General features: G+C 71.1%; 804 protein-coding genes, 9 tRNA genes, 6 rRNA genes, 35 pseudogenes and 3 riboswitches (1 of these 857 running past the window's edge). Of the genes and pseudogenes, 515 read left to right on the top strand and 339 right to left on the bottom strand.

All coding sequences use genetic code 11. The features are described from left to right. Positions 1-1007 carry the 3' portion of an acetyl-CoA C-acetyltransferase gene (locus N8I87_RS10440; RefSeq protein ID WP_263207625.1) on the top strand. It extends 151 nt beyond the left edge of the window, so the window shows 1007 of its 1158 coding nt (coding positions 152-1158); its start codon lies beyond the left edge, outside the window; the stop codon is at positions 1005-1007. A gap of 51 nt (positions 1008-1058) precedes the next feature. Here the strand turns inward: N8I87_RS10440 and N8I87_RS10435 are convergent, their stop codons facing one another. From N8I87_RS10435 to N8I87_RS10415, 5 genes are read right to left on the bottom strand one after another with little or no spacing between them, the layout of a single operon-like run. Beyond that, positions 1059-1700 (bottom strand): SIMPL domain-containing protein, encoded by a 642-nt coding sequence (locus tag N8I87_RS10435; RefSeq protein WP_263207622.1) that lies wholly within the window; start codon positions 1698-1700, stop codon positions 1059-1061. Beyond that, the gene (locus tag N8I87_RS10430; RefSeq protein WP_263207621.1) at positions 1697-2761 is read right to left on the bottom strand and encodes an NAD(P)H-dependent flavin oxidoreductase; all 1065 of its coding nucleotides are present in this window, start codon (positions 2759-2761) and stop codon (positions 1697-1699) included. Before N8I87_RS10430 ends, N8I87_RS10435 begins: the two co-directional genes overlap by 4 nt. Next, positions 2761-3501 (bottom strand): CoA-transferase subunit beta, encoded by a 741-nt coding sequence (locus N8I87_RS10425; RefSeq protein WP_263207619.1) that lies wholly within the window; start codon positions 3499-3501, stop codon positions 2761-2763. The genes N8I87_RS10430 and N8I87_RS10425 overlap by 1 nt, the downstream gene beginning before the upstream one ends. Next, a complete protein-coding gene (locus N8I87_RS10420; protein ID WP_263207617.1) occupies positions 3498-4349 on the bottom strand; it encodes a CoA transferase subunit A in 852 nt (283 codons plus the stop codon). The genes N8I87_RS10425 and N8I87_RS10420 overlap by 4 nt, the downstream gene beginning before the upstream one ends. Then, positions 4350-5093, bottom strand: a complete 744-nt coding sequence (locus N8I87_RS10415; RefSeq protein WP_263207616.1) for an enoyl-CoA hydratase family protein — start codon at positions 5091-5093, stop codon at positions 4350-4352. 101 nt (positions 5094-5194) lie between these two features. Between N8I87_RS10415 and N8I87_RS10410 the strand changes: the two genes are divergently transcribed. Continuing rightward, complete coding sequence (locus N8I87_RS10410; RefSeq protein ID WP_263207614.1) at positions 5195-5977, top strand: SDR family oxidoreductase; 783 nt, start codon at positions 5195-5197, stop codon at positions 5975-5977. A 1-nt stretch (position 5978) separates the two neighbouring features. Further along, on the top strand, positions 5979-6884 hold the full coding sequence (locus tag N8I87_RS10405; protein WP_263207612.1) for an SDR family oxidoreductase: 906 nt from the start codon (positions 5979-5981) through the stop codon (positions 6882-6884). A gap of 41 nt (positions 6885-6925) precedes the next feature. Here the strand turns inward: N8I87_RS10405 and N8I87_RS10400 are convergent, their stop codons facing one another. Continuing rightward, positions 6926-7810 carry a hypothetical protein gene (locus tag N8I87_RS10400; RefSeq protein ID WP_263207611.1) on the bottom strand — a complete coding sequence of 295 codons (885 nt, stop codon included), beginning with the start codon at positions 7808-7810 and terminating at the stop codon, positions 6926-6928. 125 nt (positions 7811-7935) lie between these two features. On the opposite strand from N8I87_RS10400, the gene N8I87_RS10395 reads away from it, so the two are divergent. From N8I87_RS10395 to pepN, 3 genes are all read left to right on the top strand, one after another. Beyond that, positions 7936-8286: a chorismate mutase gene (locus N8I87_RS10395; protein WP_263207609.1), complete on the top strand. Its 351-nt coding sequence runs from the start codon at positions 7936-7938 to the stop codon at positions 8284-8286. A 138-nt stretch (positions 8287-8424) separates the two neighbouring features. After that, positions 8425-9006: a response regulator gene (locus tag N8I87_RS10390; protein WP_263207607.1), complete on the top strand. Its 582-nt coding sequence runs from the start codon at positions 8425-8427 to the stop codon at positions 9004-9006. Between the two features lie 56 nt (positions 9007-9062). Next, positions 9063-11549, top strand: coding sequence for an aminopeptidase N (gene pepN / locus N8I87_RS10385; RefSeq protein WP_263207605.1), 2487 nt, complete (start codon positions 9063-9065; stop codon positions 11547-11549). A gap of 385 nt (positions 11550-11934) precedes the next feature. Here the strand turns inward: pepN and N8I87_RS10380 are convergent, their stop codons facing one another. After that, positions 11935-12486: a GNAT family N-acetyltransferase gene (locus N8I87_RS10380; RefSeq protein WP_263207603.1), complete on the bottom strand. Its 552-nt coding sequence runs from the start codon at positions 12484-12486 to the stop codon at positions 11935-11937. Between the two features lie 171 nt (positions 12487-12657). Between N8I87_RS10380 and N8I87_RS10375 the strand changes: the two genes are divergently transcribed. Together N8I87_RS10375 and N8I87_RS10370 are read left to right on the top strand one after the other, a co-directional pair. Further along, complete coding sequence (locus N8I87_RS10375) at positions 12658-14019, top strand: pyridoxal phosphate-dependent decarboxylase family protein (protein ID WP_263207602.1); 1362 nt, start codon at positions 12658-12660, stop codon at positions 14017-14019. Then, positions 14016-15425 (top strand): lysine N(6)-hydroxylase/L-ornithine N(5)-oxygenase family protein, encoded by a 1410-nt coding sequence (locus N8I87_RS10370; protein WP_263207601.1) that lies wholly within the window; start codon positions 14016-14018, stop codon positions 15423-15425. The genes N8I87_RS10375 and N8I87_RS10370 overlap by 4 nt, the downstream gene beginning before the upstream one ends. Positions 15426-15530: 105 nt before the next feature. On the opposite strand, the gene N8I87_RS10365 is transcribed toward N8I87_RS10370, so the two are convergent. Continuing rightward, positions 15531-17345, bottom strand: coding sequence for a bifunctional metallophosphatase/5'-nucleotidase (locus tag N8I87_RS10365; protein ID WP_263207599.1), 1815 nt, complete (start codon positions 17343-17345; stop codon positions 15531-15533). A 150-nt stretch (positions 17346-17495) separates the two neighbouring features. Between N8I87_RS10365 and N8I87_RS10360 the strand changes: the two genes are divergently transcribed. Beyond that, a complete protein-coding gene (locus N8I87_RS10360) occupies positions 17496-18182 on the top strand; it encodes an SIMPL domain-containing protein (RefSeq protein ID WP_263207597.1) in 687 nt (228 codons plus the stop codon). Positions 18183-18346: 164 nt separating this feature from the next. After that, positions 18347-19783 carry a pyruvate kinase gene (gene pyk / locus N8I87_RS10355; protein WP_263207595.1) on the top strand — a complete coding sequence of 479 codons (1437 nt, stop codon included), beginning with the start codon at positions 18347-18349 and terminating at the stop codon, positions 19781-19783. Positions 19784-19837: 54 nt separating this feature from the next. On the opposite strand, the gene N8I87_RS10350 is transcribed toward pyk, so the two are convergent. Continuing rightward, a tRNA-Leu gene (locus N8I87_RS10350) sits at positions 19838-19921 on the bottom strand. Positions 19922-20016: 95 nt separating this feature from the next. On the opposite strand from N8I87_RS10350, the gene N8I87_RS10345 reads away from it, so the two are divergent. Continuing rightward, complete coding sequence (locus tag N8I87_RS10345) at positions 20017-20670, top strand: ANTAR domain-containing response regulator (RefSeq protein WP_263207593.1); 654 nt, start codon at positions 20017-20019, stop codon at positions 20668-20670. Between the two features lie 102 nt (positions 20671-20772). Here the strand turns inward: N8I87_RS10345 and N8I87_RS10340 are convergent, their stop codons facing one another. The 7 genes from N8I87_RS10340 to N8I87_RS10310 form a co-directional block, all read right to left on the bottom strand. Continuing rightward, complete coding sequence (locus tag N8I87_RS10340; protein ID WP_263207591.1) at positions 20773-21489, bottom strand: ABC transporter ATP-binding protein; 717 nt, start codon at positions 21487-21489, stop codon at positions 20773-20775. After that, positions 21486-22385, bottom strand: a complete 900-nt coding sequence (locus tag N8I87_RS10335; protein WP_263207590.1) for an ABC transporter ATP-binding protein — start codon at positions 22383-22385, stop codon at positions 21486-21488. The genes N8I87_RS10340 and N8I87_RS10335 overlap by 4 nt, the downstream gene beginning before the upstream one ends. A gap of 6 nt (positions 22386-22391) precedes the next feature. Further along, on the bottom strand, positions 22392-24176 hold the full coding sequence (locus N8I87_RS10330) for a branched-chain amino acid ABC transporter permease (RefSeq protein ID WP_263216375.1): 1785 nt from the start codon (positions 24174-24176) through the stop codon (positions 22392-22394). Between the two features lie 5 nt (positions 24177-24181). Next, positions 24182-25120, bottom strand: a complete 939-nt coding sequence (locus N8I87_RS10325; protein WP_263207588.1) for a branched-chain amino acid ABC transporter permease — start codon at positions 25118-25120, stop codon at positions 24182-24184. A gap of 109 nt (positions 25121-25229) precedes the next feature. Beyond that, on the bottom strand, positions 25230-26489 hold the full coding sequence (locus N8I87_RS10320; RefSeq protein ID WP_263207586.1) for a branched-chain amino acid ABC transporter substrate-binding protein: 1260 nt from the start codon (positions 26487-26489) through the stop codon (positions 25230-25232). A 721-nt stretch (positions 26490-27210) separates the two neighbouring features. Next, complete coding sequence (locus tag N8I87_RS10315) at positions 27211-27702, bottom strand: hotdog fold thioesterase (protein WP_263207584.1); 492 nt, start codon at positions 27700-27702, stop codon at positions 27211-27213. Between the two features lie 66 nt (positions 27703-27768). Beyond that, complete coding sequence (locus N8I87_RS10310; protein WP_263207582.1) at positions 27769-30048, bottom strand: FdhF/YdeP family oxidoreductase; 2280 nt, start codon at positions 30046-30048, stop codon at positions 27769-27771. Between the two features lie 223 nt (positions 30049-30271). Here N8I87_RS10310 and polA point away from each other — a divergent pair, with 223 nt between their 5' ends. Both polA and N8I87_RS10300 read left to right on the top strand, forming a co-directional pair. After that, a complete protein-coding gene (polA, locus tag N8I87_RS10305) occupies positions 30272-32998 on the top strand; it encodes a DNA polymerase I (protein ID WP_263207581.1) in 2727 nt (908 codons plus the stop codon). Positions 32999-33722: 724 nt separating this feature from the next. Beyond that, positions 33723-34130, top strand: a complete 408-nt coding sequence (locus N8I87_RS10300; protein WP_263207579.1) for a hypothetical protein — start codon at positions 33723-33725, stop codon at positions 34128-34130. On the opposite strand, the gene N8I87_RS10295 is transcribed toward N8I87_RS10300, so the two are convergent. Then, a complete protein-coding gene (locus N8I87_RS10295; RefSeq protein ID WP_263207578.1) occupies positions 34051-34908 on the bottom strand; it encodes a DUF4184 family protein in 858 nt (285 codons plus the stop codon). The genes N8I87_RS10300 and N8I87_RS10295 overlap by 80 nt on opposite strands. Before the next feature lie 315 nt (positions 34909-35223). Here N8I87_RS10295 and N8I87_RS10290 point away from each other — a divergent pair, with 315 nt between their 5' ends. The 3 genes from N8I87_RS10290 (at position 35224) to pgfA (ending at position 38233) form a co-directional block, all read left to right on the top strand. Then, positions 35224-36936 carry a lytic transglycosylase domain-containing protein gene (locus tag N8I87_RS10290; protein ID WP_263207576.1) on the top strand — a complete coding sequence of 571 codons (1713 nt, stop codon included), beginning with the start codon at positions 35224-35226 and terminating at the stop codon, positions 36934-36936. Positions 36937-37079: 143 nt separating this feature from the next. Next, a complete protein-coding gene (locus N8I87_RS10285; protein ID WP_263207574.1) occupies positions 37080-37214 on the top strand; it encodes an SPW_0924 family protein in 135 nt (44 codons plus the stop codon). Between the two features lie 26 nt (positions 37215-37240). Continuing rightward, complete coding sequence (pgfA, locus tag N8I87_RS10280) at positions 37241-38233, top strand: cell envelope lipid trafficking protein PgfA (RefSeq protein WP_263207572.1); 993 nt, start codon at positions 37241-37243, stop codon at positions 38231-38233. Here the strand turns inward: pgfA and hrpB are convergent. Continuing rightward, a pseudogene (gene hrpB / locus N8I87_RS10275) lies at positions 38223-40756 on the bottom strand (ATP-dependent helicase HrpB). The gene pgfA and the pseudogene hrpB sit on opposite strands and share 11 nt — an antisense overlap. A gap of 78 nt (positions 40757-40834) precedes the next feature. After that, complete coding sequence (locus tag N8I87_RS10270; RefSeq protein ID WP_411577370.1) at positions 40835-41644, bottom strand: class I SAM-dependent methyltransferase; 810 nt, start codon at positions 41642-41644, stop codon at positions 40835-40837. 367 nt (positions 41645-42011) lie between these two features. On the opposite strand from N8I87_RS10270, the gene rpsA reads away from it, so the two are divergent. The 4 genes from rpsA to N8I87_RS10250 all read left to right on the top strand — a co-directional run bounded on the left by rpsA (position 42012) and on the right by N8I87_RS10250 (position 45795). After that, positions 42012-43508 (top strand): 30S ribosomal protein S1, encoded by a 1497-nt coding sequence (gene rpsA / locus N8I87_RS10265; protein WP_181807901.1) that lies wholly within the window; start codon positions 42012-42014, stop codon positions 43506-43508. A gap of 266 nt (positions 43509-43774) precedes the next feature. Further along, a complete protein-coding gene (locus tag N8I87_RS10260) occupies positions 43775-44713 on the top strand; it encodes a PAC2 family protein (protein ID WP_263207569.1) in 939 nt (312 codons plus the stop codon). A 51-nt stretch (positions 44714-44764) separates the two neighbouring features. Then, positions 44765-45364, top strand: coding sequence for a dephospho-CoA kinase (gene coaE / locus N8I87_RS10255; RefSeq protein WP_263207567.1), 600 nt, complete (start codon positions 44765-44767; stop codon positions 45362-45364). Positions 45365-45414: 50 nt separating this feature from the next. After that, the gene (locus N8I87_RS10250; protein WP_263207566.1) at positions 45415-45795 is read left to right on the top strand and encodes a tetratricopeptide repeat protein; all 381 of its coding nucleotides are present in this window, start codon (positions 45415-45417) and stop codon (positions 45793-45795) included. A gap of 46 nt (positions 45796-45841) precedes the next feature. Here the strand turns inward: N8I87_RS10250 and N8I87_RS10245 are convergent, their stop codons facing one another. Continuing rightward, positions 45842-46138, bottom strand: coding sequence for a DUF6343 family protein (locus N8I87_RS10245; protein WP_263207564.1), 297 nt, complete (start codon positions 46136-46138; stop codon positions 45842-45844). Between the two features lie 66 nt (positions 46139-46204). Between N8I87_RS10245 and N8I87_RS10240 the strand changes: the two genes are divergently transcribed. From N8I87_RS10240 to N8I87_RS10230, 3 genes are all read left to right on the top strand, one after another. Further along, positions 46205-47116: an acyltransferase domain-containing protein gene (locus N8I87_RS10240; protein ID WP_263207562.1), complete on the top strand. Its 912-nt coding sequence runs from the start codon at positions 46205-46207 to the stop codon at positions 47114-47116. Positions 47117-47184: 68 nt separating this feature from the next. After that, positions 47185-47877, top strand: coding sequence for a class I SAM-dependent methyltransferase (locus N8I87_RS10235; protein WP_263207560.1), 693 nt, complete (start codon positions 47185-47187; stop codon positions 47875-47877). A gap of 115 nt (positions 47878-47992) precedes the next feature. Next, the gene (locus N8I87_RS10230; protein WP_263207559.1) at positions 47993-48424 is read left to right on the top strand and encodes a DoxX family protein; all 432 of its coding nucleotides are present in this window, start codon (positions 47993-47995) and stop codon (positions 48422-48424) included. A gap of 81 nt (positions 48425-48505) precedes the next feature. Here N8I87_RS10230 and N8I87_RS10225 read toward each other — a convergent pair whose 3' ends face one another. Beyond that, on the bottom strand, positions 48506-49141 hold the full coding sequence (locus tag N8I87_RS10225) for an RNA-binding S4 domain-containing protein (protein WP_263207557.1): 636 nt from the start codon (positions 49139-49141) through the stop codon (positions 48506-48508). Positions 49142-49232: 91 nt separating this feature from the next. On the opposite strand from N8I87_RS10225, the gene N8I87_RS10220 reads away from it, so the two are divergent. After that, positions 49233-49967: a uracil-DNA glycosylase gene (locus N8I87_RS10220; protein ID WP_263207555.1), complete on the top strand. Its 735-nt coding sequence runs from the start codon at positions 49233-49235 to the stop codon at positions 49965-49967. A gap of 34 nt (positions 49968-50001) precedes the next feature. On the opposite strand, the gene N8I87_RS10215 is transcribed toward N8I87_RS10220, so the two are convergent. From N8I87_RS10215 to N8I87_RS10205, 3 genes are read right to left on the bottom strand one after another with little or no spacing between them, the layout of a single operon-like run. After that, entirely contained in the window at positions 50002-51498 is a 1497-nt protein-coding gene (locus N8I87_RS10215; protein WP_263207553.1) for a LamG domain-containing protein, read from the bottom strand. Positions 51499-51542: 44 nt separating this feature from the next. Then, positions 51543-52001, bottom strand: coding sequence for a GNAT family N-acetyltransferase (locus N8I87_RS10210; protein WP_263207551.1), 459 nt, complete (start codon positions 51999-52001; stop codon positions 51543-51545). After that, a complete protein-coding gene (locus N8I87_RS10205; protein ID WP_263207549.1) occupies positions 51998-52411 on the bottom strand; it encodes a RidA family protein in 414 nt (137 codons plus the stop codon). The genes N8I87_RS10210 and N8I87_RS10205 overlap by 4 nt, the downstream gene beginning before the upstream one ends. A 187-nt stretch (positions 52412-52598) precedes the next feature. On the opposite strand from N8I87_RS10205, the gene N8I87_RS10200 reads away from it, so the two are divergent. Beyond that, positions 52599-54191, top strand: coding sequence for an NnrS multi-domain protein (locus N8I87_RS10200; RefSeq protein WP_263207547.1), 1593 nt, complete (start codon positions 52599-52601; stop codon positions 54189-54191). A gap of 26 nt (positions 54192-54217) precedes the next feature. Here the strand turns inward: N8I87_RS10200 and N8I87_RS10195 are convergent, their stop codons facing one another. After that, positions 54218-55171, bottom strand: coding sequence for an expansin EXLX1 family cellulose-binding protein (locus N8I87_RS10195; RefSeq protein WP_263207546.1), 954 nt, complete (start codon positions 55169-55171; stop codon positions 54218-54220). A gap of 90 nt (positions 55172-55261) precedes the next feature. Continuing rightward, positions 55262-55447, bottom strand: a pseudogene (locus N8I87_RS10190) (ATP-binding protein); the annotation flags it as partial. On the opposite strand from N8I87_RS10190, the pseudogene N8I87_RS10185 reads away from it, so the two are divergent. The 8 genes and pseudogenes from N8I87_RS10185 to N8I87_RS10150 all read left to right on the top strand — a co-directional run. Then, positions 55439-55558, top strand: a pseudogene (locus N8I87_RS10185) (transcriptional regulator); the annotation flags it as partial. The pseudogenes N8I87_RS10190 and N8I87_RS10185 sit on opposite strands and share 9 nt — an antisense overlap. Further along, entirely contained in the window at positions 55555-55737 is a 183-nt protein-coding gene (locus tag N8I87_RS10180; RefSeq protein WP_263207544.1) for a DUF397 domain-containing protein, read from the top strand. The pseudogene N8I87_RS10185 and the gene N8I87_RS10180, both read left to right, overlap by 4 nt. Positions 55738-55811: 74 nt before the next feature. Then, entirely contained in the window at positions 55812-55994 is a 183-nt protein-coding gene (locus tag N8I87_RS10175; protein ID WP_263207542.1) for a DUF397 domain-containing protein, read from the top strand. A gap of 133 nt (positions 55995-56127) precedes the next feature. Beyond that, positions 56128-56859: a DUF7873 family protein gene (locus N8I87_RS10170; protein ID WP_263207540.1), complete on the top strand. Its 732-nt coding sequence runs from the start codon at positions 56128-56130 to the stop codon at positions 56857-56859. 578 nt (positions 56860-57437) lie between these two features. Beyond that, positions 57438-59308: pseudogene (locus N8I87_RS10165) on the top strand (FUSC family protein). A gap of 102 nt (positions 59309-59410) precedes the next feature. Further along, positions 59411-60763, top strand: coding sequence for an amidohydrolase (locus tag N8I87_RS10160; RefSeq protein WP_263207538.1), 1353 nt, complete (start codon positions 59411-59413; stop codon positions 60761-60763). Between the two features lie 21 nt (positions 60764-60784). Further along, positions 60785-61951, top strand: coding sequence for a cytochrome P450 family protein (locus N8I87_RS10155; protein WP_263207537.1), 1167 nt, complete (start codon positions 60785-60787; stop codon positions 61949-61951). 162 nt (positions 61952-62113) lie between these two features. Beyond that, positions 62114-62290, top strand: coding sequence for a DUF8839 family protein (locus tag N8I87_RS10150; protein ID WP_363297178.1), 177 nt, complete (start codon positions 62114-62116; stop codon positions 62288-62290). A 13-nt stretch (positions 62291-62303) separates the two neighbouring features. On the opposite strand, the gene N8I87_RS10145 is transcribed toward N8I87_RS10150, so the two are convergent. The 3 genes from N8I87_RS10145 to N8I87_RS10135 form a co-directional block, all read right to left on the bottom strand. Next, positions 62304-64166, bottom strand: coding sequence for an ABC transporter ATP-binding protein (locus tag N8I87_RS10145; protein WP_263216373.1), 1863 nt, complete (start codon positions 64164-64166; stop codon positions 62304-62306). Positions 64167-64406: 240 nt separating this feature from the next. Continuing rightward, positions 64407-64841 carry a hypothetical protein gene (locus tag N8I87_RS10140; protein ID WP_263207536.1) on the bottom strand — a complete coding sequence of 145 codons (435 nt, stop codon included), beginning with the start codon at positions 64839-64841 and terminating at the stop codon, positions 64407-64409. Further along, on the bottom strand, positions 64832-65485 hold the full coding sequence (locus tag N8I87_RS10135) for an ATP-binding protein (RefSeq protein ID WP_263207534.1): 654 nt from the start codon (positions 65483-65485) through the stop codon (positions 64832-64834). The genes N8I87_RS10140 and N8I87_RS10135 overlap by 10 nt, the downstream gene beginning before the upstream one ends. Positions 65486-65732: 247 nt before the next feature. Between N8I87_RS10135 and N8I87_RS10130 the strand changes: the two genes are divergently transcribed. The 3 genes from N8I87_RS10130 (at position 65733) to N8I87_RS10120 (ending at position 67808) form a co-directional block, all read left to right on the top strand. Then, positions 65733-66593: a Sco1979 family transcriptional regulator gene (locus N8I87_RS10130; protein ID WP_263207532.1), complete on the top strand. Its 861-nt coding sequence runs from the start codon at positions 65733-65735 to the stop codon at positions 66591-66593. After that, the gene (locus N8I87_RS10125; protein ID WP_263207531.1) at positions 66594-66866 is read left to right on the top strand and encodes a DUF397 domain-containing protein; all 273 of its coding nucleotides are present in this window, start codon (positions 66594-66596) and stop codon (positions 66864-66866) included. 129 nt (positions 66867-66995) lie between these two features. Continuing rightward, the gene (locus tag N8I87_RS10120; RefSeq protein ID WP_263207529.1) at positions 66996-67808 is read left to right on the top strand and encodes an SAM-dependent methyltransferase; all 813 of its coding nucleotides are present in this window, start codon (positions 66996-66998) and stop codon (positions 67806-67808) included. Positions 67809-67824: 16 nt separating this feature from the next. Here N8I87_RS10120 and pdxR (N8I87_RS10115) read toward each other — a convergent pair whose 3' ends face one another. Continuing rightward, positions 67825-69273 (bottom strand): MocR-like pyridoxine biosynthesis transcription factor PdxR, encoded by a 1449-nt coding sequence (pdxR, locus tag N8I87_RS10115; protein ID WP_263207528.1) that lies wholly within the window; start codon positions 69271-69273, stop codon positions 67825-67827. A gap of 47 nt (positions 69274-69320) precedes the next feature. On the opposite strand from pdxR (N8I87_RS10115), the gene N8I87_RS10110 reads away from it, so the two are divergent. Beyond that, positions 69321-69833, top strand: coding sequence for a carboxymuconolactone decarboxylase family protein (locus N8I87_RS10110; RefSeq protein ID WP_263207526.1), 513 nt, complete (start codon positions 69321-69323; stop codon positions 69831-69833). Here N8I87_RS10110 and N8I87_RS10105 read toward each other — a convergent pair whose 3' ends face one another. The 3 genes from N8I87_RS10105 to N8I87_RS10095 all read right to left on the bottom strand — a co-directional run bounded on the left by N8I87_RS10105 (position 69834) and on the right by N8I87_RS10095 (position 72846). Next, positions 69834-71321, bottom strand: coding sequence for a glutamate synthase subunit beta (locus N8I87_RS10105; RefSeq protein ID WP_263207525.1), 1488 nt, complete (start codon positions 71319-71321; stop codon positions 69834-69836). Positions 71322-71472: 151 nt separating this feature from the next. After that, positions 71473-71952: an anthrone oxygenase family protein gene (locus N8I87_RS10100; protein ID WP_263207523.1), complete on the bottom strand. Its 480-nt coding sequence runs from the start codon at positions 71950-71952 to the stop codon at positions 71473-71475. Positions 71953-72147: 195 nt separating this feature from the next. Then, positions 72148-72846, bottom strand: a complete 699-nt coding sequence (locus tag N8I87_RS10095; RefSeq protein WP_263207521.1) for a DUF2293 domain-containing protein — start codon at positions 72844-72846, stop codon at positions 72148-72150. A 143-nt stretch (positions 72847-72989) separates the two neighbouring features. Here N8I87_RS10095 and N8I87_RS10090 point away from each other — a divergent pair, with 143 nt between their 5' ends. Both N8I87_RS10090 and N8I87_RS10085 read left to right on the top strand, forming a co-directional pair. Next, positions 72990-73631, top strand: a complete 642-nt coding sequence (locus N8I87_RS10090; protein WP_263207519.1) for a nucleoside/nucleotide kinase family protein — start codon at positions 72990-72992, stop codon at positions 73629-73631. Between the two features lie 119 nt (positions 73632-73750). Next, complete coding sequence (locus tag N8I87_RS10085; RefSeq protein ID WP_263207518.1) at positions 73751-74185, top strand: CBS domain-containing protein; 435 nt, start codon at positions 73751-73753, stop codon at positions 74183-74185. Positions 74186-74222: 37 nt separating this feature from the next. Here N8I87_RS10085 and N8I87_RS10080 read toward each other — a convergent pair whose 3' ends face one another. After that, on the bottom strand, positions 74223-75350 hold the full coding sequence (locus N8I87_RS10080) for a magnesium and cobalt transport protein CorA (RefSeq protein WP_263207516.1): 1128 nt from the start codon (positions 75348-75350) through the stop codon (positions 74223-74225). Positions 75351-75559: 209 nt separating this feature from the next. Between N8I87_RS10080 and N8I87_RS10075 the strand changes: the two genes are divergently transcribed. After that, positions 75560-76354 carry a methyltransferase gene (locus tag N8I87_RS10075; RefSeq protein WP_263207514.1) on the top strand — a complete coding sequence of 265 codons (795 nt, stop codon included), beginning with the start codon at positions 75560-75562 and terminating at the stop codon, positions 76352-76354. 390 nt (positions 76355-76744) lie between these two features. On the opposite strand, the gene N8I87_RS10065 is transcribed toward N8I87_RS10075, so the two are convergent. Both N8I87_RS10065 and N8I87_RS10060 read right to left on the bottom strand, forming a co-directional pair. Next, entirely contained in the window at positions 76745-77686 is a 942-nt protein-coding gene (locus tag N8I87_RS10065; RefSeq protein ID WP_263207512.1) for a carbohydrate kinase family protein, read from the bottom strand. A 134-nt stretch (positions 77687-77820) separates the two neighbouring features. Next, positions 77821-78729 (bottom strand): pseudouridine-5'-phosphate glycosidase, encoded by a 909-nt coding sequence (locus N8I87_RS10060; RefSeq protein ID WP_263207511.1) that lies wholly within the window; start codon positions 78727-78729, stop codon positions 77821-77823. 99 nt (positions 78730-78828) lie between these two features. On the opposite strand from N8I87_RS10060, the gene N8I87_RS10055 reads away from it, so the two are divergent. Then, complete coding sequence (locus tag N8I87_RS10055; RefSeq protein WP_263207509.1) at positions 78829-79257, top strand: VOC family protein; 429 nt, start codon at positions 78829-78831, stop codon at positions 79255-79257. A 17-nt stretch (positions 79258-79274) separates the two neighbouring features. Here N8I87_RS10055 and N8I87_RS10050 read toward each other — a convergent pair whose 3' ends face one another. Together N8I87_RS10050 and N8I87_RS10045 are read right to left on the bottom strand one after the other, a co-directional pair. Then, on the bottom strand, positions 79275-79829 hold the full coding sequence (locus N8I87_RS10050) for a methylated-DNA--[protein]-cysteine S-methyltransferase (protein ID WP_263207507.1): 555 nt from the start codon (positions 79827-79829) through the stop codon (positions 79275-79277). A 44-nt stretch (positions 79830-79873) separates the two neighbouring features. Next, positions 79874-80746 carry a glycerophosphodiester phosphodiesterase gene (locus N8I87_RS10045; protein ID WP_263207505.1) on the bottom strand — a complete coding sequence of 291 codons (873 nt, stop codon included), beginning with the start codon at positions 80744-80746 and terminating at the stop codon, positions 79874-79876. A gap of 278 nt (positions 80747-81024) precedes the next feature. Here N8I87_RS10045 and N8I87_RS10040 point away from each other — a divergent pair. From N8I87_RS10040 to N8I87_RS10010, 7 genes and pseudogenes are all read left to right on the top strand, one after another. After that, positions 81025-81881 (top strand): annotated as a pseudogene (locus N8I87_RS10040) (MHYT domain-containing protein). A 39-nt stretch (positions 81882-81920) separates the two neighbouring features. Next, a complete protein-coding gene (uvrB, locus tag N8I87_RS10035; RefSeq protein WP_263207503.1) occupies positions 81921-84071 on the top strand; it encodes an excinuclease ABC subunit UvrB in 2151 nt (716 codons plus the stop codon). Positions 84072-84226: 155 nt separating this feature from the next. After that, positions 84227-84805 (top strand): TerD family protein, encoded by a 579-nt coding sequence (locus N8I87_RS10030; RefSeq protein ID WP_263207501.1) that lies wholly within the window; start codon positions 84227-84229, stop codon positions 84803-84805. A gap of 56 nt (positions 84806-84861) precedes the next feature. Continuing rightward, positions 84862-86843, top strand: a pseudogene (locus N8I87_RS10025) (TerD family protein). Positions 86844-87078: 235 nt separating this feature from the next. Next, positions 87079-88080: a TerC/Alx family metal homeostasis membrane protein gene (locus tag N8I87_RS10020; RefSeq protein ID WP_263207499.1), complete on the top strand. Its 1002-nt coding sequence runs from the start codon at positions 87079-87081 to the stop codon at positions 88078-88080. Positions 88081-88209: 129 nt separating this feature from the next. After that, positions 88210-88512, top strand: a complete 303-nt coding sequence (locus N8I87_RS10015; protein WP_263207497.1) for a hypothetical protein — start codon at positions 88210-88212, stop codon at positions 88510-88512. 110 nt (positions 88513-88622) lie between these two features. Further along, complete coding sequence (locus tag N8I87_RS10010) at positions 88623-89723, top strand: calcium:cation antiporter (protein ID WP_263207495.1); 1101 nt, start codon at positions 88623-88625, stop codon at positions 89721-89723. A gap of 32 nt (positions 89724-89755) precedes the next feature. On the opposite strand, the gene N8I87_RS10005 is transcribed toward N8I87_RS10010, so the two are convergent. Together N8I87_RS10005 and N8I87_RS10000 are read right to left on the bottom strand one after the other, a co-directional pair. Further along, complete coding sequence (locus N8I87_RS10005) at positions 89756-91021, bottom strand: MFS transporter (protein WP_263216372.1); 1266 nt, start codon at positions 91019-91021, stop codon at positions 89756-89758. 92 nt (positions 91022-91113) lie between these two features. Next, the gene (locus N8I87_RS10000) at positions 91114-92160 is read right to left on the bottom strand and encodes a S66 family peptidase (RefSeq protein ID WP_263207493.1); all 1047 of its coding nucleotides are present in this window, start codon (positions 92158-92160) and stop codon (positions 91114-91116) included. Positions 92161-92262: 102 nt separating this feature from the next. On the opposite strand from N8I87_RS10000, the gene aroQ reads away from it, so the two are divergent. Further along, the gene (gene aroQ, locus N8I87_RS09995) at positions 92263-92736 is read left to right on the top strand and encodes a type II 3-dehydroquinate dehydratase (RefSeq protein ID WP_263207491.1); all 474 of its coding nucleotides are present in this window, start codon (positions 92263-92265) and stop codon (positions 92734-92736) included. 299 nt (positions 92737-93035) lie between these two features. Here aroQ and N8I87_RS09990 read toward each other — a convergent pair whose 3' ends face one another. Together N8I87_RS09990 and N8I87_RS09985 are read right to left on the bottom strand one after the other, a co-directional pair. Then, positions 93036-93692 (bottom strand): MBL fold metallo-hydrolase, encoded by a 657-nt coding sequence (locus N8I87_RS09990; RefSeq protein WP_263207489.1) that lies wholly within the window; start codon positions 93690-93692, stop codon positions 93036-93038. Positions 93693-93737: 45 nt separating this feature from the next. After that, positions 93738-94427, bottom strand: a complete 690-nt coding sequence (locus N8I87_RS09985) for a maleylpyruvate isomerase family mycothiol-dependent enzyme (RefSeq protein WP_263207487.1) — start codon at positions 94425-94427, stop codon at positions 93738-93740. A 224-nt stretch (positions 94428-94651) separates the two neighbouring features. On the opposite strand from N8I87_RS09985, the gene uvrA reads away from it, so the two are divergent. Then, positions 94652-97690, top strand: a complete 3039-nt coding sequence (gene uvrA, locus N8I87_RS09980) for an excinuclease ABC subunit UvrA (RefSeq protein ID WP_263207485.1) — start codon at positions 94652-94654, stop codon at positions 97688-97690. Positions 97691-97809: 119 nt separating this feature from the next. Here the strand turns inward: uvrA and N8I87_RS09975 are convergent, their stop codons facing one another. Continuing rightward, positions 97810-98721, bottom strand: coding sequence for a carbohydrate kinase family protein (locus N8I87_RS09975; RefSeq protein ID WP_263207483.1), 912 nt, complete (start codon positions 98719-98721; stop codon positions 97810-97812). Next, complete coding sequence (locus N8I87_RS09970) at positions 98718-99779, bottom strand: LacI family DNA-binding transcriptional regulator (RefSeq protein ID WP_263207481.1); 1062 nt, start codon at positions 99777-99779, stop codon at positions 98718-98720. The genes N8I87_RS09975 and N8I87_RS09970 overlap by 4 nt, the downstream gene beginning before the upstream one ends. A 219-nt stretch (positions 99780-99998) precedes the next feature. Here N8I87_RS09970 and N8I87_RS09965 point away from each other — a divergent pair, with 219 nt between their 5' ends. After that, positions 99999-100427 (top strand): Rieske (2Fe-2S) protein, encoded by a 429-nt coding sequence (locus N8I87_RS09965; protein ID WP_263207479.1) that lies wholly within the window; start codon positions 99999-100001, stop codon positions 100425-100427. 68 nt (positions 100428-100495) lie between these two features. Here N8I87_RS09965 and N8I87_RS09960 read toward each other — a convergent pair whose 3' ends face one another. Next, complete coding sequence (locus N8I87_RS09960) at positions 100496-101443, bottom strand: hypothetical protein (RefSeq protein WP_263207478.1); 948 nt, start codon at positions 101441-101443, stop codon at positions 100496-100498. A gap of 405 nt (positions 101444-101848) precedes the next feature. Between N8I87_RS09960 and uvrC the strand changes: the two genes are divergently transcribed. The 12 genes and pseudogenes from uvrC to pgi all read left to right on the top strand — a co-directional run bounded on the left by uvrC (position 101849) and on the right by pgi (position 117504). Continuing rightward, entirely contained in the window at positions 101849-103909 is a 2061-nt protein-coding gene (gene uvrC, locus N8I87_RS09955; protein WP_263207476.1) for an excinuclease ABC subunit UvrC, read from the top strand. Next, positions 103906-104919, top strand: coding sequence for an RNase adapter RapZ (rapZ, locus tag N8I87_RS09950; RefSeq protein ID WP_263207474.1), 1014 nt, complete (start codon positions 103906-103908; stop codon positions 104917-104919). Before uvrC ends, rapZ begins: the two co-directional genes overlap by 4 nt. Further along, a pseudogene (locus tag N8I87_RS09945) lies at positions 104916-105984 on the top strand (gluconeogenesis factor YvcK family protein). Before rapZ ends, N8I87_RS09945 begins: the two are co-directional and overlap by 4 nt. Continuing rightward, positions 105975-106964, top strand: a complete 990-nt coding sequence (gene whiA / locus N8I87_RS09940) for a DNA-binding protein WhiA (RefSeq protein ID WP_030642347.1) — start codon at positions 105975-105977, stop codon at positions 106962-106964. Before N8I87_RS09945 ends, whiA begins: the two are co-directional and overlap by 10 nt. Positions 106965-107113: 149 nt before the next feature. Then, positions 107114-110077, top strand: a complete 2964-nt coding sequence (locus N8I87_RS09935) for a M14 family metallopeptidase (protein ID WP_263207470.1) — start codon at positions 107114-107116, stop codon at positions 110075-110077. 251 nt (positions 110078-110328) lie between these two features. Continuing rightward, a complete protein-coding gene (gene gap, locus N8I87_RS09930; RefSeq protein WP_263207468.1) occupies positions 110329-111336 on the top strand; it encodes a type I glyceraldehyde-3-phosphate dehydrogenase in 1008 nt (335 codons plus the stop codon). 145 nt (positions 111337-111481) lie between these two features. Next, positions 111482-112693: a phosphoglycerate kinase gene (locus tag N8I87_RS09925; protein WP_263207466.1), complete on the top strand. Its 1212-nt coding sequence runs from the start codon at positions 111482-111484 to the stop codon at positions 112691-112693. 5 nt (positions 112694-112698) lie between these two features. Next, the gene (tpiA, locus tag N8I87_RS09920) at positions 112699-113475 is read left to right on the top strand and encodes a triose-phosphate isomerase (protein ID WP_263207464.1); all 777 of its coding nucleotides are present in this window, start codon (positions 112699-112701) and stop codon (positions 113473-113475) included. Between the two features lie 108 nt (positions 113476-113583). Then, positions 113584-113820: a preprotein translocase subunit SecG gene (gene secG / locus N8I87_RS09915; RefSeq protein ID WP_235456625.1), complete on the top strand. Its 237-nt coding sequence runs from the start codon at positions 113584-113586 to the stop codon at positions 113818-113820. Between the two features lie 275 nt (positions 113821-114095). Next, positions 114096-114383, top strand: a complete 288-nt coding sequence (locus N8I87_RS09910) for an RNA polymerase-binding protein RbpA (protein WP_007448238.1) — start codon at positions 114096-114098, stop codon at positions 114381-114383. Between the two features lie 122 nt (positions 114384-114505). Beyond that, positions 114506-115774, top strand: coding sequence for an MFS transporter (locus tag N8I87_RS09905; RefSeq protein WP_263207435.1), 1269 nt, complete (start codon positions 114506-114508; stop codon positions 115772-115774). Between the two features lie 74 nt (positions 115775-115848). Beyond that, positions 115849-117504, top strand: a complete 1656-nt coding sequence (gene pgi / locus N8I87_RS09900) for a glucose-6-phosphate isomerase (protein WP_263207433.1) — start codon at positions 115849-115851, stop codon at positions 117502-117504. Positions 117505-117917: 413 nt separating this feature from the next. On the opposite strand, the gene N8I87_RS09895 is transcribed toward pgi, so the two are convergent. The 3 genes from N8I87_RS09895 to N8I87_RS09885 form a co-directional block, all read right to left on the bottom strand. After that, complete coding sequence (locus N8I87_RS09895; protein WP_263207432.1) at positions 117918-120200, bottom strand: ABC transporter permease; 2283 nt, start codon at positions 120198-120200, stop codon at positions 117918-117920. A gap of 66 nt (positions 120201-120266) precedes the next feature. Further along, positions 120267-121031, bottom strand: a complete 765-nt coding sequence (locus N8I87_RS09890; RefSeq protein WP_263207430.1) for an ABC transporter ATP-binding protein — start codon at positions 121029-121031, stop codon at positions 120267-120269. Next, a complete protein-coding gene (locus N8I87_RS09885; protein WP_263207428.1) occupies positions 121028-121543 on the bottom strand; it encodes a PadR family transcriptional regulator in 516 nt (171 codons plus the stop codon). The genes N8I87_RS09890 and N8I87_RS09885 overlap by 4 nt, the downstream gene beginning before the upstream one ends. A gap of 122 nt (positions 121544-121665) precedes the next feature. On the opposite strand from N8I87_RS09885, the gene N8I87_RS09880 reads away from it, so the two are divergent. The 5 genes from N8I87_RS09880 (at position 121666) to N8I87_RS09860 (ending at position 128295) form a co-directional block, all read left to right on the top strand. Then, positions 121666-122937 (top strand): ABC transporter substrate-binding protein, encoded by a 1272-nt coding sequence (locus N8I87_RS09880; RefSeq protein WP_263207427.1) that lies wholly within the window; start codon positions 121666-121668, stop codon positions 122935-122937. A 135-nt stretch (positions 122938-123072) separates the two neighbouring features. Then, positions 123073-124710, top strand: coding sequence for a glycoside hydrolase family 13 protein (locus N8I87_RS09875; protein ID WP_263207425.1), 1638 nt, complete (start codon positions 123073-123075; stop codon positions 124708-124710). A gap of 52 nt (positions 124711-124762) precedes the next feature. Then, positions 124763-126091, top strand: coding sequence for an ABC transporter substrate-binding protein (locus N8I87_RS09870; protein WP_263207423.1), 1329 nt, complete (start codon positions 124763-124765; stop codon positions 126089-126091). A gap of 6 nt (positions 126092-126097) precedes the next feature. After that, positions 126098-127459: an ABC transporter permease gene (locus tag N8I87_RS09865; RefSeq protein WP_263207421.1), complete on the top strand. Its 1362-nt coding sequence runs from the start codon at positions 126098-126100 to the stop codon at positions 127457-127459. Next, a complete protein-coding gene (locus N8I87_RS09860; RefSeq protein ID WP_263207419.1) occupies positions 127456-128295 on the top strand; it encodes a carbohydrate ABC transporter permease in 840 nt (279 codons plus the stop codon). Before N8I87_RS09865 ends, N8I87_RS09860 begins: the two co-directional genes overlap by 4 nt. Before the next feature lie 263 nt (positions 128296-128558). Here N8I87_RS09860 and pgl read toward each other — a convergent pair whose 3' ends face one another. The 5 genes from pgl to tkt are packed head-to-tail and all read right to left on the bottom strand — an operon-like array spanning position 128559 to position 135181. Beyond that, positions 128559-129341 carry a 6-phosphogluconolactonase gene (pgl, locus tag N8I87_RS09855; protein WP_263207417.1) on the bottom strand — a complete coding sequence of 261 codons (783 nt, stop codon included), beginning with the start codon at positions 129339-129341 and terminating at the stop codon, positions 128559-128561. Beyond that, entirely contained in the window at positions 129338-130381 is a 1044-nt protein-coding gene (gene opcA / locus N8I87_RS09850; protein ID WP_263207415.1) for a glucose-6-phosphate dehydrogenase assembly protein OpcA, read from the bottom strand. The genes pgl and opcA overlap by 4 nt, the downstream gene beginning before the upstream one ends. Further along, a complete protein-coding gene (gene zwf / locus N8I87_RS09845) occupies positions 130378-131901 on the bottom strand; it encodes a glucose-6-phosphate dehydrogenase (protein WP_263207413.1) in 1524 nt (507 codons plus the stop codon). The genes opcA and zwf overlap by 4 nt, the downstream gene beginning before the upstream one ends. A gap of 4 nt (positions 131902-131905) precedes the next feature. Beyond that, complete coding sequence (tal, locus tag N8I87_RS09840; RefSeq protein ID WP_263207411.1) at positions 131906-133024, bottom strand: transaldolase; 1119 nt, start codon at positions 133022-133024, stop codon at positions 131906-131908. A gap of 33 nt (positions 133025-133057) precedes the next feature. After that, on the bottom strand, positions 133058-135181 hold the full coding sequence (tkt, locus tag N8I87_RS09835) for a transketolase (RefSeq protein WP_263207410.1): 2124 nt from the start codon (positions 135179-135181) through the stop codon (positions 133058-133060). Positions 135182-135579: 398 nt separating this feature from the next. On the opposite strand from tkt, the gene N8I87_RS09830 reads away from it, so the two are divergent. The 4 genes from N8I87_RS09830 to N8I87_RS09815 all read left to right on the top strand — a co-directional run bounded on the left by N8I87_RS09830 (position 135580) and on the right by N8I87_RS09815 (position 138991). Beyond that, entirely contained in the window at positions 135580-136566 is a 987-nt protein-coding gene (locus tag N8I87_RS09830; RefSeq protein WP_263216370.1) for a heme o synthase, read from the top strand. 133 nt (positions 136567-136699) lie between these two features. Then, on the top strand, positions 136700-137032 hold the full coding sequence (locus N8I87_RS09825) for a hypothetical protein (RefSeq protein WP_263207408.1): 333 nt from the start codon (positions 136700-136702) through the stop codon (positions 137030-137032). A 96-nt stretch (positions 137033-137128) separates the two neighbouring features. Continuing rightward, positions 137129-138235: an amidohydrolase gene (locus N8I87_RS09820; RefSeq protein WP_263207406.1), complete on the top strand. Its 1107-nt coding sequence runs from the start codon at positions 137129-137131 to the stop codon at positions 138233-138235. An 18-nt stretch (positions 138236-138253) separates the two neighbouring features. Beyond that, entirely contained in the window at positions 138254-138991 is a 738-nt protein-coding gene (locus tag N8I87_RS09815) for a nucleotidyltransferase domain-containing protein (RefSeq protein WP_263207404.1), read from the top strand. 48 nt (positions 138992-139039) lie between these two features. Here N8I87_RS09815 and N8I87_RS09810 read toward each other — a convergent pair whose 3' ends face one another. The 4 genes from N8I87_RS09810 to N8I87_RS09795 form a co-directional block, all read right to left on the bottom strand. After that, positions 139040-140050 (bottom strand): COX15/CtaA family protein, encoded by a 1011-nt coding sequence (locus tag N8I87_RS09810; protein ID WP_263207402.1) that lies wholly within the window; start codon positions 140048-140050, stop codon positions 139040-139042. Between the two features lie 49 nt (positions 140051-140099). Next, complete coding sequence (locus tag N8I87_RS09805; protein WP_263216369.1) at positions 140100-140816, bottom strand: ABC transporter permease; 717 nt, start codon at positions 140814-140816, stop codon at positions 140100-140102. Positions 140817-140958: 142 nt separating this feature from the next. Next, on the bottom strand, positions 140959-141882 hold the full coding sequence (locus N8I87_RS09800) for an ABC transporter ATP-binding protein (RefSeq protein WP_263207401.1): 924 nt from the start codon (positions 141880-141882) through the stop codon (positions 140959-140961). Between the two features lie 31 nt (positions 141883-141913). Beyond that, positions 141914-142729, bottom strand: a complete 816-nt coding sequence (locus N8I87_RS09795) for an AAC(3) family N-acetyltransferase (protein ID WP_263207400.1) — start codon at positions 142727-142729, stop codon at positions 141914-141916. A 161-nt stretch (positions 142730-142890) separates the two neighbouring features. Here N8I87_RS09795 and N8I87_RS09790 point away from each other — a divergent pair, with 161 nt between their 5' ends. The 8 genes from N8I87_RS09790 to N8I87_RS09755 are packed head-to-tail and all read left to right on the top strand — an operon-like array spanning position 142891 to position 149470. After that, a complete protein-coding gene (locus tag N8I87_RS09790) occupies positions 142891-143622 on the top strand; it encodes a helix-turn-helix transcriptional regulator (RefSeq protein ID WP_263207398.1) in 732 nt (243 codons plus the stop codon). Beyond that, the gene (gene sufB, locus N8I87_RS09785) at positions 143619-145040 is read left to right on the top strand and encodes a Fe-S cluster assembly protein SufB (protein WP_263207397.1); all 1422 of its coding nucleotides are present in this window, start codon (positions 143619-143621) and stop codon (positions 145038-145040) included. The genes N8I87_RS09790 and sufB overlap by 4 nt, the downstream gene beginning before the upstream one ends. Positions 145041-145099: 59 nt before the next feature. Next, a complete protein-coding gene (gene sufD, locus N8I87_RS09780; RefSeq protein WP_263207396.1) occupies positions 145100-146323 on the top strand; it encodes a Fe-S cluster assembly protein SufD in 1224 nt (407 codons plus the stop codon). Continuing rightward, complete coding sequence (locus tag N8I87_RS09775) at positions 146320-146637, top strand: non-heme iron oxygenase ferredoxin subunit (RefSeq protein WP_263207394.1); 318 nt, start codon at positions 146320-146322, stop codon at positions 146635-146637. Before sufD ends, N8I87_RS09775 begins: the two co-directional genes overlap by 4 nt. Before the next feature lie 7 nt (positions 146638-146644). Then, positions 146645-147409 carry a Fe-S cluster assembly ATPase SufC gene (gene sufC, locus N8I87_RS09770; RefSeq protein ID WP_263207393.1) on the top strand — a complete coding sequence of 255 codons (765 nt, stop codon included), beginning with the start codon at positions 146645-146647 and terminating at the stop codon, positions 147407-147409. Beyond that, positions 147406-148662, top strand: coding sequence for a cysteine desulfurase (locus N8I87_RS09765; RefSeq protein WP_263207391.1), 1257 nt, complete (start codon positions 147406-147408; stop codon positions 148660-148662). Before sufC ends, N8I87_RS09765 begins: the two co-directional genes overlap by 4 nt. Before the next feature lie 11 nt (positions 148663-148673). Next, positions 148674-149141: a Fe-S cluster assembly sulfur transfer protein SufU gene (sufU, locus tag N8I87_RS09760; protein WP_263207389.1), complete on the top strand. Its 468-nt coding sequence runs from the start codon at positions 148674-148676 to the stop codon at positions 149139-149141. Further along, on the top strand, positions 149138-149470 hold the full coding sequence (locus N8I87_RS09755; protein WP_263207387.1) for a metal-sulfur cluster assembly factor: 333 nt from the start codon (positions 149138-149140) through the stop codon (positions 149468-149470). Before sufU ends, N8I87_RS09755 begins: the two co-directional genes overlap by 4 nt. An 87-nt stretch (positions 149471-149557) precedes the next feature. Here N8I87_RS09755 and N8I87_RS09750 read toward each other — a convergent pair whose 3' ends face one another. After that, complete coding sequence (locus N8I87_RS09750) at positions 149558-150418, bottom strand: AbfB domain-containing protein (RefSeq protein WP_263207385.1); 861 nt, start codon at positions 150416-150418, stop codon at positions 149558-149560. A gap of 274 nt (positions 150419-150692) precedes the next feature. Further along, positions 150693-152495, bottom strand: a complete 1803-nt coding sequence (locus N8I87_RS09745; RefSeq protein WP_263207383.1) for a DUF8508 domain-containing protein — start codon at positions 152493-152495, stop codon at positions 150693-150695. A 193-nt stretch (positions 152496-152688) separates the two neighbouring features. On the opposite strand from N8I87_RS09745, the gene N8I87_RS09740 reads away from it, so the two are divergent. From N8I87_RS09740 to dapD, 3 genes are all read left to right on the top strand, one after another. After that, positions 152689-153009, top strand: a complete 321-nt coding sequence (locus tag N8I87_RS09740) for a DMT family transporter (protein WP_263207381.1) — start codon at positions 152689-152691, stop codon at positions 153007-153009. Continuing rightward, positions 153009-153545 carry a TetR/AcrR family transcriptional regulator gene (locus tag N8I87_RS09735; protein ID WP_263207379.1) on the top strand — a complete coding sequence of 179 codons (537 nt, stop codon included), beginning with the start codon at positions 153009-153011 and terminating at the stop codon, positions 153543-153545. Before N8I87_RS09740 ends, N8I87_RS09735 begins: the two co-directional genes overlap by 1 nt. Positions 153546-153666: 121 nt before the next feature. Next, a complete protein-coding gene (dapD, locus tag N8I87_RS09730; RefSeq protein ID WP_263207378.1) occupies positions 153667-154656 on the top strand; it encodes a 2,3,4,5-tetrahydropyridine-2,6-dicarboxylate N-succinyltransferase in 990 nt (329 codons plus the stop codon). 929 nt (positions 154657-155585) lie between these two features. On the opposite strand, the gene N8I87_RS09725 is transcribed toward dapD, so the two are convergent. Next, a complete protein-coding gene (locus N8I87_RS09725) occupies positions 155586-156086 on the bottom strand; it encodes an HAD domain-containing protein (protein ID WP_263207376.1) in 501 nt (166 codons plus the stop codon). A 143-nt stretch (positions 156087-156229) separates the two neighbouring features. On the opposite strand from N8I87_RS09725, the gene N8I87_RS09720 reads away from it, so the two are divergent. Both N8I87_RS09720 and N8I87_RS09715 read left to right on the top strand, forming a co-directional pair. Beyond that, the gene (locus tag N8I87_RS09720) at positions 156230-156787 is read left to right on the top strand and encodes a SigE family RNA polymerase sigma factor (protein ID WP_263207375.1); all 558 of its coding nucleotides are present in this window, start codon (positions 156230-156232) and stop codon (positions 156785-156787) included. Next, positions 156784-158013 carry a WD40 repeat domain-containing protein gene (locus N8I87_RS09715; RefSeq protein WP_263207373.1) on the top strand — a complete coding sequence of 410 codons (1230 nt, stop codon included), beginning with the start codon at positions 156784-156786 and terminating at the stop codon, positions 158011-158013. The genes N8I87_RS09720 and N8I87_RS09715 overlap by 4 nt, the downstream gene beginning before the upstream one ends. On the opposite strand, the gene dapA is transcribed toward N8I87_RS09715, so the two are convergent. Then, positions 158014-158925: a 4-hydroxy-tetrahydrodipicolinate synthase gene (dapA, locus tag N8I87_RS09710; RefSeq protein WP_263207372.1), complete on the bottom strand. Its 912-nt coding sequence runs from the start codon at positions 158923-158925 to the stop codon at positions 158014-158016. A 172-nt stretch (positions 158926-159097) separates the two neighbouring features. Between dapA and N8I87_RS09705 the strand changes: the two genes are divergently transcribed. From N8I87_RS09705 to N8I87_RS09685, 5 genes are all read left to right on the top strand, one after another. Continuing rightward, entirely contained in the window at positions 159098-159232 is a 135-nt protein-coding gene (locus N8I87_RS09705; RefSeq protein WP_263207370.1) for a hypothetical protein, read from the top strand. Continuing rightward, positions 159229-159948 carry a hypothetical protein gene (locus tag N8I87_RS09700; RefSeq protein ID WP_263207368.1) on the top strand — a complete coding sequence of 240 codons (720 nt, stop codon included), beginning with the start codon at positions 159229-159231 and terminating at the stop codon, positions 159946-159948. The genes N8I87_RS09705 and N8I87_RS09700 overlap by 4 nt, the downstream gene beginning before the upstream one ends. Before the next feature lie 81 nt (positions 159949-160029). After that, on the top strand, positions 160030-160455 hold the full coding sequence (locus N8I87_RS09695) for a DUF3618 domain-containing protein (RefSeq protein ID WP_263207367.1): 426 nt from the start codon (positions 160030-160032) through the stop codon (positions 160453-160455). Positions 160456-160552: 97 nt separating this feature from the next. Next, a complete protein-coding gene (locus tag N8I87_RS09690) occupies positions 160553-161161 on the top strand; it encodes an ArsR/SmtB family transcription factor (RefSeq protein ID WP_263207365.1) in 609 nt (202 codons plus the stop codon). Positions 161162-161178: 17 nt separating this feature from the next. After that, entirely contained in the window at positions 161179-161916 is a 738-nt protein-coding gene (locus N8I87_RS09685) for an SRPBCC family protein (protein ID WP_263207363.1), read from the top strand. A 15-nt stretch (positions 161917-161931) separates the two neighbouring features. Here N8I87_RS09685 and N8I87_RS09680 read toward each other — a convergent pair whose 3' ends face one another. Continuing rightward, on the bottom strand, positions 161932-163758 hold the full coding sequence (locus N8I87_RS09680; RefSeq protein ID WP_263207361.1) for a DUF8508 domain-containing protein: 1827 nt from the start codon (positions 163756-163758) through the stop codon (positions 161932-161934). Positions 163759-164027: 269 nt separating this feature from the next. Between N8I87_RS09680 and N8I87_RS09675 the strand changes: the two genes are divergently transcribed. After that, positions 164028-165458 (top strand): hypothetical protein, encoded by a 1431-nt coding sequence (locus N8I87_RS09675; protein ID WP_263207359.1) that lies wholly within the window; start codon positions 164028-164030, stop codon positions 165456-165458. 48 nt (positions 165459-165506) lie between these two features. Here the strand turns inward: N8I87_RS09675 and N8I87_RS09670 are convergent, their stop codons facing one another. From N8I87_RS09670 to N8I87_RS09660, 3 genes are read right to left on the bottom strand one after another with little or no spacing between them, the layout of a single operon-like run. Then, on the bottom strand, positions 165507-165950 hold the full coding sequence (locus N8I87_RS09670) for a hypothetical protein (protein WP_263207358.1): 444 nt from the start codon (positions 165948-165950) through the stop codon (positions 165507-165509). Between the two features lie 37 nt (positions 165951-165987). Beyond that, positions 165988-167151, bottom strand: a complete 1164-nt coding sequence (locus tag N8I87_RS09665; RefSeq protein ID WP_263207356.1) for a S1 family peptidase — start codon at positions 167149-167151, stop codon at positions 165988-165990. Positions 167152-167204: 53 nt separating this feature from the next. After that, entirely contained in the window at positions 167205-167435 is a 231-nt protein-coding gene (locus N8I87_RS09660) for a hypothetical protein (protein WP_263207355.1), read from the bottom strand. A 309-nt stretch (positions 167436-167744) separates the two neighbouring features. Between N8I87_RS09660 and N8I87_RS09655 the strand changes: the two genes are divergently transcribed. The 3 genes from N8I87_RS09655 (at position 167745) to N8I87_RS09645 (ending at position 171980) form a co-directional block, all read left to right on the top strand. Continuing rightward, a complete protein-coding gene (locus tag N8I87_RS09655) occupies positions 167745-169214 on the top strand; it encodes a PhoX family protein (protein WP_263207354.1) in 1470 nt (489 codons plus the stop codon). A 497-nt stretch (positions 169215-169711) separates the two neighbouring features. After that, positions 169712-171292: a TROVE domain-containing protein gene (locus tag N8I87_RS09650; protein WP_263207353.1), complete on the top strand. Its 1581-nt coding sequence runs from the start codon at positions 169712-169714 to the stop codon at positions 171290-171292. 220 nt (positions 171293-171512) lie between these two features. Beyond that, positions 171513-171980 (top strand): HNH endonuclease, encoded by a 468-nt coding sequence (locus N8I87_RS09645; protein ID WP_263207351.1) that lies wholly within the window; start codon positions 171513-171515, stop codon positions 171978-171980. A 154-nt stretch (positions 171981-172134) separates the two neighbouring features. Here N8I87_RS09645 and N8I87_RS09640 read toward each other — a convergent pair whose 3' ends face one another. The 6 genes from N8I87_RS09640 to N8I87_RS09615 all read right to left on the bottom strand — a co-directional run bounded on the left by N8I87_RS09640 (position 172135) and on the right by N8I87_RS09615 (position 178630). Beyond that, positions 172135-173343, bottom strand: a complete 1209-nt coding sequence (locus N8I87_RS09640; RefSeq protein ID WP_263216368.1) for a TerD family protein — start codon at positions 173341-173343, stop codon at positions 172135-172137. Between the two features lie 220 nt (positions 173344-173563). After that, on the bottom strand, positions 173564-174400 hold the full coding sequence (locus N8I87_RS09635) for a carbohydrate ABC transporter permease (RefSeq protein ID WP_263207349.1): 837 nt from the start codon (positions 174398-174400) through the stop codon (positions 173564-173566). Continuing rightward, entirely contained in the window at positions 174397-175335 is a 939-nt protein-coding gene (locus N8I87_RS09630) for a carbohydrate ABC transporter permease (protein WP_263207347.1), read from the bottom strand. The genes N8I87_RS09635 and N8I87_RS09630 overlap by 4 nt, the downstream gene beginning before the upstream one ends. Then, positions 175332-176702, bottom strand: coding sequence for an ABC transporter substrate-binding protein (locus N8I87_RS09625; protein ID WP_263207345.1), 1371 nt, complete (start codon positions 176700-176702; stop codon positions 175332-175334). Before N8I87_RS09625 ends, N8I87_RS09630 begins: the two co-directional genes overlap by 4 nt. 100 nt (positions 176703-176802) lie before the next feature. Continuing rightward, entirely contained in the window at positions 176803-177573 is a 771-nt protein-coding gene (locus N8I87_RS09620) for a DeoR/GlpR family DNA-binding transcription regulator (RefSeq protein WP_263207343.1), read from the bottom strand. Between the two features lie 247 nt (positions 177574-177820). Then, positions 177821-178630: an NAD-dependent epimerase/dehydratase family protein gene (locus N8I87_RS09615; protein WP_263207341.1), complete on the bottom strand. Its 810-nt coding sequence runs from the start codon at positions 178628-178630 to the stop codon at positions 177821-177823. Between the two features lie 221 nt (positions 178631-178851). Here N8I87_RS09615 and N8I87_RS09610 point away from each other — a divergent pair, with 221 nt between their 5' ends. From N8I87_RS09610 to N8I87_RS09555, 12 genes and pseudogenes are all read left to right on the top strand, one after another. After that, on the top strand, positions 178852-179793 hold the full coding sequence (locus tag N8I87_RS09610; RefSeq protein ID WP_263207339.1) for a 5-dehydro-4-deoxyglucarate dehydratase: 942 nt from the start codon (positions 178852-178854) through the stop codon (positions 179791-179793). Then, complete coding sequence (locus tag N8I87_RS09605) at positions 179790-180956, top strand: hypothetical protein (RefSeq protein WP_263207337.1); 1167 nt, start codon at positions 179790-179792, stop codon at positions 180954-180956. Before N8I87_RS09610 ends, N8I87_RS09605 begins: the two co-directional genes overlap by 4 nt. Positions 180957-181087: 131 nt before the next feature. Next, positions 181088-181675, top strand: a complete 588-nt coding sequence (locus tag N8I87_RS09600; RefSeq protein WP_263207335.1) for a TIGR03086 family metal-binding protein — start codon at positions 181088-181090, stop codon at positions 181673-181675. Between the two features lie 42 nt (positions 181676-181717). Then, positions 181718-182188: pseudogene (locus tag N8I87_RS09595) on the top strand (DUF6368 family protein); the annotation flags it as partial. A 22-nt stretch (positions 182189-182210) separates the two neighbouring features. Further along, positions 182211-182963, top strand: coding sequence for an MBL fold metallo-hydrolase (locus tag N8I87_RS09590; protein WP_263207332.1), 753 nt, complete (start codon positions 182211-182213; stop codon positions 182961-182963). Positions 182964-183117: 154 nt separating this feature from the next. Further along, on the top strand, positions 183118-183786 hold the full coding sequence (locus tag N8I87_RS09585) for a GntR family transcriptional regulator (RefSeq protein ID WP_263207331.1): 669 nt from the start codon (positions 183118-183120) through the stop codon (positions 183784-183786). Beyond that, on the top strand, positions 183783-184694 hold the full coding sequence (locus N8I87_RS09580) for a dihydrodipicolinate synthase family protein (RefSeq protein WP_263207330.1): 912 nt from the start codon (positions 183783-183785) through the stop codon (positions 184692-184694). Before N8I87_RS09585 ends, N8I87_RS09580 begins: the two co-directional genes overlap by 4 nt. After that, complete coding sequence (gene araD / locus N8I87_RS09575) at positions 184691-186436, top strand: L-arabinonate dehydratase (RefSeq protein ID WP_263216366.1); 1746 nt, start codon at positions 184691-184693, stop codon at positions 186434-186436. Before N8I87_RS09580 ends, araD begins: the two co-directional genes overlap by 4 nt. Positions 186437-186756: 320 nt before the next feature. Further along, a pseudogene (locus N8I87_RS09570) lies at positions 186757-187029 on the top strand (sugar ABC transporter substrate-binding protein); the annotation flags it as partial. Between the two features lie 9 nt (positions 187030-187038). After that, a complete protein-coding gene (locus tag N8I87_RS09565; protein ID WP_263216364.1) occupies positions 187039-188127 on the top strand; it encodes a pectinesterase family protein in 1089 nt (362 codons plus the stop codon). 99 nt (positions 188128-188226) lie between these two features. Continuing rightward, a complete protein-coding gene (locus N8I87_RS09560; protein WP_263207329.1) occupies positions 188227-189024 on the top strand; it encodes an HAD family acid phosphatase in 798 nt (265 codons plus the stop codon). A 124-nt stretch (positions 189025-189148) separates the two neighbouring features. Beyond that, positions 189149-189505, top strand: a pseudogene (locus tag N8I87_RS09555) (hypothetical protein); the annotation flags it as partial. Between the two features lie 61 nt (positions 189506-189566). Here N8I87_RS09555 and N8I87_RS09550 read toward each other — a convergent pair. The 5 genes from N8I87_RS09550 to N8I87_RS09530 all read right to left on the bottom strand — a co-directional run bounded on the left by N8I87_RS09550 (position 189567) and on the right by N8I87_RS09530 (position 194268). Beyond that, positions 189567-190397: a pectate lyase gene (locus N8I87_RS09550; protein WP_263207328.1), complete on the bottom strand. Its 831-nt coding sequence runs from the start codon at positions 190395-190397 to the stop codon at positions 189567-189569. An 85-nt stretch (positions 190398-190482) separates the two neighbouring features. Next, positions 190483-191334 carry a hypothetical protein gene (locus N8I87_RS09545; RefSeq protein ID WP_263207326.1) on the bottom strand — a complete coding sequence of 284 codons (852 nt, stop codon included), beginning with the start codon at positions 191332-191334 and terminating at the stop codon, positions 190483-190485. Continuing rightward, entirely contained in the window at positions 191331-191900 is a 570-nt protein-coding gene (locus N8I87_RS09540; RefSeq protein ID WP_263207324.1) for a SigE family RNA polymerase sigma factor, read from the bottom strand. Before N8I87_RS09540 ends, N8I87_RS09545 begins: the two co-directional genes overlap by 4 nt. 197 nt (positions 191901-192097) lie before the next feature. After that, positions 192098-193552: a peptidoglycan D,D-transpeptidase FtsI family protein gene (locus N8I87_RS09535; protein WP_263207322.1), complete on the bottom strand. Its 1455-nt coding sequence runs from the start codon at positions 193550-193552 to the stop codon at positions 192098-192100. A gap of 53 nt (positions 193553-193605) precedes the next feature. After that, positions 193606-194268 carry a response regulator transcription factor gene (locus N8I87_RS09530; protein WP_263207320.1) on the bottom strand — a complete coding sequence of 221 codons (663 nt, stop codon included), beginning with the start codon at positions 194266-194268 and terminating at the stop codon, positions 193606-193608. Positions 194269-194503: 235 nt separating this feature from the next. Between N8I87_RS09530 and N8I87_RS09525 the strand changes: the two genes are divergently transcribed. Next, positions 194504-195694, top strand: a complete 1191-nt coding sequence (locus tag N8I87_RS09525; RefSeq protein WP_263207318.1) for an IS110 family RNA-guided transposase — start codon at positions 194504-194506, stop codon at positions 195692-195694. Here the strand turns inward: N8I87_RS09525 and N8I87_RS09520 are convergent. The 3 genes and pseudogenes from N8I87_RS09520 to N8I87_RS09510 form a co-directional block, all read right to left on the bottom strand. After that, positions 195678-196951 (bottom strand): annotated as a pseudogene (locus N8I87_RS09520) (sensor histidine kinase). The gene N8I87_RS09525 and the pseudogene N8I87_RS09520 overlap by 17 nt on opposite strands. After that, entirely contained in the window at positions 196948-197916 is a 969-nt protein-coding gene (locus N8I87_RS09515; RefSeq protein ID WP_263207316.1) for a hypothetical protein, read from the bottom strand. Before N8I87_RS09515 ends, N8I87_RS09520 begins: the two are co-directional and overlap by 4 nt. 86 nt (positions 197917-198002) lie before the next feature. Further along, on the bottom strand, positions 198003-198776 hold the full coding sequence (locus N8I87_RS09510) for an IclR family transcriptional regulator (protein ID WP_263207314.1): 774 nt from the start codon (positions 198774-198776) through the stop codon (positions 198003-198005). Between the two features lie 153 nt (positions 198777-198929). Here N8I87_RS09510 and N8I87_RS09505 point away from each other — a divergent pair, with 153 nt between their 5' ends. The 5 genes from N8I87_RS09505 to N8I87_RS09485 all read left to right on the top strand — a co-directional run bounded on the left by N8I87_RS09505 (position 198930) and on the right by N8I87_RS09485 (position 203769). Further along, a complete protein-coding gene (locus N8I87_RS09505; RefSeq protein ID WP_263207313.1) occupies positions 198930-200459 on the top strand; it encodes an aldehyde dehydrogenase (NADP(+)) in 1530 nt (509 codons plus the stop codon). A 201-nt stretch (positions 200460-200660) separates the two neighbouring features. Further along, the gene (locus N8I87_RS09500; protein ID WP_263207312.1) at positions 200661-201269 is read left to right on the top strand and encodes a DUF1349 domain-containing protein; all 609 of its coding nucleotides are present in this window, start codon (positions 200661-200663) and stop codon (positions 201267-201269) included. A 43-nt stretch (positions 201270-201312) separates the two neighbouring features. Next, the gene (locus N8I87_RS09495; protein WP_263207311.1) at positions 201313-201819 is read left to right on the top strand and encodes a GNAT family N-acetyltransferase; all 507 of its coding nucleotides are present in this window, start codon (positions 201313-201315) and stop codon (positions 201817-201819) included. A gap of 75 nt (positions 201820-201894) precedes the next feature. Then, the gene (locus N8I87_RS09490; RefSeq protein WP_263207309.1) at positions 201895-202611 is read left to right on the top strand and encodes a DsbA family oxidoreductase; all 717 of its coding nucleotides are present in this window, start codon (positions 201895-201897) and stop codon (positions 202609-202611) included. A gap of 96 nt (positions 202612-202707) precedes the next feature. Beyond that, complete coding sequence (locus N8I87_RS09485; protein WP_263207307.1) at positions 202708-203769, top strand: aminotransferase class V-fold PLP-dependent enzyme; 1062 nt, start codon at positions 202708-202710, stop codon at positions 203767-203769. A gap of 55 nt (positions 203770-203824) precedes the next feature. Here the strand turns inward: N8I87_RS09485 and thpD are convergent, their stop codons facing one another. From thpD to ectA, 4 genes are read right to left on the bottom strand one after another with little or no spacing between them, the layout of a single operon-like run. After that, positions 203825-204709 (bottom strand): ectoine hydroxylase, encoded by an 885-nt coding sequence (gene thpD / locus N8I87_RS09480; RefSeq protein WP_263207305.1) that lies wholly within the window; start codon positions 204707-204709, stop codon positions 203825-203827. A gap of 5 nt (positions 204710-204714) precedes the next feature. After that, positions 204715-205119 carry an ectoine synthase gene (locus N8I87_RS09475; protein ID WP_263207304.1) on the bottom strand — a complete coding sequence of 135 codons (405 nt, stop codon included), beginning with the start codon at positions 205117-205119 and terminating at the stop codon, positions 204715-204717. Positions 205120-205139: 20 nt separating this feature from the next. Further along, positions 205140-206411, bottom strand: a complete 1272-nt coding sequence (gene ectB / locus N8I87_RS09470; RefSeq protein ID WP_263207302.1) for a diaminobutyrate--2-oxoglutarate transaminase — start codon at positions 206409-206411, stop codon at positions 205140-205142. Next, the gene (ectA, locus tag N8I87_RS09465; RefSeq protein ID WP_263207300.1) at positions 206408-206941 is read right to left on the bottom strand and encodes a diaminobutyrate acetyltransferase; all 534 of its coding nucleotides are present in this window, start codon (positions 206939-206941) and stop codon (positions 206408-206410) included. Before ectA ends, ectB begins: the two co-directional genes overlap by 4 nt. Before the next feature lie 586 nt (positions 206942-207527). On the opposite strand from ectA, the gene N8I87_RS09460 reads away from it, so the two are divergent. The 5 genes from N8I87_RS09460 to N8I87_RS09440 all read left to right on the top strand — a co-directional run bounded on the left by N8I87_RS09460 (position 207528) and on the right by N8I87_RS09440 (position 212191). After that, a complete protein-coding gene (locus N8I87_RS09460; protein WP_263207298.1) occupies positions 207528-208382 on the top strand; it encodes a transporter substrate-binding domain-containing protein in 855 nt (284 codons plus the stop codon). A gap of 4 nt (positions 208383-208386) precedes the next feature. Further along, on the top strand, positions 208387-209220 hold the full coding sequence (locus N8I87_RS09455) for an amino acid ABC transporter permease (protein ID WP_263207296.1): 834 nt from the start codon (positions 208387-208389) through the stop codon (positions 209218-209220). A 2-nt stretch (positions 209221-209222) separates the two neighbouring features. Then, positions 209223-210020 (top strand): amino acid ABC transporter ATP-binding protein, encoded by a 798-nt coding sequence (locus N8I87_RS09450; protein WP_263216362.1) that lies wholly within the window; start codon positions 209223-209225, stop codon positions 210018-210020. 19 nt (positions 210021-210039) lie between these two features. Next, the gene (locus N8I87_RS09445) at positions 210040-211131 is read left to right on the top strand and encodes an amidohydrolase family protein (RefSeq protein ID WP_263207294.1); all 1092 of its coding nucleotides are present in this window, start codon (positions 210040-210042) and stop codon (positions 211129-211131) included. Between the two features lie 151 nt (positions 211132-211282). After that, on the top strand, positions 211283-212191 hold the full coding sequence (locus tag N8I87_RS09440) for an SCO1860 family LAETG-anchored protein (protein WP_263207292.1): 909 nt from the start codon (positions 211283-211285) through the stop codon (positions 212189-212191). A 64-nt stretch (positions 212192-212255) separates the two neighbouring features. Here N8I87_RS09440 and cobC read toward each other — a convergent pair whose 3' ends face one another. From cobC to cobM, 6 genes are read right to left on the bottom strand one after another with little or no spacing between them, the layout of a single operon-like run. Then, the gene (gene cobC, locus N8I87_RS09435) at positions 212256-213326 is read right to left on the bottom strand and encodes an Rv2231c family histidinol phosphate aminotransferase CobC (RefSeq protein WP_263207290.1); all 1071 of its coding nucleotides are present in this window, start codon (positions 213324-213326) and stop codon (positions 212256-212258) included. Then, positions 213316-214254 (bottom strand): sirohydrochlorin chelatase, encoded by a 939-nt coding sequence (locus tag N8I87_RS09430; RefSeq protein WP_263207288.1) that lies wholly within the window; start codon positions 214252-214254, stop codon positions 213316-213318. Before N8I87_RS09430 ends, cobC begins: the two co-directional genes overlap by 11 nt. After that, complete coding sequence (locus N8I87_RS09425; RefSeq protein WP_263207286.1) at positions 214251-214835, bottom strand: precorrin-8X methylmutase; 585 nt, start codon at positions 214833-214835, stop codon at positions 214251-214253. The genes N8I87_RS09430 and N8I87_RS09425 overlap by 4 nt, the downstream gene beginning before the upstream one ends. Continuing rightward, positions 214832-216535, bottom strand: coding sequence for a precorrin-3B C(17)-methyltransferase (gene cobJ / locus N8I87_RS09420; RefSeq protein ID WP_263207284.1), 1704 nt, complete (start codon positions 216533-216535; stop codon positions 214832-214834). The genes N8I87_RS09425 and cobJ overlap by 4 nt, the downstream gene beginning before the upstream one ends. Next, positions 216532-217773, bottom strand: coding sequence for a precorrin-6y C5,15-methyltransferase (decarboxylating) subunit CbiE (gene cbiE, locus N8I87_RS09415; RefSeq protein WP_263207282.1), 1242 nt, complete (start codon positions 217771-217773; stop codon positions 216532-216534). The genes cobJ and cbiE (N8I87_RS09415) overlap by 4 nt, the downstream gene beginning before the upstream one ends. Further along, the gene (cobM, locus tag N8I87_RS09410) at positions 217770-218588 is read right to left on the bottom strand and encodes a precorrin-4 C(11)-methyltransferase (RefSeq protein WP_263207280.1); all 819 of its coding nucleotides are present in this window, start codon (positions 218586-218588) and stop codon (positions 217770-217772) included. The genes cbiE (N8I87_RS09415) and cobM overlap by 4 nt, the downstream gene beginning before the upstream one ends. Positions 218589-218683: 95 nt before the next feature. On the opposite strand from cobM, the gene N8I87_RS09405 reads away from it, so the two are divergent. Then, entirely contained in the window at positions 218684-219412 is a 729-nt protein-coding gene (locus tag N8I87_RS09405; protein ID WP_263207278.1) for a ZIP family metal transporter, read from the top strand. Between the two features lie 26 nt (positions 219413-219438). Here the strand turns inward: N8I87_RS09405 and cobI are convergent, their stop codons facing one another. The 10 genes and pseudogenes from cobI to N8I87_RS09355 form a co-directional block, all read right to left on the bottom strand. Beyond that, the gene (gene cobI / locus N8I87_RS09400) at positions 219439-220170 is read right to left on the bottom strand and encodes a precorrin-2 C(20)-methyltransferase (protein WP_263207276.1); all 732 of its coding nucleotides are present in this window, start codon (positions 220168-220170) and stop codon (positions 219439-219441) included. Next, the gene (locus tag N8I87_RS09395) at positions 220167-221624 is read right to left on the bottom strand and encodes a cobyrinic acid a,c-diamide synthase CobB (RefSeq protein ID WP_263207275.1); all 1458 of its coding nucleotides are present in this window, start codon (positions 221622-221624) and stop codon (positions 220167-220169) included. The genes cobI and N8I87_RS09395 overlap by 4 nt, the downstream gene beginning before the upstream one ends. Next, complete coding sequence (gene cobO, locus N8I87_RS09390; protein WP_263207273.1) at positions 221624-222226, bottom strand: cob(I)yrinic acid a,c-diamide adenosyltransferase; 603 nt, start codon at positions 222224-222226, stop codon at positions 221624-221626. The genes N8I87_RS09395 and cobO overlap by 1 nt, the downstream gene beginning before the upstream one ends. After that, positions 222226-224229 (bottom strand): putative cobaltochelatase, encoded by a 2004-nt coding sequence (locus N8I87_RS09385; protein ID WP_263207271.1) that lies wholly within the window; start codon positions 224227-224229, stop codon positions 222226-222228. Before N8I87_RS09385 ends, cobO begins: the two co-directional genes overlap by 1 nt. Beyond that, positions 224226-227933: a cobaltochelatase subunit CobN gene (gene cobN / locus N8I87_RS09380; RefSeq protein WP_263207269.1), complete on the bottom strand. Its 3708-nt coding sequence runs from the start codon at positions 227931-227933 to the stop codon at positions 224226-224228. Before cobN ends, N8I87_RS09385 begins: the two co-directional genes overlap by 4 nt. Continuing rightward, positions 227930-229462, bottom strand: a complete 1533-nt coding sequence (locus N8I87_RS09375) for a cobyric acid synthase (RefSeq protein ID WP_263207267.1) — start codon at positions 229460-229462, stop codon at positions 227930-227932. The genes cobN and N8I87_RS09375 overlap by 4 nt, the downstream gene beginning before the upstream one ends. Continuing rightward, the gene (locus N8I87_RS09370) at positions 229459-230409 is read right to left on the bottom strand and encodes a cobalamin biosynthesis protein (RefSeq protein ID WP_263207265.1); all 951 of its coding nucleotides are present in this window, start codon (positions 230407-230409) and stop codon (positions 229459-229461) included. The genes N8I87_RS09375 and N8I87_RS09370 overlap by 4 nt, the downstream gene beginning before the upstream one ends. 101 nt (positions 230410-230510) lie before the next feature. Then, positions 230511-230650, bottom strand: a riboswitch (cobalamin riboswitch). A gap of 196 nt (positions 230651-230846) precedes the next feature. After that, a complete protein-coding gene (locus N8I87_RS09365) occupies positions 230847-231074 on the bottom strand; it encodes a hypothetical protein (RefSeq protein WP_263207263.1) in 228 nt (75 codons plus the stop codon). A 32-nt stretch (positions 231075-231106) separates the two neighbouring features. Further along, entirely contained in the window at positions 231107-232354 is a 1248-nt protein-coding gene (locus N8I87_RS09360) for an inorganic phosphate transporter (protein ID WP_263207261.1), read from the bottom strand. Positions 232355-232504: 150 nt separating this feature from the next. Next, positions 232505-233054, bottom strand: a pseudogene (locus N8I87_RS09355) (GH25 family lysozyme); the annotation flags it as partial. A 141-nt stretch (positions 233055-233195) separates the two neighbouring features. Between N8I87_RS09355 and N8I87_RS09350 the strand changes: the two are divergent. The 3 genes from N8I87_RS09350 to N8I87_RS09340 all read left to right on the top strand — a co-directional run bounded on the left by N8I87_RS09350 (position 233196) and on the right by N8I87_RS09340 (position 236808). After that, a complete protein-coding gene (locus N8I87_RS09350; protein ID WP_263207259.1) occupies positions 233196-233927 on the top strand; it encodes a class II aldolase/adducin family protein in 732 nt (243 codons plus the stop codon). A 115-nt stretch (positions 233928-234042) separates the two neighbouring features. Next, positions 234043-235170, top strand: a complete 1128-nt coding sequence (locus tag N8I87_RS09345) for an alpha/beta hydrolase family protein (protein WP_263207257.1) — start codon at positions 234043-234045, stop codon at positions 235168-235170. A gap of 339 nt (positions 235171-235509) precedes the next feature. Then, complete coding sequence (locus tag N8I87_RS09340; RefSeq protein ID WP_411577369.1) at positions 235510-236808, top strand: hypothetical protein; 1299 nt, start codon at positions 235510-235512, stop codon at positions 236806-236808. A 22-nt stretch (positions 236809-236830) separates the two neighbouring features. On the opposite strand, the gene N8I87_RS09335 is transcribed toward N8I87_RS09340, so the two are convergent. Next, entirely contained in the window at positions 236831-237244 is a 414-nt protein-coding gene (locus tag N8I87_RS09335; protein WP_263207254.1) for a VOC family protein, read from the bottom strand. Positions 237245-237871: 627 nt separating this feature from the next. Here N8I87_RS09335 and N8I87_RS09330 point away from each other — a divergent pair. The 3 genes from N8I87_RS09330 to N8I87_RS09320 all read left to right on the top strand — a co-directional run bounded on the left by N8I87_RS09330 (position 237872) and on the right by N8I87_RS09320 (position 240977). After that, a complete protein-coding gene (locus N8I87_RS09330) occupies positions 237872-239470 on the top strand; it encodes an ABC-F family ATP-binding cassette domain-containing protein (RefSeq protein ID WP_263207253.1) in 1599 nt (532 codons plus the stop codon). 335 nt (positions 239471-239805) lie between these two features. Beyond that, positions 239806-240027: a helix-turn-helix domain-containing protein gene (locus N8I87_RS09325; protein ID WP_010355597.1), complete on the top strand. Its 222-nt coding sequence runs from the start codon at positions 239806-239808 to the stop codon at positions 240025-240027. 146 nt (positions 240028-240173) lie between these two features. Further along, positions 240174-240977 (top strand): enoyl-CoA hydratase/isomerase family protein, encoded by an 804-nt coding sequence (locus N8I87_RS09320; RefSeq protein ID WP_263207248.1) that lies wholly within the window; start codon positions 240174-240176, stop codon positions 240975-240977. A gap of 19 nt (positions 240978-240996) precedes the next feature. Here the strand turns inward: N8I87_RS09320 and N8I87_RS09315 are convergent, their stop codons facing one another. Beyond that, positions 240997-241716: a nucleopolyhedrovirus P10 family protein gene (locus N8I87_RS09315; protein WP_263207246.1), complete on the bottom strand. Its 720-nt coding sequence runs from the start codon at positions 241714-241716 to the stop codon at positions 240997-240999. Positions 241717-241805: 89 nt separating this feature from the next. Between N8I87_RS09315 and N8I87_RS09310 the strand changes: the two genes are divergently transcribed. The 5 genes from N8I87_RS09310 to amaP are packed head-to-tail and all read left to right on the top strand — an operon-like array spanning position 241806 to position 244132. Then, positions 241806-242285, top strand: coding sequence for an Asp23/Gls24 family envelope stress response protein (locus N8I87_RS09310; protein WP_263207244.1), 480 nt, complete (start codon positions 241806-241808; stop codon positions 242283-242285). 47 nt (positions 242286-242332) lie between these two features. Further along, positions 242333-242527, top strand: a complete 195-nt coding sequence (locus tag N8I87_RS09305; protein WP_263207242.1) for a hypothetical protein — start codon at positions 242333-242335, stop codon at positions 242525-242527. Next, positions 242524-242907, top strand: coding sequence for an Asp23/Gls24 family envelope stress response protein (locus tag N8I87_RS09300; RefSeq protein ID WP_263207240.1), 384 nt, complete (start codon positions 242524-242526; stop codon positions 242905-242907). The genes N8I87_RS09305 and N8I87_RS09300 overlap by 4 nt, the downstream gene beginning before the upstream one ends. Further along, positions 242904-243548: a DUF6286 domain-containing protein gene (locus tag N8I87_RS09295; RefSeq protein WP_263207239.1), complete on the top strand. Its 645-nt coding sequence runs from the start codon at positions 242904-242906 to the stop codon at positions 243546-243548. Before N8I87_RS09300 ends, N8I87_RS09295 begins: the two co-directional genes overlap by 4 nt. Before the next feature lie 5 nt (positions 243549-243553). After that, a complete protein-coding gene (gene amaP / locus N8I87_RS09290) occupies positions 243554-244132 on the top strand; it encodes an alkaline shock response membrane anchor protein AmaP (protein ID WP_263207237.1) in 579 nt (192 codons plus the stop codon). Positions 244133-244143: 11 nt separating this feature from the next. Here amaP and N8I87_RS09285 read toward each other — a convergent pair whose 3' ends face one another. The 5 genes from N8I87_RS09285 to N8I87_RS09265 all read right to left on the bottom strand — a co-directional run bounded on the left by N8I87_RS09285 (position 244144) and on the right by N8I87_RS09265 (position 248947). After that, positions 244144-244899 (bottom strand): SDR family oxidoreductase, encoded by a 756-nt coding sequence (locus N8I87_RS09285; protein ID WP_263207235.1) that lies wholly within the window; start codon positions 244897-244899, stop codon positions 244144-244146. Positions 244900-244904: 5 nt separating this feature from the next. Then, the gene (locus N8I87_RS09280; protein ID WP_263207233.1) at positions 244905-246689 is read right to left on the bottom strand and encodes a glycoside hydrolase family 15 protein; all 1785 of its coding nucleotides are present in this window, start codon (positions 246687-246689) and stop codon (positions 244905-244907) included. 102 nt (positions 246690-246791) lie between these two features. Beyond that, positions 246792-247589: an SURF1 family cytochrome oxidase biogenesis protein gene (locus N8I87_RS09275; RefSeq protein ID WP_263207231.1), complete on the bottom strand. Its 798-nt coding sequence runs from the start codon at positions 247587-247589 to the stop codon at positions 246792-246794. A 49-nt stretch (positions 247590-247638) separates the two neighbouring features. Continuing rightward, entirely contained in the window at positions 247639-247872 is a 234-nt protein-coding gene (locus tag N8I87_RS09270) for a hypothetical protein (protein ID WP_263207229.1), read from the bottom strand. A 79-nt stretch (positions 247873-247951) separates the two neighbouring features. Next, positions 247952-248947 carry a DEDDh family exonuclease gene (locus N8I87_RS09265; RefSeq protein WP_263207227.1) on the bottom strand — a complete coding sequence of 332 codons (996 nt, stop codon included), beginning with the start codon at positions 248945-248947 and terminating at the stop codon, positions 247952-247954. 203 nt (positions 248948-249150) lie between these two features. Between N8I87_RS09265 and N8I87_RS09260 the strand changes: the two genes are divergently transcribed. From N8I87_RS09260 to N8I87_RS09235, 6 genes are all read left to right on the top strand, one after another. Continuing rightward, the gene (locus N8I87_RS09260; RefSeq protein ID WP_263207225.1) at positions 249151-249948 is read left to right on the top strand and encodes an acetoacetate decarboxylase family protein; all 798 of its coding nucleotides are present in this window, start codon (positions 249151-249153) and stop codon (positions 249946-249948) included. Next, a complete protein-coding gene (locus tag N8I87_RS09255; RefSeq protein WP_263207223.1) occupies positions 249948-250838 on the top strand; it encodes an SDR family NAD(P)-dependent oxidoreductase in 891 nt (296 codons plus the stop codon). The genes N8I87_RS09260 and N8I87_RS09255 overlap by 1 nt, the downstream gene beginning before the upstream one ends. A gap of 10 nt (positions 250839-250848) precedes the next feature. After that, a complete protein-coding gene (locus N8I87_RS09250) occupies positions 250849-252132 on the top strand; it encodes an amidohydrolase family protein (RefSeq protein WP_263207221.1) in 1284 nt (427 codons plus the stop codon). After that, positions 252129-253358, top strand: coding sequence for an amidohydrolase family protein (locus N8I87_RS09245; protein ID WP_263207219.1), 1230 nt, complete (start codon positions 252129-252131; stop codon positions 253356-253358). Before N8I87_RS09250 ends, N8I87_RS09245 begins: the two co-directional genes overlap by 4 nt. Before the next feature lie 25 nt (positions 253359-253383). Beyond that, the gene (locus N8I87_RS09240; RefSeq protein ID WP_263207217.1) at positions 253384-254094 is read left to right on the top strand and encodes a VIT1/CCC1 transporter family protein; all 711 of its coding nucleotides are present in this window, start codon (positions 253384-253386) and stop codon (positions 254092-254094) included. A gap of 183 nt (positions 254095-254277) precedes the next feature. Continuing rightward, positions 254278-255321, top strand: coding sequence for a zinc-dependent alcohol dehydrogenase family protein (locus N8I87_RS09235; protein ID WP_263207215.1), 1044 nt, complete (start codon positions 254278-254280; stop codon positions 255319-255321). Between the two features lie 209 nt (positions 255322-255530). On the opposite strand, the gene N8I87_RS09230 is transcribed toward N8I87_RS09235, so the two are convergent. The 5 genes and pseudogenes from N8I87_RS09230 to N8I87_RS09210 all read right to left on the bottom strand — a co-directional run bounded on the left by N8I87_RS09230 (position 255531) and on the right by N8I87_RS09210 (position 261753). Further along, positions 255531-256544, bottom strand: coding sequence for a CopD family protein (locus N8I87_RS09230; protein ID WP_263207214.1), 1014 nt, complete (start codon positions 256542-256544; stop codon positions 255531-255533). Positions 256545-256644: 100 nt separating this feature from the next. After that, a pseudogene (locus N8I87_RS09225) lies at positions 256645-258020 on the bottom strand (CoA transferase). A 22-nt stretch (positions 258021-258042) separates the two neighbouring features. After that, positions 258043-258567 (bottom strand): hypothetical protein, encoded by a 525-nt coding sequence (locus tag N8I87_RS09220; RefSeq protein ID WP_263207212.1) that lies wholly within the window; start codon positions 258565-258567, stop codon positions 258043-258045. 75 nt (positions 258568-258642) lie between these two features. Continuing rightward, positions 258643-260160 (bottom strand): S8 family peptidase, encoded by a 1518-nt coding sequence (locus N8I87_RS09215; RefSeq protein ID WP_263207210.1) that lies wholly within the window; start codon positions 260158-260160, stop codon positions 258643-258645. Positions 260161-260226: 66 nt separating this feature from the next. Continuing rightward, positions 260227-261753 (bottom strand): S8 family peptidase, encoded by a 1527-nt coding sequence (locus tag N8I87_RS09210; protein ID WP_263207208.1) that lies wholly within the window; start codon positions 261751-261753, stop codon positions 260227-260229. A 248-nt stretch (positions 261754-262001) separates the two neighbouring features. Between N8I87_RS09210 and N8I87_RS09205 the strand changes: the two genes are divergently transcribed. From N8I87_RS09205 to moaA, 3 genes are all read left to right on the top strand, one after another. Further along, positions 262002-262358: a DUF485 domain-containing protein gene (locus tag N8I87_RS09205; protein WP_263207206.1), complete on the top strand. Its 357-nt coding sequence runs from the start codon at positions 262002-262004 to the stop codon at positions 262356-262358. Then, positions 262355-263980: a monocarboxylic acid transporter gene (locus N8I87_RS09200; RefSeq protein WP_263207204.1), complete on the top strand. Its 1626-nt coding sequence runs from the start codon at positions 262355-262357 to the stop codon at positions 263978-263980. The genes N8I87_RS09205 and N8I87_RS09200 overlap by 4 nt, the downstream gene beginning before the upstream one ends. Before the next feature lie 155 nt (positions 263981-264135). Next, complete coding sequence (gene moaA, locus N8I87_RS09195; RefSeq protein WP_263207202.1) at positions 264136-265125, top strand: GTP 3',8-cyclase MoaA; 990 nt, start codon at positions 264136-264138, stop codon at positions 265123-265125. A gap of 44 nt (positions 265126-265169) precedes the next feature. Here the strand turns inward: moaA and N8I87_RS09190 are convergent, their stop codons facing one another. After that, positions 265170-265394 carry a hypothetical protein gene (locus tag N8I87_RS09190; protein ID WP_263207200.1) on the bottom strand — a complete coding sequence of 75 codons (225 nt, stop codon included), beginning with the start codon at positions 265392-265394 and terminating at the stop codon, positions 265170-265172. A 242-nt stretch (positions 265395-265636) separates the two neighbouring features. Then, positions 265637-266035, bottom strand: a complete 399-nt coding sequence (locus tag N8I87_RS09185; protein ID WP_263207199.1) for a DUF3099 domain-containing protein — start codon at positions 266033-266035, stop codon at positions 265637-265639. A 259-nt stretch (positions 266036-266294) separates the two neighbouring features. On the opposite strand from N8I87_RS09185, the gene N8I87_RS09180 reads away from it, so the two are divergent. Continuing rightward, positions 266295-266576: a GlsB/YeaQ/YmgE family stress response membrane protein gene (locus N8I87_RS09180; RefSeq protein ID WP_263207197.1), complete on the top strand. Its 282-nt coding sequence runs from the start codon at positions 266295-266297 to the stop codon at positions 266574-266576. Positions 266577-266660: 84 nt separating this feature from the next. On the opposite strand, the gene tyrS is transcribed toward N8I87_RS09180, so the two are convergent. From tyrS to N8I87_RS09165, 3 genes are all read right to left on the bottom strand, one after another. After that, a complete protein-coding gene (tyrS, locus tag N8I87_RS09175) occupies positions 266661-267929 on the bottom strand; it encodes a tyrosine--tRNA ligase (RefSeq protein WP_263207196.1) in 1269 nt (422 codons plus the stop codon). Positions 267930-267994: 65 nt separating this feature from the next. Next, positions 267995-269398 carry a metallopeptidase TldD-related protein gene (locus tag N8I87_RS09170; RefSeq protein WP_263207194.1) on the bottom strand — a complete coding sequence of 468 codons (1404 nt, stop codon included), beginning with the start codon at positions 269396-269398 and terminating at the stop codon, positions 267995-267997. Then, positions 269395-270918: a TldD/PmbA family protein gene (locus N8I87_RS09165; protein ID WP_263207192.1), complete on the bottom strand. Its 1524-nt coding sequence runs from the start codon at positions 270916-270918 to the stop codon at positions 269395-269397. The genes N8I87_RS09170 and N8I87_RS09165 overlap by 4 nt, the downstream gene beginning before the upstream one ends. A 461-nt stretch (positions 270919-271379) precedes the next feature. Between N8I87_RS09165 and fabG (N8I87_RS09160) the strand changes: the two genes are divergently transcribed. From fabG (N8I87_RS09160) to N8I87_RS09150, 3 genes are all read left to right on the top strand, one after another. After that, complete coding sequence (gene fabG, locus N8I87_RS09160; protein WP_263207190.1) at positions 271380-272099, top strand: 3-oxoacyl-[acyl-carrier-protein] reductase; 720 nt, start codon at positions 271380-271382, stop codon at positions 272097-272099. 5 nt (positions 272100-272104) lie between these two features. Further along, positions 272105-272872, top strand: a complete 768-nt coding sequence (gene fabI, locus N8I87_RS09155; protein WP_263207188.1) for an enoyl-ACP reductase FabI — start codon at positions 272105-272107, stop codon at positions 272870-272872. 182 nt (positions 272873-273054) lie between these two features. Continuing rightward, the gene (locus N8I87_RS09150) at positions 273055-273405 is read left to right on the top strand and encodes a hypothetical protein (RefSeq protein ID WP_263207186.1); all 351 of its coding nucleotides are present in this window, start codon (positions 273055-273057) and stop codon (positions 273403-273405) included. On the opposite strand, the gene N8I87_RS09145 is transcribed toward N8I87_RS09150, so the two are convergent. Further along, the gene (locus tag N8I87_RS09145) at positions 273383-274075 is read right to left on the bottom strand and encodes a FadR/GntR family transcriptional regulator (protein ID WP_263207184.1); all 693 of its coding nucleotides are present in this window, start codon (positions 274073-274075) and stop codon (positions 273383-273385) included. The genes N8I87_RS09150 and N8I87_RS09145 overlap by 23 nt on opposite strands. Positions 274076-274157: 82 nt before the next feature. Here N8I87_RS09145 and N8I87_RS09140 point away from each other — a divergent pair, with 82 nt between their 5' ends. The 4 genes from N8I87_RS09140 to N8I87_RS09125 all read left to right on the top strand — a co-directional run bounded on the left by N8I87_RS09140 (position 274158) and on the right by N8I87_RS09125 (position 276723). Continuing rightward, a complete protein-coding gene (locus N8I87_RS09140; protein WP_411577209.1) occupies positions 274158-275558 on the top strand; it encodes a CynX/NimT family MFS transporter in 1401 nt (466 codons plus the stop codon). Between the two features lie 75 nt (positions 275559-275633). Further along, positions 275634-275750, top strand: a complete 117-nt coding sequence (locus N8I87_RS09135; protein ID WP_263207181.1) for an SGM_5486 family transporter-associated protein — start codon at positions 275634-275636, stop codon at positions 275748-275750. A 169-nt stretch (positions 275751-275919) separates the two neighbouring features. Next, the gene (locus tag N8I87_RS09130) at positions 275920-276126 is read left to right on the top strand and encodes a hypothetical protein (protein ID WP_263207179.1); all 207 of its coding nucleotides are present in this window, start codon (positions 275920-275922) and stop codon (positions 276124-276126) included. 78 nt (positions 276127-276204) lie between these two features. Next, positions 276205-276723, top strand: coding sequence for a SixA phosphatase family protein (locus N8I87_RS09125; RefSeq protein WP_263207178.1), 519 nt, complete (start codon positions 276205-276207; stop codon positions 276721-276723). Positions 276724-276814: 91 nt separating this feature from the next. Here the strand turns inward: N8I87_RS09125 and serB are convergent, their stop codons facing one another. Beyond that, positions 276815-278023: a phosphoserine phosphatase SerB gene (serB, locus tag N8I87_RS09120; protein ID WP_263207176.1), complete on the bottom strand. Its 1209-nt coding sequence runs from the start codon at positions 278021-278023 to the stop codon at positions 276815-276817. 148 nt (positions 278024-278171) lie between these two features. After that, complete coding sequence (locus N8I87_RS09115; RefSeq protein WP_263207175.1) at positions 278172-280049, bottom strand: streptophobe family protein; 1878 nt, start codon at positions 280047-280049, stop codon at positions 278172-278174. A 227-nt stretch (positions 280050-280276) separates the two neighbouring features. On the opposite strand from N8I87_RS09115, the gene N8I87_RS09110 reads away from it, so the two are divergent. After that, positions 280277-282802 (top strand): ABC transporter ATP-binding protein/permease, encoded by a 2526-nt coding sequence (locus N8I87_RS09110; RefSeq protein ID WP_263207173.1) that lies wholly within the window; start codon positions 280277-280279, stop codon positions 282800-282802. A gap of 82 nt (positions 282803-282884) precedes the next feature. On the opposite strand, the gene N8I87_RS09105 is transcribed toward N8I87_RS09110, so the two are convergent. The 3 genes from N8I87_RS09105 to N8I87_RS09095 form a co-directional block, all read right to left on the bottom strand. Continuing rightward, positions 282885-283637, bottom strand: a complete 753-nt coding sequence (locus N8I87_RS09105) for a transglycosylase SLT domain-containing protein (RefSeq protein ID WP_263207171.1) — start codon at positions 283635-283637, stop codon at positions 282885-282887. A 299-nt stretch (positions 283638-283936) separates the two neighbouring features. Beyond that, positions 283937-285073: an S-adenosylmethionine:tRNA ribosyltransferase-isomerase gene (locus tag N8I87_RS09100; protein ID WP_263207169.1), complete on the bottom strand. Its 1137-nt coding sequence runs from the start codon at positions 285071-285073 to the stop codon at positions 283937-283939. Then, complete coding sequence (locus N8I87_RS09095) at positions 285070-285765, bottom strand: SDR family NAD(P)-dependent oxidoreductase (protein ID WP_263207167.1); 696 nt, start codon at positions 285763-285765, stop codon at positions 285070-285072. The genes N8I87_RS09100 and N8I87_RS09095 overlap by 4 nt, the downstream gene beginning before the upstream one ends. A 227-nt stretch (positions 285766-285992) precedes the next feature. On the opposite strand from N8I87_RS09095, the gene N8I87_RS09090 reads away from it, so the two are divergent. The 3 genes from N8I87_RS09090 (at position 285993) to N8I87_RS09080 (ending at position 288131) form a co-directional block, all read left to right on the top strand. After that, on the top strand, positions 285993-287138 hold the full coding sequence (locus N8I87_RS09090; protein WP_263207165.1) for a GAF domain-containing sensor histidine kinase: 1146 nt from the start codon (positions 285993-285995) through the stop codon (positions 287136-287138). Next, on the top strand, positions 287131-287772 hold the full coding sequence (locus N8I87_RS09085; protein ID WP_263207163.1) for a response regulator: 642 nt from the start codon (positions 287131-287133) through the stop codon (positions 287770-287772). Before N8I87_RS09090 ends, N8I87_RS09085 begins: the two co-directional genes overlap by 8 nt. A 113-nt stretch (positions 287773-287885) precedes the next feature. Then, positions 287886-288131, top strand: a complete 246-nt coding sequence (locus N8I87_RS09080) for a chaplin (RefSeq protein WP_263207162.1) — start codon at positions 287886-287888, stop codon at positions 288129-288131. A gap of 120 nt (positions 288132-288251) precedes the next feature. Here N8I87_RS09080 and N8I87_RS09075 read toward each other — a convergent pair whose 3' ends face one another. Next, positions 288252-289037 carry an Rv1486c family protein gene (locus N8I87_RS09075; RefSeq protein ID WP_263207161.1) on the bottom strand — a complete coding sequence of 262 codons (786 nt, stop codon included), beginning with the start codon at positions 289035-289037 and terminating at the stop codon, positions 288252-288254. A 150-nt stretch (positions 289038-289187) separates the two neighbouring features. On the opposite strand from N8I87_RS09075, the gene N8I87_RS09070 reads away from it, so the two are divergent. From N8I87_RS09070 to N8I87_RS09060, 3 genes are all read left to right on the top strand, one after another. Continuing rightward, positions 289188-289985: an ABC transporter ATP-binding protein gene (locus N8I87_RS09070; protein WP_263207159.1), complete on the top strand. Its 798-nt coding sequence runs from the start codon at positions 289188-289190 to the stop codon at positions 289983-289985. A gap of 50 nt (positions 289986-290035) precedes the next feature. Then, entirely contained in the window at positions 290036-290467 is a 432-nt protein-coding gene (locus tag N8I87_RS09065) for an NfeD family protein (RefSeq protein ID WP_263207157.1), read from the top strand. Between the two features lie 131 nt (positions 290468-290598). Next, positions 290599-291558, top strand: coding sequence for an SPFH domain-containing protein (locus N8I87_RS09060; RefSeq protein WP_263207156.1), 960 nt, complete (start codon positions 290599-290601; stop codon positions 291556-291558). Positions 291559-291644: 86 nt separating this feature from the next. Here the strand turns inward: N8I87_RS09060 and N8I87_RS09055 are convergent, their stop codons facing one another. From N8I87_RS09055 to N8I87_RS09045, 3 genes are all read right to left on the bottom strand, one after another. Then, positions 291645-292151 (bottom strand): HNH endonuclease, encoded by a 507-nt coding sequence (locus N8I87_RS09055; RefSeq protein WP_263207155.1) that lies wholly within the window; start codon positions 292149-292151, stop codon positions 291645-291647. Between the two features lie 165 nt (positions 292152-292316). Further along, positions 292317-292856: a YbhB/YbcL family Raf kinase inhibitor-like protein gene (locus N8I87_RS09050; protein WP_263207153.1), complete on the bottom strand. Its 540-nt coding sequence runs from the start codon at positions 292854-292856 to the stop codon at positions 292317-292319. A 40-nt stretch (positions 292857-292896) separates the two neighbouring features. Then, a complete protein-coding gene (locus N8I87_RS09045; RefSeq protein WP_263207152.1) occupies positions 292897-293679 on the bottom strand; it encodes a sporulation protein in 783 nt (260 codons plus the stop codon). Between the two features lie 138 nt (positions 293680-293817). Between N8I87_RS09045 and N8I87_RS09040 the strand changes: the two genes are divergently transcribed. The 4 genes from N8I87_RS09040 to rrf (N8I87_RS09025) all read left to right on the top strand — a co-directional run bounded on the left by N8I87_RS09040 (position 293818) and on the right by rrf (N8I87_RS09025) (position 300170). Beyond that, on the top strand, positions 293818-294459 hold the full coding sequence (locus N8I87_RS09040; RefSeq protein ID WP_263207150.1) for a DNA-3-methyladenine glycosylase: 642 nt from the start codon (positions 293818-293820) through the stop codon (positions 294457-294459). 537 nt (positions 294460-294996) lie between these two features. After that, positions 294997-296524, top strand: a 16S ribosomal RNA gene (locus N8I87_RS09035). Between the two features lie 303 nt (positions 296525-296827). Continuing rightward, positions 296828-299947: ribosomal RNA gene (locus N8I87_RS09030) — 23S ribosomal RNA — on the top strand. Positions 299948-300053: 106 nt separating this feature from the next. After that, positions 300054-300170: ribosomal RNA gene (gene rrf, locus N8I87_RS09025) — 5S ribosomal RNA — on the top strand. The 16S, 23S and 5S rRNA genes sit together here, the layout of an rRNA operon. A 57-nt stretch (positions 300171-300227) precedes the next feature. On the opposite strand, the gene N8I87_RS09020 is transcribed toward rrf (N8I87_RS09025), so the two are convergent. Beyond that, positions 300228-301475: a hypothetical protein gene (locus N8I87_RS09020; RefSeq protein ID WP_263216975.1), complete on the bottom strand. Its 1248-nt coding sequence runs from the start codon at positions 301473-301475 to the stop codon at positions 300228-300230. Between N8I87_RS09020 and N8I87_RS09015 the strand changes: the two genes are divergently transcribed. Next, positions 301464-302255, top strand: coding sequence for an MSCRAMM family adhesin SdrC (locus N8I87_RS09015; RefSeq protein WP_263216360.1), 792 nt, complete (start codon positions 301464-301466; stop codon positions 302253-302255). The two genes, N8I87_RS09020 and N8I87_RS09015, sit on opposite strands and share 12 nt — an antisense overlap. A 60-nt stretch (positions 302256-302315) precedes the next feature. Here N8I87_RS09015 and N8I87_RS09010 read toward each other — a convergent pair whose 3' ends face one another. After that, positions 302316-303599, bottom strand: coding sequence for a DUF1015 domain-containing protein (locus N8I87_RS09010; RefSeq protein WP_263207148.1), 1284 nt, complete (start codon positions 303597-303599; stop codon positions 302316-302318). Positions 303600-303672: 73 nt separating this feature from the next. Between N8I87_RS09010 and N8I87_RS09005 the strand changes: the two genes are divergently transcribed. The 4 genes from N8I87_RS09005 to N8I87_RS08990 all read left to right on the top strand — a co-directional run bounded on the left by N8I87_RS09005 (position 303673) and on the right by N8I87_RS08990 (position 307768). Then, a complete protein-coding gene (locus tag N8I87_RS09005; RefSeq protein ID WP_263207147.1) occupies positions 303673-304704 on the top strand; it encodes an HAD hydrolase-like protein in 1032 nt (343 codons plus the stop codon). A gap of 93 nt (positions 304705-304797) precedes the next feature. Further along, entirely contained in the window at positions 304798-305841 is a 1044-nt protein-coding gene (locus N8I87_RS09000; protein ID WP_263207145.1) for a FecCD family ABC transporter permease, read from the top strand. Further along, complete coding sequence (locus tag N8I87_RS08995; protein ID WP_263207143.1) at positions 305838-306893, top strand: FecCD family ABC transporter permease; 1056 nt, start codon at positions 305838-305840, stop codon at positions 306891-306893. The genes N8I87_RS09000 and N8I87_RS08995 overlap by 4 nt, the downstream gene beginning before the upstream one ends. Next, on the top strand, positions 306890-307768 hold the full coding sequence (locus N8I87_RS08990) for an ABC transporter ATP-binding protein (protein WP_263207142.1): 879 nt from the start codon (positions 306890-306892) through the stop codon (positions 307766-307768). The genes N8I87_RS08995 and N8I87_RS08990 overlap by 4 nt, the downstream gene beginning before the upstream one ends. Here the strand turns inward: N8I87_RS08990 and N8I87_RS08985 are convergent. After that, a complete protein-coding gene (locus N8I87_RS08985) occupies positions 307752-308099 on the bottom strand; it encodes a sterol-binding protein (RefSeq protein ID WP_263207141.1) in 348 nt (115 codons plus the stop codon). The genes N8I87_RS08990 and N8I87_RS08985 overlap by 17 nt on opposite strands. A 42-nt stretch (positions 308100-308141) precedes the next feature. On the opposite strand from N8I87_RS08985, the gene N8I87_RS08980 reads away from it, so the two are divergent. The 6 genes and pseudogenes from N8I87_RS08980 (at position 308142) to N8I87_RS08955 (ending at position 314512) form a co-directional block, all read left to right on the top strand. Then, entirely contained in the window at positions 308142-308453 is a 312-nt protein-coding gene (locus tag N8I87_RS08980) for a hypothetical protein (RefSeq protein ID WP_263207139.1), read from the top strand. Between the two features lie 7 nt (positions 308454-308460). Next, a complete protein-coding gene (locus tag N8I87_RS08975) occupies positions 308461-309276 on the top strand; it encodes a TlyA family RNA methyltransferase (protein WP_263207137.1) in 816 nt (271 codons plus the stop codon). Next, the gene (locus tag N8I87_RS08970; protein ID WP_263207135.1) at positions 309273-310178 is read left to right on the top strand and encodes an NAD kinase; all 906 of its coding nucleotides are present in this window, start codon (positions 309273-309275) and stop codon (positions 310176-310178) included. Before N8I87_RS08975 ends, N8I87_RS08970 begins: the two co-directional genes overlap by 4 nt. A gap of 402 nt (positions 310179-310580) precedes the next feature. Then, the gene (gene recN / locus N8I87_RS08965; protein WP_263207134.1) at positions 310581-312323 is read left to right on the top strand and encodes a DNA repair protein RecN; all 1743 of its coding nucleotides are present in this window, start codon (positions 310581-310583) and stop codon (positions 312321-312323) included. Between the two features lie 25 nt (positions 312324-312348). Beyond that, a pseudogene (locus N8I87_RS08960) lies at positions 312349-313103 on the top strand (hypothetical protein). Positions 313104-313375: 272 nt separating this feature from the next. Beyond that, complete coding sequence (locus N8I87_RS08955) at positions 313376-314512, top strand: glycosyltransferase family 4 protein (RefSeq protein ID WP_263207133.1); 1137 nt, start codon at positions 313376-313378, stop codon at positions 314510-314512. Here N8I87_RS08955 and N8I87_RS08950 read toward each other — a convergent pair. From N8I87_RS08950 to N8I87_RS08940, 3 genes are all read right to left on the bottom strand, one after another. Beyond that, positions 314509-316176: a PucR family transcriptional regulator gene (locus N8I87_RS08950; RefSeq protein WP_263207132.1), complete on the bottom strand. Its 1668-nt coding sequence runs from the start codon at positions 316174-316176 to the stop codon at positions 314509-314511. The two genes, N8I87_RS08955 and N8I87_RS08950, sit on opposite strands and share 4 nt — an antisense overlap. Before the next feature lie 50 nt (positions 316177-316226). Beyond that, positions 316227-317570, bottom strand: coding sequence for an FAD-binding oxidoreductase (locus tag N8I87_RS08945; RefSeq protein ID WP_263207131.1), 1344 nt, complete (start codon positions 317568-317570; stop codon positions 316227-316229). A 125-nt stretch (positions 317571-317695) separates the two neighbouring features. After that, positions 317696-319498, bottom strand: a complete 1803-nt coding sequence (locus tag N8I87_RS08940) for a glycoside hydrolase family 15 protein (protein WP_263207130.1) — start codon at positions 319496-319498, stop codon at positions 317696-317698. 509 nt (positions 319499-320007) lie between these two features. Here N8I87_RS08940 and pyrG point away from each other — a divergent pair. From pyrG to N8I87_RS08880, 12 genes and pseudogenes are all read left to right on the top strand, one after another. Next, positions 320008-321696, top strand: a complete 1689-nt coding sequence (gene pyrG / locus N8I87_RS08935) for a CTP synthase (RefSeq protein WP_263207128.1) — start codon at positions 320008-320010, stop codon at positions 321694-321696. A 98-nt stretch (positions 321697-321794) separates the two neighbouring features. Next, positions 321795-322421: an NUDIX domain-containing protein gene (locus tag N8I87_RS08930; protein WP_263207127.1), complete on the top strand. Its 627-nt coding sequence runs from the start codon at positions 321795-321797 to the stop codon at positions 322419-322421. A gap of 161 nt (positions 322422-322582) precedes the next feature. Continuing rightward, on the top strand, positions 322583-324649 hold the full coding sequence (locus tag N8I87_RS08925; RefSeq protein WP_263207126.1) for a tetratricopeptide repeat protein: 2067 nt from the start codon (positions 322583-322585) through the stop codon (positions 324647-324649). 135 nt (positions 324650-324784) lie between these two features. Further along, positions 324785-325909 carry an alanine dehydrogenase gene (gene ald, locus N8I87_RS08920; protein ID WP_263207125.1) on the top strand — a complete coding sequence of 375 codons (1125 nt, stop codon included), beginning with the start codon at positions 324785-324787 and terminating at the stop codon, positions 325907-325909. A 412-nt stretch (positions 325910-326321) separates the two neighbouring features. Next, the gene (locus N8I87_RS08915) at positions 326322-327455 is read left to right on the top strand and encodes a ParA family protein (protein ID WP_263207123.1); all 1134 of its coding nucleotides are present in this window, start codon (positions 326322-326324) and stop codon (positions 327453-327455) included. A 41-nt stretch (positions 327456-327496) separates the two neighbouring features. Continuing rightward, positions 327497-328026: pseudogene (locus tag N8I87_RS08910) on the top strand (hypothetical protein). Between the two features lie 911 nt (positions 328027-328937). After that, positions 328938-329885, top strand: coding sequence for a segregation and condensation protein A (locus tag N8I87_RS08905; protein ID WP_411577208.1), 948 nt, complete (start codon positions 328938-328940; stop codon positions 329883-329885). Further along, the gene (scpB, locus tag N8I87_RS08900) at positions 329882-330532 is read left to right on the top strand and encodes an SMC-Scp complex subunit ScpB (protein ID WP_263207119.1); all 651 of its coding nucleotides are present in this window, start codon (positions 329882-329884) and stop codon (positions 330530-330532) included. Before N8I87_RS08905 ends, scpB begins: the two co-directional genes overlap by 4 nt. 12 nt (positions 330533-330544) lie before the next feature. After that, positions 330545-331609 (top strand): pseudouridine synthase, encoded by a 1065-nt coding sequence (locus N8I87_RS08895; protein ID WP_263207117.1) that lies wholly within the window; start codon positions 330545-330547, stop codon positions 331607-331609. Between the two features lie 205 nt (positions 331610-331814). Beyond that, on the top strand, positions 331815-332534 hold the full coding sequence (locus N8I87_RS08890; protein WP_263207116.1) for an NUDIX hydrolase: 720 nt from the start codon (positions 331815-331817) through the stop codon (positions 332532-332534). Next, entirely contained in the window at positions 332531-333550 is a 1020-nt protein-coding gene (locus N8I87_RS08885; RefSeq protein WP_263207115.1) for an ADP-ribosylglycohydrolase family protein, read from the top strand. Before N8I87_RS08890 ends, N8I87_RS08885 begins: the two co-directional genes overlap by 4 nt. A 3-nt stretch (positions 333551-333553) precedes the next feature. After that, entirely contained in the window at positions 333554-334333 is a 780-nt protein-coding gene (locus tag N8I87_RS08880) for a nucleotidyltransferase domain-containing protein (RefSeq protein WP_263207113.1), read from the top strand. Here the strand turns inward: N8I87_RS08880 and N8I87_RS08875 are convergent. From N8I87_RS08875 to N8I87_RS08865, 3 genes are read right to left on the bottom strand one after another with little or no spacing between them, the layout of a single operon-like run. Next, positions 334299-334760 (bottom strand): Rieske (2Fe-2S) protein, encoded by a 462-nt coding sequence (locus N8I87_RS08875; RefSeq protein WP_263207111.1) that lies wholly within the window; start codon positions 334758-334760, stop codon positions 334299-334301. The two genes, N8I87_RS08880 and N8I87_RS08875, sit on opposite strands and share 35 nt — an antisense overlap. After that, entirely contained in the window at positions 334757-335332 is a 576-nt protein-coding gene (locus N8I87_RS08870) for a DUF6529 family protein (RefSeq protein WP_263207110.1), read from the bottom strand. The genes N8I87_RS08875 and N8I87_RS08870 overlap by 4 nt, the downstream gene beginning before the upstream one ends. Positions 335333-335348: 16 nt before the next feature. Beyond that, positions 335349-336002 (bottom strand): hypothetical protein, encoded by a 654-nt coding sequence (locus tag N8I87_RS08865; RefSeq protein WP_263207108.1) that lies wholly within the window; start codon positions 336000-336002, stop codon positions 335349-335351. Between the two features lie 239 nt (positions 336003-336241). Between N8I87_RS08865 and aroH the strand changes: the two genes are divergently transcribed. From aroH to der, 5 genes are all read left to right on the top strand, one after another. Further along, positions 336242-336604, top strand: coding sequence for a chorismate mutase (aroH, locus tag N8I87_RS08860; protein WP_263207106.1), 363 nt, complete (start codon positions 336242-336244; stop codon positions 336602-336604). Continuing rightward, positions 336601-337686 (top strand): prephenate dehydrogenase, encoded by a 1086-nt coding sequence (locus N8I87_RS08855; RefSeq protein WP_263207105.1) that lies wholly within the window; start codon positions 336601-336603, stop codon positions 337684-337686. The genes aroH and N8I87_RS08855 overlap by 4 nt, the downstream gene beginning before the upstream one ends. Before the next feature lie 251 nt (positions 337687-337937). After that, positions 337938-338633 carry a (d)CMP kinase gene (cmk, locus tag N8I87_RS08850; RefSeq protein WP_263207103.1) on the top strand — a complete coding sequence of 232 codons (696 nt, stop codon included), beginning with the start codon at positions 337938-337940 and terminating at the stop codon, positions 338631-338633. After that, positions 338630-339277 carry a lysophospholipid acyltransferase family protein gene (locus N8I87_RS08845; protein ID WP_263207101.1) on the top strand — a complete coding sequence of 216 codons (648 nt, stop codon included), beginning with the start codon at positions 338630-338632 and terminating at the stop codon, positions 339275-339277. Before cmk ends, N8I87_RS08845 begins: the two co-directional genes overlap by 4 nt. A gap of 72 nt (positions 339278-339349) precedes the next feature. Further along, complete coding sequence (gene der, locus N8I87_RS08840) at positions 339350-340828, top strand: ribosome biogenesis GTPase Der (protein ID WP_263207099.1); 1479 nt, start codon at positions 339350-339352, stop codon at positions 340826-340828. A 61-nt stretch (positions 340829-340889) separates the two neighbouring features. On the opposite strand, the gene N8I87_RS08835 is transcribed toward der, so the two are convergent. Further along, the gene (locus N8I87_RS08835; protein WP_263207097.1) at positions 340890-341336 is read right to left on the bottom strand and encodes a hypothetical protein; all 447 of its coding nucleotides are present in this window, start codon (positions 341334-341336) and stop codon (positions 340890-340892) included. A gap of 95 nt (positions 341337-341431) precedes the next feature. After that, on the bottom strand, positions 341432-342217 hold the full coding sequence (locus N8I87_RS08830) for a DUF8842 C-terminal domain-containing protein (protein ID WP_263207096.1): 786 nt from the start codon (positions 342215-342217) through the stop codon (positions 341432-341434). A 542-nt stretch (positions 342218-342759) separates the two neighbouring features. Here N8I87_RS08830 and N8I87_RS08825 point away from each other — a divergent pair. After that, on the top strand, positions 342760-343470 hold the full coding sequence (locus N8I87_RS08825; RefSeq protein WP_263207094.1) for a LysM peptidoglycan-binding domain-containing protein: 711 nt from the start codon (positions 342760-342762) through the stop codon (positions 343468-343470). A 65-nt stretch (positions 343471-343535) separates the two neighbouring features. Here the strand turns inward: N8I87_RS08825 and N8I87_RS08820 are convergent, their stop codons facing one another. The 3 genes and pseudogenes from N8I87_RS08820 to N8I87_RS08810 form a co-directional block, all read right to left on the bottom strand. After that, positions 343536-344180: an ATP-binding cassette domain-containing protein gene (locus N8I87_RS08820; protein ID WP_263207092.1), complete on the bottom strand. Its 645-nt coding sequence runs from the start codon at positions 344178-344180 to the stop codon at positions 343536-343538. After that, positions 344177-346817 (bottom strand): annotated as a pseudogene (locus N8I87_RS08815) (ABC transporter permease subunit). The gene N8I87_RS08820 and the pseudogene N8I87_RS08815 overlap by 4 nt, the downstream one beginning before the upstream one ends. Then, positions 346805-347293: a hypothetical protein gene (locus tag N8I87_RS08810; protein WP_263207090.1), complete on the bottom strand. Its 489-nt coding sequence runs from the start codon at positions 347291-347293 to the stop codon at positions 346805-346807. Before N8I87_RS08810 ends, N8I87_RS08815 begins: the two are co-directional and overlap by 13 nt. A gap of 123 nt (positions 347294-347416) precedes the next feature. On the opposite strand from N8I87_RS08810, the gene N8I87_RS08805 reads away from it, so the two are divergent. The 4 genes and pseudogenes from N8I87_RS08805 to N8I87_RS08790 all read left to right on the top strand — a co-directional run bounded on the left by N8I87_RS08805 (position 347417) and on the right by N8I87_RS08790 (position 350860). Beyond that, a complete protein-coding gene (locus N8I87_RS08805) occupies positions 347417-348013 on the top strand; it encodes an MTB12 C-terminal domain-containing protein (RefSeq protein ID WP_263207088.1) in 597 nt (198 codons plus the stop codon). Next, positions 347982-349274, top strand: a complete 1293-nt coding sequence (locus tag N8I87_RS08800) for an ABC transporter substrate-binding protein (RefSeq protein WP_263207086.1) — start codon at positions 347982-347984, stop codon at positions 349272-349274. The genes N8I87_RS08805 and N8I87_RS08800 overlap by 32 nt, the downstream gene beginning before the upstream one ends. A gap of 43 nt (positions 349275-349317) precedes the next feature. Beyond that, a pseudogene (locus N8I87_RS08795) lies at positions 349318-350280 on the top strand (helix-turn-helix transcriptional regulator); the annotation flags it as partial. Between the two features lie 364 nt (positions 350281-350644). After that, complete coding sequence (locus tag N8I87_RS08790; protein ID WP_263207083.1) at positions 350645-350860, top strand: I78 family peptidase inhibitor; 216 nt, start codon at positions 350645-350647, stop codon at positions 350858-350860. A gap of 100 nt (positions 350861-350960) precedes the next feature. On the opposite strand, the gene N8I87_RS08785 is transcribed toward N8I87_RS08790, so the two are convergent. After that, positions 350961-351983, bottom strand: a complete 1023-nt coding sequence (locus tag N8I87_RS08785) for a phosphatase PAP2 family protein (RefSeq protein ID WP_263207082.1) — start codon at positions 351981-351983, stop codon at positions 350961-350963. Positions 351984-352221: 238 nt separating this feature from the next. Continuing rightward, positions 352222-353499 carry a mannosyltransferase family protein gene (locus tag N8I87_RS08780; protein ID WP_263207080.1) on the bottom strand — a complete coding sequence of 426 codons (1278 nt, stop codon included), beginning with the start codon at positions 353497-353499 and terminating at the stop codon, positions 352222-352224. 261 nt (positions 353500-353760) lie between these two features. On the opposite strand from N8I87_RS08780, the gene N8I87_RS08775 reads away from it, so the two are divergent. Both N8I87_RS08775 and N8I87_RS08770 read left to right on the top strand, forming a co-directional pair. Next, the gene (locus N8I87_RS08775) at positions 353761-355383 is read left to right on the top strand and encodes an MFS transporter (protein ID WP_263207078.1); all 1623 of its coding nucleotides are present in this window, start codon (positions 353761-353763) and stop codon (positions 355381-355383) included. Positions 355384-355705: 322 nt separating this feature from the next. After that, positions 355706-356896, top strand: coding sequence for an acyl-CoA dehydrogenase family protein (locus tag N8I87_RS08770; protein ID WP_263207076.1), 1191 nt, complete (start codon positions 355706-355708; stop codon positions 356894-356896). A 44-nt stretch (positions 356897-356940) separates the two neighbouring features. Here N8I87_RS08770 and N8I87_RS08765 read toward each other — a convergent pair whose 3' ends face one another. Further along, positions 356941-357381 (bottom strand): cell division protein SepF, encoded by a 441-nt coding sequence (locus N8I87_RS08765; RefSeq protein WP_263207075.1) that lies wholly within the window; start codon positions 357379-357381, stop codon positions 356941-356943. 311 nt (positions 357382-357692) lie between these two features. Between N8I87_RS08765 and N8I87_RS08760 the strand changes: the two are divergent. The 6 genes and pseudogenes from N8I87_RS08760 to N8I87_RS08735 all read left to right on the top strand — a co-directional run bounded on the left by N8I87_RS08760 (position 357693) and on the right by N8I87_RS08735 (position 367655). Further along, positions 357693-358885 (top strand): annotated as a pseudogene (locus N8I87_RS08760) (DUF5685 family protein). A 371-nt stretch (positions 358886-359256) separates the two neighbouring features. Next, entirely contained in the window at positions 359257-360156 is a 900-nt protein-coding gene (locus N8I87_RS08755; RefSeq protein ID WP_263207073.1) for a S1 family peptidase, read from the top strand. Positions 360157-360287: 131 nt separating this feature from the next. Further along, positions 360288-361100 (top strand): slipin family protein, encoded by an 813-nt coding sequence (locus N8I87_RS08750; protein ID WP_263207072.1) that lies wholly within the window; start codon positions 360288-360290, stop codon positions 361098-361100. A gap of 232 nt (positions 361101-361332) precedes the next feature. Continuing rightward, complete coding sequence (locus N8I87_RS08745) at positions 361333-362412, top strand: S1 family peptidase (protein ID WP_263207070.1); 1080 nt, start codon at positions 361333-361335, stop codon at positions 362410-362412. Positions 362413-363201: 789 nt separating this feature from the next. Further along, the gene (locus N8I87_RS08740; protein ID WP_263207068.1) at positions 363202-366648 is read left to right on the top strand and encodes a DNA polymerase III subunit alpha; all 3447 of its coding nucleotides are present in this window, start codon (positions 363202-363204) and stop codon (positions 366646-366648) included. After that, positions 366645-367655 (top strand): DNA polymerase Y family protein, encoded by a 1011-nt coding sequence (locus tag N8I87_RS08735; protein ID WP_263207067.1) that lies wholly within the window; start codon positions 366645-366647, stop codon positions 367653-367655. Before N8I87_RS08740 ends, N8I87_RS08735 begins: the two co-directional genes overlap by 4 nt. Positions 367656-367671: 16 nt before the next feature. Here N8I87_RS08735 and N8I87_RS08730 read toward each other — a convergent pair whose 3' ends face one another. Continuing rightward, a complete protein-coding gene (locus N8I87_RS08730; RefSeq protein ID WP_263216358.1) occupies positions 367672-368046 on the bottom strand; it encodes a cupin domain-containing protein in 375 nt (124 codons plus the stop codon). A gap of 86 nt (positions 368047-368132) precedes the next feature. Here N8I87_RS08730 and N8I87_RS08725 point away from each other — a divergent pair, with 86 nt between their 5' ends. Both N8I87_RS08725 and N8I87_RS08720 read left to right on the top strand, forming a co-directional pair. After that, positions 368133-368579: a MarR family winged helix-turn-helix transcriptional regulator gene (locus tag N8I87_RS08725; protein WP_263207066.1), complete on the top strand. Its 447-nt coding sequence runs from the start codon at positions 368133-368135 to the stop codon at positions 368577-368579. 173 nt (positions 368580-368752) lie between these two features. Beyond that, positions 368753-369613 (top strand): esterase/lipase family protein, encoded by an 861-nt coding sequence (locus N8I87_RS08720; RefSeq protein WP_263207065.1) that lies wholly within the window; start codon positions 368753-368755, stop codon positions 369611-369613. Positions 369614-369673: 60 nt separating this feature from the next. Here N8I87_RS08720 and N8I87_RS08715 read toward each other — a convergent pair whose 3' ends face one another. After that, positions 369674-370678, bottom strand: coding sequence for a lytic polysaccharide monooxygenase auxiliary activity family 9 protein (locus N8I87_RS08715; protein ID WP_263207064.1), 1005 nt, complete (start codon positions 370676-370678; stop codon positions 369674-369676). Between the two features lie 189 nt (positions 370679-370867). Between N8I87_RS08715 and N8I87_RS08710 the strand changes: the two genes are divergently transcribed. Continuing rightward, on the top strand, positions 370868-371317 hold the full coding sequence (locus N8I87_RS08710; protein WP_263207063.1) for a GNAT family N-acetyltransferase: 450 nt from the start codon (positions 370868-370870) through the stop codon (positions 371315-371317). Between the two features lie 13 nt (positions 371318-371330). Here the strand turns inward: N8I87_RS08710 and N8I87_RS08705 are convergent, their stop codons facing one another. Further along, positions 371331-371468 (bottom strand): hypothetical protein, encoded by a 138-nt coding sequence (locus tag N8I87_RS08705; RefSeq protein WP_263207061.1) that lies wholly within the window; start codon positions 371466-371468, stop codon positions 371331-371333. Positions 371469-371606: 138 nt separating this feature from the next. On the opposite strand from N8I87_RS08705, the gene N8I87_RS08700 reads away from it, so the two are divergent. After that, positions 371607-372230 carry a class I SAM-dependent methyltransferase gene (locus tag N8I87_RS08700; protein WP_263207059.1) on the top strand — a complete coding sequence of 208 codons (624 nt, stop codon included), beginning with the start codon at positions 371607-371609 and terminating at the stop codon, positions 372228-372230. A 14-nt stretch (positions 372231-372244) separates the two neighbouring features. Here the strand turns inward: N8I87_RS08700 and N8I87_RS08695 are convergent, their stop codons facing one another. Together N8I87_RS08695 and N8I87_RS08690 are read right to left on the bottom strand one after the other, a co-directional pair. After that, positions 372245-372745: a ribonuclease FAU-1 family protein gene (locus N8I87_RS08695; protein ID WP_263207057.1), complete on the bottom strand. Its 501-nt coding sequence runs from the start codon at positions 372743-372745 to the stop codon at positions 372245-372247. Next, a complete protein-coding gene (locus tag N8I87_RS08690; protein WP_263207055.1) occupies positions 372726-373655 on the bottom strand; it encodes a GNAT family N-acetyltransferase in 930 nt (309 codons plus the stop codon). The genes N8I87_RS08695 and N8I87_RS08690 overlap by 20 nt, the downstream gene beginning before the upstream one ends. A gap of 72 nt (positions 373656-373727) precedes the next feature. Here N8I87_RS08690 and N8I87_RS08685 point away from each other — a divergent pair, with 72 nt between their 5' ends. Further along, positions 373728-374099 (top strand): GntR family transcriptional regulator, encoded by a 372-nt coding sequence (locus N8I87_RS08685; protein WP_263207054.1) that lies wholly within the window; start codon positions 373728-373730, stop codon positions 374097-374099. A gap of 236 nt (positions 374100-374335) precedes the next feature. Here the strand turns inward: N8I87_RS08685 and N8I87_RS08680 are convergent, their stop codons facing one another. Continuing rightward, entirely contained in the window at positions 374336-375106 is a 771-nt protein-coding gene (locus N8I87_RS08680; protein ID WP_263207052.1) for a DUF72 domain-containing protein, read from the bottom strand. 37 nt (positions 375107-375143) lie between these two features. Beyond that, entirely contained in the window at positions 375144-376238 is a 1095-nt protein-coding gene (locus N8I87_RS08675; RefSeq protein WP_263207050.1) for a DUF5925 domain-containing protein, read from the bottom strand. 110 nt (positions 376239-376348) lie between these two features. Here N8I87_RS08675 and N8I87_RS08670 point away from each other — a divergent pair, with 110 nt between their 5' ends. Beyond that, on the top strand, positions 376349-377773 hold the full coding sequence (locus tag N8I87_RS08670; RefSeq protein ID WP_263207048.1) for a GH39 family glycosyl hydrolase: 1425 nt from the start codon (positions 376349-376351) through the stop codon (positions 377771-377773). A gap of 21 nt (positions 377774-377794) precedes the next feature. Here the strand turns inward: N8I87_RS08670 and N8I87_RS08665 are convergent, their stop codons facing one another. The 5 genes from N8I87_RS08665 to N8I87_RS08645 all read right to left on the bottom strand — a co-directional run bounded on the left by N8I87_RS08665 (position 377795) and on the right by N8I87_RS08645 (position 385158). Further along, positions 377795-381655 carry a lipopolysaccharide biosynthesis protein gene (locus tag N8I87_RS08665; RefSeq protein ID WP_263207047.1) on the bottom strand — a complete coding sequence of 1287 codons (3861 nt, stop codon included), beginning with the start codon at positions 381653-381655 and terminating at the stop codon, positions 377795-377797. Next, positions 381648-382448, bottom strand: a complete 801-nt coding sequence (locus N8I87_RS08660; RefSeq protein WP_263207045.1) for a polysaccharide deacetylase family protein — start codon at positions 382446-382448, stop codon at positions 381648-381650. Before N8I87_RS08660 ends, N8I87_RS08665 begins: the two co-directional genes overlap by 8 nt. Next, a complete protein-coding gene (locus N8I87_RS08655) occupies positions 382445-383416 on the bottom strand; it encodes a glycosyltransferase family 2 protein (RefSeq protein ID WP_411577368.1) in 972 nt (323 codons plus the stop codon). The genes N8I87_RS08660 and N8I87_RS08655 overlap by 4 nt, the downstream gene beginning before the upstream one ends. Before the next feature lie 20 nt (positions 383417-383436). Beyond that, the gene (locus tag N8I87_RS08650; RefSeq protein ID WP_263207041.1) at positions 383437-384258 is read right to left on the bottom strand and encodes a glycosyltransferase family 2 protein; all 822 of its coding nucleotides are present in this window, start codon (positions 384256-384258) and stop codon (positions 383437-383439) included. 390 nt (positions 384259-384648) lie between these two features. Continuing rightward, a complete protein-coding gene (locus tag N8I87_RS08645; protein WP_411577207.1) occupies positions 384649-385158 on the bottom strand; it encodes a hypothetical protein in 510 nt (169 codons plus the stop codon). A gap of 158 nt (positions 385159-385316) precedes the next feature. Between N8I87_RS08645 and N8I87_RS08640 the strand changes: the two genes are divergently transcribed. Continuing rightward, positions 385317-386126, top strand: a complete 810-nt coding sequence (locus N8I87_RS08640; RefSeq protein ID WP_263207039.1) for an SGNH/GDSL hydrolase family protein — start codon at positions 385317-385319, stop codon at positions 386124-386126. A 4-nt stretch (positions 386127-386130) separates the two neighbouring features. Here the strand turns inward: N8I87_RS08640 and N8I87_RS08635 are convergent, their stop codons facing one another. From N8I87_RS08635 to N8I87_RS08620, 4 genes are all read right to left on the bottom strand, one after another. Further along, on the bottom strand, positions 386131-387741 hold the full coding sequence (locus tag N8I87_RS08635) for a serine/threonine-protein kinase (protein ID WP_263207037.1): 1611 nt from the start codon (positions 387739-387741) through the stop codon (positions 386131-386133). A gap of 27 nt (positions 387742-387768) precedes the next feature. Further along, on the bottom strand, positions 387769-389415 hold the full coding sequence (locus tag N8I87_RS08630; RefSeq protein ID WP_263207035.1) for a HoxN/HupN/NixA family nickel/cobalt transporter: 1647 nt from the start codon (positions 389413-389415) through the stop codon (positions 387769-387771). After that, on the bottom strand, positions 389412-391016 hold the full coding sequence (locus N8I87_RS08625) for a tetratricopeptide repeat protein (protein ID WP_263207033.1): 1605 nt from the start codon (positions 391014-391016) through the stop codon (positions 389412-389414). Before N8I87_RS08625 ends, N8I87_RS08630 begins: the two co-directional genes overlap by 4 nt. Positions 391017-391125: 109 nt before the next feature. Continuing rightward, entirely contained in the window at positions 391126-392667 is a 1542-nt protein-coding gene (locus N8I87_RS08620) for a DUF4331 domain-containing protein (RefSeq protein ID WP_263207032.1), read from the bottom strand. A gap of 205 nt (positions 392668-392872) precedes the next feature. Between N8I87_RS08620 and N8I87_RS08615 the strand changes: the two genes are divergently transcribed. The 3 genes from N8I87_RS08615 (at position 392873) to N8I87_RS08605 (ending at position 394612) form a co-directional block, all read left to right on the top strand. Beyond that, on the top strand, positions 392873-393415 hold the full coding sequence (locus tag N8I87_RS08615) for a sigma-70 family RNA polymerase sigma factor (protein WP_263207030.1): 543 nt from the start codon (positions 392873-392875) through the stop codon (positions 393413-393415). After that, positions 393412-394224, top strand: coding sequence for an anti-sigma factor (locus N8I87_RS08610; RefSeq protein ID WP_263207028.1), 813 nt, complete (start codon positions 393412-393414; stop codon positions 394222-394224). Before N8I87_RS08615 ends, N8I87_RS08610 begins: the two co-directional genes overlap by 4 nt. A 115-nt stretch (positions 394225-394339) precedes the next feature. Further along, positions 394340-394612 carry a hypothetical protein gene (locus N8I87_RS08605; RefSeq protein WP_263207026.1) on the top strand — a complete coding sequence of 91 codons (273 nt, stop codon included), beginning with the start codon at positions 394340-394342 and terminating at the stop codon, positions 394610-394612. A 10-nt stretch (positions 394613-394622) separates the two neighbouring features. Here the strand turns inward: N8I87_RS08605 and N8I87_RS08600 are convergent, their stop codons facing one another. The 3 genes from N8I87_RS08600 to N8I87_RS08590 all read right to left on the bottom strand — a co-directional run bounded on the left by N8I87_RS08600 (position 394623) and on the right by N8I87_RS08590 (position 397620). Further along, positions 394623-395819 carry a CaiB/BaiF CoA transferase family protein gene (locus N8I87_RS08600; protein ID WP_263207025.1) on the bottom strand — a complete coding sequence of 399 codons (1197 nt, stop codon included), beginning with the start codon at positions 395817-395819 and terminating at the stop codon, positions 394623-394625. 65 nt (positions 395820-395884) lie between these two features. Then, positions 395885-396667: an ABC transporter permease gene (locus N8I87_RS08595; protein ID WP_263207023.1), complete on the bottom strand. Its 783-nt coding sequence runs from the start codon at positions 396665-396667 to the stop codon at positions 395885-395887. Next, positions 396664-397620, bottom strand: a complete 957-nt coding sequence (locus N8I87_RS08590; RefSeq protein ID WP_263207022.1) for an ATP-binding cassette domain-containing protein — start codon at positions 397618-397620, stop codon at positions 396664-396666. The genes N8I87_RS08595 and N8I87_RS08590 overlap by 4 nt, the downstream gene beginning before the upstream one ends. 63 nt (positions 397621-397683) lie before the next feature. Between N8I87_RS08590 and N8I87_RS08585 the strand changes: the two genes are divergently transcribed. Continuing rightward, the gene (locus N8I87_RS08585; RefSeq protein WP_263207020.1) at positions 397684-398406 is read left to right on the top strand and encodes a TetR/AcrR family transcriptional regulator; all 723 of its coding nucleotides are present in this window, start codon (positions 397684-397686) and stop codon (positions 398404-398406) included. A gap of 43 nt (positions 398407-398449) precedes the next feature. On the opposite strand, the gene N8I87_RS08580 is transcribed toward N8I87_RS08585, so the two are convergent. From N8I87_RS08580 to hmgA, 3 genes are read right to left on the bottom strand one after another with little or no spacing between them, the layout of a single operon-like run. Next, positions 398450-399610, bottom strand: a complete 1161-nt coding sequence (locus N8I87_RS08580) for a type ISP restriction/modification enzyme (RefSeq protein WP_263207018.1) — start codon at positions 399608-399610, stop codon at positions 398450-398452. A gap of 26 nt (positions 399611-399636) precedes the next feature. After that, positions 399637-400386 (bottom strand): GntR family transcriptional regulator, encoded by a 750-nt coding sequence (locus N8I87_RS08575; RefSeq protein ID WP_263207016.1) that lies wholly within the window; start codon positions 400384-400386, stop codon positions 399637-399639. 27 nt (positions 400387-400413) lie between these two features. After that, complete coding sequence (hmgA, locus tag N8I87_RS08570; protein ID WP_263207014.1) at positions 400414-401730, bottom strand: homogentisate 1,2-dioxygenase; 1317 nt, start codon at positions 401728-401730, stop codon at positions 400414-400416. Positions 401731-401880: 150 nt separating this feature from the next. Between hmgA and N8I87_RS08565 the strand changes: the two genes are divergently transcribed. The 7 genes from N8I87_RS08565 to N8I87_RS08535 all read left to right on the top strand — a co-directional run bounded on the left by N8I87_RS08565 (position 401881) and on the right by N8I87_RS08535 (position 410910). Continuing rightward, positions 401881-402438: a hypothetical protein gene (locus tag N8I87_RS08565; protein ID WP_263207012.1), complete on the top strand. Its 558-nt coding sequence runs from the start codon at positions 401881-401883 to the stop codon at positions 402436-402438. Positions 402439-402502: 64 nt separating this feature from the next. Continuing rightward, the gene (locus N8I87_RS08560; protein ID WP_263207011.1) at positions 402503-403117 is read left to right on the top strand and encodes a TetR/AcrR family transcriptional regulator; all 615 of its coding nucleotides are present in this window, start codon (positions 402503-402505) and stop codon (positions 403115-403117) included. A 113-nt stretch (positions 403118-403230) separates the two neighbouring features. Continuing rightward, the gene (locus N8I87_RS08555) at positions 403231-405462 is read left to right on the top strand and encodes a molybdopterin oxidoreductase family protein (RefSeq protein ID WP_263207009.1); all 2232 of its coding nucleotides are present in this window, start codon (positions 403231-403233) and stop codon (positions 405460-405462) included. A 995-nt stretch (positions 405463-406457) separates the two neighbouring features. After that, entirely contained in the window at positions 406458-407807 is a 1350-nt protein-coding gene (locus N8I87_RS08550; RefSeq protein WP_263206995.1) for an ABC transporter ATP-binding protein, read from the top strand. 9 nt (positions 407808-407816) lie between these two features. After that, positions 407817-408281, top strand: coding sequence for a DUF3574 domain-containing protein (locus tag N8I87_RS08545; RefSeq protein WP_263206994.1), 465 nt, complete (start codon positions 407817-407819; stop codon positions 408279-408281). A gap of 143 nt (positions 408282-408424) precedes the next feature. Further along, the gene (locus N8I87_RS08540) at positions 408425-409813 is read left to right on the top strand and encodes an aldehyde dehydrogenase family protein (RefSeq protein WP_263206992.1); all 1389 of its coding nucleotides are present in this window, start codon (positions 408425-408427) and stop codon (positions 409811-409813) included. A gap of 14 nt (positions 409814-409827) precedes the next feature. After that, the gene (locus N8I87_RS08535) at positions 409828-410910 is read left to right on the top strand and encodes a Zn-dependent alcohol dehydrogenase (RefSeq protein WP_263206990.1); all 1083 of its coding nucleotides are present in this window, start codon (positions 409828-409830) and stop codon (positions 410908-410910) included. Between the two features lie 152 nt (positions 410911-411062). Here the strand turns inward: N8I87_RS08535 and N8I87_RS08530 are convergent, their stop codons facing one another. Both N8I87_RS08530 and N8I87_RS08525 read right to left on the bottom strand, forming a co-directional pair. Then, the gene (locus tag N8I87_RS08530) at positions 411063-411770 is read right to left on the bottom strand and encodes an ArsR/SmtB family transcription factor (RefSeq protein ID WP_263206989.1); all 708 of its coding nucleotides are present in this window, start codon (positions 411768-411770) and stop codon (positions 411063-411065) included. A 46-nt stretch (positions 411771-411816) separates the two neighbouring features. Further along, on the bottom strand, positions 411817-412458 hold the full coding sequence (locus N8I87_RS08525) for a TetR/AcrR family transcriptional regulator (protein ID WP_263206987.1): 642 nt from the start codon (positions 412456-412458) through the stop codon (positions 411817-411819). Positions 412459-412559: 101 nt separating this feature from the next. Between N8I87_RS08525 and N8I87_RS08520 the strand changes: the two genes are divergently transcribed. The 3 genes from N8I87_RS08520 to N8I87_RS08510 all read left to right on the top strand — a co-directional run bounded on the left by N8I87_RS08520 (position 412560) and on the right by N8I87_RS08510 (position 414756). Then, positions 412560-413711 carry an acyl-CoA dehydrogenase family protein gene (locus tag N8I87_RS08520; RefSeq protein WP_263206985.1) on the top strand — a complete coding sequence of 384 codons (1152 nt, stop codon included), beginning with the start codon at positions 412560-412562 and terminating at the stop codon, positions 413709-413711. A 60-nt stretch (positions 413712-413771) separates the two neighbouring features. Then, positions 413772-414059, top strand: a complete 288-nt coding sequence (locus N8I87_RS08515; protein ID WP_263206983.1) for a YiaA/YiaB family inner membrane protein — start codon at positions 413772-413774, stop codon at positions 414057-414059. Positions 414060-414132: 73 nt separating this feature from the next. Beyond that, positions 414133-414756, top strand: coding sequence for a TetR/AcrR family transcriptional regulator (locus N8I87_RS08510; RefSeq protein WP_263206982.1), 624 nt, complete (start codon positions 414133-414135; stop codon positions 414754-414756). Between the two features lie 39 nt (positions 414757-414795). Here the strand turns inward: N8I87_RS08510 and N8I87_RS08505 are convergent, their stop codons facing one another. Next, positions 414796-415257, bottom strand: a complete 462-nt coding sequence (locus tag N8I87_RS08505; RefSeq protein WP_263206980.1) for a MaoC family dehydratase — start codon at positions 415255-415257, stop codon at positions 414796-414798. Positions 415258-415371: 114 nt separating this feature from the next. Between N8I87_RS08505 and soxR the strand changes: the two genes are divergently transcribed. Beyond that, positions 415372-415830 carry a redox-sensitive transcriptional activator SoxR gene (soxR, locus tag N8I87_RS08500; RefSeq protein ID WP_263206979.1) on the top strand — a complete coding sequence of 153 codons (459 nt, stop codon included), beginning with the start codon at positions 415372-415374 and terminating at the stop codon, positions 415828-415830. 142 nt (positions 415831-415972) lie between these two features. On the opposite strand, the gene N8I87_RS08495 is transcribed toward soxR, so the two are convergent. Further along, positions 415973-417040 (bottom strand): RNA ligase (ATP), encoded by a 1068-nt coding sequence (locus N8I87_RS08495; RefSeq protein ID WP_263206977.1) that lies wholly within the window; start codon positions 417038-417040, stop codon positions 415973-415975. Between the two features lie 210 nt (positions 417041-417250). Next, positions 417251-417853, bottom strand: a complete 603-nt coding sequence (locus N8I87_RS08490) for a hypothetical protein (RefSeq protein ID WP_263206976.1) — start codon at positions 417851-417853, stop codon at positions 417251-417253. Positions 417854-418112: 259 nt separating this feature from the next. On the opposite strand from N8I87_RS08490, the gene N8I87_RS08485 reads away from it, so the two are divergent. Then, positions 418113-420899, top strand: a complete 2787-nt coding sequence (locus tag N8I87_RS08485) for a penicillin acylase family protein (protein WP_263206975.1) — start codon at positions 418113-418115, stop codon at positions 420897-420899. A 97-nt stretch (positions 420900-420996) separates the two neighbouring features. Here the strand turns inward: N8I87_RS08485 and N8I87_RS08480 are convergent, their stop codons facing one another. Further along, complete coding sequence (locus N8I87_RS08480; protein ID WP_263206973.1) at positions 420997-422322, bottom strand: serine-threonine protein kinase; 1326 nt, start codon at positions 422320-422322, stop codon at positions 420997-420999. A gap of 81 nt (positions 422323-422403) precedes the next feature. Continuing rightward, entirely contained in the window at positions 422404-423639 is a 1236-nt protein-coding gene (locus N8I87_RS08475; RefSeq protein ID WP_263206971.1) for an exo-beta-N-acetylmuramidase NamZ family protein, read from the bottom strand. Between the two features lie 136 nt (positions 423640-423775). Between N8I87_RS08475 and N8I87_RS08470 the strand changes: the two genes are divergently transcribed. The 3 genes from N8I87_RS08470 to N8I87_RS08460 are packed head-to-tail and all read left to right on the top strand — an operon-like array spanning position 423776 to position 426825. Further along, complete coding sequence (locus N8I87_RS08470) at positions 423776-424540, top strand: SDR family oxidoreductase (protein WP_263206969.1); 765 nt, start codon at positions 423776-423778, stop codon at positions 424538-424540. After that, entirely contained in the window at positions 424537-426204 is a 1668-nt protein-coding gene (locus N8I87_RS08465) for a class I adenylate-forming enzyme family protein (RefSeq protein WP_263206967.1), read from the top strand. The genes N8I87_RS08470 and N8I87_RS08465 overlap by 4 nt, the downstream gene beginning before the upstream one ends. 27 nt (positions 426205-426231) lie before the next feature. Next, positions 426232-426825, top strand: a complete 594-nt coding sequence (locus N8I87_RS08460) for a TetR/AcrR family transcriptional regulator (RefSeq protein WP_263216355.1) — start codon at positions 426232-426234, stop codon at positions 426823-426825. A gap of 18 nt (positions 426826-426843) precedes the next feature. On the opposite strand, the gene N8I87_RS08455 is transcribed toward N8I87_RS08460, so the two are convergent. The 4 genes from N8I87_RS08455 to N8I87_RS08440 form a co-directional block, all read right to left on the bottom strand. Beyond that, positions 426844-427044: a hypothetical protein gene (locus N8I87_RS08455; protein WP_263206966.1), complete on the bottom strand. Its 201-nt coding sequence runs from the start codon at positions 427042-427044 to the stop codon at positions 426844-426846. A gap of 115 nt (positions 427045-427159) precedes the next feature. Beyond that, entirely contained in the window at positions 427160-428371 is a 1212-nt protein-coding gene (locus N8I87_RS08450; protein ID WP_263206964.1) for an acyl-CoA dehydrogenase family protein, read from the bottom strand. Between the two features lie 5 nt (positions 428372-428376). After that, positions 428377-429399, bottom strand: coding sequence for a phosphotransferase family protein (locus N8I87_RS08445; protein WP_263206962.1), 1023 nt, complete (start codon positions 429397-429399; stop codon positions 428377-428379). Between the two features lie 157 nt (positions 429400-429556). Continuing rightward, positions 429557-429856 (bottom strand): hypothetical protein, encoded by a 300-nt coding sequence (locus N8I87_RS08440; RefSeq protein ID WP_263206960.1) that lies wholly within the window; start codon positions 429854-429856, stop codon positions 429557-429559. 136 nt (positions 429857-429992) lie between these two features. On the opposite strand from N8I87_RS08440, the gene N8I87_RS08435 reads away from it, so the two are divergent. Beyond that, positions 429993-430946 carry an NADP-dependent oxidoreductase gene (locus N8I87_RS08435; RefSeq protein WP_263206958.1) on the top strand — a complete coding sequence of 318 codons (954 nt, stop codon included), beginning with the start codon at positions 429993-429995 and terminating at the stop codon, positions 430944-430946. Positions 430947-430978: 32 nt separating this feature from the next. Here the strand turns inward: N8I87_RS08435 and N8I87_RS08430 are convergent, their stop codons facing one another. From N8I87_RS08430 to N8I87_RS08415, 4 genes are all read right to left on the bottom strand, one after another. Next, positions 430979-431290 (bottom strand): DUF202 domain-containing protein, encoded by a 312-nt coding sequence (locus N8I87_RS08430; RefSeq protein WP_263206956.1) that lies wholly within the window; start codon positions 431288-431290, stop codon positions 430979-430981. Continuing rightward, a complete protein-coding gene (locus tag N8I87_RS08425) occupies positions 431287-431679 on the bottom strand; it encodes a YidH family protein (protein WP_263206954.1) in 393 nt (130 codons plus the stop codon). Before N8I87_RS08425 ends, N8I87_RS08430 begins: the two co-directional genes overlap by 4 nt. A gap of 10 nt (positions 431680-431689) precedes the next feature. Next, complete coding sequence (locus N8I87_RS08420; RefSeq protein ID WP_263206953.1) at positions 431690-432217, bottom strand: NUDIX hydrolase; 528 nt, start codon at positions 432215-432217, stop codon at positions 431690-431692. A gap of 74 nt (positions 432218-432291) precedes the next feature. Further along, positions 432292-433185, bottom strand: coding sequence for a DMT family transporter (locus N8I87_RS08415; RefSeq protein ID WP_263206952.1), 894 nt, complete (start codon positions 433183-433185; stop codon positions 432292-432294). Positions 433186-433535: 350 nt separating this feature from the next. Between N8I87_RS08415 and N8I87_RS08410 the strand changes: the two genes are divergently transcribed. The 3 genes from N8I87_RS08410 to N8I87_RS08400 all read left to right on the top strand — a co-directional run bounded on the left by N8I87_RS08410 (position 433536) and on the right by N8I87_RS08400 (position 436049). Continuing rightward, complete coding sequence (locus N8I87_RS08410; protein ID WP_411577206.1) at positions 433536-434564, top strand: hypothetical protein; 1029 nt, start codon at positions 433536-433538, stop codon at positions 434562-434564. 116 nt (positions 434565-434680) lie between these two features. Then, positions 434681-435439: a molybdopterin-dependent oxidoreductase gene (locus N8I87_RS08405; protein WP_263206948.1), complete on the top strand. Its 759-nt coding sequence runs from the start codon at positions 434681-434683 to the stop codon at positions 435437-435439. Next, positions 435423-436049: a cytochrome b/b6 domain-containing protein gene (locus N8I87_RS08400; protein WP_263206946.1), complete on the top strand. Its 627-nt coding sequence runs from the start codon at positions 435423-435425 to the stop codon at positions 436047-436049. Before N8I87_RS08405 ends, N8I87_RS08400 begins: the two co-directional genes overlap by 17 nt. 136 nt (positions 436050-436185) lie before the next feature. Here N8I87_RS08400 and N8I87_RS08395 read toward each other — a convergent pair whose 3' ends face one another. Together N8I87_RS08395 and N8I87_RS08390 are read right to left on the bottom strand one after the other, a co-directional pair. Further along, positions 436186-437583: a GntT/GntP/DsdX family permease gene (locus tag N8I87_RS08395; protein WP_263206944.1), complete on the bottom strand. Its 1398-nt coding sequence runs from the start codon at positions 437581-437583 to the stop codon at positions 436186-436188. A 92-nt stretch (positions 437584-437675) separates the two neighbouring features. Beyond that, positions 437676-438194: a gluconokinase gene (locus N8I87_RS08390; RefSeq protein WP_263206942.1), complete on the bottom strand. Its 519-nt coding sequence runs from the start codon at positions 438192-438194 to the stop codon at positions 437676-437678. A 178-nt stretch (positions 438195-438372) separates the two neighbouring features. On the opposite strand from N8I87_RS08390, the gene N8I87_RS08385 reads away from it, so the two are divergent. Next, entirely contained in the window at positions 438373-439074 is a 702-nt protein-coding gene (locus tag N8I87_RS08385) for a FadR/GntR family transcriptional regulator (RefSeq protein ID WP_263206940.1), read from the top strand. 2 nt (positions 439075-439076) lie between these two features. On the opposite strand, the gene N8I87_RS08380 is transcribed toward N8I87_RS08385, so the two are convergent. The 4 genes from N8I87_RS08380 to N8I87_RS08365 form a co-directional block, all read right to left on the bottom strand. Next, positions 439077-439481, bottom strand: coding sequence for a YchJ family protein (locus tag N8I87_RS08380; protein ID WP_263206939.1), 405 nt, complete (start codon positions 439479-439481; stop codon positions 439077-439079). A gap of 212 nt (positions 439482-439693) precedes the next feature. After that, positions 439694-441049 (bottom strand): M1 family metallopeptidase, encoded by a 1356-nt coding sequence (locus N8I87_RS08375; protein ID WP_263206938.1) that lies wholly within the window; start codon positions 441047-441049, stop codon positions 439694-439696. A gap of 77 nt (positions 441050-441126) precedes the next feature. Continuing rightward, complete coding sequence (locus tag N8I87_RS08370; protein WP_263206936.1) at positions 441127-444993, bottom strand: Pls/PosA family non-ribosomal peptide synthetase; 3867 nt, start codon at positions 444991-444993, stop codon at positions 441127-441129. A gap of 373 nt (positions 444994-445366) precedes the next feature. Then, positions 445367-445454, bottom strand: a tRNA-Leu gene (locus N8I87_RS08365). Positions 445455-445655: 201 nt separating this feature from the next. Between N8I87_RS08365 and N8I87_RS08360 the strand changes: the two genes are divergently transcribed. The 3 genes from N8I87_RS08360 to N8I87_RS43970 all read left to right on the top strand — a co-directional run bounded on the left by N8I87_RS08360 (position 445656) and on the right by N8I87_RS43970 (position 448387). Further along, the gene (locus N8I87_RS08360) at positions 445656-446981 is read left to right on the top strand and encodes a M20/M25/M40 family metallo-hydrolase (protein WP_263206935.1); all 1326 of its coding nucleotides are present in this window, start codon (positions 445656-445658) and stop codon (positions 446979-446981) included. 165 nt (positions 446982-447146) lie between these two features. Beyond that, a complete protein-coding gene (chpH, locus tag N8I87_RS08355; RefSeq protein ID WP_263206933.1) occupies positions 447147-447380 on the top strand; it encodes a chaplin ChpH in 234 nt (77 codons plus the stop codon). A gap of 176 nt (positions 447381-447556) precedes the next feature. Then, a complete protein-coding gene (locus N8I87_RS43970; protein WP_317633451.1) occupies positions 447557-448387 on the top strand; it encodes a chaplin in 831 nt (276 codons plus the stop codon). An 85-nt stretch (positions 448388-448472) separates the two neighbouring features. Here the strand turns inward: N8I87_RS43970 and N8I87_RS08340 are convergent, their stop codons facing one another. Next, positions 448473-448661, bottom strand: coding sequence for a DUF5703 family protein (locus N8I87_RS08340; RefSeq protein ID WP_046732800.1), 189 nt, complete (start codon positions 448659-448661; stop codon positions 448473-448475). 47 nt (positions 448662-448708) lie between these two features. Here N8I87_RS08340 and N8I87_RS08335 point away from each other — a divergent pair, with 47 nt between their 5' ends. After that, on the top strand, positions 448709-449416 hold the full coding sequence (locus N8I87_RS08335) for a hypothetical protein (RefSeq protein ID WP_263206927.1): 708 nt from the start codon (positions 448709-448711) through the stop codon (positions 449414-449416). A gap of 117 nt (positions 449417-449533) precedes the next feature. Here N8I87_RS08335 and N8I87_RS08330 read toward each other — a convergent pair whose 3' ends face one another. Then, positions 449534-451744, bottom strand: a complete 2211-nt coding sequence (locus N8I87_RS08330) for an ATP-binding domain-containing protein (protein WP_263206925.1) — start codon at positions 451742-451744, stop codon at positions 449534-449536. After that, the gene (locus N8I87_RS08325; protein ID WP_263206923.1) at positions 451741-452724 is read right to left on the bottom strand and encodes an aldo/keto reductase; all 984 of its coding nucleotides are present in this window, start codon (positions 452722-452724) and stop codon (positions 451741-451743) included. The genes N8I87_RS08330 and N8I87_RS08325 overlap by 4 nt, the downstream gene beginning before the upstream one ends. Before the next feature lie 231 nt (positions 452725-452955). Between N8I87_RS08325 and N8I87_RS08320 the strand changes: the two genes are divergently transcribed. Next, the gene (locus N8I87_RS08320) at positions 452956-454011 is read left to right on the top strand and encodes an LLM class F420-dependent oxidoreductase (RefSeq protein WP_263206922.1); all 1056 of its coding nucleotides are present in this window, start codon (positions 452956-452958) and stop codon (positions 454009-454011) included. 299 nt (positions 454012-454310) lie between these two features. Next, positions 454311-455099: a ferritin-like domain-containing protein gene (locus N8I87_RS08315; protein WP_263206920.1), complete on the top strand. Its 789-nt coding sequence runs from the start codon at positions 454311-454313 to the stop codon at positions 455097-455099. A 7-nt stretch (positions 455100-455106) separates the two neighbouring features. Here N8I87_RS08315 and corA read toward each other — a convergent pair whose 3' ends face one another. After that, on the bottom strand, positions 455107-456105 hold the full coding sequence (gene corA, locus N8I87_RS08310) for a magnesium/cobalt transporter CorA (protein ID WP_263206918.1): 999 nt from the start codon (positions 456103-456105) through the stop codon (positions 455107-455109). 62 nt (positions 456106-456167) lie between these two features. On the opposite strand from corA, the gene N8I87_RS08305 reads away from it, so the two are divergent. The 4 genes from N8I87_RS08305 (at position 456168) to mshC (ending at position 460367) form a co-directional block, all read left to right on the top strand. Then, on the top strand, positions 456168-456854 hold the full coding sequence (locus N8I87_RS08305) for a histidine phosphatase family protein (RefSeq protein WP_263206916.1): 687 nt from the start codon (positions 456168-456170) through the stop codon (positions 456852-456854). Between the two features lie 117 nt (positions 456855-456971). Then, positions 456972-457562, top strand: coding sequence for a DUF3090 domain-containing protein (locus N8I87_RS08300; RefSeq protein WP_263206914.1), 591 nt, complete (start codon positions 456972-456974; stop codon positions 457560-457562). Next, on the top strand, positions 457526-458344 hold the full coding sequence (locus N8I87_RS08295; protein ID WP_263206912.1) for an SCO1664 family protein: 819 nt from the start codon (positions 457526-457528) through the stop codon (positions 458342-458344). Before N8I87_RS08300 ends, N8I87_RS08295 begins: the two co-directional genes overlap by 37 nt. Before the next feature lie 793 nt (positions 458345-459137). Beyond that, a complete protein-coding gene (gene mshC, locus N8I87_RS08290) occupies positions 459138-460367 on the top strand; it encodes a cysteine--1-D-myo-inosityl 2-amino-2-deoxy-alpha-D-glucopyranoside ligase (RefSeq protein ID WP_263206910.1) in 1230 nt (409 codons plus the stop codon). Between the two features lie 77 nt (positions 460368-460444). Here the strand turns inward: mshC and N8I87_RS08285 are convergent, their stop codons facing one another. The 8 genes from N8I87_RS08285 to N8I87_RS08250 all read right to left on the bottom strand — a co-directional run bounded on the left by N8I87_RS08285 (position 460445) and on the right by N8I87_RS08250 (position 470854). Beyond that, positions 460445-460924, bottom strand: a complete 480-nt coding sequence (locus N8I87_RS08285) for a hypothetical protein (protein ID WP_263206908.1) — start codon at positions 460922-460924, stop codon at positions 460445-460447. Positions 460925-460985: 61 nt separating this feature from the next. Continuing rightward, on the bottom strand, positions 460986-462698 hold the full coding sequence (locus tag N8I87_RS08280) for a S8 family peptidase (protein WP_263206906.1): 1713 nt from the start codon (positions 462696-462698) through the stop codon (positions 460986-460988). An 895-nt stretch (positions 462699-463593) separates the two neighbouring features. Further along, positions 463594-464577 carry a PAC2 family protein gene (locus N8I87_RS08275; protein WP_263206904.1) on the bottom strand — a complete coding sequence of 328 codons (984 nt, stop codon included), beginning with the start codon at positions 464575-464577 and terminating at the stop codon, positions 463594-463596. Between the two features lie 189 nt (positions 464578-464766). Further along, positions 464767-465438, bottom strand: a complete 672-nt coding sequence (locus N8I87_RS08270) for a FadR/GntR family transcriptional regulator (RefSeq protein ID WP_263206903.1) — start codon at positions 465436-465438, stop codon at positions 464767-464769. Positions 465439-465633: 195 nt separating this feature from the next. Then, positions 465634-467250: a glycerol-3-phosphate dehydrogenase/oxidase gene (locus N8I87_RS08265; RefSeq protein ID WP_263206901.1), complete on the bottom strand. Its 1617-nt coding sequence runs from the start codon at positions 467248-467250 to the stop codon at positions 465634-465636. A 47-nt stretch (positions 467251-467297) separates the two neighbouring features. Beyond that, positions 467298-468836, bottom strand: coding sequence for a glycerol kinase GlpK (gene glpK, locus N8I87_RS08260; protein ID WP_263206899.1), 1539 nt, complete (start codon positions 468834-468836; stop codon positions 467298-467300). Between the two features lie 89 nt (positions 468837-468925). Next, entirely contained in the window at positions 468926-469720 is a 795-nt protein-coding gene (locus N8I87_RS08255; RefSeq protein ID WP_263206898.1) for an MIP/aquaporin family protein, read from the bottom strand. Positions 469721-470089: 369 nt separating this feature from the next. Beyond that, positions 470090-470854: an IclR family transcriptional regulator gene (locus N8I87_RS08250; protein ID WP_263206897.1), complete on the bottom strand. Its 765-nt coding sequence runs from the start codon at positions 470852-470854 to the stop codon at positions 470090-470092. 283 nt (positions 470855-471137) lie between these two features. On the opposite strand from N8I87_RS08250, the gene metH reads away from it, so the two are divergent. The 4 genes from metH to N8I87_RS08230 all read left to right on the top strand — a co-directional run bounded on the left by metH (position 471138) and on the right by N8I87_RS08230 (position 479975). After that, positions 471138-474653: a methionine synthase gene (gene metH / locus N8I87_RS08245; RefSeq protein ID WP_263206895.1), complete on the top strand. Its 3516-nt coding sequence runs from the start codon at positions 471138-471140 to the stop codon at positions 474651-474653. 894 nt (positions 474654-475547) lie between these two features. Continuing rightward, positions 475548-476249, top strand: coding sequence for an HAD family hydrolase (locus tag N8I87_RS08240; RefSeq protein ID WP_263206893.1), 702 nt, complete (start codon positions 475548-475550; stop codon positions 476247-476249). Between the two features lie 420 nt (positions 476250-476669). Beyond that, positions 476670-478274 (top strand): ABC transporter substrate-binding protein, encoded by a 1605-nt coding sequence (locus N8I87_RS08235; protein ID WP_263206891.1) that lies wholly within the window; start codon positions 476670-476672, stop codon positions 478272-478274. A 120-nt stretch (positions 478275-478394) separates the two neighbouring features. Next, complete coding sequence (locus tag N8I87_RS08230) at positions 478395-479975, top strand: ABC transporter substrate-binding protein (RefSeq protein WP_263206889.1); 1581 nt, start codon at positions 478395-478397, stop codon at positions 479973-479975. A gap of 124 nt (positions 479976-480099) precedes the next feature. On the opposite strand, the gene N8I87_RS08225 is transcribed toward N8I87_RS08230, so the two are convergent. Next, entirely contained in the window at positions 480100-480771 is a 672-nt protein-coding gene (locus N8I87_RS08225) for a response regulator (protein ID WP_016434400.1), read from the bottom strand. Between the two features lie 79 nt (positions 480772-480850). Continuing rightward, positions 480851-481780 (bottom strand): RecB family exonuclease, encoded by a 930-nt coding sequence (locus tag N8I87_RS08220; RefSeq protein WP_263206886.1) that lies wholly within the window; start codon positions 481778-481780, stop codon positions 480851-480853. 177 nt (positions 481781-481957) lie between these two features. On the opposite strand from N8I87_RS08220, the gene N8I87_RS08215 reads away from it, so the two are divergent. The 3 genes from N8I87_RS08215 (at position 481958) to N8I87_RS08205 (ending at position 485366) form a co-directional block, all read left to right on the top strand. After that, a complete protein-coding gene (locus tag N8I87_RS08215) occupies positions 481958-483475 on the top strand; it encodes a site-2 protease family protein (protein ID WP_263206885.1) in 1518 nt (505 codons plus the stop codon). A gap of 145 nt (positions 483476-483620) precedes the next feature. Further along, a complete protein-coding gene (locus N8I87_RS08210; RefSeq protein ID WP_263206883.1) occupies positions 483621-484523 on the top strand; it encodes a tRNA (adenine-N1)-methyltransferase in 903 nt (300 codons plus the stop codon). Between the two features lie 261 nt (positions 484524-484784). Beyond that, positions 484785-485366: a hypothetical protein gene (locus N8I87_RS08205; RefSeq protein ID WP_263206881.1), complete on the top strand. Its 582-nt coding sequence runs from the start codon at positions 484785-484787 to the stop codon at positions 485364-485366. A 92-nt stretch (positions 485367-485458) separates the two neighbouring features. Here the strand turns inward: N8I87_RS08205 and N8I87_RS08200 are convergent, their stop codons facing one another. Next, positions 485459-485764 carry a ferredoxin gene (locus tag N8I87_RS08200; protein WP_263206880.1) on the bottom strand — a complete coding sequence of 102 codons (306 nt, stop codon included), beginning with the start codon at positions 485762-485764 and terminating at the stop codon, positions 485459-485461. Between the two features lie 243 nt (positions 485765-486007). Here N8I87_RS08200 and arc point away from each other — a divergent pair, with 243 nt between their 5' ends. The 6 genes from arc to prcA all read left to right on the top strand — a co-directional run bounded on the left by arc (position 486008) and on the right by prcA (position 492157). Next, on the top strand, positions 486008-487774 hold the full coding sequence (arc, locus tag N8I87_RS08195) for a proteasome ATPase (RefSeq protein WP_263206878.1): 1767 nt from the start codon (positions 486008-486010) through the stop codon (positions 487772-487774). Positions 487775-488007: 233 nt separating this feature from the next. Further along, the gene (dop, locus tag N8I87_RS08190) at positions 488008-489519 is read left to right on the top strand and encodes a depupylase/deamidase Dop (protein ID WP_411577205.1); all 1512 of its coding nucleotides are present in this window, start codon (positions 488008-488010) and stop codon (positions 489517-489519) included. A gap of 188 nt (positions 489520-489707) precedes the next feature. Beyond that, positions 489708-489926, top strand: coding sequence for a ubiquitin-like protein Pup (locus tag N8I87_RS08185; RefSeq protein WP_181794039.1), 219 nt, complete (start codon positions 489708-489710; stop codon positions 489924-489926). Positions 489927-490049: 123 nt separating this feature from the next. Then, positions 490050-490562, top strand: coding sequence for an endonuclease VII domain-containing protein (locus N8I87_RS08180; RefSeq protein WP_317633556.1), 513 nt, complete (start codon positions 490050-490052; stop codon positions 490560-490562). After that, positions 490514-491359, top strand: coding sequence for a proteasome subunit beta (gene prcB, locus N8I87_RS08175; protein WP_263206873.1), 846 nt, complete (start codon positions 490514-490516; stop codon positions 491357-491359). Before N8I87_RS08180 ends, prcB begins: the two co-directional genes overlap by 49 nt. A gap of 60 nt (positions 491360-491419) precedes the next feature. After that, a complete protein-coding gene (gene prcA, locus N8I87_RS08170; RefSeq protein WP_263206871.1) occupies positions 491420-492157 on the top strand; it encodes a proteasome subunit alpha in 738 nt (245 codons plus the stop codon). Positions 492158-492242: 85 nt separating this feature from the next. Here the strand turns inward: prcA and N8I87_RS08165 are convergent, their stop codons facing one another. Beyond that, positions 492243-493259, bottom strand: a complete 1017-nt coding sequence (locus N8I87_RS08165) for a LacI family DNA-binding transcriptional regulator (RefSeq protein WP_263206869.1) — start codon at positions 493257-493259, stop codon at positions 492243-492245. Between the two features lie 110 nt (positions 493260-493369). Between N8I87_RS08165 and N8I87_RS08160 the strand changes: the two genes are divergently transcribed. The 16 genes and pseudogenes from N8I87_RS08160 to N8I87_RS08085 all read left to right on the top strand — a co-directional run bounded on the left by N8I87_RS08160 (position 493370) and on the right by N8I87_RS08085 (position 509976). Then, on the top strand, positions 493370-494629 hold the full coding sequence (locus tag N8I87_RS08160) for an MFS transporter (protein ID WP_263206867.1): 1260 nt from the start codon (positions 493370-493372) through the stop codon (positions 494627-494629). 9 nt (positions 494630-494638) lie between these two features. Then, positions 494639-496000: a Pup--protein ligase gene (gene pafA / locus N8I87_RS08155; RefSeq protein WP_263206865.1), complete on the top strand. Its 1362-nt coding sequence runs from the start codon at positions 494639-494641 to the stop codon at positions 495998-496000. Positions 496001-496225: 225 nt separating this feature from the next. Beyond that, on the top strand, positions 496226-497227 hold the full coding sequence (locus N8I87_RS08150; protein ID WP_263206863.1) for an FKBP-type peptidyl-prolyl cis-trans isomerase: 1002 nt from the start codon (positions 496226-496228) through the stop codon (positions 497225-497227). A gap of 101 nt (positions 497228-497328) precedes the next feature. After that, positions 497329-497700, top strand: a complete 372-nt coding sequence (locus N8I87_RS08145) for an FKBP-type peptidyl-prolyl cis-trans isomerase (RefSeq protein ID WP_030835713.1) — start codon at positions 497329-497331, stop codon at positions 497698-497700. Positions 497701-497829: 129 nt separating this feature from the next. Beyond that, a complete protein-coding gene (locus N8I87_RS08140; protein ID WP_263206858.1) occupies positions 497830-498783 on the top strand; it encodes a helix-turn-helix transcriptional regulator in 954 nt (317 codons plus the stop codon). 19 nt (positions 498784-498802) lie between these two features. Further along, complete coding sequence (locus N8I87_RS08135; RefSeq protein ID WP_263206856.1) at positions 498803-499807, top strand: helix-turn-helix transcriptional regulator; 1005 nt, start codon at positions 498803-498805, stop codon at positions 499805-499807. A 124-nt stretch (positions 499808-499931) separates the two neighbouring features. Continuing rightward, positions 499932-500225: a hypothetical protein gene (locus N8I87_RS08130; protein WP_263206854.1), complete on the top strand. Its 294-nt coding sequence runs from the start codon at positions 499932-499934 to the stop codon at positions 500223-500225. Positions 500226-500245: 20 nt separating this feature from the next. Further along, positions 500246-500440: a hypothetical protein gene (locus N8I87_RS08125; RefSeq protein WP_263206853.1), complete on the top strand. Its 195-nt coding sequence runs from the start codon at positions 500246-500248 to the stop codon at positions 500438-500440. Positions 500441-500701: 261 nt separating this feature from the next. Further along, positions 500702-500992: a Sec-independent protein translocase subunit TatA gene (gene tatA, locus N8I87_RS08120; protein WP_263206851.1), complete on the top strand. Its 291-nt coding sequence runs from the start codon at positions 500702-500704 to the stop codon at positions 500990-500992. A 48-nt stretch (positions 500993-501040) separates the two neighbouring features. Then, positions 501041-501985, top strand: a complete 945-nt coding sequence (gene tatC / locus N8I87_RS08115; protein ID WP_263206849.1) for a twin-arginine translocase subunit TatC — start codon at positions 501041-501043, stop codon at positions 501983-501985. 87 nt (positions 501986-502072) lie between these two features. Next, positions 502073-504925 (top strand): DEAD/DEAH box helicase, encoded by a 2853-nt coding sequence (locus N8I87_RS08110; RefSeq protein WP_263206847.1) that lies wholly within the window; start codon positions 502073-502075, stop codon positions 504923-504925. 448 nt (positions 504926-505373) lie between these two features. Then, complete coding sequence (locus N8I87_RS08105) at positions 505374-507017, top strand: sensor histidine kinase (RefSeq protein ID WP_263206845.1); 1644 nt, start codon at positions 505374-505376, stop codon at positions 507015-507017. Then, positions 507014-507421, top strand: coding sequence for a roadblock/LC7 domain-containing protein (locus N8I87_RS08100; protein ID WP_263206843.1), 408 nt, complete (start codon positions 507014-507016; stop codon positions 507419-507421). The genes N8I87_RS08105 and N8I87_RS08100 overlap by 4 nt, the downstream gene beginning before the upstream one ends. Continuing rightward, entirely contained in the window at positions 507418-507837 is a 420-nt protein-coding gene (locus N8I87_RS08095; protein ID WP_263206841.1) for a DUF742 domain-containing protein, read from the top strand. Before N8I87_RS08100 ends, N8I87_RS08095 begins: the two co-directional genes overlap by 4 nt. Beyond that, positions 507818-508438 (top strand): GTP-binding protein, encoded by a 621-nt coding sequence (locus tag N8I87_RS08090; RefSeq protein ID WP_263206839.1) that lies wholly within the window; start codon positions 507818-507820, stop codon positions 508436-508438. Before N8I87_RS08095 ends, N8I87_RS08090 begins: the two co-directional genes overlap by 20 nt. Positions 508439-508488: 50 nt before the next feature. After that, positions 508489-509976: pseudogene (locus N8I87_RS08085) on the top strand (cytochrome P450). Here the strand turns inward: N8I87_RS08085 and N8I87_RS08080 are convergent. From N8I87_RS08080 to N8I87_RS08065, 4 genes are all read right to left on the bottom strand, one after another. After that, positions 509970-510923 carry an RluA family pseudouridine synthase gene (locus N8I87_RS08080; protein WP_263206838.1) on the bottom strand — a complete coding sequence of 318 codons (954 nt, stop codon included), beginning with the start codon at positions 510921-510923 and terminating at the stop codon, positions 509970-509972. The pseudogene N8I87_RS08085 and the gene N8I87_RS08080 overlap by 7 nt on opposite strands. Before the next feature lie 126 nt (positions 510924-511049). Then, the gene (locus N8I87_RS08075) at positions 511050-511898 is read right to left on the bottom strand and encodes a siderophore-interacting protein (RefSeq protein ID WP_263206836.1); all 849 of its coding nucleotides are present in this window, start codon (positions 511896-511898) and stop codon (positions 511050-511052) included. Between the two features lie 114 nt (positions 511899-512012). Next, complete coding sequence (locus tag N8I87_RS08070; RefSeq protein WP_263216353.1) at positions 512013-512942, bottom strand: 5'-3' exonuclease; 930 nt, start codon at positions 512940-512942, stop codon at positions 512013-512015. 21 nt (positions 512943-512963) lie between these two features. Continuing rightward, positions 512964-513332: a hypothetical protein gene (locus N8I87_RS08065; RefSeq protein ID WP_263206834.1), complete on the bottom strand. Its 369-nt coding sequence runs from the start codon at positions 513330-513332 to the stop codon at positions 512964-512966. 374 nt (positions 513333-513706) lie between these two features. Between N8I87_RS08065 and N8I87_RS08060 the strand changes: the two genes are divergently transcribed. Then, entirely contained in the window at positions 513707-514276 is a 570-nt protein-coding gene (locus tag N8I87_RS08060; RefSeq protein WP_263206832.1) for a helix-turn-helix domain-containing protein, read from the top strand. Continuing rightward, positions 514276-514995, top strand: a complete 720-nt coding sequence (locus N8I87_RS08055; protein WP_263206830.1) for a helical backbone metal receptor — start codon at positions 514276-514278, stop codon at positions 514993-514995. Before N8I87_RS08060 ends, N8I87_RS08055 begins: the two co-directional genes overlap by 1 nt. Here the strand turns inward: N8I87_RS08055 and N8I87_RS08050 are convergent. Beyond that, positions 514907-516034 (bottom strand): TDT family transporter, encoded by a 1128-nt coding sequence (locus N8I87_RS08050; protein ID WP_263206828.1) that lies wholly within the window; start codon positions 516032-516034, stop codon positions 514907-514909. The two genes, N8I87_RS08055 and N8I87_RS08050, sit on opposite strands and share 89 nt — an antisense overlap. Positions 516035-516104: 70 nt before the next feature. Between N8I87_RS08050 and N8I87_RS08045 the strand changes: the two genes are divergently transcribed. Then, positions 516105-517046 carry a LysR family transcriptional regulator gene (locus N8I87_RS08045; protein WP_263206826.1) on the top strand — a complete coding sequence of 314 codons (942 nt, stop codon included), beginning with the start codon at positions 516105-516107 and terminating at the stop codon, positions 517044-517046. Positions 517047-517128: 82 nt separating this feature from the next. Here N8I87_RS08045 and N8I87_RS08040 read toward each other — a convergent pair whose 3' ends face one another. After that, the gene (locus tag N8I87_RS08040; protein WP_263206824.1) at positions 517129-517815 is read right to left on the bottom strand and encodes a gamma-glutamyl-gamma-aminobutyrate hydrolase family protein; all 687 of its coding nucleotides are present in this window, start codon (positions 517813-517815) and stop codon (positions 517129-517131) included. A 68-nt stretch (positions 517816-517883) separates the two neighbouring features. Then, positions 517884-518621 (bottom strand): FadR/GntR family transcriptional regulator, encoded by a 738-nt coding sequence (locus N8I87_RS08035; RefSeq protein WP_263206823.1) that lies wholly within the window; start codon positions 518619-518621, stop codon positions 517884-517886. Between the two features lie 93 nt (positions 518622-518714). Between N8I87_RS08035 and N8I87_RS08030 the strand changes: the two genes are divergently transcribed. Genes N8I87_RS08030 through N8I87_RS08015 form a run of 4 tightly spaced genes read left to right on the top strand, consistent with a single transcriptional unit; the run spans position 518715 to position 523483 of the window. Beyond that, positions 518715-520073, top strand: coding sequence for a glutamine synthetase family protein (locus N8I87_RS08030; protein ID WP_263206821.1), 1359 nt, complete (start codon positions 518715-518717; stop codon positions 520071-520073). Positions 520074-520084: 11 nt separating this feature from the next. Continuing rightward, positions 520085-521449: an aldehyde dehydrogenase family protein gene (locus tag N8I87_RS08025; RefSeq protein ID WP_263206820.1), complete on the top strand. Its 1365-nt coding sequence runs from the start codon at positions 520085-520087 to the stop codon at positions 521447-521449. 7 nt (positions 521450-521456) lie between these two features. Next, positions 521457-522239 (top strand): 3-oxoacyl-ACP reductase, encoded by a 783-nt coding sequence (locus N8I87_RS08020; RefSeq protein ID WP_263206818.1) that lies wholly within the window; start codon positions 521457-521459, stop codon positions 522237-522239. Positions 522240-522265: 26 nt separating this feature from the next. Beyond that, on the top strand, positions 522266-523483 hold the full coding sequence (locus N8I87_RS08015) for an HAD family hydrolase (protein ID WP_263206816.1): 1218 nt from the start codon (positions 522266-522268) through the stop codon (positions 523481-523483). Between the two features lie 30 nt (positions 523484-523513). Here N8I87_RS08015 and N8I87_RS08010 read toward each other — a convergent pair whose 3' ends face one another. Next, complete coding sequence (locus N8I87_RS08010; protein ID WP_263206814.1) at positions 523514-524716, bottom strand: amino acid deaminase/aldolase; 1203 nt, start codon at positions 524714-524716, stop codon at positions 523514-523516. A gap of 1622 nt (positions 524717-526338) precedes the next feature. On the opposite strand from N8I87_RS08010, the gene N8I87_RS08005 reads away from it, so the two are divergent. Beyond that, on the top strand, positions 526339-527151 hold the full coding sequence (locus N8I87_RS08005; protein WP_263216352.1) for a hypothetical protein: 813 nt from the start codon (positions 526339-526341) through the stop codon (positions 527149-527151). After that, the gene (gene mycP / locus N8I87_RS08000; protein WP_263206813.1) at positions 527148-528338 is read left to right on the top strand and encodes a type VII secretion-associated serine protease mycosin; all 1191 of its coding nucleotides are present in this window, start codon (positions 527148-527150) and stop codon (positions 528336-528338) included. Before N8I87_RS08005 ends, mycP begins: the two co-directional genes overlap by 4 nt. Positions 528339-528356: 18 nt before the next feature. On the opposite strand, the gene N8I87_RS07995 is transcribed toward mycP, so the two are convergent. Next, positions 528357-529364 (bottom strand): class A beta-lactamase-related serine hydrolase, encoded by a 1008-nt coding sequence (locus tag N8I87_RS07995; RefSeq protein WP_263206812.1) that lies wholly within the window; start codon positions 529362-529364, stop codon positions 528357-528359. A gap of 150 nt (positions 529365-529514) precedes the next feature. Between N8I87_RS07995 and N8I87_RS07990 the strand changes: the two genes are divergently transcribed. After that, positions 529515-530246 carry an SseB family protein gene (locus N8I87_RS07990; RefSeq protein ID WP_263206810.1) on the top strand — a complete coding sequence of 244 codons (732 nt, stop codon included), beginning with the start codon at positions 529515-529517 and terminating at the stop codon, positions 530244-530246. Positions 530247-530291: 45 nt separating this feature from the next. Here N8I87_RS07990 and N8I87_RS07985 read toward each other — a convergent pair whose 3' ends face one another. Then, the gene (locus tag N8I87_RS07985) at positions 530292-530636 is read right to left on the bottom strand and encodes a DUF1844 domain-containing protein (RefSeq protein ID WP_263206808.1); all 345 of its coding nucleotides are present in this window, start codon (positions 530634-530636) and stop codon (positions 530292-530294) included. 368 nt (positions 530637-531004) lie between these two features. Between N8I87_RS07985 and infC the strand changes: the two genes are divergently transcribed. The 10 genes from infC (at position 531005) to N8I87_RS07935 (ending at position 542146) form a co-directional block, all read left to right on the top strand. After that, a complete protein-coding gene (gene infC, locus N8I87_RS07980; protein WP_263206806.1) occupies positions 531005-531685 on the top strand; it encodes a translation initiation factor IF-3 in 681 nt (226 codons plus the stop codon). 111 nt (positions 531686-531796) lie between these two features. Then, the gene (gene rpmI, locus N8I87_RS07975; protein WP_004933563.1) at positions 531797-531991 is read left to right on the top strand and encodes a 50S ribosomal protein L35; all 195 of its coding nucleotides are present in this window, start codon (positions 531797-531799) and stop codon (positions 531989-531991) included. Between the two features lie 110 nt (positions 531992-532101). Continuing rightward, positions 532102-532485, top strand: a complete 384-nt coding sequence (gene rplT / locus N8I87_RS07970) for a 50S ribosomal protein L20 (protein WP_030381833.1) — start codon at positions 532102-532104, stop codon at positions 532483-532485. A gap of 111 nt (positions 532486-532596) precedes the next feature. Next, positions 532597-533457 carry a TrmH family RNA methyltransferase gene (locus tag N8I87_RS07965; RefSeq protein WP_263206800.1) on the top strand — a complete coding sequence of 287 codons (861 nt, stop codon included), beginning with the start codon at positions 532597-532599 and terminating at the stop codon, positions 533455-533457. 89 nt (positions 533458-533546) lie between these two features. After that, complete coding sequence (locus N8I87_RS07960; protein WP_263206798.1) at positions 533547-534683, top strand: sensor histidine kinase; 1137 nt, start codon at positions 533547-533549, stop codon at positions 534681-534683. A gap of 126 nt (positions 534684-534809) precedes the next feature. After that, positions 534810-535931, top strand: coding sequence for a phenylalanine--tRNA ligase subunit alpha (gene pheS / locus N8I87_RS07955; RefSeq protein WP_263206797.1), 1122 nt, complete (start codon positions 534810-534812; stop codon positions 535929-535931). Beyond that, on the top strand, positions 535931-538483 hold the full coding sequence (locus N8I87_RS07950; RefSeq protein WP_263206795.1) for a phenylalanine--tRNA ligase subunit beta: 2553 nt from the start codon (positions 535931-535933) through the stop codon (positions 538481-538483). Before pheS ends, N8I87_RS07950 begins: the two co-directional genes overlap by 1 nt. A gap of 370 nt (positions 538484-538853) precedes the next feature. Beyond that, positions 538854-539981 (top strand): PP2C family protein-serine/threonine phosphatase, encoded by a 1128-nt coding sequence (locus N8I87_RS07945; RefSeq protein WP_411577204.1) that lies wholly within the window; start codon positions 538854-538856, stop codon positions 539979-539981. 220 nt (positions 539982-540201) lie between these two features. After that, the gene (locus tag N8I87_RS07940; RefSeq protein ID WP_263206793.1) at positions 540202-541542 is read left to right on the top strand and encodes an NsdA family TPR-like regulatory protein; all 1341 of its coding nucleotides are present in this window, start codon (positions 540202-540204) and stop codon (positions 541540-541542) included. Between the two features lie 67 nt (positions 541543-541609). Further along, complete coding sequence (locus N8I87_RS07935) at positions 541610-542146, top strand: NUDIX hydrolase (RefSeq protein WP_263206791.1); 537 nt, start codon at positions 541610-541612, stop codon at positions 542144-542146. On the opposite strand, the gene N8I87_RS07930 is transcribed toward N8I87_RS07935, so the two are convergent. Then, entirely contained in the window at positions 542143-542400 is a 258-nt protein-coding gene (locus tag N8I87_RS07930; RefSeq protein ID WP_263206790.1) for a hypothetical protein, read from the bottom strand. The genes N8I87_RS07935 and N8I87_RS07930 overlap by 4 nt on opposite strands. Positions 542401-542591: 191 nt before the next feature. After that, on the bottom strand, positions 542592-543452 hold the full coding sequence (locus N8I87_RS07925; protein ID WP_263206788.1) for a 3-hydroxybutyryl-CoA dehydrogenase: 861 nt from the start codon (positions 543450-543452) through the stop codon (positions 542592-542594). Positions 543453-543621: 169 nt separating this feature from the next. Between N8I87_RS07925 and N8I87_RS07920 the strand changes: the two genes are divergently transcribed. Further along, the gene (locus N8I87_RS07920; RefSeq protein WP_263206786.1) at positions 543622-544845 is read left to right on the top strand and encodes a glycoside hydrolase family 10-like protein; all 1224 of its coding nucleotides are present in this window, start codon (positions 543622-543624) and stop codon (positions 544843-544845) included. A gap of 1 nt (position 544846) precedes the next feature. On the opposite strand, the gene N8I87_RS07915 is transcribed toward N8I87_RS07920, so the two are convergent. Both N8I87_RS07915 and N8I87_RS07910 read right to left on the bottom strand, forming a co-directional pair. Continuing rightward, on the bottom strand, positions 544847-545050 hold the full coding sequence (locus tag N8I87_RS07915) for a DUF1918 domain-containing protein (protein ID WP_263206784.1): 204 nt from the start codon (positions 545048-545050) through the stop codon (positions 544847-544849). A 12-nt stretch (positions 545051-545062) separates the two neighbouring features. Continuing rightward, positions 545063-545980, bottom strand: a complete 918-nt coding sequence (locus N8I87_RS07910) for a DMT family transporter (RefSeq protein WP_263206783.1) — start codon at positions 545978-545980, stop codon at positions 545063-545065. On the opposite strand from N8I87_RS07910, the pseudogene N8I87_RS07905 reads away from it, so the two are divergent. Further along, a pseudogene (locus tag N8I87_RS07905) lies at positions 545979-547417 on the top strand (aminotransferase-like domain-containing protein). The gene N8I87_RS07910 and the pseudogene N8I87_RS07905 overlap by 2 nt on opposite strands. Here N8I87_RS07905 and N8I87_RS07900 read toward each other — a convergent pair. Together N8I87_RS07900 and N8I87_RS44305 are read right to left on the bottom strand one after the other, a co-directional pair. After that, positions 547414-547488 carry a hypothetical protein gene (locus tag N8I87_RS07900; protein WP_411577367.1) on the bottom strand — a complete coding sequence of 25 codons (75 nt, stop codon included), beginning with the start codon at positions 547486-547488 and terminating at the stop codon, positions 547414-547416. The pseudogene N8I87_RS07905 and the gene N8I87_RS07900 overlap by 4 nt on opposite strands. A 57-nt stretch (positions 547489-547545) precedes the next feature. Next, a complete protein-coding gene (locus N8I87_RS44305; RefSeq protein WP_411577203.1) occupies positions 547546-547839 on the bottom strand; it encodes a DUF6461 domain-containing protein in 294 nt (97 codons plus the stop codon). Here N8I87_RS44305 and N8I87_RS07890 point away from each other — a divergent pair. From N8I87_RS07890 to N8I87_RS07880, 3 genes are all read left to right on the top strand, one after another. Next, complete coding sequence (locus tag N8I87_RS07890; RefSeq protein WP_263206780.1) at positions 547762-548217, top strand: GNAT family N-acetyltransferase; 456 nt, start codon at positions 547762-547764, stop codon at positions 548215-548217. The genes N8I87_RS44305 and N8I87_RS07890 overlap by 78 nt on opposite strands. Positions 548218-548336: 119 nt before the next feature. Then, positions 548337-548930: a histidine phosphatase family protein gene (locus N8I87_RS07885; RefSeq protein ID WP_263206778.1), complete on the top strand. Its 594-nt coding sequence runs from the start codon at positions 548337-548339 to the stop codon at positions 548928-548930. Between the two features lie 153 nt (positions 548931-549083). Continuing rightward, complete coding sequence (locus N8I87_RS07880) at positions 549084-549464, top strand: hypothetical protein (RefSeq protein WP_263206776.1); 381 nt, start codon at positions 549084-549086, stop codon at positions 549462-549464. Here N8I87_RS07880 and N8I87_RS07875 read toward each other — a convergent pair. Next, positions 549446-549889 carry a DUF6314 family protein gene (locus N8I87_RS07875; protein WP_263216349.1) on the bottom strand — a complete coding sequence of 148 codons (444 nt, stop codon included), beginning with the start codon at positions 549887-549889 and terminating at the stop codon, positions 549446-549448. The two genes, N8I87_RS07880 and N8I87_RS07875, sit on opposite strands and share 19 nt — an antisense overlap. Positions 549890-550062: 173 nt before the next feature. Between N8I87_RS07875 and N8I87_RS07870 the strand changes: the two are divergent. Next, positions 550063-550459, top strand: a pseudogene (locus N8I87_RS07870) (alpha-L-arabinofuranosidase C-terminal domain-containing protein); the annotation flags it as partial. Here the strand turns inward: N8I87_RS07870 and N8I87_RS07865 are convergent. Both N8I87_RS07865 and N8I87_RS07860 read right to left on the bottom strand, forming a co-directional pair. Continuing rightward, positions 550446-550886, bottom strand: a complete 441-nt coding sequence (locus N8I87_RS07865) for a carboxymuconolactone decarboxylase family protein (protein WP_263206774.1) — start codon at positions 550884-550886, stop codon at positions 550446-550448. The pseudogene N8I87_RS07870 and the gene N8I87_RS07865 overlap by 14 nt on opposite strands. Positions 550887-551051: 165 nt before the next feature. After that, entirely contained in the window at positions 551052-552203 is a 1152-nt protein-coding gene (locus N8I87_RS07860) for a glutathione-independent formaldehyde dehydrogenase (protein ID WP_263206772.1), read from the bottom strand. 281 nt (positions 552204-552484) lie between these two features. Here N8I87_RS07860 and argC point away from each other — a divergent pair, with 281 nt between their 5' ends. The 5 genes from argC to N8I87_RS07835 are packed head-to-tail and all read left to right on the top strand — an operon-like array spanning position 552485 to position 557312. Then, the gene (gene argC / locus N8I87_RS07855; protein WP_263206770.1) at positions 552485-553513 is read left to right on the top strand and encodes an N-acetyl-gamma-glutamyl-phosphate reductase; all 1029 of its coding nucleotides are present in this window, start codon (positions 552485-552487) and stop codon (positions 553511-553513) included. Beyond that, positions 553510-554661 (top strand): bifunctional glutamate N-acetyltransferase/amino-acid acetyltransferase ArgJ, encoded by a 1152-nt coding sequence (gene argJ / locus N8I87_RS07850; protein WP_263206769.1) that lies wholly within the window; start codon positions 553510-553512, stop codon positions 554659-554661. The genes argC and argJ overlap by 4 nt, the downstream gene beginning before the upstream one ends. Further along, complete coding sequence (gene argB, locus N8I87_RS07845) at positions 554658-555572, top strand: acetylglutamate kinase (RefSeq protein WP_263206767.1); 915 nt, start codon at positions 554658-554660, stop codon at positions 555570-555572. The genes argJ and argB overlap by 4 nt, the downstream gene beginning before the upstream one ends. Beyond that, positions 555569-556765, top strand: coding sequence for an acetylornithine transaminase (locus N8I87_RS07840; protein ID WP_263206766.1), 1197 nt, complete (start codon positions 555569-555571; stop codon positions 556763-556765). The genes argB and N8I87_RS07840 overlap by 4 nt, the downstream gene beginning before the upstream one ends. Positions 556766-556772: 7 nt before the next feature. Beyond that, positions 556773-557312 (top strand): arginine repressor, encoded by a 540-nt coding sequence (locus N8I87_RS07835; protein WP_263206764.1) that lies wholly within the window; start codon positions 556773-556775, stop codon positions 557310-557312. 120 nt (positions 557313-557432) lie between these two features. Here the strand turns inward: N8I87_RS07835 and N8I87_RS07830 are convergent, their stop codons facing one another. From N8I87_RS07830 to N8I87_RS07810, 5 genes are read right to left on the bottom strand one after another with little or no spacing between them, the layout of a single operon-like run. Then, positions 557433-558173 (bottom strand): FAD:protein FMN transferase, encoded by a 741-nt coding sequence (locus N8I87_RS07830; protein WP_263206762.1) that lies wholly within the window; start codon positions 558171-558173, stop codon positions 557433-557435. A 52-nt stretch (positions 558174-558225) separates the two neighbouring features. Next, positions 558226-559020: an FMN-binding protein gene (locus N8I87_RS07825; protein ID WP_263206760.1), complete on the bottom strand. Its 795-nt coding sequence runs from the start codon at positions 559018-559020 to the stop codon at positions 558226-558228. A gap of 60 nt (positions 559021-559080) precedes the next feature. Next, complete coding sequence (locus N8I87_RS07820) at positions 559081-560463, bottom strand: ferredoxin reductase family protein (RefSeq protein WP_263206758.1); 1383 nt, start codon at positions 560461-560463, stop codon at positions 559081-559083. Positions 560464-560522: 59 nt separating this feature from the next. Continuing rightward, complete coding sequence (locus N8I87_RS07815; protein ID WP_263206756.1) at positions 560523-561014, bottom strand: FMN-binding protein; 492 nt, start codon at positions 561012-561014, stop codon at positions 560523-560525. A 7-nt stretch (positions 561015-561021) separates the two neighbouring features. Next, complete coding sequence (locus N8I87_RS07810) at positions 561022-562374, bottom strand: ferredoxin reductase family protein (protein ID WP_263206755.1); 1353 nt, start codon at positions 562372-562374, stop codon at positions 561022-561024. A gap of 168 nt (positions 562375-562542) precedes the next feature. On the opposite strand from N8I87_RS07810, the gene N8I87_RS07805 reads away from it, so the two are divergent. Together N8I87_RS07805 and N8I87_RS07800 are read left to right on the top strand one after the other, a co-directional pair. Further along, positions 562543-563283, top strand: coding sequence for a response regulator transcription factor (locus tag N8I87_RS07805; protein ID WP_317633555.1), 741 nt, complete (start codon positions 562543-562545; stop codon positions 563281-563283). Beyond that, positions 563280-564782 carry a sensor histidine kinase gene (locus N8I87_RS07800; protein ID WP_263206751.1) on the top strand — a complete coding sequence of 501 codons (1503 nt, stop codon included), beginning with the start codon at positions 563280-563282 and terminating at the stop codon, positions 564780-564782. Before N8I87_RS07805 ends, N8I87_RS07800 begins: the two co-directional genes overlap by 4 nt. Here the strand turns inward: N8I87_RS07800 and N8I87_RS07795 are convergent. From N8I87_RS07795 to N8I87_RS07785, 3 genes are all read right to left on the bottom strand, one after another. Next, a complete protein-coding gene (locus tag N8I87_RS07795; protein WP_263206749.1) occupies positions 564769-565470 on the bottom strand; it encodes a L,D-transpeptidase family protein in 702 nt (233 codons plus the stop codon). The genes N8I87_RS07800 and N8I87_RS07795 overlap by 14 nt on opposite strands. Positions 565471-565473: 3 nt before the next feature. Beyond that, positions 565474-566061, bottom strand: coding sequence for a pyridoxamine 5'-phosphate oxidase family protein (locus N8I87_RS07790; RefSeq protein WP_263206747.1), 588 nt, complete (start codon positions 566059-566061; stop codon positions 565474-565476). A 135-nt stretch (positions 566062-566196) separates the two neighbouring features. Then, positions 566197-567072, bottom strand: coding sequence for a hypothetical protein (locus N8I87_RS07785; protein ID WP_263206746.1), 876 nt, complete (start codon positions 567070-567072; stop codon positions 566197-566199). 186 nt (positions 567073-567258) lie between these two features. On the opposite strand from N8I87_RS07785, the gene N8I87_RS07780 reads away from it, so the two are divergent. The 5 genes from N8I87_RS07780 to N8I87_RS07760 all read left to right on the top strand — a co-directional run bounded on the left by N8I87_RS07780 (position 567259) and on the right by N8I87_RS07760 (position 573262). Next, positions 567259-568455 (top strand): argininosuccinate synthase, encoded by a 1197-nt coding sequence (locus N8I87_RS07780; RefSeq protein WP_263206744.1) that lies wholly within the window; start codon positions 567259-567261, stop codon positions 568453-568455. Between the two features lie 102 nt (positions 568456-568557). Continuing rightward, entirely contained in the window at positions 568558-569982 is a 1425-nt protein-coding gene (argH, locus tag N8I87_RS07775; protein WP_263206742.1) for an argininosuccinate lyase, read from the top strand. Between the two features lie 100 nt (positions 569983-570082). Further along, positions 570083-571054 (top strand): aldo/keto reductase, encoded by a 972-nt coding sequence (locus N8I87_RS07770; protein ID WP_263206741.1) that lies wholly within the window; start codon positions 570083-570085, stop codon positions 571052-571054. Positions 571055-571190: 136 nt separating this feature from the next. Beyond that, positions 571191-571742, top strand: a complete 552-nt coding sequence (locus N8I87_RS07765) for a TetR/AcrR family transcriptional regulator (protein WP_263206739.1) — start codon at positions 571191-571193, stop codon at positions 571740-571742. Continuing rightward, positions 571739-573262, top strand: coding sequence for an MFS transporter (locus tag N8I87_RS07760; RefSeq protein ID WP_263206738.1), 1524 nt, complete (start codon positions 571739-571741; stop codon positions 573260-573262). Before N8I87_RS07765 ends, N8I87_RS07760 begins: the two co-directional genes overlap by 4 nt. Before the next feature lie 112 nt (positions 573263-573374). Here N8I87_RS07760 and N8I87_RS07755 read toward each other — a convergent pair whose 3' ends face one another. Beyond that, positions 573375-574046, bottom strand: a complete 672-nt coding sequence (locus N8I87_RS07755) for a lysophospholipid acyltransferase family protein (protein WP_263206736.1) — start codon at positions 574044-574046, stop codon at positions 573375-573377. Positions 574047-574413: 367 nt separating this feature from the next. On the opposite strand from N8I87_RS07755, the gene N8I87_RS07750 reads away from it, so the two are divergent. From N8I87_RS07750 to N8I87_RS07740, 3 genes are all read left to right on the top strand, one after another. Continuing rightward, a complete protein-coding gene (locus N8I87_RS07750; RefSeq protein ID WP_263206735.1) occupies positions 574414-575580 on the top strand; it encodes a glycerophosphodiester phosphodiesterase in 1167 nt (388 codons plus the stop codon). A 75-nt stretch (positions 575581-575655) separates the two neighbouring features. Further along, positions 575656-576162, top strand: coding sequence for an RNA polymerase sigma factor (locus tag N8I87_RS07745; RefSeq protein ID WP_263206733.1), 507 nt, complete (start codon positions 575656-575658; stop codon positions 576160-576162). Between the two features lie 45 nt (positions 576163-576207). Then, complete coding sequence (locus N8I87_RS07740; protein ID WP_263206731.1) at positions 576208-576705, top strand: GNAT family N-acetyltransferase; 498 nt, start codon at positions 576208-576210, stop codon at positions 576703-576705. Here N8I87_RS07740 and N8I87_RS07735 read toward each other — a convergent pair. Both N8I87_RS07735 and N8I87_RS07730 read right to left on the bottom strand, forming a co-directional pair. Further along, positions 576695-577123, bottom strand: a complete 429-nt coding sequence (locus N8I87_RS07735; protein WP_263206730.1) for a hypothetical protein — start codon at positions 577121-577123, stop codon at positions 576695-576697. The two genes, N8I87_RS07740 and N8I87_RS07735, sit on opposite strands and share 11 nt — an antisense overlap. 1 nt (position 577124) lies before the next feature. Then, a complete protein-coding gene (locus N8I87_RS07730) occupies positions 577125-577484 on the bottom strand; it encodes a hypothetical protein (RefSeq protein ID WP_263206728.1) in 360 nt (119 codons plus the stop codon). Positions 577485-577525: 41 nt separating this feature from the next. Here N8I87_RS07730 and N8I87_RS07725 point away from each other — a divergent pair. The 11 genes and pseudogenes from N8I87_RS07725 to N8I87_RS07675 all read left to right on the top strand — a co-directional run. Beyond that, positions 577526-577686: pseudogene (locus tag N8I87_RS07725) on the top strand (HAD family hydrolase); the annotation flags it as partial. A 369-nt stretch (positions 577687-578055) separates the two neighbouring features. Continuing rightward, on the top strand, positions 578056-579108 hold the full coding sequence (locus N8I87_RS07720; RefSeq protein WP_263206726.1) for a methionine ABC transporter ATP-binding protein: 1053 nt from the start codon (positions 578056-578058) through the stop codon (positions 579106-579108). Further along, on the top strand, positions 579105-579842 hold the full coding sequence (locus N8I87_RS07715; RefSeq protein ID WP_263206724.1) for a methionine ABC transporter permease: 738 nt from the start codon (positions 579105-579107) through the stop codon (positions 579840-579842). The genes N8I87_RS07720 and N8I87_RS07715 overlap by 4 nt, the downstream gene beginning before the upstream one ends. Before the next feature lie 67 nt (positions 579843-579909). Next, positions 579910-580746 carry a MetQ/NlpA family ABC transporter substrate-binding protein gene (locus tag N8I87_RS07710; RefSeq protein WP_263206722.1) on the top strand — a complete coding sequence of 279 codons (837 nt, stop codon included), beginning with the start codon at positions 579910-579912 and terminating at the stop codon, positions 580744-580746. A 142-nt stretch (positions 580747-580888) separates the two neighbouring features. Continuing rightward, positions 580889-581527: a GNAT family N-acetyltransferase gene (locus N8I87_RS07705; RefSeq protein WP_263206720.1), complete on the top strand. Its 639-nt coding sequence runs from the start codon at positions 580889-580891 to the stop codon at positions 581525-581527. Between the two features lie 123 nt (positions 581528-581650). Then, on the top strand, positions 581651-582868 hold the full coding sequence (gene cbiE / locus N8I87_RS07700) for a precorrin-6y C5,15-methyltransferase (decarboxylating) subunit CbiE (protein ID WP_263206718.1): 1218 nt from the start codon (positions 581651-581653) through the stop codon (positions 582866-582868). A 394-nt stretch (positions 582869-583262) separates the two neighbouring features. Then, positions 583263-587269 (top strand): annotated as a pseudogene (cobT, locus tag N8I87_RS44720) (nicotinate-nucleotide--dimethylbenzimidazole phosphoribosyltransferase). A 164-nt stretch (positions 587270-587433) separates the two neighbouring features. After that, positions 587434-588678, top strand: coding sequence for a uroporphyrinogen-III C-methyltransferase (cobA, locus tag N8I87_RS07690; protein WP_263206716.1), 1245 nt, complete (start codon positions 587434-587436; stop codon positions 588676-588678). Between the two features lie 63 nt (positions 588679-588741). Further along, positions 588742-589560 (top strand): TrmH family RNA methyltransferase, encoded by an 819-nt coding sequence (locus N8I87_RS07685; protein ID WP_263206715.1) that lies wholly within the window; start codon positions 588742-588744, stop codon positions 589558-589560. A gap of 106 nt (positions 589561-589666) precedes the next feature. After that, positions 589667-590635: an IS481 family transposase gene (locus N8I87_RS07680; RefSeq protein ID WP_263206714.1), complete on the top strand. Its 969-nt coding sequence runs from the start codon at positions 589667-589669 to the stop codon at positions 590633-590635. Between the two features lie 22 nt (positions 590636-590657). Continuing rightward, positions 590658-591059: an NUDIX domain-containing protein gene (locus N8I87_RS07675; RefSeq protein ID WP_263206712.1), complete on the top strand. Its 402-nt coding sequence runs from the start codon at positions 590658-590660 to the stop codon at positions 591057-591059. 340 nt (positions 591060-591399) lie between these two features. Here N8I87_RS07675 and N8I87_RS07670 read toward each other — a convergent pair whose 3' ends face one another. Next, positions 591400-592734 (bottom strand): serine/threonine-protein kinase, encoded by a 1335-nt coding sequence (locus N8I87_RS07670; RefSeq protein ID WP_263206711.1) that lies wholly within the window; start codon positions 592732-592734, stop codon positions 591400-591402. Between the two features lie 196 nt (positions 592735-592930). On the opposite strand from N8I87_RS07670, the gene N8I87_RS07665 reads away from it, so the two are divergent. From N8I87_RS07665 to N8I87_RS07650, 4 genes are all read left to right on the top strand, one after another. Then, on the top strand, positions 592931-593230 hold the full coding sequence (locus N8I87_RS07665) for a DUF8836 family protein (RefSeq protein ID WP_263206709.1): 300 nt from the start codon (positions 592931-592933) through the stop codon (positions 593228-593230). Positions 593231-593433: 203 nt separating this feature from the next. Then, entirely contained in the window at positions 593434-593625 is a 192-nt protein-coding gene (locus tag N8I87_RS07660; RefSeq protein WP_263206707.1) for a hypothetical protein, read from the top strand. Between the two features lie 244 nt (positions 593626-593869). Next, positions 593870-594958, top strand: coding sequence for a phosphotransferase (locus N8I87_RS07655; RefSeq protein WP_263206706.1), 1089 nt, complete (start codon positions 593870-593872; stop codon positions 594956-594958). Between the two features lie 80 nt (positions 594959-595038). Then, on the top strand, positions 595039-595332 hold the full coding sequence (locus N8I87_RS07650) for a TFIIB-type zinc ribbon-containing protein (protein ID WP_263206705.1): 294 nt from the start codon (positions 595039-595041) through the stop codon (positions 595330-595332). Between the two features lie 53 nt (positions 595333-595385). Here N8I87_RS07650 and N8I87_RS07645 read toward each other — a convergent pair. From N8I87_RS07645 to N8I87_RS07625, 5 genes are all read right to left on the bottom strand, one after another. Then, positions 595386-595460: transfer RNA gene (locus N8I87_RS07645), tRNA-Val, on the bottom strand. Between the two features lie 12 nt (positions 595461-595472). After that, a tRNA-Val gene (locus N8I87_RS07640) sits at positions 595473-595544 on the bottom strand. Between the two features lie 35 nt (positions 595545-595579). After that, a tRNA-Val gene (locus N8I87_RS07635) sits at positions 595580-595651 on the bottom strand. Between the two features lies 1 nt (position 595652). After that, positions 595653-595726: transfer RNA gene (locus tag N8I87_RS07630), tRNA-Cys, on the bottom strand. A 38-nt stretch (positions 595727-595764) separates the two neighbouring features. Further along, positions 595765-595837 (bottom strand) — tRNA-Gly (locus tag N8I87_RS07625). Between the two features lie 177 nt (positions 595838-596014). On the opposite strand from N8I87_RS07625, the gene N8I87_RS07620 reads away from it, so the two are divergent. From N8I87_RS07620 to N8I87_RS07610, 3 genes are all read left to right on the top strand, one after another. Next, positions 596015-597067, top strand: a complete 1053-nt coding sequence (locus N8I87_RS07620) for a chorismate-binding protein (protein WP_263206704.1) — start codon at positions 596015-596017, stop codon at positions 597065-597067. Then, complete coding sequence (locus N8I87_RS07615; protein ID WP_263206703.1) at positions 597064-597885, top strand: aminotransferase class IV; 822 nt, start codon at positions 597064-597066, stop codon at positions 597883-597885. The genes N8I87_RS07620 and N8I87_RS07615 overlap by 4 nt, the downstream gene beginning before the upstream one ends. Before the next feature lie 85 nt (positions 597886-597970). Then, positions 597971-598795: a GNAT family N-acetyltransferase gene (locus N8I87_RS07610; protein ID WP_263206702.1), complete on the top strand. Its 825-nt coding sequence runs from the start codon at positions 597971-597973 to the stop codon at positions 598793-598795. A gap of 44 nt (positions 598796-598839) precedes the next feature. Here N8I87_RS07610 and N8I87_RS07605 read toward each other — a convergent pair whose 3' ends face one another. After that, the gene (locus N8I87_RS07605) at positions 598840-599367 is read right to left on the bottom strand and encodes a DsbA family protein (protein WP_263206700.1); all 528 of its coding nucleotides are present in this window, start codon (positions 599365-599367) and stop codon (positions 598840-598842) included. A 224-nt stretch (positions 599368-599591) separates the two neighbouring features. Between N8I87_RS07605 and N8I87_RS07600 the strand changes: the two genes are divergently transcribed. Next, positions 599592-600026, top strand: coding sequence for a hypothetical protein (locus tag N8I87_RS07600; protein ID WP_263206698.1), 435 nt, complete (start codon positions 599592-599594; stop codon positions 600024-600026). 190 nt (positions 600027-600216) lie between these two features. Then, entirely contained in the window at positions 600217-600369 is a 153-nt protein-coding gene (locus tag N8I87_RS07595; protein WP_263206696.1) for a hypothetical protein, read from the top strand. Positions 600370-600490: 121 nt separating this feature from the next. On the opposite strand, the gene N8I87_RS07590 is transcribed toward N8I87_RS07595, so the two are convergent. Both N8I87_RS07590 and N8I87_RS07585 read right to left on the bottom strand, forming a co-directional pair. Next, positions 600491-601051, bottom strand: coding sequence for a CGNR zinc finger domain-containing protein (locus tag N8I87_RS07590; RefSeq protein ID WP_263206695.1), 561 nt, complete (start codon positions 601049-601051; stop codon positions 600491-600493). Between the two features lie 272 nt (positions 601052-601323). Then, positions 601324-601737 (bottom strand): SsgA family sporulation/cell division regulator, encoded by a 414-nt coding sequence (locus tag N8I87_RS07585; protein ID WP_004002642.1) that lies wholly within the window; start codon positions 601735-601737, stop codon positions 601324-601326. A gap of 191 nt (positions 601738-601928) precedes the next feature. Here N8I87_RS07585 and N8I87_RS07580 point away from each other — a divergent pair, with 191 nt between their 5' ends. The 5 genes and pseudogenes from N8I87_RS07580 to N8I87_RS07560 all read left to right on the top strand — a co-directional run. After that, positions 601929-602381, top strand: coding sequence for a TIGR02611 family protein (locus N8I87_RS07580; RefSeq protein ID WP_263206685.1), 453 nt, complete (start codon positions 601929-601931; stop codon positions 602379-602381). Between the two features lie 73 nt (positions 602382-602454). Further along, positions 602455-602526, top strand: a tRNA-Val gene (locus N8I87_RS07575). A 369-nt stretch (positions 602527-602895) separates the two neighbouring features. Then, complete coding sequence (locus N8I87_RS07570) at positions 602896-604149, top strand: ABC transporter substrate-binding protein (protein WP_263216347.1); 1254 nt, start codon at positions 602896-602898, stop codon at positions 604147-604149. Between the two features lie 11 nt (positions 604150-604160). Next, positions 604161-604403, top strand: a pseudogene (locus N8I87_RS07565) (ABC transporter permease); the annotation flags it as partial. Positions 604404-604429: 26 nt separating this feature from the next. Beyond that, a pseudogene (locus N8I87_RS07560) lies at positions 604430-605377 on the top strand (exo-rhamnogalacturonan lyase family protein); the annotation flags it as partial. Positions 605378-605381: 4 nt separating this feature from the next. Here N8I87_RS07560 and N8I87_RS07555 read toward each other — a convergent pair. Then, the gene (locus N8I87_RS07555) at positions 605382-607802 is read right to left on the bottom strand and encodes an SCO7613 C-terminal domain-containing membrane protein (protein ID WP_263206683.1); all 2421 of its coding nucleotides are present in this window, start codon (positions 607800-607802) and stop codon (positions 605382-605384) included. A 102-nt stretch (positions 607803-607904) separates the two neighbouring features. Between N8I87_RS07555 and N8I87_RS07550 the strand changes: the two genes are divergently transcribed. Beyond that, positions 607905-608351, top strand: a complete 447-nt coding sequence (locus N8I87_RS07550; protein WP_263206681.1) for an SRPBCC family protein — start codon at positions 607905-607907, stop codon at positions 608349-608351. Between the two features lie 39 nt (positions 608352-608390). Next, a tRNA-Val gene (locus N8I87_RS07545) sits at positions 608391-608462 on the top strand. A gap of 82 nt (positions 608463-608544) precedes the next feature. Here the strand turns inward: N8I87_RS07545 and N8I87_RS07540 are convergent. Next, the gene (locus N8I87_RS07540) at positions 608545-609270 is read right to left on the bottom strand and encodes a 3'-5' exonuclease (protein WP_263206679.1); all 726 of its coding nucleotides are present in this window, start codon (positions 609268-609270) and stop codon (positions 608545-608547) included. 168 nt (positions 609271-609438) lie between these two features. Here N8I87_RS07540 and N8I87_RS07535 point away from each other — a divergent pair, with 168 nt between their 5' ends. From N8I87_RS07535 to N8I87_RS07520, 4 genes and pseudogenes are all read left to right on the top strand, one after another. Further along, a complete protein-coding gene (locus N8I87_RS07535; RefSeq protein WP_263206677.1) occupies positions 609439-610005 on the top strand; it encodes a DUF4365 domain-containing protein in 567 nt (188 codons plus the stop codon). Next, positions 610002-611245: pseudogene (locus N8I87_RS07530) on the top strand (hypothetical protein). The gene N8I87_RS07535 and the pseudogene N8I87_RS07530 overlap by 4 nt, the downstream one beginning before the upstream one ends. 144 nt (positions 611246-611389) lie before the next feature. After that, positions 611390-613366 carry a threonine--tRNA ligase gene (gene thrS / locus N8I87_RS07525; RefSeq protein ID WP_263206675.1) on the top strand — a complete coding sequence of 659 codons (1977 nt, stop codon included), beginning with the start codon at positions 611390-611392 and terminating at the stop codon, positions 613364-613366. A gap of 103 nt (positions 613367-613469) precedes the next feature. Further along, the gene (locus tag N8I87_RS07520) at positions 613470-614030 is read left to right on the top strand and encodes an HIT family protein (protein WP_263206673.1); all 561 of its coding nucleotides are present in this window, start codon (positions 613470-613472) and stop codon (positions 614028-614030) included. Between the two features lie 208 nt (positions 614031-614238). On the opposite strand, the gene N8I87_RS07515 is transcribed toward N8I87_RS07520, so the two are convergent. Next, positions 614239-615885 (bottom strand): AbeC-like domain-containing protein, encoded by a 1647-nt coding sequence (locus N8I87_RS07515; RefSeq protein ID WP_263206671.1) that lies wholly within the window; start codon positions 615883-615885, stop codon positions 614239-614241. Between the two features lie 217 nt (positions 615886-616102). Then, positions 616103-618301 carry an elongation factor G-like protein EF-G2 gene (locus tag N8I87_RS07510; protein WP_263206670.1) on the bottom strand — a complete coding sequence of 733 codons (2199 nt, stop codon included), beginning with the start codon at positions 618299-618301 and terminating at the stop codon, positions 616103-616105. 284 nt (positions 618302-618585) lie between these two features. Between N8I87_RS07510 and pgsA the strand changes: the two genes are divergently transcribed. The 16 genes and pseudogenes from pgsA to N8I87_RS07430 form a co-directional block, all read left to right on the top strand. Next, positions 618586-619272 carry a phosphatidylinositol phosphate synthase gene (gene pgsA, locus N8I87_RS07505; protein WP_263206668.1) on the top strand — a complete coding sequence of 229 codons (687 nt, stop codon included), beginning with the start codon at positions 618586-618588 and terminating at the stop codon, positions 619270-619272. Then, a complete protein-coding gene (locus tag N8I87_RS07500; protein ID WP_263206666.1) occupies positions 619269-620177 on the top strand; it encodes a phosphatidylinositol mannoside acyltransferase in 909 nt (302 codons plus the stop codon). The genes pgsA and N8I87_RS07500 overlap by 4 nt, the downstream gene beginning before the upstream one ends. After that, positions 620174-621334, top strand: coding sequence for a glycosyltransferase family 4 protein (locus tag N8I87_RS07495; RefSeq protein ID WP_263206665.1), 1161 nt, complete (start codon positions 620174-620176; stop codon positions 621332-621334). The genes N8I87_RS07500 and N8I87_RS07495 overlap by 4 nt, the downstream gene beginning before the upstream one ends. 556 nt (positions 621335-621890) lie before the next feature. Beyond that, the gene (locus N8I87_RS07490; RefSeq protein WP_263206663.1) at positions 621891-622433 is read left to right on the top strand and encodes a LemA family protein; all 543 of its coding nucleotides are present in this window, start codon (positions 621891-621893) and stop codon (positions 622431-622433) included. 126 nt (positions 622434-622559) lie between these two features. Continuing rightward, on the top strand, positions 622560-623465 hold the full coding sequence (gene pdxS / locus N8I87_RS07485; RefSeq protein ID WP_263206661.1) for a pyridoxal 5'-phosphate synthase lyase subunit PdxS: 906 nt from the start codon (positions 622560-622562) through the stop codon (positions 623463-623465). 20 nt (positions 623466-623485) lie between these two features. After that, positions 623486-624091 carry a pyridoxal 5'-phosphate synthase glutaminase subunit PdxT gene (gene pdxT, locus N8I87_RS07480; RefSeq protein WP_263206659.1) on the top strand — a complete coding sequence of 202 codons (606 nt, stop codon included), beginning with the start codon at positions 623486-623488 and terminating at the stop codon, positions 624089-624091. A 49-nt stretch (positions 624092-624140) separates the two neighbouring features. Further along, the gene (locus N8I87_RS07475) at positions 624141-624893 is read left to right on the top strand and encodes a YebC/PmpR family DNA-binding transcriptional regulator (protein ID WP_263206657.1); all 753 of its coding nucleotides are present in this window, start codon (positions 624141-624143) and stop codon (positions 624891-624893) included. A 124-nt stretch (positions 624894-625017) separates the two neighbouring features. After that, on the top strand, positions 625018-625557 hold the full coding sequence (gene ruvC / locus N8I87_RS07470) for a crossover junction endodeoxyribonuclease RuvC (RefSeq protein WP_263206655.1): 540 nt from the start codon (positions 625018-625020) through the stop codon (positions 625555-625557). Next, a complete protein-coding gene (gene ruvA, locus N8I87_RS07465; RefSeq protein WP_263206653.1) occupies positions 625554-626159 on the top strand; it encodes a Holliday junction branch migration protein RuvA in 606 nt (201 codons plus the stop codon). Before ruvC ends, ruvA begins: the two co-directional genes overlap by 4 nt. A gap of 33 nt (positions 626160-626192) precedes the next feature. Beyond that, positions 626193-627263, top strand: coding sequence for a Holliday junction branch migration DNA helicase RuvB (ruvB, locus tag N8I87_RS07460; RefSeq protein WP_263206651.1), 1071 nt, complete (start codon positions 626193-626195; stop codon positions 627261-627263). A 167-nt stretch (positions 627264-627430) separates the two neighbouring features. Next, complete coding sequence (gene yajC, locus N8I87_RS07455) at positions 627431-627928, top strand: preprotein translocase subunit YajC (protein WP_263206649.1); 498 nt, start codon at positions 627431-627433, stop codon at positions 627926-627928. Positions 627929-628069: 141 nt separating this feature from the next. Then, positions 628070-629839, top strand: a complete 1770-nt coding sequence (gene secD / locus N8I87_RS07450; protein ID WP_263206647.1) for a protein translocase subunit SecD — start codon at positions 628070-628072, stop codon at positions 629837-629839. 1 nt (position 629840) lies between these two features. Beyond that, the gene (gene secF, locus N8I87_RS07445) at positions 629841-630950 is read left to right on the top strand and encodes a protein translocase subunit SecF (protein ID WP_263206645.1); all 1110 of its coding nucleotides are present in this window, start codon (positions 629841-629843) and stop codon (positions 630948-630950) included. Next, positions 630947-631486 (top strand): adenine phosphoribosyltransferase, encoded by a 540-nt coding sequence (locus tag N8I87_RS07440; RefSeq protein ID WP_263206643.1) that lies wholly within the window; start codon positions 630947-630949, stop codon positions 631484-631486. Before secF ends, N8I87_RS07440 begins: the two co-directional genes overlap by 4 nt. 335 nt (positions 631487-631821) lie before the next feature. After that, positions 631822-634350, top strand: coding sequence for a RelA/SpoT family protein (locus N8I87_RS07435; protein ID WP_263206641.1), 2529 nt, complete (start codon positions 631822-631824; stop codon positions 634348-634350). Position 634351: 1 nt separating this feature from the next. Beyond that, positions 634352-634900, top strand: a pseudogene (locus N8I87_RS07430) (IS30 family transposase); the annotation flags it as partial. 87 nt (positions 634901-634987) lie between these two features. On the opposite strand, the gene N8I87_RS07425 reads toward N8I87_RS07430, so the two are convergent. Both N8I87_RS07425 and N8I87_RS07420 read right to left on the bottom strand, forming a co-directional pair. Beyond that, positions 634988-636217 (bottom strand): DUF349 domain-containing protein, encoded by a 1230-nt coding sequence (locus tag N8I87_RS07425; RefSeq protein ID WP_263206639.1) that lies wholly within the window; start codon positions 636215-636217, stop codon positions 634988-634990. 144 nt (positions 636218-636361) lie between these two features. After that, positions 636362-637183 carry a peptidylprolyl isomerase gene (locus N8I87_RS07420; protein ID WP_263206637.1) on the bottom strand — a complete coding sequence of 274 codons (822 nt, stop codon included), beginning with the start codon at positions 637181-637183 and terminating at the stop codon, positions 636362-636364. A gap of 167 nt (positions 637184-637350) precedes the next feature. Between N8I87_RS07420 and N8I87_RS07415 the strand changes: the two genes are divergently transcribed. Both N8I87_RS07415 and hisS read left to right on the top strand, forming a co-directional pair. Beyond that, the gene (locus N8I87_RS07415) at positions 637351-638061 is read left to right on the top strand and encodes an MBL fold metallo-hydrolase (protein WP_263206635.1); all 711 of its coding nucleotides are present in this window, start codon (positions 637351-637353) and stop codon (positions 638059-638061) included. Positions 638062-638072: 11 nt separating this feature from the next. Continuing rightward, complete coding sequence (gene hisS, locus N8I87_RS07410; RefSeq protein ID WP_263206634.1) at positions 638073-639335, top strand: histidine--tRNA ligase; 1263 nt, start codon at positions 638073-638075, stop codon at positions 639333-639335. A gap of 36 nt (positions 639336-639371) precedes the next feature. On the opposite strand, the gene N8I87_RS07405 is transcribed toward hisS, so the two are convergent. From N8I87_RS07405 to N8I87_RS07390, 4 genes are read right to left on the bottom strand one after another with little or no spacing between them, the layout of a single operon-like run. After that, on the bottom strand, positions 639372-639998 hold the full coding sequence (locus N8I87_RS07405; RefSeq protein ID WP_263206632.1) for a response regulator: 627 nt from the start codon (positions 639996-639998) through the stop codon (positions 639372-639374). After that, positions 639995-641200, bottom strand: a complete 1206-nt coding sequence (locus N8I87_RS07400) for a sensor histidine kinase (RefSeq protein ID WP_263206630.1) — start codon at positions 641198-641200, stop codon at positions 639995-639997. The genes N8I87_RS07405 and N8I87_RS07400 overlap by 4 nt, the downstream gene beginning before the upstream one ends. Continuing rightward, positions 641197-642042 (bottom strand): ABC transporter permease, encoded by an 846-nt coding sequence (locus N8I87_RS07395; protein WP_263206628.1) that lies wholly within the window; start codon positions 642040-642042, stop codon positions 641197-641199. Before N8I87_RS07395 ends, N8I87_RS07400 begins: the two co-directional genes overlap by 4 nt. Further along, positions 642039-642905, bottom strand: a complete 867-nt coding sequence (locus N8I87_RS07390; RefSeq protein WP_263206626.1) for an ABC transporter ATP-binding protein — start codon at positions 642903-642905, stop codon at positions 642039-642041. Before N8I87_RS07390 ends, N8I87_RS07395 begins: the two co-directional genes overlap by 4 nt. 145 nt (positions 642906-643050) lie before the next feature. On the opposite strand from N8I87_RS07390, the gene N8I87_RS07385 reads away from it, so the two are divergent. From N8I87_RS07385 to nusB, 16 genes are all read left to right on the top strand, one after another. Beyond that, positions 643051-643707, top strand: a complete 657-nt coding sequence (locus N8I87_RS07385) for a vitamin K epoxide reductase family protein (RefSeq protein WP_263206624.1) — start codon at positions 643051-643053, stop codon at positions 643705-643707. Between the two features lie 65 nt (positions 643708-643772). Next, positions 643773-645128: a replication-associated recombination protein A gene (locus N8I87_RS07380; RefSeq protein WP_263206623.1), complete on the top strand. Its 1356-nt coding sequence runs from the start codon at positions 643773-643775 to the stop codon at positions 645126-645128. A gap of 303 nt (positions 645129-645431) precedes the next feature. Beyond that, a complete protein-coding gene (rpsD, locus tag N8I87_RS07375) occupies positions 645432-646046 on the top strand; it encodes a 30S ribosomal protein S4 (protein WP_014671539.1) in 615 nt (204 codons plus the stop codon). 187 nt (positions 646047-646233) lie between these two features. Then, on the top strand, positions 646234-646677 hold the full coding sequence (locus N8I87_RS07370) for a DUF948 domain-containing protein (protein WP_263216346.1): 444 nt from the start codon (positions 646234-646236) through the stop codon (positions 646675-646677). Positions 646678-646685: 8 nt separating this feature from the next. Beyond that, the gene (locus N8I87_RS07365; RefSeq protein WP_263206619.1) at positions 646686-647033 is read left to right on the top strand and encodes a hypothetical protein; all 348 of its coding nucleotides are present in this window, start codon (positions 646686-646688) and stop codon (positions 647031-647033) included. Next, the gene (gene alaS, locus N8I87_RS07360; RefSeq protein ID WP_263206618.1) at positions 647033-649705 is read left to right on the top strand and encodes an alanine--tRNA ligase; all 2673 of its coding nucleotides are present in this window, start codon (positions 647033-647035) and stop codon (positions 649703-649705) included. The genes N8I87_RS07365 and alaS overlap by 1 nt, the downstream gene beginning before the upstream one ends. Before the next feature lie 34 nt (positions 649706-649739). Next, positions 649740-650204: a Holliday junction resolvase RuvX gene (ruvX, locus tag N8I87_RS07355; RefSeq protein WP_263206617.1), complete on the top strand. Its 465-nt coding sequence runs from the start codon at positions 649740-649742 to the stop codon at positions 650202-650204. A gap of 123 nt (positions 650205-650327) precedes the next feature. Then, entirely contained in the window at positions 650328-652028 is a 1701-nt protein-coding gene (gene mltG / locus N8I87_RS07350) for an endolytic transglycosylase MltG (protein ID WP_263206615.1), read from the top strand. 82 nt (positions 652029-652110) lie between these two features. Beyond that, positions 652111-652950 carry a shikimate dehydrogenase gene (locus N8I87_RS07345; RefSeq protein WP_263216343.1) on the top strand — a complete coding sequence of 280 codons (840 nt, stop codon included), beginning with the start codon at positions 652111-652113 and terminating at the stop codon, positions 652948-652950. A 175-nt stretch (positions 652951-653125) separates the two neighbouring features. Next, entirely contained in the window at positions 653126-654310 is a 1185-nt protein-coding gene (gene aroC / locus N8I87_RS07340; protein WP_263206613.1) for a chorismate synthase, read from the top strand. A 32-nt stretch (positions 654311-654342) separates the two neighbouring features. After that, entirely contained in the window at positions 654343-654825 is a 483-nt protein-coding gene (locus N8I87_RS07335; RefSeq protein ID WP_263216342.1) for a shikimate kinase, read from the top strand. Beyond that, positions 654822-655913: a 3-dehydroquinate synthase gene (gene aroB / locus N8I87_RS07330; protein ID WP_263206611.1), complete on the top strand. Its 1092-nt coding sequence runs from the start codon at positions 654822-654824 to the stop codon at positions 655911-655913. The genes N8I87_RS07335 and aroB overlap by 4 nt, the downstream gene beginning before the upstream one ends. A 189-nt stretch (positions 655914-656102) precedes the next feature. Further along, positions 656103-656993 (top strand): ATP-binding protein, encoded by an 891-nt coding sequence (locus tag N8I87_RS07325; RefSeq protein WP_263206609.1) that lies wholly within the window; start codon positions 656103-656105, stop codon positions 656991-656993. Between the two features lie 151 nt (positions 656994-657144). Beyond that, on the top strand, positions 657145-658251 hold the full coding sequence (locus N8I87_RS07320; RefSeq protein WP_263206607.1) for an aminopeptidase P family protein: 1107 nt from the start codon (positions 657145-657147) through the stop codon (positions 658249-658251). Between the two features lie 51 nt (positions 658252-658302). Beyond that, complete coding sequence (gene efp / locus N8I87_RS07315) at positions 658303-658869, top strand: elongation factor P (RefSeq protein WP_263206605.1); 567 nt, start codon at positions 658303-658305, stop codon at positions 658867-658869. A 2-nt stretch (positions 658870-658871) separates the two neighbouring features. Further along, the gene (gene nusB / locus N8I87_RS07310) at positions 658872-659306 is read left to right on the top strand and encodes a transcription antitermination factor NusB (RefSeq protein ID WP_263206603.1); all 435 of its coding nucleotides are present in this window, start codon (positions 658872-658874) and stop codon (positions 659304-659306) included. A gap of 196 nt (positions 659307-659502) precedes the next feature. Here nusB and bldD read toward each other — a convergent pair whose 3' ends face one another. Beyond that, on the bottom strand, positions 659503-660006 hold the full coding sequence (gene bldD / locus N8I87_RS07305) for a transcriptional regulator BldD (RefSeq protein ID WP_086170636.1): 504 nt from the start codon (positions 660004-660006) through the stop codon (positions 659503-659505). A 254-nt stretch (positions 660007-660260) separates the two neighbouring features. Here bldD and pyrR point away from each other — a divergent pair, with 254 nt between their 5' ends. The 14 genes from pyrR to N8I87_RS07235 all read left to right on the top strand — a co-directional run bounded on the left by pyrR (position 660261) and on the right by N8I87_RS07235 (position 677250). Then, entirely contained in the window at positions 660261-660845 is a 585-nt protein-coding gene (gene pyrR / locus N8I87_RS07300) for a bifunctional pyr operon transcriptional regulator/uracil phosphoribosyltransferase PyrR (RefSeq protein WP_263206599.1), read from the top strand. Between the two features lie 95 nt (positions 660846-660940). Continuing rightward, positions 660941-661921, top strand: coding sequence for an aspartate carbamoyltransferase catalytic subunit (locus tag N8I87_RS07295; RefSeq protein WP_263206597.1), 981 nt, complete (start codon positions 660941-660943; stop codon positions 661919-661921). 14 nt (positions 661922-661935) lie between these two features. Next, on the top strand, positions 661936-663222 hold the full coding sequence (locus N8I87_RS07290) for a dihydroorotase (RefSeq protein ID WP_263216341.1): 1287 nt from the start codon (positions 661936-661938) through the stop codon (positions 663220-663222). Further along, entirely contained in the window at positions 663219-663797 is a 579-nt protein-coding gene (locus tag N8I87_RS07285; protein ID WP_263206596.1) for a PH-like domain-containing protein, read from the top strand. Before N8I87_RS07290 ends, N8I87_RS07285 begins: the two co-directional genes overlap by 4 nt. Beyond that, positions 663794-664951 carry a glutamine-hydrolyzing carbamoyl-phosphate synthase small subunit gene (gene carA, locus N8I87_RS07280; RefSeq protein WP_263206594.1) on the top strand — a complete coding sequence of 386 codons (1158 nt, stop codon included), beginning with the start codon at positions 663794-663796 and terminating at the stop codon, positions 664949-664951. The genes N8I87_RS07285 and carA overlap by 4 nt, the downstream gene beginning before the upstream one ends. Continuing rightward, on the top strand, positions 664944-668261 hold the full coding sequence (gene carB / locus N8I87_RS07275) for a carbamoyl-phosphate synthase large subunit (protein ID WP_263206592.1): 3318 nt from the start codon (positions 664944-664946) through the stop codon (positions 668259-668261). The genes carA and carB overlap by 8 nt, the downstream gene beginning before the upstream one ends. Before the next feature lie 56 nt (positions 668262-668317). Next, positions 668318-669433, top strand: a complete 1116-nt coding sequence (locus N8I87_RS07270; protein ID WP_263206590.1) for a quinone-dependent dihydroorotate dehydrogenase — start codon at positions 668318-668320, stop codon at positions 669431-669433. Continuing rightward, positions 669430-670275 carry an orotidine-5'-phosphate decarboxylase gene (gene pyrF, locus N8I87_RS07265; RefSeq protein WP_263206588.1) on the top strand — a complete coding sequence of 282 codons (846 nt, stop codon included), beginning with the start codon at positions 669430-669432 and terminating at the stop codon, positions 670273-670275. Before N8I87_RS07270 ends, pyrF begins: the two co-directional genes overlap by 4 nt. A 332-nt stretch (positions 670276-670607) precedes the next feature. Further along, positions 670608-670931 (top strand): integration host factor, encoded by a 324-nt coding sequence (locus N8I87_RS07260; protein ID WP_003977346.1) that lies wholly within the window; start codon positions 670608-670610, stop codon positions 670929-670931. Between the two features lie 60 nt (positions 670932-670991). Then, on the top strand, positions 670992-671549 hold the full coding sequence (gene gmk / locus N8I87_RS07255; RefSeq protein WP_263206576.1) for a guanylate kinase: 558 nt from the start codon (positions 670992-670994) through the stop codon (positions 671547-671549). 38 nt (positions 671550-671587) lie between these two features. Then, on the top strand, positions 671588-671860 hold the full coding sequence (rpoZ, locus tag N8I87_RS07250; protein WP_003982715.1) for a DNA-directed RNA polymerase subunit omega: 273 nt from the start codon (positions 671588-671590) through the stop codon (positions 671858-671860). 159 nt (positions 671861-672019) lie between these two features. Further along, positions 672020-673222, top strand: a complete 1203-nt coding sequence (coaBC, locus tag N8I87_RS07245) for a bifunctional phosphopantothenoylcysteine decarboxylase/phosphopantothenate--cysteine ligase CoaBC (RefSeq protein WP_263206564.1) — start codon at positions 672020-672022, stop codon at positions 673220-673222. Between the two features lie 238 nt (positions 673223-673460). Beyond that, the gene (metK, locus tag N8I87_RS07240; RefSeq protein WP_263206563.1) at positions 673461-674669 is read left to right on the top strand and encodes a methionine adenosyltransferase; all 1209 of its coding nucleotides are present in this window, start codon (positions 673461-673463) and stop codon (positions 674667-674669) included. Between the two features lie 427 nt (positions 674670-675096). Further along, positions 675097-677250, top strand: a complete 2154-nt coding sequence (locus N8I87_RS07235) for a primosomal protein N' (RefSeq protein WP_263206561.1) — start codon at positions 675097-675099, stop codon at positions 677248-677250. Between the two features lie 378 nt (positions 677251-677628). Here N8I87_RS07235 and N8I87_RS07230 read toward each other — a convergent pair whose 3' ends face one another. Further along, complete coding sequence (locus N8I87_RS07230) at positions 677629-678171, bottom strand: hypothetical protein (RefSeq protein WP_263206560.1); 543 nt, start codon at positions 678169-678171, stop codon at positions 677629-677631. 284 nt (positions 678172-678455) lie between these two features. Here N8I87_RS07230 and fmt point away from each other — a divergent pair, with 284 nt between their 5' ends. Next, a complete protein-coding gene (fmt, locus tag N8I87_RS07225) occupies positions 678456-679388 on the top strand; it encodes a methionyl-tRNA formyltransferase (RefSeq protein WP_263206558.1) in 933 nt (310 codons plus the stop codon). A gap of 139 nt (positions 679389-679527) precedes the next feature. Next, the gene (locus N8I87_RS07220; RefSeq protein WP_263206556.1) at positions 679528-680955 is read left to right on the top strand and encodes an RsmB/NOP family class I SAM-dependent RNA methyltransferase; all 1428 of its coding nucleotides are present in this window, start codon (positions 679528-679530) and stop codon (positions 680953-680955) included. Here the strand turns inward: N8I87_RS07220 and N8I87_RS07215 are convergent. After that, positions 680936-683056 carry an MMPL family transporter gene (locus N8I87_RS07215; RefSeq protein WP_411577366.1) on the bottom strand — a complete coding sequence of 707 codons (2121 nt, stop codon included), beginning with the start codon at positions 683054-683056 and terminating at the stop codon, positions 680936-680938. The two genes, N8I87_RS07220 and N8I87_RS07215, sit on opposite strands and share 20 nt — an antisense overlap. A gap of 204 nt (positions 683057-683260) precedes the next feature. Between N8I87_RS07215 and rpe the strand changes: the two genes are divergently transcribed. From rpe to N8I87_RS07185, 6 genes are all read left to right on the top strand, one after another. After that, complete coding sequence (gene rpe, locus N8I87_RS07210; RefSeq protein WP_263206553.1) at positions 683261-683947, top strand: ribulose-phosphate 3-epimerase; 687 nt, start codon at positions 683261-683263, stop codon at positions 683945-683947. A gap of 90 nt (positions 683948-684037) precedes the next feature. Then, positions 684038-685081, top strand: coding sequence for a sugar-binding transcriptional regulator (locus N8I87_RS07205; RefSeq protein ID WP_263206551.1), 1044 nt, complete (start codon positions 684038-684040; stop codon positions 685079-685081). A 118-nt stretch (positions 685082-685199) separates the two neighbouring features. Next, positions 685200-685508 (top strand): barstar family protein, encoded by a 309-nt coding sequence (locus N8I87_RS07200; protein WP_263206549.1) that lies wholly within the window; start codon positions 685200-685202, stop codon positions 685506-685508. A gap of 158 nt (positions 685509-685666) precedes the next feature. Beyond that, positions 685667-687109, top strand: coding sequence for a GuaB1 family IMP dehydrogenase-related protein (locus N8I87_RS07195; protein ID WP_263206547.1), 1443 nt, complete (start codon positions 685667-685669; stop codon positions 687107-687109). A gap of 342 nt (positions 687110-687451) precedes the next feature. Continuing rightward, on the top strand, positions 687452-688918 hold the full coding sequence (locus N8I87_RS07190) for an amino acid permease (protein WP_263206545.1): 1467 nt from the start codon (positions 687452-687454) through the stop codon (positions 688916-688918). Between the two features lie 10 nt (positions 688919-688928). Further along, on the top strand, positions 688929-689381 hold the full coding sequence (locus N8I87_RS07185) for an Lrp/AsnC family transcriptional regulator (RefSeq protein ID WP_263206543.1): 453 nt from the start codon (positions 688929-688931) through the stop codon (positions 689379-689381). 6 nt (positions 689382-689387) lie between these two features. On the opposite strand, the gene N8I87_RS07180 is transcribed toward N8I87_RS07185, so the two are convergent. Together N8I87_RS07180 and N8I87_RS07175 are read right to left on the bottom strand one after the other, a co-directional pair. Further along, positions 689388-689849 carry a hypothetical protein gene (locus tag N8I87_RS07180; RefSeq protein WP_263206541.1) on the bottom strand — a complete coding sequence of 154 codons (462 nt, stop codon included), beginning with the start codon at positions 689847-689849 and terminating at the stop codon, positions 689388-689390. Positions 689850-689860: 11 nt separating this feature from the next. Beyond that, complete coding sequence (locus tag N8I87_RS07175) at positions 689861-690601, bottom strand: GntR family transcriptional regulator (RefSeq protein WP_263206540.1); 741 nt, start codon at positions 690599-690601, stop codon at positions 689861-689863. Between the two features lie 215 nt (positions 690602-690816). On the opposite strand from N8I87_RS07175, the gene N8I87_RS07170 reads away from it, so the two are divergent. From N8I87_RS07170 to N8I87_RS07155, 4 genes are read left to right on the top strand one after another with little or no spacing between them, the layout of a single operon-like run. Beyond that, the gene (locus N8I87_RS07170; protein WP_263206538.1) at positions 690817-691977 is read left to right on the top strand and encodes an extracellular solute-binding protein; all 1161 of its coding nucleotides are present in this window, start codon (positions 690817-690819) and stop codon (positions 691975-691977) included. Then, positions 691974-692888 carry an ABC transporter permease gene (locus tag N8I87_RS07165; protein ID WP_411577201.1) on the top strand — a complete coding sequence of 305 codons (915 nt, stop codon included), beginning with the start codon at positions 691974-691976 and terminating at the stop codon, positions 692886-692888. The genes N8I87_RS07170 and N8I87_RS07165 overlap by 4 nt, the downstream gene beginning before the upstream one ends. After that, entirely contained in the window at positions 692876-693748 is an 873-nt protein-coding gene (locus N8I87_RS07160; RefSeq protein ID WP_263206536.1) for an ABC transporter permease, read from the top strand. The genes N8I87_RS07165 and N8I87_RS07160 overlap by 13 nt, the downstream gene beginning before the upstream one ends. Positions 693749-693756: 8 nt before the next feature. Next, complete coding sequence (locus N8I87_RS07155; protein ID WP_263206534.1) at positions 693757-694860, top strand: ABC transporter ATP-binding protein; 1104 nt, start codon at positions 693757-693759, stop codon at positions 694858-694860. A 53-nt stretch (positions 694861-694913) separates the two neighbouring features. Here N8I87_RS07155 and N8I87_RS07150 read toward each other — a convergent pair whose 3' ends face one another. Continuing rightward, entirely contained in the window at positions 694914-695399 is a 486-nt protein-coding gene (locus N8I87_RS07150; protein WP_263206532.1) for a hypothetical protein, read from the bottom strand. Between the two features lie 101 nt (positions 695400-695500). Between N8I87_RS07150 and N8I87_RS07145 the strand changes: the two genes are divergently transcribed. From N8I87_RS07145 to N8I87_RS07120, 6 genes are all read left to right on the top strand, one after another. Beyond that, positions 695501-696976 (top strand): HAD-IA family hydrolase, encoded by a 1476-nt coding sequence (locus N8I87_RS07145; RefSeq protein WP_263206530.1) that lies wholly within the window; start codon positions 695501-695503, stop codon positions 696974-696976. A 158-nt stretch (positions 696977-697134) separates the two neighbouring features. Beyond that, positions 697135-699672, top strand: coding sequence for a sensor histidine kinase (locus tag N8I87_RS07140; RefSeq protein ID WP_263206528.1), 2538 nt, complete (start codon positions 697135-697137; stop codon positions 699670-699672). Next, a complete protein-coding gene (locus tag N8I87_RS07135; RefSeq protein WP_263206526.1) occupies positions 699662-700108 on the top strand; it encodes a roadblock/LC7 domain-containing protein in 447 nt (148 codons plus the stop codon). Before N8I87_RS07140 ends, N8I87_RS07135 begins: the two co-directional genes overlap by 11 nt. A 7-nt stretch (positions 700109-700115) precedes the next feature. After that, positions 700116-700496, top strand: a complete 381-nt coding sequence (locus N8I87_RS07130) for a DUF742 domain-containing protein (RefSeq protein ID WP_263206524.1) — start codon at positions 700116-700118, stop codon at positions 700494-700496. 246 nt (positions 700497-700742) lie between these two features. Then, complete coding sequence (locus N8I87_RS07125; protein WP_263206522.1) at positions 700743-701531, top strand: carbon-nitrogen hydrolase family protein; 789 nt, start codon at positions 700743-700745, stop codon at positions 701529-701531. A 79-nt stretch (positions 701532-701610) separates the two neighbouring features. After that, entirely contained in the window at positions 701611-703323 is a 1713-nt protein-coding gene (locus tag N8I87_RS07120) for a flavin monoamine oxidase family protein (RefSeq protein ID WP_263206520.1), read from the top strand. Between the two features lie 19 nt (positions 703324-703342). On the opposite strand, the gene N8I87_RS07115 is transcribed toward N8I87_RS07120, so the two are convergent. Both N8I87_RS07115 and N8I87_RS07110 read right to left on the bottom strand, forming a co-directional pair. Next, positions 703343-704272, bottom strand: coding sequence for an LLM class F420-dependent oxidoreductase (locus N8I87_RS07115; RefSeq protein WP_263206519.1), 930 nt, complete (start codon positions 704270-704272; stop codon positions 703343-703345). 47 nt (positions 704273-704319) lie between these two features. Next, positions 704320-705057 (bottom strand): DUF5995 family protein, encoded by a 738-nt coding sequence (locus N8I87_RS07110; RefSeq protein WP_263206518.1) that lies wholly within the window; start codon positions 705055-705057, stop codon positions 704320-704322. A 184-nt stretch (positions 705058-705241) separates the two neighbouring features. On the opposite strand from N8I87_RS07110, the gene N8I87_RS07105 reads away from it, so the two are divergent. The 3 genes from N8I87_RS07105 (at position 705242) to N8I87_RS07095 (ending at position 708304) form a co-directional block, all read left to right on the top strand. Beyond that, entirely contained in the window at positions 705242-706357 is a 1116-nt protein-coding gene (locus N8I87_RS07105) for a glycoside hydrolase family 6 protein (RefSeq protein WP_263216339.1), read from the top strand. A 134-nt stretch (positions 706358-706491) separates the two neighbouring features. Then, positions 706492-707757, top strand: coding sequence for an alginate lyase family protein (locus N8I87_RS07100; RefSeq protein WP_263206517.1), 1266 nt, complete (start codon positions 706492-706494; stop codon positions 707755-707757). Positions 707758-707845: 88 nt separating this feature from the next. Further along, positions 707846-708304, top strand: a complete 459-nt coding sequence (locus N8I87_RS07095) for an acyl-CoA thioesterase (protein WP_263206516.1) — start codon at positions 707846-707848, stop codon at positions 708302-708304. On the opposite strand, the gene N8I87_RS07090 is transcribed toward N8I87_RS07095, so the two are convergent. After that, a complete protein-coding gene (locus N8I87_RS07090; protein WP_263206515.1) occupies positions 708264-709478 on the bottom strand; it encodes an MFS transporter in 1215 nt (404 codons plus the stop codon). The two genes, N8I87_RS07095 and N8I87_RS07090, sit on opposite strands and share 41 nt — an antisense overlap. Positions 709479-709600: 122 nt before the next feature. On the opposite strand from N8I87_RS07090, the gene N8I87_RS07085 reads away from it, so the two are divergent. Beyond that, positions 709601-710863, top strand: a complete 1263-nt coding sequence (locus N8I87_RS07085; RefSeq protein ID WP_263206514.1) for an ROK family transcriptional regulator — start codon at positions 709601-709603, stop codon at positions 710861-710863. Positions 710864-710881: 18 nt separating this feature from the next. Here the strand turns inward: N8I87_RS07085 and N8I87_RS07080 are convergent, their stop codons facing one another. Further along, positions 710882-711634, bottom strand: a complete 753-nt coding sequence (locus N8I87_RS07080) for an SDR family oxidoreductase (protein ID WP_263206513.1) — start codon at positions 711632-711634, stop codon at positions 710882-710884. 101 nt (positions 711635-711735) lie between these two features. Continuing rightward, on the bottom strand, positions 711736-712626 hold the full coding sequence (locus tag N8I87_RS07075; protein WP_263206512.1) for an RNA polymerase sigma-70 factor: 891 nt from the start codon (positions 712624-712626) through the stop codon (positions 711736-711738). Positions 712627-712890: 264 nt separating this feature from the next. Continuing rightward, a riboswitch (FMN riboswitch) is annotated at positions 712891-713021 on the top strand. 163 nt (positions 713022-713184) lie between these two features. Between N8I87_RS07075 and N8I87_RS07070 the strand changes: the two genes are divergently transcribed. The 9 genes from N8I87_RS07070 to N8I87_RS07030 all read left to right on the top strand — a co-directional run bounded on the left by N8I87_RS07070 (position 713185) and on the right by N8I87_RS07030 (position 720665). Further along, positions 713185-713790, top strand: coding sequence for a riboflavin synthase (locus tag N8I87_RS07070; protein WP_263206511.1), 606 nt, complete (start codon positions 713185-713187; stop codon positions 713788-713790). Then, on the top strand, positions 713787-714437 hold the full coding sequence (locus N8I87_RS07065; protein ID WP_263206510.1) for a nicotinamide mononucleotide transporter family protein: 651 nt from the start codon (positions 713787-713789) through the stop codon (positions 714435-714437). The genes N8I87_RS07070 and N8I87_RS07065 overlap by 4 nt, the downstream gene beginning before the upstream one ends. Next, complete coding sequence (locus N8I87_RS07060) at positions 714434-715810, top strand: bifunctional 3,4-dihydroxy-2-butanone-4-phosphate synthase/GTP cyclohydrolase II (protein ID WP_263206509.1); 1377 nt, start codon at positions 714434-714436, stop codon at positions 715808-715810. The genes N8I87_RS07065 and N8I87_RS07060 overlap by 4 nt, the downstream gene beginning before the upstream one ends. A 37-nt stretch (positions 715811-715847) precedes the next feature. Beyond that, positions 715848-716333: a 6,7-dimethyl-8-ribityllumazine synthase gene (gene ribH / locus N8I87_RS07055; RefSeq protein ID WP_263206508.1), complete on the top strand. Its 486-nt coding sequence runs from the start codon at positions 715848-715850 to the stop codon at positions 716331-716333. A 33-nt stretch (positions 716334-716366) separates the two neighbouring features. Then, a complete protein-coding gene (locus tag N8I87_RS07050) occupies positions 716367-716639 on the top strand; it encodes a phosphoribosyl-ATP diphosphatase (protein ID WP_007491392.1) in 273 nt (90 codons plus the stop codon). A gap of 71 nt (positions 716640-716710) precedes the next feature. Then, positions 716711-717559, top strand: coding sequence for an ATP phosphoribosyltransferase (gene hisG / locus N8I87_RS07045; protein ID WP_263206507.1), 849 nt, complete (start codon positions 716711-716713; stop codon positions 717557-717559). Positions 717560-717579: 20 nt separating this feature from the next. Beyond that, complete coding sequence (locus N8I87_RS07040; RefSeq protein WP_263206506.1) at positions 717580-718044, top strand: PH domain-containing protein; 465 nt, start codon at positions 717580-717582, stop codon at positions 718042-718044. Between the two features lie 204 nt (positions 718045-718248). Next, positions 718249-719583, top strand: coding sequence for a hemolysin family protein (locus N8I87_RS07035; RefSeq protein WP_263206505.1), 1335 nt, complete (start codon positions 718249-718251; stop codon positions 719581-719583). Then, positions 719580-720665 carry a hemolysin family protein gene (locus tag N8I87_RS07030; protein WP_263206504.1) on the top strand — a complete coding sequence of 362 codons (1086 nt, stop codon included), beginning with the start codon at positions 719580-719582 and terminating at the stop codon, positions 720663-720665. The genes N8I87_RS07035 and N8I87_RS07030 overlap by 4 nt, the downstream gene beginning before the upstream one ends. A 388-nt stretch (positions 720666-721053) precedes the next feature. Here the strand turns inward: N8I87_RS07030 and N8I87_RS07025 are convergent, their stop codons facing one another. Continuing rightward, positions 721054-722916 (bottom strand): AAA family ATPase, encoded by a 1863-nt coding sequence (locus N8I87_RS07025; protein WP_263216338.1) that lies wholly within the window; start codon positions 722914-722916, stop codon positions 721054-721056. A 429-nt stretch (positions 722917-723345) separates the two neighbouring features. After that, positions 723346-723966 carry a uridine kinase family protein gene (locus tag N8I87_RS07020; RefSeq protein ID WP_263216337.1) on the bottom strand — a complete coding sequence of 207 codons (621 nt, stop codon included), beginning with the start codon at positions 723964-723966 and terminating at the stop codon, positions 723346-723348. A gap of 251 nt (positions 723967-724217) precedes the next feature. On the opposite strand from N8I87_RS07020, the gene N8I87_RS07015 reads away from it, so the two are divergent. The 5 genes from N8I87_RS07015 to N8I87_RS06995 all read left to right on the top strand — a co-directional run bounded on the left by N8I87_RS07015 (position 724218) and on the right by N8I87_RS06995 (position 729267). Continuing rightward, on the top strand, positions 724218-725174 hold the full coding sequence (locus N8I87_RS07015) for a hypothetical protein (RefSeq protein WP_263206503.1): 957 nt from the start codon (positions 724218-724220) through the stop codon (positions 725172-725174). A 37-nt stretch (positions 725175-725211) separates the two neighbouring features. Next, entirely contained in the window at positions 725212-726753 is a 1542-nt protein-coding gene (locus N8I87_RS07010; protein ID WP_263206501.1) for an amino acid permease, read from the top strand. Positions 726754-726940: 187 nt separating this feature from the next. After that, positions 726941-728302 (top strand): C39 family peptidase, encoded by a 1362-nt coding sequence (locus N8I87_RS07005; RefSeq protein WP_263206500.1) that lies wholly within the window; start codon positions 726941-726943, stop codon positions 728300-728302. Positions 728303-728402: 100 nt separating this feature from the next. Then, positions 728403-728543 carry an SCO1431 family membrane protein gene (locus N8I87_RS07000; RefSeq protein WP_263206498.1) on the top strand — a complete coding sequence of 47 codons (141 nt, stop codon included), beginning with the start codon at positions 728403-728405 and terminating at the stop codon, positions 728541-728543. A gap of 64 nt (positions 728544-728607) precedes the next feature. Next, a complete protein-coding gene (locus N8I87_RS06995; protein WP_263206496.1) occupies positions 728608-729267 on the top strand; it encodes a TetR/AcrR family transcriptional regulator in 660 nt (219 codons plus the stop codon). A 56-nt stretch (positions 729268-729323) separates the two neighbouring features. Here N8I87_RS06995 and N8I87_RS06990 read toward each other — a convergent pair whose 3' ends face one another. Further along, positions 729324-730556, bottom strand: a complete 1233-nt coding sequence (locus tag N8I87_RS06990) for a glycoside hydrolase family 18 protein (RefSeq protein WP_263206494.1) — start codon at positions 730554-730556, stop codon at positions 729324-729326. A 334-nt stretch (positions 730557-730890) separates the two neighbouring features. Between N8I87_RS06990 and N8I87_RS06985 the strand changes: the two genes are divergently transcribed. Both N8I87_RS06985 and N8I87_RS06980 read left to right on the top strand, forming a co-directional pair. After that, complete coding sequence (locus tag N8I87_RS06985) at positions 730891-732063, top strand: acyl-CoA dehydrogenase family protein (protein ID WP_263206493.1); 1173 nt, start codon at positions 730891-730893, stop codon at positions 732061-732063. 485 nt (positions 732064-732548) lie between these two features. Next, positions 732549-732695: pseudogene (locus N8I87_RS06980) on the top strand (phosphotransferase family protein); the annotation flags it as partial. A 37-nt stretch (positions 732696-732732) separates the two neighbouring features. On the opposite strand, the gene N8I87_RS06975 reads toward N8I87_RS06980, so the two are convergent. Beyond that, complete coding sequence (locus N8I87_RS06975) at positions 732733-733173, bottom strand: hypothetical protein (RefSeq protein ID WP_263206491.1); 441 nt, start codon at positions 733171-733173, stop codon at positions 732733-732735. 268 nt (positions 733174-733441) lie between these two features. Between N8I87_RS06975 and N8I87_RS06970 the strand changes: the two genes are divergently transcribed. The 4 genes from N8I87_RS06970 (at position 733442) to fxsA (ending at position 737533) form a co-directional block, all read left to right on the top strand. Next, positions 733442-733882, top strand: a complete 441-nt coding sequence (locus N8I87_RS06970) for an Lrp/AsnC family transcriptional regulator (protein ID WP_263206489.1) — start codon at positions 733442-733444, stop codon at positions 733880-733882. A gap of 50 nt (positions 733883-733932) precedes the next feature. Continuing rightward, positions 733933-735546: an amidohydrolase gene (locus N8I87_RS06965; protein WP_263206488.1), complete on the top strand. Its 1614-nt coding sequence runs from the start codon at positions 733933-733935 to the stop codon at positions 735544-735546. Between the two features lie 534 nt (positions 735547-736080). After that, positions 736081-736875 carry a polyprenol monophosphomannose synthase gene (locus N8I87_RS06960; RefSeq protein ID WP_263206486.1) on the top strand — a complete coding sequence of 265 codons (795 nt, stop codon included), beginning with the start codon at positions 736081-736083 and terminating at the stop codon, positions 736873-736875. Between the two features lie 94 nt (positions 736876-736969). Beyond that, positions 736970-737533 carry an FxsA family membrane protein gene (gene fxsA / locus N8I87_RS06955; protein WP_263206485.1) on the top strand — a complete coding sequence of 188 codons (564 nt, stop codon included), beginning with the start codon at positions 736970-736972 and terminating at the stop codon, positions 737531-737533. 168 nt (positions 737534-737701) lie between these two features. On the opposite strand, the gene N8I87_RS06950 is transcribed toward fxsA, so the two are convergent. The 4 genes from N8I87_RS06950 to yczE form a co-directional block, all read right to left on the bottom strand. After that, positions 737702-738076 (bottom strand): RNA polymerase-binding protein RbpA, encoded by a 375-nt coding sequence (locus N8I87_RS06950; protein WP_003977404.1) that lies wholly within the window; start codon positions 738074-738076, stop codon positions 737702-737704. 278 nt (positions 738077-738354) lie between these two features. Next, positions 738355-739725 (bottom strand): MFS transporter, encoded by a 1371-nt coding sequence (locus N8I87_RS06945; RefSeq protein ID WP_263206467.1) that lies wholly within the window; start codon positions 739723-739725, stop codon positions 738355-738357. Positions 739726-739785: 60 nt separating this feature from the next. Continuing rightward, positions 739786-740553 (bottom strand): glycerophosphodiester phosphodiesterase family protein, encoded by a 768-nt coding sequence (locus tag N8I87_RS06940; RefSeq protein ID WP_263206465.1) that lies wholly within the window; start codon positions 740551-740553, stop codon positions 739786-739788. Continuing rightward, complete coding sequence (yczE, locus tag N8I87_RS06935; RefSeq protein WP_263206463.1) at positions 740550-741203, bottom strand: membrane protein YczE; 654 nt, start codon at positions 741201-741203, stop codon at positions 740550-740552. Before yczE ends, N8I87_RS06940 begins: the two co-directional genes overlap by 4 nt. A 102-nt stretch (positions 741204-741305) precedes the next feature. Here yczE and N8I87_RS06930 point away from each other — a divergent pair, with 102 nt between their 5' ends. Further along, entirely contained in the window at positions 741306-742814 is a 1509-nt protein-coding gene (locus N8I87_RS06930; protein ID WP_263206462.1) for an SCO1417 family PLP biosynthesis transcription factor, read from the top strand. A 10-nt stretch (positions 742815-742824) separates the two neighbouring features. Here the strand turns inward: N8I87_RS06930 and N8I87_RS06925 are convergent, their stop codons facing one another. After that, on the bottom strand, positions 742825-744417 hold the full coding sequence (locus tag N8I87_RS06925) for a hypothetical protein (protein ID WP_263206460.1): 1593 nt from the start codon (positions 744415-744417) through the stop codon (positions 742825-742827). Between the two features lie 40 nt (positions 744418-744457). Next, positions 744458-744652: a hypothetical protein gene (locus tag N8I87_RS06920; protein WP_235455802.1), complete on the bottom strand. Its 195-nt coding sequence runs from the start codon at positions 744650-744652 to the stop codon at positions 744458-744460. Between the two features lie 348 nt (positions 744653-745000). Here N8I87_RS06920 and N8I87_RS06915 point away from each other — a divergent pair, with 348 nt between their 5' ends. The 5 genes from N8I87_RS06915 to N8I87_RS06895 all read left to right on the top strand — a co-directional run bounded on the left by N8I87_RS06915 (position 745001) and on the right by N8I87_RS06895 (position 750445). Further along, positions 745001-745393, top strand: a complete 393-nt coding sequence (locus N8I87_RS06915; RefSeq protein WP_263206457.1) for an ankyrin repeat domain-containing protein — start codon at positions 745001-745003, stop codon at positions 745391-745393. Positions 745394-745694: 301 nt separating this feature from the next. Further along, a complete protein-coding gene (locus N8I87_RS06910) occupies positions 745695-747113 on the top strand; it encodes a HEAT repeat domain-containing protein (RefSeq protein WP_263206455.1) in 1419 nt (472 codons plus the stop codon). 139 nt (positions 747114-747252) lie between these two features. Continuing rightward, positions 747253-748380 carry a glycosyltransferase family 4 protein gene (locus tag N8I87_RS06905; RefSeq protein WP_263206454.1) on the top strand — a complete coding sequence of 376 codons (1128 nt, stop codon included), beginning with the start codon at positions 747253-747255 and terminating at the stop codon, positions 748378-748380. After that, positions 748377-749600: a glycosyltransferase gene (locus N8I87_RS06900; protein WP_263206452.1), complete on the top strand. Its 1224-nt coding sequence runs from the start codon at positions 748377-748379 to the stop codon at positions 749598-749600. Before N8I87_RS06905 ends, N8I87_RS06900 begins: the two co-directional genes overlap by 4 nt. Then, entirely contained in the window at positions 749597-750445 is an 849-nt protein-coding gene (locus N8I87_RS06895; RefSeq protein ID WP_263206450.1) for an SGNH/GDSL hydrolase family protein, read from the top strand. Before N8I87_RS06900 ends, N8I87_RS06895 begins: the two co-directional genes overlap by 4 nt. Positions 750446-750449: 4 nt before the next feature. On the opposite strand, the gene N8I87_RS06890 is transcribed toward N8I87_RS06895, so the two are convergent. Genes N8I87_RS06890 through N8I87_RS06870 form a run of 5 tightly spaced genes read right to left on the bottom strand, consistent with a single transcriptional unit; the run spans position 750450 to position 754869 of the window. After that, on the bottom strand, positions 750450-751319 hold the full coding sequence (locus N8I87_RS06890; protein WP_263206449.1) for a 5-oxoprolinase subunit C family protein: 870 nt from the start codon (positions 751317-751319) through the stop codon (positions 750450-750452). Next, entirely contained in the window at positions 751316-751933 is a 618-nt protein-coding gene (locus N8I87_RS06885; protein WP_263206447.1) for a 5-oxoprolinase subunit B family protein, read from the bottom strand. Before N8I87_RS06885 ends, N8I87_RS06890 begins: the two co-directional genes overlap by 4 nt. Beyond that, the gene (locus tag N8I87_RS06880) at positions 751930-752688 is read right to left on the bottom strand and encodes a LamB/YcsF family protein (RefSeq protein ID WP_263206445.1); all 759 of its coding nucleotides are present in this window, start codon (positions 752686-752688) and stop codon (positions 751930-751932) included. The genes N8I87_RS06885 and N8I87_RS06880 overlap by 4 nt, the downstream gene beginning before the upstream one ends. A gap of 34 nt (positions 752689-752722) precedes the next feature. After that, the gene (locus tag N8I87_RS06875) at positions 752723-753544 is read right to left on the bottom strand and encodes a putative hydro-lyase (RefSeq protein WP_263216335.1); all 822 of its coding nucleotides are present in this window, start codon (positions 753542-753544) and stop codon (positions 752723-752725) included. 5 nt (positions 753545-753549) lie between these two features. After that, positions 753550-754869, bottom strand: a complete 1320-nt coding sequence (locus tag N8I87_RS06870; RefSeq protein WP_263206443.1) for an MFS transporter — start codon at positions 754867-754869, stop codon at positions 753550-753552. Between the two features lie 131 nt (positions 754870-755000). On the opposite strand from N8I87_RS06870, the gene N8I87_RS06865 reads away from it, so the two are divergent. The 4 genes from N8I87_RS06865 (at position 755001) to N8I87_RS06850 (ending at position 763122) form a co-directional block, all read left to right on the top strand. Further along, a complete protein-coding gene (locus tag N8I87_RS06865; RefSeq protein ID WP_263206442.1) occupies positions 755001-755708 on the top strand; it encodes a GntR family transcriptional regulator in 708 nt (235 codons plus the stop codon). A 164-nt stretch (positions 755709-755872) separates the two neighbouring features. After that, positions 755873-757399 (top strand): hypothetical protein, encoded by a 1527-nt coding sequence (locus tag N8I87_RS06860; RefSeq protein ID WP_263206441.1) that lies wholly within the window; start codon positions 755873-755875, stop codon positions 757397-757399. Positions 757400-757451: 52 nt separating this feature from the next. After that, on the top strand, positions 757452-758330 hold the full coding sequence (locus tag N8I87_RS06855; RefSeq protein ID WP_263206440.1) for a hypothetical protein: 879 nt from the start codon (positions 757452-757454) through the stop codon (positions 758328-758330). A 94-nt stretch (positions 758331-758424) separates the two neighbouring features. Beyond that, entirely contained in the window at positions 758425-763122 is a 4698-nt protein-coding gene (locus N8I87_RS06850) for a hypothetical protein (protein WP_263206438.1), read from the top strand. A 58-nt stretch (positions 763123-763180) separates the two neighbouring features. Here N8I87_RS06850 and N8I87_RS06845 read toward each other — a convergent pair whose 3' ends face one another. Then, positions 763181-763714: a hypothetical protein gene (locus tag N8I87_RS06845; RefSeq protein ID WP_263216333.1), complete on the bottom strand. Its 534-nt coding sequence runs from the start codon at positions 763712-763714 to the stop codon at positions 763181-763183. Positions 763715-764136: 422 nt separating this feature from the next. Between N8I87_RS06845 and N8I87_RS06840 the strand changes: the two genes are divergently transcribed. The 5 genes from N8I87_RS06840 to N8I87_RS06820 are packed head-to-tail and all read left to right on the top strand — an operon-like array spanning position 764137 to position 772023. Continuing rightward, positions 764137-766959: a sensor histidine kinase gene (locus N8I87_RS06840; protein WP_263206436.1), complete on the top strand. Its 2823-nt coding sequence runs from the start codon at positions 764137-764139 to the stop codon at positions 766957-766959. Beyond that, positions 766956-767390: a roadblock/LC7 domain-containing protein gene (locus N8I87_RS06835; RefSeq protein WP_263206435.1), complete on the top strand. Its 435-nt coding sequence runs from the start codon at positions 766956-766958 to the stop codon at positions 767388-767390. Before N8I87_RS06840 ends, N8I87_RS06835 begins: the two co-directional genes overlap by 4 nt. 9 nt (positions 767391-767399) lie before the next feature. Next, entirely contained in the window at positions 767400-767795 is a 396-nt protein-coding gene (locus N8I87_RS06830; RefSeq protein WP_263206433.1) for a DUF742 domain-containing protein, read from the top strand. Positions 767796-767819: 24 nt separating this feature from the next. After that, entirely contained in the window at positions 767820-771437 is a 3618-nt protein-coding gene (locus N8I87_RS06825) for a hydantoinase B/oxoprolinase family protein (RefSeq protein WP_263206431.1), read from the top strand. After that, complete coding sequence (locus N8I87_RS06820; RefSeq protein WP_263206429.1) at positions 771418-772023, top strand: GTP-binding protein; 606 nt, start codon at positions 771418-771420, stop codon at positions 772021-772023. The genes N8I87_RS06825 and N8I87_RS06820 overlap by 20 nt, the downstream gene beginning before the upstream one ends. Positions 772024-772083: 60 nt before the next feature. On the opposite strand, the gene glpK (N8I87_RS06815) is transcribed toward N8I87_RS06820, so the two are convergent. The 5 genes from glpK (N8I87_RS06815) to N8I87_RS06795 form a co-directional block, all read right to left on the bottom strand. Continuing rightward, a complete protein-coding gene (gene glpK / locus N8I87_RS06815; protein WP_263206428.1) occupies positions 772084-773607 on the bottom strand; it encodes a glycerol kinase GlpK in 1524 nt (507 codons plus the stop codon). Positions 773608-773628: 21 nt separating this feature from the next. Further along, positions 773629-774366, bottom strand: coding sequence for an MIP/aquaporin family protein (locus N8I87_RS06810; protein WP_263206426.1), 738 nt, complete (start codon positions 774364-774366; stop codon positions 773629-773631). Positions 774367-774744: 378 nt separating this feature from the next. Continuing rightward, entirely contained in the window at positions 774745-776394 is a 1650-nt protein-coding gene (locus N8I87_RS06805) for a GGDEF domain-containing protein (RefSeq protein ID WP_263206424.1), read from the bottom strand. Positions 776395-776524: 130 nt separating this feature from the next. Continuing rightward, entirely contained in the window at positions 776525-777715 is a 1191-nt protein-coding gene (locus N8I87_RS06800) for a lipid-transfer protein (RefSeq protein WP_263206422.1), read from the bottom strand. Continuing rightward, the gene (locus N8I87_RS06795) at positions 777712-778158 is read right to left on the bottom strand and encodes a Zn-ribbon domain-containing OB-fold protein (protein WP_263206420.1); all 447 of its coding nucleotides are present in this window, start codon (positions 778156-778158) and stop codon (positions 777712-777714) included. Before N8I87_RS06795 ends, N8I87_RS06800 begins: the two co-directional genes overlap by 4 nt. Before the next feature lie 226 nt (positions 778159-778384). Here N8I87_RS06795 and N8I87_RS06790 point away from each other — a divergent pair, with 226 nt between their 5' ends. Further along, positions 778385-778918 carry an NUDIX domain-containing protein gene (locus N8I87_RS06790; RefSeq protein WP_263206419.1) on the top strand — a complete coding sequence of 178 codons (534 nt, stop codon included), beginning with the start codon at positions 778385-778387 and terminating at the stop codon, positions 778916-778918. Positions 778919-778927: 9 nt separating this feature from the next. On the opposite strand, the gene N8I87_RS06785 is transcribed toward N8I87_RS06790, so the two are convergent. Beyond that, on the bottom strand, positions 778928-781288 hold the full coding sequence (locus N8I87_RS06785; protein WP_263206417.1) for a glycoside hydrolase family 31 protein: 2361 nt from the start codon (positions 781286-781288) through the stop codon (positions 778928-778930). A 213-nt stretch (positions 781289-781501) separates the two neighbouring features. Here N8I87_RS06785 and N8I87_RS06780 point away from each other — a divergent pair, with 213 nt between their 5' ends. After that, complete coding sequence (locus N8I87_RS06780; protein ID WP_263206416.1) at positions 781502-783469, top strand: acetoacetate--CoA ligase; 1968 nt, start codon at positions 781502-781504, stop codon at positions 783467-783469. Between the two features lie 212 nt (positions 783470-783681). Then, positions 783682-784575 (top strand): DUF8829 domain-containing protein, encoded by an 894-nt coding sequence (locus N8I87_RS06775; protein WP_263206414.1) that lies wholly within the window; start codon positions 783682-783684, stop codon positions 784573-784575. A 68-nt stretch (positions 784576-784643) separates the two neighbouring features. Here the strand turns inward: N8I87_RS06775 and ptsP are convergent, their stop codons facing one another. Continuing rightward, on the bottom strand, positions 784644-786314 hold the full coding sequence (ptsP, locus tag N8I87_RS06770; RefSeq protein WP_263206412.1) for a phosphoenolpyruvate--protein phosphotransferase: 1671 nt from the start codon (positions 786312-786314) through the stop codon (positions 784644-784646). Between the two features lie 78 nt (positions 786315-786392). Further along, a complete protein-coding gene (locus N8I87_RS06765; protein WP_263206411.1) occupies positions 786393-786842 on the bottom strand; it encodes a PTS sugar transporter subunit IIA in 450 nt (149 codons plus the stop codon). A gap of 572 nt (positions 786843-787414) precedes the next feature. On the opposite strand from N8I87_RS06765, the gene N8I87_RS06760 reads away from it, so the two are divergent. The 13 genes from N8I87_RS06760 (at position 787415) to N8I87_RS06700 (ending at position 802914) form a co-directional block, all read left to right on the top strand. Further along, positions 787415-788942: ribosomal RNA gene (locus N8I87_RS06760) — 16S ribosomal RNA — on the top strand. A gap of 306 nt (positions 788943-789248) precedes the next feature. Next, positions 789249-792368, top strand: a 23S ribosomal RNA gene (locus tag N8I87_RS06755). A gap of 87 nt (positions 792369-792455) precedes the next feature. Next, positions 792456-792572: ribosomal RNA gene (gene rrf / locus N8I87_RS06750) — 5S ribosomal RNA — on the top strand. Between the two features lie 107 nt (positions 792573-792679). Beyond that, a complete protein-coding gene (gene clsA / locus N8I87_RS06745; RefSeq protein ID WP_263206409.1) occupies positions 792680-793288 on the top strand; it encodes a cardiolipin synthase ClsA in 609 nt (202 codons plus the stop codon). A 112-nt stretch (positions 793289-793400) separates the two neighbouring features. Further along, positions 793401-795896: a mannose-1-phosphate guanyltransferase gene (locus tag N8I87_RS06740; protein WP_263206407.1), complete on the top strand. Its 2496-nt coding sequence runs from the start codon at positions 793401-793403 to the stop codon at positions 795894-795896. 168 nt (positions 795897-796064) lie between these two features. Then, the gene (locus N8I87_RS06735) at positions 796065-796904 is read left to right on the top strand and encodes a DUF881 domain-containing protein (protein WP_263206405.1); all 840 of its coding nucleotides are present in this window, start codon (positions 796065-796067) and stop codon (positions 796902-796904) included. Then, the gene (locus N8I87_RS06730; protein ID WP_006134295.1) at positions 796901-797233 is read left to right on the top strand and encodes a small basic family protein; all 333 of its coding nucleotides are present in this window, start codon (positions 796901-796903) and stop codon (positions 797231-797233) included. Before N8I87_RS06735 ends, N8I87_RS06730 begins: the two co-directional genes overlap by 4 nt. A gap of 5 nt (positions 797234-797238) precedes the next feature. Beyond that, positions 797239-798075, top strand: a complete 837-nt coding sequence (locus N8I87_RS06725; protein ID WP_263206395.1) for a DUF881 domain-containing protein — start codon at positions 797239-797241, stop codon at positions 798073-798075. A gap of 130 nt (positions 798076-798205) precedes the next feature. Continuing rightward, positions 798206-799096, top strand: a complete 891-nt coding sequence (locus tag N8I87_RS06720) for a zinc-ribbon and FHA domain-containing protein (RefSeq protein WP_263206394.1) — start codon at positions 798206-798208, stop codon at positions 799094-799096. Between the two features lie 17 nt (positions 799097-799113). After that, positions 799114-799851 (top strand): transcriptional regulator FtsR, encoded by a 738-nt coding sequence (gene ftsR / locus N8I87_RS06715; RefSeq protein ID WP_263206392.1) that lies wholly within the window; start codon positions 799114-799116, stop codon positions 799849-799851. Between the two features lie 86 nt (positions 799852-799937). Continuing rightward, positions 799938-800411: a bifunctional nuclease family protein gene (locus N8I87_RS06710; protein ID WP_026253112.1), complete on the top strand. Its 474-nt coding sequence runs from the start codon at positions 799938-799940 to the stop codon at positions 800409-800411. A 259-nt stretch (positions 800412-800670) separates the two neighbouring features. Next, positions 800671-801354 carry a MerR family transcriptional regulator gene (locus N8I87_RS06705; RefSeq protein ID WP_263206376.1) on the top strand — a complete coding sequence of 228 codons (684 nt, stop codon included), beginning with the start codon at positions 800671-800673 and terminating at the stop codon, positions 801352-801354. A gap of 84 nt (positions 801355-801438) precedes the next feature. Continuing rightward, complete coding sequence (locus N8I87_RS06700; RefSeq protein ID WP_263206374.1) at positions 801439-802914, top strand: DNA polymerase IV; 1476 nt, start codon at positions 801439-801441, stop codon at positions 802912-802914. A 110-nt stretch (positions 802915-803024) separates the two neighbouring features. On the opposite strand, the gene N8I87_RS06695 is transcribed toward N8I87_RS06700, so the two are convergent. Next, positions 803025-803396, bottom strand: coding sequence for a PRC-barrel domain-containing protein (locus tag N8I87_RS06695; protein ID WP_263206372.1), 372 nt, complete (start codon positions 803394-803396; stop codon positions 803025-803027). Between the two features lie 114 nt (positions 803397-803510). Then, positions 803511-803606: riboswitch (glycine riboswitch) on the top strand. 176 nt (positions 803607-803782) lie between these two features. Here N8I87_RS06695 and gcvP point away from each other — a divergent pair. Then, entirely contained in the window at positions 803783-806668 is a 2886-nt protein-coding gene (gene gcvP, locus N8I87_RS06690; protein WP_263206370.1) for an aminomethyl-transferring glycine dehydrogenase, read from the top strand. An 82-nt stretch (positions 806669-806750) separates the two neighbouring features. Here gcvP and N8I87_RS06685 read toward each other — a convergent pair whose 3' ends face one another. The 5 genes from N8I87_RS06685 to modA are packed head-to-tail and all read right to left on the bottom strand — an operon-like array spanning position 806751 to position 810141. After that, entirely contained in the window at positions 806751-807170 is a 420-nt protein-coding gene (locus N8I87_RS06685) for a TOBE domain-containing protein (protein WP_263206368.1), read from the bottom strand. Between the two features lie 28 nt (positions 807171-807198). Beyond that, entirely contained in the window at positions 807199-808290 is a 1092-nt protein-coding gene (locus N8I87_RS06680) for an ABC transporter ATP-binding protein (protein WP_263206367.1), read from the bottom strand. Further along, on the bottom strand, positions 808287-808433 hold the full coding sequence (locus tag N8I87_RS06675; protein ID WP_263206365.1) for a hypothetical protein: 147 nt from the start codon (positions 808431-808433) through the stop codon (positions 808287-808289). The genes N8I87_RS06680 and N8I87_RS06675 overlap by 4 nt, the downstream gene beginning before the upstream one ends. Before the next feature lie 23 nt (positions 808434-808456). Further along, the gene (locus N8I87_RS06670) at positions 808457-809317 is read right to left on the bottom strand and encodes an ABC transporter permease (RefSeq protein ID WP_263206363.1); all 861 of its coding nucleotides are present in this window, start codon (positions 809315-809317) and stop codon (positions 808457-808459) included. Continuing rightward, entirely contained in the window at positions 809314-810141 is an 828-nt protein-coding gene (modA, locus tag N8I87_RS06665; RefSeq protein WP_263206362.1) for a molybdate ABC transporter substrate-binding protein, read from the bottom strand. Before modA ends, N8I87_RS06670 begins: the two co-directional genes overlap by 4 nt. 207 nt (positions 810142-810348) lie before the next feature. On the opposite strand from modA, the gene N8I87_RS06660 reads away from it, so the two are divergent. Beyond that, a complete protein-coding gene (locus N8I87_RS06660) occupies positions 810349-810855 on the top strand; it encodes a molybdopterin-dependent oxidoreductase (protein WP_263206360.1) in 507 nt (168 codons plus the stop codon). A 19-nt stretch (positions 810856-810874) separates the two neighbouring features. Here N8I87_RS06660 and N8I87_RS06655 read toward each other — a convergent pair whose 3' ends face one another. Next, positions 810875-811270, bottom strand: coding sequence for a TOBE domain-containing protein (locus N8I87_RS06655; protein WP_263206359.1), 396 nt, complete (start codon positions 811268-811270; stop codon positions 810875-810877). Between the two features lie 117 nt (positions 811271-811387). Here N8I87_RS06655 and N8I87_RS06650 point away from each other — a divergent pair, with 117 nt between their 5' ends. Next, a complete protein-coding gene (locus N8I87_RS06650; RefSeq protein WP_263206357.1) occupies positions 811388-811972 on the top strand; it encodes a DUF1707 SHOCT-like domain-containing protein in 585 nt (194 codons plus the stop codon). Here the strand turns inward: N8I87_RS06650 and N8I87_RS06645 are convergent. Further along, positions 811965-812483: a hypothetical protein gene (locus tag N8I87_RS06645; protein WP_263206356.1), complete on the bottom strand. Its 519-nt coding sequence runs from the start codon at positions 812481-812483 to the stop codon at positions 811965-811967. The two genes, N8I87_RS06650 and N8I87_RS06645, sit on opposite strands and share 8 nt — an antisense overlap. Positions 812484-812640: 157 nt before the next feature. Continuing rightward, positions 812641-814599 (bottom strand): APC family permease, encoded by a 1959-nt coding sequence (locus tag N8I87_RS06640; RefSeq protein ID WP_263206354.1) that lies wholly within the window; start codon positions 814597-814599, stop codon positions 812641-812643. Positions 814600-815319: 720 nt separating this feature from the next. Here N8I87_RS06640 and N8I87_RS06635 point away from each other — a divergent pair. Further along, positions 815320-817188 carry an NAD-binding protein gene (locus N8I87_RS06635; RefSeq protein WP_263206352.1) on the top strand — a complete coding sequence of 623 codons (1869 nt, stop codon included), beginning with the start codon at positions 815320-815322 and terminating at the stop codon, positions 817186-817188. Positions 817189-818014: 826 nt separating this feature from the next. Further along, entirely contained in the window at positions 818015-818470 is a 456-nt protein-coding gene (locus N8I87_RS44290; protein ID WP_411577200.1) for a hypothetical protein, read from the top strand. Positions 818471-818479: 9 nt separating this feature from the next. Here the strand turns inward: N8I87_RS44290 and N8I87_RS06620 are convergent, their stop codons facing one another. Then, positions 818480-818686, bottom strand: a complete 207-nt coding sequence (locus tag N8I87_RS06620; protein ID WP_263206350.1) for a DUF5999 family protein — start codon at positions 818684-818686, stop codon at positions 818480-818482. Between the two features lie 342 nt (positions 818687-819028). Further along, on the bottom strand, positions 819029-819613 hold the full coding sequence (locus N8I87_RS06615; protein ID WP_263206349.1) for a hypothetical protein: 585 nt from the start codon (positions 819611-819613) through the stop codon (positions 819029-819031). Between the two features lie 556 nt (positions 819614-820169). On the opposite strand from N8I87_RS06615, the gene N8I87_RS06610 reads away from it, so the two are divergent. Further along, entirely contained in the window at positions 820170-821687 is a 1518-nt protein-coding gene (locus N8I87_RS06610) for a glutamate-cysteine ligase family protein (RefSeq protein WP_263206347.1), read from the top strand. Between the two features lie 36 nt (positions 821688-821723). Here N8I87_RS06610 and N8I87_RS06605 read toward each other — a convergent pair whose 3' ends face one another. Next, the gene (locus N8I87_RS06605) at positions 821724-823496 is read right to left on the bottom strand and encodes a substrate-binding and VWA domain-containing protein (protein WP_263206345.1); all 1773 of its coding nucleotides are present in this window, start codon (positions 823494-823496) and stop codon (positions 821724-821726) included. A gap of 120 nt (positions 823497-823616) precedes the next feature. On the opposite strand from N8I87_RS06605, the gene N8I87_RS06600 reads away from it, so the two are divergent. Next, positions 823617-824417, top strand: a complete 801-nt coding sequence (locus N8I87_RS06600; RefSeq protein WP_263206343.1) for a CPBP family intramembrane glutamic endopeptidase — start codon at positions 823617-823619, stop codon at positions 824415-824417. On the opposite strand, the gene N8I87_RS06595 is transcribed toward N8I87_RS06600, so the two are convergent. The 4 genes from N8I87_RS06595 to N8I87_RS06580 form a co-directional block, all read right to left on the bottom strand. After that, positions 824407-825219: a PhzF family phenazine biosynthesis protein gene (locus N8I87_RS06595; protein WP_263206342.1), complete on the bottom strand. Its 813-nt coding sequence runs from the start codon at positions 825217-825219 to the stop codon at positions 824407-824409. The genes N8I87_RS06600 and N8I87_RS06595 overlap by 11 nt on opposite strands. 242 nt (positions 825220-825461) lie before the next feature. Next, the gene (locus tag N8I87_RS06590; RefSeq protein WP_263206340.1) at positions 825462-826163 is read right to left on the bottom strand and encodes a response regulator; all 702 of its coding nucleotides are present in this window, start codon (positions 826161-826163) and stop codon (positions 825462-825464) included. A 138-nt stretch (positions 826164-826301) separates the two neighbouring features. Then, positions 826302-826766, bottom strand: coding sequence for a Crp/Fnr family transcriptional regulator (locus N8I87_RS06585; protein WP_263206339.1), 465 nt, complete (start codon positions 826764-826766; stop codon positions 826302-826304). A gap of 190 nt (positions 826767-826956) precedes the next feature. Then, entirely contained in the window at positions 826957-828747 is a 1791-nt protein-coding gene (locus N8I87_RS06580; RefSeq protein WP_263206337.1) for a SulP family inorganic anion transporter, read from the bottom strand. Between the two features lie 411 nt (positions 828748-829158). Between N8I87_RS06580 and N8I87_RS06575 the strand changes: the two genes are divergently transcribed. Both N8I87_RS06575 and N8I87_RS06570 read left to right on the top strand, forming a co-directional pair. Next, positions 829159-830073, top strand: coding sequence for a universal stress protein (locus N8I87_RS06575; RefSeq protein WP_263206335.1), 915 nt, complete (start codon positions 829159-829161; stop codon positions 830071-830073). 122 nt (positions 830074-830195) lie between these two features. Next, positions 830196-831058 (top strand): annotated as a pseudogene (locus N8I87_RS06570) (universal stress protein). Positions 831059-831075: 17 nt separating this feature from the next. On the opposite strand, the gene ppk2 reads toward N8I87_RS06570, so the two are convergent. Next, positions 831076-831879, bottom strand: a complete 804-nt coding sequence (gene ppk2 / locus N8I87_RS06565) for a polyphosphate kinase 2 (protein ID WP_263206334.1) — start codon at positions 831877-831879, stop codon at positions 831076-831078. A gap of 53 nt (positions 831880-831932) precedes the next feature. Between ppk2 and N8I87_RS06560 the strand changes: the two genes are divergently transcribed. Then, positions 831933-834314, top strand: a complete 2382-nt coding sequence (locus tag N8I87_RS06560) for a phosphoketolase family protein (RefSeq protein ID WP_263206332.1) — start codon at positions 831933-831935, stop codon at positions 834312-834314. Between the two features lie 260 nt (positions 834315-834574). On the opposite strand, the gene N8I87_RS06555 is transcribed toward N8I87_RS06560, so the two are convergent. Next, positions 834575-835138 carry a DinB family protein gene (locus tag N8I87_RS06555; protein WP_263206330.1) on the bottom strand — a complete coding sequence of 188 codons (564 nt, stop codon included), beginning with the start codon at positions 835136-835138 and terminating at the stop codon, positions 834575-834577. A gap of 227 nt (positions 835139-835365) precedes the next feature. On the opposite strand from N8I87_RS06555, the gene N8I87_RS06550 reads away from it, so the two are divergent. Continuing rightward, the gene (locus N8I87_RS06550) at positions 835366-835992 is read left to right on the top strand and encodes a PadR family transcriptional regulator (RefSeq protein WP_263206328.1); all 627 of its coding nucleotides are present in this window, start codon (positions 835366-835368) and stop codon (positions 835990-835992) included. 92 nt (positions 835993-836084) lie between these two features. On the opposite strand, the gene N8I87_RS06545 is transcribed toward N8I87_RS06550, so the two are convergent. Then, on the bottom strand, positions 836085-836513 hold the full coding sequence (locus N8I87_RS06545; RefSeq protein WP_263206326.1) for a type II toxin-antitoxin system Rv0910 family toxin: 429 nt from the start codon (positions 836511-836513) through the stop codon (positions 836085-836087). A 311-nt stretch (positions 836514-836824) separates the two neighbouring features. Between N8I87_RS06545 and N8I87_RS06540 the strand changes: the two genes are divergently transcribed. Beyond that, on the top strand, positions 836825-837373 hold the full coding sequence (locus tag N8I87_RS06540; protein WP_263206325.1) for a Clp protease N-terminal domain-containing protein: 549 nt from the start codon (positions 836825-836827) through the stop codon (positions 837371-837373). A 69-nt stretch (positions 837374-837442) separates the two neighbouring features. Further along, positions 837443-838459, top strand: a complete 1017-nt coding sequence (locus N8I87_RS06535; protein WP_263206324.1) for an EamA family transporter — start codon at positions 837443-837445, stop codon at positions 838457-838459. Positions 838460-838479: 20 nt separating this feature from the next. On the opposite strand, the gene N8I87_RS06530 is transcribed toward N8I87_RS06535, so the two are convergent. Next, positions 838480-839118, bottom strand: coding sequence for an FMN-binding negative transcriptional regulator (locus N8I87_RS06530; RefSeq protein WP_263206322.1), 639 nt, complete (start codon positions 839116-839118; stop codon positions 838480-838482). Continuing rightward, a complete protein-coding gene (locus tag N8I87_RS06525; protein WP_263206320.1) occupies positions 839118-839798 on the bottom strand; it encodes a pyridoxamine 5'-phosphate oxidase family protein in 681 nt (226 codons plus the stop codon). Before N8I87_RS06525 ends, N8I87_RS06530 begins: the two co-directional genes overlap by 1 nt. 36 nt (positions 839799-839834) lie before the next feature. Between N8I87_RS06525 and N8I87_RS06520 the strand changes: the two genes are divergently transcribed. Continuing rightward, positions 839835-841166 (top strand): aminotransferase class I/II-fold pyridoxal phosphate-dependent enzyme, encoded by a 1332-nt coding sequence (locus N8I87_RS06520; protein ID WP_263206318.1) that lies wholly within the window; start codon positions 839835-839837, stop codon positions 841164-841166. A gap of 12 nt (positions 841167-841178) precedes the next feature. Here the strand turns inward: N8I87_RS06520 and N8I87_RS06515 are convergent, their stop codons facing one another. Then, positions 841179-842117, bottom strand: a complete 939-nt coding sequence (locus N8I87_RS06515) for a DMT family transporter (RefSeq protein WP_263206317.1) — start codon at positions 842115-842117, stop codon at positions 841179-841181. Positions 842118-842191: 74 nt separating this feature from the next. Here N8I87_RS06515 and N8I87_RS06510 point away from each other — a divergent pair, with 74 nt between their 5' ends. Next, positions 842192-843094, top strand: coding sequence for a LysR family transcriptional regulator (locus N8I87_RS06510; protein ID WP_263206315.1), 903 nt, complete (start codon positions 842192-842194; stop codon positions 843092-843094). 31 nt (positions 843095-843125) lie between these two features. Here N8I87_RS06510 and N8I87_RS06505 read toward each other — a convergent pair whose 3' ends face one another. Further along, positions 843126-843593 (bottom strand): pyridoxamine 5'-phosphate oxidase family protein, encoded by a 468-nt coding sequence (locus N8I87_RS06505; protein ID WP_263206313.1) that lies wholly within the window; start codon positions 843591-843593, stop codon positions 843126-843128. Between the two features lie 160 nt (positions 843594-843753). On the opposite strand from N8I87_RS06505, the gene N8I87_RS06500 reads away from it, so the two are divergent. Continuing rightward, the gene (locus N8I87_RS06500) at positions 843754-844398 is read left to right on the top strand and encodes a cysteine hydrolase family protein (protein ID WP_263206311.1); all 645 of its coding nucleotides are present in this window, start codon (positions 843754-843756) and stop codon (positions 844396-844398) included. Positions 844399-844401: 3 nt separating this feature from the next. Here N8I87_RS06500 and N8I87_RS06495 read toward each other — a convergent pair whose 3' ends face one another. Continuing rightward, complete coding sequence (locus tag N8I87_RS06495; protein WP_263206309.1) at positions 844402-844911, bottom strand: Rieske (2Fe-2S) protein; 510 nt, start codon at positions 844909-844911, stop codon at positions 844402-844404. Positions 844912-845118: 207 nt separating this feature from the next. Between N8I87_RS06495 and N8I87_RS06490 the strand changes: the two genes are divergently transcribed. The 7 genes from N8I87_RS06490 to N8I87_RS06460 all read left to right on the top strand — a co-directional run bounded on the left by N8I87_RS06490 (position 845119) and on the right by N8I87_RS06460 (position 851198). Further along, a complete protein-coding gene (locus tag N8I87_RS06490) occupies positions 845119-845883 on the top strand; it encodes a HipA family kinase (protein WP_263206307.1) in 765 nt (254 codons plus the stop codon). Beyond that, the gene (locus N8I87_RS06485) at positions 845880-846329 is read left to right on the top strand and encodes a DUF3037 domain-containing protein (protein WP_263206305.1); all 450 of its coding nucleotides are present in this window, start codon (positions 845880-845882) and stop codon (positions 846327-846329) included. Before N8I87_RS06490 ends, N8I87_RS06485 begins: the two co-directional genes overlap by 4 nt. A 125-nt stretch (positions 846330-846454) precedes the next feature. Then, positions 846455-847216: a 3-oxoacyl-ACP reductase FabG gene (fabG, locus tag N8I87_RS06480; protein WP_263206303.1), complete on the top strand. Its 762-nt coding sequence runs from the start codon at positions 846455-846457 to the stop codon at positions 847214-847216. Positions 847217-847246: 30 nt separating this feature from the next. Beyond that, on the top strand, positions 847247-848008 hold the full coding sequence (locus N8I87_RS06475; RefSeq protein ID WP_263206301.1) for an SDR family oxidoreductase: 762 nt from the start codon (positions 847247-847249) through the stop codon (positions 848006-848008). A 207-nt stretch (positions 848009-848215) separates the two neighbouring features. Continuing rightward, on the top strand, positions 848216-849790 hold the full coding sequence (locus tag N8I87_RS06470; RefSeq protein WP_263206299.1) for an ABC transporter substrate-binding protein: 1575 nt from the start codon (positions 848216-848218) through the stop codon (positions 849788-849790). 91 nt (positions 849791-849881) lie between these two features. Next, entirely contained in the window at positions 849882-850565 is a 684-nt protein-coding gene (gene ung / locus N8I87_RS06465) for a uracil-DNA glycosylase (RefSeq protein WP_263206298.1), read from the top strand. Positions 850566-850685: 120 nt separating this feature from the next. Continuing rightward, positions 850686-851198 (top strand): hypothetical protein, encoded by a 513-nt coding sequence (locus tag N8I87_RS06460; protein WP_263216330.1) that lies wholly within the window; start codon positions 850686-850688, stop codon positions 851196-851198. Between the two features lie 637 nt (positions 851199-851835). Here the strand turns inward: N8I87_RS06460 and N8I87_RS06450 are convergent. Then, entirely contained in the window at positions 851836-852426 is a 591-nt protein-coding gene (locus N8I87_RS06450; protein ID WP_263206295.1) for a TetR/AcrR family transcriptional regulator, read from the bottom strand. Between the two features lie 108 nt (positions 852427-852534). Between N8I87_RS06450 and N8I87_RS06445 the strand changes: the two genes are divergently transcribed. Then, positions 852535-853707, top strand: coding sequence for an FAD-dependent monooxygenase (locus N8I87_RS06445; protein WP_263206293.1), 1173 nt, complete (start codon positions 852535-852537; stop codon positions 853705-853707). Positions 853708-853717: 10 nt separating this feature from the next. Beyond that, positions 853718-854629 carry a Gfo/Idh/MocA family protein gene (locus tag N8I87_RS06440; RefSeq protein WP_263206291.1) on the top strand — a complete coding sequence of 304 codons (912 nt, stop codon included), beginning with the start codon at positions 853718-853720 and terminating at the stop codon, positions 854627-854629. Here the strand turns inward: N8I87_RS06440 and lnt are convergent. The 6 genes from lnt to N8I87_RS06410 all read right to left on the bottom strand — a co-directional run bounded on the left by lnt (position 854547) and on the right by N8I87_RS06410 (position 859698). Continuing rightward, on the bottom strand, positions 854547-856112 hold the full coding sequence (lnt, locus tag N8I87_RS06435; protein ID WP_263206289.1) for an apolipoprotein N-acyltransferase: 1566 nt from the start codon (positions 856110-856112) through the stop codon (positions 854547-854549). The genes N8I87_RS06440 and lnt overlap by 83 nt on opposite strands. Positions 856113-856183: 71 nt before the next feature. Then, the gene (locus N8I87_RS06430) at positions 856184-856669 is read right to left on the bottom strand and encodes a nuclear transport factor 2 family protein (RefSeq protein WP_263206288.1); all 486 of its coding nucleotides are present in this window, start codon (positions 856667-856669) and stop codon (positions 856184-856186) included. Between the two features lie 142 nt (positions 856670-856811). Further along, positions 856812-857768, bottom strand: a complete 957-nt coding sequence (gene tgmB, locus N8I87_RS06425; protein ID WP_263206286.1) for an ATP-grasp ribosomal peptide maturase — start codon at positions 857766-857768, stop codon at positions 856812-856814. 14 nt (positions 857769-857782) lie between these two features. Further along, positions 857783-857974: a putative ATP-grasp-modified RiPP gene (tgmA, locus tag N8I87_RS06420; RefSeq protein ID WP_263206284.1), complete on the bottom strand. Its 192-nt coding sequence runs from the start codon at positions 857972-857974 to the stop codon at positions 857783-857785. A 420-nt stretch (positions 857975-858394) separates the two neighbouring features. Next, entirely contained in the window at positions 858395-858574 is a 180-nt protein-coding gene (locus tag N8I87_RS06415) for a hypothetical protein (RefSeq protein WP_263206282.1), read from the bottom strand. Between the two features lie 248 nt (positions 858575-858822). Next, positions 858823-859698, bottom strand: coding sequence for an undecaprenyl-diphosphate phosphatase (locus N8I87_RS06410; protein WP_263206280.1), 876 nt, complete (start codon positions 859696-859698; stop codon positions 858823-858825). Between the two features lie 301 nt (positions 859699-859999). On the opposite strand from N8I87_RS06410, the pseudogene N8I87_RS06405 reads away from it, so the two are divergent. The 3 pseudogenes from N8I87_RS06405 (at position 860000) to N8I87_RS06395 (ending at position 861936) form a co-directional block, all read left to right on the top strand. Next, a pseudogene (locus N8I87_RS06405) lies at positions 860000-861148 on the top strand (Gfo/Idh/MocA family protein). Next, a pseudogene (locus tag N8I87_RS06400) lies at positions 861145-861351 on the top strand (DUF6807 family protein); the annotation flags it as partial. The pseudogenes N8I87_RS06405 and N8I87_RS06400, both read left to right, overlap by 4 nt. Positions 861352-861373: 22 nt before the next feature. Continuing rightward, positions 861374-861936: pseudogene (locus tag N8I87_RS06395) on the top strand (cupin). Positions 861937-862002: 66 nt separating this feature from the next. Here the strand turns inward: N8I87_RS06395 and N8I87_RS06390 are convergent. Further along, positions 862003-862473: a winged helix-turn-helix transcriptional regulator gene (locus N8I87_RS06390; RefSeq protein ID WP_263206278.1), complete on the bottom strand. Its 471-nt coding sequence runs from the start codon at positions 862471-862473 to the stop codon at positions 862003-862005. 118 nt (positions 862474-862591) lie between these two features. Between N8I87_RS06390 and N8I87_RS06385 the strand changes: the two genes are divergently transcribed. Continuing rightward, complete coding sequence (locus N8I87_RS06385) at positions 862592-863761, top strand: thiolase family protein (RefSeq protein WP_263206276.1); 1170 nt, start codon at positions 862592-862594, stop codon at positions 863759-863761. 17 nt (positions 863762-863778) lie between these two features. On the opposite strand, the gene N8I87_RS06380 is transcribed toward N8I87_RS06385, so the two are convergent. Further along, on the bottom strand, positions 863779-864582 hold the full coding sequence (locus tag N8I87_RS06380) for a TVP38/TMEM64 family protein (RefSeq protein ID WP_263206274.1): 804 nt from the start codon (positions 864580-864582) through the stop codon (positions 863779-863781). A 49-nt stretch (positions 864583-864631) separates the two neighbouring features. On the opposite strand from N8I87_RS06380, the gene N8I87_RS06375 reads away from it, so the two are divergent. The 3 genes from N8I87_RS06375 to N8I87_RS06365 all read left to right on the top strand — a co-directional run bounded on the left by N8I87_RS06375 (position 864632) and on the right by N8I87_RS06365 (position 867727). Next, on the top strand, positions 864632-865354 hold the full coding sequence (locus N8I87_RS06375; protein WP_263206272.1) for a DNA alkylation repair protein: 723 nt from the start codon (positions 864632-864634) through the stop codon (positions 865352-865354). Positions 865355-865621: 267 nt separating this feature from the next. Continuing rightward, entirely contained in the window at positions 865622-866800 is a 1179-nt protein-coding gene (gene tuf / locus N8I87_RS06370; RefSeq protein ID WP_263206270.1) for an elongation factor Tu, read from the top strand. Between the two features lie 81 nt (positions 866801-866881). Next, positions 866882-867727, top strand: a complete 846-nt coding sequence (locus N8I87_RS06365; protein ID WP_263206269.1) for a spermidine synthase — start codon at positions 866882-866884, stop codon at positions 867725-867727. 79 nt (positions 867728-867806) lie between these two features. Here N8I87_RS06365 and N8I87_RS06360 read toward each other — a convergent pair whose 3' ends face one another. Together N8I87_RS06360 and N8I87_RS06355 are read right to left on the bottom strand one after the other, a co-directional pair. Beyond that, a complete protein-coding gene (locus tag N8I87_RS06360) occupies positions 867807-868823 on the bottom strand; it encodes a DUF8017 domain-containing protein (RefSeq protein ID WP_263206268.1) in 1017 nt (338 codons plus the stop codon). Positions 868824-868923: 100 nt separating this feature from the next. Then, a pseudogene (locus N8I87_RS06355) lies at positions 868924-869874 on the bottom strand (DUF8017 domain-containing protein). Positions 869875-869945: 71 nt separating this feature from the next. Here N8I87_RS06355 and N8I87_RS06350 point away from each other — a divergent pair. Continuing rightward, entirely contained in the window at positions 869946-870398 is a 453-nt protein-coding gene (locus tag N8I87_RS06350) for a DUF4442 domain-containing protein (protein ID WP_263206266.1), read from the top strand. 37 nt (positions 870399-870435) lie between these two features. Here N8I87_RS06350 and N8I87_RS06345 read toward each other — a convergent pair whose 3' ends face one another. Beyond that, positions 870436-871056, bottom strand: a complete 621-nt coding sequence (locus tag N8I87_RS06345; protein WP_263206264.1) for a DUF7691 family protein — start codon at positions 871054-871056, stop codon at positions 870436-870438. Between the two features lie 501 nt (positions 871057-871557). Here N8I87_RS06345 and N8I87_RS06340 point away from each other — a divergent pair. From N8I87_RS06340 to N8I87_RS06310, 7 genes are all read left to right on the top strand, one after another. Further along, entirely contained in the window at positions 871558-872925 is a 1368-nt protein-coding gene (locus tag N8I87_RS06340) for a hypothetical protein (protein WP_317633450.1), read from the top strand. Between the two features lie 452 nt (positions 872926-873377). Next, positions 873378-880301 carry a type I polyketide synthase gene (locus N8I87_RS06335; RefSeq protein WP_263206262.1) on the top strand — a complete coding sequence of 2308 codons (6924 nt, stop codon included), beginning with the start codon at positions 873378-873380 and terminating at the stop codon, positions 880299-880301. A gap of 1 nt (position 880302) precedes the next feature. After that, on the top strand, positions 880303-885012 hold the full coding sequence (locus tag N8I87_RS06330; protein WP_263206260.1) for a type I polyketide synthase: 4710 nt from the start codon (positions 880303-880305) through the stop codon (positions 885010-885012). Next, positions 885009-885329, top strand: a complete 321-nt coding sequence (locus N8I87_RS06325; RefSeq protein WP_263206258.1) for an acyl carrier protein — start codon at positions 885009-885011, stop codon at positions 885327-885329. Before N8I87_RS06330 ends, N8I87_RS06325 begins: the two co-directional genes overlap by 4 nt. A gap of 3 nt (positions 885330-885332) precedes the next feature. Then, entirely contained in the window at positions 885333-886154 is an 822-nt protein-coding gene (locus N8I87_RS06320) for an alpha/beta fold hydrolase (protein ID WP_263206256.1), read from the top strand. After that, a complete protein-coding gene (locus N8I87_RS06315) occupies positions 886151-887350 on the top strand; it encodes a glycosyltransferase (RefSeq protein WP_263206254.1) in 1200 nt (399 codons plus the stop codon). The genes N8I87_RS06320 and N8I87_RS06315 overlap by 4 nt, the downstream gene beginning before the upstream one ends. 71 nt (positions 887351-887421) lie before the next feature. Next, positions 887422-888498 (top strand): class I SAM-dependent methyltransferase, encoded by a 1077-nt coding sequence (locus N8I87_RS06310; RefSeq protein WP_263216327.1) that lies wholly within the window; start codon positions 887422-887424, stop codon positions 888496-888498. A gap of 8 nt (positions 888499-888506) precedes the next feature. Here the strand turns inward: N8I87_RS06310 and N8I87_RS06305 are convergent, their stop codons facing one another. Then, positions 888507-889178, bottom strand: coding sequence for a hypothetical protein (locus N8I87_RS06305; RefSeq protein ID WP_411577199.1), 672 nt, complete (start codon positions 889176-889178; stop codon positions 888507-888509). 375 nt (positions 889179-889553) lie between these two features. Between N8I87_RS06305 and N8I87_RS06300 the strand changes: the two genes are divergently transcribed. Then, on the top strand, positions 889554-890201 hold the full coding sequence (locus tag N8I87_RS06300; RefSeq protein WP_263206253.1) for a DedA family protein: 648 nt from the start codon (positions 889554-889556) through the stop codon (positions 890199-890201). 18 nt (positions 890202-890219) lie between these two features. Here the strand turns inward: N8I87_RS06300 and N8I87_RS06295 are convergent, their stop codons facing one another. Then, complete coding sequence (locus N8I87_RS06295) at positions 890220-890753, bottom strand: gamma carbonic anhydrase family protein (protein WP_263206251.1); 534 nt, start codon at positions 890751-890753, stop codon at positions 890220-890222. Positions 890754-890869: 116 nt separating this feature from the next. Between N8I87_RS06295 and N8I87_RS06290 the strand changes: the two genes are divergently transcribed. After that, the gene (locus tag N8I87_RS06290) at positions 890870-891634 is read left to right on the top strand and encodes an acyltransferase (protein ID WP_263206249.1); all 765 of its coding nucleotides are present in this window, start codon (positions 890870-890872) and stop codon (positions 891632-891634) included. 1 nt (position 891635) lies between these two features. On the opposite strand, the gene N8I87_RS06285 is transcribed toward N8I87_RS06290, so the two are convergent. Then, complete coding sequence (locus N8I87_RS06285) at positions 891636-892493, bottom strand: DMT family transporter (protein WP_263206248.1); 858 nt, start codon at positions 892491-892493, stop codon at positions 891636-891638. A 93-nt stretch (positions 892494-892586) separates the two neighbouring features. Here N8I87_RS06285 and N8I87_RS06280 point away from each other — a divergent pair, with 93 nt between their 5' ends. Then, positions 892587-893159, top strand: coding sequence for a helix-turn-helix domain-containing protein (locus N8I87_RS06280; protein WP_263206246.1), 573 nt, complete (start codon positions 892587-892589; stop codon positions 893157-893159). Between the two features lie 43 nt (positions 893160-893202). Continuing rightward, a complete protein-coding gene (locus N8I87_RS06275) occupies positions 893203-893760 on the top strand; it encodes a YbaK/EbsC family protein (RefSeq protein ID WP_263206244.1) in 558 nt (185 codons plus the stop codon). Positions 893761-893784: 24 nt separating this feature from the next. On the opposite strand, the gene N8I87_RS06270 is transcribed toward N8I87_RS06275, so the two are convergent. After that, positions 893785-894873: a cation diffusion facilitator family transporter gene (locus N8I87_RS06270; protein ID WP_263206242.1), complete on the bottom strand. Its 1089-nt coding sequence runs from the start codon at positions 894871-894873 to the stop codon at positions 893785-893787. A 62-nt stretch (positions 894874-894935) separates the two neighbouring features. Here N8I87_RS06270 and N8I87_RS06265 point away from each other — a divergent pair, with 62 nt between their 5' ends. Next, on the top strand, positions 894936-895289 hold the full coding sequence (locus N8I87_RS06265; RefSeq protein ID WP_263206240.1) for an ArsR/SmtB family transcription factor: 354 nt from the start codon (positions 894936-894938) through the stop codon (positions 895287-895289). A gap of 132 nt (positions 895290-895421) precedes the next feature. Here the strand turns inward: N8I87_RS06265 and N8I87_RS06260 are convergent, their stop codons facing one another. Both N8I87_RS06260 and N8I87_RS06255 read right to left on the bottom strand, forming a co-directional pair. Continuing rightward, positions 895422-897059 carry an APC family permease gene (locus N8I87_RS06260; RefSeq protein WP_263206238.1) on the bottom strand — a complete coding sequence of 546 codons (1638 nt, stop codon included), beginning with the start codon at positions 897057-897059 and terminating at the stop codon, positions 895422-895424. Between the two features lie 200 nt (positions 897060-897259). Further along, a complete protein-coding gene (locus tag N8I87_RS06255; RefSeq protein WP_263206237.1) occupies positions 897260-897667 on the bottom strand; it encodes a CoA-binding protein in 408 nt (135 codons plus the stop codon). 161 nt (positions 897668-897828) lie between these two features. Here N8I87_RS06255 and N8I87_RS06250 point away from each other — a divergent pair, with 161 nt between their 5' ends. From N8I87_RS06250 to N8I87_RS06240, 3 genes are read left to right on the top strand one after another with little or no spacing between them, the layout of a single operon-like run. Next, positions 897829-898617, top strand: a complete 789-nt coding sequence (locus tag N8I87_RS06250) for a hypothetical protein (RefSeq protein WP_263206235.1) — start codon at positions 897829-897831, stop codon at positions 898615-898617. Continuing rightward, the gene (locus tag N8I87_RS06245; RefSeq protein ID WP_263206233.1) at positions 898614-899156 is read left to right on the top strand and encodes a SixA phosphatase family protein; all 543 of its coding nucleotides are present in this window, start codon (positions 898614-898616) and stop codon (positions 899154-899156) included. The genes N8I87_RS06250 and N8I87_RS06245 overlap by 4 nt, the downstream gene beginning before the upstream one ends. A gap of 36 nt (positions 899157-899192) precedes the next feature. Next, a complete protein-coding gene (locus N8I87_RS06240; protein WP_263206232.1) occupies positions 899193-899819 on the top strand; it encodes a YigZ family protein in 627 nt (208 codons plus the stop codon). 21 nt (positions 899820-899840) lie between these two features. On the opposite strand, the gene N8I87_RS06235 is transcribed toward N8I87_RS06240, so the two are convergent. Together N8I87_RS06235 and N8I87_RS06230 are read right to left on the bottom strand one after the other, a co-directional pair. Next, a complete protein-coding gene (locus tag N8I87_RS06235) occupies positions 899841-900863 on the bottom strand; it encodes an MASE1 domain-containing protein (RefSeq protein WP_263206230.1) in 1023 nt (340 codons plus the stop codon). A 118-nt stretch (positions 900864-900981) separates the two neighbouring features. Then, positions 900982-902316: a PP2C family protein-serine/threonine phosphatase gene (locus tag N8I87_RS06230; protein ID WP_263206228.1), complete on the bottom strand. Its 1335-nt coding sequence runs from the start codon at positions 902314-902316 to the stop codon at positions 900982-900984. A gap of 279 nt (positions 902317-902595) precedes the next feature. Between N8I87_RS06230 and N8I87_RS06225 the strand changes: the two genes are divergently transcribed. Together N8I87_RS06225 and N8I87_RS06220 are read left to right on the top strand one after the other, a co-directional pair. Continuing rightward, a complete protein-coding gene (locus N8I87_RS06225; RefSeq protein ID WP_263206226.1) occupies positions 902596-903759 on the top strand; it encodes an exonuclease SbcCD subunit D in 1164 nt (387 codons plus the stop codon). Continuing rightward, positions 903756-906748 (top strand): annotated as a pseudogene (locus N8I87_RS06220) (AAA family ATPase). Before N8I87_RS06225 ends, N8I87_RS06220 begins: the two are co-directional and overlap by 4 nt. Positions 906749-906750: 2 nt before the next feature. On the opposite strand, the gene N8I87_RS06215 reads toward N8I87_RS06220, so the two are convergent. Beyond that, positions 906751-907197, bottom strand: coding sequence for an Lrp/AsnC family transcriptional regulator (locus tag N8I87_RS06215; protein WP_263216326.1), 447 nt, complete (start codon positions 907195-907197; stop codon positions 906751-906753). 94 nt (positions 907198-907291) lie between these two features. Here N8I87_RS06215 and N8I87_RS06210 point away from each other — a divergent pair, with 94 nt between their 5' ends. Together N8I87_RS06210 and N8I87_RS06205 are read left to right on the top strand one after the other, a co-directional pair. Next, positions 907292-907765 (top strand): rhodanese-like domain-containing protein, encoded by a 474-nt coding sequence (locus N8I87_RS06210; protein ID WP_263206224.1) that lies wholly within the window; start codon positions 907292-907294, stop codon positions 907763-907765. A 24-nt stretch (positions 907766-907789) separates the two neighbouring features. Further along, a complete protein-coding gene (locus N8I87_RS06205; RefSeq protein WP_263206222.1) occupies positions 907790-908305 on the top strand; it encodes an immunity 21 family protein in 516 nt (171 codons plus the stop codon). Between the two features lie 54 nt (positions 908306-908359). On the opposite strand, the gene N8I87_RS06200 is transcribed toward N8I87_RS06205, so the two are convergent. Together N8I87_RS06200 and N8I87_RS06195 are read right to left on the bottom strand one after the other, a co-directional pair. Beyond that, positions 908360-910051, bottom strand: a complete 1692-nt coding sequence (locus tag N8I87_RS06200; RefSeq protein ID WP_263206220.1) for a DUF885 domain-containing protein — start codon at positions 910049-910051, stop codon at positions 908360-908362. A gap of 33 nt (positions 910052-910084) precedes the next feature. Next, entirely contained in the window at positions 910085-910588 is a 504-nt protein-coding gene (locus N8I87_RS06195) for an Lrp/AsnC family transcriptional regulator (protein ID WP_263206218.1), read from the bottom strand. Between the two features lie 59 nt (positions 910589-910647). Between N8I87_RS06195 and N8I87_RS06190 the strand changes: the two genes are divergently transcribed. Then, the gene (locus N8I87_RS06190; protein WP_263206217.1) at positions 910648-911853 is read left to right on the top strand and encodes a trans-sulfuration enzyme family protein; all 1206 of its coding nucleotides are present in this window, start codon (positions 910648-910650) and stop codon (positions 911851-911853) included. Positions 911854-911977: 124 nt separating this feature from the next. Here N8I87_RS06190 and N8I87_RS06185 read toward each other — a convergent pair whose 3' ends face one another. The 5 genes from N8I87_RS06185 to pdxR (N8I87_RS06165) all read right to left on the bottom strand — a co-directional run bounded on the left by N8I87_RS06185 (position 911978) and on the right by pdxR (N8I87_RS06165) (position 920934). Beyond that, the gene (locus tag N8I87_RS06185; protein ID WP_263206215.1) at positions 911978-913405 is read right to left on the bottom strand and encodes a GNAT family N-acetyltransferase; all 1428 of its coding nucleotides are present in this window, start codon (positions 913403-913405) and stop codon (positions 911978-911980) included. Between the two features lie 149 nt (positions 913406-913554). Continuing rightward, a complete protein-coding gene (locus tag N8I87_RS06180) occupies positions 913555-916194 on the bottom strand; it encodes a DUF7824 domain-containing protein (RefSeq protein ID WP_263206214.1) in 2640 nt (879 codons plus the stop codon). Then, positions 916191-917603, bottom strand: coding sequence for an SWIM zinc finger family protein (locus tag N8I87_RS06175; protein WP_263206213.1), 1413 nt, complete (start codon positions 917601-917603; stop codon positions 916191-916193). Before N8I87_RS06175 ends, N8I87_RS06180 begins: the two co-directional genes overlap by 4 nt. 166 nt (positions 917604-917769) lie before the next feature. Beyond that, positions 917770-919356, bottom strand: coding sequence for an alkaline phosphatase D family protein (locus N8I87_RS06170; RefSeq protein WP_263206211.1), 1587 nt, complete (start codon positions 919354-919356; stop codon positions 917770-917772). 147 nt (positions 919357-919503) lie between these two features. Beyond that, complete coding sequence (pdxR, locus tag N8I87_RS06165; RefSeq protein ID WP_263206209.1) at positions 919504-920934, bottom strand: MocR-like pyridoxine biosynthesis transcription factor PdxR; 1431 nt, start codon at positions 920932-920934, stop codon at positions 919504-919506. On the opposite strand from pdxR (N8I87_RS06165), the pseudogene N8I87_RS06160 reads away from it, so the two are divergent. Next, positions 920862-921767: pseudogene (locus N8I87_RS06160) on the top strand (EamA family transporter); the annotation flags it as partial. The gene pdxR (N8I87_RS06165) and the pseudogene N8I87_RS06160 sit on opposite strands and share 73 nt — an antisense overlap. A 93-nt stretch (positions 921768-921860) precedes the next feature. Here N8I87_RS06160 and N8I87_RS06155 read toward each other — a convergent pair. Further along, a complete protein-coding gene (locus N8I87_RS06155) occupies positions 921861-922691 on the bottom strand; it encodes an alpha/beta fold hydrolase (RefSeq protein ID WP_263206207.1) in 831 nt (276 codons plus the stop codon). Between the last annotated feature and the right edge of the window lie 55 nt (positions 922692-922746).

Here is a 922746-nt window from a genome sequence, read left to right as displayed (position 1 = left end):
TCGTGTTCGGCTGTCTGGACACGGTCGGACCGCAGGCCGGGGACATCGCCCGGACCTGCTGGCTGGCGGCCGGGCTGCCCGAGGAGGTGCCCGGTGTGACCGTGGACCGGCAGTGCGGCTCCTCGCAGCAGGCCGTGCACTTCGCCGCGCAGGCCGTGCTGTCCGGCACCCAGGACCTGGTGGTCGCCGGCGGTGTCCAGAACATGTCGCAGATCCCCATCGCCTTCGCCTCCCGGCAGGCCGCCGAGCCGCTGGGCCTGACCGAGGGCCCCTTCCTGGGCAGCGAGGGCTGGCGGGCCCGCTACGGCACGCAGCCCGTCAACCAGTTCACCGGCGCCGAGATGATCGCCGCCAAGTGGGGGATCAGCAGGCAGGACCAGGAGGAGTTCGCCCTGCGCTCGCACCGGCGGGCGGTGCGGGCGATCGACGAGGGCCGTTTCGAGCGCGAACTCGTTCCCCTCGGGGACGTCACCGCCGACGAGGGCCCGCGCCGGGACACCTCACTGGAGAAGATGGCCGCGCTGAAGCCCGTGATCGACGGCGGCACCATCACCGCCGCCTGCTCCTCGCAGGTCTCCGACGGTGCGGCGGCCATGCTGCTGGCCTCGGAGCGGGCGGTGCGCGAGCACGGGCTGCGCCCGCGGGCCCGTGTGCACCACCTCTCCGTGCGCGGCGAGGACCCCATCCGGATGCTCTCCGCCCCCATCCCGGCCACCGCGCACGCCCTGAAGAAGAGCGGACTCACCATCGACGACATCGACCTCGTCGAGATCAACGAGGCGTTCGCACCCGTCGTCCTGGCCTGGCTGAAGGAGACCGGTGCCGACCCGGAGAAGGTCAACGTCAGCGGCGGCGCGATCGCCCTCGGCCACCCCCTGGGCGCCACCGGCGTCCGGCTGATGACGACCCTCCTGCACGAACTGGAACGCACCGGCGGCCGGTTCGGGCTCCAGACGATGTGCGAGGGCGGCGGCCAGGCCAACGTGACGATCATCGAACGGATCTGACGGGCCGACGGCACCGGCCCGTCAGATCCGGAAGGCTCCGGACGCCGTGCGTCAGCGGCCGAGGGAGAAGCCCAGCAGGACGCCCGCCGACACCTCCACCATGCCCGGCGCCAGATCGCCGGCCGAGCTGCCGCCACCACCGCCATGACCTTGGTACCGGCCGTACCCCAACGAATCCGCGTCCACGTCCTTGATGTGCAGCACCGTGCCGAGCGGCACGCCCGCCGCTTCCGTGTACACCTCGGCCTTGCGGCGCGCGGCCGCAACCGCCTTGCGCCGCGCCTCGTCCCGCAGCGCCGGCTTGTCGCGCACGTCGAACTCCACGTGGTCGACCCGGTGCGCACCCGCGTCGACCGCGTCCACGATCAGCTGCTGCAACACGTCGAGCGCCTCGGTCTCGATGGAGTACGAGGCCTGGCAGCGATATCCGAGAAACTTCCGGTCGCCGCCGTACCCGTCGTACTCCGAGCTGAGCTTGAGCCGCGATCCCGACACCGCCGCATCCGCTATGCCATGCGCGCGCAGCACCTCACGCAGCCGCGCCACCGCCGCACCCGCCTTCTGGAACGAATCGTCCGGTGCGGGTTCCAGCACATCCACCGTCAGCTTCACCCGGGCCAGCTGGGGTTCGGCCCGCACACTGCCCGCGCCGAACACACTGATGCCCCACGGTCTGTCGATCGTCTCCGTCATCCGCGCATTGAAGCACCCGCCCCCGGCAGCTCGCCGATGATTTCCCCGGCCTCGGACATCACCCTCTCCACCAGCTCGGCGCACGACGGCAGGTCCTCGATCACCCCGGCGACCTGCCCGGACGCCATCACCCCGAGGTCCGTACGGCCGTCCACCATCGCGGACTTCAGCAGCATCGGCGTGTTCGCGGCCAGCAGCACCTGACTCCAGGACAACTCCTTGCCGTGCTTCAGAGCGAGCCCGTCGCGGACCATCCGCCGCCAGGTGAGACCCGAAAGCCTCCGGAACCCGGCCGCCCGGCGGACCGCCTGGAACAGCGCCCGTGTGCGGCCGGAGCGCTCCAGGGAGTCCACCAGATCCGTGCGCAGCATGCGGTGCGGCAGGCCGTCGACCGCCGTGGTGACGGTGACGTCCCGGACCGTCGCCGCCAGATACCTGGCCTTCACCGCGTCCGGCACCGTCGAGTCCGAGGTGAGCAGGAACCGCGTCCCCATCGCGACCCCCGCCGCCCCGTATGCGAGCGCCGCGACCAGACCCCGGCCGTCGAAGAAGCCGCCGGCCGCCACCACGGGTATCCGCACTGCGTCCACCACCTGCGGCAGCAGCACGGTCGTCGCCACCTCGCCGGTGTGCCCGCCCCCCTCACCGCCCTGCACGATCACCGCGTCCGCGCCCCACGCTGCGATCTTCTCCGCGTGCCGCCGCGCCCCCACGGACGGGATCACGACGACCCCTGCCTCCTTGAGCTCGGCGATCAGCTCACGGGAGGGCGCGAGCGCGAAGGACGCCACCCGCACCCCCTCGTCGATGATCAGGCGCACCCGGTCGCCGGCGTCGCCCGCGTCCGCCCGGAGGTTCACCCCGAACGGCGCGTCCGTCCGCGACCTGACCTCGCGTATCGCCCCGCGCAGCTGATCCAGCGTCATCGTCGCCGATGCCAGGATGCCCAGCGCGCCCGCGTTCGCCGCCGCCGAGACCAGCCGGGGGCCCGCCACCCAGCCCATCCCCGTCTGCACGACCGGATGCCGGACCCCGACCAGCCGGGTGAACGCGGTCTCCATCAGCCCCTCACCCTCTCCGGCACCTCGCGCGCGCGGGCGCCGCCAGGGTCGAGCACGTCCCGGATGAGCCGTAGCTCCCCCTCGGTGGGCTCCCGGGTGTACGGCACCTCGTCCGGGACGGCGAGCGCGAAGTCCGTCGCCTCCCGCACCTGTTCGACGTCCACCCCCGGATGCAGCGAGGCCAGCCGCATGCCGTGGTCGGGCGTGGCGAAGTCGAAGACGCCGAGGTCGGAGACGACGCACGCGATGCGGTGATGGCGGGCCGTGCCGGGGTGCTCGGCGGCACGGTCGTACCCCACCCCGCACACCATGTCGACCTTCTCCACGAAGACCCGCCGGGAGTGTCTCGGGATCCAGTAACTCGTCGGGTTGTTCAGCGTGTTGAGCGGAGCGCCGCGCACGCCGAGCAGCTGCCGCGCGGGCCGCGCCCAGTCGCCGATGCACGAGATGTTCTGGTTGCCGAACCGGTCGATCTGGCTCGCGCCCATCATCACGTGCCGCCGCCCGCCGGCCACCAGGGCCAGATGCTGCCGGTACGGCAGCCAGCCCTCGGGTGTCCCGTCCGGGCGGACGAGCGTCGCCTCGCCGTCGGTCAGCAGCAGGTCCGGCGCGAAGGTCAGCCGGGCGAGCCGCGCCCCCAGCGAGGGGATCACGCCCATCGGACTCGCCAGGATCTCACCCGAGCCGCGCCAGGCCTCGGCGCAGGCGATCACGCAGTACTCGGCACGGGTCGCACTCATCGCTCCTGCTCCCTCCGCCAGTTCCGCACCGCCGCTTGGTAGGCCTGCTCGTCCCCGCCGAGGAACCGCTCGGCGAACTCCGGCCACGGAGTGGACGCGTACTCCTTCTGGAAGCCCTCGTCCCTGTCGTAGTCGGGTGCGCACGAAGTGAAGTGCGCACCGTTCGGCGCCTCCACCACGCCCGTCACCGTGTGCCGCCTGATCAGCAATGACTGCGGGGCCGCCTCCTTCGTCAACTCGGCCGTGTCCACGATCCGTTCGCACGAGACGTAGGCCGCCGTCGCCGCCTCGCAGAACAGGTCGTCGAAGTACGGATCCGGGCCCAGGTACTGCCCGTTGCCCAGCCGGTCGGCGCGGTTGACATGCACCAGGGCCGCATCCAGCCGCAGGGCGGGCATCGCCACGAACGTCTCCCCGTCGTCGTACGGCGAAGTGACCGTCCGCAGGCCGGGGTTGACCCGCATCACATCGGAGCCGATCCCCGCCCGCACCGGAAGGAAGGGCAGCCGGTTCGCCGCCGCCCGCAGCCCCCACATGAACATCCCCTCGTCGACCTCCATCAGCTCGAATGCCCCGCGCTCGCGCGCCGCGCGGTAGTGCGGTTCGAGCGGGATCGAGTCGAGGGTGACGAAGGCCGTCACCAGCTTGCGCACGCGACCGGCCGCCGCCAGCGCGCCGACGTCCGGGCCACCGTACGACACGACGGTGAGATCGCCGATCCCGGCTCGGAGCAGAGCTCTGACCAGGGCCATCGGCTTGCGCCGTGACCCCCAGCCGCCGATGCCGAGGGTCATGCCGCTCTCCAGGCGGGAGATCACCTCGTCGGCGGTCATCGTCTTGTCGCCCACCTAGGCGCCCTCCTTCCCGAACGTGTCCCGGACCCGGTCGGCCAGCCCGCTGAGGTTGGCCTCGAAGGTGAAGCCCTGTTCGAAGCGGTAGCTGCGGCGCACGTCGACGGGGTCGATCCCGTTGATGGCCGCCTTGGCCATGCGCAGCAGCCGCCCGTCCTTGGCGGCGATCTCCCGCGCCAGCTCCAGCGCGGCCGCCCGTAAGCCCTCGCGCGGCACCACCCGCCACACCGAGCCGTGCGCATGCAGCTCGGCCGCGCTCGCCGTGCGCGAGGTGTAGTACAGCGCACGCATCAGATGCTGTGGGACCAGCCGGGCCAGATGCGTGGCGGCACCGAGCGCACCCCGGTCCAGCTCGGGCAGCCCGAACGTGGCGTCGTCGCTCGCCACGATCGCGTCCGCGTTCCCCACCAGGCCTATCCCGCCGCCCAGACAGAACCCCTGCACCGCCGCGACCACGGGCGTCTCGCACTCGTAGACCGCCGCGAAAGCCTCCGCGCAGCCCTGGTTGGCGCCGATCAGCGCCGCCTGCCCGTCCGCCTGTATCTCCTTGATGTCCACGCCCCCGTTGAAGCCCCGCCCCTCGGCGGCCAGCACGACGCACCGGACCTCCGGGTCACGGCCCGCCGCGCGCACGGCCTCGGCCAGGGCGGACCATCCGGCCACCGGCAGCGCGTTCACCGGTGGGAAGTCGACCGTGACGAGCGAAATCCCCTTTTCCGGGGACGAGGTGGAGACACCCATGGACGCATCAGCTACCTTCGCACTCAGCTGCCTTTCCACCAAACATTTGTTAGGTGTGAGGCTTCGAAGCTAGCAGTCGGCGAGGACGAGCGGGAGGCCCTGTGGACAACACGAGCGGGAGGCCTGTGGACAACTCGCCGCGCGACAGAACCGTCGTCGTCACGGGCGGCACCCGGGGCGTCGGCGCGGGGATCGCGAGGGCCTTCGCCCAGACCGGTGCCCGGGTCCTCGTCTGCGCCCGCAGACCACCCGAAGTGACCCTCGACGGCGTCGAGTTCACCCCCCTCGACCTACGCGACGCGCCCGCCGTACACGCTTTCTTCGACGCGCTGCCCCGGCTCGACGTCCTCGTCAACAACGCCGGCGGTACCCCGTACCGGCGGCTGGCCGACGCGGACGCCGAGCGACACGTACGGGTGATCGAGCTGAACCTCGTCACCCCGCTGACGGCCTCCCTCGCGGCGTACGAGCACCTGAGACGGGCCCGGGGCTCGGTCGTGATGGTCGGCAGCGTCAGCGGCAGCCGCCCCTCGCCCGGCTCGGCGGCCTACGGCGCTGCCAAGGCGGGGCTGGAGAACCTGGCCCGTTCCATGGCGGTGGAGTGGGCGCCGGAGGTCCGCGTCAACACCCTCGTCGTCGGTATGGTCCGCACCGAACTGTCCCACCTCCACTACGGCGGCGAGGACGGCGTCGCCGCGGTCTCCGGCACCGTTCCCCTCGGACGGCTGGCCGCTCCGTCCGACATCGGCGCGGCCGCCGTCTTCCTCGCCTCCGACGCGGCCGCGTACATCAGCGGGGCGAGCCTGCTCGTGCACGGAGGAGGGGAGCGGCCCGCCTTCCTGGACGCCGCGACCGCCGACAAGCCCGCCGACAAGGAGGAGTGAGATGAGCGGAATCTGCGCGGGACGGGTCGTCGTCGTCACCGGCGCCGGGCGGGGGCTCGGCCGGGCCCACGCGCTCGCGTTCGCCACGGAGGGCGCCCGGGTCGTCGTCAACGACCTGGGCGTCGGGCTCGACGGGGCACCCGGGCCCGGCAGCCCGGCCCACCGGGTCGTCGAGGAGATCCGTGCGGCGGGCGGCGAGGCCGTCGCCCACGGCGGCGACATCGCCACGAGCGCCGGGGCCGAATCCCTGGTGGCGGCGGCCCTGGAGACGTACGGCCGGCTCGACACGCTCGTCAACAACGCCGGCTTCCTGCGCGACCGCATGCTCGTCAACCTCGACGAGGACGACTGGGACGCCGTGCTCCGTGTCCACCTCAAAGGCCACTTCCTGCCCCTCAAGCACGCCGCCGCGCACTGGCGGGCCGAGGCCAAGGCCGGCCGGACACCGGTGGCCCGGATCGTCAACACCAGCAGCGGCGCCGGACTCCTCGGCTCCGTCGGGCAGGGGAACTACAGCGCCGCGAAGGCCGGGATCGTCGGGCTGACCCTGGTCGCGGCGGCCGAACTCGCCCGGTACGGCGTCCAGGTCAACGCCGTCGCCCCCGCGGCCCGCACCCGGATGACCGAGCGCGCCTTCGCCGAGACCATGACGGCCCCCGACTCCGGCTTCGACGCCATGGCTCCCGCGAACGTGTCACCACTGGTGGTCTGGCTGGGCTCCGCCGCGAGCGCCGGTGTCACCGGCCGGGTCTTCGAGGCGGAGGGCGGCCGGATCACCGTCATGGAGGGCTGGCGGCCGGGACCCACCGCCGACAAGGGCGCGCTGTGGACCCCGGCCGAGGCGGGGGAGACGGCAAGCAAGCTGCTCGCGGAGGCGGAGGTTCCCGGGCGGGTCTACGGGGCGTAGGCGGACGGCTCCAGGGGGCGTAAGCGGACGGCGCCGACAACCTACGTGTCGCACTCCAGCACCGTCCGGCACAGCCCGCACCGCGCGCGGACGCGCCCCCGTACCGGCACCCTGATCCGCTGGTGGCAGGTGGGGCACGGGAACGAGACGCGGAGGTGGCCGCCGGCCCCGTCGGGGGTGAAGGTGTACGGGACCCCGGGCTGCGGACCGTGGACGTGCCGACGGTCGCGGGCGTAGCGGCGGCGGCCCGCCCAGCCGGCGGCGGTCAGCGGGGGCTGCTGCTCGTCACGGCGGGCTTGGGCCATGCCCTTGGTGTACGCCGTGTAGGCCTGCGGGCTGGTGAACCACACCGAGGGATCCTCGCCGAAGACCAGGGAGCGTTTCGCCAGGACGTAGCCGAACTCCTCCGGGGTGAGATAGCCGAGCTTCTGGGACGACACCGTGTCCTCCCGGTACGCGTCCAGCAGCAGCCAGCCCGCCCCCAGGTACGTCGTCGCCGTGTCCGTGAGGATCTCGTTCTGCGCGGTGCCGGGGAACGACAGGTCCAGACGGTGCAGATAGACATGCATCACCTCGTGGGCGAGCGCCGCGCCGATGTCCCGGCGATGGGTGCGGAACCGGTCGTTCAGTTCGACGAAGTACTCCGGGCCCGCCGCGAGTTCCACGTTCGCCGCATGGGTCATCTCGCGGAAGCAGACGATCAGCCGGGCATCCGGCAGCCGGAAGTGCCGCATCATCTCGCGGGCCACGCGCTGCGCGCCCAGATGCAGGTCGTCGGTGTCGCAGAAGGCCACGTCGGCGGGGGCCACGCTGGTCGAGAAGGTCTGGATGGTGTCGTACGAGAGGCGCTGGTACAGCGCGGTGACGGCCGCCCGCACCGTCTCCAGATGCGGGTAGCCGTGCTCGACCGGTCCGTCGTTCGCCACGCCCTGACCCCCAAAGACGCCCAGAACTCCTCTCCACTGTAGGCGGGTGCGCCCCGATTTACGCCGAGCCGGTCGCCCGGCGGCCAAGTGATCGAGAACCGGTCCGCCCCTTAGGGTTGACGCCCATGACCACCAGCCACACCGGTACCGGTGACGTCGACCCCGCCGTGCGTGAGGAACTCGACCGCCTGCGCGACAGCATCGACAACATCGACGCGGCCGTCGTCCACATGCTCGCCGAGCGCTTCAAGTGCACCCAGCAGGTCGGCCGGCTCAAGGCCGTCCACCAACTGCCGCCCGCCGATCCCGCCCGCGAGGCACGGCAGATCGACCGGCTGCGCACCCTCGCCGAGAACGCCAAGCTGGACCCGGCTTTTGCTGAGAAATTCCTCAATTTCATCATTGCCGAGGTGATCAGACACCACGAGCGCATCGCCGAGGACACCGTCAACGGACAGGCGCCGGGAGCGAACTGACCTCGGCCGGCGCGGAGGGGGTCGTGACAGCGGGGGCGGGGAGGGGCATGCTGCGCTGTGCACTCCTCGTCAGCCGGCGAGCACTCCGTGTCAGTGCGGGGACGTACGCTGGTTGTCCACACGGGAGGGACCTGGGCCATGCCGCCGGATGCCAAGATCCTTATCGTCGACGACCACAAGGAGACGCTGTACGCGCTGGAGAGCGCCCTCGCCCCGCTGGGCTACCAACTCGGCCGCGCCACCAGCGGCGACGAGGCGCTCAAGCAGGTGCTCCGCGGGCGGGTCGGCCTGCTGTTGCTGGATGTGCGCATGCCCGGCGTCGGCGGCCTGGAGGTGGTGCGTTACATGCGCCGCGTCGAGCAGACCCAGCACATACCGGTCGTCCTGCTCACCGGATTCGGCCCGGACCACGAACTGACCGCCACCGCGTTCCGGCTGGGCGTCGCCGACCTCGTCCTCAAGCCCATCGACCCCTGGGCCCTGCGCACCAAGGTGCGCTACCTGTACGACACCCATCAGCGGAACCTCGCCCTGGAGCGGGAGGTCCGCGAACTGCGTGCCCTCGTCGAGGGCCGTACCGAGGGCCGTACCGAGGGCCGTACCGAGGGCCGCGCTGAGGGCGGAAAGAGCGCCCTGCGACGTGCGTCGGCCCGCTCCGGCACCCGGGTTCCGCCCCAGCGGGACACCTCCCTGACCGCCCCGGCGGAGGACCGGACATAAGCCGTGTACCGATCCGCCCCTGTGCGCCGTCAGTGCTATCAGGCAGCATGTCCTGCATGTCCGTACTGACGCGCGACGAAGCGCAGATCCGAGCACAGCTCCTCGACGTCCACCGCTACGCGATCGAACTCGACCTGACCACCGGGGACGAGACCTTCGACTCGCGCACCGTGATCCGGTTCGGCGTGCGGACCGCCGGGGACACGTTCGTCGAGCTCAAGCCCGCCGAACTGCGCTCCGTCACCCTCGACGGACAGCCCCTGGACCCGGAGACCCTGGACCAGGACCGGCTGCCGCTGAAGGGCCTCACCGCCGGTGAGCACGAGCTGCGCGTCGACGCCGTCATGCGCTACTCCCGCACCGGGGAGGGCATGCACCGCTTCACCGACCCCACCGACGGCGAGACGTACGCCTACACGCAGCTGTTCATGGACGACGTGCAGCGCGTCTTCGCCGCCTTCGACCAGCCCGACCTGAAGGCCGTCTTCGAGTTGTCCGTCAAGGCCCCCGAGGGCTGGAGCGTCCTCGCCAACGGCATCACCGAGCACCTCGGCGAGGGCCGCTGGCAGGCCGCCCCCACCCCGCTGATCTCCACGTACCTCGTCGCCGTCGCCGCCGGCCCCTGGCACTCCGTGCGCACCGAGCACCGCGGCCTGCCCTTCGGCATCCACTGCCGCCGCTCCCTCGCGCCGTACCTCGACGCGGACGCCGACGAGATCCTCGACATCACGCGCGCGTGCTTCGACCGGTTCCACGAGAAGTTCGAGGAGCCCTACCCGTTCGACTCCTACGACCAGGCCTTCGTCCCCGAGTTCAACGCGGGCGCCATGGAGAACCCGGGCCTGGTCACCTTCCGCGACGAGTTCGTCTACCGCTCCGCCGTCACCGACACCGAGCGGCAGACCCGCGCCATGGTCATCGCCCACGAGATGGCCCACATGTGGTTCGGCGACCTCGTCACCCTCAAGTGGTGGGACGACATCTGGCTCAACGAGTCCTTCGCCGAGTACATGGGCTACCAGACCACCATCGAGGCAACCCGCTTCACCGACACCTGGGTCGACTTCGGCGTGGCCCGCAAGGCCTGGGGCTACGACGCCGACCAGCGCCCCTCCACCCACCCCGTCGCCCCCGAGGCCGTCGACGACACGGCCGCCGCGCTGCTCAACTTCGACGGCATCTCCTACGCCAAGGGCGCCTCCGCGCTGCGCCAGCTGGTGGCCTGGCTCGGCGAGAAGGACTTCCTCGCCGGCATCAACATCCACTTCGCCCGGCACAGGTTCGGCAACGCCACCCTCGCCGACTTCATCGACTCCCTGTCCGCCGCCACCGACCGCGACGTCCACGCCTGGGCGGACGCCTGGCTGCGCACCACCGGCGTCGACACACTCACCCCGGCGGTCACCGCGGGTGACGGGACCGGCACGTACACGCTCACCGTGAACCGCGACGGCAGCCGCCCGCACCGCATCAGCGTCGGTGTGTACGACCATGATCTCGCCGACGAGGGCGGCCTCGTCCTGCGTGAGCGCATCGGCCTGGACATCCCGCAGAGCGCCCCTCAGCCCATCGGCAAGCGCCCCGCGCTGCTCCTGCTCAACGACGGCGACCTGACCTACGCCAAGGTCCGGTTCGACGCCGGGTCCTTCGAAGCGGTCCGCACGGGCCTGTCCGGCCTGCCCGAGCCGCTCACCCGCGCGGTGGTGTGGAACGCCCTCAGGGACGCCGTCCGTGACGGCGAGCTCCCGCCCGCCGCCTTCCTGGAGACCGCGCGCGCCCACCTGCCCCGCGAGACGGACCTGGCCCTCGTCCAGGGCGTGCTGGCCTTCGCCTCGGCGCACATCGCCGACCGCTACCTCGCGCCCGAGGACCGTCCGGCGGCCCTGGCCACCCTCTCCTCGCTGTGCCGCGACTTCATCCGCCGCACCGAGGACGGCGACAACCCGGGACTGCGGCTGATCGCCGTCCGCCACTTCATCGACGTCGCCGCCCACCCGGACACCATCGCCGCCTGGCTCGCCGACGGCACCGTGCCCGGCGGGCCGGAACTCGACCCCGAGCTGCGCTGGCGCATCCTCGGCCGCCTCGCCGTCCTCGGCGCCACCGACGAGGCCGCGATCGCCGCCGAGCTGGAGCGCGACCCGAGCGCCACCGGCCAGGAGGGCGCCGCCCGCTGCCGGGCCGCGCTGCCCGACCCCGAGGCCAAGCGCGCGGCCTGGGACGCGATGTTCGCGACGGACGACCTGTCCAACTACCTCTTCACGGCCACCGCCCAGGGCTTCTGGCAGCCCGAGCAGGCCGACCTGGTCCGGGAGTACGTGGCGCGGTACTACACGGACGCGCTCCCGGTGGCCGCCCGCCGCGGCCCCGCCATCGCCACCGCCACCGGCCGCTACGCCTTCCCGTCCTACGCCGTGGACACGGAGAACCTCGCCCTGGGCGAGGCCTGCCTGCGCGACGCCGACCCGGTCACGGCCCTGCGCCGCCGACTCGTCGACGAACTCGACGACCTGGCCAGGGCGTTGCGGGTACGGAAGGTGTAGTCCCCGGGGCGCGAGGAGTCCCCGGGGCAGCCCAATGAGTCCCGGGGCGCAAGGAGCCGCTGGGTATGCACTGATCCGGTGCGTGGGGCGCGTCGCCATCGGACGCGCGCTGATCCGACACGCCGGGCTCCGCCACCGGGTGCGCAGTCCGACGCGCCGGGCTCGCCCACTGGGCGTTCAGGTCCGGCGCACCGGGTCCCGCCACCGGGTGCCCACGGACCACGGGACCGCCCTGTCGTACCCGTCGGATGACCCGCACCGGACCTCCGCGGGCCGGCCTCGGCCCCGGGCCCGAGGCCCGTGACCGAGCCGCCGCCCCGCCTGACGCCAGGTCCGCGCGGTGCGGATCCCAGCTGTCCCCGGCCCTGCCGCGCCGTGTCCGAAGTCAGCGTCGTGTGTCCAGGCGTAGCTCCGCGCGTCGTACCGTCCCTTCCCGTGGTCCCGCGCGGCGGTTGGCGTTCTCCGGTCCCCTCGGCGTCGGCGTGTCCGGGGTGAAGCCGAGCCGTTCCAGGAAGCGTTCGCCGGGTGTCCAGCCCGGCGGTACCGTCGCCGTCACCGACGAGACGCCCTCCGCCCGGGCGAGGAGCGCGTCGGCCAGTGCGCGGCCGAGGCCCGTTCCGCGCGCGGACGGGGTCGGCAGGAACAGGCCCACCGAGACCGTGCCCGGTGCCGGGTGGTTCCGTACCGCGTCCAGCAGGCCGATCACGGTGCCGGACCGCTCCACCAGCAGGAGCAGCTTGTCGTCGGGGGACGCGCCCGGTGGCAGCGCATAGCAGAGGCTCTGTACGTCACCCGGTCCGGACGGCAGTCCCGTCGCCGCCACGAACCAGTCCTCGCAGGCCTGGAACAGGGCGAGCAGCGGTGCCTCGTCCGCCGGGCCCGGCTCCCGCAGCAGCACCTGCCCGCCAGGCGCGTCGGTCGCGATCACGTCAACCATCCGCCCGACGCTACGCCCGCCCACCCGTGGCCCCAACACGCTTTCCCCGCACGGGAGTACCCACTTTCGGGTTTCGATCGGTGCACTTTCCGGGCGCGTCGGCCCGATGGCGTACAAGCTGGAAGCGTCCACATGGATGTTCCCCTGCACCGCGCCCCCGGAGGAGAGCCCATGAGCACGCCGCACCCCCTCGCCTCAGGCCCCGAAGGCCCCGACGCCCTGCGGCCGTTGGTCGACACCGTGCTCGACGCCCTGCGGGAGGGCGGGCGGGCCCGTGGCGGACCGCTGCCCGCGGGCGGGCCGGAGGCTGTTGCCGCGGCCGTCGTGGATGCCGTGGGGGACGTACTGCCGGACGAGGGCGACCCCGACGCGCTGCGCACGCTCGTCCGCGCCTTCGCCGCGGGCGCCGCCGACCCCGCCGATCCCCTCTGCGCGGCGCACCTGCACTGTCCGCCGCTCGCCCTCGCCACCGCCGCCGACCTCGCCGTGAGCGCCCTCAACCCGTCCCTGGACTCCTGGGACCAGGCACCGGCCGCCTCCGCCCTCGAGGCCCTCGTCACCCGCGAGCTCGCCCACGAGATCGGCCTGGCCGACTCGCTGATCACCACCGGCGGCACCGAGTCCAACCAGCTCGCCCTGCTGCTCGCCCGCGAGGCCCACGGCGGCAGCGTGCGGCTCGTGTGCGGCGCCAACGCCCATCACTCCCTGCCCCGCGCGGCCTGGCTGCTGGGCCTGCCCGACCCGGTGGTCGTCCCCGCCCCCAACGGCACCCTCGACCCCGCCGCCCTCGACGAGGTCCTCACCCGCTTCCCCCGCCCCGTGCTGGTCGCCGCCACCGCGGGCACCACCGATGCCGGTCTCATCGACCCGCTCCCCGAGATCGCCGGCCTCTGCGCCGCCCACGGCGCCCGCCTGCACATCGACGCGGCGTACGGCGGCGGACTCGTCTTCAGCGAACGGCACCGCGAGAAGCTCGCCGGGCTGGAGGCCGCCCACACCGTCACCCTCGACCTGCACAAACTCGGCTGGCAGCCGGTCGCCGCGGGCCTGCTTGCCGTCTCCCGCCCCCGCGACCTGGCCGTGCTGCAGCAGCACGCCGACTACCTCAACGCCGACGACGACACCGAGGCCGGCCTGCCCGACCTGCTCGGCCGGTCCCTGCGCACCACCCGCCGCCCCGACGTTCTCAAGATCGCCGTCACCCTCAGGACCCTCGGCCGCACCGGCCTCGGCGCCCTCGTCGACCAGGTGTGCGCACGCGCAAGGGAGTTCGCGGCACTCGTCCAGGAGCACCCCGCCTTCGAGCTGTACGACCGGCCGGTCATCAGCACCGTCCTGTTCCGGCCCGCCGCGGCCACCGACGACACCGTCGCCGGCGTACGGCGCACCCTGCTGCACGAGGGCCGTGCCGTCCTCGGCCGGGCCCGCCTGGACGGCCGCCTCTGGCTCAAGGCCACCCTCCTGAACCCCCACACCCGGCCGGACGAGCTGGCCGAGCTGCTGAAACTCGTGGAAGGAACCCCCACCAGATGACCCACCCCCCGGACCACGAGCCAGAAGCACCCCGTGACCTGGTCGGCATCGGCGTCGGACCGTTCAACCTCTCCCTCGCCGCCCTCGCCCACCCGCTCGCCGAACTCGACGCCGTCTTCTACGAGCAGCGCCCCGGCTTCGACTGGCACCCCGGCCTGCTCATCGAGGGCGCGACCATCCAGGTCCCGTTCCTCGCCGACCTGGTGACCCTCGCCGACCCGGGCAGCCGCTGGAGCTTCCTCAACTACCTCAAGGCCCGCGACCGGCTGTTCCCCTTCTACTTCGCCGAGCGCTTCCACATCCAGCGCACCGAGTACGACTCCTACTGCCGCTGGGTCTCCGAGAACCTCCCCGGGCTGCGCTTCTCCCACCAGGTCGACGCCGTCCGCTGGAACCCCGGACGCGACGCCTTCGAGGTCGACTTCACCCGGCTCGACCCCGACGGGAACGCCGAGGCCACCGGCTGTGCGTACACGAGGAACATCGTCCTCGGCGTAGGCACCGCCCCCTATGTCCCCGACCCCCTCAAGCCCCTCGTCGAGGCCCCCGGCGCGCCCGTCATCCACGCCTCCGACTACCTCGACCACCGCGACGCCTTCCTCGCCGCGGACCATGTCACCGTCGTCGGCTCGGGACAGTCCGGCGCCGAGGTCTTCCTCGACCTGCTGCGCCACCGCCCCGCCGGACGCGAGCGGCTGCACTGGATCGGCCGTACGGAGGCCTTCGCGCCGATGGAGTACTCCAAGCTCGGCCTGGAGCACTTCACGCCCGACTACACGCGCTACTTCCACGCCCTCGACGAAGGCGTCCGCGACGGGCTCGTGGCCTCCCAGTGGCAGCTCCACAAGGGAATCGACGCCGACACCATCGCCGCGATCCACGACGAGCTCTACCGCCGCACCCTGCGCGGCGGCTGGCCCGACGCCGTCCTCACCCCCGGTGTCCGCGTCCGCACGGCGGGGCGCGTCGCCACCACCAAGGTCGAGCTCCATCTGGAGCACGTCCAGCAGAACACCCGCTCCCGGCTCACCACCGACGCGGTCGTCCTCGCCACCGGCTACCGCGAACGCCCCCTGGACCGCATCCTCGCCGGCCTCGACCCCTACCTGTGCCGTGACGCCGGCGAACGCCCGCGCGTCGACGAGCGGTTCCGGCTCGTCCTCGACCGCGCGGTCACGGGTACGGCCTATGTGCAGAACGCCGAACTGCACACCCACGGCGTCGGCGCCCCCGACCTCGGCCTCGCCGCCTGGCGCAGCGCCACCATCCTCAACTCCCTGACCGGGAAGGAGCCGTATCCGCTGCCCGCGCGCACGGCGTTCACCACGTTCGGACTCGAGCAGCCGGAGCGGATCCCCGAGGCCCGGCGGCAGCGGGCGCTGACCCCGCTGGCGGAGAGCCGGTAGGGCAGACGCCGGACGCGGCAGAGGCGGCCCGCCCGCACAGCCGGCGGCGCCGGGGCCACGGATGTCCGCCGACGCCGCCGACCCGGCCCTGCCGGAAGGAAGCCCCTAGAACACCGGGTTTCCGTTGCGGGTGAGCTTCCAGTCCACCGACGCGAAGTCCTTCGGGTCCAGAACACCCTTCGCGGTCACCCACTCCGCGATCCGGGTCCGGATCTCCGTCGACTCCGACCACAGCTCCTTGGCCGAAGCGACGTGCGGGAACGCGCCACCGCCGTTCGCGCGGTAGTTGTTCACCGCGAACACGAACTGCTGGGCGTCATCCAGTGCGGCACCGTTGTAGGTGAGGTTCTTGATCCGTGAACCGGCCGCCTGGGCGATGTCGATGTCGTACTGGAAGCCCGACACGTAGTCGTAGTTGTAGTCCGGGCGGTTGTTGGCGTTCGTCAGCTTCTCGACGTCGACGGTGGCGTCGGCGGCCGTCTGGACGAAGTACTCGGCCGAGTACTCCAGGTACGCCCGGATCTGGGCGCCCGTCAGCAGCTTGGCGACCAGCGTGTTGTCGTACACGTACAGACTCGACAGGTCCCGGATGGTTACGCTTCCGGCCGGGATCTCCGAGGTGCGGGAGAACGGCGAGGCCTGCGAGACCACCGGGAGCGCGGCGTACTCGGTGCCCGCCAGCGCCGCCTTGACCACGTCCTCCTGGACCTTGTTGATCAGGTCGATGATCGGGGCGTCCTTGTAGCGGGCGTCGACCGTGGTCAGGGTCTCGGTCGCGGAGCCGACGACCTGGTTGACGTACTCGACGACCTTCGCGTGCTCGTCGGTCAGCAGCTTGGTGATCTTCGGGTCGTCGGCGACCGTGTTGGAGTTGAGCACCTTCGACGAGACGGACTCGACGGTCCACCTGCCCCGGCCGAAGACCAGCTCGATGTCGAAGACGGACAGACGCTCCGCGAACGCCAGCGGCTCCGACAGCACGACCGTCTTTCCGGTCTTGGCGTTGGTGACCTTCAGCTCCGGGATCTCCAGATGCGCGTGGCCGACGAGGATCGCGTCGATACCGGGCACCTGCTGGGCGACCAGCGCCGCCGAGTTCTCGACGTACGGCAGCTGGTCACCGTACGACGAGGTGCCGGACGAGCCTGAGTGCGCCGACACGACGACCACGTCCGCGCCCATCGCCCGCAGCTTCGGCACCCACTTCGCGGCCTGCTCCTTTAGGCCCGGGAAGGCCAGCTTGCCCTGGACGTAGGCCTTGTCCCAGATCGCGATGCCCGGGTTGGTCAGACCGAGGACGGCGACCTTCACCGGCGGGGCGCCCGGCACATGGAACTTCTTGATGAAGTAGGGCGGGAAGGCGGGCTTCAGCGTCTTCGCGTCCACGGCGTTGGCGCCGAGCAGCGGGAAGTGACACTGGTCCTCGAACTTGCGCAGCGTCTCGATGCCGTAGTTGAACTCGTGGTTGCCGAGCGCCGCCGCGTCGTAGCCGATGGCGTTCATCGCCTGCGCCATCGGGTGCACCGGACCGCCCTTGGCGGTGATCGGGTCGACCTTGGCGTAGTAGTACGTCAGCGGGGTGCCCTGGATCGTGTCGCCCGCGTCCAGCAGCAGTGTGTTGCAGCGGCCCTTCTCCGCGCGGATCTGGTTCACCAGGGTGGAGATACGGGACAGGCCCTGCGCGTTGCCCGCCTTGTCGGTGTACTCCGCGTTCTTGAAGTAGTCCCAGTTGAAGACGTGGCCGTGCAGGTCGGTGGTGCCCATGACGGTCAGGGACCAGCGCTTGGCCGGCCTCGTCGGCTTCGCCACTGCCCCGGTCTCCGCGGCCTGCGCGGCCGGAGCCGCCGCCGCACCGGCAATCGCCACGCCCGCTCCGGTCACGGCGGACTTCTTCAGGAACTTCCGACGGTTCAACGGCATGCCCAGATCTCCTCGGGAAACGGTCAACAACGCGCGTAGATTCTGACCTGGTCATGACTGACGACAACAGGTCCGGGAGGTTGCGATCTGGTGACCTCATCGGTGAACTCCGTTGCCACCAAACAGGTAATGCGTGACAGAGTGGTACGTATGACCGCTCCGTACGGCACCGCCGACGCCCCCCGCATCGCCGTCCGCGGCGAGGCCCATCTCGAAGTCGACCCCGAGATCGCCCGCATCGGGGTCACCGTCAACGCGCGCGGACGCGACCGGCGTTCGGCCCTGGACGACCTCACCCGCCGCAACGCCGCCGTCCTCGACCTGGTGAAGTCCTACGGCGAGGCCGTGGAGCGCCTGGAGACCGGTTTCCTCTCCATCACGCCGGAACTGTCCTCGCACGGCCGGAGCGAGCGCGTCCGCACGTACCACGGCCGCGTCCACGTCACCGCGGAACTCTCCGACTTCACCGCCCTCGGCGAACTCACCACGCGCCTGGCCGACTTGGAACTGACCCGGGTCGACGGCCCCTGGTGGGCCCTGCGCCCCGACTCGCCGGTGCACCGTCAGGCCCGCCAGCAGGCGGTGCGCGAGGCGGTCCAGCGTGCCCGGGAGTACGCGGAGGCGCTCGGCACCACACTGGCCGCGCTGGTGGAACTCGCCGACGTCGGCGCGGAGAAGGCGGATCCCTACGCTCCCCAGGCCGCCGGCCGGACCCGCTCCGTGGCCTTCGCCGCGGCGGCGGAGGACACGGTGGCGCCCCTGGACCTCGAACCCCAATGCCAACACGTCTACGCCCAGGTGAACGCCCGTTTCACGATGACACCGCCGCGCCTGTGAGAAAGAGCGGAACGCCTCTGATCGAAAATGCCACGGCGCTCCATATGCTCATCGGAGCGCCGGTGCGCACAGTTCAACACTTGTCAATAGGGCTTCACGCAAAGGTTGTTGAGTAGTCATCCCCGGCGGATTCTCTACCGACGGGTAAGCCCTAGGCTCGAATCATGCGCCGAGCAAAGATCGTTTGTACTCTGGGCCCCGCCACCGACTCGTACGACCAGATCAAGGCGCTGGTCGAGGCCGGAATGGACGTCGCCCGATTCAATCTCAGCCACGGCAGCTACGCCGAGCACGAGGAGCGTTACCAGCGCGTGCGAAAGGCGGCTGACGAGTCCGGCCGCAGCGTCGGGGTCCTCGCGGACCTTCAGGGTCCGAAGATCCGGCTCGGCCGATTCGCCGAAGGACCCGTACTCCTTGAACGCGGCGACTCCTTCGTCATCACCGTGGAGCCGGGCGCCGAGGGCGACCGCGACCAGTGCGGCACCACCTACTCCGGGCTCGCCGCCGACGTCACTCCGGGTGAGCGCGTCCTCGTCGACGACGGCAAGGTCTGCCTCGAGGTCACCTCCGTCGACGGCCCGCGCGTGCACACCGTCGTGGTCGAGGGCGGCATGGTCTCCGACCACAAGGGCCTGAACCTGCCCGGCGTCGCCGTCTCCGTCCCGGCGCTCTCCGACAAGGACGAGGCCGACCTCCGCTGGGCGCTGCGCACCGGCTTCGACGTCATCGCGCTGTCCTTCGTCCGCAGCGGCAAGGACGTCGAGGACGTGCACCGCATCATGGACGAGGAGGGCCGCCGCCTCCCGGTGATCGCCAAGGTGGAGAAGCCGCAGGCGGTCGAGGCGATCGACGACATCGTCGCCGCCTTCGACGGCCTCATGGTGGCCCGCGGCGATCTGGGCGTGGAGATGCCCCTGGAGCAGGTCCCGATCGTCCAGAAGCGCGCCATCAAGCTCGCCAAGCGCAACGCCAAGCCGGTCATCGTGGCGACGCAGATGCTCGACTCCATGATCGACAACTCCCGTCCGACCCGCGCGGAGGCCTCCGACGTCGCCAACGCGGTCATCGACGGCACGGACGCGGTGATGCTGTCCGGCGAGACGAGCGTCGGCAAGTACGCCGTGGAGACGGTGCGCACCATGGCCCGTATCGTCGAGGCGGCCGAGGAGGACATCCTGGCCAAGGGCCTTTCTCCACTGACCGAGCGGAACAAGCCCCGTACCCAGGGCGGCGCGGTCGCCCGGGCCGCGGCCGAGATGGGCGACTTCCTCAGCGCGAGTTTCCTGGTCGCCTTCACCGAGTCGGGCGACACCGCCCGCCGCCTGTCCCGCTACCGCTCGCCCATTCCGCTGCTGGCCTTCACCCCGGAGCAGGCCACCCGCTCGCAGCTCAGCCTCACCTGGGGCGTCGAGACCTTCCTCGGCCCGTACGTCGGCTCGACGGACGCGATGGTCGACCAGGTGGACGAACTCCTCCTGAAGTACGGCCGCTGCCAGAAGGGCGACACCGTGGTCATCACGGCCGGATCCCCGCCCGGCGTCTCCGGCTCCACCAACATGGTCCGTGTCCACCACATCGGCGAGGACGACAGCCCGAAGTAGCCATATGCGGCAAAAAGCGGAGGATCACGCGTAACGTGATCCTCCGCTTACGGGTGCCGGGTATGGGATTCGAACCCACACGTCCTCGCGGACAGAGGTGTTTGAGACCTCCGCGTCAACCAGTTGCGCCAACCCGGCTCGGTGACCCCGGAGGAGTCTACCGGGTCACCGATGAGAAGCGCAGCTAGGTAGGCTCTTGTCAGCAGTACCTCCGCCCTGAACGAGGAGCCCCCGTGACCCCCGAGTCGCCCCAGCCCGTAGACGCGCCCGACGACGACAAGTCGCACGTGCCTCCGCTGACGACCCGAGTCGTCATCGCCGAGGACGAGGCCCTGATCCGGCTCGACCTCAAAGAGATGCTGGAGGAGGAGGGGTACACCGTCGTCGGCGAGGCCGGTGACGGCGAGCAGGCCGTGGAGCTCGCCCGTGAGCACCAGCCGGACCTGGTCATCCTCGATGTGAAGATGCCCAAGCTGGACGGCATCTCGGCGGCGGAGAAGATCGCCGAGGAGTCCATCGCACCGGTCCTCATGCTCACCGCCTTCTCACAGCGCGACCTGGTCGAGCGGGCCCGTGACGCCGGCGCCATGGCCTATCTGGTGAAGCCGTTCAGCAAGAGCGATGTCGTGCCGGCCATCGAGATGGCCGTCTCCCGCTTCACCGAGCTGAAGCAGCTGGAGCAGGAGGTCGCCGACCTCACCCAGCGGCTGGAGACCCGCAAGCTCGTCGACCGGGCGAAGTCGATCCTCCAGACCGAGTACGGGCTGACCGAGCCGGCCGCCTTCCGGTGGATCCAGAAGACCTCCATGGACCGCCGCATGTCCATGCAGCAGGTGGCCGAGGCCGTCATCGCGGACAGCGAGGAGAAGAAGGCAGGCAAGGGCTGAACAGCCCGGACATACGACACTGCCCGGGACGTACTACACCACCCGGGACATACGCCGAGGCCCGCGCCCGGAGAAGGGGCGCGGGCCTCGGCGTGTACGCGATCAGTCCTCGCCGAGGTAGGCCTTGCGCACGGACTCGTCGTGCAGCAGGTCCTGGCCGGTGCCCGACAGGACGATGTTGCCGACCTCCATGACGTGGCCCTGGTCGGCCAGCGACAGGGCGGCCTGGGCGTTCTGCTCGACCAGCAGAATCGTTGTGCCCTGGGACTTCAGCTCCGAGATGGTCGCCATGATCTTCTGCATCATGATCGGGGAGAGCCCCATGGACGGCTCGTCGAGCATCAGCAGCTTCGGCTGGGACATCAGGGCCCGGCCCATCGCCAGCATCTGCTGCTCACCGCCCGAGAGGGTGCCGGCGGCCTGCTTCCTGCGCTCCCCGAGGATGGGGAACAGGTCGTAGGCGCGCTGGATGTCCTTCTCGATGCCCTCCTTGTCCTTGCGCAGGAATGCGCCGAGCTGGAGGTTCTCCGCGATCGTCAGGCGCGGGAAGATGTGCCGGCCCTCGGGGGAGTGGGCCAGTCCGAGCGCGACGATCTTGTGCGCCGGGACGCTGGTGAGCGGCTTCCCGTCGAAGACGATCCTGCCCGACGTGGGCTTGAGCAGACCCGACAGGGTGCGCAGGGTCGTCGTCTTGCCGGCGCCGTTGGTGCCGATGAGGGTGACGACCTGGCCGGCCTCGACGCTGAACGAGATGCCCTTGACGGCCTCGATCTTGCCGTAGGCGACCCTGAGGTCCTCGACCTCCAGCAGTGCGGTCACTGGGCCTCTCCCTTGGTGGTGCCGGTGGTGCTCTCCGCCTCGTCGGCGAACTCGTCGGCGGCGGCCTCCTCGGCCTCGGCGGCGGCCTCGGCGGCCTCGACCTCGGCGGCCTCCGCCTGGCCGGGTTCACCCTCGAAGGGCTCGCCCAGATAGGCGGCGACGACGCGCTCGTCGGCCTGTACGACGTCCGAGGTGCCCTCGACGAGCTTCTCGCCCTGGACGAGCACGGCGACGCGGTCGCACAGGTTGAAGATGAAGCGCATGTCGTGCTCGATGACGAGGACGGCGATGCCCTTGTCCCGGATGGCGAAGACCAGTTCCTCGGTGGTCCGGGTCTCCTGCGGGTTCATGCCGGCCGTCGGCTCGTCGAGCAGCAGCAGACCGGGCTCGCTCGCCAGTGCCCGGGCGATCTCCAGCTTGCGCTGCTCGCCGTAGGGCAGGTTGCGCGCGAGGTGGTCGCGCTTGGCGGCGAGGCCGACGAACTCCAGGAGTTCCATGGCCTTCGCCTCGGACTCCTTCTCGGCCTTGCGGAAGCCGGGGCCGCGCAGCAGCGCGGACCACAGGCCTTCCTTGGTCCGCGTGTGGCGGCCCACGAGGACGTTCTCCAGGACGGTCATGTTGGCGAAGAGCCGGATGTTCTGGAACGTGCGGGCGATGCCCGCCTGCGTCACCAGGTGCGGCTTGGGCGGCAGGACCTTGCCCTGGTACGCGACCGTGCCCTCGGTGGGGATGTACAGACCGGTCAGGCAGTTGAAGAAGGTGGTCTTGCCGGCGCCGTTCGGGCCGATGAGGCCGACGATCTCGCCGCTGTTGACCGTGAAGTCGACGGACCGGACGGCGGTGAGACCGCCGAAGCGCATCGTGACGTCACGGGCTTCGAGTACAGGTGTCGTCATGGTTCCTTACGCCCCTGCCTTGGTGACGGCCGGATCGTCGGCCGGCGCCTTCTGCGCCGGCAGGTCGACCTGGTCGGCCTCATGGAACTCCAGCTGGCGGCGGCGGTTGGCGATGATGCCCTCCGGCCGGAAGCGCATCAGCAGGACCAGCGCGATACCGAAGGCGAACAGCTCGTAGTTCTGCAGGAACTGGAGCTTCTCCGGGACCAGGTAGAGCACGCTCGCGCCGAGCAGCGGGCCGCTGACGGTGCCCATACCGCCGAGGACGACGGCGGCCAGCAGGAAGGCCGAGTTGGGCGGGGCGGCGCCGGCGAACTGGTACGGCTGCGGGTTCACGCTGAAGTTGACGTGTGCCATCACGGTGCCGGCGAGACCCGCGAGGGAGGCGCCGAGGGCGAAGGCGATCAGCTTGACGCGGAAGCCGTTGATGCCCATGGCGGTGGCGGCGGTCTCGTCCTCGCGGATGGCGATCCAGGAGCGGCCGATGCGGGAGTCGGCGGCGCGGGTGAAGACGAGCACGACGATCGCCGTGACGATGAGCATCAGGAACAGGTAGTTGGCGAACCGGCCCAGGGTGAACCCGCCGATGTCGTGCGCCTCGCCCAGGTTGAACCCGAGGATGTTCAGGTCCGGGATCTGGGTGATGCCGTTGGGGCCGCGGGTGATGTTCGGTCCGGAGTCGCCGTCGAGGTTGTTGACGGTGATACGGAAGATCTCACCGAAGCCGAGCGTGACGATGGCCAGGTAGTCGCCGCGCAGCCGCAGGGTCGGAGCGCCGATCAGCACACCGAAGACCAGCGAGGCGGCCATGCCGGTGAGGGCGGCGGCCCAGAACGGGAAGTGCACACCGGCGAACCGGGAGTACTCCGAGCCGGAGACCAGGGCGGCCGCGTAGGCGCCGACGCCGAGGAAGGCGACGTAACCGAGGTCGAGCAGACCGGTGAGGCCGACGACGATGTTCAGGCCGAGCGCGACGGTGGCGAAGATCAGGATGTTCACACCGACGTTGGCGTTGTGGTCGTCGCTCTGGGTGAAGGGGAAGATCACGGCGGCGGCGAAGGCGAGCGTCGAGGCGAACCCCTTGTGCTGGTTCGAGATCGTCGCGAAGCGGTCGACGAGACCGGTGTGGATCAGACCCCAGGCGGCGAAGACGAGGAGCAGCAGGAAGCCGATGAAGGTCTCGCTCGCGTCGTTGTCGATGCCGATGCCGTACGTGAAGGTCACCAGGGCGATCGCGATGCCCGCCGTGGTGATGCCGCGCTCGGCGAGCGGGGACAGCCGGCCGGCGCGGGGCTGCTGCGGCTTGCTGAGGTAGCCGCGGAAGCCGGTGCCCGGAGCCGGGTGGGGCAGAGCGAGGGCGCCGAGGACGGACAGCGCGGAGGCCGCCATCGCCACGAAGGCGCCGGGGTCGAGGTTGACCAGGCCGCCGAGGTCGACGGCGATGGCGATGCCGGTGAACCAGCAGACCGCGAACGCCGACATGGCCGTCAGCAGGACGGGGGAGGTGGCGTTGGCCGGGTTCAGCCAGCGCAGCCCCTTCACGTCCCACAGGGTGAGCCCGAACAGCAGGGTGAGGGCGCCGCCCACGAGGGCGAGGATCTGCAGGCCCGCCGGGTAGCCGTAGACGGTCAGGTCACCGGGGAACTCGGACGTCCAGGTCCAGCTGAGGAAGGTGCTGGCGATGGTGCCCACGGCACCGACGACGATGAGCAGCCGGGCGAGGGCGGCGGGCAGCGGGACGGGCCCGCGTCCGGCCGTGGCCGTCGCGGCCTTGGTGGTGATGTCGGTCATGCTGCTCACGCCCTGTCCGCGACGCGTTCGCCGAGCAGGCCTTGTGGCCTGAAGAGGAGTACGAGGATGAGGAGGACGAAGGCCCACACGGCCGCCCAGCCGCCGCCACCGAGCTGCTGCATGCCGGGTATGTCGGCGATGTAGGCGGTGGCCATGGCCTCGGCGATGCCGAGGACGATACCGCCGAGCATGGCGCCGTAGATGTTGCCGATGCCGCCGAGGACGGCCGCGGTGAACGCCTTCAGACCGGCGATGAAGCCCATGTCGTAGGAGACGGAACCGTACTTGAGCCCGTACGACAGACCGGCGACGGCCGCGAAGAAGCCGCCGATGGCGAAGGCGATGACGATGATCCGGTTGGTGTCGATCCCCATCAGCTGGGCGGTGTCCGGGTCCTGGGCGGTGGCCTGCATGGCGCGGCCGGTGCGGGAGAGCCGGACGAAGAAGGCCAGGACGGCCATGCACAGCGGGGCGGCGATGATCAGGAAGACGTCACCGCTCTGCACGGTGACGGAGCCGATGTGCAGCGGCCCGAAGGGCAACTGGGGGAAGACGCGGGCGGACTTGGCGTCGCCGTCGACGTTGTACCAGTTGAAGACCGCCTGCTGCAGGGCGAGCGACAGACCGATCGCGGTGATCAGCGGGGCGAGGCGTGGCGCGCCGCGCAGCGGACGGTAGGCGAAGCGCTCGGCGCCGACGGCGATGAGCACGGAGACCAGCGCGCCGCCGAGGAGCATCGCCGGCAGGGCAATCCACATGGATGTGCCGTCCGGCAGGACTAGGTAGACCGTGAGGGCTCCGAAGCCTCCGGTCATGAAGATCTCGCCGTGGGCGAAGTTGATGAGCTGGACGATGCCGTACACCATCGTGTAACCGATGGCGATCAGCCCGTACATCGAGCCGAGGAACAGCCCGTTGGCCAGCTGCTGCGGCAGGGTGTTCACCGCATGGCCTCCATGTGGTGGGGAGAGTCAAGGTGGGCGTAGAAGGCGGGCCGCGCGGTGACGGTGGTCTGTGCCGCGCGGCCCTGGTGGTGCGGAGTGTCCGGCTGGGTTACTTCGGGTTGGCGACGCCGCTCTTGACGGACTTCCACTCGCCCTTGGTGACCTGGTAGACGGTCAGCTGCTTGTTGGTGGTGTCACCGAACTCGTCGAAGGCGATCTTGCCGGAGATGCCGTCGAAGGAGGTCTTCTGGACGGCGTCGACGATCTGGGTGCGGGCGTCGTCCGGAACCTTGCCGTCCTTCACGACCTGGGCGACGGCCTTGATGATCGCGGTGGTGGCGTCGTAGGCGTAGGAGCCGTAGGTGCCGTAGTCACCGGGGTACTTCTTGGCCTTGTAGGTGTTCACGAACGTCTTGGCCGCGGGCAGGGTGTCGACCGGGACACCGATCGACGTCACCAGGTCGCCCTCGGCCGACTTGCCGGCGGTCTTGATGTAGGTCGGGGTGAACATGCCGTCGCCGCCGAACAGCGGGATCTTGGCGCCCGCGTCCTTGAGCTGCTTGGTCAGCACCTCGGACTCGTCGTACTGGCCGCCGTAGTAGAGCAGGTCGGCACCCGAGTTCTTGATCTTGGTGGCCAGGGTGGAGAAGTCACGGTCCCCGGTGTTGACGTGGTCGGTGCCGACGACCTTGCCGCCCTGCTTGGCGAACTGCTCCTTGAAGATCTTGGCCAGACCGGCGCCGTAGGTCTGCTTGTCGTCGACGACGAAGGCCTTCTTCTTGTGGATGCCGTTGTAGGCGTAGTCCGCCGCGTAGGCACCCTGCAGGGCGTCGGTGGTCGCGGTGCGGAAGTACGTCTTGAACGGGCGGGACTTGTCGGTCTGCCAGTTCTTGCCCTGGGTCAGCTCAGGGGCGGTGTTGGACGGGGAGATCTGCACCATGTTGGCCGTGGCGAAGACCTGCTGCATCTGCGTGGCCACACCGGAGTTGAGCGGGCCGACGACGCCGAGCACGCTCTTGTCCGAGACGAGCTGGGTGGCGTTCTGCTGGCCGGTGGCCGGGATCGCCTTGTCGTCCAGCGCCTTGATCTTGAAGGTGACGCCGGGGACGGTCTTGTTCTTGTTGGCGTCGTCGACGGCGATCTGCGCGCCGTACTGGATGCCCAGGCCGGTCGCGGAGTTCGCGCCGGTCAGGGGGGCGTCGACGCCGATCGTGACCGTCACGTTGCCGCTGTCGCCGCCCTTGCTGTCCCCGCCACGGGAGCCACAAGCGGTGAGGGCCAGAGCTCCGGTGGTCAGCACGGAGGTAAGAATCACCAGAGAACGCTGTCGCACAATCGATCCTTTCCGCGGGCATGTCCGCTCCCTCATGGGAAACGACGGATGCCACGCCGATACCGAACTCCCGATGGAGCGGTGACTGGCCGTGACTCTAAGCGTGGGTATGGAACGTGGAGGAGGGCTTGACCAAGGCTGTGACGCTCTTGTTATGACACGAGGTAATGCAGAGCGGTACTGCGTGGGAGGGAAAGCAGGATTTCAGTCCGTTTTGCCCTGTCCGCATTCTGAGAATCCGCAGGATGCGACGTGATCTGTTCAGGCGTCTCAGGGGTTTTGGTGATTACGCCGAACTATTGCTGCAGGCAACCTGAGGGGTCTTGGGCAGCTGCAGTGGGTACGGGCACCCGAGGCTGAAACTCCGGACTCGTATTCCATGCGTATTACGCAGAGTTACTTCCGGGAAAGGCGCCCCGGCGTCCTTCGCAACCTTTCCGCATTCGGTCGTGCGCATGGTTGTCGTGATCTTGCGGACATGAGACGCCTTCGTCCTGAAGGGCGCGGGGCGCGGCGGCCCGCGAGAGCCCGGCGTACGGCCGGGGCACCCGGGTCGGCGGAGGCGATTGCCTGATGGCCGGTCAATTCGCATGCGGCGCGGGCATCTTGGCGCCGCTGTGCGGCTACGTGGTGCCTCTTGCTGGCCGTTGACGGTGGGACATCGGGGGCGACGCCGACACCGAGCGGAGGGCTCGGACTCGTCGCACCCCGATGTCAGGGCGCCGCAGGCGGCGCCGGTCCGGTTTCGGGGCCGGGGTCAGCCCTGGGGGGTCTGGGCGTGGGCCTCGTCGCCCGCCTTCACGTCCCGCAGCAGACAGGTCAGCCGGGCGGTGCACACCCGGCGCTCCTGCTCGTCGCTGATCACGATCTCGTACGTCGTCGTCGACCGCCCCCGGTGCACGGGCGTGGCGACCCCGGTGACCAGCCCGGAGCGCACCCCGCGGTGATGCGTGCAGTTGAGGTCCACACCGACCGCGATCTTGGAGCTGCCGCCGTGCAGCATCGCGCCCACCGAGCCCAGGGTCTCCGCCAGTACGGCGGACGCGCCGCCGTGCAGCAGCCCGTACGGCTGGGTGTTCCCCTCCACCGGCATGGTGGCGACGACCCGCTCCGCCGACGCCTCGACGATCTGCACGCCCATCCGCGTCCCGAGGTGCCCCGCGGAGAACAGCGCCGGCAGGTCGACCCCGAGCGCGGCGTACTCGTCGATGACCTCCTGCGGGAACTTCACCTGCTGCTGCTCACCCATGGGACCCGGCTCCGTTCGTCGTGATCAGCGGATCTGATCAGTCGCTCCAGTTGACTGAGCAAACGCTCAGTCGGTCGCCGATTGTTCCAGACGCACCACCACGGACTTGCTGGCCGGGGTGTTGCTGGTGTCCGCGGTGGCGTCCAGCGGCACCAGCACATTGGTCTCCGGGTAGTACGCCGCCGCACATCCGCGTGCCGTCGGGTAGTGCACGACCCGGAAGCCGGGCGCCCGCCGCTCCACGCCGTCCTGCCACTCGCTCACCAGGTCCACGTACGACCCGTCCGCGACCTCGAGCTCCCGCGCGTCCTCGGGGTTCACCAGCACCACCCGGCGGCCGTTGCGGATGCCCCGGTAGCGGTCGTCGAGACCGTAGATCGTGGTGTTGTACTGGTCGTGCGAGCGCAGCGTCTGGAGCAGCAGCCGGCCCTCGGGCAGCCTGGGGAACTCGACCGCCGCCGCCGTGAAGTTCGCCTTGCCGGTGGCCGTCGGGAAACGCCGCTCGTCGCGCGGGGCGTGCGGCAGCGCGAAGCCGCCGGGGCGAGCGACGCGCGCGTTGAAGTCCTGGAAGCCGGGGACCACCCGCGCGATGCGGTCACGGATCGCCGCGTAGTCCTTCTCGAACTCCTCCCACGGCACCACGCTGGCCTCGCCGAGCACCCGGCGCGCGAGGCGGCAGACGATGGCCGGCTCGGACAGCAGCCGGGGACCGGCCGGCTCCAGGCGGCCGCGCGAGGCGTGCACCATGCCCATGGAGTCCTCGACGGTCACGAACTGCTCGCCGGAGCCCTGCACGTCCCGCTCGGTGCGGCCGAGGGTGGGCAGGATCAGCGCACGCGCGCCCGTGACCACGTGCGAGCGGTTCAGCTTGGTCGACACGTGCACGGTCAGCCGCGCGCGCCGCATGGCCGCCTCGGTGACCTCCGTGTCGGGGGACGCGGAGACGAAGTTGCCGCCCATCGCGAAGAACATCTTCGCCTCGCCGTCGCGCAGCGCGCGGATGGCCCGTACGACGTCGAAGCCGTGCTCGCGCGGCGGCGCGAAGCCGAACTCCTTCTCCAGGGCGTCCAGGAAGGCCGGGGCGGGCCGCTCGAAGATGCCCATGGTGCGGTCGCCCTGCACGTTCGAGTGGCCGCGCACCGGGCACACGCCCGCGCCCGGGCGGCCGATGTTGCCGCGCAGCAGAAGGAAGTTGACGACCTCGCGGATGGTCGGCACCGAGTGCTTGTGCTGGGTCAGGCCCATGGCCCAGCAGACGATGGTGCGCCGCGAGGCGAGCACCATCCGCAGCGCCTCGTCGATCTCCGCGCGTGTGAGTCCGGTCGCCGCGAGCGTCTCGTCCCAGTCGGCGGCGCGGGCGGCCTCGGCGAACTCCTCGTATCCGTGCGTGTGTTCGCGCACGAAGTCCTCGTCGACCGCGCCGTCCGTCTCCAGGATCAGCTTGTTGAGGAGGCGGAAGAGGGCCTGGTCGCCGCCGATGCGAATCTGCAGGAAGAGATCGGTCAGCGCGGCGCCCTTGATCATGCCCTGCGGGGTCTGCGGGTTCTTGAAGCGCTCCAGGCCCGCCTCGGGCAGCGGGTTGACGCTGATGATCTTCGCGCCGTTGGCCTTGGCCTTCTCCAGGGCGGCGAGCATGCGCGGGTGGTTGGTGCCGGGGTTCTGCCCCGCGACGACGATCAGGTCCGCCTTGTAGAGGTCGTCCAGCAGGACGCTGCCCTTGCCGATGCCGATCGTCTCGTTCAGCGCCGAGCCGGACGACTCGTGGCACATGTTCGAGCAGTCCGGCAGGTTGTTCGTGCCCAGCTCGCGCGCGAACAGCTGATAGAGGAAGGCGGCCTCGTTGCTCGTACGCCCCGAGGTGTAGAAGACGGCCTCGTCGGGCGAGGCGAGGCCGGCGATCTCCTCGGCGACGATGTCGAAGGCGCGCTCCCAGGAGACCGGCTCGTAGCGTTCGCCCCCTTCGGGGAGATACATGGGGTGGGTGAGGCGGCCTTGCTGGCCCAGCCAGTAGCCGCTGCGGGTCGCCAGATCCGCCACGGTGTGCGCGGCGAAGAACTCCGGGGTGACCCGGCGCAGCGTGGCCTCCTCGGCCACCGCCTTCGCGCCGTTCTCGCAGAACTCCGCCCGGTGCCGGTGGTCGGGCTCCGGCCAGGCGCAGCCCGGACAGTCGAAGCCGTTCTTCTGGTTGACGCTCAGCAGCGTCAGCATGGTGCGCTTCACGCCCATCTGCTGCTGGGCCATGCGCAGCGTGTGCCCGATCGCCGGGAGGCCGGCCGCCGCGTGCTGCGGCTCGGCGACCCGCGGCGCGTCCTGAACCGGGTCACCCTGGGGTGGCTTCGTCGCCATGGCTGCGCTCTCCTTCACCGGCACACGTGGACTACGTCTGCGATCCTCGCACGCACCTCCGACAGCCGAGGCGGCCGGGGTTTCGCGGAGGACACGGGCCATGGTTGCGTATGAAGCAATAGTTGCGGAAGGGGCAACGACAACAGGTGCGGGCGCCGCCCGGCCGCCGGGGGCACGCACGGGTGAGGTCCGGCTGTCAGTGGCACATGGCAGGATCGGGGGCGTGGCAGAGACAGCATCGAAGAAGACCGACAGCACCCCCGGTGGCGACCGCCCGCGGCTGATGCTCATGGACGGGCACTCCCTGGCCTACCGCGCGTTCTTCGCGCTGCCCGCGGAGAACTTCACGACCGCGACGGGCCAGCCGACGAACGCGATCTACGGCTTCGCGTCGATGCTGGCCAACACGCTGCGCGACGAGGCGCCCACGCACTTCGCGGTGGCCTTCGACGTCTCCCGCAAGACGTGGCGCTCGGAGGAGTTCACCGAGTACAAGGCCAACCGCTCCAAGACCCCGGACGAGTTCAAGGGCCAGGTCGAGCTGATCGGGGAGCTCCTGGACGCGATGCACGCCGAGCGCTTCGCCGTCGAGGGGTACGAGGCGGACGACGTCATCGCCACGCTCGCCACCCAGGCCGAGGCCGAGGGCTTCGAGGTGCTGATCGTCACCGGCGACCGCGACTCCTTCCAGCTGGTCACCGAGCACACGACGGTGCTGTACCCGACGAAGGGCGTCTCGGAGCTCACCCGGTTCACCCCGGAGAAGGTTTTCGAGAAGTACGGCTTGACGCCCGCCCAGTACCCCGACTTCGCGGCGCTGCGCGGCGACCCGTCCGACAACCTCCCGGGTATTCCCGGCGTCGGCGAGAAGACCGCCGCGAAGTGGATCAACCAGTTCGGCTCCTTCGCCGAACTGGTGGAGCGCGTCGAGGAGGTCAAGGGCAAGGCCGGGCAGAACCTCCGCGACCACCTGGAGGCGGTCAAGCTCAACCGCCGGCTCACCGAGCTGGAGCGCGCGGTGGAGCTGCCCAAGGCGGTCACCGACCTGGGGCGGGCCCCGTACGACCGCAAGACGGTCGCGATGGTCCTGGACACCCTGGAGATCAGGAACCCCTCCCTGCGCGAGCGCCTCTTCGCCGTCGACCCCGGCGCCGAGGAGGCCGAGACCACCCCTGTCGCCACCGAGGGCGTCGAACTGGACGGCACCGTGCTCGGCACCGGCGAGCTGGCCCCGTGGCTCGCCGGGCACGCCATGCAGAGCCTCGGCGTCGCCACGGTCGACGCCTGGGCGCTGGGCACCGGCTCGGTCACCGAGATCGCGCTCGCCGCGGCCGACGGCGCGGCCGCCTGGTTCGACCCGTCCGAGCTGGACGAGGCCGACGAGAACGCGTTCGCCGGGTGGCTGGCCGACGCGGCGAAGCCCAAGGTCTTCCACAACGCCAAGGGCGCCATGCGGGTCCTCGCCGAGCACGGCTGGAGCGTCGCGGGCGTCACCATGGACACCGCGCTCGCCGCCTACCTGGTCAAGCCGGGCCGTCGCTCCTTCGACCTGGACGCGCTGTCCCTGGAGTACCTGCACCGCGAGCTGGCCCCCGCCGCCGCGGCCGACGGCCAGCTGGCGTTCGGCGTGGACGACGGCGCCGAGGCCGAGGCCCTGATGATCCAGGCCCGCGCGATCCTCGACCTGGGCGAGGCCTTCGAGGGCAAGCTCCAGGAGGTCGGCGCGGCGGACCTGCTGCGCGACATGGAGCTGCCCACCTCCGCCCTGCTCGCCCGGATGGAGCGGCACGGCATCGCGGCCGACCGGGCTCACCTGGAGGCCATGGAGCAGACCTTCGCGGGCGCGGTGCAGCAGGCCGTGAAGGAGGCGCACGCCGCGGCCGGGCACGAGTTCAACCTGGGGTCGCCCAAGCAGCTCCAGGAGGTCCTCTTCGGCGAGCTGGCCCTGCCCAGGACCAAGAAGACGAAGACCGGCTACACCACCGACGCCGATGCCCTGGCCTGGCTCGCCGGCCAGACCGACAACGAACTGCCGGTCATCATGCTCCGCCACCGCGAGCAGGCGAAGCTGCGCGTCACGGTCGAGGGCCTGATCAAGACCGTCGCCGCCGACGGCCGTATCCACACCACCTTCAACCAGACGGTGGCGGCGACCGGCCGGCTGTCCTCCACCGACCCCAACCTGCAGAACATCCCGGTCCGCACCGACGAGGGCCGGGCGATCCGGCGCGGCTTCGTGGTCGGCGAGGGCTTCGAGTCCCTCATGACCGCGGACTACAGCCAGATCGAACTGCGGGTGATGGCCCATCTCTCCGAGGACGAGGGCCTGATCGAGGCGTTCACCTCAGGGGAGGACCTGCACAACACGGTCGCCTCCCAGGTCTTCTCGGTCGAACGCTCCGCCGTCGACGCGGAGATGCGCCGCAAGATCAAGGCGATGTCCTACGGCCTGGCGTACGGTCTGTCGGCCTTCGGCCTGTCCCAGCAGCTGAACATCGAGGCGGGCGAGGCCCGCGCCCTGATGGACACGTACTTCGAGCGGTTCGGCGGTGTACGGGACTATCTGCGGCGGGCGGTCGACGAGGCCCGGGCGACCGGCTACACGGCGACGCTCTTCGGGCGCCGGCGCTACCTCCCCGACCTCAACAGCGACAACCGCCAGCGGCGCGAGGCGGCGGAGCGGATGGCCCTCAACGCGCCGATCCAGGGCACGGCGGCGGACATCGTCAAGATCGCCATGCTCCACGTCGACCGGGCCCTGCGCGAGGCGGACCTCAAGTCCCGCATGCTCCTCCAGGTCCACGACGAAATCGTCCTGGAGATCGCCCCCGGCGAACGCGCGGCCACGGAGAAGATCGTCCGCCGCGAAATGGCGGCCGCGGTCCACCTGAGAGCACCCCTGGACGTGTCGGTGGGCGTGGGCCCGGACTGGGAGTCCGCGGCGCACTAGCCTGCGGCGGCTCGGGCTCCGGCCCAGGCTCAGTCTCCAGCTGCGGGTCCGGCTTCGGGTCCGGGTCCGGCTCGGTCTCCAGATCCAGCTCCGGCTCTGGATCCGGGCCCGGCTCTGGATCCGGGTCCGGCTCTGGATCCAGCTCCGGCTTCGGGTCCGGCTCGGGCTCGGTCTCCAGATCCAGCTCCGGCTCCGGCATCGGGTCCGGCTCTGGATCCGGGTCCGGCTCTGGATCCAGCTCCGGCTTCGGGTCCGGCTCGGGCTCGGTCTCCAGATCCAGCTCCGGCTCCGGCATCGGGTCCGGCTCTGGATCCGGGTCCGGCTCTGGATCCAGCTCCGGCTTCGGGTCCGGGTCCGGCTCGGGCTCGGTCTCCAGCTCCGGCTTCGGCTCTGGATCCGGGTCCGGCTCTGGATCCAGCTCCGGCTTCGGGTCCGGCTCGGGCTCGGGCTCGGTCTCCAGCTCCGGCTTCGGATCCAGCTCCGGGTCCGGCCTCGGGCCTCGGGCCTTGGCTCAGTCTCCAGCTCCGGGCCCGGGTCCGGCTCCGGATCCAGCTCAGGCTCCGGCTCGGCGGAGGGGGCGTCCACCTCGGGGACGCCCCCTCCGCGCCCGCACCGGCGCCCGCACCCGCACCCCGCACCACCCCGGCCCAGGCCCCGCAGGGCCCGTCACTCACGTGGCCCCCGTCAATGCGCCCCCCGCCCTCCCGGCGGTGAGGATGCGGGCATGGGTATACGCATGCTCCACCGCCGGACGGCCCTGGCACGGACCACGGCACAGGCGGACGCCGTCGCGCCCCCGTCCATGCCGCCCTCGCGGATTCCGGCCTTCGCGGCCGACGCAAGCACCGCCCGCATCCACACCGACCTGAGGACAGCGGTGCGCAGCACCGCGGCAGCCCTCGGACACCGGCTCACCACCAGGGCCTCCAGGGCGGACCGGGCACTGGCCTGGCGCCAGTGGGCCGACCTCGGCCGCGGCTACCTCGCGCTGCTTCTCACCCTGCTCCCGAGGCCACGCCCGGCCCGCAGGATCACCGTCTTCGTCGCGCCCCTCACCGAGCGACCGGACGGCTCGGCTCGGCACGCTCCCCGCCGGGAACGGCGGCAACCGGGACCGGACGCCACACCCTGACCCCGGCGGCGTACACCAGCAGCCCCAGCACCAGCCCGGCGCCCGCCCCGAAGCACACCGTCGGCACCACGTCCCAGGGCTTGGCCGAGCCCCCGCCGCGGTACTCCCACCATCCCGCCACACGCTGCGCCGCCCCGGCCACGGCGCAGCCGCCGATCACGACCCCGGCCCAGCACCGGTCCCGTACCGACAACAGCGGCACCCCCACCGGCTCACCCGAGGGCGCCCGCCGTACCGCATACGTCAGGAACGCCGCGATCACGACCGCGGCCAACGCCGAGCCGCCGTACTGCAGGTACCAGTACAGCGGTGAGCCCGCCAACTCCCGGCCGAGGACCGGGAACAGCCGCATCCCCCACCGGTCGAGATGCGTGAACGCGTCCCACACGACGTGCGTCAGCGCGCCGAGCGCCGCGGAGGCGTACCACCACGCCACCGAAGCGGGCCGCACGCGCGCGCGTGGCGCCCCGCAGCGCAGCAGCGCCGCCACCCGCCCCTGCCGGGCCCGTGGCGCCAGCGCCACCAGCGGCTCCCGCACCAGCAGCCACAGCCCCACCAGCGCCCAGGCGATGAGCACGTCGACGCTGAAGACACCGGCGAACGAGTGCGTGACGTCCCCGAACTCCATCGCGCCCGACAGGACACTGGCCGCGTAATAGGTCATGTCGGGAGCAAAGGAGCCCGCGACGAGCACCGCGGGCACGAGCCGCCCCCGGCCTGATCCGTCCCCGCGCACCGCGGGCAGGACCGCGGCCGCATGGCTGAGAGTGAACGGCAACGAATCCCCCTGGAGCGGTTGTCGGCCGGCCTCCGACCGGTGATCACATCCGTCAAGTATGGGTGACGGCAACCCACGACAGGGCCACATGGCCAGTGGGTGAAATCCGGCCATCACCGGGGGTCTGGGCAAAGGGGGTTGTCGTAGGGTCACCTGCGTCGCGGTACGGGGGAGCAGGCGCGAAAGCGCCACCGAACCGCATCGCGCGCATCGAATGGCGCTACAGGGCAACCAGATCACGGGGTCATCCGTCACAACAGGGCGAGCGGTCAGACAGAGACGGGCGCTCGGGCGTCCACGGGAGGGGTTCACGCCATGACGGCGCATTTCGGCAGGGGGCTGTACAAGGGGGCGGCGACGACCGCCGTGGCCGCGGCAGCGGTCGCGGCCCTCTCCGGGTCCCAGGCCCCGGGTGTCACGTCCGACGACGACGGCAGACAGTCCGCCACCGGTGCCACCAGCCCGGCGCCCGAGGCGGGGGCCGACGGCACGGCCAACGCCACCGGCAACTCGCCGTACTACACGGACCTTCCGCCGCTCAGCAGTCCGAACCCCAGCCCGTCGTCGACCGCGGGCACCCCCGTCGCCCAGGGGGACGCCGAGTCGGGCATCCCCGCGACCGTCCTCGACGCCTACAAGAAGGCCGCGGCGGAGCTGCGGGGCTCGAAGCCGGGCTGCAACCTGCCCTGGCAACTCCTCGCCGCCATCGGCAAGGTCGAGTCGGGCCAGGCCCGCGGCGGCCGTATCGACGCGAACGGCACCACCCTCGGTCGGATCCTCGGCCCGGAGCTCGACGGCAACGGCTTCGCGCTCATCAAGGACACCGACAACGGCCGGTACGACGGCAACAGCGAGTACGACCAGGCCGTCGGCCCCATGCAGTTCATCCCGTCGACCTGGGCCTGGGCGGGCCGCGACGGCAACGACGACGGCGTCAAGGACCCCAACAACGTCTACGACGCGGCGCTCGCGGCCGGCCACTACCTGTGCCGCAACGGCTGGGACCTGTCCGCCCAGGCGGACATGAGCCGCGCGATCCTCAGCTACAACAACTCGCAGGACTACCTCAACACGGTCCTGTCGTGGTTCGAGTACTACCGCAAGGGCAGCCACTCCGTCCCCGACGGCACCGGCAGCCTGCCCTCGGGGCGCAGCGACGACCACCCCCGGCAGAACTCGAAGCCGGCCGAGGAGACGCCCAGCCCCGGCAGGCCGAGCCATGACACGAGCCCGAGTCCGAGTCCGAACCCTTCCAAGCCGTCGCAGACGCCGCCGACCCCCACCGAGACGGTGGACCACCTGGAGGACGCGGGCACCGCCAAGCTCACCGCGATGGCTGGGCATGCGTTCACCAAGAAGATCAGCACGCGTGCCGAGACCAAGGCCGGCAAGGCCGTCGGCAAGGTCAGGATCCGGTTCTCCATAGTCGGGGACACGGACACCACCTTCACCGGCGGCGAGAGCGTCGCCACGGTCGTCAGCGACAGCAAGGGCGTGGCCGTCGCACCCGCGCTCCAGGCGGGTGAGAAGACCGGCGACTTCACCGTCCGTGCCACCATCGTGGGCCGCTCGGTCAGCGCCCCCGACTACCGGGCCACGGTCACCCCGCATGCCGCCGACGCCCTCGCCCGTACCAGCGACACCGCGCTGACCTGCACTCCGGGTGGCGAGTTCGCCGACCGGGTCGAGGTGAAGGCGACGTACAAGGGCGCCGTCGCGGACAAGGTCGCGGCCACCGCGACCCTCATCAAGTCGGCGGACGACGCGACCGAGAACGACAAGGGCCCCTACTTCAAGGACGCCGACGGCAAGGCCGTACGCACCCTCACGGACCTCAAGACGGACGCGAACGGCCAGATCGAGCTGCCGAAGCTGTACGCGGACGATGCCACCGGCACCTTCCTGCTCCGCATCACCACCACCGGTGGCGCCACGCTGACCGTCGAACTGACGGTCGCCGCGGCCGACCCTTCGCCCAGCCCTTCGCCCAGCACCTCCACGAGCCCGTCCGCCAGTCCTTCGGCGTAGCCCGGCCCGCTCCACAGGGCGCCCCTCCGCTCCGGCGGAGGGGCGCCCTCGTCTGTGTGCGCAACGTGTTCTCATCTCGCCCGGCCATTGCTACGGTGCCGAACCTGACGACCTGTCAGGAACCGTCCGCCAGGAGGCCCCGCATGCGCGCCCTGATCGCCGCCGCGACCGGTCTCGCCCTCGCGCTCGCCCTGGTCCTCACGATCACCGGCATGGGGGCGCCCACGGGAGGGACATCCCCGAAGCCACTGCTCACGACGGTGCCCGCACACCCGTAACCGCCCCGTCCGGGAGGGAGGCCGAGATGCGCCGCAAGACCAGCCTGATCCTGCTCGCCCTCGCCGTGTTCTTCGCGGCGCTGTCCCCATTGCTGCGCTGGTACGCCTTCCCGCGCCTGGCCAAGATCCCGGCGAACCAGTACCAGGACATGGTCCTTGAGGCGAAGGACGCCACGCTCCTCGACTACGGCACGATGAGGGCGAAGAAGGTCCCGAAGGTCACCATCGTGCAGACCCTCAGGGGCAACGTGGCGGCCTCCGACCGGATCGAGAGGACGGCGGGCAAGGACGTGGTCGTCTGGGACGGCCTGTCCTATGTCCAGGGCCCCGACGGCAAGATGGTCTCCCGGATCCCCGAGCGCTACATCTTCGACGCGCACTCCCAGGAACCCGTCCACGCCACCGGCGAGACGGTCGACGGCGACCCGGTCAAACGGGAGGGCATCGAGTTCAAGTGGCCCTTCCTCACCGAGAAACGGGACTACGAGTACTTCGACGCGCAGACCCGCACCACCAACCCCATCCACTACAAGGGGACCCGGACCTTCCGTGGGGTGCACGTCTACTACTTCGAGCAGACCATTCCCTGGACCAAGGTGCCCTTCCCGAAGACCATGCCCGTGCGGGGCATCACCCCGGAGTCGGTTGCCAAGACGGGCACCACCCGCTGGTACACCACGGTCCGCAGGTTCTGGGTCGAGCCCGTGACCGGCGCCCCCGTCTACGGCGAGGAGATCCACAAGGAGGAATTGCGCGGCGGCACCCTGCTCGGCGGCCGTGATCGGGTGACGGCGTTCGCCGGTCACGTGAAGATGCGCGAGGACTACATCGAGCACACCGTGGCCCTGGTCGAGCACAACCGCACCGTCGTCCTGCTGCTCACGTCCTACCTGCCCTGGGGCTTCCTGGGCCTCGGCCTGGCGCTCCTGTCGCTCTCCCTGTACCTGGAGGCGCGCGGCCGCCGCCCGGCGGACCCGGCACCGGCACAGGCCGCGGAACCGGAGCCGGTCAGCGCCTGAACCGGGCGTTGGTGTGCCGGGTGGGCTCGGCGGTGGCCGGGTCCTCCGGCCACGGATGCTTCGGGTACCGGCCGCGCAGTTCGGCCCGTACGCCCTTGTAGCCGTCCCTCCAGAAGGAGGCGAGGTCGGCGGTGACGGCGGCGGGCCGCCCGGCGGGGGAGAGGAGATGCACGAGCAGCGGCACCCCGGCCACCCGCGGCGACTCGTGCAGCCCGAACATCTCCTGCAGTTTCACGGCCAGGACGGGCTGCTCGGGGTTCGCGTAGTCGATCCGGATTCTGGACCCACTGGGTACGGCCATCCGCTCGGGGGCGAGTTCGTCGAGCCGGGCGGCGTCCCCGCCGGCCCACGGCAGCAGCCGTCCGAGCGCCTCCCTGGCATCGATCCGCGCGAGGTCGGCCCGCTGCCGTGCCCGTCCCAGCTCGGGTTCCAGCCATTCGTCCACGCGCGCGTGGAGGGCACCGTCCGACACGTCCGGCCACGGTTCGCCGAGATGCAGCCGCAGAAAGGCCAGCCGCTGCCGCAGTGCCTCCGCCTCCGCCGACCACCGCAGCAGCCCGAACCTCTCCTGCCGCAGCCCTTCCAGAAGCGCGTCGCGTACGAGGGCGGGGTCGGCGTCCTTCAGCGGCCGCACCGCCAGCTCGACCGCCCCCAGCCGCTCCACCCTGCGTGCGACCACGTCCTCGTCGGCCCAGTGGACCTCGTCCCGCGCCGCCAGCATTGAACCGGCCGCGAGCCGGGCGACGTCCTCGTCGACGACGGCCCCGAGCTGCACGCGCGCGTGTCCCCTGCCGACGGGCCGGTCGGCGACGGCGACGGCGATCCAGGGCGCTCCGCGCAGGAACGAGCCGTCGGTGACCTCGGCCCGGGTCCCGGACACCATGAGGTACGAGCCGCCGTCGAGCCTGGCGATCCGCTCGGGAAAGGCGAACGCGGCGACGAGCCCGGCGATCTGTTGATCGCCGGTTCCTGTGCCGGCCTGGGCGTCCACTTGCAACTGAGGGAGACGGGTGGGCGGGTGGGAAACCCCTCCGAGACCACGGCCCGCAGCCGCCGGACTTCAGCGGCCCACCGCTTGGCGTAGGCGTCACCACCGCGCCGCGCGACACGCAAGGCCGACGCCAGGTCGTCCCCGTACTCCGGCGGAGCCTCTTCGCTGAGCAGCGCGACAATCTCGGCACCCGCGCCGTAGGCGGACGTGTCCAGCAACGCCCTCCCCAGCCGGGGGTGCAACCCCAGCCGCGCGAGCCGAACCCCCCGCTCCGTGGCCCGCCCGGCGGAGTCGACCGCCCCCACGGCCGTCAGCGCGGAGCGCGCCGCCGCCATCGCCCCGCCCGGCGGCGGATCCAGCAGCGCCAGCCCGGAGGCGTCCGGATCGCCCCAGCAGGCCGTCTGAAGGGCGAACGCCGTCAGGTCGGCCACCTTGATCTCCGGCGAAGGAAAACGGGGCAGACGGGCATCCTCGGCCTCCGCCCAGCACCGGTACACCGCACCCGGCGCCTCACGCCCGGCCCGCCCCGCGCGCTGCCGCCCCGCCGCCTGCGAGGCCCGTACCGTCGTCAGCGCGCTCAGCCCGCGCGCGTGATCGACACGCGGTTCCCGTGCCAGCCCGGAGTCCACCACCACCCGCACCCCGGGCACTGTCAGGGAGGACTCCGCCACCGACGTGGCCAGCACCACCCGGCGCCGCTCACCGGGCGCCAGCACGGCGTCCTGCACCGCCGCCGGCGCCCGCCCGTGCACCTGGAGTACCTCGATGCCGCCCAGGTCCCCCAACTGCCCGGCCACCCGCGCGATCTCGCCCACGCCGGGCAGGAAACACAGCACGTCCCCCGGCCGCTCGGCCAGCGCCCGCCGCACCACCGACGCCACGTGGGCCAGCAGTGCGGGGTCGACGCGCATTCCGTGCGGCGGCCGCACCGGGCGCACCGGCGGCGCCCACACCACCTCCACGGGGTGCGACACGCCCGCGGCCTCGACCACCGGCGCCCCGCCCAGCAGCCGCGCCCACCCCTGCGCGTCGGTGGTCGCCGACGCGGCCACCAGCCGCAGCTCCGGCCGCAGGGTCTCCCGTACGTCCCACAGGAACGCCGCCACGGTGTCCGCGTCCAGATGCCGCTCGTGGCACTCGTCGAGCACGACCACGTCGACACCCGTCAGCTCCTGGTCCCGCTGGAGGCGCTGGAGCAGCACACCGGTCGTGACGACCTCCACGCGCGCGTGGCGGCCCACGACGCGCTCCCCGCGCACGGTGTAGCCGACGCTTTCCCCGACCTTCTCGCCCAGCAGCCACGCCATCCGCCGCGCGGCCGCCCGCGCCGCGATCCTGCGCGGCTCGGCCACGACCACACGCCGGGCCGGCCCCGTGCCCAGCAGCCCGGCCAGCGCCAGTGGCACCAGCGTCGTCTTGCCGGTGCCGGGCGGCGCGACCAGGACGGCGGTGCCGTGTCCCTCCAGGGCGTCGTCCAGGGCGGGCAGGGCACCACGTACGGGCAGAACGTCCAGGGCGTCGTAACGGATCACGCCCCTAGTGTCGTACGGCCCCCGGAACCGCCCTCACGCGCGCGTGCCCGGCGGAATCCCGGTCCCGCTCGCACACGATCAGTCCCGCTCGCACACGAAGATCGCCGTCCCGGGGATGAGGGCACCCCGCAGCGGGGACCAGCCGCCCCACTCCGCGGTGTTCCAGGCCGGCCACTCCGGCTCCACCAGGTCCACCAGACGCAGGCCCGAGGCCACGATGTCCCGGACGCGGTCACCGATCGTCCTGTGGTGCTCCACGTAGACCGCCCTACCCTCCTCGTCCTGTTCGACGTACGGCGTGCGGTCGAAATACGAGGCCGCCACCGACAGCCCCTCGGGCCCCGGCTCGTCCGGGAAGGCCCAGCGGACGGGATGCGTCACCGAGAACACGAAGCGGCCACCCGGGCGGAGTATCCGGTGCACCTCGCGCAGCACCAGCCGCGGATCCGCCACGAACGGCAGCGCCCCGTAGGCCGAACACGCCAGGTCGAAGGAGGCGTCGGCGAAGGGGAGCGCACCGGCGTCGGCGCACACCAGAGGAAACGATCCGCCGATGCGCAGCGCGTGCTGGAGCTGGCGGTGGGAGAGGTCCAGGGCCACCGGCCGGGCCCCCTGGGCGGCCAGCCAGCGCGAGCACTGCGCCGCGCCCGCGCCGATCTCCAGGACGTCCTTGCCCTTCAGCTCCTCCGGCGCGCCGAGCAGTTCGGCCTCCACCTCGTCGAGGCCCTCGGGGCCCCACACGAAACGGTCGTCGCCGAGGAACGTGCCGTGTTCGACCTGGTACTCGTCCGCGTTCCGGTCCCACCAGCCCCGATTGGCCCTGGAGCTCTCGGTGGCATCGGCGTCGCGCCGGGTGGCTTCGGGTTCGAACGCTTCGGGCTCTTGGATGATCGGCTCCCTCGTCGTACTCTTCCGTCCAACCCTCAGGGCCGTGTCACGGAGGAGGTTCCCTCAGGCCCGCGTGGCCTGCTGGGACGTTTCTTGTGCCGGTTATGCGGCGATCCGCCCCGGGTGTGCGCTTCGCGCATTGACCCTGTCCGGCTGCCCCCGTATGCTACAAGTTGCGCTGCGGGCCTGCGCACCTCAGACGTAGCAGGCTGCGCTCGCATCTGTTGTATGTCCCCTCGGTTGTCGAGGCGCCGTCACCAGTCGCTGGTGGGGCGCTTCCTTGGCTGTCCGGCTTCTTCAGAGCGATACGGGCTCCCGGCGTAGCAGTACCTACGACTTCAATGTCCGTACCGGAGCCCTTTCCCACATGACGAGCAGCACCGAGACCACCGCCACCACCCCGCAGGTAGCGGTCAACGACATCGGTAACGAGGAAGCATTCCTCGCAGCGATCGACGAGACGATCAAGTACTTCAACGACGGCGACATCGTCGACGGCGTCATCGTGAAGGTCGACCGGGACGAGGTCCTGCTCGACATCGGTTACAAGACCGAAGGTGTCATCCCGAGCCGCGAGCTCTCGATCAAGCACGACGTCGACCCCAACGAGGTCGTTGCCGTCGGCGACGAGATCGAGGCCCTCGTCCTCCAGAAGGAGGACAAGGAAGGCCGCCTGATCCTCTCGAAGAAGCGTGCCCAGTACGAGCGCGCCTGGGGCACCATCGAGAAGATCAAGGAAGAGGACGGCATCGTCACCGGTACCGTCATCGAGGTCGTCAAGGGTGGTCTCATCCTCGACATCGGCCTCCGTGGCTTCCTCCCGGCCTCCCTGGTCGAGATGCGCCGCGTCCGCGACCTCCAGCCGTACGTCGGCAAGGAGCTCGAGGCCAAGATCATCGAGCTGGACAAGAACCGCAACAACGTGGTCCTGTCCCGCCGCGCCTGGCTGGAGCAGACCCAGTCCGAGGTCCGCCAGACGTTCCTCACGACCCTCCAGAAGGGTCAGGTCCGCTCCGGTGTGGTCTCCTCGATCGTCAACTTCGGTGCCTTCGTGGACCTGGGTGGCGTCGACGGTCTGGTCCACGTCTCCGAGCTGTCCTGGAAGCACATCGACCACCCCTCCGAGGTCGTCGAGGTCGGCCAGGAGGTCACCGTCGAGGTCCTCGACGTCGACATGGACCGCGAGCGCGTCTCCCTGTCGCTGAAGGCGACCCAGGAAGACCCGTGGCAGCAGTTCGCCCGCACCCACCAGATCGGCCAGGTCGTGCCCGGCAAGGTCACGAAGCTGGTTCCGTTCGGTGCGTTCGTCCGCGTCGACGAGGGCATCGAGGGTCTGGTCCACATCTCCGAGCTGGCCGAGCGCCACGTGGAGATCCCGGAGCAGGTCGTCCAGGTCAACGACGAGATCTTCGTCAAGGTCATCGACATCGACCTCGAGCGTCGTCGCATCAGCCTCTCGCTGAAGCAGGCCAACGAGTCCTTCGGTGCCGACCCGGCCTCGGTCGAGTTCGACCCGACCCTGTACGGCATGGCCGCGTCCTACGACGACCAGGGCAACTACATCTACCCCGAGGGCTTCGACCCCGAGACCAACGACTGGCTCGAGGGCTACGAGAAGCAGCGCGAGGAGTGGGAGCACCAGTACGCCGAGGCGCAGCAGCGCTTCGAGCAGCACCAGCAGCAGGTCATCAAGAGCCGCGAGGCCGACGCTGCCGCCGCTGCCGAGGGTGGCGACGCCGCGGGTGCGGCTCCGGCCGCGGGTGGCGGTTCGTACTCCTCCGAGGGCGCGGACACCTCCGGTGCGCTGGCCTCGGACGAGGCGCTTGCCGCGCTGCGCGAGAAGCTGGCCGGCGGCCAGAGCTGATCGCTGCCGCTGAGGCTTAGCCGTTGACTGCAGGGGCCGTACCTTTCGGGGTACGGCCCCTCAGCGCTGCCCGGGAGCGGTGAACCCGGCGTCCACGTCGGGGAGTCCACGGCCACGCGCGCGTGACGGTCGGCCGCGCGGCGCCTCGTGCTCTGGTGGACCCGCGCACGAAAACGCGGTGAGACAGGCCTGATCAGGGGCGTGGGCGGGAATGCCCACGTTCCGGGCCGCGTTGTCGACTACTGACACGAGGAGGAGCGGTCACAGTGCTAGATCCGCAGGGTTTGTACGCATGGGAGCCGAAGGGGCTTGCCGTCGTCGACATGGCGCTCGCCCAGGAGTCGGCCGGACTTGTCATGCTCTACCACTTCGACGGATACATCGACGCGGGTGAGACCGGCGACCAGATCGTCGAGCGGCTCCTCGAGTCCCTGCCCCACCAGGTCGTCGCCCGCTTCGACCACGACCGGCTCGTGGACTACCGGGCCCGCCGCCCGCTGCTCACCTTCAAGCGGGACCGCTGGACCGAGTACGAGGAGCCGACCATCGAGGTACGGCTCGTCCAGGACACCACGGGAGCCCCCTTCCTGCTGCTCTCCGGCCCCGAGCCGGACGTGGAGTGGGAGCGCTTCGCCGCCGCCGTACGGCAGATCGTGGAGCGTCTCGGCGTACGGCTCTCCGTGAACTTCCACGGCATCCCGATGGGCGTCCCGCACACCCGCCCGGTCGGCCTCACCCCCCACGGCAACCGCACCGACCTCGTCCCGGGCCACCGCAGCCCCTTCGACGAGGCACAGGTGCCCGGCAGCGCCGAGGCGCTCGTCGAGTACCGCCTCATGGAGTCCGGGCACGACGTCCTGGGCGTCGCCGCGCACGTCCCGCACTACATCGCCCGCTCGGCCTACCCGGACGCGGCACTGACCGTCCTGGAGGCCATCACGGCCGCGACCGGCCTGGTCCTGCCCGGCATCGCGCACTCCCTGCGCACGGAGGCGCACCGCACGCAGACGGAGATCGACCGGCAGATCCAGGAGGGCGACGAGGAGCTCACCTCCCTCGTCCAGGGCCTTGAGCACCAGTACGACGCCGCCGCGGGCGCCGAGAGCCGCGGCAACATGCTCGCCGAGTCGGCGGACATCCCGTCGGCGGACGAGATCGGCCGGGAATTCGAGAAGTTCCTGGCGGAGCGGGAGGGCGACAACTGAGCGGTGCGACCGGTGGGCGCCCTGTCGGTGGCAGGGCCTAAGCTTCCGCTCATGCTGAAAGTTGGCCTCACCGGTGGGATCGGCGCCGGCAAGAGCGAGGTGTCGCGGCTGCTCGCCGCGCACGGTGCCGTACTGATCGACGCGGACCGCATCGCACGCGAGGTCGTCGCGCCCGAAACCCCCGGCCTCGCGGCGGTCGTCGAGGCCTTCGGCACACAGGTGCTTGCCGCGGACGGCAGCCTGGACCGGCCCCGGCTGGGCTCCATCGTCTTCGCCGACCCGGAGAAGCTGGCCGTCCTGAACTCGATCGTGCATCCCCTGGTGGGCGCCCGCTCCCGCGAGCTGGAGAGCGCCGCGGCCGGCGACGCGGTGGTCATCCACGACGTCCCGCTCCTCACGGAGAACGGCCTCGCGCCGCTGTACGACCTCGTGGTCGTCGTCGACGCGAGCCCCGAGACCCAGCTCGACCGGCTCGTCCGGCTGCGGGGCATGACCGAGGCGGACGCACGCGCGCGCATGGCGGCGCAGGCGACGCGCGAGAAGCGCCTGGAGATCGCGGACATCGTCATCGACAACGACGTACCGCTCGAAGCCCTGGAACGGCGCGTGGACGAGGTGTGGAGCGACCTGGTCCGCCGCGCGCGGGAATAGCGGCCCGCCGGCCGGGCGTTGAACGCCTCCAGCAAGGGAAGGACTTTGTCGTGCCCGAGACCAGCGGTTCGACCGGACGTACGCCGGAGACGCATGTCATCGACTTCCGTGCCGCCGAGCAACTGCTCAACGCACGGGACCCGAGGGGCGCGGTGAAGCTGCTCGACGGAGTCATCGCCGCCCATCCCGAGAACACGGCCGCACGGCTGCTGCGGGCCCGCGCCTTCTTCGCCGCCGCCCAACTGAGGCCCGCCGAGCTGGAGTTCACCATCGTCCTGGAGCGCGAGCCGGACAACGCGTTCGCGCACTTCGCGATTGCCCGCACCTATGAGCGACTGGGACGCCCGGACCAGGCCAAGCGCCACTTCCGGCTGGCGGCCGCGCTGGACCCCAACCCGGAGTATCTGAAGGCCGCACGGTTCGATTCCTGACACGGCCGGGCGGTGCGGCGATGCCATGACCCCACGCGTGCGCCCGTCACGGATGCCGGTGCTGCGGAGGCCGACGCAACGGCGGACGATCGTCCACCGGCTCGTACGGCGGGACATCACGGCCCGGCTGGTAGTGCGGGCCCTCCCGCATGTGCTTGAGGATCATGGCCATGTCGACGGTGGCCACCACCCAGAGCACCCCGCAGGCGGCGGCCCAGCCGGGGCGCCCGACTAGCACGAAGGCCACCGTGCCGAAGACGGCCCAGGCCAGCCCCCACACGCTCAGCCACAACCGCGCCCGCAGAGCACTGCGCGCGGTCGCCGGCTCACTGCCCGTACGCATCGGGATCACCACTCCTCCTTGCAACGTACTCTTCGGACGGACGTTCACCAAAGGGGGAATCGCACCGTGCTGCCGGACGCCGACGACCTGCCCGAACTGCTCCTCGACCTCTGCGTCCCCCATGAGGACATCAACGCATTGGTCGCACTGCGCCGCACGGTGACCGGCGACCCGGGCGTCTTGCGGCTCCTGGAGGAGTGCGTCGAGGAGCTGGTCCGGGACCTGGGGGAGCCCGGCGGGGCACCGGGGCTGGACGAGCGGCTCGCGGCGGCTCCGGCCGGGCTTGGCCCGTACTTCGTGGTGTACGTCTTCCTCGCCGGGCTTCCCCACACGCGCGCGTACCACCGCGAGCGCGGCATCCCGGCGGACGTCCGCCGGCGCACCTTCGCCGACCTGGGGCGGCACATGACGATCCACCGCAGACGGACCGGCGCCGGAGGGCTGCACCCACGGCAGGCCCGCTGGCTGGCCCACCACTTCCGCGGTGAGCTGTACCAGCTGGGCCGACTGCAGTTCGAGCGCGCACGGCTCGGTGAGCGCACGGCGCGGGTGATCTCGGCCGCCGGACCGGACGTGGCCCCCGGCGTGCCCTGTCTGAACCTGCACATCCCCGACTTCCACGGCCCGCTGACACCGGCCGCGTGCGACCGGTCGGTGGCGCTGGCCCGGGACTTCTTCGCCCGGCACTTCCCCGAGGAGAGACACCAGGTCGTGGTCTGCCACTCCTGGCTGCTTGATCCGCAGCTGAAGCGGTATCTCGCCGAGGACTCCAACATCGTCCGGTTCCAGGAGCGGTTCCGGGCGGGCCGACAGGACACGGAGCCCGCCGACGGCGATCCCGTCCAGTTCGTGTTCGGGGATCCGGACCTGCCGGTGCGTGATCTGCCGCGCCGGACGTCCGTGGAGCGGGCCGTGGGGGACCATCTGCGGGCGGGCGGCCACTGGTACATCGGGCACGGATGGTTCCCGCTGCCCTGAGGAACACTCGAACGAGTGAACTACCGACGGGTGGGAACGGGTCTGCGGAGGCGGGCCGTTGTTCGGGCATGACGGTTGAAATGCGTGAGGGGTACGAGGGAACGGGACCCGGTGCGATCACACCGGACGGCTGCGCGGTGGAGCTCTACTCACGCCTGCCGGTGCGGGACGAGCCGGACATCATCGCCGCGGCCGTGCCGCCCGGTGCGCGCATCCTGGAGCTGGGCAGCGGAGTGGGACGGATGACCCACCCCCTGCTGGAGCGAGGGTTCACGGTCACGGCGGTGGACGAGTCCGCCGAGATGCTGGAGCGCGTCCACGGGGCGTGCACGATATGCGGCCCCATCGAGAACCTCGACCTGGGCGAGACATTCGACGTGGTGATGCTCGCGTCGTTCCTGGTGCACGCCGGGGACGTCGAGGTGCGACGAGGAATGCTGCGCACCTGCGCCCGGCATCTGGCGGAGGGAGGCTGTGTCCTCATCCAGCGGGAGGGCGAGGACTACCACACCGACCTCCCGCGGGAGCGGGTCGACCCCGGCGGCTTCACCGTGCGGATGCTGTCGTCCGAGCCGGTCGGGGACGGGGTGAACTCGGTGCGCGCGGAGTATGTGTTCCCGGACGCGGTCTGGACGCAGACGTTCCGGGCCCGGCCCCTGACCAAGGAGGAGTTCGAGGAGGCGCTGGCGGAGGCCGGGCTGGAGGTGGACGAGTATCTGACACCGGACGGGGTGTGGGTGCGGGCGGTCCGGACGTCATAGGGGCGTCGGAGCGCGGGAAGACGGGCGAATTTCCCGCGGACGGCGATGAGTTCTCGGGCACGGGCCGGTCTACCTCTGTGACAGCAACCGGGACCGCTTCCCCCAGGAGAAACCCGTGACCGAGACCACCGCTTCCGTCCCCTCCGCCCCGACCGCTCGCGGCAACCGAGCCCGGATCGCCCTGCGCACGGTGCAGGTGCTGCTCGCCCTGTTCTACGCCGTCGCGAGCGCACTGCCCAAGCTCATCGCGCACCCCTCGGCCGTCGAGTCCTTCGACAAGATCGGCTGGGGCAGCACGGGCATGTACACCATCGGCGCACTCGAACTGGCCGGGGCGGTGGCCCTGTTGATCCCGGTCCTGCAGTCCGTGGCGGCCGTCGCGCTGAGCGCGCTCATGGTGGGCGCGTTCATCGTCCAGCTCACGGTGTTCGACGGTCAGTACGCGGCGACCCCGCTCATCCTGATCGTGCCCCTGACCCTCATCGCCTGGGCCCGACGCGGCCACAACGCGGAGCTGCTGCAGCTGCTCCGACGACGACGGGCATGATCCGCGCACGGAGGCGGTGACGTCCCGCGGGCCTCGGGGGCCCGGGCGGGCGTCACCGCCTCCGTGCCAGGGCGGGCGGAATCACCGCTCCTTCGGTCGGCCCCCGGGATTCGGCCGTCCCCCGGGGGTGCCGAAGCCGCCGGCGCCGCCCGCTCCCCGCAGTCGTTCCAGCTCGCGGCGATCCCGCTTGGTGGGGCGGCCGGTGCCGCGGTCGCGGATGCCGATGGGGGCCGTGGCCTCGCGGGGCGGGGGCGGCGGGGAGTTGTCGATGTAGCACTGGGCCGCCACGGGGGCGCCGACCCGCTTGCGGATCAGGCGTTTGACGACGACGACCCGCTCCCGGCCCTCGTGCCGCAGGCGCACCTCGTCGCCGATGCGCACGGAGTAGGCGGGCTTGACGCGCTCGCCGTTCACATGGACGTGTCCGCCCCGGCAGGCGGTCGCTCCCTGAGAGCGGGTCTTGACCAGACGCACGGCCCAGATCCAGCTGTCGATGCGGACGGTCCCGCCGTCGGCCGGCCCGGCGGCCTCGGCGGCGGCCACCGCGGCGGCGATCTTCGGATCGACGGCAGGCGCGTCGGCGGCACCGGAATCTCCGGCGGCCTCGCCGGTTCCGGTGGTCTCGGTTGTGGCCTCGTCGGGCGTGCGGCCCGCCCTCCGTGTCCCGGTCCCACCGGTCCCGCGGCCCTTGCTCTCATCCGCATCCTGCAAAGCCATGTCCTCGACCTTAGCTCCACGAGCCGCGTCGGCCGGACGCGTTTTTCCGGGCGGAGGCGGAGCCCCCTCCACCCGGGCATACGGTTGTGGCATGGACATCCGCGGCCTGCCCGACCTCGACCGGCACCTTGCCGACTGCCGGGCCTGCCCACGGCTGGTCGCCTGGCGCGAGGAGGTGGCGCGGACCAAGCGTGCCGCCTTCGCCGACTGGACCTACTGGGGCCGCCCGGTGCCCGGCTTCGGCCCGCCCGATGCCCGGCTGCTGATCATCGGGCTCGCCCCGGCGGCGCACGGCGGCAACCGCACCGGCCGGATGTTCACCGGTGACCGCTCGGGGGATGTGCTGTACCGGGCGATGTACGACGTCGGACTGGCCTCGCAGCCCACGTCCGTCAGCGTCGACGACGGCCTGGAGCTGTACGGCGTACGCGTCACCGCGCCCGTGCACTGTGCTCCGCCCGCCAACAAGCCGACGCCCGAGGAGCGCGACACCTGCCGGCACTGGCTGGTGCGGGAGCTGGGCCTGCTGCGGCCGACGCTCAGGGCCGTCGTCGTGCTCGGTGCCTTCGGCTGGCAGGCCGCGCTGCCCGCGTTCGCCGAGGCGGGCTGGACCGTGCCTCGCCCGCGGCCCGCCTTCGCCCACGGCACCCGCGTGAGGCTCGACCGACCGGACGGGCCGGAAGGGCTGGATCTCTTCGGCTGCTTCCACGTCAGCCAGCGCAACACCTTCACCGGCCGGCTCACGCCGGAGATGCTGCGGGAGGTGCTGCGCACGGCGGCGGACGCGGCGGGGCTCGGTGACCGGGTGGCCTGGAAGACGAGGTGAGCCCACGGACTCCCTTCGGACTCCCCCGGACTTCTTAGACGATGCGGGCCGCCGCGAGCGGGCGCTTGTCGGGGGTGTACGACGTGCCGCTGTTGACGCTCCACCGGTAACGGGCGAACTCGCCGGAGGCGTTGTCGGCGTAGACCATCAAGTGACCGATGCCGACGCCCTGGAGGTTGTTCACGTCGTCGACCATCCGGGTGTCGGGGTAGAGGGCGTAACTGGCCTTGCCGTACACCCCGTGCGGATCCGACGTGCAGTCGAGGATCTCGACGGCGTACTGCGTCTCGTTGTCGACGGTCGAGTTGCCGGTGTAGACGCCCTTGACCTCGCGGACCATCACGATGTGCCCGGTGTTGACGGTCGCGGGGTCGGCGTCGGGCCCCGGCTTGTAGTCGATCGCGATCAGGTCGCCCGGCCGCAGATCGGTGACCTTGCGGATGCGCTGGAAGCGAGGGCCCGCCGTGCCGTTGGTGAACGCCGTGCAGTAGTCGGCGGCCTCCGGGACCTTCTCCTGGAAGTACTGCAGGTAGTAGGCGTCGTTCGCCCAGCCGTAGGTGTGCTTGAGGACGGCCGTCATGAACGACGAGCAGCGGGCGCGAGCCACCCAGCTCGCGAGGTCGTCGGGGCGGCCCCAGGCGACGGTCGCGGGGGAGCCGACCAGGTAGACATTGTTCTCCCGGGCCGTACGGCCGCTGACCAGGGCGATCTCAGCGGCGGTGAGCGCGCGGGAGTACGCCCGTACGTCGTCCACCGCACCCTTGAACCGGTTCGCGTAGGCGCCGTCCCAGCGGGCCCGCCCGATGTTGAAGCCCTGCGTCGCGGCCCACGCGAGCGTGGTGTCGGCGCCGGCCTCCAGCGTGCCGTTCACATACAGATGGATGCGCGTGCCGTCCCAGACGCCGGTCAGATGCGTCCAGACGCCGGTCTTGGTGACCGGGGTGGTGGAGACGGCGGACACCTTGGTGCTCTGGTCCTCGCTGCGCACCTTGAACGCCCATGTCCGGGCCGTGTCGTCGTACTGGAGCAGGAAGCGGCTGGCGGAGCCGCCGTCCTGGCTGACGGCGGTGTACATGCTGGTCAGATCCGCCGGACCGGCGGGGTCGTCGGACAGGCGTACCCACGCCGAGACCGTGAACGGGGCCGTGGTGTCGAGGACGGAGCCGGTGGCCGCGTACGCCCCGGAGGTGCCGTCCAGGCTCAGCTCGCCGCCGGACCGCAGTGTCGTCCAGGTCGCGCCCGAGCCGAGCGTGACGGGGTGTTCCCGTCCGCTGCGGTCGCCCGCGGAACCGTCCAGCGGCCAGTGCCCGGCGAGGCCCTCCGTCAGATACCCGGCCGCCAGCAGCCGCTGGTACTGGACCATCCGCTCGGCCTCTGCCAGATGCGGCGTCGCGACGGGGGTGAACGGCGTGTCCAAGGGCACGTCGGCCGCGGCGGCGCCCGCACCGGCCACCACCCCCGTCATCGCACCGGCACCCACCATCGCCGCTCCGCCCAACAGCCCGCGTCTGCTGATCACTGTCTCCCCCATCATCTCTCCGTCATCTCCCCCATGGCCTTCCCCCTCGTCTGCCCTCAGGGCCGCCATACGTACCGGACGTCCGGCTCCCGCTCCTCGTTGTCGCTGCCGTCCGCGAACTCGGCGGCGACGAAGCCGTGCCTTTCGTAGAAGCGATGGGCGGCCTTGTTGACCTGGAAGGTCCACAGCGTGAGGCCCCGCGGACGGCGGTCCTTGGCGACGGCCATGAACCGGTCGCCGAGGCCGCGCCCGCGCCAGCCCGGATCGAGGTACAGCTGGGACAGCAGGCCCTCGTCGAGCACCATCACGCCCACGACCGTGCCGCCCGCGTCGGCCACCCAGGTCTCCCGCGACGGCACGACCACGTCCCGGAAGTAGGCACGGACCTCGTCGTCGGTGCGCGGCCGTCCGACCGTCGGCAGCGCGGCCGCGAAGGAGCGCAGCCAGACGTCGGCGGCGGCGAGGGCATCGGCCTCGGCCGCCCGGCGCAGAACGACCGTGGTTTCGCCGCTCACGGGCGCGCCTCCTCGGGGACGACGGCGGTGGCCGTGATCTCCACCAGCTGCCCGGTGTACCCGAGGCAGGCCACGCCGAGCAGGGTCGACGAGTGCGGCCCGGCGCTCAGCCCCGACGCCTCGACCACCTCCCACACCTCGGAGAGCACCGAGGGGTCACCGCTCACCACGTACACATCGGTCGCCACGACATGCGCCAAGTCGCTGCCCACGGCCTTCAGTTGCTCACCCAGATTCGCGATCACCTGCTCGGCCTGCCGCACGGGATCCCCCGCACCGACCACTTCTCCCCGCGCGTCGAGGGGCACGGCCCCGGCGAGGAACGCGAGCTTCGTACCGGCCTCGACTATGGACGCATGCGAGTAGGTGGGCGGCGGAAACAGACCGGATGCGGTGACGCGCCGGATCATGCGGGCTCCTGGCGTGGACGAAGGACAACCTACCGATCATCCGCAGCCCGGCTGGTGACCGCATCCGAATTTCCGTTCTCCGCCTGCCCGTTGAGCAGCGGGCCGCCTACCCGGTCGACCGTATCGGGGAGCTCGGTCGCCGTGGGATCATCTCGCCACGTTCGGCACACGCGTATGGGGGAGGCACGTGGTGCGTGTTCGGTACGACCAGCGGGCACTGGCACTCGTCGAGGTGCGCGGGGGGCGACGGGACTGGGAGACGGCCGAGAACGAGTTCGCCCAGCGCGGTTGGCCGGTCGTCACCTCCTTCGCACGCGGTGAGGACATATCGGCGGGAGTGCTCACCCGGGACCCGGACACGCGGCTGTACTGCGTGGAAGTGCGCCTGTTCGGCGCGCGCAACAGCAGGACCGAGCGGGCCGCGGCCTGGCGGGTGGAGCGGCTGGCGAAGGCCGCCCGGATCGAGATGTACGTCAGGCGTTGCGACCTGCTGGACACGGACCGGGAACAGTTCACCGAGTGGCGGGTCCATTCCACGACGCACCGTCTGCCCCTGCGCCCGCCGCCGGGACCCCGGCATCGCCTCGCGGATCTGCGCCGCCGTTGGGCCGTCCTGCGGACGCGTTTCACCGAACGCCGGGGCCGCCACGACACCGGAACCTTCGTGAGCGGCACGGCCTCGGAGGCGAGACGGCTTGCCCGGATGGGCATGCCGACGGGAGCCGCTCCCCGGACGGATGTCGATGTACGTGTGGTGCACGGGCCGGGCCACGACCGTATTGTCCGCAGACGTGAGCGGGCCGAGGACCGTTGGATGACCAAGCAGCTGGTCTGGTTGATGGCGATGGCCTTCTGCGTGGTGTTTGCGCACCGCGCCATCGGTGCTCGCGCGTGGATCTGGGGAACGCTGGCAGTCGGCTGCTTAGTCGTCGGTGTGCGCGCGGCGGTCCAGTTCCACCTTTCCGGCGGGCGGATGCGGAACGCCCTACGCCTCCTTGCCGTAGCGGCTCTGCTGCTGGCCTGGGTTCTCGGCTGGTTCCCTCCGTGGGCCGATCCTCTGACACCGCTCCAGATGCTTGTCTTCGACATCTCGCTGGTCACGGCGGTCGGTGTCTGGCTGCTCGTGCGGCAGTGGAGCTGGGGGGAGTGGCTGGCCTGGGCGGCTCCGCTGGTGTTCGCGGCGCTCGTGTCCTTCGCGGTGGCCTCCGGTTCGGTGCTGCACGCCCTGTACGCGTACGCGTTGGGACTCGATCCGGAGGACCTTCACGTGCCGGGGATCTGGCAGGTGGCGGCAGCGGGCAAACTGCTGAGTTTCCTGAGCCTGGCCCTGGTGGTGCCGGCTGGCTGGGGCATCGCGAAGCATGTGCACGCGGCCTTCCTTCGCCCGGCCGAGTATCTGAACCCTCCTTTGTACGCCGTGGTACAGATCTTCGTTGTCAGCATTGTCGCGTTTCTGGCCGTCGGTTCCTCACTTCAGGCCGCCGACGCGGTGAAGGCGGCCGCCAAGGCGCACCGGGTGGCACCGCCCTACTTCGGTGTACGGCCCGAATGGATATGCGTGCAGCCGACCGTGGCCAGGAAACAGCTGAACGTACAGGGAGCGGAGCTCCATCCAGGACGCCCCTACCTCTCGTTCGGGACCTCCGGGGACGACGTCGTGCTGTGGGGTGCGGACGCCGCGGAGCCGTTCAAGGTGCCCACCGCGCAACTGCGGCTGCTTCCCGCGAAGGATCCGCGCAAGCCGTGCGACTTCCCTGCCCGGGAGTGGGAGCGGCCGTAGACCGCGTTCCGCGCACGCGGTTCGTGTCAGTGCTGAGCGAACTGGACACGGGTCGCCTGGACGGCGTCCGGACGGATGGCGACGCCGCTGACGGTCAGCTGCTCCCCGTAGATGTCGGTGAGTCGGAGAGAGCCGCCGCAGCCGGTGCCGTCCTCGGAGAGGAAATAGTTGTAGCCGGTACGGGTCAGCGGACGCAGGCCGCTGCCGGTGCCGACCGCCAGCCGGGCCAGCGGGTTGCGGTGGCCGAGCACCTGGATGCCGCACCAGTGGCGACTGGAACCGGTCTTGTAGCGGATCGAGACCGTGTCGGACGTGGCGGGGCTCAGCAACCTCCAGGTGACCGGGATCCGGCCGGCCGAGAGGGCCGCCAGTTTTGCGAATGCCTGCTCGCTGAGGTCCAGTTGCCCGGGTGCGCATTCGGGGCACTCGTTGGTGACCCGCACCGTGACGGAGGCACCGCCCGCCCCGCGCACCTGTACGTATGCCCCGCACGCCTTGGACGTCTCGTAGTCGGTGTGGTTCATCGCCGCGATCATCAGGTCGCGGCTCGGGCCGTACAGGCAGGCGCCGTTCCCGTCTCCCGCGTCGTAGTGGGTGGCGAGTCCGCTGTAGGTGACCCCGGGCTTGATCCGTCCCGCCAGCGGTGCCGCGCCGGAGGCCGGCCGCGCGTTCGTCACGGGGGCGCGGGCGGGCGTCGTTCGCGCCGATGCGGTGGGTGTCCTCGTGGGCTTCCGGGTCGCCTTGGTGGGCGTCGGCGACGGGGATGCCGTGGACGGCTTCGGCGTCGGTGCCGTGGGCGCGGTGCTCGTCGGTCCGGTGCTCGTGGCGGGCGTGCCCGCGGATCCCACGGTGTGGGAATCGCCGTCGGGGCGGAAGGCCAGCACCAGCGATATGAGGAGCCCCACGGCCGCCACGGCGACGACGGAGATGAGGGCCATGCGTCGCCGGGGAGCGGGGCGGCGGTGGGGAGAGGATGCCACGGATGAGTCCTTCGAGTCCGTACGCGGTTCTGGAGAACACACGCTTCCGACTCACCAGTGGTCACAGGGGCCGGAGAGGTTGCCGGGGTTTCAGTGGCGGTGCGGTGGGAGGAGCTCCGCCCATACTGTCTTGCCCGGCGCGGACATGCGGGGCGTTACGCCCCAGTCGTCCGCGAGGGCGGCCACGAGCAGGAGTCCGCGGCCGGATTCCGAGTCGGGGGACGGAGGAATGGACGAGGGCAGTTTCTCGGTACGGGTGTCGGTCACCTCGATACGGAGCGGCGCCAGGTGCGGGAGATTGAGGAGCAGTACGGCATCCTCCGGGCCCAGGCGCTCACTCCGCGGGAGTCGCTGGCCCTCATCGAGAAGTTGCTGGGAGAGAGATGAACGCACCTGAGTTTGCTTGGTTCAAGAGCACTTACAGCACGGGTAGCGGAGGCGAGTGCGTCGAGGTCGCCGTTCGCCCTGACAAGGTTCACGTCCGTGACTCGAAGGACACGAACCGGGCTGCGCTGAGCGTGGAGTCCGCTGCCTGGAGGGCGTTTATCGAGTCCGTGGAGCTGTGACAACGGTGGAGCCCCCGGCAGGCTCTGACTCCGGCAGATTCGCTCGCGCTGATCGAGGAGTTGTGGGGAGAGAGATGAGTGGGGACGGGCTGACTTGGTTCAAGAGCAGCTATAGCAGCGGCGAAGGCGGTGAGTGCGTCGAAGTCGCGGCCGCCTCGGGCGCGGTGTACGTCCGTGATTCCAAGGACACGAGTCGGCCTGTGCTGACCGTGGAGTCCGCTGCCTGGAGGGCGTTTATCGAGTCCGTGGAACTGTGACACCGGCGGAGCCCCCGGCAGGCGTGCGCTTGCCGGGGGCTCCGTGCGTGTCTCAGCGGGGCCAGCGGCCGAAGCGATCCGCCGCCGAATAATCCTTCGAAGTCGGGCAGCTGCCGCTGCTACCGTCTCCGACGTGGCGAAACTCAATCAGATCATCGCAGTGGAGAAGGGCATCAAGTCCAAGGCGCACCAGGACCTGACGTCCGCGCACCACGGCCTGCAGAAGCCCGCGTTGCTGGCCGGTATCTCGCGGACCTACCAGCCCAAGGACGAGGAGGGCGAGCAGTTGCCGCCCGAGTCCACGCGGGTGCAGGTCAAGGCCGAGGACGTGCTGCGCGAGACCGCGGCGACGCTGACCCGGCTCTTCGACGTGACCGCCACCAAGGACTGGGCCAACTGCACCGCGCGGGCCGATGTGAAGGTGGACGGGCGGGTGCTCGTCGCCGACGTGCCCGTGGCCTACCTGCTGTTCCTGGAGAAGCAGCTCGTCGACCTCAACACCTTCGTACGGAAGCTGCCCGTCCTCGACGCCTCCGAGTCCTGGGCGCAGGACCCGTCCACCGACGCGTGGAAGACGGAGCCCGTGCGGACGCTGCGCACCAAGAAGGTGCCCAGGAACCACGTCAAGGCCGAGGCCACCGAGAAGCACCCGGCTCAGGTCGAGGTGTACTACGAGGACATTCCCGTCGGGTACTGGACCACCGTGAAGTTCTCCGGCGCCCTTCCCGCCCGGCGCGTCAACGAACTCCTCGACCGTGTCGAGAAGTTGCAGCAGGCCGTGAAGTTCGCCCGGGAAGAGGCGAACGGCACCGACGTCGTCGACCAGCGGGTGGGTGACGCCGTGTTCGGCTACCTGTTCGGGTAGCCTTCGAGAATCCCCGGTCCCTCGAGACCGGGGTGCGCGAGGAGCGCAAGCTGAAGCTGAGGCTTGTCGTGACGAAGCGGTTCCAGTGGAGGTTCGAGTCCTCCCCGCGGCATTCATCCCGTGCCGCGGTAGCCCAAACGGCAGAGGCAGACCGCGTTGAATCTCAGACTCTCGCTCCAGACTCAGCATTCGCCGCCGATCGCCGGATCGAACGGGCTCGGGCCCCAGCACGTCGAGATGCAGGTTCAAGTCCTGCCCGCGCAGCTCGATGCGCGGTGGTCCAAAGGTAGGACGCGGCGACATCACGACTGACCCGGGTTCTCAAGCGTGCCGGCGTGCGACGATGGGCGGCTTCTCCGGGCCCGGGGGCAGGCTACGCCCCCGGGTCCACCTAACTCTGACCCGCTCGGATACGACATTGCGTTCATAAAGAACTCGACTCACCGGCCATCCGTCACGCCCCGGCAACCTGATCGTCCCATTTGCTCCGGGAACACGATCTACCCTGGACACCACAGCCCACCACTCGGCCACCGTCGCCCGAAGGCACACCCCGCCCTCGTCCGGACAGGAGCCCCGTGTCCCGCCCCGTTCCCGCACTGCCGCCCTGGCTGGCCCATGCCCTCCGCGCCCAGCGCGGGCCCGTCCCCTGGAGCGCGGTCACCCGGGGTGCGCTGGCCGCCGGGCCGCTGCTGCTCGCCGCCGTCCTCACCGACCGCATCTCCCTCGGCGTCGTCGCCGCTGTCGCCGCCCTGCTCGCCGGGGTCAACGACCGGCCCGGCAGCCGGCGGGCGGCTGTCAGGTTGCTCGGGGTGCCCGCGCTGGCCGGGGCAGCGGGGCTGCTCGTCGGGACGTACGCCGGACAGCACGTCGGAGCCCTGCCGCTGACCCTTGTCCTCACCGGGCTCGGATTCCTCGCCGGAGGCATGAGCGCCGTCGGGCCCGTCGCCTCCGGTGCCGGTACGCAGCTGCTCGTCGCCTCCGCCATCGGAGCCGGTATGCCGCTGCCCGAGCCGGGGTGGCAGCGGGCCCTCGCCTTCCTCGCGGGGGCCGGCTGGCTGCTCGTGCTGCGGCTGGCCCTGCCCACGCCCGGTGCGATCGCGGGTGACTACCGGTTCGACGGGGAGCGGGACGCCGTCGCCGGGGTGTACGACGCCGTCGCCGAGCTGCTGGATGCCGTGGGGACCGAGGAGGCTCTCGCCCGGCGGGCCGCGCTCACCGGCGCACTGGACCATGCGCAGGACGCGCTCGCCGGGCCCCGGCTGCGGCGGTACGCCGGCTCCGTGGCCGAACGCCGGCTGCACGCGCAGTACGCCGCCGCGCTCCCCCTGGCCGAGGCCGCGACCGCCCTGACCTGGGCGGGGAGGCCGTCGGTGAACGGGCCGCGGAAGGACCCCGGCGCCTCGCCGCCGCCGTGCGGGGCAACCGTGGCAGCGGGCCGCTGCCCGCGCCCGGTCGGTCCGCCCCTGCCCTGCGCGCCCTGGACGACGCCCTGCTGCGCGCCGCCGAGGCCTTCGACCGGGCCGAGGGCGCGGAGCACCGGGTGCTCACCCGCCGTCGCCGAACGCGGGACCTCGTGCGGGCCGCGCTCGGCACCGGCGGACGCGAGTACGGCCTGCGCGTCGCCCTCTGCTTCGGCGCCGCCGTGGCCATCGCGCAGGCCCTGCACGACGCCCGCTGGTACGGGCAGCACCCGCACTGGTACTGGCTCCCCGTCACCGCCGTCTTCCTCGTCAAGCCTGATCTCGGACCGCTGGTGTCCCGGGTGCTGTGCCGGGCGGCGGGGACCGTGCTCGGCGCCCTCGTCTTCGCGGGCTTCGCCGCCGTGCTGCCCCGGCCCGAGGGGCTGGTCGTGCTGGTGGCCGTCAGCGGTGCGCTCCTCCCCGTCGCCACCCGGCACTTCGCCGCCCTGACCGCCGTCGTCACCGTGTTCGTCCTCGCACTGGTCATGGTCGGCGGAGAGCCGCAGGCCTCTGCCGGCCGGATCGGCGAGACGCTGCTGGCCTGCGCGATCGTGCTGATCGTCGGGCATCTGCCGATGCCGGGGGAGCGGGGCGGCGGCGTGCGCGCGCGGCTCGTGGCCGCCGGGAGTGCTGCGCGGGACTACCTCGACCACGTCCTGAGCGAGTCGGACGACCGGACGGAGCGATGGGCCCTGCGGCGGGAGGCCTACCGCACCCTGTCCGAGGCCCGTACGGCCATCGCCCTCGCCGCCGCCGAGCTGCCCGCCCTCGCCCGGCACACCGAGGGCACGGACGCCGTCGCGGCCGTCCTCGAACGGCTGGTCGACACGACCACGGCGTGCGCCGTGCACCTCGACGACACGGGTCGGCTCACACCACACCACACCGAGCACCTCGACGAGCTGCTGGCCGAGCTGGAGCGGGGGTGGCGGCGGCTGGGGCTCCCGGCGGCGGCGCCGCGGACCTGGACGCCCGTCGCCGTGTGACCGGCTCCAGCCCTGTGTGACCGGTTCAGCGGCCCACCGACGTCAGCTGCGGATCCGCGCTTCGGCTCACACGACCCGATGACCCTGCCGTACGTTGGCGCAATGAGTCCCGCGCCCGCCGACCTCATCATCACTGGATGCACCGCCCTGGTGCACGACGATCAAGAACGGATCAGGTTCCGGGAGGACGCCGCGATCGTCGTACGGGACCGGGTCATCGACACGGTGACCGGCTCCGCGGCCGTACGCGACCTGCCCGCCGCCGAGCGCGTGGACGCCCGCGGGCAGGTCGCGATGCCCGGTCTGATCAACTGTCACACGCACGCGCCGATGGTGGCCCTGCGCGGTCTGGCCGAGGATCTGCCGACCGAGGAGTGGTTCAACGACGTCGTGTGGCCCGTCGAGTCCAACCTGACCGAGAGGGATGTGGAGCTGGGCGCGCGGCTGGCCTGCGCCGAGATGATCCGCGGCGGCGTCACCTGCTTCGCCGACCACTACTTCGCTATGGACGCGGTCGCCGCCGTCGTCGCAGAGTGCGGGATCAGGGCCCATCTGGGGGAGGCCTACTTCTCCTCGCAAGGGGCCGAAGGCCGGGAGAAGTCGCTGGAGTTCGCGCTGCGGCACCGGGGTGGCGCGGACGGCCGTATCACCACCGCCCTCGCCCCGCACGCCCCCTACACCGTCACGGACGACGACCTCGCCGCCACCGCCGAACTCGCCCGCGCCCACGGTCTGCCCGTCCACATCCACGCCGCCGAGAACCGCGACCAGACCGAGGCCGGCCTCGCCCGGCACGGTATGACCCCGATCGAGCTACTGGACCGCACCGGGCTCCTCGACACCGACCTGCTCATCGCCCACGGCACCGGCATCGTCGAACGCGACCTGCCCCTGCTGGAGCGCACGCGGGGCCGTACGGCGGTGGCCACCGCGCCCCGCGGCTACCTCAGGTTCGGCTGGCCCACCACCACACCGGTACGGGCGCTGCGTTCCGTCGGCGTCCCCGTCGGACTCGCCACGGACGGCGCCGCCTCAAACAACTCCCTCGACGTGTGGGAGTCGATGACCCTGACGGCCCTGGTGCAGAAGTCCGCCGAGGGCGACCCGCGCCGGCTGACGTCCCGGCAAGCCCTGCACCACGCAACCCTCCAGAGCGCACAGGCGGTCGGCCTGGGCGGCCGCGTCGGCGCCCTCGCGCCCGGCCACCGGGCCGACATCGTCCTCGTCGACCTCACCGGACCGCACACCCAGCCCGTCCACGACCTCGCCGCCACCCTCGTACACAGCGCACGGTCCTCCGACGTCCGCACCACCGTCGTCGACGGCCGCATCCTGATGCGCGACCGCGAGCTGCTGACCATCGATGTGCCCGCCGTGGTGCAGGAGTTGACGGGACGGCTGCCGACGCTCGTCGACCGGAGCCACGGGAAGCGCGTCCAGGAATACAAAACCTGACGGTTCCCTAGGGTGGGTCCCATGGACCTTGCGGACGGCCTCATCGACCACCCCTACGACGTCTACGCGCGACTGCGCGACAGCGCGCCCGTGCACCGCATCACCGGGCCGGACGGCACCCCCGCCTGGCTCGTCACCCGCTACGAGGACGTCAGGGCAGCACTTGGCGACCCACGGCTGTCCCTGGACAAGGCGCATGCCACGGCGGGCACGTACAAGGGGTTCGCCCTGCCGCCCGCCCTGGACGCCAACCTCCTCAACATGGACCCGCCCGACCACACCCGCATCCGCCGCCTGGTCTCCCGGGCCTTCACTCCGCGCCGCGTCGAGCACCTGCGCGAGCCGATCCGGCGCACCGCAGACCGGCTCCTCGACGGATTCGGGCCGCACGGCACCATCGACCTGGTCGCCGCCTATGCGGCGCCCCTGCCCATCACCGTCATCTGCGATCTGCTCGGCATCCCGGACGAGCACCGTCTGGACTTCCGCGTCTGGACGGACACCCTGGTCGCTCCCGACCCGGCACGGCCCGGGGCAGGCCGGGAAGCGGTCGTCGCCATGCTCGGCCACCTCACCCGGCTCCTCGCGGACAAGCGCGTCGAACCCGCCGACGACCTGCTCTCCGACCTGATCGCCGTACGCGACGAGGGCGACCGGCTCACCGAGGACGAGCTGATGTCGCTCGCCTTCCTCATCCTCTTCGCCGGGTACGAGAACACCGTCCAGCTCATCGGCAACGCGGTGCTCGCCCTGCTGCAACACCCCGAGCAGCTCGCCGCGCTGCGCAAGGACCCGGCGCGACTGCCCGCCGCCGTGGAGGAGTTCGCCCGCTACGAGGGTCCCGCCCTGTTCGGCATCAGGCGCTTTCCCACCGAGGACGTGACCATCGGCGGTGTCACCGTCCCGGCCGGGGAGACGGTCTGGGTGTCGCTGTCCGCCGCCAACCGCGATCCCGCTCGCTTCCCGGACCCCGACCGCCTCGACCTCGGCCGTGACGCCTCCGGCCATCTCGCCCTAGGGCAGGGCATCCACTACTGCCTGGGTGCCCCACTGGCCCGCGCCGAGACCGAGGTCGCGGTGGGTGCCCTGCTGGAACGGTTCCCGGAGCTTGCCCTCGCCGACGAGGACATCCGGTGGCGCTCGTCCCTGCGGGCCCGTGGTCTGCTCGCGCTGCCGGTGACGTACTGAGAGGACTCCGGCGGACGGCGTCCGTAATGCCGGAAAGTCAACGGATCCTCACCGTCCGCGTTGAGCCGGTGTCAAGTAGGTCTCAGTCGCGTCACCGGGCGAGGCGGTTCCCCTCTCCGGAGCGTTAACTCCTACAAGAACGACGCTTTCTGGAGGTGCAGGATGGTGAACGGGCGAACAGTGCTCGAACGCTTTCCCGCCGGCGGACCGCGAGGCTCGTGGCCCGCCGAGGAGTTCGCTCACGCGCGACGCCTGGAGGGGCTGCCCGCCGAGGTCGTGATGGACCTCGCGACGGACACGTTCCTGGTGATCGTCCGCGGCGGCGAGACCGCGGACTAGACACCCGTGCCGGTCAACTCGCCTTCGGGGCGGGGAGTTTCGCGGTGAACTGGTCGGCCTGGAGTCCGTACAGCTCGGCGTAGACACCGCCGTTGGCGAGGAGTTCGTCGGGGGTGCCGGACTCCACCAGGTGGCCCTGTTCGAGGACGTGCACCAGATCGGCGTGCCGTACCGACGCCAGCCGATGGGTGATCAGCACGACCGTCTGGCCGCTGCCCGCCAGCGCCCGGATCTTCTCGAAGACCTCCAGCTCGGCCCTCGCGTCCAGGGCCGCCGTCGGCTCGTCCACGATCAGGATGCGCCCGCGCCGGTACGCGGCGCGGGCGATGCCGAGGCGCTGCCACTGACCGCCGGACAGCTCGTGCCCGCCGCTGAAGTTCCGCGCCAGCAGGGTGTCCAGGCCGCGCGGCAGATCCGCGACCACGTCCTGAGCGCCCGCCTCGGCGACCGACGAGGCCAGGCGCTCCTCGGTGAGCGGCGCCGCGGAACGCCCGACGGCGACATTGACCTTCGCGGTGAAGGGCCAGCGCTTGAAGTCCTGGGCGACCATCGCGATGCGCTCGGCCAGCGCGTGCCGGTCGGCGCCCGCCGCGTCGACGCCGTCCCACATGATCCGGCCCCGGTCCGGCTTGTAGAGGCCCGCCAGTAGTTTGACCAGGGTGGTCTTGCCCGAGCCGTTCTCGCCGACCAGTGCCACGATGCGACCCAGCGGGAGGGTGAGCGAGACGTTGTCGAGGGCGGGCCGGCCGCTCTCACCCGGATAGGCGAAGGTGACGTTCTCGAACCGGATCTCCCTCGGATCCTCGGGCAGCGGCTCCCCGCCGACCGGGATCGCCCGCTCGGCCGCCTCGACGTACAGCCGCTGCAGATCGCCCACGAACAGGGCCTCCTCGTGCAGTTGGTTGATCTCCAGGACGAGCGTGTCCAGGCTCGCGGAGCCGGTGCGGATGGCGATGACCGCCGTACCGGCCATGGACAGTGCCATCGCCCCGGACAACAGCAGCGCGCCCAGGGTCGCGTACGTCGCGACGGTCGCCAGGCCCGTCCAGGCCGCCGCGATCAGGCCCGTGCGCGCCGCGAGCCGGGCCAGCCGGGCCTGCTCCGCCTCCGCCGTCTCCGCCATCTCCCGGAAGTGCCGCAGCAGGAACGGGCCGACGCCGTGCACACGGATCTCCGGGGCGGCCTCCGGTTCGGTGAGCAGGTTGCCGATCAGACGCCCGGCGCGGGAGTGCTGCACCCAGGTGTGGAAGGACTCGTAGTGGCGCCGCGCGTTGGTCAGGGCGCCCCAGGCGCTCGGCAGGGTCATGGTCACCAGCAGCGGCAGCAGGGCCGGGTGCAGCACGGTCAGTACGCCCGCCGCGGCGGCGAGCGAGATCACCGCGTTGATCACCCGGGTGCCGTAACTGATCATGCGGCGGGCCGACTGGGCGCCGTACTGCGCGGTGTCGAGCAGTTTGTGGAAGGCGTGGTCCTCGATCGCGGAGAGTTCCACGGCCGCCGCGCGCTCCAGGTACAACTCGGTCGCCACCCGCTCCACCTTGGGCTCCAGGCGGCCGGTGGCGTAGGTCGACGCGGCCCGCAGCAACGCGCCCACCAGCATCACCGCGGCCATGGCTACCAGGGCGGGCGCGGCGCCGCGCAGCCGCTCCTCGATCGGGCCGGCGCCGATCAGCCGCCCCAGCACGCTGTTCACCGCCAGCAGGCTCACCGCCTGGGCGGCGCCCCGGCCCGCCTCGGCGGCGAGCACGGTCCGCGCGGCCCGCGCGTCGGCCTGCCGGGCCAGCCGGAAACTCGACACCAGCATGCCGGGCAACCGCGTCACCATGGCCCGGAAGTCCAGCTCCAGGAAGGCGTCCCGGTGCTGGTTCCATCCCATGTCGTACCTCAACGGCCCGCCGAACAGCAGCCGTTCCGACTCGGACACCTCGGGTTTGACCCGGCCGTGCCTCCTACCCACTGTTGACCTCCCCCGGACGTGGACGGACGGCCACTATCGCGGGGCGCGCCTTTCGGGGGGCAGAGCGCGCGGCGGGGCGACGGGAGCGCGCGGGCGTGCGCCGTGCCGGGAGCTGTCGGCCGTACATGCCCGGCCATGTCGGCCGGGCAGGCGTACCGCTCATACGCTGATCGGGCGCGACCAGTCCGGAGTCGTCCCGGTCACCCGGCACAGCGTCAGATACAGCGGGATCGGCGGGGTGTACGGAACCGTGCCGTCCGGCCGGTTGAGAAGGCGGGCGGCCTCGGGGATCGGGGCGCCGGGGGCGTAGTGGGCGGGGGAGGGCCAGGGCAGGGCGTAGTCGGAGTCGGACGGGACGATCCACCACCAGTGCGCCTCGTCGGCGTACACGCATCCCACGCGAGGCAACCGGGGCACGATCAGCGGCCCGAAGCGGGCCGGTATGGCCACCGCGTCACAGCCGAGCGGTGCCGTCATGCCCGCGGGCAGCGGCAGGCGTCCGGTCGCGCCCGCAGTGGCCTGCTCGCGCTTCAGCCGGACCAAGGTGTCCAGGCCGAACACCTGTCCGGATCCGGCGGTGCCGGTCACGGCCATTCCGGCTGCGTACGGCGCCGGGCCTCGGCCTGGGACCCCACGCGGTGCCGCGTGCGGGCCTCCTCGCCGTCGTCCGAGCCGGTGGACTGGCCTGTCCTCGGGCGTGGCGCGCCCCAGCCCAGATCGTTGCGCGGCTCGCCCATGTCACGGGCGGCGTCGGTCTGGCGCGGCAGTTCGGCCCAGACCAGCAGCCCCGGACCGTACTCCTGGGCTCCCCAGGCCCGGCACACGGCGTCGACGAGGAGCAATCCCCTCCCGTGCTCCTCCTCGGGCCGCTGCGGCGACGGGTGGGGCTCACCCGGGGCACAGCCCTCGTCGCGCACGGCTATGCGCACCGTGTCGTCGTGGTCGTGCAGTTCGCACACCACGCGACTGCTCGCGGTGTGCACGATCGCGTTGGTGACCAGCTCGGATATGACCAGAGCCGCCGTGTCGCAGGTGTCCGCGCAGACCGACCAGCCGGTCAGCCGGGCGCGCGTGAGGCGTCTCGCCTGCGCGGGCGAACCCGGATGTGCGGCCAGCTCGAACCGGAACCTGCGCGCGGCAGCGGCCCCACCTGGGGCGACTCCCGCGTCGTCGCCGAGAGCGGAACGGTCTGCGGCGGCGTCTGTTCCTAAAGGCGCGGACGGAATCACGCTTGCCACTATCTCCCCGCCGTGCACACTTGGCAAGTGTCACTATGAAAAATGCAGAGTGCTGTATGACCCGGTGAAGGGCCGTGGCACACTGCTCGCAACAGCACCTCGGGCGGCGCCAGTTGGGATCAATCGGAGATCTGCCGGATCTTTCGAATGAGTCTTCGAATGGCGCCGCAGGGCTGTCAGCATTCGGCCGCAGGGCTGTCAGCATTCGCTCGCACGGCTGTCAGCATTCGTTCGTGGAGGTGGGAGCGTGAGCGAACCGCGGTCCGCGCCGACGGTGGGGCAGGTCGTCCTGGGCAGGCGCCTGCTGGACCTCCGGGAACGCGCAGGGCTCAAGCGCGAGGAGGCCGCCCGCATCCTCCGCGTCGCCCCCGCCACCGTCCGCCGTATGGAGATGGCCGAGGTCGCCCTCAAGATCCCGTACCTGCAGCTGCTCCTGAAGGCCTACGGCGTGCCCGACGAAGAGAACGACCTCTTCGTCCAGTTGGCCGAGGAGGCGAACAAGCCCGGCTGGTGGCAGCGGTTCCACGACATCCTGCCGGGCTGGTTCTCGATGTACGTCAGCCTGGAGGGCGCGGCCGCTCTCATCCGCTCCTACGAGCCGCACTTCGTGCCCGGACTGCTGCAGACCGAGGACTACGCGCGCGGGGTGCTGAAGTCGGGAGCCATCGGCCAGACCAGTCCCGAGGACATCGAGGGCCATGTCGCGCTGCGCATGCAGCGCCAGGAACTGCTCACCCGTCCCGAAGCCCCCCGTTTCTGGGCGGTGATGGACGAGACCGCCCTGCGTCGCCCGGTCGGCGACCCGGAGGTGATGCGCGCACAGATCGACAAACTGCTCGATGCCACGAAGCTGCCCAACGTGACGCTCCAGATCGCCCCGTTCGCCAACGGGCCGCATCCGGGCACGTACGGGCCCTTCGTGCTGTTCCGATTCGCCATGCCGGAACTGCCGGACATGGTCTACAGCGAGTACCTGACCGGCGCCGTCTACCTGGACGCGCGCTCCGAGGTGGCGACCCACCTGGAGGTCATGGACCGCATGGCGGCGCAGGCCGCCACAGCACATCGCACGAAGGAGATCCTCCGGGACCTCCGCAAGGAGTTGTGAATGGATCGCAGCAAGTCCCAGACCGGGCCACGCAACCGCGATGAGCGGATCTACAACGGCATGCCCGCACGGGAGTTGGGCAGCGAGGGCTGGCACAAGCCGTGGAGCGGCGGGAACGGGGGCAACTGCCTGGAGGCGATGAAGCTGGCCGACGGCCGGATCGCCGTCCGCCAGTCGACCGACCCGGACGGACCGGCACTGATCTACACCTCGGACGAGATGACCGCCTTCATCGAGGGCGCGAAGGCGGGGGAGGCGGACTTCCTGCTGTGATGACCGGCCCGTTGTTTTTGATTGTTGCTCAACTTACCTATCCTGATACTGACTTGGATCTTGGTACTGACTTGATCATCAACCGCGTCGGACACTTACGGAGTGCCGCATGGCCGGACGGAGCGCCGCGTGACCGGGCAGGACCCCACGGCCGCAGGCGGGATCGACACCAGCAGGCCGCATCCCGCGCGCATGTACGACTGGTACCTCGGCGGCAAGGACAACTACCCCGTCGACGAGGAGATGGGCCGGCAGATGCTGGCCCTCGACCCCCGGGTGCCGGTGATGGCCCGGGTCAACCGCGCGTTCATGCACCGTGCCACGCGCTGGCTGGCCGAAAGCGGGGTGCGCCAGTTCCTGGACATCGGCACCGGCATACCGACCGAGCCCAATCTGCACCAGATCGCCCAGTCGGTGGCGCCCGACGCCCGTGTCGTCTACTGCGACAACGACCCGATCGTGCTGGCCCACGCGGCGGCCCTGCTGCGCAGCACGCCCGAGGGCGTGACCGAGTATCTGCAGGCCGACGTGCGCGATCCGGCCGCGATCGTCGAGGGCGCCAAGCGGACCCTGGACTTCGGCCGGCCGGTCGCGCTCTCGCTCGTCGCCCTTCTCCACTTCGTCCCGGACGAGGACGGCGCCCATGAGCTGGTCCGGCGGCTGCTGTCCGAACTGGCCCCCGGCAGCCACCTGGTGATGACCCACGCCACCGCCGACTTCACCCCGGAGGAGTCGGCGGCGGCCACCGCCAAGCTCAAGGCGGCGGGCGTGACCCTGGCACTGCGCTCCCGTGAGGAGTTCACCCGCTTCTTCGACGGGCTGGAACTGGTGGACCCCGGCGTCGAGATCGTGCACAAGTGGCACCCCGAGCTGGGCGAACCGGTGCCCGGACAGGACGACGGGGTGATTCCGGGGTACGGGGCGGTGGGGCGCAAGGGATAGTCCGGTCCCCGAACCGTCATCCGGGCGGCAGCACGGCGCACAGTGCCTCCAGCGCCGCTCCGTAGGCGTGTTCCGAGGGCGTCGCGTACCCGACCACCAGACCGTCGCCCGCCCGCTCCTCGGCCTCCGGGTGCCGGAACGCGGCCAGCCCGTCGAGGGCGATGCCGTGCCACGCGGCCGCCTTGACCGCGGACCGCTCGGTGCCGGGCGGCAGCCGGAGCACCGCGTGCAGCCCGGCCGCGACGCCGGTGACCTCCACATGGGGCGCCCGCTCGGCGAGCGCCTCGACCAGCCGGTCACGGCGGCGCCGGTAGCGCTGCCGCATGCGTCGCACATGACGGTCGTACGACCCGGAGACCACGAAGTCCGCCAGGGCCAGCTGGTCCAGGACGCTCGCCCACGCCTCGCGCTCCCCCTTGGCCGCCAGCACGGCGTCGACGTACCGCTCCGGCAGGGCCATCCACCCCAGCCGCAGCGCGGGCGACAGGCTCTTGCTGACCGAGCCGATGTGGATCACCCGCTCGGGGTCGAGACCCTGGACCGCCCCGACCGGCTTGCGGTCGTAGCGGAACTCCCCGTCGTAGTCGTCCTCCAGCACCACCGAGCCACGCGCGCGTGCCCAGTCGATCACGGCGGCCCGGCGCTCGGCGTGCAGCGGGCCGCCGGTGGGGAACTGGTGCGCGGGCGTGAGCAGCACGGCCCGCTCACGCCCCAGCCGGTCCACCCGCGCGCCGTGCTCGTCCAGTGGGAGCGGCACCGTCCGCACACCGGCCGCCGCGAGCAGCTCGCGGTGGAACCCCAGCCCGTACGCCTCCACGCCCAGCGGGCCGCGCAGCACCCCGCCGCCCGGGTTGCCCTGCCCACGCTGTCCGAACAGTAGCCGCAGCGCATGCGCGAAGCCGGAGCAGATCACGACCCTGCCGGGCTCCGTGCGCACGCCACGCGCGCGTGCCAGGTACTCCGTGAGGGCCTCCCGCAGTTCGGGGCGCCCGGCGGGGTCGCCGGGCCCGAACGCCTCGTTGGGCGCCGTCTTGAGCGCCCGCCGGTACGACGCCGCCCAGGCCGTCCGTGGGAAGCCCGAGGCGTCCGGAGTGCCCTGCCTGAGGTCGTGCCGCGGCCCACGCGCGCGTGGAGATGCCTGTGGAGGTGCCTTTCTGGGCACGCGTACGGCGTGTCGCAGCGGCTCGGCCCGCTCGGCCACCCGGGTACCGGAACCCTGCCGTGCGGTCAGCCAGCCCTCCGCGACAAGTTCCGCGTACGCGTCGGCAACCGTGTTGCGGGCCACGCCGAGGTCGGCCGCGAGCGAGCGGTACGGCGGCAGGCGGGTGCCGGCAGCCAGCCGCCCGCTGCGCACGGCCTCGCGCAGCGCCCGGATCAACGCGGCCCGCCGCCCACCCGGCCCGGACAGCTCCAGATGCAGGTCGGCACCGATCCGCTCCGCTGAATTGACCCACGATTCCGTCATGAAAATGCACCCTACAGAGGGTCTTTCGGGACCGTAGGTTGAAGGACATGACGACGAACACGACGAGCACGATCGACACCGCCTCCGCTACCGCCACCGCCGTTGCCGAGCGGTCCCGCCTCGACTTCGCGAAGGCCGCGCCGAAGGTCTTCCGCGCCCTCATCGGCTTCGACGCCGCCGCCCGCGCGGGCCTCGACCCGGCTCTCGTCGAGCTGATCCAGATCCGCGCCTCGCACCTCAACCACTGCGCGTACTGCCTGCACATGCACACCAACGACGCCCGCAAGGCCGGCGAGAGCGAGGACCGGCTGCACATGGTCGCGGTGTGGCGCGAGGCCCGTCACTTCTTCACCGAGAAGGAGCAGGCCGCGCTCGCCCTGACCGAGGCGGTGACCCTGGTGGCCGACGCCGGTGTCCCGGACGACGTCTACGCCGAGGCCGCCGCCCGCTTCACCGAGGAGGAACTGGCCCAGGTCATCGCCCTGATCCTCACCATCAACACCTGGAACAGGGTGGCCCTGTCGACGGCGAAGGTGGCGGGGACGGACGAGCGCCGCTAGCTACACGTGCATGGGCCGGTCGTACGGCGATATCGGCGTCGGCAGCCGGGAGCTGCCCGTCAGATAGCGGTCGACCGCCGCCGCCACCGCCCGCCCCTCCGCGATCGCCCACACGATCAGCGACTGCCCGCGCGCGGCGTCCCCGGCGACGAACACGCCGGGGACGTTGGTCGCGAAGCCGGCGTCCCGAGCGAGCGTGCCGCGGGGCTGCAACTCCAGCCCCAGCTGGTCGATGAGCCCGTCGTGACGGTCGGGCCCGGAGAAGCCGAGGGCGAGCAGTACGAGGTCGACGGGGAGCGTCCGCCCGGTGCCCGGCACGGGCTGTCGCGTGGCATCCACCTCGACCAGGTGCAGCGACTGCACGTGCCCCGTCCCGTCCCCGGTGAAGCGGAGTGTCGACGCAGCGAACAGCCGCGCGTCGGCGTCCGCGGCGGGCGCCGTCTCCAGATCGCGCGCCTCCTCGTGCGCGGCCGACAGCCGGTAGATCTTCGGGTACGTCGGCCAGGGCTCGACGTCCTCGTCCCGCTCGGCACCCGGCTGGGCGTAGATGTCCAGCTGGGTCACGGACGCGGCACCCTCGCGCACCGCGGTCCCCAGACAGTCCGCACCGGTGTCGCCGCCGCCCACGATGACGACGTGTTTGTCGGCGGCGGACATCGGCGAGTCCTCCAGGTCCCCCTCGCACACCCGGTTGGCCAGCGGCAGATACTCCATCGCCTGGTGTATCCCGGTGAGTTCGCGCCCCGGAACGGCCAGTTCGCGCCAGGCGGTGGCCCCCGTGGCGACGACGACGGCGTCGTAGCGCGATCTCAGCTCGGCCGCCCCGATGTCCCGCCCGATCGCCGTCGACGTACGGAACTTGGTGCCCTCCGCGCGCATCTGCTCCAGGCGCCGCTCCAGATGATGTTTCTCCATCTTGAACGACGGGATGCCGTACCGCATCAGCCCGCCGAGCCGGTCGTCCTTCTCGTACACGGCGACGGTGTGTCCGGCCCGGGTCAACTGCTGGGCCGCGGCCAGTCCCGTGGGCCCCGAACCGATCACCGCGACCGTCCTCCCGGACAGCCGGTCCGGCGGCCTGGGCGGCACGAACCCCTCTTCCCACGCCCGGTCGCCGATCGCGCACTCGACGTTCTTGATGGTGACGGCCGGCTGGTTGATCGCGAGCACGCATCCCGCCTCGCACGGCGCCGGGCACAACCGCCCCGTGAACTCGGGGAAGTTGTTCGTGGCGTGCATCCGGTCGCTGGCCGCCCGCCAGTCCTCCCGCGACACCAGGTCGTTCCACTCGGGGATCAGATTGCCCAGCGGGCAGGCGCTGTGGCAGAACGGGACACCGCAGTCCATGCAGCGGTCGGCCTGCTTGCTGATGATGGGCAGCAGCGCCCCCGGGACGTAGACCTCGTCCCAGTCCGTGACCCGCTCCTCGACGGGCCTGCGCGCCCACTCCTGGCGCGGTGTGGTCATGAATCCCTTGGGATCGGCCATGGTCGTCTTCCTTGCGTGCACATACGACGGGCCGTGCGGCATCGGGCGCACCGGGGGCACACCCTTTCGGCCACGATACGTCCCCCTGGTCACATGCGCAGAGTGGTGGGACAGCGCTTTCTGCGGGGTCCTTCCCGAGCGCCCGTACGCCTCAGGTGAGTGCCAGCACGTACACCACCGTGGCGGCGGCCGAGGCGACCGTCCGGACGTGGTTCCACACCGTCCACTCGCGAACGTACGTCGGCCAGTACGCGGCGGCCTCAGTGGTGCCGGGGTCCAGCTTGAGGAGGGCGTCGTTGCGGGGCACGTTCGCCGCCACGGTCAGCCCGAACGAGCCGAACAGATACAGCGCGCTGCCCAGCAGCAGCTCCACCTTCCCGTCGTCCGGCCACAGCACGAACGTCACCACCGCGATCATCGCGCACAGCACCGCCGACCCGGCGAACACCAGCATGAAGGCGGGTGTCACGGCGGCCACGTTGATCGCGTTCATCGCGGCGACACCCTGCGCGGGCGGTAGCGAGGCCAGTCCCCTCATCACGAATGTCGAGAACCCGCAGAAGACTCCGGCGACCAGCCCGGTCCCGAGTACGCCCAACAGGATCAGTACGAAATACGGCCCGTCGATCATGACCAACGCCCACTCCCACCTCCGAGCCGGGCCACGCCCGGCACCGCCATCACCTCAAGTGAATTCCCACCCAGGAACGGTTCCCATGGCTGAGAGGCGCGGTGACATACGCGTACGTCCACAGACAGGCCTCCGGTCCAAGGTCCCAGGTCTCCGGCCCGTGGATCTCAGCGACAGGTCTCCGGTCCGTGGATCTCAGCCCACGTCCTCCGCTCCGGCGCCCCGCCACCCCCGCAGCGCCGTCTCCACTCCCGCGGCGATCCGCCGCCGCGCCTCGTGCCGGGCCACCCCGCTCATCAGCAGCTGGTCGTACGGCGTGTCCACATGCCGTACGGACGCCACGACCGCCGAGATCACCGCGCCCTCGGACAGCGCCCGCCCCGCAGCACTCCGCCCGACCCGGCCACTTCCCCGCGCCGAGGCGTGCCCGGCTATCGCCCGCGCCCGGTCGGCCGGGCAGCCGGGATACAGCCGCAGGATCTCCGCCGCGAACGCCTCCGCGAACCGCGCGTCCTCCGCCGCCCTGCGCCGCGCGTCCCGAGCCCGGCGCCGCCGCCGCGCCTCCGCGTCGGCCAGACACCGCTCCTCGGCCCGGGCCAGGCCAGCCTCCTCCACGAGGACGCCCTGCCGCTCATAGCGACCCTTGCGCCGGTTGAACCGCACCACCACCGCCGACAGCCCGCTCTCCTCCCGCGATCTACGGGTCAGCGCCGTGTCACCGCGCGGCAGGAACACCAGATGCCCGAGGTCGGCACAGTCGAGGCAGCGCGGTGCGCCGTCCTCCAGCACGAGCAACGACAACGGCCCGCGACGGCAGGCGGCGCACTGCTTGCGCCGGAGCGACTGGACGACGAGAAGTCCACTGCGGTACGGGGGAGTTGCGAGGGGCGCCATAACTGGTTCCTTCCCCGCGCGGTCTGGGAATGCCCGTTGACCCGGTGCGGCCGCGCATCCGTTCTTACCGTTCTTGCCGCGTGACCGGCTCTCCGGATCCCCGCCCACCGGCGAATCCACGGCCACCCGGCATCATGGCGACTGTGCGACTCGAAGCCATCACCTGGGACAGGCTCGGCGAGCTGTTGGCCGAGCGGCTGCTGGACCTGAAGCCCGCCGACGGCGGCCCCTGGCCGCGGGTCGCCTTCGACGGCGCGCCTGCGGCCCGCCCGGGTGACCTCGCGGAGCGTGTCGCGGAGGAACTGCGTGTGCGCGGCCGGCCCTCGCTCGTCGTGGGTGCAGAGGGCTTTCTGCGCCCGGCCTCGCTCCGGCTGGAGCACGGCCGCCGGGACGTGGAGTCGTACTACAGCGGCTGGTTCGACACCTCCGCCCTGTGGCGCGAGGTCTTCGGTCCGCTCGCACCCGGCGGGGACGGCCGTGTCCTGCCCGATCTGTGGGACCCGGCCACCGACCGGGCCACCCGCAGCTCCTACGTCCAACTCCCGCCCGGCGGAATCCTGTTGCTGCACGGTCCCCTCCTTCTGCGTCATTGGTTCCCCTTCGATCTGAGCGTTCATCTCCTCCTCTCGCCGGGCGCCCTGCGCCGCCGCACGCCCGAGGGCGAGCACTGGACCCTGCCCGCCTTCGAGCGCTACGCGGACGAGACCGACCCCGCCGCGACGGCGGACGTCCTGGTGCGGGCCGATGACCCCCGCCACCCGGCGTGGAACGCCGGATCCGGCTGATCCGGCGGACCGGTCCCTCTGAGGTGCGGCGGCCGGGTGGGGCGCGAGACAATGAAGGGCGCCGGGACCTGCGGTGCGTCCCGCGCCGCGCCGGCCCGTCCGGCACCGGGAGGTACACCATGACCACGGCCGGAGACATCATGCACCGGGGCGCCCAGTGGATCCCCGCCCATGAAACCCTGGACCGCGCCGCCCAGTTGATGCGCGAACTGGGTGTCGGCGCCCTTCCCATCAGCGATCAGAACGAACGGCTCTGCGGCATCCTGACCGACCGGGACATAGTCGTCGGCTGCGTGGCCCTCGGGCATGACCCGGCCAAGGTCACCGCGGGCGAGCTGGCGCACGGCACGCCCCGCTGGATTGAGGCGAGCGCAGACGTGCGCGACGTGCTCCGCGAGATGAAGGAGCACCAGATCCGCCGGCTCCCCGTCATCGACAACAAGCGTCTCGTCGGCATGATCAGCGAGGCCGACCTCGCCCGGAGCCTGGACGAGGGCCAGATCGCCGCCTTCACCGAGAGCGTCTACGCGAGGACCGCCCCGAGCGCCCACTGAACCCCACGCCCGGTGCCGCGGGCCCGCCCCGTGCCGCTCAGAGCCAGCCGTTGCGCCGGAATCCCCGGTACAGCACCAGGCAGGCCACGGATATGACGACGATGACCAACGGATAGCCGAACCGCCAGTGCAGCTCCGGCATGTGATCGAAGTTCATGCCGTAGACCCCGCACACCATCGTCGGCACGGCGATCACCGCGGCCCAGGCCGTGATCTTCCGCATGTCCTCGTTCTGCGCGACCGTCACCTGCGCCAGATGCGCCTGCAGGATCGAGTTCAGCAGTTCGTCGAACGCCGCGATCTGTTCCTTGGCCCGCATCAGATGGTCGAGGACATCCCTGAAGTAGGCCTGTATCTCCGGGTCGACCACCCGTATCGGCCGGGTGGCCAGATCCTCGACGGGGCGGGTGAGCGGCACCACGGCCCGCTTCAGCTCGAGGAGTTCACGCTTGAGTTGGTAGATCCGCCCGGGGTCGGCCCGCGCGCCGTTCTCCGCGAACACGTCCATCTCGACCTGGTCGATGTCGGCCTGCACCGCGTCCGTGACGTTCAGATAGTCGTCGACCACATGGTCCGCGATCGCGTGCAGGACCGCCGCCGGCCCCTTGACGAGCTGCCGCGGGTCCGACTCCAGCTCCTCGCGCAGCGGACCCAGTGAGCCGTGCCGCCCGTGCCGTACCGTGATCACGAAGTCCTGGCCGACGAAGACCATGATCTCACCGGTGTTCACGACCTCGCTGGTCGCCGTCAGCTGTTCGTGCTCGACGTAGCAGACCGTCTTGAACACCGCGAACAGCGTCTCGCCGTACCGCTCCAGCTTCGGGCGCTGATGGGCCTCGACCGCGTCCTCCACCGCCAGCGGGTGCAGGTCGAACAGTTCGGCGATGCCCGCGAACTCCAGGTCCGTCGGTTCGTGCAGGCCCAGCCACACGAATCCGTCACCGTGCTTGCGCACCCTCTTCACGGCATCCACCAGATCGCTGCCCCCGGGGACCCGGATCCCGTCCCGGTAGGTCACGCAGTTGACCACCGACGAGCCGAGCGGTGACCGGGCGGGGTGGCTCAGGTCGACCCGCGGCTGTCGCCGGGCCAGCCGGGCCACCTTGCGCAGGCCGCTGACCCTGCCCAGGTCGCGGACCTTCCGCAGATTCCCTGCCATCGACATCTGGCTCTCCTTGCGTGGCTCTCCTCGCGCCGTGCTGCCGCGCCTTGGCGAGAAAGTCTGCCAGGTCGGCGTGAGGTGCGGGTAAGCCTGTGGGAACAGGTGATTCCGCTTTGTTCCCGGCTGTGGACAAGGCATTGCCCGCCGGGCCGTCTCGGCGTACCGGAGCGTCGACAGTTCCGGACAAGCGGCGCAACTGGGAGGATCATGGCATGACGCGAACTGACGGGTATCTCCTCGACAACCGGCAGACCGAGGCGGGCCGGCGCTTCGACGCCTTCGCCACCCTCTTCGACCCCACCACCTTCCGGCGCCTCGAGAGCCTTGGCCTCGGACCCGGCTGGCGCTGCTGGGAGGTCGGCGCCGGCGGCACCTCCGTGGTGTCCTGGCTGGCCAAGAAGGTCGGCCCGACCGGCAAGGTCGTCGCGACCGACATCGACACCACGCTCCTCGCCTCGGCCGGCCGCCCGCCCGTCGAGGTGCGCGTCCACGACGTCGGCACCGAGGAGCCGCCGGGGGAGGGCTTCGACCTCGTGCACGCCCGGCTCGTCCTCGTCCATGTGCCCGACCGCGAAAGGGCGTTGCGGTCGATGATCGCGGCACTGCGGCCCGGCGGACGCCTCCTCGTCGAGGACGCCGACCCCGCCCTTCAGCCACTGATCTGCCCCGACGAGCACGGCCCTGAGCAGCGGCTGGCCAACCGGCTCCGGCAGGGCTTCCGCAAGCTGCTCGCCGATCGTGGCGCCGACCTGTCCTACGGCCGCAAGCTGCCGCGCCTGCTCCGCGAGGCCGGACTGCGGCAGGTGGAGGCCGACGCCTACTTCCCCGTCACCTCACCGGCCTGCGCCGAACTGGAGGCCGCCACCGTACGCCAGATCCGCGACCAACTCGTCACCGCGGGCCTGGCCACCGACGAGGACATCGACGGACACCTGGCCAACGTAGCCGCTGGCAACATGGACCTGGCCACGGCACCGATGATCTCGGTGTGGGGGCGCAAGGGGTGAGCTGACCGACGGCCGGGGGCCGAACACCGGCGCACCGGGCAGGGCCGCGTTGTCACCGGACACCCCGCCGTCACCGGGCACCTCGCCGTCAGCCGGGCATCGGACGCCTGCCGCCCAGTTCGTCGCGGCGGGCCTGGCCACCGACGAGGACATCGACGGGCACCTGGCGAACGGCGCTGCGGGCAGCTTGGACCTGGCCACGGCACCGATGATCTCGGCGTGGGGCCCAAGGCGTGAGGTGACCGGTGGCCCGGGGGCCGAACACCGGCGTGCCGGATGGGCCGCGCTGTCATGGGACGGGGCGGGCCGTCACCCACGCACCGGAGGCCTGTCGCCAAGCTCGTCGCCAACACAAGCGACCGGGCCGCGCCGTCACCGGGCGCCTCGCCGTCAGCCGGGTACCGGAGGCCTGCCGCCCACCGCTTCCACCGCCAGTGCGCCCGCCCGGCATCCCCGTGCCGCCGCGGCCTCGGGATCCGCGCCCGCGACGAGTGCGGCCAGGAACGCACCGGTGAAGGCGTCGCCGGCGCCCGTGGTGTCGTGGGGCGTCGCCGGTGCGGCGGGAACGTGGGTGAGCACGGTGCCGGACCGGGCCACCAGTGCGCCCTGTGCGCCCAGCTTGGCCACCACCAGCGGGATGTGGCGGCTCAGCTTGGCCGCCGCGTCCGCCGGATCCGGCAGCCCCGTCAGCAGGTACGCCTCGTCACGGCTGGGCAGCAGCACGTCCAGCCCCCCGGCGAACGCCAGGAAGCGGTCCACCCCCAGCTCCCGGAGGAAGCCCGCCGACGCGGGATCCAGACTCACCGGCACGCCACGCGCGCGTGCCGCTGCCAGTGCCACCGCGGCAAGCGCCCGGCTCGACTCGGAGAACAGCAGGTAGCCCGACAGATGCAGCCGGGCGACCCCGTCGAGCGCCGCGTCCGACCAGTCGGCGGGTTCCAGCCGCAGGGACGCGCCGCTGTCGGTCAGAAACGTGCGCTCGGCCGAAGCGCCGACGTCGACGAGACAGATCACCGTCCCGGTCGCCGCCCGCGGATCGACCACCAGCCGTGGCCGCACTCCGGCCGCAACCAGCTCCCGCTCGTGCCACGCCGCCGAGTCCGCGCCGACCCGCCCCAACAGCCGTACGTCCGCACAGCCCGCATGAGCGGCCCAGCAGGCCACATTGGCGCCCGCGCCACCGGGCACCGTCCGGATCACGGCCGCCGTGTCGGTACCGGCCGCGAGCGGCCCCTGGTGCCGGGCGACGACGTCGGTGACCACGTCACCGACGACCAGCAGCGCTCGGTCCCGCCCCGCCGTCACGGCCTGGCCGGCCCTGTGCGGCTCCACGGCCACCGGTGAACCGGCGCGGCCGGGCGTCGGATCCTGTTCCGGCGGGTGCGGAACCGATGCAGCCAGTGAGCCCGCCAGGCCCGGCGTAGGGACCCGGCCCGGCCGCGGGTCCGGTGCCGCCCGCCCCGCCGTCACCCCCGGGACCACGCCGCCGCGATCCGTGCCGCCAGGCGTACGTTGCCCCGGACCGCCGCCAGGTTGGCGCTCAGTGAGGCTCCGTCCGTGTGCCGGACCAGGTAGTCGAGCAGGAACGGCGTGACGGCCTGCCCGGTGACACCCTCCTCCTCGCACGCGTGCAGCGCGTCCTCGAGCACACGCGCGTGCAGGGCGGGATCGAGCTGCTCCTCCTCGGGCACGGGGTTGGCGACGATCAGCGCCGACTCGGGCACGCCGAGCGCGTCCTGCGCCCGCATGACCCCCGCCACCTCCTCCGGGCTCTCCAGCGTCCAGTCGACCGGGTGCCCGGAGTCGGACAGGTAGAAGCCGGGGAACTGGTCCGTGCCGTAACCGGCGACGGCCACACCCAGCGTCTCCAGGCGCTGCAACGTGGCCGGTACGTCCAGGATCGACTTCACCCCCGCGCACACCACCGTGATCCGGGTGCGCGCCAGCAGCCCCAGGTCGGCGGACTCGTCCTGCGTCACCGTCCACTCCCGGTGCACACCGCCCAGCCCGCCCGTCGCAAACACCCGGACCCCCGCCAGCGCCGCCAGCAGCGCGGTCGCCGACACCGTGGTCGCACCGCTCACCCCCGCCGACACGGCGAGCGGCAGATCGCGGTGGCCCAGCTTGCGGATCCCGTCCTCGTTGGCGACCCGTTCCAGCTGCTCCTTGTCCAGGCCGACGTGTGGCTGTCCGTCCAGCACGGCGATCGTCGCGGGTACGGCACCCTCCCGCCGTACCGCCTCTTCCAGTTCCAGCGCGACCCGCAGATTGCGCGGGCGCGGCAGCCCGTGCGCGATGATCGTGGACTCCAGGGCCACCACGGGTCGACGCGCGTCGATCGCCTTCCGTACGTCTTCGGACACCACCAGCACCACGTGCCTGCCTCCTGTCGGTAGGTTCTCCCTCATCTCTGGCGGGCCGCACACCCCGTTAAACGCTTGCGACCTGTGCGGGGCTGCCACCAGCCTGGGCGGATGACCAACAACACGACACGTCTCGACCATGTCGTCCTTTGGGTGAACGACCCGGTCGCCGCGGCCGACTTCTATGAGAAGGCGGTCGGCCTGGAACCCCTGCGCGTCACCGAATTCACCGAGAAGAAGACGTCCTTCCCCTCCGTGCGCGTCAACGAGGAGACCATCCTCGACCTGGCCCCGCTCACCATGGCCGAGCGCATGAAGATGCTGCCCGGCTCCGTGGAGAGCGCGGGCCACCCCGTCAACCACGTCTGCCTGTCCCTGTCGGCCGACCGGTTCGACGCCCTGCGCGCCCGCCTGCAGGACAACGCCGTCCCCGTCTCCGACATCGACCACGGCGCGTACGGAGCGCGCGGAAAGGCGACCCGCAGCTTCTACTTCCGCGACCCGGACGGCAATGTCTTCGAGGCACGGCACTACGAGTAGCGGGCGCGCCCGAGCCGTCAGAACAGCGGCTCGGGCAGCACTCCCTCCAGGGCGAGCAGCTTCCGCTTGGTCTCCAGCCCGCCCCCGAACCCGCCGATGCCGCCGTCGCTCTCCACGACCCGGTGGCACGGCACGACGACGGGCAGCGGGTTGGCGCCCATCGCCGCGCCCACCGCCTGCGCGGCGCCCGGCTGGCCGACCCGACCGGCCAGATCGCCGTACCCGACGACCGAGCCGTACGGCACACCGCTCGCCAGCTCGCGCAGCACCTGCCGGTTGAAACCGGAGATCAGCGACCAGTCCAGGGGCAGCTCGAAGTCGTGCCGCTCGCCCGCGAAGTACGCCTCGACCTGGCGTATCGCCTCGGCCAGCAGCGGCGATCCGGGTGCCTCGACGGGCTCGGTGCCCAGCTTGGCCGCCAGCCGCTCCAGCGACCGGTCGCGCACCGCGTCGGTGGCGTGGAACACGACGTTGACCAGGCCGTCGTCGGTCGCCGCGAGAAACAGCGGACCGATGGTGGTGCCCACGACGGTCCACACGACCTGCTGCTCGTCCTGCCCGTGGCTGTCCATGGCCCCACCGTACGACCCGCCACTGACAACGCCCGCCGTTCGGCTCAGTAGCCGGTCAGCGCCGCCCACACCACGTCGGGCTTGTTGGTGATGACGCCGTCGACGCCGTACCGGGCGACGGTCCAGGCGGTGGCCGCGTCGTCGACGGTCCAGGTGTATACCCCGAGCCTCCTGCCGTGCGGACCGCGGAACGCGTGCACGGTGGTGACGTAGCTGCCGGAGATGGTCCCGTACGAGGGGTTGATCAGATCGGTGAAGCGCGCGTACCGGTACAGGTCGCGCGGCGGCGGCGTGCCGAGGAAGCCGGTCGTCAGGCCGGGCTTCAGATCGTGGACGATGCGCAGGCTGTCCGCGCTGAAGCTCTGCACGATCAGGCGGCTCAGGTGCGCCCTGTCCAGCCAGCCCTCGTTGCCGAGGAGCTTGAGGGTCTGCTGCTCGATGCCCGGGTACAGCTCGGGATTCTTGATCTCCAGGAGCAGCTTCTCGTGGTTGCTCTCGACGCGGCTCATGTACTGCTTCAGGGTCGGCACGCGCGTGCCCGCGTACGAGGGGCCGAACCAGTTGCCCGCGTCCAGCCGGGCGATCTCGGCGGCGGTGAAGTCCTTCACCTTCCAGGGCGCCCGGCCAGGGAAGACCTTCTCGACGTTCGTGGTGCGTTTGAGGCTGTCGTCGTGGATGACGACCAGTACGCCGTCCTTGGTGCGCTGCACGTCGTTCTCGACCCAGGAGAAGCCCAGCCGGGCCGCCTCGTCGATGGCGGGCAGCGTGTTCTCGGGAGCGTAGGCGGAAGCACCCCGGTGGGCGACGATACGGGGCTGTTCGCCGACGTCGCCGGCCCGGGCGGAGGGGGTGGGCGCCAGCAGGGTGGCCGTCCCCAGGAGCGCGGTGGTCGTGGCGGCAACTGCGCGCGCGTGCATGCGTACTCCTCGCGGCGGGCGAATACGGACAGCACCAGAGTGACAGCAGAGCGTCAACAGGAGGGTGGTATCGGCAGGCCACGGAATGAATGAAGTTCCCCAAGTCCGCACACCGGTGCCGCACAAGTGGGGCAGGGACGTGATTCTTTGCCGGAAAATCGTTCGACCATTCCGGTGGGGGTCATACTCTCCTCGTCAACCCTGACCGCACGGAGCGGTCCTGGGACGGGGGCTTATTTCAGGTATTCCGGGACGCAAAGGGTGAAGGGCAGCCGCGCATGCAGGGCACGGTCGACGGATTCAGCTACGGGATCGTCACCCCGCTGGTGGCCTATCTGATGGCGTGCCTCGGCGGAGCCCTCGGCCTGCGCTGTACGACCAGATCCATGCTGGTGACCCAGTCCTGGCGGCCCGCCTGGCTCGCCCTCGGCTCCGCCGCGATCGGCTCCGGCATATGGACCATGCACTTCGTCGCCATGATGGGGTTCACCGTCAAGGAGACACCGATTCACTATGACAAACCGATGATGTACGCAAGCCTGGGCATCGCCATCGCCATGGTGGGGATGGGGATCTTCATCGTCGGCTACCGCGGCGCCACCGGGGCGGCGCTGTTCACCGGCGGCACGGTCACCGGTCTGGGCGTCGCCTCGATGCACTACCTCGGCATGGCGGGCCTGCGCCTCAACGGGAGCCTGCAGTACAACACGGTCACCGTCGCCGCCTCCGTCGTCATCGCGGTCGTGGCCGCCACCGCCGCCCTGTGGGCCGCGGGACAGGTGAGGGGCTTCCTGTGGAGCGTCGGCGCGAGCCTCGTCATGGGGCTCGCCGTCAGCGGCATGCACTACACGGGCATGGCCGCCCTCAGCGTCCATCTGCACGGCAACGGCTCGACCACCACCGGCGAGTCGCCCGCGGCCCTGCTCGGCCCCATGCTGATCGGCCCTCTCGCCTTCCTCCTCCTCGCGGGCGTCGTCGTGATGTTCGACCCGCTGATGGTGATGGGCAAGCCCGACTGGACCCGCGTCGAGCACAAGCCGGGCATCCCGGCCGCGCCGTCGCCCCCGCCCCGGGCCGCCGGCCGCAGGCCCGCCAGCCGGGCCACCGCGGTTCCCGCACCCCGCAGAACCGGTGATCGGGACCCGTTGTCAGTGCGGGGTCGTACGGTGGATCCATGCGGCCCGTTTCCCACATCGAACGCACGGTGGCGCCCTTCGAGGTCGTCAGCTCCTACCAGCCCAGCGGCGACCAGCCGACGGCCATCGCCGACCTGGCCAGGCGCATCGAGGCCGGTGAGAAGGACGTCGTCCTGCTGGGCGCGACCGGCACCGGCAAGTCCGCCACCACCGCGTGGATGATCGAGAAGCTCCAGCGCCCCACGCTCGTGATGGCGCCGAACAAGACGCTGGCCGCCCAGCTGGCCAACGAGTTCCGCGAGCTCCTCCCGAACAACGCGGTCGAGTACTTCGTCTCGTACTACGACTACTACCAGCCCGAGGCGTACGTCCCCCAGTCGGACACCTACATCGAGAAGGACTCCTCGATCAACGAGGAGGTCGAGCGTCTGCGGCACTCCGCGACCAACTCGCTGCTCACCCGGCGCGACGTCGTCGTGGTCGCCTCGGTCTCGTGCATCTACGGCCTCGGTACTCCGCAGGAGTACGTGGACCGCATGGTCCCCCTCAGGGTCGGCGACGAGATCGATCGCGACGAGCTGCTGCGCCGCTTCGTCGACATCCAGTACACCCGCAACGACATGGCGTTCAGTCGGGGCACCTTCCGGGTCCGCGGCGACACCATCGAGATCTTCCCGGTGTACGAGGAGCTGGCCGTCCGCATCGAGATGTTCGGCGACGAGATCGAGGCGCTGTCCACCCTGCACCCGCTCACCGGCGAGATCATCAGCGACGACCAGCAGCTGTACGTCTTCCCGGCCTCCCACTACGTCGCGGGCCCGGAGCGCATGGAGCGCGCCGTCAACGACATCGAGAAGGAGCTGGGGGAGCGCCTCGCCGAACTGGAGAAGCAGGGCAAGCTCCTGGAGGCCCAGCGGCTGCGCATGCGGACCACGTACGACATCGAGATGCTCCGCCAGATCGGCTCCTGCTCCGGCGTGGAGAACTACTCGATGCACTTCGACGGCCGCCTGCCCGGCTCCCCGCCCAACACCCTGCTCGACTACTTCCCCGACGACTTCCTCCTCGTCATCGACGAGTCGCACGTCACCGTGCCGCAGATCGGCGCCATGTACGAGGGCGACGCCTCCCGCAAGCGCACCCTCGTCGAGCACGGCTTCCGGCTGCCCTCCGCCCTGGACAACCGCCCCCTGAAGTGGGAGGAGTTCCAGGAGCGGATCGGGCAGGCCGTGTATCTGTCGGCGACCCCCGGCCCATACGAGCTGTCCCGCGGGGACGGCGTCGTCGAGCAGATCATCCGCCCCACCGGACTCGTCGACCCGGAGGTCGTGGTCAAGCCGACCGAGGGTCAGATCGACGACCTGGTGCACGAGATCCGCACGCGCACCGAGAAGGACGAGCGTGTCCTGGTCACCACGCTCACCAAGAAGATGGCCGAGGACCTCACCGACTACTTCCTCGAACTCGGCATCCAGGTGCGCTATCTGCACAGCGACGTCGACACCCTGCGCCGCGTCGAGCTGCTGCGCGAGCTGCGCTCCGGCGAGTTCGACGTACTGGTCGGCATCAACCTGCTCCGTGAGGGCCTCGACCTGCCCGAGGTGTCCCTGGTGGCGATCCTGGACGCCGACAAGGAGGGCTTCCTGCGCTCCGGCACCTCGCTGATCCAGACCATCGGCCGCGCGGCGCGCAATGTCTCCGGTCAGGTCCATATGTACGCCGACAAGATCACCCCGGCGATGGAGAAGGCCATCGACGAGACCAACCGCCGCCGCGAGAAGCAGGTCGCCTACAACACGGCCAACGGCATCGACCCCCAGCCGCTCCGCAAGAAGATCAACGACATCGTGGCGCGGATCGCCCGCGAGGAGGTCGACACCGAGGAACTGCTCGGTTCCGGCTACCGCAGGACCAAGGACGGCAAGGGAGCCAAGGCCCCCGTCCCGTCGCTCGGCGACAAGGCGGCCAAGGGGGCGAAGGCCAAGTCGGCCAAGGGCAGGGCCCAGGAGAAGGCCACGGTGCCGACGGACCGCCCCGCGGCCGAACTCGCCGAGCAGATCGAGGAGATGACGGAGCGCATGCGCGCCGCCGCCGCGGACCTGCAGTTCGAGATCGCGGCCCGGCTGCGCGACGAGGTCTCCGAGATGAAGAAGGAGCTGCGCCAGATGCGGGAGGCCGGTCTGGCCTGACCTCGCGGTCCGTGCCGATCCCGGCACGTGAGCGGAGTGTTGCAAGACCGACACAAACCGCGGGCCGGGGTTCGGCAGTGTCGGTGCCCGTGACTAGGGTTCTGGTCAACCGCAAGCAGTGCGGCAACAGGGGAAATCCGAGAGGGGAACCAGCCGTGTCCGTCAACATGACCAAGGGTCAGGCCATCAGCCTGGAAAAGAAGGATGGGGGCACCCTGACCGCGGTCCGCATGGGTCTCGGCTGGCAGGCGGCACCCAGGCGCGGGCTGTTCGGCTCGCGCACGCGCGAGATCGACCTGGACGCCTCGGCGGTGCTCTTCGCGGAGAAGCAGCCGGTCGACGTCGTCTTCTTCCGCCACCTGGTGAGCGACGACGGCTCCGTGCGCCACACCGGCGACAACCTCGTCGGCGGTGTGGGCCAGGGCGGTGACGACGAGGCCATCCTCGTCGACCTGGCGCGCGTCCCGGTCCACATCGACCAGATCGTCTTCACCGTGAACTCCTTCACGGGCCAGACCTTCCAGGAGGTGCAGAACGCGTTCTGCCGCCTGGTCGACGAGACCAACGGGCAGGAACTCGCGCGCTACACCCTGGCGGGCGGTGGCGCGTACACCGCGCAGATCATGGCGAAGGTGCACCGGGCCGGAGCCAGCTGGACGATGACGGCCCTGGGTACCCCGGCCAACGGCCGTACCTTCCAGGACCTGATGCCGGCGATCCTGCCGCACCTGTAAGGACCGCCGGACGGCCCGGCGAGCGGCACACGACAACACGACACAGGGGGAAGGCGATGACGGCCGAGCTGGTGCGGGGGCAGAACCACCCGCTCTCGCAGGTCCGGCTCGAGATCCGGGTCTCGGCCGGTGTGCCCGTCGTGGCGGCGGCCACGCTGAGCGACGACAACGGCAAGGCGCGCGGCGTCGAGTGGGTGGCCCACCCGGGCGCGCCCGCGCTCCCCGGGCTCGAGGTCTCCAGGCAGGCGGCGGCCGACCACCGCCTCGCGGTGGACCTGGCCGCCATGCCGGAGGCCGTGCATCGCGTCAATGTGCTGCTCGCCCTGCCCGAGGGGGTGGGAGGCCCGACCCGCTTCGGCGTCGTCCCCGCCCCCTCCGTCGCGGTCACCGGCCTCGACGGCACCGGGATCGCCGGTTTCACTCTCACCGGCCTGGACGCCGAGTCGGCCGTCGTCGCCCTGGAGCTGTACCGCAGACAGGGCGCCTGGAAGGTGCGTGCCGTCGGCCAGGGCTATGCGGACGGCCTCGCCGCGCTCCTCACCGACCAGGGCCTGCCCCAGGCCGTGGACCTCGCGGGCAGCATCCACGAGGCGGTGGCCCGGGGCATGGCCCGCTCCGTCCCCGCGCCGCCGTCGCGTCCGTCGGACGCCGACCGGTCCCGCCGGACGGCGACCTCCGCACCGGGCCCGGCTCCGCAGGGCACCCCGGATCCCGTGCCACCTCACGGCACACAAGGTCCGTACGGCGGTCATGTGCCCGGCTCCTCGTTCCCCGCGCAGCCCGACTCCACCGCCTCGCAACAGGCGGCGCCCACCGGTGGCCCGGTCGACTACACCCACCCGAACCGCCGGCACTCGGCCCCGCCCCCGCCTCCGCCGCAGGCACCCCCGCCCCGCCCGGACAGCCCGCCGCGCCCGTCGCCGGTGACGCGGCCGGCTGGTCCATGGACGAGCGGCTTTACAACCAGGTCTGGGGCATGTTCGAGGACCTGGCCCGCACCACGGCCGCGTACCGCAGCGCCGTCGACTTCGCCGAATCCCGTATGGACAAGGAGCTCGACCAGGTCCTGTCGGACCCGCGCAACCGGCTCGGCTCCTCGGGCGACGACGAACGCGAGGCGGCCGCTGCCAAGCGGGCCCGGCTCGTCGAGCAGGCGAGAGCGGTGCTCGACCGTGACCTGGCCCAGCTGACCGCCGAGTGCGAGGTGGTCGAGCATGCGCTCCCGCCGGCGTACGCGCGCTGGGACAACCCCGTCTGGCATGCCTACCGCGTGCCGACGGAGTCCCCCATGGCCCTGCGCCTGGGCGACCTCCACCTGCCCGAGAGCGCGCCGCTGCGCGTCCCGATGCTGGTCCGGCTGCCCATGGAGCGGGGCCTGTGGATCGACAGCGGCCCCGGCACGGGCCTCGACGGTCCCTTTCCGGAGCCGGGCGGGCTGCGGCACCTCGCGATGGAGACAGCGGTGGCTCTTGCGGTCCGGCTGCTCGCGGTCCACCCGGTGGGGGAGTTCGCCGTTCATGTGATCGACCCGGCCGGTTCGGGAGCGCAGGCATTGGGACCGCTGACGCGAAGCGGTGTGCTCGCGGCTCCGCCCGCGACCGGCGCGGCGGGCGTCGCGGACGTGCTGGGCCGGCTCACCCAGCGCGTCGACCTGGTGCAGATGGCGCTGCGCGGTGGCGCGGCCGAGTCGTTGCCACCCGGTCTCGACATGGCGCAGCAACTGCTGATCGTCAATGACTTCCCCCACGGCTTCGACGACCGGGCGGTGAACCAGCTGCGCTATCTCGCGGACGAGGGGCCGTCCGTCGGCGTGCATCTGCTGATGGTCGCGGACCGTGAGGACGCAGCCGCCTACGGCCCGCTGCTCGCCCCCTTGTGGCGCTCGCTCATGCGACTCACGCCGGTTCCCGACGACCACCTCGCCGACCCGTGGGTCGGGCATGCCTGGACATACGAGCCGTCGCTCGTCCCGCCCGGCAGCGAGGTGCTCCACCGGGTGCTGGCACAGGTGGCCGCGGCCCGCACCAAGCACAAGTAAAGCCACTCCGACCTGGGAACTTGACCTTTTCTTTGCCAAGGGCTTTACCTTTCCTTGGTGATTGGGGTACTGTTTTCCGCACGGAGGGGAGCAGTCCCTGTCTGCCGACGTTGTCCTGTCGATACGGGTCAGGGCTGATCCCGGGGCGCCGGTCCATCGTGGGCGGAAGAGACCTCCGGCAGCGATGACGCTGACTGTGTGCCGTTACGTTCTGCTACGTACTGCCGGAGGCGCCATGGATGTTTCCGTGAACTTGTGGGTCCTCACCATCGCGGGCCTTGCCGCCCTCATCGCGGTCGACTTCTTCATCGGCCGCAAGCCTCATGACGTGTCCATCAGGGAAGCCGGGATCTGGACGGTCGTCTGGATCGCCCTGGCCGGTCTCTTCGGCCTCGGCCTGCTCCTCTTCTCGGGCGGCCGGCCTGCCGGGGAGTTCTTCGCGGGCTTCATCACCGAGAAGTCGCTGAGCGTCGACAACCTCTTCGTCTTCGTCCTGATCATGGCGAAGTTCGCGGTGCCCTCGCAGTACCAGCAGCGCGTGCTGCTCGTCGGCGTGCTCATAGCGCTGGTCCTGCGGACCGTGTTCATCGCCGCGGGCGCCGCGATCATCGCCAGTTTCTCGTGGGTCTTCTACCTCTTCGGCGCCTTCCTGCTCTGGACCGCCTGGAAGCTGATCCAGGAGGCCCGGGCCGACGAGGAGGACGAGGAGTACGAGGAGAACAAGCTGCTGAAGGCGGCCGAGCGCAGGTTCGGCGTGGCCGACCGCTACCACGGCACCAAGCTGTGGCTGCGGCAGAACGGCAAGCGCGTGATGACGCCGATGCTGGTCGTGATGCTCGCGATCGGTACCACGGATGTCCTGTTCGCGCTCGACTCGATCCCCGCGATCTTCGGCCTGACGCAGGACCCGTACATCGTCTTCACCGCCAACGCCTTCGCCCTCATGGGCCTCAGGCAGTTGTACTTCCTCATAGGCGGCCTGCTGAGAAAGCTGGTGCACCTCTCGTACGGCCTGTCCGTGATCCTGGGCTTCATCGGCGTCAAGCTCGTGCTGCACGCACTGCACGAGTCCGGGGTGCACATTCCCGAGATCAGCACTCCGGTCTCGCTCGGCGTGATCTGTGTGGTCCTGATCGTCACCACGGTCACCAGCCTGCTGGCGTCCCGGAAACAGGCGGCGCTCGAAGCGGCGCGGGTGCCCGGCGAAGGCGCTCCGAAGGACAGTGTCGACGCCTGACCGCGACGGACGTAGAAACAACGGTCCCCGGGAGTGGTGCGGGGCGATTGCCGCGCTTCGCTCCCGATGCTTCGTTGGGGGCAGAGCGTGTCCCCGGCCGGGGACGCCGCCGCCCCGGTGGAGGCACCCATGAAGTTCGTCCAGATCATCGACTTCGAGACAGACCGCATCGACGAGATGCGGGCCCTGTCGGAGGACATGGAGAAGCGCTTCGCGGGCCGCGAGAACAGCCCCACGCGCCGTCAGATCCTCGCGGACAGGAATCAGCCGGGCCGCTATCTCGCGGTGATCGAGTTCGACTCCCACGAGGAGGCCATGCGCAACAGCAGTGACCCCGAGACGAGCAAGTTCGCCGAGCAGATGGCCGCGTTGTGCACTCGGCCTCCGGCCTTCACCGACTGCGACGTCGTGGAGACGAGCGACCTCACATAACCAGGACCGAAAGCCGAACCATCCGGGGGCCCGTGCCGCGCCGACGCCGGGCCTCCGGTACCGGAAAGGAGCGGAATGCGAACCCCGTACGCCTCTGCCACGATCGCAGCATGATCGCTCGGCTCAGGTGGCTCACCACTCAGTGGACGCTCCTCGTGCCGGTGCTCGCGGTCGTCCTTCTCGTCCTCACCTGGGGGCGCCACCTCCCCGGCGCGGTCGTCGCGCTGGTGAGCGTGATCCTGGCGGTGTCCGTCCTGGCCGCGGTCCATCACGCCGAGGTGGTCGCCCACCGGGTCGGCGAACCCTTCGGCTCCCTGGTCCTCGCCGTCGCCGTCACGATCATCGAGGTCGCCCTGATCGTCACCCTCATGGCCGACGGCGGCCCCAAGAGCGCGACGCTGGCCCGGGACACGGTCTTCGCGGCCGTGATGATCACCTGCAACGGGATCATCGGCCTGTGTCTCCTCGTCGCCTCACTCCGCCACGGCACCGCCGTCTTCAACCCCGAGGGCACCGGCGCCGCCCTCGCGACCGTGGCCACCCTGGCCACGCTCAGCCTGGTGTTGCCGACCTTCACCACCAGCAAGCCGGGACCGGAGTTCTCCGGCGTACAGCTGACCTTCGCCGCGCTGTCCTCGCTGATCCTGTACGGCCTGTTCGTGGCCACCCAGACCGTGCGGCACCGCGACTACTTCCTGCCCATCACCCGGCAGGGCGAGGTGATCACCGCGGACGACCACGCCAAGGCGCCGTCCGCCCGCACCGCCTGGATCAGCCTCGGCCTGCTGGGCCTCGCCCTGATCGGGGTCGTCGGCCTCACCAAGGGCGTCTCGCCCGCGATCGAGTCCGGAGTGCAGGCGGCCGGTCTGGACCAGGCCGTCGTCGGCGTGATCATCGCCATGCTCGTCCTGCTCCCGGAGACGATCGCCGCGCTGCGCTCGGCCCGCCGTGACCGGGTGCAGACCAGCCTCAACCTCGCGCTCGGCTCGGCGATGGCCAGCATCGGACTGACCATCCCCGCGGTGGCCCTCGCCTCCATCTGGCTCTCCGGTCCGCTCGTCCTCGGCCTCGGCGCCACCGGCATGCTGCTGTTCGCGCTGACCATCGTGGTGAGCTCGCTGACGGTCGTGCCCGGGCGGGCCACGCCGCTGCAGGGTGGCGTGCACCTGGTGCTGTTCGCCGCGTATCTGGAGCTGGCGATCAATCCGTAGCGGACCTCACCCGCCCGTCGCCGGACCACCCGTCAGGCGGGCTCCACCACGGCCACCGGCACCGGGCGGGTCTCCGGCAGCAGTGCGAAGCACCCCAGGCTGAGCAGCGCGATCCCCGTCAGATACGCGCCCACACCCCATGGAACGCGCCCGCTGTGCTCCGCGAGCGCCGTCGCCACGATCGGCGTGAGCGCGCCCCCGAGGACCCCGCCGAGGTTGTAGCCCACCGCGGCGCCCGTGCACCGCACCCGCGGCTCGTACAGCTCCGGCAGATAGGCGGCGATCACCGCGAACATGGTGATGAACGCCGCCAGCGCCCCCAGGAAGCCGAGGAACATCAGCAGCGGCTCGGCCGTCGCCAGCAGCGCGACCATCGGGAACATCCACACGGCAATCGCCGTGCACCCCGCCAGGCACAGCGGCCGCCGCCCGTAGCGGTCCCCGAGCAGCGCCATCACGGGTGTGAGCGCCCCCTTCACCACCACGGCGGCCATGATGCAGGTCAGCATGACGGTACGGCTCACCCCGAGCCGTTCGGTCCCATAGGCCAGGGACCAGGTCGTCACCGCGTAGAACACCGCGTATCCCACCGCGAGCGCCCCGGCCGTCAGCAGTACCAGCCGCCAGTGGTGCCGTACGACCTCGGCGAGCGGCACGCGCGCGTGGTCCTCGATCTCGAGGAACCGGGGACTCTCGGTGAGCGAGGAGCGCAGCCACAGACCGGCCAGGGCCAGCGCTCCGGCCGCCCAGAACGGCACCCGCCATCCCCACTGCGCGAACTGCGCGTCGGACAGTGTCGCCGACAGCGCCAGCATCACGCCGTTGGCGAGCAGGAAGCCGATGGCGGGCCCGATCTGCGGAAAGCTCGACCACAGCGCACGCCGCCCGGCGGGCGCGTGTTCCGCGGTCAGCAGCACCGCCCCGCCCCACTCCCCGCCGAGCCCGAGCCCTTGCAGGAAGCGCAGGACGAGCAGTAGCAGGGGAGCGGTGACGCCGATCGAGCCGTACGTCGGCACACAGCCGACCGCGACGGTCGAGGCGGCGGTCAGCAGGAGCGAGACGACGAGAACGGGCCGCCGCCCGCGCCGGTCCCCGATGTGCCCGAAGAGCATCGAGCCCAGCGGCCGGGCCACGAACCCCACTCCGAACGTCCCGAAGGCCGCCAGCGTCCCCGCCAGGGGTGAGAACGTCGGGAAGAACAGCGGCCCCAGGACGAGGGCCGCCGCCGTCCCGTAGACGAAGAAGTCGTAGAACTCGATGGCGGTCCCGGCGAGGGAGGCGGCGGCCATCCGCAGCATGGAGGGCGCCCTTACGGTGCGTAGATCGCGCATGTCGGGTCAACTACCCACGGTGATCGCTGGTTACGCGGGCGTGGGGAGTGCGGCCCGCGTCAGTAGGTGACGATGATGCGCCGGGCCGGTCCGTCCACGCGGATCACGCCCCCATAGGGGATGACGAGTTGGGGGTCGGTGTGGCCCAGATCCACATCGAGGACGGCGAGCATGTTCGGCGCGTATGTCTTCAGCGCGCGCCGCACGGCCTCGCGCTGCTCCGTCGCGTAACGCGCCGCCTCCCGGGGACTGTTGGGCCGCTCGAAGGACCAGCTCTTGGGGCGGCCCATCAGCAGGGCGGAGAACTGCCGCAGCAGGCCACGCTCGCCGAAGTTGCGCAGGGTCCGGAAGACCTCCGTGGCGCTCGGCAGTTCCTCGGAGGTCTCCAGGAACAGGACACCGCCGTCGTACTCCGTGAGATCGTGCGAGACCTCGCGGTCGGCCATCAGCAGCCACCCGAGGATCTCCAGGTTTCCGCCCCAGCCACGGCCCTCGACGACCCGGTCGGCGTTCAGCCAGGTCCAGCCGGTGCCGGGCCGGGACTGCGGTTCCGCGTCGAAGGTGGCGGGGTCGGCCCAGTCGCGGTCGACGTCGTTCCAGCGCTCGGCGGGCCGGAGTTCGTACTCCCCGGAGGTGAACAGCGCGGCCCTGAGGGACTCGGCGGTCCGCGGATGCAGGGCTCCGGGGCGGCCCAGCTCGCACATCACCATCGCACCGTGGTAGCCGACGATTCCGGCATTGCGCAGGTACGCGAGCAGGTTCGTGTTGTCGCTCATCCCGAAGAACGGCTTCGGGTTGGCCCGGATCAACTCCCGGTCCAGCAGCGGCAGCACCGTGATCTGGTCCTCACCGCCGATCGTGGCGGCGACCGCCTTGATGTCCGGGTCGGCGAACGCCGCGTGGATGTCGTCGGCGCGGTCCCGCGGCGACGTGCCCATCCTCCTGGTCGTCGGGTACTCGACGGGTACGAGGCCGTACTCCTCGCGCAGCCGCCGCAGACCCAGCTCGTAGGGCCGCGGGAAGAGTTCCGCCAGCCCGGACGAGGGGGAGACGACGGCCACGCGGTCGCCGGGCGAGGGCTTGGGAGGATACGCAGGCATCGTCATGCCGGGAGAGTACGGGCCCTTGTCTCCTCGCCGCACCGTGATAAACCGGGTCTGAGCAGCGGTCCCTTGGCGACCGCCCACCCCGAACGGACCGGAGGAACCGTGCCCCGCACCCTGGCCAACGCCCCGATCATGATCCTCAACGGGCCCAACCTCAATCTGCTCGGCCAGCGTCAGCCGGAGATCTACGGCTCCGACACGCTCGCCGACGTCGAGGCCCTGTGCGCCAAGGCCGCGGCGGCGCACGGCGGGACGGTGGACTTCCGGCAGTCCAACCACGAGGGCGAGTTGGTGGACTGGATCCACGAGGCGCGGCTCCACCACTGCGGGATCGTCATCAACCCCGGCGCCTACTCACACACGTCCGTCGCGATTCTGGACGCGCTGAACACCTGCGACGGCATGCCGGTCCTGGAGGTGCACATCTCCAACATCCACCAGCGCGAGTCGTTCCGGCACCACTCGTACGTCTCCCTGCGCGCCGACGGCGTCATCGCCGGGTGCGGCGTGCAGGGATATGTGTTCGGCGTGGAGCGGGTGGCGGCGCTGGTGGGGGCCGCACAGGCCGACACGTAGCGTTTGAAAAGGCGACCGACGCCCTAGGCGTACCGACGTCCTATAGGTACTGACGTCCATAGGTGCTCAGGCCTGGGCCGCCGGCCGAGGGCGGGGTTCGGAAGACCGGCGGCCCATACCGCGCAGGAGCCGTCATCCTGTGCGGGGCTGCTTCCAGTTGACTGCCCGACAACGAGCACCGGGAGCGCGCGCGGGTCACCGGCGCGTGCGAACGATTCACACGGGGCGCGCGCAACGCGCTTGCGCGGGGCGCACGTACAAAGTTCGCGCCGGGCCCGGCGTCCTGGCCGGGGCCGCGCTCACCACCCGCGCGCGTGCCACTCCGGCAGATGCGGGCGCTCGGCGCCCAGCGTGGTGTCGTTGCCGTGCCCCGGGTAGACCCAGGTCTCGTCCGGCAGCGCGCCGAAGATCTTCGTCTCGACGTCATGGATCAGACTGGCGAACGCCTTCGGATCCTTGCGCGTGTTGCCCACACCGCCCGGGAACAGACAGTCCCCGGTGAAGACGTGCGGGTGGCCGTGCGGGTCGTCGTAGACCAGCGCGATCGACCCCGGCGTGTGCCCCACCAGATGGCGCGCGGTGAGCTCCACACGCCCCACCCGGATCACATCACCGTCGTCGACCAGGACGTCGGTCGGCACCGGGATACCGGGGGCGTCCTCCCGCCCGGCGTACGTACGCGCGCCCGTGACCGCCACGACCTCGCCGAGCGCCTGCCAGTGGTCACCGTGCTGATGCGTGGTGACGACGGACGCGATGCCGTCGTCACCGATCATGCCGAGCAGTGTCTGCGCCTCGTTCGCGGCGTCGATCAGCAGCTGCTCGTCCGTGGCCCGGCAGCGCAGCAGATAAGCGTTGTTGTCCATCGGGCCGACCGCGATCTTGGTGATCATCAGGTCCTTCAGCTCGTGCACGTCCGCCGGTCCGCCGACCGTCACCTCACCGCTGTACGTCATGGCGGCAGCCTATAGCGGGGGAGCGGACCGGGCGGCGTCCACGTGCTACAGCGGGGGGAGCGTCGGCAGTTCGCCGCCCTTCACCGTCAGCCCCGAGCCGTCCCGGCGGCCGGCGAGCCAGCCGAGGAGATCGGCGGCCGTGCCCTCCACCGCGATCGGGCCGCCCGGCGCGCCGCCGCCCGTGGTCCAGGTGCGGCCGCCGTCGGCGACCAGAGCGGTCGAGGGCACGCTCGGGTGTCCGCCGAAGCGCTCCGCGAGGAAGTCGGTCTCCCGCTGAGTGAAGTCCGCCGGAAGATCCTCCAGCTCGTACCCGATCCCCAGGTCCACATGGTGCAGCTCGACCTCGACCCACCGCCGGAACGGCACCCGGGACGCCGAGTCGGTGACCCCGTTGCGCAGCTCCACCGTGCGCGCCCAGTCCGCGGGCGCGGCCCCCGCCGCCTGGAAGCGTGCGCCGCTCTCGCGCAGGTCGGCGAGCTGGACGTCGAGGGCGCGCGGGGCGTCCCGTTCGATGTCGGCGTCGCGGGCCTCCCCCGACTCGTACATGGGGCGCCCTTCGAGGACGTTCACCAGCGCGTCCGCGTTGCGGGCGAGGTGGGCGAGGACATGGCCACGGGTCCAGCCGGGCAGCCGTGACGGCTCGGCGGTGGACGCGTTGTCCAGTGCGGCGGCTGCGGTGAGGAGCCGTTCGGTCGCGTCACGTACAGACGCCAGGTCACGCGCGTGATCCATCATGAGGCCGACCCTAACCCCGCCACTCCTTCGGGTGAAGGTGGTGGGTCAGCCCCGCAAATCGAATGTGCGTGCTATATGGTCGGGTGCGGCGTCGGGCATGCTGGATGGGCCGGGATTGTTTACGGAACCGGGAATCCGACCGGCGTTGTCAGTGGCTCCCCCTAGTCTGAAGAACGACGGGGGCCCCGCCCCTGTCACTTCTCTCAAGAAAGGTGCGGACCGGCGTGGCCGACCGTCTCATCGTCCGTGGCGCGCGCGAGCACAACCTGAAGAATGTCTCGCTCGACCTGCCACGCGACTCGCTCATCGTCTTCACGGGCCTGTCGGGTTCGGGCAAGTCCTCGCTGGCGTTCGACACGATCTTCGCCGAGGGCCAGCGGCGTTACGTGGAGTCGCTCTCCTCGTACGCCCGTCAGTTCCTCGGCCAGATGGACAAGCCGGACGTCGACTTCATCGAGGGCCTGTCCCCGGCGGTCTCCATCGACCAGAAGTCGACCTCGCGCAACCCGCGCTCGACGGTCGGCACCATCACCGAGGTCTACGACTACCTGCGGCTGCTCTTCGCGCGCATCGGCAAGCCGCACTGCCCCGAGTGCGGCCGCCCCATCTCGCGCCAATCGCCGCAGGCGATCGTCGATAAGGTCCTGGAACTGCCGGAGGGGAGCCGCTTCCAGGTGCTCTCGCCGCTCGTGCGCGAGCGCAAGGGAGAGTTCGTCGACCTGTTCGCGGACCTCCAGACCAAGGGCTACAGCCGCGCGCGCGTGGACGGCGAGACCATCCAGCTCTCCGACCCGCCCGCCCTGAAGAAGCAGGAGAAGCACACCATCGAGGTGGTCATCGACCGCCTCACGGTCAAGGACTCCGCCAAGCGCCGGCTCACCGACTCCGTGGAGACCGCTCTCGGCCTGTCCGGTGGCATGGTCGTTCTTGACTTCGTCGACCTCCCCGCGGACGACCCCGAGCGCGAGCGCATGTACTCGGAGCACCTGTACTGCCCGTACGACGACCTGTCCTTCGAGGAACTGGAGCCGCGCTCCTTCTCCTTCAACTCGCCCTTCGGCGCCTGCCCCGAGTGCACCGGCATCGGCACGCGCATGGAGGTCGACGCGGAGCTGATCGTCCCGGACGAGGACAAGTCCCTGGACGAGGGCGCCATCCACCCCTGGTCGCACGGGCACACCAAGGACTACTTCGGCCGCCTGATCGGCGCCCTGGCGGACGCGCTGGGATTCCGTACGGACATCCCCTTCGCCGGTCTGCCGCAGCGCGCCAAGAAGGCCCTGCTGTACGGCCACAAGACGCAGATCGAGGTCCGCTACCGCAACAGGTACGGCCGTGAGCGCGTGTACACCACGCCCTTCGAGGGTGCCGTCCCCTTCGTCAAGCGCCGGCACAGCGAGGCCGAGAGCGACGCCAGCCGCGAGCGCTTCGAGGGCTATATGCGCGAGGTGCCCTGCCCCACCTGTGCGGGCACGCGCCTGAAGCCGATCGTCCTCGCAGTCACGATCATGGAAAAGTCGATCGCCGAGGTCTCCGCGATGTCCATCAGCGACTGCGCGGACTTCCTGGGCGAGCTGAAGCTCAACGCCCGCGACAAGAAGATCGCCGAGCGCGTGCTGAAGGAGGTCAACGAGCGTCTGCGGTTCCTGGTCGACGTCGGCCTGGACTACCTCTCGCTCAACCGCGCGGCCGGCACGCTCTCCGGCGGCGAGGCCCAGCGCATCCGCCTGGCCACGCAGATCGGCTCCGGCCTGGTCGGCGTGCTGTACGTGCTGGACGAGCCGTCCATCGGTCTGCACCAGCGGGACAACCACCGCCTCATCGAGACCCTGGTCCGGCTGCGCGACATGGGCAACACGCTCATCGTCGTCGAGCACGACGAGGACACCATCAAGGTCGCCGACTGGGTCGTCGACATCGGCCCCGGCGCGGGCGAGCACGGCGGCAAGGTCGTGCACAGCGGCTCGCTCAAGGAACTGCTGGCCAACGCCGAGTCCATGACCGGTCAGTATCTGTCCGGCAAGAAGTCGATCCCGCTGCCCGACATCCGGCGCCCCCAGGACCCGTCCCGTCGGCTCACGGTGCACGGCGCCCGCGAGAACAACCTGCAGGACATCGACGTCTCCTTCCCGCTGGGCCTGTTCACCGCCGTCACGGGAGTCTCCGGATCCGGCAAGTCGACGCTGGTCAACGACATCCTCTACACGCACCTGGCCCGCGAGCTGAACGGCGCGAGGAACGTCCCCGGCCGGCACACGCGCGTGGACGGCGACGACCTCGTCGACAAGGTCGTGCACGTCGACCAGTCGCCCATCGGCCGCACCCCGCGGTCCAACCCGGCGACGTACACCGGCGTCTTCGACCACGTCCGCAAGCTGTTCGCCGAGACGACCGAGGCGAAGGTCCGCGGCTATCTGCCCGGCCGCTTCTCCTTCAACGTCAAGGGCGGCCGCTGCGAGAACTGCGCGGGCGACGGCACGATCAAGATCGAGATGAACTTCCTCCCGGACGTCTACGTCCCGTGCGAGGTCTGCCACGGCGCCCGCTACAACCGGGAGACGCTGGACGTCCACTACAAGGGCAAGTCCATCGCCGACGTGCTGAACATGCCGATCGAGGAGGCGACGGAGTTCTTCGAGGCCGTCCCCGCGATCGCCCGCCACCTCAACACGCTCAAGGACGTCGGGCTCGGCTATGTCCGGCTCGGACAGTCCGCGACCACCCTGTCCGGCGGTGAGGCGCAGCGCGTCAAGCTCGCCAGCGAGCTGCAGAAGCGCTCCACCGGCCGCACGGTCTACGTCCTGGACGAGCCGACCACCGGTCTGCACTTCGAGGACATCAGCAAGCTGCTGAAGGTCCTGTCCGGTCTGGTCGACAAGGGCAACACGGTCATCGTCATCGAGCACAACCTCGATGTGATCAAGACCGCCGACTGGGTCGTCGACATGGGCCCGGAGGGCGGCGCCGGCGGCGGGCTCGTCGTCGCCGAGGGCACGCCGGAGGAGGTCGCCGGGATCCCGGCCAGCCACACCGGCAAGTTCCTGCGCGAGATCCTCGGCGCCGACCGGATCAGCGACGCGGCGTCGGTGCCCGCCCAGCGCAAGACGGCGGCCAGGAAGACGGTCGCCGCCAAGTCGCCGGCGAAGAAGACGGCCACGGCCCGGACGACCAGGACCGCCAACAACACGGCGACCGAGAAGGCGGCAGCGATCACCAAGAAGGCGGCACCCGCGAAGAAGACGACACGGGCACGGAAGGCGTGAGCCGGCCGGCGGCCATGCTCTGACGAATCCCCAGAAAACGGTGCCCCGCGGGAACTCCCCGTGGGGCACCGTTCGTTCAACCAGCAGCCACCCCGGCCCTGGAAGTGTGGAAAGTACGGCTAGAACTCCCCGAGTTCGGCCGCGAACGGCGGTTCCGCCCCCGCCCGTGAACAGGTCACCGCCGCCGCACGCGCCGCGAACCGCAGCAGCCGCGTCCAGCCGTCGGCGCCCAGCCCGGCCAGCGCCTCGGCAGAGAGGGCGTCTTGCGCGGACAGGCCGTGCAGCAGCGCCGCGTTCACCGTGTCGCCGGCGCCGATCGTGTCGACGACCGCGACCTTCTCGCCCGGCACGGAGTACTCCGCGCCGTCCCGGGTGAATGCGGTGAGACCGTCGCCGCCCCGGGTGATCACCACGGCCGAGGGGCCCGCGGCCAGCCACTCGCGCGGGGTGCCGCCCAGCCACTGGGCATCCTCCTCGGAGACCTTCAGCAGCGTCACCGACGGCAGCCAGCTCCTGAAACGCGCCCGGTAGGCATCCGCGTCCGGGATCAGACCCGCCCGGATGTTCGGGTCGAGCGCGGTGAAGAGTCCCTGCCCGGCCGCGGTCCGCATCAGCTCCTCGTAGGCGCTCGCCCCCGGTTCCAGGACGAGCGAGCAGGTCCCGAAGGACACCGCGCGTGCCGCGGCCGGGAGCTCGGCGGGGGCCGTGAACCGCCGGTCGGCGGTGCCTTCGACGTAGAAGGAGTAGGCGGCCGACCCGTTCCCGTCGACCGTGGCGACCGCGAGCGTGGTCGGCTCCGTGCCGCGCTGCACGCGGGAGACGTCCACGCCGGCCCGGCGCAGCCCGTCGAGCAGGGCCTCGCCGAAGGGGTCGCACGAGGTGCGGGAACAGAAGGCCGTGGGGGAGCCGAGTCGGCCGAGGGCCACGGCCGTGTTGTAGGGGCCGCCGCCGAGCGCCGGCTTCAGGTCCGCCAGGGCACCCGTGCCCTGCGGTACGAGGTCGATCAGTGCCTCACCGGCGACGACGATCACGAGTCGCTTCCTTTCCTGGACTGGTCGGCGGCCCCCTCGGGCCGCTCCGGGCAGCCGCACGACGTGCGGTGGACGAAGGCACAGGGCAGCCGCACGGTCCGGGCGGGCCGGTCCGGCGCGGCCAGGCGGTCCAGCAGCACCCGGACGGCCTGCGCGCCGATCTCCCTGCTGGGCTGGGCGATCGCGGTGAGCCGGGGCGAGAACAGATCCGCCCAGGCGAAGTCGTCGAAGCAGCACAGGGCGATGTCGTCGGGCACGCTCAGGCCGCGTTCGCGCAGGGCGCGCAGAGCACCGATGGTCATCGCGTTGTTGGCGGTGATCAGTGCCGTCGGCGGGTCGGCGAGGGAGAGCAGGTCCGAGGTGGCCCGCTCGGCACGCGCCGACTCGGAGTTGCCCGGGGCCACGAGGCGTTCGTCGTGGACCAGACCGGCGGCGGCCAGGCCCTGCCGGTAGCCCGTGATCCGCTCGCCGGTGGTGCTGAGCCCGGGCAGGCCCGCGACCAGGCCGATCCGGCCATGGCCCCGCTCGGCGAGGTGGGTGACGAGCCGGGCCATCGGGTCGGTGTTCTCGGCGCAGACCTGGTCGAAGCGTGGGGCGCCGTCGGTGTGGGCGTCGATCACGCGGTCCAGGAACACGGTCGGCACAGCGTGGCGGCCCAGATAGGCGACGAGCTCCCGAGGGTCGGCGGAGGGGGCGACGATCATGCCGTCCACGCGTCGCTCATGGAGGAGCTGGACGACCTTGCGTTCGTGCCCGGGGTCGTCGTGCGGGTCGGCGATGAGCAGGCTGTAGCCCTCCTCCAGGGCGCCGGCCTCGACGCCCTGGAGGATCTCCGTGAAGTAGGGGTTGCTGATGGCCGAGACCGCGAGCCCGATGGAGCGGGTGCGGGAGGTCACCAGGGAGCGGGCGAGCGTGTTGGGCGTGTAGCCGAGCTCGTCGATCGCGTCCAGCACCGCCCGACGGGTGTGGGGCAGCACCGGACGCGTGCCGTTGAGCACGTGGGAGACGGTCGCCACGGAGACTCCGGCGCTCCGTGCGACGTCGGCCATGGTGGGCATCGGGCTCCTTCCCTGGGCCGCGATGGGCCTTCTGGCGGGGAAGGTATCCCATCCGACTGCTACACGTAAACGCTTGCGTAAACGTTTACGTCTCTTCCTCGCGCCCACTCGCGCACCCTTCACGCCCACTTCGACCCACTCCGGCCCACTCCGATCCGTGATGACCGCCCCAGGTATCGTCGGCCTGCGCCATCCACCCCCGAACAGTGGAGACCCCTGATGTCCGCCCGACCCCCAGCGAGCCGCCGTACCGTCCTTCGAGGCGCCGCCGTCACTCCGCTCGCCGGCCTCGGCCTCACCGCGTGTGCGGGGGTCGGGGGCGGCGTCACCACGGACGCGATGCCGACCGCGCCCGTCGAGCTCGGTGCCGAGAGTGAGGTCGCCGAGGGGAGCGCGAAGCTGTACCGGGACCACAACGTGGTGGTCAGCCGGGACGGGAACGGCACGCTCAAGGCGTACAGCACGATCTGCACGCACGCGGGGTGCCCCATCGACAAGCTTCAGGGGACGACGCTGATCTGTCCGTGCCACGGGAGCGAGTTCGACGCCGTGACCGGAAAGGTCGTGCAGTCCCCGGCCACGGAGCCGTTGAGCGAGCTTTCGGTCAAGGTCACGAACGGCAAGATCATCGCGAGGCCGGGCGCCTGATCACCGGATGACCAGGGGCCGTCACCGGCTGACCCGGGCCTTGATCACCGGATGAGCGGGGCAGGCGTTCACTCCCAGTCCCAGCCGATCCCCACGATGCCGGGCCGTACCCGCGGCTCCACCAGGTGCACCGAGCGGTGCGGCCCGCTCAGGGGCAGCTCCTGGCGGCCGCTGCGCGGGGCGGCCGGCGAGTGCTGGGCGAACCGGTGGCAGCGCACCGGCACCGCGTTCGAGTCGAACCGCACCTGAAGCGCGTACTGACCGCCGGGAAAGCCGAAACCGCGCAGGTACTCGCGCGAGAGCCCGGCCGTGCCGTCCTCGACGGCGTACCGGAAGAGGAAGGTGTCGCCGGACCGCAGCCGGGTGCCGAAGAGCAGCTCGGCGACGAGCACGCCGGTGTCCCGGTCCACGCGGACGCGTCCCGTGCGGCAGTTCTCCAGGGCGTGCACCGTCATGCGCTCCGGCACACAGCCCGGGTCGCCGTGGTGGACGGCCACGAAGCGGTCCACGCCGTCCCGGTGGGCCCGCACGATGTGGTGCGACTCGCGGCCCGCCAGCTCCCGGCGGGCTCCGATCCGTACCCGCTCGTGGTGCCCGAGGGTGTGCAGCCCGCCGTCGAGGGACCAGCCCAGCCCGGCCAGGAGCCGGTCCAGGACGTCCGAGGCCTCGATCATCGAGCGGTACGACCGGTGCGCCGGGCGCTGCCCGGCCGAGCGGCCGTCCGCCTCGGCCAGCAGCCGGATCAGCGACTCCTCGGGCAGCTGCAGGATCTCCTCCAGCGCCCGTACGGCCCGCAGCGACTCGGGGCGCTGGGGGCGGCGGGCGCCCTGCTGCCAATAACTCAGGCTGGTCACGCCCACCTTGACCCCGTACCGCGACAGATGGTGCTGCACCCGCTGGAGCGGCAGTCCGCGGGCGGCGATCGCGGCGCGCAGCGCGACATGAAAGGGGCCGCCCCGCAGGGCCGTGTCCAGTTCCGCGGTGCCGACGTCCGCGTGCTGTATGGCGTGCCGCATGCGCAGGGGCCTTTCTGTGAAAGTTCACTACGGCTGGTCAGACCGGTCGCGCGGGTCTCCGGGGCCACCCCCGTCGGCGCCGGGGCGTCAGCACATCCGTACGCCGCATCCGGACGCCGTCGTTCACGGCCCCGAGTTCCCCCGCATTGAAGCGTGTTGACCAAGCCCCGACAACACCCCGTGTCCAACCGCGACGCCACCTGGCCGAGCCGTGACCCCGCTGTGCGGGGGAGTACGGGGGGCCTGCCCGCGGTCGGGCACCGACGGCGCCCTCACGCTCGGTGAGCGGCACCCTGGCTGCGTCGTCCACAATCCCGTCGCTGTCACAACCTCGCCTTTGTCCACAACCCCGCCGTTGTCCACAGCCCCGCCGGAGTGTCACCCCACGCCAGTAGGGTGTGAGACATGGCCGACCCCTCCAGCTACCGCCCCAAGCCGGGACAGATCCCGGACTCTCCCGGGGTGTACAAATTCCGAGACGAGCACCGCCGGGTGATCTACGTCGGAAAGGCGAAGAGCCTGCGCCAGCGCCTGGCCAACTACTTCCAGGACCTGGCCGGCCTCCACCCGCGTACCCGGACGATGGTCACCACGGCCGCGTCCGTGGAGTGGACCGTCGTGTCCACGGAGGTCGAGGCGCTGCAGCTGGAGTACTCCTGGATCAAGGAGTTCGACCCCCGGTTCAACGTCAAGTACCGCGACGACAAGAGCTACCCGTACCTCGCGGTGACGATGAACGAGGAATTCCCCCGCGTGCAGGTGATGCGCGGTCACAAGAAGAAGGGCGTGAGGTACTTCGGGCCGTACGGGCACGCCTGGGCCATTCGTGACACGGTGGATCTGCTGCTGCGGGTGTTCCCCGTACGCACCTGCTCGGCCGGCGTCTTCAAGAACGCCGCCCGCACCGGACGCCCCTGCCTGCTCGGCTACATCGGCAAGTGCTCGGCGCCCTGTGTGGGCCGGATCCCCGCCGAGGAGCACCGTGAACTGGCGGAGGAGTTCTGCGACTTCATGGCCGGACGGACGGGCACGTACCTCCGCCGCCTGGAGAAGCGGATGACGGAGGCGGCCGAGGAGATGGAGTACGAGCGGGCCGCCCGCCTGCGCGACGACATCGAGGCGCTGAAGAAGGCCATGGAGAAGAACGCGGTCGTGCTCGCCGACGCGACCGACGCCGACCTGATCGCCGTCGCCGAGGACGAGCTGGAGGCGGCCGTCCAGATCTTCCATGTGCGCGGCGGGCGCGTGCGCGGTCAGCGCGGCTGGGTGACCGACAAGGTCGAGGAGGTCACCACCGCCGCCCTGGTCGAGCACGCCCTCCAGCAGCTCTACGGCGAGGAGACCGGGGACGCCGTCCCCAAGGAGGTCCTCGTCCCCGCCCTGCCCGACCCGGTCGAGCCCGTCCAGGAGTGGCTGACCGGACGCCGCGGCTCCAACGTGTCGCTGCGCATCCCGCAGCGCGGCGACAAGCGGGCCCTGATGGAGACGGTCGAGCGCAACGCCCAGCAGGCGCTCGCCCTGCACAAGACCAAGCGCGCCTCCGACCTCACCACGCGCTCGCGTGCCCTGGAGGAGATCGCTGACGCGCTCGACCTGGACAGCGCCCCCCTCAGGATCGAGTGCTACGACATCTCGCACCTCCAGGGCGACGACGTCGTGGCCTCCATGGTCGTCTTCGAGGACGGCCTGCAGCGCAAGAGCGAGTACCGCCGCTTCCAGATCAAAGGCTTCGCGGGCCAGGACGACGTCCGCTCCATGCACGAGGTGGTCACCCGCCGCTTCCGGCGCTACCTCGCCGAGAAGGAGAGGACCGGCGAGTGGGTGGAGGACGACGCCGGGACCGACGGTCTGCCGGACAACGGCCTCAAGGACGACGACGGCCGTCCCAAGAAGTTCGCCTACCCGCCCCAGCTCGTCGTCGTGGACGGCGGACAGCCGCAGGTCGCGGCAGCCAAGCGGGCCCTGGACGAGCTGGGCATCGACGACATCGCCGTCTGCGGCCTCGCCAAGCGCCTGGAGGAGGTCTGGCTGCCGGACGACGACGACCCGGTCGTTCTGCCCCGCAGCAGCGAAGGCCTCTATCTGCTCCAGCGCGTCCGCGACGAGGCGCACCGCTTCGCGATCACCTATCAGCGGGCCAAGCGCGCCAAGCGCTTCCGCGCGGGTCCCCTGGACGAGGTGCCGGGCCTCGGCGAGACCCGCAAGCACGCGCTGATCAAGCACTTCGGTTCGGTGAAGAAGCTGCGGTCGGCCACAATCGAGCAGATCCAGGAGGTGCCCGGCATAGGCCGGAAGACGGCCGAGACCATTGCCGCGGCCCTGGCCGCGGCGGCCCCGGCCGCGCCCGCCGTGAACACGGCGACCGGAGAGATCATTGATGACGAGGAACCCGAAACGACGGCGGGCGCCTCGGGGGATCCCGTGACCGCGGGAGCCCCGGACGAACGACGGGGGCAGGAGAGATGACCGAGCACGAAGAACAGCCCACAGCGGAGCGAGATCGGGCGCACACGGAAACGGGCGAGGAACAGCCGCGGCAGGCGGCACAGGACGTCGCCGGGGAAAGCGGAGCACAGGTGAGTACGGACATCGCGGCGGCCGGGGTCCCCGAGGCGGCCATCCCCGAGCTGGTGATCATCTCCGGCATGTCCGGAGCGGGCCGGTCCACGGCCGCCAAGTGTCTGGAGGACCTCGGCTGGTTCGTCGTCGACAACCTGCCGCCCGCGCTCATCCCCACCATGGTGGAGCTCGGCGCGCGCTCCCAGGGGAACGTGGCGCGGATCGCGGTCGTCGTCGACGTGCGCGGCCGCCGCTTCTTCGACAACCTGCGCCAGTCCCTCGCCGACCTCGACACCAAGGGTGTCACCCGGCGCATCGTCTTCCTGGAGTCCTCCGACGAGGCCCTGGTGCGCCGCTTCGAGTCCGTCCGCCGTCCGCACCCGCTGCAGGGCGACGGCCGTATCGTCGACGGCATCGCCGCCGAACGCGAGCTGCTGCGCGAGCTGCGCGGTGACGCCGACCTGGTGATCGACACCTCCAGCCTGAACGTGCACGAGCTGCGCGCCAAGATGGACGCCCAGTTCGCCGGCGACGAGGAGCCCGAGCTGCGGGCCACCGTGATGTCGTTCGGCTTCAAGTACGGCCTCCCGGTCGACGCCGACCTGGTCGCGGACATGCGGTTCCTGCCCAACCCGCACTGGGTCCCGGAGCTGCGCCCGTACACCGGCCTCAACGAGGAGGTCGCCGCGTACGTCTTCAACCAGCCCGGCGCCAAGGAGTTCCTGGACCGGTACGCCGAGCTGCTGCGGCTCATCGCCGCCGGCTACCGCCGCGAGGGCAAGCGCTATGTGACCATCGCCATCGGCTGCACCGGCGGCAAGCACCGCTCGGTCGCCATGTCCGAGAAGCTCGCCGCGCGCCTCGCGGCCGAGGGCGTGGAGACGGTGGTCGTGCACCGGGACATGGGACGGGAATGACGGCACGTACTCCGCGGCTGAGCAGGCTGCGCCGGATGGTTCCCGAGGCACGCGCGGGCCGCCCCGCCGAGGCCCGTGGCGCCCGCCCGCGCGCGGCGCGGCGCCCAGCCCAAGGTGGTCGCCCTCGGCGGCGGCATGGGCCTGTCCGCCTCGCTCGCCGCACTGCGCCGGATCACCGGCGACCTCACGGCAGTCGTCACCGTGGCCGACGACGGCGGCTCCAGCGGGCGCCTGCGCGACGAGCTGGGTGTGCTTCCGCCAGGTGATCTGCGCAAGGCCCTGGCCGCGCTGTGCGGCGACGACGACTGGGGCCAGACCTGGGCGCGGGTCATCCAGCACCGCTTCACCTCCCAGGGCGACCTGCACGACCACGCGGTGGGCAACCTGCTGATCGTGGCCCTCTGGGAGCAGCTCGGCGATCATGTCCAGGCCCTCGACCTGGTCGGGAAGCTGCTGGGCGCGCATGGGCGTGTGCTGCCCATGTCCGCCGTGCCGCTGGAGCTCCAGGCCCTGGTCAAGGGGCATGATCCGGAGCGGCCGGAGGACGTGGACACCGTGCGGGGCCAGGCGACCGTCGCCCTCACGCCCGGCGAGGTGCAGTCCGTGCACCTGGTGCCGCACGACCCACCCGCCGTGCCCGAGGCCGTCGAGGCGGTCCTGGACGCGGACTGGGTGGTGCTCGGCCCCGGCTCCTGGTTCTCCTCGGTCATCCCGCATCTGCTGGTGCCCGAGCTGCTGGACGCCCTCACGGAGACGAAGGCGCGCCGGGTGCTCTCGCTGAACCTCGCTCCGCAGCCCGGAGAAACCGATGGTTTCTCCCCGCAGCGTCATTTGGAGGTTTTGGGGCGACACGCCCCTAAACTCGCCCTGGACGTGGTGCTGGCAGACGAGGCCGCCGTGCCCGACCGCGACTCGCTCACCGAGGCCGCCGAGCGGCTCGGAGCCGCGGTCGAGCTGGCGCCGGTGGCCCGGACCGACGGTTCTCCGCGGCACGACCCGGAGCTGTTGGCCGCCGCGTACGACCGTATTTTTCGGATGCATGGAAGGATCGGCCCATGGCGATGACGGCAGCGGTGAAGGACGAGATCTCCCGGCTCCCCGTCACCCGGACCTGCTGCAGAAAGGCGGAGGTCTCCGCCATCCTGCGGTTCGCCGGCGGCCTTCACCTGGTGAGCGGGCGCATCGTGATCGAGGCGGAGCTGGACACCGCGATGGCGGCCCGGCGCCTCAAGCGGGACATCCTGGAGATCTTCGGCCACAGCTCCGAGCTGATCGTGATGGCGCCCGGCGGACTGCGCCGCGGCTCGCGGTATGTCGTGCGCGTGGTGGCGGGCGGCGACCAGCTGGCCCGGCAGACGGGACTGGTCGACGGCCGGGGGCGTCCGATCCGTGGCCTGCCCCCGCAGGTGGTCTCCGGGGCCACCTGTGACGCGGAGGCAGCCTGGCGCGGGGCCTTCCTGGCGCACGGCTCGCTGACCGAGCCCGGCCGCTCCTCCTCCCTGGAGGTGACCTGCCCGGGCCCGGAGGCCGCGCTCGCCCTGGTCGGCGCCGCACGCCGGCTGTCGATCGCCGCGAAGGCCCGCGAGGTCCGGGGCGTGGACCGGGTCGTCGTCCGCGACGGTGACGCGATCGGCGCCCTGCTGACCCGCCTCGGCGCGCACGAGTCCGTGCTGGCCTGGGAGGAGCGCCGGATGCGCCGCGAGGTCCGGGCCACGGCCAACCGGCTCGCCAACTTCGACGATGCCAACCTGCGTCGCTCCGCGCGCGCGGCCGTCGCCGCCGGTGCTCGCGTCCAGCGCGCCCTGGAGATCCTCGGTGACGAGGTCCCCGAGCACCTCGCGGCCGCCGGGCGGCTGCGCATGGAGCACAAGCAGGCCTCCCTGGAGGAGCTGGGTGCGCTCGCCGACCCGCCGCTCACCAAGGACGCCGTCGCGGGCCGTATCCGCCGACTGCTGGCGATGGCCGACAAGCGCGCCTCCGACCTGGGCATCCCGGGGACCGAGGCCAACCTCTCCGAGGAACTGGCCGACAACCTGGCCGGGTGACTGAAGGACCGTCAACCTGCCGGTGCCGGCGCCCGAACGGGTGTCGGCACCGGCGTTTCGTATGGCCATGAGGCGCCCTTGACTCGATCATGGACTGTCATGAGCCTGGCATGAGTTCGCTGCTGTGGCGGACCAGGCTAGGGGGGTTCATGAGACGTAGAGCGAGATCGATCCTCGCTGTCGGCGCGCTCCTGTTCGGCGTAGCCGGCCTCGCACCCATCGCCCAGGCACAGAGCGGAAGTTCCGGCAGGGCCGCCGCGGACGACGGCGCCGAGATCAAGGTCTTCCGCGCCGAAGTCACCCAGCAGCAGTTACCTCTGCTGCTCCAGGCCGGCCAGGACGGTCATGAACTCGGTGAGCGGATGACCGCAAAGGGCCGGACCGCCGTGGAGGTCTACCTCACCGACCAGCAGGCCCAGAAGCTCGAGAAGCAGGGCGTCGCCCTCACCGAGCACAAACTGTCGGCCAGCGCAAAGGCGCGTGTCGAGGGCGTGTCCCAAGGCGTGTTCCGCCCCTACAGCGGCAGCGGCGGACTCAAGGAGGAGATCGTCAGGACCGCCCGGGCCAACCCCGGCCTGACCAAGGTCGAGTCCATCGGCAGGACCGTCGACGGACAGGACATCCTCGCGCTCAAACTGACCAGGAACGCGAAGAAGTCGAAGGACGGCTCGAAGCGCGCCGTGCTGTACGTGTCCAACCAGCACGCGCGCGAGTGGATCACGCCGGAGATGACACGGCGTCTGATGCACTACTACCTGGACCACTACAAGACGGACAAGCGGATCAAGAAGATCGTCGACTCGACCGAGCTGTGGTTCGTCCTCTCGGCCAACCCCGACGGCTACGACTACACCTTCCGGAACGCCGGCACCCGCCTGTGGCGCAAGAACCTGCGGGACGTCAACGGCGACGGCGTCATCTCCACCGGCGACGGCGTCGACCTCAACCGCAACTTCGCCTACAAATGGGGCTACGACGACGAGGGTTCGTCGCCGAATCCCACCAGCGAGACCTACCGCGGCGCGAGCCCCGCCTCCGAGCCCGAGACACGGGCACTGGACCGCTTCGAGAAGCGCGTCGGCTTCACCTACGGCATCAACTACCACTCGGCCGCCGAGCTCCTGCTCTACGGCGTCGGCTGGCAGGTGGCCACCCCGACCCCGGACGACGTCCTCTACAAGGCACTCGCCGGCACACCCGACCACTCCGCGGTCCCGGGTTACCACCCGCAGGTCTCCTCGGAGCTGTACACCACCAACGGGGAGGCGGACGGTCACGCGTCCAACGTCAACGGCATGGCGATGTTCACCCCCGAGATGTCGACCTGCCAGACCGCGTCGGACCTCGACCCCGACGACGCCTGGAAGGCCTCCGACTGCCCGTCGGTCTTCAACTTCCCCGACGACGAGAAGCTGATCCAGCAGGAGTTCCAGAAGAACGTCCCGTTCGCGCTCTCCGTCGCCGAGACCGCCGCCCACCCCGACCAGCCGGTCTCCTCGGTCGGCCTGAGCGCCGCCGACTTCACCCCGGCGACGTTCTCCACGTCGTACTCGCGCGGCGCCGACCAGCAGGTCTCGGTCGTCGTACGGAAGTCCGTGCGCGACAAGGAGCTCAAGTACCGCGTCAACGGCGGCCGTACGCACGACCGGGCACTCAGGCCCTGGAAGGGCGGCGAGACCTACGGCGGCGAGGACAACCTCTACTTCGACGAGTACCGGGCCAAGGTCGAGGACGGCAGACCGGGCGACAAGGTCGAGGTGTGGTTCACCGGCCGGGCCAGGAGCGGCAGGAAGGTCACCGGCCCGCACTTCACCTACACCGTCGCCGAGCGGCCCAGGGCCGACACCCTCGTGGTCGCCGAGGAGGGTGCGGCCGCCACACAGGCCCAGAAGTACGTGGACGCGCTGAGGGCGAACGGCCGCAAGGCGATCGTCTGGGACGTCGCCACACAGGGCGCGCCCGACGCGCTCGGCGTGCTGAAGTACTTCAGGACCGTCGTCCACTACTCCGGTGCGAGCGGTCCCGGCAACGCCACCCAGCTCCAGCTGCGCGCCTACCTCAACGAGGGCGGCAGGCTGATCGAGGCCGGCGAACTGGCCGGCGGCAGCGTGAAACTCGCCGACGGCACCCCGTCGAACGACTTCAGCCAGTACTACCTGGGCGCCTACTCGCGCACGTCGATCCCCGGAGCCACCGGCTTCACCGGCTCCGGAAACCTCGACGGCTACGCCGGCGCGCTCGGCGACGCGCCCGGCAATCCGCTCGACAAGGCGGGCGCCTACGGCGTCACCTCCGACGAGCTGTCCGTGGACAGGTACCCGCAGTTCGCCAGCGCGGGGGCGGGCCGGTTCGCCGGGACCGTCAACCCGTACGGGCCGTACGCGGGCTCCTCCATGGCCGCCGCGGTGCACACCGACGACGCCTACAAGCGCCTGACCCGCACCATCGACCTCACCGGCGTCAGTGCCGCCGACAAGCCGACCCTGAGCACCCGGCTGCTGTGGGACACCGAGCCCGGCTACGACCACGCCGTGGTCGAGGCGCACACCGTCGGCGCGGACGACTGGACGACCCTGCCGGAGGCGGGCGGCGCCACCAGCGCCGCCGTCCCGGCGGAGTGCGGGGCCGGATTCCTGATCGGCGAGCACCCGTGGCTCAAGCACTATCTGACGCTCGCGGACAACGCCTGCACGGCGACCGGCACCACCGGCTCCTGGCACAGCCTCACCGGCAGCTCCAGCGGCTGGCAGCAGGTCGGCTTCGACCTGAGCGCCTACGCGGGCAAGTCCGTCCAGGTCTCCCTCAGCTACATCACCGACCCCGGCAGCGGCGGCCACGGCGTCCTCGCCGACGAGACCTCGCTGGTGGTCGGCGGTACGGCGAAGGAGACCGAGGGCTTCGAGTCGTCGCTGGGCCCCTGGAGCGTGGCCGGACCGCCCGCCGGCAGTCCGGCGGTCCTGAAGGACTGGACGCGCACCGGAGCCCTGTTCAAGACGTATGGAGCGGTCACCACGAAGGACACCGTGCTGCTGGGCTTCGGTCTGGAGCAGGTTCCCGCGGCGGCCGACCGGACGGCACTGGTCAAGAAGGCGCTGGCGTCACTCGACAAGTGAGCCGACCCGCTCACGAACGAGTGACAACACCGCTGAGAGGCACCGTCATTTCCTGACATGGCGGGGCGATCGGCCCCCCGAAGAATGGCGGTCCGTACCCCTACTGACGGGTACGGACCGCCCTGCCGCGTATGAGGCATCTGGATGTCACCTCGGGGGCCTCAGGGAGGTAGGGTCGGGGGTGGTCGGGGACATCCCAAATACAGCTCGCCGGCACCGCATGGCCGGCGTACCAACGAGGAGATCGGTTCGTGACGATCCGCGTAGGCATCAACGGCTTCGGTCGTATCGGTCGCAATTACTTCCGCGCGCTGCTGGAGCAGGGCGCAGACATCGAGATCGTGGCTGTCAACGACCTGGGTGACACCGCGACCACCGCGCACCTGCTGAAGTACGACACCATCCTGGGCCGGCTTAAGCAGGAGGTGTCCCACACCGCCGACACCATCACCGTCGACGGCCACACCATCAAGGTGCTGTCCGAGCGCAACCCCGCCGACATCCCGTGGGGCGAGCTCGGCGTCGACATCGTCATCGAGTCCACCGGCATCTTCACCAAGAAGGAAGACGCCGCGAAGCACATCGCCGGCGGCGCCAAGAAGGTCCTCATCTCGGCTCCGGCCAAGGACGAGGACATCACCATCGTGATGGGCGTCAACCAGGACAAGTACGACCCGGCGAACCACCACGTCATCTCCAACGCCTCCTGCACCACCAACTGCGTGGCGCCGATGGCGAAGGTCCTCGACGAGAACTTCGGCATCGTCAAGGGTCTGATGACCACGGTGCACGCGTACACGAACGACCAGCGCATCCTGGACTTCCCGCACAAGGACCTGCGCCGCGCTCGTGCCGCCGCCGAGAACATCATCCCGACCACGACGGGCGCCGCCAAGGCCACCGCCCTGGTGCTCCCGCAGCTCAAGGGCAAGCTGGACGGCATCGCGATGCGCGTCCCGGTCCCGACCGGCTCGGTCACCGACCTCGTCGTCGAGCTCGGCCGTGAGGTCACCAAGGAAGAGGTCAACGCCGCCTTCCAGAAGGCCGCCGAGGGCGAGCTCAAGGGCCTCCTCGACTACACCGAGGACCCGATCGTCTCCTCCGACATCGTCAACGCCCCGGCGTCCTGCACCTTCGACTCGTCCCTGACCATGGTCCAGGACGGCAAGAACGTGAAGATCATCGGCTGGTACGACAACGAGTGGGGCTACTCCAACCGCCTCGTCGACCTCACGGTCTTCGTCGGCAACCAGCTCTGATCGGCAGAGCAGGCACCTGATGTGACAGCAGGGCTCGGGCAGCGCAACGTCGCGCTGCCCGAGCCCTGACGCACGTGCGGATCGACCCTCTATGTACGGTCGACCAGCCCTCGTACGATCAAGAGCCCTCCTCAGGAGTCCCCTCATGAAGACCATCGACGAACTTCTCGCGGAAGGCGTGGCCGGCAAGCGGGTCTTCGTCCGCGCCGACCTCAACGTGCCGCTCGCCGACGGCGTGATCACCGACGACGGCCGTATCCGCGCCGTCCTGCCCACCGTGAAGGCCCTCGCCGACGCGGACGCCAAGGTGGTCGTCGCCTCGCACCTGGGCCGCCCCAAGGGCGCCCCGGACCCGGCCTTCTCGCTGCTGCCCGCCGCCGAGCGGCTCGGTGAACTCCTCGGCGCCCCGGTCGCGTTCGCCCAGGACACCGTCGGCCCCGCCGCCCACGACGTGGTGAACGGCCTGCAGCCCGGCCAGGTCGCGGTCATCGAGAACCTGCGCTTCAACGCCGGCGAGACGTCCAAGGACGACGCCGAGCGCGGCGCCTTCGCCGACCAGCTGGCCGCCCTCGCGGACGTCTACGTCGGCGACGGCTTCGGTGCCGTGCACCGCAAGCACGCCTCCGTGTACGATCTCCCGGCCCGGCTGCCGCACTACGCCGGCTACCTCATCGCCACCGAGGTCGGCGTCCTCAAGAAGCTCACCGAGGATGTCAAGCGCCCCTACGTCGTCGCGCTCGGCGGCGCCAAGGTCTCCGACAAGCTCGCCGTCATCGACGAGCTGCTCGCCAAGGCCGACCGCCTCCTCATCGGCGGCGGCATGGCCTACACCTTCCTCAAGGCCAAGGGCTACGAGGTCGGCATCTCCCTCCTCCAGGAGGACCAGGTGCCGGCCGTCCTCGAGTACATGGAGCGCGCTGAGAAGCAGGGCGTCGAGCTGCTGCTTCCCGTGGACGTCGTGGTCGCCCGGGAATTCCCGGACCTGAAGGCCAAGGCTCCGACCGAGAACACCGTGGTCGACGCGGACAAGATCCCCGCCGACCACGAGGGCCTGGACATCGGCCCGAAGACCCGCGAGCTGTACGCCGCGAAGCTCGCCGACGCCGAGACCGTCTTCTGGAACGGTCCCATGGGCGTCTTCGAGCACCCCGACTACGCCGAGGGCACCAAGGCGGTCGCCCAGGCCCTCGTCGGATCGAAGGGCTTCACCGTCGTCGGCGGCGGCGACTCCGCCGCGGCCGTGCGTACGCTCGGCTTCGACGAGAAGGCATTCGGCCACATCTCGACCGGTGGCGGCGCCTCCCTCGAATACCTCGAGGGCAAGACGCTCCCCGGCCTCGCCGCACTGGAGGACTGACCTACATGAGCACGCGCACGCCGCTGATGGCGGGCAACTGGAAGATGAACCTCAACCACCTCGAGGCCATCGCGCACGTCCAGAAGCTCGCCTTCGCCCTGGCCGACAAGGACTACGAGGCCGTCGAGGTCGCCGTCCTGCCGCCCTTCACCGACCTGCGCTCCGTGCAGACCCTGGTCGACGGCGACAAGCTCAAGATCAAGTACGGCGCCCAGGACATCTCGGCGCACGACTCCGGCGCCTACACCGGCGAGATCTCGGGCCCGATGCTGGCCAAGCTGAAGTGCACCTACGTGGCCATCGGCCACTCCGAGCGCCGCCAGTACCACAACGAGACCGACGAGCTGGTGAACGCCAAGGTCAAGGCCGCTTTCCGGCACGCCCTGACCCCGATCCTGTGTGTCGGCGAGGAGCTGCCGGTCCGCGAGGCGGGCAACCACGTCGGTCACACGCTCGCGCAGGTCGAGGGCGGTCTGAAGGACCTCCCGGCCGAGCAGGCCGAGACCATCGTGATCGCCTACGAGCCCGTCTGGGCCATCGGCACCGGCAAGGTCTGCGGCGCCGAGGACGCCCAGGAGGTCTGCGCCGCCATCCGCGGCAAGATCGCCGAGCTGTACACGCAAGAGCTGGCCGACAAGGTCCGCATCCAGTACGGCGGCTCCGTCAAGGCCGGAAACGTGGCCGAGATCATGGCGCAGGCCGACATCGACGGCGCCCTGGTCGGCGGAGCCTCGCTGGACGCGGACGAGTTCGTCAAGATCGTGCGGTTCCGCGACCAGTGACGCGACCTGTGAGTATGCGGTAACGACGATTCGTCGTACCCTTGCGGGGGCTGGTGGACATCTGCTGGCCCCCGTCGTCCATCCGAATCCGAGGAAGTTGGTCCAGCCGTGGTTTTGGGGTTCTCGATCGCCCTGATCGTCTTCAGCCTGCTGCTGATGCTGCTGGTGCTGATGCACAAGGGGAAGGGCGGCGGCCTCTCCGACATGTTCGGTGGCGGTATGCAGTCGTCCGTCGGTGGCTCCTCGGTCGCCGAGCGCAACCTCGACCGCATCACGCTGGTGGTCGGTCTGCTCTGGTTCGCGTGCATCGTCGTGCTCGGCCTGCTCATGAAGACGAGCAGCTGAACACGGCCGAGCAGCTGATCAGCTTCTCACAAGCACGCACATTCCGTACGTAAGGCCCCATGTTCGGTACGCGCTCCTGAGCGCGGCCTATCATGGGGCTTGCGTCTAGGTATGGGGCCTGTAACTCCAATCACTGGACGCGCGTTGGGCCTTACGTAGACTGAGGCGCTCGCAACGAAGCGAAACGCCGACTCGCTTCGCGGCACCATCACGCAGGGAGTTACACCGTGGCAAGTGGCAACGCGATCCGAGGAAGCCGGGTCGGGGCGGGGCCGATGGGCGAGGCCGAGCGCGGCGAGTCCGCGCCGCGTCTGCGCATCTCCTTCTGGTGCTCCAACGGGCACGAGACGCAGCCCAGCTTCGCCAGCGACGCGCAGGTTCCCGAGACCTGGGACTGCCCGCGCTGTGGCTTCCCGGCCGGTCAGGACCGGGACAACCCGCCGGACCCGCCGCGCACCGAGCCGTACAAGACGCACCTCGCGTATGTACGGGAGCGGCGCAGCGACGCGGACGGTGAAGCGATCCTCGCGGAGGCGCTCGCCAAATTGCGCGGAGAGATCTAGAAGTTGTGACCGGCCGGGTGCCCACGGGTACCGGGCCGGAGCCGTTTCGGCAGCACCGGCCGCCGACCGATTGTCAGTGGCGTCTCCTACGGTTGTGCATGGGTGAACCGTGAGGGGGAGACGTGACGACGGTCGACGTGGCGGGCAGGACCGCGCCCGCGTGGCGCGGGGGATTCGGGCGGCTGTGGACCGCCGCCGTGGTCTCCCGCTTCGGGGACGCCTTACGGACGTCCGCGCTGCCCCTGCTCGCCGTGCGGATCACCGACGCACCCCTGATCATCGCCTCCGTCACCGCCTGCGGCTATGTGCCCTGGCTGCTGTTCGGACTGCTCGGCGGGGCCGTGGCGGACCGGGTCGACCAGCGGCGGGCGATGTGGGCCGTGGACACGGTGCGGGGCGTGCTCGTCGGCGGTTTCGCCCTCGCCGTGGGTCTGGGGCAGGCCTCGGTTCCCCTGCTGATCGCCCTCGCCTTCACACTGACCACCCTCCAGACGCTCTTCGACAACGCGTCCACGGCCCTGCTGCCCTCCCTGGTCGACCGCGAGGCCCTGGGCGGGGCCAACGCCCGTCTGATGACCGGTCAGCAGTTCGCCGGCGGCCTGTTGGCGGGCCCGTTCGTGCCGCTGCTGCTGACGGCCGGGGCGTGCGTGCCGTTCGTGGCCGACGCGGGCACCTATCTGGTGGCCGCGGCCCTGGTGGCCTCCCTGCGGATACGGCCGCCGGGGCGGGAGCCGCGCCCGGCGGGCAGCACCCTGCGCGCGGAGATCGCCGCGGGCCTGCGCGAACTGTGGCGCGACCGGGTGCTGCGGGCCATCTGCCTGGCCACGCTGCTGTGCAACATCGGCATGGGCGCTCTGATCGCCACCCTGGTGCTGCACGTGACGCGGTGGCTGCCCGGAGGCGACGGCGCCTACGCCGCCGCCATGACGGCGTACGCCGCCGGGAGCCTCGTCGGCGGTCTCGTCGCCCAGCGCGTCGCGTGCCGCACCGGGCGGGCCCGCGCCCTGCTGGTGGCCGGCGCCGTCCAGACGGCGTCGCTGCTGCTCATCGGCTCGGTACGGCACCTGGCCGCCCTGCTCGCCGGCATACTCCTGCTGGGCATGATGGGCATGGTCTGGAACGTCAACCAGGTCACGCTGATGCAGCAACGCAGCCCCACGTCCATGCTGGGCCGCGTCTCCTCGGCCTTCCGCACGGCCTCCACCTCCGGAGCCCCCGTCGGCGCGCTTCTCGGCGGAGCCGTGGCCGGCGCGTACGGACTGAACGCGCCGGCCCTGCTGGCCGCGGTTCTCTTCGCCCTGGCGGTCACCTTGTTGATACCGGCACGCAAGCCGGACGTACCTGTTGTTGCCCCGGAGGACGGCGCCACAACTGCTCACATGACCCGCTGATCAACTAGGTTGGGACCGGCAGCGGGGCAGGTACGCACCAGGACAGGTTGCAGGAAAGAAGGCTGAAGTCCGAAATGAACGCAGACGGCCGTACCAGGCTCAACCAGACGCCCGAGTGGACCGCTCTGGCCAAGCACCGGGAACAGTTCGGCGACACACATCTGCGGGACCTGTTCGCCGCCGATCCGGGACGCGGCGCCGGGTACACGCTCCAGGTCGGTGACCTGTACATCGACTATTCGAAGCACCTGGTCAACGACGAGACGCTGCGGCTGCTGCGGGAGCTGGCCGCCGCGACCGACGTCTTCGGACTGCGGGACGCCATGTTCCGCGGGGAGAAGATCAACGTCACCGAGAACCGCGCGGTGCTGCACACCGCGCTGCGCGCCCCGCGCGACGCGGTGATCGAGGTCGACGGGGAGAACGTCGTCCCCGCGGTGCACGCCGTGCTCGACAAGATGAGCGACTTCGCGAACCGCGTCCGCTCCGGCGCCTGGACCGGGCACACCGGCAAGCGCATCAAGAACGTGATCAACATCGGCATCGGCGGCTCCGACCTGGGCCCGGCGATGGCCTACGAGGTGCTGCGCAGCTTCACCGACCGCGACCTCACGGTCCGCTTCGTGTCGAACGTGGACGGTGCCGACCTGCACGAGGCCACCCGCGACCTGGACGCGGCGGAGACGCTGTTCATCATCGCCTCCAAGACCTTCACCACGATCGAGACGATCACCAACGCGACCTCCGCCCGCAACTGGCTGCTCACCGAGCTGAAGGCCGGTCAGGAGGCGGTCGCCAAGCACTTCGTGGCCCTGTCCACGAACGCCGAGAAGGTCGCGGACTTCGGCATCGACACGGCCAACATGTTCGAGTTCTGGGACTGGGTCGGCGGCCGTTACTCCTACGACTCGGCGATCGGCCTGTCCCTGATGATCGCCATCGGCCCGGACCGGTTCCGCGAGATGCTCGACGGCTTCCACCTCGTCGACGAACACTTCCGCACCGCACCAGTCGAGTCCAACGTGCCGCTGCTCATGGGCCTGTTGGGCATCTGGTACGACAACTTCCACGACGCCCAGTCGCACGCAGTGCTGCCGTACTCGCACTATCTGTCCAGGTTCACCGCCTACTTGCAGCAGCTGGACATGGAGTCCAACGGCAAGTACGTGGCGCGGGACGGGCAGGAGGTTGACTGGCAGACCGGTCCGGTGGTCTGGGGCACGCCCGGCACCAATGGGCAGCACGCCTACTACCAGCTCATCCACCAGGGCACGAAGCTGATCCCGGCGGACTTCATCGGCTTCGCCGAGCCGGTCGCCGAGTTGGGCGGCGATCTCAAGGCCCAGCACGACCTGCTCATGGCCAACTTCTTCGCCCAGACCCAGGCGCTGGCCTTCGGCAAGACTGCCGACGAGGTCCGGGCGGAGGGCGTGCCCGAGGAGCTGGTGCCGCACAAGACGTTCAAGGGCAACCGGCCGACCACCACGGTCCTCGCCCGCGAGCTGACCCCGTCGGTCCTCGGCCAGCTCGTCGCCCTCTACGAACACAAGGTGTTCGTCCAGGGCGCCGTGTGGAACATCGACTCCTTCGACCAGTGGGGCGTGGAACTCGGCAAGGTCCTCGCCAAGCGCGTCGAGCCCGCCCTCACCGACGGCGCCGAGGTGGAGGGCCTGGACGAGTCCACCAAGGCCCTGGTCACCAAGTACCGCCAACTGCGAGGCCGCGCCTGACCCGAGACCGCGAGTGCTGCCCCGACGCGCCTGGGGCAGCACGAGGGCGGTGCCGGGGCGGATCACGGTCGGCCCTGAGCGCAGGGAGGGCTGAGAGCACGTCGGCGCCCACCGCTGCCGCGGCGAGCGTGGTCAGGGGGCCGGGGACCGGTCGAATCCGACGCCTATGTCGCTGGCGCTGCCCTGGGTGTCGATGAGTCGGGGTGCGCCGGGTGGGCCCCAGGGCGGCGCGGGGTCGGCTGGTGTCTGGCGTGTGCCGCTGGGCGGCGGGTGGGGCGGCGCGAGCCCCGGCGCCCACTGCTGGACACACGTGTCGGCGTGCCGCTGCCGCGGCACGTGCGGGCAGCAGGTCGGGGGAATGGGCGATGCCCGGGCAGATCGTGGTCGGCCGCGGCCGCGGACCGGGCGTCTGGTCAGGCCGCCGCGCTCAGTGTGTCTGCCAGTCGGTGGTGCGCTGCTCGGGCCGCGGGTAGGGCCGAGAGGGCCGCGGCGCCCAGGACCGCTGCCGCGCTCAGTGTGGTGAGGAGGGCGAGGGAGGGGGACTGGGCGATTCCGGCGCCGATGCCGCTGGCGCTGCCCTGGGCGTCGATCAGTCGGCGGGCCAGGGGCAGGCCCAGTGTCGTGGCGGTCAGGACCGCGGCCAGGGCCGTGCAGCTCGTCGCCGTCACCGTGATCGCGGTGATCTGCCGCGGGGACATGCCGATCGCCTTGAGCGCCAGCAGGTCCCGCTCGCTCTCGCGGACGGTCCCGCCGATCGCGGTGAGCAGCTCTACGGCCCCGATGAGGGCGAGCACGGCCACCAGCCCGGCGACGACTCCGCGCAGCGGGGACAGCCCGTCGGCGGGGTTCGGCACGGCGTGCACGTCCAGGTGCCCGTGGCCGGCCGTGGCCAGCTCGGCCGCGACCCGGTGCGGGTCGGCGCCCGCCCGCAGCCGCAGCTGGTACAGGGTCGGGACCAGCTGAGGATCGTTCTCGCGCAGGGTGTCCAGCGAGGTGGAGACGACCCGGCCGGCGTTCTCCGGCTCGATGCTGCGGCCCACGATGTGCAGGATCTGCGGCCGGTCGCCCACGGTCATCCGCACCCAGTCGCCGACGCGCACGTCCAGCAGCTTGAGGAGCCCTTGCCCCGCCACGGCTTCGTCCGGCCCGCTCGCGCGACGGCCCTCGGCGAGCGCGTAGGGGTACGGGTCCTTGCGGGTGCCGAGGCCCCGCAGGGCGATCGTGGCGGTCTGGCCGGGCACCAGGGCGGGGACCTCGACACCGGGATAGGCGGCGGCGACCCGGCGGTCGGCGGTCATCAGGGCGCGGGCGTCCCCGTCGCTCAGGGAGCCGTCGGCCCGGACGGTGAGCGCCGCGGGCAGCCCCATCCGCTCGGGGCTGCTGTGGAACCGGTCGATGGTGGTCCACGCGCTCAGCGCCACCACGATCAGCAGCAGTGGCAGCGCCAGCCGGCCCACCGTGGCCAGCGACCGGCGGCGCCCGGTGAACACCTTGTGACAGCCCAGGACCAGCGCGGGCGGCAGCCGCAGTCCGAGGGCGCGCCGGGCCACCCCGGTCAGCCGTCCACCGGACTGGGGCGCGGGCCGCTGCACCGGCACCGGCGACACCCGCCCGGCCCGCCAGGCCGCGAGCCCGGTGGTCAGCCCGATGAACAGGACCGCGCCGACGGGCACCGCGAACAGGGCCACGGTCTGCCCCGGCAGCCCCTGCCACACCCCCACCGCGTCGCCGAGTCGCCCGGGGATCCGGCTGCCCAGCCCCTGGATCAGCGCCCCCGCGGCCACGGCGCCGACGACGGCGTACGCGACGTGCTGGAGCAGAAAGATCCGTACGACCTGGCCGGGCGTGAGACCGATCGCCTTGAGCACCGAGATGTCCCGCAGATGGCCCCGGATCCGGGTGCCGATCGCACCGTGCACCGCGAACCCCGCCGCGGCCAGCGCGCCGAGCCCGAACAGCCCCAGCACCTGGCCGAAGAGCCGGCTGTCGCCCTGGGCCTCGGCCCGCGCCTGCTGCCAGGTGGAGACCTCGCCGACCGCGCCGGAGCCCAGCACGGTGACCGCCCGCTGGACGGCGTAGTCCGTGTCGTCGGGGTCGGTCAGCCGCAGCCCGACGACCTGGACGCCCGGATCGCGCACGGCGCCCGGCGGCGCCCATACGAGCCCCGGCTGCTCGCCTGGGCTGTAGCGGGGTTCGGGGCTGTCCGCGATGCCCACGACGGTCAGGGACCGGGCCGTGCCGGGCAGGCTCAGTGTGTCGCCGGGCTCCGCCAGCAGGGCCCGGGCGAGCCTGCTCTCCAGCACCACCCCGTTCGGGTCCGAGGGCCGCAGCCAGTGGCCGGAGGTGAGCAGCGGACGGTCCACGGCGAGCCGCTCGGGCGTGGAGCGCAGTTCGACGGAGGCGCGGGTGCCGCGCGAGGAGACGGTGACGGACTCCGTGGCATAGGGCCCGGCGACGGTCGCGACCCCGTCCAGCCGGGCCAGCCTGGCCGTGTCGGCGGACTGCGAGGCATGGATCCACACATGCGCGCCGCGGGCCTGGTTGAAGATCCGCTGCCAGGGGTTGGTCGCGTACCCGAACAGCGCCGTGGCCAGCAGCAGCGAGGCGACGATGCCGGCGGTGGCGAGCACCATGAACAGCGCCTCACCGCGGTGCGTGCGCAGATCCGAGTGCGCCCAGCGCAAGGTGGCCCGCACCGGCTCAGCCTCCCGGCCCGCGCCGGGCGGACCGGCTCGCCCGCGACTTCTCGTCGTACACCGCAGTCAGTCCTTCAGCTCCAGCACACCCGAGATCCCGGCACCCCGGGTCGGTGTGCCGTCCAGTGCGGCGTCGTCGGCGATCCGGCCGTCGAAGAAGCTGATCACCCGGTCCGCGGCGCTGGCCAGTCGGGCGTCATGGGTGACCAGCACGATGCTCTGGCCACGCCCGTGGAAGCGCGAGAGCAGCCGCATGACCTCACGGGTGCCCTTGCTGTCGAGGCTGCCCGCGGGCTCGTCCGCGAGCAGCAGCGGCGGATGGTTGACCAGCGCCCGGGCCAGCGCGACCCGCTGCTGCTCACCGCCGGACAGCTCACCGGGCATGCTGCGCTCCTTGCCCTCCAGGCCCAGCTCGGCCAGCAGCTCCTCGCGCTCGGCCCGGGCCCGCTTCGGGGTGACGCCGGCCAGCAGGGCCGGCAGTTCGACGTTGTCGGCGACCGACAGGTTGGAGACGAGGTTGAAGAACTGGAAGACGATCCCGATGCGCTTCCTGCGCTCCACGGCCCAGCGCGCCTCGCTGTAGGCGTCGGTGCGCTCGCCGTCCAGCCAGAGGCTGCCGGCGTCCGGCCGCTGCAGCCCGCCGAGCAGATGCAGCAGCGTCGACTTCCCGGCGCCCGAGGGGCCCGTGACGGCCACGAACTCGCCGTGCGTCACGCGAAGATCGACACCGCGCACGGCATGCGCGGGCGCGCCCTCGCCGTAGTGGGTCTTGACCAGGCCCTCGGCACGCAGCAGAGGAACGGGGCGGTCGGGAGCGGGACGGTCGCTCACTCCATCTCCTCCAGTTCCTCCTGGCACCGCTCCAGCCAGTCGAGGTCGGCCTGCAGATGCAGCATGGCGCCCTCGATCAGCAGGTGGGCTATGCGGTTGTCCCGGCTCTCGGCCGCGGCCAGTTTCGACAGGTTGCGCATGGTGTTGAGGTACTGGCGCCGTTGCTTGTTGATGAGGGTGATCTGGTCGGCGAGACCGGTCTGCGGGGCCAGGGCGAGCTTCATGAAGAACTCGTCCCGTACCCGCGGCTCGTCCTCGGGCTCCTCGAACCAGACGCGCAGCGCCTCACGCCCGGCTTCGGTGAGGTGGTAGACCTTCTTGTTGGGCCGGCTGGACTGCTCGACGTCCTCGCCCTCGATCAGTCCCGACTTCTCGAGGCGGCCGAGGGTCACGTAGATCTGGCCGACGTTCGGCTGAGGGTACGCGGAGCCCAGCAGTTGCTCAAGGTCCTGCTTCAGCTCGTAGCCGTGGGCCGGGCCGCGTGCGAGGAGTGCCAGGAGGGCAAGGCGCACTCGTGCTGTCCTCCTGTCCGGTCAAATGTGCTCCAGGCCCTAGTATCGCCCATACCTAACAGGTATACATGGCCTCTGATCCGGGCAAGGCTGCCCGGTGCCGGGTGTGCAAGGAGGAACCTATGCGGTGGATCCACACCGCCGGTAGGGGGCTCCTCGTCCTCGCCGTGGTCCTGACCGGTTATGTCACCTCCGGCGCGCGGGCCGACGAGGGCGGCGGCGATGGCCGCGGCCCCCTCACCCTGGCCACCGCGGGGGATCTCACCGGCTATCTCGCCCCGCTCCTCGACGGCTGGAACCGCACCCACCCCACCGAGAAGGTCAACCTCGTCGAGCTCCCGGACTCGGCCGACGAGACCCACGCGCAGATGACCACCGACCTGCGCGGCGGCGACCGCAGCCGCTTCGACGTCCTCAACATCGACGTCAACTGGACCTCCGAGTTCGCCGCGGCCGGCTGGATCCGCCCGCTGCCGCGCGACCGCTTCCCGCTGAAGACCTTCCTGGCGCCGGTCGTCGACACGGCCACCTACGACGGGCAGCTGTACGCCGTGCCGTACGTCACCAACGCCGGACTGCTCCTGTACCGCAAGGACGTCCTGGCCAAGGAGGGCGTACCGCCGCCGCGCACCTGGGCCGAGCTGGAGCGGGACGCGAAGACCATCGCGCCGAAGTACGGGCTCGACGGCTACGCGGGCCAGTTCCTGCCGTACGAGGGCCTCACGGTCAACGCTGCCGAGGCCGTGTACTCGGCGGGCGGCACGATCCTCGGCGACGAGGGCACCCGGGTCACCGTGAACTCCGCCGCGGCCCGCGAGGGCATCGGATTCCTGGCGCGCGGGGTGCGCGAGGGCTGGATCCCGCGGCAGGCGCTGACGTACAAGGAGGAGGAGTCCAAGCAGGCCTTCCAGGACGGCCGGCTGCTCTTCCTGCGCAACTGGCCCTATGCGTACGTCGCCGCCTCGGCCAAGGGCTCCAAGGTGGCCGGCGAGGTCGGCGCCGTACCGCTGCCGGGCCCGGACGGACCCGGGACGAGCGTCCTCGGCGGCTCCAACCTGGCCGTCAACACCCATGCGCGGCACCCCGACTCGGCCGCGCGACTCATCGCGTACCTGACCGGTGAGCGCGTCCAGCGCCAGGTCCTCACGCGCGGCGCGCTGCCGCCGGTGCGCGCCTCGCTCTACGACGACCCCGGACTGATCCGGCGCTTCCCCTACCTGCCGACCCTGCGCACCGCCGTGGTCAACGCCTCCCCGCGCCCCAAGAGCCCGCACTACGACCAGGTCAGCCTGGTGGTGCAGGCCGTCGTGCACGACGCGCTGAGCGGACACCAGACGCCTGCGGCGGCGGTACGGCGACTGGCCCGGGAGTTGGCGGACATCTCCAGCCGCTAGTTACGTGTTAGGTAACGCGGATATCTCATCTGCCGCGGAAGCGCCCCAATAAGTCCGTATTTATTGCCCCAACTGGGCAGTAGCCTCTGTTCTCTTCATTGACACCTCTGCGATACGCCTACCTAACATGCATGTATGTTGAGCAAGTACCGCTGCTGGTGGCGCGACGCAGTGATCTACCAGGTGTACGTCCGCAGCTTCCTGGACAGCACCGGCGACGGCATCGGAGACCTGGCCGGGGTCAGGGCCGGACTGCCGTACCTCAAGAAGCTCGGTGTCGACGGGATCTGGCTGAGCCCGTTCTACCCCTCGCCCCAGCACGACCACGGCTACGACGTCGCCGACTACTGCGGCGTCGACCCGCTCTTCGGCGACCTGGCCGAGTTCGACCTGCTGGTGACCGCCGCGCGGCGGCTCGGCATCAAGGTGCTGCTGGACATCGTCCCCAACCACTGCTCCAGCGAGCACCCGTGGTTCCGCGAGGCGCTCGCCGCCGCGCCCGGCAGCCCGGCCCGCGCCCGCTTCCACTTCGCCGACGGCCGTGGCCCGGACGGCACCGAGCCGCCCAACAACTGGCATGCCATGTTCGGCGGCCCTGCCTGGACCCGGGTCACCGAGGCGGACGGCCGCCCCGGCCAGTGGTACCTGCACATGTTCACGCCGGAACAGCCCGACTGGAACTGGCGCGAGCCCGAGGTCGCCGCCGAGTTCGACCGCGTCCTGCGCTTCTGGCTGGACCGGGGCGTCGACGGCTTCCGCATCGACGTCGCCGCCGGTCTCTACAAGCACCCCGAACTGCCCGACTCCCCGGACCCCGAGGCCGACGCCCGCACCCGCGACTCGGTCAACCCGCTCGCCTGGAACCAGCCCGAGGTGCACGACGTGTGGCGGCACTGGCGCGCGGTGTGCGAGGAGTACACGGCACACGACGGCCGCGAGCGGCTGCTGGTCGGCGAGGTCTCGGTCCCCACGGCCCGTGAACACGCCGAGTACGTCCGCCCGGACGAGCTCCACCAGGCCTTCTTCTTCGACCTGCTCGGTGCTCCCTGGAACGCCGACGCCTTCCGCAAGGTCATCTCCGAGGCCATGCAGGACATAGCCGGCACGGGCTCGACGGTCACCTGGGTCCTCAACAACCACGACCAGGTCCGCACCGTCACCCGCTACGGCGAACCTGCCACCGAGGGCAGCGGCCTCGGCGCCACCCGCGCCCGCGCCGCCGCGCTGCTCATGCTGGCGCTGCCCGGAGCCGCGTACATCTACCAGGGCGAGGAACTGGGCCTGCCCGAGGTCGTCGACCTGCCCGACGACGTGCTCACCGACCCGATCTTCCGCCGCACCGGAAGCCGTGCCCGCATACGCGACGGCTGCCGGGTGCCGCTGCCCTGGTCCGGGCAGGCCTCCCCGTTCGGCTTCACCTCCGGCGCCGAGAGTGCCAAACCGTGGCTGCCGCAGCCGTCGTACTTCGCCGAGTACGCCACTGACCGCGCCCTCGCCGACACCCGCTCCTTCTGGCACCTGTACCGCGACGGACTCCAACTGCGCGCCGCACTGCCCCAGTTGGGCGAAGGCACCCTGCGCTGGCTGGACGCCCCACCCGGCGTGCTCGCCTTCGTCCGCGGCGACGACCTCGTCTGCGCCGTCAACTTCGGTACGGCCCCCACCCCCGCGCCGGTCTCCGGCACACCCCTGTTGTCCAGCGGTCCCTGCCCGGCCGGGGTGCTCCCCGGCTCCACGGCCGCCTGGTGGATCAGCGACGGCACCGACCTCTGATCCCTCCCCGCTCCACCCTCGTCAGTTTCCCACCCCTGAAGGGACATCAACGATGATGCGACGACGTACCACCCTGCTCACCGGCTGCACCGCCCTCGTCCTCGGGCTCGGCGCGACCGCCTGCGGCGGCAGCGGACCGGTCTCCGCGGGCGGCGGCGACAAGGCGCTCAGCGGCCAGACCGTCACCGTGGCCGGCGTCTGGTCCGGCAGCGAGCAGAAGAACTTCCAGAAGGTGCTCGACGCGTTCGCCGCGAAGACGGGCGCCAAGACGCAGTTCGTGTCCACCGGCGACAACGTCTCCACCGTCGTCGGCAGCAAGATAGAGGGCGGCAACGCCCCCGACGTCGTGATGGTCCCGCAGGTCGGCGTGCTCCAGCAGTTCGCGAAGAAGGGCTGGCTGAAGCCGCTGTCCTCGACCACCGAACAGACCGTCGACGCCGACTTCGCGCCCGTGTGGAAGAAGTACGGCAGCGTGGACGGCACCCTCTACGGCCTCTACTTCAAGGCCGCCCACAAGTCGACCGTCTGGTACAGCCCCGACGCGCTCACTCAGGCGGGCGTGAAGCCGCCGACGACCTACGCCGACATGCTGAAGGCCGGCCACACCGTCTCCGACTCCGGCCTCGCCGCGTTCTCCGTCGCCGGGCAGGACGGCTGGACGCTCACCGACTGGTTCGAGAACGTCTACCTGTCCCAGGCCGGACCCGAGAAGTACGACGCCCTCGCCGCCCACAAGCTGAAGTGGACCGACCCGAGCGTGGTCAAGGCGCTCACCACGCTCGGCAAGCTGTTCAAGGACAAGCAGCTGATCGCGGGAGGCCAGAAGGAGGCCCTCAACACCGACTTCCCCGGCTCGGTGGAGAAGGTGTTCGGACCCAAGGCCGAGGCCGGCATGGTCTACGAGGGCGACTTCGTCGCCGGTGTGGCGCACGACCAGTTCGGCAAGGAGATCGGCAAGGACGCGAACTTCTTCCCGTTCCCGGCGGTCGACGGCGGCACCGCGCCCGTGGTCAGCGGCGGCGACGCGGCCGTCGTACTGAAGGACGGCAAGAACGCCAAGGCCGGCATGAAGCTCCTGGAGTACCTCGCGAGCCCCGAGGCCGCGGCCGTCTGGGCCAAGGCCGGCGGCTTCCTGTCCCCGAACAAGAAGCTCGACCTCGCCTCCTACGGCGACGACGTCACCCGCGCGACCGCCAAGTCCCTGATCGAAGCGGGCGATTCGGTCCGCTTCGACATGTCCGACCAGGCACCCGCGGCCTTCGGCGGCACCAAGGGCGCGGGCGAGTGGAAGGTGCTCCAGGACTTCCTGCGCGACCCGTCCGACCCGAAGGGCACCGCGGCACGGCTGGAGTCCGCGGCGACCAAGGCCTACCAGGACTGACCCTCGATGACCGCCACCACGCTCGTACACAAAGAGGCGAGCCCGCCCGCCGCCGGTGCGACCCGCAGGCGTCGCACCCGGCGGCGGGGCCGGATCGTCGCCCTGCTCTTCGTCTTCCCCGCCCTGCTCCTGCTCGGCGCGCTGGTCGTCTACCCGGTGCTGTTCTCCGTCGGACGCAGCTTCTTCGACGCGTCCGGCACCCGGTTCGTCGGCGGCGGCAACTACACCGCGATGTTCCGCGACCCGGCGACCGTCAAGGCCATCCGCAACACCGCCATCTGGGTCGTGGTCGCCCCGGCCCTGCTGACCGGCCTCGGCCTGATCCTGGCCGTCCTGGTGGAGAAGGTCCGCTGGGCCACCGCGTTCAAACTGCTGCTGTTCATGCCGATGGCGGTCTCCTTCCTCGCCGCCGGCATCATCTTCCGGCTCGCCTACGACGAGGACCCGAACAAGGGTGTCCTCAACGCCGCCGTGGTATCGGTGCACGACGCCTTCCAGGGCACGTCGTCGTACCCGACGGCGCGGGCGCGTGACGGACAAGGACTCACCCGGGGCCAGGACGGCTCATACCTGACGGACGCCGCCCTGTCCCCGGGTGACTCGGTGACCCTCGGACTGGTCGGCGTGCTGCCCAAGGACCTGCCCCAGGACGCGTCCCCCGCCTATCCGGCGGCCTCGCACAAGGCGGCCCCCGGCGAACTGCGCGGCGTCGTCTACCTGGACTTCACGCCCGGCGGGGGAGGCAAGCAGGGCAGGGTCGACCCGAAGGAGAGCGGGCTGCCCGGCGTGCAGGTCGAGGCGACACGCGACGGACGGTCCGTGGCAAGCACGACCACGGCATCCGACGGCTCCTTCCGATTCGCCGGGCTCGACGACGGCTCGTACTCGGTGAAGCTGCCCGCCGCCAACTTCGCGCCGCCCTACCAGGGCATCTCCTGGCTCGGCCCGGCCCTCGTCACCCCGGCGATCATCGGGGCGTACCTGTGGATCTGGACCGGCTTCGCGATGGTGCTGATCGGCGCGGGTCTCGCGGCCCTGCCACGGGACGCGCTGGAGGCGGCCCGGATGGACGGCGCGAACGAGTGGCAGATCTTCCGCCGCATCACCGTGCCGCTGCTCGCCCCTGTCCTGACGGTCGTCTTCGTGACCCTCGTCATCAACGTGATGAAGGTCTTCGACCTCGTCTACATCATCGCGCCCGGCCCGGTGCAGGAGGACGCCACGGTGCTCGCGACGCAGATGTGGCTGGTGTCCTTCGGCGGCGGCAACAACCAGGGTCTCGGCAGCGCGCTCGGTGTGCTGCTCCTGCTCCTGGTGATCCCCGCGATGGTCTTCAACGTCCGCCGTTTCCGAAGGAGTCAGCGATGAACGCGATCAGGCGCGGCCTGGGCAACGGCCTGGTCCAGGCGTTCCTCGTGGTGATCGGCCTGGTCTGGCTGACGCCGCTGGCGGGGCTGTTCGTCTCCTCGATGCGGTCGGCGCAGGACACGGCCAAGGGCGGCTGGTGGACGGCCCTGGCGAGCCCCGGGCAACTGTCCTTCGACAACTACTCGGCGCTGCTGAAGAACTCCGGTATGACACAGGCGTTCTGGAACACCGTGCTGATCTCGGTGCCGGCCACGACCCTGGTCGTCGTCATCGCGGCGCTCGCCGGATACGCCTTCGCCTGGCTGGACTTCCCCTGCCGCGAGCCGCTCTTCCTGCTGGTGGTGGCCCTGTTGGTGGTGCCGGTCCAGATCGGTCTGCTGCCGGTCGCCAAACTCTTCGGACAACTGGGCCTGTTCGGCACGATTCCCGGCGTCGTGCTCTTCCACGTCGCCTACGGCCTTCCCTTCGCGGTGTTCCTCCTGCGCAACTACTTCGCCGAGATGCCGAAGGAGATGCTGGAGGCGGCACGCATGGACGGCGGCAGCGAATGGCGCATCTTCACCCGCCTGGTGCTACCGGTGGGCCGCCCGGCCATCGCCAGCCTCGCCATCTTCCAGTTCCTGTGGGTCTGGAACGACATGCTGGTGGCCCTGCTCTTCGCCGACAGCTCCTCGCAGCCGCTGACGGTGCAACTCCAGTCACAGATCCGCCAGTTCGGCAGCAACATCGACGTCCTGGCGCCCGGGGCGTTCCTGTCCCTGATCGTGCCGGTGGTGGTGTTCTTCGCGTTCCAGCGGCACTTTGTGCAGGGGGTGATGGCGGGGTCGGTGAAGTAGTTTCCTCGCCCCCGCCGCCCTTACCCGTTCCCATCCCAGGGGCTCCGCCCCTTCGACCCCGCCAAGGGGCTCCGCCCCCAGGACCCCCATCGGCCTGAACGGCCTCGTCCTTAAACGCCGGACGGGCTGAGATGCCTGTCGGTCACCTTTTGGCCTACCGAGTCGGGATGGGGGTCCCCCGCGCGAGCGAAGCCGAGCGTGGGGGAGGGTGGGCATAGGCCGGGGGTCCAGGGGGCGGAGCCCCCTGGGACGGTTACCGGGGCCTACGGTGACGCCGGCGGATACAGCGAGCGCGGCAGCTGCGCAGCTGCCGCCGCGTCCAGGAGCCACAGGGTGCGGCGGCGGCCGTACGCGCCTGCCGCCGGAGCCTGGATCTCGCCCGCGCCCGACAGGGCGATCGCCACGGCGTTCGCCTTGTCCTCGCCGGCCGCCAGGAGCCACACCTCACGGGCCGACCGGATCGCCGGGAGGGTGAAGGAGACACGGGTCGGCGGGGGCTTGGGGGCGCCGTGGACGCCGACCACCGTGCGCTCCGTCTCCCGTACCGCGGGCAGTTCCGGGAAGAGCGAGGCCACGTGCGTGTCCGGGCCGACGCCGAGGAGCAGGACGTCGAAGGTCGGCACGAGCCCGTGGTTCTCCGGACCGGCCGCGCGGGCCAGCTCCTCCGCGTGACCGGCCGCGGCCGCGTCCACGTCGGCGCCGTACGGACCGTCCGACGCGGGCATGGGGTGCACGCGCTTCGGGTCCAGCGGTACGGCGTCCAGGAGTGCCTCGCGGGCCTGGGTGACGTTGCGCTCCGGGTCGCCCTCCGGGAGGAAGCGCTCGTCGCCCCACCAGATGTCCAGGTGGCCCCAGTCGATGGCGTCCCGGGCGGGGGCGGCCGCCAGGGCGGCCAGCAGCCCGTTGCCGTTGCGGCCGCCGGTGAGCACCACGGACGCGGAGCCGCGCGAGGACTGCGCGTCCACGATCTTGGTGATCAGCCGGGCCGCGGCGGCCTGCGCCATCAGATCCTTGTCGCGGTGCACGACCAGCTGCGGGGTGCTCACTTCGCCGCCTTCTTCGCGGAAGCCGGAGCCGAAGCCGCAGCCGTGGACTTCTTGGCGGGCGTCTTCTTCGCGGGTTCCGCGGCGGCCTCGTCGACGGGAGACTCGGCGAGCGTCTGACAGGTCAGCCGGTCCACGCCGTAGCGCAGGGCCGAGGCGTAGGTGTCGTCCGGGTCGAGCCGGCGCAGCTCCTCCGCGATCAGCTCGGCCGTCTCACGGCGCTTGAGCGCCACCGCACGGTCGGGCTGGCCCTCGATGGACAGCGTGGCCAGCGAACCGTCCGCGCGATCCAGGGCGATCGGGCCCTGACTGGTGTCCATACGGACCGCCGTGAGACCGGGACCGGAGGACAGCGACCGCTTGACGGGTACGTCCAGCCGGTCGGCCAGCCACATCGCGAGCAGCTCGCAGCTCGGGTTGAACTCCTCGCCCTCCACCTCGACGGCCTTCACCTCGCACAGGACCTGGTCCAGGGCCGCCGCCAGCATCGAGCGCCAGGGCGTGATGCGGGTCCAGGACAGATCCGTGTCGCCGGGCGTGTACGCGTCGGCACGGGCGGACAGCTCCCGTACCGGCTGCTCGGCCGCGTAGGTGTCGGTGACCCGGCGCTGCGCCAGGGCGCCCAGCGGGTCCTTGGCCGGGTCCAGCGGGGCGTTCACCGGCCACCAGACGACGACCGGGGCGTCCGGCAGCAGCAGCGGCAGGACGACCGAGTCGGCGTGGTCGGACACCTCGCCGTACAGCCGCAGCACCACCGTCTCGCCGGTGCCCGCGTCCGCGCCCACCCGTACCTCGGCGTCCAGCCGGGACGACGTACGGTCGCGGGGGGAGCGGGAGACGCGCTTGATGACCACCAGCGTGCGCGAGGGGTGCTCGCGCGAGGCGTCGTTGGCGGCCTTGAGGGCGTCGTAGGCGTTCTCCTCGTCGGTGACGATGACGAGGGTCAGGACCATGCCCACGGCCGGGGTGCCGATGGCGCGGCGGCCCCGCACCAGCGCCTTGTTGATCTTGCTGGCCGTGGTGTCCGTGAGGTCTATCTTCATGGCCGGCGCCAGCTCCGTCCGTCTCGTGCGAGCATCTCGTCGGCCTCCGCGGGACCCCATGTGCCCGACGGGTACTGCGCGGGCCTGCCGTGCTTGTCCCAGTACTCCTCGATCGGGTCGAGGATCTTCCAGGACAGCTCGACCTCCTCCGTGCGCGGGAAGAGGTTGGCGTCACCGAGCAGCACGTCCAGGATGAGGCGCTCGTACGCCTCCGGGCTGGACTCCGTGAAGGACTCGCCGTAGGCGAAGTCCATGGACACGTCCCGGATCTCCATGGAGGTGCCCGGCACCTTGGAGCCGAAGCGGACCGTGATGCCCTCGTCGGGCTGGACGCGGATGACGACCGCGTTCTGCCCGAGCTCCTCGGTGGCCGTGTGGTCGAAGGGGGAGTGCGGGGCCCGCTGGAAGACGACCGCGATCTCGGTGACCCGGCGGCCCAGGCGCTTGCCGGTACGCAGATAGAAGGGGACGCCCGCCCAGCGGCGGTTGTCGACCTCCAGCTTGATCGCGGCGTAGGTGTCGGTCTTCGACTTGCCGTCGATGCCCTCTTCCTGCAGATAGCCGATGACCTTCTCGCCGCCCTGCCAGCCCGCCGCGTACTGCCCGCGGACGGTGCTGCGGCCCAGGTCCTTCGGCAGCCGTACCGCGCCGAGCACCTTGGTCTTCTCCGCGGCCAGCGCGTCCGCGTCGAAGGAGGCGGGCTCCTCCATCGCGGTCAGCGCCATCAGCTGGAGCAGATGGTTCTGGATGACGTCACGGGCGGCGCCGATGCCGTCGTAGTAGCCGGCCCGGCCGCCGATGCCGATGTCCTCGGCCATGGTGATCTGCACGTGGTCCACGAAGGACCGGTTCCAGATCGGCTCGAACATGGTGTTGGCGAAGCGCAGCGCCAGGATGTTCTGGACGGTCTCCTTGCCGAGGTAGTGGTCGATCCGGAACACCTGGTCCGGCTCGAACACCTCGTGCACGACCTTGTTGAGCGCCTCGGCCGACTTCAGGTCGTGGCCGAAGGGCTTCTCGATGACGGCGCGCCGCCAGGAGCCGCCCTCCTGGTCGGCCAGGCCGTGCTTCTTCAGCTGCTGGATGACCACGGGGAAGGAACGCGGAGGCACGGACAGATAGAAGGCGAAGTTGCCGCCCGTGCCCTGTGCCTTGTCCAGCTCGTCGATGGTGGCGCGCAGCCGCTCGAACGCGTCGTCGTCGTCGAAGGTGCCCTGGACGAAGCGCATCCCCTGGATGAGCTGCTGCCAGACCTCCTCACGGAACGGCGTGCGGGCGTGCTCCTTGACGGCGTCGTGGACCTCCTGCGCGAAGTCCTCGTTCGCCCACTCGCGGCGGGCGAACCCGACCAGCGAGAAACCCGGCGGAAGCAGACCACGGTTCGCGAGGTCGTACACGGCGGGCATCAGCTTTTTACGTGACAAATCGCCGGTGACGCCGAAAATGACCAGGCCCGACGGCCCCGCGATACGCGGGAGCCGTCGGTCTGCGGGGTCACGCAGCGGGTTGCTGCTCGACAAGGTTTCAGCCCTCCGAGGGGGCGAGGCGCTCCAGGACGGCCTCGGTCGACTTCAGCAGGTCGTTCCAGGACGCCGCGAACTTCTCGACGCCCTCGTCCTCCAGGACCTGGACCACGTCGTCGTACGAGATCCCGAGCTTCTCCACCGCGTCGATCTCGGCGCGGGCCTGCTCGTAGGTGCCGCCGACGGCGTCGCCGCGGATCTCACCGTGGTCGGCGACCGCGTCCAGGGTGGCCTCCGGCATGGTGTTGACCGTGTTCGGCGCCACCAGGTCGTCGACGTACATCGTGTCCTTGTACGCCGGGTCCTTGACACCGGTCGAGGCCCACAGCGGGCGCTGCTTGCGGGCGCCCGCGTTCTCCAGCGCGTTCCAGCGGTCCGAGGAGAAGACCTCCTCGTACGCCTGGTAGGCGAGGCGCGCGTTGGCGACGGCGGCCTTGCCGCGCAGCGCCTTGGCCTCGGGGGTGCCCAGCGCGTCCAGGCGCTTGTCGATCTCGGTGTCCACACGGGACACGAAGAAGGACGCCACGGAACGGATCAGCGAGAGGTCGAGGCCGCGCTCCTTCGCCTTCTCCAGACCGGCGAGGTAGGCGTCCATGACCTCGCGGTAGCGCTCCAGCGAGAAGATCAGCGTCACGTTGACGCTGATGCCCAGGCCGATGACCTCGGTGATCGCCGGCAGACCCGCCTTGGTTGCCGGGATCTTGATGAGCGTGTTGGGGCGGTCGACCAGCCAGGCCAGCTGCTTGGCCTCGGCGACCGTCGCCTTCGCGTTGTGCGCCAGACGCGGGTCGACCTCGATCGACACACGGCCGTCCTGACCCTCGGTGGCGTCGAAGACGGGACGCAGGATGTCGGCGGCGTCACGGACGTCGGCCGTGGTGATCATGCGGATGGCCTCTTCGACGGTCACCTTGCGGGCGGCGAGGTCCGCGACCTGCTGCTCGTAGCCGTCGCCCGAGGAGATCGCCTTCTGGAAGATCGTCGGGTTGGTGGTGACGCCCACGACGTGCTGCTCGTCGATCAGCTCGGCGAGGTTGCCGGACGTGATCCGCTTGCGCGACAGGTCGTCCAGCCAGATCGCGACGCCTTCGTCGGAGAGGCGCTTGAGTGCGTCTGTCATGGAATTACATCTCCTACGTGTCGTATATGAGCGTCAGCGCTGGGCGGCGGTGAGGGATTCCCGGGCCTTGGCGATCGATTCCTTCGCCTCGGCGGCGACGTGCTCGGCAGTGAAGCCGAACTCCCGGAAGAGGACCTTGCCGTCGGCGGAAGCACCGAAGTGCTCCAGGGAAACGATGCGGCCCGCGTCCCCGACGTACTTGTGCCAGGTGAGACCGATACCCGCCTCGACCGAGACACGCGCCCGCACGGACGGCGGGAGCACCGAGTCCCGGTACCCCTGGTCCTGCTCCTCGAACCACTCCACCGACGGCATGGACACCACGCGCGTGGGCACCCCGTCGGCCTGGAGCTGCTCGCGCGCCTCGACGGCCACGTGCACCTCGGAACCGGTGGCGATCAGGATGACCTGCGGCGCTGCGCTCTGCCCTTCGGGCCCTTCGGCCTCGAACAGGACGTAACCACCGCGCGCGGCATCGTCGTTGGGCTCGTACACCGGCACGCCCTGACGGGTCAGCGCGAGGCCGTGCGGAGCGCCCTTGCCGAACTCCTTGGTGTAGCGGCCGAGGATCTCGCGCCAGGCGATCGCGGTCTCGTTGGCGTCCGCCGGGCGGACGATGTTCAGACCGGGGATGGCGCGCAGCGAGGCCAGGTGCTCGACCGGCTGGTGGGTCGGGCCGTCCTCGCCGAGACCGATGGAGTCGTGGGTCCACACGAACGTCACCGGCAGGTGCATCAGGGCCGACAGACGCACCGCGTTGCGCATGTAGTCGGAGAAGACGAGGAAGGTACCGCCGTAGATACGGGTGTTGCCGTGCAGGGCGATGCCGTTCATCTCCGCGCCCATGGCGTGCTCGCGGATGCCGAAGTGGATCGTGCGGCCGTAGGGGTTCGCCTCCGGCAGCGGGTTGTCCACCGGCAGGAACGAGCTGTCCTTGTCGATGGTCGTGTTGTTCGACCCGGCGAGGTCGGCGGAGCCGCCCCACAGCTCGGGGATCACCGCGCCGAGCGCCTGCAGCACCTTGCCGGAGGCGGCGCGGGTCGCGATGCCCTTGCCCGGCTCGAAGACCGGGAGCTTCTCCTCCCAGCCGGTGGGCAGTTCGCCCTTGCTGATCCGGTCGAACTCGGCGGCACGCTCGGCGTTGCCGTCGCGCCAGAGCTGGAAGGACTTCTCCCACTCGGCCTTCGCCTGGGCACCCCGGTCGAGGGCCTGGCGGGTGTGGCCGATGACCTCGTCGGAGACCTCGAAGGTCTTCGCCGGGTCGAAGCCGAGGACGCGCTTGGTGGCCGCGACCTCGTCGTCGCCGAGCGCCGAGCCGTGCGCGGCCTCGGTGTTCTGCGCGTTCGGGGCGGGCCAGGCGATGATCGAGCGCATGGCGATGAAGGACGGCTTGTCCGTGACCTTCTTCGCGGCCTCGATCGCGTTGTAGATGGCGTGCGGGTCCAGGTCGCCGTCCGGCTTCGGGGCGATGCGCTGCACGTGCCAGCCGTACGCCTCGTACCGCTTGACGGTGTCCTCGGACACGGCCGTCTCGGTGTCGCCCTCGATCGAGATGTGGTTGTCGTCCCACAGCAGGATCAGATTGCCGAGCTCCTGGTGACCGGCCAGCGAGGACGCCTCGGCGGAGATGCCCTCCTGGAGGCAGCCGTCACCCGCGATGACGTACACGAAGTGGTCGAAGGGGGACTCACCCTGCGGGGCGTCCGGGTCGAACAGACCGCGCTCGTAACGGGCGGCCATGGCCATGCCCACCGCGTTGGCGACACCCTGGCCGAGCGGGCCGGTCGTCGTCTCGACGCCCTTGGTGTGCCCGTACTCCGGGTGGCCCGGGGTCTTCGAGCCCCAGGTGCGGAAGGACTTCAGGTCGTCCAGCTCCAGGCCGAAGCCGGCCAGGTAGAGCTGTGTGTAGAGGGTCAGGGACGAGTGGCCGGCGGACAGCACGAAACGGTCGCGCCCGACCCACTCGGGATCGGCCGGGTCGTGTCGCATCACCTTCTGGAAGAGGGTGTAGGCGGCCGGAGCCAGGCTCATCGCCGTACCGGGATGGCCGTTGCCGACCTTCTGTACGGCGTCTGCGGCCAGGACGCGGGCGGTGTCCACGGCCCGCTGGTCCAGCTCGGTCCACTCGAGGTCTGTGGTGGTCGGCTTGGTGCTCACCCTGAGTCAGGGCTCCTCTCCACAAGTCGGTCGCCGGTCTTCCGGGCGCGCGCCCACCGGCTGCCGGTGCACTGGGTGCCCACCGGCCTTTGCTGAGCCTACCCCCGTGAAGACGTGCATTTTTTCGAGCCATTCCAGACTGCCGGGCCTTACGGGGATCCGCCTCCCGGCCAATTCGGATCGCATTCGGCACATGAATACGGAGCCGCTCATCTGACTGCTCAATCGAGCCTCAGTACGACCGATGAGCAGGCCCCTGAGCGGCCGGAGAACGGCCCCTGCCAACACGACCCACCCCCGCGAAGGTCGGCGTATGGGCAACGTCTACAGTGGCGTGGTACGCGCGAGCCTTTACCCGGACTTCACACGGGAGGCTCGCTGGGATGTCTCTGTCAGGGGTGTGCGTGACGGCCGTCGAATCCCGTCCAGCGGGTGGGGGCACCTCCCACGTCTTTCGGGCTGTGGGGGAGCTCGGTGCGAGCCCGAAGCCGAGCCACCGGCCGTTCGGGGCCCGTGCGAAGGCTTTCGTGGCGCTGACCAAGCCGCGGATCATCGAACTGCTGCTGATCACCACCGTTCCGGTGATGTTCCTCGCGCAGCAGGGCGTGCCGGATCTCGGCCTGGTGCTGGTCACCTGCATCGGCGGTTACCTCTCCGCGGGCGGCGCCAACGCGCTGAACATGTACATCGACCGTGACATCGACGCGGTCATGGACCGTACGTCGCAGCGTCCACTGGTGACGGGCGTGGTCAGCCCGCGCGAGTGCCTCGCCTTCGGCATCACGCTGGCCGTCGTCTCGACGCTGCTGTTCGGGTTCGCGGTCAACTGGCTGTCCGCCTGGCTGTCGCTCGGAGCGCTCCTCTTCTACGTCGTCGTCTACACGATGATCCTCAAACGACGTACGTCGCAGAACATCGTGTGGGGCGGCATCGCCGGCTGCATGCCGGTGCTGATCGGCTGGTCGTCCGTCACGAACTCCATGTCGTGGGCGCCGGTCGTCCTCTTCCTGGTGATGTTCTTCTGGACGCCGCCGCACTACTGGCCGCTGTCGATGAAGGTGAAGGACGACTACGCGCGCGCGGGCGTGCCGATGCTGCCGGTCATCGCCTCCAACAAGGTCGTCGCCAGGCAGATCGTGATCTACAGCTGGGTGATGGTCGCCGTCTCGCTGACACTGACCCCGCTCGGCTACACCGGCTGGTTCTACATGGTGGTCGCGCTGACCGCGGGCGGCTGGTGGCTCTGGGAGGCGCACGCCCTGCAGAACCGCGCGAAGGCCGAGGTGACGGGCGTGAAGCTGAAGGAGATGCGGCTGTTCCACTGGTCCATCACCTATGTGTCGCTGCTGTTCGTCGCGGTGGCGGTGGACCCCTTCCTGCAGTAGCCGCACCTCTTGCCTCTTCGACGGGTGATGGGGGTCCCCCCTGCTCGAGCGGAGCCGAGAGCTTGGGGGACGTGGTCAAGGCCACGCACCCCGCCCGTCGCCGTTTGATCTACCCGTCGGTAGCATCGTGACCATGGCAGACACGCAGCAGGTTGACTCGAAGGCCGAGCGCAAGGTGGCGCGGCTCGCGCAGCGGATCAGCGCCTTCTCCAAGGCGCACGGCGGTGCCGAGGGCCAGGTGGCCTACATCGGTGAGCGTGGCGCCCGGATCGTGCTCGTCGGCGAGGACGGCGGCTGGGGCGACCTGGTGGCGCCCTCGTACGAGATCGCCGAGAAGGCCGTGCAGAAGTCCGGGATCACCGTCCACGAGGCGTTCGACGGCGAGTTCGCCGCCAAGGTGAAGACGGGCCCCTACGAGTGGAAGCGGATGGCCGGAATCCAGCTCGGCGGTCCGAGCAACGGCTGAGGCGCCGGAACACCCGGAGCTTCGAGCAACACCTGACACCCGGTTCACCCGTTAGGACCTTCGAGAGGACGAGGTCCAGTCACACGGGGAGCCCGGATGATCGAAACACCGTCCCTGGTGGACCAGTACTGCCACGGCGTACTGAGGACGGAGCTGGGACTCGGCACGTTCGAGGCCCAGCTCGCCCGGACCGAGGGGCCGCCCGCCCCCGGTACCACGCTGTTCGACACCCAGACGGGCTTCGCCGTACGCCGCTGGTGCCCCCCGCTGCTCGGCCTGGAGCCGCACTGCCCGCCCGCCCGCTATCTCGCCCGGCGCCGTGAACTGGGCGTGGCGGAGGTGGGCCGACGGCTGCTGCGCGGCAGCGGGATCACGACCTATCTGGTCGACACGGGCCTGCCCGGGGACCTCACCGGCCCCGCCGAGATGGCCTCCGCCGGTGACGCCGAGGCGCGCGAGATCGTGCGCCTGGAACTCCTCGCCGAGCAGGTCGCCGACACCTCCGGGACGGTCGAGTCGTTCCTCGCCAACCTCGCCGAGTCGGTGCACGGGGCCGCCGCCAACGCCGTCGCCTTCACCTCCGTCGCGGGGGTGCGGCACGGGCTCGCGCTGGCGCCCGAGCCGCCCGGGCCCGGGGAGGTGCGGGGAGCGGCGGGCCGCTGGCTGGCGGGGCGCCGGGTCGGCGGCGAGCTGAGCGACCCGGTCCTGCTCAGGCATCTGCTGTGGATCGCGGTCGCCTCGGGACTGCCGCTCCAGCTGCACGCCGGTCTCGCGGAGCCGGGGGCGCGCATCGACCGTACGGACCCGGTGCTGCTGACCGACTTCGTGCGGGCCACCGCGGGCCTGGGCACGGACCTGGTCCTGCTGCACGGCTACCCGTACCACCGCCACGCCGCCCACCTCGCCGGTGTCTTCCCGCATGTGTTCGCCGACTCGGGCGCCGCGCTCGTCCGCACCGGCGCCCGCGCGGCGACGATCCTCGCCGAGATCCTGGAACTGGCCCCGTTCGGCAAGATCCTCTTCTCCAGCGGAGCACATGGCCTGCCGGAACTGCACGTGGTGGGCGCGCGGTTGTTCCAGGAGGCGCTGGGCCGGGTGCTGGGCGGCTGGGTCGCCGAGGGCGCCTGGTCACTGACGGACGCCCAACGCGTGGCCCACCTGGTCGCGGCCGGAAATGCCCGGCGGGTGTACGGGGTGGACTGAGCTGTACAGACTGGGCGGATGCAGACCGAGGTCTTACTCGACCGGTTCCTCGCGAGCCTCGTGCCGCTCGCTCCCGTCGCCGTCTGGGCACACGGTTCCCTCGCCGGGGGCGACTACCAGGAGGGCCGCAGCGATCTGGACCTCATCGCGGTGCTGGAGCGCCCCCCGACCCTGAGCACCGTACGCAAGGTCGTCACCCTGCACCGCGCCCTGCGCGTCGGGCCGCTCGCCGCCAAGCTGCACTGCAGCTACATGAGCGCGGACAGGCTCGACGACATCGGCCACAAGCATCCGACCTGGGCGCACGACCATGTCCTGCGGCGCACGGTCACCCCGGTCACCCGGCGCGAGCTGCACGCCTTCGGGCGGGTGCTGCACGGACGGCCCCCGGCCGGCCTGCTGCCACCCGTGTCCGACCGGGAGCTGAGCGACTTCGTCGTGCGCGACCAGCGGGATTACTGGCGGCCCGCCGTCGACAGGGCCCGTCTGTGGAAGCAGGACATCTGGGTCGACCTGGGACTGGTGACCTTCGCCCGCGCGACCGTCACCCTGCGCGAGGGCCGGCTGATCTCCAAGCGGGAGTCCCTCGACCTGCTGCCCGGCCTCGGCGCGCCCGCCGAGGTGGTCGAGGACATCAGGCGCCGCAGATACTCGGACCCGCTGCCCCCGGCCCCGGAGTGGACGGCCCGCCGCAGCGAGCTGACCCGGCGCTACCTGGGACCGGCCATCGACGCACTCGTGACGGCGTACGGATGACGCATGACGGCGTACGGACGACTCACGCGCGCGTGCCGGTCGGTCGGCTCACGCGTGCGTGCCGATCGGTGTCTCTGTCGTGGGGCCGGGCAGGGCCGCCGTCACGTCGGGACGCTCGCGCAGTGACAGCAGTACGCGCAGTACCCAGATCCACATCACGGACGAGCCCAGCATGTGCAGGGCGACCAAGGCCTCGGGCAGATGCGTGAAGTACTGGACATAGCCGAGCGCGCCCTGGGCCAGCAGTACGACGAACAGCTCCCGGGTCCGATTCAGCGGACCCTTGGGCGCGTCCACCGCCTTCAGGACGAACCACAGCGCGAAGGTCAGTGTCACCACGATCCACGCGAGCACCGCGTGCAGCTTGGCGACCGTCTCCCAGTCGATCGGGATCCGGTCGACCTCGCTGGAGTCACCCGCGTGCGGGCCGGCCCCGGTGACCACCGTGCCGACGGCGATGAGCAGGACGGACGCGGCGACCAGGAACCACACCAGCTGCTGGACCGCCTTGCCGACCAGCGGACGCGGCGCCCCGTCGCCCTCCCGGGTGCGCTGCCACATCACCGTGGCGACGGCCATGAGCGCCGTCGAGAGCAGGAAGTGGGCCGCGACCGTGTACGGGTTGAGGCCGACCAGGACCACGATCCCGCCGAGCACCGCGTTGCCCATGACGACCCAGAACTGGGCCCATCCGAGCCGGGTCAGGCCGCGCCGCCACGGCTTCTGGGAGCGCGCGGCGATGATCGCCCAGCCGACGGCCGCGCACAGCACGTACGTCAGCATGCGGTTGCCGAACTCGATGGCTCCGTGGAGGCCCATCGCGCCGGTGGTGGTGAGCGAGTCGTCGGTGCAGGTGGGCCAGGTCGGGCAGCCCAGGCCCGAGCCGGTCAGCCGTACCGCACCGCCGGTGACCACGATGATCACCCCCATGACGAGGGCGGCGAGGGCCGCCCGCTGGACCGTCCGCGGGTGCGGGGTCCAGCGTTCGGCGATGAAGGCGAGCGGGTTGCGCAGGGCCGCCTGGGCGTCGGTGCGGGTCAGCTTTGGCACGGGCACCATCGTAGGCGCCCGCTTGTGCACTCTTTCACGAGGGTCACCCCCCAGTGGGTCACTCCCAGCGGAACAGTTTTCCGGCCGCCGCGAGGCCCACGACCGCCCACACGGCGAGGATTCCCAGGTCGCCCCAGGGCATTCCGGCCCCGTGCTGGAGCACGTCCCGCAGTCCGTCCGACAGCGCGGAGATGGGCAGCAGACCGAGCACGTCCTGGGCGGCCGACGGGAACTTGTCCAGCGGGACGATGACCCCACCGCCGACGAGCAGCAGCAGGAAGACCAGGTTGGCGGCGGCCAGCGTGGCCTCCGCCTTGAGCGTGCCGGCCATCAGCAGACCGAGCCCGGAGAACGCGGCCGTTCCCAGGACCAGCAGGAGCAGGACGGCGAGAGGGTTGCCGTGCGGCGACCAGCCCAGCGCGAGGGCGATCACTGTCAGCAGAATCACCTGGAGGACCTCCGTGACCAGCACGGACGCCGTCTTCGCGGCCATCAGGCCCCAGCGGGGCAGCGGGGACGAGGCCAGCCGCTTCAGCACGTCGTAGCGGCGCTCGAAGCCGGTCGCGATGGCCTGGCCGGTGAAGGCGGTGGACATCACGGCGAGGGCGAGGATGCCGGGGGCCAGGAAGTCGACGGCCTTGCCGGCGCCCGTGTCGACGATGTCCACGGAGCTGAAGAGCGCGAGGAGCAGCGTCGGGATCACGACCGTCAGCAGCAGCTGCTCGCCGTTGCGCAGCAGCATCCTGGTCTCCAGCGCCGACTGGGCCGCGATCATGCGGGTCAGCGGGGCCGCGCCGGGCTTGGGGGTGTAGGCACCCACGGTGGTCACGAGCGCAGCTCCTTGCCTGTGAGCTCCAGGCTGTGTCTTCCCGGGGGGCAACCCCCGGACCCCCGGCAGAGGGCCTTGTTGGCTGGAATCACGAGCGCAGCTCCTTGCCTGTGAGCTCCAGAAAAACGTCTTCGAGGGTGTGCCGCTCGACCGAGATCCGGTCCGGCATCACGCCGTGCTGGGCGCACCACGAGGTCACCGTGGCGAGCAGTTGGGGATCGACCTTGCCGACCACCCGGTAGCTGCCCGGGGTCAGCTCGGCGGCCGTGCAGTCGGCGGGCAGCGCCTTGAGCAGGGAGCCCACGTCGAGGCCGGGACGGCCGGTGAAGCGCAGGGTGTTCTCTGCGCCGCCGCGGCACAGTTCCTCGGGGGCACCCTGGGCGATCACCCGGCCCGTGTCGATGATCGCGACGTCGTCGGCGAGTTGCTCGGCCTCTTCCATGTAGTGGGTGGTGAGGATCACGGAGACGCCGTCGGCGCGCAGGTCCCGCACCAGGTCCCAGGTGGCCCGGCGGGCCTGCGGGTCCAGGCCGGCCGTCGGCTCGTCCAGGAACACCAGCTCCGGCCGCCCCACGACGGCCATGGCGAGCGCGAGCCGCTGCTGCTGTCCGCCCGACAGGCGCCGGTAGGAGGTCCGGCCGCAGCTGCCGAGGCCCAGCCGTTCCATCAGCGCATCCACGTCCAGCGGATGCGCGTGCAGTCTGGCCACGTGGCGCAGCATCTCGTCGGCCCGCGCGCCCGAGTAGACGCCGCCGGACTGCAGCATCACGCCGACGCGTGGGCGCAGCTCGGCGGACTGCCGGACCGGGTCGAGGCCCAGGACGCGCACCGTGCCGGCATCCGGCTTCCGGTACCCCTCGCAGGTCTCGACCGTGGTCGTCTTTCCCGCCCCGTTGGGGCCGAGTACGGCGGTCACTCCCGCCTTGGCCACCAGGTCGAGGCCGTTCACCGCGGTCTTTGTGCCGTACCGCTTCACCAGGGCCTGGACCTGGACCACGGGCTCACTTCGCATGGGTCCAGAGTCTAGGTAGGTGCCGTGTCACTCAGACGGGCGGGTGCAGAAACTCCTCCGCACGGGGTCGGTGCAGAGCCAGCCACTTCTCCGCGTACGCGACGGCGTCCGCCACCGGGAACAGCCGTACGTCGGCCGCCCCGGCCTTCCCGTGCACCACCGGCCGGTCCCGTTCGAAGTCGTGGCCGAGCTCGTCGAACCGGTCCGAGTCGATCGAGACCTCGATCACCGATTCCCAGCCGCCGCCGGGCGCGGGCCGTCCGACCTCGACGCGCGGGGCCGGTATCCGGTACTCGGCGAGATGGAAGCTGGTGCACGTGTCGTAGCCGGTGCCCAGGAGCAGCACCCGGGCGCCCAGCCGTTCCAGCCGGGCCAGTGGGCTGCGCTCGCCGAGCCGGCAGTCGGGCGCGTGTCCGTCGAGTATCCCGGCCGCGCGCGGGCCCACGGCCGCGAAGGACGTCTGCGGGTGGGCGCTGCGCAGGGCGCCCGGCCAGGTCCGTACGGTCTCCGGGATCACGCCGACCCCGCGGGAAGGGGTGGTCAGGGGGTCGTACCCGGGCATCGAGGCCCGGATCGTGGGCCACCACTCCTGGGGCACCGGAGGGTTCCCCCACAGGGCCGGGTCGGAGAGGTCGCCGGACTGGGTGGGGACGACCAGCGTGCCGTCCGGACCGAGGGCGTCGAGCAGTGCCTGGACGACGGCGACGGCGCCGCCGCAGACCCAGCCGAGTGAGCTCAGGGAGGAGTGGACCAGCAGGGTCTCGCCGGTCCCGACACCCAGCCCGCGCAGCTGTGCGGCGAGTGTGTCCCGAGTGACAAGAGGGCCGGTCGGAGCGGGTACGGGCATGGTTCGGCAGTGTTCCCCAAGAGCCTCGCCGGTGCCACCGATTTGATCGATCAAAGATCGTTTCCGCAGGTCGGATTAGGTATGCCTAAGTGACGCAGGGCACCGCACGCCCGGACGGACGTGGCTTGTCAGTCTCCGAGGAATTACGCAACAATGGCGTTGTGAAAAACGTCGGCGAGGCTCCGGAGACCCCCACGGGGGCCCCTCATGAAGAGCTCGCGACCGGTGAGCGCTCGACACGCAACCGCGTCGCGCGGTCCATCCTGGACCACGGCCCGTCGACCGTCGCGGAGCTCGCCGCACGTCTGGGACTGACCCAGGCGGCCGTACGGCGTCACCTGGACGCGCTCACCGCGGACGAGGTCGTGGAGGCGCGCGAACAGCGCGTGTACGGGGCGCGCACCCGAGGTCGCCCCGCCAAGGTCTTCGTGCTGACGGACTGCGGTCGCGACGCCTTCGACCAGTCGTACGACACGCTCGCCGCGGACGCGCTGCGCTGGATCGCCGATCAGGAGGGCGGCCAGGAGGCGGTCGTCGCCTTCGCCCGCGCCCGGATCGCCGCGCAGGCGAGCGCGTACCGCAAGGCGATCGAGGGCGCCACCCCCGACAAACGCGCCGAAGCGCTGGCCAAGGCGTTGAGCGTGGACGGGTACGCTGCTACCGCGCGCACCGCACCGGTCGGCGAACAGCTGTGCCAGCACCACTGCCCGGTCGCCCATGTGGCGGAGCAGTTCCCCCAGCTCTGCGAGGCGGAGACGGAGATCTTCGCCGAGCTGCTCGGAACGCACGTCCAGCGACTGGCCACCATCGCGCACGGCGACGGCGTCTGCACGACGTTCATCCCCAATTCCACTGACGCATCTGCAAGCACGGCCGGGAGGAACCCCGCATGACTCTCCCCATGGAGACTGCCCACCCCGAACTCGAGGGTCTGGGCAAGTACGAATACGGCTGGGCCGACTCCGACGAGGCCGGTGCCGCAGCGAAGCGCGGTCTGAGCGAGGCAGTCGTCCGGGACATCTCGGCGAAGAAGTCCGAGCCGGAGTGGATGACGAAGCTGCGCCTCAAGGGCCTGAAGCTCTTCGAGAAGAAGCCCATGCCGAACTGGGGCTCGGACCTGTCGGGCATCGACTTCGACAACATCAAGTACTTCGTGCGCTCCACGGAGAAGCAGGCGGAGTCCTGGGAGGAACTGCCCGAGGACATCAAGAACACCTACGACCGGCTCGGTATCCCGGAGGCGGAGAAGCAGCGCCTGGTCGCTGGCGTCGCCGCGCAGTACGAGTCGGAGGTCGTCTACCACCAGATCCGCGAGGACCTGGAGGCGCAGGGCGTCATCTTCCTGGACACCGACACCGCGCTGAAGGAGCACCCGGAGCTCTTCAAGGAGTACTTCGGCACCGTCATCCCGGCCGGTGACAACAAGTTCGCGTCGCTGAACACCGCCGTGTGGTCGGGCGGCTCCTTCATCTACGTCCCGCCGGGCGTCCACGTGGAGATCCCGCTCCAGGCCTACTTCCGTATCAACACGGAGAACATGGGCCAGTTCGAGCGGACCCTGATCATCGTCGACGAGGGTGCCTACGTGCACTACGTCGAGGGCTGCACGGCCCCGGTCTACAAGTCGGACTCGCTGCACTCCGCGGTCGTCGAGATCATCGTCAAGAAGAACGCCCGCTGCCGCTACACGACCATCCAGAACTGGTCGAACAACGTCTACAACCTGGTCACCAAGCGCGCCGTGGCCTACGAGGGCGCGACCATGGAGTGGATCGACGGCAACATCGGCTCCAAGGTGACGATGAAGTACCCAGCCGTCTACCTGATGGGCGAGCACGCCAAGGGCGAGACCCTCTCCATCGCCTTCGCGGGTGAGGGCCAGCACCAGGACGCGGGTTCCAAGATGGTCCACATGGCGCCGAACACCTCGTCCAACATCGTCTCCAAGTCGGTGGCGCGCGGCGGCGGCCGTACCTCGTACCGCGGCCTGGTCGAGATCGGCGAGGGCGCCGCGGGCTCCAAGTCCAACGTGCTCTGCGACGCGCTGCTGGTCGACACGATCTCCCGCTCCGACACGTACCCCTACGTGGACGTCCGCGAGGACGACGTGTCCATGGGCCACGAGGCGACCGTCTCCAAGGTCTCCGAGGACCAGCTCTTCTACCTGATGAGCCGCGGTCTGTCCGAGTTCGAGGCGATGGCGATGATCGTGCGCGGCTTCGTCGAGCCGATCGCCAAGGAGCTGCCCATGGAGTACGCCCTCGAGCTCAACCGGCTGATCGAGCTCCAGATGGAGGGCGCGGTCGGTTAACCACCGGCCCGCGGTCCCCATCAAGCCACTCACGCAAGAAAGCGAGCAGACCGACAGCCATGGCTGAGGCTCAGAACTCCCCCAAGTCCTCGACTCCGCTCGGACAGGGGGGACCCCCACCGTTGGGCTCCACCACCGCGGGCCAGATCGCGGTGGCCGCCGAGTCGACCGTCGCCACGCGCATGAGCGCGCCCCCGTCCTTCGACGTAACGGACTTCCCGGTCCCGCACGGCCGCGAGGAGGAATGGCGGTTCACCCCGCTGGAGCGCCTGCGCGGGCTGCACGACGGCACCGCCGTCGCGAACGGCGCGGGCGTGAAGATCGCCGTCGAGGCCCCCGAGGGCGTCACCGTCGAGACCGTCGGCCGCGACGACGCACGGCTCGGCAGGGCGGGCACCCCGGTGGACCGCGTCGCCGCCCAGGCGTACTCGGCGTTCGAGCAGGCCGGCGTGGTCACCGTCCCCAAGGAGACGGTGCTCACCGAGCCGATCCGCATCGCCGTGCACGGTCAGGGCGGGGTCGCCTACGGCCACCAGGTCATCGAGCTGGGCGCCTTCGCCGAGGCTGTCGTCGTCATCGACCACACCGGTGACGCGGTGCTCGCCGCCAACGTCGACTACGTCCTGGGCGACGGCGCGAAGCTCACCGTCGTCTCCGTCCAGGACTGGGACGACAACGCCGTGCACGTGGCCCAGCACAACGCCCTCATCGGACGGGACGCCTCCTTCAAGTCGGTCGTCGTGACCTTCGGCGGCGACCTCGTCCGGCTGCACCCGCGCGTCACCTACGCGGGCCCCGGCGCCGAGGCCGAGCTGTTCGGCCTGTACTTCACCGACTCCGGGCAGCACCAGGAGCACCGTCTGCTGGTCACCCACAACACCCCGCACTGCACGTCGAACGTCGTCTACAAGGGCGCGCTCCAGGGCGACAGCGCGCACGCGGTGTGGATCGGTGACGTGCTCATCGAGGCCAAGGCCGAGGGCACGGACACGTACGAGATGAACCGCAACCTGGTTCTCACCGACGGCGCCCGCGTCGACTCGGTGCCGAACCTGGAGATCGAGACCGGCGAGATCGTCGGCGCCGGCCACGCCTCGGCCACCGGCCGCTTCGACGACGAGCAGCTCTTCTACCTGATGGCCCGCGGCATCCCGCAGCACGAGGCCCGCCGCCTCGTCGTCCGGGGCTTCTTCGCCGAGCTGGTCCAGCAGATCGGTGTCGCGGACATCGAGGAGCGCCTGCTCGCCAAGATCGAATCGGAGCTGGAGGCGTCGGTCGCATGAGCTTTGTACGAGCGTGCGCCCTGAGCGAGCTGGAGGAGGGCACCCCGAAGCGGGTGGAACTCGAAGGCACGCCGCTCTCGGTCGTCAAGACCGAGGGCGAGGTGTTCGCCATCTACGACATCTGCTCCCACGCGAACGTCTCGCTCTCCGAGGGCGAGGTGGAGGACCGCCAGATCGAGTGCTGGCTGCACGGCTCCAGCTTCGACCTGCGTTCCGGCAAGCCGTCCGGTCTCCCCGCGACGCACCCCGTCCCCGTTTACCCCGTAAAGATCGAAGGGGACGACGTGCTCGTCTCCCTCACCCAGGAGTCCTGAGGCACCCATGGCAACGCTTGAAATCCGAGACCTGCACGTCACCGTCGAGGCCGACAACGCCACGAAGGAGATCCTCAAGGGCGTCGACCTCACCGTGAAGCAGGGCGAGACGCACGCCATCATGGGCCCCAACGGCTCCGGCAAGTCGACCCTCGCCTACTCGCTCGCGGGTCACCCGAAGTACACGATCACCGAGGGCACCGTGCTGCTCGACGGCGAGGACGTCCTTGCGATGTCCGTCGACGAGCGCGCCCGCGCGGGCCTGTTCCTCGCGATGCAGTACCCGGTCGAGATCCCCGGCGTCTCGGTCTCCAACTTCCTGCGCTCCTCCGCCACCGCCGTCCGCGGCGAGGCCCCCAAGCTGCGCCACTGGGTGAAGGAGGTCAAGGAGGCCATGCAGCACCTCAACATGGACCCCTCCTTCGCCGAGCGCAACGTCAACGAGGGCTTCTCCGGCGGTGAGAAGAAGCGCCACGAGATCCTCCAGCTCGAACTGCTCAAGCCGAAGGTCGCGATCCTCGACGAGACGGACTCCGGTCTCGACGTGGACGCCTTGCGGATCGTCTCCGAGGGCGTCAACCGCGTCCGTGAGACCGGCGAGGTCGGCACCCTGCTGATCACGCACTACACGCGCATCCTGCGCTACATCAAGCCCGACTTCGTCCACGTCTTCTCCGGCGGGCGGATCGTCGAGTCCGGCGGTGCCGAACTCGCCGACAAGCTGGAGGACGAGGGCTACGAGGCGTACACGAAGGGTGGCGTATCAGCGTGACAGAGCTGCCGGGCCTCCTCGACACCGAGGCGATCCGCAAGGACTTCCCCGTCCTGGACCGGCTGGTCCACGACGGCAAGAAGCTCGTGTACCTGGACAACGCGGCGACCTCACAGAAGCCGCGCCAGGTGCTGGACGTCCTGAGCGAGTACTACGAGCGCTACAACGCCAACGTCCACCGCGGTGTGCATGTGCTCGCCGAGGAGGCCACGGCGCTGTACGAGGGCGCGCGCGACAAGGTCGCCGCGTTCATCAACGCGCCGAGCCGCGACGAGGTGATCTTCACCAAGAACGCCTCCGAGTCGCTCAACCTCGTGGCGAACATGCTGGGCTGGGCCGACGAGCCCTACCGGGTGGACCACGAGACCGAGATCGTCATCACGGAGATGGAGCACCACTCCAACATCGTGCCGTGGCAGCTGCTGGCGCAGCGCACGGGCGCGAAGCTGAAGTGGTTCGGGCTGACCGACGACGGCCGGCTCGACCTCTCCAACATCGACGAGATCATCACGGAGAAGACGAAGATCGTCTCCTTCGTGCTGGTGTCCAACATCCTGGGCACGATCAACCCGGTCGAGGCGATAGTGCGCCGCGCCCAGGAGGTCGGCGCCCTGGTCTGCATCGACGCCTCGCAGGCGGCTCCGCACATGCCGCTGGACGTGCAGGCTCTCCAGGCCGACTTCGTGGCCTTCACCGGCCACAAGATGTGCGGCCCGACCGGCATCGGCGTCCTGTGGGGCCGCCAGGAGCTGCTGGAGGACCTGCCCCCGTTCCTCGGCGGCGGCGAGATGATCGAGACCGTGTCGATGCACTCGTCGACGTACGCCCCGGCGCCGCACAAGTTCGAGGCGGGCACGCCCCCGGTCGCCCAGGCGGTCGGTCTCGGCGCGGCGATCGATTACCTCAACTCGATCGGCATGGACAAGATCCTCGCCCATGAGCACGCGCTCACCGAGTACGCGGTGCGGAAGCTGAGCGAGGTCCCCGACCTCAGGATCATCGGCCCTGCCACGGCCGAGGACCGGGGCGCGGCGATCTCCTTCACGCTCGGTGACATCCACCCGCACGACGTGGGCCAGGTCCTCGACGAGCAGGGCATCGCGGTCCGGGTCGGCCACCACTGCGCCCGCCCGGTCTGCCTGCGGTACGGAATTCCTGCGACCACGCGAGCGTCGTTCTATCTGTACTCCACGCCGACCGAGATCGACGCACTGGTCGACGGGCTGGAGCACGTTCGGAACTTCTTCGGCTGAGGGACGTGACCGTGAAGCTGGATTCGATGTACCAGGAAGTCATCCTGGACCACTACAAGAACCCGCACGGGCGTGGTCTGAGGGATGGCGACGCCGAGGTACACCATGTGAACCCGACCTGCGGCGACGAGATCACCCTTCGTGTGAGGTACGACGGCACGACGATCAGTGACGTCTCGTACGAGGGCCAGGGCTGCTCCATCAGCCAGGCATCGGCCTCCGTGCTGAACGAGCTGCTCGTCGGCAAGGAGCTGGCCGAGGCGCGGAAGATCCAGGAGACCTTCCTGGAGCTGATGCAGTCCAAGGGCAAGATCGAGCCGGACGACGCGATGGAGGACGTTCTGGAGGACGCGGTCGCGTTCGCCGGCGTCTCCAAGTACCCGGCCCGGGTCAAGTGCGCCCTCCTCAGCTGGATGGCGTGGAAGGACGCGACGGCCCAGGCTCTGGGCGGGGCCGACGCCGAAAGGAAGACCGCATGAGTGACACCGTGGAGACGAAGCCGGCCTCGGAGGAGGAAGTCCGCGAGGCCCTGATGGACGTCGTGGACCCCGAATTGGGCATCGACGTCGTCAACCTCGGCCTGATCTACGGCATTCACGTCGACGACGCGAACATCGCGACCATCGACATGACCCTGACGTCCGCGGCCTGCCCGCTGACGGACGTCATCGAGGACCAGGCCAAGTCCGCCACCGACGGCCTCGTCAACGAGCTGCGCATCAACTGGGTCTGGATGCCGCCGTGGGGCCCCGACAAGATCACGGATGACGGACGCGAGCAGCTGCGGGCGCTCGGCTTCAACGTCTGAGATCCACCGGCTGAAGCAGAACGGCGAGGTCCACCCGGACCTCGCCGTTTCGCGTTCCCGTTCGCGTTCGCGTTCTCGATCCCGTTCTCAGGCCAGTCCGCCGACCAGCCGGAACGCGGAGTCCGCCCGGTACAGGTCGCTGTACTGGTACGGGTCCAGCTTGAGCCGGAAGTTCTGGTGGCGCAAGAAGCGGCCCGGGTAGTTGAGCGACTCCAGCATGACCGCGCCGGAGTAGGAGGAGGTGCGGGGACAGAACGTCGCGTCCTGCCGGAACAGGGACGAGCCGTCGTCGCGCTCGGCGCGCAGCAGGAAGCTGCGGTGCCGCAGAAAGCCGCCGTCGGCCGTGGCGAAGGAGTAACAGGAGCCGTCGGCCAGGCCGCCCACGACCTTGAACGTGGCGTCACGGTGGGCCGAGGCGGAGCCGATCGGGTCGAGCTTCACGTAGCCGCCGCTCAGGTGCCAGTAGCGGTCGGGGTAGTTCACCGAGCGGACGGACGACCAGGCGGAGGAAGTCTCCGAGTCGCCCGAGTCCCCGGATCCTCCTGAGCCCCCCGAACCACCGTGTGAGGCAGGCGACTTGGAGGGCGAGGCGGAGGCCGTGGACTTCGGTTTGCCGTCGCGGTCCGTGGCGGTGGCCGAGGTGACGGGAGGCACGACCGACGACATACCGGCCTTGCCCTTGGGTGCAGGGGTCGTACCCGACGAGGGCGAGGCGAAGGAGAGCAGGCCGGGTCCGTCGTCCGAGGGCGCGGCGGACCGCACCGGGGATGCCGTGCCGTCAGGGGCCTGGCGGTTCACCACAATTGCGGTCGCGCAGGCGACGATCGTGGCCATGGCCAGCCCACCGGCCAGCCAGAGTCTTCGGGTTCCGGGGGCCCGGGAGGTGTCGGGGAACCAGCCGTTCTGCCATGGCTGGTTCCCGGGAGGGTGGGGGGTGGTTTTGGGCATGCGTGTTCCTCCAGCGGCGCCCAGGGCGGCGGCCGGGGATATGAGGGTGAGGTGATCGAGCGGTGGAACTCTAGTGGAGCCGAGGCGCTGCCGGGAGCCGTTTCAGCGAGCGGTTTCCATGAAAATTAGACCTGCCCATGCCCGTGAGTCGGGCACCGGGGCAGCCCTTGCGCAGAAGATCACCGTCCGGAGAGAAACCTGTTTCCATGAACGAGCGGAGCAGTCCGGCCCGACCCGGCCGAACTGCTCCGCTATCTCCTCCGTGCCCCTCGATTCAGGGGGTGATACGGACGACCTGCGGGTCGTGGTCGCTGGTCTGGTCCGAGAACTCGCTGTTGATGTGCACGATGTCGTAGTCGTACGACGTGATCGACGAGCTGACCAGGGTGTGGTCGAGGACCTGGGAGTTGCCGTCGTAGACGTACGTGTACTGCTCGGACGCCGGCAGTGTGTCCACCAGGTCGGTCAGCACGCCGCCCTCCAGGTTGGACACGGCGGTGGAGAAGGGGAAGTCGTTCAGGTCGCCCAGCACGATCACATGCGCGTCCGACTGCGCCGCCAGGATCGAGTCCACGAACGAGTTCTCCACCGAACCCTGGCTGCCCCGCTGGGTCTCCGACGGCCGGGCCGGCGGCTGGTACTGGCCGTGCAGCGCGTCGTCACCGCCCTTCGAGACGAAGTGGTTGGCGATCACGAAGTACTTCTGGCCGCCGAAGGTGAACTCGGCGGCCAGCGGCTTGCGGCTGGCCGACCAGGCCGAGTTGGTCGGGGCGATCCGGCCCGGGTTGTACGTCAGCTGCGCTACACCGCCCACGCTGGTCACCGAGTTGGCGGTGGTGGCGGTGGCGTTGCCGCGGGCGGTGAAGCCCACCCGTGCGGAGTTGTACAGGAGCACCTGACGGATGTTGCCGCCGGGCTCACCGCCGTCGGTGTCGTTCCGCGGGTTGATCTGGGTGTACGAGTAGGCCGGGCCGCCGGCCGTGCTGATCGCGGAGGTCAGCATGGAGAGGGTCGTGGAGGCGGAGACGACGCCGTCGTCCGCGGGGCCGTCGTTGTCCTGGACCTCCTCCAGCGCCACGATGTCGGGCGACTTGAGGTTGTTCACGATGCCCTGCGCGAGCGCGGTGAACTTCGAGGCGGGGTCGGTCGGGTCGAGGTTCTCCACGTTGTACGTGGCCACCGACAGCTGACCCGGCGACTGGGCTGCTGTCGTCTCCTTGCCGACCCCGCCCGAGGTGAGCGTGCCGAGCGAGGTGGCGTTCAGGGAGTAGCCGCCGTACGCGCTGTAGTCCAGGACGCCGGTGGCACCGGAGATCGTGTCGCCCACGGTCGCCGTCGGGAAGGCCGAGGACAGCAGCGTGGTGATCTGCAGCCGGCCGGAGTTCTGGCTGCTGTAGGAGGAGTACAGGGAGCCGCCGCGGGCCGAGTTCACCTGCGAGGGCTTCACGTTGACCCACATCTCGTCGTACGCGTTGGTCGGCCCGACCACCGGCGTGCTGCCGACGCTGACCCGCATGCCCTCCAGGGACTCGTAGTAGTCCAGGGCGTAGGCCGCCGGATCCAGCGTGAACGAGTTGATCGAACCGCCGTTGTCGGTACGGGTGTAGGTGGCCGGGACGGTCGCGTCGCTGATCGTGACGGCCGCGGGAAGGGCGTTCCCGGTCGAGTCGGTGCTCCAGCTCGCGCTGCCCAGCTCGGTGAGCGACTGGTTGCCGGACGAGGCACCGCCGGGGATGTACTCGAAGACCCTGCCCGTGATCGTGATGCTGTTGCCAACCGCCGTGTTCGGCGTGCCGGACCCCGTGTAGACGAAGATCGCGTCACTGGTCGCCGCGTTGCCGTCGCCGCTCGCGCTCTGGATCCAGAAGCCGTGCGAGGAGCCGGTGGAACGAATCGCGGTGACGATACCGGTCGTGGTGACCGTCGAGCCGTTGTACGGCGAGATCCGGGTCGTGCCCTGGATCGCGGAGATCGTGTAGGTGGCCGCGTGCGCGGCGGACGGCAGTGCCATCAGCGAGGCCGAGGCGAGCAGCCCGGCTGCTGCTGCGCGGACCGTGAGCCCGAGCTTTCTGTCCATGTGCGTCCCTTCAACAAGCGGTTGAGTGGGGCTGGTTGGTGCCTGGACGTACATGAGCGACTGGTCGCGGAGAGTTCTATTCGCTCAGAGTTACCACCGGATGTACGGAGTGTGTTCCACGCAAGGCGTACACGCGTGCCGCCGAAACCCCTATGGATGTACTGCCGTCCTCCGGTTATGTACGCTTGTACACATGGGATACCTCTTGCTCGCCGGCGCCATCGCCGCCGAGGTCGCGGCCACGACCGCGATGAAGTACAGCGACGGCTTCAGCAGGCTCTGGCCCTCGCTGCTGACGGCCTTGGGCTATGTGCTGTCGTTCGCCCTGCTCGCCCGGACCCTGAAGACCGTGTCGATCGGTACGGCGTACGCGATCTGGGCCGGGGTGGGCACCGCGACCATCGCGGTCATCGGACTGACGCTGTTCGGCGAGGGGCTGAGCGTGGCGAAGGTCGCCGGGATCGCGCTGATCATCGGGGGCGTGGTGGTACTGAACCTGGGCGGCGCGCACTGATGGCCCGGCGCTACGACCCCGAGCGGCGGCAGCGGATCATCGACGCGGCGATCCGGGTCGTCGGCAAGAAGGGCATCGCCGGGCTGAGCCACCGCTCCGTCGCCGCCGAGGCGGACGTCCCGCTGGGCTCCACGACGTACCACTTCACGACCCTCGACGAACTGATGGTCGCTGCACTGCGCCAGACCAACGAGGGCTTCGCCAAGGCCCTCGCGGGCAGCGGCGTCCTGGACGACGCCGGGGGCGACCTGGCAACGGGGCTGGCGAGGGTGCTGGGGGAGTGGCTCGGCGGCGACCGCCCGGGCGTCGAACTCGAGTACGAGCTGTACCTGGCGGCCCTGCGCCGCCCGGCCCTGCGCCCCGTCGCCGCCGAATGGACCGAGGAAACGGCCAGGCGACTGGCCGCCCACACGGATCCGGTGACCGCGCGGGCGTTGCTCGCCCTGATGGACGGCATCTGCCTGCAGGTGCTGCTGACGGGGGCGGCCTATGACGAGGAGTACGCACGGGAGGTACTGGCGAGGGTGATTCCCTGACGGGGGGCGAGGCGGGCCCCCTGCCCGGACTCACCTGCGGCACTCGGCCGGGCCGACCGGCACATGAGACGCCCTGCTCACCGGTTAGCCCGCACGACCCCCCTCGCGTTAGTTTTCCCTCATGACCGACACGAACGCTCCCCGTACCACCGGCGCCGTGGCCGCCGGCCTTGCCACCATCGCCGCCGACGGCACCGTCCTCGACACCTGGTTCCCCGCCCCCGAGCTCGTCGCGGAGCCCGGTCCGTCCGGCACCGAGTCGCTGTCCGCCGAGAAGGCCGTGGAGCTGCTCGGCGAGGGCGCCGCGCAGGCCATCGGCCCCGACGCCCGCCGCGACGTCGAGGTGGTCGCGGTCCGCACGGTCATCTCCTCCCTCGACGCGAAGCCGATCGACGCGCACGACGTCTACCTGCGCCTCCACCTCCTGTCCCACCGCCTGGTCAAGCCGCACGGCCAGAGCCTGGAGGGCATGTTCGGCTTCCTCGCCAACGTCGCCTGGACCTCGCTGGGCCCGGTCGCGGTGGACGACATCGAGAAGGTGCGCCTGAACGCCCGCGCCGAGGGCCTGCACCTCCAGGTCACCTCGATCGACAAGTTCCCGCGCATGACGGACTACGTCGCCCCGAAGGGCGTCCGCATCGCCGACGCCGACCGGGTCCGTCTCGGCGCCCACCTCGCCGAGGGCACGACGGTCATGCACGAGGGCTTCGTGAACTTCAACGCCGGAACGCTCGGCACCTCCATGGTCGAGGGCCGCATCTCCGCGGGCGTCGTGGTCGGCGACGGCTCGGACATCGGCGGCGGCGCCTCCACGATGGGTACGCTGTCCGGCGGCGGCAACGTGATCATCTCCATCGGCGAGCGCTGCCTGGTCGGCGCCGAGGCGGGCGTGGGCATCGCGCTCGGCGACGAGTGCGTGGTGGAGGCCGGCCTGTACGTCACCGCGGGCACCCGGATCACCATGCCCGACGGCCAGATCGTCAAGGCCCGCGACCTCAACGGCGCCTCCAACATCCTCTTCCGCCGCAACTCGGTCACCGGCGCGGTCGAGGCCCGCCCGAACAACGCGGTATGGGGCGGCCTGAACGAAATCCTGCACAGCCACAACTGATCATCGGCGGCAGCGGTAGACGTCGGTCACGATGCAACGCCCTTCCACGGCCCCAAGACGGCCCGGGAGGGCGTTCGTGTGTCACGGGTGGATGCCCCACTTTCTGGGAGGGCTCTCTGCACCGTGCGGACGTGCCTCGCCTCGAGCCGGCAGTCGTCGAGGCGCTGAGCCTCTGAGGCGAGGTACGGAGTCGGCGGCCCCGGCGCTGACAAGTGGCTGTGGGGGGCGCCCGCTTCGCGGCGTGCGCCGACTGGAACCCCTGGGGCGAGGCCCGCACCCGGGGCGTCGTGGACCGGGCCTTCCGGAAGAACCCGCTCTGACGGCCTCCGGTCGTGAGCTGGCCAGAGGCCGCCGTCGTTCCGCACGAGTCTTGGAGCGCCCCCGTCACTCGGAGCGTTGGCTGCTGCTTCGCTCGAAGATCACAAGGAAGGGAGAGACGTACCCAGACGCCTCTACCGGTGTGGTGTGACCAAAGAGGACCAGCAGAACGCCTGCGGTCAGCGCGCTTCCATACATGCCGGCGCGTACCAGTACGGCTGTTCGTGTCGCGTTACCTTCGGACATACTTGTCCCGCTCCTGTTCCGTAAGAGGGAAGTGAGCAACGGGCCACCCGCATCGTTTCCAGGCGCCGCGGGTGGCCTGCTCCTTTGGGGCATGTCGGGCTGCTGTTCGGGCGTCGGCACATCCCTCCATTTCCATAGTTAGACTAACTAACTTATTTGGAAGCGCACGTACCCTTAGCTCTTTTTACGGGCACGGGCCTACGAATAACCCCCCTCCACCCTTGGGGTGTGAGGGCGGCCACTCGCCTGCCCGAGATGGTTCCAGTATTACCGCGCCTGGCGGGGTGTCAACTCCCGTTCTATTGGCTGCAGATGGCATGAATGGTGTTCTCGGAGCCCTTACCGCCGCCGCTCTGTTACTTCTGCTACTCCTGCCGGCCCGCGAACTCCGCCAGTGCCGTGAAGTCGGCCTCGCGTAGGCCGATGCGTGGGTTGACGTGGTGGAGCAGTGCGGGGCCGGGGTGGTGTGTGGTCACGTACGTGGCGTCGGCCGGGCTCTGTTCGTCGTCCACCCAGGCGAAGGGGCGGCCCTGCGCGTACGCCACGATCGCCTCCGTCTTCCAGTGCACCTCGTCGGGCCGCCAGGCGAACAGCGCGCTGCCGAAGTCGACGTACGGCAGCTCGGGCAGGCCGACCACCGGGGCGATATGGCGGTTGGCGGCGTCCATCCACGTGGTCGCCCAGCACAGGTCGTAGCCGAGACGCAGCAGTGCCGGGCCGTGGTCCGGGTTGAGCCACACCCGCAGTGTGCGCCCGGGGTCCACGGTCACCCTGATCGTCGTATAGCCCTCGGGCCGCCGCTCGGGCTGTGCCGCGTACGGGTTGAGGGGGCCGTCGACATCGAGGAAGAGCAGGGGGCGGCTCACGGGGACAACGTACGGCAGCATCGGTCCGAGGTCCCGTGGAATTTCTTCGGACGCGGCAGGCATAGCGGTGGAGTCCCGCGCGCGTCACAAGGGGTACGGGGGCCGGGCACCGGGTTCGGTCCGCCCAGGATGTGAAGGTGACGATGGATGCGCAGGCAGCGAAGAGCTTCCGGGAGTTCGTGGCCGGCCGTTCGACGGCACTGCTGCGGACGGCGGTGCTGCTGACCGGCGGGGACCGGCACGCCGCCGAGGACCTGTTGCAGAACGCGTTGGTCAAGGCGGCGGGCCGCTGGCAGCGGATCGACGAACCCGAGGCCTATGTACGGCAGATCCTGTACCGCCAACAGGTCAGCCGCTGGCGGCTGAAGTGGCGGCGGCGGGAGGTCACCGTGGCCGAGCCGCCGGAGGCCGGCCACGCCCCGGACGGCTCCAACGCCGCCGAACTGCGCCTCGTGCTGCGCGCCGCCCTCTCCCGGCTCACCGCCCGCCAGCGCACCGTGCTGGTGCTGCGCTACTTCGAGGATCTGCCGGAGGCCGACGTGGCCCGGATACTGGGCTGCTCCGTCGGCACCGTACGGTCCACCACCCATCGCTCCCTGGCCAGGCTGCGCGCCCTCGCGCCCGAGCTGGACGGGCTCGGCCCGGACCGCGGCAGGGAGATTCCGTCCCGTGACCACTCGCCCGTGGAGGTGCGGTCGTGAACGTCGAGGAACTGGTGCGTGACGCACTGCGGGAACAGGCGGCCGAACAGCAGCCGCTCGGGCACGGTTTCACCGACCGGGTCCTGGCCGTACGGCGTCGCCGCCGCGCCCGCCGGTTCGTGTCCGTCGCCGTGGCCACCGCCGCGGTCGTCGTCGTGGCGGTCGGGGTGCCGCTGTTGGACTCCGGCAGGGGCGAGGCGCGGCCCGCGAGGGTGCTCGGTCAGGACCGGGTGTCGGCCCACCAGGACCAGTCGCCGCCGCGCGACATGATCGCGGCCGGGAACGCGGTGCTGGCCGCCTATTCCACGGCGAGCGTGGTCCCGCAGACCGGCGACCGGGGGGTGGTCGTACGCACGTACCGGCTGCTGAACGAGAAGGTCGGCAGGTACGAGAAGGACACCCGGTGGTCGTACGTGGCCGTCGCCCCGGGCCTGCGGACCGCCGCCGTGCTGGAACGCAAGCTGCCGGCCTCGCGGATCGGTCTGCTCGACCTCGCGACGGGGGAGGTCGAGCGGTGGATCCCGGTGGCCCACGGCGTCGGAGGGCTCGCGTTCTCGCGCGACGGCAGCAAGCTGGTTGCCACGACCTACAAGGACAACCCCGATCTGGTCGACAAGACCATGGTCCATGGCAAAGGAGGCAGCCACACCGCCTGGATGCCGCGGCTCGGAGGCAAGGTCCGGACCGGATTCGTCGTCCTCGACGTGGCCTCCGGCAAGGGTTCCTGGACTGGTGTGGCGGCGGGCCGCAACCTCAACGCCCGTGAGGACTTCGCCTTCAGCCGTGATGGTGCCCTGGTGTACGCGAGGGTCGTCGGGAAGCACGACGGTACGGAGCAGTTCTACGACCTTGCCGGGAAGGAGGTCCCCGCCCCCGCGAACGAGAAGTACCTGCGGTGGGACGTCGGGGCGCGGCTGTCCCCGAACGGCCGGCTCGCTGCCCTCGGTCTGACGAAGGAGGTCGCCCCCGGCAAGTCGTACTCCTCGATCCGTGATCCCCGTACGGGCAAGGAGATCACCAAGGTCCGCGGAGGCCACCTGCTCGCCTGGGCCGACGACAAGCGGCTCATCGCCTGGGAGCGGGTCACGAGCCTCGAGGAGCCGTACCGGCCCCGGCTCGTGCTGGTCACCATCGGCAGCGACAAGGTCGTACCGCTCAGCGGCGTCAGCGAGGTGAACGACCCCTTCTCGCTCCGGACCTGGGAGCCCGTCTTCGCCGAGCGCTGATCACGCGGCCACGAGCTCCTCGTACACCGTCCGCAGCCCGTCGGTCGCCTCCCGGCCGGCGGGCCGCAGCGGTGCGCGCGGCGGGCCCGCGGGCAGGCCGAGTTCGTTCAGGAGGGACTTGGCGGTGACCGTGCCCGGCAGGCCACCGTTCATCATCGCCTCGATCAGGGGGGTGGCCCGCTGTTGGAGTCTGGCGGCGGCGGCCGTGTCGCCCGCCTCGAACGCCTCCAGGATCTCCGCCACGCGGCGCGGTACGGCGTTCGCGACCGTGCTCACGCAGCCCGCCGCGCCCACCGCGTACAGGGCCAGGATGTGCTCGTCGCATCCCGCGTAGTACGCCAACTCCGTGCGCGCCAGCACCTTCTGGGTGCCGAGGAAGTCGTAGGAGCAGTCCTTGACCGCCACGATCCGGGGGTGCTCCGCCAGCCGGATCACCGTCTCCGGCTCGACGCGGGTGCCGGTGCGGTCCGGGATGTCGTACAGCATCACGGGCAGGCCGCTCGCGTCGGCGACCGCACGGAAGTGCGCCTCCACGGCGTCCTGCGGCGGCCTGCTGTAGTACGGCGTCACCACCAACACCCCGTCGGCTCCCGCCTTTTCGGCCGCGAGGGTCAGTTCGACAGTGTGCCGGGTGTCGGAGGTGCCGACACCCGTGATGATCGAGGCGCGCTCGCCGACGGCCGCCCGGACGGCCCGGACCAGCTCCGCCTTCTCGGTGTCCGTCGTCGTGGGTGACTCGCCCGTCGTCCCGTTGAGCACCAGCCCGTCGCAGCCCTCCGCCACCAGCCGGTCGGCGAGTCTTCCGGCACCGTCGAGGTCGAGCGCGCCCGACTCGGTGAAGGGCGTGATCATCGCGCAGAGGGCGCGGCCGAAAGGAGCGTCGGTCCTGCCCGGGTTCGTCATGTTCGTCATGGGAGCAGTCTCGGCACGACCATCGTGAAGCTCTACTTAAATCTTCTACGATGTATTGCTAAGCAGCGCTGAAGTGGTGCTCTCGCGCAGGCCTCCGGCCCTATGTCCAACCCGGCGGCTCATGGGTCACCATGGGTCGGACGGTCACCGATCCCAGGTCATGGGAGGCGCCATGAAGCTCGGCAAGGCACTGGCCACCGGAGTCGCCGAGGAGCGGCCGCTCGTCCACGAGGAAGAACCCGAACTCCCCGAGCGGACCGTCGAACCGGCGGCGTCCGCGCCGGAAGAGGTCCCGGTCGCCCGATGAGACTGCGGCTCCCCACGGAACGCCCGACGGAGCCGCCGACCGGATACAAGATCGCCCACCCGGTGCTGTCCCAGGACGGCACCAGGGCCGGGTTCACCGGTGTGTCGCTCGGCGGCGCGCTGCCGTACGGAGTGCTGGACGACGCGTCCTGCGTCTACGGCCGACGGCACCGCCCGCCCGCGCGGCTGTGCGACTGCGGCTTCCACTGCGTGCACGACCGCACGGCCGCCGAGGCGCTGCTGTGCACCACGGAGCACCGGGCGGCCGTCCTGCTCGAGGTCTCCGTCCTCGGCGCCTACATCCGCTTCGAGCGCGGCTTCCGCTACGCCCGGCAGCGAGTGCGTACGGCCACCGTCGGCCCCTGTGCGTGCGGTGCGCCCGCGGCCGCGCTGGCCGACGCGGGCTGGGGCAGGCCCGGCCGGCGTGCCCTGACGGCCGCCTGCGCGGGCTGCGTGCGCGGCCGTGCGTCCGCCTCCCTCACCGTCTTCGCCCGGCTGGCCGGGGACGGGCTGCGGGTGGTGGCGGACCGTGACGGTGTCCTCCCCGCCGCCGGCCCTGCCGACCTCGCCGGTCTCGCCGGGCCCGAGGGTCTCGGTGTCCCCGAACTCGCCGCCGAGGCGGCCCTGTTGCAGGCCCGCCTCGACTGGTTCCAGACCCAGTTGGCCCGGCTCGGGGAGCGTGGGCCCGGGGGAGAGGGTGGCTGGGACAAGGGCTAACGGTCGTCGCTCGGGGTACTCGGATGTTCCGGAACCGTGAGGAATCGGAATACCGTGAAAACCCGTGAAAAGAGGGCACCGATGACCGACAGGACTCCGCAGGGGGCCGGCGCGAAGGGTCCCGAGGAACTGCGACAGCAGATGGAACAGAGCGGGAGCCGACTCGGTGACACCGCAGAGGAGTTGGCGGGCAAGGGAGATCTGAAGGGGCGCGCCAGAGCACGGGCCGCCGATCTCAGGGACAAGGCGGGTGCCATGACCGTGCAGCTGCGCAGCAGCGCCACGCAGGCCGGGCACGCCGTCCAGGACAGGGCTGCCCACGCCGGGCACACCGTCGAGCAGAGTGCCCCGCCCCCGGTACGCGCCGCCGTCGGATTCGGACGGCGGCATCCGCGATCGGCGCTGCTCGTCGGGGCTGCGGCGGGCATGGCGGCCGTCGCGGCGAGCGCCTTGCGCCACAGGAGCCACGCCCGTGACAGCTATCACGGCCACCACGGCCGTCGCTGAGCCGACTTTCCGCTGAGCCAGTGTCGTCTTCTTCAACCGTCCCACCGAAAACTCCACTCGCCTGGACAAAAAAAGTTTTCGGTGAGAGTGTGGGCGCATGCTGGACGTGACCGTGATCGAGGACCCCGAGGCCGCAGCCGTCTCCCTGGACCCCATCAGGGCCAGACTCCTCGCCGAGCTGGCCGCCGAACCCGCGTCGGCCGCGATGCTGGCCGGCCGGGTCGGGCTGCCCCGGCAGAAGGTGAACTACCACCTGAAGGCACTGGAGCGGCACGGCCTGGTCGAGCTGGCCGGGGAGCGCCGCAAGGGCAATGTCACCGAGCGGCTGATGCGCGCGACCGCCGCGTCGTACGTCATCTCGCCGCTCGCGCTCGCCCCCGTGCAGCCGGACCCGGACCGCTTCCGCGACCAGCTCTCCGCGCGCTGGCTGCTCGCGCTCGGCGCCCGCCTGGTGCGGGACGTCGGCACGCTGATCACCGGCGCGACGAAGGCGCGCAGGCCGCTGGCGACCTACGCGCTGGACGGCGAGGTCCGCTTCGCCTCGGCCGCCGACCGCGCGGCCTTCGTCCAGGAACTGACGGCGGGCGTGAGCGCCCTGATCCGCAAGTACGACGCCCCCGACGCGGAGGGCGGCCGGGACCACCGGATCGTCGTCGCCATCCATCCCACGGTCAAGGACCGGCCCACCCCCGAACCGGACCAGTAGTCCGCAGGAGTCCCACCATGTCCAAGGAATTCGAGATCGTCCGCGAGTTTGAGGTCGACGCGCCGCCCGAGAAGGTGTGGGAGGCGGTCACCACCGGAACCGGTGGTTATCTGTGGCCGATGGACCCGCCCGAGCCGCGGGTGGGCGGCAGCGGGCCCTTCGGCTCCACCGTCACCGCCTGGGACCCGCCCCACCGCTACACCAACCGCAGCGAGGACGTCGGCTTCCCGGTCCAGTCCCTCAACCAGCTCGACTACACGATCGAGCCCCGCGACGAGGGCCGGCGCGCCTGGGTGCGCTATGTCCACAGCGGCATCTTCACCGACGACTGGAACAACCAGTACGACGGCGCGAGCAAGCACACCAACTTCTATCTGCACACCTTGTGCGAGTACATCACGCACTTCGCGCCCCGCCCGGTCACCTTCGCCCAGCTGGAGGGGCCCGCGGCCTCGCAGACCCCGCGGGCGCTCGCCGCCGTCGGCCATGCGCTCGGCCTCGCGGACGACGCGGCTGCGGGCACGAAGGTCGCCGCCCAGGGGCCCGGCGGACGGACCCTGGACGCCGTACTCGACTACCGCAACCCGTACTTCATCGGGCTGCGCACCGACAGTGCCCTCATCCGCTTCTTCGGCCGCGGCCACTGGGGCGCGCCGCTCGGCATCAGCGTCCACGACTTCGCGCCGGACGCCGATGCCGAGACGAACGAGACCGCCTGGCAGGACTGGCTGAACGGCGTGTTCAGCCAGTCCTGAGGTCCCCGGACCCGGTTACGGGCGGAACCGCAGCACCTGCGGGTCGTGGTCGGAGATCTGGTCGTTGAACTCCGAGTTGATGTGCACGGAGTCGTAGTCCAGGTCGCAGCCGCGCCGGATCGACGGGCTCACCAGGATCTGGTCCAGGACCTGCTGGTTGCCCTGGTAATCGTAGGTGTAACGCTCGCTCTTCGGCAGCGACTTGATCGCCGACCACAGCTCGCCGTCACCCTCGAGGATCTGCGTGGTCCCGGAGAACTCGAAGTCGTTCATGTCGCCGAGCGCGATGACGTTCGCGTTCCGCTGCACGGACAGGATGTCCTTCACGAACGCGTTCACCTCGGTCGCCTGTGCGTGGCGCTGGATCTCCGAGCTGCGCACCGGCGGCTGGTACTGCGCCGTCAGACCCTGGTCGCCGCCCTTGGAGTTGAGGTGGTTGGCGATCACGAAGACGGTCTTGCCGCGGAAGACGAACTCGCCGGCCAGCGGCTTGCGGCTGTTCGTCCAGGCCGCGTTCGTCGGGTCGATCCGGCCCGGGGAGGCCGTCAGCTGGGCCTTGCCGTGCACCTTGGTGACGCCGACCGCGGTGGTGGAGTCGCCGCCCGCGCGGTCCACGAAGGACACCCGCTCCGGGTTGAACAGGAACACCTGGCGGATGTTGCCGCCGGGCTCGCCGCCGTCCTGGTCGTTGACCGGGTCGACGGAGCGCCAGTCGTACTTCGGGCCGCCCGCCGCGACGATCGCGTCGATCAGCTTGCCGACGGTCTCGCTCGCGCTGACCGTGCCGTCGTCCTTGGCGCCGTTGTTGTCCTGGATCTCCTCCAGGGACACGATGTCGGGCGACTGCAGGTTGTTCACGATCGCGGCCGCGTGCTTGTCGAAGGTGGCGTCCGACGGGTCCAGGTTCTCGACGTTGTACGTCGCCACCGCCAGCTCGCCGCGCGCCTGCTTGCGGGTCGTCTCCCGCTCCAGGCCGGCGCTCTTCAGCGTGCCGAGCTTGCTCGCGACGAGGGTGTAGCCGCCGTACTGGTTGAAGTCCAGCGGGCCGGTGGTGGTGCCCTCCAGGGTGTCGCCGACGTTCGCCTTCGGGAAGTCGGCGGTCGAGCCCAGCGACTGGATCTGCAGCCGGCCGGTGTTCTGGGACTCGTAGGAGCCGTAGAGCGTGCCGCCCCGGTGGGTGCGGTGCTCGCGCGGCTTCACCGTGACCCACAGCTCGCTGTACGGGTCGGTCGCGGTGACCACACGGGTGTCGGCGACCTGGACGTTCATGCCCTCCAGGGACTCGTAGTAGTCCAGGGCGTACTTCGACGGGTCCAGCGCCAGGGCGTTGATGGAGCCGCTTGCCGCGGTGTCGCCCGCGGGGGTGTACCGCGCCGGGACCGACCTGGCGTCGATCACCGTGGCGGCCGGGACCGCGTTGCCGGTGGAGACGGTGGTGATCGTCGGCTTGGTGATCTCGGTGAGCGACTGGTTGCCGGACGAGGCACCGCCGGGGACGTACTCGGAGACCGTGCCGGCGACCGTGATCGAGTCGCCGACGGCGACCTTCGGCGCGGAGCTCGTGAAGACGAACACACCCTCGCTGGTGGCCGGGTTGTCGTCCGGGGTCGGGTCCTGGAGCCAGAAGCCCTTGGAGGAGCCGTAGGTGCGGGTGGCCGTGACGATGCCCGGCACGTCGGTCACCTTCTGGCCGGCGTACGGCGATATACGGGTGCTGCCCTGGATGTCATGGATGCGCACCGCGTCCGCGTGCGCGGGCGACGTGAGGACGACGGTGGACGCCGCGGAACAGACCGCGGCGACGGTGAGCGCGGCGAGACGCGCGGAAGACCTGCTCGGCAAGGGGATCCCTCCGGGGATGAACGTGAGCGCCGGGACGAGGCTGGACATTTGGAGTGCGCATGACACGCGGCGGCAGTGTGACACGCGTAGAAAAACAGTGAACAGTTGTCCCCCGACTTCTACGCGCGTCAATCTCCTGCCTGATCAAGGCAGTTGTCAAGGTTTCGGCCATGTACGGGGGTCGAAGGAGAGATGAACCGGGCGGCATGGGTGGAAATCCGTCTAGGCTGAGCGGCTGAGTCCTTTCATGGCCCGAGGAGAACCAGCCGATGTCAGACAGCTCCCCCCTGCCGCCGGTGCGGCTGCACCCCGAAGCGGAGCTGGCGCGCGCCGCGCTGTCCACGCCGCTGCTCTCCCGGGCGGCCCGGCTCGCCCGCTGGGCGGGGCCCGGGACCCGGGTGGACGCCGGCGGTGGCCTGGTCGACGAGCAGCTGCCGGCCGCGGCCGAGACACTGGGGCTGACCGGGGACGACGCCGCGGCCTGCGCCAGTGAGGCCTGGCGGGTCGCCGTGGACACCGGGCTGGTCGAGGTGGTCGACGAGGAGGCCGGGACCGTGGCGGCGGGGGAGGAGCTGAGGCAGCTCACCGGCGGCTCGCCGCACGACGTGCTCGCGGTGTGGCTCACGGCCCTGGAGACCGTCGTCGCCGACGCGACCGTGCCCGATCTGGACGGTATTGTCGACACCCTGGACGAGGGCGGCGAGGTCGATTTCGCGTCACTCGGCTGGGACCCGGAGGCCGAGGCGGACTTCCTTGACGGCGTCCTCGCGAACCTCTATCTGCTGACCGTCCGGGAGGACGGCCCCGGCGAGGCCCCGGTGCCGCTGCCCGCCCTCGCCGCCTCCATGATCGTGCCCAGCGGCATGGGCGAGCCCACCAACGACGTCCTGGAGCAGGTCTCCGACGCGATGATGCGTCTCGACGACCAGTTCCGGATGCTGGAGCCGGCCGGGCTCGTGGAGTACCAGCCGGTCGACGAGGCGCTGATGGCCGACACCGACGAGGAGCAGGCGGCGGCACCCGTCGACGAGACCGACGTCGCCCGCTACGGCATGGTCCGGCTCACCCCGCTCGGCGCATACGGGCTGCGGGCGCGGCTGCTGGAGGCCGGCTTCGCGGCGCCCGCGGTCGGTGAACTCGCCGACAAGGGCGCCGACGTCCTGCTCGACGGCACCTCCCTGTTCCCGCCGGGTGCGGCCCTGGCCGAGACCGAGCAGTGGCTGACCCGCCGCGAACCTCTCGCCGCGGCACGGGAGTTGCTCGCCGCCGCCCGGGGCGGCGACGCCGGCGCGCCGCTGCGCAGGCTGCGCTGCCAGCAGGCGCTGTCACTGGTCGGCGCGGAGGCCGAGCCCGCGCTGCGGGAGGTGCTCGACGACGCCGAACTCGGCGGACTGGCCCGGGTCTGGCTGAGCGAGCGGGGCGCCCCCGACGTGCCCGCGCCGTCGCCGGAGCTGGTGTTCTGGCTGACCATCGACACCGTGGCCGCCCAGCTCCAGGCCGAGGGCAACTCCGAGGAACTCCGGGCCCTGGTGGCGGGCCTGGCCCAGCAGCACAGCGGCTTCTTCGCGACGGCCTGGCGCGTGGAGCACCCGGCGACGGCGGACGTGCTGGAGGCCATGGGCCGGCTGCACCCGGACAAGAAGGTCGCGAAGGAAGCACGCAAGGCCGCGTTCAAGGCCCGCTCCCAGCAGGGGTACTGAGCGTGAGCGCGACCCACGCCCGCCGGACGTGGGTCGCGCCCGAAGGCCTCAGCAGTGGTACACCGTCGTGTGCCGGAACGACGACGTCGACCCGTTGAAGCCGTACGTGCCCCGGTAGGCCGGCGGGTTCTGGTACTCGCCCACGATCGTGATCGTGTCGGCACAGCTGCCCTGGCCCGCGCGCTTGGCGTCCAGCCGGATCGTGTCGCCGATGAAGCCGCCCGTGATGTCCCACGGGGCGCCGCAGATCCCGGAAGTGATCCGGCCGCCGAGGACGACGTACGGATGGCTGTTGGGGTCGTACGTCACCTCCATCGCGAAGGTGACCGCCCCGTTGTGCAGTTCCAGCCTCGCGGACGTGGACAGGGCCTCCGCCGACACCTCCTGCCGTGCCGCGAACGCCTCGTCGCGCGTCTTGACCTCCGCGCCCTGCGCGTTGTGGAAGCGGTGCTCGGCCTCGGAGCCCCGCCGTCGGCGTGCCTGTGTCGTCATGGGAACATGCCTCCCCTCGTAGAGATGTGAGTGACCGTCAGGCCAGCCGCTCGGCGACCTCGACGCGCAGCAGCGCGCGGACGTTCTCGATGTGGTTGGCGATCGTCACCACCGACGAACCCGCGAACAGCAGGCCCACGGCCACCTCGTCGAGCGAGGTGACCAGCGAGCCCGAGTCGCCGCCCGCCGAGATGTTCGTCGTCAGGATCTGGTCCTTGAAGCGGGCCGTGCCCGCCGTGCCGTAGTTGACGTCGACCGTCGCGTCGACCGCGATGATCCGGCCGAAGCTGATGTTGGTGGTGCGTCCGGTCTTCTTCACCAGGTCGCCCACCGCGACATTGGCCTTGCGCCGCCAGGCACGCGGTGCCCCGCTGAAGTACTGCTCCCGTGTGGCGTCCTGGAAGTCCACCACGCCCAGGGCGCAGTCCACCACGTTGTTGTGCCGGTCCAGCGGGACCTGCGGGGCGAAGGCGATGGCGATGTACCGGTCGAGCGTCGCGATCCGGTCCGCCGGGTCCGTACCGCCGTCGTACACCCCCGGCTGCACGATCGGGCTGCCCTGCTGCGCCCGGTTGGAGTCGGCCAGCACATGGTTGTTGGACAGGATGTAGAACTTCGCCGGAACGCCCAGACCGGGCCCCGGCGGGTCGACCGTCGCGCCCGGCAGGAAGTCGTACACCACGCTGCCCAGCGTGCCCGCGGTCACCCGGACGTTGCCGACCGAGAAGCCCGAAGGGCACGGCCGCATACGGCGCCTGAGGATCTGCGGCTCGAACACCGCCGGTCCGGGCGGCTCCTCCAGGAGCGGCAGGGACAGCCGCGCGAGCTCTTCGCCGGCCCGGCCGTCCGGGCCGTACCCCACCTCGCTCCGCGCGTCGGGCCCGAGGCCCGCCAGCCGCCTCTGCGGCTGCGCGGAGACATGGCCGACCGCGACCACGTCCGTGGGCGTGCCGTCGTCCATCCGGTACGGGATCACATCCCGTTCCGGCAGCATCGACTCCGGCAGCTTCTGCGTCACGAACACCAGCACGGCTTCCTCGCCGGTCGGTTCGCCGCCGCTCCACTTCACGCCGTGGCCGAAGCCGACCACGTTCGCCGGCGGCTGCTCGCGCCGCAGGAAGTCCTGCGACGCCTGCCGTCGTGAGCTGTCACTGAGCTGTCCGCCGGTCGGTCCTCGCATCAGTTCGGGCCGGATCGTCACGGCCAGACCACCTCTTCCCCGGTGTGTACGCGGTCCCGGGGGCCGATCGGCCGTCACTCCTGCGCGGAGACCTCGCCGATGGCGAGCACGCGCACGGGTACGCCGTCGAGTTCGTCCGGAACCACGTCCTCGTCCCTGAGCCGGTCCCGGGGCACCTTGCGGGTCACGAAGACGACGATGACGTCCCCACCCGAGTGCTCGTCCTTCCCGGTCCCGACCCCCGTCACATTGGGCAGGCCCAACAGCCGGCCCTCATGGAGGCTGCGCGCGCGACGTGCGTCCACTTCGGCTCGCCTCCCCCGGGTGCTTGGTAGTAGGTGTCTATTGCCGGGCGCACCGCCGGTCAAGGCACTCCGCCGTAAATCATGGGATGAGGGACGACCCGTACCTGTTGACCTTCTTTACGAAGAATCCTCCGACAAATTCCACGGGCCGGAGTGACTTTTGAGTCCCGTGGGAAGACGTAAACGGATTCATGGAAGCGGGCCCGTTGTCGTCGCCCGGTGTTCAACTCCCGTTCAGGGACGGGCGGGAGCGTTTCGCGGACCGAGGCCCGCCACCCTCCACGGCATCCCACCGTCACAGGAGACACCATGTCGCTCACTCGCAGGGACTTCGCCAGAAAATCCGCGATCACCGGTGCCGGGGTCGCGCTGGCGGGCAGCGTCGGCGCCCTCGCCACCGCGCCGAACGCCCTCGCGTCCACGGACACCGAGAGCGTCGGCGAGGACTCGGCCACCGCCCACGGCGGGGTCGGATACGGGCCGCTGCTCCCCGACCCGGACGGCATCCTCGCGCTCCCCGCCGGGTTCACGTACGAGATCATCACGTACAGCGGCAAGACCAAGCTGGAATCGGGCGAGTTCACCCCGTCCAACCACGACGGCACCGCCACCTTCGACGGCCCGCGCGGCGCGACCCTCCTCGTCAACAACCATGAGCTGAAGGGCCCGCGCGCCGACTGGAAGTACCCGGTGCCGCTGACCGAGGGCCTCGTCTACGACCCGGCCGCCTCCGGTGGCTGCACGGTCGTCGAGGTGCGGCACGGCAAGGTCGCCGAGTGGGTCGGCATCGCCGGCACCTCCACCAACTGCGCGGGCGGCCACACCCCTTGGGGTACCTGGCTCACCTGCGAGGAGACCGAGGACAAGGCCGGCCAGAGCGGCATGACCAAGGACCACGGCTATGTCTTCGAGGTCGACCCCGCGGACCACCGGGCCAACCGGGACCCCAAGCCCATCAAGGCGCTGGGCCGTTACGCCCACGAGGCCGTCGCGGTCGACCCCAAGCGCGGCCACCTGCTCCTGACCGAGGACGCCGCCGGCCCGAACGGCCTCCTGTACCGCTGGACCCCGCCGAAGGGCTTCTGCCACGGCCGCGGCAAGCTGCGCACCCTCGCCGACGACGCCGGCGCACTGCAGGCGTTCAAGTGCTTCGACTCCGGCGGGCAGTTCGTCGACGACCTCTCCCGCGCCACGAAGATCGGCACCGTGTACGGCGTCGACTGGGTGGACGTCCCCGACCGCGACGCGAAGACGACCTCCGTCCGCAAGCAGTTCACCGACGGCGAGGTCACCCGCGCCCGCAAGCTGGAGGGCATGTGGTGGGGCGACGGCGGCGCCTACATCGTCTCCTCGTACGCCCGCGCGGAGAGCCCCGCCCAGCACGACGGCCAGGTCTGGTTCTACGACCCCAAGCGCCGCACCCTGACCCTGAAGGTCCTCCTCGGCGTCAACCCCGACCCGGCCAAGGACGGCGCCTTCGACGGCCCCGACAACATCACCGTCTCCCCGTACGGCGGCCTCGTCATCGCCGAGGACGGCGAGGGCGTCCAGCACCTCTTCGGCGCCACGGACAGCGGCCGCACCTACCCGATCGCCCGCAACGACCTGGCGATTACATCAGCCGCTACCGCGGCGGGCGGCACCCCGGACAAGCCCGAGTACAGCGAGTTCACCGGCGCCACCTTCTCACCCGACGGAAAGACCCTGTTCGCCAACATCCAGGACCCGGGCATCATGCTGGCCATCACGGGGCCCTGGAAGCGTCAGCGGCGCGGCTGACCTTCTGACGGGAAATTAATTCGCTGGCCCGTCCCGCGGCCCCCTCCTAGAGTGATGAACGTCCAGGTGCGAAGGCAGGACCTACTTCCACTGATAATGGGGCGGCCGCGGGTTCGAGTCCCGCCACCGGTACAACAGGCCGGTGTAGCTCAGGGGTTAGAGCACCTTTGTCGGTTCCGCCGACTTCGATCTCTGGACACCACAACTTCATGCACCTCCCGGTGCGCAGGCAGCGGCTACTTCTTTTGCAAAGAGATTCCAGGGCCGCAGCCGACTTGATCTCGGGAGGCGCAGTTCAAGGTGGGTGCCCGGTGCGCAGGCAGCGGTTACTTCATTGGATCGGGCGGTTGCGGGTTCGAGTCCCGTCATCGACTTCGGGTCGGTGTAGCTCAATTGGGTAGAGCACCTGGCTTAGTCCGTCGCCGACTCCTGATCTCGGGCACCTTCCTTTTGCTGCGCCTCCCTCCGAAACGGAAATGAATTCGGGGGAATTCAGCATGGCACGATTCAACACCAAGGCCGCCAAGGCGCAGCCGACCTCGCGGGTGACGTCCACGGGACGAGTGCTCCGTACATACGAGGGCGGCCGCGGTCACGAGCGGGACGCGCGCTCCGAGCTCTTTCTTCTGGCCGTCGCCAATTTCGTCTCGCAGCAGACCTTCTACGAGAGCGGCGCCGACCGCGACGACCGGTTCGCCGCGCTCGTGCGTAAGCTCGCCGTCACCGACCCGTCGTGGACGGCAGGACTGCTCGGCTGGCTGCGCGGCGAGGGCAACATCCGTACGGCCGCGATCGTGGGCGCCGCCGAGTACGTGAAGGCCCGTCTGGACACGGGCGCGACTGAGGGCCCGTCGAACCGGCAGGTCATCGCTTCCGTACTGCAGCGTCCGGACGAGCCCGGCGAGCTGCTCGCCTACTGGACCGCGACCTACGGCCGCACCGTCCCCAAGCCGGTCAAGCGCGGTATCGCAGATGCCGTACGACGGCTCTACCACGGCAAGTCGCTGCTGAAGTACGACACCGCGTCCAAGGGCTACCGCTTCGGCGACATCCTCAACCTGGTGCACGCGGTGCCGGACCCGGACAAGCCGTGGCAGGGCGAGCTGTTCCAGTATGCGCTGGACCGCCGGCACAACCCGGACACCGCCGTGCCGCCCGCCTCGAACCGCGTCCTCACCGCGCACCGCGAGCTGATGGCGGTACCGGTGCGGGAGCGCCGGGCGGTCGTCACGGCGCCCGACGGAGCCGAGCGGCTCGCGGCGGCCGGGATCACCTGGGAAGCGCTGGCCGGCTGGCTGCAGGGCCCGATGGACAAGGCGGCCTGGGAGGCCGTGATCCCGTCCATGGGCGCGATGGCGCTCGTTCGCAACCTGCGGAACTTCGACGAGGCGGGAGTCTCGGACGAGGTCGCCGCCCGGGTCGCCGCGAAGATCAGCGACCCGGCGGAGGTGGCGCGCTCGCGCCAGTACCCCTTCCGGTACCTGGCCGCGTACCAGCACGCCCCGTCGCTGCGCTGGGCGTACCCGCTGGAGCAGGCGCTCGGTCACTCGCTGGCCAACGTGCCCGCGCTGCCCGGCCGGACGCTGGTCCTCGTGGACCGCTCGGGCTCGATGTGGGCGCGGCTGTCGGACCGCTCGGAGCTCAACCGGGCCGACGCGGCGGCGATCTTCGGCACGGCGCTCGCGGTGCGGGCGGCGGACGCCGACCTCGTCGAGTTCGGCACCACGAGCCGGCGCCTGTCGTACGACAAGGGTGAGTCGATGCTCAAGATCCTGGGCCGCTTCGGCGACCTGGGCGGTACCGACACCACCTCGGCGATCCGCGCGCACTACCGGGGGCAGGACCGGGTGCTGATCGTCACCGACGAGCAGTACGCGTACAACGTGCACGGCGAGCCGACCGAGCAGGTCCCGGGCGACGTCCCGGTCTACACCTGGAACCTGGCCGGCTACCACGCGGGCCACGGCCCGTCGGGCAAGGGGAACCGGCATGTGTTCGCCGGCCTTTCGGATGCCGCGTTCCGCATGGTTTCCCTGATTGAGAGTGGCCGCGATGGGCGTTGGCCATGGCTTGCCTGAGCGGCCGTGAATTCGGCAGCATGGCGCCGTGAATTCCAGGTTATGTGAAGTCGGCGACTGTGTGAGGCCGCACAAAGGGCGGGGATACTGCAATCTGCACCACCAACGCTGGCTTGCTTACGGCGATCCAGCAGGCGGTGGTGCCCATACGGGGACAGGCGTATCTCCGCCCCGTCCTTGCGGTGTCACCGACTGTACGCGGCCGCACAAGGCGCGCGACATGTGCAGCACTCACTATCGGCGCCGGCGGATCCACGGATCGCCACTGGCCACCCAGTATGAGTGGGCGCCCAGAGGGACCCCGTGCAGGCACGAGGGCTGCGAGCGCGAGCGGTACGGCGGTGGCCAAGGGTATTGCCACCTGCACTACAACCGACTTCGCCAAGGGAAGAGCGGTTTGGACGGCCGTGAACCTACGGGCAGTCTTCAGAACGGATACCGCATCTTCTGGCGTAACGGGAGGCGAGTTCCTGAGCATCGGCTTGTCATGGAGGAGGTCCTTGGCCGACCGCTCCTTCCACGAGTTGAAAGCGTGCACCACAAGAACGGAATCCGCGACGACAACCGTCCCGAGAACCTGGAACTGTGGATGTCGGTGCAACCAAGTGGCCAGCGTGTGAAGGACTTGCTTGCCTTCGCTCGGGAAATCATCGAGCGGTACGGTGACGTGGCTGAGGAAGCGCTGTAGGTAGGTGGGGGCCGACGTCGAGACGGTCGACGTCCTGCGCCTGACCCACGCCGGCGTAGCGGCGGCCTTGGAACTGGCGAACGACGCCGGCGGACGGGACCGAACGCGGGGCGCCCCCTCGAGTCGGGGGCGCCCGTAGGCGTCGTACCGTCCGTTACAGCGCCTGGGCTGCCGGCTTCACCATGTTCCGGACCGTGCGGGCCTTGACGAAGTCGCCCATCGCGGTCATGTCCCACTCGCCGGAGAACTGCCGGACCAGCTTGGCCATCATCACGCCGGTCTGCGGCTCGGCGTTGGTGAGGTCGAAGCGGACCAGTTCCTCGCCGGTCGTGGCGTCCAGGAGACGGCAGTACGCCTTGGCGACCTCCGTGAACTTCTGGCCGGAGAAGGAGTTGACCGTGAAGACCAGGCCGGTGACCTCCTGCGGGAGCCTGCCGAGGTCGACCACGATCACCTCGTCGTCGCCCCCGCCCTCGCCCGTGAGGTTGTCGCCGGAGTGCTTGACCGCGCCGTTCAGGATCGTCAGCTTGCCGAAGTAGCAGCTGTCGATGTGGTTGCGCTGCGGCCCGTATGCGATGACCGAGGCGTCCAGGTCGATGTCCTTGCCGCGGAACGCCGGCTCCCAGCCGAGGCCCATCTTCACCTGGGAGAGCAGCGGGCTGCCGCCCTTGACCAGGGACACGGTCTGGTTCTTCTGGAGGCTGACCCGGCCCTTGTCGAGGTTGATCTTCCCGGTGCCGGGCGCCGGGGCGGGCGGGGCCGGGGGCGCGGCGGGCGGCGGGGGTGCCATCGACGGCTGTGCGGCGGGCGGTGGGGCCATCGGCTGGGGCGGGGCCATCGGCTGCGGCGGCGCGGCCGGGGCCGGTGCCGGTTCCTCCACGGTCACGCCGAAGTCGGTCGCGATGCCCGCGAGCCCGTTGGCATAGCCCTGGCCGACCGCGCGGGCCTTCCAGGCGCCGTTGCGGAGGTAGACCTCCATGACCACCAGCGCCGTCTCGGTGCCGAGCTGCGGGGGAGTGAACGTGGCCAGGACGCTGTTGTCGTCGGCGTTGCGGATCGTGGCCGTCGGTTCGATGCCCTGGAAGGTCTGGCCCGCGGCGTCCGGGCTCGCGGTGACCACGATCTTCTCGATGCCCGGGGGCACGGCGGTGGTGTCGACCGTGATCGCGTCGGGAGCCGTACCGCCGCCCGAGCGGTACGTCACGCCCGGTCCGCTCGGCTGGTTGTAGAAGATGAAGTCGTCGTCGGAGCGCACCTTGCCGTCGGCGGTGAGCAGCAGGCCCGATACGTCGAGCCGCACCGGTGCGGCGACGTCCACCGTCACGCGGGCGGCGGACAGGGGGATGTTCGAGCCGGGGGTCATAGCTGTCATGCCGGGTGAACGAGCGGGACCGCTTTACCGTTCCCTTACCCGGCGACCATTCGGACGATCGGGTTCAGAGGGCCATCACGAGCTGCGGGTCGCTTCCCGTAGGGCCCCCTCGGGTCTCGCCCCCGCCGCCCTTACTTGTCCCGTCCCAGGGGCTTCGCCCCTTCGACCCCGGTGGCGACGGCATGGCCCACGGACTCGATGACGGCGGTCTTCATTTCACGGCGCCCAGTGACAGTCCCTGGACCAGTTTGTCCTGGGCGGCGAACCCGGCGGCGAGCACCGGCAGGGAGATGACGAGCGACGCGGCGCACACCTTGGCCAGGAACAGGCCCTGGCTGGTGATGAAGCCGGTCAGGAAGACGGGGGCGGTCTCGGCGACGACGCCGGTGAGCACGCGGGCGAAGAGCAGTTCGTTCCAGCTGAAGATGAAACAGATCAGGGCCGTGGCCGCGATCCCGGGCAGGGCGATGGGGGCCACCACCCGGGCCAGGACCGTCGGCAGCCGTGCCCCGTCCACCCTCGCCGCCTCGATCACGGCGACCGGTACCTCGGCGAGGAAGGACTGCATCATCCACACCGCGATCGGCAGGTTCATGGCGGTGTAGAGGACGACCAGCAGCCAGATGTTGTCCAGCATCCCGGCGTTCTTCGCGAACAGATAGATCGGCAGCAGGCCGGCCACCGCGGGCAGCATCTTGGTCGACAGGAAGAAGAACAGGACGTCCGTCCACTTCCTCACCGGGCGGATCGACAGGGCGTACGCGGCCGGGAGCGCCAGCAGCAGCACGCACACCGTCGAGACCACCGACGCCACGGTGGAGTTGATCAGCGCGGGCCAGGGGCTCGCCCCGCCGCCGGTGCCGAAGAACTCGCGGTAGCCGTCGAGGGTGAGGGCAGCGGTGAAGGACGGCGGGTCGGTCGCCGCGTCCTGCTCGGAGTGGAAGGACGTGAGGGCCATCCAGGCGATCGGCAGGAAGAACACGATCCCGGCCAGCCAGGCCACCAGGCCCAGGCCGAGGCCCTTGCGACGTGCGGCGGTCGGGGTCATGCGCGGGACACCCCCTCGCGGAACAGCGACGACACCACCCGCAGGGCGAAGGCCGCGATGACGATCGAGCCGATGACCACCAGGACGCCCGCGGCCGAGGCGAGGCCGTTCTCATGGGCCTGGTAGAAGCTCTGGTAGACGGTGTAGGGCAGGTTGGCGGTGCCGAGGCCGCCGGAGGTGATCGTGAAGACCGCGTCGAAGTTCTGCACGATGTAGATCGACCCGAGCAGGGCGCCGAGTTCGAGGTAGCGGCGCAGATGCGGGAGCGTGAGGTGGCGGAAGATCTGCCAGTCGCTCGCGCCGTCCACCCGGGCCGCCTCGATCTGCTGCTGGTCCCGGCTCTGCAGACCGGCCAGCAGGATCAGCATCATGAAGGGCGTCCACTGCCACACCAGCGAGGCCTCGACCGCGAGCAGCGGGGTGTTGGAGATCCAGTCAGGCTGGGTGCCGCCGACGTAGTGCAGCAGGCCGTTGAACAGGCCGTACTCGGGGTTGTAGAGGACGTGCTTCCAGAGCAGGGCCGCGGCGACCGGCACCACCAGGAACGGGGCGATCAGCAGGGTGCGGACGACACCCCGGCCGCGGAACCTGCGGTCGAGGAGCAGGGCCAGCGCGAGGCCGAGCACCAGGCTGGCCAGCACCACCGCCGCCGTGAGCAGCACCGTCGTCCACACCGAGTGACGCAGGCCGGCGTCGGTCAGGACCTCGCGGTAGTTGTCGAGGCCGGTGAAGTGGCGGGCTTTGGGATAGAGGGCGTTCCAGTCGAAGAAGGAGATCACCAGCGTGGCCACGAACGGGAGCTGGGTCACCACGATCATGAAGACGAGGGCGGGCAGGAGCGGGGCCCGGGTGGCCCAGGCGCGCAGGCGGGCGGAGGGCTGCCGCGAGGCGCGTACCGGTGCGGTCGCCAGGGGCGCTGTCGTGGTCGCGGTCATCGTCCCTCGTACTCCTCGGAGATCTTCTCGGCGAGCCGCTGGGACGTGCTCAGGGCCGCGTCGACGGACTGGCGTCCGGCGATGGCCGCGCTGATCTCCTGGGAGACCCTGGTGCCGAGGTCGGTGAACTCGGGGATGCCGACGAACTGGATGCCGGGCGCGGGGCGGGGCTGTACGCCGGGGTCGTCGGGGCGGGCGTGCTCGATGGCGTCCTTCGTCATGTCCTGGAACGCGGCGGCCTCCTTGCGGTAGGCGGCGTTCGTGTACGTCGACGCGCGCTTGCCCGCCGGGACGTTCGACCAGCCGCTGGTGTCGCCGACCAGCTGCTCGTACCGCTTGCTCGACGCCCAGGAGACGAACTTCCAGGCCTTGTCCGGGTTGCGGGAGGCCTTCTGGATGCCCCAGGCCCAGGTGTAGAGCCAGCCGGAGGAGTCCGTCTTCTCCACGGGGGCCGGGGCGTAGCCGAGCCTGCCCTTGACCGGGGACCCGGCCGCCTCCAGCAGGCCCGCCGCGGACGTGGCGTCGTACCACATGGCGACCTTGCCCTGGGCCATGTTGTTGAGGCACTCGGCGAAGCCGGACTGGGGGGCGCCCGACTCGCCGTGCTCGCGCACGAGGTCGACATAGAACTTTGTCGCCTTTTCGAACTCGGGCGAGTCCAGGTGGGCCTTCCACCTCTTGTCGAACCAGGTGCCGCCGAAGGTGTTCACGACGGTGGTGAGCGGCGCCATCAGCTCGCCCCAGCCGGGCAGTCCGCGCAGACAGATGCCCTTCATACCGGGCTCGGCGCCGTCGGCCCTCGCCGCCAGGTCGGCCACCTGGGTCCAGGTCGGGTGCGCGGGCATCGTCAGGCCCTTCTTCGCGAAGACGTCCTTGCGGTACATCAGGAAGGACGACTCGCCGTAGAAGGGCTGGCCGTAGAGCCTGCCGTCGGCGCCGGTCAGGGACTGGCGCATCGGACCCAGGACGTCCTGTTCGTCGTAGGAGAGGTCCTTGGCGACGTACGGGTCCATCTCGTGCAGCCAGCCGTTGCGGGCGTAGATCGGTATCTCGTAGTTGGAGAGGCTGGCCACGTCGTACTGGCCGGCCTGGTTGGCGAAGTCCTGGCTGATCTTGTCGCGGACGTCGTTCTCGGGCAGCACGGTGAAGTTGACCTTGATGCCGGTCTCCGCGGTGAAGTGGGCGGCGGTGAGCTTCTGCAACTCGGTCATCTGCGGGTTGTTGACCATCAGGACGTTCAGGGAGTCACCGCCGGAACCGGACCCGCCCGCCCCGGACCAGCAGCCGGAGAGCAACGGGGCGAGCAGCGTCCCCGCGGCGGCCATGGCGAGCGCGGCTCGCGGCCTGCGTCGGCTCTGGGTGCGCATGGATCGCTCCTGGACGTGTGGGGGATGCCGTATCCGGACGTGTGGGGGGACAAGGGATGTCGATGGGCACGCGAATGCCCTGTGCGGTGGCGTCGGCTCCTCAGACCCGGATGACCTGTGGTCCCAGCAACGAATAGCGGTGGGCCTCGGACACCGGCAGCTGTGTGCTCGTCACGATCGCCTCCAGGGTGCCGACCTCGGCGAACCGGCAGAAGCTGACCGCCCCGAACTTGGTGTGCACTCCCGCGAAGACCGTGCGTCGCGCGGCCCGGATGGCCTGCGCCTTGACCTCGCTGACCGCGGGGTCGGGGGTGGTCAGACCGTGCTCGCGGGAGATGCCGTTGGCGCCGATGAAGGCGAGGTCGACGACGAAGCCGGCCAGCATCTTCGTCGTCCAGTGGTCCACGGTCGCCAGTGTGCCGGGCCGGACCCGGCCGCCGAGGAGCAGTACCGAGACGTGCTCGGCCCCGGCGAGTGCGCCCGCGACCGGGAGGGAGGCGGTGACCACGGTCAGCGGCCGGTCCCTCGGCATGGCCTCGGCGATGAGCTGCGGGGTGAAGCCCTCGTCGACGAAGACCGTCTCCGCGTCCCCGAGCAGTTCCGCCGCCGCGGCCGCGATCCGGCGTTTCTCGGGCACATGGCTGGTGGCGCGGTAGGCGAGCGTCGTCTCGAAGCCGGCGCTCTCCACGGGATAGGCGCCCCCGTGCGTACGGCGCACCAGGCCGTGGTCCTCCAGGGCGCGCAGATCGCGCCGGACGGTCTCCTTGGCCACGCCCAGCCGGTCGGCGAGCGCGGTGACGTCGACCGAGCCCGTGGCCCGTGCGGCACGCAGAATCTCTCGCTGGCGTTCCTCCGCCGTACTGGTGCTCATGTCGTCACCCGCTTCCCTGTGGAAACGCCCGTTCGGGCCATGGGGGCAGTTCTACAGCGGGTGCGCGGCGCTGACCAGGTCTGTTGCCGATTCGATGCTGCCCGTATCGGCCCGTTCGCGGATCGGTGTGCCCGTCTCGGACCTGCGCGGCCGCGGGGTGGGACGTGAGAGCGGGCAGCGCCCGTGCCCGAATGTGGGGGCGGGCGGGTCCGATCCGTGTCCGAATGCGAGGGCTCCTGCCCGTCTTTCAGTACGGCCAGATCGGCGGGTCGTTCACGAAGTGGCCGCCCAGATGGCTGTGGGCGGGGTTCTCCGGGTCCAGTTCGCCGTGCTCGGCGATCAGCTTCTCGGCGTACGGCTCGGAGTCGTCCCGCGGTGTGTAACCGAGCGCCCGCGCGGTCGTCAGGTCCCACCACAGGCGTGTGTTGGCGGAGGAGCCGTAGACGACGGTGTGGCCGACGTCCTCGGCGGTGAGGGCCGCGTGGAAGAGGCGGGCGCCGTCGGCGGGGCTCATCCAGACCGAGAGCATGCGCACGCTGGTCGGCTCCGGGAAGCAGGAGCCGATGCGCACGGAGACGGTCTCCAGGCCGTACTTGTCCCAGTAGAACTGGGCGAGGTCCTCGCCGAAGGCCTTGGACAGGCCGTAGAAGGTGTCGGGGCGGCGCGGGGTGTCCACCGGGATCAGCGGGTCCGTGCCCCGGGGGGCCGGGGTGAAGCCGACGGCGTGGTTGGAGGAGGCGAAGACGATGCGCGGCACACCCTCCTGGCGGGCCGCCTCGTACAGGTTGTACGTGCCCTCGATGTTCGACTTGAGGATCTTCTCGAAGGGCGCTTCCAGCGAGATGCCCGCGAGGTGGAGGACCGCGTCGACGCCTCGGACCGCCTCGCGCAGTGCCGCGGTGTCGGAGAGGTCCGCGGTGATCGCGTCCGGCTCGCCCTCGATCGGGCGCGCGTCGAACAGGCGCAGTTCGTAGCCGTACTCCGGCAGGAGGGTCCGCATCAGGGTGCCGAGGCCGCCGGCGGCGCCGGTGAGCAGGACGGTGCGGGGAGCGGGCATCCACGGTCTCCTTGGCTCGTCGATCGCATTCCTGCATGGCATTCACATTCGTGGACACGCTAGGGAGCGCCGACCTGGCTAGTCAAGTGTGGCGTGGCGTGCGGAAATCTGCCGCTCTGTTGCTCGTTTGTCCGCTTGACCGGTCCCGAGGAGGGCCCGTAGCGTGGTCGTGTTCAGAAATATAGACACCGATCAGAAACATGCACCGACAGGGAGCGCCCGTGACGCCAGCCCCTCTCGCCGCCCGACTCCGTGTCCCGAGCGGACCGCTGTTCTTCCCCGTCACGGCCTACGGCCCCGACGGCTCGGTCGACCTCGACGTCTACCGCACGCATGTGCGCCGGGGCGTCGAGGCGGGCGCCGCCGCCGTGTTCGCCTGCTGTGGCACCGGGGAGTTCCACGCGCTGCTGCCCGAGGAGTTCGAGGCCTGCGTCCGGGCAGCCGTCGAGGCGGCCGGGGGGCGGGTACCGGTCGCCGCGGGCGCCGGGTACGGCACCTCCCTCGCCGTCCGCTACGCACGGCTCGCCGAGGCCGCCGGTGCCGACGGGCTGCTGGCCATGCCGCCGTACCTCGTCGTCGCCGGCCAGGAGGGCCTGCTGCGGCACTACCGCGAGGTGGCCGCGGCGACCGCCCTGCCCGTGATCGTCTACCAGCGGGACAACGCCGTCTTCACCCCGCCGACCGTCGTCGAGCTGGCGCGCACCGAGGGCATCATCGGCTTCAAGGACGGCCTCGGCGACCTCGACCTGATGCAGCGCATCGTCAGCGCCGTACGCGCCGAGGCCCCCGGCGACTTCCTGTACTTCAACGGGCTCCCGACCGCCGAACAGACCCAGCTCGCCTACCGCGCCCTCGGCATCACCCTCTACTCCTCCGCCGTGTTCTGCTTCGCGCCCGAGATCGCCCTCGCCTTCCACCGCGCGCTGGAGACCGGCGACGAGACCACCGCGCACCGCCTTCTGGATGGCTTCTACCGGCCGTTCGTCGAACTGCGCGCCCAGGGCCGCGGCTACGCCGTCGCCCTCGTCAAGGCGGGCGTACGGCTGCGCGGACTGGACGTGGGGGAGGTGCGGCCCCCGCTGCAGGAGCCGACCGAGGACCATGTCAAGCAGCTCGCCCAGATCATCGAACGTGGCCACGCGCTGCTGGAGGAGGACGCGTGAAGGCGTCGGCGTTCGTCTACCCCTGGGACGTCGTCGGGGACCCGGAGGCAGCCGACCGCATCGCCGCGCTCGGGGTGGCCCAGGCGACCCTCGCGGCCGCCTACCACTCCACGCGCGCGCTGACCCCTCGCCACCCCCGCCACCGTGTCGTCACCGCCGAGCACGCGGCCGTGCTGTATCCGCCCGGCGACCGCTGGACGGGCCGCACTATACGTCCGTACCCGGCCGGGGACTGGGCGCCCGGGGACGCCTACGGCACGGCGGCCGCGGCGCTCGCGGCGGCCGGCCTGGAGGTCCACACCTGGGTCGTCCTCGCGCACAACTCCCGCCTGGGCGCCGAACACCCGGACACCTCCGTCGTCAACGCCTACGGCGACCGCTACCCCTGGGCGCCGTGCGTCGCGCAGCCCGCCACGCGCGCGTACCTCGTCGATCTGGCCGCGGAGGCCGCCGTACGGCCCGGAGCCGGGGGCACCGAGCTGGAGTCCCTCGGCTGGTACGGCCTCGCGCATCTGCACGCCCACGACAAGACCGGTGGGGTCGGCCTCGGGGAGGCCGGCCAGTACCTGATGTCGCTCTGCTTCTGCCCCGCCTGCCGGGACGGGTACGGCGGACAGGGCCTGGACCCCGACGAACTGGCCACCGTCGTACGGACCGCTCTCCAGCCGCTGTGGCAGGGCGCGCCCGGCGACGGGGGCTGGGTGGGCGTGGAGAAGCTCCTCGGCGTGCGGCAGGCCGCCGCCACGCGCGCGTGGCGCGAGGAAACCGCCCGCACGCTCCAGGAGGAGGCCGTCGCCGCGGTCCGCGCGGCCGCGCCCGACGGATTCCAGGTACTGCTCCACGCGGACCCGGTGGCTTACCACTGCGGTGCCAACGTGGGCGTGGACCCGGCCCACATCCTGTCCGTCGCGGACGGCGCGGTCGTCCCCTGCGCGGGCGGCCCCGGCCTGCTGACACCGTTCGCGGAGCAGGGGCGCGCGGACGCCGTCCTCGCCGCCAACTTCACCGTGGTCTCCGGGATGGGCGGCAGCCCCGGCACACTCGCGGCGGACGCGGCCCGGGCACGGGAGCTGGGGGCGACGGAACTGCGGCTGTATCACGCCGGGTTGGCATCGGACGGGGACCTGGCGGCGGTGCGGGACGCGCTGCTCGACCGGCGCTGAGCGAGTACCCCGGCCGGAGCCGGTGGAGGTGGGTCACGCTCCAGGAGGGCGGCCACCGATGAGTTCCGGAAACCCGGACAGTCCACCTTCCGTACGGAGACGTCCAGCGCGATTTCCCAAGGAGCAACCCGATGACCGACACGATCCTCGACCTCGGCCCGCAGACGCGTGAGCTGCTGCGGCTCGCCGAGGGTGTCACCGACGAGCAGCTCTCGGCCGCGACACCGTGTCCGGACTACGCGGTGCGCCACATGCTGGGGCACCTGCTGGGGCTGTCCGTCGCCTTTCGCGACGCCGCCCGCAAGGATCTGGGTGCCACCACCGACACCAGCCCGGACGCCGCCGAGCCGGACATCGGCCCCGGCTGGCGCGAGGAGCTGCCCAAGATCCTGGACGAGCTCACCGAGGCCTGGCGCGATCCCGCCGCGTGGACCGGAATGACCCGCGCGGGCGGTGTGGACCTGCCCGGCGCGGTCGCGGGTGCGGTCGTCGCCGACGAGCTGGTGATCCACGGCTGGGACCTGGCCCGCGCGACCGGCCGGCAGTACACCCCCGACCCCGCCGCCCTGCAGGCGTCGTACGGCTTCCTGCTCGCCGCGGCGGACGACCCCGACCGCGGCAACGGCGCCTTCGGCCCGGTGGTCCCCGTCCCGGCCGACGCCCCCTTGCTGGACCGCGCGGTGGGACTGAGCGGGCGGGATCCGGGGTGGCGGCCGTAGGACGGCACGAAAGAGAAACGGGTACGGAGCCGGGGCGAGGCGGACCGGGAGGTGGTGGCCGGTCTGCTTCCGTGGCTGGAGAGCTTCTGCGTACCGGTGGTGGTCCGGGACGACGGTGAGGTCGACTTCTGGGTCGAGGACCCGTCGGCGCTCGGACCGGGCGCCGATGCCGCGGGGACCGGCGCGTTCCTCCTGGCGGAGGACGAGCACGTCCCCGCGGCGGACGAGGACTGTTCGGCCTTCCCGAGCCCGCCCGTGCAGGGGGTGGTCCTGGCCGCAGGCTCCTCCGGTCCGGCGAACCACCGGATGCTGGGCCACCTCGCGCTCGCCCTCGCGCGACGCCTCGACGCCTTGATCGACTTCGAGGGGGTGCTGGACGTGCCCGAGCTGCCGGGGCTGCTCGCTCAGGTGGCGTACGGCACCGGTGACGGCGGATGCGGGCTGCGTCACGTCGGGGACGCCGAATTCCTCGACGCCTGGCTGCGACAGCCCGGATTACGTCTGATCAAGTAGGCCGCGACATTACGCTCCGGATATGCCCCTCGCCCTCACCGTCCTCGGCACCGCCTCCCCGTACCCGCGGCCGGGGTGCCCGTGTTCCGGATATCTGCTGCGGGGCGGTGGCGCCGAGGTGTGGGTGGACGCGGGGTCCGGGACCTTCGCCGAGTTGCAGCGGCACACGGATCCCGCGCGGCTCACGGCGATCTGGATCTCGCATCTGCACGCCGACCACAGCGCGGATCTGCTCGCCGCTGCCTACGGCTTCGCGTTCGGCGGCATGGCTCCGCCCGCGCCGGTTCCGGTGTACGCGCCACGGGACTGCGCCCGGCGGCTGGCGGGCTTCTTCGGGAAGCCCGATCTGGACTTCCTGAACGGTGTCTTCGACTTCCGGCCCCTGTACGACGGCCATGTCGCCCAGCACTGGAATCTGCGCCTCACCGCCCGCGCCGTCGCCCACGGCACCGAGGCCTACGGACTGCGCGCCGAGTGCCAGGGGAGTGTGCTGGCCTACTCGGGGGACAGCGGACCCTGTGCCGCTCTCGTCGAACTCGCCACCCGCGCCGACCTGTTCCTCTGCGAGGCTGACATCGACGCGCATCGCGAGGGCGAACGGGTTCATCTGACGCCGGAGGACGCCGGCCGCATCGCCCGCGACGCCCATGTGCGCGAGCTGCTGATCACCCACGTCGGGCCGACGCTGGGCCGTGAGTCGGCGACCGCCCGCGCCGCGGTGTCCTTCGGCCGGCCCACGGACACCGCCCGTGAGGGCGACAGCAGGATCGTCTGAAGCTCCCCGACGGCTCCCCGACGGCACGTCAACTTCCTTTGTCAGAAGCATTGACGAGACACAGAGGCGCTCCTACCTTCAACGCGTCGTACTTCGTACGTCATATATGAGACGCGATACGTGAGATCACATACGCGAGATCCGAGAGGCGCGCATGACCTCTGTGCCCATGCCGATCCCGTCCCGCACGCAGTTCGTGCTGGACGCGATCAAACACCGCATCCTCACCGGACAGTTGACGCCAGGTCAGGCCCTGGTCGAAACCGAGCTCGCCGCACAGCTCGGGGTGTCCAAGACCCCGGTGCGCGAGGCGCTCAAGACCCTGGCCGGGACCGGACTGGTCGTGATGAGCCAGTACAAGGGCGTCACGGTGCGCATGGTGGACGCGGACATGGCACGCGAGGTCTACGACGTGCGGCTGCTGCTCGAACCGGAGGCACTGAAGCGGGCCGTGCGGCTCGGCGCCTCCCTCGACGCCGCCCGGGACGCGCTGACCCGGGCCGACGAGGCGAAGGACACCGCCGAACGCTCCCTCGCCAACCGGGAGTTCCACCGCGCCCTCTACCTGCCGTGCGGCAACCCGCTGCTCGGCCGGATGCTCGACGAGGTCCGCGACCAGGCCGCCCTCGTCTCCGCCGTCGCCTGGGCCGCCGACCCCTCCTGGGAACGGGAGGCCGGTGAGCACCGCGAGATCCTGCGGCTCGCCCTTGAGGGCGACGCGGCCGGCGCGGCCGACGCCCTGCACGCCCACATCGCGTCGTTCGTCCGGCGGGCGTTCCCGCAGGCCACCGACGAGTCACCGGCAGAGGAAGGTCAGGAATGAGCGGCGTGACGTTCGAGACCCAGCGGGCGGCCCTGGCCGAGGTGGTGGCGATCCCGGTGACCCCGTTCGCCGAGGACGGCACCGTCGACCGGGACGTCCACCGGGCCGTGCTGCGCAGGCTGCTCGACGGCGGTGTCACCACGCTCACCCCCAACGGCAACACCGGCGAGTTCTACGCCCTCACCCCCGAGGAGCGCCGGCTCGTCACCGAGCTGACCCTCGACGAGGCCGGCGAGCGCGCCGCCGTCGTCGTCGGCGTCGGCCACGATCTGCCCACCGCCGTCGCGACCGCCCGGCACGCCCGCGAGCGAGGTGCCGGGATGGTGATGGTCCACCAGCCCGTCCACCCGTACGTCGCGCAGAGCGGCTGGGTCGACTACCACCGTGCGATCGCCGGGGCCGTCCCCGAACTGGGCGTCGTCCCCTACATCCGCAACGCCCAATTGCCCGGCGCCCGCCTCGCCGAACTCGCCGACTCCTGCCCGAACGTCATCGGCGTCAAGTACGCGGTTCCGGACGCCGCCCGCTTCGCCGCCTTCTCCCGGGACGCCGGACTCGACCGCTTCGTCTGGGTGGCCGGTCTCGCCGAGCCGTATGCCCCCTCGTACTTCTCCGCGGGGGCCACCGGCTTCACCTCCGGGCTCGTGAACGTCGCCCCGGCCGTTTCGCTGAACATGATCGAAGCTCTTCGATCCGGCGACTACCCCGCCGCCATGAAGGTCTGGGAGCAGATCCGCCGCTTCGAGGAACTGCGCGCCGCGAACGGCTCCGCCGACAACGTCACCGTCGTCAAGGAGGCCCTCGCCTCCCTCGGCCTGTGCCGCCGCGAGGTCCGCCCGCCCAGCAGGCAGCTGCCCGCGGAAGAGCGCGCCGAGGTCGCCGCCATCGTCGCCGGATGGTCGATATGAGCAACGGCATCAACAACGGCATCAAGAAGGGCGCTGAGCTCAGAAGCCACGCGTGGTACGGCACCGACGGGCTGCGCTCCTTCAGCCACCGCGCCCGCACCCGCCAGCTCGGCTATCTGCCCGAGGAGCACCTGGGCAAGCCGGTCATCGCGATCCTCAACACCTGGTCGGACATCAACCCCTGCCACATGCACCTGAGGGACCGGGCCCAGGCCGTCAAGCGCGGGGTGTGGCAGGCGGGCGGCTTCCCGCTCGAATTCCCGGTCTCCACCCTCAGCGAGACCTTCCAGAAGCCGACTCCGATGCTCTACCGCAACCTCCTCTCGATGGAGACCGAGGAACTGCTGCGCTCCTACCCGGTCGACGGCGCCGTCCTGATGGGCGGCTGCGACAAATCCACGCCCGCCCTGCTCATGGGCGCCGCGAGCGTCGACCTGCCCACGGTCTTCATGCCCGCCGGGCCGATGCTGCCGGGCCGCTGGCGGGGCGAGGTCCTCGGCTCCGGCACCGACATGTGGAAGTACTGGGACGACAAGCGCGCCGGCCTCATCGGCGATTGTGAGATGGCCGAGCTGGAGAGCGGCCTGGCCCGCTCACCCGGCCACTGCATGACGATGGGTACGGCCTCCACGCTCACCGCCGCCGCCGAGGCGCTGGGTGTGACCGTCCCGGGCGCGTCCAGCATCCCGGCCGTGGACTCCGGGCACGACCGGATGGCCGCCGCGTCGGGCCTGCGCATCGTCGAACTGGTCCACCAGGACCGGAAGTTGTCCCACATCCTCACCCGCGAGGCCTTCGAGGACGCGGTCGCCACCGTCCTCGGGCTCGGTGGCTCCACCAACGCCGTGATCCATCTGATCGCCATGGCGGGCCGGGCAGGGGTACGGCTCACCCTCGACGACTTCGACCGCATCGCCCGCACGGTCCCGGTCCTCGCCGACGTCCGCCCCGGCGGACAGCGGTATCTGATGGAGGACTTCCACTTCGCGGGCGGCCTGGCCGGATTCCTCTCCCGCATCCCGGACCTGCTCCATCTCGACCGGCCGACGGTCTCGTACGACACCCTGCGCGAGCAGCTCGCGGGTGCCCGGGTGCACGACGACGACGTCATCAGGACCCGCGACAACCCGGTCGCGAGCGAGGGCGGGGTGGCCGTGCTGCGCGGCAACCTCTGCCCGGACGGCGCGGTCATCAAGCACATCGCCGCCGAGCCGCACCTGCTCAAGCACACCGGTCCCGCCGTCGTCTTCGACGACTACCGGACGATGCAGCGCACCATCAACGACCCGGAGCTCGGCATCACCGCCGACAGCGTCCTCGTGCTTCGGGGCGCCGGACCCAGGGGCGGACCGGGCATGCCCGAGTACGGCATGCTGCCCCTCCCGGACCACCTGCTCAAGCAGGGCGTGCGGGACATGGTGCGGATCTCCGACGCCCGGATGAGCGGCACGAGTTACGGCGCGTGCGTGCTGCACGTGGCGCCGGAGTCGTACGTCGGCGGACCGCTGGCCCTCGTCCGCACCGGCGACTCGATCACCCTCGACATCGAGACACGCACCCTCCAGCTCGACGTCGGCGACGAGGAGCTGGAGCGCAGGAGGGCGGAGTGGACGCCGCCGCCCGCCCGTTACGAGCGTGGCTACGGCGCGCTCTACAACGAGCAGATCACCCAGGCCGACACCGGCTGCGACTTCGAGTTCCTGGCCCGGCCGGGGAGGGTGCCGGACCCGTACGCGGGGTGATCCCCACAAGCCGAACCCGCACACCGGCACCCTGCCGGAACCATCTTGGAAGCCCTTCGCCATGCGAGCGTGGCAAGCGCTTACTGCATCCGTTGTGGCAACGCGTGAACGGAGAACAGTCGTGACTCCACCCACCGCCGAAGCGGGCGGCTTCCAACCCGAGGGTTGCGGTCCAGCCCGAACCGACCCCTACTGGCGGGGCGTACGCACGCCACCACAGAGCGTGATGATCATGTCTGCGTCAATCGAGAAAGGGACCCTCATGGCCCAAGCCGCAGCCGTGGCGAAACCGCCCGCGCCACCCCGGCGGCGGCACCCGCGCGGGGCAGGTGCCGGCCAACACGGAGGCGGCGCAGGACGCATGGGTTCAGCAGTCGGCGGCGACCCGGCTCGCCGCCGAGGCGCTGAACGGGTCCAGCACGAAGATCGTGCAGTTGCCGTACTACTTGCCGGACTGGAACACCATCCCCAAGGCCGACAACGAGCCGAACTTCCAGAAGGTGCTGCTCGGGAAGATGAGCGCGAAGGAGTTCCTGGACACGCTTGCCGATCAGCTCAATGCTGCGCAGGCCGACTGGAAGAAGAACCACTGAGAGTTCGGGCTGGCGGGTGCCGCGCTGGGCCCGCTGCCGGCGGCACCCGCGCGGGCCGACGGCGGGCCGCGCCCGTTCGGCCGGTACGGTTCACCGGCCCGCCGCCTGAACCCCGCCAACCTGTACGTCGATCCGTACGGCCGGGGCGACCACACCTCCGTCCAGGCCGCGGTGACCGCCGCGAGCGGGGGTGGCCGGACGCTGGTCATCGCACCGGGCACCTACCGGGAGACGGTCGTCGTCGACGCCACCCGCACGGAGGCGACCTGGATCGGCGCCTCGGAGGACCCCCGGGACGTCGTGATCGTGTACGACAGCGCGGCCGGCACACCCAGGCCCGGTGGCGGCACCTACGGCACCACCGGATCGGCCACCACCACGGTGCAGGCGGACGGCTTCACCGCTCGCTGGATCACCTTCGCCAACGACTGGCTGCGCGCCGACCACCCGGAGATCACGGGCACCCAGGCCGTGGCCGTCAAGGTGCAGGGCGACCGGAGCGCGTTCACACACTGCCGGTTCCTCGGTCACCAGGACACCCTCTACGCCGACTCGATCGCGCTCGGCGTCTTCGCCCGTCAGTACTACCGCGACTGTTACGTCGAGGGCGATGTCGACTTCGTCTTCGGCCGGGCCACGGCGGTCCACGAGCACTGTCACTTCCGCACCCTGAACCGCACCGACCTGGCCGCCGCGCCGTACGGCTTCGTCTTCGCGCCCTCCACGGCGGTCGCCAAGCCGCGCGGCTACCTGGTCACCCGAAGCCGTGTCAGCAGCGAGGCCCCGGACGCCTTCTACAAGCCGGCCCGCCCCTGGGTCCCCGGTTCCGACCCCACCGCCCGTCCGATGCTCACGGTCCGGGACACCCGGCTCGGCCCCGGTATCGACGCGGTCGCGCCCTACACCACCATGTCGGCCGCCCATCCGCGGCAGACCCAGCGGTTCGCCGAGTACCGCGACACGGGCCCGGGTGCCGAGATCACCGTCCCGGAGAACCGGCCCCAACTCACCGACGAACAGGCCCGCTCGGCGACCCGCGAGACGTATCTCGGCGACCGGACCCCGTGGAAGGAGTCCGTGGACCAGACCACGAATTGAGCCGGACGGGTGAAGTGAGGCCCGTGTCACCTGTGGGATAGATATCGATCAGGCAACGGGCCTCGCGCTCACCGTGGTGACGCGCGTAGAACCTTTGTCATGCATAAATCACTGCGTCTCGCGGCCGTCGCCGCCGCCTGTGCTGTCGCCGGTGGCGCCCTCTACGGGGCCGGCGCGGCCACCGCACACCAGTCGACGGCCAACTCCACCCACGAGCCCTACAACATCGGGCTCCTGGTGAAGGACATCGACACGTACTACGGCACCACCGCCGACAGCAACGGCGTGTACCAGGCGTCCCCGGACAGCCCGTACGCCAAGGACCTGGCGGGCATCGACTCCGCCGCCAGGCGCTACATCGACCGGGCCGCGCACAAGGCCCACCACCGGGGCGAGAAGCCCGCGGTCGTCTTCGACATCGACGACACGCTGCTGCTCAGCCTCGACTACGAGAAGCGCTACAACTACACCTACAACGGCACCACCTGGGCGGACTATGTGAACAAGGCCGACCGCCCGGCCGTCTTCGGCAGCCCCGAGCTGGTCCGGTACGCCGAGTCCAAGGGCGTCGAGGTCTTCTACAACTCGGGCCTGAGCGAGGCGCAGCGCACCGCCGCGGTCGAGAACCTGAAGAAGATCGGCGCCGATGTGAACCTCGACGCCGACCACATGTTCCTCAAGGACAAGGCCAACCCGCCGGCCTACCTGAAGGACTGCGCCACCCCGGGCGCCTGGAACTGCACGACCGTGCAGTACAAGGCCGGCACCCGTGAGCACATCGAGGACGACCTCGGGTACGACATCATCGCCAACTTCGGCGACCAGTACTCGGACCTCGACGGCGGCTACGCCGACCGGACGTACAAGCTGCCGAACCCGACGTACTTCGTGAGCTAGTCGGTGAGCCGGCCCGGTACGGGCCGGACGCCTGGACGCGACCGTCTTCCGCTCGGTCCACGCACCGAGCGGGGACGGTCCCGTCGCGTTTCCTTTCGTGCGGGTGCGGCAACCTCTTTCGGCCACGGCGAACTCCAACACGGGTGCGATCGTGCTGAACCGCAACACCGCGTACGCCAACACCGAGGCGGGCTTCTACTTCGCCACCGGCAAGGCACGCCTCGCGCGCAATCTGGCGGTCGGCAACAAGGGGGGCCTGGCCAAGCTGGGCTCCCGTACCGTGTCCGCCGCGAACAACTGGGACAGTGGCGTCGCCACCCCGGCCTTCAGGTCGACGGACGCGACGACGGCGTACGGGTCCCGTGCGTCGAACGGCTCACTGCCCACGACCACGTTCCTGACCACGGGCAGCACGGCCATCGGCGCCACGATGAACCAGGTGATCGGCCAGGCAACAGGCGAACGCCCCCGCCGGTGGTGACCGGCGGGGGCGTTCTCATGCCGGCCGAGGGGGGCCAGGCCGGCGGTTCGAGAGGGTTCGCTCACCCGTACGTGATGTCAGATGAGGAGAAGCGGCAGATGGTTCCGTCGGGGCCGGTGCCCAGTTCCGTCGGCTCCTTGCCGGTGTTGTTGCCCTTGAAGCGGACACAGGTCTTGATCTTCTTCTTGGTGTCGCCGTGGATGCGGATCTTGCGCAGCGCCGCGGTGTCCCCGTAGTTGGAGTTGACGCCGACAATGGCCTTGAGCGGCGCGGTGACGTCCACGTCGTTGATGATGACCGTCCGCTTGAACTGCTTCTTGCAGTTGCCGCAGGAGCGCACCAGCTTGCCGGAGTTCTCCACCTGGAACTTGCTGACGACGAGCTTGCCCGCGCCGTTGAACTGCAGGACCTTGTCGTCGGCGTTCTTCGCGCCACCCCCGTGGACCGTGTACACGGCCGAGGCGGAGGTGCCCTTGAAGGTCGCGGCGTCCTCGCCGACGTCCAGCCACCACACGTTCTGCAGGGTGCAGCTGCCCAGGCAGTGCACGCCGTCCGCGGCCGGAGTGCCGATGATGACGTTCTTCAGGGTCGCGCCGTCGGCGAGTTCGAAGATCGGGCCCTGGTCCTCGTCCTGGCTGTCGGTGCCCAGGGCGCCGGACCCGTAGAACTTGGTGAGCTTGCCGTCGTAGGTGCCCGACACCTCGATCGTCTTCGATACGGCCTTGCTGCCCTTGGCGGTTGGCCAGGAGGTCGCGGCGCCCGCGGAGGTCAGCATCGTCGTGGTGAAGATCGCGGCGCCGGAGATGCCGAGGGCGGCGGAGCCGGCGATCAGCGCCCGCCGCTTCGTGACCCGGCGGCGGTGGCGGACGCGCTGTTCAGCTCGTGCAGTCATGCCCATTCCTTGTGTGGGGAGAGGAACCTTGCGCTTCCTGGTCGCCACCGGTGGGGAAAGGGTTGCCGCCTCCGCGGAATCTTTCTTACGAGTCGCCCGTGCCGGTGTCGTGGGCCGCGAAGTCCCCGGTCACCGCGTACTGCTTGCCGCTCGCGCCGCCCGTGATGGTGTAGCGGTCGTCCTTGGCGTCCCGGCCGCCCTGCTGGTGGTTGTACTGCCCCGCGAACACCCACTCACCCGCCGCGACCTTGCGGCCCTCCTTCAGCGTCCATGTGTAGACCAGGAAGCCGTTGTCCTCGGTCACCGTCTGCGTGAAGTCGGTCTCCGGCAGCGAACGCCAGGCGCCGGCCGAGGACACCCCGCGGGTCTGGGCGACCTTCAGCCGCACGGTGAGCGAGCTCAGTTGCTCCGAGACCTTCAGGGTCACATTGCTCTGCGCCCAGAAGTCGTTGCTGTGCGGGTCCACCGAGCCGTCCGACCACAGCGGACCGTCCTGCTCACCCCGCGCGGTGGGCGCCTGCGCGGAGCCGGAGGCCGTCGGGGTCGGCGAGGGGGAGGAACTCGGCCTGCGGGAATCGTGGGTGGCACCCGAGCTGGGGGCCGGGACCGCCGAGTGGACCGGCGGCCGCGTCGTCGCGTCCGGCGACGGCGTGGGCGTCGGTGACACCGCGACCGTCTGCTGCGGGGGAGTCTTCTCCTTCACCGCGGACGCCACCGCGTACCCGCCGATCGCGAGGACACCGGCGACCGCGGCGGTGGCACTCGCCACCCGCACCCAGCCGAAGACGGGCGGGCGCGTGGCGCGGTGGTCTGAGCGGGTTCCGGCGGCCATGCCCCGCTCGACGCGGGCGAGGATGCGCGCGCGGTCGGGTTCGTGCGCCTCGGCCGCCTCGTGCAGCCGGGCGCGCAGCTCGTCGTGCACGTCCTGCTGCCTCATCGGTTCCTTCCTCCGCTCTCGCCGCCACGCGCCGCCACCGCCGCGTGCATCCTCTGCGGAACACCCTGGGCGCCGAGCAGCTTCTGCAGTTCGGCCATGCCCTTGGACGTCTGGCTCTTAACCGTACCCACCGAGACCCCCAGGGCGAGGGCGGTGTCCTTTTCCGACAGGTCGAACGCATGTCGAAGTACCACACATGCGCGTTTGCGGAAGGGCAGGCGGCGCAGCGCCGACTGCACATCCACCACGCCCGCCACGTCGGGGTTCTCGGTCTTCTCCTCGCGGTGCGACCAGAACAGCGCGATCCGGCGGCGCTCGCGGACCGCGCTGCGGATGCGGGTGCGGGCCAGATTGGCGACGACGCCGCGCGCGTACGCCACCGGGTGGTCGGCCGCGCGCACCCGGTCCCAGCGGTGCCACAGCGCGAGCAGCGCGTCCGCCGCGAGGTCGTCCGCCGCGTCCGCTTCGCCGGTCAGGAGGTGGGCGAGGCGGGACAGTTCGGCGTAGTGGCGTTCGAAGAAGGCGTGGAACTCCACCGAGGCGGCGTCGTCGACGACTGTGCCCACGGGTGACCTCTTCTGTCTGTGGGTGTCATGTGAATGACATGCGAGCATCCGGAGAAGCCCCGGACGGGATTCGGAGCGTAGCAGTGATCGTTTGGCCTGCCTTGTACGGGGGTTCGGACAAGGTTTGGCAGGTCGAACCCGATTACGTAACACGGAGACAACCCGAAACCGGTCAACGCGGGAACCCTTCGGCGCGCCTACTTCAACGCCGCCTGCATCATCGCCTTGGCCACCGGGGCCGCCAGGCCGTTGCCGCTCACTTCCGACCTCGCCGCGTCCGACTGCTCCACCATCACAGCGACCGCGACCTCCTTGCCGCTGCTGTCGGACTTGCCGTACGAGGTGAACCAGGCGTACGGGGTCTTGCTGTTGTTCTCGCCGTGCTGGGCCGTGCCCGTCTTGCCGCCCACGGTCACGCCGTCGATCAGCGCGTTCGTACCCGTGCCGTCCTTCACGACCGTCTCCATCGCCGACTGCAACTGCTCGGCGGTGGAGGAGCTGACGATCTCCTTGGTGTCCGTGGCGTCGTCGTAGTTCCGGAGCACATCACCACCGCTGTCGGTGATCTGCGAAACCATGTGCGGCGAGACCAGCTTGCCGCCGTTGGCTATGGCCGCCGACACCATGGCCATCTGGAGCGGAGTCGCCGTCACATCGAACTGGCCGATGCCCGACAGGGCCGTCTGTGCCTTGTCCATGTCCGACGGGTACACGCTCGCATAGGCGCGCACCGGCACATCCTGCTTGTCGTCGTCGAAGCCGAACTTCTCGGCCATCGCCCTCACCTTGTCCTGGCCGAGGTCGACGGCCATCTTGCCGAAGACGTTGTTGCAGGAGTAGCGCAGGGCGACCCGCATCGAGGCGTTCTCACAGGGCGCCGACTTGTTCTCGTTGTCGAGGGTCCTGGTGGTGCCGGGCAGCGTGTACGGGTCGGGGCTGTCGGTGTGTTCGTCCACGTTCTCGTACAGCCCGTCCTCCAGCGCGGCCGCCGCGACGACCAGCTTGAACGTCGAGCCCGGCGGCAGCGGCTGGCGCAGCGCGCGGTTGGTCAGCGGCTTGTCCGAGTCCGCGGTGAGCCGCTTCCAGGCACTCCCCGCGGTGTTGGCGTCGGTGAGCGTCGCGGGGTCGTACGACGGGGTCGACACGACCGCGAGGATCCTTCCGGTCTTCGGGTCGATGGCGACGGCCGCGCCCTTGTTGCCGCCCAGGGCCCGGTAGGCGGCCTTCTGCACATCGGGATCGATCGTCGTGACGACGTTGCCCGGATCGGCGCGCTCGCCGGTGACCGTGTCCATGATGTTCTTCAGCCGGTTGTCCGTGCCGTTGAGCAGGTCCTGGTAGATGCCCTCCAGCTGGGTCGGCGCATAGGCCTGGGACGCGTAGCCCGTGACCGCCGCGTACAACGGGCCGTTCTTGTACGTCCGCTTGTACGCGAGGTCGCCCCCCGTCGTCCGCGCCGAGCCGGTGATGGATTCGCCGGCCACGATGATGTTCCCGAGCGGCTCCGCGTACGTCTCGATCGCGTTGCGCCGGTTGTCCTTGTCGTCCGCGAGGGCCTGGCCGTCGTAGTACTGCACCCAGGTCGCCCTGATCAGCAGAGCGAGCACGAGCAGCAGCGCGAAGACGGACGCCCGCCTGATCGTCTTGTTCATCCCGGAAGAAGACGACCGAGAGGGCCGTAATCGTTCCCGTACGCCCGTTTTTCTCATCGGGGTCTCAGAAAGCCCGCCTCGTACGCGGCGATCACCGCCTGTGTCCGGTCCCGTGTGCCGGTCTTGGCCAGCACCGCCGCGACGTGTGTCTTCACGGTGGCGGGGCCGACCTCCATGCGCCGGGCGATCTCGGCGTTGGTGAGCCCGGCGGCCAGCTGCCGCAGCACCTCCTTCTCCCGGCCCGTGAGCCTCGCCACCCAGGCCGGAGGCGTCGGGACGGCGCGCGCGTACTCGGCGGCCAGCGCCCGTACGGCCGACGGGAACAGCAGGCTGTCGGTGCGCGCGACCAGTCGCACCGCCTGCACCAGCGCGTCGGCCTCGGCCCGCTTCAGCAGGAATCCGGCGGCTCCGGCGCGCAGCGCGTCGTACACATAGGAGTCGTTCTCGAAGGTGGTCACGACGACGATGCGGGGCGGCTCGTCGAGCGTGGCCAGGATCTGTTCGGTGGCCCGGATCCCGTCGGTCTGCGGCATGCGTACGTCCATCAGGACCACGTCGGGCCGCAGCTCCCGTACGACCGACACGGCCTCGGCGCCGGTCGCCGCCTCGCCGACGACCTCCAGGTCCGGCTCGGCGGAGAGAATGGCGCGCAGGGCCGTGCGCACCATGCGCTCGTCGTCGGCGACGACGATCCGGATGGTCGGGGCCTGGGTCATGCGGGTCCTACCTTTCAAGGGTGGTTGCTCTGGTCATTCGTAAGATCGGAGGGCCCAGGGGTTCTCGGTATGGCTGTCATGCGAGCGCCGGTTCGACGGCTCAAAGGACTTGGCCGCCCGGAGCCCCGCGACGACTCGACCGCCAATTGGGAGACGCGACTCGATCGCTGCTGTAGGACAACGTCGGCGAGGTCGTCTGCGGGATCGATGTGATGGCGAGCTGGCGGAGGGGAACGTGCCCGAGATCTGGGCCGGAGTGGACATCGGCAAGGAACACCACCATTGCGTGGTGATCAACGCGGATGGCGAACGTCTGCTGTCCCGTCGGGTCCTGAACGACGAGACCGAGCTGCTGCAGCTCATCGGCGATGTCCTGGCGATATCCACCGACGTGCTGTGGGCCGTCGACCTCAACCACGGCGGCGCCGCTTTGCTGATTGGCCTGCTGCTCAATCACGGCCAGCCGATGGCTTACCTCACCGGCCTGGCGGTCCACCGGGCCTCGGCCACCTACAAGGGCGAGGGCAAGACCGACGCGAAGGACGCCTTCGTCATCGCCGACCAGGCCCGGGTCCGCCGGGACCTCGGGCTGCTGCGGCCCGGTGACGAGATCGCCGTCGACCTGCGCACTCTGACCACCCGGCGGCTGGACGTGGTCTTCGACCGCACCCGGCAGATCAACCGTCTGCGGGCTCAACTGCTGGAGATCTTCCCCGCGTTGGAACGGTCGCTGGACCTGGTCAACAAGGGCCCGGTGACGCTGCTGACCGGCTACCAGACCCCGGCCGCGATCCGCCGCGCCGGCGTCAAGCGGATCGAGACCTGGCTGAAGCACCGCAAGGTCCGCGGCGCCGCCACGCTCGCGAAGAAGGCGGTGGAAGCCGCGCAAGCCCAGCAGACTGCGCTGCCCGGCGAGAGGCTGGCCGCCGCCATGGTGGTCCGCCTCGCGAAGGGGGTGATGGCCCTCGATGAGGAGATCGCCGAGCTCGACGCCCTGATCGAGGCCAGGTTTCGCGAGCATCCGCACGCCGAGGTGATCCGCAGCCTCCCCGGTATGGGCACCAAGCTGGGTGCCGAGTTCATCGCCGCCACCGGCGGTGACATGGACGCCTTCGGCAGCGCCGACCGACTGGCCGGCTTCGCCGGCTTGGCCCCCAGACCACGCGACTCCGGCCGCGTCAGCGGCAACCTGCGCAGGCCCAAGCGGTACCACCGTGGCCTGCTGCGGTCGATGTACCTCTCGGCGATGGTCAGCATCACGACATGCTCCGCCTCCAAGGCGTACTACCAGCGCAAGCGCAGCGAGGGGAAAGGACACAAGCAGGCCCTGCTGGCCCTCGCTCGCCGCAGGCTCAACGTCTTGTGGGCGATGATCCGTGACGGAGAGTGCTATCAAGGTTCACCTCCCGTCACGGCTGCGGCTTGACATCACGATTGGGAAGTCCTTTCATCGGCAGTCGTACGTGCAGCCGCCACATCCCCTCGGCCGGGCCCGCCGTCACCGTGCCGCCCAGGAGGCGGACGCGGTCGGCGACGCCTCGCAGCCCGTGGCCGCCGCCGGGGCGGGAGGGACAGGGGCCGCTCAGCGGGTTCTCCACGGTGATCTCCAGGTGCCCGTCGGCGGCCGCTATCCGCAGCGCGGCCACGACCTCGGCGCCCGCGTGCTTGAGGATGTTGCTCAGGCCTTCCTGCACGATGCGGTAGGCCTCGCGGGACAGCGGCGGCGGCAGCGTCGCCGGGTCGGCGGTGACGGCGGCCGTGACGCTCTGCCCGCCCGCCCGGGTCCGCCGCAGCAGCCCGTCCAGGTCGGCCGCAAGGGTCGGCGCGGGTGCCGTGCCGGGCGCGTCGCCGTCCCGCAGCACGCCGAGCACCGCGTCGAGCTCGCCCACCGTGCGCCGGGTGGTGTCCTCGATGGCGGCGAGGGCCTCGCGGACGAACTCCGGGTCGGTGTCGAGGACGCGACGGGCCGCGCTCGCCTGCAGGGTGACGGCGCTCAGGGCGTGGCCGACGGAGTCGTGCAGCTCGCGGGCGAGCCGGTTGCGCACCGCGAGGTCGGCGGCGCGCGCCTCCGCCGCCGCGAGCCGGTCCTCGGGGTGGGCCCGAGCAGCGCGGGCGCCCAGCGGGCCAGGAGCGCGCCGGACCCGGCCGCGCAGCCGGCGAGCGCGAGCAGCATGGCGACACCGGCGACCGGCGCGAGGGCCGGCGCCCAAGCGTGGTCGAGGACTTCGGGCAGGCCGAGCCGGGTGTCGCGCAGCCACGAGAAGAGCGGCAGCACGATCAGCACCGCCGCGAACGGCGGCACGGCGAGGGACATCCCCGAGACGATCCCGCCGAACCCCAGATGCAGCGTGAACCAGGCCGCCGTACGCCCCCGTGCGGCCCGGGTCCGGGCGGGACCGTGGGCCAGCGCGTCCGGGGGCACCCCGCACAGGGCGCGGGCGGCGCCCGCCTCCAGCGGGCGGGTCAGCGGGAACAGGGAGGTGACCGCGGCGATCGGCAACCCCACGGCGAAGGAGCCCAGTTGAACGGGCAGGTCGCCCCAGAAGCGGTTCGAGCCGAGGACAGGACCGACGATCACCTCGCCGACGAAGACGTACGGCATGGCGAGCGCGCCGCCCAGGATCAGATGGATCCAGCGGCGGCGCGCCGTGCGGCCGAACAGCGGCCGGGTGAACGTCCTCACCGCGCGGGCCGCCTCGAGGCGCGGGCGGACCGCTCGGCGAGGAACCGGGCGCCGAGGACCGCGACGAGGATGCCGGTGGCCACCTGGCCGGCGTAGGTGAGGTTCAGCAGCGGAGTCGGGCCGTCGGCGCCGTCGTTCACCCCGGTGAGCGGGGCCAGTGCCTGCCACGCGCCCCAGCAGGCCACCGCCCCGGAGCCGACCCAGCCCAGGGCGAGCGGCACGCCGAGGGGCAGTGGCCGTCCGTGGCGGAAGGCGAGCTGCCAGGCGCCGATCACGGCGGCGGCCAGGAAGCCGACGTACACCACCTCCGTCGGACGGCTGCCGCTCGTGTCCCGCCCGGTCGTGACCCCGCAGGCCCACAGCAGCCGGAGCGTGCCCGGAACCAGCGCGAACACGGCCGCCGTCACGGCGATCGTCCGCTGTGCGGCAGGCGCGCTCTGCGCGGGCAGGTCCCACACCCGCCCCTGCCACAGATGTCCCCACCGCTCGCGGGCGTACCCGACGAAGAGTGCCCCCAGCGCGAGCCCCTGCACAATGAACCCCCCGTACACGACCCCGAACACCCACCCGTCGAGGAACGGCCGGTCGTCACCGCTGTCCGTACCCCCGTGGACGACCAGTTGCAGCGGAAATCCCACCATGATCGGCGCGAGAAGTCCCGTGGCGACCCACATCGGCACCGCGAGCAGCCAGGAGGGCACCCGCCGTCCCCACGGCCGGGTCAGCAACAGCGCCAGCACGATGACGGCCGCGTCCATCAGCACGGTGAGCCCGTTGGCGAGCACCATGGTCACCCGATGCTTCAGCAGCGGACTCCCGTCCGGGATGCCGAGGTGACTCCCGGCGATCCAGGCGAGCTTGAGACCGAGATACGGCAGACAGGCGACGACGGCCACGAGCCGCAGCGCGCGGCGCCGGGAGCCGGTGGCAACGCGGGCCGGGGCGGGCGCGGTGGAGAGGTTCATGCCTCAACGCTCCCGCGCCGACGGGCCGGTCCACCTCCTGCACGACGATGATCCGCCTCCGCCGCACGGGGGAGACGCCGTCCCGCTCACAGCCTCCGCGTGGCCAGCGTCAGCCGGTCCCGGGCGTCGAACAGGGCGTCCTTGATCATCTGCTCGTGGGCGGGGGTCAGCCGGGCCACCGGCACGGAGCAGCTGATGGCGTCGCGCGCGGGGGTGCGGTACGGGATCGCGACGCCGAAGCAGCGCAGCCCCAGCGTGTTCTCCTCGCGGTCGGTGGCGAAGCCCTGCTCCCGGACCTGGTGCAGCTGCTCGATGAGCTTCTCCCGGTCGGTGATGGTGTGCTCGGTCAGCGCGGGCAGGGTCTCCGGCAGCAGCTTGCGGATCTGCTCGTCGGTGTGGGTCGCCAGCAGCGCCTTGCCGAGGGACGTGGAGTGGGCGGGCAGCCGGCGGCCGACGCGGGTGAACGGGCGCAGGTAGTGCTGGGACTGGCGAGTGGCCAGGTACACCACGTTGGTGCCGTCCAGACGGGCCAGGTGGATGGTCTCCGTGGTGTCGTCGGAGAGCCGGTCCAGGGTGGGCCGGGCCGCCGCGACCACCTCGTCGCCGTCGATGTAGGAGGTGCCGACGAGCAGCGCCCGCACCCCGATGCCGTACCGGGTGCCGGTCGCGTCCGTCTCCACCCAGCCCAGCTCCACCAGTGTGCGCAGCAGCATGTACAGGCTGGACTTGGGATAGCCGACGGCCTCCTGGACCGCCGCGAGGGAGTGCATACCGGGCCGACCCGCGAAGTACTCGAGCAATTCAACGGTCCGCACCGCGGACTTGACCTGCGCCCCGCCGCCTGTCTCGCCTGCCGACATCGCCCTTGACCCCTTCGTTCGACGGGAAATAGTCTCCGACAGCATATTCATCATCAGAGACGGCGTTCAGTATATCGAACGCCCTGGTGAATGACCCAGATACTGCGGTATTGCAGTGGCAACGCATCCGCAATGAACGTGGAGGGATCCGCGGTGGCAGCAGCACCAGTCTGGAGTGTCGACCCGCGTACCGGGAAGCAGCGTGAACAGGTCGCTGTGGAGGCCACGGCCCAGGAGGTGGACACCGCCGTCCGGGCCGCCCACGCCGCGCGCGGCTCCCTCGCCGACCGTGCCGTGCGCTCCGCCTTCCTGCGCTCCGCCGCCGCGGGCCTCGACGCGGCCAGGGACCAGCTGGTCGAGGCCGCCGACGCCGAGACCGCGCTGGGCCCGGTCCGGCTGACCGGCGAACTCGCGCGCACCACCTACCAGTTGCGGGCCTTCGCGGACATCGTCGACGAGGGTGCCTTCCTCGACGTCATCGTCAACCACCCCGACGACACCGCGACCCCGCCGATCCCGGACCTGCGCCGCTACAAAGTCCCGCTGGGCGTCGTCGCCGTCTACTCGGCCTCCAACTTCCCCTTCGCCTTCTCGGTCGCCGGCGGCGACACCGCGAGCGCCCTGGCCGCGGGCAACCCGGTCGTCGTCAAGGCCCACCCCGACCACCCCGCGCTGTCCGAGCTGGTCGCCAAGGTGCTGCGCCGGGCCGCCGCCGAGCACGGCATCCCCGACGGTGTCCTCGGCCTGGTCCACGGCTTCGAGGCGGGCGTCGATCTCATCAGGCACCCGCTGGTCGCGGCGGCCGGCTTCACCGGATCCGTACGGGGCGGACGTGCCCTCTTCGACGCGGCCGCCGCCCGGCCGGTCCCGATCCCCTTCCACGGCGAGCTGGGCTCCCTCAACCCCGTCGTCGTCACCGAGGCCGCGGCCGCCGAGCGCGCCGAGGCCATCGGCGCCGGTCTCGCCGGGTCGATGACGCTGGGCGTGGGGCAGTTCTGTGTGAAGCCGGGCCTGGTGCTGGTGCCGTCCGGCGCCGGGGGCGACGGTCTGCTCAAGTCGCTCACGGACGCGGTCAGCGACACCGAGGCGGGGGTCCTGCTCGACCACCGCATGCGGGACAACTTCGTCGCCGGCGTCGCCGAGCGGGCCGCGCTGTCCGGCGTGGAGACCCCGGTGACCCCCGGCGCGGGCAGCGAACACACGGTCAGCCCCGGCTTCCTGACGGTTCCGGCGAGCCGACTGGCCGAGGAGGGAGCGTACGACCTGCTCCTGGAGGAGTGCTTCGGACCGGTGACCGTGGTGGTCCGCTACGACGACCAGGACGAGGCGACCGCCGTACTGTCCCGGCTCCCCGGCAACCTCACCGCGACCGTGCACCTCTCGACTAAGGAGGCCGCGGGCGAGGGCCGCGGCGCGGAGCTCTTGGCGGAGCTGACCCCGCTGGCCGGCCGGGTTCTGGTGAACGGCTGGCCGACGGGTGTCGCGGTGGCACCGGCCCAGCACCACGGCGGCCCGTACCCGGCGACGACGTCCACGTCGACGTCCGTCGGCGGTACGGCCATCGAGCGCTGGCTGCGCCCGGTCGTCTACCAGAACGCCCCTGAGGCCCTGCTCCCGTTGGAACTCCGCGACGACAACCCCCTGGGCCTGCCGCGCCGTTTCAACGGCCGTCTGGAACGCTGACCTGCGCCTCGCGGCGGAGGGGCCGACGAAGAGCGGCTGGCCGACGGGTGTCGCAGTGGCACCGGCCCAGCACCGAGGGACCGTACCCGGCGACGACCTCGACCTCGAAGTCCGTCGGCCCCGGCACTTCGGCGGTCATCCGGAACGCCGAACCCGTACGGGGGGTCGGTGACGGAGATCGGGAGCTGAGAGACTCTGCTCATGGACCTGGAACTTCCCGAACTTCCCTTCCTTCTGCGTACTTACGGCCCCGACGGTCACTGGTCCTACGAGGACGGCATCCTCAGCGGCTGGGCCGGGCCCCGGCAGGACCGGTTCGTGCCGCCCACCGACGAGGGGCTGGACCCCGCCTCCGACGCGCCCCGGCTGCTCGGGGCGCCGGAGGGGGAGTTCCAGCTGATCGCCCGGGTCACCGTCGGGTTCGGCGCCGCGTTCGACGCGGGTGTGCTCTACGCCCACGTGGGCGACCGGGCCTGGGCCAAGCTCTGCCTGGAGTACTCCCCGGATGTCCCCACCGTCTGCACGGTCGTCACCCAGGGACACTCCGACGACGCCAACGCCTTCACCGTGGACGGCAGTTCGGTCTGGCTGCGGATCAGCCGCACGGGCCGTGTCTTCGCCTTCCACGCCTCCCGCGACGGCGTGCGCTGGACCTTCGTGCGGCTCTTCACGCTGGGCGGGGAGAAGGAGACGGACGCGGCGCTGGTCGGCTTCATGACCCAGTCGCCGCTGGGGGAGGGCTGCGTGGTGACGTACGACCACATCGAGTTCAGGCCCGGCTGGCCGGACGACCTGCGCGACGGGAGCTGAGCCGCGGCGGAACCGGACCGCCTCCCGGTACGTCTTCCGCTGCATGATCAGAGAGCATCGGACCGTCGAATCCCTGGTGATCAGGACAGCCGTGCGCGCCGAGGCCCAGGTCATCGCCGACCTGCACTTCCGGGCACGCTCGACCTACTACCCGGACGGCGTCCCGCAGTCCGACACGGACTGGACCGCCGCCTGGCGGAGTTCCATCGAGCGGCCGGACGGCCATGTGCTGTGTGCCGTCGCGCACGGCGCCATCGTCGGTATCGCCTCCTTCCGCACCCCCGAGGACATCCCCGCGGAGACGGTCAAGCTGTTCCAGTTCCACATCGACCCCGACCACTGGCGCTCCGGCCTCGGCACGGCCCTGCACCGGGCATGCGTGGAGGAGTGGCGCGCCGACGGCAAGCGGACCGCCGTGCTCGACGTGCACGTGGACAACGCCCGCGCCCAGGCCTTCTACGCCCGCCAGGGCTGGGCCCCGGACCCGGACAACCCGCCCGCCGAAGGGGATCACCACCTCTTCCTGCGTTTCTCCGTGTCCGGGGAATGAACCTCTCTGCTTGAACGTTCATGTACTGGCCGGAGAGAGCCTCCGCGCCCGTACGACCTGGAGAGAGCCGAAGACATGCGCGTCGAGATCTGGAGCGACATCGCCTGCCCCTGGTGCTACGTGGGCAAGGCCCGCTTCGAGAAGGCGCTGGCGGCCTTCCCGCACCGCGACGAGGTCGAGGTGGTGCACCGGTCCTTCGAACTGGACCCGGGCCGCGCCAAGGGTGACGTCCAGCCGGTGCTGAGGATGCTCGCCAAGAAGTACGGCATGAGCGAGGCGCAGGCCCAGGCAGGCGAGGACAACCTGGGCGCGCAGGCCGCCGCCGAGGGCCTGGACTACCGCACCCGGGACCGCGACCACGGCAACACCTTCGACATGCACCGCCTGCTGCACTTCGCCAAGGAGCAGGGCAAGCAGGACGTGCTCATCCAGATCCTGTACCGGGCGAACTTCGCCGAGGAGCGCTCCGTCTTCAGCGAGGGCGACGAGCGGCTCGTGGCACTCGCCGCCGAGGCGGGCCTGGACGCCGACGCCGCCCGCAGGGTGCTCGCCGACCCGGCCGCGTACGCCGACGAGGTCCGCGCCGACGAGCGCGAGGCCGCCGAGCTCGGCGCGAACGGGGTGCCGTTCTTCGTCCTCGACCGGAAGTACGGAGTCTCGGGGGCCCAGCCCGCCGAGGTGTTCACGCAGGCGCTCAGCCAGGCGTGGGGTGCGCGTTCTCCGCTGAAGCTCGTCGACGAGGGCGGCGCCGAGGCCTGCGGCCCGGACGGGTGTGCGGTGCCTCAGCACTGAAAACCGCAGGTCGGCGCGGACGTATAAGAGTTCCTAAGTGGATCCACGTATAGATTCGCAATGGACTTATGAATTCAGCGGCCGCAGAGTGGATCCATGGAGACCACGGAGACGTTCGAGAGCCTCGTCCGCGCCGAGTTCACCCCGAAGAGCACGTATCTCAACACCGCGAGCAACAGCCTGCTCCCGGCCCGTACCGTCGCCGCCCTGCACGAGGCGGCGCTGCTGCGGGCCGAGGGCCGTCCGCTGACCCCGCTGTTCGAGGACGTGGAGGCCTGCCGGGCCGCCTACGCCCGGCTCGCCGGAGTCCCGGTGACCCGGGTCGCGGCGGGCGCCTCGGTCGCCGCGCACAGTGGGGTGATCGCCGCCTCGCTGCCCGCCGGCGCCGAAGTCCTCACCGTCGAGGACGACTTCACCTCCGTCCTGAACCCGTTCCACGTCCGCGGCGACCTCAAGGTCCGCACGGTGCCGCTGGAGCGCGTCGCCGAGTCCGTCCGCCCGGACACCGCGCTGGTCGCGGTCAGCGCCGCGCAGTCGGCCGACGGACGCATCGCCGACCTGCCCGCCCTGCGCGAGGCCGCCCGCGAGCACGGGGCACGCACCTACGTCGACTTCTCGCAGTCCGCAGGCTGGCTCCCGATGGACGCGGACGCCTACGACTTCTCCGCCGCGGTCTCCTTCAAGTGGCTGCTCGGCCCGCACGGCGCGGCCTTCCTCGTGGTCCCCGAGGACTTCGGCGGGCTGAGCCCGGTGCTCGCGGGCTGGGTCGCGGGCGAGCACCCGTGGGACAGCTGCTACGGCCCGGTCGCCGAACTCGCCCACTCCGCCCGGCGCTTCGACCTCAGCCACGCGCTGTTCACCTTCGCGGGCCTGCGCCGCTCGCTCGACCTGATCGAGGAACTCGGCGTAGCCGCCGTCCACGCCCACGACGTGGCCCTCGCCGACCGGTTCCGGGCCGGACTCGCGACCCTCGGCCACGCGCCCGTGCCCGCCCCCGGCTCGGCGATCGTCTCGGTCCCCGGACTCGGGGAGCGCCAGCCCGGACTGAGCCGCGCCGGCATCGAACTCTCCAACCGCGCGGGCAACCTGCGCGCCTCGTTCCACCTGTACAACACGCCCGCCGACGTCGACCGCCTGCTGGACGTCCTGTCGGACTGACCCTCTGGCGCGGGCGGCCTCGGCGGCCTGGCAGTAGCTCAGCGCAGGCGGCAGCTCAGCGCACCGGGGTGAAGTCCCGCGCCCCGATGAACTCCGGCCGCCGTACCGGAGCCGCGAAGGGCTCGACCGCCGCGTTGTCCACGCTGTTGAACACGATGAAGACGTTGCTGCGCGGGAACGGCGTTATGTTGTCGCCGGACCCGTGCATGCAGTTGCAGTCGAACCAGGTGGCGGAGCCGGCCCGGCCGGTGAAGAGCCGGATGCCGTACTCGCCCGCCATGGCGGTCAGCGCCTCGTCGGACGGCGTGCCCGCGTCCTGCATCTGCAGCGACTTCTTGTAGTTGTCCTCGGGCGTGGCTCCCGCGCACCCGAGGAACGTCCGGTGCGAGCCCGGCATGATCATGAGCCCGCCGTTGGTGTCGAGGTTCTCGGTCAGCGCGATCGACACGGACACCGTCCGCATGTTCGGCAGACCGTCCTCGGCGTGCCAGGTCTCGAAGTCCGAGTGCCAGTAGAACCCGCTGGCCCCGAACCCGGGCTTGACGTTGATCCGGGACTGGTGGACGTACACGTCCGAGCCCAGGATCTGCCGGGCCCGCCCGACGACCCGCTCGTCCCTCACGAGCGAGGCGAACACCTCACTGATCCGGTGCACCTCGAAGACGGAGCGGATCTCCTTCGACTTCGGTTCGACGACGGAGCGTTCGTCGGCGCGGATCGCCGGGTCGGCGACGAGCCGCTCCAGCTCACGCCGGTAGACGGCGACCTCGTCATCGGTGATCAGCTGGTCGATCGCGAGGAAGCCGTCGCGCTCGTACGCCTGCAGGTCGGCCGTCGGAACCGGGCCGGGGGTGTCGGGGGCGCCCCAGACGACCGGGTCCTGACGCGGGACGGACACCTCTGCGGCGCCGCGGCTGGGATAGAGATCGGTGACGGTCATGGAACTCACACCTCCTCCGGTTCGGTGAGCAGGGGGTAAACGCCGTTCTCGTCGTGGTCCTCCCGTCCCGTCACGGGCGGGTTGAACACGCAGATGCAGCGGAAGTCCTCCTGGACACGGAGCGTGTGCCGCTCGTGCCCGTCGAGGAGGTACATGGTCCCGGGAGTGATGGAGTACGTCCTCCCGGTCTCGTGGTCGGTGAGCTCGGCCGCGCCCTCGACACACACGACGGCCTCGACGTGGTTCGCGTACCACATCGACGTCTCCGTCCCCGCGTACAGAACGGTCTCGTGGAGGGAGAAGCCGACCCGTTCCTTGGCGAGGACGATGCGCTTGCTCTCCCAGGTGCCGGACGCCGACCTCACGTGCCGGTCGGTGCCTTCGATGTCCTTGAACGAACGGACGATCACGGTGGTGCACAGCCTCCTTGCTAGATGGTTTCGCGAACGGACCGGGCGAGGACGCTCAGTCCCTCGTCCAGTTCCTCGGGGGTGACGGTGAGGGCCGGCAGCAGCTTGACGACCTCGCCCTCCGGGCCGGACGTCTCGATGAGCAGCCCGAGCTCGAAGGCACGCCGCGCGACCCGGTCGGCGCGTGCCTTGTCGTGGAACTCCATGCCCCACACGAGCCCCCGGCCCCGGTACTCCTTCACATCGGCGAGGTTCTCCTCGGTGACGGAGACGAGCGCCTGCTCGATCTGCTCGCCGCGGGCCCGGGTCTGCTTCTCCATGGCGGACCCGTCGGTCCAGTACGTCTCCAGGGCCGCGGTGGCGGTGACGAACGCGGGGTTGTTGCCGCGGAAGGTGCCGTTGTGCTCGCCCGGCTCCCAGATGTCCAGCTCGGGCCGGAACAGGCAGAGCGACATGGGCAGCCCGTAACCGCTGATGGACTTCGACACGGTGACGATGTCGGGCACGATCCCGGCCTCCTCGAAGGAGAAGAAGGCACCGGTGCGGCCGCATCCCATCTGGATGTCGTCGACGATCAGCAGCATGTCCTGCCGCTCGCACAGGTCGGCCAGGGCGCGCAGCCACTCCGGACGCGCGACGTTGATGCCGCCCTCGCCCTGCACGGTCTCCACGATCACGGCGGCCGGCTTGTTGAGCCCGGACCCCTGGTCCTCCAGCAGCCGCTCGAACCACAGGAAGTCGGGGACCTGGCCGTCGAAGTAGTTGTCGAACGGCATGGGCGTCCCGTGCACCAGCGGTATGCCGGCACCGGCCCGCTTGAAGGCGTTGCCGGTCACGGCGAGCGAGCCGAGGGACATGCCGTGGAAGGCGTTGGTGAACGACACGATCGCCTCGCGGCCCTTCACCTTCCGGGCCAGCTTCAGCGCGGACTCCACGGCGTTGGTGCCGGTCGGCCCCGGGAACATGACCTTGTACGGCAGGTCGCGCGGCCGCAGCACCAGGTCCTGGAAGGTCTGCAGGAAGGACCGCTTGGCCGTGGTGGACATGTCGAGCCCGTGGGTGACCCCGTCGCGCATCAGGTAGTCGATCAACGCCCGTTTCAGGACGGGGTTGTTGTGGCCGTAGTTGAGCGAGCCCGCTCCGGCGAAGAAGTCGAGGTACCGGTGTCCGTCCTCGTCGTACATCAGGCTGCCCTGCGCACGGTCGAAGACGGTGGGCCAGCCGCGGCAGTAGCTGCGTACCTCGGACTCCAGGGTCTCGAAGACGCTGAGGTCGGGCTGGGTGATGGTCACGGTTGATCGCTCCTCGGTGCGATGTGGGGGGTCAACGGCCCGATGCGGTACAGGATCTCGGGCTCGTGGGCGCCGTCAGGGAACAGGCCCGCGTCGAACAGCACCTCGCGGGTGAGACCGGCGCCGTGCCGGTCGGCGTACGAGGTGAACAGGCGCTCGGAGGCGGTGTTGCCGGGTGTGATGGTCGTCTCGACGGAGATGATCGGGCGCTCGGCGCCGATCCGCGCGGTCAGTCCGTCGAGCAGCGCGGCGGCGATGCCGCGCCCCCGGTGGGCCGCGTCGACCGCCACCTGCCAGACGAGCAGGGTGTGGGGGCGCTCCGGCCGTACGTAGCCGGTGACGAATCCGACGGGCTTCCCGTCCGCCCCGCGCGCGACCGCCGATGTTCCGGCGAAGTCGCGGCACCACAGCAGATAGCTGTACGAGGAGTTCAGGTCGAGGGTCCCGGAGTCCTTGGCGATACGCCAGAGGGAACCCCCGTCCGTCACCTCCGGTCGGTCGATGAGCAGGTCTGCTTGTGCGGCAGTCATGCGGCTTGAATTTAGCGAGGCAAATTCAAAAATGCACGGAGTGGGGGTGTGGCCGGGAGGGGTCTGACTGAAGAAATGTGGCGATTTGCACCGCATAAAACGGGACAAATACACTGGCTATGTGGAGTGTGTCACAGGGTTGAAACCCGGATGAAATCACCCTTGTTTAGCTCCGCAAAAAGCGGGCAGAAGAACTCGGGAAAGCTATCGACGAAAAGTGATTCCGAAATTTCCCTGAATTCCGGCCCCGGTGACTCCGTCGATTCGCTCCCACAGGACGTCCGGGTGCCCCGCAGCGTACGGCGCCAGACCTCCGCCCAGACCCACCGCCCGCACCCGCGTGGCCGGCGCGGCGGCCCGGCGCCGGACGCTCACCGCGTCCACCCCCTCTGCCTCGATCCACTCGAGGCACCGCTCCAGCGCCGGCATCTCCGGGTGATCGGCCGAGATCACGCCCCTTCGGCCGTCGACTCGCAGGCCGTGTGACCCCGCTGCCATGGGTTTGGTTTGAGAGACCCAAACATCTCCTTATAATCGGAGCTCCTGCAACCGGAATCCAAAGCTCCCCCACAGGAGGTCACCCCTCGTGAACACGCTCTTCGGGCGCCGGGCCCGCGTCCTGGCGGCAACCACCGCGACGGTCGGGCTCGTGCTCGTGGCCGGCTGCTCGTCGAGCGACAACGGCGGCGGCGCCAAGAAGACGGCCGTCGGCGGGGTCGAGCTCGCCAAGGCCGGGCAGCTCACCACCTGCACCCACCTGCCCTACCCGCCCTTCCAGTCGGAGATCGACGGCAAGGTGCAGGGCTTCGACGTGTCACTGATCGACCTCGTCGCCAAGGACCTCGGGGTGAAGCAGACGATCCTCGACACGCCGTTCGAGAACTTCAAGACCGGCGCGTTCCTGAACTCCGGCCAGTGCGACGTGGCCGCCGCGGGCATGACCATCACGGCCGAGCGCAAGAAGAACGTCGACTTCTCCGACCCGTACTTCGACGCCACCCAGGCCGTCCTCGTCGACAAGAAGAGCGGCCTCACCTCGCTCGCCGACGTCAAGGCCAAGGGCAAGAAGCTCGGCGCCCAGGCGCAGACCACCGGCGAGGACTACGCGAAGAGCAAGGGCTTCGACCCGGTCTCCTTCGAGTCCTCCGACGCGGTCCTCAACGGCCTGCGCACCGGCCAGGTCCAGGCGGTCGTCATCGACTACCCGGTCGTCCAGGGCTGGCTGAAGGACAAGGCCAACGCGGACGCCTTCAAGGTGGTCGACAACCTCAACACCGGTGAGCAGTACGGCTTCACGGTGAAGAAGGGCAGCACCAAGCTCCTCGCCGCGATCAACAAGGCGCTCGCCGGCGCCAAGTCCGACGGCACGTACCAGAAGCTGTACGAGAAGTGGATCGGCCCGTACCCCGCGTCCGCGTCCGCCTCGCCCTCCGCGTCCTGACCCCATGACCGACACAGACGCAGCACTCCAGCCGAAGAAAAAGGGTCTTACCCGGCGCCAGAAGCGCAGCCTGTCGCGTGGCGTCCAGTACACCGTCTTCGCCGCCGCCGTGATCGCCCTCGCGGTCACGGCGGACTGGGGGCGGCTGCGGAACCAGTTCGCGCAGCCGGACATCGCCAAGCAGATGTTCCCCGACGTCATCACGCTGGCGCTGAAGAACACCGTGCTCTACACGGTGTCCGGCTTCGTGCTCGCCATGGCCCTCGGGCTGGTCGTCGCGCTGATGCGGCTGTCGTCCGTGGGCCCGTACCGCTGGGTCGCGAGCGTCTTCATCGAGGTCTTCCGCGGCCTGCCCGCACTGCTGATCTTCGTCTTCATCGGCGTGGCCGTGCCGCTGGCCTTCCCCGGCACGGAGATCCCGGGCGGCACCTACGGCAAGGCCGCAATCGGGCTCGGTCTGATCGGAGCCGCCTACATGGCGGAGACGTTCCGCGCCGGCATCCAGGCGGTGCCCAAGGGGCAGATGGAGGCGGCCCGCTCGCTGGGCTTCTCGCCCGCCCGCGCGATGGTCTCGATCATCATCCCGCAGGCGTTCCGGATCGTCCTCCCGCCGCTCACCAACGAGTTCATCATGCTCTTCAAGGACTCCTCCCTAGTCCTGCTGCTCGGGGTGACCCTGGAGGAGCGCGAACTGTCGAAGTTCGGCCGTGACCTGGCCAGCACGACCGCCAACTCCACGCCGATCCTGGTCGCGGGCCTGTGCTATCTGCTCGTCACGATCCCGCTCGGCTTCGTCGCGCGCCGCTTGGAGGCCAATGCCCAGGAGGCGGTCAAGTGAGTATCCGCGGCACCGCTGAGATCCAGGTCCGTGACCTGCACAAGTCCTTCGGCGACAACCAGGTGCTCAAGGGCATCGACCTGGAGATCGCCCAGGGTGAGGTGGTCTGCGTCATCGGCCCGTCCGGCTCCGGCAAGTCGACGCTCCTGCGATGCGTCAACCTGCTGGAGGAACCCACCAAGGGCCAGGTCTTCGTCGGCGGCACCGAGGTCACCGACCCCGACGTCGACATCGACGCCGTACGCCGCCGTATCGGCATGGTGTTCCAGCAGTTCAACCTGTTCCCGCATCTGTCGGTGACCGAGAACCTCACCCTGCCGCAGCGCCGGGTGCTCCGGCGCGACAAGGCGACGGCCGCGAGGATCGCCGCCGAGAACCTGGCGCGGGTCGGCCTCACCGAGAAGGCGGAGGCCTACCCGTCCTCCCTCTCCGGCGGCCAGCAGCAGCGCGTCGCCATCGCCCGCTCGCTCGCGATGGGACCCGAGGTGATGCTGTTCGACGAGCCGACCTCGGCGCTCGACCCCGAGCTGGTGGGGGACGTTCTCGCCGTCATGCGCATGCTCGCCGACGAGGGCATGACGATGATGGTCGTCACCCATGAGATGACCTTCGCCCGTGAGGTCGCCGACCGGGTCGTCTTCATGGACGGCGGCGTGATCGTCGAGGACGGCCCCCCCGCCCAGGTCATCGGCAGCCCGCAGCACGAGCGCACCCGGCACTTCCTCTCCCGCCTGCTCGACCCGGCGATGGCCGAGGTGGAGGAGGAGACCTCGGACCAGGTGGGGAAGTCCGAGGGGTAGCTGTCCTAAGGTGCGGTACATGAGCGATCACGCGGTGCTGCACGTGAAGGGGCGGATCCTCGTCGGCCCCGACGAGGTCCGTGACGAGCTGTGGGTCGTCGGAGGGCGGATCTCCTACGACCGTCCGGCCGGCGCCCAGGACATCCGGACCGTAGAGGGCTGGGCGCTGCCCGGCCTCGTCGACGCGCACTGCCACGTGGGCCTGGGCGCACACGGCCCGGTCGACGCGGACGTCGCGGAGAAGCAGGCGCTGACCGACCGGGAGGCGGGCACCCTGCTGATCCGCGACGCGGGCTCGCCCTCCGACACCCGCTGGGTCGACGACCGCGAGGACCTCCCGAAGATCATCCGGGCCGGCCGGCACATCGCCCGCACCCGCCGCTACATAAGGAACTACGCCCACGAGATCGAGCCGGACGAGCTGGTCGCGTACGTCGCCCAGGAGGCCCGGCGCGGCGACGGCTGGGTGAAACTGGTCGGCGACTGGATCGACCGCGACCTCGGCGATCTGTCGGCCTGCTGGCCGCGCGACGCGGTCGAGGCGGCGATCGCGGAGGCCCACCGGCTCGGCGCCCGGGTCACCGCGCACTGCTTCGCCCAGAGCTCCCTGCGGGACCTGGTCGAGGCGGGCATCGACTGCGTCGAGCACGCCACGGGTCTGACGGAGGACCTGATCCCGCTGTTCGCCGAGCGCGGTGTCGCGATCGTCCCGACCCTCGTCAACATCGCCACCTTCCCCCGGCTCGCCGACGGCGGTGAGTCCCGGTACCCGCGCTGGTCGGCCCATATGCGGCGGCTGCACGAGCGGCGCTACGACACGGTGCGCGGTGCGTACGACGCCGGGATCCCGGTGTACGTCGGCACGGACGCCGGCGGCTCACTGGCGCACGGTCTGGTCGCGGGCGAGGTGGCGGAACTGGTCACCGCCGGGATCCCGCCGGTCGAGGCCCTGTCGGCCACGGCCTGGCGAGCCCGGAAGTGGCTCGGGCGGCCCGGTCTCGAGGAGGCGGCTCCGGCGGACCTGGTGGTGTACGAGGCGGATCCGCGGGCGGACGTACGGGTGCTGGCGGCGCCGCGACGTGTGGTGCTCAACGGGAGAGTCGTCGAGTAGAGACGAACAGGCGAACACCTGTGCCGTGAGATTCGAAAGGGTTCACGGAAAGTCCACGATGGAGTGAAGTAACGCGGGATTACTGACCGTTCACCCACAGTGCGTAATTCTGACCGGGTCCCAAGCATGTCTCGTCTGGGGGTCCCACACCTTGAACGGCAACCACTTCCGCATGCCCGCACGCCGTCTCGTGACCGTCGCGACGGCCACGGCCCTCGCCGCCGGCCCCGCGACGTTGGGCGGCGCGGGCTCCGCGCACGCGACCACCGACCACGGTCGCGCGAGCGCCGTCGTCCTGCGCACCGGGCTCGATGTGTCCCTGCTCGACAGGTCCGTGAACGTCCCGCTCGCGGTCTCGCTCAACGAGGTCCAGGCACCGCGGAGCGCGTCGAAGACCGCGCTCACCGCCGAGCTCGACGGTGTGGCAGGCGGCAAGCCGTTCGCCGTGCTGGGCGCGGACGTCGCCGCGGCCAAGGCCACGGTCTCGGCGAGCCGCGCCGAGGGCTCCGTCCGCCTCGCCCACGCCAAGCTCCATGTCCCCGGTCTGCCCCTGTTGTCCCTCGTCGAGGTCGAGACGGTCACCGCGCAGGCGACCTGCGAGGCCGGCAAGCAGCCCGTCGCGTCATCGAACGTGCTGGGCGCGGTCACGGTGCTCGGCAAGCGCGTGAGGCTCACCGCGGGCGGCCCGACAGAGGTGAAGGTCCCCGGGGTCGGCGAGGTGCGTCTCGACCTCTCCCAGCGGCAGACCACCTCCCGCACGGCCGCCGCCACCGCCCTCGAACTCAAGGTCTCCGTCAACCCCCTGAAGCTCAACGTGGCCGAGGTGGAAGGAACGTCGACCCTCGCCAAGGCGACCTGCGAGAGCCCCGCCGACCCGGCGACGTCAGCCCCGGCGAGCACCGATCCCGCGCTCGACGTCAGACCGCAGGGAGCCCCGGCCGAGACGGGCCTCGCGAAGACCGGCGGCAGCTCGACCACGCCCTACCTCGCCGGCGGGGCGCTCGCGCTGGTCGTGACGGGCGGGGGAGCGCTGGTGCTGGCCCGACGCCGCCGGGACTGAGCACCTGGGCCTGCCCAGCCTGGTCATCGGAGGCCGGACGAGCCTAGCCGCCCGTCCGGCGTCCTCACCGTCCGTCCGGCGTCACCGCCTGGTCCAGGGCCCGCAGGAAGCCGTTCACCGTCCCCCGGTCCCGCACCGCGAGCCGCAGCCACTCCTCGTCCAGCCCCGGAAAGGTGTCCCCGCGCCGTACCGCATAGCCGAGGTGGCGCAGATGACGGCGCACGGCGGCCGCCCGTGGCAGCCGTACGAGGACGAAGGGGCCCTCCGCGGGAGTCACCACCCGCAGCCCTTCCGGGGTGAACTCCTCCAGACCCGCGACGAGATGGGCCCGGTCCGCCGCGATGCGACGGGCCGCGTGGGCCGCCTCCGTCAGGGCCCGGGGCTCCACACACGCCCGGGCAGCCGCCAGCGCGGGGGTGGACACCGGCCACAGCGGCTGGGCCCGCTCCAGTTCCGCGATCGTCTCCGGCGCGGCCAGCACATAGCCGATCCGCAGCCCCGCCAGACCCCAGGTCTTCGTCAGGCTGCGCAGCACCACCAGACCGGGTACGTCGGTCCGCCCGGCCAGCGCCTCGCGCTCACCCGGCACCGCGTCCATGAACGCCTCGTCGACCACCAGGGTCCGCCCGGGACGGGCCAGTTCCGCGATGGCCGCCGCCGGGTGCAGCACCGACGTGGGATTCGTCGGGTTGCCGATCACCACCAGGTCGGCGTCCTCGGGCACGGCCGCCGGATCCAGCCGGAAGCCGTCCTCCGCCCGCAGCAGCACCCGGTCCACGGTGTGGCCCGCGTCCCGCAGCGCCGCCTCCGGCTCCGTGAACTGCGGGTGCACGACGACCGGCAGACGCACCTTCAGAGCGCGCGCGAGCAGCACGAACGCCTCGGCCGCGCCCGCCGTCAGCAGCACCCGCTCCACCGCAACCCCGTGCCGCGCCGCCACCGCCGCCCGCGCGGCCCGCCCGTCCGGGTAGGCCGCGAGACCGGTCAGCGAATCGGCGATCCGCTCCCGCAGCCATGCCGGGGGCGTGTGGGCGCGGACGTTGACGGCGAGGTCGACCAGCGCCGACCCGTCGTCCCGCACCTCGGCGTCACCGTGGTGCCGCAGATCGTGCCCGGGAGAATCCTCAGTGCGCATGGGCGTGTCCGCCGTGGTGATGATGCCCGTGCCCGTGGTGATGGTGCCCGTCGTCGTCCGGGTGGAAGTGCGGCTGTTGCGGCAGACCCACCTTGTCCTCGAACCCGGGCAGCGCGATGCGGTACACGCACGAGTCGCAGTTCATCCGCAGATCGCCCTTGACGGCCTCCTCGTACCGCTCCATCACCAGGTCGAGCAGCTCCGGCTCGGGCCCGATGACATCGGCCGACCGCACGTCGAGCTCCGGATGCGCGGCCGCCCAGTCCTCGGTCTGCCGCCGCACCCGGTCCGGGAGGATGCCGGTGAACAGGAAGTACGGCAGCACGACGATCCGCTTCGCGCCCAGCTTCGCGCACCGGTCGAGGCCGCTGGGTACGTCCGGTGCCGCCAGCGACACGAACGCCGTCTCCACGCCCGCGTACCCGCGCCCCTCCCACAGCAGCCGGGCCGCCTTGTGCACCTCGGCGTTGGCGTCCGGGTCCGTCGAACCGCGCCCGACCAGCAGCACGGTCACCTCGGCCCGGTCCAGCGGAGTGCGCCCACCGGCGTCGGTGCCCAGCGCTTCGTCCAGGCGCCGCTCCAGCACGTTCAGCAGCGCCGGATGCGGGCCCAGCGGACGGCCGTAGATGTACGAGATCCCGGGGTGGCGTTCCTTCTCGCGGGCCAGCGCGGCCGGGATGTCGCCCTTGGCGTGCCCGGCGGACACCAGCATCAGCGGAACGGCGGCGAACCGGCGTACGCCCCGCTCCACCAGCTCGGTCACGGCCTCGCCCAGCGGCGGCGGGGACAGCTCGATGAAGCCTCCCGCGACGGACAGTTCGGGGTGGCGGCGCCCCAGCTCCCGCACGAAGTCGCGGAACGCCTCGGCCCCGGCGTCGTCCCGGGTGCCATGGCCGGCGATGAGCAGGGCGGGCGGCGGGGTGGTCACGCGTTCTCCTTCGAAGTCGGGTGGTACAGAAGAGCGTTGAGCGCGGCCGCGGCGACCGCCGAACCGCCCTTCTCGGACACGTTGCTGACAGCGGGCAGCCCGCTGTCGCGCAACGCGGCCTTGGACTCGGCGGCGCCGACGAAGCCGACGGGCAGGCCGATGACGAGCGCGGGGGAGGCGTCCAGGGTGAGCAGCTCCTCCAGGGCGGTCGGCGCACAGCCGATCACCCACAGGGCGCCGGGCCCGACCTGCTCGTACGCCAGCCTGATCGCGTGCGCCGAACGGGTCAGCCCCGGCCCGGACTTGGCGTCCTTGAGGCGGCAGACGGTCTCCCGCCGGGTGATCCCGGCAGCGACCATCTCCACGTCCACGACCACGGGCGCCCCGGCGTGCAGCGCGGTGTGCGCCTTGTCCAGGTCGCCCTCGTCCATGACGAGGTCGGACGCGTACTCCAGGTCGGCGGCGGAGTGGATGACCCGCTCCACCACCGCCCGGGTCAGCGGCGCGAGGTGCGAGGTGTCCAGGCGGGCGCGCAGCCGCCGGAACGACTCCTGCTCGATCGGATGAACGACACGGTTCACTTGGCCTCCTCCGGGGAGCCTTCCTGCCAGCGGTAACCGCGCGGGGTGACCATGCGCCCCGCGATGTCCCTGGTCGCGGTGTTGCCCACGGTCACGACCGTCATCATGTCGACCGTCGCCGGGTCCAGCGCGGCCAGCGTCGTCAGCCGGCTGGACTCGTCCGGCCGCGAGGCGTTGCGCACCACACCGACCGGCGTCGTCGGCTCCCGGTGCTCCGCGAGGATCGCGAGGGCCTTCGGCAACTGCCAGTCCCGGCCCCGGGAACGCGGGTTGTAGAACGTCACGACGATGTCCGCCGCGGCCGCGGCCCGCACCCGCCGCTCGATGACCTCCCACGGCGTGTGCAGATCGGAGAGGCTGATCGACACATGGTCGTGGCCCAGCGGCGCGCCCAGGATCGCCCCGGCCGCGAGCGCCGCGGTCACGCCCGGCACCCCGACCACGTCGATGTCGTCGGACGCCTCGGCGAGCGCCGGGGAGGCCATGGCGTACACGCCCGCGTCCCCGCTGCCGATCAGCGCGACCGCATGGCCCCGGCGGGCCTCGGCGACCGCCGTGCGCGCCCGCTCCTCCTCGGCCCCGAGGCCGGACTCCAGGATCCGGGTGCCGGGCCGCAGCAGATCGCGGATCTGGTCGACGTACTGGTCGAGGCCCACGAGCACGGAGGCCCGCCGCAGCTCCGCCTGTGCACGCGGGGTGAGCAGATCGCGGGCGCCGGGACCGAGCCCGACCACCGCGAGCCGCCCGCGTCCCGGCCGCCGTACGACGGCACAGGTCGCCATCGCGGGCTGCCCGTCCGGCCGCAGAGACTTCCGCTTGGGGACGAGGAGTTCGCCCCCGCGCACCAGGGCGGCGGCCTCCGCCACGGAGGGCGTGCCGACCGCGGAGAGCGGTGCCTCGGACGGGTTGGGCACCTCGACGGCCGCCAGTTCCTCGGCGGAGTACGTCACCAGGGGCACACCGAGGCGTTGGGCGGCGGCGACGATCCCGGGTTCGTCCGACTTGGCGTCTACGGTGGCGAGTTCGGCGAGCGACCCGGCCGAGAGCCCGGCGTCCCGCAGCGACGTCTCGATCAGCCCGAGCACCTCCTCGACGCCGGCGCCCCTGGACGCGCCGACGCCGACCACCAGGGACGGCGGGCGCAGCAGCACCTCGCGCTCGCCGGGTTCTACGGCACGGTCGGTCAGCCGGATCGTGTACGCCCCCCGTGCCGCCGTCGGCAGCGGAGGCAACGGCCACGGCACCTCTGCCTCCAGGGCGACGGGCTCGCCGTCCAGCAGAGCCCGCGAGACGGTCGCGACCGCCCCCTCGAAAGGAAACCCGAGGGTGTCGAGGCCCGGCACCCCGGCGGAGTCGGTCGCGGTCGTCACCACCGGCTCGGCACCCAGCAACCCGCCCACCTCGCGGGCGAGTTCATTGGCCCCGCCGCCGTGCCCGCCGACCAGCGACACGGCGAACCGCCCGCCCTCGTCGACGCACACCACACCCGGGTCGGACGCCTTGTCACCCAGCAGCGGCGCGAGGAGCCGGACCACCGCACCGGTCGCCAGGAAGCACACCAGCTGCTCGCACTCGGCGAACGCGGCCCGCACGGCGTCCCCGACGGGACCCTCGTACACCCGCGTCCGGTCCGGCCACGCGGCCGCCAGCCGGTCCCGCGCCGCCGCCCCCGCCGCGGTGGCGGAAATGAGGCCGATCACTGTGCAACTCCCTCGATACGCGCTGGAAGCCGGACGCCCCACAGCAGGAACACTGGATTGGTGGCCGCGAGCCGGGTCACGTCCCCCGGCAGCGGCGCGAGCCGCGACGACTGCAACAGCACGCCGTCGCAGGAGAACCCGGCGCCGGTGAGCGCCTCGCGCGCGGTCGGCACCCGGTCCAGCGCGGCCATCGCGATCACCACCGTGCGCCGGGCCCGCCGCGCGCACGCGGTCACGACGGCGGGCAGCTCGCGGCCCCCGCCGCCGATGAACACGGCGTCGGGATCGTCGAGTCCGGACAGCGCGGCCGGCGCCTCCCCGTGCACCACCCGCACGTCCACACCGTGCGCCGCCGCGTTCGCCCGGATGCGCCCGACCCCGTCCACGGTCTTCTCGACGGCGACGGCGGCGGCACCGAGCCGCGCGCACTCGACGGCCACGGAGCCGGAGCCCGCTCCGACGTCCCAGACCAGATCGCCCAGGCGCGGCCCCAGCCTGGCCAGCGCCAGGGCCCGCACCTCGAACTTGGTGATCATCGAGTCGCGGTGCGCGAACCCGGCCTCGTCCAGCGCCCATCCGGTGGGCCCGTCGAGCCCGCCCGCGACGGTCCGCAAGGCGCCCAGTGCCCGCGACTCGTCCAGACACAGCACCACGCTGACCGCCGTACCCCAGTTTCGGGCCGCCGCCTCGGCGGGCGTCACCCGCTCCACGCGCTCACGCTCCGGATCGCCCAGCGCACTGGCCACGACGAGGACGCGGTCGCCGGACACGGCGGCGCCCAGCTCGGCCGGGCCGGCACCCGGCCCGGTCAGCACGGCCACCTTGGGATGCGCCCGGCAGGCGTTGACTGCCGTACGCAGCTCACGCCCGTGCGCGCTGACCACGACCGCGTCGTCCCAGGGCAGCCCCAGCCGCGCGAAGGCCGTCGCCACGGACGACACACCGGGCCGCACATCGAGCCGCCCGGCCCCGAACCGCTCCGCCAGCGCCCGCACGATCCCGAAGAACCCGGGATCCCCGGAGGCCAGCACGACGACCCGGGCGCCCTTGTCGAGATACCGCTCGACGGCGTCCAGCGCGGGCGCCGGCGGCCCGAGGACGATCCGCTCCGCCGCCTCCGGCAGCCGTACGGCGTCCAGATGCCGCCGCCCGCCGACAATCAGCGCGGCCCCGGTGAGGACGTCCTGGGGAACCGGCACCCCGGTCCCCGTACCGACGACGGTGATCGGCGCGGTCATGTGCTCGCACCCCGCTCGCGCAGCTCCTTGCGGGCCTGCGGGTCGGCCTTGCGGTGGCCGTGGAAGTGACCGGGGTGGTAGAGGTGCGAGCGGGTGCCGTGCGCGTCCAGGGCCGGGCCGACCAGGAACAGGGTGTGCTTCCAGAGCTTGTGCTCCTTGACCGTCTCCTCCAGCGTGCCGATCGTGCACCGCACGACCAGCTCCTCCGGCCAGGTCACCTGGTGGGCGACGATCACCGGCGTACTGGTCGGGTAGCCGCCCTCCAGCAGCTCCCGGACCAACTGGCCGCTGCGGGCCGCCGACAGGAAGACCGCCATGGTGGTGCCGTGGCGCGCGAACTCACGGACCTCCTCGCCGGGCGGCATCGGCGTCTTGCCGCCGCCCAGCCGGGTGAGTACGACCGATTGCGCAACTTCGGGAATGGTGAGTTCACGCTGCGCGAGGGCGGCCACGGCGGAGAAGGAGGACACACCGGGCACGATCTCCGTGGCGATGCCGATCTCCGCGCACCGGTCGAGCTGTTCCTGCGTACCACCCCACAGTGCCGGGTCGCCGGAGTGGATCCGGGCGACGCGCAGCCCTTCCTCCCGGGCCCGCCGGTAGACGGCGACGACGTCCTCGAGGGACATGGTCGCCGAGTCGAGGATCTCCGCGTCCTCGCGCGCGTGCTGGAGGACCTCCGCCTGGACCAGGCTGGCCGCCCAGATCACGACGTCGGCCTCGGCGATGGCACGCGCGGCACGGAACGTCAGCAGGTCGGCGGCGCCGGGGCCGGCACCGACGAAGGTCACCTTGCCGGTGGGGGCATCGGCCATGGGAACGGGTCCTCTCGTACGAAATATCACGGTGTGGGCGGGTGGCAGCGTGGCCGGATGTGCGCGATCGGGGTGTGATCGGATAGCAAAGGCCTATGGCGGTCTTCGTCGCGCTCGGCGCGTTCCTGATGACGCTGGCCGGCGGCTGGACGGCACAGCGCGTGACCGACCGTCGCCACCTGGTTCTGGGCCTGGCCGGCGGTCTGATGCTGGGGGTGGTCGGTCTCGACCTGCTGCCCGAGGCACTGCGCGCGGCGGGCCGGGAGGTCTTCGGCGTACCGGCGGCCCTGCTGCTGTTCGTGGCCGGATTCCTGCTCGCCCATCTGGTGGAACGGCTGCTGGCCGCCCGGCAGGCCGCGCACGGCGCCGAGGAGCACGGGCACCGCGCGCCCGAGGCGGGCCTCACGGCGGCCGCCGCGATGGTCGGCCACAGTGCCATGGACGGTGTGGCCATCGGCGCGGCCTTCCAGGTGGGCGGCGGCATGGGCGCGGCGGTCGCGCTCGCCGTGATCGCCCACGACTTCGCGGACGGCTTCAACACGTTCACCATCACCAGCCTGTACGGCAACGCCCGCCGCAAGGCGGTCGCCATGCTGGTCGCCGACGCGTGCGCCCCGGTCCTCGGCGCCCTGTCCACGGCGTTCTTCACCATCCCGGCACCGCTGCTCGGCGGCTATCTCGCCCTGTTCGGCGGCGCGCTCCTGTATCTCGCCGCGGCCGAGATCCTCCCCGAGGCGCACCATGAGCACCCCGCCCGCTCCACCCTGCTGTGCACGGTGGCGGGCGCGGCCTTCATCTGGCTGGTGGTGGGCATCTCCGCCTGAACCGGGCGGGGTTGCGGCCGAGCGGATCACAGCTTGCCGCCCCGGCCGCCGTCGCGCCGCGCGGGCGCGATCAGCGTGGAGAGATACGGCAGCGAGCCCCCGTCGAGGTCGCCCGCGGGCCGGATGGACTCCTCCGGCAGCCCGAGCGCCGACCCCCACACCGCGTCGTCGATCCGCCCGGTCTCCCGCAGCGCCTCGGCGACCTCCCTGGCCTGCCGCCCGAACTTGTACGCCACGACCGTCCCCGGCCCGTTCAGCGCCTCCTTGAGCACGCCGGCCCCGGCGGTGACCGGCACGAGCGTCAACGGCTCGGTGCCCTCGGTCAGCACGGCCCCCGACCGCGCCGCGAGATCCTGCATGGCGGTGATCCCCGGCACCGTCTCGACGACCGTCCCCGGCACCAGCTCCGCGATCGTCTGCGCGAGATAGGTGAAGGTCGAGTACACGTTGGGATCGCCGATGGTCGCGAAGGCGACCGCGCCCCGCTCCCGGAGCAGCCCGGCCACCCGCTCACCGGCCGCGTCCCAGGCGGCCTCCCGGCGCCCCCGGTCGGTCCGCTCGTTGAGCGCGAACACCACCCGGACGACCTTCTCCTCGGGCACGTAGTGCAGCACGGTCGCCTCGGCCCGCCCCCGCTCAAACGTGTCCATGACGGGTACGACGACGACATCGGCCGCGCGCAGGGCGTTGACGCCCTTGACGGTCACCAGCTCCGGGTCGCCCGGACCCACCCCGACCCCGATCAGCCTGCTGCTCATGACGTCCCGCACCTCTCCACGAACCGACGGGCCGCACCGGGCACGGACGCCCAGTGCGTGTGCAGATAACTCGCGTGCACACCCTGCTGTACGAAACCTTCGACCCGCCGTCGAGGGGCGCGCACACCCCAGGCGGGAGCCGCCCCCGAGCCGGGCTCGACGACGGTCCGGTGGAACTCGTGCCCCCGCATCCGCGTCCCCGCGACAGCGAGCACGCTGTCGCTCACGGCCACGGCATCCTGGTACCCGAGCGTGAGCCGCTCGCTCATCCGCGCGGTGGCGTCGAGCACCCCGCACATGGGGCGTCCGTCCAGCTCCCGGGAGAGATAGAGCAGCCCGGCGCACTCGGCAGCCACGGGAGCACCGGATTCCGCGAGCGCCGCGACGGCCTTGCGCAGCGGCTCGTTGGCGGACAACTCGGCGGCGTACACCTCGGGGAACCCGCCGCCGATGACCAACCCGCTTGTCCCGTCGGGCAGTCGCTCGTCGCGGAGGGGGTCGAAGGTGACGACGTCGGCACCGGCGGCGGTGAGGAGTTCGGTGTGCTCGGCGTAGGAGAAGGTGAACGCGGGGCCGCCGGCGACGGCAACCACCGGCGCTTCCCGGTCCCGGCCGACATTCTTCAGCCCGTGGGGGTACCCCCTGCTCGAAGAGCTCGGGGGAGATTGAGGACGAGGCCGTTCAGGCCGAAAGCGGGGGTCTGGGGGCGCAGCCCCCAGGGCCTCAGCCGCATCCCAGGCCGCACTCGACCACGCACCAGCACCACGCGCCAGCGCCATCAGCGCATCCAGATCACAACCGTCGGAGACCTGCGCACCCATCTCCGCGACGGCCTCCACCGCCGAGGCCCGCCGCTCGGCGACCGGTACCAGACCCAGGTGCCGGGATGGCACGTCCACCTGCGGCGCCCGCCGCAACACCCCCAACACCGGCGAACCGACGGAGTCCAACGCCTCCCGCAGAAGCGCTTCGTGCCGGTCCGACGCGACCTTGTTCAGGATCACGCCCCCGACCCGCACCTCCGGATCCCAGGAGGCGAACCCGTGCACCAGAGCGGCCACCGACCGCGACTGCGACGACGCGTCCACGACCAGCACCACGGGTGCCCGCAGCAGCTTCGCCACATGGGCGGTGGACGCCAGTTCACCCTCCCCGGCGGCCCCGTCGTACAGCCCCATCACGCCCTCGACGACCGCGATGTCGCAGCCGCGCGCACCGTGCGCGAACAGCGGACCGACCAGCTCCGGCCCGCACAGATACGCGTCGAGGTTGCGCCCCACGCGCCCGGTGGCGAGCGCGTGATACCCGGGGTCGATGTAGTCGGGGCCGACCTTGTGCGGGGACACGGCGAGTCCCCGCCCGGTCAGCGCGGCCATCAACCCCGTGGCGACGGTGGTCTTGCCGCTGCCCGACGAGGGCGCGGCGATGACCAGCCGGGGCACGGACGGGGACATCACCACTCGATGCCTCTCTGCCCCTTCTGGCCCACGTCCATGGGGTGCTTGACCTTGGACATGTCGGTCACCAGGTCCGCGAGGTCGACGAGCTTGTCCGGGGCGTTCCGCCCGGTGATCACCACGTGCTGGGTCCCCGGCCGGTCGCGCAGCACCTCGACGACCTCGTCGGTGTCGATCCAGCCCCAGTGCATCGGGTACGCGAACTCGTCGAGCACGTACAGCTTGTACGTCTCGGCGGCCAGGTCCCGCTTGACCTGCTCCCAGCCCTCGCGGGCCTTGTCCTCGTTGGTGGAGTTGTCGACGTCACGCTGGACCCAGGACCAGCCCTCGCCCATCTTGTGCCAGTCGACGGTCCCGCCCTCGCCGGAGGCGCCCAGCACCTTCAGCGCGTTCTCCTCGCCGACCTTCCACTTCGCCGACTTGACGAACTGGAACACCCCGATCGGCCACCCCTGGTTCCAGGCACGCAGCGCGAGCCCGAACGCGGCGGTGGACTTCCCCTTGCCGATGCCCGTGTGGACGACGACGAGCGGCCGGTTGCGCCGCTGCCGCGTCGTCAGCCCGTCGTCCGGGATCACACTCGGCTGCCCCTGAGGCATTACGCGGCCCTCCTCGATGTTCCCTGCACATTCCTGACCAACCCGGCGATGCTGTCGGCCCGCAGCTCGTCCAGCGTCACCGCCGTACCGCCCAGCTCACCCGCGAGCTGGGCGGCGAGCCCGAGCCGCACCGGCCCCGACTCGCAGTCCACGACCACGGAGGCGACACCCTCGGCCGCGAACAGCCGGGCCGCGCGCCCCGCCAGGGCGACCGGCTCCGGACCACCCGTGGCCCGCCCGTCGGTCACCACCACGACCAGCGCCCGGCGCGCGGGATCCCGCAGCCGCTCGACCCGCAGCACCTCGTGCGCCTTCAGCAGCCCGGCCGCGAGCGGGGTCCGCCCGCCCGTCGGCAGCGACTCCAGCCGGGCCGCCGCCGCGTCCACGGACGAGGTCGGCGGCAGGGCGACCTGAGCGTCCTTGCCGCGGAAGGTCACCAGCCCCACCTTGTCCCGCCGCTGGTAGGCGTCGAGCAGCAGCGACAGCACGGCACCCTTCACGGCGCCCATCCGCTGCCGCGCGGCCATCGACCCGGAGGCGTCGACCACGAACAGGACGAGGTTCCCCTCGCGCCCCTCGCGGCTTGCCTGCCGCAGATCGTCCCGGCGTACGACGAGACCCGGCCCGGAGCGGCCCCGCGTCCGCTGATGCGGTGCCGCCGCCCGGACGGTGGCCGCCAGGTGCAGCTTGGAGAGCTTGCCCTGCGGCCGCCGCGCCCCCGTCGTGCGCCCGTGCTCGGTCCGTGCCCGCGAGCGCCGTCCGGCGGCGCCCTCGCCGATCCCGGGCACGCTCAGCACTTTGGCCCGGAAGGGCTCTGCGGCGCGGACGGGGGACTGCTCTGCGGCGCCGGACGCCTGCGGCTCGCCGCCCTCACCGGTCTCGGGCCGGGCAGCCGTGTCACCGCCGTGCGGACCGGCGTCCGGCGCGGGCTGCCCGCCGCCCCCGCCCGGTCCACCACCGTCGGGATCGGGCTCGGAATCGTCCTCGCCGTCGCCCGAGAACTCCTCCAGCGTCTCGTCGAGCCTGTCCTCGTCGAGTCCCGGCGCGTCGAAGGGGTTCCGCCTGCGCCGGTGCGGCAGCGCCAGCAGGGCCGCCTGACGCACGTCCTCGGCGAGCACATCGGTCCGCCCCGCCCAGGCCGCCAGCGCGGTCGCCGTACGCGCCATCACGATGTCGGCCCGCATACCGTCCACCTCGAAGGCGGCACAGGTGGCCGCGATCTGCCGCAGCGCCCCGTCGCCCAGCCGCACCGACGGCAGCAACTCCCGCGCCGCCACGATCCGTTGCCGTACGGCAGCCTCCTCGCCGGCCCACCGCGCGGCGAAACCGTCGGGGTCGTCGTCGTACGCCAGCCGTCGCCGTACGACCTCCACCCGCTGGTCCGGCTCCCGCGAGGCCGCGACCTCGACGGTCAGCCCGAACCGGTCGAGCAACTGCGGGCGCAACTCGCCCTCTTCCGGGTTCATGGTGCCGACGAGCAGGAAGCGGGCGGCATGCCGCACGGAGACGCCCTCGCGCTCGACGTAGGAGGCGCCCATCGCGGCGGCGTCAAGGAGCAGGTCGACGAGATGGTCGTGGAGCAGGTTGACCTCGTCGACGTACAGGATCCCGCGGTGCGCGTCGGCGAGCAGGCCGGGCTCGAAGGCCTTCACGCCCTCGGCGAGCGCCCGCTCGATGTCCAGGGCGCCCACCAGCCGGTCCTCGGAGGCCCCGACAGGCAGCTCCACCATGCGCGCAGGACGTGACTCGAACGCCCCCGGCTCGTGCGGCCCGTCCGGGCAGGCGGGGTCGGGGGAGCCGGGGTCACAGGAGAAACGGCAGCCGGAGACGACGCCGACCTCGGGCAACAGCGCCGAAAGGGCCCGTACGGCCGTCGACTTGGCGGTGCCCTTCTCGCCGCGCACCAGCACACCGCCGACCGCCGGCGACACGGCGTTCAGCAGCAGCGCGAGCCGCAGGTCGTCCTGGCCGACGACGGCCGTGAACGGAAAGGGGGTACTCACTTCTCGTCGCCCTCCAAGTCGCCTTCCAGCTCCAGGTAGGTGGCCCGCAGCCGCTCCAGGGTGTCGGCGTCCGGCTCGGCCCACAGCCCGCGGTCGGCCGCCTCCAGCAGGCGCTCCGTGATCCCGCGCAGCGCCCAGGGGTTGGACTTCTTCATGAAGTCCCGGTTCTCCGCGTCGAAGACGTACTCGGCGCTGAGCTTCTCGTACATCCAGTCGTCGACCACGCCCGCCGTCGCGTCGTACCCGAAGAGGTAGTCCACGGTCGCCGCCATCTCGAAGGCGCCCTTGTAGCCGTGCCGCCGCATGGCCGCCATCCAGCGCGGGTTCACCACGCGGGCACGGAACACCCGGTGCGTCTCCTCGCCGAGGGTCCGCGTCTTCACCTGATCCGGTACGGCGGAGTCGCCCACATACGCCTCGGGGCTCGCCCCCGTCAGGTGCCGCACCATGGCCACCATGCCGCCGTGGTACTGGAAGTAGTCGTCGGCGTCGACGAGATCGTGCTCGCGGGTGTCGACGTTCTTCGCCGCCACCGCGATCCGCCGGAACGCCGTCTCCATGTCCCCGCGGGCCGCCCGCCCGTCGAGCCCCCGTCCGTAGGCGTAGCCGCCCCACACCGCGTACACCTCGGCGAGGTCCGCGTCGGAGCGCCAGTTGCGGGCGTCGATCAGCGGCAGCAGCCCGGCGCCGTACGCCCCCGGCTTCGAACCGAAGACCCGGGCCGTCGCGCGCCGTCGGTCGCCGTGCTCGGCGGTGTCCTCGTCGGCGTGGGCGCGCACGAAGTTCCGCTCGGTGGGTTCGTCCAGCTCGGCCACGGCCCGCACCGCGTCGTCGATCAGCCCGACCACGTGCGGGAACGCGTCCCGGAAGAAGCCCGAGATACGGACGGTGACGTCGATGCGCGGCCGGCCGAGCTCCTCCAGGGACACGATCTCGAACCCGGTCACGCGCCTCGACGCGTCGTCCCACACCGGACGGCACCCCAGCAGCGCCAGGATCTCGGCGATGTCGTCGCCCTGGGTGCGCATGGCGGACGTGCCCCACACCGTGAGGCCGACGGACTTCGGATACTCGCCCGTGTCCTGGAGATACCGCTGCACCAGCGAGTCGGCGAGCGACTGGCCGACCTCCCAGCTCAGCCGGGACGGAATGGCCTTGGGGTCGACGGAGTAGAAGTTCCGGCCGGTCGGCAGGACGTTGACGAGGCCGCGGGTGGGGGAGCCCGAGGGACCGGCGGGGACGTAACCGCCGTTCAGCGCCCGGAGGATATGGCCGATCTCGTCGGTGGTCCGTGCCAGGCGCGGTACGACCTCGGCGCAGGCGAACTCCAGCACGGCGACGGCGTCGGGGAGTTCGGTGCCGAGGACCTCACGGACGAGGCCCGGGACCGCCGCGCCGTCCCAGCCGCGCTCCTCCATCCCCTCCGCGAACCGCCGGCACAACTGCTCCAGCAGATCGATCGCGTCGGCGGCCGTACGGGACGGCCCCTCGACCAGGTCCGTCAGCTCCACCGGCACCTTCACCGGCGCGCCCGGCTCGGCGAGCAGCTCCTTCTCCAGCAGCCCGAAGTGCTCCGCCAGCGAGGCCCGCAGCCCCGGCAGGGCGTTCGCCTGCCCGCCCCACACCTGCGAGGCGCGCAGCACGGCGAGGACCAGGTTGACGCGCGGCTCCGCGACCGGTCCGCCACCGAGGATGTGCAGGCCGTCGCGGATCTGCACGTCCTTGATCTCGCACAGATAGCCGTCGATGTGCATGACGAACGAGTCGAAGTCGTCGTCCTCGGGCTGCTCGTCCACGTGCAGGTCGTGGTGCAGCTCGGCCGCCTTGACCAGCGTCCAGATCTGCGCCCGTACGGCAGGCGCCTTGGTCGGGTCCAGGTCGGAGACGAGCGCGTACTCGTCGAGCAGTTGCTCCAGCTTCGCCAGGTCGCCGTAAATGTCGGCGCGGGCCATCGGCGGTACGAGGTGGTCGACGACCGTGGCGTGCCCGCGCCGCTTGGCCTGGGTGCCCTCGCCGGGGTCGTTGACGATGAAGGGGTAGATCAGCGGCAGGTCGCCGAGGACCGCGTCCGGCGCGCAGCCCTTGCCGAGCCCGAGACCCTTGCCCGGCAGCCACTCCATCGTGCCGTGCTTGCCCATGTGGACGATCGCGTCCGCGCCGAACGAGTTCTCCAGCCACCGGTACGCCGCCATGTAGTGGTGCGAGGGCGGCATGTCGGGGTCGTGGTAGATCGCGATCGGGTTCTCGCCGAAGCCGCGCGGTGGCTGGATCATCACGACGACGTTCCCGAACCGGAGGGAGGCGAGGACGATGTCGTCGCCGTCGACGTACAGGGAGCCCGGCGGCTCGCCCCACGCCTCCAGCATGCCCTCCCGCAGCTCGGGGTCGAGCTTGTCGAACCACGCCCGGTAGTCGGCGAGCGGGACGCGCGCGGGCGCTGCGGTCAGCTGCTCCTCGGTGAGCCATTCGACGTCGTGGCCGCCGGCCTCGATGAGCCGGTGGATCAACTCGTCGCCGTTGTCGGGGTATTCGGTGAGGGAGTAGCCGGCGTCCCGCAGCGCGTCGAGGACCCGGACCGCGGAGGCCGGGGTGTCGAGGCCCACCGCGTTGCCGACGCGCGAGTGCTTGGTCGGGTAGGCGGTGAAGACGAGCGCGACCTTTTTGTCCGCGTTCGCCTTGTGCTTCAACTGCGCGTGCCGTACGGCGATTCCGGCGACGCGGCCGGCCCGCTCGGGGTCGGCGATGTACACCGGCACGTCGTCCGGGCCCTGTTCCTTGAAGGAGAACGGCACGGTGACGAGGCGGCCGTCGAACTCGGGGATCGCGACCTGCATCGCCGCGTCCATGGGGGAGAGGGCGGCGTCGGACGCGTCCCACGTGGCACGTGAGGAGGTCAGACAGAGCCCTTGCAGCACCGGGATGTCCAGGTCGGCGAGCGCCCCGATGTCCCAGGACTCCTCGCCCGCCCGTCTCCCACCACCACCCTCAACGGAGGTGCTTCGCACCACTGGATCCTTTCCGCCCGCCGAGGCCTGCGAGGCGTGGGTGCCGCCGGCGGCGAGGACCGTGGCGACCAGGGCGTCGGCCCGGCCCAGGATCTCGTACAGCCCGGCGTCGGCACCGCGCAGCGAACCGCAGTACACGGGAAGGGCGTTGGCCCCCCGTGCCTCGATCGCGTCGCACAGGGTGTCGACGAAGGCGGTGTTGCCGCTCAGTTCGTGGGCCCGGTAGAAGAGCACGCCGACGGTGGGCCGGCCCTCGACGAGGGCACGTTCGCCGTGGACGCCGTGCTCGGGCATCTTCCGCGGCTCGTCGAAGCCCTCGCCCGTCAGCAGCACGGTGTCGGACAGGAAGCGCGCGAGCTCAGTGAGGTTGGCGGGTCCGCCCTCGACGAGGTAGCGCAGCGCCTCGGCCACGACACCGGCCGGCACGGACGACTCGGCCATCAACTCGGCGTCGGGCACCGCCTCCCCGCCCAGCAGCACGGTCGGGATCCCGGCGGCCCGCAGCGCGGCGAGCCCCTCCTCCCAGGCCCGCTTGCCGCCGAGCAGCCGTACGACGGCGAGGTCTGCCCGCCGGAGGAGTTCCGGAAGTTCCCCGGTGACGTCGACCCGGGTCGGGTTGCCGATCAGGTAGGACGCGCCGGAGGCCCGGGCCGCCAGCAGATCGGTGTCGGCGGTCGACAACAACAACACTGTGCTCATGCGGGCGCTCCCGGTGGAATGAAGGGCAGTCCTTGAGGCGCGCCCGACTCGATGAGCCGCCAGAGCGCGTCCGTGTCCGCGTGCTGTTCGATCAGGTCGCCGAGCCGGTCGAGCTGTTCCTCGCGCAGCGCGGCGAACGAGGTGTCGGGGGCCGGTACGAAGCGGCGGCCCGCGGCGGCCGCCACCTCGCGCAGGAAGGCCCGCCGGAAACCGTCCGACTCCAGGGAGCCGTGCCAGTGGGTGCCCCAGGTCTGCCCGACCCGGCAGCCGTCCAGGCCGCGTCCGCTCTCATCGGAGAGGAACGTCTCCCCGCCGTGGACGTCGGCGACCCCGTGGTGGATCTCGTACCCCTCGACGTGCTCGCCGAGGGCTTCGCCGACGGGCCGGGTGAGGGTCTTCTCCTTGGCGAACCGCACCCGCACGGGCAGGATCCCGAGCCCGTCCACGTGCCCCTCGCGGCTCTCGACGTCGTCCTCGATGTGCTCGCCGAGTACCTGGAAGCCGCCGCAGATGCCGAGAACGGGCAGGTCCTCACGGGCCCTTGCGACGATGGCGTCGGCCAGCCCCCGCTCCCGCAGCCACTCCAGCGCCCGGACCGTCCCCCGGGTGCCCGGGATCACGACGAGGTCGGCGTCGGCGAGTTCCTCCGGCCGGTCCACGAACCGCACGACCACACCGGGCTCGGCGGCCAGGGCGTCCACGTCGGTGAAGTTGGACATGAGCGGGATCGCGCAGACGGCCACCCGCAGCACGTCCTCCCCGACGGGCGGCGCCACGGCCGACTCGCGCACTGTGCCGCGCAGCGAGACCCGGAGCCCGTCCTCCTCGTCGATGCCGAGCCCGTGCCGGAACGGCAGCACTCCGTAGGTGTCCCGCCCGGTGAGCCCGTGCAGCATGTCGAGCCCCGGCTCCAGCAGGGACACATCCCCACGGAACTTGTTCACGAGGAACCCGGCGACGAGTTCCTGGTCCTCGGGCGAGAGCAGGGCCACGGTCCCGAAGAAGGAGGCGAAGACGCCCCCGCGGTCGATGTCGCCGACGACGAGCACGGGGAGTCGGGCACCCCGCGCGATCCCCATGTTCACGATGTCGGTCCGCCGGAGATTGATCTCGGCGGGAGAGCCCGCCCCCTCACAGATCACCGCGTCATACGTGCCCCGCAACTCGGCGAGACAGTCGAGAACGGTCCCGAGAAGTCTCTGCTGCCGGCCCCCGTGATAGCCGCGGGCACTCAACTCGCCCACCGGCTTTCCCAGCAGCACCACCTGGCTGCTCTGCTCACCACCGGGCTTGAGCAGCACGGGGTTCATCAGCGCGCTGGGCTCCACCCGGCACGCCTGGGCCTGCATGGCCTGGGCCCGCCCGATCTCGGCGCCCTCGCGGGTCACGAACGAGTTGAGGGACATGTTCTGCGCCTTGAAGGGCGCGACCTTGACGCCCTGTCGCACCAGCCACCGGCAGATCCCCGCCGTCACGACGCTCTTGCCCGCGTCGGAGGTGGTGCCGGCGACGAGCAGACCACCGTTCATGACGTGCCCCCCTTTGTCTTGGTCACGACGGCGCGCGCGGCGACTGCGACGCCGAGCGCGAGCAGACCGACCCGACGGGAGAGCCGTACGGCCCGGTCGATGTCCTCGGTGGCGACGGCGCGGCCGTCACCGTTGAGCACGGGCCGGTGCTCGATCCGCCCTCCGTAGGCAAGGGTTCCGCCGAGCCGTACGCCCAGAGCCCCCGCGAAGGAGGCCTCGACGGGCCCGGCGTTGGGACTGGGATGCCTGCGTGCGTCGGCCCGCCAGGCACGCAGGGCGCCGCGTGGGTCCGGGCCCGCGGCGGCGGCCAGTACGGCGGTGAGCCGGGCCCCCGGCCATCCGGCGACGTCGTCGAGCCGGGCGGAGGCCCACCCGTAGCGCCGGTACCGGGGGGACTTGTGCCCGACCATGGCGTCAAGGGTGTTGACCGCGCGGAACCCGAGCAGTCCGGGCACGCCTCCCAGGGCACCCCACACCAGCGCCCCTACGACGGCGTCGGAGGTGTTCTCGGCGACGGACTCGACCACGGCCCGGGCGATCCCGTCGGCGTCGAGCGCCTGCGGATCCCGTCCGCAGAGGTGAGGCAGCCGGGCACGAGCCCCTGCCACGTCGCCCGCCTCCAGGGCGTGCCCGATGGCCCGGGCCTCCCGGGCGAGCGAAGTCCCCCCGATCACGGCCCAGGTGGCGGCACCGGTGAGTGCGACGGAGGCGGTGGGGGAGGGACGTACGGCTCGCCCGGCGAGGGCGCCGAGGGCCACGGCCCCGCCGACGCACGCGGCGGTGTGCAGGGCGCCCCAGCCGCGGTGGTCCCGCCACAGCACCCGCTCCACGGCGCTCGCCGCACGCCCGAACGCGGCGACCGGATGCCCACGGCGTGGATCGCCCAGGAGAAGGTCACCGAGGAGGCCGGCGGAGGCGCCGTACGCGAAGACGCGATCGGCACGCATCGGCTCAGCCGGCCGTGGGGTCGAGCAGCGACCTGGTGCTGTACCTCGATCGGCAGCCGAGCATGGCGATATGTCCTCACTCAGGGTGTCCGCGCCCTGGTTCGACGAGACCGGCGGTGGGAGTTCCTGGCTTCCGGAGAGTTCTTCCCCGGTGACAGTGGCGGGACCGCGCCGGATTCACACCGGCTTCCTCCCTTGCCGCCGTACATGGCTCCGGCAGTCCACCACGCTCCCGGAAGGGCCGTCAACTTGCCGTTGACCTGCAAGGGGAGAGTGTGCTGAGACCCACACCGGCGCTGCGCGGGCGGGTGTGAGGGCACACGAAAAGGCTCCTCCCCGAAGACATCGGGGAGGAGCCCGGGTGAGGCTCGGTCAGGCCTTGGCCATGATCTGGGTCAGGACCAGGGCCAGGACCAGGGTCAGGACCAGGGCCAGGGTCAGGCCTTGGCCATGATCAGGTAGATGCCGTACGCCACCGCCGCCGCGCAGGCCGCGAAGCAGACGTACGCTCCGGTGACCGCGAGAGGGGCGGAGCCGCCCTGGGCCGTGGCGCGTTCGCGGTGTGCGAGGCCCTTGACGCCCAGGGTGAACAGGGCCACGAGGCCCACGGTGACCACGAGGCTGACGCCGAAGACGGAGCCGAGGGCTGCCCAGTCGATCTTCATGGTGATGCTTCCTTAGTAACCGGGTCTCGGGGTCAGACGGTGGCGGCCGGAGGGGCGGCCGGGTCGGTGGCGGGGGCGGCCGCGGGGGACGGGATGGTGGCCGTCAGGTCCTCGGCCACGGTGCCTGCCGGGGGCGGCGTCACGGCGGCCATCGCCGTGGTCACCACACCGGCCGGCTCCTCGGTGTCGTTGACGTTGCTGTGGTCGACCACCTGGCGGCGGGAGAGCTTCCAGATCGTGGCGCTGGAGGCGACGAGGAAGACGGCGACGACCGCGGTGCCCCAGTTGCCCAGGTCGGTCACGGACTCAGCGAGCGCACCGACCAGAGCGGCCGCCGGCAGGGTCAGCGCCCAGGCCACCATCATGCGGGTCGCGGTGGACCAGCGGACCACGCCGCCCTTGCGGCCCACGCCCGCGCCCATCACGGAGCCGGAGACGGCGTGCGTGGTGGAGAGGGAGAAGCCCAGGTGGGAGGAGGCCAGGATGACCGTCGCGGCGCTGGTCTGGGCGGAGAAGCCCTGCTGCGGCTGAAGGTCGGTCAGGCCCTTGCCCATGGTGCGGATGATGCGCCAGCCGCCGATGTAGGTGCCGAGCGCGATGGCGAGGCCGGCGGAGAGGATCACCCAGACGGGAGGGTTGGAGTCGGGGGCGATGGCGCCGCCGGCGATCAGCGCGAGGGTGATGATGCCCATCGTCTTCTGCGCGTCGTTGGTGCCGTGGGCGAGGGAGACGAGGCCGGCGGAGGCGATCTGGCCGGCGCGGTAGCCCTTGCGGGTGGCCGCGCTGTCGGCGTCCTTGCTCAGCCCGTAGGAGAACCGTGTGGCGAGCATGGCGGCCACACCGGCGACGATCGGGGCCGCGACGGCCGGGATCAGGACCTTGGTGACGAGCACGCCGCCGTGGACGGCGCCGGTGCCGGCCGACGCGATCGTCGCGCCGATCAGACCGCCCATCAGAGCGTGCGAGGAGCTGGACGGGAGCCCTACCAGCCAGGTCAGCAGGTTCCAGAGGATCGCGCCGACCAGGGCGGCGAAGATGACCTCGGGACGTATGCCGGCCTCGTCGACGAGGCCCTTGGAGATCGTGTTGGCGACCTCCACGGAGAGGAAGGCGCCTACAAGGTTGAGCGCGGCGGACATGCCCACCGCGACCTTGGGCTTGAGTGCACCGGTCGAGATGGTCGTGGCCATCGCGTTGGCGGTGTCGTGGAAACCGTTCGTGAAATCAAACGCGAGTGCGGTTACCACCACAATCGCGAGGATCAGCGAGAAGTTTTCCATTTACCCAGGCAATCGTTCAGAGGACGTCATTGGCTGGTTGACCGTAGGCAACCTGGGTGAACGGAAGATGAACTAGGGCAGGCGTGAGGGTGTCGTAAACGAGGGGTCGACGCTCTGCTCAGGACCGGCGGCCCAGACGCCCCTTGACTGGCCGCCCCGGGCGAACGACCTCAGCCGGGCCGATGACCCGTTGAATGAGATTTTGGTCACCCGGCAGACTGCCGCTGTTGCCGTACTGCCAGAAGGTCCGGTACGGCCACCCCGTCGGCGGTTTCCCCACGTCGGGCGAGCCGTGGCGGGCGATCCACAGGGCATGGTCGGTGGCGAACGCGCCGCTGCCGCCGGTGCAGGTGTTCCACCAGTGGGCGGTGGTGTAGATCACAGGGCGGCGATGTCCAGTGCGGGGGGCAGCGTCCAGCCGTCCGCGGTCCAAGTGCCGCCGTTGAGCACGAAGTACGCCGCCCGCGCCGCGCCCGACGACTTGTCCGGCAGCGCGAAGTGACAGGCGCCCCGGACGATGCCCGCGGCGCGCGAGCCGTCGTACTGCCGACTGAAGTGGATGGCGCCTTCCGCCTTCGCGCCCGGCCGGTCGACGTTCCTCTGGTGGGACGAGACGTCGTGTCCCGTCGGCAGGCTCGTTCGCGGACGCCGGGGCTCCGGCGAGTACGGTCGCGGCTCCCCCGGTGACGAGCGCCGTCACGGACGCCGTGATCACTCGGGCGCGGTGGCGGGACGGTTTGCGGAATTCATGGCTGTATGCGGTCTTTCGGAGGCGTGGTTTCCGGCCTGAAGTGCCCCGCTCCGAGGGTCTTTCGAGGGCGTCGGCTGGCAGGATCGCGGCATGGCTGAGCAGCGGCGGAACCAGCGGGACGGACGGGACGACCGGGAGGGCGCACCGCTTGTGCCGGAGGTGCGGAGGAGGCCTGTGTCCGACGAGGAGGCGCACGCCTGGGAGGCGCTCGTCGCGACGGCCCGCCGGACCGTGTCCGACGGACTGGTCGTCGGCACCTCCGGCAATGTGTCCGTGCGCGTCGGCGACACCGTGCTGGTCACGCCGTCGGGCGTGCCCTACGACCGGCTGACGCCGGACGACGTGACCGGGGTGGACCTCGCCGGGCGGCAGATGCTCGGCACCCTGGTCCCGACCAGCGAGCTGCCCATGCATCTCGCCGTCTACCGCACCACCGACGCCCACGCCGTGGTGCACACCCACGCCGTCCACGCGACCGCCGTCTCGACGCTCGTCACCGAACTCCCGGCGATCCACTACATGTCCGGTGCCCTCGGCGGCCCCGCCCGGGTTGCCCCGTATGCGACGTACGGCACCGACGAGTTGGCCGAGAACATGCTCCGGGCGCTCGCCGACCGCTCGGGCTGTCTCCTCCAGAACCACGGCACCCTCACATACGGCACCTCCCTCGACCAGGCCTACGACCGCACGGCCCAGCTGGAGTGGATGTGCCGGCTGTGGCTGACGGCGTCATCGGTACCCGGCCTGACACCGTCACTGCTGTCGGAGCAGCAGCTGGCCGAGGCCGGGGAGCGGCTGGCGGGATACGGCCAGCGCCGCTGACGGCCGCCGGGGCGGTCCGGAAAAACACCCGGTGCCACCGGCCGAAAACCGCTGGTGTCACCGGACGGACGTGCGCCCACTGGCCGGTGACCGGCTCCGCCGGGACACTGGAAGCGTGCGCACTGTCACAGCGACGGCCGCGGCCGTCACCGCGGTCCTGGCGGCCGGCGCGGCCGGCGTCGCCGCCGGTCGGATAGCCAGCGACGCCGCACTCAAGGCGCCGCCCGGCCGGCCACTGCCCACCGAGCCCCGGCTCACCGTGCACGGCACGGCCGCGGGCCGGATCACGATCACCCGCGACCTGGCCTCCCTGCGCCCCGGCATCTACGGCCTGTCCGGCGACGGCTCGCACGCGGTCGTCGGACCCGTCCTGGAGTCCGCCGAGCACAAGGCCGACACCGTCGTACGCCGCCTGGAACGGGTCACGCACGGCACCCTCGACTCCGGCGACAAGGTCTGGCTCACTCCGAACGTGCACGTCGGCAACCCGAGCACCGCCCTCGGCCTCGACCACGCCGACATCGACGTACCCGGCGAACTCGGCGCTCTGCCCGCCTGGTTCGTGCCCGGATCCCGGGACACCTGGGTGATCACCGTGCACGGCCTGGGCACCACCCGCGAGCACCCCATGAACGTCATGGGCTTCCTGCACCACCGGCGCGTCCCCGTGCTCGACCTCGCCTACCGCGGCGATCTCGGCGCACCCCGCCCGCCGGACGGCCTCAACCACCTCGGCGAGACCGAATGGCGCGACCTGGACGCGGCGATCCGCTACGCCGTCCGCTACGGCGCCCGCCGCGTCGTCCTGTACGGCTGGTCCACCGGCGCCACCATGGCGCTGCGCGCCGCCCTGCACTCCTCGGTGCGCGACCACGTCGCCGGCCTGGTCCTCGACTCGCCGGTGCTCAGCTGGGAGGCCACGCTGCGCGCCCTGGCCACGGCCCGGCACACCCCGGAGGCCCTGCTGCCGCTCGCGGTGCGCGCCGCCCAGGGCCGGGCCGGCCTGCACGTCGACCACGTCGCCGAGACCGCCGACCCCGACCAGCTCAGGGTCCCCACCCTGATCATCCACGGCCCGGACGACGAGGTGGCCCCCTGGGCCTACTCCCGTCGGCTCGCCACCCGCCGCCCCGACCGTGTCGCCCTCCACACCGTGCCGCACGCCCCGCACGCGGCGATGTGGAACGCCGACCCGAAGGAGTACGAGGAGCGGCTGCGCCGGTTCCTGACCCCGCTGATGTGAGGATTCCCGCGCTCTCCCGCCTGCCGGGCACCCGGGCCGCAAGCCCGGTTCCGGCCGTTCCGTTTAAGGCCGTACCACTGGCCTGAACCCACCTCCCTGGCCCCACACGAGCGCGTGCGTTGGCCAGCCCCGTCGCCCGCCGTGACATTCCGTTTGGGTTTTCGGACCGTCAACCGGAAGACTGCACCCGTGACGTCCCGTATCCCGCGCGACTCCAGGCTTCGACTTGTCCGACCGCGACCCCTGGCCGCCGCCCCCCGAGCGATCAACCAGCGGCCCTCGCGCCGCCCCGCACCGCGCCCTCCGGAGGGCACACCGGCCCTCGTGGAACTGGCCAGAATGGCGCGCTCCGGGCTGGCCGCCGCGGCCCGCGTCGCCCACTGGGCCGACGCCGCCCTCGGCCCCGGCCGCGCAGGCGGGACCGACGACGGCAAGGCCACTCTCTCCGCCGCGACCGCCGAACGGGCGGCCGCCGACCTGGGCCTGACCTCCGCTCAGGTCCGCGCCGACTGGGACATCGCCCGCCTCGCCGGCCTCGTCGAGGTGCACGGCGACAGCGCGCGCCCCGGCTGGCGTCTGCGCGCCTGGGACCGGGACGACAGCGCCGTACTGCGCGGCTGGGTCGCCCTCTTCGACGCCTGGTCGCTCGCCCACCCGGAACCCCCGGACCACGAGCCCGCCGCGGTCGCCGAGGTCGTCTCGGCCATGCCCCAGGTGCTCTCCTTCCTCCAGCTGTCCGCCGGTCCCGTCCCGGTCGAGCAGCTTCTCGACCTGCTTCAGCAGCGGGTCACCGAACTGCGCACCGAGCGCTGCGAAGTCCCCTACGAGCCAGGGCCCGCGAGCCCTACCGCTGCCGCGCCCTCAGCCGCCGTGCTTTCCGCCGGCGCCGACCCGGCGGAACCCGCACCCGTCGGGGACACCCCGCTCGCCCCCCTGCTCGACTGGTCCCTGCACGCCCTCGCCTCCGTCGGCGCCCTCACCTGCGGCGACGGCCAGGCCACGCTCACCCCGCTGGGCAGCTGGGCGGTCTGGGTCAAGCTGGAGCAGATCTGCGTGGCCGCGCAGAGCCCCGCCGGGAACATCGAGCAGGCCGCCGAGGCGATGCTGCGCGGCTGCGCCCGGCTCCGCCCCAACGCGGCCCGCGCCGAGTACCGCGCCTGGCTCGCCGCCCGCACCGTCGGTAGCGCCGTCACCGAACTCATCGGCGCCGCCCGCGGCGAGGACGCCCTGCTGCGCGGCCTCGCCTTCGAGGCGCTGCGTGTCGTCGGCGCCCCCGCCGAGCCCGACGTCCGCGCCGTGGCCGACGATCCGACCCTGCGGCCGTACGCCCTGCTGTGGCTCGCCGAGCACGACGGTGCCGACCCGGAGGACGCCCACGAGGTCCTCACCCGGAAAGAGGCCACCTGGCTGTGGGTGGACACCGCCGCAGCCGTCGCCGACCACGGCGAGGCGCCACTGCTCGTCCGGCACCTGGAGTCCGCGGTGCAGCCCACCGTCCCGAAGCTGCTGGACGAGGTGCGCGCCGTCGGTCACCCCCGCACCGTGCAGGTCCTGGTCGCCCTCGCCGCGGCCCACCCCGACCCGGCCCTGGCCAAGGCCGTGCGCCGGGCGGCCTTCCAGGTGCACACCGGGGGATAGCCGGGCGGGGGAGAGGGGCCGCTCAGGCCGCTATCTCGGGGGCGTACGTGCCGAAGCTCCAGATGTTGCCCTCGGCGTCCCGGGCCATGTAGTCCCGCGAGCCGTAGTCCTGGTCCGTCGGGGGCATCAGGATGTCCGCGCCGTGGTCCACGGCACGCTGGTGGTGTGCGTCCACGTCGTCCACGACGACGTACACACCCGCGGGGCCCGCGTCCTTCATCGCCGTGTCGAAGACGCCGCCGCGGCCCTTGGAGCCGATCATCACGGCACCGTTGCCCTGCACCAGCTCGGCGTGCAGCACCGAGCCGTCCTCGCCCTCGTACACCGAGAGCTCGGTGAACCCGAAGGCCTCCGTGAGTTGTCTGATCGCGGCTTTCGCGTCCGCGTACAGCAGAGTCGGAAAGATACTCGGCCGCCCACCGCCCGTACCCGCCATGCCGATCACTCCTTGTGTGTCGGTCCTGCACCGGTGTCGTGAGCCTGCTGCCCAGTCTGGCACCCCCCACTGACAACGCCCCGACCCCGGAAACCAGGGCCTCGGCAGAAGCTGTTGCCCGGCGCGATGTCCACGGGGGCCGGGCACGCATGGCTACGGCACGTCGTATCCGCCGCCTGCCCTCCACCCCGAGCGGTGTCCGTGTCTGCGGTGCGGACAGCAGGTTCGTCACGGCCGGGGCCGCACCCGCACCCGTACCCGGTCGCCCGGCTCCGTGCCCGTGGGCCTCGGAGCGCGCGCAGTCGCGTTGTCCGCGAGATGGGCCCGTTCGCCCCGTGGCGCTCGCCGTCGGCGTGCGGTTCGTCACGGTCGGGTCGGTGCCCGGGCCTCCGCTCCATGTGTGCGGGGGACCGGACCGTGCGTGGCGGTCACCTTCGCGAGCTGGGGTGGAGTGCTCGGCGTGCCCGGGCAGGGGTACCTGGGCACCCGCAGCCGTACGTCTGCGCGCAGAAAAAGCGCTTGCATCGCCCCGTTAGACTTGGCCCATGGCCATTCTCCTCGCGCATTAGACGGCGGGAACGTCCTCAGCCGCCCACCCGCCAACCCCCTCCGCCCTGGAGTCTGTCCGTGATCTCCGCCTCCGGTATCGAGCTGCGCGCCGGTGCCCGCATCCTCATCGAGAACGCCTCCTTCCGTGTCGCCAAGGGCGACCGCATCGGTCTCGTCGGCCGCAACGGCGCAGGCAAGACGACCCTGACCAAGGTCCTGGCCGGCGACGGCATCCCCGCCGGAGGCACCGTCACCCGCTCCGGCGAGGTCGGCTACCTCCCCCAGGACCCCCGCACCGGCGACCTCGACGTCCTCGCCCGTGACCGCGTCCTGTCCGCGCGCGGCCTCGACATACTGATCCGCAAGATGCGCGAGAACGAGGAGCGCATCGCCACCGGCAAGGGCGCCACCCGCGAGAAGGCCCTCAAGCAGTACGAGCGCCAGGAGACCGAGTTCCTCACCAAGGGCGGGTACGCCGCCGAGGCCGAGGCCGCCACCATCGCCGCCGCGCTCAACCTGCCCGACCGTGTGCTCGGCCAGCCCCTGCACACGCTCTCCGGCGGTCAGCGCCGCCGTATCGAGCTGGCCCGGATCCTGTTCTCCGACGCGGACACGCTGCTGCTCGACGAGCCGACGAACCACCTCGACGCGGACTCGATCATCTGGCTGCGCGACTACCTGAAGACCTACCGCGGCGGCTTCATCGTGATCTCCCACGACGTCGACCTGGTCGAGACGGTCGTCAACAAGGTGTTCTACCTGGACGCCAACCGCGCCCAGATCGACATCTACAACATGGGCTGGAAGCTCTACCAGCAGCAGCGCGAGGCCGACGAGAAGCGCCGCAAGCGCGAGCGCGCCAACGCCGAGAAGAAGGCCGCCGCGCTCAACTCCCAGGCGGACAAGATGCGCGCCAAGGCCACCAAGACGGTCGCCGCGCAGAACATGGCCCGCCGCGCCGAGAAGCTGCTGTCCGGCCTCGAAGCGGTCCGCCAGTCCGACAAGGTCGCCAAGCTCCGCTTCCCCGAGCCCTCGCCCTGCGGCAGGACCCCGCTGATGGCCGAGGGGCTGTCCAAGTCGTACGGCTCGCTGGAGATCTTCACCGACGTCGACCTGGCCATCGACAAGGGCTCGAGGGTCGTCATCCTCGGTCTCAACGGTGCCGGAAAGACCACCCTGCTGCGGCTGCTCGGCGGGGTGGAGCAGCCCGACACCGGCGAGGTCGTCCCCGGCCACGGCCTCAAGCTCGGCTACTACGCCCAGGAGCACGAGACCCTGGACCCCGAGCGCACGGTCCTGGAGAACATGCGCTCGGCCGCCCCCGACATGGACCTCGTGGAGGTCCGCAAGGTGCTGGGCTCCTTCCTCTTCTCCGGCGACGACGTGGACAAGCCCGCCGGTGTGCTCTCCGGCGGCGAGAAGACCCGTCTCGCCCTGGCCACGCTCGTGGTGTCGTCGGCGAACGTCCTGCTGCTCGACGAGCCGACCAACAACCTCGACCCGGCCAGCCGCGAGGAGATCCTCGGCGCGCTGCGCACCTACAAGGGCGCGGTCGTCCTCGTCACCCACGACGAGGGCGCCGTCGAGGCGCTCCAGCCGGAGCGGATCATCCTGCTGCCGGACGGCGTCGAGGACCTGTGGGGCGCGGGCTACGCGGATCTCGTCGCGCTCGCTTGATCGAATCGGTGATCCACTGGCTATGGATCATTCGGCCTAGCCGTGATCCATCATCTGTGTGAGATCTCCTCGTATCGAGGTGTGTCCTACATCGATTTCGCTGCCGATCCCTTTGTCGACAAGGGGTCGGTCGCGTCGCGTCTCTGACCTGGCACTTCGTGAAAGAACCCGTTCGGCGGTATGGGTACGAGTGTTCGGAATTGCAGATTCCGCTTGTGGGGATGTACTCCTGTCGTCACAACCATGTCTCACGGACCTTGCCGAATGGGTGGCCATCACGCCCCGGAGGGGTGATCATGAGGGGACCAGAGCGCACTTCCCATGAGGAGGCACGGGTGGCCGAGACTCTGAAGAAGGGCAGCCGGGTGACCGGCGCCGCGCGCGACAAGCTCGCGGCAGACCTGAAGAAGAAGTACGACTCCGGTGCGAGCATCCGGGCGCTGGCCGAGGAGACCGGCCGCTCGTATGGCTTCGTACACCGGATGCTCAGCGAGTCGGGCGTCACGCTGCGTGGGCGTGGCGGAGCGACCCGGGGCAAGAAGGCCGCAACGTCCTGACCTCGGGCGGCCCATCGGCTTCGATGGTGGCCACCCGGTCGGTCGGGTGATCGGCCGGGTGGTTACTGTGCAGTCACTTAGCTGTGTCGTCGTACGACCAGATGTCGTACGGTGCGCAGGATGACCGCACCCATCGGAGGCGCCCCATGGCTTCGCCCGCCCAGGACCTCGCTCCTGTACTCGACAAGGACGGCGTACGGCTCACCGTCGACGACGCGCTCGCCACGGTGACGCTGACCAACCCGGCCAAGCGCAACGCCCAAAGCCCAGCTCTGTGGCGGGCGTTGGCCGAGGCCGGGCGGTTGCTGCCGGGCTCCGTCCGGGTCGTCGTGCTGCGTGGTGAGGGCAAGTCCTTCTCCGCCGGCCTGGACCGTCAGATGTTCACGCCGGAGGGGATCCCGGGCGAGCCGACGTTCACCGACATCGCGCGCCGCGACGACGCCGCGCTGGACGCGACCATCGCCGAGTACCAGGAGGGTTTCACCTGGTGGAGGCGGAACGACATCGTGTCCATCGCCGCCGTCCAGGGGCATGCCATCGGTGCCGGCTTCCAGCTGGCCCTCGCCTGTGACCTGCGCGTTGTCGCCGACGACGTGCAGTTCGCCATGCGCGAGACGAGCCTTGGGATCGTGCCCGACCTGACGGGTACGCACCCGCTGGTCGAGCTGGTCGGATACGCCCGCGCGCTGGAGATCTGCGCGACCGGGCGGTTCGTCCATGCCGAGGAGGCCGTCGGTTCGGGCCTGGCCAACCTCGCCGTGCCCGCCGGCGAACTCGACGGCGCGGTGCGGGACCTGGCGTCCGCGCTGCTCGCCGCGCCCCGGGACGCGGTCGTGGAGACCAAGGCCCTGCTGCGCGGCGCGAGCGGCCGTTCGTACGAGGAGCAGCGTGCCGCCGAGCGGCAGGCCCAGGCCCGCCGACTGCGGGACCTGGCCGGCGTGGGCGAATGAGCCCGACACGGTCGCGCGCTCAGCTCACCGTGGTGACCAGCACCGCCACCGTCGGGTGATCGTCCAGCGACTCCCGCACCGCCGCGCGCACCTGCCGGGCCACGTCCAGAACCCGGCGCTGTCCGTCCACCGCCACCTCCACCCGGACGTGGCGGTGCGGCAGCGTGGCGTCCTCCTGCCGTTCCTCGATGTGCACCGCCCGGCCGAGCCCGCCCAGGGAGCCGGTCAGATGGGTCACGCCCGGGACGGAGAGCGCTGCCGCCGCCGCGCGGACCTCGTCCGGATCCGTCGCCTGGCGGGCCCGCGCAGGCTGCGGCGGGCTCACCTCAGAGGGCTCCGCCTGTTCCTCCAGCAGGTCCGTCACCCGTAGGTCCACCTCCGCGAGCGCGAGGCCGAGACCGTCCGCCGCCGTGCTCGCCAGCGCCAGCCGCAGCCGGGACGCCGTCGCCGGCAGGGGTTCGGCCGCCGTCGCCGCGAAGTCCGCCGTCACCCGGAGCGGTCCCGGGGCAAACGCCGCCGGCGGCGCCGGTACGGCGGCCTCGGGCGCGTCTCCCGGATCGGCGAGCGTGATCCGCAGCGCGCCCGGCACGACGCCCGGCACCTTTGCCGCCGCGCGCAGCAGCACCGCGCGGGCCGCCGCCTCCGCGATCCACACGCCGTCGCGCGGGCCGCCGAGCGGAAGCAGCCTGCCGAGCCCGAGTTGATGCCGTACGGCCTGTGTCCATCCATCCGCCGTCATTGCTCCAGCCTGCCGCATCCCCGGCGCACGACCGAGCAACCGCGCTTACCGTGGTCGGAGGGGACGACGACCGAAAGGGACGTACGGCCATGACCGACATGACGGAGCAGAACCGGACGACGACCCCCGAGGGCGACCAGCCGGTGACCACGCGCAAGCCCACCCGACGCGGTGGCGGCGATCCGGCGGGCCGGGGGCGCACGACCATCGCCGACGGTGTCGTGGAGAAGATCGCCGGGATGGCCGCGCGGGACGTGCTCGGCGTGCATGCCATGGGCAGTGGACTCTCGCGGACCTTCGGGGCCGTACGGGACCGGGTGCCGGGCGGCTCGAAGTCGGTGACCCGAGGGGTGAAGGCCGAGGTCGGCGAGGTGCAGACCGCACTCGACCTGGAGATCGTCGTGGACTACGGCGTGTCGATCGGCGATGTCGCACGGGACGTACGCGAGAACGTGGTCGCCGCGGTGGAACGGATGACCGGACTCGAGGTCGTCGAGGTCAACATCGCGGTGAGTGATGTCAAGCTGCCCGAGGAAGAAGAAGAGGAGCCGGAGCCCCGGATCCAGTGACGCCCGGCGACCTGACAACGCACGGCTGAGGAGCTGAGGAGCGCAGCATGAGCATGGCCGTGGTCGGCATGATCGCCGGGATGGCGCTCGGCTTCGCCGGATATTTCGGCGGGTTCGGTGCCTTCCTGCTGGTGGCGGCGCTGGGCGCCGTCGGGTTCGTCGTCGGCCGGTTCCTGGAGGGGGACCTGGAACTGGGCGACTTCTTCCGCACCCGTGACGACCGGCGCGACCGGCGGCGGTGACCTCCGTGCATGAGGGAGCCGGTGACCCGCGCAGACTCCCGGCGGTGGTGGCACCGGGGGAACGCGGTGCGCTGCGGATCGCCGACCGGGTCGTCGCCAAGATCGCGGCCGAGGCCGCACGCGAGGCGGTCGCACCGCTGACGAAGGAAGCCGCCGCCCCGCAGGCCACGGTCGTCGTCCACCACGACACGGTCCGCGTCCGCGTCCACCTCGAACTCGACTACCCGAGCGACATCGGCGCCCGGTGCGCGGCCGTGCGTCGCCATGTCGTCGAGCGGGTAGGCGCGTTGGTGGGAATGGAGGTGCCGGAGGTCGCCGTCCAGGTGGAGCGGCTGCACCCGGCGCACCCACAGGGCACGGCACAGGGGAGGACGCGATGAGCGAGCCCCGGGGATCCGAGACCACCACACAGCCGCTGACCGTCATCGAGAAGGCGCCCGAGCCGCCCCCACCGGCGGCGGAGGAAGGAACCGACGGCCGCAGCGACCGCTTCTGGTCGGTGCGCCGCGTCCCCGCGGGCATCGTCGCGCTGCTGCTCCTGGTCGTCGCGGCCGCCTTCCTCTACGACATTGCCGCCGTACGAGCCCACCGGCCCGCGATGCGCTGGCGCCGCGAGCTGGCCGGCCAGCTCTCCACGCGGCCCCTCGACGACATCTGGGTGCTGGTCGGCGCCGGAGTCGCCGCGGCCCTCGGCCTGTGGCTGATCGTGCTCGCCGTCACGCCCGGTCTGCGTGCCCTGCTGCCGATGCGGCGCCCGCACCCCGACGTCCGGGCCGCACTGCGGCGCGACGCCGCGGCCATGGTGCTGCGCGACCGCGCCATGGAGATCGCGGGTGTCCGGGCGGTGCGGGTGCGGCTGCGGCGGCGGAAGGCCGACGTCCGCGCGGTCTCGCACTTCCGCGACCTCGACGACGTACGCGCCGACCTGGACGGCACCCTCAAGGATGCGATCAGGGGCCTCGGCCTGACCCGGCCGCCCGCGCTGACCCTGCATGTCGCGCGGCCCGGACGGAAGGGGTGAGGGCGATGCTCAGGGCGGTCAACCGCGTGCTGATCGGAGTCGTGGGGCTGCTGCTGGTCGCCGTCGGCGGCTCGGTGCTCGCCGTGGGCCTGGGTGTGCGGCCCCCGTCGTGGTGGATCCACGACGGGCGCCATGACGTCCTGCTCGGCGCGGCCCGGCGGACGCGCTGGCGGGACGCCGACTGGTGGTGGCCGACGGTCTTCGCCGTGCTCGCCGTCCTCGTCCTGCTCGCCCTGTGGTGGCTCGCCGCGGTGCTGCGCCGGCGCCGGCTCGCCGAACTGCTCGTCGACACCGGCGACGGCGAGGGCGCGCTGCTGCGCGGGCGGGCCCTGGAGGGCGTGCTCGTCCTCGACGCGGCACGCCTGGACGGCGTGGCGCACGCACACGCCACACTGACGGGCAGGCGCACCGCTCCCGAGGCCCACGTCTGGCTCCAACTGGAGCCGGACGTCGACCCCGGGGCGGCCCTGCACGCCCTCACCACCGAGTCCCTGACCCACGCCCGCGAGTCGGCGGGCCTGGCGAAGCTACCGGCGGAGGTAAGACTCCGGGCGGTCAAGCACCGGGCAGAGAGGGTCACTTGAGGCAGCGGCCCTCAGAACCCGTGCCGCATCCCGCCGTCGACAGGCACCATGATCCCGGTCAGATAGGACGCGGCCGGAGACATCAAGAACGCGGCCACCCGTCCGAACTCCTCGGGCGTCCCGTACCGGCGCAACGGAATCCGGGACTCATGGGCGGCCCGGGTGGCCTCGGGATCCGCCGACAACGCGTCCAGCTCGCGCACGCGATCCGTGTCGATGCGCGAGGGCAGCAGGCCCACGACACGGATCCCCCGCGGCCCGAGCTCGTCCGCGATCGACTTGGCGAACCCGGCGAGGCCGGGCCGCAGCCCGTTGGAGATCGTCAGCGCCGGAATCGGCTCGTGCACGGAAGCCGACAGCACGAAGCCGATGACACCGCCCGCCTCCAACTCGGCCGACGCGGCGCGAGCCAACCGCACCGCGCCGAGGAACACGGAGTCGAACGCCGTACGCCACTGCTCGTCCGTGTTGTCGGCGATGAACCCGGGCGGCGGGCCGCCGACGCTGACGAGGACGCCGTCGAAGCCGCCGAAGTGCTCACGGGCGGCCGCGATCAGCCGCGCCGGAGCCTCGGGGTCGGCGTTGTCGATGGCCACCCCGGCCGCGTTCGGGCCCAGTTCGGCCGCCGCGTCCGCGACGCGCTTCTCGTCCCGCCCCGTGACGACCACCTTCGCCCCGTCGGCGACGAGCTCGCGCGCGGCGGCGTTGCCCAGTCCGCGCGTCGCCCCGGTGACGACGTACACCCGGTCCTTCAGTCCAAGATCCATGGCCCCTATCCTGCCCCGTCGCCCCCGAACAGGGCGAGAGCGGTGTTCACCAGGCCGATGTGGCTGAACGCCTGCGGGAAGTTGCCGAGCAGACGGCCGGCCACCGGGTCGTACTCCTCGGCCAGCAGCCCCACGTCGTTGGCGAGAGCGACCAGCCCCTCGAACAACTCCCGTGCCTCGTCCGCACGGCCCGTCATGTGCAGGGCGTCCGCGAGCCAGAACGAGCACGCCAGGAACGCGCCCTCCTGGCCGGGAAGTCCGTCTACCACTGCGTCCGAGCTGTCGTAGCGGCGTACGAAGCCGCCGTGCCCGAGCGTCTCGCGGACCGCGTCGACCGTGCCGACGACGCGCGGATCGTCGGGCGGCAGGAAGCCGACACGCGGGATGAGCAGCAGGGCGGCGTCCAGTTCGCGCGAGCCGTAGTACTGCGTGAAGGTGTTCCGCTGCGGGTCGTAGCCCTTCTCGCACACCTCTTGGTGCACCTCGTCCCGCAGCGCGCGCCAGCCCGCCACGTCCCCGGGCAGCTCCCGGTGCTCCTCCAGCGTGCGCACGGCCCGGTCGGCGGCCACCCACACCATCACCTTCGAGTGCACGAAGTGACGGCGGCCGCCGCGCATCTCCCACAGGCCCTCGTCCGGCTGCCGCCAGTGCTCGCGCAGCCACTCCAGCAGGACGCCCTGGAGCGACCACATGTGCGGCCTGGGCGACAGGCCCGCGCGCCGGGTCAGCCACAGCGAGTCCAGGACCTCCCCGTACACGTCCAGCTGGAGCTGGCTCACGGCGCCGTTGCCGATCCGTACGGGTGCCGACTCCGCGAAGCCGGACAGCCAGGGCACCTCGAACTCGGGCAGCCTCCGCTCACCCGCCACGCCGTACATGATCTGCAGATGCCCCGGGTCGCCCGCCACCGCCCGCAGCAGCCAGTCGCGCCAGGCCTGGGCCTCCTTGTGGTAGCCCGCGGACAGCAGGGCGCCGAGCGTGAGGGTGGAGTCGCGCAGCCAGCAGTACCGGTAGTCCCAGTTGCGCACACCGCCCAGCTCCTCGGGCAGCGAGGTGGTGGCTGCGGCGACGATGCCACCGGTCGGGGCGTAGGTCAGGGCCTTGAGGGTGATCAGGGACCGGACGACCACGTCCCGGTACGGACCGTCGTACGCGCAGCGGACCGTCCAGCGCCGCCAGTCCGTGACACTGGAGCGCAGTGCCTCGTACGGGTCGACGAGCCGGGGACGGGGCTCGTGCGAGGGGTGCCAGGTGAGGACGAACGCGACCCGCTCGCCCTCCTCGACGGTGAACTCCGAGTACGTGCCGAAGTCCTTGCCCCACGTCCGCACGGCGGGCTCGCTGCGCAGCCACACCGAGTCCGGCCCGGCGACGGCCACCCGGTGGCCGCCGGATCTGCGCATCCAGGGGATGATCGCGCCGTAGTCGAAGCGCAGACGGAGCACGCTGCGCACGGTGACCCGGCCGCTGACGCCCTCCACGATGCGTACGACGTCGGGGGCGCGTTCACGCTGTGGCATCAGGTCGGTGACCCGGACCGTCCCCTCGTCGGTCTCCCACTCGGTGTCCAGCACCAGGGTGTCGGGGCGGTAGGCGCGGCGCGTGCAGGTGCCCGCTTTCTTGGGGGCGATCCTCCAGTGGCCGTTCTCCTCGTCCCCGAGGAGTCTGGCGAAGCACGCGGCGGAGTCGAAACGCGGCAGACACAGCCAGTCGATGGAGCCGTCCCTGCCGACCAGGGCGGCCGTCTGTTCGTCGCCGATGAGCGCGTAGTCCTCGATGCACGGGTGCACGCAGTTGCGGGTTCCCGGCGGGCCGAGGGGGCAATCAGGGCATCGGCCGGGGGAGTGACGCACCGGCGACGGCGATGCCGCGCGTCGGACCTGCCGGCCGGCTCACACCGCGGCCGGCTCCGGGTCCTCGCTCGGCCGCCGCGCCGCCTCGATCCGGTCGCGCAGCTCACGTCGTACCAGGACCCACCAGCCCACCGGGACGCCCGCGGCGAAGAGCCACCACTGGATCATGTACGCGTAGTTCAGCGGGGCGTCCTCGTTGCCGGGCTCGCCGATCAGCTCCGGGGTGTCGCCCTTCGGCTCGGGCGTCGTCTGCGCGATGTACCCGCCGAGCACCTGGGCGTCCAGGCGCCGGGCCTCCCGCGCGCTGCTGATCAGCATGATCTGCCGGTCCGGCAGCCCCTTGAGGTCCTTGATGCCGCTCGCCGCGGTCGTCTCGTCGGGCATCAGCCGGCCGGTGACGGTGAGCTCGCCGCGGGGCGGGGCGGGGATCTCGGGGAACGCGGTCTGGCTCCTGGCGTTCGCGGGGATCCATCCCCGGTTGACCAGCAGTACCTTGCCGTCCGTCAGGACGAACGGGGTCAGGACGTGGTAGCCGATCTCGTCGTCGGAGTTGGTGCGGCGGCGCACGACGACCTCGTGGCCGGTGTCGAAGCGGCCTTTGGCGGTCACGGTGTGGTACCGCTCGCCGCTGGTCACGGTGTGGCCGGGCGAGGTCAGCTGCTCCACGGGTACCGGCTTGGCGTGCAGCGCGTCGGAGACCAGCTGGTTGCGTGCGCTGCGCTCCTGGTACCGGTGTTCCTGCCAGAAGCCGAGCTCGATCATCGTCGGGATCAGCGCGATCGCGACGAGGGTGAGGATCACCCACTGGCGGGTGAGCAGGAAGCGGTAGCGGTGCACCCCACGACGGTACAACTCGGTCGCGGGGTGCAATCGGGCGGGTACCGGCTCACACGCGGTCGACGATCCCCACCTTCCCCGCCTCGCGGGCGCAGTGGGCGCCGCAGTAGAAGTTGCCGTCGGCCTCGGCGCCCTGGCCGATGATCGAGACCTTGCAGTGCTCGCAGACCGGGGCCATGCGGTGGATCGCACAGGAGAAGCAGTCGAAGACGTGTACCGCGCCCTGGGCATGGACCTCGAAGGTCATTCCGTAGTCATTGCCGCAAACTTCGCATTTCGCCATGGGCCACAGGGTGAGCGGTCGCCGCCGCCCGGGCGAGTGGGCTCCGGGCGAGTCGCACGGCAATCACCCATCCGTACGGTCACTTCTCCGACGCGGGCTCGACGTCCCTGAGGAGCTGCCCGAACGCCGCCTCGTCCACCACCGGTGTCCCGAACTGCCGCGCCTTGACCACCTTCGACGTGCCCGAGTCCGGGTCGTTGGTGACGAGCAGGCTGGTGAGCCGGGAGATGCTCGTCGCGACATGCAGCCCGGCCTCGACCGCCCGGTCCTCCAGCAGGTCGCGGTCGACCGAGGTGTCCCCGGAGAACGCGACCCGCATGCCCTGCTTGAGGCGTTTGCCGTCTTCGTACCGCCCGGGGTTGGGGTGGGGGCACGCGGGCCGCTTGCGGGACGGACGCCAACTCGTCGGCCGGTAGCCGCCGTAGCCCCCACCCGGCTGACGGCCGATCAGGGCCGCCGGCCGGTCGTTCCACTCGGTCAGCGGCCGGCACTCCAGCAGCGGCAGCCGCACGCCGCCCCGCGCCGCGGCCCGCAGACTGGGCCGGAACGCCTCGGCCAGCACGCGCGCGTCGTCCAGCGCGTGGTGCGCCCGCTGCTGCACGACCCCGAAGTGTGCCGCGAGGGACTCCAGCTTGTGGTTGGGCAGCGGCAGCCCCAGCTCCTTGGAGAGCGCGATGGTGCACAGCCGCTGCCGCACCGGCGGCTCGCGCTTCGCGCGCGCGTACTCACGCGCGATCATCTGCCAGTCGAAGACCGCGTTGTGCGCGACGAGCACCCGGCCGTCGAGACGGGCGCCGAACTCCTCGGCGATGTCGTCGAAGAGCGGCGCACCCTCCAGCACCTCACTCGTCAGACCGTGGATCCACACCGGGCCCGGATCGCGCTCCGGATTGACCAGCGTGTACCAGTGGTCCTCGACCTCGCCGCGCGCGTCCAGCCGGTAGACGGCCGCGGAGATTATCCGGTCGTCCCGGGCCAGGCCGGTGGTCTCCACGTCAACGACCGCGTATCCCTTCGGATACGCGGCCGGCCACCGGGTGGGGGAGGACGCTGCGGTCGTACGGTCATCGAGCATGGTCACTGAGGATACGGGCCGCGACCGACACTCCCGTCCCCGGCCGCTCTCCTGACGCCCCGCCACGGCACCCGTCCGCACACCGCGCGCGCGTGCCGTGAATGGCGTGAATGTCGGGGCCGCCGCTATGGACCTTTTCACCGCCCGGTGCAAGCGTGCTGCCGCCCGGGCGGATGACGGTCGACGGAAGGGCGGTACGGCGTATGGCACGCGTACGGTACGGCGCACGGACCGAGGCGGAGCTCACCGCCGCGCGCACCGCGGGCGCGAAGCTCCCCGACATCTGGTCCACCGGTGTGGTGGCCCTCTGGGAGACCGACCCGGACGCGGTCGCCGCGGTCCTGCCGCCCCCGCTCGAACCGACGGCACGGCCACTCGTCCGGGTGAACATCAGCAAGGTTGATTTACCCGGATACCCGCTCGGCGCCGGTTCGTTCGCCGTCGCCGCCGCCCATGACTCGGTCGAGGGCTGGTACCCGCTCGTCATGCCGATGACCCACGAACGCGCCCTCATCGGCGGCCGCGAGGTCTTCGGGGAGCCCAAGAAGCTCGGCGAGGTGACCGTGGAGCGCGACGGTCTCGTCGTCCGTGCCGCGCTCGCCCGGCACGGCATCGCCTTCGTGGAGGTGCGCGGGGCGGTGACTGGCCCCCTGCCCCTGCCGGAGTCCTCCCGCAAGACCGACTTCTACTTCAAGTTCCTTCCCGCGGTGGACGGTTCCGGCTTCGACGCCGACCCGGTGCTCGTGCACTGCGTGCGCCACGAGAAGGTCCGCAGGCTGGAGGGGATCACCGGGGACGTCGTCCTGCGGGAGTCCATGTACGACCCGGTCGCGGACCTGCCCGTCCGCCGCCTGTTGGAGATCACCCTCGGCGAGAAGACCAGCGACCAGAGCGGCCGGGTCGTCGAACGGGTCGGCGCGCAGGCCCTGTTGCCGTACGTCCACCAGCGCTACGACGATCCGCGGCAGGTTCTCGACGCGCCTCCCGAGGGGAGCGCCTGATGGAACTGAGGGCGGGACAGGTCGCCGTCGTCACCGGAGCGGCCGGCGGGATCGGCCTGGCGATGGCCCGGCGGTTCGCCGCGGAGGGTCTCAAGGTGGTCCTCGCCGACGTCGAGGAGACCGCACTGGAGAAGGCCGCGGCGGACCTGCGCGCGGACGGTGCCGACGTGCACGCGCGCGTGGTCGACGTCGGCGAGCGCGAACAGGTCCTGGACCTCGCGGAGTCGGCGTACGACACCTACGGGGCCGTCCATGTCCTGTGCAACAACGCCGGGGTCGGCTCGGGCGCCGAGGGACGCATGTGGGAGCACGAACCGAACGACTGGCAGTGGGCGTTCGCGGTCAACGTTTGGGGCGTCTTCCACGGCATCCAGGCGTTCCTGCCGCGGATGCTCGCCTCCGGCGAGCCCGGTCACGTCGTCAACACGTCCTCCGGTGACGGCGGCATCGCCCCGCTCCCCACCGCCTCCGTGTACGCCGTCACCAAGGCGGCCGTCGTCACCATGACCGAGTCCCTGTACGCCCATCTGAAGGCGGAGCACGCGCGCGTGGGCGCCTCGGTGCTCTTCCCCGGGCCGCACATGCTGCGCACCGGCCTGTGGGAGTCGCACCGCAACCGGCCCGCCCGGTACGCCAAGCAGCGGCCCCGCAAGGCCCCGTACCGCAGCCTCGGCCAATGGGAGGCCGCGATGCGCGAGGCGGGCCAAGAAGTGCGCTTCACGCCGGTCGAGGAGGTCGCGGACCTCGTCGTGGACGGCATCCGCGCGGACCGCTTCTGGCTGCTGCCCGCGAGCGAGCACAGCGACGCGCAGATCCGGGCACGGGCGCGCTCGATGCTCGACCGTGCGAACCCGTCGTACCTGGAGAGCTTCATCCTGGACCGAGACTGAGGAGGCCGACGTGACCGGCCAGGACCCGTACCTGATCATCTCCTCCGACTGCCACGCCGGGCTGCCCACCGAGGAGTACCGGCCCTATCTCGACTCCCGCTTCCACCGGGACTTCGACGAGTTCCTCGCGGGCCAGGAACGACGCCGCGAGGAGATGACACGGCTCGGCATCCGCAACGAGGCGTTCGCGAGCAAGTGGTTCCAGGACAACGCCGAGGGACTGCGCGGCGGTTGGGACACCGCGCAGCGCCTCAAGGAGCTCGACGGGGACGGAGTGGTCGCCGAGGTCGTCTTCCCGGACGCCGACGCCGTGGACAGCCGGACGGCCGCGCCCTTCGGGGTCGGTCTGGGGCTGTCCGGCGACCAGGACCCTGAGCTGGGCATGGCGGGTGCGCGGGCGCACAACCGCTGGCTGGCGGACTTCGTGTCGCAGCACCCCGAACGGCACTGCGGGGTCGCCCTGTTGCCCATCACCGGCGAGGTCCCCGACGTCGTCGCCGAGGTCCACCGGGCCAGGGAGTCCGGTCTCGGCGCCCTGATGATCCCCTCCATGTGGGTCGACAAGAAGCCCTATCACGACCGCCGTTACGACCCCGTGTGGGCGGCGGCCGCCGAGTGCGGGATGCCCGTGGTCACCCACTCCGGCGCGGCCCCGCGCCACGAGTACGGCGACCACCTGGGCATCTATGTCGCCGAGGTCACCTGGTGGCCCGCGCGGCCGCTCTGGTTCCTGCTGTGGTCGGGCGTGTTCGAGCGGCACCCCGGCCTCAGGTTCGGGGTCGCCGAGTCGGGCTGCTGGTGGCTGCCCAACCTGCTGTGGTTCATGGACCGGCTCTACCTCGGCGCGCACGGCGGCAAGAAGCTCTCCCCCTTCGAGGAGCTGAAGCGCCCGCCGCACGAGTACCTCGACCGCCAGATCTTCATCTGCGCGACCAACACCAAGCGCCGCGAACTCGCCCAGCGCTACGAGATCGGCGTCGACAACATCCTGTGGGGCAGCGACTTCCCGCACCCCGAGGGCACCTGGCCCGACACGCGCGCGTGGCTGCGGCGCACCTTCCACGACATCCCGGTCACCGAGACGCGCCGCATGCTGGGCCTGGCGGCGGCCGACGTCTTCGGCTTCGACGTCGAGCGGCTCACCCCGCTGGCCCGCCGCATCGGCCCCACGCCCGCCGACCTCGGCCAGCCGGACGACCAGGCGGCCGTCGAGGCGTCCTGGGCGCGTTCGCGCGAGGCGGGCCGGCACTGGCTGACCGACAACGACTTCCCGGTCCTGGGGGTGACGCCATGAGCGACGACCGCTACACGGTGATCTCGGCCGACTGCCACGCGGGCGCCGATCTGCTCGACTACCGGCCCTACTTGGACAAGCGCCACCACGACGCGTTCGACGCGTGGGCGGCCACCTACGTCAACCCGTACGAGGACCTGCTCGCCGACACGGCCGACAGGAACTGGAACTCCGAGCGCCGCCTCGCGGAGCTGGAGCGGGACGGCATCGTCGCTGAGGTCGTCTTCCCGAACACCATCCCGCCGTTCTTTCCCTCCGGCTCGCTGATGGCCCCGGCACCGACCGCGGCGGAGTTCGAGATGCGCTGGGCGGGGCTGCGCGCCCACAACCGCTGGCTGGCCGACTTCTGCGCGGCCGCGCCCGGCCGCCGGGCGGGCGTCTTCCAGATCCTCCTGAACGACGTGGAGGAGGCCGTGAAGGAGATCCGGTGGGCGGTCGCGGCGGGCCTCAGGGGCGGCCCGATGCTGCCCGGCACACCGCCTGGCTCCGGCCTGCCCGAGCTGTACTCGAAGGCGTACGACCCGATCTGGGCCGTCTGCGCGGAACTCGGCGTCCCCGTCAACCACCACGCGGGCTCGGCGTCCCCTCCGCTCGGCGACGAACCGGCCGCCCGCGCGGTCTTCATGGTCGAGACGACCTGGTTCTCCCACCGCGCGCTGTGGCACCTCGTCTTCGGCGGCGCCTTCCGCCGCCACCCGGGGCTCAAGCTGGTCCTGACCGAGCAGGGCTCGGGCTGGATCCCCGGCGTGCTCGACATGCTGGACTACTACCACGGCCGCATGGTCGCGGCGGCGGCGCGGGCGTCCACGGCCGAGGCCAAGTTCGGTGCGGGCCTCGCGGTCGGCATGGGCGAGGCGCCGTCCCGGGTGTGGCGCGACAGCTGCTTCGTCGGCGCGAGTTTCATGCGCCCGCACGAGGTGCCGCTGCGCGACCGCATCGGCCTCGACAAGATCATGTGGGGCAGCGACTACCCGCACGACGAGGGCACCTACCCCTACTCCCGGGAAGGACTGCGCTTCGCGTTCGCGGGTGTGCCGCGGGAGGAGGTCGCTGCGATGCTCGGCGGCAACGCGGCCCGCTTGTACGGCTTCGACCTCGACCTCCTCGACCCGATCGCGGCGAAGGCGGGCCCCACGGTCGAGGAGCTGGCCGAGCCCCTGGCACAGCCGCCCGCGGACGCGACGAGCCCGGTGTTCGCGCGGGGAGCGTCGGTACGGGTCTGGTGACACCGAAGGTGCGATCCTCGGGCATGTGACCGAACCAACCCACGACGAGGCGCACAGCGGCGCGCTCGGCTCCCGGCTGAACTGGCTGCGGGCCGGGGTACTGGGCGCGAACGACGGCATCGTGTCCACCGCGGGGCTCGTCGTCGGTGTCGCCGGGGCGACGGACGACCGGGCCGCCCTGCTGACGGCGGGCCTGGCCGGGCTGCTCGCCGGGTCGATGTCGATGGCGGCGGGCGAGTATGTGTCCGTGTCCACCCAGCGCGACTCGGAACTGGCCGCGCTGGCCATGGAGAAGCGGGAGCTGAGGGAGCAGCCGGACGCCGAACTGGAGGAGCTGACCGGGCTGCTGGAGGAGCGCGGGCTCACCCGGGACGTGGCGCGGGAGGCGGCGGTCCAGCTGACGGAACGGGACGCGCTGAGGGCCCACGCGCGCGTGGAGCTCGGTATCGACCCGGACGAGCTGACCAATCCCTGGCACGCGGCCTGGGCCAGCTTTTTGGCCTTCACCGTCGGCGCCCTGCTGCCGCTGCTCGCGATCGTCCTGCCGCCGGCCCAGGTGCGGCTCGCGGTCACCGTGGTGTCCGTGCTGGCCGCACTCGTCATCACCGGGTGGAGCAGCGCCCGGCTCGGCGCGGCCGACCCGAGGCGCGCGGTGCTGCGGAACGTGGCGGGCGGGGCGCTGGCCATGGGGGTCACGTACGCCGCAGGAAGTCTGCTGGGGGCGGCGGGCGTCTAGACCGCCTTGCGGACGGATCGTCGTGCGGATGGGCCGTCCTGCGGATCCCGTTCGCGGAGATCGACGGCAAGCGGTCCGGAGCACCCTCGGCGAGCGGCGCGCGTCGGCGGCGGCGTACCGTGAAGTGCGCTCGACCACCCCCTGGGCGCCCCCGGAACCGCGGATCAGAGAAGGACCCTCGCCATGCGCGCCACCACCATCCACGCCCCGTACGACATGCGCGTGGAGGATGTTCCCGAGCCCGTGGTGCAGCTGCCCACCGACGCCGTGGTGCGCGTGCTGCGCGCCTGTATCTGCGGCAGCGACCTGTGGGCGTACCGCGGTGAGGCGGCCCGGCAGCCGGGCCAGCGGATCGGCCACGAGTTCCTCGGCGTCGTCGAGGAGACCGGCTCCGAGGTGAGCACCGTGCGGCGCGGCGATCTCGTGGTCGCCCCCTTCATGTGGTCGGACGGCGTCTGCGACTACTGCCGCGAGGGCCTGACGACGTCCTGCGAGCACGGCGGCTTCTGGGGCTCCGTCGGGTACGACGGCGGCCAGGGCGAGGCGGTGCGCGTCCCGTTCGCCGACGGCACCCTCGTCCAGCTGCCCAAGGACGCGGCCTCCGACGACCACCTGCTGTCCGCCCTGCTGACCCTGTCCGACGTCCTCGGCACCGGCCACCACGCCGCCCTGGGAGCGGGCGTCCGGCCCGGTGCCACCGTCGCCGTCGTCGGGGACGGTGCCGTCGGCCTGTGCGCCGTGCTGGCCGCCAAGCGCCTCGGCGCCGAGCGGATCATCGCGCTCGGCCGCCACCAGGTCCGTACCGACATCGCCCGCCGCTTCGGCGCGACCGACGTCGTCGCCGAGCGCGGTGAGGCGGCCGTCGAGGCGGTCCGTGAACTCACCCGCGGCCAGGGCGCGCACGCCGTCGTCGAGGCCGTCGGCACCGAGCAGTCGATGCGTACGGCGGTCGACATCACCCGTGACGGCGGCGCGATCGGCTTCGTCGGCGTGCCGCACGGCAGCGGCACCGGCCTCGACCTCGGCGTCATGTTCGACCGCAACATCGCCCTGCGCGGCGGTGTCGCACCGGTCCGCGCGTACATCCCGGAACTGCTGCCCGACGTCCTGGACGGCACCGTCGACGCGTCGCCGGTCTTCGATCTGACGGTCGGCCTGGAGGGTGTACCGGACGGCTACAAGGCGATGGACGAGCGCACCGCGCTCAAGGTCCTCGTCACCGGCTGAGGCGTCGGCCGGTCTTCAGTGGTTCGGCTGCGGCAGGGCTGTCAGCGGCCTCGGCGTGGTGACGGCATCGCCGCGCTCTAGGTTTTCGTGACCGATTGAGGCGTCGGCCGGTCTTCAGTGGTTCGGCTGCGGCAGGGCTGTCAGCGGCCTCGGCGTGGTGACGGCATCGCCGCGCTCTAGGTCTTGTCACCGGCTGAGGCGTCGGCCGGTCACCAGCGGATCGGCAGCGGGAGGGCCGTCAGCAGCCCCGACACCGTGATGACCACGCCGAGCGCGATGACCTCGGCCCGTGCGGGGACGCACGCGGTCAGCGGGTCGGGCGCCCGGCGCAGCCGGATTCGCGCCCACAGGGCGAGCAGGGCGACGACCGTCACGAGGATCACCTTGGCGAGCAGGACGCGACCGTAGGCGGTCGCCGTCAGCTGGTGCAGCACCGTGTCCGCCGGCATCCGTCGCAGGGTGCTCCACAGGCCGGTGGCGGTGATCGCCGCGAGCAGTACGGCGGCCACGCGCGCGTAGAGCCCCAGCAGCGCGGCGCCCGCCTCGCCTCCGCGATCGGGCCAGAGCCGCAGCGTCCGCAGCACATGCAGCAGGGCGCCCGCCCACAGGACCGCGCACGTCAGGTGGACGAGCGTCAGGCCCGAGCCGATCAGCGGGCCGTGCTCCGTCGTGGGGTGTGCGCGCAGGGCCTCCGCGAGGACGACCGCGGCCAGGGGCCAGACCTGGGTGCCGGGCCGACGCGACAGGGCGCACAGACCGGCGACGAAGAACGCGTTGACCTCGATCAGCGCGAGCGCGCCGTCGCGCGTGGAGTACAGCCCCCCGACGTCGATCTGGGACAGGCTGTGCGGCACCAGGTTCCCGGTCGCCACGACCGAGGCGAGGCCGAGCGCGGCGACGAATCCCGTCGCTGCCGCGTACGGGGACCAGCTGCGCGGGGTGTCCGGGGGAGCGCCGGGCAACCGCTGCGCCAGCCGGTTCACGAACAACTCACCCACCGGTACGCACAGGGCCGTGAACAGCGCCGTGCGCAGCAGGGCCAAGCCGCCCACGCCGGGCGCGGACGCCTCGCCGGTGCCGTGCAGCGCGGCGGACGGCCCCAGCAGGGATATCAGCGCGGCGAGCGTCACGAGGACCAGGACGGCGGCGGCCCGGACCACTCCGGTCCGGCGGCCGGCCGGGCTCTCGCCGTCCGCCTTCGCGGTCGGTCGTATCAACGTCACACCTGGATCCTCGCCAGCGGTCACAAAACGGGGCAAGTAAAGGAAAGCAACCGGGGGATGGGCGTTCCGTCCACTGATACGTTTCCGGCCACCCCCGCACTCAGTGCCACCGGGGTGCGTCCGCTCCCCAGACTCCCGGCGGTCGCGCCCAGTCGGTCGGTCCGTCGGTGAAGGACACCGGCGGTGGGGCGTATCGCAGCCGTCCCAGTGCGCTGTCCCGTTCGGCGAGCGGGGGGTGTGCCGCGTCGTGGGTGGTGGTGCCTGCCGGGCGGTGCTCGATCCCGTGCGTCAGCCAGGCCGCCGTCCGGGCCAGCGCCGGCCGCACGATTCGGCTGCCGCCGTCGTACGACTGCTCCGTCAGCGCCCGCAGCACCGCGGCCGCCAGCAGATAGCCCGTGCCGTGGTCCAGGGCCTGCGCCGGCAGGGCGCCGGGCTCTTCGGCCGATCCCTCGATCGTCGCGATGCCGGTCGCGACCTGCACCAGGCTGTCGAAGCCCCGCCGCCCGGCCCACGGCCCGTAGGTGCCCCATGCCGACACCTGCGCCACGACCAGCCCGGGCCGCCGCTCGGCGAGCGCCTCCGGGGACAGCCCGAAGCGGTCCAGGGAGCCCGGCCGGTAGCCGGTGACCACGACGTCCGCCTCGGCCAGCAGATCCTCGAAGACCGTGCGCCCGGTGGCGAGGTCCAGCGTCGCCGACCGCTTCCCGATGTCCGTGTCCGCGTGCAGGTCGGGGAGTTCGGGCAGCAGCGGAGCGTCCACGCGCAGTACGTCCGCGCCGAGCAGGGCCAGCGTGCGGGTGGCGACCGGGCCCGCGAGGACCCGGGTCAGATCCAGCACCCGCAGCCCGGCGGCCGGCAGCAGGGGAGCGCCCCGACCGGCGCGAGCACGCGCACGGGCGCCGAGCCCAGCCGCTCGCGCTCCACCAGCGGGCACCGCACCAGCGCGGCGGACTGCTCGTGCGCGGCCCACTCCTCGGGCGTGCGCAGGGCGACGGCGAGGCCGCCCGCGCAGTACACCGTCTCCTCCACCTCCAGGGCGGACCGCTCGGCGAGCCGCGCGGCGACGTCCGACACCGGCGCCGGGGCGTCCCGCGGCAGCCCCAGCGCGCCCAGCAGCCGTGCCCGGTGGTGTGGATAGTTGGCGTGGGTGCGCACCCAGCCGTCCGCGGTCCGCCAGAACCGCGACAGCGGCGCGAAGACGACCGGCGCCCGCCCTTCCACCCGCAGCAGCCGCTCACTGTGGAAGGCCGCCGCGACCGCCGCGTCGTCGACCCGGACCTCCGGCACCTCACCGAGCCCGGCCCGCCGCGCGCCCAACTCGGCGGCGGCCAGCGCGCAGGCGGCCACACAGGCACGCGCCAACTCCCGTACGGGCAGCTTCGCTTCGAGCGCACCCCGGCGCAAGACGGTCGACACACGCGAGAGCAGAGCGGGATCGCCGCCCACCGTGTCCCAAGCAAACTTGAGTGCAGTCATGACTGCACTATGAAGTATTGATTCAATCAACCTTGGCGGCGGCCCACCACAGGCGCACCTCCTTGCCGACATCGGTGGGGCGCAGCTCCCAGCCCTGGGCGAGGGCGACTTCGGCGACGTAGCGCCCGCCCGCACCGCGGTAGTCGCGCAGCGGTATCGCACACTCGACAGGCGGTCGCGGCTTCTTCGGCACGACCGGCCTCGATGCCCGCCGGGTCCAGTCGGCGACCTTCTTGTCGACCCGTGCCCGGTAGTAGCCGGTGTCGCCCTCATGCCGCAGTTCCGGCCAGGTCACGCACCAGGCGGGCAGTCTCATCGTCCGGTCCAGCACCCGGTCCATGAACCTGTCGAACCACCGCTCGGAGTCGCTGAACGCGGCGATCACCTCGGCCACCAGCCCCACGGCGAAGAGGAAGGCCCACGACGCGGGGGCAAGCAGACACAGTACGGGCAGGTACGCGGCCGTGGCCAGGAAGCGGAGCACCAACTGTCCCCGGGGCCGGACCGGTTCGGTACTCCAGGTCGCTGGATCTTCATACTCGAGCATGACGAAGATCCTGTCGCACAAGACGCCCGGGCCGGGCGGTCGTGCCGCCCGGCCCGGGTCATCTGCACACAGGCTCTACTTGGTCACCGCCGCCAGCGCGTCCGCCGTGCCCCAGCCGTAGAAGCCGTTGTGGTTCTTCACGCCCTCGCACACCGCGTCGACCTTGCCGTCGCCGTTGATGTCGTACGGGTCCGTGCACGGCGTGGCGTCCGCCTCGGCGTACAGCAGCGCCTTCACCAGCGCCGCCGGGGCATGCGGATGGGTTGACTTGATCAATGCGGCCACACCCACGACATGCGGGGTCGCCATCGACGTACCCGCCATGTAGCCCCACTTGCCGCCCGGCAGCGGGCCGAGGATCAGACCGCTGGTCGCCGGGGGCTCCGGCTTCTGGTAGGCCGTCGAGTCACCGCCGGGCGCGGCGATGTCGATGACCCCGAGGCCGTAGTTGGAGAAGGACGACTTGATGCCCTTGGCCCCGGTCGCCGCGACCGTGACGACACCCGGCAGCTGGGTCGGTATGTCGTAGCACTTGTGCGGGTCGATCACCCGGTCCGACGGGGTGCCGTCGTTCGGCGACACCGGGTCGGTGATCGAGTCGGACGCGAGGTCGTAACTCTCGTTGCCCGCCGCCGCGACGTTGACCGTGCCCTTCTTCTCCGCGTAGCGGGAGGCCCGGGTGATGGCGTCGACGAGCGCCCTCTGGTCCGGGTCGTCCTTGCAGTTGAAGTACCACGGGTCGGTGTAATAGCTGTTGTTGGTCACGTCCACGCCGTGGTCGGCCGCCCACATGAAGCCGCAGACCACGGCCTCCGTGTAGAAGTAGCCGGCGGTGGTGGACACCTTGATGCCGGCGACCTTGACGCCGGGCGCGACACCGGTGATGCCGACGCCGTTCTTGGCGCCCGCGATCTCGCCCGCCACATGCGTGCCGTGCGGACTCTCCGCCGCGCTGGGCCGCCAGGAGCCGTCGGTCGTGTCCGGCTTGCCCGACACGCAGTTGGCGGAGGCGCCGCGGTCGAAGTTCGGCGCGATGTCGGGGTGCGTGTCGTCGACGCCGGTGTCGATGACGGCGACGGTGACGTCCCGGCTGCCGAGGGTCTTCTCGTGTGCCTTGTCCGCCTTGATGGCGGGCAGGTCCCACTGCAGCGGCTCCAACGGGTCCTGCCCGTCGGCCGCCTGCGCGTCTGCGACCTCCTCGGCGCTCAGCACCTTCGGGGTGCCGACGTCGGTGGTCGACTGCGCGGGCAGCGGCGCGTTGCGTGTGGCACCGACCGAGTCGACCCCGCGCACCGTGCGGAGGGTCTTGGCGAAGTCCGGGTTCGCCGAGTGGACGACGATCACGCCGATCCGGTCGTACGAGATCACGACCGTGCCGCCGACCTTCGCGATGGCCTTCTTCACATGCGCGGAAGTGCCGTGCCCGGGGCCGACGTTGACGACATAGCTGAGCGAGGGCGCGTCATCGGCCACCGCCGTCGTGGCGTCGGCCGCGGACGCCGTGACGTTCGGCAGGAACGCGAGGGCCGTCGCCATGGCCATCCCGACCGGGATCGCCATGGCACGCCGGTAGCGCGACTGGGGCGCTGTCATGGTGTCTGTGTCTCCAGTTCGTTCGCGGTACGAGTAGTGCCGTGCGGAAGTCCTGGGAGCCAGGCCCTACTTGACCGCGCGCAGCGCGTCGACCACGCCGAACCCGTAGAAGCCGTTGACGCGCTTGCCGCCGACGCAGGTGGCGTCCACGACCCCGTCGCCGTCACCGTCGTACGGGTCGGTCGGGCAGCCCGGGTTGTCCGCCTCTGCCTTGAGAAGGGCCTGTAGTTGGGCCGGGGAGGCATACGGATGGGTGGACTTCAGCAGCGCGGCCACGGCGGCCACGTGCGGGGAGGCCATCGAGGTGCCCTGGAGGAAGCCGTACTGGTCGTTGGGCAGCGTGGACAGGATCCGGCCGTTCTTCGACGGTGTGTCCGGGATCTGGTATTTGTCGCCGCCCGGTCCCGCGACGTCGACGACGCCCTTGCCGTAGCTGGAGTAGTACGACTTGGCGCCCTTGACGCCCACCGCGCTCACGGTGACCACACCGGGCAGCTGGGTCGGTATGTCGAAGCACTTGTGCGGATCGACCGTCCGGGTCGTGGCGGTCGAGTCGTCGGGGCTGGAGTCGTCGACGAGGGCGTCCGAGTCGAGGTCGTCGTTGGAGTTGCCCGCCGAGGCGACATTGAGCGTGCCTTTGTGCTGGGCGTACATCTGGGCCCTGTTGACCGCGTCCACGATGGCACGTTGATCGGGGTCGTCCATGCAGTTGTACAGCCACGGGTCAACGTAGTAGCTGTTGTTGGTGATCTCCACGCCGTGGTCGGCGGCGAACACGAAGGCGCAGACGACGCTCTCCGGGTAGAACAGCTGCGTCGAGTCGGGCTGGGCGACGGTGATGCTCGCGACCTTCACCCCTGGGGCGACACCCGCGACCCCGATGCCGTTGCGGGCCGCGGCTATCTCACCCGCCACATGCGTGCCGTGGTAGTGGTCGGCGTCCACCGGCCGCCAGGCGCCGTACGTCGTGTCGGCCTTGCCGCTCACGCAGTTCGCCGACTGGGACGGCGAGAAGTTCGGGGCGATGTCCGGGTGGGTGTCGTCGACACCGGTGTCGATGATGCCGACAGTGACGTTCCTGCTGCCGGGGTTGATCGTGGCCGCCTTGTCGGCGCCTATCGCCCGCAGGTCCCACTGGTCGGCCTCGAGGGGCTCCTCGCCCGCCGTCGCGCCCTGCGCGACCTTCGCGGCCTCGGCCTTCGACAGGACCTGCACCGCGCCCTCGTCGGTCGTCCCCGCGGCGCTCAGCGGCGCGGTACGGGTGGCGCCGGCCGACTGCACCCCGCGCACGGCGCGCATCCGCTTGCCGAAGTCCGGGTTCGCGGAGTGGACGACGATCACGCCGATCCTGTCGTACGTCGCCACGACGGTGCCGCCGTTCGCGGCTATCGCCTTCTGCACCGCCTCGATCGTCCGGTGGTCCGTGCGGGTGTTGACCACGTACGCGAGACCGGAGCCGTCCGCCGCCTGGGACGCCCCGGCCGTCAACGGGGCCGCCGAGGCCGCCGCCGGCAGAAAGCCGAGCGAGGCGGTCAGCGACAGCACCACCGGCACCGCGAGAGCGAGCCGGCGTCTGGAGCGCAGATGAGCCATGGGATCTCCACATCATCCTGAAACGAAAACCGCCCGGGCACAGGTGGTGCTCGGGCGGGTACATGACGGGTGGTGCAGGGCGAAGCTATCTCCCTGTCTCATCGGCCAGCAATGACTTGGTCAAGATGAGTTCTGAAAGAACTCATAGGACTTGAACCGGTCCTCGCGTGGCGCCGTGGACCTTCGACAGGGAGCACGAGCACGATCGGACTCCCCCGTCGCACCCACCCGCAGCACGAGGAGAATCCGTGGCCACCGAGACACCGCCCCCCTCGAAAGCGCAAGCCCAACTCCCCTCCAGCGAGGAGTTCGCCGAGGTGCAGCAGAGCGCGGAGTTCGGTGATCTGCGCCGCTCCTACCGCTCCTTCGCCTTCCCGCTGACCGTCGCCTTCATCGCCTGGTACCTGCTGTACGTCCTGCTCTCCAACTACGCGGACGGGTTCATGGGCACCAAGGTGGCCGGCAACATCAACATGGCCATGGTCCTTGGTCTCGCCCAGTTCCTCACCACGTTCCTCATCGCCTGGTGGTACGCGCGCCACGCCGCCGCGAAGCTCGACCCCAAGGCGGCGGCCATCAAGTCCCGGATGGAGGGCGGCGCATGAGCATCGCGCAGCAGAGCGTGCTGGCGGCCGGCGAGGCCAGTGAGCACCGGCCGCTGATCATCACCCTGTTCGCGGTGTTCGTCGCCGCGACCCTGGTCATCACCGTCTGGGCGGGCCGCCAGACCAAGGACGCCGCCGACTTCTACGCGGGCGGACGGCAGTTCACCGGCTTCCAGAACGGACTCGCCGTCTCCGGCGACTACATGTCCGCCGCGTCCTTCCTCGGCATCGCGGGCGCCATCGCCCTCTTCGGCTACGACGGCTTCCTGTACTCCATCGGCTTCCTGGTCGCCTGGCTCGTCGCCCTGCTGCTGGTCGCCGAGCCGCTGCGGAACTCGGGCCGCTACACGATGGGTGACGTCCTCGCCTACCGGATGCGTCAGCGCCCGGTCCGTACGGCGGCCGGCACGTCCACCATCGTCGTGTCCATCTTCTATCTGCTGGCCCAGATGGCGGGTGCGGGCGTCCTGGTCTCCCTGCTGCTGGGCATCACCAGCGACGGCGGCAAGATCGGCATCGTCGCCCTGGTCGGTGTCCTGATGATCGTGTACGTGACCATCGGCGGTATGAAGGGCACCACCTGGGTCCAGATGGTCAAGGCCGTGCTGCTGATCGCCGGCGCCATCCTGCTGACCTTCCTGGTCCTGCTGAAGTTTCACTTCAACGTCTCCGATCTGCTCGGCAAGGCGGCCGACAACAGCGGCAAGAGCGCCGCGTTCCTGGAGCCCGGCCTGAAGTACGGCGCGAGCGGCACCACCAAGCTGGACTTCATCTCGCTCGGCATCGCCCTGGTCCTGGGCACCGCGGGCCTGCCACACATCCTGATTCGCTTCTACACCGTGCCCACCGCCAAGGCCGCCCGTAAGTCGGTCATCTGGGCGATCGGCCTCATCGGCGCCTTCTACCTGATGACCCTCGCCCTCGGCTTCGGCGCGGCCGCGCTGATCAAACCGGACGAGATCATCGCCTCCAACAAGGCGGGCAACACGGCGGCACCGCTGCTCGCCCTGCATCTGGGCGGAGTGGACTCCAACTGGGGCGCCATCCTGCTCGCCTCCATCTCGGCGGTCGCCTTCGCCACGATCCTCGCGGTCGTCGCGGGGCTGACCCTGGCCTCGTCCTCCTCGTTCGCCCACGACATCTACGCCAACGTCATCAAGAGGGGGCAGGCCAGCGAGAAGCAGGAGGTCAACGCGGCCCGGTACGCCACCGTCGGCATCGGTGCCGTCTCGATCCTGCTCGGCGCCCTGGCCCGCGACCTGAACGTGGCCGGCCTGGTCGCCCTGGCCTTCGCGGTCGCCGCCTCCGCCAACCTGCCGACGATCCTCTACAGCCTCTTCTGGAAGAGGTTCACCACGCCCGGCGCCCTGTGGTCGATCTACGGCGGCCTGGTCACCGCCGTCGGACTCGTCCTGTTCTCGCCGGTCGTCTCCGGCAAGCCCACGTCGATGTTCCCGGACATGGACTTCCACTGGTTCCCGCTGGAGAACCCGGGCATCGTCTCGATCCCGGTCGGCTTCCTGCTCGGCGCCGTCGGCACCCTCCTGTCGAAGGAGGCGCCGGACACCGAGAAGTATGCGGAGCTGGAGGTGCGGTCCCTGACGGGCACCGGAGCACACTGAGCGCAGCGCACGCACGGCCGCGTCGAGGGCATCGTACGGTCCTACGACGCGGCCGTGTCGTGCCTGGGGGTATCGGGGGTCGGCCTGTGTCAGTGGTGTCACGTAGGCTCGCAGGTGACGGAAGACAATTGATGCGGATCCGGGAGGGGGCCCACGTGCTCATCGACACCTACGGCCGAGTGGCCACCGACCTGAGGGTCTCGCTGACCGACCGGTGCAATCTGCGCTGCACCTACTGCATGCCCGAGGAGGGCATGCAGTGGCTGGCCAAGCCCGACCTGCTCACGGACGACGAGATCGTGCGCCTGATCGACATCGCGGTGCGGACGCTGGGTATCAAGGAGGTCCGCTTCACCGGCGGTGAACCCCTGCTGCGGCCCGGACTGGTCGGCATCGTCGAGCGCGTCGCCGCCCTGGAACCACGCCCCCGGATGTCCCTCACCACCAACGGCATCGGCCTTCAGCGCACCGCCGGCGCGCTGAAGGCGGCGGGCCTGGACCGGGTCAACGTCTCCCTCGACACCCTCCGCCCGGACGTCTTCAAGGCGCTCTCCCGCCGCGACCGCCACAAGGACGTCATCGAGGGCCTGGAGGCCGCCCGTGAGGCGGACCTCACCCCTGTGAAGATCAACACGGTCCTGATGCCGGGTCTGAACGACGACGAGGCCCCGGACCTGCTGACCTGGGCGATGGAGCACGCCTACGAACTCCGCTTCATCGAGCAGATGCCCCTGGACGCCCAGCACGGCTGGAAGCGCGAGGGCATGGTGACGGCCTCGGACATCCTGGCCTCCCTGCGCACCCGCTTCGAGCTGTCACCCGAGGGTGAGGGAGAGCGCGGCTCGGCACCGGCCGAGCGCTGGCTGGTCGACGGCGGCCCGTACCGCGTCGGCGTCATCGCCTCCGTCACCCGCCCGTTCTGCGCCGCGTGCGACCGCACCCGACTGACGGCCGACGGCCAGATCCGGACGTGCCTGTTCGCCACGGAGGAGACGGACCTGCGCGCGGCCCTGCGCTCCGACGCCCCCGACGAGGAGATCGCCCGCATCTGGCGCGTGGCGATGTGGGGCAAGAAGGCCGGATCCGGCCTGGACGACCCGACGTTCCTGCAGCCGGACCGCCCGATGTCGGCCATCGGAGGCTAGGGAGTCGGGTTCGGGGGCTTGACGTCAGGTCCGGGGGCTGCGGCTCAGGAGGACTTCCCGGCCGCCGATTCCCATTCGGTCAGCGGGACGACGTCCTTCAGGAACCCCCGCACCCCGAGGAACTGCGACAGATGCTCCCGGTGCTCCTCACAGGCCAGCCAAGTCTTGCGGCGGTCCGGCGTGTGGATCTTCGGGTTGTTCCATGCCAGCACCCACACGGCGTCGGTGCGGCAGCCCTTGGCGGAGCAGATCGGGGTCTCGTCACTCACGGGTTCGTCTCACAGGGAATGGCGGAAAAGCGCCGTAGGAAAAACGCTGTGGAAAAGGCGACGCCGAGCAGCCACGGGGGGAGCTGCCCGGCGTCGGTCCGTCGCTCCGACGGGGGATGCGGAGCGCGTACGCAGTATGTCATGGGTCACCCATCGCCCGGCACTGGAACTGCATGATTGATCTGAGCTTTTCTTGAGCTTGGTGCGGGGTCGCATTCCGTTTACCCGGGGCCGAGGAGCCCTCACGCCGGATCGGCCCGCTCCTCGTGGACCCCCGGTGCCGGATCGGTCAGCACATCCTCCGGGACGGGTTCCGCCTGCGCGTCCTCGGTCGGGGAAGGGGCGATCATCGGCCGCGTCGGCCCGGCCACAAAGGTCGACGGGAGGGACTGCGGCCGTTCCCGGCCCGCGTTGGCGATCACCACGGCGACATAGGGGAGAAGCGCCCCCAGAACCAACGCCACGATCGCGACGTGCCGTTCGACGTTCCAGAGCGTCGCCGCGAGGATCACCGAGATGGTGCGGACGGTCATCGAGATGATGTACCGGCGCTGCCGACCGCGCACGTCCTCGGCCAGGCCCGTCCGGGCTCCGGTGATCCGGAACACCTGGGCGTTGCCTCCGCCGTGCTGCTTCCGCATCACATTCCACCATCCGCCCGCATCGGACCCTCCCGGCCCACAACCATTCCCCGCACGGTCGGGGAACCGGGCCGGGCCGTCATCAACGTTACGCCGCGCCTGCGCAGCCTTCGAGACCGGGTGGCCTCCTGCCTGGGCGAACGTGCTGCGCAGTGCGGCGTACGGCCGTGAACCGTACGGCCGTACCCGACATGCGCCGTACGGCGGACGGGCCGAGACTGACCGTAGTGCTCACGTCGAGCCGTACGAGGAGGAAGCCATGGGCTGGTTGTGGGCGATCATCGTCGGATTCGTGCTGGGTCTGATCGCCAAGGCGATCATCCCCGGCAAGCAGCACAGCCCCCTCTGGCTGGTCACGATCTTCGGCATCCTGGGCGCCGTCGCCGGCAATGCGATCGCCGCGGCGTTCGGCGTCGCGCAGACCCGCGGCATCGACTGGACCCGGCACCTCTTCCAGCTCGTCGCCGCGATCATCATCGTCGCCCTCGGCGACATGGCGTACATGGCGCTGTGGGGCAACAAGAAACAGCAGCGGGTCTGACGGCGGACCCGGCACTGGCAGTCGCAGCGGCACCGGGGCACAAAAGGGCGGCTCCCCATGCGGGAAGCCGCCCTTCTCCGTGTCTCAGGCGCCCGCGACCTCGACCGCGGCCAGGTTCTTCTTGCCCCGGCGCAGCACCAGCCAGCGGCCGTGCAGCAGGTCCTCCTCGGCGGGGACCGCGTCCTCGGCGGTGACCTTGGCGTTGTTCACGTAGGCACCGCCCTCCTTGACCGTGCGGCGCGCGGCCGACTTGCTGGCCACCAGGCCGACCTCGGCGAACAGATCCACGACCGGGCCGAGCTCGGCGACCTGGATGTTCGGCAGCTCGGACAGGGCCGCGGCCAGCGTCTTCGCGTCGAGGTCCGCCAGCTCGCCCTGACCGAACAGGGCCTTGGACGCGGCCACCACGGCGGCCGTCTGGTCCGCGCCGTGCACCAGCGTCGTCAGCTCCTCGGCCAGCGCACGCTGCGCGGCCCGCGCCTGCGGACGCTCCTCGGTCTGCCGCTCCAGCTCCTCGATCTCCGCACGGGACTTGAAGCTGAAGATGCGCAGGAACTTCGACACGTCACGGTCGTCCGCGTTCAGCCAGAACTGGTAGAAGGCGTACGGCGTGGTGAGCTCCGGGTCGAGCCAGACCGTGCCGGACTCCGTCTTGCCGAACTTGGTGCCGTCCGCCTTGGTGATCAGCGGCGTGGCCAGCGCGTGCACCGGGACGTGCGGCTCGACCTTGTGGATCAGGTCGGCGCCCGCCGTGAGGTTGCCCCACTGGTCGCTGCCACCGGTCTGCAGTGTGCAGCCGTACCTCCGGTACAGCTCCAGGAAGTCCATGCCCTGCAGGATCTGGTAGCTGAACTCGGTGTAGCTGATACCCGCGTCGGAGTGCAGCCGCCGCGAGACGGCCTCCTTCGAGATCATCTTGTTGACCCGGAAGTGCTTGCCGATGTCGCGCAGGAAGTCGATGGCCGACAACCCCTGCGTCCAGTCCAGGTTGTTCACCATGGTCGCGGCGTTCGGCCCGTCGAAGTCCAGGAACTTCTCGATCTGGCCGCGCAGCCGCGCCACCCAGCCGGCCACCACCTCGGGGTCGTTCAGCGTCCGCTCCGCCGTCGGCTTCGGGTCGCCGATCAGACCCGTGGCACCGCCGACCAGGCCCAGCGGGCGGTTGCCCGCCCGCTGGATCCGGCGCATCGTCAGGATCTGCACGAGGTTGCCGAGGTGCAGGCTGGGCGCGGTCGGGTCGAAGCCGCAATAGAACGTGACGGGACCGTCCGCGAACGCCTTGCGCAATGCGTCCTCGTCCGTGGAGAGGGCGATCAGCCCCCGCCACGTCAGCTCGTCGACGATGTCCGTCACGGTTCTCGTGTCTCCTTGGTGTCTTCGGGCAGCCGGGTGACAGCCGACTGCGCATGCCTACGAGGTTATACGCCCTGACTGACAGAGCTCATATTGAAGTCCGGCACCCGCAGCGCAGGCATCGCGGCCCTGGTGAACCAGTCGCTCCACTCCCGGGGCAGCGTCTTTTCCGTGCGCCCGGCCTCGGTCGCCCGCCCCAGCAGGTCCACCGGGGACTCGTTGAACCGGAAGTTGTTCACCGCGCCGGTCACCTCGCCGTTCTCGACGAGATAGACGCCGTCCCGGGTCAGGCCCGTGAGCAGCAGCGTCGCCGGATCGACCTCGCGGATGTACCACAGGCAGGTCAGCAGCAGCCCGCGCTCGGTGGCCGCGACCATCTCCTCCAGGGAGCGGTCCTCGCCCCCGTCCAGGATCAGGTTCCCGCCCGCCGGGGCCACCGGCAGCCCGGTCAGACCCGCGCTGTGCCGGGTGGTCGTCAGATGCTTCAGTTCCCCATTCGCGACCCAGTCGACGGTGCCCGTCGGCAGCCCGTTGTCGAACACCGACTGATCGCCGCCGGAGGAGTGCGCGACGACGAACGGCGCGGACTCCAGACCCGGCTCGTTCGGGTCGCTGCGCAGGGTCAGCGGCAGCTCGGTCAGCTTCTCGCCCAGCCGGGTGCCACCACCAGGCTTGGAGAACACCGTGCGCCCCTCGGCCGCGTCCCGGCCCGACGCCGACCACAGCTGGTAGATCAGCAGGTCGGCCACGGCGGTCGGCGGCAGCAGCGTCTCGTAACGGCCCGCGGGCAGCCCCACGCGCCGCTCGGCCCAGCCGAGGCGTACGGCCAGCTCCGCGTCGAGCGCGCCCGGGTCGACGTCCTTGAAGTCCCGCGTGGAGCGCCCCGCCCACGCCGAGCGCGTACGGTCCGGGGACTTGGCGTTGAGCTCCAGCGTGCCGTTGGGCTGGTCGTGCCGCAGCCGCAGGCCCGTGGACGTGCCGAGATAGGTCGACACGAGCTCGTGGTTGGCGAAGCCGTACAGCTCACGGCCGCCCGCACGCGCGCGTGCGAAGGCCTCGCCGAGCGCCGGGGCGAAGTCCGCGAACACCGCCGACGAGGTCTCGGCCGGCGCGTCCGTGAAGTCCGGCGACCGAGGTACGTCCGTGACCAGCGGCTGCGCGTCCTCGGCGGGCCCGGCGCCGCGCGCGGCGGCCTCGGCGGCCCGGACCAGCGGCTCCAGGTCATGTGCGGTCACGGCCGAGCGGGACACGACGCCCGAGGCCGTGCCCTCCTTGCCGTCCACGGTCGCCACGACGGTGAGGGTGCGCCCGCGCGTGACGCCGTTGGTGGTCAGCGCGTTGCCGGCCCAGCGCAGATTCGCGGTCGAGTGCTCGTCGGCGATGACGACGCAGCCGTCCGCCCGGGACAGCTCCAGAGCGCGCTCGACGATCTCGTGCGGCTTGTACGCCTTGCTGCTGCCCGCGCTCATCGACCGGCCTCCTGGGTGGTGTTGAGGATGTTGACGCCCTTGAAGAGAGCGGAGGGGCACCCGTGCGACACGGCGGCCACCTGCCCCGGCTGGGCCTTGCCGCAGTTGAAGGCGCCGCCCAGGACATAGGTCTGCGGGCCGCCGACGGCCGCCATGGAGCCCCAGAAGTCGGTGGTCGTCGCCTGGTAGGCGACGTCCCGCAGCTGACCGGTGATCCGCCCGTTCTCGATCCTGAAGAAGCGCTGTCCGGTGAACTGGAAGTTGTAGCGCTGCATGTCGATGGACCAGGACCGGTCCCCGACGACGTAGATGCCCCGGTCGACACCCCCGATGAGGTCCTCCGTGGACAGCCCCGCCGGATCCGGCTGGAGCGACACATTGGCCATGCGCTGCACGGGCACATGCCCGGGGGAGTCGGCGAACGCGCACCCGTTGGACCGGTCGAACCCGGTCAGCTTCGCGATCCTGCGGTCCAGCTGGTAGCCGACGAGCGTGCCGTCCTTCACCAGGTCCCAGGACTGCCCCTCGACGCCCTCGTCGTCGTACCCGATCGTCGCCAGGCCGTGCTCCGCGGTGCGGTCACCGGTGACGTTCATCAGGTCGGAGCCGTACCGGAGCTTGCCGAGCTGGTCGAAGGTGGCGAACGAGGTGCCGGCGTACGCGGCCTCGTAGCCGAGCGCCCGGTCCAGCTCGGTCGCGTGCCCGATGGACTCGTGGATGGTCAGCCACAGATTGGACGGGTCGACGACCAGGTCGTACAGGCCCGCCTCCACGCTCGGCGCGCGCATCTTCTCCGCGAGCAGCTCCGGGATCCGCTCCAGTTCGCCCTCCCAGTCCCAGCCGGTGCCGGTGAGGTACTCCCAGCCGCGTCCGACCGGCGGCGCGATGGTCCGCATCGAGTCGAACTCGCCGCTCGACTCGTCGACCGAGACCGCCGTCAGCTGCGGATGCAGCCGCACCCGCTGCTGGGTGGTGACGGTCCCCGCGGTGTCGGCGTAGAACTTGTTCTCGTGCACGGTGAGCAGCGACGCGTCGACGTGATCGACCCCGCTCGCCGCGAGCAGCTGTGCGCTCCAGTCCGTCAGCAGTGCCGACTTCTCCTCGTCGGGCACCGAGAACGGGTCGATCTCGTACGAGGAGACCCACATCCTGTCGGCGTGCACCGGCTCGTCGGCGAGCTCGACCCGCTCGTTCGACCCGGCCGCCCGGATCACCTGGGCGGAGAGCTTCGCCATCGCGACGGCCTGCGAGGCGACCTTGGCGGCGGCGTCGAGGGTCAGATCCACGCCCGACGCGAAGCCCCAGGTGCCGCCGTGCACGACCCGCACGGCGTACCCGAGGTCGGTGGTGTCCGACGAGCCGGCGGGCTTGGCGTCCCTGAACCGCCAGGACGCGCTGCGCACCCGCTCGAACCGGAAGTCCGCGTGCTCGGCCCCGAGCGCACGCGCGCGTGCCAGCGCGGCGTCGGCCAGGGCGCGCAGGGGTAGCGCCAGAAATGTCGGATCGATTCCGTGGGCCACAGGAGGCTCCCCCAAGTCGATGAGTTCTCTTCTGCTCAAGCGGATGTCGTGCGAGGTGGACGCGCCGCAGTGAAGTATGTCGCGCGGCATGACGGGGTCGTAGTGGATATCCGCGCGGCGATGCGCCGAGCCGCTCCGCTACCGCCGTGCGCTCCTACCTCAGAGTGATCACGAGGTGGCATTATGACGCCCCCGCGCGGGCGGGGGAGTGACATTCGCGCCCGACTGTGGACGGCCGACGGGCCGGGCATCCGCGAGGGACCCCGCTCATTGGTCCGCCGGCCTCGCCCTGGCGCACCGCCGCCCGGTCGAAACTGTAGGGATCCAACAGCGACACCCCCATGCCACTGTCGGTGCCCGCTTCACCTCGGGCGGCCCCCTACCGATAGGTTTTCGATGAAGCCGCCTGTCATCCAGCTGTTCGGGCGGGTGTGTCAGACCGCTATCGAAAGGGTGATCCGTTGAGCCGCTCGGTTCTCGTCACCGGAGGCAACCGGGGCATCGGCCTCGCCATCGCCCGCGCATTCGCCGACGCCGGCGACAAGGTCGCGATCACGTACCGCTCTGGTGAGCCGCCGGCCGCCCTGACGGACCTGGGCTGCCTCGCCGTCAGGTGCGACATCACCGACGCCGAGCAGGTGGAGCAGGCCTACAAGGAGATCGAGGCCCAGCACGGCCCCGTCGAGGTCCTCATCGCCAACGCCGGCATCACCAAGGACCAGCTCCTGATGCGCATGAGCGAGGAGGACTTCACCTCGGTCATAGACACCAACCTCACCGGCACTTTCCGCGTGGTGAAGCGCGCCAACCGCGGCATGCTGCGCGCCAAGAAGGGCCGTGTCGTCCTCATCTCGTCGGTCGTCGCGCTGTACGGCGGCCCCGGCCAGGCCAACTACGCCGCGTCCAAGGCCGGACTCGTCGGCTTCGCGCGCTCCCTCGCCCGCGAGCTGGGCTCGCGCAACATCACGTTCAACGTCGTCACGCCCGGCTTCGTCGACACCGACATGACCAAGGCGCTCACCGACGAGCAGCGCGCCACCATCATGGGGCAGGTGCCGCTCGGCCGGTACGCCCAGCCGGAGGAGATCGCCGCAACGGTGCGGTTCCTCGCCTCGGACGACGCCTCGTACATCACTGGAGCCGTCATCCCTGTTGACGGCGGACTGGGAATGGGTCACTGATCACCATGAGCGGAATTCTCGAGGGCAAGCGCGTCCTGATCTCCGGTGTGCTGATGGAGTCCTCCATCGCCTTCCACGCCGCCAAGCTGGCCCAGGAGCAGGGTGCCGAGATCATCCTGACCGCGTTCCCGCGGCCCACACTCACCGAGCGCATTGCCAAGAAGCTCCCCAAGCCCACCAAGGTCGTCGAGCTCGACGTCACCAACGACGAGCACCTCGCGCGCCTGGCCGACGTGGTCGGCGAGGAGCTCGGCGGCCTCGACGGCGTCGTGCACTCCATCGGCTTCGCCCCGCAGGACGCGCTCGGCGGCAACTTCCTCAACACGCCGTTCGAGTCGGTCGCCACGGCCATGCACGTCTCGGCGTTCTCCCTGAAGTCGCTGACCATGGCCTGCCTGCCGCTGATGCAGAACGGCGGCTCGGTCGTCGGTCTCACCTTCGACGCCTCCTTCGCCTGGCCGCAGTACGACTGGATGGGCCCGGCCAAGGCCGCCCTGGAGGCCACCAGCCGCTACATCGCGCGTGACCTGGGCAAGCAGAACATCCGCTGCAACCTGATCTCCGCGGGCCCGCTCGGCTCCATGGCCGCCAAGTCCATCCCGGGCTTCGGCGAGCTGGCCTCCGTGTGGGACAACCGCTCCCCGCTGGAGTGGGACCTGAAGGACCCCGAGCCGGCCGGCCGCGGCGTCGTCGCCCTGCTGAGCGACTGGTTCCCGAAGACCACCGGCGAGATCATCCACGTGGACGGCGGTCTGCACGCCGTCGGCGCCTGACCGGCACCGCCGAGGCCCGAGCCGGGACCGGGGCCCGCACCCTTCGGGGGTGCGGGCCCCGGTCCGTGCGCGCGTCACCCGTTCGGCTCCCCGGCCGGGCGCGGACGTGCGGCGACGGCGCACTCTGGAGTGCGAGTCCACCTCGCTGAGTCCCTCCCCAGCACGGCCGAGGAGGTCCCCTTGTGCGCCTGTCCCACAGTCTGGCCTCACTGACCGTCGCCGTCGCTCTCGTGCTGTCCCTGCCGTACGAGGCGTTGCCGCACGCACGCGTGAAGGACAACAGACCCCCGGCCCCGTCGCTGTTCGGGTCGGAGTGCCGTACGAGCGTCCGCGGCTCCCATGTCGTGGCCTACTGCCACAACCCCTATGTCGACACCGATCGCGTGAGCCTGCACATCGAGTGCGCCCGCTGGTGGGACCTCGACACCGACGGCGACCCGGTCGACACCGGGCCCGCGATGACCGTACGGCTCTCCGGCCGGTGCTGGAAGGAAGTCGGCTCGGTGTGGATCAGCCACCAGAAGGCGGACTGAACCGCCCCGGACGGCACAGGAACGGGTAGCTCGCGGCCTCCGCCGCGGCCGCCTCAGCGTCGCCCGTGCGGATCGCGTCGACGAGCCGGGCGTGGTCCATGTGCGTCTCGGGCGTCAGCACCTCGCCGACGTCCGCGCGCAGCCAGTCGCGCAGCACCTCGCCCAGGTCGGCGTACATCGCGGTCATGACCTCGTTGTGGGAGGCGGCCACCACCGCCAGATGGAAGGTCGCGTCCGCCGTCACGAAGGCCTCCGCGTCACCCGAGGCCCAGACCTCCTCGCGCCGCACGAGGAGCGCGTCGAGCTGTTTGAGGTCCTTCTCGGTGCGCCGCTCGGCGGCCAGCTGCGCCGCCGCCGACTCCAGCGTGGAGCGCAGCTCGGCGATGTGCCGCGGGTCGGCGCCGGAGAAGCGGCGCTGCATGACGCCCGCCAGCTCGCTGGTGGCGACCACATAGGTGCCGGAGCCCTGGCGGATGTCCAGCAGACCGTTGTGCGCCAGCGCCCGCACCGCCTCGCGGACCGTGTTGCGGGCGACGCCGAGTTGCTCGACCAGCTCCGGCTCGGTCGGGATGCGTGAGCCGACCGGCCACTCGCCCGAGGTGATCTGGTTCCGCAGTTCGGCGATGACCTGCTCGGACAGCGCCGAGCGGCGGGGATGGCTCAGGGGCATGGCACACCTTCGCACGAGAGGGCCGGAAGGAGACGGTCCAGGGATGGACAACCAATCATCCTATGATTCTATGATGGACTTCATGGTGAGCGAGGAAGCCCGGACGAGGATGACGAGGATGTCGACAACCGCATGCGCCGCGCCCCCTGGCGCCGAACGCACCAAGGCCCCGGGCGCCGGATGCGCAGGGGCCTCGGACGCCGATGAAACCCCGGCCCCGGCTGTCCATGGCACCCCCGCCCCGGAAGCCGACGGCACCCCGGCCCCCGCCACGCGCGCGTGGGCGACACGGCTGCTCGTCGTCGGCATCGTGCTCGCGGCGCTGAACCTCCGCCCCGCCATCACCAGCCTCGGCGCGCTCCTCGAAGAGGTCCGCGACGGGCTGGGCATGAGCGGCAGCGTGGCCGGGCTCCTCACCTCGGTGCCCCCGCTCTGCTTCGCCGTCTTCGGCGTCACGGCACCCCGCCTCGCGCGCCGCTTCGGCCCGGCCGCCGTCGTGTGCGCCGGCCTGATCGCCATCACGACGGGCCTGCTCATACGGCCCTACATCGGGTCGACGGCCGGATTCCTGGCCGCCAGCGCGCTCGCCCTCATGGGCATCGCGGTCAGCAACGTCCTGATGCCGGTCATCGTCAAGCGCTGGTTCCCGGACCGGGTGGGCCCCATGACCGGCCTGTACTCGATGGCCCTCGCCCTCGGCACCTCGGCCGCCGCGGCGGTGACCGTGCCGATGACCGACGCGCTCGGCGGCGGCTGGCAGCCGGGGCTCGCCGTGTGGGCGGTGCTCGCTGGGGCGGCGACCCTGCCGTGGATCGCGCTGGTACGGCACCGGGAGGCGGCGCCCGTACCCGAAGAGCCCGTACGGCAGGCACGCGCGCGTGCGCAGCGGCCGCCCGCGCTGCGGATCACCCGGAGCCGTACGGCCTGGGCGCTCGCCGTCTTCTTCGGGCTCCAGGCCACCGCCGCCTACATCACGATGGGCTGGATGGCGCAGATCTTCCGTGACGCCGGCGTCTCGGCGAGCACGGCGGGGGTGCTCCTCGCCGTGACCATGGTGATGGGCGTGCCGCTGGCCTTCGTCATCCCCCGGCTCGCCACCCGGCTGCCCCACCAGGGGCCGATCGTGCTGGTGCTCGGCGGGTGCGGGCTGGCCGGCTACGCGGGCCTGTACTTCGCTCCGGCCGCCGGTGCCTGGGCCTGGGCCCTGCTGCTCGGCGTGTCCAACTGCGCCTTCCCGCTGGCCCTCACGATGGTCGGCATGCGGGCCAGGACCGGTGCGGGCGTCGCCCAGCTCTCCGCGTTCGCGCAGAGCACCGGCTATCTGATCTCCATCCCCGGGCCGCTGCTGGTCGGCGTGCTCTACCAGCACAGCGGCGGCTGGGGCCTGCCGATCGCCCTCATGGCCGGGCTGATGCTCCCGCAGATGGTGGTCGGCGTCCTGGCGGGCCGCGACCGGACCGTGGAGGAGGAGGCGGGGCGCTGAGTTCACCCGCTCGAGTTCACCCGCCGCGCTCACCCCGGCGGTCCCGGCGGGGGAGGAGGGTGCGAGACTGGCCGCATGCCTGTGCTCGACCCGAACCCCCCGAACGGCCAGAAGAAGATGCTGATCATCTTCGGCTCGTTCTTCGTCATCTTCGTGCTCATCGCCATCGTCGCGACCATCGCGTCCCCCTGACCACGGCCCCCGCGGCCGATGGTGGTGCTGGCACCACCATCCCCTAGGGGGTGAGTGTCAGGGTCAAGTGGGTGGATCACCGGATGGGTTGGCGGCGGCGGATTCCGTAGTTTCGAGTTGTGCCCGCGTGACGCGGTCACGGACCACTCGCAGACCAGCGGAGGCGATCATGTCGGCCCGTACGCACACCCGGCCCCACCCGGCGACCACGGGCGGCGTCGACATCCGGCTGCCCTGGTGGGCCCTCGCCCTGCCCGCGCTCGCCTTCGTCACCCTGCTCCTGCTGATACTCAACCCGTCGGACGCCCACGCGGCCACCGGCGACCCCGCGGTCACCCACCTCGTCGAGCGCGTGCAGCAGCTGGTCACGCACTAGGCCCAGGGGCGTCCCGCACCGCAAATCCGCATGTCAACTCCCTGCGCCGCATGGCCTGTTTCATGCGAAGCTGGGCCCATGAGCGTCGCAGAACCCCGCAGGATTGTCCTCTTCCGGCATGCGAAAGCCGACTGGCCACAGATGACCGACCATGAGCGACCCCTCGCTGAGCGGGGCCGCACGGACGCCGCAGTCGCCGGACGCAAGCTGACCGACACCGGAATCCCGTTCGATCTGGCCCTGTGCTCCACCGCGGTCCGTACCCGCGAAACCTGGAAGCTCGCCGTCCACGAGTTCCCGCACCGGCCGAAAACCGTCTACGAGGAGCGGCTCTACGAGGCCTCGCCCGGTGAGCTGATCGCCGTGCTCAACGAGGTCCCGGACGACGCCCAGAACGTGATCCTGATCGGTCACAACCCAGGGGTGCACGGCCTGGCCGAGATCCTGTCCGGCTCGTCCGACGACGGCGCCCGCGAGTGGATGAACCGCCGCGGCTTCCCCGCCGCCGCCTTCGCCGTCGTGTCCTACAGCGGCTCCTGGAAGAGCCTGGAGCCGGGCGCGGGCGAGCTGACCGACTACTGGGCGCCGTCCGAGTGACCCCGGCCGTGTGACGGTACGCGTCGAGGGGCCCGGCACCAGCGCGGTGCCGGGCCCCTCGTACGCGTCCGGTCGCGTCCGGTCGGGTGGCTCAGGCCTCGTCGTGCGTGTCCGCCGCCTCGACCTCTTCCCGGGTGACGCCCAGCAGATAGAGCACCGTGTCCAGGAAGGGGAAGTTCACCGCGGTGTGCGCGGCCTCGCGGACGACGGGCTTGGCGTTGAAGGCCACGCCCAGTCCGGCCGCGTTCAGCATGTCCAGGTCGTTGGCGCCGTCGCCGATCGCCACCGTCTGGGACAGCGGCACACCTGCCTCGGCGGCGAACCGGCGCAGCAGCCGCGCCTTGCCCGCCCGGTCCACGATCTCGCCGATGACCCTGCCGGTCAGCTTCCCGTCGACGATCTCCAGGGTGTTGGCCTGGGCGAAGTCCAGCCCGAGGCGCTCCTTCAGATCGTCCGTCACCTGGGTGAACCCACCGGACACCACGCCCACTTGGTAGCCGAGCCGCTTCAGCGTACGGATCAGGGTGCGCGCACCCGGCGTCAGCCGCACCTCGCCGCGCACCTTCTGCACCACGGAGGCGTCCAGCCCCTCCAGCAGGGCCACGCGCGCGTGCAGCGACTGCTCGAAGTCCAGCTCCCCGCGCATCGCGGCCGCCGTGACCTCGGCGACCTTGTCCTCGCAGCCCGCGTGCGCGGCGAAGAGCTCGATCACCTCGTCCTGGATGAGGGTGGAGTCGACGTCCATGACCACCAGGCGCTGGGCACGCCGGTGCAGCCCCGCCGACACGACCGCGATGTCGACGCCGAGCGCGGTCGCGTCGGACACCAGGGTGGTGCGCAGCGGCTCGGTCTCCACGCCGGACACCGCGAACTCGACCGCGGTCACCGGGTACTTGGCGAGCCGGAAGATACGGTCGATGTTGCCGCCGGCCTTGGCGATCCTGGCGGCGATGGCGGCGGTCGACTCGGCGGTGAGGGGGTGGCCGAGGACGGTCACCAGGGAGCGGCCGTGGCCACGCGGGCGGTTGTCGCCGTGACCGGAGATGATCTCCGCCTGCATCTTCACCGACTCGGCCCAGCTGTGCACGGTGGCCCGGAGGTCGCCCTCCACCCCGGCGGACGGCTGGGTCACGAGCGCGCAGAGCACCAAGCGGCCACGCGTGACGACCTGCTCGATGTCGACCACGTCGACCGAGTAGGCGGCAAGGGTGTCGAAGAGGCCGGCCGTGATGCCCGGCCTGTCCTTGCCGAAAATCTTGACGAGGAGGGTGGGGACCTCGGAGGTCTGCGAAGCACTCATGGTGTATCCACCGTATCCGGCACCCAGTGCCTTCTGCCCATGTGGTCCGCCTAGCGGACAGGGAACAGTGGATGACGGAGCAGTGTCGGGCGCCTTACTTCACGGGCACGAGCAGATCACCGGCCGGTTGTCGGCCCGGCCCCGCACATCAGCCGCGCCCCTTCGGCCTCCTCGGCGGAGACGAAGGCGGAGGTGGCGGCGGGGGTGGAGGCGGGGGCGGCGGCCCGTCGTCGGAGGCGGACGCGTTCGGGGGCCGGTCCCCGGGGCGAGGCCCTGGGCGGTGCCGTGGTGGGCGCGGCGGCGGGTCGAACGGCCGCGCCATGGTGGGCGCGCCGTACACGTCGGCGGACGGCGGCGGAGCGCCGTCGGGGAACCGGCCGCCGCCGGGAGCGGGTGGGGTGCTCGGGCGGTTCCGCCCGGGTTTCCGCAGCTCGTCCGGCACCTGGAGGTACGGGTTCGTGTCGGGGTTGGGCGGGCGGTACGGCGTACCGGGCACGTACGGGCCGGACTGCCCGGCGCTCACCGCGTCGCCGCCCCCGGCCCGTCCGGAGTGTCCGGCGTGCTCCGGATACCCGGTGCCGTCCCCCGCGTCACCCAGTGCCAGCGGCGCCGCCCGTCGTCCCGCGGCGCCGGTGGCCCCGGCCAGCAGCGCCCCGGCCGCCCCGGCCCCCGCGCCCCAGACGGCCCCGAGGAGCAGCGCCATGCCCAGATGGCCGTGGAGCTCGATGCCGGCGCCGAACGCGTCGAAGCCGAGCACGGACAGCGAGGCGTCCACGGACACATCCGTCAGCCAGGCGAGCAGGGGCAACGTCAGCGCGGTCGCGATCCCCAGCCGCAGCGCGCACCGCCCCGCGAAACCGAGGGCACCGGAACCCCGTACACCCGACCCCGAAGCCGCAGCAGTACCGGCCCCCGCCCCCACCGGTGTGCGAACCGCCGTGAGCACGCCCGCGAGCAGCATCATCAGGGCCGCCGCCACCCCCAGCAGCCACACCCGCCCGTCCAGGTCCGCCAGCCGGCCCAGCGTCAGCGACTGATCGGACGTCGCGCTCAGCAGCGCGTCGAGGGGGTGGGGCAGCACCGTGACCAGTGCGCCGGTCGCCCTGCCGTCCCACGGCACGAACAGGCCGACGGGGATGCCGAGCCACACCCCGTTGGGCGCGCCCAGGAGTGCCGCGCCCGCGATGCGCCCCGGGTGGTCGTCGCCGATCGCCGCGTACGCCGCCGCCGCGAACCCGGCGGCCACGGCCACGACCAGCACGGTGACGAGCGCCGAGGCCGCGGGCCGTACGACCCGGTGCACGGCCTCCCAGCCGCGCGGCAGGGGAGTACGGCGCGAGGCCAGCAGGGCGATCAGCAGGATGCCGGCGGACCAGCCGAGTCCGCCGAGGAGGGTGGGCGCGGTGTCCACCGTGAAGCCCACCGCGGCCTTCGCGTCGACGAGGTCGCCGATACGGTCGGGCAGCAGTCCGCCGATGTCCCCGAGCCCGGGAATGCTCAGTCCGCCGCCCTTGCCCCCGCCGCCCAGCCCGGGCAGCTTGTCGAGGCCGAGTGAACCCCCGTCGATCGTGATGACGTCGTGTCCCGCCCAGGCCAGCCCGCCCAGCGTGGCCACGAACAGCGCGACGACCGCGCCGGCGCGCGCGAGGAGTTCGGCCGGTGCGATCACAACTCCGGCCGTGCGCAAGGACCGTAGGAACATCCACGACAGCAGCAGGGCACCCACCAGGCTCACCCCGAGTGGCGTGATCTCGATGGCCGTGTGCGCCTCTGCGCCTTTCAGGCCGAAAGCGGACACATCACCGGAAGGCGTGACCGAACCACCCGCCCCGAGCGCCACAACAGCCGCCGTCATCGGGCCCAGTGAGCCCGCCGCGTCCGCCCGCAGCAGATGCAGGCCGAGCGCGGCCGTGCCCGCCATTCCTATCAACGCCCAGCTCACCGCGGCGATCGCGGACAACAGGACGTCCGCCCACGGCAGCCTCGCGCCGTGCCCAGCGGTCCCGACTTCCGTGGCAGCGCTCATGGCAGCCCCCCGATCCGCGGCGCGACCGGCGGCCGCGCGTGTCCCCCTCGCGTGGGATTACCACTCTCCGGGTCGGTTTCAACCCCGTCAACGGGAGTAGTTGAAGCGCTCGGCGCCGCTCATCACAAGGCCCGACTTTCGGTCAGAGGGCCAAGCCTGAAATAGTTCCCCACGATGTTCGACATCCCTAGACTCCCTGTGATGGGGGTAACTCGGGGGACAACTCAGTGGGGCATGGAGTGCCGGAACTCGTACTGGAATCAAACGGACGGACCTGGACGCTCGATTCGTCCAGGACCTACACGCTCGGACGCGATCCGCAGGGAGACGTCGTGTTCGACGACGCCAGGGTCTCCTGGCGTCACGCTACGGTCAGCTTCAACGGACGCAGTTGGGTCATCGAGGACCATGGCAGCACCAACGGCACGTTCGTGCAGGGGCAGCGGATCGGTCAGCTGGAGATCGGCCCCGGAACCGCCGTGCACCTCGGCAACGCGACCGACGGTCCGCGCCTGAACCTGTCCGGTGCCGCTGTCGCCGCTCAACAGCAGCCGCAGTCCGCGCCGTACGCCGCGCAGGGCGCGAGCGCCGGCTGGGCCCAGCAGGCCCCGCCGCAGCAGCAGGCCCCGCAGGCCGGTTGGCAGCAGCCGCAGCAGGCCGCGCCGATTCCGCAGCAGCAGGGCGCGCAGCAGGTGCCCGGTGGTGGCGCGGGGGCGCCGCCGGTCTACGGCGACCGCAGCCCGACCACGTTCCACCAGTTCTCGCTGGGCCGCGTGATGCGCATCGGCCGTGCGCTGGAGAACGAGCTGGTCGTCTCCGACCTCCAGGTCTCCCGGCACCACGCCGAGTTCCATGTGACGCCCGACGGCCGCTTCGAGATCCGTGACCTGGGCTCGCACAACGGCACGTACGTCAACGGCCAGCCGATCGCCAAGGGCGGCTCGCAACTGCTGGGGCCGACCGACATCGTCGGCGTCGGCCACTCAACGTTCCGTATCGTCGGCGACCGGCTCGAGGAGTTCGTCGACACCGGTGAGGTCTCCTTCTCCGCGCGCCATCTGACCGTCACGGTCGACGGCGGCAAGCAGATCCTGAAGGACGTCTCCTTCGGCGTCCCGGAGAAGTCGCTGATCGCGGTCATCGGCCCGTCCGGCTCCGGCAAGTCCACCCTGCTGAAGGCGCTGACCGGTTACCGGCCCGCCAACCAGGGCGAGGTCCTCTACGACAACCGGAACCTGTACAAGCAGTTCGCCGAGCTGCGCCAGCGCATCGGTCTGGTCCCGCAGGACGACATCCTGCACAAGGAGCTGACCGTCAAGAAGGCCCTCAAGTACGCGGCCAAGCTGCGCTTCCCGGCCGACACCACGCCCGCGGAGCGCGAGTCCCGCATAGACGAGGTGCTGCGCGAGCTGAAGCTGGACATCCACAAGGAGAAGAAGGTCACCTCCCTCTCCGGCGGCCAGCGCAAGCGGGTCTCGGTGGCGCTGGAGCTGCTCACCAAGCCGTCGCTGATCTTCCTGGACGAGCCCACCTCGGGCCTGGACCCGGGCATGGACCGCGATGTCATGCAGCTGCTGCGCGGCCTCGCCGACGACGGCCGCACGGTCCTCGTCGTCACCCACTCCGTGGCCGAGCTGGCGATCTGCGACAAGCTGCTCGTGATGGCGCCGGGCGGCTCGGTGGCCTACTTCGGCCCGCCGGAGGAGGCGCTGAACTTCTTCGGCTACGACACCTGGGCCGATGTCTTCTCCGCCTTCGAGAACTACCGCGACTACGACTGGGCGGGCCGCTGGAAGGGCTCGCAGCACTACCAGATGTACGCCGCGGACATCGACGCCGTTGCGCCGCAGGCCGTACAGATGCCTCCGATGCAGGCGATGAAGCCGCCTAAGCCGCAGGGCTGGATGTCGCAGTTCGTCACGCTGGTGCGCCGCTATGTGTCGGTGATCGCGTCCGACAAGGGCTTCCTCGCCCTGATGGTGATCCTGCCGGCCGTGCTCGGCGCGGTGAGCCTGCTCATCGACGCCGACAAGGGCCTGCTGCCCAACCCGGCCAACCCGCAGACCGGCCGGATCATCCCGAACGGCACGGCCACCACGGTCCTGCTGATCCTCGCGGTCGGCGCCTGCTTCGCGGGTGCCGCGAACTCGGTCCGTGAGCTGATCAAGGAACGGGTGATCTACGAGCGGGAGCGCGCGACCGGCCTGTCCCGTTCGGCGTATCTGATGTCCAAAGTGTTCGTGCTCGGCATGATCACCGTGTTCCAGGGCCTGCTGGTCGGTGTGATCGGCTTCACCAGCCGTGAGATCCCGAAGGAGGGCCTGGTCCTCGGCGGCGCGACGATCGTCGAGCTGTCCGTGCCGATCATGGCGCTCGGCTTCACCTCGATGATGTTCGGCCTGATCATCTCCTCGCTGGTGAAGACGGCCGAGAAGACCATGCCGCTGCTGGTCATGTTCGCGATCATCCAGGTCGTGTTCACGGGCTGTCTGTTCACCCTGCACGGCTCGATCGGCGTCAACGAGTTCTCGTATCTGATGCCGTCCCGCTGGGCGGTCGCCGCGGCCGGTGCCACGCTGGACTTCAACAAGATCAGCCCGCCCAAGGACGGCGCGGGCACCGACCCGCTGTGGGACCACACGGTCGGTGCCTGGGGCGTGGACATGGCCGCCCTGATCGCCCTCGGCGTGATCTGCGGCTTCTTCGTGGCCCGCTTCCTGCGCCGCCACGAGCCCGAGGTCATGCGCAAGTAACCGCGCCCGTACGACGCCGAAGGGCGGCACCCCGGCTGGGGGTGCCGCCCTTCGGCGTACGCGAGAAGAGGTCCGCGCGGCCTCAGTACGCGCTGTTGACGTTGTCCATCGAGCCGTACTTGTCGGCGGCGTAGTTGCAGGCGGCCGTGATGTTGGCGACCGGGTCGTAGATGTTCCACGACGTGCCGGGCACGTGGTACGCCTTGAAGGTCGGCGGGATGACCTGGAGCAGGCCCTTCGACGGGATGCCGTTGATGGCGTTGATGTCCCAGCCGTTGATGGCCATCGGGTTGCCGGAGGACTCCCGCATGATGTTGCGGTGCAGGCCGCTGTACGAGCCCGGGATGCCCTTGGCCTTCATGATGTCCAGGGACTCCCGGATCCAGCCGTCCAGGTTGTTGGGGTAGGACTTCGCGGGCTTGGCCGCGGCGCGCTCGACGGACCGGCTCGCGGTCTGCTTGGCGGTGCGCTCCTGGGCGGCCTTCGTGGCGGCCTTCTTGGCGGCCTCGGCGACGGCCTTCGCCTTGGCGGCGCTCGCGGCCTGCTTCTTGACGACCGCGTCCGCGGCGGCCTTCTTCTGTGCCGCGATCTCCTGGACCTTGACCGTCTGGGTGGCGAGCTGGTCGGTGATCGAGCCCTTGACGTCCTTGATCTGCTCGGTGCTGTACGCCACCCGAGCCTGGGCCGGAGCCCCGGTCGTGATCGTCTCGGCGCTGCTGGGTACCGCCGAGAAGGCGATGGCGGCGGTTCCGAGGGCGGCGACGCCGCTGATCGCGATCTTATGGTGCTTGGTCAGGCGACGACTGAGACCACGAATGTTGGTGTTCTTGAGCATGGGAGACAGACCTCTTCGAATAGCGCGGAGTCGCCTTCTGTCCGACGGGGGAACCGGGTCCGGCCCGTACGAACGCCGTGGGGCGAAACCCACGACGTCCGGCGACGGGAGCAATTCTTAGCGGCCGCAAAATCTCCTGGCAAAGGTGTGACGTACGACCCTGGATAGTGGATCGGAGAAGGGCAAAACGGGACAGACTGGAACGTCTGCCCCGTTCAGGACGTGTCGGTATATCTCCTATGTCCGTTCGTACGTGATCCGCACCCTATGCGCGGGCTCACATCGCGGGCGATGAATCCTCACCGAAAGTTGCCAAAGCAACGCTCTGTGTCAGGGCTCTCCTCCGGCAGGATGAGATGCACGTCGCCGAACTCGTGCCACAGATAGAGCCCGCGCCGCGCTTCCTCGTAACCGCGGTCGACCACCGCCCGCCCCGCGACCGCCTCCAGCATCAGCAGATGCGAGGCCTCCGGCTCGTGCAGCCCGGTCAGCAGCCCGTCGACCACCCGCACCCCGCGCTCGGGCGTCACCACGAGATCGGTCCACCCCTCGGCCGCCCGCACCGTCCCGTCCGCCCCGGCCGCCGACTCCACCGCCCGCACCGCCGTCGTACCGACCGCGACCACCCGGCCCTCCCCGGCCCGCACGTCATTGATCAGCCGCGCCGACGCCTCGGGCACCGCGTACCGCTCCGGATACGGCGGCTCGTGCGCCTCCGCCGACGCCACCCCGGTGTGCAGCGTGACCGGCGCGAACCGCACACCCCGGCTCACCAGCTCCGTCACCAGTCGTGGTGTGAAGGGCCGGGCGGCGCTCGGCATCTCCGCACTGCCCGCCCCGTCGGCCGACGGCAGCGCGAACACCGTCTGATACACGGACAACGGCTGGTCCCGCTCCGTATAGGAGTACCGAATGGGCCGCCCGTGCTCCCGCAGCAGCCCGAACACGTCCGCCCCGGCCACCCGCGCCCACCACAGCCGCTCACCCCGCGCACTCAGCGGCTCCTCCAGCACCAGCCCCGCACCCCCGGGAAGCCGCACCTCTGTACCCGCGGGCCCTCCCGCCCGTCTCCCACCACCACCCTTCCAAGGAGCGCTTCGCGCCCCGCTCGATTTACGCGCGCGCGTGGTGCCCCTGCCGTCCGGATCCCGCAGCTCGACGGCCCACCGCCCGTCGTCCCCGAGCGTGGAGAAGTGCACCACCACGTGCGCGTGCCCGATCCGCCCGTCCACCGCGGCGGCCAGCGTGGGCGAGGTGTTCACCACCAGCAGGTCCCCTGCCCGCAGCAGCCGCGGCAGCTCCGCGAACACGTGGTGCGACACCTCGGACCCACGCGACACCAGCAGCCGTACGGCATCCCGCCCCAGCCCCGGCCCACGCTGCTCGGCGGGCACCCGCGCCGACAGCTCCTCGGGCACCTTCAGCGCCGGTGTCATCGTTCCTCCAGGAGGGAGGGCGCTTCATAGCGGCCGCTCGCGGGACGTTCGTCCAGGAGCCGCAGGAAGGCGGGCACCACATGCGCCGGTTCCGGTCGGGGATGGTCGTCGTCCGGTACGGCCGCCGCATACAGCTCCGTGGCCATGTCCCCGGGGTCGACCGCCCACACCCGCAGCCGTGGCTCCTCCTCGGCGAGCACCGCCGCGAGCTGGTCGAGGGCCGCCTTGGACGCCCCGTAGCCGCCCCAGGTCTCGTACGCCTCGGCGGCCGCGTCCGAGCTGACTGTGACCACCGCGCCCGCCGGCGACTCCCGCAGCAGTGGCAGCGCCTCCTGGACCAGGCCCAGCGCGGCCACCACATTCACCTCCAGCGCCCGCCGCAGCCCCTCCAGCGGCAGCTCCGCCAGCCGCACCAGCGGCTCGGCGCCCAGCGCGCTCGCGTTGTTCACCAGCAGATCGACACCGCCCAGCCTCCACGCCGCCGCCACCAGCTCCGCCCGGTGCCCGGCGTCCGTGACGTCCCCGGGCAACGCCTCGACCCGCGTGCCGTGGGCGGCCACGGCCGTGGCCGCCGCAGTGAGCGCGTCGGCGCCCCGGGCGTCGAGCACCAGATCCCAGCCGCGCGCGGCCAGCGCCTCGGCGAGCGCCCGTCCCAGCCCCTTCGAGGCCCCCGTGATGATCGCTACCGGCATGACAACCGTCCCCTCTGCCGCGCCGACCTCCGACCGGCGGTGGCATCAACCTAGGAACGTCACGGCCCCGGCCGCCTCGGACGCGGGCCGCAGATCGACGCGGTCCTTCGCCCTAAGCCGCACGTCCGGGGCCGGAGACCTACGCCACGGGAACTAGGGCCATCGGCCCAGGTCCGGCCGCCACTGGTCCGATCCGCACTGTCACACCCCGCCGGTACCGTGAGGTCATGAGTCAAGGCCCCCGGTCCGGCCTCGCCGCGGTGAGTTCCGCGCTGCTGGCCATGAGCAGGCACCTGGAGGTGCGCGACGTCCTCAAGACGATCGTCGCCTCGGCCCGCGAGCTGCTCGACGCGCAGTACGCAGCCCTCGGCGTCCCGGACGACCACGGCGGCTTCGCCCAGTTCGTCGTCGACGGGGTCAGCGACGAACAGTGGAAGGCCATCGGCCCGCTCCCGCGTCAGCACGGCATCCTCGCCGCGATGCTCCACGGGGCCCGCCCGGAGCGCCTCGCCGATGTGCGCAAGGACCCGCGCTTCGAGGGCTGGCCCGCCGCCCACCCCGAGATGTCCGACTTCCTCGGCCTGCCGATCCGCGACGGTGACGAGATCATCGGCGCGCTGTTCCTGGCCAACAAGCGGTGTCCCAAGCCCGAGGGAAGCTGCGGCTTCACACAGGAGGACGAGGAACTGCTGGCCATCCTCGCCCAGCACGCCGCGATCGCCCTCACCAACGCCCGCCTGTACGAGCGCAGCCGCGAGCTGACGATCTCCGAGGAACGCTCCCGGCTCGCCCACGAACTGCACGACGCGGTGAGCCAGAAGCTGTTCTCCCTGCGCCTGACGGCACAGGCGGCCGCGGCCCTGGTCGACCGCGACCCCTCCCGCGCCAAGGGCGAGCTGCACCAGGTGGCCCGGCTCGCCGCCGAGGCCGCCGACGAACTGCGCGCCGCCGTGGTGGAGTTGCGCCCCGCCGCCCTCGAGGAGGACGGCCTGGTCGCCACCCTGCGCACCCAGATCCAGGTCCTCGACCGCGCCCACAGCGCGCGCGTGTCCTTCGCCTCCAGCGGCTTCCGCGCCCTGCCCGCAGCACAGGAGGACGCGCTGCTGCGCGTCGCCCAGGAGGCCCTGCACAACGCCCTGCGGCACTCCGGGGCGGAGCACGTGGACGTCACCCTGGGCCGCCGCGCCCGCGGAGCCGTCCTGCGCGTCACCGACGACGGCGGCGGCTTCGAACCGAAGTCGACCCGCCGTGCGGGACGCCATCTGGGACTGGTCTCCATGCGGGACCGGGCCGGTGGGGTGGGCGGCTCGCTCACGGTGGAGTCCGCGCCCGGCAAGGGCACCACGATCGAGATGGAGGTCCCCGGTGGCTGACGCAATCAGGGTGCTGCTCGTCGACGACCACCAGGTTGTCCGCCGCGGCCTGCGCACCTTCCTGGAGGTACAGGACGACATCGAGGTCGTGGGCGAGGCGGCCGACGGCACCGAAGGGGTCGCCCGCGCCGAGGAACTGAAGCCCGACGTGGTCCTCATGGACGTCAAGATGCCGGGCATGGACGGCATCGACGCGCTGCGCAGGCTCCGCGAACTCGACAACCCCGCGCGCGTGCTCATCGTCACCAGCTTCACCGAGCAGCGCACAGTGGTCCCGGCCCTGCGCGCGGGCGCCGCCGGATACGTCTACAAGGACGTGGACCCCGACGCGCTGGCCGGCGCCATCCGCTCGGTGCACGCCGGGCACATCCTCCTCCAGCCGGAGGTGGCCGGCGCGCTGCTCTCCCAGGAGGACGCCAACTCGGGTCAGGGCAGGGCAGGTTCACTCACCGAGCGGGAGCGCGAGGTGCTGGGCCTGATAGCGGACGGCCGCTCCAACCGCGAGATCGCCCGCGCCCTCGTCCTGTCCGAGAAGACCGTCAAGACGCACGTCTCGAACATCCTGATGAAACTCGACCTCGCGGACCGGACCCAGGCGGCGTTGTGGGCCGTTCGTCACGGTGTGACAGGGTGAGATTCATACCGTCGGGGGAATGTCACCCGGACGGCGCACCCTCCCGCGATCTCCGCCGTTCTCCAGTGCGTGCCGCGGCGACTGCCGCGGTGATCGCCAAGGAGGGGTTGAAAGTGAAGAACCTGAAGAAGGCAGCGGCCGTGACCATGGTGGCCGGGGGCCTGCTGGCGGCCGGTGCCGGAATGGCCTCCGCCACGAACGGCTCCTGGGCCGGCGGCGAGGCCAAGGGCTCCCCGGGCGTCGTCTCGGGCAACGTCGTCCAGGCCCCCGTGCACGTCCCGGTGAACGTGGTGGGCAACAGTGTGAACGTCATCGGCGCCCTGAACCCGGCCTTCGGCAACGTGGGACTCAACCACTGAGCCCACCCCCGCCGCCCTCAGGCCTCCCGACCCTCACCGGGAGGCCGTTCAGGCCGATGGGGGTCTGGGGGCGGAGCCCCCAGTCGGCCCACACCAACGCCGATCACCACCGACCGGCGCTCACCGACCCCGCTCCCGCTCCTCCACAACGGAGTTGTACGCCGCGACCTGCGCCCGCCGTGCCGTCCGCTCCACCGGCCGCAGCGCGGCCCCCCGCGCCGCCATCTCCGAGGCGCTCACCGCACCCCCATGGCCGTTCTCATGGGCGAGGGAGATCAGCAGCCCCACCCGCTGAGCCAGCTCCAACACCCGCACCGCCCGCGGCGGATACCCCGGCGCCAGCACCTCGTTCCCCCGCTCGGCCCGCGCCCGGTACGCGTCGATCGCCGCCTCCGCCACCGGCCCCGACCCCGCCACGTCCAGCCGCGAGAGCATCGCCGTCGCGTCCCTGAGGGCCTCCGCCAGCTCCCGCTCGGCCTCACCCAACGACGGCACATCCGCGGGCGGCGCCTCCCGCACCGGCAGACAGTGCCAGACCACCTCGGCATGCACATCACCGGCGGGCCCGGTCTCGTACAGCTCGGGCACCAGCCCGAACGCGGCGCCGTGGCAGATCACCGCCTCCTCGGCCTCCAGCGCCCGCGCGTTGAACTCCGGCGGCCCGCTCAGCCCCAGCGGATGCCCCGGCGCGGGCAGCGCCACCCGCAGCCCGGTCACCCCGAGCGTCCGCAGCCGCCCCAGCGCGAGCGTGAGCCCGACCGGCGCCGACTCACCCGGCAGCCCCTCCACCCGGTGCACCGCGTCCTCGCCGACGATGGCGAGTACGGCGTCATCCGGCGAGACAAGTCCGGTCAATAGGGCATTTCCCCAAGCGGCGAGGCGTCCTGAACGCGGTTCCGAGAGCATGCCCCCACCCTAAGGACCGGACCGATGGAATGAACCGCGCCACCGGTGGCGTAGATTTCGTAGGGGCTGCGCCCACTGGCGCGGCGGACCGAGCCACAGGCGTACGCGACAGCCGAGACCGGCCACACTGCAAGGGGAGACAACGCGCTCATGAGCGATGTTCTGGAGCTTCAGGACGTATCCGTGGTCCGTGAGGGCCGGGCTCTGGTGGACCAGGTCTCCTGGTCGGTGAAGGAGGGCGAGCGCTGGGTCATCCTCGGCCCCAACGGCGCCGGCAAGACCACCCTCCTGAACGTCGCCTCCAGCTACCTCTACCCCAGCAAGGGCACCGCCACCATCCTCGGTGAGACCCTCGGCACACCCGGCACCGACGTCTTCGAGCTGCGCCCCCGCATCGGCGTGGCCGGCATCGCCATGGCCGACAAGCTCCCCAAGCGCCAGACCGTCCTCGAGACCGTGCTGACCGCCGCGTACGGCATGACCGCGCACTGGCACGAGGACTACGAGGAGGTCGACGAGCAGCGTGCCCGCGCCTTCCTCGACCGCCTCGGCATGACCGACTACCTGGAGCGCAAGTTCGGCACGCTCTCCGAGGGCGAGCGCAAGCGCACCCTCATCGCCCGCGCCCTGATGACCGACCCCGAACTGCTCCTGCTGGACGAGCCCGCCGCCGGCCTCGACCTCGGCGGCCGTGAGGACCTGGTCCGCCGCCTCGGCCGCCTCGCCCGCGACCCGATCGCCCCCTCCATGATCATGGTCACCCACCATGTCGAGGAGATCGCCCCCGGCTTCACCCACGTCCTCATGCTCCGCCAGGGCAAGGTCCTCGCCGCGGGCCCGCTGGAGCTCGAGCTCACTTCGCGCAACCTCTCCCTCTGCTTCGGCCTCCCGCTCGTCGTGGAGCAGGTCGGCGACCGCTGGACCGCCCAGGGTCTGCCGCTGTCCTGACCCCCTTTGCGCCCTGTCCGCGGCACCGTCCGCGGTTCTAACATGACCATGTGAACGACATCGACGCCTGGGTGTGGTGGCTCATCGGCGCTGCGGCGCTCGGAATCCCGCTCGTGATCACGGCGATGCCTGAGTTCGGCATGTTCGCCGTCGGCGCCGTCGCGGCCGCGGCCGTCGCGGGCCTCGGCTTCGACGTCGTCGTCCAGGTACTCACCTTCGTGGTCGTCTCGGTCGCCCTCATCGCCGTCGTACGGCCCATCGCGGCCCGGCACAGCGCCCAGCGCCCCCAACTCGCCACAGGCGTGGATGCGTTGAAGGGCAAGCAGGCCGTCGTACTGGAACGCGTCGACGGCTCCGGCGGCCGCATCAAGCTCGCCGGGGAGATCTGGTCGGCGCGTTCGCTCGACACCGACCGCGCCTACGAAGTGGGGCAGGAAGTCGACGTCGTGGACATCGAGGGGGCGACGGCGATCGTCATCTGACCTCGCAGGACTCAACTGAACCGAACACCCCACGAGTTGTGCGACGGTCTGTCAGACTCGTCCAGCAAGATCTTCAACAGTCATGAGATCTGCCGAAGGCGCCGAGGCGGAGAAGGGTACGGGGAGCCACGATGGAACCGGTCATCATCGTATTGATCATTCTGGTGGTGTTGGTCTTCATCGCCCTGATCAAGACGATCCAGGTCATCCCACAGGCCAGCGCCGCCATCGTCGAGCGCTTCGGCCGCTACACACGGACACTCAACGCGGGCCTCAACATCGTGGTCCCGTTCATCGACACCATCCGCAACCGCATCGACCTGCGCGAACAGGTCGTTCCGTTCCCGCCGCAGCCGGTGATCACCCAGGACAACCTGGTCGTGAACATCGACACGGTCATCTACTACCAGGTCACCGACGCCCGCGCGGCCACCTACGAGGTCGCCAGCTACATCCAGGCGATCGAGCAGCTCACCGTCACCACGCTCCGCAACATCATCGGTGGCATGGACCTGGAGCGCACCCTGACCTCCCGTGAGGAGATCAACGCGGCCCTGCGCGGTGTGCTCGACGAGGCCACCGGCAAGTGGGGCATCCGCGTCAACCGCGTCGAGCTCAAGGCCATCGAACCGCCGACCTCCATCCAGGACTCGATGGAGAAGCAGATGCGCGCCGACCGTGACAAGCGCGCCGCGATCCTCACCGCGGAAGGCACGCGTCAGGCGGCCATCCTCACCGCCGAGGGTGAGAAGCAGTCCCAGATCCTGCGCGCCGAGGGTGAGGCCAAGGCCGCCGCCCTGCGCGCCGAAGGCGAGGCCCAGGCCGTCCGCACGGTCTTCGAGGCGATCCACGCCGGCGACCCCGACCAGAAGCTGCTCAGCTACCAGTACCTGCAGATGCTCCCGAAGATCGCCGAGGGCGACGCCAACAAGCTCTGGATCGTCCCCAGCGAGATCGGCGATGCCCTCAAGGGCCTGTCCGGCGCCATGGGCAACTTCGGCCCCCTGGCGGGCGGTTCGGGCGGCGGCGGAACCTCCGTCCCGCAGCAGAACAACGGCAACGAGCGCCGCGAGAAGCCGTCGATCGACTGACGCACTCGTGATACGACGAGGGGCTCGCCTTCCCAGGAAGGCGAGCCCTTCTCACATACCGGCTGCGCGGCCGACCGACATACTGGCTACGCGGCCGGCTGGGACAGCCACTCCGGCAGCGCCTCGAAGTCCTCCCGCCCGAGCGCCAGCAGCATCGCGTCCTGCGGCGTCGGCTCGAACGGCGGCCGCAGCAGCGGCATACCCGCCTGCTCCGGAGTCCGGTCCGCCTTGCGGTGGTTGTCCTCCGCGCACGAGGCGACCGTGTTCAGCCACGAGTCCGCGCCACCCTGCGCCCGCGGCACCACATGGTCCACGGTCGTCGCCCGCCGCCCGCAGTACGCGCACCTGTGCCGGTCCCGCACCAGCACACCCCGCCTCGACCACGGCGCTTGTCTTCGGAACGGCACCCGTACATACCTGCACAGCCTGATCACCCGGGGCGCGGGTATGTCCACATCGGCACCCCGCATACGCAGTTCGGGGTGGGCCTGCTCGACGACGGCCTTGTCCTGCAGCACCAGAACGACAGCCCGGTTCAGAGTCACCGTCGACAGCGGCTCGAAGCTCGCGTTCAGCACCAGCGTGTCCCGCATCCAGCCCACCTCCCGTGCGCACCTGCCCACCCCCCGGCGGGCTTGGATCAACTCTGTACGGGCGCGCCGAGATGGACAACGCAATAAAAAATGCCCGCCTCTGATCACTTCCAAGACCGGAGGCGGGCAAACGTTCCATGAACGCTGGGCTGAATCGGCGCCGCGTCAGCCCTCGGCGGGATTCTCGTACTCACCGATGAGCTGGGCACGCGCGATCGCATGGAACCGCAGATTGAAACCGACGACGGCCGGGGACGCGTCGGAATCCGGACCGAGCTTGTCCTGGTCCACCGCGTACACGGTGAAGACGTACCGGTGCGGTCCGTCCCCGGGCGGCGGAGCGGCACCGCCGAAGTCCTTCGACCCGTAGTCGTTGCGCGCGTGCACCGCGCCCTCGGGCAGACCCTCGAACTTGCCGCTGCCCGCACCCACCGGCAACTCGGTCACGGAGGCCGGGATGTCGAACAGGACCCAGTGCCAGAAACCGCTGCCGGTCGGGGCGTCCGGGTCGTAGCAGGTCACGGCGAAGCTCTTGGTCCCGGCCGGGAACCCCTCCCACCGCAGCTGCGGGGAGGTGTTGCCGGCCGCGTGGACCTGAGCGTCGTTGAGCCTCGCGTTCGGCTCGACGTCCTCGCTCGTCACCGTGAACGACGGCACGGGCGGGTGGAAGTCATGGGGGAGCGGCCGCCGCTTGAGCTCGGTCACCTCGGTACCTCCTGATCGGTTCCTTCAGTAGGACCCGAGCCTAGAACCAGTTGCGCTTGCTGCCGACCTCGGACAGCCACTGGTTGAGGTACGCCGCCCAGTCGGTCCCCTGGAAGTCGTGCAGACCCACCTGGAAGGACCGGAAGGTGTCAGAGCCCTCGCTGAACAGGCCCGGCTTCTTGTCCATTTCCAGGATGACGTCCATGGCCTGCTCGTCCGCCACGAAGCTCAGCTCCACCTGGTTCAGGCCCCGGTACTGCGACGGCGGGAAGAACTCGATCTCCTGGTAGAACGGCAGCCGCTGCCGCGTGCCCCGGATGTGACCGCGCTCCATGTCCGCGTTCTTGAAGCGGAAGCCCAGCTGGATGAACGCGTCCAGGATCGCCTTCTGAGCCGGCAGCGGGTGCACGTTGATGGGGTCCAGATCACCGGAGTCCACCGCACGGGCGATCTCCAGCTCCGTGGTCACACCGATGTGCATACCGCGCAGGGCCTGCCCGTCGATCATCGTGACCGGCGTCTCCCAGGGGATCTCCAGCCCGAACGGAACGGTGTGCACGGCACCGGCCTGCAGCTGGAAGGCACCGCCGAGCCGCACCTTGGTGAACTCGATGTTCTGCTTGTACTCCTCGTCGCCGCTCTCCACCTCGACCCGGGCCTGCAGGCCCACGGACAGCCCCTCGATCTCCTGGCTGACGGACCCGCCCTGGATCCGCACCTCACCCTGGACGACACCACCCGGAACGACGTTGACCTCGGTCAGCACCGTCTCGACCGAAGCCCCGCCGGCGCCCAGACTCGCGAGCAGCTTCTTGAACCCCATGACTCTCCCTTTGCGTGTGGATTCCCTGATCCCTACAAACGCGATCCGGACGCGGCCGGTTCCGCGCCACACCCTGGCAAGCGGGGGATCCTTTGACCACCCCTTGACACAGACACGTCTGGACTACGCTCGTACGACATGATCGCGCCCCCGGACCGTACGCCACTGCCCAGGACATTCTTCGACCGCCCTGTGCTGGAAGTCGCCCCCGACCTTCTCGGCCGGATCCTCGTGCGAAGCACCCCGGACGGCCCGATCGCCGTGCGCCTCACGGAGGTCGAGGCATACGACGGCCCGAACGACCCCGGCTCGCACGCCTATCGCGGCCGCACACCCCGCAACGACGTGATGTTCGGTCCGCCCGGACACGTGTACGTCTACTTCACCTACGGCATGTGGCACTGCATGAACCTCGTCTGCGGTCCGGAAGGCTCGGCGAGCGCCGTCCTGCTCCGCGCGGGGGAGGTCGTGGAGGGCGCCGAGCTCGCGCGTAAACGTCGGCTCTCGGCCCGAAATGACAAGGAACTGGCCAAAGGGCCGGCACGCCTGGCCACGGCCCTGGACGTGGACCGCGCACTCAGCGGCACGGACGCGTGCGCTTCCGGCGAGACACCACTGAGGATGCTCACCGGTACCTCGGTGCCCTCCGACCAGGTGCGCAACGGCCCCCGCACGGGTGTGGCCGGCGACGGAGGCGTACACCCCTGGCGATTCTGGGTCGCGAACGACCCGACGGTGAGCCCCTATCGGGCCCACGTGCCCAGGCGCCGCTCAAGTTGACGCGTCCCTGGAAGGTGCGTAATGTGGCCCGAGCCGCTGAACCGGGTACGGCAATCGCCAGCAGCCGGAGCGGCCAACCCACTACCTGCTACTTCCCCTCGACCGGGGCGAATTTCGGCGTGTCCGCATGCCCGAATTCAAGCCCGCGGAACTCGATTATGAGTTGCCGAGAGGATCGGCTAACGTAGTGAATGTCGAAAGGCCGACAGGCGAAAGCCGGAAGCCCCAGACAAATCCCGCCGACCGGGAATCGGACGCCGAAAGGATCTGGTAGAGTCGGAAACACCGAAGGGAAGCGCCCGGAGGAAAGCCCGAGAGGGTGAGTACAAAGGAAGCGTCCGTTCCTTGAGAACTCAACAGCGTGCCAAAAGTCAACGCCAGATATGTTGATACCCCGTCTGTCGGACATTCTGTTCGATGGTCGAGGTTCCTTTGAAATAACACAGCGAGGACGCTGTGTGCGAGGGGACTATTCCTCCTCTCGCACCGCTCTCGTGGTGTTCAACCGGCTGTATTAATTTACTGGCCGAGTAAACATTCACGGAGAGTTTGATCCTGGCTCAGGACGAACGCTGGCGGCGTGCTTAACACATGCAAGTCGAACGATGAAGCCCTTCGGGGTGGATTAGTGGCGAACGGGTGAGTAACACGTGGGCAATCTGCCCTTCACTCTGGGACAAGCCCTGGAAACGGGGTCTAATACCGGATACAACCACTGACCGCATGGTCGGGTGGTGGAAAGCTCCGGCGGTGAAGGATGAGCCCGCGGCCTATCAGCTTGTTGGTGAGGTAATGGCTCACCAAGGCGACGACGGGTAAGCCGGCCTGAGAGGGCGACCGGCCACACTGGGACTGAGACACGGCCCAGACTCCTACGGGAGGCAGCAGTGGGGAATATTGCACAATGGGCGAAAGCCTGATGCAGCGACGCCGCGTGAGGGATGACGGCCTTCGGGTTGTAAACCTCTTTCAGCAGGGAAGAAGCGAAAGTGACGGTACCTGCAGAAGAAGCGCTAACTAACTACGTGCCAGCAGCCGCGGTAATACGTAGGGCGCAAGCGTTGTCCGGAATTATTGGGCGTAAAGAGCTCGTAGGCGGCTTGTCACGTCGATTGTGAAAGCCCGAGGCTTAACCTCGGGTCTGCAGTCGATACGGGCTAGCTAGAGTGTGGTAGGGGAGATCGGAATTCCTGGTGTAGCGGTGAAATGCGCAGATATCAGGAGGAACACCGGTGGCGAAGGCGGATCTCTGGGCCATTACTGACGCTGAGGAGCGAAAGCGTGGGGAGCGAACAGGATTAGATACCCTGGTAGTCCACGCCGTAAACGGTGGGAACTAGGTGTTGGCGACATTCCACGTCGTCGGTGCCGCAGCTAACGCATTAAGTTCCCCGCCTGGGGAGTACGGCCGCAAGGCTAAAACTCAAAGGAATTGACGGGGGCCCGCACAAGCGGCGGAGCATGTGGCTTAATTCGACGCAACGCGAAGAACCTTACCAAGGCTTGACATACACCGGAAAACCCTGGAGACAGGGTCCCCCTTGTGGTCGGTGTACAGGTGGTGCATGGCTGTCGTCAGCTCGTGTCGTGAGATGTTGGGTTAAGTCCCGCAACGAGCGCAACCCTTGTTCTGTGTTGCCAGCATGCCCTTCGGGGTGATGGGGACTCACAGGAGACCGCCGGGGTCAACTCGGAGGAAGGTGGGGACGACGTCAAGTCATCATGCCCCTTATGTCTTGGGCTGCACACGTGCTACAATGGCCGGTACAATGAGCTGCGATACCGTGAGGTGGAGCGAATCTCAAAAAGCCGGTCTCAGTTCGGATTGGGGTCTGCAACTCGACCCCATGAAGTCGGAGTCGCTAGTAATCGCAGATCAGCATTGCTGCGGTGAATACGTTCCCGGGCCTTGTACACACCGCCCGTCACGTCACGAAAGTCGGTAACACCCGAAGCCGGTGGCCCAACCCCTTGTGGGAGGGAGCTGTCGAAGGTGGGACTGGCGATTGGGACGAAGTCGTAACAAGGTAGCCGTACCGGAAGGTGCGGCTGGATCACCTCCTTTCTAAGGAGCATCTAGATCTCGTAAGAGATCCAGAGCCACTACGTCGGCAAACGTCCGACGGTGGTCAGCTCATGGGTGGAACGTTGACTACTCGGCACACTTGACCTGCTCTGGTCGCTAGTACTGCTTCGGCGTGGAACGCGAGATGGGGAGGCGAGGGTGTCGGGCACGCTGTTGGGTGTCTGAGGGTGCGAGCGCTGCTCGCCCTTCTCGGATGTCGGCCCCGGTGAAGCATCAGAGTTCTGGTGTGTGACGGGTGGCTGGTCGTTGTTTGAGAACTGCACAGTGGACGCGAGCATCTGTGGCCAAGTTTTTAAGGGCGCACGGTGGATGCCTTGGCACCAGGAACCGATGAAGGACGTGGGAGGCCGCGATAGTCCCCGGGGAGTCGTCAACCAGGCTTTGATCCGGGGGTTTCCGAATGGGGAAACCCGGCAGTCGTCATGGGCTGTCACCCACTGCTGAACACATAGGCAGTGTGGAGGGAACGAGGGGAAGTGAAACATCTCAGTACCCTCAGGAAGAGAAAACAACCGTGATTCCGGGAGTAGTGGCGAGCGAAACCGGATGAGGCCAAACCGTATGCGTGTGAGACCCGGCAGGGGTTGCGCATGCGGGGTTGTGGGATCTCTCTTCTGTCGTCTGCCGGCGACAGGACGAGTCAGAAACCGTTGATGTAGGCGAAGGACATGCGAAAGGTCCGGCGTAGAGGGTAAGACCCCCGTAGCTGAAACGTCAGCGGCTCGTTTGAGAGACACCCAAGTAGCACGGGGCCCGAGAAATCCCGTGTGAATCTGGCGGGACCACCCGCTAAGCCTAAATATTCCCTGGTGACCGATAGCGGATAGTACCGTGAGGGAATGGTGAAAAGTACCCCGGGAGGGGAGTGAAATAGTACCTGAAACCGTGTGCCTACAAGCCGTGGGAGCGTCGGATGCAGCTTGCTGTATCTCGTGACTGCGTGCCTTTTGAAGAATGAGCCTGCGAGTTTGCGGTGTGTTGCGAGGTTAACCCGTGTGGGGAAGCCGTAGCGAAAGCGAGTCCGAACAGGGCGTTTCAGTAGCACGCTCAAGACCCGAAGCGGAGTGATCTAGCCATGGGCAGGTTGAAGCGGAGGTAAGACTTCGTGGAGGACCGAACCCACCAGGGTTGAAAACCTGGGGGATGACCTGTGGTTAGGGGTGAAAGGCCAATCAAACTCCGTGATAGCTGGTTCTCCCCGAAATGCATTTAGGTGCAGCGTCGTGTGTTTCTTGCCGGAGGTAGAGCACTGGATAGGCGATGGGCCCTACCGGGTTACTGACCTTAGCCAAACTCCGAATGCCGGTAAGTGAGAGCACGGCAGTGAGACTGTGGGGGATAAGCTCCATGGTCGAGAGGGAAACAGCCCAGAGCATCGACTAAGGCCCCTAAGCGTACGCTAAGTGGGAAAGGATGTGGAGTCGCACAGACAACCAGGAGGTTGGCTTAGAAGCAGCCACCCTTGAAAGAGTGCGTAATAGCTCACTGGTCTAGTGATTCCGCGCCGACAATGTAGCGGGGCTCAAGCGTACCGCCGAAGTCGTGTCATTGCAGCATATAGGGCCAACGCCTGCTGTGATGGGTAGGGGAGCGTCGTCTGCCGGGTGAAGCAGCACCGGAAGGTAGTTGTGGACGGTTGACGAGTGAGAATGCAGGCATGAGTAGCGATACAAACGTGAGAAACGTTTGCGCCGATTGACTAAGGGTTCCTGGGTCAAGCTGATCTGCCCAGGGTAAGTCGGGACCTAAGGCGAGGCCGACAGGCGTAGTCGATGGATAACCGGTTGATATTCCGGTACCCGCTGTGAAGCGTCAAACATCGAGCATCGTGATGCTAAGGCCGTGAAGCCGCCCTGATCTCTTCGGAGTTGAGGGGAGTGGTGGAGCCGCCGGACCAAGCGGTTAGTAGGTGAGTGATGGGGTGACGCAGGAAGGTAGTCCATCCCGGGCGGTGGTTGTCCCGGGGTAAGGGTGTAGGCCGCAAGGTAGGCAAATCCGCCTTGCATACGGCTGAGACCTGATGCCGAGCCGATTGTGGCGAAGTGGATGATCCTATGCTGTCGAGAAAAGCCTCTAGCGAGTTTCATGGCGGCCCGTACCCTAAACCGACTCAGGTGGTCAGGTAGAGAATACCGAGGCGTTCGGGTGAACTATGGTTAAGGAACTCGGCAAAATGCCCCCGTAACTTCGGGAGAAGGGGGGCCAGCTCCGGTGATCCGATTTACTCGGTGAGCTGGGGGTGGCCGCAGAGACCAGCGAGAAGCGACTGTTTACTAAAAACACAGGTCCGTGCGAAGCCGTAAGGCGATGTATACGGACTGACGCCTGCCCGGTGCTGGAACGTTAAGGGGACCGGTTAGCTCCATTTCGGTGGGGCGAAGCTGAGAACTTAAGCGCCAGTAAACGGCGGTGGTAACTATAACCATCCTAAGGTAGCGAAATTCCTTGTCGGGTAAGTTCCGACCTGCACGAATGGCGTAACGACTTCTCGACTGTCTCAACCATAGGCCCGGTGAAATTGCACTACGAGTAAAGATGCTCGTTTCGCGCAGCAGGACGGAAAGACCCCGGGACCTTTACTACAGTTTGATATTGGTGTTCGGTTCGGCTTGTGTAGGATAGCTGGGAGACTTTGAAACGCGGACGCCAGTTCGCGGTGAGTCGTCGTTGAAATACCAGTCTGGTCGTGCTGGATGTCTAACCTGGGTCCGTGATCCGGATCAGGGACAGTGTCTGATGGGTAGTTTAACTGGGGCGGTTGCCTCCTAAAGAGTAACGGAGGCGCCCAAAGGTTCCCTCAGCCTGGTTGGCAATCAGGTGTTGAGTGTAAGTGCACAAGGGAGCTTGACTGTGAGACCGACGGGTCGAGCAGGGACGAAAGTCGGGACTAGTGATCCGGCGGTGGCTTGTGGAAGCGCCGTCGCTCAACGGATAAAAGGTACCCCGGGGATAACAGGCTGATCTTCCCCAAGAGTCCATATCGACGGGATGGTTTGGCACCTCGATGTCGGCTCGTCGCATCCTGGGGCTGGAGTCGGTCCCAAGGGTTGGGCTGTTCGCCCATTAAAGCGGTACGCGAGCTGGGTTTAGAACGTCGTGAGACAGTTCGGTCCCTATCCGCTGTGCGCGTAGGAGTCTTGAGAAGGGCTGTCCCTAGTACGAGAGGACCGGGACGGACGAACCTCTGGTGTGCCAGTTGTTCTGCCAAGGGCATGGCTGGTTGGCTACGTTCGGGAGGGATAACCGCTGAAAGCATCTAAGCGGGAAGCCTGCTTCGAGATGAGGACTCCCACCCACTTGATGGGGTAAGGCTCCCAGTAGACGACTGGGTTGATAGGCCGGATATGGAAGCCAGGTAACTGGTGGAGTTGACCGGTACTAATAGGCCGAGGGCTTGTCCTCAGTTGCTCGCGTCCACTGTGTATGTTCTGAGGCAACGAACTGTTGCCGGCTTCAGAGCTGAACAAACAAGTAAAAAGTGTGCTTGTTCGCTCGAAACCATTAGGGTTTCGGTGGCCATAGCGTGAGGGAAACGCCCGGTTACATTCCGAACCCGGAAGCTAAGCCTCACAGCGCCGATGGTACTGCAGGGGGGACCCTGTGGGAGAGTAGGACGCCGCCGAGCAATCTTTGGAGGACCCCTGGTCCCAGCGTTCAGCTGGGACCAGGGGTCCTTTTGTTTTTAGAATGGCTTGCGGTACCGAAGACAGGAGTCACCATGTCCACCAACTCTCCCGACGACCGACCGGAGCGCGACCAGCGGCGACGGGACAGTGGTGACCGCGGTGACCGTGGCGGGTACCGAGGCGACCGCGGTGACCGCGGCGACCGCGGTGACCGCGGTGGCTACCGTCGGGACAACGACCGTGGTGGCTACGACCGTCGGGACGATCGCCGTGGTGACGACCGTGGTGACCGCGGTGGCTTCCGTCGAGACGACAGCCGTGGTGGCTACGACCGTCGGGACGACCGCCGTGGTGACGACCGTCGGGACGACCGCCGTGGTGGCGACCGTCGGGACGACCGCCGTGGTGGCGACCGTCGGGACGACCGCCGTGGTGGCGACCGTCGGGACGACCGCCGTGGTGACGACCGTGGTGACCGCGGTGGCTTCCGTCGAGACGACAGCCGTGGTGGCTACGGCCGTCGTGACGACCGGCGTGACGATCGGCCTGATGACCGTCGGGACGATCGGCGTGATGACCGGCGTGACGGCGACCGTGGACCTCGTCCCGCGTACCGCCGCGACGACCGTCCAGGCGGGCCGCGTCGGGACGACCGCGGCGACCGTGGTTTCCGTCGGGACGATCGCGGTGACCGTGGCGAGCGTCCCTCCTACCGCCGTGATGACCGCCGTGATGACCGTGGCGAGCGCCGGGGTGACGATCGCGGTGGCTATGGTCGCCGGGACGACCGTCGTGATGATCGCCGTGACGGTGACCGGGGCGGATACCGCCGCGACGACCGGCGTGATGACCGGCGGGACGGCGACCGTGGACCTCGTCCCGCGTACCGCCGCGACGACCGTCCAGGCGGGCCGCGTCGGGACGACCGCGGCGACCGTGGTGGCTACGGCCGCCGCGACGACCGCCGGGACGACCGCCGGGACGACCGTCGCGGTGAGGACCGCGGCGGGCGCGGCGGATTCCGGCGTGACGACAGCCGTGCCGGATACGGCCGCCGCGACGACCGTGGTGACCGCCCCGAGCGCACCGATCGCGGTGAGCACGGTGGCTTCCGCCGTGACGACCGCGGCGGATACGGCGGTGACCGTGGTGGCTACGGCGGCGGCCGTCGTGACGACCGCGGCGGGCGCCCCGGTGGCTTCCGTGGCCGGCCCGGTGACGACCGGCGCGGTGGTGGTGGCCGCTTCCGTGAGGAGCGCGAGCGGGACCGCGACCGTGAGCCGATCAAGCGGCTGCCCATCCACGAGGACGTCACGGGCGACGAGATCGACAAGGACGTACGGCAGGAGCTGCAGAGCCTCCCGAAGACGCTCGCGGAGGACGTCGCCAAGAACCTGGTGATGGTCGCCCGGCTCATCGACGAGGACCCCGAGCGCGCGTACGGGTACTCCAAGGTGGCCCTGCGTCTGGCGTCGCGTGTCGCCGCCGTGCGCGAGGCGGCCGGGTTCGCGGCGTACGCCAACCAGAAGTACAGCGAGGCGCTCGCCGAGTTCCGGGCCGCGCGGCGTATGACCGGCAACATGGACCTGTGGCCGGTCATGGCCGACTGCGAGCGCGGGCTCGGGCGGCCGGAGAAGGCACTGGACATGGCGGGCGCCGCCGAGGTGCACAAGCTGGACAAGGCCGGTCAGGTCGAGATGCGGCTCGTCGCCGCCGGCGCCCGGCGTGACATGGGGCAGCTCGACGCCGCGATCGTGACGCTGCAGAGCCCCGAGCTGGCCTCCAACTCCGTGCAGCCCTGGACCGCCCGCCTGCGCTACGCCTACGCCGACGCCCTGCTGGCCGCCGGGCGGGAGAGCGAGGCCCGTGAGTGGTTCGCGAAGGCCGTTGAGGCCGACCGCGACGGCAGCACGGACGCCTCCGACCGGCTGGCCGAGATGGACGGTGTGGAGTTCGTCGACGCCCTGGACGAGGGCGAGCACGACGGCGGGCACGACGGTGACAGCGACGCCGAGCACGACAGTGATGGCGACAGCGACCACGAGTCCCAGGACGCCTCCGCGGAAGACGGCGACAAGGACTGACGTCCGTCAGTCAGATGAGAGGGCGGGATCCCGGGCAACCGGGATCCCGCCCTCTTCGTGTCAGAGGTCCAGCGCGCGCAGCACAAGCCCCGACGCCGGCTTCGGGCCGAACGACGTCGACTTGCGGGGCATCGTCACGCCCTCGCGGGCCAGGTCGAGTACGACCTCTTCGCGGACCGGGTGCAGCAGGACCGCCGTACCGCCGTTGCGCTCCGCCTTCTCGACCGTGGCGGCCGCGTCGTGGATGTAGGCGATGTGCGCGGAGGAGTCCTCGGGGATGTGCCAGACGTGCTCGAGGAGCGCCGCGTGCAGGACCGTGGCGTCCAGGGTCTGCCAGGCGAAGGGACGGTCCGCCGGGACCGTGCGGGTCAGCAGGTCCGGGTCCGGGCGGTCGATCAGATGGAAGGCGCCGTCGCCGGCCAGCAGGAAGGCGTTGCCGGTGCAGGCCGCGTCCGCCAGGACCTCCAGGGCCTCGGGCAACGACACGTCGAAGTGCCGTACCCGGAACAGGCCGTCCAGGGACGCGAGCGCGTCCGCCACCGGCAGGCCGTGCAGCAGACGGTGGATGGCCCGGACGCGGAGCGGATAGCGGACGGTGTCCACCAGCAGGACCAGTCCGTAGTCCCAGGGGCTGGGGGAGGGATGCTCCGCGCGTAGACGCAGATAGGTGGCCCAGCGGTGGTGTCCGTCGGCGATCAGGGCCTGACGCCGGGACAGGTCCGACTGGACGAGGTTCACTTCGGCCGGGTCGGTGACCGACCACAGGCGGTGGTGGAAGCCGTCCTCGGTGGTCGTCGAGAGCAGCGGGGGCCGTTCGGCGGTGCGTTCGACCACGTCGGACGCGGAGCCGTTGCCGCGGTAGGTCAGGAGCAGGGGCTCCAAGTTCGCCGAGGTGGCGCGCATCAGGGCGGCGCGGTCGGCGATGATGGGCGGCATGACGTCCTCGTGCGGCAGGACCACGCCCTCCGAGGGCTCCGAGACGCGCAGGGCGCCGATGATGCCGCGTTGCAGCATGCCGTTGCCGTCGCTCTGCTCGTAGATGTAGAGGCCCGGCTCGGGGTCGGTGGTCAGGACGCCCTCGTCCAGCCAGCGGCGCAGGGTGTCGGCCGCCTGTTCGTTGCCCGCACTGGGGGTGCCGGCCTGCGGAAGGATCAGCCGGACGATGTTGTGCGGATCGGCCGATTGGAGGTGGTGCAGGCCGTCGGGGCGGACGACGACGTCGTAGGGCGGGGATGTCACGGCGGCCAGGCTGCCGACCCGGTCGGGGTCGTACCGAAGGCCTCGGAACGGGGTCAGTTCCAGGCCTCGGGGCGCCGTTGCTTCCGAGTGACCTGCAGTGTTCATCCCGGCATCGTACGTGTGCCGGTGGCATGCGGGATGATCGGTGGGTGAGCGAGCGATCGAGGAGCGATGTGGAATGAGCCAGGGTGTCAGGACGAGGCCCGAGGGCAGTGGCCGGCCCCTGAGCGAGGTGTACGACACGGCGCTGCTCGATCTCGACGGGGTGGTGTACGCGGGCGGGAACGCGATCGTGCACGCGGTCGAGTCGCTGGCCGTGGCGCGTGCGGGAGGTATGCATCTGGCGTACGTCACCAACAACGCGCTGCGGACCCCCGACGCGGTGGCCGAGCACCTGAGCGAGCTCGGGATACCGACGGGCGCCGGTGATGTCATCACCTCCGCTCAGGCGGTGGCGCGGCTGATCGGCGAGCAGGTGCCGGCGGGGGCGCGGGTGCTGGTGATCGGCGGTGACGGCCTGCGGGTGGCGCTGCGTGAGCGCGGTCTGGAGCCGGTGGAGTCGGCGGACGACGATCCGGCGGCGGTGGTGCAGGGCTACGGCGGGCCCGGCCTGACCTGGGGACGGTTCGCCGAGGCGTCGTACGCGGTCGCGCGCGGCGTGCCGTGGTTCGTCTCCAACACCGATCTGACGATCCCGAGCGGGCGCGGGATCGCACCGGGCAACGGCGCGGCGGTGGAGGTGGTACGGATCGCCACGGGAGCCGAGCCGCAGGTGGCGGGCAAGCCGTTGCCGCCCATGCACCGGGAGACGATCCTGCGGACGGGTGCGAAGCGGCCGGTGGTGGTCGGGGACCGGCTGGACACGGACATCGAGGGCGCGTTCAACGGCGAGGTCGACTCGCTGCTCGTGCTGACCGGTGTCACCGACGGCGCCCAGCTGCTCGCCGCGCCGCCGCAGCACCGGCCGACGTACGTGGACGCCGATCTGCGCGGGCTGCTCACCGGCCAGCCGGAGATCACCCGGGAGAGTGAAGGCTTCCGGTGCGGTGGATGGACGGCCACCGCGGGGAGCACGGGAAGGCTGGAGCTGGAGGGCGACGGCGAGGCCCTCGACGGTCTGCGGGCCCTGTGCGCGGCGGCCTGGACGGCGGCCGGGGACGGCTCCTGCGAGCTGGAGGGAGACAAGGCGCTGGCGCGGCTCGGGCTGTGAGTGCCATGGGCCGATGAGTCCGCGGGCGCGTGAGCCTGTGCGCCCCCCGCCTCGACATCGAGATCGCATACGAGGGTAGGCTAACCTAACTTCGTGTTGGTCGACAGTCCTCCCGAACAGCGCGCGGAGACCGCCCCCGCGCCCCCAACCCGTCGGGCGATACGGGCCGTTGGGCTCGTCATCGCCGTGGCGGTCCTGGTGCTCGTCGCCCTGGCGAGCATCGCGATCGGCGCGAAGGCGCTCCCGCTGGACCAGGTCTGGCACGGCCTGTTCCACGACTCGGGGACGTACGGCGACGTCGTCGTCGACGAGCGGCTGTCGCGTACGGTCCTCGGCCTGCTCGCCGGTGCCGCGCTCGGGCTTTCGGGCGCGGTGCTGCAGGCGCTCACGCGCAATCCGCTGGCCGACCCCGGGCTGCTCGGCATCAACGCGGGCGCCTCGGCCGCGGTCGTCACCGCCATCACCTACTTCGGCGTCACGAGCCTGAGCGGGTACGTGTGGTTCGCGTTCGCCGGCGCGGCGGCGGTCGGCGCACTGGTCTGGTTCCTCGGCGGCAGCCGGGGCGCCACACCGGTGCGCCTCGCGCTCGCCGGTACGGCGATCAGCGCCGCGCTGTACGGCTATCTCCAGGCTGTGATGATCATGGACGACGCGGCGCTGGGCAAGATGCGCTTCTGGACGGTCGGTTCACTGGCCTCGGCGACCGACTCGACCATCCTTCAGGTACTGCCGTTCCTCGCGGTCGGCACCCTCCTCGCGCTCGGGCTCGCCCGGCCGCTGAACGCCCTGGCGATGGGCGACGACACCGCCCGCGCCCTCGGTGCCGACCTCAACCGCACCCGGGCCCTCGCGATGCTCGCCGCCACCGTGCTGTGCGGCGCCGCGACCGCGGCCTGCGGGCCCATCGTGTTCGTCGGCCTGATGGTCCCCCACGTCGTGCGCTCCTTCACCGGCCCCGACCTGCGCTGGATCCTGCCGTACGCGACCGTCCTGTCGCCGGTGCTGCTGCTCGGTGCCGACGTCGTCGGCCGGATCGTCGCCCGGCCCTCCGAACTCCAGGTCGGCATCGTCACCGCGATCCTCGGCGGTCCGGTCTTCATCTTTCTCGTACGACGGCGGAGGACTGCGCAGCTGTGAAGACTCACCGGACGACCCGCGCGGGCCGCGCCCTACGCACGCCCGGCGGGCTCTCCGTCCGGCTGGACGTCCGCGCGCTGATCGTCGTCGTCCTGCTGCTGGTGGCCGCGCTCACCGCGAGCGTGCTGCTGATCGGCACCGGCGACGCCGAGATCCCGGCCGTCGACGTCCTCAGGACGCTGGCCGGGAACGGCACGGCGTTCCAGGACTTCATCGTCAACGAGCTGCGGCTGCCGCGGGTCCTGGTCGGCCTCCTGGTCGGCGCCTCGCTGGGCCTCGGCGGCGCCCTGTTCCAGTCCGTCTCGCGCAACCCGCTGGGCAGCCCCGACGTGCTCGGTCTCTCGCAGGGCTCGACGGCCGGCGCGCTCGTCGTGATCGTGCTGACGTCCGGCTCCGCGGACGAGGTCACCATCGGCGCGCTCATCGGCGGCCTGGTCACCGGGCTCGCCATCTATCTGCTCGCCTGGAAGCAGGGCGCGCACGGATACCGGCTGGTCCTGGTCGGCATCGGCGTCTCCGCCGTCGTCACCGCCGTCAACGGCTATCTGCTCACCAAGGCCGACCTCGTCGACGCGGCCCGCGCGGTCGTGTGGATGACGGGGTCCCTGGGCGGCCGCGACTGGAGCCAGGTCTGGCCGCTGCTCACGCTGTGCGCCGTCCTCGTACCGCTCGTCCTCGCGAACGCGCGCGGCCTCAGGATGCTGGAGATGGGTGACGACGTCGCGTACGCCCTCGGGGTGCGCGTGGAGCGCGTACGGCTGCTGATGCTGGTCTCGGCCGTCCTGCTCACCGCGGCCGCCACCGCCGCCGCGGGCCCCGTCAGCTTCGTGGCGCTCACCGCGCCGCAGCTCGCCCGGCGTCTGACCTGCTCGCCGGGCCCGAACCTGGTGCCCTCCCTGTGCATGGGCGCCGCGCTGCTGGTCACCGCCGACTGGGCCGCGCAGCGGGCCTTCGGCGCCGATCAGCTGCCCGTGGGCGTGGTCACCGGTGTCCTGGGCGGCATCTATCTGCTCTGGCTCCTTGTCACCGAGCGCAAGGCAGGCCGGATATGACCGCCACCGGCCGGACGAACAACCGAAGGAGCACAGTGAACCGCCTGTCCGCCGAGGACGTCACCCTCGCCTACGACCAGCGCGTCATCGCCGAGCGGCTGTCGGTGGAGATCCCCGACAACTCCTTCACGGTGATCGTCGGCCCGAACGCGTGCGGCAAGTCGACGCTTCTGCGGGCGCTGTCCCGGATGCTGAAGCCCAGCCGGGGCCGGGTGCTGCTCGACGGGCAGGTCATCCAGTCGATGCCCGCGAAGAAGGTCGCGCGGACGCTCGGTCTGCTGCCGCAGTCGTCCATCGCGCCCGACGGGATCACCGTCGGCGACCTGGTGGGCCGCGGCCGCTATCCGCACCAGGGCATCCTGCGCCAGTGGTCCGCCGAGGACGAGCGGGTCGTGCGGGAGTCCATGGCGCGGACCCGTGTCGCCCATCTCGCCGATCGGTACGTCGACGAGCTGTCCGGCGGTCAGCGCCAGCGCGTGTGGATCGCGATGGCGCTCGCCCAGCAGACCCCGCTGCTGCTCCTCGACGAGCCGACCACCTATCTGGACATCCAGCACCAGATCGACGTCCTCGACCTGTGTGCCGAGCTGCACGAGGAACAGGGCCGCACCCTGGTCGCCGTGCTGCACGACCTCAACCACGCGGCTCGTTACGCCACGCATCTGATCGCGCTCAGGAGCGGTCGGGTGATCGCCGAGGGCGCCCCGAACGACATCGTCACCGCGGAGCTGGTCGAGGAGGTCTTCGGACTGCGCTGCCAGGTCATCGACGACCCGGAGACGGGCACGCCCCTGGTGGTGCCCGCGGCGCGCAGGGCCCGCGTGGAAGCGAAGGACGGCGTGGAAGCGAAGGTCGCCGCTACAGAAGCTTCCTGAGGCGGAACAGGTCGAGCAGGCTCGCCTCCAACCTCACCCGGCCCGAGCCCCAGGCCTTGGCGAAGTGCAGTTCGCCGTCGACCAGGGCCACCATGTCGTCGCCGGCCATGGTGAGCCGGATCTGGGCCTTCCTGGGCGGCGGTCCCGGAAGGGTCTCGTCGACCACGATCCGGCCGTCGGTCATCCGGCCGAGGAAGGTGACGTCCAGGTCGGTGACGTAGCAGCTCACCGAACGGTCCAGGGCGGCGGCCTCGCGGACGCCGCCCCGGGCGTCCCGCATGTTGTCCGAAAGCTTTTCGAGTGCGTCGCGGCACTCCTCGATCGTGGCCATCGCGATCGACGTTACCTCAGTGGTTCGAGGTAGCGTCTGGGCATGAACGACGCAGCGCCGGAGACCGAGGGCCCGCAGGAAGCGGTGGTCGAACCCGAGTACGACGTCGAGCACGGCGTCGAGTACGACCCTGCCGCGCCCGCCCCGCTGGAGGTCCCGCGCACCCCCACCGGCAACGCCGAGGTCGACGCCCTGCTGGAGCGGCTGGCCGATGCGGACCACCTCGCCACCGACGGTCACGTCGAGGTGTACGAGGATGTACATCGGGGGCTGCGCGACGCGCTCACCGCGCTCGACGCCCGCCCGGGACCTCCGGCGCCCCCGTCGCCGTTGTCGTATCAGAGCAGGAGCTGAACTGAACGTGGCAGGAGTCGTACGCCGTCGTCTGGACGCGGAGCTGGTCCGCCGGAAGCTCGCGCGCTCGCGTGAGCACGCCAGCCAGCTGATCGCCGCGGGGCGGGTCACCGTCGGCAAGACCGTCGCGACGAAGCCGGCCACACAGGTGGAGACCGCGGCCGCGATCGTGGTCCAGAACGACGACAGCGACCCGGAGTACGTGTCCCGGGGCGGCCACAAGCTGGCCGGCGCGCTTGCGGCCTTCGTGCCCCAGGGGCTCGTCGTCCAGGGGCAGCGCGCACTGGACGCCGGCGCCTCCACCGGCGGCTTCACCGACGTCCTGCTGCGGGCGGGCGCCGCGCACGTCGTCGCCGTCGACGTCGGTTACGGCCAACTCGCCTGGTCTCTCCGGAATGATGAACGCGTCACCGTCAAGGACCGTACGAACGTACGCGAGTTGACGCTTGAAGCGATCGATGGGGAACCTGTGGATCTTGTCGTGGGTGATCTGTCCTTCATCCCGCTCGGCCTGGTGCTGCCCGCCCTGAAGCGGTGCGTGCAGCCGGACGCCGACCTGGTGATGATGGTCAAGCCGCAGTTCGAGGTGGGGAAGGAAAGGCTGGGGAGCGGGGGAGTCGTACGGAGTCCGCAGCTGCGGGCGGAGGCCGTACGGGGCGTGGCCGAGAAGGCGTGGGAACTGGGGCTCGGTGTGCGGGGAGTCACCGCCAGCCCACTGCCCGGACCGTCCGGCAATGTCGAATACTTTCTGTGGCTGCGGGCCGGAGCACCGGAACTGGACCCGGCCGATGTTGACCGTGCAGTGGCGGAGGGGCCGCGTTGACACAGAACCGAGCTCGTACTGTTTTCCTGCTTGCCCACACCGGGCGGCCCGCGGCGATCCGCAGCGCCGAGCTCGTGGTCAAGGGGCTGCTGCGGTCCGGCGTCGGCGTACGGGTCCTGGAGTACGAGGCGCGCGATCTGCCGCTGCCCGAGGAGGTGGAGCTCGTCGAGGAGGCGACTCCGCAGAGCCTCGACGGGTGCGAGCTGCTGATCGTGCTCGGCGGTGACGGCACGCTGCTGCGCGGCGCCGAGTTCGCCCGCGCGTCCGGCGTGCCGATGCTCGGCGTCAACCTCGGCAGCGTCGGATTCCTCGCGGAGGCCGAGCGCGACGACCTGGACAAGGTCGTCGACCGGGTGGTGAGCAGGGCGTACGAGGTCGAGGAGCGGATGACCGTCGATGTGGTCGTGCACCGCAACGGCGACATCGTGCACACGGACTGGGCGCTGAACGAGGCGGCGGTGCAGAAGGCGGGCGCCGAGAAGCTGCTCGAGGTCGTGCTGGAGATCGACGGGCGGCCGGTGACGGGCTTCGGGTGCGACGGGATCGTGCTGTCGACGCCGACCGGGTCGACGGCCTACGCCTTCTCCGCGGGCGGGCCCGTGGTGTGGCCCGAGGTCGAGGCCCTGCTGATGGTGCCGATCTCGGCCCACGCGCTGTTCGCCAAGCCGCTCGTCACCTCGCCGGAGTCGGTGCTCGCCGTGGAGGTGCTGCCGCACATTCCGCCCGGCGTGCTGTGGTGCGACGGCCGGCGCACCGTCGAGCTGCCGCCGGGGGCGCGGGTCGAGGTGCGGCGGGGAGCGGTGCCGGTGCGACTGGCCCGGCTGCACCACGCCTCCTTCACGGACCGGCTGGTGGCGAAGTTCGCACTGCCGGTCTCCGGGTGGCGGGGAGCGCCCCACTAGCCCGCGGCTGGGGGGTGTCGTTTGGATCATCCCGGCGTCGCGGGGTCTGGCACGCACTCCCCCCAAGCTCTTCGAGCAGGGGGGACCCCCAGCCGCGTTGTCGTCACTCTCCCCCAAGCTCTCGGCTTCGCTCGAGCAGGGGGGGACCCCCACCGCTCCGCGTCGACTCCCTCCTCCGCCTTGCAGCTGCACGCTCCCCCAAGCTCTCGACTGCGCTCGAGCAGGGGGACCCCCATGACCCCGCTCGGGGAGGGCCAGACCGCACCGTTGGTCACGGCCGACCTGATCCAAACGACACCCCCTAGCTCGCGCGGGTGACATCGGATGCTCGATGCGTAATCGTCACCTGCACCTTCACACGATGGGGGCGGGGGCCGTCGCACTTCCCCGCCCCGACCTCGTATGGTCTTGTGCGTGCTGGAAGAGATGCGGATACGGTCGCTCGGAGTCATCGACGATGCCGTCGTCGAGCTGTCGCCCGGGTTCACCGCCGTCACCGGTGAGACAGGTGCGGGCAAGACCATGGTGGTCACCAGCCTGGGGCTGTTGCTGGGCGGGCGCGCGGACCCGGCGCTCGTACGGATCGGTGCCGGCAAGGCGGTCGTCGAGGGGCGGATCACCGTGGCCTCGGGTGCCGCCGTCGTCGTACGGGCGGAGGAGGCCGGCGCCGAGCTGGACGACGGGGCGCTGCTGATCAGCCGTACCGTTTCCGCCGAGGGACGGTCGCGGGCCCATCTGGGCGGGCGCAGCGTGCCCGTGGGGGTGCTCGCCGAACTCGCCGACGAACTGGTCGCCGTGCACGGGCAGACCGACCAGCAGGGTCTGCTCAAGCTGTCCCGGCAGCGGCAGGCCCTCGACCGGTACGCGGGCGAGGCGGTCGCCGGGCCGCTGACCAAGTACACCGGGGCCTACCGGCGGCTGCGGGCCGTCTCCGCCGAGCTGGAGGAGATCGTCACGCGCGCGCGTGAGCGGGCCCAGGAAGCCGACATCCTGCGCTACGGGCTCGACGAGGTCGCGGGCGTGGAGCCGCGGGCCGGCGAGGACGTGGAGCTGGCGGAGGAGGCCGAGCGGCTCGGCCACGCGGAGGCGCTGTCGTCCGCCGCGACCGCCGGGCACGCCGCTCTCGCGGGCAACCCCGAGGACCCCGAGGGCATCGATGCTTCGACGCTCGTGGCGGGTGCGCACCGGGCCCTGGAGGCCGTGCGCTCCCACGACCCGGCGCTGGCCTCGCTCGCCGACCGCATCGGCGAGATCGGGATCCTGCTGGGCGACGTGGCGGGCGAGCTCGCCGGGTACGCCGACGACCTGGACGCCGACCCGCTGCGGCTGGCGGCCGTGGAGGAGCGGCGGGCAGCGCTCACCGCGCTCACCCGCAAGTACGGCGAGGACATCAACGCCGTGCTGGCCTGGGCCGAGCAGGGAGCCGCGCGGCTGACCGAACTCGACGGCGACGACGGACGGATCGGCGAGCTGACCGCCGAACGGGACGCGCTCCGCACCGAGCTGGGCGGTCTCGCCCAGGCGCTGACGGACGCGCGCACGGAGGCCGCCGAGCGGTTCGCCGCAGCCGTGACCGCCGAGCTGGCCTCCCTCGCGATGCCGCACGCGCGCGTGTCCTTCGACATCCGGCAGACCGAGGACCCCGAGGGCGTCGAGGTCGGCGGGCGCACGGTCGCCTACGGCCCGGCGGGCGCCGACGAGGTCGAGCTGCTGCTCGCACCGCATCCGGGAGCGCCGCCGCGGCCCATCGCCAAGGGGGCGTCCGGCGGTGAGCTCTCGCGCGTGATGCTCGCCGTGGAGGTCGTGTTCGCGGGGACCGACCCGGTGCCGACGTATCTCTTCGACGAGGTCGACGCCGGTGTCGGCGGCAAGGCCGCGGTCGAGATCGGCCGGCGGCTGGCGCGGCTGGCGAAGACCGCGCAGGTCGTCGTGGTCACCCACCTGCCCCAGGTCGCCGCGTTCGCGGACCGGCAGCTGCTCGTGGAGAAGACCAACGACGGGTCGGTCACCCGCTCCGGTGTGAAGGTCCTCGAGGGCGAGGAGCGGGTCCGTGAACTGTCCCGGATGCTCGCCGGGCAGGAGGACTCGCAGACGGCCCGGGCCCACGCCGAGGAACTGCTGGCCGCGGCCCGCGCGGACGGCTAGCGGGGCCGCCTTCTAGGGTGGCCGGATGATCACCCGTACTCGAAGGACCGGCTCGTTCGTACTCGCCGCCGCGCTCACCGCTGCCGCGGCCGCCGCCCTGCGCGCCAAGGCGCCGGGCGGACGGGAACGTTGGGAGCGGAAGAACCATGCGGGGCGGACCGTCGGGCTGTACGCGGGCGCCGCGGCCGCCGGGGCCACCGCCGTGGCGGCCGGGCGCACACACCCGCCGCCGGGTTCGCGGTGCTGGCCGCAGGGGTGTGCGGGGCGTACGACGACGTGGCCGGGGCCGGTGACCCACGGCGAGGCTTCCGGGCTCACCTGGCCGCGCTGCGCGAGGGCGAAATCACCAGCGGTGCGGTCAAGTTGGCCGGTGTCTCGGCCGCCGGGCTGGTCGCGGGGGCGATGCTGAAGGAGCGGTTCCTCGACAAGGTGCTCGCGGGGGTGGTGATCGCCGGGGCCGCGCACTTCGTCAACCTCGTGGACGTACGGCCCGGTCGGGCTGCGGGCGCCGTGCTCGCCTTCGGGGCGCCGGGCCTGCTGCGGAAGGGGCCGGGGGCCGAGCTGGCCGCGGTCGCGATGGGGGCCGCGGCGGCCGTGCTGCCCGAGGATCTCGGTGAGCGCGTGATGATCGGTGACACGGGGGCGCACGCCCTGGGCGCGACTCTCGGCACTGCCGTCGTCGCGGGCAACGGGCGCGCCGGACTGCTCGCGCACGCCGTCGCGGTGGTGGCCGCGGCCGTGTGTGGCGACCGGGTGAGCGAGCTGGCCCGCTCGCTGTGACGGGTGACGGGGTCTGACCTTCGTACAGACACTCCGGGGTGTTCGGCCGAGCCGGGATTTTCGACACTCGTGTGGGTGACGCGATCCCCGCGCGGCGAGGCGGGCCCGAGCACCGTGCGCCCCCTCACAGTTCCCGGAACACCCCTCGTTCCTGGCATCCTTGGCAGGGAACGCGGTACGCGTAGGAGGCGCGCGCGGGGTCATCCCCTCGCCCGATACCTTCTGTACGTTTCTTCGTGACCGCCCGACGCCGAATCAGGAGCCCCGGCCACGTGAGCCACGTGAGCAGCAACTCGCCGCACGGTCAGTCGCCGCTGCGCACCGTGCAGGTGCTGGGCGGAGGCAACGCCGGCAGCAGCGCGCACGTGCGCTCCCTGGCCGCCGGGCTCGTCGCGCGGGGCGTGCGCGTCACGGTGTGCGCCCCCGTCGAGGCCGATCGCTCCTACGACTTCACCGGGGTCGGCGCCGAGCACGTCCACATCCCGCGCAGCAGCGACCCGGGTTCCGTCGCCGCGCTGCGGGCGGTCTGCGCGGACGCCGACCTGGTGCACGCGCACGGGCTGCACGCCTCCTTCCGTACCGTGCTCGCGCTCAGTGGCCGGGACACCCCGCTGGTCGTCACCTGGCACAACCGGGCGCACGCCGAGGGAGCCCGCGGGCATCTGCTGCGGCTGCTGGAGCGGCGGGTCGTGCGGACGGCGGCCGTGGTGCTCGGCACCACCTCGGACCTCGTGGACCGGGCGCGCCGCACCGGCGCCCGGGACGCCCGGCTCGCCGCCGTCGCGCTGCCCGGCTCGCGCCCGCCCGCCGAGGTGGACGACCCCGACCGGCAACCCCCCAAGGTGCGGGCCGAACTCGGCGCCACCGGACGTCCGTTGCTCATCGCCGTCGGCTCCCTCGACCGGCACCGCGGCTACGACGTCCTGCTGGACGCGGCCCGCGCGTGGTCCCGCCTCGATCCTGCGCCGCTGCTCGTGATCGCGGGGGAGGGGCCGCTGCGCCCGGAGCTGCAGCGGCGGATCGAGGACGAGGAGCTGCCGGTCCGGCTCATCGGGCGGCGGGAGGACGCGCGCGAGCTGCTCGACGCCGCCGATCTCGCGCTGCTGACCAGCAGGTGGGAGCCTCGCTCCGTCCTCGCCCAGGAAGCCCTGCACGCGCGCGTGCCGCTCGTCGCGACCGCCGTCGGCGGCATCCCGGACCTCGTCGGCGACGCGGCCGAACTCGTCCCGTACGGCGACGCGGCGGCGCTCGCCGAAGCCGTCGTACGACTGCTCGGCGACCCGGCGCGCTGCGAACTGCTCAGGGACAGAGGCGTACGGCAGGCGGCCGGCTGGCCGACCGAGGACGAGACCGTGGCCCAAGTCCTCAGCGTGTACGACGAGTTGACACAGCCGCGCGCCTTCTCCTAGGGCACGTGCCGACGGGCGCGCAGGGCCAGGCTCAACGCCAGTACCGTCTGCGGGTCTTCGAGGTCGGTGCCCAGCAACTCCCCGATGCGGGCGAGGCGGTTGTAGAGCGTCTGCCGGTTGAGGTGCAGCTCGCGGGCCGTCTCGGCCTTGCGGCCCGCGTGCGCCAGATAGGTCTCCAGCGTGGGCAGCAGCGGCGGCTTGGAGCGGTTGTCGTGGTCCCGCAGCGGGCCGATGGCGCGGTCCACGAAGGCCGCCAGGTCCGGGTGGTCGCGCAGCCGCCACAGCAGGAGGTCGATGTCGAGGCGGCGGGCGTCGTACCAGGGGCGGTCCGACAGACCCTGCGCCGCCGTCGCGGTCTCCGCCGCGTGCCGCAACCCGGCCGACGCCGCCGCCCAGCCAGCCGCCACCCCGACGACCACGACGGGCGGCTGCGCTCCCGGCCGCTGCATCCCGGCCCGCTCCGCCCCGGCCCGCAGCGCCGCCGCGACCCGGTCGGCCACGGCCGACCGCTCCGACTCCGACCGCAGCCCGAGCAGCAGCGGCACCCGCCCCTCCACAGGCCGCACGCCCAGCAGGACCGGCACCCCCACCGAGGCCAGCTCCTCCGCGACCGCGCGCGCCAGGACCGCCCAGCCGCCGCCCGGGGAGAGGGTGTCGCCCAGCCGCATCACCACCGGCAGCAGCGGGCTGTTGCCCGGTTTGAAGCCCAGCACCCGGGCCTGCGCGGGCGCGTCCTCGGCCGCGATGCGCCCCTCGGCGAGGTCGGTCAGGAAGTCGCCGCGCCCGCGCGCCGCGAGCTCCTCCTCCTGACGGGCCTGCATCAGCACGACGGCCAGGATGCCGGCGGCCCGCTCGGCGGCGATCCGGTGCACGGGAGCCAGCGGATTCCGCACCGGCAGCAGGACCAGCCGGGCGCGCACCGACCCCGTGCCCGGCCCGCCGCCCGGTACGTCCACGAGCACCGAACCGGCCGACGGCGGCGCGTCCTTGTGGTGGCCGCGCAGCCCCTCCCACACCTGCAGCGGATCCGCGCCCTCCGGCCCGGATCCGGCGGCGTACAGGAGCTGACCGTCGGTCGTCTCCAGGAACACCGGGTTACCGCTGAAGTCGGCCAGGATGCTCAGCACCTGCGGCACCCCGCCGCCGCCCAGCAGGGCCTCGGTACAGCGGCGGTGCACCTCCTCGGCCCGCTGGAGCAGCGCGTAGTGGCCGTTGACGATCTCGGTGTGGATCTCCTCGGTGACCGTCACGAACGGCACCTCGCGGTGCAGCTGGACGAGCGGCAGACCGGCCGCCCTCGCGGTGTCGACGAGGGCGGCGGGCAGCCGGGTGAAGCGCGGCCCGAGCTCCACGACCAGGGCCGCGATGCCGCGCTCCGCGAGGGTCCGCACGAACGCCCGCTGGTCGGCCGGGCGGGTGCCCAGGCCATAGCCGGTGGTGAGCAGCAGCTCGCCGCCCTTCAGCAGCGAGGCGATGTTCGGCACCTCGCCCGCGTGCACCCAGCGCACGGTGCGCCCCAGCCGGTCGGCGCCCGCGATGATCTCCGGGAGCCCGCTGCGCAGCCCGGGCAGCTCCAGCGCCCGCTGAACGGTGATCCCCGCGCCCTGCGTGTCGAATCCGCTGCCGGCTCTGCCGTGCGTACCGCTGTCAGTACCGCTGTCCATGCAGCGGACGCTACCTGCGGGAACGCCATGGCGTCAGCTCCGGCGGCGGGCTAGACCGGCCGGATGTTGTGGTTGCAGCGGAAGACGTTGTCGGGGTCGTACGTCCGCTTCACCTTCTCCAGCCGCAGCAGGTTCCCGGCGCCCAGCCCCGCGCCGACCCGCTCGGGGCCCTCGTCCCCGACGAGGCCGAGGCAGACGGCACCGGTGGTCCAGGGACGGACGTCGGCGCGGGCGTCCCGCACCCAGGCGAGGGCCCGCTCGTCGTCGGCCGGGTCGGCCCAGCGGGCGAACGGGTGCGCCGTCCAGGACGCGTCCCGGTACGGAACCGGGTACCGGGCGGGTCCGGTGGCGGCGGCGCCACCACCCGGGAAGAGCGTGTACCGGGACCCGCTGGGCACGGGCACCGGAACGGCCTCCGCGCGGGCGCAGAAGGCGTCCACCAGTTCGTCGGGCAGATCGGTCAGACACTCCGCCGACCAGTGGGCACGCAGTCCGGGGAAACAGTCCAGCAGGCGCAGCGCTTCGGCGCCCGGCAGCATCGCCTCGTACGGCAGTGCCAGCAGGGGCTCGGCGACCTTGCGCAGGTCGGCCTCGCCCCCCGCGTACGTCAGCAGGGCGCCGTACACCGGCCTGCCCGAGGCCGGACACGTCACGGCTCCGCTCACCTGGTCGGGCCCCGTTCGGATGATCTCGCGGAAGGTACGGACCACCTCGCGGCCGAACTCGGGGCGGTACAGCAGCAGTGCGACGGAGAACTCCGGCAGTTCGTGCAGCTCCAGGGTCAGCGCGGTGGCGATGCCGAAGTTGCCACCGCCGCCGTGCAGCGCCCAGAACAGCTCCGGGTTCTCGTCGGGGCTGGCATGGACGCGTTCGGCGTCGGCGGTGACCAGTTCGACGGCGATCAGGTCGTCCACGGCGAGGCCGAAGGCCCGGTCCAGCAGGCCGGTGCCACCGCCCAGAACGAGCCCGGCGACGCCGACGGCCGCGGCCGCGGTGCCGTTGGCGGCCAGGCCGTAGGGCCGCGTGGCCTGATGCAGCCGGCTCACCGTGGCGCCGCCCTCGACCCGTGCGGCCTCCCCGGCCGGATCGACGGTCACCTCGTGCATCCGGCGCAGATCCACCAGGAGCGCGCCCTCGGTCGGGGCCGTGCCGGCCAGGCCGTGGCCGCCACCGCGTACGGCGATGCGCAGGTCCAGGTCTCTCGCGAAGCGCACGGCCCGGACGACGTCACCCTCGTCCGCGCACCGCGCGATCACGGCCGGGCGCAGGTCGACCGTCCCGCTGAACACGGTCCGGGCCTCGTCGTAGCCCGGGTCCCCCGGGGCGAACACCTCGCCGACCAGATCCTCGCGCAGCGCGAGGAGGGCCGCGTGCGCCTTGGAGAGGGAAGCCATGCAGCCCCTTTCGGAGAGGGCCGGTCCGTCCCTTCCAGCCTAGGCGGGCAGCCCCACCGGGTCGCGCCCGCCGACCATGCTCACCCGCGCACGCGCGGCCGGACCCCGCCGAACCCCCGGAGGGCTCAGCCGCCGTACGCGCCGGAAGCCGTCAGGCGCAGGGCCGTGTCGATCAACGGGACGTGGCTGAAGGCCTGCGGGAAGTTGCCGACCTGGCGTTGGCGGCCCGGGTCCCACTCCTCCGCGAGCAGGCCCAGGTCGTTGCGCAGTGACAGCAGCTTCTCGAACAGCTTGCGGGCCTCGTCCACGCGGCCGATCATCGCGAGGTCGTCCGCCATCCAGAACGAGCAGGCAAGGAAGGCGCCCTCGTCACCCGGGAGACCGTCGACGCCCTCGTGCTCGCCCTCCGTCGGGTAGCGCAGGATGAAGCCGTCCGTGGTGGACAACTCGCGCTGGATCGCCTCGATGGTGCCGATCACCCGCTTGTCGTCCGGCGGCAGGAAGCCCATCTGCGGGATCAGCAGCAGCGAGGCGTCCAGCTCCTTCGAGCCGTACGACTGCGTGAACGTGTTGCGCTCCTTGTCGTAGCCCTTCTCGCACACGTCCCGGTGGATGTCGTCGCGCAGCTCGCGCCACCGCTCCAGCGGGCCGTCCGCGTCACCGGACTCGATCAGCTTGATGGTGCGGTCCACCGCGACCCAGGCCATGACCTTGGAGTGCACGAAGTGCCGGCGCGGCCCGCGCACCTCCCAGATGCCCTCGTCCGGCTCGTCCCAGTGGTCCTCCAGGTAGCGGATCAGCTTCAGCTGGAGGAGGGAGGCGTAGTCGTTGCGGGCGAGCCCGGTCATGTGGGCCAGGTGCAGGGCCTCGGTGACCTCGCCGTAGACGTCCAGCTGGAGCTGGTGCGCGGCGCCGTTGCCGACCCGGACCGGGGCCGAGTTCTCGTAGCCGGGCAGCCAGTCCAGCTCGGCCTCGCCCAGCTCGCGCTCGCCCGCGATGCCGTACATGATCTGCAGGTTCTCCGGGTCGCCGGCGACCGCCCGCAGCAGCCACTCACGCCAGGCGCGGGCCTCCTCGCGGTAGCCGGTGCGCAGCAGCGAGGACAGGGTGATCGCCGCGTCGCGCAGCCAGGTGTAGCGGTAGTCCCAGTTGCGGACGCCGCCGATGTCCTCGGGCAGGGAGGTGGTGGGCGCGGCGACGATGCCGCCGGTCGGGGCGTACGTCAGCGCCTTGAGGGTGATCAGGGAGCGGATCACCGCCTCGCGGTACGGTCCGTGGTACGTGCAGTGCTCGACCCACTCGCGCCAGAACTCCTCGGTCGCCTCCAGCGAGGTCTCCGGCTCCGGCAGCGGCGGCGGCTCCTTGTGCGAGGGCTGCCAGGAGATCGTGAACGCGATCCGGTCGCCGGGGGCCACCGTGAAGTCGGCGTAGGTGGTCAGCGATTTGCCGTAGGTCTCGGCCTCGGTGTCGAACCACACCGAGTCGGGACCGGCGACCGCTACCGTCCGGCCCTCGTGCTTGTGCACCCACGGCACGACCCGCCCGTACGAGAACCGCATCCGCAGCGCCGAGCGCATCGGCACCCGTCCGGTGACGCCCTCGACGATCCGGATCAGCTGCGGGGCCCCGTCACGCGGCGGCATGAAGTCGGTCACGCGCACCGTGCCGCGCGGGGTGTCCCACTCCGACTCCAGGATCAGCGAGTCGCCCCGGTAGGTGCGCCGCGCCGCGGTGGGCGGCTCCGAGTCGGCCGCGTGGGCGGGTCCGAGCCGCCAGAATCCGTGCTCCTCGGTGCCCAGCAGACCGGCGAAGATGGCGTGCGAGTCGAAGCGGGGCAGGCACAGCCAGTCGACTGTGCCGTCCCGGCAGACCAGCGCCGCGGTCTGCATGTCTCCGATGAGTGCGTAGTCTTCGATGCGCCCGGCCACGTGCAACTCCAGTCGAACGGCCACGTCGCCCCCGGGGAAAAGGGGGCTTTCGCTAGTGCGGTCAAGGGGTCGTTGTTGTGCGTCGTTGAGCGGTGAAGCAAAGCAGCCGAGCCGCCCAGAGGCAGAACGACAGTCATAGCTCAACGAACTGCCGAGCTCTCGTTGTTCCGGTTGGTACGAGCGGGGGTGTGCCGCGTTCTTCCGGCCGGGCTCGGCAGCGAGTGTCCGAGCAGGATACGACGCACGTAGATGATCTGCGTGCCGCTCCGGGCAACCCGTGTGGGCCGAACGAGTGAGCACCGGGTGAGAACACCGTAAGGTGTGCGCGCCCGTGTCGGCCCGTGCGCGGAGCGTGGCCGGAAGCCATCTCCTCGAGGCGCTGATACCCTGGTAGCCCGTGGACCGGTGGGCGAGAAACCCCCGAACCGCAGCGGCGGCACCCCCGGATACCTCCGGGCGGGGAGCCGTACCGCACCACAGACAGCGACCACGGGAGCCCCCTCTTGGCCATGCCGCCCACGGCTTTTCGACACAACGCAGCCACGACGACCAAGCACATCTTCGTCACCGGGGGTGTCGCCTCCTCTCTCGGCAAGGGCCTCACGGCCTCCAGCCTCGGCATGCTGCTCAAGGCCCGGGGACTGCGGGTCGTGATGCAGAAGCTCGACCCGTACCTGAACGTCGACCCGGGCACGATGAACCCCTTCCAGCACGGTGAGGTGTTCGTCACCAACGACGGCGCCGAGACCGACCTGGACATCGGACATTACGAGCGCTTCCTTGACCGCGACTTGGACGGCTCCGCCAACGTCACTACAGGCCAGGTGTACTCGACCGTCATCGCCAAGGAGCGGCGCGGCGAGTACCTGGGCGACACGGTGCAGGTCATCCCGCACATCACCAACGAGATCAAGCACCGCATCCGCCGTATGGCCACCGACGAGGTGGACGTCGTGATCACCGAGGTCGGCGGCACGGTCGGCGACATCGAGTCGCTGCCGTTCCTGGAGACGGTCCGCCAGGTCCGGCACGAGGTCGGCCGTGACAACGTCTTCGTCGTCCATATCTCGCTCCTGCCGTACATCGGCCCCTCGGGAGAGCTGAAGACGAAGCCGACCCAGCACTCGGTTGCGGCCCTGCGCAACATCGGTATCCAGCCGGACGCCATCGTGCTGCGCTGCGACCGCGAGGTGCCCACCGCGATCAAGCGCAAGATCTCGCTGATGTGCGACGTCGACGAGGCCGCCGTGGTCGCCTGCCCCGACGCCCGCTCCATCTACGACATCCCGAAGACGGTGCACGGAGAGGGCCTGGACGCCTACGTCGTCCGCAAGCTGGACCTGCCCTTCCGTGACGTGGACTGGACGACCTGGGACGACCTGCTCGACCGCGTCCACAAGCCCGACCACGAGATCACCCTCGCCCTGGTCGGCAAGTACATCGACCTGCCCGACGCCTATCTCTCGGTCACCGAGGCGCTGCGCGCCGGCGGCTTCGCCAACCGTGCCCGCGTCAAGATCAAGTGGGTCACCTCGGACGACTGCAAGACCCCGGCGGGCGCCAAGGCGCAGCTGGGCGACGTGGACGGCATCTGCATCCCGGGCGGCTTCGGCGACCGTGGTGTGCTCGGCAAGGTCGGCGCCATCCGCTACGCCCGTGAGAACAAGATCCCGCTGCTCGGTCTCTGCCTGGGCCTGCAGTGCATCGTGATCGAGGCCGCGCGCAACCTGGCCGACATCCCGGACGCCAACTCCACCGAGTTCGACGCCGCCACCGGCCACCCGGTCATCTCCACCATGGCCGAGCAGCTGGACATCGTCGCCGGTGAGGGCGACATGGGCGGCACGATGCGGCTGGGCATGTACCCGGCCAAGCTGGCCGAGGGCTCGATCGTGCGCGAGGTGTACGACGGCAAGGAGTACGTCGAGGAGCGGCACCGGCACCGCTACGAGGTGAACAACGCCTACCGCGCGGAGCTGGAGAAGAAGACCGGCATCCTCTTCTCGGGCACCTCCCCGGACGGCAAGCTCGTCGAGTACGTCGAGTACCCGCGCGACGTCCACCCCTACCTGGTCGCCACGCAGGCGCACCCGGAGCTGCGCTCGCGTCCGACCCGTCCGCACCCGCTGTTCGCCGGGCTCGTCAAGGCGGCTGTCGAGCGTCAGCGGGCAGAGGGCGCGCAGGAGAATTCGAAGTAACACACCAGTTGTACGGTTGCCGGGGTGCATACCTTCAAAAGGTGAGCACCCCGGTTTCAGCCGACCGGTCTTTTGTGAAGCGTGTGGAAGGACAGGGCATGACGATCAAGGACATCCCCGAGGAGTGGGAGATCCGGGCCACGGAGACCCCCTTCGTGGGGAACAAGACCTCCGTCCGCACGGACGAGGTGGTCATGCCCGACGGCTCGGTGCTCCGCCGCGACTACCAGGTCCACCCCGGCTCGGTGGCGGTCGTCGCCCTCGACGCCGAGGACCGCGTTCATCTCATCCGCCAGTACCGGCACCCGGTCCGGCACAAGCTCTGGGAGATCCCGGCCGGTCTGCTCGACATCCCCGGCGAGAACCCGCTGCACGCCGCCCAGCGTGAGTTGTACGAGGAGGCGCACGTCAAGGCGGAGGACTGGCGGGTCCTGACCGACGTGTACACCACCCCCGGCGGCTGCGACGAGTCCGTACGGATCTTCCTCGCCCGTGATCTGTCCGAGGCCGACGGGCAGCGCTTCGAGGTCGAGGACGAGGAGGCCGACATGGAGCACGCGCGCGTTCCCGTGGCGGAGCTCGTCCGGGGCGTGCTCGCCGGCGAGCTGCACAACAACTGCCTCGTCGTGGGGGTCCTTTCCCTGATCGCCGCCCGCGACGGCGACGGCCTCGACGCCCTGCGCCCGGCCGAGGCACCGTGGCCCGCGCGCCCCTTCGAGTCCTGAACCCGGCCGCCCCGCCAGCGGTGTGACGATCGCCTGATCCGATCGAGGGACCTGCCCGCCGTGCTCCGCACGGATCGTCGCAGAGCGTGAACTAGGCTCGACTCACGCCCGAACCGGAGTCCCGGCGGGCTTGCGCGTGCGGTGGGACGGGAGTGTGGCCCGTGACGGATCAGGTGGTGGACACGGACGGCGTGGGGCTGTCGGGCGACGCGCTGGCGAAGAGCCATTTCCTGGGCCGTACAAGGGAGTTGAAGGAACTCCGCGCCGACATCGAGCGAGCGGGCCTGGACACCCTCTCCGGCCGCAAGGCCCCACGCGCGCGTGTGCTCCTCATCGCGGGCCGGCGCGGCTCCGGCCGTACGGCGCTCGCCGAGGAACTCGTACGGCAGGTCGCCGACCGCTACGCCGACGGCGTGCTCCGGGTCCGCCTCGGTGAACCCGACGGCACCCCGGTGCCGGTCGAGCGCGCCGCCCGCGAACTGCTCACCGCCCTGGACCTGCCCACCCCGCCCGGAGCGTCCGAGGACGAGCTCACCGAGGCGCTGCGCGCGGCCCTGGCCGAGCGGCGGGTGCTGCTCCTGCTGGACGACGCGGCGGGCGCCGAGCAGGTCGACGCGCTGCTGCCGGACTCCCCGGACTGCCTGGCCGTCGCCGTGTCCCAGGGCCCGCTCACCGGGATCACGGACGTCCGGCCCTGCACCCTGGGCGGCCTCGACACCAAGTCGGCCCTGGAACTGCTGACCCGCTACACCGGCTCGGTCCGCATCACCGTGGACCCGCTCGCCGCCGAGAGCCTCGTCGAGGTGTGCCAGGCCCAGCCCGCCGCGCTGACCCTGGCCGGTGGCTGGCTCGCCGCGCGACCCCAGGCGGGCGTCTCCGACCTGGCCAAACGCCTGCACGCCGAGTCGGACGAGGGGACGCCGCTCAGCCGGGCCTTCCGGCTCGTCCACGACCAGCTGCCGGCCCCGGCCGCCCGGATACTGCGACTGCTCTCCCTGGCCCCCGCCGGCCTGGTCGACCCGCACACCGCCTCCGCGCTGGCCGGCTGCTCGGTGAGCACGGCCCGCACCACCCTGGACGACTTCGTCGCCCTCAACCTGCTGCGGGCCGTGGACTCCCCGCTGCCGCAGTACGAGGTCCCCGGCTGTCTGTACCCCCTGCTGCACGCCCTCGCCGAGAGCCATGACCGCCCCGGCGAGCTCCAGCTGGCCCGCGCCCGCATGCTGGAGCGGACCGTACGGCTGCTGCAGTCCTGCCGGGCGATCACCGAGACGGACAACCCCGAGGCACGCGAGAAGCTCCAGGGCCTGCCCCGCTCCCTGCGCTTCCCCAGCCCCAGGGCGGCCGCCGACTGGCTCGACATCCGCCGTCCCGCCCTGCTGGCCGCCGCCCGCCTCGCGGTCGCCGACGGGGAGCTGGACACGCTGGCCCGTCGGCTGATGTCCCAGCTGGTCAGGGCGATGGTGGCGCATGTCGGAACCCAGGCGGCCGCGCCCGACCTGTACGGCATCCACGGCCTCGTCCTCGATGTGGCCGAGCGCCGCAGACTGCCCCGCGAGAAGGCCGCCGCCCTGCTGAACCTGGGTGACCTGGACGCCCGGACCGGCCGGACGGGCGAGGCCCTGGTCCGCTACCGGGCCGCGCTGGACGCCGGACGCGAGGCGAACGACCCGTACGCCACCGGCCGCGCGATGGAATCCGTAGGCGGCACGCATCAGGAGCTCGGGGACTACGACCGGGCCGCGGACTGGTTCGGCCGGGCCCTGGCCCAGCGCCTGGCCCGCGACGAGCGCGCGGACGCCGCCCGGCTGTACGGCCGTATCGGCACCGCCCACACCTACGCGGGCCGCTACGGCGAGGCGCTGCGGAACTGGCGCGCGGCCGTCGCCGGGCACCGCAAGAGCGGTGATGTCGCCGCTCAGGCACGGGCGTTGAGCGAGCTGGCCCGGGTCCAGGAGTACGCCGGGCGGCCCGAGGAGTCGCTGCACACCTGCCAGGAGGCGGTGGAGTGGGCACGCCGTGCCGACGACGTCCGGCTGCAGGCCGCGCTGCAGCTGCGGCTCGCGGACACCCTGGAGCGGCTGGGCGACTCCGCCGCCGCTCGACTGCACCGTGGAGCCGCCGAGCGCATGCTGGGAGAGGAACTCCAGGAGAGCCACGAGAGCGACACAGCAGCGGACCACGGCTCGGACGCCTGCGAAATCCGCAGCACATCCACCAAAGATTGATGCAATGAAAGGCTAGACAGCCGGAACGCCTTCATTAAACTGGCTCTGCCGCACGTTCTCCTGCGGTGCATCCTGGTGCGCCCCCGCATGCCGGGTATGTCTTGCAATGCCCCCACACCCTCTGAGCCAAGGACCGTGATCGACGTGAAGGTCGGCATCCCCCGCGAGGTCAAGAACAACGAGTTCCGGGTGGCCATCACCCCCGCCGGCGTGCACGAGCTGGTGCGCCACGGCCATCAGGTCGTCGTCGAGCGGAACGCCGGCGTCGGCTCCTCGATCCCGGACGAGGAGTACGTGGCGGCCGGCGCCGAGATCCTGGAGACCGCGGACGAGGTCTGGGCCACCGCTGACCTGCTGCTGAAGGTCAAGGAGCCCATCGCGGAGGAGTACCACCGCCTCCGCAAGGACCAGATCCTCTTCACCTACCTGCACCTGGCCGCCTCCAAGGAGTGCACGGACGCCCTCCTGGAGTCCGGCACCACGGCCATCGCCTACGAGACCGTCGAGCTGCCGAACCGCGCGCTCCCGCTGCTCGCCCCGATGTCCGAGGTCGCGGGCCGGCTCGCCCCGCAGGTCGGCGCCTACCACCTGATGGCCGCGGCCGGCGGCCGCGGTGTGCTGCCCGGCGGTGTTCCGGGTGTGCCGGCCGGCAAGGCCGTCATCATCGGCGGCGGCGTCTCCGGCTGGAACGCCGCGCAGATCGCCATCGGCCTGGGCTTCCACGTGACCCTGCTCGACAAGGACATCAACAAGCTCAAGGAAGCCGACAAGATCTTCGGCACGAAGATCCAGACCGTCGTCTCCAACGCCTTCGAGCTGGAGAAGGCCTGCCTCGAGGCCGACCTCGTCGTCGGTGCCGTCCTGATCCCGGGTGCCAAGGCCCCGAAGCTGGTCACCAACGAGCTGGTGTCCCGGATGAAGGCCGGAAGTGTCCTTGTCGACATCGCGATCGACCAGGGCGGCTGCTTCGAGGACTCGCACGCGACCACGCACGCCGAGCCGACCTTCCGGGTCCACAACTCGGTCTTCTACTGCGTGGCCAACATGCCCGGCGCGGTGCCCAACACCTCCACCTACGCGCTGACCAACGCCACGCTGCCGTACATCGTCTCGCTCGCCGACAACGGCTGGGTCGAGGCGCTGCGCCGCGACGCCGCGCTGGCCAAGGGTCTCAACACCCATGACGGCAAGGTCGTTTACAAGGAGGTCGCCGAGGCCCACGGTCTTGAGCACCTGGACCTGGAGACCCTGCTCGGCTGAGCCGACCGCCGAGTCGCTCCGCTAAGTCACCATACGGTAAAGGCGATACGTCAACACGGGTCGTCAACCGCGTGTACCCGGCCGGACCTTGCCCGACAAGGTCCGGCCGGATGTGTGTATGGTCACTTTGCGACGCTCGGTCAACTCGCCTCGAACGTAACCCTTCGACCGATTCGCACACCGGTGAAACCTGCCGTGCGACGGCCGTACGCCCTTGACAGAGGGATGTTTCATTGCCGACACATCCTGCCGGGTCCGGCGGATTGTGTTGCTGCGGACCGCCGACACGCCATAGAGTCGCCAACCGTCGGCATGGTGCCACGCTGACCTGTCTAGAAGTTTCCTGGTCACCAAGGAGGTAAGACGACTTGTGAATGAGTCGACATTTTCTCCCGGGGGTGGTCAACCAGGAATGCCGGTACGGGCCCAGGGTCCCGCGGGGTTCGAGGCTGTCGGCTCCGTCGCGGTGCGTACCTTCGCCCAACAGAGTCACCGGTCTGCAGGGGTGACTCACTCAGCACACCAGAGCATGGATGGCCATCACGTGAACGCCATGGCCGGCGACGGAAGTGGCGCGCCCCACAACCAACTCGCCGACTACGACGAACTGCCCGAGGGGCACTTCTACGACCCCGACGCCGAATACGAGCCGGACCCGGAGTACGCGGCCACGCTCGCGCCCGACGCTGCCCGCCAGCGCCGCGAGCGCATCGGCCCGACCGGGCGCCCGCTGCCGTACTTCCCGATCCCGGGCCCGCTGACCGACCACGGCCCCGCGAAGATCATCGCGATGTGCAACCAGAAGGGCGGCGTCGGCAAGACGACGTCGACCATCAACCTGGGTGCCGCGCTCGCGGAGTACGGCCGGCGTGTGCTGCTCGTGGACTTCGACCCGCAGGGCGCGCTGTCGGTGGGTCTCGGCGTCAACCCGATGGAGCTCGACCTCACCGTCTACAACCTGCTCATGGAGCGGGGCATGTCCGCGGACGAGGTCCTCCTGAAGACCGCGGTCCCCAACATGGACCTGCTGCCCAGCAACATCGACCTGTCGGCCGCCGAGGTCCAGCTGGTCTCCGAGGTCGCGCGCGAGTCCACGCTCCAGCGTGCGCTCAAGCCGCTGATGGACGACTACGACTACATCGTGATCGACTGCCAGCCCTCGCTCGGCCTGCTCACCGTCAACGCGCTGACGGCCGCGCACAAGGTGATCGTGCCGCTGGAGTGCGAGTTCTTCGCCCTGCGTGGTGTCGCGCTGCTCACCGAGACCATCGAGAAGGTCCAGGAGCGGCTCAACCCGGAGCTGGAGCTCGACGGGATCCTGGCCACGATGTACGACTCGCGCACGGTCCACAGCCGTGAGGTGCTGGCCCGTGTGGTCGAGGCGTTCGACGACCACGTCTACCACACGGTCATCGGCCGCACGGTCCGCTTCCCGGAGACCACGGTCGCCGGTGAGCCGATCACCACGTACGCCTCCAACTCCGTCGGTGCCGCCGCCTATCGCCAGCTCGCCAGGGAGGTGCTCGCCCGGTGTCACGCCGAGTGAGTCTGCCGGGGGCCGACGAACTGTTCCGTACGACAGGGGGAATGGCGCTCCAGCCGTCCACTCCCCGGCGCCCGGCCAACGGCGAGGCCCGGGTACCGGCTCCCGCGGGGGAGAGCGACGCGGCGGCCGCCGCGTCGGAGGATGTGCCGCCGTCGGTGCCCGTGCAGGGCGGCGACGGCGACGGCGCGGAGCATGTGGCCGCGGAGGCCGAGCTAGAGCCGACGCGGGCGAGTCCCGCAGCCGGGCCGCCTCGGCGGAGCGGTCGGCACGGCGGCAGGCGGCGCAGGAAGGTTCTGCCGCCTCTTCCGCCGACGCGCAGCCCCGCAAGCGCGGGAGCCGGGCGGCGGCGCGGCGCCCCAGCGGGCGCGAGCGGCACGACGAGAAGATCACCGTGTATGTGTCGGCCGAGGAACTGATGGACCTGGAGCACGCCCGGCTGGTGCTCCGCGGCGAGCACGGGCTGGCCGTCGACCGCGGACGCATCGTCCGCGAGGCCGTCGCGGTGGTGCTGGCCGACCTGGAGTCCCGGGGAGAAGCGAGCATCCTGGTACGGCGGCTGCGCGGCCGGTAGTCGGCTCGGTGGGCGGTAAGCGATAGCCTGCGACGGCCATGACCTCGAACGACGTTCCCGCCCCCGGCCCCTCGGCCGGCCGCAGACGCGCCCTGGGGCGGGGACCGGGCACGGCTCCGCCGCCGAATGCCTCGGCGGCAGCTCAGCCAGGGCCCCCCACGAACCCCGACACCGCCCCCGAGCCTCAGCCGGAGGGCTCGCGGCCCGCTCCCGTCGCGTCGGAACCGGAGCCCTCCGCCCCCGAGGCAACGCCCCTGAGCCGCGAGCCGGACACGTACGAGCCTGCGCCCGCGCTTCCGGGCTCCGAGCCCGAGTCGGAACACCGACAGTCCGGCTCCGTCGTGCCGGAGCCGGAGATCTCCGAGCCCAAGGCCGTGGTGCCGGGCCGCGATCCGGGACTCTCCGGTTCCGGGGCTGTGCTTTCGGGGGCCGGGCCCGCGGGTGGTCTTTCGGAGCCCGAGCCGGATGGCCGGCGGTCTGGGTCCGTAGTGTCCGATGCGGGCCCTACCCGGCTCGAGGCGGTCTTTCCTGGGGCTGAGTCGGAGGGTTCGTCGGCGGAGCCGGGGATCTTCGTAACCGGTCCTGTTCCCCCGGGCTCCGAGCGCGCGCGCCTTCTTTCGGAGCCCGAGCCGGATGGCCGGCGGTCTGGGGCCGTGGTGTCCGATGCGGGCCCTACCCGGCTCGAGGCGGTCTTTCCTGGGGCTGAGTCGGAGGGTTCGTCGGCGGAGCCGGGGATCTTCGTAACCGGTCCTGTTCCCCCGGGCTCCGAGCGCGCGGGCCTTCTTGCCGAGCCCGAGCCGGAGGGCCGGCGGTCCGGGTCCGTCGTGTCAGAGCGGGGGATCTCCGCGTCTGGGGCCGGTATCCCGGGGACTGAGCCTGCGGGCCTCCTCTCCGAGCCCAAGTCCGAGGCCGTGACCCTTGGGCGCGAGCCGGGGCTCTCGCGGCCCGAGGCCGTCCTCCCTGAGGCCGGGGAGAGCGGGCCGGGCGTTGTCCTGCCCGGGGCGGGGGCTGTACCGCAGGGGTTGTCAGGTGACTCCTCCGGGGCCGTCGACGGTGTCTTCAAGGTGCGGCTTGCCAACTTCGAGGGGCCCTTTGACCTGCTTCTTCAGTTGATCTCGAAGCACAAGCTGGACGTCACCGAGGTCGCCCTGTCCAAGGTGACCGACGAGTTCATGGCGCACATCCGGGCGATGGGGCCGGACTGGGACCTGGATCAGACGACCGAGTTCCTCGTCGTCGCCGCCACGCTGCTCGACCTCAAGGCCGCCCGGCTGCTGCCCGCCGCCGAGGTCGAGGACGAGGCCGACCTGGCTCTGCTGGAGGCCCGGGACCTGCTGTTCGCGCGGCTGCTGCAGTACCGGGCGTACAAACAGATCGCCGATATCTTCAACTACCGCCTCGATCAGGAGGCCCGCCGCTACCCCCGTACCGTCGGCCTCGAACCGCACCACGCCGAGCTGCTGCCCGAGGTCGTCATCAGCATCGGCCCCGAGGGCTTCGCCAAGCTCGCGGTCAAGGCGATGCAGCCCAGGGCGAAGCCCCAGGTGTACGTCGACCACATCCACGCCCCGCTGGTCAGCGTGCAGGAGCAGGCCGGGATCGTCGTCGCGCGGCTGAGGGAAATGGGCGAGGCGAGTTTCCGGGTGCTCGTCGAGGACACCGACGACACCCTGACCGTCGTGGCCCGCTTCCTCGCCCTGCTGGAGCTGTACCGCGAGAAGGCCGTCGCGCTGGATCAGGAGACCGCCCTCGGGGACCTCATCGTGCGGTGGACCGGCGGGGACGGGGACGGGACGCCGATGGTCACCGACGAGTTCGACCGGGCGCCCGAGGAGCCCAAGGAGGAGAAGAAAGCGTGAGCGAGGAGATCACCGACGTACCGGCCGGTCTGCGCACCGTCGCCGACCTCGACCTCAAGCCCGCCCTGGAGGCGGTCCTCATGGTCGTGGACGAACCCGCGACCGAGGAGCACCTCTCGAAGATCCTCCAGCGGCCGAGGCGGCAGATCGCGGACGCGCTGCGCGAGCTGGCCGACGAGTACACCGTCCAGGGGCGGGGATTCGAGCTGCGGCTCATCGCAGGCGGCTGGCGTTTCTACACCCGCCCCGAGTACGCCGCCGCCGTCGAGGGCTTCGTCCTGGACGGCCAGCAGGCCCGGCTCACCCAGGCCGCGCTGGAGACCCTGGCAGTCGTCGCCTACCGCCAGCCGGTGAGCCGCAGCCGCGTCTCGGCCGTACGCGGAGTCAACTGCGACGGTGTGATGCGCACCCTCCTCCAGCGCGGTCTGGTCGAGGAGGCGGGCACGGAACCCGAAACAGGTGCGATCCTGTACAGGACGACGAACTACTTCCTGGAGCGGATGGGCCTGCGCGGTCTGGACGAGCTCCCGGAGCTCGCGCCCTTCCTCCCGGAGGCGGAGGCGATCGAGGCCGAGACCCAGGAGGGCGTACCGTCGTTCGACCCGGACGCGCCCGACGCGCCCGGCGGTCAGGACGCAGACGACTAAGACGGAAACTTGATGCGAAGCAGCGGCAGCGGCAAGAGCGGCGGGCGCGGGAACTACCGTGGTGCCGGCAACAACAGGGACGAGCGGCAGGGGCAGGGCCGTCCCCGAAAGCCCCGTCCCGAGGAGCGCCGCTACGACGTGGGCCCCGGCGCCACGAAGGACGGCCCCAAGGCGGGCCGCGGCGGCGCCGCACGTGGTGGTGCCAAGGGCGGGCCCAAGCAGTCCCAGCAGAGCGGCGGCCGTACGGCTCCGGGTCGCTCCCGCGAGTACGAGGCGCGGGCCGAGGAGCGCAACCGCGAGCGGTACGCGGGCAAGAAGGACGTCAAGCCGCCCAAGACCTTCCCGGGCGCCGAGCAGGAGGGCGAGCGGCTGCAGAAGGTCCTCGCGCGCGCGGGCTACGGCTCCCGGCGTGCCTGCGAGGAGCTCATCGAGCAGGCGCGCGTCGAGGTCAACGGCGAGATCGTCCTGGAGCAGGGCCGCCGTGTCGACCCGGAGAAGGACGAGGTCAAGGTCGACGGCCTGACGGTGGCGACCCAGTCGTACCAGTTCTTCTCGCTGAACAAGCCCGCCGGTGTCGTGTCGACGATGGAGGACCCCGAGGGGCGCCAGTGCCTCGGTGACTACGTCACCAACCGTGAGACGCGGCTCTTCCACGTCGGCCGGCTCGACACCGAGACCGAGGGCGTCATCCTGCTCACCAACCACGGCGAACTGGCCCACCGTCTGACCCACCCCAAGTACGGCGTCAAGAAGACCTATCTCGCCGCGATCGTGGGCCCGATCCCGCGTGACCTCGGCAAGCGCCTGAAGGACGGCATCCAGCTGGAGGACGGCTACGCGCGCGCGGACCACTTCCGGGTCGTCGAGCAGACCGGCAAGAACTACCTCGTGGAGGTGACGCTCCACGAGGGCCGCAAGCACATCGTGCGCCGCATGCTCGCCGAGGCCGGCTTCCCGGTCGAGAAGCTGGTGCGGACCGCCTTCGGCCCGATCACCCTGGGAGACCAGAAGTCGGGCTGGCTGCGGCGGCTGTCGAACACGGAGGTCGGCATGCTGATGAAGGAAGTCGACCTCTAGACACTGGAGTGCCAGGAGCCCAGGAGGGCTCTCAGCGGCTCTGTGGCGGCCGGTACCGGGATTCCCGGTACCGGCCGCTTCCGTTTGCGCGCAAGGCGCTCAGGGGGCGGCTGAGGGCTTGCGGTGGCGGGGGTGTCGTATTTATAGTCGAGGTGACTATTAGTCGCTCTGACCATAAAGCCCTGACCGTGAAGGAGGCGAGACCGTGGAGGGCTACGACAAGTACGCCCACGAACCGTTCGCCGTCACCGTCGACCTCGCCGTCCTCACCCTGCGCGCGAACGCGTTGCACGTGCTGCTCGTCGAGCGCGGCCAGGAGCCCTTCGCCGGCCACTGGGCGCTGCCCGGTGGCTTCGTGCTGCCGGACGAGTCCGCCGAGACGGCCGCCCGGCGTGAACTCGCCGAGGAGACCGGCCTGTCGGACGTCTCCGGGCTGCACCTGGAACAGCTGCGCACCTACAGCGCGCCCGGCCGCGACCCCCGGATGCGGGTCGTGTCGGTCGCGTTCGCCGCGCTGCTGCCCCACGCGCCCGAGCCGCACGGCGGCGGCGACGCGGCCCAGGCGCGCTGGCTGCCGTACGACGCCGCCGGGCCGCTCGCCTTCGACCACGACCGGATCCTGGCCGATGCCCACGACCGCGTAGGCGCCAAGCTCGAGTACACCTGCCTCGCCACCGCCTTCTGCCCGCCCGAGTTCACCCTCGGCGAGCTCCAGCAGGTCTACGAGACGGTGTGGGGGACGGCGCTCGACCGCCCCAACTTCCGCCGCAAGGTGCTGGCCACACCGGGGTTCGTCGAGCCCGTGCCCGGGGCCGCGCGGCTGACCGGCGGCCGCGGCAAGCCGGCCGCCCTCTACCGCGCGGGCACCGCCACCGCCCTGCACCCACCCCTGCTCCGACCGTCCCGGGAAGGACACCCCGCATGACCACCACCGTGAACAAGCGCGCCGCCACCGGATCCCTGCTGGGCCTCGCCCTCGGGGACGCGCTCGGCTTCCCCACCGAGTTCAACGACGTCCCGTCGATCCTCGCCAAGTGCGGACCCTGGCGGGAGATGGAGCTGCCCGAGCGCGCCTTCGTCTCCGACGACACCCAGATGACGCTGGCGCTGGGCCGCGGGCTGCGCACGGCCATGGACCGCGGGGTGCTCGCGCCCAAGCGGCTGGAACGGCCGGTGCGCGAGGAGTTCGTGGACTGGTACCAGTCGCCGGAGAACAACCGGGCTCCCGGGCGCACCTGCCTGAAGGCGTGCAGCCTCCTCAAGGAGGAGGGGCGGGCCTGGCAGGACGCCAGCCAGATCGGCTCCAAGGGCTGCGGCGCCAACATGCGCGTCGCCCCGATCGGACTCGCCCCCGGCCTCAGCGACGAACAGCGCGCAGGCGCCGCCCAGTTGCAGTCCGCGCTGACCCACGGCCATCCGACGGCACTCGCCGCCTCCGACCTCACCGCCCGCGCCGTACGGCTGCTCGCCCACGGCACCGAGCCCACCGGCCTGATCGGACTGCTGCGCTCGTACGCCCTCGACAACCGCACCCGCTACCACCACACCTGGCTCGGCGATCTGTGGACCCGCTCGCAGGACCCCTCGCCCGAGCACTTCATCTCCCGTGGCTGGGACGAGTGCCTGGAGATCCTGGGCCGCCTCCAGGACGCCGTACGCACCGCCTCGCCCGAGGCCGACCCCTGTCTGGCCACGGGCGCGGGCTGGATCGCCGAAGAGGCCCTGGCGACCGGCCTGCTGTGCTTCCTGCTCTTCGTCGACGAACCGGTCACCTCCCTGCGCCGGGCCGCGTGCAGCTCCGGCGACTCCGACTCCATCGCCTGTCTGACCGGCGCCTTCGCGGGCGCCCACCATGGCACGGACGCCTGGCCGACCGCGTGGGCGGACCGGATCGAATACGGGGGAGACCTGCTCACCCTGGGGGCCCTCTGGGACGCTTAGTCCATGATCGACGATCTCGACCTGGACCTGACGCCCGTCATCGCCGAACAGCCGGACCCCCTGCTGTTCGCGACCGTCTCCGGCGCGCATCTGTACGGCTTCCCCTCGCAGGACTCCGACCTGGACCTGCGGGGCGTCCATCTGCTGCCCGCCGCCGATCTGGTGGGGCTGCGGGAGCCGGCCGAGACGAGGTCACGGACCTGGGTGCACCACGGCGTCGAGCTGGACCTCGTCACCCACGATCTGCGCAAGTTCGTACGGCTGATGCTGCGCCGCAACGGCTACGTCCTGGAGCAGCTGCTCTCACCCCTGGTCGTGCACACCACCGACGCGCACCGCGAGCTGGCCGAGCTCGCGGCCGGCGTCCTCACCAGCCATCACGCCCACCACTACCGGGGATTCGCGGCGACACAGTGGCGCCTGTTCGAGAAGACCGGTGAACTCAAGCCGCTGCTCTACACGTTCCGGGTACTGCTCACCGGCATCCACCTGATGCGCAGCGGACAGGTGCAGGCCCATCTGCCCACGCTCGCCGCGGGACCGGACGCGCCCGCCTGTCTGCCGGAGCTGATAGCGGCGAAGGCCGAGCGGGAGCACGGGGCCGCCGAGGTCGACCACGCGCGCGTGGAGGCCGAGGTGGAACGCCTGCACGCCGTGCTCGACGAGGCCCGGAGCAACTCGAAGCTCCCCGACGCGCCCAGCGCCCACGACGCCCTGCACGACTTCGTGGTGCGCGTCCGGCTCGGGGTCACGCCAGCTGGATCGTCCCCCCGTCGACCCTGATGTTCTCCGGCGGCAGCGGCTTGGTCGCCGGGCCGTGGGCCACCGAGCCGTCGGTGATGTCGAACTTGCTGCCGTGACAGGGGCAGTCGATCGTGCGGTCCACGACCCGGGCCATGGTGCAGCCCAGATGGGTGCAGACGGCCGAGAAGGCCTTGAACTCGTTCTGGTTCGGCTGGGTGACCACGATCTTCTGTTCCCTGAAGATCGTGCCGCCGCCGACCGGGATCTCACTGGTCTTCGCCAGCGCCTGCCCGGCGGCGGCCCCCGCGGACGGTCCGGACTCCTCCTTCCCGGACTCCTCACCTCTGGAGCCCTTCGTCTCGCCGGAGTTCGTGCTCTCGCCGTATGTGCCGCATCCCACGCAACCCGCCGCGAGCGCCGCCGCGCCGGTCGCGAGGGCCGTGCGCCGCGTCGAGTCGTGCGTCATGTCGTCACTCCGAACGTACGGAAGAACCAGAAGGCCGACGTCAGCCAGATGACCGTGAGAACGGCGAACACCAGTCCGCCGACGACCGGCAGCAGCCAGCCGGGAAGTCGCTCCGAGCGGAGCAGCAGCATCTTGGCACTGAAAGCACCGAAGAAGAAGCAACCCAGGAGGGAGTGCCATAAAACGCGCGGTTCATACGTCTGATAGCCCAACGCGTACAGACAGTGCACCGCCACCGGTACCGCCACCAGGAACGCCACCCGGCCCGACCAGCGGTGCAGCACCGGCGTCCAGCCGGGCCCGGGCAGCTTTCCGTACATCATCAGCGCCGAGACCAGTTGGATCACCGCGAAGAAGACCGCGGTGGTCGCCAGCCACGACTTCACGGCGCCCGTACTGCTGAACCCGGCGAGATTGAAGGCGGTCCCCGCCGGATGGTGCACCTTTCCGTACACACCGAGGGCGACCGCGACGGCGGCGGCCACCAGCGCCGGGACGAGATAGCGGGCCGGGTGCGGGCGGGACTCGGGCGTGGGGAAGCCCTGGGTGGCGGCGTTCGGGTCGACGGTCATGGTCGGCTCCCTCCGGTCACGGGGTCACGGGACGTGCCGTCAGCCGCTCGCCGTCGACCGTGACCGCGCCGGTCGCGGGGTCGATGCGGGGCGCGGCGCCTGCCTTGCCGTCGCGGCTGAGGATGCCGACCTGCCGACCGCCGGACAGCACGATCCAGCCGCCGTCGATCTTCGCGCCGCGCACGGTGGCCGTCGCCCGGTAGAGCCCGGACGGCTTGACCGCCTTGTCGGCGGTGAAGGCGTAGTAGCCGCCGTCGAGGTTCACCGTGCCGCGGATGCGTCGGCCCTCCTGGAGGCGGCCGTTCAGTTCGGCGCCCTGCTTTCCGGTCAGCCGCATGCTGCCGTCGTCCCCGACGTCGCCCTTCAGCCACGCCTCCTTGCGGTGGCCGTCGCAGAAGTACGCGATCGCCCTGCCGCCGCGGATCGACACGGCCACCGAGGAGGAGTCGTCGTCGGTGCGGCCCGCGTAGGAGGCGTCGGCGATCTGTGTGCGGGACGGGGTGGGAGTGGTGGCGGGTGACGCGACGGATCCGGCCGGTGTCGGGACGGGCGACCGCTCCTTGTACGTGGACGCCGTGTTCCTCGTTCCCGTCGTCGCGTTGAGCGTCAGCAGGAACAGGCCGAGCAGCAGACCCGCGAGCAGGGTCAGCAAAGGTCCGGGACGTTTCATGAAGAGCCTCCCCCGAGGCGGGCTTCCTGACATCAGAGCGGACAGGCGGCCCCGGCGTAAAGAGGCGCACGGGGGTGTTCTCGCATGAAGTAGCGGGATACAGCGATATGGGTGACATCGGGACGGTTCGCCGTTCTCGGTGACTGTCTCAGCGGGCGGGCGCCGCCCACCGCACCGGCCCGCCCTGACTACGCTGGACGGACCAAGAGCCGATACGCATCTCAGCAAGGAGCAGCGCCGTGGCGGTACGAGCGGTCCGGGGGGCCGTCCAGCTGGAACGGGACGAGGCCGGCCACATGGACGAGCAGGTCGGAGCTCTGCTCACCGCCGTCCTGGAGCGGAACGGGCTGAGCGTGGACGACCTGATCAGCATCTGGTTCACGGCCACTCCCGATCTGCACAGCGACTTCCCGGCGGCCGCCGCCCGCAAGCTCGGTATCGTCGACGTCCCGCTGATCTGCGCCCAGGAGCTGGACATCGAGGGCGCCATGCCCCGCGTGGTCCGCGTCCTCGCCCACATCGAGTCGGAGCGGCCCCGCGCCGACATCGCCCATGTCTACCTCGGCGCCGCGGCCGCCCTGCGCAAGGACATCGCCCAGTGAGGACCGCTCTCGTCATCGGCACCGGCCTCATCGGTACGTCCGCCGCGCTCGCCCTGACCCAGCGGGGCGTCACCGTCCACCTCGCCGACTACAACCCTGAGCAGGCCCGCACGGCGGCCGCGCTGGGCGCCGGCACGGACGAGGCCCCGGAGGGCCGTGTCGACCTCGCCGTCGTCGCCGCCCCGCCCGCACATGTGTCCGCGGTCCTCGCCGACGCCATGCGCCGCGACGTGGCCCGCGGCTACCTCGACGTGGCCAGCGTCAAGGGCGGCCCGCGCCGCGAGCTGGAGTCGCTGGGCCTCGACCTGTCGTCGTACATCGGCACGCACCCCATGTCGGGCCGCGAGAAGTCCGGCCCGCTGGCCGCGAGCGGCGACCTCTTCGAGGGCCGCCCCTGGGTGCTGACGCCCACCCGCGACACCGACACCGAGGTGCTGAACCTCGCCCTGGAGCTGGTCTCGCACTGCCGGGCGGTGCCCGTCGTCATGGACGCCGACGCCCACGACCGCGCCGTCGCCCTGGTCTCCCACATGCCCCACCTGGTCTCCAGCATGGTCGCCGCGCGCCTGGAGCACGCCGAGGAGACGGCCGTACGGCTGTGCGGCCAGGGCATACGGGACGTGACCCGGATCGCCGCCTCCGACCCCCGGATGTGGATCGACATCCTCTCCGCGAACCCCGGCCCGGTCGCCGATCTGCTCGCCGACGTCTCCGCCGACCTCGACGAGACCGTCCGCGCCCTGCGCGCCCTGCAGTCGGCCGACGAGGCCAAGCGGCAGGAGGGCAGCTCCGGGATCGAGGACGTGCTGCGGCGGGGGAACGCGGGGCAGGTCCGGGTGCCCGGCAAGCACGGGTCCGCTCCGCGGATCTACGAGACGGTCGCCGTGCTCATCGACGACCAGCCCGGCCAGCTGGCCCGCATCTTCGCCGACGCGGGGCGGGCGGGCGTCAACATCGAGGACGTACGCATCGAGCACGCGACCGGGCAGCAGGCCGGTCTGGTGCAGCTGATGGTCGAGCCGAAGGCAGCCGTGGCGCTGGCCGCTGCGTTGCGGGAGCGGGGCTGGGCGATCCGGCAGTAGTGACCGGTGCTGTCGTGAGTGACCGGTGCTGTCGTGGCCGTCCGGGGGCTGCCGCCCCCGGGCCCCGCTTCGGCCTGGACGGCCTCGTCCTCAAACTCCCCCAAGCTCTTCGAGCAGGGGGTACCCCCACGGGCCGCAATGACGGACCCCGCCGAGGAGGGGCCGGAAGAGTGAGCCGCACCCAGTAACCTTGTGCGGGGCGCCCTCGCGTCCCGCACACCCACCACACAGCACCAGGAAGGTGTCCCCCCGTGGAAAACGGCGCCGCCCGGACCGCCCTGCCCGTGATCGTCGCGATCGACGGCCCCTCCGGCACGGGCAAGTCGAGCACGTCGAAGGCCGTGGCCTCGAAGCTCGGCCTGAGCTATCTGGACACCGGGGCCCAGTACCGGGCGATCACCTGGTGGATGGTGAACAACGGCATCGACCTGGAAGACCCCACCGCGATCGCCGCCGTGGCGGGCAAGCCGGAGATCGTCTCGGGCATGGACCCGGCCAACCCCACCATCACGGTCGACGGCGTCGACGTGGCCGCCCCGATCCGCACCCAGGACGTCACCTCCAAGGTCAGCGCGGTCAGCGCGGTGCCCGAGGTGCGCGCCCGGATCACCGAGCTGCAGCGCACGCTGGCCGCCACCGCCGAGGTCGGCATAGTGGTCGAGGGCCGTGACATCGGCACCACCGTGCTGCCGGACGCCGACCTGAAGATCTTCCTGACCGCTTCCCCGGAGGCCCGCGCCGCCCGCCGCAGTGGTGAGCTCAAGGGCGTGGACGTCGACGCCACCCGCGAGGCGCTGATCAAGCGTGACGCGGCCGACTCCAGCCGCAAGACCTCGCCGCTCGCCAAGGCGGGCGACGCGGTCGAGGTGGACACCACCGACCTCACGCTGCCGCAGGTCATCGAGTGCGTCGTCACCCTCGTCGAGGAGAAGCGGGCCGGAAAGTGACCGAGGACGCGTCGGAGAGAGGCGCCGAGGTCGGGCGGCGCATCGGCGTAGGCCTGATGTACGGGCTGTGGAAGCCCCGGGTGCTCGGCGCCTGGAAGGTGCCCGCGACCGGCCCGGTGATCTTCGCCGTCAACCACTCCCACAACATCGACGGTCCGATGGTCATGGGCGTGGCACCCCGGCCGACGCACTTCCTGATCAAGAAGGAGGCGTTCATCGGCCCGCTCGGCCGGTTCCTGACCGGCATCGGCCAGGTGAAGGTGGACCGCGAGAGCACCGACCGCACGGCGATCGCGCGGGCGCTGGGCGTGCTGGAGGCCGGGGGAGTGCTCGGCATCTTTCCGGAGGGCACCCGGGGCGAGGGCGACTTCGCCTCGCTGCGCGCGGGCCTCGCCTACTTCGCGGTCCGCAGCGGCGCCCCGATCGTGCCCGTGGCCGTGCTGGGAAGTTCCGAGCGGCGGGGACGGTTGATGAAGGGACTGCCCCCGCTGCGCTCCCGCGTCGACGTCGTCTTCGGCGAACCCTTCGAGGCGGGCGACGGCAGCGGGCGACGCACGCGCAGGGCGCTGGACGAGGCGACCGAGCGCATCCAGAAGCAGCTCACCGAGCACCTGGAAAACGCCAGGCGCCTGACCGGGCGCTAGACGACACTGAGTAGTGGACCAGCCCTTACAGGGTGCTCCACCGATCACCACGATGAACGAGGTACAGACTTCATGAACGACGACATCCACTCCGAGGGCTCGCTCGAAGAGCATGACCACGGAGCGCTTGGCGACGCCGAGTACGCGGAGTTCATGGAGCTCGCCGCGGAAGAGGGCTTCGACATCGCGGACGTCGAGGGTGCCATCGAGGCGGCGGGCCACGGCCCGCTGCCCGTGCTCGCCGTCGTCGGCCGGCCGAATGTCGGCAAGTCGACCCTGGTGAACCGGATCATCGGCCGCCGCGAGGCGGTCGTCGAGGACAAGCCCGGCGTCACCCGCGACCGGGTGACCTACGAGGCCGAGTGGGCGGGCCGCCGCTTCAAGGTCGTCGACACCGGCGGCTGGGAGCAGGACGTCCTCGGCATCGACGCCTCCGTGGCCGCCCAGGCCGAGTACGCGATCGAGGCGGCCGACGCGGTCGTCTTCGTCGTCGACGCCAAGGTCGGCGCGACCGACACCGACGAGGCCGTCGTACGTCTGCTGCGCAAGGCAGGCAAGCCCGTGGTGCTGGCCGCCAACAAGGTCGACGGGCCGAGCGGCGAAGCGGATGCCGCGTACCTGTGGTCCCTCGGGCTCGGTGAGCCGCACCCCGTCTCCGCGCTGCACGGCCGCGGCACCGGCGACATGCTGGACGCCGTCCTTGAGGTGCTGCCGGACGCCCCCGAGCAGACCTTCGGCACCGCCGTCGGCGGCCCGCGCCGCATCGCGCTGATCGGCCGCCCGAACGTGGGCAAGTCCTCGCTGCTGAACAAGGTCGCGGGCGAGGAGCGCGTCGTCGTCAACGAAATCGCGGGCACCACCCGTGACCCGGTCGACGAGCTGATCGAACTGGGCGGCGTGACCTGGAAGTTCGTCGACACCGCCGGTATCCGCAAGCGGGTCCACCTTCAGCAGGGCGCCGATTACTACGCCTCGCTGCGCACCGCGGCGGCGGTGGAGAAGGCCGAGGTGGCGGTCGTCCTGATCGACGCCTCCGAGAACATCTCCGTGCAGGACCAGCGGATCATCACCATGGCCGTCGAGGCGGGCCGCGCGATGGTCGTCGCCTACAACAAGTGGGACACCCTCGACGAGGAGCGCCGCTACTACCTGGAGCGCGAGATCGAGACCGAGCTCGGCCAGGTCGCCTGGGCGCCCCGGGTCAATGTCTCCGCGCGCACCGGCCGCCACATGGAGAAGCTGGTCCCGGCGATCGAGACCGCCCTCGCGGGCTGGGAGACGCGCGTGCCGACCGGCCGCCTCAACGCCTTCCTCGGCGAACTGGTCTCGGCCCACCCGCACCCGGTCCGTGGCGGCAAGCAGCCGCGCATCCTGTTCGGCACCCAGGCCGGCACCAAGCCCCCGCGGTTCGTGCTGTTCGCCTCCGGCTTCATCGAGGCGGGCTACCGCCGCTTCATCGAACGCCGGCTGCGCGAGGAGTTCGGCTTCGAGGGGACGCCGATCCATATCTCGGTGCGGGTGCGCGAGAAGCGCGGTACGAAGAAGAAGTGACGGCATGCGAGAGGGCGGCCCTTGGCGAAGGGCCGCCCTCTCACATGCCACACACCCCGGCTCACATGCCCCGGCGCGGTCCCGGTGGCAGCGCCGCCGGAACATGGTGCATCCCGGTGTCGTGCCGCCCGATCGTCCCGACCCGCTGCCACTGCGCCTGCTGCTGCCCGGTGCCGTGGCGGGCGCTGTACGCACCCGCGCTGTACGCGCTGTACGAGTTCGAGCCGTGCGACCCCGTGCTGTGCGTCCCCGAGCCGTACGTCCCCGAGCCGTACGTCCCCGAGCCGTAGGTGCCGGAGCTGTGCGGGGCGATCCCGAAGGCGACGAACCCCAGCTCCTCCTCGTCGCTGCGGTCGCCCGGCAGGGCCCGGAGCGACTTGACCCACTCCGCGTAGAGCGAGTCGTAGATGGGGGTCGGCGATGACACGGCCGCGCTCTCCTGCGCCGTCCGTGCGGACGGGATCGAGGCGAAGGACGGACGGCGGGGAGGAACGTCGTATGCGTGCACGTATGTCCAAACGACCGTGCGCGGGAAGGGATGCGGTCGCGGGGGCGCCCCTTCGGGGGTGCGGGGCCGCTCCGGGGGCGCGGACCCCTTCGCCGTCAGGTACCCGCGAGCGGCAGCGCCGCCGCGACCAGCTTCCCGTTGGCCGCCGCCTTGTCGAGCGCGTCCCGCAGCAGGTCCTCGCGGGGCTGACGGCCGATGGAGCCGACCGGAGCCGCGAACAGCAGCACCTGCTGGTGCTTGTTCGCCGCCGCCCGCCAGCCGTCCGTGACCTGCAGCGGCTGGTGCGCCTGCCACCAGGCGACCGGCTGGCCGCCGTGGGCGCCAGGCTGCAGTACCGCGTGCAGCTGGCCCATCGCCAGCAGCACCGACCATCCGTGCAGCACCGGGGGCACCGCGCTGATCTGGGTCACGGGCATGTACCCCTGCTCGATGAGCAGCGGCAGGAAGTCGTCGCCCACGCCCGTGGTGCCGGGCCGCACGATCGGCGTGGTCGGCTCCACGACGAGCGCCGGGTGCAACTCCCCGGTGATCAGGACCAGTCCGCTGGTGACGCCGAGTACGGCCTGCTCGGGCACGGCCCGGTGCGCCTCACCGCCGGGGGCGCTGTCCCCGTTGATGGAGCGGACCGCGCCCTGCAGCTGCTCCTCGGTGACCTGGACGACCTGCGAGGGCAGGCAGGTGGCGTGGGCGAAGGCGAGGACGGCGGTCTCGTCCCCGATGAACAGGACGGTGCTGGTGCGCTCCTGCTCGGAGTCGCCCGGGGTGCGGCAGGACGTGCAGTCGTAACTGCCCGGGGCGTTCTCTCCGGCGAGCAGCCGGTCGGCTTCTTCGTCGCCGATCTCGGCGCGTACGGCGTCGCTGACGTCGAGCATGCGCGGCACGGTGGCTCCCTCGGGATGCGTGCGTGAAGGGCCGGGTGGCTCCCGGTCCATGAGCCCCGGGGGGATCCGGGCTCATGAAGGAGACAACGGACGATCTGTGGCGGGGGTCACGCCCGGAGGGGAACGGAATCGAACCATCCACCGCACAGGGTCACATGGGGTACGGAATCGCCCACTCAAAGTCAACTCTTCGAATGGCAAAGGACTTTGGATCGGTGAAGTGGGTCACAGATCACCGCGGGAGCTGGTCGACAAATCAGGAAATCAGCGAATGAAGTGGGTGGCCGAAAGTCGCCGATACCCGAGGTAACGGTGAACTGGCCTGGAATGACGAGGAGTTGGTTGATGGCGGGTGGCCACGCTCCGTACATTCCTCCGCCGTGTGCAACGAGCACCGCTCGGGTACGTCCGCCGGCCGCGCACCAGGCAAGCAAGATCGCAGCACCGGCTCAGGCGGACGGGGCGAGCGCGAGCGACCGCGTCCATGCGCGGCGGCCGCGCCCCGCCTGTGGGGGACCCCGGGTCCGTGGAGAGGGAATTACATGTCCGAATGTGCCGATACCACTCGCGACAACGTCCGTGACGACAGCGCTCGAGGCGACACCGCCCGCAGGGCGCGTACGACGGCGGTCCTCGCCGGAGCGGCACTGCTCGCTCCGCTCGGGCTGCTGGCCGCGACCGGCAACGCCGCCGCGGCGGACGGCGGAGTGTGGGACCGCATCGCCCAGTGCGAGAGCGGCGGCAACTGGCACATCAACACCGGCAACGGCTACTACGGCGGACTCCAGTTCTCCGCCGGCACCTGGCGTGCCTACGGGGGCACGGCCTACGCGCCGACCGCCGACGGGGCCAGCAGGACCCAGCAGATCGCCGTGGCCACCAAGGTCCAGCACGCCCAGGGCTGGGGCGCCTGGCCGACCTGCTCGGCGCGGGCCGGAGCGTACGGCGCCGCACCCGCGGCGGGCTCCTCCGGTACGGTCGGCACCAAGAGCACGAACACCACGAAGTCCACGAAGACCACGAAGGCAGCCCCGGCCAAGCCGTCGAAGTCGCCGAAGCGTTCGACCGGCCACACCAACCGCGGCTCGTCGCGTGACTCGTCCGGCGGCAACTACACCGTCCGCGAGGGCGACACGCTCAGCGGCATCGCCGCCCGGCACGGGACCACCTGGCAGCGGATCTACGCCGCCAACAAGTCCGTCATCGGCGGTGATCCCGACCTGATCGTGCCCGGGCAGCGCCTCTCGCTCTGAGCCGCTCCCCCTGTCCCGGGCACGACGCCCCACCCGGTTCACCGGCCGGGTGGGGCGCTGTCCCGTCAGGGGTACACGGCCCGCTCGCCCGCCTCACCGCCGAACACGACAACCCCGCGGCGCAGTTCGTACACGAACGCGGGCCGCCCGCGCAGCACCGGCGGCAACCGCTGCTCGGCGACCACGACACAGGCGTCGAGCGCGCTCAGCAACTCGTACGTGCGTGCCGCCACCGCGGGGGACATGCCCTGCGCGGGCTCGTCGACGAGCAGCACGCGCGCGCGTGCCAGCAGGGCACGGGAGAGCGCCAGCATCCGCTGCTCACCGCCCGACAGGGTGCCCGCGCGGCGGGGGAGCAAGGGGCGCAGCTGCGGATAGGCGTCGAGCGCGGAGTCGTACGCGGACGCCACGAGTTCCAGGTTCTCCCGTACGGTCAGCGACCCGAACACGGCCTGCCGCTCGGGGACCAGGAACAGCCCGCGCCGGGCCCGTTCGTACGCGGGCACACGGGTCACGTCGACGCCGTCCCACACCACCGCCCCGCCGGACAGCGGCACGGTCCCGGCGAGTGCGCGCAGCGCGGTGCTGCGACCGGAGCCGTTGCGGCCCAGCAGCACGGTCAGCCCCGGGCCCGGCCCGGTGAGGGTGACACCGTGCAGGGCCTCCAGGGGGCCGTAGCGTACGCGTGCGTGGCGCAGGGAGATGGTCATGGTCCGGCCGCCCCTTCGAGCGAGTCGAGCACCTGGCGGGGTGGGCCGGACGCGACGACGCGGCCGGCCGTCATGACGTGCACGATGTCGGCGATCCCGGCGACCAGGTCGAGGTCGTGCTCGACGACCAGCAGCGCGGTGCCGTCGGCGGCCAGCGCGTCCAGTACCCGGGCCAGCGCGGCCACTTCGACGGTGTCGAGCCCCGCGGCGGGCTCGTCGAGCAGCAGCACGCACGGGCCGCCGGCCAGCGCCCGGGCCAGCTCGACCCGGCGCAGCGTCCCGGTGGGCAGCCCCGCGGCTGGCAGCGCCCGTACGGGCCCGTCGAGCCCGGCCAGCCGCAGCGCCCGCTCCACCGCGCCGGGGTCGGCGAAGTGCCCCTGCTCGGCGCCGACCCGGACGTTCTCGGCCACGGTCAACGACGGGAACACGGCCAGTTGCTGGAAGGTCCGCGCGATCCCGAGCCGGGTACGGGCGTGGGCCGGCAGGCGGGTGATGTCCCGCCCGCCGAACACGACCTGCCCGCGCGCGGGCCGCAGCGTCCCGGCCAGACAGTGGAACAACGTGCTCTTTCCGGCCCCGTTGGGCCCGACGACGGCGGTGACCCGACCGGGCCGGAGCTCCAGATCGACACCGTCGAGTGCGGTGAAGCCGTCGTAGCGGGCGTGGAGGTGGCGGGCGGTGAGGAGCGGGAGGGCGGTCGTCTCGGCCGTCGGGCGCCGTACGGCGGTGGTGCGGGACCGTTGCGAGCCGATGCGCGGGACGGGCGGCGCCGTACGCGTGGCAGGTCGCCGCAGTCTCGCGCGTGCCCTCGTCCCCACCGCCGTGAGCCGCGCCCCGCGCCGCGGGGCGCAGCCGCTGCCCGGCCGTGCGCAACGCCTCGTACGGCCCGCCGGGGAACCGTCCGACCAGCACCGCCAGCACCCCGACCAGCGCCGCCGCCACCCCGCCCCGGGCCCCCGCGTCCAGCCCCACCAGAAGGGCCGCGGCGGCCAGGGCGCCCAGGGCGCTGTCCGCGCCCAGGACCACGACCGCGGCGAACCACAGCAGTCCGCGCACGGGGTCGTACGCGCCGGGGTCGAACGCGCGCAGCCCCATGCCGAGCATGCCGCCGCCGAGGGCGGCGAGGGCGGCGCCCGAGACGAAGGCGAGGAGCTTCAGGGAGGGGACCTTGACGCCCGCCGCCGACGCGCCCGCCTCGTGGTCCCGCATGGCGGCGAGGGCACGTCCGGTGCGGCCCCGGCGCAGCGCGTGGGTCGCCAGCAGCGCGGCGGCCAGCAGGGCCAGTTCCAGGACGTAGTACGCGCGGTCCCCGTCGAAGCCCGCCGGGCGGTCCAGCGACAGCCCGGAGGTGGCGTACGGCTGCGCGAAGACGAAGCGGCTCACCCCGACGCCCACCGCGAACGTGGCCAGCGCCAGGGCCAGGCCGTGGCGGCCGATGGCGGGCCAGCCGGTCAGCAGGCCGAGCGGTGCGACCAGGACCACCGCCACCGCCAGCGCCGCCAGTTCGGGCAGCCGCGGCAGGCCCGGGAAGCGGCCCGCCGCGAGCAGCGCCGTGAACAGGGCGCCTAGCCCCGCGTACGCCGCCTGCCCGAGGGAGATCTGTCCGCCGCGGCCGGTGACGACCACCAGGGACAGCAGGATCACGCCGAGCGCCGGCACCTGGACCGAGGTGTGCAGGTCCGAGCCCGCGAAGCCGAGCGGCAGCAGGAACAGCACCACGGCCACGATCCAGGCTCCGGACGGCGTCGGCACGCGCGCGGTGGCCGAGCGCGGCAGGGCGTCGCGCGTGCCGATGCCCGGCAGGACCAGCGCCGCGACCAGCAGCGCCACGACGAAGAGATTCGCCCCGACCGCCTGGAGCAGCTGCCCGCCCCAGCCCGCCGGGTGCAGCCGCGTCAACTGGCTCTGCCCGACCGCGATGCCGAGCGCCACCAGTACCGCGAGCGACAGGCTGCGCATCCGCGCGGCCACCGCGACCGCGACCACCTCCATGACGAGCAGCGGCAGACCGTACGGGTCGAGACGCACGTACGGCGCGAGCAGCACGCCCGTCAGGCCCGCGGTGAACGATCCGAACGCCCAGCCCGCCGCGGCCACCCGGTCCGCGTCGATGCCGCCCAGCACCGCCAGCTGCCGGTCGTCCACCACCGCCCGCAGCTCCCGCCCGAACCGGGTCCACCGGATGACCACGCCGACGCCCACCGCGAGCAGCAGCGCCACCCCCAACTGCCCCCACGGATCCGCCGACACCAGCTCCGGCGCGTCGTCCCGCGCCCCCTGCCCCCACAGCAGCGCCGCCCCGCCGACCAGCAGCACGAACACCCCGATGGACGCCACCAGGGTCTGCGCCGGATCGCCGCCCAGCACCGACAGCGGCCGGAAGACGAGACGTTCCAGTACCACACCGATCCCCGGCGCAAGGAAGAGCAGTGTCGCCGTCGCCCCGAGCCACAGCGGCCACCCCCACTCCACCACCGACTCGCGCAGCACGTACGCGCACACCATCGCGATCGCCCCGTGCGCGAAGTTGAGCACGCCCGTCGCGCGGTACGTCACGACCAGACCGATCCCGGTGAGCGCGGCGGCGCTGCCCACGGAGAGACCGGCGAGCGTGAGGTCGTACGTCAGCGAGGACACGGGTCCGCCGCGGAGTCCGGCTCGCAGATCGGGCACGGGCCGAGCGCACCGCTCGCCAGCAGCTTGCCGTCCACCGGGACCGCCCCCGTCTTCCCCGACACCAACGGGCAGTCCGCGCGGTGGTACAGCGTGCCGCCCGGCACCATCAGCGTCTCCCCGCCGACCGCCAGGGGCGCGGCCGCCGCCTGCTCCGCCTCCTCGGCGGCGACGGGTTCGGCGGCCACCAGCAGCCCGTACAACTCGTCCACGCGCGTGGCGGCGAGCGCGCTCCTGCCATGGGTGAGCAGCACCGATCCGGCGATGATCAGAGCCGCGCCGGGTATCGTGCACGAGGCGAGATAGGGCAGTTGGCGCTCCGCGTACCGCTCGCCCGAGATGCCGTACCAGCCGATGACGCACAGCACGGCGCCCGCGGCCAGCGCGGCCCACCCGGCCCAGAGGACGGGGTGCACGGTCCGAGGTCGCGTTGTCCGCATCGCCGGCTCCCACACGTCATGTATCTGTCCATGTCGGCCAATGGCTTGCACTATGCCCTCTGGAAGCTGACCCTGAAAGCTCCGGGCGCACATGGCCCGGACGGACACCCGGTGGTGAGCCAGATGGTTCTCGGGAGCGACCTCAGGCGGGGACACACGACGACAGGGCGCGGCCCACGGGCGGCGGGACGGGGCACGGCACTGGCGACGGGACGGGGTACGGCCCTCGCGGCCGCCCTGGTCCTCGTCCTCGCCCCGGCCCTTGTGGCATGCAGCGACGAGAGCGGCGGCAGCCAGAGCGCGCCCCCGACGCCCTCCGTGGAGCGGACGAGCAGTGCCCCGGCGACCGCGCCCGCCGATCCGGCGGCCGCCGAGAAGGAGATCAGGCAGAACTGGAAGAAGTTCTTCGACCCGGCCACCGCCACGAAGGACAAGCAGGGCGTCCTGGAGAACGGCGACAAGATGTCCGCCGTGCTGAAGAGCTTCAACGGCGACAAACGCGGCGGACAGGTCGCGGCCGAGGTGACCAAGGTCGAGTTCACCGGGCCGGCCGAGGCGACCGTGACGTACACCCTGACCCTGAACGGTGCCACCGCCCTGCCCGACGCCTCCGGGACAGCCGTCCTCGAGGACGGCACCTGGAAGGTGTCCGACAACACGCTGTGCGCGCTGGTCCAGTTGAGCGGCGATGCCTCGCGGTCGGCCCACCCGGGCTGTTGAGACCGCTGCCGCGGTGCTGCTGCTCCTCGTGGGCACGGCCTGCGGCAGCCGGCTGCCCGAGAGCGACTTCGAGCACGACTCGCGGGCGCCCGCGCCCGCCGGCGGCGCACCCCTGCGCGTCGGCGTCATCACCAGCGCCACCAGCCCCGTCGGCGGCAACGCGTTCACCGGCCCGCGCGACGGCGCCAAGGCGTACTTCGACCGGCTCGACGCGCGCGGGGGCATCGACGGCCGCCGGGTCGAGGTGCGCCTGTGCGACGACGGCGGCAGCGGCGTCGGCAACAACACGTGCGTGCACCGGCTGATCGAAGAGGACCAGGTGGTCGCCCTGGTCGCCACCGCGTCCCTGGACTACGCGGGCGCCTCCCGGGTCTCCCACGCGCGCGTGCCCGACATCGGCGGCCAGCCCATCGGCGCCGCCTACGACACCTGGCCGCACCTGTACGGCATCTACGGCAGCCAGGCACCCCGCGACGGCACACCTGGCTGGGGCGGGCAGCTGTACGGCGGCACCGAGGTGTACCGCTACTTCAAGCGGGAGAAGGGCGCCCGCACGGCCGCGGTCGTCTCCTACAACCAGGCCGCGTCCGCCGCCTACGCCCGGCTCGTCGAGCGGGGACTGAAGGCCGAGGGCTACACGGTGATCCCCGAACAGGTCGACTTCGCGCTGCCCAACTTCCGTGCCGTCGCCGCCGATCTGAAGGAGCAGGGCGCCGACCTGGTCTTCGACGCCATCGACACGCACGGCAACGCCCAGCTGTGCAAGGCGATGGACGACGTCGGCGCCCGGGTCGTGGCCAAGGTGACCAACGTCCAGAACTGGACATCCACCGTCCCCGAGGACTACAAGGACTCCCCCCGCTGCCGCAACGCCCTGTGGGTGACCGGATCCAGCCGCAACTACGAGGACACCGGTGATCCGGCCGTACGGGAGTTCCGGGACGCGACCAACGGGCTGAGCACGCACTCCCAGTGGCAGCTGGAGGGCTGGGCGGCCGCGCGGTGGTTCACCGACGCGGCCAGGGCCTGCGCGACGAAGGGCATCACGCGCGCGTGCGTCGACGACTTCGTGAACCGCGGGCGCGACTACACCGCGGGCGGCCTGCTGATCCCGGTGTCGTTCGAGCGGCTTCCCGAGCCGCCGAGGACACGCAGGGCATGCCTGTCGGTGGCCCGCTGGAAGGACGGCAGGGGCTGGGTGTCGCAGGGGGACATGAACAGCACCTGCTTCGACGTGCCGCAACTGCCCTACACACCCTGATCGCGGACCGTGGCTGTCCGCGTCGGCTGGCAGACTCGGCGCCATGTTGGAGACCTCGGCACGACTGCTGCGCCTGCTCTCGCTCCTCCAGGCCCATCGCGAATGGTCCGGCCCCGAGCTGGCCGAACGGCTCGGGGTCACCCCGCGCACGGTGCGCCGCGACGTGGACCGGCTGCGCGAGCTCGGCTACCCGGTCAACGCCAGCCCCGGCACCGGCGGCGGCTATCAGCTCGGTGCGGGGGCCGAACTGCCGCCGCTGCTCCTGGACGACGACGAGGCGGTCGCCGTCGCCGTGGGCCTGCGCACCGCCGCCGGGCAGGGCATCGAGGGCATCGGCGAGAGCTCCGTACGGGCCCTGGCGAAGCTGGAGCAGGTGCTGCCCGGCCGGCTGCGCCGCCGCGTGGGCGCCCTCAACGCCTTCACCGTGCCGATGCTGCGCGGACCGCAGCCCTCCACCGTCGACCCGGCCGTGCTCACGGAACTGGCCCACCTGTGCCGGGACGCGGAACGTGTGCGCTTCGAGTACCGCGACCACGACGGCGCCTCCAGCCGCCGTACGGTCGAACCGCATCGCCTGGTGTGCACCGAGCACCGCTGGTACCTGGTCGCCTGGGACCTCGACCGCGAGGACTGGCGCACGTTCCGCGCCGACCGGATCACGCCGAAGCCGCCGCACGGCCCGCGCTTCACCCCGCGCGAGCCCCCTGCCGAGGACCTCGCCGCCTATGTCTCCCGGGGCGTCTCCACGCGCGCGTACGCCGCCCACGCAGCCGTCCGCCTGCTGGTGCCCCTCGAGGTCGCCGCCGAGCGGATCTCGCCCTCGGCGGGGATGCTGGAGGCCGACGGCGCCGAGGCCTGCGTCCTGCGCGCCGGCGCCCCGAATCTCGATGTGATGGTCATTCACGTGATGATGACCGGCTTCGACTTCGAGGTGCTGGAGCCGACCGAGCTGACCGAGTCGATCGCAACGATCCGGGACCGGTTGTCGCGTGCTCTGGAGCGCTCCGGGTGAGGGGCGCGTGGCCGTGAGCCGAGGCTCGGGCGGTACGGGGGATCTGTGCCGAAGCGGTGAAATCCATATGCGGTGTCAGCTCCCGCGCACCGTGTGGATCTGGAATGGAATGGGGTCCGGCAATGGTCCCCGATCTGCGCTTCGGTCCCTTTCCGTCCGGCTTTTCGAAGGGCCGCCCCGACACGCGGGGAATTTCCCTCGAATGCGCCGGGAAGGCGTACGCAACCGCTCGGACGTGTGACGCGGTCGAACCAAAACGCGTGTCGTGATCCTGTGACAGAAGTGTGACCGGAGAGGGACGGGGCCTTCCGCGGGCCCGTGACTTCCGCGGCCGCCGGACCTGGCCTAGCGTGGCCGCATGGCACCGATTCCCACTCCGTCAGCGGAGCCCCAGGACAGTCCGGAAGGGTACGTCGGCCTCGACGCGGCGAGCGCCGAGCGGCTCGCGCGCGAGCGGGGGTGGTCGACGGTGCGGTCGCTGCCGCCGGGCGCGATCATCACCATGGAGTACCGGGTGGGGCGGCTGAACTTCGAGGTGCGCGACGGCCGGGTGGCGCGGGCCTGGAAGGGCTGAACCGGCCACGGCGAAGGCCCCTGCTCCTGGATCGAGGAGCAGGGGCCTTCGCTCTGGCGGGGTTGGGCGTGCGTACCGGACCCCTTTGTGCCGGTGGCGGTCAGCCGCCCGTCACCGGGCGGGCCGCCGGGGCGGTGCCGCGCGGCACGCGGTCCGAGTGCGGCGGGCGGCGGCTGCCCGCCGGGGTGACCGGAGTGCGTTCGGAGCGGGCCGTGTGCGGGCCGGGCGCCAGGTGGATCGGCGCCCGGGGCGAGCGGACCGAGACGGCCGGTTCGCGCTCCGGGGCCGGCTCCTCTGCGGGCACGGTCCGCGGCTTGAGCACCACGGGAGCGACCGGAAGGGCCGGTACGGGCACCGTACGGCCGCGGCGGGCGCGCCAACGGTCGCGCTGGTCGAAGATCGCGATCTCGGCCTTGGCGATCAGCGGCTCGCACCACGGCAGGGCGAGCAGGATCAACAGGCCCGCGGCCCAGCCCAGCAGCACGTCACTCAGCCAGTGCGTACCGAGGTAGACGGTGGTGAGGCCGACGCCGAGCGAGGTGACCGCCGACAGCGCGGACAGCCAGCGGCGCGCTCTCCCAGTGGAGGCCAGATAGGCCAGGATTCCCCACGTCACCACCGCGTTGGCGGTGTGGCCGCTGGGGAATATATCGCCGCCCCGACCCATCTCGCTCGAGCCGATGATGGTGGCGTAGTGCGGGCCGAGACGGCCCATGCCGAGCTTGGCGGCGCCCACCGTGATGTTGAGCAGCAGCAGGGACGCACCGAGGGTGAGCAGCGGGCGGAGCGTGTGCTGCCGCCAGGAGCGCCAGCCGAGCCACGCGGCGACCATCACGGCGGTGGGGCCGCGCTGGCCCAGCACCACGTAGTAGTCGAGGAAGGCGTGGATCTCCGGCCACTGCTGGTACGGCCGGAAGAACATGACCTGCCAGTCGAGCCGGACCAGCCAGGACGTGATCACGACGGCCCACACGATCGCCAGATAGAAGGCGAGGGTCGCGGTGAACAGCACGACCCGGTGCCGGCTCATCCTCGGCACATCGATGTGGGCCGGTCGTTCCGGCTCACGGTCCAGCCTGGCGAACACCCGGTCCAGACGGGTGAGGTTTCGTTCGGTACGCACCCAAAGGACGTTACAGCGAGTGAGCTCAGACCCTGGTCGAATCACCGGCTTTGTGATGACGATGTGATGTGGGAAACCTCTCAGCAGCCGCCATATTCCAGAGGAATCCGCAATCTCCGTCGGTCGTTCCCTTCAATTCCTTTGATCATGCCGGGGGTTGGTTTTATGGCGCTTTTGAATTCGTTCACCGAAGCATGGGGTGGATTTCTCCGTACGCTCATCGGCCGTTCCGAGACGATCACGGCGGGCCGGATCCATTGAGCCAGAACGCGCCGTAGACGGCCGACGCCACCGCCACACCGGCCGTGACCAGCACCGCCCTTGACGTGCGCGGCCGGGCCAGGGCCAGGGCGAGCGGCAGGAGCAGCGGGAAGGCGGGCAGCAGAAGACGGGGCTTGGAGCCGAAGTAACTCGACGCACACAGCGCGAGCGCGATGACGACACCCGTGTACACCAGCAGCGGAAGCGGCTGGCGCTGCCGTACGCCGACCACGTACAGCCAGATCACCAGGCCCACTGCGACGATCAGCCCCAGCCCGGCGAGGGCCGACGGGAATGACGTGAACTTGTCGGCGACAAAGCGGGCGAAGGCATATCCGCCGTCGAAGCCGTTGCGCCAGCCCGCCTGGACGTCCAGATAGCCGAGCGGGCCCTTGCCGGTGTGATGGCCGACCCACAGGACGTAGGCGGCGGCACCGAGGGGAGCGAGGAGCATGCCGAGGGCGCGCAGTGCGACGGGTGCGCCGGAAGAGATGGATGGGGCGCGTGTTGCGTCCGGTGCGCCGTCGGCTGTCACAACGCGCGGGGCGCGGACGGCGCTGGCGGCATCGGGGGCGTGCCCGTCGCCTCGTGCGCCCTCCGCCATGGAGACGCGCCGATCTCGCACGAACGAGGCAATGCCCGCCGTCCACACCGCGGCCACCACGGCGAGCCCCACCGGCCGGGTCAGCCCCGCGAACGCGGCCAGCAGACCGGCACTCACCCAGCGGCCGGTCAGCACGGAGTACAGCGACCAGGCGGCGAGGGCGGTGAACAACGACTCGCTGTACGCCATCGACTGCACGATCCCGACCGGCAGCACCGCCCACAGCAGTACGGCGCACACCCCGGCCCGCCGCCCGTACACAAGGTCCGCGACCGCGAAGATCCCCCAGGCCGCGGCGAGCGAGGCGATCACGCTCACGACGAGCCCCGCGTCCGCGTACGACAGCGGCGTGAGCGCGTGCACCAGCCGCTCCAGCCAGGGCAGCAGCGGGAAGAAGGCCAGGTTGGAGTGGACGTCGCCGTTCGGCAGACGCACCTCGTAGCCATAGCCGAGCTCCGCGACCCGCGTGTACCAGAGGGCGTCCCAGCGCGCGGTCAGCAGTGTGTGCGCGCTCTTGCCGCGCGCGGCGCTCCACACCGCCAGCACGACCAGCCCCAGGACGCGCACGGCCGCGTACCCGAGCAGAGCCGGGGCCGCCCGGCGCAGAGGCGCGTACCGGGGTGGTGCCACGCGCGTTGCAAGATCGGTCACGGGCTCGATTATCAACCGGCGATGGAACCGGACGACTCACCGGGGCGTGGTCAAGGGAGGTGGGAAGTGGCGTACACCACAGGGGTTCCGCGTGCGGTGTGAGAGGTCCGCCACGCTCAGGCGGAACGAACTCGCGTACGCTGACGTGTCACTCGCGTTGGTATGCGCGGGCCGGAGACACCACTCCTCTCCGGCCGTACGACGGGTAGTCCCCACCCGCCGGTCCGCCGCACGCGAGGGGTTCATCTGGGAGGTACCTGCATGTCCGGGACGACCACGGCTGCGGTTCGGCTGCGCCGTCGGACGGCCGGGGCGAGCGCCAACCGCTGGGTCGTCCTCGTCGTCCTCTGCGTCAGCCTGCTCCTGGTCGCCCTCGACGCGACCGTGCTGCACGTGGCCGTGCCCGCGGTCACCGAGGACCTCAGGCCCGGCGGCATAGAACTGCTCTGGATCGTCGACGCCTATCCGCTGGTCTGCGCGTCGCTGCTGATCCTCTTCGGCACGCTCGGCGACCGGGTGGGCCGCAGACGGATTCTCCTTCTCGGATACGCCCTGTTCGGCGTCGCGTCCGCCGTGGCGGCCGTGGCGCCGAGCGCCCATGTACTGATTCTGGCCCGCGCGCTGCTCGGCGTCGGTGGCGCGATGATCATGCCCGCCACGCTGTCGATCCTGCGGCAGGTCTTTCCCGACCGCCGGGAGCGGGCGCTGGCGATCGGCCTGTGGAGCGCGGTCGCGGCGGTGGGCGCGGCGGTCGGCCCGCTGCTCGGCGGCTTCCTGCTCGAGCACTTCTGGTGGGGCTCGGTGTTCCTGGTGAACATCCCGCTGATGCTGGTCAGCCTGCCGGTGGGCCGGCTGCTGCTGCCCGAGTCGACGGGCGAGCGCAACGGGCCCTGGGACGTGGTCGGCGCGCTGATGGCGGCGGCCGGGCTGTTCGGTCTGGTGCTGGGCGTGAAGCGGCTCGGCGGCGGGGAGCCGGTGGCGAGCGTGTTCACGCTGGTACCGCTGGTTCTGGGCGCGCTGCTGATGGCGCTGTTCGTCCGCCGCCAGCGACGGCGCCCGCATCCGCTGGTGGATCTGCGGATGTTCGCGCGCCCGGCGTTCAGCACGTCGGTGGGGTGCATCGTGCTCGCGATGCTCGCGCTGGTGGGTCTGGAGCTGATCGCGGCGCAGTATCTGCAGTTGGTGCTCGGGCTCTCCCCGCTGGAGACGGGACTGCGGCTGCTGCCGCTGACGATCGCGGCGATGGCGGCGGGGCTCGCGGGCGCGCGCATGCTGCGCCGGTTCGGGCCGCGGCGGATGGTGTGCTTCGGGTTCCTCCTCACCGCCGCGGGGGTGCTGACGCTGACGGCGATGGGCGGCGAGGACAACACGGGGCTGCTGCTGGCCGGTTTTGTCGTGCTCGGCTTCGGGCTGGAGACGACGCTCTTCGGGGCGTACGAGTCGATGCTGAGCGAGGCGCCCGCGGAGCAGGCCGGTGGGGCGGCGGCGATCGGCGAGACCTCGTACCAGCTGGGGGCGGGGATCGGGATCGCGCTTCTCGGAAGCGTGATGAACGCGGCGTACACGCCCGGGCTCGCGTCCGTGCCGGGTGTGCCGGCGTCGGCGTCCGCGGCGGCGGGGCATTCGCTGGGGGAGGCGTACACCGTCGCCGCGCGGCTCGGCGGGTCGGCCGGGGCGGCTCTGCGCCGGGCGGCGCGGGACTCCTTTGTGCATGGTCTGCATGTCACGTTGCTGGTGAGCGTGGGGCTGTTGCTGCTCGGGGCGGTGATGGCGGTGCGGTTGCCGCGGGTCATGCAGTGCGAGGAGGAGATGGCGGAGTCGGTGGAGCCGGCGGTGGAGCTGCCGGCGCCGAGGGAGCCGACGAGGACGCGCGTCTCGGCGTAGTCGCTCCGCTGTGGTTCGTGGTTGCTCGTCGTTTGCGGCTGTCCGCGCGTGGGTTGTGTTTTCCCACCCGTGCACCGCCCATGACAGTCGGCTGAGAGGCTGGCCTTTCCCGTGGGGTTCTTCGCCGTTGGCGGCCGGTCGGCCGTGGGCTGGAACCTATGTCCACGCCGTGCGTTTCGCTGAAAACGCCCGCCCCTTGCGTGACCCGCACGGGTGCGAGGGTGGGAGAGTGTGGACTGGACGTTCGGTTGGTTGCGTCGTAACGTCTGGGATGAGTCGTAACTAGCGGTGCTAGTTTTTATCTCGTGCCGGAGGGTGTTCCATGTCCGCGTCCTCGAAGTTGCCCCCGTTCGACCCCGCCGACCCCCTCGGGATCGACGACCTGCTGGACCCGGAGGACCTCGCCATCCGGGACACCGTGCGCAGCTGGGCCGCGGACCGCGTCCTGCCGCACATCGCCGACTGGTACGAGAAGGGCGAGCTGCCCGGTATCAGGGAGCTGGCCCGGGAGCTCGGCGGGATCGGGGCGCTCGGGATGTCCCTGGACGGATACGGCTGCGCCGGTGCCTCCGCCGTTCAGTACGGACTCGCCTGTCTGGAGCTGGAGGCCGCCGACTCGGGTATCCGGTCCCTCGTCTCCGTACAGGGATCCCTCGCCATGTACGCCATCCACCGGTTCGGGAGCGAGGAGCAGAAGCAGCAGTGGCTGCCCCGCATGGCCGCCGGTGAGGTCATCGGCTGCTTCGGGCTCACCGAGCCCGACCACGGCTCCGACCCCGCCTCGATGCGCACCCACGCCAAGCGCGACGGCGGCGACTGGGTGCTCAACGGGCGGAAGATGTGGATCACCAACGGGTCGGTGGCGGGAGTCGCCGTCGTCTGGGCGCAGACCGACGAGGGCATCCGCGGGTTCGTCGTGCCCACCGACGCCCCCGGATTCTCCGCGCCCGAGATCAAGCACAAGTGGTCCCTGCGCGCCAGCGTCACCAGCGAACTCGTCCTCGACGACGTACGGCTGCCCGCGGACGCCGTCCTCCCGGACGTCGTAGGACTGCGCGGCCCGCTCAGCTGCCTCTCGCACGCCCGGTACGGCATCGTCTGGGGAGCCATGGGCGCGGCCCGCAGCTCTTTCGAGGCGGCTGTCGAATACGCGAAGACGCGGGAGCAGTTCGGGCGGCCCATCGGGGGCTTCCAGCTCACCCAGGCCAAACTCGCCGACATGGCGGTCGAGCTGCACAAGGGGATCCTGCTCGCCCATCATCTGGGGCGGCGCATGGACGCCGGCCGCCTGCGTCCCGAGCAGGTCAGCTTCGGCAAGCTCAACAACGTACGGGAGGCCATCGACATCTGCCGTACGGCGCGGACGATCCTCGGTGCCAACGGGATCTCGCTCGAATACCCCGTCATGCGGCACGCGACCAACCTCGAGTCGGTGCTCACCTATGAGGGCACCGTCGAGATGCACCAGCTCGTGCTGGGCAAGGCGCTCACCGGACTCGACGCCTTCCGCTGACCCGGCCCCCTCGGGCCGAGGCAGGGCCGGCGAGCGGCCCTGCCTCAGCTCTGGTTGAAGAAGCCGTCCGAGCGGTGGGCCGACGCCTCGCCGCTGACGATCTCCGTGTTGGCCGGCGTCAGCAGGAAGACGCGGGTGGCGACGCGCTCGATCGTGCCGCGCAGGCCGAAGGTCAGTCCGGCCGCGAAGTCGACCACGCGCTTGGCGTCGGCCGGCTCCATCGCCGTGAGGTTCATGATGACCGGGACCCCCTCCCGGAACAGCTCGCCGATGGCACGCGCGTCCCGGAAGCTGTCCGGGGTGACCGTGCCGATGCGGCGGCCCCTCTCCTCGGCGACGTCCGAGGCCACCTTGACCCGCGGGTCGGTGACCCAGGCATCCCCGGGCTGCTCGGTCCCTTCGGAGTAGTCGTCGTCGTAGTAACGCTCGTCGTCGTTGTCGTCGACGAGGCCAAGCCAGGCACTCGCTTTGCGTACCGATCCCATGGACGCCTCCTCTCACAGCGGTCCTTCTTGCTTTTCGCATCCCTATGGTCGTCCATGATGCGGATGGCGCGCCAAGTGGATAGACGCCGCGCGGGGGGTTTGTGACGGTACTGGTGCACAGCCCGTTCGTCGAGAGCCCAGGTGCCCCAAGGGTCGTTCTCTATACGGCTGCTGACTGAGAGTGAAATATTATTGTCGGTGGCGTCCGGGTGATGAATGGCGCGTCTGGGTGAGTCGCGGGGCTGCTGCGAGATGACGATCGGTCGATACGATGCCGCAGCTCAACGTCGTACAGCCCACGGGGGATCGTTGTGTTCGGAATCGTCAGGCCCTGCAGCCATCGGCTCGGGGAGAGCCTCAAGACCCAGTGGATGGCGCACTTGTGCGGGCTGTGCCTCGCGCTGCGTGGTGACCACGGACAGTTCGCACGCATCGTGACGAACTATGACGGGCTTCTCATATCGGTTTTGACGGAGGCTCAGGCCGTGAACGCCAGGACGGCGGGAACGGCGGGAGGGTGGCGGCGTACGGCCGGGCCCTGCCCGTTGCGCGGTATGCGGACCGCCTCCGTCGCACAGGGGGAGGGCGCGCGGCTCGCGGCGGCCGTCTCGCTGGTGCTCGCCTCGGCCAAGGTGCGCGACCACGTCGCCGACCGGGACGGACTGCTGGCCCGCAAGCCGGTGGCGCTCGCCGCGCGGCGGGTGGCCGAGAGCTGGGGGCGGGCCGGCGCGCGCGCAGCGGGTCCGCCGTCGGCTTCGACACGGCCCTGCTCGTCGACGCCGTCGACCGGCAGGTCGGCATCGAGACCCTCGCGGGACCGGGAACACCGATCCTGACGGTGACCGAGCCGACCGAGACCGCGACCGCCGCCGCCTTCGCGCACACCGCGGTGCTGGCCGGGCGGCCGGGCAACGCCGCGCCGCTCGCCGAGGCCGGGCGCCTCTTCGGACGGCTGGCGCACCTCCTGGACGCCGTGGCGGACCGGGAGGCCGACGCCGCGGCCGGCGCCTGGAACCCGCTCACCGCGACCGGTACCTCCCTCACCGAGGCCCGTCGGCTTGCCGACGACGCGCTGCACGGCATCCGGCTCGCCCTGCGCGAGGTGGAGTTCGTCGACGGCAAGCTGGCGCATCTGCTGCTCGCGCACGAGCTGGGGCGCTCGGTGGACCGGGCGTTCGGGACCGCGTCGTGCGGGCACGCGCCCGAGGCCGCCTTCGGACCGCCGCAGGGCCCCTACGCGCCCCAGGCGCCGGGCAACCCCCACGGCAACCCCTTCGGCGGTGAGCCGCCGCGCCCGGACGAGCGGGGCTTCTTGGCCGGGTGCGCGGCGGCCCTCGGACTGTGCTGCACCTGCAAGGTGTGCTGCGCCGACGAGTACGAGGGTCCCTGGTCGCGCAGGAAGCGTGAGGGTTGGTGCGGCAATTGCGACTGCAACTGCGACTGCTCGTGCTGTGAGGCGTGCGAGTGCTGCGAATGCTGCTCGTGCTGTGACTGCGGGCTGTGACTGCGGGCTGCGACGGGGCGCGCCGCCGTACGGGACCGACCGCGCGCCTCGGCAGCGGCCCGCCCATCCGGATGGTTGACTTCCGGACAACCCCCGGCCGCTGGTCGCTCGACGGTGACATGGCCGTGCGCCGGTAAGGTGACGGTCGGTCATCTCCCCCAGACCACCCCGGGATCGCACAAAGTTCGCACAGATCGCACACGGTCGCACGGCCGAAAGGAACCCTTGCGCCGACCGGTCGTTCGACCGAATACTCCCCCTCAGCGCTTGTCAGGGCACTGTGTGTTCGAAACCCGGGCGCTCTCCCTGGCTGCGCCTCACGGGCCCCGACCCCACGCGGGCCCCCGACTTCCCCTGGGAGGGAACGAAAAGTGAGGATCAAGCGCACCACTCCCCACAGCGGTATCGCGAGACGGACCCGGCTCATCGCCCTGGTCTCCGGATTCGTGGCCGCGGCCGCGTTCGCCGCCCCCACGGCGAGCGCGAGCGACGCCCACACGTTCAGCGCCACCCAGCTCACCAAGGCGAGCGACTCCGTCCTGAAGGCCGACGTGGCCGGCACGGCCTGGGCGGTGGACAGCAGGACCAACCGGGTTGTCGTCACCGTCGACAGCACCGTCTCCAAGGCCGAGATCGCCAAGATCAAGCGGCAGGCGGGAGCCGACTCCGGGGCGCTCACCATCAAGCGGACCTCCGGCAAGTTCAACAAGCTCATCACCGGCGGCGACGCCATCTACGGCGGCTCCTACCGCTGCTCGCTCGGCTTCAACGTGCACCGAGGCAGCACGTACTACTTCCTGACCGCCGGTCACTGTGGTGAGGTCGCCTCCACCTGGTACAGCAACTCCTCCCACACCACGGTGCTGGGCACGAACAGCGGTTACAGCTTCCCGGGCAACGACTTCGCGCTGGTGCGCTACACCAACTCCTCGATCCCGCACCCGAGCGCGGTCGGCAGCCAGACCATCAGCAGCGCGGCCACCCCGTCCGTGGGCACCACCGTCTACCGGCGCGGCTCCACCACCGGCACCCACAGCGGCCGGGTCACAGCGCTGAACGCCACGGTCAACTACGGCAGCGGTGACATCGTCTACGGTCTGATCCAGACCACGGTGTGCGCCGAGGGCGGCGACAGCGGCGGTCCGCTCTACGCGGGCAGCGTGGCCTACGGTCTGACCTCCGGCGGCAGCGGCAACTGCACCTCCGGTGGCACGACCTTCTTCCAGCCGGTCACCGAGGCACTGAGCTACTACGGCGTGACCCTTCCCTGACGGGCCGGTTCCGCTGGCCCCCGCACGCAACCGGCGTGCGGGGGCTCCCTCTTGTCCGGGTGGCGGAGTTACCTTCGAGGGACAGGAAGTGCTCTCCTGAACACTCCCACTTCGGACCCCTGGGGGCCGGCATGGTCGAGGAGCTGGTGGCGGCGGGAGCGACCCTTGTGGCCGCCGGAGCGGTGTATGTGATGGCCGCGGCCCGGGTCGTCAAACAGTACGAGCGCGGTGTGGTGTTCCGGCTCGGCAGGCTACGCCCGGAGGTCCGTGGGCCGGGGTTCACCCTCATCGTCCCCGTCGTGGACCGGCTCCAGAAGGTCAACATGCAGGTCGTGACGATGCCGGTGCCCGCGCAGGAGGGCATCACCCGGGACAATGTGACGGTGCGGGTGGACGCGGTGGTCTACTTCAAGGTGACCGGGCCGGCCGAGGCGGTCGTCCGGGTCGAGGACTACCGGTTCGCGGTCTCGCAGATGGCACAGACCTCCCTGCGCTCGATCATCGGCAAGAGCGAGCTGGACGATCTGCTGTCCAACCGGGAAAAGCTCAACCAGGGGCTTGAGTTGATGATCGACAGCCCCGCCGTGGAGTGGGGTGTCACCATCGACCGCGTCGAGATCAAGGACGTGTCGCTGCCCGAGACCATGAAGCGGTCCATGGCCCGGCAGGCCGAGGCCGACCGTGAGCGCAGGGCGCGGGTCATCAACGCCGATGCCGAGTTGCAGGCGTCGAAGAAGCTGGCCGAGGCGGCCCAGCAGATGCAGGACACGCCCGCCGCACTGCAGTTGCGGCTGCTGCAGACGGTGGTGGCGGTGGCGGCCGAGAAGAACTCCACCCTGGTGCTGCCGTTCCCGGTGGAGCTGCTGAGGTTCCTGGAGAAGGCGCAGCAGCAGCAGCAGCAGCTGCCGCCGACATCCGGAGGATCGAATTCCAGCCAGGGCTGATGTCACTGACCGCTCATCAGTTACTCGCGCGTAGTGTTTGCAGTGCGAATATTCCCGTGGTGGCCATGGGTGGTCGAAGGTGGAGGGGCGTGAGGTGCCTGTCTACGCGCGTCCTGAACTCGACCTTGTGCGCTCCCTGTGGGGTTCGGAAGAGTAGGCGCCCGTCAACCAGCCTTCCGGCCCGCGAGGTCCCCACAACCTCCCGGGCCGTCCCCCCACAGGAGGACGTGAGTTGAAGCACCGACGCATATCCAGGCGCCGGATCGCCATGGCGGGTGCGGGAGTCGCCGCACTGGTCGCCGCGGGTGTCACCTTCCAGAGTGCGAACGCCAGTGAGCCGGCCAAGGCCGCCACGCCGGAGACCCTGTCGGCCCCGGCGGCCGGAAAGCTCGCCTCCACGCTCGTCGACGACCTCGGTTCGGACGCGGCGGGTACGTACTACGACGCGAAGACGAAGAACCTGGTCGTCAACGTGCTCGACGAGGCCGCCGCCAAGACCGTCGAGGAGGCCGGCGCCAAGGCCAGAGTCGTCGCCAACTCCCTCGCCGAACTCGACGGCGCCCGTACGACGCTGAAGAAGGACGCGACCATTCCCGGCACCTCGTGGGCGACCGACCCGGTCACCGACAAGGTCGTCGTCAGGGCGGACAGGACCGTCTCGAAGACCGAGTGGGCCAAGCTCGCCAAGGTGGTCGACGGGCTCGGCGGCACGGCCGAACTCCAGCGGTCGAAGGGGGAGTTCAAGCCCTTCATCGCGGGCGGCGACGCGATCACCGGCTCGGGCGGGCGCTGCTCGCTCGGCTTCAACGTGGTCAAGGACGGGCAGCCGTTCTTCCTGACCGCCGGGCACTGCACCGCGTCCATCTCGACCTGGTCGGACTCGTCCGGCAAGGAGATCGGGAAGAACGAGAAGTCCAGCTTCCCGGGTGATGACTTCGGCCTGGTCAAGTACACCTCGAACACCGAGCACCCGAGCGAGGTCGACCTCTACGACGGCTCGACCCAGAAGATCACGGGCGCGGCCGAGGCCACGGTCGGCATGCAGGTCAAGCGCAGCGGCTCGACGACCCAGGTGCACGAGGGCAAGGTCACCGGTCTGAACGCCACCGTGAACTACTCGGAGGGCACGGTCAGCGGTCTCATCCAGACCGACGTCTGCGCCGAGCCCGGCGACAGCGGCGGCTCCCTCTTCTCGGGCAGCAACGCGATCGGCCTGACCTCCGGCGGCAGCGGCGACTGCGCCTCCGGCGGGGAGACCTTCTTCCAGCCGGTCACGGAGGCACTGTCCGCGACGGGCACCCAGATCGGCTGACCCACACACCGAACTCCCACGAGGTCCCGCCCCACACAGGAGGGGCGGGACTTTCGTGTGCGGTTTCCTTGGGGCGGTTCGGCGGTACCCGCCGTGCTGCCGCATCCGTACGGGGCGACGCCGGGGGCCGGTGCCGGCCCACGACCGGGGTGAAAGACCGACGGTCCGCCGAAGCGCCGGGGTGGGGCAGGGGGCGTACAGGAGCGAACCGACCGCGGCGCGCCCGAGGTATGGGCCAGTGGGCCAACGGGATCGCGGCCCGGTGGGCGTCACGGGTGATCGGCCCGCCGCTGGTGTCCCGGCCCGGGATCCGCCCCGGGCCGTCGCCTCGGCGGCCGCGCTGTGCGTGGTGCGAGCCGGGAACCGCGAGGCCGACAGCTGTGCCGTCCGGTCGGGGTGGCTTTGGGGGCGTACAGGTAACCCCGGTCCGCGTGTCGTGCAGCGCCCTCGCCGGCGGGACGGTGATCGCGGCTGGGCCGACTTCTGCCGTACGCCGATCGCGGCCGGGTCGGTCTCCGCCGTCCGGTCGCCCGCGCCCCGCCGCCACCGAACGCACCCCGCTCGGCCCCGCCCCCGACGTCGGCCGCGCGGCGCCCTGGCCGCGCCGTGCCCAGCTCACCGGCCCCCGGTCCCCGGCGTCTCCGCGCCCCCAGTCGGTCGGCGTTTGCGCAGGTGGGACGCACCGGGGTGGAAGTCGCACAGGTGTTCGGAATTAGGGGTATGGTGGGTGGGGGAGTAGGGAACTGATGTTCGAGAGCCGGTAGGGGCTCACAAGTGCGGGAGGTGCGTGTGCCGGGCTTCACGCATCTGCACACCGTCTCCGGGTTCTCCCTGAGATACGGAGCCTCACACCCGGAGCGGCTCGCCGAGCGCGCCTCCGAGCGGGGCATGGACGCCCTCGCCCTCACCGACCGCGACACCCTCTCCGGCACGGTCCGCTTCGCCAAGGCCTGCGCGAAGGCCGGTGTCCGACCGCTGTTCGGGGTGGAGCTGGCCGTGGAGGAGCCCGCGCGGGTGCGCGAGGAGGACGCGTCCGTACGACGGGAAAGGCGCCGTACTCCCGTACGCGGCGGTGCCTTCGTCGACGAGTCGACTCCCCGCGTGACCTTCCTCGCCCGGGACGGCGCCCGCGGCTGGGCCGACCTGTGCCGTCTGGTCACCGGTGCCCACATCGGTGAGGGCACCCCCCTCCTGCCCTGGTCCGGCAACCACGCCGACGGCCTGACCGTCCTGCTCGGCCCCGCCTCCGACGTCGGCCGTGCCCTCGCCGCCGGGCGCCCGGACCGCGCGGCCCGGCTGCTGGCCCCCTGGCGTGAGATCTACGGCGACGCCCTGCGCCTGGAGACCGTCTGGCACGGCCGCCAGGGCACCGGCCCCGGTTCCCTGCGCCTGGCCGCCCGCACCGTCGGCTTCGCCGCCGAACAGCGGATCCGGCCGGTGCTCAGCAATGCCGTCCGGTACGCCGACCCCGGCCAGGGCCCGGTCGCCGACGTCCTGGACGCCGCCCGCAGGCTCGTCCCGATCGACCCGGCCAAGGAACTGGACTCCGGCGAGGCCTGGCTCAAGGACGCGGGCGCCATGCTCGAGGCGGCCGAACGGATCGTGGAGGCCGCGGGCTACCGGCGCGACACCGCCCACCGCCTGCTGGAGCAGACGCGGGCGACGGCCGCCGAGTGCCTGGTCGACCCCGAGGACGACCTCGGCATCGGCACCGTCCACTTCCCCGAGCCGCACCTCGTCGGCGCCGGCCGCCGCACCGCCCAGCGGGCGCTGGCCTCACGGGCGGCGGCGGGGATGGTGCTGCATGGCTACGCCGGACACCGTGCCTACTGGGAGCGGATGCACCGGGAGCTGGACATCATCGCCCACCACGGCTTCGCCTCCTACTTCCTCACCGTCGCCCAGGTGGTGGACGACGTACGGGAGATGGGCATCCGGGTCGCCGCGCGCGGCTCCGGCGCGGGCTCCCTCGTCAACCACCTCCTCGGCATCGCACACGCCGATCCGGTCGAGCACGGGCTGCTGATGGAACGCTTCCTGTCGAAGGAACGGGTCGTGCTGCCCGACATCGACATCGACGTGGAGTCGGCACGCCGGCTGGAGGTCTACCGCGCGATCATCGACCGCTTCGGCACCGAGCGGGTCGCGACCGTCTCCATGCCGGAGACGTACCGGGTCCGCCACGCGATCCGTGACGTGGGCGCCGCCCTGTCCATGGACCCGGCCGAGATCGACCGCATCGCCAAGTCCTTCCCGCACATCCGCGCCCGCGACGCCCGCGCGGCGCTGGAGGAACTGCCCGAACTCAGGCAGTTGGCGGGGGAGGGGGAGCGGTACGGGCGGCTCTGGGAACTGGTCGAGTCCCTCGACGCCCTCCCGCGCGGCATCGCCATGCACCCGTGCGGGGTGCTGCTCTCCGACGCCTCCCTCCTCTCCCGTACGCCGGTCGTGCCGACCAGCGGCGAGGGGTTCCCCATGTCGCAGTTCGACAAGGAGGACGTGGAGGACCTCGGGCTGCTCAAGCTCGATGTGCTCGGGGTGCGGATGCAGTCGGCGATGGCGCATGCGGTCGCCGAGGTGGAGCGGGCGACCGGGGAGCGGATCGACCTGGACGCGGTGGCGCCGGGCGACCCGGCGACGTACGCGCTCATCCGGTCCACCGAGACGCTGGGCTGCTTCCAGATCGAGTCGCCCGGCCAGCGGGACCTGGTGGGGCGCCTGCAGCCGGCCACCTTCCACGACCTGGTCGTCGACATCTCCCTCTTCCGGCCCGGTCCGGTCGCCGCCGACATGGTGCGGCCGTTCATCGAGGCGCGGCACGGGCGGGCGCCGGTCCGCTTCCCGCACCCGGACCTGGCGGAGCCGCTGCGGGACACCTACGGGGTCGTGGTCTTCCACGAGCAGATCATCGACATCGTCGACATCATGACCGGCTGCGGGCGCGGTGAGGCGGACCGGGTGCGGCGCGGGCTGTCCGACCCGGAGTCGCAGGGGCGGATCCGGTTCTGGTTCGCGCAGCACGCGGCGGCGCACGGATACGACGCGGAAACGATTCAGCGGACCTGGGAGATCATCGAGGCCTTCGGCTCGTACGGCTTCTGCAAGGCGCACGCGGTCGCCTTCGCCGTACCGACGTACCAGTCGGCCTGGCTGAAGGCGCATCACCCGGCCGCCTTCTACGCGGGGCTGCTCACGCACGACCCCGGGATGTACCCGAAGCGGCTGCTGCTGGCGGACGCGCGCCGGCGCGGCGTGCCGATCCTGCCGCTGGACGTGAACCGGTCCGCGGTCGCCCATCGTATCGAACTGGTGTCTGAATCAGCTGAATCGCCCGCCGTGTGGGGCCTCCGGCTCGCCCTCTCCGACGTGTACGGCATCAGCGAGGCCGAGGCCGCGCGGATCGCGGACGGACAGCCGTACGCCTCCCTGCTGGACTTCTGGGAACGGGCGCGCCCGAGCAGGCCACTGGCCGGGCGGCTCGCCCAGGTCGGCGCGCTGGACGCCTTCGGTGCCAACCGCCGCGATCTGCAACTGCACCTGACCGAGCTGCACCGGGGTGCCCGAGGCGCCGGCGGCGGCCAGCTCCCGCTGGCCGGCGGACGGAAGACGGCCCCGGCCGGACTGCCCGACCTGTCCTCCGCGGAGAAGCTCAGCGCCGAACTCGGTGTGCTGTCCATGGACGCCTCACGCAATCTGATGGATGACCACCGCGAGTTCCTGACGGAGCTGGGCGTGGTGTCGGCACGCCGGCTGCGTGAGGCCGGACATGGTGAGACGGTGCTGGTCGCGGGTGCCAAGGCGGCCACCCAGACCCCACCGATCCGGTCCGGCAAGCGGGTTATCTTCACCACGCTGGACGACGGCACCGGACTGGTCGACCTCGCCTTCTTCGACGACTCCCACGACGCCTGCGCGCACACCGTCTTCCACTCCTGGCTGCTGCTGGTGCGCGGGGTGGTGCAGCGGCGCGGCCCGCGCAGCGTCAGCGTGGTGGGCGCCGCCGCCTGGAACCTCGCCGAACTCGTCGAACTGCGCGCCGAGGGCGGGCTCGACGAGGTGGCGGCCCGCCTCGCGGAACCGGTGCCGGACACGGCGGGCGGCGACCCGACGCACGGCCGCCGCATCCAGCTGCCCACCGGATACGAGCTGCACCCCTGGGCCGATCTCCGCCCAGCGGGTCAAGAGCCTTCACAGATACGGAAGTTGTGGCACCAGAGTCCGGGGAGTGCGGGATGACCATCCTCTGCGTACGTTTCCAGCTGCCGCCGATGTACGAGGCCGCCCTGCCGGGGCTGCTCGGGCTCCTCGAGGAGTTCACCCCGGTCGTCGAGGCGCTGCCACCGGACGGGGCACTGGCCGATCTGCGCGGCGCCGAGCGTTACTTCGGCCGCAGCGCCGTCGAGCTGGCGGCGGTGATCCGCGTCCGTGCGCTCGCGCTGTACGGCGTCGACTGTGTGATCGGCGCCGCGCCGGGCCCGATGCTGGCCCGTATGGCACTGCGCGACGCGCGGCCCGGGGTGACCTGCGCGGTCCCCGAGGGCCCCGACGCCGTCACGGAGTTCCTCGCGGACCGCCCCGTGTCCGCACTGCCTGGCGTCGGCACGGCCACCGCCCGCACCCTGTGCGAGTACGGCCTCGACACCCTGGGCCGGGTCGCCGCCGCGCCGCTGTCCACGCTCCAGCGCCTGATCGGCGCGAAGGCGGGCCGTGAACTGCACGAGAAGGCGAACGGCATCGACCGCGGCCGGGTCGTGCCGAACGCCGTCTCGCGGTCCCTGGCCGCCGAACGCCCCTTTCCCCTCGACGAACTGGACCCCGACCGGCACCGCCGCGCCCTGCTCTCGGCCGCCGAGGAACTGGGCACCCGGCTGCGTGCCCTGGAGAAGGTCTGCCGCACCCTGACCCTCACCGTGCGCTATGCCGACCTCCCCCACTCTCGAACAGGCTCGAGCGGGGGGACCCCCATCTCGACGACCCGCAGCCGCACCCTCGCGGAGCCGACCGCGCATTCCGCCGCGCTGACGAAAACCGCGTACGGCATGTACGAGGCGCTCGGCCTCCAGCGCGCCCGGGTCCGCGCGCTCGCTCTGCGTGCGGAGGGCCTCGCCCCCGCCGCACAGGCATCCCATCAGCTCACCTTCGATCCCGTGGACGACAGGGTCCGCCGTATCGAGGAGGTCGCGGACCGCGCGCGAGCGAAGTTCGGACCGCGGGCGGTGATGCCGGGGACGCTGGCGGCATGACCCCTTCGAATGGGCGTCAGTTGGCCCAGGGCGGCGTGATGAGGGTGCCGTCGGCCAGCTCCGCCTCCAGGCCGATGGAGGTGGTGACCCAGGTGATCGCGGTGTGATCGGTCGGGTTCTCGACGGCGAAGGTCGTGCCCGGGTTGACGATCACCGTGTCGCCGGCGCCGATCTGCTCACTGTGGCCGTCGAGGGTGATCACAAGGTCGCCGACCAGCAGATGGAATATCTCCTCACGGGTGACGGTGTGGGGGACTGCCTCGGTCCCGGCCGGGATCTCGCCCCGCCAGGCGCACAGCTCCTTGCTGCCGGTGAGGGGAGTGGCGTACGAGACGAAGCGGGCGCCGTGGATCTCGTGGGTCGTGGCTTCGGACGAGCGGACGACGGGCATGGTGCGACCTCCGGTCATTTGGTCAAGCTCCTTGACTACATGGTCAAGCTGCTTGACCAATCCGTCAAGGGTGTTTCAATGCCTCCGTGCAGAACTCCGAAGCCATGGCCCTGTCCGCCGCCGTGCTCGCCGTCGCCGGTGAACTCACGCAACGCATCAACGACGGGGTCGTCGCCCGCGGCTTCGAGGGGGTGCGGCCCGCGCACGGCTTCGCCTTCGCACGGCTCGCCCCGGACGGGGCCACGGTGACCGACCTCGCCGCGCATCTCGGGGTGACCAAGCAGGCGGCCAGTCAGCTCGTCGACGAGATCGTGCGCAAGGGGTACGCCGAGCGGCGCCCGCATCCCGAGGACGCGCGGGCCCGGCTGATCGTGCTCACGGAGCGTGGATGGGCCTGCACCCGGGCGGCGGAGGAGGCGGCCGCCGACGCCGTGGGGGTGTGGGTCGAACTCCTGGGCGAAGGTGAAGTGCGCGTGTTGCGGGACCGGTTGGCACGTATCGCGCCCTACGGTCCTGTCAGGCCTGCTTGGTGACGGCCTACCGGTGGGTCGGTACGTCGCTGGTTATCACTGGAAGTTTTTACTGACGCGTAACTTCACACTTGCACTACTCGCCCGTAACTTGACGAGTGAACAGCATCCTTCGTGATCCGGATCACAGGGCGTAATGCCGTCGCAACTCCCTTGAGCCGCAAGGAGATCACCCGATGCTGCCCTGGAAGAGAGTCGCCAGACCCCTCGTCGCACTGCTCCTGGCCGCCACCGTCGCCGCCGTCCCCGCCGCCACCGCCCAGGCCTCCACCGCCCCGACCAGCGGTTGGAACGACTACTCCTGCAAGCCGTCCGCGAGTCACCCCCGCCCCGTCGTGCTGGTCCACGGCACCCTGGGCAACTCCATCGACAACTGGCTGTCCCTCGCACCGTACCTGAAGGACCGCGGGTACTGCGTCTTCTCCGTCGACTACGGACAACTGTCCGGCGTCCCGCTCTTCTACGGCCTCGGCCCCATCGACAAGTCGGCACAGCAACTGTCCGACTACGTCGACAAGGTGCTCTCCGCCACCGGAGCCGCCAAGGCCGACCTCGTCGGCCACTCGCAGGGCGGCATGATGCCCCGCTACTACCTGAAGTTCCTCGGCGGAGCCGCCAAGGTGAACGCCCTCGTCGGCCTCGCCCCCGACAACCACGGGACGAACCTGAACGGCCTCACCAATCTGCTGCCGTACTTCCCGGGCGCCGAAGACCTGATCAAGGCCACCACCCCCGGCCTCGCCGACCAGATCGTCGGATCCGACTTCCTCACCAAGCTCAACGCGGGCGGCGACACCGTCCCCGGAGTGCACTACACGGTCATCGCCACCAAGTACGACGAGGTGGCCACGCCGTGGCGCAGCCAGTACCTGAGCGGCTCGGACGTCAACAACGTCCTGCTCCAGGACCTGTGCCCGCTCGACCTCTCCGAACACGTGGCGATCGGACTCTTCGACCGCATCGCCTTCCACGAAGTGGCCAACGCGCTCGACCCCGCGCACGCCACCGCCACCACCTGCGCGTCGGTGTTCAGCTGACGTCCGCCGGGGCCTGTCCGGCCTGAGCCGCCGGTCAGGCCCCGGAGCCTTGTTCAGCGGTCAGCGGCTGCCACGGCCACCGCTGATCGCACGCCGCCGGACCGAGGCGAACGCGGTGGCCGACCCGATCGCCAGGGCGGCCGCGCCTCCGATCGCCAGGTACGGCGTGCTGCCGTCGGCGCCGGTCTCGGCGAGTTCCCTGGAAGTACCGGCGGCCTCGGGTGCGTTGGCCGGGCCGGCCCCGGCGCGTGTCGTGGGCCGCGCCGACGTACTGGCGTCGTCGTCCCCGTGACCGTGGTGCTCGATCGTCGACTTGTCGGCACCGGCCTCGATCTGCTCGTCCGAGGGCGCGGAGGCGCTCGGCGCCGGGGCGGTGCCGCCGGCGGTACCGCCACCGTTGCTCCCACCGCCCTTCCCGTCGCTTTTTCCGCCGCCGAAGGCCACGTCCGAGCAGGAGTAGAACGCCTCCGGGCTGTCCGACCGCTGCCAGACCGCATAGAGGAGCTGTCGGCCGGAGCGCTCGGGAAGGGTGCCGGAGAACGTGTAGAAGCCGCCCGAGGCGACCGGGTTCGTGGCCGTCGCCACCGGATGCGTCAGATCCAGATCGCCCCAGCCGAGCGGCTTCGACGGGTCGTAGCCGGGCTTGGTGACATAGACCTTGAAGGTGCCCTTGTGCGGGGCGGTCACGCGGTACTTGAAGGTGTACGAACCACTGCGCACGCTCGTCGCCGGCCAGTCGGCGCGGGCCAGGTCGAGTCCCTTGAACTCGTCGTTGTTCGCGCTGCACAGCTTGCCGTCCGGGATCAGCTGCTGGTGACGCCCGTTCGCGTCGCCGATCCGGATGCCGTTCCAGTCGTAGAGGGCCTGGGTGCCGCCGGCCGCGACCGCCGCCTTGCAGGCCGCCGACTTCGGGTTCTCCGGACCCTCCGCGTAGCACTGCGACACCCGGCTGACCGGGTCGCCCATCGAACCGTGCGCCGAGGCGGGCGCGGCGGCGAGGGCGGTCAGTGCGAGCGGGGCCAGGCCGAGGGCGGCGACGGCGGCGGCCTTGCGGCGTGCGGGCATGGGGAACTCCTCGGACGGTCCTCGGCGTGGGGGGATCCAGATGGGGGTCCTGTGGGGGGATCCCGTGGGGGCGATCCGAAACTAGCCGCAAGAAACCGCGAAATCGCCTGCTGGAAGCGGGTGATGGAGATCCTTATGGTGCCGTTAAGGGAGTGCTCAGGCTGCGCTGAGGTAGGTAGCGTGCGCGGCATGGAGAACGACGAGATCCGGCCGGCCACGGCCGCCGATGTGGCCGCCGTGAAGTCGGTGACCGACGCGGCGTACCACCACTACATCGAGCGCATCGGGGTGGTTCCCGGGCCCATGAGGGCGGACCACGCGGCGGACGTGGCATCGGGGCGGGTGTTCGTGACGGGCGAGCCCGTGATCGGCCTCGTCGTGGTCGAGGCGCACGAGGACCATCTGTTCCTCGACAGCATCGCCGTCCACCCCGATGCGCACGGCAGGGGAGTGGGACGGCGGCTGCTGGAGTTTGTGGACGCACGCGCGCGTGCGCTCGGCCTGCCCGAGGTCAGGCTCTGCACCAACGTGATGATGTGGGAGAACCAGAAGATCTATCCGAAGTTCGGATACGAGGTGGTGGAGCGCCGCCTGGACGGCCCGTACGACCGCTTCCACTACCGCAAGCGACTGGAGTGACGCGCCTTCGGCGTCAGCCGTCGGGCCACCAGGTGCGTGCGATGTCCTTGCGCACTTCGGGGCGTCTCGCGGGGTGCTCGTCGGCCTCGTCGCGGCGCCGGCGGCTGTTGGCGGTCTTCTTCAGGGGCTTCTGCACGGTTGTGCGGCGCATGGCTGCCTCCTTGAACGCCTACCGAGTTCCGCGGTCTCACGGAGGTAGACGCTTTCGGTGAGAGTTCCTCATCGGTCCCGGTCTGTCAGTGGCCGCTGTCACGATTCGACTGTCAGTGGCGGGTGTCACTCTGGGGGAATGACGAACGAGAGTGACCGAACGGCCGCGCCGGGTGCGGACGTGGTCGACTGGGACGCCGAGGCGGCCGGCTTCGACGACGAGCCGGACCACGGCCTGCGCGACCCCGAAGTGCGCGCGGCCTGGGCGGAAAGGCTCACCGCCTGGCTCCCCGGCCGCCCCGCCGACGTCCTCGACCTCGGCTGCGGCACGGGCAGCCTGTCGCTCCTCGCCGCCGAGCGGGGACACCGCGTGACCGGCGTCGACCTGTCCGTGCCCATGGTGGAGCGGGCCCGCGCCAAGCTCGCCGGGCGCGACGCGGTGTTCCTGGTCGGTGACGCGGCGGCACCCCCGGTGGGGCAGCAGCGCTACGACGTCGTGCTGGTACGGCACGTGCTGTGGACGCTGCCCGACCCCGCCCGCGTCCTGCGGCACTGGCGGGGGCTGCTGCGGGCGGGGGGCCGGCTCGTGCTGGTCGAGGGCGTGTGGGGGACGGTCAGCCCGGTCGGCATAGCGGCGGACCGGCTCACCGCGCTCCTGGAGCCGCTCGCCGGGCAGGTGCGCGTGGAGCCGCTGTCGGACGACGCGCTCCTGTGGGGACGGGACGTGGAGGACGAGCGGTACGCGGTGGTGGCCACCGTGTGAGACACCCCGCCGGGTCAGCCCAGCAGGGCGTCGAAGCCGCCGTCGCGGGCCAGCGCCTCCAGCTCGTCGAGCGCCGCCTCGGCGGCGGCCGCGGCCTGGGGGTCCGACTCCCTGAGGCCGCTCTCCTCGAACTCGTCCTCGTCCAGCCGGCGTACGTCCGTACCGTCGGCGGAGCGCCACAGGTCCAGGTCGAGGTCCTCGACGACCAGCTCCGTGCCGGAGAACGTCGCCGGGCGGGCGACGTCGCAGTACCAGCCCTTGAGGGTGCCCGCGGGGTCACGGACCTCCATCACCGCGTACCAGCGGTCCCGCCAGTAGTACTCGGTGAAGACGTCACCGGGCTCGAAGCGTACGAACCCGAAGTCCCGGACGGTGCCACCGGCGAAGTCGGCGCGTACGACGATCCTGGTGCCGTCGTCCTGGAGCAGTTCGGCGGGGTAACGGATCTTCGTACGGCCGCCCTTCACCAGGATGACGTCGACCTGGCGGCCGTCGTCATCCGAGTTCGCGGGCATAGTGCACCTCCGTCGCGCAGATCTCGTACCCGAACCACTTGTTGATCGCGAGCATCGGGCCGTTGCCCGAGTCGTTGCCGGTGAACGCCTGCGTGAATCCCGCGGCGCGGGCGCGGTGCAGGGAGTCGTTCTTGGCGAGCTTGGCCAGGCCCCGGCCGCGGAAGGCGCGGGCCGTGCCGGTCATGACGGTGCCGTACCGGGTGCCGCCGTCCGTGCGGGCAGCGCTGAACGCGACGGGTCGGCCGTCGACGACGGCGACCGACGTCAGCTCGGGGCTGAACAGCGGGTGGTGCCAGGTCTCCTGGAGCCAGGCCTCGTAGTCGGTGAACTCGTGGCCGATGTCGCTCGGTTCGTCGGCCAGCGTCTCCGCGTCCAGGGCGAACAGCGGGCGCGGGTCGTCCGCGAAGTCGGAGCCCGTACGCAGTTCGACGCCCGGCGGGAGGTCCTGGCGCGGCGGCAGGGCGCCGTGTGCCAGGTCGAGGCGCAGGAAGTGCGCGGAACGGCTCGCGCGGTAGCCGCGCCGCTCGGCGAAGGAATGGTTGGCGGGTTCGTCCAGGACCCAGGTGAAGAGCTTCGTCGCCCCGTGCGCGGCAAGGTGCTCCTCGGCCACCCGCACCAGGAGAGCCCCGGCGCCGCGGCGCGTCCGCTCCGGGTCGGTGTACACGTTCAGGTAGCCCTGGCCGGGCTGGGGGCTGTCGTAGGCGATCCCGACCTGGGCCGTGCCGATGATCTCGCCGTCCTCCTCCGCGACGAGCGGGCGGAAGCGGGCCTCGGGGTGGGCGTGGGTGATGTCGTAGGCGATGGAGCCGGCAGTGACGAGGAAGAAGGGGAGGGCGAGGTGCCGGACGTGGGCGAAGCCCTCCGCGTCGGACGTGACTTCGGGACGCAGGTCGCGCACGATCACTGTCATGGGGCCGCACGGTATGCGGGAGCCGTGTCGGGATGCCTCTCATTTTCCGGGGGGTGCGGGACAATCGGCCCCGTGACCTTGAAGATCCACATCGACGACAGCGCGCCGCCGTACGAGCAGGTGCGGGCGCAGATTTCCGAGCAGGCGCGATCGGGGGCGCTGCCGGTGGGATACCGGCTGCCGACCGTGCGGGGGCTGGCCGAGTCGCTGGGGCTCGCGGTGAACACGGTGGCCAAGGCGTACCGGGCACTGGAGACGGACGGGGTGATCGAGACCCGGGGACGCAACGGCACGTTCGTGGCTGCCGCCGGCTCGGCCGCGGTGCGTGAGGCGGCGTCGGCCGCGCAGGCTTACGTCGAGCGTGTCCGGCGGCTCGGGTTGGACGAGGAGGCGGCTCTGGCCGCGGTGCGGGACGCCCTGCGGGCGGCTTATGGGGAGGGGTGAGGCGAGTCCGGCACCGCCGGGATGCGTCATTGTGGCTGAGCGTCGTTGCGGCGGAGATTGAGCAGCGGCCACTTTCCGCCGCTTCGGCCCGACGCCGCAGGCTTCAGAGCCGCCTCGAGCACTTCGGCTCCAGCCGGCCGGCCTCGCCCGGCCGCAGTCACCGCGGCTACCTGGTCCGTCAGCGAGGCTTCCTCGAGCGGCCTCGCGCACGCCGACGTCGGCACAGCGGCCGGCGTTCAGCGGTGTGAGCTCAGTTCCGGTGTGCGGGTCACCGTCAGGTCTGCTGCTGTCGCCAGCTTGCCGAAGGCCTGTGCGTCCTCCACCGCCGCCCCGCCGGGGTCGTTGTTGAAGTACGTGTAGACGTCGTGGTCGTCGGACCAGGTCGTCGCGATGCGGTCGATCCAGGTCTCCAGGGAGCGGCGGCCGTAGCGCGGCCAGGGCCGGGCGCGGCCCTCGTGGAAGCGGACGTAGCCCCAGTCCGTGGTGCGCCACAGCGGGGCCACCGGGTGAGCCTGCACATCGGCCCAGCACAGTGCGGCGGCCCGGGATTCGAGGACCTTGCGGATGTCGGCCGTCCACCATGAGTCGTGGCGGGGCTCCACCGCGACCCGTGTGCCGGACGGGAAGCAGGCGAGGCAGGCGTCCAGCAGGCCGGGGTCGACGCGCAGGGTCGGGGGCAGCTGGAGGAGGACCGGGCCGAGTCGGGCGCCCAGGCCGGCCGCGTGCGACATCAGACGGTCCACCGGTTCCGCCGGGTCCTTCAGCCGCTTGATGTGCGTGAGGTACCGGCTCGCCTTCACCGCCACCACGAAGTCGTCCGGCAGCCGGTCCCGCCAGACCTCGAAGTTCTCCCGCGTCGGCAGCCGGTAGAACGCGTTGTTGATCTCCACCGTGGCGAAGCGCCGCGCGTACTCCTCCAGCCACAGCCGCACCGGCACATCGGCGGGATACAGGACGCCCCGCCAGTCCTTGTACTGCCACCCGGACGTGCCGACGTACAGGGTCATACGTCCATCAAAGCACCGGCCGGCAGCGGGGGCCTCCTTACAGATACAGCCCCGCGTCCGCCCCGTCCCGCGCTCCCGGCACCGACGTCGGCGACGTGCCCCTGCGCAGTGCGTACAGCTCCGCGAGCGTCGCGCCCTCCCGGCCCACGCCGTCCTCCCGGCCCAGCCAGGCCACCGACTCCCGCCGGGTCAGCGGGCCCACCTCGATCCGGGCCAGACAGCGGCCGGGCCGGACCACGGCCGGGTGCAGGCGCTCCAGGTCCTCGTTGGTGGTCACCCCGACCAGCACATTGCGGCCCTGGCCCAGCAGGCCGTCGGTCAGGTTCAGCAGCCGCGACAGCGCCTGTCCCGCCGTGTGCTTGGCCTCGCCGCGGATCAGTTCGTCGCAGTCCTCCAGCAGAAGCAGCCGCCAGCGCCCCTTGCCCGCCGCGTCCTCCTCGCCGATCGCGATGTCCATCAGATAGCCGACGTCGGAGAACAGCCGCTCGGGGTCCAGCACACAGTCCACCTGGCACCAGTCCCGCCAGGAGCGGGCCAGCGTGCGCAGGGCCGAGGTCTTGCCGGTGCCCGGCGGGCCGTGCAGCAGCAGAAGGCGGCCCGCGATGTCCTCCGGGGTCGTCTTCATCAGGCGGTCCATGGCCTCCGCCACCGGCGCGGTGTAGTTGGCCCTGACCTCGTCCCAGGTGCCCGCGGAGATCTGGCGGGTCGTGCGGTGCGGGCCGCGCCTCGGGGACACGTACCAAAAGCCCATGGTCACGTTCTCCGGCTGCGGCTCGGGCTCGTCCGCAGCGCCGTCCGTGGCCTGGTCGACGACCTTCTTCGCCAGCTCGGCGCTGGTCGCGGTCACCGTGACGTCCGCGCCCCGGTTCCACCGGGAGACGAGCAGCGTCCAGCCGTCCCCCTCGGCCAGCGTCGCGCTGCGGTCGTCGTCACGGGCCACACGCAGCACCCGGGCGTCCTGCGGCAGCAGACTCGCGCCGGAGCGCACCCGGTCGATGTTGACCGCGTGCGAGTAGGGTTGCTCGCCCGTCGCGAAGCGGCCGAGGAACAGCGCGTCGACGACGTCGGACGGAGAGTCGGAGTCGTCGACGTTGAGCCGGATCGGCAGAGCGTCGTGTGGGTTCGCAGACATGCCGCCATGATCCGGCACCGACGCGCTCCGCGCACTGCATTTCCGCCGCTTGTTCCCGGTGTCCCCAACACCTCCCCCGTACACGAAATTCGCCATTACTGTTGTCCTTGATGGGACGTCATGGGTGGAATCCGGGGAATCGGCGGTGGCGGCTCACCGCCCTGCTCGGTGTGGGGATGGTCGCGCTGGCCCTCGTGGTGACCCTGATCAACACGCTCCCCGGCAAAGGCGCGAGCACCGCGGGCACCACCCGCGACGGCGACAAGGTGCACGGCACACCGGCCACCCCGCCCCACGTGACCGACCCGTATGTCGGCTGGGGCTTCACCCACACCCAGTACAGCGCCGACGAGGGCAGCGACTCCGCCACCCGGCGCGTCGAGGACCTGCTGGCCAAGAACGGCGGGCTGCCGCAGAACCAGCACATCATGGGCTGGGGCGCGGACAACCCCGAGCCGGTGAAGGGGCGCTACGACTTCGGCGCGCTGGACCGCCGTATCGACTTCATGCGCGCGTCCGGCGCCACCCCGGTCATCACGCTGTGCTGCTCCCCGGACTGGATGAAGGGCGGCAAGGCCGGCGTCGACAACACCGACTGGAGCCAGAGCGCCCTGGAGACGGCGCCGACCCCCGACCACTACCAGGACTTCGCCGACCTCGCCGCGACCGTCGCCCGGCGCTATCCGGACGTACGCCACTTCATCGTCTGGAACGAGTTCAAGGGCTTCTGGAACAACGGCAAGGGGCGCTGGGACCACGAGGGCTACACCACGATGTACAACCTCGTGTACAAGGCGCTGAAGAAGGTGAACAAGGACATCATGGTCGGCGGGCCGTACCTGGTCATGGACAGCGTCGACCCACGCCGGACACAGGACGCGTCCACGACCTTCCGGGGCGCCTGGGGAGCCATGGACCAGCGGGTCCTCGACGCCTTCGACTACTGGAACACGCACAAGGCCGGTGCGGACTTCGTGGTCGTCGACGGCTCCAGCTACACCAACGACGACGACATGCTGCCCGACGAGTTCGCCGCCACCGACAAACTCACGGCGGTGAGCGAGTGGGTGCGCAGGCAGACCCACGACCTGCCCCTGTGGTGGGCCGAGTACTACGTCGAGCCCGCCGACGGCAACGACGACCGCAAGGGCTGGTCCGAGCCCCACCGCGTCGCCGTCCAGGCCACGGCGATGATCGCCATGGTCAAGGGCGGCGCCGACTCCGGCTTCTACTGGAACCCGGAGGAGAAGAAGGGCACCGACTGCGCCGGCTGCCTGTGGACGCCGACCGACGGCGCGGACGGGGGCAAGCAACTGCCCATGTACGACCTGGTGTCGAGGTTCGGCAAGGCGTTCGGGCCCGGTACCCGGTACGAGACCGTGTCCGTCGCCAAGGACGACGTGCCCAATGTGCGCGTGCTGGCCAGTGACAAGGCCGTCCTCGTGGTGAACACGCTCGACCGGACGATCAGCGCCCAGGTCGACGGGAAACGGTTCGACATGCAGGCGTACGAGGTGAAGTGGCTCGCCCGCTAGCCCGGCGAGCCACTACAACCCTCACTTCATGGTCAGGAACCGCTGCACCAGCGAGGCCAGCAGGACTGTCAGCAGGGGCAGCGAGAACCAGAAACTGCTCTGTAGCCAGCGCAGTTGACGCACCCCGGGCCGCACCGCGACCCGGACCACCTCGCGCGCGGTGAGCAGCAGGAGCAGCGCGACCGCCGCGAGCCCGCCGACCACCGACCACGGCGTCCAGGTCACCTGCGGCCCGATGGGACCGGGCTCCGGCCGCGGCACCGTGCCCGCGGGCCGCTTGCGCATCACGTACATCGTGACGTCGTCGTTGGCGAGGACCTTCGTCAGCTCCTGCCGGTTGTCCAGGTTCTGGATCAGCCGGGTCTCCCAGGTCGCCGAGTAGCCCACGTCCATCTGGAGGTAGGTGATCTGGCTCCTGTTGAGCATCAGATACGAGTTCGGGCCCGCGTCCTTGAGTGCCTTGACCAGGCCCGACACCAGGACCGGGTCGGTCGGGGCCAGCGTCGGTACATAGTTGACCCGCTCCATGTCCCGCGCGCCCCACGGCATCGCCGGCGTCACGTTGTCGACCGTGTCGTTGCTCAGCCACAGCAGCCGCACGGTCGGCTTGTCATGGGCGTACACATAGTCCATGGCCGCGACCTCGCCCGGCCGGATCCGCTCGAACGGCTCGTTGCCCCAGCGGGCCACCAGGAAGCCGCCCATGAGCAGCAGCCCCGCCATGAGCGCGGCCAGCGGAGCCAGACTGATCCGGTCCTTGTCACGCTCCTTCGCGGTGACCCCGGTGCGCGGGAACAGGGCCAGCGCACCGAGCAGGGCCGCGCCCGGCAGCGCGAACATGAAGACGCGCAGCGCCATCTCGCCGCCGTACGACTGCATGCCGAAGCCCAGGAACGGGACGAAGGTGAGCACCAGCAGCGACCGCTCGCGGTACTTGTGGTCGCGCCGCCGCCACCAGCCCCAGCAGGCGAACGCCATCACCCCGCCGGCCAGCAGCACCCGGGTGTACAGGACCAGCTTGTGTGTCGAACTGCCGCCCTGGATACGGCCGGAGACCGAGGTCGACACATTGCTGCCGACCCCGCCGACCCCGCCGAACAGGTCGTTGAAGTGACCGGACCAGTACGGCTCCGCCATGAAGCCGAGCCACACCGCGGCCAGCACCCCGAACAGGATCGGCAGACCGCGCAGCTCCGACCTGCCGATCAGGACCAGCACCGCCAGCACGCCCAGCATCACGAACGGGGTGAGCTGGTGCGCCGGGACGCTCGCCGCGTACAGACCGATCAGCACCATGAGCAGCACGGCCCGCTGTCGCCGGTCCGCCGGCTCGACCTCGGCCTCACCCGGTCGGAACTTCGTCCAGATCACGCGCGGGGCGCGGAACCAGACGAGGAGGATCGCCACGAAGACGAGGTAGAGCAGATAGGTGAAGCCCTGCGGGGAGAAGTAGTCCTGGCCGACCCAGCCGCTGAGCACGAAGATCCAGATGCCGGTCCACCTGGCCCGCCAGCTCGCCCGCATATGGCGTACGAGTAGGAACATCGGTGCCAGATACGCGAGTTGGATGGCGGTCGGCCACCAGCGGATGATCTCCGTGAAGTCCGTGATCCCGCACGCCTTGGCGACGAACGCGGCCACCGCGAAGAAGCCCGGCCAGCTCCAGCGCGCGTCCAGGTCCGGTACGGCGGACCCGGTGCGGTCGATGTAGTCGATGAACCCGAGGTGCTGCCAGGCCGTCGCGAACCGCGGTTCCGTCTCGATGACGGCAGGCAGGGCGTGCAGTGACACCACCGTCGCAAGGAGGGTGACCAGCAGCAGCGCCCGGTGCTCGCGGCGCAGCCAGAGCAGTGAGGCGAACACCGCGATCAGCAGCGCCGCCCCGACCAGCGTGGGCAGCGGCAGTACGGAGATCAGCCCGAGCCCGCCCATCGCGTCCAGGTCGGACTCGCCGAGCCGCAGTGCAGGAACCCAGTACAGCAGGAGCGCGGCGAGCAGCAGACAGCCGAGAACGATGCCGGAGCGGGTGGGCGTCAGCCGGTCGCGCAGCGACCCAGTCGCTGTCTTGGGCGGGCCCTCGTCCGGTGGAGTCGCGATGTGCTCCGGTGCGTCGGGAGCCTCCGCTACGACGCCCTCCTCGAACGGCGCGTCGACCTCGGCCTCCTTCAGCAGCGAGGCCTCGGCCGGACCCAGCGAGGCCTCCGAGCCCGGCTCCCTCCCCCACTCTCGGATTCGCTCGAGCGGGGGGACCCCCATCTCCACAGGGAGTCCCACGGCGTCGGTCGGCCTCAGCCGCAGCGCCCACGTCGGCCGGTCGTCGGGATGCGGCACGGGCGTGCCCGTGGGCGGGGTGCCCGGACCGGGGCGCACGTCGGGCCGGCGCTCCAGATGGTCGAAGTCGACGTGGATGCCCAGCGCGAGGGTGTCGGAGTCCAGCGCCCAGGCCGGACCCCGCCTGCGCGGCTGGGCGGCGGCCGGGACCTCGGGCGCGCCCAGGTCGGCGAGGTCGCCGTCCGGTGCCGCGTCCTCGGGGATCTCGGCGGGCGCCGCCCGGAGCGTCTTCCACAGCCGGGGCGCGGCGATCGCCACGATCACCGCCAGGCTGGAGATCTCGGCCACGCCCGCGCCGGTCAGCCCCATGCGGGGGAGCAGCAGCAGGGTCAGACCGAGGACCAGGACGCACAGCAGCCCCTGCAGCCAGGCGAGTCCTGCGGTACGGCTCTGGGCGCGCAGCACGGCGAAGTACGTCTCCATGACCACCCGCAGCAGCGCGCCGACCGCGAACCAGCGCAGCAGCGGGGTCGCCGCGTCCGCGTAGCCCGTGCCGAACACGCCGAGGATCCACGGCGCCCCGACGAACAGCAGCCCGCAGATCGGCAGCATGATCCGGGCCATCCGCCGCAGCGCAGCCCGGGTGTTGGCGGCCAGCCGGGCGGGCTCGTGCGAGCCCTCGACGGTCAGGGACGCGCCCATGTTGATGGCGAGCAGATTGATCGTGCCGCCGATCGTGGTGGTGATGTAGAAGTACGCGTTGTCCTCGGAGCTGACCTGCGAGGCGATGATCACCGGGACGAGGTAGACCACGGCGAGGGAGAACAGCGAGCCGGTGTAGTCCCCGGCGAGGAATCTGCCGATCTCCCTCAGCGCGGGTGGACTCGTGTGCTCGGCGGTCGCCTTGACGTGCCGGGGCACCAGACGCCGGAACACCAGCCAGCCGAGCGGCACCGCCGAGGTGGCGATCGCGGCGACCCAGGAGACGAAGACACCGGTCGTGGGGATCGCCACCGCGAACGCGACCAGCAGGCCCAGTTTGACGGCCGAGAACACGGTGTTGCCGACCGGTACCCAGGGCGCGCTGCGCAGTCCGGTCAGCACGCCGTCCTGGAGGGTGAGCAGGTTCCAGGCGACGACGGCCACGACGAAGCCGAGCCCGTTGAGCGGCCCGTGCAGAAAGCGGTACGACGGACCCCACACGTCCAGAGTCATCAGGAAGACGCCCGCGCCCAGCGCCACGATCAGCGAACTGCCCGCGTACGTACGGAAGATCAGCCGTCCGGTACCGCGTCCGGCGACCGGTATGAAGCGGGCCAGGGCGCCGGTCAGGGTCACCGCGGTCAGGCCCGCGAGGAGCTTCATCGCGGCGATCGCGGCGGAACCCTGGCCGACCGCCGACTCGGAGTAGTAGCGGGCCGCGGCCAGCCAGAAGCCGAGCCCGAGGACGGCGGAGATGCCGGTGTTGAGCATCAGGGCGTAGGCGTTCCGGAACAGTGGGCTACCGCCGGGTGACAGGCCCCTTCCGGGCAGCCGGAGACGGCGCCCCGACTGCTCGGGCGCCTGTGTCCCGGGCGATGCGGCCTCGGTTGTGGTCGTCGTGTCAGACACGGGAACGGATGGCCTTCCGGCGGACCTGACGTGCTCTGCGGAGGACGGCGTACCCCTTGGTGAGGGCATGGTCCCTGGCGAAGTTGCGGCCGATCGAACGGCCTTCGACCAGCCGCTCGAACTCCTCGGCGGCGGTGCTGCGGCGCACGGTGACCCGCTGCAGGGCGTACGGCCCCTGGGCGCGGCGGGCCAGCCCGTTGCCGACGGCGAGCGCCTGCGCGAACCCGGCCTCCCGCACTGCCTGGCGCACCCGGCGGCTGGAGTAGCCGTAGGGGTAGGCGAACGACGCCGGCACGGTGCCGAGTTCGTCGGCGACGATCTCCTTGCAGCGGATCAGTTCCGAGCACAGGGTGTCGTCGTCGAGCTGGTCGAGCTGCGGGTGCGTATGGCTGTGCCCGCCGATCTCGACCCCGGTGCCCGCGAGCTCGCACACCTGGTGCCAGTCGAGCATGGTGTCCAGGCCGCCCCCGGTGTCGTACGCGCCCCTGATCCAGCCGGTCGAGACGAACAGCGTCGCCGTGAAGCCGTGCTTGGCGAGGACGGGTAGGGCGTGCCGGTGCACGCCCTCGTAGCCGTCGTCGAAGGTGATCAGCACCGGGCGCTCGGGCAGCGGGCCGCCCGAGCGCCAGCTCGCCGCCAACTCGGCCGTGCCGATGGGGGTGAGGTCCAGGTCGCCGATCAGGGCCATCTGCTCCGCGAACGCCTCCGGGGTGACCGACAGGGCGCGGGTGGCGTCGTTCGGCGCGGTCGCGACCGAGTGGTACATGAGAATCGGCACGCGGGTGTCGCTCATCCGGTCCCCCCTTCGATCTCCACGACGGAGAACGTGGTGTCGGCTGTGCGCGCCCGTACGCTCCCCACCACGTACCCGCCCGCCGCGGTGAGCACGCCGGCCACGATCGCCCCCGCCCGGCCCGCGCCCCCCGGCCGGGCCAGCAGTGCGTCCCGCAGGCCACGAGCGACCCCGGCGGGCAGCACACGCGTGGTGTACCGGCGTTCCGACTCGAGCCCCTTGTCCGCGCCCACGCTCCGGGCCACCAGGGCCTTCGACAGTCCCTCGGCGTAGGCGCGGGTGCGGAAGTACCGGAAGTGCTCGCGTGCTTGTGGCACCCGGTGGTGGATCACCGCCCGGTCGTCGATCAGCAGGATCGCGTCCGGCCGGGCGCGGGTGAGGCGGATGCACAGCTCCGTCTCCTCGCAGCCCAGCGGCCGTTTGTCGCCGTCGCGGCCGATACCGGTGGCGAAGCCGCCCGCCGCGTCGAACGCCGTACGACGGAAAGAAGCGTTTCCGCCCAGGACGTTGCGGACCCGGACCCGGCCCGGCGGCAGCCCCTTGTAGGTGCAGCCCACCACCCAGTCGAACTCCTCCGGGAACCAGGCGGGGCGGCGCCCCGACGCCCAGACCGGCATCGTGCGGCCGCCGACCGCCATCACCCGCGGGTCGGCGTACCCCTCGGCGAAGCGGCGCAGCCAGTCCCGCTCGGCCACGGCGTCGTCGTCGAGAAACGCGATCACCTCGCCGTACGAGGCGGCGATTCCGGTGTTGCGGCCCGCGGACAGGCCACGGGGACCCGCGTTGGCGAGCACCCGTACCTCGCCGGCCTCCTTGTACTCCTTGGTGAGCCGCTCCAGGAGCGCCCGGTTGTGGTCGACGACCAGCAGCGTCTCCAGGGCGGGCCTGGACTGCGCGCGCACCGAGGAGACCGCCGCGAGGATGTCCTCCCAGCGGTCCTCGGTGTACACGCAGATCACGACAGACATATCGGGGATGTCGGGATCGCTCAAGACAGCTCTCCCCGGCCTGTGTCCAGCATCGGAGACTGGTGCTCGCGGCGGCGCAGCGCACGCCGGTTGGAGCGCTCTCTCAGGATGACCTTGAGCACCCGGAACCCGTCCCGCACGGCCCGCAGATTGCTCGTGCCGTGGATGCGGAGATACTCGTGGCTGGGAATCTCCTGCACTTTCAGCCCGGCCTTGACCACCCGGATGTTCATCAGGGTCTCCACCTCGAAGCCCGTGCAGTCGAGGTCGATCTTGTCGAGGCAGTGCCGCCAGAACGCGTTGTATCCGTAGCAGAGATCGGTGTAGCGGGCGCCGAACTTGCGGTTGACGATGGTGCACAGCGCCCAGTTGCCGAGCTTGCGGATGAAGGTCATGTCGTCCGTGCCGCCGCCGTTGGCGAACCGCGAGCCCTTGGCGAAGTCGGCGCCCGAGACCAGGGCGGAGACATACGAGACGATCTCGTTGCCGTCGGCCGAGCCGTCCGCGTCGACCATCACGATGATGTCGCCGGTGCAGGCCTCGAACCCGGTGATCAGGGCATCCCCCTTGCCCTTGCCCTGCTGGTCGACGACCTTGACCTTCGGCCACAGTTCACGGGCCACTTCGACGGTGTCGTCCGTGGAATTGCCGTCCACGAGAACGACTTCGTGTATCCAGTCCGGAAGCGTCTTGAAGACGTACGGCAGATTCTCCGCCTCATTCATGGCGGGGATCACCACGCTCACCGGTGGCGCAATGGCCAGGTGAGAGGAGATCGGCCGGTATGTGCCCGTCAGTAACGGATCCTGGCCCGAAGTGGGCGGGCGCACAACAGAACTCATGAGTCTTGTCCCTCTCGTCCGGTGGACCGCCCGCCCCTGGGCGGCCCGGCTCTGTATCCGGTTCGAAAGGGGGGTTCTCACAGGCGGCACGGCGAACGGATCTCCGTGCACGCGGGTGAGCTGGCAAAGCTGGCCGGGCCGCCGGGGAAAAACAGCAGCCGGTCGCGCGGCACGACTCGGTCACCAATGCGGTCACCGAGCACGGCACCCCCCTACCGCGCCCCGCGCCGGAACGTCGCGGTCCTGAGCCCTCCCCTGGAGCCGCGTAGTGACGGACCGATGCGGGTGAGATGTACGACGGTATTGACGATTCAACCTGTATGGCAAGACCTGGAACGAGGTCTCACGTTTTTGTTGGTTTGGCCGTTGCACAACCTTGGTGGTCGCTGTTCAACGCCTCGAACGGACCTCTTTGATCCGCTTGAGAATTCGATCCGCCGGCCGCAGCACCACCACCCCCAGCAGCAGAAGAACGCTGAGCGCGGTCACGACGACGACACCCCCGCGGACCGACCACCGGTGCACGGCCAGCATGCCCTGTGCCACCAGCATGTTCACGACCACGGCCCCCGCCAATGACGCGAGCGTCCGGCCGAATGGATCCAGCCCGCGCAGTGCCGCCGCGATGGCGGCCGCCGGCGCCGCGAGCAGGAAGAACAGTGTGAACGGCCCGCGCAGCGGCGAGCCCACGTCGGCGAGCGCGAGCAGTGCGCCGGTCGCTCCGACGGCTGTCGCGGTCCCGGCGAGCAGCGGTGACAGGTCCCTCCCCGGTCCTGTCCGGGTCCGCTCGGTGCCGTCCGTTGAAGATGTCTTGATACGGATGGTCTGCATTGGCGACTTTGCCCCCCGACGCGCCGGATGCCGGACTTCAATGTCGCGCAGCCCCACGGCGCCCGTCAAGGGCGTTGCCCTTCAGCGGGGTCGGGTGATCTCGCGCGGCCCATGAGTGGTCGTAACTGATCTAGTTGAGGCCTCAAAAGTTTTGGCATGGACACTTCCCGTCAACGCGCGTAGTTGCTACGACAGTTGTGGCAGAGATCCTGCTAAAGGGAGGTTCCATGAGACGTTTCCGACTTACGGCATACGTGACCTCACTCCTCCTCGCCGCCGGCTTCGCCCTCACCGGGGCAGCGACGGCGCAGGCGTCCCCCCAACTCGCCGCGACCGGGGGCTATGTGGCGCTCGGTGACTCCTACTCCTCCGGAGTCGGAGCGGGCAGCTACATCAGTTCGAGTGGGAGCTGCGACCGCAGCACCAAGGCGTATCCGTACCTGTGGAACGCAGCCCACGCACCGTCGTCGTTCGCCTTCAACGCCTGCTCGGGCGCCCGGACGGACGACGTGCTCGCCAATCAGCTCGGCTCGCTCAACTCCTCGACCGCCCTCGTCTCCCTCACCATCGGCGGCAACGACGCAGGCTTCGCCGATGTCATGACGACCTGTGTGCTCAACTCCGACAGCACCTGCCTGTCCCGGATCAACACCGCGAAGGCCTACGTCGACACGACGCTCCCCGGCAAGCTCGACAACGTCTACAACGCGATCAGTGCCAGAGCCCCGTCCGCCCGCGTGGTCGTGCTCGGCTACCCCCGCTTCTACAAGCTGGGCACCTCCTGCATCGGCCTCTCCGAGACCAAACGCACCGCCATCAACAACGCGGCCGACTACCTGGACGCCGCGATCGCCAAGCGCGCCGCCGACCACGGCTTCGCGTTCGCCGACGTCCGCACCACCTTCAGCGGCCATGAGATCTGCTCCGGCAGCTCCTGGCTGCACAGCCTCGAATGGTTCGACATCGGCGTGTCGTACCACCCGACCGCCGCCGGCCAGTCGGGCGGCTATCTGCCCGTGCTGACCAGCGAGGCCTGACCCGTCACGGCGAGGCCGAAGGCGAGGAGGCCCCGTCCGTCGGGGTCTCCGTCGTCGCGCAGGTCACCGAGAACGGCACCGAGTTCGACGTCGTCCGCACCGGACCTCGCACCTCGACGCTGATCGCGTTCCGGATCGTCCCGCTCTCGGAGTATGTCGTCACAATCACCTTGTCCTGCTGTGACTTCCCGCCGCCCGAGGGGAACGACAGCGTCTTCCACCCCGGGTCGGAGACCGATCCGTCCTTCAGCACCCACCGGTACTCCACCCGCGCCGGCAGCCGGCCCACGGTGAACGTCGCCGTGAAGGCGGGCGCCTGCTCGCTCGGCGGCGGACAGGCCCCCGAGTAGTCCGTGTTCGCGCCGCTCACCGTCACGTTCACGGACTGGGCCGGCTGACTGCTGGGCGGGGTACTGCTCGGGGTGGGCGGCGGGGCACCCGTGTCCGAGTCGGTGGTGCTGCTCGGGGCGGGGGAGCTGAGATTGCTGCCCGACTGGCTGCTGCTCCCTCCGGCGTTCCCCTTGTCACCGCCGTTGTCGCGGTTGAGCAGCGCGTAAGTCAGCCCCGCCAGCGCCAGCACGATGGCGACCAGCCCCGCCACCAGGAAGACCGCGGCCCGCCGGTTGCGATCGGGCCGCGTGGCCGTGGTCGTCGCGCTCGGCACGGGCCGGGTCGGCACCGGCATCGGCGGCGTGGGGAACGGCTGTTGCGGCTGGGCCGCGACAGTCTGCGGGTACGACGATGCGGAGACCGTGTCGGCGCGCAGGGTGCCGCCCGCCGCGATCAGCCGCAGATCCCGCTCGGCGACGTCGGCCGGCAACCGGTCCGCCGGATCCTTGCGCAGCAGGCCCTCGATGACCGGGGCGAGCGGCCCCGCTCTCCGGGCCGGCGGCAGCTCCTCGTCGACGACGGCCCGCAGCGTGCTGAGCGGGGTGTCCTGGCGGAACGGCGAGATGCCCTCGACGGCCGCGTACAGCAGCACGCCGAGGGACCACAGATCGGACTCGGGACCGGGCGTACGGCCCAACGCCCGCTCCGGAGCCAGGAACTCGGGCGAGCCGATCACCTCGCCGGTCATGGTCAGCGCGGAGCTGCCCTCCACCGTGGCGATGCCGAAGTCGGTGAGCACCACGCGGCCGTCGTTCGCCAGCAGCACATTGCCCGGCTTCACATCCCGGTGCAGCACCCCGGCGTCGTGCGCGGCGCGCAGCGCGGCCAGCACCTCCGCGCCGATGTGTGCGGCACCCTGCGGGGACAGCGGGCCCTCGGCCTCCAACTGGTCGGCCAGAGACACCCCGCGGATCAGCTCCATGACGATCCAGGGCCGGCCGCCCTCCATCGCCACGTCGTACACCGTCACCACATTGCGGTTCGCGACCCTGGCCGCCGCCCACGCCTCGCGCTCCAGCCGGGCGTACATCCGCTCGACGTCCGGGCCGGGCAGCCCGGCCGGGGCCCGCACCTCCTTGACGGCGACCTCGCGGTACAGCACCTCGTCGCGGGCCCGCCACACCGTTCCCATACCGCCCTCGCCGAGCGGGGACAGGAGCCGGTAGCGGCCCGCGATGACACGTTCACTGCCCGGTTCTTCGGACACCGGCGCCCCCCACGGCATCTCGCGTGATATCTCCCCAAAAGTAGCTCAGCCGAGTGCGGATGCCGCCCCCTTGAGCACCAATCCGGCTCCGAGAGCCAGCACGACGAACGCCGACGCCAAGGGCATGGTCCTGCGCACCAGGGCGGTTACCGGGTGGGTGGTCCAGCGGGGACGCCCGTCCATCACCCGGTTGATTCCCGTACCCAGCTTGACGACCGCGAACCCGGCCGCGGTCAGGGTCAGGGCGAGCCCGATCCCGTAGGCGACGACGAGCAGCAGACCGAACCAGGCCTGGCCGAGGGCCGCCGCGCCGACGAGGACCACCACGGCGGACGGACTGGGCACGAGCCCGCCCGCGAAGCCGAGAAGGATCGTGCCGCGCAGGGTGGGGGCGGTGGGGTGTGAGTGGGTGAAGCCGCCGTGGGTGTGCTCGACCGCGTGCGGGTGGGCGTGGGCGTGCTCGTGGTGATGGTCGTGCCCGTGCCCGTGCTCCTCGCCATGCCCGTTGTCGTGATCGTGGTCGTGGGCGTGCGCCGGGGACATGGCTCCGTCGTGCGCGCCGACCAGTGCCAACGAGCGCTCCGGCGCCTCCTCGTGGCTGTGCGTGTGGCCGTGCGCGTGGGCGTGCCCGTGCGGATGGTCGTGGTGCGTGTGGGCCCGGGTGCGCCAGGCCCGTCGTACGAGGTTCACGCCCGCCAGGGTCACCAGGACGCCGCTCGCGATGCCCAGCCAGGCGATCACCGAGGGCGTGGCGGCCGAACCGGCGGTGACGAGCAGGCCCAGGGTGACGACGCCGAGGGTGTGGGTCACCGTGACCGAGGCGGCAAGGGGCAGGACGTCCTTCAGCCGGGCCCGGCCGCCGCGGGCCGCGGCCGTCGCGGCCATCAGGGTCTTGCCATGGCCCGGGGCCAGGGCGTGCATCGCGCCGAGGCCGATCGCGATGAGCAGGGCGAGGGCGGCGAAGCCGACGGTGAGGTCGTGCCGGGCGACCAGACCGTCCAGGGCCCGGGTCCACCGGTCGGCGCCGCGGGGCAGCACGGAGGCGGCCGGCGCTTCCTGCCGCTCACCGGTGAGGGCGGGCCCGCCGGGGCGCACCCGCAGCGAGGCGGTGGCGGTGTCGGCGGGGGAGGAGAGCAATTCCTTGGGATAGCGGGTGAGTTCGTGCGACACCGATTTCTTCGGGACGTCCGACGCGGCGAGGGTCATCCGGTCGCCGCGCGCGGTGATCTCCCGCCAGCCGGGCCCGGTGGACACCCCCGCGCTGTGGAAGCCGAGGGTGACCGCGGTGCCTTTGGGGAGCCGGGCGGTGAGCCGGCACTCCACGCGGAGGGTGTCGAGTCCGGCCTGTCCGGGCCGCAGCCGGGCGTGGCTGCTGTCGGCGGACAGTGCGGTGGTCCGGCCGTCGACGGTGACCTTGCTGCCCTCGGCGGCCTGCGTGCACCGCTGCCGGGCCCACTCGGTCATGCCCAGCCGCTTGATGTCGGGCTTGGCCTGGGTGGCCGGGATCTCGGCGAGGTCCTCGACGTGGTCGACGCGCAGCTGCCCGGGGGCGGCGACCAGACCGTCGTAGCGGTTGACGGTGAAGTTGCCGAGGGGGTGCGCGCTCGCGCTCGTGGCAGGGGCGAGCGCGAGCGCGCAGGCGGCGGTGAGCACGGCAGCGGCGGAGGCGAACAGTCGGCGACGGGGCTTCACTTGGCCGCCTCCGGGCCCTTCAGTGCCGTACGGGCCTTGGCCGCGCCCAAGGGGGAGAAGCCGGGGTTCAGCTTCAGAGCCGCCTGAAGGGAGGCGCGGGCGTCGTTCCTGTGGCCGGTGGCGAGTTCGATCATGCCGCGGTGGTAGCGGAAGGAGGCGTTGCGGTAGCCGGTGGCGGTGGCCCGCCGGGCATAGGGGAGGGCCTCCTGGTCGTGGCCGTTGACATGCAGGGCCCAGGCGAGGGCGTCCGCGGTGTGCACGGTGTGGCGGCGAGCCCATTCCGCGCGTGCGGCGCGCAGGGCCTCGGCCTTGTCGCCGTGGTCGGCGGCGGCCAGGGCGGTGTCGAGGTCGGCGTTGACGCCGTTGGCACGGGCGAGGGCGATCCATGCGTCGACCAGGGTGTACTGGTCGCCCGCCTTGGCCTTGTCCCCTTCGCCGCCGCGGGCCTCGTACAGCTCGCCGAGTTCGACGAGGGGGCCGGGCAGCGGATAGCGGGAGACGACGAGCTCCATGCCCTTGATGGCGTCGGCCCGGTCGCCGCTCGCGGCCTGCGCGCGGGCGCGGCCCTCCAGGGCGGGCAGGTAGTTCTCGTCGGCCGCCAGGGCACGGGCGTAGTAGGTGAGCGCCGTCCTGTAGTCGCCCTGGTTCCAGGCGAGCTGGCCGAGCTGGGCGGCGACGTAGGCGATGTCGCCCTTCGAGGTGGCGCCGGCCAGGGCCTGCTCCAGGACCTGGCGTGCCGCGCCGACCTCGCCGCGCAGTTCGCGGACATAGGCGTAGCGCGTGAAGACGGGCACTCCGGGGCGGCGCTCGTCGGCGGTGTCGGCGGCCTTCGACGCCTCGTCGTACCGGCCGAGTTCGACCAGGGCGTCGATACGGGAGGACAGGGCGCGTTCGCTGTAGGGGTTCTCCTTCAGGACCTTGTCCGCGTAGGTCAGCGCGCCCTTGAAGTCGTGCCGCGCGGCGGCGAGGGCGGCGCGGCCGCAGAGGGCCTGTTCATTGTCCGGGGACAGGGCCAGTGAGCGTCGCAGTGCCTTGTCCGCCTGCGGATAGCGGGACGGGTCGCCCTTGGTCCGCGCCTGTTCCACGTAGGCGAGACCGAGGGTGGCCCAACCGCCGTAGTCCTTCGGCTGTGATCGGAGATGGCTCTGCAGGGCGGCAATGCTCGCGTCCAGGCTCCCGCTGGTCAGCAACGCGGGGTCCACGGCAGTGGAGGCGGCCGCCACGGTTGCCGGCGCCCCGTCCCGCGCCGCCCCGAGGGCGATCGCCCCGCCGGTCATCGCCACGGCCAACAGGGCGGCACATGAGGCGAGTCGAGCGGCCTGCCAACGACGCCCGGCAGCCCCGACCCGCCGCACAGCCTCAACCCGCGCCTCGCTGACCGCGTCGCCCTCGGGGGTGCCCGTCGTTTCGGCACCCGGGGCGTTGGCCTCGGGAGCGCCCGTCGTTTCGGTGCTCGGGGGCTTGCCCTTGGCAGTGCCCGTCGCCCCGGCGCCCAGCACCTCGTCCCCGTCCATGGTCCGCGCCGCTTCGGCGTCCCCCGGGTCGGTGTCTGTGTCCACCGGCCGCGCGGCGGGCTCGTTGTCGTTCGTACGCGGGGACATGCCCTCTCCTAGGTCGCCTGGTCACTGCTGGTGGAGGTCGTGGGGTGGCGCGGCCCGCGCCGTGGGGATGTGGTGCGCGGGCCGCGCCAGTCGGTGGGGTGCGGATCGATCAGTACGGACGCTGCATACGACGGCGCCACCACGCGAGGGCGGTGCCGATCAGCAGGATCCCGGCCGCGCCCGAGGCCGCCGAGCCGGCGATCAGCATCGTGTTGTCGGAACCGCCGGACGACGAACCCGCCGGCTGCAGCGCGTCGCCGAGCTGGCTCTTCACATCCGTGCCGCTGGTCGTGCCCTTGGCGAGCGCACCGCGCGAACCGGAGGTCGGCTGGGCCACGTACGGGAAGTACTTCTCGAACTTCTTGTCGTTCTTGTCGACCGCGTCACCCAGGTCGTTCTTGGAGCCGACCAGTTCACCCTCGACCACCTGCAGGGAGGCGTCGATCACGTCGTCACTCAGCCGGCGGCCGTTGGGGAAGCCCGCGTTGTCGCCGTCGAGGACACCCAGACGCTTGGGGTGCATGGCCGGCGTGATGGAGGTGTTCAGCCGCAGTTCCTCCGAGGGCTTCACATACGGGGGCTGGTTGAGGCCCTTGACGCCCTTGAGGAACACGTCGACCAGGTCGTTGCGCGGCTCGGCCGGCGCCTTGATCTTGTAGATCGCCTCGATGAGCTTCGGCAGCTCGGGGTTGGTCACGTTCTTCAGGAACTGCGCGTCGTCCCACGGCGCGGACGCGTTGAACTTGTCCTTGTCCTTCTGCGGGTTGACGACCTCGTTCACCAGCGGATTGCCCAGCCGCGAGACCTGCGAGTAGTAGCCCTGCGCGTTCCTGCGCTGCGTCGTCGACCAGATGCCGACGATCGGCTGCTTCGACGACTCGCGGATCAGGTCGTTGGGGACCTGGAGGGCGATCGTGTTGACGTTGTAGCCCTTGAGCGTGTCCCGGCCGACCTCGGTGAGGTTGCCGCCGTAGAGCAGGTCGAAGACCCGCAGGTCCGCGAAGAAGGGGTCGTCGGCCTGGCCGGCGAAGGTCGCGGCGCCGCCCGCCGTCTTGTAGACGGCCTGGGAGCGCAGCTTGCCGTAGTCCGGCATCGACGCCTTGCCGACGTTCGACGGTGCCACCGGAACGTTGTCCGCCAGCTTGGTCTTCGAGACCACGTGCTGGTTCTTCAGCTTGACGAGGTCGATGTCGTACGTCTGCGTGATGTTGAGGTCCGGGTCGTCGAGGCTGGTGACCGGGCCCGTGTTGTAGAGGAAGGTGTTCTTGTTCTTGGTGTGCGTCTTGAACGTGTAGCGGAAGAGCAACTCGCCCTGCGCGTCGCCGTTGTTGTCGATGTGGATGTCGTACTGCGCGTCATCCGCGAAGGTGTAGAAGTTCGGACCGCCGGCCGGCTCCTCGAACGGGATCCAGTTCGCCACGATCGTCGTCGTGTCCGGCTTGTCCGGGCTGACGAACGCGTACAGGTCCGTGTTGTCGTACTGCGGGGTGCCCGAGATGAGCGGGGCCTCCCGGTGGGAGGAGGCGGAGGCCGCCCCCGGTTCCAGCGTGGCCACGCCGGCGGCTGCGAGCCCCCCGGCGGCCAGCGCACCACAGATGAGCGTGACGAGGCCCTTGCGTCCCGTGCCGCTCCTGGAGAATAGAGGTGTCATGCCGTCCGTCCTCAGTCCCAACTTGCTTGACGGACGGGTATACGGAGCGAGGGACCGGATCGGATTGGTCCGACGCAAAAAATCTTTTCTTCACATCCGACCCGCGTTTTCGGCAGTCTGATCCGTACCCCATCCGGAGGTGCGTTCGTTGCGAATCCCTGGTGTGAAAGGACGATCCGGGTGCGGCGGGGGAGAGGGGGCACGAGTGGAGGCTGACGAGTTGCTGGTGCTCGTGGCAGGCGGCGACCACAAGGCGTTCGAGGACCTGTACGGACTGGTGTCCGGGCCGGTGTTCGGGCTTGTACGGCGTGTGGTGCGCGACTCCGCCCAGTCGGAGGAGGTGGCGCAGGAGGTGCTGCTCGAACTCTGGCGCTCCGCCGCTCGGTTCGACCCCGGCCGGGGCAGCGCCCTGTCCTGGATCCTCACCCTCGCCCACCGCCGTGCGGTCGACCGGGTGCGCAGCGCCCGTGCCGCGGGCGAGCGGGAGCAGCGCGAGGCGATGCGCGCGGGGTCCCCCGCCTTCGACCAGGTGACCGAGGAGGTCGAGGCCGGACTGGAGCGCGAGTGGGTGCGCCGCTGCCTGGACCGGCTCACCGCACTCCAGCGTCAGTCCGTCACCCTCGCCTACTACGACGGCTATACGTACCGTGAGGTGGCCGAGCGGCTCTCTCTGCCGCTGGGCACCGTCAAGACCCGTATGCGCGACGGACTCACCCAGCTGCGCAAGTGCCTGGGAGGTGTCGCATGAGTGTCCTCGGCAAGCTCTTCCACCGCGAGGATCTGCACTCGCTCGCGGCCCCCTACGCGCTGGACGCCCTCGAACCCGGTGAGCGGCGCCGCTTCGAGAAGCACCTCGCGGACTGCGGCCGCTGTGCCGCCGAGGTGCGGACCCTGTCCGAGGACGCCGTGCGCCTCGCCTGGTCCACGGCCGCCCCGCCGCCGGCCGCGATGCGCGACCGGGTCCTGGCCGCCGTACGCGCGACTCCGCAGGAGCCCGGCCCCGCGCGCGAGCGCACACCCCAACTGCCGCCGCACGTCTGGGGCACGCAGCCCCCGCCGACACGCACCCGTACGCCCCGGGCGCGCCCCCTGTTCGTTCCGTTCGCCACGGCGACGGCCGCGGCGGCCCTCGTCGTCGCCGGGCTGTTCGCGGTCCAGGCCGACCGGACCCAGGGCAGGCTCGACGCCGAACGGGCCCAGGCGCGTGAGATCGCCCACGTTCTGGCCGCCTCCGACGCCCGCGCCGCCAGCAGCAAGGACGCGCGGGGCCGAAGTATCGGAGTGATCGCTTCCGCGTCCGAGGGGCAGGCCGTCGTCACGCTCAGCGGATATGGACAGCCGCCCGGCGGCCATGTGCACCAGCTCTGGCTCATGCGCCCCCATGTGCCACCGCGCTCCCTCGGGCTCTTCGAGGGTGACGCGCCCTTGGTGGCGGCCGGCCTCGGCAAGTCCTCGACGTCACTCGCAGTGACCGTCGAACCCGACGGAGGGTCAGCTCAGCCCACAACTCAGCCAGTTGTCCAACTCGCCCTGAAATCAGTTGGATTCGGAGAGTAATCGTCAACCCCTTTACGGGGAAGGTGAATCCTGTGACCGCGATACACGCGTGCCCGGTCGGGGAGATAGGGTTAGCCTGCCCGGGCCGGGTGGACTCGTACGGGTGGGGAGTGACATGGAGCAGATAACAGTGCGCAGCAGGGCGAGGGTCCCTGCGATCACCTGCGGGAGCAGCGCGACCAGTTCGCGCCTCGACCGCCATCTGTCGGTGCTGGGCGGTCCCGCCATACCGCAGCAGAAGACGGCCGAGGCGACCTCGCTGATGCGTGAGCTGACCGCGCGTGAGCCCGCCAAGCGCAGTGACCGGGGCGCGCGGATGCGCCACGTCTCCCTGTTCGCGCCGCTGCGTCGGCTGCGTCGCTCGCTGTTCGGCGGCAACAGGCACTGAGGGCCCGCGCTCAGGCCGCCACACCGTCCCGGCGCAGGGCTGCGATCTGGTCGTCCGTCATCCCCACGGCACGCAGCAGCGCCTCGGTGTGCTGACCGAGCGCGGGCACGTCCCCCATCCGTGCGTCGTCCCCGCCCGGCATGGTGATGGGGGGCAGCAGCGCACGCAGCGGCCCCACCGGCGATCCCACCTGCCGCCACCGCTCCCGGGCCACCAGCTGCGGATGCTCCGCCAGCTCGTGCAGATCCCTCAGGCGCGCGCACGCGATGCCCGCGCCCTCCAGCCGGGCCAGCGCCTCGTCGGCCTCCAGCGCGCCCAGCGCCTTGCCGACCAGCTCATCGGTGCGCCGCCGGTTCTCGACCCGCGCCGCGTTCGTCGCGAACGCCGGGTCCGTCCCCAGCTCGGGCCGCCCCATGACCTGCTCGGCCAGCCGCCGCCACTCCCGGTCGTTCTGCACCGACAGCAGTACCCGCCCGCCGTCCGCCGTCGGATAGGCGTCGTACGGCGCGATGACGGCGTGCGCGAGGCCGCTGCGCGCCGGGGGAGTTCCCCCGTGCATCGCATGGTGCAGGGGATGGCCCATCCACTCGGCGAGGGACTCCAGCATCGACACCTCCACCGGACCGCCCCGCCCGGTCGTCCCGCGCCGCACCAGCGCGGCCAGCACACCGGAGAAGGCGTACATGGCCGCCGCGATGTCCGCCGCCGGGATCCCCGCCTTGACCGGTTGCTCCGGCGTCCCGGTCACCGACACCAGCCCCGCCTCGCACTGCACGAGCATGTCGTAGGCCCGCTTGTCGGCGTACGGGCCCGACGCCCCGTACCCCGAGATGTCCACGGCGACCAGCCGCGGATGCGCGGCGCACAGTGTGTCCGCGTCCAGCCCGAGCCGGGCGGCGGCTCCCTGGGCGAGGTTCTGCACGAACACGTCCGCGTCCGCGACCAGCCGCCGTACGACGTCCAGGCCGCGCGGGTCCTTGAGGTCGAGGGCGATGGACTCCTTGCCCCGGTTGCACCACACGAAGTGCGAGGCGAGACCACCGGCGGCGGTGTCGTAGCCGCGCGCGAAGTCGCCGCCGTCGATCCGCTCGACCTTGATGACGCGGGCGCCCAGGTCGGCGAGCTGCCGGGTCGCGAAGGGCGCGGCCACGGCCTGTTCGACGGCGACGACGGTGATGCCCTCCAGGGGCAGGGGAAGTCGGTCCATGAGGTGGATCATGACTCGGGCGCGGCGCCTTTGTCAGTAGTCGACCACCGCATGTGACCTGGTGCTCAGTGGCCGCCGTGCGTGTACCGGCGGACCGCGAGCGGCAGGAACACCGCGGTCAGCACGGCGCACCAGGCGAGCGACCCGGCGACGGGGTGGGCCACAGGCCAGGCGGCGCCGTCCGGGACGGGCGCGTTGCCGAAGAGGTCCCGCAGCGCCGTGGTGACCGCGCTGATCGGGTTCCACTCGGCGAGCGCGCGCAGCCAGCCTGGCAGATTTCCGGTGGGGATGTAGGCGTTGGACAGCAGCGGCAGCACGAAGGACGAGGCGCCGAGCTGCCCGGCGGCGTCCTCGCTGCGGGTGAGCAGCCCGAGGAAGATCCCGATGCTCGTGCAGGCGAACCGGAAGAACAGCAGCAGACCCACCGCGCCCAGCGCCCCGGCCGCCGACCCCTCGACCCGCCACCCCACCGCGAGCCCCACCAGCAGCAGTGGCACGGTCCCCACCGCCGTCACGACCAGGTCCGCCACCGCCTGCCCGAGCGGCACGGCCGCCCGGCTCACCGGCATCGTGCGGAAGCGCTCCATCACACCCCGGTGCGCGTCCTGGGCGGCCTGGAACATCCCGGTCATGATCCCGCCGGCCGCGGTCGCCACCAGCAGCCCCGGCAGCAGGAACGAGCGGTACTCCCGGCCGGGCACGGCGAGCGCGCTGCCGAAGACATAGCCGAAGAACAGCAGCATGTTCACCGGCATCATCTGCGTCAGGATCGCGAGCCCAGGACTGTTGCGGACCCGCCGCAGCTGCCGCCCCACCATCACGCATCCGTCGTACGCCACCACACTCATGCCGCGAGCTCCTTGCCGTCCGTGGGGTCCGAGGTGAGCCGGAGGAAGACGTCGTCGAGAGTCGGCCGCCTGAGGCCGGCGTCGGCCAGCGGCACGCCCGCCGCGTCGAGTTCGCGCACGAGGCGGGGAAGCGTGAGCGTCGGATCGGTGCTGACCGCGCCGACGGCGCCGCGGTCGTGGTCGAACGCGGGCTCGGTTCCGGTGAGTTCGCCGAGCACGGTCGCGGCCCGCGCCAGGGCGTCGGCGTGGGTGACGACGACCTCCGCGTACGACCCGACGCGCGCCTTGAGCTCGGCCGGTGAGCCGGTGTGCGCGACCCTGCCCCGGTCCACCAGGGCGATCTCGTCGGCGAGCTGGTCGGCCTCCTCCAGATACTGGGTGGTCAGCAGCACCGTGGTGCCGTCCGCCCTCAGCTCGCGCACGGCCTGCCATATCCCGTTGCGGCCGGCCGGGTCGAGCCCGGTGGTGGGTTCGTCGAGGAACAGTACGTCGGGCCGGCGGACGAGGCAGGCCGCGAGGTCCAGCCTGCGCCGCATCCCGCCCGAGTAGGTCGAGGCGGGCCGGTCGGCGGCCTCGGCCAGCCCGAAGCGCTCCAGCAGCTCACCGGCGCGCCCGGCCGGTCCGCGTACCCGGTGCAGCCGGGCGAACAGCCGCAGGTTCTCCCGCCCGGTCAGATCCCCGTCCACCGAGGCGTACTGCCCCGTGACGGCGATCCGGCGCCGCACCGCCGCCGCGTCCCGTACGAGGTCGTGTCCCGCGACCCGGGCCGAACCCGCGTCCGGCCGCAGCAGCGTGGTGAGCAGCCGTACGGCCGTCGTCTTTCCCGCCCCGTTCGGGCCGAGCAGCCCGCAGACCGTGCCCTGCGCGACGGCCAGATCCAGCCCGCGCAGGGCGTACACAGCGCCGAAGCGCTTCTCCAGACCCTCACTGAGTACAGCGTACGTAGTAGCCATGCGGCGACCATAGCGCACTGCGTACGGTGTACGTAACTAGCATGGTGGTCGAGGTGATGACCGATGGCAGTCCGAGGGGCCGAACCCGAGGTGATCTGGGCGCGCCCCGAGCGCACGGGCCGGGGTCCGAGACCGGCGTACACTCGTGCCGACGTCGCGGCCGCCGCCGTCCGGATCGCCGACGAGCGCGGGCTGGACGCGGTGTCGATGCGGCACGTCGCGGCCGAACTGGGGTGCGGCACGATGTCGCTGTACAACTACGTCCCCCGCAAGGAGGATCTGTACGAGCTGATGGTCGACGCGGTCAGCGCCGAGCACGAGCTCTGGGAGCCGGGCGGCGACTGGCGGGCCGACATGCTTCGGGTCGCGCACCAGACCCGCGCCCTGATGCACCGCCACCCCTGGGTGCCGCGCCTGATGTCCCCGGTCTACGGCTTCAGCCCGAACGCCCTGCGCTACCTCGAACACTGCCTCGCCTGCCTGGACCCCCTGGAGGCGTCCTACGGCACGAAGATGGAACTCGTCGCGATGCTCAACGGCGTGGTGACGACGTACGTCAGGAACGAACTCGAGACCGCCGAACGCACCCGCTCCCTCCCCTGGTCGGAGGACCAGGAGAACGCGGCCCGCATCGCCTACCTGGGCAGCCGTATTGCCACGGGCGCGTACCCGCACATGGCGGCGGCCTTCATGGAGGACCAGGGCCCGATCGACCTGGAGGCGGTGCTCGCACGGGCGTTGAACCGGGTACTCGACGCGTTCGACGTGGAGCGCGGCAGCCGGTGACTGTGCGGGGACGGCCTGGAGGGGAGCCGGCCCTCGGTGAGCGTCAGACCAGCGTGAACTGGCCCTCCGGGCCCTCCTCGTGGTGGTCAAGGACCGAGGCGGGGCCGCGGGAGGCGTCCGGGACCGGGAGTATGCCGGCCTTGTGCAGTGCCGTGGCCGTGAGTGGGGCCGTCATGCGCAACTCGGCCTGTTGGGGGCGGTGTTCGGCAAGTAGCGCCAGGACCGTGATGAGCTCCAGCAGTTCCGACGTCCATGGTTGCGGCCAGGTCGTCGGGCGGATCGCGGTCAGGGTGCCCGGCTCGGGCGGCGTGGTGCGGGTGGTGAACCACTGCTCCAGGACCCGGACTCCGGCCACCTCGAAGTCCCAGGCCTCGGGCGGTACGGGGGAGATACGGCCCTCGTCGAGGTGGAGGGTCTCCTCGTCGCGGTCGTAGTGCAGGGTGAGGGGGAGGGAGGGGAGCGGCGCGCGGACGTACGGGCGGCGGCCGCCGGGGAGTTTGGGGCGCTCGCCGTCCCGCCGCATCAGCCAGAGCAGCCGACGGCCCGACTCCACGCCCCGCGACCAGAGTTCGGCGTCCTCGGTGAGGGGGACCGTGAGGTCCGGGCGTACCGTCGCCATGACCCACGCGAGAAAGTCCACCGGGGTGGGGGACAGACCGAGGCGGGAATCCAGGTGCTCGAGCAGGCCCGGCGCCAGATTGGGTTCCGTGCCGCCGGGGCGGCGGTACAGCGGGCGGATGCGGCCGGGGCGCAGGACGGGCAGCAGCGACGTCGCCAGCAGGGGCGGGCCCGGGGTGTCGGCGGGCGACTCCACGGCGAACACCTGGTGCTCGTCCGCCACCCGCCACAGCTCCGGGCGGGCCGTGTCGATCAACCGGTGGTCCGGGATCAGCCACTGCTCGTCGAAGGGCGCCGCGAGCACGCGTACCGGCTTCGGGCACGGCCCCGAAGCACGCACCAGCTTCTCCGTGCCGCTGGACTGTCCCGGCAGCTGACCCACCGCGGAGTGCAGCGTGCGCGAGCGCGTGGGCTCGAACAGGGCCTCCCGGTCGGGGCCGTCGGCCTTGAGCAGGGCGTCCCAGCGGGCCTTCAGGCAGGCCGCGTCGGGCGCCGTCGGCCAGGCGCGGCCCGGCCGCAGGGGTGCGACGGACCACGGCATGAGGTCCGCGAGCAGCGGAGCGTCCTCGTGCGTCACGCTGGGCATGGTACGACCTGCCGGTCCGGGGCGGGTCAGGTGGCGTCCAAGGTCACCGTGAAGGAGAAGCGGTCCCCCCGGTAGTGGATGACGGCCACGTCGAGGACACGGCCGTCGGTGTCGTACGTCACACCCGTGTAGTGCAGGATCGGGCTGAGCAGCGGGACTTGGAGCAGCCGCGCGGTGTCCGGGTCGGCCAGCCGGGCCTCGACCGTGTCCGTGATGCGGCTGATGTCCGCCCCGACGACATCCCGCAGCACCTTGGTCATCGGCCAGCGGACCAGATCGTCCAGGTCGATGCGCGCGGCCAGTTCGGGACGGATGTGGTTGCGGGCGTGGTTGGTCGGCTCGCCGGTCTTCTCGTCGCTGCGCAGCCGGTGGTACGACGCCACCTCGGCCAGATCCGGGAAGTACTCGGCGAGTTCCGCCGGCACGGGCCCGGTTCCGTGGTCCAGCAGCTCGGTCGTCATACCGGACTGCTGGGCCACGATCGCGTCCACCGAGCCCAGCAGACGCACGGGCGCGCCCCGCTGGACACCGGGCTCGATGAACGTCCCGCGCCGCCGGTGCCGGCTGATCAGCCCCTCGTCCTCCAGCTCCTTCAGCGCCTGCCGCATGGTCAGCACACTGACGCCGTAGTGCTCCGCCAGCCGCTCCTCGGTGGGCAGGCGCAGCGGGTCCCGCGGCGAGCGGCCGAGTATCGAGGCGCGCAGCGACTGCGACACCTGATACCAGAGCGGCAGCTTGCGGTTCAGGACGATCGAGTCCGGAGCGAAGGAGGTCACTGGGTCATCCGTACCTGGAGCGAATCATCAGTGCAAGGGGCGGAAGTGCCGCTCGAGGCCCTGCCACACGTCGTCGTATCCCTGCTGGAGGTGGTCCGCCCCTGCCGCGTGGGGCGTGAGCGTCACCGGCCAGCGCGTCTCGAACATGAACGCGAGCCCGTCGTCGACCTTCTGCGGCCGCAGCTCGGCCGCGCTCGCCCGGTCGAAGGTCTCCCGGTCCGGTCCGTGCGCCGACATCATGTTGTGCAGCGAACCCCCGCCCGGCACGAAACCCTCCGCCTTCGCGTCGTACGCCCCCTCGATGAGCCCCATGTACTCGCTCATCACGTTGCGGTGGAAGTACGGCGGCCGGAAGGTGTCCTCGCCCACCAGCCAGCGCGGCGCGAAGACCACGAAGTCGACGCCGGCCAGGCCCGGGGTGTCGGACGGGGAGGTGAGGACCGTGAAGATCGACGGGTCGGGGTGGTCGTACGAGATCGTGCCGATCACATTGAAACGGCGCAGGTCGTACACGTACGGGAGATAGTTGCCGTGCCAGGCGACCACGTCGAGCGGCGAGTGGTCGTACGTGGCCGTCCAGAGGTTGCCGCAGAACTTGTTCACCACCTCCACCGGGCCCTCGACGTCCTCGTAGGCGGCCACCGGCGCCCGGAAGTCCCGGGCGTTGGCGAGCCCGTTGGCGCCGATCGGGCCGAGGTCGGGCAGCCGGAAGGCGGCGCCGTAGTTCTCGCACACATAACCCCGGGCGGAGGCGTCGAGCAGCTCCACCCGGAAGCGCACCCCGCGCGGGATCAGCGCCACATGTCCGGGCTCCGCGTGCAGCAGCCCGAACTCCGTGCGCAGCAGCAGCCCGCCGCGCTCCGGGACGATCAGCAGCTCCCCGTCCGCGTCGCTGAAGACGCGCTCCATTGAGGCGTTGGCGTGGTACAGGTGCACGGCCATACCGGCGCGCTGGGTCACGTCGCCGTTGCCGCCCAGGGTCCACAGGCCCGCGAGGAAGTCCGTCCCGGCCGGCGGCTCGGGCAGCGGGTTCCAGCGCAGACGGTTCGGGTCCGGCTCGGTCTCGGCGAAGGGACCCGTGCGGATCGCGCCGTTGTCGGTGCGGGTGAACGCGGGGTGCGCGGCCGAGGGGTGGATGCGATACAGCCAGGAACGGCGGTTGTACGCCCTGGGCTCGGTGAAGGCCGTACCGCTGAGCTGCTCCGCGTACAGCCCGAGCGGAGCCCGCTGTGGCGAGTTGCGGCCCTCGGGCAGGGCGCCCGGCACCGCCTCCGAGGCGTGTTCATTGCCGAATCCGGAGAGGTGGGCCAGTGTCTCGGCGGTCTTCCGCGCGTCCCCGCTCATGATCGCTCCCTTGCGAACCCGATTCCTATGCAACACCGTAGGATTGCGATTTCGTCGGCGCAAGAGGGTTGTGGTCCTCCGCCTCGGGACCGACCGGAACCAGACCTCAGGGGGATCCGGTGGTCCGAACGGTGTTCTAGTCTCCCCGGCATGTCATGGACGCGCGGATTTCGGGCCACCCTCGCGGTCTGCGTCCTGCTGCTGACCGGAACGACGGGTTGCGGAACAGGCGAGGCGCACGAACGCGAGGACGGGGACTCGCCCTCACCGGTGGGCAGAGTCCTCGGCGAGACGGACGGCCAAGGGCGGCACTACCGTGAGGTCGGCAAGAAGGGGGCGCCCGACGTCGACGTCGAGGTGGCCCCGGACGCCGCCGGCAACTGGGACGTCCGGCTGACCGTCCGCAACTTCCGCTTCTCACCGGCCGGCACGAAGGCCGAGCCGACGGCCGGCCGCGGCCTCGCGTACCTCTTCGTGGACGGCGGCCTGGTCACCCGGCTGCGCTCCCCCGAGTACCGCCTCGCCCCCCGCCTCGTCCCGCACGGCACGCATCACGTCACGGCCCGCCTCTACGCGGACGACGACACGGTGTGGGCCGTACGCGGCAAGCCGGTGGAGAGCACGGCCGACATCACGGCGTCGGGGGCGGAGACGGAGACGGGGGCGACGCCGGCCACGAGCGGTGCGACGGGCGCGACGGCCCGATGAGTGCAATGGCCACCTTCCTCCGTACTCAGGGGCGATGTTCACCGGACCCCGGCGGAAAGGCATCATGAAGCCCGTGCCCCATGCATCGCTTCGCCGAGCGCCCGTCCAGCGGCGCAGTGCCGAACGGCTGACCAGGATCCTCGACGCCTGCGCCGACCTCCTCGACGAGGTCGGCTACGACGCCCTGAGCACCCGGGCCGTGGCGCTGCGCGCCGGTGTGCCCATCGGCTCGGTCTACCGCTTCTTCGGCAACAAACGGCAGATGGTGGACGCGCTCGCCCAGCGCAACCTGGAGCGGTACAGCGAGCGTGTCACCGAGCGGCTCGGGGACGGGGGCAGCGATGACTGGCGGGCGGCCATGGACGCCGTGCTCGACGAGTACCTGGCCATGAAGCGCACCGCGCCCGGCTTCTCCCTCGTCGACTTCGGCAACCAGATCCCGGTCGGAGCCCGCCATACCGAGCCCAACCACCGTGTCGCCGACCGCCTCACCGACCTGCTCTCCGGCTACCTCGGCCGCACCCCCGACGACGAACTGCGCCGCACCTTCCTGATCGCCGTGGAGACCGCCGACACGCTGGTCCACCTCGCCTTCCGGGTGGACCCGCAGGGCGACGAGGCGATCATCGCGGAGACCCGGGAGCTGCTGCGGGCGTATCTGGCGCGCGTGCTGGACTGAACCGTCCGATTCCGGACCCCTTTCCGAGAGGCCTCCCCATTGGGCATACCGGTCGGTATGCTCGGCCCGTCCGTGCGCCACCGCAGCCGCGCCGCCGCCACCCGGGAGGACCCGTGTCCCGCACCGCCCTGCGAATCTGCCCCCTGTGCGAGGCCACCTGCGGGCTGACCCTCACCATCGAGGGCACCCGTGTCACCGGCGCCCGCGGCGACCGCGACGACGTCTTCAGCAAGGGGTTCATCTGCCCCAAGGGCGCCTGCTTCGGTGCCGTGGACGGCGACCCGGACCGGCTGCGCGCACCCCTGGTCCGCAAGGACGGCGAACTGCGCGAGGCCACCTGGGAGGAGGCGTTCGACGCGGTGGCCGCGGGCCTGCGTCCGGTCGTCGAGCGGTACGGCCCCGACGCGGTCGGAGTCGTCCTCGGCAACCCGAATGTGCACACCATGGCCGGCGCGCTGTACCCGACGGTCCTGCTCGGCGCCCTGCGCACCCGCAGCCTGTTCACCGCCTCCACGGTCGACCAGATGCCCAAGCACGTCTCCAGCGGACTCCTGTACGGCGACGCCAACGCCGTCCCCGTGCCCGACCTCGACCACACGGACCATCTGCTCCTCATCGGCGCCAACCCCCTGGAGTCCAACGGAAGTCTGTGCACCGCCCCCGACTTCCCCGGCAAGCTCAAGGCGCTCAGGGCCCGCGGCGGCACCCTCACCGTCATCGACCCGCGCCGCACCCGCACCGCCAGACTCGCCGACCGGCACCTCGCGATCCGCCCCGGCACCGACGCGCTGCTGCTCGCGGCGATGACGAACGTGCTCTTCGAGGAAGGACTCGTCGAGCTCGGCGAGCTCGCCCCGCATGTGCAGGGGCTGGACGAACTCCGGGACGCGATACGGGACTTCACCCCCGCGGCCACGGCGGAGGCCTGCGACGTCGACGCGGACACGATCCGCGCCCTCGCCCGTGAACTCGCCGCCGCCCCCACCGCCGCCGTGTACGCCCGCATAGGCACCTGCACGGTCCCGCACGGCACCCTCGCCAGCTGGCTCGTCGACGTCCTCAACATCCTCACCGGCAACCTCGACCGGCCCGGGGGCGCCCTCTTCCCGCAGGCCGCCACCGACAGGACCCCCCGGCCCGCCGGACCCGGCCACGGCTTTGCCCTGGGCCGCTGGCACTCCCGGGTGCGCCGGCACCCCGAGGCCAAGGGCGAGCTGCCGCTGTCCGCGCTCGCCGAGGAGATCGACACCGCCACCGAGGAGGGCGAGCCGGTCCGCGCCCTCATCTCCATCGCCGCCAACCCCGTCCTCTCCGCCCCCGACGGCGACCGGCTCGACAAGGCCCTGGACTCCCTCGACTTCATGGTCAGCGTCGACCCGTATCTGAACGAGACCTCGCGCCACGCCCACGTCGTACTGCCCCCGCCGCCGCCCTCGCAGAGCCCGCACCACGACTTCGCCTTCAACACCCTCGCCGTGCGCAACCAGGTCCGCTACGCCCGCCCCGCCGTCCCGCTGGAGCCCGGCCGGATGGCCGAGTCCGAGATCCTGGCCCGGCTGATCCTGGCCGTTGTCGGCATGAGCGGCGCCGCCCCTTCGTCCGTCGACGACATGGTGATCGACCAGACCCTCGGCAAGGCGGTGCGCGAGGAACACTCTCCCGTGTACGGCCGGGACCCGAAGGAGCTGGCCGCACAGCTCACCGGCGCGACCGGTCCCGAGCGCCGGCTCGACATGATGCTGCGCCTCGGCCCCTACGGCGAGGGTTTCGGCGTACGGCCCGACGGGCTGACCCTGCGGCAGCTGCTCGACCACCCGCACGGCATCGACCTCGGCCCGCTGCGCCCGCGGCTCCCGCAGCCGCTGAAGACCAGGAGCGGCAAGGTCGAGCTGCTGCCGCAGCCGATCGCGGACGACCTGCCCCGGCTGCGGGAGGCGCTGGCCCAGCGCCCCGACGGGCTGGTCCTCGTCGGCCGCCGCCATCTGCGCTCCAACAACAGCTGGATGCACAACGTGCCCGCCCTCACCGGCGGCACCAACCGCTGCACCCTGCACATCCACCCCGAGGACGCGGACCGCCTGGGCGTGCGCGACGGGGCCGACGTACGGGTGAAGGGGGCCGGGGGAGAGGTGGTCGCCCCCGCCGAGATCACCGACGGCGTCCGGCCGGGCGTCGTGAGCCTGCCGCACGGCTGGGGCCACGACCGCCCCGGAATCCGGATGAACCACGCGGTCCTGACTCCCGGAGTCAACGTCAACCAGCTCCTCGACGGCAGCCTGCTGGATCCGCTGTCGGGCAACGCGGTCCTCAACGGAGTGCCGGTCGAACTCACCGCGACGCCGTGACCCGACGTCGTCGCACCGCCGGCTCGGGGTGGGATCTGCGGCCTCGTTGAGCCGGCGGGGTGATGTACGAGGGGGCGCGCGGCGCCGTTCCCGTGCGACGGAGCGCGGATGTGAAAGGGAGTCAGATGATGAGAGGCGTATGACAAGCATCTGACGGAGGGCCGGCATGTCGACTTCGTCCCTGCCCCGCAGAGCCGCCGCATGGACGGCGCTCACCGTAGCGGGGACCGTCCTCCTCGGTCCGCCGGCCGAAGCGGCCCCCGGTGATGACGGGGACATCGAGATCCATGTGCTGGGCACGGCCGTCGCCACGTATCTCGACGGGCCGAAGGCCTGCAGCCTCTACCTCGACGCGGTCGACTTCGACGAGGCCGAGGGGATCGACTGGACGATCGAGCCGCAGCCCGCGAGGCGGGGGGCCGTCACTTTCTCCAGTTCCCTGGCGCTCGTCGACGGTGCCGGAACCTCCGACAACCTGCTGCTGCCCGCCGCGCAGTACAAGCTGACCTGGACCGCCGCCCAGGGCAAGGGCGCGAGCGGGCGCAAGGTCTTCAAGGTCGACTGCCCGACCGGGCCCGGCGGTACGCCCGGCAGCAGCCCGAGCGGCACACCGGGTGGCGGCAGCGGCGGGCCGGGGGCGGCAACGGCGGTCCGAAGGGCGGCTCGCCCGCCGACGGCTCCGGACCGCCCCGCGACAACCCCTTCAGCCCGGTCGCGGGCTCCGCCGCCGTGGGGCTGGCCGCGGTCGGCGGGGCTGCCTGGTTCAGGCTCCGTCGCCGTGCCCGCGAGCCGCACACGACAGCCGGCACCCGCTGAATCGCGCCGTCCGTTTCCCTGCCCACCTGGCGTAATACGGGTATTCGGGCGCGTGTCTTCCCCCGGCCGCACACATTCCGTTAACTTCCGTGACTCACAGGCCCCGTTCGACCCGCACGCGGCCTTCCATCACGGAGCACCGGCACCAGCGCTCTGGACAGCCCCCGGGGGCAGCAGCCATGACACGCGCCATCTCCCTGCACGACGTGAGCAAGTCCTACACGCGAGGCGTTCGCGTCGTGGACCGGCTGTCGCTGGACATCGCGCCGGGGGAGTTCCTCGTCCTGCTCGGACCCTCCGGCTGCGGCAAGTCCACGGTCCTGCGCATGATCGCCGGACTGGAGGACATGGACGAGGGCGAACTGCTGCTGGACGGTGAGTACGCCAACGATCTGCAGCCGTCCGCCCGGGACATCGCGATGGTCTTCCAGAACTTCGCCCTCTACCCCAGCATGACCAGCCGGGACAACATCGGCTTCCCGCTGCGCATCGAGGCCCCCGGCGCGGACCCGCGCCCCCGGGTGGACGCCACCGCCCGGCTGCTGGGCATCGAGGACCTCCTCGACCGCTACCCCAGCCAGCTCTCCGGCGGCGAACGCCAGCGGGTCGCCATGGGCCGGGCCATAGCCCGCCACCCCTCCGCCTTCCTGATGGACGAGCCCCTGTCCAACATAGATGCCAAGCTCCGCAACCATCTGAGGGCCGAAATCTTCCAGCTCACCAGGGAGTTGGGGGTCACCACGGTGTACGTCACGCACGACCAGGCCGAGGCGATGTCGCTCGGCGACCGGGTCGCCGTGCTGCGCGGCGGAGTGCTTCAGCAGGTCGGCGACCCACGCACCGTGTACGCGCTCCCGCGTAATGTCTTCGTCGCCGCCTTCATCGGCATCCCGCGCATCAATCTGCTGCGGGGAGTCGTCCGCGCCCCGCTGGACGGGGCGATGACGATCAGCCTCGGCAAGCAGGCCCTGCGGCTGCCCGAACCGCTCAGCACGGACCACCGGCTGCTGCGGGTGCAGCAGGGCCGCGAGGTGATCGTCGGACTGCGTTCGGAGGCCGTCCGCATCGCCAAGCCCGCCTCCGCCCGGCCCGGCGAGGTGCCGATCAGCGGGCTGGTGGAGCACGTGGAGTTCCAGGGGCACGAGGTCCTCGTCCACTTCAACACCGGTTCCCGCCCGGCCGTCGTACCGGAGTTGGAGGCCCCGCGCCCGGCCGTCCGTCCCTCGCGGCGCCGTCGTCGTGAGGGCCCGACGGTGCTGGAGCGGCTCAGGGAGCGGGCCGGTGCGCTGCGCGCCGGGCCGGTGGTGGTCCTGGAGCACCCGGCGGACGCCGAGCCCGGACCGGTGCCCGCGGAGGGCCGACTGCCCGGCGACCTCGTCGTGCGCACCACCCCCGACATCAGCCTCCGGCACGGCATGCAGGTCCCTCTCCTGGTCGACATCGCCCATCTCTTCGTCTTCGACCAGCACGGCGAACGCATCTGCCCGTCCCCGGCGCGGCTGCCCGACCTGGAGGAGTGGGCCCACTAGGGATGGGGCATGCGCAAGCCCCTCACCCCCACTCGGGCCGCCCTCACCACCGCCGCCCTCACCACCGCCGGCCTTCTGCTGGCCGCCGCCCCGACCGCCCACGCCACCCTCGCCGACGCCGATGCCCACGCTCCGGCGCGCGGAAAGCCGTACATCGAGACCCGGCTCCTCTTCGGCACCGCGCGCCCGGACGGCGGCCCGGCCGTCACCGACCGGCAGTTCATGGCCTTCGTCGACAAGGAGGTCACCCCCGACTTCCCGGACGGGCTCACCGTGCGGGACGTGCGCGGGCAGTGGCGGGACGCGCACGGCACGATCGAGCGGGAGCGGTCGTACGAACTGGTCCTGCTGTATCCGGTGGGGCGGGCCGACGCGAACGACCGGAGCATCGAGGAGATCCGGCGGGCCTACGAGAAGGCTTTCGGCCAGGAGTCGGTGGGCCGGGTGGACGAAGGGGCTCAGGTCGACTTCTGATATTCCGGAGCATCCCGTGTTTCCGGAGCGTTGAGCATTCCGGAGCGTCGGGTGTCCGGGAGCGTCCGGTCACATCTGGCGCTGGAAAACTAACACCGCTAGTTTGAGTGTCGGACGACGCAGCCCCGCCGGGAGGAAGCAGCATGAAGTCACACGACGGCCTGTACATCGACGGCGCCTGGCGCCCCGCCGCCGGCCGGGACGTGATCGAGGTCGTGAACCCGGTCGACGAGCAGGTCATCGGCCGGGTCCCGGCCGGTACGGCCGAGGACGTCGACACCGCCGTACGGGCCGCCCGTGCCGCCCTCCCGGCCTGGGCCGCGACCCCGCCGGCCGAGCGGGCCGCACGGCTGACCGCGCTGCGGGACGTGCTCGTGGCCCGCAAGGACGAGATCGCCGAGACGGTCACCGCGGAGCTGGGCGCACCGCTCCCGTTCTCGCAGACGGTCCACGCGGGCGTGCCGATCGCGGTCGCGGGCTCCTACGCCGAACTCGCCGCGACCCACGTCTTCGAGGAGAGGGTCGGCAACTCGACCGTCCACCACGAACCCGTGGGCGTGGTCGGCGCGATCACCCCCTGGAACTACCCCCTCCACCAGATCGTCGCCAAGGTCGCCCCGGCCCTCGCCGCGGGCTGCACCATCGTGGTGAAGCCGGCCGAGGACACCCCGCTCACCGCCCAGCTCTTCGCGGAGGCGGTCCATGAAGCGGGCGTCCCCGCGGGCGTGTTCAATCTGGTCACCGGCCTCGGTCCGGTCGCCGGACAGGCCCTCGCCGAGCATCCGGACGTCGACCTGGTCTCCTTCACCGGCTCCACCGCGGTCGGCCGGAAGATCGGCACGGTGGCGGGCGCGGCCGTCAAGAAGGTCGCCCTCGAACTCGGCGGCAAGTCCGCCAACGTCATCCTGCCCAGCGCCGACCTCGCCAAGGCGGTGAACGTCGGCGTCGCCAACGTCATGTCCAACTCCGGCCAGACGTGCAGCGCCTGGACCCGCATGCTGGTGCACACCGACCGGTACGAGGAGGCGGTGGAGCTCGCCGCCGCGGCCGCCGCCAAGTACGGCGACCGCATCGGCCCGGTCGTCAGCGCCAGGCAGCAGGCCCGGGTGCGCGGTTACATCGAGCAGGGCCTCGCCGAGGGTGCGCGTCTGGTCGTGGGCGGCGCCGAGCCCGCGCGCGAGACCGGCTACTTCGTCAGTCCCACCGTGTTCGCGGACGTCACCCCCGAGATGACGATCGCGCAGGAGGAGATCTTCGGCCCGGTCCTCACGATCCTCCGCTACGCGGACGAGGAGGACGCCCTGCGCATCGCCAACGGCACGGTCTACGGCCTCGCGGGCGCCGTCTGGGCCGGCGACGAGACGGAGGCGGTGGCCTTCGCCCGCCGCATGGACACCGGCCAGGTCGACATCAACGGCGGCCGCTTCAACCCCTCGGCCCCCTTCGGCGGTTACAAGCAGTCCGGTGTGGGCCGGGAACTCGGCGCGCATGGACTCGCCGAGTACCTCCAGACCAAGTCCCTCCAGTTCTAAGGGAGTTCCGAGTCATGGCCGTACGTGCCGCCGTCCTGCCCGCCATCGGCGCCCCGCTGGAGATCACCGAGGTCGAGCTGCCCGACCCGGGCCCCGGACAGGTCCGCGTCCGCCTCGCCGCCGCCGGGGTCTGCCACTCCGACCTCTCCCTGTCCGACGGCACCATGCGGGTGCCGGTCCCGGCCGTGCTCGGCCACGAGGGCGCGGGCACCGTCGTCGCCGTGGGCGAAGGGGTCACCCACGTATCCCCAGGCTCCCAGATCGTCCTGAACTGGGCACCCTCATGCGGCAGTTGCCACGCCTGCTTGCTCGGCGAGGTCTGGCTGTGCGGCAACGCGCTGGGCGGTGCCGCCGACGTCTACGCCCGCACCGTCGACGGCACCGACCTCCACCCCGGTCTCAACGTCGCCGCGTTCGCCGAGGAGACGGTGGTCGCCGCCTCCTGCGTGCTGCCCCTGCCGGAGGGCGTGCCGCTCGCGGACGCCGCCCTCCTCGGCTGCGCCGTCCTCACCGGCTACGGCGCCGTCCACCACTCGGCGCGGGTCCAGCCGGGCGAGACGGTCGCGGTGTTCGGCGTGGGCGGAGTCGGCCTCGCCACCCTCCAGTCGGCCCGGATCGCGGGCGCCGCGCGGATCGTCGCGGTCGATGTCTCTCCGGAGAAGGAGGAGCTGGCGCGTGCGGCCGGCGCGACCGACTACGTCGTCGCCTCCGAGAACACGCCCAGGGAGATCCGCGCCCTCACCGGCAAGCAGGGTGTCGACGTCTCCGTGGAGTGCGTGGGCCGCGCGGTCAGCATCAGGGCCGCGTGGGACTCCACCCGCCGCGGCGGCCGGACGACCGTGGTCGGCATCGGTGGCAAGGACCAGCAGGTCACTTTCAACGCCCTGGAGATCTTCCACTGGGGCAGGACCCTGTCCGGCTGTGTGTACGGCAACTCCGACCCGGCCCGGGACCTCCCCGTGCTCGCCGAGCACGTACGGGCGGGCCGACTGGACCTGGGCACGCTGGTGACGGAACGGATCGGACTCGAGGGAATCCCGGCCGCGTTCGAGAACATGCTGGCGGGGAAGGGCGGCCGGGCGCTGGTCGTGTTCTGACGAGGTGGTCAGGAGACGCTCTCGGCCGAACATGGGCGGAGCCATGTCGGCCGACGGGCGTGCAACCCCTCAGGGGCGCGGGGAACTGCGCGACCAGCCGCAACGGAGCCGCACCCGGCACATCACAGAACCCCCCACCTCCGTAGCCGGACTCAGCACCAGGCCCGCCACTCGACCCCGAACAGCTCGGAGAGCACCCGCTCCCCCGACGGAGTCACCTTCACCGCCCGCTCGGAGCCGATCCGTACGCACCACCCCGCCTCCAGGGCATGGCGGCACAGTGCCGCGCCCGCGACCCCCGCGAGGTGGGGCCGGCGTTCGGTCCAGTCGAGGCAGGCTCGGGCCAGGGGGCGGCGCCCGGTGCGGTCGAGGGTGATGCCGGCCGCGCCGAACCAGTCGAGGCCCGCCTCGGTGAGCGCGAACCCGGTGTCCTGGCGGAGCAGCCCGCGCTCGGTCAGCGCGTCCGTGAGTGCGATGCCGAGCCGCCCGGCGAGGTGGTCGTAGCAGGTGCGCCCGCGTGCCATGGCGGAGCCCGCGGTGGACTCCCGCAGGGTGCGCGGGCGCCGGGCCACGGGTGCGACATGCGCGGCCAGGTCCTCGATCAGCTGTGCCGCCCGGGCGTCGGCCAGCCGTACGTACCGGTGCCGCCCCTGCCGCTCCTCGGTGAGCAGTCCGCCCGCGACCAGCCTGCCCAGGTGCTCGCTCAGCGTGGACGCGGTGACGCCCGCGTGCCGGGCCAGCTCACCGGCCGTCCAGGCCCGCCCGTCCAGCAGCGTCAGCAGACACGCGGCCCGCGTCTCGTCCGCGATCAGCGCGGCCAGTGCCGCGAGTCCGCGCGCCTGCGGGTCCTTGGTGGTCATGCACCCAGGATGCGGCACCGACACTTCGGCGGCCGCCGAAGTGTCGTTACGCGGTCGGTCCGACCTGTGCGTACTGCTGGGCCAGCCCGTCCAGCAGCGCCGTCAGACCCGTCTCGAAGGCGCGCTCGTCGATCTTCTCCTGCTGCTCGGCGAGGAGGTGGGCCTGCCCGAGGTGCGGGTAGTCGGAGGGGTCGTACGCGGTCTCGTCGTCCACGAAGCCCCCGGCGAACGAGCCGAGCGCGGAGCCCATGATGAAGTACCGCATCAGCGCGCCGATGGAGGTGGCCTGCGAGGGCGGCCAGCCGGCGCCGACCATCCCGCCGTAGACGGCGTCGGCGAGCCGCAGTCCGGCGGGGCGGCGGCCGGGCCCGGTGGCCAGGACCGGGACGATGTGCGGGTGGTCGCGCAGGGCGGACCGGTAGGAGACGGCCCAGTCGTGCAGCGCGGTCCGCCAGTCCCGGCCGTCCTCGAACATCGACAGATCGACCTGGGCGCTCACCGAGTCCGCGACCGCCTCCAGGATCTCGTCCTTGGTGCGGAAGTGGTTGTAGAGCGAGGGCCCGCTCACCCCCAGCTCGGCGGCGAGCCGGCGCGTGGAGACGGCCGCCAGGCCCTCCGCGTCCACGAGCTCTCGTGCCGTCTCGATGATCCGGTCGGTGCTGAGGAGGGGCTTGCGCGGTCGGGCCATGGCGCACATAGTAGGGCTGCACCTTGAAACTAGCAGTGCTAATTTAAATGTACGGCATTCAGGTCCGCCGTGCGTTCCGTCAACCGTGGGGTGATCTCGTCGTGAACCTGGAGCTCAACGAGGAGCAGACCGCCGTCCGGCAGCTCGCCCGGGACTTCGTCGAGCGGGAGATCGCCCCCAACGTGGTGGCCTGGGACCGGGCCGAGGAGGTCGACCGGGGCATCGTGAAGAAGCTCGGCGAGGTCGGCTTCCTCGGGCTGACCATCGACGAGGAGTACGGCGGCTCGGGCGGCGACCACCTCGCGTACTGCCTGGTCACGGAGGAGCTGGGCCGGGGCGACTCCTCGGCCCGGGGGATCGTGTCCGTCTCCCTCGGCCTCGTCGCGAAGTCCGTCGCGGCCTGGGGGAGCGAGGAGCAGAAGCGCCGCTGGCTGCCCGGTCTGACGTCCGGCGAGTACGTCGGCTGCTTCGGCCTGACCGAACCGGGCACCGGATCCGACGCGGGCAACCTCGCCACCCGGGCCGTGCGCGACGGCGAGGACTACGTCGTCAACGGCACCAAGATGTTCATCACGAACGGCACCTGGGCCGACGTCGTGCTGCTCTTCGCCCGCTCCACGGACGCCCCCGGCCACAAGGGAGTCTCGGCCTTCCTCGTGCCCACCGACACCCCGGGCCTGACCCGGCACACCATCCACGGCAAGCTCGGCCTGCGCGGCCAGACCACCGCCGAACTGGTCCTGGAGGATGTACGGGTCCCGGCCTCGGCGATGCTGGGCGAGGAGGGCAAGGGCTTCACGGTCGCCATGTCCGCGCTCGCCAAGGGGCGTATGTCGGTCGCCGCGGGCAGCGTCGGCATAGCGCAGGCCGCTCTGGACGCGGCCGTACGGTACGCCGGCGAGCGCGAGCAGTTCGGCAAGCCCATCGCCCGCCACCAGCTGGTGCAGGAGCTGATCAGCGACATCGCGGTCGACGTGGACGCGGCCCGGCTGCTGACCTGGCGGGTCGCCGACCTGATCGACCGGGGCCTGCCCTTCGCCGTGGAGTCCTCCAAGGCCAAGCTGTTCGCCTCCGAGGCGGCCGTCCGCGCCGCGAACAACGCCCTCCAGGTCTTCGGCGGCTACGGCTACATCGACGAGTACCCGGCGGGCAAACTGTTGCGCGACGCCCGGGTGATGACCCTCTACGAGGGCACCAGCCAGATCCAGAAGCTGCTCATCGGGCGGGCGCTGACCGGAGTCTCGGCGTTCTGAGTACCTCTTTGAGTACGTCGGCGGATGGTCCCGGAGGCCGCGCCCGAAGACGCTGTCCCCATGAGTGACACACCGGTCAAGCAGCAGAGTACGGCCGCGTTCTACGGGCAGGCCGTCGCCTCCTTCGCCATCGCCATGGCGGCCACGTCCATCGGCATCTACCGGCTGGACACCGACGCCTGGGTCCGGGCCTTCCTGGCCATCGCGGTGCTGTACCTGGTGACCTCCGCGTTCACCCTGGCCAAGGTGATCAGGGACCGTCAGGAGGCCGGGCAGATCGTGAGCCGGGTCGACCAGGCACGGCTGGAGAAGCTCCTGGCCGAACACGATCCCTTCGAGAAGATCTGAGCAGGCACTCTAAGCGACCGCTCACCTTCGGCGGTATGGTGTAGCTCCTGTCACCGAGAGGGGCGAGCGAGCGATGAGTACGGCCGAGGAGACGACCGGCGGCGAGGTCGAGCCGTGGGAAGAGGTCACCCCTGAGGCGGCCCGGCGCCTGCTCGTCGCGGCCGTGGAGGCCTTCGCCGAGCGCGGCTACCACGCGACGACGACCCGCGACATCGCGGGCCGCGCGGGCATGAGCCCGGCCGCGCTCTACATCCACTACAAGACCAAGGAGGAGCTGCTCCACCGGATCAGCCGGATCGGCCACGACAGGGCCCTGGACATCCTCCGTACGGCGTCCCGGCGCGAGGGCAGCGCGACGGAGCGGCTCTCCGACGCCGTGAGCTCCTTCGTCCGCTGGCACGCCGGGCGGCGCACCACCGCCCGAGTGGTGCAGTACGAGCTGGAGGCGCTCGGGCCGGACGCCCGCGCCGAGATCCTCGCGCTGCGCCGCCAGGTCGACGCCGAGGTACGCGGCATCATCGAGGAGGGCGTCGAGTCCGGCGAGTTCGACGTGCTGGACCTCCACGGCACCACCCTCGCGGTGCTGTCGCTGTGCATCGACGTGGCCCGCTGGTTCAACGTGGAGGGCCCCCGGACGCCCGAGGAGGTCGGCGCGCTCTACGCCGACCTCGTCCTGCGGATGGTCGGGGCGAAGTAGGCCCAGGCCCGCCGAGCGCCGAGGGCCGGATCCCGGGCGTCAGACGTAGTACCGGGAGACCGACTCCGCGACACAGACCGGCTTGTCCCCGCCCTCGCGTTCCACGCTGAAGGCGATCGACACCTGGACGCCGCCGGTGACGTCCTCGACGCCGGTGATCTTCGCGGTGGCGCGCAGCCGGGAGCCGACCGGGACGGGCGAGGGGAAGCGGACCTTGTTCGTCCCGTAGTTCACGCCCATCTTCACGCCCTCGACCGAGATCAGCTGCGGTCCGAACAGCGGCAGCAGCGACAGGGTCAGATAGCCGTGCGCGATGGTCGTCCCGAACGGTCCCGCGGCCGCCTTCTCCGGATCGACGTGGATCCACTGGTGGTCGCCGGTGGCCTCCGCGAAGAGATCGATCCGCTTCTGGTCGACTTCCAGCCAGTCGGTGTACCCCAGCTGCTCGCCCACGGCCGCCTTCAGCTCGTCGGGGGAGGTGAAGATCCTCGGTTCTGCCATGTTCCCGGCCTCTCGCGTCGCGGAATCACAATCCCTAAGCAACTGCTTAGCATGGTCGGCGGCGGAACCGATGTCAACGGACGGCGCGGATGATCGGTCGGTAGGCTCTGATAGGTGCCCCAGATCCCCGAGAAGATCCACGAGCTGACCGTCGGCCAGTTGTCCGCGCGCAGCGGCGCCGCCGTCTCCGCCCTGCACTTCTACGAGTCCAAGGGTCTGATCAGCAGCCGGCGCACCCCCGGCAACCAGCGCCGCTACACCCGTGACACCCTGCGCCGCGTCGCCTTCGTCCGGGCCGCGCAGCGGGTCGGCATCCCCCTCGCCACGATCCGCGAGGCCCTCGCCGAGCTCCCCGAGGAACGCACTCCCACCCGTGAGGACTGGGCCCGCCTCTCGGAGGCGTGGCGCTCCGAGCTCGACGAGCGCATCAAGCAGCTGAATCGTCTCCGCGACCACCTCACCGACTGCATCGGCTGCGGCTGCCTGTCCCTGGACACCTGCGTCCTGTCCAACCCCGACGACGCGTTCGGCGAACGCGGACCGGGCTCACGCCTGCTGCTGGAACGCCGCTGAGCCGCATGCGTAGCTGCGGGCAGTCGTGCCTCCCCCAAGCTCTTCGAGCAGGGGGGACCCCCAGGCGGCACGGGTGGGCGCAGCGGCACCCCGCAAGCGCGGGCGAGCGCACCCACCTCCGCCAGCCACAGCGCAGTGCAACTCACTCGTACTCGGTCCCGCCCTTCCGCGTCAGATAGGCCGGACTGACCGCCTTCGCGATCGCCCGGCCCCCGGTCACGGGGCTGTACCGCTCGACGGCGGGCCGTACGACCACGCCCTCCCGCAGGTGCAGCCCACGCCCGGAGACGGTCTCCCGTCCACCGGCGAACTCCAGCACCCGATCGATGTCGTACGGCCCCTCGTACAGCCGTGGCACCAGCGGCAGTTCCCCCTTCAGCAGCTCCGCCGCGTCCAGCCACCGCACGGCACCGTCGATCTCCGCGGACACGTCGAACACCGCGTACCCGAGCGTCTCCCGGCGCCCGTCGGCCCCGTACGTCAGGTCCTGCACCCCCGCCCCGTACACCTCCCCGAAGACGCCGACGCGCCGCGCCCCGAGGCGCTCCGCGAGCCGCGCGGCCGCCTCGGCGACCCCGTGACCCCGGATCGCCCGCCAGTACAGGTTCCGCGGATCCTCCTTCAGGGCAAGGGACTTGGCGCCGAAGCCCTTGGAGGACACGAACACCTGGTCCTCGTCGGCGACATATGTCAGCAGGCACGCCGAACCGTGCAGCTTCTCGGTCAGGACCACATCCTCGCCCGCGGTGAATATCCCGGGATAGCGCTGGATGTTCTCGATGTCGACCCAGGGCAGCAGATCCGCCGCGGACTCGACATCGCCGTTCATGGTCGGCGGGATCGGCGGCACCCACTTGGTGATGCCGAGCGCCTCCGCGAAGTCGGTCCCGTCGGCCGCGGCCCGCGCCAGGTCGACGTCCGCGAGCGCCTTCGGCCGGCACACGATGCCCTGCGACAGCTCCCCGCGCAGCCGCACCGCCTTGACCCGGTCCGCGTTGCCGCCCGCCAGCCGTCCGGTCAGCCCCAGTTCCTCGATCAGCCCGGCCGGGAGCACCGACTGCTCGGGGACGTAGACGGCGGCCTCACCGGTGCGATACGCGCCCTTGGCGACGACCGCTCGGTACAGGCCCACCTGGGCCAGTTCGAGCGCATCGGCGTTGGGATGCTCGTGGACGGTCAGCACTTCGGCGGTGACGCGTAGCGTCGACATGTCGGACTCCTCGGACGTGGTTCCTCAGGCGTGTTTCATCGCCTCCCACTGTCCGGACGGGAAACGCATGGAGCGACCGGTTTATCCGCTGCTAGAGTCGCGCCGCTCGGCCGACGACCGGTACTGGACCAGAGGTCCGTCACCAACTGGGCGTCGGTGCAGCCGGTTCCGGTAGGGGGTGCGGCATCCCCGGCGCACCCCCGGCATGCCTCAGGCCGACACGAGCAGCCTGCCGCGCCTGGCGTAGGCCAGCGCCTCGGGGGTGAGTACGGGCCGGGGTACCAGAATCCCGCAGTCCGCGCAGACCGGACCCGCCGAGGGTTCGTGGTCCAGGTCGTACTTCCAGATGAGGCGCTCCCCGTCGCACACCGGGCAGGACGAGCCCGGTTCGCGTTCCAGGGCGGCGATCAGCCGTCGCAGCACCTCTGCCAGTGGTTCATGGGGGTGGACACGCGGGTCGTCGCACCAGGCGACACCGAAGCCGCCCCAGGTCAGCCGGTGCCAGTCGTCCACGCTGCCCGGTCGGCGCAACCCGCCGTGCTTCTCCTTCTTGCGGCGCTCGGCGAACTCGACCTCATAGGCGAGCCAGACCGCCCGCGCCTCCTCCAGTTCATCCAGCGCGCCCACGAGACGCGCCGGATCGGGGGACCGGTCCTCGGGACCGAACCCGGCCCGCGAGCACAGATGGTCCCAGGTCGCCCTGTGTCCGTAAGGAGCGAACCGCTCCAGGCACTTGCGCAGTGAGTAGCGCCGCAGCGCCAGGTCGCACCGCGGATCTCGCACCTGTCTCGCCAGACTCCGGAAACCGGCCATCGCCCTGCACCTCCGTCACACCTGCACCTGTTCGTCGGTCACTTCGGCGTCGTCGTAGGGACTTCGCTCGACGTCGCCGAATAGACGTATCGACACACGATTCGGCTCCATTCGATTTCCGATGCCGTCCATAAGGTGGCCCGGGTTGACCCGCCGGGGCCAACGCCTCGGGTGACTCCCAAAAGTGACGCATGTTCATCTTCAATCTCGGGGATACCGGCGGTAACGTCCCGCCAACACCCGTTCCCCAGGAGCTGCCATGGCACGGCGCACCCCACGCAACGCGTTGTTCACCAGACTGAGAACTCCCCACAAGCTCACCGGGTTCCTGAAAACGGCATCCGTATGCGTGCTCATCGCGGGTCTGCTCTCCCCGCTGACCCAGGCGACCGCCACCGCGGCCACGGCCTTCAATGACTACTGCGGCGGCCAGTGCTCGGACATCCTGCCGCCCGGCGAGAACGGCAACGCGACCCTCGCCCAGATCCTCCTCAACCAGATCTTCGGCACCCAGCCCGACCATGCCGAGGACCAGCTCGGCCCCTATGCCGACCTGGCCACGGGCTACTCCGGGATCACCGACGCGAAGATCAACACGTTCTTCGACGACGCGTCGTTCGGGGTCGCTTCCGACCAGGTCGCCTCCACCGAGAAGCCGGCGGGCCGCGGCGACGTGACGATCGTCCGCGACAAGAAGACCGGTGTGCCGCACATCACCGGCACCACCAGATACGGCACGGAGTTCGGCGCCGGGTATGCCGCCGCCGAGGACCGGCTGTGGCTGATGGACGTCTTCCGGCACGTCGGGCGCGGCCAGCTGACCACGTTCGCCGGCGGCGCGCCCGCCAACCAGGGACTTGAGCAGGAGTTCTACCGCAACGCCCCCTACACCGAAGCCGACCTGCAGGCCCAGATCGACAACGCTGTCGCGGGCAACGGCGCCCGCGGTCAGCAGGCCCTCGCAGACGCCAACGCCTATCTCGCAGGCATCAACGCCTACATCGACGCCTCCGACAGCGGTCGTTACTTTCCCGGCGAATACGTCCTGACCGGGCACAAGGACTCGATCACCAACGCCGGCACCATAGACCACTTCAAGATCACCGACCTGGTGGCGCTGGGCTCGGTCATCGGCTCGCTCTTCGGCTCCGGCGGGGGCGGTGAGGTCAACAACGCGATCTCTCTCATCGCCGCGCAGTCCAAGTACGGCGTGGCGGAGGGCACCAAGGTCTGGGAGTCCTTCCGCGAGCGCAATGACCCCGAGGCCGTCCTGACCGTCCACAACGGCGAGAGCTTCCCGTATGCGACCAAGCCGGACAGCCCCCAGGGCGAGGCCCTGCCCGACGCGGGTTCGGTGACCCAGGAACCGCTGGTCTACGACCGTACGGGCAGCGCGGGCACGACGAGCGCGACCAGCGCCTCGGCCACGGCGGCGGCCACGACCCTGAGCTCCGCCAAGCGCGGTATGTCCAACGCCCTCGTGGTGAGCGGCAAGTACACCGCGAGCGGCCACCCGGTCGCCGTCTTCGGACCGCAGACCGGCTACTTCGCCCCGCAGCTGCTCATGCTGCAGGAGATCCAGGGCCCGGGCATCAGCGCCCGCGGCGCCTCCTTCGCGGGGCTGAGCATGTACGTCGAACTCGGCCGGGGCCAGGACTACTCCTGGAGCGCGACGACCTCCGGCCAGGACATCATCGACAGCTACGCCGTCGAGCTGTGCCAGGACGACTACCACTACCTGTACCACGGCACCTGCACGGCCATGGACAAGGTCGAGCAGAAGAACGCGTGGAAGCCGACGACCGCCGACGGGACCGCGGCGGGGTCGTACACGATGCGGGTGTGGCGGACGAAATACGGCCCGGTCGAGTACCGCGCCACAGCCGGCGGCAAAAAGGTCGCCTACACCACCCTGCGCTCCTCCTATCTGCACGAGGCCGACTCGATCATCGGCTTCCAGATGCTGAACGACCCCGACTACGTCAAGGGCCCGAAGGACTTCCAGAGCGCGGCCCAGCACATCAACTACACCTTCAACTGGTTCTACGCCGACTCCCAGCACACCGCGTACTACAACAGCGGTGACAACCCGGTGCGGGCGAGCGGTGTCGACGCCGAGTTCCCGGTGTGGGGGCAGGCGGCCTACGAGTGGAAGAACTGGAACCCGGCCACCAACACGGCCGACTACACCCCGGCCTCCGCGCACCCCAACTCTGTCGACCAGGACTACTACGTCTCCTGGAACAACAAGCAGGCCAAGGACTACACGACCGCGCCCTGGGGCAACGGGTCGGTGCACCGCGGCAACCTGCTGGAGGACCGGGTGAAGAAGCTGGTCGCGGCCGGCGGGGTGACGCGGACGTCCTTGGTGAAGGCGATGGCGGACGCGGCGCTGGCGGACCTGCGGGCCGAGGACGTGCTGCCGAAGCTGCTGAAGGTCGTCAACAGCTCGCCGGTGACCGACTCCACGGCCGCTGCGGCGGTGAGCAAGCTGCAGGCGTGGGTTTCGGCGGGCGCCAAGCGCACGGAGACCTCGGCCGGTTCGAAGACCTACGCCAACGCGGACGCGATCCGGATCCTGGACGCGTGGTGGCCACTGCTGGTGAAGGCCGAGTTCGAACCCGGCCTGGGCAGCGACCTGTACACCGCCTTCTCCAGCAACCTGCCGATCGACGAGGCCCCGTCGGCCGGACACGGCCCGACCGGCTCGCACGCCGGCAGCTCCTTCCAGTACGGCTGGTGGAGCTATGTCGACAAGGACATCCGGGCGGTGCTCGGTGAGTCCGTGCAGGGCGGGCTCGCGCAGAAGTACTGCGGCGCGGGGGACTTGAGCTCCTGCCGGGACACCCTGATCAACACGCTCAAGACGGCGGCCGGCCTGACCGCGGCCCAGGTCTACCCCGGCGACGACCAGTGCTCGGCGGGCGACCAGTGGTGCGCCGACTCGATCGTCCAGCGCACCCTGGGCGGCATCAAACACGGCAAGATCAGCTGGCAGAACCGCCCGACCTTCCAGCAGGTCGTGGAGTACACCTCACATCGGTAACACCGCACGGCGGCGGGCCAGGCGACACGGCCCGCCGCGCACCGGTCTCCGACCAGGCACGGCCAGGAACGACCGGTGATGCCCGTCCGGCGCCAGGTCAGGTGATGCGGCCCGCCGCCAGTACCACCCTCGCCAGTTCCGTGTGCACGATGTCGCTGTGTGCGCCGGCCGGTGGGCCGCCGCGCTTGACGACCGCTGCCGCGTCGATGTTCACGCAGCCCGATGAGGGCAGCGGTGCGCGCAGGGCCGTGGTGAGGTCCAGGGCGTGGGTGCCCGGGACCGCCTGTACTCCGTCGTGGCCCATCGCCCCCCACTTGGGGCCCAGGGACCGGCCGAGGTCGAAGCCCGCGAAGGATTCGTCGTCGTCCGCCATCCGTGATGCCAGCGGGTAGATGGTGCCCAGCGCCGAGTCGAAGTGGGAGTAGCAGCACACCAGGGGACCGTCGATCCGGTTCTGCTGGCCCTGCAGCACCCCGCCCGCGCGCGGGTCGTGCGGCAGCCGGGCCGCGAACGCGTAGTGCGAGAAGGCCCCTTGGAGCAACGTCACGGACTTCACCGTGTGCACACCCTCGGGCAGCCCGCGCAGCGCGAACGACACGAGCCGTCCGCCGAAGCTGTGCCCCACCAGATGCACCCGCACATTGGGGGCCGCGGCGGTCAACTGGCCGATCACCCGCCCGAGTCCACGTTCCCCGACGGTGCCGGCCCGCCGCTTCATCGCGTAGTAGGTCGCCTGGCGGAGCAGCTCCCGCGCCCCGTTCCAGGGGTTGGGCAGCGAGAACTCCGCCGTGGCCCCGCCGGAGCGGAGATGCGCCAGCGCCTCGGTGAAGTCATCGCAGAGCGTCGCCGTGTCCCCGGTGAACAGCACGGGCTCGCTCTGCGGCACGCCCTCCGCGAGGGTGTCCGCCGCGAACAGCGGCTGCGGCCCGCCCGGCACCACCTCGACCAGCAGCCGTACCAGCCGTCCGAACTCCTCCAGTTCGGACTGGTCGCCGGGCTGCTGGTCCAGCATCCGGGCGATCTGGTCGACCACCGTCGCCCGGCCGGGAAACGTCTCCAGGAGCGCGTGCCTGGTGTCCTTGTCCAGCGCTGGGCGCGGCGCCGCCTCGGCCTCCGTGGCCACCACGGACTTGGGGAAGTTGGGGATCGGCTCGTCACAGAACCGCATCGACGGCCAGATCACACCTACGTAGCCGAGTTTCGCCTTCGATGCCAGCTTCGGGACGGGCGCGAAGAACTGCCGGTACAGAGCCGTCGCGCCCGACCGGTCGTTGTTCCAGCCGTGCGCGAAGACGATCAGGTCACGGACGGCCCGGCCCGGGACCTCGGCCAGCAGCCGGTCCCGTTCCCGGCCGTCCACGTCTCCGTCCGCGTCGAAGGTCAGCTCCCAGTAGGGAGTCACGCTCATCCCAGGATCCGCCATGCCAGGCTCCCTCGTCCCCCGAAGTGGTGCGATGTGCGCGCATCGTCCCGCCGGGGGGCAAGATTGGCCATACGTCGCGGCTCACCTGTAGAGCAGATATTCTTTTCGAATCCGCCGGAACGCCGCCAGTTCGTCCTGCCAGCCGGCGACCACCTCGTCCGTGCCCGCACCCGCGTCGATCGCGGTGCGCACCCGGGTGGACCCCGTGAGCTTGTCGATCCAGTTGTCGGACCGCCAACCGAAGCCGTTCCAGACCTTCTTGGCACTCACCAGGAGCGCGATCCCGGTACGCACCGGCTCGTACGCGTCCCGGTCGTGCACATGGATCTGCACGCCCCCGATCGTCTTGCCCTGGAACTTGGAGAAGGTGGGCGCGAAGTACGCCTCCCTGAACCGCACGCCCGGCAGCCCGAGTTCGTTCGCCGCGGCCGCCCAGCGCCCGTCGATGCCCTCCGCTCCCAGCAGTTCGAAGGGCCGCGTCGAGCCCCGCCCCTCGGAGAGGTTGGTCCCCTCGAAAAGACACGTCCCCGAGTAGACGAGGGCGGTGTCGGGCGTCGGCATGTTGGGGCTCGGCGGCACCCAGGGCAGCCCGGAGGCATCGTGGAAGTCCGACCGCTTCCAGCCCGTCATCAGTACGGTCTCCAGCGCGACCGGCGCGCTCAGGAACTCCCCGTTGAACAGCCGCGCCAGCTCGGCGACCGTCATCCCGTGCGCCTGTGAGATCGGCTCCCGCCCGACGAAGCTCGCCAACTCCTTGTGCAGCACCGGTCCTTGGGCGGACCGTCCGGTCACCGGGTTCGGCCGGTCGAGCACCACGAACCGCTTGCCCGCGAGCTGCGCCGCCTCCATGCAGTCGTACAGGGTCCAGATGTAGGTGTAGAAGCGCGCCCCGACGTCCTGGATGTCGAAGACGACCGTGTCGACGCCGGAGGCGGTGAAGACGTCCGCCAGCGGCCTGCCGCTCTTGAGGTAGGTGTCGTAGACCGGCAGCCCGGTCGCCGGGTCGTCGTAGCGCCCCTCCGAGCCGCCCGCCTGCGCGGTACCGCGAAAACCGTGCTCGGGGCCGAAGACGGCGGTCAGCCGCACGCCCGGGTCGGCATGCATCACATCCACGATGTGGCGTACGTCCTTGGTGACACCGGTCGGGTTGGTGACGATACCGACGCGCTCTCCCTCCAACAGGGCGTATCCGTCGGCGGCGAGGCGTTCGAAGCCGGTGCGCAGCCGCCCGTGGCGCTCGGCCCCGGCCGGCGTCGGCGCGGGCGGTACGGCCACCGCCGTCGCCGATGCCAGGAGACCTCGTCTTGACAGGCGCATGGTTGACCTCCGTAAGTGGGGGCGGGTACGGGCCGTCAGCGGTCCCTGAAGGTGTTCCAGTCACCCTTCCCCTTACACATACCGACTGGTTAGTCTGGCGCGTCAGAGCCGAGTCGCGTCGCTTCGAAGGAGACCGATGGTGGAAGCCGTGCAGGACGCGGGAGTGGTCGTCACCGGAGCGGGCGGAGGCATCGGGGCCGCGCTGGCCCGCCGGTTCGCCGCCGAGGGCGCCCGGGTCGTCGTCAACGACCTGGACGCGGCCAAGGCCGGGGCCGTCGCCGACGAGATTGGCGCGATCGCGGTCCCCGGCGACGCCTCCGCGATCATCGGAGCGGCCCGTGAGGCACTCGGCGGCACGGTCGACATCTACTGCGCCAACGCGGGCCTCGCCTCCGGCGGCTCCGAGGCGGCCGGGGAGACGGTCTGGGCACAGGCCTGGGACGTCAACGTCATGGCCCATGTACGTGCCGCCCACGAGCTGCTCCCGGCCTGGCTGGAGCGCGGCAGCGGCCGCTTCGTCTCCACCGTCTCCGCCGCCGGCCTGCTCACCATGATCGGCGCCGCCCCCTACAGCGTCACCAAGCACGGCGCCTACTCCTTCGCCGAGTGGCTGTCGCTGACGTACCGCCACCGCGGCCTCAAGGTCCACGCGATCTGCCCGCAGGGCGTCCGCACCGATATGCTCACCGCCTCCGGCAGTGCGGGCGACCTGGTCCTCCAGCCGACCGCGATCGAGCCGGAGGCCGTCGCGGACGCCCTCTTCAAGGGCATCGAGGACGACCGTTTCCTGATCCTGCCGCACCCGGAGGTCGCCGGGTACTACCAGGCGCGGGCCACCGACCCCGACCACTGGCTGACGAACATGAACCACATCCAGCAGAAGTGGGAGGCGACCAGGTGACCGGATCCCGCTATGCGGCCAAGCCCTGGCTGAGCCTTCTCAACGAGGTCCAGCGCGCCCCCGTCGCCCCGGCCGACTCCCTCGTGCACGCGCTGCGCCGCGCGGTCGCCGAGGCCCCGGACCGTGCCTTCCTGGCCTACTTCGACGGCCGTCTCAGCTACCGCGAGGTCGACGAGCTGAGCGACTCGGTTGCCGGCCATCTCGCCGCCCGCGGCCTGGAGCGCGGCGACCGGGTCGCCGTCCTGCTGCAGAACACCCCGCACTTCGTGCTCGCCGTCCTGGGCGCCTGGAAGGCCGGAGCCACCGTCGTCCCGGTCAACCCGATGTACAAGTCGGCGGAGGTCGCCCACGTCCTGCGGGACGGCGAGGTGGCCGCGCTGATCTGCACCGACCGGGCCTGGGAGTCGTATCTGCGCGAGACGGCCGCCGCGTCGCCGGTGCGGATCGTGCTCACCGCCTGCGAGCTGGACTTCCAGACCCGCGACGACGCGCGCGTGCTGACCTTCGAGCGGCTGCCCGCGGCCGCCGACGCCGACGACCTCGTCACCGTCGCCCGGCAGGGCGGCACGGCACCCGAGGGAGGCGACCCCGGCCCCGCCGACATCGCCCTGATCAGCTACACCTCGGGCACCAGCGGTACCCCCAAGGGCGCCACCAACACGCACGGCAACATCATGTTCAGCGCCGAGCGGCAGCGCACCGGCCTGGCCCTGCCCGAGGCGCCGGTCTACTACGCCCTCGCGCCCCTGTTCCACATCACCGGGATGGTCTGCCAGTTCGGCGCCTGCCTCAACAGCGCGGGCACTCTGGTGCTCGCCTACCGCTTCGAGCCCGGCCTGGTCCTGGAGATGTTCGCCGAGCACCGCCCGCACTACACGGTCGGCCCGTCCACCGCCTACATGGCGCTCGCCGCCCACCCGGACAGCACCCCGGAGCACTTCGCCTCCTTCGTGAACCTCTCCTCGGGCGGCGCCCCGGTGCCGCCCGCCCTGGTCGAGAAGTTCCGCGCCGGCTTCGGCCCCTACATCCGCACCGGCTACGGGCTCACCGAGTGCAGCGGGCCCTGCGCCTCCGTGCCGCCGGGCCTGGAGGCGCCCGTGGACCCGGTCTCCGGGACCCTGGCCGTGGGCGTGCCCGGCCCGGACTCGGTCGTCCGCATCCTCGACGACCAGGGCGCCGAGGTCCCCTTCGGCGAACAGGGCGAGATCGTCGTACGCGGCCCCCAGGTCGTGCCCGGCTACTGGCGGCGCCCCGAGGAGACCGCCGAGACCTTCCCGGACGGCGAGCTGCGCACCGGCGACATCGGGTTCATGGACGAACAGGGCTGGGTGTACGTCGTCGACCGCAAGAAGGACATGATCAACGCGTCCGGCTTCAAGGTGTGGCCGCGCGAGGTCGAGGACGTGCTCTACACGCACCCGGCGGTGCGCGAGGCGGCCGTCGTCGGGGTGCCGGACGGATACCGTGGGGAGACTGTCAAGGCCTACATCAGCCTTCGTCCGGGTGCCGAAACCGACCCCGACGCACTTGCCGTCTACTGCAAGGAGAGACTGGCGGCCTACAAATACCCGCGCCAGGTGGAGATACTGCCCGACTTGCCCAAGACCGCGAGTGGGAAGATCCTCCGTCGGGAACTTCGTTCCCGAGCGCACGAGAGCCGGTGAGGCATGAAGGAAAGGCAGGTGGCGGCAGTGCCCAGGACGACGGACGGGGACGGGGCTCCTGTTCCGCAGCGGCTCCTTGCCGCCGCCACCCGGCTCTTCGCCGAGCAGGGATACGACCGCACCTCGGTGCAGGAGATCGTCGAGGCGGCGGGCGTCACCAAGGGGGCGCTGTACCACTACTTCGGGTCCAAGGACGACCTGCTGCACGAGGTGTACGCGCGCGTGCTGCGCGTCCAGCAGGAGCGGCTCGACGCCTTCGCGGGCGCGGACGAGCCGGTGGAGAAGCGGCTGCGGGCCGCCGCGGCGGACGTGGTCGTCACGACGATCGAGAACCTCGACGACGCGATGATCTTCTTCCGCTCGATGCACCATCTGAGCCCCGAGAAGAACAAGCAGGTGCGCGCCGAGCGCCGGCGCTACCACGAACGCTTCCGTGCGCTCATCGAGGAGGGCCAGAAGGAGGGCGTCTTCTCCACGGCGACCCCGGCCGACCTCGTCGTCGACTACCACTTCGGCTCGGTCCACCACCTGTCGACCTGGTACCGCCCGGGCGGCCCCCTGAGCCCCCAGGAGGTCGCCGACCACCTGGCGGACCTCCTGCTGCGCGCGCTGCGGCCGTAAGCCGTTCACCCAGGCCGTTCACTCCTCCGCACGGGCCCAGGCGAGCTGGGCGTCCGTCAGCGGGGGAGTGAAGCCCTCGGGGAGCATCAGCATGAGGGGCTGGGGCCACATGTTCTCCAGCCCGTGGCCGCTGTCCAGCGCGACGAGACGCGGGCCCCCGCCGCATGCCTGGTGCGGGTACGGCAGCTCGTGTGTCCGGCAGGCCGTGGGTCGCTCCACGCGAGGCGAGGGAAAAGCACGCGCACATCCTGCCTCGGCCAGAGGCGGACGACCCTCGCCGAAGGGCCGACAGCAAGGGGCGTCCGCGCGTGGCGGGCGCCCCTCGCACCGTGTCCTACAGGTACTTCTTCAGCTCGCGCCTGGCCAGTGAGCGCTGGTGGACCTCGTCCGGGCCGTCGGCGATCATCAGGGTGCGGGCCGCCGCGTACAGCTCGGCCAGCGGGAAGTCCTGGCTGACGCCGCCCGCGCCGTGCAGCTGGATCGCGCGGTCGATGATGTCGACGACCGCACGCGGCGTGGCGATCTTGATGGCCTGGATCTCCGTGTGGGCGCCCCTGTTGCCGACCGTGTCCATCAGCCAGGCCGTCTTCAGGACGAGCAGCCGCAGCTGTTCGACCGCGACCCGGGCGTCCGCGATCCAGTTGTGGACCACGCCCTGCTGGGCCAGCGCCTTGCCGAAGGCGGTGCGGGACACGGCCCGGCGGCACATCAGCTCGATCGCCCGCTCGGCCATGCCGATCAGCCGCATGCAGTGGTGGATACGGCCCGGACCCAGGCGCGCCTGGGCGATCGCGAAGCCGCTGCCCTCCTCGCCGATCAGGTTGGACACCGGCACGCGCGCGTGATCGAAGAAGACCTCGGCGTGGCCGCCGTGCGAGTGGTCCTCGTAGCCGAAGACCTGCATCGCCCGCTCGATGGTGACACCCGGCGTGTCGGTCGGGACCAGGATCATGGACTGCTGACGGCGGATGTCCGGCCCGTCGGGGTCGGTCTTGCCCATCACGATGAGGATCTTGCAGTCCGGGTTCATCGCCCCGGAGATGTACCACTTGCGCCCGGTGATGACGTACTCGTCGCCGTCCCGCTCGATGAGCGTGGTGATGTTGGTGGCGTCCGAGGAGGCCACCTCCGGCTCGGTCATCGCGAACGCCGAGCGGATCTCACCCGCCAGCAGCGGCTCCAGCCACTGCTTCTTCTGCTGCTCGTCGCCGAACTGCGCGAGCACCTCCATGTTGCCGGTGTCGGGCGCGGCGCAGTTGGTGGCGGTGGGCGCCAGGTGCGGCGAGCGGCCGGTGATCTCGGCCAGCGGGGCGTACTGGAGGTTGGTGAGCCCGGCGCCGTGCTCGTCCGGCAGGAAGAGGTTCCACAGGCCCTGCCTGCGCGCCTCCGCCTTCAGCTCCTCCACCACGGCGGGCGTGTCCCAGGGCGAGGCCAGCCGCGCGCGCTGCTCCTCCGCCACCGCCTCCGCCGGGTAGACGTACTCGTCCATGAAGGCGAGCAGCTTGCCGCGCAGCTCCTCGGTGCGTGCGTCGAACGCGAAGTCCATGCCGGTCAGCCTTCCTGAAGAGTGGTCAGTCCGTGGTGGATGAAGACGGGCACGAGGTCGCCGATGCGGTCGAAGCCGCGCCCGACCGTCTGGCCCAGCGTGTAGCGGTAGTGGATGCCCTCCAGGATCACTGCGAGCTTGAACCAGGCGAAGGCCGTGTACCAGGAGACGGCGGAGACGTCCCGCCCGGAGCGCGTGGCGTAGCGCTCGATCAGCTCGGCCGGAGCGGGGTGCCCGGCGGCCTCGGCGGTGGTGGAGACGGGCGAGTCGGGCATGCTCAGCGGCATGCTGTACATCACCAGCAGGCCCAGGTCGGTGAGCGGGTCACCGAGGGTCGACATCTCCCAGTCGAGGATTGCCTTGATCTTGTCGTCGGACCCGATGAGCACGTTGTCGAGCCGGTAGTCGCCGTGCACCACGGCGGGCGCGGGGGAGTGCGGCAGCTGCCGGCCGAGCGCCGCGTGCAGCTCGTCGATGCCGGCCAGGTCGCGGTTGCGGGAGGCGTCCAGCTGCTTGCCCCAGCGGCGCAGCTGGCGGTCCAGGAAGCCCTCGGGACGGCCGAAGTCCGCCAGGCCCACCTCGGCGGGGTCCACCGCGTGCAGCTCGACCAGGGTGTCGACCAGGGAGAGCACCGCGTTGCGGGTGCGCTCGGGACCCAGCGGCGCGAGCTGGTCGGCGGTGCGGTACGGCGTGCCCTCGACGAACTCCATGACGTAGAAGGGCGCCCCGAGCACCTCCTCGTCCTCGCACAGCAGCACCGGACGCGGCACGGGCACATTCGTCGGGTGCAGCGCGCTGATCACCCGGTGCTCGCGCTTCATGTCGTGCGCGGTGGCCAGGACATGGCCGAGCGGGGGACGCCGTACGACCCACTTCGACGTGCCGTCGGACAGCGCGTAGGTGAGGTTCGACCGTCCGCCCTCGATCAGCCGGCCGGTCAGGGGGCCGTCCACCAGACCGGGCCGTTCACGGTCGAGCAGGCCGCGCAGCCGGTCCAGGTCGAGTCCGGGCGGATGGTCGGGGCTCATACGTCGCTCCTACGAACGGATTTACAAGACGCGACTCATGATGCCGACCGGTCGGTATGCCGTCCAGTGGGGAAGCCAAAAGTGATCGGTGCCACGATAGGCGGACGGCTCCCGGCGCAGGGCGCGTGGGAGCCGCCGACCGTCTGATTCCGGCCTGTCAGTGGTCGTCCCAGTGGCCGTCGTGCTCGGCGTGCCGGTGGCCGTCGTGCAGATAGTCGACGTGGTCGCCGTGGCGCACGCGCCCGTGTCCGCAGCCCGCGCCGTGCTGGTGGTCGTGATCTTCGTGCGTGATGTGCTCGGTGGGCTCGCACTCGTCCCAGTGCGCGTCGTGCTCGCGGTGCAGATGCCCGTCGTGCGCGTAGTCGACGTGGTCGCCGTGCGGAACGGCGGTGTGTCCGCAGCCCGCGCCGTGGACGTGGGTGCCGTGGGCGGTGTGTTCCTGGTGAAGGGTGGTCATGGATGCTCACCTTCGGTGGTACGGGGTGATGGCGTCGGTGGTATGAGGTGATGACGTCGGACAGGCTGCCACGCGAACGGCACATATCGGGGCATCCCGGTTGCGTGGCGCCCGACTACCCCAGAGGGTCGGTGCCATGAAGGGCATCAGTTACAGCCGCTACGGCGGACCCGAGGTGCTGGAGTACGGCGAGGTGCGCGACCCCAAGGTCGGCCCCGACTCGGTGCTGGTGAAGGTGCGCGCGGCGGCCGTCAACCCCGTCGACTGGAAGTGCCGCGAGGGCCACCTGGACGGCGTCCTGGACACCGTCTTCCCGGTGATCCCCGGGTGGGACGTCTCCGGGGTCGTCGTACAGCCCGGCGTCGCCGTCACGGAGTTCACCGTCGGCGACGAGGTCGTCGGCTACGTCCGGGAGGACTTCCTCTCCCGCGGCACCTTCGCCGAGTACGTCGCCGCACCGGTGCGCACCCTCGCCCGCAAGCCGCGCAACGTCTCCTTCGAGGAGGCCGCCGGACTGCCGCTGGCCGGGCTCACCGCCTACCAGTCGCTCGTCAAGGTCCTGGAGGTCAAGCGGGGCGAGACCGTCCTGGTGCATGCGGCCGCGGGCGGGGTCGGCTCGATCGCCGTCCAGATCGCGGCCCACCTCGGCGCCCGGGTCATCGGTACGGCGAGCGAGCACAACCATGACTTCGTGCGCGGCCTGGGCGGCGAACCGGTCGTGTACGGCGGTGGTCTGGCCGAGCGGGTGCGGGGGTTGGCGCCCGAGGGAGTGGACGCGGCGTTCGACACCATCGGCGGCGACACGCTGCGGATCTCGGCCAACCTGCTCGCGCCCGAGGGCCGACTGGTGTCGATCGCCGACCCCGAGGTGCTGAGCTACGGCGGCCGCTACCACTTCGTGCGCCCCGACGCGGCGGACCTGCGCAAACTGTCCGAGCTGGTCGAACAGGGGGCGGTGAGCGTGCATGTGTCCGAGACGCTCCCGCTGGAGCGGGCGGCGGACGCCCACCGCATGAACCAGGAGGGCCGGACCCGCGGCAAGATCGTGGTGACGGTGGACTGGGAGGAGGAGACGGACGCGGAGCCGTGAGGGAGGGGGCGTAGAGGCGTGAGGGAAGCCGGCTAGAAGACGAGCACCGCCGCGCACGCCGCCGTCGCCACGATGCAGAGCACCGCCACCGTGGCCTCCCGAGGCGTCAGGGCCGCGGGACGACCGGAAGCCGCGAGGGCGCGGATACGGCGATGGGCGGCCCACACGAATCCCAGCCAGAGGGCGCCGCACAGGGCGCACACGACGAGCGCGGTGGCCGTCACCCCGCCGTGCACGGCGTTCCTGAGGGCGAGCACGGCGGCGACGGCGTACGACAGCGTCGTACGGCGCCAGGCGAGCCTGGTCCGCTCCGGCTGCAGCCCCGGGTCCCGCTCGGTACTCACCCCTCCCACCCGACGAGCACGACGACGACCATCGCCACCGCCACCACCGCGATGACCAGGCTCAGCAGCGCCGGGAAGCGCGACACCGGCAGATCCTCGCCCCTGCGCATGGCACGCTCGCAGCGCACCCAGTGGTTGACCGCGCGCAGCGAGCACAGCACCCCGGCCCCCAGCAGCGCGAGCGCCAGCCCGACGCGCCAGCCCCAGCGCAGGTCCGGCAGGAACTGGTCCACGGCGAACCCGCCGCCGATCAGCGCGAGCGCGGTCCGCAGCCAGGCCAGGAAGGTGCGCTCGTTGGCCAGGGAGAACCGGTAGTCCGGGGTGCTGCCCTCTTCCCGGACCAGGTCCGGCGCGAACCACAGGCGGACGTTCCGCACGAATTCGATCACGGCCAGGACCCTATCGAGCCGTGTCCCCGGCCGTCCGGTACGCCTTGAGCCGCTCATGGGCCGCCACCCCGTCCGGCACCCACTCCCACTCCCCGAGGCGCCGTTCCACCTCTTCCTCGGTGAGGAAGTCGTGCCAGGCGACCTCCTCCACCTGCGGCCGTACCGGGAGGTCGCAGCGCACCTCGTACACCGCGGACCACCAGGTCCGGCCCGTCTCGTCGGCGTACAGGAACTTGAAGAGGAAAGCCGGGCGGGGGAGGCCGGACACCCCCAGTTCCTCCTCGGCCTCGCGCAGGGCCGCGTCGTCGTAGGACTCGCCCGCGCCGACGACTCCGCCGACGAACATGTCGTACAGCGAGGGGAAGACCAGCTTGGTCGGCGTGCGGCGGTGCACGAAGATCCGGCCCTCACGGTCGCGGGCCTGGATGAAGACGCACCGGTGGCGCAGATTGCGGGCGTACGCCTCACCGCGCGAGTACTGCCCGATGACCTGGTCGTTCTCGTCGACGATGTCGAGGATCTCGTCAGCGGCGCTCATGGGCCCGTCCAAGCTCATGGGCCCATCCAATCAGGGCCCGCGACCCGAGACCCGGCCGGGCCGGGCGGCGGGGGTCAGTGCGGCTGCAGATCCCGGGCCGTGCTCTCCTCCGCCGTGCCGCGCGGCATCGCCGGGTGCAGTCCGAGCAGGACGATGCCCACGACCACGGCCGCGAGGCCCGCCGCCTCCCAGGCCAGCGCCCCGGTGTCGGTGCGCAGCCGGTCGCCGAGGAAGCCCACTCCGCACAGGATCCCGGCAAGCGGCTGGGCGGCGGTCAGGGCGGGCAGCGACATGCGCAGCGGTGCCGTCTCGAACGCGCTCTGCACCAGGATCAGCCCGGTGACACCGAGCACGAGCACGCCGTACGGCTGCCAGCCGGTGAGCACGTCGGCGAGGCCGCCCGCGGAGAAGCGCTGCCCGCTCACCCGGGTCAGCGCGTCCTGCACGCCGTACAGCAGGCCGGCCGCGAGGGCCAGCAGCACCGGGGCCCAGGTCAGCCGGGACCGCTTGGCGTAGGTGGTCAGGACGAGTGCCGAGCCCAGCGTGATGCCGATGATCAGCCAGTGGCGGAACGGGCTGTCCTCGGCGGTGCCGCTGCGCGGCTGCCCCGCGACGATGAACATCGTCACGCCGCCGGCGAGCAGCGCGAGGCCCGTCGCGCCCTGGTGGCTCAGCTTGTGCTTGGTCTGGTGCCGGGACAGGGCGAAGGCGAACAGGAGGTTGGTCGCCAGCAGCGGCTCCACCAGTGAGATCTCACCCTTGCCGAGGGCGACCGCGCCCAGGATCATGCCGGCCACCATCAGCCCGATGCCGCCCAGCCAGCGCGGCACCTTCATCAGGTCGAGCAGCAGACGGGGAGAGAGGAAGTCGCTGAGCGGTGCCTGCTGGGCGGCGTTCTGCTGGAGCACGAACCCGAAGCCCAGGCAACAGGCCGCGCTCACGGCGAGAATCAGAACCAGAACCGACACGCTGCGTACCTCGATCATCCGGCCGGGCCACGGTGTGCGTCAGTGGCCGACTGTAGCGCTCCCGGGACGCCGTTGCCCCTGGGAGTGCCCGGAACCGGGCGGTTGAATCGGTCACGATGCCCAGTCGATCAAGGCGGGATCACCTGCGGCGGCGGGACCGTACGGCCATGGTCCGATGCCCGGAGGGGCGACGCTATGGCGTACGCCACACGGGTGACCTGAGGCGCAGCGTTCACAGGCGGCCGTGACCGCCTCAAGTCCCGCTTCAGCAAAGGTAGTTGAAGGCAGTAATAGCCCGGTTCGGCTTGACGCAAAGTGTTGGCTGAGGGTTTGCTGTGCGTGATCGGTCGATGGCAGTCCGAGAACCAGGAAGTCCTGCGGTGCCCCCACTCCCACACCCGCCTCTGCTCGGTCCCGGCCGCGAACACGCGGCCCAGGCCTTCGACGGCGCCCTCGGCGACGCCGAACTGCTCGCCGCGCGCACCGCCCTGGCCCAGGGCCGTCGGCAGGCGGCCCGCTCGTTGCTGCTGCACACGGGCGACGACTGGGACCGCCGCGGACACCGGATCACCGTCCTCGCCCGGGAGCCCTACGCCGCCGCCTGGGCCCGCGACTGGCTGCTCGCCGAGCCCGGCTCCGCCGACGCCTCCGTACTGCTCGCCCTGAGCCTGGTGCGGCGCGCCCGGTGCCGCAAGGAGGACCCCGCCGCGGCCCGCGAGGCCTGCCGTGCCGCGGCCGCGCTCGCACCCGCCGACCCGACCCCATGGCTCGGCCTGCTCCGGCTGGAGGGCGCCGGGAAGGAGGCGGACCGGATCTTCGCCGAGGTGTGCCGCCGCCACCCCGACCACCACCACGCCCATCATCTGATGGCCGCCCGCCTCGCCGAGCGGAAAACGGAGGACGGCCCGGACCCACGGCACGAGGTGTACGAGTTCGCCGACCGCGCGGCCGAGCGGGCCCCCGCCGACTGCCCGCTCGCCGTCCTGCCGGTCGTCGCGCACACCGAGCGCTACCGGGCGCTGGCCGCGGCCGGACGGGCGCCCGCCGACCCGGCCGCCTCGGCGCACTGGTCGGGGCCACGGGCCCGGCGCGCGCTGCGGGCCGCCTTCCAGTGGTGGCTGGAGTGGGAGCACGACGACCACCCGCGCCGCCATGTCGACCTGAATTTCCTCGCCCACGCCACGTCCTGCGCGGGCCGGTGCGCCGAGGCCGCCGCGCTGTTCCGGCGCATCGGCCAGAACGCCACGCCCGCGCCCTGGTCGTATCCGGACCGGGACCCGTGCGCCGCGTTCCGCGCGGCGCGGGCGCGTGTGCTCGGCCCGGTCCAGGACGCCATCCCCCGGCAGGGCGCCTTCCGGGACATACACCTGGATTTCTGAGACGCGCGTGCGTCAGAGACCCGCGTAAGAAGTGATTCGTAAGAAGTGATTACGGAAGTCTGACCTGTGCCCGCGTTCCCTGGTCCCGCCGGGGTCCGCAGTGCTCGAATGAATACGTGAACACCGAACAACCCGAGGAGCGGCCGCGGCGACCGGAGCGGCGGGCGTCCGAAGAGGGCCGGCCGATAGGCCGCCGTGTGCTGCTCGGCACCATCGGCCTGGGCGCACTCGGCGTCGTCACCGCCCCCACCCTGCAGCGCGGCATGGAGGCATTTCTCGGCACCGTGTCCGGCAAGGACCCGACGGGTCTGACGGGCCTGCTGCCGAACGGCGGCGGGTTCCGCTACTACTCCGTCGCCGCGTCCGTGCCGCACAAGGACCCCGGGAACTACCGGCTCACGGTCGACGGACTCGTGGACCGTCCCCGCGCCTACACCCTCGCCGACCTGCGCGCCCTGCCCCAGACCCGGCTGGTCAAGGACGTCCAGTGCGTCACCGGCTGGCGGGTCCCGGGCACCCCCTTCGAGGGTGTACGGCTCTCGGACCTGCTGGACGCGGCGGGCGTGCGCGGCAGCGCCAGGGCGATCCGCTTCACCTGCTTCGACGGCGTCTACAGCGAGAGCCTCACCCTGGAGCAGGCCCGCCGCGCCGATGTCCTGGTCGCCCTGCGCATGCAGGACAAGGACATCGGCCACGACCACGGCGGACCCGTCCGCCTCTACGTGGCCCCCATGTACTTCTACAAGTCCGCCAAGTGGCTTTCCGGCATCACCGTCACGGACCATGTCCAGACGGGCTACTGGGAGAGACTCGGCTACGACGTCGACGCCTGGGTGGGCCGCTCGAACGGACGGACCGATGAGCCTACGAGCTGAGACCCCGGCCCCGCCGGACTCCCGCGTCCGCCGCTTCACTCCGGCCGAGCGCTGGATCCACCGCACCACGGCCGCCCTGATGGGCATCGTCGTACTGACCGCGGCCTGCCTCTACATCCCGCAGCTCGCCATCCTGGTCGGCCGCCGCGAACTGGTCGTCCGCATCCACGAGTGCGCGGGCCTGGCCCTGCCCGTACCGGTCCTGCTCGGCCTGGCCTCCCGTGCCTTCCGCACCGACCTGGGCTTCCTCAACCGGTTCGGCCCGCACGACCGGCTCTGGCTGCGGGCGGCCCTGGTCCGCGACAAACGGCCCTCCTCCCGCCCGGCAGGCAAGTTCAACGCCGGGCAGAAGGTCTACGCCGCGTGGATCGCCGGCGCCACGGTGGTGATGCTCGCCACGGGCGTGATGATGTGGTTCACCCATCTCACCCCGCTGATCTGGCGCACCTCGGCGACCTTCGTCCACGACTGGCTGGCCCTCACCATCGGCGTCGTCCTCGCGGGCCACATCGGCATGGCCCTGACCGATCCGGAGGCCCGCCGAGGTCTGCGCACCGGCAAGGTGAGCCGGGAGTGGGCGAAACGGGAGCATCCGCTGTGGCGACCCTGAAGGCGGTCGTTGCCGTACCGCAGTGCTGTCCATGAGACAGGCCACGATCACCCGCCCCACCCCGCCCGGCCTCCGGCCCAGCGCCGCGGGCGGCGGTCGATGACCCGACCGCCGCCCGTGGCATTGCGTACCGCCGCTAGATCACCAGGGACAGCAGGAGGACCAGGCCGCCCGCGACCACCGAGATGATGCACTCCATGACCGACCAGGTCTTCAGGTTCTGGCCGACGCTGAGGCCGAAGTACTCCTTCACCAGCCAGAATCCGGCGTCGTTGACATGGCTGAGGAAGAGCGATCCGGCGCCGATGGCCAGGACCAGCAGGGCCGCGTGGGTCGTCGACATGTCGGCGGCCAGCGGGGCCACCAGGCCCGCCGCCGAGACGGTCGCCACCGTGGCCGAACCCGTCGCCAGCCGGATCGCCACCGCGATCAGCCAGGCCAGCAGCAGGGCCGGTATCGACCAGTCCCTGGAGATGTCCAGGATCATCTGACCGACACCGCTGTCGATCAGCGTCTGCTTGAAGCCGCCGCCCGCGCCGACGATGAGCAGGATGCCCGCGATGGGAGCGAGACCCTTCTCGACCGTCCGCGAGATCCGGTCCTTGCTGAAGCCGGCCGGCCTGCCCAACGTGAACATGCCGACGATCACCGCCGTGAGCAGGGCGATCAGCGGAGAGCCGATGACGTCGAAGACGCGCTGCACCAGGTGCGCCGGATCGTCGACGACGATGTCCACCAGTGCCTTGGCCAGCATCAGGACGACCGGCAGCAAGATCGTGCCGAGGGTGACGCCGAAGCCGGGGCGCTTCTCCAGTTCCTCGGAGGGGCGCTGCGGGATCATGCGCTCCGGAGCCGGCACGTCCACCCAGCGGGCAGCGACCTTGGAGAACAGCGGACCGGCGATGATCACCGTGGGTATCGCGACCAGGACGCCGAGCGCGAGCGTGACACCCAGGTTGGCCTTGACCGCGTCGATCGCGACCAGCGGCCCGGGGTGCGGCGGCACCAGACCGTGCATCACGGACAGGCCCGCGAGCGCCGGGACGCCGATGCGCATAAGGGAGTAGTTGCCGCGCTTGGCGACCATCAGGACCACCGGGATCAGCAGCACGATGCCGACCTCGAAGAACAGCGGCAGACCGACCACTGAGGCGATCAGCACCATCGCCCACGGCATCGCCCGGCCGCCCGCCCTGGCGAGGATCGTGTCGACGATCTGGTCCGCGCCGCCCGAGTCGGCGAGCAGTTTGCCGAGGATCGCGCCCAGCGCGATGAGCACACCGACGCCGGCGACCGTGGTGCCGAGCCCGGTGGTGAAACTGACGATCGCCTTGTCGAGCGGCGCCCCGGCGAACGCGCCCAGCGCGAGCGACCCGATGGTCAGCGCCAGGAAGGCATGGAGCTTGAACTTGGTGATGAGCAGGACGATGACGGCGATACCGGCCAGCACGGCGATGCCCAGCTGGGCATGGCCGGCCGAGGTGATCGGCTCGACGGTGTCCGCTGCCAGCATCTCGACGCTGAGTCTGGTCACGGGGTTCCCTTGCGGATACGGGGGACTGGGGAAGGGTGTTGCTGCGGTGGGGGGTGCTGCCGCGGGGCGGCGGAGGTGTTGCCGCGGGAGTGTTACCGCGGTTCGTCGGGAAGTGCGTCCAGCGCCTTGGCGGCCCGCTCGGTGATCTCCTCCGGGGACCCGGAGACATCCACGGCGACGCCCGCCTCGTCCGGCTGGAGCGGCTGGAGCGTGGCGAACTGGGAGTCCAGCAGCGTGGCCGGCATGAAATGGCCCTGCCGGTGGGACATGCGGCCCTCGATGAGCTTCCGGTCGCCCGTGAGATGCACGAACACGATGCCGGGTGCCGTCGCCCTGAGCCGGTCGCGGTACGACCGCTTCAGCGCCGAGCTGCTGACCACCCCGCCGAGCCCGCGCCGCCCGTCCGCCCAGGCGCCGATGGCGTCGAGCCACGGCCACCTGTCCTCGTCGCCGAGCGGGATCCCGGCCGACATCTTGTCGATGTTGGCCTGCGGGTGGAAGTTGTCGCCCTCGGCGTACGGGACGCCGAGCCGGGCGGCGAGCAGGGGACCGATCGTGGTCTTGCCCGTGCCGGCGACGCCCATCACCACGACGACGTGCGGGGTACGCATCACTGCCTCGCTGTCTTCCTCGAGCTGTCTTCCTCGAGCTGTCTTCCTCGACAAGCGACGCCGGCGTCCGACATCCGGCGTCGGCCACACTGAAGCGCATTAGGTACGACGAATTCAAGAGTGTGTGATGTATAAGTCTGACTTTTTATCTCAGTGATCCACTCTGTACGCTGAGTGCATGAGCACACCGGGCCGGGGTCTGCACGGCCATGTACTGGACTCCCTCGGCCCCGCCATCACGGCGGGCGAGTACCCGCCGGGCAGCGTTCTGCGCACGGACGAGATGGCGCAGCAGTTCGAGGTGTCACGGTCGGTGATGCGCGAGGCGGTGCGTGTCCTGGAGTCCATGCACCTGGTCGAGTCCCGCCGCCGGGTGGGCGTGACGGTCCGCCCCAAGGCCGAGTGGAACGTCTACGACCCGCAGGTGATCCGCTGGCGTCTGGAGGGCGCCGACCGCCCGCACCAACTGCGCTCGCTGACGGTGCTGCGCTCGGCGGTCGAACCGGTCGCGGCGGGCCTCGCGGCGAAGAACGCGACGGCGGAGCAGTGCGCCCAGCTCACCGAGTGCGCGCTCGGCATGGTGGCCAACTCACGCGGCCACCGGCTCGCGGGCTACCTCGTCCACGACATCGCCTTCCACCGCGTCATCCTCGCCGCCTCCGGCAACGAGATGTTCGCCCGCCTCGGGGATGTCGTCGCCGAGGTCCTCACGGGCCGTACCCACCACGAGATCATGTTCGAGGACCCCGACCCGGCCGCCGTCACCCTGCACGTCCAGGTCGCGGAGGCGGTACGCGCGGGCGACGCGGCCCGCGCCGAGCAACTGACCCGGGAGATCACCACGGGCGCCCTCCAGGAACTGGACATCCTGGCGCCGTAGGCCTACTCGCCGAGGAACTCCCCGTCGACATACACCCACACCCCGTCGGCCCGCTCGAACCGGCTCCGCTCGTGCAGCGAGCCGCCCCGGTAGGACGCCCGGAAGGTCACGGTCCCACTGCTGTGAAAGGCCGACCCCTCCGTCGCACCCAGCACCTCAAGCCCGGTCCACGTCATGTCCGGGTCGAGATCCAACCGCGCCGGCCGGGTACGCGGATGCCAAGTCCGCAGCAGATACGCACGGTCCCCCTTCACGAAGGCGCTGTACCGCGACCGCATGAGCGCCTCGGCGGTCGGCGCGACCGCCCCACCGGAGTGATACCGGCCGCAACACTTCTCGTACGGTTCGGACAGACCACAGGGACAGGTGGACACGGGCTTCGTGGGGCGGGCGGTACGTCGGGACACGGCCCCTATTGTGCCGCGACGGAGAGCGGCAGGTCCGCGCGGACCTCGGGGCCCTTTGGACGGCTCCCCAGCCGTGCACGGGCCACGGTGGGTACCGGCCCCCGCCGGGGACATGTCTTCCTGCGTGGACGCCGCTCGGCCCCCCGGGCCCACTGGGACACCATGACTGCTCAACCCCCTGGGACAGCACCCCTGTTGGAGCGCACCCCAGCTCAGGCCGAGTCCGCCGTCCCCCGCTGTGCGGTCAAGGTCGGCAGCGGTGGCAGCGCCCCCCGGTGCAGCCACGCCTCGAACAGGCCGTCCAGGGGGTCGTCCGCGAAGCGGGCCACGTGTGCGCTGAACATCGGTGTGGACACCACCCCGTTGCGGTGCAGCCGTACCCAGCTGCGCAGCATCAGGAAGAACGCGTCGTCGCCCAGCGCGCAGCGCACCGCGTGGATCGCCAGGCCGCCGCGCTCGTAGAGCCGGTCGTCGAACATCGACTTGCGGCCCGGGTCGGCCAGCCGAAGGTCCTGCGGCAGCGTGGACAGCAACCGGTGGGCGGTCGCGGCGAGTTGCTGTGTACTGCGGCCGCCCGAACGCTCCGACCACAGCCATTCCGCGTACTTGGCGAAGCCCTCGTTCAGCCAGATGTGCCGCCAGTCGGCGATGGACAGACAGTTGCCGAACCACTGGTGCGCCAGCTCGTGCGCGACCAGCCGCTCCGAACCCCGCGCTCCGTCCACGTGGTTGGCGCCGAACAACGACAACCCCTGTGCCTCGACCGGCACATCGAGCTCCTCCTCGGTCACCGCGACCGCGTACTCGTCGAACGGGTACGGCCCGAACAGCTCCTGGAACAGCTCCATCATCGCGGGCTGCCGCGCGAAGTCCCGGGAGAACTCCGGGAGCAGCTGTGCCGGGATGTGCCCGTGCTGCGGCACCCCGCCCGGCCCCGGGTCGCCCAGCAGCACCGTCTGGTACTTGCCGATCGCCAGCCCGACCAGATAGCTCGACGTGGGCGCCGACTGCTCGTACACCCAGGTGGTCGTCGAGGCCTTCGTCGTACGGGTCAGCAGACGCCCGCCCGCGACCACCGAGTACGCCGACGGCGTGGTCACCGAGATGAGGTAGGACGCCTTGTCGGCGGGCCGGTCGTTGCACGGGTACCAGGACGGCGCCCCGATCGGCTGGCTCGCCACCAGCGCCCCGTCGTCCAGCTCCTCCCAGCCGATCCCGCCCCAGGGGCTGGGCACCGGCCTGGGGTTGCCCGACCAGTGCACCTCGACGGTGAAGGCGGCCCCGGCCCGCAGTGGCTTCACCGGACGGATCCGCAGCCGGCCGCCGCGGTGCGTGTAGTGCGGCTGCCGGCCGTCCACCCGCACCCGGCCGATCTTGAAGTCGGCCAGGTTCAGCTGGAATTCGGCGAGCGTCGAGCGCCCCGCGATGGCGTTGATCCGGGCCGTGCCGGCCAGCCGGTTGGGGCCGGGACGGTAGTCCAGCGTGAGTTCGTAGCGGTGCACCCGGTAGCGGGGGTCACCGTTGTCCGGGAAGTACGGGTCCCGGCCCACTGACTGCTGAACTGCCACTGCCGCGTTCGCTCCCTGCACTGTGCCACCACTCGACTTCGCCGGTGCACCGCCCACCGGCGCCGAGTGGCCCGCGTTCAGGGCCGCCATGCCTCGATCGGATTGCCGAGCCAGCGGGTGTCGTCCGGGACGGACTCCGCGGCCATGACGAGCGACGCGGGACCCAGCGTCGTACGGGCCCCGACCGTGCTGCCGGGCAGCACGATCCCGCCAGGGCCCAGCGTGGCGCCCTCACGGAGAACAACAGTATCCGTCCGCAAGATCCGGTCGTGGAAGAGGTGTGTCTGGAGCACGCAGCCACGATTGACGGTGGCGGCGTCCTCCAGGGTCACCAGGTCCGTCTCCGGCAGCCAGTAGCTCTCCACCCACACGCCCCTGCCGACCCGGGCGCCGAGCCCCCGCAGCCATGCCGTCATCAGCGGCGTGCCCGGCACGGATCCGGCCAGCCACGGCACGGCCACGACCTCGACGAACGTGTCCGCCAGCTCGTTGCGCCACACGAAGGAGCTCCACAGCGGATGCTCCCCGCTGCGGTGCCGCCCCACCAGCAGCCACTTCGCCACGATCGACACGACCGCCGCCGTCGCTCCGGCCGCGAGCAGTACGAGACCCGACAGCAGCGGGGCCCATGCCCCGAGCGCGCACAGCGCCGCCACCGTCAGCACGGCCAGCGCCGCCGAGCAGAACACCGGCACGATCCGGCAGAGCTCCACCAGCCCGCGCGCCCACAGCAGCCGGGCCGGCGGCTCGTACGTACGGCTCTGGTCGCCGTCGCTCGCGCTGCGCGGCAGCTTCACCGGCGGCAGCCCCAGGTACGAAGTGCCCTTCTTGGCCTTCTTCGGAGTCGCCGACAGCACACCGACCAGACCGCCGTCCGGCACGCTCCGCCCCGGCGCGGTCATCCCCGAGTTCCCGAGGAACGCCCGCCGCCCGATCTCCGCACGCCCGATCCGCACCCAGCCACCGCCGAGCTCGTACGGCGCCGTCAGCGTGTCGTCCGCCAGGAAGGCCCCGTCGCCGACGGTGGTCAGGCTCGGCAGGGCCAGCACGGTGGACACCTCGGCGCCCCGCCCGATCCGCATCCCCAGCAGCCGCAGCCACACCGGCGTCACCAGACCCGCGTACAGCGGGAACAGCGTCTCCCGGGACCGGTCCATCAGCTGCGTGACCGTCCACGCCTGCCAGCCGATCCGGCTGTGCGTCGGATGCGTTCCCTCGCGCAGACCCACACTGAGCAGCCGTACGGCGATCAGGATCTTCAGCGCGTACGCCAGCCCGAAGGCCAGCGTGGCCGGGACGAGCGCGAGCGCGGCCCCCCGCAGGGCCTCGCCGAGTCCGGCCCCGGGCGTCACGAACACACCGGCGACCAGCACCGCGGCCACCGCCGCCGACACCGGCAGGGCGCTCAGCGCGACGCCCGTGACGCCGTACATCACCCGCCAGTAGGTGCCCCGCTGCGGCCGTTCCTTGGGCCAGCTGCGCTTGGCCTTGCCGAGCTTGACCGCGGGCGCGCCGGCCCACCGCTGACCGGTGGGAATCTGCCCGGTGACGGCCGAACCGGGCGCCACCTCGGCCCGCTTGCCGACCCGCGCGCCCGGAAAGAGCATGCTGCGCGTCCCGACGACGGCGTGCGCACCCACCTTCACCGGCCCGACCTCCAGCCGGTCCCCGTCCAGCCAGTACCCGGACAGGTCCACCTCGGACTCCACGGCGGCACCCCGCCCCAGCTTGAGCATGCCGGTGACCGGGGGCAGCGAGTGCAGATCCACGTCCTGGCCGACCTTGGCACCCAGCGCCCGCGCGTACCGCTCCAGCCACGACCCGGTCAGCGTGGTCGCCCCGGTGAACTCGGCCAGCCGCTCGGCCGTCCACAGCCGCAGATGCGCGCTCCCGCCGCGCGGATACCGGCCGGGCCGCACACCCCGCAGCAGCAGCCGCGCCCCGCCCGCGGCGAGCGCGATCCGTCCCGGCGGGCTGAAGAGCAGCACGGCGCCCGCCGCGATCAGCCACCAGGGTGCGGTCGGCAGCCAGGAGTAGCCGGGCAGCAGGTTCCCGAGCGCGGCCAGGGCCACCGTCCAGCGCAGCCCGAGCAGGGTGTACAGGGGGACGAGCAGGAGGAGCTGGATGATCTGGGCGCGCACCGGGACCGGCGCGACCGTCCGCCGCGCGCCGTCGTCGTGCGCGGACGCCTCCAGGCGCCGGGCCAGCTTGCGCAGGGTGGGCTGCTGGTAGACGTCGAGGACGGCGGCGCTCGGGTAGCGGGTGCGCAGCCGGGTGGTGAGCTGGGCGGCGGCCAGGCTGCCGCCGCCGATCGCGAAGAAGTCGTCCGAGGCGCTGGTCACCGGGATGCCGAGGACCTCCGTCCACTGCTCGGCGAGCCAGGCCTCGGTGCCGTACAGCTGCTCGGTCTTCCCGCCGGTCTCCAGGCCATCCAGGGGCCACGGCAGGGCCGCCCGGTCGACCTTCCCGGACGTCCGGGTCGGCAGTTCGTCGACCGGGGCCAGCAGCGGGACCAGGGCGGCGGGCAGCTCGGCCCGGAGCTTCTCGACGGCGGCCGCGTGGTCCCAGCCGTCCTGGATGACGACATAGCCGACGAGGAGCTGGTTGCCGCCGCGGGCGGTGCGCACGGCGGCCGCGGCACCCGCGACACCCGGGAGCGCCTGCAGCGCGGCGTCCACCTCACCGAGCTCGATCCGGCGCCCGCCGAGCTTGATCTGCTCGTCGGCCCGCCCCAGGAAGATCAGCCCCTCGGGATCGGCCTTGACCAGGTCACCGCTGCGGTACGCGCGCTCCCAGCCCAGCGACTCGAGCGGCGCGTACTTCTCCGCGTCCTTCTCGGCGTCGAGGTACCGCGCGAGCCCCACCCCGCCGATGACCAGCTGCCCACTGCCGCCCATGGGCACGGGCTCCCCGGCCTCGTCGACGACGGCCAGCTCCCAGCCGCCCAGCGGCAGCCCGATCCGCACCGGCTCCTCGCCGGTCATCAGCGCCGCGCACGCCACGACGGTCGCCTCGGTGGGCCCGTAGGTGTTCCACACCTCGCGCCCCTCCGTGACCAGCCGCTGCACCAGCTCGGGCGGGCAGGCCTCACCGCCGAAGATCAGCAGGCGCACGTCGTTGAGGGTCTCCGGCTCCCACAGCGCGGCCAGCGTCGGCACCGTGGACACGACGGTGATCTCCTGCTCGACCAGCCAGGGACCGAGGTCGGCGCCACTCCTGACCTGCGAGCGGGGCACGGGCACCAGACAGGCGCCGTACCGCCAGGCCAGCCACATCTCCTCGCAGGACGCGTCGAAGGCGACCGACAGCCCCGCCATGACCCGGTCCCCGGGCCCGATGGGCTCCTCGACGAGGAACAGGGCCGCCTCGGCGTCCACGAAAGCGGTGGCACTGCGGTGCGTGACGGCGACGCCCTTGGGCTTGCCGGTGGACCCGGAGGTGAAAATGATCCACGCGTCGTGCTCGATGCCGGGGCGGGCGGCCGGGACCTCCGACGACCCGCCCACGGTGATCCGGTGCCCGGCCCCGATCACGGCCCGCACCCGCGCCTCTCCGAACACCAGCTCGGCCCGCTCGTCGGGGTCCTCGGCGTCGACGGGAACGTAGGCGGCACCGGCCGCGAGCACGGCCAGGACGGCGACGTACAGCTCATTGGTCCCGGACGGCACCCGCACGCCCACCCGGTCCCCGAGCCCGACGCCCGCCTCCGCGAGCCGCAGCCGCAGTCGCTCCACCTCGACGGCCAGCGCCCGGTAGGTGAGCTGCGTCGTCCCGTCGTCCAGGGCCGGCTCGTCCGGGTACGACCGTACGGATGCGTCGAACACGTCGACGAGCGTGCGCGGCGAGGCGGCCGCTCCCGCGGAGAAGCGTGCCGTGTCGCCGAACTGCTCGCGGATTTCCTCGTCGAGCAGGCCGAGGGCGCTGCCCTCTTGTATGGCTGCCATCCGGTCCTCGCGTCTAGTTCCCGGAAGCCTCCGGGGCGCTGGCGGGCCCGCAGGTCTGCCTGGGGTTGTCCGGCTCCAGCTCGGTAACAAGCCGGAAATATTAGTACGACGCTATGCTCCACCCCTTCGTCCGGCCACTTGGTGCAGCCGTCCGGGGGAGGCCGTGGGCGCGGGCGCGCGCCTGTGACCTGGAGATCCGTGCGAGGGACGAGAGATGGCCCACATCCGTGCAGGCCGCGTGCGGAACTGGCGCCGCGAACCGCCCAGTTGACCGAGCGCGGTGCGCCCCGGACGGATGGCGGGCAGTCAGAAACCGTCGGGGGAAGGGACCGGAGGGAAAGCCTGAGGGCCCCTGCTGAGCAGAGGCCCTCGCTGGTGTCCGAGGGGGGACTTGAACCCCCACGCCCGATAAAGGGCACTAGCACCTCAAGCTAGCGCGTCTGCCATTCCGCCACCCGGACAAGGTGTCTGTCGTGCGGGGGTTTCCCTCGCGGCGACGAAGGAAACATTACCAGGCTTTCGGGGGTGGCCGATCACGCCCGGTCCCCGGGCCCGTGTCCGCGTGAACGGCCTGTGACGGACCGGGTCCGGTCTTGGGGCGGGCGCGGGGGGAGAGGGAGGATGAGGGGGACCGACCAGCAGTGACAGTGGGAGGAATCGGCGTGAGCGAGACGGACACGGCCAGAGGCGTCACCGGCGAGGACGAGGTCGTGGACCTCTGCCGCGAGCTGATCCAGATCGACACCAGCAACTACGGAGACCACTCCGGCCCCGGCGAACGCAAGGCCGCCGAGTACGTGGCCGAGAAGCTCGCCGAGGTGGGTCTCGAACCGAGGATCTTCGAGTCGCACCCGGGGCGTGCCTCGACCGTGGCCCGTATCGAGGGCGAGGACCCGTCGCGGCCCGCGCTGCTGATCCACGGCCACCTCGACGTCGTACCGGCCAACGCCGACGACTGGACCCACCACCCGTTCTCCGGCGAGGTCGCGGACGGATGCGTGTGGGGACGCGGTGCCGTCGACATGAAGGACATGGACGCCATGACGCTGGCCGTCGTGCGCGACCGGCTGCGCAGTGGGCGCCGGCCGCCCCGGGACATCGTGCTCGCGTTCCTCGCGGACGAGGAGGCGGGCGGCACGTACGGCGCCCGGTGGCTGGTCGACAACCATCCCGACCTCTTCGACGGTGCCACCGAGGCCATCAGCGAGGTCGGCGGGTTCTCGTTCACCGTGAACGAGCAGCGGCGCCTCTATCTGATCCAGACGGCCGAGAAGGGCATGCACTGGATGAAGCTGACCGTGGCCGGCACGGCCGGGCACGGGTCGATGATCCACCGGGACAACGCGATCACCGAGCTGTCCGAGGCGGTCGCGCGCGTGGGGCGGCACAAGTTCCCGGTGCGGGTCACCAAGACCACCCGTGCCTTCCTCGACGAGCTCGGCGACGCGCTCGGCACCGAGCTCGACCCGGAGGACATGGAGTCCACCCTCGCCAGGCTGGGCGGCATCGCCAAGCTCATCGGCGCGACCCTGAGCAACACGGCCAACCCCACGCAGCTGAACGCCGGCTACAAGGTCAACGTCATCCCGGGCGAGGCCACCGCCAACATCGACGGCAGGTTCCTGCCCGGGTTCGAGGAGGAGTTCCTCGCCGACCTCGACCGGGTCCTCGGCCCGAAGGTCAAGCGCGAGGACGTGCACTCCGACAAGGCCCTGGAGACCACGTTCGAAGGGGCGCTCGTCGAGGCCATGCAGTCCGCGCTGCTCGCCGAGGACCCGGCGGCCAAGGCGATCCCGTACATGCTCTCGGGCGGTACGGACGCCAAGTCCTTCGACGACCTCGGCATCCGCGGCTTCGGCTTCGCGCCGCTGAAGCTGCCGCCGGAGCTGGACTTCGCGGGCATGTTCCACGGCGTCGACGAGCGGGTGCCGGTGGACGGGCTCCAGTTCGGTGTGCGAGTGCTCGACCGGTTCATCGACGCGTCCTGAAAAGGCCCGCCGAATCGAAACTCCCGACACCCCGATAATCGGCCACCTGTGCGGAGGTGACTGAGAAGGGTGAATGTGACCATAGGCTCGTAGCTCCATTACTCCCTCCTCGTTACTGGTGATGCGATCAGCTACTTGGGATCGCTTTGCCAACAAGGAGGAACAATGCTCAAGAAGGTCGTCGCCGCCGCGGCTGCCACTGGTGGTCTGGTGCTCGCGGGTGCGGGCCTCGCCGTCGCCGACTCCGGCGCCCAGGGTGCGGCCGTGCACTCCCCGGGTGTCGTTTCCGGCAACGTCATCCAGGCACCGGTGCACGTCCCGGTGAACGTCTGCGGCAACACGATCTCGGTGATCGGGCTGCTCAACCCCACCTTCGGCAACACCTGCGTCAACCACTGACGACGACTCCCCGAGGGGCGTCCTTCCGTCGGCCCCGGAGCGCGCGCCATGCGCTCCGGGGCCGAACGGCCTTTTCGCGCTGAATTCATCGGGGAATTCGCCGTGCCAATTCAGCGCAGGAAATCCGTAGTAGGAACGAAATTCGTAGCAGGAACGAAGGCAGGGGGGAATCACCCATGCGACTGGGCACCCGTAAGGGCCTGATGACCGTGGCTGCGGCCACCGGAGTTCTCGCCGCGGCGGGCGGCTACGCCCACGCCGACTCGGGCGCGAGCGGCTCCGCTTCGAACTCGCCGGGCGTGCTGTCCGGCAACACCGTGCAGGCGCCGGTGCACGTGCCGGTGAACATCTGCGGCAACACCGTGAACGTCGTCGGACTCCTCAACCCGTCCGTGGGCAACAAGTGCGCCGACCAGGGCGGCTCCGGTGATCACGGCGGCTCGCACGCGGGCGGACACACCTCGGGCTCGCCCGGCGTCGGCTCGGGCAACACCGTGCAGGCGCCGATCGACGTGCCGGTCAATGTGTGCGGCAACAGCGTCAATGTCGTGGGGGCCGGCAACGCGGCCGTGGGCAACGACTGCGCCAATGGCGGCTCCGGGGGCGGACACCCCAGCCAGCCGCCCGGCGGGGGGCACGGAACGCCTCCAGGGGGCGGCCACGGTACGCCGCCGCCCGGTCAGCCCGGCAACCCTGGCCAGCCCGGCAACCCTGGACACCCCGGTCAGCCGGGAACGCCCGGTCACCCGGGCCAGCCCGGTACGCCCGGTCACCCCGGTACGCCGGGCCACCTGGGCACACCGCCCACCAAGGGCCACGGCACCCCCGGCGGCTCCTCGCACACCGGCCCGCGGGGGGCGAGTTCCGTCGTCGCCCACCTGCCGTCCGGTGCCGCGCAGCTCGCCCACACCGGCAGTGACCTGCCGATCGGCATCGTGCTGCCGGTGGGCGCGGGGGCTCTGCTCGCCGGAGCCGTGATGTACCGCAAGGCCCGCGCCTCGGCATAGCGCACCAGCACGGGACAGGACCGGAACCCGGGAAAACGGAGCGGGCCCCGCCGAAGCGGGGCCCGCTCCGTTCAGGTGCCCTGGCTCACCACGTGGCGCGCACCTGGCGGATGATCCGTCGGCGCAACCGCACCCTGCGGCTGCCGTCGCGCATCAGGCTCAGTCGGTCCAACTCCCAGTGTCCGTACTCGGCATGGTCCGTCAGCAGACGCGTCGCCTCCTTGCGGGAGACCCCGCGCGGTACGTACACGTCGACAAATTCGTATTCCGGCATCGCATCTATTGTGCGGGCTGGGGCCCGGTACGGATAGCGTCTGCACTATGTCTGATGCTGCGCAGCCCACCGCTGCCGAGGTACGCGCCGCCGCCGAGGCGGTCAAGACCGCGCTCGACCGTCACCTGGCCGCGGTCGAACGCAGGTCGGGGGAGGACGACCCCGCTGTCTACGAGGCGTTCAACGAGCTGGCCGCGGCCGCGGAGGCGTACGACGAACTGCTCTACGACCGCTATGACGAGGTCACGCCCTTCGAGATCCCCGGCACGGAAGACACGCTGCCGCCGTACGCGGGTCCCGAGGAACCGAGCGCGATCAGTGTGCTGATCCGCCGCGACTACTCCGTCGCGGAACCGCAGCGACTGCTCGCGCAGGCCGAGCGGGTCGAGGCGGTGGAGTACGCGGACGGCGCGGACACGGAGGCCTCCGGCACGGTGCACGGGGCGCTGGGGGTCCTGTTCGGGGAGTTCGAACCGGACGAGATCGCCTCCCGGCACAAGGAGTTCGGGCTGGAGGAGGGCGACGCCACGCTGTGGGTGACCGCCGCGGACGAACCGGCCGACCCCGGTGAGTGGCTGGAGGCGCCCTTCGAGCAGGTCGACCCGCAGCGGGTGGTCTGCCGCTTCGACGTCAGCGCGGTCTTCGACGAGGAGATCGACGACGAGATCGACGACATGGCCGGGGACGACGATCTCGAGGACGAGCTCGACCTGGACGGCGACGAGGACTTGGAGCCGTTGGACGCGGATCGCTGATCCGTCGATCACCGATCCCGCGTCACCGACTGTGCATCACCGGTTGCAGATCGCTGATGCGCGGGGCGTTGCCGGACCGGCGCCGACGCCGAGGCCGGTCCGGCACCGCCGGAGTGCTCAACCGGACGCCGGAACCTGGGCCTTCAGCAGGGCCGGCAGCCGCGTCGTGCGCGGCTTGGCCGGGGTCTCGGCGACCGCTCTCGGCAGCGCCTGCTCCACACCGTGGACCACGGACAGATGGCGGGCCGCCCGGCTGAACGCCGTGTACACCCAGGGCCGGCTCAGGGCCTGCGCGGCGTCACCGGGCAGCACCACGACCACCGCGGGCCAGCGGCCGCCCACGGCCTGGTGCGCGGTCAGCGCCCACCCATGGCGCACGGACTGCTCCACCCGCTCCCTCGGTACGACCACGGGGGCGCCCGAGCACGACAGGTGCAGCCCCTCGGCGTCGGCCTTCACCACCGAACCCGGCAACGTGCGCCCCGGCGCGGGGGAGTAGGCGATCCGGTCACCCGGGTCGAAGCCGCCGAAGCGGCCCGGCCCCGGGTTGAGCCGCTCCTTGAGCGCCGTGTTGAGCGCACGGGTGCCCGCGGCCCCGCCGTGCCCCGGGGTGATCACCACCGTGTGCTCGGCCGGTACGCCGATGGCCCGCGGCACGGAATCCGCGACCAGCTGCACGGTCCGGTGCACCGCCTCGCCCGCGTCCCGCACCGGCACGATGACGATCTCCTTGCCGGGCGCCTCAACCTGGTGGAGCTCGCCGATGCCGATGCCGGAGACCAGCTCGCCGAGGGGGCCGGGATCGGGCACGCGCGAGGCGACCTGTGGGCATGCCCGCGCCGCCAGCAGGTCCGCGAACACCCGCCCGGGCCCGGCCGACCAGAGCACGGCGGGATCCCCGGCCAGCACCAGCCGGGCACCGTCGGGCAGCGACTCGACGAGCAGGGCCGCCGTCTCCACGTCCAGCTGGGGCGCGTCGAGCACGATCAGCAGGTCGAGGTCGAGCGCACCGTCCGCGTCCCGCCCGGGACCCTCGGCGCCGGACAGCAGCCCCGCCACGGTGGCCGTCCCGCCGCCGGACGGTCCGCCCTGCGCGCCGAACCCGGCCGCCAGGGCCGTGAAGTCGTCCCGTCCGCCGTCGGTGTGCGCTGCCGCCCAGGCGCGCAGCCCGATACCGGACGCCTCGTGCAGCAGGCGCGCCGGGTCGACGAGGGACGCGTGTCCGCCCGTGTGCAGCACCAGCCCGTGCGCCGCGACCGCCCGGATCAGCTCGCTCACGGAGCCCCCGGCACCGGCGGCGGCCCGCTCCCAGGCCTCGCCCGGACCGTTCTCCTTGGGCACGGAGTTGAGCAGGCGGGCCAGGCCGTCGGCGAGGCTCTCCTCGGCGAGCGCGTACCGCTCCAGGCCGACCAGGACACGGACGGGCCGCTCCTCGCCGTCCTCCCCTTCGTCCTCCCGGGGTTCCGGCCGGACCGGGGCTCCCGGCTCGTCCAGGGCGTCCTGGAAGACCAGGGCCTCGCCCTCCGCGAGGGCACTTTGCACGGCGGCGTCGGGATCCGGCACGCCCCGCTGGGCCAGCGCGGCGGTGAGCACGGGCAGTTCCAGGGCGGTGTGCCCGGCCAGGGCCGCCTGCTCCAGGAGCCAGCCGGTCACCGCCCGGCCGCGCCGCTCGTCGTCCGGGCCGCACTCCGCGCCGAGCAGCGCCCGCGCGAACCCGTCGGTCTGCTCCGGCCGCACACCGGCGACCTTCAGGAGCTGCCAAGGGTCGTCCCGCAGCTGTGCGTCCGCACCTTCGCCGAGGGCCGCCGCGGCCTGAGACGCGAGCGTGTCGGGCGCACCGCCGTCGGCCAGCACACGGCGTACGGCGTCGACGGCTTCCGGCGCGGGGGCGGGCGCGGTGAATGCGGGGGCCCGGTCGGCGGCCGGTGCGGCGGGCTGCGGTCGGCGCGCGGGTTCCGGTGATGCCGGTCTGCGCGGGGCGGGAGCCGGTTCGGCGAAGACCGCGGACGCCGGCTTCTCGCCGCTCTCCACCGCCCGTACGGCCGCGAGCAGATCGGCCGCCTTGCCGCTGAGCTTGGTGCCGGCGGCGACCGGCCCCTTCTTCTCGGCCTTGCGGCGCTCGATCCGCTCCCGTTCGACCTGCTGAGCCGCCAGCTCGGCTTCCGCCTCGGACCGTTCGGGCGCGGCGGCGGCCTCCGACTGCTCCGGCCGGGCCTCCTCTGCGGCATCCGAGGCCGGTGGGCCGGCGGCGGTTTCGCTCTCCACGGCGTCCGGGACGTCCGGGGGCCCCGGTTCGGCTTCGTCCGGTGTCTCCGGCTCCGTGCTCACAGCGTGCTCCAGTCGTGATCGGGATAGCGGTGCAGGGGCGCCGACACATCGTCCAGCGCCCGGCAGATCTCGTCAGGAAGACTAAGGGCCTCCACTGACAATGCCGCCGTGAGCTGCTGTGCGTTGCGCACGCCGACGATCGGGGCGGCCACGCCGGGCCGGTCGCGCACCCACGCGAGGGCCACCTGGAGCGGCGTCACCGCCAGCCCGTCCGCCGCCGTCGTCACCGCGTCCACGATGCGGGTCGCGGTGTCGTCGAGATACGGCGCCACGAAGGGCGCCAGATGCTCCGAGGCACCGCGCGAGTCCGGCGGAGTGGCGTGGCGGTACTTGCCGGTCAGCACACCACGGCCGAGCGGCGAGGAGGGCAGCAGGCCGACGCCCAGGTCGAGGGCGGCGGGCAGCACCTCGCGCTCCACGCCGCGCTGGAGCAGCGAGTACTCCATCTGCGTGCTGGCCAGCCGGGTGCGCGTGCCCGGCGCCGCGAGCTGCCAGGTCGCCGCCTTGGCGAGCTGCCAGCCGCAGAAGTTGGACACTCCGGCATAGCGGGCCCGGCCGCTGCTCACCGCGAGGTCGAGAGCCTGGAGGGTCTCCTCCATCGGGGTGTCCGGGTCGAACGCGTGCACGTGCCAGATGTCGACGTGGTCCGTGCCGAGACGGGCGAGGGAGGCGTCCAGCGCGGCGAGCAGATGACCGCGCGATCCGTCGAAGCGGCGGTCCGGGTCCGGTACGCTCCCCGCCTTCGTCGAGATGACCAGGTCCCGGCGCGGCACGAGCCCTTCCATGAGCTGCCCGAGCAGATACTCGGCCTCTCCGTCGCCGTACACGTCCGCGGTGTCGACGAGGGTCCCGCCCGCCTCCCAGAACGCCTTCAGCATGTCAGCGGCGTCGTGCTCGTCGGTGTCCCGGCCCCAGGTGAGGGTGCCGAGCCCGATCCGGGACACGCGCAGGCCGGTCCGGCCGAGATGCCTCTGCTCCATGAACGCCGAGATTACTGGCCAGAGGTGATGGATTGGGTTACCTGTGGACAACCGATTTCCCCGCGCGGAACGGGGCGGGTTTCCCCGCGCGGACCGGGGCAGGATTCCCGCGCGGACCGGGGCCGGGACGACCGCCGCGCCCACCGAAGGCGGCACCCTCTGCCGATGGAGGGCCCGCCGCGCTAGTGTCTCCGGCACAGGGACATTACTGATCAGTAAGGGGATGCGGTCATGCAGCTCGGGATCAACCTCGGCTACTGGGGCGCCGGGATGGACGCGGACAACCTCGCCGTGGCCCAGGAGGCGGACCGGCTCGGGTACGCCGTGTGCTGGGCCGCCGAGGCCTATGGCTCCGACGCGCCCACGGTGCTCTCCTTCGTCGCCGCGCGCACCGAGCGCATCGACGTGGGCTCCGCCATCATGCAGATCCCCGCCCGCCAGCCCGCGATGACCGCGATGACCGCCGCGACGCTCGACTCGCTGTCCGGGGGACGCTTCCGGCTCGGCCTCGGTGTCTCGGGACCGCAGGTCTCCGAGGGCTGGTACGGCGTCAAGTTCGACAAGCCGCTGGCGCGGACGCGGGAGTACGTCGAGATCGTACGCAAGGCCATGACGCGCGAGCGCCTGTCGTACGAGGGCGAGCACTGGACGCTGCCGCTGCCCGGCGGCCCCGGCAAGCCGATCAAGCTGACCGTCCATCCGCAGCGCGAGCACATCCCGCTCTACATCGCCGCCATCGGCCCCAGGAACCTCGAGCAGACCGGTGAGATCGCCGACGGCGCGCTGCTGATCTTCCCCTCGGCCGAGCACCTCGAGGACACGGCCATGAAGTACCTGCGCGCGGGCCGGGAGAAGGCGGGCCTGACCCTCGACGGGTTCGACGTCTGCCCCACGCTTCCGCTCGCCGTCGGCGACGACAAGGACGTGACCCGGCTCGCCGACACCTTCCGCCCCTACACCGCGCTGTACGTCGGCGGCATGGGCAGCCGCAAGCAGAACTTCTACAACCAGCTCGCCCAGCGCATGGGCTACGAGAAGGAAGCCGCCGAGGTCCAGGACAGGTACCTCTCCGGTGACAAGCAGGGCGCCGCGGCCGCCGTACCGCACGAGCTGATCGACCAGACCACGCTGCTCGGCTCCGTGGACCGCATCGCCGACCGTATGAAGGCCTACGCCGAGGCCGGGGTCACCACCCTCACCCTCGCCCCCGCGGGCTTCACGCTCGACGAGCGGATCGCCTCCCTCCGCGCCGGCAGCGAGGCCGCAGAGCGCGCCGGACTGGTGTGACGGCGACCGGCTCGGAAATGCCATGCAGGGGTAAAGTAGACGTAAAGGGAGCGTAACGCCCGAAGGGGATTTTCAGCGGCCGTGGTGGGGGCTCGGGGGTCTTCCCCGCCACGGCCGTCACGGGGAACAACGCGCCCGGGCCCCCGCGGTTACGCCCCCGGTACGACACCGGTGCTCCTTCTTTCGGCGCACTTGTCCGACGCAGCTGTTGCAATGCCTCCGGTGCCGCAATTGACTCGTTCTTTGCGGAACCTGCGGAAATCAGCGGAATCCGCGCGTCCTGCGGAGAGGTGTCCACGATGCTTTCGGCCAAGAGTCTGTTCCAGGAGATCCTCGACAACGACGAGTCCTTCCGGCTCTTCTGCTCCATCGCGGCCAGCGGGGAATCCCAGGGCGGCTGGGAGAACGCCCGGATCGCCGCGCTGGTGCCGCAGACCGAACGCGAACTCGCCCCCAAGATCGCCCGCCACGGTGCGGACGAGGACAAGCACGGGCGGATCTTCAACGCCCTGCTGAAGAAGCGCGGACTGCGGCCCGTCCCCGTCCCGCCCGACACCGACTACACCATGCTCCTCGAACGGCACGGCATCGGCCTCGCCCACGAGAAGCTCACCGCCGACAAGCCACTGACCGTGCAGGACATCGTCACCTACCTCGCCCACAGCCGGGTCACCGAGCAGCGGGCCTCCGAGCAGATGGACCTGCTGCGCAGGCACTTCGCCGACCACCCGGACATCGGCCGCGCGGTGCGGGTTATCTCCCAGGACGAGGACAACCACCTCGCCTACTGCCACGAGGAACTGCTCCGCTTCGCCCGCGCCGGCCACGGCCGCGCCATCCAGCGGACCCTGCGTGAGTGCGCGCTGGCCGAGATCCGGATCTACCGGGACGTCAGCCTCGCGGTCATGGCCCACATGGGGCGCATCCTGCGCTGGCCGAGATCCAGGTCCCTGGTGCTCACGGCCGGCATCCACGCCGTGTACGCGTGGGAGCGGCTCGCGGGCTGGCGGCGCATGGTCTCCCTGCGGATGCCCGAGCGGCGCAACGCCCTCGGCGGGCCCGCGACCACCGCCGCGGAGTTCGCCTGAGGCCGCGTCACAGCCAGCCGCGCCGCTTGAACAGGCGGTAAAGCGCGACCTCCAGCGCGATCACCGCCACGATCACCGTCGGATACGACCACAGCCAGTGCAGCTCGGGCATGTGGTCGAAGTTCATGCCGTAGATCCCCGCGATCATCGTGGGGACCGCGGCCATCGCCGCCCACGCCGAGATCTTCCGCATGTCGTCGTTCTGCCGGACGCTCATCTGCGCCAGATACGCCGACAGGACGTCCGACACCAGCCGGTCCAGCCCCTCCACCGACTCGTTCACCCGGGTGAGGTGGTCGTTGACGTCCCGGAAGAACGGGCGCGCCTTCTCGTGCACGAACGGCACCGCCGCGCCGGAGGCGCCCACCCCCGCGAGCCTGCCCATGGCCACCGCCAGCGGCACCGTCGCCCGGCGGAACTCCAGGACCTGCCGCTTGAAGGCATAGATCCGCGACGCCGTGTGCCGCGAGCCGCCGAACGACGGCGAGAACACCTCGGCCTCCAACTCCTCCAGATCGGTGCCCAGTTCGGTGGCCACCTCCAGATAGTGGTCCACGATCGCGTCGGCGATCGAGTAGAGCACCCCGGTCGTACCGTGCCGCAGCATCTCGTGCTGCTCCTCCAGGTGGCGCCGGATCGTCCCGAGCGGCGAGCCCTCGCCGTGGCGCACCGTCACCACGAACGAGTCGCCGAGGAAGAGCATCAGCTCGCCGGAGGTCACCCGGTCGCTCTTCGGCTCGTACGTCACCGGCTTCAGCACCACGAACAGCGAGTCGTCGTACACCTCCAGCTTGGGCCGCTGGTGCGCCTTCAGGGCGTCCTCCACGGCCAGCGGATGGAGCCCGAACTCCTCGGTGACCAGGTCGAACTCGTTCTCCGTCGGCTCGTACAGACCGATCCAGAGGAAGCTGTCACCCCGGGCACGCGCCTCGGCGAGGGCGTCGGAGAAGTCGTCGGGACCCTCCATACGGTTTCCGTCGCGGTAGATGGCGCAGTCGACGATCACGGAGCGTATTCTCCCTTCATCCGCCCGTCTGCGCACTCCGGTGTGCGCCTACCCTGGGCCGCATGCCCACCCTGATCCTCGTAAGGCACGGACGATCCACCGCCAACACCGCGGGCGTGCTCGCCGGCTGGACACCGGGTGTCGCCCTCGACGAGCGCGGGGCCGCCCAGGCCGCGGCGCTGCCCGGGCGGCTGGCCGAACTGCCGGTCGCCGAGGTCGTCACCAGCCCGCTGCAGCGCTGCCAGGAGACGATCCAGCCCCTCCTCGACACCCGGCCGGGACTGCGCGCGCACACCGACGAGCGGATCGGGGAGTGCCACTACGGCGAGTGGTCCGGCCGCAAGCTCGCCGAGCTCAAGGACGAGCCGCTGATGCAGGTGGTGCAGGCCCACCCGTCGGCGGCCGCGTTCCCCGGCGGGGAGTCCATGCGGGCGATGCAGACCCGCGCCGCCGAGGCCGTACGTGAGTGGAACGCGCGCGTGGAGCGCGAGCACGGCGCCGACGCCGTGTACGTCATGTGTTCGCACGGCGACATCATCAAGTCCCTCGTGGCGGACGCCCTCGGCCTTCATCTCGACCTCTTCCAGCGGATCTCCGTCGAACCGTGTTCCATCACCGCGATCCGCTACACCCGCCTCAGGCCCTTTCTCGTTCGTCTCGGAGACACCGGGGATTTCGCCTCCCTTGCCCCGCGCGAGGAACCCCCTGGAGAAGACGCACCGGTCGGGGGTGGTGCGGGCGCACCGTGATCGTCGGCCGCAGTAGGGTGAAGCGATCCACTCATCCGCGTGCGCGCACGAACCTCCACGCAACCCCGATTGCCGCACTCTCGATTCACGCACTCTCGATTCCAATGGAGACAGGACGTGTCCCGTCAGGTATTCCTCTACGACCCGCCGGACCGCTTCGTGGCCGGCACGGTCGGACTGCCCGGGCGCCGTACGTTCTTCCTCCAGGCCACCGCCGGCCCCCGGGTGACCAGCGTGGTCCTGGAGAAGACCCAGGTCGCCGCGCTCGCCGAGCGCATGGACGAGCTGCTCGACGAGGTCGTACGCCGTAGTGGCGGCAACGCAGCCGTCCCCGCCGTGGCGCCCACCGAGGTCGCCGACGCGGCTCCGCTGGACGCCCCCATCGAGGAGGAGTTCCGCGTCGGCACCATGGCCCTGGCCTGGGACGGCGAGGAACAGCGCATGATCGTCGAGGCCCAGGCGCTCGTCGAACTGGACGCCGACACCGACGAGGACCTCGCGGAGGCCGAGGAGCGGCTGCTCCAGGACGAGGAGAACGGACCCCCGATGCTGCGGGTCCGGCTCACCGGCGCGCAGGCCAGGGCCTTCGCCAAACGCGCCCTCGACGTCGTCAACGCCGGGCGGCCGCCGTGCCCGCTGTGCAGCCTCCCGCTCGATCCGGAAGGACACGTATGTCCGCGCCAGAACGGATACCGCCGCGGAGCGTGACCGCCGCCGAACTGCTCACCCAAGGTGAGCTGAAGGTGCGCGGCCGTATCCGCGAGGCGTCCAACGCGGCGCTGTTCTGCACGGTCGCGATCGACGGGCAGGAAGCTTCCTGCGTGTACAAGCCGATCGCCGGGGAACGCCCGCTGTGGGACTTCCCCGACGGCACCCTGGCCGAGCGCGAGGTGGCCGCCTACGAGGTCTCCGAGGCCACCGGCTGGGGGCTCGTGCCGGCCACCGTGCTGCGCGACGGGCCGTACGGCGAGGGCATGTGCCAGCTGTGGATCGAGGCGGCCCCCGAGGCCGAACTGCTCGCCCTGGTGGACCGCGAGGAGCCGGGGCCGGGCTGGAAGGCGATCGGCTTCGCCGAGGTGGGGGAGGGCCGGACCGCGCTGCTGGTGCACGCCGACGACGAGCGGCTGCGCCGGCTCTCCGTCCTTGACGCGGTGATCAACAACGCCGACCGCAAGGGCGGCCATCTGCTGCCCACCGCCGACGGACAGCTGTACGGCATCGACCACGGGGTCACCTTCAACGCCGAGAACAAGCTGCGGACCCTGCTGTGGGGCTGGGCGGGGGAGCCGCTCACCCCCGAGGCGGTCGGCGTCCTGAAGGACATCGAGGACGCCCTGGCCGACGGCGGCCCGCTCGCTGCGCGGCTGTCCGGGCTGATCACCGCCACGGAGCTGGCGGCCACACGCGCCCGTGTCGGGGCGCTGCTCACGTCCGGAACACACCCCGAGCCGAGCGGGGAGTGGCCGGCAATCCCCTGGCCGCCTGTGTAGCACCGGGGCGGCGCGCCGGCAGCACCGGCAGGCCGCACCGGTAGTACTGGGACGGCAGACCGGTAGCACAGGGGTGGCGCACCGGCCGGACCGGGAGGGCGCATCGGGCGGACCGGGATGACGTACCGGACGACCGGGAAGGTTCACCAGCCGGACCGGGAAGGCACACCGGCTGGGCCAGGAAGGTGTGCCGTCCGGCCGGGACGGGCGGCCCGGCCGGACCGGGAAGGCGCATAGGGCGACTGGGATGGCGTATCGGACGACCGGGAGGGCGCAGCGGCCGGACTGGGAGGGCGCATCCGGCGACTGCGATGGCGCACCGGCCGGGCCGGGAAGGTGTGCCGTCCGGCCGGGACGGGCGGCCCGGCCGGACCGGGAAGGCGCATAGGGCGACTGGGATGGCGTATCGGACGACCGGGAGGGCGCAGGGGCCGGACTGGGAGGGCGCATCCGGCGACTGCGATGGCGCACCGGCCGGGCCGGGAAGGCGTACCGGGCGACTGGGATGGGGCACCGGCCGGACCGGGAAGGCGCACCGGCCGGACCGGGAGGGCGCAGCGGCAGTACCGGGAGCGCACACCGGCCGGGCCAGGAAGGTGTACCGGGTGGCCGGGAAGGCGCACCGGCCGGACCGGGAAGGTGCACTGGCAGTACCGGGATGGCACCGATAGCACCGGGAGGCGCACCGGGCGACCGGTACGGCACACCAGGCGGTGGATTGCAAGATCGCCTTTCCGGCCGTCCGGCCGGTCCGGTTCGTATACCGAACTTCTGGCCGGTTAGGCTCATGTACATGCATGCCTGGCCCGCTTCCGAGGTCCCCGCCCTGTCTGGTCAGGGCCGCGACCTGAGGATCCACGACACCGCGACCGGCGGCCTCGTCACCCTCGACCCCGGTCCTGTCGCCCGTATCTACGTCTGCGGCATCACCCCGTACGACGCGACCCACATGGGTCACGCGGCGACCTACAACGCGTTCGACCTGGTTCAGCGCGTGTGGCTCGACACCAAGCGGCAGGTTCACTACGTCCAGAACGTGACGGACGTCGACGATCCGCTGCTGGAGCGCGCGGAGCGGGACGGCCTCGACTGGGTCGCCCTCGCCGAGAAGGAGACGGCCCTGTTCCGCGAGGACATGGCCGCTCTGCGGATGCTCCCGCCGCGGCACTACATAGGCGCCGTCGAGGCGATACCCGGCATCGTGCCGCTCGTGGAGCGGCTGCGCGACCTCGGCGCCGCCTACGATCTCGAGGGCGACATCTACTTCTCCGTCGAGTCCGACCCGCACTTCGGCGAGGTCTCGAACCTCGACGCCGCGGCCATGCGGCTGCTGTCCGCCGAGCGCGGTGGCGACCCGGACCGTCCGGGCAAGAAGAACCCGCTCGACCCGATCCTGTGGATGGCCGTCCGCGAGGGCGAGCCCAGCTGGGACGGCGGCACGCTCGGCCCGGGCCGCCCCGGCTGGCACATCGAGTGCGTCGCCATCGCCCTGGACCACCTCGGCATGGGCTTCGACGTCCAGGGCGGCGGCTCCGACCTGGCCTTCCCGCACCACGAGATGGGTGCCTCGCACGCCCAGGTGCTGACCGGCGAGTTCCCCATGGCCAAGGCGTACGTCCACGCCGGCATGGTCGCCCTGCACGGCGAGAAGATGTCCAAGTCCAAGGGCAACCTCGTCTTCGTCTCGCGGCTGCGCCGCGACGGCGTCGCCCCCGCCGCCATCCGGCTCGCCCTCCTCGCCCACCACTACCGGGCCGACTGGGAGTGGACCGACCAGGTCCTGGCCGACGCGGTGGCCCGGCACGGCCGCTGGCGCGCCGCCGTCGCCCGGCCCGACGGCCCGCCCGCCGACGCCCTCGTCGAGGAGATCCGCGAGGCCCTCGCGAACGACCTGGACGCCCCGGCCGCGCTGGCCGCCGTGGACCGGTGGGTGGCGCTCCAGGAAGAGCGCGGCGGCACGGACCCCGGTGCCCCCGGCGTCGTGTCGCGTGCCGTGGACGCCCTGCTGGGCGTGGTGCTCTGACCAGCCGGAAGGGGCGCTTCCTCCACCGAGGAAGCGCCCCTTCGTCTATGCGTGGGTCAGCGCCGGCCGCGCACGGATCAGAGCTTCTGCACCCGCACACTGCGCAGGATCGCCGGTGAGGTGCTGTCCCAGACGCCGATCACCTGGTGACCGCGGGCGAACGCCTCCTGGATCTCCCGGTGTGCCTGCTGGGTCGGATTGTTGAGGACCCGGAAGCCGTCCTGGAAGCGGAGGAAGATCTGCTGCGGCTGACCGGGCAGCGGCTGCACGATGTCGATGAAGCCGTTGGCGATGCCGGCCTGCAGCACCTGCGCCGAGACCTGCTGGATCGCGGCCTGCGTCACCTGCTGGAGTTGCTGCTGCATCTGCTGCTCGCCGGGCACCTGCGGCTGCCCGAGCTGCTGCATCAGCTGCTGGTACGGCTGCTGCTGCCCGAGCTGCTGGAGCTGCTCCAGCGAACTGCCCAGCCCGTACGTGCCCATGCCGTACGGCTGCTGCTGGGGCGAGGTGGTCGGGAACTGCTGTCCCATGGGGCTCATCTGCGGGGTGGTGCTCATGAGGTGTCACCTTCCCTTGATGGACATGTGCTCGTGATGGACTCTTGCTCGGTGATGGACGTCAGCCCGTCACGACCAGGCCGACGATCTCGTCGTCCGCGAACCACACGCGGACATCGGGCCGTCCCCCCGCGAAGGCGGTGTGCACCGCCTGGCGGATCTCGGGGGACGGACGATTCAGGTTCCGCCAGGAGCCGGCCACGAACAGCCGGAGCCTGGGCGGGAGTTCACGGGGGTACGGCAGCAGCTCGTCCCAGTACCGCTCCGCCAGGCCGGAGCCGACCGCCTGCGGCAGCAGATGCGTGACCGCCGTACGGATGTCGGGCCGGGCACCGATCCGCTGGGAGGCGGGGCGGCCCGGCGCGTCCTGCTGCGGGGAACCGGTGGCCCGCAGCACCTCGCGGGCGCGCTCCGGGGACATCGGGGGCTGGGCGGCCGCCCTGAGCATGCCCTGCAGCGCGGCCAGCGCGCCCGCCACCACCGGGGTGGCCGAGGAGGTCCCGGAGAACGTGTCCGTGTACCAGGCGATCTCCTCGGGCCCGCCCTGGAGGTCGCCGGGCCGGTCCCAGAAGCCACCGGTGGTCGTGACCTCGTGCCCCCAGCCCTGGGCGTCCACCCGGGCGCCGTAGTTGGAGAAGGCCAGCCGCGAGCGGTCCGGCCCGTGGTCGCGACCGTGGGTGCCGGGAGGCGGGGCACCCGCGCCGACCAGAACGGCGCCGGAGGACGGGTTGGCCGAGTTGAAGGGGTTGCGCCACCAGGACGGGAAGCCGTCGGGACGCCGCTCGTACACCGCGTCGTCGAGGGACTCACCGCCGTTCCCGGCGGCCGCCACGACCACGACGCCCCGGGAGGTGGCGTACTGTACGGCCGCGTAGTCGTCCGGCCACCACTCCAGCGGGATGTAGCCGCGCTGGTCGTCGCGGTCGGCGTACTCGAACCGCGGTCCCGGGCGGTGCAGTTCGACCAGCAGGAGGTCACCGGGGCCGAGCCGGTCGGCGGCCGCGTGGATCGCCGCGGCCGTGCCGTCGCCCTGGAACGACGCGGCCGCGGTCACCGCGTCCGGCACGATCCCGGTGACGCCGTATTCGGTGCGGTCGCCGCCGAGCACCCCGAGCACGGCGGTGCCGTGGTTGCGCCAGGCCGGGTCGGTCAGCGGGGTGCCGACGACCACTCCGGCCAGCTTGGCGGCCAGGTCCTCGTGCCCCAGCTGCCATGCTCCCTCGACATCGATCACCGTCACGCCCTGGCCGGCGCCACCGGGCCGCTGCCAGGCCCAGTGCGCGTCGACCCCCTCCGGCGCAGGCCGCAGATACCCCTGACGGCCGCTGAAGTCAGGGGTGACCGGGGCGCCTTCCTTCAGCCGACGGTCGTCGTCCGAGACGGTGGCCGGTACGGCGCCCGGCTTGACGTACGCCGTGTCGACACCCGGCAGCGCGGCCATCCGGGCCCGCAACTCCTGCGCTCGGCTCTGGCCGCCGCGCACCCGGTAGAACAGCGTGAGGTCGGGCACGCCCTCACCGCCGGACTGCCGTACCCGCTCCTCACTGCCGAACAGCGGCTCCAGGGCCAGCTGTTCGTCGCCGAGGAACATGGCCAGGGCCGACAGGTCGGCCCCCGCCGCCGAGCGGATCCCGTCGGCCCCGGCACGCAGCCTGGCCTCGGGACGCGCGACGACGATCAGTTCCTGCTCGGCTCCCCGATAGGTGAACCCCGCTCCGTCGGGCCCCGGCCCGGAGGTCCCCGGGCCCTGCGCCGGCACTGTCTGATCGGTCATCGGTACCGCTCCCTTCGGTCCGTGCGAGCCGCCACGGAGAGACAACCAAGCACTCCCGAGCCGAGTCGTCCAGACGGGTTTCGGCAACTCGGTTTGGAAAGAAGTTGAATTGGGTAACCGGTGCAATCCGTCCGGAAACAGATTTGACGCCGCCATCGGGCCGGATGCCGCAGAGGCGTCGTCGAACCTCTGTGGATGCGGTGGCACCTGGAGCCCGTGTGACGCAGCGGTCGGATCACGCGCCGACGCGGCCGCCTGGCCCGGCACCATCCGCCTCTCCGACGTCCGGCGCAGGGCTTCGGTGCCCGCGTGCACGCACGCGCGTGGCAGTGAGACATGTCGCTGGGCCGGGGCGGTGCGCTGCCCGGTGAGGAGGACGTCGTACGGGCTCGGCGGCCTGTACCGGGTGAACCCGCGGACCTCGCACGGGCGAGGGCAGGGCCGTCTCCACCGCGCCCGGCATGCCCGTCGTCGGCGGCAACCCGGCGGCCGCGGACGGCTGTTCACCGTCGGACAGGGCTTCGGTGCCCGCGTGGCGGACGCACGCGGTGGCGAGACATGTCGCTGGGCCGGGGCGGTGCGCTGCCCGGTGCCGAGGGCGTCGTACGCCGGCTGCTCGGCGGTGACCGGGGCCGGAGGACCGCCGGTGCCATCGACACCAACGGCATCGCCCGCACCCCGGCCGGCTCGCCACCGCTGGCGGTCTCGGCCGCCGGGCTTGGTGGCCTGTACCGGGTAACCCGCGGACCGGGATCGTCAAGATCGTCGACCTGGGGGACGCGGCGCGGCTCGTCAACGGTGACGCCTGGTTCTCGCCGGACGCTCGCTCCACGCCGCCCACAGGCCCGACCCGCGGTTCGCGGCGCCGGCGCATGGCGTGCCGTACCGCCCCTGCTCAGTCCTCCGAGGTGTCCTCGTCCTCGTTCCCGGAGGTGTCGGGCTTCGGGGGCTTCGGGGGACGGGTGCGGCCTCCCGGGTTGTCCCGCAGGTACGACGTGCTGTCGGTGCCGTCCGCCGTGGCGTGGCCGCCCGGCGGGCTGACGTCCCTGCGCCGCAGATAGCGCTCGAATTCGCGGGCGATCGCCTCGCCCGACGCCTCCGGCAGCTCGGCGGTGTCGCGGGCCTCCTCCAGCGTCTGGACGTACTCGGCGACCTCGCTGTCCTCGGCGGCCAGCTGGTCCACGCCCACCTGCCAGGCCCGCGCGTCCTCGGGCAGCTCGCCCAGCGGAATACGCAGGTCGAGCAGGTCCTCCAGCCGGTTGAGCAGGGCCATCGTCGCCTTCGGGTTGGGCGGCTGCGACACATAGTGCGGGACGGCCGCCCACAGCGACACCGCCGGGACACCCGCGTGCGTGCACGCCTCCTGGAGGACGCCGACGATGCCCGTGGGGCCCTCGTACTTGGTCTCCTCCAGGTCCATGCGCTGGGCCAGATCCGGGTCGGACGTGACCCCGCTGACCGGGACCGGACGGGTGTGCGGGGTGTCACCGAGCAGGGCGCCCAGGACGACCACCAGCTCCACACCCAGCTCGTGCGCGAAGCCGAGCAGTTCGTTGCAGAACGAGCGCCAGCGCATGGACGGTTCGATGCCGCGGACCAGCACCAGGTCGCGCGGCTTCTCGCCGCCGACCCGGACCACCGACAACCTTGTCGTCGGCCAGGTGATCTTGCGGACGCCCGCATCCATCCACACCGTGGGACGGTTCACCTGGAAGTCGTAGTAGTCCTCGGCGTCCAGCGCGGCGAACACCTCGCCCTTCCACTCGCGCTCCAGATGCGCGACCGCGGTGGAGGCGGCGTCGCCGGCATCGTTCCAGCCCTCGAACGCGGCCACCATGACTGGGTCGATCAGCTCGGGAACTCCCTCCAGCTCGATCACCCAGCGCCTCCTTCCGACGTGCCCTCGCGTACGTCCCAACCTTACGGCGTCCGGCGGGGGCGCCCGCAGCCCCCTTGCACGGGGGAGTGAACGGATCACTGCCCCGTTCGCCACCCTCGAACACCCCGCGGCGAACGGTGGCCCCACCGGTTTTCCACAGGGGATTCACGCCCGTTCCGCACAGGACGTTCACAGAGAGCTGCGCAGCCACTGCTCGACGCTCGCGATGTGCACGGTCGCCCAGGAACGCGCCGCCTCCGCGTCCCGGTCGCACAGCGCGGCCAGGATCGCCCGGTGCTCACGCAGCGTGCGCCCGACCGCGTCCTCCTGGGTCAGCCCGCGCCAGACCCGGGCCCGGGTGGTGGGCCCGGACAGACCGTCGAGCAGCGAGCACAGCACCGAGTTGCCGGCGCTCTGCACGATCCCCCGGTGGAACTCCAGGTCGCAGGCGACCAGCTCCTCCACCGAGGGCGCCGCTCCGAGGGCGTCCAACTGGGCGGAGAGCGCGTCCAGTTGCCGCTCACTGATTCGGGAGGCCGCCATCGCGGTCGCGGCCGGCTCCAGGATGCGGCGCACGGCGAGGAACTCCAGCACCGTGTCGTCGCGGTGGAAGTCGACGACGAAGCTCATCGCCTCCAGCAGCAACTGCGGGTCCAGGCTGGTGACATACGTGCCGTCGCCCTGCCGCACGTCCAGGATCCGGATCAGCGACAGGGCACGTACGGCCTCCCGCAGGGAGTTGCGCGACAGCCCGAGCCCGGCGGCGAGTTCACTCTCCTTGGGCAGCCGGTCGCCGGGGCGCAGCGCACCGGAGACGATCATGTCCTTGATCTTCTCGATCGCCTCATCGGTGACTGCCATGGCGGGCCTCCCAGTCGCTCAGACATCCGATGTCTCAGCCACATTATGGGGCCGCCGCACGGCTCCCCCTCGGCCAAAGAGAGAGGGGCGGCTCCATCGGCGTGGAGCCGCCCCTCTCGTGTCCCGGCCCCGGTGCGGAGAGGGCCGGTCCGACGGTGCCGACCCGGTCAGGGGGAGTTGGCCGGCACCGAGCGCCTACTTCTTGTCGAGCAGGTCCTGGACCTTGGCGCGGACCTCGTCCGTGGCCAGGCCGCGGATCGTCAGCGTCGTACGGCGGCGCAGCACGTCGTCCGGCGTCTCGGCCCACTCGTTGTCACGGGCGTAGACGACCTGCGCCCAGATCTCCGGCGCGTCCGGGTGGACGCGCTCGCCCAGCTCCGGATTCTCGTTGGCCAGGCGGGCGATGTCGAAGGCCAGCGAACCGTAGTGCGTGGCCAGGTGCTTGGCGGTGTCGGCGGCCATGCGCGGGCCGGGCGCCGGGTTGTCCACCAGGAGGCGGTGGGCGACGGCACGCGGGTTGGCGACACCGGGCAGCGGCAGCTTCTTCGGCAGCGAGGAGATCGGCTCGAAGTCCTCGCCCAGCGGGTGACCCGGCAGCGCTTCGAGCTTCTGCATCACCGTGCGGCCGATGTGCCGGAAGGTGGTCCACTTGCCGCCCGCGACGGACAGCATGCCGCCCTTGCCCTCGGTCACCACGGTCTCGCGCTTGGCCTTGGCGGTGTCGCCGGGGCCGCCCGGCAGCACGCGCAGGCCCGCGAAGGCGTAGGTCATGAGGGACCGGTCGAGCTGCTGGTCGCGGACGGAGAAGGCGGCCTCGTCGAGTATCTGGGCTATGTCCTTCTCGTTGACCGCGACGTCCGCCGGGTCGCCCTCGAACTCCTCGTCGGTCGTGCCGAGCAGGAGCATGTCCTCCCAGGGGAGCGCGAAGGTGATGCGGTACTTGTCGATGGGGGTCGCGAGCGCGGCCTTCCACGGCGAGGTCCGCTTCAGGACCAGATGCGCGCCCTTCGAGAGGCGGATGGACGGCGCGGCATTCGGGTCCTCCATACGGCGCAGGTGGTCGACCCAGGGGCCGGTCGCGTTCAGTACCAGGCGGGCGTTGACGCCGAACTCCTCGCCGGAGACCCGGTCCCTGAGGTCGGCGCCGGTGACCCGGCCCTGGGTGAAGCGCAGGCCGGTGACCTCGGCGTGGTTCAGGACGACCCCGCCCGCCTCGACGGTCGCGCGGACCGTCATCAGCGCCATGCGCGAGTCGTTCATCTGGTCGTCGCCGTAGACGGCGACGGCCTTGAGGTTCTCGGTGCGCAGCTCCGGTACGTCCTGCGCGGCCTTCGCGGGGCTGAGCAGGTGACCGACACCGTCACCGAAGGCGGAGAGCGCGGAGTAGGCGAAGACGCCCGCTCCGAGCTTCGCGGCGCCGTGCGGCCCGCCCTTGTACACGGGGAGGTAGAAGGTGAGCGGGTTCGCCAGGTGGGGGGCCACCTGGCGGGAGACCGCACGGCGCTCGAAGTGGTTCTCCGCCACCAGCTTCACCGCGCCGGTCTGCAGGTAGCGCAGACCGCCGTGGAGGAGCTTGGAGGAGGCGGAGGAGGTGGCGCCGGCGAAGTCGCCGGCGTCGACCAGAGCCACCCTGAGTCCGGACTGCGCGGCGTGCCAGGCGGTGGAGATGCCCAGGATGCCGCCGCCGATCACGAGAAGGTCGTACGACGCCTTGGAGAGTTGCTCCCTGGTTTCGGCGCGGCTCGGGTGGGAGCCGGAGGCCGGGTGCGTCCCGAGGGCAGGCACGGACTGCAGGGTGGACTGACTGGTCATGTCGGGTTCTTACTCCTAGTCAGAGTTGGCTGGGCGGTCCGGGCCGCTCAGTCCTCGTCCTCGATCCAGCCCATGGTCCGCTCGACGGCCTTGAGCCAGTTCTTGTACTCACGGTCGCGGGTCTCCGCGTCCATGTTGGGGGTCCATTCGGCGGCCCGGCGCCAGTTGGCGCGCAGCTCGTCGGTGCTGGACCAGAAGCCGACGGCGAGGCCGGCGGCGTAGGCGGCGCCGAGGCAGGTCGTCTCGGCGACCATCGGGCGCACCACGGGTGCGTCCAGGACGTCGGAGAGGGTCTGCATCAGCAGGTTGTTGGACGTCATACCGCCGTCGACCTTGAGGGCCACCAGCTCGTCGCCGGAGTCCTTGACCATGGCGTCGGCGATCTCGCGGGTCTGCCAGGCGGTGGCCTCCAGGACCGCGCGGGCGAGGTGCGCCTTGGTGACGTACCGGGTCAGGCCGGCGATCACACCGCGGGCGTCGGAGCGCCAGTGCGGGGCGAACAGGCCGGAGAAGGCCGGTACGAAGTAGGCGCCGCCGTTGTCCTCGACCGAGAGCGCGAGCGTCTCGATCTCGGCAGCGGTGGAGATCAGGCCCATCTGGTCGCGCATCCACTGCACCAGCGAGCCGGTGACGGCGATCGAGCCCTCCAGCGCGTACACGGTCGGCTGGTCGCCGATCTTGTAGCCGACCGTGGTCAGCAGGCCCGCGTAGGAGTTGATGATCTTGTCACCGGTGTTCATCACCATGAAGGTGCCGGTGCCGTAGGTGGACTTGGTCTCGCCCTCGGAGAAGCAGGTCTGGCCGAACAGGGCCGCCTGCTGGTCGCCGAGCGCCGAGGCGACCGGGATGCCACCGATCAGGTCGCCCAGCTTGCCGCCGGTGACCTCGCCGTAGACCTCCGCGGAGGAGCGGATCTCGGGCAGGATCTGCAGCGGCACGCCGATCGACTCGGCGATCTTCTCGTCCCACTGCATGGTGTGCAGGTTCATCAGCATGGTGCGGGAGGCGTTGGTCACGTCGGTGACGTGGTGGCCGCCGTTGACACCGCCGGTCAGGTTCCAGATGACCCAGGTGTCCATGGTGCCGAAGAGGATGTCCCCCGCCTCGGCGCGCTCCTTCAGACCCTCGACGTTGTCGAGCAGCCAGCGGGCCTTGGGCCCGGAGAAGTACGAGGCCAGCGGGAGGCCGGTCTCGCGGCGGAAGCGGTCCTGGCCGACGTTGCGGCCCAGCTCCCGGCAGAGCCCGTCGGTGCGGGTGTCCTGCCAGACGAGGGCGTTGTGGACGGGCTCACCGGTGTTCTTGTCCCACAGCACGGTGGTCTCGCGCTGGTTGGTGATGCCGATGGCCTTGATGTCGTCACGGGTGATGCCGGCCTTCTGGATGGCTCCGGCGACGACTTCCTGGACGTTGGTCCAGATCTCATTGGCGTTGTGCTCGACCCAGCCCGGCTTCGGGAAGATCTGCTCGTGCTCCTTCTGGTCGACGGAGACGATGCGGCCGTCCCGGTCGAAGACGATGCAGCGGCTGGAGGTCGTGCCCTGGTCGATGGCCGCGATGAAGGGGCCGGCCGTGTGGGCGTCGGTCACTGTGTGCTCCTGGGATTCCGTGGTTATGAGGGCTGTACGTACGACGCGTGCTGTGAGGCTCGGTGCTCGAAGACGAAGCTCGGTGCTCTTTAAGCAAATGCGACGTTGTAGATGCCCGCAGCGATCGCGGCGCCGATCAGGGGACCGACCACCGGGATCCAGGCGTAGCCCCAGTCGGAGCCGCCCTTGTTGGGCAGGGGCAGAAGGGCGTGCACGATACGCGGACCGAGGTCACGGGCCGGGTTGATCGCGTAGCCGGTCGGGCCGCCGAGGGACAGACCGATACCGACGACCACGAAGGCGGTGATCAGGGCGCCCAGGGTGCCCAGGCCGTTGCCCTTGTCGTTGAGGCCCTGCGTGAGGACCGCGAGGACGAGGACGATCGTTCCGATGATCTCCGTCGCGAGGTTCTGCACCGCGTGCCGGATCTCGGGACCGGTGGAGAAGACACCCAGGACCGGGCCCGCGCCCTTCTCCTGGGCTTCGACGGCCTTGGCCGTCGTGGCCTGCGCACCCGGACCACCGACGATCTCCTTGTCGGTGAGGTGCGCGCGGAACTGACCGTAGTAGGCCACCCAGACCAGGGTCGCGCCGATCATGGCGCCCAGCACCTGACCGCCCCAGTAGGTGGGCAGGTTGCTGTAGTCGTGGTCCTTGATCGCGAGCGCGAGGGTCACGGCCGGGTTGAGGTGGGCACCGGAGAGCGGTGCCGAGGTGTAGACCGCCGTCAGGACGGCGAAACCCCACCCGAAGGTGATGGCGAGCCAACCGGCGTTACGGGCCTTGGAGGCCTTCAGGGTCACAGCGGCACACACGCCGCCGCCGAGCAGGATGAGTATGGCGGTACCGATGGTCTCGCCGATGAAGATGTCGGAGCTGGACACCCGCGACTCCTTTGTCCTTCGTCCAGGGAAGCCGAACCCCGGGTCCCTCCGGGGGTTCTGGCGCCCTCGGGGGTGAGAGCGAAACCGGTCCTTGGCGTTGTCACACTCTAGCGCGTATTGCCGGTAGGTGTTCGACAATGCCGACCGATGGACGGGAGTCTTGCTCCGGCGTTACAGGCGCGTCAAGAGTTCTGTTATCGAAAACCTGATCGTTATTGATCGCGGCGAGTTATCGATCTTCGAGCGCCGAACGATGGCGTTCGTCCGTTATGTCCATTTCAGGGTATGGCGAAGGCCGGAACGCCGCTCAGCGTTCCGGTCCCGTCGTTTTCCGGCTCTTTCTCTTCCGGCTCTCTCGTTGTGCGGCGCTCAGAACCGCCCGGCGCCCAGATCCCGCGACACCGCGCGGGCACAGTCCCGTACCGCCGCGATCAGCTCGGGGCGCAGCTCCCCGTCCCGGCACAGCCGTTCCACGGCACCGGTGATGCCGACCGCGCCCACGGGCATGCGCCGGCGGTCGTGCACGGGCGCGGCCACCGACGCCACGCCCTCCCAGGTCTCCTCCACGTCGGCCGCGTAACCACGCGCGCGCGTGATGTCCAGGATGTGCTCGAAGTCCTCCAGCTCGCACACTGTGCGATCGGTGAAGGGCTTGCGGTCGGCCTCCAGCGCCTCGCTGTGCGCGACCGGGTCGCACGCCGACAGCACCTTGCCCAGGGCCGTGGAGTGCAGCGGCTGCATGGCCCCTATCTCCAGGACCTGCCTGCTGTCGTCGGGCCGGAACACGTGGTGGACGATCAGCACGCCCTGCTGGTGCAGCACGCCCAGATAGACGCTCTCCCCGCTGGAGCGGGCCAGGTCGTCCGTCCACACCAGGGCGCGCGCCCGCAACTCGTGGATGTCCAGATAGGTCGTGCCCAGCCGCAGCAGCTCGGCGCCCAGCTGATACCGCCCGGAGGCGTCGTCCTGTTCGACGAAACCCTCCTGTTGCAGGGTGCGCAGGATGCCGTGGGCGGTGCCCTTGGCGAGGCCAAGGGACGAGGCGATGTCCGACAGGCCGAGCCGTCGCTCGCCGCCCGCGAGCAGCCGCAGCATCGCGGCCGCCCGTTCGAGCGACTGGATGTTCCGTGCCATCGCCGTACTGCCTCCGTCCCCGTCGACCGCCGTCACGCGGTGTCGTTTTCCCGTCGTTCGACAATGCCGAACACTACCGGTCCATGCCGACCTCCCGCTAATGGTCAGTCGGCGCCTGTTACATCACATGTGGCCTGGACGTGGCTCGGCCGCCACACCCGTCCGCCTCGTGGACGCCCTGCCCATCCAAGCCCACAGGCGGTTACTCTGGCGCCGTGCGTCCTGCCCGGCCCGCCCGGGAAGCCGCAAAGCCGACAGCCGTCGCATCCCAGGGAGCCCCTTCATGGCCTCGTTGCCACCGTCCCCTTCCGCCGACAGCCGGACCCGCGCGTCCGCGCTCCGAGAAGCGCTCGCCACCCGTGTGGTGGTCGCCGACGGAGCCATGGGCACCATGCTCCAGGCGCAGGAACCCACCCTCGAGGACTTCGAGAATCTCGAGGGCTGCAACGAGATTCTCAACCTCACCCGCCCCGACATCGTCCGCTCCGTCCACGAGGCGTACTTCTCCGTGGGCGTCGACTGCGTCGAGACCAACACCTTCGGGGCCAACCACTCGGCCATGGCCGAGTACGACATCGCCGACCGCGTCCACGAGCTGTCCGAGGCCGGCGCCCGGATCGCCCGGGAGACCGCCGACGCGTTCGCCGCCCGCGACGGCCGCCAGCGCTGGGTGCTCGGCTCGATCGGACCCGGCACCAAGCTGCCGACCCTCGGCCACATCGGCTACGGCACCCTGCGCGACGGATTCCAGGCCAACGCCGAGGGCCTGCTCGCCGGCGGCGCGGACGCCCTGATCGTGGAGACCACCCAGGACCTCCTCCAGACGAAGTCCTCGATCCTGGGCGCCCGGCGCGCGATGGAGGCGACCGGCACCGACGTGCCGCTGCTGGTCTCGATGGCGTTCGAGACGACCGGCACCATGCTGCTCGGCTCGGAGATCGGCGCCGCGCTGACCGCGCTCGAGCCTCTCGGCATCGACATGATCGGCCTGAACTGCTCGACCGGCCCGGCCGAGATGAGCGAGCACCTGCGCTATCTGGCCCGCCACTCCCGCACCCCGCTGCTGTGCATGCCCAACGCCGGCCTGCCGATCCTCACCAAGGACGGCGCCCACTTCCCGCTCGACCCGAAGGGCCTGGCCGACGCCCAGGAGACCTTCGTACGCGACTACGGTCTGAACCTCATCGGCGGCTGCTGCGGCACCACGCCCGAGCACCTGCGCCGGCTCGTGGAGCGGATCCAGGGGGCCACGCCCGTCGAGCGCCGGCCGCAGCCCGAGCCCGGCGCCGCCTCCCTCTACCAGACCGTCCCGTTCCGCCAGGACACCGCCTACCTCGCGATCGGCGAGCGGACCAACGCCAACGGCTCCAAGAAGTTCCGCGAGGCCATGCTCGACGCCCGCTGGGACGACTGCGTCGAGATGGCCCGCGAGCAGATCCGCGAGGGCGCTCACATGCTCGACCTGTGCGTGGACTACGTCGGCCGCGACGGCGTCGCCGACATGCAGGAACTGGCCGGCCGCTTCGCCACCGCCTCCACCCTGCCGATCGTCCTCGACTCCACCGAGGTCGACGTCATCGAGGCCGGCCTGGAGAAGCTCGGCGGACGCGCGGTCATCAACTCCGTCAACTACGAGGACGGCGACGGCCCCGAATCCCGCTTCGCCAAGGTCACCCGGCTCGCCCAGGAGCACGGCGCCGCCCTGATCGCGCTCACCATCGACGAGGAGGGCCAGGCCCGCACCCCCGAGAAGAAGGTCGAGATCGCCGAACGGCTCATCGACGACCTGACCGGGAACTGGGGCATCCGTGAGGAGGACATCCTCATCGACACCCTGACCTTCACCATCTGCACCGGTCAGGAGGAGTCCCGCAAGGACGGCATCGCCACCATCGAGGCGATCCGCGAGCTCAAGCGCCGCCACCCGGACGTCCAGACCACCCTCGGCCTGTCCAACATCTCCTTCGGCCTCAACCCCGCCGCGCGCATCCTGCTCAACTCCGTCTTCCTCGACGAATGCGTGAAGGCGGGCCTCGACTCGGCGATCGTGCACGCCTCCAAGATCCTGCCCATCGCCCGCTTCGACGAGGAGCAGGTGCAGACGGCCCTCGACCTGATCCACGACCGCCGCACCGAGGACTACGACCCCCTCCAGAAGCTGATGGCCCTGTTCGAGGGCGCCACCGCGAAGTCGCTGAAGGCGGGCAAGGCCGAGGAACTGGCCGCCCTGCCGCTGGAGGAGCGTCTCAAGCGCCGCATCATCGACGGCGAACGCAACGGTCTGGAGGCCGACCTGGACCAGGCACTTCAGACCCGCCCGGCCCTGGACATCGTCAACGACACCCTCCTGGACGGCATGAAGGTCGTCGGCGAACTGTTCGGCTCCGGCCAGATGCAGCTGCCGTTCGTGCTCCAGTCCGCCGAGGTCATGAAGGCCGCCGTCGCCCATCTCGAGCCGCACATGGAGAAGTCGGACGCCGAGGGCAAGGGCACCATCGTGCTCGCCACCGTGCGCGGCGACGTGCACGACATCGGCAAGAACCTCGTCGACATCATCCTGTCCAACAACGGCTACAACGTCGTCAACCTCGGCATCAAGCAGCCGGTCTCCGCGATCCTGGAGGCGGCCGACGAGCACCGGGCCGACGTCATCGGCATGTCCGGGCTCCTGGTCAAGTCCACGGTGATCATGAAGGAGAACCTGGAGGAGCTCAACCAGCGGGGCCTGGCCGCCGGCTACCCCGTCATCCTCGGCGGAGCGGCCCTGACCCGCGCCTACGTCGAGCAGGACCTGTACGAGCTGTACGAGGGCGAGGTCCGCTACGCCCGCGACGCGTTCGAGGGGCTGCGCCTCATGGACGCCCTCATCGGAGTCAAGCGCGGTGTGCCCGGGGCGAAGCTGCCGGAGCTCAAGCAGCGCCGGGTGCGCGCCGCGGCCGCGGTCGAGATCGAGGACCGCCCGGAGGAGGGGCACGTCCGCTCGGACGTCGCCACCGACAACCCCGTGCCGACCCCGCCGTTCTGGAACACCCGGATCGTCAAGGGCATCCAGCTCAAGGAGTACGCGAGCTGGCTGGACGAGGGCGCGCTGTTCAAGGGCCAGTGGGGCCTGAAGCAGGCCCGCACCGGGGACGGACCGAGCTACGAGGAACTCGTCGAGACCGAGGGCCGCCCCCGGCTGCGCGGCCTGCTGGACCGGCTCCAGACGGAGAACCTGCTCGAGGCGGCCGTGGTCTACGGCTACTTCCCCTGCGTCTCCAAGGACGACGACCTCATCATCCTCGACGAGCGGGGCAACGAACGCACCCGCTTCACGTTCCCGCGCCAGCGCCGCGGCCGCCGCCTCTGCCTGGCCGACTTCTTCCGTCCGGAGGAGTCGGGGGAGACGGACGTGGTCGGGCTGCAGGTCGTCACCGTCGGCTCCCGGATCGGTGAGCAGACCGCCAAGCTGTTCGCGTCGGACTCCTACCGCGAGTACCTCGAACTGCACGGCCTGTCCGTGCAGTTGGCCGAGGCACTCGCCGAGTACTGGCACGCCCGCGTCCGCTCCGAACTGGGCTTCGCGGGGGAGGACCCGGCCGGCATGGAGGACATGTTCGCCCTCAAGTACCGGGGCGCCCGCTTCTCCCTCGGCTACGGCGCCTGCCCCGACCTGGAGGACCGCGCCAAGATCGCCGACCTCCTCCAGCCGGAGCGCATCGGCGTCCACCTGTCCGAGGAGTTCCAGCTGCACCCCGAACAGTCCACGGACGCGATCGTGATCCACCACCCGGAGGCCAAGTACTTCAACGCTCGCTGAGCCCTCCGGGGGTTCACCGGAGGACGTCCGGGCCGCGCGCGACGAGGACGCGGGCTCCGGCCGTGGCGTCACGTCGCCGGGCAGGCGCGGACGGTTGTCAACGCCTCGGAGCACCCACCGGCGGACGCCCGCCGGTCCATGGCGAGGCGCCAGCGGCGAGCGATGCCTGGCGGTGCCCCGGCGGCCGTGTGCCCACGGGCGGTGGCTCTGCCGGGCGTGCTTACGGGCGGGCCGGTGTGTCTCGCCGAGGGGCACGCGTGGGTGTGGCCTCAGGTGTCCTGGGCGGTGCCTGGCTGGGCGTGTGTGCCCGTGGGGGGCCTGCCGGGGGTGCTGCCGATGGGCCGTGTGTTCCGCGGAGAGGGCGCCCGTGGGCGTGCCGCGGGCGTTGAGGGCGATGCCCTGGCGGGCGTGTGCCCGTGGGCGGTGGCCCTCCTGGGTGTGCTGCCCGTGGGCGGTGGCCTTCCCGGGCGTGCCTGCCGGCGGGCCGGTGTGTCCCGTCGAGAGGGCGCCTGCGGGCGTGCCCCGGGCGTTGAGGGCCAGGCTCTGGCGGGCGTGTGCCCGTGGGTGGCGGGTTCTGCCGGTGGGCCGGTGTGTCCCGTCGAGAGGGCGCCTGCGGGCGTGCCCCGGGCGTTGAGGGCGAGGCTCTGGCGGGCGTGTGCCCGTGGGCGGTGGCTTTCCGGGGCGCGTCTTCGGCAGGTTGGCGTATCCCGCCAAAAGGACCCCGTGGGCATACCTCAAGCCTCCCAGGCGCCCAGGGGGTGTTTCCGGTGATTCCCCCGTGCTCCAGCGATAAACCAGGCGTTTCACCTGCGGGAGTCGTACACTGGTCGATCCACCGCAGGCCGGTTCCCCGCTGGGGAACCGGCCTGATCGTCCCCAAGGAGGTGCGCCCGGATGACCAGCACGGTCCCTGCGCTCGGAACCCGTACGGCGGAAGGCTCAGCCCTGCAGGCCGTGCTCCTCGACATGGACGGAACCCTGGTGGACACCGAGGGCTTCTGGTGGGACGTGGAGGTCGAGATCTTCGCGCGTCTCGGCCACGCCCTCGACGACTCCTGGCGCCATGTCGTGGTCGGCGGCCCCATGACCCGCAGCGCGGGCTTCCTGATCGAGGCCACCGGCGCCGACATCACCCTCGCCGAGCTCACGGTGCTGCTCAACGAGGGCTTCGAGGACCGTATCGGCTCCGCCCTGCCCCTGATGCCGGGCGCCGCCAGGCTGCTCGCCGAGCTGTACGAGCACGAGATCCCCACGGCCCTGGTCTCCGCCTCGCACCGGCGCATCATCGACCGCGTGCTGGGCTCCCTCGGCCCCCAGCACTTCGCCCTGTCCATCGCCGGCGACGAGGTGTCGCGCACCAAGCCGTACCCGGACCCGTATCTCCTCGCCGCCTCCGGACTGGGTGTCGATCCGGCCAGATGCGCCGTCGTCGAGGACACCGCGACCGGCGTCGCGGCGGCGGAGGCCGCCGGCTGCCAGGTCGTCGCGGTGCCGTCCGTGGCCCCCATCGCCCCGGCCACCCGCCGCACCGTGGTGACCTCTCTCGAAGAGGTCGACCTGGCATTTCTGCACGGCCTGATGACACAAATGCGCTAGGCGTTCACCCAGCGTGCAGCGTCCTTTGGGCAAGAAACCCCCGGCCCCGACCGGGCGTATTTCGAACCGAGTCGTTTGGCCGAATTCGCCCAGCACCTAACCTGGTTGAGGCTGTGACGTTCGCCACGTCCCTGGGGGTCGACATCGATGTCGCGGTGTGCAGGACACCCCCGTTCGGGGGGGATCACCGTGCCTTTGTGTCCCGATTGGTGGAACGCTGCACTAATCATGCCTCTGTCGGGTTTTCGGTGTGTCCGCACCCGGTTCCACTGCGTGATGGGGACTCAACTCCGGCGGCTGTGAAGCGTTGTGCAAGCGCGGTCTAATCTCATCGCGAGAACATCGCCGTTACCCCCGTGATCCGCCGCGACACCCCTGCATGCCGGGTACACGGACCCGAAGAGCTGGAGAACTTCGAGCATGAACCGTAAGCATTTGGTGCTGCCGGCCGTGGCCGGCCTGCTCACGCCGGTTCTCGCCGCGTGCGGCGGATCCGACAGCGGGAGCAAGAGCGGCGACGCGATCGTCGTCGGCACCACCGATCGGTTCACCGCCACCAAGGACGCTCCGGCGCCGCTCGACCCCGCCTACGCCTACGACGTCGGCAGCTGGAACATCCTGCGCCAGACCGTGCAGACCCTGATGATCCAGCCCAAGGGCGAGGGCGACCCGGTGCCCGAGGCCGCGGAGAGCTGCGGCTTCACCGACAGCGGCAACGAACGCTACGCCTGCAAGCTCCGCGACGGCCTGAAGTTCGCCAACGGCGACGCCATCACGGCCGAGGACGTCAAGTACTCCATCGAGCGCGCCCTGCGCATCAAGGCGGACAGCGGTGTGTTCGCCCTGATGTCCGACATCGACACCATCGAGACGCAGGGCGACCGCGAGGTGATCTTCCACCTCAAGACCGCCGACGCCACGTTCCCCTACAAGCTGTCCACCCCGGTCGCGGGCATCGTCAACCCGGCGGACTACGACAAGGGCAAGCTGCGCGACGGGTTCGACGTCGACGGCTCGGGCCCGTACACCCTGCAGACCGACGTCAAGAACGACGAGATCGTCACCGCCACCTTCGCCAAGAACCCCAATTACAAGGGGAGCCTGCAGGTGAGCAACGACAAGGTCGTGATGCGCTCCTTCGCGGATGCCGACGCCATGGGCGCCGCCATCGAGAAGGGTGACATCGACGTCATGATCCGCACCATGACGCCGTCGCAGATCAAGAAGCTCGACGCCGGCACCGACGAGAACGTCGAGCTGGTCGACATGCAGGGCCTGGAGATCCGCTACCTGGCGTTCAACACCAACGCCCCCACCGTGAAGAACAAGGCCGTCCGCGAGGCGATGGCCCAGGTCGTCGACCGCGGTGAGCTCGTCTCCAAGGTGTACGGCAGCCAGGCCGAGCCGCTGTACTCGCTGGTCCCGGCCACCCTGACCGGCCACTCCAACTCGTTCTTCAACAAGTACGGCAACCCCAGCGTCACCAAGGCGAAGGCGCTGCTGACGCAGGCCGGCATCACCACCCCGGTGAAGCTGACCCTGCACTACACCACCGACCACTACGGTGCGGCCACCAAGCAGGAGTTCGAGGTCCTGCAGAAGCAGCTCAACGACAGCGGCCTGTTCAACGTCAGGATCCAGGGCACCCCCTGGGCGACCTTCCAGTCCGCCTCGCGCAAGGGCGCGTACGACGTCTGGGGCATGGGCTGGTTCCCCGACTTCCCGGACGCCGACAACTACCTCGCGCCGTTCCTCGACAAGGACAACTTCCTCGGTTCGCCGTACGCCAACAACAAGATCCGCAACACCCTGATCCCGGAGTCCCGCCGCGAGGCCGACCGGCTGACCGCCTCCAAGAGCCTGACGGACATCCAGGACATCGTCGCCGACGACGTCCCGGTGCTGCCGCTGTGGCAGGGCAAGCAGTACGTCGCCGCGCGCAATGACGTCACGGGTGCCTCCTACGCGCTCAACTCGTCCTCGACGCTTCAGCTGTGGGAGCTCAGCCGCGGATCGGACAGCTGACGATCCATCACTTACCGCCCGTCGGACGCATACCGTCGACGGGCGATAAGGTAATCGGGTTTTGCTCCGGGTCCGGGACGGTGGCTCCGGGGACGAGATCCGACGACAAGGCTCATGCACGTGAACAAGCGCAACCAGTGGCCGGTCCTGCCCATCGTGGCGGGGCTGGCCTCCGGCCTGTTGACCGGCTGCGGCTCGGAGACCGGTGATTCCGGAGGCGCCGGCTCCTCCGTGGTGATGGGGATGTCCGACGACGTCCTCGCCACGGACCCCGCCTCCGGGTATGACCCCGGGTCCTGGCTGTTGTTCAACAACGTCTTCCAGTCCCTGCTGAGCTTCCCCAAGGGCGCGGTGGAGCCCCAGCCGGAAGCGGCGAAGGAGTGCACCTTCACCGACAGCCAGGCCAAGGTCTACCGATGCACACTCCAGGACGGCCTCACATTCAGCAACGGTGACCCGCTCACCTCGAAGGACGTCAAGTTCTCCTTCGACCGCATGCTGAAGATCAACGACTCGGCCGGTCCCGCGATCATGTTCCCGATGCTGGAGAGCGTCGAGACCCCCGACGAGAAGACCGTCGTCTTCCGGCTCAACGTCCCCGACGCCACCTTCCCCAGCAAGATCGCCTCCGGCGCCGGCTCCATCGTCGACCACCGGCAGTACGACGCGAACGGCCTCCGCAAGGACTACAAGGCCGTCGGCTCCGGCCCCTACAAGCTGGACTCCTTCGGCGACGACGAGGCCGTCTTCTCACTCAACCCCCACTACAAGGGCACCGCCGAGACCAAGAACTCCGGCGTCACCCTCAAGTTCTTCCACGGCAACCAGAGCGCCCTGAAGAAGGCGCTCCTCGACGACGAGGTCGACATCGCCTACCGCGGTCTGACCGCGGGCGACATCTCCGACATCGAGAAGCAGGACGACACCAAGGGTGTCGAGGTCATCGAGGGCAGCAGCGCCGAGGTCCAGCACCTGGTCTTCAACATGCACGACCCGGTCGCCGGAAAGCTCGGCGTGCGCAAGGCCATCGCCCATCTGATCGACCGCGACGCCCTGATCAAGAACGTCTACCGGGGCACCGCCACCCCGCTCTACTCGATCATCCCGGCCGGCATCGTGGGCCACAACACGGCCTTCTTCGACACCTACGGCGCCCGCCCCTCCCGGGCCAAGGCCGCCGCCGCCCTGCACGCCGCCGGCATCAACGGCAAGGTGAAGCTCACCCTCTGGTCCACCCCGTCCCGCTACGGCCCCGCCACCGACCAGGAACTGAAGGCCATCGCCGGGCAGCTCAACGACAGCGGCCTGTTCGACGCCGACGTCAAGTCCGTCGCCTTCGACCAGTACGAGAAGGACATCGCCAAGGGCAAGTACGGCGTGTACGTGAAGGGCTGGGTGCCCGACTACCCGGACGCCGACAACTTCACGGCCCCCTTCTTCGGCAAGGGCAACGTACTGAGCAACAACTACCGCAACACCACCATCACCGGCTCCCTCATCCCGAGCACCGCCGCCCAGAGCGACCGCGCGGCCACCGACGGGGACTTCGGCCGCCTCCAGAACATCGTCGCCGACGAGCTCCCGGTGCTCCCCGTCTGGCAGGCCAAGCAGTACGCCGTCACCCGCGACGGCGTCTACGGGCTGGAGTACTGCCTCGACGCCTCGACCGTGTTCCGCTTCTGGGAACTCAGCAAGAGCTGACGACCCCTCGGCACACACACGATCGGCACACACACGAAGGGCGCCCCTTCCCACGGTCTATCCACCGGGGAAGGAGCGCCCTCGTCGTTACGACGACTGCCCCGCCGCTCTCCTGCAGCTACCGCTACTGCGCGCCGGGCCGCACCAGCCCGCTCTCGTACGCGTACACCGCCGCCTGCACCCGGTCCCGCAGCCCCAGCTTGGTCAGCACATGCCCGACATGCGTCTTGACCGTCGTCTCGCTGACGAACAGGTCCGCGGCGATCTCGGCGTTCGACAACCCGCGCGCCACCAGCTTCAGCACCTCGACCTCACGGTCGGTGAGTGTATGCAGCGTGTCCGGCACCGGCTCGTCACCCGACGGCAGATGCGTGGCGTACTTGTCGAGCAGCCGCCGCGTGATGCTCGGCGCGAGCATGGCCTCACCGCCCGCCACCACCCGGATCGCCTGCACCAGCTCATTGGCGGGCGCGTCCTTCAGCAGGAACCCGCTGGCCCCGGCCCGCAGCGCCTCCACCACATACTCGTCCAGGTCGAAGGTGGTCAGCACGAGCACCTTCGCCGGCCCGTCCCGGCCCGGCCCGGTGATCTGCCGGGTCGCCTCCACACCGTCCATCCGCGGCATGCGGATGTCCATCAGAACCACATCGGGCTGCAGAGCCCGCACCTGGTCGAGCGCCTGGAGGCCGTCTCCGGCCTCGCCGACGACCGCGATGTCCTGCTCGGCCTCCAGGATCATCCGGAAGCCCGTACGCAGCAGCGGCTGGTCGTCGACCAGTAGGACGCGGATGGCCACGTGAGTCTCCTTCGCTAGTCCGGCCCCATTCTGCCCTGCGCGGACCGCCCGGCCCGCCTGCGGGGCACGGCCCGTGGGCTCACACCTCCCCGGACCCGGACGCGGCGACCGGCAGCGGATACGGCGGGGGAGTACCACCGAACTCCGGACAGTGCGCCTGATGGTCGCACCAGCCGCACAACTTGGTCGGGCGCGGCCGCCAGTCGCCCGTCTCGGTGGCCTGCCGGATCGCCTCCCACAAAGCGAGCAGCTTCCGCTCCACCCGCTCCAGGTCGGCGAGGACTGGGTCGTACGTCAGCACATCACCGCTGCCGAGGTACACGAGCTGCAGCCGCCGCGGAATCACGTTCTTCAACCGCCACACGACCAGGGCGTAGAACTTCATCTGGAACAGCGCGCCCTCCGCGTACTCCGGGCGGGGCGCCTTGCCCGTCTTGTAGTCGACGATCCGCACCTCACCGGTCGGCGCCACATCGACCCGGTCGATGATCCCGCGCAGCCGCAGCCCCGACTCCAGCTCGGCCTCCACGAACAGCTCGCGCTCGGCGGGCTCCAGCCGGGTCGGATCCTCCAGCGTGAACCACCGCTCCACGAGCCGCTCGGCCTCGCCCATCCAACGCGCGAGCCGCTCGCCCTCCGGATCCTGAGCGAACAGCTCCAGCACCTCCGGCTTCGTCTCCCGCAGCCGGTCCCACTGCCCCGGGATCAGCGACTTCGCCCGCGGCGCGGTCCGCTCGGCGGCGGGTGCGTCGAAGAGCCGCTCCAGGACCGCGTGCACCAGGGTGCCCCTGGTCGCCGCCTCGCTCGGCTTCTCCGGCAGCCGGTCGATCACCCGGAACCGGTACAGCAACGGACACTGCATGAAGTCACTGGCCCGCGACGGCGACAGCGAAGCAGGCGCTATGACCACGGGCCGGGCAGCGGCCGCCGCCGCACCCTCGACCTCCGCCGTCACCGGCTCGGTCATCACCGGTGGAACCGCCTCTGCGCCCTCGCTGCTGCTGTCCATGACCACAGACCATACGGCCCGCCACTGACAGTCACCCAGCCGCGCCCCGCGCTCCCGTACCGCCGCCGGGCAAACACAGGGGGTGCCGGGGCGGAACGAGTCACGACGGCCGCATACCATCGACCCCAGACCCTTCCGCCCGGATGGTGCGGAAGACGCTTCGAACGAGGGGACACCGTGGACGTGAGCGGCGGGAGCGGGCAGCCGCGGCCCGGCAACGAAAAGCCGACCGAACACCCCACAGTTCCTACGACCCCGGCCACCGAGCCCCCCGGGCCGCGGCCCGACGACGCCGCGCAACCGCCCACCGCGGACAGCGCCGACCAGCCCACCCGCCCCGAGCCGAAGCCGGAGCCCACCACTCCCGCGCAAGCCGAGGACAAGGCCCCGGCCCCGGGCGACGAGGGGGACACCGGCGCCACCCCGGCCCCCGGCAGCCACCCGGAACCCGACCCCGACCCCGCCCCCGGCTTCGACAAGCACCCCGACCGGTCCCACGCCGACGCCGGGATCGCCAAGGGACAGCCGCCGGTACGGCCCAAGGAACCCGGTGGCGGCCTCCTCATGGGACGCCCCTTCGGAGTGCCCGTCTACGTGGCACCCAGCTGGTTCCTGGTCGCCGCCCTGATCACCTGGGTGTTCGGCGGACAACTCGACCGCGTCCTGCCGGACCTCGGCGCCGCCCGCTACCTCGTGTCCCTCTTCTTCGCGGTCGCCTTTTACGCCTCCGTCCTGGTCCACGAACTCGCCCACACCGTCGCCGCCATCCGCTTCAAACTCCCCGTCCGCCGCATCCAGCTCCAGTTCTTCGGCGGCGTCTCCGAGATCGAGAAGGAAGCCGAGACACCGGGACGGGAATTCGTGCTGGCCTTCGTCGGCCCCCTGCTCTCCCTCGTGCTCGCCGGAGTGTTCTATCTCGCCATGCAGCCCGTGCGACCCGGCACCGTCCCCGGCGTCCTGCTGGCCGGCCTGATGATCTCCAACCTCATCGTCGCCGCCTTCAACCTCCTGCCCGGCCTTCCCCTCGACGGCGGCCGAATGCTCCGCGCCGTCGTCTGGAAGATCACCGGCAAACCCATGAGCGGCACCGTCGCCGCCGCCTGGGTCGGCCGCGCCCTCGCCATCTCCGTCCTGATCGGCCTGCCCCTCCTCAATCAGTCCGGCGCCCTCGGCTCCGGCAACGAGGAGATCAACGGCATGGACACCGTCACCGACGCCCTGCTCGCCGCCATCCTCGCCGCGATCATCTGGACCGGCGCCGGCAACAGCCTCCGCATGGCCCGCCTGCGCGAACACCTCCCCGAACTGCGCGCCCGCACCCTCACCCGCCGGGCCGTCCCCGTACAGACCGACACCCCGCTCTCGGAGGCCCTGCGCCGGGCCAACGCCGCCGGTGCCCGCGCCCTCGTGGTCGTCGACGCCGACGGCCACCCCCTCTCACTGGTCCGCGAGGCCGCCATCGTCGGCGTACCCGAACACCGCCGCCCCTGGGTCTCCGTCGGCGGTCTCGCCCAGGAACTCACCGACGGCATGCGCGTCTCCGCCGAACTCTCCGGTGAAGAACTCCTCGACGCCCTGCGCGCCACCCCGGCCACCGAGTACCTCGTCGTCGAGGAGACCGGCGAGATCTACGGTGTCCTGTCCGCGGCGGACGTCGAACGAGCCTTCGTCAAGGCAATGGCAAGGCCCGCCTGACAGCGTCCTGAGGGCAGGCGCCCCCTCAGGAGCGCGCGGAGCTGCCCGACCAGCCCCCCAACGGCCCGCACTGTCAGCACGCACCGCCCGCCCTCAACCCCCTCCGTCGGTCCAGCCCCCGGCAGGGAACCGGTAGGCTGTTCACATGTCCGAACCGACCGGTGCCGCCCGCAGGCGCGGGCCCTTCAAGGTCGGGGACCAGGTACAGCTGACCGACCCCAAGGGCCGCCACTACACGTTCACGCTCGAAGCCGGGAAGAACTTCCACACCCACAAGGGCTCCTTCCCCCACGACGAGCTGATCGGCGCTCCCGAGGGCAGCGTTGTCCGCACCACCGGAAACGTCGCCTACCTCGCGCTGCGCCCCCTGCTCCCCGACTACGTCCTGTCCATGCCCCGCGGGGCAGCCGTCGTCTACCCGAAGGACGCGGGGCAGATCCTCGCCTTCGCCGACATCTTCCCCGGCGCCCGCGTCGTGGAGGCCGGCGTCGGCTCCGGCTCGCTCAGCAGTTTCCTGCTGCGGGCCATCGGCGACCAGGGCATGCTGCACTCCTACGAGCGCCGCGACGACTTCGCCGACATCGCCCGGCAGAACGTCGAGCGCTACTTCGGCGGCCCGCACCCGGCCTGGCAGCTCACCGTCGGCGACCTCCAGGACAACCTGTCCGACACCGACATCGACCGCGTCATCCTCGACATGCTCGCCCCCTGGGAGTGCCTGGAAGCCGTCTCCAAGGCACTCGTGCCCGGCGGCATCCTGTGCTGCTACGTCGCCACCACCACCCAGCTCGCCCGCACCGTCGAGTCCATCCGCGAGATCGGCTGCTTCAACGAGCCGACCTCCTGGGAGACGATGATCCGCAACTGGCACATCGAGGGCCTGGCCGTCCGCCCCGACCACCGGATGATCGGCCACACCGGCTTCCTCCTCACCGCCCGCCGCCTCGCCGACGGCGTCGAGCCGCCCATGCGCCGCCGCCGCCCCGCCAAGGGCGCCTACGGCGAGGACTACGCCGGCCCCAACGCCGACGGAGGCGCCGGTCGCTGAGGCGCCGCTTTGTCGCCTTCCCACCACCTTCGTCGCCTTTCACCACAGCAACGCATGGGCGCCGTGGCCGAGTTCCCAGGACCCTCCGGGAACTCGGCCACGGCGCCCGCGCGTTGACAGAGCACCAGGATTCCCGGGCCTTCGCCGCCCGCAAGCCGCACAGCCTGCCGAAATCCCGGACCCCGCCGTTCCCCCGCGGTGTGACGTGTGGCACCATGCTGGCCACCCCCACCGGCACAGCCACCACAGGAGACACTCCTAGTGCAGCAATCCGCCGTCCCGGAACTGGCTCACACTCACGCCCGCCCCATCCACTGGGTCGCCACCGCGACCGCCGTCGCCGGCGTCGTGGCCCTCTCCTCCGTGCTGCAGCCCGGCTCCGCCAAGGCCGCCCAGCCCGCCCCCGGCACCGGGACCAAATCCGCCCCCGCGGCCGCCGCGCCGCCCAGCACCGACGGCGTCGACTTCCCCCTGAAATGCGGTCCGGTGAAGGCGAAGATCCAGAAGAAGGCCACCGGAGACCTCGACGGCGACGGCCGGCCCGAAACGATCGCCGTGGTCCACTGCGACGCCCCCATGGGCACCCCGCCCGACGGCGTCTACGTCCTCACCCAGGCCGCCGGCGCCGCGCGGCCCCGCGTCGTCGCCACCCTCGTCGACCCCAAGGACCGGCTCACCGTCACCGACTTCACCGTCCGCGCCGGAGCCGTCACCGCGACCCTGCTCGGCTACTCCTCGGCCGACGTGCCCAGTTGCTGCCCCGACATGAGGACGGCAGCCAAGTGGCAGTGGAAGGGCGGTACGTTCGTCCGCTCCACAACCGCCGACGCCCACAGTGTGTGAGCTCCGTCGCGCGCCCCGGGCACACGAAACACGCCCTGGGATCCCGGGGCGTGTGAGAAATCAGACAATGATCACGATGGGTGGCTGAAAAGTCACTCCGCGTCGGGCCCGTAGACCTCCACCCTGTCCGAAACCCGACGCACATGAATGCACTCGCCGGGGCACTCCTTCGCCGAGTCCACCACATCCGTCAAAAGCGGCAACGGCACCGGCGTGACTGCCCCCTTGGCCTGCAGCAGCTCGTCGTCCGCACCCTTCACATAAGCCAGCCCGTCGATGTCCAGCTCGAAAACTTCCGGCGCGTACTGGGCACAGATTCCGTCGCCCGTACACAGGTCCTGGTCGATCCAGACCTCCAGCGCCTCACTGCCGCTTCGGGTCGCCTGCTGCACGGTCATCTCTCCTGACATAACTGCGCCGAGCCGACGGGAATCCGGCCAGCTCTGACGGGTGTTGAACCCCTTGAGCCTACCTGCGGCGGCTTCCCAATCATGTTCGGTGGGTATTCCCCTGGCGTGAGGGAGAGCGCAAGGGTGAAGATCGGACACTCCTTGACAGTCTTTGTGATCTAGGGGTTTCAATCGACACCCACCCAGGTAGGGTCTGGAAGCGTCCAGCTCCCCTTGGAGGAGGTGAGGACCGTGGCAGCCCACGACGACGACATGAACCGCGGCATCCGCCCGGGACGAGGGTCCGAAGACCCGGCCGGGCAGATCGCCTACCTTGAGCAGGAGATCGCCGTCCTGCGACGCAAGCTCGCCGACTCTCCGCGACACACGAGGATTCTCGAAGAGCGGATCGTCGAGCTGCAGACGAACCTGGCCGGCGTGTCCGCCCAGAACGAGCGACTCGCCAACACGCTCCGCGAGGCCCGGGACCAGATCGTGGCCCTCAAGGAAGAGGTCGACAGGCTCGCGCAGCCACCGGCCGGCTTCGGCGTCTTCCTGACGGCCAACGAGGACGGCACGGCCGACATCTTCACCGGGGGCCGCAAGCTCCGGGTGAACGTCAGCCCCAGCGTCGACCTCGACGACCTCAGGCGCGGCCAGGAAGTCATGCTCAACGAGGCGCTCAACGTGGTCGAGGCCATGCAGTACGAGCGCGTCGGGGACATCGTCACCCTCAAGGAGATCCTCGAGGACGGCGAGCGCGCCCTGGTGCTCGGGCACACCGACGAGGAACGGGTGGTACGGCTCGCCGAGCCGCTGCTGGACGTCACCATCCGCCCCGGCGACGCTCTCCTGCTCGAACCCCGCTCCGGCTACGTCTACGAGGTCGTCCCCAAGAGCGAGGTCGAAGAACTCGTCCTCGAAGAGGTCCCCGACATCGGCTACGAGCAGATCGGCGGCCTCGGCAACCAGATCGAGGCCATCCGCGACGCCGTCGAGCTCCCCTACCTCTACCCCGACCTCTTCAAGGAGCACGAACTGCGGCCGCCGAAGGGCGTCCTGCTGTACGGGCCTCCCGGATGCGGCAAGACACTCATCGCCAAGGCCGTGGCCAACTCGCTCGCCAAGAAGGTCGCCGAGGTGACCGGCCAGGCCGCCGGCAAGAGCTTCTTCCTCAACATCAAGGGCCCCGAGCTCCTGAACAAGTACGTCGGCGAGACCGAGCGGCAGATCCGCCTCGTCTTCCAGCGCGCACGGGAAAAGGCCAGCGAGGGCACCCCCGTAATCGTCTTCTTCGACGAGATGGAATCCCTCTTCCGCACCCGCGGCTCCGGCGTCAGCTCGGACGTGGAGAACACCATCGTCCCCCAGCTGCTCGCCGAGATCGACGGTGTCGAGGGCCTGCAGAACGTGGTCGTGATCGGCGCCTCCAACCGCGAGGACATGATCGACCCCGCCATCCTGCGCCCCGGCCGCCTCGACGTGAAGATCAAGATCGAGCGTCCGGACGCCGAAGCGGCCAAGGACATCTTCGGGAAGTACCTCACCGAGCGCCTCCCGCTGCACTCGGACGACCTCGGCGAGCACGGCGGCGACAAGTCCACCACGGTCCAGAGCATGATCCAGACCGCGGTCGAGCACATGTACGCCGAATCCGAGGAAAACCGCTTCCTGGAGGTCACCTACGCCAACGGTGACAAGGAAGTCCTCTACTTCAAGGACTTCAACTCCGGCGCCATGATCGAAAACATTGTCGGACGCGCCAAGAAAATGGCGATCAAGGAATTCCTCGAACACAACCAGAAGGGTCTCCGCGTCTCCCACCTGCTCCAGGCCTGCGTGGACGAGTTCAAGGAGAACGAGGACCTGCCCAACACCACCAACCCCGACGACTGGGCCCGGATCTCCGGAAAGAAGGGTGAACGGATCGTCTACATCCGTACCCTCATCACCGGAAAGCAGGGCGCGGACACCGGACGCTCCATCGACACGGTGGCGAACACCGGTCAGTACCTGTAAAAGACAGGGCGGCTGCGGGTGCCCCCACCGGGTACCCGCAGCCGACTGTTTTTCGGGCCACGGCTGGAGCAGGCAATGACGCAAATGATCTCCCCACCAGCGCAAAGGCGTTCTAGGCTCTTTCCTACCGCCGAGTCGCGCAGTGCGGGGACGGGCACCGCACACGCACCGGAGCGCCAGCGGTACTTGAGCGGCGTCCACGACCGAGGGTGCCGCCGGGCAAGGAGGGCCGCATGACCGTACGGCGAGTAATGGGCATCGAGACGGAGTACGGGATCTCCGTCCCCGGCCACCCCAACGCCAATGCCATGCTCACCTCATCCCAGATCGTCAACGCCTACGCGGCGGCGATGCACCGGGCCCGCCGGGCCCGCTGGGACTTCGAGGAGGAGAACCCGCTGCGGGACGCCCGAGGCTTCGACCTCGCCCGCGAGGCCGCCGACGCCAGCCAGCTCACCGACGAGGACATCGGACTCGCCAATGTGATCCTCACCAACGGCGCCCGCCTCTACGTCGACCACGCACACCCCGAATACAGCGCCCCCGAGGTCACCAACCCCCGCGACGCCGTCCTCTGGGACAAGGCCGGCGAGCGGATCATGGCCGAGGCCGCGGAACGCGCCGCCCAGCTCCCCGGCGCCCAGCCCATCCACCTCTACAAGAACAACACCGACAACAAGGGCGCCTCCTACGGCACGCACGAGAACTACCTGATGAAGCGGGAGACCCCCTTCTCGGACATCGTGCGCCACCTCACGCCCTTCTTCGTCTCCCGCCCGGTCTTCGCCGGAGCGGGCCGCGTCGGCATCGGTCAGGACGGCCACGAGCACGGCTTCCAGCTCAGCCAGCGCGCCGACTACTTCGAGGTCGAGGTGGGCCTGGAGACCACCCTCAAGCGGCCCATCATCAACACCCGCGACGAGCCCCACGCCGACGCGGAGAAGTACCGCCGTCTCCATGTGATCATCGGCGACGCGAACCTCTCGGAGATCTCCACCTACCTCAAGCTCGGCACGACGGCCCTGGTCCTGTCCATGATCGAGGACGGCTTCATCGCGGTCGACCTGGCTGTGGACCAGCCCGTACGGACCCTGCACCAGGTCTCCCACGACCCGACGCTCAAGCGTCTCGTCACGCTCCGCAGCGGCCGGACACTCACCGCGGTCCAGCTGCAGATGGAGTACTTCGAACTGTCGCGCAAGTATGTCGAGGACCGCTTCGGCGCCGACGCCGACGAACAGACCAAGGACGTCCTCACCCGCTGGGAGGACACCCTCAACCGCCTGGAGAACGACCCCATGAGCCTGGCGGGGGAGCTGGACTGGGTGGCCAAGCGAGAGCTCATGGAGGGCTACCGCCGCCGCGACGGCCTCGACTGGGACGCCGCCCGGCTGCACCTCGTCGACCTGCAGTACGCCGACGTACGGGCCGAGAAGGGCCTCTACAACCGCCTGGTGGCCCGCGGACGCATGAAGCGGCTCCTGGACGAGGCCGACGTCGAGCGGGCCCGTACGAGCCCTCCTGAGGACACCCGGGCCTACTTCCGCGGCCGCTGCCTCGAGCAGTACGCGGACGACGTCGCCGCGGCCTCCTGGGACTCGGTCATCTTCGACCTCCCCGGCCGCGACAGCCTCCAGCGCGTCCCAACCCTCGAACCGCTTCGCGGAACGCGAAATCACGTCAAGGAGCTCCTGGACCGCTGTCGCACCGCGGAAGACCTGGTCAGGGTCCTTTCCGGCGGCTGACCTGGCACGCGGAACGCATCGGGCGCGCGGGGTGGAAATCCCGGCGCCCGGGAATCATCGAGGTGGCCCCCGTACGTTGGAGAAACGCGGGGCCGATGTCGGACCCGGCTTGTAGGGTCTGATCATCACCGATCGGCAGGAATGCCGACCTGTCGACCATGTCGGGCGAACTGAGCGGGGTGAGGGTTATGGCGACCAAGGACACCGGCGGCGGCCAGCAGAAGGCGACACGCTCCACGGAGGAGGTCGAGGAGCAGGCGCAGGACGCGCAGGCTTCGGACGACCTCAAGGAGCGGCACGAGAAGCTGAGCGATGACGTGGACTCGGTTCTTGACGAAATTGACGATGTGCTCGAGGAGAACGCAGAGGACTTCGTTCGGTCCTTCGTTCAGAAAGGTGGGCAGTAGGCCCATCTTTCCTTCGAATCGAAGGTCGCGGGGGAGCTCGAGTTGGCAAGTGAAGAGGGCGTGAAGCGCTGCTCGCGGTGCAAGCAGCACAAGCCGTGGGCAGCGTTCGCGCGAAACAAGGCGATGCGTGACGGCTACCAGGCGTACTGCCGGGAGTGTGCGGCCGCGTATCACCAGCAGCGGCAGGTGGCCAAGGGGCGCAACGTTCGACCGAGAGTGGACGCACCTCCAGGGCACAAACACTGCCGCACATGCGGAGAGATCAAACCGCACAGCGAATGGACGCGGAACAGCAGCGCCTCGGACGGTTTGGCCACTCTCTGCAAGGCGTGCAAGGCGGAGAAGGGGCGGGCGCAGCACCTGAAGCGCAACTACGGCCTAACTGAAGCCGAACGCGACGCATTGATCGCCGCCCAGAACGGACTCTGCGCGATCTGTCTAGATGCCCCGCCCGTGCATGTGGATCACTGCCACAACACGGGTAGGGTCCGTGGCGTACTGTGCTTCAACTGCAATTCGGCCATCGGCAAATTGAGAGATGATCCTGACGCCGCTCGCCGAGCCGCTGCTTACCTGGAAGGAAACTTGTGGAAGCCAACACTCGTAGCACCGGGCGTCTACCAGCTGCCTTCCTGACGCCAGGGTCCTCCTCCTTCATGGACTTTCTCTCCGAGCACCAGCCCGAGCTGCTGCCCGGCAAGCGGCAGCTGCCGCCCACCCAGGGTGTGATCGAGGCGCCGCACGGCACGACCATCGTGGCCGTGACGTTCCCCGGCGGCGTCGTGCTCGCCGGTGACCGCCGGGCGACCATGGGCAATGTCATCGCCCAGCGGGACATCGAGAAGGTGTTCCCGGCCGACGAGTACTCGGCGGTCGGCATCGCCGGCACCGCCGGTCTGGCCGTCGAGATGGTCAAGCTCTTCCAGCTGGAGCTGGAGCACTTCGAGAAGGTCGAAGGCGCGCAGCTGTCGCTGGAGGGCAAGGCGAACCGGCTGTCGACGATGATCCGTTCCAACCTCGGCATGGCGATGCAGGGCTTGGCCGTGGTGCCGCTGTTCGCCGGGTTCGACGTGGACCGGGCGAAGGGGCGGATCTTCTCCTACGACGTGACGGGCGGCCGTTCCGAGGAGCACAACTTCGCGGCCACCGGCTCGGGCTCGATCTTCGCGCGTGGTGCGATGAAGAAGCTGTTCCGTGAGGATCTGACCGAGGAGCAGGCCACCACGCTGGTGGTGCAGGCTCTGTACGACGCGGCTGACGACGACTCGGCGACCGGTGGTCCCGATGTCGCCCGCCGGATCTACCCGATCGTCACCGTGATCACCGAGGACGGTTTCCGCCGGCTGACCGAGGACGAGTCCTCCGAGATCGCCCGTGCGGTGCTGGCACGGCGTCTGGAGGAGCCGGACGGCCCGCGGGCCGCTCTGCTCTAGCCCGGCGCCCGGTCTTGTGATGGTGGTCCAGTGACTTCGAAAGAAAGGGATGGATAACCGGTGTCGACGCCGTTCTATGTCTCACCCCAGCAGGCCATGGCCGACCGGGCGGAGTACGCCCGCAAGGGCATCGCCCGTGGCCGCAGCCTGGTCGTGCTGCAGTACGCCGACGGCATTGTCTTCGTCGGTGAGAACCCGTCCCGTGCGCTGCACAAGTTCAGCGAGATCTACGACCGGATCGGCTTCGCGGCCGCCGGCAAGTACAACGAGTACGAGAATCTGCGCATCGGTGGTGTCCGCTACGCCGATCTGCGGGGTTACACCTATGACCGGGACGATGTGACCGCCCGCGGTCTGGCCAATGTGTATGCCCAGACGCTGGGCACGATCTTCTCCAGTGCGGCCGAGAAGCCGTACGAGGTGGAGCTGGTCGTGGCCGAGGTCGGGGAGACGCCGGAGGGTGACCAGATCTACCGGCTGCCGCACGACGGGTCGATCGTGGACGAGCACGGTTCGGTCGCGGTGGGCGGCAATGCCGAGCAGATCAGCAGTTTTCTCGATCAGCGTCATCAGGACGGCATGAGTCTGGCCGAGGCGTTGAAACTGGCCGTGCAGGCCCTGTCCCGTGACACGAACGGCAGTGAGCGGGAGATTCCCGCGGAGCGTCTGGAGGTCGCGGTGCTGGACCGGACGCGTCCGCAGCAGCGCAAGTTCAAGCGGATCGTCGGCCGTCAGCTGTCCCGTCTGCTGGAGGCGGACGGTGCGGCCACGGAGGCGGAGAGCTCCGAGGAGGAGTAGTCCGCGTCTCACCTCGCCCCGCGTGCCCCGGCCGGTTGGCATCGGCCGGGGCACGGCCGTAGGGGGCAGGGACGAGCGGCGGGCGTCAGGCGTCCCGTGGCGGTGCCGTGGAGCCGCGTACGACCAGTTCCACCGGGATGTCGCCGCCGTCGGGCTCGCGGCCCTCCAGGACGGCCAGGAGGGCCTGCATGCCGCGTTCGCCGAAGGCTTCCGCGTCGAGGCGCACGGTGGTGAGTTCGGGGTCGATGGCGGTGGCGAGGGCGAGGTCGTCGAGGCCGGTGACGGAGATGTCGTCGGGGATGCGCAGGCCTCGGCGGCGCAGTGCCTTGTAGGCGCCGGCTGCCAGTTTGTCGTCGTCGCAGACGAGGGCGGTGGGCGGGGGGCCGGGCTGGGCCAGGGCTGCCTCTGTGGCGGCGAGGGCGCCCTCGATGGAGATGGGGGCGTGGATGGTGCGGACGTGTGTGCCGGGGATGGTGCCCACGCGTGCGGCCAGCGCACGCGCGCGTACTTCGAAGGTCCAGGAGGCGATGTCGGCGGCGAGGTGGAGGAAGCGGCGGTGGCCGAGGCCCAGGAGGTGGTCGGCGACCTGGTGGACGCCGTCGGTGATGTCGAGGTTGACGGTGGCGGCGCCGAGGCTGCCTTCGGGGTCGCTGTCGAGCATGACGAGGGGGAGTTGGTCGCCGCGGATGGCGGTGAGGGCGTCGGCGGCCATCGAGGAGGCGATGACGCCGTCGAGGGCGGCCTGTGCGGAGGCGAAGGGGTCGCGGGCGGGGCCGATGCCTTCGGGGGAGGGGTAGAGGACGACGCCGAAGCCGTGCTGGGCGGCGATCCTGGCCGCTCCGGTGTAGACGCCGGCGAAGAATTCGGTGGTGAGGGCGGGGACGACGAGGAGGACGGTGCGGGTGCGGCCCAGGCGTAGGTTGCGGGCGGCGAGGTTGGGGCGGTAGCCGAGTTCGCGGGCGGCTTCGCGTACGCGTTCGGCGGTGGCTTCCGAGACGCGGCCGCGCCATTTGTCGCCGAGTACGAGTGAGACGGCGGCCTGGGAGACCCCGGCGGCCTGTGCCACGTCACGGCTTGTGGGGCGCGTGCTGCTGGGTGCCACCGTGGATGTGCTCCTTCGTAGGGTGCTGTGGTGTTCGTCGTGTGGACGCCCGAACAGCGCACATGGTACGTATGACGGTGGAAGTTATACGTAAAACGTGAGGGTGGGGCATGGCCGCGGGATACCTGGAGATCCTCAGGGCGAGGCACGCGGCCCGGCTGCTGGTGGGCACGCTGGTGGGCCGGCTGCCGAACGCCACGGCGGCGATCGCGATGGTGCTGTTCGTCCGTGCGCAGGGCGGCACCTACAGCCTCGCCGGGGCGCTGGCGGCCGTGTACGGGGTGGCCAACGCCGTGGGGCAGCCGGTGCTGGGGCGTCTGGTGGACCTGTACGGGCAGCCGCGTGTGCAGTTTCCCGCCGCGGTCCTGTCGGCCCTCTCGATGACCGCCTTCGCCTTCGCCGGCACCGATCCGCTGCCGGCGGCGTACGCCACGGTCGCGGCCGCGGGTCTGTTCACTCCGCCTCTGGAGGGCGGGCTGCGTGCCCTGTGGCCCTCGGTGCTGCGCCGGGAGGAGCAGGTGCACACGGCGTACGCCATGGACGCGGTGGCCCAGGAAGTGATGTACACCGTCGGGCCGTTGCTCGTGACGCTGTGCGTGTCGCTGTGGTCGGAGCGGGCCGCGCTGCTCGTCCTGAGTGTCGTCGGTGTGCTGGGGGCGCTGTCCGTGGTGGTCTCGGCGCCCTCGCGCGCGTGGCGTTCGGCGCCGCGCGAGGCGCACTGGCTGGGCGCGTTGAGGTCTCCTGGACTGCTGGCGCTGCTGGGCTCGTTCCTGTTCGTGGGCATGGCGATGGGCTCCATCACGGTGGCCTCCGTGCCGTACGCGGACGAGCACGGCGGTGACGCGGTGTACGGCTGGCTGATGGCGGCGCTGGGGCTGGGCGCGCTGCTGGGCGGGACCGTGTACGGGGCGCGGCGGTGGTCCGGTGCGCCGGAGCGGCGACTCAGGGTCCTGGTGGGGCTTCTGGCGGTGTGTTACCTGCCGCTGACGCTGATGCCGGGTGCGGTGGCGATGGTGCTGCTGACGGTGGTCGCCGGTGTCTTCCTGGCGCCGGCCATCGCGTGTGCGTTCGTGATCGTCGACCGGCATGCGCCGAGCGGTACGGTCACCGAGGCGTTCTCCTGGCTTGTGACGACGTTCACGGTGGGCGCGTCGGTGGGAACGGGGGTGGCGGGCCCGGTGGTCCAGGCGGGTGGTGCGCTGTGGGGCTTCGCGGTGCCGGGTGCGGCGGGGGCCGTGTCGTTGCTGGTTCTGCTGGCCACCGGGCGGGTCCTCGCAGCTCCCGCTGGGGGTGGGGTGGTTGCGGCTTCATCGGAAAATGATCCAAATCGTGCTGCCGAACCCCGTTTCAGCTCAGGGGATCGGGCGTAATGTTCAGTCATGGACCGCCGCATTTTCGGGCTGGAGAACGAGTACGGCGTCACGTGCACGTTCAGGGGACAGCGCCGCCTGTCGCCTGACGAGGTGGCGCGGTACCTCTTCCGCCGTGTCGTGTCATGGGGTCGTAGCAGCAATGTCTTTCTGCGGAACGGCGCCCGGCTCTATCTCGACGTGGGGTCACATCCGGAATACGCGACACCCGAATGTGACAATGTGATCGAACTGGTCACTCACGACAAAGCCGGAGAGCGCATTCTCGAAGGGCTTCTGGTGGACGCGGAACGACGCCTGCACGAGGAGGGAATCGCGGGCGACGTCTACCTTTTCAAGAACAACACGGACTCGGCGGGCAACTCCTACGGTTGTCACGAGAACTATCTGGTGGCGCGGCACGGGGAGTTCTCCCGGCTCGCCGACATCCTCATTCCGTTCCTGGTGACCCGGCAGCTGCTGTGCGGCGCGGGCAAGGTGCTGCAGACGCCGCGCGGTGCGGTGTACTGCGTGAGTCAGCGGGCGGAGCACATCTGGGAGGGCGTCTCCTCGGCGACGACGCGTTCCCGGCCCATCATCAACACTCGGGACGAGCCGCACGCGGACGCGGAGCGCTACCGCCGGCTGCATGTCATCGTGGGCGACTCGAACATGTCCGAGACGACGATGCTGCTGAAGGTCGGCGCGACGGATCTGGTGCTGCGCATGATCGAGGCGGGCACGGTGATGCGGGATCTGACCCTGGAGAACCCGATCCGGGCGATCCGCGAGGTCAGCCATGACATCACGGGTCGGCGCAAGGTGCGCCTGGCCAGCGGCCGGGAGGCCTCGGCGCTCGAGGTGCAGCGGGAGTACTACGAGAAGGCCGTGGACTTCTGCGAGCGCCGCGGGATCCGTACCGGCACGGTCGAGCAGGTCCTGGAGCTGTGGGGCCGCACGCTGGACGCCATCGAGTCGGAGGATCTGGACCGGATCGGTACCGAGATCGACTGGGTGATGAAGTACAAGCTCATCGAGCGGTACCGGGCCAAGCACAATATGACGATGTCGCATCCGCGGGTCGCGCAGATAGACCTCGCGTACCACGACATCCACCGTCGTCGTGGCCTGTACTACCTACTGGAGAAGCGTGGTCAAGCCGCCCGGATCTGCAATGATTTGAAGATCTTCGAGGGTAAGTCGGTGCCTCCGCAGACGACTCGGGCCCGGCTGCGCGGTGATTTCATCCGGCGCGCGCAGGAACAGCGCCGGGACTTCACGGTCGACTGGGTGCATCTGAAGCTGAACGACCAGGCACAGCGCACGGTGTTGTGCAAGGACCCGTTCCGTTCGGTGGACGACCGGGTGGAGAAGCTGATCGCCGGAATGTGATCGGTGTGGGGTGAGCGGAGCGTTTCCGCACAAGAGTGCCGGAACGCCACACGGGCGCCGTACGTTTCCGTACGGCGCCCGTGTCACGCCGACAGTGCTATCCCGGGGGACAACCCCCGGACCCCCGGCCGAACAAGGGCGGGCCGGAACCCGAATCGACACCCAAACGTCAGTAAGGTAGCGCGCACGCCATCAACAAGATCGACCGATTACGAGGTCCCGACCGTGCGCCGACGCTCGCTTCTTCTTGCCGCCCTGCCCGCAGGACTGGTCACGCTCGCCGGATGCGGTGACGACAAGTCCGATTCAAGCAAGGCGAGTGCGTCGCCGTCGCCCACGGCCTCCGTGCCACCGCCGAAGATCGTGGAGGGGCCGCTGCCGGCCATCACGGCGGGCACGAAGTTCAACGAGAAGCCGACGGTCGCCAAGGGGACGGGGGAGCCGTCGGAGAACCTCGCGGTGAAGACGGTGATCGCGGGCTCCGGGAGGACGATCGCGGAGTACGACTTCATCCAGGCGAACTACCTCGGCCAGATCTGGTCCACGGGGAAGGTCTTCGACAACTCCTACGACCGCAACCGGCCGATCCTCATCCAGCTCGCGCAGGGCAGTGTGATCGACGGCTGGCGGTATGCGCTGACGGGCAAGAAGGTCGGCAGCCGGGTCGAGATGGCGGTGCCGCCGACGTGGGGTTACGGCAAGTCGGGCAATTCGCAGGCGGGCATCAAGGGCACGGACACGCTGGTCTTCGTCGTCGACGTGCTGGACTCCTTCAACTCGAAGAGCTCGTCCCAGGGCAAGCCGGTCGCGCAGAGCGACGCGGCCCTGCCGAAGGTGGGCACCAACACCGACGGCAAGGCTCCTTCGATCGACATCCCCAAGACGGACCCGCCGAAGAAGCTGGTGTCGAACTACGTCCTGGAGGGCGACGGCGCCGAGGTCAAGGCGGACCAGACGGTTCTGTGCCAGTTCAAGGGCGTGGTCTGGGACAGCGGCAAGGTGTTCCAGCAGACGTACGACTCGGGACGGCTGAGCCAGTTCGCGGTGGAGCAGATGAAGCAGGTCGTCAACGGGCTGGCGCAGGGTGTGACCGGCAAGAAGGTCGGCAGCCGGGTGATGATCGTCGTTCCGCCGGACCTGGCGTACGGCGACAACCCGCCGAGCGGCGGTGTCGTCGGGAAGGGGGCCACCCTGGTGTTCTCCGTGGACATCCTGGCGGCTATGTAGGCGATGCAGTGGGGCCGGTGGGGCCTGCCGTCGCGGGCAGGACCCGGCGGGGATGAAAGACTGTTCGCGTTCCGTGTCGTACACAAGCAGGAGCTAGAGACGTGAGCATCGACAAGCCCGAGATCGACTTCCCGGGCGGCGAGCCCCCGGCGGACCTTGAGATCAAGGACATCTGGGAGGGCGACGGCGAGGTGGCGCAGGCGGGTCAGACCGTCACCGTCCACTACGTGGGTGTCGCCTTCAGCACCGGCGAGGAGTTCGACGCCAGCTGGAACCGGGGTACCCCGTTCCGCTTCCCGCTCGGCGGGGGTCGCGTCATCAAGGGCTGGGACCAGGGCGTGCAGGGCATGAAGGTCGGCGGCCGTCGCCAGCTGACCATCCCGGCCCACCTCGCCTACGGCAACCAGAGCCCGACGCCGGCGATCAAGCCCGGTGAGACGCTGATCTTCGTCGTGGACCTGCTCGGGGTCTGATCGTCGTCCGATCGGAGCCGATCATCTGGGGCCCATGCCTGTCTCGGCATGGGCCCTCGGCTTTTGCCGCGCCACCGCGGAGCGGTACGGTCGTCGATCGTAAGCACCAAAGGGAGGCGAAGCGCGTCGATGGCCATTGCCAAGGCCGAGCGGCTGATGAACCTGGCGCTGTGTCTGCTGGGGACGCGGCGGCCGCTCAGCAAGCGTGAGCTGCGCGAGTCCGTCGAGGCCTATCTCGAAGCGGCGAGTGACGACTCCTTCAACCGCATGTTCGAGCGGGACAAGGACGACCTGCGCGAGCTGGGCCTGGTCATCGAGACCGTCGAGAACCTGGACGGCGAGGTCGGCTATCTGGCCCGCCGGGACAGCAACCGCCTGCCGCCCATCACCCTGGACGCGGAGGAGGCCGCCGCCCTGGGGCTGGCCGCCAAGGTGTGGCAGCAGGCCCGGCTCGCGGGCGCGGCCAGCGGCGCCCTGCAGAAGCTGCGCGCGGCCGGGCTGCCCGAGGACGTCGACCCGTACGAGGCCCATGGCGCCCTGGAGCCGCGCATCCCGGTGCACGAGGCCGCCTTCGAGCCGTTGATGCTGGCCTGCCGCGACCGCCGTCCGGTGGTCTTCGACTACCGCAAGGCCAACGCCGCCCACCCCGAGACCCGGCATGTGGAGCCGTGGGCCCTGGAGTGCTGGCGCGGCCACTGGTATCTGGCGGGCTGGGACCGTGACCGGGGCGCCGAGCGGGTCTTCAGGCTGTCCCGGATCCCCGGCAAGGTCCGCTCCCGGGGCACGGGCTTCACGGCGCCGGTGCCGGACGTGGTCACGGTGCGCGAGACCGTGGCCGGCTGGGCCGGTGAGACGGCCGACCGCTCGGCGCTGATCCGGCTGCGCGCGGGTTCGGGGTACCCCCTTCGGGCGAAAGCCACGTCGGTGCGGGAACTCGGTGACGGGTGGGACGAGTTGGAGATTCCGTACGGGCACGGCCTGGACGCCTGGCTGGTGGAGTTCGGGCCGGACGCGGTGGTGCTGGAGCCGGCCGAGCTGCGCGCGGACGTGGTGGACCGGCTGCGTGCCGTGGCCAAGGGCTGAGGGGGAGCGGAGCAAGACAGTGGCAGGCAAACCGGTCAGGGCCGTGAACGCCATCGACCAGACCCGGCGGATGCTCTCCCTGGTGACCTATCTGCGGGAGCGCCCCGGCGCCCGGGTCGCGGACGTGGCGCGGGCCTTCGGCATCACCGAGGACGAGCTGGTCTCGGACCTCGACGTGCTGCCCATGTGCGGCACCAGCTTCCGCGGCGGCGATCTGCTGGACATCGACACCGACGGCGAGCGCATCTGGTGGCACAACCCGGCCGCCCTCGGGGCGGAGGCCGCCGAGCCGCTCAGACTCGCCGCCGACGAGGCGACCGCCCTGCTGGTTGCCGCGCGGGCGGTGGCGACCCTGCCGGGTCTGCGCGAGGGCGACCGGCAGGCCCTGCTGCGGGCGACGGCCAAGGTCGAGGCGTCGGCCGGTGAGGCGGCGGGCGCCAGCGCTCGCCTGTCGGTGACCTTCGAGTCCGAGGGCGGTGTCTTCGCCGACGTCGACCGGGCGATCTCCGAGCGCCGCCGGCTGTGGATCCGCTACTACTCGCCCGCCCGTGACGAGGTCACCGAGCGCGAGATCGACCCCATCCGCCTGGTCAGCGTCGGGCACACCTATGTGGAGGCCTGGTGCCGCCGCTCCGAGGCGCGCCGCACCTTCCGGCTCGACCGGGTCGCCGAGATCAGGATCCTCGACGAGCCGTCCGCACCGCCGGAGATCGAGCTGCGCGATCTGTCCCAGGCCCTGGTCCAGCCGGCCGCCGAGGACCCGGAGGTCGTCGTCGAGGTCGCCCCGGGCGGCCGCTGGGTCGCCGAGTACTACCCCCATGACAGCGCCGATGAGCTTCCCGACGGCGGACTGCGCATCACCCTGCGCACCCCCGACCCGGCGTCGCTCAGACGGCTGGCGCTGCGCCTGGGCCGTGACGGCAGGATCGTCTCGCCGCCCGAGCTCGCCGACAGCGCCCGGCAGGCGGCCCGCGAGGCACTGGCCGCCTACGACGGGCTCGAGGCGGCGCAGGGGGCCGACTGACCGGCTGCGACGCCGCGGCCGGGACCGGTCGTGGCGTGGGGCCGGCCGCGGGCGGGACCAGGCGTGGCCGACGCCGGCTGTGGCGTCCCAGAGGCGAACGACCAGAGAAAGAGGAGCGAGAGCTTTGAGCGAGTCTCCGGTGTCCGGTGCCAGGGAAATGACGGTCGCGGCCGCTTTCGCGGGGATGAAGAGAGTGGTCCCCGTGGTGTTCAGGGCGGGCTGCCCGGACTGCCGGGGCCGGTTCGAACTCTCCGCGAGCGCCCTGCGCCTCGCCATCGGCGCCACCAGCCGTACGACCTTCTACTCCTTCACCTGCCCGGACTGCGGGGTCTTTGTCCGCAAGCCCGCGGGAGAACGCATCGTCGAACTGCTGACCGGGGGCGGGGTCAGGACGCTGCGGCTGCACTCGACGGTGTGACGGGGGCTAGGCTCGCCCTCATGTTCTGGCCGATGTTCGCGACAGCTGTGGGTTTCGTGGGTCTCGCCGTCCTCGGCGTGCTCGCCGTCCGGGTCTTCCTGGAGGCGCGGCGCCTGGGAGCGCAGGTCGCGGACTCGGCGCGCCGTATCAACAGGGCGGCCGAGGATCTGGAGCGGGCGGCCGTGAGCACGGCCCGTACCGTCGACTCACTGTGACGGCCGCTGTGGCCGCACTGTGAGTAGCGAGCCGCAAGCGTTTTGCGCCACTTCGCCCTGTCATGCTGTCCATCCCGACAGGTACGCTGCTGGTCGCGGCCCGGCGACGAGGCACGGTCCGCAGGGCAGGAATACGCACGGGGATGGTTTCACGTTCATCCCCAGGCGTTACGATCGCTGCCAGAACGATGTTCGGACAAGCGTCCGGCTGGTCGGACAGGCCCGTCGCCCCGCCCCGCCTCGGTGAGAAGGTGAAGATTTATGTTCCGCAACGGACTTGAGCCGTGGCACCTGCTGATCCTCGTGGTGGTCATCCTCCTCGTGTTCGGTTCCAAGAAGCTGCCGGACATGGCGCGCTCGCTCGGCAAGTCCGCCCGCATCCTCAAGAGCGAGGCGAAGGCGATGAAGGAGGACGGCAAGCAGCCCGGAACCGCCGAGTCAGCCCAGTCCACCGAGGAGCCCGCTCCCGCTCAGCGTACGATCCAGGCCGCGCCCGGCGACGTGACCAGCTCCCGCCCGGTCAACGAGCCGACGGACACGACCCAGCGCTGACGAGAGGACCGGGGACATCCGGTCCGCTGCACGAGATGAGGATGTGGGTTGCCCAAGTCTGCCCGCAAAAAGGAGAGGGATCCCGAGGGCCGGATGCCACTCGCGGATCACTTGCGTGAGCTGCGCAACCGGCTTGCCAAGGGCGTCCTGGCGATCCTCGTCGTCACGATCGTCGCGGCCTTCTTCTACCGGGACATCATCGATGTCATCACCAAGCCGATGCTCGACGAGATCGGCTGCACCCAGTCCTTCGGGGAACTGGCCAACGCCAAGAACGCGCACTGCGCGCACATCACCATCAGCGGCCTGCTGGCACCGTTCACCCTGGCCCTGAAGGTCGCCCTGATGGCCGGTGTCGTGCTCGCGTCGCCGGTCTGGCTGTACCAGCTGTGGGCGTTCGTCGCGCCAGGCCTGCACCGCAACGAGAAGAAGTACGCCTACGCCTTCGTCGGCTTCGGCTTCCCGCTCTTCCTCACCGGTGGCTACCTCGCGTTCCACGTGCTGCCCACCACGGCCAAGGTGATGATCGGCCTCACACCCGACGGCGCCGAGAACCTGTTGCCGCTGGACGACCTGCTGGACCTGGTCACCCGCATGATCGTCGTCTTCGGCCTCGCCTTCGAGATGCCGTTGCTGCTGATCATGCTGAACCTCACCGGCGTGCTGTCCGGGCGGCGCATGCTGGGCTGGTGGCGCGGCATGGTCGTCGGTATCACCGTCTTCGCGGCCGTGGCCACACCGAGCCCCGACCCGATGACGATGCTGGCGCTGGCGGCACCGATCTGGGCGCTCTACTTCATCGCGGTCGGCGGCTCGCTGCTCAACGACCGGCGTCGGGCCCGCCGCGAAGCCGAGGGCCCCGGCGACGACGAGGCCTCCGACCTGGATCTCACCCCCGAGGACATCGGCGAGGTCGAGGCCGTCTCCGCCACCCGGGCACTGCCCGAGCAGGCGGGCCCGGACCGGGTCAACGGCTACGACGACGTGACCTGACCCGAGGCCGCCACAGCGTCAGGAGGTGCCCGTGTCCCCCGGGGGACACGGGCACCTCCTGTTGTCGTTCGTCCCTCGTTCCGGATAATGATCGTCCTGTTGTCAGTGCGGCCCGGTACGCTCGAAAGCACGATGACAGAGGACCTCTCACCGGCCGAGCGGTATGCGGCGGCCCGCAGGCGGGCTGCCGAGCAGGCCACCGCGCTCGCATCCTTCCGCGAGATGTACGACTTCGGCCTCGACCCCTTCCAGATCGAGGCCTGCCAGGCGCTCGAAGCGGGGAAGGGCGTGCTGGTGGCCGCCCCCACCGGCTCCGGCAAGACGATCGTGGGCGAGTTCGCCGTCCACCTCGCCCTGATGCAGGGCAAGAAGTGCTTCTACACGACACCGATCAAGGCGCTGTCGAACCAGAAGTACGCCGACCTGTGCCGCCGCTACGGCACGGGCATGGTCGGCCTCCTCACCGGCGACAACAGCGTCAACCCCGACGCCTCGGTGGTCGTGATGACCACCGAGGTGCTGCGGAACATGCTCTACGCCGGTTCCCAGACCCTCCTGGGCCTCGGCCATGTGGTCATGGACGAGGTGCACTACCTCTCCGACCGCTTCCGGGGCGCGGTGTGGGAAGAGGTGATCATCCACCTGCCCGAGTCGGTGACCCTGGTGTCCCTGTCGGCGACCGTGTCCAACGCCGAGGAGTTCGGCGACTGGCTCGACACGGTCCGCGGTGACACCGAGGTGATCGTCTCCGAGCACCGGCCGGTGCCGCTGTTCCAGCACGTGCTCGCCGGGCGCCGGATGTACGACCTGTTCGAGGAGGGCGAGGGCCACAAGAAGGCCGTCAACCCCGACCTCGCCCGGCTGGCCCGCATGGAGGCCAGCCGGCCCTCCTACCAGGACCGCAGACGCGGCCGCGCGATGCGCGAGGCCGACCGTGAGCGGGAGCGCAGACAGCGCTCGCGCGTATGGACGCCGGGTCGGCCCGAGGTCATCGAGCGGCTCGACGCCGAGGGCCTGCTGCCCGCGATCACCTTCATCTTCAGCCGCGCGGCCTGCGAGGCCGCCGTCCAGCAGTGTCTGTACGCGGGGCTCAGGCTCAACGACGAGGAGGCGCGGGAACAGGTCCGCGCCCTCGTCGAGGAGCGCACCGCCTCCATCCCCTCCGAGGATCTGCACGTCCTCGGCTACTACGAGTGGCTGGAGGGCCTGGAGCGCGGTATCGCCGCCCACCACGCGGGCATGCTCCCGACCTTCAAGGAGGTCGTCGAGGAGCTGTTCGTGCGCGGACTGGTCAAGGCCGTGTTCGCGACCGAGACGCTCGCCCTCGGCATCAACATGCCGGCCCGTTCGGTGGTGCTGGAGAAGCTCGTCAAGTGGAACGGCGAGCAGCACGCCGACATCACCCCCGGTGAGTACACCCAGCTGACCGGCCGCGCGGGCCGCCGCGGCATCGACGTCGAGGGTCACGCGGTGGTGCTCTGGCAGCGCGGGATGAGCCCCGAGCACCTGGCGGGGCTTGCGGGTACGCGCACGTATCCGCTGCGCTCCAGCTTCAAGCCGTCGTACAACATGGCGGTCAACCTCGTCGACCAGTTCGGCCGGCACCGCTCGCGCGAGCTGCTGGAGACCTCCTTCGCACAGTTCCAGGCCGACAAGTCGGTCGTCGGGATCTCCCGGCAGGTGCAGCGCAACGAGGAGGGCCTGGAGGGCTACAAGGCCTCCATGAGCTGCCACCTCGGCGACTTCGAGGAGTACGCGCGACTGCGTCGCGAGCTCAAGGACCGCGAGACCGAACTGGCCCGGCAGGGCGTGGCCCAGCGCCGCGCCGAGGCGGCCGTCGCCCTGGAGAAGCTGAAGCCGGGCGACGTCATCCATGTACCGACGGGCAAGTACGCGGGTCTGGCGCTGGTGCTGGACCCCGGCCTGCCCGCGGGGCGTTCCAACGGCCACCGTGGCTTCGAGCACCACGACGGCCCGCGCCCGCTGGTCCTGACCGCCGAGCGGCAGGTCAAGCGGCTGGCGTCGATGGACTTCCCGGTGCCCGTCGAGCCGCTGGAGCGGATGCGGATCCCGAAGTCCTTCAACCCGCGCTCCCCGCAGTCCCGCCGGGACCTCGCGTCCGCGCTGCGCACCAAGGCCGGGCACATCCCGCCGGAGCGGGCCCGCAAGAAGCGCTCGCAGGCCGCCGACGACCGGGAGATCGCCCGGCTGCGCACCGCGCTGCGCGCTCACCCCTGCCACGGCTGCAACGACCGTGAGGACCACGCCCGTTGGGCCGAGCGCTACCACCGGCTGCTGCGCGACACCTCGCAGCTCGAGCGGCGCATCGAGGGCCGTACGAACACGATCGCCCGCACCTTCGACCGGATCGTGGCGCTGCTGACCGAGCTCGACTACCTGCGCAGCGACGAGGTCACCCAGCACGGCAAGCGGCTTGCGCGGCTGTACGGCGAGCTGGACCTGCTGGCGAGCGAGTGCCTGCGCGAGGGCGTCTGGGAGGGCCTGGGGCCCGCCGAACTCGCCGCGTGCGTCTCCGCGTTGGTGTACGAGGCGCGGGTCGGCGACGACGCCATGGCGCCGAAGCTGCCCTCGGGCAAGGCGAAGGCCGCGCTCGGCGAGATGGTCCGCATCTGGGGCCGGCTCGACGCGCTGGAGGAGGAGTTCCGGATCACCCAGACCGAGGGCGTCGGCCAGCGCGAGCCCGACCTCGGTTTCGCCTGGGCCGCGTACATGTGGGCCTCGGGGAAGGGCCTCGACGAGGTGCTGCGGGAGGCGGAGATGCCGGCGGGCGACTTCGTACGGTGGTGCAAGCAGGTGATCGATGTGCTGGGCCAGATCTCGGCGGCGTCTCCTGCCGAGGGCTCGACCGTGGCCAAGGTGGCGCGCAAGGCGGTTGATCAGTTGCTGCGGGGGGTTGTCGCCTACTCGTCGGTGGGGTGACGGTTTCACCGGCGGGCCGCGGGCGCGCTGTGGCTGGTTGCGCCCACGCGGCGGAGCCGCACATCGATTCAGCCCCGCGCCCCTGAGGGTGTTGCCCTCATCCACGTTTCACGAGTTCACGCCAGCGGCGTCCGGGCCCCCTCGTCGGGGCCCGTTCGCTCGTCAGGGTGCGTTGTTGTCGTACGCCCATACGCCATCACGCACCGTGTGCGAGTGCAATCCGAGCGTACAAAAGAGCCGAGGGTACTCCTGTCGTACAAGCGATTTCAGGTGCTTGCCGAATATGACACGGCGATGATCCGGTCGGACTAAGCTCGCCCGCGGCGCACCGAGTTGAGGTGAATTCGTGCGCTTGTTCCCATGGGTGAGGAAGATCCCGAGTTCCCCCCAGGACTCTTCCCCCTGTGAGCTCCCCCGACACCCAGCCGATTCGTCTCAGAGGGCATACATGGTGAGTGTGCAATCGCCTCCCGGTGGCCGTGAACTTCCCCTTGCGCGCGTGCTGTTGCTGCCGGCCATAGTGATGGCCGCGGCGACCGGGGCCGCCGTCGCCCTCGTGGCGGGGCCGGCCCGGGCCGCCGTCGGCTGGTGCGGAGCCGTCGCCACGGTGCTGGTGACCGCGACGGCGGCCGAAGCGCTACGACGCGGACGGCGCCTGAAGAGCATGCGGGCCGAGCACGCCCGTCACACCGCGTATCTGGAGCGCCGCATCGCGGCCCACGACGAGGAGTGGGTCCGGTTCAGCGAGGACATCGTGCCGACCGCGCTCTACCGGGTGCGCGCCGGAGAATCCCCCCGAGAGGCGATTCTCGCGGTCCTCGACGCCGACCCCGAACTGCGTCAGGTCCCCGACTCGCGGCGCCGCCTGCTGCGCATCGTGCTCAAGGGCGTGGACGACGAGATCTCCATGCGCGACGCCGCGCAGCGCTCCTTCGTCAACATCGCCCAGCGCGTGCAGGCCATCGTCCACCAGCAGGCCAATGAACTGCGGGAGATGGAGGAGGACCACGGCCGCAACCCCGAGGTCTTCGACGACCTGCTGCGCCTGGACCACGGCACCGCGCTGATCGGCCGCCTCGCCGACTCCATCTCGGTCCTCGGCGGCGGCCGCCCCGGCCGTCAGTGGCCCAACCCCGTCGCCCTGTACAGCGTGCTGCGCGGCGCCATGTCCCGGATCCTGGAGTACCGGCGCATCGATTTGGCCTCCATCGCCAAGGTCAACATCAAGGGCACCTGCGTCGAGCCGGTCATCCACGCCGCCGCCGAACTCCTCGACAACGCCACCCGCTACTCGCCGCCGCAGACCAAGGTGCATGTCACCGCCACCGAGGTGCAGACCGGTGTGGCCATCGAGATCGAGGACGGTGGCGTCAGCCTCAGCGAGGAGTCCCGCGCCCGGGTCGAGGGCATGCTGGAGCACGCCATGGCCGGTGTCGACCTCGACGACCTCGGCGAGAGCCCCCGTCTCGGCCTCGCCGTCGTGGGCCGGCTCTGCTCGGCGTACAACATGCAGGTCTCGCTGCGCTCCTCGGCGTACGGCGGTGTCCGCGCCGTCCTCATCGTGCCCAGCAACATGATGACCACCGAACCCGCCCCCGGACTCGCGCACGGCATCGGCGCCACCGCCGTGCCCAAGGCCGAACTGGGCGCCCTGGAAGGCCCCAAGCGCCCGCCCAAGAAGCGCCGCCCCACCAGCCCGCGCATCCCCGCCGGGATCTCCATGGAGGACGACGTCCCCGTCGTCACCGAGTGGACGGAGGGCGGCCTGCCGCAGCGCCGGAGCAAGATGAAGATCTCGCTGACCCAGCGATACGCCGAGCAGGCCGCCATCGAAAAGGCCGAACGCGAGGGAAAGCCGACCATCTGGTCGCAGCCCAAGCCCGAGCCCGAACCCGAGCCAGAGGTCGACCCCGAGCGCGAAAAGCTGCGCAACCGCGAGCCCGGCATGTGGGTCGAGGCCTTCTGGGAGGGTCTCAAGGAGGGCAACCCGGGTGTCCACCCGACCGACTTCACGCGCAATCCCACCGCATACATGCACCTGATCGAGAAGCCGGCCCCCAGCGAGGCCGACGACGAGGGGGACCTCAAGTGATCCAGCAGCGAACGAACTTCGATTGGATGCTCAAGGATCTCGCCGACGGCGTACCGGGCATCGAGATGATTGTGGTGCTGTCGTCCGACGGGCTGCGCATCGCCCGCCACGGCGGTGACCCCGACGCCGCCGACCGCCTCGCCGCGGCCTGCGCGGGAGTGCAGAGCCTCGCGGGTGCCGTCGCCCAGGAACTCCCCGGCAGCAGCGGTGAGATGAAACTGGTCGTCATCGAGATCGACGCCGGCTACTTCTATCTCATGTCGGCCGGTGCCAACGCCTATCTCGCCGTGCTCGCCGACGTGGTCTGCGAGCCCGGCCGGATGAGTGGCCGGATGCGTGACCTCGTCGTCCGTATCGGCGCCCATCTCACCAGTCCGCCCCGGCGGAACGGGCAGACCGTATGACTCCTCCGCAGCGCAAAAGGCGACACCCCAGGCCGGAACCGCCCCCGCCGCCCCTGGTGCTCCCCACCGCCGGGGATCAGGAGGGGGAGGAGAAGAACCCCGAACGGCTGTATGTCATCGCCGGCGGCGCCGACGGCGGGCGCGCCGAACTCGACCTGGTGACGCTGATCGTGGCGCGCGCCGATCCACCGCCGTCCATCGCACCGGAGCAGGCGGCGCTGCTCCGGCTCTGTACCTCCCCCCTGTCCGTGGCCGAACTCTCGGCCTATCTCAACCTGCCGTTCAGCGTGGTGACGGTGCTGATCACCGAACTGATCACGGCCGAACTGGTACAGGCGCGCGCCCCGATCGTCCGTCAGGCGCTCCCCGACCGTTCCATCCTCGAAGCGGTGATGCATGGACTTCAAAAGCTCTGACACCGTCCCCGGTCCACGTACGGAGGACCATCTGCCGCACACGGCCCAGGCGGCGGTGAAGATCGTCATCGTGGGCGGTTTCGGGGTCGGCAAGACCACCATGGTCGGCTCGGTCAGCGAGATCAGGCCGCTGACCACCGAGGAGACCATGACCCAGGCCGGTGTCGGCGTCGACGACAACTACGGCTCCGACACGAAGACGGCCACCACCGTCGCCATGGACTTCGGCCGCATCAGCATCACCGAGCGACTGGTGCTCTATCTCTTCGGCACCCCCGGCCAGGAGCGCTTCTGGTTTCTGTGGAACGGGCTGTTCGAGGGGGCGCTCGGCGCGGTCGTCCTGGCCGACACCCGCCGCCTGGAGGTCAGCTTCGACGTCATAGGGCGCCTGGAGGAGCGCGGCGTGCCCTTCATCGTGGCCGTCAACTCCTTCCCGGACGCGCCCCGTTATCCCGTCGAGGAACTGCGTACGGCACTCGACCTCGCTCCCGACATCCCCATCGTGGAGTGCGACGCACGCCGCCGGGCCTCCAGCCGCGACGTCCTGATGACCCTGATGCACTTCCTGCACTCGCTCGCCATGGCCGGCGTGCTCACCTGACCCCCCCATCTCCCCTCCCCAGGATCCACCTCAGCTTCGGAGCGACCACTGTGACGCCTGAATCCCACTTCCCGACCGGTACGGACGACCGCATGTCCGGCCCGCCGCCCGGCTGCCCGGCACACGGCCTCGGACCCGGTGGACTGCATCGGCTGTACGGCCCGGAGGCGGACGACCTGGGCGACCTGTACGAGAAACTGCGCGACCAGTACGGGCCCGTGGCGCCCGTGCTGCTCCATGACGACGTGCCGATCTGGGTGGTCCTCGGGCACACCGAGAACCTGCACCTGGTCCGTACCCCCTCGCAGTACACCCGGGACAGCCGCATCTGGAGCCCGCTCCTGCGAGGCATGGTCAAGCCCGACCATCCGCTCATGCCGCACATCGCCTGGCAGCCCGTCTGCTCCCACGCCGAGGGCGACGAGCACCAGCGGCTGCGTGCGGCGGTCACCGGCGCCATGTCGACCATCGACCACCGTTCCATCCGCCGCCACATCGGCCGCTACACCCAGCGCCTGGTCAACGAGTTCTGTGAGAAGGGCCGGGCCGACCTGGTCTCCCAGTTCGCCGAGCACCTGCCGATGGCGGTGATGTGCGAGGTCCTCGGCATGCCGGAGGAGTACAACGACCGGATCGTGCAGGCCGCCCGCGACATGCTCAAGGGCACCGAGACCGCGATCGCCAGCAACGAGTACATCATGGGCTGCCTGATGCGGCTCACCGCGCGCCGCCGCGCCCGGCCCGAGGAGGACTTCACCAGCCATCTCATCAACCACCCGACGCGGCTGTCCGACGACGAGATCGGCCAGCACCTCAGAGTCGTGCTCATCGCCGCCTACGAGGCCACCACCAACCTCCTCGCCAACGCGCTGCGCATGGTCCTGACCGAGCCCGGCTTCCGCGCCCAGCTCAACGGCGGCCAGATGACGGTGCCGGAGGCGGTCGAGCAGTCCCTGTGGGACGAGCCGCCGTTCAGTGCCGTCCTCGGCTACTTCGCCAAGCAGGACACGGAGTTGGGCGGCCAGCGCATCAGCAGGGGCGACGGCCTGCTGTTCGCCCCCGCTCCGGGCAACATCGACCCCCGGGTACGGCCCGACCTGTCGGCCAACATGCAGGGCAACCGCTCCCATCTCGCCTTCGGTGGCGGCCCGCACGAGTGCCCCGGCCAGGACATCGGCCGTGCCATCGCCGACGTCGGTGTCGACGCGCTGCTGACGCGGCTGTCCGACATCCAACTGGACTGTGAGGAGGACGAGTTGCGCTGGCGCGCGTCCATCTCCTCACGGCATCTGGTGGAGCTGCCCGTGCGGTTCGAACCGAAGCTCCAGCAGGACGTCATGCTCAAGCCGAGCCCCGCCCCCGTCCCGCCGCAGCGCGCCAAGTGGCAGGTCGGCACGGTCCGCCCGCAGCCGGCACCCGCCGCCGACCCCTGGTAAGCGCCCCCGAGCCCGGCTCCGGCACCTCCCGCGGCACCGCAGGCACCGGCTCGCCCGCGCGGTGTCTGGCAGCGCGTCAAGCGCTGGTGGCGCGGTCACTGACCGGCCCACCGCGCATACGAGGACCAGGCCTCCAGCACCCGCCCGCTGGAGAACCGGTGCTCCACACCCGTGACCGGATCGGTGAACTCCAGCCTTCGCGCCAGCAGTTGGAGCGGACGCCGGAAGTCACCGGCCGGCACGGGGCCGGTCACCTCCGGATACAGCGGATCGCCGAGGACGGGCACGCCCAGGGCGTTCATATGCACCCGCAGCTGATGGGTCTGCCCGGTGTCGGGGGTCAGCCGGTAGCGCCCCAGGCCGTCGCCCTCCCGGTGCTCGATCAGCTCGGCCCGCGTCACCGCGTTGGGTTCGCCCTCGACCTCCCGCGCGGCCATGACCCCGCGCTCCTTCACGATCCGGCTGCGCACGGTGCGGGGCAGGGCGAGCGCGGGGTCGTACGGGGCGACGGCCTCGTACTCCTTGCGCACCAGCCGGTCGCGGAACAGCGTCTGGTACGCGCCGCGCTCCGCGGGCCGCACCGTGAACAGCACCAGTCCGGCCGTGAGCCGGTCCAGCCGGTGCGCCGCGGAGAGCTCCGGAAGGTCCAGCTCCCGCCGCAGCCGAGCCAGCGCGGTCTCGGTGACATGGCTGCCTCGCGGTGTGGTGGCGAGGAAGTGCGGTTTGTCGGCCACGACGACATGCGCGTCGCGGTACACCACCGTCAGCGGGAAAGGCACCGGCACCTCGGCGGCGAGCTCCCGTTGGAACCACACGAACATCCCCGGCACATAGGGGGCGTCGGCCGCCACCGCCAGCCCGTCGGCCCCGACGATCCGCCCCGCGTCCAGCATCGCCTCGACGACCCCGGGCCCGGCCCCGGACAGCCGCTCCACCAGATGCTCGCCCACGGTGGCCCAGGACCCGGCCATGGGCAGCCGCACCCGCACCGGGTCCACCCCCTCGCGCTGGGGCAGGGGGGAGGGCGGGGTGCGGGTCTTGCGTCTCATCGGTGCCCAGCGTAGGCGCTGTGCGGGCACCGACCCGGCCGCCTCCGGCTCGATCGAGTGCCCACGTCCTTGCGCGCCCGGCTCGATCGAGTACTGACGTCCTTGCCGCCGCCTCGATCCGCCGTCTCACGCGGCGGCCGCCGAGCCGCCCTCCTGCTCCGCCTCGATGCGAGCGTTCCACTCCCGCTTGGAGGCCTGCCAGCCGTCCTCGTTGTGGCCCAGGCGCCAGTAGCCGGAGATCGACAGGTCCTCGCGCGGGATCTCGCGCTCGACCCGCAGCAGCCGGCGCAGCTCCTTCACGAAGCTCGCCTCGCCGTGCACGAACGCGTGCACCCGGCCCTTGGGGAACTCCAGCGCCCGCACGGCCTCCACCAGGGTCTCGCCGATCGGCCGGTACCCGCGGTGCAGCCAGACGATCTCCACGTCGGAGTCGATCTTCTGTTCCTCCTCGGGACCGGAAACCTCCACGAGGGCAATGGCCTTGGCGCCCTCGGGCAGCGCCTCCAGGGAGCGGGCGATCGCGGGCAGCGCGCTCTCGTCGCCGACGAGCAGATGCCAGTCGGCCTTCGCGTCCGGTGCGTAGGCGCCGCCGGGACCCATGAACCGTACGACGTCGCCCGGTCGTGCCCGCAGCGCCCACGGGCCGGCCAGGCCCTCGTCGCCGTGGACCACGAAGTCAAGGGTGAGCTCATGGGTCTCGGGGTCCCAGTCGCGCACGGTGTACGTCCGGGTCACCGGCCACTGCTCGCGCGGGAACTCCTGCTGAATGCGCTGCAGGTCGAAGGGCTCCGGATAGGTCACGCCTTCGGGGCCGAACAGGAGCTTCACATAATGGTCGGTGCAGGTGTCCGCCGCGAAGCCCGCGAGGCCGTCACCGCCGAGAACCACACGCTGCATATGCGGGCTCAGCCGTTGCGTGCGAACGACCTGGGCGGAATGGGCCCTGCGCGGCCTGCGTCCCGGGCGCTCTGCCATGTCGGCCTCCCTGCTCCACTGGTTAGGTTTACCTAAGTTAACATCCCCTTTCGGGTGACACTTCCATCATGCGGACCGGGTGACCGTGTTTTGCCGGAAAAATACTCGGGCCGCTCAGGCCTCCAGCGTCGTCAGCAGCCGGTGCAGGGAACCGCCCAGGCCCCAGCGCACCGCCAGCCGGTCCAGCCCCGCAGGGTCGCGCGGTGTGCACGGCAGCGTCGTGTCGACGTCCGGCAGCGGTACGTCCGCGGCCACCCGGACGACCTTCGGCGCGACGGCGACATACGGCCGGGCCTCGTCGAGGCGCTTGCGCTGCGACGGTGTGAGCTTCGCCTTCGGGTCGTCGACCGCCGCCATGATCCCGGCCAGGTCGCCGAACTCGGCCAGCAGCTTGGCGGCCGTCTTCTCGCCGATGCCGGGTACACCGGGCAGTCCGTCGCTCGGGTCGCCGCGCAGCAGCGCCAGGTCCGCGTACCCGCTGCCGTCCACCCCGTACTTCTCGCGCAGCAGGGCCTCGTCGGTCATCTGCAGGGTGCCCACGCCCTTGAGGGGGTAAAGCACCCGCACCCCGCGCGCGTCGTCCACCAGTTGGTACAGGTCGCGGTCACCGGTGACGATGTCGATCGGCCCTTCGGTGCGCGCGGTGAACGTACCGATCACGTCGTCGGCCTCGTACCCCGCCACTCCGACCCGCGCGATGCCCAGCGCGTCCAGCACGTCCTCGATGACCGGCACCTGCGGGGAGAGGGTGTCCGGCACCTCCTCCTCGTCGGGTCCCGCCTCGTGCTCCTCGGCCACCCGGTGCGCCTTGTAGGAGGGGATCAGGTCGACCCGCCACCGCGGCCGCCAGTCGGCGTCCATGCAGGCCACCAGGCTGTCGGGCCGGTGGTCCTTGACCAGCCGGTCGATGAAGTCCAGCAGCCCGCGCACGGCGTTCACCGGAGTGCCGTCCGGTGCCTTCACCGAGTCGGGGACGCCGAAGTAGGCGCGGAAGTACAGCGAGGCGGTGTCGAGGAGCATCAGTCGTCCGGTCACGCCTCGCATCATGCCGTACGGCACTGACGGTCACCCTCCGCCACGAACCGGCAGCGACCGCAGCCACCGCCACCGCGGGCGCTCCGTGTACAGGGCGACGGCGGCGAGCAGGGACACCGGTACGGCCGCCCAGGCGGGCCACAGGTACCACGCGGAGACCACGGCCGCGCCGAACTGGAGCAGCACGAGCAGAATGGTGACCTCGCCCGGAACGGGGACGATCACATTCGACTTGTCGCCCGGCGTCGCGAAGACGGTCGGCAGACCGATCAGCAGTGCCGGCGCGAGCACCGCCGACGCCCAGGAGTGCGCGGCCAGCGCCCAGGGCGTGGCCACCCAGGCCACGAGTTCCGTCGCGAAGCGGAGCGCGGAAGCAAGACGGTCGTCCGGGCGTTGCACAGTTGTCCCCCCCAACGGTGACGCCGGCCACCGGCGGTGATCCTAGGCGTCTTCACCGCCCACGAGAAGGATCCGGCCAACCACACGGCGCTACGTCCTCGCCCGGGCTTCGCGGCGCCGCGACCGGGAGCGGCCGACCGCGCACCGTATCGAGGGGGTGACGCACGATCATGGCCCCAGGAGGGGGCGGGCGCACGGGCTCGTCCGCTGGCGCGAACCGTAAGGGTCACACCCATGCGATGTGACATGGATGTGACGGCCGCATGAAACGGTTTGCCGAACATGCGTAGGGTGCAGAGAACTCATCAGACGCGTTGTGCCCGACGCCGGGCACCCGCAGAGCTCAGCGACGAGCGAAGGAGGGAGCCGGAGCGATGGGCGACCACAAAGAACAACAGCCCGTGCGGGTGGGCGCGGCCGTCCGGCGGCGACGCCGTGCGCTGGAGCTCACCCTCGCCGTCGTATCCGAGCGCAGCGGACTGTCGGTGCCCTTCCTGAGCCAGATCGAGAACGACCGGGCACGCCCCAGCACAGGCTCCCTGGAGAAGGTCGCCGACGCCCTGCGTACGACGGCCGTCGAACTCCTCGCCGCCGCCGACCCCGCCTGCAGCGTCGACGTCGTGTGCTCCGACAGCCCCGAGCAGGACTTCACGCCCCGGGTGCGTTCCCTGGTCCGCGGCCACCATCAGCTGCACGCCTCGGAGTTCACCGGCGACCATGACGCCGGACGTGAATTCCAGCACCGCAACGACGAGTTGATGTACGTCGCCGACGGCGCCGTGGAGATCGAGGCGGAGGGGCGCGCCTACCGGCTCGGCCGCGGCGACACCCTCTACCTCACGGGCGGGGTCCGGCACCGCTGGCGGGCCACGGTGCCCGACACCCGCGTGGTCGTCGTGGCGGTGGCCGAGCACATCGAGGCGGTCCAGGACCGGTCCCGCTAGTGCGGGTCGTCTCCCTGGTCCCCTCGCTCACCGAGGCGGTGGCCGTGTCCGCGCCCGGCGTCCTGGTCGGCGCGACGGACTGGTGCACCCATCCGGCGGGCCTGGACGTCACCCGCGTGGGCGGCACCAAGAATCCCCGGCTCGACCGGATCGTGGACCTGGCCCCCGACCTGGTGGTCGCCAACGAGGAGGAGAACCGCGCCCCCGACCTCGACGCCCTGCGCGCGGCCGGCCTTCAGGTGCTGGTCACCGAGGTCCGTGACGTGCCGCAGGCCTTCCGGGAGCTGACCCGGGTGCTGGCCGCGTGCGGCGCGCCGCAACGCCCCGGCTGGCTGGTGGAGGCGGAGCGCGCCTGGTCGTCGCTTCCGGCACCCGCTCCCAGCGCCACGGCGGTCGTACCGATCTGGCGGCGACCGTGGATGGTCCTGGGCCGGGACACCTTCGCGGGCGACGTACTCGGGCGCCTGGGCGTCGACCACCTCTACGCGGGGCACGCGGACCGCTACCCCCGGATCCCGCTCGACGAGCTGCGGGCGGCGGCTCCGGACCTGGTCGTCCTCCCGGACGAGCCGTACCGCTTCACGCCCGAGGACGGCCCGGAGGCCTTCCCCGGCCTGCCCTGCGCCCTCGTCAGCGGACGGCACCTGACGTGGTACGGCCCGTCACTGGCCGAGGCGCCGCGGGTGCTGGCCGGGGCCCTGCGAGCAGCTCACCGCTGACCAGCCCGCGCGCCGTGCCGCAGGCCGCCGCCGCCCACGCCGCGACGAGCACGGCGTACAGCCCCACCGCCAGCCAGCCGTACACGGCAAGGCCCGTGTGCCGGGCGAGCGCCGCGGCCCCGGTGACACAGGTGCCCACCGGGAAGGTGAACGCCCACCAGGTCATCGCGAACCCCATCCCGTGCCGCCGGGCCCGCACCACATGGGCGGCGGCCAGCCCGAGCCACAGCAGCGCGAAGCCCATCACCGGCACCCCGTAGAGGACGGCGAGCAGACCGAAACCCTGGTCGTACGGGGCGGGTACGACCCCGGGCGCGAAGTCCGCGAACGCCCCGACGGCGGTGGTGGACTGCCCGAGCGGCCCGAGGACCAGGAACAGCGTCGGCGTGAGCGCGAGCGGCAGGGGGCCCGCGGTGATCAGCCGGGCGAAGACCACGGGCAGCATCAGCAGTGTGGCGAGCAGACTGAGCCCGAACATCGCGAAGCAGGCGAGCAGCAGGGTCTCCCTGGCCTGTCCGGCCGGGAGGTGGGGCACGAGGGCAGGACCGAGCGCGGCGGACACCATGGGGGCGACCAGCGGCAGCAGCCACACGGGTGTGGCCTGTCCCGGCTCGATCCGGTGTCGTACGGCCATGAGGTACGGCACGGCGACGGCGGCCGCGAGCCCGACGACCGTACCGGCGACGAACAGCACGGCGTCGAGGGCGAGTGCCGCCCGGATTCCGATCCAGTCCCGTCCGATGGCCATCGCACCGCCGCCGACGGCCAGCAGGGCCATGGACAGGCAGCCGTAGAACGGGGCCGTCGCCGGGTCGAGGAGGTGGGCCCGGGCCTGGTCGCGGTGGTGGGTCCAGTGCAGGGCGCGGGCGCCGAGGAGGACCACGAGCAGTACGCCCGAGGCCGTCCAAACGACGGTGCACGCAACGCGCAGGGCGTCGCTGTGCAGGGGGAGTGCGGCGCCGGCCGTCCCCACGACGGCCGTGCCCATGACGGATGCGTACCAGTTGGGGCCGAGATTGCGGACGGATGCGGTGACCATGGCTCGACCCTCGCGCGGGCGCACGGCTGCGACCAGGGAGTTCGTCTCTATGAGGGCATAAGCTGGTCTTATGAGTGATACGGAGGAGCGGCTGAGCGATGCGGGGGAGCGGCGCGGACCGGGAACCCTGGCGCACCGGGTGCCGGATCTCGGGGCCCTGGAACTGCTGCTGGCGGTGGCCCGGCTGGGCAGTCTCGGGGCGGCCGCGCGGGAGGTCGGCATCACCCAGCCCGCCGCCAGCAGCCGGATCCGCTCGATGGAACGCCAACTGGGTGTGGCCCTCGTGGACCGCTCGCCGCGCGGCTCCCGGCTCACGGACGTCGGCGCACTGGTGACGGACTGGGCCCGACGGGTCGTGGAGGCGGCGGAGGCCTTCGACGCGGGTGCGCAGGCGCTGCGCGACCGCCGCGACTCACGTCTGCGGGTCGCGGCCAGCATGACGATCGCCGAGTACCTGCTCCCGGGCTGGCTGCTGGCGCTGCGCGCCGACCGCCCCGACACGGCGGTGTCGCTGCTGGCCGGCAACTCGGCGGCGGTGGCGGAGCGCCTGCTGGCGGACGAGGCCGACGTGGGCTTCGTGGAGGGCCTGACGGTGCCTCCGGGTCTGGACTCCGCCGTGATCGCCCATGACCGCCTGATCGTCGTCACGGCCCCCGGCCATCCCTGGGCCCGCCGCAGACAGCCCCTCCCGGCGACCGAACTGGCGGCCACCCCGCTGATCCTGCGCGAGCGCGGCTCCGGTACCCGTCAGGTCCTCGACGCGGCGCTCGGAGGCCTGGCCCGCCCCCTCATCGAGCTCTCCTCCACCACGGCGGTGAAGGCCTCCGCGGTCGGCGGGGCGGGCCCGGCGGTCCTCAGCGAACTCGCGGTCCGCGAGGAACTCGCCATGCGCCGCCTGGTGAGCATCCCCGTCGACGGGATCCTGCTGGCCAGAGACCTACGCGCGGTCTGGCCCACGGGCCACCGCCCGACGGGCCCGGCACGGGAACTGCTGTCGCTGACGCGAGGGTGAACGCTTGGGCACCGTTGTCGTCCTGGGGGCCTTGCCCGGCCCCCCCACGCGGGGGTGAACGCTCAGGTGCGGCCGACGTCGGTCACGAAGCGGCTCTTACCAGTTCCCGCATCACCCGTAGGTCCTCGCCCATCTCCGGATGCCACTGCACGCCCAGCAGCCAGCGGTCGCCCAGTGCCGGTTCGATCGCCTCCACCGTGCCGTCGGCCGCGTATGCCGATGCGAGGAGTCCTTCGCCCAGGCGGTCCACCGCCTGGTGGTGGAACGTGGGCACGGACGTCTCCTCCGGGACCGCCTGCGCGTACCGTGTTCCCGGCACCGGCTTGACCGGATGGCTGCTGAACACCCCGGGAGCCTCCGCGTGGCCGTCGAGGTGCTGGGTGAGCGTGCCGCCGAGGGCGACGTTCAGCAACTGCATGCCCCGGCAGATGCCTAGGAGCGGTACGCCCGCGTCCAGCGCCGCGTCGATCAGGGCGAGTTCCCAGGCGTCGCGCTCCCGGGCCGGCGGTCCCGTACGGGGGTCGCGCTCCGCGCCGTACCGCACCGGCTCGACGTCCGGACCGCCGGCGATCACCAGGCCGTCCAGCCGTGCCACGACCGCCGCCGCGTGCTCCGGCTCATCGGGCGGCAGCATCGCGGCCAGCCCCCCGGCCCGCCGCACCAGCCGCGGATAGCCGGCCGGCAGCAGCGCGGCCTGAAGCACCCACGCACTCCACCGCACCTCGGACTCCAGATAGGTGCTGATGCCGATCAGCGGCCTGCCCGCCATACGTCCTCACGCTCCCCGTAATGGATTGAGTTCATACCTTTGTCGAGGTGCCGGTGAACGGCAAGCCCTCAGGCCAGGAAACCCCGCAGCAGCGCGGCCGTGCCCGCGCAGTGTTCCCGCATCATCTCCCGCGCCCCGTCCGCGTCGCCGTCCAGCACGGCCTCCACCAGTGCGATGTGCTGCCGCTGCGAATGCTCCAGATTGCGGACCAGCAGCGGGATGCAGTCGAGCAGGTCGTTCACCGTCGCCCGCACCGCCGCGTACTGCGAGGTCAGCGTCGGCGAGCCGCACAGCTCGGCCAGGGTGAGATGGAGCAGCGTGTCCAGGCGCCGGTAGTCGGCCAGCGGAGCGTCGTGCGTGCGGGCCAGCGCCTCGCGCAGCCGCCCCGCCTGCTCGTCGCTCAGGCCGTGCGCCGCGCACAGCCCGGCCGCGCCCACCTCGAGGACCTCCCGGAACCGCAGCATGTCCTCGATGTCGACCTCGGCGATCCGCCGCCGCAGCTCGTCCTCGCCGCCGGCATCGGCCCTCGGCAGCACGAACGTTCCGCCGTACCGCCCGCGCCGCGACTCCACCAGCCCCTGGTCCTGCAGCACCTTCAGCACCTCGCGCAGCGTCACCCGGCTGATCCCGAGCCGCTCGGCCAGCTCCCGCTCGGCGGGCAGCCGCTCGCCGGCCGGCACCAGACCGAGCCGCACGACCTGCAGGATCTGCTCGAGAGCCTCCTCGAAGCCGTTCCCCGCACGCACCGGCCGCAGTACCGGCGTCAGGCGGTCGTCCAGCCTTCCCGGCTCAGTGTCCTGCGACATCCGGCCGTACCCCCTTCCCAAGCAATGGTTCTCCGCAATACCTTATGGCTCCCGGCCCGGCCGAAGAAGCGCAGAAGCCGAAGGAGTTCTCCCGTGGCAGACCGCACACCCCCGCTCAGCGTCGAGGAGCTGCACACCCTCGTCGCCGGCGGTGAGATCGACACTGTCGTCCTGGCCTTCCCCGACATGCAAGGGCGACTCCAGGGCAAGCGGTTCGCCGCACGATTCTTCCTCGACGAGGTTCTCCACCACGGCACCGAGGGCTGCAACTATCTCCTCGCCGTCGACACCGAGATGAACACCGTCGACGGCTACGCGATGTCCTCCTGGGACCGCGGCTACGGCGACTTCGCCATGCACCCCGACCTGACCACCCTGCGCCGCGTGCCCTGGAACGCCGGCACGGCCATGGTCATCGCCGATCTGGCCTGGGAGGACGGTTCCCCGGTGGCCGCCGCGCCCCGCCAGATCCTGCGCCGCCAGCTGGACCGCCTCGCCGAGCTCGGCTACACCGCCCAGGTCGGCACCGAGCTGGAGTTCATCGTCTTCAAGGACAGCTACGAGCAGGCCTGGGACGCGAACTACCGGGATCTGACCCCCGCCAACCAGTACAACATCGACTACTCGGTGCTCGGCACCGGCCGCATCGAGCCCCTGCTGCGCCGCATCCGCAACGAGATGGCCGGCGCCGGCCTCACCGTCGAGTCCGCCAAGGGCGAGTGCAACCCCGGCCAGCACGAGATCGCCTTCCGCTACGACGAGGCCCTGGTCACCTGTGACCAGCACGCCATCTACAAGACCGGGGCCAAGGAGATCGCCGCCCAGGAGGGCGTGTCCATCACCTTCATGGCCAAGTACAACGAACGCGAGGGCAATTCCTGCCACATCCACCTCTCGCTCGCGGACGCCGACGGTACCAACGCCATGGCCGCCCCCGGCGGGATGAGCGAGGTCATGCGGCACTTCCTCGCCGGCCAGCTCGCCGCCCTGCGCGACTTCTCCCTCCTCTACGCCCCCCACATCAACTCCTACAAGCGGTTCCAGCCCGGCTCCTTCGCGCCGACCGCCGTCGCCTGGGGCCACGACAACCGCACCTGCGCCCTGCGGGTCGTCGGCCACGGCCGCTCCCTGCGCTTCGAGAACCGGCTGCCCGGCGGCGACGTCAACCCGCACCTCGCCGTCGCCGCCCTCGTCGCGGCGGGTCTGTACGGCATCGAGCAGAAGCTGGAGCTGCCCGAGCCCTGCCCCGGCAACGCCTACACCGCCGACTTCGAGCACGTCCCCACCACCCTGCGCGAGGCCGCCGAGCTGTGGGAGAACAGCCCGATCGCCAAGGCCGCCTTCGGCGACGAGGTCGTCGCGCACTACCGCAACATGGCGCGCGTCGAGCTGGAGGCCTTCGACGCCGCGGTGACCGACTGGGAGCTGCGCCGCTCCTTCGAACGCATGTGAGAGGTCCTTCCGTGTCGAACGAGTCCGAGCTCCAGGTACTCAACCCGGCGACCGAGGAGGTCGTCGCCACCGTCCCCGCCGCCGACGCGGCCGAGGTGGACCGCGCCGTCGCCCGCGCGAGTGCCGCCCAGCGCGGGTGGGCGGCCGCGGCACCCGCCGACCGCGCCCGCCTGCTGCGCCGCTACGCCGACGTCGTCGACGCCCACATCGAGGAACTGGCGCAACTGGAGGTCCGCGAGGCCGGCCACCTCCTCGGCAACGCCCGCTGGGAGGCCGGCAACGCCCGCGACCTGCTGCTGTACGCGGCCGGCGGCGCCGAACGCCTCCTCGGCAAGCAGATCCCCGTGCCCGGCGGCTGGGACATCACCTTCCAGGAACCCCTCGGGGTGGTCGGCGTGATCGCCCCCTGGAACTTCCCCATGCCCATCGCCGCCTGGGGCTCCTTCCCGGCGCTCGCCGCGGGCAACGCCGTCGTCCTCAAGCCGGCCGAGACCACCCCGCTCACCGCGCTGCGCCTGGCCGAGCTCGCGCTGGAAGCGGGCCTGCCGGAGGGGCTGTTCCACGTCCTCCCCGGATACGGCCACATCACCGGCCGCGCCCTGGTCGACCACCCGGACGTGGCGAAGATCGTGTTCACCGGCGCCGGCCGCACCGGCCGCGAGGTCATGGAGCGCTGCGCCCGGCAGGTCAAGCCCGTCACCCTCGAACTCGGCGGCAAGAGCCCGAACATCGTCTTCGCCGACGCCGACCTGAAGTCCGCCCTCGACCCGTTCTCCTTCCTGGACAACTCCGGCCAGGACTGCTGCGCCCGCACCCGCATCCTCGTCCAGGAGTCCGTGTACGACGAGGCCCACGAGTTCCTCGCCGACGCCCTGTCGGCCGTGGTGGTGGGCGACCCCGCCGACGAGAAGACCCGGATGGGCCCGCTGATCTCCCGTCAACAGCTGGACCGCGTACGGTCCTTCGTGCCGGACGACGCCCCAGCGCTGCGCGGCAGCGCACCCGACGGGCCCGGCTTCTGGTTCGCGCCGACCGTGCTCACGGGGGAGCGGCCGGACTCCGAGGCGGCCCGCGAGGAGATCTTCGGCCCGGTCGCCGTCCTGCTGCCCTTCACGGACGAGGCGGACGCCGTACGCCTCGCCGACGGCACCCCGTACGGCCTCGCCGGCTCCCTGTGGACCCGCGACCTGGGCCGCGCCCTGCGCGTCTCCCGGGCCGTCCGCGCGGGCAACCTGTCCGTCAACTCCCACTCCAGCGTCCGCTACTCGACCCCGTTCGGCGGGTTCAAGCAGTCCGGCCTCGGCCGCGAACTGGGCCCGGACGCCCTGACCGCCTTCACCGAAACCAAGAACGTCTTCATCAGCACGGAGGCCTGAGCCGCTCATGACCGACGAAACCATCTGCCGCCGCCTGGTCGGCCGTACCGCCGTCATCACCGGAGCCGGCAGCGGCATCGGCCTCGCCGCCGTCCGCCGGCTCGCCTCCGAGGGCGCCCACGTCGTCTGCGGCGACGTCGACGAGGCCCGCGGCAAGGCCGCCGCCGACGAGGTCGACGGAATCTTCGTGAAGGTCGACGTCACCGACCCCGAGCAGGTCGAGGCCCTCTTCAGGACGGCCTACGACACCTACGGCAGCGTCGACATCGCCTTCAACAACGCCGGTATCTCGCCGCCCGACGACGACTCCATCCTGGAGACCGGCCTGGAGGCCTGGAAGCGCGTCCAGGAGGTCAACCTCACCTCCGTCTACTTGTGCTGCAAGGCCGCCATCCCCTACATGCGCCGCCAGGGCAAGGGGTCGATCATCAACACGGCGTCCTTCGTGGCCCGGATGGGCGCGGCGACCTCCCAGATCTCGTACACCGCCTCCAAGGGCGGCGTGCTCGCCATGTCCCGCGAGCTCGGCGTGCAGTTCGCCCGCGAGGGCATCCGCGTGAACGCCCTGTGCCCGGGGCCGGTCAACACCCCGCTCCTGCAGGAGCTGTTCGCCAAGGACCCGGAGCGGGCCGCCCGCCGGCTCGTGCACATCCCGGTCGGCCGGTTCGCCGAGGCCGAGGAGATCGCCGCCGCAGTCGCCTTCCTGGCCAGCGACGACTCCGCCTTCGTCAACGCCACCGACTTCCTGGTGGACGGCGGAATCTCGGGCGCGTACGTCACACCCCTGTAGGGGCAGACCGGTACGGTTCGGGTCGTATGCGACACCTTCTCGCGTGGACCCTGGTCGCGGCCGCCACCACCCTGGCGGTCGCGACCCCACCACCGCCCGCACACTCCGACTGCCCACGGCTGACCGGCACTTGGCACGGCGACGACCGCGCCCGCCTCCAGCGGGTGATCGACACCTACGGCATCTGCTCCGGGCACCGGGGCGCGGTGGCCGCGTTCGACTGGGACAACACGGTCACCAAGAACGACGTCACCGACGCGACCCTCACCTGGGCCCTGCGCCACGGGAAACTGCTCCGCCCGGACCACTGGACGGACACCAGCGAGTGGCTGACCCCGGCTGCCGACAAGGCCCTCACCAAGGCCTGCGGCACCGGCCCCGTCCTGTCCGGCCCGCGCTGCGCGGACGAGATCCTGGAGATCCGCGAGAACGCCACCACCATGACCGGCACCCCGGCCTTCGTGGGCACCTGGAACCACCGGCGCACCGTGCCGCAGTACGCCTGGGTGCCCCAGCTCTTCACCGGCCGCACCCCCGCCGACCTCACCGCCTACGCCGCGGCCGCCCGCCGCGAGGCCCTGGCCGCCCCCGTCGGCGCCACCCGGACCCTCGGCACGCACACCCTCCCCGCCTACGTCCGCTACTACGACCAGCAGCGCGATCTGATCCACACCCTCCGACGGGCGGGATTCGACGTCTACATCGTCTCCGCGGGCGCCGAGCCCGTCACCGAGGTCTGGTCGGCGGGCGTCGGCATCGACGCGGCCCACACGATCGCCATCCGCCCGGTCCTGGACCGCCGGGGCCGCATCACCCCCCGTAACGAGGGCTGCGGCGGCATCCCGGCCACCCGGGGTGAGGTCATCCCCTACATCGACGGCAAGCGCTGCTGGATCAACCAGGAGGTGTACGGCGTCCGGGGTGCCGCGGCCTGGCAGCGGCAGTCCCGGCAACGGCGGCCCGCCCTCGCGGCAGGCGACGCGGACACCGACGTCACCTTCGTCGGCGACGCCACCGGCGTCCATCTGGCCGTCAACCGCAACAAGCCCGAGCTGATGTGCCGGGCCTACGACGACGCCGACGGACGCTGGCTGGTCACCCCCATGTTCATCGACCCACTGCCCCGCAGGCCCCACCCGTACCCGTGCTCGACCACGGCCTACACGGCCCACGACGGCACCCACGGGCCGCTCCGCCGGGAGGACGGCACGCCGGTCCCGGACGAGCCGGACACCGTGTACTGATCAACCGCGCACTGGTGAACCGCGCCTCGATCAGAGGAAGGTGCGGCCCTCGCCCCGGTACGTCGGCACGGTGGCCGTCACCGTGTCCCCCGCGATCAGGTGCAGTGCGGCGAAGCGCTCGCACAGCTCACCGGCCTTGGCGTGCCGGAACCACACCTTGTCGCCGATGAGGAGGTCGTCGGCGGGCGAGCCGAGCAGCGGGGTCTGTACCTCGCCCGGCCCCTCCTGGGAGTCGTACCGCAGCCCCTCCGGCAGATACGGCACCGGCAGCCGGTCCGGCCCGGCCACACCGGAGGCCGGGTAGCCGCCGCCGAGCACGGTCACCACGCCCACCCCCGGCCGCCGCACGACGGGCAGGGCGAACAGGGCGGCGGGACGCCCCTTGAAGGACGTGTAGTTGTCGAAGAGGCGCGGCACATACAGTCCGGAACCCGCCCCGATCTCGGTGACCGAGTCCTCGGCCGCCGTGTACTGCACACTGCCCGTGCCGCCGCCGTTGACGAACTCCAGGTCCGGGGCCACGGCACGGACCGCCCGCACCGCCGCGGCGCGCCGCTCGGCCAGCTCACGGCGGGCGGTCGCCTGCATCAGCCGTATCGCGCGGGAGCGCAGCGGCCGCCCGGCGACGGCGTCACCGACACCGGCGATGTGCCCCTCGTACGCCATGATTCCCACGAGCCGGAAACCGGGCCGCCGGGCCACCGCCCGTGCCAACTCCGAGACCTGGGCGGGGGAGTGCAGCGGCGAACGCAGCGCCCCGACCCGCACCCGTCCGCCGAGCAGCTTCAGTGAGGTGTCCAACTCCAGGCAGACGCGCACGACTTCACGTCCGCCGGCGCGCGCGGCGTCGATCAGGTCGAGGTGGGCGACGGAGTCGACCATGACGGTGACGGCGGAGGCGAGCTTGGGGTCGCCGGTGAGCTCCGCGTAACCGGTGCGGTCGGCGGACGGATAGGCGAGCAGGACGTCGTCGAAACCGGAACGGGCCAGCCACAGGGACTCGGCGAGCGTGAAGGACATGACGCCCCGGAAGCCGTCCTTCGCGAGGACGCGTTCGAGCAGGGCACGACAGCGTACGGACTTGCTGGCGACCCGGATCGGCTTCCCGCCGGCCCGGCGGGCGAGATCGTCCGCGTTGGCGTCGAAGGCGTCCAGGTCCACGATCGCGTGAGGGGCGTCGAGATGGGCTGTGGCCCTGTCGTAACGGGCCCGGTCGGCGGCGCGCGCAGTCATGCACGAAGCCTGCCAGACAGGATTACCGCAGGGTAGGGGGACGTTCCGGGCAGATGCCCCCGGGGTCACGGACTGGTTCCCGTTCGCCCTGCGACACCCCGTAGAGTGACGCGCACGCACGACGGAACGACTCCGGCCGACGCCCTGCGCCGGGATGCCGGGCCGCCGCTGCGGGTATGCGTGCCTGGGGGCGGACTGTCCCGCACCGGGCCGGGCGACGAGGACGGCGGCCCGCGTACGAGGAAACGGCCCGGGCACTGGGAAACGGGGGGTGCATGAGCAGGGAAGCGCAGCACGCCCCGGTCCCGCCCCGCCCCACGACACCTCCGCCCGGCCACCCCCACGACTCCGCCTCCGGCTCCGGTGATGCCACGGCGAACGGTGACCTCCCGGAGGGCAGGCCACTGCCGGGCGGGAGCCGTCGCGTGGCTCCGGGTGCCCCGGCCGGCAGTCGTACGCCGGGCTCGAACGTCCCCTCGGCCGGGCCAGTGGCCCAGAGCGACGCGCGCGAGGGCGACGTGGGCCGCAACGCGTCCGGCTCCCCGGACGGGCAGCCACGCTTCCCCAGCCTCCGCCCGTTCCGCCTGACGCCGAGCACTCCGTCCGCGCCCCCGCCGCCGCCTCCGCGCGCTTCCCCGACGCGCCGCCCACCGCCGGTCGCGAGCCGCGCCGGACGAGCGCCGACCTCACCGGACCGGGGGCCACGGTGCCGCCCCGCCGGCCCAGCACCCCGCCTCCCACGCGGCTGGACAGGCCCGCCCGCCTGCGACCGGTGCCCCCGGCCCGGACCCCCGAGCCGCCCACCGGCCGGACCGCCGGCGCCTCGCCGACCCCGTCGCGCCCGGCCTCTCCCACCGCACCGCCCGGGCCGGCCACCCGGCCGGACTCCACGACGCCCGTACCGGACGCCCGCCCGGCCTCCGAGGGCATATCGCCGCAGCCCGATCGGGAACCGGACTCCAGGAGTACCGGGTCCGTCGGGCGTACCGATTCCTCCGCCGTGCCGCCAAAGCCCGCCACCAGGCCCGACCGAGGCTCCGGCCCGGGTGCGGTACCCGGAGCGACCGGCGCCGAGGAGTCGGGCACCGAGCGGGTCCCGCGCCCGGAGGAAGGGCGTACCGCAGGCGCCCCGCACACGGCGCGCACCTCTGCGCCCCCGGCCACCGCACATCCCGGCGACCGGCGTCACCCGTCCGGCCCGCCCGCTCCGTCGTCCGCGCCGCATTCGGCGCGTGGCGTGCCGTCGCGCGCTGCCGATGTCTCGGGTTCCCCGGCTCCGCCGCGTCCGGTGAACGGCGACCCGCGCCACCTTGGCGACCCGCGCCACCTTGGCGATCCGCGTCACCCCGCGGGCCCGCCCGCTCCGGCGTCCGTGCCCCCTTCGTCGTCCGTGCCCCCGTCGGCAGACGGTGGGGCGTCCGGCGCCGCAGATCTCCCCGGCGCCGGTCTTCCCGCCCCGCTCGGCCGATGACGTGGCGCCGCGTCCCGTCGGTGTGCCGGTCTCGGGTGAGGCGTGGGGTCCGGCCCGGGTCGCTGACGGCCCGGCCCCTGACGCGTCGGGCTCGTCCGCGAGCCCCGTGTCCCCGGACCCGGCCCTTTCCTGGAGCGCGGCCCGGCATGTCGTGTCGTTCGGAGAGGCCGAGGGGTACGACCAGCGGGGGCGGCCTCGGCCGCTGGGCGCGTGGGTGGTTCCGCGGACCGCCGCTGCCGCCGCCTGTGTCGTGATCGGGCTCGGGCTCATCGGCGGTGCGGTGACCGGGAGTTGGCTCACCGGTGACTCCGGGAGCCCCGGCTCCGGCAACCGTTTCGCCGCGGCCGGAGCGATGTGGCACAACGTGCCGGTCGACGAGTTGTTCCCGCCCACCGTGGAGGGCAACGGCGCGGGACCCGGTGGCGCCGACCGCACCTGGACGCGTGTCGCCGTCGGTCCGGACAGCGGCTGTGCGAATGCCCTCGACCCGCTGCTGCGCAAGGCCCTCGCTCCCGTCGGCTGCCAGCGACTGCTCAGGGCCACCTACACCGACGCCACCCAGAGCTACGTCACCACCGTCGGCCTCCTGTTCACCAAGGCCGACTCCGCCGCTATGACCTCCCTCGCCGGCCGCTTCAAGAAGGAGGGCCTGGACCGCCGTACCGACCTGATGCCCCGCCCGTACGCCGCCAAGAACACCCTCGCCGCCGGCTTCGGCGTCAAGCAGCGCGCCTCCTGGACGATCTCCGTCCTCACCGACGCCCCGGTCGTCGTCTACGCGGTCTCCGGCTGGGCCGACGGTCGTACGGTCGACTCTCCCGAGCCCGCCGCCGACGCCATGGCGTCCGGCGCCACCAGCGCCCCCGCCCAGGCCGGCCTCGGCCAGGAGGCGCAGGGTCTCGCCGACCGCATCCAGCGGCGCCTGCGCCAGACCGTCAGATCGGCCACGGAGACACCCTCATGAACAGCCGCCGCGTGGGCCGCCTGACCGGCTCGGCCCTGAGCCTCCTCCTTGCCGGCTCCCTGGCCCTCGTACCGGCCACCACCGCGTACGCCGACGGCATCCGCGCCCAGCAGTGGGCCCTGTCCGCCATGCACACCCAGCAGGCCTGGCAGACCACCAAGGGCAAGGGCATCACCGTCGCCGTCCTGGACACCGGCGTCGAGGCCGACCACCCCGACCTCGACGGCAACGTGCTGCCGGGCAAGGATCTGATCAGGTTCGGGGCGAAGCGCGGCGACCGTACCTGGGCCCGGCACGGCACGGCGATGGCCGGCATCATCGCGGGCCACGGGCACGGACCCGGTGATACCGACGGCGTCATGGGCATCGCCCCGGAGGCCAAGATCCTCCCGGTCCGGGTGATCCTCGAAGACGGCGACACCGCCCGCGGCAAGGCCCGCGCCACCCGCGGCAACGCCCTCGCCGAGGGCATTCGCTGGGCCGCCGACCACGGCGCCGACGTCATCAACCTCTCCCTCGGCGACGACTCCGCCTCCGCGCACCCGGAGCCGAGCGAGGACGAGGCCGTGCAGTACGCGCTCAAGAAGGGCGCCGTCGTCGTCGCCTCCGCGGGCAACGGCGGCGCGAAGGGCGACCACATCTCGTACCCGGCCGCCTACCCCGGTGTCATAGCCGCCGCCGCGGTCGACCGCTACGGCACCCGCGCCTCCTTCTCCACCCGCCGCTGGTACGCCGCGGTCAGCGCGCCCGGTGTCGACATCGTCATCGCCGACCCGGACCACAAGTACTACGAGGGCTGGGGGACGAGCGCCGCCTCCGCCTTCGTCTCGGGCGCGGTGGCCCTGGTCAAGGCGGCCCACCCGGGGCTGACCCCGGCCCAGATCAAGAAGCTCCTCGAGGACACCGCCCGGGACGCGCCCAGCGGGGGCCGCGACGACTCCCGCGGCTTCGGCCTCATCGACCCGGCCGCAGCCGTCAAGGCCGCCGCCCGCCTCAAGCCACAGGGCCTCCACTCGGCGGCCTACGGCGAGAAGTACTTCGGCCCGGGACCGGACAGCACCGAGGCCAGCGAGGGCGCCTCCGGCTGGGCGGGCCCGCTGGCGGGCAGTGCCGGTGGAGTGCTCCTGGTCACGGCGGTCGTCCTGTGGCGCAGCCGCCGCGCGTCGCGCCGGTATCGCGGCCACTGAGGCTCCGGTTCGGAACCGTCAGTTCGTCTCCGTCGCCGAGGTGGACGTGGACACGGACGCCGAGTTGCCATCGGTGAACGCCGACACGGCCGCCTTCGCCGCCGCCTCGACCAGGGAGATGCCCTTCGCCTGCGAGGTGCTGCCGTTCGACAGGACGGCCACCAGGTAGGCGGTGCCGTCGAGCGTCACGCGCCCGATGCTGTTGACGTCCCACAGGCCGGTCGTGCTGCGCGCCAGCCAGCCGTTCTTCAGCGCCCAACCGGAGCCGTCCGCCACGGCGGAGACCCCCCAGTGCTGGTCGGCCTCAATGTTCTTCATCAGCCGCTGGAGATACGCCCGCGAGGCCTCGCTCAGCTTCGAGTCGTCCCCGAACACCTGCTGGAGCATGACGAGTTGGTCGGCGGCAGTGGTCTGGGTCAGCCCCCACAGCGCGCCGTCACCGCCCTCTGTCCGCGTGAGACCGAAGCGCTTGTTCGCCGCGTCGAGGCCGTCGGCCCGGCCGATGGTGTTCCACAGCGCCGTCGCGGAGGCGTTGTCGCTGTTCTCGATCATCTTCGTGGCGTACGCCTTCTCGGCCGCCGTGAGACGCCGGCCGGCGTCCTGCGCCTGGAGCAGCAGGGTCGCCAGGATGTCGACCTTGACGATGCTCGCGGTGTCGAAGGCCGCGTCGCCGTAGTCGGCGCTCTCGCCGGAGTCCAGGCTCAGCACCGCGGCCGACACCTTGGCCGAGGCCGGCACCGTCACCGACTTCATGGCCTCGGTCAGCAGCGCGACACGGTCAACGGCCGGTTCCGCCACGGGTTCCACCGATTCCTCCCCGCTCGCCGAGGCCGATGACGAGGACGATGACGCGGGCGACGGCGACTTCGCCGAGGATACGGGGCCCGAGTGCGCCCGCGCCGTCACGTATGCCGTGCCGCCCGCCGTGACCCCGGCTATGGCGGCGATGGCGAGCGCGGTGTGGACGAGGGTACGGCCCCGGGACGGACGAGCGCGGCGGCGCCGGCGGGCTCGGGAAGACTCCATGCCGGCGATGCTCGGGGCGCGGACTGTGTACGCCGTGAGACCGGTGTTAGAAGCTCGTCATGGAAATCTGAGATTCCGGTGAATCCGGTGACCGCGAGGTTTCGGGGGCCGCACAAGCCCAGCGGCAACCCCCCGATAGGGTCGGGGACCGTGGCGAACAAGAACATTCCCGACCCCGGCTACTCCGACGACGACGGCTCCGCCGATCCCCGGCTGAGCGCCGCGCTCTCCGCCTGGGCCGAGGACCGCACCGCCGTGGGGCCCGTCCTGGAGGCGCTCAAGGGCACCCGGCTGCTCGTCCCGGTCGTCGCCGTGCTCGGCGAGGTCGAGGAGGACGAGAACGGGCTGCGCCGCGAGAAGACCAGCGACATGGCCGTACCCACCCTCAAGGCCGGCGACCGCACCGCGCTGCCCGCCTTCACCTCAACGGACGCGCTGGCCCTGTGGGACCCCGGTGCCCGCCCGGTCGCCGTACCGCTGCACCAGGCGCTGCGGGCCGCCGCGCACGAGAAGGCGGACACGGTCGTCCTTGACATGTCCGGTCCGGTGCCGTTCGAGCTGACCGGGCCCGCGCTGCTCGCGCTCGCCGAGGGCCGTACGACGACCGATCCGCTCGCCGACCCGGCCGTCGTCGACGCCGTTCGTGCCGCCGTGGCCGCCGAACCCGCCGTGCTGAGCGCCCACCTCGGTCCCGGGGAGGCCGACGGAACCCTCGCCCTGGTGCTGGACCCGGCGGCCGCCCCCGCCGAGGCCACGCGTGCCGTCGCCCAGCGCCTCGCGGCCGACGAAACACTCAGGGCCCGCCTGGTGCGGGGCCTCGACCTGGCACTGCTGCCGGCCGGGACCACGCCCGCGGGCGAGCCCTTGTACGAACGCGGATGAACGGATGAGGACGGACCGGATCAGGACGGACCGGATCGGGGCGGACTAGCCGTAGACAGCCCCGGTGTACTTCTCGCCGGGGCCCTGGCCCGGCTCGTCCGGGACGATCGACGCCTCGCGGAACGCCAGCTGCAGCGACTTCAGGCCGTCGCGAAGCGGCGCGGCGTGGAAGGAGCTGATCTCGGTCGCGCTCGCGTCCAGCAGACCGGCGAGGGCGGTCACCAGCTTGCGGGCCTCGTCCAGGTCCTTGTGCTTCTCGCCCTCCTCGGTCAGACCGAGCTTCACGGCCGCGGCGCTCATCAGGTTGACGGCGACCGTCACGATCACCTCGACCGCCGGGACCTCGGCGATGTCGCGGGTCATGGAGTCGAAGTCGGGGGTCTCACTCATGACCCACACGATAGGCGCACCACGGTCGCCCTCCCCACCTGGCCCTGATTGGCCCTTGCCGCCCGATGCTGCTAACCTTGTGTGACGACCGGCCGGACAGGCATGCCACACGGCGAGCAGGCCCGGCCAACAAGTGGAGGCTCCGATCTCCCACCCGACCGCCCTCAGGGACGGCGGGTCACCCGGTCAGGCGGCCACCACCGTTCCGTACGGACGGTGGAGTCGCCCGAAACGCGCCCCGCGGTCATCGCGGCGGTGCTCCGGCAGTGTTTTTGGAGCCCCGCCTGTGATCGTCCGGGGCATTTTTTGTGCTTCGGCGCGGTTAGGTCTTACGAACAGAGACATACGCGGCTGTTTGCCAGACTGCCGTGTGGTGCTACCGAGGAGGATCCATCAGCGCCGAGCCCCGCATCAACGACCGGATTCGCGTTCCCGAGGTGCGACTTGTCGGTCCCAGTGGCGAGCAGGTGGGCATTGTCCCGCTGGCCAAGGCACTGGAGCTTGCACAGGAGTACGACCTGGACCTGGTCGAGGTCGCGGCGAACGCCCGTCCGCCCGTGTGCAAGCTCATGGACTACGGGAAGTTCAAGTACGAGTCGGCCATGAAGGCCCGTGAGGCGCGCAAGAACCAGGCGCACACGGTCATCAAGGAGATGAAGCTCCGGCCGAAGATCGACCCGCACGACTATGACACCAAGAAGGGTCACGTCGTCCGGTTCCTCAAGCAGGGCGACAAGGTCAAGATCACGATCATGTTCCGTGGTCGCGAGCAGTCCCGGCCCGAGCTGGGCTACCGACTGCTGCAGCGTCTCGCGGAGGACGTCCAGGACCTCGGTTTCGTGGAGTCGAACCCGAAGCAGGACGGCCGAAACATGATCATGGTTCTCGGTCCGCACAAGAAGAAGACCGAGGCGATGGCCGAGGCCCGTCAGGCGCAGGAGGCCCGCAAGGCGGAAGCGAAGGCCAACCCCGGCCGCTCGCAGAACGCCGCGGACCTCGAGAACGCCGAGACTGCCGAGGCTCCTGCCGAGGCATCCGCCGAGGCGTGATCCCGGGGGACGCGAGTCCCCAGGACGTAACCGATACAAGAGCGACGCTCCACCGTGCCCGGTTTTCGCAACCGGGCATCGGAGCGCCACCGACGAGGAGAGAACGGCGCTATGCCGAAGAACAAGTCGCACAGCGGTGCCAGCAAGCGCTTCAAGGTCACCGGCTCCGGCAAGGTGCTCCGTGAGCGCGCCGGCAAGCGCCACCTGCTCGAGCACAAGTCGTCCCGTGTGACGCGTCGCCTCACCGGCAACGCCGAGATGGCCCCGGGCGACGCCGCGAAGATCAAGAAGCTTCTCGGCAAGTGACGCTGCGGCGCCTGATCGTCCGATCGATCCGCGCCATACGTCAGGACCGGGACCCAATCGTTTTCGGGCCGCGTGAGGACAACCGCGGCCCCGCTACAAGGAGTTAACAAGTGGCACGCGTCAAGCGGGCAGTCAACGCCCACAAGAAGCGCCGGGCGATCCTCGAGCAGGCCTCCGGCTACCGCGGTCAGCGTTCGCGCCTGTACCGCAAGGCCAAGGAGCAGGTCACCCACTCGCTGGTCTACAACTACAACGACCGCAAGAAGCGCAAGGGCGACTTCCGTCAGCTGTGGATCCAGCGCATCAACGCCGCCGCCCGCGCCAACGGCATGACGTACAACCGCTTCATCCAGGGTCTGAAGGCCGCGAACGTCGAGGTCGACCGCAAGATCCTGGCCGAGCTGGCCGTCAACGACGCGAACGCGTTCGCCGCGCTCGTCGAGGTCGCCCAGAAGGCGCTGCCGTCGGACGTCAACGCCCCCAAGGCGGCGTGACGCCCCGGCGCCGAGCCGATGTGACTGAAGGACCCGCAGGCTGGAGCCTGCGGGTCCTGCTGTTGCCGGGAGACCCACGCTGAACATCCGAGCCGCTGAAGGTGAACGCCCATGCCCCCCGCCACCCCCGAGCTGATCTCCCCCCGCTCCGCGCGTGTGGCCGCCGCCCGGCGGCTGGCCAGGCGGAACTTCCGGGGCAAGGACCGGCTGTTCCTCGCGGAGGGGCCGCAGGCCGTGCGGGAGGCGGCGGCGCACCGGGTCGACGGTGCCGCCACGCTCGTCGAGCTGTTCGCCACCGTCGAGGCCGCCGAGCGGTACGCCGACATCGTGGGCGAGGCCCGGACCGCCGGGGCCCGGATCCACCTCGCCTCCGAGGAAGTGATCGCCGACATCTCCACCACCGTCACCCCGCAGGGGCTGGTCGGAGTGTGCCGGTTCCTCGACACGCCCTTCGAGGACATCCTCGAGGCCCGGCCCAAGCTGGTCGCCGTCCTCGCGCACGTACGCGACCCAGGCAACGCCGGCACGGTCCTGCGCTGCGCCGACGCCGCCGGCGCCGAGGCCGTCGTCCTCACCGACGCCTCCGTCGACCTGTACAACCCCAAGGCCGTGCGCGCCTCCGTCGGCTCGCTGTTCCATCTCCCCGTCGCCGTCGGAGTCCCCGTCGAGCGGGCGGTCGAGGGCCTCAAGGACGCCGGTGTGCGCATCCTCGCCGCCGACGGGGCCGGTACGGACGACCTCGACGACGAGCTCGACAAGGGCACCATGGGCGGGCCCACCGCGTGGGTGTTCGGCAACGAGGCCTGGGGGCTCCCGGAGGAGACGCGCGCCCTCGCGGACGCCGTCGTGCGCGTCCCGATCCACGGAAAGGCCGAGAGCCTGAACCTGGCCACCGCCGCCGCCGTATGTCTCTACGCGTCGGCCCGTGCACAGCGCGCCTCCGGAGGGTGCCGCTCCGTCACCGAGAGCTAGTAGGGTGACCTGCCCGGGGGCCTTCCCCCGAGCGTCGGCTGCGCGCGAGCAGGGGGACCCCCATGCCGACTGAGAGGTGGAGTGCGGGGATGAGTGTCGGCACGAGCAGTGCGCCGGGAGGGCAGGACGTGCACCTGGTACCCGCGCCCCGGCACGGTGATCCCGCCAGGCTCGGCATCGACCCCGACGAGCTGCCCGACGGCCTCGTCGTCGCCGACGAGCACGGGTACGTCATCTGCTTCAACGCGGCCGCCGCCCGCATCACCGCCGTCCCCGCCGCCGAAGCCCTCGGCCACCGCCTGGAGAAGGCGCTGCCGTTAGAGGACCTGGAAGGACGGCGCTGGTGGCAGATCACCGATCCGTACGGCGGGCTCGCCATCCGGGCCGGGCAGCCCGAGCGCAACCTGCTGCTGCCCGGCGGGCGGGAAGTGCTCGTATCGGCCCGGTACGTCCGTACCGAACCCGCCGGGCCGGTGCGCCGGGTCATCGTGTCCCTGCGTGACACCGAGGCCCGGCGCCGCACCGAGCGCAGCCACGCCGAGCTGATCGCGACCGTCGCCCACGAGCTGCGCTCCCCGCTCACCTCGGTCAAGGGCTTCACCGCCACACTGCTCGCCAAGTGGGAACGCTTCACCGACGACCAGAAGCGGCTGATGCTGGAGACCGTCGACGCGGACGCCGACCGGGTCACCCGGCTGATCGCCGAGCTCCTGGACATCTCCCGCATCGACTCCGGGCGGCTGGAGGTGCGCCGCCAGCCCGTGGACATGGGCGCGGCCGTCGGCCGGCACATCCAGGCGTACGTCGCGGCCGGACAGCCCGCCGACCGGTTCCTGCTGCGCATCGAGCAGCCGCTGCCCGACCTGTGGGCCGACCCCGACAAGATCGACCAGGTCCTCAGCAACCTGCTGGAAAATGCGGTGCGGCACGGTGAGGGAACCGTCACGATTGAGATCACGCCGTCGGCGTCCCCCCGGGAGGGAGAGGACGTCGGTACGTCGGTCACGGTGAGCGACGAGGGGCCCGGCATCCCGGAGGAATCCATGAACCGCGTCTTCACCCGCTTCTGGCGGGGCAGCAAGCGCGGTGGCACGGGCCTCGGGCTCTATATCGTCAAGGGCATCGTCGAGGCCCACGGCGGCACCATCACGGTCGGCCGCGCCCCCGGCGGCGGCGCGGAATTCCGATTTACCCTGCCCGTGAGCGCACCGGCGTATCTCGCCTGACGGCCCACGGGCGCATTCGTCCACCCCCACCCCGTTAGACTCGGCCTTTGGCACCTTTGTGTCCTGCATACGGCCCTGAAGCGGTCCCGGGGACCATCCGCCAGCGAATCGGAAGCACGGGAAGAGATGTCGGCACCCAATAAGTCGTACGACCCTGTCGAGGTCGAGGCGTTGAAACCGGAAGAGATCGAGCGCATGCGGGACGAGGCGCTCGCCGCCTTCGCCGCCGCCCACTCCCTCGACGCGCTCCAGGAGGCCAAGGTCGCCCACAGCGGCGGCACCTCCCCGCTGGCGCTCGCCAACCGCGAGATCGGCGCCCTGCCCCCGCATGCCAAGGCCGCCGTCGGCAAGCTGGTCGGCCAGGCACGCGGAGCCGTGAACAAGGGCCTGGCCACCCGCCAGGCCGAGCTGGAGGCCGAGCGCGACGCCCGCGTGCTGGTCGAGGAGGCGGTGGACGTCACGCTGCCGTACGACCGCGTACCGGCCGGCGCCCGCCACCCGCTGACCACGCTCTCCGAGCGCATCGAGGACATCTTCGTGGCCATGGGCTACGAGGTCGCCGAGGGCCCGCAGGTCGAGGCCGAGTGGTTCAACTTCGACGCGCTCAACATCGGCCCGGACCACCCGGCCCGCGGCGAGGCCGACACGTTCTTCGTGCAGGGCCAGGACGGCGGCACCGAGTCCGGCGTCGTGCTGCGCACCCACACCTCGCCCGTGCAGATCCGCTCCCTGCTCGACCGCGAGCTGCCGGTGTACGTGATCTGCCCCGGCCGCGTCTACCGCACCGACGAGCTGGACGCCACGCACACGCCCGTCTTCCACCAGGTCGAGCTGCTCGCCGTCGACGAGGGCCTGACCATGGCCGACCTCAAGGGCACCCTGGACCACATGGTCCAGTCCCTGTTCGGCGAGGGCATGAAGACCCGGCTCAGGCCGAACTTCTTCCCCTTCACCGAGCCGAGCGCCGAGATGGACATGCTCTGCTACGTCTGCAAGGGCGAGTCCGTCGGCAACCCCGACCGCCCCTGCCGCACCTGCTCCAGCGAGGGCTGGATCGAGCTGGGCGGCTGCGGCATGGTCAACCCGAAGGTGCTGACCGCCTGCGGCGTCGACCCGGAGAAGTACAGCGGATTCGCCTTCGGGTTCGGCATCGAGCGGATGCTGATGTTCCGCCACAACGTCGAAGACATGCGAGACATGGTCGAGGGTGACGTCCGGTTCACCCGGCCGTTCGGGATGGAGATCTGATGCGGGTCCCGCTTTCTTGGCTGCGGGAGTACGTCGACCTGCCGGCGACTGAGACCGGACGCGACGTCCAGGCCAAGCTCATTTCGGCAGGTCTCGAGGTGGAGACCGTCGAGCACCTGGGTGCCGACCTCAAGGGTCCGCTGGTCGTGGGCCAGGTGCTCACCATCGAGGAGCTGACGGAGTTCAAGAAGCCGATCCGCTTCTGCACCGTCGACGTCGGCCGGGCCAACGGCACCGGCGAGCCCCAGGAGCTCATCTGCGGCGCCCGTAACTTCCAGGTCGGCGACAAGGTCGTCGTGGTGCTCCCCGGCGCCGTGCTGCCCGGTGGCTTCGCGATCTCTGCGCGCAAGACGTACGGCAAGACGTCCCACGGCATGATCTGCTCCACCGGCGAGCTGGGCATGGGCGACGACGGCACCCACGGCATCATCGTGCTGCCGCCGGAGACCGAGGTCGGCAAGGACGCCATCGAGCTCCTGGAGCTGGTCGACGAGGTCCTCGACATCGCCGTCACCGCCAACCGCGGCGACTGCCTGTCGATCCGCGGCGTCGCCCGTGAGGCCGCCATCGCCTATGGCCGGCCGCTGCGCGACCCGGCGCTCATCGACGTGCCCGCACCGAACGCCTTCGGCTACCCGGTCCAGGTCTCCGACCCCACCGGCTGCGACCGCTTCACCGCGCGCACCGTCACCGGCCTGGACCCGGAGGCGCGCTCCCCGATCTGGCTGCAGCGCCGTCTGCAGAAGGTCGGCATGCGCCCGATCTCGCTCGCCGTCGACATCACCAACTACGTGATGATGGAGCTCGGCCAGCCCCTGCACGCCTACGACCGCAAACTGGTCCAGGGCACCATCGGCGTGCGCCGGGCGGAGGAGGGCGAGAAGCTCGTCACCCTCGACGGCGTCGAGCGCAAGCTGCACGCCGAGGACCTGGTCATCACCGACGAGCGCGGCCCCATCGGCCTGGCCGGTGTCATGGGCGGCGCCAACACCGAGATCGCCGACCTCCCCCAAGCTCTCGACTCCGCTCGAGCAGGGGGGACCCCCATCGACCTGGAGAACGCGACCACCGAGGTCGTGATCGAGGCCGCCCACTTCGACCAGATCGCCATCGCCCGCACGGCCCGCCGCCACAAGCTGTCCTCCGAGGCCTCCCGGCGCTTCGAGCGCGGCGTCGACCCGCAGGCCGCCGCCGCGGCCGCCCAGCGCACCGTCGACCTGCTGGTGCTGCTCGCGGGCGGTACGGCGGACGCGGGTGTCACCGAGGTGAGCGCGCCCAAGGCACCGCACACCATCACCACCCCGGCCGACCACCCGGACAAGGTCGCGGGTGTCGAGTACGGTCGCGAGAGCGTCGTACGGCGGCTCCAGGAGATCGGCTGCGACGTGTACGGGCAGGACGAGCTGACCGTCACCGTCCCGTCCTGGCGGCCCGACCTCACCGAGCCGAACGATCTGGCGGAGGAGGTCATCCGGCTCGAGGGCTACGAGAACCTGCCCTCGACGCTGCCCAAGCTCCCCTCGGGCCGCGGTCTGACCCACCGGCAGCGGCTGCACCGCCGCGTGGGCCGGGCCCTGGCGGGCGCGGGCTACGTGGAGGCGCCGAACTACCCGTTCGTCGCCGAGCAGGTCTTCGACCAGCTGGGCCTGGACGCCGACGACCCGGCCCGCCGTGTCGTGAAGCTGACCAACCCGCTCAACGACGAGGAGCCCGCGCTCCGCACGTCGCTGCTGCCGGGCCTGCTCGGCGCCCTGCGCCGCAACGACGGCCGCGGCACGCACGACCTGGCGCTGTTCGAGACCGGCCTGGTCTTCCACCCGGCCGCGGAGCAGAAGGCCGCCGCGAACCTGCCCGTGGACCGGCGTCCCACCGACGAGGAGCTCGCCGAGCTGAACGCGGCGCTGCCCGAGCAGCCGCGCCATGTCGCCGTCGTCCTCGCGGGCGCCCGCGAGCAGGCCGGCTGGTGGGGCAAGGGCCGTCCGGCCGACTGGGCCGACGCGGTCGAGGCCGCCCGCACGGTCGCCCGTGAGGCCGGCGCCGAGCTGGTCGTCCGCAAGGGCCAGTACGGGCCGTGGCACCCGGGCCGCACCGCCGAGCTCGTGGTCGTCGCCGAGGGCACCGAGCGGGTCGTGGGCCACGCGGGCGAGCTGCACCCGCGCGTCATCAAGGCCCTCGGCCTGCCCGACCGCACCAGCGCGATGGAGCTGGACCTGGACGCGCTGGAGCAGGTCGGCGACGGTGCCCCGCAGGCGCCGAGCATCTCCACGTTCCCGGTCGCCACACAGGACGTCGCCCTGGTCGTCGACAAGTCGGTCCCGCACGCGGACGTCGAGTCCGCGCTGCGCGAGGGCGCCGGTGAACTGCTGGAGGCCATCCGGCTGTTCGACGTCTACGAGAGCGCCGAGCAGCTGGGCGAGGACAAGAAGTCGCTCGCCTACGCCCTGCGCTTCCGCGCCGCCGACCGCACGCTGACCGTGGACGAGGCCTCCACGGCCCGCGACGCGGCCGTCGCGCTGGCCGCCGAGCGGACCGGGGCGGCGCTGCGGAGCTAGGTCGGTCTGCGGGGAACTGTGGTGGTCCGTCGGCTGCGGGTCGTCCGTGGCTGGTCACGCAGTTCCCCGCGCCCCTGCGGGGCGCACCCCCTCCCACCTGCATAAATGCAGGCGACCGGAGATTGCTCACTCATTCGGGTGAGAAGCCGGGGTGATCCGGCCGTTTCGGGTCATGACGTCGCAAGAATCGGACCGGCCTTTCGGGGTCGGTCCGTCTGCTCTGTCAGGGCCTACATGGGGGGCCATCGGCATGAACCGCATCAAGGCAGGGGTTTCCCGCAGGAGGCGGCCCCACACGAACTCCCGGGGGCCTGCCCGCAGGGCGCTGCCGGCGTGGGTCCGGACCCGGGCCCGCCACCCCTGCCGCACCTTGCGCAGGAGAAGCCTCCCCTGCCCGGACCCCGCGGACGAACGCCCTGCCGTACGCAAGCCCGAGCGCCGGTCGCTGCGCCGGGTGTTCGCCCTGGGGCTGCCCACGGTGTGGGGCGCCGTCGCGATCTCGTACAAGTTCGGCTGCCCGCTCGCCCAGCAGGAGGGGCTCGGCGCGCGGGTCGTCACCAGCGCCGTGTTCTTCGCGGTCGGCACCGGGCTGATATTCCATGTCCGCCGGGCACTGCTGCGCGAGCTGACGCAGGTCCGCAAGGTCGCGGGCGCCGCGCAGAGCGTGCTGCTGCGGCCGCTGCCCCCGCGTCTGGACGGCTTGGGCGTGGCCGCCGCCCAACTGTCCGCCGACCGTGGCGCGGCCATCGGCGGTGATCTGTACGAGGCGATCGCCACCGAACACGGCGTACGAGTCGTGATGGGTGACGTACGCGGCCACGGACTGCCCGCCATCGGCACGGCGGCCGCCCTCCTCGGCAGCTTCCGGGAGGCCGCGCACGACGAGCCCGAACTCGGCGGTGTGCTGCGACGCCTGGAGCGCACGTTCGCCCGTCATCTGCGTGAGCGCTCCCGCGCGGAACACCCCTCCACCGGCCGGGAGCCCGACACCCCGCCGGCCGAGGAGTTCGCCACCGTGCTCCTACTGGAGATCCGCCGGGACGGAGAACTCCGCGCACTCAACTGCGGACACCCGTGGCCGTATCTGCTCAGCGCCCACGGAGTCGACCCACTCGCCCACGCCGAACCCCTGCCACCCCTTGGCCCGTTCCCCCTGCCACCCGACCTGGACCCCGAACGCTGCGGCCATCTGCTCCCCGGTGAGTCCCTGGTCCTCTACACGGACGGAGCGGAGGACGCGAGAGACGCACACGGCAGGTTCTTCTCCCTGTCGTCGGCCCTGAGAGAGGCGACCGCCGACCACCCGGTCACGCCGAAGACAATCCTTCGCAGGGTCTTCACCGCACTCCTCCGCCACACCGGCTGCGACCCGACCGACGACATCGCCGTACTGGTCCTGCGGAACGATCGAAACCGGCACAAGTGCAACGAACCTTTGGGGGCGCGGGGAACTGCGCGACCAGCCCCCACAAACCCGCAGCCGACAACGAAGCGCTAGCCCCCGCCCCTTGGTCGCACCGCCGAAGCCAACGGCCAGGCCACCGCACTGTACGAGGGGGAGCCGGCGGCCCGGCCGGCCTCTTGCGAGGCATTTCAGTCAACCGACTGGAAACTCTCCGCAACAGTGCGCGCACACCCCGGATGCGCGTACTCGGTTCACACCCCGTGTGAACGGAACCGCACTAGTCTGACGGCACCAGGCCACCCGGGGGGCATCCATGCAGCCCAACACTCTGCTCGACGCGATCCTGGACGAGGCCGGGATCTCGCACGCCGGTCTCGCCGCCCACGTCAACCAGGCGGGCCGGGCGCGGGGTCTCGCGCTTCGCTACGAACACACCGCCGTGGCACGGTGGTTGAAGGGACAGCGGCCGCGCGGTCAGGTGCCCGACCTGATCTGTGAGGTGCTGGCCGTCCGGCTGCACCGGCCCGTCACGCTCGACGACATCGGTCTGGGCGTGCCCGGCGAGCCCTCGACGCCGAACGGCGCCTCGCTGTCCGGCTTCGTGGAGCGCGCCACCGCCCTGTGGCGCTCCGACGAGCAGCAACGCCCGCACATACTGGGCGCGCCCGCAGTCACCGGCACCCCGGCCGTGATGCCGGTGTGGGAGTGGGAGAACCCGCCCGAGGACGTGGACGTCTCCCGGGGCGGTCGGCACCGTGTCACCCCGGCCGACATCGCGATGCTGCGCGCCGCCCGCGCCCACTACGAGCAGATGTACCGCAAGGCGGGCGGCATCGCGACGCGCACCCGCATAGTCGGCTTCCTCAACGCCGAGGCGGCCCCGCTGCTGCGCGGCAGCTACACCGATGCCACGGGCCGTCAACTGCACCGTGCCACGGGCGGGTTGGTGGCGATCGCGGGCATCTGCGCCTACGACTCCGATGCGCACGGCCTGGCCCAGCGCTACTTCCACCAGGCCCTGCGCCTGGCGAAGGCCAGCGGGGACCGGGGACTCGGGGCGTATGTCATCGCGCTGCTCGTCAACCAGGCGCTGTTCATGAGGGAGTACCGCCAGGCGGTCGCCTTCGCGGAGGCCGCGCTGCGTGCCGCCGGCAAGCACATCACCCCCGCTCTCGCCTCGGACCTGTACGCGATGCAGGCCAAGGCGTACGCCCACCTCGGCGACGGCACGAGCGCGCTGTCCTGCATCCGGCGTGCCGAGACGGCCGCCGAACGCATCCGGCGGGGATACGAACCCGACGAGACCGGCTATGTCCAGCCGGGCCTGGTCAATGTCCAGGTGGCCGAGGCGCTGCTCAGCCTCGGCGAACTCGCGGCGGCCCGGGAGCACGCCGCGGCCGCCGTGGACAACCCCGCCCACGACCGGGGCCGGGTGCACCGGCTCGCCATGCTCAGCACCATCGAACTCCGCCAGGGCAATGCCGACAAAGCCGTGGTCACGGCGGTGCAGATGGCCGAACAGGCCCGCGGAATGGAGTCCCAGCGGCTGCGCGACAGACTCCGTGCGGTACGCGAACACCTGGTGCGCAGCGGCTGTGCCGGAACCGCTGAAGCCGCCGAACTCATCGACGGGGCACTGCGCGTACCGCTGTAGGCGCACGGTAGGCCGGAGGGGTCCCTGCTGCGATATTGCCACTTACTCGGCGGAAGGTGGCAGAACCGTGCAGTGGACGAAACAGAACGAACAAATTGTGTACGCAAATCGCTGGTTCAGCGTCAACCTCGCGGATGTCGAGCTGCCGGACGGCCGGCACCTCGACCACTTCCTCATACGGCTGCGGCCCGTTGCCGTGGCCACGGTGGTGAACGAGGCCAACGAGGTCCTCCTCCTGTGGCGCCACCGCTTCATCACGGACAGCTGGGGGTGGGAACTGGCCGCGGGTGTCGTGGAGGACGGCGAGGACATCGCGCGTGCGGCCGCCAGGGAACTCGAGGAGGAGACCGGCTGGCGGCCGGGGCCCCTGCACCACCTCATGAGCGTGGAGCCGTCCAACGGCCTCACCGACGCCCGGCACCACATCTACTGGGCCGACGAGGGCGAGTACGTAGGGCATCCCGTGGACGACTTCGAGTCGGACCGCCGGGAGTGGGTACCCCTCAAACTCGTCCCGGACATGATCGCCCGTGGGGAGGTCCCGGCCGCCAACATGGCGGCCGCGTTACTCCTGCTGCACCACCTCAGGCTCGCCGATGTCTAGTGGGCCAGCGACTGCCAGATCGTCACGACGAGTGCGCCCAACGCCGTGAGCGCGGCGACCGAGGGCAGCGGCCAGCGTGCGTGTTCGAGCGAGACCATGCGGGTGTTCAGCTCCTCCAGCTCCTTGGCGGTCTCCTTCGTGCGATGAGTGAGCAACGCCAGCCCGCCCTCGACACGGGCGTAGGCCACGTCGAGGCGACGACGTAACTCTGCGAGTTCTCCATGGACCACGGGATGCTCGGGATCGGCGGCCACGGGTCCACTCCTTTCCGTAGTTGTCTCTCGTCCCTTGCATGCGCGTGAGAGTCAACTCGCCTGGTGGACGCGTGGGGAGCGTGTGCGAAGGGCATATGCGTGCCCGGTGCGCACACGGTGTGTGAACGGCACGGGCCCGGCACCGTCAGCCGGTGCCGGGCCCGTGTGAGCCGGGAAGCTACCTTGCGTAATCAGCCGTAGGTGTAGAAGCCCGAGCCGGTCTTCCGGCCCAGCCGGCCCGCCTCGACCATGCGCTGGAGCAGCGGGGGAGCGGCGTACAGAGGCTCCTTGTACTCCTCGTACATCGAGTTGGCGATCGAGACGATCGTGTCCAGGCCGATCAGGTCGGACAGCTTCAGCGGCCCCATCGGGTGGGCGCAGCCCATCTCCATGCCGTTGTCGATGTCCTCGCGGCCCGCGATGCCCGACTCGAACATCCGGATGGCGGACAGCAGATACGGCACCAGCAGCGCGTTCACCACGAAGCCCGAGCGGTCCTGGGCGCGGATCGCGTGCTTGCCGAGCACCTTCTCGGCGAAGAGCTGCGCCCGGCCGAGCGTCCCCTCGGAGGTGGTGAGCGCCGGGATCAGCTCGACGAGCTGTTGCACCGGAGCCGGGTTGAAGAAGTGGATGCCGACGACGTGGTCCGGGCGCGAGGTGGCGACCGCCAGCTTCACCAGCGGGATGGAGGAGGTGTTGGAGGCCAGGATCGCGTCCGCCCGGGTCACCACCTGGTCGAGCACCTGGAAGATCTCCGTCTTCACCTGCTCGTTCTCGACGACGGCCTCGATCACGAGGTCGCGGTCCGCGAACTCGCCGAGGTCGGTGGTGAAGCTCAGCCGCGCCAGCGTCGCGTCCCGCTCCTCCTCGGTGATCTTGCCGCGCTCGGCGGCCTTGCCCAGGGAGTTGAACAGCCGGGTACGGCCGATCTCCAGGGCCTCGCCGGTGGTTTCGGCGACCTTCACGTCCAGTCCGGCGCGGGCGCACACCTCGGCGATGCCCGCTCCCATCTGGCCGCAGCCCACGACTCCGACGCGCTCGATGTCGCTCACATCGTCCCCTTCGCTGATCTTCGGCTGCTCCGGCAGGACCTCCGGGTTCGGCGCCTGCTCCGAACGTGCACGCTACTCCCAAGTATCGATGATCGATCGTCCGGGTGGGGGCATCCTTGGGTGCGAGACGATTCGTGACGGAGCGGATCCGGAGCGTATGGGGTGTGCGATGGTGCGAGTGTCCCGCCGGGCGTTCACTCTGGCGGCGCTGTCCACCCTCGCGATGGCACAGGGATCGACGGCGGCACCGCGGGGTTCCCGGGCGGTCACCGAGATGCGGGGCGTGTGGCTCGCGACCGTCGACAACCGCGACTGGCCATCGCGCAAGGGCCTGTCCGCGGCCGAACAGCGCGCCGAGCTGATCGCCCACCTCGACCGGGCGGTCCGCGACCGGCTGAACACGGTGATCCTCCAGGTGCGGCCCACCGCGGACGCGCTGTGGCCCTCGCCGTACGAGCCGTGGTCCCGCGTCCTGACCGGCACCCAGGGCAGATCACCGGGCTGGGACCCGCTGGGTACCGCCGTGACGGAGGCCCACGCCCGGGGCCTTGAGCTGCACGCCTGGTTCAACCCGTACCGGATCGCCAACCATGACGACCCCACGAAACTCGTCGCCTCCCACCCGGCCCGCAGGCACCCCCACTGGGTGGTGCCCTACGGCGGCAGGCTCTACTACAACCCGGGTCTGCCCGAGGTCCGCGCCTTCGTCGAGGACGCGATGCTCGACGCCGTGGCGGAGTATCCGGTCGACGCCGTCCACTTCGACGACTACTTCTACCCCTATCCGGTGGCCGGCCAGAGCTTCGAGGACGACGCCGCGTACGACACCTACGGCGGCAATTTCGCCAACCGGGCCGCCTGGCGCCGCGACAACATCAACCAGCTGGTGCGGGAGATCGCCGCCAGGGTCGAGAAGATCCGGCCCGGCACCCGATTCGGGATCAGCCCGTTCGGGGTGTGGCGCAACGCCACGTCCGACTCACGGGGCTCCGCCACCCGGGCGGGCGTGCAGACGTACGACGACATGTACGCGGACACCCGCAGATGGGTCCGCGAGAGCTGGATCGACTACGTCGTCCCCCAGGTGTACTGGCACATCGGCTTCGCCGCCGCCGACTACGCCGCACTGGTGCCGTGGTGGGCACAGGTGGCCAAAGGCACCAGGACCAGGCTCTACATCGGCGAGGCCCTCTACAAGGCGGGTGCCCAGGGCCAGCCCGCGGCCTGGCAGGACCCGACCGAGCTGTCCCGCCACCTCACGCTCGCCGCCGGTCACCCCGAGGTGCGCGGGCACGTCTTCTTCGCCGCCGAGGACGTCGCGAAGGACCGGACCGGCGCGATGGCACGGGTGATCGCCGACCACTATCGGCAGTCGGCGAACCCGCCGCGCTGAGCTAGTGAGCCTGGTGTTCCTGTCGCTGGTGACGGACCTCGCAGTCGGGGCCGGGGGACATGACGGCCTCGTGTCCGTCCGGGAAGCGGACGCGGTAGGGCGGGTTGCCCTCCGTGCCCAGCACTTCGACGACTTCGGTGACCTGGTCATGCTGGCCGACCACCCTGCCGTGCTGGACAAGCTGGTCGCCCACGGTTGCGCGCATCTGTGGGCCTCCTCACGAACGCGATCGTTGAGTGACGGCGATGCACACGAGCACTGCGGCGGCGGTCAGCGGAGCTGCCGCCGTGAGGTGCTCGCCCAGCAGCAGCACCGACCACACCAGTGTGAGCAGCGGCTGAGCCAACTGCAACTGGCTGGCCCTCGGAATGCCGATGGCAGCCATGCCCCGGTACCAGACGACGAGACCGAGGAACTGTGAGCCCACGGCCACCCACAGCAGTCCGGCCACACCGTGCGCGGTCAGCCGCACCGGCTCGTACGACAGCGCCAGCGCCGCCGCCCCGGCGGAGACCGGCAGACACAGCACCAGTGCCCAGCCGATGACCTGCCAGCCCGGCATGACCCGGGCCAGCCGCCCGCCCTCGGTGTAGCCCGCCGCGCACACCAGCAGCGCCGCGAACAAGTAGCCGTCGGCGGCCGTCAGCGCGCCGCCGCTCTGCTGGACGGTGAAGGCGAGAACGGCGGCCGCGCCCGCGAGGGCCGCCGTCCAGAAGGTGCGGGAGGGCCGGGTGCCCATCCGCAGGGCGGAGCAGAGCGCCGTGGTGAGCGGCAGCAGGCCCACGACGACGGCGGCGTGCGAGGTGGTGGAGGTCTCCAGGGCGAGCGTGGTCAGCAGCGGGAAGCCGAACACCACTCCGGCCGCCACCACGGCCAGCCCCGCCCAGTGCCGGCGCTCGGGCAGCGTGACACGCAGCGCCAGCAGACAGGAGCCCGCGATCACCGCCGCGAGGACGCTGCGCACCGACACCAGCGACCAGGGGCCGAAGCCCTCCAGACCCCATGCGGTGGCGGGAAAGGTGAGGGAGAAGGCGGTGACGCCCAGGGCCGCCTGGACGGTGCCCGGTCCGGAGCGTTCCCGGTGGACGGTGACCGCTATCGGACTCGGTGCGGTAGCGCTACTCTGTGCTCTCATGCACGAGAGTAGCAGCGTCAGTGAATTGGCCAACCAGCTGCGACAAGAACTCGACCGCTACTCACCCGGCGGAAAGCTCCCGTCGAGTCGGGTGCTCGTCGAGCGCTTCCGGGTGAGCCCGGTGACCGTCTCGCGCGCCCTGGCCCAGCTGGCCGCCGAGGGCTTGGTGGTCACCCGCCCCGGGGCCGGCGCGTTCCGTGCCCGCCCGCGCACCGCGGCCGCGCCCGCGGGGGACACCTCCTGGCAGGAGGTCGCGCTCAGCGCCGACGGCTCCGCCGACCTCGTACCGCGCACCGTGGACGCCTCCGGGGTCACGGTCTCGCTGGCCGCCCCGCCGCCCGGAGTGCTGGAGCTCAGCGGCGGCTATCTGCACCCTCGCTGCAGCCCGAGCGGGCGATGGCCGCGGCCCTGGCCCGCGCCGGGCGGCGCCCCGGCGCCTGGGGGCGACCGCCCCTGGAGGGGCTGCCCGAACTGCGCGAGTGGTTCGCGAGGAGCATCGGCGGCGCGGTCGGCGCGGCCGAGGTGCTGATCGCCGCGGGCGGCCAGTCCGCGCTGGCCACCGCCCTGCGCGCGCTCGCCCCGCCCGGCGCCCCGGTGCTCGTCGAGTCACCCACCTACCCGGGCATGCTGGCGATCGCCCGCGCGGCCGGCCTGCGCCCCGTGCCCGTGCCGGTGGATCCCGACGGCGTGAAGCCGGAACTGCTCGCCGACGTCTTCCGCGCCACCGGCGCGCGGGTGTTCGTCTGCCAGCCCCTGTTCCAGAACCCCACCGGCGCCGTGCTCGCCCCCGACCGGCGCGCCGAGGTACTGCGCATCGCCCGCGCCGCGGGTGCCTTCGTGGTCGAGGACGACTTCGTACGACGGCTGGTGCACGCGGACGCGGGCCCGCTGCCGCGTCCGCTGGCCGCCGACGACACGGACGGCGTCGTCGTCCACGTCGGCTCGCTGACCAAGGCGACCTCGCCCAGCTTCCGGGTCAGCGCCCTGGCCGCCCGCGGCCCCGTGCTGGAACGGCTGAGGGCCATCCAGGTCGTCGACAGCTTCTTCGTCCCCCGCCCCCTCCAGGAGGCCGCACTCGAACTGGTCGGCTCACCCGCCTGGCCACGCCACCTACGCACCGTCTCCACCGAGCTCAAGACCCGACGCGACACCCTGACCACCGCGCTCCGCCTCCACGTCCCCGAACTCGCCCTGCCGCACATCCCGTCCGGCGGCTACCACCTCTGGCTCCGCCTCCCCGACGGCACCAGCGAGCCCGCCCTGAACGCAGCCGCCCTGCGCGCAGGCGTCGCGATCACCCCCGGCCGCCCGTACTTCAGCGCCGAACCCCCCGCCGCCCACATCCGCCTGAGCTTCGCGGCGGTTGCCGGGACCGGCGAGATCACCGAGGGGGTACGACGATTGCGGGCGGCGTGCGACGAGGTGCTGAGCCCCTAGAACATCGGGACCAGCCCGCAACTGAACTCCAGCGACTCGAACAGCTCCGGCGTCGGCCGCACCCCCGTGATCCGGTGCGCCGGCGCGAAGGCGGCCTCCGTGTGCAGGTCGAAGTCACGCTCGTCGTCCTACGACGGCTCCGCCGGCGCCTCGACGCCGGTGACGCGCATGGTCGGCTCGGCTCCCAGGTCCCGGAGCAACCGCTCGGGCGCGATCCCCCTGACGAGCGTGCTGCAGTACGCCTCCAGCAGCCCGTCGTATCGCTCGTCGAGCCAGGTGTCGTCGGTGGCGGTCGAGCGGAATCCGTTCGACGCCGACCCGGCCCAGTTGCGAGGATCCCCCGCATGAGCGATGCACCTGACCTGCCCGAGGGCTATGAGTTCTCCGCGGACACCGATCGCGTCGACGTCGACCGCGTCCACCGCTGGCTGTCGACCGACGCCTACTGGGCGGTCGGGCGCTCGCGGGAGAAGCAGGACCATGCGATGGCGGCGTCGTTGAACTTCGGGGTGTACGAGACGGCCTCGGGGGAGCAGGTGGCGTACGCGCGCGTGGTGACCGACCGGGCGCTGTTCGGCTGGCTGGCCGATGTCTACGTCGACCCGTCAGTGCGGGGGAAGGGCATCGGCACGGCACTGGTCGGGGGAATCCGCGAACACCTGCGGTCGTACGGACTGCGGCGCGTCCTGCTCGCGACCCACGACGCGCACGGCGTGTACGAGAAGCTCGGCTTCGCCCCGCTCGAACGGCCGGACCACTGGATGGCGCTGTACTTCGAGACATCCGGCGACGCGAAATAACTTTGATTTCTCCCGACTTGTCCGGCAGATCCTGACCTCGCAGTAAGGATTTGCAAACCTCGGGTAACCGGCATGCAACGCCTCTTGACCTGTGTACTTGCGCGGCAGACCATCTCCGCATGCAACCTCGGGTCACGTTCGTCGCCGCCGCGCGCAGCTCCCCGCTGCTCGCGGAGCGCTTTCAGGACGACCGCCCGCTGGACCTGGCGGGCTGGGCCGAGGTGCAGTACGCCGCGGCGGGGCTGCTGCCCCTGGCCGCGGCCGACCTGCGCTACTGTTCGCCGACCCCGCGCAGCCGTGCGACGGGTGACGCCCTGGGCTACCACCCTCTGGTGCAGCTCGCCCTGCGGGACTGTGACATGGGCCGCTGGCGCGGGTTCACGCTCGCCGAGGCGATGGCCCGCGAGCCGCAGGCGGTGGACGCCTGGCTCGCCGACCCGCGCGCCACACCGCACGGCGGTGAGTCCCTGCTGGCGTTCATCTCCCGGGTCGGCGGCTGGCTGGAGACCCGACCCGCCGACGACGGCGGCCGTATCGTCGCCGTCGCCGAGCCCTCCGTGATCCGCGCCGCCCTCGTGTACGTCCTGAAGGCACCGCCCGCGAGCTACTGGAACATCGACGTCCGCCCCCTGTCGACGACCACCGTCATGGGGCGCGCGGGCCGCTGGAACCTCCGCTTCGACGGCGGGGTCACTCAGCCCATGCGCGCGTAGTCGGCGGACGCCTGGCTCGTCGGCTCGCGCGCCACACCGCACGGGGGTGAGTCCCTGCCGGTGTTCATCGTCGCCGTCGCCGACCCTCCGTCGGCGGGCAGAGTTGCGGTGGGCCAAGGGCGTCCGGGCAGCATCTGTACGACGGCCCGGGGCATGCGGAGCGCCCAGCGGCGCAGGGCGCCGTACCAGCGTCGGCCCGCCGGGCCAGGCCTGCTCACGGCGCCGGCGACGGCCGCCCCGACCGCCGCACTCGCCTTCGCGCCGTACGACGCGGACACCCCGCCTCCCCGCGACGGCGCCGTCCCCCTCCCCCTCCTGGAACCGGGCCCGAAGTGGCTCGCGCACCGGGCCGGTCTGGTCGCCGATCCGGGCGGCGGCCGGACGCCCGGCGCGGTGGCCTGGCTCCCACCCAAACCCACCCCTGACGCCGAACCCGCCCCGGACATCACGTCTCGCGCCGTCCTCGTGTACGTCCTGAAGGCGCCGCCGGCACAGCGCTTCGACGGCGCGGCCACTCAGCCCACGCGCGCGTAGTCGGTCGTCAGCACGAGGTCCTTCGTGGGGCCGGCGACGTGCCACACCGTCCGCCAGTGGTCCGCGTCCCGGACCGTGAACTCGCCCCGGTAGAGGTCCGCGGAGCAGGGGTGGTCGGTGATGTGCCGGCCGGTGGTCAGGTCCAGGTCGTGGAATGGTCGGCCGTCGGCGAAGCGGACGTCCGCGGTGCCCGGCGCCTTTCCGGGCAGGAAGCGCAGGGTCCGCTCGGCGGGACGGGTCACGCCCTGCCAGGTGAACAGGCCGGACTCCTCGTGCAGCAGTCCGCCGCCCTCCAGCGGACGGAAGACGGTGGTGCCCTCGAACCGCCCCTCGTCGCCGCTCGCCAGGTCCCGCACGGTCCGCTCCACCCGCCAGCGTCCGGCGAGATGGGCCAGCACGTCCGGTACGGGCCAGAAGCTGTCCACGCCGCGTGACGCGTGGCGTGGAACGCCTCCTCGTGGCAGCGCATCCATGCCGTCGACCTTACGTCCCCGTGCGGGCCCCGTTGACGTGCTCACACCCCTTCCCTATTTTGCCGTTCGAAGTGCTGATCGCTGTCTGATATTTCGAACGTCGTGAACGATCCGACCGACCGATCGGCACGATCGAGACCGGCCGCACCTACGACATCGACATCAAGGTTCGGGGCCGCCAGGGCACCCTCTACCTCGACGGCCAGGAGTGGGGCAGCTTCGCCGACGACCGGCCGGCCGAGCCGTTCCGCCAGGTCGTCACGCACGACGCCTGACCGGTGAGCTGATCGTCAAGGTCGTCAACGCCCAGTCCTCGGCGGCCCGTACGGCGATCGACCTGGGCGGCGCCGAGGTCGCGCCGTGGGCCCGGGTGACCACCCTGGCGGCCGCGCCCGACGCGGTGAACACCGAGACGTCCACGGCCCTCGCCCCGGTCACGTCCACCTTCACGGAGTCGCCGACCGGTTCACGTACACCTTCCCGGCGAACTCCGTCACCTTCCTGCGGATCAGGCAGAGGTAACCGGGGAGTCGTCCGCGGGCTGCTGTCCCAGCGGCAGCAGCCCGCGCTCGGCGAGGACCTTCTTCGCGACGAACGTGGCGTTGAGTGCCTTCGGGAAGCCGCAGTACCCGGCGGAGTGCAACAGTGCCTCGACGATCTGCTCGGGCGTGAGGCCCACGTTCAGGGCCGCGTTGATGTGCACCTCCAGCTGAGGCTCACAGCCGCCGAGCGCGGTCAGCATGCCCAGCGTCACCAACTGACGGTCCCGGGGAGCCAGTTCGGGCCGGGCGTAGATCTCCCCGAAGCCCCAGGAGACTATCTGGTGGCCGAGTTCGGGACTGATGTCGGCCAGCGAGTCGATGACCCGTCGGCCGGCCTCGCCGTCGACGTCCTCCAGTACCTTCAGACCGCGGGCGAAGCGCTCTTCACGGGTGGTGCTCTCGCTCATGTGGGTTCATCCGTCCCCGACTGCCGCTCGTGGAGCAGTCGTTCGATGGGGGTTCCTGGACAAGAACGGTAGGAGCTGGAGCGCACTCAAGGTCAAGGCGGACGCACGGGCGCACGGGACAGGTGATGTCCCGTGCGCCCGGATCCTTCCTCTGCTTCGTGGGTGCTACGCCGCGAGTGCGTGCTCGGGGTGCAGCACGACCTTGGTGTAGCCCTCGATCCGCTTGTCGAACTTCTCGTACGCCTCCGGCGCCTGGTCCAGCGGCAGTTCATGGGAGACCACGAAACTGGGCTTGGCGCGCTCGGCGATGATCAGGTCGCGCAGCTGGCGGTTGTACTGCTTGACGTTGCACTGGCCCGTGCCCATCTGCTGGCCCTTCTCGAACATCTTGCCGATCGAGACCAGGAGCTGGCCGTGCCTGGCGTTCTCGTCGGGTCCGCCCGGGTCGGCCGGAACGTACAGGCCCGGTACGCCGAGCATCCCGGTGGGCCGGACCGTCATGACGAGCTCGTTGAGGACGATGGCGGGTTCCTCGTGGCTGGCGTCGTGCGCCTGGGCCTGGTACCCGACGGCGTCCACGCCCTTGTCGGTGCCCTCTCCTCCCGTCTGTTCCTTGATCTGCTCGGCCGGGTCGCCCTTGGTGAAGTCGATGGGGATGGCCCCGATCTCCGCCGCCTTGGCGAGACGCTCCGGCACCCGGTCGACGGAGAACACCTTGGACGCACCGCGCAGCAGCGCGGAGTAGGCGGCCATCAGTCCCACGGGCCCGGCGCCGTACACGGCCACGCTCTCGCCGGGTATGACCTTGGCGAGTTCGCATCCGTGGTAGCCGGTCGGGAAGATGTCGGCGAGCAGGATGAAGTCCGTCTCGAACTGTTCACCCGGCGGCAGCTTCAGGCAGTTGAAGTCGGCGAAGGGCACGCGCAGCAGCTCTGCCTGGCCGCCCTTGTACGGTCCCATCGCCACGTATCCGTACGCCCCGCCCGCGAAGCCCGGATTGACCGTCAGGCAGAACCCGGTCTTCCCGGCGAGGCAGTTCTTGCAGAATCCGCACGCGACGTTGAAGGGCATGACGACGCGGTCTCCCTGGGACAGGGACATCACGCCGCTACCGACTTCCTCGATCACGCCGAGGTTCTCGTGTCCGAAGACTATGCCAGGCTCGGCCGCCGTGCGGCCCTCGTACATGTGCAGATCCGAGCCGCAGATCGCGGTGGACGTGACGCGTACGAGCACGTCGTTGGGGTGCTGGATCCGTGGATCGTCCACGTCCCGTACGGCCACGTGGAAAGGCTCCTCGTATACGACCGCTTTCACCTCGGTCACCTCCGCATCGGACTGTGATGACGGCGGCGACGGCGGGCCGCTACCCGGGGGGCACACAAGCAGGCGCGGGCCAACGGTCTGTGCCGTGGCCCCGGGCGCTCTCGCTTTACCGCCGGACACTTCCAGAAAACGCCCCCGCGGTGCCGACCGCAACCTGCAATGAGGGGGTGGCGGGCTCCTGGTTCCGGCGGTCCTGGTGATCTCGGGGCTGATCTCAGGATTGCATAAACGTGCAGCGAAACGTATAGTCATGCCATCCAGAGGAGGGTGACATGGCGGTACGAGCGGCGGTGGCCGGAGCGAGCGGGTACGCGGGCGGAGAGGTCCTGCGGCTGCTCCTCGCGCACCCCGAGGTCGAGATCGGAGCCCTGACCGGCAACTCCAACGCGGGTCAGCGGCTCGGCACCCTGCAGCCGCACCTGCTTCCGCTGGCCGACCGCGTACTGGCGGAGACCACCCCCGAAGCCCTCGCCGGGCACGACGTCGTCTTCCTCGCCCTGCCCCACGGACAGTCCGCCGCCGTCGCCGAGCAGCTCGGCCCGGACGTGATCGTCATCGACATGGGCGCCGACTTCCGACTCAAGGACGGCGCCGACTGGGAGCGGTTCTACGGCTCCCCGCACGCCGGGACCTGGCCGTACGGCCTCCCCGAACTTCCGGGCGGCCGCGCTGCGCTGGAGGGGTCCAAGCGCATCGCGGTGCCCGGTTGCTATCCCACCGCCGTCTCTCTCGCCCTCTTCCCGGCCTATACGGCGGGGCTCGCCGAGCCCGAGGCCGTGGTGGTCGCCGCCTCCGGCACCTCCGGCGCGGGCAGGGCGCCCAAGCCGCACCTGCTGGGCAGCGAGGTCATGGGCTCGATGTCGCCGTACGGCGTCGGCGGAGGGCACCGGCACACCCCCGAGATGATCCAGAACCTGAGCGCGGCCGCCGGGGAGAAGGTCTCCGTCTCCTTCACCCCCACCCTCGCGCCGATGTCCCGGGGCATCCTCGCCACGTGCAGCGCGAAGGCACGCGCCGGTGTCACCGCCGAGGCGGTCCGCGCCGCCTACGAGAAGGCCTTCGCCGACGAGCCCTTCGTCCACCTCCTGCCCGAGGGCCAGTGGCCCGCCACGGCGTCCGTCCACGGTTCCAACGCCGTTCAGGTGCAGGTCGCACACGACGAGGCCGCGGGCCGCATCATCGCGATCAGTGCCATCGACAACCTGACCAAGGGCACCGCCGGCGGTGCCGTCCAGAGCTTGAACATCGCCCTCGGACTCGACGAGACCACCGGGCTTTCCACGATCGGAGTCGCGCCTTGAGCGTCACGGCAGCCAAGGGATTCACGGCGGCGGGCATCGCCGCCGGGATCAAGGAGAACGGCAACCCCGACCTGGCCCTCGTGGTCAACAACGGGCCCCGCCGCGCCGCCGCCGGCGTCTTCACCTCCAACCGTGTGAAGGCCGCGCCGGTGCTGTGGTCCGAGCAGGTGCTGAGGAGCGGCCAGGTCTCCGCCGTCGTCCTCAACTCCGGCGGCGCCAACGCCTGTACGGGGCCCAAGGGCTTCCAGGACACCCATGCGACCGCCGAGAAGGCCGCCGAGGTGCTGGGGCGCGGCCCCATCGAGGTCGCCGTCTGCTCCACCGGCCTCATCGGCGTCCTGCTCCCGATGGACAAACTGCTCCCGGGCGTCGAGACGGCCGCGGCGGCCCTGAGCGAGCACGGCGGCGAGAAGGCCGCCATCGCCATCAAGACCACCGACACCGTCCACAAGACCTCCGTCGTGACCAGGGACGGCTGGACCGTCGGCGGCATGGCCAAGGGCGCGGGCATGCTCGCGCCGGGCCTCGCCACCATGCTGGTCGTCCTCACCACCGACGCCGACCTCGACGTCGAGATCCTGGACAAGGCGCTGCGCGCCGCCACCAAGGTCACCTTCGACCGCGTCGACTCCGACGGCTGCATGTCCACCAACGACACCGTGCTGCTGCTCGCCTCGGGCGCGGCCGGGGTCACCCCCGGCTACGAGGAGTTCGCGCAGGCCGTACGGGACGTGTGCGACGACCTCGGCCAACAGCTCATCCGGGACGCCGAGGGCGCCAGCAAGGACATCAAGGTCGAGGTGATCAACGCCGCGACCGAGGACGACGCCGTCGAGGTGGGCCGCTCCATCGCCCGCAACAACCTCCTCAAGTGCGCCATCCACGGCGAGGACCCCAACTGGGGCCGCGTGCTGTCCGCCATCGGCACCACGCGGGCCGCTTTCGAGCCGGACCAGCTCAATGTCGCCATCAACGGCGTGTGGGTGTGCAAGAACGGCGGCGTCGGCGAGGACCGCGAGCTGGTCGACATGCGCTACCGCGAGGTGCACATCGTCGCGGACCTGGCCGCCGGCACCGAGACCGCCACCATCTGGACCAACGACCTGACCGCCGACTACGTCCACGAGAACAGCGCCTATTCGTCATGAGCACCACGCGAAAGCACACCGCACTGCCCAAGGCGCAGACCCTCATCGAGGCGCTGCCCTGGCTGGTCCGGCACAACGGCAAGACCGTCGTGATCAAGTTCGGCGGCAACGCCATGGTCGACGAGGAGCTGAAGGCCGCGTTCGCGCAGGACGTGGTGTTCCTGCACCACGCCGGCCTCAGGCCGGTCGTCGTGCACGGCGGCGGCCCGCAGATCAGTCGGGCGCTCGACCGGCACGGCATCGTCAGCGAGTTCAAGGCGGGCCTGAGGGTCACCACCGAGGACGCCATGGACGTCGTACGGATGGTGCTGGCCGGGCAGGTGCAGCGCGAGCTGGTCGGGCTGCTCAACCAGCACGGCCCGCTGGCCGTCGGCCTCACCGGCGAGGACGCGCACACCATCACCGCCACCAAGCACCAGCCCGAGATCGAGGGCGAACTGGTCGACATCGGGCGGGTGGGCGAGATCACCGAGATCGACACGGGCGCGATCGAGGCCCTGCTCGCCGACGGCCGCATCCCGGTCGTCTCCTCCATCGCCCGCAGTCAGGACGACGGACATGTCTACAACGTCAATGCTGATACGGCGGCTGCGGCACTCGCTGCGGCACTGGGCGCCGAGACCCTCATGGTCCTCACCGACGTCGAGGGCCTCTACGAGGACTGGCCGGACTCCGACGAGGTGATCAGCCGCCTCACCGCCGCCCAGCTGGAGAAACTCCTGCCGGAGCTGTCCTCCGGCATGGTGCCGAAGATGGAGGGCTGTCTGCACGCCGTACGCAACGGCGTCAACACCGCCCGTGTCATCGACGGCCGGGTCCAGCACTCGATCCTGCTGGAGATCTTCACGGACGAAGGCATCGGCACGATGGTCGTGCCCGACGAGAAGCCGGACGAACAGGGGGAATCATGAGCAACCAGGAACTGACCGCGCGGTGGCAGGGCGCGCTCATGAACAACTACGGCACTCCCCGGCTGCCTCTCGTGCGCGGCGCGGGCGCGAAGCTGTGGGACGCCGACGGCAAGGAGTACCTCGACTTCGTCGGCGGCATCGCGGTCAACGCGCTCGGCCACGCCCACCCGGCCGTCGTCGAGGCCGTCAGCAGGCAGATCGCCTCCCTGGGCCATGTCTCCAACCTCTTCATCGCGGAACCGCCCGTCGCCCTGGCGGAACGCCTCCTCGAGCACTTCGACCGCGACGGCAAGGTCTTCTTCTGCAACTCCGGCGCCGAGGCCAACGAAGCTGCCTTCAAGATCGGCCGGCTGACCGGGCGCACCCATATGGTCGCGACCCAGGGCGGCTTCCACGGCCGTACGATGGGCGCCCTCGCGCTCACCGGCCAGCCCGGAAAACAGGAGCCGTTCCTGCCGCTGCCCGGGGACGTCACCCACGTCCCCTACGGCGACGCGCAGGCGCTGGCGGCCGCGGTGACCGAGGAGACCGCCCTCGTCGTCATCGAACCCATCCAGGGCGAGAACGGCGTCGTGGTGCCCCCGGCCGGCTATCTCAAGGCGGCCCGCGCCATCACGGCGGCCACCGGGTCCCTGCTCGTCCTCGACGAGGTGCAGACCGGCATCGGGCGGACCGGCAACTGGTTCGAGTACCAGGCGCACGAGGGCGTCCTGCCCGACATCGTGACCCTGGCCAAGGGCCTGGGCGGCGGGCTGCCGCTCGGCGCCACCGTCGCCTTCGGCCGCGCCGCCGAACTGCTCCGGCCGGGCCACCACGGCACGACCTTCGGCGGCAACCCGGTCGCCTGCGCCGCCGGACTCGCCGTCCTCGACACCATCGCGAACGAGGGACTGCTCGAGAACGCCAAGCGGCAGGGCGAGAAGCTGCGGAACGGAATCGAGTCACTCGGCAACCCGTTGATCGACCATGTCCGGGGCGCGGGCCTCCTGCTGGGTATCGTGCTCACCGAGCCACTCGCGCCGCAGGTGCAGCAGGCGGCTCAGGAGGCCGGATTCCTGGTGAACGCGCCCGCCCCCGACGTCGTACGGATGATGCCACCGCTGAATCTCGCCGACGACGAGACGGACGCCGTTCTCCAGGCGCTGCCCGGCATCCTCGAAGCAGCGAACGGGGACGGACGAGCCGGGGAATGAGACGACCATGAGCCAGGCGCAGGACCATGAGCAGACCGCGGGGCCCGCAGTGCCGCAGACCCGCACCGCACGCCACCGCCGGATCGTGGACATCCTCAACCGGCAACCGGTGCGCTCACAGAGCCAGTTGGCGAAGCTCCTCGCCGACGACGGGCTGAGCGTCACCCAGGCGACGCTGTCCCGGGATCTGGACGAGCTGAACGCGGTGAAGATCCGCAACACCGACGGCGAGCTGATCTACGCGGTGCCGAGCGAGGGCGGCTTCCGCACGCCGCGTGCCCCGCTGGGGGAGTCGGCGAAGGAGGAGCGGATGCGGCGGCTCTCCCAGGAGCTGCTGATCTCCGCGGAGGCCTCCGCCAATCTCGTGGTCCTGCGGACCCCTCCGGGGGCTGCGCAGTTCCTGGCCTCCGCCATCGACCAGGCCGAGCTGCACGACATCCTGGGGACGATCGCCGGTGACGATACGTTGCTGCTGATCAGCCGGGATCCGTCCGGGGGACAGGCGCTGGCGGAACATTTGCTGCGGTTGGCTCAGAACGGCCATTGAGGGGGTGGTGGCCGGTAGTGGCGGACTGCGGGTAGTGGGGGCTGGTCGCGCCCCGCGGCGGAGCCGCAAGTCGATACCGCCCCGCGCCCCTTGGTCGGATGCCCTTGGGCTTCCAGTCAGTCACCCCAGCCGTGTCGCCAAGCCCCCCGTGCAGCGGACCTCGTCGCCCGCTGTGATCAGGAGGGCCTCCACGTCGGGGAGTGACTCCAGCCATGCCAGGCCCTCCCGTGCACCCATCGCGAACGCCGCCGTGGCCCAGCAGTCCACCCACGTCAGCCGAGGGCCCACGACGGTGACCGCGACCAGGTCCGTGACCGCCGACTTGCCCGTCCGCGGGTCCACGATGTGCGCGCCGCGTTCCGCCGTACCGGACGTGGCGACCGCCAGCTCCGACACCCCGGTGGAAGAGATCACCGCCGCCAGCCCGCCTGGCCGCAGCGGATCCGACACCCCCACCCGCCACGGCCGGTGCGGCTCCGGCGCGCCGAGCATCTGGACGTCCCCGCCGCCGTTCACGCTCACGCCGCTCACCCCGGCCGTTTCCGCGATCAGCCGTGCGCAGCGCTCCGCGGCCCAGCCCTTGACGATCCCGGTCGGATCGAACCGGCCCCGGTAGCGCATGCTGAACCAGCCGTCGCTCAGCCGCTCCGCCTCGGCACCCAGCTCCAGCACCTGAGCGACCTCGGGATCGCAGGCGGCCACGGTCAGCTCGCCGCGGGCCAGCCGGGACACCTGACTGTCCTCGCGGTAGGTGCTGAACACCTCGTCGACCCGGTGCAGCTGGGCGACCGCCTCGTCGAGGGCCGCCTGTACGGCATGCGGTTGCCCGCCGCGGACGTCGAAGGAGAAGACGGTCCCCATGACCTCCTCCGCCCGACGCACCGCGGCGGGAGCCTCTGACTCGGCCACGGCCTCAGCCACCGGCCTGGTCCAGCGCGGACTGCAGCGACTGCTTGTAGCCGGTGCTCGTGTAGGTGGCGCCGGAGACCGAGTCGATGTTCGCGTTTCCGGCCGCCACCGCCTCCTGGCTCAGCTTCGGCACCGCCTGTGCGGTCTTCTGGTCGCTGAGCCCACCCTTGGGCGCCTGCACCGCCTCGGCCTTGGTGATCTTGCCGTTGGCGACCGTGATACGGACCTGGACCGGCCCGTACTGGGTCTGCGCGACCTGCCCGGTCACCGTCTTCGTGGCCTGCGCGGCGCCGCCCGACCCGGAGGACGAGCCCGACGATCCCGCCGAACCCTTCGAGCCGCCCGCCGCCTTCATCTTGTCCAGCGCCGACTGCAGTGACTTCTTGTACCCGGTGCTCGTGTACGTCGCCCCGGACACCGAGTCGATGTTCGCGTTCTGCGCGGCCACGGCCTCCTGGTTGAGCTTGGGCACGGACAGCGCGGTCTTCTGGTCGCTCGTGCCGCCCTTCGGTGCCTGTACCGCCTCGGCCTTGGTGATCTTGCCGCTGGCGACGGTCAGCCGTACCTGGACGACCCCGTACTGGGTCTGGGCCGCGTCACCGGTCACCGTGCCCGTCCCGGCGGCCTGTGCCCCGCCCTGGGGCGACTCCTGGCCGGCCGCCGTCTGCTGCGGCGCCGCACCCGCCGCCGACGCCGAGGCGGGGTCCGTCGACGGCTTCAGCGACAGCAGCAGGACGACACCGGAGACGGTGGCCGCGGTGGCCAGCATGATGCGCCGAATGGGGTGGCTCTTCCGCATCTCTTCTGAGCTCCTGATTTCCCGTCGAGTTCCCGTGGAGGTTCCGTGGTTTCCCGTCGCTCACATCTCGAACGACTCGTGATGGATGCGGCGGGCGGGGACCCCCGCGCCGCGCAGTGCTTCGAACACCTGCTGCGCGAACCCGGGCGGGCCGCACATGAAGACGTCGTGCCGGTCGATGTCCGGGATCTTCCGCTGGAGGGTGTCCGCGGAGATGTCCGGCCGCTCGCCCTCCGGGCTGTTCACGGCGTACATCAGCCGGGCACCGCGCTCCTTGGCGATGGCCGCCAGCTCGTCCCACAGGGCCAGGTCCTGGGTGGTGTTGGCGCGGTAGAGCAGGGTCAGGTCGCCGGCCGCGCCGGGCAGCGTCTCGAACAGGGCACGCATCGGCGTGATGCCGACGCCACCCGCGACCAGCAGCACCTTGCCGCGGCTGCGGCGGGAGGCCGTCATGGCGCCGTACGGGCCCTCGGCCCACACCTTGGTGCCGGGGCGCAGTTCGCGCAGCCGGGCGCTGTGGTCGCCGATCGCCTTCACCGTGATCCGCAGCATGTCCGGACGCGGCGCCGCCGACAGCGAGTACGGGTGCGAGCTGAACCGCATGCCCGGCGCCAGGAACCGCCACCGGAAGAACTGCCCGGCCTCCGCGCCCATCCGGTGCAGCTTGCGGCCGCCGATGAGCACCGACACGATGCCCGGCGTCTCCTCGATGACCGCCTCGACGCGCAGGCGGTGACGCAGGTTCAGCCGGATTGGGGTGAGGATGCGGTACCAGAGCACCAGCGCGGTGACCGAGCCGTACAGCCCGTACCAGAAGGTCTTCGCGGCGGGTTCCAGAGCGAAGTCGTTGCCGGTGGTGATCTGGTGCCAGAACGTCAGGAACACCGCCGCGTAGGTGAACACGTGCACGTGGTACCAGGCGTCGTACGCCAGCCTGCGGCGGACCACGCCGATCGAGGTCAGCCCGATGACCACGAACAGACCCGTGCCGATGGCGGCCTTGCCCATGTCCGGCAGCTGGGTGATGGAGTCGATGGTCTGCTGGACTATGTCGCCGAGAGACTTGCCCGCCTGGAGCGCATAGCCCCACATGGTCAGGAAGATGTGCGCGAAGACCAGGCAGAGCGTGTAACGGCCGCTCATGGCGTGCCAGCGGGCCACCCGGTCGGAGCCGACGCGCCGCTCCAGGGCGGGCACCCGGGCCATCTGCAGTACGACCAGCGCCATGAGGTAGCCGGCCAGCAGACCGGTGATCCGGCCCGCGTTCAGGATCTTGCCGTTGTCGTCGGCGATGGACGGTGTGTTGTGCCACCACAGCCACAGCACGGCCGCTGCGCCCGCCCACACGGCGATCAGCAGCGGGACGGCCGGGGAGCGGCGCGGGCGGATGCGGCGCATCGTCTGGCGGCGGGCGGCACGTCCGCCTGCGAGCGTGGTGGTCACGGTTCCTCCGTGGGGACTTGACCCTTGGCCCACTGATACGTGCCTCGGCTTCGGTGTGTTCAGACTCCGGCCGAGTCCAAGGCGGACTGGAGCGACTGGCGGTATCCGTCGCTCGTGTACGTCGCTCCGGAGACCGTGTCTATCTCGGCGCTCTGCGCGGCCAGTGCCTCGCGCCGCAGCTGGGGGATGGCGTAACTGCTGATCTCCTGGTCGTGCGGATTCTCCTGCGGGTAGGCGACGGCGGTTACGTTTGTGAGCTTGCCGTTCTTCACCGTGACCCGCACCTGGACGGGGCCCCAGCGGGTCTGGACCGAGTCGCCGGTGACCGTCTTCTTGCCGGTGGTCGACCTGCCGGTGGAACCGCTGGAGCCGCCGGAGGACCCGCCGGCCGACGCGCTCGCGCTGCTGGACGGCACGGGCGACCGCGTACCCACCGCCAGGGCCGGGCTCGTGTGCGGCTTCAGCGACAGGAGCAGCACCATCCCGGAGACGGTGGCGGCGCTCGCCAGCACGATGCGGCGCAGGGGGCGGCTCTTCTTCAACGCGTGCACGGGGGCCTCACAGCTCGAACGATTCGTGGTGGATACGGCGGTCCGGCACACCGGCGGCGCGCAGCGCCCGGTACAGGTCCTGGGCGAAGCCGTGCGGACCGCAGAGGTACACGTCGTGCGCGGCGATGCCGGGAACGGCCGCGCGCAGGGCGTCGGCGGTGAATACCGGGCGTTCCCCGTGCGCGCCGTTGAGCGCGTACAGCACCCTCGCCCCGCGCCACTGCGCGATCGCCTCCAGCTCACTGCCCAGCGCCAGGTCCTCGGCCGTGCGGGCCCGGTACAGCAGCGTGACCTCACCGGGCAGCGTCTCGAACAGCGCCCGCAGGGGCGTGATGCCCACGCCGCCCGCGATCAGCAGTGACTGGTGCGCGCTCTGCCGGTCGGCGGTCAGGGAGCCGTACGGCCCCTCCGCCCACACCCGGGTGCCCGGCCGCAGCAGGGACACCGCCGCGCTGTGGTCGCCGAGCGCCTTGACGGTGATGCGCAGCAGGTCGGGCCGGGGCGGCGCGGACAGCGAGTACGGCGTCGACGCCCAGCCCATGCCCTGCCCGAAGAAGCGCCAGCGGAAGAACTGTCCCGGCCGCGCCCCCAGCTCCGCCAGCCGCCGCCCGCGTACGACGACCGAGTACACGCCCGGCGCCTCCCGGTGCACGGACTCCACCCGCAGCCGGTGACGCAGATTGAGCCGCACCGGCACGAGGACCCGGAACCACACCACCAGGGCCGCGACGCCCAGGTACAGCGCGTACCAGGCCGCCGTGGCCACCGGCTTCCCGTTGAAGTCGTTGCCGAGCGCCAGCTGGTGGCCGAAGGCCAGGAAGACAGCGGCGTAGGTGAGCAGGTGGACGTAGTACCAGAACTCGTGGCTGGTCCGGCGGCGCACCGCCCGCGCCGAGGTGATGCCGACGGCGAAGAGGACCACCGTGCCCGCGGTGGCCTTGAGCATCTCCGGGTAGTCGAGGATCACCGTGACCGTCTCGTGGACGATCGAGGCGCCGTCCTGGGCGGCGTACCCGGCGAGGATCAGCACGATGTGCGCGACCAGCAGGCAGACCGTGTAGCGGCCGGCCATCGCGTGCCAGCGTGCCACCCGGTCCGAGCCGATCCGCCGCTCCAGGAGCGGCACCCGGGCCATGAGCCCGACGAGCACCGCGCAGGAGTACCCGCACAGCAGCCCGGCGATCCGCCCGGCGCCGGTCAGCCAGCCGGCCGTACCGACGACCGAGCCGGTGTCCGTCCACCACAGCGCCACCACGGCCGCCGCCCCGGCCCACAGCAGGGCGAGCAGGGGACCCGCGGGGGAGCTGCGGGGAACGGGCGTCACGGCCGGCGCCGCCCGCCGCTCGTACAGGGTGGTCATGTGTGGGCCCTTTCTCCCGGGTGCTCCCGTCCGCCGTGCCACTGTGCTGCGTGAACCTCTGAGGGAGCTCTGAGACGGCGCCCTGTGGGCCCACTCACAGGAAACTCAGAGCCACAGGGGTCACCCGCGGCCGCCGGGAGGAGCGATGCTGTAGACGCGATGAACGCGATGAACACGACCCGCTCCGGCCGGCCCGCCCTCACCCGGCCCGACGGCACCCCGCTGCGTGTCCTCGTCGTCGACGACGACCCGGACCTCGCCGAGGTGCTCACCGGCGCCCTGCGCTACGAGGGCTGGGAGGTGCGCGCGGCCGGCGACGGCGCCGGCGCGGTGACCGCGGCACGCGAGCTGCTGCCCGACGCGGTGGTCCTGGACGTGATGCTCCCCGACACCGACGGCTTCGCCGTGCTGCGCTCGCTGCACGAGGTGAAGCCGGACGTCTGTGTGCTCTTCCTCACCGCCCGGGACGCGGTCGAGGACCGGATCGCGGGGATCACCGCGGGCGGTGACGACTACGTCACCAAGCCGTTCAGCCTGGAGGAGGTCGTCGCCCGGCTGCGCGGACTGCTGCGGCGGGCGGGCATGGCCCGGCAGCAGGAGGAGGGGCCGCGGCTGGCCGTCGGCGACCTGGTCATGGACGAGGAGGCCCGCGAGGTGACCCGGGCCGGAGAACTGATCGAACTGTCCCCGACCGAGTTCGAGCTCCTGCGCTTCCTGATGCGCAATCCGCGCCGGGTGCTCAGCAAGGCGCAGATCCTCGACCGGGTGTGGTCGTACGACTTCGGCGGCCGTGCCCATGTCGTCGAGCTGTACATCTCGTATCTGCGCAAGAAGGTGGACGCGGGCCGCGAGCCCATGATCCACACCGTGCGCGGGGCCGGGTACGTGCTGAAGCCGGTGACCAGGTGAGACTCCCGAGGTGGCTACGGCGCCTGCCCCGGCCGCGTACCCTGCGGGCCCGGCTCACCGTGGGCCTGGTGGTGCTGCTGGCGGTGAGCTGCGCGGCGGTCGGGCTGGCCGCGGTGGTCGGGCTCAGCGGCTTCCTCACACAGCGCCTCGACGAACAGCTCGTCCAGGTCGGCAACCGGTTCCCGGCGAGTCTGGAGCACAGCGGCCGGCTGCCGGACGATCACGACGGGGACGAGCACGGCGACACCCGCAGACAGGCCACGGGCACCTTCGGCGCCCGCCTGGTGAACGGCGAGGTCACCAACAAGGGACTGGTCCGCTCCGGGGACCTGGCCGTGGACCTGAGCGTGGATCTGACCGGCACGGACCAGAAGCGGCTGGCGGCGGTACCGGTCGACGGCAGGGCCCACACCGTCCACCTGTCCGCCCTGGACGACTACCGGGTCGTGGCGTCCCGGGGCCTGGACCGCGATGTGCTGGTCGTCGGCCTGCCGCTGGAGCCGGTGGAGGCCACCGTGCACCGGCTGGAACTGCTCGCCGCGATCGTCTTCGGCCTGGCCCTGGCCGTCGCGGGCGTCAGCGGGGCGCTGTGGGTCCGCTGGTCGCTGCGTCCGCTCAGCCGGGTCGCGGCGACCGCCACCCGGGTCAGCGAGCTCCCGCTGGCCAGTGGCGAGGTGGCGCTGCCGCCCCGGGCCCCCGAGGCCGACCCGCGCGGCGAGGTGGGCCGTGTCGCCGCCGCCTTCAACCGCATGCTGGGCCATGTCGAGGACGCGCTGACCAAGCGGCATGCCAGTGAGGAGCGGCTGCGCACCTTCGCCGCCGACGCCAGCCATGAGCTGCGTACCCCGGTCGCCTCGGTCCGCGGCCACGCGGAACTCGCCCTGCTGCACCCCGGGCCCGTCCCGCCGGAGGTGACCCGGGCCCTGGAGCGGATCGCCGCCGAGTCCTCCCGGATGGGCGAGATGGTCGACGACCTGCTGCTGCTCGCCCGCCTGGACGCGGGCCGCCCGCTGGAGCGCCGCCCCGTAGACCTCACGCACCTGGTCCTGGACGCCGTCACGGACGCCAGCGCGGCCGGCCCCGATCACCGCTGGACGCTGGAGCTGCCGGAGGAGCCGGTGACGGTGACCGGCGATGCGCATCGTCTCCAACAGGTCTTGGCCAACCTGTTGGCCAACGCGCGTTTGCACACACCTGTCGGCACAAAGGTGACGGTGTCCCTGGAGACGGAGGGCGACACGGACGGCAGCAGGACGTCGACCCTGAAGGTCCACGACGACGGCCCCGGCATCCCCGAGGACGTCCAGCCCGGCGTCTTCGAACGCTTCACCCGGGCCGAGCACCGCCGTCGTACGGACGCCTCGGGCGGCGGCGCCGGACTGGGTCTGTCGATCGTGGCGGCGGTGGTGGAGGCGCACGGGGGGAGCGTGGGCCTGGAGAGCCGCCCCGGGGCGACGACGTTCTCGGTGCGGCTGCCGGTGGCGCTCAGTACCGGGTGATCGCCGTCGTCCCGGCCGTCGTGCCGATCGCGATGTGCGGACGCGCCTTCGGGTCGGCCCACTTCAGGATGCGCCGCATCGCGTCCGCCGGCACCGACACACAACCCGCCGTGGCCCCGCTCCCGTTGATGTGCAGGAAGATCCCGGCTCCCCGCCCGCGCACCGGACGCGCGTAGTTGAAGCCGATGACGAGCGCGTGGGCGTACTGACCGGCGTACGAGACGAGGTGCTCGGACTCGGAGGCGCGGCAGTCGGCCGGGAGGGGTTCGGTCCAGCGGTTGTACGAGCGCGACGCGTTGTCCTGGCACCACCACGAGTTCTCGTGCACCGGCCGGTAGGTGACGGACGTACCGCTCGGGGCCGCGGCGATGCCGAATCCGAACGGCAGGTCGTACAGCCCCGTCGGCGTCGTGTACGTGCCCTGCTTGCGCGACGCCCCCTCGGCGAGCCCCCTCGCGCCGAAGCGGGCCGGTGCCGAACCCGCCTGCACCCACTGTCCGCTCCGCAGGTCCCACCAGGTGACCGTGCCCGACGTCGAGGCGGTGCCCGCCGCCTGAGCCGTGATCAGCTGGGTGCCGCCCCCGGTGTCCGCCATCAGGGCGGGCAGCGGGGCGGACGCACCGGTCGGTGCGAAGCCGAGCGTGAGGAGGGACAGGGAGGCGAGGGTGACCACGACACCGGGGCGCATGGCTCAGACGGTAGAGGGCGGGAGCGGCAGCGGCAGCCCTGGTAGGCCATCCAGGCTAGTCGCCACGTGTTCCTTCCCCTGGAAGTAGTCGCTCAGCGATGCGTCGTCCTCGCGCGCGAAGCGCTTTCCATGCAGATCGCGGTCCGCGTCGTAGGTCATGAAGGGCACCGCGTATCCACAGGTGTCCCGGACAAGTTCGGCGTGTACGACGATGATCGCGCGCAGGCCGTGCGGGGTGGGGTCGATGCCGGGGAAGCGGGACAGCAGTTCCCCGAACCGGGCGTCGTCACGGAAGACGGCCTCGCCCCGCCCGTGCACCCGCACGATGTTCGGCGGGCCCTGGAAGGCGCACCACATCAGGGTGATCCGGCCGTTCTCCCGCAGATGCGCGATGGTCTCCGCGTTGGACCCGGCGAAGTCCAGATACGCCACGGTGTGCTCGTCGAGCACCGCGAAGGAGCCCTTGAGGCCCTTGGGGGAGAGGTTGACCGTGCCGTCGCCGGACAGGGGCGCGGTCGCGGTGAAGAAGAGGGGCTGTTCCTCGATGAACGTGCGGAGCCTGCCGTCGATGCGCTCATAGGTCTTTCCCATGGCCAACGATTATCGGGAGAGCCGTTTCGGCTGTCTAAGGATTTGCCGGGTCACTGATCGCGCTCCGGCGGTGGTCGGCCCACCGTGGCCGCCCCGGCCGGAGGGAGCACGGGGCGGCCACAGAGGCCTGTCACCTCACTTCGTGAGCGTGCAGGCGGCCAGGGAGTCGAGGCCCGTCGGCTTGGCGGCCGTACGGCCGATGGAGATGGCGATGCGGTCGATCGTCGAGGCGCGCTTGCCCTTGAGGGGGCTGAGGATGGCGTTGTTGACGAAGTTCGGGCCGCCCTGGCCCACGGTGTCGACCAGGCGCTTGTTGGCTTCCTGGATCTGGGTCTGGAGCAGGGCGAGGTTGCGGTCGACCTCGGCCTTGGCGGACGCGGGGATCGCCGGGAGCTTCGAGGCCACGTCCGGGCAGCTGATCGTGCCCACGGCGGCGTTGGCGTTGTTCGTGCCGCCGGTGGACCGCTGCGCGCCCGGGGTGGCCGTCGCCTGGTTGCCCGCGGCGCCACCGCCCGTGTTGGTACCCGTGTTCGCGCCTGCGTTGGAGCCCGTGTTCGCGCCGCCCGCGTTCAGCGTGCACGGTGCCAGCGCGTCCAGGCCGGTCGGCTTGGCGGCCGTACGCCCGATCGCCGTGGCGATGCGGTTGACGGTCGCCACGCGCTTGTCCTTGAGGGGGCCGAGGATGGCGTTGTTGACGAAGTTCGGGCCGCCCTGGCCCACGGTGTCGACCAGGCGCTTGTTGGCTTCCTGGATCTGGGTCTGGAGCAGGGCGAGGTTGCGGTCGACCTCGGCCTTGGCGGACGCGGGGATCGCCGGGAGCTTCGAGGCCACGTCCGGGCAGGTGATCGTGCCGGGGCTCGCGAGGGTGCGGGCGTTCGTGGCGCTGTTGCTCTTGGAAGGCGTCCCGGCGAGGGCGGAGCCGGCGATCACCGCGCCGGACAGCGCAACGGCGGCAGCGCCACCGATGACGGCCACGCGACGCTTGTTGTACTTCGGAAGAGCCCTGGACATGCGGATGCCTCACTTGGGTCAGGAGTGGGTGTGCGAACGCGGCGTCGGCGTTCAGGGGTGAGTACGAGAAAGCGGTTTCATCTGTTCAACATCTCTTCGAAACTCTCTCGACGGGCTCGCCGATTGACGAATCATGCAGAGCGCTGCATACTCATGCATGTCGGTAATGCACGTGAGGAGAAACCAGTGACCGAGCGCGTCGTACTCGCCTACTCGGGCGGTCTGGACACCTCCGTCGCCATCGGCTGGATCGCCGAGGAGACGGGCGCCGAGGTCATCGCGGTCGCGGTCGATGTCGGTCAGGGCGGCGAGGACCTGGACGTCATCCGCAAGCGCGCGCTCGCGTGCGGCGCCGTGGAGGCCGAGGTCGCGGACGCCAAGGACGAGTTCGCCGACGAGTACTGCCTCCCGGCGATCAAGGCCAACGCCCTCTACATGGACCGCTACCCGCTGGTCTCCGCCCTGTCCCGGCCCGCGATCGTCAAGCACCTCGTCGCCGCCGCCCGGAAACACGGCGCCACCACGGTCGCCCACGGCTGCACCGGCAAGGGCAACGACCAGGTCCGCTTCGAGGCCGGCATCGTCGCCCTCGCCCCCGATCTCAAGTGCATCGCCCCGGTCCGCGACTACGCGATGACCCGGGACAAGGCGATCGCTTTCTGCGAGGCCAAGCGGCTCCCGATCGCCACCACCAAGAAGTCCCCGTACTCCATCGACCAGAACGTCTTCGGGCGCGCGGTCGAGACGGGCTTCCTGGAGGACATCTGGAACGGCCCGATCGAGGACATCTACGAGTACACCTCCAACCCGGCCGAGCCCCGCGAGGCCGACGAGGTGATCATCACCTTCGAGCACGGCGTCCCCGTCGCCGTCGACGGCAAGGCCGTCACCGTCCTCCAGGCGATCCAGCAGCTCAACGAGCGCGCCGGCGCCCAGGGCATCGGCCGGATCGACATGGTCGAGGACCGGCTTGTGGGCATCAAGTCCCGTGAGGTGTACGAGGCACCGGGCGCCATCGCGCTCATCACGGCCCACCAGGAACTGGAGAACGTCACCGTCGAGCGTGAACTCGCCCGCTACAAGCGGCAGGTGGAGCAGCGCTGGGGCGAACTGGTCTACGACGGCCAGTGGTTCTCCCCGCTCAAGCGCGCCCTCGACGGCTTCATCGCCGAGGCCAACCAGCACGTCGACGGCGACATCCGGATGACCCTGCACGGCGGCCGCGCCGTCGTCACCGGCCGGCGCTCCGAGTCGTCGCTGTACGACTTCAACCTCGCCACCTACGACACGGGCGACACCTTCGACCAGGCCGCGGCCAAGGGCTTCATCGACATCTACAGCATGTCCTCGAAGATCGCGGCGCAGCGTCAATCGCGGGCGTAGCCCGACGCGACCTCGCGCAGGCAGTAACGTCATTGCCGCCTCCCTGACCGCCGGTCGGCAGGGGGGCGGCGGCACATCCGTCTCTCTCTAGGAGCAACGCAAGTGAGCAGCAACAGCGGTGACGTACGGCTCTGGGGCGGCCGTTTCGCCGACGGTCCCGCCGAGGCCCTGGCCAAGCTGTCCGCGTCCGTCCACTTCGACTGGCGGCTCGCGCCCTACGACATCGCCGGTTCGCGTGCCCACGCGCGCGTGCTGCACAAGGCCGGGCTCCTCACGGCGGAAGAGCTGACCCGGATGCTGGCCGGGCTCGACCAGCTCGAGGCGGACGTGGCAGACGGCTCCTTCGTCGGCACCATCGCCGACGAGGACGTCCACACCGCCCTGGAGCGCGGCCTCCTGGAGCGCCTCGGCCCCGACCTCGGCGGCAAGCTGCGCGCCGGGCGCTCACGGAACGATCAGGTGGCGACCCTCTTCCGGATGTACCTGAGGGACCACGCCCGTACGATCGGCGCTCTGATCGCCGACCTCCAGGACGCCCTGATCGGCCTCGCCGAAGCCCACCCGGACGTGGCCATGCCCGGCCGCACCCACCTCCAGCACGCCCAGCCGGTCCTCTTCGCCCACCACGTCCTCGCGCACGTCCAGTCCCTGTCCCGGGACGCCGAGCGGCTGCGCCAGTGGGACGAGCGCACGGCGGTCTCGCCGTACGGCTCCGGTGCCCTCGCCGGCTCCTCCCTGGGCCTGGACCCGGAGGCGGTCGCCAAGGACCTCGGCTTCGAGCACGGCAGTGTCGGCAACTCCATCGACGGCACGGCCTCGCGTGACTTCGTCGCCGAGTTCGCCTTCATCACGGCGATGATCGGGGTGAACCTCTCCCGGATCTCCGAGGAGATCATCATCTGGAACACGAAGGAGTTCTCCTTCGTCACGCTGCACGACGCTTTCTCCACGGGCTCGTCGATCATGCCGCAGAAGAAGAACCCGGACATCGCGGAGCTTGCGCGCGGCAAGTCCGGCCGGCTAATCGGCAACCTGACGGGCCTGCTGGCGACCCTGAAGGCCCTGCCGCTGGCCTACAACCGCGACCTCCAGGAGGACAAGGAGCCGGTCTTCGACTCCTGCGACCAGCTGGAGGTGCTGCTCCCGGCCTTCACCGGCATGATCGCCACGCTCACGGTCAACCGCGAGCGCATGGAGGAACTGGCCCCGGCCGGCTTCTCCCTCGCCACCGACATCGCGGAGTGGCTGGTCAAGCAGGGCGTGCCGTTCCGTGTGGCGCACGAGGTCGCGGGGGAGTGCGTCAAGGTCGCCGAGGCCGAGGGCAAGGAACTGGACGGCCTCACGGACGAGCAGTTCGCGAAGATCTCCGCCCACCTCACGCCGGAGGTGCGCAGCGTCCTGAACGTCCCGGGCGCCCTGGCCTCCCGCAACGGCCGCGGCGGTACGGCCCCGAGCGCGGTCGCGATCCAGCTGGCCGAGCTGAAGCAGAACGTGGCGGCCCAGCACGAGTGGGCGACGGCCAAGTAGGAGCGACGGCCCAGCAGGAATCGGGCCTGTGCAGGAGCCGAGGGTCATCGCAGGTTACGTTGGTCGCAAGCCGTAACGGAGCGATCGAACGGAGCCCGCGATGCCCTTCGCGCGACTGGCCTCAGCAACGACCCCGACCTGCCACATCGGACTCGGTCTCGCCGCCGTCGGACGCCCCGGCTACATCAACCTCGGCCGGGACCACGACCTGGGCGAGGACCGCAGCGTCGGAACGCTGCGCACCCGCACCCACGAACTCCTCGACGCCGCCTACGCCCAGGGCGTCCGCTACTTCGACGTCGCCCGTTCCTACGGCCGCTCCGAGGAGTTCCTCGCCGACTGGCTGAATGCCCGCCCCGACATCGACGACATCGTCGTCGGCAGCAAGTGGGGCTACACCTACACCGCAGGCTGGACCACCGACGCGGAGCGGCACGAGGTCAAGGACCACAGCCTCGCCACGTACGAGCGGCAGCGCGCCGAGACCGACGAACTGCTCGGCGACCGCCTCGACCTCTACCAGATCCACTCGGTCACCCCGGACAGCCCGGCCCTCACCGACAAGGAACTCCACAGCCGGCTCGCCCAGGCCGCCGCCGAGGGGGTCACCATCGGCTTCTCCACCAGCGGCCCCGCTCAGGCCGACGCCATCCGGGCCGCCCTCGCCGTGACCGTCGACGGCGAGCCCCTCTTCCGTACCGTCCAGTCGACGTTCAACGCCCTGGAGACCTCGGCCGGCCCCGCCCTCGCCGAGGCCCATGACGCCGGGCTCACGGTGATCGTCAAGGAGGGCATGGCCAACGGGCGGCTCGCGGAGCCCCATGCACCGGACGCGCTGAAGGCCGTGGCCGCGGAGACCTCCCTCGGCTGCGACGCCGTGGCCCTCGCCCTGATCCTGCGCCGACCGTGGGCCGGGATCGCCCTCTCCGGCGCCGCGACCACCAGCCAGCTCGCCTCCAACCTGCACGCCGCGGTTGTCGACCTCGACGAGGACCAGCTGGAGCGGCTCGCGGCCCTCGTCGAGGAGCCGGCCGCGTACTGGGAGCGGCGCGGGCAGTTGCCCTGGCACTGACGGATACCTCCGTGCCCTTGCGCTGACGGACTCGCCCGTGCCCCGGCGCTGACGGGGCACGCCCACCGACCAGCGACGATGAGTCGCACATGCCTATCGTGAGACATGAATGTCTCATGTGGGCTACTCTTGTCTCATGGCTCTCGATCGTGACCACGTGCTGCGCAGCGCCGCGGCCCTGCTGACCCGTAAGGCCACGGCCACCATGGACGAGGTCGCCAAGGCGGCCGGGATCAGCCGGGCCACGCTGCACCGCCACTTCGCCGGGCGTGACGCGCTCGTGCGGGCGCTGGAGGCGCTCGGCATCGCGGAGTGCGAGGCCGCGCTCGAGACGGCCCGGCTCGACGAGGGGCCCGCGAGCGAGGCCGTACGCCGCCTGGTGCGGGCGATCGAGCCCGCCGCCGGACTCCTCGCCTTCCTCTACACCGAGAACCAGCTGTTCGAGGGCGAGGAACAGAACGAGGGCTGGGCCCGCGTCGACGCCCGGGTCGCCGCCCTCTTTCGGCGCGGCCAGGCCGGCGGCGAATTCCGTATCGACCTCACTCCGGCCTGGCTCACCGAGGCGCTGTACGGCCTGATGGCCTCCGGCGCCTGGGCGGTCGCGGAAGGCCGCGTGGCCCCCAAGGACTTCACCCACATGATCACCGAGCTGTTGCTCGGTGGCGCACTCCGAAGAGAGGAATCATGACCAGCACCCTGCAGCCGGCCGTCACGACGGAGGCGGAGAGGCGTCCGGGCCGTTGGCTCGCGCTCTCCGTCCTCGTGCTGGCCGTGCTGCTGGTGGCCGTCGACGCGACCGTCCTCGGCCTCGCGACCCCCTACATCAGCGAGGACCTCAACCCCTCCGGCACCCAGCTCCTGTGGATCGGTGACGTCTACTCCTTCGTCATCGCCGGACTGCTGGTCTCCATGGGCAGCCTCGGCGACCGCATCGGCCGCAAGCGGATCCTGCTCGGCGGCGCCACGGTGTTCGGCGCGATATCCGTCCTCAACGCCTACGCCACCACACCGGAGCTGATGATCCTGGCGCGGGCGCTGCTCGGTGTCGCGGGCGCGACCCTGATGCCCGCCACCCTCGCCCTGATCCGCAACCTGTTCCACGACCCGCGCGAGCGCAGCCTCGCGGTCGGCATCTGGGGCGCCACCGCCTCCGCCGGCACGGCCGTGGGCCCGATCGTGGGCGGCTTCCTCCTCGGACACTTCTGGTGGGGCTCGGTCTTCCTCATCAACCTGCCGGTGATGGTGGTCCTCGTCCTCGTCGGCATCAAGACGCTGCCCGAGTCCCGCAACCCCAGCCCCGGCCCGTGGGACCTGATCAGCGTCGTGCTGTCGCTGGTCGGCATGATCGGCGTCGTCTACGCCGTCAAGGAGGCCGCCACGCACGGCTTCACCCCTGCGACGCTCGTCGTGGGCCTGCTGGGCGCCGCCGCGCTGTACGGTTTCGTCCACCGCCAGCTCACCATGCCCACGCCCCTGCTGGACATGCGGCTGTTCCGCAAGCGGGGTTTCAGCGGCGCGGTCCTCGCCGACCTGCTGACCGTTCTCGGCATGTCCGGCCTGGTGTTCTTCCTCTCCCAGTATCTGCAACTCGTGCAGGGCAGGCGCCCGTTCGAGGCGGGTCTGGCCGAACTGCCCGCCGCGGTCGGCGCGGTGGCGGCCGGTCTCGTCGCGGGCCGCGCGGCCCGGCGCTTCTCGGTACGCGCCGTGGTCTCCGGCGGCCTCGGCGCGATCGGCCTCGCCCTCGCCGTGCTCACGACGCTGGGTCAGTCGACCGGCTATCCGGTCCTGGGCGCAGCGCTCCTGGTCGTCGGAGTGGGCGCGGGCTTCTCCTTCACCGTCACCGCCGACGTGATCCTCTCCAGCGTCCCCAAGGACCAGGCGGGCGCCGCCTCCGCGGTCTCCGAGACGGCGTACGAACTCGGCGCCGCCCTGGGCATCGCCCTGCTCGGCTCGATCGTGACGGGCGTCTACCGCGACTTCACCGGCCCGGCGGGCACCCCGGAGGCGGCCCATGAGTCACTGGGCGCGGCGGTGGAAACGGCGACGACTCTCCCCGCCCACACCTCCGCGGAACTCCTGGCGGCGGCCCGTGACTCCTTCGTCCACGGCCTGCACCTGGCATCGGGCGCAGGAGCGGCAGTCCTCCTGGCAACAGCCACGGCGGCATGGTTCCTACTGAAGGACCAGAAACTGGAAAGCACCGGCTGAGGAAAGCGCCCCAATAGGGGCGCGGGGCGGTATCGATCTGCGGCTCCGCCGCGTGGGCGCGACAAGCCACAACGCACCCGCACCCGGAATACGACAGAAACTCCTACGACTCTCAGGCCGCCTTCGCCTTCGTCGCATACATGTCCACGTACTCCTGCCCCGACAGCCGCATGACCTCCGCCATCACGGAGTCGGTCACCGCCCGCAGCACATACCGGTCCCGGTCCATCCCCTCGTACCGGGAGAACTCCATCGCCTCACCGAAGCGCACGGTGACGCGGCCCGGCCGCGGGATACCCCGGCCCCCCGGCTGCAACTTGTCCGTGCCGATCATCGCGAAGGGAACCACCGGCGCGCCCGTCATCAGCGTGAGGCGGGCGATGCCGGTGCGGCCCCGGTACAGCCGGCCGTCGGGCGACCGCGTGCCCTCGGGGTAGATGCCGAAGACCTTGCCCTCCTCGAGGATCCGGCGACCGGTCATCAGCGCGGCCACGCCACCGCTCGCCCCGTCCCGGTCCACCGGGATCATGCCGACGCCGGTGAAGAACCAGGCCATCAGCCGGCCCTTGAGGCTCTTGCCGGTGACGTACTCGTCCTTGCCGATGAAGAACACCTGCCGTTTGGTCACCAGTGGCAGCACGAGCGAGTCGATGAACGTGAGGTGGTTGCCGGCCAGGATGACCGGTCCGTCGCCCGGGATGCGCTCCGCGCCCTCCACCTGGGGGCGGAACATCAGGCGCATGATCGGTCCGAGCACTGCCTTGATGAGCGCGAAGCGGGACAACGGGTCCTCCGATGTCGAGGGGGTCGATATGAGTCTATGCAGGTGAGGACATTACTCGCGGCTCCCGGGGAAGCGCACATCGGGTGCGTCCGCTTCACCTAGGTCTTACGTACTGTTGACGCGGGTTTACCTGCGGTGGCGTGCCGGAATCCGCGCGTGACGCTGTTGCGACGATGTGACGGACATCGCGCGGGTGGCCCATCGGCCGGGTGCCCGCGCCGTCGGCGTCGATGCCGACGGACCGTCACATCGTGCTTTCCTCATGACATCCGGCGTCACCCGCGTGTTCGAACCGGGGTCTCCCGGCGGTCATGTCCACGCCCCTACCATCGGGCCGCAATCACGGGCGGACGGCAGGAGGGCCCTCATGGAAAGCCACGAGTCGAACGAGCAGACGCAGGGCACCGCACGACGGGCGCTCCTCGGCGCCGCGGTGCTCGGCGCGGGCGGAGCGGTCTTCGGACCGCCCGGCGCCGCCAGAGCCGCAGAGACGGCCCGCAGCGGCGGCGGCCTGAAGAGCCTGCCCAAGCCGACGATCATCGGCCACCGGGGTACCAGCGGCTATCGGCCCGAGCACACCTTCGGGTCGTACGACCTGGCCCTCGACCTCGGCGCCGACGTCGTCGAGGCCGGCGACCTGGTCCCCACCAAGGACGGCCATCTCGTCTGCCGCCACGAACCCGAGATCGGCGGCACCACGAACGTCGCGGACCACCCCGAGTTCGCCGGCCGCAAGACCACCAAGGTCCTGGACGGCGTCCCCACCACCGGCTGGTTCACCGAGGACTTCACGCTCGCCGAGCTGAAGACGCTGCGCGCGATCGAGCGCATCCCGGCCAACCGCCCGCACAACACCCTCTACGACGGCCGCTGGGAGATCCCCACCTTCGAAGAGGTCCTCAAGTGGCAGGACGAGCAGACCCGTAAGCGGGGCAAGCAGGTCTGGATCTACCCGGAGACCAAGCACCCCACCTACTTCCGCAAGCTGGGCCTCGGCCTCGAGGAGCGGGTCGCCAAGCTGCTGCGCAAGTACGGCAAGGACCGGCGCAACTCGCCCGTCATCCTGCAGTCCTTCGAGCCGACCAGCATCCAGCGCCTGAACAAGCTGGTCGACAACCCGCTCGTGGTCCTGCTCTCCGGCGCGACCAGCCGCCCCTGGGACTTCGTCGAGGCGGGCGACCCGCGCACGGTCGCCGACCTCATCACGCCCAAGGGCCTCAGGGAGATCGCCGGCTACGCGCAGGGCATCGGCCCGACGCTCGACCTGGTCATCCCCAAGGACGCCGACGGCAGGCTCACCACGCCGACGACCCTGGTCGCGGACGCGCACAAGGTGGGCCTGATCCTGCACCCCTACACCATGCGCAACGAGAACCCCTTCCTCCCGGCGGAGTTCCGCAAGGGCACCGGCGCCGACGCCTACGGAGACGCCTTCGGGGCATTCAAGACATACTTCGCAACCGGTATCGACGGTGTCTTCACGGACAACGCGGACACCGGTCTGCTCGCCCGCGAGGACCTCGTCAACGGCTGAGCCCGCTCAATCCGTTCGGGTAGATCCGCGGCCGCCCCGGCAACCTGCCGTCGGGGCGGCCGCGTCGTTCCGCATATGACGCACGATCTGGTTGCCGCGCTGAGCCCGCTGCTCACCGCCGAGGCATCCGCCGAGGCATATGCCTCCGGAACCGAACCGGGTGACCTGGAGCAGGCGGTCTGGCTGCGCCTCCTCGAGCGGCTGGACTCCGACGGGCCGCCGCTCGACCCCGAGGCGTGGCTGCGCAAGGCCGTCCGCGCCGAGGTGCGCCGCAGCCGTCGTACGACCCGTCTCGAGCGGCCGTACGACACGGAGCCCGCCGACGACAGCGGCAGGGGGCCCGAGCAGCTCGCCCTCACCGCCGCCAGGCACCGTGCCCTGCGCGAAGCGGTCCGCCGGCTGCCCGGCCGCTGCCCTCGCCTGCTGGAGGCACTGCTCTCCCCTAAGGACCTCACATACCGGGAGATCGCGGGGGAGTTGGGTATCTCACAGGGCAGTCTCGGCCCGGAACGTTCCCGATGTCTGGGATGTCTGCGTCGATTGCTCGCACCGGAGGTTGCGGCCCGCGAAGTGCGGGGATAGGAGTGGGGGACGACAGACGATCAGGTGAGCGGGAGGCGTGCGCACATGGGCATGAGCGTGACCATCTCGGTGGCGACCGAACAGGACACGGAGCAGATCTTCAGGCTCCAGTACCTGTGCTTCCAGAGCGAGGCGGCGTTGTACGGCAACTACCGCATCGACCCGCTCGTCCAGAGTCTCGACTCGGTCCGTCAGGAGGTCGCCTCCGACTGCGTCTTCGTCGCCCGGCTCGGCGAGGAGGTGGTGGGCTCGGTGCGCGGCACGGTCACCGAGGACGGCGCTGCCGCCATCGGCAAGCTCTGTGTCCACCCGCGGCTGCAGGGCCACGGCATCGGGGCCAGGCTGCTGCGCGCGGCCGAGGGGGCCCTCGCCGAGGAGCGCGGCGCCAAGAAGTTCCGCCTCCACACCGGCCACCGCAGCGAGGGGAACCTGCGGCTGTACCGGCGGGTGGGCTACGAGACGGTGGGCACGTCCAAGGGAGCGGACGGCGTACCGCTGATCGTCCTGGAGAAGCCGGCGGGGACGTACGCGACTACGGCGTGACGCCGTCCCGCGCCTTCCGCAGCCAGTACATGGCCGACAGGGGCAGCAGTACGGGGATGAAGACGTACCCCACGCCGTAGTCGGACCAGACCGTCGCGTCCGGGAAGGCCGACGGCTCGACCAGGGTCCATGTACCGACGACGAGCACTCCCGCGAGTTCGGCGGCGCAGCACACCAGCGCCGCCTTGCGCGCTTTCTCGCCGCCACGCACGAGCGAGTACGTGATGAACCCGTACACCACACCCGCGACGGCGGACAGCGAGTAGGCGAGGGGCGCCCGTTCGAAGTCCGTCGCGATCTGGACGACGGACCGTGAGACGGCTGCGACGACCATCACGCCGTAGAGCCAGACGAGCAGAATGCCCGGCCCGCTGATGAGCCGCGTCCGCGCCGGCTTCGTCTCCTCGGTGGCCGTCATCTCACCCTCCCCAGATGTCGAAGAGCCGCACCTCGAGCACGGCCAGCACCACACCGCCCGCGGCGACGGTCATCGACCCCCACCGCGTCCGCTCGGCCAGCGACATGAAGCCCACCGCCGGGACGCACGCGAACGCCCCCAGCAGATACGCCACGAAGATCGTCGTGCCCTGTTCCGGCTTCTCGCCCCGCGCCAGCTGGACCACCCCGACCACCAGCTGCACCACGGCAAGCAGCGACACCACGGCCATACCGATGAAGTGCCAGTCCTTGGTCGGCTGGTCACGGTAGGCGGCCCACCCGCACCAGGCGGCGAGCAGCAGCGCGGCGACACCGGTCACCAGCGTCAGGGCATTGAGCATGCGCAGACCCTATTACGGGCCAAAGGGTCCGACGCGGCCGCCCCCGGCGGCTCCGGGCAGGCCGCACCGCCGGGATGACCACCGTGGCCTTGGCCACAACCCACCCGGCCCATGAACCGGTCGCCGATCTGGTCGTCGATGATCTGTCGGCCTTGTCCGCCCTGGTCACCGGCTGGGAGCGGAGATGTCCGTACGCCGCTGAGGGGTGTCCAGCGCTGTCCAGCATGCGGACGGCTGCGGACTGTCAGGACCGTACGTCTGGTTTACTGATCGCATGACCACGACGAGCAGCCGCATCCCTGCGACCGAGGCGACCATGACGCCCGGTGCTCGTTGTATGTGTCGAATGTGCGCCTTCTAGAGGGCCCCCGCACCACCTGAGCCTCGCGCCCCGAAGCGAGAGCCGTGGCACGTCCGCGTGTCGTCCGACGACATCCGCGACGTAAGCCGCCCCGCGCACATGTTCTCCCCCGGTTCCATCGCCACCGCGAGAACCGTGCCGCGTCCCTGAACGAATGCACCTGTGCCCGGGCACACCCACGCCCGCGCACTCGACAGTGACGGAATCACAGTGATCACCACATCGGGCCTGACGAAGACATACCGGGCCGACCGCTCACGCGGCCGAGAGGTCACCGCCCTCGACGGCGTCGATCTCCACGTTCGCGAGGGCGAGGTGTACGGCGTCATCGGCCAGTCCGGCGCCGGCAAGTCCTCGCTCATCCGCTGCGTCAACCTGCTGGAACGTCCCACCGCCGGGACCGTGACCGTCGCCGGGCAGGACCTCACCGCCCTTGCCGGGCGCGGACTACGGGCCGGCAAGGAACTGCGCCGCGCGCGCAGCCGGATCGGCATGGTCTTCCAGCACTTCAACCTGCTGTCCTCGCGCACCGTGCAGGACAACGTCGAACTGCCGCTGGAGATCCTGGGCAGGTCGGGCAAGGACCGCTCCCGCAAGGCGCTCGAACTGCTCGACCTCGTGGGCCTCACCGACAAGGCCAAGGCCTACCCGGCCCAGCTCTCCGGTGGCCAGAAGCAGCGCGTCGGCATCGCCCGCGCTCTCGCCGGCGACCCCAAGGTGCTGCTCTCCGACGAGGCCACCAGCGCCCTGGACCCCGAGACGACCCGCTCCATCCTCCAGCTGCTGCGCGACCTGAACCGGCAGCTCGGTCTGACCGTTCTGCTCATCACGCACGAGATGGACGTGGTCAAGAGCGTCTGCGACTCGGCCGCGCTCATGGAGAAGGGACGCATCGTCGAGTCCGGCACCGTCAGCGAACTGCTCGCGACCCCCGGCTCCGAACTGGCCGCCGCGCTGTTCCCGGTCGGCGGCGAGGCCACCGGCGCCGACCGGACGGTGCTCGACGTCACCTTCCACGGCGAGGCCGCCACCCAGCCGGTCATCTCCCAGCTCTCACGCACCTACAACGTCGACATATCGATCCTCGGCGCCGCCATCGACACCGTCGGCGGCCTCCAGATCGGCCGTATGCGCATCGAACTGCCCGGCCGTTACGAGGACAACGTCGTGCCGATCGGGTTCCTGCGCGAACAGGGCCTGCAGATCGATGTCGTGGGCGCAGCGGGCCAGGAGCCCGTGCTGGTGAAGGAAGGTGCCAAGTGACCTGGTCCGAGATGCAGCCGCTGCTGTCCCAGGCGTGTTGGGACACGCTCTACATGGTCGGCTGGTCCACGCTCATCGCCGTCGTCGGCGGGCTTCCGCTCGGCATCCTGCTCGTCCTCACCGACAACGGCGGACAAGTGCAGAACGTCGTCGCCAACAAGCTCGTCGGGCAGATCGTGAACATCGCCCGCTCGATGCCGTTCATCATCCTGATGGTCGCGCTGATGAGCTTCACCCGCTGGATCACGGGGACGACCATCGGCCGCGAGGCAGCCATCGTGCCGCTCGCCATCGGCGCCATCCCGTTCTTCGCCCGCCTCGTCGAGACGGCTGTCCGCGAAGTGGACGGCGGGCTCGTCGAGGCCGTGCAGTCGATGGGCGGCAACACCTGGACCGTCGTCCGCAAGGTCCTCGTGCCCGAGTCGCTGCCCTCGCTGATCTCCAGCACCACGACCACGGTCGTCGCCCTCATCGGCTACTCCGCCATGGCCGGCACGGTCGGCGCGGGCGGCCTCGGCGACATCGCCATCCGCTACGGCTACCAGCGCTTCGAGACCCAGATGATGTGGATCACCGTGGCGATCCTCGCCGTCGTCATCTCGGTCATCCAGTTCGCCGGCGACCACGCGGCCCGCTCCCTGCACCGGCGCGGCGGCCGCTCCGGCCCGGCGCCGAAGCTGCGCCTGCTCAAGGCCAGGACGCCCGCGGCCGCCGACGTGAGCAAGGCCGCCTGAGCCCCCACACAAAGACTCCCCGTTCACCCAACACGGGGTCGCACCACCCCTAGGAAAGGCACTTTTCGTGCGTAACACCGCCAAGATCACCACCGCCGTCCTCGCCGCCGGAGCCCTCACCCTCGGGCTCACCGCCTGCGGCTCGGAAAAGGCATCCTCCTCTTCCTCCGCCGCCTACAGCGGCCCGCTGGTCGTCGCCGCGAGCCCCACCCCGCACGCCGAGATCCTGAACTTCGTCAAGAAGAACCTGGCGAAGAAGGCGGGCCTCGAACTGGAGGTCAAGGAGTTCAGCGACTACATCGTGCCGAACACGGCCACGGAGGACGGTTCCGTCGGGGCCAACTACTTCCAGAACCAGCCGTACCTGGACGACTTCAACAAGAAGCGCGGCACCCACATCGTGCCCGTCGTCACGGTGCACCTGGAGCCGCTCGGTCTCTACTCCCACAAGGTGAAGAGCACCGACGCTCTGAAGAGCGGCGCGACCGTCGCCGTCCCGAACGACACCGTGAACGAGGCGCGCGCCCTCAAGCTGCTCGCCGCCAATGGGCTCATCACCCTCAAGGACGGCGTCGGTACCGAAGCGACCCCGCAGGACATCACCAAGAACCCGAAGAACCTCACGTTCAAGGAGGTCGAGGCGGCCCAGACCGCGCGCTCCCTGGACGACGTGGACGCCGCGGTGATCAACGGCAACTACGCCATCTCCGCGGGCCTCAAGCCCGCTTCGCAGGCCCTCGTCCTGGAGTCCGCGAAGGACAACCCGTACGGCAACTTCCTCGCCGTGAAGAAGGGCAACGAGAAGGACCCGCGGGTCAAGAAGCTCGCCAAGCTCCTGACCTCGCCCGAGGTGAAGAAGTTCATCGAGGACAAGTACCAGGGCTCGGTCATCGCCTCGTTCTGACGGGGCGTATACCGCGTATCGCCACGCACGGGGTCCACTCCATCACCTGGAGTCGGCCCCGTCGTGCGGTTCGGTGGTTTCATGCTGCATGCTGGGCAGTTGAGCAGGCCTTGAAGGTTTTCCGAAGGTTACGGAGCGGCGCATGACTAGCACCTTCCCCAACATCTCCATCAGCACGGAGCGGTTGGTGCTGCGGCCCCTCGACGAGGACGACGTGCCCGCCCTGGCCGAGATGATGAACGACGAACAGGTCGCGGCCTGGACCGACGTCCCCCAGCCGTTCACCGAGGACGGCGCCCGGCACTGGATCACCGAGTACGCGCCCGCCGAGCGCGCCACCGGCCGGGGCCTGGACCTCGCCGTCACCGAGTTCCTCACCCAGCGCCTGGTCGGCATCGTCCAGCTGACGAAGACCAACTGGCACATCCGGTCCACCGAACTGTCGTACATCGTCGCCCCCTGGGCCCGTGGCGAGGGCTATGCCTCCGAAGCCGCGCTCGCCACCGCCCAATGGCTTCTCGGCGACCAGAAGTTGGAACGCATCGAGCTGCGCACCGCCGCCGACAACACCGCCTCCCAGCAGGTCGCCCAGAAGATCGGCTGCATCAGCGAGGGCGTCCTGCGCAACGCGTGCATAGTCCACGTCCGCACCGAGGACGGCGCGTGGACCGATGTGCGCACCGACTTCATCGTGTGGAGCCTGCTGCCCGAGGACCTGGAGGGCGCGGGCGAGCAGCTCGCCGACACCGGCGGTTTCACGTCGTTCTCGGACTGGAACTGACAGCACGGGACCCACAGGGGTACCGCCCGTCGCGCGCCCGCCGGCCCCACCAGGTACTCTCACGGAGCCTGCCTGCGGGCCCCCACCCCTGACGACCTGCGCAAACCCTGGAGACTGACGACGATGGCCGACCGCGTCACGGTGATCGGCTGGGACGGTTCACCGCTGACCGCCGCGGCCCGCGGCGCCCTGGGCGCCGCCACCCTCGTCGCGGGCGCCGCCCATCACCTGGCGCTCCCCGAGGTGCCCCACGCCGCCGAACGCATCCGCCTCGGCAGCGTCGCCCTCGCCGCCCGCCGTATCGCCGCCCATCGCGGAACCGCGGTGGTGCTCGCCGACGGCGACCCCGGCTTCTTCGGTGTCGTACGAACCCTGCGCGCACCCGAGTTCGGCCTGGAGGTGGAAGTCGTCCCCGCCGTCTCCTCGGTGGCCGCCGCCTTCGCCCGCGCCGGAATGCCCTGGGACGACGCCCAGGTGGTCGTCGCACACCGGCGCACCCTGCGACGCGCGGTGAATGTGTGCCGGGCCCATACCAAGGTCGCCGTACTGACCTCACCTGGCGCTGGCCCCGCCGAACTCGGGCTGCTCCTGGACGGGGTCCACCGCACCTTCGTCATCTGCGAGGAACTGGGCACCGAGCGCGAACAGGTCACCGTCGTCACCTCCGACAAGGCCGCCGACCACAGCTGGCGCGACCCGAACGTCGTCATCGTCATCGGCGGACCGGTCGGGGCGGGCGAGGACGGCGGCTGGATCGCCGGACGCGACCCCGGTACGGGCCCGCGTGGCTGGGTCCTGCCCGACGAGGCCTACGGCGGCGGACTCGGCGAGGGGGAGACGGAACTGCTCCGCGCGGCCCAACTCGCCCGCCTGGGACCGCGCGTCGGCGACCTCGTCTGGGACATCGGCTGCGGCAGCGGCGCGTTCGCCACCGAGGCCGCGCGCGCCGGTGCCGCAGTGATCGCCGTCGACCGGAACCCGCAGGCGTGCGCCCGCACCGAGGGCGCCGCGCGGTACTTCGGCGTGCAACTGCAGATCGTGCACGGCACCGCCCCGCACGTCCTGGAGAACCTGCCCGAACCGGACGTCGTCCGCGTCGGCGGCGGGGGAGCGGCCGTGGTCTCTGCGGTCGCCGACCGCCGCCCGCAGCGCATCGTCACACACGCCGCCACCCGCGACGAGGCCGAACTCGTCGGCCGCGATCTGACCGAGCACGGCTACCGGGTCGAGTGCGCCCTGATGCAGTCCGTCGAACTCGAGACGAGGGGCTGGACGGAGACGGAGCGGAACGTTGCGTTCCTGCTCACAGGGGAATTGCTGCGGCGCGAAGCGCCTCGTTGAGGGGTGGTGGTCGGGCGACGGGCGGGCACTACCGGATCGCGCCCCGTGATCCTGTTGTCGTACTGCGCGCGGTAGGCTGGCCGATCGTTGTACCGCTCCAGTGGCCCGGAACTTCGTTCGTCAATGTCCGGAAAACACGCCCGTTTTGGGGTGGGTGTGGTACGGCAGAACCGGAGGACGCGCAACGTGGCGCAGTCCACAGCGGGCTGTCGCGGATCAAGCTGTCGCGACGGTGGAACGACCGGGACAATGCCACCGAATGGCTTTGTCGCCTTTTGCGGGGCGGTCGTTCGTGCCGCTGGGCTCACACGCTCGTTCTTCACTGTGGGGCGGTCGGTGCGCCGTTCCGGGTGAGCTGGTCGTAGAAGCACTAACCGATGGGCGAGGGGTACGCATGACGGACACCGGCCAGGTCCCGGGCGAGGGACTGCCGGAGAGCGCAGGCAGGGTGGAACAGCCAGGCGTTCCCGCGCACGGCATGTACACCTACCTCTCCGAGACCACCGCCGAGGACGAAGACCTGCTCCTGCCGGGCGCCCAGAGCGCTTGGGGCAACGAGGTGCCGCCGCCTCCCCCGGAGCCGGTCGTCGAGGCCGTGCACGAGCCGGGCCCGCACGAGGCGGCCGGCCGTGACAGCGGCTCCGTCGACCTCGGTGGCGTCCGCCTGCCCGACCCGCCCGTGTCCGTCCCGCCGTCCCCGATCCTCTCGGCCCCGCACGAGCAGACCGCGGCCGCGGCCCTGCGCCGCCCGCTGCACATGGGACCGCCGATCCCCAACGCCACGGCCAGCCCGGTCCGCTCCCTCGCCGACCGCGGTCCGGCGGGCGCACCGGTGAGACAGCCCGGCCCGCAGCCGACCGGCCCCGAGTACCTCGACGTCCAGGCACTGCCCGACGCGGCACCCCAGGGCGCGGGCCCTTGGGGCGCGCCGCAGGCACCCGCGGCACAGGTGGGCGCTCCGGCCCCGGCCGCGGAAGCGGTGGCTCCCCCTCTTCCGGAGTCGGTCGCCGGGCCGGCCACCGGCCCCGGCGCGGCCCAGGCGGCTGTGTCCCGGCTCGCCACGGAGGCCGCCACGGGGGGTACGGCGGAGCAGGCGCCCTCACCGGGCTTCGCGACCGCCGCCGCTCCGGCGGATACGGCGGTGGCCGTCCAGGGTGCCGCGCAGGAGGGCCCGCAGGTCGTGCACGGCCACGACGGGATGCAGCCCGTGCAAGGGCATGACGGGGTGTACGGCGCGCCGGTCGCGCGGGAGACCGGGCCGGCTCAGGGTCCGGCGGCCGTGCCGGGTGCCGAGGGCGGCCAGGGCGCGGAGGCCGTGCAGACTTCCGCCGCCATCCAGATGCCCGGCGGGACCGGCCCGCAGGAGACCGGGGCCGTGCAGGTCGCCGGGGTTCCGGACGGTGTGCAGGGCCCGGTCGCCGCACCGGGTACGGAGGGCGCCGAGGGGCATGCTCCGGCAGGGCCGCAGATTGCGCAGGCCCCGCAGGCCCCGCAGGCCCCGCAGGCCCCGCAGGGCCAGACTCCCGAAGGTCCGAGGTTCCCGGAGGCCGAGGGCGCGCAGATCGCCGAGGCCGCACAGGCTCAGGTGCACACGCCCGCCGACGGTGTGCCCGTGGCCCAGGTCGCCCTGTCGCCGGCTCAGACCGTCGCTCCGGTCGCCCCCGCCGCCGACGCGGGACCGGCGCAGCCCGGCGTGCCCGGCCCGGCCCTTGCCGCCGAGGCCGTGCAGGCACCCCAGCCCGCCGCCGTCGTCCAGGAGACGCCGGAGGCCGAGGTGATCGTGCCCGCCCCGGACGCCGCACTGACCACGCCCACCGGCGAGACCGTCGCGACGCCCGCCGAGGGCACGCCCGTGCTCGCGGACGCCCAGCCCGCGCAGCCGGACGCCGCCGCCCAGGCCCCCGGCCCGCCCACCCCGCTGCCGACGAGGTCCCGCAGGCCGTCGGTCCCGTGAGCGAGCAGCCGCCCGCCGAGGAGGCCCGGCAGCCCCAGCCCGGCCATGAGCCGCAGGCCGTCGTCGCCGAGTCCGGCCACACCGAGGAAGCCTCCGCCGCCATTGCCGTACCGCCGCAGGGGCCCGTCGGCACGGGGGCCGAGGCGGGTCAGCAGGCCGTCGACCCCGCCGCGCCGAACGCCCAGCCCCAGGCCCAGGTCCAGCCTTCGGCGCCCGTCGTGGCCGAGGGGCCGCAGACCGTGCCGCCCGCGCCCGTCGCGCACCCCGTGACCGACGACGCCGCCACCGAGGCCGTTGCCCCCGAGGCAGACACCCCCGACGCCGCGCCGGACGCCGACGCCCCCATGGCCGCGACCGTCCCCGAGCAGGCCGCCCCCGGCGACTCCCTCCCGGGTGGTGTTCCGCTGGTGGCGCACCCGGACCAGCCCCTGGGCCAGTTCGTGCCCGTCGAGGGAACGGTGCCGACCACTCCGCACCTGGCCCCGACCCCGCCGCACCCGCTGGTCCTTCCCCTCCAGGAGCCGCCCGCCGCGGCCCCGGAGGAGCCCGCGGCCACGGTCCCCGCACCCCGCGAGGCCGAATCCGCGCCCGTCCCGGCCGCGCCGGACGTGGAGCCCGGCCCCGAAGTCGTACAGCACGCGGAGGACCTGGAGACCAGGGCCGCCGACCAGGAAGAGAGCACGGCCGCAGTGGCAGAAGCACGACAGTCCACCGGCCCGGCCGCGCCCGCCTATGACGACGCCGAACGCGAAGCCGTCCTCAAGGTCATGCGCGAGCGCCGCGACATCCGCAACGGCTTCCGCAGCGACCCGATCCCGCACGAGGTGCTGCTGCGCGTCCTGGAGGCCGCCCACACCGCGCCCTCCGTCGGCCACTCGCAGCCCTGGGACTTCGTCGTCATCCGGTCCGCCGAGACCCGCCGCACGATGCACGAGCTGGCCATGCGCCAGCGCGACGCGTACGCGAAGTCGCTGCCCAAGGGCCGGGCGAAGCAGTTCAAGGAACTGAAGATCGAGGCCATCCTCGACACCCCGGTGAACATCGTCGTCACCGCCGACCCGACCCGCGGCGGCCGGCACACCCTCGGCCGTCACACGCAGCCGCAGATGGCGCCGTACTCCGCGGCGCTCGCCGTCGAGAACCTCTGGCTCGCCGCCCGCGCCGAGGGACTCGGCGTCGGCTGGGTCAGCTTCTTCGACGAGCGCGAGATGGTCCGCGCCCTCGGCCTGCCCGAGCACCTGGAGGTCATCGCCTACCTGTGCGTCGGTTACGTCGACGAGTTCCCGGACGAGCCCGAGCTGATGCAGGCGGGCTGGTCGAAGCGGCGTCCGCTGTCCTGGGTCGTGCACGAGGAGACGTACGGCCGTCGCGCGCTGCCCGGCGAGGACCCGCACGACCTGCTCGCCGAGACCGTCGCCGGGATCCGCCCGCTGGACGCCAAGGCGCTCGGCGAGGCCTGGGAGCGGCAGAAGCGGATGACCAAGCCGGCCGGTGCGCTCGGCATGCTGGAGATCATCTCCGCGCAGCTGTCCGGGCTGTCCCGGCAGTGCCCGCCGCCGATCCCCGAGCCCGCGGCCGTCGCGATCTTCGCCGGTGACCACGGTGTGCACGCCCAGGGCGTCACCCCCTGGCCGCAGGAGGTCACGGGCCAGATGGTGGCCAACTTCCTCGGCGGGGGCGCGGTCTGCAACGCCTTCGCCAACCAGGTGGGCGCCGAGGTCTGCGTCGTCGACGTGGGCGTGGCCTCCGACCTGCCCGCCACGCCGGGTCTGCTGCCCCGCAAGGTCCGCGCGGGCACGTCCGACATGACCACCGGTCCCGCGATGACCCGCGAGGAGGCCAAGGCCGCCATCGAGGTGGGCATCGAGACCGCCCGCGACCTGGTGGCGGCCGGCAACAAGGCGCTGCTCACCGGCGAGATGGGCATCGCCAACACCACCGCCTCCGCGGCCCTGATCTCCGTCTTCACCGGCGCCGACCCGGCCGAGGTGACCGGCCGTGGCACCGGCATCAACGACGAGACCCTGGCCCGCAAGACCGAGGTCGTCCGCCGGACCATCGAGCTCCACCAGCCGGACCCGGCCGACCCGATCGGCGTCCTCGCGGCGATCGGCGGCTTCGAGCACGCGGCGATCGTCGGCCTGCTCCTGGGTGGTGCCTCGCTGCGTACGCCGGTGATCCTGGACGGCGTCAGCGCCGGAGCGGCCGCCCTGGTGGCCCGCGCCATCGCCCCCGAGGTCCTCGCGGCCTGCATCGCGGGCCACCGCAGCGCCGAGCCCGGCCATGTGGCCGCCCTCAACAAGCTGGGCCTGCGCCCCCTGGTCGACCTCGACCTGCGCCTCGGCGAGGGCACGGGCGCGCTGCTCGCCCTGCCGCTGGTGCAGAGCACGGCACGGGCGATGCACGAGGTGGCGACGTTCGATTCGGCCGGAGTGACCGAGAAGTAGCCGCAGTGACCGAGAAATAGGCGTCACGGCGGCGGTGGTCCGGTGTTCAGCCATCGGACCACCGAGCCGTGTGTCCCGCCCGCACCTTAAAATCCGCACGTCAGGGCCGCTCCGAAGTCGCAGCGCGCCCACCGCACCGCCGCCTGTACGAGGAGTCGCCCCTCATGGCCGAACACCCCGCCTACCCCGTAGGCCTCCGCCTCTCCGGCCGCCGAGTGGTCGTCCTCGGCGGCGGCCAGGTCGCCCAGCGCCGCCTGCCCGCACTGATCGCGGCGGGCGCGGACATCGTCCTCGTGTCGCCCGAGGCGACCCCCTCGGTGGAGGCGATGGCGGACGCGGGCGAGATCGCCTGGGAGCGGCGCCCGTACGCGGACGGGGACCTGGCCGACGCCTGGTACGCCCTGATCGCCACCAGCGACACCGCGACCAACACCGCGGCCTCCGCCGAAGCAGAGCGCCACCGCGTCTGGTGCGTGCGCTCCGACGACGCCGACGCGGCCACCGCGTGGACCCCGGCGACCGGCCACAGCGAGGGCGTGACCGTCGCCGTGCTCACCACGGACGCGCGCGGTCGCGACCCGCGCCACACCGCGGCCATCCGTGACGCGGTCGTGGAGGGCCTGCGGGACGGCACCCTCGTCGCCCCGCACCACCGCACCAGGACGCCCGGAGTGGCGCTGGTCGGCGGCGGCCCCGGCGACCCCGACCTCATCACGGTCCGCGGCCGCCGCCTCCTCGCCGAGGCCGACGTCGTCATCGCCGACCGCCTCGGCCCGCGCGACCTGCTCGCCGAACTCCCGCCGCACGTCGAGGTGATCGACGCGGCGAAGATCCCCTACGGCCGCTACATGGCCCAGGAGGCCATCAACAACGCGCTCATCGAGCACGCGCAGCAGGGCAAGTCCGTCGTACGGCTCAAGGGGGGCGACCCCTTCGTCTTCGGCCGGGGCATGGAGGAGGTACAGGCGCTCGCGGAGGTCGGCATCCCGTGCACGGTCGTCCCGGGCATCTCCAGCTCGATCTCCGTGCCCGGCGCGGCCGGCATCCCCGTCACCCACCGGGGCGTCGCCCATGAGTTCACCGTGGTCAGCGGCCATGTCGCGCCCGACGACGAGCGCTCCCTGGTCGACTGGCCCTCGCTCGCCAAGCTGACCGGCACCCTGGTGATCCTGATGGGCGTCGACAAGATCGGGAAGATCGCCGAGACGCTGGTCGTCCACGGCAAGTCCCCCGACACCCCGGTCGCCCTGGTCCAGGAGGGCACGACCGCCGCACAGCGCCGTGTCGACGCGACCCTGGCGACCGTCGCCGAGACCGTACGTGCCCAGGACGTGAAGCCGCCGGCGGTCGTCGTCGTCGGCGCGGTCGTCGGCGTGGGGCCGCGACCCGGTCCGGCACCGTCCGCGTAACCGCGGGTAACCTGTCCCGTCAGAGCCGTTGGCACCACACCCAGGACAAGGCAGTATCACCCTGTGGCCGATCTCATCACCGTTGAGGATCCCGACGACCCGCGCCTGCGCGACTACACGGGCCTGACCGACGTCGAGCTGCGCCGCAAGCGAGAACCGGCCGAGGGCCTGTTCATCGCCGAGGGCGAGAAGGTCATCCGCCGCGCCAAGGACGCCGGTTACGAGATGCGCTCCATGCTGCTCTCCGCCAAGTGGGTCGACGTCATGCGTGACGTCATCGACGAGCTCCCGGCGCCCGTGTACGCGGTCAGCCCGGAGCTCGCCGAGAAGGTCACCGGCTACCACGTGCACCGCGGCGCCCTCGCCTCCATGCAGCGCAAGCCGCTGCCGACGGCGGCCGAACTGCTGCGCTGCGCCCGCCGGGTGGTCGTCATGGAGTCCGTCAACGACCACACCAACATCGGCGCGATCTTCCGCTCGGCGGCCGCCCTCGGCATGGACGCGGTCCTGCTCTCCCCGGACTGCGCGGACCCGCTCTACCGCCGCAGCGTGAAGGTCTCCATGGGCGCGGTCTTCTCCGTGCCCTACGCCCGCCTGGACACCTGGCCCAAGAGCCTGGACTCGGTCCGCGAGGCCGGCTTCTCACTGCTCGCGCTCACCCCGGACGAGAAGGCGAAGAGCCTCGACGAGGCCGCCCCGCACCGGATGGACCGGGTGGCGCTGATGCTCGGCGCGGAGGGCGACGGCCTGTCCACCCAGGCGCTGGTCGCCGCCGACGAATGGGTACGCATCCCGATGTCCCACGGCGTCGACTCCCTCAACGTGGGCGCGGCGGCCGCGGTCGCCTTCTATGCGGTGGCCACCGGCCGCCCCCTGGCCTAGGTGTACTCGGCCGTCACGTTGGTGACACGCAGCCGTCGGTAGTTGATCAAGGAAGGACCTCCGGGCGTAGTGGAGATAGCCGTCTTCACTCACCTCGGAGGTCCTGGTGGCCCACGCTAATGCCCGGCTGACTTTTCACGGCAGATGCCTGCTGGTGCGTCGTGTCGTACTGGACCGGCGTCCGGTCGCTCACGTCGCAAAGGAACTCGGCGTCTCCCGCCAGTGCGCCCATCGCTGGGTGAACCGCTACCGCGCGGAGGGCTGGAGCGGGCTGCAGGACCGCAGCAGCAGTCCGCACCGCCGTCCCACCCGCACACCCGCGGCCGTCGAACAGCGCGTGCTCAAAGCCCGCCGCACCCTGCGCACGGGTCCCGACGCCCTGGCCGAGCAGACCGGCGTCCCCGCCCGCACCATCAGCCGGATCCTCAGCCGCCACCAGGTGCCGGCGCTGTCCGCCTGCGACCCGCTGACCGGCCAGGTCATCCGCGCCACCAGGGCCAGCAGCCGCCGCTACGAACACTCCCGGCCCGGCGACATGATCCATGTCGACGTCAAGAAGCTCGGCAGGATCCCCGCCGGCGGCGGCCATCGCGCCCACGGCCGCGGTGAACGACCCGGATCGATGCGGGGACTGGGTTACGACTACGTCCACGCTGCCGTCGACGACCACTCCCGCCTCGCCTACGCCGAGATCCTCCCCGACGAGAAGGGCACCACCTGCGCGGGCTTTCTCACCCGCGCAGCCGCGTTCTTCCACGCTCACGGCATCACCCGCATCGAGCGGGTCATGACCGACAACGCCAAGAACTACCGGCTCTCGCACGACTTCCAGACCGCATGCCAAGCACTCGGAGCACGCCAGAAGTTCACCCGCCCGCACTGCCCGTGGACCAACGGAAAGGTCGAACGGTTCAACCGCACCCTGCAGACCGAATGGGCTTACCGGAAGGTCTTCACCAGCAATGCCCAACGCGCGCGAGCACTCGCGCCCTGGCTCGACTTCTACAACACTGGCCGCCGACACACCGCGCTCGGCGGCCAGCCACCGATCAGCCGACTGTCACCAACCTCATGACCGAGTACACCTAGGACCGGGCATGCGGGACGCAATCGTCGCGGTTCTCCCGCGCGGCGACCGCGTGCTGGTCATCCGCCGAGGCCCGGCCGCCGAGCGCTCCGGCTACTGGGCGCCCCTCAGCGGCAGGCTCGAGCCCGGCGAGACACAGGCGGAGGCACTCGTGCGCGAGGTCCGCGAGGAGGTCGGCCTCGAGGTCACCGCGGGCGAGAAGGTCTGGGAATCGCTGACCGACGACGGCACCTTCCGCCTCCACTGGTGGACCGCGAACCCCGGCACCGCCGACCCGGTCCCCGACCCCGGCGAGGTCGCCGACGTCCGCTGGGTGACACCGGAGGATTTCCAGCACCTGGACCCCGTCTTCGACGGCGACCGTGAGTTCTTCGCCCGAATCCTGCCCCAACTCCTGCGCGCCGCGCCCTGAGTTCGGGTCTGTCCGCGCGGCGCATGGCCGACGTCAGGGCGCGGTGGCTGGGATCAGGTCACGGCCCGCCCCGGTGCCGCCACCAACCGGATTCTGCCGGTGTCGGGACGCGGGTGGCTGCGGGCAGGTTCAGTCCGTGGGCCGACGGCTGAGGCGAGGGGGCGGCGCATTTGTCCGGCGCGGGGCGGATCGACCGGGCGGGTGGGCCGCCGCCGTACCGGCATCATGGCGCGGCGCAGGATCGCCGCCGCATCCCCCTCCGTGTGGTCGTCCGCGAAGCTGAACAGTTGCCGGTCCTGGTCCGGTCGAGCGGGCCACCGACCCGGGGTGCGCAGGCTCCTCAGGCCGCCCTGGCATCCGGTGGTGGCACATGTACGTGCGCGTGGTGCGGCGACACCGTTCCTCCCACGCCGCCGAGTCCCCGCGACGGCCCCTGACAGCCCTGGGCCGTCGCGATGCCGAGGGCGACCAGCAGGGTCACCACGACGAACACGAACAGCCGCTGCCGCAGCAGCCGCGGATTGGCCGGCCGTCGCCCGGTCCCCGTGGCGCGCGGTCCCGGGCGGCCGGTGCCGCTGCGGGGCGCGGGGCGGCTGCCGCCCCGTGTCGTATTGCGGGCCACCGGGGTCGGCCGGGATCCGCCCCGCGACGGGGCACCGCCGCCGCGCGAGGCGCTGCCGCCCCGTGCCGGAGTGCCGCCGCGCGGTGCGGGGGTCGAGCTCGAGCTCGGCGACGGCTGTGGACGGCGCAGTGTGCGCTGCTGCTCGGAGCGGGTGTCGGTGAGCCGCCCGGTGGGCCGGTCGGTCTCGCCGGGCCGGGGCGTGGGCGGCCGTACGTCGGACAGGCCCTGGGCCTCGCGGGCCGCGATCTCCTTGAGCCTGAGGGAGAGTTGGAGCGTACTGGGCCGCTCCTCGGGGTCCTTCGCCAGACATGCCCGTACCAGCGGGGCGAGCGCGTCCGGTACGCCGTGCAGGTGCGGTTCCTCGTGCACCACGCGGTACAGCATCACCTCGGAACTGCCGTGCCCGAAAGGGGAGTCACCGGTCGAGGCGTACGCCAGGGTCGCGCCCAGCGAGAACACGTCCGTGGCGGGCGTCACCGCGGCACCGCGCACCTGCTCGGGCGCGAGGAACCCGGGCGAGCCGACCGCCGTGCCGACGTGCGTGAGCGTCGAGGCCCCCGTCGCCCAGGCGATGCCGAAGTCGATGATCCGCGGCCCCTTCGGGGACAGCAGGATGTTGGACGGCTTCAGATCCCGGTGCACGACCCCCGCCTCGTGCACCGCGACGAGCCCCTCGGACAGGGCGGCACCGATCGCGGCCGCCTCCGCCGCCCCGAGCGCACCCTCGTCGGCGACCTTGTCGTGCAGGGAGGGGCCGGGCACGTACTGCGTGGCGAACCACGGCCGCTCCGCGTCGAGATCCGCCGCGACGAGCCGCGCCGTACACCCGCCCCTGATCCGCCGAGCCGCCGAGACCTCACGGGCGAAGCGCGAGCGGAACTCCTGATCCTCCGCCAGATCGGGCCGGATGACCTTCAGGGCGACCCGCTGTCCCTTCTTGTCGGAACCCAGGTAGACAACGCCCATCCCGCCCGCGCCCAGCCGTCTGTGAAGCCTGAACGAGCCGACGACGCGCGGGTCCTCGCGCCTCAGGCGCATCATCGCCATGTTCATCCCCGCTGCCCGGTCCGTGTGACGAGCCACAGCTTACGTTTCCGCGGCCGCCCGCGCGCAGAGGCCGCGCCCTCTCGGCCCGAAGGATTGTCAGTGCCGGGTGGGAGACTTGAGGGGTGGTCAGGAAGTCCCCGATCCGGGCGGTCTTGACCGAGCTGTGACCTCAACCGCCTGTCATAGAAGGGGGATTGAACCCGTGAAGGGTGACCGCGTGGAGATAGTCGTGGATGCCGGCGATACGACGCGCACCTACGAGGTGGTGGCGAGCAGAGCGGGCCGCAGGGTGGAGACGGCGGTGCGCCGAGGCGTCGTGGAAGTGAGCGAAGTCACGCTGGGGGTCCCCCCACGCCCTTCAGGCGGTGGGGGAGGGTCCGTCGTCCGTACGGCCCGCTTCATGGCGAACCGGGTCCTGGCCCTCGTGGAGCAGCCGGTGCCCCGCGAGGACAGCTCGGAAAAGCCCGGACACAGCGGGCGACCCCTCAGGGAAGACCCCTAGACCTAGGACCTCGTCTCCACCCAGGGGAGTACTCCGCAGGTGATGGCTCATCCTCCGGGAGGCCCGCGATTCGGTACGACGGCATGACGCCCGGTGGGTGCCACGAGCCTAGATTTGAGGTCAAGCGGCGGGTGCAGCACTCGTCCCCCGAGGTCAGACACCCGCCGCTGCCGATGACAATCGAGACGGTCAGGAGAGGGACCATGGCCCTGACGGCACCGCGGACCCTGATTCGCACGCAGGGGCGCACAGCGCCCCGCCGTACGGGCCGCCGCCACCCCCTGGTGGCGACGATCATGGCCCTTCCCCTGGCGGCCCTGCTCCTCCTCGTCTTCGACGGCTGGGAGACAGTGGCCACACAGGCGTCGTCCGTGGGCGTGATGCTGGGGCGCTGAGCGGCGACCCCAGGCCCGGAAGAGCGGTCCGGGCGGGGACATCCACCCATGAAACCCCGTGGGGACGGGGGTGCGGCGGACGGCACAAATGCCGGCGCAGCTGGGGAGCTGCGCCGGCATTGCTTTTGTGCGCCAGGGCCGGCGTCGGGCTCCCGCGGGGGGTACGACGCCGGCTCGGGCACGGCACGGCCCGCCACAGCCGCGTACGCTCGCCGGACACAGCCGCACGCACTCAGGGAACCCCGTGACCGCAGACGTACTGCCGCAGCTGACCGCGAAGGCCACAGCCGCGGCCCACCCCGGCGAAGCCCCCTGCGCCTGCGGCGCGACCGTCACCCTCGCCGACCGCCTCGACGCCACCGTCGTCCGCCATGCGGACACCGTCGCGAAGGCCCACGCCCCGGGCACCGACCCCGCCGAGCTGGCCCTGCGTCTCACCGCGGCAGTCCGCCACCCGGACATCCTCCTCGCCCCGCTGGCCCCGACCGCCGCCCTGAACGACCGCCTCGTGACCTTCTGGCCGTACGGAACCCCCGTGGACCCGGACGACCCGGACGCGGCCCCCTGGGAGGCCGCGGCCACGCTGCTGGCCCGCCTCCATCGAATCCCGGCCACGGCCCTCGCCCCTGCCGACCGAGCTTCCGCCACCGGAACTTCCGGCACCCGGTGCGACCTTCCCACCGAGCCCCCCGCCGTACCTGCCCCTCGGCGCCCCCTGGCAGCCGCCCTCCCCGCCCCTGCCCCTGCCACCTCGGCCCTGCCCCTGCCTCCCATGCGCGGCCCCGCAAAGGCCGCCCGGGCGATCGGCCGTCTCCGGGCGGCCCTCGCCGCGGCACCGGGCCCCCACCCCGCGGCGCCCCCGATACTGCGGGCCTGGGCGGCGCTCCCGGCCTGGGCCCGTGCCGAGGCCCCCATGCCCGACGCCCCGGCCCTGTGCCACGGCGACCTGCACCTCGGCCAGCTGGTCCGGCACCCGTCCCCGGACGGCCCCTGGCGGCTCATCGACGTCGACGACCTCGGCGTGGGCGTCCCGGCCTGGGATCTCGCGCGCCCCGCCGCCTGGTACGCCTGCGGACTCCTCCCGCCCGACGAGTGGACCCGCTTCCTGACCGCCTACCGCGCGGCCGGCGGCCCGGCCGTACCCACGGACGGCGACCCCTGGTCGGCCCTGGACGTCCCGGCCCGCGCCCTCACCGCACAGACCGCCGCCCTATTTGTCACGAAAGCGCTCGCGGCCGGACGCCCCCTGGACGAGGTGGAGCAGTCCCTGGTCGACGCCTGTGACCGAATGGGTTCCGTACCGCCCGAGTTGTCGCACGGGTTCCCGAAGTAAGGTGCAACCGACCGGGGCCGGACTGAGTCTGTCCTGGGGAAACACGAAGCAGGACCTACCGGCGAGGAGTTGAGCCGACCATGCAGTGTCCGAAGTGCCATGCGCCGATGCACACCTACAACCGCAATGGCGTCCAGATCGAGCAGTGCAGCGGCTGCCGCGGCATCTTTCTCGACTACGGCGAGCTCGAGGCGCTGACCCGCCTGGAGTCCCAGTGGACGCAGCCCGCCCCGCCGTCCGCCCCGCAGGCGTACCCCGCCGCTCCGGCCGCCCCCGCCTGGGGCGCCCCGCACGGTGGTCACGGCGGTCACTACGGCGGTCACGGCGGCCACCACCGCCACAAGAGCTTCGGACACATGCTGTTCTCCAGCTGAGCCGCGCACGACGGAGCCCCCGGCCGTACGAGACGGCCGGGGGCTCCGGTGTGTGGTGGACGATACTGGGATTGAACCAGTGACCTCTTCCGTGTCAGGGAAGCGCTCTCCCGCTGAGCTAATCGTCCGGGAGTACTGCGTGCGCGATACTGGGATTGAACCAGTGACCTCTTCCGTGTCAGGGAAGCGCTCTCCCGCTGAGCTAATCGCGCGGGGATCCTCGCGGATCAAGGTCCTTGCGGACCAGTGGACGATACTGGGATTGAACCAGTGACCTCTTCCGTGTCAGGGAAGCGCTCTCCCGCTGAGCTAATCGTCCTTGGAGGTGGAGACGGGATTTGAACCCGTGTAGACGGCTTTGCAGGCCGTTGCCTCGCCTCTCGGCCACTCCACCAGGAGTGTAGGGGATCGGGAAGACCCCTGGTTCCTTCGAGCGGACGACGAGGCTCGAACTCGCGACCTCAACCTTGGCAAGGTTGCGCTCTACCAACTGAGCTACGTCCGCCTGTCGTTTCGGCCCGCTTCCGCGGCCCGGCGACGTGTTGAACTCTAGCGGATTCCCGGGCCAGCACAAAAACGCGTTTGCGCAGCGTGCTGCGCTGCACCCACCGAAGGACGTGGTCAGGGCACCAGCGGGACATGCCCGGGCCACCCTCACGACACCCGCCATAGACTCGACTCCGTGCTCGACCTCGCTCCTCTCGCCCGCTTCGGTGACCGTGTCGCCACCGGCCTCCTCGATGTCACCAGTGATCCCGCGGCCCTGGACTCCTCCGGTTTCTGGGCGGTCTGCGCGGACTTCGAGGGGCGGCTGACCTGCGCCCGCTTCGCGGACGTACGGGACGAGCCGGTGCCCGCCCCGGTGCCGGGCCGGTGGCGGGGCCCGGCGGCAGACGACTGGACGTCGTCCCTCGACCGCGCGGCGTACATCGTGGCCGTGCACCGGATACGCGAGCACATCGCGGCCGGCGAGGTCTACCAGGCCAACCTCTGCCGGGTGCTCTCCGCGCCGGTCGCCCCCGACGCCGACGTGGACGCCCTGACCGCACTGCTGGCCCGCGGCAACCCGGCGCCGTACGCGGGAACCATTCGGCTGCCCCAGGACGGAGTGGAGATCGCCACGGCCTCGCCCGAGCTCTTCCTGCGCCGTGCCGGACTGATCGTCGAGTCCGGGCCGATCAAGGGCACCGGACGCACCGAGGCGGACCTCCTGGAGAAGGACTACGCCGAGAACGTGATGATCGTGGACCTGGTCCGCAACGACATCGGGCGGGTCTGCGCCACCGGCAGCGTGACCGTCCCCGACCTGTGCGCCGTGGAGAAGCACCCCGGCCTGGTCCACCTGGTGTCCACCGTCCGCGGCGAGCTGCGTGACGGCGCGGGCTGGCCCGGACTGCTCGCCGCCGCCTTCCCGCCCGGCTCCGTCACCGGCGCGCCCAAGTCGAGCGCCCTGCGGATCATCGACGCCCTGGAGACGGCGCCCCGCGGCCCGTACTGCGGCGGCATCGGCTGGGTCGACGCCGACCGGGGCACCGGCGAGCTGGCCGTCGGCATCCGCACCTTCTGGATCGACCGGTCCGCCCAGGGCGCGGCGACGCTGCGCTTCGGCACGGGCGCCGGTATCACCTGGGGATCGGACCCCGAGGGGGAGTGGCGGGAGACCGAACTGAAGGCGTCCCGGCTGCTCGCGGTAGCGTCGGGCACGTACGCGCAAAGTGGAAGGGGTCTCGGGTGAAGATCTGGCTGGACGGCGGACTGCAGGACATCGAGTCCGCCCGTGTCTCCGTCTTCGACCACGGGCTGACCGTGGGCGACGGCATCTTCGAGACGGTGAAGGCGACCGACGGGAAGCTGTTCGCGCTCACCCGCCACCTGGACCGGCTGACCCGCTCGGCCCGGGGGCTCGGGCTGCCCGACCCCGACCACGACGAGGTGCGCCGCGCCTGCGCCGCCGTCCTGGAGGCCAACCCGATGCCACTGGGCCGGCTGCGCATCACCTACACCGGCGGCCACGGTCCCCTCGGCTCCGACCGCGGCGAGCACGGCCCGACCCTGGTGGTCGCCCTCGGTGAGACCCGCCGCCGCGCCGACTCCACCGCCGTGATCACCGTCCCCTGGACCCGCAACGAGCGGGGCGCGCTGACCGGCCTGAAGACGACCTCGTACGCCGAGAACGTGGTCGCCCTCGCCAGGGCCAGTCAACAGGGCGCCTCCGAGGCGCTGTTCGCCAACACGGTCGGGCAGCTCTGCGAGGGCACGGGCTCGAACGTCTTCGTCGTCCTCGACGGCGAGATCCACACCCCGCCGATCGCCTCCGGCTGCCTGCCCGGCATCACCCGCGCCCTGACCGTCGAGTGGACCGGCGCCAAGGAGACCGACCTGCCGCTGGACGTCCTGGAACGCGCCGACGAGGTCTTCCTCACGTCCACCCTCCGGGACGTACAGGCCGTGCACCGGGTCGACGCCCGCGAACTGCCCGGCGCGCCGGGCCCGGTGACCGCCAAGGCGATGCGGATCTTCGACGAGCGGTCCGGGCACGACCTCGACCCCTGATCGGCCCGGACGCTCCCCGACGCTCTCGGAAGGGGCCCCGGATATTGGGCTGCTCCGGGCCCCGGGAACGGGTAGAACACCCGTGATGACCACTACCCTGCGGCCGACCGAGCCGCTTCAGCGGGCCACCGACGGGGCGCTGTCGCGTCACTTCCAGGTGTGCGTGAACGGGCGTCCCGTCGGTGTGGTGCACCTCTCCACGCACCCCGTCTTCGGGCCCACCGTCGCCCGGATCGACTACCTGTGCATCGAGGAGCCCGACCGCGGACGCGGCCGGGGCGCGGTGGCCGCGCTCGCCGCCGAGGAGGTGGCGCGCGGCTGGGGCTGCAAGCGCATCGAGGTCTCCGTGCCCGCCGACGCCGAGGGCGCACTGCGGCTCGCCACGGCGCTCGGTTACGTCCACCGCAACCGCGGCATGGAGAAGCCGCTCGGCGACACACCGCCCGCACTGCCCGCGGGCAGCCGGGGCAGACCCATGACCGAGTCCGAGTACGGGCCTTGGCTCGTGCGCAAGCTCGCGGACTACGCGCAGGACTGGATCGACCGCGGCGTACCCGGGGCCGAGGCGCGGGCCAAGTCGGAACACGACCACGCACAGCTGCTGCCCCAGGGCCTCGCGACCGAGAACATGCTGGTGAGCGTGCTGGAGCAGGAGGGAGCCGGGGTCGGGACGCTGTGGCTGTCACTCGCCGGGGACACGGCGTACGTCTACGACGTGGAGATCGACGAGCAGGCCCGGGGCCGGGGCCACGGACGCTCGCTGATGCTGCTGGCCGAGGCCCAGGCGATCGCCGCCGGAAAGCGCGTCCTGGGCCTCAACGTCTTTGCCGGCAACACACCGGCCGAGCGGCTGTACGCGTCACTGCGATACGTGCCGACGTCGTACGCGATGTACAAGACCCTGCTCTGAGGTCTCGACGTACCGTCCCGACGTCACAAAGACCTGCTCCGAGGTCAGTCCTGCCCGGCCAGCAGCCGGTCGGTGATCTCCTCGATGCGCTCGCGCAGCCCCTCCTGGCTCTTGCCGCCGTCGAGGCGTTCGCCGGCGATGACATACGTCGGGGTGCCCGTCACACCGATCGCCTTGCCCTCGGCCTGGTCGGCGTCGACGATCAGGATGTGCCGCCCGTCGATCAGTGCGGTGTCGAACTCCTCGGCGTCCAGACCTAGTTCGCGGGCGACCTCGACCAGGAAGGGTTCTCCCCTGCGGGTCAGTTCCTCGACCCGTCCGAGCACGGCCTCCACGTACGCCCAGCCCTTGCCCTGTTCCAGGGCCTCCTCGGCGGCCTGCGCCGCGGCGAAGGCGTGCTTGTGCTTCTCCAGCGGGAAGTGCCGCAGCCGCAGTTCCAGCCGGTCGCCGTAGCGGGCGCGCAGGGCGTGCAAGTCGTCCAGGGCGCTGCGGCAGTCCGGGCACTGGAGTTCGCACCACACCTCGAGTACGGGAACGGCGATACCGGTGGGTGCGGGGGAGGAGTCGCTCATGGGCACCAGTCTCCCAGGCGGGCATCCCGGGGCCGAATCGGGACCGTACGCCGGTGACCGGCACCTGGGGAGGACGCGACCCGGAGATGTCCCTGATGTCGGGCCCGACCATGGCATTGCGGGTACCGGGCGGTGCAGGATGGAAGGGACGAAGCGCAGCTCGCTCGTCCGCGAGCGCACGCTGCCCTTCCATCCTGCCCGACCGAGTCCGCCAGGAGGACCGGATGATTGCCGAGACCGTCTGTTCCGCCGTGTCCGCGGCCGGCCTGGGCATCGCTGCGGTCACCGCCTACCGCAAGCGCTTCCTGGCGGCCGTCCGCATCGCGGCCTACTCACTCATTCCCGTCGGCCTGGTGATGACCGGTGTCGTCGGCTGGCTGGCCGACACCGCGTTCAGCCCCACGGCCTGGATCGGCTTCGGCCTGCTGGGCGGGGCCTGGGCCCTGCTCGCGACCACACGCGCCGTCGAACGCCGACGTGGGGGCACCCGTGCGGAGCGCAAGGCCGCCCGCGCCGCCCGGAGCGAGACGGCGGTGGCCCCGACGGCCTCCGCGCCCTCCCTCGGCCCGGCGACCCGGCCGACGACCGCGCCCCGCGCCACGGGCTCCTCGGACGACTTCAGCGACATCGAGGCCATCCTCAAGAAGCACGGCATATGACGGTTCGGGCGACCGCTCGGGATGACGGTCGCGTGACGTACTGAAACGACACAGTGGGTCGAGACCGCACCCGGAAGTGATCATGGTCGGACCCGAACCGGACCGGAGATCACAGAATTCGGCGAACTCCCGCATCCAACGGGCGTGTTGATCGCGCGGGAGGTGCCCCCTGGGCCATCATCGCCGCGAGATGCTGGACACGACACAGAGCGATGCCGCGCCGCCGAAGGACGAGCCGCGTGGATGCCTCTTCGCCCTTTCCCAGCCACCGCTGATGATCTTCCTAGCGGTGATCGGGTGTCTGCTCCTCATGGCCGCGCTGCACGATCTGCTGTGGCTTTGAGCCGTACACGCCCTTCCCGGCGCCACCCGCCGGGACGGGCGTCGGCACCGAGGCGTCCCGCATCGACGAGGGCATAGGCGCCAAGGCGCTCCGCACAGAGAAGGGCAGGCCGGGCGGGCGATCAGCCCGCCGCCTCCTTGCGCCGTGCCCGGTACGCGGCCACGTGCAGCCGGTTCCCGCAGGTGCGGCTGTCGCAGTAGCGCCGCGAGCGGTTCCGGGAGAGGTCGACGAAGGCGCGCCGGCAGTCGGGGGCCTCGCAGCGCCGCAGCCGCTCCTGCTCCCCGGCGACCACGAAGAAGGCCAGTGCCATTCCGCAGTCGGCGGCGAGGTGGTCGGCCACGGAGGCGCCGGGGGCGAAGTAGTGCACATGCCAGTCGTAGCCGTCGTGGTCCGTCAGCCGGGGCGTCGTGCCGGCGGCGGCGACCAGTTCGTTGATCAGGCCGGCCGCGGACCGGCCGTCGGGAGCCGCGAAGATCCCCGCGAACCGTCCGCGGATCTTGCGCACCGCCGACAGGTCGAACTCGGACAGGATCCCGACATCACTTATTTTGTGCGTTCGCACAAAATCTTCGAGGGCCGCGACATCCGGCAGTCCGTCCGCCGTCGTGTCGTCCTCCGGCACGGTGTTCACCAGATCCACCACGGTGTCGAGGGCGCACCGGGTGTCGTGGGTGATCAGCACGTTTCGCTCCCTGGCCTGGGGGGTCGGGCGGGCGCCCGCCGATGCTGGCCGATGGTAGTGGCTGGCTGCCGGTAGAACGTTCTCGTGGCCGAAGGCGTTCCCAGGAGCACGCTCCGTGACCGTGACCACGGGTGCCGGACGCCCACGCACACCGACGCCGCCCCCGCGGAAACCCACGGTGACGGCGCCGGTGCGCATCCCGTATGCGATTGTCTTGGGCCCGAGCCGTCTCCCCGAGTGGACGGCGCCGGGCGGCTTCGAGGGGCCGCGACCTAGCTTTCCGCCAGGATGTGCGAGAGCTCCTGATCCAGATCGAAGTGCCGGTGTTCCGTGCCCGGAGGCACGGCGGCATCCGTCCGCTTCAGGAAGGACTCCAGGGCCCGCGCAGGGGCCTCGAGCAGGGCCTCCCCCTCCGGGGAGCTCAGGGCGATGCACACGACGCCCTGGCCATGGCTGCGGGACGGCCAGACGCGGACGTCGCCGGTGCCTGTGGGCCGGTGCAGACCCTCGGCGAGGAGGTCGCGGGCGAACACCCACTCGACGGTCTCCTCGGCTCCGGTGTGGAAGGTGGCGTGCACGGCGTAGGGGTCGGCCGTGTCGTACCGCAGGCCTGCGGGGACAGGCAGGGAGGACTCGCTCGACACAACGAGGCGCAGGTGCAGCTCGCAGCTGACCGTGGTGTTCATAAGCGCCAGGGCCTTTCGCTCAGTGTGCGCTCGGGGATTCGCACGTCGGCGAAATCGACATGCCACCTACGGTGCCGTTGTAAACCCCTCTGAGTGTTTTGCGTGTCTTTACGTAACTCTTCCGGCCGAGAACCAGTACGCGAGGTACGACCATTCCGGTGACCGGTTTCACTCGCGTAGGGACTCTCCGTGTGAATACGGGGAGTAACGAGCCGGGCGACGTCGCTGTGGCGTCCGGCGAGGCGGAGGCGGACGGGGTGCGCGTCGGAAGCGGGCTCGGATCGAAGGCGCCGGAGTTCATCAAGGCGCGGCGCGCCCTGCACGTGAGCTGGCAGGTCGGCATCTTCGTCGTCGGCCTGGCGGTCGTCGTCGCGGGCGTCGTCCTGCTGCCTTTGCCGGGACCCGGCTGGGTGGTGATCTTCGCCGGTATGGCGGTCTGGGCCACGGAGTTCGTCTGGGCCCAGTTGGTGTTGCGCTGGACCAAGCGCAAGGTCACGGAGGCGGCCCAGCGGGCGCTGGAACCGAAGGTCCGTCGGCGCAACATCGCCCTCACGGTGATCGGCCTGGTGATCGTGGCCGTCCTCGTCGGGATCTACGTCGGGAGGTTCGGCGTCGTGATGCCCTGGGAGCTCAAGCACCAGTGATCCGCACCGGTCGGCGCTGGTCGGCACTGGTCGGAGGCACCGCCTGACATGGGGTAATGTTCTCCCTGCGTCCGGGCGATTAGCTCAGTGGGAGAGCGCTTCGTTCACACCGAAGAGGTCACTGGTTCGAACCCAGTATCGCCCACCCGGAACCGACGGCCCGCCTGCATCAGTGCAAGCGGGCCGTCGTCTGTACCGGCCGGCTCGCTCCGGCTGAGGCATCACCTCGGTCATTGGACGATCTGGGCCAACTGCAAGAGCGAAACGCCCAGGTGCGACGACTTCGGGGTGGCCCAAACCTTCCAATCGCCCCCGTTCCCGCTCCGGTTCCCGGCCTCGTCCCCGCCTTCCCGCCGGTAGGCGCCCGCGCGAGAAATTCCTGCCCGAGTCATTGACGCACTCGTGGGGCTCCGTACCTTGTGCCAGCAAGCGCTTGCTTGAAACGATTCATGCGAGCGGCGACGCGCGGGAGGGCCCGACTGTGGGAAGTGGCAGGAATGTGGAGAGGTGAACGATCCTCAAGGCGGCCGGGGCTTCGACGGCCGCGCTCGGGCCGGCCGCCACGACGGGGTGTGGCGCTGGCAGCGGTTCCGGGGGCGGGACGGTGACGATCCGTTACTCGTGGTGGGGTGCCGAGGAGCGGGCGAAAAGGATCAATCAGAGCATCGCGCTCTTCGAGAAGAAGTATCCGAAGATCAAGGTCAAGACCGACTTCCAGGCGTATCTCTCGTTCTGGGAGAAGTTTCAGACGCAGGCCGCGGGCGGAAATCCGCCGAACGTTTTCCAGAATGCCGTCGGATTTCTTCGGAAGTACGACAAGAGAGGCATTCTTCTCGACCTGAAGTCCCAGGTGCAGGCAGGCAATCTGAGCCTGGATCACTTCCGCGCCGGTGTGACCAAGGTCGGCGAGGTGGACGGCAAGCAGCTCGGTGTGCCCGTCGGCTCGAACACCATGGCGCTGGTCGTCGACAAGAAGGTCTTCCAGCGGACGGGCGTGGATCCGCGGGCGGGCTGGACCTGGGACGAGTACTTCAAGGCCCTGAAGACCATCCACGACAGGACCGGGACTCCCGGGGACACCGGCTACTTCACCATCATGTACCTGTACGACCTGTACCTCCGGCAGAACGGCAAGGCGTTCTTCACCAAGGTCGGGCTCGGCTTCGACAAGGCTGATCTGACGGAGTGGTGGCAGGACGGCTACAACCGGGTGAAGGCCGGCATCGTCACCGACCCGAAGGTCGTCTCCCAGGACCAGCCCAAGTCCTCGCTCTCCGCCGGACACGGTGCCTCGGAGTTCACCTGGGACAACTTCACGGTCCGCTACTCGGCGGAGGGCAGCAGCACCTACGGCCTGGCCCCGATCCCGACGGTGGACGGCACACGCACCGGCCAGTACCTGGCGTCTCTGATGCTGAGCGCCTCGGCCCGTACCGCGCACCCCGAGGAAGTCGCCCAGTTCATCGACTTCATGGTCCACGACCCCGAGGTCGGCAAGATCATGGGCTACGACCGGGGCATCCTGGCGAGCACCGAGCAGTACGCGGCGTTCAAGCCGGCCGACGCGGTGAGCAAGGAGATCGCGCAGTACGAGGAGGACACCGCCAAGTCCGGCGTCATCGGCACGATCACGCCGCACCCCTCGGGTGCCGACACCGTCGAGGCCGCCTTCCTGCGCATCGGCGGTGACCTCGGACAGGGCAAGACCACGGTCGCGGACCCGGTGAAGCAGTTCCTCACCGAGTCCGAGGCCGCCTTCCAGGGCTGAAGGGAACCTCCGTGACGCTCGTCAAGGAATCCGTGCCCGCCGCCCGGAAGACCCGTGCCGCCGCCCCCACGGCCAGGGGGCGGCGGGGGCGCCGGGGCCGCCAGGAGAACCTCGCCGGCTACTTGTTCATGTCCCCGTGGATCGCCGGCTTCCTGCTGCTGACCGCGGGCCCGATGGTCGCCTCGCTCTACTTCGCCTTCACGGACTACAACCTCTTCAACACCCCGAAGTGGGTCGGGTTCGACAACTTCACCGGTGGCGTCGGCGGGACCGCAGTAGGTATCTGCGCTCCGGCCGCGCCGACATCTTCCGCTTCGCCGAGGCCATGACCCGCCACACCGGCGAGGTCGACGTCTACCACCTGGGCGAATGGGCCGGACTCGGTACCCGGCACGGCGTGCAGCACTTCGCCGACAGCGCCAAGCAGCAGCGCATCGCCAACACCACCTACCGGCGCTACTACTACTACTTCCTCACCGCCGACGAGCGCGTCGGCGACCTCATGCACGCCAATGTCGACTCCGACGAGACGTTCCTCGTCCTCGACCCGATCCGCAAGATCCGCACCGAGCCGTACACACCCGACCGGCACGCCCTGTCGATCGGCTTCGGCACCGACTGGAGCGGACTGGTGTCGGCCTGGCTGACCGAGTGGGAGCGCAAGGGCCCCAAGTGGGAGAAGGCCAAGGCGCGCGTGCTGTCAACCCTGGAGACCATCGCCGCCCAGCCCAACGGCTTCGTGCAGGGCAGCGGTCTGTACGACCTCGACACCGGCAGGTTCGCCGTCGCCGACACGCCCGTGGTCTCGGTGCCCCACCTCTCCGCCGTCTCCGGCCTCAACGAACTGTGCGCCGAGCTCATCCACCTCGTCGACATGCCGCGGTTCAAGGATGCCTACCTCGACTACTGCCGCTGCTTCAACGCCACCAAGGCCGAGCAGACGGCCCGTTACGGCTCCAACTTCGGCACCCTGCTGCTCTTCCAGGGTCACTCCCGCCTCGACGCCTACGCCGCCGTACAGACCGGCGACGCGACGCTCGCCAAGCGCGCCTGGACGAAGTTTGACGGCTACGCGGAATCCTCGCCGTGGAGGACGGAGCGGCTGACCGGCCCGGCCACGCTGGTCGAGGGCGGCGAGGCGAGCTGGGTGTCCTCGAACGACACCGCGCTCTACGGCCTCGCCGCCATCGAGAACCTGGCGCTGCTCGGCGACAGGATGCCGTCGTAACCGCTCAGTTCATCCTCCCCAGGACCTCCCGCACCCGCCGGACGTCCCGGATGCGCTGCTCGTACGTCGCCCCGAGCGCGAGCAGGAGCAGCCCGGCGAGGGCGGGAGGCACCCAGCGGGGCAGCGCGCCGGCCATCTGCACCAGATACGGGGCGAGTTCGTGCAGCGCGACCAGCGTGAGCACGCCGCCACCGAGTACGAGCGGCGCCTGCAGCCGGTGCCGGGCGCCCAGCAGGGTGAGCAGGAGCGCCGCCGTGCCCAGCAGCAGGGGACGGGTCCAGTGCGGATCGCCCCAGGCGGCGGCGACGCTCGGCAGCAAGGTGGCGGCGAGTGCGGCGCCGTACGCCGTCCAGGACGAGGTCCGCGGATCGTGCCGCCTGCGCAGTACGCCGATGATCAGCGCCGGGACGGTGACGGGGAGCGTGTACGCCTCGGGGGCCACGACACCCCAGGACGCCAGCCGTACCCAGGCGGCCAGGGCGAACAGGGCCGCGGACGCGTAGCCGACGGGGCGGCGGCCGGGGCGGATCGCCACGCCCGCGGTGATCACCGCGCACAGGCCGAGCACCAGGGCCAGCATCGGCGGGTCGGTGCGGGCGAGCCCGGTCGCGAGCAGTCCGGCCGCCGCTCCCGCCGCCTCCACCGGGACGGCCGCCGGGGAGTCGCCGAGACGCGCGGCGAGGAGCGCGGCGGCCAGGGGGACCGCCAGCACGAGCAGGGCCGTGTGCGACGGCTGCCAGTCGGCGACGGCGCCCGTGGCGACGGCGAGCGCGGTGGCGTGGGCGAGCGCGGCGGGGGCCGTGACCGGGGCGAGACGCGAGACGAGGGACGCCCCCGCGAACAGCGCCGTCAGGGCGCCGAGCACCGTCAGGGTCGCCGTTCGTGTCGCGAGCGCGCCGAAGGACAGGGCGAGGGAGGTGAGGAGCGCGAGGACCAGGGCGGTCACCTGCGCGGGCGGGTAGGTGGTCGGCTGCGCGGGTGGGCGCTCGGACTCCTGGTCGGGCTCCTGCTCGGGCGCGTGGCGGCGTCGGGACACGGCCGCCAGCAGCGCTGCCGCCGTGGTGACCCCCTGGATCGACAGCCCGGCGGCATACGGCAGTTGGAGCACCGCCGGGAGGACGAGAACCGTGGCCCACACCAGGGTCAGGGCGCCGGCGAGGGCCCGGGGGCGCCAGATCGTGTCGCGAACCGCCAGCATCAGCACGGCGGTGACGACCGCGAGGACGACCGGCACCGCCACCGCGTGCGGCGGCCACGGCGCGTCGGCCGTCACCGTGGCGCGCGCGTCGGACGGGGCACCGGACCAGACGTGCGTCGCCCAGGCGGCGGGGCCCAGGAGGGTGACGGCGGCCAACGGGACGGTCCACAGCAGCGCCATGGCCTGGACGCCGCCCGAGGCCAGGAAAAGACCACGGCGTACGGGCTCGGGGAGTGGTGCTCGTACGGCCGCCAACAGGGCGACGCCCAGGGCCAGATGGCCGGGCACCGTCCAGTCGTCCGGCAGCGTCACGCGCAGGAGGCCGCCGAACGCCGTCACCAGCAGCAGACCTCCCGCCACAGCGCCACTCGCGGCGGTGACCGGCCGCTCCAGGCGCCAGGCGGCGCCGAGCACGATCACCGCCGCGAGGGCGAGGAGCGCCGCCGCACGGGCGGCGGCGCTCGGGCCGGCTGCGTCCCAGGAGAGCCAGCCGGCCGTCCATGCGCCGAGGCCGCCCGTGCCGCAAGCGCCGAGGGCGGCGACGAGGCGGACGGCCTGGGTGGTGCTCACGAGTGCCACGACCGTGTCGAATCCGGCCGTCGCCAGGAGTGCCGACGCGATGCGGTACGGGCCGCTGCCCACCGCTATCGCCCAGAGGAGCAGCGGGAGTTGGGCCGAGAGCAGCGCGGCGGGAACGGGCGTGCGCAGCGGTGCCGTCAGAGGCGGCAGCCCGTACGCCGCCCACAGCCCCGCCAGTGCCGCCGCGGCGAGCGCCGCGTACGCCGTGCCGCCCGTGCCGGTGAACGCCACCTCGTGCAGCGCGTACGCGTCGAGCACGGTCAGCGCGAGACCCAGACCCGCCACCGACTCGGCCGTCGACCCGAGCCCCCGCTTCAGCAGCGCCACCGGCGCCGCGAGCGCGGCCAGGGTGACCGCGCCGAGCACCAGGGCCCGTCCGGCGATGCCCAGGTGCCCCCAGCTGACCAGCGTGAACGCCACCGCCGCGATGGTCAGGAGCACACCGCCGAGCATGAGCAGCACATTCTGGACGCGCGGCGCGGAGGCCTCGGGGCGCGGCGGCGCGAGGGGTATCGGCGGCACCGGACGGTGCAGGGCGGCGACCAGCCAGGCGCGACGGGTCAGCAACTGGGCCCGGCGGGCGTCGAGTTGCCACAACTCCGCATCGATGAGCCGCAGCTCCTCGGCCGGGGGCGGGGGGTACGTCATGCTCTGGAGTGTGGTCCGCGTCACGTCACCCGGCATGAGTGCGCGTACTCAGAACGTACTCAGATCCCGGTGCGAAGCGCTGGGTACGGGCAGACTCCGCCCATGGACTGGACCCACTACCGCTTCCTCAGTCTCTGGTCCCTGACCGCGCCGGCCGGCGTCGTCTACGGAGCGCTGGAGCGACCCGAGGACTATCCGAGCTGGTGGCCCCAGGTGCGCTCGGTACACCGTCTCGACGACACCACGGGCCTGTTCACCATCCGCGCGTTCCTCCCGTACGACCTGACCGTCACCGCGCGCGAGGTGCGCCGCGACCCGGCCGCCGGGGTCCTGGAGACGGCGCTGTCCGGCGACATGGACGGCTGGGCCCGCTGGACCGTCACCCCCGACGGCTCCGGCACCCTCGCCCGCTACGACCAGGTGGTCGACGTCAGCAAGCCCCTGCTGAGGCGACTGGCCGTGCCCGGACGCCCGTTCTTCCGCGTCAACCACCGGCTGATGATGCGGGCCGGGCGGCGCGGCCTGGCTGCGTACCTCGAAGCGGTTTGAAGGAAGCCCGCCCGGACCTGTATTGTTCAGTTCGTTCCCGGGCGATTAGCTCAGTGGGAGAGCGCTTCGTTCACACCGAAGAGGTCACTGGTTCGAACCCAGTATCGCCCACCGGGAAGGAGCCGGTCCGCAACTCGCGGACCGGCTCTTTTGCTGGCTTGCTACGGGGGTCCGTTGCCAGGCCCTCGAGCCGCTACGCCGCCGCCGGCAGCTCCGGGCGCAACGGCCAGTCGGTGCTCACCGCCTCGTCCGAACCGCTGCGCGCGAACCACGCCTGCAGGCCGCGGGCCTGTGCCGCGTGCCAGGTGGTCTGCAGGGTGTGCAGCTCGGCGGGGGAGAGGCGCTCCAGCCGGGTCGCGAAGCGCCGTCCGAGCGCCCGTACGACTTCCAGCGCGGCCAGCGCGTCCGCGCCCGCGTCGTGCGCGCCCTCCAGTACGACGCCGTAGTGCGCGCACAGGTCGGTCAGCGTGCGGCGGCCCTTGCGGTAGCGGTCTAGGTGCTTGTCCAGGACCCGCGGGTCGAGCACCAAGAGCGGTGACGAGTCAAACCAGCGGTCGAGCGACGAGGCGCGGTGGCGGCGCAACTCGCGGTCCAGGAGCGTCAGATCGAACGGCGCGTTCATCACCACCAGCGGGCGGTGCATGGTCGCGTGCTCGGCCAGCTCCTCCGCTATCTCGAACATCACCGGCGCCGGCCAGCGGCCGTTGCGCTGCAGGTGTTCCTCCGTCAGCCCGTGCACCGCCGTCGCCGCCTCCGGCACCGGCACACCCGGGTTGACCAGCCAACGGGTCACCCGGGGCCGGGTCCCCGGGGCGTCCTGGACCACGACGGCGGCCGACACGATCCGGTCGGTCTCGACGTCCACGCCGGTGGTCTCCGTGTCGAAGGCGGCCAGCGGCCCCTCGTACCAGCTCGTCATCGCACCACAACTCCTCGTTCACCCACGGCAGCTGACGTCCCGTCTTCTGCCTGTTTGGTGATACCCGGGCTGTTTGCGCCGTACGCCGGAAGGACACAACAGGAGTGCGGGTCTTTGCAGTTCAGCGGCCCGCAGCGGGGAAACACTTGGCTTGGAAGGCTGTTGGTCATGGTGATAGCGCAGCCCGAGCGGGGCGGGCTGCTGCCCGAACGGACGGCACCCCATCGCGGCACACTCGCCACCACCGCCTGCATGGAGACACTGCAGGTCGGATATCTGCACGCGGTCGCCGCGGCGGCCGGCTGCTCGCTGTCGCAGCCGTTCCCGGACAACGGCATCGACTGGCACGTCAGCCATGGCTCACCCGGGCACACCGTCGACGACGAGGTGACCATCAAGGTGCAGCTGAAGTGCACGTACCAGATCGCGCCGAACCCGCCGGGCCGCTTCTTCTCCTTCACGCTCGACAACGACCATCTGCGCAAGCTCGCCCGCACCCCGGTCTCGGTGCACAAGATCATCGTCGTGATGCTGGTGCCGCGCTCCCAGGACGACTGGCTGCGCGCCAGCCACGACCGGCTCGATCTGCGGCACTGCTGCTACTGGGTCAACCTGGCCGGCCACGCGATCACCGGCCGGCACCGGACCACCGTGCGGATCCCGACCTCGCGCATCTTCGACGACCGGGCGCTGTGCGAGATCATGACGCGGGTCGGGACGGGAGGCAGACCATGAGGGACCGTCCGTACGACGAGCCCCTGCGGGAGGGCAGGCCGCATCCCGTCACCGGGGACGCCGCCCGCTGGAACCGTCCCCCCGACCCCGCCGAGGTCGACCCCGCCGTGCTCGGCGCCCTGCTGCACCGGCACGGCTGGCAGCGGCGCGGAGGCGCCCCCGGGCGCTACGGCCGCTGGACCCCGCCCGGGCCGGGCGGCGGCGGGACCAGCCTGCTGGTGCCCGAGAGCCGGGCCTTCCCCGACAGCGACGACCTGCTCGGCGAGGCCCTGATCGCCCTGTCCCGCAGCGGCAACCCCTCGGCGCGCGAGGTCCTTGTCGGACTCGCCGTGCCCAGCGACGAGATCCGCTGGTGGCGGGACGTGCCGGCCGGACCGGTGGACACCGCGCCCTGGACGGTCGAGGAGCAGTTGCGCACGGCCGCCCGGCAGATGCTGCTCGCGGCCGCGCTCGCCACACGCGCGCGTGCGGGCTACTACGGCGCCCGGCACCGCAGGGCGGCGGCCGCGACGCTGGAGACGTCCTGGTCGGCTCGGCGACCGGCGGCCGCAGGCTCACCGCCTTCGCCCCCGTGGCCGCCGGGCGCCCGCTCGCCGTACGCCTCCAGCAGGCCCTGTACGCCATCCGCGAGGCCATCGACTACCAGCGGGCCACCGGCGGCATGGACGCCTTCGACGGCGCGGTCGAGGCCGGCGTCAGCCGGGAGCTCACCGAGTCCCTCGTCTCCCTGGTGCGCGGCACGGAGGGGGCCCGGATCGCCGTCGAGTGGGCGCCGGCCGCGGGCGTCCCGGAGGACTGCGCGGCCTCCGCCGAGCCGGTCGAGTTCTCGCCCGGCGACCTGCCCGTCCTGCGCGAGGCCGGCGCCCGCTTTCTGCGCGACGAACCGTCCGTGCCGGTGCGGATCACCGGTTCCGTCGTCCGGATGCGACGGTCGGGGCCGCGCGGCGAGGGCAGCGTACGGCTGCGGGTGCTCGCGGGCGCCGAGGTGCCGCACGTCCGTGTGACGCTGGACGAGGAGGACTACCGGACAGCCGGGCACGCCCACCTCGTCGGGCTGCCGGTGCGGGTGCAGGGGCGCCTGGAGAGCCGCGGCGGCTTCCGGCGGCTGACCGGGGCCTGTGGGGTCGTACCGGTGCAGGTGGACGAGGCCGAGCGGGACCGGCTGCTGAAGTCGATCCAGGAGCACACCGAAGGGGGGGCCTTCTTCGAGGAGGCGTGCAGCGGGGAGGACTGCGACTGAGGGCGGCCGCGACCGGCGCGGGGTTGCGACCGGCCGGGGACTGTGGGTGACCGTTTCGCGGTCGGCCGGTCCGGGTCGGTACGATCCCCTATTGCGCGCGCTCCCGGTATGGCGCCGCACCCCACCTGCAGTCAGGAGAGACCGGTGTCAGACGTCCGTGTGGTCATCCAACGCGATTCCGAGCGGGAAGAACGCGTGGTGACGACGGGCACTACGGCCGCCGACCTCTTCGCCGGCGAGCGCTCGATCATCGCGGCGCGCGTGGGCGGCGAGCTCAAGGACCTCACCTGCGAGGTCAAGGACGGCGAGACCGTCGAGGGCGTCGAGATCTCCTCCGAGGACGGCCTGAACATCCTGCGCCACTCCACCGCGCACGTCATGGCCCAGGCCGTGCAGGAGATCTTCCCCGAGGCCAGGCTGGGCATCGGCCCGCCGGTCAAGGACGGCTTCTACTACGACTTCGACGTCGAGAAGCCGTTCACGCCCGAGGACCTCAAGGCCGTCGAGAAGAAGATGCAGGAGATCCAGAAGCGGGGCCAGAGGTTCTCCCGCCGCGTGGTCACCGACGAGGCCGCCCGCGAGGAGCTCGCCGCCGAGCCGTACAAGCTGGAACTGATCGGCCTCAAGGGCTCCGCCTCCTCCGAGGACGGTGCGGACGTCGAGGTCGGCGCCGGCGAGCTGACGATCTACGACAACCTCGACGCCAAGACCGGCGAGCTGTGCTGGAAGGACCTCTGCCGCGGTCCCCACCTGCCCTCCACCCGGCTCATCCCGGCGTTCAAGCTGATGCGCAACGCGGCCGCCTACTGGCGCGGCAGCGAGAAGAACCCCATGCTCCAGCGCATCTACGGCACCGCCTGGCCGTCCAAGGACGAACTCAAGGCATACCTCGACTTCCTCGCCGAAGCGGAGAAGCGCGACCACCGCAAGCTGGGCAACGAACTCGACCTGTTCTCCATCCCGGAGCAGATCGGCTCCGGCCTCGCCGTCTTCCACCCCAAGGGCGGCATCGTCCGCCGCGTGATGGAGGACTACTCGCGCCGCCGCCACGAGGAAGAGGGCTACGAGTTCGTCTACACCCCGCACGCGACCAAGGGGAAGCTCTTCGAGACGTCGGGCCACCTCGACTGGTACGCCGAGGGCATGTACCCGCCCATGCAGCTCGACGAGGGCGTGGACTACTACCTCAAGCCCATGAACTGCCCGATGCACAACCTGATCTTCGACGCGCGCGGCCGCTCGTACCGTGAACTGCCGCTGCGCCTTTTCGAGTTCGGGACCGTGTACCGGTACGAGAAGTCGGGCGTCGTGCACGGCCTGACCCGCGCCCGCGGCTTCACCCAGGACGACGCGCACATCTACTGCACCCGTGAGCAGATGTCGGACGAGCTCGACAAGACGCTCACCTTCGTGCTGAACCTGCTGCGCGACTACGGTCTGACCGACTTCTACCTGGAGCTGTCCACCAAGGACCCGGAGAAGTTCGTCGGCTCCGACGAGGTCTGGGAGGAGGCGACCGAGACCCTCCGCCAGGTCGCCGAGAAGCAGGGCCTGCCGCTGGTCCCCGACCCGGGCGGCGCCGCCTTCTACGGCCCGAAGATCTCCGTCCAGACCAAGGACGCGATCGGCCGCACCTGGCAGATGTCGACCATCCAGCTCGACTTCAACCTGCCCGAGCGCTTCGACCTGGAGTACACGGCCGCCGACGGTTCCAAGCAGCGCCCGGTCATGATCCACCGGGCCCTCTTCGGCTCGATCGAGCGCTTCTTCGCGGTGCTCCTGGAGCACTACGCGGGCGCCTTCCCGGCCTGGCTGGCCCCGGTCCAGGCGATCGGCATCCCGATCGGTGACGCGCACGTCGACTACCTGCAGAAGTTCGCCGTGGCGGCGAAGAAGCAGGGCCTGCGCGTGGAGGTGGACGCCTCCTCCGACCGTATGCAGAAGAAGATCCGCAACGCCCAGAAGCAGAAGGTGCCCTTCATGGTCATCGCGGGCGACGACGACATGGCGGCCGGCTCGGTCTCCTTCCGCTACCGCGACGGCTCGCAGGAGAACGGCATCCCGTTCGACGAGGCGATCGCGAAGATCGCGAAGGTGGTGCGGGACCGGACGCAGGTCTGACCCTGCTCACCTCGGGGCCCCGGCGGATGGACGACATCGGCCGGGGCCCTGCCCTTCCCGTCCCGCGACGCCCCGGCGACACGCCACGAACGGGCGAAGCCATATGCTGCGTAGCATGACGAGTGAGCCGGAGCAGCAGATCGGAGTGGGGACGCAGGACGCGTTCCAGCGCCTGTGGACGCCCCACCGGATGGCCTACATCCAGGGCGAGAACAAGCCGAGCGGCCCGGGTGCCGACGACGGCTGCCCGTTCTGCTCGATCCCGGCCAAGTCCGACGAGGACGGTCTGATCGTTCGCCGGGGCGAACAGGTCTACGCGGTGCTGAACCTCTACCCGTACAACGGTGGGCACCTGATGACGGTGCCGTACCGCCACGTCGCCGACTACACGGATCTGACCGGCCCGGAGACCGCCGAGCTCGCCGAGCTGACCAAGCAGGCCATGACGGCCCTGCGCACCGCCTCCGGCGCCCACGGCTTCAACATCGGCATGAACCAGGGCACCGTCGCGGGCGCGGGCATCGCGGCCCACCTCCACCAGCACATCGTCCCCCGCTGGGGCGGCGACACGAACTTCATGCCGGTAGTCGGCCACACCAAGGTGCTCCCACAGCTCCTGGCCGACACGAGAAAGATGCTGGCAGAGGCGTGGCCGACGACATGACCGGGGCTTTTGGCGCTTCGCAGGCCGGCCCGTACATCTCAGCCCGGCCGGCACAACTCAGCCCGTCTGGGGGTACCCCCTGCTCGTAGAGCTTGGGGGAGTTTGAGGACGAGGCCGTCCAGGCCGAAGCGGGGGGCTGGGGCGGCAGCCCCCAGAAACAGCAACCCCCACTCACCCGCACGAAAGACCCGGCCGAACCGCCGGAGGCCTACGCGTCGTAGAGGTCGGCCTTCTTCGGCGCCGGATCCTGCACCGCCGTGCTGAGGAACGCCGACCGCGTGCCGAACTTCTCCGTGTCGACGCCGTTCTCCTCCAGCACCCGGATCGCCGCCGAGTGCACCACCCGCAGCACCGGCGTGGCCGCGCGCAGCGCGTCGTCGGCCATGAAACGGTGCCGCCACGGCCGGTCCGCCCACGCGTGCCGCAGACCGAACGGCTCGGGCAGGCCCAGTGATCCTCCCAGCCAGTTGAGCAGCGGCGGATACCAGGTCAGCGGCGCCCGCGCGGTGAGCCGTACCACCTCGTCCGTGCCGACCAGCGGGAGCTTGATCGTCCGGTTCTCCCAGGGCTTGAGGGACTTGGCGACCTCTTTGGTCGGTGCCGCGGGCTTCGTGGTGAACAGGGAGTGCACCGGCCCCAGTGCATGCCCGGTCACCTCGATGCGCAGCGTCTGGTGCAGCACGGTCACCGTGATCAGCATGGTGAGCACCAGCTGCCCGTCCCACAGCGTCCACTGCACGCCCAGGTAGTGCCGGTCGCCGCTGCCGAACTGCTGCTTGTTGCAGATGTCCTGTATCGCGTGGGTCTTGACCGAGTACGCCTCGACGTCCGTGCCCTCCGGCCGGGACACCGCCGCCGCGTTCTCCCCGATCGGTGTGACGATCCAGTGCTTGATGGACGGCTTGGGGAAGCCGCCGGTGTTCAGCGGGCCGCGCTCCAGCATGCGCAGCTGGTCGTGGATGGACCGTATGACGTCCCAGCTGCGGAACGGGTGGATCTCCCGGGTGGGATCGGCCGGCAGCAGGTCCTCGGCGAGCTGCCAGGAACCCCAGCGCGTGCCCATGCCGAGTATGCCCTTGGGCCCGGCGTAGAAGACGGAGTTGGACTGCTGCTCGGCGCTCAGCCGGGCGAGGGACTGGCGCAGCTGCTCGGCCGCGGTCTCACCGGGGCTGCTCGGCACGGTCTCGGGGATCTTCGCGCCGACGCTGCTGCCGGAGAGCAGGCCGTCCCAGCGTCCGCGCAGGTCCTGCGCCGTGCGCTCGCAGATCTGCTTGGCCCAGAACCAGCCCAGCACCGGGGCGACGACGCAGCCGCGGGCGTACCAGGCCCAGAACCCCGTGAACGGCATGCGGACCAGGAAGATCGCGGCGACCACGCCCACCGCGACGAGCAGCGTGGTGGCGAGCGCCCCGGCCCGCTTGTCGTCGCGCTTGGCGACGAACGTGCGGAGCTGGAAGACCAGCAGCCACAGCACCAGTCCGGGCAGGAACAGCAGGCCGCACAGCACCATGACGGTGCTCAGCTTGTTGTCACGCGCCTTGCGGATGTTGTTGGCCGCGAGGCTGTGCTCCACGACGACCTGGGGATCCATCCCGAAGGACTGGATGAGCGGCGCGCGGCCGGAACGGAGCATGCGGTCGACCACGGCCCGCGAGAATGCCTCGCCCAGGTTCGGCCGGAACAGGGCGATCCGGCCGGTCTTGACGGTCGACTTGTGCCATTCGTTGTCGGCCTTCTTGATCTCGTCGAACGGACTGTCCCGGTAGGCGGCCGAGGCCAGTGCGAAGGTCGCCGCCTGGCTCTCGCCGCCGGAGATGGGCACCTGTGGCCCGTCCCACTCGGTTCCAATCGACATTCCCGCCCCCGATCGCCGCCGGTGTCGCTTCTGCGGCCTTCCCGACTTCCTTGCCCCGCACACCTGTTGAACAGGTCATCGTCCCGATCCAGCACGACGGGGTCAGGTGATCAGCGTATCCGCAGGCACCGACATCCGTAGGCGGACGGCCAAAGCCGCCCGCCCGTACGGAGGATGACGTTCCGGAAGGATGTGCGGTGCCCTCCCGGAACGTCGACTACGAGGCCTCCTTGGCCTGTTCGCGGATCTTCTCGGCGACCTGCGGCGGCATCGGCTCGTGCCGCGCGTACGCACGGCTGAAGCGGGCGGTGCCGTGCGAGAGGGACCGCAGGTCGACCGCGTACCGGCCGATCTCGAACTCGGGCACCTCGGCCCGTACGAGCGTGCGCCCGGAGCCCACCTGCTCGGTGCCGAGCACCCGGCCGCGCCGCCCCGACAGGTCGCTCATCACGGCGCCCACATAGTCGTCGCCGACCAGCACGCTCACCTCGGCCACCGGCTCCAGCAGATGGATCCTGGCGTCCGCCGCGGCCTCCCGCAGCGCCAGCGCGCCGGCCGTCTGGAAGGCGGCGTCGGAGGAGTCCACCGAGTGCGCCTTGCCGTCGAGCAGCGTGATCCGCACGTCCACCAGGGGATAGCCGGCCGCGACCCCCTTGGCCGCCTGGGCCCGCACCCCCTTCTCCACCGACGGGATGAACTGCCGGGGCACGGCTCCGCCCACCACCTTGTCCACGAACACGATGCCCGACCCTCCGGGCAGCGGCTCGACCTCGATCTCGCAGATGGCGTACTGCCCGTGCCCGCCGGACTGCTTCACATGCCGCCCGCGCCCCGCGGACCTGCTCCCGAACGTCTCCCGGAGGGAGACCTTGTGCGGTACGACGTCGACCTGTACGCCGTAGCGGCTGCGCAGCCGTTCCAGGGCGACGTCCGCGTGGGCCTCGCCCAGGCACCACAGCACCACCTGGTGGGTGTCCTGGTTCTGCTCCAGGCGCATCGTCGGATCCTCGGCGACCAGCCTGCTCAGGCCCTGCGAGAGCTTGTCCTCGTCCGCCTTGCTGTGCGCGTGGATGGCCAGCGGCAGGAGCGGGTCGGGCATCTGCCACGGCTCCATGAGCAGCGGGTCGTCCTTGGCCGACAGCGTGTCCCCGGTCTCGGCGCGGCCCAGTTTCGCCACGCACACCAGATCGCCCGCGACGGCGTGCGTCACCGGCCGCTGCTGCTTGCCGAACGGCGTGGACAGGGCGCCGATCCGCTCGTCGACGTCGTGGTCCTCGTGCCCGCGGTCGGCGAGCCCGTGCCCGGAGACGTGCACCGTCTCGTCGGGGCGCAGCGTGCCGGAGAACAGCCGGACCAGGGAGACCCGGCCGACGTACGGGTCGGAGGAGGTCTTCACGACCTCCGCGACCAGCGGCCCGCCGGGATCGCACGCCCTCAGCTCGCGCGACCTGCCGTCGACCGTGGCGACCCCGGGTGCCTCCCGCTCCAGCGGGGTCGGGAAGCCACGGGTGATCAGCTCGAGCAGTTCGACCGTGCCGATGCCCTGCTTGGCGCCCTCGGCCGCGGGGGCGGCGGCCAGGACCGGGAAGAAGGCCCCGCGGGCCACGGCCCGCTCCAGGTCCTCGATCAATGTCTTGATGTCGACCTGTTCCCCGCCGAGGTAGCGGTCCATGAGGGTCTCGTCCTCGCTCTCCGAGATGATCCCCTCGATGAGCCGGTTGCGTGCCTCCTCGATCTGCGGCAGCTGGTCCGGACCCGGCTCGGACTCCTTGCGCTCCCCGGAGGAGTAGTCGAACAGCTGCTGGGTCAGCAGCCCGATCAGCCCGGTCACGGGCGCGTGCCCGTCGGGCGCCTGCGGGCCGTGCAGCGGCAGATGGAGCGGGAGTACGGCGTCGGGGTCGTCCGCGCCGAACGCCTGCGCGCACACCCGCGTCATCTCCTCGAAGTCCGCGCGGGCGGCCTCCAGGTGCGTGACGACGATGGCCCGCGGCATGCCGACCGCCGCGCACTCCTCCCAGACCATCCGGGTCGAGCCGTCCACGCCGTCCGATGCCGAGACGACGAAAAGGGCCGCGTCCGCCGCTCGCAGACCGGCCCTCAGCTCTCCGACGAAGTCGGCGTATCCGGGGGTGTCCAGAAGATTGATCTTGAACCCGTCCCATTCGACGGGCACGAGAGACAGCTGCACGGAGCGCTGCTGCCGGTGCTCGATCTCGTCGTAGTCCGAGACGGTGCCGCCGTCCTCCACACGGCCCGCCCGGTTCACGGCCCCCGCGGTCAGCGCGAGAGCCTCCACCAGAGTCGTCTTGCCCGAACCGGAGTGGCCGACCAGCACCACATTCCGTAGGGACGCGGGATGGTCGGCCGCCGTAGCCCTGCCGGCGGCCCCGGGGTGGGATTGTGCCTTGTCGCCCATGGCCTTGCCTCCCGTGCACGGTGAGGTCACTGTGGGCGCGGGCATGCCGGGCCGCGTGCGGTGGCGGCTCCGATGACGCCCGCGGTCCTTCGAGCTTTCCACTCCCGTCACGGTGCGTCCATACGACGGACGCCGGTCGCGTGGCCCAGCGTCGCTTGCGGGCCATCCGCCGGATCCGGAGACGGGCTCCGGGTGCCCGGCGGTCACCCGCATGCGCGCGTGGCTACGATGGGCCAGCCGGCGACCATCAGGGCCGCGCGGCGCCACCGACCGTCGGGAAGGCCATGCTGAACAAGTACGCGCGTGCATTCTTCACGCGTGTCCTCACGCCGTTCGCCGCGTTTCTCATCCGTAGGGGTGTCAGCCCCGACACGGTGACGCTCATCGGCACGGCCGGTGTGGTCGCGGGCGCGCTGGTCTTCTTCCCCAGGGGCGAGTTCTTCTGGGGCACGATCGTGATCACGCTGTTCGTCTTCTCGGATCTGGTCGACGGGAACATGGCCCGCCAGCTGGGCCGCACCAGCCGCTGGGGCGCCTTCCTGGACTCCACCCTCGACCGCGTCGCCGACGGGGCGATCTTCGGTGGCTTCGCGCTGTGGTATGCCGGAAACGGCAACGACAACGTGCTGTGTGCCGTCTCGATCTTCTGCCTGGCCAGCGGTCAGGTGGTGTCGTACACCAAGGCCCGTGGTGAGTCGATCGGCTTGCCGGTCGCCGTCAACGGGCTCGTCGAGCGGGCCGAGCGGCTGGTGATCTCGCTGGTCGCCGCCGGTCTGGCCGGCCTGCACAAGTTCGGCGTTCCCGGCATCCAGGTGCTGCTGCCGATCGCCCTGTGGATCGTCGCCGTGGGCAGCCTGGTCACCCTGATCCAGCGGGTGGTCACGGTCCGCAGGGAGTCCGCCGAGGCGGAGGCGGCGGCCGCGTCCGAGGACAACGCCAACGCGTCCCAGGGGAGCGAGGCGGCGAAGTGAGCACCGCGGACCGGCTGACCGACGCGCTGTACGGCCTCGGCTGGAGCACTGTCAAGAAGCTCCCCGAGCCGGTCGCCGTGCGCCTCGGCCAGGGCATCGCCGACCTCGCCTGGAAGCGGCGGGGCAAGGGCGTGCAGCGCCTGGAGAGCAACTACGCGCGCGTGGTGCCCGACGCGACCCCCGAGCGTCTGGCCGAGCTCTCGCGCGCGGGCATGCGCTCGTATCTGCGCTACTGGATGGAGTCCTTCCGGCTGCCCTCCTGGAGCCCGGAGCGGATCAGGACCGGCTTCGAGTGCAAGGACGTCCACCATCTGACCGACGGTCTGGCCTCCGACCGGGGCGTGATCCTCGCCCTGCCGCACCTGGCCAACTGGGACCTCGCGGGCGCCTGGGTCACCACCAAGCTGGAGACCTCCTTCACCACGGTCGCCGAACGCCTCGAGCCGGAGACCCTGTACGACCGCTTCGTCGCCTATCGCGAGGGCCTCGGCATGGAGGTCCTGCCGCACAGCGGCGGCTCCGCGTTCGGCACATTGGCGCGGCGGCTGCGCGACGGTGGCCTGATCTGTCTGGTCGCCGACCGTGATCTGTCCGCCTCCGGTGTGGAGGTCAAGTTCTTCGGCGAGGCGGCCCGGATGCCCGCGGGCCCGGCGCTGCTCGCCCAGCAGACGGGCGCGCTGCTGCTGCCCGTCACCCTCTGGTACGACGACTCGCCCGTCATGCAGGGCCGGGTCCATCCTCCGATCGAGGTACCCGAGACAGGTACGCGGGACGAGAAGACGTCCGTCATGACACAGGCGTTGGCCGACGCCTACGCCACGGGTATCGCCGAACATCCGGAGGACTGGCACATGCTCCAGCGGCTGTGGCTCGCCGATCTCGATCCCGCGAAGGGGACGCCGTGAGGATCGGCATCGTCTGCCCGTACTCCTGGGACGTGCCGGGTGGCGTCCAGTTCCACATCCGCGACCTGGCCGCGTACTTCATCCGCCTCGGCCACGAGGTGTCCGTCCTCGCCCCGGCCGACGACGACACCCCGCTGCCGCCGTACGTCGTCTCGGCCGGCCGCGCGGTCCCGGTGCCGTACAACGGCTCGGTGGCCCGGCTGAACTTCGGTTTCCTCTCCGCTGCCCGGGTACGGCGCTGGCTGCACGACGGCGAGTTCGACGTGGTCCACATCCACGAGCCGACGTCGCCCTCGCTGGGCCTGCTGACCTGCTGGGCGGCCCAGGGCCCCATCGTCGCGACGTTCCACACATCCAACCCCCGCTCCCGGGCGATGATCGCCGCGTACTCGATCCTGCAGGCCGCGCTGGAGAAGATCAGCGCGCGGATCGCGGTGAGCGAGTACGCCCGGCGCACCCTGGTCGAGCACCTGGGCGGAGACGCGGTGGTCATCCCGAACGGCGTCGACGTCGACTTCTTCGCCAAGGCGGAGCCGAATCCGGACTGGCAGGGCGACACGATCGGCTTCATCGGCCGCATCGACGAGCCGCGCAAGGGCCTGCCGGTACTGATGAAGGCCCTCCCCAAGATCCTCGCCGCCCGCCCGCAGACCCGGCTCCTCGTGGCCGGCCGCGGCGACGAGGAGGAGGCGGTGGAAACCCTCCCCGCCGAACTCCGCTCCCGCGTCGAGTTCCTGGGCATGATCAGCGACGAGGACAAGGCACGCTTCCTGCGCAGCATCGATCTCTACGTGGCGCCCAACACCGGCGGCGAGAGCTTCGGCATCATCCTCGTCGAGGCGATGTCGGCGGGCGCGCCGGTCCTCGCCTCCGACCTGGACGCCTTCGCCCAGGTCCTGGACCAGGGCGCGGCCGGAGAACTCTTCACCAACGAGGACGCGGACGCCCTGGCCGACGCGGCCGTACGCCTCCTGGCGGACCCGGCCCGCCGCGCCGAACTCCGCGAACACGGCAGCGTCCACGTACGCCGCTTCGACTGGTCGACGGTCGGCGCGGACATCCTCTCGGTCTACGAAACGGTCACGACGGGCGCGGCAGCGGTGGCCGCGGACGAACGATCGGGCCTGAGAGCCCGCCTGGGACTGGCCCGCGACTGACCAGCACCTTTCCGGCCAAGGGCGTGGGCAGCGTGTATTGCCGGGGCGGCGGTTACGGGCGTGGCTGGGAGCACTGAGGCCGCGGTCACCGGCGACCGGACCGCGTCGTCCTGATGCCGGGGTCGGCGAAGTTCAGTTCGTTCTGGCCGAAGTGCGGGTCTGGGGCTGGGCCCCGGTATCGGGTGTGGCTGGGAGCGTTGAGGCGACCGGCGACCGGACCGGTCTGGTCCTGATGCCGAGGTCGGTGAAATTCAGCCTGTCCGGCGTTTGAGGATGAGGCTGTTCAGGCCGATGCGGGGGTCTGGGGGCGGCAGCCCTCGGGCGGGAGTGAGGGCCGGGTGGCGGTATCGGGTGTGGCTGGGTGCGTTGAGGCGACCGGCGACCGGCGACCGGACCGGTCTGGTCCTGATGCCGAGGTCGGTGAAATTCAGCCTGTCCGGCGTTTGAGGACGAGGCCCTTCAGGCCGATGCGGGGGCCGGGGCGGCAGCCCCGGGGCGTCGGCAACAGCACCGTACTCGGCCGACCCAGCGGAGCGCACCGGTAGCCTTGCCGCCCGTGAGCGCAACCCTCATCTGGATCCTCGTCGCCCTTGTCGCGATCGGTCTCTACCTCAGCTGGACGGCGGGCCGCCTGGACCGCCTGCACTCCCGGATCGACGCCGCCCGTGCCGCCCTCGACGCCCAACTGCTGCGGCGCGCCTCGGTGACCCAGGAGCTGGCGACCTCCGGTGTGCTGGATCCGGCCGCCTCGATCGTGCTGTACGAGGCCGCGCACGCGGCCAGGCAGGCCGAGGAGGAGCAGCGGGAGGTCGCCGAGAGCGAACTGAGCCAGGCGCTGCGCGCGGTCTTCGCGGAGGCCCAGCAGGTCGAGGCGGTCCGCGAGGCCCCCGGAGGGGAGGCGGCGGCCCGTGAGCTGACCGAGGCGGTGCGACGCGTCCCGATGGCCCGCCGCTTCCACAACGACGCGGTGGGCGCGGCCCGCCGGCTCCGTGAGCACCGCAAGGTGCGCTGGTTCCGGCTGGCCGGCCACGCCCCCTTCCCGCTGGCCTTCGAGATGGACGACGAACCCCCGGCGGCGCTGGTGGACCGCGCCGTCTAGCTGCCGTTTCTCGGGATCGTAGGCCAAAAGGATCCACCGCCTTCGCATTGGCCCTTGCTGTGGCCTGGTCCATTCACGTTTCCTGCTCTGCAGCAGAAACTGTCTTTCACTTCAGTGAGGTCACCCGTGTCCACCACCGAGAACCAGGCTCCCGAGACCGGCACCGCCCGCGTGAAGCGCGGCATGGCCGAGCAGCTCAAGGGCGGCGTGATCATGGACGTCGTCACGCCGGAGCAGGCGAAGATCGCCGAGGACGCGGGCGCCGTCGCCGTCATGGCCCTGGAGCGGGTCCCGGCCGACATCCGCAAGGACGGCGGCGTGGCCCGTATGTCCGACCCGGACATGATCGAGGGCATCATCGGCGCCGTCTCCATCCCGGTCATGGCCAAGTCCCGCATCGGCCACTTCGTCGAGGCCCAGGTCCTGCAGTCCCTCGGCGTCGACTACATCGACGAGTCCGAGGTCCTCACCCCGGCCGACGAGGTCAACCACTCCGACAAGTGGGCGTTCACGACCCCCTTCGTCTGTGGTGCCACCAACCTGGGCGAGGCCCTGCGCCGCATCGCCGAGGGCGCTGCGATGATCCGCTCCAAGGGCGAGGCCGGCACCGGCAACGTCGTCGAGGCCGTCCGCCACCTGCGCCAGATCAAGGGCGAGATCGCCAAGCTGCGCGGCTGCGACAACAACGAGATCTACGCCGCCGCCAAGGAGCTGCGCGCCCCGTTCGAGCTCGTCAAGGAGGTCGCCGAGCTCGGCAAGCTCCCGGTCGTGCTGTTCTCCGCCGGTGGCGTGGCCACCCCGGCCGACGCCGCGCTGATGCGCCAGCTCGGCGCCGAGGGCGTCTTCGTCGGCTCCGGCATCTTCAAGTCCGGCGACCCGGCCAAGCGTGCCGCCGCCATCGTGAAGGCCACCACCTTCTACGACGACCCGAAGATCATCGCGGACGCGTCCCGCAACCTCGGCGAGGCCATGGTCGGCATCAACTGCGACACCCTGCCCGAGGCCGAGCGCTACGCCAACCGCGGCTGGTAAGAGGCCCTGGTAGAGACCCCATGAGCACTCCTGTCATAGGCGTCCTGGCACTCCAGGGCGACGTACGGGAGCACCTCATCGCCCTGGCCGCGGCTGACGCCGTGGCCAGGCCGGTGCGGCGCCCCGAAGAACTCGCCGAGGTCGACGGCCTCGTCATCCCCGGCGGCGAGTCCACGACCATCTCCAAGCTGGCCAACCTCTTCGGAGTGATGGAGCCCCTCCGCGCGCGCGTGCGGGACGGCATGCCGGTCTACGGCACCTGCGCGGGCATGATCATGCTCGCCGACAAGATCCTCGACCCGCGCTCGGGTCAGGAGACCGTCGGCGGCATCGACATGATCGTGCGCCGCAACGCCTTCGGACGGCAGAACGAGTCCTTCGAGGCGGCGGTCGACGTCCGCGGCGTCGAGGGCGATCCTGTAGAGGGCGTCTTCATCCGCGCCCCCTGGGTCGAGTCCGTGGGTGCCGAGGCCGAGGTGCTCGCCGAGCACGGCGGCCACATCGTCGCGGTCCGTCAGGGCAACGCGCTCGCCACATCGTTCCATCCGGAACTGACCGGTGACCACCGCGTGCACGCCCTGTTCGTCGACATGGTGCGCGCCAACCGGACGCCGGAGTCCTTGTAGGATCTCTGGAGTTCGTTGCAGAGATGGGTTACGCGAAGGAGACAGGCAGATGTCCGGCCACTCTAAATGGGCCACGACGAAGCACAAGAAGGCCGTGATCGACGCCAAGCGCGGCAAGCTCTTCGCGAAGCTGATCAAGAACATCGAGGTCGCGGCGCGTATGGGCGGCGTCGACCTCGAGGGGAACCCGACCCTCTACGACGCAGTCCAGAAGGCCAAGAAGCAGTCGGTCCCGAACAAGAACATCGACTCCGCCATCAAGCGCGGCGGCGGTCTCGAGGCCGGTGGCGCCGACTACGAGACGATCATGTACGAGGGCTACGGCCCCAACGGTGTCGCGGTGCTCATCGAGTGCCTCACCGACAACCGCAACCGCGCCGCCTCCGACGTGCGCGTCGCCATGACCCGCAACGGCGGGAACATGGCCGACCCCGGCTCGGTGTCGTACATGTTCAGCCGCAAGGGCGTCGTCATCGTCCCCAAGGGCGAGCTGACCGAGGACGACGTCCTCGGCGCCGTCCTGGACGCGGGCGCCGAGGAGGTCAATGACCTCGGTGAGTCCTTCGAGGTCATCAGTGAGGCCACCGACCTGGTCGCGGTCCGTACCGCCCTCCAGGGCGCCGGCATCGACTACGACTCCGCCGAGTCCAGCTTCGTGCCGTCCGTCCAGGTCGAGCTGGACGAGGAGGGCGCCAAGAAGATCTTCAAGCTGATCGACGCCCTCGAGGACAGCGACGACGTGCAGAACGTCTTCGCCAACTTCGACGTCAGCGACGAGATCATGGAGAAGGTCGACGCGTAACGCCTTCGCCGCCTCCACGGGCTCAACGGGCCGACGGGACACACCCGTCGGCCCGTCGTCGTGTCGGCCGTTGTCGGTGGCACCCGATAGCCTGCACAAACAGGAGAGCGAGAGGGAGGGGCCGGTGCGCGTACTGGGGGTGGACCCGGGACTGACCCGATGCGGTGTCGGGGTGGTCGAGGGCGTGGCGGGACGCCCGCTCACCATGATCGGCGTGGGCGTCGTCCGCACCCCGGCCGATGCCGACCCGGGACACCGGCTGGTCGCCATCGAGCAGGGCATCGAGCAGTGGCTGGACGAACACCGGCCCGAGTTCGTCGCCGTGGAGCGCGTCTTCAGCCAGCACAACGTCCGTACGGTCATGGGCACCGCCCAGGCCAGCGCCGTCGCCCTGCTCTGCGCCTCCCGCCGCGGCATCCCCGTCGCCCTGCACACCCCCAGCGAGGTCAAGGCCGCCGTCACCGGCAGCGGCCGCGCCGACAAGGCGCAGGTCGGCGCCATGGTCACCCGCCTGCTGCGGCTCAGCGCGCCACCCAGACCCGCCGACGCCGCCGACGCCCTCGCCCTCGCCATCTGCCACATCTGGCGCGCCCCCGCCCAGAACCGACTCCAGCAGGCCGTCGCCCTGCACACAGCCCACGCAACGAAAGGCCGTACGGCATGATCGCCTTCGTCAGCGGCACGGTCGCCGCACTCGCTCCCGACGCGGCGGTGATCGAGGTGGGCGGGGTCGGCATGGCCGTCCAGTGCACGCCGAACACGCTCTCCACGCTCCGCATGGGTCAGTCGGCCAAGCTCGCCACCTCCCTGGTCGTGCGCGAGGACTCGCTGACCCTGTACGGCTTCGTGGACGACGACGAGCGCCAGGTCTTCGAGCTGCTCCAGACCGCCAGCGGAGTGGGCCCGCGCCTGGCCCAGGCCATGCTCGCCGTGCACACGCCGGACGCGCTGCGCAGAGCGGTCTCCACGGGGGACGAGAAGGCCCTCGTCGCCGTACCGGGCATCGGCAAGAAGGGCGCCCAGAAGCTGCTGCTGGAACTGAAGGACCGCCTGGGCGAGCCCGTCGGCGCCCCCGCGATCGGCGCACCGGTCACCAGCGGCTGGCGCGACCAGCTGCACGCGGCCCTCATCGGCCTCGGCTACGCGACCCGCGAGGCCGACGAGGCCGTGTCCGCCGTGGCACCGCAGGCCGAGGCAGCCGGCGGCACGCCCCAGGTGGGACAGCTGCTGAGGGCCGCCCTGCAGACCCTGAACCGCGCCCGCTGACCCGACTGCGCCACCCTCAGCTAGGAGACCTCAGTGAACTGGGACGACACGACCGACACCTCCGCCGCCGAGCGGCTGGTGGGCCCTGTCGCCGACCGTGAGGACCAGGCCGTCGAGGCCGCGCTGCGCCCCAAGGACCTGGGCGAGTTCATCGGTCAGGAGAAGGTCCGCGAGCAGCTCGACCTGGTCCTGCGCGCCGCACGCGCGCGGGGCGCCACCGCCGACCACGTACTGCTCTCCGGAGCCCCCGGCCTCGGCAAGACCACCCTTTCGATGATCATCGCGGCCGAGATGGGCGCCCCCATCCGCATCACCAGCGGACCCGCCATCCAGCACGCCGGCGACCTCGCGGCGATCCTCTCCTCCCTCCAGGAGGGCGAGGTCCTCTTCCTCGACGAGATCCATCGCATGTCCCGGCCCGCCGAGGAGATGCTCTACATGGCGATGGAGGACTTCCGCGTCGACGTCATCGTCGGCAAGGGCCCCGGCGCCACCGCCATCCCCCTCGAACTGCCCCCGTTCACCCTGGTCGGCGCCACCACCCGCGCGGGCCTGCTGCCGCCCCCGCTGCGCGACCGCTTCGGCTTCACCGCGCACATGGAGTTCTACGAGCCGCGCGAGCTGGAGCGCGTCGTCCACCGCTCGGCGGGCCTGCTCGACGTCGAGATCGAGTCCGACGGCGCCGCGGAGATCGCCGGCCGCTCGCGCGGCACGCCCCGTATCGCCAACCGCCTGCTGCGCCGGGTCCGCGACTATGCGCAGGTCAAGGCGGACGGGATCGTCACGAAGGAGATCGCCGCGGCCGCCCTGCAGGTCTACGAGGTCGACGCCCGCGGCCTCGACCGCCTGGACCGCGCCGTCCTGCAGGCCCTGCTCAAGCTGTTCGGCGGCGGCCCGGTCGGCCTGTCGACGCTCGCCGTCGCGGTGGGGGAGGAGCGCGAGACCGTCGAGGAGGTCGCCGAGCCCTTTCTCGTCCGGGAGGGACTGCTCGCCCGGACCCCGCGCGGACGCGTCGCCACGCCCGCGGCATGGGCGCATCTCGGCCTCACCCCACCTGGCTCGACGGCCTCGGGAACCGGACAACAGGACCTCTTCGGGGTGTGATGGCGAGCGCATTGGCCGGGGCAGGAACCCAGGTGCCATGCTGAGCGTTGTTCCATGCATGCGGACTCGCTTAGACTCCGCCGATGCCACCCATGCGGGCGGCGCCGACCACACCCCCATCCACCAGACCGCTCCCCGCCGCGGTCGTGCGAAGGAAATCCCGTCCCGTGAAATCCTTGACCCTTCTCCCGTTCATCGTGCTCATCGCGGCCATGTTCCTGATGACGCGCTCGGCCAAGAAGAAGCAGCAGCAGGCCGCTGACATGCGAAATCAGATGCAGCCCGGCTCCGGCGTCCGCACGATCGGGGGCATGTACGCGACGGTCAAGGAGGTCAACGAGGACACGGTCCTCGTCGACGCCGGCCCGGGTGTCGAGCTCCTCTTCGCGAAGAACGCGATCGGCGCCGTACTGACCGACGACGAGTACAACCGCATCGTGCACGGCATCGAGCACGACCTGAAGTCCGACGTCGTCCCGGACGACGCCTCCTCCCTCACCGAGACCGACGAGTCCGCCGCCGACGCTGCCGCCGCCTCCGACGACAGGGCCGTCGACCTCGGTAAGAAGGACGAGGCCGACGAGCAGGCCGACGAGGCCGAGCCCGTCGAGGCGAAGGCCGACGACGAGCCGAAGAAGACCGACGGCGACTCCGACGCGAAGTAGTCACGTCCCGGGGAGTGCGGCGCGATCCGTTCGCGCTCAGCACGCCCCGGGCGCGTCTGTTTCCCGGAGGGGATCCCGACACCATGTCATGGCCGACCGCGCCGACCGGCGCGAGAACGGCCCGAGAGGGAGTACGAGAAGGTGGCAGCACCTAAGAGGGGCCGGAGCGCGAGTGCCCAGAGCAAGCCGGGGCGCTCGCTGGCCCTCATCCTGATCGCCATCGTGGCGCTCACCGGAGGCATGTTCGCCTCCGGGCACACCACCCCGCGTCTCGGCATCGACCTTGCCGGCGGCACGAGCATCACGCTGGAAGCCGTCAATGAGCCGGGTCAGCCCAACGCGATCAACAAGACGAACATGGACACCGCGGTCGACATCATGAACCGCCGTGTCAATGGTCTTGGTGTGTCGGAGGCCGAGGTACAGACCCAGGGCGACAAGAACATCATCGTCAACATCCCCAAGGGGACCAACTCGGAGGAAGCTCGCCAGCAGGTCGGCACCACGGCCAAGCTCTACTTCCGACCCGTCCTCCAGCGCGAGGCATCGGTCCCCGCGGCGACGCCCACCCCGAGCACCAGCCCCAGCTCCTCCGCCTCTCCGAGCGCGTCGAGCACGGACAAGGCCGGCGACAAGGCGTCCGGGAGTTCCTCCAGCCCCTCGGCCAGTGCCACCTCGCAGGGCCGCGCCGTCACCGACGCTCTGAAGGCGGACGCCACGCCGTCCGCGAGCGGCAGCCCGACGGCCACCGCCAGCCCCTCTCCGTCCGCGTCCGGCGGCGCCGACTCCTCGGCCACCGAAGCCGCGAAGCAGTACGCCACGCTCAACTGCGCCGACCCCAAGCAGCGCGCCACCGCCGGCAAGGCGGCCAAGAAGGAAGACACCACCGTCGCCTGTGGCCAGGACGGCAAGCAGTGGAGCAAGTTCCTTCTGGGCCCGGTGGACGTGGACGGCACTGAGGTCAAGAAGGCCCAGGCCACCTTCGACACCCAGGGCGCCGCGGGCTGGCAGGTCGAGATGACCTTCAACTCCAGCGGTGCGAAGAAGTTCGGCGACGTCACCGCCGGCCTGGTGCAGAAGACCACCCCGCAGAACGAGTTCGCGATCGTTCTGGACGACGAGGTCGTGTCCCACCCGTTCGTCCAGACCGCCATCACCGGCGGCAACGCGCAGATCTCCGGCTCGTTCACTCAGGAAGAGGCGCAGAGCCTCGCCAACATGCTGTCGTACGGTGCCCTTCCGCTGTCCTTCAAGGAACAGTCCGTCACCACCGTGACCGCCGCGCTCGGCGGCGATCAGCTGCACGCCGGTCTGCTCGCCGGTGCGATCGGCCTCGGGCTGGTCGTGATCTACCTGGTGGTCTACTACCGCGGCCTGTCGCTCGTCGCGATGGCCTCGCTGACGGTCTCCGCCGTTCTCACCTACGTGATCATGGCGCTGCTCGGCCCGGCCATCAACTTCGCCCTGAACCTGCCTGCGGTCTGCGGTGCGATCGTCGCCATCGGTATCACCGCGGACTCGTTCATCGTGTACTTCGAACGCATCCGGGACGAGATCCGCGAGGGCCGCTCGCTGCGACCCGCCGTCGAGCGGGCCTGGCCGCGTGCCCGGCGCACCATCCTGGTCTCCGACTTCGTGTCGTTCCTCGCCGCCGCGGTGCTGTTCATCGTCACCGTCGGCAAGGTCCAGGGCTTCGCGTTCACGCTGGGTCTGACCACCGTGCTCGACGTGGTCGTCGTCTTCTTCTTCACCAAGCCGCTGATGACGCTCCTCGCCCGCCGCAAGTTCTTCGCGAACGGCCACAAGTGGTCCGGCCTCGACCCGAAGAGCCTGGGTGCCAAGGCCCCGCTGCGCCGCACCCGCCGTCCCGCCGGTCCCGCCGCCGGCCCTGTCGACCCGAAGGAAGCGTGAGATGTCGAAACTCGGCAACCTCGGCGCCCGACTGCACCGTGGTGAGGTCAGCTACGACTTCATCGGCCACCGCAAGCTCTGGTACGGCATCTCCATCCTGATCACCATCACGGCCATCGTCGGCCTGGCGGTGCGCGGCCTGAACATGGGCATCGAGTTCCAGGGCGGAGCGGTCTTCACGACGCCCAAGGGCATGACCGCCTCGGTGTCGCAGGCGGAGGAGTACGCGAAGGACGCCTCCGGCCATGACGCGATCGTGCAGAAGCTCGGCAACGGCAGCATGCGCATCCAGATCGCCGGCATCGACACCGGCAAGTCCGACCAGATCAAGCAGACGCTGGCCAAGGACCTGAACCTCAACCCGGAGAAGCTCGCGGCCGACCTGGTCGGCCCCAGCTGGGGTGAGCAGATCGCCTCCAAGGCCTGGCAGGGCCTGGCGATCTTCATGGTCCTCGTCGTGATCTATCTGGCGATCGCCTTCGAGTGGCGCATGGCCATCGCGGCACTCGTCGCGCTGATCCACGACATCACGATCACGACCGGTATCTACGCCCTGGTCGGCTTCGAGGTCACTCCCGGTACGGTGATCGGTCTGCTGACGATCCTCGGTTACTCGCTCTACGACACGGTCGTCGTCTTCGACAGCCTCAAGGAGCAGACGAAGGACATCACGAAGCAGACCCGCTTCACCTACAGCGACATCGCCAACCAGTCGATCAACGGCACCCTGGTCCGTTCAATCAACACCACGGTGGTCGCGCTGCTGCCGGTGGCGGGCCTGCTGTTCATCGGTGGCGGCTTCCTCGGCGCCGGCACGCTCAACGACATCTCGCTGTCGCTGTTCGTCGGCCTCGCGGCCGGTGCGTACTCCTCGATCTTCATCGCCACGCCGCTGGTCGCCGACCTCAAGGAGCGCGAGCCGCAGATGAAGGCCCTCCGCAAGCGCGTCCTGGCCAAGCGGGCCCAGGCCGCTGCGGAGGAGGAACTGGCGGAGAACCGGTCCGTGGCCGCGGGTGAGCCGGAGGACACCGCTGCCGCCGTGGTCGGCCCCCGCGCCCAGTCCGCGTCCCGCAACCGGGGCCGTGGCCGACCCTCGGGGAAGCGCCGATGACGGGCATCGAGGAACTGCTGCTCAGCCGTATCCGCGATGTGGCCGACCACCCGGAGCCGGGTGTGATGTTCAAGGACATCACCCCGCTCCTGGCGGACCCGGCGGCGTTCACCGCGCTCACCGACGCGCTGGCGGAGATCGCCGGGAACACCGGTGCCACCAAGGTCGTGGGCCTGGAGGCCCGTGGCTTCATCCTCGGCGCCCCCGTAGCCGTCCGTGCGGGCCTCGGGTTCATCCCGGTGCGCAAGGCGGGCAAGCTCCCCGGGGCGACCCTGCGCCAGGCGTACGACCTGGAGTACGGTTCGGCGGAGATCGAGGTGCACGCGGAGGACCTCACGTCCGGCGACCGCATCCTGATCGTCGACGACGTGCTGGCCACCGGCGGCACGGCCGAGGCCGCGATCCAGCTCATCCACCGGGCGGGTGCCGAGGTTGCGGCCGTCGCGGTCCTGATGGAACTCGGCTTCCTCGACGGCCGCTCCCGCCTGGAAGCGCCCCTGAACGGAGCGCCCCTGGAGGCTCTCCTCCAGCTCTGAGCACCACAGAACCGACCGAACGGCCGCCCCACCACCCGGGGCGGCCGTTCGCGTTCAACTGCCGGGAGCGGCGACCGTGAGGCTTTGCCACCCCGCACGACAGCCACCGACCGCCACACTGCTCCCGCACCCCGCATACCCGGCCCCCCGCACGCACCCCCAGGACACCCGCCGACCACCCGCACGCCGTCCCTGTGGAATCCGGCGGCAGCCTCTCGTGTTTCTCTGGTAGTCGGTCCTCACATCGGCCTGAACGCGATGCCGGAGCTCAGGATCGCTACCATGGGTTCTCCGGAGCCTGACCGGGGGACCCGGATCGCGCACGAGGAGTCCTCTTGCCAGACGAGGCCCAGCACCTGACCGCCGCCAAGCCCGAGTCCGCCTCGGCACCGGTGGCCAAGCCCGCGACGCACGCGAAGAACGACACCCGCGGGGCGGTCGAGCACGCCCAGTCCGCGCCCGTCGAGAAGCCTGCCGCGACCTCGCGACCCAAGCCGACCCCGCCCGAGCGCTCCGCACAGCCGCCCGTGGTCCGTCCTTCCGCAGGCCAGCCGGCCCGTTCCGGCTCCTCCAACCGCGTCCGCGCCCGCCTCGCCCGCCTCGGCGTCCAGCGCGCGAACCCGTACAACCCGGTCCTGGAGCCGCTGCTGCGGATAGTGCGCAGCAACGACCCCAAGATCGAGAACGCCACGCTCCGCCAGATCGAAAGCGCCTACCAGGTCGCCGAACGCTGGCACCGCGGCCAGAAGCGCAAGAGCGGCGACCCGTACATCACCCACCCGCTCGCGGTGACCACGATCCTCGCCGAGCTGGGCATGGACCCGGCCACCCTCATGGCGGGCCTGCTGCACGACACCGTCGAGGACACCGAGTACGGCCTCGACCAGCTCCGCCGCGACTTCGGCGACACCGTCGCCCTCCTCGTCGACGGCGTCACCAAGCTGGACAAGGTCAAGTTCGGCGAGGCCGCGCAGGCCGAGACCGTACGCAAGATGGTCGTCGCCATGGCCAAGGACCCGCGCGTCCTGGTCATCAAGCTCGCCGACCGCCTGCACAACATGCGCACCATGCGTTACCTCAAGCGCGAGAAGCAGGAGAAGAAGGCGCGCGAGACCCTGGAGATCTACGCGCCGCTCGCCCATCGCCTCGGCATGAACACCATCAAGTGGGAACTGGAGGACCTCGCTTTCGCGATCCTCTACCCCAAGATGTACGACGAGATCGTACGGCTGGTGGCCGAGAGGGCACCGAAGCGTGACGAATACCTGGCCATAGTGACCGACGAGGTCCAGGCCGACCTGCGCGCCGCCCGCATCAAGGCGACCGTCACCGGCCGCCCCAAGCACTACTACAGCGTCTACCAGAAGATGATCGTCCGCGGCCGTGACTTCGCGGAGATCTACGACCTGGTGGGCATTCGTGTACTTGTCGACACCGTCCGCGACTGCTACGCGGCCCTCGGCACCGTTCACGCGCGATGGAACCCGGTCCCGGGGCGGTTCAAGGACTACATCGCGATGCCCAAGTTCAACATGTACCAGTCGCTGCACACGACGGTGATCGGCCCCAACGGCAAGCCGGTCGAGCTCCAGATCCGTACGTTCGACATGCACCGCCGCGCCGAGTACGGCATCGCCGCGCACTGGAAGTACAAGCAGGAGGCCGTCGCCGGCGCCTCCAAGGTCCGTACGGACGCGCCCAGGACGTCCGGCAAGGACAAGGATGCCATCAACGACATGGCGTGGCTGCGGCAGTTGCTGGACTGGCAGAAGGAGACGGAGGACCCCAGCGAGTTCCTGGAGTCGCTGCGCTTCGACCTGTCCCGCAACGAGGTCTTCGTCTTCACCCCCAAGGGCGACGTCATAGCGTTGCCGGCCGGGGCCACCCCGGTCGACTTCGCCTACGCGGTCCATACCGAGGTCGGCCACCGCACCATAGGAGCACGGGTCAACGGCCGGCTCGTACCGCTCGAATCCACCCTGGACAACGGCGACTTGGTGGAGGTCTTCACCTCCAAGGCACCCGGTGCGGGCCCGTCCCGCGACTGGCTCGGCTTCGTCAAGTCCCCGCGCGCCCGCAACAAGATCCGGGCCTGGTTCTCCAAGGAACGCCGCGACGAGGCGATCGAGCAGGGCAAGGACGCCATCGTCCGCGCGATGCGCAAGCAGAACCTGCCGATCCAGCGCATCCTCACCGGCGACTCCCTCGTGACGCTCGCCCACGAGATGCGGTACTCGGACATCTCCGCGCTGTACGCGGCGATCGGCGAGGGCCATGTCTCCGCGCAGAACATCGTGCAGAAGCTCGTCCAGGCCCTCGGCGGCGAGGAGGCCGCCACCGAGGAGATCGACGAGGCCGTACCGCCCACGCGCACCCGTGGCCGCAAGCGCCGCTCCAGCGCCGACCCGGGCGTCGTGGTCAAGGGCGTCGACGACGTGTGGGTCAAGCTGGCCCGCTGCTGTACACCCGTACCCGGCGACCCGATCATCGGCTTCGTCACCCGCGGTAGCGGCGTATCGGTTCACCGCAGCGACTGCGTCAACGTGGAGTCACTGTCCCGCGAGCCGGAGCGCATCCTCGACGTCGAGTGGGCGCCCACCCAGTCCTCGGTCTTCCTGGTCGCCATCCAGGTCGAGGCGCTGGACCGCTCCCGGCTCCTGTCGGACGTCACCCGCGTTCTGTCGGACCAGCACGTCAACATCCTGTCCGCGGCCGTCCAGACCTCCCGCGACCGCGTTGCCACCTCCCGCTTCACCTTCGAGATGGGCGACCCGAAGCACCTCGGACACGTCCTGAAGGCCGTGCGGGGCGTGGAGGGCGTGTACGACGTGTACCGCGTGACCTCGGCGCGCAGCCGCTCATGACCGCCGCACCGCCAAGCGTCAGCCGCGCTACTCCCACCCCATGGTCATGATCAGTGAACGGCCCGCCGAAGCAGCCGACCGCGCCGTCCCCGGCCACGGGGAAGGCGACCTGATCGTCGGCAAGAACAACGGCTCCGCCATCGCCACCCTGGTCGAACGCAGCACCCGCTACCTGCTGCTCGTCCACCTGCCCACCGACCACACCGCCGCGGCCGTGCGCCAGGCACTCGCCAACGCGGTCCAGACCCTCCCGCCCCACCTGAAACGGTCCCTGACCTGGGACCAGGGCGCCGAGATGGCCGGCCACCACGCCTTCAGCATCGCCACCGACATCCCGGTCTACTTCTGCGACCCCGGCAGTCCCTGGCAGCGCGGCTCGAACGAGAACACCAACGGCCTGCTGCGGCAGTACTTCCCCAAGGGCACCGACCTCGCCGTCCACACCCGCCGGCATCTGGACGCCGTGGCCGCCGAACTCAACAGCCGCCCACGCAAAACGCTCGGCTGGGAAACCCCAGCCGAGCGCCTGGCTAAACTGCTCGCGGCTTGATCAACTCACCGCGGTGTTGCGACGACCCCTTGAATCCGCCTCGCGTACGGGGCCCTCTCGCGTGCGTAAGGCGTTGTCAGCGGCCCATCAGCCGCCGAACTCCTGCAGACCCTTCAGAGCCTGGTCCAGGAGCGCCTGGCGGCCCTCCAGCTCCTTCTCGAGCTTGTCGGCCTTGGACGTGTTGCCCTGGGCGCGCGCCTGCTCGATCTGGCCCCTCAGCTTGTCCACGGCGGCCTGCAGCTGACCGGTCAGACCCTCGGCACGCGCGCGTGCCTCCGGGTTGGTCCGGCGCCACTCGGCCTCCTCGGCCTCCTGGATGGCCCGGTCGACCGTGTGCATCCGGCCCTCGATCTTCGGGCGCGCGTCCCGCGGCACATGACCGATGGCCTCCCACCGCTCGTTGATCGAGCGGAAGGCGGCCCGCGCGGCCTTCAGGTCCGTGATCGGAAGGAGCTTCTCGGCCTCCTCGGCCAGCTCCTCCTTCAGCTTCAGGTTCTCCGACTGCTCCGCGTCCCGCTCGGCGAAGACCGAGCTGCGGGCGGCGAAGAAGACGTCCTGGGCGCCGCGGAAGCGGTTCCACAGATCGTCCTCGTGCTCGCGCTGGGCGCGGCCCGCGGCCTTCCATTCCGACATCAGCTCGCGGTAGCGGGCGGCCGTCGGACCCCAGTCCGTGGAGTCGGACAGCGCCTCGGCCTCGGCGACCAGCCTCTCCTTGGCCTTGCGGGCGTCCTCGCGCTGCGCGTCGAGCTGCGCGAAGTGGGCCTTGCGGCGCTTGGAGAACGCCGAGCGGGCGTGCGAGAAGCGGTGCCACAGCTCGTCGTCGGACTTGCGGTCCAGCCGCGGCAGCCCCTTCCAGGTGTCCACCAGCGCGCGCAGCCGTTCGCCGGCCGCCCGCCACTGGTCGGACTGCGCCAGCTGCTCGGCCTCGGTGACCAGGTCCTCCTTGGCGTGCCGCGCCTCGTCGGACTGCTTGGCCCGCTGCTGCTTGCGCTCCTCGCGGCGCGCCTCGACGGTCGCCACCAGCTTGTCCAGCCGGGCCCGCAGCGCGTCCAGGTCGCCCACCGCGTGGTGCGCCTCGACCTGCTCCCGCAGATGGTCGACGGCGGTCTGGGCGTCCTTCGCCGACAGGTCGGTGGTCTGCACTCGCTTTTCGAGGAGGCCGATCTCGACAACCAGGCCCTCGTACTTGCGCTCGAAGTAGGCCAGCGCCTCCTCGGGGGAGCCGGCCTGCCAGGAGCCGACGACCTGCTCGCCGTCGGCCGTACGCACGTACACGGTCCCCGTCTCGTCGACGCGGCCCCACGGGTCGCTGCTCACAGCGCCTCCTCCACATGATGCCTGCGAGGGGCCTTCGCGCCCCCGGGCATCGTCCACAGTTTCGTCACGGCCAACATAGGCGACCGGCGGGTGGCCTGTCCGCATCCCGCGCGACCGAAATTCCGCAGCTGGCCGTCGTGCTCGTCAGGATTTTGTGACCGTCGCCTTGTTGATGACGACCGTCGCGTTCGGAGCCCCGTCACCGGCGCCCGTGTTCTCGCCCGCGGTGGCGATCTTCTTCAGCACCTTCAGGCCCGCCGCGTCGACAGTACCGAACGGTGCGTAGTTGGGCGGCAACTGGGAGTCCGCGTACACCAGGAAGAACTGGCTGCCGCCGGTGTGCTTCTGGCCGGTGTTCGCCATCGCGACCGTGCCCGCCGGGTAGACGTTGGCCTTCAGGCTGCTGTCCTTGAGGTTCTCGTCCGGGATCGTGTAGCCGGGACCGCCGCTGCCGGTGCCCGTCGGGTCGCCGCACTGGAGCACGTAGATGCCGTTGGTGGTGAGCCGGTGGCACTTGGTGTGGTCGAAGTAGCCCTGGCCGGCGAGGAAGTTGAACGAGTTCACGGTGTGCGGCGCCGCGGACGTCTTCAGCGCGACGTCGATGTCACCGCACGTCGTCGCCAGCTTCATCGTGTACTTGGCCGACTTGTCGATCGTGACCGCCGGCTCCTTCTTCCAGCTGAGCTTCTTCACGGAGCCCGCGGCGGCCTTCTCGCACGGGTCCGGCGCCTTGCTGGGGGCCGAGGCGCTGGGCGTGACGTCCGCGCTCGCGTTGGTCTTGTCGTCGTCCTTCTTGAGTACCCCGGTCGTGTACAGGGCGACACTGCCGATGACGATCACGCCGAGCACCGACGCGATCACGGAGTTGCGCATGCGTGCCTTGCGCCGCGCGCTCGTGCGCCGCTGCTGCTGCCGCAAGAACTTCTCCCGGGCGAGCTGACGCTTCCGCTGTTCCTGGCTGACCACCGGGTTCTCTCCTCATGAGTGTCGTGTGCCGACCGGTACGCGTGCGCCCTGTGAGCCGACCGCAGCGTGTAGCCCCGTACCGTATATGGGTTCGCTGAGGAATCGGCAGCGCCGGTAGGCTCTGCAGCAGCATCAGCCCGCCCGTATCGACACAACGAAGGACGATCGTGCTCATTGCCGGGTTCCCCGCCGGGGCCTGGGGGACGAACTGTTATCTCGTCGCCCCCGCCGCCGGTGAGGAGTGCGTGATCATCGACCCGGGCCACCAGGCCGCCCAAGGAGTCGAGGAAGCGCTCAAGAAGCATCGGCTCAAGCCCGTCGCCGTCGTCCTCACCCATGGCCACATCGACCACGTGGCCTCGGTCGTCCCGGTGTGCGGCGCGCACGACGTACCCGCGTGGATCCACCCCGAGGACCGGTACATGATGAGCGACCCCGGAAAGGCGCTCGGCCGTTCCATCGGCATGCCGCTCATCGGCGAGCTGACCGTGGGGGAGCCCGACGACGTCAAGGAGCTGACCGACGGCGCCCGGCTGGAGCTGGCGGGTCTGGAACTCTCCGTCGCGCACGCGCCCGGCCATACCAAGGGGTCGGTGACCTTCCAGATGCCCGAGACCGCGGACATCCCGTCGGTCTTCTTCTCGGGTGATCTGCTCTTCGCCGGCTCCATCGGACGCACCGACCTGCCCGGCGGTGACATGGCCGAGATGCTCGACTCGCTGGCCCGCGTGTGCCTGCCGCTCGACGACTCGACCGTGGTGCTGTCCGGCCACGGCCCCCAGACGACCATCGGCCAGGAGCGCGCCACCAACCCGTATCTGCGGCAGGTGGCCGCCGGCCTGGGAGCGAATGTCGACGCTCCCCGACGAGGAATGTGACGAGACTTTCCGTGAGCACCTTCAAGGCCCCCAAGGGCACGTACGACCTGATCCCGCCGGATTCCGCCAAGTATCTCGCCGTCCGCGAGGCGATCGCCGCGCCCCTGCGCAACTCCGGCTACGGCTACATCGAGACGCCCGGCTTCGAGAGCGTGGAGCTGTTCGCGCGCGGTGTCGGCGAGTCGACCGACATCGTGACGAAGGAGATGTACGCCTTCGAGACCAAGGGCGGCGACCGGCTCGCCCTGCGCCCCGAGGGCACGGCCTCCGTGCTGCGCGCGGCGCTGGAGGCCAACCTGCACAAGGCGGGCAACCTCCCGGTCAAGCTCTGGTACTCGGGCTCGTACTACCGCTACGAGCGCCCCCAGAAGGGCCGCTACAGGCACTTCTCCCAGGTCGGCGCCGAGGCGATCGGCGCGGAGGACCCGGCGCTGGACGCCGAGCTGATCATCCTGGCCGACCAGGCGTACCGCTCGCTGGGCCTGCGGAACTTCCGCATCCTGCTGAACAGCCTGGGCGACAAGGAGTGCCGGCCGGTGTACCGGGCCGCGCTGGTGGACTTCCTGCGGGGCCTGGACCTGGACGAGGACACGCGCCGCCGTGTCGACATCAACCCGCTGCGGGTGCTCGACGACAAGCGTGAGTCGGTCCAGAAGCAGCTGGGTGACGCGCCGCTGCTGCGGGACTACCTCTGTGACGGCTGCAAGGCCTACCACGAGGAGGTCCGTGAGCTGATCACGGCGGCGGGCGTGTCCTTCGAGGACGACCCGAAGCTGGTGCGCGGCCTGGACTACTACACCCGTACGACCTTCGAGTTCGTCCACGACGGTCTGGGCTCCCAGTCCGCGGTGGGCGGCGGCGGCCGTTACGACGGCCTGTCGGAGATGATCGGCGGCCCGGCGCTTCCCTCCGTGGGCTGGGCGCTGGGCGTCGACCGCACGGTCCTGGCCCTGGAGGCGGAGGGCATCGAGCTCGACCTCCCGTCCTCGACCTCGGTCTTCGCGGTCCCGCTGAGCGAGGACGCCCGCCGGCTGCTGTTCGCGAAGGTCACGGAGCTGCGCAGGCTCGGTGTCGCGGCCGACTTCTCCTACGGCGTGAAGGGGCTCAAGAGCGCGATGAAGAGCGCCAACCGCAGTGGGGCCCGCTACGCGCTCATCGCCGGCGAACGCGACCTCACCGAGGGCGTCGTCCAGCTCAAGGACATGGAGTCCGGCGAGCAGACGGCGGTCGGCGTGAACGAGATCGTGGCGGAGCTGGAGTCGAGACTGGGCTAGTACGGGGAGGGCGCCGGGAATCCGGCGCCCCTTCGCTCACTGGTCGAGCAACCCGTACCGCATCGCGCAGGTGACCGCCGCCGTCCGGTCGTCCACACCCAACTTGCCGAAGATGCGCAGCAGATGCGTCTTCACCGTCGACTCCCCGATGAACAGACGTCTCCCGATCTCCGCGTTCGTGCAGCCTTCCGCGACCAGCCGCAGCACCGCCCTCTCCCGTTCCGACAGCCGCGGTCGTTCCGGCCTGGCGCGGAGCTGGTCCATCAGACGGGCCGCCACCGACGGTGCCAGGACGGTCTCGCCGCGGGCCGCGGCTCGTACCGAGTCGGCGAGTTGGCCGCGGGGCAGGTCCTTCAGCAGATAGCCCGCCGCCCCCGCCTCCACGGCCCGCAGGATGTCGCGGTCGGTCTCGTACGTGGTGAGCACGATCACCCGGCACGGCAGCCCGGCCTCGCTCATCCGCACGATGGAGTCGACGCCGTCACCGCCCGGCATCCGCAGGTCCATCAGCACGATGTCGGGCCGGAGTTCGACCGCCAGCGCCTCGGCCTGCGGGCCGCTGGCCGCGTCGGCCACCACCTCCAGGTCCGGCTCGGCGCTCAGCATGGCGCGCAGTCCTTCCCGGACGACGGGATGGTCGTCGGCCAGGACGATGCGGATCACGGGGTCTCACTCCTCACGGTGGCGGGGACGGGCAGTCGTACGGTCACGGTCGTACCGTCGCCGGGTGTGCTGCACACCGAGGCCGTCCCGCCCACCTCGGCGACCCGGGCGCGCAGCCCCGCCAGACCGTAGCCGCCGGACACCGTGCCCGGGTCGAAGCCGCAGCCGCCGTCGCGCACGGAGACGGTCACCGTGTCGTCGGCGTACGACAGCCGGATGCCGACCATCGCCGAACTCCCCGCGTGCTTGCGGGCGTTCGCCAGCGCCTCCTGGCAGGAGCGCAGGGTCACCACCTCCGGGGCGGCCGGCAGCGCCCGCACCGGGCCGGTCACCTCCAGCGTCGCCCCGTGCCGTGCGGCCAGTCTGCCCAGCGCGTCGGGGAGGGAGGCGCCGTCGAGGTCGGCGGGTGTGCCGCCGGCCACCAGGGCGCGGGCCTCGGCGAGGTTCTGGCGGGCCGTCTCGTCCATCAGCGCCAGATGGCGGCGGGCCTGCGGGAGATCGTCCTCCAACTCGGCCTCGACCGCCTGGACCAGCATCAGCAGACTGGTGAAGCCCTGAGCGAGGGTGTCGTGTATCTCACGGGCCATGCGCTCGCGTTCTGCGAGTGCGCCGTGCGCGGCCGACAGCCGGGAGATCTCGTGCCGGCTCGTGTCCAGTTCCGCGATCAGCTCGGCCCGTTCCCCGCTCTGCTCGATGATCCGGATGATCCAGCTGCCGACGGCCACCGAGAACACGAGCGTGACCACGGCGAACAGCGCGTTGGCGAACAGATCCGTGGCCTCGGGCCGCCACACCAGCGCCCAACCCGCCACCGGCACCAGGTTGATCACGGTCACCGCGGCCAGGGCCGCGCGCATGCGCAGCGCCATGAAGCACTGGGGGACGAGGGCGAACGCCATCAGCCGCGTCTCGCCGACCAGGACCGCCGACGGCAGGAACAGGGCGATCGCCCCCGAGAGATAGCGCAGCATCCGCCGCTCGACCATCTCCTCCGCCAGGAGCAGGGGACGGCCCACCGCGGCGTACCAGGGCACCAGCGGTACGAGCAGCGCGGCGGCGACGGCCCGGACGGTCCACCCCGGATGCGCCGCCGCGAGGACGAAGGCCAGAGTGGCCGCCCAGGCGACCGCGAAGTACGCGTCCCAGAGCCCGATCGCGCGGTCCCAGACGTCCACGCCGCGCGCCGCGCTCCAGCGGGTCATCCCTCGCGCCGGTTCTTCCACCGGAAAGTGAGCAGACACAGCGCCAATCCTCCGACGCACCAGGCGGCCAGCACCAGGGCGATGCGCCCGAACTCCCAGCTCCCCGCCTGTTCGAGGACGCGCGCCGAGTCCGGCAGGAACACCCCGCGCAGCCCCTGGCACAGCCACTTCAGTGGGAACAGGGCGCCGATGTCCAGCATCCAGTCGGGGATGGTGCCGATCGAGATGTAGACGCCGGAGATGAACTGGAGGACGAGGAAGGGCAGTACGACGACGGAGCTCGCGCTCTTGCCCGACTTGGGCACCGAACTGATGGCGATCCCGAGCAGTGCGCAGCCGGTCATACCGAGCACGAAGATCCATGCGAAGTCGAACCAGCGGTCCGCGTCCGACGGCAGGTCGACGCCGTAGAACGTGGTGCCGACGAGCAGGAGGATCGCGGTCTCCAGCACACCGGTGACCAGAACCAGCCAGATCTTCCCCAGGAAGTACGACGCCGGCGGCATCGGAGTGCCGCGCAGCCGACGCAGCACCTTCTCGTCCCGCTCGATGGCGATCGAGATGCCCAGCGACTGGAAGCTGGTCGACATGATCCCCGAGGCCATCATCGCCGGGACGTACAGCTGGGAGGCGGTGACGCCACTGCCGCGCACGTCGTCGTGGAAGATCGAGGCGAAGAGGAACAGGAAGACGACCGGGAAGGAGAAGGTGAAGACCACCTGCTCGCGCTGCCGGAAGAACTGCTTGATCTCCAGCGCGCCCCGGTGCAGTCCGAGGGCCCAGGCTCCGGGCAGGCGCACGGCGGCCGGTTCCGTCCGGGTGGGCATGGCGGTCGTGGTCATCGCACTGTCTCCTGTCCGGTCAGCCGCAGGTAGATGTCCTCCAGCGTCGGGCGGCTCACCCTGAGGCCCGGTATCTCGCCGTCGAAGCGGTGCATGAGCCCGGCGACGGTCTTCGTGGGGGTGTCCGTGTGCTCCGCGCGCGTGGAGCCGTCGGTGTCCGTCCACTCGACGGTGGCGCCGGTGCCGTACCGCTCGCGGAGCCCGACGGGTTCCCCCTCGGCGACGACCCGGCCCCGGGCGACGATCGCCAGCCGGTCCGCGAGCGCCTCGGCCTCCTCCAGGTAGTGCGTGGTCAGCAGGATCGTGGTGCCCTCGTCGGCCAACTGCCGGATCAGGTCCCAGAACTGCCGTCTGGCCGCCGGGTCGAAGCCGGTCGTCGGCTCGTCCAGGAGCAGCAGCTCGGGGCTGCCGATCACGCCGAGCGCCACGTCCAGTCGGCGCCGCTGCCCGCCGGAGAGCGCCTTGATCCTGCTGTCCGCCTTCGCCTCCAGACCGACCAGTCCGATGACCTCCCGCGGATCGCGCGGCCTCGGGTAGTAGCGGGCGAAATGCCGTACGGTCTCGCGGACCGTCAACTCGGCGGGCGCCGATTCGTCCTGCCAGACGATTCCCACCCGGGATCGCCACGCGCGCGTGCCCGTCGCCGGGTCCGCGCCCAGGACCGAGACCTCTCCCGCGTCCCGCGAGCGGTTGCCCTGGAGGATCTCCACCGTGGTGCTCTTGCCCGCGCCATTGGGTCCCAGCAGGCCGAACACCTCGCCCCGCCGGATGCCGAGATCGATTCCGTCCACCGCGGTCACGTCCCCGTACTGCTTGCGCAGCCCTCGTACGTGCACCGCGAGTTCGTTCGCGTGTGCTGTCATGCCGTCGAGCTTCGGCCGGAACCGAACGTTCGGGGACGACCGTGCGTACCTCCTTATGTCCACCGAACGGTGGACAGACGTGCCCGTGCGGCACAATGGCCCCTGCCCGAAGAATGTCAAACTCTCAAGCAGACGGATCGGCGTGATGAGCAAGACGACAGTCAAAGACGTCTCGACGGACCCCGCGCCCGAGCGCGCCACCGCCGCGCCTCGCACGGAGGGCGGCAGCCCTGCCTTCGCCCTGCTGCTGATCATCACCGGCGCCGCCGGTCTCCTCGCCGCCTGGGTCATCACGATCGACAAGTTCAAGATCCTCGAGGCCAAGGTCGCGGGCAAGACCTTCACCCCCGGGTGCAGCCTCAACCCGGTCGTCTCCTGCGGCAGCGTCATGGAGAGCAAACAGGCCTCCGTCTTCGGCTTCCCCAACCCGATGCTCGGCCTGGTGGCCTACGGCATCGTGATCTGCGTCGGCATGAGCCTGCTGGCCCGCGCCCGCTTCCCGCGCTGGTACTGGCTGACCTTCAACTTCGGCACGCTCTTCGGCGTCGGCTTCGTCACCTGGCTGCAGTTCCAGTCCCTGTACCGGATCAACGCGCTGTGCCTGTGGTGCTCGCTGGCCTGGGTCGCCACGATCTTCATGTTCTGGTACGTGACGTCGTTCAACGTCCGCAACAACTTCCTGTCGGCCCCGCGTTGGCTCAAGGGCTTCTTCGGCGAGTTCACCTGGGTGCTGCCGGTCCTGCACACCGGCATCATCGGCATGCTGATCCTGACCCGCTGGTGGGACTTCTGGACCGGCTGACAGCCCGGACGGTCCGCGCTGACAGCCCTGACGGGATTGTCAGTGCCGTGTCTTAGGGTTTCAGCGTGGAACCCGACCTCTTCACCGCCGCGGCGGAAGAACGCCAGGAGAAGGACCCGGCAGGCAGCCCCCTGGCGGTGCGGATGCGCCCGCGCACCCTTGACGAGGTCGTGGGACAGCAGCACCTGCTGAAGCCCGGTTCACCCCTGCGCAGACTGGTCGGCGAGGGCAACGGCGGCCCGGCCGGACCGTCCTCGGTGATCCTCTGGGGCCCGCCCGGCACCGGCAAGACGACCCTCGCGTACGTCGTGTCCAAGGCCACCGACAAGCGGTTCGTGGAGCTGTCCGCGATCACGGCGGGCGTGAAGGAGGTCCGCGCGGTCATCGACGGCGCCCGCCGCGCCATCGGCGGGTACGGCAAGGAGACCGTGCTCTTCCTCGACGAGATCCACCGCTTCAGCAAGGCCCAGCAGGACTCGCTGCTCCCGGCGGTGGAGAACCGCTGGGTCACTCTGATCGCGGCGACCACCGAGAACCCGTACTTCTCGGTGATCTCCCCGCTGTTGTCCCGCTCCCTGCTGCTGACCCTCGAACCCCTCACGGACGACGACGTACGCGGCCTGCTGCGCCGTGCGCTGAGCGACGAGCGCGGTCTGAAGGACGCCGTCACCCTGCCCGAGGACACCGAGGACCACCTCCTGCGGATCGCCGGCGGCGACGCCCGCCGTGCCCTGACCGCCCTGGAGGCCGCCGCCGGGGCCGCGCTCGACAAGGGCGAGACGGAGATCGCCCTGGCCACGCTGGAGGAGACGGTCGACCGGGCCGCGGTGAAGTACGACCGCGACGGCGACCAGCACTACGACGTCGCGAGTGCCCTCATCAAGTCGATCCGCGGCTCCGACGTCGACGCGGCCCTGCACTACCTGGCCCGCATGATCGAGGCGGGCGAGGACCCCCGCTTCATCGCCCGCCGCCTGATGATCTCCGCCAGCGAGGACATCGGCCTCGCCGACCCGAACGCGCTGCCGACAGCGGTCGCTGCCGCGCAGGCCGTGGCCATGATCGGCTTTCCCGAGGCCGCCCTCATCCTCAGCCACGCCACCATCGCCCTCGCCCTGGCGCCCAAGTCCAACTCCGCGACCACCGCCATAGGCGCCGCCCTGGAGGACGTACGCAAGGGGCTGGCCGGTCAGGTGCCCCCGCATCTGCGCGACGGGCACTACAAGGGCGCGGCCAAGCTCGGCCATGCGCAGGGGTACGTCTATCCGCACGACCTGCCCGAGGGCATCGCCGAGCAGCAGTACGCCCCGGACCCGATCAAGGACCGCGAGTACTACACCCCGACCCGGCACGGCGCCGAGGCGCGCTACGCGGACGCGGTCGAGTGGACCAGGAAGCACCTCGGTCGCAGACGGTCCTGAGCAGCCTGTAGAATCCTTCGAAGCGCTGAGTCCCGCGCTGTCAGAGCGGGACAACCAGCCGGAGCCCGGTTCCTCGAGGACCGGCTCCAGGAGCGTCGCGCACCGTCGAAGGTGTCGCGGGCAGCCCACCACCACCCGGAACTCCGGGAGCGGCCGGTGGGCCACTCGCGTGCTGCACGTATGTGCCCAGACCAGGGGAGCGGCTGCCCGGCAGGTCCCAAGTGGACCCGGCGGGTTTCCCCGGCTGCGGATGCGACCTCCCTCAACCCTGACGAGCCGAATATCAGAAGGAAGAAAGAAAAAGTGGCGAACCAGTCCCGCCCCAAGGTCAAGAAGTCGCGTGCCCTCGGCATCGCGCTGACCCCGAAGGCCGTCAAGTACTTCGAGGCCCGCCCCTACCCGCCGGGTGAGCACGGCCGTGGCCGCAAGCAGAACTCGGACTACAAGGTCCGTCTGCTGGAGAAGCAGCGTCTGCGCGCGCAGTACGACATCTCCGAGCGCCAGCTGGTCCGCGCCTACGAGCGCGCCTCCAAGGTTCAGGGCAAGACCGGTGAGGCCCTGATCGTCGAGCTGGAGCGCCGTCTCGACGCGCTGGTCCTGCGTTCGGGCATCGCCCGCACGATCTACCAGGCCCGCCAGATGGTCGTGCACGGCCACATCCAGGTCAACGGCCAGAAGGTCGACAAGCCGTCCTTCCGTGTCCGTCCGGACGACGTCGTCCAGGTCCGCGACCGCTCCAAGGACAAGACGCTCTTCCAGATCGCCCGTGAGGGTGGCTTCGCCCCCGACGGTGAGACCCCCCGCTACCTGCAGGTGAACCTCAAGGCCCTGGCGTTCCGCCTGGACCGCGAGCCGAACCGCAAGGAAGTTCCGGTCATCTGCGACGAGCAGCTCGTCGTCGAGTACTACGCCCGCTGATCACCAGCCGGTCGTAGTACCTCAGCCCGTCGTCCCCCCGCCTTTCCGGGTGGGGAGGCGGCGGGCTTTCCCATGCCCGCCGCACTCGCGCAAGGTAATCCGGTACGGAGCCCCATGCCCGGCGCGATAGGCTCGGTGCACTGTTTTTTTCATGGTTCCGATCTTCAGAGCACGTTTCAGAGAGCGGGTGCGCACGGTGTCCGGTGGAGAGGTGGCCGGGATCCTGGTGGCCGTCTTCTGGGCGATCCTGGTCTCCTTCCTCGCCGTCGCGCTGGCGAGGCTGGCCCAGACGCTCAAGGCGACCACCAAGCTCGTCGCGGACGTGACCGACCAGGCCGTTCCGCTGCTCGCCGACGCCTCGACGGCCGTGCGCTCCGCGCAGACGCAGATCGACCGGGTCGACGCGATCGCCTCCGACGTCCAGGAGGTCACGTCGAACGCCTCCGCGCTGTCGACCACCGTCGCCTCCACCTTCGGCGGTCCCCTGGTCAAGGTCGCGGCCTTCGGCTACGGCGTGCGCCGGGCGCTGGGCGGCCGCAAGGCGGACGTGCCCGTCAAGGAACCCAGGCGTACCGTGATCGTGGGCCGGACGGTCCCGGCCGCGCGGCGGGCGAAGCGGAAGAAGGACTGAGACCAGCGATGTTCCGCCGTACGTTCTGGTTCACCACGGGTGTCGCCGCCGGTGTCTGGGCCACCACGAAGGTCAACCGCAAGCTCAAGCAGCTGACCCCCGAGAACCTCGCCGCGGCCGCCGCGAACAAGGCGCTCGAGACGGGTCAGCGCCTCAAGGACCGCGCGGTCGGCTTCGCGCTCGACGTCCGCGACAACATGGCGCAGCGGGAGGCCGAGCTCGAGGAGGCCCTGGGCATCGACCAGACCCCCCAACTCCCCGCGCCCCGGCGGTACACCGCCATCGAGAACAACGGCAGCAACCCGAAGTACATCGAGAACACGACGTACTCGTACAACCGGAATGAGGACCACTGATGGAGTCGGCCGAGATTCGCCGCCGCTGGCTGAGCTTCTTCGAGGAGCGCGGGCACACCGTCGTCCCTTCGGCGTCGCTCATCGCGGACGACCCGACTCTGCTCCTCGTTCCCGCCGGCATGGTCCCCTTCAAGCCGTACTTCCTGGGTGAGGTCAAGCCGCCGTACCCGCGCGCCACCAGCGTGCAGAAGTGCGTGCGCACGCCCGACATCGAAGAGGTCGGCAAGACCACCCGCCACGGCACGTTCTTCCAGATGTGCGGCAACTTCTCCTTCGGCGACTACTTCAAGGAAGGCGCCATCAAGCTCGCCTGGGAGCTGCTCACCGACCCCCAGGACAAGGGCGGTTACGGCCTCGACCCCGAGCGCCTGTGGATCACCGTCTACAAGGACGACGACGAGGCCGAGCGCATCTGGCACGACGTCGTCGGCGTGCCCAAGGAGCGCATCCAGCGCCTCGGCATGAAGGACAACTACTGGTCCATGGGTGTCCCCGGACCCTGCGGCCCCTGCTCCGAGATCAACTACGACCGCGGCCCCGAGTTCGGCGTCGAGGGCGGCCCCGCCGTCAACGACGAGCGGTACGTGGAGATCTGGAACCTCGTCTTCATGCAGTACGAGCGCGGCGAGGGCACCGGCAAGGACAACTTCGAGATCCTCGGCGAGCTCCCGAGCAAGAACATCGACACGGGCCTCGGCCTGGAGCGTCTCGCCATGATTCTGCAGGGCGTGCAGAACATGTACGAGATCGACACCTCCATGGCCGTCATCGACAAGGCCACCGAGCTGACCGGTGTCGCCTACGGCGACGCCCGCGACTCGGACGTCTCCCTGCGTGTGGTCACCGACCATATGCGCACCGCCACCATGCTCATCGGCGACGGCGTCACCCCCGGCAACGAGGGCCGCGGCTACGTCCTGCGCCGCATCATGCGCCGCGCCATCCGCAACATGCGGCTGCTGGGCGCCACCGGTCCGGTCGTCAAGGACCTGATCGAGGTCGTGATCGGCATGATGGGGCAGCAGTACCCGGAGCTGGTCACCGACCGCGAGCGCATCGAGAAGGTCGCCCTCGCCGAGGAGAACGCCTTCCTCAAGACGCTGAAGGCCGGCACCAACATCCTCGACACGGCCGTCACCGAGACGAAGCAGTCCGGTGGCACGGTCCTGGCCGGCGACAAGGCCTTCCTGCTCCACGACACCTGGGGCTTCCCGATCGACCTCACCCTCGAGATGGCCGCCGAGCAGGGCCTGTCCGTGGACGAGGAGGGCTTCCGCCGCCTGATGAAGGAGCAGCGGGAGCGCGCCAAGGCCGACGCCCAGGCCAAGAAGACCGGCCACGCCGACCTGGGTGCCTACCGTGAGATCGCCGACAAGGCCGGTGCCACCGACTTCATCGGCTACGCGGACACCGAGGGCGAGACCACCGTCGTCGGCATCCTGGTCGACGGCGTCTCCTCCCCGGCCGCCACCGAGGGCGACGAGGTCGAGATCGTCCTCGACCGCACCCCGTTCTACGCCGAGGGCGGCGGTCAGATCGGTGACACCGGCCGTCTCAAGGTGGACTCCGGTGCCGTCATCGAGATCCGCGACACCCAGAAGCCGGTCCCGGGCGTGTACGTCCACAAGGGCGTCGTCCAGGTCGGCGAGGTGACGGTCGGTGCCAAGGCCCACGCCTCGATCGACTCCCGGCGCCGCAAGGCCATCGCCCGCGCCCACTCGGCCACCCACCTCACCCACCAGGCGCTGCGCGACGCCCTCGGCCCGACGGCCGCCCAGGCCGGTTCCGAGAACCAGCCCGGCCGCTTCCGCTTCGACTTCGGCTCCCCGTCCGCCGTTCCGACGGCCGTGATGACCGACGTCGAGCAGAAGATCAACGAGGTGCTCGCCCGTGACCTCGACGTGCACGCCGAGGTCATGGGCATCGACGAGGCCAAGAAGCAGGGCGCCATCGCCGAGTTCGGCGAGAAGTACGGCGAGCGGGTCCGCGTCGTGACCATCGGCGACTTCTCCAAGGAGCTGTGCGGCGGCACGCATGTGCACAACACCGCCCAGCTGGGTCTGGTGAAGCTGCTCGGCGAGTCGTCCATCGGCTCCGGTGTGCGCCGTATCGAGGCCCTCGTCGGCGTCGACGCCTACAACTTCCTCGCCCGCGAGCACACGGTCGTCGCCCAGCTCCAGGAGCTGATCAAGGGCCGCTCGGAGGAGCTTCCGGAGAAGGTCTCCGCCATGCTCGGCAAGCTGAAGGACGCTGAGAAGGAGATCGAGAAGTTCCGCGCCGAGAAGGTGCTGCAGGCCGCCGCCGGTCTCGTCGAGTCCGCCAGGGACATCAACGGCGTCGCCGTGGTCACGGGCCGGGTCCCGGACGGCACCACGCCGGACGACCTGCGCAGGCTGGTCCTCGATGTGCGCGGCCGCATCCAGGGCGGCCGGGCCGCCGTGGTCGCCCTGTTCACGGTGAACAACGGCAAGCCGCTCACGGTCATCGCCACCAACGAGGCCGCCCGTGAGCGCGGTCTCAAGGCCGGTGACCTGGTCCGTACGGCCGCCAAGACCCTCGGCGGCGGCGGTGGCGGCAAGCCGGACGTCGCCCAGGGCGGCGGCCAGAACCCGGGCGCCGTCGGTGACGCCATGGACGCCGTCGAGCGTCTCGTCGCCGACACCGCCAAGTAATCACCGACACCGATAGGTAAGGAAACGGTCGGAAATGCGCAGAGGGCGTCGACTTGCGATCGACGTCGGGGATGCCCGCATCGGGGTCGCCTCGTGCGACCCCGAGGGGATCCTCGCCACTCCGGTGGAGACCGTTCCCGGGCGGGACATTCCGGCAGCTCACCGCAGGCTCAGGCAACTGGTCGAGGAGTACGAGCCGATCGAGGTCGTCGTCGGTCTGCCTCGCTCCCTCAAGGGGGGCGAGGGCCCGGCCGCGGTCAAGGTCCGCGCCTTCGCCCAGGAACTCGCCAAGGGCATCAAACCGGTGCCGGTCCGCCTGGTCGACGAGCGGATGACGACGGTGACGGCCAGTCAGGGACTGCGTGCCTCCGGGGTGAAGTCCAAGAAGGGGCGCTCTGTCATCGACCAGGCAGCCGCTGTGATCATCCTGCAGCAGGCCCTGGAATCCGAACGGGTGTCAGGTAAACCACCCGGCGAGGGCGTCGAAGTGGTCATCTGATCGCGATACGGTAACGTTCCGCGCGATGCGATGGTGTTCGAACAGCCACCGCACAGCAAGAGGCGGAACGGATACCGGCCCCCGGGCCGTGTGTCGCCGCCGCCTCGCGGCTCTAGGGGATCGATGACTGAGTATGGCCGGGGCCCAGGCTCCGAACCGTGGCACCCGGAGGACCCGTTGTACGGGGGCGTCGGGTGGGAAGGGCAGGAGCAGGCCCACGTGGGCCAGCAGCCTGCCTACGGCGGCCAGCCGCAGCACTATCCGCAGCAGCCGCAGCAGGGTGGCTGGGACCAGGGCCAGCAGGGCGGGTACGGCCAGCAGCAGAACCAGCACTACGACGCGCAGGGCCGGCCCTACGGCCAGCAGCAGTACGCCTCTCAGCCACAGCAGCAGTACGCCACGCAGGCCCAGCCGCAGTACCAGCAGGGCGGCTGGGACGCGACCGGCACCCATGGGCACGTCCCCTACGCCGCCGACCCGGGCGACCCGTACGGCCAGCAGCCCGTGGCGTACGGCGGGGAGCAGCCCGACCTCTACGGCACGCCCGACGCGTATCCGCCGCCGGAACCGCCCGGCCGCAGGCGCCCCGAACCGGAGCCGGAGACCGACTGGGATCCCGGCCCCGACCAGGGCGAGCACGCCTTCTTCGCGGACGACGATGACGAGGACGACCTCGACGACGCCCCGAAGGGCCGCCGGGGGCGCGGTGACGGGAAGGGCAAGAAGGCCAAGGGCGCCAAGAAGAAACGGCGCAACGGCTGCGCCGCCATGTTCGTCGTCCTGGTGTTCGGCGGCGGTCTCGGCGCGGTCGGCTACTACGGCTACCACTTCTACCAAAATCGTTTCGGCGCGGCCCCGGACTATGCGGGCAGCGGAAACGGCGAGCAGGTCGTGGTCGTCATCCCGAAGGGCGCCGGCGGCTGGGCGATCGGCCAGAAGCTGCAAGAGGCGGGCGTCGTCGAGAGCGCGGCCGCGTTCGTCTCCGCACAGCAGGCCAACCCCAAGAGCAAGTACCTCCAGGACGGTGTCTACACGCTGGAGAAGGAGATGTCCGCCGCGAGCGCGGTGGAACTGATGCTCAGCCCGAAGAGCCGCAGCAACATGATCATCGCCGAGGGCCGGCGCAACTCGGCGGTCTACAGCGAGATCGACCAGCGCCTCGGAGTGAAGGCGGGCACCACGGCCGACGTCGCGAAGAAGGAGTACAAGCACCTCGGTCTGCCCGCCTGGGCGCTGAACCAGCCGAACCTCAAGGACCCGCTGGAAGGCTTCCTCTACCCCTCCAGCTACCCGGTGGCAAAGGGTCAGAAGCCCGAGGCCGTTCTCAAGAGCATGGTGTCCCAGGCCGCCGACACGTACCGGGAACTGGGCGTGGAGAAGAAGGCCAAGGCGCTCGGCCTCGCCAGTCCGTGGCAGCTGCTCACCGTGGCGAGTCTGGTGCAGGCCGAGGGCACGAGCCACGACGACTTCCGCAAGATGGCCGAGGTCGTCTACAACCGCCTCAAGCCCGACAACCCGCAGACCTACGGACGCCTCGAGTTCGACTCCACGTACAACTACGTGAAGAACCAGAGCAAGATCGACCTGAGCATCGCCGAGCTGCGCAAGTACAACAACCCGTACAACACGTACTTCGCCAAGGGGCTCCCGCCGGGCCCGATCGACAACCCCGGCGAGGAGGCGCTCAGGGGCGCGCTCGCCCCGACGCACGACGGCTGGTACTACTTCATCTCGATGGACGGCAAGACCAGTAAGTTCACCAAGACGCTCGCGGAGCACGAGAAGCTTGTGAACCAGTGGAACGAGGCGCGGAAGAAGAACTGACCGTCGGCGTATGATCCGCACACATCGTCAGACAGCAGCACTTCGGCCGATGAGCGGCGATGTCCCGATATCCGAGGTTTCCATGATGTCAAGGGCAGCTGACGCCCGCCGGGCCGCCGTGCTCGGTTCGCCCATCGCCCACTCGCTCTCCCCGGTGCTGCACCGGGCCGCGTACGACGCCTTGGGCCTCACCGGGTGGTCCTACGACCGCTTCGAGGTCGACGAGGCCGGCCTGCCCGGCTTCCTCGCGGGGCTCGGCCCGGAGTGGGCGGGGCTGTCGCTGACCATGCCGCTGAAGCGGGCGGTCATCCCGCTGCTCGACGAGATCAGTGAGACGGCCGCCTCCGTCGACGCGGTCAACACCGTCGTCTTCACCGAGGACGGCGGGCGCCTGGGGGACAACACCGACATCCCGGGCATGGTGGCCGCCCTGCGCGAGCACGGCATCACCCAGGTCGATTCGGCGGCGATCCTCGGCGCGGGCGCCACCGCCTCCTCCGCCCTGGCCGCCCTGGCCCGGATCTGCACCGGCGAGGTCGTCGCCTACGTCCGCAGCGAGACCCGGGCCGCCGAGATGCGGCAGTGGGGCGAGCGGCTCGACGTCGAGGTCCGTACGGCCGACTGGGACGACGCGGCACAGGCCCTGCGCGCCCCCCTCGTGATCGCCACCACCCCCGCCGGCACCACCGACGCGCTCGCCGCTGCCGTACCCGAGCGGCCCGCCACCCTCTTCGACGTGCTCTACCACCCCTGGCCCACCGACCTCGCCGCCCGCTGGTCCATGTTCGGCGGGGCCGTCCTCAGCGGCCTCGACCTGCTGGTGCACCAGGCCGTGCTCCAGGTGGAGCAGATGACCGGGCGTACGCCGGCCCCGCTGGACGCCATGCGCCGGGCCGGCGAGAAGGCCCTCGCCGGCCGCTGACGTCCCGTTCGCCTCCCGACGCGCGTCCGCTTGCTGGACCGGCGGCCGGACAGAGCCCCGGACGTGGGAGGATCGGAGGTGGCGGACCGGCGCCGCGCACCCGGTCGAGCCGTCGCCGTACGCGAGGTCGCGCGTACGCAGGGCAGTACCAGGGCGCGAGCACTGAGGAGCATCGTTGAGCAGGCTGCGTTGGCTGACCGCGGGGGAGTCCCACGGTCCCGCACTTGTCGCGACGCTGGAGGGCCTTCCCGCCGGCGTGCCGATCACCACGGAGATGGTCGCCGACCACCTCGCTCGGCGGCGGCTCGGCTATGGGCGCGGTGCGCGGATGAAGTTCGAGCGCGACGAGGTCACCTTCCTCGGCGGGGTCCGTCACGGCCTCACCCTGGGCTCCCCGGTCGCGATCATGGTCGGCAACAGCGAGTGGCCCAAGTGGGAGCAGGTCATGGCGGCCGACCCGGTGGACCCGGAGATCCTCGCCGGGCTCGCCCGCAACGCTCCGCTGACCCGTCCGCGTCCCGGTCACGCGGACCTCGCGGGCATGCAGAAGTACGACTTCGACGATGCCCGGCCGATCCTGGAACGTGCCTCGGCGCGTGAGACGGCGGCCCGCGTGGCGCTCGGCGCGGTCGCCCGGTCGTACCTGAAGGAGACGGCGGGCATCGAGATCGTCTCGCACGTCGTCGAGCTGTGCTCCGTGAAGGCTCCGCAGGGTGTGTACCCCACCCCGGCGGACGTCGAGAAGCTGGACGCCGACCCGCTGCGCTGCCTGGACGCGGACGCGTCGAAGGCGATGGTCGCGGAGGTCGACCAGGCCCACAAGGACGGCGACACCCTCGGCGGCGTGGTCGAGGTGCTGGCGTACGGCGTTCCGGTGGGCCTCGGTTCGCATGTGCACTGGGACCGCAAGCTGGACGCCCGGCTGGCCGGTGCCCTGATGGGCATTCAGGCGATCAAGGGTGTCGAGCTCGGCGACGGCTTCGAGCTGGCCCGGGTCCCGGGTTCGAAGGCGCACGACGAGATCGTCGGCACGCCCGAGGGCATCCGCCGTGTCTCCGGCCGCTCCGGCGGCACCGAGGGCGGCCTGACCACCGGTGAGCTGCTGCGCGTGCGGGCCGCGATGAAGCCGATCGCGACCGTGCCCCGGGCGCTGCGGACCGTGGACGTGGCGACCGGCGAAGCCACCCAGGCCCACCACCAGCGCTCCGACGTCTCCGCCGTGCCGGCCGCGGGCATCGTCGCCGAGGCGATGGTCGCCCTCGTCCTCGCCGACGCGGTGGCGGAGAAGTTCGGCGGCGACTCGGTCACCGAGACCCGCCGCAACGTGCAGTCGTACCTCGACAACCTGGCGATCCGGTGAGCGCCGGACCCGCGGTCGTGCTCATCGGCCCGATGGGTGTCGGCAAGTCCACGGTCGGGCAGCTGCTCGCCGAGCGGCTGGGCGTCGGCTACCGGGACACCGACGAGGACATCGTCGCCGCCGAGGGCCGGGCCATCGCCGACATCTTCGTGGAGGACGGCGAGAGCGCCTTCCGCGCCATCGAGAAGCGGGCGGTGCACACCGCGCTCGCCGAGCACCAGGGCGTCCTCGCGCTCGGCGGCGGCGCCGTCCTCGACGAGGACACCCGCGCGCTGCTCGCCGGGAACCGCGTGGTCTACCTCTCGATGGACGTCGAGGAGGCCGTCAAGCGGACCGGTCTGAACGTGGCCCGGCCGCTGCTCGCGGTCAACCCGCGCAAGCAGTGGCGCGAGCTGATGGAGGCGCGGCGGCACCTGTACGAGGGGGTCGCCACGGCGGTCGTGTCCACCGACGGCCGTACGCCCGAAGAGGTCACCCGAGCAGCGCTGGAAGCACTGGAGTTGAAGCAAGCATGAGCGAGGCAGTGACGCGGATCCAGGTCGGCGGCACGGCGGGCAGCGAGCCGTACGAGGTCCTGGTGGGCCGTCAACTCCTGGGTGAGCTGGCCGGGTTGATCGGTGAGCGGGTCAAGCGGGTCGCCGTGATTCACCCCGAGGCCCTCGCGGAGACGGGCGACGCCCTGCGGGCCGACCTGGCCGGACAGGGCTACGAGGCCGTCGCCATCCAGGTGCCCAACGCCGAGGAGGCCAAGACCGCCGAGGTCGCCGCCTACTGCTGGAAGGCGCTCGGCCAGTCGGGGTTCACCCGCAGCGACGTCATCGTCGGCGTCGGCGGCGGCGCGACCACCGACCTCGCCGGATTCGTGGCGGCGACCTGGCTGCGCGGCGTCCGCTGGATCGCGGTCCCGACGACCGTGCTGGCCATGGTCGACGCGGCCGTCGGCGGCAAGACCGGCATCAACACGGCCGAGGGCAAGAACCTCGTCGGCGCCTTCCACCCGCCCGCGGGCGTGCTGTGCGACCTGGCCGCGCTGGAATCGCTGCCCGTCAACGACTACGTCTCCGGGCTCGCCGAGATCATCAAGGCCGGTTTCATCGCCGACCCGATGATCCTGGAGCTCATCGAGTCCGACCCCGAGGCGGCGCGCACCCCGGCGGGCCCGCACACGGCCGAGCTGATCGAGCGGTCGATCCGGGTCAAGGCGGAGGTCGTCTCCTGTGACCTGAAGGAGTCGGGCCTGCGCGAGATCCTCAACTACGGTCACACGCTCGCCCACGCGATCGAGAAGAACGAGCGCTACCAGTGGCGGCACGGCGCCGCGGTCGCGGTCGGTATGCACTTCGCCGCCGAACTCGGCCGCCTGGCGGGCCGGTTGGACGACGCGACGGCGGACCGCCACCGCGCGGTCCTGGAGTCCGTCGGGCTGCCGCTGCACTACCGCCACGACCAGTGGCCCAAGCTGCTGGAGACGATGAAGGTCGACAAGAAGTCCCGTGGCGACCTGCTGCGCTTCATCGTTCTCGACGGTCTCGCCAAGCCGACCGTCCTGGAGGGTCCCGACCCGGCCGTTCTTCTCGCCGCGTACGGAGAAGTGGGCCAGTAAGTCCCTTGACGCTCCTTCTGCCCGAATCGCCTTCGCGGGCGGGCACTTCGGACCGCCCCCGGTCGTTTCACCAAACGACGGCCGGGGGCGGTACCGTTCGGTAGGAAGCGGGTCCAGGCCCGCTGCCAGCACCGATTGCCCGCGGCGAGCGGTGGGCCGAGCAAGAAGAACGAGACGGAGTGGCACCGGATGCAGCACGCAGTGGGATCTCCGCTGCCGCCGCCCCCTCAGCCGGGGCAGGGACCGGCGGCCGGCTGGTCGCCGGCCGCACACCACCCGGGTCCGCACCACCCGGGAACCCACCAGGGTCCCGCACCTGTGCCGCCACCGCCACCGGCGCCGGGCTTCACCGGCGCCGGAATCCCGTCCGGGCCGATGCCGCCCGCACCCCCGCAGCCCCCGGTCCCGCAGCACGCTCCCGCCCCGTCGACGCCCGAGACCACCGGCCATGTGCCACTGCCGCCCGGCGGTCCCGTCGCCATGCCCAGCGCGCCGCCGGCAGCGGTCGCGCCCGACCCGACGGCCACGACGCTGGCCGTGCTGCTGATCGGCCCGGCGGGCGCGGGCAAGACGAGCGTGGCCAAGTACTGGGCGGACCGCCGCCGGGTCCCCACCGCCCACATCAGCCTCGACGACGTACGCGAATGGGTCCGCTCGGGCTTCGCCGACCCCCAGTCCGGCTGGAACGACCACTCCGAGGCGCAGTACCGGCTGGCCCGCCGCACCTGCGGCTTCGCCGCCCGGAACTTCCTGGCCAATGGCATCTCGTGCATCCTCGACGACGCGGTCTTCCCGGACCGCCCGGTCGTCGGCCTCGGCGGCTGGAAGCGCCATGTGGGCCCCGGCCTGCTGCCCGTCGTGCTGCTGCCCGGCCTGGACATCGTCCTGGAGCGCAACGCCGAGCGCTCCGGCAATCGCCGCCTCACCGACGAGGAGGTCGCCCGCATCCACGGCCGCATGGCCGGCTGGTACGGCTCGGGCCTCCCGATCATCGACAACTCCCAGCTCGACGTCCCGGGCACGGCACGGGTCCTGGACGACGTCCTGGCCAGGGCGATAGCCAGCCCCCCGAACTGGTAGCCGGCGGTATCCGGTCCCCCCGACAGGGGCGCGGGGAACCGTGCGACCGGCCCCCGCGCGACCACACCTGGCACTTCCCGGCCGAACCCCCCGTCCCCCGACCGCACCCTCCCAACCGGCACAATCCGCCCACCGCTCCTACGCTCGTGTCATGTCAGAGGTGTACGCGGCCCGCCGAGCCAGGCTCAAAGAACGCTGCAACGCCGGCGGCAGCCCCGCCGCGCTGGTGTCATGCCCCGCCAACGTGCGGTACCTCGCGGGCGCGTCCCCGCAGGGTGCCGTGTTGCTGCTCGGCAGACGCGAGGATCTCCTGGTGTGTGCCGACCCGCCCGACGACCGCCCCTGTGAAGGGCGGCCGGACGACAACCTGAGGGTGCACATCCTGTCCGGCAGGGGAGGCGACCCGGCGGTCGCGGCAGCCGGGCTGGCCACGGCCCAGGACGCCGACTCCATGGCCGTCGAGGAACACCACCTCACGGTCAGCCGCCACCGAGCGCTCGCCTCGACCGCCCCCGAACTGCGCCTCGCCGACCTCGGCGGAGCCGTCGAGCAGCTCCGGGTGGTCAAGGACGAGGAGGAGATCTCCTGCCTGCGCATCGGCGCCGAGATCGCCGACCAGGCGCTGGGCGAACTCCTGGAGTCCATCCTGGTCGGCCGCACCGAACGGCACCTCGCCCTGGAACTGGAGCGGCGGCTCGTCGACCACGGCGCCGACGGCCCGGGCTTCCCCACCTCCGTGGCCACCGGGCCGAACTCCGGCCGCCGTGGCCACCGCCCCACCGACCGGCGCGTCGAGGAGGGCGACTTCCTCTCCGTCTGCCTGGGCGCCACCTATCGCGGCTATCGCTGCGAGATCGGCCGTACCTTCGTCATCGGCACGTCGCCCGCCGACTGGCAGATCGAGCTGTACGATCTGGTCTTCGCCGCTCAGCGCGCCGGACGGGAGGCCCTGGCACCCGGTGCGGCCTACCGTGACGTGGACCGGGCCGCACGGCAGATACTGGATTCGGCAGGGTACGGAGAAGGCCTGCAGCCGCTCACGGGACATGGGGTAGGACTCGAAATCGACGAGGACCCGCAGTTGGCTCCCGCAGCCATGGGTAAACTGGACGCTTGCGTGCCGGTCACCGTCGAACCGGGGGTCCACCTCCCGGGCCGGGGCGGTGTCCGGATCGATGACACGCTCGTCGTACGCCCCGAGGCGGACGGCGGACCCGAGCTACTCACCATCACGACCAAGGAGCTGCTCGCCCTCTAGGCAGGTGCGTGCCCCGGGGTCGTCCACGTCAGTCCAGGAGATTCCGCAACCGTGGCTTCCACGAACGACCTCAAGAACGGCCTGGTGCTCAAGCTCGAAGGCGGCCAGCTCTGGTCCGTCGTCGAGTTCCAGCACGTCAAGCCCGGCAAGGGCCCCGCTTTCGTGCGCACCAAGCTCAAGAACGTGCTGTCCGGCAAGGTGGTCGACAAGACCTTCAACGCCGGCGTCAAGGTCGAGACGGCCACTGTCGACAAGCGCGACATGCAGTTCTCGTACATGGACGGCGAGTACTTCGTCTTCATGGACATGGACACGTACGACCAGCTGCACATCGACCGGAAGACCGTCGGCGACGCCGCGAACTTCCTGATCGAGGGCTTCACGGCCGTCGTCGCCCAGCACGAAGGCGAGGTGCTCTTCGTCGAGCTCCCGGCCGCCGTCGAGCTGACCATCCAGGAGACCGAGCCGGGCGTCCAGGGCGACCGCTCCACCGGTGGCACCAAGCCCGCCATCCTGGAGACCGGTCACCAGATCCAGGTCCCGCTCTTCATCACCACCGGTGAGAAGATCAAGGTCGACACCCGTACGAGCGACTACCTCGGCCGGGTGAACAGCTAACCGTGGCTGCCCGTAACACGGCCCGCAAGCGCGCCTTCCAGATCCTCTTCGAGGGCGATCAGCGCGGGGCCGATGTCCTGACGGTCCTCGCGGACTGGATCCGGCTCTCCAGGACCGACGACCGGCAGCCGCCGGTGAGCGAGTACACGATGCAGCTGGTCGAGGGCTACGCGCAGCACGCGCGGCGCATCGACGAGCTGATCGCCCAGTACGCGGTCGGCTGGACGCTCGACCGGATGCCGGTCGTCGACCGCAACATCCTGCGGCTGGGTGCGTACGAACTGATCTGGGCCGACGAGACCCCGGATGCCGTCGTCCTCGACGAGATGGTGCAGCTGGCGAAGGAGTTCTCCACGGACGAGTCGCCCTCGTTCGTCAACGGCCTGCTCGGGCGGCTGAAGGAGCTCAAGCCCTCGCTGCGCCGGGACGAGGCATAGGCCGGGACACGGCCCAAGAGGCATCGGAGGCCTCAGCGGTACAGACGCCACAGGGCCCGCAGCGCGACTGCTGCGGGCCCTCTGGCGTCTTCGTACACATGAGCCCTGTGAGGCCCGCAGAAAGCCGCCGGGGTGGCCGGAACCATGAAGTTCCGGCCACCCCGGCGGCACGTTTCTGCTCAAGTGCTGTGCGGGCTCAGCTCTCCTCATGGGTGGCCACGGCGCGGCGCGCGTCCGCGTCCAGGACACCCCAGCTGATCAGCTGCTCGGTCAGGACCGAGGGCGACTGGTCGTAGATGACGGCGAGTGTGCGCAGGTCGTCCTGCCGGATCGACAGCACCTTGCCGTTGTAGTCACCGCGCTGGGACTGGATCGTCGCCGCGTACCGCTGCAGGGGGCCGGCCTTCTCGGCCGGGACCGTGGCGAGCCGCTCCAGGTCCAGGACCAGCTTCGGCGGCGGCTCGGCCGCGCCGCCCGGGGTGGTGCCCGGAAGCAGCTCCTGCACCGGAACACCATAGAAATCGGCCAGCTCCGCAAGGCGCTGCACGGTTACGGCGCGGTCGCCGCGCTCGTACGAACCGACCACGACCGCCTTCCAGCGTCCCTGGGACTTCTCCTCGACACCGTGGAGGGAAAGGCCCTGCTGGGTGCGGATGGCCCGGAGCTTGGCCCCGAGCTGTTTGGCGTATTCGCTGGACATATGGCTCCCCGGACACTGTGTCGACGCGGCCGGCTGTGGTTCCGAGCCGCGCGGCTGGTAACTCACTGTGAGGTTACGCAGCGTGACTCCCGCCCGTCAAGCCGAATGGTCCACACCGACTCTTCCGTGGTAGCGGTGGCCGATTACGCCATAGGGGTGATCAGGGGCGTCGCCGCGACCTGCTACGGTGGATGGCGCAAATCCGACGTCCTTTAAGGTCCGTCCCGTGAGGCGGAGAAGGAGGTCCGTTTCGTATGGACAACAAGCAGGACACACAAGCGTCCGATGCGCGGCCCGTTCTCGAAGGGCCCGACATCGCACGGGTGTTGACCCGTATCGCCCACGAGATCGTCGAGCGCGCCAAGGGCGCCGACGACGTGGTGCTCCTCGGCATTCCGACCCGGGGCGTCTACCTCGCCCAGCGGCTCGCTGCCAAGCTCGAGGACGTCACCGACCGCAAGATCCCGGTCGGCTCCCTCGACATCACCATGTACCGCGACGACCTGCGCATGCACCCGCCGCGTGCGCTGGCCCGCACCGACATCCCCGGTGAGGGCATCGACGGCCGACTGGTCGTCCTCGTCGACGACGTGCTCTTCTCCGGCCGCACGATCCGCGCCGCCCTCGACGCCCTGAACGACATCGGGCGCCCCCGGGCGGTCCAGCTCGCGGTCCTCGTCGACCGCGGCCACCGCGAACTGCCCATCCGCGCCGACTATGTCGGCAAGAACCTCCCCACGTCGCTGCGGGAGACGGTCAAGGTCCAGCTCGCCGAGGAGGACGGTCGCGACACCGTGCTGCTCGGTGCGAAGCCGGCCGCCCCGGGCGAGCAGCAGTAGCGGACCGGCGTACGGCACCCGCCGCGCGCCCCGCCCCCGCGCCCTCGCCTGCCCGGAATCTCCCAGAACCTGAACTGCCTTACGGAGCCTGACAGATGCAGCGTCATCTCATCTCGGCCGCCGATCTCACCCGCGACGACGCCGTCCTGATCCTCGACACCGCCGAGGAGATGGCCCGGGTCGCCGACCGGCCGATCAAAAAGCTGCCGACCCTGCGCGGCCGCACGATCGTCAACCTCTTCTTCGAGGACTCCACGCGGACCCGGATCTCCTTCGAGGCCGCGGAGAAGCGCCTGTCCGCGGACGTCATCAACTTCTCCGCCAAGGGGTCGAGCGTCTCCAAGGGCGAGTCTCTGAAGGACACCGCCCAGACCCTGGAGGCGATGGGCGTCGACGCCGTCGTCATCCGGCACGGCGCCTCCGGAGCCCCCTACCGCCTGGCCAACTCCGGCTGGATCGACGCGGCGGTCATCAACGCCGGTGACGGCACCCACCAGCACCCCACCCAGGCCCTGCTCGACGCCTTCACCATGCGCCGCCGGCTGATCGGCCGGGACGCCGGGCTCGGCCAGGACCTGGCCGGCAAGCGCATCACCATCGTCGGGGACGTGCTGCACAGCCGCGTCGCCCGCTCCAACGTCGACCTGCTGCACACCCTCGGCGCCGAGGTCACCCTGGTCGCCCCGCCCACCCTGGTGCCGGTCGGCGTCGGGAACTGGCCCTGCGAGGTGTCGTACGACCTCGACAGCACCCTGCCGAAGTCCGACGCCGTGATGATGCTCCGCGTGCAGCGCGAGCGCATGAACGCCGCCTTCTTCCCGACCGAGCGCGAGTACTCACGGCGCTACGGCCTCGACGGAGACCGCATGGCCAAGATGCCCGAGCACGCCATCGTGATGCACCCCGGCCCCATGGTCCGCGGCATGGAGATCACCGCCGAGGTCGCCGACTCCGAGCGCTGCACCGTCGTCGAGCAGGTGGCGAACGGAGTCTCCATCCGGATGGCCGTTCTGTATCTGCTGCTGGGCGGCAACGAACCCGCCGTCACCCACGCCCGCACCCTCGAGGAGAAGTAAGACCGATGAGCAACCTGGGCAAGATCCTGATCCGTGGTGCGAAGGTGCTCGGCGGCGAGCCGCAGGACGTGCTGATCGACGGCGAGACGATCGCCGAGGTCGGCGCCGGACTGAACGCCGACGGCGCCGAGGTGGTCGAGGCCGCCGGTAAGGTGCTGCTGCCGGGCCTGGTCGACCTGCACACCCATCTGCGCGAGCCGGGCCGCGAGGACTCCGAGACCGTACTGACCGGCACGCGCGCCGCCGCCAGCGGTGGTTACACGGCCGTGTTCGCCATGGCCAACACCTTCCCGGTCGCCGACACCGCCGGCGTCGTCGAGCAGGTCTACCGGCTCGGCCAGGAGCACGGCTACTGCGACGTCCAGCCCATCGGCGCCGTCACCGTCGGCCTGGAGGGCAAGAAGCTCGCCGAGCTGGGCGCGATGCACGAGTCGGCGGCGGGCGTGACCGTCTTCTCCGACGACGGCAAGTGCGTCGACGACGCCGTGATCATGCGCCGCGCACTGGAGTACGTGAAGGCCTTCGGCGGCGTCGTCGCCCAGCACGCGCAGGAGCCGCGCCTCACCGAGGGCGCCCAGATGAACGAGGGCGTCGTCTCCGCCGAGCTCGGCCTGGGCGGCTGGCCGGCCGTCGCCGAGGAGTCGGTCATCGCCCGCGACGTCCTGCTCGCCGAGCACGTCGGCTCCCGCGTCCACATCTGCCATCTGTCGACCGCCGGGTCCGTCGAGATCGTCCGCTGGGCCAAGTCCCGCGGCATCGACGTCACCGCCGAGGTGACCCCGCACCACCTCCTGCTGACGGATGAGATGGTGCGCACCTACAACCCGGTGTACAAGGTCAACCCGCCGCTGCGCACCGAGCGCGACGTCATGGCCCTGCGCGAGGCGCTCGCCGACGGCACGATCGACATCGTCGCCACCGACCATGCCCCGCACCCGCACGAGGACAAGGACTGCGAGTGGGCCGCGGCCGCCATGGGCATGGTGGGCCTGGAGACCGCGCTGTCGGTGGTCCAGGAGACCATGGTCGACACGGGCCTGCTGGACTGGGCCGGCGTCGCCGACCGCATGTCCGTCAAGCCCGCGCGGATCGGACGGGCCGAGGGACACGGCCGTCCCGTCTCGGCAGGCGAGCCGGCCAACCTCACGCTCGTCGATACCGCATACCGTGGCCAGGTGGACCCCGCGGGCTTCGCCTCGCGCAGCCGCAACACCCCGTACGAGGGACGTGAGCTGCCGGGCCGTGTCACCCACACGTGGCTGCGGGGCAAGGCGACGCTCGTCGACGGGAAGCTCACGTGACACCTGTAATCCTGCTGGCCGCCGACCTGGCCGAGAAGAAGTCGGCCGAGGTCACCGACTGGGCCGCCCGCGCCGGCTGGCTCGTCGGACTCGCCCTGTTCGTCGCGCTCGTCTACTGGCTGATGCGCGAGGGCTGGAAGTGGCGCGGCACCCTCCAGGGCGACATCCCGGAGCTGCCCAGCGCGCCGGACGACCTCGGCCCGGCCAGACTGAGCATGAGCGGCCGCTACCACGGCTCCACCACCGCCGGGCAGTGGCTGGACCGCATCGTGGCCCACGGCCTCGGCACCCGCAGCCGGGCCGAGCTCACGCTGACGGACGCGGGCCTGGACGTCGTACGACCCGGAGCGGCCGACTTCTTCGTCCCCGCCGCCGCGCTGCGCGAGGCCCGGCTCGACAAGGGCATCGCGGGCAAGGTCCTCACCGAGGGCGGCCTGCTCGTGGTCACCTGGGCCCACGGGGACCGGCTGATCGACTCCGGCTTCCGCTCCGACCGCGCGGCCGAGCACCACGAGTGGGTCGACGCCATCAACTCCATGATCAAGACACACAGCACGGAAGGCGCCGAACGATGACGACCTCCAACAAGGGAGCGGCCTCGCAGAGGCACAAGGCAGCTCCCGCCGTACTCGTCCTGGAGGACGGCCGGATCTTCCGCGGCCGTGCCTACGGGGCCGCGGGGGTGACCTTCGGCGAAGCCGTGTTCTCCACCGGCATGACCGGCTACCAGGAGACGCTCACCGACCCGTCGTACCACCGTCAGGTCGTCGTGATGACCGCCCCGCACGTCGGCAACACCGGCGTCAACGACGAGGACCCCGAGTCGAAGCGGATCTGGGTCGCGGGTTACGTGGTGCGCGACCCCGCGCGCGTGCCCTCCAGCTGGCGCGCCAAGCGCTCGCTGGACGAGGAGCTGCGCCACCAGGGCGTCGTCGGCATCAGCGGCATCGACACCCGCGCCCTCACCCGCCATCTGCGCGAGCGCGGCGCCATGCGCGTCGGCATCTTCTCCGGCAACGCGCTGCCCGACGAGGGCACCATGCTGGCCGAGGTGCGCCAGGCCCCCGAGATGGAGGGCGCCGACCTCTCCGCCGAGGTCGCCACCAAGGAGACGTACGTCGTCCCCGCGATCGGTGCGAAGAAGTTCACCGTCGCCGCCGTCGACCTCGGCATCAAGGGCATGACCCCGCACCGCATGGCCGAGCGCGGCATCGAGGTGCACGTGCTGCCCGCCACGGCCACCGCCGAGGACGTGTACGCCGTGAACCCCGACGGTGTCTTCTTCTCCAACGGCCCTGGCGACCCGGCAACGGCCGACCACCCGGTCTCCGTCATGCGGGCGGTCCTGGAGCGCGGCACCCCGCTCTTCGGCATCTGCTTCGGCAACCAGATCCTCGGCCGCGCGCTCGGCTTCGGCACCTACAAGCTGAAGTACGGTCACCGGGGCATCAACCAGCCGGTGCAGGACCGTACGACCGGCAAGGTCGAGGTCACCGCGCACAACCACGGCTTCGCCGTGGACGCCCCGCTCGACCGGGTCTCCGACACCCCCTTCGGCCGTGTCGAGGTCTCCCACGTCTGCCTCAACGACAACGTGGTGGAGGGCCTCCAGCTCCTCGACAAGCCGGCCTTCAGCGTCCAGTACCACCCCGAAGCAGCCGCGGGTCCGCACGACGCCGCCTACCTGTTCGACCGCTTCGTATCCCTGATGGAGGGCCAGCGTGCCTAAGCGCACCGATATCCAGTCCGTCCTGGTCATCGGCTCCGGCCCGATCGTCATCGGCCAGGCCGCCGAGTTCGACTACTCCGGCACCCAGGCGTGCCGCGTGCTGCGCGCCGAGGGCCTGCGCGTCGTGCTCGTGAACTCCAACCCGGCGACTATCATGACCGACCCGGAGATCGCCGACGCGACCTATGTCGAGCCGATCACCCCGGACATCGTCGAGAAGATCATCGCCAAGGAGCGGCCGGACGCGCTGCTGCCCACCCTGGGCGGCCAGACGGCCCTCAACACCGCCATCTCACTGCACGAGAACGGCGTCCTGGACAAGTACGGCGTCGAACTGATCGGCGCCAACGTCGAGGCCATCCACAAGGGCGAGGACCGCGACCAGTTCAAGCTGGTCGTCGAGGCGGTCCGGGAGAAGACCGGCCACGGCGAGTCCGCCCGCTCGGTCATCTGCCACTCCATGGAGGACGTCCTCGGGGGCGTCGAGCAGCTGGGCGGCTACCCGGTCGTCGTCCGCCCGTCCTTCACGATGGGCGGCGCCGGCTCCGGCTTCGCCCACGACGAGGAGGAACTGCGCCGCATCGCGGGCCAGGGCCTGACCCTCTCGCCGACCACCGAGGTGCTCCTGGAGGAGTCCATCCTCGGCTGGAAGGAGTACGAGCTGGAGCTGATGCGCGACAAGCACGACAACGTCGTGGTCGTGTGCTCCATCGAGAACTTCGACCCGATGGGCGTGCACACCGGTGACTCGATCACCGTCGCCCCGGCGATGACCCTCACCGACCGTGAGTACCAGATCCTGCGGGACATCGGCATCGCCGTCATCCGCGAGGTCGGCGTCGACACCGGCGGCTGCAACATCCAGTTCGCGGTGAACCCCGAGGACGGCCGGGTCATCGTCATCGAGATGAACCCGCGCGTGTCGCGCTCCTCGGCCCTCGCGTCCAAGGCGACCGGCTTCCCGATCGCCAAGATCGCGGCCAAGCTCGCCGTCGGCTACACCCTCGACGAGATCCCGAACGACATCACGCGGGAGACCCCGGCCTCATTCGAGCCGACCCTCGACTACGTCGTGGTGAAGGCCCCGCGGTTCGCCTTCGAGAAGTTCCCGCAGGCCGACTCCACCCTCACCACCACCATGAAGTCGGTCGGCGAGGCCATGGCCATCGGCCGCAACTTCACCGAGGCCTTCCAGAAGGCGCTGCGCTCGCTGGAGAAGAAGGGCAGCCAGTTCACCTTCGTCGGCGAGGCGGGCTCCGCCGAGGACAAGGACGAACTGCTGCGCGAGGCCGTACGGCCCACCGACGGCCGGATCAACACGGTCATGCGGGCCATCCGCGCGGGCGCCACGCAGGAGGAGGTGTTCGAGGCCACGAAGATCGACCCGTGGTTCGTCGACCAGCTCTTCCTCATCAAGGAGATCGCCGACGAGCTGGCCGAGGCCGCCGAGCTCACCCCGGACCTGCTGGCCGAGGCCAAGCGGCACGGCTTCTCCGACCAGCAGATCGGTGAGATCCGCGGGCTGCGCGAGGACATCGTGCGCGAGGTCCGCCACACGCTCGGGATCCGGCCGGTCTACAAGACGGTCGACACCTGCGCCGCCGAGTTCGCGGCGCGGACGCCGTACTTCTACTCCTCCTACGACGAGGAGACCGAGGTCGCGCCGCGCGAGAAGCCCGCGGTCATCATCCTCGGCTCCGGTCCGAACCGGATCGGGCAGGGCATCGAGTTCGACTACTCGTGCGTCCACGCCTCCTTCGCGCTCAGCGACGCCGGGTACGAGACCGTGATGGTCAACTGCAACCCCGAGACCGTCTCCACGGACTACGACACCTCCGACCGCCTGTACTTCGAGCCGCTGACCCTCGAGGACGTGCTGGAGATCGTCCACGCGGAGCAGCAGGCCGGTCCGGTCGCCGGTGTGGTGGTCCAGCTGGGCGGCCAGACCCCGCTGGGCCTGTCGCAGGCGCTCAAGGACAACGGCGTGCCGATCGTGGGCACGTCCCCCGAGGCCATCCACGCGGCCGAGGACCGGGGCGCCTTCGGGCGGGTGCTGGCGGAGGCGGGCCTGCCTGCCCCCAAGCACGGCACCGCCACGACCTTCGCCGAGGCCAAGGCCATCGCCGACGAGATCGGCTACCCGGTGCTCGTCCGCCCGTCGTACGTCCTAGGCGGTCGCGGCATGGAGATCGTGTACGACGAGACCCGGCTGTCCTCCTACATTGCGGAGTCGACGGAGATCAGCCCCTCGCGCCCGGTGCTGGTCGACCGGTTCCTCGACGACGCGATCGAGATCGACGTGGACGCCCTCTACGACGGCCACGATCTCTACCTCGGCGGCGTCATGGAGCACATCGAGGAGGCCGGCATCCACTCCGGCGACTCGGCCTGTGCCCTGCCTCCGATCACGCTGGGCGGCTTCGACATCAAGCGTCTGCGCGCCTCGACCGAGGCCATCGCCAAGGGCGTGGGCGTACGGGGCCTGATCAACATCCAGTTCGCCATGGCGGGCGACATCCTCTACGTGCTGGAGGCCAACCCGCGAGCGTCCCGCACCGTCCCCTTCACCTCGAAGGCGACCGCGGTCCCGCTGGCGAAGGCCGCCGCCCGGATCTCCCTGGGCGCGACCATCGCCGAGCTGCGCGCCGAGGGGCTGCTGCCGGCCACCGGCGACGGCGGTGAGCTGCCGTTCGACGCGCCGATCTCCGTCAAGGAGGCGGTCATGCCGTGGTCGCGGTTCCGCGACATCCACGGCCGCGGTGTGGACACCGTGCTCGGCCCGGAGATGCGCTCCACCGGCGAGGTCATGGGCATCGACTCCGTCTTCGGCACCGCCTACGCCAAGTCCCAGGCGGGTGCCTACGGCCCGCTGCCGACGAAGGGCCGGGCGTTCATCTCGGTCGCCAACCGGGACAAGCGCTCGATGATCTTCCCGGCCCGTGAACTGGTCGCGCACGGCTTCGAGCTGCTGGCCACGTCCGGCACGGCCGAGGTCCTCAAGCGCAACGGCATCCACGCCACCATCGTGCGCAAGCAGTCGGAGGGCGTCGGACCGAACGGCGAGCGGACGATCGTCCAGCTCATCCACGACGGCGAGGTCGACCTGATCGTCAACACCCCGTACGGCACCGGCGGCCGCCTCGACGGCTACGAGATCCGTACGGCGGCCGTGGCGCGGTCCGTGCCCTGCCTGACGACGGTGCAGGCCCTCGCCGCCGCGGTCCAGGGCATCGACGCCCTCAACCACGGCGACGTGGGCGTGCGTTCGCTCCAGGAACACGCGGAACACCTGACCGCGGCCCGCGACTAGCAGCCCTGAGGGGGACACCGGAAACGGTGTCCCCCTCTTTGTGAGGACTCAGAGACATGTACAAGTTCTACTTCCGTCTGGTTTTCAAACGGATGGACCCCGAGCAGGCGCACCACCTGGCCTTCCGCTGGATCCGCCTCGCCGTCCGCGTCCCGGTGCTGCGCACCTTCCTCGCGGCCGCCCTCGCGCCCCGCTACAAGGAGCTGCGGACGGAGGCGCTCGGACTGCGGATGCACGGCCCCTTCGGCCTCGCCGCCGGCTTCGACAAGAACGCCGTCGCGATCGACGGGATGGCGATGCTGGGCTTCGACCACGTCGAGATCGGTACGGTGACGGGCGAGCGGCAGCCCGGAAACCCCGGGAAGCGGCTGTTCCGCCTCGTTGCGGACCGTGCGTTGATCAACCGTATGGGCTTCAACAACGACGGCTCCCTCGCCGTCGCCGCCCGCCTCGCGACCCGTGAGCCGGTCTTCAAGACCGTCGTCGGTGTGAACATCGGCAAGACCAAGGTCGTCCCGGAGGCGGAGGCCGTGGGCGACTACGTGAAGTCGGCCGAGCGGCTCGCGCCGTACGCCGACTACCTGGTGGTCAACGTCTCCTCGCCGAACACGCCCGGGCTGCGCAACCTCCAGGCGACCGAGGCGCTGCGCCCGCTGCTGACCGCCGTGCGCGAGGCCGCCGACCGCACGGTGTCCCACCGCCGGGTCCCGCTGCTGGTGAAGATCGCGCCGGACCTCGCGGACGAGGACGTCGACGCCGTGGCCGACCTGGCCGTCGAGCTCGGCCTGGACGGGATCATCGCCACGAACACCACCATCGCGCGCGAGGGGCTCGGCCTGAAGTCGGACCCCTCCCTCGTCAAGGAGACCGGCGGGCTGTCCGGCGCCCCGCTCAAGGCGCGCTCCCTGGAGGTACTGCGCCGGCTGTACGCGCGCGTGGGAGACCGGATCACCCTGGTGGGCGTGGGCGGCATCGAGAACGCCGAGGACGCCTGGCAGCGGATCCTGGCGGGCGCCACGCTGGTCCAGGGCTACAGCGCCTTCATCTACGAGGGGCCCTTCTGGGGCCGCGCCATCCACAAGGGGCTCGCCGCCCGGCTCCGTACGAGCCCGTACGCGACCCTCGCCGACGCGGTCGGCGCCGATGTCAGGAAGGCAGGAAAGACGGTATGACCGCCCTGGAACCCTTCGGCGCACGCCTGCGCCACGCCATGGACGAGCGCGGCCCGCTGTGCGTCGGCATCGACCCGCACGCGTCGCTGCTCACCCAGTGGGGACTGAACGACGACATCGCCGGCCTGGAGCGGTTCAGCCGTACGGTCGTCGAGGCGATGGCCGACCGGGTCGCCGTCCTCAAGCCGCAGAGCGCGTTCTTCGAGCGCTTCGGCTCGCGGGGCCTGGCCGTCCTGGAGAAGACTGTCGAGGAGGCACGCGCGGCCGGTGCGCTGATCGTCATGGACGCCAAGCGCGGCGACATCGGCTCGACCATGGCCGCCTACGCCGAGGCCTTCCTGCACAAGGACGCCCCGCTGTTCTCCGACGCCCTGACCGTCTCGCCGTACCTCGGCTACGGCTCGCTGAGCCCGGCGATCGCGCTGGCGCGGGAGAGCGGCGCGGGTCTGTTCGTGCTGGCGCTGACCTCCAACCCGGAGGGCGGCGAGGTGCAGCACGCGGTCCGGGCCGGCGGGCGGAACATCGGGGCGACGATGCTGGCCCACCTGGCGGCCGAGAACGCGGGGGAGGAGCCCCTGGGCTCCTTCGGGGCGGTCGTGGGCGCCACGCTCGGCGACCTGTCGTCGTACGACCTCGACATCAACGGTCCGCTCCTCGCCCCCGGCATCGGCGCCCAGGGGGCGACCCCGGCCGATCTTCCCGGGGTCTTCGGGGCGGCGGTGCGCAATGTCGTGCCGAACGTCAGCCGGGGTGTTCTGCGTCACGGTCCCGAGGTCGGAGCGCTGCGCTCGGCCGCGGAGCGCTTCGCGGAGGAGATCAGGGCGGCCGTGACGGCCGTCTGAGTCCTCGGATGAGTCTCCGTCGGGGCTCGCGTGTGTGTCCGAAGGGTGTTCCGGTGAGGGGCGCCTGGACGTCTTGAGTCTGAATACATCCTCAAATCCGGGGCAATATGTCTGAAATATCCGACCTGACGGAGGCTGACCAGGACTTTTCCGCTGTTCTCGCTGACTCTGGCGGTCTCGACCGCTAGTCTCCGAGCAGTGGGGACACCCCCACACCCATTAGGTAGTGGGGGAGAACGGGCGAGCGTGTTGCTCGTGGCTCCCCAGGTGTGGGGCGACTAGGTTCCTCACCGGTCCGTATCCGACAGTTCGACATCCGAGGTGACGTAGGCGTGGCTCTTCCGCCCCTTACCCCTGAACAGCGCGCAGCCGCGCTCGAAAAGGCCGCCGCGGCTCGCCGGGAGCGGGCCGAGGTCAAGAATCGACTCAAGCACTCCGGCGCCTCTCTTCACGAGGTCATCAAGCAGGGCCAGGAGAACGACGTCATCGGCAAGATGAAGGTCTCCGCCCTGCTCGAGTCCCTGCCGGGCGTGGGCAAGGTCCGCGCCAAGCAGATCATGGAGCGACTCGGTATCTCCGAGAGCCGCCGCGTGCGTGGCCTCGGGTCCAACCAGATCGCCTCCCTGGAGCGCGAGTTCGGCAGCACCGGTTCCTGAGTGCTGGGCAGTCCGGGACTGGCGTCCCGGGCCACCCGGGATTGCTGGAATAATCGCTGCATGAGTGAACGTCCGCGGCTGACCGTGCTCTCCGGCCCCTCCGGGGTCGGCAAGAGCACGGTCGTCGCCCATATGCGCAAGGAACACCCCGAGGTCTGGCTCTCGGTGTCGGCGACCACCCGTCAGCCCCGCCCCGGCGAGAAGCACGGTGTCCACTACTTCTTCGTCACCGACGAGGAGATGGACAAGCTGATCGCCAACAGCGAGCTGCTGGAGTGGGCCGAATTCGCCGGCAACCGCTACGGCACGCCGCGTGCGGCCGTGCTGGAGCACCTGGAGGCCGGTGTGCCGGTCCTCCTGGAGATCGACCTCCAGGGCGCCCGGCAGGTCCGTGACTCCATGCCGGAGGCCCAGCTGGTGTTCCTGGCTCCTCCCTCCTGGGAGGAGCTCGTGCGCAGGCTCACGGGCCGGGGCACCGAGCCGCCCGAGGTGATCGAGCGCCGCCTGGAGGCGGCCAAGATCGAGCTGGCGGCCGAGCCGGAGTTCGACGTGACCTTGGTCAACACCTCCGTCGAGGACGTGGCGCGCGAGCTGCTAGCCTTGATGGACGTTGTGTGATCGTGTCTGATCTTTTCCCATCTTTCGGAAGGTAGAGCGTGTCCTCTTCCATCACCGCGCCCGAGGGCATCATCAACCCGCCGATCGACGAGCTCCTCGAGGCCACCGACTCGAAGTACAGCCTCGTGATCTATGCGGCCAAGCGGGCCCGCCAGATCAACGCGTACTACTCGCAGCTCGGCGAGGGCCTCCTCGAGTACGTCGGTCCGCTGGTCGACACCCACGTCCACGAGAAGCCGCTCTCGATCGCCCTGCGGGAGATCAACGCCGGTCTGCTGACGTCCGAGGCCGTCGAGGGCCCGGCGCAGTAGTACTTTCAGATTGCGGTTGGCTTTATCCACAGGCCCGGCAGCGCGACTGCCGGGCCTGTGGTGTGCTCGGGGGTGCGGGGATCGATCCCCGCCGTGAGGCAGCATTGAGCCGTACGTTGTCGAGATCGAGTCGTACGTCGTCGAGTTCGGGGAGCCACGGTGGACAAGCCAAGGGTCGTTCTGGGGGTCAGCGGCGGCATCGCCGCGTACAAGGCCTGTGAACTGCTGCGGAGGCTGACGGAGTCCGGTCACGACGTCCGCGTGGTCCCGACCGCCTCCGCGCTGCACTTCGTCGGTGAGGCCACCTGGTCCGCCCTGTCCGGCAACCCCGTCTCCACCGAGGTCTGGGACGGCGTCCACGAGGTCCCGCACGTCCGCATCGGCCAGCACGCCGACCTGGTGGTGGTCGCCCCCGCCACGGCCGACATGCTCGCCAAGGCCGCCCACGGCCTCGCCGACGACCTCCTCACCAACACGCTCCTCACCGCCCGCTGTCCGGTCGTCTTCGCCCCGGCCATGCACACCGAGATGTGGGAGCACCCGGCCACCCGGGAGAACGTGGCGACGCTGCGCCGCCGCGGCGCCGTCGTGATCGAGCCGGCGGTCGGCCGCCTCACCGGCGTCGACACCGGCAAGGGCCGGCTGCCCGACCCCACCGAGATATTCGAGGTCTGCCGCCGGGTGCTGGCCCGGGGCGTCACCGAGCCGGATCTGAAGGGCCGGCACGTCGTAGTCACCGCCGGCGGCACCCGTGAGCCCCTCGACCCGGTCCGCTTCCTCGGCAACCGCTCCTCCGGCAAGCAGGGCTACGCCCTTGCCCGTACGGCCGCCGCGCGGGGCGCCCGGGTGACGCTGATCGCGGCGAACACCGGCCTGCCGGACCCGGCCGGCGTGGACGTCGTCCCGGTCGGCACGGCCGTGCAGCTGCGCGAGGCGGTGCTGAAGGCGGCCGCGGACGCCGACGCGGTGGTGATGGCCGCCGCCGTCGCGGACTTCCGGCCCGCGAACTACGCCTCGGGGAAGATCAAGAAGAAGGACGGCCAGGACCCGGAGCCGGTCGTCCTGGTGCGGAATCCGGACATCCTCGCGGAGATCTCAGCCGACCGGGCGCGCCCCGGACAGGTGATCGTCGGTTTCGCCGCCGAGACGGACGACGTCCTCGCCAACGGCCGGGCGAAGCTGGCACGCAAGGGATGCGACCTCCTCGTGGTGAACGAGGTGGGGGAGCGCAAGACCTTCGGTGCCGAGGAGAACGAGGCCGTTGTGCTGGGCACGGACGGCAGTGAGACGCCCGTACCGCACGGCCCGAAGGAGGCCCTGGCCGACATCGTCTGGGACCTGGTGGGGCCCCGTCTGGCCTGAATTGTTTCGGCCACGCGACGGTGCTTTCCCCCATGACATTGTCGCGTGGCGCCACTGGCCAATGCCGCACGGCATTGGGCAGAATGCGCGTGCCGCAGGTCACAGCGCTCCCGAGAGGCGAGACGGGTGGGCCGGTGGCGGAGCACGACCGATAAGCTGTTCTCGGACGACGCCGGGCGCAGCCCCCGTGTCGTCCACCAATGATCAGCCAGCAGCCGCTGCAACCCCAGGGAGCGTTGTGTCCCGTCGACTGTTCACCTCGGAGTCCGTGACCGAGGGTCACCCTGACAAGATCGCTGACCAGATCAGCGACGCCATTCTCGACGCGCTTCTGCGCGAGGACCCGACCTCCCGGGTCGCCGTGGAGACACTGATCACCACGGGCCTGGTGCACGTGGCCGGTGAGGTCACGACCAAGACGTACGCGGACATCGCGACGCTGGTCCGCAACACGATCCTGGAGATCGGCTACGACTCCTCAAAGAAGGGCTTCGACGGCGCCTCCTGCGGTGTGTCGGTGTCGATCGGCGCGCAGTCCCCGGACATCGCCCAGGGTGTGGACACGGCGTACGAGACCCGGGTCGAGGGTGACGACGACGAGCTCGACAAGCAGGGTGCGGGCGACCAGGGCCTGATGTTCGGCTACGCGTCCGACGAGACGCCGACGCTGATGCCGCTCCCGATCTTCCTGGCGCACCGGCTGTCCAAGCGTCTGTCGGACGTCCGCAAGAACGGCACGATCCCCTACCTGCGCCCGGACGGCAAGACGCAGGTCACCATCGAGTACGACGGTGACAAGGCCGTCCGCCTCGACACCGTGGTCGTCTCCTCGCAGCACGCGAGCGACATCGACCTGGAGTCGCTGCTCGCCCCCGACATCCGTGAGTTCGTCGTCGAGCCGGAGCTCAAGGCGCTGCTCGACGAGGGCATCAAGCTGGACACCGAGGGCTACCGCCTGCTGGTCAACCCGACCGGCCGCTTCGAGATCGGCGGCCCGATGGGTGACGCTGGCCTGACCGGCCGCAAGATCATCATCGACACGTACGGCGGCATGGCCCGCCACGGCGGCGGCGCCTTCTCCGGCAAGGACCCGTCCAAGGTGGACCGCTCGGCGGCGTACGCGATGCGCTGGGTCGCCAAGAACGTCGTCGCCGCGGGCCTGGCCTCCCGCTGCGAGGTCCAGGTCGCCTACGCGATCGGCAAGGCCGAGCCGGTCGGTCTGTTCGTCGAGACCTTCGGCACCCACAAGGTCGAGCCCGAGAAGATCGAGAAGGCGATCGACGAGGTCTTCGACCTCCGTCCGGCCGCCATCATCCGCGACCTCGACCTGCTCCGCCCGATCTACGCCCAGACCGCGGCCTACGGCCACTTCGGCCGCGAGCTCCCCGACTTCACCTGGGAGCGCACGGACCGCGTGGACGCCCTGCGCAAGGCCGCGGGGCTGTAGGTCCCGACTGCCGCTTTCCCGTCGAGGCCCGGCTTCCCTTCGGGGGCCGGGCCTCGGCGTTTCACCACCCGACCGATTCACCGGCCGGGTAAATGGCTCGCGGGCGCCTGCGTCGCGCCCGTACGGTGGTGATCTCCCGGTGCGATGACCGCGGTTACTTCGGTGGAGTGCGCTTCGCGCGTGCGGTGAAACTGGCTTTGCACAGACCGCTGTCGACCGGATCTCGGGAGATCGACGCCGCCCGGTGCGAGGGGCACGGGTACTTCGAACTTCCGGAATGATTTCCACGCGGGTTCGAATCCCGCTGCCGGTCCTGGACCGGTATGGCCGAGTGGCCCAAGGCAGAAGTCAGCGCCTGACGGCGGCCGTGGCCGGGCTGATCTCGGGCGGGCTTCGGTTGTCAGTGGCTTTTGGTAAGAATGCAAGCGTGAGCAGCGAGAACGGGCAGGGGGGCGGCGGGGCCGAAGGGGCGCCGCCGGAGCAGCTCGCGCTCATCCGGGAGAGCGTGCGGGGCGCCAAGGTGCCGCGGGCCAAGCCCCGGACCTGGCGGGGGGCCGCGCTCGCCAAGGAGCTGCCCGTCGCACGGGTGCTGGTCGACAAGGGCGTGCTCCACCTCGACCGGTACTTCGACTACGCCGTGCCCGAGGAACTGGACGCCGAGGCCCAGCCCGGAGTGCGCGTGCGCGTGCGGTTCGGGGCCGGTCGGCACCGCGTGCGGGAAGGGCGCCGCGAGGGCGGCGGGCTCATCGACGGGTTCCTCGTGGAGCGGCGGGCCGAGTCCGACTACTCCGGGCCGCTGGCCGCGCTCGCCCAGGTGGTGTCCCCCGAACCCGTGCTGAGCGCGGAGCTCCTCGGCCTGGCCAGGGCCGTCGCCGACCGGTATGCGGGCAGCCTCGCCGATGTGCTGCAACTGGCCGTGCCGCCGCGCAGCGCGCGAGCCGAGCAGCGCCCCTCGCCCCCGCCACTGCCCCCACCGGCGGCGCCCGACGCCGGGTCCTGGTCCCGGTACGAGCACGGGCCGGCCTTCGTCGAGTCGCTGGCCTCGGGGGGTGCGCCCCGTGCCGTGTGGAACGCGCTGCCCGGACCGGAGTGGAGTGAGGAGCTCGCGCGGGCCGTCGCGGCGACGCTCGCCTCGGGACGCGGCGCGCTCGTCGTCGTACCCGACGGACGGGCCGCCGCCCGGGTCGACGCGGCGCTGACCGCGCTGCTCGGCGAGGGACGCCACGCGCTGCTCACCGCCGACGCCGGGCCCGAGAAGCGGTACGCGCAGTGGCTCGCCGTGCGCCGTGGTTCCGTACGGGCCGTCGTCGGCACGCGGGCCGCCATGTTCGCGCCCGTGCGGGACCTCGGACTGGTCGCCATCTGGGACGACGGGGACGACAGTCACAGCGAGCAGCACGCGCCGCAGCCGCACGCCCGGGATGTGCTCCTGCTGCGCGCGGCCCTGGACGGGTGCGGCTTCCTGCTGGGCGGCTGGAGCTGCACCGTGGAGGCCGCGCAGCTCGTGGAGAACGGCTGGGCACGCCCCCTGATCGCGGGCCGGGAGCAGGTGCGGCGGACCGCGCCCCTCGTGCGGACCGTGGGGGACGGCGACCTCGCCCGGGACGAGGCCGCCCGTGCCGCCCGGCTGCCGACGCTCGCCTGGCAGACGGTCCGGGAGGGACTGGGGCACGGGCCGGTCCTCGTACAGGTGCCCCGGCGGGGGTACGTGCCGCGCATGGCCTGTGCCCAGTGCCGGGCGCCCGCGCGGTGCCGGCACTGCTCCGGGCCGTTGGAGGCGCAGGACGCGGGGGCGCTGCGGTGCGGGTGGTGCGGGCGCGAGGAGGGCGCCTGGCACTGTCCGGAGTGCGGCGGCTTCCGGCTGCGGGCCCAGGTCGTGGGGGCGCGGCGGACCGCCGAGGAACTGGGGCGGGTCTTTCCCGCCGTACCGGTGCGCACCTCGGGGCGGGAGCACGTGCTGGACACGGTGCCGGGGACTCCCGCGCTGGTCGTGAGCACACCCGGGGCCGAACCCGTCGCCGAGGGCGGCTATGCGGCGGCCCTGCTGCTGGACGGCTGGGCCATGCTGGGCCGTCCCGACCTGCGGGCCGAGGAGGACGCGCTGCGCCGCTGGATCGGTGCCTGTGCGCTCGTACGGCCGCAGGGGGAGCGGGGCACCGTGGTGGTCGTCGCCGAGCCGACGCTACGACCGGTGCAGGCGCTGGTGCGCTGGGACCCCGTCGGACACGCGGTGCGGGAGCTGTCCGAGCGGGCCGAGCTGGGGTTTCCACCGGTGTCCCGGATGGCCGCGGTGTCGGGCACGGCGGAGGCCGTCGCGGAGTTTCTTCAGATGGTCGAACTGCCGTCGGACGCGGAGGTGTTGGGCCCCGTGCCGATGCCGGTCACCCTCCCAGGGCGACCGCGGCGCACCGGGGCGCCACCGCCCGGGGAGCACTGGGAGCGGGCACTCGTGCGGGTGCCGCCGGGAAGCGGGGCGGCACTGGCGTCCGCGCTGAAGTCGGCGCAGGCCGCACGGATGGTGCGGGGGAGCGGGAGCGGGGAGGCCGTACGGGTACGGATCGATCCGCCGGACATCGGGTGAGGCGTGCGGAGGTTGGGTCGGGCGCGGATGTCGCGTGAGGCCCGCGGACACCGGGTGAGGCATGCCGAGGTGGGGTCCTGCGGATGTCGGATGAGTCCGGCGGAGGTCGGGTCTGGCCCACGCACATCGGGTGAGGCACGCCGGGGTCGGGTCCCTGGACATCGGCTGAGGCCCGCGGAGGTCAGGAGCGGCCCGTGGCCATCGGATGGGACCCGCGCAGGTCGGGTGAGGCGCCGAGGTCGGGTCGGGCCCCGGGCATCGGGTGAGCCCTCGGTGATGGGGTGGGCCCCGGTGCGCGGCTGCCCTCCCGGATGTCTGCCGGGAGGGCGGGGTGAGGAAGCGTCCCGGTGCCTGCCGGGAGGGTGGCGTGAGGGGGCGTCAGCCGTTGCGTGGGCTGGGGAAGGCTGTTGACCTGGCCTCGTCGCGGAGCGTGGGGCTGCCTGCGGTGGGCTGGGTCGGCATGGAGCGGGCCGCGGGGACCGTGGGGACCGCGGGGAGGCCGGTGTTGACATTGAGCGTGCGGGTACCCGACGGCTCCGCGGTGCGCTCGGCCTCGGCGGCCGCCTGGGCCGCGGCGCGCCGGGCGCCGTAACGGCGGTGCACCGCCTGCTTGGTGACGCCGAGTGCGGAGCCCACCGCGTCCCACGAGAAGCCGAGCGAGCGGTCGAAGTCCACGGCGGCCGTGACCAGGGTCTCGACGCTGTCCCGGAGTTCCTGCGCGAGACGCACGGTCGGGGCGGGGGCGCGTCCGTAGACGACGAAGCCCGTGGAGGGGCCGGAGCGGCGCGGGCGGTAGACGTTGCCCAACTGGGCGGTGAGCGTGCGCAGTGCGTCCACCTGGCGGCGGACCCGCTCGATGTCCCGCACCAGCAAGTGCAGGCTGGCCCGGGCCTGGGCGTCGTGGGTTGCGTGGTCGGCCATGAACAAGCCTCTCGAACCGGCGTTGAAAGGAATTGGGCCGCCGAATGCGGCCCTTTGTGGTCAACTCTTTCTTGACCAACGCGTTTGCGCTCCGCTGGTCACGGTGTGGGGGCGTACGGGCATATGCGTACGCCGGTCTGCCCACCCGTGCACCACCTGTCCCCGGTCCGGTGAAAACCGGCGTATGCCGTGGACGTCGCTCGCCGTCGGCGGACTCGCGTGTGTGGTCATAGACTTGGGGGCTGCCCGCCAGTCGCCACCGCCCGAGAGGCCCGAACCCTTCCATGAAGCTCGTCTTCGCCGGTACCCCCGAGGTCGCCGTTCCCGCTCTGGACGCTCTCATCGCCTCCGGGCGGCACGAGGTGGCCGCCGTCGTCACGCGGCCCGACGCGCCGGCCGGGCGCGGGCGCAGGCTGGTCGCGTCACCCGTGGCCGAGCGGGCGGAGGAGGCCGGGATCGAGGTGCTGAAGCCGCTCAAGCCGCGGGACCCCGAGTTCCTGGAGCGGCTGGCGCAGATCGCCCCGGACTGCTGCCCCGTGGTCGCCTACGGCGCCCTGCTGCCCCGTGTCGCCCTCGACGTCCCCGCCCACGGCTGGGTCAATCTGCACTTCTCGCTGCTGCCCGCCTGGCGCGGGGCGGCGCCCGTGCAGCACTCCATCATGGCGGGGGACGAGATCACGGGTGCCTCCACCTTCCTCATCGAGGAAGGGCTGGACTCGGGGCCGGTGTACGGGACCGTCACCGAGGAGATCCGGCCCAGCGACACCAGCGGCGACCTGCTCACCCGGCTCGCCTTCGCCGGCGCCGGGCTGCTCGCCGCGACCATGGACGGCATCGAGGACGGCTCGCTCAAGGCCGTGCCGCAGCCGGCCGACGGCATCACCCTGGCGCCGAAGATCACCGTCGAGGACGCCCGGATCGACTGGACCGTCCCGGCCCTGCGCGTCGACCGGGTGGTGCGCGGCTGCACCCCGGCCCCCGGCGCCTGGACCACCTTCCGCGGCGAACGGCTCAAGCTCGTCCAGGCCACGCCCGTACCGGAGCGGACCGACCTGCTCCCGGGGCAGCTGGCCGTTGGCAAGAACAGCGTGCACGTGGGCACCGGGTCCTACGCCGTCGAGCTGCTGTGGGTGCAGGCCCAGGGCAAGAAGCCGATGCGGGCGGCGGACTGGGCGCGAGGGGTGCGGATCGCCGTGGGCGAGACGCTGGACGGCTGAAGCACAGCCCCGCCATGCCCCGTCCCGACCCGTCCGGCGTTTCGCGTCGGCGGATTCCCGGCGTACGCGGCGGAACCGTGCAGGCCCCCGAGACGTACGCTGGGATCTGCACCCATCCCACATCCGGAGCACCTTTTTCGTGAGTGAGCAGTCCCGGCGGCCCCGCAGGCCCGCCAAGCCCTACCGCCGTCCCCAGAAGGACCCGGTCCGCATCCTCGCGTTCGAGGCCCTGCGCGCCGTGGACGAGCGGGACGCGTACGCCAACCTCGTCCTGCCCCCGCTGCTGCGGAAGGCGCGGGAGAAGGAGGGCCCCGACCAGTTCGACGGCCGGGACGCCGCCCTCGCCACCGAGCTGGTGTACGGGACGCTGCGCAGGCAGGGCACGTACGACGCGGTGATCGCCGCCTGCGTCGACCGGCCGCTGCGGGAGGTCGACCCGCCGGTGCTCGACGTGCTCAGCCTCGGGGTGCATCAGCTGCTCGGCACCCGCATCCCGACGCACGCCGCCGTGTCATCCTCCGTCGAGCTCGCGCGCGTCGTCCTCGGCGACGGGCGGGCCAAGTTCGTCAACGCCGTGCTCCGCAAGGTCGCGCAGCACGACCTCGACGGGTGGCTGGAGCGGGTCGCGCCGCCCTACGACGAGGACCCCGAGGACCATCTCGCCGTCGTGCACTCGCACCCTCGCTGGGTCGTCTCCGCGCTGTGGGACTCGCTCGGCGGCGGGCGCGCCGGGATCGAGGACCTGCTGGAGGCCGACAACGAGCGGCCCGAGGTGACCCTCGTCGCCCGGCCCGGGCGGGCCACGGCCGAGGAGTTGCTCCGTGAGGAGGCCGCCGTGCCGGGGCGCTGGTCGCCGTACGCCGTGCGGCTCGCCGAGGGCGGGGAGCCAGGCGCCGTCGAGGCCGTTCGGGAGGGCCGGGCCGGTGTGCAGGACGAGGGCAGCCAGCTGGTCGCCCTCGCACTCGCCAACGCGCCGCTGGAGGGCCCGGACGAGAAGTGGCTCGACGGCTGCGCGGGGCCCGGCGGCAAGGCCGCGCTGCTGGCCGCGCTCGCCGCCGAACGCGGAGCCGCGCTGCTCGCCTCCGAGAAGCAGCCGCACCGCGCCGGCCTGGTCGCGAAGGCACTGGCCTACAACCCGGGGCCGTACCAGGTCATCGCCGCCGACGGGACCCGGCCGCCGTGGCGGCCCGGCACCTTCGACCGGGTGCTGATGGACGTGCCGTGCACCGGTCTCGGCGCCCTGCGCAGACGGCCCGAGGCCAGGTGGCGGCGCCGCCCGGGGGACCTGGACAACTTCGCGCCGCTGCAGCGCGCCCTGCTGCGCACCGCGCTCGACTCGGTGCGCGTCGGCGGGGTCGTCGGCTACGCCACCTGCTCGCCGCACCTCGCCGAGACCCGTGCCGTGGTCCAGGACCTGCTCAAGCAGCGCCCGGACACCGAACTCGTCGACGCCCGCCCGCTACTGCCCGGCGTACCGGCCCTCGGGGAGGGCCCCGACGTACAGCTGTGGCCGCATCTGCACGGCACCGACGCCATGTATCTGGCGCTCATCCGCCGGACCGGCTGACCTCTGACTCGCGCACGACCCGGGTCGTACCGTCCTCGCGTGCGAGCCGGTTCGGCCACCACACCTTCCGGCCGGCGTCCAGGAACAGTGCTGTGACCAGGACCGACCGTACGACGAAGGTGTCCAGCAGGACGCCGAGGGCGACGGCGAAGCCGATCTCCGCGAAGGCCACCATGGGCAGGGTGCCGAGCGCGGCGAACGTCCCGGCCAGGACCAGGCCCGCGGACGTGATGACCGCGCCGGTCGCCGCCAGACCCGTCACCACTCCGGGACGGGTGCCCTGGCGGGTGGCCTCCTCGCGGATGCGGGTGGTCAGGAAGATGTTGTAGTCGATGCCCAGGGCCACCAGGAACACGAAGACGAACAGCGGGAAGTCCGTCTGCTCGCCCGCGTAGTCGAAGACGTGCCGGAAGGCGAGGGCGCTGGCGCCGAGGGCCGCCGCGAAGGACAGCACCACCGTGCCGATCAGCAGCAGCGGGGCCACCAGGGACCGCAGCAGCGCGCCCAGGATCAGCAGCACGACCAGCAGGACCGCCGGGATGATCAGTACGTTGTCGTGCGTGGTCGCCCGCTCCATGTCCAGCAGGGCCGCGGTGCCGCCGCCCACCTGGGCGTTGGCGCCGGGCAGCGCGTGGACGGCGTCGCGCACACGCTCGACGGTGTGCTTGGCCGCCGCGCTGTCGGACGGGTCGGTCAGGGTCGCCTCGAACAGGACCTTGCCGTTGTACGAGGGTTTCGTCCCGGGCGGCACGGTGACGCTGTCCGGCGCGACACCGCGCGTACCGGCGACCGCCTGCCGCACCTGGTCGCCCCGCACCCGGTCCGCGACGACCACCAGCGGGTCGCCGCTGCCCGCGGGGAAGTACCGCTGTGACACCTTCTGCCCGGTGATCGAGTCGGGAGTGCCGGTGAAGGCGTCCGCGTTGCCGATGCCGTCGGCGCGGAGCTGGAGGAGGCCCAGCGAGAGGACGGCCAGCGCCAGGGCGGTGGCGCCCCAGACGACCCGCGGCCGGTGACTGATGCCGTGGCCCATACGGGCCCAGACGCCCCGCTCGGTCGGGTCGGACGAGCCGAAGTGCGGGACCACCGGCCAGAAGATCCAGCGGCCGAAGACCAGGAGCAGGGCCGGAAAGAGCGTGAGCATGGCCAGCAGCGCGACCGCCACGCCGAGTGCGGCGACCGGGCCCAGGCCGCGGGTGGAGTTCATCTCGGCGGCCAGCAGCACCAGCATGCTCAGCACCACGGTGGCGCCCGAGGCGAGCACGGCGGGGCCCGCGCGGTGCAGAGCCAGCGCCATCGCCTCGTGCCGGTCCTCGTGGCGGCGCAGCTCCTCCCGGTAGCGGGCGACGAGGAGCAGCGCGTAGTCGGTCCCGGCTCCGAAGACCAGCACGGTGAGGATGCCCGCGCTCTGGCCGTTGACGGTCAGGCCCGCGTGCCGGGCCAGGAGATAGATCAGCGCCTGCGCGGTGAACAGGGCGACGACCACCGCGACGAGGGGCACGAAGAGCAGGACCGGGCTGCGGTAGGTCAGCAGCAGCATCACGATCACGACGCCCATCGCCGAGAGCAGCAGTGTGGAGTCGATGCCCTCGAAGGCCTTGGAGAAGTCGGCGGAGGTGCCGCCCGGCCCGGTGATGTGGACCGCGAGCCCGCCGCTGCCCCTGCCCACCTGGTCGCGCAGGGTGTCGACGGCCGGGGCGAGCTCGGCCCAGCCCTTGGCGTCCATCGTGATGGGCACGTAGATCTGGGCGGCTTTGGGAGTGGAAGGACTGTCATAGACGGGTCCGCGTGTCTCGGCGCCGCGGATGCCGTGCGCGGTCAGCCCCTTGATCTCCTGGACGTCTCGCGCGATCTGCTGCTTGTCCCGCGCCGTGAGTCCGCCGTCGCGGGCGTACACGACGACCGCCGGTATCTGCTCGGGCCGGAAGTGGTCGGAGATGTCGAGCACCTGGGTGGACTCCGCGGACCCGGGCAGCCAGGAGGCGGCGTCGTTGTCCTGGGCGTCCGTGAGCTTCTGGGCGAGCGGTCCCGCGAGCACGAGCGCCAGCAGCCAGAGGGCCACTATCAGCCACTTGCTGCGACGTCCGGTCAGGAACTTGATGAGCCCCTGGCGTACATGGCGCCCATGGTCGTCCGATCGCGCGTCCTTCACGGTGCCCCCCGTAGCCGCATGTGAAGCCGGTGGGCCGCCCAGCATGGCACGGCCCCGTCCGAAGGGCACCTGATTTGCAGAATGGTATATACCATCGTGATCCAGCCAGGGACCGAGGCGAACATCCGTGCCCGGACATGGCAGGCTTGGGTCATGGCCGTGCAGATCAACCCCAGCATCCTGTCCGCCGATTTCGCCCGCCTCGCGGAGGAGACGAAGGCGGCGCAGGGAGCCGACTGGCTCCACGTCGACGTGATGGACAACCATTTCGTCCCGAACCTCACGCTCGGCGTGCCGGTCGTAGAGTCCCTGGCACGAGCGACGGACACGCCGCTGGACTGCCATCTGATGATCGAGGACGCCGATCGGTGGGCGCCCCAGTACGTCGAAGCGGGTGCCTCGTCCGTCACCTTCCACGTCGAGGCGGCCGCCGCCCCGGTGCGGCTGGCCCGCGAGATCCGTGCCAAGGGCGCGCGTGCCTCCATGGCGCTCAAGCCCGCGACGCCCATCGAGCCGTACGAGGACCTGCTCCCCGAGCTCGACATGCTGCTGATCATGACGGTCGAGCCGGGCTTCGGTGGTCAGGCGTTCCTGGACATCATGCTGCCGAAGATCCGCCGCACGCGTCAGCTGATCGAGAAGCACGGTCTCGAGCTCTGGCTGCAGGTCGACGGAGGCGTCTCCGCGGCCACGATCGAGCGGTGCGCGGACGCGGGCGCCGATGTCTTTGTCGCCGGTTCGGCGGTGTACGGGGCGAAGGACCCGGCAGATGCGGTACGTGCACTGCGCGCCCAGGCGGAGACGGCCACCGCCAAGGCGTCCTGGGCATGCGACCACTGAGCCACAACGACGTGAACAGCTAAGGGAACGGCGCCCATCAGGGCGGATCAGTCGCGCCGGATCTGCAAGGATGAACGGCGAATCCAGAGTGTGAACAGCAGTGAGGAGATCGCCGTGTCGGGTATGTCGGCGGGCCGGTCAGCCATGCGGATGGGACCCGCCGAGCTGGTGCAGGCGGCGGCCATGGCCCGCCGCTTCTACCTCGAGGGCAAGTCCAAGATCCAGATCGCGGAGGAGTTCGGCGTCAGCCGCTTCAAAGTGGCCCGGGTTCTGGAGACTGCCCTCGAACGGGATCTCGTACGCATCGAGATCCGCGTGCCGGCCGAGCTGGACGCCGAGCGCTCCGACGCGCTCCGCGCCCGCTACGGCCTCAGGCACGCCGTCGTGGTCGAATCCCCGGCCGAGGCCGAGGAGACCCCCGACCCCGAGAACCTCGGCGAGGTGGCGGCCGACCTGCTCGGCGAGCTCGTCAACGAGGGGGACGTCCTCGGACTGGCCTGGGGCCGGTCCACCATCCACATGGCGGCGGCACTCGACCGGCTGCCGCCGTGCACGGTGGTGCAGCTGACGGGCGTGTACGACGCCGGGACCGCCGAGCGCGGCTCCGTCGAGGCCGTCCGCCGCGCCGCCCAGGTGTCCGGCGGCGACGCGCACCCCATCTACGCGCCGATGCTGCTGCCGGACGCGGCCACCGCGGCCGCGCTGCGCCACCAGACCGGGATCGCCCGGGCCTTCGAGTACTTCGACAAGGTCACGGTCGCCTGTGTCTCCATCGGCTCCTGGGAGCCGGGCATCTCGACGGTGCACGACATGCTCAGCGACGAGGAGCGGGCGCACTATGCCTCGCTCGGTGTCGCCGCCGAGATGTCCGCACACCTCTTCGACGCCGAGGGCCGACGCGTCGGCCGGGACCTGGGGGAGCGGTGCATCACGGTCAAGGCCGACCAGCTCCGCCGTATCCCCGAGGTCGTGGCGATCGCCGGCGGCCAGCGCAAGGCGTCCGCGATCGACGCGGTGCTGCGGTCGGGTCTGGTCACCAGCCTGGTGACGGACACGTCGGCCGCGGACTACCTGATGACCGCGGGCCCCACGCCGAAGCCCGCCCTGAACCGGGCGGACCCGGACGGCGCCTGAGGGCGGCCCGCGGCAGGTCTCGAGGGGACGGCCGTGACAGCAACGACAGCGTGCTGCCGCGGTTCGTCCCCCGCGTGCTTTCCCATGATCATGACGACACGTTCAGGACGGTGCTGAGATGACGAGCCGGCGGGTGGTGACGCTGGACCTCGGCGGGGTGGCCGACAAGGCCGCGTTCATGGACCGCTTCGCGCAGGCCCTCGCCCTGCCCGACTGGTTCGGCCGCAACTGGGACGCGCTCGCCGACAGCCTCGGCGACCCCTCGTTCTGGCCGCCGGACGCGGCCGAGAACGGGCTGCTCCTCGTCGTCGGCGGCTGGCTGGAGTACGCGGCGGCCCGACCCGACGAGTGGGCCGTGGCCCTGGAGGTGTTCACCGAGGCGTCCGGCCGTGACCCCCTCCTGACCGTGGCCCTCGCGCTGGGCTGACCGGAGCCGGTTCGGCGGATCCTCCGAACGCCCTTTGACCTGCCTGGATGATTCGACCGGGCATCGCATTCCGGCCGTCATGGGACAATGAAGTACGTGCTTCTCCCCCGGGCTGACCTGTCCGGGGGTCACCTCTGATCGACTGGGATGTGCGGCACGTGCGTTTCCTCAATGACATCCAGCCCGCGTACGACCTGACGTACGACGACGTGTTCATGGTGCCGAGCCGCTCCGCGGTCGGCTCGCGTCAGGGCGTGGACCTCAGCTCCCCGGACGGCACGGGCACCACGATCCCGCTGGTCGTCGCCAATATGACCGCGATCGCGGGGCGCCGGATGGCGGAGACCGTGGCCCGGCGCGGCGGCCTGGTGGTGATCCCGCAGGACATCCCGATCGACGTCGTCACCGACGTCGTCTCCTGGGTGAAGAGCCGCCATCTGGTCCTCGACACGCCGATCGTGCTGGCCCCGCACCAGACCGTCGCCGACGCGCTGGGCCTGCTGTCCAAGCGCGCGCACAACGCCGGCGTGGTCGTCGACGAGGACGGCCGCCCGATCGGTGTCGTCACCGACCGGGACCTGACCGGCGTCGACCGCTTCACGCAGCTCACCGAGATCATGTCGACGGACCTGCTCCTGCTCGACGCCGACATCGCGCCGCGCGAGGCCTTCAACGTCCTCGACGGGCACAACCGCCGCTACGCCCCGGCCGTGGACAAGGACGGCAGGCTCGCCGGCATCCTCACCCGCAAGGGCGCCCTGCGCGCCACGCTCTACACCCCGGCCACCGACGCGAACGGCAAGCTGCGCATCGCCGCCGCCGTCGGCATCAACGGCGATGTGGCGGGCAAGGCCAAGCAGCTGCTCGACGCGGGCGTCGACACGCTCGTCATCGACACCGCGCACGGCCACCAGGAGTCGATGATCAGCGCTGTCAAGCTGGTGCGCGACCTCGACCCGCGGGTGCCGATCGCGGCGGGCAACATCGTCTCCGCCGAGGGCGTCAAGGACCTGATCGACGCCGGCGCGGACATCATCAAGGTCGGTGTAGGCCCCGGCGCCATGTGCACCACCCGGATGATGACCGGTGTCGGCCGGCCGCAGTTCTCCGCGGTCCTGGAGTGCGCCGCCGAGGCGAAGAAGTACGGCAAGCACGTCTGGGCCGACGGCGGTGTCCGGCATCCGCGCGATGTCGCGATGGCGCTCGCGGCCGGGGCGTCCAACGTGATGGTCGGCTCGTGGTTCGCGGGCACCTTCGAGTCGCCGGGCGACCTGCAGCAGGACGCCGACGGCCGCCTGTACAAGGAGTCGTACGGCATGGCGTCCGCGCGCGCGGTGCGCAACCGCACGTCGGAGGAGTCGTCCTACGACCGCGCCCGCAAGGCGCTGTTCGAGGAGGGCATCTCCACCTCCCGGATGTTCCTCGACCCGGTCCGTCCGGGTGTCGAGGACCTGATCGACTCGATCATCGCGGGCGTCCGCTCCTCCTGCACCTACGCCGGCGCGGCCTCCCTGGAGGAGTTCGCCGAGAAGGCCATCGTCGGCATCCAGAGCGCGGCGGGCTACGCCGAGGGCAAGCCGCTGCACGCCAGCTGGAACTGAGCCGAGACCCGTTTCCCACGCGGCCCCCGTCCTCCCGGCACCCGGGTGGACGGGGGCCGTCGGCGTGTGTGGTGAACAGGCTTCCGAGGCCTTCGTGAACAGGCTCCCGGGGCCTTGACGCAACGCTCGACAGCCGTGGCGCAACAAATGGACACGCTCCCGGGATGAACGCAATGATCTTGCAGGTATGCGCAAGGTTGCTGCATTACGCCCGTAAAGGTCTGGCTCATAGGGTGCTGCGCTGTACGTGGTGCGGCGGGGACCCCGCTCGGTGGGTTCCTGGCCTCGCCAGAACGCCTCCGGTCCCCGCCGCCCTCAGTGGCAGCGATAAGGAGCCAGCGCGTGCTCGATCAAGGCGCACCCCCGCACAACCGCAGAGAGACCACATCGGCGCCCTCGGGTGTCGCCGCGGGCCTCATGCGTCGCAAGCCCGTGGAAAGCCTGGTGGCGGAGGGCGGCCAGGGCGAGGGAGGCACGCTCCGGCGCTCCCTCGGCCTGTGGCAGCTGACGATGATCAGCATCGGTGCCACACTCGGCACCGGCATCTTCGTCGTCCTCGGTGACGCCGTTCCGGAGGCCGGTCCCGCGGTCACTCTGGCCTTTGTCATCGCCGGTCTCACGGCTCTCTTCTCGGCCCTGTCGTACGCCGAACTGGCGGGCAGCATCCCGGTCGCCGGCTCCTCCTACTCGTATGCGTACGCAACGATGGGTGAGCTGGTCGCCTGGGTTTGCGGCTGGTGCCTCGTGCTCGAGTACGGCGTGTCGGTGGCCGCGGTCGCCGTCGGCTGGGGCGAGTACCTGAACGAGCTGCTCGACGGCACCATCGGCGTCACCATCCCGACCGCCCTGTCCTCGGCGCCCGGCGAGGGCGGCATCATCAACCTGCCCGCCCTGATCGTCGTCCTGCTGGCGATGGTGTTCCTGCTCGGTGGCGCACGTGAGTCCGCCCGAGCCAACACGATCATGGTGTGCGTGAAGATCGCCGCCCTGGTGCTGTTCTGCTCGATCGGTTTCATGGGCTTCAAGTCCGGCAACTACGCCGACTTCATGCCGCTAGGCATGGCCGGGGTCAGCGCCGCTGGTGCCACGCTGTTCTTCTCGTACATCGGCTTCGACGCCGCCTCCACCGCCGGTGAGGAGGCGAAGAACCCCAAGCGGGACCTGCCGCGGGCGATCATGCTGTCGCTGATCATCGTGACCGCGCTGTACGTGCTCGTCGCGGCCGTCGCCGTCGGCGCCTGGAACTGGAAGAAGTTCGACGGCTCGGAGGCCACCCTCGCCGCGATCATGAACGATGTCAGCGGCCAGACCTTCTGGGGCACGCTGCTCGCCCTGGGCGCGGTCATCTCCATTGCGAGCGTGGTGCTCACCGTGCTCTACGGCCAGACCCGCATCCTCTTTGCGATGTCCCGCGACGGCCTGGTGCCCAAGGCGCTCGGCAAGGTCCACCCGAAGACCGGCGCGCCCCGCCTCAACACGGTGATCGTGTCCCTGTTCTGCGGTGTGCTCGCCGCGCTCATCCCGCTGGGCAAGCTCGTCGACGCCACCAGCATCGGCACGCTGTTCGCCTTCGGCCTGGTCAACATCGCGGTCGTCATCCTGCGGTACCGGCGGCCGGAGCTGGAGCGCACGTTCAAGGTGCCGTTCGGGCCGGTCCTGCCGGTGCTGGGCTTCCTGTTCTGCGCGTACAACATGTTCAGCCTCGACACCGTCACCTGGGTCGTCTTCGGGTGCTGGATGGCCGCCGGACTCGTGTTCTACTTCCTGTACGGCTACCGCCGTTCCCGACTCGCAACACCTGAGAGCTGATCGACCCACTGTGCTGAACGATCTCGACGAACGCATCGTGCACGCCCTCGCCGAGGACGCCCGCCGCTCCTACGCGGACATCGGGCAGTTGGTCGGCCTGTCCGCGCCCGCCGTGAAGCGGCGCGTGGACCGGCTGCGGGCCACCGGAGCCATCACCGGCTTCACCGTACGGGTCGACCCGGCGGCGCTCGGCTGGGAGACCGAGGGGTACGTCGAGATCTACTGCCGGCGCAACACCTCGCCGGAGACCATCCAGCGGGGCCTGGAGCGCTACCAGGAGGTTGTGGCCGCCTCCACCGTCACCGGTGAGGCGGACGCGATCGCCCAGGTCTTCGCCTCCGACATGCGCCACTTCGAGCGCGTGCTGGAGCGGATCGCCGGGGAGCCGTTCGTGGAACGAACCAAGTCCGTCCTGGTGCTCTCACCGCTGCTGCGGAGGTTCTCCTCGGGGTCGCCCACCTGATCCGGGCTACGGGTAGCGGCGGCCGACCGAGGTGAGGAGGCGGCGTACCGCGAGGGCGTGGCCTCCGGTGTCGATGACGGCGAAGCGGTAGAGGGTGCCGAGGGGGCCGGGGAAACGGGCCCGGGTTTCGGCACGTAGCAGGGTGTGGCCGGGGCCCGCCGCGTCGAGGTGGAAGATCAGGGCGTAGGTCGAGAAGTGGTGGCGTCCGGCGAGGACCAGTTCGCGGCCCGGGTGCGCGGAGACCACCCGGAATCCGGCGAACACCGTGCCCTCGGCCGGTGGGCGGCGCGGTCCTGACAGCGCCTGGTCGGCGGCGCCGACCAGGCGTGCGTAGGCGGTGGCGCGCGGGCGCGTGAACGAGTGGTCCAGGACATCGCCGAGACCGCGCCAGACGGCGTCCGGCCGCGCCGGGACGAGGGCCGTGTGCTCGTCGACGAACGGCAGTGCGGCGATCGCGGCGGGCTTCATACGGGCTCCCCTCACTCGGCCGTCTTGCGTGCCAGGGCGTTGCTCCCGATCGAATTGTGCACACTGAAGCTCACGGCGTCCGAGCGGTAGCGGTCGTCCGACCACTCCACCGGGCGCCCTTCACGGGTCGTCGTCACCCTGCGGACCCGCAGCAGGGGGCTGGTGCGGCGGATGCCGAGCAGTTCGGCGTCCTGGGCGCCCGCCGCCACCGCGTCGATGACGTGCTCGCCGTAGGCGAAGACCAGGCCCGTGTCCTCGAAGAGCCGCTGGGTGACGGACGGGCAGTCCGGCTCGATGGCCTCGACGGCCGGGGCGATCCAGTCGGCGTACACGGTCCGCTCCAGCAGGACCGGCTCGCCGTCCAGACCGCGCACCCGCAGGACGTGCAACACCGGCGTCCCGGCGCCCAGTTGAAGGCGGACGGCGTCCTCCTTGGTCGCCGGGCGGTGCTCCTGCGCCACGACATGACCCGTCGCCTCCCGGCCCATCGCCCGCGCCCACTGCGCGAAGCTGCGCAGTTCCTCGAAGCTCTGGCTGCGGCGGCTGGCCAGCACCACCCTGCGGGCACCCTGACGGGAACCGATCAGCCCCTCGGTGGTGAGGGTCGCGACGGCCTGGCGCAGGGTGCCGCGTGAGACCCCGTACTGCGCGGCGAGTTCCGTCTCCGAGGGCAGCCGACTGCCGACTGTGTACTCCTCGTGGTCGATCGCCCGCCGCAGTTCATCGGCGATCTCCTCGTGTCGCGCGGTCATGCTTCCCCTCTGAGTAGATCGCTGTGCACAGCGTGACCAGCCTAATCGAGACCTGAGCGTGATCTGAAACGGTCTGGATTGTGCACACAACAAGCGGTCAAAGTTTCTCCGTGGTTTACAGACAGGACACCCGGAGCGGGCGTACTGTGACGCAACTTGTTCAGACAAGTTGTCGTCGTCTCATCTCCCCGCTCGTGTGCACCCCTGGAGTGACCGTGACAGTGTTCCTGCCGCGAACCGCCGTTCTCACCGGTGGCCTCGCCGTAGCCGCCACCCTCGCCCTGAGCGCCTGCGGCGCCGCCCCCGACAACGCGTCGACCACCACCAAGGACGGCAAGAACGCCGCCACCGCCACCTCCGCCGCCGACCTCGGCGGTATGGACGCGCTGGTCAAGGCCGCCAAGAAGGAAGGCACGCTGAACGCGATCGCCTTGCCGCGGGACTGGGCCAACTACGGCGCACTGATCGACGGTTTCACCAAGAAGTACGGAATCAAGGTCGACGTCGCCAACCCGGACGGCAGCAGCCAGGAGGAGATCAGCGCCGTCCGCACGGGCAAGGGCCAGGACCGGGCCCCCGACGTCCTCGACCTGGGTGCCTCCTTCGCCCAGTCCGCGGCCCAGCAGGGTCTGCTCGCCCCGTACAAGGTCGCCGGCTACGACGGCATCCCGACCGCGCAGAAGGACCCGCAGTCCCGCTGGTACAACGACTACGGCGGCTACATCTCCATCGGCTGCGACGCCAAGCAGGTCAAGCAGTGCCCCGAGACCTTCGCCGACCTGCTGAAGCCCGCCTACAAGGGCAAGGTCGCCCTCAATGGCAACCCGACCAAGTCGGGCTCCGCGTTTGCCGGCGTGTACGCCGCCGCGCTCGCCAACAAGGGTTCCTTCGACGACATCCAGCCCGGTATCGACTTCTTCGGGCGGCTGAAGAAGAGCGGCAACTTCAACCCCGTAGAGTCCACCCCGGCGACGGTCGAGAAGGGTGAGACCCCGATCAGCATCGACTGGGACTACCTCAACCTGGGTTATGCCGCGGAGTTCAAGAGCAAGGGGCTGGACTGGAAGGTCTCGGTCCCCGCCGACGGCACCTTCTCCCAGTTCTACTCGCAGGCCATCAACAAGGACGCTCCGCACCCCGCCGCGGCCCGGCTGTGGGAGGAGTATCTCTACAGCGCCGAAGGTCAGAACCTCTGGCTCAAGGGCGGCGCGCGCCCGGCGTTGCTGGACGCCATGAGCAAGGCGGGAACTCTTGACAAGACGGCTGCGGCCGGCCTCCCCAAGGTCTCGAAGGCCCCGGTGTTCCCGACCGAAGCCCAGCAGAGCAAGGCCAAGGCGGCCGTCGCCGGCGGTTGGGGCAAGGCGGTCTCTCAGTGACCTCCCCCGATGTGACCGCCTCCCCCGCGCTCCCCGCCCCCGTCGCCCCCGCCCTCCGGGGCCGGCGACGGGGGCGGGGAGCCGCCTGGGTCGCCGTCGTCCCCCTCCTCGTCTTCGTGGCCGTCGCCTTCGGCGTGCCCGCCCTGGCGATGGCCGTCGGTGCCTTCAGCGTCACGGACCCGACGACCGGCGCCAGCTCCTACAGCGCGGCGAACCTGACCGCGTCCGTGCACGGCGCCTATCTCACGGCGCTCCTCGGCAGCATCGAACTGTCCGCCCTCTCCGCGGCGATCGCCGTGGTGCTGGGCCTGCTGCTGGCCCAGGCGGTGGTCAGCTCACCGCTGCGCGCCCTGCGCGAAGCCGTCCTGACGGCTTCCGGGGTCCTGGCCAACTTCGGGGGCGTCCCCCTCGCCTTCGCCTTCGTGGCGACGCTGGGCAATGCCGGAGTGGTCACCCGCTCCCTGCACCTGTCCGACCACGGCTGGAGCCTCTACAGCTTCTCCGGCCTGACCCTGGTCTATCTCTACTTCCTGATCCCGCTGATGGTGCTGACCGTCACCCCCGCCCTGGAAGGGCTCCGGCGGCACCTGCGCGAAGCCGCTCAGAACAACGGCGCCACCGCCGTCCAGTACTGGTGGCACATCGCCCTCCCCATCATCACCCCCTCCCTGCTCGGCGGCTTCGTGCTGCTGTTCGGTACCGCGTTCGCCGCGTACGCCACCGCCGCGGCGATGGTCGGCAGCTCGGTGCCCCTGGTCACCCTGCAGATCGCCGACGCGCTGTCCGGCAACGTCCTGGTCGGGCAGGAGAATGTGGCGCTCGCCCTCAGCCTCGACATGGTGCTGGTGGCCGGGCTTGTGATGGCCGTGTACCTGCCCCTGCAACGCCGGAGCGCCCGATGGCTGGACTGACCACCCCCGTGTCCGCAGTGCCCGCCGCCCGCCCGCGGCGCGGCCGCCCCCGGCTCTGGCGCGGGCTCGTCCTCGCCGGTGCCGTGCTGTACTTCCTGGGACCGCTGGCCGCCTCGACGCTGTTCACGCTCCAGGCCCCCCGCGGCGGATTCTCGCTGCGCCCTTACACCGAGATCCTGGGCGCCGACGGCTTCCTGCCCAGTCTGCTGTCGTCGCTGGAGCTGGCCGCGGCGACCATCGCCGCCGTCCTTCTACTGCTCGTGCCCGCCATGCTGGCGGTTCGGCTGAGCCTGCCCCGGCTGCGCCCGGTGCTCGAGATCGTCTGCTCACTGCCCCTGGTGGTGCCCGCCATCGCGATGGCCGCCGGTATCGCCACCGTGCTCCGCTGGGGCCCCGACCACCTGGCCAGGACCCCGTTCTTCCAGACCGTCGTGGCGATGCAGAACCCATCCTTCCCAGTGGTCCTGGTGCTCGCCTACACCGTGATGGCGCTCCCGCTGGTCCACCGTGCCCTCGACGCCGGTCTGCGAGCCGTCGACGTACGCACGCTGGTGGAGGCTGCCCGCAACTGCGGCGCGTCCTGGACCAGCGCGCTGCTGCGGGTGGTCCTGCCCAACTTGAACCGAGCGCTGCTGAACGCGTCCTTCCTGACCCTCGCCCTGGTCCTGGGTGAGTTCACCGTCGCGCAACTGCTCGACTTCCGCACCTTCACCGTGTGGATGGTGTACGCCCGCGGTTCCGACGCCCAGCTCTCGGTGGCCGTGTCGCTGCTGAGCCTGCTCGTCACCTGGGCCCTGCTGCTGGTCCTGTCCCTGATCGGCGGCCGTCGTGCCGCCGCGCACACCCCCGCCTCGGAGTAGCCGACACCATGACCGTAGAGACCACCGCCTCTGTGACGACGTCCGACAGCGGGCCGGAGCAGGGGGAGCCCGCAGGCGTCGAATTCCGCGACCTGCGCCGGACGTTCGGGTCCACCACCGCCCTCGACGGCCTGGACCTCCAGGTCAGGCCCGGCGAATTGCTCGCCCTGCTGGGTCCGTCCGGCTGCGGCAAGACCACGGCGCTGCGGGTGCTGGCGGGCTTCGAGCGCCCTGACTCGGGACAGGTCCTTGTCGACGGCCACGACGTCGTCCCGGTGCCGGCCAACCGGCGGGGCGCGGGCATGGTGTTCCAGTCGTACAGCCTCTTCCCGCATCTGAATGCGCTCGACAACGTGGCCTTCGGGCTGCGGATGCGCAAGGTGCCCACCGCCCGGCGCCGGGCCCGCGCAGCCGAGCTGCTGGAACTGGTGGGACTCGCCGACCGCGCGGATCGCTACCCGCGCCAGCTCTCGGGCGGGCAGCAGCAGCGGATCGCGCTTGCCCGTGCACTCGCCCTGCGCCCTCGCGTGCTGTTGCTGGACGAGCCGCTGTCCGCGCTGGACGCCAAGGTGCGACTGACGCTGCGGGAGGAGATCCGGCGGCTTCAGCTGGAGCTCGGCATCACCACGCTCCTGGTCACGCACGACCAGGAGGAAGCCCTGTCCATCGCGGACCGGGTCGCCGTGATGCGAGCCGGCCGGGTCGAGCAGTGCTCCACCCCGACCGAGCTGTACGCCCGTCCGGCCACGGCCTTCATCGCCGAGTTCGTCGGTACGGTGAGCCGTCTGCCGGGCCGGATGACCGCGACGGACACCGTCGAGGTGCTGGGCCGCCGGGTGCCCGTGCTGGGCGAGGGCAGCAGTTCGGGGAACCAGGTGGACGTGCTGGTCCGGCCGGAGGCGATCGAGATCGTCCCGGGCCCGGAGGCGGGCTCGCGGGTGACCGCCAGCTCCTTCCTCGGGGCGATCACCCGGGTCACCGTACGACTGCCTGACGGGTGCGAGGTCAAGGCCGACGTGCCCACGAGGCGGGCCGCCGACTTCTCCGTCGGCGCCTCCGCGTCCGTCACCCTGTCCGGTGAGCCCGTCACCGTGGTGGAACGCGCGGCATGACACCGGGCCCGGAGCCACGAAGGCGACCGGGCCCGGACACGGAATTTCGGCTGTTACTTGAAGATTCCGCAGTAGAGGTTGACGCTGGGCGTCTGCCAGAGCTGGCTGCCGGCTTCCCGTACCCATATCGTCTGCCACGTCTTCAGGGTGGCGCCGGAATTCGGGTAGTCAAACTTGCACTGGTGCGTCAGCTTCCAGGAACCCGATTTCTTGTTCTTCCAGACATAGTCCTTGTGCTCGTAAGAGGACCGGCCAAAAGCTGGGTGTATGTAATTGATTTCCGACGTCATGTGGAAGGTGTGGTTCGTCTTGCACTTCCACGAGCCGTCAGCGGTGATGGTCTGGTCGTCGCGGCTGTAGTAGTGGTGGACCGGGACGGTCGAGTAGAAGTCGCAGCCGCCGGTCTTCCAGTGGACCGTCACCGCGCCGGCGCTCGGGGCATTGAGAATACCCAGCGCCGTCACGGATACGAGTGCAGCCGACAATACGGCCGCACGGGAACGGAAAAGCATGTTTTCCCCCGAGTTCGGTTTGGTCATTGCGGCGTCAACGTAGCACGTCTCAAGAGAACGGGGAAGTCGCATCGGTGGATTAGCCGAGTGCTTTCCTGAGAATGTGTGAGAGGAAATAGGAGGTACCCATGGCAAATCTGCCCGTCCGTATTCCCGACACGTCCCCGAAGGCTGTGCTCTTCGACATGGACGGCACGCTCGTCGACACCGAGCGGCTGTGGTGGGAGGCGGTGGAGCAGGTCGCCGGACGCCCGCTGACCGAGGCGGACCAGCCGGAGGTGCTCGGCCGTGCCGTCGAGGACACCGCCGAGTGGCTCGGCGCGGCCATCGGCAGGCCGGCCGGCGCCATCGCGCGGGAGCTGCACCGGGAGTTCGTCGCCCGGGTCCGCACCGGCATCGTGCCCCGCCCCGGCGCGCTCGACCTGCTGGACGCCCTGGCCGCCTCCGGCATCCCCACCGCCCTGGTCACCGCGTCCCCGCGCGCGGTCGCCGACACCGTGCTCGAAGCCCTCGGCCCCGGCCGCTTCGCCGCCTCCGTCACCGCCGACGACACCGGCCGTACCAAGCCCGCCCCGGACCCCTACCTCGCCGCGTGCCGCGCGCTCGGTGTCGACCCGGCGGCCTGCGTGGCGGTGGAGGACACCGGTACCGGTGTCAGTTCTGCGGAGGCGGCCGGGTGCGCGGTGCTCGCCGTGCCGTCCCTCGCGCCGATCGAGGCGGCGCCCGGCCGGACCGTACGCGACAGCCTCGTCGGAGTCACCCCGGAGGATCTGCGAGACATGGTCGGATACGAACTGCGCGTCATGACCTGGAACCTGTGGCTGGGCGGCAGCCCGGTCGACGACCACCGTGCCAAGCAGCTCAAGGCGATCCTGGAGAGCGGCGCCGACGTCGTGGGCCTCCAGGAGACCGGCGGCACCGCGGCCCAGGAGCTCGGCGAGGCACTCGGCTGGCACCACCACCGGGCCGGGGAGAACCTCGGCGTCATCAGCCGCTACCCGCTCACCGCCCGCTTCGGCGACCCGGACGTCGGCTTCTACGGCGCCGCCGGGGCCCGGATCGAGATCGCCCCGGGCCGCGAGGTCGACGTCTGGACCGCCCACCTTCACTGCGCGCCGTACGGGCCCTACGAGTCCGCCTTCGACGGGCTCCCGCCGGACGTGCTCGTCGCCCACGAGGAGGTCCGGCTCGCGCAGATGCGGGACGCCCTGGACCGGATCGCCGAGTCGAACGGCGACGGCGTGCCCGTGGTCCTCGTCGGCGACTTCAACTGCCCCTCCCATCTGGACCGGCCCGACGTCGAGTGGCCGGTGACGAAGGCGGCGGAGCGGGCGGGGCTGCGCGACTCCTACCGGGAGGCCCACCCGGACCCGGACACGGCCCCCGGCCACACCTGGTCGCCGATCCATCCGGTGCACGAGGACGGCAGCGGCCGGCCCGAACCGCAGGACCGGATCGACTACGTCCTGCACCGGGGTCTGACGGTGCTCGACGCCCGCACGGTGGTCAGCGGGATCCCGCGCCCCTGGCCCGATGTCGCGGGCAACGACTGGCCCTCGGACCATGCCGCGGTAGTCACCAGGTTCTCGGTGCCCGGGAACTGAGCGGGGATCACCCGGGAACCGAGCCGGGCCACCCGGCAACCGAGCTGGGTAACCCCGGGGAATGCCCCGGGGTTACCCGGGGCAACCATTGCGGTGCAGGTGGCGATCCCGTAGGTTGTGCCGCACTTTCTACTGACTGGTAACACCGGCAGGTATTCATGCGCTGGCCCGTCGGCCGTCCCACCACCGTCCGCACCCGGATCGTGGCGCTCGCAATCGCTCCGGTCGTCGCCCTGATGGCACTGTGGAGCTTCGCCATGGTGTCCGTCACCGGCGAACTGCGTGCGCTGATCCGCCTCCAGGGGGTGTACGAGGACTTCGGCACCCCCGTGGACACCGCCATCGGCCAGATCCAGATCGAACGGCGGCTGTCGGCCACCTACCTGGGCGCCGGCCACGACACGGCCGCCGCCGGGAACCTGCTGGCCCAGCAGCGCCGTACCGACCGCGCCGTGAGCGCCATGCGCGACGCGATCCGGGACGGCGACCGCAGCCGGCTCACCGACCGGCAGCGGGCGACGCTCGATGCGATGCTCCATGCCACCGACGGACTGGACGAGCTGCGGGACCGCGTGCTGGCCCGGCGGATCTCCTGGGACCGGGCCGTCACCGAGTACAGCGCACTCGTCGAGCCCGGCTTCGACGTCCAGTCCACGCTCACCGCCCTGCAGGCCGGGCAGCTCGCCCGGGAGGCGCAGGTCGTCGTCGAGCTGGTGCGGGTGCGGGAGTTCGTCTCCCGCGAGGACGCCCTGGTCGCCGGGGCACGGGCCGCGGGGACGCTGTCCGACCGGCAGTACGACACCCTGACCGCGACGATCGAGGACCGGCGGGTCTTCGAGCGGACGTATGTGCCGGACCTGCCGTCTGACTCGCGCGCGCTGTTCGAGGAGTTCCAGCGCGGCGACCTGCACCGCTCGCTGGTGCGGGGCGAGGACGCGCTGCTGCGGGCCGGTCCGGCACACGCGGGCGAGGCCGTCGCGGCCGGCACCTGGCGGACGACCAGCGACCGGGCGGTCAAGCGCTATATGCAGCTGTGCACCCGCTCCGCCGAGAACTCGGCCGCGCGCGGACGGGCGTTCGCCTACCAGGAGCTGACCAAGGCGGTCGTCGTCGCGGTGGCCGGGCTGGCCGCGGTGGGAGTGTCCCTGTGGTTCGCGGTGCGCGGCGCCCGGCGGATCTCCCGCCGCCTGGAGACGCTGCGGGACGCCGCCGACGTGCTGACCACCCGGCAACTGCCGGACGTGATGCGGCGGTTGAGCGCCGGTGATGAGGTGGACGCGGTCGCGGAGGCGCCGCCGCTGGCCGCCGACGAGGTACGGGCCGATGAGATCGGCCAGGTCGGCCGGTCCTTCAACGCCGCGCGCCTGGCCGCCGTCGAGGCGGCCGTCAGACAGGCCACCCTGCGGCGCGGGCTGTTCGCGGTGCTCCTCAACATCGCCCGCCGCAACCAGGCGCTCGTCCATCGCCAGCTGAAGCTCGTCGACACGCTGGAGCGGCGTACCGAGGATCCGGACATCCTGCGCCAGCTCTTCCGCATCGACCACCTGACCACACGCATGCGCCGGCACGCGGAGAGCCTGATCATCCTGTCCGGCGCGGTGCCAGGGCGCAGATGGCGTCGGCCGGTGCCGGTCGCGGACGTGGTGTCGGCCGCGGTGGGCGAGATCGAGGACTACACGCGCGTCGTGGTCCCGCCGATGGCCGAGGTCGGCGTCGCGGCGGACGCCGTGGCCGACGTGGTGCATCTGATCGCCGAGCTCCTGGAGAACGCCACGGTGTTCTCGCCGCCGCACACACAGGTCACCCTGCGCACGGGCCGGGCCTCCGGCGGCTTCGTCCTGGAGCTGGACGACCGAGGCCTCGGCCTCGACCCCGACCAGCTCGCCGACGCCCATCGCACCCTCACCGACCCCGACGCCTTCGACCCGACCCGGCACGACCGGCTCGGCCTGTACGTCGTGGGCCGCCTCGCCGCCCGCCACGGCATCCAGGTCACCCTGCGGGACTCGCCGTACGGCGGTACGACCGCGGTGGTACTGCTGCCGTCGACGCTGCTGGCGGAGCTGGAGCCGGAGACCGGTGACGCGAGCCCGGACCCGGACACGTCGGTACGAAGCCTGCCGTCACGGCGCGGGCCGGGCGCCCCGGGCCGCAGGGAGCGGCCACGGGCGGAGGCGTCGGCCCTGGCGACGCATGGCGGGCGACCGGAGGCACCGGCGCCCCAGCACGGCCGAGCCGACGGCCACTCGGCGGACGCCGACCGGGTGGGCGGCCGGACGCGTGCCTCGCTCGCCGAGCACGGCCGGACGCAGGAGGTGACGGCCGAGTCCGGTCGGGTGATGCGCCTGGTGACGGAGGGCGGCCAGGTGAGGGGACCGATGGAGGACAGCCAGGTCAGGGAGCCCGTGGAGGGTGTCGGCCCCGCTCCTGACACGGAGAGTCCGGCTCCCGACGCGGACGCTCCCGCTGCTGACACGGACGCTCCCGCCCTGCCCACCCGCGTGCGGCAGGCCTCGCTCGCCGCACCGCTGCGCGACGACCCGCCGCCCCGTGATGCCGCCCCGGAGCGTGAGGTCGACGCCGAGGAGATGCGGGCGGTCTTCGGCGCCTTCCAGCGCGGCCTCGAACGGGGCCGCAAGGGCCTGCCCACGACCACCGACGCCGACGAAGGGACGGGCGCTGACGATGCACGGTGACGAGACGACACACGGTGACGAACAGACCCATGAGCACCGGGCCGGAGCACCCGACGCCGGCCTCGGCTGGCTGCTCGACGACCTCGTGGCCAGGACCGACCACGTCCGCCAGGCCGTGCTCCTCACGGCGGACGGCCTCCCGCTGAGCGCCTCGGAGGGCATGCGCAGACGGGACATCGAGCACCTCGCCGCCGTCTGCTCCGGCTTCCACAGCCTGGCCCGCTCGGCGGGGGAGCGGTTCGAGGCCGGAGAGGTACGGCAGACGATGGTGATGCTCGACGACGCCTACCTCTTCATCACCCCGGCCGGCGACGGCAGCCGCCTGGCCGTGCTCAGCGAGGTGCAGACCGACGTCGGACAGCTGGCCCACGAGATGGCGCTGCTCGTCCGCCGCCTCGGCCGCCACCTGGACGCCGCCGCACGCTCGGCCACCTGATCCGGCCGTGAGCGACGACCACTGGTACGAGGACGAGACCGGGTCGATGGTGCGCCCCTACACCGTCACCCGGGGCCGCACCCGGCCCTCGGAGCGGCACACCATCGACCTGATGTCCCGGGTCACCGCCCTGGAGGCGGACACGGCACAGCCGGGCGTCGACCACGCCCGCACCGCCCTGCTCGACCTGGTGCGCCGCGGCCCGCGACCGGTCGTCGAGCTCGCCGCGGACGCCGACCTGCCCCTGACCGTCGTACGCGTGCTGCTCGGTGATCTCGCCGAGGCCGGGCTGGTGCGCATCGACGAGCCGCGCCGTCTGCCGGTCTCCGGCCCCGCGGCCGACCCGGAGCTGCTCCAGGAGATCGTCGAGCGACTGCGCGAGCTCTGACACCGGTGCTGTTCGTACGGCGCCCGTGCGGGGCGTCTTTTCGCAGGTCAGGGTGGTGGGGCGGCTCCAGCGGTCCAGGACCGACCGGATCCGTGGTTCGAGGCCACGCAACGAATCGCCGCTCGGTGCCGGGTGCACGCAACGAACCGCTCACCGGCGCGCAACGGCTCCTCCTTGTCCGGCCGAGTGCGCCGAACGTACCTTCTAACCGACCCCCAAACCCCTCCGTACCGGTGAGGAACACGCATGCGCACCGCCCTGCTCCAGAGCTCCGGCCGCCCTGGCTCCACCGTCGAGAACCTCAAGGTCCTCGACGAGGCCGCGGGCCGTGCCGCCGCCGCGGGCGCCGCGCTGCTCTCCACGCCGGAGATGTTCCTCACCGGGTACGCGATCGGCGACGGCATCGGCCGCCTGGCCGAGTCCGCCGACGGCGACTCGGCCGACGCGATCGCCGAGCTCGCCACCCGGCACGGCCTGGCCATCGCCTACGGCTACCCGGAGCGCGACGGCGACACGGTCCACAACTCCGTCCAGCTGATCTCCGCGGACGGCACCCGCCTCGCGAACTACCGCAAGACCCACCTCTTCGGCTGCTTCGAGCGCGACCACTTCACCCCGGGCGACCAACCGGTCGTCCAGGCCGAGCTGAACGGCCTGACCGTCGGCCTGATGATCTGCTACGACGTCGAATTCCCGGAGAACGTCCGCGCCCACGCCCTGGCCGGCACCGACCTCCTCGTCGTGCCGACGGCGCAGATGCATCCGTTCCAGTTCGTCGCCGAGTCCCTCGTCCCGGTGCGGGCCTGGGAGAACCAGATGTATGTGGCGTACGTCAACCGGGTCGGCGCGGAGGGCGAGTTCGAGTTCGTCGGACTGTCCGTCCTCGCCGGTCCCGACGGAGTCGCCCGCACCCGGGCCGGCCGTGCCGAGGAGCTCGTCCTCGCAGACGTCGACCCCGCCTTCCTGGCCGCCTCCCGCGAGGCGAACCCGTATCTGGGGGACCGCCGCCCCGGCCTGTACGGGTCGCTCGTCTGAACCTCCCGATCCCCCCGAACCGCCTCCCCGACCCCCAGAACCTCCCCCGAGTTCTTCCCGCGCAAGGAGTCCGTACCCCATGACGTCCATGGTGCCCAACGCCGTCCAGCACGCCGACGAGCAGCAGCCGCCGATCACCATGTTCGGCCCGGACTTCCCGTACGCGTACGACGACTTCCTCGCCCACCCGGCGGGCCTCGGCCAGCTCCCCGCGACCGAGCACGGCACCGAGGTCGCGGTCATCGGCGGCGGTCTGTCCGGCATCGTGGCCGCCTACGAGCTGATGAAGATGGGCCTCAAGCCGGTCGTCTACGAGGCCGACCAGCTCGGCGGACGGCTGCGCACCGTCGGCTTCGAGGGCTGCGACGAGTCGCTCAACTGCGAGCTGGGCGCGATGCGCTTCCCGCCGTCCTCCACCGCCCTCCAGCACTACATCGACCTGGTCGGCCTGGAGACCAAGGCCTTCCCCAACCCCCTTGCCGAGGCGACGCCTTCGACCGTCGTCGACCTCAAGGGCGAGTCGCACTACGCCGAGACGATCGACGACCTGCCGCAGGTCTACCGTGACGTCGCCGAGGCCTGGAACAAGTGCCTCGACGAGGGCGCCGACTTCTCCGACATGAACCGCGCCATGCGCGAGCGGGACGTGCCGCGCATCCGCGAGATCTGGGCGAAGCTGGTCGAGAAGCTCGACAACCAGACCTTCTACGGCTTCCTCTGCGAGTCCGAGGCCTTCAAGTCCTTCCGGCACCGCGAGATCTTCGGCCAGGTCGGCTTCGGCACCGGCGGCTGGGACACCGACTTCCCCAACTCCATCCTGGAGATCCTGCGCGTCGTCTACACCGAGGCCGACGACCACCACCGCGGCATCGTCGGCGGCTCCCAGCAGCTGCCGCTGCGGCTGTGGGAGCGCGAGCCGGAGAAGATCGTGCACTGGGCCTACGGCACCTCGCTGAAGGCCCTGCACGAGAACGGCGAGCCGCGCCCGGCCGTGACCCGGCTGCACCGCACCGCGGGCAACCAGATCACGGTGACCGACGCGAACGGCGACATCCGTACCTTCAAGGCGGTCATCTTCACCGCCCAGTCCTGGATGCTGCTGTCCAAGATCGCCTGCGACGACTCGCTCTTCCCGATCGACCACTGGACCGCCATCGAGCGCACCCACTACATGGAGTCCTCGAAGCTGTTCGTGCCGGTGGACCGGCCGTTCTGGCTGGACAAGGCCGTCGACGACAGGGGAAATCCGACCGGCCGGGACGTCATGTCGATGACGCTCACCGACCGCATGACGCGCGGCACCTACCTGCTGGACGACGGTCCGGACAAGCCCGCCGTCATCTGCCTGTCCTACACCTGGTGCGACGACAGCCTGAAGTGGCTGCCGCTGTCCGCGAACGAGCGGATGGAGGTCATGCTGAAGTCGCTCGGCGAGATCTACCCCAAGGTCGACATCAGGAAGCACATCATCGGCAACCCGGTGACCGTCTCCTGGGAGAACGAGCCCTACTTCATGGGCGCGTTCAAGGCCAACCTGCCCGGTCACTACCGCTACCAGCGCCGCCTGTACACCCACTTCATGCAGGACCGGCTGCCCGAGGACAAGCGGGGCATCTTCCTGGCCGGCGACGACATCTCCTGGACGGCCGGCTGGGCCGAGGGTGCCGTCCAGACCGCGCTGAACGCGGTCTGGGGCGTCATGCACCACTTCGGCGGCACGACCGACGCGGCCAACCCGGGCCCGGGTGACGTCTACGACGAGATCGCGCCGGTCGAGCTCCCCGAGGACTAGGCCACAACCAGGCCCTGTCCTACATCCCGGCCGCGCGGGCCTTCTCGTAGACCTCCGAGGCGACCTCCTTGAGCTCCTGAGCGTCCCGCGCGGAGTCCTGGAGGTCGACGAGGATCTCCTCCAGGCCGATCGCCGCGTGCGCGACCAGGTCCTCCACGATCTGGTCCGCGTTGCCCTGGAAGGGCCGGCGGTCGGGGCCGTCGTAGGGCTTGGCCGAGTAGGCGGCGTTGACCCGCAGGACCGTGCGGATCGGCTCCTTGCGCCCGCGCTCGGCCGCCAGGTCCTGCAACTGGGCCCACTGGGCGGCGATCTGCTCGACGCCCATGCCCACCGGCAGCCAGCCGTCGGCGTGGTCGACGAGCCGGGTCAGCGCCCGCTTGTTGCTCGCGGCCAGCAGGATGGGGATCGGCCGGGCGGGCTTGGGCCCGACCACAGCCGACTCGATCTTGGTGAGGCGGCCGTCGTAGCGCACCGGGTCGGGGCCCCACACCGCGCGGCAGACCTCGATGATCTCGTCGAGGACCTTGCCGCGCTCCGCGATCGGCCGGATGCCGGCGGCCGCGTACTCGTCCAGCGACCAGCCCGTGCCGAAACCGGCGAGCACCCGGCCGCCGCTCGCCGCGTCCAGCGTGGCCAGGGACTTGGCCAGCTGGAACGGCTGGTGCAGGGGCGCGACCAGCACGCTCGAACCCAGCTGGACCCGCTCGGTCGCCGCGGCCGCGAGTGTCAGCGTGACCAGCGGCTCGGCCACACCGCGGTAGGAGTCCGGCCAGGGCATGCCCTCGATGCCGTAGAGGCCCTGGGTCGCGGGCTCCGGGAACAGGGCCCGCTCGTACACCCACAGACTGTCGTATCCGATCCGCTCGGCGGTGCGTGCCACGTCGGGCACGTCCTTGCCGAGGGCGTACTGCCGATTCTGCGGAAGGCTGAGTCCGAGCCTGGTCGCCATGTGCCAAGTGCTCCTTCGCGATCGGTTTCCGCTTCAACCTACAGTGATCACAGCGGAGTTCCGGTGAGGCGTGGCGGGGATGGCCGGATCGGATCGACTCGGTCGGCGAGCGGGGTCAGCAGCATGCGCCCCGCGAAGCCCACGGCCGCGTCGAGGCGCTCGGTGAACTCCTCGGCGACGTCCTCGAACCGGCGCAGCGCCCACAGGGCCCGCGCCGCCGACCAGGTGGCCGCCCGGGCGCGCTCCAGGCTCCAGGAGCCGAGCAGATGGGTGAGCGGGTCGGCGATCTGGAGCAGATCGGGGCCGGGCATCAGATCCTCGCGGATGCGCTCCTCCAACGACACGAGGAGGTCGCCCACGCGGTCGAACTCGTCCTCCAGATCGGCCGGTTCGCAGCCGAGCGTACGACAGCTGTCCACGACGGCGAGCGCCAGGTCGTGGCCGATGTGCGCGTTGATGCCCGCGAGCGCGAACTGCAGGGGTCGTACGCCGGGATGGCGACGGAGCTGGAACAGCGGGCGCCAGCAGGCGGGCGGACGGCGGTCGTCCGCCACCGCGTCGACGGCGGCGAGATACCGCTCCGCGAACCGCACGTCCAGCGCGGTCGCCGCCTGCGGGTCCGTGAACTGCCCGGCGTCCAGGCGCCGTTCGACCTCCTCGGTGACGGCCAGGTAGACGCGGTTGAACACCGCGACCCCGTCCCGCTCGGGCAGGGCCGAGTCCAGGGCGCGCATCCGGGCGACGACGGTGGCGACGGAAGCGGTGAGGTGTTCCAACTGCGGCATGGGGGAAGGGTCCCAGTCCTGGGCTGACGGGCGCGGCGACGGGCCCGGTGCTTCCCCACAACGGGGGAACGTCCCGTCACACGAGCGCAAGGTGGGGGAGGGGAGCGGCACCGTGTCCGGCTTACGCACCCGCCGCCTGGCCGCACGCAGGGCCGCCCGCAGGCGCGCCGTCCGGCGCGGCGTGATGGTGGCGGTGGCCTCGGCCGTGACCGCCGTCGGCACCGCGACGGGGATGATCTCGGCGCTCGACGACGGGCACGGCTCCGACCGGGCCCGGCCCGGGATCACGCGCACGACGAGCCGTGCGCCGTTGCCCGCGGTGCCGTCGGCAGCCGCGCCGAGCACTCCCACCGTTTCCCCGTCCGTGAAGAGGGAGCCTACGAGGCCCGAGCCGTCCCCGACCCGCAGCGAGCGCAGGGCACGGACCCCCGTCCTGCCCCACCGCCTCTACCGGCACCCGGACTCCCAGGCACTCGACTGGGTCCGGTCCCACCCCGACGACCCCCGTGCCGCGCTCATCGCGTCCCGTATCGCCGACGAGCCGGCCGCGGTGTGGTTCACCGACCACGCCCCGGCGACCATCGCCTCGCGGGTGCGCGCGGTGACCTCGGCAGCGGCGGCGCGGGGCCGGGTGCCGGTGCTCGTGCCGTACGCGATCCCGGACCGCGACTGCGGCGGCGCCTCCCAGGGCGGGGCGCCCGATCTCGCCGCGTACGACGCCTGGATCGACGCCTTCGCCCAGGGGCTGGGCTCCGGCGAGGTCGTCGTCGTCCTGGAGCCTGACTCGATCGCCCAGTCCGACTGCCTCCCGGCCGCGGACCGCGCCGACCGGTTCGCCTCGCTGGCCCGCGCGGGCCGGGTCCTGAAGGCCGCCGACCCCGGGGCGCGGGTCTACTACGACGCCGGCCACTCGGGCTGGAACCCGGCCGACCGGCAGGCGGACCTGCTGAGGCAGGCGGGCGCCGCGTCACCCGCCTCCTCCGACGGCGTCTTCAGCAATGTCTCCAACTTCCGCACCACGGCCGACGAGATCGCCTACGACCGGCAGGTCCTCGACGCGCTCGGCGGTCCCGCCGGACTCGGCGCGGTGATCGACACCAGCCGCAACGGCAACGGCGCCCCGGCGGACGGCGAGTGGTGCGACCCGGCAGGCCGCAGGCTCGGCCGCGCCCCCACCCTGAACACCGGTGAGCGGCGCATCGACGCCTATCTGTGGGTGAAGCCGCCGGGGGAGTCGGACGGCTGCGCGGCGGAGGCCGGGACGTTTACCCCGTCGTACGCCTACGAACTGGCGCGGTGAGCGCCGGCAGGGGCTCCTGGGTGGCTTTCTCCGTACGTGAAGACGGTCCGGACCATTGTCAGGGATACCTGGTGGTTCTACGCTCACACGGTCCTACTCATGAACTGCGTTCACATTTCTGATCGGAGTGTCTGATGAGTGGAAGACCCCGTGTGGCCCTGATCATGGCCGCCGTGGCGGTTTTCGCGGCCGTGTCCGTCCCCTCCGCCTCCGCACGCGCGGTCCCGAAAGCCCCGGACACCGCCGTCCTCGACGGCACCCGGCTCCAGGACGCCCGGACCCGTCTGGACCACGGCGACCCCCGGCTGCGCGCCGCGCTGGAGAAGCTGACCGCCCGCGCCGACGCCTGGCTCGGACAGGGCCCCTGGACGGTGGTCGACAAACCCAGGCCCGCTCCCGGCGGTGACGTCCACGACTATCTGAGCCAGGCCCCCTACTGGTGGCCCACCCGCACGCCGACCGCCGACAACCCATGGGGCTGCCCGTACGTCCAGCGGGACGGGCAGCGCAATCCCGAGGTCGACAGCGGCACCGACCGCCAGGACGTCGAGAAGGTCTTCGACTCCACGTACGACCTCTCGCTCGCCTGGTACTACACGGGCAGGCGGGAGTACGCCGAGAAGGCCGGGCAGGTCCTGCGCACCTGGTTCCTCGACCCGGCGACCCGGATGAACCCCAGCCTGAACCACGCGCAGTTCATCCCTTGCAAGTACGACGGCAGGGCCATCGGCATCATCGACTTCTCGCAGTCGTACACCGGCGTCGTCGACGCGCTCGCCGTACTCGCCACCGGCGCCCCCGGCTGGACGGCCGCCGACCGCACCGGCATGGCGCGGTGGAACTCCGACTTCCTCGGCTGGCTGAAGAACAGCGACTTCGGCAGGCAGGAGGGCGCGGCCGGCAACAACCACGGCACCTTCTACGACATGCAGCTCGCCGCCCTCGCGTACGCGACCGGAGACGAGGCCCTCGCCCGGCGCACGGTGCTCGACGCGCGCGCCAGGCGCATCGATCCGCAGATCGCGGCCGACGGCAGCCAGCCGCAGGAACTGGCGCGCACCCGGAGCTGGCACTACTCCACCTTCGACCTGGTCGCGTACACCCGGCTCGCCGCCATCGGACGGCACGTGGGCGTGAACCTCTGGGCCTACCGGGGACCGGACGGCCAGAGCCTGTTCAAGGCCGTGGACTATCTGCTGCCCGCCGCCACCGGGGCCACCGGCTGGCCGCACCCCGAGCTGGAGTTCCACCGGTACGCGGCGAGCGACGTCGTCCACGCGGCCGCCGACGCGGGCGACGCGGCGGCGAAGAAGGCCGTCCCCAAGCTGGCGGCGCCGCCCGGCGGCGACCTCTGGCCGCTGCGGCCCGCCGCCGAGCAGCTGGACTCGATCGCGGGCTGACCAGGGGACTTCCCGACCGGGACTCCTGAGCGCTCGCTTAGGATGGGGTGTCCCCACCGCCCCACCCGCACGCTCAGGAGTCCCTCCCGTGACCGCCGAAGCCCCGATCGCCCCCGCCCTGTCGTACGGCCGGCTGATACCAGTCACCGTCCACTTCGACGACCTCGACGCGCTCGGACTGCTGCACAACGCCCGCTATCCGCTGATGGTCGAGCGCGCCTGGACCGAGCTGTGCAACGAGTACGGCATCCGCTTCGACGGCGACTGGGAGGCCGCCGGCGACGCCTGCAACGCGGTCAAGGAACTGCGGATCGGCTACGAGGCACCGGTGACCAGGCCCGGCGCCTACGCCGTGCACCTGTGGCTGGAGCGGCTCGGCAGCACCGGCCTGACCTACGGTTTCCGCTTCTGCTCGACCGACGGAGCGGTCACCTACGCCCACGGCACCCGGGTGCTGGTCCGGCTGGACGCGGCGACGCTGCGCCCGGTGCCGTGGAGCGAGGGCTTCAGGGCCGCGGGTCGGGAACTGCTGCGGCCCGCGGACTGACCTCGGTCCTGCCGTCGCGCCCGCCGACCCGCAGCACGCCCGCGAAGACCACGAGTCCGCAGGCCAGCGCGGTGACCAGGACGAACGACACCACCAGGCTCGTCGCCTGCGCCACCCCGCCGATCAGGCTGGGCGCGATCAGGCCCGAGGTGTAGGTGATGGTCGCCACGCCCGCTATGGCCTGACTGGGGTTCGGGCCGCTGTGTCCGGCCGCCGCGAAGCACAGCGGTACGACGACCGCGATCCCGAGGCCCATCAGCGCGAACCCGCCCATCGCCACGGCGGGATGGCCCGCGACGACGATCAGCAGCCCGCCGACGACGGTGAGAACGCCGCCGGCACGGACGGTGCGGACCGCGCCGAAGCGGTTCACCACCGCGTCCCCGGCGATCCGGGCCACCGCCATGGTCAGCATGAATCCGGTCGTCGCCACCGCCGCCAGACCGGCCGAGCTGTCCAGCCGGTCCCGCAGGAATACCGCCGACCAGTCCAGGCTGGCCCCCTCCGCGAACACCGCGCAGAAGCCGACCGCGCCGATCAGCAGCGCCGACCCGGGCGGCAGCGCGAACCTCGGCGGCGGCTCCTCGTCCTCGGCGGGCTGGAGGTCCAGGACCCGGCCCGCGGCCAGGATGCCGAGCGCCGTGAGCGTGGCCGCCGCCAGGGCGAAGTGCAGGCGTGCGTCGGAGCCCAGATGGGCGGCGAGGGTGCCGGCCGCGGAGCCGATGAGTGCGCCCGCGCTCCACATGCCGTGCAGCCCGGACATGATCGACCTGTCGAGCAGCCGCTCCACCTCGACGCCCAGCGCGTTCATGGCCACGTCGGCCATGCCCGCGCTCGCCCCGTAGACGAACATCGCGAGGCACAGCGTGTACAGGTTCGGTGCCAGCGACGGAAGGACCAGGGACAGCGTCCACAGGGCGATCAGCCCGCGCAGGGCCGTCCGGCTGCCGAAGCGATGGCTGATCCGGCCCGCCAACGGCATCGAGCACGAGGCGCCGAACGCCGTGAAGGCCAGCGCGAACCCGAGCTGCCCCGCCCCGAGCGAGGCGTGGTCCTGGATCCACGGCACGCGGGTCGCGAACGAGCCGGTGACGGCGCCGTGCACGGCGAACACGGCCGCCACGGCGTACCGGGCGCGCCTCACCTCATGCTGGTCGTAGACCACGTCACTCATGTTGCAGCCCCTCCCCGGACGGTTGTCACCCGGCTGTACCGCCGTAAACTATCAGGGACCCTTCCTGATAGATAGGCGCGATACGGCCGGGTACGCAGTGCCGGTCTGGGAGGATTCCCGTCATGCCCGCATCACCGAGCACCGCCCGGGCCATCAACGACCGGCTCGCCCTGCGGCTGCTGCAGCGCGAAGGCCCGCTGACGGCAGGCCAGTTGAAACAGCTGACCGGACTGTCCCGGCCCACGGTGGCCGACCTCGTCGAACGCCTCACCGCGTCCGGCCTGATCACGGTCGTCGGGGAGGCGGGTGAGCAGCGCCGCGGCCCGAACGCCCGGCTGCACGGCATCGTCGCCGACCGGGCCCATCTGGCCGCGCTCGACGTCCGCACCGCGAGCGTCTCCGTACTGGTGTCCGACCTGCTCGGCCGGGTGCTCGCCGAGGCCGCCGGGCCGATCGGCGGGGACACCGGGACCGGGCCCGCCCTGGAACAGGCGACGGCGCTGGTGGAGCGGGCGGTCAAGGACGCCGGGGCCGAGCAACCGCACACCGTCGGGATCGGCGCGCCTGGCCTCATCGACCCCGCCACCGGGGAGCTCCGCGACTCGGCGGGCCTGCCCGCCTGGCACCGCCGACTGGTCGCCGCGCTCCAGGAACGCTTCCCCGAGGCCCGCGTCAGCGTCGAGAACGAGACCAACCTCGCCGCCCTGGCCGAGCAGGAGGAGGGCGTGGCCCGGGACCGGGACACCTTCGTCCTCCTCTGGCTGGGCCACAGCCCGGGCGCCGCCGTCGTCCTCGACGGCAGCCTCCGCCGCGGGGCCTCCGGCGGCACGGGCGAGATCGGCTTCCTACCGGTCCCGGGCACCCCCGCCCTGCCCTCCGCCACGGACTGCGAGGGCGGCTACCACTCCCTGGTCGGATCGACGGCCATCGCCCAGCTGGCGGCCGAGCACGGACTCTGGGACAGCGCTGCCGACCTGTCCGAGCCGGGCGCGGTGGCGGGGCTGGTGCGGGGGGTGGTGGAGGCGGTCGGGGAGGACGGCGCGGGCGGCGGCGCGGACCGCGTGACTTCGCCGACCTCACCACCCTCGCCACAGGCCGAGGAGGCCGCCGCTCGCTTTCTCGATGCCCTTGCCGAGCGGATCGCCCTCGGTGTGGCCTCCGTCGTCGCCATCCTGGACCCGGGGTGCGTGGTCCTCGGCGGGGAGGTCGGGAAGGCCGGGGGAGGAGTGCTCGCCAGGTGGGTGGAGGAGCGGATCCGTCGGATGTCGCCGCTGGTCACCGAGGTGCGGGCAAGCGGCCTGGGCGGCTCGGCCGTCCTGCGCGGCGCCCTGCTGACAGCGCGCGAGCGGGCCCAGGACGAGCTCTTCGCACCGCCGGAGCGGTAGCCCCGGGCCCGCTCTGCCTCACCTCCCGCCGCCGTCCCCGAACCGGGCCGCCAGGTACTCCTCGAACGTTCCCTTGCCCACCGCCCGCGCGGGTGTGAGGTGGCCGCCGCCGCGGAAGGCCCGGGCTGTTCTGCCGGGCAGGGGGAGGGACACCACCGGGCGGCGCCGACCGGTCGCCTTCAGGTAGGCGCGGGCCAGGGAGTCGAGCGTCCGTACCTCCGGTCCGCCCATGTCCGCGACCCGTCCCGCGGGCGCCCCGGCCGCCAACTCGGCCAGTCGGTCCGCCACTTCGGCCACCTCGATCGGCTGGTCCGAGATCCCGGCCGGAAGCAGCATCACGGGCGGCTTGGCCAGTGCCTGGAAAAGCTGCACCGGCAGATCGTGGAACTGGGTCGCCCGCAGCACCGTCCAGCCGAGCCCCGACTCCTCGACCAGCCTCTCCACGGCGAGCTTGGACTTGTAGTAGCCGAGCGGCACCCGGTCGATGCCGACGATCGAGATGTGGACGAGATGGCCGACACCCGCCCGGCGCGCCGCCGCGATCAGGTTCCGTGCCGCTGCCTCGTCACCCTTCGGCGAGCTCGCGCAGTGCACGACGGTGTCCACGCCCGCGACGGCCGTGTCCAGGCCGGACCCGCCTTCGCGCAGGTCGACGGCGTAGGGCTGGGTGTGCCGGCTGAGCACCCGCACCTCGTGCCCGCCGGCGCGCAGCCGCTCGACGACGAGCCGGCCGAGGGTTCCGGTGCCGCCGGTCACCAGGATCGTGGTCATGCTGTTGAGCCTTTCGGACGCCGGGCGCCCCGGGATGGAGCACCCTTCGTCAACTGAGACCGGACAGCCCCCGCGAGATGTGACATTCCCGCGGCGCGTTTTCAGTGACGTGCGAGCTGGCGGCGTACGAAGTCCAGTTTGTCTGGATTCACCACGGCCCGCGCGTGCGCGATCAGCCCGTCCCGCACCTCGAGGCAGACGACACCGACCAGCGCGTCGCCGTCCCACACGACCAGCGCGCTCGCGCCGTTGACCTCGGCCGCCGTGTAGGAGAAGCCCGCCGTGAACCGCACGGCTCCGCCCACCAGGAAACGCAGGACCTTGTCGCGGCCCTCGATCGGCCGCCGGGCCGCCGAGACCTTGCCGCCGCCGTCGCTCCACCAGGTCACATCGGCCGCGAGCAGCTTCTCCAGGCCGGCCAGATCGCCGTCGCGGGCGGCCGTGATGAACGAGGCGACGAGCCTCTCCTGCTGCTCGGGAGCCGGATCGAACCGTCCCTCCGGCGCCGCCACCCGCCGCACCGCCCGCCGGTACAGCTGACGGCAGTTGGCCTCGCCCAGGTCGAGCAGGCCGGCGATCTCCCGGTGCCCGTAGCCGAACGCCTCCCGCAGCACGTACACCGCCCGCTCGGTCGGCGTCAGCCGCTCCAGCAGGACCAGCATCGCCATCGACACCGCGTCCCGCCGCTCCGCCGACTCCAGGGGCCCGAGTGCGCCGTCGGAGGTGATCACCGGCTCCGGCAGCCAGTCGCCGACGTACTGCTCGCGCCGGGCGCGGGCCGAGGTCAGCCGGTTGAGGCAGAGATTGGTGACCGTTCTGGCCAGCCAGGCCGACGGATGCTCGATGTGCGCGCGGTCCGGGCCGTCGAAACGCACGAACGCGTCCTGGACCGTGTCCTCGGCCTCCTCGGCGGAGCCGAGCATCCGATAGGCCAGGCCGAACAGGCGCGGGCGGTGGGCTTCGAATTCCTCGGCGATCGGCGTCGTCGTCATGCGCTCACCCTGCCAGAGCACGCGGAACGGCCGGCACGGCCGGTACGCGCGGCGACCCGGCGGCGGGCAAGGGCCGTCGTCACCGCCGCCGGGCCCGCTCGAACACTAAAAGGACTAGACCATTCAGGTCAATGGGTCGCGCAACCGGATCCGACGGATCGTCAGCGGACCGTGGAAGTCCAGCGATACGGTCTGTGAGCCAACCCACACGCCTCGTCTGTATGGATGACGATCGGGCGTGGCACACTGGCCCTGTACCAGAAGCAGCGCACTCCGGGGTCGGTGAAAGTCCGAACCGGCGGTTACAGTCCGCGACCCGGTCGCTTCCAGCGGCCGGTTGACCAGGTGAAATTCCTGGACCGACGGTTAAAGTCCGGATGGGAGGCAGTGCGCGGCGGGCGGGCATGCACGTGTGCGCGCCGCCGTATCTGGGCTCGTCCGCAGCCGGACGGGTCCTTCTCGGCGTCGGCAGAGCTCATGGTCTTGCTCACCCGTAGATTCTGTCGTCATCGACAGGCCCCGGAGTCCGTGCCCCAATGTGGCAGGAGGACCCGGGAAGTGTTCACCGGAATCGTCGAAGAGCTGGGTGAAGTCACCGCCGTCGAGACCCTCGGCGACGCCTCCCGCTTCCGACTGCGCGGCCCCGTAGTGACCGAGGGCGCGCAGCACGGCGACTCCATCGCCGTGAACGGGGTCTGTCTCACCGTCGTGGAGCACGAGGGCGACGAGTTCACCGCCGATGTCATGGCCGAGACCCTGGACCGCTCCAGCCTGGGCGTCCTCACCGTCGGCTCCCGCGTCAACCTGGAGCGCCCCACCGCCGTCGGCGCGCGCCTCGGCGGGCACATCGTGCAGGGGCACGTGGACGGCACCGGCCAGGTGCTGGAGCGCAAGCCCTCCGAGAACTGGGAGATCGTGAAGGTCTCACTGCCCGCGGACCTCGCCCGCTACGTCGTCGAGAAGGGCTCCATCACCGTCGACGGCATCAGCCTCACCGTCGTCGAGGCCGGCCCCGACTACTTCACCGTCAGCCTCATCCCCACCACCCTCGCCCTGACCACGCTCGGCCTCAAGCAGCCCGGCGACCCGGTCAACCTCGAGGTCGACGTCATCGCCAAGTACGTCGAGCGGCTGCTCGCGGCCGGTCAGGGGGCCGACCGGTGAGCTGGCTCAACTCCGAGGCGTTCGTCCTGTTCGGCCAGCACATCATCTGGTCGGACATGGCCGGCAACATCCTCGGTCTCATCGCGCTCGCCCTCGGCTGGCGCCGCTCCCTGCTGACCTGGCCGGTGCAGTTCCTCTCCGGCCTGGTCCTCTTCGCGGCCTTCTACGGCCACCTCGCGGGCAGCGCCGGCAAGCAGGTCGTCGTCATCGCCGTCGCGCTCTACGGCTGGTGGCAGTGGAACCGCAACAAGGGCCGGCCCGAAGACGGAGGTGACGGCCACATCGCCCCGCGGTTCGCCACCTGGCGCGAGCGCGCCGCGATGGCCGCCGCCGCGGCCGCCGGCACCGTCGCGGTGGCCCTGCTCTTCAAGGCGTACCCGACCCTGTCCTGGGACCCTTGGCCGGACGCCTACATCTTCGTCGGCACCGTCGTCGCCATGTACGCGCAGGCCCGCGGCATGGTCGAGTTCTGGATCGCCTGGCTGCTCGTCGACCTGGTCGGCGTGCCGCTGAACTTCGCCAACGGCTACGCCTTCTCCGGCTTCGTCTACGTCATATACGGCGCACTCGTCCTGTGGGGCATGCGCGACTGGTGGCTGCGCTCCCGCGGGGACGCGCGGCCCGTCCTGGAAGGAGCGCCGGCATGACCGCCCGCCCGTCACCCACCACCATCCTGAACGGGGCCCTGCGCGCCACCCCTTCGGTCCCGCCGCTGCTCTACAGCACCGACTCCCCCGAGCACATCGAGGACTTCCGGCTCGACCCGGTCGAGCAGGCCATCGCCGACATCGCCGCCGGCCGCCCGATCGTGGTCGTCGACGACGAGGACCGGGAGAACGAGGGCGACCTCGTCATCGCCGCCGAGAAGGCGACCCCCGAGATCATCGCCTTCATGATGAGCGAGTGCCGCGGACTGATCTGCGCACCCATGGAGGGCAAGGAGCTGGACCGGCTGCGGCTGCCGCAGATGGTCGAGGACAACACCGAGTCGATGCAGACCGCGTTCACCGTATCCGTGGACGCCTCGGCCGCCCACGGTGTGAGCACCGGAATCTCGGCCTCGGACCGCGCGACCACGCTCCAGCTGCTCGCGAGCGGCACCGCTGAGCCCACCGACTTCGTGCGCCCCGGCCATGTCTTCCCGCTGCGCGCCCGGCCCGGTGGCGTCCTGGTCCGCAACGGCCACACGGAGGCGGCCGTCGACCTCGCCCGCCTCGCGGGCCTGCGCCCGGCCGGTGCGATCGTCGAGATCGCCGGTGAGGACGGCCGCATGCTGCGCCTGCCCGAGCTGATCCCGTTCGCCCGCAAGCACGGCCTGACGATCATCTCCATCGAGGACCTGATCGCCCACCGCCGCGCCGCCGAGCCCACCGTGCGCCGTGAGGCCGAGGTCCATCTGCCCACCAAGCACGGCGCGTTCACGGCCTACGGCTACCGCGCCACCGCCGACGGCGTCGAGCACGTCGCCCTCGTCCACGGTGAGATCGGCGACGGCGAGGACGTCCTCGTCCGCGTCCACTCCGAATGCCTCACCGGCGACGTCTTCGGCTCCGCGCGCTGCGACTGCGGCCCCCAGCTGGACGCCTCGCTGGAGCGCATCCAGGAGGAGGGCCGGGGTGTGGTGGTCTACCTGCGCGGACACGAGGGCCGCGGCATCGGACTGCTGTCCAAGCTGCGCGCCTACGAGCTGCAGGAACAGGGCCACGACACCCTCGACGCCAACCTCGAACTCGGCCTGCCCGCCGACGCCCGCGACTACGGCGCGGGCGCGCGGATCCTGGCGGACCTCGGCGTCCGCAGCCTGCGGCTGATGACCAACAACCCCGACAAGACCGATGCGCTGCTGCGCCACGGACTCAAGGTCACCGGGCGCGAGCCGATGCCCGTACAGGCGGGCGAGCACAACCTCCGCTACCTGCGCACCAAGCGGGACCGGATGGGCCACGACCTGCCCTGGCTGGACACACCTTCCGTGCCGGCTTCCGTGGCCGCGTCCGCAGCGACCTGTGGCAACCAGTAAGACCAGCAGAACCAGCAGAACAGCACTGAGGAGAGACGTGAGCGGCAAGGGCGCACCGGAACTGTCCGTACGCAACGCGAGCGACCTGCGGGTCGCCGTCATCGCGGCGCAGTGGCACGAGAAGGTGATGGACGGTCTGGTGGACGGCGCCCTGCGCGCCCTGCGCGACCTGGGGATCGACGAGCCGACCCTGCTGCGGGTCCCCGGCAGCTGGGAGCTTCCGGTCGCCGCCAAGGCCCTCGCGGGCCGCGGCTACGACGCGGTCGTCGCGCTCGGCGTCGTCATCCGCGGCGGCACCCCCCACTTCGACTACGTGTGCCAGGGCGTCACCCAGGGCCTGGCCCAGGTCTCCGTGGAGACCGGCGTCCCCGTCGGCTTCGGCCTGCTCACCTGTGACAACGAGGAGCAGGCCCTGGACCGGGCCGGCCTTGAGGGCTCCAACGAGGACAAGGGGCACGAGGCGGTGACGGCGGCGGTGGCGACCGCGATCACCCTCCGCTCAGTATCTGAACCCTGGCACTAGGGGATCGCCCGAACCGCGTAGGGTGGGGCCATCATGTCCAAGAAGACGTTCGAGGAGCTCTTCACCGAGCTCCAGCACAAGGCCGCCCACGGCGATCCCGCCACGTCCCGCACCGCCGAACTGGTCGGAAAGGGCGTCCATGCCATCGGCAAGAAGGTCGTCGAGGAGGCCGCCGAGGTCTGGATGGCCGCCGAGTACGAGGGCAAGGAGGCGGCCGCCGAGGAGATCTCGCAGTTGCTGTACCACGTCCAGGTGATGATGGTCGCCCGCGGGATCTCCCTGGACGACGTCTACGCCCACCTCTGAGCCGTAAGAGCACGTCGCACACCGTACGCACGAACAGCACACCGCAGGCACGAACAAAGGAAGCCGACCTCATGCTGCGCATCGCCGTCCCCAACAAGGGTTCCCTGTCCGGCCCTGCGGCGGAGATGCTGCATGAGGCCGGCTACCGGCAGCGCCGGGAGTCCAAGGAACTGCGGATCGTCGACCCGGCGAACGAGGTCGAGTTCTTCTACCTCCGCCCCCGCGACATCGCGATCTACGTGTCCTCCGGCCGGCTCGACATCGGCATCACCGGCCGCGATCTGCTCGTGGACTCCGGCGCCAACGCCGAGGAGATCCTGCCGCTCGGCTTCGCCCGCTCCACCTTCCGCTACGCCACCAAGCCCGGCACGGCCAAGAGCGTCGAGGACCTGAACGGCCTGACGGTCGCCACCTCCTACGAGGGCATCGTCGCCAAGCACCTTGCCGACAACGGCGTCGACGCCTCCGTCGTCCACCTCGACGGCGCCGTGGAGACCGCCATCGAGCTGGGGGTCGCCGAGATCATCGCGGACGTCGTCGAGACCGGCACCTCGCTGCGCAACGCGGGGCTGGAGGTCTTCGGCGAGCCGATCATGACGTCCGAGGCGGTGGTGATCCGCCGCACCGGCGCCGACGCCGAGGAATCCAAGGTCCAGCAGTTCCTGCGCCGCCTCCAGGGCGTCCTGGTGGCCCGGACGTACGTGATGATGGACTACGACTGCCGCGTCGAGCAGCTGGAGAAGGCCGTCGCCCTCACCCCGGGCCTGGAGTCCCCCACCATCTCCCCCCTGCACAACGAGGGGTGGGTCGCCGTCCGCGCCATGGTCCCCGCCAAGGACGCGCAGCGGATCATGGACGACCTGTACGCCATCGGTGCCCGGGCCATCCTGACCACGGCCATCCACGCCTGCCGCCTCTGATCACGGGACGCCGCACACCGATGTCCGAACAGACCCCCCTTCCCGCCCTCCCCGTCACCTTCCGGCCGGGCCGCACCCGTGCGATTCTGCTCACAGCCGGCGTGGTGATCTTCGTGATCATTTCGGGCATCGCCCTGCTGCTGGAACAGCTCGGCCCGGGGGAGAAGCTCACCTTCGTCGTCACCGGCGGGCTCATCTTCTGGGTGCTGGCCCTGCTCGCCCGGGTGAAGGTCGTCGCCGACGAGTCCGGCGTCACCGTGGTGAACATCGCCAGCAAAAGGCACCTGGAATGGGCGGAAATCCTCCAGGTGAACCTGCGCCCCGGCGACCCCTGGGTGTTCCTGAACCTCAGCGACGGCACCAGCCTGCCCGCGCTCGGCATCCAGCCGGGCGTCGCCAAGCAGCGCGCCATCGCCGACGCGCGTACGCTGCGGGCGCTCGCCGAGGCCCGCGCCATACACGATCCCGGTCAAGATCAGGGCTGACTCGGGGTCGTCCACCCTGCCGCATCGGGCCGTGTCTTGATTAATCTGGTGGCGGAGACGTTCACGTTGCGCCTCCGCCCCTGTAGTGCCGGCCGGCGCGCAGGGGTTCCTGCTACCCGAGGAGTGACTCCCTCCAGCGATGGACGGATCGTCCTGTAGTACCTGCGCCGCCCCCTACCGACATAGCGCGGAGGCGGCGGCATCATGACCATCCCCCTGCTGCTCCTCGGAGCGGCGTTCCTGCTGATCCTGGCCAACGGATTCTTCGTGGCGGCCGAGTTCGGCCTGGTGACGGTCGAGCGGCCGGATGCCGAGAAGGCCGCCGCCGAGGGCGACAAACGCGCCCGTACGGTCGTCGAGGCCCTCAAGGAGCTGTCCTTCCAGCTCTCCGGCACCCAGCTCGGCATCACCATCACCTCCCTCGTCGTCGGCATGCTCGCCGAACCGGCCCTCGCGGGGCTCCTGAGCGGCCCGTTCGCCGCGATCGGCGTCCCGGACGGCGCGGTCTCCGGCGTCGCCGTGGTCGTCGGCATGCTGCTCGCCTCGGCGATCCAGATGGTGATCGGCGAACTCGTACCCAAGAACTGGGCGGTGTCCAGGCCCCTGCAGGTCGCGCGGTTCGTCGCCGGCCCGCAGCACCGTTTCTCCCGGCTGTTCCGCCCGGTGATCTCCGGTCTGAACACGGTCGCCAACCGGCTCGTACGCGCCCTGGGCGTGGAGCCCACCGAGGAACTGGCCTCCGCCCGCACCCCCGGCGAGCTCGTCTCGCTGGCCCGGCACTCCGCCCAGGCCGGCGCCCTGGAGCAGGACACGGCCGACCTCTTCGTACGGACGCTGTCCCTCGGTGAGCTGACCGCGCAGCACGTCATGACCCCACGCGTGAAGGTCAGTGCGCTCCAGGACTCGGCCACCGCCGAGGACGTGGTCAATCTGACCCGGGCCACCGGTCTGTCCCGCTTCCCCGTCTACCGGGAGAAGATCGACGAGATCGTCGGCATGGTCCACCTCAAGGACGCCCTGGCGATCGCGTCACGCGACCGGCTGCGTACCCCGGTCGGCCGTATTGCCAGCAGGGCGCTGCTGGTCCCCGAGACGCTCCCCGTGCAGCCGCTGCTCGCGCGTCTGCGCAGCGAGCAGCCCATCGCGGTCGTCGTCGACGAGTACGGCGGCACGGCGGGCGTGGTCACCCTGGAGGACATCGTCGAGGAACTCGTCGGCGAGGTCCGCGACGAGCACGACCGGCCGGACGCGCCCGAACTCGCCGCGGCGCCGCCGCAGGACGGCAGGCCCGCGTGGGACGTCGACGGCAGCGTCCGGGTCGACATCCTGCAGCGCATAGGCCTGGACGTGCCCGAGGGCCCCTACGAGACCGTCGCCGGCCTGGTGGCCGACCTGCTCGGCCGTATCCCGGCGCCCGGCGACAAGGCGGAACTGCCCGGCTGGCGGCTGTCGGTGCGCCAGGTCGGGCACTACCGCGCGGAGCGGGTCCGGCTGGTCCGGACGGCCCCGGCGGTGAACGTCATGGAGGCCGCCCGATGAGCGTGCTCCAACTGGTCTTCGCCATGCTGCTCGTGCTCGCCAACGGTTTCTTCGTCGGCGCCGAGTTCGCGCTCGTGTCCGTGCGCCGCAGCCAGATCGAACCGCTCGGCACGGCACGGGCCCGCCAGGTGCTGTACGGCCTCGAGCGGCTGCCGCAGATGATGGCCGCCGCCCAGTTCGGCATCACCGTCTGCTCGCTGACCCTGGGCGCGGTCGCCGAGCCCACGGTGGCCCATCTGCTTGAACCCGTGTTCGAGGCGGTTCATCTTCCCGACGGCATGATTCACCCGCTCGGGTATGTCATCGCCCTTGCCGCGGTGGTCTTCTTCCACCTGGTCATCGGCGAGATGGTGCCGAAGAACCTCGCGATGGCGGCGCCGGAGAAGGCCGCGCTGTGGCTCAGCCCGGGGCTTGTCGCCTTCGCCCGCGTCTGCCGGCCGATCACGGTGGCCCTCGGCGCCTGCGCCCAGGGCATCCTGCGGCTCTTCCGCGTCGAGCCGAAGGACGAGGTGGAGGCCGTCGTCACCAGCGAGCAGCTCAACCGGCTGCTGGAGGACTCCGGCCAGGCCGGCCTCCTCGCCCCCGAGGAGCAGGAGCGCCTGGAGGACGCGCTGGAACTGGGCTCGCGCCCGGTCACCGATGTGCTCCTCAGACGTGAGTCGCTGGTCACGGTGACTCCGTCGGTCACCCCGGGGGAGATCGTCCGGCTCACCGCCCGGACCGGTTTCTCGCGCTTCCCGGTGGCCGCGGAGAAGGGCGCCTTCATGGGGTACGTGCACGTGAAGGACGTACTGGACCTGGAGGACTCGGACCGGGCCGTACCGCAGCACGTCTGGCGGCCCATGACCACCCTGCGCTGCGAGCTGCCGCTCGACGACGCGCTCACGGTCATGCGGCGCGCCGCGACCCACCTGGCCCAGGTGGCCGACGCGTCCGGCAAGGTCCTCGGCCTGGTCGCGCTGGAGGACGTACTGGAACTCCTGGTCGGCGAGGTCCGCGACCCGGCCCACCGCGCGACCCCGGAACCGAAGGTGACAGAACCCCGGGCAAGCGACGAACCGGAGGAGGCCCTGGCCGGCTGAGCGCGCACCCGACGGGGGCGCGTCGGCACGTGCTGACCGATCAGGCGTGGGCGGTGACCCGGCCCGTCGGTTCGTGTGGCCGGAGCCCTCTGTTTCGGCCCCCGGCTGAGTGCTGATGGGTTCACAAGGCGGTCGAGTCGATGCGGACGATCGACCAGTCCATGGCCCCGAAGGTATCGGAGTGCTGCTGGGCGTGGCCCAGGTGCCCGTCGGCCGACCAGGAGCCCGAGGCGGATCGACCACGAAGATCCACCTCACCTGTGGCGGTGCCGGTCGGCAACCGGCCGGCCCAGGGCCCCGTGCGCCGCGTGCCCCCGGGCCCCGCGCCTGCGGGCCGCCGGTCTCGCGGCTCCCCGTGGCCCGCCGAGGGGCGGACCACGGGGGCGTGTCACATGGCCGACGGGTCCTGTGGGCCCCGGCCCGACAGGACCTCCCCGTATGCCTGCATCAGGTCCGGGAGCCGGAGGGTCGCCAGGTCGTCGCGGGACAGGACGCCGGGGTAGGTCGACAGTCGCAGGTCCCGGTAGGCGCAGCTCTTCTCGTACAGCGTCCGCAGGAAGCGCCCGTTCCCCAGTTCGTCGATCCATCCCTGGTCGACGACGTGCCCGGCGATGGACCGCAGCTCGTCCAGGGCCTCCTCGTCCCACACGTCGCCGTTCTCCGCGGCGAGCACCTCGCCGATCGAGGTGAGTTCGAGGGGCCGGTACGAGGGGAAGTCGACGCGGGTCGTGAAGCGGGAGGACAGGCCCGGGTTGGCGGCCAGCAGACGGTCCATGCCCTCCGGGTAGCCGGCCAGGATCACCACCAGGTGGTCCCGGTTGTCCTCGGCCCGCTTGAGAAGGACCTGCAGGGCCTCGTCGCCGTACGCGTCGCCCTTGCCGTAGCCCGAGTTGGAGAGCGAGTAGGCCTCGTCGACGAACAGCACACCGCCGATCGCGGAGTCGATCAGTTCGTTGGCCTTCACCGCGGTCTGGCCCAGATACTCGCCGACGAGGTCCGCCCGCTGGGCCTCCACCAGATGGTCGCCGCCGAGCAGGCCGAGGGCGTAGAAGACACGGCCCAGGATGCGCGCGACCGTGGTCTTGCCGGTGCCCGAGGGGCCGGAGAAGACGAAGTGGCGCTTCGGCGGCTGCACCGGCAGCCCCTGCCCGGCCCGCAGCCGCGCCATGTTCAACTGGGCGGACAGCGCCTTGACCTGGCGTTTGACGGGCTCCAGCCCCACCATGCGCTCAAGCTCGGCGAGCGCCTCCTCGAGCAGCGCGGGGTCGGTGGGCCCGGCGGGCAGGGGCGAGGGTACGACGGTCTTCTCCCGCACCGCCGGGTCGGTCACCGACGACAGCGGACCGGCGGGCGGCAGATCAGGCTCGGGGAACCGCAGGTCGCGGCCCTCGGTGCCGAAGAGGGGATCGAGCACATCGGGACCGTCCACGCTGTCCTGCCCGGCGCCGGTGAGCGTGATCGCCGCGAGGCCGGCCGCGTCGTCGTACCCGTCGCCCTCGGCGATCGCGGCCAGCCGGGCCGAGGTGTCCATGAACGCGGCGTCGACCTGGTGCACGGCCCGGTACAGCGGCAGTGCCGCCGCGCTGCGCCCCGTGCCCTCGTGGGCCCGGGCCAGCCAGTACCGCAGCTCCTTGCGCTGGGGCTGTTCGCTGCGGCACCGCATCAGGGCCGCCGACAGCAGCGGCTCCGCCTGGCCGTAGGTCTCCAGCCGGACCCGTGCCATGCCGCCGAACAGGCCCGCCTCGATGCCCAGCAGGGTGTCGTCGAGCAGCGGGTCGGTGTGCCGGACCAACTGCTCCCAGTCCTTGACCAGATAGGCCCGGCAGGCGTGCAGAAAGCGGACCTGCGGGTCGGCGTCCACGGGCGGGAGCCCGGCGAGAGCCCGGTCCAGCTCCGGGACGTGGCGGCCGTCCAGCCAGTGCGAGGCGTGCGCGAGCAGCAGGTCGCGCGGGCTCTCCAGCACCGGCTGCACCCACCAGCCCAGCCAGTACCAGGAGTTGAGCGTGCGGCGGTGGCGGGCGCGCTGCTCGCCGAAGCGGTCCCGGTGCCGGAACATCCTGAGCAGCGCGGTCGTCGTGTCGACGCGCAGCGCGTGCAGCCCCAGCCAGGCGTCGGCCATGCCGGGATCCATCCGCACCGCGGTGCGGAACTCCTCCTCCGCCTGCGGATAGGCACCCATCGTGTAGGCGTCCACGCCTCGCAGCCAGGCGAGGTCGGCCGGGGCCTCGGGGCCCTGCGTGCCGAAGTCCATCACGTCCCCCACAAACCGCGCCCCCATACGTTCGCCACCGGGCACTCGCCCGACCGCCGCCGTGGTCGAACCGCTGTGCCACGGACCGGAGTTGAAGGTGCGCGAAGCAGCCGTCCGAAGGTCGCACCGAGGGCATCGTACCTGCGGGCCGGGTGCCCGCCGAAGGGTGTCGCACGGGCCGTTTGACGAGGTGGGAGCAGATGGGGCGCACGCGGCGCGGTGACCGAGGGTGAGCGAATCGGTGCACGTGGCTTCCGGAAAGCGGGCTCCGGGCAGAACGAAGCCCCCGATCACGGGGGAACAACCGGGGGCTTCGCGTCTATGGGGCGGCGCCAATGACCGCTTATTGAGAACGTAAGTCCTGTACGGCTCCCGGGTCAAGCCGAGTTGAGGCAGTCGAACAAGTTCCCAGGCAGGGTCTTCACAAGTTCAGCACACAGCGGACGGTCCGTCACGGTGGGTGACTTCCTGGTCCGGTCCATTGGTCCCGCAAGGGCCCGGCAGCACCTTGTACCCCTTCTGTGACTGCTGTACCAGAAGGTCGGCGAACGGGCGCGAGGGGTCCTCGGCGAAGTGCCGGTGTTCCGCCCGGACCCACCCGGCCCAGAAGTCCCGCTGTTCGGCTCCGTCCCGCAGCCGGCCGCGTGTCCAGGACTCCTCGTGGGGCAGTTCCATCCACAGCAGTCGCGCCAGATGCGGGCGCAGCGCCCGGCGGCCCGCGCCGACGCCCTCGATCAGGATCACGGGCGCGGGCGGCAGCGCACGGGGCGGGCAGAAGGCGCGGGCGTGCCAGTCGTAGGGTTCGTACGACGCGGTCTCGCCGCGGCCGAGCGGTTCGATCACCTGCGCCAGCAGACGCCCGGTCCACTCGAAGAGCTCGTCATGGCTGGCGATGTCGTCGAGATGCAACACCGGTGCCCCGCCCAGCGCGGCGGCCAGGCGGTCGGCGAACGTGGACTTCCCGGAGCCGGCGTGCCCGTCGACGGCGATCAGCCGGACCGGTCCGCAGGACGGGGGGAGTTCGCTCAGGCGGGCGGCGAGGTCGTGAATGGCGATTCCCGAGGTGTGATGCGGTGTGGGGTGTTTTCCGGAAACATTCTAGTAGCGGCGCATAGCGGCCGGGACGATGGGTGGAAGAACGTATCACCTTGAACTACTCGTGAGTCGCCCGCCAATCGTTTCATTAATATTCGGAATCGGCTGACCGATATGTCGAATTCGCCGCATCCGATCTGCCCGGTGCTGAGTAAGGTGCCTGGTGCGCAACTGCGATGCGTCGTAACGGGGACGGACAGGGGAAGATGGCCGCGGAGTTATTCGAGGGGCAGTATGTGTGGCATCCGGCGGCCGACGACCGTGTCCTGGCGAGCGTATGCGTCGATGTACGCGCCGGAAGATATCGGAGTGCCCATGAAGCCCTGACCGAGACCCGCACCGACTTCGGCCTGCGCGCCCACCGCTCCCTCGTCGTGGCCTCCGAGGCCGCCGGCACCGACCTCGTCGAGCGCTGGCTCGCCGAGGAGCCGACCCCGGAAGCGGCCCTGATGTGGGCCCGGGTGGCCGTACTGCGCGCGATCCGCGCCGCGGACGCCCGTGACGAGCGGGCCGAAGCCCTGGAACGCATCGCGCTGGCCGCCTGCGACCGGGCCGCCGTCATGGCCCCGGCCGACCCCACGCCCTGGGTCGCCAAGCTGGCCATGGCCCGGCTGCACCGGCTGCGCGACCCCGCTCCCAACGGCCTGCTCACCGCCCCGCCCGGACCGTGGCGGCTGTTCGCGCACATCCTGACGCTCGACCCGTTCAACCGCGAGGCCCACCACCGCTTCCTCTCCTGCTTCTTCTCGCGCCACGGCGGCTCGGTGAACGCGGCCTGGGACGTGGCCGCCTTCCTCAGCCAGCGGGCCCCCGCCCACTCCCCGCTGCGGCTGCTTCCCCTGGTCGCCCTGGTGGAGAGCTACAACCCCACCCAGCTGCTCGCCGACCGCGTCTGGGAGCAGCCCCAGTGGCGCTCCACCGCCCTCGCGATCTACCACAACTGGCTGCCCACGGTGGCCGGTTACCGCTTCACTCCGGTGCTCGACCTGGCTTACCTCGGACACGCGCTGGTCATGGCCCAGCGCGAGTTCGAGGCCCGGGCGGTCTTCACGGCGATGGGACCGTACGCCTCACGCATGCCCTGGAGCGTCTTCGGCGATCCCGAGGAGCAGCTCTCCCGGGCCAGGCGCGCATGCGGCCTGCCCGTGCCGGGCGCCGCCTGACGTCCTGCTCGTCCCCTACTGAGAGAAAGGTCGATCAGTGTCAGAACGGATATCGACTCCACGGGCCAAGGCCCGTGGGGGAGAAGACCCGATCGTGCTCGATGACGACGCGACCCTGCATGCGATGGGATATCCGCGGAAACTCACCCGCCGATTCCAGGCGTTCGACAATTTCGCGATCTCCTTCACCATCATCAATATCCTCTCGGGTATTTTCTCGTCCTTCGGCTTCGGTATGAACGCGGGTGGCCCCCGTGTTCTCGTCTTCGGCTGGATCGGCGTTTCCGTCATGGTGCTGTTCATCGGTGCCGCCATGGCGGAGGTCGCGTCGGCCTATCCGACGAGCGGGGCGCTGTATTTCTCCGCCGGTAAACTCGCCAAGCGGCACAAGGGCGCCTGGTCCTGGTACACGGGCTGGCTGAACTTCGTCGGCCAGATCGGCGGCACCGCGGCCACCGGATATGCGGCCGCCACCTTCATCCAGGCCTTCGTCGCCCTGCAGTGGTCGTCGTACGAGCCGACTGCGCATCAGACCGTCCTGATCACGGCCCTGATCATCGTGCTGCAGGGGCTCGCCAACACCTACACGGTCCAGCTGGTCGCCATACTGAACCGGATTTCGGTGTGGTGGCTGCTGATCGGACTCGTGGTGATCGTGAGCACACTGATCGTGATACCGGACCACCACCAGTCGACGTCGTTCGTGACGCATTTCGCGAACAACACCGGTTTCACCAACGGACTTTACGGCGGCATGCTCGGCCTGCTGGTCACCAGCTGGACGTTCACCGGCTTCGACGGCAGCTTCCACATGTCGGAGGAAACGGTGCGCGCGACGGTCAACGCGCCGAAGGGGATCACCCGTTCGATAGGTTATTCGGCGATCACCGGCCTGATCCTGATGCTGGCACTGGTCTACAGCATTAGCGACTACGACAAGGTCGCGGGCTCGTCCGCGCCACCCGTGCAGATTCTCATCGACGGCCTCGGCATGGCCTGGGCCAAGGCACTGCTGCTGGTCGTGATCGGCGCGATGCTCTTCTGCGGCCTGGCCAACCTCACCAGCAACACCCGGCAGATCTTCGCCTTCTCCCGGGACGGCGCCATGCCCGGCTCACGCCTGTGGCACTCCGTCTCGCCCCGCACCCGTACCCCCGTCAAGGCCGTATGGCTCGCGGTGGCCTGCTCCCTCGCCCTGGTGCTGCCGGGCTGGTGGTCGCACACCGCGTTCACCGCCATCGTCAGTGTCAACGTTGTCGGGCTCTTCCTCGCCTACGCCGTGCCGATCTTCCTGCGGCTGCGGCTCGGCGACGAGTTCCAGCACGGGCCCTGGCACCTGGGGCGCTGGGGCCGGCCGATCGGCTGGCTGGCGGTGACCTGGATCGTGGCCAGCAGCGTGCTCTTCATGCTGCCGCAGGCCTCGCCGATCACCGTCGACTCCTTCAACTACGCGCCGATCGCGCTGGCCGTCGTCCTGATCGTGGCCACGGTGTGGTGGTTCGCCACCGCCCGCCGCCGCTTCCAGGGGCCAGTGAGCTACGGCCGCCCGGACGAGGTCGCGGCGATGGACCTCATCTGACCCACGCGCCACGGACTCCGGCGCACGTCACCGGCGTGCGCCGGGACCGTGCGGCCCACCCGGCTGCTGCCAGTGGGTGAGACCAATAGTCATGGGCGCGGCATGGGCCGAAGTGCTGGCAGGGGCATGGCGTCTCGGCCATAGTTGGCGCACAGCTGCCACTCGGACACCCGGGGGTCTTCCGCCCATGAGCAGAGCCGAACAGCCGTCCCGCAGAACCGTTCTGGCCGCGGCGGTCGCCGCCGCGGTGGCCGGTGGCACGGGCCCGGCGGCCGCCGTGACCGCCTCCACGCACGACGCCGACGACGCGGACCCCACCCGGCCCGTCGACAACCGTGCCTGGATCACTTGCAACGACTGGCGCTCCGGCAGCAGCAAGGGCGTCCGGGCCGTGGCGGGCAGCCGCCCGGGCGTGGTGATCGCCGCCCCGGCGGGCACCGTGGACTACCCGGACCCGCACAGCGGCACCACGGCCGCCTGGGAGTACGCCACCTGGACCTCGCCGGTCCACCAGCTGCGAGTCCCCGCCACCGAGGCGATCGTCTCCTGGAACGCGCACACCCCGGCCGGAACCTGGCTCCAGGTCGAGCTGACCGGTACCTACTCCGACGGCACGGCGACGCCCTGGTACGTGATGGGCCGCTGGGCGGCCGGCGACCAGGACATCAAGCGGACCTCGGTGGACGGCCAGACCGACGGCAAGAGCACCATCTGGACGGACACCTTCGCCATCGACGACGCCACCACCGGCCTGCGCCTGGTGTCGTACCGGCTGCGGCTGACCCTGTACCGCAGGCCGGGCACCAGGCTCACCCCCACCGTCTGGCGGCTCGGCGCCATGGGCTCCGACATCCCCGACCGCTTCACCGTCCCGGCCACCACGCCGGGCCCGGCCCGGGAACTGAGCGTCCCGCGCTACTCCCAGGAGATCCACAAGGGCCAGTACCCCGAGTACGACAACGGCGGCGAGGCCTGGTGCAGCCCCACCTCCTCGCAGATGATCATCGAGTACTGGGGCGGCCGGCTCACCCCCGAGCAGCTCGCCTGGGTCGATCCGTCGTATGCCGACCCGCAGGTGTGCAACGCGGCCCGGTACACCTACGACTACCAGTACGCGGGGTGCGGGAACTGGCCGTTCAACGCCGCCTACGCGGCCACCTTCGACGGCCTCCAGGGTGTGATCACGCGGCTCGGCTCGCTCACCGACCTGGAGACGCTGATCGCGGCCGGCATCCCGGCCATAACGTCCCAGTCCTTCCTCAAGACCGAGCTGACGGGCGCCGGTTACGGCACCTCCGGCCATCTGATGACGGTGATCGGCTTCACCGCCGAGGGCGATGTGATCGCCAACGACCCGGCCTCGCCGAGCGACGAGGCGGTGCGGCGGGTGTACCTGAGGAGGGAGTTCGAGAACATCTGGCTGCGGACCAAGCGGTACAACGCGAGCGGCAAGGTCGTCTCCGGCACGGGTGGTGTCTGCTATCTGTACTTCCCGGTCCATGTGAGCCCGCGGCAGCGCAAGGCGCTCGCGGCCGTGGGGGTGCGCTGACCATGTGACCAACGTCTCCGCCGCAAAAGCCGTCGCGGGTGGCAAGGTGGACAGACCGGTGGGGGAAATCCACCTGTACGTCCGACCTCAGCGAGACACCATGACCGCACACTCAGCCACCGCCACCCGCGTCCGCACCGGCGGGCCCAAGGACGACGGCCCGAAGATCGTCGAGCACGTCCTGGGCTGGGTCCTGGTCGCGGTTGTCGCCATGCTCGTCACCCGGCTCGGACTGATGTGATCCGACTCATTGCCGACCTGACATACTGCGGGGGTCCCGCCGCCCGTTGAGACCAGGGTCGAAATTGAATATCAGTCAACAGTCTGCCGTCGCCCGCCCGCGGGCGCGCGGAACCGAGCGCTCTCTGGCGCGTCGGGCAGAACTCATCGGCATCGGGCGGAAGTTGTTCGCCGACACGTCGTACGACGCGCTCTCCATGGACGACATCGCCCGGCAGGCGCATGTCGCCAAGGGACTGATCTACTACTACTTCCAGTCCAAGCGTGGCTACTACCTGGCGATCATCAATGACTCCGTCGCCGACCTGGTCACCTATGCCGCGAGCGGTCTCGAACTGGCGGCCGTGGACCGCGTCCACCGCACCGTCGACAGCTATCTGTGCTACGCCGAGCACAACCAGGCCGCCTTCCGGACCATCGTCAGCGGCGGCGTCGGCTTCGACGCCGAGGTGCACGCCATCCGGGACGGCGTGCGCGAGGCGATCGTCGGCACGATAGCCGAGGGTGCCTACGGCCGCGGTGACATCGCACCGCTGGCCCGGATGGGTCTGCTCGCCTGGGTGTGCAGCGTCGAGGGCGCCACCCTCGACTGGATAGACCACCTCGAACTCTCCCGCGACACCATGCGCGAACTGCTGGTGAAGACGCTGGGCGGAGCCCTGCGCGCCATCGAGGAGCTGGACCCGTCCTACCCGGCGCCGCAGCCCGCCCGCCGGGAGGACTGACACCGACGGGGCGGAGGCCGCCGCCTCCGCCCCGAGCCCATGGCGCCGATGCCTGGCTAGTTGATCGCCTTGATCAGCTCACCGTTCGCGGTGTCCCCGCTCAGCTCCCAGAAGAAGGTGCCGCCCAGGCCCTGCTGGTTCTTGTACGACATCTTCGTGCCGATGGTCGACGGGGTGTCGTAACTCCACCAGCTGCTGCCGCACTTCGCGTATGCGGTACCGCCCACGGTGCCGGTCGCCGGGCACTTGCTCCTGAGCACCTTGTAGTCGTCGATGCCCTGCTCGTACGTCCCGGTCGCCGGCCCGGTCGCGGAGCCGCCCGGTGCCGCCTGGGAGACGCCGGTCCAGCCGCGCCCGTAGAAGCCGATGCCGAGCAGCAGCTTCGAGGCCGGGATGCCCAGGCCCTTCAGCTTCGCGATGGTCGCCGAGGTGTAGTAGTTCGCCTTCGGAATGCCGGAGTAGGAGTTCAGCGGTGAGTGCGGGGCCGTCGGGCCCGTCGGGTCCCAGGCGCCGAAGTAGTCGTACGTCATCGGATTGTACCAGTTGACGTACTGCGCCGCCCCCGCGTAGTCCGCCGCGTCGATCTTGCCCCCGCCGGTGGCGTCGGCGGTGATCGCGGCGGTGACCAGCGCGCTGCCGCCGAACTTGGAGCGCAGCGCCGCCATCACGTTCCGGAAGGCGGCCCGGCCGCTGGTGTCACAGGTGCTGCCGCAGGCGTTCGGGTACTCCCAGTCGATGTCGATGCCGTCGAAGACACCCGCCCACTTGGAGTTCTTCACCAGGTCGTAGCAGGACTGGGCGAACGCGGCGGGGTTGCGCGCGGCCTCGCCGAAGCCGCTGGACCAGGTCCAGCCGCCGAAGGACCAGAGGATCTTGAGTCCGGGGTGCTTCTTCTTCAGCTTGAGGAGCTGGTTGAAGTTGCCGCGCAGCGGCTGGTCCCAGGTGTCGGCGACACCGTCCACCGACTCGGCCGCGGTGTAGGCGCGGTCGGTCGCCGCGTAGGAGTCGCCCATCGCGCACTTGCCGCCGGTGACATTGCCGAACGCGTAGTTGATGTGGGTCAGCCGGGTGGCCGAACCGGACGTCTGGATGTTCTTGACGTAGTACTTGCGGTCGTAGGTACCCCATTCGGTGAAGTAGCCGACGACTTTCGAGCCTGCGGCCTTCGGGGCGGCGGGGGCCGCGGCGGTGGCGGTGGCGGTGCCCGCGCCGGCCAGCAGTCCGGCGCCGAGGACGGCGCAGCACGCGGCGGACACGAGCGCCCGGAAGCGGGTGCGGGGAGGGTGCATCGGGTGTCTCCTCGTGGGGGAGAGGGAACGCGCGCCGATTGGCATGAACGCGGTGAAGCGTTGATTCGAGAGATTAGGAGGACTAGACCACTTGGTCAATGGTTCGGACCAATCTCGGGCCCGTGGAAGTCTGGGGTGGACTTCTTGAAGTAAGCGGTCGTTAACTGGTGACTGGAGGTCGCTGATCGGGCATACTCACAGCGCAGAGCCGCTGGTCAGCAGCCTCCGAGACCCGGAAGCGCGCGCAGCGGCCGGAGCCATGAAAGACCAGGCGGCGCCGCCGGACCCCAGGCGCACGTCGCCGATGTGCCCGAACAGGGAGGAGACCGTCGCCATGTCCGACCGCGCCCCGCAGCCGGTGGAGCGTCAGCTGCCCACCGACGAGGCCAGGGACCTGATCTCACTCGTCCGCGACATCGCGCAGCGTGAGATCGCCCCGAGGGCGGCAGAGGAGGAGGACGCCGGACACTTCCCGCGTGAGGTCTTCAACCTCCTTTCGGACTCCGGCCTGCTCGGCCTGCCGTACGACTCCGAGTACGGCGGCGGCGACCAGCCGTACGAGGTCTACCTCCAGGTCCTCGAGGAGCTCGCCGCGGCCCGGCTCACCGTCGGCCTCGGCGTCAGCGTGCACACCCTGTCCTGCTACGCGCTCGCCGCCTACGGAACCAAGCAGCAGCAGGTCGAGCACCTGCCCGCGATGCTCGGCGGCGGACTGCTCGGCGCGTACTGCCTCTCCGAACCGGCCTCCGGCTCCGACGCCGCGTCCCTGCGGACCAAGGCGGTCCGGGAAGGCGACCACTGGATGATCAGCGGTACCAAGGCATGGATCACCCACGGCGGGATCGCCGACTTCTACACCGTGATGGCTCGCACCGGCGAGGACGGCTCCCGCGGCATCTCCGCGTTCCTGGTGCCAGGGGACGCCGAGGGGCTGAGCGGCGCGATGCCCGAGAAGAAGATGGGCATGAAGGGCTCGCCCACCGCCCAGGTCCACTTCGACGGCGTACACGTCAGCGACGACCGGCGCATCGGCGAGGAGGGCCAGGGCTTCGCCATCGCCCTGTCCGCGCTCGACTCCGGCCGGCTCGGCATCGCGGCCTGCGCCATCGGCCTGGCCCAGTCGGCGCTGGACGAGGCGATCGCCTACGCCACCGAGCGGCGCCAGTTCGGACACCCGATCTCCGACTTCCAGGGCCTGCGCTTCATGCTCGCCGACATGGCCACCCAGATCGAGGCGGGCCGGGCGCTGTACCTCGCGGCGGCGCGGCTGCGCGACGCCGGCCGGCCGTTCGCCAGGCAGGCGGCGATGGCCAAGCTGCACTGCACGGACACGGCGATGAAGGTGACGACGGACGCCGTGCAGATACTCGGCGGGTACGGCTACACCGCCGACTTCCCCGTCGAGCGCTATATGCGCGAGGCCAAGGTCCTGCAGATCGTCGAGGGCACGAACCAGATCCAGCGGATGGTCATCGCCCGCCATCTGGCAGGCCCCGAGAGCCGCTGAGCCGGTCGGGCGACGCCGCGGGGCGGCTCAGCGGTCCATGAGTTCGCTGAAATACCCCTGCACGACCGTGGGGGCCGCCAGCTTGATCCACTCCGGATCGTGGCGGCCCGGCAGGGTGCGTCCCCGGTCGGCCCAGGCGCGCATCAGCGCACGGTAGATGGGCGGGTCCGGGGGCTGCGGCGGCGGAACCGATCCTGCAGGCGGGGGCACGTAGAGAAGGCGCTGACGCCCGGTCCCCGAGTACGTGACGGTCATGCCTGGGCAACGCCGGGGCGGCCGGACAGGTCACCGGTGCGTCGAATCGTGCGTGAGTTCACGGACGTCCGGTCGCGCCTCTGGCCACCCCCGGCCGACCGACGTACCGTCAGCCGCACTTCCTCAAGAGGGTCCGCCGGTGGTCGACGACCGTCCCGTGCGTCGCATCCCAACGCGCCTACCACCAATGGGTCGTTGGCGTCCTGTCCCGCCCGCCGCTCAACTCCCGCACCCTGCACGCCGCCCTGCGGCACGCGATCGTCATGCTGCGGGTCGCCTGCCGTCGGGCGTACTTCGGTGAGGTCGCCGTCCCGGCGGACCCGGACACACCGATCCCGCACCACGGCAGCCTGCGTGCCATGGTGCGGGGCGGCTACGGGGACTTGAGCGAGGCCGTGCGCGGAGCCGGACGGCTCAGGCGGCGGCCTGGCGGCGCATCGCCGGTACGCGCATCGGGCGCGAGCCCGGGCCGCCGACGTGCGAGAAGGGCTGCGTCCGCCAGTTGAGGCCCTGAGGAAGCGTCAGCACCACGGCGGTGCCCTGCTCCTGCTGCCCGAGGGACTCCTCCGTGGGGCGGGCGTCGGCCGCGGCACGACCCGTGCCGGCACACACCGTCAGCCCGAACGGGTTCCACGGCGAGGCGCACAGCGCGTGCTCCGGCAGGATGTCCTCGTCCGCCAGCAGGGCGATGGGCTGCGCGCAGTCCGGGCAGATCACCCGGTACATCTCGAAGGTGTCGTAGTCGTCGGCGTCCTCGCTGTCGTAGGCGTCGGGTTCGACGCCCTCCGGCTCGGGCTCGACGACCAAATGCGGGCGCTTGGGCGCGGTACGACCAGGGCGCTTGGGATTCTGCATGGGATTCTCCCCCTCGGGCTGGGCCGTGAAGGCACTGCGGCCTCGACCACAGCAAGCACTTCCCGTCCCCTCTGGGCGGTAATCACGAGTGCATCACGGAGCGCGCTCAAGCGCTGTGGCGTTCGTCACATGCCGATTGCAGGTGCCCTGTGCGGCGGGTTTGTCCCCCGGACGGCGCCCGGTCTGCGCTCCAGGACATCACGAACCGGCCATGACCTGGGCTGCTCGGCTATCCGAGGAGGTCAGGCGCACTGTAGGTTCTTGCGCCATGGAGGAGCTGGACCGTCAGATCGTGCAGCTGCTCGTCAAGGACGGGCGGATGAGCTACACAGACCTGGGCAAGGCCACGGGGCTGTCCACGTCGGCCGTGCACCAGCGGGTGCGCCGGCTGGAACAGCGTGGCGTCATCCGCGGCTACGCCGCGGTCGTCGACCCGGAGGCGGTCGGGCTGCCTATGACCGCGTTCATCTCGGTGAAACCCTTCGACCCCAGCGCCCCCGACGACATCGCGGACCGTCTCGCCGACGTCCCCGAGATCGAGGCCTGCCACAGCGTCGCGGGCGACGAGAACTACATCCTCAAGGTCCGCGTGGCCACCCCGCACGAACTCGAGGAACTGCTCGCCCGGCTGCGATCGCTGGCGGGTGTGTCGACACGTACGACGGTGGTGCTCTCCACGCCGTACGAGGCACGGCCGCCGATGATCTGAGAGGCGCCCCAAGTGCGGTGTGCCCCGCCTCGCGCGAGACACTGTTCGGCATGAGTGAGCGCCCCGCCGACCCGAAGACCGTTCTGCTGCGCCGCGGGAAGGTCCACAGTCCCGCCGACCCCTTCGCGACCGCGATGGTCGTGGAGCACGGCGAGGTGGCGTGGGTCGGTTCCGAGGGGGCCGCCGACGCCTTCACGGACGGTGTCGACGAGGTCGTCGACCTGGACGGCGCCCTCGTCACCCCGGCCTTCAGCGACGCCCACGTCCACACCACGTCCACCGGCCTGGCCCTGACCGGTCTCGACCTCTCCGGCGCGCCGTCCCTCGAGGCGGCCCTGGCCCTCGTACGGGACTTCGCCGCCGCCCGCCAGGGCGACCGTGTCCTGCTCGGTCACGGCTGGGACGCCGCCCGCTGGCCCGGCGGCCGGCCACCGACGCGCGCCGAGCTCGACGAGGCCACCGGCGGACGCCCGCTCTACCTCTCCCGTATCGACGTCCACTCGGCGGTCGTCACGACGGCCCTGCTGGACCTTGTCCCCGGCACCGTCGCCCGCGACGACGCCCCGCTCACCAGCGACGACCACCACGCCGTACGCGCCGCCGCGCTCGGCGCCGTCGCACCGGCCCAGCGCGCCGAGGCCCAGCGGGCCGCCCTCGCCCAGGCCGCCTCGCTGGGCATCGGGTCCGTCCACGAGTGCGGCGGCCCCCGGATCTCGTCCGAGGACGACTTCACGAGCCTGCTGCGGCTCGCCGCCGAGGCACCAGGGCCCAGGGTCGTCGGCTACTGGGCCGAGCAGGGCGACGAGGGCGTCGCCAGGGCACGGGAACTGGGCGCGCTCGGTGCCGCGGGAGACCTGTTCGTCGACGGCGCCCTCGGCTCGCACACCGCCTGTCTGCACCAGCCGTACGCCGACGCCGGCCACACCGGCACCGCCTACCTCGACGCGGACGCCGTCGCCGCGCACGTCGTGGCCTGCACCGAGGCGGGCCTCCAGGCGGGCTTCCACGCGATCGGCGACGCCGCCGTGACCGCCGTGGTCGAGGGCGTGCGCACGGCCGCCGAGAAGCTCGGCCTGGCCCGCGTCCGCGCCGCCCGGCACCGTGTCGAGCACGCGGAGATGCTCACCCCCGAGACCATCGCGGCCTTCGCCGAGCTCGGTCTGACGGCTTCCGTGCAGCCCGCCTTCGACGCGCTGTGGGGCGGCGAGGACGGCATGTACGCCGAGCGCCTGGGCGCGGAGCGGGCCCGGCTGATGAACCCCTTCGCGGCCCTGCTGCGGGCCGGCGTCCCGCTCGCCTTCGGCTCCGACAGCCCGGTCACGCCCCTCGACCCGTGGGGCACGCTCCGCGCGGCCGCCTTCCACCGGACACCCGAGCACCGCGTCTCCGTGCGCGCCGCCTTCACCGCGCACACGCGGGGCGGCTGGCGGGCCATCGGCCGCGACGACGCGGGCGTCCTGGTGCCCGGAGCACCCGCCGACTATGCCGTGTGGCGCACCGACGAACTGGTCGTCCAGGCCCCCGACGACCGCGTCGCCCGCTGGTCGACCGACCCCCGTTCGGGTACACCTGGCTTGCCCGATCTGACGCCGGGCCACGACCTCCCGGTCTGCCTGCGCACCGTGGTGGGCGGACGGACCGTGTTTGTACGGCCGGGCGAGTGATCTCCCGGGGTGGCGCGGTCGGGATCGGCCGCCGCCGCCCCGTCGCGCGACCTGCGCATCCTCCGCACCGACCGGGTCGCCGAGGGTGTTTTCGCAGGTCAAACGGGTGTTGACAGCCAGGCGCAGGGGGCCGGTAGGTTCGGCCGGGTCCACCACCGGACGCCCGACCGGAGAGCCTCCGCGCACTCGTCGCAGCGCCGCTGGGTCAGGGACGGTGTGCCGCACCGGGGCATCGTCACTGGGAGCCAGGCTCAGCGCCCGCGCCGACGAGGCAACGTCCCGGCCGGTCGGGGAGGTGTGACCCGGGTGGGGCCCGGACGCTCAGTAGACAACGGCTTCAGGTCGACCCGCAGCCAGCGGGTCCCAGGTCGGCCCGAAGGGTGCCGGGCCCCCATCCGCAGCGCGCACAGTAGCCGAAAAGATCCTTCTTACCCCGCTCTTGTGGAATCGACACCACCATACGAACGAGCTGTCACGTCGACGCAGGCCGCGGCCACTATGGTGGACCCCTGCGTACGACACGAAGGGGCAGCAGTGAACGACGGCGACGGGACCCTCGCGGCACAGGCCCAGGGGAGGCAGTTCGGCCCGCTCGGCACGGCCTTGGTGATCATTCCGACCTACAACGAGGCGGAGAACATCAAGTCCATCGTCGGCCGGGTCCGCAAGGCCGTCCCCGAGGCGCACGTTCTCGTGGCGGACGACAACAGCCCCGACGGCACCGGCAAGCTCGCCGACGAGCTGGCCGCAGAGGACGACCACGTCCAGGTGCTGCACCGCAAGGGCAAGGAGGGGCTCGGCGCCGCCTACCTCGCGGGCTTCCGCTGGGGCCTCGACAACGGCTACGGCGTGCTCGTCGAGATGGACGCCGACGGCTCCCACCAGCCCGAGGAACTGCCGCGCCTGCTCACCGCCCTCAAGGGCGCCGACCTCGTGCTCGGCTCGCGCTGGGTGCCCGGCGGCCGGGTCGTGAACTGGCCCAGGTCCCGCGAGTTCCTCTCGCGTGGCGGCAGCACCTACTCGCGCATCATGCTCGACGTGCCGATCCGGGACGTGACCGGCGGCTACCGCGCCTTCCGCCGCGAGACCCTGCAGGGACTCGGGCTCGACAAGGTGGCCTCACAGGGGTACTGCTTCCAGGTCGACCTGGCCCGGCGCGCGGTCAGGGCCGGCTATCACGTCGTCGAGGTGCCGATCACGTTCGTGGAGCGGGAACTCGGCGACTCCAAGATGAGCCGCGACATCGTCGTCGAGGCCCTGTGGCGGGTCACGGCATGGGGCCTGGGCGAGCGGGTCGGCAGGATCACGGGCAAGGGCAAGCAGGCCTAGGGGGTCCCCTAGCCCGGCCCCTCCCCGGGACCTCACAGGCCCCGCCGATCGCCCCCTTATCCCGCACTGAGCCGGGCCCAGGCACACTGGGTGCATGACGACTGGTGCTCCGACCTCTTCGCCCTCCACCCGGCCCCGGCGCTCGCGGCTGCGCAGGTTCCTGCCGCTGGGCGTTGCCGCGTGGCTGGTGCTGGAGGTCTGGCTGCTGACCCTGGTCGCGGACGCGGCGGGCGGCCTGACGGTGTTCCTGCTCCTGCTCGCGGGCGTCGTCGTCGGCTCCGTGGTCATCAAGCGGGCCGGCCGACGCGCCTTCCAGAGCCTCAATGAGGCGCTGCAGCGCGGCGGCTCCCCGGAGCGCGGCGGCGGCAACGGCTTCATGATGCTCGGCGGCCTGCTGCTGACGATCCCGGGTCTGCTTTCGGACGCGGCCGGGCTGCTGCTTCTGATCCCCCCGGTGCAGAAGGCGGTCAGCCGCTACGCGGAGCGCACCTTCGACCGCAGACTCCGCCGGGCCGCCCCCGGCTCGCTGGGCGACGCCTTCCAGCAGGCCCGCATTCACCGCCCCGACGGCAAGATCGTCCAGGGCGAGGTCATCAGGACCGACGGGGACGAGCCGGGCGACACGGCATGGGAGCAGCGCCCGCCGCTGACGAGCTGACCTTTGAGGACGAGGCCAGGCCCTCGGTCCGAGGGGGTCTGGGGGCGCAGCCCCCAGGACCGGCCGCCCGCCACGCAGCCGCACCCGAACACGAAACCGCGGGCGCCGTACGTCAACCTGACGTACGGCGCCCGCGGTCGTTCGCGTGTGTTGTTTGTCGGCTTCCCGCTACGCGGACTTGCGGCTGTCCCGAGGGTGAACCGCGATGTTCATCGCCCCGGAGCGGAGCACGGCAAGGCGCTCCTCGAGGACCTCTTCGAGTTCCTCGCGGGTCCGCCGCTCCATCAGCATGTCCCAATGCGTACGCGCGGGCTTGGCCTTCTTCTCCTCAGGGCCGTCGCCGTCCACGAGGAGTGCCTGGGCACCGCAGACCTTGCACTCCCACTCCGGCGGGATCTCCGCCTCGACCGAGAAGGGCATCTCGAAGCGGTGCCCCTTCTCGCATGCGTACTCCACGGCCTGGCGCGGGGCCAGGTCGATGCCGCGGTCCGTCTCGTAGCTGGTCACCACGAGGCGCGTACCGCGAAGAGCTCGCTCACTCATGAATCGTGCCTCCCGGGCTTGTCGCCCACAGGACAGGTGTCGCTGTCGTCGTCATCCGGTCAACGTCCGGTCGGCGGTAAAGATTCCCGTTCCGTGTCCCGTTCCGGGTCATGCGTCGCCGTCGTAGCCGCCCCTTGTTGTACCCACCGGCGCCCGGTTTGTCACATCTGCTAGCAGATGTCACCCAGCGTTTCGGCACCTTTGACGCGCAGTAACGGTACGCCTGGCAGGCCAAACGCGTACACTACCGCCCTTTCGTGTTGAGCGCTAAATCAGTGCTAGATCCTTTCCGGCACCGGGTTGCCCGCGCCCTCGATCGCCCGCCGTACCGGAACCCGCGCGAGCAGCGCGAACCCGATGACGAAGAAGGCCACCAGCGAGATGATCGCGGAGCGATAGCTGCCGGTCAGCTGGTACGTGACCCCGAACAGAAGCGGGCCCAGCCAGCTCATGCCCCGATCGCTCATCTCGTAAGCGGAGAAGTACTCGGCTTCCTTGCCGGGCGGGACCAGATGGGAGAAGAGCGACCGGGACAGCGCCTGGCTGCCGCCGAGCACCAGCCCGATCCCGGAGGCCAGCACGAAGAACCAGACCGGGGCCCCGGCGGGCAGGAAGTATCCGGCCCCCAGCGTGACCGTCCAGGCGACCAGCGAGCCGAGGATCGTGCGCTTCGCGCCGTAGGTCCGGGCCAGCCGCCCCATCGTCAGCGCGCCCGCCACCGCGAGCACCTGCACCAGGAGCACGGCCGCGATGAGCGTCGACTGTCCGAGCCCCAGCTCCTCGGAGCCGTAGACCGACGCCTGGGAGATCACCGTCTGGATGCCGTCGTTGTAGATGAGGTACGCCAGCAGGAAGGCGAGCGTCAGTGGATGCCGGCGCATGTCGCGGACGGTCGCGACGAGCTGCCGCAGCCCGGCGGAAGTGGCCCCCGCCTCCGGTCCCGCCGCCGTCCTCGCCGATGCCGACCGGCGGTCGCGCAGCCGTCGCAGCGGTACGAGCGTGAAGGCGCCCCACCACAGGCCGGCCGCGGCCAGACAGATGCGGACCGCCGTCGTCTCGGAGACGCCGAAGCGGTCGTGCGCCGAGTACAGGACGAGGTTGGCGACCAGGACCAGTGAGCCCGCCGCGTAGCCGAAGGCCCAGCCCCGCGAGGAGACCGCGTCGCGCTCCTCGGGCGGGGCGATCTGCGGCAGGTAGGCGTTGTAGAGCATCATCGCCACGGACTGCGCCGCGTTCGCGACGATCAGCAGCAGCCCGCCCAGCAGATACCGGTCGCCGTCCAGGAAGAACATGCCGGTCGTCGCCGCGGCGCCGGTGTACGCGGCCGCCGCGAGCAGTGGCTTCTTACGGCCGCTGCGGTCGGCCGCGCTGCCCACCAGGGGCATCACCACGACCGCCACGATCACCGACAGGGACACCGCGTAGGCGAAGAAGGAACCCGCCCGGACCGGGATGCCCAGCGGATGCACGAAGCCGTCCGCGTCCGCCGCCGACTCGGCCACCGAGGTGAGGTAGGGGCCGAGGAACACGGTCAGCACGCTCGTCGAATAGACGGAGCACGCCCAGTCGTAGAAATACCAGCCGCGCTGTTCGCGCCGCCGTTCGACGGCCTCGTCGGCCGCCCCCACCCGCACGGTCTCGGTGCTCACCCGTGCCCTCGCTTCCCCGCAGAAGTGCCGTGCGAAGGCTCGTGCCGTGCCCCGGGGCGCTCAGACCCAGACGCCCCGGTCCTCCATGACCTTGCGCAACGTGTCGATGTGATCGGTCATGATGCCATCGACTCCCAGGTCGAGCAGCCGGTGCATCCGCTCGGGTTCGTTGATCGTCCACACATGGACCTGCAGCCCGAGCGCATGGGCCGCGCGCATGAAGCGGTGGTCGACCACCGGGACGCCCGACTGAGACTCGGGCACCTGCGCGGCGACCGCCGACCGGCGCACCGCGGCGGGCAGCCCCCAGGAGCGCAGCCGCAGGCTGAGCACCCCGCGGACACCGAACGACGTGGCGAGGCGCGGCCCGGCCAGCCGCTGGGCGCGCAGCACGCGTGCCTCGGAGAAGGAGCCCACGCACACCCGGTGCCATGCGTCGGTGCGCTCGATCAGCTGGAGCAGGGGCCGCAGGGCCGGCTCCGCCTTGGCGTCCACGTTCCAGCGCACGTCCGGGAAGGTCTCCAGCAGCTCCTCGAAGAGGGGCACCGGCTCGCGCCCCGCCACGCGCGCTTGCCGTATGTCCTCCCAGGGGAGGTCGCCGATCCGGCCCGCCCCGTCGGTGACCCGGTCCAGGCTGTCGTCGTGGAAGGCGACCAGTTTGCCGTCGGCGGTGGCGTGCACATCGGTCTCGATGTACCGGTAGCCGAGTTCGACCGCGCGCCGGAACTGCGCCACGGTGTTCTCCAGGCCGTCGGCGGCCCCGCCCCGGTGGGCGAAGGGAATGGGGCCGGGATGGTCGAGGTACGGGTGGCGTATGAGCGTGGTCACGGACGCAGTATCACCCTTTCGGGTGTACCGCTGGCAACGACCGCGCTGCCTTGCGATGCCGACGGGACCACGAAGACCCGCAGGAACAGCTGGGCCAGCGGGCCGATGGACAGCGCGTACAGCAGTGTGCCGACGTTGACGTCCCCGCCGAGCGCGAAGCCGGTGACCACGACCGCCACCTCGATCCCGGTCCGCATCAGGCGGACGGAACGGCCCGTACGGCGGTGCAGCCCCGTCATCAGACCGTCGCGCGGACCCGGGCCGAGGCCGGCCGAGATGTAGAGGCCGGTCGCCGCGCCGTTGAGCACGACTCCGGCGAGCAGCAGGGGGATCCGCACCGCCAGGGAGTGCGCCTCGGGGAGCAGGGTGAGCGCGCCGTCCATGGCGATGCCGACGACGAAGACGTTGGACACGGTGCCGATCCCCGGGCGCTGGCGCAGCGGGATCCACAGGAACAGCACCGCCGCGCCCACGACGATCGACACGACGCCGATGGTCAGCCCCGTGAGCTCGGCGAGCCCCTGGTGCAGCACGTTCCAGGGCTCCAGGCCCAGGCCCGCCTCGACGAGAAGGGCGGAACTCACGCCGTACAGCGCGAGCCCCACGTACAACTGGATCAGCCGTCGCCCGAGACGGCCCTGCGTGGACAAGACGTGCCCCCTGGTGTGGTGGTAGTGGCCTGACGCATGACACCCTGTGGCTTGCGAAGGAACGGCATCCATGGCCAATTCGGGGAAGGTGGACTGATCTTCATGGCGCAGTGGACCTCGGCGGTGGGTGCCGCGCAGCTCGCTCGATTGCTCAACTCCCAGCAGGAGCGCCCGGCCGGCCCGGGAACCCGCCGCCCGCCCGCCTACCGCGCGCTCGCCGACGGCATTCGGCTCCTCGTGCTGGAGGGCCGGGTGCCGGTGGCCGCCCGGCTGCCCGCCGAACGGGAACTGGCGATCGCCCTCTCCGTGAGCCGCACCACGGTCGCGGCCGCCTACGAGGCGCTGCGCACCGAGGGCTTCCTGGAGTCACGGCGTGGCGCCGGCAGCTGGACGGCCGTACCCGCCGGGAACCCGCTGCCCGCCCGGGGCCTCGAGCCGCTGCCGCCCGAGGCGCTCGGCTCCGTCATCGACCTCGGCTGCGCCGCGCTGCCCGCCCCCGAACCCTGGCTCACCCGGGCCGTGCAGGGCGCGCTGGAGGAGCTGCCGCCGTACGCCCACACCCATGGCGACTACCCGGCCGGACTGCCCGCGCTGCGCGCGATGATCGCCGAGCGCTACACCGCGCGCGGGATCTCCACCATGCCCGAGCAGATCATGGTGACGACCGGAGCGATGGGTGCCATCGACGCGATCTGCCATCTCTTCGCGGGCCGCGGCGAGCGCATCGCCGTCGAATCCCCTTCCTACGCCAACATCCTCCAGCTGATGAGGGAGGCGGGGGCCCGTCTTGTGCCGGTCGCGATGGCCGACGGGCTGTCCGGCTGGGACCTGGACCGCTGGCGGCAGGTGCTGCGGGAGGCCGCGCCCCGGATCGCCTATGTCGTGGCCGACTTCCACAACCCCACCGGGGCGCTGGCGGACGAGGACCAGCGGCGTCGGCTGGTGGACGCGGCCCGCTCGGCGGGCACGGTGCTCGTGGCCGACGAGACGATGAGCGAGCTGTGGCTGGACGAGGAGTTCGCGAGCGGACCGATGCCGCGTCCGGTGTGCGGCTTCGACCCGGCGGGCTCCACGGTGATCACGGTCGGCTCGGCGAGCAAGGCCTTCTGGGCGGGCATGCGCATCGGCTGGGTGCGTGCGGCACCGGATGTGATCCGCAGCCTGGTCGCCGCGCGCGCCTACGCCGACCTGGGCACCCCCGTACTGGAGCAGCTGGCCGTGAACTGGCTGTTCAGCACGGGCGGTTGGGAGCAGGCCGTCGACCTGCGGCGCGGTCAGGCCCGTGAGAACCGGGACGCGCTGGTGGCGGCGGTGCGGCGGGAGCTGCCCGGCTGGGAGTTCGAGGTGCCCAAGGGCGGCCTGACGCTGTGGGTGCGCGCGGGCGGCCTGTCGGGCTCGCGGCTCGCGGAGGCCGGGGAACGGGTCGGGGTCCGTGTCCCGTCCGGCCCCCGCTTCGGGGTCGACGGCGCGTTCGAGGGGTATGTGCGACTCCCGTTCACCGTCGGGGGTGCGGTGGCCGAGGAGGCGGCGGCGCGCCTGGCCGCGGCGGCCCGGCTGGTCGAGGCCGGGGCGACCGGCGGGGCCGAGGCGCCGCGGACGTTCGTCGCGTAGGTCGGTGCGGTCAGCCCTGCTCGGCGGCCACGGCCTCTACCGGCACCGGCTCGGCTGCGGTGTCCACCGGCCGCGTGGGCTCGGCGTCCGCCGGTGTCGTCCGCGCGGGCAGCAGCGCCAGCACCGCCTGGCGGTCGGCGTCGCTCGCCGCGTCGTCGTACGGGTCGGGGGTGGACGGGACCTGGAGCCGGTGGACGGGCCCGTTGCCCAGGCGGGCGTAGCCGCGCCCCGGCGGGACATGGGTGAGCGGTGTCGTGTGCGGCGGCGCCCCGAGCACCGCTTCCAACTGCTCCGGCGCCGCCGGGCCGAGTACCACCCGCGCGCGCGTGTGCTGCCGTACCGGCTCGCTCAACGCGTCCGCGCTGTCGAACTGCTCGGCCACGACGACGGTCACATGGGCCGCACGGCCGTGCCGCAGCGGAACCTGGAGCAGGGCCTGCGGGTCCTTGCGGCCGTCCGCGGCGGCGAGATGGGTGAAGACGCTGGGGCGGTCCAGCAGGATCCACAGCGGCCGCTTGGCGTCGTCCGGTGTCGGCTGCCCCGCCTGCCGGGCCCGGTTCGCCGCGATGAGCCGTCGCTCCGTCTCGTGCGCGGCCCACTCCAGGCTGGCCTGTGCCCCGGTCAGCCCGCACTCGACGCCCAGGACCCCGTTCCGGCCGGTGAGGCAGGCGTACTCGCCGGTGCTGCCGCCCTCGACGATCAGTACGTCGCCGTGCTGGAGCGCCTGGAGGGCTACGCAGCGCAGGAGTGTCGAGGTGCCGCTGCCGGGCTGGCCGACGACCAGCAGATGCGGCTCGGTGGAGCGGATGCCGGTGCGCCAGACGACCGGCGGCACGTCGCGCTGTTCCTCGCCGTAGTCCAGGGGAAGCGTGCGCTGGACCTCGGAGGGGTCGGTGAAGCCGAGCACGGTTTCGCCCGGCGCGGTGACGAAGCGCTGGGCGGCGATGTCGGTGGGCAGGGGAGCGAGGACGGTGACGGTGAGCTGGTTGCCCTCCTCGTCCCAGGCGAAGTGGTACTCGCGGCCGCGTCCGGCCTTCGCGGCGAGCAGATGCTCGATGCGCGCGCGGGCCTCGGCCTCCCCGTCGGGGAAGTACGCCGGGTAGCGGATGACGAGGTGGGACACCCGTCCCGCGTCGTCGAACCCGGTGGTGGTGAAGGACTTCTCCCACTCCCCGCCGTGGGTGTACTGCGGTGCCGGGTCGTCAGGGTGCGAGAAGTAGGGCACCAGCGCCTCGTACAGCGACTGCAGCCGCTGCACCTGGGACTCGTCGGGGCCCTCGGGTTCGGGCGCGGCCCGCTCCCGGCCCTGCCAGGCTGCCGCCGCCATCAGCGTGATGGCGGCGAGCAGCGGTCCGTACGGCATCAGTGCCACGACCAGGACGACCGAGGCCGCCAGGAACAGCAGCGGCCCCCGCTTGTCCTTGGGCGTGTCCGCCCATTTGCGCCGCCCGGCCAGGGCCAGCCGGCGCAGTCCGCGGGTGACGGTGATCAGCGGATGGAGGACGTCGGTGGCGCTGTCGGCCGCCGTCCGGGCCAGCTCCCGGCTCCGGGCGATCTGTGCGCTGCCGTTGCTCAGGATGCGGGGGAGGGGGCGCCGGGCCACTGCTGTCTCCTGTTGGTGCGTACGGGCGTGAGGGGCGGCGTCAGAACTTGATGCCGCCGAGCAGGCTCGCCAGGCTCTCGCCGCCGGCCTTGATGCTCGGGGCGATGGCCGTGCTGGCGAGGTAGAAACCGAACAACGATGAGACACAGGCGTGCGATGCCTTGAGGCCGTCCTTCCGGAAGAAGAGAAAGACGATGATGCCGAGCAGGACGACGCCTGACATGGAGAGAATCATTTGAGGTCTCCTGGTGTCGAGGGGGGACAGTCACCATGAGTTCTTCCAGGATCACAGCATGTATCCATACGACAAAAGGTGCAACTGGGTGGTTTTCGCCCGTTTTCCCTCTCTTGGTGGAACGGTCCGGCCCGGTGGAGCAGCGCTCATGGCCTCGGACGACCGAGACCATGGCGTCCGATGACCGGCACTCTTGCGTCCGGTGGCCTGCGTGGTGATCTTTACCTCGGGCAGATCGGGTCATGTGCCGCGGAAGCCAGTACGCTGGCGATTCACTCGTACGGCGGCAACCGCTCGCTGCCGTACGCTCCCTCAGTCCCGAAGTTCACAGGAGAGGCGGTCCGTCCGATGACACAAGCCCCCGACCCCGAGGTCGTGGAGCTGGCGACCAAGATCTTCGATCTGGCCCGCCAGGGCCGGACCGAGGAGCTCGTGGCGTATGTCGACGCGGGCGTGCCGGCCAACCTCACCAATGACCGCGGGGACTGTCTGGTGATGCTCGCCGCGTACCACGGTCACGCCGACGCGGTGCGCGAACTGCTCGACCGGGGCGCCCAGGCGGACCGGGTGAACGACCGGGGTCAAACCCCGCTCGCCGGGGCGGTGTTCAAGGGTGAGCAAGAAGTGATCAAGATTCTTCTCGAGGGCGGCGCCGACCCCACCGCGGGTACTCCGTCCGCCATCGACACAGCGCGTATGTTCGGTAAGAAGGAACTCCTGGAATTGTTCGGCGCACAGTGATCCGAACGTCCTGATCAGGTACGACACACAAAACGGGGGAGGCGGTAAAGGGCCGCCGGAAATACGGTCGCGGCAGGAGAAACCCGCGAGTCATCATGACGTCGTGATTCACGGACGTGATGGCAGGGCAGGTGTTGCCGCACCGCGCGGACCGTGATGCGGTCCGCATGGGCCACTGACGAGAGGCAGAGAGAAATGGTCAGCAGCAAGCAGAAGACGGCGGGCGCCCCGACGTTGTGTCACGCGGCCAGGTAGTGCGTGTTCCCCGGTTGCGTCGACGCTTGATGTGAGGCTGTTTCCCATGTTCGATCCGGTCATAGCGCCCAGCGGTACGCTGCTCGGCCTGCTCCAGCGGGGCCGCGGCGACGGCACGCTGCACGCGCTCACCGCCCCGCGTGCCGAGGCACTCGCGGCACTGCACCACTGTGTGCTCCGCGACCCCCGCCACGACTGGCAGGTGGAGAACCGCTCCCTCTACTACGCCCGGCTCTACCTCGACCTCGACGGAGAGCTGGACGCCATCGAGGCCCACCTCTTCGACCCCGAGGACGTGCTCGACTCCGACGAGTCCCGCACCGGCCTCGCGCTCGCCGTCCTCGGGCACCTCGCCTCGTACGGCAGGCGGGACGCCCTCGAACTGCTGCGCAGGTACGCCGCCATCGGTTCCAACTGGGCCTGGGCCCTGGACGAACTCGCCCTGCGGGACGACGACGCGGGCCTGCGCGCCCTCGCCGCCCCCGTGCTGGCCCGCTTCGCCACCGACGCGGAGGGCGAGGCCGAACTGGCCGCGGCCGTGCGGGACGCCTTCGAGCCCCGGCCCTGGCGGCTGTGGGCCGAGGATCCGCGCGAATCCGTCGCCACACGCGTGCGTGCCGCCCAGGAGGCCGGCTGCTTCGACCGATGGCAACGCCAGATGCGGCCGAGCGGGCCCCGTCCGGGGTGGAGCGTGCAGGCGGTGTTCGAATGGGCTCAGCAGGGCGTCGAACGCGGTGCCGCCCTCCATGTCCCGGCCGCCCGCTGCCTCGTCGCCGTCGCGGGCCCCGAGGACCGGCCGGAGATCGTCCGGGCCGCCCGGGAGGGCGGCGAGGGCGCCCGGTGCACCGCCTTGAGGTACTTGGCCGACAGCAACGACCCCGACGCCCTGGGCTTGATCGAGGCCGCGGTGACCGACGGCTCGACACCCGTCGTGGAAGCCGCCGTCGACGCCTTCGAACGGATGCGCAGCATCGCCGCCGTCGACCGGGCCCGCGGCTGGGCCCACCGGCCCGACGCCCTCGGCGCCGCCTCCGGACGCATGCTCGCCTGCCGCGGCGGGACCCAGGACAGCGACCTCGTCCTCGGCGCGCTCCGCGAGGCCGTACGGGGCGAGGGCCCCGACGCGCCGACCCTGTGGACCCTCGTCGAAGGCACCGGACGCCTCGGCATCGTCTGCGCGGCGCCTGTTCTGCGCCATATTTATCGCGAGACGGCCTCATCGCATCTACGCGGCCGCGCCGCCCGCGCCCTGGCCGCCACCGATCCCTCGTTCCCCGCGGGCTTCGCCGTCGAATGCCTGTGGGACTGCGAGGAGACCACCCGCGAGATCGCCGCCCGGCATGCCGAGACCGGCGACGCCCGGGTCGTCGAGCAGTTGCGCCGGCTGGCCGCCGATCCGGCCGAGGAGGACGAGGTCCAGACAGCCGTACGCAGTCGGATCACGCCCGACGGGCCGGTCTCGTGAACACGAGGTGACTCACGGGTCAGGAGGGCATGGACACGGTCTGACCTGCTCGGGTGTGCAGCGCAACGCTCATGGGACGTTTGTCGTCCGGAAAGATCCACTTTGACGCGGCCACGTCCAGTGCGGCGAGAACACCGGTATGCGTGTCGTCATCGTGACCGAATCCTTTCCCCCCGATGTGAACGGCGTGGCCCACTGCGCGCTCCAGACCGCCCGGCACCTCGTCGATCGCGGTCACGCCCCTCTCGTCGTCGCCCCGGCCCCCGCTCCCGGGAACAAGCCCGACGCCTCGGCGCCGTGCCCCGTCGTCCATGTCCCCTCCCTCCCGCTCCCGGGCTACCCCCAGGTCCGCGTCGCCCTGCCCAGCAGGCGCCTCGCCGCGGCGCTCATCGAGCACCGCGCCGATGTCGTGCACCTGGCCGGCCCCTTCATCCTCGGCGTCCGCGGCATGGCGGCCGCCGCCCGGCTCGGCATCCCCGCCGTGGCCGTCTACCAGACCGATCTGGCCGGTTACGCCCGTACCTACGTGGGCGCCGGCGAGGCGGCGGCCTGGCGGCGCATCCGCTCCGTCCACTCCGCCGCCGATCGCACCCTCGCCCCCTCCAGCGCGGCCATGCACGACCTGGAGGCGCACGGTGTGCCCCGGGTCAAGCTGTGGGCGCGCGGTGTGGACACCGTCCGCTTCCGTCCCGACCACCGTGACGACGTGCTGCGGCGCGAACTCGCCCCGAACGGCGAGCTGATCGTCGGCTACGTCGGCCGGCTCGCCCCCGAGAAGCAGGTCGAACTCCTCGCCGGTGTCTGCGGCCTGGAGGGCGTGCGGGTCGTGGTGGTCGGCGACGGACCCAGCCAGGAGCACCTGACCGAGGCCCTGCCCGGCGCGGTCTTCCTGGGGCGGCGCACGGGTGACGAGCTCGCCCGGATCTTCGCCTCGCTGGACGTCTTCGCGCACACCGGCCCCTTCGAGACCTTCTGCCAGACCGTCCAGGAGGCCATGGCCAGCGGCGTGCCGGTGGTCGCCCCTGCCGCCGGCGGCCCGCTCGACCTGGTCGACCACGGCCGCACCGGGTTCCTGGTGCCGCCGCGCGACGCGGACGCCGTACGGGACGCCGTGCGCGCCCTGGCCGCCGACCCGGCGCTGCGTGCCGACTTCGGAGCCACCGCGCGGGCCACGGTCGAGGGCCGCACCTGGGCCGCCGTCGGCGACCAGCTGATCGCCCACTACGACGACGTGCTCGCCGGGCGCCGGGCGGTGGTGGCGGCATGACCACCGACTCCCTGCGCATCGTGCGGCTCGCCAACTTCGTCGCCCCCGCCTCGGGCGGTCTGCGCACCGCGCTGCGTGAGCTGGGCAAGGGCTTTCGCACCGCCGGCCACGAGCCGGTGCTGATCGTGCCGGGCGAGCGGCACACCGACCAGGACACCGAGCAGGGCCGGGTCATCACCCTGCCCGGCCCGCTGCTGCCGGGCACCGGCGGCTACCGCGTCCTCACCGACAAGCGGCGCGTCGCCGCCCTCCTGGAGGAGCTGGCCCCGGACCGCCTGGAGGTCTCCGACCGGACGACGCTGCGCTGGACCGGCAGGTGGGCCCGCCGGGCCCGGGTCCCCGCCGTGATGGTGTCCCACGAGACCGCCGACGGCGTACTGCGCACCTGGGGCGTGCCGGAGAACCTGTCCCGCCGGGCCGCCGACTCCCTCAACATCCGTACGGCCCACACGTACTCGCGGGTCGTGTGCACCACGGAGTTCGCCGAGCGGGAGTTCGTGCGGATCGGCGCGCGCAACGTCGTACGGGCTCCGCTGGGCGTCGATCTGATGGAGCGGCACCCCGCCCTGCGGGACCCCGGCCTGCGGGACTGGCACGCGCGCCCGGACGAGGCGCTGCTGGTGATGTGTTCCCGGCTGTCCGTGGAGAAGCGGCCGGGCACTGCGCTCGACGCCCTGGACGCGCTGCTGCGGCGCGGGCGGCGGGCGGTGCTCGTGGTGGCCGGGGACGGGCCGCTGCGGGCGCGCCTGGAGCAGCGGGCGCGTGAGCGCGGGCTGCCGGTCACCTTCCTCGGGCATGTGTCCGACCGGGGTGCACTGGGCGCCCTCCAGGCCTCCGCCGACGTGTCCCTGGCGCCCGGACCGGCCGAGACCTTCGGGCTCGCCGCCCTGGAGGCCATGGCGTGCGGCACGCCCGTGGTGGCGAGCGCGTCGTCCGCGCTGCCCGAGGTGATCGGGTCCGCGGGCGCCACGGCGGCCGACCACGGCGACGCCTTCGCCGACGCGATCGAGACACTCCTGGAGCGGGCCGAGCCCGAGCGCCGGGAGTCGGCACGCGCGCGTGCGGAGTGCTTCGGGTGGGGAACGGCGGTGGAGGCGTTCCTCGCGGCACACGATGCGCCGGTGCTGTCCCGTGGTGCGGGGGAGGACGCGAACGGGCAGGACAGCTCGGCGCCGTCCCCGGCGTCGTCCCGTCGCGTCGTCCCGGAGAGGGTCGTATGAGACCCGTCCGCTTCGTGGCCCTCGGGGACTCGCTGACCGAGGGCGTGGGCGACCCCGCCGGTGACGGCTGGCGCGGCTGGGCCGCGCTGCTGGCCGGCGGGCTCACGAAGGACGAGGTCGCGTTCACCAACCTCGCCGTCAGCGGGGCACAGACGCGCGACGTCCTGGAGCGGCAGACCCCGGCCGGGCTGGAGCTGAGCCCGGACGTCGTGTCCGTCGTCATCGGCGTCAACGACACGCTGCGCTGCACCTTCGACATCCACGCGGTGGCCGCGCGGCTCGACAAGGTCTACGCGGCCTTCACCCGGCAGGGCACGGTCCTGCTCACGGCCTGCCTGCCCGACCCCGGTGCGATGCTGGGGCTCCCGGGTGCCCTCGCCCGCCCGCTGGCCCGGCGGCAGCGGGCGGTGAACGCGGTCGTGCACGCGCTGTCCGACCGCTACGGCGCCGTCCACCTGCACGCCGCGGAAGGCCTCTGGCTCAGCGACCGTGCGATGTGGAGCGCGGACCGGCTGCATCCCGGTGAGCGCGGCCACCGGCAACTGGCGCTGCGCTTCCACGCGCTGCTCGCCGACGCGGGCTTCGCGACCGGGACCACGCCCTCGCCCGAGCCGGAGTTCGCGGCGCCCACCAAGTCGGCGAGCCTGTGGTGGCTGGCCACCGCAGGCACCGCCTGGGTGGCCAGACGCTGCACCGACCTGCTGCCGCAGCTGCTGAGGCTGGCCGTCGACGAGATGCGGCACCGCGCGCGGGGCACCAGCGCCCGCCTCGACCTGCGGACGTCCGCCGCGGTGTCGGCCGCGCTGGCCGCCCTGTCCGTCGCGGAGCAGCCGGACGCGGCGTGACGGCTCAGCGGCGGCGCACGGCCACGAAGCGGACCGGGGTGCCCGGCACCGCCTGCGCGGCCGCCGGGAGGTCGGCGGCGCGGACCACCGCGATCACCGGGTAGCCCCCGGTGGTCGGGTGGTCCGCGAGGAAGACCACCGGGCGGCCGTCCGGCGGCACCTGGACCGCGCCCAGCACCATGCCCTCACTGGGGAGTTCGCCGGGCACGGCCCGCTCCAGCGCGGGCCCCTCCGTACGCAGCCCGATGCGGTTGCTCGCCGACGACACCCGGTACACGCGCGTGGTGAAGTCGCGGCCGGCCCGTGGCGTGAACCAGTCGTCGCGCGGGCCCGGTGTCACGCGCAGGACGAGTTCGGCCGGTGGCCGCGGCTGCGGCGCGACGTCCACGCGCGCGTGGGAACCGGCCGGAGTGCCCAGCGGCAGTACCGTGCCGTCCGCGAGCGGCGCCGGGCCGAGGCCGGACAGCAGATCCGTGGAACGGCTGCCGAGGACCGGCTCGACGGTGATGCCGCCGGAGACGCCCACGTAACCGCGTACTCCGGCGACGGCCGTGCCCACCTCCAGCACCTGTCCGGCCGGCACCACGACCGGGGCGGCCCAGGCGACCGGCCGCCCGCCCACCGTGACGGGGCACGGGGCACCCCCGACCGCCACGGTGACCGTCGAACGGGGCCGTACGGCGCAGCCGTTGAGGGTCGTCTCCAGGACGGCGGCGTCGGGCGGGTTGCCGACCAGCCGGTTGACGAGCGCCGCGGCGGGCACGTCGAGAGCACCGGAACGGGGCACACCGAGGTGGGCGTACCCGGGCCGCCCGGTGTCCTGCACGGTGGTCAGCGCCCCGGCCCGCACGACGACGAGCGCGCGGTCGGTCATGCGCCGTCCGCCGGTATGAAGCGGACACATGTCCCTGGTGACAGCAGCGCGGCCGGCACGCGCGCGTGGTCCCACAGGACCGCGTCCGTCGTGCCGATCAGCTGCCAGCCGCCCGGCGACGGACGCGGATACACACCCGTGTACGGGCCCGCGAGCGCCACGGCACCGGTCGGCACGGCGGTACGCGGAGTGGCCCGGCGCGGCACGTCGCAACGGTCCGGGAGACCGGTGAGGTAGCCGAAGCCGGGCGCGAAACCGCAGAAGGCGACGGTGAATTCGGTGGCCGCGTGGATGCGGGCCACCTCCTGCACGGACACCCTCCAGTGCGCGGCGACGTCGGCGAGGTCCGGGCCGTCGTAACGCACGGGGAGCTCGATCGCCGCACGCGCGCGTGCGGGAGCGGGTGGTACCTCGGAGGCGGTCAGTTCGGATGCCCAACGGACCGGGTCGTCGAGGCCGTCGAGGAGGACCGTACCGGCCGCCGGGACGATCTCGCGGACCGCCAGGGAGCCCTCCGCGCGGCGGCGCAGCAGCTCCGCGTGCAACGCCTGGGCCTGTGCGCCGGACGACACCTCGACGAGGAGTGCGCTGTCGCCGACGACAACGGCCCTCATGCGAAGGCCTCCACCCGGACGCCCGCCGCCACCAGCCGCTCGCGCACGCGCCGGGCCAGCTCCACCGCACCCGGAGTGTCCCCGTGCAGACACAGCGAGCGGGCGCGCACCTCGATGCGCGCCCCGGAGCGCGCGTTGACAGCGCCGGAGCGCGCCAGATCCACCGAGCGCTCGACGACCGCCTCCGGGTCGCTGACCACCGAGCCGTCCAGTCCGCGCGGCACGAGCGTCCCCTCGTCGGTGTACGCACGGTCCGCGAACGCTTCCGCGACGGCCGGCAGTCCCGCCTTCTGCGCCAGCTCCAGCAGGCGGGAGCCGGGCAGCCCGAGGACGGGGAGCGAGGCGTCCGCGAGGAGCACGCCGTCGATCACCGCCCGGGCCTGCTCCTCGTCGTGCACGACCCGGTTGTAGAGCGCGCCGTGCGGCTTCACATAGGCCACGCGCGCGCCCGCGGCGCGCGCGAAGACCTCCAGGGCACCGATCTGGTACGCCACTTCGGCCGCCAGCTCGGCGGGCGGCACCTCCATCGCGCGCCGCCCGAACCCCGCCAGGTCCCGGTAGGAGACCTGCGCGCCGATCGTCACACCTCGCTCGGCCGCCAGCTCGCACACCCGGCGCATGGTGGCCGCGTCCCCGGCGTGGAAGCCGCAGGCCACGTTGGCGCTGGTGACGACGGACATCAGCTGTTCGTCGTCGGTCAGCCGCCAGCGGCCGAAGCCCTCGCCGAGGTCGGCGTTCAGATCGATCGCGGTCATGGAACCGTGTGCCTCCGGTCTTCGTGTCGTGCTGTCAGACGACGCGGTACTGCTCGTCGCGGGCGTCCGTGAGGAACATCTGGCCGGGTGCGTGGGTGATCGCGAACGGCGGACGCGAGGCCATCACCGCGGCCTGGGGCGTCACCCCGCAGGCCCAGAACACCGGGATGTCGTCCGGTCCGGCAGTCACGGGGTCGCCGAAGTCGGGGCCGGCGAGGTCGTCGATGCCGAGCGCCGAGGGGTCGCCGCAGTGCACGGGGCTGCCGTGCACCGCCGGGAACAGACTGCTCTCCCGGATCGCGGTGGCCAGGTGCTCCGGCGGCACCGGACGCATGGACACCACCAAGGGCCCGCTCAGCCGCCCCGCGGGACGGCACTGCCGGCCGGTCACGTACATCGGGACGTTGCGGCCCTGCTCGACATGGCGGATCGGGACGCCCGACCCGGCGAGTGCCCACTCGAAGGTGAAGCTGCAGCCGATCAGGAACGACACCAGGTCGTCGCGCCAGTGGGCCAGCACGTCCGTCGGTTCGTCCACCAGCTCCCCGTCCCGCCACACCCGGTAGCGGGGCAGATCGGTGCGCAGGTCCGCCCCCTCGGCCAGGACCGTGGTCCAGGAACCGGCGTCCGTGACGTCGAGGACCGGACAGGGCTTGGGGTTGCGCTGGCAGAACAGCAGCATGTCGTAGGCCCAGTCGGCCGGCACCGAGATGAGGTTGGCCTGGGTGTGGCCCGCCGCGATCCCGGCCGTGGGGCCCGCCAGGCCCGCCCGGAAGCGGGCCCGCGCGTCTTTCGCGCTCCACGCGTGCGCGTGCTCGTCGACCAGGGTCAGGGGACGGTCCTGCGTACGGTCCACCGCGGTCACGCCAGTTCCTTCCCGCGCGTCTCCGGCAGCCCGAAGAGCGCCAGGGCCGCGATGCCGTATCCGATCGCACCGAAGACCAGCGCGCCGCCCACGCCCCAGCTGTCGGCCAGGAAGCCCACCAGGGTCGGGAAGACGGCACCCACCGCGCGGCCGGTGTTGTAGGTGAAGCCCTGTCCGGTGCCGCGGACCGCCGTCGGGTACAGCTCGCTCAGGAAGGACCCGAAGCCGCTGAAGATCGCCGACATGCAGAACCCGAGCGGGAAGCCCAGCACGAGCAGCAGGGTGTTGGCGCCCTGGGGGATGTTCGCGTACGCCAGGATGCACAGGGCCGAGAGCAGCGCGAAGAGCCAGATGTTGCGGCGGCGGCCCAGTCGGTCGGTGAGGTGGCCGCCGGTCAGATACCCGAGGAAGGCGCCCGAGATCAGGAAGGTCAGATAGCCGCCGGTGCCGACGACGGACAGGCCGCGCTCCGTCTTGAGATACGTCGGCACCCAGGTCGCCAGGGTGTAGTAGCCGCCCTGGACGCCGGTCGAGAGCAGGCCCGCGAAGACCGTCGTGCGCAGCAGACCAGGGGACTCTGCCGTGCCCGGCCGGAAGATCGCGGTGAACGAGCCCCGCTGTGCGCTCTGTTCGCGGGCGGCCGTCGCCTCCGGGGCGTCGTGCACCCGACGGCGCAGCCACACCACCAGCAGCGCGGGCAGCGCGCCGGTCCAGAACATGATGCGCCAGGCCAGGTCGTCGCCGGCGAAGGAGAAGACCAGGGTGTAGACGACGGCGGCCAGTCCCCAGCCCACGGCCCATGAACTCTGGATCGCGCCGAGCGTACGGCCTCGGTGCTTCGCGCTCGCGTACTCGGCGACCAGGATCGCGCCGACCGCCCACTCGCCGCCGAAACCCAGCCCCTGGAGGGCGCGGAACACCAGCAGCGTCTCGTAGTCGGGCGCGAAGCCGCACGCCACGGTGAACACCGCGTAGGTGATCACGGTGATCATCAGCGCCCTGACCCGGCCGACCCGGTCCGCGAACACGCCCGCCACGGCGCCGCCGATCGCGGAGACCACCAGGGTGACGGTGGTGAACAGACCGGTCTGGCCGCTGTCCAGACCGAAGTACGCCGCCAGCGCGACCATGGTCAGCGGCAGGGTGAAGTAGTCGTAGGAATCCAGGGCATATCCGCCGAAAGCGCCCGCGAAGGCGCGGCGGCCGCCGGGGCCGAGGGCGCGCAGCCAGCCCAACGCGCCGTCGTAGGGGCCGCGTTCACCCCTGTCGTGCCGGGTGCCGGAGGAAAGGGCCTGGGGTGGAGGGGTCGAGCTCATGAGCACCTCGCAGATGAGGGACGGAGGGTGCGGGAACTGAGCTGTGCCGTGCGGAGCACCGTAGAGGATCGTTCAACGATCCTTCAATACCCATGTTGTTTCGTCCTTGTGTCTGCGGTTGAATTCCGGGCATGGCAGAGCAGCTGACGGGACTGGCCGACGACCGCGCCCTCCTGGGCCGTACCAGCACCGCGGAGCGGGTCTCGGACATCCTCAGAAGCCGCATCGCGGATGGCTATTTCCCGCCAGGGACCCGGCTGTCGGAGGACAGCATCGGAGGGGCGCTCGGCGTCTCCCGCAACACCCTGCGGGAGGCGTTCCGGCTGCTCACCCACGAGCGCCTGCTGGTCCACGAACTCAACCGGGGCGTCTTCGTCCGGGTTCTGACCGTCGAGGACGTCGAGGACATCTACCGCACCCGCGCTCTCGTCGAGTGCGCTGTCGTCCGCGGGCTGGGCGAGCCGCCGTACGTCCTGGACGGGCCGGCCTCGGCGGTGACGGAGGGACAGGTGGCCGCCGTCGAGAATGACTGGAAAGGACTGGGTACGGCCAACATCCACTTCCATCGGGAACTGGTCGCCCTGGCCGGCAGCGAACGCACCGACGAACTGATGCGCAGCGTCTTCGCCGAGCTGCGGCTGGCCTTCCACGTCGTGGACGACCCGCGCCGGCTGCACGAGCCCTACCTGGCCCGCAACCGCCTGATCCTCCAGGCGCTCCAGGCGGGGGACCGGCGCGAGGCGGAGAAGCTCCTGGAGACCTATCTCGCGGACTCGCTCGAGCGGGTCGTCGAGGTGTACCGGAGGCGGGTCGGGGAGGACGTCCGGGGCGACGGCTGAAGGTACGGCCGAGGATCCGGCCGAGATGACGGTCGAGGATCCGGCCGGGGTGACCGCCGAAGACCCGGCCGAGGTGACCGCCGAGGTCGTCTCGCGCTGCTGTGACGGCCGTCGCTTCTGCGTCGTTTGGGTCGTTGTCAGACCGAGGACCTAGTCTGTGCACCGTGACTTCGCCTGCATCGACGGACAGCGTTCCGCCCCAGTTCAGCGCGGGGCCGCGCCCGGCTCCGGGCCCGGCCGCCGACGAGGGACTGGCGCGGCGGCTGCGCGCGCTCGCCTGCACGGCGCCGCTGCACGACCTCGACGCGCGCAAGGCGAACCTGGCGGGCGAGTACTCGGTGTACGGCATGGCGGAGGTGGCCCTCGCCGCCATCGACCTCGTCACCCTCAACATGGACTTCGACACGGGCGCCGACCACGAGCAGATAGTGGCCAGGCTCATCCCGCGCATCGCCGCCCAGGCCCCGCGGCGGCCCGTCGCCGAGCACGAGCGGGTGGCCCGCTGGGTCCTGGAGAACCTGATCAATGTCGGCAGCGTCGACCGCGGCTTCCGAGCCGTGTACGGCACGTTCGCGCCGGACGGCACCTATGTCCGCCGTGACTACGACTTCAAGCTGATCGAGGAGGTCCCCGGCCCTGGCGGCACCGTCTATCTGCGGACGACGGACGAGGCGGTCAACGTCCTGGTCGGCGCGCTCGACACCGACGTCACCAGCGCCCAGATCGCCGCCGAGGTCAAGCTGGAGGTCCTGATCAACCGCGGCCGTCTCGCCGACGCCCAGCTCGCCGCGGAGCAGGCCAGGTACCGGACCGTGCAGTACTCGGAGACCCTGCGCCGGGCCCTGGAGGCCACCCGGCGCAACGTCCGGGCCGTGGACTGGCTCAACGCCGTTCCGGACATGATCGCCGAGGCCCTGGACCACGTCGCCGACCGCTACCGCCACGAGAACGCGATCCTCACCAACATCCGCAAGGCCCGCGACGAGACCGAGGACGCCGAGCACAAGCGCCGCGCCGCCGAGCTGGTCGACATCGTCAAGGACTGCATCCGGCGGCACACGCAACTGCAGTCCCGGCTGCTGGAAGCGGGCCCCCTGTTCCGCGCCGAGCAGGACCGGCAGGCCTTCGCCACCCCCATGACGACCTCGGGGATAGACCTCTACGGCCACCTCGTCGCGCCGTTGCTGCCCCTGCCCCTGGAGCAGGCGATCCGGGTCACGGACGCCTTCTTCGCGCGCGGAACCGGGTTGCGCACGCCCGCTTCGGTACGGGTCACGGACCTCGTCGACCTGCTCCTGACACCGCCGGTGGAACGGGAGCACCTGGGCGTGGAGATGCCCGAGCCCGACCTCGTCGCCACGCCGGACGACAGCCGGTTCAGCGACGATCAGCTGGCTGCCGCGAAGGAGCTGCTGGATCTGCCCGCGGACGCGCCGAGGAGACTGTCCGGACTGCTCGCTCAGGCGCGCCGGCAGGACCCCGACCTCCCGTACCTGGTGGCGCTGCTGGCGGTGCACGCGGCCAGCCCCGCGGTCGGCACGGCCTACCGGCAGGGCGAGGAGAAACTGCTGTTCGCCGTGGACGACGGCACGGAGCTGGACGATCCCGAGTTCGGCGGCGCCGACCTCATCGTCGGCACCGCCCTGCTGGACGCCGCGGGGATGGCGGCGGACCGGACGGAGGCGGCGTGAACGGAGCGGGCCGACGTACGTACGAATGTGAGAGCGACAAGGAGCTGGAGCCGTGACCGAGCACGTCGACTGGAGCGAGCCCGAGCCTGCCGCCGCGCCGGGCCACCACGCCGTCACGCCCGCCGACGCCGCCGACGCGGCCCGGCTCGTCGCCTTCGGACTCCAGCCCAAGCTGCAGCCCGCGCGCGACCAGGAGTACACCGAACTGCTGCGCCGGTACCGCGAGGACCCGCCGTTCGCGCGGCTCGCGGACGCCGTCGCCGCCGGGCTCGGACTGGTCGTACTGGAAGTGTCCCCGCGCGCGGGGATGGCCGTGACGGCCGCCGAGGACTCGGTGTTCGCCGTGCGCATGGGCGACTACGCGCGTCGAGCGTCCGCCGACTCCGCGGACCGGTTCCTGCACGGCCTCGCCCATCTCGCCGTCGCCGCCCTGGCGTTCCCGCGGCCCGAGGACCTCGCCGACGACGGCTACATCGGCCGGATCACCGTCAACGGCGTCGACGCCTTCGTCCGGCAGGCCTGCCGGCGCCTCGAGGAGCGCGCCGACGAGCGGGGCGAGAACACCGACCCGGCCACCGACGCGCCCGGCCTGGAGACCGCCTGGCGGATCTGGGCCAGACGCAGCGCGGCCGGCGCCACCAAGGACGCCCGTCGGCTGGCCGGTTCGACCACCGGCATCGTCGGCAAGGCGGCCGCGTTCCTCACCGACTCCGGGTTCCTGCAGCGCACGGGCGACGACAACGGCGGCACCTACCGCACGACGGCCCGCTACCAGCTCCAGGTGCGCGACATGGCAGGCAGCGCCGCGCTGGCCGAACTCCTCGACCTGGGCGTCGTCCCGGTCACCGACGGCACCGCGAGCCTGCTGCCCGCCGAGAACACCGAGGATCTGGAACTGGTGGCCGAGGCCGGGCTGCCGTTCCACTCCTGAGGCTCCGGCAGCACCCGAAGCCGCCGCGGCTTCCGAAGCCGCCGAAGCATCCGAACCACCGCACCCTTCCGAAGAATGACGACGAGAGTCCGCCATGTACGAGCTGTCCCGGGTCCGCCTCTACTCCATCGGGCCCGCCGGTGCGCGCTACGCCGACACCGTGCTTGACCTGCGGGGCGTGGGCGAGCCGGTGCCCGACCCCGCCCCGACGCAGGCGGAGTTCTTCGAGGAGGAGCCCGTCGGCCCACCGCGCCGGCCCGCCCCCGCCGGCGTGCTCTTCCTGGAGAACGGCGGCGGCAAGTCGGTCCTGCTCAAGCTGATCTTCTCGGTGATGCTGCCGGGTCACCGCAACACCCTCGGCGGCGCCAGTTCCGGCGTGCTGCGCAAGTTCCTGCTCGCCGACGACTGCGGACACGTGGCACTGGAGTGGCAGCACACCCTCACAGGCGAGTGCGTCGTGGTCGGCAAGGTCAGCGAATGGCGCGGGCGGCAGGTCTCCAACGACCCCCGGAAGTTCGCCGAGGCCTGGTACTCCTTCCGCCCCGGCCCGGGACTCAGCCTCGACAACCTCCCCGTCGCCGAGTCCACGGCCGTACGTCCGCCCGTCGAGGGCGCCTCCGGCGCGCAGGGCCGCCGCCGCACGATGAAGGGCTTCCGCGACGCCATCACCGAGGCCGGGAAGGCGTACCCGCACCTGGAGGTGCACTGGGAGGAGATCCACGACCGCTGGATCGAGCACCTCGGCGACCTCGGCCTCGACCCCGAACTCTTCCGCTACCAGCGGGAGATGAACGCCGACGAGGGCGAGGCGGCCGGTCTCTTCGCGGTGAAGAAGGACTCCGACTTCACCGACCTGCTGCTGCGCGCGGTCACCGACACCCGTGACACCGACGGGCTCGCCGATCTGGTCGGCGGCTTCGGCAGCAAATTGGGCCGGCGGGCCGAGCTGATCGCCGAGCGGGACTTCACCGCCGGGTCGGTCGATCTGCTCGGGCGGATCGTCGAGGCCGCGCAGGCGCGCGCACGCGCGCGTGACATCCACGCGGGAGCCGAGCGCCGTACGCGCACGCTCGCGCGGCGGCTGTCCGCGCGCGGCGTGCGGGAGCGGGTGCGCGCCGCCGACCTCGCCCAGCGGGTCACGGCCGCCGCTTACGCCGTCACGCACTCCGAGGGCGCCCGGGAGCGCAGTGCGCTGATCGCCGCCGAACTCGCCTACCGGCACGCCTCGTTGGCGCTGGCCGCCGGAGAGAAGGCCGCCGCCGCACAGAAGCGCGAGCTCGCCGACGCGCGCACGCTGCACTCCGCCTGGCAGGCCGCCGAGGTCGTGCTGCGCCACCGCGCCGCCGCCGACCGCGTCGCCCGCGTGGCCGCCGCCATCCAGGAGGCCGAACGGGACGCGGCGCCCGCGCTCGCCGCCCGGGCCAAGGCCGCCGTGGATCTCGTACGGGCCCTGCACGCGGCCGCCGAGAGCGCCGAGGCCCTCGCCAACGAGGGGGAGGAGCGTTCCGCCGCCCTCCAAGAGGTCGGCGAGTCCGCGTACCGCGACTCGACCGCCGCCGCCACGGAGGCACAGCGCGCCCGCAGCGAGGCCGGACATCTGCGCCAGCGCCTGACCGAGGTCGAGCAGGAGACCGCCGAGGCGGTGCGGGCGGGCTGGCTCGACGACAGCGCGCCCGACGCCGACCCGGCCCGCGCCGCCCTCGCGGCCAGCGACGCCGAGAAGGCGGCCGTCGCCGCCTGGGACACGGCCCGCGAGGCCGCCCGGAAGGCGACGGAGCACGCGCGCGAAGCGGCTTCCGCGGAGGCCCGCGCGGAGCTGACGGCGGCCCGCGCATCGGATGCGGCCACGGCGGCGGAGCGGGCGTACGACGCCGAGCGCCGTCTCGCCGAGACGCTGGCGGGGGAGGAGCGGCTCGGCGAACTCCTGAGCCTGCCGGGAGCCTTCGGGGGCGCGCGGGCCGGGGTGCCCGGTCCGCGGGCCGGAGCCGACGACGTCACGGCGCGGGGCGGGGGCGCGGCCACCGGCTCGTCCCCCGAGGCCGACGGCTTCCGTGCCACCCGCGACCTCGACGAAGGCCCCATGACCCCGGAGGACCTGGACCGCTTCGCGGACGAACTGCGCGAACTCCTCGACGTCACCGTCTCCTCCGCCGAACGCCAGCTCTTCGATCTGCGCACCGCCGCGGCGGACGACGCCCGGATCCTCGGCGCGCTCGGTGACGGCGGACTGCTGCCGCCCGGCCCCGACGTGCTGGCCACCGTCGAGTTCCTGGGCGAGCACGGCATCCCCGCGCTGCCCGGCTGGCGCTATCTCGCCCAGGCCGTCGACCCGGCCGACCACGCGCGTGTGCTCGCCGCCCGTCCGGAGCTGGTCGACGGCGTGATCATCACCGACCCGGACACGCACGCGCGTGCCCGTGAGGCGCTCAGTGACGCGGCGCTGCTGCCGCGCTCCGCCGTGGCCGTGGGTACGGCGGCCGCCCTGCTGGCTCCCACCCCGGCCGCCGACTCGACCGTCGGCGATGTGTTCCTCGTACCACCGAACCCGGCCATGCACGACGAGCACGCCGCCGACGAGGAGCGGCAGGCGCTGCGCGCGCGGGCGACCGAGCGGGACGAGGAGATCCGGACGCTGGCCGCCCGGCTCGGCAAGGACCGGGAGCTGGCGGCCCGTCTGGCCTCGTGGCGTACGGGCTGTCCGGCCGGGCGGCTTGTGGAGCTGGCACAGGCCGCGCGCACCTCGCGCGCGTTCGCCGAGGAGTCCGAGGCCGAACTGGCCGAGGCACGGACCGTGCACGCCGAGGCCGACGAGGCCGCCGCCGAGGCGGCGCACGCCCGCGACGAGCGACAGGAGGCCGCCCAGAAGGCCCGGCGGGCCGCCGACGCCCTCGCCGGACTCGCCTTCCGGCTGCGCGAGCGCTCCGGCTGGCAGGTCACCATGCGTGAACTCGCCGACGAGGCCGCCGAGTCCGAGGCCCGCGCCCAGACCTGCCTGGAGCGGGCCCGCGCCGCCGACGAGGACCGACGTGCCGCGCAGCGCGCCGCCGACGACGCCCGGCGCACCGCGCGTGCGCTGCGCGCCGAGCGCTCCGAGATCGCCGGCGCCCCCGACGACGTTCCCCAGGACGACGCGGAGGGGCCCAAGACCCCCCTGCCCGCGCTACGTGAGGCCTACCGGGCCGCCTCCCAGGTGTACGAGAAGGTCGGTGTCGGTGCCGACCTGCGCGCCGAACAGGCCCGGGCCGAGAGCGACGAGAGCGCGGCCCACGCCGAACTGGACCGGCTCAGCAACAAGGTCCGTACCCGCGCCGAGCAACTGCTTCAGTCGCCCGACGGATCCGACGGCCCCTCCCGGCAGGCCGCCGCCGCGCGCGCGGAGGAGCTGGTGCAGCTCCTGGAGACCCGTATGTCGACCGCGAGCGAGCAGCTAGGACGGCTGCGCGGCGAGTCCGAGCGGCATGCCCCGGAGGACAGCGAGGCGCACACCGAGCTGCCCGAGGAGTTGCTCCCGCGCGACGCCGAGCACGCACAGGCGCTGCTGCGCACCACCACCGCGGAACTCACCTCCCGCACCGAGGCGTTGGCCCAGGCACGCGAGGCGCACGCCGAACTGCTGGAGGCCCACCGGGCCGCCGAGGACGCGGCCGGTGGCTTCGACGAGATCGCCGCGATGCTCCGCGATCTGCTGCGCGAGCACACCGTGGAGGAGGAGCAGGACGAGCCGGAGCCGTATCCCGGAAGGCTGGAGGAGGCCCGTCAGTCGGCTGCCGAGGCCCGCCGCTCGCTGCGCGGCTGCGCCGCCGACCTGTCCGCCGCCGAGACCTCCGTGCGCGAGGCCGGCGACGTCCTGGTCCGGCACGCCAACTCCACCCGTTACGAGCAGGTCCGCACCCCCGCCCGTCAGCAGATCCGCGAGCTTCCGGCCTCTGCGCTGCCCGAACACGCCCAGAAGTGGGCGGATGCCTTCGCACCCCGCCTCCGCGTCCTCACGGACGAGCTGGCGCAGCTGGAGCGCAACAGGGACTCGATCGTGGACCGGCTGCGGGGGCTCGTCGAGTCGGCCCTCGCCACGCTGCGGTCCGCACAGCGGCTGTCCCGGCTGCCCGAGGGACTGGGCGAGTGGTCCGGCCAGGAGTTCCTGCGCATCCGCTTCGAGGAGCCCGACCATGCGACGCTGACCGAGCGGCTGGGCGAGGTCATCGACGAGGCCACGCGCGCCGCGGTGAAGAAGAACTCCGACCTGCGCCGCGACGGCATGTCCCTGCTGCTGCGCGGTGTCGCCGCGGCACTCCAGCCCAAGGGGGTCGCGGTCGAGATCCTCAAGCCAGACGCCGTGCTGCGCGCCGAGCGCGTCCCCGTCGGCCAGATGGGAGACGTGTTCTCCGGCGGCCAGCTGCTCACCGCCGCCATCGCCCTGTACTGCACCATGGCGGCGCTCAGGAGCAACGACCGGGGCCGGGACAAGCACCGTCACGCCGGCACGCTGTTCCTGGACAACCCCATCGGACGCGCCAACGCCACGTATCTGCTGGAGCTCCAGCGGGCGGTGTCGGATGCGCTCGGTGTCCAGCTCCTCTACACCACAGGCCTGTTCGACACGACCGCACTGGCCGAGTTCCCGCTGGTCATCCGGCTGCGCAACGACGCCGACCTGCGGGCCGGTCTCAAGTACATCAGCGTGGAGGAACACCTCCGCCCGGGTCTGCCGCAGCCGCCCCGGGCGGAGGAGGCGGTGCACAGCGAGATCACGGCGACGCGCATGTTCAAACGACCGGCCTCCGCGACCCCCTGAACGGGGTCACCTGGAAGCTGTCCTTCGGGCTCGCCCCTCAGCGTTGCACTCGGCTTCCTCAGGGGTGTGACAACTGCCCGGTGCCGCCCCGGCGCCGTATCCGCTCCCGTTCCCGCTCGTCGGCCCGTGCCTGCCGCCGGGCGGCGCGCCGCTCACGCCGCAGCGTGCGTGCCGTGCTGCTCGGCTCCGACACCACGCCGTTGCGCTGGTTCCACACCTGGCGGGTCACCCAGATGTCGACCACGCCCCAGGTGGCGACCACGGTGCTGGCCACGCTGCTGATCACCATCGGGAACGCCAGCCAGGACCCGGCCATCGTGCACAGGAACGCCACCATGGCCTGAATCAGTGTCACGGAGATGATGAGCACCGCGCGCACAGCCGAGGTCCGCACCGGATCGGGCATCCGGCGCCGCCGCGCCGGCTCCTCTATCCACAACGGCCGGTAACGCGGCTGCGGTTGCGCCTCGGTGTACTCCGTATCGTGCCGCTGCGACGGAATGTCGGGATCCAGTGCCTTCGGCCCCCGCCGCGCCGTCGAGCGCGCCTTCACACCGTCCTCGGGCGCCTCGCGCCGCTCCGCCGTGCCCATCACCGTGTCACTCCCCACCGCCGGCAGACCGCTCGCTTCGGTGTTCCACAACACCGACTCCCCAGTGGCTGCCCGGCTTGCGCTGTTTTACGCCGCCGAGTTGCGTGATGCGACTCCTGTGGCCGATTCCGCATCCATTTCCCGTAGATATGGACGCACGACATGCCGAGAAGATTCCCAACTGGGGAAAAATTCCGGCCAACCGGGACGCCCGTCCTGCCCGGTTCGCGCCTGACGCCACGTCCGGAATCGGGGTGGCAATCTCCCGCAATGCCCGGACAACTCGCCATGTCCCGTCCACGATACGGAGGATCGGCTTCCGGACACGTCTTCGAGTTGGCAGCGTGACGGTAGTAGGCTCGCGCCGTTTGTTGACGCACATGTGTACCCCCACACCGGAGGGGGTCGAGCTGGGGGAGGACATGCGCTTTCGCGGGAAGTCGATCCGCCGGAAGATCGTGGCGCTGCTTCTCGTGCCGCTGGTGTCCCTGACCGCCATCTGGGGCTTCGCGACGGTACTCACAGGACGGGAAGCCACTCAGCTGTTCCGCGTCTCCGACATCATGGAACGCATCGGCTATCCCACCGAGGACACCGCCCGTGTCCTGCAGCAGGAACGCCGCCAGACCCTGGTCTACCTCGCCGACCCCAGGGCCTCCGACGCCCTCTTGGCCCTGCGCCGCACCCGGACGGCCACCGACAAGGCCCTCGCCAAGATCCGGAGGAACGCCAAGGACTCCGACGTCCGCGGAGCCATGGACGGCGACGACAGCGATCGTGTCACCGCCGTCCTCGACGCCTTCGACAGCATCGACTCCCTCAGGCGCAGCGTCGAGGAGGGCACGGTGACCCGCGCCCAGGCCCTCGACCGCTACAACCGGATCGTCGACCCCTGCTTCTCCCTCCTGGCGAACCTCGACGGCATCGACGACGTCGAGATGGACAAAGAGGCCCGCGCACTCGTCAACATCACCCGTGCCCGCGAACTCCTCTCCCGCGAGGACGCGTTGCTCGGCTCCGCCCTGGTGGTCGGAAAACTCTCCCGCGACGAGACCCGCGACATCTCCGACCTCGTCGCCCAGCGCACCCTGCTGTACGACATCAGCCTGCCGATGCTCCCCGCCGCCGAGCGCGACCGCTACGAGCGCTTCTGGAAGAACGCCACCACCGCGCCGCTGCGCGCGGCCGAGCAGGACGCCATCGCCACCGGGTCCGGCACACCGCGTGACGTCAGTGCCCAGACCTGGGACAGCACCGCGGGCAATGTGCTCGACGAACTGCGCACCCTCGACGACCAGGCCGGCGACCGCCACCAGAGCCGAACCCGTCCCGTGGCCGTGGGCGTGATCGTCCAGGCGCTCGTCGCCGGGCTCCTCGGTCTGATCGCCCTCCTGGTCTCCGTCGTCCTGTCCATACGCGTCGGCCGCGGCCTCATCAAGGACCTGCGGCAGCTGCGCCTGGAGGCGCACGAGGCGTCCGGCGTCCGGCTGCCCAGCGTGATGCGCCGGCTGTCCGCGGGCGAACAGGTCGACGTCGAGACCGAGGTTCCCCGCCTGGAGTACGACAAGAACGAGATCGGCGAGGTCGGCCAGGCCCTCAACACCCTCCAGCGCGCGGCCGTCGAGGCCGCCGTCAAACAGGCCGAACTGCGCTCCGGCGTCTCCGAGGTCTTCGTGAACCTCGCCCGTCGCAGTCAGGTGCTGCTGCACAAGCAGCTCACCCTGCTCGACACGATGGAGCGCAGGACCGAGGACACCGACGAACTCGCCGACCTCTTCCGCCTCGACCACCTCACCACCCGTATGCGCCGACACGCCGAAGGCCTGGTGATCCTCTCCGGCGCCGCCCCGTCGCGGCAGTGGCGCAAGCCCGTACAGCTGATGGACGTCGTCCGCGCCGCCGTCGCCGAGGTCGAGGACTACGAGCGCATCGAAGTCCGCCGACTGCCGCGGATCGCCGTCACCGGCCCGGCCGTCGCCGACGTCACCCACCTGGTGGCCGAACTCCTGGAGAACGCGACGGTGTTCTCCCCGCCGCACACCGCCGTCCAGGTACTCGGTGAGCGGGTCGCCAACGGCTTCACCCTCGAGATCCACGACCGGGGCCTCGGCATGGCCGCCGAAGCGCTGCTGGACGCCAACCTCCGGCTCGCCGAGACACCCGAGTTCGAACTCTCCGACACCGACCGGCTCGGACTCTTCGTGGTCAGTCGTCTCGCCCAGCGCCAGAACGTCCGCGTCTCGCTGCAGCCGTCTCCCTACGGCGGCACCACGGCGGTCGTCTTCATCCCCGACGCGCTGCTCACCGACGACGTTCCCGACACCAACGGCATCGGCTTCCGCCTCGACCGGGACCGGCCCTCGAAGGGGGCCGAACTGGAGCAGAGCCGCGCCGGCGCGCTGGCCCAGGTACCCGTCCATCTGCCCGCAGTGCCGTCCTCGCTCCTGGACGGTCCGGTGGAGCTGGAGGCGCCCGTCGACCTTGATGCCTTCGACGACTTCCCGGGCGCCCTCGGCGACGAGGACAGCGAACGCGGCGGGATCTTCCGGCCCCGTCGCTCCATCGCCCGCACGGACGACGACGCCCCGGCCCGGCTGGGTGAGCTCCATCAGCGGCCCTCCGACACCACGGACCGGTTCGCGCCCGACGACCGCCCGAGCGGCCCCGTGCCGCTGCCCCGGCGTGGGACGCCCAAGTTGGTCAGCTCGCACGGCATGCCCGTCACCGACCAGCGCTCCCGCCGTGAAGAAGCGGGCGAGGAGGCCCCGACGGGCCCGCGCCGCGTCGAGCCGGACGGCCTGGCCCCGCTGCCGTCCCGCCGCCGCGGCGAGGCATCCCAGCGCCCCGGAGCCGGACTCACCGACCGCGTGGGACCCCCGGCCGCGGGCCACGGCGAACCGTCCGAACCTCCCGCGCTGCCCCGGCGGACCCGGCACCCCGCGATCACCCCCGGCGGCCCGGGCGACACCACCGCGCCCACGGGCAGCACACCCCAGGGCCCCGAACCCGGCACGGGAGCGCTGCCCAAGCGCGTGCGGCAGGCCAACCTGGCCCCGCAGCTGCGACGCGAGCCCGAACCGCGGGGCGGCCGGGAGACCGACCCCGCCGAGCGCGACGCCGACGAGGTACGCAGCCGCATGGCCTCGCTCCAGCGCGGCTGGCAGCGCGGCCGCAAGGAGAACGCCGCGGGCGACGGGGCCCGGAACGGCACAGCACAAGGAACCACTAAGGGGGACGGTCGATGACCGCACCGAAGGCGACCGACCACAGCGCGACGCACCGGATGGAGCTCAACTGGCTCCTCGACGAGCTCGTCGACCGGGTCGCCAGCATCCGCAAAGCCGTCGTCCTCTCCGGCGACGGCCTGGCCACGGGCGTGTCCAAGGACCTGACGAGGGAGGACAGCGAGCACCTGGCCGCCGTCGCCTCGGGATTCCACAGTCTCGCCAAGGGCGTGGGCCGCCACTTCGAGGCGGGCAACGTGCGGCAGACCGTCGTCGAGCTCGACGAGGCGTTCCTGTTCGTGACGGCCGCCGGCGACGGCAGCTGCCTCGCCGTCCTCTCGGACGCGGAGTCCGACGTCGGTCAGGTCGCCTACGAGATGACGCTGCTGGTCAAGCGGGTCGGTGTACATCTGGGCACCGCTCCGCGCACCGATCTGCCCGCCGGTGGGTAGTGGGATGACATGAGTGGAGAGGGTCAGGGAAGAAGCCACTGGTTCGACGACGAGGCCGGACCGGTCGTCCGCCCGTACGCCATGACGCGCGGCCGCACCACCAGTGCGGCCCAGCACCGCCTCGACCTGATCGCGGTGGTCGTCACCGAGCCCCATGCGGACGACCCGGAAGCGGACCGGATGCTGTCCCCGGAACACGTGGACATCGTCGAGCTCTGCCGCCACGCCCCGCAGTCCGTCGCCGAGCTCTCCGCCGAACTCGATCTGCCTGTCGGAGTGGTGCGGGTCCTCGTCGGAGACCTCGTACACGGGGAACTCGTCCATGTGACGCGTCCCGTACCGCCGGCCGAGCTGCCGGACGAGAGTATTCTGCGCGACGTGATCAACGGCCTCCGGGCGCTGTAGCGGGCGCGGAAGCGGAGTAGTGACGTGACAGGCTGGCAGTTCTGGGTCGACCGAGGCGGAACCTTCACCGACATCGTCGCGCGCCGCCCGGACGGCCGGCTGCTCACCAGCAAACTGCTGTCCGACAACCCGACCCGGTACGCCGACGCGGCCGTCGCCGGAGTACGCGCGCTGCTCGACGGCTCCGAGGCGCCCGTCGAGGCCGTCCGCATGGGTACGACGGTCGCCACCAACGCCCTGCTGGAGCGCAAGGGCGAGCGCACCCTCCTCGTCATCACCCGCGGCTTCCGCGACGCCCTGCGCATCGCCTACCAGAACCGCCCCCGCATCTTCGCCCGCCGCATCGAACTGCCGGAGCTGCTCTACGAGCGGGTCGTCGAGGTCGACGAGCGCATCGCCGCCGACGGTACCGTCCTGCGCGCACCCGACCTGGAGGCTCTCGCGGGCCCGCTGCAACAGGCGTACGACGACGGGATCCACGCTGTCGCGGTCGTCTGCATGCACAGCCATCTGCACCCCGGCCACGAACGCGCGATCGGCGAACTCGCCGCCCGCACGGGCTTCCCGCAGATCTCGCTGTCCAGCGAGGTCAGCCCGCTGATGAAACTCGTCCCGCGCGGGGACACCGCCGTCGTCGACGCCTACCTGTCGCCCGGGCTGCGCCGGTACGTCCAGCACGTCGCCGATGAACTCCAGGGCGTGCGGCTGATGTTCATGCAGTCCAACGGCGGGCTCGCGGAGGCCGGACAGTTCCGTGGCAAGGACGCCATCCTGTCCGGGCCGGCCGGTGGCATCGTCGGCATGGCCCGCATGTCGCAGCTCGCCGGATTCGACCGTGTCATCGGCTTCGACATGGGCGGTACCTCCACCGACGTCTCGCACTTCGCGGGAGAGTACGAACGCGTCTTCACCACGCAGATCGCCGGCGTCCGGCTGCGCGCCCCCATGCTGGACATCCACACCGTGGCCGCCGGCGGCGGATCCGTCCTGCACTTCGACGGTTCCCGCTACCGCGTGGGCCCGGACTCGGCGGGCGCGGACCCGGGACCCGCCTGCTACCGAGGCGGCGGCCCGCTCGCCGTCACCGACGCCAACGTCATGCTCGGCCGCATCCAGCCCGCCCACTTTCCCAGGGTGTTCGGCCCCGACGGCGACCAGCCCCTGGACGACGCGCTCGTCCGCGACCGCTTCACCGCCCTCGCGAACGAGATCCGCGAGCGGACCGGGGACGACCGCACCCCGGAGCAGGTCGCCGAGGGCTACCTGCAGATCGCCGTCGCGAACATCGCCAACGCCGTGAAGCGGATCTCCGTCCAGAAGGGCCACGACGTCACCCGCTACGCCCTCACCACCTTCGGTGGTGCGGGCGGTCAGCACGCGTGCATGGTCGCCGACTCCCTGGGCATCCGCACCGTCCTCGTGCCTCCCATGGCCGGTGTCCTCTCCGCGCTCGGCATCGGCCTCGCCGACACCACGGCCATGCGTGAGCAGTCCGTCGAGGCACCCCTGGAGACGACCGCCATGCCGGGCGTCCGGAAGACGGCCGACGACCTGGAGGCCGCCGCCCGCGCCGAACTCCTCGCCGAGGACATTCCCGAGGACCGCATCAGGGTCACCCGTCGTGCCCAGCTCCGCTACGACGGCACGGACACCACCCTCACCGTCGAGCTGACCGAGCCCGACACCATGAGCCACGCCTTCGAAGAACGTCATCGCGCCACGTACTCCTTCACCCTCGACCGCCCGATCGTCGTCGAAGCCCTCTCCGTGGAAGCCACCGGCCTCACCGAACCCCCCGATCTGTCCGCCCTCGCCACCTACGGGGGCCGCACCGACGCCCCCGAGACCGTCCGGCTCCACACCGGCGGCGCCTGGCGCGACGTCCCCCTCCACCGCCGCGAGGATCTGCCCCCCGGCGAAACCGTCACCGGCCCCGCGATCATCACCGAGGCCAGTGCCACGACCGTCGTCGACGACGGCTGGCGGGCCGTGACGACCGACGACGGGCATCTGGTCATGGAACGCACGGCGATTACACAGAGTTCCGATCTCGACACAAAAGCCGATCCCGTTCTCCTCGAGGTCTTCAACAACCTGTTCATGTCCATCGCCGAACAGATGGGCGCCCGGCTGGAGTCCACTGCCCAGTCCGTCAACATCAAGGAACGCCTGGACTTCTCCTGCGCCCTGTTCGACCCGGACGGAAACCTGGTGGCCAACGCGCCCCACATCCCCGTCCACCTGGGCTCGATGGGCACCAGCGTCAAGGAGGTCATCCGGCGCCGCGGCGACTCGATGCGGCCGGGCGACACCTACGCCGTGAACGACCCCTACCACGGCGGCACCCACCTGCCCGACGTCACCGTCATCACACCGGTGTTCGATACGGAGGGTGACGGGATCCTCTTCTACGTCGCCTCCCGCGGCCACCACGCCGAGATCGGCGGCATCGCACCCGGCTCCATGCCCGCGAACAGCCGCACCATCGAGGAGGAGGGCATCCTCTTCGACAACTGGCTGCTCGCCGAGAACGGCCGCTTCCGCGAGGCCGAGACCCTCCGCCTGCTGACCGAGGCGCCGTACCCCTCCCGCAACCCGAAGACCAACCTCGCCGATCTGCGCGCCCAGATCGCCGCCAACCGCAAGGGCGTCGACGAGGTCGCCCGCATGATCGAGGACTTCGGCCTCGACGTCGTCCAGGCCTACATGCGGCACGTCCAGGACAACGCGGAGGAAGCGGTGCGCCGCGTCATCGACGCCCTGGACGACGGCGAGTACGCCTACGAGACCGACTCCGGCGCCGTCATCCGGGTACGCGTGCGCGTGGACCGCGCCAACCGTCGCGCCACGATCGACTTCACGGGTACGTCCGCGCAGCTAGGCACCAACTTCAACGCCCCCTTCTCGGTCGTCAACGCCGCGGTCCTGTACGTCTTCCGCACGCTCGTCGCCGACGACATCCCGCTCAACGACGGCTGCCTGCGCCCCCTGGAGATCGTCGTGCCGTCCGGCTCGATGCTCGCGCCCGAGCCGCCCGCCGCCGTCGTCGCGGGCAACGTCGAGACCTCGCAGGCCATCACCGGCGCGCTCTACGCGGCGCTCGGCCTCCAGGCCGAGGGGTCCGGGACCATGAACAACGTCACCTTCGGCAACGAACGCCACCAGTACTACGAGACCGTCGCCTCCGGATCCGGCGCGGGAGACGGCTTCGCCGGCGCGAGCGTCGTCCAGACCCATATGACCAACTCGCGGCTGACCGACCCGGAAGTCCTGGAGTGGCGGCTGCCCGTGCAACTCGACGAGTTCGCGGTCCGGCGGGGGAGCGGCGGCGCCGGACAGTGGGCCGGCGGGGACGGCGCGGTGCGCCGCATCCGGTTCCACGAACCCATGACCGTCTCCACGCTGTCCCAGCACCGCCGGGTCCCGCCGTACGGCATGGCGGGCGGCGACCCCGGCGGGCTCGGTGCCAACCGGGTGGAGCGGGCCGACGGCACGGTCACCGAACTCGGCGGAGCCGACTCGGCCGACGTCGGCCCGGACGACGTACTCGTCATCGAAACCCCGGGTGGCGGGGGCTACGGCCGGCCGTCACCCGACCCCCATCAAGCAGGAGAAGAGAACGATGATCTTCGGGCGTTCTGAGCGCGGCAAGCCCCCGGTCGAGCCCGTCACGCTCAAGATCCTGGTGGCCGGCGGCTTCGGCGTGGGCAAGACCACCCTCGTCGGCGCGGTCAGCGAGATCAGGCCGCTGCGTACCGAGGAACGGCTCACCGAGGCCGGGCGGCCGGTCGACGACACCAGCGGTGTCGAGGGCAAGCACACCACGACCGTGGCCATGGACTTCGGCCGCATCACGCTGCGCGAGGACCTGGTGCTGTACCTCTTCGGCACGCCGGGGCAGGAGCGGTTCTGGTTCATGTGGGACGAACTGTCCGAGGGCGCGCTGGGCGCCGTCGTACTCGCCGACACCCGGCGCCTGGAGGACTGTTTCGCGGCCGTCGACTACTTCGAGCGGCGCTCCATACCCTTCCTCGTCAGCGTCAACTGCTTCGAGGGAGCCCCCCGCTATCCGGCCGACGACGTCCGCCAGGCCCTCGACCTCGACGACGACGTGCCCCTGGTGCTGTGCGACGCCCGCGACCGCGAGTCGGTCAAGACGGTGCTCATCGGAGTCGTCCAGCACGCGATGGCGTACGCGGCCGACAGCCGCCAGACGGTCACCACCTGACGCGCGGGCACGGCCCGTACCCCCGCCGACCGGGGTACGGGCCGTGGTCCTTTGCGATCCCTACCGGCCGTCGCCGTCCTCCAGCCAGCCGAAGCTCTTCTCCACGGCCTTGCGCCAGTTGTGGTACTCGCGGTCGCGTACCGACGCCTCCATGGCGGGCGTCCACTCCACGTCCTTCTGCCAGTGCGACTTCAGTTCGTCGAGGTCGTTCCACACACCGGTGGCGAGGCCGGCCGCGTACGCGGCGCCCAGACAGGTCGTCTCGGAGACCTTGGGCCGGATCACCGGCACGCCGAGCACATCGGCCTGGTGCTGCATGAGCAGGTTGTTCTTCGTCATGCCGCCGTCGACCTTCAGCGTTGTGATGTGCACGCCGGAGTCCTGGAACATGGCGTCCACGACCTCACGCGTCTGCCAGCTCGTCGCCTCCAGCACCGCGCGCGCGAGATGTGCCTTTGTGACGTACCGGGTCAGGCCGGTGACGACCCCGCGTGCGTCCGAGCGCCAGTAGGGCGCGAACAGGCCCGAGAAGGCGGGCACGATGTAGGCGCCGCCGTTGTCCTCCACGCTCGCCGCCAGCGGCTCGATCTCGTCGGCGGTACGGATGATGCCGAGCTGGTCGCGGAACCACTGGACCAGCGCGCCCGTGATCGCGATGGACCCCTCCAGGCAGTAGACCGGTGCCTCACTGCCGATCTTGTAGCCCATCGTCGTCAGCAGACCGCTCTTCGAGGGCACGGGCCGGCTGCCGGTGTTGAGCAGCAGGAAACTGCCGGTGCCGTAGGTGTTCTTGGCAGTCCCGACGTCGTAGCAGGCCTGCCCGAACACGGCCGCCTGCTGGTCGCCGAGAGCCGACGCGACGGGCACACCGGCGAGTTGTCCGACGGCGGTGCCGTACACCTCGGCCGAGGACCTGATCTCGGGCAGGACGGCCTCGGGCACGTTCATCGCGGTCAGGATGGACGCGTCCCACTGGAGGGTCTCCAGATTCATCAGCATGGTGCGACCGGCGTTCGTCACGTCGGTGACGTGCCGGCCGCCGTCGGTGCCCCCGGTGAGGTTCCAGATCAGCCAGGAGTCGATGGTCCCGAAGGCGATCTCGCCGCGCTCGGCGCGATCCCTGAGCCCCGGTACGTTGTCCAGCAGCCAGGCGGCCTTGGGCCCGGAGAAGTAGCTGGCCAGCGGCAGTCCGGTCTGATCACGGAAGCGGTCCTGGCCGTCCTTGCCGCCGAGTTGGTTGCACAGGGCGGCGGTGCGGGTGTCCTGCCAGACGATCGCGTTGTGCACGGGCTTGCCCGTGGCGCGGTCCCACAGGACCGTCGTCTCGCGCTGGTTGGTGATGCCGAGCGCGCTGAGCTGGTCGGCGCGCAGCCCGGCCTTGGCGAGCGCACCGGCCACGACGGCCTGCACCTTGGACCAGATCTCGGTGGCGTCGTGCTCCACCCAGCCCGGCTTGGGGAAGATCTGGCGGTGTTCACGCTGGTCGACGGCGACGATCGCGCCGCCGTGGTCGAAGATGATGCAGCGGCTCGAGGTGGTGCCCTGGTCGATTGCGGCAACGTACTTCTCGACGGTGTCCGTCATGGCTACCCCTTGGTCGCTGGGTCAGAAAGCTACGTTGTAGACGAGGCCCGCGAGCGCTCCGCCGATCAGCGGGCCGACGACCGGGATCCAGGCGTAACCCCAGTCGGACGTCCCCTTGTTGGGGATCGGCAGGAAGGTGTGCACGATGCGCGGGCCGAGGTCGCGCGTCGGGTTGATGGCATAGCCGGTGGGCCCGCCGAGGGAGAGTCCGATGCCGACGACGAGCAGCGAGACGATGAGCACGGTGGTGCCGGACTCGCCGAGTCCTTTGGTCAGCCCGAACGCGAGGATGGGCAGGACCAGCGACATCGTCGCGATGATCTCCGTGATGAGGTTGGCGGCGGGATTCCGGATCTCCGGGATGGTGGCGAAGATGCCGAGGGTCGGAGTCGGTTCCTCCGAAGAGTCCTCCTTGTGGACGTTCGCCTGGAACTGGGCGAGGTAGACCAGATACGCCAGCACGGCGCCGAGCATCGCGCCGACGAGCTGGCCCAGCAGATACACCCAGACCTTGTCCCACTTGCCGGTGTCCACGGCGATACCGATGGTGACGGCGGGGTTGAGGTGCCCGCCGGACAGGGGAGCGGCGGTGTACGCGCCCGCCAGCACGCCGAATCCCCAGCCGAACGCGATCACGACCCACCCCGAGGCGCGTGCCTTGGAGTATCTGAGGGTGACGGCGGCACAGACCCCGGCACCGAAGAGGATCAGGATGGCGGTACCGATGATCTCGCCGACGAATATGTCTCCATTGCTCATGGCGGCTCCTAGACGCTGGCCGGGTCGACCCCGGTGGTCCGAGCAGGAACGGTTCCCTTGGCTACTTCAGCCGAGAGCGAGGAGGGTCCCGCGCCCCGCCCGGCGTCCGTGACGAGCGTGCCGTCGTAGTCGAATCGCCAGCGCGGGAACGGACCATGGCTCAGGAGCGGCCCGCGGCGCAGTGCCTGATAACGCCGAGAATGTACGGCGATGCCGACCGACACCGGGAAGTGTTCACCGGCGTCTTCAGAGCGTCAAGGTCGTGGACGGCAATGATGACAGCCGCTCGCCCGGGCACCGTGAACCCCCAACGGGCGCACAGGGGTGGCCGTTCGGCCCCGCGTCACCCGGTCGACGGGAGCACGCCGGGGCGGCCGGTCAGCCGAGGCGCTCCACGGCCGCGTACCCGGCCTGGGCGGCCCTCACCCCCGTGCCCCGCCTTATCTCGTGTCCGGGCAGTCCCGCTCTCCCCAGCACCCAACTGACCCCGCTCAGCGCCTTCGCGGCCTTCTTCAGGGGCGCCAGACACGCGGCGGCCTGCCGGTGGTCGGCGACGCTGCCCGGCAGGCAGATGACGGTGGCGAGGGACAGCGTGACGGGACGGCCGCCCGCCGACCAGGGCGCGTCGAGCACGGCGGAGACCACCGGATCCAGCCCGTCCTCGTCCGCGAGCACCAGGAAGTCGTCCCCGCCGATGTGCCCCACGTGCGTGGCCCCGGACGCCGCGTCCCGCAGCGCCCGCCCCACCGACCGGATCAGCTCGTCGCCCGCCGCGAACCCCGCACCGTCGTTGACCTGTTTGAAGTGGTCGATGTCCAGCCAGCTCAGCGCGCACGTCCGGCCGCCGGCGATCCACCGGTCCACCTCACCGGTGATCGCGTCCGAACCGGGCAGCCGAGTCAGTGGATTGAGCCCGGCCGCCTCCTCGACCCGGCTCTCGGCCAGCGCCCGTACGAGATCCGCGAGCCGTACGACGCCCACGCACCGCCCCTGACGGTCGACGACCGCCACGTCGTCCGAGGTACGGTCCCGGCCGCCGACCGCCACCACGTCCAGCACCTCCCAGGCGGTGGCGTCCACGCCGACCGTGCGCGGTACGTCCCCGAGTTTCACGGCGGGCCGGTCGGCGTACAGGGCGTGTCCGTAGCGGCCCGACATCGACAGCAGGAAACGGGAGCGGTGCACCGACCGGACCGGCGCCCCGGCCCGGTCCACGAGCAGCACCCCGGACACGTCCGGCGAGCCGGTCAGCAGCGCGCGCACCTGACCCGCCGACGCGGTGACGGGCAGAAGCGCCGCGGGCCGTACGAACTCCAGCACCGACGGTCCCGGCCGAGGAAGGACCGCGGCGCTCGGGAAGCGGGGCGGAACGTATACGTCCGACGCGGGGATCCGGGCCGGTGGTGCGAACAGCTCGCCCTGCGCCAGCTGCGCGCCCGCCGACAGCGCCGCCCCGCACTGCAATTCGGTCTCCACGCCCTCGACCGCGACGAGAGCGCCGAGTTGCTCGCACAGCGTCCGCATCGCCCGCACGGCGGCTGGCCGCGTCAGCAGGGAGGCATCCAGTTTGACCAGGTCCGGGGTCAGATCGGTGAGCAGCCGCAAGGGCACGTCCCCGTCCCCGATGCCGTCCGCACTGATCCGGAACCCTTGGCCGCGCAGCGTGGCCACCGCCTCCAGCAGCGCCCGCTGGGGCACGTGCGTGTAGGGCGGGACGATGTCCAGCGTCACCTCCCACGGCATGCGCCCGGCCTCGCGCACGGCCTCGTACAGCGAGTTGAGGCCGCCGAGGTCGGCGAGCGTGGCTGCGAACACGTTGATGTGCAACGGAAGCAGCGTCTCCTTGCGAGCTGCCGCACGAAGGGCCAACACGGCCAGACTGCCGTCGAGTTCGGGGTCACGACGGGCCTCGGCCAGGATGTCGCCGGTCTCCGGGCGGGCGAGTATCTCCAGTGCGGCGATCCCGCCGGTCGTCAGATTGACCACCGGCTGGAAGGCGAAGCGGAGAGTGTCCGTCCAGGAGTACACGGCAGCATGATTGCGCTGCCGGGGCACGCACAGGCCCAGTTCATAAGACGTTCACGCAGCATTTCTGGTCGGTCACACAGCGTAGGGTTGCCGTGCGACCCGCACGTCACACGGCTCCCGGCATCCCCGGTCACCGCACCGCGATCACCGAGGAACCGTGCCCGAACAGCCCCTGGTTGGCCGTGATGCCCACACGTGCTCCGGCGACCTGCCGGTCGCCCGCGGCGTCCCTCAACTGCCAGGTCAGCTCGCAGACCTGGGCGAGCGCCTGGGCCGGCACCGCCTCCCCGAAGGAGGCGAGCCCGCCGCTGGCGTTCACGGGTATGCGCCCGCCCGGGGCCGTCGCGCCCTCGCGGAGCAGCTTCGCGGCCTCGCCCTCGGCGCACAGTCCCAGATCCTCGTACCACTGCAGCTCCAGGGCAGTGGACAGGTCGTAGACCTCGGCCAGGGACAGGTCCTCGGGGCCGATGCCCGCCTCCTCGTAGGCGGCCCGTGCGATCGACGCCCGGAACGTCTCCTCGGGCGGCTTCACCGCCACGGCCGAGTCCGTGGCGATGTCCGGCAGGTCCAGCACCGTAGTTGGATACCGCGGCGTGACCGTGGACACCGCCCGGATCCGCACCGGTCGGGCGACGCCGTGCCGCCGGGCGAAGTCCAGACTGGTCAGCACCAGCGCCGCGCCGCCGTCGGAGGTCGCGCAGATGTCCAGCAGCCGCAACGGATCGGCGACCACGGCCGAGGCGGCGACCTCCTCCGCCGTGACCCGCTTGCGGTAGCGCGCATACGGATTCAGCGCCCCCAGGGCGGCGTTCTTCACCTTGACCAGGGCGAAGTCCTCCGGGGTGTCGCCGTGCATCGCCATCCGCCGTCGCGCGTACAGCCCGAAGTACGCCGGGTTCGTCGCCCCCAGCAGCCGGAAACGCAGCCAGTCCGGATCGTCGGGCCGGTCGCCGCCGGCAGGCCGGAAGAAGCCCTTGGGCGCCGCGTCCGCCCCGACCACGAGCACCGTGTCCGCGAGCCCGGAGAGGATCTGCGCCCGAGCCGCGGCGACCGCCTGCGCCCCGGACGCGCAGGCCGCGTACACGCTGGAGACCCGGGCTCCCTGCCAGCCCAGGGCCTTCGCGAACGTCGCGCCCGCGACATGGCCCGGATACCCGCCACGCACCGTGTCCGCGCCCACGATCGAGCCGATGTCCTGCCACCTCAGACCCGCGTCCGCCAGCGCGGCGCGGGCCGCCGCCGTCCCGTACTCGACGAAGCCACGCCCCCACTTGCCCCAGGGGTGCATGCCCACACCGAGCACCGCCACGTCCGCCGTCATGCCGTCACCCCCGTCGGCCGCCACTGCCAGGTCGTCCAGGTCGTCTCCGCGTCCTCGTGAAGCACTCCGGGGACGACCTCCACCTCCATGCCCACCGTCAGATCGGCGACGGTGACGCCCAAAGCCGCCTGCCCCAGCACCACGATCCGCTCGGACTCCAGCTCCACCGCGATCAACGCGTACGGCTCCCACGGAAGTTCCGGATTGCTCACATAGGGTGACGGAGGCCGGTACCGGCTGTCCGTGTACGACCAGATCCGTCCCCGTCGCGACAGGGGAACCTCCTCCAGGTCGCCGCCGTCGCACCCCGGATTGCGGCAGTGGATGTCCTCGCGTGGGAAGAAGACCGAGGAACAGGCCGAACACCGCGTGCCGAGAAGCCGGAATGCGTCCCCTTCGCCGGTGAACCAGCCGGAGACCGCGGGCGTGCGTGTGCGCGTCAAAGCCCCTCCAGAACGCCGAATCTGACGGAACGTCAGAAGTGTGCCACGGGCAACCGCGAATCGGCAGGCCGCGCGGGCGAACCGGATGCTCCCTTCCTGCGTCGTGGTATCGGGAGGGGCGGGTGGGGCCGACGGGGGTGGTTCCGGCCGCCCCTCCTGTTCCGTTCATTTCCGTACAGGTCGGCGAGCGGAAGACGCCGTTCCTACGATCGGATACAGTCCGCGCGTGTCCGAAATCCAGCACCCAACTGCCAACTCCGCTCAAGGCTCACACTGTTCGAGCTGCGGAGCGCCCTACGGAGACGGAGTCTCCGGCTGGCCCCGCACCTGCCCGGCCTGCGGGACCATCACCTATCGCAACCCCCTGCCGGTCGCGATCGCACTCCAGCCCGTATACGACACGAAGGGCACCGCCCTGGTCGTCATCACCCGGAACATCGCTCCCGCGCGCGGGCGCACCGCACTGCCCGGCGGCTACATCGACGACCGCGAGGACTGGCGGCAGGCAGTCGTCCGCGAACTCAAGGAAGAGACGGGCATCGACGCCGCGAGCCGCGACGTACGGCTCGTCGACGCGATGAGCTCACCCGACGGGCACCTGCTGCTCTTCGGGCTCCTTCCGGAACGACCGGCCGAGGGACTGCCCGCCTCCCACGCGACCGACGAGACCGAGGGCTGGCATCTGCTGCGCAGGCCGGAGGAACTCGCCTTCCCACTGCACACGCTGGCCGCGCGGGCATGGTTCGAGGGCCGGTACTGAGCCCGGCGCTCACCCCAGCCCTCGTATGCGCACCGGGTAGGGCGACTCGCTCACGCCGTCCTCGCCCTCCCGCGTGACCACCACCCGCCGGCCCTCCCAGCGGGCGACGTAGCGCTCGACCTCCGGCTCGTCCCACCCGTCGCCCGCGTCCGGCACGACCAGTCCGCCGCCGGTCCGCCCACGAGCGGGCGCCCACACCTCCAGCTCCAGCGTGCCGTCGTCACCCCGCACGGGCACCACGGCCCCCGCGCGCGCGAGCACCGGGATCCGCGACAAAGGAGCGTCGACCAGGACCTGCCCGGGACCCTCGTAGGCACTCCCCGTCGCCGTGTCGTACCAGCGCCCCCGGGGCAGCTGCACCGCCCGCCGGTCCGCGCCCGGATCGAGCACCGGCGCCACCAGGAGGCAGTCTCCCAGCAGGAACGCGTCCTCGCAGTCGCGCAACGCCCGGTCCTCCGGCGCCCCCCACCACAGCGGCCGCACATAGGGCGCGCCGGTACGGCGGGCCAGATGCGCCAGCGTCATGAAGTACGGCAGCAGACGCCGCCGTTCGACGAGCGCCACACGCGCGTGCTCCAGAACCTCGGCGCCGAACTCCCAGGGCTCCCTGCGCCCCGCCCGCAGACTCGCGTGCGTCCGGAACAACGGCAGATACGCGCCGAGCTGGAACCACCGCAGAAACAGCTCGGGCGACGGGCTCCCGTCGAACCCGCCCACGTCCGGTCCCGAGTACGGCACACCGCACAGCCCGAGCCCCATGACGAGCGACAGGGACGCGCGCAGCCCCGGCCATCCGGTGGCCACGTCCCCGGACCACGTGCCCCCGTACCGCTGCATTCCGGCCCAGCCCGAGCGCGAGAACAGGAACGGCCGCTGCTGGGGGGTCAGTTCACGCAGCCCCTCGTAGCCGGCCCTGGCCATGCACAGGGCATAGACGTTGTGCGCCTCCCTGTGGTCGCCGCCGCGACCCTCCAGGCAGTGCCGTGCCGAACGCGGCAGCGTCGACTCGCCGAAGGCCGTGAAGGACGTGGGCTCGTTCATGTCGTGCCAGAACCCCGCGAAACCCTGCGCGAGCCGCTCCTCGTAGAGCCCGCCCCACCACTTCCGCACGCGCGCGTGCGTGAAGTCCGGGTAGACCGACTCACCGGGCCACACCACGCCCCGCACCGTCCGCCCCGAGGCGTCCCGCACGAAGGCGTCCACGGCCTTCCCGCTGTCGTACACGGCGTTGCCCGGCGCGGCCTTCACCGCGGGATCGACGATCGACACCAGTCTGACCCCGTCCCGCCGCAGCTCCTCCGCGAGCCCCGGCAGCTTGGGGAAGTGCTCCTCGTCGACGGTGAACACCTGGTGCGCGTCGTAGTGGTCGATGTCCAGATGGACGGCGTCCAGCGGCAGACCGCGCTCCCGGTAGCCCGCGACGATCCGCCGCACCTCGTCCTCGCTGCCGAACCCCCAGCGCGCGTGATGGTGACCCAGCGCCCACTCCGGCGGCAGCGCGGGTGCCCCGGTCAGCGAGGCCCACGCGTGCAGCACGCGCGCCGGGGTACCCACGATCACCCAGCGGCGCAGTGGGCCGCCCTCCATCCGCAGCTCGCACCGCCCGGCCTGGTCATGGCCGGAGCCCGCACCCTCCGCACCCTCCCGCAGCGTCACCGTCCCGTCCCACGAGGAGTCGTGGAACACCAGGTGCGTGGCCGCGTCGGCCACCACCAACTGCACCGGCATCGTGATGTACAGCGGATCGTCACCAGGACCGAAGGCATGCCCGGGGTCGGTGTTCCACAACCGGTACGTCCCGTCGCGCAACCGGAGCCCCGACGCGCGGCCGCCCAGCCCGAAGAATCGCGCGTCCGCGGCCACCTCCGAGCGCTGCATCCAGCGCGCCGTGCCACCGCCGACCGGCTCCCACCACCGCGGCGGCAGATCCCGCCGCAGCGTCACGCCGCCGGGCGTGCACACCTCGACCGCGCCGTGCCGCGAGACCACGACCGTTGCCCGCTCCGCCACGACACGCCAGCCGCCGTCCTTGTCCGGCTCCAGCACCGCCCGCGGATCCGGCTCGGGACTGTGCCCCGCGAGCGCGTACGACGGCTCGGGGCCCGCCCCGTCCCAGCCCCAGAAGACGGCCCCGTTCACAGCGACCACGATCCGCAGCTCGGACCGGCTGAAGCGGATGACACCGCCCCCCGGCCCGGGCTCCGCGCTCCGCACCGGCCCAGGCACACGCGCACGCTCGACACCGCGCGGTGGCAGCCCCGTGGCGTCGGTACGCCTCCTGCGCCACGCGGCCCATACGGTACGCAAACCCTGAGCCGCCCCCGTCGAGCCGACCACCTTCACCGAACGCACCAGGTCACGACCGTCCATGCTGTTCACCCTGCCACTGACCGCCCCACGCGCGCGTGTCGTTCAACTGCCGTTCACCCTTGCCAGGGCCACATCTTCACGACACGGACCATGTGGGGCGCACCCTGGTGTAGAAGTCGATCACATGGCATCGTCCCTGTCAGCCGCGTCACGCGCACAACCCAGCCCGTGCGCGACCGACGCCCACAACGCGCACAGTCCGGGAGCCGCCCCATGTCGACCGCGAACCCCCAGCCGCTCTGGCAGCCAGATCCCGAGCGCATCGCCCAGGCACGCATCACCAGGTTCCAGGCCTGGGCCGCCGAGCACCACGGCGCCCCCGCCGAAGGCGGCTACGCGGCCCTCCACCGCTGGTCCGTCGATCAGCTGGACACGTTCTGGAAAGCCCTCACGGAGTGGTTCGACGTACGGTTCTCCACGCCCTGCACGCGCGTGCTGGGCGACCGCTCGATGCCCGGTGCGCAGTGGTTCCCCGGGGCGACCCTGAACTACGCCGAGCACGCCCTGCGCGCCGCCGAGACCCGCGGGGACGAACCCGCGCTCCTGTACGTCGACGAGACCCACGAGCCGAGCCCGGTGACCTGGTCCGAACTGCGCCGCCAGGTGGGCTCCCTCGCCACCGAACTGCGCGCCCTCGGCGTACGCCCCGGAGACCGCGTCAGCGGCTACCTCCCGAACATCCCCCAGGCCGTCGTCGCCCTCCTCGCCACGGCGGCCGTGGGCGGCGTGTGGACCTCCTGCGCGCCCGACTTCGGCGCCCGCAGCGTCCTCGACCGCTTCCAGCAGGTCGAACCCGTCGTCCTGTTCACCGTCGACGGCTACCGCTACGGCGGCAAGGAGCACGACCGCCGCGAGATCGTCGCCGAACTGCGCCGCGAACTGCCCACCCTGCGCGCCGTCGTCCACATCCCCCTCCTTGGCAGCACCGCACCCGACGGTGCCCTGGACTGGGCGGCGCTGACGTCCGCCGACACGGAGCCCGTCTTCGAACAGGTCCCGTTCGACCACCCCCTGTGGGTGCTCTACTCCTCGGGCACGACCGGCCTGCCCAAGGCCATCGTCCAGTCTCAGGGCGGCATCCTCGTCGAACACCTCAAACAGCTCGGCCTGCACTGCGACCTGGGCCCCGAAGACCGCTTCTTCTGGTACACCTCGACCGGCTGGATGATGTGGAACTTCCTCGTCTCCGGCCTGCTCACGGGCACCACGATCGTCCTGTACGACGGCAGCCCCGGCTACCCGGACACCGGCGCCCAGTGGCGAATCGCCGAACGCACCGGAGCCACCCTGTACGGCACCTCGGCCGCCTACGTCATGGCCTGCCGCAAGGCGGGAGTCCACCCGTCCCGCGACTTCGACCTCTCCAAGGTGCAATGCGTCGCCACGACCGGCTCGCCCCTGCCGCCCGACGGGTTCCGCTGGCTGCACGACGAGGTCCGCGACGACCTGTGGATCGCCTCAGTGAGCGGAGGCACGGACGTGTGCTCCTGCTTCGCGGGAGCCGTACCGACGCTCCCTGTGTACATCGGCGAACTCCAGGCACCCAGCCTGGCCACCGACCTGCAGTCCTGGGACCCGAGCGGCAGACCCCTCGTCGACGAGGTGGGCGAACTGGTGGTCACCAACCCCATGCCCTCGATGCCGATCCGGTTCTGGAACGACCCGGACGGCAGCCGCTATCACGACAGCTACTTCGACACCTACCCCGGCGTCTGGCGCCACGGCGACTGGATCACCGTCACCTCACGGGGCTCCGTCGTCATCCACGGCCGCTCCGACTCCACCCTCAACCGCCAAGGCGTGCGCATGGGTTCGGCCGACATCTACGAGGTCGTCGAACGCCTCCCCGAGATCAAGGAATCCCTGGTCATCGGCATCGAACAGCCCGACGGCGGCTACTGGATGCCGCTCTTCGTGCACCTGGTCCCGGGCGCCGTCCTCGACGAGGCCCTCCTGAACCGCATCAAGCAGGCCATCCGCGAACAGCTCTCGCCACGCCACGTCCCCGACGAGATCATCGAGGTGCCCGGCGTCCCGCACACCCTCACCGGAAAGCGCATCGAGGTCCCGGTCAAGCGCGTGCTCCAGGGCACACCCCTGGAAAAGGCGGTCAACCCCGGCTCCATCGACAACCTGGACCTGCTGGACTTCTACGAGGACCTGGCCCGCAAGCGCGCCTGACCTCCCCGGACGATCAGCACAGCCTCCACGGGCGGCCTCGGACTCACCGAGCACAGCGGCGAAGTCCGGGGCCGGCCCGCGTTCGCAGCGACCTGCCTCATTCAGCACCGCCAGGTCCGTCGACCAGATCCGTCGACACCTCGAGCGATCCCCGTTGTCAGTGCCCCCGATTACTGTGAGTGAGCATTGATCGACCGCGCACAGGGGGAAACATGGCGCACACCGACCACCAGACCATGCGACGCGTTCTGCGCCGCGAGATCGCGGGCACCATCGGCCTGCTGACCGACGAGCACGACTTCCGTGCCATGCGGCGCTACCGCAGCTTCACCTTCGACGACCACACCACCTATCTCCAGCAGATGGAGGCCCTCCTCAGGATCCGCGCCACACAGGGCAGCCACACCACACTGGCCCTCTTCGACCCCGAGGAATACGCCGACTTCTGCGCGGAGACCGGCCTCGACCCCGACGCCCCGACGAGCCGCGCCCGCTTCACGGCGGAACTGGCCGCCACGGGCGCCACCGTTCCCTACGAGGGCCAACCCCTCGACGAACTCGTGCCCGCCCTCGTCGACGAGGCCGTCCGACAGGCCACATGGGAGTACGCGAGCACCTTGCTGGCCCGCCTCGGCCCCTGCCCCACCTGCGGCGAGGACATCGGCCGAGCCGCCTTCGCCCACGCCGCCGAACTCCTCGCCCGCATCATCGAAACGGCCCCACCCGGCGACCGGCACCTCGTCTGCAGCGTCTCGGGCCCGCCGGAATCTCTCGCCGCCGTCCTCCACGCCGACCAGGACACCGACGGCGACACCCATCTGGACGAGGCGGAGGCCCTCGAATTCACCACCGTCCTCGCCCTGGGCCTCGCCACGCACAGCCCCGGCGGACTCGTCATGCGCACCAGCGCCCCCGGTGCCACCGACCGGATCTACGGCTGGCGCCTGCGCGGAGACGGCCTCGCACCCCTCACCGCGGGCGAGGTCTTCGACGCCTACTGCACCGACATCGAATCCGGGGACCTCATCGCCCCCGAATCCGGCGTCGACTACTGCGCGCCTCCCGGCCTCGGAGAGGGGGACACGACACCCGGACACCGCCACTGAACACACCAGGGGCGCCCACCCGCAGGCGGAGCGCCCCTGAAAGAAGCCAGCGTCGGTGACCGGCGTGCCTACTCGCCGGACAGCACCGCCTGGGCCGCGCTGCGCGCCTCCTCGGCGCTGTCCGCCGCCCGCGCGGCCGACGCGGCGCGCTCGCACTGGGCCAGCGTGTACTTGGCCAGCGTCGCCCGGACATAAGGAAGGGACGCCGCACCCATGGAGAGGGAGGTGACACCCAGACCCGTCAGCACACAGGCCAGCAGCGGGTCGGACGCGGCCTCGCCGCACACCCCACAGCTCTTGCCCTCGGCCTTCGCGGCCTCCGCGGACAGCGCGACCAGGTCGAGCAGCGCGGGCTGCCACGGGTCCTGCAACCGCGACACCGCACCCACCTGCCGGTCCGCGGCGAACGTGTACTGCGCGAGGTCATTGGTTCCCAGCGACAGGAACTCGACCTCCTGCAGGATCGACCGCGCCCGCAGAGCAGCCGAGGGGATCTCCACCATCGCGCCGAACTTCGCCCGCAGCCCCGCCTCGCGGCACGCGTCGGCGAACGCCTTCGCGTCGGTCCGGTCCGCCACCATCGGGGCCATCACCTCGAGGTAGACCGGCAGCCCCTCTGCGGCCTTCGCCAGCGCGGTCAGCTGCGTGCGCAGGATCTCGGGATGATCGAGGAGCGTCCGCAGACCCCGCACGCCCAGCGCCGGGTTCGGCTCGTCCGCCGGAGTCAGGAAGTCCAGCGGTTTGTCCGCACCCGCGTCCAGTACACGCACGACGACACGGCCCTCGGGGAACGCCTCGAGGACCTTTCGGTAGGCGTCGACCTGCTTCTGCTCAGACGGCGCGTTCTTGCTGTCGTCGAGGAAGAGGAACTCGGTGCGGAAAAGACCGACACCCTCGGCGCCCGCCTCCAAGGCGGCCGGCACATCGGCCGGCCCGCCGACATTGGCCAGCAGCGGCACCTTGTGCCCGTCGGCGGTGGCACCCGGCCCGGTCGAGGCCGCCAGCGCGGCCTTGCGCTCCGCCGCCGCGGCCTCGAGCTGCGCCTTCTTCTCCTCGCTCGGATTGACGAAGATGTCCCCGGTACTTCCGTCCACGGCGATCACCGTGCCCTCGGCGAGCTCACCGGCACCCGGCAGCGCCACCACGGCCGGAACGCCGAGCGCCCTCGCCAGGATCGCGCTGTGGCTGGTCGGCCCGCCCTCCTCGGTGACAAAACCGAGCACCAGGGTCGGGTCGAGGAGGGCCGTGTCGGCAGGCGCGAGGTCACGGGCCACGAGCACATAGGGCTCGTCGCTGTCCGGGACACCCGGCATGGGAACCCCCAGCAGCCGGGCGACAATACGGTTCCGCACGTCGTCGAGGTCGGCCACGCGACCGGCCAGGTACTCACCGGCCGCCGCCAGCAGCTCCCGATACGCGGCGAACGCGTCGTACACGCCACGCTCGGCCGTGCTGCCGACGGCGATCCGCCGATCCACGTCCGCGATCAGCTCGGGGTCCTGGGCCATCATGGCCTGCGCCTCGAGCACCGCCTGGGCTTCGCCTCCCGCCAGATTGCCCCGCGCGGTCAGGTCGGCCGCAACAGCCTCCACCGCCTGGCGGGCGCGCCCCTGTTCGCGCTCCGCCTCCTCCGCCGGTATCTGCTTGGCAGGCGGCTCCAGCACCGCCGTTCCCATGTGCCGAACCTCGCCGATCGCCACACCGTGGCTCACGCCGACGCCTCGCAGCGTTGTCTCCATCTCACCCGTCTCCGATAGAGCGGCGGGTCCCGCCGCCGCGGTGGTTGTCCTACTGGCCGTCATACGACGGCACTGACGTCACTTCCAGTCGAAGAGACTGTCGCCGGCCTTCACATCGCCGTCGTCACGGAGACCGGAGAGGGACTCGGTGGTGGCCTCCAGCGCCACGATCGGGCAGACCGGGGACTTCCCGGCGGCCTCGACGGCGGCGGGGTCCCAGCGCACGATGGCCTGACCACGCGTCACGGTGTCGCCCTTGCCGACGAGCAGTTCGAAGCCCTCGCCGTTGAGCTGCACGGTGTCGATACCGAGGTGGGTCAGCACCCCATGGCCCTGCTCGTCGACGACCACGAAGGCGTGCGGATGCAGGGAGATGATGATTCCGTCCACCGGCGCCACGGCCTCGGACGGCTCACGCACGGGGTCGATCGCCGTGCCCGGGCCGACCATGGCCCCGGAGAAGACCGGATCCGGCACGGACGCCAGTCCGATGGCGCGTCCTGCAAGAGGGGACGTCACGGTGGTCATGGCAAGCCTCCCAGGGTGGAGCTGCGTATATACCGTCGCCGGTGAGCCCGGACGGGGCGCTGAGCAGCAGCGTATGACAGATGAACTACGGGTTCCGCATGAAAGCTATCAGCTAGTGGTCTAGACCACCAGTCCAACCGATTTGCACGCGCTTCAGGGCCCCGTGTACAGTCGTACTCCTGCTTGAGGCCGAGTGATGCTACCCAGCGTCCTTACTCAGCAGCACCCAAACTTGTCAGATCCTAATCTCAGGGTCCCCTTCCGCATGTCCGCGGAATGGTGGTCAGAGAGCCGGAAAAACACTGATAGAGTTTGGAACACCGAAGGGAAGCGCCCGGAGGAAAGCCCGAGAGGGTGAGTACAAAGGAAGCGTCCGTTCCTTGAGAACTCAACAGCGTGCCAAAAGTCAACGCCAGATATGTTGATACCCCGTCTGTCGGACATTCTGTTCGATAGTCGAGGTTCCTTTGAAATAACACAGCGAGGACGCTGTGTGCGAGGGGACTATTCCTCCTCTCGCACCGCTCTCGTGGTGTTCAACCGGCTGTATTAATTTACTGGCCGAGTAAACATTCACGGAGAGTTTGATCCTGGCTCAGGACGAACGCTGGCGGCGTGCTTAACACATGCAAGTCGAACGATGAAGCCCTTCGGGGTGGATTAGTGGCGAACGGGTGAGTAACACGTGGGCAATCTGCCCTTCACTCTGGGACAAGCCCTGGAAACGGGGTCTAATACCGGATACAACCACTGACCGCATGGTCGGGTGGTGGAAAGCTCCGGCGGTGAAGGATGAGCCCGCGGCCTATCAGCTTGTTGGTGAGGTAATGGCTCACCAAGGCGACGACGGGTAGCCGCCTGAGAGGGCGACCGGCCACACTGGGACTGAGACACGGCCCAGACTCCTACGGGAGGCAGCAGTGGGGAATATTGCACAATGGGCGAAAGCCTGATGCAGCGACGCCGCGTGAGGGATGACGGCCTTCGGGTTGTAAACCTCTTTCAGCAGGGAAGAAGCGAAAGTGACGGTACCTGCAGAAGAAGCGCCAATACTAACTACGTGCCAGCAGCCGCGGTAATACGTAGGGCGCAAGCGTTGTCCGGAATTATTGGGCGTAAAGAGCTCGTAGGCGGCTTGTCACGTCGATTGTGAAAGCCCGAGGCTTAACCTCGGGTCTGCAGTCGATACGGGCTAGCTAGAGTGTGGTAGGGGAGATCGGAATTCCTGGTGTAGCGGTGAAATGCGCAGATATCAGGAGGAACACCGGTGGCGAAGGCGGATCTCTGGGCCATTACTGACGCTGAGGAGCGAAAGCGTGGGGAGCGAACAGGATTAGATACCCTGGTAGTCCACGCCGTAAACGGTGGGAACTAGGTGTTGGCGACATTCCACGTCGTCGGTGCCGCAGCTAACGCATTAAGTTCCCCGCCTGGGGAGTACGGCCGCAAGGCTAAAACTCAAAGGAATTGACGGGGGCCCGCACAAGCGGCGGAGCATGTGGCTTAATTCGACGCAACGCGAAGAACCTTACCAAGGCTTGACATACACCGGAAAACCCTGGAGACAGGGTCCCCCTTGTGGTCGGTGTACAGGTGGTGCATGGCTGTCGTCAGCTCGTGTCGTGAGATGTTGGGTTAAGTCCCGCAACGAGCGCAACCCTTGTTCTGTGTTGCCAGCATGCCCTTCGGGGTGATGGGGACTCACAGGAGACCGCCGGGGTCAACTCGGAGGAAGGTGGGGACGACGTCAAGTCATCATGCCCCTTATGTCTTGGGCTGCACACGTGCTACAATGGCCGGTACAATGAGCTGCGATACCGTGAGGTGGAGCGAATCTCAAAAAGCCGGTCTCAGTTCGGATTGGGGTCTGCAACTCGACCCCATGAAGTCGGAGTCGCTAGTAATCGCAGATCAGCATTGCTGCGGTGAATACGTTCCCGGGCCTTGTACACACCGCCCGTCACGTCACGAAAGTCGGTAACACCCGAAGCCGGTGGCCCAACCCCTTGTGGGAGGGAGCTGTCGAAGGTGGGACTGGCGATTGGGACGAAGTCGTAACAAGGTAGCCGTACCGGAAGGTGCGGCTGGATCACCTCCTTTCTAAGGAGCACTTCTCACCAACCTCTGGTTGGTCAGAGGCCAGTACATCAGCGAACGTCTGATGCTGGTTGCTCATGGGTGGAACGTTGACTACTCGGCACACTTGACCTGCTCTGGTCGCTAGTACTGCTTCGGCGTGGAACGTGAGATGGGGAGGCGAGGGTGTCGGGCACGCTGTTGGGTGTCTGAGGGTGCGAGCGCTGCTCGCCCTTCTCGGATGTCGGCCCCGGTGAAGCATCAGAGTTCTGGTGTGTGACGGGTGGCTGGTCGTTGTTTGAGAACTGCACAGTGGACGCGAGCATCTGTGGCCAAGTTTTTAAGGGCGCACGGTGGATGCCTTGGCACCAGGAACCGATGAAGGACGTGGGAGGCCGCGATAGTCCCCGGGGAGTCGTCAACCAGGCTTTGATCCGGGGGTTTCCGAATGGGGAAACCCGGCAGTCGTCATGGGCTGTCACCCACTGCTGAACACATAGGCAGTGTGGAGGGAACGAGGGGAAGTGAAACATCTCAGTACCCTCAGGAAGAGAAAACAACCGTGATTCCGGGAGTAGTGGCGAGCGAAACCGGATGAGGCCAAACCGTATGCGTGTGAGACCCGGCAGGGGTTGCGCATGCGGGGTTGTGGGATCTCTCTTCCACGGTCTGCTTACCGTGGGACGAGTCAGAAACCGTATGGATAGGCGAAGGACATGCAAAAGGTCCGGCGTAGAGGGTAAGACCCCCGTAGCTGAAATCTGTACGGCTCGTTTGAGAGACACCCAAGTAGCACGGGGCCCGAGAAATCCCGTGTGAATCTGGCGGGACCACCCGCTAAGCCTAAATATTCCCTGGTGACCGATAGCGGATAGTACCGTGAGGGAATGGTGAAAAGTACCCCGGGAGGGGAGTGAAATAGTACCTGAAACCGTGTGCCTACAAGCCGTGGGAGCGTCGGATGCAGCTTGCTGTATCTCGTGACTGCGTGCCTTTTGAAGAATGAGCCTGCGAGTTTGCGGTGTGTTGCGAGGTTAACCCGTGTGGGGAAGCCGTAGCGAAAGCGAGTCCGAACAGGGCGTTTCAGTAGCACGCTCAAGACCCGAAGCGGAGTGATCTAGCCATGGGCAGGTTGAAGCGGAGGTAAGACTTCGTGGAGGACCGAACCCACCAGGGTTGAAAACCTGGGGGATGACCTGTGGTTAGGGGTGAAAGGCCAATCAAACTCCGTGATAGCTGGTTCTCCCCGAAATGCATTTAGGTGCAGCGTCGTGTGTTTCTTGCCGGAGGTAGAGCACTGGATAGGCGATGGGCCCTACCGGGTTACTGACCTTAGCCAAACTCCGAATGCCGGTAAGTGAGAGCACGGCAGTGAGACTGTGGGGGATAAGCTCCATGGTCGAGAGGGAAACAGCCCAGAGCATCGACTAAGGCCCCTAAGCGTACGCTAAGTGGGAAAGGATGTGGAGTCGCACAGACAACCAGGAGGTTGGCTTAGAAGCAGCCACCCTTGAAAGAGTGCGTAATAGCTCACTGGTCTAGTGATTCCGCGCCGACAATGTAGCGGGGCTCAAGCGTACCGCCGAAGTCGTGTCATTGCAGCATATAGGGCCAACGCCTGCTGTGATGGGTAGGGGAGCGTCGTCTGCCGGGTGAAGCAGCACCGGAAGGTAGTTGTGGACGGTTGACGAGTGAGAATGCAGGCATGAGTAGCGATACAAACGTGAGAAACGTTTGCGCCGATTGACTAAGGGTTCCTGGGTCAAGCTGATCTGCCCAGGGTAAGTCGGGACCTAAGGCGAGGCCGACAGGCGTAGTCGATGGATAACCGGTTGATATTCCGGTACCCGCTGTGAAGCGTCAAACATCGAGCATCGTGATGCTAAGGCCGTGAAGCCGCCCTGATCTCTTCGGAGTTGAGGGGAGTGGTGGAGCCGCCGGACCAAGCGGTTAGTAGGTGAGTGATGGGGTGACGCAGGAAGGTAGTCCATCCCGGGCGGTGGTTGTCCCGGGGTAAGGGTGTAGGCCGCAAGGTAGGCAAATCCGCCTTGCATACGGCTGAGACCTGATGCCGAGCCGATTGTGGCGAAGTGGATGATCCTATGCTGTCGAGAAAAGCCTCTAGCGAGTTTCATGGCGGCCCGTACCCTAAACCGACTCAGGTGGTCAGGTAGAGAATACCGAGGCGTTCGGGTGAACTATGGTTAAGGAACTCGGCAAAATGCCCCCGTAACTTCGGGAGAAGGGGGGCCAGCTCCGGTGATCCGATTTACTCGGTGAGCTGGGGGTGGCCGCAGAGACCAGCGAGAAGCGACTGTTTACTAAAAACACAGGTCCGTGCGAAGCCGTAAGGCGATGTATACGGACTGACGCCTGCCCGGTGCTGGAACGTTAAGGGGACCGGTTAGCTCCATTTCGGTGGGGCGAAGCTGAGAACTTAAGCGCCAGTAAACGGCGGTGGTAACTATAACCATCCTAAGGTAGCGAAATTCCTTGTCGGGTAAGTTCCGACCTGCACGAATGGCGTAACGACTTCTCGACTGTCTCAACCATAGGCCCGGTGAAATTGCACTACGAGTAAAGATGCTCGTTTCGCGCAGCAGGACGGAAAGACCCCGGGACCTTTACTACAGTTTGATATTGGTGTTCGGTTCGGCTTGTGTAGGATAGCTGGGAGACTTTGAAACGCGGACGCCAGTTCGCGGTGAGTCGTCGTTGAAATACCAGTCTGGTCGTGCTGGATGTCTAACCTGGGTCCGTGATCCGGATCAGGGACAGTGTCTGATGGGTAGTTTAACTGGGGCGGTTGCCTCCTAAAGAGTAACGGAGGCGCCCAAAGGTTCCCTCAGCCTGGTTGGCAATCAGGTGTTGAGTGTAAGTGCACAAGGGAGCTTGACTGTGAGACCGACGGGTCGAGCAGGGACGAAAGTCGGGACTAGTGATCCGGCGGTGGCTTGTGGAAGCGCCGTCGCTCAACGGATAAAAGGTACCCCGGGGATAACAGGCTGATCTTCCCCAAGAGTCCATATCGACGGGATGGTTTGGCACCTCGATGTCGGCTCGTCGCATCCTGGGGCTGGAGTCGGTCCCAAGGGTTGGGCTGTTCGCCCATTAAAGCGGTACGCGAGCTGGGTTTAGAACGTCGTGAGACAGTTCGGTCCCTATCCGCTGTGCGCGTAGGAGTCTTGAGAAGGGCTGTCCCTAGTACGAGAGGACCGGGACGGACGAACCTCTGGTGTGCCAGTTGTTCTGCCAAGGGCATGGCTGGTTGGCTACGTTCGGGAGGGATAACCGCTGAAAGCATCTAAGCGGGAAGCCTGCTTCGAGATGAGGACTCCCACCCACTTGATGGGGTAAGGCTCCCAGTAGACGACTGGGTTGATAGGCCGGATATGGAAGCCAGGTAACTGGTGGAGTTGACCGGTACTAATAGGCCGAGGGCTTGTCCTCAGTTGCTCGCGTCCACTGTGTTGGTTCTGAAACCACGAACAGCCCCATGCTTTCAGGCATGGTGCGGCGTTCACAGTTTCATAGTGTTTCGGTGGTCATAGCGTGAGGGAAACGCCCGGTTACATTCCGAACCCGGAAGCTAAGCCTCACAGCGCCGATGGTACTGCAGGGGGGACCCTGTGGGAGAGTAGGACACCGCCGAACTCCCTTTAGAGCTCTGGCTCTTGGGCACGAAGCCCAGGAGCCGGAGCTTTTTTGCGTTGAGGTAGGGTCAGGGGGCATCGTTGGCTCGTTTCCCAGGAGGCCCCCGGGTGGAGGTCCAGGAGACCCGTGTCCAGACGGACCGGGTCCTCACCATCCCGAACATCCTCAGCATGGCGCGTCTCGTCGGCGTGCCCGTCTTTCTGTGGTTGATCCTCCGGCCGGAGTTCGGGGGTCCCAACAGCGATGGCTGGGCCCTGCTGGTGCTCGCGCTGAGCGGGATCAGCGACTACCTGGACGGGAAGCTCGCGCGGCGCTGGAATCAGATCAGCAGCCTCGGCCGGCTGCTCGATCCCGCTGCCGACCGGCTCTACATTCTCTCGACGCTGGTGGGCCTCACCTGGCGCGAGATCCTGCCGCTCTGGCTGACCGCCGTGCTGCTGGCGCGAGAGCTGGTTCTGCTGGTGATGGTGGGCATCCTCAGGCGTCATGGCTATCCGCCGCCGCAGGTGAACTTCTTGGGGAAGGCAGCCACCTTCAATCTGATGTACGCTTTCCCGTTGCTCCTGCTGAGTGACGGACATGGATGGATCTCGTCACTCGCTGCTATTTTCGGATGGGCGTTCGCCGGATGGGGTACAACGCTGTACTGGTGGGCAGGAGTGCTCTACGTGGTCCAAGTCCGCCGCCTGGTTCGTGCGGACGCCATGGCCGATTGAGCTCGGCGATTGTCCGGACGTAGGGCTCGATGGCCCGCGGTGGAAAAGTGCGGGACAATCTTGACGGGTGAAGTCGGCTGGACCGTCGTCTCTAGAGGAGGACGCTTCCGACATGAAGGCCGTCGTGATGGCCGGTGGTGAAGGCACACGCCTTCGCCCCATGACCTCGAGCATGCCCAAGCCGCTCCTTCCGGTAGTGAACCGCCCGATCATGGAGCATGTGCTGCGGCTGCTCAAAAGGCATGGGCTCAACGAGACCGTCGTAACCGTGCAGTTCCTGGCCTCGCTCGTCAAGAACTACTTCGGTGACGGCGAGGAGCTCGGAATGGAGCTCACATATGCCAATGAGGAGAAGCCACTCGGTACCGCCGGAAGCGTCAAGAACGCCGAAGAGGCGTTGAAGGACGACGCTTTCCTTGTCATCTCCGGCGATGCCCTGACCGACTTCGACCTCACCGAGCTGATCAACTTCCACAAGGAGAAGGGTGCGCTGGTCACCGTCTGTCTGACGCGTGTGCCCAATCCACTGGAATTCGGCATCACCATCGTCGACGAAGAGGGCAAGGTCGAGCGTTTCCTCGAGAAGCCGACCTGGGGCCAGGTCTTCTCCGACACGGTGAACACGGGCATCTATGTCATGGAGCCCGAGGTGTTCGGCTATGTCGAGGCCGACGTTCCCGTGGACTGGTCGGGCGATGTCTTCCCGCAGCTCATGAAGGAAGGCAAGCCGGTGTACGGCTATGTCGCCGAGGGCTACTGGGAGGACGTCGGTACGCACGAGTCGTATGTGAAGGCCCAGGCCGATGTCCTGGAGCGCAAGGTCGACGTCGAGATCGACGGGTTCGAGATCTCCCCGGGCGTATGGGTGGCGGAGGGCGCCGAGGTGCATCCGGACGCCGTTCTCCGGGGGCCGCTCTACATCGGTGACTACGCCAAGGTCGAGGCCGGCGCGGAAATCCGTGAGCACACCGTCGTCGGGTCGAACGTGGTCGTGAAGACGGGCGCATTCCTGCACAGGGCTGTCGTGCACGACAACGTGTACGTCGGGCAGCACAGCAATCTGCGGGGCTGCGTCGTCGGAAAGAACACCGACATCATGCGGGCGGCCCGGATCGAGGACGGCGCGGTCATCGGTGATGAGTGCCTGATCGGCGAAGAATCGATCGTTCAGGGCAACGTCCGGGTCTATCCGTTCAAGACCATCGAGGCCGGTGCCTTCGTCAACACCTCGGTCATCTGGGAGTCCAGGGGCCAGGCGCATCTGTTCGGCGCCCGTGGGGTGACCGGCATCCTCAACGTCGAGATCACGCCGGAACTCGCCGTGCGGCTGGCCGGCGCCTACGCGACCACCCTCAAGAAGGGCTCCACGGTTACCACGGCCCGCGACCACTCCCGGGGTGCCCGTGCGCTCAAGCGTGCGGTGATCTCGGCGCTGCAGGCCAGCGCGATCGACGTACGGGACCTGGAGAACGTACCGCTGCCCGTGGCCCGGCAGCAGACCGCTCGCGGCAGCGCCGGCGGGATCATGATCCGGACCTCACCAGGTGTGCCGGACTCCGTCGACATCATGTTCTTCGACGGGCGAGGGGCCGACCTCTCGCAGGCGAGCCAGCGAAAGCTGGACCGCGTGTTCGCACGGCAGGAGTACCGGCGTGCGTTCCCCGGCGAGATCGGCGACCTGTACTTCCCGGCGAGCGTCTTCGACTCGTACACCGGGTCGCTGCTGCGGAACATCGACACCACCGGGATCGCCGAGTCGGGGCTCAAGGTGGTCGTGGACGCCTCGAACGGCAGTGCCGGGCTCGTCCTGCCCAGCCTGCTCGGAAAGCTCGGTGTGGACTCGCTGACCATCAATCCCGGTCTCGACGAGTCCAGGCCGACGGAGACGGCCGATGTCCGGCGGTCGGGGCTGGTGCGCCTCGGCGAGATCGTGGCGTCGTCCGGGGCCGCGTTCGGCGTGCGCTTCGACCCCGTGGGCGAGCGGCTGTCCCTGGTGGACGAGAAGGGCCGGATCATCGAGGACGACCGGGCTCTGCTCGTGATGCTGGACCTGGTGGCCGCGGAGCGGCGCAGCGGCCGTGTGGCGCTGCCGGTGACCACGACCAGGATCGCCGAGCAGGTGGCCGCCTATCACGGCACCCAGGTCGAGTGGACCACCACCTCTCCGGACGACCTCACGCGCGTGGGGCGTGAGGAGGGGACGATCTTCGGTGGTGACGGCAAGGGCGGCTTCATCGTCCCGGAGTTCAGCGGTGTCTACGACGGTACGGCGGCCTTCGTACGGCTGATCGGGCTGGTGGCGCGGACGCAGCTCACCCTCAGCCAGATCGACGCGCGGATCCCGCGGGCACACGTTCTCAAGCGGGACCTGGCCACGCCATGGGCCGTGAAGGGACTGGTCATGCGCCGGGTCGTGGAGGCGGCCGGAGATCGCTTTGTCGACACGACGGACGGAGTACGCGTCGTGGAGACCGACGGGCGCTGGGTGATGGTGCTGCCCGACCCCGCCGAGGCGGTCACCCATCTGTGGGCGGAAGGGCCGGACGATGCCTCAGCGCAGGCCCTGCTCGACGAATGGTCCGCGATTGTAGACAGCGCCGGACGGTAAAACCCGCTGCACGCGCGCGTGCCGGACAAGTGTCCCCCAAGGGGGCCTGTCCGGCACGCCGGTGGGGCCATTCGGAGGTACTGGTCGCGACGTGCGACGATGTGCGGCATGCCGCAGCAACCCCCCGTTCGGAGCACGGCCCCGCGGCCGTCGCGTCCGGACGCCTCCATGTCGTTGATCACCAACGTCATGGATCACAGCCTCGACGACGGGTACGCCGAGGCCGCCGCCCGGAAGAAGTCCCAGGGCGAGGGCGGCATGCCGAAGACTCTGCGGGCGAAGCTCGGTCTCGCCGGCGGTCTGGTGCTCGCGGCGCTGGTCGTGACCGTCGGCGCGGCCCAGGCGCGCGTGGCGGCACCGGTCGTCGCCAAGGAGCGGCAGGAGCTGATCGACCGCATCGACCGGGAGACCTCGTCGGCGGACAAGCTGGAGGGCACCGTCGACAAGCTGCGCGACGACGTGAGCGCGCGCCAGCGGGCGGCACTGAAGCAGAGTGGCGGCAGTGGCCAGGCGGACCTGGTGGGAATCCTGTCGGGCGCCACGGCGGTGCACGGCCCCGGTGTGAAGCTCGTCGTGAACGACGCGAAGGAAGCCTCCACGGGCGGCGACGCCGGCAATCCGCGCGAGACCTCCGATTTCTCCGACACCGGCCGGGTGCGCGACCGCGACATGCAGCGCGTCGTGAACGGGCTGTGGGCCTCCGGGGCCGAGGCGATCTCCATCAACGGGCAGCGGCTGACCGCCCTGTCCGCGATCAGGGCCGCGGGTGACGCGATACTGGTCGACAACAAGCCGCTGGTGCCGCCCTACACGGTGCTCGCGGTGGGCGATGGGGGCAGGTTGAGCACCACGTTCCAGAACAGCGCCGACGGGCTGTATCTGCATGCCCTGGCGGAGAACTACGGCATCCGGACCGGGATCTTCACGGAGAGTGACGTCAGGTTGCCCGCAGCACCGAGTGTGATCGTACGTACAGCACAGCCGAGCACTGAGAAGGGCACATCGTGATCGCCGTACTGGGCCTCATCGTGGGAGTCGTGGCCGGCCTGTTGGTCCGTCCTGAGGTTCCGGCGGTCGTCGAGCCTTATCTGCCGATCGCCGTCGTCGCGGCGCTCGACGCCGTCTTCGGTGGCCTGCGGGCCATGCTCGACGGGATCTTCGACGACAAGGTCTTCGTGGTGTCGTTCCTGTCGAACGTGGTGGTGGCCGCGCTGATCGTTTTCCTGGGCGACAAGTTGGGTGTGGGGGCGCAGCTGTCCACGGGTGTCGTGGTGGTGCTCGGCATCCGGATCTTCTCCAACGCGGCGGCGATCCGGCGCCACGTGTTCCGGGCGTGAGAACGATGAGCAACGAGGACGAGCAGCCGGAGAACAGACTGCGCAAGGAACTGCCCGCGGAAGTGCCCGCGCCGGCCCCCGACGCCGAGCAGTCGGCCCAGGAGCGGCCCGAGGCCGCGCTCACGGGCCGCCAGCGGCTGGTGAAGGGCCTGTGGCCGCCGCGGGTCACCAGGGCCCAACTCATCGTCGCCCTGCTGCTGTTCGGCCTCGGCTTCGGCCTGGCCGTGCAGGTGGCCTCGAACAGCGACAGCGACAGCGCGCTGCGCGGTGCCCGTCAGGAAGATCTCGTTCGCATCCTCGATGAACTGGATGACCGTACTCAGCGTCTTGAGGACGAGAAGCAGGGACTCGAGAAGCAGCGGTCGGAACTGCAGAGCAGCTCCGACCAGGCGGCCGAGGCCCGCAAGCAGACCGCCGAGAAGGAGAAGCAACTCGGCATTCTGGCTGGCACGGTGGCCGCGCAGGGCCCCGGCATCACGATCACGATCGACGACGCGAAGGGGACGGTCCAGGCGGACATGCTGCTCGACGCGATCCAGGAGCTGCGCGCGGCCGGTGCGGAGGCGATCGAGGTGAACGGCGTGCGGGTCGTCGCCAACACCTATCTGACGGACTCCGGCAAGAGCGTGAGCGTCGACGGGAACAAGATCAACGCCCCCTATCGTTTCAAGGTCATCGGCAAGCCGCAGGACCTCGAACCGGCGCTCAACATCCCCGGAGGCGTGGTGCAGACCCTCGAGAAGGAGCAGGCCGTCGTGACCGTCGAGCGGTCGACCAAGATCGTGGTTGACGCCTTGCGGGCGGCGAAGCGGCCTGACTACGCTCGGTCGTCCTCCCAGTGAACCGGTGGTGCATGGGGGCCGTCCGGCAGGGGCATGAGGTTGCGGGGGGTCGGCGCACCGAAGAGGTGGCGCGTGGTGGAAACTGTCTGGTGGATACGGACGTTGTGAAGGTGTCCGGGTCGACCGGTGTATGCAATCAGGGTTCGTCCTGCCCCACGGGCGGGTCTGTTTCGGTCAAGGGGAATCGCCCGTGAAGTTGTTTGCGAAGTTGTTCGGCAAGAGCGCGCGAGAGGGCAGCGACAACGCGACCGCTCGTCATCGCGCACAGCCTGACGCAGAGGGCCAGCGCCCACTGTTCCGTGACCAGGTCCCTGGTCCGGGCGGTGACATTTCCGGCGGCCAGGGCGCGCCGTCTGTTGACCCTGCCCAGTCCGGCGGCATAGGTTTCGGGCAACCGTCAACCTCAAGTACGGGTGGAGGGTTTGCCCCCGACCCGTATGCGTCCAATGCCCCCGCGGGGCAGCCGCGGCAGGAGGATCCGTCCATGTCGGTCCTGGTGTGTACGAGGTGCGGTAACCGGAACGCGGAGAACGCCCGGTTCTGTTCCAACTGTGGTGCCCCACTGCGTCCCGGCGTGGCGCCGGAGCGTGCGTCCGAGACGACGTCCACGATCTCCATCTCCGGTCTCGAGGCCTACGACGCCGAGGCCACCGGTCAGACGCAGATGCCGGCGCTCTCTCCCGAGGCGCAGGCGGCCGTGGACGCACTGCCCATGGGCTCGGCGCTGCTGGTGGTGCGTCGCGGGCCGAACTCCGGCAGCCGCTTCCTGCTGGACGGCGAGCTGACCACGGCCGGGCGTCACCCGCAGAGCGACATCTTCCTGGACGACGTGACGGTCTCGCGCCGCCACGTGGAGTTCCGGCGCTCGCCGGACGGCTCGTTCACGGTGGCCGATGTGGGCAGTCTCAACGGCACGTACGTCAACCGCGAGCGGATCGACCAGGTCGCCCTGTCGAACGGTGACGAGGTGCAGATCGGCAAGTACCGGCTGGTCTTCTACTCGAGCCGGCAGGGCGTCTGACCCGTCAGGGAAGGTCCATGCTTCAAACACCGAGCGGCGGTGCCGGGCACGGTGCCGCCGCCGCGGACAGTGGGCTGATGAGCATCGGCACGGTGCTGAACGTGCTGCGCGGCGAGTTCCCCGAAGTCACCATCTCCAAGATCCGCTTCCTGGAGTCGGAGGGGCTCATCGAGCCGCAGCGGACGCCGTCGGGGTACCGCAAGTTCAGCGCCGGTGACGTCGAGCGTCTGGGCCACGTCCTGAGGATGCAGCGGGACCACTATCTGCCGCTCAAGGTGATCCGGGAGCACCTGGACGCCATGGAGCGTGGCGAGGCCGTGCAGCTGCCCGTCGTGGGGCGTCAGCGGGACGGCGAGACCGTCCTGGAGCCGTGCGACACGCCCACGGCGGCCAGGATCGGCCGGGCCGAGCTGCTGGAGGCCGCGAAGATCGACGAGAGCGCCCTCGAGGAGTGGGAGTCCTACGGGCTCATCGCTCCGCTCGAGGGCGGTGTGTACGACGCGGAGGCGGTCACCGTGGCCTCGCTCGTCGCCGAGCTGGGCCGGCACGGGATCGAGCCGCGCCACCTGCGGGTGATGAAGGCCGCCGCGGACCGCGAGGCGGGCCTGGTGGACCAGGTGGTGGCCCCTTTGAAGCGGCACCGCAACCCGCAGACCAGGGCCCACGCCGAAGCGCGTACGAAGGAGCTGGCGGTGCTCACCGTGCGGCTGCACGCGGCCCTGGTGAAGACCGCTCTCGGGGTGCGTCTGCCGTGAGCGGCGGCGGCGTTCGACAGGCCGTATCGGCCACCCGTTCCCGGCCCGACTACCCAAACGTCCCGAGCACGGCCTAGGGTTGCTGTGTGAACGAGCTCGATGTCGTAGGTGTCCGGGTCGAAATGCCCTCCAACCAACCGATCGTGCTCCTGCGCGAAGTGGGAGGCGACAGGTACCTCCCCATCTGGATCGGGCCGGGGGAGGCGACGGCGATCGCCTTCGCCCAGCAGGGCATGGCCCCCGCGCGACCGCTGACCCACGACCTGTTCAAGGACGTGCTCGAGGCCGTCGGCCAGGAGCTCACGGAAGTACGCATCACCGACCTGCGTGAAGGCGTCTTCTACGCGGAGCTGGTCTTCGCCAGCGGGGTCGAGGTGAGTGCCCGCCCCTCCGATGCCATAGCGCTGGCCCTGCGTACCGGAACGCCGATCTACGGCAGCGACACGGTGCTCGACGACGCGGGCATCGCGATCCCGGACGAGCAGGAGGACGAGGTCGAGAAGTTCCGCGAGTTCCTCGACCAGATCTCACCCGAGGACTTCGGCACCAGCAGCCAGTGAGGGGGCGGCCGATCCTGCGGACGCGGTCCGTGACCGGCCGGTCGGCGCCCTGTTACGGGCGGGATGCCGGCAAATGCCACCGGCCATTGAGAGCGTCCTACGGACCCCCGCGAGAGCATTCGGCTAGCCTTTCCCCGCGGTGGGGCACGGGAAACCACTCCTAGGGTGATTATCACTCGGCGTGCCGAGTGTGGCGATCGTTGACGCACCCCTGGTGACTGCCTACCGTCGAGAAGGCAGGTCAAGGACGGAGGTCGGCGTGAGAAGCAGCGGCGACGGTACGGCTGGGGGTGCCCCCGGACGCGGGTTCGGGGAGAGCGGTCCGTACCCTCCCTCAAGCTCTCAGCTGCGTTCGAGCAGGGGGTACGCCCATCCCGGCGGCGCGGTCGGCCACGTCCCCCAGCGGCCCTCGGCCGTGCCGAACAGCAAAGGGGCGGGGCCCATGGCGTCCGAGGAGATCGGCTACCGCGGTCCGACGGCCTGCGCGGCCGCCGGCATCACCTACCGGCAGCTCGACTACTGGGCCCGCACGGGTCTGGTCGAGCCGAGCGTGCGGCCCGCGTACGGGTCGGGCACGCAGCGTCTGTACAGCTTCCGGGACGTCGTCGTCCTGAAGATCGTCAAGCGGTTCCTGGACACCGGGGTCTCGCTGCAGAACATCCGTACCGCCGTCGTGCACCTCAGAGAACGCGGTTTCCGCGACCTGGGGCGCATGACGCTGATGAGCGACGGTGCCACGGTCTACGAGTGCACCTCGCCGGACGAGGTGCACGCCCTGCTCCAGGGCGGTCAGGGCATCTTCGGCATCGCGGTGGGCGTGGTGTGGCGGGACGTGGAAAGCGCGCTCTCCCAGCTGCACGGTGAACGCATCGACACGGGCGAGACCCTTGTGGGGCACAACCCCGCCGACGAGCTCGCGCGGCGGCGCAACCGGGCCGTCTGAGGAGAGGTCCCCGGGCGCGGCCGACCGCGCCCCGTCCCGTTCCTTTCCGGGGCGTTGTCAGTGGCGTGGTGCAGCATCGGAGTTGTGAGAAACGCGCCCACGATCCTGCATCTCGACATGGATGCCTTCTTCGCCTCGGTGGAGCAGGCATCCAAGCCGAGCCTGCGCGGGAAGGCCGTCGTCGTGGGCGGGCTCGGACCTCGCGGAGTGGTCGCCACGGCGTCGTACGAGGCGCGGGTCTTCGGGGTCCACTCGGCGATGCCCATGGCCCAGGCGCGTCGGCTGGCTCCGAACGCGGCGTATCTCGTGCCGCGCTTCAGCCTGTACCGGACGGTCAGCGAGCAGGTGATGGGGCTGCTGCGCGAGCTGTCCCCCCTGGTGGAGCCGCTGAGCCTGGACGAGGCGTTCGTCGATCTGGAGGCCGGGGGAGCGGCCTGGGACGAGGAGTCCGCACGGCTGGCCGGGGCCAAGCTGCGCGGGGACATACGGGCCGTCACGGGGCTCACCGGGTCGGTGGGGCTCGCGGCGTCGAAGATGCTCGCCAAGATCGCCTCCGAGCAGGCCAAGCCGGACGGGCTGGTGCTGATCGAACCGGGGACCGAGCGGGCGCTGCTGGGCCCGATGTCGGTGCGGACGCTGCCAGGGGTCGGCCCGGCGACGGGCGACCATCTGCGAAGAGCCGGGATCACCACGGTGGACGAGATCGCCGAGGCGGGCGAGGACGAGCTCGTACGGCTGCTGGGCAAGGCTCATGGGCACGGGCTGTACGCCATGGCGCTGGCGCACGACGAGCGGCCCGTGGTGGCCGAGCGGGAGACCAAGTCGGTCTCGGTCGAGGACACGTACGACGTGGACATCCACGACCGGCTCAGAGTGGGTCTTGAGGTGCAGCGGCTCGCCGAGCGGTGCGTACGGCGGCTGCGCGGGGCCGGGCTGTCGGGCCGGACCATCGTGCTGAAGGTGCGGCGGTACGACTTCTCCACGCTCACCCGGTCCGAGACGCTCCGTGGGCCCACGGACGATCCGGCGGTGGTGCGGGAGGCCGCCGCGCGGCTCCTCGACTCGGTGGACACGACGGGCGGTGTACGGCTGCTCGGCGTGGGCGTCTCCGGACTCGCCGACTACACACAGGAGGACCTCTTCGCGCAGGCGGCGGGCGAGCGGGCCGACGTGGTGCCGGAGGAGAGCGTGGCCGAGCCGGAGCAGGACATCCCGGCCCCTGCCGAGCGGCACTGGTCGCCCGGTCATGACGTGCGGCACACCGAGTACGGACACGGCTGGGTGCAGGGCAGCGGACTGGGCCGGGTCACCGTGCGCTTCGAGACGCCGCACTCGGAGCCCGGGCGGGTGCGGACGTTCCGGGCCGACGACGGGAACCTGGAGCCGGCGGATCCGTTGCCGTTGGTCCTGGGAGCGGGGGAGGGAGACGCCGAGCGGGGCTCCGGGCGAGCCCGGGTCGGGGAGGGTGGGGGCGACGTGGCCGAGGGCGGATCAGGGGTGGCTCGCGGCGGGCCGGAGCGGAGCGTGGGGGAGCCTCGGGCCGCGACCACGCCGCCGTGAGGCGGTCGCCGGGACCCGGATGGGTTGCCGGCGTGTGAGACGGGCGCGGAAGGCATGGAGGCTGCTCCGGCCCGCCCTGCTGTTTCCTCGGTCACCCCACCCGTTCGGCCTCAGGCCTCGTCCGTGCCTGCCAGGTTGCCGAAGTCGTGGTCGGGGAGTCGGGGCGGTGGGGCCACGTCCAGGCCGTAGTGGTGGTAGAGCTGGAGCTCCTGCTCCGGGGAGAGATGGCGGCCCACACCGAAGTCGGGCGCGTCCTTGATGAGGGCTCGGTCGAACGGGACGTGGAGGGTGCCCTCGACCAGTTCACTGGGCTCCAGCGGGACGAACGCGTCCCGCGAGAACAGACCGGTGCGTATGGCCGCCCACTCCGGCATGCCGGTCGCGTCGTCGAGGTACACCTCGTCGATCGTGCCGATCTTGGTGCCATTGCGGTCGAACGCCTTGCGGCCGATCAGGTTGCGCGGATCGATGTCGGTCTGCACGGGCCCTCCACTTGGTCGCAACTCATCCGTAAGCACTACAAAAGAGCACAATCAAGGAGGCGGCCACTCGAAGGCCCGGGCGTTGACCTCGCTGGTAGTCTTGCAAACGGCTGCTGACCCCGTGCGGGAGAGTCCTCCGGACACCATCGGAGGCGCCGAAGGAGCAAATCCTCCCCGGAATCTCTCAGGCTCACGTACCGCACGGACGAGGTCACTCTGGAAAGCAGGGCGGGTGTCGACGGCTTCCGCTCTCACCGACGGTGAAAACCGGTGCCCTTCGGGCGACCCGGTGAAGCTCTCAGGTTGAGATGACAGAGGGGGAGGCCGTCGGGGTGCCCGTGCCGGGGTGCCCCTCGAAGGTCGCGTCAGACCAGGAGGCCTCCGCAATGACCGCCCAGCGCATTCCGCTCACCGAGCTCGAACAGGGCATCCCCTTCGAACAGCGCCACATCGGGCCCGACCAGGAGGCGCGGGCCAAGATGCTCGCGCACGTCGGTTACGGCTCGCTCGACGAGCTCACCGCCACCGCGGTGCCGGATGTGATCAAGAACGCCGACGCGCTCGATCTGCCGGGCGCCCGGACCGAGGCCGAGGTGCTCGCCGAGCTGCGCTCGCTCGCCGACCGCAACCAGGTGCTCGGCTCGATGATCGGACTCGGGTACTACGGGACCTTCACCCCGCCCGTCATCCTGCGCAACGTCATGGAGAACCCCGCCTGGTACACGGCCTACACGCCCTACCAGCCGGAGATCTCCCAGGGGCGCCTCGAGGCCCTGCTGAACTTCCAGACCATGGTCGCCGACCTCACCGGCCTGCCGACCTCGGGCGCGTCCCTCCTCGACGAGGGCACGGCCGCCGCCGAGGCGATGGCACTGTCCCGGCGCATGGGCAAGAACAAGAAGGGCCTGTTCCTGGTCGACGCGGACGCGCTGCCGCAGACCGTCGCCGTGATCGAGACCCGCGCCGAGCCGGCCGGCGTCGAGGTCGTGGTCGCCGACCTCAGCGGCGGTATCCCGGCCGAGATCGCCGAGCGCGAGATCAACGGCGTGCTCGTCCAGTACCCGGGCGCCTCCGGTGCCGTACGGGACATCAAGCCGATCGTCGACCAGGCGCACGAGCTCGGCGCGCTCGTCACCGTCGCCGCCGATCTGCTCGCCCTGACCCTGCTGGTCTCGCCGGGCGAGCTCGGCGCGGACATCGCCGTCGGCACGACCCAGCGCTTCGGCGTGCCGATGGGCTTCGGCGGACCGCACGCGGGCTACATGGCCGTGCACGAGAAGTTCGCGCGCAGCCTGCCCGGGCGCCTCGTCGGCGTCTCCGTCGACGCCGACGGCCACAAGGCCTACCGGCTCGCCCTGCAGACCCGCGAGCAGCACATCCGCCGCGAGAAGGCGACCAGCAACATCTGCACCGCGCAGGTGCTGCTGGCGGTGATGGCGGGCATGTACGCCGTCTACCACGGGCCGGAAGGCCTCAAGACCATCGCGCGCCGCACCCACCGCTACGCCACGATCCTCGCCGAGGGCCTCAAGGCCGGCGGCGTCGAGATCGTCCACGGCGCCTACTTCGACACGCTGACCGTCAAGGTCACCGGCCGCGCCGACGAGATCGTCGCCGCCGCCCGGGACAACGGCGTCAACCTCCACCGGGCCGACGCCGACCACGTCTCCATCGCCTGCGACGAGACCACCAACCGCGCCCAGCTGGCCGCCGTGTGGTCGGCGTTCGGCATCGAGGGTGACATCGAGGCGCTGGACGCGGCGACGGCACAGGCCCTGCCGGGCGCGCTGCTGCGCTCCGACGCCTACCTCACCCACCCGGTCTTCCACGAGCACCGCTCCGAGACGGCGATGCTGCGCTACCTGCGCAAGCTGGCCGACCGCGACTACGCGCTCGACCGCGGCATGATCCCGCTCGGCTCCTGCACCATGAAGCTGAACGCGACCACCGAGATGGAGCCGGTCACCTGGCCCGAGTTCGGTCAGCTGCACCCCTTCGTGCCGGCCGAGCAGGCCGAGGGGTTCCTCACGCTCATCCGTGAGCTGGAGGAGCGCCTCGCCGAGGTCACCGGCTACGACAAGGTCTCCCTGCAGCCCAACGCCGGCTCCCAGGGCGAGCTGGCCGGTCTGCTGGCGGTCCGTGGCTACCACCGCGCCAACGGCGACGAGCAGCGCACCATCTGTCTGATCCCGTCCTCCGCGCACGGCACCAACGCCGCAAGCGCCGTGATGGCCGGGATGAAGGTCGTCGTCGTGAAGACCGCCGAGGACGGCGAGATCGACGTCGAGGACCTGCGGGCCAAGATCGAGCAGCACCGCGAGGAGCTGGCCGTGCTCATGATCACGTACCCGTCCACCCACGGTGTGTTCGAGGAGCACGTCGCCGACATCTGCGCCCAGGTGCACGAGGCGGGCGGCCAGGTCTACGTGGACGGCGCCAACCTCAACGCCCTGGTCGGCCTGGCCAAGCCCGGCCACTTCGGCGGCGACGTCTCCCACCTCAACCTGCACAAGACCTTCTGCATCCCGCACGGCGGCGGTGGTCCCGGCGTTGGTCCCGTGGGCGTACGGGCGCACCTGGCGCCGTACCTGCCGAACCACCCGATGCAGCCCGCGGCAGGTCCGGAGACGGGTGTCGGGCCGGTCTCGGCGGCCCCGTGGGGCTCCGCCGGCATCCTGCCGATCTCGTGGGCCTACGTCCGGCTCATGGGCGGCGAGGGGCTCAAGCGGGCCACGCAGGTGGCCGTGCTGAGCGCCAACTACGTCGCCAAGCGTCTGGAGCCGCACTACCCGGTGCTCTACACCGGCCCCGGCGGCCTGGTCGCGCACGAGTGCATCATCGACCTGCGCCCGCTGACCAAGGCGACCGGCGTGAGCGTCGACGACATCGCCAAGCGGCTGATCGACTACGGCTTCCACGCGCCGACGATGTCGTTCCCGGTGGCCGGCACGCTGATGATCGAACCGACCGAGTCCGAGGACCTGGCCGAGCTGGACCGGTTCTGCGATGCGATGATCGCGATCCGCGCGGAGATCGAGAAGGTCGGCTCGGGCGAGTGGCCGGCCGAGGACAACCCGCTGGGCAACGCGCCGCACACGGCGGCCGCGCTGGGTGGGGAGTGGGCGCACGCCTACAGCCGCGAGGAGGCCGTCTTCCCGGCCGGTGTCTCGGCCGCCGACAAGTACTGGCCGCCGGTGCGCCGTATCGACCAGGCCTTCGGCGACCGGAACCTGGTCTGCTCGTGCCCGCCGATGGACGCGTACGAGGGCTGACCGGCCCGAGAGTGCATGCGTGAGGGCTCCCGTCCCGGCCGGGACGGGAGCCCTCACGCATGTCACGCGGTCCCTTCGTGGGTCACGCGGTGGCCACGGACACCTCGGTCGCCTTGATCAGTGCGACGACGGGGGACCCGGCCGTCAGGGCGAGGTCGGCGACGGCGTCCCTGGTGACCGCGGCGGTCAGGGCACCGCCGTCGAAGGACAGCTTGACCGAGGCCATCGCGCTGCCGGTGGCGATGTCGGTGACCGTGCCCGCGAGCTGGTTGCGGATCGACACTCCCTCGACCGGGCGGGTGGCGAGGGCGACCTCGGTCGACTTCACCAGGGCCCGTACGGCGGAGCCCGGGGCGAGGCCGAGTTCGTGCACGGCCTCCAGGGTGATCGCCGCGGTGAGTGCCTGGCCGCCGGCGAGACGGATCCCCACAGTGGCCATGGCCTCGCCGGGGGTGATGGCGGTGACGGTGCCCGGGAGTTGATTGCGGATGCTCAGTGTCATGGGCACCCACCGTAGGGCTCCCGGTGGCTTATGCCGGGTATGCGTGGGTCTGCGTCGCCTTGATCGTTGCCCAGACCGCTGCGCCCGGGTGGAGGTCGAGTTCGGTGGCGGCGACCGTGGTGAGGTCGGCGGCGAGCGGGAGGTCGCCGGTGAGGTCGGCGCGGATCTGGTCGCCGTGGGTCTCCAGACCGGCGACCTCGCAGCGCCACAGGTTGCGGGCGCTGGATCCGGTGGGGCGGTCCCGGTAGAGGGTGACGGCACCGGGCGGGAACGCCACGAAGACCGATCCGGTGAGGTCCTCCGTGGTCGTGATGGCGGGACCGGCGTCCAGGCGGACCGTGTGGCCGTCGGCGGTGCCCTTGTAGAGGTTCAGACCGACCAGCTGCGCGATGTAGTCCGTGCGCGGACGGCGGGCGATGTCGGCGGGGGAGCCCTCCTGAACCACACGGCCGTGCTCGATCACGACGAGCCGGTCGGCGAGCACCATCGCGTCCAGCGGATCGTGGGTCACCAGAACGGCGACCGCCTCGAAGTCGGCCAGATGGCGGCGGAGTTGGGCGCGCACCTCCAGGCGGGTGCGGGCGTCGAGGGCGGCGAGCGGCTCGTCCAGGAGCAGCAGCCGGGGGTGGGTGGCCAGGGCGCGGGCCAGGGCGACGCGCTGTGCCTGGCCGCCGGAGAGGCGGCGGGGCTTGGCACCGGCGTGCTCGGCCAGGCCCATGCGCTTGAGCCAGGCGGCGGCCTGCGCGCGGGCCTCGGCCTTGGTCGCGCCCTGGCAGCGCGGGCCGAAGGCCACGTTGTCCAGGGCCGACAGATGGGGGAAGAGCAGATAGTCCTGGAAGACGACGCCGACCGGACGGGACTCCGGGGGCGTACGGTCCAGCGAGGTGCCGTCCAGCCGCAGATGCCCGCCCGTGAGCCGGACGAGACCGGCGAGCGCCCGCAGGGCCGTGGTCTTGCCGGCGCCGTTCGGACCCAGCAGCGCGACCACGTCGCCCGGGGCGGCGGCCAGCGTCACGTCGAGGCGGAAGGAACCCCGGTCGACGACGAGCCGTGCGTCGAGCCCGTCACCGCGGACGCCTTCGGTGACGAGGCCGGCGGCGGTGTCGTCGATGTCGGTCATGGGGCGCACATCCAGGGGTCGAGCGGATTGACGGCCGTCCGTCGGGTGCGGCGCGGCGCGGCGTCGGACGTGTTCGTACGGGGGCTGGGGCCGGTGGGAGCCGTACTGGTGCCGCTTGCGGCCGTGGTGGTGCGTTCGGACACGATCGTACGGCGGTCTGTGTGGATCACGACGTCGTCAGCCAGCGGTCGCGCAGTCCCGCCAGGACCGCGATCGACACGGTCAGCAGCACCAGGCTGAGGGCGATGGCCGCCTCCGGGTCGTTCTGCAGGGCGAGGTAGACGGCCAGCGGCATGGTCTGGGTGCGGCCGGGGAAGTTGCCCGCGAAGGTGATGGTGGCGCCGAACTCACCGAGCGCGCGTGCCCAGGCCAGGACGGAGCCCGCGGCGATGCCGGGGGCGATCAGGGGCAGGGTGACGCGGCGGAACGCGGTGAAGCGGGAGGCACCCAGGGTGGTGGCCGCCTCCTCGAAGCGCGGGTCGGCGGCGCGCAGCGTGCCCTCGACGCTGATCACGAGGAACGGCATCGCGACGAAGGCCTCCGCGACCACGACCCCCGCCGTGGTGAACGGCAGCGTGATCCCGAACCAGGAGTCCAGCCACTGGCCGACGATGCCGTTGCGACCGAGCCCGAGGAGCAGGGCCACACCGCCCACCACCGGGGGGAGGACCAGGGGCAGGGTCACCAGGGCCCGTACGAAGCCACGTCCCGGGAACTCCGTGCGGGCCAGCAGCCAGGCCAGCGGCACGCCCAGGATCAGGCTCACCGCGGTTGCCGCGGTTGCGCTGATCAGGGAGAGCTGGAGCGCCTGCCACACCTCGGGGCTGGTGAGCTGGTCCGGAATGCTGCTCCAGGGGGCCCGGACGAGCAGGGCGACGAGGGGGAGCAGCAGGAACGCCAGGGCCAGCACGCCGGGGAGCAGCAGCGGCAGCGGCACTCCGCGGCCGGTGCCGCCCGTACGGCCGCGCCGGCGCTGCGGCCCACCCGTCAGGGTGTCCGCGGCGCCGGTCTTGTCCAGTGGGGTCACGGCTTGAGGAAGCCGGCCGCGGACAGGACCTTCTGGCCCTCGGCGGACTGGACGAGCGCGATGAACTCCTTGGCCGCCGCCGCGTTGTCGGCGTTCTTCAGCAGGGCGATCGGATAGTCGTTGATGGCCTTGGCCGACTCGGGGAACTCCACGCCCTCCACCTTGTCACCCGCCGCCTTCACATCGGTCTTGTAGACCACCGCGGCGTCGGCCTCCTTCAGCACCACCTTGTTGAGGGCGGACTTGACGTCCTCCTCGTAGGAGACGGGCGTGAGCTTCAGGCTGCTGGCGTCCAGGGCCTTGTGCGCGGCGGCGCCGCACGGCACCGACTTGTCGCACAGGACGACCTTGAGGTCGGACTTGGTGAGGTCCTTGAGGGAGGCGACCTTGTCGGGGTTGCCCGGCAGGGTGGCGATCTCCAGCTGGTTGCGGACGAAGGTGGCGGGCGCGGTGGCCGCGTCCTTCTTGTCCGTCACGATCGCCATGGTCTTGGGGCTGGCGGCGGCGAAGACGTCGGCGGGGGCGCCGGAGGTGATGCTGGCGGCGAGGGTGTCGCTGCCGCCGAAGTTGAAGCTGACCTTGGTGCCCGGGTGCTGCTTCTCGAACTCCTCGCCCAGGGTCGTGAAGCTCTCCTTGAGTGAGGCGGCTGCGAAGACGGTGACCGTGCCGGACAGCTTGGGTGAGGCGGACGTCGAGGTGTCCGACTTGGCCGACGAGCCGGAGGAGTCGTCGGAGGAGGAGCAGGCGCTCAGGGCTATCAGGGCTGCGACTCCTGCACCGGTCGCCTGCAGCGTCCGCCGGGTCCGGCGCGCGGAACGGGTCATCACGATCTACACCTCTGTTCTTTCGGGAAAAGCGGTCGCGCCCTTCCACGGCCGCCGATCGACGGCCGTGCGGCGATAATACGCCGCATATGCAAGGTTCAGGACGCCTCTTGCATCGCATGAGCTGGGATCATCGCGACGTGTGGTAGGCATATGCGTTTGTATACGGGGTCTGGCAGGGTACGGTCATGCGGGAGGTGGTCGTACATGGCGTCCGCGGAACTCACCGTCACCGGTGACCTGGCCCGGCCGGCCCGACTGACCGTGCCCGACCTGCACCTGTGGCCGCAGCACCAGGTGCGGGTCAGCTTCGAGTGCGCGACGAGCGGGATGCAGCACCACCGGTTCACCGGTCCGCGGCTGTACGACGTCCTGGCCGATGCGGGGCCCGAGTTCGACCCGGTCCGGCGCAAGGACCGGCTGCGCTTCCTCATCGCCGTCAGCGGTACGGACGGCCATCACGCCCTGCTGTCCTGGGCCGAGATCGACCCCGATTTCGCCCATGCGCCGGTTCTGCTCGCCGTCAGCATCGACGACACCCCGCTGGACGCGGCCGGACCTCAACTGGTGCTTCCCCAGGACCGGTGCGGGGGCCGGCACATCAGCGGCATCGACGCGATACGGGTGGACGGGGGCTACCGCCGCTGGGGGTCGGCGCCGGTCGTACCCGGCCGCGCGCCGGAGTCGGTGTCGGCTTCGGCGTCGGCTTCGTGAGGCGGGCGCCCGCCGCTCTTCAGACGCGGTCGATGTGTACGTTCGTCGACTTCACGCGGGCCGTGGCCTCCATGCCGACCTCCAGGCCCAGTTCCTCGACGGCCTCCCGGGTCAGCAGGGAGACGAGTCGGTGCGGGCCCGCCTGGATCTCCACCTGGGCCGCGACGTCGCCGAGCTTGATCGCGGTGACGATCCCGGGGAAGGCGTTGCGGGCCGAGGTGTACGGGGCGTCTTCCTCGGTCGCTCCCGTCCTGGCGAGTTCGACCGAGAACGCGGCCAGGTCCCTGCCGTCGATGAGCCGTCGTCCGGCCTCGTCGCGGTGGGTGGTCATCCGGCCGGCGTCGGCCCATCGGCGGGCGGTGTCCGGGCTCACGCCGAGCAGCCGTGCCGCCTGGCCGATCGTGTAGGACTGCATGCGGATCACGATAAGGCTACGGGCGGGAACCGCGGACGTGGGGTTGGCCGTTGGGTATAACGCGATATGGCGTTAGTTCGCGTGGGTGCGTCCGTACGGTCTGATCGGGGTGAGGGAATGTCGGCTGAGCTCGTGCGCGGCAGGGGTGCGTCGCCCGAGGTGCGGGCCTCGCACGCGGACCGGGACCGGGTGGTGGACGTACTGACCGTCGCCGCCGGGGACGGCAGACTCACCGCCGAGGAGCACGACGAGCGAGTGGAGGCAGCCCTGTCCGCCCGGACGCTGGGCGAGCTGGCCGCCCTGACGGCGGACCTGCCCGATGCGGCGGAGCCCGTCCCGGTCAAGGACGTCGTCCGCATCGAACAACAGGGCGGCTCTGCCTCCCGCGGCGACGACTGGGTGGTGCCGCGGCGGATGGAGGTCGAGTCGGCCTGGGGCGATGTGACGCTCGACTTCACCCGGGCGGTCATCGCGCACGACACCCTGCGCATCGACCTGGACATGCGCGGCGGCACGCTGCGGCTGGTGACCCGGCCGGGCGTCGTCGTGGACACCGACTCCCTGGCGCTCGGCTACGCCAAGGTCAAGACGCGTCCGGCCGGTGACCCGGGGACGCCGGCCGTCCTGCGCGTGGAGGTGTGCGGCCGTATGAGCTACGGCCGGGTCGTGGCGCGTCCACCGCGCAGGGGATGGGTCAGATGAGCCCCGACGCCTCGAGGACCGCCCGCGCGGTCGAGTCGTCTATCTCGTGGCCCAGCCGTTCCAGTACGTCTGTGCCCTCGCGGAGCGTGCCGCGCTGCAGTGAGCGGCGTACGCCTGTGTCCAACTCGTGCCAGATGAGGGGGTTGGCGACAAGGACGCGCGGGTCGACCTCCAGTCGGTGGCCGTGGGTGTCCCGCAGGACCAGGTGCGAGGAGACGCCGCCGTACTGCCGTACGGCCACCAGGGCATCGGTGTGGACCGTTTGCCGCCGTGCGAGACCGTGCACCGACAGTCGGCCGGGGCCGGCGGTGACGCAATGCGGCAGCAGAACGCAGAACGCCGCGGCGGACAGGGCGATCCACAACAGGGCCCGCGGGCAGGTCAGGGTGCCCGCGTCCCAGTCGACCAGCAGGGCCATGCCGAGGAAGGCGAGGGCGCAGCCCAGAGCGAACCGGGCGCTGCCGCGCCAGTGGCGGTCGCCGGTCGGGCTCGGACGTCCGCTCCGTAGCATGAGTCGACGCTATGGTCCCGGGCGGGCCGGGACTGGGGTCGCTGACGGAGCCCTGACGCGGTCGGGCCGGATCTTGACGCGATCCTGACGGCCGGGCGGATGGGATCCCGACGGCCGGGCGGGTGGGCCGGGCCGTCGGGATCCACCGTCGTCCGACTCAGCCGGTGTGGACGCGCGGGCGCAGTGCGCGGTTGGGCTCCGCCTCGCGCAGCACCTCACGGGTGACCGGGGCGACCTCGCCCTGGCCGAAGAGGAAGAAGCGCAGGAAGTTGGCGAAGGGGTTGCCCTCGGTCCACTCGAAGTAGATGTGCGGGGTGCAGCCCGTCGAGTCGCGGACATGGAGGAGCAGTGCCGCCAGGGCGTTGGGGATGGAGGAGGACTCCAGGGTCAGGACGCGGTAGCGGTTGTGGAGCACCTCGCCGCGTACGGTCAGGCCCGCCTCGAACTCGGAGGGGTCGGTGACCGTCACCTCGACGAAGACGAAGTCCTCGTGCTCCGGGAACTCGTTGTCCTCCCGGATCTGCTCGATCTTGTCCCGGTACTCGGCCTTGTCCCGCCGGTCGGGCTCATTGGCGATGAACCGCATCTTGCGGCTGGCCATGTCCCGGACGAATCGTTCCGCCATGCTGTCCAGCTCGACATGGGTGACGCGGAGCTCGAAGGCCCGCGCCAGCCGGGACAGCAGCGAGACCAGGATGATGCCGGCGATGAAGCAGGCACCGATCTTCACACCGTCCGGACGCTCGATGACGTTCACGACGGTCGTGTACAGGAACACCGCGGAGATCACCGCGAAGGCGATCGACCAGTTCCGCTGCCCGGCCTTGCGCGTGGCGATCGTCACCGCGATCGCCGCGGAGCTGATCAGCACCAGCACACCGGTGGCGTAGGCACCGCCCTGCGCGTCGACGTCGGCGTCGAAGATCCAGGTGACCAGGAAGGCGATCAGGGTGAAGACGATGACCATGGGGCGCACGGCGCGCGCCCAGTGCGGGGCCATGCCGTAGCGGGGCAGATAGCGCGGCATCAGGTTGAGCAGGCCCGCCATCGCGGAGGCACCGGCGAACCAGAGGATCGCGATGGTCGAGGCGTCGTACACCGTGCCGAAGGCGTTGCCGAGGTACTCGTGCGCGAGGTAGGCCAGCGCGCGGCCGTTGGCCTGGCCGCCGGACTTGAACTCGTTCTCCGGGATGAGCAGCGTGGTGATGAAGCTGGTGGTGATCAGGAAGCCGCTCATGATCACGGCGGCGGTGGTCAGCAGCTTCTTGGTGTCCCGGATCCGGCCGGTCGGCCGCTCCTCGGTGTCGCTGGGGTCGCCCTCGACGTGGGGCATGACGGCGACGCCGGTCTCGAAGCCGGACAGGCCCAGCGCGAGTTTCGGGAAGACGATCAGGGCCAGCCCGATCATGACGAAGATGTTCCCGTGCTCGGCGGTCAGGGCGGTCGTCCAGTCGGTGACCACGTGGCCGGCGGTGGCGACGTGCCACAGACCGACGATCACGACGACGAGGTTCAGCGCCAGGTAGACGCCGACCAGCGCGACCGCGACGCCGATCGCCTCCAGGAAGCCCTTGAGGAAGACCGCGCCCAGCAGCGCCACGAGGACCAGCGTGATCACCATCTGCCGGCCGTGCAGGACGTTGGTCAGATGCGGGTTCTCCACCAGGTGGGTGGAGGCGTCGGCGGCCGACAGGGTGATGGTGATCAGGAAGTCGGTGGCGGCGAAGCCGAGCAGCGTCAGGACGAACAGCTTGCCCTGCCAGAAGGACAGCAGCCGCTCCAGCATGGCGATGGAGCCCTCGCCGTGCGGGCTCTCCTCGGCCACCCGCCGGTAGACCGGCAGCGCGCCGGCCAGGGTGACTATGACCAGCACGATCGTGGCGATCGGCGACAGCAGGCCGGCCGCCAGGGCCGCGATGCCCGGCTGGTAGCCGAGGGTGGAGAAGTAGTCCACACCGGTCAGGCACATGACCCGCCACCAGCGCTGGCCCTTGTGAGCCGGCTCCGGTGCGGCCTCGGCTCCGCCGTGCTGGCCTGCCCCCTTGCCCATGTCGGACAGGCCCTCCAGCATCCAGGCCCGTAGGCGACTGGGCGGAGGGTGTTCGGTCGTGGCCATCAGCCTGCTCCTTGTGCGGCTCAGCGTGTTTCCGGCCATCACGCGGACGGCGGCACCAGCGTATGCAGAGCGTGACGCGTGGGCCCACGGATGAGGGGGCCGTGGGCGTCAATCTTGCGTTAAGAATCGACTGGCGGGCGGTGGTCGCGCAGCAAGAGGCGGAGGCCGGGACGCGGTCGTCCGGCATTGGACTGCATGGGGGAGGGCCGGCCGCCGTGTGGGGGACGGACACCGAGCGTCATCGCATGCACCGGCCCTTCGGCGGTCGAGATGTCCGGTGGCGACCTCAGCACCCGCGTTCCCTTTCCGGTACGGATGCGTCTCATGCGCCGATCCGCTCGCAGGCGACCGGGCTGGCGGCCGCCGTCCAGGCATGCCCGGCGGCGGGGCGACGGCAGGAAGCGCGTGGGCGTGCGATACGGCTGCCCGGTCGCCTGCGAGCGGCGCGAGGAAACCTCCGGGCCGAGCGGGACGACGTATCCGGTGCACGGCGCGGCGACCGCCCGTGTGGCCGCTCGGCGGCCGATGCCGGTGGGTCGTCGCCCGTCCCGGTGGCCGACGGCCCGCGCCGAACGGCAGGGTCGCTGTTGGCATGTTCTTGACGCATTCTTGGGGCCGGTGCCGTGCCCGGCCGGAACCGGCCCCGTGACCCGCGCCGTTCAGCCTGATGTGACATCGACCCTCCCCATACACACGGAGCCCGGACAGCGAGCGCAGCACATGGTGATCTGCGGCGACGACGGACTCGCCCACCGGCTCGCCCTCGAACTGGACGCCGTGTGCGGCGAGATCGTCACCGTCGTGCTGCCCTCCGGGAGCGACGAGCACGGCGCGGGGATCGCCGCGCTGCACCGCGACCCGGACTCCCCGGTCGAACTGCTCGTCTCCGCCCGGCCCGACGAGCGGACCCTGCGGGCCGCGGGCGTCGAGCGTGCCGCCGCGCTCGCCCTCACCTACCGCGACGACCAGGTCAACATGACCGCCGCCCTGCTGGCCCGCACCATCAACCCCGCCGTACGGCTCGTGGTCCGCATGTTCGACCGTGAGCGCGGCCGGCACCTGGAGCGGCTGCTCGACCGTGCGGCGGGACTGTGCGACGACCCGGCGCAGGACACCTCCACCACGGTGCTCTCCGACGCCGACACCGCGGTGCCCGAACTGGTCGCGGCCGCCGCCGTGGGGCACGGTCACACCCTCCAGGTCGAGGGCAAGGTCTTCCGCGGTGTCGTACGGCCCGCGGGGACGCCGCCGCACCCCACCGACCTGGCCGCTCTCGCCGTACTGTCCGGCGCTCACCAGGACGACCCGGCGAGCCAGGACAGCGCGGAGACGTCCGGCGAGGAGGGCACCCTGCTGCTGCCGGACGCGCGGACCGCCGATCACAGGCAGCTCACGCACGGCCGGCTGATGCTGGAGGAGGTCGTCCACCGCACCCCCGAACGGGCGGCCGGTACCCGGCGCCGCCGCCTGCGCAGCTGGCTGCGGGCGCGGCTCGCGCATCTGCCGTGGAAGGTCTTCCTCTCTCATCAACTCACCTCCGTCTACGGGTCGTTGGCGGCTGTCGTGGTGGCGCTCGCGACCGCCACCGCGCTCTTCGCGGACGAGCACCCGTGGTGGAAGAACGTCTATCTGCCGCTGCTGGACATCTTCACCATGGGCGACCCGGCCACCGAGGAGTCGGTCGCCCGCCGCGTGCTCCAGCTGATCGCCGGATTCGTGGGCCTGGCCGTGCTCCCGCTCGTCGTCGCCGCGACCATGAACGCCACGGAGGCCTTCCGTACCGCCTCCGCGAGCCATCCGCCCGACGACGACGTGAACGGCCACATCGTCCTGGTCGGGCTCGGCATGGTCGGCACCCGGGTACTGGACCGGCTGCGCAGCACCGGCCACCAGGTGGTGGCGATCGAGCGAGACCCACGGGCGCGCGGCATTTCGCTCGCCCGCGAACTCGGCATCCCGCTCGTCCTGGAGGACGCCGCCGTGCCAGGCGTGCTCGACCTGGCCCGCGTCAAAGACAGCCGGTCACTGCTCGTCCTCACCCGCGACGACGGCCAGAACCTCGACATCGTGATGGCGGTCCGGGAGACCAACCCCGGCGTACGGGTGGTGATGCGGCTGTACGACGACGACTTCGCCGCGACCGTGCAGCGCACCCTGCGCGCCTCCTATCCGGACGCGCTCACCCGCAGCCGAAGCGTCTCCGCGCTGGCCGCGCCCTCCTTCGCCGCCGCGATGATGGGCCGCCATGTGCTGGGCGTGATGCCCGTGGAGCGGGGCTCGCTGCTGTTCACCTGCGTGGATGTGGCCGGGCACCCCGAACTGGAGGGGCGGTCCGTGCACCAGGCGTTCCGGGAGAACGAGTGGCGGGTGCTGGCCGTGGGGGCGGCCGCCGGGCCGGTGCCGTCGTCCGCCACGGACACCCTCACCGCACTCCGCCCGGACCACCAAGACCGCCCCGGCTTCGACTGGCGCCCCGCGCAGGGTCGGGTGCTGCGGGTGGGCGAGCGGGTGGTTCTGGCGACCACGCGGCGTGGCCTGGACATCCTGATGACGGGGGTGCGGCCGCATCCGGCGGGGCGGCGGGGGTGAGGAGCGTCGGCGCCGGGCCTGTTCCAGCCCGGACACCCTGAACACACTCAGTGCCGTCTCCCGCTCGATCCGCTCCGAGACGCGGTGCAGCCCGGTCGTCCCGCACAGCAGGGTCCCGGACCGCTCGGACGTCCGGGCGTCCGCGTCGAGGCGGTACCAGAGGTCGGGGTTGCCCACCAGGACCTGGGGATCGATCTCGACCCGGTCGCCGAAGGCGTCCCGCAGGACGAGGCGCCGGGAGACGCCGTCCAGACAGCGCACGGACACCAGCACGTCGGTGCGCACCCGCCGGGTGCGCACCAGACGGCGGGAGGCGAGTCGGCCTTCGCCCGCCGAGACCCGGGCCGGGCACAGGACCAGGAACAGCACCAGCGCGACCCACACGGTGCCGCGCCACCAGGTGAGCTCGCCCGTGCCCCAGTCGATCAGGAACAGCATGCCGAGCAGCACGCCGGAGCGGCGGACCGAGCCGTACAGATCCTCGGCCCAGCTGCGGTCGTACGGCACACGGTGCTCCATGTGCCCGAGCGTAGGGACTCCGGGAGCCGGCAGAACGCTGCTGCGGCCCGCCTTGACGCGACTCTGACGAGCGTTCCTCCCTTCTTGACGCCGGCGCGGCCAGGCCGGGGCGTTGCCCGCGTCACACGCCCGTCAAGAGCACGACAAGGTCGCGGGGTTCGGCGCGAAGAACACGCAAGGAGCCGCCGGGGGGCCGGATCGGGACAGAACCTTGGTGCACCGCGCGGGGCCCTCCGCTCGCGGCCGTTCAGCCTCCAGTGCCGCGGCCGTTCGTCCCGTCTCGTCTCGTCCCAAGGAGCATCCACCCATGTCCGTACTGACCGTCGAACCGGGCGCCGTCCCCGCCGGCGAGGAGCCACCCGATACCGGCGAGCGGCACCGTCTGACCGCCGTCACCGGTCTTGCCGCGCTGTCGCTGGACGCGATGGCCTCGGTGGCGTACGGCCCCGAGGCGATCGTGCTGGCGCTGGTGGTCGCGGGGACCGGGGCGCTGACGGCCACGCTGCCGATCGTCCAGCGCGGCCTGCTGCTGGCGACCGTGCTGTGGGCCCGTACCGATGTGGTGGTGTGCATGCTCCCGTACCGCCTGAGTGTCCGAGGCGTCCCGACTGGTTCGCGTACCGCCGCACCGGGCCGGCGCACTCGACCGACTACGAAGAGTAGTCGCCCTCGGACACGCGTCGGGGCCGGTGCGCACCAAGGGCGTGCGAGCCGGCCCCTCATGTCGCCGGGCGGAGCGGCGGACCGCCCGGGGTGGTGCTGAAGGTGGTACTCAGGCGGCCGTCATCACCACGTCGGCACCCAGCGGGCGGTGCGGGGCGATGATCTGGCCGTCCGGCAGGAGCTCACCGGTGTCCTCGAAGAGCAGAACGCCGTTGCACAGCAGGCTCCATCCCTGCTCCGGGTGGTGCGCCACGAGTCGGGCGGACTCCCGGTCGGCGGATTCGGCTGTCGGGCACGGCGGCTGGTGCTGGCACATTGATGGGATCTTTCGCTGTGTCGTGGTCATGTTCGTCCCCCGTTGCGATTAAGTCGGTCGGAACCCAGTGTTGCTCTCCGGGCGTCAATCCGCAGGGATTTCGCAGCACCGCTTTCTCACAGGTTGATGACGCATCGGCCACGCGACTGGTTCATCCCAACTGGGCAGCCACTTCGGGTGGTTCGGGATGGCCGGATGGGGCTAGTCCGGTCGGGCCGGACACCTTTTTCGGCTCGTCGGAGCGCATTATTGCTCGTACGAGCGCGGGGGGTGGGTAATCCTCGCGGAAATGCAGTCGTACCCCGCCTCCGGAAATTGGAGACGGGGTACGAAAGGGGTGTGTCAGGCGGGTGAGCCGAGCAGTGGCACGGGAGTCACCCGGTGGGTCAGCACCGGAAGCAGCTCGGCGACCCGGTGCGGGCGGTGGGCCGCGATGCCCGGTGGCGCCGGCGCCAGTGGGACGAGCAGGTCCGCGGCCGCCGGATGGCCCTCGGCGCCGTCCGCCGCGCAGTCGCCGTGCAGCCACAGGGTGAGCATGTACAGGCCGGGCACGGAGAGCAGACGGGGCTGGTAGGGCTGTTGCATCGTCTCGGCCTGGCGCAGGGCGTGTTCCGTGGCGGCGATGTAGGGGCCCTCGAAGAAGTGCGAGAACGCCCAGCCGTCCGGCATCAGCCTGGTCTCGGCCGCGGCCACCGCGCGATCACCGCACCGGATCAGGAATCGCCACCCGGTGAGCCGGGTGGCGGACGCACCCTCGGGAGTGATCCGGTCCAGCACATGTACGGGCAGCGGGAGTTCGGGTGTGGCGGGTCCCTGGGCGTTGCGCAGGGAGGGGGTTCGGGCCTCGCGGACCGCGGTGGGGGAACCGAGGGCCGTGAGGACGGAGCGAAGTGCGGGCGCGGGGGCAGGGGGGACTTGCAGCGGCATGGTGGGTCGCCTCTCATTCGACAGGCGCGGCGGCGCGAGGGAGGGGGCGGACGGCGCTGTCAGCTCGATGGGGTCAGAGAGGCGGGGGCCCGGGCCGGTGAGCGAGGGTGCGGATGAGGTCTGCCGCACGTCACCTTGACGGCAGGAACCAGGACCGTGGGCGCCAACCTTCTGCCTTGTTCGCGGAGTTTATACGACGGTTGTTCATATGATGTTTCCACTAGCCGTTTCCGGCGTCGCGAACAACGCGCTATTCAGCCGTTGATTCGCGGGAATCATCCCGATTCCCCGCCCGGCGGATACCCGCTGACCTCGGAATACACTTCAGGAGCGGTCGGCCGAATGTCGTCGGCGTTTTTCACGAGGCTCTCGGGGCACCCGAAGGTGCGTGATGCCCCATGCCCCGTGAATGTGCCCCGGGACACATTCCAACAGAGTAGCGGGCCCCGGGTCCCCGTGGGACGTTATCGATCGCTTCGGCTGGGCATCATCCCACCTGACCCGGGACACCCGGCGGCCGGATCCTCGGCCCGCCCGATCGAGGAGGGACGCTTCGATGGGGGAGAAGGTCGTGGCAGGTGCGTTCGACCTGTCCGATCGCCAGCACTACCGGGCAAAGCTCCGGCAGTGTCTGACGGGACTGGAGCGGCTCCTGGTGGAGAAACGGTTCGACCGCCCGAAGAATCTCATGGGCGTCGAGATCGAATTGAATCTCGCCGGTTCCGACGGTATGCCGAGAATGCTGAACGGTCAGGTACTCGAACGTATCGCGAGCCGCGATTTCCAAACAGAACTCGCCATGTTCAATCTGGAAGTCAACATAGCCCCACACCGCCTGGGTGGCCGGGTATTCGACCGGCTGGCCGAGGAACTGCGGACCTCGCTGGCGTACGCCGACCGCAAGGCCGGGGAACTGGACGCCGGAATCGTGATGATCGGCATCCTGCCCACGCTCGACCGGGACGACCTGGTCTCCTCCAACCTCTCCGAGGTGGACCGCTACACCCTGCTCAACGACCAGATCGTGGCCGCCCGCGGCGAGGACTTCGTGCTCGACATCGACGGGGTGGAACACCTCGCCTGCACCTCGAAGTCCATCGTGCCCGAGGCCGCGTGCACCTCCGTCCAACTGCACCTCCAGGTCACCCCCGGCCGCTTCGCCGACGTGTGGAACGCGGCGCAGGCCGCCTGCGCGGCCCAGATCGCCGTCGGCGCCAACTCGCCCTTCCTGTTCGGCCACGAGCTGTGGCGTGAGTCGAGACCGCCGCTGTTCCTGCAGTCCACCGACACCCGCCCGCCGGAACTGCAGGCCCAGGGGGTGCGGCCGCGCACCTGGTTCGGCGAACGGTGGATCTCCTCCGCCCATGAACTGTTCGAAGAGAACCTGCGCTTCTTCCCGGCCCTGCTCCCCATCTGCGACGAGGAGGATCCGCTACGGGTGCTCGACGAGGGAGGCGTGCCCAAACTCGCCGAACTCGTCCTGCACAACGGCACGGTGTACCGCTGGAACCGTCCGGTCTACGGCATCGCCGACGGCGTTCCGCACCTGCGCGTGGAGAACCGGGTCCTGCCCGCCGGACCGACCATCACCGACGTCATCGCGAACGCCGCCTTCTACTACGGCGTCGTCCGCGCCCTCGCCGAGGAGTCCCGCCCGGTGTGGACCCGGCTGCCCTTCGCGACGGCCGAGGCCAACTTCGACGCCGCGTGCCGGCACGGCATCGACGCCCGCTTCGTCTGGCCCCGGCGCGGACGCTACGGCGGTACGGCCGAGGTCGAGGCCGTCACCCTCGTACGCGACGAACTCCTGCCGCTGGCCGAGGCGGGCCTGGACGCGTGGGGCGTCGAAGCCGCCGACCGGGACCACCTTCTGGGCGTCATCGAGGAGCGCTGCCGCCGCCGCGTCAACGGAGCGAGCTGGCAGTCGGCGACCTTCCACCGCGCCCTGGAACAGGGCCTGTCCCGGAAGGCCGCGCTGGCCGCCACCACCCGTCGCTACCGCGAGCTGATGCACATCGGGGAGCCGGTGCACACCTGGCCGGTGGGCCTGCCGGAGCCGGTGCCGTTGGGGTGAGGGCGGCACGGCCGCGCACCGAGGCAGGGCCGTCGGTCAGCCCGAGGCGTTCCGTGCCCCCGCTGCCACGATGGCCTGCAGGATGACCGAGTGGATCTGGGCGGGGTCGCTGACCTCGTGGCCGGAGCCGCCGGTGGCCCGCGCGATCTCCTGGGCCTCCTTCCCGGAGGCCTCCGGACCGACGGCGATGACGATGAGAGGCACCGGGCGCTCGGGGTCGCTGAGCCCCTGCAGTTCGGAGACGAGGCCGGCGCGGGAGATGCTGCCGGGATCCTGGTTCACCCCGTCGGTCAGCACGACCAGCGCGTTGAACTTGCCCTTCACATACGACGAGGTGGCCGCCCGGTACGCGGCGAGCGTGGTGTCGTACAGGCCGGTGGCACCTCCGGGGACCGGCTCCAGCCCGCGGAACGCCGCCGACAGCCGGTCCCGCTGGGTGCCGCTGCCCTTGCGGTCGCCCAGCCGCTCGGTCGGCACCAGGACGCGGTAGTCCTTGTCGCCGTCCAGCCTGGTGGCGAACTCCCACAGACCGATCTCGTCCTCGGGGGTGAAGGTGGCGAGGGCCTGGAGCAGCGAGGCCCTGGTGACATCCATACGGGACCGGCCCGTGTCCGCCACCGGCTCCGACATGGAGGCGGAGGCGTCGACGACCGTGGTGATCCGGGCGCTCTGCACCGTGATCGTCCACGTCCCCAGCGCTTCCTGGAGCGCGGTGTCGGAGGCCGGCTCCGGGGACGGCTCCGCGTAGGGCTGCGGGCTGCGGCCGCCCGCCGCGGCGACGACCGACGCCGACACGGAGTCGTCGTCCGTGCGGAAGCCGTACTTCTCCAGGAGCCTGTGCTGTGCGGGCTCCCGCAGATACGTCATGAACCGGATCGCGGCCCGGCTCTCGTCGGTGGTCAGCTCCGGCTCGTCGACGAGCGTGTAGGGGTGGTCGAGCGTCGGCGAACCGTCCGTGGGATAGAAGAAGTCCAGGTCTGTGCCGCCCCCGGCCTTCGAGTTGTGGGTGAACGCCGCCTGCTCGCTGAGGATCAGTGCCTGGTTGCGCCTGGGGTTGCCCCGCTCGGTACCCGAGGAGTCGTGGGGCAGCGTGCCCAGGACCTGGCCGTCGGTCGCGGAGACGCGCCGTGACAGCGCCTTCATCATGGCCGCGGCCTGGGTGGCCCCGCCCTTCGCCTTGTCGGCGGCCGCGCTCAGCCGGGTGAGCGCCAGCAGCCCGGTCGCGCTGCGCGCCGGGTCCGCCGCGCCCAGCCCGAGCGAGTCGTCCGAGAGGGCGGCCCCGGCCAGTTCGGGCCAGGTGTACGTCTTCTTCGGCCACCCCAGCGACTTCGCGGCGGCGGGCAGCATCGCCACGCCCACCGGCGTCGCGGCCACACTGCCCTCCGGCGTCACCTGTGTGGCCGTGCCGTCCGCCGTGACCCGCTGCACCCATACGTCCGAATCGGGGACCCAGACCTGTGCGTCGGGCTTCCGGCCCGCGCTCAGGATGTCCGTGACCTCGGCGGAGTCCTGCGCGCTCACCGTGACGGCCACGCAGTTCCCGTCGGAGGTGAGGTTCTGCTTCCGGGCCCGCCCGGCAGCCGCCTCCAGGGCGGGGGCCACGTCGGGGGAGGCGGCGAGCGTCAGCCGCACCGCGTCGTCCTGGCAGGAGGAGCCGAAGGAGAGCAGCCCGCTCTGCACGGCGACGGCCGTGCCGCCGGCGACGGTGAGGACGAGGGCGGTCGCGATGGCCAAGTTGCGGCGACGGGCGCGGGGGCGGGGGTCGGCCGTGCCCGCCCCGTACCGATCGGGCAAGCTGTGACGTCCCATGACGGTGGTGCCCCTCCCTGTCCCCCCGACAGTCCGTGGCGCACTTTCTTCGTAACTGCTTTCGAGACACTAGCGGGGCGAAGATGAGCATGGGGCGGGATTACCCAACTGGAGGCAGGTGTGCAGGTGGAGGCGGACCCGGTGGCCGATTCTTATCCGCTGGAGCGGCCCTCGCGCCGGATGTTCCGGGACGAGACGCTGCTCGTTCTGGGGCTTTCGCTGGGCGCGAGCGGAGTGTCCGCCCTGATCAGCTTTGTCGGATCGGTCACGAAACCGGGCGGCCTCAAGGACCAGGCGGCCACCCTCAACGCCTCCGCCGCGCCGGGCCGCCCCTGGCTCGATCTCGCCTGGCAGCTCTTCGGTATCGCGTCGGCACTCGTGCCCGTCCTGCTCGTCGCCCACCTGCTGATGCGCGAGGGCGAGAGCCTGCGCACCCTGGGCTTCGACCGCACCCGCCCCTGGCCAGACCTCGGTCGCGGAGCGGGAGTCGCGGCCGTGATCGGCAGCACCGGGATCGCCTTCTACCTGGCCGCCCGCGGCCTCGGCTTCAACCTCACCGTGGTGCCCGAGGCGCTGCCCGACGTGTGGTGGAAGTACCCGGTGCTGATCCTTTCGGCGCTGCAGAACGCGATCCTCGAAGAGGTGATCGTCGTCGGCTATCTGCTGCGCAGACTGGGCCAGTTGGGCTGGACCCCCGGCACCGCGCTGGTGGCCAGTTCCGTGCTGCGCGGCTCGTACCACCTGTACCAGGGCATCGGCGGCTTCCTCGGCAACATGGTCATGGGTGTGGTGTTCGTCTACCTGTACCGGCGCTGGGGCCGGGTCGGTCCCCTGGTGGTGGCGCATTCCCTGCTCGACATCGGGGCGTTCGTGGGATACGCGCTGCTGGCGGGGAAGGTGGGCTGGCTACCTACGGCGTGAGCAGCTCGCCCTCGATCGTGGTGACCGCGCGGCCGGTCAGCAGGGTGCGGTCGCCGCGCAGTCCCGTGCGGACCAGACCGGAGCGCCGGGAGGCCTGGAGGCCGGTCAGATCGGGGCGGCCCAGGCGCTCGGACCAGTAGGGGGCCAGGGCGGTGTGGGCGCTGCCGGTGACCGGGTCCTCGTCGATGCCGACGTTGGGGAAGAAGCATCGCGAGACGAAGTCGTATCCGCGGGCCGGGTCCTCGGCGCGAGCCGTGGCGATGATGCCGCGCGCGGAGTAGGCGCCGAGCGCCTTGTGGTCGGGGGCGAGCCCGAGGACGGTCTTCTCGTCGGCCAGCTCCACCACCAGGTCCCCGACGTTCGGCCCGGTGTCGAACGCCGTGAGCGGCTCCGCGCCGAGCGCCTCGGCGACCCCGGCCGGGACCTCGACCGCGGTGAGCGACGCGGTCGGGAAGTCCATGGTGATCCAGCCGTCCTCGCCGGGCGTGGCGACGAGCACACCGCTGCGGGTCGCGAACCGCACCGGGCCCTCGTCGGCGCCGCTGGTGTACAGGACGTGGGCCGTGGCGAGCGTGGCGTGCCCGCACATCGCGACCTCGGCGACGGGCGTGAACCAGCGCAGCGCCCAGTCCGCCGCACCGCCCTCCGGCAGCGGGTGCGCGAACGCCGTCTCGGCGTGATTGACCTCCATGGCGACGCTCTGGAGCCAGTCGTCGTCCGGGAAGGCGTCGAGGAGCAGAACCCCGGCCGGGTTGCCGGCGAAGGGACGGTCGGTGAAGGCATCGACGATACGAATCCGCATACGCCGACGCTAGACGCCCCGCGCACCGGGGCACCAAGGCCAATTCGGGGATGCTGGACCGATGTCGCGGTGCGTCCCCGGGGGTGGGAGTCGGGAGAGCGGCCGGGGCGCGGGCTTCACCGCGCAGCGTGCGTCGCGGGGGAGGGGACGGGGGCGCGGGGGCGCGGGGGCTGACATCGGCCGGGGCGCGGGCTTCACCGTGCGCCCCGGAGGGGCGGGAGAGGGGACGGGGGTGCGGGGGGTCAGCGTGTGGCGTGGTCGCCGGTTTCCAGCTGGTCCAGGTGGGAGGCGAGGACCGCGGCCTGGACGCGGCGCTGGACACCGAGCTTGGCCAGGAGGCGGGAGATGTGGTTCTTGACCGTCTTCTCGGAGAGGTAGAGCTTCTTGCCGATCTCGCGGTTGGTCAGGCCGTCGCCGATCAGGGCGAGGATGTCGCGCTCGCGCGGCGACAGGCTCGCGAGTTCGGCCGGCATGGCCGGTGTGTCCGCCGGGTCCGCGCGCAGCGAGCGCATCAGGCGAGCCGTGGTCGCCGGGTCCAGCATCGACTGGCCCGAAGCGACGGTGCGCACCGCCGAGATCAGGTCCGAGCCCTTGATCTGCTTGAGGACATAGCCCGACGCCCCGGCCATGATCGCGTCCAGCAGCGCGTCCTCGTCGTCGAACGACGTGAGCATCAGACACGCGAGTTCCGGCATCCGGCTGCGCAGCTCCCGGCAGACCGTGATGCCGTCGCCGTCGGGGAGACGGACGTCCAGCACGGCGACATTCGGGCGCAGCGCGGGACCACGGACCAGCGCCTGTTCGACGCTGTCCGCGTCGCCGACCACGGAGATGTCGGGCTCGCCGTCGAGCAGGTCGGTCAGACCGCGCCGTACGACCTCGTGATCGTCGAGCAGAAACACGCGGATCGGATTCCGCTCGTCGAAAGTGCCTGTGTCGGCCATGGCGATCCCTCGCTCCCCGGTGGCGGACCGCCTGTGGGCAGTCCGTGAGGCCGATCCTCACTCGCCGGGGCCGGACGTACTAGGGCCGTCCGGCCCCACTGACCGGGGCCCACCGGGTCGTCGTCGGCGCCGGACCGGTCAGACGAGGCTGCCGGCGCCGTACGGGGCGTACAGGTCCAGGAGCCGGCCCCTGGCGGAACGCAGCCGGTGGGCCAGTACGTCGCCGACCCACAGCGCGACGGCGTTGCCCAGCGCCGCGTCCTCCCGGCACATGGTGCGCACGGCCTCGGCGTCGAACTCGTACGCGCGCACCGGCGTCACCGCCTCGGCCCCCAGGTGCCAGATGTGCGGCGAGAACAGCCAGGACCAGCCGACCAGCTCGTTCGGCCGGAGCATCTCGATGACGGCGGCCTTGCGGCCGGGCACATGCATGTCGAGTTCGATGCTGCCGGTGCGGAGGATCCAGAACCGGTCGGCACGCCCACCCTCCTCGAACAGGCGTGTCCCCTGCGGGAAGGACACCTCCCGGGCGATGCGCATCAGCTGCTGCCGGTGCTCGGCGGGCAGGGCCTGCAGCATGCTGGGCGTACGGGTAGTGATCATGGCGTGCCTCCCGGCGGCGCGTAGGAACTGCCGAGGCCAGCGTGAATCCGTCGGGAACGGCCGGCCATGGGCCACCCGGCCCGTCGGCCGGGCCACTCGGCTCCCGTCGGTCCCCACGGCGGTCGCACCCGTGCCGAGGGCCCGCCGACGATGCTTGGCGGGGTCGCTGAAGAACGGCTCGAGGATCGGTTCAGCCGCGGTCGTCGCCGCCCGGAGCGCCGTCCCCACGCGGAGCGCCGTCCCCACCGGGAGCGTTGTCCTCACCCGGCGCCCGGCCCTCGCGCCAACTCCGGTAGGCGGCCACGGCGGTCGGCAGCGTCGGGAAGATGAGATCCGGTCCGACGGACTCCTCCAGGCCGTACGCCCGCAGATCGTCCAGGAGGTCCTGCTTGACCCGGGCGAGGGCGAACACGATGCCCCGCCCGACGAGTTCACGGCGCAGTTCGTCGACCGCGTCCAGGGCCGTGATGTCGACCTCGACGTTGGCCTCCGTGTTCAGGACGAACCAGCGCACGGGAGCGGTCTGTTCGTCGACCGAGGCCAGCGCCCGGCGCCGGAAGTCCTCCGCGTTGGCGAAGAACAGGGGCGAGTCGTAGCGGTAGACCAGCAGGCCGGGGATCGTACGGGCCGCAGGGTAGTCGTCCACGTCGTGCATGCCGGCCATCCCGGGCACCAGCCCCTGGACCGCGTCGTGCGGCCGGGCCACCCGCGTCAGCAGCTCGGCCACCGACAGCCCGACGGCGACCAGCACGCCGTACAGGATGTCCAGGGCGAGCACCCCGGCCAGGCAGCCGATGGCCAGCATGAGTTCCCGGCGGCGGAAGGACGCCAGCCGGCGGAAACCCGCGAAGTCGATCATGCGGGCCGCCGCGTAGACGACGAGCGCGCCGAGCACGGCCGAGGGGGTGCGGGAGAGCAGCGGGCTGAGGAACAGCAGGACGGCGAGCACCGCGGCCCCCGCCACCAGGGAGTACGCCTGGCTGCGGGCCCCCGCCGAGGAGGCGAGCGCGGTGCGGCTGGCGCTGCTGCTCACCGGGAAGCCGTGCAGCACACCGGCGCCGAGGTTGGCCGTCCCCAGCGCGAGGAACTCCTGGTTGGCGTCCAGGCCGGGGCCCTCGTCGGCGCCGCCGGTGAACGCCCGCGCGGTGAGGATGAAGTCCGTGTACGCGACGATCAGCACACCGAGCGCGGGCAGCACCAGACGCGGCAGGTCGCCCAGGTCGGGCAGGGCGAGGTCCGGCACTCCCGACGGGACCTCGCCGATCACCTTGATGCCGTACCGGTCGTCGAGGTCGAACGCCACCACCGCGGCCGTGCCGAGAACCACCGCGAGCAGCGGTCCCGGCAGCATGCGGGCGTACCGCGTCACCACGAACAGGAACGCGAGCACCGTGGCCGAGAAGACGACCGTGGCCGCGTGGGCGTCGGACAGGTGCGTCACGAACGACCAGACCTGAGGGAAGAACTCGGTGCCCGTCGTGGCGATTCCGGTGAGCTTCGTCAGCTGATCCACGGTCATGATCAGCGCCACGCCCGCGAGATAGCCGATCAGGACCGGCCGTGAGAGCAGGTCGGCGAGGAAGCCCAGCCGCACCGCCCACGCCACCACGCACAGCAGACCGACCGTGACCGCGAGCGCGGCCGCCAGCATCGCGTACCGCCCGGAGTCGCCCGCCGCGAGCGGACCGACCACGGTGGCCGTCATCAGGGCCGTCGTGGACTCGGGGCCGACCGAGAGCAGCCGGGAGGAACCGAACAGCGCGTACAGCGCGAGCGCGGGCAGGATCGCCCACAGTCCGGTGACCGGCGGCAGCCCGGCCACTCCGGCATAGGCCATGACCTGCGGCACGAGATACGCGGCGACGGTCGCGCCGGCCAGCAGGTCGCCCCTCAGCCACGAGCGGCGGTAGCGGAGCAGGACCGCGAGCCCCGGTACCGGATGGCGCCACCACGAAGCGTGTGCGGCCGAGCCCTGGGACATGCGCCACCCCTCTCCGTGCCTGACCTCATGATCCACCGACGTACGACCCGCCGCGAGACGTATCCGCGAACTCGCCCGCCACGCCCGCGCCGACGAGCCCAACGAGCCCCGCGTGCGGGACCGTTCAGCCCTGTGGCCATCGGCCTTCGGCCTCGGAGCTGCCCTGGTCGGAGGCATCGCGCTGCGGATCGTGGCCGTCGCGGGCACCATGAGGAGGGCGTCGATGAGGCGCGCCGTCCTCCTGATCGTCCTGGCCGCCGTGTCCGCCGCCGACCCCCTCCGCGTCGGCGGACTCCGGGCCCCGGCTCCCCGAGGGCCCAACGGCCCTTCTCCGGGACCTGCGGCCCCTGCCCCAGGCCCGGTCCCTGCACGAGGCTCGAACCGGGAACCCCCACTCAGGAGGTGGAGATCATGACCCGCACCGTCACGGTCGGCCTGGACGGCTCGGCAGAGAGCCGCGCCGCGGCCGAATGGGCGGCCCGCGAGGCAGAGCTGCTCGGTCTGCCGCTGAAGCTGCTCCAGGTGTGGGAGCCGGTACCGGAGCCCATGGCACAGGCACCGCTGCTCGGGTCCGAGACCCACCAGCACTGGACCGACCGGATCACCCGCGAGGCGGCCGAAGGCATCGCCCTGCGCCACCCCGGCCTCGAGGTGACCACCGAGCAGCTGTCCGGCACGCCCGGCGAGGTCCTCGCGAACGCGGCGAAGGACGCCGAACTGCTGGTCCTCGGCTCGCGCGGACTGGGCGGCGTCGCCGGATTCATGGTCGGCTCGGTCGGACTCTCGGTCGTCGCCCATGCCGAACGACCCGTCGTGCTGGTCAGGGCGGGCAAGCAGGCCGCCGACGAGCACGAGATGGACCCGGCGGGCATCCCGTCCGCCGCGACACCGTTCCGCCCCGTGGTCCTGGGCCTGGACGTGGACTCCCCGGACGAGGAGCTGATCGGGTTCGCGTTCCAGGCGGCGGCCCGGCGCGGTACGACCCTGCGTGTCGTCCACGGCTGGACCCCACCGCCGTACTACACGGAAGCCGTCACCGCGGACCTCGTGATCCAGGCGCCCGAGGCGCCCGAGACACTCGGCGAAAAGACCCCCCTGACCGAGATCCTCCAGCCCTGGCGGCAGAAGTTCCCGGGCGTCGAGGTCACCACGGAGTGCCACTGCGGAACCCCCGCCGACCACCTGGTCGACGCCGCCCGCGAAGCCTCCCTGCTGGTCGTGGGCCGGCGGATCCGCCGCAACCCCCTCGGCGCGCACATCGGTCCCGTCACCCACATCGTCCTGCACCACGCCACCGCTCCGGTCGCCGTGGTCGCGCACGACTGACCCATAGGACGCGGCCGACCAGGACTCGACCGACCCACCCCGGAGGAGAGGAAACCCATGAAGGCAGCGGTTGTCCGGGCCCCTGGTGGGCCCCTGGATCCCGGGGCCGGGCGGTGAGCGCGGTGGACCTGCCACTGGTCGTGGCGGTCGACGGCTCGGAGCCGAGTCTGCGCGCGGTGGACTGGGCGGCCGACGAGGCGTCGTTGCGCGGGGTGCCGCTGCGGCTGGTGTACGCCTCGCTGTGGGAGCGCTACGAGGGCACCTCACTGGTGCAGGACGCGGGCAGGCCGTCCGAGCAGGTGATGGCCGATGGCATCGTCGCCACGGCGGCCCGGCGTGCGGCGAGGCGCCAGGCGGGAGTGAAGATCACCACCGACGTCCGGCCCGAGGAACCCGAATACGCGCTGGTGTCCGAGAGCCGCGACGCGTCCGCGTTGGTGATGGGCGCCCGGGGCCGTGGTGGTGTCGCCGAGATGCTGCTCGGTTCGGTCAGCCTGGCCGTGGCCGCCCGTGCCGACTGCCCGGTCGTCGTGCTCCGCGGCGGCCAGGACCGGCGCGGTGGGCCCGAGACGCACGGCCGGATCGTGGTGGGCGTGGGGAGGGGCCGGCCGGTTCGGCGGCGGTGCGCTTCGCCGCCGCGGAGGCGGAGCTGCGCGGGGTGCCCCTGGAGGCCGTACGCGCCTGGCGGCACCCGGCGCATCCGGCCGTCGGCGACTCCGCCCGGTTGCACGAGGAGCGGGCCGCCGAGACCCTGGAAGCGGCCGTGAGCGAGGCGGCCGAGCAGCACCCTGGCGTCGACCTGCGACGGCGTACCGTCGAGGGCCACGCGCGCAGGGTGCTGCTGGACGTCTCGCGCGACGCGGGCCTGCTGGTCGTGGGTGCCCGGCGCACGCGGGGCTCCTTCGGGCTCCAGCTCGGCCGCGTCACCCACGGCGTGCTGCACCACGCCGCCTGCCCCGTCGCGGTCGTACCCCATCGGGCGTGACCGCGGTGGGCGGTGGTTCACAGGCTCGCCGCGTGGTCCGGGACGTATGTCTGCAGATCCCGCGGCGGGCGCTCGTAGCCGGCCGACGGCGGTCGCTCCGGCAGTTCCAGCACCGGCGGCTTCACCTCGTGGTACGGGACGGAGTCCAGCAGATGGGCGATCATGTTCAGCCGGGCGCGGCGCTTGTCGTCGCTCTCGACGACGTACCAGGGCGCCTCGGAGACGTCGGTGTGCACCAGCATCTCGTCCTTGGCCCGGGAGTAGGCCTCCCAGTGGGTGATCGACTCCAGGTCCATCGGCGACAGCTTCCAGCGTCGCACCGGATCGTGCAGGCGCCGCCGGAACCGCTCCTGCTGCTCGGTGTCGCTCACCGAGAACCAGTACTTGCGCAGCAGGATCCCGTCCTCCACCAGCATCCGCTCGAAGATCGGGCACTGGCGCAGGAAGCGCTGGTACTCCTGCTGCGTACAGAAGCCCATCACATGCTCGACACCGGCCCGGTTGTACCAGGACCGGTCGAACAGCACCATCTCCCCGGCGGCCGGCAGGTGCTCCACATACCGCTGGAAGTACCACTGCGTGCGCTCGCGCTCGGTCGGCTTGGGCAGCGCCGCGACGCGTGCCACACGCGGATTGAGGAACTGGGTCACCCGCTTGATCGCGCCGCCCTTGCCCGCCGCGTCCCGCCCCTCGAAGACGACCACCAGCCGGGCACCCTCCGCCCGCACCCACTCCTGCAGCTTCACCAACTCGGTCTGCAGGCGCAGCAGTTCCTTCTCGTACACCTTCCGCGGCAGCTCCGCCGCCTGTTTGTCGGCCATGCCGCCTCCACCGCCCGATGACCCCTACGTCGACGACTTCCGGAGTCTCACCCATGTCCAAGGTCGAACACCAGGACGCCACCGTACTTTCCGACGACGAGCTGCGCACCCTGGACGCGCACTGGCGCGCCGCCAACTACCTTGCGGCGGGCCAGATCTATCTGATGGCCAACCCGCTGCTGACCGAGCCACTGCGGCCGGAGCACATCAAGCCGCGGCTGCTCGGTCACTGGGGCACCTCGCCCGGCCTCAACCTCGTGTACACCCACCTCAACCGCGTGATCAGGACGCGTGGCCTGGACGCGCTGGCCATCTGGGGGCCGGGGCACGGCGGGCCCTCCGTGGTGGCCAACTCCTGGCTGGAGGGCAGCTACAGCGAGACCTATCCGGACGTGTCGCGTGACGCGGCGGGCATGGAGCGGCTGTTCAGGCAGTTCTCGTTCCCGGGCGGCGTGCCCAGCCATGTGGCCCCGGAGACGCCCGGTTCGATCCACGAGGGCGGCGAGCTCGGCTACTCGCTCGCCCACGCCTACGGCGCCGCCCTCGACAACCCGGACCTGCTGGTCGCCTGTGTGATCGGCGACGGCGAGGCGGAGACCGGACCGCTGGCCGCCTCCTGGCACTCGAACAAGTTCCTGGACCCGGTGCACGACGGAGCGGTCCTGCCGATCCTGCACCTCAACGGGTACAAGATCGCCAACCCGACGGTGCTCTCCCGTCTTCCCGAGTCCGAACTCGACGAGCTGTTGCGGGGATACGGTCATGAGCCGATCCATGTGACCGGCGACGTCCCGGCCGAGGTGCACCGGGCGATGGCCGCGGCGCTCGACGAGGCGCTGGACCGTATCGCGGTGGCGCAGCGGACCGCTCGCGAGGACGGCGTCGGCGAGCGCGTGCACTGGCCGGTGATCGTGCTGCGCACGCCGAAGGGCTGGACCGGTCCGGCCGAGGTGGACGGCGAGCCGGTCGAGGGCACCTGGCGCGCCCACCAGGTCCCGCTGGCCGGTGTGCGCGAGAACCCCGAGCATCTGCGGCAGCTGGAGGCCTGGCTGCGCTCGTACCGGCCCGAGGAACTCTTCGGTGCCGACGGCAGGCCCGTGGCCGATGTCCTGGCCTGCCTTCCCGAGGGCCACAAGCGGCTCGGTGCCACGCCGCACGCCAACGGCGGCCTCCTGGTACGGGACCTGCCGATCCGCGGCCTCGACGACTTCGCGGTCCCCGTCGACAAGCCGGGGACGACGCTGCACGAGCCGACCCGGGTCCTCGGCGCCCTGCTCGAACAGGTCATGAAGGACACCAGCGGACGCCGGGACTTCCGAGTGGTGGGCCCCGACGAGACCGCCTCCAACCGGCTGCAGGCCGTCTTCGACGCCAGCGGAAAGGCCTGGCAGGCACAGATCCTGCCGGTCGACGAACACCTCGAGCGGCACGGCCGGGTGATGGAGATCCTCTCCGAACACCTCTGCCAGGGCTGGCTGGAGGGCTATCTCCTCACCGGCAGGCACGGACTGTTCTCCTGCTACGAGGCCTTCGTGCACATCGTCGACTCGATGGTCAACCAGCACATCAAGTGGCTGAAGACCTCGAGGGACCTGCCCTGGCGCGCGCCCATCGCCTCCCTCAACTACCTGCTGACCTCGCACGTGTGGCGCCAGGACCACAACGGCTTCTCCCACCAGGACCCCGGCTTCGTCGACCACGTCCTCAACAAGAGCCCCGAGGTCGTGCGCGTGTACATGCCGCCGGACGCCAACACGCTCCTGTCGGTCGCGGACCACGCCCTGCGCAGCCGGGACTACGTGAACGTGATCGTGGCCGGGAAGCAGCCGTGCTTCGACTGGCTGTCCATGGACCAGGCCCGGGTCCACTGCGCGCGGGGAGCCGGTATCTGGGAGTGGGCCGGCACGGAGAACAGCGGCGAACCGGACGTGGTGCTGGCCTGCGCCGGGGACGTGCCCACCCAGGAGGTGCTGGCCGCGGCCCAGCTGCTGCGCAGGCATCTGCCCCAGCTCGCGGTGCGCGTTGTCAACGTGGTCGACATGACACGGCTGATGCCGCGCGAGGAGCATCCGCACGGCATGACCGACTTCGAGTACGACGGACTCTTCACCACCGACAAGCCGGTGATCTTCGCCTACCACGGCTACCCGTGGCTGATCCACCGCCTCGCCTACCGCCGCACCGGCCACCGGAACCTGCACGTGCGCGGCTACAAGGAGTCCGGCACCACGACCACGCCGTTCGACATGGTCGTGCGCAACGATCTCGACCGCTACCGCCTGGTGATGGACGTCATCGACCGCGTCCCCGACCTCGCGGCGGGCGCCGCCGGCGTGCGCCAGCAGATGGCCGACACCCGCACCCGCCACCACGCCTGGATCCGCGAGCACGGCGTTGACCTGCCCGAAGTCGCGGAGTGGAGCTGGAACGCCTGAGTCCGCGAGCGGCGGAGCCGCCTGTCCTGTCTCATCGAAGGTTGAGCACGGTGGGAAGCGGCCTTGGTGATGTTCATGGAAGCTTCGCCAACTCCGAACATGCAGGTAGAAGGCCCTGGCGTGGCGCTCGCCCGGGATGCCAGGGCCTTCTACCTGCGCAGAACGGCGGTCAAAGACCGTGAGGCCTCTCGGCGGCAGCAGCCATGGAGCGTCACGGAGTCCACGTGAGTTTCCGAAGCTCGATCGCCGGTTACCGAAAGTCATATTCGGTGCGGTACGGCTCCGTCCTGCCAGCGGTAGAGGTCGCGCAGCAGGGAAATCTCGGCGCCGTGATGGATCAGCTCCCTGTTGACGTGCAGGACCCTGTTCTCCATGGGAAACCGCTCGGGACCCACCGTGGGCGGATTGTCCAGGTCAGCGTCCGAGAGCTCGCGGACCCCCGCGTTCCATCTCCCATACATCTCATCGAGCTGTTTCAGCGCCTCGTCAGCGGTCCCCGCGTAGGCGAATGTCTGGGAGTCGACGTCCTGGCCGCCGAAGTGCCATCCGACCCGATAGCCCAGGCACGAGACGATGATGTGCGCCAGCCGCCAGGCAATCGTGGTCACCGGTGCCGGCACCGGTTCAGGGGACGCGGAGTCCATAGTCCACTTCCCCGAACCTGCCGACACAGGTGCGGCCGACGTGCCACGTGGGCGGATGCTCCAGCAGCCGCGCACCGGCTCCCAGAAGTACTCCTCGTCGGTAAGACCGTCCAGCCGTGGCCGCAGGTTCTTGCGCCAGTACCAGTCCAACTGCTCCGCGAGCCGCTCGCTTCTTGTCATTGCCGCACATTACAGACCCGTCGAGCAGAGAGTGCCGGCCTGGTGGAGGCAGGAGGACTCCGGCCATGCCGTCCGGCAGCGCGACCTGGGTTTTCTGGGCATAACGCCACTCCGGCCCGGTAAAAGCCTCGCTCGTAGCCACAAAGAGCTGGGCCCTTGTCATCCGATCGGTTCCGATATATCGTTGATGCATCGCGACAGATCAACGATGGAATGGAGTGATGGCGATGCGTTCGCACGGATACGAGCACGGACATCGACACAGCGGCGGCTCCCGGCACGACCGGGGCGGTTTCGAGGGGCTGCGGGCGGCCTTCGGGCCCTTCGGTCCGGGCGGCCCCGGCTTCGGTCCCGGCGGACCCGGATTCGGACCGGGCCCCTGGGGGCACCGAGGGCGCGGCGGCCCCAGGGGAAGGGCGCGGCGCGGTGACGTACGGGCCTCGATCCTGGCCCTGCTCAAGGACCGGCCGATGCACGGTTACGAGATGATCCAGGAGATCGCCGAACGCAGCGGCGGCGCGTGGAAGCCGAGCCCCGGCTCGGTGTACCCCACCCTGCAACTGCTGGAGGACGAGGGCCTCATCACCAGCGAGTCCGAGGGTGGCAAGAAGCTGTTCTCGCTCACCGAGGACGGCCGCACCGCGGCCGACGAGGGGCCCGACGCCCCCTGGGAGGAGGCCTCGCGCGGGGTCGACTGGGAGGCCCTCGGTGAGATCCGCCAGGCCGGTTTCGGTCTGATGGAGGCCTTCGGGCAGGTCTGGAAGACCGGCAGCAAGGAACAGCGCGAGAAGGCGCTGGCCGTCATCAACGACGCCCGCAAGAAGCTGTATCTGATCCTCGCCGACGAGGACTGACCGCCCTCCTCGCGAGGAGCGAGGGCACGGACCGAGGCGCCCCGTGGAGCACTCCGCGGGGCGCCTTCCGTCATGTCCTCTGTCTCGCTGTCTCAGGCCACCAGCCCGCCCAGCTTGCGCAGCGACTCGTTCAGGGCCGCCGTCGCCGAGTCCTTGAGCTTGCCCGCCATCAGCGACACGGCGGCGCCCGTGAACTCGCCGTCGATACGCACCGTCGTGGCGTCGCCGTCCGGGGTGAGCGTGTAGCGCGTGGCGACGGTCACCGCCATCGGGCCCTTGCCGCGAATGGCGAGCACCCGGGCCGGCTCCAGCTCCTCGACGGTCCACTCCACCTCGGCCGGGAACCCCATCAGCTTCATGTTCTCCTGGAAGGTGCCGCCCACCGCCAGGGTCTCGGGGCCGCCCTTGGGGAAGTTGGTGTGGGTCGCGTTCCACTCCCCGTACGCCGGCCAGTCCGTGAGCTGCGCCCACACCTTCTCGGCCGGTGCCCCGATGCGTGCCTCCGCGCTGACTTCGGCCATGCGACCACCTCTTCGTGTCGGGCTGTGGTGTCGCGGAACGTAGCCGCAGGGCCTGGAACATTCAATACTGATGAACTGTCAGAAAATGTGGAGAGTCGAGACCACGGGGGCGAGGCCACAGGCAGGGTCGAGACTCGGAGCGGGCGACACCGCTGGGCGTGAGGCAAGGCGGCGCGCCCTCCCGCAACCACATCGGCCTGATCTCCTCCGTAAGGAGGAGATTGCGGCCGGGGTTGTCCACTCTCCGTGGGACGCGAAAATGCTTCCCCCCGGCGATGACCTCGGCCCGAGAGGCTGATGGGGTAGGGGATGTGCAACCCCGTATTCCCCAGCAGTCCGCCCACGACCAGGGAATCCTTCGCGCGGATGACGATGCCGGGCTCAGCGCCGAGCTGGCAGCGGTGGTCGCTGGTGCCCGCCGCAGGGCCGTTCGGGACGGGGACCGGCAGATCGACACCGCCCACCTGCTGCACTCGCTCCTGGAGTCCGATCCCGACGTACGGGCCGTGATCGGCGAGCCTGCGCAGATCGCCCGGCTGCTCGGCTATCTCGTCCAGCGCAGCATCGGCTACGGGCTGCGCTGGCAGAGCACCGTGGAGGACTCGGGCGTGATTTCCACCCTGAAGGGGACCGACGGCTGGTCGCCGCTCGCCTCCGCCGCCATGGTCCACGCCGTCGAGCGGGCGCGGCTGCGCGGCGGCGAACGCGCGGGCGGCACCGATCTGCTCGTAGCGCTCGTCCGGGACCCGCAGGCCCGCGCCGTCGAGGTGCTCGCGCGCGCCGGGATAGAGGTGTCCGGCCTGCCGGCCCGGATCACCGGCCCGGGGGAGTACGCGGGGGACGGCGGCGCGGCCTGGTGAGGGTGCGCCCCTCCAGCCGATGAGACAGGTGCCATTGGGGGTGACGCTCATGTCATCGCCTGTCATCATGTGCCGGTGCATACGTCTGAAAGCAGCCAGGGCAGCCACGGGAAGGGTGTCGGGCTCGGCCTCGCGCTCGCCTCGGCGCTCGCCTTCGGGGGATCCGGTGTCGCGGCCAAGCCGCTGATCGAGGCGGGACTCGACCCGCTGCACGTGGTGTGGCTGCGGGTGGCCGGGGCCGCGCTGGTGATGCTGCCGCTCGCCGTGCGCCACCGGGGCCTCGTGCGCCGTCGCCCCGCGCTGCTCACCGGGTTCGGACTGCTCGCCGTGGCCGGCGTCCAGGCCTGCTACTTCGCCGCGATCTCACGCATCCCGGTCGGGGTCGCGCTGCTCGTGGAGTACCTCGCCCCCGCCCTGGTGCTCGGCTGGGTGCGATTCGTGCAGCGCCGGCCGGTCACCCGTGCCGCCGCGCTCGGTGTGGTCCTCGCGGCCGGTGGCCTCGCCTGTGTCGTCGAGGTCTGGTCGGGGCTGGGCTTCGACGCGCTGGGGCTGCTGCTCGCCCTGGGCGCGGCCTGCTGCCAGGTCGGCTATTTCGTCCTGTCCGACCAGGGCAGCGACGCGGGCGATGAGGCGCCTGACCCACTCGGTGTCATCGCGTACGGACTGCTCATCGGCGCCCTCGTGCTGACCGCCGTGGCCCGCCCCTGGTCCATGGACTGGTCCGTCCTCTCCGGCACCGCCCACCTGAACGGCTCCCAGGTCCCGGCCGCCGTCCTGCTCGCGTGGATCGTCCTGGTCGCCACGGTCATCGCCTATGTCACCGGTGTGGTGTCCGTGCGGCGGCTCTCCCCGCAGGTCGCCGGCGTCGTGGCCTGCCTGGAGGCGGTCGTCGCGACCGTGCTGGCCTGGGTGCTCCTCGGCGAACACCTCTCCGCGCCCCAGGTCGTCGGCGGTGCGGTCGTCCTGGTCGGCGCGTTCATCGCGCAGTCCTCGACGCCCGCGAAGGGCTCCGCGGACCCGGTGGCGAGCGGCGCACCCCGACGCGAACTCGCCGCCCGGGGAACGGCGGCACAGCCCGCCGAGTGAACCCCGGCCGGCCCGTCCGGTCACGCACACGCCCCTCGCCTGCGCACCAGGTGCTCCCGCGCCGCGTCGTCCCCCGGCCCGCTCCGCCCCGCCAGCGCGCCGGCGATCCGGTCCTGCACCTCCTCCGGCTTCTTGCCCGCGTACTTGAACTTCGCCCGTACCTCGGTCACCACGAGCCGCAGCCCGCGGATGCCGGACAGCAGGCGACCGTACGGAGCCTCGTCCGGTGTCGCCCGGGACGAGCCGCCCTCCGGCTGGAAGTGACCGACCTGGCGGTTGAGCATGTCGGACTTCTCCGCCGGGTCGTCCACGACATGGGCCGTGCAGCTCAGCTGGACGGCGGTGTAGAAGCTCGTCGGGACGCCGTGCTCGGGCGGGCCGTCCGGCGCGGCCTGCCAGGGGCCGGGCACATAGACGTAGTCGTCGACCACGCTCAGCAGCACCCGCGGGTTCGCCTCCAGGGCGGGCCACAGCGGATTGGGGCGGGCGAGGTGGGTGACCGCCTCGCCGCGGGCGGCGTCGAAGGCGAAGTGGAGCGGCTGCACGAAGGGCGGCTCACCGGGCAGTCCATTGACCGCGAGCTGGCCGAAGTCATGCGCGGCCAGCCAGGTCTGCCACTCGGTGTCGTCGCGGGGCGCGTCCCAGGGGTGGATCAGCATCACAGCGCCCTGAGGTAGTCGGGGAGCTCTGTGCCGGGGACGAGGTCGGCGTTCGCGACCGGTGCGTCGTACCCCTTGCGCAGCGGGACGACGCCGGCCCAGTGGGCGAGGGACAGGTCCTCGGGCTCGTCGTTCGCGCCGCCGGTACGGACCTTGGCGGAGACCTCGTCCAGGTCGAGCCGGATGACCGCGGTGGCCGCCAGTTCCTTCTTGTTGGCGGGCCGGGAGTCGGCGGAGCGCCCCGGTACGACATGGTCGACCAGCGCGTCCAGGGCCAGTCGCAGCTCCTCGGGGTCGGTGACCTGGTGGGCGGTGCCGTGCACCACGACCGAGCGGTAGTTGATCGAGTGGTGGAAGGCGGAGCGGGCCAGGACCAGCCCGTCGACATGGGTGACCGTCAGGCACACCGCGAGCCCCGGGTCGGTCCCGCCCGTCATCCGCAGCGGGCGCGACCCGGTGGAGCCGTGCACATAGAGCCGCTCGCCGACCCGGCCGTACAGCGTGGGCAGCACCACCGGTGCGCCGTCGCGGACGAAGCCGAGGTGGCAGACGTAGCCCTCGTCGAGTATCGAGTGCACCAGCTCCTTGTCGTACGACGCCTTCTCGGCGGCGCGCGTCGGGACGGTGCGGTCGGTCGGGGTGTAGGCGGCCGACGGCGGCGTCTGCTGGGTCCCCTGCATGGCGGCTCTCCATTGCACTAGTGCATAATCTCTTTTGTGCTAGGAGATTATCCGATCGAAGGTCGCGGCGCAGCGGAGATCGCGGCGAGCGTCGAGCGCGTGGTGGGGGCCGGTGACCTGGAACCGGGCCAACTGCTGCCGCCCATGAGAGAGTTGGCCGCCCGGCTGGGAGTGAATCCCAATACGGTTGCCGCCGCCTACCGCACCCTGCGGGAGCGCGGGGTCATCGAGACGGCAGGGCGCCGTGGCAGCCGTATCCGGCCCAAGCCGGCCACCACGGGACGTGAGCAGCTGCATGTGGCCGTACCGGCCGGGGTGCGGGACCTGTCCAGTGGCAACCCCGACCCGGCACTGCTGCCTCCGCTCACGCACGCCCTCGCGGCGGTGGCGGCGGAGGCGGACCGGGAGCCGGTGCTCTACGGAGCCGAGCCTGTCGAGCCGGAGCTGGCCCGGATCGCGCGTGCCGAACTCGACACCGTCGGGGTGCCCGACGGGCCGCTCACCGTGACCTCCGGTTCACTGGACGCCGTGGAGCGCGTCCTCGCGGCACACCTCAAACCGGGGGACGCCGTCGCCGTCGAGGACCCCGGCTGGGGCCGGACCCTCGACCTCGTACCGGCGCTGGGGCTGCGCACGGCCCCCGTGGGCGTCGACGACGAGGGCCCGCGCCCCGAGGACCTGCGCGCCGCCCTCGCCTCCGGAGCGCGTGCCCTGATCGTCACCGCCCGCGCGCAGAACCCCACCGGTGCTTCTGTGAGCGCCACTCGCGCGCGTGCCCTGCGTTCCGTGCTGCGCGCATACCCGCAGACCCTGCTGATCGAGGACGACCACGGCCACGGTATCGTCGACCTGCCCCCGCACCCCCTCGCCGGTGTCACCCACCACTGGGCCTTCGTCCGCTCCGTCGCCAAGGCGTACGGCCCCGATCTGCGCCTCGCCGTGCTCACCGGCGACTCCGTCACCGTCGACCGCGTGCGCGGAAGACAGCGGCTGGGGCCGGGATGGGTGAGCCGCCTGCTGCAACGCGCCGTGGTCCACCTCTGGAAGGAGGGCGCGGTGGACGGCCCGGCGGTGGCGGCGGCGTACCGGACCCGCAGGGACCTGCTGATCGACGCGCTCGCGGAGCGCGGGGTCCCCTCGTACGGCCGCAGCGGCATGAACGTCTGGGTACCGGTCCCTGACGAGACAGGCGCGGTGGCCCGCCTCCTGCACGCGGGCTGGGCCGTCTCCCCGGGTGCCCGCTTCCGCCTGAACGCCCCACCCGGAATCCGCATCACGATCTCGACGCTGACCCCGGAGGAGACCGGCCCTTTGGCGGATGCGGTGGCGGCGGCGGTGGGCCCAATGCCGGTCAGGCCTTATGTGTAGGCACTTACGGCCTTAAGAGGCACCCCTCTTGAGCCTCACCTGAGTAAGCGCCGCCCCCGCAAGAACGATCACTGCTCCCACCGGAGTGGTCCACCGAAGCGACTCCCCCAAAATGGCAACCCCCGCCGCGGTGGCGATCACGGGGATGAAGTAGGTCACCATCTGAGCCGTGGTGGGGCCGACCTCGGCAACCAACCCGTACTGGAGGAGAACGGCCAGCCCGGTCCCCAGCGCACCCAACGCGGCAACGGCAAGCAGCGGAACAAGAGAGAAGTGGCCCGGAACCGAAGTGAACAGCGGAGTCACAACGGCCAGCTGCCCCGTGGCCATCAACAACTGCGCCCCCGTCATCGCCAGATGCGAATGCCCCGTCCCGGCCAGCGTCCGCCGGACATGGATCCACCCGATCGGATAGCTGAGGGAGGCCAGCAGAGCCATCGCCGTACCCGTGGCATCCAGGCCATGGAATCCCTGCCACGCGCCGAGCACCGTCAACACCCCGAGGAAACCGAGGCCGAGGCCGGCGAAGCGAACCCGGGTCGGGCGGTCCTCCGAGAGAGCGACCAGGGACAGCGCCATGCCCCACAGCGGTGAGGTGGCGTTGCAGATGCCCGCCAGCGTCGACGGGACGGTGAGTTCCGAGTAGGCGAAGAGGGAGAAGGGCAGGGCGTTCAGCAGGAACGCGGCGACCGCCAAGTGGCCCCAGGTGCGCGCCCCGCGCGGGAGCCGCTCCCGCTTGACCGCCATCGCCGCGGCGAGCACCGCCGTACCGAACACCAGCCGCCCCAGGGTGACCTGGAAGGGCGCGTACCCCTGCGTGCCCACCTTGATGAGCAGGAAGCTGAAGCCCCATATCAGGGACAGGGCGCCGAAGCGGAGGCGCCAGTCGAGGCGGGTGCGCGGCTGCCGGGCGGTGGCGGCCTCGGTGCGGGGGGTGGTGACGGTGGTCATGGACCCTACGATGCCGAGGGCAACCTCGTAGCACAATCGAGATTTTTCACGCGATACCTCGTAGTATTGCTTACATGTTGAACCTGGAGCGCCTGCGCACCCTGGATGCCCTCGCCCGGCACGGCTCGGTCAGCGGCGCGGCCGAGGCGCTGCACGTCACCACGTCCGCGGTCTCGCAGCAGATGGGCAAGCTGGAGCGGGAGGTGGGACAGCGGCTCCTCGCCAAGAACGGGCGGGGGGTGCGCCTCACGGACGCGGGACGACTGCTCTCCGAGCACGCGGCGCGGATCCTGTCCCAGGTGGAGCTCGCCCAGTCCGATCTGGAGGCGCATCGCGGGCAGGTCGTCGGCGAGCTGCGGCTGTCCGCGTTCCCCACCGCCGCCCGCGGACTGTTCCCCGCCGCGCTCACGGCCCTGCGCGCCCGGCACCCGGCGCTGCGGGTGCGCTCCAGCGAACTGGAGCCCGAGAACGGCATCGCCGGAGTCGTCCGCGGCGACCTCGATCTCGCCGTCGTCCTCGACTGGTACAACAAGCCGATGCCGGTCCCGGACGGTCTGGTGAAGGCACCCCTCCTCGACGACCCGGCCGATGTGGCCATGCTGGCCGGCCACCGGCTCGCGGACCGGGGCGAGGTGGACCTCGGGGAGTTCGCCGAGGACGAGTGGATCACCTGGGGCGAGGGCGAGTTCTGCCACGAGTGGCTCATGTTCACGCTGCGCTCGCGCGGCATCGAGCCGAACGTCGGCCATCGTGCCGCCGAGACCCACACCCAACTCGCCCTGGTGGCAGCAGGGTTGGGGGTATGCATCGCACCGCTGCTGGGACGGCACCCGGTGCCCCCGGGCGTCGTCATGGTTCCGCTCAAGCAGCGCGTGCGCCGTCATGTGTACGTCGTCTGGCGGGCCGACGCCGACCGCCGCCCCTCCATCCGCGCGGCGGTGGAGGCACTGCAGGCGGCGGCCGCGACAGTCGGCTGAGCCGAACGGGGCCGACGTCGGCTCAACAGCCCTACACCGAGCCCAGCTTGCGGAAGTCCCAGGAGACGACCTTCTCCGGGGTCAGCCGCGCCCAGGCGTGCCGACCGTCGTGCGGCATCTCGTCCAGACCGAAGTTCTTGCGGGCGAACAGGGTCTCCGCGGTGTCGAGTTCGGCGCACAACTCGCCCCTGCGCGGGACCTCGCCCACGAACTCCACGGTTCCGGACAGCTCGACGCCGCGCAACTGGTCGTACTCCTCACCGGAGTCCACCACGATCGCCACCCGCGGATCACGGCTCAGATCGGCCCACCGCTTGCTGCGCACCACCGAGTACAGCCACAGCGACTTGCCGTCCCAGGCGAACCACAGCGCGCTCACGTGCGGGGCGCCGTCCGCGGACACGGTGGCGACCCGGCAGGTGCGCTGAGTGGTCAGGAATTCGTCCAGCTCGCCCGGCGTCATCATGATCTTCCGGCCCCGGCGCTGAGTGACGGTCATGCGGCCCCCTCTTCTCCCACGTCGTGCCAGAGGAGGTGGTCCAGGTCCCCGTCGGTGCCCAGATCCTCTGACATCACGTCAGAAAAGAATGAGTCGTCTTCCGTTCGCGCGCAATGGTGGTTAGTCTCGCCCGCCCCGCATCCCGGCGAAAGGGGGCCTCATGGCGTCGTACGATGAGCTCGGAGAACTCCTCGAACCCGCGAGCACCGTGCTGCTCACCGTGGAGTGCCAGCAGGGGGTCGTCGGGTCCGACAGCGCGCTGCCCGAACTCGCCCGGGAGGCCCGTGTGTCGGGTGCCCTCGGCAATGTCGCCCGGCTGGTCGCCGCCGCGCACGACAGCGGCCTCCAGGTGATCCACGCCGTCGCCGAGCGCCGCCCGGACGGCCGGGGCGCCAACCGCAACGCCCGGCTGTTCCGCGCCGCCGAACGGCTCCCCGTCCAGCAGCTGTCCGGTACCACGGCGGTGCGCATCGCGCCCCCGATCGAGGTCACCGAGGAGGACTTCGTCGTACGGCGGCTGCACGGGCTGTCGCCCGTCCAGGGCACCGATGTCGACCCGCTGCTGCGCAACCTCGGCTGCCGCACGCTGATCGTCACCGGTGTCTCGGCCAACGTCGCGATACCCAACGCGGTGTTCGACGCGGTGAACCGCGGCTACACCGTCGTCGTGCCGCGGGACGCCATCGCGGGGGTGCCCTCCGATTACACCCCCGCGATGATCCGCAACACGCTCGCACTGGTCGCCACGGTCGCGACCACGGACGAGGTGCTCGGATGCCTCAAGCGTCCGCGCCGCCGGGCCTGACCCTCACGCGAGCTTGATCTCGTCCCCGGACACGGTGATGTTCGCGGCCGTGAGCCCCGTGGTCGCGGGACCCGCCTTCCGGCTGCCGTCCGTGACGGAGAACTGGCTGTTGTGGCACGGGCAGACGATCACGCCGTTCGCGATGCTGCCCACCGCGCACCCGGCGTGCGGGCACTTCGACGAGAACGCCTTGTACGTGCCCGCCGCCGGCTGTGTGACCACGACACCCTGGTCCTTGAAGATCTCGCCGCCGCCCTCCGGGATGTCCGCGGTCTTGGCGAGTGCGACGCCGCCCGCCGCGGCGTTGTCGCCGCCGCCCGAGCCGCCGGCGCTCGCATTGTTGCCGCCCCGCGTCCCGGAGCTGCCGGAAGAACCGGACACACTGGAGGAGTTCGACGAGTCGTCGCCCGATCCGCAGGCCGTCAGCGCGGCGGCGAGCCCCGCCGCTCCGGCCGCGGCCACGACCGTACGGCGGGCCGGTCCCGTTGCGGGCTTGGGCGATGCGCTGCTCATGTGGGGATTCCCTTCCGCGAAGCCTTTTCGGTGATCCGTCCAGGGGTACGGCCGATGGGCGCGACCCGTTCAGACGGTGTCGAGATCCTGACGATCCTGACGTCCGCGCGGTCGGAGCACCGTGAGCCGGAGCTGTCGTTCCGCTGTCATTTCGCTGTCGTTCCGCTGTGGGCCGGGACTCCGGCGACTCCCCAGTAACCTGGGGCGATGCTCAAGGAAGTCATCGCGACCCGCTACATCACGCCCCTGCGTGAGGGCGGCTCGCTGCCGGGGCTCGTCGAGGCCGACGACCTCGGGACGTACGTCATGAAGTTCACCGGCGCGGGACAGGGCCGCAAGACGCTGGTGGCCGAGGTCGTCTGCGGGGAGCTGGCCCGCCGCCTGGACCTCAGGATGCCCCGCCTCGTGACGATCGAGCTCGATCCGGTGCTGGGGCTCGGTGAACCCGACCAGCAGGTGCAGGAGCTGCTGAGGTCCAGCGGGGGCACCAATCTCGGCATGGACTTCCTCTCCGGCGCCCTCGGCTTCGACCCGCTGGCCTTCACGGTGAGCCCGGAGGAGGCCGGACGGGTCGTCTGGTTCGACGCGCTGATCAACAATGTCGACCGCTCCTGGCGCAACCCCAACCTGCTGATGCACCGCGGCGATCTGTGGCTCATCGACCACGGCGCGACCATGATCTGGCACCACAACTGGCCCGGCGCCGAGGCCTCCGCGGCCCGGCCCTACGACGCCGCCGACCACGCACTCGCGGGCTTCGGCCCCGATGTCGCGGGCGCCGCGGCCGAGCTGGCCCCGCTGGTCACCGAGGAACTCCTCGCCGAGGTCACCGCCGAGATCCCGGAGTCCTGGCTGGCGGGCGAGCGCGGCTTCGACAGCCCGGACGACCTGCGGCGGGCCTATGCGCGGCCCCTGCTCGCGCGCGCCGCCGTGATCCACGAGCGCATCACCGGCATCGAGGGGGACCAGTGAGCGAGCACCACATCCACATGGCAGGCCATGTGGCCGAGCGCCACATCACCCGGGCGGGCCAGGGCGGCGGCCGGGACGTCTTCGAGTACGCGCTGCTGCGGGTCGTACCCCGCGTCGAGCGCGGTGAGTGCATCAACGCGGGCGTGGTCGTGTACTGCCGCGCCCAGGGCTACCTCGGCGCCCGCACCCACCTCGACGAGGCCCGGCTGCTGGCCCTCGACCCGGACGCGGACGTGGCGGGTGTGCGGGCCGCGCTCGGCGCCGTCGAGGGCGTGTGCGGTGGCGGCGCGGCCGCGGGACCGGCGGCCCAGGACGACGCCGGGCGGCGTTTCCGCTGGCTGATCGCGCCGCGCTCGACCGTCGTGCAGCCCGGACCCGTCCACACGGGGCTCACCACCGATCCGGCCGCCGAGGCGCGGCGGTTGCTGGACCTCCTGGTGAGGTAATGGATCACACGGACCCGGTGTGCCGTTGACACCGGGTGCCAGGGCTTCTAGCGTCACGTCTGTCGAAGGTACTAAGCGGTCGCTCACCGCGGCTGGGGAATTCTCAAGGGCGAGGAGAAGCAGCAATGTCCACCACTGACCAGCGGGTCGCCATCGTCACCGGAGGTGCGCGCGGCATCGGCGCCGCCACCGCCGTACGACTGGCCGCCGAGGGCCGCGCCGTCGCCGTCATCGACCTCGACGAGGCCGCCTGCAAGGAGACCGTGGAGCGGATCACCGCGGCCGGTGGCCGGGCCATCGCGGTCGGCGCGGACGTCTCCGACGAGGCGCAGGTCGAGGCGGCCGTCGCCCGCGTGGCCGAGGAGCTCGGCGCGCCGACGATCCTGGTCAACAACGCCGGCGTGCTCCGCGACAACCTGCTGTTCAAGATGACGGCCACCGACTGGGACACCGTCATGAACGTGCACCTGCGCGGCTCGTTCCTGATGACCAAGGCCGTTCAGAAGCACATGGTCGACGCCGGTTTCGGCCGTGTCGTCAACCTGTCCTCCTCCTCGGCCCTCGGCAACCGCGGCCAGGCCAACTACTCCGCCGCCAAGGCCGGTCTGCAGGGCTTCACCAAGACCCTCGCCATCGAGCTCGGCAAGTTCGGCATCACCGCGAACGCCGTCGCCCCCGGCTTCATCGCCACCGAGATGACCAAGGCCACCGCCGATCGCGTCAAGATGGGCTTCGAGGAGTTCAAGGCCGCGGCCGCCACCCAGATCCCCGTGCAGCGCGTCGGCGAGCCCGAGGACATCGCCAACGCCATCGCCTTCTTCACCGGCGAGGCGGCCGGCTTCGTCTCCGGCCAGGTGCTGTACGTCGCCGGCGGACCGCTCGACTAGTCGGCACCGGGAAATCTGAGGAACACGGACATGACTGAACTGCCTGAACTCTCCGGCAAGGTCGCGCTCGTCACGGGCGCCAGCCGCGGCATCGGATACGGCGTCGCCGAGGCGCTCGTCGCGCGCGGTGACCGCGTCGTCATCACCGGCCGCAACGAGGACGCCCTCAAGGAGGCCGTCGAGAAGCTCGGTTCCGACCGGGTGATCGGTGTCGCGGGCAAGGCGCACGACCTGGACCACCAGGCCGAGGCCGTCGGGCGCGCCATGGAGGCCTTCGGCCGCGTCGACTTCCTGGTCAACAACGCCGGGACGAACCCGGTGTTCGGACCGATGGCCGACCTCGACCTGGGCGTCGCGCGCAAGGTGTTCGAGACCAACGTGATCTCGGCGCTCGGCTTCGCCCAGAAGACCTGGCACGCCTGGCAGAAGGACAACGGCGGCGCCATCGTCAACATCGCCTCCATCGCCGGCCTCGCGCCCTCGCCGTTCATCGGCGCCTACGGTGTCAGCAAGGCCGCGATGATCAACCTGACCCAGCAGCTCGCGCACGAGTTCGCGCCCGGGGTGCGGGTCAACGCGATCGCCCCGGCCGTCGTGAAGACCAAGTTCGCCGAGGCCCTGTACGAGGGCCGGGAGGCGGAGGCCGCCGCGGCCTACCCGCTCGCCCGGCTCGGCGTGCCCTCGGACATCGGCGGCGCCGCCGCGTTCCTCACCTCGGCGCAGTCCGACTGGGTCACCGGACAGACGCTCGTCGTCGACGGCGGGATCTTCCTGAACGCCGGTGTCGCCTGACCTCGTGCGGGCGTAACGATCGGGTGCACAAGAGCGCCGTTTCCTTGACGGAAACGGCGCTCTTGTCATTGTTCGGGAGGGGCCCCGAGCGATGACAACGTCGTCATGAACAAGGTGATCAAGACCCATGTACGAAGCAGGTTCGCCCGGCGTGTCACTGCGGTATGGTCTGCCGACCCTTGGTATGGCGGATCGAGGAGCGTGCGCGTGTTCAACCGGAACCGATGCCTGCAGAGAATGGCGGCGGTTGCGTCCATATCCCTGGTGGCCGGGTGCAGCGTCTTTTCCGACGGCAACCAGGACAACGGCGGACCGATCGTGGTGGGGACGACCAGTGCCCCGAGCACGCTTGACCCGGCCGCTTCCTGGGACCAGTCCTGGGAACTTTTCCGCAACATTTACCAGACCCTGCTCAGTTACCCCGACGGCGCGAGCACACCGCAGCCCGACGCGGCCGAGAGCTGCACGTTCTCGCAGTCGAACACCGTGTACACGTGCGAGCTCCGCGCGGGCCTGACCTTCTCCAACGGGCACAAACTGGACGCACAGGCCGTCAAGTACTCGATCGACCGCATCGAGAAGATCAACGTCAACAGCGGCCCGGCCGGCCTGCTGGGCAGTCTCGACCGGGTCCAGGCGGTGAGCGAGCGCGAGGTCGCCTTCCATCTGAACAAGCCGGACGCCACGTTCCCGTTCGTGCTGGCCACGCCAGGTATGTCGATCGTGGATCCCGCGGAGTACCCGGACAACGCGCTGCGCAAGGACGGCAAGGTGCTCGGGTCCGGCCCGTACAACCTGGAGTCCTACCAGGAGGGCAAGCAGGCCGTACTGGTCGGCAACAAGCACTACAAGGGCGCCGCGGAGCGCAGAAACGATGCGGTGACCATCCGCTACTACCAGGACTCGCGCCTGTTGGCCGACGACCTGCGTGCCAAGAAGCTCGACATCACCTTCCGCGGCCTCGCCGCCGACGACGTCATCTCCTTCCAGGGCCAGGGCTCCAAGGACATCGACCTGATCGACGGGCCGAGCAACGAGATCGAGTACCTCGTGTTCAACCCGAAGGACCCCTGGATCCGCAAGCCCGCCGTCCGCAGGGCCGTCGCCCAGGTCATCAACCGCAGCGAGATCGTCCACCGGGTCTACAAGGACACCGTGGAGCCGCTGTACTCCATGGTCCCGGCCGGCCTGACCGGGCACAGCACCGCCTTCTTCGACGACTTCGGCGACCCCGACGTCGGCAAGGCCGCCAAGATCCTCAGCCAGGCGGGCATCAACCAGAAGGTGCCTCTCACTCTCTGGTACACCACCGACCGCTACGGCTCGGCGACCGCGAAGGAGTTCCAGGAGATCAAGCGCCAGCTCGAGGCGTCCGGCCTGTTCACCGTCACCGTGCACGGCCGTCCCTGGAACAAGTACGTGGTGGGCTACCAGAAGGGCGAGTACCCGGTGTTCGGGCGCGGCTGGTCCCCCGACTTCCCCGACGCCGACAACTTCATCGCCCCGTTCGTCGGCCAGAACAACGCCGTCGGTACGCCCTACCCGTCACCCAAGATCACCGATGATCTGCTGCCCGCCTCCCGCCGTGAGAGCGACCGCTCTCGCGTGGTGAAGGAGTTCCGGGAGGCGCAGTCGATCCTGGCGGACGATGCGCGGCTGCTGCCGCTGTGGCAGGGCAAGCAGTACCTGGCCGCGAGCGCCGACATCTCCGGCGCGGAGCAGTCGCTGGACCCGTCGGCGATCATGATGGTGTGGGAGCTGCACCGCAAGACGAGCTGGTGATGTCGGATCACGGCACCGATTGTCAGTGGTCGCCTGTAGGTTCTGAGCACTGCAAGACCTGCAAGTGACCGCACACCGTGAGGACGTTGACGTGACCGACACCGCCATGCTGCCCGAGTCCTGGCGCGGGGTTCTGGGCGACGAGCTCCAGCAGCCCTACTTCAAGGAGCTGACGGAGTTCGTCGAGGAGGAGCGGGCGAAGGTTGCCGTCTACCCGCCGCGCGAGGAGGTCTTCGCGGCGCTGGACGCGACGCCGTTCGAGAAGGTCAAGGTGCTGGTCCTGGGCCAGGACCCCTACCACGGCGAGGGCCAGGGCCACGGCCTGTGCTTCTCGGTCCGGCCCGGGGTGAAGACCCCGCCCTCGCTGCGCAACATCTACAAGGAGATGAAGGAGGAGCTGGGCACGCCCGTCCCGGACAACGGATATCTGATGCCGTGGGCCCAGCAGGGCGTGCTGCTGCTCAACGCGGTGCTCACGGTCCGGGCCGGCGAGGCCAACTCACACAAGGGCAAGGGCTGGGAGAAGTTCACGGACGCGGTGATCCGCGCGGTGGCCGACCGGCCCGACCCGGCGGTCTTCGTCCTGTGGGGGAACTACGCGCAGAAGAAGCTGCCCCTGATCGACGAGGCCCGGCACGTCGTGGTGAAGGGCGCGCACCCCTCGCCGCTGTCCGCCAAGAAGTTCTTCGGCTCCCGCCCGTTCACACAGATCAACGAGGCGGTCGCCGCGCAGGGTCATGAGGCGATCGACTGGACGATCCCGGACCTGGGCTGATCCGCCCCGCGGGCGGTCCCGTGTCGTTCGGGGCCGCCTGACCGGGTTTGTCCGTGCCGCCGGTTAGCGTCGGGGGGACAGCCGACTGGGCCTGTCGTGCGGAGCAGCCTGGAGGACTCGGTGGCGGAGCGGCAGGAGCGGACGGCGCCGGACGCCGTGCTGACCCGGATCGGGCAGGTCGTCATGCTGCATCACGGCGGAGACCGCGAGGAGGCCAGGAGCCGTCTGCTGGACCTGTGGGCGGAGGTCGGGCAGGACGGGGACCCGGTGCACCGCTGCACGCTCGCGCACTACCTGGCCGACACCCAGGACGACCCCTCGGACGAACTGGCCTGGGACCTGAGGGCGTTGTCGGCGGCGGAGGAAGTCTCGGCGGGGGCGACGGGCCCGGCGGCGCTGCGCACGTTCTACCCCTCCCTGCATCTGAATCTCGCCACCGACTACATGAAGCTGGGCCGCTCCGAGGCCGCCCGCGCCAGTCTGCATCGCGCCCGCGGCGCGGCCGGCGCCCTCACCGACGACAGCTACGGGGACGGCATCAGGGCGGCGATCATCAGGCTGGAACACCGACTGGGCGAGGAGGACCCCCCGGGAGGAGACCCCTGGGGCCCACCCCGCCGACGACCGACCTAGGTCCTGCCCCCGCCACTGCCCTGCTGTCCGTACGTCCGCGCCACCGCCTCACTGTCCGTAAGTCCGGCGGCAGATCGCCGCCTCCGGGCTGTCCGGACGCCAGCCGCCGTATTCCGTTCCCAGCGCGCACACGTCGGGGGCCTTGGGGACGGACCGGGGTACATCCGGGATAACGGCGGGGGGCTGGTGCCGGGGCGCAGCGTGTGGCTGCGGGGCCGGGGGCGTGGGGGAGCGGGGGAGCCCGGGCGGCTGTGGGGGAGGGGCCGGGTCGCCTGAGCGCTTCGGGCGGCGGGACGGACCGACCATCTCCAGCGCTTCCCGGGCCGGCGCCTGTACGACCCTCGGCTTCGCGCTGCCGTCCGTCCGGGGCGCCGAGGACCGCGACGGCGCCCCCGCCGGTGGTGGCCCGGGCGTCGGCGACCGCTGGACGGTCACACAGCCGGAGAGGGCCGAGACGGCCACGGTGACCAGGAGCGCTGCGGAGGTCGTCGATCGATACACCCGCGCAACTCTGCTGCGTCGGCTGCGGCGTTGGAACAGGGTAAGGGCGGATGATCCCTCACAAGGGTGGTCTCCCGCCCCGTACGAGGGGCATGGGAGGACCCGAGCTGACGTCGGCCCCCCCGGGACGCCGGCTTCAGCGGCCCAGCATGCCCGTCAGCAGCTCCCGCAGCCCCGCCCGCACCTCGTCCAGATCCGGCACCTCCGCGTTGAACGTCCCCGCGACGCAGGAGAACATCAGCCCGTCCGCCCAGGCGACCAGCGACAGCACATGCCGGGCCGGGTCGGGCGAGCCCACGGCGGTGAGCATCGCGGTCAGCTGCTCGCGGAAGACGGCGCCCGTCGCGTCGTAGAAGGCGCGCAGCTCGGGGCGTCGGGTGGCCTCCAGGGCCAGTTCGTAGCGGGCGACGAGCAACGCGCGGTTCCGGGTCAGGGTGCGGTGCACCGCCAGGGCCAGCCCCTCGGTCAGTGCGTCGAGCCCGCCGCTCGGATCCGGCATCTCGCCCACCGCCAGCAGCCGTGCCTCCCGCTCGGCGTGCCGCCGTACGGCGAGCTCCAGCAGCGCCTGCCGGGTGCGCGCCAGATTGGACGTCGAGCCCTGCGGCAGCCCGGCCGCCTCGTCCACCGCCCGGTGCGTCAGCCCGCGCATACCGCGCTCGGCGAGCAGGGTGAGAGCGGTGTCGGCGATCAGATCGGCACGGGAGGTGCTCGGGGTGCGTACGGACATGGGACGACCCTACCCGCGCAACTACGCCTGTAGTACGGTCGAGGAGTCGCCCAACTACATCTGTAGTGCGCCGGGTCCGCCGCGGCGCGCCCTGCATCAGGAGGAGCCATGGCACAGTCGTCACGCGCCGTCGTCATCGGCGGCGGTATCGGGGGCCTGACCGCGGCCGCGGCCCTGCACCGCCGGAACTGGCAGGTCACCGTCCTGGAGCGGGCCCGCTCCCTGGAGCCGGTCGGCGCGGCCATCTCGCTGTCCCCGAACGCCCTGCGCGCCCTGGACGTCATCGGCATCGGCGAGGAGATCCGCGACCTCGCCGCCTGGCAGGGCGACGGCGGACTGCGCACCCCGCGCGGCCGCTGGCTCTCGCGCACCAGCGCCGACGCCGCCGCGGCCCGCTTCGGCGGCCCCCTCGTCCTGCTGCACCGGGCCACCCTCGTCAACAGCCTCGCCGCGCAACTCCCGCCCGGCACCGTCCGTACCGCCGCCGCCACCGTCGCCGACCCCGGCGACACCGACCGGCCCGCCCGGGTCACCACCGCCGACGGCGAACTGGAGGCCGACCTGGTGGTGGCCGCCGACGGCATCGACTCCGCCGCACGCGGCGCGCTCTTCCCCGGGCATCCCGGTCCGGTCTACGCAGGGTTCACCACCTGGCGGGTCGTGATCCCGCTCCCCGGCGCCGAGTTCGCCTCGCACGAGACCTGGGGCCGGGGCCGTCTCTGGGGCACACACCCGCTCAAGGACGGCCGGGTGTATGCGTACGGCGCCGCCATGACCCCCGCCGGGCAACACGCGCCGGACGACGAGCGGGCCGAACTCGCCCGCCGGTACGGCGACTGGCACGACCCGATCCCGGCCGTCATCGCGGCCGCCCGCCCCGAGGACGTGCTGCGCCACGACGTCCACCATCTCGCCGACCCGCTGCCCGCCTTCCACCGCGGCCGGGTGGCGCTGCTCGGCGACGCCGCGCACGCCATGCCCCCGACCCTCGGCCAGGGCGGCAACCAGGCCGTCGAGGACGCCGTCGTCCTCGCCCACCACGCCGGCGACCTGGCCGCCTACACGGCTGCCCGGCTGCCCCGTACGACGGCGATCGCCCGCCGGGCCGTCAAGGTCGCCCGGCTCGACATGACCGGCAACCGCGCCGCCATCGCCGTACGCAACACCGCGCTCGCCGCACTGTCGCTCGCCGGACCGGCGTTCTTCCTGCGCGGCTACGACGGCATCGCCGACTGGCGGCCGCCGTATGCTTCCGGAAGGGCACCGGTAGGCAACCGCTAGGGGAGAGCACGTGAAGGTCGGCTGCATCGGACTCGGCGACATCGCGCAGAAGGCATACCTGCCGGTGCTCGGCATGCGGCCCGGCATCGACCTGCACTTGCAGACCCGCACGCGCGAGACCCTCGCCCGGGTCGCCGACGGCCTCCACCTCCCCGCCGGCCGACGGCACACGACCCTGGACTCGCTGCTCGCCCAGGACCTCGACGCCGCCTTCGTGCACGCGCCCACCCCCGCGCACCCCGAGATCGTCACCCGGCTCCTGGAGGCGGGCGTACCGACCTACGTCGACAAGCCGCTCGCCTACGAACTCGCCGACTCCGAGCGCCTCGTGAAGCTCGCCGAGGAGCGCGACGTCTCCCTCGCCGTCGGCTTCAACCGGCGCTACGCCCCCGGGTACGCCCAGTGCGCCGACCACCCGCGCGAGCTGATCCTGATGCAGAAGAACCGCATCGGGCTGCCGGAGCAACCCCGCACGATGATCCTCGACGACTTCATCCACGTCGTGGACACGCTGCGCTTCCTGGTGCCGGGCGCGGTCGACGACGTGACCGTGCGCGCCCGCCTGGAGGACGGGCTGCTCCACCACGTGGTGCTCCAGCTCGCCGGGGACGGCTTCACCGCGCTCGGCGTGATGAACCGGCTCAGCGGCTCGGCCGAGGAGATCCTCGAGGTCTCAGGGCAGGACACCAAGCGCCAGGTGGTCAACCTCGCCGAGGTGATCGACCACAAGGGGCAGCCGACGGTACGGCGGCGCGGGGACTGGGTGCCGGTCGCCCGGCAGCGCGGCATCGAGCAGGCGGTGCTCGCGTTCCTCGACGCCGTGCGCGTCGGCAAGGTCCTCAGTGCCCGTGACGCACTGGCGACTCACGAACTGTGCGAGCGGGTCGTACACGCGGTCCAGGAGAGCTCCGGCGCAGCCTGACCGCCCGTACGCCCTCGGTCACGCCCAGGGCGGCCAGCGCGAGCAGGGCGCCCTTCACCGGCCAGTCGCCGTAGCGGACGTACGGAGTGATGCCATGGGCCAGGGGCACCTCGTACACCTGGGCGATGCTCGCGCCTGTGCCGAGCCAGGGGCCCAGGCGCTCTCCGCTCGGGCCGTAGACGGCCGAGACGCCGGTCAGCGTCGCGTGCACCATGGGACGGCCGGTCTCGGCGGCGCGCAGCGCGGCCAGCGAGGCATGCTGCTCGGGGGCCCAGCTCTGCTGGAACGTCGACGTCGCGGACTGGCCGAGCAGCACGTCGGCACCGTCCTGCGCGAGGTGCCGGCTCATGTCCGGGAACGCGGTCTCGAAGCACACCATGGGGCCGATGCGCAGCCCGTGCCCGACGTCCATCACCACCTGCTCGGTGCCGCGCCGACGGTCCTCGCCCGCCGCCTTGCCGACCGAGGTGGCCCAGCCCAGCACCGAGCGGGCCGGGATGTACTCACCGAACGGGACGAGCCGCATCTTGTCGTAGCGGGCGCCGGTCGGGCCGTCCGGGCCGATCAGGACCGAGCTCTTGTAGATGCCGGGCCGGTCGGAGCGGCGGGCGTCCACGTTGACCAGGATGTCCGCGCCGGTCTGCCGGGACAGGGCCGCCACCCGTCTCGCCAGGTCCGGCCGGTCGCCCAGGTCGAAGCCGATGCTGCTCTCACCCCAGACGATCAGGTCGAGGCGCTGCCCGACGAGCCCCCGGGTGAGCTGTTCCTCGCGGTCGAAGCGCTGGTCGGCGCCCTTGATCACACCGGGCTGTACGACGGCGATCCTGACCCGTCCGTCGACGTCCGGGCGGGGCGACCACACCCAGGCCGCCGAGGTCGCGGCGGCCGTGGCGACCAGCGAGGCGAGGGCGGGTACACGGACCGCGCGTATCGCCACCAGCATGGTGACCGCGACATTGACGGCCACCACCAGGAAGCTGAGCAGCCACACCCCGCCCACCGAGGCGAGCCGCAGCGCCGGTTCCACCTGCCACTGGCTGGAGCCGAGCAGGCCCCAGGGACCGCCGAGCCCCTGCCAGGACCGTACGAGCTCCACCGCCAGCCAGCCGGACGGCAGCACCACCAGGGCGGCCGTGCCCCGGCCCGGCGAGGGCACCCCGGCCAGGAACCGGCGCACCAGCCAGCCCCAGGGTGCCCAGAGCGCGCCCAGCAGCCCGGCGATCAGGAAGAGGAAGACATTCAGGCTGGGCAGCAGCCAGTGGTGCACCGCCACCATGAACCCGAACCCGCCCAGCCAGCCGTCGTACACCGCCCGCTTCCCGGTCGGGGCCGAGCGGGCGAGCAGGAGCCAGGGGACCAGGGCGACGTACGCGAACCACCACAGCGCGGGTGCCGGGAAGGCGAACACGGGCAGGGCTCCGGCGAGGACGGCTGCGGCGGAACGACGCCACGGGGAGGCGAGCCAGCGATCGATCGTCTTCATACGTCGCCTCCTACCCAGCCGCTCCTTCCAGTGTCGCCGCCGGGGTGCCCTCCCGGACAGAGGGCCTCGGCTCAGCCGGTCACCGGAGCCGGGAGCCGGTCGGGCAGACGGCGCCACTTCTCCTGGACGACGACCTCGCGCAGCCGCCAGCCCTCGGCCGTCCGCAGCAGTGCGAAGGAGTACCGGCCGCCGCACACGAAGTCCGGCGCCGTGGATCCGCCGTCGCCGCCCGCGAACCGCATCGGATTGACGTAGTCGGCCTGCACCCGCGCGGTGTCCCCGGTGTCCTGCTCCAGGACCCCGAACCGTATCCGGCGGTTGACGATGAGATGCTGCCGCATCGAGAACAGCCCCAGGCTCTCGGCCAGCCATCCGGCGACCTGGCCGGCATCCCCCTCGATCCCGCCGGCGGAACGGTAGTCCGCCCGTCCGTCCCTGGTGAACAGTGTCCGGTACGCCGCCCAGTCACCGTCGTCCACGGCCACCGCGTACTCGGTGACCACGCCGTCCACAGCCAGCCGGTCCATCACGGTCGCGAGCTCCACGCGCTGCGTCATCGGCACAGTGTTGGGCACGGGACGGGCGGAGCCAAGAGGTGTGCGGGGACATTCGGTGGCCATACCCGACCACGCACAGCGGCGCCCTTGGCGCCGAACGCCGCCGTGCGTGAGGTCGGAGCGGCAGGCGTACGGTGACCGCTCACCAGTGGAGTTCTGGCACACGGCCGGCCGCCGTGCACTGTGACAGCCACAGGGCGACCGCCTCCGACACCGGCTGTCCGGTCTCCAGTTCGATGAATCCGAACTGGCCGCCCTGATTGCACTCCAGGAACCACCACACGCCGTCCTCGTCCTCGGCGAAGTCGAAGGCGGCGTACGCCAGTCCGGCGAGGGCGAGGTACTCGCGCACCGGTCGGCCGACGCGTTCGGGCACCGGGACCGGCTCCCAGCCGTGCCCGGTGTCGCCGTAGCGCCCGTCGACCTGGTCCGGCTCGGCCGTCTTCCGTGCGGCGAACAGCCGTGTGCCGACACAGGTCAGACGGATGTCGGCGCGCTTGGGGATGTAACGCTGCAGCAGCGCGGGGCCGGCCGCGACGGCCGAGAAGTCCGCGTCGGGCCCGATCAGGGTGGTGGGCAGGGCCACGCCGGGGTCTCCGGGCGGCGGTCCCGAGGCGGACTTCACCACCACGTGCCGGTGCTCCTCCGCGAACTGCCGTGCCAGGCGCGGGGCCGTGGTGAAGACGGTCGGCGGTACGGCGAAGCCACTGAGGTGAGCCATCTTCAACTGCCAGGGCTTCAGGCGGGCCCGGTCGGCGTTGCGCGGATGGTTCATCCACCGGGTGGAGGTGGAGAAGAGCATCCCGAACAGCGCCTGACGGGCCTCGGCGGTCAGCCACGGCGAGGGGTGTGTCGCGTGCGCCGCCGGTTCGCCGGGCCTGCGCACCCATACGGAGCGCAGGCCTCCCATGCTGAGCACATGGCCGTTCACGGACAGGTGGCCGTCGAAGTCGCCGTGGGCGTAGTGGGCGGACAACACGACCTTGTCCGGCAGATCGGCAGGGTCCAGCCGCACGAAAGGGGTCCCCTTCTCATGCAGCTTGGCCACCACCATGTCGGCGGTCACGTCCTCTTCGGACGTGAGGATCAATACGGTCATTCGGTTACGAAGCGTCAGTCATCGAAGTGGGTCTGGGAACCGGCGGTGGACGTGGTCGTGCCGACAGCCAGCAGCAGGTCCGGGTCACTGACGGCGGGTCGGCCGTCGGGAAGCACGTTCAACTGACGGGTCTCGTCGAAGTGGTACGGCGTCACCACGGTCGGAAACGCCTTGGGCAGGGCGTAGTTGAGGGTGAATGGTCGCACTCGGAACCTCCACGGGTGCAAAGCGGTTGTACGCAGCTGTTACGCGCCCTTGCGTAAGGGACTGCCTCTTTCGGTCACATCGCGGCGAAGATCATCACATTCACACCGCATGCTTCGCATTGTCTGCATCAACAGCATCACTGTGCTCACCTTCCCCACACGTCACACATCGGATGGGGCATCAGATCTGTCACTGCGGCACGAACGGTGACCGGGCCCTCACTCCGGGGGCATCCTTTGTGGCGCGTGTCGGCGGAAACGGCTGCTGTGGTGGGAGTTGCGGGGGGAGACAGGGACGATCGTCACGGGTATGCGGGTCGTCGGAGTACCGCTCCCGTGTCCCGTGCCCGGGGCCCACCCGGTGTCCATGGCCGCGCGGGACATCGGCGCCGTCACCGCCCCGCTGATGCCGCCGCGGGCTCAGGCCGCCTCGATGATCTCGTCGCGGATCGCCTCGGCCCACTCGACCACCAGCAACTCGTACTCCGTGCGGTCCTGGGCCGACAGGTATCCGCCCGCACGCAGCCACAGCGCCCGGATCTGCTCGTTCACCTCTGCAGCAGACCGCACGGAACCACGGGCCATGGAATCGGGGGACATGCGGACAAGCCTAGGGGCAAGTACTGACACTGCGCTACCGGACCGCTACTCAGACCGTATGTGGTTGGTCACGGCCGCGACGGTGAAGGCATACGCGAGCCACGGCTCTTGCGCGACCGCACACCGCGGCACGGTGACGGCCGCTCGGCACAGCGAGCGCCTTCGCCCTTGCCGCACCCGGGTACGACGCCCCCAAAGCCCTTCAGTACACGGGCCTTTGGGGGATGGCCGAGATGAGTCGCCTTCGGCTAGCCCGCGGACTCGGCCGCGTGCGGGCTGAGTGCCCCCGTCGCCACCAGCGCGATGATGACGATGCCCAGGGCGATCCGGTACCAGACGAACGGCATGAAGCTCTTCGACGAGATGAACTTCATGAACCAGGCGATGACCGCATAACCGGACGCGAACGCGATCACCGTCGCGAAGAGCGTCGGCCCCCATGCCACGTGCCCGCTTCCCGCGGCGTCCTTCAGCTCGAACACCCCGGAGGCGAGCACCGCCGGAATGGCGAGCAGGAACGAATAGCGGGCCGCCGCCTCGCGCTTGTAGCCCATGAACAGGCCGCCGCTGATCGTGGCGCCGGAGCGGGAGACGCCCGGGATGAGGGCGCAGGCCTGGCAGAGGCCGAAGATCAGGCCGTCCTTGACGCGGAGGTTCTCCAGGGTCTTGCGCTGCTTCGGCGCCCGGTGCCGGCCACCCGTCTCGTCGCGCGCGGCCAGCCGGTCGGCGATGCCGATGACGATGCCGACCACGACGAGCATGGTCGCCGTGATCCGCAGATCACGGAACGGCCCCTCGATCTGGTCCTTCAGCGTCACGCCCAGCACGCCGATGGGGATGGATCCCACGATCACCAGCCACCCCATCTGGGCGTCGTGGTCCTGGCGCATCGCCTTGTCGAACAGCGACCGGAACCAGGCCGAGATGATCCGCCCGATGTCCTTGCGGAAGTAGATCAACACCGCGGCCTCCGTGCCGATCTGGGTGATCGCCGTGAAGGCCGCACCCGGATCCTTCCAGCCCGAGAAGGCCGCGGTCAGCCGCAGATGCGCGCTGGAGGAGACGGGGAGGAACTCGGTCAGCCCCTGGACGAGTCCGAGGACGAGCGATTCAAACCAAGACATGGAGTTAAGGCGTCCAAGCGCTGATCGGGAAGTGTCCGGTGAAGGTGATCATCATTTGAGTGGTGATCATGTGTGCCGAAGGCAGCGTAGCGCCCCGCCATGACGGCCCGGACGCAGGGGGTTTGGGCAGGCCTTTACCAGCCGCTTACCGACCCGGGGTGTTGACCGTCCGCCGGACCGCCGCTTACTTTGCAGCGTGAGAAAGCGCTTGCTGCGCGGTTTGCCACACGACTTGCCGCACCGAGTGCCGTATCACTCGCCACCCTGCCCGCCCCGTCCCGGAGGAGTGCTGATCACGCCCATGCCCCGCTCCACTGCCCCGCTCACCGGCAGGCGCATCAGGGCCGCCGTCATCGGCACCGGCGCCATGGGACGCGGTTCCCATCTGCCCGCGCTCGCCCGGCTCGCCGAGGAGGGGGAGACGGAGGTCGTGGCAGCCGTCGACATCGACGCGGGCGCGGTCGGGGCCTTCTGCGCGGAGGCCGGCATCACGCACGCCTACACCGACCTGGACCGTATGCTCCGGGAGCAGCGGCCCGACCTGGTCACCATCTGCACGCCGCCGACGCTGCACCGCGAGCAGACCGTGGCCGCGCTGCGCTCCGGGGCCTGGGTGTGGTGCGAGAAGCCGCCGGTGCCGACACTGGCCGACTTCGACGCCGTCGAGGCGGCGGAGGGCCCGGTCGGCGGCCCGTACGCGGCGATCGTCTTCCAGCACCGCTTCGGCTCCGGTTCCCGGCATGTGCGGCGGCTGCTCGCCGAGGGGACGCTGGGACGGCCGCTCGTGGCGCACTGCCAGACCACCTGGTAACGGGACAGCGCGTACTACGCCGTGCCCTGGCGCGGTCGCTGGCACACCGAGGGCGGCGGCCCGGCCATGGGACACGGCATCCATCAGATGGACCTCCTGCTCGACCTGCTCGGCCCGTGGAGCGAGGTGCGGGCGATGGCCGGACGGCTGGTCCACGACGTGGAGACGGAGGACGTCTCGACCGCCCTGGTCCGCTTCGCGAGCGGCGCCCTCGCGACCGTCGTGAACAGCGTCCTGAGCCCCGACGAGGTCAGCCGCATCCGCATCGACTGCGAGCGCGCCACCGTCGAACTGACCCACCTCTACGGCCATAGCAACGGCGACTGGCGCATCACCCCGGCCCCGGACGTGCCCGGCGAGCAGGCGGCGGCCTGGCGGGACTTCGGTCCGGACGTGCCCAGCTCGCACCTGGCCCAGCTGCGTGAGCTGGTCGCGAGCATGCGTGCCGGGGAGCGGCCGCGCAGCAGCGGCCCGGACGGGCGCACCAGCCTGGAGCTGATCACCGCGCTCTACAAGTCGGCGTTCACCGACACGACCGTGCGCGCGGGGGAGATCGGACCGGGGGATCCGTACTACACCGCCCTGCACGGCGGTGCCCCCGGCTGGGCGCCGGCCGGGCGCGCGGAGGTGTCCGCGTGAGCGGCGAACTGCGCGTCGTCCACGCCCACGGCGACCGGATCACGGTGACCGAACCCGTCACCGGCGTCGAGCTGTTCGCCTATGTCTACCGGCCGGAGGCGGCCTGGGAGGCGCCGAAGCCGTACCTCCACCCGATGCGCACCCTGGCGGGCGGCGTCGTCACCGACTACCGGCCCAACGACCACCGCTGGCACAAGGGCCTGTCGCACCGCCGGGCGGGGTGCCATGCAGACGCTCACCACGTCGGGGTACGAGGTGACGCCCCTGGAGCCCGGCACGGTGGCCTGGTTCACGCCGGGCACCATCCATCGGCTCGTCAATGAGGACGATCTGCGCATCACCGTCCTCATGCAGAACAGCGGGCTGCCCGAGACGGGCGACGCGGTGCTCACGCTGCCCCCGGAGTGTCTGGCCGACCCGTGGACGTACGCCGCCGCCACCACGATCCCGGCGGACGTGCCGGAGGCCGAACAGGCGCGGGCCGCCCGTGCCCGGCGCGACCTCGCGCTGCGGGGCTACCGGGCGCTGCGCGAGGACTCCGGCCCCGAGACGCTCGCCGCCTTCCACCGGGCCGCCGCCGCGCTGGTACGGCCCCGGCTCGCCGAGTGGCGCGAGCGCTGGCGGCGCGGCGCCGAGGCCGCGGCGGCGGCCACGGGGAGCAGCTCGACCGCCTCGGACGGGGCGATGTCTCCCACCTGGCCGAGGCCGTCGTACGGGCCGAACAGCCTTCGTTCCGCGGGAAGTTCGGGATGTGCGGGCGGCTCGATGTGTATGGGCCCGACGTGTAGGGGTTCGATGCGTATGGGCTCGACGCGTGTGGGCCCGACGTGCGTCGGCAGGGGTCGTAGGGCCGCCTACGCCGCCGACGGTCCCGTGAGCGTCCAGCCCGGGGCCTGCGGATGGGCCGTGAGGTCCTCGTGGCGCACGGGGTCGCCACAGGCCGAGCAGGTGAGGACCGGGACGAGTTCGTTGCCGCAGATGTGCTCGATCACCATGGGGCGGTCGTCGTCCGCGCGGAGATGGCGGTCGCCCCACTCCTTGAGGGTCATCAGGACCGGTTCCAGCTCCAGGCCCGCCTGTGTGGGCCGGTACTCGAAGCGCTGTGGGCGCTCGCTGTAGGCGCGCTTGGTGAGGATGCCCGCGTCCACGAGCCGGCGCAGCCGGGTGGCCAGGACGTCGCGCGGGGCCCCGATGTTGCGGACCAGCTGGTCGAAGCGGCCGTTGCCCAGGCACACCTCCCGCAGCACGAGCAAGGAGTACTTCTCGCCCACGAGCGCAAGGGCGTCGGCGATGGAGCAGGGGCGCGGATCTTTCGTGGCGGCCATGGCATCCAGTCTAGGCGAGGGTTTGATTTTCCAACTCATCGAGCTATGGTGAGTTTGGATTTCCTACTCATCGGTAATCGCGCCGGTCATCGCCCCGGCGGCCAAGGAGGCCCGCACCATGCGTGACGCAGTCATCGTCGAAGCCGTACGCACCCCCATAGGGAAGGGCAAGCCGAACGGTTCCCTGGCCCACGTCCACCCCGTGGAGCTCCTCGCCCACACCCTGCGCACCCTCGTCGAGCGCTCCGGCGTCGACCCGGCCCTGATCGACGACGTCATCGGCGGCACCGTCGACCAGGTCGGCGAGCAGGCCATGAACACCACCCGCTACGCCGTCCTGTCGGCGGGCTTCCCCGAATCGGTCCCGGCGACGACGGTGGACCGCCAGTGCGGCTCATCCCAGCAGGCCGTCCACTTCGCCGCCCAGGGCGTGATCTCCGGCGCCTATGACCTCGTCGTCGCCTGTGGCGTCGAGTCGATGAGCCGCGTGCCGATGTGGTCGAACGTGCCGCCCGGCAAGGACCCCTTCGGCCCCGGAGTCGCCGAGCGCTACCCCGAGGGGCTCCTGCCGCAGGGCATCAGCGCCGAGCTGATCGCGGCCAAGTGGTCCCTCACGCGCGAGCGGATGGACGCCTTCGCCGTCTCCTCGCACCACAAGGCGGCCGCCGCCTGGGACGCGGGCCTGTTCGACGCCGAGGTCGCCCCCCTGCAGGGCGTCAGCCGCGACGAGTGCGTACGGCCCGGCAGCACCACCGAGATCCTCGGCGGTCTCAAGCCCGCCTACCACGACCCCGCGTTCGCCGAACGCTTCCAGCAGATCGAGTGGAACGTCACCGCGGGCAATGCCAGCCCGATCAACGACGGCGCGTCCGCCGTGCTGATCACCTCCAGCGAGACCGCGGCCCGCCTCGGCCTGCGCCCGATCGCCCGCCTGCACAGCTTCGCCGTCACCGGCTCCGACCCGCTGCTGATGCTCACCGGCGTCATCCCGGCGACCGAGAAGGTGCTCCGCAGGGCGCACCTCACCCTCGACGACATCGACCTGTTCGAGGTCAACGAGGCCTTCTCCAGCGTGGTCCTGGCCTGGCAGCAGGAGACCGGCGCCGACCTCGCCAAGGTCAACGTGCACGGCGGCGCGATCGCCATCGGCCACCCCCTGGGCGCCAGCGGCACCCGCCTGACCACGACCCTCGTCCACGCGATGCGCGAGCACGGCGCCCGCTACGCCCTGCAGACGATGTGCGAGGCGGGCGGACTCGCCAACGCGATGATCCTGGAAGCCGCGTAACGGCACGCCAGGCGGCGTCAGGGTGCGCGCAGGTGGTGGCGCTTGCGCCAGGCCACCACCGCGCCCACCAGGGCCGGTACCGCGATGCTCGCCATCGCGAGCAGGAAGGCCGGGGACGTCGGCGCCGAGGCACGGGCCCCGGCGACCGCGTACGCGGCGGTGTTCGGCACCGAGCCGAGCGCCGTCGCGAGCAGAAACGGCAGCCAGCCCATGCGGGAGACGGAGGCGCAGTAGTTCGCCGCCCAGAACGGCACGCCGGGGAACAGCCGCGCCGCCATCATCGAACGGAAGCCATGCCGGCTCAGCTGGCCGTCGGCGGCCTTCAGCCAGCGGCCGCGCAGCAGCGGACGCAGCGCGTCCTGGCCGAGCACCCGGCCCAGGCCGAAGGCGACCCCGGCGCCGAGCACCGTACCGGCCAGCGCCGAGCCGAGCCCCAGCTGGGAGCCGAAGAGGGCACCCGCGGCCAGGTTCAGCAGCGGCCGCGGCACGAACGCCACCGTGCACAGCCCGTACGCCGCCGCGAAGACCACCGTCGCCGCGGCGCCGCCGAGCTGGGGCGGCCATCCGTGCGTGACCAGTCTCTGCGGCTCGAACAGCAGCATGGTCGAGGCGGCGGCCGCGAGCAGCGCCACGAGCAGGGACAGCCGCGACCAGGGCGAGAGCAGCACGCGCGTGCAGCGCGCGACGAGACCCGCGCGCGAGAGCGGCGGGACGACGGCGGCCGTGGGCACGGCGACGTCCGTGGGGACGGCGACGGCAAGCTCCGTGGCGGCGGCCCGGGGAGAGGCCGTGGCGGTGCCAGAGCGGTTGGCATCGAGCATCCGGTGACACTAACCGACGCATGTATGTGATCGCCGTATGGTTCGTCTCATGACCGTCACAGGTGCCCGCCCGGCGGACGTGCCGCCCAGCGATCTCGCCGACACCCTGCTGGAGCGGGTCACCGCCGTCTACGCCACCGCTGCCGACCCGGAGCGGGCCGCGGCCATGCGGGCCTACATGAAGGACGTGGCCCCCTTCCTGGGCATCCCCACCCCGGCCCGCCGCGCCCTGTCCCGCACCGTCCTCGCGGGCACCCCGCGCCCCGACGAGGCCGACTGCACGGCGATCGCCCTGCGCTGCTGGGCGCTGCCGCAGCGTGAGTACCACTACTTCGCCGCCGACTATCTGCGCCGCCACGCCGGGCGCTGCTCGTCGGACTTCCTGCCGGTGGCCCGGCACCTCGTCACCACCGTCCCCTGGTGGGACACGGTCGACCTGCTCGCCGCCCATGTCGTCGGCGCGCTCGTCGCCGCCGACCCGCCTATGGCCGCCGACATGGACCGGTGGATCGCCGACAAGGACCTCTGGGTCGCCCGCACCGCCCTCCTCCACCAACTGCGCTACAAGGAGCGCACCGACACCGACCGGCTGTTCTCCTACTGCCTGCTCCAGTCCGGGCACACCGACTTCTTCATCCGCAAGGCGATCGGCTGGTGTCTGCGCGAGTACGCCAAGACCGACCCGGAGGCCGTACGGTCCTTCCTCGCCCGTGAGCGGGGGAGGTTCGCGCCGCTGACGGTCCGGGAGGCGCTGAAGAACATCGGCGGCTGAAGCGGCCCGACGGCCGGACCCGCCCCGGGAAAACCATTCGACGTGGGACAAGGCGTCGGCGATGATCGTCGTCATGTTCCGGTACGCCTTCGTCCTCGCAGCATCCGCGGTCGCGGATGCTCCGAAGGCTGCCGTCCCGATCTTCCTGGCCGCTGTCGACGGCGCCCGAAGCTGACCCTCCCCGGATTGTCCGGCGGACCCCGCAGGGGGAGGGTCGGCCAGTTCCCTGGGGTCCCGTCACGACTTACGAGGCTTCGAGGTAGAGCCATGCCCAAGACGGCATACGTGCGCACCAAGCCGCACCTGAACATCGGCACGATGGGCCACGTCGACCACGGCAAGACCACCCTGACCGCGGCCATCACCAAGGTGCTGGCCGAGCGCGGCACCGGCAGCACCACCGAATACGTTTCGTTCGACCGCATCGACCGCGCCCCGGAGGAGGCCGCCCGCGGCATCACCATCAACATCGCGCACGTCGAGTACGAGACCGACACCCGGCACTACGCGCACGTGGACATGCCGGGCCACGCCGACTACGTCAAGAACATGGTCACCGGCGCCGCGCAGCTCGACGGGGCGATCCTCGTCGTCTCCGCGCTCGACGGGATCATGCCGCAGACCGCCGAACACGTCCTGCTCGCCCGGCAGGTGGGCGTCGACCACATCGTGGTGGCGCTGAACAAGGCCGACGCCGGCGACGAGGAGCTCACCGACCTGGTCGAGCTGGAGGTACGGGAACTGCTCACCGCGCAGGGCTACGGCGGCGACTCCGTACCCGTCGTACGGGTCTCCGGGCTGAAGGCCCTGGAAGGGGACCCGCGCTGGACGGCGTCGGTCGAGGCGCTGCTCGACGCCGTGGACACCTACGTGCCCATGCCGGAGCGGTACCTGGACGCGCCGTTCCTGCTACCGGTGGAGAACGTGCTCACCATCACCGGGCGGGGCACGGTCGTGACCGGCGCGGTCGAGCGCGGCACGGTCCGGGTCGGTGACCGTGTGGAGGTGCTCGGCGCGGACACCGAGACCGTCGTGACCGGCCTGGAGACCTTCGGTAAGCCGATGCAGGAGGCCCAGGCCGGGGACAACGTGGCGTTGCTGCTGCGGGGTGTCCCCCGGGACGCGGTCCGCCGCGGGCACGTGGTGGCCGCGCCGGGCAGCGTGGTGCCCAGCCGGCGCTTCTTGGCGCGGGTGTACGTGCTGTCTGGGCGCGAGGGCGGTCGTACGACGCCGGTCTCGAGCGGTTACCGGCCGCAGTTCTACATCCGCACCGCGGACGTGGTCGGCGATGTCGACCTCGGTGAGGTGGCGGTGGCCCGGCCCGGGGACACGGTGACCATGACCGTGGAGCTGGGGCGGGACGTACCGCTGGAGCCGGGGCTCGGGTTCGCCATCCGTGAAGGAGGGCGGACGGTCGGAGCGGGGACGGTTACGTCCCTGGGCTGAGCGGTGCACCGGGGGCGCGGCATGTCCGTATCGGTACAGCCCCGCGTCCCTGGGGTGCTGCCCTCATCGCACAATGGAGGAGTGAACGAAGCCATACCCGTCACCCGTGCCACCGACCACGGCACCGCCAAGCTGATGCCCGACGTCGATCGTGAGCGGGCCTGGCTGCTCACGGTCGACGGGGCGCCGCAGTCGTACGTGGACCTGGACGCGCCGACACATCTGGAGTTCGAGTACGCGCGGCGGCTCGGGTATGTGCTGGACACCGTGGGGGAACCGGGGCGGCCGCTGGACGTCGTGCACCTGGGCGGGGGAGCGCTCACCCTGCCCAGGTACCTCTCGGCCACCCGGCCGGGCTCCCGGCAGGACGTCGTGGAGGCCGACCGGGGGCTGCTGGAGCTGGTGGCGGAGCATCTGCCGCTGCCGGACGGTGCCGGCATCACCGTGCACCCGGCCGATGCGCGCGCCTGGCTCGAGTCCGCCCCGGACGACTCGGCCGACGTGCTGATCGCCGACGTCTTCGGCGGCTCCCGGGTCCCCGCGCACCTCACCTCGCTCGCCTACGCCCGCGAGGCCGAGCGGGTCCTGCGGGCCGACGGGGTCTATCTGGCCAACCTCGCCGACGCCGCGCCGTTCGCCTTCCTCCGGTCCCAACTCGCCACGTTCGCCGCCGTGTTCGCGGAGCTGGCGCTGATCGCCGAGCCGGGCGTGCTGCGCGGCCGCCGGTTCGGCAACGCGGTGCTCGTCGCCTCGCACCACCCGGTCGACGCGGCCGCCCTGGCCCGCCGCACCGCCTCCGACGCCTTCCCTGCCCGCGTCGAACACGGCGCCGCGCTGCGCGAGTTCATCGGCGGCGCCCGCCCGGTACGGGACGAGGACGCCGTACCGTCACCCGAACCCCCCGACGGCGCGTTCGGCATCGGCTGAGCCGTTCACGGTCGTCCGCGGCGGGCCGCCCGGTACGTGTGCCAGAACTGGTGCGGGCACCGGGCGACCAGCCCCGCGGTCAGCTCTCGGTGGGGTCCCCGTGCAGCCGTACCGTGCTGAGGATCTTCATGATGGTCGCCGTGTCGACCTCGTCCTTCACGCCCTTGGCGCCGTAGAAGTTGAACGACACGATGTCTCCGGCCGAGTTCTCGAAGCCGAAGGTGAGCGACTTGCCGTCGCTGGCGCACTTGCCCTTGCGCGGCGTGTTGGTCGAACGCGCCCAGGCGTAGGCGCCCTTGACGCCCGACTTGGTCGTGAAGTCCGTGGCCTTCTTGTCGTAGGTGATGCTCTTCTTGTCGGGCTGTGTGTAGCCGCCGTACACCCACCAGGGCACCTCGCGGATCGCCGCGTCGCCGGGGCTCTTGGCGCCGCTCTCGCCCTTGGTGCCCACCGCGGCCAGCGACGTGTCCTCCGACCTGCCGTCCTTGTCGTCGTCGGACGTGCACCACTTGGACTTGTATTCGGCCGGTGCCGACATCGTGATGAGGGGCTTGCCGTCGCTCGACTTGTCGTCCTCGAATCCGATCGAGGTACCCGGGCTGTCGACCTGCCAGTCGGCCGGCACGTCGAAGGCCGTGCCCCACTTGGGGTTGACGACGACCTTCCAGCCCGCGATGAGCGGTTTGTCGGTCTCGTCGCCCCGAGGGTTGTCGTTCGAAACGGAGGAGGTGGCGGTGGGCTCCGGGGTCGGCGACCGGCTGGTCTTCTTGCCCGAACCGCCGTCCGCCTTGTCGTCCTTGTCCCCACCCAGGACGAGGAATCCGGTCACACCGGCCGCGACGACCACGGCCACCGCCGCGACGATCGCTATCAGCTTGGTCCGGCCCCCGCCGCCCTGCGGCGGCTGGGGCCCGCCCACCGGTGTCGGAGCGCCCCACTGCGGCTGCTGCCCATAGGGGTTCGGCTGCTGATACTGCTGGTAGCCGGGCTGCTGATACGGATTCGGCTGCTGGTAACCCGGCTGCTGATACGGGTTGTTCTGCGGGTTGCTCTGCGGGTTCTGCTCGCCCCCGGGCGGCTGCTGTCCTGGCCACATGGGCAGCTACCCTAGTGGCGCCAGGGACACGATTCGGTCACCACCCCTTGTCAGGGGCGTACCGAATCAAGGACCGCACCGAATCACCACACGTGTTGCCTCAGGAGTCCGACCCGGCGTCGTACAGCCGCACCGTGCGCAGGATGCCGCGGACCGTCGTGTCCGTGACCTCACCGCTGACGCCCGTGGCACCGACGAACGACCACGACAGCACAGCCCCGTCCGGGTCCTTGAAGGCGAACGTCGTCGCTCTGCCGTCGGAGTCGCACTTGTGCTTCTTCACGACCCCGGACGACCTCGAGGTGGCGAGGCTGCCCGTGATGCCGGAGGCGGTGGTGTACGACGTCACCGGGCCGGTGGTGACCTTCTTGCGGTCGGGCTGGGTGTACCAGCCGTAGACCCAGTCCGCCGAGTCGGAGCGGGCAGCCTCCTCGGTGCTCTTGTCGTGGTTGCCGCGCGTGCCCACGTTCGCCAGGGACGTGTTCTCGCTGCTGCCGTCCTTGTTGTCGTCGGAGCTGCACCACTTCTCCTTGTACACGGCCGGTGCCTTCATGCCGATGATCACCTTGTCGCCGGAGCCGGCGTCGTCCGTGACGTAGGTGATCTAGTCCTTCGAGCGCGGTGCCCAGTCCGGGGGCACGTCGAAGGCGATGCCCACATCCGGATTGACCACGACCTTCCAGCCGCTGACGGTCGGCTTCAGATCGCCTCCGGCGCGCGGGTTGTCCCGCACGGAGGAGGCGGACGGCGAGGCGGAGGAGGCCGTCGGTGAGCCGGTGGGGCCGGGGTCGGCCTGGTCGTCCTTGCCGCCGCCCAGGACCAGGAATCCGGTGACACCGGCCGCGACGACGACGGTCGTCGCCGCGAGGACCGCCACCAGCTTCGTGCGCCCTCCACCGCCGCCCGGCCCGGGCGCCGTCACGGTGGGCGACGCGGTCCACTGGGCGGACTGCTGTCCCAGGTACGGGTTCGGCTGCTGATAGCCGGGCTGCTGGTACGGGTTCTGCTGCGGATTCGCCCCGCCGCCGGGCGGCTGTTCCCCTGGCCACATGGGCGGTAACGATACAGCGATCATCGGACCGGCCTGGTCAGGCCCTACTACTCGCCGGTAACATCTCCCTCATGACAGTTGAGAGCGCCTCGATGGGCGACATGCTGGCCGCCGCCGTTCCGATGGTGCGGACCCTGAACCTTCAGTTCGTCGAGGTCACTCCGGAGCGCGCCGTGCTGCGGCTTCCGGACCAGCCGGACTTCCACAACCACATCGGCGGCCCCCACGCCGGCGCCATGTTCACCTTGGCCGAGTCCGCCAGCGGCGCCATCGTGCTCAAGGCCTTCGGCGACCAGCTCTCGCGTGCGGTGCCGCTCGCGGTACGGGCCGAGATCGGCTACAAGAAGCTGGCCATGGGGCCGGTGACGGCTACCGCCACCCTGGCCCGCCCGGCGGCCGAGGTCATCGCCGAGCTGGACGCGGGCGGACGGCCGGAGTTCCCGGTCGACATCGCCATTCATCGCGAGGACGGGTCTGTCACGGGCGAGATGACTGTCGTGTGGACGTTGCGGCTCAACGGGTGACGACGTGCGGGAGTGATGCCCCGCAAGTTTCCGCGTGTCAGGATCGGAAGCCGATGACGCCGAAGCCGGGCCGTGCCTCGGCGTGCCGCATCCAGTCGAGGCACTGCATGACGGCCTCCACGACTTCGGGCTCCAGCGGCGGTGCCTGTCCCGACTCGTCGACCGCGCGCTTGGTGGCCTCGAACTGCTCCAGCGCCCGGGCGATGTGATCGGGAGTCCACTCGCCGCAGCCCGGTGTGAAGGTGTACGGGAGCGGAGCGGGCGGGGCACCGTGGCTGAAGGCTTCCACGGACACGGCGGTGATGCCCAGAGAGACCAGACCCTGGTCGACGACTGAGAGCCAGTCGCCCCTGTGCGGTGTGAAGCAGTCGTTGCGCAGGAACACGCCGGTGAGCGAGCACAGCCGCTCGTAGGCGTAGCCGTACTGGAAGGCGTGGTCCTGGTTCTCGCTGAAGGGCCCGCCGTGGATGACCGCGCGCAAGGCCTCGTCCGCCGTGGGGGCGCCCTTCCCGATCGCGTGGCTGTGATAGTCGTCGTCGCGGGCCAGGTCGTCACCGAAGTTGCCGCGTATCACCTCCAGCAACTGGTCATCGCCGGAACCGACCAGGGCACGTGTGGCGGCCACGTCGAGCAGGTAGACGCTCAGAGAAGAACTCATGGGACGAACCTACGGGACGCCACTGACACCGCTGCGCGTGTGGTTCAGGCCGACTCGTCGTGGGCGCGCACGTAGCGCTCGTAGATCACTCGTGAGCCGAACGTCCTGGTCTCGAGAAGGTTGCTGGCGTACGAGGATGAGAGCAGGCCGGGAGAAACATGGGAGCTCGCTGTGGAAGAGTGCGTTCCGTTTCCGGCGGGAAGGTTGAGGATTCGGTGTGGCATCTGGCTTTCCGTACACACAAGTTGAGCCTTGAGTAACCAACACATCGAATGCCGATGCGGATACCGACGGTAACTCGGATTTGATTTCCCGGCCCTCCCGCTCGGGCCGCTCGAACTTCTTGTTACCTGTGAGTCGGGTGTGCGAGGGTGAGCCTCCGCTCGGGAGGGCGGAGGCCGGGCCCGGGACGGGAGAATCCGTCCTTATGGGTACGCGCCAAAGGTACGCACCAAGAGGTAATCCCTTGTGTCGTCCTTCGGCTTGGAAGGAAATGGTTCCGTGCAGTCCCGGTCCGATCGCAACCTCGTCGCACAACTCGGCGCCAAGGGCGACGGCGGCCATCGTGCCGTCGCCCTTCTGCTGGCCCGGCACTGGCGGGCGACCTGTGACTACGCGGTCGTCTGCCTCGCCTCCGCAACCGGTGCCGCCCAGTTCGTCGCCACCACGGCCTTCAACCGCGTGCTCGGCCGGCTGGCGGGCGGGGCGACCGGCGGCCCGCTGCGCCCGCAGTTCCTCGTGGCCGTGCGGGAGACCGTCCGGGAGTGGGCCGCCGACGAGGGCATCTGTGTGGTCCTGCCCGAGTTGCGCAAACCGACCGGCGGGCGCGGTCTACGCGCGGTGAAGTCCGGCATCCCCGAAAGAAGACAACTCGCCGAACGCGCTTTCCATGCCCTTCCGGGAGCGTCCCAATGTCTGCTGTGGCACACCGAGGTCGAGGCGGAGCCGATATCCGTTCCCGCCGGCCTGCTGGGTGTGGACATCTCTTCCGCCACGGCCATGCTGGAGCAGGCGCGTGAACAATTCCGGGCGGGACTGGTACGCGCCCACCGAGAACTCGCGCCCACTGCGGAATGTCGTTACTCCAACCGCCTCCTCGATATCTCCCTTCGCCGCGGCGGCTCGCTGTCGCCCGATGTGCAACAGCATTTGACGGTGTGCCAGTACTGCCGCCAAGCCGCGGAACAGCTGGGTCATTTCGAGGGCGGACTGGAGATCCTGCTCGCCGAGACCGTGCTCGGCTGGGGCGCGCGCCGCTATCTCGACTCGCGCCCGGGACGCGGAGCCGTCGAGGAACCGCCGCCCGCGCCTAAGGCCGTGAGCCCGGAGGCCGTACACCCGGAGGTCCTGCACTCGCAGGCCGTACGGTCGGCGTACGAGAGGCGAAACCGGACGCGGCGCATGGCGGTGGCCGTCGGCGTCGGCCTCACCTGCCTCGTGCTGCTCGCGACCGCGCTGGTGGTCAGGGGCTGGGCCGAAGGCCTCCATGGTGTCTCCCGACTCGGTGACGCCTGGGGAGCCTTGGGCGGCGGTTCCGCCCGGTCCGGTGTCAACCGTGAGCCGTCCGTCGCCGCCTCCCCGTCCGCCGCCGTGGCGAGCGGGCCCGCCGAGGTCGCCCATGGTGGACTGCGCAACCCCGCCGGCACCCCGCGCGACAAGTCCGGGCAGACTCAGGAGCGGTACGCCACCCGGATCGCGCGGGTCGGCTGCCGCGACGTCAGCGGCGGCCCGACGCCGGAGCGGCCGGTGCCGGTCGAGTACGCCGTCACGCCCGTCCTCGATGCCCTGAGACCCCTACCGTCAGCCCGGCGGCCGGGCGACCGGCGTTCCCCAGTCGTTTCTTCAAGGATTTACAAGATTTTTCCATGATTCACGTTTGGCCTGAATGCAATTCAGTCGCCGACAGGTTTCTGTCGGGCTGCCGTCAGGTCGGGGCGCGCTCGTGCGACCCTGGTTTCGGGGTGTATCGATCTGGCCACCGCGCCGAAGTCATGCGGAATTTACAGAGGTCGACCCGGCCGCCCGCCGTGTTGCGGACGGGTGAGTGGGGGGTGAATCCACCGGACGCTTTGACGGGCTTGTGGCGTTGAGGTGCCTGGGGCTCGTGGTGCGGACGGCCGTACGGTGGACGGGACTTGATCGGATTTTCGGCTCTTGCGTCGACTCTCGTCCACTGGCCGAATTGATTCCCCCACAAGCGGAATGGCCGCATCGTTATTGACCCGCCAGTAATAAGTCGCTAGTTTCCGGTGGCCCCGCACCAGCGCTTCCACGTCGCACAAACCCCCCACCGTGCTGTCTTACCGATTATTCGGAGCATCATGACGTCTGCTGCGCGCGCTCTGGACCTGATCATTTGCATCACCCCTTTCGGAGAACCCGATGCCAGGCTGACCGCGGCCGTCTGCCGGGCCGGCGGACTCGGGATCCTGGACCTCGGGAACGGCGACCGAAGAACCCGTGACGCCCTCGGGCGTCTGAGACGTATGGCGCCGGGCCCGTTCGGGGTGCGGGTCACGGGCCGGTGCCGGATGCGGCCCGAGGACATCGAGGCGGTCGACACCGTGGTCCGGACGGCCGACGCCCCGTGGCCGCTCCCCGAACTCGCGGCGAGCCACCGGGTGTTGGCCGAGGTCACCGACCTGGACCAGGCGCGGGACGCGGTGCGTGCGGGGGCGCACGGACTCATCGCCCGCGGCAGTGAGAGCGGCGGTCGGATCGGGGAACTCAGCACCTTCGTACTGCTCCAACAGCTGCTCGCCGACCCGGAGTCGGACGTGCCGGTCTGGGCGTGCGGCGGCATCGGACCCCGTACGGCGGCCGCCGCCGTGGCGGGTGGGGCGGCCGGAGTCGTCCTGGACACACAACTGGCCCTGCTGGCCGAGTCGACGCTGCCCGAGGCGACCGCGGCCGCACTCCGCTCCCTCGACGGCTCGGAGACCGTCGTCGTGGCAGGCCACCGCGTACTGCACCGCCGGGGCCCCGACGTTTTACGCCCGCCCGCCGACGACCCCACCGCCGTCGCCGCGCTGCTGGGCGCCCAGGACCCGCACACCCAGCTGCTGCCGGTCGGTCAGGACGGCTTCCTCGCGACACGCTTCGCGGAGCGCTGGCAGGACGTGGGCCGGACGCTGCGCGGACTGACCTCCGCGATCCGGGAGACCTTGCCCGGTCGGTCCGCCGACCCCGCGCCCGACCCCGACCCCGCGCCCGCCCGTGCGCTGCGGTCCGGCTCGGGCATGAGCCGGGCCCTCGGGACACGGCTGCCCGTGGCGCAGGGGCCGATGACGCGGGTCAGTGACCGGGCGGGATTCGCCGCGGCCGTCGCCGAGCACGGTGCGCTGCCCTTCCTGGCGTTGGCGCTGGCCGACGGAGCGCAGGCGCGCGCGATGCTGGAGGAGACGCGCGTAGCGCTGGACGGGCGGCCCTGGGGCGTCGGTGTGCTCGGGTTCGCCCCCGAGGACATCCGCGGCGCCCAACTGGAGGCCGTACGGGAGCTGGGGCCCAGCCACGCCGTCATCGCGGGTGGCCGGCCCGCCCAGGCCGAGGCGCTGGAGCGGGCCGGAATCAGCACCTTCCTGCATGTGCCCTCACCCGGGCTGCTGCGGCAGTTCCTCGAGGCCGGAGCCCGCAGGTTCGTCTTCGAGGGCTCCGAATGCGGCGGACACGTCGGACCGCGGGCCAGTTTCCCGCTGTGGGAGGCCCAACTGGCCGTACTGGAGGACTTCCTGGCCGACGCCGACGCCGACGCCGATGCCCATGCTGATGCCGGAGCCGACGGCGACACGGTCCGGCGGATCGAGGTGTTCTTCGCGGGCGGCGTCCACGACGAGCGCTCCGCCGCGATGATCGCGGCGCTCGCCGCACCGCTCACGGAGCGCGGAGCCGCCGTCGGCATCCTGATGGGAACCGCCTACCTGTTCACCGAGGAGGTGGTGCAGCGAGGCGCGATACAGCCCCTTTTCCAGAGGCAGGTCGTGGCGGCCGGGACCACCGCCCTCCTGGAGACCGCACCCGGCCACGCCACCCGCTGCGTCCCCAGTCCGTTCACCGTGAACTACCGCGACCGAGAAGCAGAGTTACGCGCTCAGGGCGTGCCGGACCGACGTGTCTGGGAGGAACTGGAGCGGCTCAACGTCGGACGGCTGCGCATCGCCAGCAAGGGCGTCGACCGGACCGACGGCGGTGAGCTGGCGCCCGTGGGAGAACAACGCCAGCTGGACGAGGGCATGTTCATGGCCGGGGAAGTGGCCGTGCTCCGCTCCGCGACGACCACCATCGAAGCCCTGCACCGCTCGGTGACCGACGGCGCGGCCGACTTCCTCGCCGCCCGTACCGAGGAGCTGAGCCGACGCCTCGGCGTCGACCGGACCGCGGGACCGGCGCAGCCCGCACCCGTCGACATCGCGGTCGTCGGCATGGCATGCATGTTCCCGCAGGCCCCTGACCTGGCCTCCTTCTGGGCGAACATCGTCGCAGGCCACGACGCCGTCACCGAGGTCCCGCACGACCGCTGGAATCCCGACGTGCACCACGCCGACGGCAGCAGCACCTCCAAGTGGGGCGGGTTCCTGCCGCGCATCCCGTTCGACCCGCTCGCCTACGGCATCCCGCCCGCCTCGCTCGGCACCATCGAGCCCGTCCAGCTGTTGTCCCTGGAGGCCGCCCGGCGCGCCCTGGAGGACGCCGGATACGGCGACCGAGGGCGGGAGTTCGACCGCTCACGCACCTCCGTCGTCTTCGGGGCCGAGGCGGGCAGCGACCTCTCCAACGCCGCCACCCTCCGTGCCGTACTGCCCTCGTACTACGGCACAGTGCCCGACGGGATCGAGGAGCAGCTGCCCCGGCTGACCGAGGACTCCTTCCCCGGCATGCTCGCCAACGTCATCTCGGGCCGGATCGCCAACCGGCTGGACCTCGGCGGGGCCAACTACACCGTGGACGCGGCCTGCGCCTCCTCGCTGGCCGCGGTGGACGTGGCGTGCAAGGAACTCACGGCGGGCACCAGTGACATCGTCCTGTGCGGCGGCGCCGACCTGCACAACGGCATCAACGACTACGTCCTGTTCTCGTCGGTCCACGCACTCTCCCCGACGGGCCGGTCACGGGCCTTCGACGGGTCGGCCGACGGCATCGCGCTGGGCGAGGGCGTCGCCTGCGTCGTCCTCAAGCGCCTTGCGGACGCCGAACGCGACGGCGACCGGATCTACGGCGTGATCAAAGGGCTCGGCTCGTCCAGCGACGGCCGCTCCCTCGGTCTGACCGCGCCCCGGCCCGAGGGGCAGCGGGCCGCGCTGGAGCGGGCGTACCGCAACGCGGGCATCTCGCCCGCCGCGGTCGGCCTGGTGGAGGCCCACGGCACCGGGACCGTAGTCGGCGACCGCACCGAACTCACCGTCCTCGGCGAGGTGTTCTCCGAGGCCGGGGCCCGGCCCGGCGGATGCGCGCTGGGCTCGGTCAAGTCGCAGATCGGGCACACCAAGTGCGCCGCCGGTCTCGCGGGCCTGATCAAGACCACCCTGGCGCTCTACACCGGCGTGCGGCCGCCCACCCTGCACCTGGAGAGCCCCAACGCGGCGTGGGAGGAGGGCGCCGGCCCCTTCGCCTTCCACACGCGGGCCCAGCCATGGGCGGCCCCGGCGGGCGAACGCGTCGCCGGAGTAAGCGCGTTCGGCTTCGGCGGGACCAACTTCCATGTGGTGTTGAGGGCTTACGCCGATGCCGTTCCGCCGGAGCAGGGTCTGGAGGAATGGCCCGCCGAGCTGTTCACCTTCCACGGGAGGGACACGGCGAGTGCCGGTCGTGCGATCGAGGCGGTCCTCAAGGCCGCCGAGTCCGAAGGCCGTCCCTGGCGGCTGCGTGATCTCGCGCTGAGCGCGGCCCGGCGCTCCGACGCCTCGCCGGATCCGGTGCGGGCGGCGGTCGTGGCAACGGACGTCGACGATCTGATCCGGCAGCTGCGCAGGGCCCTGGCCCAGGAGCACGACCCGGCCGCGGGCATCCACCTGGCCGACGCGGAGGCGCACGTCGAGGACAAGATCGCCTTCCTGTTCCCGGGCCAGGGCAGCCAGCGCCCCGGCATGCTCGCCGACCTGTTCATCGCCTTCCCCGAACTGCACCACTACCTTCAGCTCGGCCGGGCCCACGCCGACCGGCTGTACCCGCCCGCGGCCTTCGACGACGCGGCCCGCGAGCGCCGACGGGCCGAGCTCACCGACACCCGGGCCGCCCAGCCCGCCCTCGGCATCACCGGCCTCGCCGCCCACGGCTTCCTCACCACGGCGGGGGTGAGACCGGACATGGCCGCCGGACACAGCTACGGCGAACTGACCGCCCTGTGCGCCGCCGGCGCCCTCGACCCCGAGACGCTGCTGGAGCTGAGCACCGAGCGGGCCTCGGCCATCCTCGCGGCGGCGGGCGACGATCCCGGCACCATGGCCGCCGTCTCCGCCGGTGCCGAGGACGTCGAAACAGCTCTGCGCACGGCCGGTGCGCCCGCCTCGGTCGTCCTCGCCAACCGCAACTCGCCCCAGCAGACGGTGATCTCCGGTCCGACCGAGGAAGTCGCCGTCGCCGTACGGCTGTTGCGCGAGGCCGGGTTCGGCGCCAAGCGCATCCCGGTCGCCTGTGCCTTCCACAGCCCCTTGGTGGCCGGTGCGGGCGAGCGGTTCGCCGAGGTCCTCCGGGACAGGACCGTACGCCCGCCCGAGTTCCCGGTCTGGTCCAACCGTACGGCCGCCCCGTACGTGGCCGACCCGGACGCGGTCCGCGCGGAACTGGCCGCCCAGATCGGCGCGCCGGTCGCCTTCGCCGCGCAGATCGAGGCGATGTACGAGGCGGGAGCACGGACCTTCGTCGAGGCGGGTCCCGGCACGGTCCTCACCCGGCTGGTCGCGCAGATCCTGGGCGACCGCCCGCACCGCACCGTCGCCTGTGAGCCCCGTGACGGCAGCGGGCTGCGCGGCTGGCTCGACGCGCTCGCCCAACTGGCCGTCGCGGGACGGCCGGTGCGTACCGGATGGCTCTTCCGGGGGCGCGACGCCGTCGACGCCGTCCGCACCCCGGCACCGAAGCGACCAGGCTGGACGGTCGACGGCCACTTGGTCCGCACCGCCGCCGGAGAACTCCTCCCCGGTGCGCTGGCACCGGCCCGACGAGTCGTGGAGACGACTGTGACGACGAACCACCCGTACGGCGTCCCGGGCGGCCAGGACGCGCTGATCTCCGAATTCCTGCGCACGAGCCGGGAGATGATCGCCGCCCAGCGCGATGTGCTGCTCACCTACCTGGGCGCGGTGCCGGGCCAGTCCGCTCCCGCACCCGCCGCGCCCGGCCGCCTGGTGGCGCCCCAGGCCCTGCCCGCCGAGCTCGTCGCCGCTCCGCAGCTGGTCCCGGAGTCCACCCCGGCCAACACCGGTACCGGCACGGACCCGGCAGCCGATGTGGAACGCCTCGTCCGGGAGATCATCAGCGAGCGCACCGGCTACCCCGTCGACATGATCGAGCCCGACCTCGACCTGGAGGCGGACCTGAGCATCGACTCCATCAAGCGGGCCGAGATAGCGGGAGAACTCGCCAAGCGGCTGGGGATCGGCGCCGGGGCGGACGTCACGGCCCTGGACGACGCGTTGTTGGAGGAGCTGGCCAAGGCGCGTACGGCGGTGGCCGTGACGGGCTGGCTCGTGGCGCGGCTGGGCGGGGCCGGGGAGCAGGGTGCCGTCGAGCCCGAAGTGCCCGGTGGCGGAGAGGAGTCGACGGAACAGGTCGTCGGGGTCACGCCCAAGAGACTTCAGCTCCGTCCGGTGCCTCTGGGGCAGCCGGACCGCCCGGCGGATCCGGCGTCCGTGCTGTCCGGGAAGCGGTTCGTCGTGCTCGGCGACGGAGGCGGCGCGGCTGCGGAGATCGCGGCGCGGCTCGCTCCGTACGGCGCCGAGGTGGTGACCGTCGACGCGGAACACCTGCTGACCGAGGCCGACGGCGTGGTGGACGGCGTGCTGCACATGGGGGCGCTGCCCGGCGCCGAGCCGCCGGTCCTGCCGGACGCCTTCCCCGCGCTGAAAGCCGCCCTCGCGCGTGAGCCGCGCTGGCTGCTGGCCGTACGGCCCGCCGACGGCGACGACGTGCTGCGGGCGGCGGGGTTGGACGGCCTGTTCCGCACCGTCGAACGCGAGTACCCGCAGACGGTCGCGCGGACCGTCGTCCTCGCCGACACGGGTCCGTCCGCCGTCGCGGACGCCCTGCTCGCCGAACTGCTCGCGCCCGACCCGGCACCCGTCGTCCTGCGCACCTCCGCCGGCCGGCACGGTTTCGAGCTCGTCGAGGCACCCCTCGGCACGCTCGGCAGCACGGGCGCGGGACCGGCCGGTGACGGTGCCGCCGAGGCCGCCGCGCTCGGCCTTGACCGGGACTCGGTGGTGCTGCTGGTGGGCGGCGCCCGCGGGATCACGGCTAAGTTCGCGGCCTCGCTCGCCGCGGCCTGCCGTTGCCGTATCGAACTGCTGGGCAGAACGCCCGCGGCCACCGGCCCCGAGGACCCGCGGACTGCCGCCGCGCACACCCCGGCCGAACTGCGCGCGGTCCTCGCCTCCGGTGGCTCGCTCCGACCCGCCGAGACCAACCGGGCCGCCGAACTGATCCTCGCCCAGCGGGAGATCGCCGCGACGCTCGCGGAACTCACCGCGCTCGGCAGCCGCGTCCGCTACCACACCGTGGACTTCCGTGAGCAGGACGCCGCGCTCCAGGCGGTCAAGGAGATCCACGCCGAGCACGGCCGCCTCGACGGGGTCGTGTTCGCGGCCGGGGTGATCGAGGACCGGCTCATCGCCGAGAAGACCACCGAGTCCTTCCAGCGGGTGTACGGCACCAAGGCGGCCGGAGCCGCCACCCTGCTCAGCGCGCTGGAGGAACTGCCCAACGGACCGGGATTCACGGTCCTGTTCGGCAGCATCTCCGCCGTACTCGGCAATCGCGGTCAGGCCGACTACGCGGCCGCCAACGACGCCCTGGAAACCCTGGGCACTGCCTGGGCCGCCCGCACCGGACACCGCGCGCTGACCGTGCACTGGGGGCCGTGGGCGCCCAGCGGCTCCCACGGCGGGATGGTCGGTCCGGAGCTCGGCCGGGAGTACGCCCGGCGCGGCATCCGACTGATCGACCCCGAAGAGGGCACCGCGGCCCTGCTGCGGGAACTCGCCTGGGGTGAGGAGTCGGCCCGCGCGGTCGTCTACACCGCCTCGGGGTGGTGACATGCGTCAGGACGCGGTCGCCATCGTGGGGATGGCGGTGCTGCTGCCGGGCGCCGCCGGCCTCGACGCCTACTGGCGCAATCTGCGCGAGGGGGTGGACGCGATCGGGGAGGTGCCGGAGGGCCGCTGGGACACCGACTACTACCGCCCCGGCTCAGCGGCCGGGCCCGCCGTCGCCGATCGGGTGTACTGCCGGCGCGGTGGTTTCGTGGACGGCCTGGCCGAGGTGGAGGTCACCCGCTACGGCATCATGCCCGCCTCGGTGCCCGGTACCGAGCCCGACCAGCTGATCGCCCTGAACGTGGCCGCCGCCGCGCTCGCCGACGCGGGAGCGGGGGAGCGGCTGCCCGACCGGCACCGGGTCGGGGTCGTCCTGGGCCGGGGCGGCTACCTCACCCCCGGCCTGGTCCGGCTCGACCAGCGGGTCCGCACCGCGGGCCAGCTCGTGCGCACTCTGGGCGAGCTGCTGCCCGACCTGACACCGAGTCAACTGGTCAGGGTGCGTGAGGCGTTCACCGACCGTCTGGGGCCGACGAGCCCCGAGTCCGCGATCGGCCTGGTCCCCAACCTCGCCGCGTCCCGGATCGCCAACCGGCTCGACCTGCGCGGCCCGGCCTACACCGTCGACGCGGCCTGCGCCTCCTCGCTGGTCGCCGTCGACCAGGCCGTCGGCGAACTCACCTCCGGGCGCTGCGATCTGATGCTGGCCGGGGGAGTGCACCACTGCCACGACATCACCCTGTGGAGCGTCTTCTCCCAGCTGCGCGCGCTCTCCCCGAGCCAGCGCATCCGCCCCTTCCACCGCGACGCCGACGGCATCCTCATCGGCGAGGGCACCGGCGTCGTCGTACTGAAGCGCCTCACGGACGCCGAGCGCGACGGCGACCGCGTCTACGCGGTGATCCGGGGCACCGGGGTGGCCAGCGACGGCCGTACGGCCGGACTCGTCAACCCCGACCCCGGCGGTCAGGCACACGCCGTGCGCCAGGCCTGGCAGGCCGCCGGACTCGACCCCGCCGCACCCGGCTCGGTCGGCCTCCTGGAGGCGCACGGCACCGCGACACCTGCCGGGGACACGGCCGAACTGGCCACCCTCACCGCGGTGTTCGGACCGGGCGAAGCGTACGGCGACGAGCGTGCGGTGATCGGCTCGGTGAAGTCGATGATCGGCCACACCATGCCGGCCGCCGGAGTCGCGGGACTGGTCAAGGCCGCCCTCGCGCTCCACCACCGCACCCTGCTGCCCACCCTCCACTGCGACACCCCGCACCCTGCCCTCGCGGGCACCCGCTTTCGCCCGCTGGAGAAGGCGGTCCCCTGGGAGACGAGCCCGCAGCAGCCCGTACGGCGGGCGGCGGTGAACGCCTTCGGGTTCGGGGGGATCAACGCCCATGTGGTGCTGGAGGAAGCACCCGGCGCGGCCGCGCGGTCCACGCCGAGCCGGAGGCCACGAGCCACGGTCGCCGTCGCCGAGCCCGAGCGCGCCCTCCTGCTCGCCGCCGACAGCCCCGAGCGGCTGGCCGCCGCGCTGGATACCGACGACTCCGCCGTCCTCGCCTCCGGGCTCGACGCCGCACGCACGCACCCGGACGCGGGACCGGCCCGCCTCGGCATCGTCGAACCGACCGGCAAGCGGCTCGCCCTGGCCCGCCGGGCGGTCGCCAAGGGCCGCGCCTGGCAGGGCCGTAACGACGTGTGGTTCCGCCCCCGGCCGCTGTTCGGCGGCACGGACGGCAGACTCGCCTTCGTCTTCCCCGGCCTCGAAGGCGACTTCGCGCCCCGCGTCGACGACATCGCCGCCCACTTCGGCCTCGCCGCGCTCGTTCCCGTCGACGAGGAGGTGCGGGTCGCGGACGTGGGTCGGCACGGATTCGGTGTTGTCGGCGTCGGGCGGCTCCTCGACGCCGCGCTGCGCCGCATGGGCGTCGTCCCGGACGCGGTGGCCGGGCACAGCGTCGGCGAGTGGACGGCGATGGCCGTGGCCGGGCTGTACTCCGGCGACCAGGTCGACGCGTTCATGGCGGACTTCGACCCGGACACGGTGACCGTGCCGGGCCTCACCTTCGGCGCGGTCGGAGCGTCCGCCGAGCGCGTCCGGGCGGCCCTGCGTGAGGACTGGGCGGGTGCCGGGATCGTGCTCTCCCACGACAACGCCCCGAACCAGTCGATGGTGTGCGGGCCGGGCGGGGCGGTGGAGGAGTTCGTACGGTCCTTCCGGGCCCAGGGCGTGATCTGCCAGGTGCTGCCGTTCCGGTCCGGGTTCCACACGCCGATGCTGGAGCCGTACCTGGCGCCCATCAAGGAGGCGGCGGGCCGGTTCCGGATCCATCCGCCGACCGTGCCCGTGTGGTCGGGGACGACCGCGGCGCCCTTCCCCAGGGGGGAGGCCGCGGTCCGCGAGCTGTTCGTCCGTCATCTGCTGGAACCCGTCCGCTTCCGGCAGCTCGTCGAGGCCCTGTACGGGGCCGGCCACCGCGTCTTCGTGCAGACCGGCCCCGGCCGGCTCGCCTCTCTCATCGGTGACACGCTGGGCGACCGCGACCACCTGGCCGTCGCGGCCAACTCACCGCACCGCCCGGGACTGACCCAACTCCGATGTGTGGCTACGGCGTTGTGGACGGCGGGGGCGAGCGTGGCACCGGCACTGCCGACCCCGGGCGCCCAGGCGACCGGTGGCGGTGTTCCCGAGCGCCGACCGGTCCGACCCGTCCGGCTCGATCTCGGGGGAGCCCTGGTCTCCCTCGACGACCGGGTCCTCGCCGGGCTCCGTACCGAACTGCGCACGGCATCCCCGGCGACGGCGGCAGCCGCACGGGTCAGCGCAGCCGATGCCACCTCGTCCCCCCTCGACGCCGTGGCCGGACGCTTCCCCGTGGCAGCCGAGCTGAGTGCGCTGCTGCGCGACACCGCCGAGACGGCGGCCGCGCTGATCGGCGCGGCCGACCGCCCACCGAGCAGGGTCTACGTTCCGACCGCGGGCCGGCCCGGGACGCCCACCGAGGCTGTGAACGGGGTGATCGCCACTCCGGCCGCACCCCCGGCATCCCCCGCAGCGCCGCACCGGCCCCCAACCACCCCCGACACCTGGCGGACCACCCTCCACGTGTCCCCGCACACCATGCCCCACCTCCTCGACCACTGCTTCTTCCCGCAGCGCCCCGGCTGGCCGGACGTGGCCGACCGCTGGCCCGTCGTCCCCGCGACCACGATCGTGCGGCACATGATGGACGCGGCGGAACGGGCCGCCCCCGGCATGCGGGCGGTCGCCGTGCACGGGGCACGCTTCGACCGCTGGCTCACCGCGACGCCCGCCGTCGACGTCCCGGTCACCGTCACGCGGACCCCCCAAGACCCGGACCGGGTCACCGTCACCGTCGGCCCCACGGCCCGCGCGGTCGTCGAACTGGCCGCGACGCACCCCACCCCGCCCCGTGCCCGCACGGAGCCGCCCCGCCCGGAACGCGCCCCCGACCACACCGCCGCCCAGCTCTACGAAGAGCGCTGGATGTTCCACGGCCCGGCCTTCCAGGGCGTCACCGAACTCACCGCGATCGGCGAGGAACACATACGCGGGGTGATCACCACACCGGCAGCCCCCGGCGCCCTGCTCGACAACGTGGGTCAGATCCTCGGCTACTGGATCATGGCGACCCGTACCGAGCGGACCGTGGTCTTCCCCGTGCAGATGCGGCACATGCGCTTCTACGGGCCGGATCCGGTTCCGGGCACGGAGGTCGAGTGCCTGGTGCGGATCACCTCGCTCACCGACACCCTGCTCGAGGCGGACATCGAGCTGACCGTCGCGGGCCGCGTGTGGGCGCAGCTCACCGGCTGGCAGGACCGACGCTTCGACAACGACCCGGAGACCCGCCCGGTCGAACGCTTCCCCGAGCGCAACACCCTCTCCGAACCGTCCCCCGGCAACTGGTCGTTGCTCCACGAGCGGTGGCCGGACCTCGCGTCGCGCGAGCTGATCATGCGCAACTCGCTCGGCGGGGCCGAGCGTTCCGAGTACGCCGCGCAGGCTCCGCGCGGCCGTCGGCAGTGGCTGCTCGGCCGGATCGCCGCCAAGGACGCGGTACGCCGGTGGCTGTGGGAACACGGCGAGGGGCCCGTCTTCCCGGCCGAACTCCGGGTCCACAACGACGACTTGGGCCGCCCGTACGTCACCGGCGAGCACGGCCGCACCCTGCCCCCGCTGGATGTCTCCCTCGCGCACCGTGCCGAGGCCGCCGTGGCGATCGTACGGCCCCACACCCCGGGCCCCGGCCCCGGAATCGACATCGAAGAGGTCACCGAACGCGACCCGGCGGCCCTCGCCGCCGCCCTGGGCGCCGACGAACTCCGGCTCTTGCGCGCCCGGTGCGCGGACGGCGAGGACTCCGAGCCGCTGTGGTTCACCCGGTTCTGGGCGGCGAAGGAGGCGGTGGCCAAGGCGGAGGGCACCGGATTCGGCGGACGGCCCCGGGACTTCGCGGTGTTCGACGCGGCCCCGGACGGCGGCCGCCTGCTGGTCTCGGGCCGTCTGGAACGCGCGTACACGGTGCACTGCCGATCCGTCCGCAACACCCCCGCACTGCCGGACCGGGAGTACGTCGTGGCCTGGACGACGGGAGGGGTGGAGGGGGCGGAAGCACTGCCCGCACCGGTAGCGGCGGTATCGGACGAAGTGGCAGCAGCGGTAACGGACGAAGAGGAGCACGGTCGATGAACCCCATCCAGCCGACCACCGAGCCCGCCGACGAGGAGGCCGTGCTCGCCGACATCAGGAGCATGCTCCTGATCCTCCTGGAGGAGTACGGCGAGGACGACGTGGAGATCGGCATGAGCACCACGTTCAACCGCGACCTGGAACTGGAGAGCATCGACCTGGTGACCCTGGCGGGCCTCCTGGAACAGCGGTACGGAGGCCGGGTCAACTTCGCCGAGTTCCTGGCCGGTATGGACTTCGACGAGATCATCGAGCTCACCGTCGGCAGGCTCGTCGAGCACGTGGTGCAGAGCCTGAAGGCCGCGGAGGCGAGCTGACACATGGCGATCGTCGACACCGGTGACATCCGGCTGCACGTACAGAGAATGGTCCCCCGCGCGGGACGCCCGAAGGTCGCGACCGCGGTGCTCGTGCACGGGCTGCTCACCGACAGCCTGGCCAGCTACTACTTCACCGTGGCCCCCGCCTTCGCCGCGGCGGGCATCGACGTGGTCATGTACGACCTGCGCGGTCACGGCCGCAGCGAACGCCCGCAGAGCGGCTACACCCTCGACCACAACATCGACGACCTGGAGGCGCTCCTCGACCGGCTGGACGTCACCGGCCCCGTGCACCTCGTCGGCAACTCCTACGGCGGCACCATCGCCTTCGGCTGGGCGGCCCGCCACCCAGGGCGGACGGCGAGCCTCACCCTGATCGAGTCCGAGCCGGCGACGGCGGCCTGGGCGGCGAAACTGGGCGGCATCCTGGACCGGGTGGTGACCGAGCTGGCGTACAACGAGCCCGACGCGATCGCCTGGATCACCTCCCACCGCAGTCACAACACGGCGCGTCTGGCCAAGGGCGCGGCGCGGCTCGCCCGGGAGACCACCATCGGCCGGGACATCCCCGCCAGCCGCGTGCTGACCGAGGACGAGATCAGGTCCGTGCGCTGCCCGGTCCTCGGTGTCTACGGCGGTGACTCGGACCTGGTGGAACTGGTGTCCCTGAAGGAGACGCTGCTCGGGGACTTTCGTTCCGTCGTACTGCCGGGGCACGAGCACTCGGTGCTGGTGGAGGCGCCGGAGGCCGTCGGCGGGCACATCCTGGAGCTGATACGCGCGGCGAGCGGGGGCCGGCCGGTGGGGGCCGAGGTCCGGTGAGCGGGTTCCTGTTCGTGGTGCCGCCCCTGGTCGGGCACATCAACCCGGCTGTCGGCGTCGCGGCCGAACTCACCGCGCGCGGGCACCGGGTGGCGTGGGTGTGCGCCGATCCCGATCTGGTGCGCCGACTCGCGGGAGCGGACGCCGACGTGTTTGCGTGCGACGGCGTCACGGGGGTCGAGCGGCCGCCCGACCTACGTGGACCGGAGGCGCTGAAGTTCCTGTGGGAGGGGTACCTGGTGCCGCTCGCCGACGCGATGGCCCCCGGCGTGCGGGCGGCGGTGGACGGCTTTCGGCCGGACGTGGTCGTCGCCGATCAACAGGCTTTCGCCGGTGCCCTGGTGGCCGAGCGCCTGCGGCTTCCCTGGGCCACCTCCGCCGCCACGTCGGCCGAGTTCACCGACGCGTACGACGGCATGCCGAGGGTGGCCGCCTGGCTGCGGGAGCGGCTGACCGAACTGCGGGGACGGATCGGTGACCCCTCCGGCACCGCCGACCCGCGGTTCTCGCCCCACCTCGTCCTCGCCTTCAGCACGCCCGAACTCGTCGGCCCCACGGGCAAGAAGGGGGAGGCGATCCGCTATGTCGGCCCCTCGATCGCGGACCGTCCGACCGAGCCCGGTTTCCCCTGGGAGTGGCTGGACCCGGGCCGGGCCAAGGTCCTGGTGACCCTCGGCACCGCCAACGCCGACGCCGGCGGCCGCTTTCTCGCCGAGTGCCTGACCGCGCTGCGCGAACGGGCCGACCGGGTACAGGCGGTGCTCGTCGATCCGGGCGGCACCCTGGCCGAGACCGGCGGCGACAAGGACGTACTGATCCTGCCCGCCGTACCCCAACTCCCTCTCCTGGCAAGGGTCGACGCCGTGATCTGCCACTCCGGGCACAACACGGTCTGCGAGGCCCTCTGGCACGGGGTTCCGCTGGTCGTCGCCCCCATCCGCGACGACCAGCCCGTGGTGGCCGCGCAGGTGGTCGAGGCGGGAGCCGGCATCAGGGTGAGGTTCGGCCGGGTCACCGAGCCCAGGCTGGGCGCGGCCCTCGACACCGTCCTGCACGAACCCGCCCACCGCGAGGCTGCCGCCCGCCTGCGCACGGCGTTCCGCACCGCGGGCGGCGCCCACGCGGCGGCGACCCACCTCGAACGGCTCGGGACAGGCCGACGGCACGACCGACAGCCACGAGCGGAGACGCGATGAGTGACAAGACACAGTCGAACGGCGGGAGCGAGCCCGTGGACGCAGCCGAATCCGTGGGCGACCCGGAACCCATGGACGAAACAAAGTCCGCCCTCGACCGCACCGCACGCATCGCCGCCCTGCGCCCCGCCTACCAGGCCGATCTGGCCGACGGCGTGGCCCGGTTCTTCGAGCCGCGACGCACCAGTTGCCCCTGGTGCGGTTCGGAGCGGCTGACCACCCGGCTGCGCACCACCGATCTGCTCCAGCACAAGCCGGGCCGCTTCGAGCTCGACCGGTGCGGGGACTGCGGGCACACCTTCCAGAACCCGCGGCTGAACGAGGCCGGTCTGGAGTTCTACTACCGCGACTTCTACGACGGCCTCGGCGAGCAGAAGATGAGCGGCACCTTCGGCGGGCGGACCAAGATGTACCGCGGCCGTGCCGAATCCATGCTGCCGCACGACCCCACCCCGAAGAACTGGCTGGACGTCGGCACCGGCCACGGCCACTTCTGCGAGGGCGCCCGCGAGGTGCTGCCCGGCACGGTCTTCGACGGCCTGGACTTCACGGACGGTGTCGAGCTCGCCGAACGCGAGGGAAGGGTGGAGCACGGCCACCGCGGCTCCTTCCCGGAGCTCGCCGAGGGACTCACCGCCCGCTACGACGTGGTCAGCATGTTCCACTACCTGGAGCACAGCACCGACCCCGACCGCGAACTGCGGGCCGCGCACGAGGTCGTACGGCCGGGCGGCCATCTGCTCATCGAGGTCCCGGACCCTCAGAGCCGCTACGCCCGTCTCCTGGGCCGCTGGTGGCTGCCCTGGCTCCAGCCGCAGCACCTGCACTTCGTGCCCGTCGCCAATCTGCGCCGCCGCCTGACCGACCTGGGATTCACGGTGGTCGCGGAGCAGCACGCGGAGCCGCACGACCCGGTGGACCTGCTCGCGGCGGTCTGGCTGGCCCTGGACCACAGTGCCCCGCGCGAGGACGCGCCGTGGCTGGCGCGGTCGCCGGGCGCGGTCCGGCGCGGGCTGCGCACCGCCGTGGTCCTCGCGGGGGTGCCCGCTCTCGTCCTCGGCACGCTCCTCGACCGGTTCGCGGTACGGCCCCTCTCGCACCGTCCGGGGCTGTCCAACGCCTACCGCCTCGTGGCCCGGCGCGACTGAGCCGGGGCTCAGAGCACCTTGGCGCGGATCAGCGCGGACAGCACGAGGGCCCCCGGCAGCAATGGCAGCCAGTCCGTCAGCACCCGGAAGCCGATCACGGTCGCCGTGGCCAGGGCCACCGGGGAGCCGAAGGCGGCCAGTGTGAACACCAGCGCCGCGTCCACCGCGAGGCTGCCGGGCGCGGGCACCGCCGCCACCGCGGTGCCCGGGGCGGTCACGCACCCCTGGAGCAGTGGCATCGCGGCCGCCCCGCGCCACAGGGCGAGCACCCGGCAGGGCCGGGTGTGCACCAGGCGCGCGTCGGCCAGGGCGGTGCGCAGCAGCCCCGTCACCGGGCGGCGCAACGGGCGTACGACGGTCAGGGCCACCCCGGCCACGGCGGCACCCGTGCCGGCGACGGCGAGTACCGGCACGAGGGTGCGCCCGTCCGGGATCAGCTCGCCCAGCCGCCAGGCCGGGGAGGCCGCCAGGAACACCATGAGCACGATCGCCCTGGCGACGGACTTGGCCGGGCAGTACAGGGCGATCGAGGCGGTGGCGCGGTCGAGCGGTACCCCGCGGCCGCGCAGGAAACGCACGGTGACGGCGTGCGCGCCGATGCCCCCGGGCAGCGCGTGGTTCGCGGCCCCGGCGGCGAACTGCGAGGCCAGCAGCAGCCCCGGCGGCAGCCGGTCCGGCACGGCGCCCGGTCGTACACATGAGGCTGCGACCCAGCCCAGGCAGGTGAAGCCCGGACGGGCCGCCATCGGGTGGTGCGGGCGCGTCGGAGCGGGGTGGGGACGTCGAGGAGAGCGAGGACACGGGCACGTCGTCCTTCCGCATCGGGCCGCGCGGCGGGACCGGGAGACGCGACGCGGCGGGGGGAACCGCGGGGGAGCTTTCCCGTTCCGTGTGACCTGCGGATGTCCGAGGACCGAAGGACCGTCGGCGGGACGGTGCCGTGGTGCGGGTGCTTGTCCGGCCGCCGTGGCGCGGTGAGCAGGTAGCCTTCCTGTGGGCGCGTCTTACGGGGGACGTCCCGGAAAGCCAAGGACCCGACAGGGGAGGAACCGGCGTTGCACGTCCAGGAATGGCTCGACACCGTGCCCGCGGCCGCCGTCTACGCCGTGGTGGCCCTGGTCATCGGTCTGGAGAGCCTGGGTATCCCGCTGCCGGGCGAGATCGTCCTGGTGTCGGCGGCCCTGCTCTCCTCGCAGCACTCGGGCATCAACCCGATCGTTCTCGGTGCCTGCGCGACCCTGGGTGCCGTCGTCGGTGACTCCATCGGCTACGCGATCGGCCGTAAGGGCGGGCGCCCGCTGCTGGCCTGGCTGGGCAAGAAGTTCCCCCGGCACTTCGGCGAGGGCCATATCGCCACCGCCGAGCGGTCCTTCGAGAAGTGGGGCATGTGGGCCGTGTTCTTCGGCCGCTTCGTCGCCCTGCTGCGGATCTTCGCCGGCCCGCTCGCGGGTGTTCTGCACATGCCGTACTGGAAGTTCCTGATCGCCAACGTCCTCGGCGGCATCTGCTGGGCGGGCGGCACCACGGCGGTCATCTACTACGTCGGCGTGGTCGCCGAGGACTGGCTCAAGCGCTTCTCGTATCTGGGCCTGGTGGCAGCCGTGCTGATCGGCCTGACGTCGATGCTGGTGCTGAAGCGGAAGGCGAAGAAGGCGGCGGCCGAGCGGGCGGCGGAGCAGGAGCCCGTCCCGGCCGCCGATTAGCTCGAGGACGTCAGGACGTCACGCCTTGTCGTGCACGTCCTGGTGCGCCTTCGCCAGGTCCGCGTACAGCGTGCCGTTCAGGGTGACGCCCTCCCGCTCCTCGGTGGTCAGTTCCCGCTTCACCTTGGCCGGCACCCCTGCCACCAGAGACCCGGGCGGCACCACCATCCCCTGCGGTACCAGCGCCTGGGCGGCGACCAGGGAACCCGCGCCGATCACCGCCCCGTTGAGCACGGTCGCGCCCATGCCGATCAGACAGTCGTCCCCGACGGTCGCCCCGTGCACCACGGCGTTGTGCCCGATGGAGACCCGCTCGCCGACCGTGACCGGGAAGCCGGGGTCCGCGTGCAGGGTGGCGTTGTCCTGGACATTGGCGCTCGCGCCGACGACGATCCGTTCGGTGTCACCGCGCACCACCGCGCCGTACCAGACACTCGCTCCCGCGTGCAGGGCCACGTCGCCGATCACACAGGCCGTGGGCGCGACGAACGCCTCCGGGTCGATCTCGGGGTCCTTGCCGCCCATCCCCACGATCAGCGCCTTGTGCGTCATCACGGTCTCCCGGTCTCCCGTCGTGTTCGGTACCCCCGCACCGTACGCCAACGGTGGGGCGAAGATCACAGCGGTCCGGCATCCTGGGCACAGTCGGCGCTGAGTACCGTGAGCGGGTGCCCAAGCCCAAGAACACGTTCTCATCCTGGCGGCGCCGCATCGCGCAGCGGGCGGTCCACGCCGGCTGGGCCTGGGTGCAGCGCACGGGATCCGTCACCGCCGAGCACCCGGGGCGGCTGCGCTTCGGCGCGATGGGAACAGGTACCAGACTCGCCTTCCCGCTCGGCACGGTCTTCGGCGAACCCTGGATCCATCTGGGCTCCCATTGCATCGTCGCCGAGCAGGTCACCCTGACCGCGGGTCTGATGCCCGACCTCGACCTCGGCCCCGACCCGATCCTGCGCATCGGCGACGGGGTCGTGCTGGGCCGCGGCAGCCATGTCATCGCCGACACCACGGTGACGATCGGCAGCGACTGCTACTTCGGTCCGTACGTCTACGTCACGTCCACGAACCACTCGTACGACGATCCGCACGAGCCCATCGGCAGGCAGTGGCCGCGGATGGAGCCGGTGGAGATCGGTCCTGGCTGCTGGATCGGCACGGGCGCGGTGATCCTGCCGGGCGCGCGGATCGGCCGGAACGTGGTCGTGGCCGCCGGTGCGGTGGTCCGCGGGACGGTGCCCGACCACGCCGTGGTCGCCGGGGCGCCCGCCCGGGTCGTACGGCGCTGGACTCCCGGCGACGGCTGGCAGCCGCCGCTGCGCACACCCGCGCCGGTACCGATCCCGGACGGTGTCACCCCGGATCAGCTGCGGGCCCTCGCGGACCTCGACGAGGAGGGCGCCGCCCGGCTGGCCCGGCTGGAGGCCGACGGCTGACTCAGCCGGTCGCCAGCAGGAGCGTCCCGAGCAGGGCGAGTCCGGCGCCCGCGGCCTGGACGGCCCGCAGCCGTTCGCTGAGGAAGCCGTGTGCGGCCAGCGCCGTCACCACCGGGTAGAGCGAGGCGAGGACCGCCGCCACGGTGACCGGGCCGTGCTGGGCGGCGACCGAATAGGTGCCGTTGGCCGCGACGTCGGCGAGGCCGACAAAGGCGAGAGCGGGCAGCGACGCCCACGGGAAGCCGCCCTCGGGGAGGGCGGTGCCGCCCCGCCGGACCGACACGTACAGCGCGGCTCCGCCGACCGCGACATTGGTCAGCCGCTGCACGAACAGGGCCAGGAACAGGCCGGTGACGGTGGTCGAGGCCTCGGTGATGAGCGCGAACACCGTGCCGAAGCCGAGCGCCGCGACGAGCGTGAGCACGATCGTCTGCCGCTGCACGGGGGCGCCCCTGAGCTGGGGCCCGCCCGCGAGGACCACACCGGTCACGGCGACGGCGATGCCCGCGACCTGCAGCAGCCCCGGACGCTCGCCGAGGAACAGGCCGACGCCGACGGGGACGCCGACGCTGAGTGTGGCGAGCGGGGAGACCACGCCCATCGGGCCCAGGGCCAGCGCCTTGTAGAAGGCGAACAGGGCGATGGGACCCACCAGGCCCGCCGCGAAGGCGAACCACAGCCGTGGACCGGCCTCGGCCCGGCCGCCGGTCGCCACGACGACCGCGCCGAGGACGGCCGCCGCGATCCCCTGGGAGACGACCACCACCGTCAGGGCCGGAGTGCGCCGTGTCAGCAGCCCGCCGCCGAAGTCGGCCAGGCCCCACAGGAGGCTGGTGGCCAGGGCGAAGAATGCCGTCACGGGTCCCCTCGCAGTACAGTTCGGTGAACGATCAGGTGCACCCCACCGTAGTTCATTCGATTAAACTATGTCATCCAGAATATTGGACGGAAAGTGTCGGACCTCGACCTGCTGACCCAGTCCCTGGCGCGCACCGTCAAGCACTGGCGTGCGGTGCGCGGCTTCACCCTGGACGTACTGGCCGCCCGGGCAGGCGTCAGCCGCGGCATGCTCATCCAGATCGAGCAGGCCCGCACCAACCCCAGCCTCGGCACCGTCGTCAAGATCGGCGACGCGCTCGGCATCAGCATCACCACGCTGCTCGACTACGAGCAGGGCCCGAAGGTCCGGATCGTCCCCGCCGAGCAGGCCGTACGGCTCTGGCACACGGACGCCGGCAGCTACAACCGGCTGCTCGCGGGCACCGAGGCCCCCGGCCCGCTGGAGATGTGGGACTGGCGTCTGATGCCCGGCGAGCACAGCTCCTCCGACCCGCACCCCACCGGCACGGTCGAACTCGTCCATGTCACGGCCGGCGAGCTGACCCTCACCGTCGACGGCACGGACCACCGCGTCCCGGCCGGCGCGAGCGCCTCCTTCGAGGCCAACACGCCTCACACATACGGCAACACCGGCGACGTACCGATGGAGATGGTGATGGCGGTCTCGGTGCCGCCCGTGCCCTGAGACGTCCGGCCGCCCGCCGACTCGCGGCTGTTAGCGTGCGGCCATGCGCGCACCCATCGGACACTTCGACACCGCGACACCCGCCCCCGACTGCCTGGACGAGCTGACCCGTCCGGTCGCCGACGCCGTACGTCAGTGGCGCGGCAGCGTGCCCGCCGACCAGATCGTCTATGTCGAGACCGATCCGCAGTGGGCCGACACCGCGGTCTTCGTCGAGCACTACGGCCGCGAACTGCTGGAGCAGTCGGCCAACTGCGTGGTGGTCGCGGGCAAGCGGGGCGGCGAGACGACCCTGGCCGCGTGCGTCGTACTGTCCACCACCCGGGTCGACGTCAACGGGGTCGTGCGCCGGCAACTCGGCGCCCGCAAAGCCTCGTTCGCCTCGATGGACACGGCGACGGGGGAGACCGGCATGGAGTACGGCGGCGTCACCCCGGTCGGACTGCCGGGCGGCTGGCCCGTGCTGGTGGACTCCGCCGTCGTCGATCTGCCCTATGTGCTGGTCGGCAGCGGACGCCGGCGCGGCAAGCTGCTCGTGCCCGGCAAGGCGTTCGCCGAGCTGCCGGGAGCGGTGGTGCTGGAGGGGCTGGGGATCGCCTGACGCCGGACCGCGGCGCACCGGACGTCAGCCGGTCAGATGGTGGGCCAGAGCCAGATGCGGGTCCGCCTCGCCAGGCACGGGTGCCGGATCGGCGTGGACCAGCGCCGCGGTGAGCCTCGGCACGGCGTGCAGCAGGGCGTGCTCGGCCTCGACGGCGACGGCGTGCGCCTGCCGTACCGTCGCCTCGCCGTCCACCACGACCGCGACCTCGGCCCGCAGCCGGTGCCCGATCCAGCGCAGCCGCAGCTCGCCCACCTCGCGTACGCCCGGCACCTGACGCAACGCCCGCTCGGCCCGGTCCACCAGCGCCGGGTCGACGGCGTCCATCACCCGCCGGAACACCTCGCGCGCCGCGTCCCGCAGCACCAGCACGATGGCGGCGGTGATCGCCAACCCCACGAGCGGGTCCGCCAGTTGCAGACCCAGCGCCGAACCCGCCGCGCCCACCAGCACGGCCAGCGAGGTGAACCCGTCGGTACGGGCGTGCAGACCGTCGGCGACCAGCGCGGCCGAGCCGATCGAGCGTCCCACCCGGATCCGGTACCGGGCCACCCACTCGTTGCCCGCGAATCCGACGAGAGCGGCCATGGCCACGGCCGGCACCTGCGCCATCGGGCGCGGATCGAGGAGCCGCTGCACCGCCACCCAGGCCGCGAAGGCCGCGGACGCGGCAATGGTCAGCACGATCGCGATGCCCGCGAGGTCCTCCGCGCGCCCGTAGCCGTAGGTGAAGCGCCGGGTCGCGGCGCGGCGGCCGAGCACGAACGCGATGCCCAGCGGTACGGCGGTCAGTGCGTCCGCGGCGTTGTGCACGGTGTCGCCGAGCAGTGCCACGGACCCGGACACGACCACCACGACCGCCTGTATCAGTGCCGTCGCGCCCAGCACGGCCAGCGAGACCCAGAGCGCGCGCATGCCCCGGGCCGAGGACTCCAGGGCCGGGTCGAGCTTGTCGGCGGTCTCGTGGGAGTGGGGGGTGAGCAGATGGGTGAGGCGATGGCGGAGACCGGCCGAGGGGTGGGTGTGGGCGTGGTCGTGCCCATGGTCATGGCCGTGCCCGTGGGTGTCCGCGTGCCCATGGCCATGGTCGTGGGGGTGGTGCCGGTCGCTCACATCGATCACCTTCCGGTGCGCGGGAGTGGACGGGGGACGCCCACGGAGCCCATTATGTGCGTATGAGCGCACGCATGCACCTATCACCTGCGCATCATGCGCATCCGCGCACCCCGGGCGACGAGCAGTTCGCGCTCGCCGCCGATCTCCTGGCCCTGCTCGGCGACCGCACCCGGCTCACACTCCTGCACGCGCTCACTGCCGGGGAGGCCGACGTCACGACGCTCACCCAGGCGTGCGACGCGGCCCGGCCCGCCGTGAGCCAGCACCTGGCCCGACTGCGCCTCGCGGGCCTGGTGAACACCCGCAAGGAGGGCCGCCGGGTGGTCTACTCACTCCGTGACGGCCATCTGCGCCGCCTGGTGGACGAGGCGCTGAAGGTGGCGGACCACCGGCTCGGCGAAGCGGGGCGCTGAGCGGCTCCTTCACGCCTCGGGGCCGCGGGCCGACACCTCGGGGCCGCGGGCCGGAGCCCTTCCACATGACGGTGTCCCGTCCGCCGCGGCAGAGCAGCCGTGGCTGACGGGACACCGTCGACGATGGGCCGGTCAGTGCGCCGGGGCGTCGGTGATCACGACCTCGTCGATGCTTCGCTCGATCTCCTCGGGCCGCGCCGCGGTCGCCTTGGCCCAGTAGTAGATCAGCAGGGAGAACGCGGCGACGACGAGGATGTCCCACCACAGAGGAATGGTGCCGTTGCCGCCGAAGCTGCTCAGCCAGGAGATCACGCCCATGCCCACCAGGTAGCCGGGCAGCCACTGCGCGGACCTGAAGTTCATCCGGGGAGCGTCGGGCAGCCCCTTGCGGGTGGCGTACCAGGCGTAGCTGCCGAGCAGCACATAACCGAGGACGATGGCGAAGCCCAGCCGCCACAGGGTGTCCCAGCCGGCCCAGTAGATGATCAGGTTGGCCACCACGAACGACAGCGGGGAGACGAGCTTGCCGAGGGGCAGGCGGTAGGGGCGCTCGTGGTGCGGCAGACGGTCGGCGAAGACGCCGTACGCCAGCGGCGCGCCCGCGTACATCAGCACGCTCGCCGAGGTGATGAAGCCGACCAGCTCCTGCCAGCTCGGGAACGGGAGGAAGCAGACCACGCCGGTCACGAAGGACATGATGAGGCCGAACCACGGCACGCCGCGGGCGTCGGTCTTGGCGAACGCCTTCGGCGCGTAGCCGTTCTTGGCGAGGCCGTAGGAGACGCGCGAGGTGGCGGTGGTGTAGATCAGGCCGGTGCCGGCGGGGGAGATGATCGCGTCGACGTAGAGGACGAAGCCCAGCCAGCCCAGGCCCACCAGGGTCGCCAGGCCCGCCCAGGGGCCGCTGATGCCGGGGAAGTCGAGCTTGGCCCAGCCGTGCGCGAAGGAGGTGTGCGGCAGCGCGGCGATGAACACGACCTGGAGCAGGATGTAGATCACGGCGCCGATCGCGACCGAGCCGAGGGTCGCCCGCGGCAGGTCACGCTTGGGGTTGCGGCTCTCGCCCGCCAGCTGGATCGCCTGCTCGAAGCCCAGCAGCGCGAAGATGATGCCGCTGGAGCTGATGGCGCCGAGCACGCCCTTGGCGCCGAATGGCGCGAAGCCCTCGGACGTGAAGTTCGACGCGTGGAAGTTGCCGATCGCGATGATGAAGATCGCGGCGAGCGGGACGGCGATCTTCCACCAGGTCGCGGCGCTGTTGGTGTGCGCCAGGGCCCGGACGCCGAAGAAGTTGACTCCGACGAAGATCGCCATGAGGACGACGGCGGTGACGAGACCGCTGGTCGTCAGCGTTCCATCGGTGTGCTGGAGGCCCTGGGCGAACTTCCAGTGACCGGCGTAACCGATCATCGCCTCGACCTCGATCGGGGCCACGGTGGCCGCCTGCAGCCAGGCGAACCAGCCGAACGACATGCCGGCCAGGCCGCCGAACGCGTAGTGCGGGTAGCGGGCCGTGCCGCCCGCCACCGGGAACATGCCGCCGAGTTCGGCGTGCACCAGGGCGAGCAGCACGATCGCGACCGCACCGATCACCCACGAGATGATCGCCGCGGGGCCGGCCACCACGACCGCCTTCTCGGCGCCGTAGAGCCAGCCGGAGCCGATGATGGAGCCCACCGAGGCCCACATCAGGCCGATCAGCCCGACGTCGCGCCGCAGGCCGCCGGTCTCCTTCGTGGCTTGGGGCACGGCATGGTCGACATTCACCATGTCAAGGGGCCTCTCAGATCTGTACGCGGGTTTAACGGACAAGAGGCCACAGGTTAGGGAGACATTCGCGAGCCGCAAAAGACCGTTTCCCAAATTTTGACCCAGTGCTTGGGCTGCTGTTGGGGTGGTCTTTACACAGGTCAGCGGCTGATAACGAATGTGTGTATTCAGTTGCGTATTGCGCGAAGATCGCGCGACAACTACCGAAGAGTAGGAATTTCGATCGCCGGGCAGCGGTCCATGACCATGTCCAGCCCTGCGTTTCGGGTCCTTTTGTACGCGTCGTCGTCGACCACTCCGAGCTGGAACCAGACGGCCTTCGCGCCCTTGGCGACCGCCTGGTCCGCGATGAGCCCGGCGAGGTCACCGTTGACGAAGACATCGACGACGTCCACCTCGAAGGGGATGTGCTCCAGCGAGGCGTAGCCGGGCTCGCCGTGGACCGTCTCCGCCTTCGGGTGCACCGGGACGACACGCTTGCCGAACCGCTGGAGGATCTCCGCCACGCCGTACGCCGCGCGCCGCCGGTTCGCGGACAGGCCGACCACCGCCCAGGTGTCACCTAGCTCGGTCAGGATCCTGCGGATCGTCGCTTCGTCGCCGTACACGGTGAGCCTCCTCGGGCTGGGGGATGTGTGCTCCCGGCAACAGCTCGGGCCGGATCGCGATTCCCCCGCGCGGCCGGGAGGAGTACCCGATCTTGCGGCACGGTGTCCGGATTCGGCACCAAGTGCCTGCGTACGGCCCTCCGTCCGCCTACGCTCGCCCCGTGCTGCGCATCACCGACGCCCGAAGCGGCGAGACCGTCGACGCCGCCCCCGCCCGCCGGGGCCTGACCCGGGTCGAGGCGCATGCGTCGGCCTTCGACCCCTCATCCCTGCGTGTGCTCCTGGTCGCCGACCTCCTCGTGCGGGCCCTGGAGCTCGGCGGCACCCCCGTCTGGGCGATGCTGACCGGCCACCGCCGCCAGGCCGAGCTCCGCGGGGCGGCCGTGGCCCTCGGCATCCGCCCCTTCGAGGACGCCCACGACCTCGCCTCCGGGCTCGGCGAGGCACAGATCGTGCACGTGGTGGGGGACGGCGGTGCCGCGCCGGCGGACGGGGTCGTGGTCGGGGTCGCTCCCGCCGTGGGGGCGGGGGAGTCGCCCGGAAGCACCCCCGCCGTCGGGGCAGGGGAGTCGTCCCCGGCTGCTTGTGCCGATCTCCCGGGCCTGCTCTCCGACCCCTTCGCCCTGCGCTTCGCCCTGCTGGCCGGCCCGCGCACCACCCCCGTGCGACTCGACGCGGCCGCGCTCGACGAGGCCGGGCGGACGCTCGCGCGCTGGCGGCAGGCCGTGGCCACCTGGGCGCGCCGGCCGTCGCGGCCGATTCCCGACGAGGTACGAGGGCGGCTGCGGGCCGCATGGGAGGACGATCTGGACGTGCCCGAGGTACTCAACGTCCTGCGGTGGGTGGAGACCGCCCCGGACCTGCCGGACGGCGCCCGCTTCGAGACCTACGCGTACACCGACCGTCTGCTGGGCCTCGACCTCGCCCGCGACCTCGGGACCCTCGCGTGATCGCCCGCGCGGGAGCGGGTCCGCTGCGCCGACTGGTCGTCCTGCGGCACGCCAAGTCCGCCTGGCCCGAGGGCGTCCCCGACCACCAGCGGCCGCTCGCACCGCGCGGCCGCCGGGACGCCCCGGCCGCCGGCCGCGCCCTCGTCGAGGCCGACTGCCTTCCCGACCTCGCCCTGTGCTCCACCGCCGTACGCGCCCGCCAGACCTGGGAACTGGCCTCGGACCAATGGGGTACGCCCCCTCCGGTGCGGCACGACCGCCGGCTGTACGCGGCCGACGCGCAGGACCTGCTGGACATCGTGCGCGAGGTGCCGCCCGAGGTGGAGACGCTCCTGCTGGTCGGGCACAACCCGGGCCTGGAGGAACTGGTCCTCGACCTCGCGGGCGACGGCCTGGACGATGCGCTGGACCAGGTGCGGACGAAGTTCCCGACCTCCGCGATCGCGGTCCTGGCCTGGCACGGCACCGGCTGGGAGGCGCTCGGCCCGGGTACGGCGCTGCTGACCTCGGTGATCGTGTCGCGGGGGAAGAAGGAGTAGGCGGGACCACCGCAGGAGTCCGCATAGGCTGTCCGGATGCAGGACGAGTACCGCACCGTCGCCCACGCCGGCGTGCACGAGACAGAGGTCAACCGCTCCCGATTCCTGTGCGCCCTCGCCCCGGCGGCCACCGAGCAGGAGGCCCAGGACTTCATCGCCGCGATCCGCAAGGAGCACGCGGACGCCACCCACAACTGCTGGGCTTACGTCATCGGCGCCGATGCCTCGACCCAGAAGGCCAGCGACGACGGCGAACCGGGCGGCACGGCCGGCGTCCCGATGCTGCAGATGCTGCTGCGCCGCGACATGCGGTACGTCGTCGCCGTCGTCACCCGCTACTTCGGCGGGGTCAAGCTCGGCGCGGGCGGCCTCATCCGGGCCTACGGCGGAGCGGTCGGCGAGGCCCTGGACGCGCTCGGCACACTCACCCGGCGCCGTTTCAGGCTGGCCACGGTGACCGTGGACCACCTGCGCGCGGGCAAGGTGCAGAACGACCTGCGCGCGACCGGACGCGAGGTGCGCGACGTGCGCTACGGCGAGGCGGTCACCATCGAGATCGGCCTGCCGGACGCCGACGTGGACGCCTTCCGCGCCTGGCTGGCCGACGCCACCGCGGGGACGGCGGGGTTCGAACTGGGCGGGGAGGCCTACGGGGACGCGTGACGCGTACCGCGTGAGGCGTGATCACACCGGTTTCGGGGTCTGTTCGCCGTGTTCCTCGTTCCGGCTCCGGCCCTGGCCGTCGGGGCGTGTCGGGCGGTGATCACCGGTGGCGATCCTGGTCACCATCCCGGCGAGCTGCCCGCAGGCGTGCGCGATCTCCAGCTGGGTCTGGTTGCGTTCGGCGACGGCTGCCGAGAGCAGCAGCGCGGTCAGCGCGGTGGAGGCGTTGAACGCCTGCAGAGTGATCATGTTGGTGAGCAGGTCGTGACCGGCGAACGGGCCCGACCCCCGGGTGGCCGCGATGATCGCGAAGGTCGAGATCGCCAGTGCGCAGGGCGCGGCCCCGGCCAGCTGGAAGCGGAAGGCCGCCCAGATCAGCAGGGGGAAGCCGAGGAACAGCAGCGGCGCGCGACCCGTTTCGAGCAGACCGAGGCCGGCCGTGGCCGCGACCAGGAGCAGCGCCTCCGCCCAACGGGACGGCGGCACGTCCCTCGGCAGGCGCGCCGAGCGGAGTACGAGCAGGACCGGCGCGACCACCAGGACACCCATCGCGTCGCCGGTCCACCAGACCGACCACGCCGGCCAGAAGTCGTCGGGGCCCAGCACTCCGGCCAGGCGCAGGGTCCCGCTGCCGATCGTCGAGCTGACCAGCATCCCGGCGAACGCACCGAGAAGGATCAGCGCCAGCGCATCCCGCAGACGGTCCATTTCGACATGGAAATCCACGCGACGGAGCAGCACGTAGGAGCAGATGGGCGCGAGGGTGTTGCCCGACGCGATCGCGAGCACGGCCAGGGCGGTCGGCCCGAGCGTGATGTTGACGAGGAAGGCGCCGATGGCGATCCCGGGCCAGACCCGGGGGCCGCGCAGGAGCAGGCTCGCCAGGGCGATACCGGTCGGCGGCCACAGCGGGGTGATCTGGCTGCGCACCAGCTGCTGGAGCAGCCCCAGCTCGGCCGAGCCGAAGTACAGCCCGGCGACCACGCAGATCTCCAGGACGGCCAGGCCACCGTGCCGGAGTCGGTCACGCCGCTCGACACTCATCGGGCGACCTCCGCATCGACATCGCCACGAGGTCCATCATCCGTCCGATCCCTCGGATCTTCCACGGCACGCCCGAGCCGACCGGTCCGGCACCGGCGACCGGCGGGCCGTCCGGGGGTCAGGCGGACGGGGTGCGCAGGGCGAGGATCGCCATGTCGTCGTGTCCGTCACTGGGGTGCTGATCGGCGAGCACCTGAACGAACTCCCGCAGGGGCAGATGGGCGTGCGCGCCGGCGAGTGCGGCGAGGGCGTTCAGACTCGCGTCGATGGAACGGTGCGGATCCTCGACCAGCCCGTCGGTGAAGAAGACCACGGTGGCGTCCGCGGGCAGGAAGCGGGAGTGGTCGGGGCGCGGCTGCTCGGGGTCGACGCCCAGCGGCAGCCCGGGCTCGGCGAACAGGTATTCCGCCTTCCGCTCCGGGGTGATCAGCAGGGGCGGGACATGGCCCGCGGTGCTCCAGTGCAGTCGCCAGCCCGGTCCTTCCGGCTCGATGCGCGCCAGTGTGGTGGTGGTGACGGGATTGTTCGTGATGGCCTGCAGGGTGCGGTCGAGCCGGGCGAGGACCGCGCCGGGCGTATGGCCCCGGTCGAAGAGCAGCGCACGCAGCATGTTGCGGGTGGAGGCCATGGCGGCGGCGGCCCGCAGATCGTGGCCGACCACGTCACCGATGACGACGGCCACGACGTTGTCGGGCAGCGGGACGGCGTCGTACCAGTCCCCGCCGACCTGACTGGGCTCGGCGGCGGGCCGGTAGATGGCGGCGGCGGTGAAGGGCCGCAGGTCGGGGAGTGTCGGCAGCAGAAGCCGCTGGAACTGCTCGGCTCCGACGCGCACCTGTTCGAACAGGCGGACGTTCTCGATGGCGATACCGGCGGCGCTGGCCAGGGCGACCAGGACGTTCTCGTCGTGGGTGTCGAAGGGCAGCCCGTCGTGCCGCTCCGAGAGGTAGAGGTCGCCGTAGATCTCGCCGCGGACGGTGATGGCGACGCCGAGCAGGGTGCGCATACGAGGGTGGCCGGGCGGGTAGCCGACGGAGGCCGGATGGCTTTGGATGCTGGTGACCCGCAGGGGCCCGGGATGGCGGATCAGATGGCCGAGGACACCCAGACCGCGCGGCGGGTCGGTCCCGGACAGGTCGGCGCGCTCCTGCTCGGACAGGCCGGCGGTGATGAACCGCTTCAGGCACTCTCCGTTCTCGTCGAGTACGCCGAGCGCTCCGTAGCGGGCGCCGACCAGGTCCATGGCGGTGGTCACGATGCGGTCCAGCACCGCGGGCAGCTCCATCTCCCGGCTGATGGCCACCACCGCGTCCAGCAGGCCCTGCAGCCGGTCCATGGCGTCGAGCAGGGAGCGCAACTGGTCGTCGATCCGGCCCAGCTCGGCACGCAGACGCAACTGCAGGTCGGGAAGGTGCGGCTGCCGGGGTCGTTTCCCTTCCTTCTCTCGTGCCATCGCTCTTGGTCGCCTCCAGCCCACGGATCCGCTTGTACAGCGTCTCATCCGAGGGGCGTAAAAGGTGCGGATATCAATTTCCTGGTCACACTACGCCTGCTCGGATCATCGCGGATGTATCGGGTCATATACCACCGGATGTGAGTGACGCATCGAGGTCCGTGATGGATCAGGCACCCAGAGGCGTTAGCGTGGTGGGTGCCGACCGCGCGCCTGTTGCCGGTCGGGTGCTGGTCCGAGGGGCGTCGAAGGGGGAAGCGTGCGGGGCGGAGCGGTTTCTTGAGATTGCTGCACACGTCCGACTGGCATCTGGGCCGGGCGTTCCACCGCGTGAACATGCTGGGCGCCCAGGCGGAGTTCATCGGTCACCTCGTCACCACCGTGCGCGAGCACGAGGTGGACGCGGTGGTCGTGTCGGGAGACGTGTACGACCGCGCGGTGCCTCCGCTCGCCGCCGTCGAACTCTTCGACGACGCCCTGCACCGGCTCGCGGCACTGGGCGTCCCCACGGTGATGATCTCCGGCAACCACGACTCGGCCCGCCGGCTCGGCGTCGGCGCCGGTCTCATCGGGCGGGCCGGCATCCATCTGCGCACCGAGCCGGCCGCCTGCGGCACGCCGGTCGTGCTGGCGGACGCCTTCGGGGACGTGGCCTTCTACGGACTGCCGTATCTCGAACCCGCCCTGGTGAAGGACGAGTTCGGGGTCGAGAAGGCGGGTCACGAGAGCGTGCTCGCGGCCGCCATGGACCGCGTCCGCGCCGACCTCGCCGCACGTCCGCGCCACACCCGCTCCGTCGTCCTCGCGCACGCCTTCGTCACCGGGGGCGAGGCCAGCGACAGCGAACGGGACATCACCGTGGGTGGAGTCGCCGCCGTACCGGCCGGGGTCTTCGACGGCGTCGACTACGTCGCCCTGGGGCATCTGCACGGCTCCCAGACCATCACCGAGCGCGTGCGCTACTCGGGCTCCCCGCTCGCCTACTCCTTCTCGGAGACGGACCACCGCAAGAGCATGTGGCTCGTCGACCTCGGCGCCGACGGCTCGATCGGCGCCGAGCGCGTCGACTGCCCGGTCCCGCGGCCGCTGGCCCGGATCGGCGGGACGCTGCAGGAACTCCTCGCCGACCCGGGCCTCGCCCGGCACGAGGACGCCTGGGTGGAGGCGACGCTCACCGACCCGGTCCGCCCCGCCGACCCCATGGCCCGGCTCACCGAGCGCTTCCCGCACGCGCTCAGCCTCGTCTTCGCCCCGGAGCGCGCCCCGGACGACCCCGACGTGTCGTACGCCGGACGCCTCGCGGGCCGCAGCGACCAGGAGATCGCCCAGGACTTCGTGGCCCATGTCCGAGGTGGCGGTCCCGACGAACGGGAGCGGGCGGTGCTCCGCGACGCGTTCGACGCGGTGCGCGCGGACGACGTCGTACGGGAGGTGGCGCGGTGAGGCTGCACCGGCTCGATGTGACCGCCTTCGGTCCCTTCGGCAGCAGCCAGAGCGTCGACTTCGACGCCCTCTCCGCCGCCGGGCTCTTCCTGCTGCACGGGCCGACGGGCGCCGGAAAGACCTCCGTCCTGGACGCCGTGTGCTACGCGCTCTACGGTTCCGTGCCCGGGGCCCGGCAGACCGGCCAGGGCCTCTCCCTGCGCAGCGACCACGCCGACGCGGGCACCCGTACCGAGGTCCGCCTAGAACTGACCGTCGCCGGACGGCGGTTGGAGGTCACCCGGCAGCCACCGTGGGAGCGGCCCAAGAGGCGGGGCTCCGGTACGACGACGGACAAGGCCCAGAGCCTGCTGCGCGAGTACGACGTGCCGGCCCGCGCCTGGAAGAACCTCAGCCGCTCGCACCAGGAGATCGGTGCCGAGTTCGAGCAGCTTCTCGGCATGAGCCGTGAGCAGTTCTGCCAGGTCGTCCTGCTGCCCCAGGGCGACTTCGCGCGCTTCCTGCGGGCCGACGCCGAGGCCCGTGGCAAGCTGCTGGGCCGCCTCTTCGACACCCGCCGCTTCGCCGAGGTGGAAAAGCGCCTCGCCGAACGCAGGCGTGCCACGGAGGCGCAGGTGCGCGACGGCGACGCCGGGCTGCTGGCCGACGCGCACCGCATGCAGCAGGAGGCGGGCGACGCCATGCCGCTGCCCCAACTGGCCCCGGGCGAGCCGGGCCTGGCCGAGGCCGTACTGGGCGCCGCGGCCATCGCCCGCAGCACCGCCCGGGAACGGCTCACCCTCGCCCACTGCCGCCTCACCGCCGCCGAGTCCGCCCAGGCCTCCGCCGACCGCGCGCTGGCCGACGTACGCGAACTGGCGCGGCTGCAGGGCAGGTTCACCGAGGCGCGGCAGCGGGCGGCGCGGCTGGAGGAGCGGTCCGGGGCCCACCGCGAGACGCAGACGCGGATGGAGCGGGGTCGCAAGGCGGAAACGGTGGCGCCGGCCCTGGAACTGCGGGAGGCCGCCGACGCCGAACACCGGGCAGCGGCCGCCGCCGAGGCACGCGCGCGTGGACCGCTGCCGGAGACCTTCACGGACGCCGGTCCCGCCGGGCTGGCCGCCGCCGCCCGCCGGGCCGCCGAGGAGCTGGGCGGCCTGGAATCGGCCCGCCGCGCGGAACAGCGGCTCGCCGAGATCGCCGACGAGCGGGCCGGACTGGACCGACAGGAGCGCGCCGACGAGGACGTGCTGCGGGAGGCCGCGGGCTGGCTCGCCGAATGGGATGACACGCGCGCGGGACTGCAGGCCCGGATCGACTCCGCACAGGAGGCCGCCACCCGCTCCGAGCAACTCGCCGTACAGCGCGATCCCGCGCGGCGGCGGCTGGGCGCGGCCCGGATGCGCGACCAGCTGGCCGGTGACACCGAGGGGGCCCACCAGCGGGTGCTCGCCGCCGAGCGCCAGGCACTTCAGACCCGTGCCCACTGGCTCGACCTCAAGGAACAGCGCCTGAACGGCATCGCCGCCGAACTCGCCGCGAGCCTCACCGACGGTGACCCGTGCGCCGTCTGCGGGGCCACCGAACACCCGGCGCCCGCCCGCAAGGTCGCCGGGCACGTCGACCGCGAGGCCGAGGACCGCGCCCTGGCCGCCTCCCGGCACGCCGACGAGCAGCGCGCCGAAGCCGAGCGGCGCCTGGGCGTCGTACGGGAAGCCCTGGCCGCCGCGACCGCCGAGGCGGGCGACGCGCCCACGGCCCGGCTCGCCGCCGAGGCGGACGAGCTGGAGCGCGCGTACACACAGGCCCGTCGGGACGCCTCCGCGCTGCACCCCGCCCACGAGGAGCTGCGGCGCGCCGAGCACGAGCGCGAGCGCCGCCAGGCCGAGCTTCGGCGGGCCGAGGTCGCCTCCGCCTCCCGGATCGCCCGGCGCGACACCCTGGAGCGTGAAAGGGCCGCTCTGGAAGAGGAGTTGGCGCAGGCACGGGGCACCGCCGGCAGCGTGGCCGCTCGGGCCGCGCAGCTGGAGCGGCAGGTCGCCCTGCTGACCGACGCGGCCGACACCGCGCGCGCCGCCGAGGACACCGCCCAGCGGCTCAAGGACGCCGACGCCCGCCTCGCCGACGCCGCCTACCGGGCCGGGTTCGAGACCCCGCAGGCAGCGGCCGCGGCGCTCCTCGACGACGCGGAGCACCGCGAGCTCCAGCGGCGCCTGGACGTCTGGCAGTCCGAGGAGGCCGCCGTACGCGCGGTCCTCGCCGAGGCCGACACCGCGGCCGCCGCCCAGCAGCCGCCGCCGACCTCGCAGCTGCCGAGGGGGACGCGGCCGCCGCCGCCCAGCGGCTGCGCGACGCGGCCTCCACACGCGACTGGGCCGCCCGCTGCTGCGCCGAACTCGACCGGCTCTCCGCCCGGGCGACCGACGGCGTACGACGGCTGGCGCCGCTGCGCGAGGAGTACGACCGCGTGGCCCGCCTGGCCGCCCTCACCGCGGGCACCTCGGCGGACAACGAACGCAGGATGCGCCTGGAGTCGTACGTCCTCGCGGCCCGTCTCGAACAGGTCGCCGCCGCGGCCACCGTACGGCTGCGGCGCATGTCCTCCGGCCGCTACACCCTCGTCCACTCCGACGACCGCACCGGCCGTGGCCGCAGCGGGCTCGGGCTGCATGTGGTCGACGCCTGGACCGGACGCGAGCGGGACACGGCCACGCTGTCCGGTGGCGAGACGTTCTTCGCCTCCCTCGCGCTCGCCCTCGGTCTCGCGGACGTCGTGACGGACGAGGCCGGCGGGGTCCGCCTCGACACGCTCTTCATCGACGAGGGCTTCGGCAGCCTGGACGACCAGACCCTGGACGAGGTCCTCGACGTGCTCGACTCCCTGCGCGAACGGGACCGCAGCGTCGGCATCGTCAGCCATGTCGCCGATCTGCGGCGCCGGATCCACGCGCAGCTGGAGGCCGTGAAGGGGAGAACGGGATCGGTGCTGCGGCAGCGGGGCGCCGGCTGAGCTCATCGCCCCAGCGGGCGCCGGGGCAGGGGCGAGGAGTACACGACGCTCGTGGTCACCGAGCCGAGCGCGCCGATCCTCCCCGAGATCGCCTCCAGATGGGACATGGAGCGCGCGGCGACCTTGATGACGAAGCAGTCGTCGCCCGTGACATGGTGCGCCTCCAGGATCTCGGGCGTCGCGGCCACCAGGTCGTGAAAGGGCCTGTAGTTGCCGTTCGGGTACCGCAGCCGCACGAACGCGAGGATGGGCAGGCCCAGACGCTCGGGGTCGACGACCGCCGCGTACCCCTGGATGACTCCGGCCCCCTCCAGCCGGCGGACCCGCTCGGTGACGGCACTGGAGGACATCGAGACGGCACGGGCGAGCTCCGCGAAACTGGCACGGCCCTCGCGTTGCAGGACGTCGAGGATGCGCCAGTCGGTGGCGTCCGGGGAATAAGCGGTCATCACCGAGAAATAGCAGGGGAATCCCCGGCTGATCAAGGGGAACCCCGGGGATCCCTTCTTCAGCGAGCGGGTCGGCAGCCATAGATTTCTTGCCATGATCACCGACACCGTGAACCCCGTCCTGCGGGTCGCCCCCGCCGCCCCGGCCGAGGCCGCCGCCCACTTCCGGGCGAGCCTCGCCTTCCACGCCGACGTCTCCGACGTGGCCGCCGCGCTCGCGGGGGACGGCGATCCCGGCTACGTCGTCCTCGACTCCCGCTCCACCGAGTCCTGGGACCAGGGCCACATCCCCGGCGCCGTCCACCTGCCGACCGCGCTGATCCCCGAGCAGGCCGAGCGGCTCCTCGACAAGTCCGTGCCGGTGGTGACGTACTGCTGGGGACCCGGCTGCAACGGCGCCACCCGAGCCGCCCTCGCCCTGGCCGAACTCGGCTACCGGGTCAAGGAGATGCTCGGCGGATTCGAATACTGGGCGCGGGAAGGCTTCCCGTACGAGACCTGGCAGGGGCCGCAGCGCCGGGACGCCGATCCGCTGACGGCACCCGTGGCAGGCGAGTGCGGCTGCTGACGCGCACCCGTGTAGGTTCTGCGCATGGCTCGATACGCGGAACCAGGCGTTCTGGAGTGGGTGGAGTCGGGAGGCGGCCCGCTCATAGCCGTCCCGGAGGCGGTGCTGCCGTTCTGGGCCGGGGCCGACGGCGAGGAGATGGACACCGACTACGACCGGGCGTGCGAGGTCGACGGATACGTCGGTCTGCTCCCCGTCGGCGACAGCGCGGCCCTGGTCCTCGGCGACGAACCGGCCTCCACCTCCTTCCTGCCCGACCACGGCGCCTTCGTACGGTGGAGCGCCGCGAACTCCGAGGACGAACTGCTGGCCGGCGTTCCCGCCGCCCTCGACGCGGCTGTGTGGGAGGACGAGGTCGGCTGGGACATACCCGGCCCCGTCGTCCTGTTCGACTCGGCCTGGTCCGGCACGGACACCGCCCACCAGGAGCACCTGAGGGTGCCGCTGGAACCGGGCCGGTACGCGGTGCGTGCCGCCTACGCGCAGCCGGGACCGGAGACCTGGGTCGGACTCGTACAGCTGCGACGGCTTCCGCACTGAACCGGCGGCCGGTGACCGGCGGCGCCCACGCGGGCGTCGCCGGTCACGCGCCGCTCAGAGCCGGGACAGCTCGTCCACCAGGTCGTCCAGGCCCAGCGAACCCTGGGAGAGGGCCGCCATGTGCCAGGCCTTCAGGTCGAAGGCGTCGCCGTGCCGTTCGCGCGCGTTCTCCCGGCCCAGTAGCCAGGCCCGCTCGCCGAGCTTGTAGCCGATCGCCTGGCCCGGAATGGTCAGATAGCGGGTCAGCTCGCTCTCCACGAAGTCCGCCGGGCGGCTGCTGTGCGCGCCGAAGAACTCCTGGGCCAGCTCCGGCGTCCAGCGCTCACCCGGGTGGAACGGCGAGTCAGCCGGGATCTCCAGCTCCAGGTGCATGCCGATGTCCACGATCACGCGGGCCGCGCGCATCATCTGCGCGTCGAGGTAGCCGAGGCGGTGCTCGGGGTCCGTGAGATAGCCCAGCTCGTCCATCAGCCGCTCCGCGTACAGCGCCCAGCCCTCCGCGTTGGCGCTGACCCCGCCGATCGTGGCCTGGTAGCGGGAGAGGTCCTTGGCCACGTGCGCCCACTGCGCCAGCTGGAGGTGATGACCGGGCACGCCCTCGTGGTACCAGGTCGACACCAGGTCGTACGCCGGGAACCGGGTCTGGCCCATCGTCGGCAGCCAGGTGCGGCCGGGGCGCGAGAAGTCCTCCGACGGAGCCGTGTAGTACGGGGCCGCCGCGCCGCCGGGCGGCGCGATGCGGGCCTCCACCTTCCGTACCCGCTCGGCGAGTTCGAAGTGTGTGCCGTCCAGATCGGCGATCGCGCGGTCCATCAGGCCCTGCAGCCACTCGCGGACTTCGTCGACGCCCTCGATGTGCGTGCCGTGCTCGTCGAGGTGCGCGAGCGCCACCCACGGTGTCTCGGCACCCGGCAGGATCTTCTCGGCCTCCTGCTTCATCTCGCCGAGGATGCGGTGGAACTCCGACCAGCCGTACGCGTACGCCTCGTCCAGGTCCAGGTCCGTGCCGTTGAAGTAGCGCGACCAGCGCGCGTACCGCTCGCGGCCAGCCGTGTTCGGAGCGCCCTCGATGGCCGGCATGTAGACGTCCCGCAGCCAGTCGCGCAGCTCCACGACGGCCGCGGTCGCCCCGCGGGCGGCCTCGTCCAGCTCCGCGCGCAGCGCCTGCGGCCCGGCCGAGACGAAGTCCTCGAACCAGCCGCGCCCCTGGCCGTCGGTGTCCGACCACTCCGTGAGCTGGTCGATGTGGGTGGCGGTCGGACGCGGAGCCGCGTACAGCTTCCGCTCCAGACCGAGCGCCAGGGACTCGCGGTAGCCGGCCAGCGCGGCCGGGACCGCGCGCAGCCGCTCGGTGATCGCCGCCCAGTCCTCGTCCGTCTGCGCCGGCATCATGGTGAACACGTCGCGCACCGCGTGTCCGGGCGTGTGCAGGTTGCCGATCGCGCGCAGGCTCTCCTCGGCCTCGTGCACCGCGAGCTCGGCGGTGAGCCGCTCGCGCAGCAGACGCCCGCAGCGGCGCTCCACATCGCTGTCCGCCCCGGGCCGGCGCTCGGCCTCGTCCAGCTTCGCGAGGGTGGTCCGCGCCAGCTCCGCCAGGGCCTGCTGGCCCGCGGGAGAGAAGTCGGGCAGCCTGCTCGCACTCTCCTTCACGCCGAGGTACGTGCCGGTGACCGGGTCGAGGGCGACGAGCTCGTCGACGTAGGCGTCGGCGACTTCACGGGGCAGCGGGCTCTTGGTCTCAGACATGCCGCCCATCCTCATACGGCGACGATGTCTGCGTCACCCATGTATTCCTGATTCAGCTGTGGGCGTGGCCGGGGGCAGCAAGGGGCCGCACTCCCACTGCTGGAAGATCAACCGGGTCTCCACACGAGCCACTTCGCGGTGCGCCGTGAACTCGTCGAGGACCAGCCGCTGCAGGTCCGCCATGTCCGCCACGGCGACATGCACCAGATAGTCGTCGGGCCCGGTCAGATGGAACACCGTCCGTGACTCCGGCAGCGCGCGGATCCGCTCCACGAAGGGACCCACCAGCTCCCGGCGGTGCGGTCGCACCTGCACCGAGAGCAGTGCCTCCAGGCCGCGCCCCAGTTTGGCCGGATCGAGCCGCAGCTGATGCCCGAGGATCACGCCCGAGCGGCGCAGCCGGGCCACCCGGTCCAGACACGTCGACGGTGCCACGCCCACCAGGGTGGCGAGGTCGCGATAGGTGATCCGGGCGTCGTTCTGCAGCAGGCGCAGCAGATGGAGGTCCACCGGATCCAGTACGACAGATTCGGCCATTGGCCGAACGTAGCACGGTGTTCGATTCTTATCACCCGTTCGGTGTTCACCCTCTGCCCATGGACTCAGCGAGCACGGGTGCCTACGACGCCGTACGCACCGCATCGAGAGCACTGGCCACCGAGGCCGTGCACGCCGGCCGCGACGACCTCGCCCGGCAGGGCCTGCACGCCCCGCCCATCGACCTGTCCACCACCTATCCCTCGTACGACAGCCGGGGCGAGGCCGCCCGCATCGACGCCTTCGCCGCCACCGGCGCCGCCCTGGACGGGATGCCGGTGTACGGGCGGCTGGGCAATCCGACCGTGGCCCGCTTCGAGACCGCGCTGGCCCGGCTGGAGGGCACCGAGTCCGCGGTGGCGTTCGCCAGCGGGATGGCGGCGCTGAGCGCGGTCCTCCTCGCCCGCTCCGCGACGGGCCTGCGCCACGTCGTCGCGGTCCGCCCCCTGTACGGCTGCAGTGACCACCTGCTGACCGCCGGACTGCTGGGCACGGAGGTGACCTGGACCGATCCGGCCGGGATCGAGGACGCGCTGCGCCCGGACACCGGGCTTGTCATGGTCGAGACGCCGGCGAATCCGACGCTGGCCGAGGTCGATCTGCGGGCGGTCGCCCACGCCTGCGGCTCCGTGCCGCTGCTCGCCGACAACACCTTCGCCACGCCCGTGCTCCAGCGCCCGGCCGAGCAGGGCGCCCGGCTCGTGCTGCACAGCGCCACCAAGTACCTCGGCGGCCACGGCGACGTGCTCGCGGGCGTGGTGGCCTGTGATGAGGAGTTCGCGCGACAGCTGCGGCAGATACGATTCGCCACGGGCGGCGTGCTGCATCCGCTGGCCGGTTATCTGCTGCTGCGGGGGCTGTCCACGCTGCCGGTGCGGGTGCGGGCCGCCTCCGCGAGCGCCGCCGAGCTGGCCCGGCGCCTGGTCGCCGACCCGCGTGTCGCGCGGGTCCACTATCCGCGCATCGGCGGCGCCATGATCGCCTTCGAGGTCCAAGGTGACCCGCACGAGGTCATCGCCCGCGTCGGGCTGATCACCCCGGCCGTGAGCCTGGGCAGCGTCGACACCCTCATCCAGCATCCGGCGTCCATCAGCCACCGCATCGTGGACGCGGAGGACCGGCGCGGGGCCGGTGTGAGCGACCGGCTGCTGCGGATGTCGGTCGGGCTGGAGGACGTCGAGGACCTGTGGGCGGATCTGGACAGCGCGCTCGGAGAGCACGGTGAGGCGTCGTCGACGGCGCAGCTTCAGGCGGCGGTGAGCTGAGGCCTGGCACGGGGCAGGTCGACAGGCGAACGGCCCGGCGGGGTTCCGCCGGGCCGCTCGCCGTTCGCCGAGCGGACGCTTGGTCCCGCCTGGCTTGGTCCCGCCTCGCTCGGTCCCGCCTTGTTCAGTCGCGGCGGGCCGGTCCGCCGACCTGCCCCTGCCTGCCGTCGTACGACAGCAACGAGGTGACCGGGGTGGTGCCCAGGCGGGCCGTGATGACCAGCGTGCCCTCCTCGATCTGGTAGTCGAGGGGCAGGCCCAGACCGCGCATCGCGGCGACCATGCCGGTGTTGGACGCCTGCGTCACGGCGTACACGCTCTCGCAGCCGGCGTCGACCGCCATCGCCACCAGACGGCCCAGCAGCTCGCCGCCGATGCCGCGCTGCTGCCACTCGTCCTCGACGAGCAGGGCGACCTCCGTCTCGTCGCCGTCCCAGAGCAGATGACCGAGGCCGACGATGCGGCCCGACGCCGTCTGCACGGCCAGCGTGCGCCCGAAACGCGGGCTCAGCAGGTGGTTCAGATAGCGGTCCGCGTCACCGATCGGCCCGTGGTAGCGCATGCCGAGCGTCCGCGCCGAGCACCGCTCGTGCATCGCCTTCGCCGCCTCGACGTCCCGCGTGTCGGCCCGGCGCACGGTGATCGCGCTGCCCTCGGGCAGCGTCAGCACGTCCTGGCTGCGCGGGATGCGGGGGCCGAGCCGGGCGTCAAGCTCCACCAGCGCCCGTGCCCGGGCGAACTCGGTCGGCGTGAACGGCAGATACGGCCGTTCCACGGTGATCACTCCGCCTTCCGGTGCCCGCAACCGCATCACGGTGTCCTCGAGTGTTCCCTCGGCCGGCACCTCCTCCGGCGCGCGGCGGCCGCCGAGGGACGTGGCGGGCAGCGAACGGATGGTGCACCGTCCCAGCAACTGCCGCAGCGCCAGCGGAAGTTCCGCCGCGTCCAGCGCGGTGCGCGCCGCGAGGCCCAGGACCCGGGTCGGCGCGTCCACCAGGTCGTGCGCGTCGGCCCGCTCGATCCAGGTGGTCGTGCCCCCCGCCCGCGAGACCGCACGACTGATCTCGGCGGCCGGGAGCTCACCCGGGGCGCGCAGCAGGAACTCGTCCACCGTGCCCTCGGCCAGCGGATGCGTCTGCAGGCTCAGGATGTCGACCCGCTGCCCGGCGAGAGCCGTGCACAGCGCGGCCAGCGAGCCGGGTTCGTCCTTCACCGTCGTCCGCATCCGCCACAGCGTGCTCGCCCCGGCCACCGCCCGGGGCGTCGTCGCGTGCTCGTCGGACGGCCCGGCCTGGGTGATCGGCCGGGCACCGGTATCGCTCGTCGGCGGTGCGTGACCGTGGCGCCGTGACCACCAGACGTGGAACCCCGCCGTCGCGGCCAGCGCCACCGCCGAGATCAGCAGCAGCGCCGGGCCGTCGGGCCCGTGCCCGATCAGGTTCGCCACCGCGTCCGCCACCGCGACGGCGGTGAACAGGGCGGCGAGTTCGACGACGTCCCGTCGCCAGTGGTGCACGGGACGCCCGTGCTTCGTCCGTGTCACATCAGACATTCCTCGATTCATGCACCCACTGTGAAGGAACGGTGTTGCGTGATCACGAACGACTTGTGACCGATGGGTAAAGCGTGCTTCTGCCCCTTTTATTGTTCTTTCTATTACCGGGCGGGAGCGGCCTGTTGCCGGGCGGGAGCCGCCTACTCCTACCGGGCAGGAGCGGCCAGGGCGTCCCGCAGCCGCCGGGCCTCGGTCACCAGCCGGGACGAACCACGCCGGGCGGCGGTCGCGGCGAGGTGCGGCAGCTCGCCGCGCGCCCCGGACCGCTCGGCGCACTCGGCGGCCACGGCCAGCAGGTCCCCGAGCCCACGGACCGACGCCGTCTCGGGGTCCGCGAGCAACACAGGCAAGGTGTGACGCAGCATCTCCCATATGGTCGCGTTGGCCCCCGTGGCCGCCGCGGTCCGGGCCGACTCGGCGAGTCGGAGCGGCTTCACCGTGCCGCACTGCACCAGCAGGCCGAGATCGGTCCCCAGCCCCTCGGCGTCGAGCTGTCCGCGCGCGGCGAGCACCAGCAGCGCGTCCACCGCGGCGAGCCGGTCCTCCGCCTGCCGAGCCCCCAGCCCGTACGCCACGCACAGGTGCACGCTCGCACCCGCCTCGCCACCGGACTCGGCCAGCAGCGGGAGGATGTCGACGGGTCCCGGGATGTCGTTCACGGCCGCCCCGGAGAGGTCGTGCACGATCCGTGCCGCCACCAGTTCGCGCTGCTCCGGGAGCGCGGCCAGCCAGTGCCGCCGCAGCTCTTCGTTCCAGTGAGAGCAGTGCCAGTGGGCTCCGTAGGCGGCCAGCCGACGCCCGAGCCGCTGGAATTCCGCGGGGAAGTCCTCCTGCAGTTCCAGCAGTTCGCCGAGCTCGACCACGATCCGCGTTGCCGAGGTGTGCCGGGTGGACCAGGGCTGGGCGGGGCCCTGCTTGGACAGCCAGCGGGCGAGACGGTCTCCCTCCGCCGTGCCGAGCGCCGCCGCCCGCCGGGCTGCCGCGGTGGCCACCGGCCGGTCCGCGCGCCGCACCCGCAGGAGGGCCTGTGCGAAATCGGCCGCCGCGACGCGGGCGCCCAGGCGCCGGTAGGTGCCGAGGCGGTCCACCAACTCGTCCGGCTCCAGGAGTCCCGTGCTCCAGGTGGGCGTCGACAGCAGCAACGGCAGCGGGTCGGTGCGGAGCCGGTACGCCACTTCCCACAGCCGGGAGTCGAACACCTCGGAGAGGCCGACGTGCAGGCAGCCGGGGCTGTTGGAGCCGTTCTGGAGCGCATGGTGGAGCGTGCTGGTCTTCATTCCTCCGCGCAGCGTCGCGAGGAGGAGGTCGAGAGCGTCCTCGGTGCCGTGGAGGTCGTTGTACGAGTTGAAGTACGAGTCCGCGTGGTGCCACTGGCCCGGTTCCGCGGTGTGCCAGTGGCGTCGGACGATCACCGGCTCGAGCGCCTCCAGCAGCGCGTCGAGGTTCTGATGGGCCTGGCGCACCAGGCCGTCCAGGGCCCGCTCGAACGTGGCCACGTCACCGCCGGCGGCCAGCAGGGCGCTCACCTCTTCGGCCAGTTCGACCGCCGACTCGGGCGCCGCCGCGAGGCGCACCGGCTCCGGAGCGGGCGGCAGCACCTCCTCGTACACCACCGGTTCCCGGTCCACGCCCGTGAGGCCCAGGCCGTCCACCGCGCGGGTGCGCAGCGAGGGCGTCAACTGCTCCACCGCGAGCGTCAGTTCGTCTCGCAGGGCGTCGGAGTCGACCTTCTTCGCATGCCGCTCGACCAGTTTGAGCGCCCGCTCCTGCAGCTGGGTGTCCTCGTGCCCGAACGCCTGGGCCGCGACGGGAAGCAGCTCGGCCGCCGCGGACGGATCGCGGGACAGCACCTTGCCGAGCAGCACGAGCTGGGCCCGCACCAGCTTCTTCTCGGTGCGGAACAGCAGACCTTCGGAAGCCTCGGCCAGCAGCCGGGTGGACAGCTCGCCGTCCAGCGCGAGGGAAGCCAGGACCGACTGGGCGTGGGAGGCGACGGGGGAGGCGGCGTCGCGAGCCAGGGCGATCCAGTCGGCGGTCCGCTCCCGCTCCTCCTCCCGGGTGAGGCCGAGCAGTTCGAACAGGGGGAGGAAGACCCGGTGGTCGGTGGGGGCGCCGCCGCGCAGGAGGCGTGAGACACAGGCGTCGACCATGGTCTTGCGGTCCAGCGATCCCCTCCGGGTGAGCTCGGCGAGGGCGCTCTGCCAGGAGTTCGGTCCGTCGCCGAACAGCCAGCGGACCTCGCTGAGGTCCGTGAGGTCGAAGAGGCCGGCCACGAGCCGGGCCAGATCCGGCTCCCCGCGCAGCCGGTCGAGGATCGAGCCCGAGGCCCAGGAGCTGCCGATGTGCCGGATCCAGCCGACCACATAGGCGTCCGTCACCGGGACGTCGCAGCCCGCCCGGTGCACCAGCCCGGACATCAGCTCGTACGGTACGTCCGCGGACACCGGCCGCTGTGCGAGCCGGTGCGCCACATCGGCCAGCCACGCGTTGTCACGGCCCTCCAGTGCCTGCAACAGCAGCTCGGGCGACGCCTGCCACCAGCGCATGTCCGAGCCCGAAAGCCAGCTCGCCGCGGCCGCCGCTCCCGTGTGGCAGGCCGCCCCGGCCGCGTGCAGCGCCGGATGGGCGTCACGGGACGCGTTGCCCCAGGGATCGGTCCGCAGCTCCTTGCGGACTGCCTTCAACTCGGGCAGCAGCGCTCGCCGTTCGGGGTCCGTCATCCCCTTGAGCAGGCGCAGCGTCTCGGCCGTCCGCCCCGCCCGCACCGCCTTCATCACCGCGCTCATCGCGCACCCCCGTCGACTCCCGCGAACTCCTGTCCCACCACGGCACCCCGCCGCACCATCCGCACCGCCAGCGCGTGCTTGCACGGCCCGCGCCCGCCGCGGTACTTCGCCCACCACAGACAGCTGCAGCTGAGCACCCCGGCCTCGTCGCGAACCCGGTGCACATGGCCGTCCTCGGCGGTCACCGTCCCCAGCGGCCCGTCCAGGGCGACCGCGCCCGCGGCCACCAGCGCCCGCGCCGAACGCAGCCGCGGATTGTGGCGCTCGACGCGCCCTGCGTCGTACGGCAGCTCCCGGTGGAAGTAGGCCGCCTCCGCCGTGTCGTAGCCGACGCGTCCGGAGGTGCCGAGCCGGACCAGGGCCGCGCGCACCCGCTCCGGGGTGAGCCCGGAGGAGTCGGCGAGGTCGGCGACGTCGACGCGGGGCTCCCACGCCAGCAGCACCTCGATCAGCTCCGCGTCGTCGGCGGCCTCGTCGGTGGCCAGAGCGTCCAGGACGCCGCCCTCGCCGGAGAATCCGCGCGAGGCGTCGGGCGACAGCGTGAGCGTCAGCCGCATGCCCGGCAGGACCACCTCCCAGGCGGCCGCCGTCGCTCCGGCCCCGGCACCGGCGACCGCCGGGCCGTACACCCGCAGGGCCGTCGCGTGTCGCAGCACCCGCTGGAGCGCGGCCAGCCGCTCGGGGCCGGGCAGGCACACCGCGCCCGGCACCGGCCGGGTCGTCGGCCGCAGCCCGCGGCCCACCGGGACCACCCAGCGCGGACCGCCGGCCCCGCGCCCCGTTCCGCCTACCCGGGGCAGCCCGCGCAGGAACCGCACAGCCTCGTCGGCCGGCAGTTCGGCCCGCAGGTCGAACCCGGCCGCTGTCACCTGGGCCTCGGCGAATCCGCGCAGCCAGCGGTCCGGGAGCGGCACCTTCTTCTCCACCACCGGTCCGTCCAGCGTGGTGACGGCCAGCTCCTCGGGGCCCACGCGCAGATGGAGCGGGTCGGCCGTGCCGATCCGGGACAGGGCCTCGCGCAGCGGGTTGTTGACGTCGACGTTCGTCGTCCCATGGCCCACCTCGCCGCCGTCTAGGCCGGGGCCGAGGACGTCCAGGCGCGCGTACACGCCGCCGCAGCCGGAGAAGGACTCGAAGCGCAGCCGGTCGCCGTTGCCGGTCACCACCGGGTCGAGCGAGGCGCGCAGCTGCGGCTGGTAGTAGCGCGCGGCCGCCACGTCGCCCACCGCGAGCAGCCCGGCCGCGGCGACCTGAGGCGAGGTCAGAAAGCCCGCGAAGAAGCGCGGATGGTCCTCGACACCGGTGGGCGTCGCGCCCCGGGAGGTCTCGAGCCCGAGGCGTCGTCCGTCCGCTGCGGATTCCAGCACGGAGGGTTGGCGATAGGCCACGGCCTGTACAGATCGCGTCATGGGAAAAACCGTAGAGACGACCACTGACAATCGGTCCTGACCTGCGAAAACGCCTCTCCCGGCGGTGAGTTGGGAGGGACGGTGCGATGCCGCGCGCCGGGGGGATGACGCCGGTGCGCGGCACAGCGAAAGGGCACGGGAGCCACTGGCCCACCAGGCCCGGTGGTTACTGGCCGACCAGGCCCGGCTGGAGCGTCTGGGTGAACAGCACGGTGCCGTCCTGCCCGCGCAGCCGCACCGTCAGCTCCCCGCTGTGGCCGTCGATGTCGACCTCGCCGAAGAACTGGTAGCCACCGGCGGGCGAGACGTTCGAGGCGGTCGGCGCCTTCACGAACACCCGCTCCGGACCGAAGGTGTTGTCCAGGGCGTTGGCCGGGAAGGCGCCTGCGTTCAGCGGACCCGAGACGAACTCCCAGAACGGCTCGAAGTCGGTGAAGGCGGCCCGTGATGGCTGGTAGTGCTGGGCCGAGGTGTAGTGCACGTCCGCCGTCAGCCACAGCGTGCCCGTGATCCGCCGGTGCTTGATGAACCGCAGGAGTTCGGCGATCTGCAGCTCACGGCCCAGCGGAGCGCCGGGGTCGCCCTGGGCCACCGCCTCGATGTTCGGCAGGCCCTCCATCGGGTCGGGCACGACCAGCCCGAGCGGCATGTCGGCCGCGATCACCTTCCACACCGCCCGCGACCGGGACAGCTCCCGCTCGAGCCACTCCAGCTGCTCGTGGCCGAGGATGCCCTGCGGGTCCACGCTCTGGTTGTCGGAGGAGTTGGCGTTGCGGTACGTCCGCATGTCGAGGACGAACACGTCGAGCAGCGGGCCCTGCCGCAGGACGCGGTACACCCGGCCGTCCTTCGCGCCCGGCCGCAGCGTCGAGACGGGGAAATACTCGCTGAACGCCCGCCGGGCGCGCGCGGCCAGGACGTCGATGCTCTTCTCGGTGTAGCGGGTGTCCGTGGAGGCGATCACCTCGCCCGGGTACCAGTTGTTGCGCACCTCGTGGTCGTCCCACTGGACGATCGAGGGGACCTGTGCGTTGAAGCGCTTGAGGTTGTCGTCGAGCAGGTTGTAGCGGAAGTTGCCGCGGTACTCGGCGAGGGTCTCGGCGACCTTGGACTTCTCCTCGGTGGTGATGTTCCGCCAGGCGCTGCCGTCGGGCAGGGCCTGGGTGGCCGAGATCGGCCCGTCGGCGTAGACGTTGTCGCCGCTGCAGATGAAGAAGTCGGGGTCGAGCTTCGCCATCGCGTCGTAGATCCGGTAGCCGCCGAGGTCGGGGTTGATGCCCCAGCCCTGGCCTGCCAGGTCGCCGGACCACAGGAACCGCACGCCGTCGCGCCGGTGCGTGGACACGGTGCGGAAGGTGCCCGTGACCGGCTCGCCGGTGCGCCGCGGGTCGTCCGGGTCGGCGAGCAGCACGCGGTAGTGGATCTGCTCGCCGGGCGGGAGGCCGCGCAGCCGTGTGGTGCCGGTGAAGTCGGTGTCCGGGCCCAGGAGCGGGCCGTGCCATCTGTGCGCGATGCGGAACGACTCGGTGGCCGACGTCTCCACGATCATCCGGGCCGCCCGGTCCGAACGCACCCACACCAGACCGGAGTCGGAGGTCACGTCGCCCGTCTGCACGCCCCAGCCCGCCTTGGGGCGCCCGGACAGGGCGGATGCCGGGGCCGCGCCCGGGGCCGTGGGCAGGGTCAGGGCCGCCGACGCGGCCAGGGAGCCGCGCAGGACGCTGCGGCGGCCGGGGAACGGACGATGTGCCATGGAAGGGCCTCCTGAACGGGATCCGGCCAATGTGCACTGTCACAACTACTGGTGCGCCGCAGCGCACACGGAAACCACAAGTGAACAACTGGCCCCATCGGCAAGGGAACCGGTGTGCGATTCGGAGGCTGCCGGTAGCCCCGGCCCTCACCGGGCGAGCGCCTCGGCCATCAGCCGCACGCCCGCCCTGATCTGCGCCGGCGACAGATGCGCGTACCCCAGGACCAGCCGCACGCCGGACGCGTCGGCACGCGCGTGTGCGCAGGCGCTGAGCGGACGCACCGCGACACCGGCTGCGGCCATCCGCTCCAGGAAGCGCTCCTCGGGCCCGTACCGCCGCGGCAGTTCGGCGATGGCGTGCAGGCCCGCGGCGATCCCCGAGACCCTGGCCCGCGGGAAGTGCTCCTCCAGCGCCGCGACCAGGACGTCGCGCCGCTCCCGGTACGCGCGCTGACAGCGGCGCAGCTGCCGGTCGTAGTCGCCGTGCTCCAGGAACCGCGCGAACAGCGCCTGGTCCAGTGAGGGATGCCCAAGATCCATGGTCCGCTTGCGCTCGACCACCTCGTCGGCCAGCCACTCGGGCACGAGCAGCCAGCCCAGCCTCAGGCCCGGGGCGAGGGACTTGCTGACCGACCCCGTGTAGGCGACCCGCTCCGGGTCCAGTCCCTGGAGCGCGCCCACGGGGGCGCGGTCGTACCGGAAGTCGCCGTCGTAGTCGTCCTCCAGGATGAGCCCGTCCACCGACCGAGCCCAGTCGAGCAACTCGGTGCGCCGCCGCGCCGAGTACGCGATACCGGTGGGGAACTGGTGGGCCGGCGTCGTCACCACGGCCCGGACGCCCGAGGCACGCAGGGGGTCCGGGGCCAGGCCCTCGTCGTCCAGGGGCAGCGGTACGGTGCCCATGCCGGCCGCGGTGTACAGGGCCTCGTGCTGTGGGCTGCCCGGGTCCTCGACGCCGACCGTGCGCATCCCGCGCGCGTGGAGCACGAATCCGAGCAGGGTCGTGGCCTGCGCGACGCCCGAGACGACCACGATCCGCTCCGGGTCGGCGGCCACGCCCCGGCGTCGGCCCAGCAGTTCGGCGAGGGCGGAGCGCAGCCGGGGCAGTCCGCGTGGGTCGGGGTAGCCGAGGTCGTGGTGCGGCAGGTCCGCCAGCACCGCCCGCTGCGCCGCGGCCCACGCGGCGCGCGGGAACAGCGACAGGTCCGGTGTCCCGGGCACGAAGTCGGCGCGCGCGCCGGGGGACCGCGGCGCCAGGTCACGCGCGCGGGGCGAGGCCGCACGGACACCGCCGCCCACCCACGTGCCCGCTCCCCGGTCGCTGCGCAGATAGCCCTCGGCCGTCAGCTGCTCGTACGCCTCGGTGACCAGCCCGCGCGACACCCCGAGATCGGCCGCGAGGTCCCGGCTCGACGGCAGCCGGGTGCCCGGCGCGAGCCGCCCCGAGCGGATCGCCTCGCGCAGTGCCGCCTGGAGGGCGCGGCCACGCGCGCGTGGCGGCGCCGATGCGGCCGGGAGCAGCAGTTCCCATGCGGCGGTGCCCGTCAGCCCGCCCGGATTGGTCCCCGATGACGTCATGGAAATGGACCTTAAACCGGGCCGCCGCCCTCCCTAGCGTCGACGTCATGAACGCCACCCGTCGCGGTGCCCTGCTCGCCGCATTCGCCTGCGTGCTCGTCGGAGGCTCCTTCACCGCCAACAGCCTGCTCGGCGACTACCCGTACGCGGGCGGCCAGTGCCTGCGCTACGGACTGGCCGCTCTGCTGCTCCTGCCGCTCGCCGGGCGGGGGTCGACGCAGCGCCTGCGCGTGCTCGCACCCCGCCAGTGGGCCCGCCTGGCCCTGCTCGCGGCCGTCGGCATGGTCGGCTTCAACCTGGCCGTCATCGCCGCCGAGCGCACCGCCGAGCCTGCCGTACCGGGTGTCTTCGTGGGCTGCGCTCCCGTGGTGGTCGCGGTCGTCGTCCCGCTCCTCGACGGCCGCCGTCCACAGCGCGTCGTGCTGTACGGCGCGCTGCTGGTCGCCGTCGGCGCGTTCACCGTGCAGGGGTGGGGCCGTACCGACGCGGCCGGGATCGCCTTCTCCGCCTGTGCCCTGGCCGGTGAGGTCGGGTTCGCGGTCCTCGCGGTCCCCGTGCTGCGGCGGCTGGGACCTCGGCTGCTGTCCGCCACGGTGAGCGCCGTCGCCGCCGCCGAGTCGGCCCTCGCCGGCGTCGTCCTCGACGGGGACGGGTGGCTGCGGCGCCCCGACGCCACCGAGGCCGCCGCGCTGCTCTGGCAGGCGGCGGTCGTCACGGTCGTCGGCTTCGTGTGCTGGTACATGGGCATGCAGCGGATCGGCGCGGAGCGCGCCACGCTCTTCTCCGGGCTCATCCCGGTGGCGGCCGCCTGCACCGCCCCGTTCGCCGGAACCGGCTCCTACGGTCTCGCCCAGGCCGTGGGCAGCGCCCTGGTGGGCGCCGGAGTCGCCCTGGGCTCGGGGGCGTCGACGGGGATCCGGCGCCGGTCAGTGGCTGCCGTCGAGGATCACACGGGCGACGAGCGCCGGGTCGTCGTTCATCGGGCAGTGCCCGCAGCCCGGCAGCCGCACCAGCCGGGCCTGGGGGATGACCTGCTTGGCGCGGACGCCCTGGCGGCGCACCAGCAGCCAGTCCTTGGTGCCCCAGCCCACGGTGACCGGGATCCCCGGGAGGTCGTCGGTGAACTGGACGGAGGCACCGGCCCGCAGCGTCGCGTCGAACCCGGTGGCCTGGGCCAGCGCGAGCGTCTCGGCGACCACGGCCTCGGGTGAACGGCGGGCCGGACGGGCGTAGATGGTGCTCGTCAGGGCCGTCCGGCCGGCCGCCGTGCGGGCCAGTCGCTCGACCAGCGGCACCGGGAGCTGCTGGGAGATCCGCCGCATCGCGATGAGGACGCCGAACGCGTACAGCCGCTCGGCCTCCGACCAGAACCCGGCGGGGGACAGGGCGGTGACGGACCGTACGAGCTTCTCGCGGCCCAGCTCCAGGGCCAGCAGGCCGCCCAGGGAGTTGCCCGCCACGTGCGGGCGGTCCAGATCCAGTGCCTCGAACAGGGCGGCGAGCACGGAGTTGGTGGTGGGCAGGTCGTAGGCGAGGCCGTCCGGCAGGGCCGGGGACGCGCCGAAGCCGGGCAGGTCCACGGCGATCACATCGCGCTCGGTCGCGAGGATGTCCACCACGGGGTCCCAGGCCTGGCGGTGGTGGCCGATGCCGTGCAGCAGGACCAGCGGGTCGCCGTCCCCCACGCGCGCGTAGGAGACGGTCACCGGCCGCTGGCCGTGCGCGGAGGGGACCGTGAAGGAGACGGTGGCGGACATGGGGTTGCTCCTCGTCTGGACTGGCCGATGGACGCCGTAGACAGCTTGTCAGCAA

This window comes from Streptomyces sp. HUAS 15-9 (genome assembly GCF_025642155.1).
Taxonomy (GTDB): domain Bacteria; phylum Actinomycetota; class Actinomycetes; order Streptomycetales; family Streptomycetaceae; genus Streptomyces.
The sequence above is the reverse complement of the archived record's forward strand: the minus strand, read 5'-3'. Positions and strand labels throughout refer to the sequence as shown.

Coding starts and splice junctions, on each gene's coding strand:
- N8I87_RS10435 (WP_263207622.1), bottom strand. CDS start 1,700: ATGACGGAGACGATCGACAGACCGTGGGGCATCAGTGTGTTCGGCGCG.
- N8I87_RS10430 (WP_263207621.1), bottom strand. CDS start 2,761: ATGGAGACCGCGTTCACCCGGCTGGTCGGGGTCCGGCATCCGGTCGTG.
- N8I87_RS10425 (WP_263207619.1), bottom strand. CDS start 3,501: ATGAGTGCGACCCGTGCCGAGTACTGCGTGATCGCCTGCGCCGAGGCC.
- N8I87_RS10415 (WP_263207616.1), bottom strand. CDS start 5,093: ATGGGTGTCTCCACCTCGTCCCCGGAAAAGGGGATTTCGCTCGTCACG.
- N8I87_RS10405 (WP_263207612.1), top strand. CDS start 5,979: ATGAGCGGAATCTGCGCGGGACGGGTCGTCGTCGTCACCGGCGCCGGG.
- N8I87_RS10395 (WP_263207609.1), top strand. CDS start 7,936: ATGACCACCAGCCACACCGGTACCGGTGACGTCGACCCCGCCGTGCGT.
- N8I87_RS10390 (WP_263207607.1), top strand. CDS start 8,425: ATGCCGCCGGATGCCAAGATCCTTATCGTCGACGACCACAAGGAGACG.
- pepN (WP_263207605.1), top strand. CDS start 9,063: ATGTCCGTACTGACGCGCGACGAAGCGCAGATCCGAGCACAGCTCCTC.
- N8I87_RS10380 (WP_263207603.1), bottom strand. CDS start 12,486: ATGGTTGACGTGATCGCGACCGACGCGCCTGGCGGGCAGGTGCTGCTG.
- N8I87_RS10375 (WP_263207602.1), top strand. CDS start 12,658: ATGAGCACGCCGCACCCCCTCGCCTCAGGCCCCGAAGGCCCCGACGCC.
- N8I87_RS10370 (WP_263207601.1), top strand. CDS start 14,016: ATGACCCACCCCCCGGACCACGAGCCAGAAGCACCCCGTGACCTGGTC.
- N8I87_RS10365 (WP_263207599.1), bottom strand. CDS start 17,345: ATGCCGTTGAACCGTCGGAAGTTCCTGAAGAAGTCCGCCGTGACCGGA.
- N8I87_RS10360 (WP_263207597.1), top strand. CDS start 17,496: ATGACCGCTCCGTACGGCACCGCCGACGCCCCCCGCATCGCCGTCCGC.
- pyk (WP_263207595.1), top strand. CDS start 18,347: ATGCGCCGAGCAAAGATCGTTTGTACTCTGGGCCCCGCCACCGACTCG.
- N8I87_RS10335 (WP_263207590.1), bottom strand. CDS start 22,385: ATGACGACACCTGTACTCGAAGCCCGTGACGTCACGATGCGCTTCGGC.
- N8I87_RS10330 (WP_263216375.1), bottom strand. CDS start 24,176: ATGACCGACATCACCACCAAGGCCGCGACGGCCACGGCCGGACGCGGG.
- N8I87_RS10320 (WP_263207586.1), bottom strand. CDS start 26,489: ATGAGGGAGCGGACATGCCCGCGGAAAGGATCGATTGTGCGACAGCGT.
- N8I87_RS10315 (WP_263207584.1), bottom strand. CDS start 27,702: ATGGGTGAGCAGCAGCAGGTGAAGTTCCCGCAGGAGGTCATCGACGAG.
- N8I87_RS10310 (WP_263207582.1), bottom strand. CDS start 30,048: ATGGCGACGAAGCCACCCCAGGGTGACCCGGTTCAGGACGCGCCGCGG.
- N8I87_RS10300 (WP_263207579.1), top strand. CDS start 33,723: ATGGGTATACGCATGCTCCACCGCCGGACGGCCCTGGCACGGACCACG.
- N8I87_RS10290 (WP_263207576.1), top strand. CDS start 35,224: ATGACGGCGCATTTCGGCAGGGGGCTGTACAAGGGGGCGGCGACGACC.
- N8I87_RS10285 (WP_263207574.1), top strand. CDS start 37,080: ATGCGCGCCCTGATCGCCGCCGCGACCGGTCTCGCCCTCGCGCTCGCC.
- pgfA (WP_263207572.1), top strand. CDS start 37,241: ATGCGCCGCAAGACCAGCCTGATCCTGCTCGCCCTCGCCGTGTTCTTC.
- rpsA (WP_181807901.1), top strand. CDS start 42,012: ATGACGAGCAGCACCGAGACCACCGCCACCACCCCGCAGGTAGCGGTC.
- coaE (WP_263207567.1), top strand. CDS start 44,765: ATGCTGAAAGTTGGCCTCACCGGTGGGATCGGCGCCGGCAAGAGCGAG.
- N8I87_RS10245 (WP_263207564.1), bottom strand. CDS start 46,138: ATGCGTACGGGCAGTGAGCCGGCGACCGCGCGCAGTGCTCTGCGGGCG.
- N8I87_RS10235 (WP_263207560.1), top strand. CDS start 47,185: ATGACGGTTGAAATGCGTGAGGGGTACGAGGGAACGGGACCCGGTGCG.
- N8I87_RS10225 (WP_263207557.1), bottom strand. CDS start 49,141: ATGGCTTTGCAGGATGCGGATGAGAGCAAGGGCCGCGGGACCGGTGGG.
- N8I87_RS10220 (WP_263207555.1), top strand. CDS start 49,233: ATGGACATCCGCGGCCTGCCCGACCTCGACCGGCACCTTGCCGACTGC.
- N8I87_RS10215 (WP_263207553.1), bottom strand. CDS start 51,498: ATGGGGGAGACAGTGATCAGCAGACGCGGGCTGTTGGGCGGAGCGGCG.
- N8I87_RS10205 (WP_263207549.1), bottom strand. CDS start 52,411: ATGATCCGGCGCGTCACCGCATCCGGTCTGTTTCCGCCGCCCACCTAC.
- N8I87_RS10180 (WP_263207544.1), top strand. CDS start 55,555: ATGAACGCACCTGAGTTTGCTTGGTTCAAGAGCACTTACAGCACGGGT.
- N8I87_RS10175 (WP_263207542.1), top strand. CDS start 55,812: ATGAGTGGGGACGGGCTGACTTGGTTCAAGAGCAGCTATAGCAGCGGC.
- N8I87_RS10160 (WP_263207538.1), top strand. CDS start 59,411: ATGAGTCCCGCGCCCGCCGACCTCATCATCACTGGATGCACCGCCCTG.
- N8I87_RS10155 (WP_263207537.1), top strand. CDS start 60,785: ATGGACCTTGCGGACGGCCTCATCGACCACCCCTACGACGTCTACGCG.
- N8I87_RS10150 (WP_363297178.1), top strand. CDS start 62,114: ATGGTGAACGGGCGAACAGTGCTCGAACGCTTTCCCGCCGGCGGACCG.
- N8I87_RS10145 (WP_263216373.1), bottom strand. CDS start 64,166: ATGGGATGGAACCAGCACCGGGACGCCTTCCTGGAGCTGGACTTCCGG.
- N8I87_RS10140 (WP_263207536.1), bottom strand. CDS start 64,841: ATGGCCGTGACCGGCACCGCCGGATCCGGACAGGTGTTCGGCCTGGAC.
- N8I87_RS10125 (WP_263207531.1), top strand. CDS start 66,594: ATGGATCGCAGCAAGTCCCAGACCGGGCCACGCAACCGCGATGAGCGG.
- pdxR (WP_263207528.1), bottom strand. CDS start 69,273: ATGACGGAATCGTGGGTCAATTCAGCGGAGCGGATCGGTGCCGACCTG.
- N8I87_RS10110 (WP_263207526.1), top strand. CDS start 69,321: ATGACGACGAACACGACGAGCACGATCGACACCGCCTCCGCTACCGCC.
- N8I87_RS10105 (WP_263207525.1), bottom strand. CDS start 71,321: ATGGCCGATCCCAAGGGATTCATGACCACACCGCGCCAGGAGTGGGCG.
- N8I87_RS10100 (WP_263207523.1), bottom strand. CDS start 71,952: ATGATCGACGGGCCGTATTTCGTACTGATCCTGTTGGGCGTACTCGGG.
- N8I87_RS10095 (WP_263207521.1), bottom strand. CDS start 72,846: ATGGCGCCCCTCGCAACTCCCCCGTACCGCAGTGGACTTCTCGTCGTC.
- N8I87_RS10085 (WP_263207518.1), top strand. CDS start 73,751: ATGACCACGGCCGGAGACATCATGCACCGGGGCGCCCAGTGGATCCCC.
- N8I87_RS10080 (WP_263207516.1), bottom strand. CDS start 75,350: ATGTCGATGGCAGGGAATCTGCGGAAGGTCCGCGACCTGGGCAGGGTC.
- N8I87_RS10075 (WP_263207514.1), top strand. CDS start 75,560: ATGACGCGAACTGACGGGTATCTCCTCGACAACCGGCAGACCGAGGCG.
- N8I87_RS10055 (WP_263207509.1), top strand. CDS start 78,829: ATGACCAACAACACGACACGTCTCGACCATGTCGTCCTTTGGGTGAAC.
- N8I87_RS10050 (WP_263207507.1), bottom strand. CDS start 79,829: ATGGACAGCCACGGGCAGGACGAGCAGCAGGTCGTGTGGACCGTCGTG.
- N8I87_RS10045 (WP_263207505.1), bottom strand. CDS start 80,746: ATGCACGCGCGCGCAGTTGCCGCCACGACCACCGCGCTCCTGGGGACG.
- uvrB (WP_263207503.1), top strand. CDS start 81,921: ATGCGGCCCGTTTCCCACATCGAACGCACGGTGGCGCCCTTCGAGGTC.
- N8I87_RS10020 (WP_263207499.1), top strand. CDS start 87,079: ATGGATGTTTCCGTGAACTTGTGGGTCCTCACCATCGCGGGCCTTGCC.
- N8I87_RS10015 (WP_263207497.1), top strand. CDS start 88,210: ATGAAGTTCGTCCAGATCATCGACTTCGAGACAGACCGCATCGACGAG.
- N8I87_RS10010 (WP_263207495.1), top strand. CDS start 88,623: ATGATCGCTCGGCTCAGGTGGCTCACCACTCAGTGGACGCTCCTCGTG.
- N8I87_RS10005 (WP_263216372.1), bottom strand. CDS start 91,021: ATGCTGCGGATGGCCGCCGCCTCCCTCGCCGGGACCGCCATCGAGTTC.
- N8I87_RS10000 (WP_263207493.1), bottom strand. CDS start 92,160: ATGACGATGCCTGCGTATCCTCCCAAGCCCTCGCCCGGCGACCGCGTG.
- N8I87_RS09990 (WP_263207489.1), bottom strand. CDS start 93,692: ATGACGTACAGCGGTGAGGTGACGGTCGGCGGACCGGCGGACGTGCAC.
- N8I87_RS09985 (WP_263207487.1), bottom strand. CDS start 94,427: ATGATGGATCACGCGCGTGACCTGGCGTCTGTACGTGACGCGACCGAA.
- N8I87_RS09970 (WP_263207481.1), bottom strand. CDS start 99,779: ATGCCCACCATGGCCGACGTCGCACGGAGCGCCGGAGTCTCCGTGGCG.
- N8I87_RS09965 (WP_263207479.1), top strand. CDS start 99,999: ATGTCCGCCCGACCCCCAGCGAGCCGCCGTACCGTCCTTCGAGGCGCC.
- N8I87_RS09960 (WP_263207478.1), bottom strand. CDS start 101,443: ATGCGGCACGCCATACAGCACGCGGACGTCGGCACCGCGGAACTGGAC.
- uvrC (WP_263207476.1), top strand. CDS start 101,849: ATGGCCGACCCCTCCAGCTACCGCCCCAAGCCGGGACAGATCCCGGAC.
- rapZ (WP_263207474.1), top strand. CDS start 103,906: ATGACCGAGCACGAAGAACAGCCCACAGCGGAGCGAGATCGGGCGCAC.
- whiA (WP_030642347.1), top strand. CDS start 105,975: ATGGCGATGACGGCAGCGGTGAAGGACGAGATCTCCCGGCTCCCCGTC.
- N8I87_RS09935 (WP_263207470.1), top strand. CDS start 107,114: ATGAGACGTAGAGCGAGATCGATCCTCGCTGTCGGCGCGCTCCTGTTC.
- N8I87_RS09925 (WP_263207466.1), top strand. CDS start 111,482: ATGAAGACCATCGACGAACTTCTCGCGGAAGGCGTGGCCGGCAAGCGG.
- tpiA (WP_263207464.1), top strand. CDS start 112,699: ATGAGCACGCGCACGCCGCTGATGGCGGGCAACTGGAAGATGAACCTC.
- N8I87_RS09910 (WP_007448238.1), top strand. CDS start 114,096: ATGGGCGAGGCCGAGCGCGGCGAGTCCGCGCCGCGTCTGCGCATCTCC.
- pgi (WP_263207433.1), top strand. CDS start 115,849: ATGAACGCAGACGGCCGTACCAGGCTCAACCAGACGCCCGAGTGGACC.
- N8I87_RS09880 (WP_263207427.1), top strand. CDS start 121,666: ATGCGGTGGATCCACACCGCCGGTAGGGGGCTCCTCGTCCTCGCCGTG.
- N8I87_RS09875 (WP_263207425.1), top strand. CDS start 123,073: ATGTTGAGCAAGTACCGCTGCTGGTGGCGCGACGCAGTGATCTACCAG.
- N8I87_RS09870 (WP_263207423.1), top strand. CDS start 124,763: ATGATGCGACGACGTACCACCCTGCTCACCGGCTGCACCGCCCTCGTC.
- N8I87_RS09865 (WP_263207421.1), top strand. CDS start 126,098: ATGACCGCCACCACGCTCGTACACAAAGAGGCGAGCCCGCCCGCCGCC.
- N8I87_RS09860 (WP_263207419.1), top strand. CDS start 127,456: ATGAACGCGATCAGGCGCGGCCTGGGCAACGGCCTGGTCCAGGCGTTC.
- opcA (WP_263207415.1), bottom strand. CDS start 130,381: ATGAAGATAGACCTCACGGACACCACGGCCAGCAAGATCAACAAGGCG.
- tal (WP_263207411.1), bottom strand. CDS start 133,024: ATGACAGACGCACTCAAGCGCCTCTCCGACGAAGGCGTCGCGATCTGG.
- N8I87_RS09825 (WP_263207408.1), top strand. CDS start 136,700: ATGGCAGACACGCAGCAGGTTGACTCGAAGGCCGAGCGCAAGGTGGCG.
- N8I87_RS09820 (WP_263207406.1), top strand. CDS start 137,129: ATGATCGAAACACCGTCCCTGGTGGACCAGTACTGCCACGGCGTACTG.
- N8I87_RS09815 (WP_263207404.1), top strand. CDS start 138,254: ATGCAGACCGAGGTCTTACTCGACCGGTTCCTCGCGAGCCTCGTGCCG.
- N8I87_RS09810 (WP_263207402.1), bottom strand. CDS start 140,050: ATGGTGCCCGTGCCAAAGCTGACCCGCACCGACGCCCAGGCGGCCCTG.
- N8I87_RS09805 (WP_263216369.1), bottom strand. CDS start 140,816: ATGATCGCGGCCCAGTCGGCGCTGGAGACCAGGATGCTGCTGCGCAAC.
- N8I87_RS09800 (WP_263207401.1), bottom strand. CDS start 141,882: ATGCGAAGTGAGCCCGTGGTCCAGGTCCAGGCCCTGGTGAAGCGGTAC.
- N8I87_RS09795 (WP_263207400.1), bottom strand. CDS start 142,729: ATGCCCGTACCCGCTCCGACCGGCCCTCTTGTCACTCGGGACACACTC.
- sufB (WP_263207397.1), top strand. CDS start 143,619: ATGACTCTCCCCATGGAGACTGCCCACCCCGAACTCGAGGGTCTGGGC.
- sufD (WP_263207396.1), top strand. CDS start 145,100: ATGGCTGAGGCTCAGAACTCCCCCAAGTCCTCGACTCCGCTCGGACAG.
- N8I87_RS09775 (WP_263207394.1), top strand. CDS start 146,320: ATGAGCTTTGTACGAGCGTGCGCCCTGAGCGAGCTGGAGGAGGGCACC.
- sufC (WP_263207393.1), top strand. CDS start 146,645: ATGGCAACGCTTGAAATCCGAGACCTGCACGTCACCGTCGAGGCCGAC.
- N8I87_RS09755 (WP_263207387.1), top strand. CDS start 149,138: ATGAGTGACACCGTGGAGACGAAGCCGGCCTCGGAGGAGGAAGTCCGC.
- N8I87_RS09750 (WP_263207385.1), bottom strand. CDS start 150,418: ATGCCCAAAACCACCCCCCACCCTCCCGGGAACCAGCCATGGCAGAAC.
- N8I87_RS09745 (WP_263207383.1), bottom strand. CDS start 152,495: ATGGACAGAAAGCTCGGGCTCACGGTCCGCGCAGCAGCAGCCGGGCTG.
- N8I87_RS09740 (WP_263207381.1), top strand. CDS start 152,689: ATGGGATACCTCTTGCTCGCCGGCGCCATCGCCGCCGAGGTCGCGGCC.
- N8I87_RS09735 (WP_263207379.1), top strand. CDS start 153,009: ATGGCCCGGCGCTACGACCCCGAGCGGCGGCAGCGGATCATCGACGCG.
- dapD (WP_263207378.1), top strand. CDS start 153,667: ATGACCGACACGAACGCTCCCCGTACCACCGGCGCCGTGGCCGCCGGC.
- N8I87_RS09720 (WP_263207375.1), top strand. CDS start 156,230: ATGGATGCGCAGGCAGCGAAGAGCTTCCGGGAGTTCGTGGCCGGCCGT.
- dapA (WP_263207372.1), bottom strand. CDS start 158,925: ATGACGAACATGACGAACCCGGGCAGGACCGACGCTCCTTTCGGCCGC.
- N8I87_RS09705 (WP_263207370.1), top strand. CDS start 159,098: ATGAAGCTCGGCAAGGCACTGGCCACCGGAGTCGCCGAGGAGCGGCCG.
- N8I87_RS09700 (WP_263207368.1), top strand. CDS start 159,229: ATGAGACTGCGGCTCCCCACGGAACGCCCGACGGAGCCGCCGACCGGA.
- N8I87_RS09695 (WP_263207367.1), top strand. CDS start 160,030: ATGACCGACAGGACTCCGCAGGGGGCCGGCGCGAAGGGTCCCGAGGAA.
- N8I87_RS09690 (WP_263207365.1), top strand. CDS start 160,553: ATGCTGGACGTGACCGTGATCGAGGACCCCGAGGCCGCAGCCGTCTCC.
- N8I87_RS09685 (WP_263207363.1), top strand. CDS start 161,179: ATGTCCAAGGAATTCGAGATCGTCCGCGAGTTTGAGGTCGACGCGCCG.
- N8I87_RS09675 (WP_263207359.1), top strand. CDS start 164,028: ATGTCAGACAGCTCCCCCCTGCCGCCGGTGCGGCTGCACCCCGAAGCG.
- N8I87_RS09670 (WP_263207358.1), bottom strand. CDS start 165,950: ATGACGACACAGGCACGCCGACGGCGGGGCTCCGAGGCCGAGCACCGC.
- N8I87_RS09655 (WP_263207354.1), top strand. CDS start 167,745: ATGTCGCTCACTCGCAGGGACTTCGCCAGAAAATCCGCGATCACCGGT.
- N8I87_RS09650 (WP_263207353.1), top strand. CDS start 169,712: ATGGCACGATTCAACACCAAGGCCGCCAAGGCGCAGCCGACCTCGCGG.
- N8I87_RS09645 (WP_263207351.1), top strand. CDS start 171,513: ATGTGCAGCACTCACTATCGGCGCCGGCGGATCCACGGATCGCCACTG.
- N8I87_RS09640 (WP_263216368.1), bottom strand. CDS start 173,343: ATGACCCCCGGCTCGAACATCCCCCTGTCCGCCGCCCGCGTGACGGTG.
- N8I87_RS09635 (WP_263207349.1), bottom strand. CDS start 174,400: ATGACCCCGACCGCCGCACGTCGCAAGGGCCTCGGCCTGGGCCTGGTG.
- N8I87_RS09630 (WP_263207347.1), bottom strand. CDS start 175,335: ATGACCGCGACCACGACAGCGCCCCTGGCGACCGCACCGGTACGCGCC.
- N8I87_RS09625 (WP_263207345.1), bottom strand. CDS start 176,702: ATGCGCACCCAGAGCCGACGCAGGCCGCGAGCCGCGCTCGCCATGGCC.
- N8I87_RS09620 (WP_263207343.1), bottom strand. CDS start 177,573: ATGAGCACCAGTACGGCGGAGGAACGCCAGCGAGAGATTCTGCGTGCC.
- N8I87_RS09615 (WP_263207341.1), bottom strand. CDS start 178,630: ATGCCCGCTCCCCGCACCGTCCTGCTCACCGGCGCCGCCGGCGGCCTC.
- N8I87_RS09600 (WP_263207335.1), top strand. CDS start 181,088: ATGACCGACACGATCCTCGACCTCGGCCCGCAGACGCGTGAGCTGCTG.
- N8I87_RS09590 (WP_263207332.1), top strand. CDS start 182,211: ATGCCCCTCGCCCTCACCGTCCTCGGCACCGCCTCCCCGTACCCGCGG.
- N8I87_RS09585 (WP_263207331.1), top strand. CDS start 183,118: ATGACCTCTGTGCCCATGCCGATCCCGTCCCGCACGCAGTTCGTGCTG.
- N8I87_RS09580 (WP_263207330.1), top strand. CDS start 183,783: ATGAGCGGCGTGACGTTCGAGACCCAGCGGGCGGCCCTGGCCGAGGTG.
- araD (WP_263216366.1), top strand. CDS start 184,691: ATGAGCAACGGCATCAACAACGGCATCAAGAAGGGCGCTGAGCTCAGA.
- N8I87_RS09560 (WP_263207329.1), top strand. CDS start 188,227: ATGCATAAATCACTGCGTCTCGCGGCCGTCGCCGCCGCCTGTGCTGTC.
- N8I87_RS09550 (WP_263207328.1), bottom strand. CDS start 190,397: ATGACTGCACGAGCTGAACAGCGCGTCCGCCACCGCCGCCGGGTCACG.
- N8I87_RS09545 (WP_263207326.1), bottom strand. CDS start 191,334: ATGAGGCAGCAGGACGTGCACGACGAGCTGCGCGCCCGGCTGCACGAG.
- N8I87_RS09535 (WP_263207322.1), bottom strand. CDS start 193,552: ATGAACAAGACGATCAGGCGGGCGTCCGTCTTCGCGCTGCTGCTCGTG.
- N8I87_RS09530 (WP_263207320.1), bottom strand. CDS start 194,268: ATGACCCAGGCCCCGACCATCCGGATCGTCGTCGCCGACGACGAGCGC.
- N8I87_RS09515 (WP_263207316.1), bottom strand. CDS start 197,916: ATGAACCTCTCCACCGCGCCCGCCCCGGCCCGCGTTGCCACCGGCTCC.
- N8I87_RS09510 (WP_263207314.1), bottom strand. CDS start 198,776: ATGTCGGCAGGCGAGACAGGCGGCGGGGCGCAGGTCAAGTCCGCGGTG.
- N8I87_RS09500 (WP_263207312.1), top strand. CDS start 200,661: ATGGACCTGGAACTTCCCGAACTTCCCTTCCTTCTGCGTACTTACGGC.
- N8I87_RS09495 (WP_263207311.1), top strand. CDS start 201,313: ATGATCAGAGAGCATCGGACCGTCGAATCCCTGGTGATCAGGACAGCC.
- N8I87_RS09490 (WP_263207309.1), top strand. CDS start 201,895: ATGCGCGTCGAGATCTGGAGCGACATCGCCTGCCCCTGGTGCTACGTG.
- N8I87_RS09485 (WP_263207307.1), top strand. CDS start 202,708: ATGGAGACCACGGAGACGTTCGAGAGCCTCGTCCGCGCCGAGTTCACC.
- thpD (WP_263207305.1), bottom strand. CDS start 204,709: ATGACCGTCACCGATCTCTATCCCAGCCGCGGCGCCGCAGAGGTGTCC.
- ectA (WP_263207300.1), bottom strand. CDS start 206,941: ATGACTGCCGCACAAGCAGACCTGCTCATCGACCGACCGGAGGTGACG.
- N8I87_RS09455 (WP_263207296.1), top strand. CDS start 208,387: ATGACCGACACAGACGCAGCACTCCAGCCGAAGAAAAAGGGTCTTACC.
- N8I87_RS09445 (WP_263207294.1), top strand. CDS start 210,040: ATGAGCGATCACGCGGTGCTGCACGTGAAGGGGCGGATCCTCGTCGGC.
- cobC (WP_263207290.1), bottom strand. CDS start 213,326: ATGCGCACTGAGGATTCTCCCGGGCACGATCTGCGGCACCACGGTGAC.
- cbiE (WP_263207282.1), bottom strand. CDS start 217,773: ATGACCGCGCCGATCACCGTCGTCGGTACGGGGACCGGGGTGCCGGTT.
- cobM (WP_263207280.1), bottom strand. CDS start 218,588: ATGGCCGATGCCCCCACCGGCAAGGTGACCTTCGTCGGTGCCGGCCCC.
- N8I87_RS09405 (WP_263207278.1), top strand. CDS start 218,684: ATGGCGGTCTTCGTCGCGCTCGGCGCGTTCCTGATGACGCTGGCCGGC.
- cobI (WP_263207276.1), bottom strand. CDS start 220,170: ATGAGCAGCAGGCTGATCGGGGTCGGGGTGGGTCCGGGCGACCCGGAG.
- N8I87_RS09395 (WP_263207275.1), bottom strand. CDS start 221,624: ATGTCCCCGTCCGTGCCCCGGCTGGTCATCGCCGCGCCCTCGTCGGGC.
- cobO (WP_263207273.1), bottom strand. CDS start 222,226: ATGCCTCAGGGGCAGCCGAGTGTGATCCCGGACGACGGGCTGACGACG.
- cobN (WP_263207269.1), bottom strand. CDS start 227,933: ATGAGCACAGTGTTGTTGTTGTCGACCGCCGACACCGATCTGCTGGCG.
- N8I87_RS09375 (WP_263207267.1), bottom strand. CDS start 229,462: ATGAACGGTGGTCTGCTCGTCGCCGGCACCACCTCCGACGCGGGCAAG.
- N8I87_RS09370 (WP_263207265.1), bottom strand. CDS start 230,409: ATGCGTGCCGATCGCGTCTTCGCGTACGGCGCCTCCGCCGGCCTCCTC.
- N8I87_RS09365 (WP_263207263.1), bottom strand. CDS start 231,074: ATGAAGATCGACTGGGCAGCCCTCGGCTCCGTCTTCGGCGTCAGCCTC.
- N8I87_RS09360 (WP_263207261.1), bottom strand. CDS start 232,354: ATGGAAAACTTCTCGCTGATCCTCGCGATTGTGGTGGTAACCGCACTC.
- N8I87_RS09350 (WP_263207259.1), top strand. CDS start 233,196: ATGGCTGAGCAGCGGCGGAACCAGCGGGACGGACGGGACGACCGGGAG.
- N8I87_RS09340 (WP_411577369.1), top strand. CDS start 235,510: ATGGCGCGCTCCGGGCTGGCCGCCGCGGCCCGCGTCGCCCACTGGGCC.
- N8I87_RS09335 (WP_263207254.1), bottom strand. CDS start 237,244: ATGGCGGGTACGGGCGGTGGGCGGCCGAGTATCTTTCCGACTCTGCTG.
- N8I87_RS09320 (WP_263207248.1), top strand. CDS start 240,174: ATGGCTTCGCCCGCCCAGGACCTCGCTCCTGTACTCGACAAGGACGGC.
- N8I87_RS09315 (WP_263207246.1), bottom strand. CDS start 241,716: ATGACGGCGGATGGATGGACACAGGCCGTACGGCATCAACTCGGGCTC.
- N8I87_RS09310 (WP_263207244.1), top strand. CDS start 241,806: ATGACCGACATGACGGAGCAGAACCGGACGACGACCCCCGAGGGCGAC.
- N8I87_RS09305 (WP_263207242.1), top strand. CDS start 242,333: ATGAGCATGGCCGTGGTCGGCATGATCGCCGGGATGGCGCTCGGCTTC.
- N8I87_RS09295 (WP_263207239.1), top strand. CDS start 242,904: ATGAGCGAGCCCCGGGGATCCGAGACCACCACACAGCCGCTGACCGTC.
- amaP (WP_263207237.1), top strand. CDS start 243,554: ATGCTCAGGGCGGTCAACCGCGTGCTGATCGGAGTCGTGGGGCTGCTG.
- N8I87_RS09285 (WP_263207235.1), bottom strand. CDS start 244,899: ATGGATCTTGGACTGAAGGACCGGGTGTACGTCGTCACCGGGGCGACG.
- N8I87_RS09270 (WP_263207229.1), bottom strand. CDS start 247,872: ATGGCGAAATGCGAAGTTTGCGGCAATGACTACGGAATGACCTTCGAG.
- N8I87_RS09265 (WP_263207227.1), bottom strand. CDS start 248,947: ATGCTCGATGACCGTACGACCGCAGCGTCCTCCCCCACCCGGTGGCCG.
- N8I87_RS09260 (WP_263207225.1), top strand. CDS start 249,151: ATGGCACGCGTACGGTACGGCGCACGGACCGAGGCGGAGCTCACCGCC.
- N8I87_RS09255 (WP_263207223.1), top strand. CDS start 249,948: ATGGAACTGAGGGCGGGACAGGTCGCCGTCGTCACCGGAGCGGCCGGC.
- N8I87_RS09245 (WP_263207219.1), top strand. CDS start 252,129: ATGAGCGACGACCGCTACACGGTGATCTCGGCCGACTGCCACGCGGGC.
- N8I87_RS09235 (WP_263207215.1), top strand. CDS start 254,278: ATGCGCGCCACCACCATCCACGCCCCGTACGACATGCGCGTGGAGGAT.
- N8I87_RS09220 (WP_263207212.1), bottom strand. CDS start 258,567: ATGCTCGAGTATGAAGATCCAGCGACCTGGAGTACCGAACCGGTCCGG.
- N8I87_RS09215 (WP_263207210.1), bottom strand. CDS start 260,160: ATGACAGCGCCCCAGTCGCGCTACCGGCGTGCCATGGCGATCCCGGTC.
- N8I87_RS09210 (WP_263207208.1), bottom strand. CDS start 261,753: ATGGCTCATCTGCGCTCCAGACGCCGGCTCGCTCTCGCGGTGCCGGTG.
- N8I87_RS09200 (WP_263207204.1), top strand. CDS start 262,355: ATGAGCATCGCGCAGCAGAGCGTGCTGGCGGCCGGCGAGGCCAGTGAG.
- N8I87_RS09185 (WP_263207199.1), bottom strand. CDS start 266,035: ATGCGGAAGCAGCACGGCGGAGGCAACGCCCAGGTGTTCCGGATCACC.
- N8I87_RS09180 (WP_263207197.1), top strand. CDS start 266,295: ATGGGCTGGTTGTGGGCGATCATCGTCGGATTCGTGCTGGGTCTGATC.
- N8I87_RS09170 (WP_263207194.1), bottom strand. CDS start 269,398: ATGAGCGCGGGCAGCAGCAAGGCGTACAAGCCGCACGAGATCGTCGAG.
- fabI (WP_263207188.1), top strand. CDS start 272,105: ATGAGCGGAATTCTCGAGGGCAAGCGCGTCCTGATCTCCGGTGTGCTG.
- N8I87_RS09145 (WP_263207184.1), bottom strand. CDS start 274,075: ATGCCCCTGAGCCATCCCCGCCGCTCGGCGCTGTCCGAGCAGGTCATC.
- N8I87_RS09140 (WP_411577209.1), top strand. CDS start 274,158: ATGGTGAGCGAGGAAGCCCGGACGAGGATGACGAGGATGTCGACAACC.
- N8I87_RS09135 (WP_263207181.1), top strand. CDS start 275,634: ATGCCTGTGCTCGACCCGAACCCCCCGAACGGCCAGAAGAAGATGCTG.
- N8I87_RS09130 (WP_263207179.1), top strand. CDS start 275,920: ATGTCGGCCCGTACGCACACCCGGCCCCACCCGGCGACCACGGGCGGC.
- N8I87_RS09125 (WP_263207178.1), top strand. CDS start 276,205: ATGAGCGTCGCAGAACCCCGCAGGATTGTCCTCTTCCGGCATGCGAAA.
- serB (WP_263207176.1), bottom strand. CDS start 278,023: ATGAGTGCTTCGCAGACCTCCGAGGTCCCCACCCTCCTCGTCAAGATT.
- N8I87_RS09115 (WP_263207175.1), bottom strand. CDS start 280,049: ATGAGCGCTGCCACGGAAGTCGGGACCGCTGGGCACGGCGCGAGGCTG.
- N8I87_RS09105 (WP_263207171.1), bottom strand. CDS start 283,637: ATGCTCAAGAACACCAACATTCGTGGTCTCAGTCGTCGCCTGACCAAG.
- N8I87_RS09100 (WP_263207169.1), bottom strand. CDS start 285,073: ATGACACCGGCGCTGAAGGTGCCCGAGGAGCTGTCGGCGCGGGTGCCC.
- N8I87_RS09095 (WP_263207167.1), bottom strand. CDS start 285,765: ATGCCGGTAGCGATCATCACGGGGGCCTCGAAGGGGCTGGGACGGGCG.
- N8I87_RS09090 (WP_263207165.1), top strand. CDS start 285,993: ATGAGTCAAGGCCCCCGGTCCGGCCTCGCCGCGGTGAGTTCCGCGCTG.
- N8I87_RS09075 (WP_263207161.1), bottom strand. CDS start 289,037: ATGCTCTCGGAACCGCGTTCAGGACGCCTCGCCGCTTGGGGAAATGCC.
- N8I87_RS09070 (WP_263207159.1), top strand. CDS start 289,188: ATGAGCGATGTTCTGGAGCTTCAGGACGTATCCGTGGTCCGTGAGGGC.
- N8I87_RS09060 (WP_263207156.1), top strand. CDS start 290,599: ATGGAACCGGTCATCATCGTATTGATCATTCTGGTGGTGTTGGTCTTC.
- N8I87_RS09055 (WP_263207155.1), bottom strand. CDS start 292,151: ATGCGGGACACGCTGGTGCTGAACGCGAGCTTCGAGCCGCTGTCGACG.
- N8I87_RS09045 (WP_263207152.1), bottom strand. CDS start 293,679: ATGGGGTTCAAGAAGCTGCTCGCGAGTCTGGGCGCCGGCGGGGCTTCG.
- N8I87_RS09040 (WP_263207150.1), top strand. CDS start 293,818: ATGATCGCGCCCCCGGACCGTACGCCACTGCCCAGGACATTCTTCGAC.
- N8I87_RS09010 (WP_263207148.1), bottom strand. CDS start 303,599: ATGAACACTGCAGGTCACTCGGAAGCAACGGCGCCCCGAGGCCTGGAA.
- N8I87_RS09005 (WP_263207147.1), top strand. CDS start 303,673: ATGAGCCAGGGTGTCAGGACGAGGCCCGAGGGCAGTGGCCGGCCCCTG.
- N8I87_RS08990 (WP_263207142.1), top strand. CDS start 306,890: ATGACCGCCACCGGCCGGACGAACAACCGAAGGAGCACAGTGAACCGC.
- N8I87_RS08985 (WP_263207141.1), bottom strand. CDS start 308,099: ATGGCCACGATCGAGGAGTGCCGCGACGCACTCGAAAAGCTTTCGGAC.
- N8I87_RS08980 (WP_263207139.1), top strand. CDS start 308,142: ATGAACGACGCAGCGCCGGAGACCGAGGGCCCGCAGGAAGCGGTGGTC.
- recN (WP_263207134.1), top strand. CDS start 310,581: ATGGTCTTGTGCGTGCTGGAAGAGATGCGGATACGGTCGCTCGGAGTC.
- N8I87_RS08950 (WP_263207132.1), bottom strand. CDS start 316,176: ATGGACAGCGGTACTGACAGCGGTACGCACGGCAGAGCCGGCAGCGGA.
- N8I87_RS08945 (WP_263207131.1), bottom strand. CDS start 317,570: ATGGCTTCCCTCTCCAAGGCGCACGCGGCCCTCCTCGCGCTGCGCGAG.
- pyrG (WP_263207128.1), top strand. CDS start 320,008: ATGCCGCCCACGGCTTTTCGACACAACGCAGCCACGACGACCAAGCAC.
- N8I87_RS08930 (WP_263207127.1), top strand. CDS start 321,795: ATGACGATCAAGGACATCCCCGAGGAGTGGGAGATCCGGGCCACGGAG.
- N8I87_RS08915 (WP_263207123.1), top strand. CDS start 326,322: ATGCCGGTACGGGCCCAGGGTCCCGCGGGGTTCGAGGCTGTCGGCTCC.
- N8I87_RS08895 (WP_263207117.1), top strand. CDS start 330,545: ATGCGAAGCAGCGGCAGCGGCAAGAGCGGCGGGCGCGGGAACTACCGT.
- N8I87_RS08885 (WP_263207115.1), top strand. CDS start 332,531: ATGACCACCACCGTGAACAAGCGCGCCGCCACCGGATCCCTGCTGGGC.
- N8I87_RS08880 (WP_263207113.1), top strand. CDS start 333,554: ATGATCGACGATCTCGACCTGGACCTGACGCCCGTCATCGCCGAACAG.
- N8I87_RS08875 (WP_263207111.1), bottom strand. CDS start 334,760: ATGACGCACGACTCGACGCGGCGCACGGCCCTCGCGACCGGCGCGGCG.
- N8I87_RS08870 (WP_263207110.1), bottom strand. CDS start 335,332: ATGACCGTCGACCCGAACGCCGCCACCCAGGGCTTCCCCACGCCCGAG.
- N8I87_RS08865 (WP_263207108.1), bottom strand. CDS start 336,002: ATGAAACGTCCCGGACCTTTGCTGACCCTGCTCGCGGGTCTGCTGCTC.
- der (WP_263207099.1), top strand. CDS start 339,350: ATGAACGACGACATCCACTCCGAGGGCTCGCTCGAAGAGCATGACCAC.
- N8I87_RS08825 (WP_263207094.1), top strand. CDS start 342,760: ATGTCCGAATGTGCCGATACCACTCGCGACAACGTCCGTGACGACAGC.
- N8I87_RS08820 (WP_263207092.1), bottom strand. CDS start 344,180: ATGACCATCTCCCTGCGCCACGCACGCGTACGCTACGGCCCCCTGGAG.
- N8I87_RS08810 (WP_263207090.1), bottom strand. CDS start 347,293: ATGCGGACAACGCGACCTCGGACCGTGCACCCCGTCCTCTGGGCCGGG.
- N8I87_RS08805 (WP_263207088.1), top strand. CDS start 347,417: ATGGTTCTCGGGAGCGACCTCAGGCGGGGACACACGACGACAGGGCGC.
- N8I87_RS08800 (WP_263207086.1), top strand. CDS start 347,982: ATGCCTCGCGGTCGGCCCACCCGGGCTGTTGAGACCGCTGCCGCGGTG.
- N8I87_RS08790 (WP_263207083.1), top strand. CDS start 350,645: ATGGCACCGATTCCCACTCCGTCAGCGGAGCCCCAGGACAGTCCGGAA.
- N8I87_RS08775 (WP_263207078.1), top strand. CDS start 353,761: ATGTCCGGGACGACCACGGCTGCGGTTCGGCTGCGCCGTCGGACGGCC.
- N8I87_RS08770 (WP_263207076.1), top strand. CDS start 355,706: ATGTCCGCGTCCTCGAAGTTGCCCCCGTTCGACCCCGCCGACCCCCTC.
- N8I87_RS08765 (WP_263207075.1), bottom strand. CDS start 357,381: ATGGGATCGGTACGCAAAGCGAGTGCCTGGCTTGGCCTCGTCGACGAC.
- N8I87_RS08750 (WP_263207072.1), top strand. CDS start 360,288: ATGGTCGAGGAGCTGGTGGCGGCGGGAGCGACCCTTGTGGCCGCCGGA.
- N8I87_RS08735 (WP_263207067.1), top strand. CDS start 366,645: ATGACCATCCTCTGCGTACGTTTCCAGCTGCCGCCGATGTACGAGGCC.
- N8I87_RS08730 (WP_263216358.1), bottom strand. CDS start 368,046: ATGCCCGTCGTCCGCTCGTCCGAAGCCACGACCCACGAGATCCACGGC.
- N8I87_RS08720 (WP_263207065.1), top strand. CDS start 368,753: ATGCTGCCCTGGAAGAGAGTCGCCAGACCCCTCGTCGCACTGCTCCTG.
- N8I87_RS08715 (WP_263207064.1), bottom strand. CDS start 370,678: ATGCCCGCACGCCGCAAGGCCGCCGCCGTCGCCGCCCTCGGCCTGGCC.
- N8I87_RS08710 (WP_263207063.1), top strand. CDS start 370,868: ATGGAGAACGACGAGATCCGGCCGGCCACGGCCGCCGATGTGGCCGCC.
- N8I87_RS08705 (WP_263207061.1), bottom strand. CDS start 371,468: ATGCGCCGCACAACCGTGCAGAAGCCCCTGAAGAAGACCGCCAACAGC.
- N8I87_RS08700 (WP_263207059.1), top strand. CDS start 371,607: ATGACGAACGAGAGTGACCGAACGGCCGCGCCGGGTGCGGACGTGGTC.
- N8I87_RS08695 (WP_263207057.1), bottom strand. CDS start 372,745: ATGCCCGCGAACTCGGATGACGACGGCCGCCAGGTCGACGTCATCCTG.
- N8I87_RS08690 (WP_263207055.1), bottom strand. CDS start 373,655: ATGACAGTGATCGTGCGCGACCTGCGTCCCGAAGTCACGTCCGACGCG.
- N8I87_RS08680 (WP_263207052.1), bottom strand. CDS start 375,106: ATGACCCTGTACGTCGGCACGTCCGGGTGGCAGTACAAGGACTGGCGG.
- N8I87_RS08675 (WP_263207050.1), bottom strand. CDS start 376,238: ATGTCTGCGAACCCACACGACGCTCTGCCGATCCGGCTCAACGTCGAC.
- N8I87_RS08670 (WP_263207048.1), top strand. CDS start 376,349: ATGGGACGTCATGGGTGGAATCCGGGGAATCGGCGGTGGCGGCTCACC.
- N8I87_RS08660 (WP_263207045.1), bottom strand. CDS start 382,448: ATGAGCGACACCCGCGTGCCGATTCTCATGTACCACTCGGTCGCGACC.
- N8I87_RS08655 (WP_411577368.1), bottom strand. CDS start 383,416: ATGTCTGTCGTGATCTGCGTGTACACCGAGGACCGCTGGGAGGACATC.
- N8I87_RS08650 (WP_263207041.1), bottom strand. CDS start 384,258: ATGAGTTCTGTTGTGCGCCCGCCCACTTCGGGCCAGGATCCGTTACTG.
- N8I87_RS08640 (WP_263207039.1), top strand. CDS start 385,317: ATGAGACGTTTCCGACTTACGGCATACGTGACCTCACTCCTCCTCGCC.
- N8I87_RS08635 (WP_263207037.1), bottom strand. CDS start 387,741: ATGCCGTGGGGGGCGCCGGTGTCCGAAGAACCGGGCAGTGAACGTGTC.
- N8I87_RS08625 (WP_263207033.1), bottom strand. CDS start 391,016: ATGTCCCCGCGTACGAACGACAACGAGCCCGCCGCGCGGCCGGTGGAC.
- N8I87_RS08620 (WP_263207032.1), bottom strand. CDS start 392,667: ATGACACCTCTATTCTCCAGGAGCGGCACGGGACGCAAGGGCCTCGTC.
- N8I87_RS08610 (WP_263207028.1), top strand. CDS start 393,412: ATGAGTGTCCTCGGCAAGCTCTTCCACCGCGAGGATCTGCACTCGCTC.
- N8I87_RS08605 (WP_263207026.1), top strand. CDS start 394,340: ATGGAGCAGATAACAGTGCGCAGCAGGGCGAGGGTCCCTGCGATCACC.
- N8I87_RS08600 (WP_263207025.1), bottom strand. CDS start 395,819: ATGGACCGACTTCCCCTGCCCCTGGAGGGCATCACCGTCGTCGCCGTC.
- N8I87_RS08595 (WP_263207023.1), bottom strand. CDS start 396,667: ATGAGTGTGGTGGCGTACGACGGATGCGTGATGGTGGGGCGGCAGCTG.
- N8I87_RS08590 (WP_263207022.1), bottom strand. CDS start 397,620: ATGGCTACTACGTACGCTGTACTCAGTGAGGGTCTGGAGAAGCGCTTC.
- N8I87_RS08585 (WP_263207020.1), top strand. CDS start 397,684: ATGGCAGTCCGAGGGGCCGAACCCGAGGTGATCTGGGCGCGCCCCGAG.
- N8I87_RS08580 (WP_263207018.1), bottom strand. CDS start 399,610: ATGCCCAGCGTGACGCACGAGGACGCTCCGCTGCTCGCGGACCTCATG.
- hmgA (WP_263207014.1), bottom strand. CDS start 401,730: ATGAGCGGGGACGCGCGGAAGACCGCCGAGACACTGGCCCACCTCTCC.
- N8I87_RS08565 (WP_263207012.1), top strand. CDS start 401,881: ATGTCATGGACGCGCGGATTTCGGGCCACCCTCGCGGTCTGCGTCCTG.
- N8I87_RS08560 (WP_263207011.1), top strand. CDS start 402,503: ATGAAGCCCGTGCCCCATGCATCGCTTCGCCGAGCGCCCGTCCAGCGG.
- N8I87_RS08550 (WP_263206995.1), top strand. CDS start 406,458: ATGACACGCGCCATCTCCCTGCACGACGTGAGCAAGTCCTACACGCGA.
- N8I87_RS08545 (WP_263206994.1), top strand. CDS start 407,817: ATGCGCAAGCCCCTCACCCCCACTCGGGCCGCCCTCACCACCGCCGCC.
- N8I87_RS08540 (WP_263206992.1), top strand. CDS start 408,425: ATGAAGTCACACGACGGCCTGTACATCGACGGCGCCTGGCGCCCCGCC.
- N8I87_RS08535 (WP_263206990.1), top strand. CDS start 409,828: ATGGCCGTACGTGCCGCCGTCCTGCCCGCCATCGGCGCCCCGCTGGAG.
- N8I87_RS08530 (WP_263206989.1), bottom strand. CDS start 411,770: ATGACCACCAAGGACCCGCAGGCGCGCGGACTCGCGGCACTGGCCGCG.
- N8I87_RS08525 (WP_263206987.1), bottom strand. CDS start 412,458: ATGGCCCGACCGCGCAAGCCCCTCCTCAGCACCGACCGGATCATCGAG.
- N8I87_RS08515 (WP_263206983.1), top strand. CDS start 413,772: ATGAGTGACACACCGGTCAAGCAGCAGAGTACGGCCGCGTTCTACGGG.
- N8I87_RS08510 (WP_263206982.1), top strand. CDS start 414,133: ATGAGTACGGCCGAGGAGACGACCGGCGGCGAGGTCGAGCCGTGGGAA.
- N8I87_RS08505 (WP_263206980.1), bottom strand. CDS start 415,257: ATGGCAGAACCGAGGATCTTCACCTCCCCCGACGAGCTGAAGGCGGCC.
- N8I87_RS08495 (WP_263206977.1), bottom strand. CDS start 417,040: ATGTCGACGCTACGCGTCACCGCCGAAGTGCTGACCGTCCACGAGCAT.
- N8I87_RS08490 (WP_263206976.1), bottom strand. CDS start 417,853: ATGGCCGGTTTCCGGAGTCTGGCGAGACAGGTGCGAGATCCGCGGTGC.
- N8I87_RS08485 (WP_263206975.1), top strand. CDS start 418,113: ATGGCACGGCGCACCCCACGCAACGCGTTGTTCACCAGACTGAGAACT.
- N8I87_RS08480 (WP_263206973.1), bottom strand. CDS start 422,322: ATGGCGGATCCTGGGATGAGCGTGACTCCCTACTGGGAGCTGACCTTC.
- N8I87_RS08475 (WP_263206971.1), bottom strand. CDS start 423,639: ATGCGCCTGTCAAGACGAGGTCTCCTGGCATCGGCGACGGCGGTGGCC.
- N8I87_RS08470 (WP_263206969.1), top strand. CDS start 423,776: ATGGTGGAAGCCGTGCAGGACGCGGGAGTGGTCGTCACCGGAGCGGGC.
- N8I87_RS08450 (WP_263206964.1), bottom strand. CDS start 428,371: ATGGACTTCGCGTTCGACGCACGCACCGAGGAGCTGCGCGGCAAGCTG.
- N8I87_RS08445 (WP_263206962.1), bottom strand. CDS start 429,399: ATGAGCCCCGACCATCCGCCCGGACTCGACCTGGACCGGCTGCGCGGC.
- N8I87_RS08440 (WP_263206960.1), bottom strand. CDS start 429,856: ATGACCACCCTTCACCAGGAACACACCGCCCACGGCACCCACGTCCAC.
- N8I87_RS08435 (WP_263206958.1), top strand. CDS start 429,993: ATGAAGGGCATCAGTTACAGCCGCTACGGCGGACCCGAGGTGCTGGAG.
- N8I87_RS08420 (WP_263206953.1), bottom strand. CDS start 432,217: ATGAGCGCCGCTGACGAGATCCTCGACATCGTCGACGAGAACGACCAG.
- N8I87_RS08410 (WP_411577206.1), top strand. CDS start 433,536: ATGGCAGTCCGAGAACCAGGAAGTCCTGCGGTGCCCCCACTCCCACAC.
- N8I87_RS08400 (WP_263206946.1), top strand. CDS start 435,423: ATGAGCCTACGAGCTGAGACCCCGGCCCCGCCGGACTCCCGCGTCCGC.
- N8I87_RS08390 (WP_263206942.1), bottom strand. CDS start 438,194: ATGCGTACCCCGCACGTCGTCGTGGTGATGGGCGTCGCCGGCACGGGC.
- N8I87_RS08385 (WP_263206940.1), top strand. CDS start 438,373: ATGAGCACACCGGGCCGGGGTCTGCACGGCCATGTACTGGACTCCCTC.
- N8I87_RS08370 (WP_263206936.1), bottom strand. CDS start 444,993: ATGGCAGCCATACAAGAGGGCAGCGCCCTCGGCCTGCTCGACGAGGAA.
- chpH (WP_263206933.1), top strand. CDS start 447,147: ATGCTCAAGAAGGTCGTCGCCGCCGCGGCTGCCACTGGTGGTCTGGTG.
- N8I87_RS43970 (WP_317633451.1), top strand. CDS start 447,557: ATGCGACTGGGCACCCGTAAGGGCCTGATGACCGTGGCTGCGGCCACC.
- N8I87_RS08340 (WP_046732800.1), bottom strand. CDS start 448,661: ATGCCGGAATACGAATTTGTCGACGTGTACGTACCGCGCGGGGTCTCC.
- N8I87_RS08335 (WP_263206927.1), top strand. CDS start 448,709: ATGTCTGATGCTGCGCAGCCCACCGCTGCCGAGGTACGCGCCGCCGCC.
- N8I87_RS08325 (WP_263206923.1), bottom strand. CDS start 452,724: ATGGAGCAGAGGCATCTCGGCCGGACCGGCCTGCGCGTGTCCCGGATC.
- N8I87_RS08320 (WP_263206922.1), top strand. CDS start 452,956: ATGCAGCTCGGGATCAACCTCGGCTACTGGGGCGCCGGGATGGACGCG.
- N8I87_RS08315 (WP_263206920.1), top strand. CDS start 454,311: ATGCTTTCGGCCAAGAGTCTGTTCCAGGAGATCCTCGACAACGACGAG.
- N8I87_RS08305 (WP_263206916.1), top strand. CDS start 456,168: ATGCCCACCCTGATCCTCGTAAGGCACGGACGATCCACCGCCAACACC.
- N8I87_RS08295 (WP_263206912.1), top strand. CDS start 457,526: ATGTCCGCGCCAGAACGGATACCGCCGCGGAGCGTGACCGCCGCCGAA.
- mshC (WP_263206910.1), top strand. CDS start 459,138: ATGCATGCCTGGCCCGCTTCCGAGGTCCCCGCCCTGTCTGGTCAGGGC.
- N8I87_RS08285 (WP_263206908.1), bottom strand. CDS start 460,924: ATGAGCACCACCCCGCAGATGAGCCCCATGGGACAGCAGTTCCCGACC.
- N8I87_RS08280 (WP_263206906.1), bottom strand. CDS start 462,698: ATGACCGATCAGACAGTGCCGGCGCAGGGCCCGGGGACCTCCGGGCCG.
- N8I87_RS08270 (WP_263206903.1), bottom strand. CDS start 465,438: ATGGCAGTCACCGATGAGGCGATCGAGAAGATCAAGGACATGATCGTC.
- N8I87_RS08265 (WP_263206901.1), bottom strand. CDS start 467,250: ATGACCAGTCAGTCCACCCTGCAGTCCGTGCCTGCCCTCGGGACGCAC.
- N8I87_RS08250 (WP_263206897.1), bottom strand. CDS start 470,854: ATGGCACGGAACATCCAGTCGCTCGAACGGGCGGCCGCGATGCTGCGG.
- metH (WP_263206895.1), top strand. CDS start 471,138: ATGGCCTCGTTGCCACCGTCCCCTTCCGCCGACAGCCGGACCCGCGCG.
- N8I87_RS08240 (WP_263206893.1), top strand. CDS start 475,548: ATGACCAGCACGGTCCCTGCGCTCGGAACCCGTACGGCGGAAGGCTCA.
- N8I87_RS08235 (WP_263206891.1), top strand. CDS start 476,670: ATGAACCGTAAGCATTTGGTGCTGCCGGCCGTGGCCGGCCTGCTCACG.
- N8I87_RS08220 (WP_263206886.1), bottom strand. CDS start 481,780: ATGGACAGCAGCAGCGAGGGCGCAGAGGCGGTTCCACCGGTGATGACC.
- N8I87_RS08210 (WP_263206883.1), top strand. CDS start 483,621: ATGTCCGAACCGACCGGTGCCGCCCGCAGGCGCGGGCCCTTCAAGGTC.
- N8I87_RS08200 (WP_263206880.1), bottom strand. CDS start 485,764: ATGACCGTGCAGCAGGCGACCCGAAGCGGCAGTGAGGCGCTGGAGGTC.
- dop (WP_411577205.1), top strand. CDS start 488,008: ATGACCGTACGGCGAGTAATGGGCATCGAGACGGAGTACGGGATCTCC.
- N8I87_RS08185 (WP_181794039.1), top strand. CDS start 489,708: ATGGCGACCAAGGACACCGGCGGCGGCCAGCAGAAGGCGACACGCTCC.
- N8I87_RS08180 (WP_317633556.1), top strand. CDS start 490,050: ATGCGTGACGGCTACCAGGCGTACTGCCGGGAGTGTGCGGCCGCGTAT.
- N8I87_RS08160 (WP_263206867.1), top strand. CDS start 493,370: ATGGCCGCGGGATACCTGGAGATCCTCAGGGCGAGGCACGCGGCCCGG.
- pafA (WP_263206865.1), top strand. CDS start 494,639: ATGGACCGCCGCATTTTCGGGCTGGAGAACGAGTACGGCGTCACGTGC.
- N8I87_RS08140 (WP_263206858.1), top strand. CDS start 497,830: ATGGCCATTGCCAAGGCCGAGCGGCTGATGAACCTGGCGCTGTGTCTG.
- N8I87_RS08125 (WP_263206853.1), top strand. CDS start 500,246: ATGTTCTGGCCGATGTTCGCGACAGCTGTGGGTTTCGTGGGTCTCGCC.
- tatA (WP_263206851.1), top strand. CDS start 500,702: ATGTTCCGCAACGGACTTGAGCCGTGGCACCTGCTGATCCTCGTGGTG.
- N8I87_RS08110 (WP_263206847.1), top strand. CDS start 502,073: ATGATCGTCCTGTTGTCAGTGCGGCCCGGTACGCTCGAAAGCACGATG.
- N8I87_RS08105 (WP_263206845.1), top strand. CDS start 505,374: ATGGTGAGTGTGCAATCGCCTCCCGGTGGCCGTGAACTTCCCCTTGCG.
- N8I87_RS08095 (WP_263206841.1), top strand. CDS start 507,418: ATGACTCCTCCGCAGCGCAAAAGGCGACACCCCAGGCCGGAACCGCCC.
- N8I87_RS08090 (WP_263206839.1), top strand. CDS start 507,818: ATGGACTTCAAAAGCTCTGACACCGTCCCCGGTCCACGTACGGAGGAC.
- N8I87_RS08080 (WP_263206838.1), bottom strand. CDS start 510,923: ATGAGACGCAAGACCCGCACCCCGCCCTCCCCCCTGCCCCAGCGCGAG.
- N8I87_RS08075 (WP_263206836.1), bottom strand. CDS start 511,898: ATGGCAGAGCGCCCGGGACGCAGGCCGCGCAGGGCCCATTCCGCCCAG.
- N8I87_RS08070 (WP_263216353.1), bottom strand. CDS start 512,942: ATGCGAGGCGTGACCGGACGACTGATGCTCCTCGACACCGCCTCGCTG.
- N8I87_RS08060 (WP_263206832.1), top strand. CDS start 513,707: ATGGGCGACCACAAAGAACAACAGCCCGTGCGGGTGGGCGCGGCCGTC.
- N8I87_RS08050 (WP_263206828.1), bottom strand. CDS start 516,034: ATGGTCACCGCATCCGTCCGCAATCTCGGCCCCAACTGGTACGCATCC.
- N8I87_RS08045 (WP_263206826.1), top strand. CDS start 516,105: ATGAGTGATACGGAGGAGCGGCTGAGCGATGCGGGGGAGCGGCGCGGA.
- N8I87_RS08040 (WP_263206824.1), bottom strand. CDS start 517,815: ATGGCGGGCAGGCCGCTGATCGGCATCAGCACCTATCTGGAGTCCGAG.
- N8I87_RS08035 (WP_263206823.1), bottom strand. CDS start 518,621: ATGTCGCAGGACACTGAGCCGGGAAGGCTGGACGACCGCCTGACGCCG.
- N8I87_RS08020 (WP_263206818.1), top strand. CDS start 521,457: ATGACCGACGAAACCATCTGCCGCCGCCTGGTCGGCCGTACCGCCGTC.
- N8I87_RS08015 (WP_263206816.1), top strand. CDS start 522,266: ATGCGACACCTTCTCGCGTGGACCCTGGTCGCGGCCGCCACCACCCTG.
- N8I87_RS08010 (WP_263206814.1), bottom strand. CDS start 524,716: ATGACTGCGCGCGCCGCCGACCGGGCCCGTTACGACAGGGCCACAGCC.
- mycP (WP_263206813.1), top strand. CDS start 527,148: ATGAACAGCCGCCGCGTGGGCCGCCTGACCGGCTCGGCCCTGAGCCTC.
- N8I87_RS07995 (WP_263206812.1), bottom strand. CDS start 529,364: ATGGAGTCTTCCCGAGCCCGCCGGCGCCGCCGCGCTCGTCCGTCCCGG.
- N8I87_RS07985 (WP_263206808.1), bottom strand. CDS start 530,636: ATGAGTGAGACCCCCGACTTCGACTCCATGACCCGCGACATCGCCGAG.
- rpmI (WP_004933563.1), top strand. CDS start 531,797: ATGCCGAAGAACAAGTCGCACAGCGGTGCCAGCAAGCGCTTCAAGGTC.
- N8I87_RS07965 (WP_263206800.1), top strand. CDS start 532,597: ATGCCCCCCGCCACCCCCGAGCTGATCTCCCCCCGCTCCGCGCGTGTG.
- N8I87_RS07960 (WP_263206798.1), top strand. CDS start 533,547: ATGAGTGTCGGCACGAGCAGTGCGCCGGGAGGGCAGGACGTGCACCTG.
- pheS (WP_263206797.1), top strand. CDS start 534,810: ATGTCGGCACCCAATAAGTCGTACGACCCTGTCGAGGTCGAGGCGTTG.
- N8I87_RS07950 (WP_263206795.1), top strand. CDS start 535,931: ATGCGGGTCCCGCTTTCTTGGCTGCGGGAGTACGTCGACCTGCCGGCG.
- N8I87_RS07940 (WP_263206793.1), top strand. CDS start 540,202: ATGCAGCCCAACACTCTGCTCGACGCGATCCTGGACGAGGCCGGGATC.
- N8I87_RS07920 (WP_263206786.1), top strand. CDS start 543,622: ATGGTGCGAGTGTCCCGCCGGGCGTTCACTCTGGCGGCGCTGTCCACC.
- N8I87_RS07915 (WP_263206784.1), bottom strand. CDS start 545,050: ATGCGCGCAACCGTGGGCGACCAGCTTGTCCAGCACGGCAGGGTGGTC.
- N8I87_RS07910 (WP_263206783.1), bottom strand. CDS start 545,980: ATGAGAGCACAGAGTAGCGCTACCGCACCGAGTCCGATAGCGGTCACC.
- N8I87_RS07890 (WP_263206780.1), top strand. CDS start 547,762: ATGAGCGATGCACCTGACCTGCCCGAGGGCTATGAGTTCTCCGCGGAC.
- N8I87_RS07885 (WP_263206778.1), top strand. CDS start 548,337: ATGCAACCTCGGGTCACGTTCGTCGCCGCCGCGCGCAGCTCCCCGCTG.
- N8I87_RS07880 (WP_263206776.1), top strand. CDS start 549,084: ATGCGGAGCGCCCAGCGGCGCAGGGCGCCGTACCAGCGTCGGCCCGCC.
- N8I87_RS07865 (WP_263206774.1), bottom strand. CDS start 550,886: ATGAGCGAGAGCACCACCCGTGAAGAGCGCTTCGCCCGCGGTCTGAAG.
- argC (WP_263206770.1), top strand. CDS start 552,485: ATGGCGGTACGAGCGGCGGTGGCCGGAGCGAGCGGGTACGCGGGCGGA.
- argB (WP_263206767.1), top strand. CDS start 554,658: ATGAGCACCACGCGAAAGCACACCGCACTGCCCAAGGCGCAGACCCTC.
- N8I87_RS07840 (WP_263206766.1), top strand. CDS start 555,569: ATGAGCAACCAGGAACTGACCGCGCGGTGGCAGGGCGCGCTCATGAAC.
- N8I87_RS07835 (WP_263206764.1), top strand. CDS start 556,773: ATGAGCCAGGCGCAGGACCATGAGCAGACCGCGGGGCCCGCAGTGCCG.
- N8I87_RS07830 (WP_263206762.1), bottom strand. CDS start 558,173: ATGGGGACCGTCTTCTCCTTCGACGTCCGCGGCGGGCAACCGCATGCC.
- N8I87_RS07825 (WP_263206760.1), bottom strand. CDS start 559,020: ATGCGGAAGAGCCACCCCATTCGGCGCATCATGCTGGCCACCGCGGCC.
- N8I87_RS07810 (WP_263206755.1), bottom strand. CDS start 562,374: ATGACCACCCTGTACGAGCGGCGGGCGGCGCCGGCCGTGACGCCCGTT.
- N8I87_RS07805 (WP_317633555.1), top strand. CDS start 562,543: ATGAACACGACCCGCTCCGGCCGGCCCGCCCTCACCCGGCCCGACGGC.
- N8I87_RS07795 (WP_263206749.1), bottom strand. CDS start 565,470: ATGCGCCCCGGTGTCGTGGTCACCCTCGCCTCCCTGTCCCTCCTCACG.
- N8I87_RS07790 (WP_263206747.1), bottom strand. CDS start 566,061: ATGGGAAAGACCTATGAGCGCATCGACGGCAGGCTCCGCACGTTCATC.
- N8I87_RS07785 (WP_263206746.1), bottom strand. CDS start 567,072: ATGTCCAGGGCTCTTCCGAAGTACAACAAGCGTCGCGTGGCCGTCATC.
- N8I87_RS07770 (WP_263206741.1), top strand. CDS start 570,083: ATGCCCTTCGCGCGACTGGCCTCAGCAACGACCCCGACCTGCCACATC.
- N8I87_RS07765 (WP_263206739.1), top strand. CDS start 571,191: ATGGCTCTCGATCGTGACCACGTGCTGCGCAGCGCCGCGGCCCTGCTG.
- N8I87_RS07760 (WP_263206738.1), top strand. CDS start 571,739: ATGACCAGCACCCTGCAGCCGGCCGTCACGACGGAGGCGGAGAGGCGT.
- N8I87_RS07750 (WP_263206735.1), top strand. CDS start 574,414: ATGGAAAGCCACGAGTCGAACGAGCAGACGCAGGGCACCGCACGACGG.
- N8I87_RS07745 (WP_263206733.1), top strand. CDS start 575,656: ATGACGCACGATCTGGTTGCCGCGCTGAGCCCGCTGCTCACCGCCGAG.
- N8I87_RS07740 (WP_263206731.1), top strand. CDS start 576,208: ATGGGCATGAGCGTGACCATCTCGGTGGCGACCGAACAGGACACGGAG.
- N8I87_RS07735 (WP_263206730.1), bottom strand. CDS start 577,123: ATGACGGCCACCGAGGAGACGAAGCCGGCGCGGACGCGGCTCATCAGC.
- N8I87_RS07730 (WP_263206728.1), bottom strand. CDS start 577,484: ATGCTCAATGCCCTGACGCTGGTGACCGGTGTCGCCGCGCTGCTGCTC.
- N8I87_RS07705 (WP_263206720.1), top strand. CDS start 580,889: ATGACTAGCACCTTCCCCAACATCTCCATCAGCACGGAGCGGTTGGTG.
- cbiE (WP_263206718.1), top strand. CDS start 581,651: ATGGCCGACCGCGTCACGGTGATCGGCTGGGACGGTTCACCGCTGACC.
- cobA (WP_263206716.1), top strand. CDS start 587,434: ATGGCCGAACACCCCGCCTACCCCGTAGGCCTCCGCCTCTCCGGCCGC.
- N8I87_RS07675 (WP_263206712.1), top strand. CDS start 590,658: ATGCGGGACGCAATCGTCGCGGTTCTCCCGCGCGGCGACCGCGTGCTG.
- N8I87_RS07670 (WP_263206711.1), bottom strand. CDS start 592,734: ATGAACATGGCGATGATGCGCCTGAGGCGCGAGGACCCGCGCGTCGTC.
- N8I87_RS07660 (WP_263206707.1), top strand. CDS start 593,434: ATGGCCCTGACGGCACCGCGGACCCTGATTCGCACGCAGGGGCGCACA.
- N8I87_RS07650 (WP_263206705.1), top strand. CDS start 595,039: ATGCAGTGTCCGAAGTGCCATGCGCCGATGCACACCTACAACCGCAAT.
- N8I87_RS07610 (WP_263206702.1), top strand. CDS start 597,971: ATGACCACTACCCTGCGGCCGACCGAGCCGCTTCAGCGGGCCACCGAC.
- N8I87_RS07605 (WP_263206700.1), bottom strand. CDS start 599,367: ATGAGCGACTCCTCCCCCGCACCCACCGGTATCGCCGTTCCCGTACTC.
- N8I87_RS07600 (WP_263206698.1), top strand. CDS start 599,592: ATGATTGCCGAGACCGTCTGTTCCGCCGTGTCCGCGGCCGGCCTGGGC.
- N8I87_RS07595 (WP_263206696.1), top strand. CDS start 600,217: ATGCTGGACACGACACAGAGCGATGCCGCGCCGCCGAAGGACGAGCCG.
- N8I87_RS07585 (WP_004002642.1), bottom strand. CDS start 601,737: ATGAACACCACGGTCAGCTGCGAGCTGCACCTGCGCCTCGTTGTGTCG.
- N8I87_RS07555 (WP_263206683.1), bottom strand. CDS start 607,802: ATGACGTACCCCCCGCCCCCGGCCGAGGAGCTGCGGCTCATCGATGCG.
- N8I87_RS07550 (WP_263206681.1), top strand. CDS start 607,905: ATGGACTGGACCCACTACCGCTTCCTCAGTCTCTGGTCCCTGACCGCG.
- N8I87_RS07540 (WP_263206679.1), bottom strand. CDS start 609,270: ATGACGAGCTGGTACGAGGGGCCGCTGGCCGCCTTCGACACGGAGACC.
- N8I87_RS07535 (WP_263206677.1), top strand. CDS start 609,439: ATGGTGATAGCGCAGCCCGAGCGGGGCGGGCTGCTGCCCGAACGGACG.
- N8I87_RS07520 (WP_263206673.1), top strand. CDS start 613,470: ATGCTGCGTAGCATGACGAGTGAGCCGGAGCAGCAGATCGGAGTGGGG.
- N8I87_RS07515 (WP_263206671.1), bottom strand. CDS start 615,885: ATGTCGATTGGAACCGAGTGGGACGGGCCACAGGTGCCCATCTCCGGC.
- N8I87_RS07510 (WP_263206670.1), bottom strand. CDS start 618,301: ATGGGCGACAAGGCACAATCCCACCCCGGGGCCGCCGGCAGGGCTACG.
- pgsA (WP_263206668.1), top strand. CDS start 618,586: ATGCTGAACAAGTACGCGCGTGCATTCTTCACGCGTGTCCTCACGCCG.
- pdxT (WP_263206659.1), top strand. CDS start 623,486: ATGAGCACTCCTGTCATAGGCGTCCTGGCACTCCAGGGCGACGTACGG.
- N8I87_RS07475 (WP_263206657.1), top strand. CDS start 624,141: ATGTCCGGCCACTCTAAATGGGCCACGACGAAGCACAAGAAGGCCGTG.
- ruvA (WP_263206653.1), top strand. CDS start 625,554: ATGATCGCCTTCGTCAGCGGCACGGTCGCCGCACTCGCTCCCGACGCG.
- secF (WP_263206645.1), top strand. CDS start 629,841: ATGTCGAAACTCGGCAACCTCGGCGCCCGACTGCACCGTGGTGAGGTC.
- N8I87_RS07440 (WP_263206643.1), top strand. CDS start 630,947: ATGACGGGCATCGAGGAACTGCTGCTCAGCCGTATCCGCGATGTGGCC.
- N8I87_RS07400 (WP_263206630.1), bottom strand. CDS start 641,200: ATGACCCGCTGGAGCGCGGCGCGCGGCGTGGACGTCTGGGACCGCGCG.
- N8I87_RS07395 (WP_263206628.1), bottom strand. CDS start 642,042: ATGACCACGACCGCCATGCCCACCCGGACGGAACCGGCCGCCGTGCGC.
- N8I87_RS07390 (WP_263206626.1), bottom strand. CDS start 642,905: ATGACAGCACACGCGAACGAACTCGCGGTGCACGTACGAGGGCTGCGC.
- N8I87_RS07385 (WP_263206624.1), top strand. CDS start 643,051: ATGAGCAAGACGACAGTCAAAGACGTCTCGACGGACCCCGCGCCCGAG.
- N8I87_RS07365 (WP_263206619.1), top strand. CDS start 646,686: ATGTTCCGCCGTACGTTCTGGTTCACCACGGGTGTCGCCGCCGGTGTC.
- alaS (WP_263206618.1), top strand. CDS start 647,033: ATGGAGTCGGCCGAGATTCGCCGCCGCTGGCTGAGCTTCTTCGAGGAG.
- ruvX (WP_263206617.1), top strand. CDS start 649,740: ATGCGCAGAGGGCGTCGACTTGCGATCGACGTCGGGGATGCCCGCATC.
- mltG (WP_263206615.1), top strand. CDS start 650,328: ATGACTGAGTATGGCCGGGGCCCAGGCTCCGAACCGTGGCACCCGGAG.
- N8I87_RS07345 (WP_263216343.1), top strand. CDS start 652,111: ATGATGTCAAGGGCAGCTGACGCCCGCCGGGCCGCCGTGCTCGGTTCG.
- N8I87_RS07335 (WP_263216342.1), top strand. CDS start 654,343: ATGGGTGTCGGCAAGTCCACGGTCGGGCAGCTGCTCGCCGAGCGGCTG.
- aroB (WP_263206611.1), top strand. CDS start 654,822: ATGAGCGAGGCAGTGACGCGGATCCAGGTCGGCGGCACGGCGGGCAGC.
- N8I87_RS07325 (WP_263206609.1), top strand. CDS start 656,103: ATGCAGCACGCAGTGGGATCTCCGCTGCCGCCGCCCCCTCAGCCGGGG.
- N8I87_RS07320 (WP_263206607.1), top strand. CDS start 657,145: ATGTCAGAGGTGTACGCGGCCCGCCGAGCCAGGCTCAAAGAACGCTGC.
- bldD (WP_086170636.1), bottom strand. CDS start 660,006: ATGTCCAGCGAATACGCCAAACAGCTCGGGGCCAAGCTCCGGGCCATC.
- pyrR (WP_263206599.1), top strand. CDS start 660,261: ATGGACAACAAGCAGGACACACAAGCGTCCGATGCGCGGCCCGTTCTC.
- N8I87_RS07295 (WP_263206597.1), top strand. CDS start 660,941: ATGCAGCGTCATCTCATCTCGGCCGCCGATCTCACCCGCGACGACGCC.
- carA (WP_263206594.1), top strand. CDS start 663,794: ATGACGACCTCCAACAAGGGAGCGGCCTCGCAGAGGCACAAGGCAGCT.
- N8I87_RS07270 (WP_263206590.1), top strand. CDS start 668,318: ATGTACAAGTTCTACTTCCGTCTGGTTTTCAAACGGATGGACCCCGAG.
- pyrF (WP_263206588.1), top strand. CDS start 669,430: ATGACCGCCCTGGAACCCTTCGGCGCACGCCTGCGCCACGCCATGGAC.
- gmk (WP_263206576.1), top strand. CDS start 670,992: ATGAGTGAACGTCCGCGGCTGACCGTGCTCTCCGGCCCCTCCGGGGTC.
- N8I87_RS07230 (WP_263206560.1), bottom strand. CDS start 678,171: ATGGCCGACCACGCAACCCACGACGCCCAGGCCCGGGCCAGCCTGCAC.
- fmt (WP_263206558.1), top strand. CDS start 678,456: ATGAAGCTCGTCTTCGCCGGTACCCCCGAGGTCGCCGTTCCCGCTCTG.
- rpe (WP_263206553.1), top strand. CDS start 683,261: ATGGCCGTGCAGATCAACCCCAGCATCCTGTCCGCCGATTTCGCCCGC.
- N8I87_RS07200 (WP_263206549.1), top strand. CDS start 685,200: ATGACGAGCCGGCGGGTGGTGACGCTGGACCTCGGCGGGGTGGCCGAC.
- N8I87_RS07180 (WP_263206541.1), bottom strand. CDS start 689,849: ATGAAGCCCGCCGCGATCGCCGCACTGCCGTTCGTCGACGAGCACACG.
- N8I87_RS07175 (WP_263206540.1), bottom strand. CDS start 690,601: ATGACCGCGCGACACGAGGAGATCGCCGATGAACTGCGGCGGGCGATC.
- N8I87_RS07160 (WP_263206536.1), top strand. CDS start 692,876: ATGGCTGGACTGACCACCCCCGTGTCCGCAGTGCCCGCCGCCCGCCCG.
- N8I87_RS07155 (WP_263206534.1), top strand. CDS start 693,757: ATGACCGTAGAGACCACCGCCTCTGTGACGACGTCCGACAGCGGGCCG.
- N8I87_RS07150 (WP_263206532.1), bottom strand. CDS start 695,399: ATGACCAAACCGAACTCGGGGGAAAACATGCTTTTCCGTTCCCGTGCG.
- N8I87_RS07145 (WP_263206530.1), top strand. CDS start 695,501: ATGGCAAATCTGCCCGTCCGTATTCCCGACACGTCCCCGAAGGCTGTG.
- N8I87_RS07140 (WP_263206528.1), top strand. CDS start 697,135: ATGCGCTGGCCCGTCGGCCGTCCCACCACCGTCCGCACCCGGATCGTG.
- N8I87_RS07135 (WP_263206526.1), top strand. CDS start 699,662: ATGCACGGTGACGAGACGACACACGGTGACGAACAGACCCATGAGCAC.
- N8I87_RS07125 (WP_263206522.1), top strand. CDS start 700,743: ATGCGCACCGCCCTGCTCCAGAGCTCCGGCCGCCCTGGCTCCACCGTC.
- N8I87_RS07120 (WP_263206520.1), top strand. CDS start 701,611: ATGACGTCCATGGTGCCCAACGCCGTCCAGCACGCCGACGAGCAGCAG.
- N8I87_RS07115 (WP_263206519.1), bottom strand. CDS start 704,272: ATGGCGACCAGGCTCGGACTCAGCCTTCCGCAGAATCGGCAGTACGCC.
- N8I87_RS07110 (WP_263206518.1), bottom strand. CDS start 705,057: ATGCCGCAGTTGGAACACCTCACCGCTTCCGTCGCCACCGTCGTCGCC.
- N8I87_RS07105 (WP_263216339.1), top strand. CDS start 705,242: ATGGTGGCGGTGGCCTCGGCCGTGACCGCCGTCGGCACCGCGACGGGG.
- N8I87_RS07100 (WP_263206517.1), top strand. CDS start 706,492: ATGAGTGGAAGACCCCGTGTGGCCCTGATCATGGCCGCCGTGGCGGTT.
- N8I87_RS07090 (WP_263206515.1), bottom strand. CDS start 709,478: ATGAGTGACGTGGTCTACGACCAGCATGAGGTGAGGCGCGCCCGGTAC.
- N8I87_RS07085 (WP_263206514.1), top strand. CDS start 709,601: ATGCCCGCATCACCGAGCACCGCCCGGGCCATCAACGACCGGCTCGCC.
- N8I87_RS07080 (WP_263206513.1), bottom strand. CDS start 711,634: ATGACCACGATCCTGGTGACCGGCGGCACCGGAACCCTCGGCCGGCTC.
- N8I87_RS07075 (WP_263206512.1), bottom strand. CDS start 712,626: ATGACGACGACGCCGATCGCCGAGGAATTCGAAGCCCACCGCCCGCGC.
- N8I87_RS07060 (WP_263206509.1), top strand. CDS start 714,434: ATGACCGCCCGCCCGTCACCCACCACCATCCTGAACGGGGCCCTGCGC.
- N8I87_RS07050 (WP_007491392.1), top strand. CDS start 716,367: ATGTCCAAGAAGACGTTCGAGGAGCTCTTCACCGAGCTCCAGCACAAG.
- hisG (WP_263206507.1), top strand. CDS start 716,711: ATGCTGCGCATCGCCGTCCCCAACAAGGGTTCCCTGTCCGGCCCTGCG.
- N8I87_RS07040 (WP_263206506.1), top strand. CDS start 717,580: ATGTCCGAACAGACCCCCCTTCCCGCCCTCCCCGTCACCTTCCGGCCG.
- N8I87_RS07035 (WP_263206505.1), top strand. CDS start 718,249: ATGACCATCCCCCTGCTGCTCCTCGGAGCGGCGTTCCTGCTGATCCTG.
- N8I87_RS07030 (WP_263206504.1), top strand. CDS start 719,580: ATGAGCGTGCTCCAACTGGTCTTCGCCATGCTGCTCGTGCTCGCCAAC.
- N8I87_RS07025 (WP_263216338.1), bottom strand. CDS start 722,916: ATGGACTTCGGCACGCAGGGCCCCGAGGCCCCGGCCGACCTCGCCTGG.
- N8I87_RS07015 (WP_263206503.1), top strand. CDS start 724,218: ATGGCCGCGGAGTTATTCGAGGGGCAGTATGTGTGGCATCCGGCGGCC.
- N8I87_RS07005 (WP_263206500.1), top strand. CDS start 726,941: ATGAGCAGAGCCGAACAGCCGTCCCGCAGAACCGTTCTGGCCGCGGCG.
- N8I87_RS07000 (WP_263206498.1), top strand. CDS start 728,403: ATGACCGCACACTCAGCCACCGCCACCCGCGTCCGCACCGGCGGGCCC.
- N8I87_RS06990 (WP_263206494.1), bottom strand. CDS start 730,556: ATGCACCCTCCCCGCACCCGCTTCCGGGCGCTCGTGTCCGCCGCGTGC.
- N8I87_RS06985 (WP_263206493.1), top strand. CDS start 730,891: ATGTCCGACCGCGCCCCGCAGCCGGTGGAGCGTCAGCTGCCCACCGAC.
- N8I87_RS06975 (WP_263206491.1), bottom strand. CDS start 733,173: ATGCAGAATCCCAAGCGCCCTGGTCGTACCGCGCCCAAGCGCCCGCAT.
- N8I87_RS06970 (WP_263206489.1), top strand. CDS start 733,442: ATGGAGGAGCTGGACCGTCAGATCGTGCAGCTGCTCGTCAAGGACGGG.
- N8I87_RS06965 (WP_263206488.1), top strand. CDS start 733,933: ATGAGTGAGCGCCCCGCCGACCCGAAGACCGTTCTGCTGCGCCGCGGG.
- fxsA (WP_263206485.1), top strand. CDS start 736,970: ATGACGACTGGTGCTCCGACCTCTTCGCCCTCCACCCGGCCCCGGCGC.
- N8I87_RS06950 (WP_003977404.1), bottom strand. CDS start 738,076: ATGAGTGAGCGAGCTCTTCGCGGTACGCGCCTCGTGGTGACCAGCTAC.
- N8I87_RS06930 (WP_263206462.1), top strand. CDS start 741,306: ATGGCGCAGTGGACCTCGGCGGTGGGTGCCGCGCAGCTCGCTCGATTG.
- N8I87_RS06920 (WP_235455802.1), bottom strand. CDS start 744,652: ATGATTCTCTCCATGTCAGGCGTCGTCCTGCTCGGCATCATCGTCTTT.
- N8I87_RS06915 (WP_263206457.1), top strand. CDS start 745,001: ATGACACAAGCCCCCGACCCCGAGGTCGTGGAGCTGGCGACCAAGATC.
- N8I87_RS06910 (WP_263206455.1), top strand. CDS start 745,695: ATGTTCGATCCGGTCATAGCGCCCAGCGGTACGCTGCTCGGCCTGCTC.
- N8I87_RS06905 (WP_263206454.1), top strand. CDS start 747,253: ATGCGTGTCGTCATCGTGACCGAATCCTTTCCCCCCGATGTGAACGGC.
- N8I87_RS06900 (WP_263206452.1), top strand. CDS start 748,377: ATGACCACCGACTCCCTGCGCATCGTGCGGCTCGCCAACTTCGTCGCC.
- N8I87_RS06895 (WP_263206450.1), top strand. CDS start 749,597: ATGAGACCCGTCCGCTTCGTGGCCCTCGGGGACTCGCTGACCGAGGGC.
- N8I87_RS06890 (WP_263206449.1), bottom strand. CDS start 751,319: ATGACCGACCGCGCGCTCGTCGTCGTGCGGGCCGGGGCGCTGACCACC.
- N8I87_RS06885 (WP_263206447.1), bottom strand. CDS start 751,933: ATGAGGGCCGTTGTCGTCGGCGACAGCGCACTCCTCGTCGAGGTGTCG.
- N8I87_RS06880 (WP_263206445.1), bottom strand. CDS start 752,688: ATGACCGCGATCGATCTGAACGCCGACCTCGGCGAGGGCTTCGGCCGC.
- N8I87_RS06870 (WP_263206443.1), bottom strand. CDS start 754,869: ATGAGCTCGACCCCTCCACCCCAGGCCCTTTCCTCCGGCACCCGGCAC.
- N8I87_RS06865 (WP_263206442.1), top strand. CDS start 755,001: ATGGCAGAGCAGCTGACGGGACTGGCCGACGACCGCGCCCTCCTGGGC.
- N8I87_RS06850 (WP_263206438.1), top strand. CDS start 758,425: ATGTACGAGCTGTCCCGGGTCCGCCTCTACTCCATCGGGCCCGCCGGT.
- N8I87_RS06845 (WP_263216333.1), bottom strand. CDS start 763,714: ATGGGCACGGCGGAGCGGCGCGAGGCGCCCGAGGACGGTGTGAAGGCG.
- N8I87_RS06840 (WP_263206436.1), top strand. CDS start 764,137: ATGCGCTTTCGCGGGAAGTCGATCCGCCGGAAGATCGTGGCGCTGCTT.
- N8I87_RS06835 (WP_263206435.1), top strand. CDS start 766,956: ATGACCGCACCGAAGGCGACCGACCACAGCGCGACGCACCGGATGGAG.
- N8I87_RS06830 (WP_263206433.1), top strand. CDS start 767,400: ATGAGTGGAGAGGGTCAGGGAAGAAGCCACTGGTTCGACGACGAGGCC.
- N8I87_RS06820 (WP_263206429.1), top strand. CDS start 771,418: ATGATCTTCGGGCGTTCTGAGCGCGGCAAGCCCCCGGTCGAGCCCGTC.
- glpK (WP_263206428.1), bottom strand. CDS start 773,607: ATGACGGACACCGTCGAGAAGTACGTTGCCGCAATCGACCAGGGCACC.
- N8I87_RS06810 (WP_263206426.1), bottom strand. CDS start 774,366: ATGAGCAATGGAGACATATTCGTCGGCGAGATCATCGGTACCGCCATC.
- N8I87_RS06800 (WP_263206422.1), bottom strand. CDS start 777,715: ATGACGGCGGACGTGGCGGTGCTCGGTGTGGGCATGCACCCCTGGGGC.
- N8I87_RS06785 (WP_263206417.1), bottom strand. CDS start 781,288: ATGGACGGTCGTGACCTGGTGCGTTCGGTGAAGGTGGTCGGCTCGACG.
- N8I87_RS06780 (WP_263206416.1), top strand. CDS start 781,502: ATGTCGACCGCGAACCCCCAGCCGCTCTGGCAGCCAGATCCCGAGCGC.
- N8I87_RS06775 (WP_263206414.1), top strand. CDS start 783,682: ATGGCGCACACCGACCACCAGACCATGCGACGCGTTCTGCGCCGCGAG.
- ptsP (WP_263206412.1), bottom strand. CDS start 786,314: ATGGAGACAACGCTGCGAGGCGTCGGCGTGAGCCACGGTGTGGCGATC.
- N8I87_RS06765 (WP_263206411.1), bottom strand. CDS start 786,842: ATGACCACCGTGACGTCCCCTCTTGCAGGACGCGCCATCGGACTGGCG.
- N8I87_RS06740 (WP_263206407.1), top strand. CDS start 793,401: ATGAAGGCCGTCGTGATGGCCGGTGGTGAAGGCACACGCCTTCGCCCC.
- N8I87_RS06735 (WP_263206405.1), top strand. CDS start 796,065: ATGTCGTTGATCACCAACGTCATGGATCACAGCCTCGACGACGGGTAC.
- N8I87_RS06725 (WP_263206395.1), top strand. CDS start 797,239: ATGAGCAACGAGGACGAGCAGCCGGAGAACAGACTGCGCAAGGAACTG.
- N8I87_RS06720 (WP_263206394.1), top strand. CDS start 798,206: ATGCAATCAGGGTTCGTCCTGCCCCACGGGCGGGTCTGTTTCGGTCAA.
- ftsR (WP_263206392.1), top strand. CDS start 799,114: ATGCTTCAAACACCGAGCGGCGGTGCCGGGCACGGTGCCGCCGCCGCG.
- gcvP (WP_263206370.1), top strand. CDS start 803,783: ATGACCGCCCAGCGCATTCCGCTCACCGAGCTCGAACAGGGCATCCCC.
- N8I87_RS06685 (WP_263206368.1), bottom strand. CDS start 807,170: ATGACACTGAGCATCCGCAATCAACTCCCGGGCACCGTCACCGCCATC.
- N8I87_RS06680 (WP_263206367.1), bottom strand. CDS start 808,290: ATGACCGACATCGACGACACCGCCGCCGGCCTCGTCACCGAAGGCGTC.
- modA (WP_263206362.1), bottom strand. CDS start 810,141: ATGACCCGTTCCGCGCGCCGGACCCGGCGGACGCTGCAGGCGACCGGT.
- N8I87_RS06660 (WP_263206360.1), top strand. CDS start 810,349: ATGGCGTCCGCGGAACTCACCGTCACCGGTGACCTGGCCCGGCCGGCC.
- N8I87_RS06655 (WP_263206359.1), bottom strand. CDS start 811,270: ATGCAGTCCTACACGATCGGCCAGGCGGCACGGCTGCTCGGCGTGAGC.
- N8I87_RS06650 (WP_263206357.1), top strand. CDS start 811,388: ATGTCGGCTGAGCTCGTGCGCGGCAGGGGTGCGTCGCCCGAGGTGCGG.
- N8I87_RS06645 (WP_263206356.1), bottom strand. CDS start 812,483: ATGCTACGGAGCGGACGTCCGAGCCCGACCGGCGACCGCCACTGGCGC.
- N8I87_RS06640 (WP_263206354.1), bottom strand. CDS start 814,599: ATGGCCACGACCGAACACCCTCCGCCCAGTCGCCTACGGGCCTGGATG.
- N8I87_RS06635 (WP_263206352.1), top strand. CDS start 815,320: ATGGTGATCTGCGGCGACGACGGACTCGCCCACCGGCTCGCCCTCGAA.
- N8I87_RS44290 (WP_411577200.1), top strand. CDS start 818,015: ATGTCCGTACTGACCGTCGAACCGGGCGCCGTCCCCGCCGGCGAGGAG.
- N8I87_RS06620 (WP_263206350.1), bottom strand. CDS start 818,686: ATGTGCCAGCACCAGCCGCCGTGCCCGACAGCCGAATCCGCCGACCGG.
- N8I87_RS06615 (WP_263206349.1), bottom strand. CDS start 819,613: ATGCCGCTGCAAGTCCCCCCTGCCCCCGCGCCCGCACTTCGCTCCGTC.
- N8I87_RS06610 (WP_263206347.1), top strand. CDS start 820,170: ATGGGGGAGAAGGTCGTGGCAGGTGCGTTCGACCTGTCCGATCGCCAG.
- N8I87_RS06605 (WP_263206345.1), bottom strand. CDS start 823,496: ATGGGACGTCACAGCTTGCCCGATCGGTACGGGGCGGGCACGGCCGAC.
- N8I87_RS06595 (WP_263206342.1), bottom strand. CDS start 825,219: ATGCGGATTCGTATCGTCGATGCCTTCACCGACCGTCCCTTCGCCGGC.
- N8I87_RS06590 (WP_263206340.1), bottom strand. CDS start 826,163: ATGGCCGACACAGGCACTTTCGACGAGCGGAATCCGATCCGCGTGTTT.
- N8I87_RS06585 (WP_263206339.1), bottom strand. CDS start 826,766: ATGATCACTACCCGTACGCCCAGCATGCTGCAGGCCCTGCCCGCCGAG.
- N8I87_RS06580 (WP_263206337.1), bottom strand. CDS start 828,747: ATGTCCCAGGGCTCGGCCGCACACGCTTCGTGGTGGCGCCATCCGGTA.
- N8I87_RS06575 (WP_263206335.1), top strand. CDS start 829,159: ATGACCCGCACCGTCACGGTCGGCCTGGACGGCTCGGCAGAGAGCCGC.
- ppk2 (WP_263206334.1), bottom strand. CDS start 831,879: ATGGCCGACAAACAGGCGGCGGAGCTGCCGCGGAAGGTGTACGAGAAG.
- N8I87_RS06560 (WP_263206332.1), top strand. CDS start 831,933: ATGTCCAAGGTCGAACACCAGGACGCCACCGTACTTTCCGACGACGAG.
- N8I87_RS06555 (WP_263206330.1), bottom strand. CDS start 835,138: ATGACAAGAAGCGAGCGGCTCGCGGAGCAGTTGGACTGGTACTGGCGC.
- N8I87_RS06550 (WP_263206328.1), top strand. CDS start 835,366: ATGCGTTCGCACGGATACGAGCACGGACATCGACACAGCGGCGGCTCC.
- N8I87_RS06545 (WP_263206326.1), bottom strand. CDS start 836,513: ATGGCCGAAGTCAGCGCGGAGGCACGCATCGGGGCACCGGCCGAGAAG.
- N8I87_RS06530 (WP_263206322.1), bottom strand. CDS start 839,118: ATGCTGATCCACCCCTGGGACGCGCCCCGCGACGACACCGAGTGGCAG.
- N8I87_RS06525 (WP_263206320.1), bottom strand. CDS start 839,798: ATGCAGGGGACCCAGCAGACGCCGCCGTCGGCCGCCTACACCCCGACC.
- N8I87_RS06515 (WP_263206317.1), bottom strand. CDS start 842,117: ATGACCACCGTCACCACCCCCCGCACCGAGGCCGCCACCGCCCGGCAG.
- N8I87_RS06510 (WP_263206315.1), top strand. CDS start 842,192: ATGTTGAACCTGGAGCGCCTGCGCACCCTGGATGCCCTCGCCCGGCAC.
- N8I87_RS06505 (WP_263206313.1), bottom strand. CDS start 843,593: ATGACCGTCACTCAGCGCCGGGGCCGGAAGATCATGATGACGCCGGGC.
- N8I87_RS06500 (WP_263206311.1), top strand. CDS start 843,754: ATGGCGTCGTACGATGAGCTCGGAGAACTCCTCGAACCCGCGAGCACC.
- N8I87_RS06495 (WP_263206309.1), bottom strand. CDS start 844,911: ATGAGCAGCGCATCGCCCAAGCCCGCAACGGGACCGGCCCGCCGTACG.
- N8I87_RS06490 (WP_263206307.1), top strand. CDS start 845,119: ATGCTCAAGGAAGTCATCGCGACCCGCTACATCACGCCCCTGCGTGAG.
- fabG (WP_263206303.1), top strand. CDS start 846,455: ATGTCCACCACTGACCAGCGGGTCGCCATCGTCACCGGAGGTGCGCGC.
- N8I87_RS06475 (WP_263206301.1), top strand. CDS start 847,247: ATGACTGAACTGCCTGAACTCTCCGGCAAGGTCGCGCTCGTCACGGGC.
- N8I87_RS06450 (WP_263206295.1), bottom strand. CDS start 852,426: ATGTCCGTACGCACCCCGAGCACCTCCCGTGCCGATCTGATCGCCGAC.
- N8I87_RS06445 (WP_263206293.1), top strand. CDS start 852,535: ATGGCACAGTCGTCACGCGCCGTCGTCATCGGCGGCGGTATCGGGGGC.
- lnt (WP_263206289.1), bottom strand. CDS start 856,112: ATGAAGACGATCGATCGCTGGCTCGCCTCCCCGTGGCGTCGTTCCGCC.
- N8I87_RS06430 (WP_263206288.1), bottom strand. CDS start 856,669: ATGACGCAGCGCGTGGAGCTCGCGACCGTGATGGACCGGCTGGCTGTG.
- tgmB (WP_263206286.1), bottom strand. CDS start 857,768: ATGACCGTATTGATCCTCACGTCCGAAGAGGACGTGACCGCCGACATG.
- N8I87_RS06415 (WP_263206282.1), bottom strand. CDS start 858,574: ATGTCCCCCGATTCCATGGCCCGTGGTTCCGTGCGGTCTGCTGCAGAG.
- N8I87_RS06410 (WP_263206280.1), bottom strand. CDS start 859,698: ATGTCTTGGTTTGAATCGCTCGTCCTCGGACTCGTCCAGGGGCTGACC.
- N8I87_RS06390 (WP_263206278.1), bottom strand. CDS start 862,473: ATGGCCGCCACGAAAGATCCGCGCCCCTGCTCCATCGCCGACGCCCTT.
- N8I87_RS06385 (WP_263206276.1), top strand. CDS start 862,592: ATGCGTGACGCAGTCATCGTCGAAGCCGTACGCACCCCCATAGGGAAG.
- N8I87_RS06380 (WP_263206274.1), bottom strand. CDS start 864,582: ATGCTCGATGCCAACCGCTCTGGCACCGCCACGGCCTCTCCCCGGGCC.
- N8I87_RS06375 (WP_263206272.1), top strand. CDS start 864,632: ATGACCGTCACAGGTGCCCGCCCGGCGGACGTGCCGCCCAGCGATCTC.
- tuf (WP_263206270.1), top strand. CDS start 865,622: ATGCCCAAGACGGCATACGTGCGCACCAAGCCGCACCTGAACATCGGC.
- N8I87_RS06360 (WP_263206268.1), bottom strand. CDS start 868,823: ATGTGGCCAGGACAGCAGCCGCCCGGGGGCGAGCAGAACCCGCAGAGC.
- N8I87_RS06350 (WP_263206266.1), top strand. CDS start 869,946: ATGACAGTTGAGAGCGCCTCGATGGGCGACATGCTGGCCGCCGCCGTT.
- N8I87_RS06345 (WP_263206264.1), bottom strand. CDS start 871,056: ATGAGTTCTTCTCTGAGCGTCTACCTGCTCGACGTGGCCGCCACACGT.
- N8I87_RS06335 (WP_263206262.1), top strand. CDS start 873,378: ATGACGTCTGCTGCGCGCGCTCTGGACCTGATCATTTGCATCACCCCT.
- N8I87_RS06330 (WP_263206260.1), top strand. CDS start 880,303: ATGCGTCAGGACGCGGTCGCCATCGTGGGGATGGCGGTGCTGCTGCCG.
- N8I87_RS06325 (WP_263206258.1), top strand. CDS start 885,009: ATGAACCCCATCCAGCCGACCACCGAGCCCGCCGACGAGGAGGCCGTG.
- N8I87_RS06320 (WP_263206256.1), top strand. CDS start 885,333: ATGGCGATCGTCGACACCGGTGACATCCGGCTGCACGTACAGAGAATG.
- N8I87_RS06310 (WP_263216327.1), top strand. CDS start 887,422: ATGGACGAAACAAAGTCCGCCCTCGACCGCACCGCACGCATCGCCGCC.
- N8I87_RS06295 (WP_263206251.1), bottom strand. CDS start 890,753: ATGACGCACAAGGCGCTGATCGTGGGGATGGGCGGCAAGGACCCCGAG.
- N8I87_RS06275 (WP_263206244.1), top strand. CDS start 893,203: ATGCGCGCACCCATCGGACACTTCGACACCGCGACACCCGCCCCCGAC.
- N8I87_RS06265 (WP_263206240.1), top strand. CDS start 894,936: ATGAGCGCACGCATGCACCTATCACCTGCGCATCATGCGCATCCGCGC.
- N8I87_RS06260 (WP_263206238.1), bottom strand. CDS start 897,059: ATGGTGAATGTCGACCATGCCGTGCCCCAAGCCACGAAGGAGACCGGC.
- N8I87_RS06240 (WP_263206232.1), top strand. CDS start 899,193: ATGCAGGACGAGTACCGCACCGTCGCCCACGCCGGCGTGCACGAGACA.
- N8I87_RS06235 (WP_263206230.1), bottom strand. CDS start 900,863: ATGAGTGTCGAGCGGCGTGACCGACTCCGGCACGGTGGCCTGGCCGTC.
- N8I87_RS06230 (WP_263206228.1), bottom strand. CDS start 902,316: ATGGCACGAGAGAAGGAAGGGAAACGACCCCGGCAGCCGCACCTTCCC.
- N8I87_RS06215 (WP_263216326.1), bottom strand. CDS start 907,197: ATGACCGCTTATTCCCCGGACGCCACCGACTGGCGCATCCTCGACGTC.
- N8I87_RS06210 (WP_263206224.1), top strand. CDS start 907,292: ATGATCACCGACACCGTGAACCCCGTCCTGCGGGTCGCCCCCGCCGCC.
- N8I87_RS06205 (WP_263206222.1), top strand. CDS start 907,790: ATGGCTCGATACGCGGAACCAGGCGTTCTGGAGTGGGTGGAGTCGGGA.
- N8I87_RS06200 (WP_263206220.1), bottom strand. CDS start 910,051: ATGTCTGAGACCAAGAGCCCGCTGCCCCGTGAAGTCGCCGACGCCTAC.
- N8I87_RS06195 (WP_263206218.1), bottom strand. CDS start 910,588: ATGGCCGAATCTGTCGTACTGGATCCGGTGGACCTCCATCTGCTGCGC.
- N8I87_RS06190 (WP_263206217.1), top strand. CDS start 910,648: ATGGACTCAGCGAGCACGGGTGCCTACGACGCCGTACGCACCGCATCG.
- N8I87_RS06185 (WP_263206215.1), bottom strand. CDS start 913,405: ATGTCTGATGTGACACGGACGAAGCACGGGCGTCCCGTGCACCACTGG.
- N8I87_RS06180 (WP_263206214.1), bottom strand. CDS start 916,194: ATGAGCGCGGTGATGAAGGCGGTGCGGGCGGGGCGGACGGCCGAGACG.
- N8I87_RS06175 (WP_263206213.1), bottom strand. CDS start 917,603: ATGACGCGATCTGTACAGGCCGTGGCCTATCGCCAACCCTCCGTGCTG.
- N8I87_RS06170 (WP_263206211.1), bottom strand. CDS start 919,356: ATGGCACATCGTCCGTTCCCCGGCCGCCGCAGCGTCCTGCGCGGCTCC.
- pdxR (WP_263206209.1), bottom strand. CDS start 920,934: ATGACGTCATCGGGGACCAATCCGGGCGGGCTGACGGGCACCGCCGCA.
- N8I87_RS06155 (WP_263206207.1), bottom strand. CDS start 922,691: ATGTCCGCCACCGTCTCCTTCACGGTCCCCTCCGCGCACGGCCAGCGG.